General features: G+C 34.0%; 692 protein-coding genes, 2 tRNA genes, 3 rRNA genes, 9 pseudogenes, 2 riboswitches and 3 other annotated features (1 of these 711 only partly in view). Of the genes and pseudogenes, 334 read left to right on the forward strand and 372 right to left on the reverse strand.

Annotated elements, in window-relative coordinates; genetic code table 11:
* From I2490_RS16605 to I2490_RS07090, 12 genes are all read left to right on the forward strand, one after another.
* A protein-coding gene (locus tag I2490_RS16605; protein WP_245157104.1) for a cation transporter crosses the window boundary here: on the forward strand, positions 1-311 show its 3' portion. The gene continues 241 nt to the left of window position 1, outside the view; 311 of the gene's 552 nt are visible here — the last part of the coding sequence; the start codon falls outside the window, past its left edge; its stop codon occupies positions 309-311.
* A complete protein-coding gene (locus I2490_RS16610; RefSeq protein WP_245157105.1) occupies positions 308-673 on the forward strand; it encodes a hypothetical protein in 366 nt (121 codons plus the stop codon). The genes I2490_RS16605 and I2490_RS16610 overlap by 4 nt, the downstream gene beginning before the upstream one ends.
* 15 nt (positions 674-688) lie before the next feature.
* Entirely contained in the window at positions 689-1420 is a 732-nt protein-coding gene (nagB, locus tag I2490_RS07045) for a glucosamine-6-phosphate deaminase (RefSeq protein ID WP_206459034.1), read from the forward strand.
* A gap of 23 nt (positions 1421-1443) precedes the next feature.
* Positions 1444-2574: an N-acetylglucosamine-6-phosphate deacetylase gene (gene nagA / locus I2490_RS07050; RefSeq protein WP_206459035.1), complete on the forward strand. Its 1131-nt coding sequence runs from the start codon at positions 1444-1446 to the stop codon at positions 2572-2574.
* A gap of 54 nt (positions 2575-2628) precedes the next feature.
* Complete coding sequence (locus tag I2490_RS07055; RefSeq protein ID WP_206459036.1) at positions 2629-3441, forward strand: sugar phosphate isomerase/epimerase family protein; 813 nt, start codon at positions 2629-2631, stop codon at positions 3439-3441.
* Positions 3442-3453: 12 nt separating this feature from the next.
* On the forward strand, positions 3454-4599 hold the full coding sequence (locus I2490_RS07060; RefSeq protein ID WP_206459037.1) for a Gfo/Idh/MocA family protein: 1146 nt from the start codon (positions 3454-3456) through the stop codon (positions 4597-4599).
* Positions 4600-4610: 11 nt separating this feature from the next.
* On the forward strand, positions 4611-5525 hold the full coding sequence (locus I2490_RS07065; RefSeq protein WP_330634592.1) for a sugar phosphate isomerase/epimerase family protein: 915 nt from the start codon (positions 4611-4613) through the stop codon (positions 5523-5525).
* Between the two features lie 2 nt (positions 5526-5527).
* The gene (locus I2490_RS07070; protein WP_206459038.1) at positions 5528-6508 is read left to right on the forward strand and encodes a Gfo/Idh/MocA family protein; all 981 of its coding nucleotides are present in this window, start codon (positions 5528-5530) and stop codon (positions 6506-6508) included.
* 16 nt (positions 6509-6524) lie between these two features.
* Positions 6525-7484 (forward strand): ROK family protein, encoded by a 960-nt coding sequence (locus I2490_RS07075; protein ID WP_206459039.1) that lies wholly within the window; start codon positions 6525-6527, stop codon positions 7482-7484.
* A gap of 117 nt (positions 7485-7601) precedes the next feature.
* On the forward strand, positions 7602-8564 hold the full coding sequence (locus I2490_RS07080) for an ABC transporter substrate-binding protein (protein ID WP_206459040.1): 963 nt from the start codon (positions 7602-7604) through the stop codon (positions 8562-8564).
* A gap of 90 nt (positions 8565-8654) precedes the next feature.
* Positions 8655-10184, forward strand: a complete 1530-nt coding sequence (locus I2490_RS07085) for a sugar ABC transporter ATP-binding protein (protein ID WP_206459041.1) — start codon at positions 8655-8657, stop codon at positions 10182-10184.
* Positions 10162-11205: an ABC transporter permease gene (locus I2490_RS07090; RefSeq protein ID WP_206459042.1), complete on the forward strand. Its 1044-nt coding sequence runs from the start codon at positions 10162-10164 to the stop codon at positions 11203-11205. Before I2490_RS07085 ends, I2490_RS07090 begins: the two co-directional genes overlap by 23 nt.
* Positions 11206-11280: 75 nt before the next feature.
* On the opposite strand, the gene I2490_RS07095 is transcribed toward I2490_RS07090, so the two are convergent.
* Positions 11281-11910, reverse strand: a complete 630-nt coding sequence (locus tag I2490_RS07095; protein WP_206459043.1) for a cytidylate kinase-like family protein — start codon at positions 11908-11910, stop codon at positions 11281-11283.
* Between the two features lie 249 nt (positions 11911-12159).
* Between I2490_RS07095 and hrcA the strand changes: the two genes are divergently transcribed.
* The 6 genes from hrcA (at position 12160) to I2490_RS07125 (ending at position 18855) form a co-directional block, all read left to right on the forward strand.
* Entirely contained in the window at positions 12160-13209 is a 1050-nt protein-coding gene (gene hrcA, locus I2490_RS07100; RefSeq protein WP_206459044.1) for a heat-inducible transcriptional repressor HrcA, read from the forward strand.
* Positions 13199-13783 (forward strand): nucleotide exchange factor GrpE, encoded by a 585-nt coding sequence (grpE, locus tag I2490_RS07105; RefSeq protein WP_206459045.1) that lies wholly within the window; start codon positions 13199-13201, stop codon positions 13781-13783. Before hrcA ends, grpE begins: the two co-directional genes overlap by 11 nt.
* Positions 13784-13864: 81 nt before the next feature.
* Entirely contained in the window at positions 13865-15751 is a 1887-nt protein-coding gene (gene dnaK / locus I2490_RS07110) for a molecular chaperone DnaK (protein ID WP_206459046.1), read from the forward strand.
* Positions 15752-15846: 95 nt separating this feature from the next.
* Positions 15847-16992: a molecular chaperone DnaJ gene (dnaJ, locus tag I2490_RS07115; RefSeq protein WP_206459047.1), complete on the forward strand. Its 1146-nt coding sequence runs from the start codon at positions 15847-15849 to the stop codon at positions 16990-16992.
* Between the two features lie 102 nt (positions 16993-17094).
* Positions 17095-18063, forward strand: coding sequence for a 50S ribosomal protein L11 methyltransferase (gene prmA / locus I2490_RS07120; protein ID WP_206459048.1), 969 nt, complete (start codon positions 17095-17097; stop codon positions 18061-18063).
* 30 nt (positions 18064-18093) lie between these two features.
* Positions 18094-18855 (forward strand): RsmE family RNA methyltransferase, encoded by a 762-nt coding sequence (locus I2490_RS07125; protein ID WP_206459049.1) that lies wholly within the window; start codon positions 18094-18096, stop codon positions 18853-18855.
* 12 nt (positions 18856-18867) lie between these two features.
* Here the strand turns inward: I2490_RS07125 and I2490_RS07130 are convergent, their stop codons facing one another.
* A complete protein-coding gene (locus tag I2490_RS07130; protein WP_245157106.1) occupies positions 18868-20769 on the reverse strand; it encodes a polysaccharide deacetylase family protein in 1902 nt (633 codons plus the stop codon).
* 91 nt (positions 20770-20860) lie between these two features.
* Here I2490_RS07130 and I2490_RS07135 point away from each other — a divergent pair, with 91 nt between their 5' ends.
* From I2490_RS07135 to I2490_RS07225, 19 genes are all read left to right on the forward strand, one after another.
* Positions 20861-21112: a hypothetical protein gene (locus tag I2490_RS07135; RefSeq protein WP_206459051.1), complete on the forward strand. Its 252-nt coding sequence runs from the start codon at positions 20861-20863 to the stop codon at positions 21110-21112.
* Positions 21113-21115: 3 nt separating this feature from the next.
* Positions 21116-22471 (forward strand): tRNA (N(6)-L-threonylcarbamoyladenosine(37)-C(2))-methylthiotransferase MtaB, encoded by a 1356-nt coding sequence (gene mtaB / locus I2490_RS07140; protein WP_209010589.1) that lies wholly within the window; start codon positions 21116-21118, stop codon positions 22469-22471.
* A gap of 119 nt (positions 22472-22590) precedes the next feature.
* Positions 22591-22944 (forward strand): histidine triad nucleotide-binding protein, encoded by a 354-nt coding sequence (locus I2490_RS07145; RefSeq protein ID WP_330634594.1) that lies wholly within the window; start codon positions 22591-22593, stop codon positions 22942-22944.
* A 157-nt stretch (positions 22945-23101) separates the two neighbouring features.
* Entirely contained in the window at positions 23102-23281 is a 180-nt protein-coding gene (rpsU, locus tag I2490_RS07150; RefSeq protein ID WP_027399339.1) for a 30S ribosomal protein S21, read from the forward strand.
* A 19-nt stretch (positions 23282-23300) separates the two neighbouring features.
* Positions 23301-23747: a GatB/YqeY domain-containing protein gene (locus I2490_RS07155; RefSeq protein ID WP_206459052.1), complete on the forward strand. Its 447-nt coding sequence runs from the start codon at positions 23301-23303 to the stop codon at positions 23745-23747.
* A gap of 99 nt (positions 23748-23846) precedes the next feature.
* A complete protein-coding gene (locus I2490_RS07160; protein WP_206459053.1) occupies positions 23847-24098 on the forward strand; it encodes a YabP/YqfC family sporulation protein in 252 nt (83 codons plus the stop codon).
* On the forward strand, positions 24098-25354 hold the full coding sequence (locus I2490_RS07165) for a sporulation protein YqfD (RefSeq protein WP_206459054.1): 1257 nt from the start codon (positions 24098-24100) through the stop codon (positions 25352-25354). Before I2490_RS07160 ends, I2490_RS07165 begins: the two co-directional genes overlap by 1 nt.
* Entirely contained in the window at positions 25335-26333 is a 999-nt protein-coding gene (locus I2490_RS07170; protein WP_206459055.1) for a PhoH family protein, read from the forward strand. Before I2490_RS07165 ends, I2490_RS07170 begins: the two co-directional genes overlap by 20 nt.
* A 1-nt stretch (position 26334) precedes the next feature.
* Positions 26335-26787 (forward strand): rRNA maturation RNase YbeY, encoded by a 453-nt coding sequence (ybeY, locus tag I2490_RS07175; protein ID WP_206459056.1) that lies wholly within the window; start codon positions 26335-26337, stop codon positions 26785-26787.
* Between the two features lie 42 nt (positions 26788-26829).
* Positions 26830-27207 carry a cytidine deaminase gene (cdd, locus tag I2490_RS07180; protein ID WP_206459057.1) on the forward strand — a complete coding sequence of 126 codons (378 nt, stop codon included), beginning with the start codon at positions 26830-26832 and terminating at the stop codon, positions 27205-27207.
* 58 nt (positions 27208-27265) lie between these two features.
* The gene (era, locus tag I2490_RS07185; protein ID WP_206459058.1) at positions 27266-28159 is read left to right on the forward strand and encodes a GTPase Era; all 894 of its coding nucleotides are present in this window, start codon (positions 27266-27268) and stop codon (positions 28157-28159) included.
* Between the two features lie 2 nt (positions 28160-28161).
* The gene (recO, locus tag I2490_RS07190; RefSeq protein ID WP_206459059.1) at positions 28162-28923 is read left to right on the forward strand and encodes a DNA repair protein RecO; all 762 of its coding nucleotides are present in this window, start codon (positions 28162-28164) and stop codon (positions 28921-28923) included.
* Positions 28924-28957: 34 nt separating this feature from the next.
* The gene (locus I2490_RS07195) at positions 28958-29572 is read left to right on the forward strand and encodes a DUF4342 domain-containing protein (RefSeq protein ID WP_206459060.1); all 615 of its coding nucleotides are present in this window, start codon (positions 28958-28960) and stop codon (positions 29570-29572) included.
* 34 nt (positions 29573-29606) lie between these two features.
* On the forward strand, positions 29607-31010 hold the full coding sequence (locus I2490_RS07200) for a glycine--tRNA ligase (protein WP_206459061.1): 1404 nt from the start codon (positions 29607-29609) through the stop codon (positions 31008-31010).
* A 144-nt stretch (positions 31011-31154) separates the two neighbouring features.
* Positions 31155-33785 (forward strand): pyruvate, phosphate dikinase, encoded by a 2631-nt coding sequence (gene ppdK / locus I2490_RS07205; RefSeq protein WP_206459062.1) that lies wholly within the window; start codon positions 31155-31157, stop codon positions 33783-33785.
* A gap of 224 nt (positions 33786-34009) precedes the next feature.
* Entirely contained in the window at positions 34010-35473 is a 1464-nt protein-coding gene (locus I2490_RS07210) for an aminoacyl-histidine dipeptidase (RefSeq protein ID WP_206459063.1), read from the forward strand.
* A 139-nt stretch (positions 35474-35612) separates the two neighbouring features.
* Complete coding sequence (locus I2490_RS07215; protein WP_206459064.1) at positions 35613-37526, forward strand: OPT family oligopeptide transporter; 1914 nt, start codon at positions 35613-35615, stop codon at positions 37524-37526.
* Positions 37527-37626: 100 nt separating this feature from the next.
* Positions 37627-37983, forward strand: coding sequence for a PqqD family protein (locus I2490_RS07220; protein WP_206459065.1), 357 nt, complete (start codon positions 37627-37629; stop codon positions 37981-37983).
* A complete protein-coding gene (locus I2490_RS07225) occupies positions 37976-38332 on the forward strand; it encodes a hypothetical protein (RefSeq protein ID WP_206459066.1) in 357 nt (118 codons plus the stop codon). The genes I2490_RS07220 and I2490_RS07225 overlap by 8 nt, the downstream gene beginning before the upstream one ends.
* A gap of 104 nt (positions 38333-38436) precedes the next feature.
* Here I2490_RS07225 and I2490_RS07230 read toward each other — a convergent pair whose 3' ends face one another.
* A complete protein-coding gene (locus I2490_RS07230; RefSeq protein WP_206459067.1) occupies positions 38437-38676 on the reverse strand; it encodes a YlmC/YmxH family sporulation protein in 240 nt (79 codons plus the stop codon).
* A gap of 100 nt (positions 38677-38776) precedes the next feature.
* Between I2490_RS07230 and I2490_RS07235 the strand changes: the two genes are divergently transcribed.
* The 10 genes from I2490_RS07235 (at position 38777) to I2490_RS07280 (ending at position 47947) form a co-directional block, all read left to right on the forward strand.
* Positions 38777-39526 (forward strand): ClpP family protease, encoded by a 750-nt coding sequence (locus I2490_RS07235; RefSeq protein ID WP_206459068.1) that lies wholly within the window; start codon positions 38777-38779, stop codon positions 39524-39526.
* Positions 39527-39735: 209 nt separating this feature from the next.
* The gene (locus tag I2490_RS07240; protein WP_206459069.1) at positions 39736-40842 is read left to right on the forward strand and encodes a hypothetical protein; all 1107 of its coding nucleotides are present in this window, start codon (positions 39736-39738) and stop codon (positions 40840-40842) included.
* A complete protein-coding gene (locus tag I2490_RS07245; protein WP_245157107.1) occupies positions 40733-41959 on the forward strand; it encodes a CpaF family protein in 1227 nt (408 codons plus the stop codon). Before I2490_RS07240 ends, I2490_RS07245 begins: the two co-directional genes overlap by 110 nt.
* Complete coding sequence (locus I2490_RS07250; RefSeq protein WP_206459070.1) at positions 41956-42711, forward strand: type II secretion system F family protein; 756 nt, start codon at positions 41956-41958, stop codon at positions 42709-42711. Before I2490_RS07245 ends, I2490_RS07250 begins: the two co-directional genes overlap by 4 nt.
* Entirely contained in the window at positions 42698-44044 is a 1347-nt protein-coding gene (locus tag I2490_RS07255) for an immunoglobulin-like domain-containing protein (RefSeq protein WP_206459071.1), read from the forward strand. Before I2490_RS07250 ends, I2490_RS07255 begins: the two co-directional genes overlap by 14 nt.
* A 16-nt stretch (positions 44045-44060) precedes the next feature.
* On the forward strand, positions 44061-44249 hold the full coding sequence (locus tag I2490_RS07260) for a hypothetical protein (protein ID WP_206459728.1): 189 nt from the start codon (positions 44061-44063) through the stop codon (positions 44247-44249).
* Positions 44239-44757 (forward strand): hypothetical protein, encoded by a 519-nt coding sequence (locus I2490_RS07265; protein ID WP_206459072.1) that lies wholly within the window; start codon positions 44239-44241, stop codon positions 44755-44757. The genes I2490_RS07260 and I2490_RS07265 overlap by 11 nt, the downstream gene beginning before the upstream one ends.
* The gene (locus I2490_RS07270) at positions 44744-46519 is read left to right on the forward strand and encodes a DUF5702 domain-containing protein (protein ID WP_206459073.1); all 1776 of its coding nucleotides are present in this window, start codon (positions 44744-44746) and stop codon (positions 46517-46519) included. The genes I2490_RS07265 and I2490_RS07270 overlap by 14 nt, the downstream gene beginning before the upstream one ends.
* Positions 46509-47360 (forward strand): hypothetical protein, encoded by an 852-nt coding sequence (locus I2490_RS07275; RefSeq protein ID WP_206459074.1) that lies wholly within the window; start codon positions 46509-46511, stop codon positions 47358-47360. Before I2490_RS07270 ends, I2490_RS07275 begins: the two co-directional genes overlap by 11 nt.
* Positions 47357-47947, forward strand: coding sequence for a DUF6382 domain-containing protein (locus I2490_RS07280; protein WP_206459075.1), 591 nt, complete (start codon positions 47357-47359; stop codon positions 47945-47947). The genes I2490_RS07275 and I2490_RS07280 overlap by 4 nt, the downstream gene beginning before the upstream one ends.
* Before the next feature lie 63 nt (positions 47948-48010).
* Here I2490_RS07280 and I2490_RS07285 read toward each other — a convergent pair whose 3' ends face one another.
* Positions 48011-48178: a zinc-ribbon domain-containing protein gene (locus I2490_RS07285; RefSeq protein ID WP_206459076.1), complete on the reverse strand. Its 168-nt coding sequence runs from the start codon at positions 48176-48178 to the stop codon at positions 48011-48013.
* Positions 48179-48495: 317 nt separating this feature from the next.
* Between I2490_RS07285 and I2490_RS07290 the strand changes: the two genes are divergently transcribed.
* Genes I2490_RS07290 through I2490_RS07305 form a run of 4 tightly spaced genes read left to right on the forward strand, consistent with a single transcriptional unit; the run spans position 48496 to position 51371 of the window.
* Positions 48496-49518 (forward strand): methionine ABC transporter ATP-binding protein, encoded by a 1023-nt coding sequence (locus tag I2490_RS07290; RefSeq protein WP_206459077.1) that lies wholly within the window; start codon positions 48496-48498, stop codon positions 49516-49518.
* Positions 49508-50194 (forward strand): methionine ABC transporter permease, encoded by a 687-nt coding sequence (locus tag I2490_RS07295; RefSeq protein ID WP_330634597.1) that lies wholly within the window; start codon positions 49508-49510, stop codon positions 50192-50194. Before I2490_RS07290 ends, I2490_RS07295 begins: the two co-directional genes overlap by 11 nt.
* 47 nt (positions 50195-50241) lie before the next feature.
* A complete protein-coding gene (locus I2490_RS07300) occupies positions 50242-51069 on the forward strand; it encodes a MetQ/NlpA family ABC transporter substrate-binding protein (protein ID WP_206459078.1) in 828 nt (275 codons plus the stop codon).
* Between the two features lie 41 nt (positions 51070-51110).
* On the forward strand, positions 51111-51371 hold the full coding sequence (locus tag I2490_RS07305) for a hypothetical protein (protein WP_206459079.1): 261 nt from the start codon (positions 51111-51113) through the stop codon (positions 51369-51371).
* Here the strand turns inward: I2490_RS07305 and I2490_RS07310 are convergent.
* From I2490_RS07310 to I2490_RS07320, 3 genes are read right to left on the reverse strand one after another with little or no spacing between them, the layout of a single operon-like run.
* Positions 51313-52227: a GerAB/ArcD/ProY family transporter gene (locus tag I2490_RS07310; RefSeq protein ID WP_206459080.1), complete on the reverse strand. Its 915-nt coding sequence runs from the start codon at positions 52225-52227 to the stop codon at positions 51313-51315. The two genes, I2490_RS07305 and I2490_RS07310, sit on opposite strands and share 59 nt — an antisense overlap.
* Complete coding sequence (locus I2490_RS07315; protein WP_206459081.1) at positions 52228-53334, reverse strand: Ger(x)C family spore germination protein; 1107 nt, start codon at positions 53332-53334, stop codon at positions 52228-52230. It lies immediately after the preceding gene.
* Position 53335: 1 nt separating this feature from the next.
* Positions 53336-54880, reverse strand: a complete 1545-nt coding sequence (locus tag I2490_RS07320) for a spore germination protein (RefSeq protein ID WP_206459082.1) — start codon at positions 54878-54880, stop codon at positions 53336-53338.
* Between the two features lie 157 nt (positions 54881-55037).
* On the opposite strand from I2490_RS07320, the gene I2490_RS07325 reads away from it, so the two are divergent.
* The 6 genes from I2490_RS07325 to I2490_RS07350 all read left to right on the forward strand — a co-directional run bounded on the left by I2490_RS07325 (position 55038) and on the right by I2490_RS07350 (position 62177).
* On the forward strand, positions 55038-55628 hold the full coding sequence (locus tag I2490_RS07325) for an SPOR domain-containing protein (protein WP_206459083.1): 591 nt from the start codon (positions 55038-55040) through the stop codon (positions 55626-55628).
* Between the two features lie 128 nt (positions 55629-55756).
* Complete coding sequence (locus I2490_RS07330) at positions 55757-57034, forward strand: replication-associated recombination protein A (RefSeq protein WP_206459084.1); 1278 nt, start codon at positions 55757-55759, stop codon at positions 57032-57034.
* Entirely contained in the window at positions 57031-59013 is a 1983-nt protein-coding gene (locus I2490_RS07335) for a bifunctional 4-hydroxy-3-methylbut-2-enyl diphosphate reductase/30S ribosomal protein S1 (RefSeq protein WP_206459085.1), read from the forward strand. Before I2490_RS07330 ends, I2490_RS07335 begins: the two co-directional genes overlap by 4 nt.
* 123 nt (positions 59014-59136) lie before the next feature.
* Positions 59137-59628 (forward strand): shikimate kinase, encoded by a 492-nt coding sequence (locus I2490_RS07340; protein ID WP_206459086.1) that lies wholly within the window; start codon positions 59137-59139, stop codon positions 59626-59628.
* A 12-nt stretch (positions 59629-59640) separates the two neighbouring features.
* Complete coding sequence (locus tag I2490_RS07345; RefSeq protein ID WP_206459087.1) at positions 59641-60402, forward strand: sulfite exporter TauE/SafE family protein; 762 nt, start codon at positions 59641-59643, stop codon at positions 60400-60402.
* A 113-nt stretch (positions 60403-60515) separates the two neighbouring features.
* Entirely contained in the window at positions 60516-62177 is a 1662-nt protein-coding gene (locus I2490_RS07350) for a hypothetical protein (protein WP_206459088.1), read from the forward strand.
* A 13-nt stretch (positions 62178-62190) separates the two neighbouring features.
* Here the strand turns inward: I2490_RS07350 and recN are convergent, their stop codons facing one another.
* Positions 62191-63873 (reverse strand): DNA repair protein RecN, encoded by a 1683-nt coding sequence (gene recN, locus I2490_RS07355; RefSeq protein ID WP_206459089.1) that lies wholly within the window; start codon positions 63871-63873, stop codon positions 62191-62193.
* 11 nt (positions 63874-63884) lie between these two features.
* A complete protein-coding gene (gene argR, locus I2490_RS07360; RefSeq protein ID WP_206459090.1) occupies positions 63885-64334 on the reverse strand; it encodes an arginine repressor in 450 nt (149 codons plus the stop codon).
* A 196-nt stretch (positions 64335-64530) separates the two neighbouring features.
* Here argR and ruvC point away from each other — a divergent pair, with 196 nt between their 5' ends.
* The 14 genes from ruvC (at position 64531) to I2490_RS07425 (ending at position 84898) form a co-directional block, all read left to right on the forward strand.
* The gene (gene ruvC / locus I2490_RS07365) at positions 64531-65028 is read left to right on the forward strand and encodes a crossover junction endodeoxyribonuclease RuvC (RefSeq protein WP_206459091.1); all 498 of its coding nucleotides are present in this window, start codon (positions 64531-64533) and stop codon (positions 65026-65028) included.
* 40 nt (positions 65029-65068) lie between these two features.
* The gene (ruvA, locus tag I2490_RS07370; protein ID WP_206459092.1) at positions 65069-65653 is read left to right on the forward strand and encodes a Holliday junction branch migration protein RuvA; all 585 of its coding nucleotides are present in this window, start codon (positions 65069-65071) and stop codon (positions 65651-65653) included.
* 16 nt (positions 65654-65669) lie between these two features.
* The gene (gene ruvB / locus I2490_RS07375) at positions 65670-66680 is read left to right on the forward strand and encodes a Holliday junction branch migration DNA helicase RuvB (RefSeq protein ID WP_206459093.1); all 1011 of its coding nucleotides are present in this window, start codon (positions 65670-65672) and stop codon (positions 66678-66680) included.
* Between the two features lie 7 nt (positions 66681-66687).
* Positions 66688-68070 carry a SpoIID/LytB domain-containing protein gene (locus I2490_RS07380; RefSeq protein WP_206459094.1) on the forward strand — a complete coding sequence of 461 codons (1383 nt, stop codon included), beginning with the start codon at positions 66688-66690 and terminating at the stop codon, positions 68068-68070.
* A gap of 33 nt (positions 68071-68103) precedes the next feature.
* Complete coding sequence (gene queA / locus I2490_RS07385; RefSeq protein WP_206459095.1) at positions 68104-69144, forward strand: tRNA preQ1(34) S-adenosylmethionine ribosyltransferase-isomerase QueA; 1041 nt, start codon at positions 68104-68106, stop codon at positions 69142-69144.
* Positions 69145-69240: 96 nt separating this feature from the next.
* A complete protein-coding gene (tgt, locus tag I2490_RS07390) occupies positions 69241-70362 on the forward strand; it encodes a tRNA guanosine(34) transglycosylase Tgt (protein ID WP_206459096.1) in 1122 nt (373 codons plus the stop codon).
* A gap of 124 nt (positions 70363-70486) precedes the next feature.
* The gene (gene metA, locus I2490_RS07395) at positions 70487-71410 is read left to right on the forward strand and encodes a homoserine O-acetyltransferase MetA (RefSeq protein WP_206459097.1); all 924 of its coding nucleotides are present in this window, start codon (positions 70487-70489) and stop codon (positions 71408-71410) included.
* Between the two features lie 76 nt (positions 71411-71486).
* Positions 71487-72638 carry a 23S rRNA (uracil(1939)-C(5))-methyltransferase RlmD gene (gene rlmD, locus I2490_RS07400; RefSeq protein WP_330634599.1) on the forward strand — a complete coding sequence of 384 codons (1152 nt, stop codon included), beginning with the start codon at positions 71487-71489 and terminating at the stop codon, positions 72636-72638.
* Between the two features lie 459 nt (positions 72639-73097).
* The gene (locus I2490_RS16615) at positions 73098-73379 is read left to right on the forward strand and encodes an AAA family ATPase (protein ID WP_245157108.1); all 282 of its coding nucleotides are present in this window, start codon (positions 73098-73100) and stop codon (positions 73377-73379) included.
* Positions 73348-74544, forward strand: coding sequence for an ATP-dependent nuclease (locus tag I2490_RS07405; protein ID WP_245157109.1), 1197 nt, complete (start codon positions 73348-73350; stop codon positions 74542-74544). Before I2490_RS16615 ends, I2490_RS07405 begins: the two co-directional genes overlap by 32 nt.
* An 807-nt stretch (positions 74545-75351) precedes the next feature.
* Complete coding sequence (locus tag I2490_RS07410) at positions 75352-81375, forward strand: ATP-binding protein (RefSeq protein WP_206459099.1); 6024 nt, start codon at positions 75352-75354, stop codon at positions 81373-81375.
* Positions 81350-81985, forward strand: coding sequence for a hypothetical protein (locus I2490_RS07415; protein ID WP_206459100.1), 636 nt, complete (start codon positions 81350-81352; stop codon positions 81983-81985). Before I2490_RS07410 ends, I2490_RS07415 begins: the two co-directional genes overlap by 26 nt.
* Before the next feature lie 207 nt (positions 81986-82192).
* A complete protein-coding gene (locus I2490_RS07420) occupies positions 82193-83656 on the forward strand; it encodes a hypothetical protein (RefSeq protein WP_206459101.1) in 1464 nt (487 codons plus the stop codon).
* Between the two features lie 333 nt (positions 83657-83989).
* Positions 83990-84898 carry an epoxyqueuosine reductase gene (locus tag I2490_RS07425; protein WP_206459102.1) on the forward strand — a complete coding sequence of 303 codons (909 nt, stop codon included), beginning with the start codon at positions 83990-83992 and terminating at the stop codon, positions 84896-84898.
* Positions 84899-85055: 157 nt separating this feature from the next.
* Here the strand turns inward: I2490_RS07425 and I2490_RS07430 are convergent, their stop codons facing one another.
* On the reverse strand, positions 85056-85424 hold the full coding sequence (locus tag I2490_RS07430) for a hypothetical protein (protein WP_206459103.1): 369 nt from the start codon (positions 85422-85424) through the stop codon (positions 85056-85058).
* 233 nt (positions 85425-85657) lie between these two features.
* Here I2490_RS07430 and I2490_RS07435 point away from each other — a divergent pair, with 233 nt between their 5' ends.
* The 11 genes from I2490_RS07435 to I2490_RS07485 all read left to right on the forward strand — a co-directional run bounded on the left by I2490_RS07435 (position 85658) and on the right by I2490_RS07485 (position 97063).
* On the forward strand, positions 85658-86974 hold the full coding sequence (locus I2490_RS07435) for a hypothetical protein (protein ID WP_206459104.1): 1317 nt from the start codon (positions 85658-85660) through the stop codon (positions 86972-86974).
* 2 nt (positions 86975-86976) lie between these two features.
* Positions 86977-87612, forward strand: a complete 636-nt coding sequence (locus tag I2490_RS07440) for a response regulator (RefSeq protein ID WP_206459105.1) — start codon at positions 86977-86979, stop codon at positions 87610-87612.
* An 11-nt stretch (positions 87613-87623) separates the two neighbouring features.
* On the forward strand, positions 87624-87857 hold the full coding sequence (locus I2490_RS07445; RefSeq protein WP_206459106.1) for a hypothetical protein: 234 nt from the start codon (positions 87624-87626) through the stop codon (positions 87855-87857).
* 48 nt (positions 87858-87905) lie between these two features.
* Positions 87906-89162, forward strand: a complete 1257-nt coding sequence (locus I2490_RS07450) for an IS256 family transposase (protein WP_442859719.1) — start codon at positions 87906-87908, stop codon at positions 89160-89162.
* Between the two features lie 77 nt (positions 89163-89239).
* Positions 89240-90802 (forward strand): sensor histidine kinase, encoded by a 1563-nt coding sequence (locus I2490_RS07455; RefSeq protein ID WP_280634195.1) that lies wholly within the window; start codon positions 89240-89242, stop codon positions 90800-90802.
* A gap of 182 nt (positions 90803-90984) precedes the next feature.
* Positions 90985-91800 carry a TIGR00266 family protein gene (locus I2490_RS07460; protein WP_206459108.1) on the forward strand — a complete coding sequence of 272 codons (816 nt, stop codon included), beginning with the start codon at positions 90985-90987 and terminating at the stop codon, positions 91798-91800.
* Between the two features lie 18 nt (positions 91801-91818).
* Positions 91819-92742: a DUF4352 domain-containing protein gene (locus I2490_RS07465; RefSeq protein WP_206459109.1), complete on the forward strand. Its 924-nt coding sequence runs from the start codon at positions 91819-91821 to the stop codon at positions 92740-92742.
* Between the two features lie 19 nt (positions 92743-92761).
* On the forward strand, positions 92762-93511 hold the full coding sequence (locus tag I2490_RS07470) for a hypothetical protein (RefSeq protein WP_206459110.1): 750 nt from the start codon (positions 92762-92764) through the stop codon (positions 93509-93511).
* A gap of 402 nt (positions 93512-93913) precedes the next feature.
* Entirely contained in the window at positions 93914-94702 is a 789-nt protein-coding gene (locus I2490_RS07475; RefSeq protein ID WP_206459111.1) for a class I SAM-dependent methyltransferase, read from the forward strand.
* 312 nt (positions 94703-95014) lie between these two features.
* On the forward strand, positions 95015-95674 hold the full coding sequence (locus I2490_RS07480; RefSeq protein ID WP_206459112.1) for a phospholipase D family protein: 660 nt from the start codon (positions 95015-95017) through the stop codon (positions 95672-95674).
* Positions 95675-95806: 132 nt separating this feature from the next.
* A complete protein-coding gene (locus I2490_RS07485) occupies positions 95807-97063 on the forward strand; it encodes an IS256 family transposase (protein ID WP_442859719.1) in 1257 nt (418 codons plus the stop codon).
* A 203-nt stretch (positions 97064-97266) separates the two neighbouring features.
* On the opposite strand, the gene I2490_RS07490 is transcribed toward I2490_RS07485, so the two are convergent.
* Positions 97267-97944: a GntR family transcriptional regulator gene (locus I2490_RS07490; RefSeq protein WP_206459113.1), complete on the reverse strand. Its 678-nt coding sequence runs from the start codon at positions 97942-97944 to the stop codon at positions 97267-97269.
* Between the two features lie 238 nt (positions 97945-98182).
* On the opposite strand from I2490_RS07490, the gene uxaC reads away from it, so the two are divergent.
* The 14 genes from uxaC (at position 98183) to I2490_RS07560 (ending at position 112729) form a co-directional block, all read left to right on the forward strand.
* On the forward strand, positions 98183-99589 hold the full coding sequence (gene uxaC, locus I2490_RS07495) for a glucuronate isomerase (RefSeq protein ID WP_206459114.1): 1407 nt from the start codon (positions 98183-98185) through the stop codon (positions 99587-99589).
* Positions 99590-99600: 11 nt separating this feature from the next.
* Positions 99601-100326, forward strand: coding sequence for an amino acid ABC transporter ATP-binding protein (locus tag I2490_RS07500; protein WP_206459115.1), 726 nt, complete (start codon positions 99601-99603; stop codon positions 100324-100326).
* 68 nt (positions 100327-100394) lie between these two features.
* Positions 100395-101147: a cupin domain-containing protein gene (locus I2490_RS07505; RefSeq protein WP_206459116.1), complete on the forward strand. Its 753-nt coding sequence runs from the start codon at positions 100395-100397 to the stop codon at positions 101145-101147.
* Positions 101148-101159: 12 nt separating this feature from the next.
* Positions 101160-101909, forward strand: coding sequence for a hypothetical protein (locus I2490_RS07510; protein WP_206459117.1), 750 nt, complete (start codon positions 101160-101162; stop codon positions 101907-101909).
* A 13-nt stretch (positions 101910-101922) separates the two neighbouring features.
* On the forward strand, positions 101923-102747 hold the full coding sequence (locus I2490_RS07515; RefSeq protein ID WP_206459118.1) for a sugar phosphate isomerase/epimerase family protein: 825 nt from the start codon (positions 101923-101925) through the stop codon (positions 102745-102747).
* 11 nt (positions 102748-102758) lie between these two features.
* Complete coding sequence (locus I2490_RS07520; protein ID WP_206459119.1) at positions 102759-103595, forward strand: sugar phosphate isomerase/epimerase family protein; 837 nt, start codon at positions 102759-102761, stop codon at positions 103593-103595.
* A 98-nt stretch (positions 103596-103693) separates the two neighbouring features.
* Positions 103694-104536, forward strand: coding sequence for a transporter substrate-binding domain-containing protein (locus tag I2490_RS07525; RefSeq protein ID WP_206459120.1), 843 nt, complete (start codon positions 103694-103696; stop codon positions 104534-104536).
* Between the two features lie 96 nt (positions 104537-104632).
* Positions 104633-105316, forward strand: coding sequence for an amino acid ABC transporter permease (locus I2490_RS07530; protein WP_206459121.1), 684 nt, complete (start codon positions 104633-104635; stop codon positions 105314-105316).
* A gap of 14 nt (positions 105317-105330) precedes the next feature.
* Entirely contained in the window at positions 105331-106965 is a 1635-nt protein-coding gene (locus I2490_RS07535; RefSeq protein WP_206459122.1) for a mannitol dehydrogenase family protein, read from the forward strand.
* Complete coding sequence (uxuA, locus tag I2490_RS07540) at positions 106962-108053, forward strand: mannonate dehydratase (protein ID WP_206459123.1); 1092 nt, start codon at positions 106962-106964, stop codon at positions 108051-108053. Before I2490_RS07535 ends, uxuA begins: the two co-directional genes overlap by 4 nt.
* Position 108054: 1 nt before the next feature.
* Positions 108055-109533 (forward strand): tagaturonate reductase, encoded by a 1479-nt coding sequence (locus I2490_RS07545; RefSeq protein WP_206459124.1) that lies wholly within the window; start codon positions 108055-108057, stop codon positions 109531-109533.
* Positions 109520-110998: a UxaA family hydrolase gene (locus I2490_RS07550; protein WP_206459125.1), complete on the forward strand. Its 1479-nt coding sequence runs from the start codon at positions 109520-109522 to the stop codon at positions 110996-110998. Before I2490_RS07545 ends, I2490_RS07550 begins: the two co-directional genes overlap by 14 nt.
* A gap of 52 nt (positions 110999-111050) precedes the next feature.
* On the forward strand, positions 111051-111701 hold the full coding sequence (locus I2490_RS07555) for a bifunctional 4-hydroxy-2-oxoglutarate aldolase/2-dehydro-3-deoxy-phosphogluconate aldolase (RefSeq protein ID WP_206459126.1): 651 nt from the start codon (positions 111051-111053) through the stop codon (positions 111699-111701).
* A 5-nt stretch (positions 111702-111706) separates the two neighbouring features.
* Positions 111707-112729: a sugar kinase gene (locus tag I2490_RS07560; protein WP_330634601.1), complete on the forward strand. Its 1023-nt coding sequence runs from the start codon at positions 111707-111709 to the stop codon at positions 112727-112729.
* 204 nt (positions 112730-112933) lie between these two features.
* Here the strand turns inward: I2490_RS07560 and I2490_RS07565 are convergent.
* Positions 112934-114297 (reverse strand): annotated as a pseudogene (locus I2490_RS07565) (IS1182 family transposase).
* A 382-nt stretch (positions 114298-114679) separates the two neighbouring features.
* Between I2490_RS07565 and I2490_RS07570 the strand changes: the two are divergent.
* Both I2490_RS07570 and I2490_RS07575 read left to right on the forward strand, forming a co-directional pair.
* On the forward strand, positions 114680-115039 hold the full coding sequence (locus I2490_RS07570) for an MmcQ/YjbR family DNA-binding protein (RefSeq protein WP_206459127.1): 360 nt from the start codon (positions 114680-114682) through the stop codon (positions 115037-115039).
* Positions 115040-115145: 106 nt separating this feature from the next.
* The gene (locus I2490_RS07575) at positions 115146-116405 is read left to right on the forward strand and encodes an HD-GYP domain-containing protein (protein ID WP_206459128.1); all 1260 of its coding nucleotides are present in this window, start codon (positions 115146-115148) and stop codon (positions 116403-116405) included.
* A gap of 18 nt (positions 116406-116423) precedes the next feature.
* Here the strand turns inward: I2490_RS07575 and I2490_RS07580 are convergent, their stop codons facing one another.
* Positions 116424-117533, reverse strand: coding sequence for a DUF2974 domain-containing protein (locus tag I2490_RS07580; RefSeq protein WP_206459129.1), 1110 nt, complete (start codon positions 117531-117533; stop codon positions 116424-116426).
* A 245-nt stretch (positions 117534-117778) separates the two neighbouring features.
* On the opposite strand from I2490_RS07580, the gene I2490_RS07585 reads away from it, so the two are divergent.
* The 10 genes from I2490_RS07585 to I2490_RS07630 all read left to right on the forward strand — a co-directional run bounded on the left by I2490_RS07585 (position 117779) and on the right by I2490_RS07630 (position 129144).
* Positions 117779-118633, forward strand: a complete 855-nt coding sequence (locus tag I2490_RS07585) for an AraC family transcriptional regulator (protein ID WP_206459130.1) — start codon at positions 117779-117781, stop codon at positions 118631-118633.
* A 71-nt stretch (positions 118634-118704) separates the two neighbouring features.
* Positions 118705-119364: a CatA-like O-acetyltransferase gene (locus tag I2490_RS07590; protein ID WP_206459131.1), complete on the forward strand. Its 660-nt coding sequence runs from the start codon at positions 118705-118707 to the stop codon at positions 119362-119364.
* Positions 119365-119433: 69 nt separating this feature from the next.
* Positions 119434-120261 carry an EFR1 family ferrodoxin gene (locus I2490_RS07595; RefSeq protein ID WP_206459132.1) on the forward strand — a complete coding sequence of 276 codons (828 nt, stop codon included), beginning with the start codon at positions 119434-119436 and terminating at the stop codon, positions 120259-120261.
* Between the two features lie 37 nt (positions 120262-120298).
* Complete coding sequence (locus I2490_RS07600; protein WP_206459133.1) at positions 120299-120757, forward strand: VOC family protein; 459 nt, start codon at positions 120299-120301, stop codon at positions 120755-120757.
* 1085 nt (positions 120758-121842) lie between these two features.
* A 16S ribosomal RNA gene (locus I2490_RS07605) occupies positions 121843-123362 on the forward strand.
* Between the two features lie 50 nt (positions 123363-123412).
* Positions 123413-123488 (forward strand) — tRNA-Ala (locus I2490_RS07610).
* Positions 123489-123771: 283 nt separating this feature from the next.
* Positions 123772-126661: ribosomal RNA gene (locus tag I2490_RS07615) — 23S ribosomal RNA — on the forward strand.
* A 65-nt stretch (positions 126662-126726) separates the two neighbouring features.
* Positions 126727-126843, forward strand: a 5S ribosomal RNA gene (rrf, locus tag I2490_RS07620).
* The 16S, 23S and 5S rRNA genes sit together here with 1 tRNA gene alongside, the layout of an rRNA operon.
* A gap of 543 nt (positions 126844-127386) precedes the next feature.
* Complete coding sequence (locus I2490_RS07625; RefSeq protein ID WP_206459134.1) at positions 127387-128148, forward strand: TraX family protein; 762 nt, start codon at positions 127387-127389, stop codon at positions 128146-128148.
* Positions 128149-128268: 120 nt separating this feature from the next.
* Positions 128269-129144, forward strand: coding sequence for an AraC family transcriptional regulator (locus I2490_RS07630; RefSeq protein ID WP_206459135.1), 876 nt, complete (start codon positions 128269-128271; stop codon positions 129142-129144).
* Positions 129145-129276: 132 nt separating this feature from the next.
* Here I2490_RS07630 and I2490_RS07635 read toward each other — a convergent pair whose 3' ends face one another.
* On the reverse strand, positions 129277-130170 hold the full coding sequence (locus I2490_RS07635) for a hypothetical protein (protein WP_206459136.1): 894 nt from the start codon (positions 130168-130170) through the stop codon (positions 129277-129279).
* Positions 130171-130365: 195 nt separating this feature from the next.
* Here I2490_RS07635 and I2490_RS07640 point away from each other — a divergent pair, with 195 nt between their 5' ends.
* Complete coding sequence (locus I2490_RS07640; RefSeq protein ID WP_206459137.1) at positions 130366-131079, forward strand: cation:proton antiporter regulatory subunit; 714 nt, start codon at positions 130366-130368, stop codon at positions 131077-131079.
* Between the two features lie 17 nt (positions 131080-131096).
* Entirely contained in the window at positions 131097-131585 is a 489-nt protein-coding gene (locus I2490_RS07645) for a prolyl-tRNA synthetase associated domain-containing protein (protein ID WP_330634602.1), read from the forward strand.
* Positions 131586-131724: 139 nt separating this feature from the next.
* Here I2490_RS07645 and I2490_RS07650 read toward each other — a convergent pair.
* A pseudogene (locus I2490_RS07650) lies at positions 131725-133088 on the reverse strand (IS1182 family transposase).
* Positions 133089-133369: 281 nt separating this feature from the next.
* Between I2490_RS07650 and I2490_RS07655 the strand changes: the two are divergent.
* From I2490_RS07655 to I2490_RS17155, 12 genes are all read left to right on the forward strand, one after another.
* Entirely contained in the window at positions 133370-134272 is a 903-nt protein-coding gene (locus I2490_RS07655) for a radical SAM protein (RefSeq protein ID WP_206459138.1), read from the forward strand.
* 18 nt (positions 134273-134290) lie between these two features.
* A complete protein-coding gene (locus tag I2490_RS07660) occupies positions 134291-135544 on the forward strand; it encodes a coproporphyrinogen-III oxidase family protein (RefSeq protein ID WP_206459139.1) in 1254 nt (417 codons plus the stop codon).
* 323 nt (positions 135545-135867) lie between these two features.
* The gene (locus I2490_RS07665) at positions 135868-136683 is read left to right on the forward strand and encodes an FTR1 family iron permease (RefSeq protein WP_206459140.1); all 816 of its coding nucleotides are present in this window, start codon (positions 135868-135870) and stop codon (positions 136681-136683) included.
* Between the two features lie 149 nt (positions 136684-136832).
* Complete coding sequence (locus I2490_RS07670) at positions 136833-137336, forward strand: GNAT family N-acetyltransferase (protein WP_206459141.1); 504 nt, start codon at positions 136833-136835, stop codon at positions 137334-137336.
* 116 nt (positions 137337-137452) lie between these two features.
* A complete protein-coding gene (locus tag I2490_RS07675) occupies positions 137453-138367 on the forward strand; it encodes a hypothetical protein (RefSeq protein ID WP_206459142.1) in 915 nt (304 codons plus the stop codon).
* A gap of 151 nt (positions 138368-138518) precedes the next feature.
* Positions 138519-139403, forward strand: coding sequence for an EFR1 family ferrodoxin (locus I2490_RS07680; RefSeq protein ID WP_206459143.1), 885 nt, complete (start codon positions 138519-138521; stop codon positions 139401-139403).
* Positions 139404-139595: 192 nt separating this feature from the next.
* Positions 139596-140075 (forward strand): sigma-70 family RNA polymerase sigma factor, encoded by a 480-nt coding sequence (locus I2490_RS07685; protein ID WP_206459690.1) that lies wholly within the window; start codon positions 139596-139598, stop codon positions 140073-140075.
* Positions 140072-141502, forward strand: a complete 1431-nt coding sequence (locus tag I2490_RS07690) for a DUF4179 domain-containing protein (protein ID WP_206459144.1) — start codon at positions 140072-140074, stop codon at positions 141500-141502. Before I2490_RS07685 ends, I2490_RS07690 begins: the two co-directional genes overlap by 4 nt.
* Positions 141503-141572: 70 nt before the next feature.
* On the forward strand, positions 141573-142265 hold the full coding sequence (locus I2490_RS07695; protein WP_206459145.1) for a M48 family metallopeptidase: 693 nt from the start codon (positions 141573-141575) through the stop codon (positions 142263-142265).
* Between the two features lie 177 nt (positions 142266-142442).
* Complete coding sequence (locus tag I2490_RS07700; RefSeq protein WP_206459146.1) at positions 142443-145127, forward strand: S-layer homology domain-containing protein; 2685 nt, start codon at positions 142443-142445, stop codon at positions 145125-145127.
* 161 nt (positions 145128-145288) lie between these two features.
* Positions 145289-145897 (forward strand): transposase, encoded by a 609-nt coding sequence (locus tag I2490_RS17150; protein WP_442859721.1) that lies wholly within the window; start codon positions 145289-145291, stop codon positions 145895-145897.
* The gene (locus I2490_RS17155) at positions 145897-146652 is read left to right on the forward strand and encodes a transposase (protein WP_206458150.1); all 756 of its coding nucleotides are present in this window, start codon (positions 145897-145899) and stop codon (positions 146650-146652) included. The genes I2490_RS17150 and I2490_RS17155 overlap by 1 nt, the downstream gene beginning before the upstream one ends.
* A gap of 180 nt (positions 146653-146832) precedes the next feature.
* On the opposite strand, the gene I2490_RS07710 is transcribed toward I2490_RS17155, so the two are convergent.
* A complete protein-coding gene (locus I2490_RS07710; protein WP_206459147.1) occupies positions 146833-147495 on the reverse strand; it encodes a response regulator transcription factor in 663 nt (220 codons plus the stop codon).
* Positions 147476-149443, reverse strand: a complete 1968-nt coding sequence (locus I2490_RS07715; RefSeq protein ID WP_206459148.1) for a sensor histidine kinase — start codon at positions 149441-149443, stop codon at positions 147476-147478. The genes I2490_RS07710 and I2490_RS07715 overlap by 20 nt, the downstream gene beginning before the upstream one ends.
* Before the next feature lie 197 nt (positions 149444-149640).
* Between I2490_RS07715 and I2490_RS07720 the strand changes: the two genes are divergently transcribed.
* Positions 149641-151197 carry a histidine kinase N-terminal 7TM domain-containing diguanylate cyclase gene (locus tag I2490_RS07720; RefSeq protein WP_206459149.1) on the forward strand — a complete coding sequence of 519 codons (1557 nt, stop codon included), beginning with the start codon at positions 149641-149643 and terminating at the stop codon, positions 151195-151197.
* Here I2490_RS07720 and I2490_RS07725 read toward each other — a convergent pair.
* Both I2490_RS07725 and I2490_RS07730 read right to left on the reverse strand, forming a co-directional pair.
* The gene (locus I2490_RS07725; protein WP_206459150.1) at positions 151182-151925 is read right to left on the reverse strand and encodes a 3'-5' exonuclease; all 744 of its coding nucleotides are present in this window, start codon (positions 151923-151925) and stop codon (positions 151182-151184) included. The two genes, I2490_RS07720 and I2490_RS07725, sit on opposite strands and share 16 nt — an antisense overlap.
* Before the next feature lie 129 nt (positions 151926-152054).
* Complete coding sequence (locus tag I2490_RS07730; RefSeq protein WP_206459151.1) at positions 152055-152702, reverse strand: DUF4397 domain-containing protein; 648 nt, start codon at positions 152700-152702, stop codon at positions 152055-152057.
* Positions 152703-152881: 179 nt separating this feature from the next.
* Between I2490_RS07730 and I2490_RS07735 the strand changes: the two genes are divergently transcribed.
* From I2490_RS07735 to I2490_RS07755, 5 genes are all read left to right on the forward strand, one after another.
* Entirely contained in the window at positions 152882-153412 is a 531-nt protein-coding gene (locus tag I2490_RS07735; protein ID WP_206459152.1) for a YcxB family protein, read from the forward strand.
* Between the two features lie 17 nt (positions 153413-153429).
* Entirely contained in the window at positions 153430-154518 is a 1089-nt protein-coding gene (locus tag I2490_RS07740; protein WP_206459153.1) for a radical SAM protein, read from the forward strand.
* A gap of 57 nt (positions 154519-154575) precedes the next feature.
* Positions 154576-155745: a DUF362 domain-containing protein gene (locus I2490_RS07745; protein WP_206459154.1), complete on the forward strand. Its 1170-nt coding sequence runs from the start codon at positions 154576-154578 to the stop codon at positions 155743-155745.
* Between the two features lie 16 nt (positions 155746-155761).
* Positions 155762-156724: an alpha-hydroxy-acid oxidizing protein gene (locus I2490_RS07750; RefSeq protein WP_245157110.1), complete on the forward strand. Its 963-nt coding sequence runs from the start codon at positions 155762-155764 to the stop codon at positions 156722-156724.
* 65 nt (positions 156725-156789) lie between these two features.
* Positions 156790-157440 carry an HAD family hydrolase gene (locus I2490_RS07755; RefSeq protein ID WP_206459155.1) on the forward strand — a complete coding sequence of 217 codons (651 nt, stop codon included), beginning with the start codon at positions 156790-156792 and terminating at the stop codon, positions 157438-157440.
* Between the two features lie 10 nt (positions 157441-157450).
* On the opposite strand, the gene I2490_RS07760 is transcribed toward I2490_RS07755, so the two are convergent.
* Positions 157451-158353, reverse strand: a complete 903-nt coding sequence (locus I2490_RS07760; RefSeq protein WP_206459156.1) for a DMT family transporter — start codon at positions 158351-158353, stop codon at positions 157451-157453.
* 126 nt (positions 158354-158479) lie between these two features.
* Here I2490_RS07760 and I2490_RS07765 point away from each other — a divergent pair, with 126 nt between their 5' ends.
* The 7 genes from I2490_RS07765 (at position 158480) to I2490_RS07795 (ending at position 164390) form a co-directional block, all read left to right on the forward strand.
* Positions 158480-159268, forward strand: coding sequence for a YlmH family RNA-binding protein (locus I2490_RS07765; RefSeq protein WP_206459157.1), 789 nt, complete (start codon positions 158480-158482; stop codon positions 159266-159268).
* Between the two features lie 14 nt (positions 159269-159282).
* A complete protein-coding gene (locus I2490_RS07770) occupies positions 159283-159798 on the forward strand; it encodes a hypothetical protein (protein ID WP_206459158.1) in 516 nt (171 codons plus the stop codon).
* A 122-nt stretch (positions 159799-159920) separates the two neighbouring features.
* A complete protein-coding gene (locus I2490_RS07775; protein ID WP_206459159.1) occupies positions 159921-160466 on the forward strand; it encodes a GNAT family N-acetyltransferase in 546 nt (181 codons plus the stop codon).
* Between the two features lie 140 nt (positions 160467-160606).
* On the forward strand, positions 160607-161299 hold the full coding sequence (locus tag I2490_RS07780) for a response regulator transcription factor (RefSeq protein WP_206459160.1): 693 nt from the start codon (positions 160607-160609) through the stop codon (positions 161297-161299).
* The gene (locus I2490_RS07785; RefSeq protein WP_206459161.1) at positions 161268-163529 is read left to right on the forward strand and encodes a sensor histidine kinase; all 2262 of its coding nucleotides are present in this window, start codon (positions 161268-161270) and stop codon (positions 163527-163529) included. The genes I2490_RS07780 and I2490_RS07785 overlap by 32 nt, the downstream gene beginning before the upstream one ends.
* A gap of 261 nt (positions 163530-163790) precedes the next feature.
* A complete protein-coding gene (locus I2490_RS07790; protein WP_206459162.1) occupies positions 163791-163991 on the forward strand; it encodes a hypothetical protein in 201 nt (66 codons plus the stop codon).
* 129 nt (positions 163992-164120) lie between these two features.
* Entirely contained in the window at positions 164121-164390 is a 270-nt protein-coding gene (locus tag I2490_RS07795) for a hypothetical protein (protein ID WP_206459163.1), read from the forward strand.
* Between the two features lie 136 nt (positions 164391-164526).
* Here I2490_RS07795 and rpmB read toward each other — a convergent pair whose 3' ends face one another.
* Positions 164527-164718: a 50S ribosomal protein L28 gene (rpmB, locus tag I2490_RS07800; protein WP_206459164.1), complete on the reverse strand. Its 192-nt coding sequence runs from the start codon at positions 164716-164718 to the stop codon at positions 164527-164529.
* A 187-nt stretch (positions 164719-164905) separates the two neighbouring features.
* Between rpmB and I2490_RS07805 the strand changes: the two genes are divergently transcribed.
* From I2490_RS07805 to rpmF, 10 genes are all read left to right on the forward strand, one after another.
* Complete coding sequence (locus tag I2490_RS07805; protein WP_206459165.1) at positions 164906-165310, forward strand: Asp23/Gls24 family envelope stress response protein; 405 nt, start codon at positions 164906-164908, stop codon at positions 165308-165310.
* On the forward strand, positions 165310-167352 hold the full coding sequence (gene recG, locus I2490_RS07810) for an ATP-dependent DNA helicase RecG (protein ID WP_206459166.1): 2043 nt from the start codon (positions 165310-165312) through the stop codon (positions 167350-167352). Before I2490_RS07805 ends, recG begins: the two co-directional genes overlap by 1 nt.
* Positions 167353-167447: 95 nt before the next feature.
* Positions 167448-167648, forward strand: a complete 201-nt coding sequence (locus tag I2490_RS07815) for an alpha/beta-type small acid-soluble spore protein (RefSeq protein WP_206459167.1) — start codon at positions 167448-167450, stop codon at positions 167646-167648.
* Between the two features lie 106 nt (positions 167649-167754).
* The gene (rsmD, locus tag I2490_RS07820; protein WP_206459168.1) at positions 167755-168309 is read left to right on the forward strand and encodes a 16S rRNA (guanine(966)-N(2))-methyltransferase RsmD; all 555 of its coding nucleotides are present in this window, start codon (positions 167755-167757) and stop codon (positions 168307-168309) included.
* Positions 168310-168813 (forward strand): pantetheine-phosphate adenylyltransferase, encoded by a 504-nt coding sequence (gene coaD, locus I2490_RS07825; protein WP_206459169.1) that lies wholly within the window; start codon positions 168310-168312, stop codon positions 168811-168813. It begins immediately after the preceding gene.
* The gene (locus I2490_RS07830) at positions 168810-169343 is read left to right on the forward strand and encodes an ATPase (RefSeq protein WP_206459170.1); all 534 of its coding nucleotides are present in this window, start codon (positions 168810-168812) and stop codon (positions 169341-169343) included. The genes coaD and I2490_RS07830 overlap by 4 nt, the downstream gene beginning before the upstream one ends.
* Positions 169344-169386: 43 nt before the next feature.
* Positions 169387-170580 (forward strand): nucleoside recognition domain-containing protein, encoded by a 1194-nt coding sequence (locus tag I2490_RS07835; protein ID WP_206459171.1) that lies wholly within the window; start codon positions 169387-169389, stop codon positions 170578-170580.
* Positions 170549-171772, forward strand: coding sequence for a nucleotidyltransferase (locus tag I2490_RS07840; RefSeq protein ID WP_206459172.1), 1224 nt, complete (start codon positions 170549-170551; stop codon positions 171770-171772). The genes I2490_RS07835 and I2490_RS07840 overlap by 32 nt, the downstream gene beginning before the upstream one ends.
* A gap of 178 nt (positions 171773-171950) precedes the next feature.
* Positions 171951-173156 carry an acetate/propionate family kinase gene (locus I2490_RS07845; RefSeq protein WP_206459173.1) on the forward strand — a complete coding sequence of 402 codons (1206 nt, stop codon included), beginning with the start codon at positions 171951-171953 and terminating at the stop codon, positions 173154-173156.
* A gap of 138 nt (positions 173157-173294) precedes the next feature.
* Positions 173295-173477 (forward strand): 50S ribosomal protein L32, encoded by a 183-nt coding sequence (rpmF, locus tag I2490_RS07850; RefSeq protein WP_206459174.1) that lies wholly within the window; start codon positions 173295-173297, stop codon positions 173475-173477.
* Between the two features lie 238 nt (positions 173478-173715).
* On the opposite strand, the gene dapA is transcribed toward rpmF, so the two are convergent.
* Complete coding sequence (gene dapA, locus I2490_RS07855; protein ID WP_206459175.1) at positions 173716-174612, reverse strand: 4-hydroxy-tetrahydrodipicolinate synthase; 897 nt, start codon at positions 174610-174612, stop codon at positions 173716-173718.
* A 24-nt stretch (positions 174613-174636) separates the two neighbouring features.
* Positions 174637-175629: an aspartate-semialdehyde dehydrogenase gene (locus I2490_RS07860; protein ID WP_206459176.1), complete on the reverse strand. Its 993-nt coding sequence runs from the start codon at positions 175627-175629 to the stop codon at positions 174637-174639.
* Positions 175630-175936: 307 nt separating this feature from the next.
* On the opposite strand from I2490_RS07860, the gene I2490_RS07865 reads away from it, so the two are divergent.
* From I2490_RS07865 to obgE, 8 genes and pseudogenes are all read left to right on the forward strand, one after another.
* Positions 175937-178534, forward strand: a complete 2598-nt coding sequence (locus I2490_RS07865) for an FtsK/SpoIIIE family DNA translocase (RefSeq protein WP_245157111.1) — start codon at positions 175937-175939, stop codon at positions 178532-178534.
* Positions 178531-179853, forward strand: coding sequence for a 30S ribosomal protein S12 methylthiotransferase RimO (gene rimO, locus I2490_RS07870; protein ID WP_206459177.1), 1323 nt, complete (start codon positions 178531-178533; stop codon positions 179851-179853). The genes I2490_RS07865 and rimO overlap by 4 nt, the downstream gene beginning before the upstream one ends.
* Complete coding sequence (gene pgsA, locus I2490_RS07875) at positions 179850-180380, forward strand: CDP-diacylglycerol--glycerol-3-phosphate 3-phosphatidyltransferase (protein ID WP_206459178.1); 531 nt, start codon at positions 179850-179852, stop codon at positions 180378-180380. The genes rimO and pgsA overlap by 4 nt, the downstream gene beginning before the upstream one ends.
* A gap of 107 nt (positions 180381-180487) precedes the next feature.
* Positions 180488-181729, forward strand: coding sequence for a competence/damage-inducible protein A (locus tag I2490_RS07880; protein ID WP_206459179.1), 1242 nt, complete (start codon positions 180488-180490; stop codon positions 181727-181729).
* A gap of 191 nt (positions 181730-181920) precedes the next feature.
* Complete coding sequence (gene recA / locus I2490_RS07885) at positions 181921-182985, forward strand: recombinase RecA (protein WP_206459692.1); 1065 nt, start codon at positions 181921-181923, stop codon at positions 182983-182985.
* Between the two features lie 78 nt (positions 182986-183063).
* Positions 183064-183139 (forward strand) — a sequence feature (ribosomal protein L21 leader region).
* 11 nt (positions 183140-183150) lie between these two features.
* A pseudogene (gene rplU / locus I2490_RS16995) lies at positions 183151-183456 on the forward strand (50S ribosomal protein L21); the annotation flags it as partial.
* A gap of 234 nt (positions 183457-183690) precedes the next feature.
* A complete protein-coding gene (rpmA, locus tag I2490_RS07895; RefSeq protein ID WP_206459181.1) occupies positions 183691-183951 on the forward strand; it encodes a 50S ribosomal protein L27 in 261 nt (86 codons plus the stop codon).
* A gap of 95 nt (positions 183952-184046) precedes the next feature.
* Positions 184047-185330 carry a GTPase ObgE gene (obgE, locus tag I2490_RS07900; RefSeq protein WP_206459182.1) on the forward strand — a complete coding sequence of 428 codons (1284 nt, stop codon included), beginning with the start codon at positions 184047-184049 and terminating at the stop codon, positions 185328-185330.
* Between the two features lie 141 nt (positions 185331-185471).
* Here the strand turns inward: obgE and I2490_RS07905 are convergent, their stop codons facing one another.
* On the reverse strand, positions 185472-186236 hold the full coding sequence (locus tag I2490_RS07905; RefSeq protein ID WP_206459183.1) for a S24 family peptidase: 765 nt from the start codon (positions 186234-186236) through the stop codon (positions 185472-185474).
* A gap of 211 nt (positions 186237-186447) precedes the next feature.
* On the opposite strand from I2490_RS07905, the gene I2490_RS07910 reads away from it, so the two are divergent.
* The 25 genes from I2490_RS07910 (at position 186448) to thiC (ending at position 209145) form a co-directional block, all read left to right on the forward strand.
* Positions 186448-186987, forward strand: coding sequence for an HD domain-containing protein (locus I2490_RS07910; RefSeq protein WP_206459184.1), 540 nt, complete (start codon positions 186448-186450; stop codon positions 186985-186987).
* Positions 186988-187043: 56 nt separating this feature from the next.
* Positions 187044-187709 (forward strand): M23 family metallopeptidase, encoded by a 666-nt coding sequence (locus I2490_RS07915; RefSeq protein WP_206459185.1) that lies wholly within the window; start codon positions 187044-187046, stop codon positions 187707-187709.
* Positions 187710-187717: 8 nt separating this feature from the next.
* A complete protein-coding gene (locus tag I2490_RS07920) occupies positions 187718-188596 on the forward strand; it encodes a site-2 protease family protein (RefSeq protein ID WP_206459186.1) in 879 nt (292 codons plus the stop codon).
* Positions 188597-188599: 3 nt separating this feature from the next.
* Positions 188600-190450, forward strand: a complete 1851-nt coding sequence (locus I2490_RS07925) for a TIGR03960 family B12-binding radical SAM protein (protein ID WP_206459187.1) — start codon at positions 188600-188602, stop codon at positions 190448-190450.
* Positions 190447-191166 carry a TIGR03936 family radical SAM-associated protein gene (locus tag I2490_RS07930; RefSeq protein WP_206459188.1) on the forward strand — a complete coding sequence of 240 codons (720 nt, stop codon included), beginning with the start codon at positions 190447-190449 and terminating at the stop codon, positions 191164-191166. The genes I2490_RS07925 and I2490_RS07930 overlap by 4 nt, the downstream gene beginning before the upstream one ends.
* A gap of 77 nt (positions 191167-191243) precedes the next feature.
* The gene (locus I2490_RS07935; protein WP_206459189.1) at positions 191244-191936 is read left to right on the forward strand and encodes a helix-hairpin-helix domain-containing protein; all 693 of its coding nucleotides are present in this window, start codon (positions 191244-191246) and stop codon (positions 191934-191936) included.
* A 52-nt stretch (positions 191937-191988) separates the two neighbouring features.
* On the forward strand, positions 191989-192462 hold the full coding sequence (locus I2490_RS07940; protein WP_206459190.1) for a hypothetical protein: 474 nt from the start codon (positions 191989-191991) through the stop codon (positions 192460-192462).
* 12 nt (positions 192463-192474) lie between these two features.
* The gene (gene spoIVB / locus I2490_RS07945; protein ID WP_206459191.1) at positions 192475-193617 is read left to right on the forward strand and encodes a SpoIVB peptidase; all 1143 of its coding nucleotides are present in this window, start codon (positions 192475-192477) and stop codon (positions 193615-193617) included.
* A 163-nt stretch (positions 193618-193780) separates the two neighbouring features.
* Positions 193781-194581, forward strand: a complete 801-nt coding sequence (gene spo0A / locus I2490_RS07950; protein ID WP_330634607.1) for a sporulation transcription factor Spo0A — start codon at positions 193781-193783, stop codon at positions 194579-194581.
* A gap of 187 nt (positions 194582-194768) precedes the next feature.
* Positions 194769-194987 carry a DUF896 domain-containing protein gene (locus tag I2490_RS07955; protein WP_206459193.1) on the forward strand — a complete coding sequence of 73 codons (219 nt, stop codon included), beginning with the start codon at positions 194769-194771 and terminating at the stop codon, positions 194985-194987.
* A gap of 106 nt (positions 194988-195093) precedes the next feature.
* The gene (locus I2490_RS07960; RefSeq protein ID WP_206459194.1) at positions 195094-195561 is read left to right on the forward strand and encodes a hypothetical protein; all 468 of its coding nucleotides are present in this window, start codon (positions 195094-195096) and stop codon (positions 195559-195561) included.
* A 114-nt stretch (positions 195562-195675) separates the two neighbouring features.
* Complete coding sequence (gene nifS / locus I2490_RS07965) at positions 195676-196845, forward strand: cysteine desulfurase NifS (protein ID WP_206459195.1); 1170 nt, start codon at positions 195676-195678, stop codon at positions 196843-196845.
* A gap of 5 nt (positions 196846-196850) precedes the next feature.
* The gene (gene nifU / locus I2490_RS07970) at positions 196851-197309 is read left to right on the forward strand and encodes a Fe-S cluster assembly scaffold protein NifU (RefSeq protein ID WP_330634608.1); all 459 of its coding nucleotides are present in this window, start codon (positions 196851-196853) and stop codon (positions 197307-197309) included.
* Between the two features lie 4 nt (positions 197310-197313).
* Positions 197314-198396, forward strand: a complete 1083-nt coding sequence (gene mnmA, locus I2490_RS07975) for a tRNA 2-thiouridine(34) synthase MnmA (RefSeq protein ID WP_206459196.1) — start codon at positions 197314-197316, stop codon at positions 198394-198396.
* A gap of 39 nt (positions 198397-198435) precedes the next feature.
* A complete protein-coding gene (locus I2490_RS07980) occupies positions 198436-199083 on the forward strand; it encodes a class II aldolase/adducin family protein (RefSeq protein ID WP_206459197.1) in 648 nt (215 codons plus the stop codon).
* A 50-nt stretch (positions 199084-199133) separates the two neighbouring features.
* On the forward strand, positions 199134-199328 hold the full coding sequence (locus I2490_RS07985; protein ID WP_206459198.1) for a hypothetical protein: 195 nt from the start codon (positions 199134-199136) through the stop codon (positions 199326-199328).
* 167 nt (positions 199329-199495) lie between these two features.
* Positions 199496-199663: a binding site (T-box leader), on the forward strand.
* 52 nt (positions 199664-199715) lie between these two features.
* On the forward strand, positions 199716-202337 hold the full coding sequence (gene alaS / locus I2490_RS07990; RefSeq protein WP_206459199.1) for an alanine--tRNA ligase: 2622 nt from the start codon (positions 199716-199718) through the stop codon (positions 202335-202337).
* 89 nt (positions 202338-202426) lie between these two features.
* On the forward strand, positions 202427-202675 hold the full coding sequence (locus tag I2490_RS07995) for an IreB family regulatory phosphoprotein (protein ID WP_206459200.1): 249 nt from the start codon (positions 202427-202429) through the stop codon (positions 202673-202675).
* Between the two features lie 105 nt (positions 202676-202780).
* Positions 202781-203248: a Holliday junction resolvase RuvX gene (gene ruvX, locus I2490_RS08000; RefSeq protein ID WP_206459201.1), complete on the forward strand. Its 468-nt coding sequence runs from the start codon at positions 202781-202783 to the stop codon at positions 203246-203248.
* 83 nt (positions 203249-203331) lie between these two features.
* Positions 203332-204714 (forward strand): glycosyl hydrolase family 18 protein, encoded by a 1383-nt coding sequence (locus I2490_RS08005; protein WP_206459202.1) that lies wholly within the window; start codon positions 203332-203334, stop codon positions 204712-204714.
* 42 nt (positions 204715-204756) lie between these two features.
* Positions 204757-204864: riboswitch (TPP riboswitch) on the forward strand.
* A 94-nt stretch (positions 204865-204958) separates the two neighbouring features.
* Entirely contained in the window at positions 204959-205783 is an 825-nt protein-coding gene (gene thiM, locus I2490_RS08010) for a hydroxyethylthiazole kinase (protein ID WP_206459203.1), read from the forward strand.
* Positions 205761-206405: a thiamine phosphate synthase gene (gene thiE / locus I2490_RS08015; protein ID WP_334300399.1), complete on the forward strand. Its 645-nt coding sequence runs from the start codon at positions 205761-205763 to the stop codon at positions 206403-206405. Before thiM ends, thiE begins: the two co-directional genes overlap by 23 nt.
* 1 nt (position 206406) lies before the next feature.
* Positions 206407-207057: an HAD family hydrolase gene (locus I2490_RS08020; RefSeq protein ID WP_206459205.1), complete on the forward strand. Its 651-nt coding sequence runs from the start codon at positions 206407-206409 to the stop codon at positions 207055-207057.
* Complete coding sequence (gene thiD / locus I2490_RS08025) at positions 207054-207839, forward strand: bifunctional hydroxymethylpyrimidine kinase/phosphomethylpyrimidine kinase (RefSeq protein WP_206459206.1); 786 nt, start codon at positions 207054-207056, stop codon at positions 207837-207839. The genes I2490_RS08020 and thiD overlap by 4 nt, the downstream gene beginning before the upstream one ends.
* Before the next feature lies 1 nt (position 207840).
* Positions 207841-209145: a phosphomethylpyrimidine synthase ThiC gene (thiC, locus tag I2490_RS08030; RefSeq protein WP_206459207.1), complete on the forward strand. Its 1305-nt coding sequence runs from the start codon at positions 207841-207843 to the stop codon at positions 209143-209145.
* Positions 209146-209262: 117 nt separating this feature from the next.
* Here the strand turns inward: thiC and I2490_RS08035 are convergent, their stop codons facing one another.
* The gene (locus tag I2490_RS08035; RefSeq protein WP_206459208.1) at positions 209263-210789 is read right to left on the reverse strand and encodes a hypothetical protein; all 1527 of its coding nucleotides are present in this window, start codon (positions 210787-210789) and stop codon (positions 209263-209265) included.
* A 294-nt stretch (positions 210790-211083) separates the two neighbouring features.
* Between I2490_RS08035 and I2490_RS08040 the strand changes: the two genes are divergently transcribed.
* From I2490_RS08040 to I2490_RS08180, 30 genes are all read left to right on the forward strand, one after another.
* Positions 211084-211224 carry a hypothetical protein gene (locus I2490_RS08040; protein WP_206459209.1) on the forward strand — a complete coding sequence of 47 codons (141 nt, stop codon included), beginning with the start codon at positions 211084-211086 and terminating at the stop codon, positions 211222-211224.
* Positions 211225-211250: 26 nt separating this feature from the next.
* A complete protein-coding gene (locus I2490_RS16620) occupies positions 211251-211397 on the forward strand; it encodes a CoA-binding protein (RefSeq protein ID WP_245157112.1) in 147 nt (48 codons plus the stop codon).
* Positions 211375-211602, forward strand: coding sequence for a CoA-binding protein (locus tag I2490_RS16625; protein WP_245157113.1), 228 nt, complete (start codon positions 211375-211377; stop codon positions 211600-211602). The genes I2490_RS16620 and I2490_RS16625 overlap by 23 nt, the downstream gene beginning before the upstream one ends.
* A 103-nt stretch (positions 211603-211705) precedes the next feature.
* A complete protein-coding gene (locus I2490_RS08050; protein WP_206459210.1) occupies positions 211706-212674 on the forward strand; it encodes a helix-turn-helix transcriptional regulator in 969 nt (322 codons plus the stop codon).
* 221 nt (positions 212675-212895) lie between these two features.
* Positions 212896-213240, forward strand: coding sequence for a GIY-YIG nuclease family protein (locus tag I2490_RS08055; protein ID WP_206459211.1), 345 nt, complete (start codon positions 212896-212898; stop codon positions 213238-213240).
* A gap of 20 nt (positions 213241-213260) precedes the next feature.
* A complete protein-coding gene (locus I2490_RS08060; RefSeq protein ID WP_206459212.1) occupies positions 213261-213527 on the forward strand; it encodes a DUF2087 domain-containing protein in 267 nt (88 codons plus the stop codon).
* A gap of 54 nt (positions 213528-213581) precedes the next feature.
* Complete coding sequence (locus I2490_RS08065) at positions 213582-214166, forward strand: helix-turn-helix domain-containing protein (protein WP_206459213.1); 585 nt, start codon at positions 213582-213584, stop codon at positions 214164-214166.
* A 301-nt stretch (positions 214167-214467) separates the two neighbouring features.
* Positions 214468-215919 (forward strand): sensor domain-containing diguanylate cyclase, encoded by a 1452-nt coding sequence (locus tag I2490_RS08070; RefSeq protein WP_206459214.1) that lies wholly within the window; start codon positions 214468-214470, stop codon positions 215917-215919.
* A 16-nt stretch (positions 215920-215935) separates the two neighbouring features.
* On the forward strand, positions 215936-216364 hold the full coding sequence (locus I2490_RS08075; RefSeq protein ID WP_206459215.1) for a zinc ribbon domain-containing protein: 429 nt from the start codon (positions 215936-215938) through the stop codon (positions 216362-216364).
* 29 nt (positions 216365-216393) lie between these two features.
* Entirely contained in the window at positions 216394-217182 is a 789-nt protein-coding gene (locus I2490_RS08080; RefSeq protein WP_206459216.1) for an ABC transporter ATP-binding protein, read from the forward strand.
* A 1-nt stretch (position 217183) separates the two neighbouring features.
* Positions 217184-218848 carry an ABC transporter permease gene (locus tag I2490_RS08085; RefSeq protein ID WP_206459217.1) on the forward strand — a complete coding sequence of 555 codons (1665 nt, stop codon included), beginning with the start codon at positions 217184-217186 and terminating at the stop codon, positions 218846-218848.
* A gap of 57 nt (positions 218849-218905) precedes the next feature.
* Positions 218906-219760, forward strand: coding sequence for a hypothetical protein (locus I2490_RS08090; protein ID WP_206459218.1), 855 nt, complete (start codon positions 218906-218908; stop codon positions 219758-219760).
* 559 nt (positions 219761-220319) lie between these two features.
* On the forward strand, positions 220320-222233 hold the full coding sequence (locus I2490_RS08095) for a hypothetical protein (RefSeq protein ID WP_206459219.1): 1914 nt from the start codon (positions 220320-220322) through the stop codon (positions 222231-222233).
* A 457-nt stretch (positions 222234-222690) separates the two neighbouring features.
* Positions 222691-223773: a hypothetical protein gene (locus I2490_RS08100; protein WP_206459220.1), complete on the forward strand. Its 1083-nt coding sequence runs from the start codon at positions 222691-222693 to the stop codon at positions 223771-223773.
* A gap of 183 nt (positions 223774-223956) precedes the next feature.
* On the forward strand, positions 223957-225003 hold the full coding sequence (locus tag I2490_RS08105; protein WP_206459221.1) for a hypothetical protein: 1047 nt from the start codon (positions 223957-223959) through the stop codon (positions 225001-225003).
* A 93-nt stretch (positions 225004-225096) separates the two neighbouring features.
* Positions 225097-225729, forward strand: a complete 633-nt coding sequence (locus I2490_RS08110) for a methyltransferase family protein (RefSeq protein ID WP_206459222.1) — start codon at positions 225097-225099, stop codon at positions 225727-225729.
* A 54-nt stretch (positions 225730-225783) separates the two neighbouring features.
* Positions 225784-225975, forward strand: coding sequence for a 50S ribosome-binding protein YggL (locus tag I2490_RS08115; protein WP_206459223.1), 192 nt, complete (start codon positions 225784-225786; stop codon positions 225973-225975).
* Between the two features lie 23 nt (positions 225976-225998).
* The gene (locus I2490_RS08120) at positions 225999-226439 is read left to right on the forward strand and encodes a GNAT family N-acetyltransferase (protein WP_209010591.1); all 441 of its coding nucleotides are present in this window, start codon (positions 225999-226001) and stop codon (positions 226437-226439) included.
* 247 nt (positions 226440-226686) lie between these two features.
* Complete coding sequence (locus tag I2490_RS08125; RefSeq protein WP_245157114.1) at positions 226687-227370, forward strand: CPBP family intramembrane glutamic endopeptidase; 684 nt, start codon at positions 226687-226689, stop codon at positions 227368-227370.
* 54 nt (positions 227371-227424) lie between these two features.
* Complete coding sequence (locus tag I2490_RS08130; RefSeq protein ID WP_206459224.1) at positions 227425-227892, forward strand: DUF2691 family protein; 468 nt, start codon at positions 227425-227427, stop codon at positions 227890-227892.
* Positions 227893-228000: 108 nt separating this feature from the next.
* Complete coding sequence (locus I2490_RS08135) at positions 228001-228282, forward strand: DUF503 domain-containing protein (protein WP_206459225.1); 282 nt, start codon at positions 228001-228003, stop codon at positions 228280-228282.
* Between the two features lie 79 nt (positions 228283-228361).
* A complete protein-coding gene (locus tag I2490_RS08140; protein WP_206459226.1) occupies positions 228362-229348 on the forward strand; it encodes a hypothetical protein in 987 nt (328 codons plus the stop codon).
* Between the two features lie 123 nt (positions 229349-229471).
* On the forward strand, positions 229472-231718 hold the full coding sequence (locus tag I2490_RS08145; RefSeq protein ID WP_206459227.1) for a DUF3160 domain-containing protein: 2247 nt from the start codon (positions 229472-229474) through the stop codon (positions 231716-231718).
* Between the two features lie 38 nt (positions 231719-231756).
* Entirely contained in the window at positions 231757-232317 is a 561-nt protein-coding gene (locus I2490_RS08150; protein WP_206459228.1) for a hypothetical protein, read from the forward strand.
* A gap of 168 nt (positions 232318-232485) precedes the next feature.
* Entirely contained in the window at positions 232486-233064 is a 579-nt protein-coding gene (locus I2490_RS08155; RefSeq protein ID WP_206459229.1) for a YdcF family protein, read from the forward strand.
* A gap of 92 nt (positions 233065-233156) precedes the next feature.
* Entirely contained in the window at positions 233157-234359 is a 1203-nt protein-coding gene (locus I2490_RS08160) for an esterase/lipase family protein (protein WP_206459230.1), read from the forward strand.
* A 101-nt stretch (positions 234360-234460) separates the two neighbouring features.
* Positions 234461-235483 (forward strand): DUF7225 domain-containing protein, encoded by a 1023-nt coding sequence (locus I2490_RS16630; protein ID WP_245157115.1) that lies wholly within the window; start codon positions 234461-234463, stop codon positions 235481-235483.
* A 20-nt stretch (positions 235484-235503) separates the two neighbouring features.
* Positions 235504-235809, forward strand: coding sequence for a hypothetical protein (locus I2490_RS08170; protein ID WP_206459231.1), 306 nt, complete (start codon positions 235504-235506; stop codon positions 235807-235809).
* Between the two features lie 261 nt (positions 235810-236070).
* Positions 236071-237276: an IS110 family transposase gene (locus tag I2490_RS08175; RefSeq protein ID WP_206459232.1), complete on the forward strand. Its 1206-nt coding sequence runs from the start codon at positions 236071-236073 to the stop codon at positions 237274-237276.
* Between the two features lie 269 nt (positions 237277-237545).
* Positions 237546-238586, forward strand: a complete 1041-nt coding sequence (locus I2490_RS08180) for a hypothetical protein (RefSeq protein ID WP_206457949.1) — start codon at positions 237546-237548, stop codon at positions 238584-238586.
* Between the two features lie 148 nt (positions 238587-238734).
* On the opposite strand, the gene I2490_RS08185 is transcribed toward I2490_RS08180, so the two are convergent.
* Both I2490_RS08185 and I2490_RS08190 read right to left on the reverse strand, forming a co-directional pair.
* Positions 238735-239307, reverse strand: a complete 573-nt coding sequence (locus I2490_RS08185) for a hypothetical protein (protein WP_206457950.1) — start codon at positions 239305-239307, stop codon at positions 238735-238737.
* A gap of 31 nt (positions 239308-239338) precedes the next feature.
* Positions 239339-239668, reverse strand: a complete 330-nt coding sequence (locus I2490_RS08190) for a hypothetical protein (protein WP_206457951.1) — start codon at positions 239666-239668, stop codon at positions 239339-239341.
* Between the two features lie 441 nt (positions 239669-240109).
* Here I2490_RS08190 and I2490_RS08195 point away from each other — a divergent pair, with 441 nt between their 5' ends.
* Positions 240110-240673 carry a hypothetical protein gene (locus I2490_RS08195; RefSeq protein WP_206457952.1) on the forward strand — a complete coding sequence of 188 codons (564 nt, stop codon included), beginning with the start codon at positions 240110-240112 and terminating at the stop codon, positions 240671-240673.
* A 186-nt stretch (positions 240674-240859) separates the two neighbouring features.
* Positions 240860-241405, forward strand: a complete 546-nt coding sequence (locus tag I2490_RS08200) for a flavodoxin domain-containing protein (protein WP_206457953.1) — start codon at positions 240860-240862, stop codon at positions 241403-241405.
* A 248-nt stretch (positions 241406-241653) separates the two neighbouring features.
* Here I2490_RS08200 and I2490_RS08205 read toward each other — a convergent pair whose 3' ends face one another.
* The 15 genes from I2490_RS08205 to I2490_RS08270 all read right to left on the reverse strand — a co-directional run bounded on the left by I2490_RS08205 (position 241654) and on the right by I2490_RS08270 (position 254817).
* Positions 241654-242832, reverse strand: coding sequence for a cation:proton antiporter (locus I2490_RS08205; protein ID WP_206457954.1), 1179 nt, complete (start codon positions 242830-242832; stop codon positions 241654-241656).
* Between the two features lie 11 nt (positions 242833-242843).
* A complete protein-coding gene (locus tag I2490_RS08210) occupies positions 242844-243191 on the reverse strand; it encodes a hypothetical protein (RefSeq protein WP_206457955.1) in 348 nt (115 codons plus the stop codon).
* Between the two features lie 286 nt (positions 243192-243477).
* Positions 243478-244569, reverse strand: coding sequence for an S-layer homology domain-containing protein (locus I2490_RS08215; RefSeq protein WP_206457956.1), 1092 nt, complete (start codon positions 244567-244569; stop codon positions 243478-243480).
* A 106-nt stretch (positions 244570-244675) separates the two neighbouring features.
* Positions 244676-244909 carry a hypothetical protein gene (locus I2490_RS08220; protein WP_330634511.1) on the reverse strand — a complete coding sequence of 78 codons (234 nt, stop codon included), beginning with the start codon at positions 244907-244909 and terminating at the stop codon, positions 244676-244678.
* Positions 244910-244969: 60 nt separating this feature from the next.
* Positions 244970-246172, reverse strand: a complete 1203-nt coding sequence (locus I2490_RS08225; RefSeq protein ID WP_206459233.1) for an aminotransferase class V-fold PLP-dependent enzyme — start codon at positions 246170-246172, stop codon at positions 244970-244972.
* Between the two features lie 296 nt (positions 246173-246468).
* Positions 246469-247281 (reverse strand): transposase, encoded by an 813-nt coding sequence (locus I2490_RS17160; protein WP_442859733.1) that lies wholly within the window; start codon positions 247279-247281, stop codon positions 246469-246471.
* Between the two features lie 24 nt (positions 247282-247305).
* Positions 247306-247830: a transposase gene (locus tag I2490_RS17165; protein ID WP_442859734.1), complete on the reverse strand. Its 525-nt coding sequence runs from the start codon at positions 247828-247830 to the stop codon at positions 247306-247308.
* A gap of 140 nt (positions 247831-247970) precedes the next feature.
* On the reverse strand, positions 247971-248273 hold the full coding sequence (locus I2490_RS08235; RefSeq protein ID WP_206459696.1) for a GNAT family N-acetyltransferase: 303 nt from the start codon (positions 248271-248273) through the stop codon (positions 247971-247973).
* Positions 248180-248449: a hypothetical protein gene (locus I2490_RS16635; RefSeq protein ID WP_206459234.1), complete on the reverse strand. Its 270-nt coding sequence runs from the start codon at positions 248447-248449 to the stop codon at positions 248180-248182. The genes I2490_RS08235 and I2490_RS16635 overlap by 94 nt, the downstream gene beginning before the upstream one ends.
* Positions 248434-248781, reverse strand: a complete 348-nt coding sequence (locus I2490_RS08245; protein WP_206459235.1) for a thioredoxin family protein — start codon at positions 248779-248781, stop codon at positions 248434-248436. Before I2490_RS08245 ends, I2490_RS16635 begins: the two co-directional genes overlap by 16 nt.
* A 12-nt stretch (positions 248782-248793) precedes the next feature.
* Positions 248794-249918: an alanine racemase gene (locus tag I2490_RS08250; protein WP_206459236.1), complete on the reverse strand. Its 1125-nt coding sequence runs from the start codon at positions 249916-249918 to the stop codon at positions 248794-248796.
* 63 nt (positions 249919-249981) lie between these two features.
* Complete coding sequence (locus I2490_RS08255; RefSeq protein ID WP_206459237.1) at positions 249982-251073, reverse strand: efflux RND transporter periplasmic adaptor subunit; 1092 nt, start codon at positions 251071-251073, stop codon at positions 249982-249984.
* 56 nt (positions 251074-251129) lie between these two features.
* Positions 251130-253493: an ABC transporter permease gene (locus I2490_RS08260; protein WP_206459238.1), complete on the reverse strand. Its 2364-nt coding sequence runs from the start codon at positions 253491-253493 to the stop codon at positions 251130-251132.
* The gene (locus I2490_RS08265) at positions 253487-254188 is read right to left on the reverse strand and encodes an ABC transporter ATP-binding protein (protein ID WP_206459239.1); all 702 of its coding nucleotides are present in this window, start codon (positions 254186-254188) and stop codon (positions 253487-253489) included. Before I2490_RS08265 ends, I2490_RS08260 begins: the two co-directional genes overlap by 7 nt.
* Positions 254185-254817: a TetR/AcrR family transcriptional regulator gene (locus tag I2490_RS08270; RefSeq protein WP_206459240.1), complete on the reverse strand. Its 633-nt coding sequence runs from the start codon at positions 254815-254817 to the stop codon at positions 254185-254187. Before I2490_RS08270 ends, I2490_RS08265 begins: the two co-directional genes overlap by 4 nt.
* 212 nt (positions 254818-255029) lie before the next feature.
* Between I2490_RS08270 and I2490_RS08275 the strand changes: the two genes are divergently transcribed.
* Genes I2490_RS08275 through I2490_RS08285 form a run of 3 tightly spaced genes read left to right on the forward strand, consistent with a single transcriptional unit; the run spans position 255030 to position 256938 of the window.
* The gene (locus I2490_RS08275) at positions 255030-255404 is read left to right on the forward strand and encodes a GntR family transcriptional regulator (protein ID WP_206459241.1); all 375 of its coding nucleotides are present in this window, start codon (positions 255030-255032) and stop codon (positions 255402-255404) included.
* Entirely contained in the window at positions 255401-256132 is a 732-nt protein-coding gene (locus tag I2490_RS08280) for an ABC transporter ATP-binding protein (RefSeq protein WP_245157116.1), read from the forward strand. The genes I2490_RS08275 and I2490_RS08280 overlap by 4 nt, the downstream gene beginning before the upstream one ends.
* A complete protein-coding gene (locus I2490_RS08285; RefSeq protein WP_206459242.1) occupies positions 256126-256938 on the forward strand; it encodes a hypothetical protein in 813 nt (270 codons plus the stop codon). The genes I2490_RS08280 and I2490_RS08285 overlap by 7 nt, the downstream gene beginning before the upstream one ends.
* Before the next feature lie 187 nt (positions 256939-257125).
* Here I2490_RS08285 and I2490_RS08290 read toward each other — a convergent pair.
* The 10 genes and pseudogenes from I2490_RS08290 to pepF form a co-directional block, all read right to left on the reverse strand.
* Positions 257126-258489: pseudogene (locus I2490_RS08290) on the reverse strand (IS1182 family transposase).
* Positions 258490-258661: 172 nt separating this feature from the next.
* Entirely contained in the window at positions 258662-259495 is an 834-nt protein-coding gene (locus I2490_RS08295; RefSeq protein WP_206459243.1) for a DNA-binding domain-containing protein, read from the reverse strand.
* Entirely contained in the window at positions 259492-260760 is a 1269-nt protein-coding gene (locus tag I2490_RS08300) for an ATP-binding protein (RefSeq protein WP_206459244.1), read from the reverse strand. The genes I2490_RS08295 and I2490_RS08300 overlap by 4 nt, the downstream gene beginning before the upstream one ends.
* 11 nt (positions 260761-260771) lie before the next feature.
* Positions 260772-261653, reverse strand: coding sequence for an MBL fold metallo-hydrolase (locus tag I2490_RS08305; RefSeq protein ID WP_206459245.1), 882 nt, complete (start codon positions 261651-261653; stop codon positions 260772-260774).
* A 71-nt stretch (positions 261654-261724) separates the two neighbouring features.
* The gene (locus I2490_RS08310; protein ID WP_206459246.1) at positions 261725-262837 is read right to left on the reverse strand and encodes a YkvI family membrane protein; all 1113 of its coding nucleotides are present in this window, start codon (positions 262835-262837) and stop codon (positions 261725-261727) included.
* Positions 262837-263820 carry an EamA family transporter RarD gene (rarD, locus tag I2490_RS08315; protein WP_206459247.1) on the reverse strand — a complete coding sequence of 328 codons (984 nt, stop codon included), beginning with the start codon at positions 263818-263820 and terminating at the stop codon, positions 262837-262839. Before rarD ends, I2490_RS08310 begins: the two co-directional genes overlap by 1 nt.
* Positions 263821-264046: 226 nt before the next feature.
* The gene (locus I2490_RS08320; RefSeq protein WP_206459729.1) at positions 264047-264433 is read right to left on the reverse strand and encodes a hypothetical protein; all 387 of its coding nucleotides are present in this window, start codon (positions 264431-264433) and stop codon (positions 264047-264049) included.
* Positions 264434-264511: 78 nt separating this feature from the next.
* Positions 264512-265408: an RluA family pseudouridine synthase gene (locus I2490_RS08325; protein WP_206459248.1), complete on the reverse strand. Its 897-nt coding sequence runs from the start codon at positions 265406-265408 to the stop codon at positions 264512-264514.
* A 12-nt stretch (positions 265409-265420) separates the two neighbouring features.
* On the reverse strand, positions 265421-266227 hold the full coding sequence (locus I2490_RS08330; protein ID WP_206459249.1) for an NAD(+)/NADH kinase: 807 nt from the start codon (positions 266225-266227) through the stop codon (positions 265421-265423).
* 79 nt (positions 266228-266306) lie between these two features.
* Entirely contained in the window at positions 266307-268109 is a 1803-nt protein-coding gene (gene pepF, locus I2490_RS08335) for an oligoendopeptidase F (protein ID WP_206459250.1), read from the reverse strand.
* A gap of 290 nt (positions 268110-268399) precedes the next feature.
* On the opposite strand from pepF, the gene murI reads away from it, so the two are divergent.
* A complete protein-coding gene (gene murI / locus I2490_RS08340; protein WP_206459251.1) occupies positions 268400-269236 on the forward strand; it encodes a glutamate racemase in 837 nt (278 codons plus the stop codon).
* Between the two features lies 1 nt (position 269237).
* Positions 269238-269876 (forward strand): hypothetical protein, encoded by a 639-nt coding sequence (locus I2490_RS08345; RefSeq protein WP_206459252.1) that lies wholly within the window; start codon positions 269238-269240, stop codon positions 269874-269876.
* Between the two features lies 1 nt (position 269877).
* Here I2490_RS08345 and I2490_RS08350 read toward each other — a convergent pair whose 3' ends face one another.
* The 5 genes from I2490_RS08350 to I2490_RS08370 form a co-directional block, all read right to left on the reverse strand.
* Entirely contained in the window at positions 269878-271392 is a 1515-nt protein-coding gene (locus I2490_RS08350) for a Mur ligase family protein (protein ID WP_245157117.1), read from the reverse strand.
* Positions 271393-271503: 111 nt separating this feature from the next.
* On the reverse strand, positions 271504-272712 hold the full coding sequence (locus I2490_RS08355; RefSeq protein WP_206459253.1) for a carboxylate--amine ligase: 1209 nt from the start codon (positions 272710-272712) through the stop codon (positions 271504-271506).
* 212 nt (positions 272713-272924) lie between these two features.
* Entirely contained in the window at positions 272925-274526 is a 1602-nt protein-coding gene (locus tag I2490_RS08360; protein WP_206459254.1) for a CTP synthase, read from the reverse strand.
* Positions 274527-274553: 27 nt separating this feature from the next.
* Positions 274554-275123 (reverse strand): ANTAR domain-containing response regulator, encoded by a 570-nt coding sequence (locus I2490_RS08365; RefSeq protein WP_206459255.1) that lies wholly within the window; start codon positions 275121-275123, stop codon positions 274554-274556.
* 39 nt (positions 275124-275162) lie between these two features.
* The gene (locus I2490_RS08370; protein ID WP_206459256.1) at positions 275163-276479 is read right to left on the reverse strand and encodes a glutamine synthetase family protein; all 1317 of its coding nucleotides are present in this window, start codon (positions 276477-276479) and stop codon (positions 275163-275165) included.
* A 368-nt stretch (positions 276480-276847) separates the two neighbouring features.
* On the opposite strand from I2490_RS08370, the pseudogene asnA reads away from it, so the two are divergent.
* Positions 276848-277854, forward strand: a pseudogene (gene asnA / locus I2490_RS08375) (aspartate--ammonia ligase).
* 92 nt (positions 277855-277946) lie between these two features.
* On the forward strand, positions 277947-278861 hold the full coding sequence (locus I2490_RS08380; RefSeq protein WP_206459257.1) for an AraC family transcriptional regulator: 915 nt from the start codon (positions 277947-277949) through the stop codon (positions 278859-278861).
* Between the two features lie 179 nt (positions 278862-279040).
* Here I2490_RS08380 and bcp read toward each other — a convergent pair whose 3' ends face one another.
* The 19 genes from bcp to I2490_RS08470 all read right to left on the reverse strand — a co-directional run bounded on the left by bcp (position 279041) and on the right by I2490_RS08470 (position 296002).
* Positions 279041-279493: a thioredoxin-dependent thiol peroxidase gene (gene bcp / locus I2490_RS08385; protein ID WP_206459258.1), complete on the reverse strand. Its 453-nt coding sequence runs from the start codon at positions 279491-279493 to the stop codon at positions 279041-279043.
* Positions 279487-280245 (reverse strand): peroxide stress protein YaaA, encoded by a 759-nt coding sequence (yaaA, locus tag I2490_RS08390; protein WP_206459259.1) that lies wholly within the window; start codon positions 280243-280245, stop codon positions 279487-279489. Before yaaA ends, bcp begins: the two co-directional genes overlap by 7 nt.
* A gap of 114 nt (positions 280246-280359) precedes the next feature.
* Positions 280360-281241 carry an MBL fold metallo-hydrolase gene (locus tag I2490_RS08395; protein ID WP_206459260.1) on the reverse strand — a complete coding sequence of 294 codons (882 nt, stop codon included), beginning with the start codon at positions 281239-281241 and terminating at the stop codon, positions 280360-280362.
* Positions 281242-281352: 111 nt separating this feature from the next.
* Positions 281353-281991 carry a hypothetical protein gene (locus tag I2490_RS08400; RefSeq protein ID WP_206459261.1) on the reverse strand — a complete coding sequence of 213 codons (639 nt, stop codon included), beginning with the start codon at positions 281989-281991 and terminating at the stop codon, positions 281353-281355.
* 590 nt (positions 281992-282581) lie between these two features.
* Entirely contained in the window at positions 282582-282821 is a 240-nt protein-coding gene (gene cas2, locus I2490_RS08405) for a CRISPR-associated endonuclease Cas2 (protein ID WP_330634612.1), read from the reverse strand.
* Entirely contained in the window at positions 282796-283788 is a 993-nt protein-coding gene (gene cas1b / locus I2490_RS08410; protein WP_206459262.1) for a type I-B CRISPR-associated endonuclease Cas1b, read from the reverse strand. Before cas1b ends, cas2 begins: the two co-directional genes overlap by 26 nt.
* A 16-nt stretch (positions 283789-283804) precedes the next feature.
* Complete coding sequence (locus tag I2490_RS08415) at positions 283805-284296, reverse strand: CRISPR-associated protein Cas4 (RefSeq protein ID WP_206459263.1); 492 nt, start codon at positions 284294-284296, stop codon at positions 283805-283807.
* Between the two features lie 52 nt (positions 284297-284348).
* Positions 284349-286559: a CRISPR-associated helicase Cas3' gene (gene cas3, locus I2490_RS08420; RefSeq protein WP_206459264.1), complete on the reverse strand. Its 2211-nt coding sequence runs from the start codon at positions 286557-286559 to the stop codon at positions 284349-284351.
* 58 nt (positions 286560-286617) lie between these two features.
* The gene (locus I2490_RS08425) at positions 286618-287439 is read right to left on the reverse strand and encodes a hypothetical protein (protein ID WP_330634613.1); all 822 of its coding nucleotides are present in this window, start codon (positions 287437-287439) and stop codon (positions 286618-286620) included.
* Positions 287440-287458: 19 nt separating this feature from the next.
* Entirely contained in the window at positions 287459-287695 is a 237-nt protein-coding gene (gene cas5 / locus I2490_RS17000; RefSeq protein ID WP_330634614.1) for a CRISPR-associated protein Cas5, read from the reverse strand.
* A 15-nt stretch (positions 287696-287710) separates the two neighbouring features.
* Positions 287711-288595, reverse strand: coding sequence for a type I-B CRISPR-associated protein Cas7/Cst2/DevR (gene cas7i, locus I2490_RS08430; protein WP_206459265.1), 885 nt, complete (start codon positions 288593-288595; stop codon positions 287711-287713).
* A complete protein-coding gene (gene cas8a1 / locus I2490_RS08435) occupies positions 288588-289958 on the reverse strand; it encodes a type I CRISPR-associated protein Cas8a1/Csx8 (protein WP_206459266.1) in 1371 nt (456 codons plus the stop codon). The genes cas7i and cas8a1 overlap by 8 nt, the downstream gene beginning before the upstream one ends.
* Positions 289959-289981: 23 nt before the next feature.
* Positions 289982-290719: a CRISPR-associated endoribonuclease Cas6 gene (gene cas6 / locus I2490_RS08440; RefSeq protein ID WP_206459267.1), complete on the reverse strand. Its 738-nt coding sequence runs from the start codon at positions 290717-290719 to the stop codon at positions 289982-289984.
* A gap of 505 nt (positions 290720-291224) precedes the next feature.
* On the reverse strand, positions 291225-291530 hold the full coding sequence (locus tag I2490_RS08445) for a hypothetical protein (protein ID WP_206459268.1): 306 nt from the start codon (positions 291528-291530) through the stop codon (positions 291225-291227).
* A gap of 252 nt (positions 291531-291782) precedes the next feature.
* Positions 291783-292385, reverse strand: a complete 603-nt coding sequence (locus tag I2490_RS08450) for a hypothetical protein (RefSeq protein ID WP_206459269.1) — start codon at positions 292383-292385, stop codon at positions 291783-291785.
* 588 nt (positions 292386-292973) lie between these two features.
* Positions 292974-293852, reverse strand: a complete 879-nt coding sequence (locus I2490_RS08455) for a hypothetical protein (protein WP_206459270.1) — start codon at positions 293850-293852, stop codon at positions 292974-292976.
* A gap of 65 nt (positions 293853-293917) precedes the next feature.
* Positions 293918-294073, reverse strand: a complete 156-nt coding sequence (locus tag I2490_RS08460) for a hypothetical protein (protein WP_206459271.1) — start codon at positions 294071-294073, stop codon at positions 293918-293920.
* A 395-nt stretch (positions 294074-294468) separates the two neighbouring features.
* A complete protein-coding gene (locus I2490_RS08465; RefSeq protein ID WP_206459272.1) occupies positions 294469-295101 on the reverse strand; it encodes a helix-turn-helix domain-containing protein in 633 nt (210 codons plus the stop codon).
* Between the two features lie 244 nt (positions 295102-295345).
* The gene (locus I2490_RS08470; protein WP_206459273.1) at positions 295346-296002 is read right to left on the reverse strand and encodes a type 1 glutamine amidotransferase family protein; all 657 of its coding nucleotides are present in this window, start codon (positions 296000-296002) and stop codon (positions 295346-295348) included.
* Between the two features lie 123 nt (positions 296003-296125).
* Here I2490_RS08470 and I2490_RS08475 point away from each other — a divergent pair, with 123 nt between their 5' ends.
* Positions 296126-297058 carry a helix-turn-helix transcriptional regulator gene (locus I2490_RS08475; RefSeq protein ID WP_206459274.1) on the forward strand — a complete coding sequence of 311 codons (933 nt, stop codon included), beginning with the start codon at positions 296126-296128 and terminating at the stop codon, positions 297056-297058.
* A 624-nt stretch (positions 297059-297682) separates the two neighbouring features.
* On the opposite strand, the gene I2490_RS08480 is transcribed toward I2490_RS08475, so the two are convergent.
* A complete protein-coding gene (locus tag I2490_RS08480) occupies positions 297683-298303 on the reverse strand; it encodes a hypothetical protein (protein ID WP_206459275.1) in 621 nt (206 codons plus the stop codon).
* Between the two features lie 716 nt (positions 298304-299019).
* Here I2490_RS08480 and I2490_RS08485 point away from each other — a divergent pair.
* Positions 299020-299248, forward strand: a pseudogene (locus I2490_RS08485) (IS3 family transposase); the annotation flags it as partial.
* Positions 299249-299361: 113 nt separating this feature from the next.
* Here the strand turns inward: I2490_RS08485 and I2490_RS08490 are convergent.
* Together I2490_RS08490 and I2490_RS08495 are read right to left on the reverse strand one after the other, a co-directional pair.
* Positions 299362-299841 (reverse strand): hypothetical protein, encoded by a 480-nt coding sequence (locus I2490_RS08490; protein ID WP_206459277.1) that lies wholly within the window; start codon positions 299839-299841, stop codon positions 299362-299364.
* Entirely contained in the window at positions 299834-300310 is a 477-nt protein-coding gene (locus I2490_RS08495) for a hypothetical protein (protein WP_206459278.1), read from the reverse strand. The genes I2490_RS08490 and I2490_RS08495 overlap by 8 nt, the downstream gene beginning before the upstream one ends.
* 250 nt (positions 300311-300560) lie before the next feature.
* Between I2490_RS08495 and I2490_RS08500 the strand changes: the two genes are divergently transcribed.
* Complete coding sequence (locus tag I2490_RS08500) at positions 300561-300848, forward strand: hypothetical protein (protein ID WP_206459279.1); 288 nt, start codon at positions 300561-300563, stop codon at positions 300846-300848.
* A gap of 292 nt (positions 300849-301140) precedes the next feature.
* On the opposite strand, the gene I2490_RS08505 is transcribed toward I2490_RS08500, so the two are convergent.
* The 6 genes from I2490_RS08505 to I2490_RS08530 all read right to left on the reverse strand — a co-directional run bounded on the left by I2490_RS08505 (position 301141) and on the right by I2490_RS08530 (position 305366).
* Positions 301141-301674, reverse strand: a complete 534-nt coding sequence (locus I2490_RS08505; protein ID WP_206459280.1) for a hypothetical protein — start codon at positions 301672-301674, stop codon at positions 301141-301143.
* A 687-nt stretch (positions 301675-302361) separates the two neighbouring features.
* A complete protein-coding gene (locus I2490_RS08510) occupies positions 302362-302838 on the reverse strand; it encodes a hypothetical protein (RefSeq protein ID WP_442859735.1) in 477 nt (158 codons plus the stop codon).
* A 197-nt stretch (positions 302839-303035) separates the two neighbouring features.
* Positions 303036-303503, reverse strand: coding sequence for a GNAT family N-acetyltransferase (locus I2490_RS08515; RefSeq protein WP_206459282.1), 468 nt, complete (start codon positions 303501-303503; stop codon positions 303036-303038).
* Positions 303504-303600: 97 nt separating this feature from the next.
* Complete coding sequence (locus I2490_RS08520) at positions 303601-304023, reverse strand: VOC family protein (RefSeq protein WP_206459283.1); 423 nt, start codon at positions 304021-304023, stop codon at positions 303601-303603.
* A 58-nt stretch (positions 304024-304081) separates the two neighbouring features.
* Positions 304082-304741, reverse strand: coding sequence for a hypothetical protein (locus I2490_RS08525; RefSeq protein ID WP_206459284.1), 660 nt, complete (start codon positions 304739-304741; stop codon positions 304082-304084).
* Between the two features lie 40 nt (positions 304742-304781).
* On the reverse strand, positions 304782-305366 hold the full coding sequence (locus I2490_RS08530; RefSeq protein ID WP_206459285.1) for a dienelactone hydrolase family protein: 585 nt from the start codon (positions 305364-305366) through the stop codon (positions 304782-304784).
* Between the two features lie 648 nt (positions 305367-306014).
* Between I2490_RS08530 and I2490_RS08535 the strand changes: the two genes are divergently transcribed.
* Positions 306015-307271, forward strand: a complete 1257-nt coding sequence (locus tag I2490_RS08535) for an IS256 family transposase (protein ID WP_442859719.1) — start codon at positions 306015-306017, stop codon at positions 307269-307271.
* A gap of 262 nt (positions 307272-307533) precedes the next feature.
* Here the strand turns inward: I2490_RS08535 and I2490_RS08540 are convergent, their stop codons facing one another.
* The 23 genes from I2490_RS08540 to I2490_RS08645 form a co-directional block, all read right to left on the reverse strand.
* Positions 307534-307974, reverse strand: coding sequence for a hypothetical protein (locus I2490_RS08540; protein ID WP_206459286.1), 441 nt, complete (start codon positions 307972-307974; stop codon positions 307534-307536).
* A 42-nt stretch (positions 307975-308016) separates the two neighbouring features.
* Complete coding sequence (locus tag I2490_RS08545) at positions 308017-308862, reverse strand: DUF2812 domain-containing protein (protein ID WP_206459287.1); 846 nt, start codon at positions 308860-308862, stop codon at positions 308017-308019.
* Positions 308863-308957: 95 nt separating this feature from the next.
* Positions 308958-309563, reverse strand: a complete 606-nt coding sequence (locus I2490_RS08550; protein WP_206459288.1) for a hypothetical protein — start codon at positions 309561-309563, stop codon at positions 308958-308960.
* A 242-nt stretch (positions 309564-309805) separates the two neighbouring features.
* On the reverse strand, positions 309806-310843 hold the full coding sequence (locus I2490_RS08555) for a serine hydrolase domain-containing protein (protein WP_206459289.1): 1038 nt from the start codon (positions 310841-310843) through the stop codon (positions 309806-309808).
* The gene (locus tag I2490_RS08560; RefSeq protein WP_206459290.1) at positions 310830-311414 is read right to left on the reverse strand and encodes a TetR/AcrR family transcriptional regulator; all 585 of its coding nucleotides are present in this window, start codon (positions 311412-311414) and stop codon (positions 310830-310832) included. Before I2490_RS08560 ends, I2490_RS08555 begins: the two co-directional genes overlap by 14 nt.
* Before the next feature lie 218 nt (positions 311415-311632).
* Positions 311633-312169: a DUF1062 domain-containing protein gene (locus I2490_RS08565; protein WP_206459291.1), complete on the reverse strand. Its 537-nt coding sequence runs from the start codon at positions 312167-312169 to the stop codon at positions 311633-311635.
* A 115-nt stretch (positions 312170-312284) separates the two neighbouring features.
* Positions 312285-312866 (reverse strand): DUF6144 family protein, encoded by a 582-nt coding sequence (locus I2490_RS08570; protein WP_330634615.1) that lies wholly within the window; start codon positions 312864-312866, stop codon positions 312285-312287.
* An 89-nt stretch (positions 312867-312955) separates the two neighbouring features.
* Positions 312956-313789 (reverse strand): AraC family transcriptional regulator, encoded by an 834-nt coding sequence (locus I2490_RS08575; RefSeq protein WP_206459292.1) that lies wholly within the window; start codon positions 313787-313789, stop codon positions 312956-312958.
* 221 nt (positions 313790-314010) lie between these two features.
* The gene (locus I2490_RS08580) at positions 314011-314778 is read right to left on the reverse strand and encodes an alpha/beta fold hydrolase (RefSeq protein ID WP_206459293.1); all 768 of its coding nucleotides are present in this window, start codon (positions 314776-314778) and stop codon (positions 314011-314013) included.
* A gap of 248 nt (positions 314779-315026) precedes the next feature.
* Entirely contained in the window at positions 315027-315491 is a 465-nt protein-coding gene (locus tag I2490_RS08585) for a GyrI-like domain-containing protein (protein ID WP_206459294.1), read from the reverse strand.
* Positions 315492-315634: 143 nt separating this feature from the next.
* Complete coding sequence (locus I2490_RS08590; RefSeq protein WP_245157118.1) at positions 315635-316369, reverse strand: AAA family ATPase; 735 nt, start codon at positions 316367-316369, stop codon at positions 315635-315637.
* A 44-nt stretch (positions 316370-316413) separates the two neighbouring features.
* Positions 316414-316830, reverse strand: coding sequence for a hypothetical protein (locus tag I2490_RS08595; protein ID WP_206459295.1), 417 nt, complete (start codon positions 316828-316830; stop codon positions 316414-316416).
* 83 nt (positions 316831-316913) lie between these two features.
* Positions 316914-317519, reverse strand: coding sequence for a lactate utilization protein (locus I2490_RS08600; protein WP_206459296.1), 606 nt, complete (start codon positions 317517-317519; stop codon positions 316914-316916).
* Positions 317520-317602: 83 nt separating this feature from the next.
* Positions 317603-318034: a hypothetical protein gene (locus I2490_RS08605; RefSeq protein WP_245157119.1), complete on the reverse strand. Its 432-nt coding sequence runs from the start codon at positions 318032-318034 to the stop codon at positions 317603-317605.
* Complete coding sequence (locus tag I2490_RS16640) at positions 317958-318263, reverse strand: hypothetical protein (protein ID WP_245157120.1); 306 nt, start codon at positions 318261-318263, stop codon at positions 317958-317960. The genes I2490_RS08605 and I2490_RS16640 overlap by 77 nt, the downstream gene beginning before the upstream one ends.
* A 2-nt stretch (positions 318264-318265) precedes the next feature.
* The gene (locus tag I2490_RS08610; RefSeq protein ID WP_206459297.1) at positions 318266-319132 is read right to left on the reverse strand and encodes a cobyric acid synthase; all 867 of its coding nucleotides are present in this window, start codon (positions 319130-319132) and stop codon (positions 318266-318268) included.
* Positions 319114-319881, reverse strand: coding sequence for an ABC transporter ATP-binding protein (locus I2490_RS08615; protein WP_206459298.1), 768 nt, complete (start codon positions 319879-319881; stop codon positions 319114-319116). The genes I2490_RS08610 and I2490_RS08615 overlap by 19 nt, the downstream gene beginning before the upstream one ends.
* Positions 319874-320899, reverse strand: a complete 1026-nt coding sequence (locus I2490_RS08620; protein ID WP_206459299.1) for a FecCD family ABC transporter permease — start codon at positions 320897-320899, stop codon at positions 319874-319876. The genes I2490_RS08615 and I2490_RS08620 overlap by 8 nt, the downstream gene beginning before the upstream one ends.
* Positions 320900-320901: 2 nt before the next feature.
* On the reverse strand, positions 320902-321840 hold the full coding sequence (locus I2490_RS08625; RefSeq protein WP_245157121.1) for an ABC transporter substrate-binding protein: 939 nt from the start codon (positions 321838-321840) through the stop codon (positions 320902-320904).
* 193 nt (positions 321841-322033) lie between these two features.
* Positions 322034-322216: riboswitch (cobalamin riboswitch) on the reverse strand.
* 126 nt (positions 322217-322342) lie between these two features.
* On the reverse strand, positions 322343-322960 hold the full coding sequence (locus tag I2490_RS08630; protein ID WP_330634616.1) for a lactate utilization protein: 618 nt from the start codon (positions 322958-322960) through the stop codon (positions 322343-322345).
* A complete protein-coding gene (locus I2490_RS08635; RefSeq protein ID WP_206459300.1) occupies positions 322950-323834 on the reverse strand; it encodes a DMT family transporter in 885 nt (294 codons plus the stop codon). The genes I2490_RS08630 and I2490_RS08635 overlap by 11 nt, the downstream gene beginning before the upstream one ends.
* A 176-nt stretch (positions 323835-324010) precedes the next feature.
* Positions 324011-324274, reverse strand: a complete 264-nt coding sequence (locus I2490_RS08640) for a hypothetical protein (protein WP_206459301.1) — start codon at positions 324272-324274, stop codon at positions 324011-324013.
* A complete protein-coding gene (locus I2490_RS08645; RefSeq protein ID WP_206459703.1) occupies positions 324271-325515 on the reverse strand; it encodes a DNA polymerase Y family protein in 1245 nt (414 codons plus the stop codon). The genes I2490_RS08640 and I2490_RS08645 overlap by 4 nt, the downstream gene beginning before the upstream one ends.
* Positions 325516-325759: 244 nt before the next feature.
* Between I2490_RS08645 and I2490_RS08650 the strand changes: the two genes are divergently transcribed.
* On the forward strand, positions 325760-326428 hold the full coding sequence (locus I2490_RS08650; RefSeq protein ID WP_206459302.1) for a hypothetical protein: 669 nt from the start codon (positions 325760-325762) through the stop codon (positions 326426-326428).
* Between the two features lie 86 nt (positions 326429-326514).
* On the opposite strand, the gene I2490_RS08655 is transcribed toward I2490_RS08650, so the two are convergent.
* Entirely contained in the window at positions 326515-327321 is an 807-nt protein-coding gene (locus tag I2490_RS08655) for a DUF975 family protein (protein ID WP_206459303.1), read from the reverse strand.
* 223 nt (positions 327322-327544) lie between these two features.
* Here I2490_RS08655 and aroE point away from each other — a divergent pair, with 223 nt between their 5' ends.
* Positions 327545-328294 carry a shikimate dehydrogenase gene (gene aroE / locus I2490_RS08660; protein ID WP_206459304.1) on the forward strand — a complete coding sequence of 250 codons (750 nt, stop codon included), beginning with the start codon at positions 327545-327547 and terminating at the stop codon, positions 328292-328294.
* A gap of 89 nt (positions 328295-328383) precedes the next feature.
* Here aroE and clpB read toward each other — a convergent pair whose 3' ends face one another.
* Positions 328384-330969 carry an ATP-dependent chaperone ClpB gene (clpB, locus tag I2490_RS08665; protein WP_206459305.1) on the reverse strand — a complete coding sequence of 862 codons (2586 nt, stop codon included), beginning with the start codon at positions 330967-330969 and terminating at the stop codon, positions 328384-328386.
* A gap of 193 nt (positions 330970-331162) precedes the next feature.
* Positions 331163-331885: a site-2 protease family protein gene (locus I2490_RS08670; RefSeq protein WP_245157122.1), complete on the reverse strand. Its 723-nt coding sequence runs from the start codon at positions 331883-331885 to the stop codon at positions 331163-331165.
* A gap of 164 nt (positions 331886-332049) precedes the next feature.
* Between I2490_RS08670 and I2490_RS08675 the strand changes: the two genes are divergently transcribed.
* Positions 332050-332874, forward strand: coding sequence for a LysM peptidoglycan-binding domain-containing protein (locus I2490_RS08675; RefSeq protein WP_206459306.1), 825 nt, complete (start codon positions 332050-332052; stop codon positions 332872-332874).
* 104 nt (positions 332875-332978) lie between these two features.
* Here the strand turns inward: I2490_RS08675 and glyA are convergent, their stop codons facing one another.
* A complete protein-coding gene (gene glyA, locus I2490_RS08680) occupies positions 332979-334220 on the reverse strand; it encodes a serine hydroxymethyltransferase (protein ID WP_206459307.1) in 1242 nt (413 codons plus the stop codon).
* Positions 334221-334442: 222 nt separating this feature from the next.
* Here glyA and trxA point away from each other — a divergent pair, with 222 nt between their 5' ends.
* The 6 genes from trxA (at position 334443) to I2490_RS08710 (ending at position 339986) form a co-directional block, all read left to right on the forward strand.
* On the forward strand, positions 334443-334769 hold the full coding sequence (trxA, locus tag I2490_RS08685; RefSeq protein WP_206459308.1) for a thioredoxin: 327 nt from the start codon (positions 334443-334445) through the stop codon (positions 334767-334769).
* Positions 334770-334787: 18 nt separating this feature from the next.
* Positions 334788-336248, forward strand: a complete 1461-nt coding sequence (gene cls, locus I2490_RS08690; protein WP_209010592.1) for a cardiolipin synthase — start codon at positions 334788-334790, stop codon at positions 336246-336248.
* A gap of 414 nt (positions 336249-336662) precedes the next feature.
* Positions 336663-337682 (forward strand): ABC transporter substrate-binding protein, encoded by a 1020-nt coding sequence (locus I2490_RS08695; RefSeq protein ID WP_245157123.1) that lies wholly within the window; start codon positions 336663-336665, stop codon positions 337680-337682.
* A 110-nt stretch (positions 337683-337792) separates the two neighbouring features.
* Positions 337793-338740, forward strand: coding sequence for an ABC transporter permease (locus tag I2490_RS08700; RefSeq protein ID WP_206459309.1), 948 nt, complete (start codon positions 337793-337795; stop codon positions 338738-338740).
* Entirely contained in the window at positions 338727-339503 is a 777-nt protein-coding gene (locus I2490_RS08705; RefSeq protein ID WP_206459310.1) for an ABC transporter ATP-binding protein, read from the forward strand. Before I2490_RS08700 ends, I2490_RS08705 begins: the two co-directional genes overlap by 14 nt.
* 48 nt (positions 339504-339551) lie before the next feature.
* Entirely contained in the window at positions 339552-339986 is a 435-nt protein-coding gene (locus I2490_RS08710; protein ID WP_206459311.1) for a DMT family transporter, read from the forward strand.
* Between the two features lie 38 nt (positions 339987-340024).
* Here the strand turns inward: I2490_RS08710 and I2490_RS08715 are convergent, their stop codons facing one another.
* Positions 340025-340327 carry a DUF6506 family protein gene (locus I2490_RS08715; RefSeq protein WP_206459312.1) on the reverse strand — a complete coding sequence of 101 codons (303 nt, stop codon included), beginning with the start codon at positions 340325-340327 and terminating at the stop codon, positions 340025-340027.
* Between the two features lie 211 nt (positions 340328-340538).
* On the opposite strand from I2490_RS08715, the gene I2490_RS08720 reads away from it, so the two are divergent.
* From I2490_RS08720 to I2490_RS08725, 3 genes are all read left to right on the forward strand, one after another.
* Complete coding sequence (locus I2490_RS08720) at positions 340539-341117, forward strand: TlpA family protein disulfide reductase (protein ID WP_206459313.1); 579 nt, start codon at positions 340539-340541, stop codon at positions 341115-341117.
* Between the two features lie 84 nt (positions 341118-341201).
* Entirely contained in the window at positions 341202-341288 is an 87-nt protein-coding gene (locus I2490_RS17070; RefSeq protein ID WP_334300405.1) for a CD1871A family CXXC motif-containing protein, read from the forward strand.
* Positions 341275-342153 (forward strand): 4Fe-4S binding protein, encoded by an 879-nt coding sequence (locus tag I2490_RS08725; protein WP_442859736.1) that lies wholly within the window; start codon positions 341275-341277, stop codon positions 342151-342153. Before I2490_RS17070 ends, I2490_RS08725 begins: the two co-directional genes overlap by 14 nt.
* 68 nt (positions 342154-342221) lie before the next feature.
* Here I2490_RS08725 and I2490_RS08730 read toward each other — a convergent pair whose 3' ends face one another.
* From I2490_RS08730 to I2490_RS09040, 63 genes are all read right to left on the reverse strand, one after another.
* Positions 342222-342515, reverse strand: a complete 294-nt coding sequence (locus tag I2490_RS08730; protein ID WP_209010594.1) for a sporulation stage IV protein A — start codon at positions 342513-342515, stop codon at positions 342222-342224.
* Positions 342490-344163 carry a recombinase family protein gene (locus tag I2490_RS08735; protein WP_206459314.1) on the reverse strand — a complete coding sequence of 558 codons (1674 nt, stop codon included), beginning with the start codon at positions 344161-344163 and terminating at the stop codon, positions 342490-342492. The genes I2490_RS08730 and I2490_RS08735 overlap by 26 nt, the downstream gene beginning before the upstream one ends.
* Positions 344164-344270: 107 nt before the next feature.
* Positions 344271-344459: a hypothetical protein gene (locus I2490_RS08740; RefSeq protein ID WP_206459315.1), complete on the reverse strand. Its 189-nt coding sequence runs from the start codon at positions 344457-344459 to the stop codon at positions 344271-344273.
* Positions 344460-344525: 66 nt separating this feature from the next.
* On the reverse strand, positions 344526-345047 hold the full coding sequence (locus tag I2490_RS08745) for a dUTP diphosphatase (protein ID WP_206459316.1): 522 nt from the start codon (positions 345045-345047) through the stop codon (positions 344526-344528).
* Positions 345048-345144: 97 nt separating this feature from the next.
* Positions 345145-347391, reverse strand: coding sequence for an adenosylcobalamin-dependent ribonucleoside-diphosphate reductase (locus I2490_RS08750; RefSeq protein WP_206459317.1), 2247 nt, complete (start codon positions 347389-347391; stop codon positions 345145-345147).
* Positions 347392-347405: 14 nt separating this feature from the next.
* Complete coding sequence (locus I2490_RS08755; RefSeq protein ID WP_206459318.1) at positions 347406-347750, reverse strand: hypothetical protein; 345 nt, start codon at positions 347748-347750, stop codon at positions 347406-347408.
* A gap of 106 nt (positions 347751-347856) precedes the next feature.
* The gene (locus tag I2490_RS08760; RefSeq protein ID WP_206459319.1) at positions 347857-348306 is read right to left on the reverse strand and encodes a 5' nucleotidase, NT5C type; all 450 of its coding nucleotides are present in this window, start codon (positions 348304-348306) and stop codon (positions 347857-347859) included.
* Positions 348300-348779, reverse strand: coding sequence for a deoxynucleotide monophosphate kinase family protein (locus I2490_RS08765; RefSeq protein WP_206459320.1), 480 nt, complete (start codon positions 348777-348779; stop codon positions 348300-348302). The genes I2490_RS08760 and I2490_RS08765 overlap by 7 nt, the downstream gene beginning before the upstream one ends.
* Before the next feature lie 72 nt (positions 348780-348851).
* Positions 348852-349286, reverse strand: coding sequence for an FAD-dependent thymidylate synthase (locus I2490_RS08770; protein ID WP_206459321.1), 435 nt, complete (start codon positions 349284-349286; stop codon positions 348852-348854).
* Between the two features lie 46 nt (positions 349287-349332).
* A complete protein-coding gene (locus tag I2490_RS08775) occupies positions 349333-349947 on the reverse strand; it encodes an FAD-dependent thymidylate synthase (protein ID WP_206459322.1) in 615 nt (204 codons plus the stop codon).
* Entirely contained in the window at positions 349947-350597 is a 651-nt protein-coding gene (locus I2490_RS08780) for a hypothetical protein (RefSeq protein WP_206459323.1), read from the reverse strand. Before I2490_RS08780 ends, I2490_RS08775 begins: the two co-directional genes overlap by 1 nt.
* A gap of 70 nt (positions 350598-350667) precedes the next feature.
* Positions 350668-351267 (reverse strand): cell wall hydrolase, encoded by a 600-nt coding sequence (locus I2490_RS08785; RefSeq protein WP_206459324.1) that lies wholly within the window; start codon positions 351265-351267, stop codon positions 350668-350670.
* Positions 351268-351432: 165 nt separating this feature from the next.
* Positions 351433-351615 carry a hypothetical protein gene (locus I2490_RS08790; RefSeq protein ID WP_206459325.1) on the reverse strand — a complete coding sequence of 61 codons (183 nt, stop codon included), beginning with the start codon at positions 351613-351615 and terminating at the stop codon, positions 351433-351435.
* Between the two features lie 13 nt (positions 351616-351628).
* Positions 351629-352009 carry a hypothetical protein gene (locus I2490_RS08795; RefSeq protein ID WP_206459326.1) on the reverse strand — a complete coding sequence of 127 codons (381 nt, stop codon included), beginning with the start codon at positions 352007-352009 and terminating at the stop codon, positions 351629-351631.
* Between the two features lie 5 nt (positions 352010-352014).
* The gene (locus I2490_RS08800) at positions 352015-352941 is read right to left on the reverse strand and encodes a hypothetical protein (RefSeq protein ID WP_206459327.1); all 927 of its coding nucleotides are present in this window, start codon (positions 352939-352941) and stop codon (positions 352015-352017) included.
* Positions 352941-355199, reverse strand: a complete 2259-nt coding sequence (locus tag I2490_RS08805; RefSeq protein WP_206459328.1) for an AAA family ATPase — start codon at positions 355197-355199, stop codon at positions 352941-352943. The genes I2490_RS08800 and I2490_RS08805 overlap by 1 nt, the downstream gene beginning before the upstream one ends.
* A 12-nt stretch (positions 355200-355211) precedes the next feature.
* Complete coding sequence (locus I2490_RS08810; protein ID WP_206459329.1) at positions 355212-359945, reverse strand: PHP domain-containing protein; 4734 nt, start codon at positions 359943-359945, stop codon at positions 355212-355214.
* 3 nt (positions 359946-359948) lie between these two features.
* The gene (locus tag I2490_RS08815) at positions 359949-361127 is read right to left on the reverse strand and encodes a PD-(D/E)XK nuclease family protein (RefSeq protein ID WP_206459330.1); all 1179 of its coding nucleotides are present in this window, start codon (positions 361125-361127) and stop codon (positions 359949-359951) included.
* Positions 361100-362068: a DNA primase gene (locus I2490_RS08820; RefSeq protein ID WP_245157125.1), complete on the reverse strand. Its 969-nt coding sequence runs from the start codon at positions 362066-362068 to the stop codon at positions 361100-361102. Before I2490_RS08820 ends, I2490_RS08815 begins: the two co-directional genes overlap by 28 nt.
* A gap of 141 nt (positions 362069-362209) precedes the next feature.
* Positions 362210-363712, reverse strand: coding sequence for a helicase (locus I2490_RS08825; protein WP_206459331.1), 1503 nt, complete (start codon positions 363710-363712; stop codon positions 362210-362212).
* Positions 363713-363725: 13 nt separating this feature from the next.
* Positions 363726-364187 carry a hypothetical protein gene (locus tag I2490_RS08830; RefSeq protein ID WP_206459332.1) on the reverse strand — a complete coding sequence of 154 codons (462 nt, stop codon included), beginning with the start codon at positions 364185-364187 and terminating at the stop codon, positions 363726-363728.
* 65 nt (positions 364188-364252) lie between these two features.
* Positions 364253-365239, reverse strand: coding sequence for an AAA family ATPase (locus tag I2490_RS08835; protein ID WP_206459333.1), 987 nt, complete (start codon positions 365237-365239; stop codon positions 364253-364255).
* A 21-nt stretch (positions 365240-365260) separates the two neighbouring features.
* On the reverse strand, positions 365261-366460 hold the full coding sequence (locus tag I2490_RS08840; RefSeq protein ID WP_206459334.1) for a hypothetical protein: 1200 nt from the start codon (positions 366458-366460) through the stop codon (positions 365261-365263).
* 229 nt (positions 366461-366689) lie between these two features.
* Positions 366690-366935, reverse strand: a complete 246-nt coding sequence (locus tag I2490_RS08845) for a hypothetical protein (protein WP_206459335.1) — start codon at positions 366933-366935, stop codon at positions 366690-366692.
* A gap of 5 nt (positions 366936-366940) precedes the next feature.
* Positions 366941-367249 (reverse strand): hypothetical protein, encoded by a 309-nt coding sequence (locus tag I2490_RS08850; protein ID WP_206459336.1) that lies wholly within the window; start codon positions 367247-367249, stop codon positions 366941-366943.
* 21 nt (positions 367250-367270) lie between these two features.
* Positions 367271-367525 carry a hypothetical protein gene (locus I2490_RS08855; RefSeq protein WP_206459337.1) on the reverse strand — a complete coding sequence of 85 codons (255 nt, stop codon included), beginning with the start codon at positions 367523-367525 and terminating at the stop codon, positions 367271-367273.
* A 22-nt stretch (positions 367526-367547) separates the two neighbouring features.
* Positions 367548-368165 carry a hypothetical protein gene (locus I2490_RS08860; protein WP_206459338.1) on the reverse strand — a complete coding sequence of 206 codons (618 nt, stop codon included), beginning with the start codon at positions 368163-368165 and terminating at the stop codon, positions 367548-367550.
* Between the two features lie 174 nt (positions 368166-368339).
* Entirely contained in the window at positions 368340-368765 is a 426-nt protein-coding gene (locus tag I2490_RS08865; RefSeq protein WP_206459339.1) for a zinc-ribbon domain-containing protein, read from the reverse strand.
* A gap of 21 nt (positions 368766-368786) precedes the next feature.
* Entirely contained in the window at positions 368787-369083 is a 297-nt protein-coding gene (locus I2490_RS08870) for a hypothetical protein (RefSeq protein WP_206459340.1), read from the reverse strand.
* Between the two features lie 18 nt (positions 369084-369101).
* Positions 369102-369482: a hypothetical protein gene (locus I2490_RS08875; RefSeq protein ID WP_206459341.1), complete on the reverse strand. Its 381-nt coding sequence runs from the start codon at positions 369480-369482 to the stop codon at positions 369102-369104.
* Between the two features lie 57 nt (positions 369483-369539).
* Positions 369540-369809 (reverse strand): hypothetical protein, encoded by a 270-nt coding sequence (locus tag I2490_RS08880; RefSeq protein ID WP_206459342.1) that lies wholly within the window; start codon positions 369807-369809, stop codon positions 369540-369542.
* Positions 369810-369840: 31 nt separating this feature from the next.
* Positions 369841-370107 (reverse strand): hypothetical protein, encoded by a 267-nt coding sequence (locus I2490_RS08885; RefSeq protein WP_206459343.1) that lies wholly within the window; start codon positions 370105-370107, stop codon positions 369841-369843.
* Between the two features lie 16 nt (positions 370108-370123).
* A complete protein-coding gene (locus I2490_RS08890) occupies positions 370124-370429 on the reverse strand; it encodes a hypothetical protein (RefSeq protein ID WP_206459344.1) in 306 nt (101 codons plus the stop codon).
* Positions 370414-370668: a hypothetical protein gene (locus I2490_RS08895; RefSeq protein WP_206459345.1), complete on the reverse strand. Its 255-nt coding sequence runs from the start codon at positions 370666-370668 to the stop codon at positions 370414-370416. The genes I2490_RS08890 and I2490_RS08895 overlap by 16 nt, the downstream gene beginning before the upstream one ends.
* Before the next feature lie 62 nt (positions 370669-370730).
* Entirely contained in the window at positions 370731-371204 is a 474-nt protein-coding gene (locus I2490_RS08900) for a hypothetical protein (protein ID WP_206459346.1), read from the reverse strand.
* A 74-nt stretch (positions 371205-371278) separates the two neighbouring features.
* Positions 371279-371866 (reverse strand): hypothetical protein, encoded by a 588-nt coding sequence (locus I2490_RS08905; protein ID WP_206459347.1) that lies wholly within the window; start codon positions 371864-371866, stop codon positions 371279-371281.
* 34 nt (positions 371867-371900) lie between these two features.
* Positions 371901-372233, reverse strand: a complete 333-nt coding sequence (locus I2490_RS08910; protein ID WP_206459348.1) for a hypothetical protein — start codon at positions 372231-372233, stop codon at positions 371901-371903.
* A gap of 262 nt (positions 372234-372495) precedes the next feature.
* On the reverse strand, positions 372496-373056 hold the full coding sequence (locus tag I2490_RS08915; protein ID WP_206459349.1) for a hypothetical protein: 561 nt from the start codon (positions 373054-373056) through the stop codon (positions 372496-372498).
* A 1-nt stretch (position 373057) separates the two neighbouring features.
* Entirely contained in the window at positions 373058-373363 is a 306-nt protein-coding gene (locus tag I2490_RS08920; protein ID WP_206459350.1) for a hypothetical protein, read from the reverse strand.
* Positions 373364-373386: 23 nt separating this feature from the next.
* Positions 373387-373752 carry a hypothetical protein gene (locus tag I2490_RS08925; protein ID WP_206459351.1) on the reverse strand — a complete coding sequence of 122 codons (366 nt, stop codon included), beginning with the start codon at positions 373750-373752 and terminating at the stop codon, positions 373387-373389.
* Between the two features lie 16 nt (positions 373753-373768).
* Positions 373769-373966: a hypothetical protein gene (locus I2490_RS08930; RefSeq protein WP_206459352.1), complete on the reverse strand. Its 198-nt coding sequence runs from the start codon at positions 373964-373966 to the stop codon at positions 373769-373771.
* Positions 373967-373983: 17 nt separating this feature from the next.
* A complete protein-coding gene (locus I2490_RS08935) occupies positions 373984-374211 on the reverse strand; it encodes a hypothetical protein (RefSeq protein WP_206459353.1) in 228 nt (75 codons plus the stop codon).
* Entirely contained in the window at positions 374189-374473 is a 285-nt protein-coding gene (locus I2490_RS08940) for a hypothetical protein (RefSeq protein ID WP_206459354.1), read from the reverse strand. The genes I2490_RS08935 and I2490_RS08940 overlap by 23 nt, the downstream gene beginning before the upstream one ends.
* On the reverse strand, positions 374474-374839 hold the full coding sequence (locus I2490_RS08945; RefSeq protein WP_206459355.1) for a hypothetical protein: 366 nt from the start codon (positions 374837-374839) through the stop codon (positions 374474-374476). It lies immediately after the preceding gene.
* A gap of 285 nt (positions 374840-375124) precedes the next feature.
* Positions 375125-375409: a hypothetical protein gene (locus I2490_RS08950; RefSeq protein WP_206459356.1), complete on the reverse strand. Its 285-nt coding sequence runs from the start codon at positions 375407-375409 to the stop codon at positions 375125-375127.
* Between the two features lie 142 nt (positions 375410-375551).
* The gene (locus I2490_RS08955) at positions 375552-376034 is read right to left on the reverse strand and encodes a hypothetical protein (RefSeq protein WP_206459357.1); all 483 of its coding nucleotides are present in this window, start codon (positions 376032-376034) and stop codon (positions 375552-375554) included.
* 79 nt (positions 376035-376113) lie between these two features.
* Positions 376114-376251, reverse strand: a complete 138-nt coding sequence (locus I2490_RS08960) for a hypothetical protein (protein WP_206459358.1) — start codon at positions 376249-376251, stop codon at positions 376114-376116.
* Between the two features lie 8 nt (positions 376252-376259).
* Positions 376260-376562 carry a hypothetical protein gene (locus I2490_RS08965; RefSeq protein WP_206459359.1) on the reverse strand — a complete coding sequence of 101 codons (303 nt, stop codon included), beginning with the start codon at positions 376560-376562 and terminating at the stop codon, positions 376260-376262.
* 40 nt (positions 376563-376602) lie between these two features.
* Positions 376603-377016 carry an NADAR family protein gene (locus I2490_RS08970; protein ID WP_206459360.1) on the reverse strand — a complete coding sequence of 138 codons (414 nt, stop codon included), beginning with the start codon at positions 377014-377016 and terminating at the stop codon, positions 376603-376605.
* A 75-nt stretch (positions 377017-377091) separates the two neighbouring features.
* On the reverse strand, positions 377092-377493 hold the full coding sequence (locus tag I2490_RS08975) for a hypothetical protein (RefSeq protein WP_206459361.1): 402 nt from the start codon (positions 377491-377493) through the stop codon (positions 377092-377094).
* Between the two features lie 119 nt (positions 377494-377612).
* Positions 377613-377897 carry a hypothetical protein gene (locus tag I2490_RS08980; protein WP_206459362.1) on the reverse strand — a complete coding sequence of 95 codons (285 nt, stop codon included), beginning with the start codon at positions 377895-377897 and terminating at the stop codon, positions 377613-377615.
* Positions 377898-377908: 11 nt separating this feature from the next.
* The gene (locus I2490_RS08985; protein WP_206459363.1) at positions 377909-378583 is read right to left on the reverse strand and encodes a hypothetical protein; all 675 of its coding nucleotides are present in this window, start codon (positions 378581-378583) and stop codon (positions 377909-377911) included.
* A gap of 21 nt (positions 378584-378604) precedes the next feature.
* Positions 378605-378847: a hypothetical protein gene (locus tag I2490_RS08990; RefSeq protein WP_206459364.1), complete on the reverse strand. Its 243-nt coding sequence runs from the start codon at positions 378845-378847 to the stop codon at positions 378605-378607.
* Positions 378848-378851: 4 nt separating this feature from the next.
* Positions 378852-379100, reverse strand: a complete 249-nt coding sequence (locus I2490_RS08995; protein ID WP_206459365.1) for a hypothetical protein — start codon at positions 379098-379100, stop codon at positions 378852-378854.
* Positions 379087-379278 carry a hypothetical protein gene (locus tag I2490_RS09000; protein WP_206459366.1) on the reverse strand — a complete coding sequence of 64 codons (192 nt, stop codon included), beginning with the start codon at positions 379276-379278 and terminating at the stop codon, positions 379087-379089. Before I2490_RS09000 ends, I2490_RS08995 begins: the two co-directional genes overlap by 14 nt.
* A 22-nt stretch (positions 379279-379300) precedes the next feature.
* The gene (locus I2490_RS09005; protein WP_206459367.1) at positions 379301-379447 is read right to left on the reverse strand and encodes a hypothetical protein; all 147 of its coding nucleotides are present in this window, start codon (positions 379445-379447) and stop codon (positions 379301-379303) included.
* Between the two features lie 51 nt (positions 379448-379498).
* Positions 379499-379645, reverse strand: coding sequence for a hypothetical protein (locus I2490_RS09010; protein ID WP_206459368.1), 147 nt, complete (start codon positions 379643-379645; stop codon positions 379499-379501).
* Between the two features lie 274 nt (positions 379646-379919).
* On the reverse strand, positions 379920-380435 hold the full coding sequence (locus I2490_RS09015) for a hypothetical protein (RefSeq protein ID WP_206459369.1): 516 nt from the start codon (positions 380433-380435) through the stop codon (positions 379920-379922).
* Positions 380436-380451: 16 nt separating this feature from the next.
* Entirely contained in the window at positions 380452-381465 is a 1014-nt protein-coding gene (locus tag I2490_RS09020) for a Fe-S-oxidoreductase (RefSeq protein ID WP_206459370.1), read from the reverse strand.
* Positions 381466-381608: 143 nt separating this feature from the next.
* Entirely contained in the window at positions 381609-381986 is a 378-nt protein-coding gene (locus tag I2490_RS09025; protein ID WP_206459371.1) for a type II toxin-antitoxin system PemK/MazF family toxin, read from the reverse strand.
* 181 nt (positions 381987-382167) lie between these two features.
* Entirely contained in the window at positions 382168-383127 is a 960-nt protein-coding gene (locus I2490_RS09030; RefSeq protein WP_206459372.1) for a phage lytic cycle repressor MrpR family protein, read from the reverse strand.
* The gene (locus tag I2490_RS09035) at positions 383120-384433 is read right to left on the reverse strand and encodes a DNA sulfur modification protein DndB (RefSeq protein WP_206459373.1); all 1314 of its coding nucleotides are present in this window, start codon (positions 384431-384433) and stop codon (positions 383120-383122) included. Before I2490_RS09035 ends, I2490_RS09030 begins: the two co-directional genes overlap by 8 nt.
* A gap of 64 nt (positions 384434-384497) precedes the next feature.
* A complete protein-coding gene (locus I2490_RS09040) occupies positions 384498-385040 on the reverse strand; it encodes a hypothetical protein (protein ID WP_206459374.1) in 543 nt (180 codons plus the stop codon).
* Positions 385041-385211: 171 nt separating this feature from the next.
* Between I2490_RS09040 and I2490_RS09045 the strand changes: the two genes are divergently transcribed.
* A complete protein-coding gene (locus I2490_RS09045) occupies positions 385212-385523 on the forward strand; it encodes a helix-turn-helix domain-containing protein (RefSeq protein WP_206459375.1) in 312 nt (103 codons plus the stop codon).
* Position 385524: 1 nt separating this feature from the next.
* Complete coding sequence (locus tag I2490_RS09050) at positions 385525-386166, forward strand: ImmA/IrrE family metallo-endopeptidase (protein WP_206459376.1); 642 nt, start codon at positions 385525-385527, stop codon at positions 386164-386166.
* A 46-nt stretch (positions 386167-386212) separates the two neighbouring features.
* Here I2490_RS09050 and I2490_RS09055 read toward each other — a convergent pair whose 3' ends face one another.
* The 56 genes from I2490_RS09055 to I2490_RS09325 form a co-directional block, all read right to left on the reverse strand.
* Positions 386213-386470 carry a hypothetical protein gene (locus tag I2490_RS09055; protein ID WP_206459377.1) on the reverse strand — a complete coding sequence of 86 codons (258 nt, stop codon included), beginning with the start codon at positions 386468-386470 and terminating at the stop codon, positions 386213-386215.
* A 35-nt stretch (positions 386471-386505) separates the two neighbouring features.
* Entirely contained in the window at positions 386506-386682 is a 177-nt protein-coding gene (locus I2490_RS09060) for a hypothetical protein (RefSeq protein WP_206459378.1), read from the reverse strand.
* Positions 386683-386709: 27 nt separating this feature from the next.
* Entirely contained in the window at positions 386710-387006 is a 297-nt protein-coding gene (locus tag I2490_RS09065) for a hypothetical protein (RefSeq protein ID WP_206459379.1), read from the reverse strand.
* 5 nt (positions 387007-387011) lie between these two features.
* Positions 387012-387188 carry a hypothetical protein gene (locus I2490_RS09070; protein WP_206459380.1) on the reverse strand — a complete coding sequence of 59 codons (177 nt, stop codon included), beginning with the start codon at positions 387186-387188 and terminating at the stop codon, positions 387012-387014.
* Between the two features lie 26 nt (positions 387189-387214).
* Entirely contained in the window at positions 387215-387544 is a 330-nt protein-coding gene (locus I2490_RS09075) for a hypothetical protein (RefSeq protein ID WP_206459381.1), read from the reverse strand.
* 202 nt (positions 387545-387746) lie between these two features.
* Complete coding sequence (locus tag I2490_RS09080) at positions 387747-388082, reverse strand: hypothetical protein (protein WP_206459382.1); 336 nt, start codon at positions 388080-388082, stop codon at positions 387747-387749.
* A complete protein-coding gene (locus I2490_RS09085; protein ID WP_206459383.1) occupies positions 388069-388281 on the reverse strand; it encodes a hypothetical protein in 213 nt (70 codons plus the stop codon). Before I2490_RS09085 ends, I2490_RS09080 begins: the two co-directional genes overlap by 14 nt.
* A 14-nt stretch (positions 388282-388295) precedes the next feature.
* Positions 388296-388598 carry a 4-fold beta flower protein gene (locus I2490_RS09090; RefSeq protein ID WP_206459384.1) on the reverse strand — a complete coding sequence of 101 codons (303 nt, stop codon included), beginning with the start codon at positions 388596-388598 and terminating at the stop codon, positions 388296-388298.
* A gap of 48 nt (positions 388599-388646) precedes the next feature.
* Positions 388647-388805 (reverse strand): hypothetical protein, encoded by a 159-nt coding sequence (locus I2490_RS09095; protein WP_206459385.1) that lies wholly within the window; start codon positions 388803-388805, stop codon positions 388647-388649.
* A gap of 27 nt (positions 388806-388832) precedes the next feature.
* Positions 388833-389171 carry a hypothetical protein gene (locus I2490_RS09100; RefSeq protein ID WP_206459386.1) on the reverse strand — a complete coding sequence of 113 codons (339 nt, stop codon included), beginning with the start codon at positions 389169-389171 and terminating at the stop codon, positions 388833-388835.
* Between the two features lie 53 nt (positions 389172-389224).
* Entirely contained in the window at positions 389225-389608 is a 384-nt protein-coding gene (locus I2490_RS09105; RefSeq protein ID WP_206459387.1) for a hypothetical protein, read from the reverse strand.
* A 28-nt stretch (positions 389609-389636) separates the two neighbouring features.
* Positions 389637-389918: a hypothetical protein gene (locus tag I2490_RS09110; RefSeq protein ID WP_206459388.1), complete on the reverse strand. Its 282-nt coding sequence runs from the start codon at positions 389916-389918 to the stop codon at positions 389637-389639.
* Between the two features lie 15 nt (positions 389919-389933).
* Complete coding sequence (locus tag I2490_RS09115) at positions 389934-390152, reverse strand: hypothetical protein (RefSeq protein ID WP_206459389.1); 219 nt, start codon at positions 390150-390152, stop codon at positions 389934-389936.
* 123 nt (positions 390153-390275) lie between these two features.
* Positions 390276-390422: a hypothetical protein gene (locus I2490_RS09120; protein ID WP_206459390.1), complete on the reverse strand. Its 147-nt coding sequence runs from the start codon at positions 390420-390422 to the stop codon at positions 390276-390278.
* Between the two features lies 1 nt (position 390423).
* Positions 390424-390759, reverse strand: a complete 336-nt coding sequence (locus I2490_RS09125) for a hypothetical protein (protein ID WP_206459391.1) — start codon at positions 390757-390759, stop codon at positions 390424-390426.
* Positions 390760-390787: 28 nt separating this feature from the next.
* Positions 390788-390973, reverse strand: coding sequence for a hypothetical protein (locus I2490_RS09130; RefSeq protein WP_206459392.1), 186 nt, complete (start codon positions 390971-390973; stop codon positions 390788-390790).
* A gap of 40 nt (positions 390974-391013) precedes the next feature.
* Entirely contained in the window at positions 391014-391319 is a 306-nt protein-coding gene (locus tag I2490_RS09135) for a hypothetical protein (protein WP_206459393.1), read from the reverse strand.
* A gap of 48 nt (positions 391320-391367) precedes the next feature.
* Positions 391368-391715 carry a hypothetical protein gene (locus I2490_RS09140; RefSeq protein ID WP_206459394.1) on the reverse strand — a complete coding sequence of 116 codons (348 nt, stop codon included), beginning with the start codon at positions 391713-391715 and terminating at the stop codon, positions 391368-391370.
* A 46-nt stretch (positions 391716-391761) separates the two neighbouring features.
* Positions 391762-392304 (reverse strand): hypothetical protein, encoded by a 543-nt coding sequence (locus I2490_RS09145; RefSeq protein WP_206459395.1) that lies wholly within the window; start codon positions 392302-392304, stop codon positions 391762-391764.
* A 37-nt stretch (positions 392305-392341) separates the two neighbouring features.
* On the reverse strand, positions 392342-392569 hold the full coding sequence (locus I2490_RS09150; protein WP_206459396.1) for a hypothetical protein: 228 nt from the start codon (positions 392567-392569) through the stop codon (positions 392342-392344).
* Between the two features lie 39 nt (positions 392570-392608).
* The gene (locus tag I2490_RS09155; RefSeq protein WP_206459397.1) at positions 392609-392797 is read right to left on the reverse strand and encodes a hypothetical protein; all 189 of its coding nucleotides are present in this window, start codon (positions 392795-392797) and stop codon (positions 392609-392611) included.
* Between the two features lie 5 nt (positions 392798-392802).
* Positions 392803-393000, reverse strand: a complete 198-nt coding sequence (locus tag I2490_RS09160; RefSeq protein ID WP_206459398.1) for a hypothetical protein — start codon at positions 392998-393000, stop codon at positions 392803-392805.
* 51 nt (positions 393001-393051) lie between these two features.
* Complete coding sequence (locus I2490_RS09165; RefSeq protein ID WP_206459399.1) at positions 393052-393363, reverse strand: hypothetical protein; 312 nt, start codon at positions 393361-393363, stop codon at positions 393052-393054.
* Positions 393364-393384: 21 nt separating this feature from the next.
* Positions 393385-393630, reverse strand: coding sequence for a hypothetical protein (locus I2490_RS09170; protein WP_206459400.1), 246 nt, complete (start codon positions 393628-393630; stop codon positions 393385-393387).
* A 35-nt stretch (positions 393631-393665) separates the two neighbouring features.
* Positions 393666-393908: a hypothetical protein gene (locus I2490_RS09175; protein ID WP_206459401.1), complete on the reverse strand. Its 243-nt coding sequence runs from the start codon at positions 393906-393908 to the stop codon at positions 393666-393668.
* Positions 393909-393956: 48 nt separating this feature from the next.
* On the reverse strand, positions 393957-394208 hold the full coding sequence (locus I2490_RS09180) for a hypothetical protein (RefSeq protein ID WP_206459402.1): 252 nt from the start codon (positions 394206-394208) through the stop codon (positions 393957-393959).
* Between the two features lie 86 nt (positions 394209-394294).
* The gene (locus I2490_RS09185) at positions 394295-394564 is read right to left on the reverse strand and encodes a hypothetical protein (RefSeq protein WP_206459403.1); all 270 of its coding nucleotides are present in this window, start codon (positions 394562-394564) and stop codon (positions 394295-394297) included.
* Positions 394565-394592: 28 nt separating this feature from the next.
* Positions 394593-394898 carry a hypothetical protein gene (locus I2490_RS09190; protein ID WP_206459730.1) on the reverse strand — a complete coding sequence of 102 codons (306 nt, stop codon included), beginning with the start codon at positions 394896-394898 and terminating at the stop codon, positions 394593-394595.
* Positions 394899-394929: 31 nt separating this feature from the next.
* Positions 394930-395058 carry a hypothetical protein gene (locus I2490_RS16880; protein WP_280634197.1) on the reverse strand — a complete coding sequence of 43 codons (129 nt, stop codon included), beginning with the start codon at positions 395056-395058 and terminating at the stop codon, positions 394930-394932.
* A gap of 80 nt (positions 395059-395138) precedes the next feature.
* On the reverse strand, positions 395139-395414 hold the full coding sequence (locus I2490_RS09195) for an AbrB/MazE/SpoVT family DNA-binding domain-containing protein (RefSeq protein ID WP_206459404.1): 276 nt from the start codon (positions 395412-395414) through the stop codon (positions 395139-395141).
* Positions 395415-395449: 35 nt separating this feature from the next.
* Entirely contained in the window at positions 395450-395818 is a 369-nt protein-coding gene (locus tag I2490_RS09200) for a hypothetical protein (RefSeq protein ID WP_206459405.1), read from the reverse strand.
* Positions 395819-395874: 56 nt separating this feature from the next.
* Positions 395875-396090, reverse strand: a complete 216-nt coding sequence (locus I2490_RS09205; protein ID WP_206459406.1) for a hypothetical protein — start codon at positions 396088-396090, stop codon at positions 395875-395877.
* A 48-nt stretch (positions 396091-396138) separates the two neighbouring features.
* Positions 396139-396303 carry a hypothetical protein gene (locus tag I2490_RS09210; protein WP_206459407.1) on the reverse strand — a complete coding sequence of 55 codons (165 nt, stop codon included), beginning with the start codon at positions 396301-396303 and terminating at the stop codon, positions 396139-396141.
* Positions 396304-396323: 20 nt separating this feature from the next.
* Positions 396324-396530 carry a hypothetical protein gene (locus tag I2490_RS09215; RefSeq protein ID WP_206459408.1) on the reverse strand — a complete coding sequence of 69 codons (207 nt, stop codon included), beginning with the start codon at positions 396528-396530 and terminating at the stop codon, positions 396324-396326.
* 50 nt (positions 396531-396580) lie between these two features.
* Positions 396581-397243: a hypothetical protein gene (locus I2490_RS09220; RefSeq protein ID WP_206459409.1), complete on the reverse strand. Its 663-nt coding sequence runs from the start codon at positions 397241-397243 to the stop codon at positions 396581-396583.
* An 11-nt stretch (positions 397244-397254) separates the two neighbouring features.
* Complete coding sequence (locus tag I2490_RS09225) at positions 397255-397479, reverse strand: hypothetical protein (RefSeq protein ID WP_206459410.1); 225 nt, start codon at positions 397477-397479, stop codon at positions 397255-397257.
* A gap of 221 nt (positions 397480-397700) precedes the next feature.
* A complete protein-coding gene (locus tag I2490_RS09230) occupies positions 397701-398786 on the reverse strand; it encodes a reverse transcriptase/maturase family protein (protein WP_206458930.1) in 1086 nt (361 codons plus the stop codon).
* An 80-nt stretch (positions 398787-398866) separates the two neighbouring features.
* Positions 398867-400183 (reverse strand): SUMF1/EgtB/PvdO family nonheme iron enzyme, encoded by a 1317-nt coding sequence (locus I2490_RS09235; protein WP_245157126.1) that lies wholly within the window; start codon positions 400181-400183, stop codon positions 398867-398869.
* Positions 400184-400196: 13 nt separating this feature from the next.
* Positions 400197-400556: a hypothetical protein gene (locus tag I2490_RS09240; protein ID WP_206459411.1), complete on the reverse strand. Its 360-nt coding sequence runs from the start codon at positions 400554-400556 to the stop codon at positions 400197-400199.
* 12 nt (positions 400557-400568) lie between these two features.
* The gene (locus tag I2490_RS09245; protein ID WP_209010595.1) at positions 400569-401018 is read right to left on the reverse strand and encodes an LPD11 domain-containing protein; all 450 of its coding nucleotides are present in this window, start codon (positions 401016-401018) and stop codon (positions 400569-400571) included.
* A gap of 32 nt (positions 401019-401050) precedes the next feature.
* Positions 401051-401338 (reverse strand): hypothetical protein, encoded by a 288-nt coding sequence (locus I2490_RS09250; RefSeq protein WP_206459412.1) that lies wholly within the window; start codon positions 401336-401338, stop codon positions 401051-401053.
* Positions 401339-401373: 35 nt separating this feature from the next.
* A complete protein-coding gene (locus I2490_RS09255) occupies positions 401374-401988 on the reverse strand; it encodes a hypothetical protein (RefSeq protein ID WP_245157127.1) in 615 nt (204 codons plus the stop codon).
* 12 nt (positions 401989-402000) lie between these two features.
* Complete coding sequence (locus I2490_RS09260) at positions 402001-402879, reverse strand: DUF4121 family protein (RefSeq protein WP_206459413.1); 879 nt, start codon at positions 402877-402879, stop codon at positions 402001-402003.
* 140 nt (positions 402880-403019) lie between these two features.
* A complete protein-coding gene (locus I2490_RS09265; protein ID WP_206459414.1) occupies positions 403020-403292 on the reverse strand; it encodes a hypothetical protein in 273 nt (90 codons plus the stop codon).
* A gap of 97 nt (positions 403293-403389) precedes the next feature.
* Positions 403390-403740, reverse strand: coding sequence for a hypothetical protein (locus I2490_RS09270; protein ID WP_206459415.1), 351 nt, complete (start codon positions 403738-403740; stop codon positions 403390-403392).
* A gap of 17 nt (positions 403741-403757) precedes the next feature.
* Positions 403758-404195, reverse strand: a complete 438-nt coding sequence (locus I2490_RS09275) for a hypothetical protein (RefSeq protein WP_206459416.1) — start codon at positions 404193-404195, stop codon at positions 403758-403760.
* A 68-nt stretch (positions 404196-404263) separates the two neighbouring features.
* Positions 404264-404476 (reverse strand): hypothetical protein, encoded by a 213-nt coding sequence (locus I2490_RS09280; RefSeq protein WP_206459417.1) that lies wholly within the window; start codon positions 404474-404476, stop codon positions 404264-404266.
* Between the two features lie 12 nt (positions 404477-404488).
* Positions 404489-404647: a hypothetical protein gene (locus I2490_RS09285; protein ID WP_206459418.1), complete on the reverse strand. Its 159-nt coding sequence runs from the start codon at positions 404645-404647 to the stop codon at positions 404489-404491.
* Positions 404648-404874: 227 nt separating this feature from the next.
* Entirely contained in the window at positions 404875-405087 is a 213-nt protein-coding gene (locus tag I2490_RS09290; RefSeq protein WP_245157128.1) for a hypothetical protein, read from the reverse strand.
* Between the two features lie 506 nt (positions 405088-405593).
* Positions 405594-405740 carry a hypothetical protein gene (locus I2490_RS09295; RefSeq protein ID WP_206459419.1) on the reverse strand — a complete coding sequence of 49 codons (147 nt, stop codon included), beginning with the start codon at positions 405738-405740 and terminating at the stop codon, positions 405594-405596.
* Between the two features lie 60 nt (positions 405741-405800).
* The gene (locus tag I2490_RS09300) at positions 405801-406142 is read right to left on the reverse strand and encodes a hypothetical protein (protein WP_206459420.1); all 342 of its coding nucleotides are present in this window, start codon (positions 406140-406142) and stop codon (positions 405801-405803) included.
* A gap of 30 nt (positions 406143-406172) precedes the next feature.
* Positions 406173-406388 (reverse strand): hypothetical protein, encoded by a 216-nt coding sequence (locus I2490_RS09305; protein ID WP_206459421.1) that lies wholly within the window; start codon positions 406386-406388, stop codon positions 406173-406175.
* A gap of 10 nt (positions 406389-406398) precedes the next feature.
* The gene (locus I2490_RS09310) at positions 406399-406845 is read right to left on the reverse strand and encodes a hypothetical protein (RefSeq protein WP_206459422.1); all 447 of its coding nucleotides are present in this window, start codon (positions 406843-406845) and stop codon (positions 406399-406401) included.
* Between the two features lie 12 nt (positions 406846-406857).
* On the reverse strand, positions 406858-406998 hold the full coding sequence (locus I2490_RS09315) for a hypothetical protein (protein WP_206459423.1): 141 nt from the start codon (positions 406996-406998) through the stop codon (positions 406858-406860).
* Positions 406999-407055: 57 nt separating this feature from the next.
* Entirely contained in the window at positions 407056-407835 is a 780-nt protein-coding gene (locus I2490_RS09320) for a hypothetical protein (RefSeq protein ID WP_206459424.1), read from the reverse strand.
* An 870-nt stretch (positions 407836-408705) separates the two neighbouring features.
* The gene (locus I2490_RS09325) at positions 408706-409317 is read right to left on the reverse strand and encodes a helix-turn-helix transcriptional regulator (protein WP_206459425.1); all 612 of its coding nucleotides are present in this window, start codon (positions 409315-409317) and stop codon (positions 408706-408708) included.
* 1346 nt (positions 409318-410663) lie between these two features.
* On the opposite strand from I2490_RS09325, the gene I2490_RS09330 reads away from it, so the two are divergent.
* The 40 genes from I2490_RS09330 (at position 410664) to I2490_RS09525 (ending at position 446297) form a co-directional block, all read left to right on the forward strand.
* Positions 410664-411512 carry a tyrosine-type recombinase/integrase gene (locus tag I2490_RS09330; protein ID WP_206459426.1) on the forward strand — a complete coding sequence of 283 codons (849 nt, stop codon included), beginning with the start codon at positions 410664-410666 and terminating at the stop codon, positions 411510-411512.
* Between the two features lie 669 nt (positions 411513-412181).
* Complete coding sequence (locus tag I2490_RS09335; protein WP_206459427.1) at positions 412182-412940, forward strand: hypothetical protein; 759 nt, start codon at positions 412182-412184, stop codon at positions 412938-412940.
* 47 nt (positions 412941-412987) lie between these two features.
* Positions 412988-413419, forward strand: a complete 432-nt coding sequence (locus I2490_RS09340; RefSeq protein ID WP_206459428.1) for a hypothetical protein — start codon at positions 412988-412990, stop codon at positions 413417-413419.
* A 37-nt stretch (positions 413420-413456) separates the two neighbouring features.
* The gene (locus I2490_RS09345) at positions 413457-413885 is read left to right on the forward strand and encodes a hypothetical protein (protein WP_206459429.1); all 429 of its coding nucleotides are present in this window, start codon (positions 413457-413459) and stop codon (positions 413883-413885) included.
* A 220-nt stretch (positions 413886-414105) separates the two neighbouring features.
* Positions 414106-416850: an RNA dependent RNA polymerase gene (locus tag I2490_RS09350; protein WP_206459430.1), complete on the forward strand. Its 2745-nt coding sequence runs from the start codon at positions 414106-414108 to the stop codon at positions 416848-416850.
* A gap of 287 nt (positions 416851-417137) precedes the next feature.
* Entirely contained in the window at positions 417138-418559 is a 1422-nt protein-coding gene (locus I2490_RS09355) for an MBL fold metallo-hydrolase (protein WP_206459431.1), read from the forward strand.
* Between the two features lie 59 nt (positions 418560-418618).
* Complete coding sequence (locus I2490_RS09360; RefSeq protein ID WP_206459432.1) at positions 418619-418804, forward strand: hypothetical protein; 186 nt, start codon at positions 418619-418621, stop codon at positions 418802-418804.
* Between the two features lie 192 nt (positions 418805-418996).
* Entirely contained in the window at positions 418997-420034 is a 1038-nt protein-coding gene (locus I2490_RS09365) for a metallophosphoesterase (RefSeq protein ID WP_206459433.1), read from the forward strand.
* A 100-nt stretch (positions 420035-420134) separates the two neighbouring features.
* Positions 420135-420398: an HU family DNA-binding protein gene (locus tag I2490_RS09370; RefSeq protein ID WP_206459434.1), complete on the forward strand. Its 264-nt coding sequence runs from the start codon at positions 420135-420137 to the stop codon at positions 420396-420398.
* A 55-nt stretch (positions 420399-420453) separates the two neighbouring features.
* Positions 420454-420528, forward strand: a tRNA-Lys gene (locus I2490_RS09375).
* 29 nt (positions 420529-420557) lie between these two features.
* A complete protein-coding gene (locus I2490_RS09380; RefSeq protein WP_206459435.1) occupies positions 420558-421541 on the forward strand; it encodes a tyrosine-type recombinase/integrase in 984 nt (327 codons plus the stop codon).
* A 571-nt stretch (positions 421542-422112) separates the two neighbouring features.
* Positions 422113-423201, forward strand: coding sequence for a hypothetical protein (locus I2490_RS09385; RefSeq protein WP_209010596.1), 1089 nt, complete (start codon positions 422113-422115; stop codon positions 423199-423201).
* On the forward strand, positions 423194-425047 hold the full coding sequence (locus I2490_RS09390; RefSeq protein ID WP_206459436.1) for a hypothetical protein: 1854 nt from the start codon (positions 423194-423196) through the stop codon (positions 425045-425047). The genes I2490_RS09385 and I2490_RS09390 overlap by 8 nt, the downstream gene beginning before the upstream one ends.
* A gap of 18 nt (positions 425048-425065) precedes the next feature.
* Positions 425066-425563 carry a hypothetical protein gene (locus I2490_RS09395; protein WP_206459437.1) on the forward strand — a complete coding sequence of 166 codons (498 nt, stop codon included), beginning with the start codon at positions 425066-425068 and terminating at the stop codon, positions 425561-425563.
* 583 nt (positions 425564-426146) lie between these two features.
* On the forward strand, positions 426147-427286 hold the full coding sequence (locus I2490_RS09400) for an RNA-guided endonuclease InsQ/TnpB family protein (protein WP_206459438.1): 1140 nt from the start codon (positions 426147-426149) through the stop codon (positions 427284-427286).
* Positions 427287-427531: 245 nt separating this feature from the next.
* The gene (locus I2490_RS09405) at positions 427532-428578 is read left to right on the forward strand and encodes a hypothetical protein (protein WP_206459439.1); all 1047 of its coding nucleotides are present in this window, start codon (positions 427532-427534) and stop codon (positions 428576-428578) included.
* A 3-nt stretch (positions 428579-428581) separates the two neighbouring features.
* Positions 428582-428758 (forward strand): hypothetical protein, encoded by a 177-nt coding sequence (locus I2490_RS09410; protein WP_206459440.1) that lies wholly within the window; start codon positions 428582-428584, stop codon positions 428756-428758.
* Positions 428751-430196 carry a hypothetical protein gene (locus I2490_RS09415; protein WP_206459441.1) on the forward strand — a complete coding sequence of 482 codons (1446 nt, stop codon included), beginning with the start codon at positions 428751-428753 and terminating at the stop codon, positions 430194-430196. The genes I2490_RS09410 and I2490_RS09415 overlap by 8 nt, the downstream gene beginning before the upstream one ends.
* 21 nt (positions 430197-430217) lie before the next feature.
* Complete coding sequence (locus I2490_RS09420) at positions 430218-430694, forward strand: hypothetical protein (RefSeq protein ID WP_206459442.1); 477 nt, start codon at positions 430218-430220, stop codon at positions 430692-430694.
* A gap of 32 nt (positions 430695-430726) precedes the next feature.
* A complete protein-coding gene (locus tag I2490_RS09425; protein ID WP_245157129.1) occupies positions 430727-431725 on the forward strand; it encodes a hypothetical protein in 999 nt (332 codons plus the stop codon).
* 51 nt (positions 431726-431776) lie between these two features.
* Positions 431777-431959 carry a hypothetical protein gene (locus I2490_RS09430; protein ID WP_206459443.1) on the forward strand — a complete coding sequence of 61 codons (183 nt, stop codon included), beginning with the start codon at positions 431777-431779 and terminating at the stop codon, positions 431957-431959.
* 10 nt (positions 431960-431969) lie between these two features.
* Positions 431970-432659, forward strand: coding sequence for a hypothetical protein (locus I2490_RS09435; RefSeq protein ID WP_206459444.1), 690 nt, complete (start codon positions 431970-431972; stop codon positions 432657-432659).
* A gap of 17 nt (positions 432660-432676) precedes the next feature.
* Positions 432677-433165, forward strand: a complete 489-nt coding sequence (locus I2490_RS09440; RefSeq protein ID WP_206459445.1) for a hypothetical protein — start codon at positions 432677-432679, stop codon at positions 433163-433165.
* A gap of 12 nt (positions 433166-433177) precedes the next feature.
* Entirely contained in the window at positions 433178-434182 is a 1005-nt protein-coding gene (locus I2490_RS09445) for a hypothetical protein (RefSeq protein WP_206459446.1), read from the forward strand.
* Between the two features lie 11 nt (positions 434183-434193).
* Positions 434194-434664 carry a hypothetical protein gene (locus tag I2490_RS09450; protein ID WP_206459447.1) on the forward strand — a complete coding sequence of 157 codons (471 nt, stop codon included), beginning with the start codon at positions 434194-434196 and terminating at the stop codon, positions 434662-434664.
* Complete coding sequence (locus I2490_RS09455) at positions 434654-435379, forward strand: hypothetical protein (protein ID WP_206459448.1); 726 nt, start codon at positions 434654-434656, stop codon at positions 435377-435379. The genes I2490_RS09450 and I2490_RS09455 overlap by 11 nt, the downstream gene beginning before the upstream one ends.
* A gap of 48 nt (positions 435380-435427) precedes the next feature.
* Complete coding sequence (locus I2490_RS09460; RefSeq protein WP_206459449.1) at positions 435428-436210, forward strand: hypothetical protein; 783 nt, start codon at positions 435428-435430, stop codon at positions 436208-436210.
* 16 nt (positions 436211-436226) lie between these two features.
* A complete protein-coding gene (locus I2490_RS09465) occupies positions 436227-436484 on the forward strand; it encodes a hypothetical protein (RefSeq protein ID WP_206459450.1) in 258 nt (85 codons plus the stop codon).
* A gap of 70 nt (positions 436485-436554) precedes the next feature.
* Positions 436555-436788 carry a GIY-YIG nuclease family protein gene (locus I2490_RS09470; RefSeq protein ID WP_206459451.1) on the forward strand — a complete coding sequence of 78 codons (234 nt, stop codon included), beginning with the start codon at positions 436555-436557 and terminating at the stop codon, positions 436786-436788.
* A gap of 188 nt (positions 436789-436976) precedes the next feature.
* Entirely contained in the window at positions 436977-437255 is a 279-nt protein-coding gene (locus I2490_RS09475) for an NUMOD3 domain-containing DNA-binding protein (RefSeq protein ID WP_245157130.1), read from the forward strand.
* Positions 437252-437806 carry a RusA family crossover junction endodeoxyribonuclease gene (locus I2490_RS09480; RefSeq protein WP_206459452.1) on the forward strand — a complete coding sequence of 185 codons (555 nt, stop codon included), beginning with the start codon at positions 437252-437254 and terminating at the stop codon, positions 437804-437806. Before I2490_RS09475 ends, I2490_RS09480 begins: the two co-directional genes overlap by 4 nt.
* Positions 437807-437980: 174 nt before the next feature.
* Positions 437981-438631: a hypothetical protein gene (locus tag I2490_RS09485; protein WP_206459453.1), complete on the forward strand. Its 651-nt coding sequence runs from the start codon at positions 437981-437983 to the stop codon at positions 438629-438631.
* 20 nt (positions 438632-438651) lie between these two features.
* On the forward strand, positions 438652-438930 hold the full coding sequence (locus I2490_RS09490) for a phage holin (protein ID WP_206459454.1): 279 nt from the start codon (positions 438652-438654) through the stop codon (positions 438928-438930).
* 77 nt (positions 438931-439007) lie between these two features.
* A complete protein-coding gene (locus I2490_RS09495) occupies positions 439008-439436 on the forward strand; it encodes a hypothetical protein (protein ID WP_206459455.1) in 429 nt (142 codons plus the stop codon).
* 4 nt (positions 439437-439440) lie between these two features.
* On the forward strand, positions 439441-439965 hold the full coding sequence (locus I2490_RS09500) for a hypothetical protein (RefSeq protein ID WP_206459456.1): 525 nt from the start codon (positions 439441-439443) through the stop codon (positions 439963-439965).
* A 62-nt stretch (positions 439966-440027) separates the two neighbouring features.
* Complete coding sequence (locus I2490_RS09505; RefSeq protein ID WP_206459457.1) at positions 440028-442220, forward strand: phage tail tape measure protein; 2193 nt, start codon at positions 440028-440030, stop codon at positions 442218-442220.
* Between the two features lie 409 nt (positions 442221-442629).
* Positions 442630-442806, forward strand: coding sequence for a hypothetical protein (locus I2490_RS09510; RefSeq protein ID WP_206459458.1), 177 nt, complete (start codon positions 442630-442632; stop codon positions 442804-442806).
* A 483-nt stretch (positions 442807-443289) separates the two neighbouring features.
* Positions 443290-444189, forward strand: a complete 900-nt coding sequence (locus I2490_RS09515; RefSeq protein ID WP_206459459.1) for a hypothetical protein — start codon at positions 443290-443292, stop codon at positions 444187-444189.
* Positions 444190-444253: 64 nt separating this feature from the next.
* Complete coding sequence (locus I2490_RS09520) at positions 444254-444544, forward strand: hypothetical protein (protein ID WP_206459460.1); 291 nt, start codon at positions 444254-444256, stop codon at positions 444542-444544.
* A 496-nt stretch (positions 444545-445040) separates the two neighbouring features.
* Positions 445041-446297, forward strand: coding sequence for an IS256 family transposase (locus I2490_RS09525; RefSeq protein WP_442859719.1), 1257 nt, complete (start codon positions 445041-445043; stop codon positions 446295-446297).
* A gap of 110 nt (positions 446298-446407) precedes the next feature.
* On the opposite strand, the gene I2490_RS09530 is transcribed toward I2490_RS09525, so the two are convergent.
* From I2490_RS09530 to I2490_RS09540, 3 genes are all read right to left on the reverse strand, one after another.
* A complete protein-coding gene (locus tag I2490_RS09530; protein ID WP_206459461.1) occupies positions 446408-446764 on the reverse strand; it encodes a hypothetical protein in 357 nt (118 codons plus the stop codon).
* Complete coding sequence (locus I2490_RS09535; RefSeq protein ID WP_206459462.1) at positions 446765-447493, reverse strand: phage antirepressor; 729 nt, start codon at positions 447491-447493, stop codon at positions 446765-446767.
* A gap of 137 nt (positions 447494-447630) precedes the next feature.
* On the reverse strand, positions 447631-448083 hold the full coding sequence (locus I2490_RS09540) for a hypothetical protein (RefSeq protein WP_206459463.1): 453 nt from the start codon (positions 448081-448083) through the stop codon (positions 447631-447633).
* Positions 448084-448367: 284 nt separating this feature from the next.
* Between I2490_RS09540 and I2490_RS09545 the strand changes: the two genes are divergently transcribed.
* Positions 448368-448571 carry a hypothetical protein gene (locus I2490_RS09545; RefSeq protein ID WP_206459464.1) on the forward strand — a complete coding sequence of 68 codons (204 nt, stop codon included), beginning with the start codon at positions 448368-448370 and terminating at the stop codon, positions 448569-448571.
* Positions 448572-448574: 3 nt separating this feature from the next.
* On the forward strand, positions 448575-448922 hold the full coding sequence (locus tag I2490_RS09550) for a hypothetical protein (RefSeq protein WP_206459465.1): 348 nt from the start codon (positions 448575-448577) through the stop codon (positions 448920-448922).
* Between the two features lie 49 nt (positions 448923-448971).
* Here I2490_RS09550 and I2490_RS09555 read toward each other — a convergent pair whose 3' ends face one another.
* Positions 448972-449409: a hypothetical protein gene (locus tag I2490_RS09555; RefSeq protein WP_206459466.1), complete on the reverse strand. Its 438-nt coding sequence runs from the start codon at positions 449407-449409 to the stop codon at positions 448972-448974.
* Positions 449410-449566: 157 nt separating this feature from the next.
* On the opposite strand from I2490_RS09555, the gene I2490_RS09560 reads away from it, so the two are divergent.
* The 12 genes from I2490_RS09560 (at position 449567) to I2490_RS09610 (ending at position 461536) form a co-directional block, all read left to right on the forward strand.
* Entirely contained in the window at positions 449567-453079 is a 3513-nt protein-coding gene (locus tag I2490_RS09560; RefSeq protein WP_206459467.1) for a hypothetical protein, read from the forward strand.
* An 11-nt stretch (positions 453080-453090) separates the two neighbouring features.
* Positions 453091-453363, forward strand: a complete 273-nt coding sequence (locus tag I2490_RS09565; RefSeq protein WP_206459468.1) for a hypothetical protein — start codon at positions 453091-453093, stop codon at positions 453361-453363.
* Between the two features lies 1 nt (position 453364).
* The gene (locus tag I2490_RS09570; protein WP_206459469.1) at positions 453365-454585 is read left to right on the forward strand and encodes a hypothetical protein; all 1221 of its coding nucleotides are present in this window, start codon (positions 453365-453367) and stop codon (positions 454583-454585) included.
* Positions 454586-454588: 3 nt separating this feature from the next.
* A complete protein-coding gene (locus I2490_RS09575; protein ID WP_206459470.1) occupies positions 454589-455488 on the forward strand; it encodes a hypothetical protein in 900 nt (299 codons plus the stop codon).
* A 10-nt stretch (positions 455489-455498) separates the two neighbouring features.
* A complete protein-coding gene (locus I2490_RS09580; protein WP_206459471.1) occupies positions 455499-456998 on the forward strand; it encodes a DUF5048 domain-containing protein in 1500 nt (499 codons plus the stop codon).
* Positions 456999-457013: 15 nt separating this feature from the next.
* Positions 457014-457502 carry a hypothetical protein gene (locus I2490_RS09585; RefSeq protein ID WP_206459472.1) on the forward strand — a complete coding sequence of 163 codons (489 nt, stop codon included), beginning with the start codon at positions 457014-457016 and terminating at the stop codon, positions 457500-457502.
* 9 nt (positions 457503-457511) lie between these two features.
* Positions 457512-457931 (forward strand): hypothetical protein, encoded by a 420-nt coding sequence (locus I2490_RS09590; protein WP_206459473.1) that lies wholly within the window; start codon positions 457512-457514, stop codon positions 457929-457931.
* Positions 457932-458083: 152 nt separating this feature from the next.
* Positions 458084-459322, forward strand: coding sequence for a hypothetical protein (locus I2490_RS09595; protein WP_206459474.1), 1239 nt, complete (start codon positions 458084-458086; stop codon positions 459320-459322).
* A 14-nt stretch (positions 459323-459336) separates the two neighbouring features.
* Complete coding sequence (locus I2490_RS09600; protein WP_206459475.1) at positions 459337-459675, forward strand: hypothetical protein; 339 nt, start codon at positions 459337-459339, stop codon at positions 459673-459675.
* Between the two features lies 1 nt (position 459676).
* A complete protein-coding gene (locus I2490_RS16885; RefSeq protein ID WP_280634198.1) occupies positions 459677-459811 on the forward strand; it encodes a hypothetical protein in 135 nt (44 codons plus the stop codon).
* Between the two features lie 21 nt (positions 459812-459832).
* Positions 459833-460939 carry a copper amine oxidase N-terminal domain-containing protein gene (locus I2490_RS09605; RefSeq protein ID WP_206459476.1) on the forward strand — a complete coding sequence of 369 codons (1107 nt, stop codon included), beginning with the start codon at positions 459833-459835 and terminating at the stop codon, positions 460937-460939.
* A 12-nt stretch (positions 460940-460951) separates the two neighbouring features.
* Positions 460952-461536, forward strand: coding sequence for a M23 family metallopeptidase (locus I2490_RS09610; RefSeq protein WP_206459477.1), 585 nt, complete (start codon positions 460952-460954; stop codon positions 461534-461536).
* A gap of 250 nt (positions 461537-461786) precedes the next feature.
* Here I2490_RS09610 and spoIVA read toward each other — a convergent pair whose 3' ends face one another.
* The 6 genes from spoIVA to I2490_RS09640 form a co-directional block, all read right to left on the reverse strand.
* The gene (gene spoIVA / locus I2490_RS09615) at positions 461787-463046 is read right to left on the reverse strand and encodes a stage IV sporulation protein A (protein ID WP_206459478.1); all 1260 of its coding nucleotides are present in this window, start codon (positions 463044-463046) and stop codon (positions 461787-461789) included.
* A 315-nt stretch (positions 463047-463361) separates the two neighbouring features.
* Positions 463362-464720, reverse strand: a complete 1359-nt coding sequence (miaB, locus tag I2490_RS09620) for a tRNA (N6-isopentenyl adenosine(37)-C2)-methylthiotransferase MiaB (RefSeq protein WP_206459479.1) — start codon at positions 464718-464720, stop codon at positions 463362-463364.
* A gap of 25 nt (positions 464721-464745) precedes the next feature.
* Positions 464746-465759, reverse strand: a complete 1014-nt coding sequence (locus I2490_RS09625) for an NAD(P)H-dependent glycerol-3-phosphate dehydrogenase (protein WP_206459480.1) — start codon at positions 465757-465759, stop codon at positions 464746-464748.
* Between the two features lie 16 nt (positions 465760-465775).
* On the reverse strand, positions 465776-466366 hold the full coding sequence (plsY, locus tag I2490_RS09630; RefSeq protein WP_206459481.1) for a glycerol-3-phosphate 1-O-acyltransferase PlsY: 591 nt from the start codon (positions 466364-466366) through the stop codon (positions 465776-465778).
* Complete coding sequence (gene der / locus I2490_RS09635) at positions 466359-467687, reverse strand: ribosome biogenesis GTPase Der (RefSeq protein WP_206459482.1); 1329 nt, start codon at positions 467685-467687, stop codon at positions 466359-466361. Before der ends, plsY begins: the two co-directional genes overlap by 8 nt.
* A gap of 153 nt (positions 467688-467840) precedes the next feature.
* Positions 467841-468428, reverse strand: a complete 588-nt coding sequence (locus tag I2490_RS09640) for an MBL fold metallo-hydrolase (RefSeq protein ID WP_206459483.1) — start codon at positions 468426-468428, stop codon at positions 467841-467843.
* Between the two features lie 156 nt (positions 468429-468584).
* Here I2490_RS09640 and trkA point away from each other — a divergent pair, with 156 nt between their 5' ends.
* The 3 genes from trkA (at position 468585) to I2490_RS09655 (ending at position 471927) form a co-directional block, all read left to right on the forward strand.
* Positions 468585-469949, forward strand: coding sequence for a Trk system potassium transporter TrkA (trkA, locus tag I2490_RS09645; protein ID WP_206459484.1), 1365 nt, complete (start codon positions 468585-468587; stop codon positions 469947-469949).
* A gap of 15 nt (positions 469950-469964) precedes the next feature.
* A complete protein-coding gene (locus I2490_RS09650; RefSeq protein WP_245157131.1) occupies positions 469965-471428 on the forward strand; it encodes a TrkH family potassium uptake protein in 1464 nt (487 codons plus the stop codon).
* Between the two features lie 76 nt (positions 471429-471504).
* On the forward strand, positions 471505-471927 hold the full coding sequence (locus tag I2490_RS09655; RefSeq protein ID WP_206459485.1) for a CBS domain-containing protein: 423 nt from the start codon (positions 471505-471507) through the stop codon (positions 471925-471927).
* 99 nt (positions 471928-472026) lie between these two features.
* Here the strand turns inward: I2490_RS09655 and I2490_RS09660 are convergent, their stop codons facing one another.
* The 20 genes from I2490_RS09660 to trmL all read right to left on the reverse strand — a co-directional run bounded on the left by I2490_RS09660 (position 472027) and on the right by trmL (position 495497).
* A complete protein-coding gene (locus I2490_RS09660) occupies positions 472027-473346 on the reverse strand; it encodes an APC family permease (protein ID WP_206459486.1) in 1320 nt (439 codons plus the stop codon).
* Positions 473347-473357: 11 nt separating this feature from the next.
* Entirely contained in the window at positions 473358-475052 is a 1695-nt protein-coding gene (locus tag I2490_RS09665) for an FAD-dependent oxidoreductase (protein ID WP_206459487.1), read from the reverse strand.
* Positions 475053-475084: 32 nt separating this feature from the next.
* Positions 475085-476347 (reverse strand): YeeE/YedE family protein, encoded by a 1263-nt coding sequence (locus I2490_RS09670; protein ID WP_206459488.1) that lies wholly within the window; start codon positions 476345-476347, stop codon positions 475085-475087.
* 167 nt (positions 476348-476514) lie between these two features.
* Positions 476515-478635: a ribonuclease R gene (rnr, locus tag I2490_RS09675; protein ID WP_206459489.1), complete on the reverse strand. Its 2121-nt coding sequence runs from the start codon at positions 478633-478635 to the stop codon at positions 476515-476517.
* Between the two features lie 187 nt (positions 478636-478822).
* A complete protein-coding gene (locus tag I2490_RS09680; protein ID WP_206459490.1) occupies positions 478823-479080 on the reverse strand; it encodes a hypothetical protein in 258 nt (85 codons plus the stop codon).
* A gap of 203 nt (positions 479081-479283) precedes the next feature.
* Positions 479284-479931, reverse strand: coding sequence for a CBS and ACT domain-containing protein (locus tag I2490_RS09685; protein ID WP_206459491.1), 648 nt, complete (start codon positions 479929-479931; stop codon positions 479284-479286).
* Between the two features lies 1 nt (position 479932).
* Positions 479933-480640, reverse strand: coding sequence for an ABC transporter ATP-binding protein (locus I2490_RS09690; RefSeq protein WP_206459492.1), 708 nt, complete (start codon positions 480638-480640; stop codon positions 479933-479935).
* A complete protein-coding gene (locus tag I2490_RS09695; protein WP_206459493.1) occupies positions 480633-481418 on the reverse strand; it encodes an ABC transporter ATP-binding protein in 786 nt (261 codons plus the stop codon). Before I2490_RS09695 ends, I2490_RS09690 begins: the two co-directional genes overlap by 8 nt.
* A 12-nt stretch (positions 481419-481430) precedes the next feature.
* Positions 481431-482393 carry a branched-chain amino acid ABC transporter permease gene (locus I2490_RS09700; RefSeq protein WP_206459494.1) on the reverse strand — a complete coding sequence of 321 codons (963 nt, stop codon included), beginning with the start codon at positions 482391-482393 and terminating at the stop codon, positions 481431-481433.
* A 3-nt stretch (positions 482394-482396) separates the two neighbouring features.
* Positions 482397-483275: a branched-chain amino acid ABC transporter permease gene (locus I2490_RS09705; protein ID WP_206459495.1), complete on the reverse strand. Its 879-nt coding sequence runs from the start codon at positions 483273-483275 to the stop codon at positions 482397-482399.
* Positions 483276-483433: 158 nt separating this feature from the next.
* Entirely contained in the window at positions 483434-484603 is a 1170-nt protein-coding gene (locus tag I2490_RS09710; protein WP_206459496.1) for an ABC transporter substrate-binding protein, read from the reverse strand.
* Between the two features lie 276 nt (positions 484604-484879).
* Positions 484880-486907 (reverse strand): sodium-translocating pyrophosphatase, encoded by a 2028-nt coding sequence (locus I2490_RS09715; RefSeq protein ID WP_206459497.1) that lies wholly within the window; start codon positions 486905-486907, stop codon positions 484880-484882.
* A gap of 136 nt (positions 486908-487043) precedes the next feature.
* On the reverse strand, positions 487044-487274 hold the full coding sequence (gene secG, locus I2490_RS09720; RefSeq protein WP_206459498.1) for a preprotein translocase subunit SecG: 231 nt from the start codon (positions 487272-487274) through the stop codon (positions 487044-487046).
* A 132-nt stretch (positions 487275-487406) separates the two neighbouring features.
* A complete protein-coding gene (gene eno / locus I2490_RS09725; protein ID WP_206459499.1) occupies positions 487407-488696 on the reverse strand; it encodes a phosphopyruvate hydratase in 1290 nt (429 codons plus the stop codon).
* Between the two features lie 57 nt (positions 488697-488753).
* On the reverse strand, positions 488754-489500 hold the full coding sequence (gene tpiA, locus I2490_RS09730) for a triose-phosphate isomerase (protein ID WP_206459500.1): 747 nt from the start codon (positions 489498-489500) through the stop codon (positions 488754-488756).
* Positions 489501-489510: 10 nt separating this feature from the next.
* On the reverse strand, positions 489511-490698 hold the full coding sequence (locus I2490_RS09735; RefSeq protein ID WP_206459501.1) for a phosphoglycerate kinase: 1188 nt from the start codon (positions 490696-490698) through the stop codon (positions 489511-489513).
* Between the two features lie 30 nt (positions 490699-490728).
* Positions 490729-491739 (reverse strand): type I glyceraldehyde-3-phosphate dehydrogenase, encoded by a 1011-nt coding sequence (gene gap / locus I2490_RS09740; RefSeq protein WP_206459502.1) that lies wholly within the window; start codon positions 491737-491739, stop codon positions 490729-490731.
* A gap of 35 nt (positions 491740-491774) precedes the next feature.
* Positions 491775-493211 (reverse strand): RNA polymerase factor sigma-54, encoded by a 1437-nt coding sequence (gene rpoN / locus I2490_RS09745; protein WP_206459503.1) that lies wholly within the window; start codon positions 493209-493211, stop codon positions 491775-491777.
* Positions 493212-493335: 124 nt separating this feature from the next.
* A complete protein-coding gene (locus I2490_RS09750; RefSeq protein ID WP_206459504.1) occupies positions 493336-494964 on the reverse strand; it encodes a Na/Pi cotransporter family protein in 1629 nt (542 codons plus the stop codon).
* Positions 494965-495026: 62 nt separating this feature from the next.
* On the reverse strand, positions 495027-495497 hold the full coding sequence (gene trmL / locus I2490_RS09755; protein WP_206459505.1) for a tRNA (uridine(34)/cytosine(34)/5-carboxymethylaminomethyluridine(34)-2'-O)-methyltransferase TrmL: 471 nt from the start codon (positions 495495-495497) through the stop codon (positions 495027-495029).
* A gap of 157 nt (positions 495498-495654) precedes the next feature.
* Between trmL and I2490_RS09760 the strand changes: the two genes are divergently transcribed.
* Both I2490_RS09760 and I2490_RS09765 read left to right on the forward strand, forming a co-directional pair.
* A complete protein-coding gene (locus I2490_RS09760) occupies positions 495655-496962 on the forward strand; it encodes a homoserine dehydrogenase (RefSeq protein WP_206459506.1) in 1308 nt (435 codons plus the stop codon).
* Positions 496963-497000: 38 nt separating this feature from the next.
* Positions 497001-497495, forward strand: coding sequence for an SEC-C metal-binding domain-containing protein (locus tag I2490_RS09765; RefSeq protein WP_206459507.1), 495 nt, complete (start codon positions 497001-497003; stop codon positions 497493-497495).
* 78 nt (positions 497496-497573) lie between these two features.
* Here the strand turns inward: I2490_RS09765 and I2490_RS09770 are convergent, their stop codons facing one another.
* The 5 genes from I2490_RS09770 to nth all read right to left on the reverse strand — a co-directional run bounded on the left by I2490_RS09770 (position 497574) and on the right by nth (position 504292).
* Positions 497574-499607 (reverse strand): methyl-accepting chemotaxis protein, encoded by a 2034-nt coding sequence (locus I2490_RS09770; RefSeq protein WP_245157132.1) that lies wholly within the window; start codon positions 499605-499607, stop codon positions 497574-497576.
* Positions 499608-499889: 282 nt separating this feature from the next.
* Positions 499890-500645 (reverse strand): transposase, encoded by a 756-nt coding sequence (locus tag I2490_RS17170; RefSeq protein ID WP_206458150.1) that lies wholly within the window; start codon positions 500643-500645, stop codon positions 499890-499892.
* Positions 500645-501253: a transposase gene (locus tag I2490_RS17175; protein WP_442859721.1), complete on the reverse strand. Its 609-nt coding sequence runs from the start codon at positions 501251-501253 to the stop codon at positions 500645-500647. Before I2490_RS17175 ends, I2490_RS17170 begins: the two co-directional genes overlap by 1 nt.
* Positions 501254-501413: 160 nt before the next feature.
* Positions 501414-503459 carry a methyl-accepting chemotaxis protein gene (locus tag I2490_RS09780; protein ID WP_206459508.1) on the reverse strand — a complete coding sequence of 682 codons (2046 nt, stop codon included), beginning with the start codon at positions 503457-503459 and terminating at the stop codon, positions 501414-501416.
* Between the two features lie 188 nt (positions 503460-503647).
* Entirely contained in the window at positions 503648-504292 is a 645-nt protein-coding gene (nth, locus tag I2490_RS09785) for an endonuclease III (RefSeq protein WP_206459509.1), read from the reverse strand.
* 344 nt (positions 504293-504636) lie between these two features.
* On the opposite strand from nth, the gene I2490_RS09790 reads away from it, so the two are divergent.
* From I2490_RS09790 to I2490_RS09815, 6 genes are all read left to right on the forward strand, one after another.
* Positions 504637-505755: an efflux RND transporter periplasmic adaptor subunit gene (locus tag I2490_RS09790; protein ID WP_206459510.1), complete on the forward strand. Its 1119-nt coding sequence runs from the start codon at positions 504637-504639 to the stop codon at positions 505753-505755.
* Between the two features lie 9 nt (positions 505756-505764).
* Complete coding sequence (locus I2490_RS09795) at positions 505765-508920, forward strand: efflux RND transporter permease subunit (protein WP_206459511.1); 3156 nt, start codon at positions 505765-505767, stop codon at positions 508918-508920.
* A gap of 17 nt (positions 508921-508937) precedes the next feature.
* Positions 508938-509570 carry a TetR/AcrR family transcriptional regulator gene (locus I2490_RS09800; protein WP_206459512.1) on the forward strand — a complete coding sequence of 211 codons (633 nt, stop codon included), beginning with the start codon at positions 508938-508940 and terminating at the stop codon, positions 509568-509570.
* A gap of 123 nt (positions 509571-509693) precedes the next feature.
* A complete protein-coding gene (locus I2490_RS09805) occupies positions 509694-511211 on the forward strand; it encodes an NCS1 family nucleobase:cation symporter-1 (RefSeq protein ID WP_206459513.1) in 1518 nt (505 codons plus the stop codon).
* A gap of 18 nt (positions 511212-511229) precedes the next feature.
* On the forward strand, positions 511230-512885 hold the full coding sequence (locus I2490_RS09810; RefSeq protein WP_206459514.1) for a DEAD/DEAH box helicase: 1656 nt from the start codon (positions 511230-511232) through the stop codon (positions 512883-512885).
* 152 nt (positions 512886-513037) lie between these two features.
* Positions 513038-514099, forward strand: a complete 1062-nt coding sequence (locus tag I2490_RS09815) for a hypothetical protein (protein WP_206459515.1) — start codon at positions 513038-513040, stop codon at positions 514097-514099.
* A 72-nt stretch (positions 514100-514171) separates the two neighbouring features.
* Here the strand turns inward: I2490_RS09815 and I2490_RS09820 are convergent, their stop codons facing one another.
* Both I2490_RS09820 and nrdJ read right to left on the reverse strand, forming a co-directional pair.
* Positions 514172-515233, reverse strand: coding sequence for a homing endonuclease associated repeat-containing protein (locus I2490_RS09820; protein ID WP_206459516.1), 1062 nt, complete (start codon positions 515231-515233; stop codon positions 514172-514174).
* A 34-nt stretch (positions 515234-515267) separates the two neighbouring features.
* Positions 515268-517622 carry a ribonucleoside-triphosphate reductase, adenosylcobalamin-dependent gene (nrdJ, locus tag I2490_RS09825; RefSeq protein ID WP_206459517.1) on the reverse strand — a complete coding sequence of 785 codons (2355 nt, stop codon included), beginning with the start codon at positions 517620-517622 and terminating at the stop codon, positions 515268-515270.
* Positions 517623-517892: 270 nt separating this feature from the next.
* Here nrdJ and I2490_RS09830 point away from each other — a divergent pair, with 270 nt between their 5' ends.
* From I2490_RS09830 to I2490_RS09840, 3 genes are read left to right on the forward strand one after another with little or no spacing between them, the layout of a single operon-like run.
* Positions 517893-519815: an aconitate hydratase gene (locus I2490_RS09830; protein ID WP_206459518.1), complete on the forward strand. Its 1923-nt coding sequence runs from the start codon at positions 517893-517895 to the stop codon at positions 519813-519815.
* Positions 519816-519827: 12 nt separating this feature from the next.
* Positions 519828-520970 (forward strand): isocitrate/isopropylmalate family dehydrogenase, encoded by a 1143-nt coding sequence (locus I2490_RS09835; protein ID WP_330634617.1) that lies wholly within the window; start codon positions 519828-519830, stop codon positions 520968-520970.
* Positions 520971-520976: 6 nt separating this feature from the next.
* Positions 520977-521636 carry a GntR family transcriptional regulator gene (locus I2490_RS09840; protein ID WP_206459519.1) on the forward strand — a complete coding sequence of 220 codons (660 nt, stop codon included), beginning with the start codon at positions 520977-520979 and terminating at the stop codon, positions 521634-521636.
* 154 nt (positions 521637-521790) lie between these two features.
* On the opposite strand, the gene I2490_RS09845 is transcribed toward I2490_RS09840, so the two are convergent.
* The 4 genes from I2490_RS09845 to I2490_RS09860 all read right to left on the reverse strand — a co-directional run bounded on the left by I2490_RS09845 (position 521791) and on the right by I2490_RS09860 (position 526800).
* Positions 521791-522546 (reverse strand): hypothetical protein, encoded by a 756-nt coding sequence (locus I2490_RS09845; RefSeq protein ID WP_206459520.1) that lies wholly within the window; start codon positions 522544-522546, stop codon positions 521791-521793.
* A 112-nt stretch (positions 522547-522658) separates the two neighbouring features.
* Positions 522659-523084: a hypothetical protein gene (locus I2490_RS09850; RefSeq protein ID WP_206459521.1), complete on the reverse strand. Its 426-nt coding sequence runs from the start codon at positions 523082-523084 to the stop codon at positions 522659-522661.
* Between the two features lie 170 nt (positions 523085-523254).
* On the reverse strand, positions 523255-524646 hold the full coding sequence (locus I2490_RS09855; protein ID WP_206459522.1) for a PhoH family protein: 1392 nt from the start codon (positions 524644-524646) through the stop codon (positions 523255-523257).
* 99 nt (positions 524647-524745) lie between these two features.
* Complete coding sequence (locus tag I2490_RS09860; RefSeq protein ID WP_206459523.1) at positions 524746-526800, reverse strand: methyl-accepting chemotaxis protein; 2055 nt, start codon at positions 526798-526800, stop codon at positions 524746-524748.
* A 225-nt stretch (positions 526801-527025) separates the two neighbouring features.
* On the opposite strand from I2490_RS09860, the gene I2490_RS09865 reads away from it, so the two are divergent.
* Positions 527026-528786, forward strand: coding sequence for a GGDEF domain-containing protein (locus I2490_RS09865; protein ID WP_206459524.1), 1761 nt, complete (start codon positions 527026-527028; stop codon positions 528784-528786).
* A 32-nt stretch (positions 528787-528818) separates the two neighbouring features.
* On the opposite strand, the gene I2490_RS09870 is transcribed toward I2490_RS09865, so the two are convergent.
* The 7 genes from I2490_RS09870 to I2490_RS09900 all read right to left on the reverse strand — a co-directional run bounded on the left by I2490_RS09870 (position 528819) and on the right by I2490_RS09900 (position 538953).
* Positions 528819-529631 carry a DUF368 domain-containing protein gene (locus I2490_RS09870; protein ID WP_206459525.1) on the reverse strand — a complete coding sequence of 271 codons (813 nt, stop codon included), beginning with the start codon at positions 529629-529631 and terminating at the stop codon, positions 528819-528821.
* Positions 529632-529667: 36 nt separating this feature from the next.
* A complete protein-coding gene (ileS, locus tag I2490_RS09875) occupies positions 529668-532787 on the reverse strand; it encodes an isoleucine--tRNA ligase (RefSeq protein ID WP_206459526.1) in 3120 nt (1039 codons plus the stop codon).
* 116 nt (positions 532788-532903) lie between these two features.
* Positions 532904-533151 (reverse strand) — a binding site (T-box leader).
* 54 nt (positions 533152-533205) lie between these two features.
* Positions 533206-533676 (reverse strand): regulatory protein RecX, encoded by a 471-nt coding sequence (locus I2490_RS09880; protein ID WP_206459527.1) that lies wholly within the window; start codon positions 533674-533676, stop codon positions 533206-533208.
* 13 nt (positions 533677-533689) lie between these two features.
* A complete protein-coding gene (locus I2490_RS09885; RefSeq protein ID WP_206459528.1) occupies positions 533690-534262 on the reverse strand; it encodes a 4'-phosphopantetheinyl transferase family protein in 573 nt (190 codons plus the stop codon).
* A 71-nt stretch (positions 534263-534333) separates the two neighbouring features.
* Entirely contained in the window at positions 534334-535833 is a 1500-nt protein-coding gene (locus tag I2490_RS09890) for a 4Fe-4S dicluster domain-containing protein (protein ID WP_206459529.1), read from the reverse strand.
* 2 nt (positions 535834-535835) lie between these two features.
* On the reverse strand, positions 535836-536111 hold the full coding sequence (locus I2490_RS09895; protein ID WP_206459530.1) for a hypothetical protein: 276 nt from the start codon (positions 536109-536111) through the stop codon (positions 535836-535838).
* 181 nt (positions 536112-536292) lie between these two features.
* A complete protein-coding gene (locus I2490_RS09900) occupies positions 536293-538953 on the reverse strand; it encodes a cation-translocating P-type ATPase (RefSeq protein ID WP_206459531.1) in 2661 nt (886 codons plus the stop codon).
* A 336-nt stretch (positions 538954-539289) separates the two neighbouring features.
* Between I2490_RS09900 and I2490_RS09905 the strand changes: the two genes are divergently transcribed.
* On the forward strand, positions 539290-539592 hold the full coding sequence (locus I2490_RS09905; protein ID WP_206459532.1) for a YerC/YecD family TrpR-related protein: 303 nt from the start codon (positions 539290-539292) through the stop codon (positions 539590-539592).
* Between the two features lie 8 nt (positions 539593-539600).
* Here I2490_RS09905 and I2490_RS09910 read toward each other — a convergent pair whose 3' ends face one another.
* From I2490_RS09910 to ftsE, 6 genes are all read right to left on the reverse strand, one after another.
* Positions 539601-540839 (reverse strand): S41 family peptidase, encoded by a 1239-nt coding sequence (locus I2490_RS09910; protein WP_206459533.1) that lies wholly within the window; start codon positions 540837-540839, stop codon positions 539601-539603.
* 30 nt (positions 540840-540869) lie between these two features.
* The gene (gene recJ, locus I2490_RS09915; RefSeq protein ID WP_206459534.1) at positions 540870-542606 is read right to left on the reverse strand and encodes a single-stranded-DNA-specific exonuclease RecJ; all 1737 of its coding nucleotides are present in this window, start codon (positions 542604-542606) and stop codon (positions 540870-540872) included.
* Between the two features lie 85 nt (positions 542607-542691).
* Positions 542692-543816, reverse strand: a complete 1125-nt coding sequence (locus tag I2490_RS09920; protein WP_206459535.1) for a murein hydrolase activator EnvC family protein — start codon at positions 543814-543816, stop codon at positions 542692-542694.
* 80 nt (positions 543817-543896) lie between these two features.
* Positions 543897-545021, reverse strand: a complete 1125-nt coding sequence (locus I2490_RS16890) for a murein hydrolase activator EnvC family protein (RefSeq protein WP_280634199.1) — start codon at positions 545019-545021, stop codon at positions 543897-543899.
* Between the two features lie 12 nt (positions 545022-545033).
* Positions 545034-545927 carry a permease-like cell division protein FtsX gene (gene ftsX, locus I2490_RS09930; RefSeq protein WP_209010597.1) on the reverse strand — a complete coding sequence of 298 codons (894 nt, stop codon included), beginning with the start codon at positions 545925-545927 and terminating at the stop codon, positions 545034-545036.
* Entirely contained in the window at positions 545920-546603 is a 684-nt protein-coding gene (ftsE, locus tag I2490_RS09935) for a cell division ATP-binding protein FtsE (protein ID WP_206459536.1), read from the reverse strand. Before ftsE ends, ftsX begins: the two co-directional genes overlap by 8 nt.
* 160 nt (positions 546604-546763) lie before the next feature.
* Between ftsE and I2490_RS09940 the strand changes: the two genes are divergently transcribed.
* Positions 546764-547348, forward strand: coding sequence for a 5-formyltetrahydrofolate cyclo-ligase (locus I2490_RS09940; RefSeq protein ID WP_206459537.1), 585 nt, complete (start codon positions 546764-546766; stop codon positions 547346-547348).
* Here the strand turns inward: I2490_RS09940 and I2490_RS09945 are convergent.
* The 14 genes from I2490_RS09945 to yhbY all read right to left on the reverse strand — a co-directional run bounded on the left by I2490_RS09945 (position 547262) and on the right by yhbY (position 559962).
* Positions 547262-548086 carry a hypothetical protein gene (locus I2490_RS09945; protein ID WP_206459538.1) on the reverse strand — a complete coding sequence of 275 codons (825 nt, stop codon included), beginning with the start codon at positions 548084-548086 and terminating at the stop codon, positions 547262-547264. The two genes, I2490_RS09940 and I2490_RS09945, sit on opposite strands and share 87 nt — an antisense overlap.
* A 235-nt stretch (positions 548087-548321) precedes the next feature.
* A complete protein-coding gene (locus tag I2490_RS17005) occupies positions 548322-548801 on the reverse strand; it encodes a protease complex subunit PrcB family protein (protein ID WP_206459539.1) in 480 nt (159 codons plus the stop codon).
* A gap of 76 nt (positions 548802-548877) precedes the next feature.
* Complete coding sequence (locus I2490_RS09955; RefSeq protein WP_206459540.1) at positions 548878-549804, reverse strand: transketolase family protein; 927 nt, start codon at positions 549802-549804, stop codon at positions 548878-548880.
* Positions 549804-550628 (reverse strand): transketolase, encoded by an 825-nt coding sequence (locus I2490_RS09960; protein ID WP_206459541.1) that lies wholly within the window; start codon positions 550626-550628, stop codon positions 549804-549806. Before I2490_RS09960 ends, I2490_RS09955 begins: the two co-directional genes overlap by 1 nt.
* A 92-nt stretch (positions 550629-550720) precedes the next feature.
* Positions 550721-551476: a WecB/TagA/CpsF family glycosyltransferase gene (locus I2490_RS09965; protein WP_206459542.1), complete on the reverse strand. Its 756-nt coding sequence runs from the start codon at positions 551474-551476 to the stop codon at positions 550721-550723.
* A gap of 33 nt (positions 551477-551509) precedes the next feature.
* A complete protein-coding gene (gene csaB / locus I2490_RS09970) occupies positions 551510-552631 on the reverse strand; it encodes a polysaccharide pyruvyl transferase CsaB (RefSeq protein ID WP_206459543.1) in 1122 nt (373 codons plus the stop codon).
* Entirely contained in the window at positions 552631-554799 is a 2169-nt protein-coding gene (locus I2490_RS09975) for a DUF5693 family protein (protein WP_206459544.1), read from the reverse strand. The genes csaB and I2490_RS09975 overlap by 1 nt, the downstream gene beginning before the upstream one ends.
* A 226-nt stretch (positions 554800-555025) precedes the next feature.
* A complete protein-coding gene (locus I2490_RS09980; protein WP_206459545.1) occupies positions 555026-555457 on the reverse strand; it encodes a hypothetical protein in 432 nt (143 codons plus the stop codon).
* A gap of 26 nt (positions 555458-555483) precedes the next feature.
* On the reverse strand, positions 555484-555834 hold the full coding sequence (locus tag I2490_RS09985) for a type II toxin-antitoxin system PemK/MazF family toxin (protein WP_206459546.1): 351 nt from the start codon (positions 555832-555834) through the stop codon (positions 555484-555486).
* A 5-nt stretch (positions 555835-555839) separates the two neighbouring features.
* Complete coding sequence (locus I2490_RS09990; protein WP_206459547.1) at positions 555840-556115, reverse strand: CopG family ribbon-helix-helix protein; 276 nt, start codon at positions 556113-556115, stop codon at positions 555840-555842.
* Positions 556116-556212: 97 nt separating this feature from the next.
* A complete protein-coding gene (locus I2490_RS09995) occupies positions 556213-557073 on the reverse strand; it encodes an NAD(P)H-hydrate dehydratase (protein WP_206459548.1) in 861 nt (286 codons plus the stop codon).
* Positions 557074-557163: 90 nt separating this feature from the next.
* Positions 557164-558537, reverse strand: coding sequence for a magnesium transporter (gene mgtE, locus I2490_RS10000; RefSeq protein ID WP_206459549.1), 1374 nt, complete (start codon positions 558535-558537; stop codon positions 557164-557166).
* 409 nt (positions 558538-558946) lie between these two features.
* On the reverse strand, positions 558947-559606 hold the full coding sequence (locus I2490_RS10005) for a GntR family transcriptional regulator (RefSeq protein WP_206459550.1): 660 nt from the start codon (positions 559604-559606) through the stop codon (positions 558947-558949).
* A 62-nt stretch (positions 559607-559668) separates the two neighbouring features.
* Complete coding sequence (gene yhbY / locus I2490_RS10010; protein WP_206459551.1) at positions 559669-559962, reverse strand: ribosome assembly RNA-binding protein YhbY; 294 nt, start codon at positions 559960-559962, stop codon at positions 559669-559671.
* A 346-nt stretch (positions 559963-560308) separates the two neighbouring features.
* On the opposite strand from yhbY, the gene gdhA reads away from it, so the two are divergent.
* Positions 560309-561652 (forward strand): NADP-specific glutamate dehydrogenase, encoded by a 1344-nt coding sequence (gdhA, locus tag I2490_RS10015; RefSeq protein ID WP_206459552.1) that lies wholly within the window; start codon positions 560309-560311, stop codon positions 561650-561652.
* A gap of 154 nt (positions 561653-561806) precedes the next feature.
* Here the strand turns inward: gdhA and I2490_RS10020 are convergent.
* From I2490_RS10020 to I2490_RS10030, 3 genes and pseudogenes are all read right to left on the reverse strand, one after another.
* Positions 561807-563170, reverse strand: a pseudogene (locus tag I2490_RS10020) (IS1182 family transposase).
* Positions 563171-563349: 179 nt separating this feature from the next.
* The gene (gene addA, locus I2490_RS10025; protein WP_206459553.1) at positions 563350-566877 is read right to left on the reverse strand and encodes a helicase-exonuclease AddAB subunit AddA; all 3528 of its coding nucleotides are present in this window, start codon (positions 566875-566877) and stop codon (positions 563350-563352) included.
* Positions 566878-566897: 20 nt separating this feature from the next.
* Positions 566898-568499, reverse strand: a complete 1602-nt coding sequence (locus I2490_RS10030) for a putative polysaccharide biosynthesis protein (protein WP_206459554.1) — start codon at positions 568497-568499, stop codon at positions 566898-566900.
* 217 nt (positions 568500-568716) lie between these two features.
* Here I2490_RS10030 and gpmI point away from each other — a divergent pair, with 217 nt between their 5' ends.
* Positions 568717-570249 (forward strand): 2,3-bisphosphoglycerate-independent phosphoglycerate mutase, encoded by a 1533-nt coding sequence (gpmI, locus tag I2490_RS10035; RefSeq protein ID WP_206459555.1) that lies wholly within the window; start codon positions 568717-568719, stop codon positions 570247-570249.
* Between the two features lie 90 nt (positions 570250-570339).
* On the opposite strand, the gene cobO is transcribed toward gpmI, so the two are convergent.
* The 3 genes from cobO to I2490_RS10050 are packed head-to-tail and all read right to left on the reverse strand — an operon-like array spanning position 570340 to position 573882.
* Complete coding sequence (gene cobO, locus I2490_RS10040; protein ID WP_206459556.1) at positions 570340-570861, reverse strand: cob(I)yrinic acid a,c-diamide adenosyltransferase; 522 nt, start codon at positions 570859-570861, stop codon at positions 570340-570342.
* Complete coding sequence (locus I2490_RS10045; RefSeq protein ID WP_206459557.1) at positions 570851-572578, reverse strand: NAD(P)/FAD-dependent oxidoreductase; 1728 nt, start codon at positions 572576-572578, stop codon at positions 570851-570853. Before I2490_RS10045 ends, cobO begins: the two co-directional genes overlap by 11 nt.
* 2 nt (positions 572579-572580) lie before the next feature.
* Positions 572581-573882 carry an NAD(P)/FAD-dependent oxidoreductase gene (locus tag I2490_RS10050; protein WP_206459558.1) on the reverse strand — a complete coding sequence of 434 codons (1302 nt, stop codon included), beginning with the start codon at positions 573880-573882 and terminating at the stop codon, positions 572581-572583.
* Between the two features lie 218 nt (positions 573883-574100).
* Here I2490_RS10050 and I2490_RS10055 point away from each other — a divergent pair, with 218 nt between their 5' ends.
* The 4 genes and pseudogenes from I2490_RS10055 to I2490_RS10070 all read left to right on the forward strand — a co-directional run bounded on the left by I2490_RS10055 (position 574101) and on the right by I2490_RS10070 (position 578246).
* Positions 574101-574370, forward strand: a complete 270-nt coding sequence (locus I2490_RS10055) for an ACT domain-containing protein (protein ID WP_206459559.1) — start codon at positions 574101-574103, stop codon at positions 574368-574370.
* A gap of 26 nt (positions 574371-574396) precedes the next feature.
* A complete protein-coding gene (locus I2490_RS10060) occupies positions 574397-575758 on the forward strand; it encodes a PFL family protein (protein WP_206459560.1) in 1362 nt (453 codons plus the stop codon).
* Between the two features lie 17 nt (positions 575759-575775).
* Positions 575776-576630: a metallophosphoesterase gene (locus I2490_RS10065; protein WP_206459561.1), complete on the forward strand. Its 855-nt coding sequence runs from the start codon at positions 575776-575778 to the stop codon at positions 576628-576630.
* A 252-nt stretch (positions 576631-576882) separates the two neighbouring features.
* Positions 576883-578246 (forward strand): annotated as a pseudogene (locus I2490_RS10070) (IS1182 family transposase).
* A 290-nt stretch (positions 578247-578536) separates the two neighbouring features.
* Here the strand turns inward: I2490_RS10070 and I2490_RS10075 are convergent.
* Positions 578537-580207, reverse strand: a complete 1671-nt coding sequence (locus I2490_RS10075; RefSeq protein ID WP_206459562.1) for a SulP family inorganic anion transporter — start codon at positions 580205-580207, stop codon at positions 578537-578539.
* Positions 580200-580775 (reverse strand): HdeD family acid-resistance protein, encoded by a 576-nt coding sequence (locus tag I2490_RS10080; RefSeq protein ID WP_206459563.1) that lies wholly within the window; start codon positions 580773-580775, stop codon positions 580200-580202. The genes I2490_RS10075 and I2490_RS10080 overlap by 8 nt, the downstream gene beginning before the upstream one ends.
* Before the next feature lie 265 nt (positions 580776-581040).
* On the opposite strand from I2490_RS10080, the gene I2490_RS10085 reads away from it, so the two are divergent.
* Complete coding sequence (locus tag I2490_RS10085) at positions 581041-581631, forward strand: HD domain-containing protein (protein ID WP_330634618.1); 591 nt, start codon at positions 581041-581043, stop codon at positions 581629-581631.
* Here I2490_RS10085 and I2490_RS10090 read toward each other — a convergent pair.
* Genes I2490_RS10090 through dinB form a run of 4 tightly spaced genes read right to left on the reverse strand, consistent with a single transcriptional unit; the run spans position 581618 to position 585199 of the window.
* Positions 581618-582259 carry an ABC transporter ATP-binding protein gene (locus tag I2490_RS10090; RefSeq protein WP_206459564.1) on the reverse strand — a complete coding sequence of 214 codons (642 nt, stop codon included), beginning with the start codon at positions 582257-582259 and terminating at the stop codon, positions 581618-581620. The two genes, I2490_RS10085 and I2490_RS10090, sit on opposite strands and share 14 nt — an antisense overlap.
* Positions 582250-582975, reverse strand: coding sequence for an ABC transporter permease (locus I2490_RS10095; protein ID WP_206459565.1), 726 nt, complete (start codon positions 582973-582975; stop codon positions 582250-582252). The genes I2490_RS10090 and I2490_RS10095 overlap by 10 nt, the downstream gene beginning before the upstream one ends.
* 3 nt (positions 582976-582978) lie before the next feature.
* Entirely contained in the window at positions 582979-583983 is a 1005-nt protein-coding gene (locus tag I2490_RS10100; protein ID WP_206459566.1) for an ABC transporter substrate-binding protein, read from the reverse strand.
* Positions 583967-585199, reverse strand: coding sequence for a DNA polymerase IV (dinB, locus tag I2490_RS10105; protein WP_206459567.1), 1233 nt, complete (start codon positions 585197-585199; stop codon positions 583967-583969). Before dinB ends, I2490_RS10100 begins: the two co-directional genes overlap by 17 nt.
* Before the next feature lie 136 nt (positions 585200-585335).
* Between dinB and I2490_RS10110 the strand changes: the two genes are divergently transcribed.
* Positions 585336-585716 (forward strand): universal stress protein UspA, encoded by a 381-nt coding sequence (locus I2490_RS10110; protein ID WP_206459568.1) that lies wholly within the window; start codon positions 585336-585338, stop codon positions 585714-585716.
* Between the two features lie 55 nt (positions 585717-585771).
* On the opposite strand, the gene I2490_RS10115 is transcribed toward I2490_RS10110, so the two are convergent.
* The 3 genes from I2490_RS10115 to I2490_RS10125 form a co-directional block, all read right to left on the reverse strand.
* A complete protein-coding gene (locus I2490_RS10115; RefSeq protein WP_206459569.1) occupies positions 585772-587454 on the reverse strand; it encodes a Na/Pi cotransporter family protein in 1683 nt (560 codons plus the stop codon).
* A 67-nt stretch (positions 587455-587521) separates the two neighbouring features.
* Complete coding sequence (gene pfkA, locus I2490_RS10120) at positions 587522-588484, reverse strand: 6-phosphofructokinase (protein ID WP_206459570.1); 963 nt, start codon at positions 588482-588484, stop codon at positions 587522-587524.
* A 65-nt stretch (positions 588485-588549) separates the two neighbouring features.
* The gene (locus tag I2490_RS10125; RefSeq protein ID WP_206459571.1) at positions 588550-592011 is read right to left on the reverse strand and encodes a DNA polymerase III subunit alpha; all 3462 of its coding nucleotides are present in this window, start codon (positions 592009-592011) and stop codon (positions 588550-588552) included.
* A 181-nt stretch (positions 592012-592192) separates the two neighbouring features.
* On the opposite strand from I2490_RS10125, the gene I2490_RS10130 reads away from it, so the two are divergent.
* Positions 592193-593371, forward strand: coding sequence for an S-layer homology domain-containing protein (locus I2490_RS10130; RefSeq protein WP_206459572.1), 1179 nt, complete (start codon positions 592193-592195; stop codon positions 593369-593371).
* A 154-nt stretch (positions 593372-593525) separates the two neighbouring features.
* Here I2490_RS10130 and I2490_RS10135 read toward each other — a convergent pair whose 3' ends face one another.
* Complete coding sequence (locus I2490_RS10135) at positions 593526-594068, reverse strand: beta-class carbonic anhydrase (RefSeq protein ID WP_206459573.1); 543 nt, start codon at positions 594066-594068, stop codon at positions 593526-593528.
* Between the two features lie 78 nt (positions 594069-594146).
* Here I2490_RS10135 and I2490_RS10140 point away from each other — a divergent pair, with 78 nt between their 5' ends.
* From I2490_RS10140 to I2490_RS10150, 3 genes are all read left to right on the forward strand, one after another.
* Positions 594147-595967, forward strand: a complete 1821-nt coding sequence (locus I2490_RS10140; protein WP_206459574.1) for an ABC-F family ATP-binding cassette domain-containing protein — start codon at positions 594147-594149, stop codon at positions 595965-595967.
* 71 nt (positions 595968-596038) lie between these two features.
* Positions 596039-596998 (forward strand): DMT family transporter, encoded by a 960-nt coding sequence (locus tag I2490_RS10145; RefSeq protein WP_206459575.1) that lies wholly within the window; start codon positions 596039-596041, stop codon positions 596996-596998.
* 22 nt (positions 596999-597020) lie between these two features.
* A complete protein-coding gene (locus I2490_RS10150; RefSeq protein WP_206459576.1) occupies positions 597021-597755 on the forward strand; it encodes an acyl-ACP thioesterase domain-containing protein in 735 nt (244 codons plus the stop codon).
* On the opposite strand, the gene I2490_RS10155 is transcribed toward I2490_RS10150, so the two are convergent.
* The 4 genes from I2490_RS10155 to I2490_RS10170 all read right to left on the reverse strand — a co-directional run bounded on the left by I2490_RS10155 (position 597742) and on the right by I2490_RS10170 (position 600672).
* Positions 597742-598974: a DUF2812 domain-containing protein gene (locus I2490_RS10155; RefSeq protein WP_206459577.1), complete on the reverse strand. Its 1233-nt coding sequence runs from the start codon at positions 598972-598974 to the stop codon at positions 597742-597744. The genes I2490_RS10150 and I2490_RS10155 overlap by 14 nt on opposite strands.
* The gene (locus I2490_RS10160; protein ID WP_206459578.1) at positions 598961-599275 is read right to left on the reverse strand and encodes a PadR family transcriptional regulator; all 315 of its coding nucleotides are present in this window, start codon (positions 599273-599275) and stop codon (positions 598961-598963) included. The genes I2490_RS10155 and I2490_RS10160 overlap by 14 nt, the downstream gene beginning before the upstream one ends.
* A 259-nt stretch (positions 599276-599534) precedes the next feature.
* On the reverse strand, positions 599535-599990 hold the full coding sequence (gene def / locus I2490_RS10165; protein ID WP_206459579.1) for a peptide deformylase: 456 nt from the start codon (positions 599988-599990) through the stop codon (positions 599535-599537).
* Between the two features lie 118 nt (positions 599991-600108).
* Positions 600109-600672, reverse strand: a complete 564-nt coding sequence (locus I2490_RS10170) for a manganese efflux pump MntP (protein ID WP_206459580.1) — start codon at positions 600670-600672, stop codon at positions 600109-600111.
* 337 nt (positions 600673-601009) lie between these two features.
* Between I2490_RS10170 and I2490_RS10175 the strand changes: the two genes are divergently transcribed.
* Positions 601010-601297: a cysteine-rich small domain-containing protein gene (locus I2490_RS10175; RefSeq protein ID WP_206459722.1), complete on the forward strand. Its 288-nt coding sequence runs from the start codon at positions 601010-601012 to the stop codon at positions 601295-601297.
* A gap of 184 nt (positions 601298-601481) precedes the next feature.
* On the opposite strand, the gene I2490_RS10180 is transcribed toward I2490_RS10175, so the two are convergent.
* From I2490_RS10180 to fliD, 16 genes are all read right to left on the reverse strand, one after another.
* A complete protein-coding gene (locus tag I2490_RS10180) occupies positions 601482-601670 on the reverse strand; it encodes a putative motility protein (protein ID WP_206459581.1) in 189 nt (62 codons plus the stop codon).
* A gap of 96 nt (positions 601671-601766) precedes the next feature.
* Entirely contained in the window at positions 601767-602453 is a 687-nt protein-coding gene (pyrE, locus tag I2490_RS10185; protein WP_206459582.1) for an orotate phosphoribosyltransferase, read from the reverse strand.
* Between the two features lie 14 nt (positions 602454-602467).
* A complete protein-coding gene (locus I2490_RS10190; protein ID WP_206459583.1) occupies positions 602468-603418 on the reverse strand; it encodes a dihydroorotate dehydrogenase in 951 nt (316 codons plus the stop codon).
* Positions 603408-604196, reverse strand: a complete 789-nt coding sequence (locus I2490_RS10195) for a dihydroorotate dehydrogenase electron transfer subunit (RefSeq protein WP_206459584.1) — start codon at positions 604194-604196, stop codon at positions 603408-603410. Before I2490_RS10195 ends, I2490_RS10190 begins: the two co-directional genes overlap by 11 nt.
* Positions 604197-604207: 11 nt before the next feature.
* Positions 604208-605134 carry an orotidine-5'-phosphate decarboxylase gene (pyrF, locus tag I2490_RS10200; RefSeq protein WP_206459585.1) on the reverse strand — a complete coding sequence of 309 codons (927 nt, stop codon included), beginning with the start codon at positions 605132-605134 and terminating at the stop codon, positions 604208-604210.
* Between the two features lie 81 nt (positions 605135-605215).
* Positions 605216-606541 (reverse strand): dihydroorotase, encoded by a 1326-nt coding sequence (locus tag I2490_RS10205; protein WP_206459586.1) that lies wholly within the window; start codon positions 606539-606541, stop codon positions 605216-605218.
* Complete coding sequence (locus I2490_RS10210) at positions 606495-606977, reverse strand: aspartate carbamoyltransferase regulatory subunit (protein ID WP_206459587.1); 483 nt, start codon at positions 606975-606977, stop codon at positions 606495-606497. Before I2490_RS10210 ends, I2490_RS10205 begins: the two co-directional genes overlap by 47 nt.
* Before the next feature lie 70 nt (positions 606978-607047).
* Positions 607048-607974, reverse strand: a complete 927-nt coding sequence (gene pyrB / locus I2490_RS10215) for an aspartate carbamoyltransferase (protein ID WP_206459588.1) — start codon at positions 607972-607974, stop codon at positions 607048-607050.
* 346 nt (positions 607975-608320) lie between these two features.
* Complete coding sequence (locus tag I2490_RS10220; RefSeq protein ID WP_206459589.1) at positions 608321-609154, reverse strand: mechanosensitive ion channel family protein; 834 nt, start codon at positions 609152-609154, stop codon at positions 608321-608323.
* Positions 609155-609173: 19 nt separating this feature from the next.
* Positions 609174-609998 carry an MBL fold metallo-hydrolase gene (locus I2490_RS10225; RefSeq protein ID WP_206459590.1) on the reverse strand — a complete coding sequence of 275 codons (825 nt, stop codon included), beginning with the start codon at positions 609996-609998 and terminating at the stop codon, positions 609174-609176.
* Positions 609999-610148: 150 nt separating this feature from the next.
* Positions 610149-611504 carry a sodium-dependent transporter gene (locus I2490_RS10230; RefSeq protein WP_206459591.1) on the reverse strand — a complete coding sequence of 452 codons (1356 nt, stop codon included), beginning with the start codon at positions 611502-611504 and terminating at the stop codon, positions 610149-610151.
* 169 nt (positions 611505-611673) lie between these two features.
* Complete coding sequence (locus I2490_RS10235) at positions 611674-613704, reverse strand: putative bifunctional diguanylate cyclase/phosphodiesterase (RefSeq protein WP_206459592.1); 2031 nt, start codon at positions 613702-613704, stop codon at positions 611674-611676.
* 110 nt (positions 613705-613814) lie between these two features.
* Positions 613815-614738, reverse strand: a complete 924-nt coding sequence (locus I2490_RS10240; RefSeq protein ID WP_206459593.1) for a chemotaxis protein — start codon at positions 614736-614738, stop codon at positions 613815-613817.
* A 23-nt stretch (positions 614739-614761) separates the two neighbouring features.
* A complete protein-coding gene (locus I2490_RS10245; protein WP_206459594.1) occupies positions 614762-615142 on the reverse strand; it encodes a hypothetical protein in 381 nt (126 codons plus the stop codon).
* 24 nt (positions 615143-615166) lie between these two features.
* Positions 615167-615574 carry a flagellar export chaperone FliS gene (locus I2490_RS10250; protein ID WP_206459595.1) on the reverse strand — a complete coding sequence of 136 codons (408 nt, stop codon included), beginning with the start codon at positions 615572-615574 and terminating at the stop codon, positions 615167-615169.
* Between the two features lie 58 nt (positions 615575-615632).
* The gene (gene fliD, locus I2490_RS10255) at positions 615633-618086 is read right to left on the reverse strand and encodes a flagellar filament capping protein FliD (RefSeq protein ID WP_206459596.1); all 2454 of its coding nucleotides are present in this window, start codon (positions 618084-618086) and stop codon (positions 615633-615635) included.
* 146 nt (positions 618087-618232) lie between these two features.
* Here fliD and I2490_RS10260 point away from each other — a divergent pair, with 146 nt between their 5' ends.
* Complete coding sequence (locus I2490_RS10260; protein WP_206459597.1) at positions 618233-618994, forward strand: ParA family protein; 762 nt, start codon at positions 618233-618235, stop codon at positions 618992-618994.
* 3 nt (positions 618995-618997) lie between these two features.
* Positions 618998-619783 (forward strand): late competence development ComFB family protein, encoded by a 786-nt coding sequence (locus I2490_RS10265; protein ID WP_206459598.1) that lies wholly within the window; start codon positions 618998-619000, stop codon positions 619781-619783.
* A 53-nt stretch (positions 619784-619836) separates the two neighbouring features.
* On the opposite strand, the gene I2490_RS10270 is transcribed toward I2490_RS10265, so the two are convergent.
* The 13 genes from I2490_RS10270 to I2490_RS10330 form a co-directional block, all read right to left on the reverse strand.
* Positions 619837-620331: a chemotaxis protein CheD gene (locus tag I2490_RS10270; protein WP_245157133.1), complete on the reverse strand. Its 495-nt coding sequence runs from the start codon at positions 620329-620331 to the stop codon at positions 619837-619839.
* On the reverse strand, positions 620324-620953 hold the full coding sequence (locus I2490_RS10275; RefSeq protein ID WP_206459599.1) for a chemotaxis protein CheC: 630 nt from the start codon (positions 620951-620953) through the stop codon (positions 620324-620326). Before I2490_RS10275 ends, I2490_RS10270 begins: the two co-directional genes overlap by 8 nt.
* 27 nt (positions 620954-620980) lie before the next feature.
* The gene (locus I2490_RS10280; protein WP_206459600.1) at positions 620981-622462 is read right to left on the reverse strand and encodes a DUF342 domain-containing protein; all 1482 of its coding nucleotides are present in this window, start codon (positions 622460-622462) and stop codon (positions 620981-620983) included.
* Positions 622463-622483: 21 nt separating this feature from the next.
* Positions 622484-623194 (reverse strand): flagellar hook-basal body protein, encoded by a 711-nt coding sequence (locus I2490_RS17010; RefSeq protein WP_206459601.1) that lies wholly within the window; start codon positions 623192-623194, stop codon positions 622484-622486.
* A gap of 18 nt (positions 623195-623212) precedes the next feature.
* Positions 623213-623968 carry a flagellar hook-basal body protein gene (locus I2490_RS10290; RefSeq protein ID WP_206459602.1) on the reverse strand — a complete coding sequence of 252 codons (756 nt, stop codon included), beginning with the start codon at positions 623966-623968 and terminating at the stop codon, positions 623213-623215.
* 38 nt (positions 623969-624006) lie between these two features.
* Positions 624007-624771: a sigma-70 family RNA polymerase sigma factor gene (locus I2490_RS10295; protein ID WP_245157134.1), complete on the reverse strand. Its 765-nt coding sequence runs from the start codon at positions 624769-624771 to the stop codon at positions 624007-624009.
* A gap of 35 nt (positions 624772-624806) precedes the next feature.
* Positions 624807-626867 (reverse strand): flagellar biosynthesis protein FlhA, encoded by a 2061-nt coding sequence (gene flhA, locus I2490_RS10300; RefSeq protein WP_206459603.1) that lies wholly within the window; start codon positions 626865-626867, stop codon positions 624807-624809.
* 45 nt (positions 626868-626912) lie between these two features.
* The gene (locus I2490_RS10305) at positions 626913-627275 is read right to left on the reverse strand and encodes a response regulator (RefSeq protein WP_209010598.1); all 363 of its coding nucleotides are present in this window, start codon (positions 627273-627275) and stop codon (positions 626913-626915) included.
* A 74-nt stretch (positions 627276-627349) separates the two neighbouring features.
* Positions 627350-627742, reverse strand: coding sequence for a flagellar basal body rod protein FlgB (flgB, locus tag I2490_RS10310; RefSeq protein ID WP_206459604.1), 393 nt, complete (start codon positions 627740-627742; stop codon positions 627350-627352).
* 133 nt (positions 627743-627875) lie between these two features.
* Complete coding sequence (locus I2490_RS10315; RefSeq protein ID WP_206459605.1) at positions 627876-632327, reverse strand: S-layer homology domain-containing protein; 4452 nt, start codon at positions 632325-632327, stop codon at positions 627876-627878.
* The gene (locus I2490_RS10320) at positions 632324-633067 is read right to left on the reverse strand and encodes a PilZ domain-containing protein (RefSeq protein ID WP_206459606.1); all 744 of its coding nucleotides are present in this window, start codon (positions 633065-633067) and stop codon (positions 632324-632326) included. Before I2490_RS10320 ends, I2490_RS10315 begins: the two co-directional genes overlap by 4 nt.
* A gap of 49 nt (positions 633068-633116) precedes the next feature.
* Positions 633117-633458, reverse strand: coding sequence for a hypothetical protein (locus I2490_RS10325; protein WP_206459607.1), 342 nt, complete (start codon positions 633456-633458; stop codon positions 633117-633119).
* Positions 633459-634145 (reverse strand): sigma-70 family RNA polymerase sigma factor, encoded by a 687-nt coding sequence (locus I2490_RS10330; RefSeq protein ID WP_206459608.1) that lies wholly within the window; start codon positions 634143-634145, stop codon positions 633459-633461. It lies immediately after the preceding gene.
* 117 nt (positions 634146-634262) lie between these two features.
* Between I2490_RS10330 and I2490_RS10335 the strand changes: the two genes are divergently transcribed.
* From I2490_RS10335 to csrA, 13 genes and pseudogenes are all read left to right on the forward strand, one after another.
* Positions 634263-636347, forward strand: a complete 2085-nt coding sequence (locus I2490_RS10335) for a chemotaxis protein CheA (RefSeq protein ID WP_206459609.1) — start codon at positions 634263-634265, stop codon at positions 636345-636347.
* Complete coding sequence (locus tag I2490_RS10340; protein WP_206459610.1) at positions 636347-636841, forward strand: chemotaxis protein CheW; 495 nt, start codon at positions 636347-636349, stop codon at positions 636839-636841. The genes I2490_RS10335 and I2490_RS10340 overlap by 1 nt, the downstream gene beginning before the upstream one ends.
* 11 nt (positions 636842-636852) lie before the next feature.
* The gene (locus tag I2490_RS10345) at positions 636853-637689 is read left to right on the forward strand and encodes a CheR family methyltransferase (protein WP_206459611.1); all 837 of its coding nucleotides are present in this window, start codon (positions 636853-636855) and stop codon (positions 637687-637689) included.
* A gap of 33 nt (positions 637690-637722) precedes the next feature.
* Entirely contained in the window at positions 637723-638817 is a 1095-nt protein-coding gene (locus I2490_RS10350) for a protein-glutamate methylesterase/protein-glutamine glutaminase (protein WP_206459612.1), read from the forward strand.
* Between the two features lie 46 nt (positions 638818-638863).
* On the forward strand, positions 638864-640864 hold the full coding sequence (locus I2490_RS10355; RefSeq protein WP_206459613.1) for a cell division protein FtsA: 2001 nt from the start codon (positions 638864-638866) through the stop codon (positions 640862-640864).
* Positions 640865-641020: 156 nt separating this feature from the next.
* Positions 641021-642384 (forward strand): annotated as a pseudogene (locus I2490_RS10360) (IS1182 family transposase).
* 250 nt (positions 642385-642634) lie between these two features.
* A complete protein-coding gene (locus I2490_RS10365) occupies positions 642635-642946 on the forward strand; it encodes a hypothetical protein (RefSeq protein ID WP_206459614.1) in 312 nt (103 codons plus the stop codon).
* Positions 642947-642948: 2 nt separating this feature from the next.
* Positions 642949-643425 (forward strand): flagellar protein FlgN, encoded by a 477-nt coding sequence (locus I2490_RS10370; RefSeq protein WP_206459615.1) that lies wholly within the window; start codon positions 642949-642951, stop codon positions 643423-643425.
* Positions 643426-643446: 21 nt separating this feature from the next.
* Positions 643447-645072: a flagellar hook-associated protein FlgK gene (gene flgK, locus I2490_RS10375; protein WP_206459616.1), complete on the forward strand. Its 1626-nt coding sequence runs from the start codon at positions 643447-643449 to the stop codon at positions 645070-645072.
* Positions 645073-645084: 12 nt separating this feature from the next.
* Positions 645085-646095: a flagellin N-terminal helical domain-containing protein gene (locus tag I2490_RS10380; RefSeq protein ID WP_206459617.1), complete on the forward strand. Its 1011-nt coding sequence runs from the start codon at positions 645085-645087 to the stop codon at positions 646093-646095.
* Between the two features lie 39 nt (positions 646096-646134).
* Positions 646135-646740, forward strand: a complete 606-nt coding sequence (locus I2490_RS10385; RefSeq protein ID WP_206459618.1) for a DUF6470 family protein — start codon at positions 646135-646137, stop codon at positions 646738-646740.
* Positions 646741-646748: 8 nt separating this feature from the next.
* Entirely contained in the window at positions 646749-647201 is a 453-nt protein-coding gene (gene fliW / locus I2490_RS10390; protein ID WP_206459619.1) for a flagellar assembly protein FliW, read from the forward strand.
* On the forward strand, positions 647189-647431 hold the full coding sequence (csrA, locus tag I2490_RS10395) for a carbon storage regulator CsrA (protein ID WP_206459620.1): 243 nt from the start codon (positions 647189-647191) through the stop codon (positions 647429-647431). The genes fliW and csrA overlap by 13 nt, the downstream gene beginning before the upstream one ends.
* A 66-nt stretch (positions 647432-647497) precedes the next feature.
* Here csrA and I2490_RS10400 read toward each other — a convergent pair whose 3' ends face one another.
* From I2490_RS10400 to flgC, 23 genes are all read right to left on the reverse strand, one after another.
* Positions 647498-647776 (reverse strand): EscU/YscU/HrcU family type III secretion system export apparatus switch protein, encoded by a 279-nt coding sequence (locus I2490_RS10400; protein WP_206459621.1) that lies wholly within the window; start codon positions 647774-647776, stop codon positions 647498-647500.
* A complete protein-coding gene (locus I2490_RS10405; protein ID WP_206459622.1) occupies positions 647763-649175 on the reverse strand; it encodes a hypothetical protein in 1413 nt (470 codons plus the stop codon). Before I2490_RS10405 ends, I2490_RS10400 begins: the two co-directional genes overlap by 14 nt.
* Positions 649176-649195: 20 nt before the next feature.
* Entirely contained in the window at positions 649196-650257 is a 1062-nt protein-coding gene (gene flhB, locus I2490_RS10410; protein ID WP_206459623.1) for a flagellar biosynthesis protein FlhB, read from the reverse strand.
* A gap of 14 nt (positions 650258-650271) precedes the next feature.
* On the reverse strand, positions 650272-651051 hold the full coding sequence (locus I2490_RS10415) for a flagellar biosynthetic protein FliR (RefSeq protein ID WP_245157135.1): 780 nt from the start codon (positions 651049-651051) through the stop codon (positions 650272-650274).
* 4 nt (positions 651052-651055) lie between these two features.
* Positions 651056-651316 carry a flagellar biosynthesis protein FliQ gene (gene fliQ / locus I2490_RS10420; protein ID WP_206459624.1) on the reverse strand — a complete coding sequence of 87 codons (261 nt, stop codon included), beginning with the start codon at positions 651314-651316 and terminating at the stop codon, positions 651056-651058.
* Positions 651317-651348: 32 nt separating this feature from the next.
* Entirely contained in the window at positions 651349-652005 is a 657-nt protein-coding gene (fliP, locus tag I2490_RS10425) for a flagellar type III secretion system pore protein FliP (protein WP_206459625.1), read from the reverse strand.
* 18 nt (positions 652006-652023) lie between these two features.
* On the reverse strand, positions 652024-652365 hold the full coding sequence (locus tag I2490_RS10430) for a flagellar biosynthetic protein FliO (protein ID WP_206459626.1): 342 nt from the start codon (positions 652363-652365) through the stop codon (positions 652024-652026).
* Positions 652366-652377: 12 nt separating this feature from the next.
* On the reverse strand, positions 652378-653808 hold the full coding sequence (fliY, locus tag I2490_RS10435) for a flagellar motor switch phosphatase FliY (RefSeq protein ID WP_206459627.1): 1431 nt from the start codon (positions 653806-653808) through the stop codon (positions 652378-652380).
* Positions 653809-653827: 19 nt separating this feature from the next.
* Entirely contained in the window at positions 653828-654832 is a 1005-nt protein-coding gene (fliM, locus tag I2490_RS10440; protein WP_206459628.1) for a flagellar motor switch protein FliM, read from the reverse strand.
* A gap of 13 nt (positions 654833-654845) precedes the next feature.
* Positions 654846-655688 (reverse strand): OmpA/MotB family protein, encoded by an 843-nt coding sequence (locus I2490_RS10445; RefSeq protein ID WP_206459629.1) that lies wholly within the window; start codon positions 655686-655688, stop codon positions 654846-654848.
* A 45-nt stretch (positions 655689-655733) separates the two neighbouring features.
* The gene (locus tag I2490_RS10450) at positions 655734-656594 is read right to left on the reverse strand and encodes a motility protein A (RefSeq protein WP_206459630.1); all 861 of its coding nucleotides are present in this window, start codon (positions 656592-656594) and stop codon (positions 655734-655736) included.
* A gap of 40 nt (positions 656595-656634) precedes the next feature.
* A complete protein-coding gene (locus I2490_RS10455) occupies positions 656635-656850 on the reverse strand; it encodes a flagellar FlbD family protein (RefSeq protein ID WP_206459631.1) in 216 nt (71 codons plus the stop codon).
* A gap of 59 nt (positions 656851-656909) precedes the next feature.
* Positions 656910-657944, reverse strand: coding sequence for a flagellar hook-basal body complex protein (locus tag I2490_RS10460; protein WP_206459632.1), 1035 nt, complete (start codon positions 657942-657944; stop codon positions 656910-656912).
* A 71-nt stretch (positions 657945-658015) separates the two neighbouring features.
* Positions 658016-658402 (reverse strand): TIGR02530 family flagellar biosynthesis protein, encoded by a 387-nt coding sequence (locus I2490_RS10465; RefSeq protein ID WP_206459633.1) that lies wholly within the window; start codon positions 658400-658402, stop codon positions 658016-658018.
* Entirely contained in the window at positions 658399-658917 is a 519-nt protein-coding gene (locus I2490_RS10470) for a flagellar hook capping FlgD N-terminal domain-containing protein (protein WP_206459634.1), read from the reverse strand. The genes I2490_RS10465 and I2490_RS10470 overlap by 4 nt, the downstream gene beginning before the upstream one ends.
* Entirely contained in the window at positions 658904-660133 is a 1230-nt protein-coding gene (locus tag I2490_RS10475) for a flagellar hook-length control protein FliK (protein ID WP_206459635.1), read from the reverse strand. Before I2490_RS10475 ends, I2490_RS10470 begins: the two co-directional genes overlap by 14 nt.
* A gap of 66 nt (positions 660134-660199) precedes the next feature.
* Positions 660200-660646: a flagellar export protein FliJ gene (gene fliJ, locus I2490_RS10480; protein ID WP_206459636.1), complete on the reverse strand. Its 447-nt coding sequence runs from the start codon at positions 660644-660646 to the stop codon at positions 660200-660202.
* A 24-nt stretch (positions 660647-660670) separates the two neighbouring features.
* A complete protein-coding gene (gene fliI / locus I2490_RS10485) occupies positions 660671-661972 on the reverse strand; it encodes a flagellar protein export ATPase FliI (RefSeq protein ID WP_330634620.1) in 1302 nt (433 codons plus the stop codon).
* 19 nt (positions 661973-661991) lie between these two features.
* Positions 661992-662663, reverse strand: a complete 672-nt coding sequence (locus tag I2490_RS10490; RefSeq protein ID WP_206459637.1) for a FliH/SctL family protein — start codon at positions 662661-662663, stop codon at positions 661992-661994.
* Between the two features lie 233 nt (positions 662664-662896).
* Positions 662897-663901: a flagellar motor switch protein FliG gene (fliG, locus tag I2490_RS10495; RefSeq protein ID WP_206459638.1), complete on the reverse strand. Its 1005-nt coding sequence runs from the start codon at positions 663899-663901 to the stop codon at positions 662897-662899.
* Positions 663891-665456, reverse strand: a complete 1566-nt coding sequence (fliF, locus tag I2490_RS10500) for a flagellar basal-body MS-ring/collar protein FliF (protein WP_206459639.1) — start codon at positions 665454-665456, stop codon at positions 663891-663893. The genes fliG and fliF overlap by 11 nt, the downstream gene beginning before the upstream one ends.
* Positions 665457-665485: 29 nt before the next feature.
* Entirely contained in the window at positions 665486-665788 is a 303-nt protein-coding gene (gene fliE / locus I2490_RS10505; RefSeq protein ID WP_206459640.1) for a flagellar hook-basal body complex protein FliE, read from the reverse strand.
* Between the two features lie 59 nt (positions 665789-665847).
* Complete coding sequence (flgC, locus tag I2490_RS10510) at positions 665848-666300, reverse strand: flagellar basal body rod protein FlgC (protein ID WP_206459641.1); 453 nt, start codon at positions 666298-666300, stop codon at positions 665848-665850.
* Positions 666301-666419 lie beyond the last annotated feature (119 nt).

The raw sequence follows: 666419 nt of genomic DNA on the forward strand, positions 1-666419 counted from the left end.
AAACATGGTTTCTTGTGATTAAAGGATTTATGCTTGTTGCCATTACCGTTGGACTTGTAGTTAATAACATACAAATAATTTTGCAAGGAGGGCGAAATGTTAATTTTACCTTAGTTGCTTATTTTGAATTATTTGCCGCTGTATTAGGAATTCTGATTGTAATTTGGCTAAGACGAATGAATCACGGTTTGGAATCCCCTATGGTATTGGTAGAAATTAACGGATGGTGGATTGATACCATTGCAAGTATTGGTATGGCGTGTGCTTTTTCCTCCCAGCAATTTTTCATTGGAAGGCATTACAAACAATGACTCCGTACTTGGATCAAATTGTGGCAATTATTTTGACCTTTTTTATTTTGCCGACTCCGATTCGTTTGGTTGTAACTGGGATGAACGATTTATTTTTGATGGCTCCTGAACAAGAGGTGGTCGATCAAATTAAAAAAATTTCCGATGATATTTTGCAAAAACACTCATTCGGAGAACAGATATCGCTTGTAACGTATGATATTATGCGAATGGGAAGACGATTTTGGATATCTATTTATGTAACACCAAAAAAAGATATCATAAGCATTTCTAAGTGGTCATCCATTCAGTTGGAAATTGAGCTTGCATTAATGAAAGAATTTAATGACGTATATGTTGAACTATTACCCGAAATTGAATAAGCAAAGGAGTATGCCATGCGAATTATTAAAGCAAAAGATTATGTAGATATGAGCCGAAAAGCAGCCAATGTTATTTCTGCTCAAGTGATTTTAAAAAGCAATGCCGTCTTGGGTTTGGCAACCGGCTCCACTGTATTAGGTACATATGATCAGCTGGTAGAATGGTACCAAAAAGGAGACATTGATTTCTCTTGCGTGAGAACGGTAAATTTGGACGAGTACATTGGCCTATCCGAGCAGGCTGAGCAAAGTTACCGTCATTATATGGAGGTTAATTTTTTTCATAAAATTAATATAACTTCAACCAATACACATCTGCCAAATGGAATGGCAACAAATTTGGACGAAGAGTGCAAACGTTATGATCGTTTGATTGAGTCATTAGGGGGCATTGATTTGCAGCTCTTAGGACTTGGCCATAATGGACACATTGGTTTTAATGAACCAAATGAAGCATTTGAAAAGTTAACCCATTGTGTAGAATTAAAGGAAAGTACGATACAGGCAAATACACGTTTTTTTGAAGACGAGACTTCTGTACCAAGAAGAGCCCTTACAATGGGAATCAAAAGCATCATGCAGGCAAAGCGTATTCTGTTATGTGTAAGTGGAGTACAAAAAGCTTCCGTATTACAGCAAGTTCTTACGGGACCTGTGACACCAGCCGTACCCGGTTCCATTTTACAAATGCATCCGAATTTGACCGTGGTTGCAGATGAAGAAGCATTGAGCTGGTATCAAGGATAGGAAATCAAAGGGGGAAATAGAAATTGAAAATTATCAATGGGCTCGTATTTAAAGAAGATTTTTGCTTTCATAAGGAAGATTTGTATGTAGAAAACGGATTTTTTGCAGCAAATACAAATGATGAAATTATTTTAGATGCAAATGGTGGTTACGTTTTACCAGGGTTTATTGATATCCATTTACATGGAAATTCCGGCTTTGATTTTTCAAAAGGCGAGGAAGAAGGGCTAGATCACATTGCAGACTATTTAGCAGGACATGGAATTACTTCTTTTGCCATTGCCTCCATGACCCAACCTTATGAGACGCTGAAAATAGCCTATAAAAATGCAGCGCAATTTAAAAATAGTGCAAGAAAGGATACGGCTCAGCTTTTGGGAATCAATATGGAAGGACCTTTTTTTTCTTCGGAAAAAAAAGGGGCACAATCTGAAAAGGACTTACAGCTTCCTGATATTGAGATGGTAAAGAGTTTAAATGAAGTGGCAAATGGATTAATTCGAATTGCTTGTGTTGCACCGGAACTTCCTAAAGCAATGGATTTTATTCAAGCAGTTAGTCAATTTTGTACCGTATCCGTTGCACATACAGCCGCAAATTATGATGTTGCAAAAGAAGCCTTTGAAAAAGGTGCAACGCAAGTAACACATCTTTATAATGGAATGCTTCCGTTGTTACATCGGCAGCCCGGAGTCATAGGTGCAGCGATTGAAAATTCGAATGTAAAGGCTGAATTGATTTGTGATGGCATTCATGTTCATGAAAGTGCAGTTCGTGCAGCTTTTCGAATGTTTGGTTCAGAAAGGATCATATTAATCAGTGACAGCTTGTGCGTTTGCGGTGGTGAAAAAAAGCAGTATGAATTTGGTGGGCATTTAATTTCTGTGAAGAATGGAGCTGCTGTTTTAGAAGATGGAATTACCTTTGCGGGATCAACTACGGATTTGTTTTCTTGTGTAAAGAAGGCAATTAGCTTTGGAATTCAACCGGAAGATGCCATTCGCGCAGCCACCTGGAATCCGGCAGAAGCGGTTGGAGCAATAAAAGCGGTAGGAAGCATTGCAAATGGGAAGCATGCAGATTTTTTAATTTGTGATAAAGACTTTTCATTAAAGGCAACTTACATAGGTGGAAATCTTGTAAAAAAATGGTGATTATGGTACAATGTCGTTGTTTTTAGGTAGGATAAAGACAAGGAGGAAATTGACATGAAGCGTATTATTGGTGTGAACTCAAACTGCTATCATGGTTATTCGATTGAGGAAGCCATTGAAGGAATTCAGAAAGCCGGATTTCATTATATTGAATTAACGGCTACAAAAGGATGGACGGAACATGTATTTCCGAATATGAGCTTTGAATATTTGAATACCGTTAAGGATAAGATGCAAAACGCGGGATTGATTCCTTTTGCTATGAGCGGTCATTGCAATTTGATGGATAAAAGTCGAATTGGAGATTTTATTTCTAATATTCGTTTAGCAGCTTTTTTTGGATGTGAATATATCGTATCTTCCATTGGTGAAGCACATTTAGAGGATAAGTCAGTAATCGGAAATGAGGCGGTTGCAAAACAGATCCAAGAATTGATTCCTTATTTGAGAGAATATAACTTAAAGCTAGTTTTAGAGGTGCATGGAGATCATGGAACCGGAATGATATTAAAGGAAATCGTCGATCAGGTGAATTCTGAATTTGTGGGAATTAATTATGATACTGCCAATGCTATTTTTTATGGCGATGTCGATATGGAAAAGGATCTCGCCGGATGCATGGATCAGATTGCATTTATGCATTTAAAGGATAAGGCAGGAGAAAAAAAAGAATGGGATTTCCCGGCACTCGGAAAAGGATATGTAGATTTTCCTATGGTATTTAAGCAATTAGAAAAGGCAAAGAATGGTTGCCCATTCAGTATAGAAATTGAATTTACCGCAGAAGGACCAAAGAATCTGGATGAAATCAATCAAGCGGTAAAAGACTCTTATGAGTATCTAAAAGCGCTTGGATTTGAACTGTAAGGAGAGATAGTAATGAAAAAAATGAGAGCAGGTATTATCGGTATTGGTTTCATCGGAGTGGCTCACATTGAGGCCTTGCGTAGATTGGGATATGTGGATGTGGTTGCGATTGCAACGACATCGCATGCACAGGAAAAAGCGGATGGTTTGTATGTACCCAAAGGGTACGAGGACTATAAAGAAATGATCGACAATGAAGAACTTGATTGTGTACATATTTGTACGCCAAACAGCATGCATTATGAGATGGCAATGTATGCGATGAAAAAAGGTGTACATATCATCTGTGAAAAACCTATGACTGTAACTTTGCAGCAAGCAAAAGAATTGAGAGATTATGCAAAGGAAAAAGGTCTAATCGGAGCTGTTAATTTTACATTGCGTATGTATCCGCAGGTAGTTCAGATGCGTGAGATGGTAAAAAGCGGAGAAGTAGGAAATATCTTTTCCGTTCATGGTGTATATCTTCAGGATTGGTTATTTTTCGATACAGACTGGAGCTGGCGCTTAGAGCCGGAATTGTCGGGAGATACAAGGGCGATGTCGGACATTGGATCTCATTGGATTGATATGGTAGAAACCATCATTGGGCAAAAAACAACTGAAGTTTTTGCAGATTTTGAAACTTTCCATAAAACAAGAAAAAAACCACTGAAAGAAGTGGCTACGTATTCCGGTATGGCTCTTCGACCGGAAGATTATGAAGAAACAGAAATTAATACAGAAGATTACTGCTCACTGCTCTTTCACTTTGATGGCGGTGCGAAAGCAGCTGTTACTATTAGTCAGGTTTATGCAGGTCGAAAGAATCAACAGATAATATCTATTTCTGGAAGTAAGTGTTCCTTACATTGGGATAGTGAAGATTCGAATGAACTATGGATTGGAAGAAGGGATTCTTTTAATCAGAAGGCTGCAAAGGATCCATCCATTCTTGCTGACGAAGCAAAAAAAGTCATTGGTTATCCGGGTGGTCATGTAGAAGGGTATCCGGATACCTTTAAACAAAATTTCCATAAGGTTTATACAGCAATTCGTGAAGGACAAAATGTACAGGGAGATTTTGCAACCTTTGAGGATGGATATCGTGAAATGTTGATCAATGAAAAAGTGTTTGAAAGTGCAAAAACTCGCCAGTGGGTGTGCGTGCAAGAGTAGGAGGCAATCGTATGATGAAATTGGGCTTGGTATCCGCTATTTTACCGGATTATTCTTTTGAACAGGTGATCGATTATGCCAAAGAGGTTGGATTTGAATGTGTGGAGATGTGTTGTTGGCCGGCTGGGAAGGCAGTTCGTCGTTATGCAGGAGTCACTCACATAGATATTAATAATATTGATCGTAATAAGATGGATTACTATTTAGAGTATGCAAAGAACAAAGGGGTGAGTATCTCTTCTCTTGCATATTATCCAAATGCTTTAGATCCTGAACCGGAAACGGCAAAAGTTGCGCAGGACCATATTAAACGCTTAATTGAAGTTTCGGCCGAAATGGGAATTAATATGGTTACCACATTTATCGGTAAAAATAAAAATTTAACAGTTGATCAAAATTTGGATTTATGTCGTGAAGTATGGACTCCAATAATGCGTTTGGCAGAAGAAAAAGGCGTAAAGGTTGCAATTGAAAATTGTCCTATGTTTTTCACAGAAGATGAATGGCCGGGTGGAAACAATTTGGCATCGACTCCTTATGTATGGAGGGAAATCTTTAAATTAAGCGATAATATAGGTTTGAATTACGATCCATCCCATCCGTATTTATTGGGAATGAACGTGTGTAAACCGGTATATGAATTTAAAGATCGAATTTTCCATATTCACTTTAAAGATCTTAAAATTCATCAGGATAAGCTGGATGAATATGGAAGATTTTCCTATCCGTCCCTTTGGCATTCTCCAAAACTTCCGGGGCTTGGAGGTGTTGACTTTTCTGCTTTTGTGAGCGCTTTGAATGAGATAGGATATAAAGGATTTGCATGCATTGAAATTGAAGATCGAGCATTTGAGGGCAGTATTAAAGAAGTGCGTTATGGCATAGAACAAAGCTATCGCTATATGCATCAGTATTTGGGGGCATAATTATGGTTAAAATTGGAATTGTAGGTGCAGGAGGAATGGGCACTGTTCATCATAGCAATTACGCATATATCGATGGTTGTTGTGTGACAGCTGTAGTCGGAAAATCAAAGCAAGATAAGGAGAGAGCAGAAGAATGGGGATTGCCTTTGTATGATGACATTTCTTCTATGTTGGATCAGGAGGAAATTGACCTAGTCGATATTTGTACTCCTACATTTTTACACAAGCAGCATGTTATGGAGAGCTTAAACTATGGGAAGCATACAATCACGGAAAAACCAATTGCTTTATGCCGTAAGGATGCAGAGGAAATGTTTGCCTTAGCAAGAGAAAAAGGTGTCTTTCTCTTTGTAGGGCAGGTACTTCAGTTTACAAAAGAAGTACAAGTGCTTCGGGAACTTGTAAGAAGTAATCGATATGGGAAGGTACTGGATGCCTATTTTGAACGATTGTCTGCCTGTCCTCGATGGGCACAGGGAGGTTGGCTCTTTGACAAAGAGAAAAGCGGACATTTGCCTTTTGATTTACACATTCATGATTTGGATGTGATTGTCAGCTTATTTGGAAAGCCTGACAGCTATGAGGTAACCAGCTGTAGCAGAGAGGGACTGAATTATCAGGAACAATACCGCTTTTTATATAAATTTGGAAAACTGAATGTAGCAGCAGAAGCAGCTTGGTTTAATGCAGAAATTCCATTTACTGCAAGATGGCGTGTTTATTTTGAAGAGGCAGTCGTCATCAACGATGGAGCGCAAGTGATTGCTTACCAGTTCGATAAAGATCCATATGTCTTTGATACGGAAGATAAGATAAAAATTCCAACTGGAATCAATGTGCCGCCAACAGGGATTTATTTATCAGAGCTTTCCCATTTTGTTGAATGTATAGAAAAGGGTAAATCATCGGATTGCATTACAGAGGAACAGTTATTGACAGTCGTTGAGATATTAGAAGAAATAACGAACGGGCAAGCTATGTAAGAAGGGAGAAAAGGGAATGCTGCAAGTGGGTTTTGACATCGGTGGTACCAATATTAAGGTTGGCGTTGTCAATGAAAAGATGGAAATTGTTGCAAGCCGCAGAGAACCTTTTCCAACCGGAGAAAAATATGAAAAGGTAGCGGATATCATGGAAGAGCTTGTCCGGGAGATGGCAGAAGAATTGAACGTTACTGTGTCGGAATTTCAGTCTATAGGCATAGCAATTCCCGGAAGTCTGGATCCGGAATGCAAAATAATATTAGATGCTTACAATCTCCATTTTCATAATGTTCCTATGAAGCAAGTCATGGAAGAACGTTTCCCCGGAATACCAGTGTTTTTAGGAAATGATGCTAATGTGGCTGCTTTGGCAGAATTGCATTGTGGTGCGTTTGTTGGATCCAAAACGGCGGTATTGATGACGCTTGGTACCGGTGTTGGAGGCGGATTGATTTTAGATGGCAAAATGTTTAATGGAGGAACCGGACATGGTGTTGAATTGGGCCATATGGTTCTACAAGAAGGGGGCGAACGTTGCTCCTGTGGAAATCGTGGCTGTGTAGAATCCTATTGTGCTGCAACATGGTTGGTTCGACAGGGAAGAAAAGCAGTCATTGAGCACCCGCTTAGTATGATTCATAAGCGTGCAAATGGAGATATGAAACGAGTGACCGCAAAATTGGTGGTTGATTGCGCTAAGGCAGGAGATTATATTGCCAAGGATATATTCCATTTGTATTTGGGTTATCTAAGCTCTGCCATTGTATCCATTTGTGTTTTACTGGGTCCTGAAGTGATTGCCTTAGGTGGCGGCGTAAGCCTTGCTGGTGATTTTTTATATCGTCCTTTACGAAAGATGGTAAATGAAAAATCCTTTTTTAAAGGAAAAAATCAAGTAGTTCCTGCAAAATTGGGAAATGATGCTGGAATTTTGGGGGCAGCCATGCTGAAATGGAATGCAGAACAATCTAAATAACAGAATTTTCCTCAAATGGGTTAAAACCATTGAATATGGAAAAGATGTTGTGATATAATTAGCTTAACTTTGATGGAAAATCAAGGTAAATATAGCTGATTAAGAGGAGGAGACAAGATGAAGAAATTATTGAGTGTCGTTTTGGTGATTGTACTGGTATGCGGTACAATGTTAGTAGGTTGTGGAAACGATGCGAACAATGGGGATTCTGGTGCGGCTGATATGCATAAGATTGGTATTTTAGCACCAGCGGTTACTCATGGATGGGTTGCAGCAGTGGCTTATAATGCAGAACAACGTTGCAAAGAGTTAAGTGATCAGGGGGAATACAAGTTATACACCAGCAGCACTGCAGAAGAAATGACAACTCAGCTTGACGATTTGATGACTTGGGGTGCAGAAGCAATTGTAGCATTTCCACAGTGGGAAGGTATGGAAGTTCCAATTCAAAACGCACTTGACAGTGGTGTTACCGTTGTGAACTTTGATATCGAAATTGCTGCAGATGGTGTATATCGTGTATCTGGCGACAACAAGGATATGGGCGTTCAGGGTGCTAATTACATCGTTGATAAAGTTGGAACAGAAGGTACGGTTGCAATTCTAAATGTTCCTTCTGCTGGTTCTGTTTCTCAGCTGCGTGAAGAAGGATTTGTAGAAACGTTAGCTCAGATTGCTCCTAATATGAAGACAGTTACATATGCAACGAAGTTCACTCGTGAAGATGGATTAAAGGACTTTGCTGATATTTTAACTGCGAATAAGCAGATTGATGCTGTTTACTCTATGGATGATGAAACTTCCATAGGTGTATTGCAGGCAATCAAAGAAGCTGGACGTACCGATATTAAGGTTGTTACTGGTGGTGGCGGATGTCAGGAATATTTCAAAATGATGCCGGAAAACGAAGATATTTGGATTGAATCTGCACTTTACAGCCCAGCTATGGTTCGAGATGCAGTTGATATGGCATTGGATGTATTGAATGGTAAAGAAGTAGAAGCAGTAAAGATTATTCCTACAACGATTGTTGATAGAGATAACTATACAGAATTTTTGGATGAAAATTCTCCATATTAATAAAATTTGGAGAATACCAAGTAAATTTCATATTGATTTTAAGGCTATGGCCAATTTCGCCATAGCCTTTTACTTAAAGGATGTGACTTCATGAAGCTAGAAATGCGCAATATAGTTAAGGCTTTCGGCACCAATTTGGTTCTCAAAAATGTGGATTTCTCATTGCAAGGCGGTGAGATATGTGCGCTTTTAGGAGAAAATGGTGCAGGGAAATCGACGCTCATGAATATTTTAGGCGGCGTTCTCCCAAATGATTCCGGTGATATTATTATTGATGGAGAGAAAGTACATTTTTTGAAACCTGCAGATTCAATTCATGCAGGAATTGGTTTTATTCACCAAGAGTTAAATTTAGTAAATGATTTAATGATTTACGAAAATATGTTTATTGGGCGTGAGTTAAAAACCAGAAGAGGTTTTCTGGACATTGAACAAATGTGCAAAGAGACGCAAGAAGTATTTAAGCGAATGGACATTGATTTAAATCCGAAAACAATGGTAAGAGATTTGGATGCTTCTTACAAACAAATTGTAGAGATTGCGCGAGCACTTATGATGAACGCTTCAATCATAATTATGGACGAACCAACTACATCATTAACCGATCCGGAAATTGATCGTGTTTTTGAAATGATGAGAAATTTACAAAAACAAAATGTTGGAATCGTATTTATTTCTCATAAATTAAAGGAAGTAATGCAGGTTTGTACGAGATATACGGTGTTGCGAGATGGCAATATGGTAGCTTTGGGAGATGTAAAAGACGTTACGATAGATGAATTGGCTAAGTATATGGTAGGCCATGATGTACGTACGGAAGCATTGCAGCATGATCGAAGCACCGGAAACGTTGTTTTGCGTGTAGAGTCTTTAGAAAGCAATGCGCAATTTCGGGATATTTCTTTTTCCGTAAAGCAAGGAGAGGTACTTGGAATAACCGGACTTCTTGGGGATGGGAGAAGTGAACTGTTCCATACGATATTTGGTTTTTCACATAAAAAATACAGCGGCAATATTTTCATTGAAGAAAAGCCGGTTAAGATTACAAGCACGATGCAGGCTTTAAAGTTAGGGATTGGCTATGTGCCGAGGAATCGTAAGGAAAATGGTATTATTAAAGATATGAATATAATAGAAAATGGTTCCATTGTCACTTGGCCGAAATTATTAAAGCTTGGTTTAATTGATCATATACGACAAAATGAAGAATTCTATGCCCAGGTAGATAGGCTGAAAATAAAAATGGGTAAGGCTACTGATTTAATCGGAAGTCTTTCCGGAGGGAATCAACAAAAAATAGTACTGGCAAAATGGTTAAGTGCGAACCCAAAAGTATTAATTTTAGATAATCCAACACAAGGAGTCGATGTTGGGGCCAAGGAAGAAATTTATGATATTATTCTAAAGTTAGCAGATTTGGGTATAGCAATTATTGTTCTTTCCAGTGAAGCACATGAAATCATTCGTACTTGTGACAGAGCCTTAGTTATGTATCATGGACAAATAATGGGTGAACTAGTGGGTCAGCAAATGAATGAACAAGACATTATGCGTTTGGCAACAGGGGGTAGTTTAAATGAAACAGGAGGCAAAGACGATGAACGACGCAGCGAAGAATGATAAAAAAAGCGTATTGTTGCAAATGAAGCATCTTTGGATGACGCAACCAATTTTTAGCACCGGAATTGCACTTTTAATTATGGTATTATTACAAACTTTGGCCTTGGGTTTTGATTATCCTTCTTTTGGAGCTTGGTTCATGGCTTGGTTTCAAAATTGGTTGAATATCCTTCGAAACAATGCAGGTATTGGCATTATTGCTTTGGGAATGACCTTTGTTATTATTTCAGGAGGAATCGATTTGGCTGTAGGCTCCACTCTCGTTGGTATTGGAGCTGTCATGATGGTAATGATAGATTCGGGACCAAAAGGAATTTTATTAAATATGGGAATAACAGGCGTTCCGGCATATGTTATTGGTATTCTTTGCGGTCTACTTTTTGGAGTTGGGCTGGGAGAGATTACTGGTCTTTTCATAACGAAGGGGAAAATACCTCCGTTTATTGCAACTTTAGGAACAATGAAGATTATTCGTAGTGTAACCCAGCACTTTATGCAAGGATATACCCCGACAGTACCAAGACCCTTTTTACAAATTGCCAGTTTTCGAATTGGCGGTCAATTAGTTATGCCAATTATTTATTGGATTTTGATTGCAGCTATCTTATATGTTATTTCAAAAAGAACTACATTTGGACGATATGTATTTGCCATTGGTTCAAATGAGCGTACGACACGTCTTTCTGGTGTTAATGTAAATAAGGTAAAACGGCAAGTGTACGCTTTAATGGGACTATTGGTAGGAATTGCAGCTGTCATTCAAGTGGCACGTATTGGTTCTATGGATTATGCAAATGCTGGAAGCGGCTATGAACTAGATGCCATTGCGGCTGTTATTGTCGGAGGCACCAGCATGTCTGGAGGCAGAGGTTCCATAGGTGGAACCGTTTTAGGTATGCTCATCATTGCAGTAATGAATAATTTATTGAATTTATTAGGTGTACCACCGTTCCTTAGAGAGGCCTTCAAGGGTGCAATCGTAATTGCTGCAGTATTACTTCAGCGAAAGGAAGAAGAATAATTAAATAAACGATGGTTTTTACATAGTATAAATAAAAAAAAGAGGTAAAATTTTTCGGATTTTACCTCTTTCTTATTATTTTAATGATTTTTTTATTTTGATAAATTCTAGAATAAGATCAACCGTTGATTTGATGCCTAGGGTACTGCTATTTATGGAAAGATCATAATGTTCCATTTGTCCCCATTTTTCTCCTACGTAGTAGTCATAGTAAGCGGCTCTGCGTCGGTCTGTTTTTTTCATAAATTCTTGGGCGCCTTCGGCAGGAATTCCATAAGAATGGATGACGCGCTTTAATTTGTCTTCCGAATTGGCATGAATAAATAAATGAACGGCATTTGGTTCGTTCTCTAGTATATAATCGCCACATCTTCCGACGATAACGCAAGAACCTTCTTGAGCGATTTTATGGATCGTTTTGGATTGGAGTAAAAACAAACGGTCGTTCATAGGCAAATCATTCATAGTTGGACTATGGCTGCCAAAAGTACCAATGTTGAAAGCCAAGGATGTCCAAAATGGATTGGAGGGCTTTTCATCTGCATTTTCAAAAAGATCCGGATCGATACCATTTTCTTCAGCGGCACGAGTAATTAATTCTTTATCATAAAATGGAATGTTTAGATTTTCCGCTAATTGTTTTCCGATTTCTCGACCTCCACTGCCGTATTCACGAGCAATGGTGATGATAATTTTATCATTCATACTAATCATCTCCTGTTTTTTCCTTAGTAAACTTATAAAAATCGTAAGAAGCATTAATAATAATATTAATATAAGTTTTATTATAACATAAAGTTAATTTAGCCGAGGGAAAGAATAAAAAAATAAAAAAATATTTTGGAAATCTATTGACAATATAATACGTCAATGGTAAATTTAGATTGTAGTTAGCACTCACTCAAATAGAGTGCTAACAAATTAAAAAATTTTATTTGAAAAGCGGTGAGTAAAATGGATTTAAACGAAAGAAAATTGAAAATATTGCAAGCCATCGTTGGAGATTTTATTCACTCTGCAGAACCGATAGGTTCCCGTACGCTTTCAAAGAAATACAATATGGGAATTAGTCCGGCTACCATTCGTAATGAAATGTCTGACTTAGAGGAAATGGGTTATTTAACACATCCGCATACTTCGGCTGGTCGAGTTCCGTCCGCGAAGGCATATCGACTATATGTGAATCAACTGATGAAGTGCTATGAACTTCCGGAAGATGAAAAACGCGTTATTTCACAAAAATTAGCGGCAAACATTACGGAGCTTGATCGTACGATTGAACATGCGGCAGCTTTATTATCAGAATTGACAAACTTAACTTCTTTTGCAATTAGTCCGAAACAGGATGAAAATAAACTGAAATATATCAACCTTTTGCCTGTTGATGAATCTACAGTGGTTTTGATGATTGTTGCGGAAGATGGTAAAGTTTCAAATACGGCATTGAAGATTAAAGTGCCTTATACTGAAGAAAATTTAGTATTGTTGTCAAAGGTAATGACGCATAATTACAAAGGAAGAGCGTTAAGTGATATTCTCACCTTAGATATTATAAAATCACTGGAAACAGATTTAAAGGCTCTTTCGAGATTAGCGGAAAGCATTATGCCAAATTTTTTAACAACTTTGGAAAACATGCTTAATGTAGATCTTTACTTAGAAGGATTGACCAACATTTTTTCTATACCGGAATACAATGACATCGAAAAAGCAAAAGTATTTTTACAAATGCTTCATCAGAAGCAGCATTTCACTGAAGTGCTTGTAAATCGTGATAATGGAGTTGTCATTACCATCGGTGATGAAAACAGAGATGCAATTATGAATGATTGCAGTTTAATCACTGCCGATTATCGAATAAACGGTAAGTTGATAGGCAAATTGGGTGTCATCGGACCAACAAGAATGAAATACGATGAAGTAACGTCTGTAATAAAATATATGACAGAAAATATTAGCAGAGCATTTCAATTAGAGGGAGGAGAAGATGAGGATGAAAAATAATCATGAAGAACCACAAGTTCAGGATTCAAAAAAAGAAGAGGATATAGAAATTAATAAAGATGAAGTGAAGGAGGCGGTTGCAGAAGAAACAACTCCTGAGGAAAATCAGAAGGAAGAGTCTGCGGCTGAGAATAAAGAAAAAGAAATTTCTAAAGAGGAAGAAGACCTCCAAACTCGCTACTTGAGATTGGCTGCTGATTTTCAGAATTATAAACGAAGAGTGGAAAAAGAAAAAAGTGACATTTATGCATATGCCAACGAGAAAATCGTGACAGAATTGCTTGATGTAATAGATAATTTTGAAAGAGCCATAGCACACAAGCAGGATTGTAAGGATCCCAAAATGCTAGAAGGTATGGCAATGATTTTCAAACAATTTAAGGGGGTACTTGAAAAAAGTAATGTAGAAGAGATTAAAGCGGCTGGCGAAGAATTTGATCCAAATTATCATCATGCGGTGATGACTGAGAATTCCGTTGAATATGAAAGTGGTAAAGTGACGGCAGTTTTACAAAAGGGGTATTTATTAAATGGAAAAGTAATTCGGCCATCCATGGTCAAAGTCGCAGAATAAAAATCAGCTAGAATTGTAAAAAATAGTGAAATAGGTAAGTATAGTAACGAAAAAATGTGAAGAAAAAAGGAGATGTATATTATGGGTAAAGTAATCGGTATAGACTTAGGTACAACAAATTCATGTGTAGCAGTATTAGAAGGTGGAGAACCTACCGTTATTGCAAACGCAGAAGGGAATAGAACGACACCATCGGTAGTTGGTTTTGCAAAAAATGGAGAGCGTTTGGTTGGTGAAACTGCAAAAAGACAGGCAATCACAAATCCGGATAGAACCATTGCATCTATCAAAAGACACATGGGTACCGAACATAAGGTAGAAATTGACGGAAAGGCATATACTCCACAAGATATTTCTGCAATGATTTTATCGAAATTAAAAACAGATGCAGAAAGTTATTTAGGAGAAAAAATAACGGAAGTTGTTATTACGGTTCCGGCATATTTTACAGACAGCCAGAAACAGGCAACAAAGGATGCAGGTAAAATTGCAGGTTTGGATGTTAAGAGAATCATTAACGAACCGACTGCAGCAGCACTTGCTTACGGTTTGGATAAGGACACAAATCACCATAAGGTATTGGTATATGACTTGGGCGGCGGTACTTTTGACGTATCCATTTTGGAATTGGGAGACGGTGTATTTGAAGTATTGGCAACAAACGGTGATACAAAATTAGGTGGAGATGATTTTGACAACGCTGTTATGAATTTCATTGCAGACAGCTTTGCAAAAGAAAATGGCATTGATTTAAGAAAAGATAAAATGGCATTACAAAGATTAAAAGAAGCAGCTGAAAAAGCGAAGAAGGAATTGTCTTCTTCTCAAACTACAAACATTAATCTTCCATTTATTACGGTAAACGCAGATGGACCGCTTCACTTAAATATGGACATTACAAGAGCAAAGTTTGATCAGCTTACTGCAGATTTAGTAAATAGAACGATTGAACCAATGCAAAAAGCTATGAAAGATGCAGGCGTAACTATGTCTGATCTAGAAAAGGTTATCTTAGTCGGTGGTTCAACAAGAATTCCGGCTGTACAGGATGCAGTTAAGAAAGTGACCGGAAAAGATCCGTTTAAAGGAATCAATCCAGATGAATGTGTTGCAATTGGTGCTTCCGTGCAAGCTGGTGTTTTAACAGGGGAAGTAAAGGATGTATTGTTACTTGACGTAACTCCACTTTCTTTATCCATTGAAACCTTAGGTGGTGTGGCTACGAAGTTAATTGAAAGAAATACAACCATTCCGACAAAGAAGAGTCAGGTTTTCTCTACTGCAGCAGACAATCAGACAGCGGTTGATATTCATGTATTACAAGGTGAAAGAGAAATGGCAAGTGACAATATCACTTTAGGTCGTTTCCAACTTTCCGGAATTCCGGCAGCACCTCGTGGTATTCCTCAAATTGAAGTTACATTTGACATCGATGCCAATGGTATTGTGAATGTAAGTGCAAAGGATATGGGAACCGGAAAAGAACAGAGAATTACAATTTCTTCTTCCAGCAAACTTTCCGATGATGAAATCAAGCAGAAGGTTAAGGAAGCAGAACAGTATGCGGAAGAGGATAAGAAAAAGAAGGAACAAATTGAATCAACAAACCGTGCTGAAACTTTGATTTATGAGACAGAGAAGAGTGTTAATGAATTAGGTGATAAGCTTTCCGAAGATGAAAAAGCGAAAATTACTGAAGCAAAAGAAGCGCTTTCAAAGGCATTGGAAGGAAATAATGTAGAAGAAATCAAGGCAAAGACAGAAGCATTAACGAATGAATTCCATGCCATTTCCACAAAACTATATCAGCAGGCACAAGCTGGTGGCGCAGGATTTGATCCGAACGCAGCAGGTGGTGCAGGCGGCGCAGGATTTGATCCAAATGCGGCAGCTGGTGGACAACAAGAAGGCCCAAGCGGAGATAATGTTGTAGATGCGGATTATGAAGTCGTGGATGACAATAAATAAGTTTTATAGGAAATTTAGAGGCACTTCTCTTGACGAGAAGTGCTTTACCCTTTAAAATAAGTAAGTTATAACTAATAAACGGGGGATATGATACAATGGCAGACAAACGAGACTACTACGAGGTCCTTGGAATAAAAAAGGGGGCAACAGAGGCGGAAATCAAATCCGCTTTTCGTAAAAAAGCTATGGAGTTTCACCCAGATCGAAATCCAGGAGATAAAGTAGCTGAAGAAAATTTTAAAGAAGTAAATGAAGCATACGGGATACTTTCCGACCCTCAAAAGAAGGATAAATACGATCGCTTTGGGTTTGCCGGAGTAGATCCAAATGCCGGATTTGGCGGAGGAGGCGCAGGTGGTTTCTCTGGCTTTGGCGGTTTTGAAGATATATTTGGAGATTTGTTTGGCGGTGCTTTTGGTGGTGGATTCTCTCAAGCAAGGAGGAATGGGCCAAGAAAAGGGCAGGATTTGCAAAAGCAGATGCATATTACTTTTGAGGAAGCAGCATTTGGTGCAAAGAAACAGATACAGCTGAATAAATATGTAGCCTGTGAGGAGTGCAACGGAACTGGTGCAGAAAAGGGCACATCTAAAGTGACATGTCCAAACTGTAATGGATCTGGTCAGGTACGTACCGTACAAAATACTCCATTTGGACAATTTGCAAGTTCACATTCTTGTGACCGTTGTGGCGGAACCGGGCAGATAGTAGAAAAACCTTGCCATTCTTGTAATGGTTCCGGTAAAATTCGAAAGACTGTTACCATTTCCGTTGATATACCGGCAGGTGTTGATAATGACAGTGTCATTCCAATTCGAGGCCAAGGAGAGCCCGGAACTAACGGAGGTCCTAACGGAGACTTATATTTGGTCATTGCGGTTAATCCACATAAACTCTTTAAACGAAAGGGTAATGATTTATGGTTGGATATGCCAATCACCTTCACGCAAGCTGCTTTGGGAGCAGAAATTACTGTTCCGACTCTTTCGGATAAGGTATCTTATAAAATTCCTGCAGGAACACAACCGGATACCGTATTCCGTTTAAAAGGAAAGGGTATTAAAAGCTTACGTTCCGGAAAGTACGGCGATCTGTATGTGAAAATAATCCTTGAAGTTCCGACTAAGCTAAATTCTAAGCAAAAGAAGCTTATTGAGGAATTTGGAGAATCTTTAAGCCATGATGGCTATACAAAAAGAAAAAGTTTTTCAGAGACAATGAAAGAGTTATTTAAATCTTGAAAGTTTTAAAAAGTAAGCAGCATTTTTTGTCCGTCTGTAGAGCTACAGAGTCGGAAGGGAATGCTGCTTTTTATCAAATAATATCAGAAAGAGAGAGTCACAGTGAGATATTCAGAAGTAAGGTTGTATACAAATCAAATGGGACTGGAAGTAGTAAGTGGAATTTTACTATCTATGGGAATTACTGATTTTGTTACGGAGGATCCGGAGGATTTAAAAGATTTCTTAGATAAAAAGAATTCCTATGAATGGGATTATGTAGATGAAAGTGTACTTGAGATATCCAATGTGGAACCAAATCTTACATTTTATGTTGAGTACTCTGAAAGCGGAAATCAAATTTTACAGGAGTTTAAAACATCTTTGGAGGAAATGAAAAAAGAGGCAAAAAAAGATGGAATGGATTATGGAAGGTTAGAACTTTCTGTTAAAGAAGTTTGTGATGAAGACTGGAAAGATAACTGGAAGGCTTATTTTAAACCGGCACATATTACAAATCGCATTGTTGTGAAACCTACATGGGAAAATTACGAGAAAGAGAATTCCTCGGAACTTGTGATTGAAATTGATCCGGGGATGGCATTCGGAACAGGAACACATCCTACTACGACACTTTGCGTTCGATTGCTTGAAAAATACATTGAATCTCCGGATGACATTGTTTTGGATGTTGGCTGTGGTTCTGGGATATTGTCTATGGCAGCAGCTTTGCTTGGAGTACAGACAGTCAAAGGTGTTGAGATTGATCCGATTGCAGTTGACGTAGCACGTGAAAATGTGAAATTAAATCATCTAGATTCTCAGATAGATGTATTTCATGGCGATTTGACAAAGGGGCTGGATTTGAAGGCAGATATTGTTGTAGCTAATCTGATGGCTGATTTAGTTATGCTGTTATCAGAAGATGTTTCCAAACACTTGAAAGGAAAAGGAATCTATATTTCTTCTGGAATTTTGATTGAAAAACAAAATCAGGTGGCTAGTGCCATTCGTAAATGTGGTTTTGAAATTCTTGAAATCTTAGAGGAAGACGACTGGTGTGCAATTGCTGCAAAAAAATGCTGTAAGTAGAACTTTTGAATCAAAGAAAAGGAGAACATTATGAGTCGATTTTTTGTGGATAAAAGTGCTGTGAAAGAAGGTTTCATTGAAATCACTGATTCGAATGACATCAAACATATTACTAAGGTACTGCGATTAAGAGAAGGGAGTTTTATCGAGGTATCAGATTCTGCGGAATACGAGTACCAAATTGAACTGAATGAAATCAGCAGTGAATGTATTCGAGGTAAAATCCATGATAAACAAAATTTTAGTAAGGAACCGACAATACAAGTAAGCTTATATCAGGGCATTCCAAAGCAAGGAAAAATGGAAACCATCATTCAAAAAACGGTTGAGCTAGGAATTTCTCGAATCATACCGGTTTTTATGCAAAGAACTGTTGTAACTGAAAAAGGTAACTTTAAAAATAAGTTGATTCGATGGCAAAAAATTGCCGATGAAGCAGTCAAACAATGTAAGCGGGGAATTATCCCTCAAATTGAAGCGCCTATAAACTCAAAGGATTTATTTGAGAAAGTAATGAAAGAACATGATTTAGTCCTTTTTCTTTATGAAAATGAAGGAAAAACAACCATCAAGCAAGTATTACGTGAGGAACAGGCAAAGAAAGAAAAGGAGAATGCATCCTTGAAGAAAATAGCTTTGATCATTGGACCGGAAGGCGGATTTTCTGATGAAGAAGCTTGCACCTTTAAAGAAATCGGTGCAAGCTGTGCAACGCTTGGAAAAACTATTTTACGTACTGAGACGGCAGGCATAGCAGCCCTTGCTATGGTTATGTATGAATTAGAGCTATAGCAGTTATTTTATTTATTCGATTCCATATTTTTGAAAGAAGTCCTCGCTGGAGAGGTTCGGCCCTCGCAGTATGCGGTTGAGCTGATATAATTCATCAGGATTTCTTTTTTTTGTTGAAATATAATTAATCTTTTCCCTACAAGTTAAAGTAGCTTCAAAGCCTAAGCCTTTTAAAAATTCTTCGGAATTTTTACTGTGAAACCCAAACGGATAAGTAAACGTATTCGGTTTCGTACCTGTTTTCTCTTTAATATGTTTTTGAAGATACCCAATATCTGTATCCAAGGCGACTCCGTAAGCTTCAATGGATTCTCCATTTTTTCGAAGAGACCCTTTTCGACCGGAATTATAGGTATGCATATCATAAGTATGGTTCTGAATTTCTATACAACCGGAATCTATCATTTCGTTAATCTGATCCCAAGTAATGTGGGAATAGCTTGGCTGATTGCTGTCTTTTTCACTATATTGATCGGTATAACGTCCAATAATGGAGATGACTGCTTTCATATTATTTTTTTTCAAAAGAGGGAATGCGTATAAATAGTTGTTATAATACCCATCGTCAAAGGTAAGGATAATTGGTTTTTTCGGAAAGGGGGTACCATTTTTAACGCACTGGATTAAATCCGACAGGAACATGGTGGTATATCCCTTCTTCTTAAGATACTCTAAATCCGATTCAAACAACGCAGGGTCAATAACGAATTTATTTTGTAAGGCTGGATCTTTCAGTAAACCGTGATACATAATAATAGGGAGTGCAATCTGATTTTCTGATACATTCGATTGACTTAACGTCAAAGCTGCTTGATCTTTTTGCTTTGGATTAAGTTCGTCTTTATAATTTTCGTCGGAATTCAATTCGTAAAATTTATATTTTCTAGTAAATTCTTTTGAATCTTCCACTTTTATTACATCAGCACGATGTCTTGATAAAAGACGAGTAATATCATAAAGATTAATCCATATTTGAGTTGGACTGTCTTTTTTAGATTCCTCAAAAACCAATTGTAATCCGTAATGTAGATGAGGAGTATCGATGTTATTTGTATTTTCTTTTCGACTATATCCAGTTTGACCAGAGTATCCGATCACGTCTCCTGCAGTCACCGCTTTTCCAATGTAAAGATTGGAAGCATAAGGATGATTTTTTTGCAGATGAGCATAATAATAATAACGTACGCCATCAAAGCTGCGAATTCCAATACGCCATCCCCCGTATTGATTCCAACCCATGGCTTCTACAATTCCACTTTCGACACAAATAATTGGTGTTCCGGTACCTATCATTAAATCGTGCCCTAAATGACGCCGTGCATAACCATACGTTCTGCCATTTCCGAAATCATCAAAATCGCTGTAATAATAGCCTGCGGCAACCGGTGAAAAAACCTTAAGCCCATATTTCTTTTTCCAAACCATTTCTTTTGGCTCATCCGAATCTGAATTTTCTTCTTTGTTTTTTGGAACCTCAACTTTATATTCACCGAGGAACTCTCCTAAGATTGCAGAATAGGCTTTGTAATAATATTGATAAAGGTTTGCATTCATTTTTTTAGCAAGATGTTGGGTATATTCACCTTCATTTAGTAAAGCTACCAATTCATCCATGTCTGAGGCTTTATATCGCTTGAAGTTGCCTCCATATTTTGCAGCAAGGTAGGATAAAACTTCGACCCAATCAATGTGTGTTTCGGTTTCATACGTTTGAATATCAAGTTCCATTGCCTTTTCCATAACACGATAGGGAACATTGAATTCAACCCATTTAATTGGTTCCTTTTTCGCAGGTTCAAATACAGGAATACCAAAGGGAAGAATGGATATGCTGCATAATAGTAATAGGATACAAAAAAGAAGCGGCAACAATAGCCTCTTTTTTAAAAAGAAATGTTTTTTTGTCTGTCGCAAAGCGCTACCTCCCCGTATTATGCTTGATGTAAAAACATATGCAAAAGAAATCGGTTTCATGTATAATAGACAAGGTAAAGGAGGAAGTTATATGGCATTTTTAGATAAAATGACGGATTTCAGCCGAAGTGCTATGAAAAAATCCGAAGAAGTGATGGAAACAGCAAAAATTAATTTAAAAATTAGTCAGAAAAAATCCGTCATAAAAGACTATCAAGTTGAAATTGGAAAGATTATTTATACTTCGTTTAAAAACGGGGAACTTGCAATGCTTTGTGAAAAAATTAAATTAGAAGAAGAGGAAATGGGAGCATTACAAGAATCTCTTGAAAATGAGGCTTAAATTATGAAAATTGCATTTTATACGCTGGGTTGTAAAGTGAATCAATACGAAACACAGGCGTTAAAAGAAAAATTTATAGATAAAGGATATGAGATTGTAGAAGATACTGAATTTGCTGATGTGTATGTTATCAATACCTGTACGGTTACAGGGCTTGCGGATCGAAAATCACGCCAATACATTCGGAGAGTAAAACGCATTAATGCGGACTGCATCACGGCTGTTATCGGCTGCTATGCACAAGTGAATCCAGAAGAAGTTGGTGCGATTGCAGGAGTAGATATTGTAGCCGGTACCAACGAAAAAAACAAACTGCCATTATATGTGGAAGAAGCAATGGCTCAAAAAAATATTATTCCGGTTTATCATGTAAAAGATTATCAGGAACTTTGTGAATATGAGGAAACAGGAAGCATTACTTCCATGGAATCTCGAACAAGAGCGTTTATTAAAATTCAGGAAGGCTGTAATCGATTCTGTTCCTATTGTGTCATTCCTTATGCCAGAGGTGCGGTGCGAAGTCGAGCAAAAGAAGATATCCTATCGGAAGCGAAAAGTTTATTGGAAAAAGGGTTTAAGGAACTTGTACTTACAGGGATTAATACGGCACTTTATGGTATGGAGCCAGGATTTTATCAAGATGAAGAAATGATAGTGGATGAAAATGGAGAACAAAGGAAAATTTATGGCATTGAAGTGATTGTTAGGGCATTGAATGCATTGCCGGGTGATTTTCGAATTCGACTTGGTTCTTTGGAGCCAACGGTGGTAAATGCAGAGTATGTAAAGCATTTATTAAACTATAATAAGCTTTGCCATCATTTTCATTTATCCATGCAAAGCGGCAGCAATGCTGTTCTTTCTGCTATGAATCGAAATTATGACCGAGAAATGTATTTTGAAATGGTAAACGAATTGAGAAGTGCGGATCCACGTTTTGGAATTTCTACCGACATCATTGTAGGATTCCCCGGTGAAACGGAACGGGACTTTCGAGATAGTGTAGATATGGTTGAAAAAGTGGAATTTTGTAAGGTTCACGTATTTAAATATTCTAAAAGGCCTATGACGAAGGCTGCACAAATGAAAGGACATTTGGCTCCAGAAGTAAAAAATAAGCGCAGTGAAGAATTGATACGCATTGCTGAAACAGCTGCACAGAATTTCTATACACGATTAAGTGGCTGTGAAAGAATGGTATTGTTTGAAGAATATGATTCGAAAACAGGATATTACAGAGGCCATAGCGACAATTTTATAGAAGTGTATTGTAAGAGTGAAGAAGATATCTCTAACACCTTTGCTCGAGTAACTATGGATAAGCCTTATCGGTTAGGAATGCTTGGAACAATAAAGTAAGATTCCATACTAAATCAGGTTCACATTATCAGGTTGACATTTTTTAATACTGTGTTATGATAGGTAGCATAGTCAAATGCCTTTTTTAGGAATTTGATTGAATATGTGAGGAATAGGAGATGAAAAACGATATGTCGGATTGTATTTTTTGCAAAATTGCAAATAAGGAAATTCCGTCAAATATGGTATATGAGGACGATGTGATTGCTGTATTTCATGATTTAGAGCCTCAAGCACCGGTTCATGTTTTATTGATTCCAAAGAAACACATTGAATCGTTAGATGCCACTGAATTTGAAGATATGGAAGCGTTAGGATGGTTGCTTAATAAAGTAAAAGATGTGGCCAAGCTTTTAAATCTAGAAAACGGATATCGACTCGTTTGCAACTGTGGAGAAGATGGATTCCAGACGGTACCGCATTTACATTTTCACCTTTTAGGTAAACGTAAGATGACCTGGCCTCCAGGTTGATGTGCATGCAATATCCAAGCATTTATGGAATTAAAATCTTTCTTTAAAAAAAACTTGATTCTTTCCATAAAAAAATGTATAATATTCATGTTATAGACTGACCCGTTTGGATAAGCATCTATGTGATTTCAGAATATGGAGGGAGGGGAATGAATATATGGCACAAGTAGTTGTAAGAGAAAACGAAAGCTTGGAAAGCGCTTTAAAGAGATTTAAGCGTTCTTGCGCAAGAGACGGAGTAATGTCCGAATTGCGTAAAAGAGAACATTACGAAAAGCCAAGTGTAAAAAGAAAGAAAAAGTCAGAAGCCGCAAGGAAAAAGGCGAAAAAGTTCTAGCACAAAAGAGGTGTAGACTATGTCTATAAAAGATCAATTATTACTGGACTTCAAAGAGTCTATGAAGGCTCATGATGAAGTTCGAAAAAATACAATAAATTTAGCTCGTGCTGCCGTAAAGCAGTATGAGGTTGATAACCGAAAAGAACTTGACGATCAAGGTATCATTGAAATCTTGACCAAACAAGTAAAAATGAGAAAAGATGCCCTCTCTGATTTTGAAAAAGCGGGAAGAACGGATTTGGTAGAGTCTTATAACAAAGAAATCAAGGTTTTAATGGAGTACTTACCGGCACAGCTTACACAAGCTGAAATTTCTGAGATTATTAAGCAAACTGCAGCTGATTTAAACATCGAAGGTGGAAGACAAAACTTCGGTAAATTAATCGGAGCAGTTATGGGTAAGGTCAAAGGAAGAGCCGATGGCGGCGACGTTAAAAAACAAATTGAGGATTTTCTTAAATAGAAATTCATTATGACATAAAGAAATAGAAATAACCTGATACATCATCAGGTTATTTTTTTTTATTTATTTTCATAAGATACTAGGAAGGAGGCCGCAGTTATGAGTTTTCAAGAAGAATTATTGTTTGATTTTAGTCTACATATGCCGCGTATTTTAATTAGTGGAAAAACGGCAGTGGTTGATAATGTAAAAAAAATTGTTATGGTCGGCAGTGACGAGATTATTGTAGACTGCGGCAGTCGCTATTTGGCTCTGTACGGAATGGGATTGATAGTAGAGCAGTTAGAAGAAGAACGAATGCTAGTGAATGGAAATCTCACTTCCATTGAATTTTATGGGGAGAAGAAGTAATGAGAAGCAACGGAAGCTTTTTTGCATATACGAAGGTAATTCGGGTGGAAGGTTTTGAGCAGCAAAAGCTGCTCTCCCAATGTTTGCAAAAAAAAATTATATTACGGAAGATCCGTTTTGAGAACAATCTCTCTATGACTATGGAGATTCGTGATCAAGATTGGGATGCCTTTTTAGCAATCGTAAAGCGGCGTTATCGTGTGACCATTTTGCGAGAAAATGGATACAAACCCCTTATTCTGAGAGCTTTGCATAGAAAGAGCACACTGGTAGGGGTTCTTTTATTTTTATTAATTTTAATCTATCAAGCAAGTTTTATTTCGGAAATTCGAGTGCAAGGATATGAAAGAATTGAAGAAGCTACCATTCGTCAGGCATTAAAGGAAGTTGGATTCTATGAAGGATGCAACAAAAACATAGATATAAACGAAGTAAAAACACAAATGTTTCAAAAATTAGATAATATAAGCTGGATTGGGATAAAATATAATGGAAGCATGGCAGAGGTCACGATTGTTGAAGGAACAAAAGAGATAAAACCTGTGGATGCGAACACGCCCGTTCATGTTGTTGCGTCGAAAGATGGTTATATTGAGAAGGTGATTGCAAGAGAGGGAACGGTACAAGTCCCAAAAGGAGCATTTGTAAAGAAAGGAGACATTGTAATCAGCGGCGAACTTCTCATTGTAGATAAAGCATATGCTGATCGATCGGAAGAGGAATTGATAAGATATGTTCATGCAAACGGAGAAGTAAAAGCTCGAATCTTATATCGTTTTCATCGTTATCAAGATAAATATTCTTTAATAAAAAAACATACAGGCAAACATTTGTATGGTTTTGCAATTAAGTTTGGATCGTTCGAGTTTAATACTGCAAAATGGTTATGGCCATATGATGCATCGATTTATGAGGAGAAGACTGTTGGAAAGTTTATAAGGCCAATCCCTTGTCAATTTTCTATTATAAAAACATCCGAGGTTGAACTATATCGACAAAAAAGAACGGATGAAGAAATTAAAGAAATGGCAAATTTACAAATTAGAAGGTATCAAAAAGAAAAAATACCGGAAAATGCGCAAATTATAAATAAAAGTTTGAAGTTTGAGGAGAAAGAAAATATAATAGAAGTAACTGTAATGCTTCATGCTTTGGAAGAAATTGGGTCGGAGAAGCCGATTGTAAAGAAGATACCGGAACCAAATATGCAAGAAGCGGAGGGAGGAATGAATCCGATTGGAGAACCTATTAATTGAAGAATTAAAAATAAAAATTGACCATGAACAAGATACCAATGAATTATTTGGTAATTTGGATATAAATTTAAAGATTATCCAAGAGAACTATGAAGTAGACATTGTACAGCGTCAGGATGAGCTGATTCTTAGAGGAAAAGAGGCAGCAAAAGCGCAGCAGGTTCTTTTAAACTTGATTTCCATATTAGAATCTGGGGAGAAGTTGGATGCACAAAAAGTGAACTATGTTATCAGTTTGCTTGAGAAAGGTATTTCGTATCAGGATAGTAAGGTAAATAAGGATACGATTTGCTTTACACATAGAGGAAAGCCAATCAAACCAAAAACTTTAGGACAAACTGTTTATGCCAAAAGTATGAAAGAGCATGACATTGTTTTTGGAGTGGGACCGGCAGGTACCGGAAAAACATATATGGCTGTCGCCATGGCCATTAATGCATTTAAGAATAAAGAAGTAGAAAAGATTATCTTAGCAAGACCTGCGGTAGAAGCAGGTGAAAGACTTGGTTTTCTTCCGGGTGATTTGCAAGAAAAGGTGGATCCGTATTTAAGACCGCTTTATGATGCATTGTATGATATACTGGGAAGAGACAGTACACTTCGGTTAAAAGAAAGAGAGACGATTGAGGTGGTACCTCTAGCTTATATGAGAGGGCGTACACTAGATAATTCTTTTATTATTTTAGATGAAGCTCAAAATACAACCAAGGAACAAATGAAAATGTTTCTTACACGACTTGGGTTCGGCTCTAAAGCGATCGTTACCGGAGACACTACACAAATCGATCTTCCTCGTGGAAAACGCTCTGGCTTATTGGATGCCATTGACGTATTAAAAAATGTTGAAGGTATTGATTTTTGTTTCTTAAAAGATACCGATGTTGTAAGGCATCCTTTGGTAAGACGTATCATTAATGCCTACGATGTTTATTCCAAGGAGAATCCGGAAAAAAATCCGGAGAAAGATTATGAGGGTTAGGATGAATATCATTTTTAGCGAAGAGCGTATGCCTGGTGAAGTGGTCGTAGAACACATGAGTCAAGCAGGTGCTTATTGTGTTGAAGAAGAAGGTTTGAACCCACAAAATATTACTGTGAGTGTCACTTTTGTAAGTACCGAAGAAATCAAAGAGCTAAATGGAGTTTATCGTAACAAAGATGCCGTAACGGATGTTTTATCATTTCCACAGTTTGAGGATTTGAATGAAGTACCTGAGGCCGGAGAAGTATGTTTGGGTGATGTTGTTATTTGTCCGGAGCAGGCTTTGTTGCAGGCAGATGAATACGGTCACTCCGGAGAGCGGGAATTGGTTTATCTTTTTGTTCACAGTATGTTTCATCTACTTGGATATGACCACATGAATGAAGAAGAAAAAATGGAAATGCGTAATCAAGAAGAAAAAATTATGAATAAAATCGGCCTTGTACGATAAAATGGTACAAGGCTGTAGTGTGTAATTGAATGGAGTAATGAAATGAACGAAAAAGAGTTGTATCAAAAGGCAAAACAAGCTTTAGAGTATTCCTATGCACCGTATTCGAGGTTTCGAGTTGGGGCAGCTTTACTCACAACTTCCGGAGAAGTGTTTACGGGTGTAAATGTTGAGAATTCAAGTTTTGGAGGCACAATATGTGCAGAAAGAACTGCTTTTGTGAAGGCCATTTCAGAAGGGTTTCGGGATTTTACTGCTTTAGCGGTTACTTCTTCAGAAGGAGAGGTATATCCATGCGGCATTTGTCGTCAGTTTATGTTTGAATTTGGGGATGATCTAAAAATCATTACCGGAGACGATGAAGAACATTTAAATGTAGTAGAGATTACTGAATTATTGCCAAAAGGATTTAGACTTTAATTATTTTCGTTAAAAAACGTTTCATAAATTATGTATAGTGAAAGATATAGGAGTTAGAATGAAATCAGGATTTGTAGGAATTATTGGAAGACCAAATGTTGGGAAGTCTACGTTATTAAATGCAATTTTAGGAGAAAAAATTGCCATTGCGACGGACAAACCGCAAACAACGAGAAATAGCATTCGAGGTATTTTTACACGGTGCAAAGGTGAGGCAGACGATTGCCAGCTGATTTTCATTGATACACCGGGGATTCATAAACCGAGAAACAAACTTGGTGGCTATATGACGGAGATGGCGGCCAATACATTGAAAGAGGTCGATGTTATTGTTTTTATTGTAGATGATGCATTGTCGGCAGGTCCAGGAGATCAATATATTTTGGACATGCTGAAAGATACAAATACACCGAAGCTGCTTGTTATAAATAAAATTGACAAGTTATCTCCGGAAACATTCCGCAGTATTTATGAGGAATATGAAAAAATCAATATTTTCGACGGCATCTACGGCGTATGTGCTTTAGAAGGAAAAAATGTCGATGCACTCTTGAAAAAGCTTGAATCTCTTATTTCAGAAGGGCCGATGTATTTTCCGGAGGATATGATTACTGATCATCCGGAACGTTTTTTAGTCAGTGAGCTGATTCGTGAAAAGGTACTTTTGTATTTAAATGATGAGGTTCCTCATGGTGTTGCTGTTGAAATTGAAAGTTATAAGGAGACAGACAAGATCACGAAAATTGGCGCAGTTATTTATTGTGAAAAAAAATCACATAAAGGAATTATCATTGGAAAACAGGGCAAGAAACTTAAAGGTATTGGAAAGAGTGCCCGCTTAGAGATTGAAGGTCTTTTAGGCTCAAAAGTATTTTTAGAACTTTGGGTAAAAGTAAAGGAAAATTGGAGAGACAATGATTTTGCCATCGGCAATTTTGGGTATAAGGAATAAATATGTATACGGATACAGAAGGAATCATATTAAAACAAATAAAAACGGTGTCTGGCCGCAGGATGGTACTTTTGTTTTCGAAAAAATTCGGAAAGATCAGTGCTGGTACCAGCATTAATGAAAAGGGAAAGGGGAAATCTGCTTTGGCTATGAGACCCTTTACCTATGGGAAATATGAGCTTTATAAAAACCGTGATACTTACCACATCAATGGTGCAGAAGTCTTAAAAAGCTATTACCGCATTGGTGAGGATGTAGAAAAATATATGTGTTGTTCTTATGTTTTGGAATTAACCGAACGAGTTTTGGCGGAGGATGCAAAAGCGCCGGAGATTTTTTATTTGCTTTTGGATTTTCTTTCAATTATGGAAGAAAGAAAAAAAAAGTTTGAGACTTTGGTACTTGCGTATCAAGTAAAATTGTTGCAATGCTATGGAAATATGCCAAAGCTGGATGCTTGCGCTTGCTGTGGAAGTACAGAAAATTTAACTGATTTTAGTATTAAAGAGGGTGGACTTATTTGTAAGGCATGTATTTTGCAAGAGAATACGAATGATGCATTGATTTATGAGTTAAACTTTGCTATAGTAGATATATTAAGATATTTTTTGCAAAATTCTTTAAAAGCCTTAAAAAGTTTAGCATTGGAAGAATCTGTTCAGGGGCAGCTACAGCAAATTTTAAAAGATTACTTCGCCTATCATTTGGATATCAAAACGTTAAAAAGTGAAGGATTTGTTATGGGTCTTTCTCAAAAAAAATAGAGTTTATCTAGGAAAAGAAAAGGTGGTGTTTTTTATGGAAATTACATTAGAAAAGATTGAATTGGTAAAAGACAGAACTGGGGTTAGCTACAAAGAAGCAAAAGAAGCGTTAGAGGCAGCTGAGGGCAGTGTTGTTGATGCAATTATTAATATTGAAGAATCCATTGATATCAACAGCAAGAGTAAGCTTGGTGAGCAAGGTGCAGAAATCATTGAATCCATCAAAGAAATGATTCGAAAAGGAAATATTGCAAAGATTACCATTAAAAAGGAGGATGAGGTTCTATTGAATCTTCCTTTAAATGTAGGAATTGTCGGTACGATTCTGTTTCCTTGGACTGCAGTAATTGCAACGATTGCGGCATTTGGAACAAAGTGCAAAATCGAACTTTTAAAGGACAATGGTGAAATCGTCAATGTAAGTGGAATGGCAACTGACACATTTGAGAATGTAAAAGAAAAAAGCACCGTAATTGCAGACGAAATGAAAGTCAAGGGTGCTGATGTTTTTAATAATGTGAAAGATAAGGCAAATGACGCGTTACGCAAAAATACTGAAACGGAAAATGATTCCGAATGCGATTGCGGATGTGATGGACCAATCGAAACTTGTGGTTGTGAATGCAGCTGTGGAGACGAAGAAAAATAAACAAAAACAAAAGAAACAGAAATGGTAGGGTAAGATGAAGAAAGAATTTTCAATGGACAAAGTTGTAGCACTGGCAAAATCTCGTGGTTTTGTATATCCGGGATCTGATATCTACGGAGGACTTGCAAATACTTGGGATTATGGTCCAGTGGGAGTGGAATTAAAAAACAATGTAAAAAAAGCATGGTGGAAAAAATTTGTGCAGGAATCTAAGTACAATGTTGGATTGGATGCTGCTATTTTAATGAATCCTAAGACTTGGGTTGCTTCCGGTCATGTAGGTGGTTTTGCAGATCCACTGATTGATTGTAAGAGTTGTAAAGCAAGATTTCGTGCAGATAAGTTAATTGAAGATTTTATGATGCAAAAGGACGGTGAAGCGATTACTGTTGATGGCTGGTCCAATGAAAAATTAGAAGGCTATATTAAGGATAATGCAATCGCATGTCCAGAATGCGGTAAAAATGATTTTACGGGAATTCGTCAATTTAATTTAATGTTTAAGACCTTCCAAGGTGTTACAGAAGATTCTAAATCAGAAATTTTCTTAAGACCGGAAACTGCACAGGGTATCTTTGTAAATTTTAAAAATGTTGCACGAACGACTCGTAAAAAGATGCCGTTTGGTATTGCACAGATTGGAAAGTCATTCAGAAATGAAATTACACCGGGAAACTTTACATTCCGAACCCGTGAATTTGAACAGATGGAATTGGAATTTTTCTGTACACCGGGAACCGATTTGGAATGGTTTGATTATTGGAAGAATATGTGTGTAGAATGGTTGAAATCTTTACAGATGGACATGAATTCCATTCGTCTTCGTGACCATGAAAAAGAAGAACTATCCCACTATAGTAATGCAACAACGGACATTGAATTTTTGTTCCCATTTGGTTGGGGGGAACTATGGGGAATTGCAGATCGAACCGACTTTGATTTAAAACAGCATCAGGAGCATTCCGGACAAGATATGAGTTATATGGATGCAGTTACCAATGAGAAGTATGTTCCATATTGCATTGAGCCATCCTTGGGAGCAGATCGTGTAACTTTGGCTTTCCTAGTGAACGCTTATAATGAAGAAACAATTGTTGACGGTAAAGGGCAGGAGGATACTCGTGTTGTTATGAAGTTCCATCCGGCATTGGCACCGTTTAAAGCAGCAGTTCTTCCTCTGACAAAGAAACAGGCAGAAGCAGCTGAAGAACTTCATGCTGAGCTTTCCAAATACTTTATGATAGACTATGATTTGCCGGGAAGCATTGGAAAGAGATACCGAAGACAGGATGAAATTGGAACACCATTCTGTATAACCGTGGACTTTGATACAGAAAATGATCAATCGGTTACGATTCGAGATCGTGATACGATGCAGCAAATTCGTCTGCCGATCAATCAATTAAGAAGTTATATTGAAGAAAAACTAATTTTTTAATTTTATAGGGCAAGCTTAAAAAGCTTGTCCTTGTTACTAGTAAATTTTATTAAATTTTGAAAATAAGGTCTATCATTTAATGATTAAAAAGTGACTTTATTAACCATAATCTACAATATTAAAAACTTAAAGGAGAGATGAAAAATGGGAAAGAAGTACGTTTACCTTTTTAAAGAGGGTAATGGAAACATGCGCGAATTATTAGGAGGTAAAGGTGCAAATTTGGCGGAAATGACGAACTTGGGTATGCCGGTTCCGCAGGGATTTACAATTACAACGGAAGCTTGTACACAATACTATGCTGACGGTGAAAAAATTAATGATGAGATTCAGTCAGAAATTTTACGTTACATAACGGAACTTGAAAAAATTTCTGAAAAAAAATTCGGTGATTTAACAAATCCATTACTTGTTTCTGTTCGATCTGGTGCCAGAGCATCTATGCCAGGTATGATGGATACTATATTAAATTTAGGACTGAATGATGAAGTTGTGGAAAGCTTTGCGAAAAAAACAGGCAATCCTCGTTTTGCATACGACTCTTATCGTCGATTTATCCAAATGTATTCTGATGTTGTCATGGAAGTTGGGAAATCCTATTTCGAAAAGCTAATTGACGAAATGAAAGGCAAAAAAGGTGTTACTTTAGACACTGAGCTGGAAGCAGAAGATTTAAAAGAACTTGCAAAACAGTTTAAGCAGGAATATAAGAATAAAGTTGGAGAAGACTTCCCATCTAATCCTGTAGATCAATTGATGGGAGCAATCAAAGCTGTTTTCCGTTCCTGGGATAATCCTCGTGCTATTTATTATCGTAGAATGAATGACATTCCTTCTTCTTGGGGGACTGCTGTTAATGTTCAGGCGATGGTATTTGGTAACATGGGTGATACCTCTGGAACCGGTGTTGCTTTCTCCAGAAATCCAGCAACTGGTGAGAAGAAATTATATGGAGAATTCTTAATGAATGCACAAGGTGAAGACGTGGTTGCCGGTGTAAGAACTCCACAGACAATTGATCAATTAAAAGAACAGAATCCGACAGTATATGAAGAATTTTATAAAATCGTATATACCTTGGAGAAACATTATAGAGATATGCAGGATATGGAGTTTACCATTGAAGAAGGAAAACTTTATATGTTGCAGACAAGAAATGGAAAACGTACTGCAGCTGCTGCACTTCAAATTGCATGTGACCTTGTAGATGAAGGTATGATTAATGAAAAAGAAGCAGTGAGTATGATTGATCCAAAACAACTTGATGCTTTGCTTCATCCGCAATTTGATGCTGATGCCTTAAAAGCTGCATCACCGGTTGGTGAAGCATTACCGGCTTCTCCGGGCGCTGCATGCGGTCAGGTTGTATTCACTGCAGAAGATGCGACCGAATGGGCAACAAAGAAAGGTGCAAAGGTTATTTTGGTTCGTCTGGAAACTTCTCCGGAAGACATTGAAGGTATGCATTACGCACAGGGTATTTTAACTGTTCGCGGAGGTATGACTTCACATGCTGCGGTAGTAGCAAGAGGTATGGGAACTTGCTGCGTATCTGGTTGTGGTGAGATAAAGATTGATGAAAAGAAGAAAGTCTTTACACTTGGTGGAAAAGAATTCCATGAAGGAGATTTCATATCTTTGGATGGCTCTACTGGTAAAATTTATGGAGAAGCTATCAAAACAGTTGATGCATCTATTTCCGGTAATTTTGACCGTTTAATGAAATGGGCAGATCATTATCGTGCATTAAAGGTTCGTACAAATGCGGATACTCCAAAGGATGCAAAGCAAGCTAAAAGCTTTGGTGCAGAAGGAATTGGGCTGTGCCGTACGGAGCATATGTTCTTTGATTCTGCCAGAATTTCTGCGATGAGAGAGATGATTGTATCAAAGACGGAAGAACAGAGAAGAGCGGCATTGGCAAAGCTTTTACCAATGCAGAGAAGTGATTTTGAAGGTATTTATGAGGCGATGGAAGGCTTCCCGGTTACCATTCGTTTCTTAGATCCTCCACTACATGAATTCTTACCAACAGACAACGAGGATATTATAGAACTTGCTAAGGAAATGAAGATGGAAGTGAGTGAATTAAACGCAGTCATTTCTTCCTTACATGAATTCAATCCTATGATGGGTCATAGAGGTTGCCGTTTGGCAGTTTCTTATCCGGAAATTGCAGAAATGCAGACGACTGCTGTAATTGAAGCGGCAATTGCGGTGCAGAAAAAACATCCGGAATGGAATATGGTTCCGGAAATTATGATTCCGCTTATTGGAGAAATTAAAGAATTACAGTATGTTAAAAATATTGTAACGGAAACGGCAGATGCCATCATTGCAAAATCAGGTATCGATATGAAGTATATGGTTGGAACTATGATTGAAATTCCACGTGCTGCTTTGACTGCAGATGAAATTGCAAAAGAAGCAGAGTTCTTCTCATTTGGTACAAATGATTTAACACAGATGACATTTGGATTTAGCCGAGATGATGCTGGTGCATTTTTAGGCTCATACTATGAAAAGAAAATTTATGAAAATGATCCATTTGCAAAATTGGATCAGGTTGGTGTAGGCAAATTAGTAGAAATGGCTGTTGAATTAGGTCGAAAATCAAGATCTGATTTAAAGCTTGGAATTTGTGGTGAACATGGTGGTGATCCTTCTTCTGTAGAGTTCTGCCATAAGGTTGGATTAAACTATGTATCTTGCTCCCCGTTCAGAGTACCAATCGCTCGATTGGCCGCAGCACAGGCAGCGATTAAACTTTCTTAATAATCATTGTATTTGAATTCAGCCGTTTGTTGTATTTCAACAAACGGCTTTTTTCTTTTATAGGCTTAGTATATAAAATATGATTATTGTTATTTGATACCAATGAATATTATTATCAAAATTTGTTCTTTTAGGATGAAAGCATTGAAAGTTTTAAATGGTAGGAATATAATAATTATGGTTTTATTTGCTATTGTATAGAATTATTAAAGGAGTGAACAAATATGAAATATAAAATTACAGGATATGAACCCAATGCATTGTTTCAATATTTTGAAGAAATTAGTGCCATTCCAAGAGGATCTGGTAATGAAAAAGCAATCAGTGAATATTTGATTGCCTTTGCAAAAACACATAATCTTCAATGCTATCATGATGAATTAAATAACGTAGTAATAAAGAAACCTGCAACGAAGGGATATGAAAAGAGTCCTGCCGTGATGCTTCAAGGCCATCAGGATATGGTATGTGAAAAAAACAATGATGTTATACATGATTTTGAGAAAGATGGCATCGATTTAATTGTTGAGAATGGCTTTGTAAGAGCAAATGGGACAACATTAGGTGCTGATAATGGCATTGCTGTGGCAATGATGTTAGCTCTTTTATCTGCAGATGATTTAAAACATCCAGCATTAGAATGTGTATTTACGGTTGAGGAAGAGGTTGGACTGAATGGTGCAGCAGGTTTGGATGCTTCTGTTTTAGATGCAAGGATTATGATTAATTTAGACTCGGAAGAAGAAGGAATCGCTACTGTAAGCTGTGCAGGCGGAATGCGTTATACGATGAAAAAGGATGCTTCGTATGAAACGATAAAACAGCCGTTGCTGCTTTCAATTGCAGTTAAAGGATTGCTGGGCGGACATTCCGGTTCTGACATTCATCTTGAAAGAGGGAATGCAAATAAGATAATGGGACGTTTGCTTCAATCGGTATTAAAAGAAACAAAAATGCAATTGGTTTCTATCAAAGGTGGAAACAAGGATAACGCAATTCCGAGAGAATGTATTAGTACATTGGCATTTTCTAATCAAGAAGAGCGAAACATTGCATTTAAAATATTAGAAGGATTGAAAAAAGATCTTTTGGAAGAACTTCATGCAGATGAGCCTTCTTTTGCAATGGAGATCAAACAATCTGAAGATGATTCGGTCGATGCATGGACTCGTAAGGAAACTGAAAATATCATAAATTTGATTTTCCTTTCTCCGGACGGTGCGCAAAAACGAAACGTACGCCAAGGCGGTTTTATTGTTGCATCTTTGAATATGGGTGTGGTTGAAAGCAATGATAAGGGCATTACGATTGTATTCGCTCCGAGAAGCTCGATTTCATCCTTGCAAGAGGAAATTGTTCAGAGGTTGACGTTATTAACAGATGAATTTGGATTCCAATATAAAATTGCCGGACAATATCCTGGTTGGAGCTTTGCAGAAGAATCTAAGATTCGAGATGCATTTGTGGAAAGCTTCCATCGTTTGTTTGGAAAAGAATTACAAATTGAAGCCATTCATGCTGGATTGGAATGTGGATTGTTTGCTGATAAATTGCCAGGATTGGATGCCATTGCCGTAGGACCGACAATGAGAAATTGTCATACACCAAATGAAACAATGGATTTAGCATCCTGCGAACGTACATGGAAATTGTTAACAGATGTGCTAGAAGGTTTATGTATTGCATAAAATGTGATAGGCCATTATAATAGAAATTCCAATGTTATCACATATTATCAAAATATAGATAATACTGGAATATTTTTAAAATTTGTGGTATAATAGCATTGCTATTTTACTATTAAGTAACGAAAGGAAGAAAAAAAGTATGGCAACAAACAAGAAAGAATTCAAGCCTTTCATTGCTGCGGACAAAATAGTACCTGAATTTACATTTACATCAATCTTTTTAGGTATTCTTTTAGCCGTTGTCTTTGGTGCAGCAAATGCATATTTAGGCTTAAGAGTTGGAATGACTGTATCTGCATCCATTCCAGCTGCCGTTATTTCTATGGGAATCATTCGCTTGATTCTAAAGAAAGACTCCATTTTGGAGAATAATTTAGTACAGACCATTGGTTCTGCCGGTGAATCTGTAGCAGCAGGTGCAATTTTCACATTGCCAGCCATTTTTTTATGGGCTGGTGAAGGTATTGTAAATACACCAACGCTGATTGAAATTTTCTTAATTTCTTTAGTTGGAGGCTTGCTGGGCGTATTGTTTATGATTCCGCTTCGTAAGGCTCTTATTGTAGAAGAGCACGGTGTTTTGCCTTATCCGGAAGGAACGGCTTGTGCAGAAGTGCTTTTAGCCGGAGAAGAAGGCGGATCAAAGGCTTCTACTGTATTTGCAGGTTTAGGTGTTGCTGCAGGTTATAAATTTGTAGCAGACGGACTTGGCGTTTTTCCAAGCAGTGTGGAAACGGAAATTGCCGGATACAAAGGTTCTATGTTTGGAATGGATATTTTACCGGCATTGTTAGGTGTAGGCTATATATGCGGTCCTAAAATTTCCGGATATATGCTGAGTGGTGGTATCCTTGGATGGTTTGTATTGATGCCATTAATTGTTTTATTTGGTGGAGATGCTGTTATTTTCCCTGGAAATGATCCTATCAGCGGATTTGGTCCATGGGATTTATGGGGTACATATGTTAGATATATCGGTGCTGGTGCAGTAGCTGCCGGTGGTATTTTAAGTTTAATTAAGTCCCTACCTTTGATCGTAAGAACATTCTCACAGGCTATGAAGGGATTCTCTAAAACAGGAAGTGATTCCGGACTTAGAACGCAACAGGATTTACCGGTACCGGTGATTTTAGTAGTGATTGCTATTATTGCAGTTGTTATTTGGTTGCTTCCAGTATTCCCGGTTACCTTACTTGGTGCTATTATTATTATCGTATTTGGATTCTTCTTTGCAACAGTATCCTCCAGAATGGTAGGTCTTGTTGGAAGTAGTAATAACCCGGTATCCGGTATGGCAATCGCAACGCTGTTAATTGCTACGGTTCTTTTAAAGGCAACCGGTTCCACTGGTGCAGAAGGTATGATCGGCGCAATTTCGATTGGTTCCATCATCTGTATCATTGCTGCTATTGCTGGAGATACTTCTCAGGACTTAAAGACTGGATTCCTTTTAGGTGCAACACCGAAAAAGCAGCAGATTGGCGAAGTGATTGGTGTATTTGTATCTGCTTTAACAATTGGAGGAGTTCTTTATTTATTGAATGAAGCATGGGGCTATGGCTCAAAGCAGATTCCGGCTCCACAGGCAAGCATGATGAAGATGGTTGTAGAAGGCGTTATGAATGCAGAGCTTCCTTGGACCTTAATCTTTGCTGGTGTAGGTATTGCAATTTTAATTGAAGTTCTTGGGATTCCGGTACTTCCGTTTGCAGTTGGTCTTTACTTACCATTAGGATTATCTACTAGTATCATGGTAGGTGGTCTTGTGAGACTTTACATAGACAAGAAAAAGAATATTTCTGAAACAGATCGAAAAGATTCTACAGATCGTGGAATCTTGTATACTTCCGGTTTGATTGCAGGAGAAGGTTTAGTGGGTGTATTACTTGCAATCTTTGCTGTTATTAAGTTCTCTGACAAAACAACATTAGCAGATAAGATTGGTGTAGTAGGCGATATGTTTAACATTGGTCAACTTGGTGGCGTTGTACTATTTACGTTACTAACCGCTTCTTTGGTATATGTAATAGTAGGTAAAAAGAAAAATAGCTAATAAATAATAACCATTTTTGTGTTATAATTTCATGGAGTGGTGCACCGAAAAATCGGAATCTGCTCCATGAAATTTTTTCTTGTTATGATGGAGAATACAAATGGGAAAAAAATCAAAAGTAAATTATTTGGATTATATTCCGGATAGAAATTCCCATTATGCATGGGAAATTAATGAAAAAGGTATGGTAACGGTGATTGTCGTTTGGACAGGTTTTTATCATCGTTTTGCACAAAAAGTTTTTAAAAAACCGAAATTTAGCCGTATTGAGTTGGATGAATTTGGAAGTTTTGTTTGGTTACAAATAGATGGGCAAAGGACTATTTTTGATATTTCACAAATTGCAGAAATGGAATTTGGAGAAAAGATTTCACCGTTATTAGAGCGGTTGGTAAAGTTTTTTGAAATTCTGAAAGAGCACAAATTTGTTATATTAAAGGAGAATTTGCATGCTTAAATATTTACCTTATGTTTTACTCACTGCGTTAGCTACTATGTTTATTTATGGTTGGGGTTTAATAAAAATGCAGCGCCAAACGCAAGACTTAATAACTATGTTATATTCTAAATGTGAGCGAAAGGTAAGAAAACAGCTTAAGAAGAAAGGAAAAATGACTCTCAAAGAAATTGAAGATTTAATAAGAGGAACACAAGTAAGTTTCTTTTATAGTAAACAAAGATTGGGAGTTACCGATGCAAAAACATTTGCAAAATCAATGCTTTCTCATATGAAAACAAATCATTTAATTGTAGAAGAGTATGAAAAGGGAAAGCGCAGTTATTGCTTGGCCAAGAAAACAAAATAGATTTTAATAATTTTAAAATTGTATTTTAAAAATTGATAGATAAATTAGGCAAGGAAGGTTTTTTCCTTGCCTTTCTGTTTTATTCTTTAGAAAATATCGTTTTCTTATAATTCCGCTTCAAAGATGATGATATCTTCTCCGATTTTCCTTATAGAACTCCATGGAAGCTGTATGTAGTCTCGGCTTCCCATGAAACTAAGACGTTCTGAAGTTTCTGGAACCATAAGTCCTTTTATTTTTCCTTGCTTTGGGTCAAAAAGCAACTCTGCATCAGCCAGTTGGCCATGACGACTTCCGTTATAAAGATTTACAATTTCTTTATCGCCTAATTCACTTAAACGCAATAAAAACAACTCCTTTATGAAAATAGTGATATCGTTATATAAAAAAGTATATTTTGGTTACACTATTTTTATGACCAATGACCGAAAGGAGATAAAATAGATGTTTGAAACCAAAAATGATATAGAAGCAGAAAAGGATGAAAAGGATGAAAAGGAAGAAAAGGAAAAAATTGATGAAAAATCTGAGGTTAAGCATTCCATTGATGACTTCGGAGTCATCAACAACGCATTTAATTTTCCAAGCAGTATTCAGTATTTAACAATTATAGGAAGTGTAGAAGGACATACTGTGCTTCCACCGCAGAACAAAACGACAAAATATGAAAATATCATTCCTCAATTGGTAGCAGTTGAGGAGAACAAAAACATTAAAGGGCTATTAACCATACTAAATACGGTTGGCGGAGATGTGGAAGCCGGTCTTGCAATTGCAGAATTGATTTCAACCTTATCGAAGCCTACGGTATCGTTGGTATTAGGTGGAGGGCACAGTATTGGGATCCCTCTTGCTACTGCCAGTGATTATTCCTTTGTGGCAGAAAGTGCGACTATGACTTTACATCCGATTCGCATGGCTGGATTAATAATTGGAGCAGAGCAAACTTATGAGTATTTTCGAAAAATGCAGGAACGTATTATTGATTTTATTGTACGAACGTCTCACTCTGAAAGAGAAATTGTGACTAGACTAATGAATGCAACAGATGATATGCCTAACGATGTAGGAACTATTCTTTATGGAAAAGATGCAGTCGAGATTGGTTTGATGGATGAAGTTGGTGGTTTGAATATGGCATTAGCTAAGTTAAAGTCTATGATTGATGAAAAGGAAAAAGAGCAAAAAAAATAATATAAGAAAATGGAGAACAACGGTGTGCGTATTTACGTATGCCGTTGTTTTGTTATGTTAATCTATTATTCAATTAGGATGTATTTAAATACCATTTAAATTTGTCCTTTGTTTTGTCGAAAAAAGTCGTTAAATTTAAATTGTAAATAAATGTAAAATAGTTTAATATAAACATATGGAAGCATTTTACATAAAAAGGACTTAATGGTATGAAAAAAATAAGCTTAGCAATTATGGATGATGATAAAGCATATGGATGTGCATTATCGAAGGCACTTGCATTAACTAATAATGAGTTTGAGGTATATTTATCGCCTTCCATATCCGATCTGGATCAATTTGATTTAATTTTAATAAATGAAAAAGGGATGTCTTCGTTACCGGAACCAGTTCTGAAAAAGACAGTTGTTTTGACAGATATGAAGTGCAGCATTTTATGGGATAAACCCCCAAAGGAAAAATTTGTGCTTTATAAATACGATTGTATAACAATTTTAACTGCTGCTTTGCATCTCTATTATGCAACGATGTATGGATGTGTTAACCCATTTTTAGTTTTTGAAAAACAACCGTTTGTAGTAGGTATATTTAGCGGAAGTGGAGGAGTTGGAATCACTTCGGTATCGATTGCACTTTCTCGAGAGCTGGCAGATAAGAAACGAAAAAAAGTACTATTTCTATCTTTGGAAGAAATAGAATCCAGTTCTTTATACTTCCGGTTTCCCAAAAATCATCCATTCATGGGCGATTATTTATACTATTTGTTTTCTAATGATCAAAAACGAAATGCGGCAACCTTTTATAGTACCTTTCAGTATCGAGATTCTTATGGCGTTGAGCTTTTTTATCCATCCTTCAGCGAAAATGAATTGTGTACTTTATCAATTACTGAAATAAGTATTTTCATTGAAAGCATTTCAATGATTGGAAATTATGATTACATTGTTTTGGACGTGGGCAATCACTTTTCAAATGAAATGGCTTATTGGCTTGAACATTGCAATCTTTGTATCCTTTTAGGAAATGATACACTCTTATCTGACAAAAAGAATAAAAAAAGACTCGAACGATTACAGAGTCAATATCGCTTTGATAAGACTTCATTCTTGGAATGCTGCATTTCAAAAGATGAAGAAACGTTTGTTGAAATCGATAATATAATAGAAATTCATAGTAATTATGGATTTGGATCGGAGGTGAAAGCTCTTGCAAACAGAGTTAAACATGCAAATGCAAACCAAAGGAACCATAAAAGAAATAACGGATGCAGTTCGCTCAGTGATCAATGCAAGGACAGAACAGATTACGGATGGTGAAGTTTTATCGCTGATTGAGGATTTTGTACTACATGATAATCGAACGCAATGGTATCCATATACAGAGAAAAAGAAACTAACAACGACAGTATTTAATGCTACACGACGTGAACTTGATATTTTGCAGCCTTACGCAGATGATAATGAAGTAAGTGAAATCATGGTTAATGGTACAGAAAAAGTATTCATTGAACGAAAAGGAAGAATCGAGAAATTACCGATTTCATTTGAGAGTAAAGAAGATTTGGAAGAAATCATTCGTCGGCTAGCGGCAAAGGTGCATCGTGAAATCAATGAATTAAATCCGATCGTTGATGCAAGACTGGAAGACGGATCACGAATCAACGCGGTTTATCGCAATGTAGCTTTGAATGGACCAATCTTAACCATTCGGAAATTCCCTAAAAAGAAAATTACGATGGAAGAACTGATTGAGAAGGAGTCCATATCAGAGGAAGCTTCTCAGTTTTTAAAGAAGCTGGTGATAGCCGGATATAATATTTTTATCTCCGGTGGGACGAGTTCAGGAAAGACTACCTTCTTAAATGTATTGTCAGACTGCATTCCAAAAGAGGAACGTGTAATTGTGATTGAAGATTCTGCTGAACTACAGATTACAAAGATTGATAATGTGATTCGGATGGAAACAAAAAACGCTAATATACAAGGAAAAGGAGAAGTGTCGGTGCGTGATCTTATTAAGGCCTCTTTACGTATGAGACCGGATCGAATTATTGTCGGTGAAGTGAGGGGAGGTGAAGTGGTAGATATGATTCAGGCAATGAACACGGGTCATGACGGTTCGCTGTCAACAGGGCATGGTAATTCACCGGAAGGTATGCTTCGCCGGTTAGAAGCAATGTTTTTATCAGCTGCAGAGTTTCCAATGGAAGCGATACGCAGTCAGATTATGGAAGCCATTGATATCATTGTACATTTAGGAAGAATGCCGGATAAAACGAGAAAAGTATTGCAAATTGTTGAGATTACGGGATATCAGGATGAGAAATACATGATAAATCCTTTGTTTCAGTATAAAATCCATGCTGGTTTGATACCGACCGGAAAAAGTCTCTCTAATAAGATAAAGTTGGAAATACGAGGAGTTGAGCTATGAGTGTACCAAAAACATATCATTTTTATACGTTAAATAATAAAGAAAAAAAGAAATATTATTCTTACAGCATATTAGCATGTCTTTTTTTAGGATACTTATTTTATGAGAGCTTTATTGTGGGACTAATATTTTGCGGACTTACAATTAAGGGAGAAACTTTTTTCTGTAATTATTTAGCAGAAAAAAGATGTACGGAGCTTACGGAACAATTTCGAGATTTTTTGTATTCCATTTCAGCTTCTATATCTGCCGGCCGACAAATGCCGGAAGCTTTGCAGGAAGCAAATGAAAATCTTCGTTTGATTTATTCAAAGGATGCATTAATTTGTAAAGAACTTGACTATATGGTTAGAGGTATTTTTGAAAGTAAACTACCGGTAGAGATTCTATTAAGAGATTTTGCAAAACGGACGGAATTGCCTGATATATACCAGTTTGTAGAAGTCTATTGCATTTGCAAGACAACTGGTGGCAACTTACAGAGAGTCATTGAAAAAACAGTTAGTGTTATGATTGATAAGATGAATATTAATCGTGAAATACGAGTCTTGACAGTACAAAAACGTTTAGAATCCCATATATTAACCTTAATTCCTTTGGCTATTATTGCATTTTTAAATCTAATGTCGCCTGGTTATTTGAAAGTACTTTATACAACGTTACAAGGTAGAATCTTAATGACTGCCGCTCTATTTGGTATTGGAGGTGCCTATGCATGGAGCATGAAACTTACGAAAATTGAATTACATTAATAAAAAAATATTGAAGCTCTTAGGAATATTACCGGATTGGTGTACCGGAAAAAAAGAAATTTATGAAGCCGGATTTCGAACAAAGTATGGAAATAGAGATTTTACGTATCAAATACAAAAGGAAAAAGCTTATCAACTTAAATGTTATTTAATAATCTTTTTACTATTGATTTTATTAATGTTTGGTTTTACCATAAAGTCTTTATTGATGCATAATAAAGCATTGCAAAGTTTGGATCGACCAGATTATGGCGCAAATGCTGGTATTATATCGCTTAAAGCGGAGGTCATACATGGAGAGGAAACTTTTCATAAAAAAGTTACATTACGAGTCAGGCCTCAGAGCTTAACAGAGTTTCAAAAAAAAGCCTTTCTTAAAGATTGTAAGAACAGACTAACTAAAGAAATACTTGGAAACAATAAAGATCCAGACCATGTAATCCATAATTTAGACTTGAAAAGAGAAGACAGTATATATCCAATACATATTGATTGGAGTTCCAATCAACCACGATTTCTTGAAGAGGATGGCACGGTACATAGAATCGCATTAAATAAACCTATACAAGTCGATTTAATAGCAAAGCTTACATTACAGGATTGTGAAGAAGAGCAAATACATAAAATTACAATCCTTCCTCCGCAGGAAGATAAGGAATTGGAAAAAGAACTAGATGATGCATTAGAACAAGTCACGAAAGAGTTAAATAATAATACCTATGGACGAAATCTATCTTTACCCTCAAAGCTAACAGAAAACACTTCTCTAAGATGGTATGTGCAAAACAGCATTCCATTTTTTCCATTCATTGCAATGGCTTTGCTTTTAATAGTTCTAATTTATAAAAGAAGGTATTTTCGAATGGAAAGAGAGCTTCAGAAGTATCGAGAATCCATGAAAAGAGAATATCCTGATTTTATCAATAAAGTGGTTTTATTATTAAATGCAGGTCTTGTAATTACTACAGCATTAGAGCGTATTGCAATGGAGGCAAAGGGGAAAAAAGACCATCCATTAATAGAAGCAATTGGTGAAATCTCTAACAACGTCAGAGAATCCAACGCTTCTTTCTCAAAAGAATTAAAAATGTTCGCAAGGAGAAGCGGGATAAGGGAGTTAATGAGATTTGCTGCAATTGTATACGATAATTTAGATAAAGGCAGCTCTTTGGTTGAAAAGCTCGAAGCAGAAGGTGAGCTTCTTTGGATGGCAAGAAAGAAACATGCAGAAGAAGAAGGAAGAAAAGCAGAAACAAAGTTAATTATGCCATTGATGGTGTTACTCTTAATATTGGTGATCATTACGATTTCACCGGTGTTAATACAAATTTAAAGAGGAGGAAATGGATATGAATCGATTAATTGGAAAGTGGTGTAAATTGCAGTGTGAAATGATTCATCCAAACAAAAAAGGAATGGAGATGGTTCAAGTAGCAATTCTTGTTGCCATAGCAGTAGGATTGGGTTTGATTTTTAAGGAAAGAATCGGTGCATTTATAACGAAAACTTTTGATGGATTGATGAACAGTGGTTTTTAATGTATTACACTCAAAAAGAGGAGAGGCACTGGTTGAAGCTGCATTGATTTGGCCATTTATAATTCTTTCTGTTTTAGCAGTACTCACTATGGTGATGAGTTTATTTGCGGAAAGCGTTATTTTGTCCTGTTCGCATATGAGTCTAAAAGAAGTAGCAGGAGAGTGGACACAAACAGTTTCTTTCTCTGAAGAACTTCCGATATTTAAGGAAATGCTTCCTTCAAAAGATGTGCCGAAGAGGTTGCAAATCAAAGAGGAATCCTGGATGAATCAAAGTAGAATTCCTATTCCGAGAGAAACGGTAGAAGGGCATTTTGCTTTTTATTGTTTATATCCTAATTTATCTATACGTATTAATAAAAATTATGGTGGATTTGGATTTTTAAAGGAACGATACAAAAAAGAAACAAATTGCCAGTACCAGTGCATCGATGAAGCTCAATTGATCCGTAATTGGGACTATGCAGCTGAAGTAATAGATGAGGTAAAAAACAATGATAAGAAGTAAGAAAGGGAGCTTATCTGTTTTTTTAATGATAACCTTTATAAGTATTCTGCTTGTGATAGTAATGCTGACCGAAGTCGTCTCTTCTACCGCAGCACGAAGCTATACAATGGCAATTTTAGAATTAGCTGGAAGATCGACATTGTCAAATTATCATCTTGCATTAAAAGAAGACTATGGATTATTTGGTATGTTAATGGATGAAACAGAGATAAAGGAAGAATTTTTATTTTATTCTAAGCAGACGATGCAACCAAATTCGATATCTAAAAATAAGGTTAGGCTTTTAAATTTACAGCTTAAAAATGTGGAAATTGAGTGTGATGAATATTCATTAACTAATTGTGAATTCTTTGAAAAGCAGGTGATGGATTATATGAAATACAGAGCCCTAGGTGACGTTTTAATGGATTTGAATAGTAAAAAAGCACAGGAAGTACTTGGTCGAAAGCAGGATGAGGTTGACGATCTGGTTAAAGAAACAAAAGAACTTGAAAATACAACGCAACTTATGCAAAAGATAAAACCTATTTTATCAAGATATGAGAATGATTTAGATAAAACTAAGAAATTAGAGAAGTCTTTTCAACGTTGGCAGGAATTAAAGAATTCTGATGATGAAAATAGCGCTAAGGAAGCGAGTATACTGGAAAAACACCTATTCAGAGAATGGTCAAGAATACAAAAGATGTTTCGATCCATAGAAAATCAAATTGATGAAGTTTATTATTATTATGGAGATGGCGTTTTATTTGGGGAAAGTGGAAAAAACATAATACAGCAAATAGAAAGCATAAGGGAAGAAATTACATTTTTTTTATCAATTTCTGTAGATGATTTGAACGCTGTATTTTTAAAACTTAAAGAAAAAGAAGGTAAAACAAAACGTATCCATTTAAAACGGCAAATTCAAAGCTATTCAAATTTAAAAAAAGACAACAAAGAAACAGAGACAAAAAGTCTTCAAAATGAAGCGGTAATTTCTTATTTGCCATCACAACAAATGGAGCAGCGAAGTTGGAGTTTTTGCGGTCTTCAATCGATTACAGATCGAACCGATTTTTTATCAGAAGCAAGGAATCAATTTCTGTTAAACCAATATATTTTTCATATGTTTTCAACGCAAATGACAAAAAATCGCAAGAAGGAGACATTTTTTCAAAATGAAGTAGAATATCTTTTGTTTGGTGATTTTCAGGATGCAAAAAACAAAAGAAAAGCAGAGCAATGTATTTTTGGAGTGCGTGCAGCAGCAAATTTAGTTTATTTATATAGCAACAATCAAAAACAAAGAGAATTAGCAGCAGCTGCCGCAAGTATAACACCGGGACCGGAAGCTGTGATTACACAATGTGTACTAGCTTCACTATGGAGCTGTGCAGAAGCACGAAACGATTTAAACATATTACTGGAGTCGGGTAGCATTCCATTATTTAAAAGTGATAATTCTTGGGCTCTCAGCCTAGATGCCGTTTTATCTGGTTATAACAATAAAACTATAGATACAAAAGCTTCAAACGGATTAAGTTATAATCAATACTTAAATTTGTTTCTCTATTGTTCGCAAAAGAAATCAATTCTTATTCGTATGATGGATTTGATTCAAATTAATCTGCAAGGACGCAATGACAGGGAGTTTCTACTTTGTAACTGTAAGGGAGGATTTCTTTTTCATGGAGAGGTATGGAAAAAAAGTGTTTTAGGAGAAGCAAAAGAAATAGGGTTAATTCGTAAAGGGAAAATGGTAATGAGTTATGTATATTAAAACTCATAGTAAAAAGGCTTATGTCATTGTAGAGGCGGCAATTTTTTTACCGATTTTTATTATAGCACTTGTTACGATTGGTTATGTATTACGTGGTATCGGAATGACAGAAACAGTAATGCATTGCCTTTCAAATCAAGGACATAAACTATGTGTAGAAGGTTATATAAAAAACAGAAATTATGATGTGCTTTTAAAAACAGAGAACATACCCCATTCTGAGAATTTAAAAAAAATGGCAGAAGAATGGGTTTCTCAAGAAACATTATTTTGGCGTGTACAGCACCAACTTAGTGAAGAAACCGGAAATTGGGTTCAAAATTTAGATTTAGCTCAATTTAAAGAGAATTATGAGCAAGATGGAAGAAATGGATTGATAAAAGCTTCTTTTGAGTATGATATTCCTATTCCTGTACCATCGATGTTTGTTTCAAAAATGAATTTTCAGGAAAATATTGTTGTACGTTCTTTTATCGGGAGAGATTCTTTCGGAGAAGCAAGAAGCTTTTCTGATATGGAGAGAAAACAAGATGCACAAACGGTATATATTTTTCCAAGAGCGGGTGAACGATATCATAATAAGAATTGCAGGATATTACGAGAGACAGCAAAAAAAATAATTTTAAGTACAAAAGGAAAGAAAAAGTATAAGCCTTGTAAAGTTTGTCATCCGCAATCATTGCCGATTGGAAGTATGGTGTATGTCTTTGAGCAAAGCGGTCAAGTGTATCATAGAGGAAACTGTACTTCTGTAGATCGTTTTTTTGTACCTATGGAAAAAGAGGAAGCAGAGAGAAAAGGGTATACCCCCTGTCATATTTGCGGAGGTGAAGCCAATTGATAGCATGGAAAGGAAAAGAAGCAGAAATTGAAACGATAAATGGGAAAAGAACAATAAAATTAGAGATGTCTGAATGCCCCATTCCTTTTTACCAAAAAGAAATTTTAAGCTTATCCTCTACGGGATATTTTTTGCCAATGAAGTTTGTATTCTTGGAAGAAACTTGCCAAATTTATTATGATTGCTCAGAACGAATTTCCTTAGAGCAATATTTAAAAGGCAAAAGAGAAAATGGAATTTTCTCTTTTGTAGAGCAGGGAATCCAACTTCTAGAACATTTTCTTGAACAAATACAGCAAGGAGAAAATCATTTATTATTTTTAGCGGATTATCAATTATCTTTTGATTTACTTTTTGTAAATGAGAAGAAGCAAAAAGTAGAGTTATTATTTTTGCCAAAAGAAAAAATAATAGACTTTTCAGAAGAGTGGAAAAATATATTAACTAAAATAGAGCAAATTATGAACGATAAACAATGGAGTGTCTACAGTCAAAAATTGATTTTTCTTCAAATGGAACATAATTTTGGAATAGAAGAACTTTTAATTTGTTTGAGGGATATGAAAGGACAGATTTGTTATTCATGAATTATAAAAATACATAAAAAGCCGGGCTGAAAGCCCGGCTTGCTTGTTGATGTAAATTGTAAACTATCTATCGTTTCTGAATTGTCTACGTTCGTTTTTCTTTGAATCTCTACATTCTTTACATCTTTTTGGTTCGTTGTCAAAACCTTTTTCCTTGTAAAATTCCTGTTCACCTACAGTAAAAATAAATTCTTTTCCGCAGTCTTGACATACGATTGTTTTGTCTTCCATTGATTTCCCTCCAGAATAATAAAAAAAAAATAAACCAGCAATATTTAAATAAACTCATGGGGGCGATTTTCCAAAAAGATGATCGAACCATTGGCATTTAAATATCTTATGGGTAGTATAACCTATTTAGCAAAAACTGTCTATAAATTTTTTGAAAAATCTTTAAATTATAATGAAAAATAAATATTTTTATTATTCTTATTATTTTTTTTGCATAACACTTTGACTGACAACCGTACAAGCTATATAATATATAAGATTATACACTCATGATTCTTTATAAAAAGAAAGAAATGAGGGAGGAGGACTATCTTCGTATGGATAATAATGCAATCATTCAAATAAAAAATCTTACAAAAATATATAAAAGCCGATCTTCTGAAGTAAAGGCTTTGGATGGAATTGATTTAACCATTCATCGTGGGGATATTTTTGGAATCATTGGTATGAGTGGAGCCGGAAAGAGTACACTGGTCCGCTGTATGAATTTATTGGAACGACCAACTTCCGGAGAGGTTTTGTTTAACGGTATCGATTTATCTTCTCTTAATGATCGAAATCTTCGATTGGCAAGACAAGAAATTGGTATGATTTTTCAGCAATTTAATTTACTGATGCAGCGAACAGTAGAAAAAAACATTCTATTTCCAATGGAGATTGCTGGTATTGATCATGTAACGGCTAAAAAACGTGTGGATGAGCTATTAGATATTGTTGATTTAGCAGATAAAAAACATGCTTATCCTGCACAGCTTTCTGGAGGGCAAAAACAGAGAGTTGCAATTGCGAGGGCGCTGGCTACCAACCCGAAGGTTTTACTATGCGATGAGGCAACAAGCGCATTAGACCCTAAGACGACTCGCTCGATTTTATCTTTATTAAAGGATATTAATCACCGACTTCGTATTACGATTGTAATCATTACGCATGAAATGAGTGTTATTGAAGAAATATGTAGTCATGTTGCAATCATTGATCAAAGTAAAATTGCAGAAGTAGGAAAGGTAGAGGACATTTTCTCGCATCCAAAAACGCTATCTGCGCAAAGACTTGTACATCCAATCAATCAGAGTATAGATTTTGGCCTAGAGAAAAAGGGAAAGCATTTTCGAATTGTATTTGATGGTAATTCTTCGTTTGAACCTGTGATTGGAACAATGGTTCTTGCATGCAAGTCTCCGGTTAATATTATGTTTGCAGATACCAAGAACATTGATGGAAAGGCATTCGGGCAGATGATTATTCAATTACCGGAAGATGAAACAATCGCAAATAAAATGATTCAATTTTTGTCCACGCAGAATGTTTCTGTAGAGGAGGTGTATAATTTTGCTGAGTAATTTTTTTGTGCATATAAATGAAACAACGATTCATATGATACAAATGGGTATTTTGGAAACACTATATATGACATTGGGTTCTACTTTAATTGCATATATTATTGGACTTCCGGTTGGGGTTGTTTTGGTTATTACAGATAAAAATGGATTTTACCCAATAAGATGGTTGAATGGGGTATTAAACGTTGTAGTGAACATTTTACGTTCTATACCGTTTTTAATTTTACTCTTTGCAATTATTCCGTTTACACGTTTAGTAGCGGGAACCTCGATTGGATCGACAGCGACGCTGGTTCCTCTTGTAGTATCGGCAGCGCCTTTTGTTGCAAGAGTTGTAGAACAGTCTATAAAAGAAGTGGACGGTGGTGTGATTGAAGCGGCACAAAGCATGGGAGCTTCTCCAATGACGATTATCTGTAAGGTGCTTCTTCCGGAAGCAAGACCTTCTTTATTAGTAGGATCGGCAATTGCAGTGACTACGATATTGGGTTATTCGGCGATGGCCGGTGTTGCAGGCGGCGGTGGATTAGGTGATATTGCAACACGGTTTGGGTTTATACGTTATCAAAAGGATATTATGTTAATTACCGTAGCGCTTTTGGTCATCATTGTACAGATTTTACAGGGAATTGGAATGTATATTGCTAAAATAGGTGATAAGAGAACGATTGGATAACCAAGTTCTCTTCATAAAATAAACAAATAGGAAATGGAGGAATTCAGATGAAAAAAACAGTAGGAATTACACTTGCGATTCTGTTACTATCCGTTGGGTTGCTTGCAGGTTGCGGTGGAGAAAACAAGGCACCAAGTGAGGATATGACCGTCATTAAGGTAGGCGCTTCCACCACTCCCCATGCAGAAATTCTAAATGCTATAAAAGAAGACTTGGCAGCAGAAGGTTATGATTTGCAGGTAATGGAGTTTACCGACTATGTATTGCCAAATATGGCGTTGGATGATGGATCTTTGGATGCAAATTACTTCCAGCATCAACCATACTTAGATGATTTCAATAAGGAAAGAAATATGAATTTGGTTTCCGTTGCAAAGATACATTATGAACCTTTAGGTTTATATCCTGGTAAAAAAACTTCCTTGGATGATTTAGAAGATGGCGATTCTATTGCAGTTCCAAATGATGCAACCAATGAAGCAAGATCCTTATTGCTTTTACAAGATTTGGGTCTTTTAAAGCTGAAGGAAGATGCCGGAATGCTTGCGACACCGAATGACATTGTTGAGAATCCAAAGAATCTAAAATTTGAAGAATTGGATGCAGCACAGGTGGCTAAGGCGCTTCCGGACGTTGCGTTTGGTGTGATTAACGGAAACAATGCCTTATTGGCAGGATTAAATGCAGCAAAGGATGCTGTTGCAATGGAAGCAAAGGACTCTTTGGCAGCAGAAACGTTTGCAAATATTTTAGTTGTTCGAAGCGGCGAAGAAGAATCACCTGCAATTCAAGCATTAGCGAAAGCATTGCAGTCAGATACTGCAAAGAAGTTTATTGAGGAGACCTATGAAGGAGCAGTCGTTCCTGTATTTTAATATGTGAACGTATGAAAATACAAAACTTGGGGAGGTTTAGTATGAGAAATTTTCTTATGAACTGGAATTATAAAAAACATGCAGCAACTGTCAGTAGCTTTTATTTAGGACTTGCAATATTAGGAAATGCTTTTTTGGGAAAAAAGGTACCTTCCGATGAAAAGTCTATGCGTCCTGTTACTGTGTGCAAGCAAATGACAAATAAGCAGCATATTTTTAATGGAATATTAACGTTTTGTTATTCTATTGATATGACGCTTTCGTTTCTTTTGTTGAGCTATTGGAAAAAGCAGTATAAATAAAAGATACGGCTTCTCGGCACATCATAAGAAGTAAGCTGAATTTTAAAAACTCGGAAAATAGAAATACTGCAAGAAGGATTACTTCGATTCGTTCTAGGTATTCCGCTGTTTGAGTAAGTCCAGGTGGGTAATAAACCGGATAAGTTAACAGTTCAAATACTTCCGGCCCAAGGGCCAGAACAGTTACAAGATAGGTTATCGCCAATAAAATTACACTGACAAAAAGTCCTTTTGTTGTATCTCTGTACACAGAAGGGCTTTTTTTTCGTAATGAAAGTAGCGTTAACAGAACAAATCCTTCTGCGAAATAGATTATAAAAAACAGGATCGTTGATCCCCAAAATGCATTTATAGATGGATTAATAAAACCGTCAAAGGTTAAAAAACCATGGGTATAGGGTAATTCTATCTTTGAGATACTGGAGCAATCAGCCAAAATCAAAAGAAATAATATGACTGGACCAAGCAACCTTGAAAATAGTTCTAGTACATGAATATCTTTTTTTGCCATTACTGCACAAACAAGTAAGAAAGCAGATGGAAATAGCCATATCGGGGTATCATTGAGTACGCAGGTATGGAAAAAGTCAGTAAAGCAGTACAGTGAAAAGCTGCCAATAAAAATGGAAATAAGCATCGCAGATAATAAAAGCCATTTGCCAATCTCATGATTTTTAATATAACGATAAAAGGCATATAGAATGATTGCTGCTAAGATTGCTGAAATAAAAAAGGAAAACCATACCATGCGATGCATCGGGAAGCATCTTCCGATAAAGAAAAAAGTACCTAGATAGTAAAGGAAAGCAAGATATTCCATGTATCTTGGTTGTTGTTCTTCGCGTAATTCATTCATTTAATGTGTTTCTCCTAATTGTAGTTTTACTTGAGTTTGAAGCTCTACAGGAAGTTTAGGGAATTTTTCTACATCCCAATCTTTTCGCATTAAATCCCATAGGGCACCATTCTCTTCTTTAATGGCTTTTCCAAAGCCAAGAGCATCTGATTTTATATTCTTTTGCATTTTCGAAATGACTTTTTGACACCCATCGGTAATGTTTTGCTGCAGTGCGATTTCCAGCTCCTCTGGTGTATATTTTTTCGAAGAAGAAATTTGAGAAACGGAGGCTTTTGTCTTAATGAGTATTTGTAAGACTGTTTTTCCATCTTCTGTTTTTGGAACCAGTTTTGTTTGATTATTTTCTATACGGAATGTAATGCTCCCGTCAGAGGTAGAGATATTTCCGCGTTCTACACGGTTTTGAAGAAAAAGGAAGTAAATCGTTTCTTCTTGATTCAATGATCCGACTAATTTATCTTCACGAAAGATTGCAGTTCCATTCACTACGGCCATATCTTCTCTTGCAGATACAATCGGAATGGACAATTGTATTCCTTCGCTTTTCAGAATATCAATTGCCTGATATACTTTTGTAGGTGCAGCAGTAGCGACTCCTTGAGAAGTAACTAGCATTTTATCTAAGTCTAAGAATTTAATATTTGTAGACGATGTTTTTAAATCTAAAACTTGTGATGAATACGGTAAATTTGAGACCAAAAGATTGATAGAAATTCGCATTTTATAATTTCTTAGAACATAGTCAAGCAGAGGAGTAATTCCTTGATTTTTTGCAATTGAATTACTGATTACAAATGTTTTTGCATGGCTCCAATATGTTTCTCGGCTGTCAACTTCATTACAATTTTCAATAGCTTCAGCCAAAGATCTTCCATCTGCATAAATGGTTTCTACAACATTATCTTCTGATGCCGTACTAATGCTTTTATTTACGATTTCTCCGGTAACGCGATAGCGATTGGTTACCGTGTCATAATCGATTGCTGCACCAGACAAGATTGACATATCGTTAATCTCTTTCATGCTTTTACAACCTGTAAGCATCATAGAGAAGCATAAAATCAAACATAAAAATAGCGTAGCATTTAAGTTTGCTTTCTTCATTTTACTGACTCCTTTGCCTTGTACGATTATAAGGTGAAATATAAGAAGGACGTAATTTCATCTTAAACCAAGGGGAACGGATAAAGGTATCCTGGCATTTTTGAGGGAAGCTGGTGGATAGTGAGGATAGATATGGGAATCCAAAACTTTTCATCGAACTCAAATGAATCATTACGCTGATAACACCCAAAAGATATCCAGGAAAACCTAATATGGATGCTAAAATAAGCCATAGAATTCGGAATAGAATTGATGGACTTTTTAAATATGGAATCATGATGCCGGTTACGCCTGTAAAAGCTACAATGATGACGACCGGTATACTTACGAGCTTGGCTTCAACTGCGGCTTGCCCTAAAACCAGACCTCCTAAAATGGAAAGTGTTTGTCCGAAATTAGCAGGGACTTTTGAGCCACCTTCTAAAATTAACTCAAATGAAAAGATGAGTAAAATCATTTCAAATAAAGTTGGGAATGGAAGCTCCAGCCTTGATTCGGATAGATTCAACAAGAATCGTGTCGGAAGCAGATCCGGATGGAAGGTTACTAGGGCCAGATAGACTGCGGGAAGGCTTAATGTAGTAAAAAATCCAAGCATTCTAAGCCAACGACCGAATGTTCCAACGTAAAAATTGGAATAATAGTCGTCGTTTGACTGAAAATATTCAATAAAGAAAAATGGAGCTGTGAGTACAACCGGTGTACCGTCTATAATAAGTGCTACACGTCCTTCTAAAAGTTTTGCAGCTACGATATCCGGTCGTTCTGTTGATCCGGTTGTCTTAAATGGGGAACGTGGTGAATCCTTAATTAATTCTTCTACATAATTTGTATCTAGAACACCATCAATGGAAATCGATTTCAATCTTTTTTTCATATCATTTAAAACGTCTTTGTTTGCGATTTCATCAATGTAACAAAGCGCAATTTTTGTTTGTGTCTGTTTTCCAATGGTCATAAATTCAAATTTTAAATTTGGATTGCAAATTTTTCTTCGAATTAAGGACAAATTAACAATAATAGCTTCGTTAAATCCCTCGCGTGGTCCGGATAATACTTTTTCTGCAGTTGGTTCTGCGATGGATCGCATAGACCATCCTCTTGTTGAGAGGGATAAACCGTAGTTGCATCCATCAACAAGTAAAATTGTATTTCCGGAGAGTACTTCGGATATCAGCGGTGTCAATTGATTACTTTTAATGATATCATTGGTAAAGAGAACCTTTTCTTCGAGTGTTTCAAGTAAATTATCTTTATCTCGCAGTTGTTTATTTAACATAATCGGTTCTATGATATGTTCATTTATCAATACATTATCAATCATACCGTCTACAAAGAGGATACAACATTTTATTTTAGGATTTTTTTGATTTTGAAATCTTCGAAATTTAATCGTGGTATCAGATCCAAATATCTCATGAAGTTTTGCAACGTTATCCTCCAAATTAATGCTGATATTTTCTTCGAAAGATGGATTAGATTGAATCGACGCTGCTGTTTCAGACTTATTTTTTAATTTATTATTTTTTTTCAGTAAAAAATTCATATAATAATCTTCCTTCTATATATAAGAATGCTTCTTGTTGGCTTAGTATGGTACTTTTTTCTGTTTATTATTCTATGATTATGGTAAAATATAGGCATACTTTTCAAGCTCGTCTCATAAAAATAGTTAGAATGAATTTGAAAAGAGGGGGATTGCTTTGAGAAGACGCGGTCGTTATGGAAAGAGTTTTAATGGATTGTTGTTTTTGCTTGTCATTATTTTTCTATCAGTCTTTTCCGGTTATATGGGAACAAAATATGTGATTGCGCCGATTCTTTACTCTGAACGAGAATCGCAAGAGGAATTGCAATCGGGGGTTGTTGATGAAGGGAGTGTAGCCGCACCTTCTGATTTGAATTCTACCCAAAATGGAATTACAGATAGTAATAATGATTCAAAAGCAGGCAGTCAAAATGATAACAAAACTGGTGAAGATGTCGTAGTTGGAGAACAAGAGGTAAAGGATTTGCCAGAAAAGGCAAACACATCCACAGAAACCGGGAAAACTGTACCTTCCCAGGGAAATACAAACGGTTTATTTTGTTTGCAGTTTGGAAGCTTTTCAAATAAAGAGGCTGCGAGTACCTGTGTGCAGGAGTTGACGCAAAAGAATATATCCACTTTTATAATGGAGAAAGACGGGAGCTTTAAAGTTTTAAGCATTCCTTATGAAACGAAGGAAAAAGCAAACGCTGCGGCAGAACAATTGAAGCCTGTTGTAGAAGATACCTATGTTGTACCAATGTAATCTTTTTAACAATGAAGAAGGCATCCCGAAATATAAATTAGAAATAAATATAGAAAGTAATATTATCAGTAAGGTTAAAAGATAATAAAGAACAAAAGATAAAAAAGTAATAGAGAGGATTGGAAACTATGATTCCACTTTCAACACGAATGCGTCCACAGCATTTGGATGAATTTGTCGGACAACAGCATTTTATATACAAGGATTCATTATTGTATAATGCGATAAAAAATAGAACGTTTGATTCTGCTATATTTTTTGGGCCATCCGGTACTGGGAAAACGACGTTAGCTCGCATTGTAGCAAGAGAAATGGATGCAGATTTTTATGAATTAAATGCTTCCAACACTGGAATAAAAGAATTAAAAGAAATCATTGAAAAATCGAAATTAAAATTTTTCGGTTTGCAAAAACAGACTACTTATGTCTATGTTGATGAGGTTCATCGCTGGAATAAGCTTCAACAGGATTCTCTTCTACAAGCGTTAGAAGAAGGCGTCATTCGATTTATTGGCAGTACAACGGAAAACCCATATTTTGCAGTGAACAATGCTATTTTAAGTCGCGTGCGTTTGATTTATGAATTTAAGGCATTGGATAAAGAAAGTCTTTTTCAAATCCTAAAGCGTGCCATGACGGAGAAAGAGCGAGGCTTGGGAAACTTAAATTTGCAATGGGAAGATGAAGCGTTGCAAATGCTTGCTGACCGAAGCGGAGGCGACGCCAGAGTGGCACTGGATACATTGGGGTTTATTGCGGAAAACTTAAAGAAGCCGGCCAAGGTGGATCTGAAGGCTGTTGGAGAGGCAATGCAAAGGCAAACAAGCTTTTATGATAAAAGCGAGGACAAGTATAATTTACTCTCTGCTTTGCAAAAGTCTATACGAGGCAGCGATCCCGATGCCGCTATACATTATTTGGCAAGACTGATGCAAGCAGATGCGGATATCCTAATGATTGGGAGAAGACTCATGGTAATTGCCAGTGAAGATGTAGGTTTGGCTTATCCAAGTGCTATTTCGATTGTAACATCATGTGTTCAAGCAAGCCAAATGGTAGGTTATCCGGAGGCACAAATTATTTTATCTGAGGCAGTGTTATTATTAGCTTCCTGTCCAAAATCGAATTCTTCAATTCTTGCGATTTCACAAGCTATGACAGATTTAAAACAACGTAAGATTGAGGATGTTCCAAGTCATTTAAAAGACAGTCATTATCAGGGAGCAAAGAAGCGCGGTCTTGGACAAGGATATAAATACCCGCACGATTATGGTGGGTATATAAAGCAACAATATTTACCGGATGATTTATATCGCGAAAATGTAACCTACTATCATCCAACACAAAATGGAAAGGAAAATGCCTTTAAAAAATTTTTAGAGGTACTGGAAAAAAAAGAACGATGACAATTACAGTAGCAGAGCATTCTGGGTTTTGTTTTGGTGTAAGAGAAGCCTTACGTAAAACCGAAGAAACCATTGACAAAAAAAAAGACAATCTAGGAAAAATCTTTACATTTGGCCCATTAATTCATAATGACAGTGTGATTGAAGAATTGGCGCAAAAGGGTGTTGTCGCCATTTTTGATTTCTCTGAAACAAAACCGGGTGATACCGTAATTATAAGATCTCACGGTGAGACAGAGCAATTTTATGAAGAGGCGAAAAAATTTCAAATAAATTTAGTCGATGCTACATGTCCTTTTGTAAAAAAAATTCATGAATTGGTAAAGGAAGCTACTAAACAAGGATACCAAGTGATTATTGTAGGTGACCCAAACCATGCAGAAGTAAAAGGTATAAAAGGATGGACGCAAGATCGCGGAATTGTAGTTTCCTCCATCGAAGAAGCAAAGATGGTAACTGCCGATTCCCTTTTTGTAGTAGCACAGACTACCATTCGGCAAAGTTATTTTGATGAAATTGTATCGGAATTACAAAATAAAAATAAAGTTTTAGTAAAGAATACAATATGTAATGCAACGCAAGATAGACAAAAAAGCTGCATGGAATTGGCTAAAAAATCGGATATGATGATTGTAATTGGAGGTAAAAACAGCTCTAATTCTAAAAAATTATATGAGATTGCCAAAAAAAATTGTGAAAAATCCTATTTTGTTCAAAATAAAAAAGATTTACCATTGAAAGAAGTCACAAAATGTAATAAAATAGGTATTGCGGCAGGAGCCTCGTCTCCTGAACGTATAATTAAGGAGGTTATTGCTGCTATGAGTGAAGCTATTGCTAACAAAGAACTGCATGAAGAAGAAATGAACGGAATGGACGCCTTGATGGATGAGATTGAAAAATCCTTACGGTTGCCATCAAGAGGAGAAGTCGTTACAGGAGAAATCGTTCACGTGACAAATCGATATATTGTCGTGAATTTAGGCTGCAAAAAAGACGGTATCATTCCAAAAGAAGAATTGACTTTAGATGGAGATGAGGAGCTGACGGACTTATTCCAGGAAGGTGACGAAATCCAGGCAAAGGTTATCAAAACTGATGATGGAGATGGAAACATTTTATTGTCCAAGAAAAAGCTCGAAGTCAATGAGCACTGGGATGAGATTAATGAAGCTCTTGAAAATAAATCAGTTGTAAACGCAAAAATTGTAAAAGAAGTAAAAGGCGGCGTTATTGCTGTTTATAAAGAAGTATCCGGATTTATTCCGATGTCTCAGCTTTCCGACCGTTTTGTTGAAAAAGCAGACGAATTTATCGGAAAAGTATTACCGGTAAAAGTAAGTCGTGTTGACCAGAGAAGAAATAAAGCCGTTTTCTCTCATAAGGCTTACTTGTCAGAAGAAAAAGCAAAGAAAGTCGCTGAAATTTGGGAAGGTTTAAATGTAGGAGATATCGTAGAAGGAACTGTAATGCGTTTTACCGATTATGGTGCATTTGTAGATATCGGCGGTTTAGATGGTCTTCTTCACATTTCTGAGATTTCTTGGGGCAAGCTAAAGCATCCGCAAGAAGCTTTAGAAATTGGACAGAAAGTAAACGTAAAGATTCTATCTATGAATACAGAAAAAGGCAAGATCTCTCTTGGCTTAAAGCAGAATCAGCCTGAACCATGGTCCATCATTGATGAAAAATATCAGGTTGGTCAGGTAATTAAGGGTAAAGTAGTTCAGATTAAGGATTATGGTGCATTTGTAGAGCTAGAACCGGGATTAGATGGATTGGTTCATATTTCTGAAGTTGCTTACAAGCGTGTAACAAACATTGCAGACGAAATTTCTGTAGGTCAGGAAGTCGATGCAAAGATTCTTGAGATTGACAAAGAAAGAAAAAGAATCAGCTTAAGCATCAAAGAAACGTTAGAACCACCTATTTTCGAGGAAAACGCAGAAGAAGCGGAAGCTGTTTCTGAAGAAGAATAATTCGCATATAGGTTTCAAATGTTTAATGAGCAGAGCCCTTTTGGCTCTGCTTTTTTATCGAATAGGAAAAATCGTTAATTTTCTCTGTTGCCTATTTTATCATTATTTTATGAGGATTGTCGTATGAGTAACATTATTTTAATTGGAATGCCAGCTTGCGGAAAGAGTACCGTAGGCGTTATTTTAGCAAAGACAGTAGGAAAAACTTTTATAGACACCGACCTGTTGATGCAGGAAAAAGAAGATGCCCTATTGCAAGATATTATTAATATAAAGGGAAATGACTATTTTAAAAAGCTAGAAGAAAAGATTCTTTGTGATTTACAAGTGAAAAATGCAGTTGTTTCTACTGGTGGAAGTGCCGTATATTATGCAAATGCCATGCAGCATTTGAGAGAAAGTGGGAAAATAATCTATTTAAAGCTTCCTCTTTGTGTAATTGAAAATCGTTTAAATAATATCAGTACAAGAGGCATTACGATGGCGAAAGGTGAGACTATTGCCGACCTTTATGAGCGCAGAACCTCTCTATATGAAAAAGAGGCAGATATTGTTTTGGAAACAGAGGGCATGTCGGTGGAAGAAACAGTGGAGGCAATTCTTAAGAAGCTGTAAATGGAGGCAAAATTGAGTTATTTTGAAATGATATTGCTGACTTGTCCATTGATCTTTTTATCCAGCTTTATTGATAGCATTGCAGGAGGAGGGGGATTGGTAAGCTTGCCAGCATATATGATTACGGGAATTCCGGTACACTCTGCTTTTGGATGCAATAAGTTTTCAGCCAGTATTGGTACACTTTTTTCCACTATACGCTATTATAAAAACGGGAAAATACATATAAGAAGTGCTGTAATATCTGCAATTCTTTCTTTATTAGGTGCTGCAATTGGTTCAAAGATGAATCTATTGATTTCTACGATACTTTTAAAAAAAATCTGTATTTTTCTTATTCCTGTAGTAGCCATTGTTGTGCTTTTCGGAAGTAATCGGGTGCGCCTGCGTGAAAAAATGTTAGAAGGACGTTTACTTTATGCTACTTGTGCATTAATTGGATTTTTTGTAGGGATGTATGATGGACTAATCGGACCAGGAACCGGTACTTTTTTTATTCTTGCATATACGTCACTTGTTGGCTTTGATTATGTTACTGCCAGCGGAAATGCAAAAGTGGCAAATTTGGCTTCTAATGTATCGAGTCTGGTGGTATACCTTCTTGCTGGAAAGGTATATTTTGCATTAGCGGTTCCTGCTACTCTATGCAGCATCGCAGGTGGATGGATTGGAAGTGGGATGGCGATTCAAAAAGGTGCACGATTTATTAAAATTATTTTAGTTCTCGTATTAATTGGTATTATATTAAAATTAATGTGGGATTTATATGTATAGAGTATTCCAAAATTTACCGGAATTGCAATCATAATGTAACAGGATTGCAATTTTTTTCTTTATAAATATGATACTATTAATTGATGCTATAATTATAAAAGAGGTGTGTAGAGATGGAAAGAAAGAGAAATCAAATAACATGTATTAAAAAATGGGTTACATCATTGCTTGTAGTGATGATGTTACTAGTGGGAACACCTGAGGTATACGGAGCGTCCGGTAGTGTTAATGTGACCATACCTCAATTTAAGATTCATTTAAATGGAACAACAGTGGATAATACTTATAGGAAATATCCTTTTTTGGTATATAATGATGTCACTTATTTTCCAATGACCTATTATGATTGCCGCTTCTTGGGAGTGGAATCACAGTGGAATGAGAATTCAAGACTTTTATCTGTTCAGAAATCAGATGTTGCTGGATCGTATCAAGATTATAAAACCAATAATAGGAATCAAAAGTCGTATCGGGCTTCTATTTCCAATGATTTTCTTAAAGTAAACGGAACTAGCGTTGATAATAAGAAAGAAACATATCCGGTTTTAACCTTTCGAGGTGTTACCTATTTTCCAATGACCTGGAAGTATGGTGTAGAAAACTTTGGATGGGATTATCGATTTGATAAGGTAAATGGTTTGATAATTAATTCCAAAAATACGACGGTCACAAACGTAACTTTACCATTAGCTAAAATTTCAACTGGAATGGATGAGAATCCATATGAATATCACTGTATTTTAGCAGGGAATCATTATTTCTATGAAGGAAAAAATGGAGCCATTTATATGACTCCGGTTAACAATCCTTCTACAGCTAAAAAAGTATACCAGCTTCCACCATGGTCTTACGGCGATGGCAAACAGCTCGTTTGGGCGCATTTTATGAATGAAAGTGGCAATGCAGTTCTGCACTACCATCAAGGCGGTGCAAGCATGGGATATGATGCTAAACTTACTTTTTCGGCAGATGGTACTTATAAAGAAGAAACTGAGGATTATTTTAACTCTGCTGCATTTGTTGATCCTGTAACAAATGAAAAAAAAGTTGTTTCCGTTTATTATGGTATGTTTAGCCAAGCAGGGAATTTAAGTTTGTCCATAGATGGGGCGGAAGCAACATCACTGGGCGATTCAAAGATTCGTTACTCAGCAACGCCTGTGATAGATGGGGACTTCGCATATGTGGTAGGTGCTCCAGAAAATAACGGTATGGAACAGGCGCATTCAAACTTATATAAAATCAATCTAATAACGAATGAAATTCAGCAGTTAACACAAGATAATACATTTGCAACGGATGTTGCTCTAATGAATCAACAGGAACAAAATAAGAAACAAATTTTAGTAGCAATGGGAATGTTAAAGAATGGAGAGTTTACAGAACGAAGTTTATATTCAATGGATTTAGATGGGAAAAATCAAAAAAAGGTTGCCACCTTAATAAAAGATGCGCCCAATTACATTGTTTTAGGCAGTAGCGTATTTTATACTTCCGGAACCTATGGAAATCAAAAGCTTTTCCGATTGGGAGAAAAAGAGTCCTTAAATCCGCAGGGGAAGTTAACGTCAATGGGACTTGCAGGAGAAGGGTATTTCTATGCAACCTTTAAGGAAGAATCAGAATGTTCCTATCGCTTAATGGTATTTGATTCAAAGGGAAAGCTAGTATTCCGCTCTGCAGATGTTGCACAACAAATTGTTGTGGATCAAGGTCGACTTTGTTATGTCGAACAGAGCGGAACGGTATGCTTAACAAAATTAGCATTGCAATAGAATTTGATTAGAATTAGTTTTGTGACAGAGCAAGAAGTTCTTCTGCACTTTTGATGGTGGTATCGGTGATGTTGATACCGCCCAAAAGCCTTGCAATTTCTTTTACCTTTTCTTCGTGAGAAAGAGGCAGTACCGTTGTTTGGGTAATATCATTTTCAGTGGTTTTTTGGATCTGATAATGATGTTGTCCAAACGCGGCAATTTGCGGTAAATGGGTAATACATATGATTTGATGATTTTGTGCTATTTGTAATAACTTTTTACCGACAATGCTTGCCGTGATTCCACTGATTCCACTGTCGATTTCATCAAAGATCATCGTTGGAATGCTATCGAGTTCACCAACAATGCGTTTAAATGCTAACATAATACGAGAAATTTCACCGCCTGAAGCAATTTTTGCCAAAGGCTTTTCTACTTCTCCTTTATTTGTTGAAATTAAAAACTCTATCTGATCAATGCCTTCTGAGGTAAAAGAAGGTTCTTTTTGAGTTTCTTGAACTTTAAAAGAGATGGAAAGCTTTGCATCGTTAAAATTTAATTCTGTTAATTCCTGATTGATGCTGGTTTCCATTTTTTTTGCAGCATCTTTGCGAAGAGATGAAAGCGTTTGACTGGCAGTCAGCAATTCTTTTTCTAATATAGAAAGCTGTTGCGTCAGTGTTTCTTTTTTCTGATCCGTGTCTTCAATCAGCTCCAAATTTTCTTGAAGCTGTATTTGGTATTCCAGTATTTCTTCAATGGAGTTTCCGTATTTTCGTTTTAAGGCATCAATTTCATCCATTCGGCTGAGTGCTTCATCCAATTCCTGTTCGGAAAAGGAGATGTCATCAATATAGTGTCGAATTTGTGAAGAAAGATCCTCAATCTTATAGTAACAATCGGATAGCAGTTCAGTAAATTCCGAAATTTCTTTTGAAAACAAAGTAATTTCCTCTAACTTCTGTTTGCTTTTTCCTAGACCATCTAAAGCAGATGGGGTATCATTACACAACAGTACATAAGCAGAAGAAAGGTTTTGATAAATGCGTTCGCTGTTTTGCAGAAGTGTGATTCGCTCTTGCAGTTCCTCATCTTCATTAACGGATAGATTGGCAGCTGTAATTTCCTGCAATTCAAACTGCATGAAATCATGCTTTCTTTTTGTATCCTTTTCGGAGCGAGAAAGTGCAGAAAGCGTTTGCTTTACTTTATTATATTCACTAAAAAGAGAAGCAACGGTTTCCTTTGCAGGAAAAATATTTGCTTCATCATAAAGATCGAGTAGGGTAATATGAAGTTCCGGATTTAATAAGGATTGGTGGTCGTATTGTCCATGAATGTCTGCTTCGTATTTACATAACTTATTTAAAAAAGAAACGGAAACCAAAGAGCCATTAATACGGCAAGTACTTTTTCCATTTGCCGTAATTTCTCTTCGGATAATTAATTGTTCTTCCTCCTCCAAACCGTTTTCTTTTAGTAAGGAGGAGACTTTTTCATTTTTTCCGTCTAAGACCAATTCAATGATTGATTTTTCTTTTCCGGAACGAATAAAAGCAGTATCTGCACGGCTTCCCAGTGCAAGACTTACTGCTTCTATAATAATGGATTTTCCAGCACCGGTTTCACCTGTGATTACATTGAAACCGGCATGAAAATCAACATCTAATTCATTAATAATTGCAAAATCTCGGATATGGATATGAGAAATCATAAAAAGACCTCTTATTTCATCATGTCATTAAATTTTTGTATAATAATCGGGACGTTTTCCGGATCATCAGCAACCAACATAAAGGTATTGTCTCCTGCAATAGAACCAATCACATTTGGAAGGTTTAGTGTATCAACTGCTTCTGCTGCAGCAGGCGCACATCCACTTAATGTCTTCACTAAAATAATGTTTCCGGAAGAAGAAATGTTTTGAATGGTTTCTTTGAAAATTTTAACAAATCGATCCGAAATAGGATGATCCAAATTTGTACTGACTGCATATTTGTAATGACCACTGGATGACAGTGTTTTAATTAATTGCAGTTCTTTAATGTCTCTAGAAATGGTAGCTTGCGTGACTTGATATCCTGCTTCTTTTAACAACTCAACGAGTTTGTCTTGGGTTTCAACTTCGTGCTGACTGATAATATCAAGAATTTTGTTTTGTCTTGAATAGCGCATAAGATTCTCCTTAAAGCATTACTTAAAATCAAGAAATGGCTTGCCTTGAAATTATTTATTTGACTGCTTTATTATACCATAAATTTACGTTGTAGCAAGGAAAACAAGCCAATTTTTCAAAGACAAGCCTTCAAAAATATGCTACAATGTATGAGAACTAAAGGAAAGTAAAAATACGACAGGGCGGATACGAAAAATGAAAATTTTAGGAATTGATCCCGGCTATGCAATTATGGGTTATGGTATCGTTGAAATGAAGGGAAATCATTTTAAACCAATTGCATATGGTGCAGTTACAACCGATAAAAATATGCCTATGCCGGATCGTTTGAAACATTTATATACGGGACTTATGGAGGTCATTTCGGAATACGAACCGGATGTTGTTTCCATTGAGCAATTATTTTTTAATACGAATACAACGACTGCGATTTTGGTTGGGCAAGCGAGAGGTGTTGCCATTTTAGCCTGTGCAAATTCCGGTCTTGAGATTTTTGAGTATACACCCCTTCAAATTAAGCAGGGGCTCATTGGATATGGGAGAGCTGAAAAAAAGCAGATCCAACATATGGTGAAAACCATTCTAAATTTAAAACAAATACCAAAGCTGGACGATACGGCGGACGCTTTGGCTGCAGCGATTTGTCATGGCCATTGTGCTGACTTCCATAATCGTTTTGCAAATTTAAAATAATTATTGTCTTTAAAGTTCAATAGAAGTGGAGGCTGGCAATATGCTGCATTATATAAAAGGAACCATTGCAATGAAATTTCCGGGAGGAGTTGTTGTTGAAAACAACGGAATTGGATATGAAATATATGTACCTGACAATTCTGCGCTCTATTTGGCTTCACCGGGAGAAACCATTTCAGTCTATACGGCGATGATTGTTCGAGAGGATGATATTAGTCTCTATGGGTTCTCGGATGAAGAAGCAATTGATTTGTTTCGTAAGTTCATGACGGTCAGTGGTGTTGGCGCTAAAGCGGCGATGGCACTTCTATCTTGTATGCCGGTGGGGGAACTAAAAAAAGCAATCGCTTTTGAAGATGCAAATGCTTTAACCAAAGCAAACGGAATCGGAAAAAAGACCGCACAACGTATTGTATTAGAATTAAAGGAGAAAATCGGCGGTGTCAGCGAATTTGGAGATGCAACTGAGATTGTACACGGAGATAATGGAAGAACGGAAGCAACGAACGGTTTGATTGCACTTGGATACAGCAAGAGCGAGGCTGTAAGCGCTGTTGCTTCCATTGAGGAGAACAATCTATCCGTTGAGGAATACATAAAAATGGCACTCAAAAAATTATTTTAATGAAAGAGGAATGTAAATGGAATTTGAAGATAGAATTACGGCGGCTAATATAAATCTTGATGAAGAAGAGATGGAATTGAGCCTTCGTCCAAAACGTCTTTCAGAGTACATAGGACAAAAAAGCGTCACTGAGAATTTAAAAATATTTATTGAAGCAGCACAAATGAGAAAAGAGCCTTTGGATCATGTTTTGTTTTATGGACCTCCAGGTTTAGGGAAAACGACACTTGCAGGAATCATCGCCAATGAGCTTGGTGTGGATTTGCGCATTACTTCCGGACCGGCTATTGAACGAGCTGGTGATTTGGCGGCAATCTTGACAAATTTGAAAGATGGCGATGTGTTGTTTATAGATGAAATCCATCGTTTGAATCGTTCCGTAGAAGAAGTATTGTATTCCGCAATGGAAGATTATGCATTGGATATTATCATTGGAAAGGGTCCTTCAGCTCGCTCCATTCGCTTGGATTTATCAAAATTTACTCTAATTGGTGCAACGACTAGGGCAGGAAGCTTATCAGCACCTCTACGGGACCGTTTTGGGGTGATTTGTAAGTTTGAAATGTATCAGAATGATGAATTAGCTGAGATTATAAAACGCTCTGGGGAGATATTAAATGTATCCATTGAGTCTGACTGCCTTCTTGAATTGGCGCGATGCTCCAGAGGAACACCGCGTGTGGCAAATCGTTTATTAAAGCGAGTACGGGATTTTAGTCAGGTTAAGGGTAATGGCGTAATTGATTGTGAGATTACGAAAAAAACTCTGCATTCATTAGGAATAGATGCATTGGGACTGGAAGGTTTGGATCGGGATATTTTACGACTTATCATAGAACGATTTAAGGGAGGCCCTGTGGGGATTGATACCATTGCAGCAGCGATTGGAGAAGAGAGAATCACCATAGAGGATGTTTATGAGCCGTATTTGATTCAAGCTGGATTATTGCATCGTACACAAAAAGGTAGAATGGTTTCTGAAGAAGCGTATAAACATCTTGGAATTGCACAAGAAATAGAGGGGTAGGTTGATTATGAAAAAACCAAGGAATAGAATCGTTCATTATTTGCTATGCATGGTACTTGTTTCCGTCTTTTGTTTAACTCCAATGTTTGCATTTGCGATGGAGATTCCCGAATACATAAAGGTTGGCTTAAATTATGGTAATACTGCCCTTGCATCTTGCAAATTAACAAGTGAAACCGGATTTCAAATCATTAACGTCGAGGATGGTGATTTTGAAGAAACACTTCCAATTTCTGCATATACGACTTTAATTGCTGCCGTAGAAAATGGAATGGTTGTGCTTCGAAGTGAGGATGGATCGGTGGTTTCTGCAAGCCTTGGTAAGGATGATTGCATTATGGCTATGGATTATGACGAGGATGGTTTAATTCGTTTTGAGAATAAACCATACCGTGATGGAATTCAATTGATCCCGGATGGAAATAATAAAATAATGGTAATTAATTATATAACAATGGATCACTATCTTTATGGTGTTTTACAAGGAGAAATGGGACAAGAAGCGCCTTTGGAAGCGTTAAAGGCACAAGCAGTAGCTGCAAGAAGCTATGCAATGACAAATTTATATGTCCATAAAAGCTATGGTTTTCATGTCTGCACTACGACGCATTGTCAGGTATATAAAGGATATTCTTGGGAAAAAACAAAAACAAATCAAGCCGTGGATGAAACAAGCGGTCAAATTCTTTATTCTGAGGGGAAACCGGTGTCAGCCTATTATCATAAAAACAGCGGTGGCTATACGCAAAACAGTAAAGATGTTTGGAGTTCGCAGCTTCCATATTTGGTAGCTGTAAAAGATAGTTACTGCCCTGACTATTCTTGGACGGCGACGATGAGCTTCGAACAAATCCAATCTAGATTGGAAACCTGCGGCTATCAAATTGGATCTGTACAATCGGTTGCAATTTCCGCACGTAACGAGTCCGGTGCTGTTTCAGAATTAACCATTGTCGGAAGTAATGATACGGTAACGTTGAAAAAAGAATCCGTACGTATTGTGCTAGGAGGAAGTTCATTAAAATCTACACAGTTTTCCATTTCTTCAGATTCAATACCAACTTCATCGATAAATGATGTTCTATCGGTAAGCAATGGCTCTCAGACTACAAGTTCAAATCAGTCAGTTTATGTCATTTCTTCTTCGGAAAGTAAGCAGGTACATAATGTAGAGGGATTGGTTGTGTCAAACGGTAGCTCTAAACGCACGATTTCCAGTGCAAATACTTCGGTTGGAGAAATCGTAACCAGCGGCAGCGTAACTTTTGTGGGAAAAGGATACGGGCATGGAATCGGAATGGCACAGGACAGTGCTATTGTCATGGCAAACCAAGGTATGCGTTATGATGAAATACTGGAATATTTCTATACAGATGTAGAAATTTATTAAACGAAAAAGACAAAATAGAAAGGCAAATATTATATGCAAGTAAGCGATTTTGAATATCATTTACCCGAAGAACTGATTGCTCAGCATCCGGCAGATAAAAGGGATGCCTCTCGACTTTTGGTCGTTCATCGAAAAAATGACTCGGTCGAGGATAAGCATTTTTATGATATCATTGATTATTTAAATCCTGGGGATTGTTTGGTCATGAATAATTCCAAGGTCATTCCTGCAAGAATGTTTGGTGTGAAAAAAAATACAGGTGCAAAAATTGAATTTTTGCTTATAAAACGAAAAGCTGGAGATATCTGGGAAACGCTTGTCAAGCCAGGAAAAAAGCTGCATCCTGGAGATAGCGTTATGTTTACAGGAGACTGCGGCGGGCAGCTTGAAGCAGAAGTTTTAGGTTATGGAGAAGATGGAACTCGAATGGTACAATTTCATTATGACGGTGATTTCTTAGCACTTCTAGATGAAATCGGAAACATTCCACTTCCTCCTTACATCGATCGAAAAAGTGAAGAAGAGGACAAGGATCGCTATCAAACGGTTTATAGTAAAGAAGAAGGTTCGGTAGCAGCACCGACAGCGGGTCTTCATTTTACAAAGGAGCTTTTGGAAAAAGTGAAAAAAAAGGGCGTACGCATTGCTTATGTTACGCTTCATGTTGGCATTGGTACGTTCCGCCCTGTTAAATGCGATGTGGTCGAAGAGCATCAAATGCATTTTGAGGAATACCACATTGATGAAGATAATGCACAGTTAATTAATGAGACAAAGAAAAACGGAGGTCGAATTATCTCGGTGGGAACAACGTCAACAAGAACACTGGAAAGTGCGGCGGATGAGAATGGATTTATAAAAGCAGGCCACGGAAATACGGATATATTTATTTATCCGGGTTATCAATTTAAGGTCATTGACTGTCTTATTACTAATTTTCATTTGCCGAAATCAACGTTGCTTATGCTGATTTCAGCTTTGTATGATCGAGAAAAGATGATGAAAATTTATGAAGATGCAGTAAAAAAAGAGTATCGCTTTTTCAGTTACGGAGATGCGATGTTTATCGAATAATACAATAGTAAGAATGAAATTTGTGAGTATAAACGAATGAAAGAATAAAAGATTTTTGATAACTATGTTTGTCAAAAGAGAAAGGGAAGTTAAAAGATGAAACATGCGGTTACCTATAAATTGCTGAAAACGGATGAACGAAGCAAGGCAAGAAGGGGAAGAGTGCATACACCTCATGGTGATATAGAAACTCCGGTATTTATGCCGGTTGGAACAGCAGCTACAGTAAAGGCGATGCGTCCGGAGCAGGTGAAGGAATTGGGAGCACAGATTATTTTATCCAATACGTATCACCTTTATTTGCGTCCCGGACATGAAATTGTAAAAGAAGCCGGAGGGTTGCATAAATTTATGAACTGGGATCGTGCTATTTTAACCGATAGCGGCGGATTTCAGGTATTTAGTTTAGGAGACTTGCGTAAGATTAAGGAGGAAGGAGTAGAATTCCGTTCCCATATTGACGGTTCCAAGCATTTCTTTACACCGGAGAAATCGATGGAGGTACAAAATGCTTTGGGTTCGGATATTATGATGGCCTTTGATGAATGTGCGCCATATCCTGCAGATCGAGCTTATGTTAAGAATTCATTAGAACGTACTACACGTTGGCTCGCTCGCTGTAAGGAAGCGCATAAAAATGTAGAACAGCAGTCCTTGTTTGGAATCATGCAGGGGGGTATGTATAAGGATTTACGGTATGAAAGTGCGATGCAAATCGTGGAAATGGACCTTCCAGGTTATTCCATTGGCGGTCTGAGTGTTGGAGAACCAAAAGAACTGATGTACGAAGTCCTTGATTATTGTGTAGATTATCTTCCAAAGGAAAAACCGCGTTATTTGATGGGAGTGGGAAGTCCGGATTGTCTATTTGAGGGCGTAGAACGCGGTGTTGATATGTTTGACTGCGTATTACCGACAAGAATTGCAAGAAACGGAACAGCGATGACATCGATGGGACGTGTTGTCATTAAGAATGCTGCATATGAAAGAGATTTTTCACCGCTTGATCCGAATTGTGATTGTTATACTTGCCGAAATTACTCAAAGGCATATTTACGTCATCTGTTTAAATCCAATGAGATTTTATCGGCAATGCTTTTGACGAATCACAATCTGCACTTTTTGGTGCATACAATGGAAAACATACGAAATTCTATCGAGGAAGGACGATTCCTTGAATATAAAAAAGAATTTTTTGATGCTTACGGTAAGTTTTAATAAAAAAATTGGCAGCGATCAGTAATATTAAAAATAATAGATATAAAAATAGTATCATTAAAATATAAAATAGTTTTAAAGATATCGAAATACTATAATTTGCAAAAGAAAAGGGAGGATTGTTATGCCTATATTAGTACCAAAAGGATTACCTGCTTATAAAACATTAAGAGAAGAGAACGTATTTGTCATGTATGAGCATCGGGCACAAAAGCAGGACATTCGCCCTTTGCGTATTGCAATTGTAAATTTAATGCCGACAAAGGAAGTCACAGAAACACAAATGATTCGTTTGCTTGCAAATACACCGCTGCAGGTGGATTTACATCTGCTGACAATGGGTAGCCACGAATCGAAAAATACCGACTCTAAGCATTTAGAGAATTTTTATAAAACATATGAGGAAATTAAAAACCAACGTTTTGACGGAATGATTATCACAGGGGCACCGGTAGAAACCTTACCGTATGAGCAAGTGGATTACTGGAAAGAGCTCTCTGAAATTATGGATTATACCAAAGGCAATGTGTTTAGTACGATGCACATTTGCTGGGGTGCTCAGGCTGCACTTTATCACCATTTTGGAATTCAAAAGTATGAGCTTTCAGAAAAACTTTTCGGCGTATTTCCTCATGTGGTAAAGGATAAAAAATCTGAACTGATCAGAGGATTTGATGAAATCTTTTATGCTCCGCATTCTCGGCATACACAAGTAAAGAAGGAAGACATTCTTACGGTTCCGGAGTTGAAAATTTTAGCGGAATCTGAAATAGCAGGCCCGCATATCACGTCTACAAAAAATAAGCGTATGATTTTTGTGCAGGGTCATGCAGAATACGATTGGGATACCTTAAAGCTGGAATATGAGCGAGACATTGCAAAGGGAATGGACATAGAGGTACCGGCGAATTATTTCAAAGATGACAATCCGAAGAAAAAAGTTGTTGTAAAATGGAGTGGTCATGCAAATTTATTTTTTGCAAATTGGCTGAATTATGTATATCAAGAGACTCCTTATGATTTAAATAAATTGGATGCAATGAAATAAAGAATAATATTTCAAATATAAATTGAGTTGCAATCATTTACTTTAACATAAGGTATCTTATAGAAGGAGTATGAGAGTGGAAATATGTAAACACAATGCCGATTGCGGCGGTTGTATTTATCAGGAATTGGATTATCAAGAACAAATGAATTTAAAGGGCAAGGAAGTTGTTCGCCTTTTGGAAAATAAAAATGCTATGCCGCAAAAGTTTTTAGGAATTGAAGGCAGCCCATTGCAGTATGGCTATCGAAACAAAATGGAATACACCTTTGGTGATGAGGTGAAGGATGGCCCGATGACTTTAGGAATGCACAAGCGCGGTCGCTTTATGTCAATCATTACCGTAGACGAATGCCAGTTGGTAGATTCCGATTTTAATTTGGTATTAAGAGCAACCTTGGATTTCTGCAATGAAAAGGGTTATGGCTTTTATCATAAAAAATCACATAAAGGGTTGATGCGAAATTTAGTTGTACGAAAAGGACAACATACCAATGAACTATTAGTAAATATTGTAACGTCATCACAAGTGCCATTTGATGATGCTGCTTATGTAGCTTGTTTGCAAGGTTTGCCTTTAAAAAATGAGTTGGTAGGTGTGCTGCATACTTATAATGATGGTATTGCCGATGCTGTAAAGTGTGATCGTTTGGAAGTTCTATACGGACGCGACTATTATAATGAGGTAATTATGGGCTTAAAGTTTAAGGTCAGTGCGTTTTCCTTTTTTCAAACTAATGTATTGGCAGTGGAAAAGCTTTATTCCGAAGCCATTGCATTGATTGATTCTGTAGAAGGAAAGACTGTATTTGATCTTTACTGCGGAACTGGGACCATTACACAGGCTCTGGCACTTCGCGCTAAGGAAGCCATCGGCGTTGAAATTGTTGAGGAAGCCGTAGAAGCGGCGAAAGAAAACGCCAAGGAAAATGGTCTTGAGAATTGCAAGTTTATTGCCGGCGATGTTTTTAAGGTTTTAGAAACCTTAGATAAGAAACCGGATGTGATCGTGGTTGATCCTCCTCGCGTTGGAATTCATCCAAAAGCGATGCAGAAAATACTAAACTATGGGGTAAAACAAATTGTTTATATCTCCTGCAATCCGAAGACACTGGCTGAAAATCTTGATATGGCAAGGCTTGGAGGGTATGAAGTTAAAATAGGCAAAGCATTTGATAATTTCCCTCATACGAAGCACATTGAAGCCGTAATCCTGCTTACGAAGTAAGTAGAGGTACGTCTCATACAAGGCTTGTCCAAGAGCAAAACGATTGGCAACAACCGACTGCTGAGTGCGTTTGTTTGTTGGAAAAAAGATAGCTTAATAGAGAAATCACAAGGTATGTGATTTTAGAGTGAATTTGGGGCAAAAACCGGACGTAGAAATAATGGTTTTTTGCCCTTTTAAATAGGTGGAAATATATAATAAAGCATTTTTTAAGAAATATTATTAGGAATATTAGTGATACAATTTAATGAGAATATGTAAATTTTGATATAAAATGTTATAATAAAAAGAATTATTAAGAAATTATAATGTAAATTGAAGGTCTTTATAAAATAGGACTATAATTAAAAATTTGAGGTATTAGCATAACTTCTATAGAAAGTATTAAACAGAGCACCAATTTTTAGTCAGCTTTTTAAAAATTAATTTTACTTTTATTACAGTTAGGAGATAACAAGAATGAAAATATCTGAAGTCAAAATTGAAAAATTTAGATCTATAAAAAAGGCTACTTTCAGGATCAATGATATTACAGCTGTTGTAGGGGAAAATAATGCAGGAAAAACAGCTGTACTACGAGCAATAAATGCTGTACTAAATTATGAATTTGAAGAAAATAGTTTTATCAGTAAAAAGCATCAATATGCACCTAGAAACAATACATATATTTCAATAACTTTTACTGAGATTCCAGAGAAAGCGATTTATAATGATAAATTATATGAAAAGTTTTTTACATGAGTTGTCTAAGGATATTATGTATGTTTATATCCCTGCGGGAAGGACAAATAAAGATATTACTTGGTCTGATAATTCAATTTTAAAAGAATTAATAACTAGTTATACTGCTCAATATACTGAAAATAGAGATACAATTTCAAGCCATGTTAGACAGGCAACCAATAAAATCCATGATACTGTATTAACTAAGTTAGAGAATAAAATCAATAATTTATATATGCAAAATCGTAACATGGACTTTAAAATTAATTTTCCAAGTGATTTAGATTATACATTTTTACTTGACAGAATTGAAATTTCATTAAATGAATATGGGTCGAATTATCTTTTACAGGAATGGGGGAGCGGAACCAAAAGTTTGGCAGTAATAGCAATGCATAGAGCAAATGCATTGCTTAATAATGGAAGCATTGTATTAGGGATAGAAGAACCTGAAACGAACCTTCATCCACAAGCACAGAAGAGATTTATTATGTCTTTAAAAGAGAAGTTACACAGTAATGAAACTCAAACTATTTTTACTACACATTCAACGGTACTTGTTGATGCACTTGGACATGATGACATATTATTGATACGTAGAAATTCGGAATCATCAAGAGGATTTATCACTATAGTTAGTCAGATTCCAGTGGATTTTTGGACAAAGTATAGTCTTGAAGAATTCAAGCATTATCAATATTTTAATTATAAAAATAGCGATTTCTTTTTTTCAAAATATGTCGTCTTAGGAGAAAGTAAAAATGATTGTCAAGTAATGGAAAAATTAGTTGCTTCTGAAATAGGAAATAAAATTGCTGACGTAAGTTTTTTAGATGCAGGTGGTGTTGAGAATATAAAATATCCGTACTACTTACTTAAAGAATTGGGTATACCATTTATTACTGTTGTTGATCGAGATTATTTTTTTCCATATATAAACAATAATGTATTGGAAGATAGTCGTTCACAATCAACTGGATTGCCCATTTACAGTGATGAGATAAAGAATGATGATATTCTGGAGGATATCTTTAACACTTCAATTGCAAAACAAAAGTTAGTGGATAACCACAAAGATGGATACAGAAAATTTTTTGGATATATTAAACAGTTCAAAATACTTTCGATGAACTATTGTTTGGAGATGGATTTAACTTGTTCAGGTAAGGCGAGGAATGAATAAAAATAGATAAAATATTATCTATCTTAGACAATATTCCTAAAAAATCATACCCAGAAAGTTATTTGAAAATAAGGAATATGATTATTGAGGACATACATAAGTTTATTTTATAGATGAACAGAAGAATTATTCCCAGATAGCAACCTTGAGTATACCAAAACTTATAAAAAGATAATAGTATTGATATGAGTAGGTTATCGTTCAATATTCCTGATAAGAGGAATTATTGGGTGAGTGATGTTTCTCTAGATCAGATCATGGAAGAAAGTTAGCACAAAATTAAAGAATACCTTAAAGATTACTTGGAACCTATAAAAGCTGAAAAACAAAAGCATCTTCGTAGGCATGTAACAGAAAAGGCACCACAGTTATACATCTTTTAACATATATGCCTGAAGATATTAGTAATAAAAAGCTATTACAAAGATTAAAAAAGTTTAAAAGCGAATACAAATATACACTTATTCAAAAAATAAATAAATAAAATTAGTGAGCTAATAAATGATGAGGCAAAAAAGTTAATAACCGAAATATGTTTTAAAATTATTATTAAGAATTGGTCAACTGATGGTGAATGAATTGAATAAAGTGAGTATAGATAAAAGTTGAAGTTTCGTTTAGGGGGATATCATGGTAGAGGAAAATAAAGTTGTGGAGCATGATTTAATAAGAATGTCGAGGGCTGGAGATGTCTTTCATTACAGATGGGCAGCTAGGTTCTGTCTAAACATGATCAAACCTGAATCTTCAATAACGTCAGTCACAATAGAGCAATCAAAGGATTCAGAGCAAAAAGGTGAATGCGTTATGGATATGACCGTATATTCAAAGGAAGATAATACTGAGTACGTTGATTATTATCAAATGAAACATTCAGAAGCTCATTCAGATACGCATATGACACTTGGCCTTCTAAGAAAGACAATAGAGGGGTTCTCTAAAAGATACAAATTTCATGCAACGGATTCCAGAAAAAGAAAAGTTAAGTATTTGGTAGTAACCAATAGAGGAATTGACCACAAACTATTAACTGCAATAAAGAAACTAGCAAATGGGGATGTAGCAGATAAACGTATTAGGGATCAATTGGTTCGTTATACAAAACTTAGTGGTTTAGAGTTAAAAGCCTTTTGTTCTTGCCTTATTCTTCAAGGGGGTGAAGGGAACTACGAGGAACAGTTCTATAGCCTAGTAGGTGATACAGCAAGACTGATTACAGGTGTAAACAACACTGATATAGTTAACAAGTTAATAAATATGATCTGGGACAGAGTATTACCAAATAATAGGAGCGAGATAACCAAAGAAATCGTCCTTAATCAGTTTGGATGCAGTTCGGAAAAGCATTTATACCCTGCACCGTCAAGCTTTGAGAAACTTGATGGAACGGTAAAAAGGGATGAATATGTAAGACTTGCTAAAGCTATTAGCGAAGATGAGAGACCAAAGATTATTACAGCAACCGGTGGAATTGGGAAATCAATCTTCACTGGTATGTTATCAGATTTGCTCGGTGAAGAGCACCTTACAGTTATTTATGATTGCTTTGGCAATGGTACATATAGAAACAGGCTGATGTTTAGGCATAGACATCAGGATGCACTTGTGCAGATTGCAAATGAACTTGCAGATTTAGGCTACTGTGAACCTCTTATACCAGTTGATAAGGATCCGGATTGGATATCAGAATCTTTCCACGAAAGAATTTCTGAAGCTATTAGAAAGCATAAAGCGTTATACCCAAACGGGAAATTGGTCATTGCTATTGATGCAGCAGATAATGCGGAGATGGCTGGTGAGATAAATGAACAGTATGCTTTTCCGAGTGATTTACTTCAACAGGGACTTCCGCCAGGGTGTATTTTGGTTATGTTGTGTAGGCCTGAAAGAGAGCATATGCTCAAAGCACCAAGAGATGTAATTACATTTAGAATGGCTGAATTCACAGCGAAAGAAACAGAACGATACCTTTCATCAAAGTTCCCTGGCATTAATACATTGATTGCTGAAGAGGTTCATAGACTTACCAATGGAATACCAAGAGTCATGTCTATTGCTATGCAGGAGTCCCAAAGTTTGAAGGAATTTCTAGATCGACTTGGCCCGATTCCGACAACAGCAGAAGATCAGATAGAACATTTATTGGAGCAGGCTAAAAATAGAATTAGTGATCAACTATCAGATAGGTACATGGAGGAAATAAATTCGCTATGTTGTGGTTTGGCAGTATTGCCTCCGGATATACCGTTAAGCGATTTCTCTGCAATTGCAATGATAAGTGATGAAGCTATCAAGAGTTTTGTTTCAGAAATGGGTGCACAGATAATAATCACTGATGACCATCTCCATTTTCGAGATGAGCCAACAGAGCATTGGTTTCAGAAAACATTCTCTGGGAACTATGAACTTGTAAAAGCGTTTATAGCAAGGATTGAACCTCTTACTGAAAATAGCATCTATCTTGCTGCATCGTTACCAGAATTGTATATTAGTATTGGATTATACGACAAGATGATTGACGTAGTCCTAGAGGGGAAATTTCTCCCTAAAATGGTTGAGGCAGACATAAGAGAGGTTGAATATACAAGATTGAGATTTGCGGTTAGAGCAGCAATCAATGCAGATCGCTATAAAAATTTGATAGCTCTTGGCTTGATGGCTGGTGATAAAGGTGAGGTCAACAACAGAATTTATTCTCTTTATCAAGAACATTTTGATATTGTTCATAAATTCCTGTCTAAAGAACCGCTTAGAGAACTAGCATATAAAAGTAAATTGCGAGGGGATTGGCTAGGATCAGATCAACTCTATACAGCGCTATTATTGTCAGGTACAGAAGATGGTGCTCCTGAAGCGAGAATTTATTTACGAAATGCGAGACAGTTTCTTCAAGTATATTTTGAAGAACGGAAACGGGAAGATAGAGATTTCAACGGAAGACTTACTGATGATGATATATTTGCATTTATACTTACTACATACAACATATTTGGGCTTGAAGAAGCAATAAATGATATAAAATCATGGTCACCTGCTGAACTTCGTTTCAAGATATCACGCAAGTTGGCATCTTATTTAATTGATTTGTCTGCTATGCATGAGGGTTTTACATTTTTAGATAAAGTAACAGATGATGTGTATTCATTTATAGCCATAGTTTTAGAGTTTGATAAGGTTGGATTATACCCAGATGAGGATGTTATTAATAGGATTGCTACTATATTGCAAATCGAGGAGTTTGATTTCTCGGATAACTATATGCTAAATGAAGACGAAGCAGCGCCTATGTTGGCAATAGTAACATTTTGTGAAAGACTGATTTCGAATAAAGAAACAGATTTGTGTAAGAAATTAATAGATATGCTGTTGCGGAAGTTTGGTCCTTCAGACTTTAAATCAGACTTCTACAATTATAAACGAGCAATTTATTTACGAGCATATGCAATAAAAAAACACCTTGATTCAGAATTTAATTTCTTTGATCATGAATATTTTAATACTAAAAATTCAGAGAGGAGATATTATCAAGATAAGGACACTGTAAAAGGCATATTCAATTCTTTATATCCTTGGTATGAACTTCGGCTAAAAATAATTTTAGAAGAATCCAATAATATTACAGAGAAAGTCTTGGATTGCAGGCGATTATCGGGTCTTTCTTACGAAGGGCAGTATTGTAGATTTAATAGCATTGAAAAAGAGAGATACGTAGTGGCTGCTGATATTTTCCTAAAGTGTCATTGGGAAATAGAGGCAGAGGCTATGAACTATTATAATGAAGTTATTGAGAAGGAGAGGTATGGCATGCCTCGGGATAGAGTAGCATTGATGCGGGGCCTAATGCATACCAGTAATTTTTATACCATAATTCAAAAACTTGAGTTTAGCATCCATGAGATGATAGTAAATGATTTCAGTGAACCATACGAGAGAGTCGAAACATTGATGCAAATGGTTCGAAGCTTTCTCGGTTATAGCCATAGAGAAGCCAGGATTTATTTTGAAGAAGCGGTGAATGAAAATGAAAGATTTGGTGATGATCTTCCGAATAAATGGAGCACGATTTCATCTATTGCCAGAAGAGCTGCAGATGCCTATAACGATGAGGAGAAATTAGCTTATAGGTTTGTTCGAGTTGCAGAGTTTGTTGGTGAGCATGTAGTTCGTGAGAAATATTGGGATAGAAATGAAGCAATGAGAATTACCACATTACTGTCTCCGGTGCAAGGAATGGCTGCAATAAGTCGATGGCGAGAACGAAATGTTGGTTGGGTTGAAGACCAACTGAAACATGTGATCGAATCACTGATTGATAAGAAAATACTTTCCTCAGAACAGATTTGGGGAATGTCAGGTTTCTTTCCTGACAGTGAGTACTACGTTATAAAACTTGCTAAAGAAGCTATGAAACTGGCCGGAGATACAAAAAAAGTTGAAATAGCTCGCCAAGTTAATAGAATAGCAGGTTTAAAAGGGTACAGCAGAAGAAATTGTGAGGAACTGAAAGAGCTCTTCGGGCTGTTACCTGAATTTGAGATGCCAGCCTATCCGGGGATTGAGGATAGCATTCTTAATTTGAATTCAAGCAGCACATATAAAACAATAAGTGAGTCAGAAATTGATTCGTTACTTGGAGATTGGGGCTATGATGGAATTGAGTCTTTGAAAAGAGCCTTTGGATATGTAAATTCTGTGGAAGGACTTAACTCAAATAATGACTATTTTTGGCAGCGCCTAATGGATAAAGTTCCGTTACCAATGTATGGTGACTTTCTGACAGAAGTGTTAACATTCACAAATGATTTTTGGAGTGTTACAAGAATACTTACCAATATTCCAAACATATGGAAAAGAAGCAGGAGTTTCTTAAGATTTTGGCTTGATATACTAAAGGATTTTGGTCGAACGTTTGCATCAGACATCCTATCATCATACTATCGTAGACCTCTTGAAGAAAGGTCTGGATGGTCTGATCAAGAATGGTATCAAATATATACAGGGTGCATTGAAGCATATAAAACTAATTATAGTGAATTTGGAGCGTCAGATTACTATGACCTAGCATCGATAGGAAGCATGATTGAATTACCAGATAAATCACTTACATTACTTGATAAAGCTCTACAAACGATGGAGAAAGATATCGATATTAACTTTGCAGATGGAATCGTAGATGATACAAGCCTTGCTACTGGAACATTTGATGAAGCATATGGATCTTTTTTTAAGGCATCTCTTGGTTCGCCGGATAGTGAAGTTCATTGGATGGCGGTACATGGTTTAGTAAGATTTTGCATGGTTTCTGATGAAAAACAGGTGAAAGAACTAATAGAGACTATTATTTCAGCTGATACAGATGCTTTTCTTGGTAAGAAATTTCTGTTTTATGAGATGAATTATCAGTTATATATGCTGATCGCATTACAACGAATTGCGTTGGAACAACCATATAAACTTTGCGGGATAAAGCATATATTTGCACCATATTTTGAAGAAGGTTATTCACATGGGTTGATACAATTAACTGTGTTTAAAATTATTAATTTGTTAAGAGAGTATTCAGCAGATTTATTCTCAGTAGAAGAATTTGCAGTAGCAGAGAAGTGGTTTGTTAGTCCAAAGCAGATTGCCTTTATAGGTAATCACAACAATACAAAGATGTCTGATAGATACGAGCAACTAGCTAAGTGTGCTGAGAGGTTCCATGTTGCATTTGATTTTGACCGTTATTGGCTTAATACTCTTGAGAGGATATTTAACATTCCAACAAAGCACCTTGAGATGTTGATTGGCAATTATGTAAGAGAGTCACTAGAGTTGAAACCAGATGAAAACGGATGGATACATGATGAACGCAATGACGTTTTCAGAAGTTCAAAGTATGAATTAAGAACTCATACATCTCATGGAGAGCTTCCCTCTGCTGAAAGAATATCATTTTATCTCTCGTATCATGGTATGTTTGTGATAGCAGGAAGATTACTTAAGAATGAAACGTTATATCTTGATGATTATTATGAGGAGGCAGTTAACCCGTATATGGCATGGCTCGAAAGAAATTACTTATATAGAGAGGATGGATTCATGCTGTTTGACGGGCGAACACCTACACCTGTAGGAATTCCGGCTTGGATGAATAGCCGTATTGATGAGTCTTGGCTAATTGGAGTTGATAAGGACTACCTATATCAAAATATGCGTATAAATGGAGATGTTTGTGTAGATGGCTATTGGGAATATCAAAGAAATGGCTTCAGAGAGACTGTTACGGTTGATACAGCGTTGGTAGATAAGTCTATGATTTTCAGTTTAATGGTAACTTTAGAGGAACTACCGCCTCACGATTATTATCTTGGGAACAGCGATGATTTTGATGAAGAGACCGATGAGCTGTTTAATATGGAAAATTGGATAATTCAAAGAAATTCATACTCAGAACTTGATAAACATGATCCATGGGCAAAAGGAACGAAGTATCCTGATTATGAAATTAAGGAATCATATGCTAGTATGTTGGATCTTACAGTGAATAAATTGAGGAATAAATGGACTGAAGCAGATAACGGAAGGGTTATGGCGTACATCGAAAACTGGGTAGAGAATTTGGGACAATATAATGATGATTATTTTCAGCCGAATACCCGGCTAATTGCAAAAGAAGAGTTATTAATAAACTTATGTAAAGAGACAGAAAAAGCCCTAATTGTTAATGTCAAAATTGATAGAAGAAAAGTGGAAGATAGATATAGCAGTGATGATGGAAGAGAAGCGCATTGCTTCCATGCTTTTAAAGTGATTGATGCAGATGGATGGTGGAATGATGAAGGATGAAATAAAAGCATTAGGTAAGTTGATTACATGTAAGCTAAATCTTCAGGATGACTATGATGTAATGAATAAGTGGATGATCACTTATATTGCTGAGCAAATGCATAGGTATGAGATTGCAAAGACTGATGAAGAGAAGCAAATAGCAGGCGAGAAGTGTTCAGATGCTATTATGAAATTTTGGAAGCACCGGAGTTATAATTCAGGATGGAATCCACTTGAGAAGTATAAGCAGCTATTAGAGAGGATTAATAGAATGGTTAGTAATGAATTTGGGGTTGATATTATCAACTTTATTGGCAGTGGATCGGTTGAAGATGGGGATCTAGCAGAAAAAACTAAGATTATCAGGAAAGTAAACAATTGGCTTATTGAAGATATGATTTTTGAGGAATTAGGTGAGGTAAGGGACTTGGATGACAATCCGTGGATTGATATTATAGATGATCTTGGTGATCCAGATGCAGGAGTTATTCGGCTGGTCGCTGGGATATCTGAAGAACGTAATAATACGGATAACCAGTATATTAAATATAGGATAGAAAGGATTGAACTTGTTATTAGTTTACTCAATGAATTTGCTAAGTCTGAGTATAGGAAGCTGAATGACTAATCCAACATAGTTAAAACATAATTGGTTAATTATCCAATACAGTTTAAAAGTTCATTAATATGTCTGAATAATTTGATTTAGAAAATAACGGTAGCAATTTTTAGTGAAATCAGATGAAGTATGTGAAGGGGAAAGCATGAGTGACAATATTGAGAAAAATATACCATGCATTAAAATAAAAAAGATACTATTAGTAGGAGAATAGCATTGCAGAATTATTTGAATAACAATCTAAGTTTGATAAATGAGTACCAAATATTATATAAAGATGGAATTAACATAAAAACTTTAGTAGATAAACTTGAGACAGAAGAGTTAGTAACGCATAAGGGTTTTGATTACAGCAGATTTAGAGTATTTATTGATAGTTGTTTGCTGCTGCTAAATAAAGAAAAACTAAATCATTATTGCAAAGATTACTACGACTATAAAGGTTTTTTTGAAGAAATTTGTAATGATAAAGAACTACAGGATTACATTAAGTTTATTAAAAATGAAAGAATAAGTTCGCACATTGACGGTGAACATCTTTACTATTCTTTAGATGGAAAGAAAAAAACACCATGGGATCAGGTGGCGACGATTAGAAATGCAATGGCACATATGCAATATGGACATTTTATGTCACAAGAGAGCGGTTTATTGATTTATTATAATTTATATAATAAACATAAAGGAATTCGTAACGACTGGGGAATTGTGTTTGAACCTATTCTACATAAATTTGTTAAAGTGTTTTTTAGTAATTATAGTTATGGTATTTTATTTAAAAATACTTTTTTTTCAAAATACTCTTTTGAAAAAGGGAGAGTGGTAAATGAGTTTAATTTTTATGAAATAACATGTAAAAAAGAAAGTATGCAAGTATATAACGGGTACAACTTTAATTTAATGAGTGAACTCGCTCATATATGTAATGATTTAGAAAAATTATGTGTTTTTATTATGGAACATGAAGAGAAACTTAATATAAAAGAAGTGCCAATAAAAGATAAGGTAGACATATCAATATATAATAAATTGGTTAGGAAATTTAAACTTAGTTGTAAAGAAGAATACTTTTATGGATTAAAAACATTACTTGATTTTGAAACTGAACTTTCTAATTTTTTAGTACATATTGGACATCTTAACGATGTGTTGTATCAATATTCAATAATCAAGAATTGCGGAAATTTTACTAATTCTGAAGTAGAGATGTATAAAAAACAATTGAAAGAAGTAATATTGGAACTAAAGGAAGATGAAAATGCCAAACTTATGTTTGAATTGGGTTTCACTTATCTTATGGCGGTTAATTTTGCTTTGAGAACTGAAGACGACGATTATAAAAAGCTGGAATATGCTGATGTTAATGTTTCAATGTTTACTTATAATAGAGAGAATTTAAATAAATATGTTATAGATAATGATGTTTATGAAAGCCCATTGCAGCGTTATGTTATTGAGAGAATGAGAAATGCCTTAATGCATGGACATATAGAAGTTTTGATTGGAAAAAATGGTGATGTACGTTTTGTTTTTTTAGATAATTATAATAAACGTGAAGAGAAAATTGAAATTACTTTAGATAATCTTAAATCTTTTTTATCACAAGAAAGTCTATATAATAGAGTTCCCAAAGAAACGTTGATATTACTTGCAGAACCAATAGAAGGAACGAAAAATTAGATTGTATATTATGTGAAACTAAAAATGTTTGACCTGAAGAGGTCATAATAAATCATATGATTTACAGTTTTATACTAGAATGAGCTTGGTGAATTCAGACAAAATACTATTTTGAATAGCAAGTGAAATATTCCGCCAAGGAATCACCAGCTCATTACGACATCATTATTGCCTACTCAGGGCACATTGAAGCCGTAATCCTGCTTGAAAAGAAGCAATAGGTTAGTTAAAATAGAAAATAGCTAGAAATTTTAAAACTCAAAGCCTAAAAATCGAATTGGATTTCTGGTTTTTATTTAAATAAAAATAAAGTAAAAAGGAGGTCCTAATAAATTGCTAAAAAATAAATTAAAGGAACGTATTAGAGAGATAGCGGTAAAAGAACTAATTGACGAAGTCAGATTTATTGATGCAGATGATTTAACAGAAGATTATGTAGGGAATGTAAGTCAGTTTAAGGGGAGGCAGCCACAAGACATTATGAAGGGGGCAAAGTCTGTAATTCTAACTTCCGTTTATATAGGAAAGTTTGTTACGGACACCAATCAAGACTTTGGACGTATGAGTCGATTGGTATTGTCTGGATATTATGCCAATATAGTTAAACCGTTGCATCCTATTATTGAGTTGCTTAAAAGTGAAGGGTATCGAGCAGAAATAATGGATGGAGAAAGTGACGATAAGACAATCCCCCTTAAAGGTGCTGCAGTGAAGGCTGGTTTAGGTTGGATTGGAAAAAATTCTATGCTAATAAGCAAAAAATATGGCTCGTTCCAAGCTTTAGGAGCAATTATTACGGATGCGGATATAGGCGAATATAATGAAATCAGCAAGAATTTTTGTGGCGGTTGTGACAAATGTATTCAAGTGTGTCCAGCTAATGCTATTGAAACTCCACAGATATTAACAAGACCAAAGTGTCTTTCAGATATGTTTGAAAATGAAAATGTATCAAAAGATGAAATCAATAGCATAAAACTTGACAACTATTTTTTTGAATGTGATATCTGTCAAAATGCATGCACTTGGAATCAGGCGCATATTCGTGCACCGCTAGATACCCCATACGGTAGATTATATAATCCTTCCGACATGAATAAACTTGTATCTATGGAATGGCTTTCCGTATTGGACGAAGCGACGTACAATGAAAAATTACTGCCCATTATGATAGGCTATCAATTGCCTTTTGACTTATTTAAAAGAAATATTTCGGTAATTGTGAATCAATCACGGAAATAAGATGGAATCTTTATTGAAAATGTCAATGGTGGTATTTTGATATGCAATTAGGCCGGAGCAGAAATGTTTGGCTATACTATAGAAGAGATTACAAAACTAAATATTCTAATTTTGTATATAGAAAACCACGCGTTAGACGCGTGGTTTCTGTTCTTGTTTAATACTTTGATTTTTCCCATTTAAAGTATGCATCATAAAGTTGAAGTGCTTGCTTCATATTTTTATCGGTTACTTTTGATGGATCTTTCAGAATCCTTTCCATTTGTATCAGTTGTGATTCTACGAATTTTGGGTTACTCATTCTACTTTGGGGATTAGCTTTCTTGTTTTTTACAGAAACAATACTTTCTTTAAACATAAAGAGGAGAAAACTATGTTTCTTTTGTTTGGGAACTTGTTTGGATGATTCAAAAACTTGCTCAAACATTTCATACATTCTTTTTCTTCTGATATGTAAGTAGAATATAAAACCTATAATGGCTAAGATTAAGATCACTAAAAATATAATCCATTGTGTTGTGTGCATATTAATACTCCTTTTAAAAATTGTATATATATTTTACCGCAAATCTATACAAAAAACACGATATTTTTTGTATAAAGCAATTTCTTTAAAATATAGAATAGATTAGTTAATTTGTTTGAATGGTTTCATAAGCAAAGTTGATTTTTATTTTAAAAGATAAAATTTTGGAGAAATTTTCTTTTGTTGCGCCTGTTAGTATATAATTAAGAAAATAATATAATAAGGAGGAATCGATGGGTGATGGAAGATACTATACTTATTATCAATTTTTTAGTATAATTATTCTTGTTTTTTTATCTATGTTTTCTGTAGGTAGTATGGTAATAAGCTATTTTAGAAATAAAGGGAAAAAATATATATTTTTTATTTTTCTTAGTATTATTCATATTGCTATTTTTAGAGTGATAGAGTGCGTGATACCAAATATGGAAATAGCATTTTCTTTAAGATACCTTCAACTTTCTATGGTTATCATTTTAAACTGGATTTTATTATATTGTCTTTATGTAAAAGTTCTTATGGTATTTAGATTTCCATATAAATTATTTAGATGGATAATGACGTTAGCCTTTATCACATTATTAGTTTTAGGAATTCTAACAAAAGGAAGGTTATTAATTATATCCTATGTATTTTTATTTGCTCAGTATAGTAGGTTTTATATTATTGTTTTAAGCATAGTCCTATGTATGGAAATTGTCGCCATGGTTTTTACATTTAAACATAAAGAATCTATTCATAGTGTATATAAAAACACAATAATATCATTTATAATATTAGGAACATTAGTTATTCCATTAATAGGTTATTTTCTAGCAATTTTATTTCATTACTCATATTTAGATTTTGTTGAGCTTTTGATATTTTTTATGTTTTCTATAATACTTAATATTTCCATGTACTCTGAAACTGAATTTGGACTTACTACATTAGCTTTTAATAAAATCGGCGATATGATTGGAGATTATATTTTTGTTACAAATGGCTTTGGAAATATAATTTATAAAAATAAAAGTGTTTTAAACTCTGATTTATTTATAAAAGAAGAAATGATTAATATAAATAATATAACGGATATTTATGAAGGTAATATTGAATTAAAAGAAAGTTATTTAGGCAAAGAATATATACAATTTACAAAAGGAAATGATATATTTTATTTTGTACATAAAAATAAAACTTTAATGAATAATGGAGAAATCATAGGTTTTATCTTTACTATTTCGGATATTACACCTTTAATGGATTTAGTAATGTCTTTGGAAGATCAAAAAGAAAAATCAAAAAAGGCGAATAAAAAACTTGAGAATTATTCTAAAGTGGTTTATCACTTAGAAAAAGAAAAGGAGATAAATATTTTACTTGATGAGATTATTAGATCGAAAGAAAGTGATATGGAAAATCTAATATTTATGATAGATAACTTACAGAAAGAGACAGATGATAAAGACTTTGATAATTATGTTGATCGAGTAATTGAATATAATAGAAATATTTTAGAGGATGTAAGGCAAGCCGTTAATACGTATTGGCAGCATTATGGAGGTTAAATATGATAAAAGTAATATTAGCTGATGATCAAGTCTTACTCAGGGAGTCTATCGGATATATATTAGATAATGATGAAGAGATAACAGTTGTTGGTATGGCAGGTAATGGCTATGAAGTTATTAAACTTTGTGAAAAGTTAAGGCCTGATATTGTACTTATGGATATAGAAATGCCCCAGCTAGATGGTGTTAATGCAACAAAGATAATAAAAGAAAATTATAAGAGTACAAAGGTAATTATACTTACAACATTTGAAAATCCAGATAATATAATGGAATCTTTTGTTGCTGATGCTGACGGATATATTGTAAAAAATATCAGTCATAAAGATTTAGTGCTTACTGTAAAATGTGTACATAGTGGACTTACTGTTATTCATAAAAGTGTGAAAGAAATTATGATTAACAGATTTAAGGGTTTCAGTGATTACAAGTTAAAATATAAAGATATTTTAACTGAAAAAGAAATTGAGATTGTAAGACTTATTGCTCAGGGGTGCAGTAATAAAGAAATAGCAAGTACTTTAAATTATTCAGAAGGCACTATAAAAAATAATGTAAGCAAAATACTAGAGAAACTTGATATGTCTGATAGGATGCAAATAGCAATATTTGCAATTGAAAATGGAATAGTATAGGTGATATATCAATGGAATACGGGAAACAAATAGAAGTTGCAACCATTACGCTTTGGAATTTTATAGCTATATTAGTTAATATAATAGTATTTGCAATTTTATATATGAAGGCTAATCGTAATGCCTCGCTTAAGGCATTTTTTTTGGTGCAACTTTCTATGTTAATATGGCTCGTTGGTAAGGTGTTTAAGACAGTTTCTCCAACCGTAGGCATAAGATGGGGGAGTATCCTAAAGTTTGTGTAAACCTCTAAACTGATGTAAGATAAATATATCAGTTTGGAGGTTTTATTTATGCCCAAAAGAAGAAAAGAATCACCCCAAAAACAAGCAATCAGAAAAATGATGCAGGAATACTTAAAAGAGAATGATATTCCTATCAAAAATGGTACAGATGTCAATTCTGTTATGCGTGATATGATGTCTGTATTACTGGAGGGTTCTCTGGAAGGAGAATTAGAAGACGAACTGGGATACTCAAAATATGACTATCGGAATAAGGAAACCGACAATAGTCGGAATGGATATTCTTCTAAAATCATGCATACAAACTATGGAGATATGAATGTTGCTATTCCTCGTGACCGTAATGGAGAATATGAACCCCAGCTTATCAAGAAATATCAAAATACCGTTACGCAAGATATGGAAGAAAGGATACTTTCCATGTATGCAAAAGGTATGACTACAAATGATATTGAATCCCATATGCGTGAGTTATATGACATTGATATTTCTGACAGTACGATTAGCCGAGTTACTGATAAAATTATACCGATTGTAAAGGAATGGCAGGAACGTCCTTTGGAAGAAGTATATGCGGTTGTTTTTATGGATGCAATTCATTTCCACGTTCGTAGTGAAGGAAGAATACGAAAAAAGGCTGTGTATATTGCTTTGGGAATTGATATGAATGGTAGAAAGGACGTTTTAGGTATGTATGTTGGTGAAAATGAAAATGCTAAATTCTGGCTTTCTATACTGAATGGGCTAAAAAATCGTGGTGTAAAAGATATCTTAATAACATGTATTGATGGACTAAGTGGATTTCCACAAGCAATTGAAGCAGTCTATCCTGAAACAGAGATACAGCAGTGCATTATTCATCAAATCCGTAACTCCACTAAATTTGTATCCTACAAAGATTTGAAAGCTCTGATGGCTGATTTGAAGCGAGTCTATACTGCCCCAACAGAAGAATTAGCCCTAAATGAATTGGAGTTGTTTCAAGAAAAATGGGATGTAAAATATCCGAAAATCTATAAATCTTGGCATGATAATTGGTCAACTTTAGCAACCTATTTTAAATATCCTGAAGCTGTTAGGCGGCTTATTTATACCACAAATGCCATTGAGGGATTTAATCGTCAACTTCGTAAAGTAACAAAAAGCAAGACAATTTTTCCTTCTGACGATAGCCTTTTAAAAATGCTATATCTGGCAACGATAGATATCACAAAAAAGTGGACAGGATATCGTAGGGACTGGGGACGGATATATTCCCAGTTAGAGATTTATTTTGAGGAAAGACTAAAAAATCTCAACTTCTAAAAAACAACTTGTTCGGCAAGTTTTATTGACATGCAAAAAAATCATTGTATAATGCAAACAAGGGTAGAATCCCAAAATTGACTCTGCCCTTAAGTAACTATTCACATATCTTATATCAGATTTTTGAGTTTACACAAAACTTGAAACTGTCCCTAAGATGGGGATTTATTGTATTTTATTATTTTGGGATATGTTTACTCGAGGCTAGTTTTTTAGATTTTGCTTATATATATAATAAGGGAAATCCATTAAAAAAATGGATAAGGATATTAATATATACAATAGCGATGTTACAGTTTATTATTATTCTTCTTAATCCATATCATTATTTGTTTTATAGCAAATATTGTTTTTGGAGTGATGAATTTGGTAAACTATTTTATTTTCATATGGTAATAAACTACTTGTTTATGTTTATTGGTATGGTATTATGCAGTAGTAAATTTAAAAAACAGTTGAAAGAGAGAGGTCGATTAAAAAGAAATATTATATTTTTTGCAATTTTAGCACCCATTGTTTTAAATTTTATATATATCACTAGAACTCTTGAAGCCTTATTTAGTATGTTAAAAATCCAAATTTTTGATATAACACCGATAGTTTATACATGGTCATTACTATTATTTATATATGCTACTTTTAAGTATGAATTTTTTGATCTTACTCCAATTATGAAACATGAAGTAACAAAAAAACTTGATACTTCTATTCTTATTATAGATTCAGTAGGAAAAATCCTTTATATGAATAAGCATCTAAAACAAAAATTTAATGTTAGTCATGATTATATTGAAGTTGAAAAGTTAGTAAATAAATATAAGCTTTATAATAAATTAGATATAGAAGATAAAATAATTAAACATATGGATAGGTTTTATAAATATAATATTAGCATTTTAAAAGGATTTGGGAGTGATAGATATATTATAACTTTTCATGATATTACATCATATCAAATTGCAAAGAATGAATTATATAAAGAAAATGAAGAATTAGAAAAGGCAAATAAAAAGCTTCAGTCTCAGATAGAACTATTAAAACAAACGTCGCATATTGGTGCGAGAAATTATGTTGCTAGAGAATTACATGATATCATAGGACATTCCTTAGTTGTAACAATGAAATTACTTGAAGTGACAAAGTTATTTTATAATAAAAATAGGGATAGAGCATTTGAAAGCATGGAAAAGGCACAGTTTTCTATAAAAAACGGGTTTCAGGAAATGAAGGAACTGAAAGAGAAAGGGAATGGAATAATATATAATACATCAATTTTAGAAAATGAATTGAAACGCATGTTAAAGATTGTAGAAGTAAGCGGGATTAAAGTAAATTTCTATATTAGAGGTAATGAACAAAAACTAGATGAAAAAACTTTTGATATTTTAAAGAAGATTTCTACAGAGCTTGTAACAAATACATTGAAACATGCTAAAGCAAGTAACTTACTACTTTCTATTTGCATAGAAGATAAAAGTATTTCTATTCAAATGATGGACAATGGTATAGGAATAAGTAATTTTATTAAAGGAAATGGACTGACTGGAATAGATAGTCGTCTTGCACTTATAGGAGGAAAAGCCAAGTATATAAGCAGTAGTGGTGAGGGTTTTTCCTGTAATATTATAATTCCAAAATAAACTTTTTAATTATTTAGACTCAGTTTAATACTGGGTCTATTTTTCTAAGAAAATATGACCTTTGAATATATCCGGGGAAAAATAGTTACTAAAGTCACTACAAAAGTGACTAATGGTATATTACATATTCTAATTCGGAGGATTAAAATAAATATATATTTAAAAGGAGGATTATTATTATTATGACAAAAGTACATGACATTGATTTTAAACTTTATGGAGATGATATGCAATTTGTTGAAATTGAGCTTGATGGTGGAGAGAGCGTACTTGCAGAAGCTGGAGCAATGATGTATATGGATGAGAAAATTGTTATGGAAACGATTTTTGGAGATGGTAGTGAGAAAAACCAAGGGAAGGGGCTTATGGGCAAAATCATTGGTGCTGGAAAAAGAGCTATTACCGGTGAAGGTATTTTTATGACTGTGTTTTCTAATATGCAGGAAGGAAAGGCACATGTGTCTTTTGCAGCACCTTATCCAGGTAAAATAATTCCCGCAAATCTATCAGAATTTGGTGGTTCATTAATATGTCAAAAGGATGCTTTTTTGTGCGCTGCTAAAGGGATATCTATTGATATTCATTTACAAAAAAAGATTGGTGCAGGATTCTTTGGCGGCGAAGGTTTCATAATGCAAAAGTTAGAGGGAGATGGTATGGCGTTTTTGCATGCAGGTGGAACAATTATTAAAAAAAATCTACAGCCAGGAGAGATTTTAAAAATTGATACGGGGTGTTTAGTTGCAATGACATCAGATGTAGATTATGATGTTCAGTTTACTGGAGATATTAAATCTGGATTGTTTGGAGGAGAGGGTTTATTTTTAGCAACCCTTAGAGGTCCAGGGTCAGTGTGGCTTCAATCTTTGCCATTTAGCAGAATGGCAGACCGCATTTATTCTGCCGCTAGAGGAAAGGGTAGTAAAGGAGAGACAAAAGGGTTAAATAACCCTATTGAAGAGTTATCAGGGCTTACTAATTTATTTGGTAGAGATTAATTTTAAGGAGGCTTCTTAATGAAAAATAAACTTATTTTATTAATTATAGCTTGCTTACTAATGACATGTATGACTGCCTGTAAAGGAGAAAACAGCTCAGAAGAACTAATAGATGGTAATAATAAGATTAGCAATAAAAAGAATGTAAAAACAAAAGGTGTTGCTTGTGGTGAAGAGTTTGAATATGGGGATTTAAACTACAATGTCATTGGTGTTAAAACAAATGAATATAGTGATGGTGTTAAATATTTAATTCTAAAAATTGAAGTATACAATAATGGTTCTAGTGATATAAAGTTCCATACAATTGATAGATTTGAATTGTATGGAGAAAGTGGTAAGGAATATACGATGGACTTGTTTGCAGATATTGAAGTAAGCTTAGAAGGACAAATCACACCAGATAATAAAATAATGGGGGAGGTGGCTTTTGAAATTACTGATAGTAAAGATGAAAGCTTTACCTTACATATTGGAGAAAATTATGAAAATTATAAACCGGCCATCACTGTGTTACAGAGCGATATCAATAAGACATTTAATGAACTTTTTAAAAGCAGTGGTGTAACAAGTAAATATGGAATAGGAACAACTATTAAGTCTGACCAATTTGATATCACATTGATTAGCGCTAACGTTGAACCGTGTGATAAAGATGGCAAAGAATTATTGGTTTGTGAATTTACTATTAAAAATAATAAGTCAGATTTACAAAATTTTATGATGGGGTTTAGTTTATTAGGAGCATATAATTCTAATGGTTTAAAACTTGATCCTAGACATGTAGATGTAACACTGCCAGTTGAAATCAATGGAAATTCGTCGGTAACAGGTAAGGTTCCTTATTACATTGAAACCGGAACAAGAGATTTTTATATTTCAGTAAAACCAGATTTAAATGAGTTTGATAAGATAGTTAATATTGTATTTAGTGTGCAATAATTTAAGGAGGGAAATTATTATGAAAAAGAAGTTACATGCTTTGTTTTTTTTGTTGGTGGCATTACTTGTGGTAAGTGCAAGTTTTGTGGGGTGTTCTAATGAAAAAAGTACAGAAAATAATGGGGCGAATGAGTTGGTGGAGCAACAATCAGATACAAAGGGGATAGATGCATCTCTTGAAGGAATGGAGTTGTTAGCTACTATACAATATAATCCACCTAAGAATATGGTAACAGAAACAGAAATGGTAGGTGCTGGGTTTTCATCAAATGCAACTACATATTATAATGGTGAAAATAGCAGAATCGAAACTTTGACGAGTGATATGGGAAAGCAGATTACTATTTATAATGCACAAAAAGGGGAAACTTATCAATATACAGAAGGTGAAAAGACTGGTATATTGATGGCAGATGGAGAGGATTCGGAAGATATGGAAGGAGCAGATGTACCAAGCTTTAAGGATTTGGTTGATGAGTCTTCAGAAAATGTAGTTGCTAGAGTTGAAAAGCTTGATGGTGAAGACGTAATATACATAGAAACAACACAATCAGAAGAGGGTATGGGTGATGTAATTGTACAAATGTGGTATTCTGCTAAGTACTGTATTCCTTTAAAGTATGAAATGATAATGAATGGGCAGGTAATGACAAGCTTTGTTGTTAAAAATGTTAAGACAGATGTAAAAATGCAGGATGATTTATTTATACCACCAAGTGACATTGAGTTTATGAATTATGATGTCGATGTACTAGGACTTATGGAGTAATTATAAAATAAATATTTTTACAATATTTAAATGAAAAGAGTTTACTATACAAATGGATGTTAATGTGGTATTGTATTATTAAGGTAAAGTAAAAGGAGTTGATTTATCCGATCCATTGTAACAATTGAATGAATTGGAAACGAATATTTAAAACAACATTTTTAATCCAAATAAATTTTTTAAAGCCATTAGACTTAGATAGGTTTATTTGTGATAAGTTGTTTTAATTATTCTGAGTGATTATTTAGCGTCTCAGAATTTCTGAGGCGTTTTTTTGTTTTCAAAAGTATTTTTATTTTAGTTTAACTTTTGAAAGCAACCACGGAATAAATACTGTTTATTCTGAATTCATACTTTACCTAGAAGAAAACTAAATATTAAAGCTTAAGGAGAATTTATATTATGAAAATTATAGATAATAACAAAATTAATCTGTCAGTACTAAAAAATTCAATTGTACAACCAGAAATCTTTGAGAAAGGAACTGATAAATTCTGGGATGATGAATATATATCAGAGCAAATGCTGAATTTTCATTTGAATCCGGATATAGAGGCTGCCAGTAAAACAAAAGATACGATTGATGCTGAAGCAAGTTTTATAATTAAGTCAACGAATATGAAAGGAGGTAAAAAGGTATTAGACTTGGGTTGTGGACCTGGTCTTTACGTACGGGAATTCGCTAAAACGGGAGCAATGGTTACGGGAGTAGACATTTCTGAACGGTCTATTAATTATGCAAATGAAAATATCAAACCAGAGTATAAGAATACACTTTTCATTAAAAAGAATTATCTTAATATCAGCTTCAATAATTCTTTTGATATAGCAACATTGATTTTTTATGACTTTTGTGCACTTAGTACAAATGAACAAATGATATTGCTTTCAAAAATACATGGAGCTTTAAGAGACAATGGTATTTTAATATTAGATGTTGTTTCAGAAAACAAAGAAACCTCAATATCAACTAATGTTTCTGTATGTGAAGGGGGCTTCTGGAGTCCAAAACCCTATATAGAAATACTCAATACCTATTTGTATGAAGAACCAAAGACAGAAGGGCTACAATATACAATTATTGATGAAGATGGTGTCACAAAAGTTATAAGAATCTATCATCGCCTATTTAAATTGACAGAGATTACAAAAATGCTTAATAAAAATGGTTTCAAAATTGAAAGTCTATAAGAATTTAAAAGGTGAATCACTGACCGAAGATTCAGATACGTTTGGCATTATAGTTCGCAAGGTATAGATTGATTTTCATAGGATTACTATGGGATAAATAAAAAAGATGTGTGTATAATTCTTAAGAATAGACGTACTTTTGGAGTGCGTCTATTTTGATTTTTCATGAAGGAGGGGGGAATATTTATAAAAGCAATAATATTTCTATATATTAAAAATAAAATTGATATAGTGGATACTGTTAGGGGAATACTTTGCATTATCCATACATTAATTTTAGATGATGGAAGTGTATGGTTAGGAGTGAAAAGAATGTATTACTGGAGTGAGGATGATTGTAATATTAATTTAGAAGAAGAATTAACTTCTATGAATAACGTTAGTGAATTGTATATTGGAATTGCTTTTTTTTCTAGTGAAGGGCTTCGCATTTTAAAAAATATTGCTAAAAAAAACAAATTGAAGAAGGAAAATGTTCACATATATATGTCGGATGAATTTTCACAAAATAAGCCACATGAATTATTAGAGGAAGTGTGTAAAATTGCAAAAGTTAAGATTTTTTTTCATCGTATGTTTCATGCGAAGGTGTATTTGTTAAAGGGGGATACTACTAAATTAATATATGGTTCATCCAACTTTACAGCAGGGGGTTTTTACAAAAATATTGAGTTTGATAGCATTCAGGAAATTGGAAAAAAGAATTTAAATGAAATAGAAGACTTTTTTAAGTATTGTGAGTTGCATTCCACTACCGTTACGGATGATGTCATTCAACACTATAAAGAGATGTATAATGAAATTAAAGAATTGAAGAAAATTCAGGAAAAATTGAGGAAAAAGATAAAGGGATATCATAAGAATAAGGTTCAGATGTCAGACATACATAACGATGTTTATCCAATAATAGAACGAAAAGGATTGCTGAGTTCTATCATACAATTTATGGGATATAGACATAAGAAAAAATAAAAATATGACTGAACAATATATAATAAAAAAGGCAAAATAAGCGAAGCATGCTTTATTTTGGGGAGTATCCTAAAGTTTGTGTAAACCTCTAAACTGATGTAAGATAAATATATCAGTTTGGAGGTTTTATTTATGCCCAAAAGAAGAAAAGAATCACCCCAAAAACAAGCAATCAGAAAAATGATGCAGGAATACTTAAAAGAGAATGATATTCCTATCAAAAATGGTACAGATGTCAATTCTGTTATGCGTGATATGATGTCTGTATTACTGGAGGGTTCTCTGGAAGGAGAATTAGAAGACGAACTGGGATACTCAAAATATGACTATCGGAATAAGGAAACCGACAATAGTCGGAATGGATATTCTTCTAAAATCATGCATACAAACTATGGAGATATGAATGTTGCTATTCCTCGTGACCGTAATGGAGAATATGAACCCCAGCTTATCAAGAAATATCAAAATACCGTTACGCAAGATATGGAAGAAAGGATACTTTCCATGTATGCAAAAGGTATGACTACAAATGATATTGAATCCCATATGCGTGAGTTATATGACATTGATATTTCTGACAGTACGATTAGCCGAGTTACTGATAAAATTATACCGATTGTAAAGGAATGGCAGGAACGTCCTTTGGAAGAAGTATATGCGGTTGTTTTTATGGATGCAATTCATTTCCACGTTCGTAGTGAAGGAAGAATACGAAAAAAGGCTGTGTATATTGCTTTGGGAATTGATATGAATGGTAGAAAGGACGTTTTAGGTATGTATGTTGGTGAAAATGAAAATGCTAAATTCTGGCTTTCTATACTGAATGGGCTAAAAAATCGTGGTGTAAAAGATATCTTAATAACATGTATTGATGGACTAAGTGGATTTCCACAAGCAATTGAAGCAGTCTATCCTGAAACAGAGATACAGCAGTGCATTATTCATCAAATCCGTAACTCCACTAAATTTGTATCCTACAAAGATTTGAAAGCTCTGATGGCTGATTTGAAGCGAGTCTATACTGCCCCAACAGAAGAATTAGCCCTAAATGAATTGGAGTTGTTTCAAGAAAAATGGGATGTAAAATATCCGAAAATCTATAAATCTTGGCATGATAATTGGTCAACTTTAGCAACCTATTTTAAATATCCTGAAGCTGTTAGGCGGCTTATTTATACCACAAATGCCATTGAGGGATTTAATCGTCAACTTCGTAAAGTAACAAAAAGCAAGACAATTTTTCCTTCTGACGATAGCCTTTTAAAAATGCTATATCTGGCAACGATAGATATCACAAAAAAGTGGACAGGATATCGTAGGGACTGGGGACGGATATATTCCCAGTTAGAGATTTATTTTGAGGAAAGACTAAAAAATCTCAACTTCTAAAAAACAACTTGTTCGGCAAGTTTTATTGACATGCAAAAAAATCATTGTATAATGCAAACAAGGGTAGAATCCCAAAATTGACTCTGCCCTTAAGTAACTATTCACATATCTTATATCAGATTTTTGAGTTTACACAAAACTTGAAACTGTCCCTTATTTTGCCTTTTTTTGATTGAAAATATTTTACTTTTAATCAGAATTCATTAGATAGTTGTGTCCATAACAATCTTAATGGCTTCTTCATAAGATCGGGTTAAATGATCAGTTAGCGTTTTACATGCAAGATCAATGTCTTTTGACAGAATGGCATCGATAATAGCAATGTGTTCCTGATTGCTAGGACTAAATCGTACTACGTCAATTTGTGTGGAAGCACGAAATAGTGTTAAATAATCTTGAAAACTTTCCATTAATTCATTTGTATAATAATTATCGATGGAAACAACGATTCCCATATGAAATTCATTGTCTAAATTAGATAGTTCAATGGCATCTTTACTGGACAAATCAAAATCAGCACGCGTATATTTTATAAATTCTTCTTTCATTTTTGAAATCCATGCAAAATCAATTCTGTCCATTCCAATTCGTAAAATCTGCGGTTCTAATAAAGAACGCATCTGAAAAATATCTCGAATCCGTTTTGGTGAAATTCTAGCAATCTCAATGCCTCGCCTTGGATGGATGATGAGAAACTGTTCTTTTGATAATTGAAGCAAAGCTTCTCTTACAGGAGTTCTTCCGATGCCTAAGGCTTCTTGAAGTTGTGCTTCGTTTACAACCATTCCCGGCTTCAAATGATGCGATAAAATCATAGATTTTAATTGTTTATATGCTTGTTGTGCCAAACCCTCTTTTTTCGTAAAAAGTACATCGTTCATAGTTAACCTCCTATAATATTGAAGAAGCTTTAATAGCAAATAGCAAAATTTATCCTAACAGTTCTTAATATTAATGTCAATAATTACACTTTATCGACTTGAATTTATTTAAATATTCAAAAAAATCAAATTAATTATTGACATCTTATAGTCAATATAATATATTGGCTATATAAATATATCACTAATATATCACAAAAAATAAGTAGATGCACTCATCTTTTATGGAGGTTGACAATTGAAGGCGTTTATCGATGAAAATTTTTTACTTTCAAATAAAACTGCACAAAATTTATATCATGAATTTGCAAAAGAGATGCCTATTGTAGATTACCATTGTCATATTGATCCAAGGGATATTTCAGAAAATAGATGCTATGAAAATATCACACAACTTTGGTTGTATGGAGATCATTACAAGTGGAGACTTATGCGTTCCAATGGTATAGACGAACATTATATTACTGGGGAAGCGAGTGATAAAGAAAAATTTCAAAAATATGCGAAAACAATGGAAGCTGCAATTGGAAATCCTCTTTATCATTGGAGTCATTTAGAATTAAAACGATATTTTGATTACCATGGAACAATTAATGAAAAGAATGCGGAAGAGATATGGAATCATTGCAATCAAATTATAAAAGAAAAAGGAATAAATACCCGCTCCTTAATACTTAATTCCAATGTAAAATTACTTTGCACAACGGACGATCCGATTGATGATTTAAATCATCATGATTATTTGAAAGCAGATTCGAGTTTCTCAGTTCCTGTATTACCAGCATGGCGGCCAGATAAAGTAGTCAATATTGAACATTCCGATTTTGTGGATTACATAAAGAAATTAGCGGCAAAGAGTAACTGCAGTATTTATACTTTTCAGGATTTAACGGAGGCCTTGTCACAGCGAATGGACTATTTTAATGCTAGAAGTTGCAAAATTTCAGATCATGGTTTAGCAAATTGCAAGTATATTTCTGCTAGCAGACAAGAAGTAGAAGATATTTTTACTAAAAAGCTAGAAGGAAAAGTGATATCTGAGATAGAGGCGTCGAAGTATAAAACAGAATTAATGTATTTTTTCGGAAAGGAATATCAAAAACGTGATTGGGTGATGCAGCTTCATTTTGGTGCGAAAAGAGATAACAATACAAAAATGTACCAATATTTAGGTTCTGACACTGGATATGACTGCATTGGAGAAAAAGTAGATTTTGCAGCAGTAACTGATTTTTTAAATGTACTTGCTCTTACGAATCAACTTCCCAAAACAATTATTTATTCTCTAGATCCGAATGATAATGCAGTGATTGATTCGATTTTAGGTTGTTTTCAAACTGCAGATATAAAAGGAAAGATGCAGCATGGTTCTGCTTGGTGGTTTAATGATCATAAAACTGGAATGGAAAATCAACTAAAATCTTTGGCAAACCTTAGTTTGTTGGGAAATTTTATAGGAATGACGACTGATTCTAGAAGTTTTTTATCGTATGTAAGGCATGAATATTTTAGAAGAATTCTATGTAATTTAATTGGAACATGGGTGGAAAATGGTGAATATCCCAATGATCCAAAAGCCTTAGGGAAAATTGTAAAAAATATATCTTACAATAATTGCGTTGATTATTTTGGGTTTCATATTTAAGAGGTGAAAAAATGATAACGACGAAAGGTTTGAAAAAGAATTTCGGTAGCAATGAAGTTTTAAAAGGAATTGATATGCATATTCAGCGAGGTGAAGTGGTTGCAGTCATTGGTCCTTCTGGTTCTGGAAAAAGTACGTTTCTTCGCTGTTTAAATCTTTTAGAGCAGCCAACTGATGGTGAGATTATTTATCATGGTGAGGATATTACAAAGATGAAGCCCAAAAACAGTTTAGAGCTTTTAAGCTCAATGGGTATGGTATTTCAGCAGTTTAATCTTTTCCCGCACATGACGGTTCTGAATAATATCATTCTTGCACCGTTAAAAGTGAAAAATATGAATCGAGCAGAAGTGGAAACAAAGGCCATGGACTTGTTAAAAACGGTAGGCTTAGAAGATAAAAGTGGTGCCTATCCAGCGCAGTTATCAGGAGGACAGCAGCAGCGTGTCGCTATTGCAAGAGCTCTTTGCATGGAACCGGAGTTAATGTTATTTGATGAACCAACTTCAGCACTTGATCCAGAAATGGTTGGAGAAGTATTAGAAGTTATGAAAAAATTAGTGAATTTTGGAATGACTATGATTGTTGTTACACATGAAATGGGATTTGCGAAAGAGGCAGCAGATCGGGTTGTCTTTATGGACGGTGGCTATATTGTTGAAGAGAATAATCCAGAAGAATTCTTTAAAAATCCTAAAAGTAAGCGACTTCAGGAATTTCTTGGAAAAATGTTGTAAGTATTAGATACTAGGATAAAAAGAGTCGGGGTTATTGATAAAACTATTTATGATGAATGGAGGGAGTTATGTCAGTTGTAAAAGTAGCAAGACATGCGGATATCAAGCATGAGTATGTGAATGGATTTTCAAGACAAGCAGTTTTGGTTGGAGCGTATGATCAGGCGAAATTTGAAAAATGCTCTTTGTTACCTGGGCATTCGATAAAACCTGAGACTTTTTCAATTACTCAAAATAACCAATTGTTTATTTTCACCACTGGAAAGGGGTATATTACCACTCCAAGACAGGCTTGGAATATTACAGAAGTTGGTGTATTTATTCCAGAATTTGATAGAGAAGAATTTGAAATTACGGCCTCAATGGATTGTAAGGAGCCTTTAGAATTTTTACATATTATAACAGAATTGAATGACTACGATAAAACATGCCTAAGAGAAGCTAGAATTACATTACCACGATGGCGTGCTCTTTCGGAGGGATGGACATACTATGAAGATTTTAAAGATGAAGATAAGGTAACATCACTAATGCTGATCGAACACAGAAATTTAGGGAGACTCAGCATGGGAGCAGTACTAGGAAAAGGACCGGATACGATTGGGACACATATTCATAATGAATTGCAGCAATGGTATTTTCCACTTCCAGGATCAAGTTTTACTTATACAGCAGATGATGAAAGCATTCATTTACAAGGTGGTGATTTGAGTTTTACACCAAGTGGACTGAATCACGGAAGTAGTGCTGCTGAAGGAGAGACATTAGATTATATTTGGTTTGAGCTGTGTACTGATGGATATCCAGGTGAAATAAAATAAGGAGAAAAAGAAATGGGTCTAATTAAAATTTCAAAAGGAGCGGATGTAACGCATGTATATAAGAATGGTGTATCTCGTGTTCCTATTTTAGAAGGAGAATGCAAGGATGCTGCATTTGAAAGAGTATCGCTGCAGGCTGGTGCTGAATGGGCACCTGAAATTTATGCTTTGACAGAGCACAATCAAGTCTTTTTATTCACCAGTGGAACGGGTTACATTAGAACTCCGAGACAAGTGTTCAATATTAAGGAGGTTTCGGTCTTTGTTCCTGAATTTGATGTTGAAGAGTTCACAATAAAGTGTCCTTTGGATGCGAAGGAACCATTGGAATTGCTCCATGTTGTTACGGAAGTAAATGATTATGACAAAACTTGTCTTGTGGAATCAAGAATGGTATTGCCTAGATTTAGAGGTGTATCTGAGGCATGGCAGTATAAAGAAGACTTTACTGGAGCAGACATTGTTCAGAAGATGATGTTAGAGCACAGAAATTTAGGGCGCTTAAGCATGGGTGCAAACTTTGGAACCGGCCCAAATTATATTGGACAGCATATTCATAATGAATTACAGCAATGGTATATTATGCTTCCGGGAGCTAGTTTCACCTATACTGCAGGCGATGAAACCATTCATGTAGAAGGTGGAGACATTACTTATACACGAAGTGGATTCTTGCATGGAAGTGAATGTGCAGAAGGGGAACGTTTTGCATATATTTGGTTTGAATTATGTACAAACGGATATCCTGGAGAAATCAAATAAAGGAAAAGTAAAGATGATAGAAAAAAATCGCATTGCTGGAAGCAATCATTCTTACATACATTTTCCGTTTCATGATTTTGCAGCAGCACAGAAAGAATTTGGAATCAAAAAAATAGATTTGGTAGGAGCAGCTCCTCACCTTTGGTGTGATCATTTAGAGCGGATTAAGACAGAAGTTATCCAACAAGAGTTAGAAGCCTTTGATTTAAAAGTTTCCGTATTTACACCAAAAGTTTATCGCTATTCCATTTGTGCTGAAAAAGAATCAAAGCAAGCAATGGCAACAATTGATTATTATAAAAATTGTATTGAAGCTGCTGAGACTTTACAGTGTGGTATCGTTAGCATCACAGCAGAAGGAGGTTGTACAGACCTTCCTTATAATATGCTCTGGGATAATTGTTGTAGCATGCTAAAAGAACTGTCTAATTTTGCGCAACAAAAAAAGATAGTATTGGTATTGTCGACCGTCTCAAAACAAGATTCTTCGATACTTACTCATTTGGATGAAGTAGAAAACATGATTTCTGAAGTTCATTCCGAAGCATTGTGTGCGATGCTTGATGTGAATGTAATTAGCATTTGTGGTGAGACGATAACACAATGGTTTGAGCGCTTGGGAGATAAGATAAAGCTTGTTCGATTTGTGGATGGAAACTATAACGGATATCGCGTATGGGGAGATGGATGCCTTCCTTGTGAAAAATTTCTTTCTGAACTTGTACAAGTAAGCTATCAAGGTATTTTGAGCTTACAGGTTCCTGGGGAAAGATACGTAGAAGATCCTTTTTCTGCAGATAGACGGAACCAAAAAACATTAGAAAAATTTTTGAAGTAGAGGCAATGATAATGGCATCGATAAAAAGAGAACAGATTGTTGGAATGAATCAACATTACAGAAGATTCTCCTTTGACTATTTTCTTGATTGTCAGCAAAAGTTGGGGGTGCAAAATATAGAATTATGGTGTGGCTCCTCGCATTTTTGGTTAGATCATCAAGGGTATGGAGATATAACTATCTTAAAGAGAAAGCTTGAAGAGCATAATATGAAAATTGTTTCAGTTACATCACCAAGCTGTGCATACCAGTATCAATATGCGTCACAAGAACCAGATGGCTTGAAGAAAAGTTTTCAATACTTTAGAAATGGAATTAAATTGGCAGCGCAACTTGAGGCAAAATGCGTGGTTGTAAATTCCGGATGGGGGTATTGGAACGAAGATCTGGATATAATGTGGGAACGTTCTAGAGAAAATCTGAGAAAATTGGCAGAAGTTGCAGCGGAAGAAGGCGTTTATCTTGTCATGGAATCCTTGAGAACGGATGAGTCAAATATAGTCAACAGTTTGCAGACGGCAAAGAAAATGTTTGATGAAGTTAATCATCCGAACTTGAAAATGATGGTGGATACGATTGCTACCGGAGCTGCAGGAGAATCGCTTACGGATTGGTTTGAAACATTTGGAAAAGATTTAATTCATATGCACTTTTTAGATGGGGATCCTTATGTACATAATGCTTGGGGTGATGGGAATACTCCTTTGGAAAGCCAGCTACAAGTTCTAAATGATTGGGCGTATGAGGGTTATCTGGTGCAGGAAATTGCAGATGAGAGTTATTTTTCTGATCCGTTTGCAGCGGATATTAAAAATATAAGAGTATTAGAACGATTTATTGTGGATTAATCCCATTGGAACCGTTTTGTTAGGAATCAAAAAATAATATCAACAGTTAGGAACATGGTTAACATGTAACTATAAATAAACACTTACAGGAGGTTGTTATGAGAAAGTTGAAAAAAATTTTAATGGTGATTCTGATTTTAACTCTGACATTTGCTATGGCAGCATGTAAAGAAAACGTTGAAAATGAAGAAACAAATACCGGTGATGGCTCCTTACAAAGAGTTTTAGATGCTGGAAAGCTATCTGTTGGATGTGAAGGGAATTGGGTTCCTTACATTTTCAATGAAGATGGAACTGGAGAATTGGTCGGGTTTGAAGTTGAGATTGCAAAGGAAATTGCTTCTAGATTAGGTGTTGAAGCCGATTTCAATGTGGCAAGTCAATGGGATGGCGTTATTGCAGGGTTGGATGCAAAGAGATACGATACTGTCATTTGCGGAACAAACCCGAATCCGGAGAGAAAAGAAAAGTATTATATGACGCTTTCCTATGCAGAAAGTCCAATTGCTTTGGTTGTTGCAAAGGATAATACAGAGATTACTGGATTTGATAAGTTAGAAGGTAAGCTCTGTGCAAACTCACTGACGAGTTCATCCGGACAGATTGCACGAAATTATGGTGCAGAGTTATCCGATTGCAATTTGACACAAGCAATGGATTTATTAGTAACGGGAAGAGCGGATGCGCATGTAAATAATCTAACTTCTATTGTAGAATTTTTAAAAGAAAAACCAGATACTAAAGTAAAAGTTGCTGCTATTTATGAACCAGAAAACAGTTATGAAATTGAATCTGCTGCAATGTTCCGTAAAGAAGATGAGGAATTGGGTAAAGAAGTCGATAAGATTATTCAAGAAATGATTGATGGCGGCACTTGCTACAATTTAGCTGAAAAATATTTCGGAAAAGAAGTTGCTGACAATACACAGATTTATCAATAATACATACATAGAACGTTATTTTCTAAAGTGGATTGCCGTAGTTATCCTCTGCGGCAATTTCATTTTTCATCATAACTAAAGGAGGGAGTCCTTTATATGCTCACTTTTAACAGTGCTGTTGACCTGCTACTCCGCTCATTCTGGCCACTATTTAAGGCGGGACTTATCGTAACGGTACCTCTTACGTTACTATCCTTTGCTTTGGGATTGGTTGGAGCATTTATCGTAGCACTGATGCGCCTTTCAAAATTCAAACCATTATCGTTTTTTGCAGCTATTTTTGTTTGGCTGATTCGAGGAACGCCATTAATCGTACAATTATTTGTTATATTTTATGGACTTCCAAAGGCAGGTATTGTATTTTCTCCTTTTGTATCCGCAGTGATTGGATTGACAATGAGCCAGAGTGCATACAATTCTGAAGTCATTCGTTCTGCACTTATTTCCATATCAAAGGGACAATGGGAAGCTACAAAGGCGTTGGGGATGACAAAATCTCTAACTATGAGATATGTTATTATTCCTCAGGCTGCTTTGGTTGCAGTGCCTCCATTGGGCAATTCTTTTATCAGTTTATTAAAAGATACTTCTTTGGTAGCAACTTTAACTGTTGCTGAAATTTTTCAGACAGGGCAGCAAATTACTGCGATTACATACGAACCATTGTTGTTGTATTTGGAAGTTGCTTTTGTATATTTAATTTTTAGTACAGGATTAACATATTTACAGGAATTTACAGAGAAAAAGCTCGGGAAACACCTTGTAGAACAACGAAGTTAATAGGGAGAAAAAAGATGAAGCTTACGAGAAAAGGAATCCAATGTACAGAAGAATGGAATCGTGCTGGGATTGGCTTGCCGCAGTATGATATAGATACCATTAATAAAAATACAATAGAAAATCCACGATGGATTCATTTTGGAGCCGGTAATATTTTTAGGGGATTTTTAGCAGCAGTACAACAAAAACTTTTAAATAAAGGATATACAGATTATGGAATCATTGCTGTTGAATCTTTTGATTATCAAATCATTGATAAAGTGTATGTTCCGTATGACAATCTTTCACTTCTTGTATTAATGGCACATGATGGTACTATGCAAAAAGATGTTATTTCTTCAGTATCTGAAAGCATTAAAGCAGACAGTACTAATACGAAACAGTGGGAACGGTTACAGGAAATTTTTCAGAGCTCTACGCTTCAAATGGCTAGTTTTACAATTACTGAAAAAGGATATGCCTTAAAACAAATGAATGGAGAATGGCTGCCAGTTGTGGATGCAGATATGAAAAATGGTCCAGCTACTCCAAAACATACAATTTCGATAATTACATCATTACTCTATAAAAGATATCAGTCTGGTAAATATCCTCTTGCTATAGTAAGTATGGACAATTGCGCTAGAAATGGTGAAAAACTTTGTAATAGTATAATTACCATTGCAACAAATTGGCGTGATCAGGGATATGTGGAAGATGATTTTCTAGATTATCTGAAGAATGATAGTTCTATCACATTTCCTTGGACCATGATTGATAAGATAACACCACATCCATCTGTAGATATACAAAAAATGCTTTTAGAACAAAATTTAGAAGACATGAATATTGTTGAAACCAATACTGGCACTTTGACTGCACCTTATGTTAATTCAGAAGTTAAAGAATATTTGGTAGTGGAAGATTGCTTTCCAAATGGTAGGCCGTGTTTGGAAAAAGCAGGTGTAATTTTTACAGATCGAGTTACCGTTGACTTAACTGAAAAAATGAAGGTAGGTACATGCCTAAATCCTCTTCATACAGCTTTAGCAATATTTGGATGCCTTTTGGGATATCAGTCCATTGCAGAAGAAATAAAGGATGAAGCTTTATTTAGACTAGTTAAAAAAATTGCTTTTGATGAAGGTATGCCGGTTGTAGTCAATCCGGGAATTATTGATCCAAAAACATTTGTAAATGAAGTGATTGAAGAAAGATTTACAAATCCATATATTCCGGATACACCTCAAAGAATTGTGGCAGATACCTCGCAAAAAATACCCGTGCGATACGGAAAAACATTAGAATCTTATTTGCAAAGAAAAGATTTATCGATTCAAACATTGACTTATATACCTTTAGTATTTGCAGCTTGGTGTCGATATTTGATTGGTATTGATGACGAAGGAAATACAATGAAGCTTAGTCCAGACCCGCAACTCTCATATTTGCAAAAATATTTAGAAGGGTTGTCTATAGGGAATTTGAATAATTATAAGGAAAAATTAAGACCGCTTTTAAAGAATAAAGATATTTTTGGCGTGGATTTATATGAAGTAAAATTAGCAGACAGAATAGCTTGTATGTTTTATACCATGTTGATTGAAAAAGGTGGAGTTAGAAAGACATTAACGAGTTATTTACATGAAGAAAGAGAGAGCTGTATATGAAAATGACATTTCGTTGGTTCGGGCATGAAATGGATCCGATACCTTTAAAATATATTAAGCAGATTCCCAATATAACGGGAGTTGTTACTTCGCTGATGGATATTCCGGTTGGAGAGGAGTGGCCACTTTCTCGAATCATGGGATTGAAAAAAGAGATTGCTGATGCAGGACTCGAGATGGAAGTAATTGAAAGTGTAAATATCCATGAGGATATTAAACTTGGGCTTCCAAGTAGGGACTTGTATATTGAAAACTATATTAAAACAATTAAAAACTTAGAAAAAGCAGGTATAAAAGTAATTTGTTATAATTTTATGCCAATCTTTGACTGGACTAGATCTGATTTAGCAAAAGAGTTGCCAGATGGTTCGAATGCACTGTCTTATGACCAGAGAATTATTGGACAAATAAAAGATGTTCAAGGTTTTGTAGATAACATTAGAGCAGAGAGCAATGATTTTGAAATGCCAGGTTGGGAACCAGAGAGACTAGAAACCATTCAAGAACTGTTTCACCTATATGAAGGTGTAACATCGGATAAATTATTTGATAATCTAAAATACTTTTTAGAAGCAATTATGCCGACTTGTGAGGAATGCGATATTAAAATGGCAATTCATCCAGATGATCCACCATGGGATATTTTTGGAATTCCACGAATTGCTAATTGCAAAGAGAATTTGGATCGAATTTTATCATTGGTAGACAGTGAGTACAATAGCATCACTTTATGTTCTGGTTCATTGGGTGCTGATTTGAAGAACCATATACCGGAGTTGGTACGATATTTTGGTAAAAAAGGAAGAATCGCTTTTGCGCATATTCGCAATTTGAAGATACATGAACCAAAGATTTTCCAAGAGTCTTCTCATCTATCTAAAGATGGTTCTTTTGATATGTATGAGATTATGAAAGCGTATGATGAAATCGGATTTAAAGGTTATGTTAGACCGGATCATGGAAGAATGATATGGGATGAAAAAGGTCGAGCAGGTTATGGCTTATATGATAGAGCACTTGGCATTGCATATTTGAATGGCTTATGGGAAGCCATTCAAAAGTCGAAGGACACAGGAAGAAGGCTGTAATATGAAAACATTGACCTATGATACACTAAAAGAAATAGGAAATAAAGAGTACGTTCTTCAAGATGCGCCAGAAAGAATTCTACAGTTTGGTGAAGGGAACTTTCTTCGCGGTTTTGTGGATTACTTTATCGATGTTTTAAATGAAAAACAGGGGTTTCAAAGTAAGGTAGTTGTTGTCCAGCCAATTGAGACTGGGTTGTGTGATGTAATAAATAAACAAGAGGGATTATACCAACTATTTTTAAGAGGGTATAAAGATGGTATGGCAATCAACCAACGAAGACTGATTAGCTGTATTCAACGAGCGGTGAATCCATATAAGGAGTTTCAAGAATTTCTTAAAATTGCTCACAATCCAGATTTACGGTTTATTGTTTCAAATACAACAGAAGCAGGCATTGTATATGAAGAAGAATGTCGCTTTGATGAAGCGCCGCCAAAGAGCTTTCCTGCAAAGTTAACTCGATTTTTATATGAGCGCTTTACTTGTCTTCCAGATTTAGGTTTTGTGATTTTGTCTTGTGAGTTAATTGATCATAATGGTGCGGAATTGAAGCGGTGCGTACTAAGGCATGCAAAACAATGGAATTTAGGAATGGATTTTGTTGATTGGATTGAACAGGAAAACACTTTTTGCAGTACATTGGTCGATCGAATTGTAACCGGATACCCGAAACTTGAAGTAGAAGAAATCAATCAGAAAAATGGTTATGTTGATCAATTGATTGATACCGCAGAGCTTTTTGGATTGTGGGTCATTGAAGGACCAGAAAAATTAAAGGAAGAATTGCCTTTTGAAGAAGCGGGATTACCAGTATTATTTACGAATGATCATACGCCTTATAAACAAAGAAAAGTTAGAATCTTGAACGGTGCTCATACATCGATGGCACTTGCTGCTTATTTAGCGGGAGAAAACACGGTTCGAGATTGTATTAATAATGAAGCGATAAAACGGTTTATTCAAGAAATCATTCATCAAGAGATTATACCAACACTATCTTTTCCAAAAGAGGAGTTGATTTCTTTTGCAGATGCGGTACTGGAACGATTTGAAAACCCATTTATTAAACATCGTTTGATTGATATCTCTTTGAACTCAGTATCAAAGTGGAAAGCACGTGTTATGCCTACGTTGGTTGAATATTATAAACTTTTTGAGAGACTTCCGAAGCATATTGTTTTTTCTTTTTCGGCTTTGTTGGCCTTTTATTGTGGTACAGAGTTTTACGATGGAAAATTGCTTGGGAATCGAAACGGAGAAACCTATTATATTAACGATGCTTCAGAGGTATTAGAATTTTTTTCTAGATACAGTGAGAAGTTGAGTAGCAAAGAGTTGATAGAAAAATTTGTAGGAGAGGAAAGATTCTTGGGAGAGGATCTAACGCAATATCCTGGCTTTGTGGAAATGGCAACACATTATTTAGAAGAAATTAGAGAAAATGGTATGAAAGCGTGTTTTCATGAAAGCAATTAGGATTCATTCGAAGGATAACGTAGCCGTAGCACTTACTTCTTTACAAAAGGGGGAAATGGTGCAGGTTGCAGGAAAAAATATTCATTTAATCGATGAAATTCCACAAGGCCATAAATTTACTTTACAAACGATTTACCGTAACAGTGACATTATAAAATATGGTTATCCTGTGGGAGAACTTACTATCGATTTGCCGGAAGGCGCTTGGATACATACGCACAATTTAAAGACCAAATTGGAAGAAACAAAGGAATATAGCTATCATCCTCAAATATCCTCGGTTGATAATAGAAACACATTGTATTTTGAAGGATATGAAAGAAAGGATGGAACGGTCGGGATTCGAAATGAAGTTTGGATTATACCTACAGTAGGGTGTGTGAATTCTGTTGCACAAAAACTTGCAAATGATACTGTATTTAAGGATATGGAAGGAATTGACGGAGTGGTTGCTTTTACGCATCCTTATGGCTGTTCACAAATGTCTGACGACCAAGAAAATACCAAAGAAATTTTAGCGTCTTTAGCAAGACACCCTAATGCAGGTGCAGTTTTGATTTTAGGATTGGGGTGTGAGAATTGTAACATTGATAGCATAAAGCCTTTTTTAGGAGACTATGATAAAAATCGTATTGCTTTCTTAGAATGTCAAGGATGCGACGATGAAATACAAATTGGAAAAAAATATTTATCTAAATTAGTGGCATATGCAAGTTCATTTCAAAGAACCAAACAACCTGTTTCAAAACTAATCGTTGGTTTAAAATGTGGTGGATCTGATGGACTTTCTGGAATAACAGCAAATCCACTGATTGGTTCTTTTTCTGATCGATGGATTGCGATGAGCGGATCCACGGTTTTGACAGAAATTCCCGAAATGTTTGGAGCGGAAACGATTTTGTTGAATCGATGTAAAAATACAAAAGTATTTGAGAATCTTCTTTCACTAATTCGTTCCTATAAAGAGTATTACGTACGTCATGGACAGGTTATTTATGAAAATCCTTCACCAGGAAACAAAGCCGGAGGGATATCAACATTAGAAGAAAAATCCCTTGGTTGTATTCAAAAGGGAGGCAGTACGCTTGTGTGTGATGTTTGCGATTATGGCAGTAGAATTAAGGAAAGAGGTCTTTCTATTTTATCCGCACCTGGAAATGACTTAGTATCTACAACAGCCTTAGCAGCAGCAGGTTCACAGTTGATTTTATTTTCGACAGGGCGTGGAACACCATTTGGAAGTCCGGTGCCGACCGTTAAAATTGCGACCAATAATCAGTTGGCAGAACAAAAATCAGGATGGATTGACTTTAATGCAGGTGAATTAATTCATGGCAAAGCATTGAATCAAATTGCATCGGATTTTATAGACTTTGTAATTCAAATTGCATCTGGGAAATTAACCAAAGCAGAGAAAAATGGTTATAAAGATTTTGCAATTTTCAAAACGGGTGTCACGTTATGATAACATTCTTGTTTTATATTAGGAATGGTTATGAAAGAGGGAGAGAAAGTCAATGTTAAAATTACAAGAAAAGGTACAAGATCAGATTAGTACAATTGGTATTATACCTGTTATTAAATTGAAAAGAGTACAGGATGCGCTGCCATTGGCAAAGGCCCTTATAGCGGGCAATCTTCCCGCAGCAGAAGTTACTTTTCGTGCAAAAGATGCGGAATTGGTCATTCAGTATATGACAAGAAATTTTCCTGAAATGATAGTTGGTGCAGGAACAGTTCTTACATTGAATCAAGTAAAGCTCGCAGTTGATTCAGGAGCGGCTTTTATTGTGAGCCCAGGGTATGATGAAGAGATTGTTACTTATTGTGTTACAAATAATATTCCTGTTTTTCCGGGTTGTGTTACACCTACAGAGATACAATGTGCATTAAAGCATCAATTAAAAGTAATAAAGTTTTTCCCGGCTTCACAGTATGGAGGCCTAAAAACCATTAATGCTTTAGCAGGTCCGTTTTCTGGAATACAGTTTATGCCAACTGGTGGAATTTCTCTAGATAATTTACAGGAATATGTTGCAAATAAGAATGTAGCGGCCTGTGGCGGATCTTATATGGTGAAAGAAAGCTTGATTGATAACAAGGATTGGATCGAGATTACAAATTTATGTACAAAATCAGTGGAAATTATAAAAAACGTTAGGGGGTAAGAAACGTGGCAGATATTATTACATTTGGAGAGATTATGCTTCGACAGGCTTCTGATGGCTATTTACGATTTTTTCAGAATGATTCGTTACAAGCAACCTTTGGAGGTGGAGAAGCAAACGTTGCGGTATCTCTTGCAAACTATGGTGTAGATGTTGCATTTGTCAGTAAGTTGCCAGAAAACGATATTGGTCAAGCTGCAATTAACAGTCTTCGGTATTTTGGTGTAGATACAAGCTTAATTCAAAGAGGTGGAAAGAGAGTCGGCATTTATTATCTAGAAAAAGGGGCATCTCAGAGACCATCTAAAGTAATCTATGACAGAGCGTTTTCTTCGATTAGTATGGCTGAACCATCAGATTTTGACTGGGATAATATTTTTCATGGTGCAAAGTGGTTTCACTTTACGGGTATTACACCAGCATTAGGTAAGAGTATTGCTGAAATTTGCAAAGAGGCATGCAAAAAGGCAAAGGAAAAAGGCATGGTTGTCAGTTGTGATTTGAATTATAGAAAAAACCTATGGTCAACGGTGGAAGCCGGAGAGACAATGGAAAAACTGATGGAATATGTGGATATTTGCATTGGAAATGAAGAAGATGCGGAGAAAGTTTTTGGCATACAGGAAACAAATACGGATGTTACAAAAGGAAAATTAAATCATGATGGATATAAAGAGGTAGCAAAAAAGTTATATGAACGTTTTCATTTTAAATACGTTGCGATAACATTACGTGCAAGTATTACAGCAAATGATAACAACTGGGCCGCAATGCTTTATGATGGGATAGAATATCATTTCTCTAATCAATATGCAATTCATATTGTAGATCGAGTAGGTGGCGGTGATAGTTTTTGTGGCGGCTTAATTTATGGATTATTTTCTGGGATGAAATCAGAAGAAGCATTAGAATTTGCGGTTGCAGCATCCTGTCTTAAGCATACAGTAGAAGGTGATTTTAATCATGTTTCTGTAGAAGAAGTAAAGAATTTGATGAATGGAGATGGTACAGGAAGAGTGCAGCGATAACAGAAATCTTTTCTATATTGATAACAACTTGGCAAGCAAACCACCACTCAATGTTTTTGCCAAGAGAGATAGCAGCAAACAATTAGTTTGCTGCTCAGACTGTAGACAAAATACCTTGCTAAATTTATATTCTTATAATTTCTGCAAGGTATTTTCTATTTTTTCTATAAAGCTTTTAAAAAAAGAAAAAATAAAAGGATATCTCTATGCCATTTGATTCCTTCTTTCAGATTTATGAATCCATGTTGCTAGTTTTTTTAGATTCATGGACGCAAAAAGAAGATTCAGTTCCATTTCTATCTTCTGAATCCCTCGATATTGTGTATAACGCATATTATGTTTTTCTTTTGCATCTGCAAAGACTCGCTCAATGGTTTGACTCCGTAGTTTGTAAAGATCTCGATACTTTGGAGTATGACGAATGTCCTCACATTGCTCTATGTAGTTTTCCCATATATGACGTGTGACTACTTTTACATGGTCCTTACTTGCTGTGCATTCTGATAAGGAAGGGCAACTCTTGCAAATTTCTCCTTTACTCTTATATTCCCGATACCCTTCTCTATTTGTTGTAGTATAGTTTAACACTTGGTTTTCTGGGCATACAAAGCAATCATAGTATTCATCATAAGCATATTCGTGTTTTTTAAAATAACCATTTTTTGTCATAGGTCGTTTGTATGGTAGGATAGGAATTCGTTTATCTTTGAGTATTTCTCTAGCAATTGCAGGTGTTTTATATCCGGAATCCATTACAATATTTTTTACACCTTTATATCTTTTTACTTTTTCATAAATCTTTGGGAATGCAACTGAGTCATGTACATTTCCTGGATTTGTATGAAAAGCAAGTATGTAATTGTTTCGATCGCAAGCTACATTTGCAGCATAAGCAAATACTACCTTATGCTTTCCTTTATGAAATACACCGCAATCCGGATCTACGGTACTTTTCTTGATTACTTTTGTCTTTTCTTTGGCTTCCGTTTTTTTTTACAAGCTTGTTTTCCTCGTTCAATGCGATCTTCGTTAATTTCTTTCATTAGTTCTTTTTCATAGTATTTAACGGATTCCAAAACGGTTTCTTTTTCACTGTTATGGTTATTTGCACTTGCTTTAATATGTGTACCGTCAATGAAAATGCTTTCTGAATTAATGAATTCATATTCCATAATTTCAGCAATGACTCTTTGAAAGATTTGTTCGAATAAGTCAGTATTTTGAAACCGACGAGAGTAGTTTTTACCAAAGGTAGAAAAGTGAGGAATTTCTTCCTCTAAACTATAACCAAGATACCATCGATAAGCTACATTCGTTTGAATTTCTTTAATGGTCTGCCTCATGGATCGAATACCAAAGGTATATTGAATGAGGGTAATTTTAATTAAGACGACAGGGTCGATGCTTTCTTTTCCCACATCAGAATACAAATCTTTTACAAGGTCATAAATGAAAGAGAGATTAATCGCAGTATCTATCTTACGAATAATATGATCTTGTGGAACAAGAGAATTCAAGGTTACCATTTGAAATTGATCACGACCTAATAAATCTTTCTTACCCATCATAAAGCAAATACCTCCATGTATTTATACATATATTTTACCATAAATACAATAAAATGTATTACATTATGTAAAAAAAACTGTAGGCAAAGATAGAGATATCCTTGTCTACAGTCTGAGCAGCAAACAATTAGTTTGCTGCTGTTTTTCTATTTTTAAGAAGCTTTTAATTTTATTTTAGGTAAATGCCTTTATATGACGGTATGGAGGGTAAAGATTTAACAACTTTTCATATCCAAACAATGATTCAATATAGTATAATGGGAAAAGAAGGTAAAATTAGATTGGAAGATGTTTAATTTTGCTTTGAAAAAAGTGTTTGATGCAAACGGTAGACGAAAAGAATAAACTTTTACATTAATATAATTTAACAAAGAGGTGTATTATGAATCATTACTTATGGCTTGATGATTATTGTCAATCTTTTAAAGGAGCATTAAAAGAATTTAAAGAAGAATGGCAAGCAACGAGATATTTAATTGGCGGAAAGATGTTTGCATTGCAAGGTGCAGATAATACAGGAAGACTCGTTATTACACTAAAGTTAAATCCTGCTAATGGTAGCTTGCTCCGTCAACAATTTGAGGATATAATTCCCGGATATTATATGAATAAAGAGCATTGGAACTCGGTGTATCTTGATGGTGCAGTTCCAGATGAAGTTCTAAAGGATATGATTAATGAATCATATACCACGGTATTAAATGCTTTACCGAAAAAAATACGTACTGAAATAATAAAATAGAGTTGAATACAAGTATCGTAAAACCTCCGCTTGTTCTTCATGAGTACGTGGAGTTTTTTCTAATTTTGCTATGAAATAGTCTAAAAAGTATAATGAGGTTTCACAAATGGATAAAATAAGGATAAATCTAAAAGATTTTTTGTTGTGTATTTCGGATGCACAAGATCTTATGTCGCCAAAGCTTTCAAAACACCATCAGCAGGTTGCTTATCTTTCATTTCGTTTGGCAGAAAAGATTAATCTTCCAATTGAACAGCAGAAAAATATCATTCTAGCAGCGTTGGTGCATGATATTGGTGCGCTTTCTATGAAAGAAAGATTGGAAATTATTGAAACAGAGACAATACATGTGAACAAGCATGCAGTCATAGGTGCGAAGCTTTTAGAAGAATTTAAACCGTTGGAAGAACCAGCACGGATTATTAAGTTTCATCATAAGTCGTGGGATAATGGGGCAGGTCGTAATTATAAAGGAGAAAAGGTGCCTTTAGAAAGCCATATTATACACTTAGCAGATCGAACCTGTACCTTATTTAATACTGAGAGCAATGTCATATCGTTGCTTCCAAGAATCATTCAAAAAATCAGTAAACAAGCTAATACAGCTTTTGAACCAGAATTAGTGGATGCTTTGATTGAATTAAGTAAATATGAATACATATGGCTTGACTTAATGTCGCCGACGCCAATTGCAATGATTAATGACATCGGATTGTTTAATACACTTGTTTTAGAAATTGATGATATTATCGATCTTTCTTATATTTTTTCCCAGATTATTGATTTTCGAAGTCAATTTACCGCACGACATTCAGCAGGTGTAGCCAAAACGGCTGAACAGCTTGCAAAACTAATCGGATTTTCTTCCTACGAGTGCAAAATGATGCTTATAGCCGGATACTTGCATGATTTAGGTAAGATTGCAATTAATAATGACATCTTAGAAAAAAAAGGAATGCTTGATGAATATGAGTTTAATGAAATTCGTATGCATACATATCATACCTATCGTTTGCTTGAAAGGATTCCTCAATTTAATGTAGTCAATAAATGGGCATCGTATCATCATGAAACCTTAAGCGGAACCGGTTATCCGTTCCACATTCAAGGGGACAACCTGCCTTTAGGATCCAGAGTGATGGCTGTTGCTGATGTATTTACCGCTATAAAAGAAGATCGACCATATCGGTTAGGTATGAAAGATGAAGATGCAATGCAAGTATTAAAAGATATGGTTTTAAGTGGTGCACTTGATAAAAATATTGTAAAAGTATTAATTGATCATTATCATGAGATTAATCAGATACGTGAACGTTTTCAGCTAGCTGCTGCTGAACGGTATAATAATTTTTTATCCTTTTTTTAAATGATAAATCGCTCTTAGTTATTTATCTTCGGATTGCCCTCGGACTTCATCTTTTAAATTCTGCATAGCAAGGCGAATTAAAGAGAATATAGTTTTTCGAATGAACCATCTTGTTTCGTCATCAATGTTCTTAATGGCAGCGAGTGAAGTCACAGCCTTTTGCTGCCAGTTATCGGTTAAGTCATAATAGGTCTTGGCTTCCGTTGCTTTTACGACTTGATAGAGGGATTCGATAAACATTTTTCTTTTTTCATCATCCAGAGAATTTAACCAGGCGTTAATGGCCTTGTTCAGAAGCAGAGCACTACCTGCTACTGTTTGTACGTATTCAAAATCATTATCCTTTATGGCCCATGAGAATGGGTCATGCTGTAAAATTCCTATGCGGTTGCTTTTTACAACAGAGTAGGTATCGATATGCTGTAAAAGCATACCGACTAAAGCGGATTCCGGAAGAGTTTTATAAATGCGCTCTTTCATTATAGAATATTCTTTGCATTGAATTACCTCTTCCCGGAAGCCGGGACCATCGTGACTGAAAATGTGAGTAATTCTTTTCTGAGTTTCGGGGTCACATTTAATTCCGGAATAGACTGCAAGGTTTCCACCTTTAGAATGACCACCTACTTTTAAATCACAGGAAAACTGTTTTCCTATAAAATTTAAATAGGAAACGGCTTCTTCTTGAGACGGAATAGGAGTCAAAAAGGCCATATTAAAATCTTCTTTCCAGCCAACAAAAGAAGCATCTGTTCCACGATATGCCAAATAAGCCGTTTCGTCATCAAGAAGGAATGTAACGGCAGAAAATTGTTTTTCTGCTTCATAATCTAGTTTATTTACATAAAAACAAAGCTTTAAATTATGAAACCTTGGGCTTTTTAATAGCGCATTAAATAATTTTTGATTGCTTTCGCTGTCTCGTACATTGATAAATGCTGCATCCAAATTTTCTTTCTCTTTGATTTCTTTAAGATGTATCGGATCAGCGGCATTGGAGATGCTTGGTACGATTCCATCAAAATATAGGTACGCAAGTTGAGAAAGTACCAGACTGTCTACGGTATTAAAAGACTTTGATTGGAATGTTTCTTTAAATTCAGATACATAATCAATGATGTTTTTCATAGAGTTTCCTTCCACAATATATTAAATTACCTTTGTTTTCCATAATTATTGGGTTTAAGCATTGAAGCATTTGATGATATTTACTATAATATACAAATAAGGGAAAATCAATGAGTGAGTTTTTATTATATTTAGATTGTCTTTTTTTTGCCTTTTTCATGCTTTTTTATCTCTTTAAATTGTGCAGGAAAAGAGAGGTATGAAGAGTTATATTGATCTATACTTTATGGTAAGGAGTTGACTGAATGGAATGGATTGAACGCTTAAATGGTGCAGTGAGTTACATTGAGGAGCATTTGACAGATCACATTGATTATGATCAAGCGGCAAAAATTGCTTGCTGCTCGGTATATCATTTTCAAAGGATGTTTTCCTATATCGCAGATGTATCGCTTTCCGAATACATTCGAAGAAGACGTATGACAATGGCAGCGGTTGACTTGCAAAGTGGTGAGGATAAAGTCGTCGATGTTGCTATAAAGTTTGGGTATGATTCACCAACTGCATTTAATCGAGCGTTTCAAAGTGTACATGGCGTTGCGCCTTCCCAAGCCAAAAAAGAGGGTGTAACTTTAAAAGCATTTCCACCGATCAGCTTCAAAATTACTATTAAAGGAGAGGTTGAAATGAATTATCGGATTGAAAAAAAAGAAGCGTTTCGTATTGTTGGTGTTTCTGAACCGCTTTATCGAGAGGTTGAGAAAAATTTTGAGATAGTGCCACAAATGTGGCAAAGGATTGCAATGAATGGAACGATTGAAAAGTTAGTTTCTATGGTAGATGGACAGCCGGGGGGCGTACTTGGTGTAAGCTTATGCAATGAGCAGGAAGATTGGAAATATTATATTGCGGTTACAAGTAATAAAGTGATTGACGATTCCCTAGAAGAATATACAGTTCCAGCTGCAACTTGGGCTATTTTTTCTGGAGAAGGTCCTATGCCACATTCAATACAAGAGATGGAAAAGAGAATCATAACGGAATGGTTTCCAACATCGGGATATGAATATGGCAATGCACCTGACATTGAAGTGTATCTCAATGCAGATCCCCAAAATGCAAAATTTGAAATTTGGGTCCCGGTTATAAAAAAAGCATAAAACTCTCTACGGAGCGTTGATTGAATTCTTAACCTTCTATGTTTAACCTTAAAGCATGGAGGTAATGAATTATGAAAAATAGGAGCTTTTATCCGATTGATATGCAAAAATGGCCGATGGCACAAATGTTTCACTACTATACGAAAATGGCACCGACGACCTATACTCTAAATGTAAATATGGATGTTACCGTTCTTAGGAACACATTAAAGGAGAAAGGGTATAAATTTTTTCCTACATATTTATATTTAGTAACTAGAGCAATTGGAAAACAAAAAGAATTTCGTGTTGGTCTAAAAGATGGAGTTTTAGGTTATTGGGATTGCTTGACTCCCACATATCCTCAATTTCATGAAGATGATAAAACAACGTCTTTGCTATGGACGCAATACGATGAGAATTTTTTAGTCTTTTATAACCAATATATTGAGGATACAGGAAAGTATGGTAATAGTCACGGTATTCTTTCATCGAAAGGTTTACCCTTACCAAATGCATATGTTATATCCTGTATCCCTTGGTTTACATTTAATAGTTTTTCACTGCATAATCATGGACTCAAAGATTATTATTTTCCCAGCTTTGAGGCAGGAGGATTTATAGAGTCAAACAGTAGAATACTGATGCCTTTATCGGTTACCGTTCATCACGCAACCATCGAAGGATATCATTTAAAGGTATTTTTTAAAGAATTGCAAAGAACAATGGATCATCCAGAAGAATGGCTTTAAGGATTAAATTTTTTATATTATACTTTTTGTAAACAATTATTCAATAAGAACGAAAAGGAGAAGATTATTATGGAACTTAAAAACATTTATGCGGTTTATTTCAGTGCCACAGGTACTACGGAAAAAATTGTAACACGGATTGCGAAAGGTTTAAGTGAAAAAATGAAACTTCCTATTTCGAATATTGATTTTACGTTACCAAAAGTACGAGAAGAAAAGCTGCAATTTTCTGCGGAAGACATTGTTGTTTTCGGAACACCGGTTTACGCAGGTCGAGTTCCGAATGTACTTTTACCGTATTTAACCAATAACATACAAGGGAATGATGCATTGGCCATACCGATTGTTTTGTATGGCAATCGCAACTATGACGATGCTTTAATTGAGCTTCGCAATATTTTAGAAGAAAATAAATTTCATACGATTGGTGGGGGAGCTTTTATTGGAGAGCATTCCTTTTCCTATACCTTGGCTGCACATAGACCGGATGATAACGATATAAAAATAGCAGATGAATTTACAGAGAAAATTTGTACATATATACATGGACTGAGTGAAACGCCATCAACTCCGGCTTTTGTAGAAGGAGAAGAACCAATTCGACCGTATTATACACCAAGGGATCGTAAAGGAAACCCTGTAAATATTTTAAAGGTTAAACCGAAAACAAAGGATAGCTGTACCCAATGTGGAATTTGTGCAGAGGTTTGTCCTATGGGTTCTATTAGCCGTGAGGATGTAACGCAGTATATTGGTATTTGCATCAAATGTGGAGCATGTGTAAAAAAGTGTCCTGAGGGTGCAAAATACTATGATGACGAAAAGTATCTTTATCATCAACATGAATTGGAAGATGGATTCGCAAGGCGTGCTGAGCCAGAACTTTTTATTGGGTAATTCAGGAGTAGATTGAGTTAGGGATGGGAGAAGAATTATGAAGTTTCAGTTGGCACTTTTAGCCGTAAAGAGTGTTGGAGTTTCTAAAAAATTTTATGGGGAATTGTTTAATCAAACAGTTACCCTTGATTTAGGAAGAAATGTGACCTTTAGTGGGGGATTTGCAATACAAGAAGATTTTGATTGGTTAACAAACATTCCGACAGACTCGGTGCTTCAAAAATCACATAATATGGAGCTGTATTTTGAAGTCGAAGACTTTGATGGTTTTATTCAAAGATTAGAATCATATCCGAATATTGTATATGTGCATGAACCAAAGATGCATGAATGGAAACAAAGGGTAGTTCGTATTTATGATCCGGATTATCATATGATTGAAATTGGAGAATCTATGGCGGTCATTGCAAAAAGATATATATCACAAGGACATTCGATAGAGGAAACGGCAGAAATAATCCAACATCCTGTCGAGTTTGTAAAAGCATGCCTGTAATATTAATAAATTAGAACAATTCAATATGATTCGGCTTCGGCATAGTATTTTTTACTATGTCGTTTTATTTTCTATGCGGATAATATGCAGGCAAATATATTCAATATGTATTTTAATTAATGTTATTTTCTATATATATGAAAGGAAAATAACCATGAAGAATTTAAATATATAAAACGTATGATACATTTGCCTTTTACTGAAGAATTTTTTGATGTTGTAATAAATCCTAATATAAAATGTAGTCCTCCTATTAATACGCTTTATGATTAAATGAAATGTTTTGATGAGGCTTGAGAAGATTGGTTAGACTGCGATAATGAAATTGTAAATAAAAAAGTGAAATATTATAAAAAAGTAGTTGACAGAGAAGGCATAACTTGCTATTATAGTTAAGCTGTCTCGTGAAGGCGGTTGAATGAAAACCTTGATTGGTTTTTCATCAACTGAATGAGCACCACAAAAAAAATGTCGAAAAACAAAAAAGTGGTTGACAGAAATGCCAAAACTTGGTATTATAAATAAGCTGTTTCGTAAAGAACGAAGCAGTAAAACGGTGATTAAAAGTGAAAAGAATTACTTTTGAACGCCAAGGCAGGGACCACGAAAAAAGTTGAAAAACAGAAAAAAGTGGTTGACAAAATGAGCACAGAGAGCTATAATAAAAAAGTTCCGTCAAGACGGAGCGGCGCTTGAAAAAAGCGCATCGGACGATAAAAATCTACAAATTAAAGTTTGTGATTTTTCAGTCCAGAGCCTTCTAGCATTTGCGCATTGCACAAATGAAGATAGGTTCACGAACCTTGAAAACTCCATAGTGTAGAAATTGAGTCAAAGAGATTTTTAAGTAAATCTCAAACGTCGAAACAGTGCAAACTGACAGAGACGAAAAAGACTTAAGTACAAAAACAATCTGCAAAAGATTGGTAAGAAACATTCAATGAATTGGATGGATCTTCGTACAATTTCTTAAAAACAATAATTTCAGATTCGTATGCAAATATGAAATGAAAAAAAGAAGCGAAACGCAATGCGTTTGGCTGAGCTAGATTTGAAGGCTCCGTAAGGAGCGTTTAGATACCAAATTTATTAAGAGTTTGATCCTGGCTCAGGATGAACGCTGGCGGCGTGCCTAACACATGCAAGTCGAGCGAGAAGCTCATGAATGAAACTTCGGTCGAATGATTGAGCGGAAAGCGGCGGACGGGTGAGTAACGCGTAGGCAACCTGCCCCATACAGAGGGATAGCCTCGGGAAACCGGGATTAATACCTCATAACGCGCGAGTATCTCATGATACTTTCGCCAAAGATTTATCGGTATGGGATGGGCCTGCGTCTGATTAGTTAGTTGGTGAGGTAACGGCTCACCAAGGCAGCGATCAGTAGCCGACCTGAGAGGGTAATCGGCCACATTGGAACTGAGACACGGTCCAAACTCCTACGGGAGGCAGCAGTGGGGAATATTGCACAATGGGCGCAAGCCTGATGCAGCAACGCCGCGTGAGCGATGAAGGCTTTCGGGTCGTAAAGCTCTGTCCTTGGGGAAGAAAAAAATGACGGTACCCTTGGAGGAAGCCCCGGCTAACTACGTGCCAGCAGCCGCGGTAATACGTAGGGGGCAAGCGTTATCCGGAATTATTGGGCGTAAAGAGTACGTAGGTGGTTATGTAAGCGTGGGGTGAAAGGCAATGGCTCAACCATTGTTAGCCTTACGAACTGCATGGCTTGAGTGCAGGAGAGGAAAGCGGAATTCCTAGTGTAGCGGTGAAATGCGTAGATATTAGGAGGAACACCAGTGGCGAAGGCGGCTTTCTGGACTGTAACTGACACTGAGGTACGAAAGCGTGGGGAGCAAACAGGATTAGATACCCTGGTAGTCCACGCCGTAAACGATGAGCACTAGGTGTCGGGGGAGCGATCCTTCGGTGCCGTAGTTAACGCATTAAGTGCTCCGCCTGGGGAGTACGCACGCAAGTGTGAAACTCAAAGGAATTGACGGGGACCCGCACAAGCAGCGGAGCATGTGGTTTAATTCGAAGCAACGCGAAGAACCTTACCAGGGCTTGACATCCCTCTGACCGTCTCTTAATCGAGACTTCTCTTCGGAGCAGAGGTGACAGGTGGTGCATGGTTGTCGTCAGCTCGTGTCGTGAGATGTTGGGTTAAGTCCCGCAACGAGCGCAACCCTTGTCATTAGTTGCCAGCAGTTCGGCTGGGCACTCTAGTGAGACTGCCGGGGATAACTCGGAGGAAGGTGGGGATGACGTCAAATCATCATGCCCCTTATGTTCTGGGCTACACACGTGCTACAATGGCCGGTACAGAGAGAAGCAATCTCGTGAGAAGGAGCAAAACTCTAAAACCGGTCCCAGTTCGGATTGTAGGCTGAAACTCGCCTACATGAAGTTGGAGTTGCTAGTAATCGCGGATCAGAATGTCGCGGTGAATGCGTTCCCGGGTCTTGTACACACCGCCCGTCACACCATGGAAGTTGGGGGCGCCCGAAGTTGGCCGAGTAATAGGTTACCTAAGGCGAAATCAATGACTGGGGTGAAGTCGTAACAAGGTAGCCGTATCGGAAGGTGCGGCTGGATCACCTCCTTTCTAAGGAGACTACAATTTCTACACTATGAGTTTATATATATTTTATATATGGGGAATTAGCTCAGCTGGGAGAGCACCTGCCTTGCACGCAGGGGGTCAAGAGTTCGATCCTCTTATTCTCCACCATACACCGCAAGGTGTAAGTTATGTACCTTGAAAACTGAACAATGTAAATCTTAAAATTCAAATTAAGACGAAATCGAGAGCACTTGTCGAAAGACAAGAGCAAAACAGTAAGTAAAAACTAAGACAGTCTTTTCGAGAGCAATTCGGAAACGAATGTTCAGGAAAAAACTGCATAGGGTTTACTACAATTTCAAATTAATTTAACCGAGAAACCAGAAAATTACTAAGTTTTTTAACATAGTATTAAAATTAGTCCATAATTACTCAGTGGACGATTCACTTAGGTCAAGTGAATAAGAGCATAAGGTGAATGCCTTGGCACTAGGAGCCGAAGAAGGACGTGACAAGCTGCGATAAGCTACGGGCAGGTGCAAATAACCGTTAATCCGTAGATTTCCGAATGGGGCAACCCACTTGTGGTAATGCGCAAGTATCCTATACTGAATCAAATAGGTATAGAGAAGGTAACCCGGGGAACTGAAACATCTAAGTACCCGGAGGAAGAGAAAGAAACATCGATTCCCTCAGTAGCGGCGAGCGAACGGGGAAGAGCCCAAACCGGATTTATCCGGGGTTGTGGACCACTCATCACTTACAAGATTTATAGTCGAAACGATCTGGAAAGTTCGACCGTAGAAGGTAAAAGTCCTGTAGACGAAATAAATCGAGTAAAGAGTGGCACCAGAGTACCACCAGGCACGTGAAACCTGGTGGGAAGCAGGGGGGCCCACCCCCCAAGGCTAAATACTACCTAGTGACCGATAGAGAATAGTACCGTGAGGGAAAGGTGAAAAGAACCCCGGAAGGGGAGTGAAATAGAACCTGAAACCTTATGCTTACAAGCAATGGGAGCGCAAGTGACCATGTACTTTTTGTAGAACGGGCCAACGAGTTATGGTATGCAGCGAGGTTAAGGTGTTCAGCACCGGAGCCGAAGCGAAAGCGAGTCTGAATAGGGCGTCGAGTTGTATGCTGTAGACCCGAAACCGGGTGACCTATCCATGTGCAGGTTGAAGTATCCGTAAAAGGATATGGAGGACCGAACCCATGTCTGTTGAAAAAGGCTGGGATGACGTGTGGATAGCGGTGAAATTCCAATCGAACTCGGATATAGCTGGTTCTCCTCGAAATAGCTTTAGGGCTAGCCTCAAGGTAAGATACGCGGAGGTAGAGCACTGAATGTCCTAGGGGCCTTCACCGGTTACCGAAGACTATCAAACTCCGAATGCCGCAGTATTATACTTGGGAGTCAGACTATGTGAGATAAGTTTCATAGTCGAAAGGGAAACAGCCCAGACCAACAGCTAAGGTCCCAAAATGTAAGTTAAGTGGAAAAGGATGTGGAGCTGCATAGACAACTAGGATGTTGGCTTAGAAGCAGCCACTCATTTAAAGAGTGCGTAATAGCTCACTAGTCGAGTGGCTCTGCGCCGAAGATAAACGGGGCTAAAACTTACTACCGAAGCTTTGGAATTGCGTATGCAATTGGTAGAGGAGCATTCTGTACGGGCAGAAGCTGTACTGTAAGGTATGGTGGACTGTACAGAAGAGAGAATGTTGGCATGAGTAGCGAGAGGTAGGTGAGAATCCTACCCGCCGAAAATCTAAGGTTTCCTGAGGAAGGTTCGTCCACTCAGGGTTAGTCGGGGCCTAAGCCGAGAGCGAACGCTGTAGGCGATGGACAACAGGTTGAGATTCCTGTACCACCGAAAATCGTTTGAGCGAAGTGGGGACACAGAAGGATAAGTTGAGCACGCCGTTGGTTGAGCGTGTCTAAGCGTCAAGGGAGTTATGGTAGGCAAATCCGCCGTAACAATTCTGAGGCGTGATGGGGAGGGAAATAAAGTACCGAAGCAACTGATTTCACACTGTCAAGAAAAGCCGCTAGCGAGATTGTAGGTGCCCGTACCGCAAACCGACACAGGTAGATGAGGAGAGAATCCTAAGGCGAGCGAGAGAACTATTGTTAAGGAACTCGGCAAAATAACCCCGTAACTTCGGGAGAAGGGGAACCACAGAAATGTGGTCGCAGTGAAAAGGCCCAGGCGACTGTTTACCAAAAACACAGGTCTCTGCTAAAGCGAAAGCTGATGTATAGGGGCTGACGCCTGCCCGGTGCTGGAAGGTTAAGGGGAAGTGTCAGAGCAATCGAAGCACAGAACTTAAGCCCCAGTAAACGGCGGCCGTAACTATAACGGTCCTAAGGTAGCGAAATTCCTTGTCGGGTAAGTTCCGACCCGCACGAAAGGCGTAACGATCTGGGCACTGTCTCAACAATAGACTCGGTGAAATTGTAGTACCGGTAAAGATGCCGGTTACCCGCAGCAGGACGGAAAGACCCCGTGGAGCTTTACTGCAGCTTGATATTGGATTTCGGTGTTGCATGTACAGAATAGGTGGGAGGCTAAGAATCTAGGACGCCAGTTTTAGAGGAGCCGCCTTTGGGATACCACTCTTGTAACATTGAAGTTCTAACCACGTGCTGTAATCCAGTACTGGGACAGTGTCAGGCGGGCAGTTTGACTGGGGCGGTCGCCTCCTAAAGAGTAACGGAGGCGCCCAAAGGTTCCCTCAGCGCGGTCGGAAATCGCGCGAAGAGTGTAAAGGCAAAAGGGAGCTTGACTGCGAGACCTACAAGTCGAGCAGGGACGAAAGTCGGGCTTAGTGATCCGGTGGTTCCGAGTGGAAGGGCCATCGCTCAACGGATAAAAGCTACCCCGGGGATAACAGGCTTATACCCCCCAAGAGTCCACATCGACGGGGGTGTTTGGCACCTCGATGTCGGCTCGTCTCATCCTGGGGCTGAAGTAGGTCCCAAGGGTTGGGCTGTTCGCCCATTAAAGAGGTACGCGAGCTGGGTTCAGAACGTCGTGAGACAGTTCGGTCCCTATCCGCTGTGGGCGTCGGAAATTTGAGTGGAGCTGTCCTTAGTACGAGAGGACCGGGATGGACATACCTCTGGTGTACCAGTTGTTCTGCCAAGGGCACGGCTGGGTAGCTAAGTATGGACGGGATAAGCGCTGAAAGCATCTAAGTGCGAAGCCCCCCACAAGAATAGATTTCCTTCAGTTTACTGATAAGACCCGTGAGAGACTATCACGTTGATAGGTCGGAGGTGTAAGTATGGCAACATATTCAGCTGACCGATACTAATAGGTCGAACGCTTGACCAATGGTTTCAAGTAAGAAGTAAAAAGATTACATTGTTTGGTTTTGAGGGTACTAACCTTCAAAAAAATCTGGTGACTATAGCAAGGAGGTCACACCTGTTCCCATATCGAACACAGTAGTTAAGCTCCTTTGCGCTGATGGTACTTGGCGGGCAGCTGCCTGGGAGAGTAGGACGTCGCCAGTTTAAAAAAAGAAGTTATCTTTTGATAGCTTCTTTTTTTTATATATGAGAATTCTAATTTCATAGATAATTATCCGCCAAGTACCTACCATAATTTATTCGGCGGGAAGGTGCCCATTTTCCGCAGTCTTAAGCTGCAATGGAAAATGGGACAGCGAAGCGAAGCGGAGGAGTGAGCCATTGGCGAACGTTGCCTGGGAGAGTAGGACGTCGCCAGTTTTAAGTGAGAGCAGTTCTTGAAAAAGAGCTGCTTTTTTCTTGTTTTTGAAAGAACGTGGCTCGAACTTATGCAACTGGTAATGGAGTTAGTGGAAAGTTATTAACCAGTTGTAAACCTCTGACATTTATCTTGCAACGCAAGATCTTACTATAATATAAGTAGGTTCGCTTTTTTTATATATGAGAATTCTAATTTCACAGATAATTATCCGCCAAGTACCTACTGATAAAGAAAGAATCGTTTAATTGTAAAAACTTAAAATACATGATAAAGTTATGCATAAAGGGTTACTAATTTAATAATAAATACGAATTTGGAGAACGGATATGCCAAACATTAAAACTAAAGGATTAAATTCAAATCAACTTAAAATGATAGCAATTATCTCAATGACAATTGACCATCTAGCCAGCGTGATTTTTCCAAATTATCCAACCAATTTTGGAATTTTGCTATTACATATAATTGGAAGACTAGCCGCGCCTATTATGTGGTTTTTTATTGCAGAAGGATATCATTATACTCACGACTTAAAGAAGTATATTGAAAGGTTATTTCTCTTTGCCATTTTATCTCATTTTGCTTACAATTTTGCCTTTGGAATACCGTTTATTCCATTTCAAACAACGATTTTTAATCAGACAAGTGTCATTTGGCCTTTAGCTTGGGGGTTAGTTGCATTAACGATTTCAAAGAGTGAAAATCCGGCATTAAAGCAGTGGATGAAATCCGCACTTATAATAGGTATTACTGTAATTACATTCTGTGCTGATTGGAGTTCTATTGCTGTTTTAGCAATTTTAGCAATCGGAAATAATAGAGGAAATTTTAAAAAACAAATGACAGGAATGGTTGCATGGGTTGCTATGTATTCGATTGTTTACTTTTTATTTATTGATAAAATATATGGAGTTATACAGATGTTTGTAATTTTAACAATTCCATTACTAAAAAGATATAATGGAGAGCGAGGAAGCTGGAAAAATATGAAATGGTTTTTCTATATTTATTATCCATTACATCTTATTATTTGTGGGATCATTAGAATATCTTTATATGGTAATGTAGGAGTTATGATTGGCAGTTAAAAATTTTATAGCAAGTATGAAAAAATCTTTGATTGCGGTGACACTGCTCCGCACAAAATGTCAAGCGATAAAAATCATTTCCCCGTATAATAAGCTCATACAGAGAGGAGGTACGCGAAGTTGAATTGGATCAGTGGAATACAGAAGGCGGTCGATTACGTGGAAGCACATATCACCGAGGAACTGGACTTTAGTGAAATTGCAAAGCAGGCATATTCGTCAAGCTTTCATTTTCAGCGGGTGTTCAGCATTCTATGCGGTTTTACTCTAGGAGACTATATCCGTATGCGGAGGCTTTCTCTTGCCGGAAGCGAACTTGCAGCAACTGACACACGGATACTGGATATTGCCGTAAAATACGGCTATGATACTCAGGCAAGCTTCAGCCGTGCTTTGACACGTTTTCACGGAGTTACTCCGTCGCAGATACGAAGCGGAGCCAATCTTAAATCTTTTTCCCGTCTCTCTGTAAAACTAATTTTAAACGGAGGAAACATGATGGATTACAGAATTGAAACAAAGGACGCATTCAAAATTATCTGCAAAAAGATCAGCGTATCGTGCAAGAAAGAACTGACTACCGCCGAAATATCCGATTTCTGGCGGCAGTGCGGAACAGACGGAACAATCTCGGCGCTGTGCAAGTACATTCCAGAGAACAATGCTTTTGACGGGTGCATCGTCGGCGCAAGCTTCGGCAAGGACGCTTCCGACACGAATTTTCCCTATGGTATCGGCGCTCACTATAACGGCGCAACGGTTACGGAAAAGGATTTTACTGTAGAGGAAATTCCGGCGCATACCTACGCAGTGTTCAGGTGTGTGGGGGCAATGCCGGAAGCGTTCAATAAGTTATATCAGCAGATTTACAGCGAATTTTTCCCTGCAAGTGAGTATCAGCCCTGCGGCGGCACGGACTTCGAAGCGTATCCGTCGGCTGATGTGAGCGATCCCGGCTATACCTGTGAAATATGGGTTGCGGTCGAGAAAAAATAAAAGAAGTACATTTTATACTAACAAAGAGGACGAATGACCTGTACTACATTCAGGTTATCCGTCCCAATCATTATCATAGGAATCCATATTTACAGAAAATCTTTCACACACTCATTTAATAAAAAGAACTTATTATAGTTCAATATACTCGGGCTTATAAACAAGTTCTCCATTGGCTTTGTATATTATCTCATCACCAAAATAATGAGGTTCAGGTCTATCATTACTATCGCTCTTTACCCAACGATCAACCACACAATGATGCTCAAGTCCCAATGCATCAATGGCAATTACGGTTATTGTACAGGTCTGTTCGTTCTCTAACGCAATTTTCTCGTCAATCTCATAGTCAAACCGATCCCATTCTCTATTAGGGGAGATTTTCTTATCGGAAATTACTTTGTCATCTATTTTAATCACAAGGCGAGCCTCGGTAAAAGCAACACCGGATTCTGCTTGTTTATATTCAATATTTAAGTTTCCAGTTCTCTTATATTCACCTGAGCTATAGGATGAATGACCATCTAAGAACGCATACAATACAGGCAGTACCCTATCCTTGATATTTCCTATGGAAAAATCATTCAACTGTTCATTTTTTAGTATGTCACCATCCTCGATGATTACTTTGGGCGTAAATCCATCAAAAATACTTACAGGAATTATTGTGGTAAAGGTTGCTCCATTGCGCTTCATAGTAACATTTTTACCGGCTACATCAAGTGTTACAACACTGCTTTTTGTGATTTCTTTTGGTGTCAGGCTAAAGGTAACAGGAATGGTGAGGTCGTTTTGATTTATTTTTCCGAACTCATAGTCCATATAATCAATGATACTGGACTGGCGTTTTAACCTTTTATCTATATTTGAATAAATATTTCCAACCTCGGAAGAAACATTGGAAATACGTGATGAAAGATTACTTTCCATATTCTGAAGACTGCTTTGTAAATTGCTGATTTTCATAAATGATATTACATTTAATAAGCAAAGTACTATAATAATATGTAAACTGTATTTTTTCATAATTGATATCTCCTATTCCAATTTAATGATATTACTCTGAGAAATAAAATAATGTTTACGCAATATAATGTATAATAAATCTACGCAATAGCTTTCTTCACTCATTATATCATAAATTCTTCCTTTTTTTATCTTTAGGAATCTATTATAATAGAAAGAAAAAGATATCTTAAAAATGAGAAAAATGGAGTGTTTATGGGGTTAATTGGCGCAGTTTTGTTATTCTTTTTATTTATTTTAGTATACGTTATGATCGCAGAAATTTTTACAGTGTTATTTCGATTAACAGGGTTAACCGAAGAAAAGGCGAAGTTTCAGGTCATTTCTATGTTGACGAATAGTGGATATACGACACAGGAGAGTGAGGTAATAGCTACTTCAAAAATTCGACGAAAGCTTGCTCAAATTACAATGGTTTTTGGATATGCCTTTACGGTAACCATTGTGTCGTCTGTTGTGAATATTTTTTTAGCGTTAAAAAAAACTCAAATCCAGCATGTTATTTGGATTATAGGTATTCTTTGTTTTTTTGTAATAATATTATATATTTTTCAGAAATCACATTGGTTAAAAAAATCCTTTGATAAAAGAATTGAACGGATTGGGAATCGTATTATGTTTGGAAAACGTTCCAATCCAGTTGTTATATTGGACAACTATGAAGGTGTGGTTATGGCAGAAGTATATTTAACTAATATTCCTAAGTTTCTGGAAAGTGCAATGCTTAAAGAAACGGATTTAAAACAAAGATATAATGTTATAATTTTATTAATTAAACGAGATGAAGGACTTATAGAGAAAATTAACGGTGAAATCAGATTGAAAAAAAATGATACTTTAGTTGTGTTTGGTGAAAGAAAAAACATCAGGGCAGTATTTGAGAAAGTGGAAGATAAAATAGAAGGTTAGTTAAAAGGAGTGTTACTGTGGAACAATATCAAATTGTATACGATGCATTAAATAAAATGGGGATTTCTTATGAAATTGTAGAACATCCTCCCGCACTGACAACGGAGGATGCAGATCGTTATATTATTGGTAAAAAGGGGGTCCGAACTAAGACACTTTTTTTATGCAATCGAAAAAAATCTGCATATTATTTAATTATTATGGATGATGCTAAGCGGTTGGATATTAAAAGACTTGGTGAACTTTTAAATGAAAAAGGTATGAAGTTTTGTTCACCTGAGAATTTAATGGATAAAATGTCACTTTATCCAGGTGCGGTATCCTTATTTGGATTACTAAATAATGCAGAACATGATATTAAAGTTTATTTGGACAAGGATATGCTTTCAGAAAAAATAATCACATTTCATCCTAATGACAATACTAAAACATTGTTTATTTCCATGGAAGACATGTATAAATTTATTAGAGAATTGGGTTATGAATATTGTATCATTAATTTATAGGATAAGAGAGCTTCGCGACAGCGAAGCTTTCAGACTGTAGACAAAATACCTTGCTAAATTTATATTCTTATAATTTCTGCAAGGTATTTTCTATTTTTTCTATAAAGCTTTTAAAAAAAGAAAAAATAAAAGGATATCTCTATGCCATTTGATTCCTTCTTTCAGATTTATGAATCCATGTTGCTAGTTTTTTTAGATTCATGGACGCAAAAAGAAGATTCAGTTCCATTTCTATCTTCTGAATCCCTCGATATTGTGTATAACGCATATTATGTTTTTCTTTTGCATCGGCAAAGACTCGCTCAATGGTTTGACTCCGTAGTTTGTAAAGATCTCGATACTTTGGAGTATGACGAATGTCCTCACATTGCTCTATGTAGTTTTCCCATATATGACGTGTGACTACTTTTACATGGTCTTTACTTGCTGTGCATTCTGATAAGGAAGGGCAACTCTTGCAAATTTCTCCTTTACTCTTATATTCCCGATACCCTTCTCTATTTGTTGTAGTATAGTTTAACACTTGGTTTTCTGGGCATACAAAGCAATCATAGTATTCATCATAAGCATATTCGTGTTTTTTAAAATAACCATTTTTTGTCATAGGTCGTTTGTATGGTAGGATAGGAATTCGTTTATCTTTGAGTATTTCTCTAGCAATTGCAGGTGTTTTATATCCGGAATCCATTACAATATTTTTTACACCTTTATATCTTTTTACTTTTTCATAAATCTTTGGGAATGCAACTGAGTCATGTACATTTCCTGGATTTGTATGAAAAGCAAGTATGTAATTGTTTCGATCGCAAGCTACATTTGCAGCATAAGCAAATACTACCTTATGCTTTCCTTTATGAAATACGCCGCAATCCGGATCTACGGTACTTTTCTTGATTACTTTTGTCTTTTCTTTGGCTTCCGTTTTTTTTTACAAGCTTGTTTTCCTCGTTCAATGCGATCTTCGTTAATTTCTTTCATTAGTTCTTTTTCATAGTATTTAACGGATTCCAAAACGGTTTCTTTTTCACTGTTATGGTTATTTGCACTTGCTTTAATATGTGTACCGTCAATGAAAATGCTTTCTGAATTAATGAATTCATATTCCATGATTTCAGCAATGACTCTTTGAAAGATTTGTTCGAATAAGTCAGTATTTTGAAACCGACGAGAGTAGTTTTTACCAAAGGTAGAAAAGTGAGGAATTTCTTCCTCTAAACTATAACCAAGATACCATCGATAAGCTACATTCGTTTGAATTTCTTTAATGGTCTGTCTCATGGATCGAATACCAAAGGTATATTGAATGAGGGTAATTTTAATTAAGACAACAGGATCGATGCTTTCTTTTCCCACATCAGAATACAAATCTTTTACAAGGTCATAAATGAAAGAGAGATTAATCGCAGTATCTATCTTACGAATAATATGATCTTGTGGAACAAGAGAATTCAAGGTTACCATTTGAAATTGATCACGACCTAATAAATCTTTCTTACCCATCATAAAGCAAATACCTCCATGTATTTATACATATATTTTACCATAAATACAATAAAATGTATTACATTATGTAAAAAAAACTGTAGGCAAAGATAGAGATATCCTTGTCTACAGTCTGAGAGCTTCGCGACAGCGAAGCTTTTTCTTTAATCATTTTATAATGTCATTTACTTTTTGAATTATATAGTGTAATATTACACTATATGTGTTAAACTGCATTTTTAATATTACTTATATAGTAAAGTAATATTGCAGAGATAATTGATTACTGAATGGGGGTAAAAATGAAACTATCGTCTTTAATAAGGTTTTCGTTATTTGGTATTAGTACTATCCTATTTCATCGTAAAAAAGCCATACTGGGAACCATTATTGTAACAGATCAGTGTAATCTATCTTGCAAACATTGTTCCGTAAATAATCTTACCGGGGTTATACATCCATATAGACAAATTAAATCAGAAATGGAGTTACTTTATCAACAGGGAATTCGTATTTTATTTTTTTGTGGAGGTGAAACTTTTTTATGGAAGGATGGAGATAAGAATATAAGAGATTTGGTTATCGAGGCAAGGTCAATGGGTTTTTTGATTGTAAATGTAGTAACGAATGGAACTTTTAAAATAGATTTACCGGAAGCGGATCTTATTTTACTAAGTTTAGACGGAGACAAGGAAAAGCATAATTTCATTCGTGATGATACCTATGATACAATAATGGGAAACATTGATTCTGCAACATCGGATAATATTTGTTTGTATATGGCAATCAATCAGATAAATAAGAATATGATTGAAAGTGTTTGCAAAGTTGCAAAAAAGAAAGAAAAAATAAGGGCAGTCTCTTTTAATTTTCATACGCCATATCCTGACACAGAAGATTTGGAATTAAGTTCTCTCGAAAAAGAAAAATGTTGTAAAGAGATTGAAAGAATGATGAAAGAAGGGTATCCGATTTTTAATTTAAAAAGTGCATTTTCACATTTGATCAATAATACTTTTCCAACACCATGTTATCAATGCGTTGTTATGGAAAATGGAAAACAGTCTATTTGTGGTAGATGTGTTGATGTACCGGGTTTATGCGAAAAATGCGGCTATTTTTTTGCAGCTGAATATGCATTGATTTTTAAAGGAAACATATATGTAATTTTAGAAATGTTAAAAACATATTTGCGATATATATAAGGGGGATAAAGGGAGGAAATGAGTCTATTAACTACTGCTACAAGAATGTGGCTTACAAGGTCAGTAAAACCATTTTTATTTACCAATGAATATGACAATCAATTATTATATAGAAAAACAAATCATCTGGGACTTTATATACATATACCATTTTGTAAACTCATTTGTGATTTTTGTCCATATTGTAAAGTGTTGTATGAAGATAGAATTGCAAATGATTATGTAGATGCGTTGATAAAAGAAATTCATCTTGTTGGAGCTGCAAACAAGGAGAGAAAAGAAGTAACGAGTTTATATTTTGGTGGTGGTTCGCCTGCACTTATCGCAAATCGGATAAGAGACATTATTTCCGCGATTGAACAACATTTTATTATTACAGAGGGAATTGGTATTGAACTTCATCCGAATGATGTGTCTGTTCAGAAATTAAAAACACTGAAAGAGGCTGGCATTACAAAAATTAGTATAGGAATTCAGTCGTTTCAAGATGAATTTTTACAAATTTTAGGTAGAGAAAAAACCGATTATACAAGCATGTTTTATGCATTAAAAATGGTTGAATTTGAGACTATATCCATGGATTTTATCTTTGCTTTACCGAATCAGACTTTTGAATTAGTAAAACGTGATATTGATATGGCTTTTCAAAATGGAGCAAATCATATTGCAATTTATCCTTTTATTGATTTTTCTTTTACGAATAGTGCAGCAATTAAAATGAATTCAAAGGAGAAGAGAAAGCTGCTAGATACTATTACAGAGTATTGCAGGGAAAAAGGGTATATTCGAGATTCTATATGGACCTTTGCTAAATCTAAAACAAAGAAATACTCTTCAATGACACGGGATAATTTTTTGGGATTTGGTTGTTCTGCTACAACCTTGCTTGAAAAGCAATTTAAAATTAACACCTTTTCCATTGAAGCGTATATAAAACGAATTGAAAAGAATCAATTGCCAACTTCATTAACGGTTCGATTTACCTTAAGACAGCGAATGATTTATTATTTATTTTGGACAGCATACACAATGATAATTAATCCCAAAGAGTTTAAAAAGTTCTTTGGTGTCAAGCTGGAAAATCAATATGGCTTTGAATTATGGCTTGCAAAAATTTTTGGATTATTAAAAAGAAAAGATGACTATTATGAAATGACGATGAAAGGTGCGTACTACTATCATTACTATGAAAATTATTACACGCTTTCCTATATCGATCAAATGTGGAGTCTGATGCGAAAGGAGGCCTTTCCGAAGAAATTAGAACTCTAAATATAATTGGGCAAGACCTTTAAAAGTATAAAATATGAAGAGATTGTATTTATAGAAACCTTGTTAAAAGGATCTTATTATAGCAGTAAATAAGATCCTTTTTAAATACGAGTAATTAAAATCCATTATTTACCTTTTGACAAGTCGGAATTAATTCTATAAACTAAAAGTAAGCGGTGACTAACTAGTTGGTCGCATATTTTTTTCTTAATGGTTAGCCGTAACTAACTTTAAAAAATGGAAAGGAGGCATTACGTATTTCTTATTAGAAATTAGATTTTAAAATGATTTAATTATAATTTTTTTATAAAAGGAGATTGGAAATGGAAACATTTTTACCAGGATATATAATGGGTTTTCGAGAAGGGTTAGAAGCATTCTTGATTGTGGTTATTATCCTTCAGTATTTAAAGAAAAGCAAAAACGAATCTTTTAGAAAAAACGTTTATTATGGAACTATAATGGGAATTTCTTCTTCCCTTGCTATTGGAGGTATTCTTTACATTCTTTCTAAAGCCATTGACAGAATGGACGAAGTTGCAAAGCTATGGGAAAGTGCTGCAAGCTTTATTGCTTTAGTGCTGGTAACAACTTTTATATACTGGATGATTAAGCATGGTAGAAACATGGTAACAACCGTTGAAAATAAGGTTAGCACAAATTTATCAGCGTTTGGGATTACCAGCATTGCTTTTATTATGGTTGCTCGTGAAGGCGTAGAAGTTGCAATATTTACATTTGCAGGAAAATATACAATTATGCCTATCTTATCAGGTATATTAACTGCTATGGTATTGACGATATTAATTAATTATTCTCTTGTGAAAGTGAATTTAAAAGTACTATTTAACTTAACATTAGGTTATTTAATCCTTCAAGCAGGTTTCTTACTTGGCTATGGGATTCACGAAGGACTTTCAGCACTACATGCATTGAATTTAATTTCCAGTGAACATTTATTTTTAGTAAAAGCGTTTGATTTATCAGAAACAATTTTTAATCATAAAGAAGGAGTTATTGGACTGCCTTTATATGTGTTGTTTGGATGGTATTCAAAGCCAGAGATACCGCAATTCCTAATGCAATATCTTTATACGTTTTCACTATTTTACGTTTGGCATAAAGAAGTAAAGAAATAAAAAGTTTGGGTTAGATCAATGCATCTAACCCATTTTTATTAAGAAGGATGCGTTGCTATTATAGAAATAAAAAGATGCATTAATATTGTAAATTATCAGATAAAAATATGCTAAAATGAAATTATAATAAAACATGAGGGGGTAAGTGAATGAAGATCAGAGAAGCAAATATTTATGATGTAGAAGATATAAGCCGCATTTATGCACTCAGTTGGAAAGCTGCATATAAAGGAATGGTTCCACAAACATATTTGGACAATTTAAGAGAAGATTTTTGGGTATCTGCATTTAGTGATTGGATTTCGAATGAAATATTAAATGTAAAAGTGATTTGTGATGAAGAAAAAATGCTTGGGTGTATTGCATATGGAAAATCAAGAGATGAAAAATTCGAAGATTGGGGAGAAATTGTTTCTTTGTATATGTTACCTCAATATTATGGCAAAGGTTATGGGACAAAACTAATAAAAAATGCTTTGAACGACCTGGAATATATGGGCTTTAATAAAATATATTTATGGGTTTTGGAAGAAAATTTTAAAAGTAAAAAATTCTATGAAAAAAATGGTTTTATCTCAGAAAAAGAGAAATGTTCCTATTTTATCTCAGAAAAAGAGTTGATTCATCTACGTTTTATATATAAAATAAAATAAAATTTTATTTTACACCCAAATAAATATTCTTGTCAATAAAAATTTGATTTATTTTTTTGTTTATGGTAATATATATTCTATAAGAGAGGATATGGAAGATATAGGGGGGCAGAGAAATGAATCTACTCAATAAACAAGTTTTGCATAAGAGTTTTGGAAAAGGGAGTGTAGTAAAATACACAGATTCTCGTATAGAAATAAATTTTAAATCAGGAAATAAAAAGTTTCTTTTTCCTGATGCTTTTGGAAGATTTTTAACTTTAACGGATCCAAAAGCTGCTAATTCAGTAAGTAAAATGATACAGAAAAAGCAAGAGGAACTTGAGCAGGAAGCATTGATAATTGAAAAAGAAAGAGAAATACAACGGAAAGAACAGCAACTTCTCTTAGAGCGAGAAAGATTTATGGAAAATTTTAAAGTTCATCCGAGTTCACAGGCAGTTTTTTGGTGCGAAGAAAAAGATTATGATAAGATATTTACTGATTGGAAAGTTTTTACAGGTGTAGCTAAGAGTGGAAGTAAAAAGGGACAGCCAAATCGGCCAATTCGTCTTAATAAAAATAGTGCTTGCCTTTTAACAGCTAGAAATTCGAATATGTCTGAAAAAGGTCGCTCTATCATAGGCGTTTTTATGGTAGATGAATCTTTTATCGGTAAACTATGTGAAGACGGATATGTTCCTGCTGATTCACAGTACAGACTGCAGCTTTCTAAAGAAGAGTCGGATCAATTGCTTTTTTGGAATTATTATTTAAATGAAAAATATCCTAATAATATAACCTGGAATGCTGGAAAGTACCGATATTTTAATAATATTTGGATGGCTCAGATTCTAAGCGATATTGTTTCGCTGAAAAAGAATCAGGAGGAGAAAGAGTTTGCTCAGCGCTTTTTAGAATATTTTTGTCGTATGAATCGAATCGACGATAAAGAATTGCCAAAACCTATGGGTGCGTTGATTCAAAATCAAATTAAGATTAAGGGGTATAAGGGTACTTTCTATAAGGATGTAATTAGAGCGTCATCGTAATCATCGATGATGCTCTTTTGTATTCATTTATAAAATTGAATGTTATTGAAAAATAAATATTACTGTTTCTTTTTTAAATGGTAAAAAGTGTGTTAAAATGAAGTGTCGTGAATGGACGAAACAAAATTAAATAGATAAAGGAAGTAAGAAAATGAATCCATGTGAAAATAAATACAATAATTTAAAAATTGTTTATTACACAGGTACGGGTTGTACCGAAAAAGTTGCAGATTGCTTTTTTGAATCATTTATGCAAAAAAAGTGCTTCACATTTACTGAAAAAATTACATATAAGATGGAGTATTCATCACAAAAACATGATTTTCTATTATTAATTTTTCCCGTCCATGCAATGAATGCTCCCGATATGGTTTACCAATGGATTCGAGATATGGATAAGGTAAATGGAACGTATGCAGCTGTTATTTCTGTATCTGGTGGAGGCGAGATTATACCTAACACCGCATGTAGATTAAAAAGTATCAAATTACTTGAAGATAAGGGGTATCATATATGCTATGAAAAAATGCTTGTGATGCCTTCCAATTGTATCATACCAACACCTGAGTCTGTTGCAGCATTACTGATACAAATTTTACCTGATAAAGTATCAAAAATTGTAGAGGATATATTAAATGGTATCGATAATAGAACGACTCCTTATTTTATTGATCGTTTTTTCACGTTTTGCGGAAGAATTGAAACGTATGGCGCAAAATGGATTGGAAAAAGCATTCAAGTAACAAATAAGTGTAGCGGATGCGGCTGGTGCAGCCAAAACTGTCCAGCAGGTAATATTACTATGAAAAATGGTATACCGCATTTTGATTCAAAATGCCATCTTTGTTTGAAGTGTATTTACGGCTGCCCTAATAATGCTCTGTTTCCCAAAATAGCTCGATCTATTATTTTTAAAAAAGGTTTTGATCTTAAAAAAATAAGTCATATTAATGTTGAGGATCAGGAAACGGATATCATTAAATTGTGCAAAGGTAATGCATGGAATGGAGTAAAGAAATATTTATCGGAACGTTAATTTATAAAAAAAGTGCTGCTTTAAGGTAGCGCTTTTTTATTAAATAATATAAATAGATGAAATAAGAGAGTTGCAAATACAAGAAATATAAAAATATTAAAAAAAATCCTTAAAAAGAAATCAAAACCCTGTAGTAATTAATCTAATATAAGAACGGAATTCTGATTCAAACTAGAAAGGAGCCCTTGCGTGATGGACAAAAATGAGTTTGCTGCTCGTATAGAGCTATTAAAAAAGCGACTTTATCGAACAGCATATTTATATCTTGGTAATGAAGCAAGTGCATTAGAAGCGGTAGACGAAGCCGTTTATAAGGGATTGAAGGCCCTTAATCAGCTGAGACAACCTGAATATTTTGATACATGGCTTACACGAATCTTAATCAATGAATGTAAAAAAGAATTAAAAAGACTGACTCGAGTACATCCAATGGAATATCTGCCGGAGGAAGGAAATGAGGAGTACAATTACGATGTTCTGCCTCTTAAGGAAGCAATCGGGAAGCTTCCGACAGATTTGCGTATGGTAGTGATATTAAGATATTTTTCAGGATTTACATTGACGCAGACTGCAGAAAGCCTGAATATACCACAGGGAACGGTTGTTACTAGACAGCGTCGGGCCCTAGAGCTTTTGAAACTTGATTTATCAGAGGAGGAGGAAGCACTGTGAATCGAAACGACGAATATTTTGAACTCTTAAATGAGTTGGATGATAGCCCTGTTGAGCTTGAATATACACTTATAAGAGCAGAAAGTAAACTGAGGAATAAGCGAAGGAATCATTTTCTCATTCTTCCGATTAGCAGCATAGCATCTTTTTTGATCCTTTTTACTATATTTGTAAATTGCTCCATTACTTTTGCTTATGCTTGTGGTAAAATTCCATTGATTAAAGATTTGGCTCAATTTGTAGCATCATCACCATCGTTATCGGCTGCAGTCGAAAATGAATACGTTCAGCCAATCGAAATGGAACAAACGAAAAATAAAATTGCAGCAAGAGTAGAGTATGTTATTGTTGATCAAAAACAACTCGCTATTTTCTATACTCTTGATTCAAGCATTTATTCAAATATAGATGTTACACCTGAAATAAGAGACATTAATGGGAATAATTTTGAGGGTTATTCTATTTCTTCAGATTCCTTTGACCGTAAAAATGGTGAGTTGAGACAATTGACGGTAGATTTTATGGAAACAAATATGCCGAGTTCAATGCAGCTTATTTTAAAGATACGAGATTATGGGAGTATAAATGAAGAAGAACCTTTAGAGGAATCAGAGTTTCTGGATGAGAAGGAAGATTCAAAATATGATTCAATCTCTGAATTAGATTTACCGGAGCCTGTGGCGGAATTTAATTTTGAACTCAAGTTTGATCCTTTTTTTACAGCGCAAGGAAAGATAATTTCATTAAATCAAAACTTTGAATTGGATGATCAAAGATTAACAGTTACCACAATGGAGCTTTATCCCACACACATACGATTAAATTTTGCGGATGATAAAAATAATACAGCATGGCTGAAAGCATTAGAATTCTATTTGGTGAATGAAAAGGGAAGACGATTTGAAGCGATTTCCAATGGAATTACGGCTACCGGAAGTATTGATTCCCCAATGATGCAGTCTCATAGACTCGAAAGCCCATTTTTTTCTAAAAGTAAAAATCTTACTTTATATATTACCGGAGTTACATGGCTTGATAAGGATATGGAAAAAATTCGTATTAATCTGAAAGAAAAATCTGCAGAGTCTTTGCCTCAAAACATAATATTTGAACATGCTGAACGTCAACGTAATGATTGGATTGTAGGTTTTTCTTCAAAAAGAATAGAAGAGAATCATTCCTATCAGTTATTTCTAACGAATTATTATGACGAAGAGGGAAAGGAATATTCCTATCATAGTTGGTCATCTGAAACTGGATATTTTGATGAGATAAAAGAAACGTATATAGAGAATCCGGATCGATTTTATTCAGAGTTTTCTTTACAAGACTATCCTTTTGATGTAGTATATCTATCACCGGTATACTCACGTATGGTTCAATTGGATAAACCAATTAAAATTAAAATAAATTTAAATGAGAAATAAAAGAGAAGAAATGGAAAAACAGAAATAAAAGCTATGAGAATTTTGCAAGCATTGATAGGAAAGGGGATAGATGAAGAAAATAATTTTAGATAAAATAGAAATAAATATTGAAAAAAAAACAATAAAGCATCTTCATTTATATGTAAAACCACCACTTGGGGAAGTATTTGTTTCCGCTCCCAAACGATTGAGTGATGAGCAAATTCGAGCTTTCTTGCAATTAAAATTATCTTGGATTAAAAAGCACCAGCAAAAATTTTTAAACAAACCTATGCCTAAGAAGAGAGAATTCGTATCAGGAGAAACCGTTTGTGTATGGGGGCAAAGCTATCAATTAGAGGTAATCTCATCTAATGCTTGTCGCTCCATTTCTTTAGAAGATAATAAAATGATACTAAGGATACATGAAGGAAGTACATTTGAGCAGCGAGAACGTTTGATAAAGGAATGGTATCGGAAGCAATTACAGGATGCGCTTCCTGCTATCATAGAAAAATATGAAAATAGAATGGGTGTTCATGCAGAGGAATGGAAAACGAAAAGCATGAAAACCCGTTGGGGAACTTGCAATATCACTGTAAAACGAATTTGGTTGAATTTGAAACTTGCAAAAAAACATCCGATATGTCTTGAATATGTTGTTGTACATGAATTATGTCATTTGCTTGAGCGAAATCATAATGCAAAATTTAAAGGATATATGGATCTTTATTTTCCTGATTGGAAAGAAGTAAAAAAAGAATTGAATAACATTAATAATTGAAGAATTATTTTTAATTAAAAGAGTTTACTAACAATTTGGTGAGAAAACTCTTTTTTTGTTGTGTCGCTGATAAAATTGTCATTAAGAAAAAAACTTTTTTATAGAAACCTTTCTTTAATAGGTTGAAGTTTAAAAAAGAATTAATTTTGATGTGTGTAGATTGTGAAAAAGGAGGATATGGTGAAAAATAATATTCAAAAAAAAATGTTCTTATTGTTTTTAATAGCTGTAGTTATATATGTAATGGGAATTCCTTTCCATTCATTTGCAAAGAACGAGAATTCAAATGATCTGGCTATAATGAGCGGAGAAGCTTTGGAAGTCTCATTTACAGGAGGAAGAGGTACTCCGGATGATCCTTATTTAATTACGAAAATTGAAGAATTGCAGTTGATTGGAGGAAATCAAGAATCTTTGAATAAGCATTATAAACTAATGGAAAATCTTGATTTCAATAATAAAGATAGCTATATGGATATTGCTAATATGTCTGTTTTTACAACGGGCAAAGGGTTTAAGCCAATCGGAGATATTGAAGCAATGGACTTTGATCCGAATGTACATATTCCTTTTAGTGGAAGTTTTGATGGAAACAATAAAACCATCGCAAATCTTTATATTAATCGGGCGATTTTTGATCCAGATAATATAACAGAAGGTGGGATTACTGTCGGACTTTTTGGTGGTGTTATGGGAAGTATGAACTCTCCCGTCATAATTAAGGATTTGGAATTATTAAGTCCTAATATTACGGGAGCAAATCGTGTGGGAGCATTGGCTGCAGCTGCGATGTTTACAAAATTCGAGAATTGCAAAATATCTGGAGGAACTGTTAAAGGAACTGCATTTCCTTCGGCAGAAACAAGCATTGAAGATTTTGTAGGACGAACAACCTCCACAGGTGGAATGCTTGGTATGACATACGTAAAAGGCAGCGGTATATATCACTGCTCATCCAGTGCGACGGTATACGGCACTGATGCTGTAGGGGGACTTGTTGGTTATAATTATGGAAATGAAATAAAGGATAGCTTTTCAACAGGAGATATCACTGGGGATCAATTTATTGGCGGATTAGCAGGATGTAATATTGGTACAGCCATGAAAATGGGCGGTATGCCTCCTATTTATCGTTTTATTTATTCAAAAATAGAAAATTGTTATGCATCAGGTGCGGTAACCGGAAATCGAACTTCATCGGAAAACGGTGTTGGAGGGTTGGTAGGATATAACCATGTTTTTGCTCAAATAAGAAACACTTATTCAACGGGAGAAGTTATCGGAAAACAAAATACAGGTGGATTGGTAGGGCACAATAATCTTGGGACAATTGAAAACTCCTATACGACAAGTAATGTTACTGGGAGTACAAGCGTAGGTGGTCTTGTTGGGTTACATCAGAAAAAACTTGCCGGAGGAACCATGACAACAACACATGGGGCAATTATTATAAGGAATTGTATAGCATTTAACCAAAATGTTTTATCTTCTGATAATTTTAATATTGGGAAGATTGTAGGAATGTGCAAAGGCGAAGATGTAAAGGTTAACCATTGTTATACCAATGTAGATATGAATATTTCTGAACAAGGTGATCATATTGAGAGTGGAATAGAAATATCGAATGAAATATATAAAGACCTCTCTTTTTATAAGAACCTTGTAAATTGGGATACAGAAAATGGCGGCATGGTTTGGAATTTTAGTAAGATTTGGATTATGGGAGAGAAGGGACCGATTTTTAGGGAGAAAGAAGATTCTTCTGATGAGCAACCAACTTCCACTAGAAGAAAACGGCATTCGAAAAATGATATAGTATTACCGATATCTCCAAAAGATTTAAAAAACTTAAGAGAAATAAATATTAAAGATAACAGCAAAATAACACCAGAATTCTTTGAACTTATAAAACAAGGAATGGACATAGATTTCACCGGTAATTTTTACTCATATCATTTTAATGGGAATAATGATGTTGATCGAATTGATTCAGATTTTATTGATTTAGGAGTATCAATTTTATCTTTGGATGAAGGAAAGTGGAACACGATAATTGACAAAGATACAGTAAACATCCGTTTTAATCATAAATCAGAATTTCCGTCTAAAGCAAAAATAACATTACAGTTAAAAGATAATTTAGGAAAGGAAACCTTTGTATATAGATATGATGAAGATACAAACAGGCTTGTAATTATCGGGTTATTTAAAACGGGGGATGGCGTAATATCATTTGAAATTGATTATGGTGGTGACTATATTTTAAGTGATTTCATTATTCCGGAAAAGGATATATATATAGATGAGATTGACGATATTGCATATGTAAGGGGATATAAGAATGGTAGATTTGAACCAGATAAATTTGTCACGAGAGCAGAAACAGCAACTATTTTATCAAATCTATTGAAAGCAAAGAAATTTAGTGACAATAAAACTTTCAGTGATATTAATATGTGGGCAAAAAATGACATTTTAAAAATAGAAAGTTTAGGTTATATAAGTGGGTATCCTGACGGTACTTTCCGTCCAAACAGCGGAATTTCGAGAGCTGAGTTCGTAAGGATTATTGTAAATATTTTTAATGTAGAAAACATAGAATCATATAAAAATGTGCAATTTACAGATATTGAAAACTGTTGGGCAAAGAAGGAAATTGAAATTTGTTACAAACTGGGAATTGTCAGTGGAAATGGTAATAAGTTTAGACCAAATGATAAAATTACTAGAGCCGAAGCTGTATCAATTATTAATCGATTGATTCACCGCAATAGTATAAAAAAAGAAAATCCGTATTATGATTTATCTAAAAATCACTGGGCATATGATGAAATCATGAGTGCTTCTGATAATTTTCAATAATCTATTTTAAAAGGAAAATGAGCTTGCTAGTTAAGCGAGCTCATTTCAGACTGTAGACAAGGATATCTCTATCTTTGCCTACAGTTTTTTTTACATAATGTAATACATTTTATTGTATTTATGGTAAAATATATGTATAAATACATGGAGGTATTTGCTTTATGATGGGTAAGAAAGATTTATTAGGTCGTGATCAATTTCAAATGGTAACCTTGAATTCTCTTGTTCCACAAGATCATATTATTCGTAAGATAGATACTGCGATTAATCTCTCTTTCATTTATGACCTTGTAAAAGATTTGTATTCTGATGTGGGAAAAGAAAGCATCGATCCTGTTGTCTTAATTAAAATTACCCTCATTCAATATACCTTTGGTATTCGATCCATGAGACAGACCATTAAAGAAATTCAAACGAATGTAGCTTATCGATGGTATCTTGGTTATAGTTTAGAGGAAGAAATTCCTCACTTTTCTACCTTTGGTAAAAACTACTCTCGTCGGTTTCAAAATACTGACTTATTCGAACAAATCTTTCAAAGAGTCATTGCTGAAATCATGGAATATGAATTCATTAATTCAGAAAGCATTTTCATTGACGGTACACATATTAAAGCAAGTGCAAATAACCATAACAGTGAAAAAGAAACCGTTTTGGAATCCGTTAAATACTATGAAAAAGAACTAATGAAAGAAATTAACGAAGATCGCATTGAACGAGGAAAACAAGCTTGTAAAAAAAAACGGAAGCCAAAGAAAAGACAAAAGTAATCAAGAAAAGTACCGTAGATCCGGATTGCGGCGTATTTCATAAAGGAAAGCATAAGGTAGTATTTGCTTATGCTGCAAATGTAGCTTGCGATCGAAACAATTACATACTTGCTTTTCATACAAATCCAGGAAATGTACATGACTCAGTTGCATTCCCAAAGATTTATGAAAAAGTAAAAAGATATAAAGGTGTAAAAAATATTGTAATGGATTCCGGATATAAAACACCTGCAATTGCTAGAGAAATACTCAAAGATAAACGAATTCCTATCCTACCATACAAACGACCTATGACAAAAAATGGTTATTTTAAAAAACACGAATATGCTTATGATGAATACTATGATTGCTTTGTATGCCCAGAAAACCAAGTGTTAAACTATACTACAACAAATAGAGAAGGGTATCGGGAATATAAGAGTAAAGGAGAAATTTGCAAGAGTTGCCCTTCCTTATCAGAATGCACAGCAAGTAAAGACCATGTAAAAGTAGTCACACGTCATATATGGGAAAACTACATAGAGCAATGTGAGGACATTCGTCATACTCCAAAGTATCGAGATCTTTACAAACTACGGAGTCAAACCATTGAGCGAGTCTTTGCCGATGCAAAAGAAAAACATAATATGCGTTATACACAATATCGAGGGATTCAGAAGATAGAAATGGAACTGAATCTTCTTTTTGCGTCCATGAATCTAAAAAAACTAGCAACATGGATTCATAAATCTGAAAGAAGGAATCAAATGGCATAGAGATATCCTTTTATTTTTTCTTTTTTTAAAAGCTTTATAGAAAAAATAGAAAATACCTTGCAGAAATTATAAGAATATAAATTTAGCAAGGTATTTTGTCTACAGTCTGAAATGAGCTTGCTAGTTAAGCGAGCTCATTTTTAATTATTTATAAATTTCTACTAAATTATTGTTTTTACTTTATGCATTAAACTGATAGCCCTTGCCTCTTACAGAAGTAATATCGAGTGAAGGAAGTTTCTTTCGAACGGCACTGACACGAGTCATGATTGTAGACTTATCCATGATATAAGGCTCATGCCAAATGGCCTCATAAAGTTCTTTAAAGGTAATAATTTGATTTTGATGTGTAAAAAAATAAGTTAATAAATCACACTCCAGAGGGGAAAGATATATTTTTTCATCTTTATATAAAACTGTATTTCTGGAAGCATAAAAAGTAATAAATTTAGTTTTGTAAATTTGATTTTCCATTTTTTTATGAATTTCATGCCTTCTTAGATGTGCATTGACTCGAGCAATTACCTCATTGAGATTAAAGGGTTTTTTTATGTAATCATCACCTCCGTAATCGAGTGCAGAAATAAGACTGTTCTCGTCGTCCAAACAAGTGATAAATAATATAGGATTATCGGTAAAGTGTCTTGCGTGTTTACATAGGTGAAATCCACTGACATTGGGCATCATAATATCTAACATAAGAAGATCAAACTCTTGTGTAGCAATGATATCTTTTGCCAGATTACTGTCATTTAAGGTGGTGATTTCATATCCCTGTTCTGAGAGGGCAATATCTAAGATATTACTTATATTTGGGTCATCATCAACAATCAGTATTTTCATAATATCCTCCTTTGAATACAATTTTGAAGGTGGTTCCATATGATTTTTTACTTGTACAAGTAATGATTCCGTTGTGATTTTCAACAATAGTTTTACAAATTGCAAGACCTAATCCAAAATGGCTATTCTCAGAGCTTCTGGCGGTATCTTCTCTTGAAAAACGATTAAAAATATTCGGAATCAGCTTTTCTTCAATACCGGCGCCATCGTCTGAGATTGTAATAACAAGATCATTTTCGATGTATTCAGATTTCAATGAAATATTACAGTTTTCCCCTCCATGTTCGATTGCATTATCAATTAAATTATGAAAGAGTCGATACAGCTGCTTCTCATAACAAGGCATATATAGATTTCTCATTAAGTCTAATTTGATATTTTTATTAGGATATGACTGAATTACAGCCGAAAGTATGTCATAAAGATTTTCTGTTTCTTTTGGTAAATTTGTTTTATTTTCAAATCGAATAAGTAGAAAAAGTGATTCCAGCAATTTTGATGTATAAAGAATTTTATCATAGACGATATCAAGATACTTTTTATAGTCTTGTTCTTTTATACTTCCATTTTTCATCAATTCAAGGTATCCTTTTACAATAGTGATAGGAGAGCGAAGATCATGAGAAATATCGGTTATCATTTGGGTTTTTTCCTCATAAGATTGTTCTAATTCTTTAGTTTTTTGTTTAACCAAATGAGTTAGATGTGTTTCGGAAATTTGTGTATCTGAAAAAATTTGTGCATAATTACTGATAGAAGTGGTTGCAATGGACAAAAAATAGAACAACTGAAATAACATAAGATGACTGTTATAATACACCAATATTTGTCCTTCTTCATTATAAAGATTAATATAAACGAGAAGGCAATAGGATACTAGATAACAACTTAGTCCCGTAAAAAGTAAAAGGCCGGAAGGACTTTTTTCTTCGCCATGCTTTGAACAAATCCATAGCGCATAACACATAAAAAGAAGTACATAAAGCAATGCAAGAAGATAGATATTAGTTGCATGTTCATCCCAAATAACAAGCGTTGTAATGACTGTAAAAGTAACAAAGCCGTGATATAAGAGTATCTTTTTTAGATGTTTATTTATTTTATCTTCCTTATAAAATAATAAAATAGTTAAAGCACTGAAAAATTGTCCAATAAGTGTTGGCAATGTATAAAGCACGGTGTTAATAACATAAAACCATCCAGTTAATTGAAAAAGAACAATCGGTTCAAAATGTGTTAATACGGTATAAAAATTAGAGAAACTTGCAATGGCTAAAGTTGCTAAATAGGTGTATTTTTTATTTTTTAAATATAATGTAATTAAGAACAGGGACATTACAAAATAAAAGGTAGCAAGTACAATCTTTATTAGCAATTTTTGAATATAAAAATTATTTAACTTTGTATATTCTCCAATAAAAATATATCGATTGTATTGACCGCTGATTTGTGTATGGTTTGAAATTTTTAAAACGAGATGCAATTCATCCGAATTATCGTTAAAAGGAAGAAAATAGCTTGTTTTTTCTACTTTAGCCTTATCTTTTTTATCGCTGACTACCCCGGCAGAGCTGATTAGGTTACCATTGATATAGACTTCGTTTGCTGTGTAAATTTCTTCTATCATGATGCTGTTTAAAGGAAGGTGGTCGGGATTTTTAATTGTCATTGTTGCCGTAACTACTCCTTCTGGAAAGGAGTAAGTTCGTATTTGATTTAAACTCATATTTTTGGGTGTGATATTGCTATTCTTTATATCCTCATATAGCCCATCATAAACCAAAAAATCTCCTTCTAATGCAACAAATCCATTTATAAAATCCTTCTTTTCAAGTGAAAATATACCATTGTTTGAAATGGGGATGTTCGTATTAAAATAATTAATTGAAAAAATCGCCAATCCAATATTTAAAAGTAAAATAATAGCTAAAAGTAGTTTTCTCTTCATATATATTACCTCGATTTATTATACCATAAAAATACAAAATAAAAGTTTTCTAACGATTTCGTTAGAAAACTCTTTTAATTCATTTAAATGATATAGTAAAAGAAAAAAGGAGGAAATTATAGGTTAGATATGTTTCTATTGTAGGTGAATCCGGATAATAGTATAATAAATAAAAATTAGAGTAAGAGGAGAAGGAATTGAATTATATTATTTTTGCAATTATTTCTTTAACATCCTTTATATCAGCTCAATTAGTCTTATTTTTAATTTTTAACAGAAATAAAATTCATTTAAAAGGCTTTCTAGGGCTTATTTGCGCTGTGTTTCTTTATAGTTTGTTTTATTTATTTGAGATACTTGCGCCTTCTTTAAGCTGGATGAAATTATTTGCTAGTGTACAATACATTGGAATTTTGTCAATACCGGCTTTTTGGGTAATCATGTCACTTCAATATACAAATAAGGGAAAATATATTAATAAATATTTATATACAGCATTGTTTGTATTACCAGTATTTTTAGTTCTTTTAAATATTACCAATGATCATCATCATTTGTTTTATTTGAATTATTCGGCGGATATCATAAATAATCTTTCGATTGCAGAGATTGAACCGGGTTTGGGTTACCGAATCTCAATGGGATATATCAATGTTTGTTTCTTTATTGGTAATTTTTTTTATCTGCATTTCTATTTTAAAGGCAGTAAGGTTTATAAAAAACGAAGCCTTATTATTTTAGCTACATCGTTTATTCCATGGACTGGGTATTGGATTTATATGTTAAAACTAATACCAATAAAGATCGATTTTGTTCCAATCTTTTTGGCAATCCTTAGTTTAGTCTATACGTGTGCTATATTCCGCTCAAATATTTTTGAAACAACAGTAATTGCAAGATCTTTTGTTTTTGATAACATTGCTGAATCAATCTTTGTTTTAGATGAAAATAATCAAATCATTGATATGAATCGAAAAGCAGAGGAGACATTTGATATTAAGTCTGTTTTAGTTTTTAGTAAGAAGATTGAGGAGATATTCCAAGATAATCCGCTCTTTATAAAACAGCTATGCAATGAGGCTGCTGTCAAGTTTGAATGTGAAATGCAAATAAAAAACAGTATCCGTTATTTTAAATGTGAAGTAACTCCAATTCATTGCCGTGAGAATAAAGGGAAAGTGGTTGTTCTCAGTGAAAACACAGAACAAGTTTTACTAATTAAAAAATTAGAATATTATGGAACGACTGACTTGTTAACTGGAGTTTATAATAGAAATTATTTTTATAAGATTGCAAAGGAAAAGGTGGATTTTAGTAAAGATTCTAAACTTATAAGTATCATTATGATGGATTTGGATCTTTTTAAGGTCGTAAATGATACATATGGCCATAGTGCTGGAGATTTGATTTTAAAAAAAGTTATGCGGACTTGCTTGGCAACTTTAGGACCGGAAGCTTATATTGGACGTTATGGAGGCGAAGAGTTTATTCTTTTACTAGAAGGTGTAATGGAAGATGAAGCCATGCAGATTGCAGAGGGTTTGCGAGTTCAGATTGAGCAATTAAAAATAAATTATAATAATGAAATTATTCATATTACATCATCGTTTGGAGTGTATAGTGGAACGGATCAAAACTTAGAATCAATGATTCAGTTTGCAGATAAGGCATTGTATGAAGCAAAAAAAACTGGAAGAAATAAAGTGGTTTCAGCCAAAGCAATTATGAGTAACAGTACTTATTTTAAAAACTGATTTGTTTTTCCCATTTTATATGCAAGAAGTATCATTTCTTGCTCCTCTTTTGTAATTTCACGAGCATACATCTTTTCAAACTGAATAAAGAGTCTTTCACGATCAATAACTTTTCTTTTTTGACGCAGTTGACTTTTAACTTCATTTGGTTCATAGATGCTTGTCTGCATGGATGGGTTATATGTTTTTTTGAACAGTTCCGCAGTATAATAAGCATCATACAGTGCATTATGAAATGGATAAATTTTCGATATATTAAAAGATTCCACTGCATGTTCAAGTTTGATTAATTTATTTGCAGGGCGTTTTAAATGCATGGAAACAAAGGGCTGTAGATTAAGATAACGTTTTGATAAAAAATCTAGGTTTAAATTATGATAAGAGGTATTACGAAATAGTTCTTTCATGTCAGCCGTTCCCCAAACACAGAAAATATAATCTTTTGAGCCAATAAACTTAATAAAAGAGTTAAATATTTTAAAGAAAGGGGCTTCTGGTAAGAGTTGTTCTTTGGTAATACCGGTCAGTTCAGTGATGAAGGGACTTATTTCTGTATAAATTGTTGGCTTTACATAACGGCTAAACGTCGAAACGGTATTGTAATTAGAGTCTAATTTAATTGCACCGATTTGAATGATTTCGAATGGACATTGGGAAGGCTTTGCATTAGAGTAATGGATAGAAGGTAAACACTGATTAAATTCTAAATCAAAAATAATATAATGCATAGTAAGCTCCCTAAAAATAAAATTGTCTTTATTTTTTACTAAAATATATTAAATATTCAAACGACGAAAAAAGACATCAAATGGATGTCTTTTAATTTTTATGTTCTAAGTATATAATTTGTTCTCTATTTAATAATATTCGTCCAATAAAATAAGTGATTCTAGTTCAGGCATACCATTGATAAGACCAATTGCATTAACGGAGTAAGATTTGTTTGGTTCTAAAGCAACATTCGGAATGGTTAGAACAACATCTGGAGTTCCGGTTACACGTGCTTCAAGCGTATAGGTTGCAGGCAGGACTGAGAGGTAAGGTGTTGATTGCTGATAAGATACGTTTTCAAAAAGTATCGTTCCATCTGGCAATGTAATATCTACTGGAGGTGTATCCGGAGATAGATGGACAAATCGAACCATAGACATATTCGCTTTTGATGATGTAGGATAATCAATGTTTTTAATTAAACCCGCTTTATAGTATGTTTTTATTAAGGATAAAGTTTGCATTTCATTATCTTCTATTTTTAAAAGATCGACTACCATAGGCGGTTTTTTTGATCCTGTTATGTTAACTGATAGCTTAAAATCTCCACAGCACATAGGAAAATAGTTCGTATAGGAGCAATAGGTCAGATTTTCTGCAATTAATTTATCATTTAGGTAAATATCAGCATTCGGTGCTCCTGGATGAGCGTGTACAATGCGAAAACAACCCAAATTACGATTTTTCATATGATCTAAATATGGATTTTTTTCAAACATTTTAAAATTATTCATAACATCACCTCTTATAATTATTAGGAGATTTAATTTTTTTCGTAATCGATACAATATATGTTGCAATATATAAAGTGTTAATTTACAGTATTATTAAATAAGAATAATATACTGGGAAAATATTTAAAATTGCGGTATAATTTCATAAGTATTAATATTTATGACAAGGAGAATTATTTATGCAGGAAACAGCATTGTTTACCGTTAAAACAACGATGGAACAAGATGACTATAGAAATTTTTTATATTTTGCTACATTTAGAAAAAACCGCTTTACTATTCCTATGCTTTTTGTTTTATCGGGATTATTGGCACTTATAAGTCGATATTTTGTTGAATCTTTTGAATGGATGGGCTTTTTGATTACTTGGGTTTGTTTATTAGGTATTATGATTGCAACTCTTTGCTATAAGGTGGAGTGGAAGAAAAAAAGAAGAGTGCAAACAGACCATACCGGAACATTTGGTTCTTCGGAAAGCATTTCTTTTTATCAAGATTATTTAATTTCACAAAGCCCGCATGTGGAAGGGACCAGTAAAGTGCGTTATGATCAATTTTATAGAGTCTATTCCAGTAAATCTTATTTTATTTTATATTACAATGCAAGCATGGCATCATTAATTCGAAAAAAGGATATGGATAAGGAAACTTCTAAGGGAATTGAGTTGCTTTTACAAAAAGAATTTAAAAATAAATTTCGATCTATCTAAAAAGAGAGGGTTTTGAAATGCAAACAGAATTTGATTTGGAACAATATTTAAATAATGGAGTAGAAAATATTTTAAAAAATATTATGAAAGCTGTGATTAAAAATCCAAAGCAAAGTGCATTTTTTGCGAAGTATTTATTTTCAGTAAATAAATTAAAAAAACGAAGAGCAGATGCCAAATGTGCAGGACAACACATTCCGGCATTTTTAATTGCAAGCATAACAAAAAAGTGCAATCTGCATTGCAGAGGATGTTATGCAAGAGAAAATCATTCCTGTGGAGAAAATTTAGGGGAAGATACTTTAACAAGTAATGAATGGAGTCATATTTTTGATCAAGCTAAAAATCTTGGAATTGGCTTTATTCTTTTGGCCGGAGGGGAGCCGCTTTTAAGAAAAGATATAATCGAAGAAGCGGCAAAGTATCCCGAAATTTTATTTCCTATCTTCACGAATGGGACAATGATTAATGAATCTTATATTAAAACACTTCAAAAATACCGTAATATAATTCCATTATTAAGTCTTGAAGGTACCGCTCATATTACGGATGAACGCCGAGGTGATGGGGTTTATAAAAAACTGATGCATGTAATGGATGAAATGAATCAGAAAGGTATTTTATATGGGGTATCGTTAACAGTTACAAAGCGCAATATAAAAGATGTTTCAGAATATGCTTTTGTTGATACTTTACATAAAAAGGGCTGCAAAGGTATCATTTATGTAGAGTATGTACCAGTGGATACTTCGACAAGAGAATTGACTCCAAACGAAGAGGAACGGGAATATTTATCCGAGCAGCTGTATGAGCTTCGAAAAAAGTGGGATGATATGGTCTTTCTGTCGTTCCCTGGGGATGAGAAAGCTTCAGGTGGATGCCTTGCAGCGGGAAGAGGTTTTTTTCATATTAATGCCAAAGGAGGCGCAGAACCGTGTCCATTCTCTCCATTTTCCGATGTTAATGTAGTGGAAACTTCTTTAATGGAAGCGTTACATTCTCCTTTATTTATGAAACTAGGTGAAGAAAATGTTATAGATATGGATCACATTGGAGGCTGTGTTCTTTTTGAACAAGAAGAAAAAGTAAAAGAACTACTACTTTAAAAGATAATTTAAAATTTGATCTTAGTGAAAAAGAAAAAAATAGTGAGGAAATGTTTTGTGCAAAATGATAATAAAAATTTAGTTTCTCTCCTTTCTTGCAAATCTTATGAATATAAATATGATGCAGTTAGGTCTGTGATTAATCGGTCTGTAGAAAATTTAGGCGGATGGTCATTGTTTGTTTCTCCTGGAGAGAAAGTTCTTCTTAAAGTAAATTTAGTGATGAAAAAGGCACCGGAACTTGCAGCAACCAGTCACCCAGTTTTTGTACAGGCAGTTTCAGATCTTTTAATGGAACAAGGAGTACAGGTTATTATTGGGGATAGCCCCGGAGGACTTTTTACTGAAAACCGATTAAAGGCAATCTATCAGGTTTGTGGCATGAAAGAAGCTGCTGAGAAAAGTGGGGCAAAGTTAAATTATAACGTAGGATATTCGGAGGTGAAAAATCCGAATGGGCGATTACTTAAAAGACTAACGAATATTAATGTATTACGTGAGGTCGATAAGGTAATCAATTTAAGTAAACTGAAAACACATGGAATGATGCGAATGACAGGTGCAGTAAAGAATATGTTTGGTACGATTCCTGGAACATTAAAGGCGGAATACCACTTAAACCGTTCTGAACCTGAGGACTTTGCGGATGCTCTTATTGATATTTATTTGTGTGCAAATCCTGTCCTTTCTTTCATTGATGGTATTGTTGCAATGGAAGGTGATGGACCAACTTCGGGAACGCCACGGAATGTAGGTGTTGTCATTGCTTCTCAAGATGCGTTTGCAATGGATTTCGCAGCTTCTGCCATAATTGGTGCTGCACCACAATCCATTCCGACTGTAAAAAGAAGTATAGATCGCGGATTATGCGAAACGGATATTTCTAATATTTCGTTTGTCGGTGATTCGTTACAGTCGTTTATTTTAGACGATTTTAAAGCTCCAGTGGTGAAATTAATTAATCCGTTATCTGGAGATTATCCTCATTTTATAAGAAAATTGGTTGATTCCACTTGTCAGCCAAGACCAATATTTTTACATCAGAAATGCATAGGATGTGAAGATTGCTATAAAAATTGTCCACCTTCCGCTATTTATATGAAGGAGCGGCGTCCATATGTAGATTTGGAAAAATGCATTCGCTGTTTTTGTTGCCAAGAGCTTTGTCCGAAAAAAGCTGTTGAAATAAAACGCCCGTTATTATTTCGTTTCTTGACAAAAAGTTGATAAGGAGAATGGTACTATGATTTATGAAGAAGTTTTAGAAAAAGCTAAGAAATTAATGCCTCCGAGTTGCTGGGTTTGTAAGTATTGTAACGGTCTTGCTTGCCGTGGAGAAATTCCGGGGACAGGCGGAAAAGGTACAGGGCAGTCTTTTGTTCGAAGTTATGAAAAATTAGCAGAAATTAAAGTTTCTATGGATACCATTTATAAAAAGAAAGAACAAGATTGTTCGGTTACTTTATTTGGAAAACAATTTGCAGCGCCTATTTTTGCAGCACCAATCAGTGGTATGGCAAGTAATTATACTGGACACTTTACTGAAAAAAGCTATGCAGAAAAATTAATCCATGGAATGTTAAACGTAGGTTGTGTAGCATTTACAGGTGACGGTGTTTCAAGTCATTTTTTTAATGATCCGTTGTCTGTGATTGAAAAAGCAGGTGGAATGGGAATTCCAACGATCAAACCATGGGATCAAGAGACAATCTTTAATAAAATTGAACAAGCTAAAAAAGCGGGTGTTTTTGCGATTGCTATGGATGTAGATTCTGCAGGATTACCATTAATATTTGATTCAGATAAGGAAGTTGGACCTAAAAATATTAGAGAACTGTCAGAAATTCGCTCAAAAATACAGGTTCCTTTTATCATTAAAGGGGTAATGTCAGTAAAAGGTGCTTTAAAAGCATTAGAATCTGGAGCGGATGCAATCATAGTTTCAAACCACGGAGGCAGAGTATTGGATCATGCATTGGCACCGGTAGAAGTACTGCCTAATATTAAAGAGGCAATTGGAGATCGTATGACGATTCTTATAGACGGAGCCATCCGAACAGGCTTGGATGTATTTAAAGTTCTTGCATTAGGAGCGGATGGAGTACTTATCGGAAGACCATATGTAGTGGCTGCTTATGGTGGAAATAATTTATACAAAGAAAATAATAAACGAGTTAAAGGATGCAATGAAAATGACAGGTTGTAATACTTTAAAGGATATTACCAGAGATAAAATTATTTGGCCTGAAAAAATAGAAAGAGCAAAAGAAGATGAAAAAATTTGATACCGTAATTTTTGATTTAGATGGTACCTTATTGAATTCTTTAGAGGATTTGTGCGATAGTACTAATGCTGCATTGAAGGAAATGGGATACCCAATTCGAACGTTAGATGAAATTCGTATTTTTGTAGGGAATGGTGTTTGGAAGTTGATTGAAAGAGCAGTTCCCAATCATAGTAGTAAGGAAGACGTTGGTCGGTGCTTCAGACTTTTTGAAACACATTATGAAAAAAATAAAGAAAATAAAACAAGACCTTACGAAGGAATCGTAGAACTCCTGCAGGCATTAAAAAAACAAGGGTATAAGACAGCAGTTATTTCAAACAAGTACCATGAAGCCGTATGTGCCTTGACTGCGCATTACTTTGGAAACTTCTTTGATGTTTCCGTTGGAGAAAAAGAAGGGATACCGAAAAAACCGGCTCCGGATGGGATAAAAACGGTGTTAAAATCCTTAAATTCCGATTCGCAGAATGCAATCATGGTCGGAGATTCGGATGTTGATATATTAACGGCAAAAAATGCAGGACTGAAAAGTGTTGGTGTAACTTGGGGATTTCGTACCAAGGAACTGCTGAAAAAGGTAGGTGCAGATTATATCATAGACGAACCAAAAGCACTTTTGGATTTGCTGCAGTAAAGCAGAATTGTTAGTCTATAGTTTCTACATTTGGTGTACTTTGCGGTGTATGTACACCAATCGGTATTTTTGATATGATGATGGCTATAAACATAATAATACACCCAATTATTTTTTTTATGGGGAAAACTTCTCCTGCCAATAAAATAGAAAAAATAGTTCCAAAGACAGTTTCTAAAGACATCAATAAGGCTGCATGAGTAGCAGGCGCATATCTTTGTGTAATATTTTGGAGTAAAAATGCAACCGTTGTATTTAAAATAGATAAGTAAAGCACTGCAAGAATACTTCTTTCTGAAATGCTTGAAAATAGAATTGGTTCTTCAAGAACCAATGCACAAAAGAAGGATAATAGCCCAGCTGTGAAAAGGGATAAAAAAGTATATAGCATTAAATTTAATTGTTTAATAAGAACACCTGTAAAAACAATTTGAAGAGAAAAGGTAAAAGCAAAAATAAGTGTTAAAAAATCACCAAAACCCATAGATAAGTTTTTATTTAAAGTTAGAATTCCAATGCCGAACATTGCGATGACTGCTGCAAATACTATTTGCTTTGAAGGTTTTTGTTTTAATAGAATCCATGAAATAAATGGTACGATTACAGTATATGAAGAAACAATAAAGCTTTGCATAGCTGGGGTTGTGTATTGCAGCCCAGTGGTTTGAAAGGCATTGCCCGTAAACATGCACAATCCAATGAGAGAACTATACAGAAGTGTTTTTCGATTAATATATTTTAATTGAGAAAAGGAAAATATAAATAATACTGAACTTGCGATAAGATAACGAAAAGCATTTAGATAAAATGGTGTTAATGATTCAAGACCAATTTTTCCCGCAACAAATCCGGCGCCCCAAATGATGGCAAGCAGTATTAATCCTAAGTCAGCAAAGATAATTTTTTTATTCAATCGAGGATCTCCTTTACGAATTCTTTAAAACCACATATAGATTTCATTGTAACATTTGTAAAAATAAAGTCAATTATGTATAATAAGCTTGGAAATTAAAATTTAAAGGAAATATAAAGTCGATATATGATAAAAGAAGATCAAATACTAATAGCAGGAATAAAAGATAAAATCAGCCAATGCAGTGAACAGTATCGGATTACGCATTCGGCATTTTTTGATGTACGGCAGCGTAATGTGATTGAGCAGTATTGCAGAAGTCAAAAAGGATTGCGTTATGCAATTTATGGTGGATATGAGGATGCAGAGCGAAATATCGTGTTATTTTTACCTGATTATATTTCGCTTAAAAAAGATTTAGGGATAGAAGATTATTTTTTAAAAAATCCAGACGAAAATCCGCTTGTTCTTTTACATATTACTTATGATGGTTATCAGGAACTTTCGCATCGTGATTATTTAGGATCTCTGCTAAGTTTAGGGATAAAAAGGGAAAAAGTAGGTGATATTATCGTTCAAAAAAAAGGGTGTGATATCATTGCTTTTGAGGATATCGCGAATTTCCTGTTGCTGCATTATGAAAAAGCTGCAAACATGCGATTGAAAACAGAGTTGTGTTCCATTAATCAGCTCGTTGTACCGATAGGAAAACGGAAAGAAATAATAGATACCGTCGCTTCTTTGCGATTGGATAATATAGTTGCCTCTGCATTTTCAATGTCCCGATCAAAGGCGGCAGAAGCCGTTTCAAAAGGGATTGTTTCCGTAAATGGTGTACAGAAGCTAAAGCCTGATAATCTTCTTAGGCAAGGAGATAAGCTTGTTTTAAGAGGTAAGGGCAAGGCGATTGTAAAAGAAATTGGAAAAGAGACCAGAAAAGATCGAATTTTCATTGTATTGGAGCGTTATCTTTAAAGGGAGGATTTGAGATGATAGAGCGAAACAATGCTTCTTCTGCCAGAAGAAGCGATGCAATCTATAATCCCATCGAAGAAAAATGGGAACGGAGATTAACATCTAGGTATCTTGGCGATTTGGAAGACTTTTCTTTGGAAAAGGAATTTAGTGTAAAAATGTATGGCATAAAAAACAAAGCCATTTCTACGAGAAAAATAGCTGAGGGTTTGATCAAATCGGAATCGGTAAAGTTACATATAAATGATTTAAAATCGTCAATGAAAGATTCCGTTCAAAAATTAAAAGAGTTGGGTGAAGAACTAACTGCTCAAGAAGAAAATACTGCCGAAATACAAATGCAAAGCCATATAGAAGATAACGACAATGATAACGAGAACGAAATCGAAGAGTATGAACAAGATTACGAAGAGGAATATGATGAAAACTTTGATCCAAATTCGGAAGATTCGGAGGAAAACCAATCTTTAACGTTGTTAAAGATAGTGATTGCAATCATAGGATTAATTGTCGCATTTGTATCAAATTAAATACGAATTAAAATAGATTGTACGTGCTTTTCCTTTTCTTTTATCATCAATTGTGATAAAGTTAACTTAGATTTAATTTTACAGACATCACGAATAAATATGCGTGAAGACAGGAGGCAGTTATGCAATCAAATCATTTACTAATACGTCCTTCTACATTTGAAGACTGCACCTTGTTTGCAAAGTGGGAGGCACAACCGTATATTATTGAGTTTTTCACGATAAGTCAAGGAAGAGATTATAATGAAATCGCGCAAGAATTCGTTAAAAGAACGTTAGACTCCAGCATGTTACAATTAACAATTGTTATGAAGGATGAAGATAAGCCGATAGGGCGTGTTTTTATCAGTCGATTGGATCAACATGCTGATTCTCTTGATATCACTCGCATTTATATTGGTGAGGACTCCTATCGCGGAAAAGGTCTTGGTGAAGAAGCACTTCGTTTACTTTTGGAATATTGCTTTATTTATTTACATATGGAACGAGTTACGTTGGATCATGTGCCTGAAAATCGGCGAGCAGCAAATTTATACCTAAAATTAGGGTTTCAATATGAAGGAATTGCGCGTCATGCTGGAAAAAAAGATGGCAAATATGTAGACTTGCATCTTATGTCTATGCTACGTTCGGAGTATTTTAAAAATATGAAAAACGGTGATCTGTAAGAATATATTAAGAATTTTATAGAACGTTTAGTAAGAAATAAAAGGTATCCTCTTAATTAGAAAGACAGAATTCAGTTTTGGCCTTCTAATAAAAGAAAGGGGGTACCTATTTTTTATAACAAAATGAAAGGATTAATGATATGAACATTTTAGTTTGTGATGATGATCGAGAAATTGTAGCAGCAATCGAAGTTTACTTAAAAAATGAAGGATATGACATTCTAAAGGCATACGATGGGATAGAGGCATTAGATATTCTTGATAAGAATGAAGTGCATTTGGTACTTATGGATATCATGATGCCGCGTATGGACGGTATGCGTGCAACCATGAAAATTCGAGAGGAAAAAAACATCCCAATTATTATGCTTTCTGCAAAATCAGAGGATTATGATAAAATAACCGGATTGAACCTTGGAGCAGATGATTACATTACAAAACCTTTTAATCCGTTAGAGCTGATTGCCAGAGTTAAATCACAATTACGTCGTTATGTAAATCTTGGCAGTATGGAAAAAAAGACGGGAATGTATCGATCGGGAGGACTTGTAGTTGATGATGAAACAAAGTCTGTAACTTTGGATGATGAACAGGTTCCGGTTACACCGATTGAATATGGTATTTTAAAATTATTAACACAGAACGCAGGAAAAGTATTTTCTATGGAGCAAATTTATGAAGCGGTTTGGAAAGAAACTGCTTATAATCCGGAGAATACAGTGGCGGTTCATATTCGAAGGATTCGGGAAAAGATTGAGATCAATCCGAAAAACCCGAAGTATTTAAAGGTGGTGTGGGGAATTGGATACAAAATTGAAAAACTTGGGTCATAATCCGCTTGGAAAAGTGATTGCTTTTTTACTTTGTGTTACATTTTTTATAACAACGATTGTATCATCGATGGCAGCGATTTTGTTGATAGACCAACAGGATGGTTTATATTATGGAGAGCCGTTTGATGTACTTTCTTCTCAAAATTACATGGAAAGCAATGCTTTGGAATTGGATTTTTATAATAAAACGACAGAAATTTTTAGTACGCTGCATTGGTTAGAAAATGAGGAAAATATTAAAAACGGCAATACAATCAATCAAAATGAATTTGATAATGCAAAGCGTGATTTATTCTATAATATATTTTACGAAAAGTATCAAAATCGTTATTATAGTGAAGAATATGATGCTATGGTAGCAGAAGATGAAAACGATACAATTGTACTAGAATATGAGAATGCGAATGCGAGAAAATTATTTGAAACAATATGTTCCTCTGAAATTGAGACATTAAAAAATAGTTTGATTGAAAAAGACTTAAGAGAATACCGAAATAGCTTATCATTTTTAAATAAAACGGATGGATTTTATTATTATGCAATCGATGGGAATAATATTTTTACTAATCTTCAGGAAAAGACTTACAGCTCCAAAAATGATTTATTAAAGTTTTTTCAAAATAAGTATGCGTATCGTATATATCAAGATGGAGAATATTTTAGTTATCCTGAGACAGGCCGAGCACAATTATATTGGGAAAATGAACTGGAAAATTTTTTGCGTAACAATTATAATGAAAATATTTCTATTTATATGGCCTATGATACCACATATATTGAACAACAAAGCAAACTGTTCCAAGATATTCGAAATCGCCTGATAAAGGATATCAGTATTATATTGTTTTCATTTCTTATGACGGTAGTGCTGTTTGTATATCTTTTGGTAACTACCGGTAAAAAAAATGAGGAAGGAAGCATAATTTTATGTAAGGTGGATCGTTGGTTTACAGAAATTCAGCTTGCTATTATTACCGCTATCTTGTTTTTAGGAGGAGCATTTGTATTTGCTACATTCAGAGAGTTCTACAATCTGGAATATTACGGAAATTTTTATTCTCCGGTAATGCTGTTTTTCTATGTTGGTGCATATCTGATAGCTTCCATTGGGTTGTTCTTTGTGCTTAGCTTAGTAAGAAAAATAAAAGCGAACCGTTTTTTAGCTGATTTTATCTTATGGCGCATCGTGCAAACCGTATTTATCACGTTTAAGGAATTATATCATGGAAGTAATACCATTCGAAAAGTGGCTTTTGTCCTTATTGTGATGTGTGTTTGCTCGGCAAGCATTGTCATGTTGCCTGTAGTGCTTATCATAGCCTTGTTATACTGTACAAAGATTGTAAAACAATATGAGGCAATTAAAAAAGGAGTCGATGAAGTAAAAAATGGGAATTTGACCTATAAAATTAATATAAAAGGGAATGGGTTAGGTGAATTTGAGCAATTGGCAAGAGACATCAATGACATATCAGAAGGATTTGATGTGGCGGTAAAACAAGAATTGAAAAACCAAAGACTCAAAACAGAATTGATTTCAAATGTATCTCATGATATAAAAACACCGTTAACTTCAATCATTACCTATGTTGATTTATTAAAAAAGGAAGGACTTGATTCAGAAGACGCTCCAAAATATTTAGAGGTTTTAGATCAAAAAAGCATTCGATTAAAGAAATTAACAGAGGATTTATTTGAAGCAGCAAAGGCTTCCAGCGGTGATATGCCTGTTAATATGCATGAGGTTGAATTGCTATCCTTAATTAATCAGGGGCTTGGTGAAATGAATGATCGATTCCAACAACGGGGTTTAGAGGTTATCATAAAAGCGGAGAAAGAAAAGTATTATGTTTTAGCGGATGGTCAGCTGCTTTGGCGTGTGGTTGAGAATCTCTTTGGAAATATTATTAAATACGCACAGCAGAACTCAAGAGTGTATATTGATTTAAGAGAAGAGATGGAAGAAGGTTCTTCAAATACAGCAGTTTTAGAGATTAAAAATGTATCAGAAAATCCGCTTAACATTCCGGCAGAAGAATTGCTGGAACGTTTTAAACGAGGTGATATATCAAGAAGTACGGAAGGAAGTGGTCTTGGGCTCTCTATTGCAAAGGATTTAATGCAGATACAGAAGGCAAAATTCGATATTGTAGTAGATGGAGATTTATTTAAAGCAATTCTTACGCTTGACACAGCTGCAAAAGAATCTGAGACGGAATCTGAAAACTAAAATAGAATCAAAATAGATTCTTGGAACAAATGCTTTACCACCCACATAGACTATAGTGGGTGGTTTTTTTGAGAAAAATAAGAAGATCAAAAAATAGAGCCAAATTCCTCGGAGTTGCACTTGCTATGATTGGATGTATGATTATAGTGAGGATTATACCTCTTGCTGTATGGTATGGATTACTTTTTATTATGGTTGTCGCTTTAATCTTAATATTTTATTGGGGAATGCATGGTTAAAACATAAAAAAGGGGTAGAATTATGGGAAATCATATGGGAAATCATAACTGCAATTACAAAAAAAAATGTTGCAGAAGACCGGGAGAAATTGAGTTATTCGGATTGATTCTTTTAATCATAGGTGTAGTTACAATTTGTGCTTTTTTGCTTCCTTCTAAAATATGGCTGCTTATTATGGGATTTATTATGATTTTCTGCGGTTATAAATTATTTCGGTGTTGATTTAATGTGGAAGAATCGAAGAAGATAAAGATTTTGTGAAAAAGTGTGTGTTTTTTTCAATTCCATTGGACAGGCAGTTATGCAAAGGCTATAATAGAAAGGAATTATTTAGAAAGGGAGGACGCAAAAATGATGAATGATGGTATTTATTTATTTTTACAAAACGTACAAATTGCTACGATGATTGTTTCGTTTGTTTGTTTTTTGTTGAGCGTAGTCGCATTAATCTTTTTTATCGCTATGATGTTTTATGGAATTAAGGTTGCTAAAATCTATATCAAAGAACATGAAGTGGATAAAAAATCAGAACCGGGATCAGAAACTATTTTGGAAGACGAAGATGACAAAGAAAATGCTCAAAATGAAGAATCCGAATTGTTAGAAGAAAAAGAAGAGTAGGCGATGCCTACTTTTTTTATTAGGTAGGAAATATCGTTTGCGATATTGACGGAATATCAAAGAAAGCACTTCGATCATTGGATGCAGTTCATAGGAGATAATATAAAAAAACCTGCAGATCTGCAGGTTTCATTTTTTAGATTGCTCTTGTAATTTTGTTCGATCTGATGCATCTTGTGCATACGTTCTTTCGAGTAACCGTACCGTTTTCATTCACTTTAACAGTTTGAATGTTTGCGTTCCATTTTCTTCTTGTATGTCTATTGGAATGGGACACATTATTTCCAGAAACCTGACCCTTACCACATATTTCGCATTTTCTTGACATCTGCTGCACCTCCTTCTTTCATCCCAGGGGGACGTAAGTATACTTATCAAATGCTTAAAGCAATTAATTTACGCATCGAACAAATGTCATTATAGCATACAAATTTCCAACTGTAAAACATTTTTTTAAAATAAATATATAAAGAAAAATAATTATGTTAAAATAGTAAAAATAGGAGGATTTGGTTGTGTTATATAAGGTTCAGACAGAAAATGGAACCATTACGGTTTTTAAAGAAGCGATTGCTGCTATTATCACTAGAGTAATGGAACAATTTGATGGGAAGGTATTGATTGCTAACCAAAAAGGAAAATTTTCTAATTTAATGGCCAAAATCGGAGGAAAAGAGGATGGCGGCACCATTGAAATTACAAATGGAAAAAAAGGATTGGACATTCGTATTTATGTATTAATTCGATTCGGAAGCAGCATAAATAAAACAACGGAACTTATTATTGATCAAATTAAAACAGAAGTGGAGAAGGGAACGGACATTCCTGTAAACAGTGTTTCTGTAGTCATTACAGGAGTTGTTTCAAAGCAAGTTGCAAGACGCAATATTGAAATAAAAAAAGAAACGCGAGGCTTTTAATGGAATTACAAAGTGAAATCAAAAGTTTAAAGGGAATTGGTCCCAAAAAATACGCAGCTCTGCAAAAATTAAATGTTCATTATGTGGAAGATTTGCTGCTTTTTTATCCCAGAGATTATGAAGATCGAAGAAATATAAAAAGTATAAACACATTACAAGAAGGGGAAAATGCTGTTATCCGAGGGAAAATCCAATTAATCATTAAAGGTAGAAGAACTTATGGAAAAAAACAAACATTGCGTGTTTTAGTAGAAGATGCAAGCGGAACGATTGAAATTGTTTTTTTTCAAATGATTTATTTGGAAAAAACATTGCTTCGTAATCAAGAATATATTTTTTTTGGTAAGGTTACAGTTCAAAACGGACGATTGCAAATGATTCAGCCGGATTTTCACATTTTTGAAGGGAAAGCGGAAAATCAAATTCTGCCAATTTATCCTCTCACTTTAGGTTTGACACAGAAAGAATTAAGAAAATGGCAAATGATTATAAAGCCCTTAATCTCTAAACTGGAAGACCCTTTTTCTGAAGATATCTTAAATAGAAATCGACTTTGCAGTCTCACTTATGCAATAACCAATATTCATTTTCCGCAAACACCTCAAAAATTAAAGGAAGCAAAATTTCGTCTTGTTTTTGAAGAATTATTATTGCTGCAAACTGGTCTTATGCTTACTAAAAATCGTTTAACGAAATTACAGGATGGCATTTCATTTTCTAAAGAGGTTAATATTGCTGATTTTACAAAATCATTTCCTTACTCGTTAACGAAAGCACAGATGAGAGTGATTTCAGAAATCAATGACGATATGGAGTCCCAAAAAGTTATGAATCGATTGGTGCAGGGAGATGTTGGATCAGGTAAAACCGCTGTTGCTGCTGCTGCTATATTTAAGGCCGTAAAAAGCGGATTTCAAGCGGCAATGATGGCTCCAACAGAGCTTTTGGCAAAACAGCACTATGAGAGCTTAAAAGAACAATTTGAGCCATTTGACATAAAGGTCGGATTCTTATCCGGAAGCCTTACGACAAAACAGAAAAAGCAAGTTCTTTTAGATTTGGAAAATGGCATGATTCATTTACTTGTTGGCACACATGCTTTAATACAAAAAAAGGTCAATTTTTATAATCTGGGGCTGGTTGTTACGGATGAGCAGCACCGATTTGGTGTTAATCAAAGAACTTTGTTAACAGAAAAAGGATTGCACCCAGATGTTTTAGTTATGACCGCGACTCCAATTCCTCGTACTTTAGCGATTATTTTATATGGTGATTTGGACTGCTCTGTGATTGACGAAATGCCACCGGGAAGAAAACCGATTGTGACAAAAGCATTGTCACTTTCGCAACGAGATCAAGCGTATGCTTTTTTAATTTCTGAGATAAAAAAAGGACGACAGGCGTATGTTGTAGCACCGCTTATTGAAGAATCAGAATCATTGGAATGTCGATCTGCAGTATATGCATTTGAAGAGTTCCAAAAAAATTATCCTCAGTTTCGTGTAGGATTGATTCATGGTGAAATGAAGCAAGCGGAAAAAGATGAAGTGATGCAGTATTTTTATGAAAATAAGATTGATGTTTTATTTGCAACTGTGGTAATTGAGGTTGGGATAAATGTACCCAATGCTACGGTTATGCTTATTGAAAATGCGGAACGATTTGGACTTGCACAGCTTCATCAATTGCGTGGCAGAGTAGGACGAGGGGGTGAACAATCTTTTTGTTTGCTGATTTCTGATCAAAAAAGTCTACTGGCAAAAGAGCGCGCAAAAATTATGGCACATAGCAATGATGGATTTTATATTGCGGAAGAAGATTTAAAATTACGTGGCCCAGGTGAATTTTTTGGCATGCGTCAGCATGGAATTCCGGAACTAAAACTCGCCGATTTGGGGAAACATATAAAAATATTAAAAGAAGTAAAAAAAGAATCCATGTTAATATTAGAAGAAGATCCATTTTTAAGAAATTCTGAAAATAAAATATTGCGAAATAAAATAGAAAAAATGTTTGAAAACGTTGAAAAAATAAGCATTTGAAGTGCATGCCAAAACTAGCCAGTACAAGAAATTATTACATTACATAGTTTCATCTTCTGAGGATAACATAATAACGTAACAGGAGGTGATTACAAATGACATTACAGAGTAAAATGAACGTCAATGCAAAACCAGCATTAGACAGCATGAAAACTGAAGTAGCTAACGAATTAGGTCTTGCTAACTACAATACTATGGATAAGGGAAATTTAACTGCAAGACAGAATGGCTATGTAGGCGGCTATATGACTAAGAAGTTAGTTGAAATGGCTGAACAACAGATGGCAGGAAAATAAGGAAATTTTTTTTCAAAAAAATAAATATCCAGCAGCTGAACTGCTGGATATTTATTTGCTTTTTTTTGAAGATATGCTAAAATAATAAAAAGAAGGGAGCGATTTTTTGCGCATTATTTCAGGTAAATTAAAAGGTCGTCGATTATATACGCCGTTGAATCGGCAAATTCGACCGACTTCAGATAAAGTAAAAGAAGCAATATTCAGTATGATTGCTGATTATATCGGAGAAGGAATTGTTGCAGCGGATGTTTTTTCCGGTACCGGGAATTTAGGTTTAGAGGCAATTAGCCGAGGAGCAGAGCTTGTTTATTTCGGCGATCGGTCAAGAGAGAGTCTTGCATTGACACGTCAAAACATTTCTTATTGTAAAGTAGAGGGACAAACGGTAGTAGTATCCGGAGATTACAAACAGGTACTTAACCGCATCAATGATAAAGTCGATGTGTTCTTTCTAGATCCACCTTATCATGATGGGATTCTTACGGATTGCATTCAAACGATTTTTGAATTGGATTTATTAGCACCGGAAGGGATTATTGTTGCAGAACACGATTCAAAAGAGAAACTGCCCGATCCATTAGCGGGTTATAGCATTTTAAAGCAAAGGGAATATGGAAACATCGCAATTACAATCTATGTCGCACAGGAGGATATTTAAATGAAGCGAGTTTTGTATACCGGCTCCTTTGATCCCATTACAAATGGGCATTTGGATCTCATTAACCGTGCGTCTAAATTATGTGATGAGTTAGTGGTTGGTGTAATTGAAAATAAATCAAAGATTCCTTTTTTTACAATTGAAGAGAGAACGGGAATGATTGAAAAGGCTACAAAGCATTTAAAGAATGTAAAAGTGGATAGCTTTTGCGGCTTATTGGCCGATTACGTAAATGCGCATAATATTTCTGCCGTGGTAAGGGGACTTCGTGCGACTATGGATTTTGAGTATGAAATTCAAATGGCACAGATGAATGCCCGGCTTTTTAAAAAGGATGTTGAAACTATTTTTTTAATGACGAGTCCGGATTATTCGTTTATTAGTTCGAGTATGATAAAAGAAGTATTTTCGTTAAAGGGGAACATTAAAGGTTTGGTTCCGGATGTAATTTTAGAATGTATGGAAAGCAAGTTGGCAGAAAAAACGGGAGGGATTGAAAAATGAAGGTATTAGAATTACTGGAAGAGATCGAAGAGATTGTAGATACAAGTTCTGGATTTCCGTTGACGGGCAAAATATTAGTGGATGCTGAAGAGATATTAGAAATCGTAAAAGAAATTCGCATTGAACTTCCCGATGAAATTCAACAGGCTCAATGGATTAAAGACGAACGTCAGCGCATTTTAGATGAGGCAAAAGGGGAAGCAGAAACTATATTGAAGGATGCTAAACTGCAAGCAGAGGCTCTAATAGAAAATGATGATATTACAATGAAGGCGAAGGTACGTGCCGATGAAATTATGTCAGTAGCAAATGCAAATGCCATTAATTTAAAAATGAGTACGTTTGATTATATTGATAGTATTTTATATAATTTTCAGGATAAAATGGAGCAGATGAATGCGATTTATTTTACTGACATGTTTAATAGTTTGCAGAACACATTTGATCAGATCAATGGAACCATTTCTTCTAACCGAAATGAAATCAAAGATATGATTTACCGTGCACAAATGGAAAATGAAGAATCTTAAAAATACATAGCATATTTCTCGTATCAAAAGAATAGTTTTTGGTATGAAAAGATATGAGCATTTAAAAAAAATGAAAATGAATTACATAGCAGCCGGCATCTTTTCAGGTGTCGGCTGTATTGTTATGGTGCTGTTTCCTGAAATTGCATTGGAATCTGCAAGCAGGGGTATTTCACTATGGGCAACTTCGGTACTTCCTGCATTGCTTCCATTCTTTATTTGTGCAGGATTTATGGTATCTCTTGGTGTGCCGAAAATTATTGGACGGTATTTTGAACCTTTGTTTCGTACTGTCTTTCGTGTTCCGGGAAATGCAGCCTTTGTATTTCTAGTTAGCATAACTTCCGGATATCCAATGGGACCGAAAATAATTTCAGACTTATATCGGGAAAAGCAAATCACTAAACTGGACGCAAAACGTATGCTGTCATTTTGCAGTACCTCAGGGCCTCTCTTTTTACTTGGAACGGTAGGAGTATCAATGTTACATTCCGCAGCACTCGGTGTATCGATTGCCATCTCTCACTATGCGGGTGCTATATTAAATGGTATTGTATTTTGTCATATTCCAACTGCGAAGTATGAGAATTCCGGACTTCGTTCAAATAGAATTTCTCAAAATAATTTAGATGAAATTGGCTGCATCAATTTGCTGGTTTGTTTTACGGAAGCAATTTTATCAGCATTGCGTACCTTGGGAATTATTTGTGGATATTTGGTTTTATTCTGTTTATTAACAGATTTTATGCAATTTTGCGGTTTACTTCAATTGTTTCCAAGTCAAATAGGAAAAAGTTTATTTCGAGGTTTTTTTGAGATGACAGTTGGTTGTAATAGCATTGCATTAGCTGAAGGTGTTTCCGCTGTTTCAAAATGTGCTGTTGCCTCATTTCTGATTTCTTTTGGGGGATTATCCATTATGGCACAGTCGATGAGTTTATTATCTGGAGTTGGAATTACACCTTGGACATATTTAGGAATGAAGCTTTCACATGGGATTCTTTCTGCTTTCATTGCACTATTGATTACACCGCATTGTCTCAAAAGTGCAGTTGTTACGGGTGCTTTTGGAGTCTCTTTATCCGATGCTAATTTTAGCATTGCCTATGGTTTGTTATTTTCAACAAAAATGGTTATAATGATGGTACTATTAATTCTTATATTCATTGGACTAAATGAATGGATCATAAAAAAGGAGAAATCCCATGAGAGTTCTAGGAATCATAGCAGAATATAATCCTTTTCATAATGGGCATCAATATCATTTAAAGAAATCTTTGGAGTTTACCGGCGCAGACTTTTGTGTTTGTGTCATGAGTGGTAACTTTATGCAAAGAGGCGAATTGGCTGATTGGGATAAATGGCAGAGAGCAAAAATGGCGGTTGACAATGGGGTGGACTTGGTATTAGAATTGCCCTTTGCGTTTGCGTGCAATAATGCGGAAGAATTTGCGTATGGTGGTGTACATTTATTAAATGGATTAGGTTGTGTTACAGACTTTTCTTTTGGCAGTGAAAGCGGAGATTTGGAAGCCTTAAAAAAAATTGCTGAATTTCTAATTAAAGAGCCAATGGAGTATCGAAATAAATTAAATGAATTGTTAAAAACAGGCCTTTCTTTTCCATCGGCAAGAAGTGAGGCTTTGCGTGTGTGTGGGATTGATTTGGAAGCGAATTTGCTTCAAAGCTCTAATAATATATTGGCTGTAGAATACTTAAAGCAGTGGATTCTTGTGGGACAGGCCATGAAGCCTTGGACGATAAAAAGAGAAGATAAAGGGTATCATAGTTTAAATTTAGAAGGAAATTTTGCGAGTGCAACGGCGATTCGGAAACAGTGGGATCACAATCAAAGAATCGATGAGATAACTGATTTTTTACCTTTGAAAACGATAGAGGTAATAGAGAAAAGTGTAATAAATACATCTCAAAAAAGAAAGCAATTGGATAAAATACTTCTTTATCAACTTCATTCAATGGATGCGACCGAATTGAGTGAGATTTATTCGGTAACAGAGGGCTTGGAGAATCGCATCAAGCAAGCAGTACTAGTTTCAGAAAATATAGAAGACCTGATTAATCATATTAAAAGCAAACGATATACGGAGACCAGAATCAAAAGAATGCTGCTTCATAGTCTATTGCGTTTCCAAAGAAGTGATTATGAAAGAATAAAAAAGGAAGAAATTTTATACGGGCGAGTCCTTGGTTTTAGTAAAAAAGGGATTGAATTATTGCATTTATTAAAGAAAACGAACATAGCGCAATACCCAATCTATACAAATTTAAAAAAACAAGAATTAATGAAAAGCAGTCAAAATTTATTGTTTCAATATGATATTTTAGCTTCTGACTTATATAATTTGCTTTTTTATGATAATATTTATAGAAAATCGGACTTTGTCGTGTCTCCATATTATAAGAAATGAGCCAATTTATGTAATTCTATGAAATAATACTGGATTTTTTATGAAAAATGGTCTATAATTTATAGGAACAAATTGTTTTGAAAAAATCCTCAGCTTAAATGCCACATCGAAAGATGGGGCGTTCTGTTTTTGTAGAGGATTGAGAATAATTTAACAATACAAAGGAGAGTATAATAAAATGAAGGTATTAGTCATTAATTGCGGCAGCTCATCTTTAAAATACCAGGTTTTAGAGATGGATAACGAAGCGTTGCTATGCAAAGGTTTAGTAGAAAGAATCGGTATCGAAGGATCTGTATTGAAGCATGAGAAGGAAGGCTTGGATAAATTTATTCTTCAGACTCCGATGAGAGATCATAAGGATGCTATTGAGCATGTGTTAAATACAGTTGTTGATCCGGTACAGGGTGTTGCAAAATCAATGGATGAAATTGGTGCTGTTGGACATCGTGTTGTACATGCCGGAGAAAAATATGCTTCGTCTGTTTTAATCACAGAAAGCGTTATGGATGCATTGCAAGAATGTACCGATTTAGCGCCTTTGCACAATCCACCTAATATTTTAGGTATTCGTGCTTGCCAGGAATTAATGCCAAGCACACCAATGGTAGGTGTATTTGATACGGCATTCCACCAGACTATGCCTCCAGAATCTTATATCTATGCAATTCCATATGATTATTATACAAAGTATAAAGTAAGAAGATATGGATTCCACGGAACCAGCCATAAGTATGTTGCTAACAGAGCAGCTGAAATGTTGGGACAACCAATTGAAGATTTGAAGATTATTACTTGCCATTTAGGAAATGGTGCAAGTGTGTCTGCAATTAAACGCGGCGTATGCGTTGACACTAGTATGGGATTTACTCCATTGGAAGGATTGGTAATGGGTACCAGATCCGGAGACATTGACCCAGCCATCGTTACGTACATTCGTCAAAAAGAAAACCTTCCTCAGGGCGAAATGAATAATATCTTAAATAAAAAATCCGGTGTTCTTGGTATTTCCGGAATCAGTAGTGATTTTAGAGACATTGAAATGGCTGCGGAAGAGGGTCATGAAAGAGCACAGCTGGCACAGAGAGTGTTCGCTCACAAAGTGCGTTTCTATATCGGTGCTTACATGGCAGAAATGAATGGTGTAGATGCCATTGTATTTACAGCTGGTGTTGGTGAAAATGATATGGGTATGCGTGACATCATCTGCCAGGATTTAAGCAATTTAGGAATTCGTCTTGACTTAATCAAGAATAAAGTAAGAGGAAAAGAAACCGTAATCAGTTCCGATGATTCCAGAGTAAAAATTCTATTAATTCCAACAAACGAGGAATTGATGATTGCAAGAGATACGGTGGAATTGACAAATGACATAATAAAATAGTTTCTTTTGGAAAACAAGGTAAATAACTATTGACAAGTAATGAGCTTGACTATATAATTTAATAGTTAGTTTTAAGAGAAAATTAGCGAAGAGTTAAGCAATAAAGCGGAAATTTAATCAGCAAAGGAGGTGTCAAGAATGGCAGTACCTAAGAGAAAAACATCGAAAGCAAGAAGAGATAAGAGAAGATCTCCGAACATGAAAATGTCTGCACCGGCATTATCTGTATGCCCACAGTGCCATGAGCCTAAGCTTCCTCATAGAGTTTGTCCGAATTGCAATTACTATGACGGTAAGGAAGTTGTTGCTACGGAAGCATAGAGGATATGGGTATGATTAATGATGGCTTCATCATTTTTGTTGTGGCCGTAGTACTTATCATCTTGGCATCGATACAATTTACGCTGAACAAGATATTAAGAGTATTAGAAGAAATCAAAGCACAAAAAAGACAATAAAATAATCGTCGGCTGATTCAGCCGACGATTATTTTTTATTTCGTTTTAATCATTTAATAACAACATTTTTATTTAACCAACTTTATGTCTTATGAATAAATCTATGAACAAGGATAGGGAGGAATAACTCCATAGTTTAACATTTCCTTTTCAATTTTCTTCAAAGATTCTTCTGTTGGTTCACACATAGGTAAACGATATTCCTTTTCTATTTTTCCCATAAGGTGAAGTGCTGCTTTTACCGGTATTGGATTGACTTCTATAAACATTGCATCAATTAGTGATTTCATTTCAAGCTGCATTTTACAAGCTTCTTTTACATTGCCATTCAAGTAATTTTCAACCATTAAGTGCATATCTTTTGGAATAATATTGGCAACCGTTGAAATAACTCCGATTCCTCCCATAGAAAGAAGTGCAACGGTCATATCGTCATTGCCGGAATATAAGGCAAATTGATTAGAAGCATATTTTGCAATTTCTACTACTTGCGACATATCGCCGCTTGCTTCTTTAATACCGGCGATGTTTGGATGACGGCATAATACAGAAACAGCAAAAGGACTGATATTTACACCAGTTCTCCCGGGAACAGAATATAGAATCATAGGAATCTTTATCTGATCTGCAATGGCAGCATAGTGCTTTATCAGTCCTTTTTGTGTACATTTATTATAATAAGGTGTGACCATTAATAGACCATCTGCACCGGCTTCTTGGAGTGCCAGGCTCATTTTAATTGCATGAGCGGTATCATTGCTTCCAGCGCCTGCAATAACAGGCACACGGCCGGCTACCTTATTGATTGTATATCTGACGGTTTCTATATGTTCTTCATCGTTTAGTGTAGAGGCTTCTCCGGTTGTACCACATGAAATAATTGCATCGATATCGTGAGAAATTTGCCATTCAATGAGTTCTCCAAGCCTTGGAAAATCAACTTTTCCATTTGAAAACGGTGTTACAAGTGCAACACCGGCACCTGAGAACAATGCCATATAGACATCCCTTCTTTCCGAACTTTATTTTACTAATAATTCGGCAATTTGAACAGCATTCGTTGCTGCGCCCTTTCTGATATTATCTGCTACAACCCAAAGGTTGATTCCGTTTTCTACGCTGAAATCTCTACGGATTCTTCCGATAAATACTTCATCTTTACCAGCAGCATCTCTTGCAAGTGGGTATTGGCTTTGTTCAATGTCATCAACTACAACAACGCCAGGAGCAGCTGCTAATATTTTTTTCACTTCCTCAATCTCAAATGGCTTTTCAAATTCTAAATTGATGGATTCACTGTGGCTTGCAAAGACAGGAACACGAACGGTCGTTGCGGTTACCTTCATGTCTTTGTTTCCTAGTATTTTGTGTGTTTCATTGATCATTTTCATTTCTTCTTTTGTATAACCATTATCAAGGAACACATCGATTTGAGGCAAGCAATTTCCTGCAATTGGGTGAGGGTATGCTTGCATTACATCATTTCCCTGTAAACCTTCTTTTAAATCATTGATTCCTTTTAATCCGGATCCGGATACAGCTTGATATGTTGAGTAGATGACTCTCTTTAATTTAAATTTGTCATCAAGCGGTTTTAAAGCTACCATTGCTTGAATTGTAGAACAGTTTGGATTTGCAATGATGCCTTTGTTCCAAGAAATATCCTCCGGATTTACCTCAGGTACAACAAGTGGCACTTCTTTATCCATTCTCCATGCACTGCTGTTATCTACAACGGTTACACCATGGGAAGCTGCAATTGGAGCATATTTTTCACTTGCAGTTCCGCCTGCGGAAAACAATGCAATATCAATTGGTTTATCAAAGGAATGCTCATTTAATTCTTCCACAACGTATTCTTTGCCTCGGAAGGTTATTGTTTTTCCTGCAGATTTGGCAGAAGCCATAAGATAAAGGTTCTCGAATGGGAAATCTCTCTCTTCAAGGACCTTTAAGAAAGTACTGCCTACTAGCCCTGTAGCGCCTACAACTGCAACATTTGGTTTTTTGTTCATAATCGTTTTCCTCCTATCATGTATATTCAATATGATTTGAATTGTTAATATAATTATATTTTTCCATTATATCTTATTTCAATGGGAATGTTAATGACTTTTTTTAAGCACAATAGTTATTTTTTGTTAAAAGAAAGAATGTTTTATGATATAATATAAAGTTAGTAATGTAATTACGATAAAACAGGTAAATTGTCTTAATAATTACTAAATAAGAGTGATTTTCGACAAAAAACCGTTTATTATAATTTTGGTTGTATTCGGATTCAAACTTCGAAAATAATCAAAAAGATAGAGAGGAATATTCATGACCGAACAAAAGAAAAAACGGGGGAGACCACCTGGTACTAAAAATAAAAAAAGAGGGAAAAGCAAAGAAGAAATTGAAAAGCTAGCAGCAAAGAAACGATTGCGAGATGAAATATGGTCCATCCTTTTTATGGCGATTGGCATATTTCTTGTTGTTTCATTACAAACAGAGGCAGCTGGACAATTTGGACATGCCATTAAGGTTTTTCTCATGGGTTTTTTAGGAAGTGTTGCGTATATATTGCCGTATTATTTAATTTTGTACGCGCTTTTGCTTTTTACAAAAAATACAGCGCATATTGGAAAACGATCTACGACATGTGTTGCCTTAATATTATTATTGTTAACCATATTAAACGCTTCCTTGCATTTGAGTACGGATGCTTCTGAAGTTTTTGGTCTTAAATTTTTAAAGACTGTATTTGATACCGGAACGGAAAGTGGGGGTGTCTTTGGTATGACACTTGGCTTCTTCCTAATTACTTTAATTGGTAAAACCGGTTTGTATATTTTTTCGGTGGTTGGCATTGCAATTTGTATTTTGTTGGTTTTAGACACACCTGTTTCCCATTATTTAGATGAGTTAAAAATAAAACGTCAAGCAATGATAAAGCAGCGTGAAGAGGAAAAGGAAGCAGAAGAAGAGGTGCTGCAAGAGGAAGAAGCAAAAACAGTTGCAAAAATGGATACGGTTCATGCTTTTGCAGAGAAAGGCTTGGATGTATCGAAAAGCAAGAAAGATCTCACTTCGGATTCCATTTCCGTTAAAACTATGGATGATTTACGTGACATCCCTGTTCGTGATCCGGAGGTAAAACCTACATCTGATGTTCCGGCTCGTATGTCAGTGGGTCAAATGAAGATTATTGATTATATGAAGGATGATGACCTTTTCGAAAAAGGAGAATCATCTTTATTTGAGAACGGAATTGAAGAGCCGCGCTTACAGGAACAGGGAAAGGGATTAACTGAATTTGGCGAACCAGCTTCTGAATCGAGCGAACTGGTGACACCATCTAAAATGCCAAGCGAAATTATGGAAGGACCTGCGAAAGGGAATTATGTTCCTCCATTTAAAGAAAAAGAAGTTGAGGAGATTCCTGTTGCTAGTCCATCCTCTTCACCTTCAAAATCGGTTGTCTATAAAGAACCTCCTATTGATTTACTAAATAAGGTGTCTTCGGATAAAAATATTGGTGAAAAAGTCGCATTACAAGCGAAAGCAGTAAAATTAGAAGAAACTTTACATAATTTCGGAGTCAACGCAAAAGTATCACAGGTTACAAAAGGACCGGCAGTCACTCGTTATGAAATACAGCCAAATACTGGAGTAAAGGTAAGTAGTATCGTACGTTTGGCAGATGATATTGCTTTAAATTTGGAAGCAAAGAGCATTCGTATGGAAGCACCGATTCCGGGGAAGGCGGCTGTTGGTATTGAGGTGGAAAATGACCGTGTGAATATGGTTTCGATTCGAGAGATTATTGAATCGGGTGAATTTAAAAAAGCAAAATCCAAAATAACCTTTGCAGTTGGAAAGGACATTGCCGGAAAAGCCATCGTAGCAGATTTAAAAGGTATGCCTCATATGTTGATTGCAGGATCGACGGGTTCCGGAAAGAGTGTTTGCATCAATAGTTTAATTGTAAGTATTTTATACAAAGCGAAACCGGAAGAGGTAAAATTTGTACTGATTGATCCAAAGGTGGTAGAACTGAGCAATTATAATGGGATTCCTCATTTATTAATTCCGGTAGTAACCGAGCCGAGTAAAGCAGCTGCTGCATTGAATTGGGCGGTAGCCGAAATGACAGACCGTTATAAGAAATTTGCGGAAGAAGGTGTGCGAGATCTGGAGTCCTTTAATAAGAGTGTAAAAGAAAAAAAGGAAGAAGATCGTGTTTTACCGCAAATTGTCATTATTATTGATGAATTGGCTGATTTGATGATGGCAGCACCATCTCAGGTGGAAGAAGCTATATGCCGCTTGGCACAAATGGCTCGAGCAGCCGGCATGCATTTGATTGTAGCAACGCAGAGACCATCCGTAGACATTATTACTGGAGTCATCAAAGCAAATATTCCATCTCGTATTGCTTTTGCAGTTTCTTCTCAGTTTGATTCCAGAACGATTTTGGATATGAGCGGAGCAGAGAAACTGGTGGGAAAAGGAGATATGTTATTTAGTCCAATTGGTATGTCGAAACCGACTCGTGTACAAGGATGTTTTATTTCAGATAGTGAAGTACATAATGTTATTGAGTTTTTAAAACAAAACGGAGAAGAGCCACAATATGCTTCAGATGTATTGCATAGCATTGAACGAGTCAAGTCGGATGCGCGTGAGGAGGATGTGGATGAACTCTTGTCCGATGCCATTGAAACGGTTGTACGTGCAGAGCAGGCTTCCGTTTCGATGCTGCAGCGTCGCTTCCGTATTGGATATAACCGAGCAGCAAGATTGGTTGATATGATGGAATCAAGAGGCATTATTGGTCCTGCAGATGGAAGCAGACCTCGTAAAGTTTTAATGACTTTAGATGAATTAATGGGTTTAAATGAAAAAAAGGAAGAAGAGAAAGGAACAGCTGATTGAAAATATTTATTGAAACGCTTGGATGCGAAAAAAATACGGCGGATTCAGAGAGTGCTGCAGGAATTTTGGAACGCGCGGGCCATGAGATTGTATCATCGCCGATGCAGGCAGAAGCCATTATGGTTAATACGTGCGGTTTTATAAATGATGCAAAGGAGGAGTCCATTGATCGTATTTTTGACATGGCAGAATATAAGAAAAACGGAGGTATCTTAATTGTTTCCGGATGTTTAAGTCAACGATACGGAGAAAAATTGTATGAACAAATGCCGGAAGTGGACATTTTCTTAGGAGTCAATGATTATCAAAACTTGCCTCAAATTCTGGAACAGCATAAAAATGGAAAAAGGGCAAAGCATATAAATACGTACGAGAAGGCCTATATGGAACTGGGAAAGCGGAAGCGAACCAATCCATCATACAGCGCTTACTTAAAAATCGCAGAGGGCTGTGATAATGTGTGTGCTTATTGTATTATTCCTGCCATTCGAGGTAGATACCGAAGCCGAAAAAAAGAAGATATTTTAGCGGAAGCAAGAGAACTATCTGAAAATGGATGTAAAGAATTGATTTTGATTGCGCAAGATGTTACGGCATATGGAAAAGATCTTTATGGAGAGTATTGCTTGCCGGAATTGGTCAATGCGCTTTGTGAGATTGAGCAGCTGCATTGGATAAGACTCATGTATTGTTATGAAGATCGTATCACGGATGAATTGATTGCAACTATGGCAAATCAAAAAAAGGTATGTCATTATATTGACATTCCGATACAGCATGGAAGTGATGTCATCCTAAAAAGTATGAATCGTCATTCTACCAGAGCTTCGATTACCAATACGATTCATCGCTTGCGTGAGGCAATTCCAGATATTCATATTCGTACGACAATGATTACGGGGTTTCCGGGAGAGAGAAAAGCAGAATTTGATGAATTGGTTGATTTTGTAAACGAAATGCGGTTTGAACGATTAGGAGTATTCTCCTATTCTAAGGAAGAGGGGACTGCAGCGGCCTCTATGAAAGGTCAGGTTCGGGAAGAAACAAAATTAAAAAGAAAAGATCTGATTATGTCTATGCAGCGTGAGATTTCCTTGGAATGCAATCGACAACATATTGGTCAAATTCTTGAAGTGCTAGTAGTGGATCGAGAAGAAGATGGTACTTATATCGGAAGGAGCGCTTATGATGCACCGGAAATCGATAATGAGGTAATCTTTACTGCTCAAGGCGAGTATGAACCTGGTACTTTTTTACAAGTGAAAATTACAGATGCTTTTGATTATGACTTAATTGGAGAAGCGGAGGAAGAAAAATGAATCTACCCAATAAATTGACGATGTTAAGAATGCTATTAATTCCTGTATTTATTATTACTTTAATGACAGGCTATTCCTTTATTGCCTGCGGCATTTTTGTTCTGGCCTCTTTAACCGATGCTTTGGATGGACACATCGCAAGAAAATACAACTTGGTTACTAATTTTGGTAAGATCATGGATCCCTTAGCAGATAAGCTTTTGGTGGTTTCTGCACTATCTTGCTTGGTTGAATTGGGACAGGTTGCAAGCTGGATGCTTATTGTAATTTTAGCCAGAGAATTTGCAATTACGAGTTTACGTGCCGTGGCAGCAGGAGATGGCATTGTTATTGCTGCAGCGAATTCCGGAAAACTAAAAACAATTTTACAAATGTTAGCTATTATTTTATTGCTGTTGCAAAATTATCCATTTTCTTTGTTTACATCTGTTCGTGTGGATGTCATTGTATTATGGGCAGCGGTGTTTATGACCATTTATTCGGGTATTGAATATATTGTAAAGAACAAAAATATTTTTTCTGCATAAAATTAGAAAAATTGCTTGAAACCAATCGTTTCAAGCAATCATTTTTTGTCCGAATAGGAAATTGTTTATTTTCATTCGGTAAATTGCAAAAGGAAATGGAGAAGAACATGAAAGCAGCGATTTTAAGTGTAGGAACAGAACTCCTTTTTGGGGAAATATTAAATACGAATACAAAGTATTTATCACAGCAGCTAAATGAGTTGGGAATTGATGTAATGTATCATTATACGGTAGGCGACAATCCAAAACGCCTAGCAGAAACAATTAACGATGCATTAAATAAATGTGATTTGATTTTGACGACTGGAGGTTTAGGTCCGACTCAGGATGATATGACGAAGGAAATCGTAACGGAGATGCTGCATGATGAATTAATTCTTAATGAATCAATATTAAAGGCACTGGAAGAACAATTTAAGAGACGTAACTGGAAGATGACGGATAATAATCGAAAGCAAGCGTACTTCCCATCAAGAGCGGTTATTTTTGAGAATAATTGTGGTACTGCACCGGGTTTTGCTTTAGAGGAAGGTATAAAAACGATTGTTTGTATGCCGGGACCTCCTAGAGAAATGCAACCTATGTTTGTCAATCAGGTAAGACCGTTCTTAGATAAAAACCGAGATGGATTTCTTGCATTTCAAATGCTTCGATTATTTGGAATCGGTGAGTCGTCGCTGGAAACGGTTCTTTTGGATTTGATTGACGAACAAACTGATCCAACTTTGGCAACGTATGCAAAGCAGGGTGAAGTCACTCTTCGAATTGCTTCAAAAAGGAAGTCGAAGGAAGAAGCGGAGAATGCTGTAAAAGAAATGGCTGAAAGAGTAAAAGAAAAAGTTGGACAGTATATCTATAGCATGGATGGAGAAGAACTATATGAAGTGGTTGGAAAAACACTTTTGCAAAAACACATCACTCTTTCTTGTGCAGAATCTTGTACCGGAGGATTATTTGCTGAAACAATAACTAAAATACCGGGAATCTCTGAAGTATTTGACCGTGGGATTGTTACCTATAGTAATCGTGCTAAGATGGATGAATTGGACGTTTCGGAGAGTACATTGAATACTTTTGGTGCAGTCAGTGAACAGACGGCAGTTGAAATGGCAGAGGGACTGCAAAAGGTTACAGGATCGGAGCTTTGTATATCCGTTACGGGCATTGCAGGGCCTGGAGGTGCTGTCGAGGGCAAACCAGTAGGACTTATTTATATTTGTGTTCGCTATGGTGAAAAAACAGTTTGCAAGGAGCTGCGCACTGGAAATCAGGATCGCCTTTGGAATCGGAATTATACACTTTTACATATGCTATTTCTTATATTTAAAATTCTTAATGAGAATAATTGACAGAATAAATATAATATGGTATATTTTGGAATGTATAAGTGTCGGCGTAAAATCCATTAAAATCACTTGACCTTTTTTCAATCATGAATTATATTATAAATAAGAACGTTTGTTCTTGTTTGTAAAAAGATACAATTGAAAAATTGTTGAGTGTAAGTATAGTAAAAATATTAAAGGTAATCAGAAGTGGAATGGAGGATATTGTGGCAGTTAATAAGGATGAGAAAGAAAAGGCATTAGAAGCAGCGATGCTGCAAATACAAAAGCAATTTGGAAAAGGTGCCATTATGAAGCTTGGAGATGATTCCATGAGGCTGAATGTCGGTGCTATTTCCACAGGATCGGTTAGTTTGGATATTGCTACAGGAATTGGTGGAGTTCCAAAGGGTAGAATTACCGAAGTTTTTGGTCCGGAATCATCCGGAAAGACAACCTTGACATTACATATTATTGCCGAGGCGCAAAAAGCAGGAGGAAAAGCAGCCTTTATCGATGCGGAACATGCTTTGGACCCGGAATATGCAGGCAATTTAGGAGTAGATATTGATGATCTTTTGGTATCACAGCCGGATACCGGTGAACAGGCATTGGAAATTTGTGAAATGCTTGTACGCAGTGGTGCGATTGATATAGTAGTTGTCGATTCGGTTGCGGCTCTTGTTCCCAAGGCAGAAATTCAAGGCGATATGGGTGACAGCCATGTAGGCTTGCAGGCTCGATTGATGTCACAGGCTCTTCGTAAACTTACAGGCGCAATTAATAAATCCAACACCTCTGTTATCTTTATTAATCAGCTGCGTGAAAAAGTAGGAGTTATGTTCGGTAATCCAGAAGTCACAACCGGTGGGCGTGCACTGAAATTCTATTCTTCTATGCGTCTGGATGTTAGGAGAATAGAGAGTATAAAATCAGGTGATCAAATTTTAGGAAACCGTACCCGTGTAAAAATTGTAAAAAATAAAGTGGCACCTCCATTCAAGCAAGCTGAATTTGATATAATGTATGGTCAGGGAATTTCAAGACAAGGAGATTTACTGGATTGTGCAGTTGAAGCTAAAATTGTAGACAAAGCAGGTGCTTGGTACAGCTTTGATGGTAATCGCATTGGACAAGGAAGAGAAAATGTAAAAAATTACTTAGCAGAACATACTGAAATTATGGATGAACTGGAACGACGTTTAAAAGAAAGCTTGAAAAAACCAGATGCAGACTCTGAAGATTTGGTTGTTGACGAAGATGGCGTTGTGTTAGAGTAATGATTTCTGACATTTTTATCGAAAAAGTCTCTCTTTTTAATAAAATCAATTGACAGTACATGCCTTGTATGATATTATAATTGACTGTAAGCCGCTCAGAATAGGTTTCAGTAAAAGCGTAAGCTTACCTAGGATGGCGAGACTGGATAGAGGAGGTAAAAAAGAATGTATGCAGTAATTGAAACAGGTGGCAAACAGTACAGAGTACAACCTGGCGATGTAATCTCCGTTGAAAAATTAAACGTAGAAGCAGGTGCTAAGGTTGATTTTGATCGTATTTTGCTTGCAAGTGATGGAACCGCTCTTGAAATCGGAACTCCGGTTGTAGAAGCAGCAAAAGTTTCCGGAACCGTAGTTGAAAATGGTAAAGGTAAAAAGGTTATCATCTTTAAGTACAAATCCAAGAAGGATTTCAGAAAGAAGCAGGGTCACAGACAGCCTTACACAATGATTAAGATTGATGAGGTTTCTGTTAACGGTAAATCCGAAAAAGCAGCAGCGCAAGTTGAAGAAACAGCAAAAGCTGTAGAAGAAAAACCGGCAAAGACTTCTTTGAAGTCCATGAAAAAAGCAGAACTTATCGCATATGCAAAAGAAATGAATGTTGAAATCAATGAAAAAGCAACAAATGCAGAGTTGATTGCAACCATTGAAGCAGCAATCAAATAATTTCTTATTCAGAAATAGTAAGGAGGTGTCTGATCTATGGCAAGTAAAAAGGGAGTCGGTAGTTCCAAGAACGGTCGAGATAGTGAGTCGAAACGATTAGGTGTCAAGAGAGCAGACGGTCAGTATGTTAACGCTGGCAGCATTTTGGTTCGACAGAGAGGGACTAAATTTCATCCCGGAAATAATGTAGGCATTGGCGGAGACGATACTTTATTTGCAAAAGAGTCTGGTATTGTTAAATTCGAAAGATATGACAAAACTAGAAAGCAAGTAAGCGTTTATCCAAAAGAAGCTTAAAAATCAAGCCCCTATATTTTATAGGGGCTTTTTTGACGAAATTTGACAAATAAGAGAAAAAGAAAAATTAGTGAATTTAAGAATTGAGGTGGCCCATGTTTGTAGATAGAGCCAAAATAACCATAAAATCTGGAAAGGGTGGAAATGGTGCCGTATCCTTTCGAAGAGAACCTTTTGTACCACAAGGTGGTCCGGATGGTGGCGATGGTGGCAAGGGTGGTGATGTTATCATCCAAGCCGATAATAATTTAAGAACCTTAATGGATTTTCGTTACAAAAGAAAATATGAGGCGCAAAACGGTGAAGATGGTCGCAAGAAGAAACAATTTGGCAAGCAGGGAGAAAATCTCATTATTAAAGTACCTCCTGGAACCGTTGTTATTGATGATGCAACCAATTTAGTAATGAAAGATTTGGTACATCATGGAGATTCTTTTGTAGCAGCAAAAGGCGGAAAAGGAGGAAAAGGAAATGTAAATTTCAAAAACTCTGTTCGCCAAGCACCAAATTTTGCTGAAGCTGGAGGCTTTGCACAAGACAGACAAGTGACTTTGGTACTAAAATTGATCGCAGATGTAGGGCTTGTCGGATTCCCGAATGTGGGAAAATCAACGTTGTTGTCCGTTAGTACAAGTGCATCTCCGAAAATTGCCAATTATCATTTTACAACCATTGCTCCCAATTTAGGAGTGGTCCAATTATATGATACAAGTTTTGTAATGGCAGATATTCCGGGACTGATCGAGGGCGCACATACAGGCGCTGGATTGGGCTTGGATTTCTTAAAGCACATTGAACGTACAAAGATGCTCATTCACGTCGTTGATGTTTCCGGTTCGGAAGGACGAAATCCGATTGAAGATTTTGAAAAGATCAATCAGGAGCTGGCTTCCTATGGAAAGAAATTACCTTCAAAGGTACAGCTGGTAGCTGCCAATAAAATGGACATGGCATCTGAAGAGCAATATAAGGAATTTGCTGATTATGTTCTAGAAAAAGGATATCAGGTATTTCCGATCTGTGCCCCGATTAACGAAGGCGTTACAGAGCTTTTAACCGCTGCACTGAAAGAATTAGAAATATTAAAAGATTTACCAGAAGAAGAATTACCTTATGAATTCTTTGATTTTGAAAAAGATGATGAGGATGAAGATTATCGAGAATTATATATTTCCAAAGATGGTCCGATTTATGTTCTTACTGGTAAACAGTTGGAAAAAATCTTTAATTCTACGAATTTTAATGATGCAGGATCACTGCGATACTTGTATAAATATGTAGAGAAAAAAGGTGCGATTGAGCGTATGAAGGAAATGGGATTGGAAGACGGAGATGTCATTCGAATCATTGATTATGAGTTTGAATACATTGATGAATAAAGATCAGTTCCATTATAAAGTACAGAATTATATAAAAAAAGGCAGTGAGTCATATCATTGCCTTTTTTATTAAATGTAGGATTTCCTAGCAGAGTGGCGAATCCGCTTTTTTTAATCCAAATTAATTCTGTTTTTCAAGGATTATAAGTCAACTTTATAGGAAACAACTTTTCCAATATAGTCGATATCATCAATGCTGTCATAACAAAAGATTTCATGCGAACGCTCGTCAGGAATCAACAATACTTTATCTCTTACATGAAAAAGACGGCGAAGCGTAGGTATTTTACGTCCAACAGGGTAAAAGGCAATCACATCACGGTCTTTTAATAAAGACGTTTTTGTTGGAATGATATATAGATATGAATGGTTCGGAATCGTAGGAACCATTGAAGTATCACCTAAAAATACATTTAAAAGTTCACCATTGGTATCACATTTTGTGACGCATCCACTTGATAAAGAGATTTCTTTTATAAGTTCACCTGCTTTTGAAGTATCATCGAGACTTATGTATTTGGAGGAAAGCTCTAAAGTGGAAAGAACGTCTAATTGTTCAATGTGCTTTCGAAATTCTGCTGATATTTCTCCATTATTATCGGCTCGGCATAAACTTTCAAGCATAATTTTATTTAAAGTAGAAGAGGCTAACATATATTCTCGTACTAACTCCGGAGCTTTTTCCATATAGCCTTGAAAAACTAGCTGAGATTGCTCTTTTGAACCACATACTTTTGCTAAAATAAGTGAAACTTCTTCTGAAGGAGGGGGTAATTTTCCATTTTTTAATTGTGATATATAAGATGGCGTTATAGTTAAATTCAAGTCGGCACACCGCTTTGAAATTTGACGTAAGGACAATTCGCTTTTCTCGATGATTTGTTCGAGCATTTTTGCATAATTCATATAAAACTTCCTCCTAATTCATGGTTCAGTAGACAATTAACTATACCATTAAGTGTCGTATAATGTCAATTTGTTTACTATATGTTGCTGAAATAAAACTTATATCTATGAATGATACACAAGATACGGTTATGGCTGTTTGACAGATTCATGATTAATATTTATAATGATACAATGATGACGTATTGCTGTGAAAAAGAAAGTGATGTCAATGATGGAAAAAAATTTAATAAAAAAATATCCAACCATAGAACAATGTGAACAATTATGGAAGAAGTACAATACACCGAAACACGTAATTGGACACTGCAAAGAGGTTTCCCGTGTAGCGACACTGCTTGCTGAATCATTAAAGGAGCATGGTATTAATTTGAATATTCCTTTGGTGCAAAGTGCAGGATGGCTGCATGATATCAAAAGAGTTGAGGAAGCACATTGGGAAAAAGGTGCAAAAATTGCCAGAGATTTGGGATACGCTGACATAGCAGATTTAATTTTAGTGCATATGTCTTACCGAATTGATGGTGAAAAAAAAGACATTACAGAGCTGGACTTATTATGTTTGGCAGACCGGATGGTTCTGGAAGACAAATTCGTAGGGTTAGATTTAAGAATGGAGTATATTATAAATAAATCGAAAGAGGATTTAACAGCAGAAGAACGAATACGAAAAAGCTTTGAACAGACAAATCATTTTGTAAGATACATAGAGAATTTGATTGGAAGAAGTTTGTTTGAAATTATGAAATAGGAATGTCAATGCCTGCTTTGTCATATGTTTAAACATAGGAACGAAGGGGTGATTTTATGATACAGCGATACGACCGATGGGGATCGAACCGTGGGAGAAAAAATTGGATGCAAATCGTAATAAGACAAATTCTTATTTCAATTCTTATTTTACTGCTAGTTATTGTAATAAAAAAATTAGACTTGGCATTGTTGAACCAATCCATGCAAACGTTTCAATCATATATGGATAAAGACTATACAAGTATCGAACTAATCGATTCTGGAAAAACGGTTTTTTCGCGTGCTTTAGAGTTGCCTAAGAAAGTTAATGAGAAGATAAAAGACAGTGAAAAAAATCTTAGCTTTGTTCCGCCTACGGATGAAGAAGCTGTTGTTTCTACCTTTGGAGAAAAAAAAGCATATTTTGGAAGTGAAACAAGTGGCTTTGAACGAGGAATGAAATTTTCTTCAGACAGTGAATTACAGGTTTATGCGGTAGCTGGAGGGACTGTTGCAGAAGTCCAAGAAAATACACAAAGAGGAACTACTCTGCAAATTAGCCATGGAAATAAAATTGATTCTAGGTATGAAGGGTGCACTCAGATTTATGTAAAACCTTTGCAAAAAGTAAAGAGAGGGCAGCTTATTGCGTCAGTAGTTCCGGATAATGGGAATTATCTCTCCTTTCAATTGTGGGTTAATCAAGAAATCGTAAACCCTGCTAGTTATATTTCATTTTAGGTTCTCCTATGATTCAATTTTATCTTAGAGGGATAAAAACGGAGGTTCATTATAGCTTTTTTCTGTTAATTATCCTTGTTATTTTGACAGGAAATTGTTTGATTGCATTTTCCTCCGCTTTTTTTTCATTGTTACATGAATTGGCACATGGAGCTGTTGCGCGAGCCTTTGGATACCATCCACAAAAGATATCTGCAGGTTTGTTTGGTGGTGTGCTTTACTTATCTGAAACAGCGATTAAACCATTGCATGAATTATGGATTCATTTAGCGGGACCAGCATTTAATATCTTGGTTGCCGCACTTCTCTATGCCTTTTCTTTTTTCTATTGGAAAAATTGGGTTTGTGAGCTGATTTTATGCAATATCATATTAGGAATTTTTAATTTAATGCCGTTTTATCCGCTGGATGGTGGTAAAATAATTGGGTTATATTTAGCTTATTTTTTCGGATACGGAAAGGCAGAACGGTTTTCTGAAATTTTTTCAAGAATCTTTTCAGTTTTACTTTTCCTTTTTGGGCTATACTTGGTACAATATAATTTGATGAATTTGTTGATTTGTGCATTGGCAGTAAATTTGGCTATGGTTACAAGGGCGGATAACCGCTTCCTCTTCTATAAGTTAACAAAACGCATTGAAGACAGAAGACAAAATTATAAACCGAAAATGGTTGTATGCAACCAGCACATACAGGCAATAAAAATATTACAAGCATATCGCCCCTACGAGGCACGGTTATTTACCATTGTAAATCGTAAGGGGAGTTATAAAGGGCAACTTAGTGAGGAAGAAGTTTTGTCGGGAATCTACGATTGTGGGATTTATGTGGATTTTCACAAATTACTAATTTGGAAACGAAAGAAAAAACAAAAGAATGGAGAATAATCAATGACTTTAACAGAACAACTGGATAAGCTACTGATGAAGGTAGAAAAACCTGCTCGTTACATTGGCGGTGAATTACATTCGGTAAACAAGGACTTAAACAACGTTAAGACGAGATTTGGATTTGCATTTCCAGATACTTATGAAATAGGGATGTCTTATCTGGGGCTTCAAATAATTTATCACATATTAAACAATACAGATTCCGTTTTTTGCGAACGCATATTTGCACCTGGAATTGATATGGAAGGATTAATGAGGGAAGAGAACCTTCCTTTGTTTACCTTGGAAACGAAAACACCGGCAAAAGAAATGGACATTCTAGGATTTACGCTGCAGTATGAGCTTTCTTTTACAAATATTATTAATATGTTAGATTTAGCTGGGATTCCATTTAAGAGTAAGGATCGATCAGAGTCTGATCCGATTATTGCTGCGGGTGGACCATGTGCATTTAATCCAGAGCCCTTGGCAGACATTGTTGACTTTTTTATGCTTGGTGATGGCGAAGAAGTCTTAAAGAAGGTTTGCGAAATTCATCAGAGCTGGAAAGCTAGAAATGGCAATAAACGAGAGTTTTTGGAAGAAGTTTGCCAATTAAAAGGTATATATGTTCCTGCGTTTTATGAACCTATTTATAATGAAAACGGTGTTCTGCAGGCAATTGAAAAGAAATATGAAAAAGCACCGGACAAAATAGAGAAAAATATCATTGAAGATTTGGATACGGTTGATTTTCCAAACAGCAATGTGGTTCCTCTGATTGAGGTCGTTCACGACCGTGCAGTAGTAGAAATTTTCAGAGGCTGTACCAGAGGATGTCGTTTTTGCCAGGCTGGGATGATTTATCGTCCAGTGCGCGAACGTTCTCAAGATCGGATTATTGACATTGCAAAAAATCAAATTGCTTCTACCGGCTACGAAGAAATGTCCATCTTATCTTTATCGACCAGCGATTACTCAAAGATTGAACCATTGGTTACAGATTTGATGGGAATGTGTAAGCAAAATAATGTTTCTTTGTCCTTACCATCTTTACGTTTGGATTCCTTTTCTTTTAATGTTTTGGAACAAATACAGGGCTATAAGAAGACAGGGCTTACGTTTGCACCGGAAGCAGGCACACAAAGACTTCGTGATGTAATTAATAAATGCATTACGGATAAGGATATTTACAGCGGTATGGAACAAGCAATTTCATTAGGTTGGACAAGCGTAAAGCTTTATTTTATGGTCGGACTTCCAACAGAGACTTATGAAGATTTAGATGGCATTGCAGAAATTGCTAAAAATATCATGGACATTGCATATCGCATGAATGGAAACAAACGTGGCCGTTTCAATGTTACGGTAAGTGTATCCAATTTTGTACCAAAAGCACATACGCCGTTTCAATGGTGCGCGCAGGATACGATGGAAAGCTTTGAAGAAAAACATCGATATCTTCGTGAAAAATTAAGAAAAATAAAGGGTGTTAATTTTAATTATCATGGAACAGAAACCAGTCATATGGAAGCTGTTTTCGCAAGAGGAGATCGCCATGTGTGCGAAACCTTAATTAAGGCTTGGTCTTTAGGTTGCAAATTTGATGGTTGGAGAGAGCATTTTAAATACGATAAATGGCTGCAGGCATTTAAGGAAACCGGAATTGATGATAATTCTTACGCATTTAAGGCAGGAAATCCGGAAGATATTTTGCCTTGGGATCATATTGACTGTGGCGTATCAAAAGAATTTTTGATTTCTGAGTGGAATAAGGCAAATCACTGTGAGCAAACACAGGATTGTAGACGTGGCTGTGTTGGCTGTGGAATCAATACGCATACGGAATGCAAACAGGAGGGAACACTATGAGTCGATATGTGCTGCAATTTTATAAACAAGGATACATGAAATATATTTCTCACTTAGATCTTTTACGTTTGTTTAAACGAAGCTTTAAACGTATGGAAATCAAGCTGCAACATTCGCAAGGTTTTAATCCGCATCCGAAAATGAGCTTTGTGCAGCCACTTTCATTGGGTTACACTAGTGTTTCTGAATACTTGGAGTTTGAAACCAATGAGTACGAGGAACCGAATCATATTATACAAAAGCTGAATGAGGCTATGCCGGATGGAATTGGTATTGCAGCATGCCGTGCGATTCCTCCATCAAAGAAAACGCTTGCTGCTATGGTGGAATATGCAAGTTATGAATTGAAATTTAAGACAAACCATATATGTGACTGGAATGAAAAGTTAGAAGAGTTTTTGCAACAAGATAAAATTATTATTTTGAAAAAGCAGAAAAAAAGTAAAAATCTTGTTGAACAGGATATCAAACCAATGATTCGCGATATCATTCTAAAAGATTCTATTGTTGACAATAATATTATTACGTTAACAACAACGATAAGTGCAGGAAGTAATTTTAATTTAAATCCGGAAAATTTAATGAAGAGTTTTTGTACTTTTTTAGATATTCCATTTGAAAAAGAAGCTATTTCAATTGAAAGAAAGGAATTATACTGCTCCACATCTGAAGGAAATGGTTTAGTTCCAATACTAAAAATTGAATTCAAAAATTAAAAAATTGTAAATATTTGACATACCAATCTCTTTTTAATATAATGTAAAAAAATTACATTTAAATAGGAGATGTACTTATGCTAAAAAATAAAAATAATTTACATCAAATGAAGAAAGTAATTCCATGGTTGTTGCTGTTTGGAATTGCTTTTTTTATTTATTTTGGCGAGAAGCTTCAGCCAACTGATGAACTTAAGATTGAAGCATTTTCTGATAATGAAATAATAAACACAGAACAAACAGATGCTAATAGAAGAATTGATGAGGGTACAGATAAAAATAATAATATGGATGAAATAAACACTAACGAAGAATCGGAGACAAAATTTTTATTTATAGATGTCAGCGGCGCGGTTCACAATCCTATGGTAGTAAAAGTGCCAGAGGGCAGTCGTGTTTTTGAAGCCATAGACTTAGCAGGTGGGATTATGGAAAATGCGGATACTAAGAACTTAAATTTGGCTCAGTCTTTAACAGATGGGGAAAAAATTTATGTTCAAACAAAAGAGGAAGCTTCATCTAAAGTAAAGGTAGATTCATCAATTACGAATCGTAAAATTGAAACAGTAAATGATAATAAAGTTAATTTAAATCAAGCAGATTCCATTGAACTTCAAAAACTGAAAGGAGTTGGACCCTCAACAGCGGAACGTATCTTGGAGTATCGAAGGGAATATGGTTCGTTTAAAAGTATTGAAGAACTGAAAAATGTAAAAGGAATTGGAGAAAAAACCTTCGAAAAATTAAAAAATAACCTATATATTGATTGATTTTTGTATAGTATTGATTAAAATTGCCAAAAATATCACTGAGGTGATAGCAATGTTTAGTCAAAGAAAGAAATTTTATGAAACAAAATTATTTTATATTTCATTAGGTGTTTGTGTTTTTGCATTTGGAATTTGGATGAATGCAGGACCTTCCGATGAGCAAAAATCAAAGGAGGCTACGAGGAATACACCAGTAGCAGAGTATCAGCAGGATGCACATGGAAATCAGAAATCGAATACAGATGAATTCGTTCCGGAATATCAAGACTCGGAAGAGGCTGTAGTAGAGGAAGAAGACGAAGAAGTAATGATTTCTGAGGAAGATTATCCTTGTTATTTAGTTCAGGAACAAGATGGTCTCGTCAAGGTGTTTTATTTTAATAGCAATGGAGAAAGCCATTTGGTACGTACCACAGCGATATCTTTTTCTCTTTTAAGTGAAGGGGATCAAATTCTGTTTGAAAAGGGAATTGTAAAGAAAACAGAGGACGATTTGATTGAACTTTTACAAGACTTCGAGAGCTAAAGGGGGAAAGAAATGAATAAAGTAGCAATTCGCAAATTCTTTTATGGCTTTATTGGCATGAGTATTATTATTTGGGTAGCTTTTGGAATTTGGTATACCGGATTTTATAAGCATGAGGCTATATTTAAAGATAATGTTGGAATCAATACTCTGCCATTAGAAGAAACAACAGTTGGAGTCGTAAGTGAAAAAGTACTTCTGCCCGGTGGTCAGTCCGTTGGTGTGAAAATGGACGTAAAGGGTATTTTAGTTGTTGGCCTTGAGGAGATTGATACACCAGACGGCAAAAGTATAAATCCTGGATTAAAAGCCGGACTGGAAATTGGTGACAGTATTCTTACTATTAATGGAGAAACGGTAAATAATGCAAGAGAAGTACAGAAGAAAATAAATAAAGTGAAAGAAAAAGTTCGCTTAAAGATTATGCGAAAAGGCGAAGCCAAAATTATTTATTTAAGTCCCGTATTATCAGCTGATGATAATATGTATAAAATGGGCATTTGGGTAAGAGATAAAACAGCTGGACTTGGGACTATGACTTTCTATGATCCTGAGAGAAATGTTTTTGGTGCATTGGGACATGCCATTACCGATCCGGATACCGGAGATGTATTATCAGTTGCTGAGGGAGAGCTAGTTGATTCTAAGGTAGAATCGGTGAAACAAGGAAAAGCGGGAGACCCCGGCGAAATAAGAGGTATTTTCTATGAAGCAGATGAACCCCTTGGGGCTTTAAAAAACAATGGCAATTTCGGTATCTTTGGAAATTTATATTCTCCAATTGATAACCCTATTTTCCCAAAGCCCATAGCAGTTGGTTATCAAGATCAAGTAAAAAAAGGTTCGGCATATATTTTGAGTACTTTAGAAGGCAATAAAGTTGAAAAATATAGTGTAAACATTGAGAAAATCAATCATCAATTAAAACCAGATACGAAAAGTATGGTTATTCGCGTCACGGATAAGCGCCTATTAAAAAAGAGCGGCGGCATTGTTCAGGGCATGAGTGGCAGCCCCATTATACAGAATAATAAAATCGTTGGAGCGGTGACACATGTATTTGTAAATGATCCTGAAAGGGGATACGGGATTTTTATCGAATGGATGCTACAGGAATCAGAAAAAATCGAACCATATGAAATTGACTCGAACTAATGTCAAAGATTGTCGGAAAGACTCGTGGATTGTAGGTAAAAAATGACAGCGAATTTCCGAATTCTATTGCAAAATAGGATAAATTTCATTATACTTTAGTTAGAAAATTGTTTGAATAAACATAAAATTCTTACTAAAAAGAAGATTAAAGGGGGAAATGTTTATGACAAAAATCAGAGTGGGCATAGCCGATGATAACAAAGACTTCTGTGAGATTTTAACGGATTTTTTTGAGGCCCAACAGAACATGGAAATCGTTTTTACCGCTCATGACGGAATCCAAACTGTCGATGCAGTACTGAAGGAAAAACCGGATGTTCTGATTTTGGACATGATTATGCCTTACTTGGACGGATTAGGAGTTTTGGAGCGATTAGACGGAATGGATTTGGAGACTTTTCCAAAGGTAATTATGCTTTCTGCAGTTGGACAGGAGTCCATTACACAAAAAGCAATCCATTTAGGTGCAGAGTATTATGTTGTTAAGCCTTTTGATCTCACCATTTTAGCAAAGCGTATTAATCAGCTGGCTGGACTGGAAAAAACGAGCAACAGCGGAAATCGGAATAATTCCACAAAAGCGATTATTAAAAGGGAAGAGACAAAGACAATTGATTTGGAAATGGACATTACTAATATGATTCATGAGGTAGGTGTGCCGGCGCACATTAAGGGGTACCAATATTTGAGAGATGCCATTACTATGGTTGTCAATGATATGGATTTACTTAGTGCTGTAACAAAAGAATTATATCCTGCAATAGCAAAAATGAACAATACGACACCAAGTCGTGTAGAAAGAGCGATTCGACATGCGATAGAGGTAGCATGGAACAGGGGGAAAATTGAAACGCTTAACAATCTATTTGGATATACGGTACATAATGACAAGGGAAAACCGACTAATTCGGAATTCATTGCTATTATTGCCGACAAATTAAGATTAGAGAGAAAAGTAAGCTAAACATTCATAATTGCCTTTTACTATTTTTATTCCAAATAAACTCCTTTTGTCAATTGGGTAAAACTACTTAATTGATAAAAGGAGTTTTTATGTTGTAAATCACCAAATGTTTCATTATAATAAGAAATAGATATTTTATTTCCATTTTTATATAGAATGGAAAAATGAGAGGAAGAAACGAAAAGTTATGTTAGTAAAAGAAAAAATAGATCGAATTAATTATTTGGCTAAAAAATCAAAAACAGTAGGCCTTACATCCCAAGAGAAAAAAGAACAACGAATTTTACGTGAAGAATTTTTAGCTGATTTTCGAGCACGCTTTAAACAACAATTAGATAACATTGAATTTGTAGAGGACATTCAAGAAGAGAATAAGAGTGTCGAAAAAAATAGAGATAAGAATTAAAAAACTTGTAATAAGCAGCGAGAAGGAACATTTTTCTCGCTGCTTTTCTTTTATAGTAGAGGTATACAATAATCTTTTATTTATAAACAAGAAAGAGGTGGAGATTTTGTACCGACGCTATAAATTCATTGTAATCCCATGTATTGCGGTACTTTTTATCAGTATTTTCTCAGGGTTTGGTACCAATTCAGAGAGTGCAAATGTTCGACATTTGATTGAACAGCGGACGGATATTCTACAACAAGCATATTATGGTGAACTATCCTTTGAGAAAGCACAAAACCAATTGCAGAAAATTGAGACACAGCCGTTATTAGGCGAAGACATTACTGCACTTAAGGATGCAGACCCTTGTCAATTGGATTTGGTACAAAAAATGGAAATGAAGTCGATCGAGCGAAAGATGCACTTGTTCCATTACCAATCTTTTGAAGTAAATTTAAAATGGTATATGAAGGGGCTCTGTGAAGATTATATTTCTCAAGGGGATTATTTTATCGTGCTAAAAACAGTTGATGGAGAGGCAAAGCTATCTGAATTTGAACCGATTTTGACAGATTATGAAGGAAATTAGTTCTTTTTAGCAGAATCCAAAAAAATTCTGTTTATCTTTTCAAATTTGTTGGTATAATATATAAGTATTGCATATATGAAATAAATCAATGAATATTTGAAAGGAGAGGTGGCAATGCAAAAAGTATATTTGGATTATTCCGCTACCACACCTGTAAAAAAAGAAGTTCTTGATGAAATGATTCCATACTTTACAGAAAAGTTTGGTAATCCGTCAAGTTTATATGAAATAGGCGCAGATTCGAAGGAAGCAATCACGAAAGCAAGAGGACAAGTTGCTGGTCTGATTGGTGCAGGAGAAAAAGAAATTATTTTTACTTCTTGCGGTTCTGAATCGGATAATTGGGCTTTGATAGGTACTGCAGAAGCAAAAAAGGATAAAGGTAATCATATCATAACAACTGCGATTGAGCATCATGCTGTTTTGCATACTTGCAAGTACTTAGAAAAACATGGCTTTGAAGTGACCTATTTAGGTGTGGATGAGGATGGAAGAATTAATCTTTCTGAATTAGAAGCTGCTATTACGGATAAAACGATTTTAATCAGTATTATGTTTATCAACAATGAAATGGGTGCAATCCAACCAATTAAAGAAGCTGCAGCCATTGCGAAAAAACATGGAATCTGGTTTCATACCGATGCTGTCCAAGCTTTAGGAAACGTTGAAATTGATGTAAAAGAACTCGGCGTTGATATGATGTCAATGTCTGCACATAAAATATATGGGCCAAAAGGAATCGGAGCTATGTATCTTCGAAAAGGTGTTGTGCTTCCTGGCTTTATTCACGGAGGTGCACAGGAGTTTAAAAAACGTGCTGGTACTGAAAGTGTTCCAAATATTGTAGGCTTTGGAAAGGCTGCAGAATTAGCTAAGGAAAATCTTTCCGAACACATTGCGCGACTTTCGGAATTAAGAGATTACTTTATTAAAGAGGTAACAACAAAAATTCCGGATGTAGACGTAAACGGAGGAATGAAATACAGACATCCAGGCAATGTAAATCTAACATTTAATTTTATTGAAGGAGAATCCTTACTTATTTTATTGGATATGAAAGGAATTTGTATTTCAACAGGTTCGGCTTGCTCTTCAGCATCATTGGTTCCATCGCATGTATTATCAGCATTGGGAGTACCGGTCGAGAAAATACATGGATCTCTTCGTTTTTCTATCGGAGATTTTACAACGAAGGAAGATTTGGACTATACAGTAGAAAATTTGATTGAGATTGTAGCGAAGCTGAGAACCATTTCTTCGGTTTCGAGCGAGAAAGGTTGGTAAACGATATGGCAATGTATAATGATAAAGTTATGGATCTTTTTATGAACCCACAAAATGTCGGCGAAATTGAAAATGCGGATGGGGTTGGTACTTACGGAAGCCCTGTTTGTGGTGACATGATGAAGATGTCTTTAAAAATTGAGAATAATGTAATTGTAGATGCTAAATTTAAAACATTTGGATGCGGATCTGCCATTGCTTCTTCTAGCATGGCAACCGAAATGATTATTGGTAAGACGATTGATGAAGCTTTAAACATTACCAATAAAGATGTGTTGAAAGAACTTGGCGGACTGCCGGGTCCTAAAATCCATTGTTCCGTATTATCAGAACAAGCGATTAAAGCTGCCATTTATGATTATGCACAAAAGCATGGATTAGAATTTGAAGGCTTAAAAGATTACGATCCAAATGCATCGGAAGACGATCATCTGCATGAGCATGATGAAGAGGATGGAGAATAATACCATGACAAAAACCATGGAAAAGAATAAGAAAGTTGTATTAGGGTTGAGCGGCGGTGTGGATAGCACTGCCGCTGCTTTGTTGTTAAAAGAAAAAGGCTATGAAGTAACCGGATTATATTTTGATGTGCTTGGAAATCAAGTAAAGGAAAAAGAACGTGCGGAACAGGCTGCTAAAGAGTTAGATATCCCATTTGTATATAAAGACATTAAGGAAGCTTTTTCTGAGAATGTTATCTCCTATTTTTGTGAATCCTATCAAAAAGGTGAAACGCCAAATCCATGTATAATATGTAATCCAACTATAAAATTTAAGCTTATGGAAGAGGAAGCGAATCGATTGGGAGCATACCATTTAGCTACCGGACACTATGCAAATATAGAATTTGATGAGGATACAAATTGTCATTTTATTAAGCGTGCAGATAATGAGAAAAAAGATCAGTCTTATATGCTTTATCGACTGCCGCAATCCATTATTCGGCGTTTGATTTTTCCTTTAGGAAATGTTGAATCAAAGGGTTTAATCAGAGATTTTGTTCGTGAACATCAAATTCATAATGCCGATGCAAAGGATAGTCAGGAAATTTGTTTTATCAAACAAGGCAATTACATCGATTATCTGAATGAAAGAGGATATTTGGGAAAAAATGGAGACTTTATTGATAAAGAAGGGAATATTCTTGGGAAGCACAGTGGAATCATAAACTATACAATCGGACAGAGAAAAGGTCTTGGAGTTACTTTTGGAAAACCGATGTTTGTAATTAAAATGGATGAAAAAAAGAATCAAGTGGTACTAGGTGAAAACGAAGACTTGTTCCAAAAAATCATTTATGCAAAGGATTGTCGCTTTACCATTCAAAACCAAGGTGAAGAAGGATTTCCAAACGAATATGATGGCATTTCCGTTCTTGCAAAGGTGCGTTATGCTTCAAAGCCTGCCAAAGCAAAAATATATAGAGACGAAAATGGAATGATAAGAGCAGAATTTGAGGAAAAACAAAGAGCAGCGACTCCGGGACAATCTATGGTATTTTATTTGGGCGACCGTCTGATTGGCGGAGGGTTTATTACAAATAAATAGCAATAATCGATATATTTCTGATGAATTAAGGAGGTAGCGATGCTTGAAACTTTAAAAGAAGAACTCATACAAGCAGCAATTCAGGCAGAAAAAGACGGACTTTGTAAAAATAAATCCGGAAACTTTAGTGCCATAGATCAAAAGAGAAAGTTCATGGTTATTACACCTTCCGGTTCTGAACGAAAGGATCTTAGTGTAGATGATATCCCTGTTTTAAATTGGAATGGAGAGGTCATAGAGAATAAATCCGGATTAAAACCATCCAGTGAATGGAAAATGCATCTTGCAGCTTATGAAACGCGTAATGATTTTTTTGCAGTTGCGCACACGCATTCTCATTTTGCAACTTCTTTTGCTATTTGCGGGAAAAAAATTTCCCCTGTTGCATTTGAAGCCTATTTTTATGGCTGGAAAACAGAACTTGCGGATGCTTTTTTGCCGGGAAGTAAAGAGCTTGCTGAAAGCGTAAAAAAGCCACTTCAAATAGCAGATGTAGTCTTGCTTAAAAATCATGGTGTTTTAACAGGTGGGAAAAACAGCGAAGATGCACGTCAAAAAATTACTTATGTTGAAGACGTTGCACAGCTTTATTTTTACGCTTTGCAAATAGATGGAAAAGAACCAACTTCTATCCCAGAAAAGCAATTTTTGGACTATCATGATTACTGCTGCAATGCGAATAAGTAAAAGATTACACGGGAAACCTATACTTATTCTATATAGAAAGGAATGAGTATATGAACAATCGTAATTTAACGTACGGAATTGGTCTGGGAGTAGCTGGTGCGATTGCCGGTATGCAATTTTATCAACGTATGACACCAAAATCACAGCGTCAACTTCAAAAAAGTGTTAAAAATGCAGCCGATCAATTAAATGATCTTATGCAAGAAGTAGGAGATCGTTTAAACAATATCACTATGATGGACTAATCAAAAAGTACAAAACGGGAAACAGGCCTAAGAATCAAAGGCAAAAAACCCTATTTTCATAAAAGATTTTGTAAAATAGGGTTTTCTGTTTTTACATAAGATATTTCTCGGGAAACATTTGACACTATAAGAAATATTGATTATAATCTTACTGTTAAAAGCTTAATACAATGACAATGAAAAGGATAAGTACCTTTTAATGCGTAGCAAAGAGAAGAAGGGATGGTGGGAGCCTTCTGTACGATAGATTGGGAAGCTGCCTTGGAGTCATATTTGAATGAGAGACCTTTACCAAGGTAATTAGGGTGGTACCGCGAGCAAGCTTCGTCCCTATGTGGGATGAGGTTTTTTATTTTTTTGATAAGGTTTGATAAGGGAGGAAATGATATGGAAAAGATGGGTTTAAATGAACTCAGAAAGAAATTTCAAGAATTTTATGAAACAAAAGATCATTATGCAAGAAAAAGCTTTTCTTTGGTTCCTGATAAGGATAAGAGCTTATTGATTATTAATTCCGGAATGGCACCGCTAAAGCCATATTTTGCAGGAATCGAAACACCGCCTAGCAAACGAATGACAACTTGTCAAAAATGCATTCGTACCGGTGATATTGAAAATGTAGGTATAACATCAAGACATGGTACTTTTTTTGAAATGCTTGGAAGCTTTTCATTTGGTGACTATTTTAAAGAGCAATCCATACGTTGGGGTTGGGAATTCATTACTCAAGTGCTTCATATGCCAGAAGATCGTGTATGGGCAACCATTTATGAGGATGATATGGAAGCACGTGATATTTGGAAAAATATCATAGGAATGCCGGAAGAACGAATCGTACCTCTTGGAAAAGACGATAATTTCTGGGAAATCGGTACTGGTCCATGCGGACCATGTTCGGAAATTTATTTTGATCGTGGTGAAGAATATGGATGTGATAGTGAAGATTGCAAGCCTGGTTGTGAATGTGATCGATACATTGAATTCTGGAATCACGTATTTACGCAGTTTAATAAAGAAGAAGACGGTACGTATTCTCCGCTTGCACATCCAAATATTGATACCGGGATGGGACTTGAGCGTTTGGCTTGCATCATGCAGGGAGTCGATTCTATTTTTGATATTGATACGATTCGGACAATTTTAGATGAGGTTGTACGAATCAGTGGAGTTTCTTATCATAATGGAGAAGCATCGACGGATGTTTCCATACGAATTATTACCGATCATATTCGTTCTGTAACATTTATGGTTGGTGATGGCATTTTACCAAGCAATGAAGGACGCGGATACGTACTTCGACGATTGCTTCGCCGCGCTGCCCGTCATGGAAAGCTCTTAGGATTGGAAGGACCTTTCCTTGCTGATTTATCCAATAAAGTAATGGAATCATCTGGAGCTGCTTATCCCGAAATTCAGGAAAAAAGAGAATACATCTATCGTGTTATTTCTGTGGAAGAGGAAAAGTTCAGTACTACCATTGACCAGGGTAATCTAATTTTAAATGATTACATTAATCGTGCAAAAAAGGAAAATAAGACTTGCTTATCCGGTGAACAAGCATTTAAGTTATATGATACGTATGGCTTTCCTTTGGAATTAACACAGGAAATTGCAGCAGAAGAAAATTTAACGGTGGATATTGATGGGTTCAACCAGCATATGCAGCATCAAAAGGAAATGGCAAGAGCGGCAAGAAAGTCAGAAACAGATGCAGGATGGTCAGACGATTCCATGCTGTATGCAAATTTACCGGATACGGAATTTATAGGCTATACAACACTCAATGCTAAAGTAAAGGTAGAAGGTATTTTCTCAGAGAAAGCTTCCTTAGATGTATTAAAGGAAGGGGAATCCGGACGCGTTGTTTTTGATTGCTCTCCATTCTATGCAGAAGGCGGTGGACAAGCTAGTGATAAAGGGATGGCAGAAAATGAGAAATGCCAGACTAAGATAGCTGGAGTAACGAAATTTAAAAATATCTTCTTACACAAGATTGAGGTTACAAGCGGAGAGCTTCATGTAGGAGATATGCTGGATGTTTCGGTTCAAGCAGAAAACAGAAATAAAACAGCATGCAACCATACAGCAACCCACATTCTTCAGAAAGTATTAAAAACAATTTTGGGTGATCATGTACAACAGGCTGGTTCCAATGTGACTGCAGATGGACTTCGCTTTGATTTTACTCATTTTGAGGCAATTCCAAAAGATGTTTTGAATCAGATTGAACAGGCTGTTAATAAAAAAATTATTGAATTTTTACCAGTTGTATGCAAGGAAATGCCAATTAAAGAAGCGGAGCAGCTTGGCGCGATGGCGTTATTCGGAGAAAAGTATGGAGAAACAGTTCGAGTGGTTTCGGTAGGGGATTACAGTATCGAATTTTGTGGAGGAACCCATGTTTCCAATTCTGGACAAATTGGTGCATTTAAGATTCTTTCCGAATCCGGTGTTGCTTCCGGTGTTCGCCGTATTGAAGCAATTACAGGGACTGGACTTTATATGAAATTAATAGAGGAAGAAGCTATAATAACCTCTGCAGCTGAAAGCTTAAAAGCAAATCCTTCTAATTTAGTATCTCGTATCCAGAGCTTAAACGAAGAACTTAAAAATTGTAAAAAAGAGTTAGAACAGATTAAAATGCAGGCTATGGGTTCAGAGCTTGATGATATGATTGCAAGTGCAAAAGAAATCAATGGTGTTCGATTGATCACCAAACGTTTTGAAGATTGCGACATTAATGACTTAAGAAAGCTTTCCGATGAGATTAAAGAAAAAGAAAAAGGCATTGTTGTATTATTTGCGACAGTAAATGGAAACAAGGTAACCTTTATGGTATCAGTTGCAAATGATTTGTTGGATCGTGGCTACCATGCAGGGAACATGATTAAAAAGATTGCTGCAGCAGCTGGCGGCGGTGGCGGCGGTAAAGCAGATATGGCACAAGCAGGAGCAAAAGATCCTTCAAAAGTGGAAGATGCATTTGCTTTGGCAGAGACCTTACTGTAAAATATTACAACAATATTAAGAATTGAAAAACTCCTTGTTTCTATTTTTGATTTTGCTATAATGAATTCAATAGGAAAGAAGGTGAAAGAATGGACAGAAATACCATACTGTTTAATAGCCCGGAAAAAGGCGAACAACAAACGACCGAAGAAATATTAAGAACGGTTTATAATGCGTTGGAAGAAAAAGGGTACAATGCAATCGATCAGATGGTAGGCTACATTCTATCGGGTGATCCTTCCTACATTACTGGTCACAACAATGCTAGAAACCGTATTCGTCATATTGAAAGAGATGATTTGGTTGAAGAATTGTTGAGAAGCTTTTTAAAGAAATAAAAAGTAAAGCGGACATTTTTGTCCGCTCCTTTTTTATTTTGTAAGTAGGAAGTTGTGATACTAAAAGAGAAAAAATAATAGGCAGAGGGGATGGAGGAAAGAAATTTGAAATGTATTTCACTGGATGTAGGCGATAAAACCATTGGTGTCGCCGTGAGCGATGGTTTACTTTTGACTGCACAAGGGTTAATGACCATTGAAAGAGTAGGAATTCGCAAGGACGCAGATAAAGTAATTCAACTCATTAAAGAGCATGATTGCAGTACCGTAGTCGTTGGACTTCCCAAAAATTTAAATGGAACAGACAGTGTACAGACAGAAAAGGTGTATACCTTTAAAACAATGCTTGAAAATAAACTTCGCAGTACAGGGATGGCTGATGTTGAAATTGTTTATGAAGATGAACGTTTTACTACAGTCATTGCAGAAAATGTTTTAATTCAAGCAGATGTTAGCCGTAAAAAACGAAAAGAAGTGATTGACAAACAGGCAGCTGTAATCATATTACAGAGCTATTTGGATCGCTATCAGAATCAGAAAAAGAAAAATGAAGAAAATCAAGAAAATGAATAAGAAATAATAAAGTAATGAAAATGAATTATTATTAATGGGGATTAATTTAGAAATTAAATAAGAATGGGAGAAAAGAGAGTAGTATGTGTATACAACAGAAAATTAAGAAAAGTATTTTATGGGCACTGTGTGTCTGTCTTTTAACTTTATGCCTTCCTGTTTCTGTTTATGGAAGTGATCAGAACGAGAGGCTGAATAGTAAATTTAGATCCGGAGCATATTTTCACTATTCTTATAAAACGAATTTGGATGACATTCGTTTTGATAAGTTAGATTATATCATTTATGCTTTTGTTGAACCTTATGCGGATGGAAACTTTCGGCCTTTGGAGAAACCGGAACAGGTAAAAGAGTTGATTCAAAGAGCACATGCACATGATGTAAAGGTTTTTATGGGAATTGGTGGGGGTTCCACGGCAATGGATTTTGATATTCTAGCCTCGGACAAAGATTCCGTCATTCGTTTCATCAAATCAACCATGGGTCTTTTTGAAGAATATGATTTAGATGGAATTGATATCGATTGGGAAAGCCCGTTGGTCGGTCAATCCGCTAAAAATTGTGAAGCTTTAATGCAACAGTTAAGTAAGGAATTAAAGGCAAAGGGTAAGTATTTTACATGTGCGGTTTCCGGAACATACAAACCGGATAAAGGCATCGACAGCACCAATGGATTTACAGATGCTTGCCTTGATACCTTCGATTGGATTCATGTCATGACCTATAGCTTACAAAGAACAAACAGTCCTTTATGGTTTCCGGATGTTTCTCTTCAATATTGGCACAATGTAAGAGGAATCAGTACAGATCGATTGGTAATCGGTGTTCCGTTTTATGCATTACCAAGCTGGAAAACATACCGTGATTTGATTGCAGAAAACCCAGAAGCTGCCTACATTGATCAGGTATTGGGAGCCGATGAAACACAGGAATCGAATTACAATGGCATTAATACCATTCGTGAGAAAACAAAGCTTAGCTTACAAAATGGAGGCGGCATGTTCAGTTGGGTTGTTAATGTCGATGCACCCGGAGAACAAAGTCTAACGGCATTGATTTATGATACGATAAAAGAAGCAGAAGCAATGGGTGTATCAAATTTTGTAAATAAACCAACGGTTATATATAAAAATCGTGAAATCAAATTTGATGCATCTTCCGGTTATCCTTTTATTGATGTTGCAAATCGTACGATGGTACCGTTTCGAAAAAGTGCGGAAACGGTTGGAATGACGGTAAGCTATGATGCTGTCAACCAAATAGCTACTGCAACAGGAAACGGAAAAACCATACAAATTCCAATTGGTCAGCCCAATATTATAGTTGACGGTACAACCATCGCTTTGGATACACAGGCCGTGATCTATAATAATAGAACGTATATTCCTATGCGTGCATTTTTTGAGAATGCCGGATGCCGCATCAAAGAGTGGCATAACAATACAAGAACGGCTTATGTTGAATAAAACTTGTTTGCCGTTTGACAAATAAAACATTCTATGATACATTGAAAAAAAACAGGGAGCTTGTAAGCAGGCTGAGAGGAAGTAATCGAACTTCGACCTATATTACCTGATTTGGATAATGCCAACGTAGGGAACATAAGCACAAAAGTAAATTTTATTTTTGAGTTCATATTTCTACGGATATGAACTCTTTTTTTGTTTTAGTAGGTGGTGAATCCACTTTTTTGTAAGGAGGTTTTATAAAATGCATCAAAAAATAATTGAAACAGTTCGAACCAATAAACCATTGATTCATTGCATTACAAATTATGTAACGGTATTGGATGTCGCGAATATGCTTTTGGCAAGTGGGGGTGCTCCCATTATGGCAGATGACATAAATGAAGTGGAAGAAATCACAAGTATTTGCGGTGGATTAAACATTAATATTGGGACATTAAATGAAAGAACTATAAAATCAATGATTTTAGCCGGAAAAAAAGCAAATGATTTGAAGCATTTTACAATCCTTGATCCAGTTGGTGCCGGTGCGTCTGCATTACGAACGAAGACAACATTTCAGCTTTTGGATGAGGTGAAATTTTCTGTGATTCGTGGTAATATCTCAGAAATTAAAACAGTCGCAAATGGCAGTGGAACGACACAAGGCGTAGATGCCGATATAAAAGATGCAATTACCGAAGAAAATCTTTCGGAAGCCGTTGCTTTTGCAAAAAGTTTAAGTAAAAAAACAGGTGCAGTTATTGCAATCACCGGAGCAATTGATCTTGTTTCAGATGAGAAAACGACGTATGTGATTCGAAACGGACATCCAATTATGTCTCAGATTACCGGAACCGGCTGTATGCTGACCGCTGTCATTGCCGCTTATGGAGTAGCAAATCCAGATCGAATTTTAGAAGCTACGGCAGCAGCAGTATGTGCCATTGGGCTTTCCGGTGAAATTGCCCGGGAAAAAGTGGAGGAAATAAAAGGTGGAAATGGCAGTTTTAAAATCTTCTTTATGGATGCTATGAGTCAAATGGATGATGAACAATTGAGGGAAGGTGCAAAATTTGAAATTCGATAAAAAATCATTGCTCCTATATGCGGTTACGGATCGTTCTTGGGTTGGCAGACAAACCTTTTTAGAGCAAGTGGAAGAAGCGTTGGCTGCTGGGGTTACTTTTTTACAATTGCGAGAAAAAGAAATGAGTGATGAACGATTCTTATCAGAGGCAAGTGAAATAAAGAAATTAGCAAAAAAATATAATGTACCATTTGTTATAAATGATAATGTACAAGTAGCCCTTCAAAGTGATGCAGACGGCGTACATGTGGGTCAAAGTGATATGGAAGCTGACAATGTGAGAAAACTCTTGGGAAATGAAAAAATTTTAGGAGTTTCAGTACAAACGGTTGAACAGGCAAAGGTTGCAGAACAAAGGGGTGCGGACTATCTTGGTGTTGGAGCCGTGTTTAACACATCTACCAAAACCGATGCGGCTGACGTTTCATATATGACTTTGAAAGAAATATGTAAAGCTGTTTCGATTCCGGTGGTTGCAATTGGCGGCATCGATTCGAATAATGTAGGCCAGCTTGCAGGGTCTGGCATTGAAGGAATTGCGGTCATTTCCGCACTCTTTTCCAATGAAAGCATTCGTGAAGCTGCAAAATGTTTAAAGAAAGAAATTGAGGCGATTGTTTGAAATGAATAAACCAATGAACATGAACGGTGTTATTTTTGATATGGATGGGACACTTTTGGATTCTATGCCGATATGGAACAATGTAGCATCTTCCTATTTAAGAAAAAAAGGTTACGAACCTGAGCCAAATCTTTGGGAAGCATTGAAATTTTTAAGTCTTTCACAAGGCGTTGCTTATATAAAAGAGAAGTATCTTTTACCGGAAACGAACGAAGAAATTGAAACAGGAATTAATCAGACGATTGAATATAGTTATTTTAATAAAATCCCATTAAAAGCAGGAGTAGAGCCATATTTGCAAATGCTTCATAAGTATCGCATTCCAATGTGCGTTGCAACCGCCACAGATAAATATTTGGCAGAAGCTTCTTTGAAACGATTGGATATTTTGCAGTACTTTAAAGGTATTCTTACCTGTCAGGAGATTGGCTGCGGCAAGGATGACCCAACCATATTTGAATCTGCTAGAGAGCTGCTTCAGACAGATAAAAAAAGAACGTATGTTTTCGAGGATGCACTGCATGCAGGTATTACAGCAAAAAATGCAGGCTTTAAGGTAATTGGTGTTTATGAAGAAAGTGCGAAGGATGATTGGGAAGAACTAAAAAAAATTGCGGATCAAAGTATTCTTTCTATGGAGGAATTGGTATGAATACAGCATTGACCATTGCCGGGTCTGATTGCAGTGGTGGAGCCGGTATTCAAGCAGATATAAAAACCATGACTGCACATGGGGTTTATGCAATGAGTGCAATCACCGCATTAACTGCACAAAACACGACCGGAGTGCAAGGTATTTTTGAATGTACCCCTTCTTTTTTGGAACAACAGCTGGATTGTATTTTTACTGATATTTTTCCCGATGCCGTAAAAATAGGCATGGTCAGCAGTATAGCTTTAATTTCTGTAATTGCAAATAAATTAAGTCAGTATCACGCAAAGAATATCGTTCTAGATCCAGTAATGGTCTCTACGAGTGGAAGTAAGTTGTTATCCGATGGTGCTATGGATTCAATGATAAATTTGCTTGCGCCGTTAGCAACCGTTCTTACTCCCAATATCAGTGAAGCAGAAGTATTAAGTGGAATTGCCATTGAATCCCCATTCTTAATGGAAAAAGCAGCTCAAATCATTTCAAAAAAATGTGATGCAGCTGTTTTAGTAAAAGGTGGACATAGTGATAACAATGCAGATGATTTATTGTATTTTAATGGACAAATGGAATGGTTTAAAGGAGAAAAATTAAAAAACAGCAATACACATGGGACCGGCTGTACTCTTAGCTCTGCCATTGCCTGTGGTCTTGCTAAAGGACTTTCTTTAGAGGAAAGTGTGAAAAAGGCAAAGGAATACATATCGGAAGCAATAAAAGCAAATTTAAATTTAGGAAAGGGAAATGGTCCTTTAAACCATTGTTATAAGATAGGAGAATAAAATGAGAAACTATGCAACACAAATGGAGGCTGCTCGAAAAGGCATCATTACGGAACAATTAAAAAAAGTAGCTGAAAAAGAACGTATGACTGTAGAAGAACTATTACCCCTTGTCGCATCGGGTAAGGTTGTAATCTGTGCAAATAAAAATCATAAATGTCTTGATCCGGAAGGAATCGGATCCATGCTTCGTACGAAAATTAATGTAAATCTTGGAGTATCGCGTGATTGCAAAGATTACGAGATTGAAATGGAAAAGGTGATGGAATCGATAAGACTTGGTGCTCATGCGATTATGGATCTATCTTCTCACGGCGATACCATTCCATTTCGAAGAAAGCTGACGTCGGAATGTCCGGCTATGATTGGAACTGTTCCGATTTATGATTCTGTCATCCATTATCAAAGAGATTTGGCAACGTTAACAGCAAAGGACTTTATCGATGTCATCCGACTTCATGCAGAGGATGGCGTAGATTTTGTAACATTACATTGTGGGATAACTCGAAAAACAATTGATCAAATCCGAAAGCATAAAAGAAAGATGAACATTGTATCTCGTGGGGGTTCTTTGGTTTTTGCATGGATGTGTATGACCGGAAACGAAAATCCATTTTATGAGTATTATGATGAAATTTTGAAGATTTGCAGAGAATATGATGTGACCATTTCTTTAGGAGATGCTTGCCGCCCAGGCTGTCTGGCTGATGGTTCAGATGTTTGCCAAATTGAGGAATTGGTTCGGCTTGGCGAATTAACAAAGCGAGCATGGGAGCAGGATGTCCAAGTAATGGTAGAGGGTCCCGGACATCTGCCGATGGATCAGATCGAAGCAAATATGAAAATTCAGCAAACCCTCTGCATGGGTGCCCCTTTTTATGTACTTGGTCCAATCGTAACGGATATTGCACCGGGTTACGACCATATTACCGCAGCAATTGGTGGTGCCATTGCCGCAGCTTCCGGAGCGGCTTTCTTATGTTATGTAACACCTGCGGAGCATCTTGCTTTACCGAATGTAGAGGATGTAAAGCAAGGTATTATCGCATCAAAAATAGCGGCGCATGCAGCAGACATTGCAAAAGGCGTTCGTGGTGCAAGAGAACTGGATGATAAAATGGCAGATGCCAGACGTGCTTTGGATTGGGAAGCGCAATGGGAGTGTGCAATCGATCCTGAGATAGCAAAAAGCATTCGTGAGGAAAGAAAACCGGAACACGATGATACTTGCTCTATGTGTGGAAAGTTCTGCGCGGTAAGAAGTATGAATAAAGCACTTTCCGGAGAATACATTGACATTTTGTAAATAAAAAAGATTTGTAAAGAATAAAAGATCAGACTAAAAAGCTCCATTCAATCGTTTCGACATCAACCTTATCGTTGCTGTGTTTGATAAATGGAGCTTTAACAATTTGTTTTACGACTAGTTTTTCGTGAATAAATCTATATGCTTAGAAATTATTGGAATCGATTCAGATAAAAGGTCCCAATGTTCTGCAATTCTTTCTTCGATATCCACCAAATAATCATAGTGTAGCTTTTCAATTGGACAGCCTTCAAAGCAAGAGCATGCGTCTGCTTTAAACACCTCACAGCCTTGGAATGGATTTGCCGTTCCAAGATAAAGATCATTATACGAATCCACATAAAGCATTCGTCCGCCATAATTATTTGGATTACATAAGCCTCTTAAAGTGATCCATTCGAAATTGATGCCATCGTTTGATGCATAAACATCAAATCCGATTGGGTATTTAAAGTGATGCAGTATCCATACAATACTTTCATAGATTGAAATAAGAATCTTTGTTTTTTGTGTTCCAATTAAATTTTCTATTTCGGTTTTGTTTGCTAAAATTACGGAGAGGATCACTTCCATATTACTGGAATCATCAAACGTACTGATGAGCAATTGATGATTAAATTCTTGTATCTGCCATGCATATACATTGAATGGATTATTAAATCCCGAACCGAGTCCTGACAAGCTTTTTTTTCTTTCGCCTTTTGATGGGGTAGAAGGAGAAAGCGGCATTCCGCCAACAACCAATTCCCAATTGTCATCTTTGTCAATTCGTATTAGATCGCAGCCCAGTGGAATGAGCCATGCAAATGGTAATTCTTTGGTTGCACTTACATAAAGATAATTGCTGAATTGACCAATACTTAAGGTATATTTGTTTAACGAATCCCCAAATCCTTTATCAACGATTAATGTCCAATCATTTATTTGAGGTTCATGGCCATTTGTTCTCCAAATTTGAACACCATCACTGTTTGCGGTTGCAACGTATATTTTATGATGGAATACTGCCATATTTGTTATCTGTGAATGTGGATTGTATTGAGGATCAAAGCCTGTGGCTGATGGATCAATTACGACTTCCCAATCAAAAAATTCTGGGTCATGACTGCGGTAAAGTAGTGGAAAAACACTTGAACTGAACTCATTGATTGGTGCAACGTATACATGATTATGATGCGTAATCGTAGCTCTTGTTGAAGTTCCTGGAAGTTGGTACATCTGAACAAAGAACCAGTTTACACCATTCGTAGATTTCAATATTTGCATCGAAACACCTGAGCCAACAGCTGCCGCATAAATACAAGGAGCGCCATTAAGTGGGTTATCTTGTATCATAAAACGAAACCCTGAGAGTTTAGATCCGGTTTCTGCCCGAAATACTCTTTCCCATTTTTGGGTTCCATCTTTTTTATATCTCCATATTTCTGCTAAATCATCTACTGGATTGTTTGGTTTAATGAGATGCGGTATTTGTGCAGATGGTTCAAAGCTTTTAATTATCGAATAAGGAATATTTCTTCCGGTACCGATATAGATATAATCGTCTAATTCACACATAGACCAAGCATAATTGTTTTGTCTTGCGTTGTTTAAATCATTATAATCAAACCCGTTTAATGGGGTTATTTTTTTAAATTCATACACGATGTGATTCCCCTTTCAAGGTACTAATAATGTATGCAAATATTGATAAACTAGACACTGTTGGAAAAAATTATGATATAGTTACAGTATAGAGAGATTAAAATATTTAAAGAAAGTAATTTGGATTTGATTAAAAGTATTAATATGAAGCAATTGTTTATTATCATCCTATAATCTAAGAAAATTTGAAAGAAGAATGATGGAGATAATTATTTCTTTAGGGGTGAGAGTGAAAATTGGGTTGGAGAATATTGGGTAAAAGGTTGTATTACTTTTATTGATAAAGGAAAGAATATGGAATGTAAAACCTATAGTATGCGTTCCGGAGGTTCCGGATCTATAGTTAGTTCGGATGAAATAATACCTGTAAAGATAAAATTGGATGATCATTTTGAAGAATTTGAGTTAGAACCGGGTATATTTAATAAGATGTGATTTGTTAGCAATTAGGAGGATACAAGATGGACATGCTGGAAATATTAGATCAAAAATCATTTGTTGTAGTCGGTGATACATTGAATGAGAAAAAATATGCCTATAAAATTAAAAGTAGTTTATTAGAACGTGGTTATAAAGCTTTTGGTGTTGGAAAAAAAAAAGTCCATTAATGAGATTGCAGAGGAGATTGATATTATTGATCTTTGCATCAATCCCATAGACGGATTAAAGATAATTAAAGAATGTGAAAAATCATTCAAATGCATTGTGATTCAACCTCATGCAGATAATGATGCACTTTTATCTTATTTGAATGAACAAAATATCCCGTATATTCAGGGTTGCTTATTGGCTGCTTTAAAAATTTATCGATAGAGTCCGATTATATAACATTGATTTCCGCAAGTAAAATCAAGCAATGCAATTTCCATTACACTATAATTGTTACAGGGTGATTGAAACGAGGTGAGTAGAACGAATGTACGAGTGGCATAAGCAGATCCAAATAATCGTTGATGAAATTGACGAGTGTATCAGACATCATCACGATGAAGCATTAACGCTCCGGTTTCTTTCTCACAAGTTGGGTTATTCTGAATTTCATACTACCAGAAAATTTAAGGAGATATCTGGTATGAAGTTTAGGGATTATTTGCGGCTTAGAAAGTTAGCCTTTGCACTAAAAGAGATTCGGGATAGTCAAAAAAGTATTTTGGACATTGCTTTTGATTATGGTTTTTCATCACATGAAGCGTTTACCAGAGCTTTCAAGGGATCCTATGGTGTAACTCCAAGTGAATACCGAAAAAAGCCTAAGCCTGTCGTTCTTCGTACAAAAATAAACCCTTTCGATCGCTACTTTTTAGGATTTGGAGAGATAGGTATGATGAAATCTACAGATGATGTTAAAATTTATTTTGTAACCATTCCTGCACACAAATTTTTGCACATTAAAAACTATGAGAGTAATGGGTATTGGGATTTTTGGCAAAAGCAAAGTCTTATTCCGGAGCAGGACTGCGAAACAATTTGCGGATTACTCGATAGTATCAAGGGCAAATTGGATGACGATGGTGGGAGCGAATCTAACAGCGGCAGTGGTCAGATTATGGCATACATTAATGACCCGGACGGCAGACTCTGCGATTGGGGTATTCCACGTACAGAGTGTTATGGTGTACGTCTTCCTTTTGATTATAAAGGCGATGTACCACCACAAATGCTTATGATTGATGTTCCTGAAGCGGAGTATATTGTTTTTGAACATGGGCCATTCGATTATGAGCAGGAAAATCGTAGCGTGGAGGAAAAGATTGAAAAGGCAATGGCAACTTTTGATTTTGAAAGCACGGATTACTGCTTTGACACTTCCCCTGGTAGAATAATTTACTTTTATTTTAATCCTGAACGGCATTTTAAGTATATCAGACCAGTGCGAAATTCATAATCGCTGGTTTGTTTTCACGACAGCAATCTTAATAATAGCGAAACAGGGCAACTCCGTTTGGGGTTGTCTTTCGTTTATTCGCAAAGTGTAAATTTTTCTCCCTAAGATAGATATATTGCTCCGAAAACTCTACGGTTCGTTGATTGATTCCGCTTTCCATTCATTGCTATACTATTAAATGGACGTAAATGGTATTCGTTTTGAAAGAGAGGTATATTCTTATGGATCGACAAAGCCGTAAAGAAAAAATAGAAGAATATAAGCAGCGGAAAGTTATAGGTGGCGTTTATCTAATTAAAAACACTGTGAATGGAAAAAGCCTTCTACAAAGTTCAACTGATCTAGCAGGAAGCAAAAATAGATTTGAATTTTCTTGTCATACAGGTAGCTGTATGATCTATAAGTTAAAGAAGGACTGGGAGGAATTCGGCAAAGATGTTTTTGTTTTTAAGGTATTAGAAGAACTTACTAAAAAAGAGACACAGACTCCAAAGGAATTTAGTGAGGATATAAAAACATTAGAAGAAATTTGGATGGAAAAGCTTGACTCTGGTATACTGTATTAAAGAAGGGGTATTTGATAGTTATGAAAAAGATAGAGGCTTTTTTAGATGAAACAGGAAAAATTGTTAAACTGCCTGCAAAAGATGAAAAAAAGCGAGAAGTATTGCAATATCTTGCAACGAAATTTTCGTGTGATATAGATTATACGGAAAAAGAAGTAAATTCAATCATTGATCGGTGGCATACTTTTGGGGATTATTTTTTGCTGCGGCGAGAGCTCATTGATTGCCATTTTCTATCAAGAACATGGGATGGCAAAAGATATTGGAAAGAGAAATCAGATGATTAAAGAAAAAAGAAACGTTTAAATTTTATATAATAAAGGTAGAAAGGGGTGAAAAATATGGATTGTAAAAAAGTAGGAAGTTTAATTTATACATTAAGAAAAGAAAAAGGAATGACACAAAAAGAAATTGCAGACCTCATGAATATTAGCGATAAGACAATCAGTAAATGGGAACGAGGCCTCGGGTGTCCAGACGTTTCATTGCTTTCTGCATTATCAAAGATACTTGGTGTAAATATTGAAGAAATACTGTTGGGTGGGGTTAATCCCAATGATATTGTAGGAGGAAATATGAAAAGGATTAAATTTTATGTGTGTCCGCAATGCGGTAATTTATTAACTGCTACAGGAGAGCCGGTTGTTTCTTGCTGTGGAAGAAAGTTAAATGAATTAACTGCAGAAAAAGCCAATGAAGAGCATAAGTTAAACATAGAGCATATTGAAGATGAATTATACGTTTCTGCTGAACATGAAATGACGAAAGATCATTATATTTCATTTGCGGCATTTGCAACAGGAGATAAGGTTTTCCTTGTAAAACAGTATCCGGAATGGGGATTGCAATTCCGACTTCCGAAATTTGGGCATGGTAAATTATTTTTTTACTGCACCAAACATGGGTTATATTATCAATTGATCTAAAATAATGGAGTTCAATTAGAATTGGTTAACTATTTCTTATAACTTATTTAAAGAGGATAAAAAATATCAAAATTAAAATAAAAAAATAAGTTGTATTCTTTTAATTTTAAGCGTAAAATATTAATGCTTGTGAGATAAAAATGACGACTGGGTGATACGAAAAACGTTACCCAGTTCTTTTTTTATGTTAAAGAAACTAAGCTTGTTTGTAAATAAATGAAATAGATCAAACAAAGTTGATTTCATTCGTGTATAATTGAATATGCAGAAAAGCTAAAGTAAGGATTAAATGGTGCAATATATGAAAAAATATTTAAAAATGCGTATTAGTTTAATTATAAGTTTAATCATTGTAGTAGGATTCATATCAGTTTCTTTAATTAATTATTATACCTATGGCAAGGTGATAAAAGATGATATTAAAAATATTTCTAAATTAACCTCCACAAATATATATTCTGATATTAACAATGAATTAACGAAACCAATCTTTGTATCATTAACCATGGCAAATGATCATTTTTTAAAAGATTGGTTATCGGATGAACAAACCTCACTTAATGATGAAGCCTACATAAAAAAATTGCAGGACTTTCTGATTGGAATCAAACTCAAATATAATTACAATTCTGTCTTTTTGGTGTCTGCACAAACAAATAATTACTATCACTTTGAAGGCATACACAAATCCATTTCCAAAGACAATGAGCATGATCAATGGTATTATGCCTTTATCGATGAGAATGAGTTTTATGATTTGGATGTTGATACGGATGAAGCAGCGGACAACACCTTGACCGTTTTTATTAATTGCAGAATCGAAGACGACAATGGTTCTTTAATGGGTGTAGTCGGTGTCGGCGTTGAAATGAATGAAGTACAAAATATTCTTAAAAAATTTGAGGATAACTTTGATTTAGAGGCTTGTTTAATCGATCACGATGGCTTGACTCAGGTACATACTCATAGTAAATTCATTGAACGTGTAAACATGTTTAATGAACCGGTCATCAATCAATTTAGGGATCAAATAATAGAAAACAAAGAATCCATGGAAACATTTCAATATCAACAGGAAAAATTAGATGGTTATTTAATTACTCGTTATATTCCAGAGCTGGACTGGTATTTAATGATTAAAAAAGACACATCCATACTAAAAAAGTCATTTCATTCTCAAATGGCAAGTGACTTTTTCATTATCCTATTGGTTATTCTTGTTTTGATTTTACTAAGCAATAATTTGATTCGCCGATACGAACGGCAGATTACAGAACTAATCAAGATTGATCAACTGACACGATTTCCAAATCGGAGAGCTTTTGAGGAGTCGATTCAGGATGCATTGGAACAGTTTAATAAGAACGAACAAACATTTACTGCCTTTGTATTTGATGTAGATAATTTTAAAAAAGTAAATGATACACATGGACACATCTTCGGCGATCAAGTACTTGCGCTGATTGGAACATTAACGAAAAAAAGATTGGGAAGTGCAGCTATAGTAACTCGATGGGGCGGCGATGAATTTGCAGGCATTATCTATGCATCTAAGGAACAGGCTGAAAAGATAGGATCGGACTTAATTGCATACATTGATTCGGTAAAAGAACTGAAGGAATATGGTATCACAATTAGTTTAGGGCTGACTGAGGTTCAAAGTCTTGATACTCCGGATTCTTTGATGATTCGTGCAGATCAAGGATTATATGAAGCGAAAAATAACGGGAAAAATCAATCATATATGATTTAAGGAAGGTGGAAGAAAATTGAAAAGTATTAAACCAGGTAGAGGACCGTCGATGATGGGTGGCATTGCTTCTGTTGCAGTAGGGATCTTTGGTGTGTTTTGGACAATCGGAGCCGTTAATATGGGAGCGCCTTGGTTCTTTGGATTGTTTGGAGTGGTTTTTATCTTTATTGCTATTACGCAAGCAATTTATAATTTTAATAATGCAACAAGTAAAAATCGATTTTCGGAGTTTGATATTGTGGATGAGTTCGAAGAAACAGACCCAATGCAGCAGTACATAAGTCATAAAATGACAACTAAGAGCAAGTCTGAAATTAATTCAATGAAACAAAATATGGGAACAGAAGAAAGCGGAAATGAAATTGCGTTTTGTCCATATTGTGGAACTAAGGTAAGTGTTGATTTTGATTTTTGCGGTAAATGTGGAAAGAGACTTCCAGATTAATTTGATTTTATATTCAGGGGGAATAACTTATGAGTTTACAAAATGAATCGGTAATTTCTATCAAAGACCTGAAAATGAACTTTGGGGATAAACAGGTTTTGAAAGGAATCAATCTTGAAATACAGAGTGGACAAATTATCGGATACATTGGTCCTAATGGTGCAGGGAAAAGTACGACTGTAAAAATTCTATTAGGAATCTTAGAAGGATTTCAAGGTGAAGTGAAGGTTTTTGGGGAAGACATCTCAACCGGCAGTATCAAATATAAGAAAAGAATCGGGTATGTTCCTGAAACGGCTGAATTGTATGATACCCTTACTGCACAGGAGTATCTTACCTTTATCGGAGAAATATATGGTATGGACTATTCCAAGGTTTATAAAAAGGCAAAAAAATTGATGTCTTTATTTGGAGTGGAGGAGTTTTTTCATACCAGAATTTCATCCTTTTCAAAGGGTATGAAGCAAAAAGTATTGATTATTGCAAGCCTTCTGCATAATCCTGATATCTTATTTTTTGATGAGCCTTTAAGTGGGTTGGATGCAAACAGTGTAATGATTTTCAAAGAAATTATTACAGAACTTGCGGAGCAGGGAAAAACTATTTTCTACTCATCACATATCATGGAGGTCGTCGAAAAAATCAGTGACAGAATCATTCTGATTAAGGATGGCGAAGTCATAGCAGACGGTACATTTTTGGATTTAAAGGAAAAAAACAGTGAGGGTTCCCTTGAAGAAATCTTTAATCAACTGACGGGATTTAATCAATACAAAGAAATCGCTCAGGCGTTTATTTCTGTTTTAAATGAGGGGTAAAATGAAAGAATTTGCTATTTTAAAATTTTTAGATAAGATCAGTTCTATTTTTCAAATGAATGGAATTGACTATCCGATTATGAGAAAGATTTTACAAATTAAATTTACAATGGATGAGAGAAGAGTCCCAACCATTATGATGAATGAAAAGAAGCAAGCCGAGAAGAATACATTTCGGTCTGCTTTAATCATTTATGCAATCATGGGGATTGTAATAGGAGTTTTCATGTTTTTGCCATTGCCGTTATTTTATAAAATGAATCTTATCACTGGTATGATTCTTTTTATGCTTATGACGAGTATGATTTCAGATTTTTCTTCGGTGCTTTTAGATGTGGATGATAAAAATATTCTTTTACCGAAACCAATCAATGCCAAAACGTTAAATACAGCAAAATTAATACACATTATTGTCTATCTTTTCAGCATAACAATGGCAATCTCAGGAGGATCGCTTGTTTTTGGGCTGATTCGTTACGGCGTTGTTTTTTTTCTTCTTTTATTGTTAGAAATTATACTGCTTTGTGGTTTTGCAATTTTATTTACCGCACTTTTCTACTATGCAATTCTAACTATATTTAGTGGTGAAAAGCTAAAGGATATCATAAATTATTTTCAAATTGTTTTAGTTACTGTTATGACAATTATGTACCAGCTAATAGGACGTATCTTCGATATTTCAAATTTGAATCTAAATGTTACTCCGCATGTATGGGATTTTTTCCTTCCATCAGCATGGTTTTCGGCTCCTTTTAAGATTCTGATAGAAATGGATACTAGTTGGCATTACCGATCGCTTAGCCTTATTGGATTGGTTGTTCCTTTAATAACCGTAACGCTATATGTCAAGGTTGTTGCACCTCGTTTTGAAAAAAAATTGCAGAAACTGAACAGCGGCGGCAGCGTCAGACCAATAAGTTTACGAAAAGAATCGTTTCAAAGAGCTGTTTCTAACATCATTTGCAGCCATCCGATTGAAAAAGTATTTTTCAGATTTACATTGCAAATGATGGGCAATGAACGAAAATTAAAACTCAAATTATATCCGAATCTGGCTTTTGCTGTGATTCTTCCACTTATTTTTTTACTAAACTTTTTCAATAGCAATCAATCATTTGCTGAGTCATTTTCAGAAATTGCAAATGGGAAATACTATCTTATGCTATACTTTTCCGTTGCTTTTCTTGATTCCTCCTTTTCAATGATAAACTCAAGTGAAAATTATAAGGGAGCATGGATTTATAAGACTCTGCCTATTGATAATCCCGGAATGGTAATGAGAGGCGCATTTAAAGGGTTCCTGTATCAATACATTATTCCGGCTTATTTGTTGATTAGTATATTATTTATAGCTATATTTCGATTGAGAGTAATTCCTAACTTGATCTTGATTTTTCTTAATCTATTGCTGCTAATGATTGCATTTTTCCTGTTTTCACAGAAGGAACTGCCTTTTTATAAAGATTTCAATATACAGAATGGAAACAATTTGCTTAATGTAATGCTTTCGTTTATCTTTTGTACTGTCTGTGCTTTTGTTCATTATGCTGCAGTTGCATGGATTCCTTACGGGTTAGCAATTAATATCGGGATTTCTTTGGTGTTAATCGTTCTTCTATGGCATTTCAGTTTTAAAATTTCATGGAAGGATATTATATCAGTCTGATTCTATTAACGAAAAAGCGTTCAAGGTACTTACTTAATTATGAAGGAGGTAAATGATATGAAGAGAAATATGGTGAGGATTTTATTCATTGTAATTTTATTGATTCTACAGGTAATGCCTGCTGTGAGTTATGGCGCTGAAAGAACTGTAACTGCGAAACTTCCCACATTTAGAGTGCAGATAAACGGTACTATTGTAGACAGTACCATTGCAGAGTTTCCCTTACTTGTATATAAAGATATTACATATATGCCGATGACATATGATTTCTGTAATTTGATCGGATTGGAAAGTAGTTGGACGAAAGAAGAAGGATTGAAGGTTTCAGTTAGAAATAATGATGAAATTCCAACAATCACTGAGCCCCAAAATCATAAAAAAAATTCATCAAAGGTAACTGCGTCTGTTGTAGAAACGCCAGTTACCATAAATGGTAAATTAATAGATAATAGTAAAGAAAAATACCCATTTTTGAGGTTTAGGAATATAACATATTTTCCTTTAACATTTAAATTTACAACAGAAGCGTTTAATATTTATAATAATTTCAATGATGGTATTGGACTTCAGATTTATTCGGAAAACAAATTTTTTTATAAATATTATCCGAATAACAGCCAAAAGCAATATACGGATTTCAGAGTAAGCAGTATTTTGTTTGAAATGGCAGCGATTACTATTTCAGATGGCTCAGATAAATATCCTTCCAATAATATGGCATTATATGAATCGCATTATTGTGGAATTCCAAGATATCCGGAGTATGAGGGAGTAAAATACTATGGATATTTGCTTAATGAAAAGGGTGGTTTAAAAGTAAATACAGATTCAAAACTTACACCGTTTGGATTTTGCACCACTGTAATATCTGATCTAAAAAATCCTGTGGTGGAGGAAATTGAGTTGTTATAACTAAAAAAGGGAAATTATAATAAGAGAAAATAAGTTATAATGATTTATCTTTAGACGGAATAATGTCAGTTTAATAAGTGAAGCACAATTGATTGATTTTTAAATAAAAACAGTTAATATGAAAATTATGTAAATTACGGTTGAATAAGTTTAGTTTCTGGCGTAAAATGTAGTTGCACGGAAAATGATTAGACAACTGGGTAATGCGAAATAGTGTTACCCAGTTATTTTTTTGGGATTAAAAAGTTACCCTCATTTAAAATTGGAGCGTAGAGAGGGGATAAGGTTTATTGTTGGGGAGTAAGTACGGGTTATAGGAATAACACAAAGTTGGAATATAGTTTAATATGAGTATAGGCTATAATCTAGAGAATGATATAAAAAAAGTAGAATATGATACAATGAACCGTATCATAAATAAAAACATACGTTTTAAATTACATTGTAAAATTAGGGGTTTAAGGCATTTGAACCGTATGTTTAGGCGTGTGTTTTTGCATTGATACGGTTAGATGAGAGAACTTAACATAATACCATTTTGGACATAAATGAGGTGAAAATGGATAGAGTAAAATTTTATTCGGAATACGATATGGCTTCTGGCTGGGAAATTAATAAAGTTATTGAAAGAATTAATGACGATTCTATTGATAAGGAATGGACTTTAGAAGATGTAATTGAGTTTTTTAACATTTTAAAGTACTTGCAAGTAGAAAGATTTGCAGATTATATACAGGAAAAAACTAATGTTACTTGCACAGATTACATTAAGAAAATCAAAGCTAAAATTGGAATGTTCTTAGGTGCTAATAAATCTGTTATCATTTCGAAACATGAGGAGATTGATATTATTGGAACTGATGATTTTCTAGAAGTAATCGAAAAATATGGAATCTATAAAGAAATTCCTAGTTCTGAGTTTAAGATTTTCTTAAATAAAGATAACGTTCCACTTTACATTGTTTTGAAATATAAGAAATTAGTTGAGTACTTTGATGATATTATCAAGGATAAAATAATAAGTGATTCCTATAATGCTGAAACAATACTTTCAAGGTTTTTAGATGATAAAGGTTTATATTTACCACCGTCTTTAACAGAAAAAGATATATTGAAGCTAATAGATGACTATATTGAGTTGGATGCAGAAAGAGTCAATATAAATGTTCTAAGGAAAATTATTCATTTTCCTGTCGGTGTAGGTTTAAATATAACTGACAAGATACGATTACATGCAACTAGGAAGGAAAAAGAAGAGTCGGAAAAAATATTTGGCCAAGGGACTGGTATTGAATCAAGCGTCTCTGTAAGTTACGAAAAAGGTCTAGATGAGGCAATAAAATTTGATACAAATGGTAGTGCGACGAAAGTGTCTATTGTGGTTAGTCGAGATTGGATTGAAAAAAATAAGGATTATCCGACACTTTGGAACAATTTTATATATCTATTTGGAATAGTTGATAGTAAAGCAAGACTTACTATGGTATCAAAAAAGAATGAAGTTAGTGCTTTGGCATCAGCCTTTATGCCATCGGGAACCCATCTCTATAGAACTTCATTTATATTTGGCTTCAAAGAGATGGTTGCCAATGCACAATTATATAGTTATATTCAAGTTCTAAATGTTCTTGGTATAAGAGTTGAGAATATGATTGAATGGTTCTTTAATAGCTATTTAGCAGACGAATTTTCAATTACTGATTTCATTATAAAATTACCTTCGGATTCATCTTCTTATTTTGAAAAATGTAGAACAATTCTACCTGAGATAGATAGAATATTTAAACAGTATAATGTGTTGATAGAAGATGGTGAAATTGACCAAGAACTAATTCAAATATCGTCCTCAAGTGTAAAAGTAAATGAAGTGAAATCATTCATATCACGAAAGTATGCATATCCCATTGGCGAATGGTATCAGACAGCTACTTTTCTCTTATTCTCAGACCAAAGTAGTATTTTTTATCTACCTGATAAAGATGAAAAGTTTAAGAACTTTCTAGAATTAATTGTTCGTGATAATGTGAGTAAAAAAGATTTTCAAGAGTATCAAATCCAAAGAATGAATTGGTTATTTGACAATGGGATAGTTTTTGAAAATGAAGAAGGATTTATAAAGATTGTTGATATCAAGACTATTTTCATCTTAAAAGAGTTATACAATGAAGATGTCTTAAACTATTTCCGTTATGAATCTGACTTAAGGGAAATAATTGATTCTTTTGAGGAAAATGAAATTGTAAAGTTTGAAAGCTCGTTACTTACTAGAAATGAACAAGACTATCTTGATTTCTACTTAAATAAGTCAAAGTTTACAAATGGGTATGACATTAGGAATAGTTATCTTCATGGTACTAATATGAATGACGAGAGGAAGTATGAATCAGACTATTATTCAATACTTAAGTTACTTATAATAATTGTACTAAAGATTAATGATGACCTATGTTTAAAAGAAATGTTGGAGGAATAAATGAAAAAGTATATACACCATTAGCAATAGTCGCAATTTTTGCAGGTTTAGCTAAAAATTAGTAGGTGCCACTGTATTACCGATGTTAGATAATGAGTTACAATTTATTTATTTAGTCTGTGATGCTTTTTCCAATTGCTTTATTGACATGTTTCTTTTAACGTGGAACTTTAATCCTAAAGTATTATATTCACCAAGTGCATATAAGGATGAACAAAACTTCATTGCACTAGTTAATCAAGAAATCACAAATGATATTGTTCAAATTGGTCACAGGATAAATTTTATATAAAAGGTTATGCTGATTTTGTTGATCGTCAGTGGAAAATTACATATGAACCTTGTAAAAAATTATTAATAAGGCAAGCTTATATCCGCTATTCATTATAAGTTATATATAAAACTTTGAACCTATGTCCACTAATTTATACTAACATTAATTAGAAAGGTGACTTTTATGAACAAATGTATATATTTAGTAGAATGTACAGATGAACTCACATATAGCAGTGGGGAACATGTTATTCCTGCAGGACTTGGTGGAATATCAAAGTTACCAAAGGGATTTGTATCTGATCAAGTTAATAATATTTTTTCTAAATACGAATTAAGAGCAATAAGAAGTTCATTACTTATTGGAAATAGAATAAGGCATGGCCCTGGTAAGAGAGGAAATCAAAATGTGAAAAAGGAAAAAGTGCCTATAATTAGACTTCTAAAAGATGAAACCAGTAATAATCAATATTATTTACTAGGATATATATTTTTAGGAGATGCATATATTCTTCCACAAATATGTTGTTCTTTTGGTTATGTTTCGGACACGATGTCAATTAATTATTTAGGAGATAATTTTGAAGTAAAAGATTATGAACAATACCTTTTAGAGTTTAGAGTTAAATTAATAAATTTTTTAATAGATAAGAATAAACATTATATTTTTGTAAAAGATGAATTCAAAAAGAGTAAAGATACAATAAATATTGGATTTTATAAAGGAAAATGGTATTTATCAACTAATATACCGTTATTTGATGTGAATAATATTGCTAAAAAGATTTTGACTCATATCTTTCAAAATTCTATTAGTTTTAAAAAGAGTACTACAAAAAATGTTGTTAAAGAGTTTGAAAAAATTAAGTTTAAATATCGACAAACTATTGATATTTCAGATGATTCTTTTTCATTTATGTTTGTAAAAACTGCTTTTAATGCCCTATCCTATCTAATGGGGCAAGACTTTGTTTTGTTAAATATATTCGATAAATTACGTAATGATATTGTTGGATGCAAAAATATGTCTTCTTATATAAAACCAAGCGATATGCATGAAGAGATATTTAGTAAAAATATCCCTCAAATGCCTGAGTATGCACATTGCATTTATATAGTTTCCAAAGGTAATAATATATTTTCATACGTATCTTTTTATAATGAATGGCATGCACATATGCTATTAACAGATGAATATAAAGGAGATGATTTTATAGTAGGATTTGTATGTGATTGGAAATCTAAAAAAGAATATAGTTATAATTAAATAACTTTGCCGTTTAGTAGTGTTTCTTTTTGATTACCTATGGTAATTAATTAAATCAATACTTTTGATTATCCATATTAGATACAGTTCGGCAAACTTCCCATTATGTTTATGATGAATAAATCGTTACATAGATACTGAATATTATAGTGAACCAATGACTGGAGGAAAGAGAGAATTATTATGAGCTTTATGTATCTTGACAGTGAGGAATACGAGTTTATTTGGGAAACTGTTAGCAAACTTCAAATTGTCTTTCATCCACGATATTCTCCTGATGGGCAGTTAGATCATAATGCACTAATCCAAAATAAACACAAATATAATTATATACTAATACTCGATCGAAATATGTTAAGTAGCTTATTACGACTATTCAAAGAAGGCTCGTTGAAAGATGAAAATGAAATGAGAGTTATCGCATTGGTAATGTCATGGGCACTTACTAATAATTTCCCAATAAGTGCTGGATTGGCAATTAAAGAATTCGCAAATAGAACAATGTCCCAAGATAACGCTTTACAAGAATTATGTGAATTCAAAGGTCTATTCGAATATTATCCCAGCATTATCTGGTTAAGATTAGCAGAAGGCGTGATTGATAAAATACCACCTGTTGATAGAGCATTCGAAAATTATGAAACAGATATTAACTATCCGGAATATGACGATCATTTGCTTATGCATATTGCGGAAATGCTTCATATAGTTTACCTGTATCGTAAAAAAGATATGCCCACAATTGAAAAAATTGAAGCCTATTTAAAGTGGAATTATGAGAATCTTCTAATATCCGAAAGCACAATAACATATATGCTGCTGCTATTTACAAATCAAAATGGCATAAAAGCTCCAAAGGGAGTTATGACGAATGACTATGAAAAAATACTTTCTGGATGCAAAAATCAGGCTTGGGATTTAAATTATCTTTCAACTTGGAGTACTTTTCACTATAATGAACCAACAGAAAACAATGAGATTTTCTTGTTTACTACAAATGACGTCATGCTAAAGAAGATTTTTATAAATACATATTCATCAAGCGGTTTATCTGGTCTTATTCATGCTGTATTATCTTCTAAGGACGGAAAAAGAATATGTGATTTAATCCAACAAAAATCTGGTACAAATAGAATCAAACCAGACTTTGGAAACTCACCTCGCGAGTATTTTAATGACTTGATTACAAGAGAAAAAGAGTTGCTATCATCGTCACTTAATTTTTGTTGACCTTCTAATTATGTTTATAATGAACAAGCTTAGAATACCAATACTGTGAAACTAAAAGAAGTTCAAGCAGATAATGATAAAAGGAAAAGAATTATGTTAAAATATGAGAAGAAACTTCAATTTGATAAGCAATATAACATGTTGCAATCAAATCGTTCTTTACAAAAAATCATAGCATTCGTATGGGGAGTTGCAGGCTATACTTTATTGTTTTTTCTGATAAAGTATGTTCTATTATATATTCCGGACGTTCAACCTTGGAATGATTTTGATACGTGGTTTGCTCTTGGAGGCATAAGGTTTATAAAAGTTGATTTAGTCTACTTCGTATGTGGGCTAATTATTTTCTCTTATGGAACAGTAAGACTGTCACAAATATCAGTGCAGAATCATAGTGCAAAAAAAGAAGGCAGCAATGAACAAAGAAAATTGCTGGTTAATGGCTATTATGCAAAAGTACGTCATCCTATGTATGGAACATTTATAATTTTGCAGGCAGGCTTTCTGATGTCACTTCGTTCCCTTGCTGCAATGATACTTGCGTTAATAATTGTAATCGCTCAATATATGAATGCGATTATTGAAGAGAAACATCAACTTATTCCGATCTTTGGTGAAGAATATAAGCGGTATACAAAGAACGTTAAAACTATTCTTTTAAATAAATTAGAAATTATTATTTTTACATTAGCTGTAATAGGTACTATTATCGGGTTTATATTTTGAGCAAACCAGAGTTAAGCTTCCCAGTTTGTTGATATTGCTAAAGAGGTGATTTGCATGAGAAAAGAATTCGAATTTCAGGGATGCGTGGAAGTTCCGGCTGAATTGTCGGAAGATGAATTTATGGATAAGTTTATTGAATTCATAGAGGTGAATGGCTGGTCATTCGGAGGAGGAATAAATACGATCATCGATGGATTCTATATTAATCCTGATGGTACAAAAGGAAAATATGTACTTGATGAATAAAATGAGCAAGGGGGATGAATTTAATGGGAAATAATATAATAATAAGAAATTTACAAAAGCACGATTTAATTGAGCTATCAAACCTCTATGAACAGTTTTGGGGAGAAAAGTCTGACGTTAGCAAGATGGCATTGCAGTTTGATGCTCTTGAAATTGAAAATAATCACATTATCCTTGTGGCACAAATAGACAATCAAATTATTGCTTCTGTTATGGGGATTGTATGCAAAGAATTATATGGAGATTGCAGACCTTTTTTACTGGTAGAAAATATGATTGTTGACAAGGCATTCCGAAAGAATGGCATCGGACATATGCTCCTTTCTAAATTAGAAGATCGAGCAAAGGAAAGAGAATGTACCCAAATGCTCTTAGTAACTGAAATTGATAGAATAGATGCTTGTAATTTTTATGAAAAATATGGATTTCAAAAAAACAACAAAGGTTATAAGAAGAAATTGTAACTCAAGATTATGAATGTAATTTTAGTCACAAACAAAAATGTAATGATAACAGATACTAAGAAAATTGACTTTCTTTTATGGAGTAATAGATAAATATGCAGAGATACAAGCAAACCATATGGATAATAACAATAATTTATCTTATATGTTGGATATTCCGTACAATAGAATATTTTATTTTACGAACCGATAAAACTTTTTGGGGGAAGCGTTTTTACATAAGCTCATAGGTATTTTTGTTTTGCTTATGGCAGTGAGATTATTGACAATTACTGCGCAAGAAATCGGTTTTACAAAAAATAATATCCTAAAGCGAACTTTTCAAGGCCTGATTTTGGGTACTGCTGTATTTTTAGTGGCTTATGGTGTGGAGATTTTTATTTCCGTTATGCAGGGCAAGTTTCAGTCATTAGAGCTATATGTAAGTAGCTATGCAGTGGATGGAAATATAGGAAATCAAACAAGTATAAGCTTCTTTTTAATTTGCATTGCAGGCAATATCATAAATGTAGTAATGGAAGAGGGTATCTTCAGAGGTCTTTTTCAAACAATTTTGGAAAAGAAATATAACTTTATTCTTTCAGCAGTAATTGCATCCATACTATTTGGTTTATGGCATCTTATTGGTCCTGTTCGGAATTATTATGACGGAATTAGCAGCTTTGAGGGAATGATTATAAATATTTCAATGCTAGTAATCACTTCAGCGCTGGTTGGTTTCAAGTTTGCCCTACTAACAAAGATAACCGGTTCTCTTTATATGGCCATGGGAGATCATTTTGTAAATAATACAATAGTAAATATATTGCATGTTGTATCTAATAAAGGAGCAGATGAACTTATGTTTCTAAGGATTACAATTGCGCAAACCATTTCATTTGTGATCGTTCTTATATATTACTTAAAGTGCAGGAGAACAAAAGGATATTAGATAATTGATGAAAATGAGGAAGAATTTTTAATTAGTGAGAGGGAGATATTTCAAATGAAGAATAAGGGAGTTAGTTTTCAAATCCCAAATGAATACGGGAATTATCTTTCGTATTTATTAGAGCCTCTGCCATATAGTGACTATCAGTGGTTAATTGATTATGATGAGATACATCTATTACATGGTAACGAATTTATTAATCAGCCTTTGTTTAACGATAATCTATTAACTGGAAATGAATTATATAATATTGCAAAAGATAATAAGTATTATATGGTTTTTGTTACATTAATGGCTTTTAACAAAGGTGAGACTATTCAACACATAACAAATTACAAAGAATTCATAGATAGTAAGTGCAAAATATTTCTTACAGTATATGATTGTTCTGGTGTCATAATTTTGAGTAAAGATATTCAATTAATATCAATGATATACAGTTATGCTCTGTCTAAAGGATATGAAAATGTAAATTATATTAGTGAAAAAGAATTAATTGAAGGAATCTGTAGATTGTCATAATCTGAAATCAACTTACAAAATTAGCTTCCCATTATGTTTAAATTGACCAATTATATTATTTGACGAATGGTACATCCTAAAATCAACTTATATAAAGGAGACTGCAGAATGATTATTGGCGTTGCATCCGTTAAGATTTATGTGCCTTGGGTACACTCTTTGAAAGAAAAGCGTATGGTGGTTAAGAGTATCATTTTCAAAGTGCAAAATAAATTTAATATATCCATATCGGAGATAGATGCGCAGGATATACACCAAACAATTGTTTTGGGAATTGCCTGTGTTACCAACACGACCAAATTTGCAGATAGCATAATTGATGGTGTCATTACATTCATTGAGGATCATACGGAAGGTGAAATCCTAGACATTTATCGTGAAATTAGATAACCACAATTTTAAGATAAGCGAAATACTAATTATTTATATTGTGTTCATCTTTATGCTACAGCTAGAGGAGAGAATGACTATGAAAAAAATAGCAATATTAGCCTTATCTGTATTTATGCTTTTTTCTATGGCTTCGTGCAATGACTCATCTAAGGTAAAGGTGTTTAGTGAGGAAAATTTTTTGGAGGATATTGCTCCTAACGTACTCTATCTTGATTCCTGTGTGCAGGAGATGTTTTGTGCAGAGGTGGACTTTGATGATAGCTATTTAGCTGCATATGAAAGCAAGAGTGCATATGCTGATGGCATGGGTGAAATTGCCCTGCTTTTTAAACCGGGTGAAGAGAGCAAATATGATGACTTCTTTATTGACCCTACATATTCCTCATATGATACCGTAACAAACTTCAAAACAAATTCTGAGGTAAGGGATTATTTAAAAAAATATTTATCTGATGATGTCATCGATAAATGGTTTTTAAACGACTTTTTGGAATATGAGGGACAGCTCTATTTGGTAAGAGGTTCAAGGGGCTACGGGGCTGTGACATGTGATTTGGAAAGCGTGAAGTATGTAGAAGAAAAAGATGGTAAACAATATGTTACTGTTGATTTTAAGCTCTTTGATGAGTTTGACCATACGGAAACATTGGAATTTTCAAAGGTTAATGATGTATGGATTATGACAGATGAAGTAGCGCCCATCCTGAACGAAACGACTGAAAACATTGATAAGGAAGAATCGGAAGAAACAGTTATACTTCCAAAGAAAGATGATTATTCGGGTTCGTATGTAGATACGCAGGGAACAGCAGACATATATAGTAAATTGGATTTAACATATCAGGGAGATGAGTCATATGAAGCCACTGTTGCTCTCTACCGTTTGACAGAATTAGAAGGAGTTGCTAAGACCGATGGAGAAACACTTTTTTTTGAAGATCAAGATAGGCAAGTAAAGGGTACAATTATCATTCAAGACAATATGGCGGTGTTAACCATTACAGAATCTGGTTTTGAAAATATTAATCAAGGGGATGTTTTTGAGTTTTTTGTAAAGCTCTAATTATGAGCATATCCCGTAGCAAATTTAATTTCTATTATGTTTATGATGCTTTGAAACATTTTATAAATAGAATGGTCCTAAACTCCGTATGGAGCGAGATTATAAAAAGGAGGAATCAACAACATGAAAAGAGTCATAGCAATTGTCTTGACCCTCGTTATGCTGTTGTCTTTGACAGCATGTAAAGAAGAAAGTCCAGGGCAAAGCACTGCAGATAGCGATAAAGGTGTCATCAACAACCCGGTTGATAAAGTGGGATACCGCGCCATTAGTACCGAAGCAGTATTCCCAAGCACCAATATGTTCATTTACGACGGTGTCGCAAATGTTCCAGAGTACACCGTATTGCCTGGACTTGACAATATTGTCAATAAAAATCAGTTTAAATATGGCACCAATGATGTAGGAGATTACTATTTCGCCCTTCAACTGTCGGACGAAGCCGCCAATCGCATCGAACAAAATGGCTTTGTTGTAATTGATTCATTGAATCACAATGAATACTATAGTCAATATGAAAGCAATCGGTACGACTATATTCCCAGTTTTATTACCACCGATTCCGTTGTCCACACCTTCCATTTAATGTATGATTATGTGCTGAAAGACGTTGAGCGAAGCAGTCTAATGCTTTGTTTGAAGAAGCTGTCATACAATATGGCAAAAGCGTCCTATCAGCAGTATTTGGAGCTAAAGGGGACGGAATTTGAAAACGCGGCATTTCGAAACGTGGCCTTTTTTTGTGTGGGCGGCAAACTCCTTGACAGTGATTTTACTGTGAAAAAAGAAGTTGTGGATCTTGTCGACAAGGAAATTGCCTTAATCGAAGCTCATGAGGGAATTAAAAAGTCTCCGTTGATTAATTTTGGTCAAATCTTCATGAGTCCGATCGATTATTATAGTGTCGATTATTCCCAGTTTATTCCCCGTGGCCATTATACCCAGTCAGAGGAACTGCAGGATTATTTCAAGGCATCGATGTGGTATGGCCAGATGACGCTTCGTTCGGCCTATCCCGATGAGGTGCGTTCGGCGCTTCTGATGACTTCCGCTATTCAAACTGTGGAAAATTCACAGGACTGGAATACGATTTTTCAAACTATTAATTTCTTTGTGGGTGAATGTGACGACATTACACCGGTGGATTATACCCAAAGTCTGTCGGACATTTATGGCGACGATGTTGCCTCTCTGCCGGTTGTGACGGATAAGATCAAATTTGAGCAGACCCTTGAGGTGATAAAAGATTTGCCATCTCCAACCATAAATTCTATTCCTGTATATGAAGATACCATCCAGCCGAATCGCGATAAGGCAATTACTGGGTTCCGTTTCTTGGGACAGCGCTTTACAATAGATGCCAGCATCTTTCAGCGTTTGATTGATCGGGAAACCAAGTACCGTATGCTACCAAATGCCTTGGATGTGCCAGCGGCTTTTGGTTCAGATGAAGCTTACAATATCCTCAAAAGCGATTATAGTGTGGATAAATATCCAGATTATGACGGAAATCTTGGGAATGTGAGAGAATATATAAGCACAGTAAAGGATGATGTTTGGACGTCTAATCTCTATTGGTCGTGGCTCAATATGTTGCATCCATTGGCAAGTAATATTGATAGAACGGGGTATCCCTTCTTCATGCAGAATGTGGCTTGGACGCGCAAGGAGCTGAATACGTTTTTGGGAAGCTGGACGGAGCTAAAACACGATACCCTGCTTTACGCAAAGCAACCAATGGCAGAGAGGGGTGGAGGCGGTGATGAACCACCATTACCACCGGATGACAGGGGATATGTGGAACCAAACCCTGAGCTTTTCGGCCGATTGGCTTTGCTTGTTAGTCAGACTAGGGATGGGCTTACAGTAGCGAATTTAATAACAGATGAAACGGCCGATGCTCTGGAAAACTTATATGGAGTTGCAAACAAGCTTACAGAAATTTCCCAAAAGGAACTGGCGTATAAAAAGCTGACAAGTGAGGAATATGATTTTATCCGCAATTATGGTGGAGAGCTTGAGCATATTTGGGACGCGGCGAAAAAAGACGAATTGGAAGCCTTAGAAGCTCAGTATGGATATGCCGATAAGGATTCGTATTTGTATGAGCACCCAGATGCTATTGTGGCCGACGTGGCCACCGATCCCAACGGGTTTATCCTTGAAGAAGCTACCGGCTTTGCCAAAACCATTGTCGTTGCCTTTCCAAGAGACGAGGGTGTAGTTCTCGGCGTAGGGCTAGTTTACTCCCAATATGAGTTTACGGTGCCTATTGATAAGCGGATGACCGACGAAGAGTGGCACCAGGCTCTCAACAGCAATAATATCCCACCTCTCTCCGAGTGGAAAAACGCCTTTATTGTTCAATGAGTTATAAAGCATTATGCGTGCTTATCGCGGTGGTGCTCATGATAAGCGTGCTTTTACCGGGTTGTTCTCGGGAATACGGAGACACTGATGAGTATAGAGAATTCATAAAGGAAAAAGCTCTTTACGAATCAGTTAACAAGGTAGAGACGTCGGGAGATTATACTTATGTCCTTGAGGACGGCGTTCTCTCTTTCCTTGATCAAAATGGGAAGGAAATCTGGCGCTCGGATAAATACTGGTTTGTCGATGATTTTAGTCTTTTTGACATTGATGGGGATGGGAATACCGATTGCTTATTTTCCCTGTGGAAATCCTATAGCTTTTATAAGAATTTCGATGAAAACGACGACCCACGAGTCAGAAATCATCTGTTTTTATATACCATTCGTGGCGGATACGCGAAAACGTTATGGGCATCATCAAATCTTCCACGACCAATCTACAGTTTTGAAATCAGTGAAGGCATTTCAAATCCTGTGTCTACCGGCGCGGTCTTAAGAACCGTTGAGGGCGAATATACGGAAGATTATTCAAGAGACGAGCAAAGAGAATTTATATATACCTGGCAAGGATGGGGCTTTGTACCATGTATTAGCTGACTGATGATACCAAAAGTGTTTATTTCCTATTTATGCTCTCGACAGTATGTGACTTGCAGAGAGGTTAATGACGAACTAGTCTTCATTAGTTCGTGAAATTTAAGGCAATTTGGTAAAGAATTAAGGTATATTGCATGCAAAGGAAGGAATAGTTATACTGGTGATGCTTTGAAAAAACATAAAAAAATAATATACATTCTAATTTTAATATTTCTACTTTGGTTTGGGATCCATACGCTGATAATTACTATTGACGGGTTAAATGACGATCTTGGGAAGTCTGATGCTGCAGTCGTGTTAGGGAATAAAGTCGAGCTAGACGGAACCCCTTCTGTGAGATTGCAGGGGAGGTTAGACAAAGCAATCGAACTGTATGAGAAAGGATATTTTGATTACATTATCGTCAGTGGAGGCTTTGGGAAAGAAGGATTCAGCGAAGCAATAGTAATGAAAGAATACTTGATAGAAAAAGGAATATCTGGTGATAGAATTCTAGTGGATGGAGTAGGAAATAATTCCTATATGACAGCAAAGAATACAAAAAAGATTATGGAGCAGATGGATTTTCATACCGTTACAATAATTTCTCAGTTTTATCATATCACAAGAACAAAATTAGCATTTTATAGGGTTGGATTAGATGATGTATATTCAGCCCATTCCACAAGCTATGAAGTCCGTGATATTTATTCGCTTTTAAGAGAGTTTCCTGCTTACTATAAATATCTAATAGATGGCAGCAGATAACGAAAGATTACGCAGTCCAATTTTCCGTTTTCGAACGGTATATTTTTAAAATCAATTTAATGTCACTTTACTTTATAGAGGTATCAACTTTAATGAAAATACTTACAACAACAATTAATACATGGATTGTATTTTGTGCTGCTAATATATACAGTCTACCTGCAATCCGGGAACATACATATCTTGTGGTGATACTGACTATCGGCTTTGTTCTTGTTAATATAACTCCATCGTTCTATAAAAGAAAAATGCCAACGCTAAGGCTACGGGTTTGTGGTGACGGATGCGAGCTTTTGATTATTTTCCTTATATCCACATTTCTATCAACGATGTTTTTTATTTTTAGGATGCATTTTGGCTTAACTTCTTCATGGATAGTAGGTCTATTATTTGCAATTGTCATGGAATCAATAGTTTTTTGGAATGGCATAGTCAGGGTCTATATTACTTCTTTGCAGCTTGCTATTAAATGGCGCCTGATCGGAATTCTCTGTGGTTGGATTCCGATAGTTCATTTGTTTGTCCTATGTAAAATTATTCATATTGTTTTAAAAGAAACGGCTTTTGAAAGTGCAAAAATATGGATTAACATTGAACGGCAAAAGAATTATATTTGTCGAACTAAATATCCTCTTCTTCTCGTACATGGTGTTTTTTTTCGGGATTTTAAATATTTAAATTACTGGGGCAGAATTCCGAGTGAACTGGAAAGGAACGGAGCAATTATATATTATGGTAACCAACAGTCCGCTGCATCCGTTGCTGACTGTGGAAAAGAAATATCCGAAAGAATAAGCCAGATTGTCCATGAAACTGGTTGTAAAAAAGTGAATATCATTGCGCATTCAAAGGGCGGGTTGGATTGCAGATATGCTATCAGTAAATTTGGTGCAGAAAAGTGGGTTGCTTCAGTTACAACCATTAATACGCCTCACCGAGGATGTCTTTTTGCAGAGTATTTACTCTCAAAAATTCCTGAAAGCTCTCGGGATTTTATTGCACAAAAATATAATCTGGCACTCAAAAAATTAGGAGATAATAATCCGGATTTTTTGGCTGCAGTGAATGACCTGACAGTGTCTTCTTGTAAAAAAAGAAATGAAACAATCGTGGATGCTCCTAATGTTTTTTATCAAAGTGTCGGGTCTAAATTAAATAAAGCTACGAGCGGCAAGTTTCCCTTAAATTTCTCATATCATCTTGTAAAACATTTTGACGGTTTAAATGATGGTCTGGTGTCGATTGACTCTTTTACATGGGGGGAGACAAGTTTTTATTTTTATATATTTTATTAAAAATACCGCCTAATAGTGTTATTATGTGCGGATATTATAGAATGAAATAATTTTTAATTAAATTGGAAACCAATTATATAGTTGAGGTCGGGGGTATACTTATGAATAAACCTACTATTTTAGAACTTATTGAGCAAACTTTTTCTAATTATCCCATTGGAACTCTTTTTACTAGAGATGAGATAATTCATACAATTTACGTAAAGCATGGGATTAATAAATCAAGTATTATCCCAAGTGGATATTGCTATAATATTACAAATTTGGGTAAACAAGCAGATAAAGAGATGAATAAGTTTTATATTTTTGAGTATGTTTTGAGAGGAAAATATAAATATCTTGGTAAAAACTATCCATATTCAGGAAAAGTTTATCATACACCAAAAGGGACAGGTGAAGTAGAAATTGTTGGCGAATGGAAAAATGGCAGATACTTTTCTAAATGGGGTATTGATAAAGCCATTAAAACAGATAATCCTAAATATACTTTACAGAAAAGTTCAATATCTAAAGCAAAAAGACCGAGTAAACAGAGAAAGAGGGTAGATGTTCCTTACCCATCTATTACAGAGGTTGAGAAATATTTGGTTGCATGGGATAAACTAGAAAATTATTATCTACAAGAAAATGCATTGAACAAGCTGTTTTTTGAACTCTGTCCAAACAATAAAGATATTTCTGATGTTTTACTGAAAGCATCTACGCTGAATGACTTTTACAGTACGAATATATTTTCAATTTTTCCCGTTGCAAAACACATTGTAGATCTTGATATTGATGAAAGATTGCAAAAAAATGATGAAACGTTGGTAGATGATATTAAGTGCATTAACATTAATGGACATGAAAAGAATTTTTATTCTTTTGCTACAAAATATTGTAGTCATCACAATCCGAATGCTTATCCAATCTATGACAGATATGTGGATAAAGTTCTCTGCTATTTCAGAGATGTAGACGGGTTTTCTGAATTTAAAGGGGACGAGTTAAAAAATTATAAGAAATTTAAGCAGATTTTATTACAATTTCAATCATTTTATAAGCTTAAGAGTTATAATTTAAAAATGATTGATAAATACCTTTGGCAAGTAGGAAAGAAGTATTTTCCTACTAATTATAAATAGTTTGCCTATTGGAGGAATTTATGAAAAGATTAAATTACATATTACTTTGCATAATCCTAGTAACAGGAAGTATAATGCTGACTGGCTGTAAAGCAGAGGTAGAAAAGAGCGAAAACGAACAATCACAACTACCTGAGAAGTATGAGTATGCGCTATATATAGGAGACAATGAATATGCCGTGAAAGAGGAACTGGTGCAGGATGTACCTTGGGATGGTGAAAAGGTAACTGACGAGCCTGAGCAATTTCCATTTCCGGCAGTTCGAAATTATGAGAAGGAAAATCTGAAATTATCCTCCTTTCTACTACAATATATTTATGGTTAATGTGCTTGACAGCCAGTCAGGTCACTATCCATCTTGTTGCTTAAGCTGTTAGAATGTATGGAGCAATAGGTATGGCGTCTTCCTTTCTTGGACTTCGCGTCCGTAAATTAGACTGCTAACCAGCTCCTCATTCGCAGCGTTCGTTTTATGCAGGTTGAACTGCTTCCTACAGTACGTTCGGGTCACACCACAGTAGATGGAATAGGCAATGAGTAAAACTGGTGTTTATCCATTGCAATAATCTATAGGAGTGACAAATTTATGAACGCAGTAGGTATTGATGTTTCTAAGGGCAAAAGCATGATTGCTATTCTCCGCCCATATGGTGAGATTGTTTCTTCACCTTTTGAGATTCACCACACTTCAAGTGAAATTAGTTTCTTAATTGAACAAATCAAATCCATTGAAGGTGAATCACGGATTGTCATGGAGCATACTGGTCGTTATTACGAACCATTAGCTCATGAGCTTTCTCAGGCAAATCTTTTCGTAAGTGCCGTAAATCCAAAACTTATTAAAGATTTCGGAGATAATTCTCTCCGTAAAGTCAAGTCTGATAAGGCAGATGCTGTTAAAATAGCTCGTTATGCTCTTGACAGCTGGACTGATTTGAAACAGTATTGTCTTATGGATGAAATACGCAATCAGTTAAAAACAATGAACCGTCAGTTTGGTTTCTATATAAAGCACAAAACGGCTATGAAAAACAACTTTATCGGCATTCTTGATCAAACCTATCCAGGTGTTAATACTTACTTCGATAGCCCTGCCCGTAATGATGGTAGTCAGAAATGGGTTGATTTCGCCACTACATACTGGCATGTGGACTGTGTTCGTAAAATGTCTCTAAATGCTTTCACCGACCATTATCAGAAATGGTGCAAGAGAAAGAAGTACAACTTCAGTAAATCAAAAGCTGAAGAAATCTATGGTGCAGCTAAGGAGCTTATTCCCGTACTTCCTAAAGATGACTTAACCAAACTGATTGTTAAACAGGCTGTAGAACAGCTAAATATCGCCTCTCAAACAGTGGAACAACTTCGTTCTTTAATGCATGAAACTGCATCTAAACTGCCAGAGTACTTTATCGTCATGGAAATGAAAGGCGTTGGTTCGTCTCTAGGTCCTCAGCTAATTGCTGAAATTGGAGATGTTACACGCTTTACTCACAAAGGCGCCATTACAGCATTTGCTGGTGTCGATCCAGGTGTAAATCAATCTGGAACCTATGAACAAAAGAGTGTTCATGCTTCCAAAAGAGGATCTTCTACCTTGCGTAAAACTTTGTTTCAGGTCATGGACGCTCTTATCAAAAATAAGCCACAGGATGATGCCGTGTATCTATTTATGGACAAGAAACGTGCTCAAGGTAAACCTTATTATGTCTACATGACTGCAGGTGCCAATAAGTTCTTACGTATCTACTATGGACGAGTGAAAGAATACTTAGCATCTCTTCCGCAGTAATTACCACATACATACCCTTATTTCAGACCAGCCATATCCGGTGGTCTTTTTGTGATGGTCATATTTCCTCATTGTACTTTTGAAAAAAATCAACTTTTTACTATTGACTTTTTATTTGCAGGCTAATTAACTTGTACATTTACGTTTTTTATAATTTTATTATATATTTTTATTGCCAAGAAAGCTAGAATCCGTAACACATATTTTGTGTTTGAATATACTATCTGTGAAACCAATTACTTAATTGACCAAAAAAAGGAGGTAAATATATGAGTTGTTTCGGTGGACGTATATCGCCGGACCTCTTTTCAAATTGCTGCAACGGACACGATATGTGTGAGTTCGACGGTAATTTAAACAACGTTGTCTCGGAGCCGATTTATGTACAAAAGGTTTTTGATGCTGTACTGTTTAATCTTCAAGGGTTAAAAACAGTCAACAATCAATGCTTCACTCCAGCAATTCCTAGAGGCCACCGCTTAAAACGTATTGTAGATATTCGCTGTAAAAGAGCCTTCAACCCTCAAAACGTAGAAGACCCTACTAATTTAAAGCTAAATATCAATACGACAATTTCAGGCGGAACCTTTATTAAATGTGCAAACGGCGACGATGTAACTGTTGTAGGTCCAGACGGTACTTATTCAGAAAAAATTGTTTATGCAGATACTCAGGATTGTGATGATAAGGGCAGGGGAACCCCTATTTTCGGTACACAAAACATTTCCATTACTGGTGATGTAATGGTATATTTGGATCTGTTACTCTGTGACAGATATGATCATGAAGTTACCTTTACTGTTTACACTAAGGTAAATATTGCACAGGAATGTGCTCCGCTGTTACTTACAAACTTCTTTGAACTTTGTATCCCATCTACACAAAACAGTGCATTCCTTCCACGCTTTACTGAATTCTGTAATCCAGCATGCGAAACAAGACTGGCAACCAATAATATGGGCCGTGATTTAACCATCTGCCCAGACGGTACAGTAAAAGCCAATCTGATCATCGCGTTATGTGTTACTTGTGAAAAGAAAATCATAGTTCCTGTTCAGCTTTGCGTACTTTCTACTGGTTATGTTCAATTGTTACCAGAATCCTCTTCAATTTGCGATAGCTTCCCTCAACTATTTCCAAATCAAATCCAAAGCAAATACAATCCGGAAGTAGAAGAGGAAGAAGATGATTGTCAATGCATTTGCGATCCTTGCTGTGATCCTTGCTGCGACCCATGCAGAGATAATAATTTCAATGATTGCTGTGATCCTTGCCGACCAAATAATAACAACAATAATAGAAGAAGATAACGAAATGATACAAAAGCCCTTCCATACATACAGAAGGGCTTTTGTTTGTTTACATTTAAATTTAATTTATCTAGAATAATCTCTATGAAAAAGACATTTAAGTTCATAACTCGTCCTCTTACATATATTTAAATCATAAAATATAGTATTATTTTTCATTTAAGTTAAAACGTGCTATTTCTTCATCTTCAAATATTACAATTAAAGATGCATCTAAAGCATAGTTCAATAGTTTTTCCAACTTTTCCTCTGATGGAGTAATAAGTCTTACTTCTGGAATTCTCTCACTTACGCCTAAATCAAATGTAAAAGTAACCTCTCCTTCTTCTCCTTTTTTCATAAAATCATAAGAAGACGATTCCCCATATCCTAGACCAGTCGCCATATAAGAAGATGGGTCAAATATATTAATTCCAACTGTCTCTTCCGATACTTCCTTTAATTTATTATTCGGTTCAAGCTTCACCTTTAAATCATAAGTGTCATTAATATTAATATTCTTATTACCAACATTTTTAATTTTAAATTCGTAATACAATGCAGTTGGGACAACTTCTCGTTCCTTTTGTTCACCTACATTAATACCTATAGAACCCACTACTTCTTTATCATTAAGAATCGTAACATTCGAGCTTATTAGCTCTAATGACGGCTCAAAATAGTAATGTGAAAAAATAGCTAAAAACAATATTAACAATAATAAAACAATACATCGTTTCATATAACCCCTCTCCCCTTCGGGTATATTCTCCCTAAGAATTACTTGAATTTTTAGAGATGAATTTAATGAATAATTCTTTTATTATATGAATAATAAAAACAATGAGAGCTACATTCAGAAACATTGCTCCTAATTGAATAAAGTGATGTCCCCACCAATTATTAATTATATAGCTAAATGTTAAATCAGTGCCCTCTGGATAATAAAATTCAAACCATGTAATCGGAAGCCCTCCCGAATAAGTATTCATTCCACTAATTTGCTGAGAATTTATATGTATAAACCCATTGAATTTAACAGATAACAAAGTACTTATTAAAGCTATAATCCAATACTTCCATTTTTTAATAAAATTCATCATAAAGTTAACCTTTCTCAATTTCTGAGCTTATCTTCTAATAGTATAATTACTACCATATATTTCATATTCTTTGCCTCCAAGTTTATCCTATATTAAATAAATTATCAAGCTGGCCAATTAGTAATACTAGATAACTCTAATTATAGATTTTTATAACAATAATAGAAGAAGATAACGAAATGATACAAAAGCCCTTCCATACATACAGAAGGACTTTTGTTTGTTTACATTTAATTTTAATTTAATCAGTAGAAGCACTACTTCTTTCCCTTTTAAATCACGTATAAAGTATAAATATGTATTAATAATTTAAAAGTATTGTAATTATACTTGAAATATCTAAAATATATAATATTATGTAATTATTGAAAATAATTGTCGTAGAATTATACCCATTTCGTTTCAATGAAACAAGTAATAAAATAAATGGAGGAACTAATTATGACAAACAAAAACAAAAGTATTCTAAAAAAAGTTACACTAATATTTTTTATATTCTTTATTATTAATCTCATACAATTATTTGCTTCAGGCTTTTTTAACATTACTTCTACATATGCCGATGTGTTTTCTATCTCTTCAAAACAAACCATAGCTAAAAGTGATAATTGGGAATTCTGTATCCCTGAAAAAGACAGTCTTACACCATATTTTACATATAAAGGAGCTTTAAATATGGATCTATTTCCTTATATAATTGGTAAAATATATTATAAGGACAATGATGAAATTGATACAATGGATATCGATTGGTACCTTAATAGCGACAGGCATTTCTTTATCGGTGAAAGGCGTTGGTATTTTTATTTTAAAGATAAAAACATTATTAAGGTGTCATTTAAAGTTGTATGGGAAGAATACGGAGAGGTATGTTCTGAATCTATTTCTTCAAATAATTTAACAGCAGAAGAAATACAAGAAATAAACAAATGGATAGAAAATCATGATAAAAATTACTCACCCCCTTTTACTTATCCAGAATTATCTCTATGGAAAAGACATTAAAGTTCATAAGTGATTTGCCCTCCTAAAATAATTTTCTTGATAAAGTAATTTATAAGAAATACAATTAACACTGTAAATATTATTTATAATGTTAATTGCATGTTGAGGTGAATATACTTAAGTAGAAAAAAACGCGAAGATATTAAAAAATGAAAACGTTGCACCAAGGTGAAAAGGAGTAGATATATGAGAAAAATTGTAGTTGTATATCAGTCCAAGTATGGAGCGACTAAAAAATATGCTGAGTGGATTTCAGAAGAATTATCTTGTGATTTATTTGAGCGGAAAAACATTAAATTAGCTGATCTGGAACCATATGATACCATCATTTATGGTGGTGGACTATACGCCGGTGGTGTAAGCGGAATTGACATAGTAACAAAGAACTTTGATCAACTTAGCAATAAAAATCTGATTCTGTTTACTTGTGGGTTGGCTGATCCTATGGATAAAGAAAATACTGATAGTATTAAGCAAAGCCTTAATAAAGTTCTTACAACTCAAATGCAGAATAAAATCAAATTATTTCATTTACGTGGCGCTATAGATTACGCTAAACTCAGCATTGCGCATAAGGCAATGATGGCAATGCTTTATAGAATGATTAATAAAAAAGATTATGATTCCTTGCGAATTGAGGATAAGGAATTCATATCTACCTATGGCAAAGCTGTCGATTTTACTGATAGATCAACAATATTACCCATTGTCAGTTATATTCAAAAACTGTAATCATATTAATTAAAATTATATTTTTCAGAGTTAGTCCCACGATCCAGAGTCTATTAATAAGTAAATTTTTATGAAAAGAACCCTTCTGTCCGTTAACTCTATAGTTAGCCTCTCCTCAGTTTAAATTATGTACAGTGTTTTTTTTAATACTGTTTTAATCTATTTCTTGATTTATACATGCTGACAATAAAAATAATTAAACTACAAAACTACAAAAATTATTAACTTTTTAATTCTATTCATATCTTTTAAGTCTCTTGAATTTCTCCTGCTTTTTTCAAAGCTGATTTAGCAATAACCGGACCTACTATTTCATATAACATTGTAGCGCAAAGTATGATCGTACGTATTTGATCTGAATATTCTGGCACAACAGTCTCTGCAACTACAATGAGCCCTATCGCAACACCTGCTTGCGGAATTAAAGCTGGTCCAACATAACGACATATTGCTTTGTTTGCTCTCATGATTTCTGCACCAATTCTAGCACCAAGCAACTTTCCGATTACTCTTCCTATAACATAAATTAAACCTATACTACCTATTTGAGGTATTAATTCAATATTAAGTTGGGCACCAGATACAACAAAAAACATTACATATATTGGCGGTGTACAAGTACCCAGCAATGACACAATTTCATCACTTTCACTGCTGATATTGCAAAATAACATTCCACACATCATACACGACAGCAAAGAAGACAATCCAAAAAACGAACTCAATGAAGAGCAAATAAATATTACAGAAACTGTAATAATCAATTGATTGTTTTGCTTTTTAAAGAATTTCATGAGAATGTAAATGGATATTCCAAATATCGTACCCATTATGAGTGTAAAAAATATTTCAACCATAGGTGTTAAAATAGCTTGTACAACACTTAGATCGCCATTGCCGTTAAGGCTCTTAGCTACAGAAACAGATATTGCAAAAGCAATAAGAGCCACAGAATCATCTAAAGCAACGACACTCATGAGCATATCAGTAACAGGCCCCTTAGCACGATATTGCTTGATTATCATTACCGTTGCTGCCGGAGCTGTTGCTGCTGCAATGGAACCAAGAACAATAGAAAATGCAACATTATGCCCTGTTACAATTAAGATTGTATCTACAATAACAACAGCCAAAAGTGCTTCAAAAAAAGCAATCACTACAGGCGTAATCCCTAGCTTTTTTAAAAAGCTTCTTTTGAATTCACAGCCTATAATAAATGCAATAAAAGCCAGTGCCATTTCCGATACGATTGAACAGTCTTGAATTACTTCCAAAGAATAAAAACTCAAAATATGTGGGCCTAATATAAGACCTGATAAAAGATAACCTGTAACATTCGGGAACTTGAAAATTTTAACAAACCGCCCAAATAACAATCCAAATAGTAGTATTGATCCAACATATAATAAAGTAGTGAACTGCGGCATTTTCTCTCCCCCTATTTCATGCAAGTTATCCCATCAACAAAGGTTATAGGAACTGCAAACATAAAAGCTGTATTAGGGTTTGACAAATCACCCACAAGCTCGGTAATAACTTTTTGTACAATTGGAATTTGGTCCTCATCGATAACCATTAAAATTGTTTTATTATCCTCTGCAATACCGGAAAACATCATCTTAAATGGTGCAAAAGACATACCTTCCTCAGCAGATGCAAGGGCTCCTGCCATACCGACAGAATTCATCACAGTTGCACCTTTAATTCCATTTGTATTTAGGTCCATAAGCAATTTATTAAGAACGCCTATTTTATTAAGAACCAAAAATAATAGTTGCTTTTTCATAATCTTCTCCTCCACTCCATAAAGCCTTTCTCGGTTAATAACTATTTTTGCAATTCTAATTATTATCAATTATATTCATATCTTAATCGGTATACTCATTTTATCTACGCAAACAGATTATAAAAAAAAGGCTTTTCATATCAGTGCCAAACGACAACAATACCAAAAGCCCTTCTGTATCTCTTTAGACGGTTCTTTTCATTATTCTGTTTTTAAGTACTTCTTTAGTATATCACAAGTAAATCAACAAAGCAAATTAGGAGCTGAACGTACCATTTGCTTACTCTTAGTTATCAAGTAGTTGGATGATCTTTTCGACTTCTCCTGCTGTTGCCGTGCCATGAGGGGCGAGAAGCCCATCATTAGTGGCAGAAATCAATCCTTTCTGGTGTGCCCAAGCCATAGCCTGGCGAGCAAAGGCAGAAATATCACCGGCATCACTAAACTGTGTCAGACCAGGATAGTCCATCAGCATCGGACTACCAGCATAACGCCACAATATGGTAACCAACTGCTCACGGCTTACCACATCATTCGGGCAAAAACTGCCATTGCCATATCCGCTAACCAAGCCTTTACTACTTGCCCAGCGGATTGCCTCCGCATAAGAATCATTGCCGTTTACATCAGTGTAACTCATAGCATAGTTTACAACCGGGTTGCCTTCCATGTTGTGCAGAAGTGAAACCAAACCAGCTCGGGTAAGAGCTTCGGCATCTGCCTCTTCCAGTAGCATAATATGGTTTGCATAGGTCTGTCCGGGATAAACCGTCGCATAGCTTTCATACCATGCCATAATATAAGTGTTGGGCTGAATATCGTTCAGGGTTGTGGAAGCATCTTCGAGATAAGAAGAAATTTTCGTTTCCTCGTCAGCCAAGATGAATAAACCGCCATTGTCTGTGGTTATCTTCAGCTTTCCATCCTCTTCTCTAATGGCTTCGACTTCATGATATTGAGCGCAACCCACATCCTGGGGGATATTGCGCACAATGGCAAAAGCGGAGGACTGTGGAGGAAGAGAGGCTGTTTCCACAGGACTGTGGAACACATAAATCCCCTCGCCTTCCTTTAGATCAGACGGATCATCTGCAGAATGGTTTCCGCTGTCAATCCAAACAGTTTCCGCAGAAAGGTTTACTACATATTCGCCGAAACGCTCCGAATCCAGTCGAAGCTGAGAGATTGTCCCGTCCTTATTCGTGACAATCTTCTTGACTTGCCCATAGTATAGAACGCTGTCGCTCAGGGACTGGGATTTCTCTGTTGTGGGTATAGCGGACAGTGTAGGATTTGGGACTTCCGCCGCCACGGCTTGGACACTCATCGTACAGAGCAAAGCGCCGGTCAAAGCTATTGCAACTAAATTCTTCTTCATACATTATTGCTCCTTTTCTATATGCTCATCAGGTAAGAGGCATAATTAACCTCTTTTACATATAGACGGTTACGCAGAGAAAATGTTCCAGTATACTTAATAAAAATTATAAGTAATTACCAAATTGCGCTAAAGTAACACTAAAGAATTTAAAGTATGTACCACCAAAAACAATTCCAGCAATCAGCAAAAGCCTGAAAGCTTGCCAACATGTAATTTTATTAAGATTGAATACTTGTGGCATAGTCATATTCCAAAGCCACCAAAAAATCCATGTTACTAAGAAAAATATGCAAACTTCTAAGAGCAGACAATTAATTATTGCAATGATACCCAACACGATCACATCCTTTCATTCTAATCTTTTTCAGTTTATTAATTAATGAGATGGAAAGTCTTTTCAATGTAAAGCTTTTATCAAACGATCAATCTCAAAATCCTGATTATACAAACCCATACTGATTCGAACAATACCTGTATATGGGCTTCCACCGATTAGCTTCTTTACATATAAATCTGCACCACAAAGTCCATTTTTCACTATGATTCCATAATCTTCATATAGGTACTTTGCTACTTCTTCGTGCGTTTTATCTTTTACATTGAATGCAATAATTGGTATTCTATCTTCTAAATGCTTATTGTCTCCATAAATGATTATATTGGGATTCAAATTTAAGTGATGCATTGCATAAGAAAGCAATTCAGATTCATGTTTTTCTATAACATCCATATTTATTTGTGCCATTGTTTGTATTGCAGTCGCTAAAGCAATTACCCCTAATATATTGTTAGAACCAGCTTCATATCGCTGCGGGCTATCTTTCAATATAATTTCATTGTCTGTAACTAGTTCTGTAATCCCTGCTCCGTAACAAAGAGGGTAACCCATATTTAGAACATGTTTATTTCCTACAAGAGCACCGGTAAAGAATGGCGCATACGTTTTATGCGCACTAAACGCTATATAATCAATGCTCTCCATTGCATCTGCTGGATTCATATTAATTTTACGATGCTGCATCAATTGTGCAGCATCTACTAGAATTTCTGCATTATGTATATGCGCTAATCTCGCAATTTCGTGAATCGGATTAACGTATCCGGTTACATTACTTGCACCAGTAACTGCCACTAACTTTACTCTTCCTCTATACTTTAATAGCTTTTGCTCTAAATCAAGAATAGATAGTCTGCCATCTTGGTCTACATTAACCAAATCAGTTTCACATCTATATTTCCATGGCAAATAATCCGATAAATGCTCCATATAAGTTGTAAGCACCACAGGGTTCATATCTGAATTTTGCTGACAGATTACATTGCTTAGTATGTTAATTGCTTCCGTCGTATTTTTCGTATAAATTACAGTATTGTTTTCGATATCTGCATTGAAAAAGTTCATAAGACTGGTTCGACTGTCTTCATATAACTCTGATAGAAACTTTGCTTTTCTCGATTTATCTGATACATATTTATACCATGGCAAATATTTTTCCAATTCATTCATAACAGATTTAAAGGGAGGTGTTGTACCAGCATTATCAAAATAAATACTATTTAAAGTTCCATTATTCGTTGGAATCAATGATGATGTATCCATGACTAATTTTCTTAATGCATATGCAAGATTATTTTGTTTTTTTTCAATTCTAGTTTTCCTTTCTTACATTTGAATCTTTTAATACAATAATACATATGCATAAATTAAAAATAAGTTCCTTAAAAGTTAGTATAATATTCGTTTTAAATTAATTTTTCCTAAAAAAAGACAACGTATCACGTTGTTTCAGACTGTAGACAAAATACCTTGCTAAATTTATATTCTTATAATTTCTGCAAGGTATTTTCTATTTTTTCTATAAAGCTTTTAAAAAAAGAAAAAATAAAAGGATATCTCTATGCCATTTGATTCCTTCTTTCAGATTTATGAATCCATGTTGCTAGTTTTTTTAGATTCATGGACGCAAAAAGAAGATTCAGTTCCATTTCTATCTTCTGAATCCCTCGATATTGTGTATAACGCATATTATGTTTTTCTTTTGCATCTGCAAAGACTCGCTCAATGGTTTGACTCCGTAGTTTGTAAAGATCTCGATACTTTGGAGTATGACGAATGTCCTCACATTGCTCTATGTAGTTTTCCCATATATGACGTGTGACTACTTTTACATGGTCCTTACTTGCTGTGCATTCTGATAAGGAAGGGCAACTCTTGCAAATTTCTCCTTTACTCTTATATTCCCGATACCCTTCTCTATTTGTTGTAGTATAGTTTAACACTTGGTTTTCTGGGCATACAAAGCAATCATAGTATTCATCATAAGCATATTCGTGTTTTTTAAAATAACCATTTTTTGTCATAGGTCGTTTGTATGGTAGGATAGGAATTCGTTTATCTTTGAGTATTTCTCTAGCAATTGCAGGTGTTTTATATCCGGAATCCATTACAATATTTTTTACACCTTTATATCTTTTTACTTTTTCATAAATCTTTGGGAATGCAACTGAGTCATGTACATTTCCTGGATTTGTATGAAAAGCAAGTATGTAATTGTTTCGATCGCAAGCTACATTTGCAGCATAAGCAAATACTACCTTATGCTTTCCTTTATGAAATACGCCGCAATCCGGATCTACGGTACTTTTCTTGATTACTTTTGTCTTTTCTTTGGCTTCCGTTTTTTTTACAAGCTTGTTTTCCTCGTTCAATGCGATCTTCGTTAATTTCTTTCATTAGTTCTTTTTCATAGTATTTAACGGATTCCAAAACGGTTTCTTTTTCACTGTTATGGTTATTTGCACTTGCTTTAATATGTGTACCGTCAATGAAAATGCTTTCTGAATTAATGAATTCATATTCCATGATTTCAGCAATGACTCTTTGAAAGATTTGTTCGAATAAGTCAGTATTTTGAAACCGACGAGAGTAGTTTTACCAAAGGTAGAAAAGTGAGGAATTTCTTCCTCTAAACTATAACCAAGATACCATCGATAAGCTACATTCGTTTGAATTTCTTTAATGGTCTGTCTCATGGATCGAATACCAAAGGTATATTGAATGAGGGTAATTTTAATTAAGACAACAGGATCGATGCTTTCTTTTCCCACATCAGAATACAAATCTTTTACAAGGTCATAAATGAAAGAGAGATTAATCGCAGTATCTATCTTACGAATAATATGATCTTGTGGAACAAGAGAATTCAAGGTTACCATTTGAAATTGATCACGACCTAATAAATCTTTCTTACCCATCATAAAGCAAATACCTCCATGTATTTATACATATATTTTACCATAAATACAATAAAATGTATTACATTATGTAAAAAAAACTGTAGGCAAAGATAGAGATATCCTTGTCTACAGTCTGAGACAACGTATCACGTTGTCTTGTACTAATCCAATTTTCTCATAAAAAATAACATTTCCTCTTCATTAAACCCCAGTCCTCTATATAGATTATGGGCTTTTTCATTATCCATTTCTGCATGCAGCTGTACTCTTTTATAATCATGGTCTTTAGCATATTCAACGATATAATTCATTATTTTTTTGCCAATCCCATTTTTTCGATAAGAAGGCAATACATATAAATCATCAACCGTTAAGCCTTTTCCCCCAGACCATATACTATAAACAGTCCAAACATTAGCAAATCCGACAACTTCATTATTAACTTTTGCAATAAAAATAGTAATGTATTCGGAATCGAAAGCTTCTCTGAATGTTTTTTCATCTCATCTTCTGATGGCAGTTTCAAACTATCCCAATATGGATGTTCCTCTTTAACCGCTTTCATAAAATCTAAATTTAATTTTACATAGAACTCTTCATCTTCTAATTTACATGGTTGAATTATTAATTGGTCAAACACGAATCTTCCCCCTCTGCATGCATAGTTCTCCACTTGATAATCTCTTTTTCAAGCTCTTCAAATAAAATAAATCTTGATTGCCTAAAAACCTCTTTACCTAAAGCAAACAATAAAACAGTCGGTGCTGTAAAGACAGAAAATTGTCCCGAAAATTCCGGTACATCTTCGATTGCAATTATAGCACTATAGATTGAATGTTTTTTCACAATTTGCTGTATCTTTGGTAAGACAGCATCACAAACAGTACAACGGTTTGATTTGCCGAAAAGTAAAATTATCTCATGATTGTCTATTGCATTTTTAATATCTTTATATTGATTAAAATGTTCCATATATATTACTCTCTATTCTTCGGATGGAAATATGTATTCCTTAGTGACGGAACTTGAATATGTAGAATGTATCATTGCTCCGTAGCATGCTTCAAACTGAAGAATATCCCCCAGCTTGATTTCTACTTTCGCATCCGTAATATCTAAAATCATGTGATCACTGCTTCCTCCTTCAATGGTCACTCCATCAATGCATGGAACTACACTGAAAATATCACCGATATCCCTTTTCCCTAATGCTACCAATGCTCTTTTCCGAATCCCTTTGTCAACATAAGTTTGTTTATGACCAAAGGCATCAACAAAAATTTCACCGATCGGATAAGAAGGCTTTTCTTTTACTTCAATCACTTGCGCTTTCAATATATAATTATCTCTTCGCAACATTGGAAGATCTAGCCCCCATATATCCTGAAGGTCTCTTGCAATAACAATACCTTCACCAACTCTTATATGATTAATCCCTTCCGGAATCGTATTGTCCATAATTAAAGGCAAAGTAGAAGTTGCACCACCTGATACTACATCAAGTTTTCGTCCTATTGAGTTTGAAATTTTATTTGCAATGGATACCAATCGCGATAAATTCGTTACATCCGGTTTAATAGACCCAAAACAGCCTAGATTCGTACCAATACCATATAACTTAATGTTCTTTAGTTCATTTTCAATAAGAACAGCATCTTTTATTAACTCATTTTCGTCAAAATAACCTTCTCTTAAATCACCCAGATCCATCATTAAAATTACTTTATGTTGTTTATGATATTTTTCGGCAATTTCATTTAACTGTTTAATCATTTCTATTTCAGAATTTAAACTGATATCAGCATATTTAACGACATCCTCAAGCTCTGACGGCATAGGAACTCGAATCAATAGTACCGGAGCATCCATACCCAATTCACGCATACGTTTTATCGTATTCATACGAGAATCACCAATTGTTGTACAGCCGGCTCTTAACATTTGCTTTGAAACTTGAAAATAGGAATTTTCATAGGAATCGGTTCCTTTTACAACACCGGTAACTTCAACCCCTTTTTCTCTGCACATTTCAACTGCTTTTTTTGTGTTGTGATAAATGCCTTCCAAGTTAATTTCTAACACTGGATAGTTTTTGTTTGATAGTGTCATAATCCCCCTCCACAATTCGACTAACGAACTAAATTTTATTAAAAAACTATAACAAACATCACTTTATCCTTCTATTTTTACTCTACTGCCTTGTTGAATTTCTTCGTTTGGTGATAGAATCACTGTCTCTCCTTCAGACAATCCTGAAATAATCTCAGTAAAATCTTCTCCCTCTAATCCGATTTTTACTTCACGCAGCTCAGCTTTCCCATCCCTAATAACGTAAACATAATCTTTATAATCCATTTCAAAAAGAGCCATATCGGAAATACGTAATACATCCTTTTTTTGATCCACTACAATTTCTACATCCACATTACTTCCCAATCGAATGGATACATTAGAGCTAACAGCAATTTCAACGGTAACTCGCTTCTGCTTCACTCCCAAATCTGATAACTTTTCTTGTGCTTTCAGATGAACTTTTTTTATTGCAGCCTTATCATCGGAAAATTTCGCATCCTCATTAAAAACTCGAACCGAATCTCCTGCTTTCACAAACTCAGCATCCTCAGCAATTAAATCTACCTTTACATACGTATCATTCAAATTAGAAATTTCGAACAGCTGCGATCCGGGAGCAACGGTCTCCCCCTCTTTTACAAAAACCGCAGTAACAATACCTTCAATTGGAGCCGTTATCCCTGATAATTCAGCCCCTTTCATCCGACTTTGTATGGAATAATTTAAAGCATCTATTTGTGCGCTAAGCTTCTTTACTGTAGTATCGGATTGGTTATATTCTTCATAGCTCAATGCACCCTCATCATATAATATTTTATTTTTGATTGCAAGGTCTTCCGCTTGATTGTATTGAGCTTGCAAGCCGGACAATTCAGATTGTAGGCTCTTAATATCAAAATCTGCACTTGTTTCTTTCCTTTTCATTAAGGCATCACCAATCTTTACCGAATCTCCCTCCGATACCAGTAATTCCTGTATCTCTGCCGTATTTTGTGCAGTTACTATGATTGCACTCTCAGATTCCATAGTCCCGGATTCTTTTATTAGTTTTACAACCGAACCAGTTTCAACCATTGCAGTGTCTACTAAAATACCTTTTGAAGAAATGCCAATCACAGCAACGATAAAAACCGCAATCATTCCTCCGGATAGTAAAATCCATTTTTTCTTCTTCTTCTTTGATTGTTTCATTGTGATCTCTTCCTTTCACCAAACAACATCGTTCTAAGTTTTAACTTTCATAATTTTTAAGCTTCTCTATTTTTTAATGCCTGTAAAAAATCCAATTGATTGATTTTTCGATATGTGGCAAGTTGTGCTGCTAAGATAAAACCAACCGTATAAACTCCGGCTAAGATTCCAGCCATTAATGTAGGACTCATATCAAATGTATATAGATCCGTACTAAAAGCGGAAGAACTATATTCTAAAAACATCTTTCCGATTGGAATTCCTATAAGAATACCTAAGATCATTATGATATTGTTTTCTCGAACTATCATAAAGAATATCTCTTTTTTACGAAATCCTAGAACTCTTAATGAAGAAAATTCCATTTGTCGTTCCATAACACTTATAATTGTTGCATTATAAACAATACAAAAACCTAATATTCCGGAAAACAGTACCATGAATCCCATAGACAGGGCCATAAGCTCCATATATTCTTCATAAACAGCTAGGGTATCTGCAACCGACATAACCGTAGCAACATTGGATGCATGAAGCAACTTTTCATTTATTTTTTCGTCCTTTGAGTTAACATAAACACCAGTTATAATATTTTTTTCTAGTAGTTGTTCACCCATAGCTCCAATTTCCATATATGCATTCATCCCCAAGGCCTGTTTTATAATACCCTTAACTCTTAGGTAAACATCCTCCCTTCCATGCAAAAAACTTTTAATCCGAACCGCATCTCCTTTTTCTACCTGTAAGGCTTTCGCTAAATTTTCAGATAACAAGATACCGTTTTGAGGAACCATAATAGGAGTACCATTTTTTTCTTTGAAGGAATAGAAAGAAGTATCTTTATCAATCCCCACAATTATAACCGATTGCTTTTTATTTCCATTTGTAAGCTCAAAAGGATATTCGATTTTTCCTTCCATATAATCCACATCGATTAAATGTGTCATATCTTGCATTGCAGACTCATGAATTGGATAGATAAAACTAATATTATAATCCATTTTTTGAAACTCAACAAAATGCTTATTCATCATTTGATCCATGACACTAGGCATGCTAGTAGTAAACAACATCATTCCATAAGTAAGAATTACACCTACTAATATAAAAATAGTTCTCTTTTTATTACGAAAAATATTTTTAGCTATCATTTTGTTACTAAAAGATAGATTTTTCCAAAGAAGGGAAAATTTCTCAAGTAAAATTCGTTTCCCTATTTTTGGTGCTTCCGCTCTCATTGCATCCGCAGGAGTTATTTTAAGTACTTCTCTTGATCCAATTAAACCCGATACGGTACAAAAAATTGCTGATAAAATCATTGCCAGTGCAATATAAGAATAATAAAATTCAATTTTCAGTAATGGAATATGATAAAATTGAAGGTACATTTTTGTCATACCTCCTGCTAGTGCCATCCCAATCAACGAGCCCAAAAATCCTCCGATTACTCCTACAATCAAAGCATACTTTATGTAATGAAAAAGCACCTGATGGCTCGTATATCCCATAGCCTGCAGTATACCAATTTTCATTCGATCTTTTTTTACCATACGTCCAAGCATCATCATCAGCATGAATCCAGCTACAAGTAAAAATAAAATTGGTAAGGAGCTAGACATCGAGTCCAATTGATTCAACTCTTCATCAATCATACTATTACTAAGTTGATCTTTACGCTTTATAGTTTGTTTGATACCATTTTGATCCAATTCATTCTTTATATCCTCAATCAATGTATCTTCATCCACATCATTTACATAGCTGACTAATACTTGATTATAGCTTCCTGAACTGCCAAAAGCCTGCTGACCAAATTTTTCCGAAACATAGCAGACTCCAAAATCATCCTGATCCGGCATAATGCTCTGGGCATTTTCCATAAGATAGATATACTCTGGATTTTCAACAATGCCTACCACATCCAAAGAATATTGCACGCCCTTTATTTGGACTTTAATTACGTCATTAACCTTGATACCTCTTGCATCTGCAAATTGCTGAATAAGCAATGCTTCTTTACCGAAATCGGAAATCATTCGGCCCTTTATCAAGGTAGACTGACTGAGTTCTTCTCGCTCTCCATTCATCGTTATCATACGGAGATTTACACGTTCATTCAGATTTTCCGTAACCAATGGCACATCCAAAGAAACTCTCCCAGTAACGTTTTGAACGCCTTTTATCTTTTTTAATTTTTCAATCTTTTGATTCGGTACGATGGTAGCTTCAATGAATAAATTCGGAAAATTATTTTCCGCATAATAACTATTTACTGTATTCCGCATGTTTACAGCAGTCATACTCAAAGACGTATAAACACTAATGCCTACGACAATGATGACAAGCGCTGCAATGAATTGACCTTTTGAGTTTTTTATCATGCGAAACAGCATAGTATCCAATTTATTTAACTTTACCATTTAATTTCCTCTACACTCATCGGATTTTCATTGATCTCATTGCTTATAATTTTTCCGCTTCTCATTTTTATCACTCGATCAGCCATAAAAGCAATGTCTGTATTATGTGTAATAACAATAACTGTCTTTTTCATTTCACGATTTACTTTTTTTAATAAGCCTAAAATCGAAATACCTGTATTAAAATCTAAAGCACCGGTTGGTTCATCACAAAGTAAAATCGCAGGATTCTTCGCAACAGCACGAGCTATGGATACTCTCTGTTGCTCACCTCCGCTCATTTGTGCTGGAAAATGATCCTTCCGCTCATTGAGACCGACCGCCGTTAACATTTCTAAAACATCAAGTGGGTCTTCTGAAATCTCAGTTGCCAACTCTACATTTTCTTCTGCGGTTAAATTTGCCATGATGTTATAAAATTGGAATACAAACCCAATTTTGTTTCTTCGGTATTCCGTTAGCTTTTTTTCATCATAGCTTGTAACTTCTTCTGAATACAGGAACACCTTTCCTGATGTTGGTTGATCCATACCTCCGATGATATTAAGAAGCGTACTTTTGCCGGAACCGCTGGGACCTAATACGACAACAAATTCTCCTTCTTCGATGGAAAAAGAAACATCATCCAGTGCATTTACTTGAATTTCACCCATTTCATAACTTTTTGATAAAGTCTCAGCACTTAAAATTTTCATTCTGATTTTTCCTCCTTTTTATAAAAGGCTTTTCTTAATAATTCAATATACTTTTCTGCTTCTTGTTCCAATTGCTTGAAATCAAATTCTTTCTCTGTTTTTATCAGAGCTCCCATTGACTCTTCCCCAAATTTTTCAAACGTCCATCGAATAATTGTCATCGCAGCTTCTAAATTGATATCAGATCGAAACTTTAAAAAGTCAATATTATATTTGTAAATTTTTTGTACCAAATCTCCAGACTGTTCTTCTGATTTTTGCCGCAGTTCCTCGACTGACGTGTTTTCAATCATCATAATCATAAAATCATAAAGATACGGATACTGATAAATCAGCTCCCCTTTTATCATTGATACTTGTTTTACCCGCTCAAAAAAATCCGTTATATTCCAATCAATATTTTCTTGAATCGCATCTATGATTAGTTGAATCGTAAATTCCTCCAGCTTTTCATATAGTTCTTTCTTACTGTTAAAATAATGAAAAAGTAATCCCTTTGATATTTTTGCATTCTTTACGATATTATTTGTTGAAGCTTTGTCAAATTGATTTCTACTAAATTCTTCAAGCGCACTATTAATAATACGATCTCTTTTTTCCGGATCTATATTTTTAAAAACATTATCCATTTATCTATCTCCAATTATATCTACTAAGAAATCGACCATAGTGGTCAATTCCATTTTATTCATCTTATCACACGCTGACCACAGTGGTCAAACAAAAAAATATAAAATTTATGACTAAATCTTTTATTTTTTGTATTGACATATAAAAACCTTTGTATTATTGTATTAGTGTCATAGTACAATAATACAATAGAAAAGGGGGTTTATATAAAATGCCAAACCAATTTCAATCCAATATCCCGATCTATTTGCAATTGGTTCACAAATTCAAGCACAGAATCGTCTCAGGGGAATTAAAAGCCGGTTCTAAGCTTGAATCTGTACGTGATCTCGCTATTCGTTTTGAAGTTAATCCAAATACCATGCAGCGAGCACTTACAGAACTAGAACGGGATGGCCTTGTATATGCAGAACGTACAAGCGGGCGTTTCATTACAAAAGATACGAAACGAATCCATAAAATGAGAGATACCCTTGCCGAAGAAATCATTGAACAATTTATATTGCAAATGAAAAGCTTAGGATTTTCAAATCAGGAAGCTATGGAGTTGTTTCAAAATAAAATAGAGAAAGGAATGATAAAATGAGTCAAATAAATAGCATGGAATCGAATCAAACAAACGAATTGATTAAAATAGAAAATTTATCAAAAAGATATCAAAAGAAACAAGTTTTATCGAATATTAACCTTACGTTAGAGCCAGGGCATATTGTCGGTTTACTAGGCCCTAACGGAAGCGGAAAAACAACCTTAATAAAAATATTAACAGGAATTATTAAGGAATATAACGGATCTGTAACCATTCATGGAAATGTGATAGGTCCAGCTACAAAAGCATTGGTATCTTATTTGCCGGATAATTCTTACTTTTCTAAATGGATGAACCCTTTGGATGTGATCTCTATCTTTAAAGATTTCTATTCCGATTTTGATGAAAATAAATGTCTCGAAATGCTTCGACGTTTAGGACTTAATCCAAAACAAAAGATTACTCAAATGTCAAAAGGAATGATAGAACGGTTTCAATTATGCCTAGTGATGTTCAGAAATGCTAAGCTTTATATATTAGACGAACCTTTAGGCGGCATTGATCCAGCTTCCAGAGATTTCATCTTGGATACTATTTTAACAAATTATAATGAAGATGCGACTATCTTCATGTCAACACATCTAATCTCTGATGTTGAACGAATTTTCGATACCGTAATTTTCCTAAAGGATGGAGAAATTGTTTTGCAGGATGATATAGATAACATTCGCTCTTCAGAAGGAAAATCCATAGATCAACTATTTCGGGAGGTATTCAAATGTTAACTAAATTAATAAAATATGACATCAAATCCACTTATAGATCTTTTTTAGGAATTTATTTAGCAATTCTTCTTGGAATAACCATTATCCCAATTATTTTTAATACAATAGGAAATGAATTTATAAAGATGATTACGGGATTTGTCGCATTCGGTATTTCAGTTGCTGTTGTTGTAGTTGTCATAACTAATTTATTTCAACTCTTCAATACAAATTTGTATTCCAAACAAGGATATCTCACTCTAACACTGCCAGTAACTTCACGTGACATCGTAATATCAAAGCTGATCGTCAGTACTATGTGGATACTCTTAACTTCTTTGGTTGCTATTTTTTCACTTTTACTCTTTGCAGTCATCGTTGAAAAGGGATCTATTACAGATATACTGCAACTATCGGAAGCGCTAAAGCAGCTGGATGTATATCATATTTCAACACTTCTATTATTCGTTCTTGCAATGATTTTTACCTGCATTAAGGAAATGGCAAAGCTATTTTTATCCTGCAGCATTGCTCATTTAAAACAATTTAACCGTTTCCGAGTTCCGGCAGGAATTCTCTCTTATTTCGCTTTTTCTTGGATGGAAACTTTATTTGTACAAATAGGATTCTTTACTTTAAGCTTTATTACAAAAGGTAGTCAATTCATTTATCAAATAGAAGAAATAGTAGATACAAACAATATTGATGCTGCCTTCGGATTATTTAACGGCTTAATAGCGAGCGGAATCCTTTATAGTATAATTCTTACAACATTATTTAGCATCAGTAACATTTGGCTTTTAAATCACAAACTGGATTTGGAGTAAATGAAATGAAATGTCTAGCTAAATGAAATTAATAATATTTATTTATTAAAAATAGGCGATCAAATATTTTGATCGCCTCAGACTGTAGACAAAATACCTTGCTAAATTTATATTCTTATAATTTCTGCAAGGTATTTTCTATTTTTTCTATAAAGCTTTTAAAAAAAGAAAAAATAAAAGGATATCTCTATGCCATTTGATTCCTTCTTTCAGATTTATGAATCCATGTTGCTAGTTTTTTTAGATTCATGGACGCAAAAAGAAGATTCAGTTCCATTTCTATCTTCTGAATCCCTCGATATTGTGTATAACGCATATTATGTTTTTCTTTTGCATCTGCAAAGACTCGCTCAATGGTTTGACTCCGTAGTTTGTAAAGATCTCGATACTTTGGAGTATGACGAATGTCCTCACATTGCTCTATGTAGTTTTCCCATATATGACGTGTGACTACTTTTACATGGTCCTTACTTGCTGTGCATTCTGATAAGGAAGGGCAACTCTTGCAAATTTCTCCTTTACTCTTATATTCCCGATACCCTTCTCTATTTGTTGTAGTATAGTTTAACACTTGGTTTTCTGGGCATACAAAGCAATCATAGTATTCATCATAAGCATATTCGTGTTTTTTAAAATAACCATTTTTTGTCATAGGTCGTTTGTATGGTAGGATAGGAATTCGTTTATCTTTGAGTATTTCTCTAGCAATTGCAGGTGTTTTATATCCGGAATCCATTACAATATTTTTTACACCTTTATATCTTTTTACTTTTTCATAAATCTTTGGGAATGCAACTGAGTCATGTACATTTCCTGGATTTGTATGAAAAGCAAGTATGTAATTGTTTCGATCGCAAGCTACATTTGCAGCATAAGCAAATACTACCTTATGCTTTCCTTTATGAAATACACCGCAATCCGGATCTACGGTACTTTTCTTGATTACTTTTGTCTTTTCTTTGGCTTCCGTTTTTTTTTACAAGCTTGTTTTCCTCGTTCAATGCGATCTTCGTTAATTTCTTTCATTAGTTCTTTTTCATAGTATTTAACGGATTCCAAAACGGTTTCTTTTTCACTGTTATGGTTATTTGCACTTGCTTTAATATGTGTACCGTCAATGAAAATGCTTTCTGAATTAATGAATTCATATTCCATAATTTCAGCAATGACTCTTTGAAAGATTTGTTCGAATAAGTCAGTATTTTGAAACCGACGAGAGTAGTTTTTACCAAAGGTAGAAAAGTGAGGAATTTCTTCCTCTAAACTATAACCAAGATACCATCGATAAGCTACATTCGTTTGAATTTCTTTAATGGTCTGCCTCATGGATCGAATACCAAAGGTATATTGAATGAGGGTAATTTTAATTAAGACGACAGGGTCGATGCTTTCTTTTCCCACATCAGAATACAAATCTTTTACAAGGTCATAAATGAAAGAGAGATTAATCGCAGTATCTATCTTACGAATAATATGATCTTGTGGAACAAGAGAATTCAAGGTTACCATTTGAAATTGATCACGACCTAATAAATCTTTCTTACCCATCATAAAGCAAATACCTCCATGTATTTATACATATATTTTACCATAAATACAATAAAATGTATTACATTATGTAAAAAAAACTGTAGGCAAAGATAGAGATATCCTTGTCTACAGTCTGAGGCGATCAAATATTTTGATCGCCTATTTTTAATCACTTGGTTTTATTCCATATTTTTTATTCATCCTTACTGCACATTAAGAGCAATCCTTCAAAAAATTTATTAACGGAAATTTTACCCCCAGTGCTGGCATTTCTGCTTAATGCATCCATTTCAGCCCTTACACTTGCAAAATCAAATAAGACTCCCGCATGCGTCTGAAAAAATTCATTGCTGTAATCCTCGATTCCCAAACTAGCGATATTTGTAAGACCACCCTTTATGGCTCTTCGAATTCTCTGCTTGACCATTTGCGGACTGTCTCCAATCAAACTTTGAATCTCATTATCTTCACATTCCGAAACACTTTTATTATTCGCCAAAAGATAGATGCAAATAGTTAAAATATCATTGGTTCCCTTTTCTCCCAGCATACCAAGCATTCCTAAAATATGTTTAATTTTTAATATATCCTGTTCTTCTTTTTGTATTGTTTGCGTTTCATTTTTAAATAAGCGTTTAATATGATTTAAGGTCTGCTCCATTTCAATCCGTTCCGCTACCTTTAAAACAACATTCCTTACTTCAATTTTATTAATTGGCTTTCCGATAAAAAATTCAATCCCGGCCTCATACGCTTCGGCTCGCAAATCATGATCAAGTACTTGAGATATCATAATGAAACAAAGATTTGGCATTAATGGTTTTAATCTTTTTACTAATGTGGTGCCATCCATTACCGGCATCAACAAATCTGCTAGTACAATGTCTGGCTTGGACAACAAAATTTCATGAAAAGCAGTCTCTCCCTCGTAAGAGCTCCCCACAACTTCCGCTTCTCCATTTTCCTCAATAATACTGGTGAGAATACGTACAATATTTTTGTCATCATCCACTATATAGTATTTCATTCGTTCCTCCCGTCAAGCTCTTCTGCATCAATGGTAATGGTAAACTTTGTACCTTTTCCCAACACTGAGTCTACTGCTATTTTGCCCGAAAATACGCCTTCTACTATGTCTTTTACATGATATAGTCCAATTCCTCGACAGATGTCTCCTGTCTCCAAATTAAATTTTGTTGAAAAGCCCATATTGAAAATGTATTCTAGGTTTTCCTGGGAAATACCGCTCCCATTATCCTCTACCGAAATAGAACAACTCCCATCTTCTTTTTTAACTGTGATTCGAATATAACCACGAGACTGTCCTTCCATGGACTCAATGCTGTTAAAAATGAGATTTCGCAAAACAGAAACCAGATAATAATGTTTATGAACATTAAAATGGCTTTCAATCTTAAAATCAAAAGAAATATTTAAGCGATTTCGACGAATGTATTCCTTCACATCCGGAATAATAATGGCTGCAATATCTGCAATGCTCATTTTAGTATCATCATAACTTCCATCAAACATCTCTTCCAAGCCACGAATGACACTCAGATAATCTTTCTTTATTTCGTGAACATCCTTAGCAACCTCAAGCGAATTATTTCGTAAACTTTCATTATATTGACTTCCCGATAATTCCTTATATAAATTATATGCCTTTTTCATTACAGTTTCGATGTCAGCGTTATTTTTATTCATAAAATAGATTTCACTTTTGATTTTAGAGGTGATTAGAACCAGCCTTCGATACCGTTCTTCATGTTCATTTGCGGATAACAATGATTTATAATAACTATAGAAAAGTACAATACATACAGCAATGGTTGCCCTAGAAAAACCGATGATAGCTAACGTCTGGAAGATTTCATAATGATAATTTTGAAAATGCATCAATACACTGATTTCCACGACATTAGATAGAAAATCAGAAATCATAGTAGCAACGAAAAAACTGGTTAAACTGGCATGATACCTCTGCCAAAAAAGAAGATAAAACAAAGAACCATAAGTAACGTAAAATAAAACATCAGAAAGTACAGTTGCTGCAACATCCGAAATGGCAACATCACTGATATACATGATCAAACCGCGATAAACCGGAGATACAATTCCGGTTATAAACGTAATTTCAATGGGATTGAATTCCCGATTAAAATACAAAAATACCGGCAATAACAAAGCCGCTAATGTAATGGTAAACCCCGGCGTATATAAATTGATGCTAACCTGCGATGCAAGTGCAATGCAAGTTGCTACAAGAAAAGTTGTTTTTGCTTTTTTCATAGAATCGGTATTTATTGGTTTTCACCAAATTCCCTACAAATGACAGTAATGGCTGCTTTTGCGTTTATCAGAAATGCCATTAAAGGCTGTTCCTTTGCAGTTTCTCCTTTCCAATAGCGTTCTTGACAAGCTTGAACCATTTCCTCTTGCGTCATTCCTTGCCGATATAATTCTAGTATAAAATCTCGCATATCCATTGCAGCGTTTAAGGCTAACTCAAAATATTGTTGTGGTGTAATATTGCGAACCATGCCATAATGCGGCGATGAAATCAATTGAGGATTAAAATCTCTACAACGTTCTATCGATGTAATTGTATCTTGAAATCCAGTCAAAATAGGGACAACCATATGACGATTTCCTACATAACATCCGACACTTTCGCAAGGAATCATGAAACGCTCCTCCTCCAAATAATAGGAAAGGGAACAATTTGTATGTCCCGGTGTTTCAAGCACGAAAAGATGACGGTCGCCAAGGGAAATAATATCTCCATCCTTAACAACTTGATCAATACGAAGGTCCTCATCACGATAAGTTAAAGGCTGATAGGATTCATTTAGATATTTTTTAGCAGCACTTTCCGAAAGATTTCTTATCGCTTTTAATGCCCCTTCTCTTTTTAGAACAGCTTGTCCATGTGTATTTCCTACACAAATTAAGTTTGGCCATTCTTGTCTTAAATATGCCAATCCACCAATATGATCATAATGGGTATGAGAAGAAAGCATATAGTCCAATGGTCGTCCTTCCAATACCTTCTTTACTTTTTCAACCATAAGCGGTGCACAATACGCCATTCCGCAATCAATCACCGCTGTTTTTTCACTGCCAATTAAAACCAAAGCATCGCCGCCCGGCCCGCCGGCAACACGTGTTATACCTTTTATCATTTTTCTATCCTTTTATTTTTTACTTTTTTGTGATTCATAAAACAAATTTTGTTTCTTTTACTGTCTCTTATCTATTTTACTATTTTATCATTTTCTGTATTTATACTGCCTTCTGCATTTATACTGCGTTTTCCGGTCTGCACTCTTACAAAATTAACAACCATAAACACAAGGAAGATCAAGCCGCAATATCCACCAATTGGATACAAAAACGCTACCAAATTTGAAAATCCAAACAAACTCATACCAAATCCAATCACTGCTAAGGTCCATATATAAATCTTTCTGTTTTTCGTTTCCGGTAGTTTTGTAGTAATACCATAAAAAGTACTGGTTGCTGTACTAAATACTGCAATCAAAAGCACCAGAGCATAAATCGCACGTACCCAAGGTGCCAGCTGCTCACAAAGTACTAACATAGGTAATGCACTTTCCGAAGCTCTTATCGGATCCGTTAATGTCGTTAAATATAAAATCAAAGAACAGGTACCCAAAAAAACTCCGCCAAGAATCGCTCCTTTTTGCGCGGTATTCTTGCTTTTTGCGTGAATCGAACAACTTCCCAGCATAGGTATGGCACCCGTTAAATTATAAGATACAAATGCGATTGCCGCCACAAGCCAATTTGAAGCCAAAGGACTTGCTGCAATCTTTACCTCTTTATGGAAGTTAAAATCGTTTCTTATTATAATAAGTAAACATAAAATTAAAGTACCCAAAACTAGTATCGGAGTTACCTTTTGCAATCTCTTTGATACCATTTCAAAACCATTTACTGCTGTAAATACGGCTAAAAACATCAGTACTAAACTTCCAAGAAAGCGATGAATTCCAAACTGTTCATAAAACAAAGCCCCTCCAGCTGCCAGCATGGAAAAATACGCCATAAAAAGAAAGATCGACATTATGATTCCTACCATAGTTTCAGATGCTTTGTTATCCATAGGAAAAATCAGCTTACTCATATCGTTTGTCTGAAGAACTCTCGCAATCGTTACCGTCATATAGCCAAATCCTATAAAAATCAAGGTAGTTAAAAAGATTCCAAAAATGCCATGCTGTCCAAATACACCAAAAAACTGCCACATTTCCTTTCCGGATGCAAATCCTGCACCCATCAAAGCTCCAATATATAGAAAGCCAATATGTAATGCAGATAACTCTACTTTCTTTTCTTCATCCATTATAAATTCGCCTCCGACTTGTTAATTTGCTCTTCCTCGCTAATGGTATCATTAAGTATATTATTATTTGAAGTGCCTTCAATTTGTGGTTCCCTGCTAATCTTTATACTTCCGATTGTAAAAATAACCAATCCAATCCAAATAAAGACAAAGGCAATAAATTGAATATAATCAAATGGCTCTTTATAGATAAATATACCTAAAATCAATCCCATAGACGGTGAAAAATATTCTGTAACACCTAGTGTAATAAAATCGATACGATTTGCAGCCATAGCAAAGAGCATTAAAGGAACTGCAGTAAATGCGCCTGCAAAGCTTAATAGAACAATTTGACCATAGGTTGCTGTAGAAAAGGCCCCCTGCCCTGACCATTCCATATAAATAATAATAGGTAATATAATAGGAACCAAAAACATAGTTTCATAAAGAAGCGCCAAAAGTGAGTTAACTTGAACTTTCTTCTTAATCGCGGCATAAGTAGCAAATGTTAATGCCAATCCGATCGCAATGAATGGAATTTGTCGATAGGATACCAACATAAACACAACACCTGCAATCGCTAGTACAAACGCGGCAATCTTGTATTTATCAAGCTTTTCATGAAAGAAGATGACTCCAAAAACACAAACCATAAGAGGCTCTATGTAATAGCCAATGCTTGTTTGAATAATATATCCACTGTTAACCGCCCAAATGTAAATACCCCAATTCGAAGAAATCAAAGTTCCGGCTAGAAAAAAGGTTAGTTTTGCACCCTTCTTCCTTAATGGTTCCATGATAGCATCCCAACCAAACAAAAATAAGTCAATGAAGAGTACCAATACAAAACAAAGAACCAATCGATAAAACATAATCAAAAGAGGATCAACCGCTTGCAGTGATTTCCAGTAAATTGGTAAAATCCCCCATAACAAAGAACATCCCAGTGCACATGCCAAGCCTTTTTTATACTCTGTCTTATTATGCATTTCCTGATTCATTATCTACACCCTATAAAAGCCTTTCCGTTTTTAAAATTGAGATAAATTTACAAAATTTCTGAAGAATCATTTTAAAAAAACATTTTTTTTCCATACTTTTTTATTCTATCTCGAAAAACAGAAAAGAGCAAGCGATAAACAGAAAAACTGAGCAACAGTGACATGCCCCTTGTCAAAATGACAAGGGGCAGTCTTATTGTAATAATATCTTTTTCGTTATTATTTTTTAGCCGAAGAGACCGCCGAAAAATCCGTCTTTGCATCCTCCGTCCTGATTATTCCAAAAGAAGAAAACAATGATTAAAATGATAATCCAAATTCCTCCGTTGTTATTATCACAGCAATCTCCATGACCACCGCCGCCAAAGAAACTACCTGTTCCACCACAAAGTAAGAATATTAAAATAAGAATAGGCAGCCAACTCCCAAAATCATTATCATCGTGACAAGGATCCTTGCAATCAAACTTTGGTTCACAGCAGCAATCATGCTGCGGCTCACAGCAACAATCTTTATGCGGTTCATTGTATACGTCCTTATGAACGTCACAATTATCCTCACGAAAACCTCTTCGATCTCTTTCCATGCTCGGCTTTATGTATTCGTCATTCACCGTAAAAGCACCTCCCTACTTTCTATCATAAAAGTTTCTGACCTTTTATCATATGTGGTAAGGAAGCAAAGGGTGCTATTATTTCTCTCTCAATTTCTTAAGTAAATTTTGCATATCTTTTGGAATTGGTGCTTCGATATTCATAAACTCGCCGCTAACAGGATGTCGAAATGACAGATATGCTGCATGCAGAGCCTGCCTTTCAATCAATTCTGGTTCTTCTTTACCATAAAGCGCATCACTTACGAGAGGATGCCCAATGTGTGACATATGCACACGAATTTGATGAGTCCGGCCTGTTTCCAAGTGTAGCTCTAAAAAAGAATACTCCAGAAACCTTTCTAAAACACGATATCGTGTAATAGATGGATAACCGTTTTCCATAACTCCACGAATTACATGATCTTCTGAAACACGATTAATTGGTAAATCAATAATACCTTCTTCTTCATCAAACGAACCATGCACGATAGCAACGTATTTTTTCGTTACTATATTTTTTGCCATTTGCTTAGATAAATCATCCTGACAATGAGAATTTTTTGCTACAATAAGAAGCCCAGAAGTATCCATATCCAAACGGTTAATAAAACGAATCTTATATTTTTCTCCCCGAGAAACCATATATTTCATAATGCCATTGGCAATCGTATGGTTTGGATGTCCTTTTGTTGGGTGTACAACATATCCAGGCTGCTTATTAACAACCAATAAATCTTCATCTTCATATGCAGCACAAATTGAAATATCTTCTGGTTCAAAATCACTGCTTTCTTCCGGTAAATTGACGGAAATCAAGTCCCCTGTAACCCCTTTATGGTACAACTTAACCGGCTCTCCATTTAAGCACACACCGCCAACTACTTTAAATTTCCTCATAAGACGGGAAGAAAACCCATAATGACGACGAAGAAGCTCCTTAATTTGGAGCCCTTCATCACTTTCCTTTATTACATACTCAAATTTATTCTTCATCTTTTCTCCGTATTATAAAAATTTACTTTTAACCTTTGTCCAGAAATCATAGTTTTCAAATCGCAAGAGTTTTACAATATTTTGAGCAAAACCTACCTTTACTTGATCAATATTTCCATAGCGGTATTCCATGCCGTCTGCAACAATTACAATACCTCGTTCCTCTTTTGTCTCCGGAAAAATCGTTACAAAAAGATCCGCAGGGAGAATTACACTAGAAGTAAAGGAACGATAAGCGGTTGTATTCATCGGACCAATTGGAGTGACTTGTAAGAGCTTTAATCTTGGATCGACGATACTTCCACCCAAAGCATAATTATAAGCAGTACTTCCAGCTGGTGTTGCAATGAGTAGTCCATCTCCACTAAATCGTTCAATAAAGCTATCGCCGATGGAAAGGTTTAGATGTACGGATTGTGAACGATCTCCCTTTATAATAACTTCATTCAAAGCGAGATGAGTATACGTATTTTCACACACCTCGATTTCTGCCTTTACCGTTTTTAAGCTTTGCACTTCATATGATTTTTGCTTATATTTAAAAATAAATTCGTCTAACTGATCTGGGTGCAATTCTTGAAAAAAGCCCAAATGACCTGTATTTACACCAATGAACGGAATGTCAGGGAATTGATACTTATGCAGAGTTTTTAAAAAAGAACCATCTCCCCCTACACAAACAATCAATTCAGCCTCAGGATCAAATTGGCAAGGTACAATAAATCCGCTTTTTTCCAGTTTTTGTTTCAGAATCCGTTTGGTTTCCTTTGATAATTCGTAATTGTTAGCAAAAATATTAATAATTCTGTTCTTTTCCATACGGATTCCTCCAAAGTATAAATTAATATTTTGTTTAATGCTTTATTTTACTTAGATTAAACTTTTTAAACTCTGTTTATTATATTAAGGCTTCCAATTGATCAATTAACGAAGCAAATGTTTCCATTGCCTTTTCAATCGGAGCTGTCTCACTCATATCAACACCTGCAAGCTTTAACAAATTAATTGGATAATCACTTTCCCCTGACTTTAAGAAAGTAATATAATCTTCTTGAGCTTTTTCCCCTCCTGTTAAAATTAGTTCTGACAAAGCTGCCGCAGCAGAATATCCGGTTGCATACTTATAGACATAAAATGCATTGTAGAAATGAGGAATGCGTGCCCATTCCATTTTAATTTCGGGATCGTATACTACATTTTCTCCAAAATATTTTTGATTGAGTTTACCATATTCTTCAGATAACCATTCTGCTGTCAATACTTCTCCTTGCTCTACCGCTTCATGTGTCATCTTCTCGAATTCAGCAAACATTGTTTGACGGAACAAAGTTGTACGGAATTCCTCAATATAAAGATTTAAAATATACTTCTTTACCTCATCATTTTGTGCATTTTTTAATAAATGCTTCATCAAAAGTGATTCATTAACGGTTGAAGCTACTTCTGCTGTAAAAATAGAGTGTCCTCCGTAAACAAACGGTTGGAATTCTCTTGTGTAATTCGAATGCATAGAGTGTCCCATTTCATGAATTACTGTAAACACATCCTTAAGTCTGCCATTATAATTTAAAAGAATGTAAGGCATACTGTCATAGGTTCCAAAGGAGTAAGCCCCACTTGTCTTACCTTCGTTTTCATAAACATCCACCCAGCCGGAAGCAAAGCCGTTGTTCATTCTCTCTAAATAATCTTCGCCCATTGGGATCAACGCTTCTCGAATCATTTCCAATGCCTTTTCATATGGAATCTCTTCTTTTGGCATTTCTACAAGCGGTGTATACATATCATACATGTGCAATTCGTCTAAATTTAACATCTTCTTGCGAATTTCTACGTATCGATACATGAGCGGCAGATTCTTATTTACAATATCGATCAAATTATCATACACCGAAAGTGGAATGTTGTCACCTGCTAAAGCACATTTTATAGAAGATTCATATTTGCGGATACGAGCAGTTACAATATCCGATTTTGTATTATAATTATAAGTAGTAGCCAACGTATTTTTTTGTTTCTCATATGCTGCATACATATGCTCAAAAGCTTCCTTACGAACTCGTCTATCAGACGACTCCATAAGACCAATGTATCGTCCATGTGTAACTTCTACTTCATCCCCATCCTCATCAAGAATTGTACCAAACTTGATATCCGCATTATTAATCATACTGAAAATATCATTGGTCGCTGAGGTAAGTTCACTGAATTGTGCTAAAATATTTTCCTCTTGCTTGGTGAGAACATGATCTTTTAAACGAAACAGCTCATCCACAACAAACGTGTATTTTTGCAAGCTTTTATTTTCTCTGAGAAATCCTCTGATTTTCTCCTCTGAAACTTCAAGAAGTTCTGGTGTAAAAAAGGATGTATTTGCAGAAATCTTAGCAATCAACGCATGAGACTTGTCACACATTGCTTGATAACGGCTGATTCGGTTGTCTTCATCCCGTTTCATTCTTGCATAGACAAAAATTCGCTCTGCCACAAGCCAGATTTCATCTCTCTTTTCAAAAGCACTGAGAAGCACATCTGCCGACTCTCCCAACTTACCGGAAAAGTCAGTAAAGCTTTCTGCCATTTTTAATACCATTACAGAATCTTCATCCCATTTTGCTTCATCGTCGTACATTGCTTCAATTTTCCATTTATATTCCTGTGCTATTTCACTTCTTTGTCTTGTTTTTTTATTATTTCCCATTTTTAAACCCTTTCCGTACAAGCTTTTTTCAAAGTTTTCCCTTTGTCTTATCTTTATATTATACAACTTTTTCCACTGCTTATACAAGTAAAATACCCCATCGTTTCCTTCATAATTGTAACTATAAAAAATTTTTAAATTTTCATTACGACATTTTTCACTGGACAAATAAAAAAAAATGTTACAAAATAAGTATGTTCATCTATCAGAACCTCATATATACTTGTATAGAAACAGGACAATATTTATAAATAATAAAAGAAAACAACTACGAAAGGAATTTATTATATATGGACAATCGACCCATCGGTTTTTTTGATTCAGGCTTAGGAGGTTTAACCAGCATTGCACCATTACGTCGTGCATTGCCGGAAGAACGTATCATTTATTACGGAGATACCGCAAGAACCCCCTACGGTTCAAAAAGCCCAAATACCATTAAAACCTTTTCCCGTCAAATTTCAGATTTTTTGATCCAACAAAATGTAAAAATGATTGTCATTGCATGTAATACCGTCAGTGCTACTTGTCTAAATGACTTAAGAAAACGCCATCCGGATGTGCCTATTTTAGGCATTATTGATCCAGCAGCAGAAACTGTTGCTAAAACATGCACAAAGGACAATCATATCGGCATTATTGGTACAAAGGTCACAATTAAAAGTCATACTTACGAAGATTCCATCCAAGAGTTGAATCCAGACTTAAACATTCATACTACGCCTTGTCCCGCTTTGGTTCCTTTAATTGAAGAAGGAATTTTACAGCATGAAATTATGGATTTAACCATCCAATATTACATGGATCACTTTATATCCTATCATCAAATTGATACTTTGGTATTAGGTTGTACACACTATCCTTTAATACGAAAAAATATTGAAAAACTTTATTCAAACCTCCGAATCATCAATCCTTCGGAGGAGATTGTCTCTCAAATTAAAAAAGTTCTGAAAGAAAAAGAGCTATTTGCACAAAACTCAGATGCAGAAAACACGTTTTTTGCAAGCGATCTCTCTGAAAATTTTGTAAATATGATTAATCGTATTTTCGAAAATTCGGAATTTAAAGTGGCCTTTAAAAATTTTGATTTAGATACCAGCGAAAAAAAATTGGAGGAAAAATAGTATGGAATTAAACGAATTATTGGAACTTTTGGATTTAGAATCTCCTTATGACTTTTCCTATTTTGAGCACTTCGCTGATTTAGTGGAATGTCAGGAATTCATTGAATACGAAGATTTTTATATGGTACTTTCGGAGGCTCCATCGGATGTACTATGTGAATTAAGTGAAACCTATTTTGAAGAAATATTAGCAAATCTACCGGATAATATTGTAGATATTTATACGATATTAACAAATATTCAAAAATGCCTGATCGGCTTAGCATCCAGTGAAGAAACTCAAGAAGATCGTCGTCTGTTTGTAGATGAACTTTACAAATTTCACAATTGGTATGCGCTTGAAGGAATTGTACATTGTCTCAGAAAAAAAGACGGCGTCATGCTTCATGTCCCAATTTTTGAGGCACTTGCACTTTGCCGTCTGGAAAAGCTGAACGAAGACAGCTACGAATACGATTTCTCCGACTGTCTGGAATACGAACTGGATTCGTACAGTATGAATTTATCTTCCTTAATGGACTCCACTTACGAGAAAGAGGAAGACATGGATGATGATGATGGTGACGATGACTCTTACACTGAAGGTCTTGTGAATCGAGAAAATCCAGTCATTGACGGAGAATACGAAGACGAATATTAATTTATAAATATTTTTCTACGCACTCAACATCGGAAGGGTAATCCACATATTGCGTTCCTCGCTTTTGACGGGTCTCCCTTCCTTTGCCTGTCAAAAGAATCACAGTATTCTCCTCTGCTTCATCAATTGCTTTTCTAATACATGTTTCGCGGTCTTCTATAATTTCAAACGGACAATTTTGCGCTTTGATATAATTTGCAATTTCATTTGAAATTTCATCAACCGATTCTTCTCCCGCATCCTCTTCTGTCAGATATACTTTTTTTGCATAGCGTGCGGCTATTTCACCTAATTCCTGCCTTCTCCGAAATGCTTTCCCACCTGGACAGCCAAAAATGGATACCATATGACAATCCGGATACTCTTCGCGAATGGAAGCATAAAGTTTTTCAAAGCTCAGACGATTATGCGCATAATCTACAATCACTGTTACATTTTTATCTTTGTTTTGATATACCTCCATCCTTCCGCTTACTCGCGCCCAGCGAAGTCCTTCATAAATATCATCGGTTGGGATATGCAATGCGTAGCATATCGCAATCGCAGCTAACGCATTCTCTACATTAAAGAGACCGGGCATCGTTAATAAAAACTCTTGTTCAAAGCTTGGCGTACGTACTATAAAGGAGATTCCCTCCTTCTTTTTAATAATCCTTGATCCGTAAACTTCTGCTTTATCCGTTGTTCCAAACGTTATAATACGTTCACAGCCTTCCGCTGAATAAAGCACTTCCTCAATATGGTTTGAATCCAAATTAATACAAGCTGTGCTGCTTTGTGCAAACAGCATGAGCTTTGATTCAAAATAATCGTCAAAATCTCTATGCTCCGCATCACTGATGTGATCCTCGCCAATGTTTAAAAAGCAGCCTATATCGAATACCGTTCCCTGTACACGGTTGTATTTTAAAGCCTGACTGGAAACTTCCATGGTTAAATATTCAATGCCACTGTTTACAGCATTTCGAAAATGCCTCTGAAGCATCATTGCTTCCGGTGTGGTTAAATGCGATTCTTCTGAAATTACCCCGTCATACGTATCAATACCAGAAACAATCGCGCTAAGTGGTTTATTTACTCGCTTTAAATAATGATCTAAAATAGAATGTACAAAGTATGTCGTTGTTGATTTTCCCTTTGTACCAGTAATTCCGATTAAATTCAAATTACGCCAAGGCTCTTCATAAAATAAATTAGCCAGTAGTGCCATGGTCTGACGAATATCTTTTACGATGATATAGTCAAAATCACTTTCATATTTCTTTTCTGAAACATAACAAAAAGCACCATTTTCCACTGCAGAAATTAAATATTTTTCTAAAAAATGTATACCTTTGCATACAAATAAAGTATTTTTTTGAACCTCTTTTGAATCGTAAGTAAGAAAATCAACTTCTCGTTTTAAATTTTCCTCTTGGATTTTATAATCCGCAACCAATCCGTTTGCTTTTAGCAAATTCAAATATTGCTCTAACACGTAGGGTGGTTCCATACTACTTTTTATTTGGTTATCCATCAATAATCCCACCTTTCCCCATTTTCTCCTAATTGGTTTCTAATTTATTTTGAAAACTCTAATCCTTTTTGTAATAATTCCTTCATACGTTTTATCACTGATCTTTTTTACTTATTTCCCTAGATATTTTTTATATTTTAAATGATGTCCCATTAAATTTTTAAATAATTTTAATTTTCGTTTCAATCCATTGTCTGGTTTATAAAATAATGGATTAACTGCTTTTCCTGATGCAACCAAACGTTTCATTTTCTCTTTGTATTCGTTTGGCTTGATATACGTATAAGCAACTTTCTTTGGTACTACCCACCAAAGTGACTCTTCGGTTACTACTTCTAAATTTAAATCATGACCCAAAATATAATCTTCAACCACAAGCTTTGCAATGTTAGCCCCAGCTCCCGTTACATAGAAATTGCTTCTTCCCTGTCTCGTATTAATCTCAAAAACCTTATATTTCCCGTCTCTTTGATCATATTTAATATCAAAATTAGAAAATCCCACATAATGCATTTCTTCCAATAATCTTCGGAGTTTGTTTTCCAATTCTTCATTATGCTCGGTAATGATAACAGCATGGTTTCCGATTCCATGAGGCGTATGTTCTTCTAAAAGAACGTGGCCCAAACACATCATTTTTACGCTTCCATGCTTGTCCGAATAATTAGTCAAAACACGCATATACGTATCATCACCTGGTATAAAATCCTGAATAATAATAGAATCAGAATAGCCTGCTCCATAGATTTCGGTCAGAACTTGGTTTAATTCTTCTCGGCTATCTACCTTATAAACCTTCTTTTGGGTCGCAAACGGGTGTCTCCAATATTCAATGCCATTTGACGGCTTAATAATGAATGGTGCCTCAAAAGGAAGAGTAAAATCCATTCCATCCTGCGGATGATGCACAAAGGTATTGGGATAATCTACTCCAACGCGTTCACACATAGCATAAAACTTTTCTTTATGAATCAATGCATTCATTAATTCAATATCAATATAAGGAGCAATTACATTGGCAGGAAACCGATCTTTATTTTCACTTGCAAGCTGTACATAACTATCTCCACATCCAATTAGTAATATTTTTTTATCTTCATGTTTTTTAGCAAAGTCATTGATTAAATGCAAAAAAGTTTCCTGTTCATCTGCCTTCTCATTTGCAGTATAATGAATGATTTTACTTTCAAAGCAAGGACCCGAGCTGTATTTTCCATAAACATAGCTAGAAATACCGTATGCTTCATGAAACGCTCTTGCTACGCTGTATACATTAATATCCCCTGCAAAAAGCAACGGAATAAATGATTTTTCTTCCATAATTTAGCCTCCGTAATAGATATATTTTAATTTATTTTTCTATAATACTTATTTTTTTAGTATACCATAAATGGTATAAAATTCTTCATTTTCTTTTTCATTTATCTTCATTTATAGAAACGGAATCGAATATCCTCTCTACGATTTTTTATCCTATTGATTAAAAAAAGCTTTATAAAAGAATGGTTCTCTTTTTATAAAGCTTTAATATCTTATTTTTCTGCATTTGCTGCAGCTTTAACAAACTCCACAAATAGAGGGTGGGCTTTATTCGGACGACTTTTAAACTCAGGATGAAATTGCACTGCAACAAAAAAATCATTATTCGGATATTCAATAACTTCTACAATACGATCATCGGGAGAAGTACCACTAATCAACAATCCTTTCTCTTCCATCTGTTCTCTATAAGTATTATTGAATTCATAACGATGACGATGCCGTTCACCAATCAGATTTGTACCATAGACACGTTGCAAAATGGTATCCTCTTTGATTTTACAAGGATAGGTTCCAAGTCTCATTGTACCGCCCTTTCGAATATTCCCATCTTGCCCCGGCATAAAATCAATCACAAGATTGTTGTTTTGATTTGTAAATTCTCTTGATGTTGCATCCATAATTTCACAAACATTTCTTGCAAATTCAATGACTGCAATCTGCATTCCCAAACATATTCCAAAATAAGGAACATTATTATCGCGCGCAAATTTGCAAGCTCTGATTTTGCCTTCAATTCCTCGATCTCCAAATCCTCCCGGCACTAAAATTCCTTTACAATGTTCTAAAAGACGCCTTGCAGCCTCATCATCTGAAATATCCTCGCTGTCGACCCAATGAACATTCACTTTAACTCCAGTTTCATAGCCAGCATGCGACAAAGCCTCTACAACCGATAAATACGCATCTTGCAGTTTGACATATTTTCCTACAATCGCAATTTCAACTTCTTCTGTGCAAGCGTTCATACGGGACAGCATTTCCTGCCATTTGATTAAATCAGGCTCAGCGGTTTCTAAATGCAGTGCTCTGCAGACCACATGATCCAAACCGTTTTCATGGAGCATAATCGGTGCTTCATATAAATTAGAAACCGTGTCATTTTCAATAACACAATCCGGTTTAACATCACAAAAAAGAGAAATTTTCTGTTTGATGCTATCATCAATTTTTTCATCTGACCTTGTGACGATAACGTCCGGGGTTATCCCCATAGACCTTAATTCTTTCACTGAATGCTGTGTTGGCTTGGATTTATGTTCATTCGAACCTTTGATATATGGCACCAGCGTCACATGAATGAAGATACAATTTTCTTTTCCCACTTCATTACGTATTTGACGAATGGCTTCTAAAAAAGGCTGACTTTCAATGTCACCGATTGTTCCTCCGATTTCGGTTATTACAACATCGGCATCTGTTTTCTTGGATACTTCATAAATAAATTCCTTTATTTCATTGGTGATGTGTGGAATCACCTGAATTGTTTCCCCTAAGTACTCACCCCGGCGTTCTTTATTCAATACATTCCAATATACCTTCCCAGTGGTAAGATTCGAAAGCTTATTTAAATTTTCATCAATAAATCGTTCATAATGCCCTAAGTCCAGATCTGTCTCCGCCCCATCCTCTGTAACAAAGACCTCTCCATGTTGAAATGGATTGATGGTACCAGGGTCTACATTGATATACGGGTCTAACTTCTGTGCTGCAACTTTCAAACCTCTTTCTTTTAATAATCGTCCTAAAGAAGCGGCTGTGATTCCTTTTCCAAGACCGGAAACAACACCACCCGTTACAAATATATATTTCATTTCGTTTCACCTAACTTTCTATTTTCTTTAAATATCATATGTTTTTAAAATACGTTCCGATACAACCCTCTTTGTAATCCGCATATCCATCGCCTGCTTTTCTATATATTTATGTGCTTCCTCTTCGCTCATATTTAGATATTCGATTAAAATACATTTTGCCCGATCGATTAATCTCATATCCTCTATACTTTGCATTAGTCTTTTATTTTCCGTTTTCAGATTTAACAATCGGTGATATACTGCATTTGTTATTCTTAAAACACTCCAAAAACTCAGCTGATCAATTGGTCTTGCAACCGTAAAAATTCCACTTATCTCGGCTTTTTCTGCAACCAGTTCAAACAACTCCCCCTTTACAATCAAAATTATCTGTGTAATGCTGTCTGATACGATGTCCAGCGCCAAGCTTTCTCCAAATTCATCTGACAATGGGGTATTGATAATACATAAATCAAAGCTGTGATCTAATAATAAACGTCTCGCTTCCCCGCAATTATCCAAGGTAACCACTTCAGAAAAGGAATCATGATAAAGTAATTCTAAGACATCTGATATTATATTTTTTGAATTCGATACGATGAGAACACGTTCCATTCAATCATCACTCCTTTTATTTGAACCTCTCAAAAATGATTACAGTATTCTGAAATAACGTTCAAAATAAAAGTTGTTTTTATCCTCAGCTAAATACTCTTTATATTCTTCCTCTTTCATTAAAATATATTTTTCTAACATTTCTTTTCCTATCACTCTTTTCACAAATTCACTGTTTTTTGTCAGAGTTAATGCGTTCATCATGTCATCAGGCAGCTTTGATAATTGTTTTAAAATACTTTTATCAGCAGTATATAAATTTAAATCTAAAGGTTGTCTTAATTTATAACCTGACTCAATTCCATCCAAACCTGCATGCAGAATTAAGGCAAAAGCAAGATACGGGTTTACCGCAGGATCAGGGGAACGAAGCTCCATCCTTGTTTTTTCTCCTGCTTCTGCTGGTATACGTACCAACTGCGAGCGGTTTTGATGAGACCATGATATATATTTAGGTGCTTCAAAACTTCCTAAACGATCATAAGAATTAACAGTAGGATTTAAAAATGCCGATATTTCAGTTGTTTTATCTAAAATTCCTTCAATAAAGCTTTTTACAATATGGTCATATTCTCCATGTTCATTTCCAAAAATATTCAACCCATTTTTCGCAAGAGATAAATTTATGTGCAGACCGCTTCCGCTCTTATTTGAAATCGGTTTTGGCATAAAAGAAGCATACAGTCCATTTTTGGAAGCAATGGCTTTAATTACTGACTTATAAGTTAAAAAATTATCTGCAGCTGTTAACGCATCACTGTATTTAAAATCAATTTCATTTTGTCCCGGTCCTTGTTCATGATGCGATGTTTCCGGTTTAATTCCCATATCCTCAAGCGACAGGCAGATTTCCCGTCTTACATTTTCCCCTTTATCCAATGGAGCAATGTCAAGATAACCACCTTGATCATGTGTAATCGTTGTGGGATCACCATTTTCATTTGTCTGAAAAAGATAAAATTCACACTCTGCTCCGATCAAACATAGGTAGCCCATATCCCTGCATCTTCGTACTGCTTTTTTTAAAAGGTTTCTTGCATCAAACATATATTCCGATCCATCTGGATTTTTTATGTCACAAAGAAATTTTGCCACTCTCCCCTGCTGTGGTCTCCATGGTACTAAACTTAAAGTGGAGGAATCAGGAAAAAGAAACAAATCTGAGTTTGATATGTCTTCATAACCCTTTATTGCAGAAGCATCAAAAGAGATGCCATTTTCAAATGCACGCTCCAGTTCATCAGGCATAATGGATATTTGCTTTTCCGTACCAAATAAATCACAAAAAGCAAGGCGTATAAATTTCACATCATTCACCTTGACATACTCTAACATCTCGTTAATCGAAATAGACATCTGATCTCCTCCTTTGGTTTTGAGCATTTAATCCCTATTCATAAGCTAATAAAATATAAAATAACTTAAAAAAAAGAAAAAACGATCATCAAATTACGGTCAAAAATTAGAATTAGCCAAAAAGACTAATTATATTAATTAGACATGTATTTTGATGAACGCCTTTGTTCATTCTATTAGAATAAACAAAGCATTCTCTCTTGTCAATAGAATCTTTTCATTGGTAAAAAAATTTATTAAAAAGGTAGACAAACATTTGCTTCCATGCTAAACTCTTTTTTAATATTTACAGCAAAGGCGCTGTGGAATCTTAATTCCACTGCGTCTTTTTCTTTTTTGATAATTTCACTAGGAAAGGAATGATAATGATGAAACAGTTTATATTGACGAAAGAGTATAAGGGAACATTATTCCTCTATGAAACTCAAACCGCAATCGGTACTTTAAAGAGAGCTTTTGAGGATTATTTAAGTACACGATTAAATTTAAAAAGAGTTTCTGCCCCATTATTTGTAGATCCTAAAACTGGCTTAAACGACGACCTAAACGGCATTGAACGTGCTGTCGAATTTGATATTGCACAAACAAAAGAAACCGCACAAGTTGTTCATTCTTTAGCAAAATGGAAGAGGATGGCACTGCATCGATATGGATTTCCTGTAGGTGAAGGTATCTATACAGACATGAATGCCATTCGAAGAGATGAAGAAATGGATAATCTGCATTCCATTTATGTAGATCAATGGGATTGGGAAAAAGTCATTGAACAAAGTAATCGTAATGTCATATACTTAAAGATGATTGTTCAAAAAATTGTAGATTCTATCTGTGACACACAAGATTTATTGATGAAAAAATACCGCAGCTAACGAAAAAACTTTCCAGAAAGATTAACTTTATTACAACACAAGAGTTAGAGAATCTCTACCCAATACAATCGCCAAAGGAACGGGAAAACCTGTATTTAAAAGAACACAAAACAGCTTTCATTATGCAAATCGGAGATATATTGCAATCTGGTGTAAGACATGATGGCAGAGCACCTGATTATGATGATTGGAAACTGAATGGAGACATTGTATTTTGGAACGATACCCTTGAATGTGCATTTGAAGTGTCTTCAATGGGTATACGAGTGGATGAAAAAGCAATGGATGAACAGCTAGACAAAGCTGGATGTAACAATCGGAAAAGTCTTCCTTTTCATACAATGCTTCTTAATGGAAAATTACCTCTAACCATTGGCGGAGGTATCGGACAATCAAGACTCTCTATGCTTCTTCTTGAAAAGGCACACATAGGGGAAGTTCAAGTATCCATCTGGGATCAAGACACGATAGATTACTGTAAAAAAGAAGCGATCGAATTGCTGTAAGAAGAATATCTCATATTTTTCAAAGAGGGCATTCACAGTCAAGCGTATACCGACTCTCCTGTATTATTCTATTCTAAAAGGAGGTGCTTATCATGCACGCATGGGAACAAATACAAAAAACCATAGACTACATTGAAAAACATCTTTCTGAGGAAATAGACATTGATACCCTTTCAAAAATAGCAGCTTTATCACCTTTCTATTATCAACGATTGTTCAGTCGATTAGTAAAAAAACCGGTAATGGAATATATTAAGCTGCGCCGTATGGCAAGAGCAACGGAAGATTTGCTGCATAAGGATAAACGGATATTAGATGTAGCCTTGGATTTAGGATTTTCTTCACATGAACAATTTACCCGCACGTTTAAGGATACCTTTGGCACTACGCCAGAATCTTATCGGAAAGCCCCAATTACTTTAAATCGAATGACAAAACCACAGCTTCTTCTAAACTATACACTGATTGATGAAAATGTACCATTAATCAGCGATGGGATCGTCCTGGAAATTACCAGAAAACAAATTACGTTGCCGGAACAATTTATCGGGTTGGAAACAAAAGCTCCTGTTCAGTTTATTGCTGGATTAGGTATAGAATCCGGTGTGGATCCACTTGTTGAGGTATGGGACAACTTTCATAGTCGGAAAGCAGACATTTCAAATTTGATTGACGGCGGGGTTGAAATCGGTGTTTCTCACCCTTGTGCAGAAGAGGGATATTTCAGTTACTTTGCCGGAGCACAGGCCAATTCTGCTTCCATATCAAAAGATTTACACAGTTGGAAACTGCCTGCCGGTGAATATATTATCTGTTCATTTGAAGCAGAGAATTTTGAAAGTTTAATTATGGATGTACTTTATAAGGTACAGCGATATCTTTTTGAAACGTGGCTTCCAAGCCATAGCCTCACAACAGAAGCATTCTGTATCGAACGTTATGAAAGTCACGATAAAGAAACTTCAAAAATGGAAATATGGGTTAAGCCTGTTGCATTATTAAAATAATTTCTGATTATCTGGATATTAATAATATTTCTAAGAAAACTCTTTTCCAACCGATCACCATACACAATAAAATAAGAGTACCTTTGTGCATCATTGATTTACAGGTACTCTTATGTATTCTTCCTCTTCTTTTTATTAAAAGATATTATGCTTACTAAAATTTAGATGAATATGATTTTTTAAAGTAATCCCAGCATTTCTTCTGGATTTTCTGCTGCTTTTACCTTTCCAATTACTTTTTCAATGATTCCCTCTTCATTGATAAGATAAGTTGTTCTAACAACTCCCATTGTTTTTTTCCCATACATATTTTTCTCTTTCCATACATCATAAGCCTGTATTGCTTGCAGTTCCGGATCGGAAAGCAATACAAAAGGCAACTGATATTTCTCTGCAAATTTACCATGAGATGTTACAGAATCCTTGCTGATTCCAATAACCTCTGCACCTTTTTCCTGAAAATGCGGATAAAGCTCTGCAAATCCACAAGCCTGTTTTGTACAACCTGGAGTATTGTCTTTCGGATAAAAATATAATACAACCCGCTTACCTTTAAAATCCGATAACGATACTTCTTTATTTTCCTTGTCCAATAATGTAAACTCTGGTGCTTTTGTACCTACTTCTAACATAAACGTTCCTCTCCTTTCAAGAACACAAAATTCTTTTCACTGGATAATTCTTTATTATAATGATACCCTAATCGTTCAAACTTAATTAGGTCTGACAAATTTTCAATACTATTTTCAGCCATATACCGAACCATCTCACCTCTGGCCATTTTTACCTGAGTTCCTTTTTCCACTACTTTTCCATTTATATATTCACCAAATATACACGTTACAAACTTAATTTCATTCGATAGATACTTCTCAATGCACTTACTATACTCTTTGGAAGCTAAATTAAGTATGGTATTTGTCTCATCCTTTATTTTGTCATATATTTGACTCCCCCAATAATCGTATAGATTTTTATAGCCTGATAATGAAACTTTTGCCTGCATTTCAAGCCGATATGGCACAATTCCGTCAAAAGGTTTCACTAGTCCATAAAATCCAGATAGAATGTATAAATGTTCTTCTATGTAATCCCACTGCTTATATTCGAAAACATTTGGTGCCATATACTGATACTGTATGCCTTCATACGCCAAAAGGGCCGGTGTCAAATTTTTATAAAGATTCATATCTTTCAATCGATCATAATTAAGCTTAGCGATGGAATCGTTACATTGCCAAAGTGCTTTTGCCTCCTCATAATTTAAACTCTTCAAATATTCCATAAGGAACTGTGTTTTATCTAAAAAAGCAGGAAGATTTCTAACTTCCAAAGAATCCGTATCCTGTTTCATTTTCTTTGCCGGTGAAATAATAATCTTCAAAATATAATCCCTCTCTACACTTAATTTTTGTAAATCATCATCTTCGACTAATTAATATATCTCAGATATGAATCTAATTCTTTCTGGTATATATATTTTCTTACTTCCGTATAATTATTTCATTGTATACCATAGAAGTTTGTTATCAACAAACTGTATCCCTACAATTTGCAAATCTCGAAGATAAGTTAGATAAGAGCGAATGGTACTTCCAACTAAAACGTACTGATTAAAATCCATAGTCAGATCATATTTATCAAAAATTGCTTTTAAAATATCATCAAAGCTAATTGGATTGAAACAAATGTCTTTTAAATTAGAAATAACTTCTGTTACTTTTTCAAGATTAATATGAACTAACTTTTGTATATCCTCTGTAGGCTCTGCATGAGCAGGAATGAACAATTTACCTGACAATGTCTTTACAATTTGAAGACTTTCTATGTAAGCCTTTACATCATATATGAAAGAAATATGATATTTTTGGATAATATTTTCACTTGTAAGACAATCCGCTAAAAACCAAATATCATCCTCTGTTTTTAATGCAACCATAGAAAATGAATGTCCATCAATACGAAGCATTCTCATACCCTCCGGCAAAAAATCTTCAGTTAATTCTTCAACTTTACTCGGTTGAGCAAGCAGAAATTTGTTTCTGATTTCTTTGCAAGGGTAGCCCCCATATAGAAATGACGGCTCTAAAATTGGATGTTGAACAAATGCGGTATCCACTCCAACCGAAAAAATCTTACACCCTGTTCTTTGCTGCAATAGATTATTACCGCCAATATGGTCAGCATGGGAATGCGTATTAATAATCATTGTTAGTTTCCACTTGTTTGCATCAAGGATTTTTAAAATCTTTTTCCCCGCGTCCTTATCATTGCCGCTATCTATCAAACAAACATCGGTATCATTTATTTTATAAATTCCCATTTTTGCAGGACAATCTATATAGTAAGTTTTTTCTCCAACCTGCACTAATTCATACATTGTGATTTCTCCTTAATAAAATATAATACTAATTAAATTGCTTCTAATATATAAAACTGTCTGAATGCCGCTAGTTTACCAGAATAATCATAACATATAACACTACAATTTTTAATCTAATATGTAGTAAATGATCATATGCGTCACTTTATTATTTTCAAAATATATTTTCATAAATGGAGGATAACCTTTTGGAACTAAAGTGATAAATTCAATCATTCCATTTTCTAATTTTGTTACACTTCCTTTTTCAAATTTCGAGTCATAGATTACACCACTTTCACCATAAAACAGACCTTCTGCGTTATCCTCCCAATTATAATCTTGCGGGAATTTTTCAATTACACTATTAAAATCATCTCCAATTTTAATATCTCTAGGTCCTGAAAATTGATCTTTATTTTTAAATATTTCAACTAAGATTAATTTGTGAGATAAATTTCCCCAATTATCCTTATCAGTCGTAAATGTATATAAAAAGTGATCCATCTCGTATGTTATATACATGGTATCTTCTGAAACTACTTTATCAATGTATTCTTGATTTTTTTCCAATTCATCGATTGTAATCTGAGGATCTATCCAATCCATAGTCAATTCATCTATAGAAAATTGACTCTGATAAATCTTTTCTTTTCCATGTTCAAATTCATACCACTTTAGACAAAGCAATGGAAGACACACTAATAAGATTAATAAAACACATAACCATTTCCTTTTTTTAAAAAAAGTTTGTGTTTTAAGATTCATTTTTTACTCCTTAAGTCAAAGATATAAACGCCCATCTGATATTAACAGAAATTTAAGTTAATGTCTTATCTTCTAATGTAAGGGTTCATTAAACCTTGGTCAAGGTTATTAATAATATTTACATTCCATTATGGTTCTATTTAAAGAAAGTCTGCCGCATCATAATTACCTGTTACTGTAATATTTACATTCCAATATGGTTCTATTAAAAGGAGAATACTCAAAACCCCTCTTAAGAATATTAATATTTACATTCCAATATGGTTCTATTAAAAGAAGGGTGATTTTCGTATTATGATGCAGAGTTCACATTTACATTCCAATATGGTTCTATTAAAAGGCGTTCCTTTGAACAACTCTATTTTTAACTATTACAATACCATAAATTGTCGATGTTTTCAATTTCACTCTTTTTTTCTAATAATTCTAAATCTGTTTTTAATAAAAGCTCCGCTTTTTCTTACAATTACAACACTTGTCAACCTCTCGGTCAAAATGCTTTTTCTTACATCGACAGTTATAAAAAATTACTTAATGCATTATCTTGTTTCGCCCACATTTCTTTCTCCAACCATCGACTATTTCGACTTTTAAATAAAATAACAGAATCTAATTTTTTTCTTATAATTTTGATTTAATTCATTATGTAATTTCATAATTTGTGCTTCTGACAATTCCCCTTCAAAAACAGAGTTCTGAACATGCGTTAAATACTTCTTACATAATTTGTGTGTTTTTGTTAAAACCTTTTGTCCTTTTTCATCCCCAGAAATATCATATACTAAAATCACATACATATTATCTTCACCACCAAATTTTAAAAGGCTCATATTCCTTTTCACCAAATAAATGCTTAATTAATTTATAACATTCTAAACGAATTAAATATTGATAAGATACTTTTTTATTTAAACCCTTATGTTGAATCGTAGTTTTTAGTTTTGCATCTAATTCAGATGCAATGAGCATTGAAGATTCTTTAGTTAAATGCAAATAATTCATTTTCTTCGTAAAACTTTTCTCTGTAATTTGTTTTCGATTTAATAATGAAAAAATAAGCCGATCTCCAATCAATGGTTTGAATATTTCGGCAATATCTAAGCTAAGAGAAAAACGTCTTACTCCAGGCTCATGTAAGTAACTAATTGTTGGATTTAATTGGGTTTGATAAATTTCAGTTAAAACTTTTGTATATATTAAGGTATTAACATAAGAAATCATAGTATTAATTAAATTATCTGGTGGATTCTTTACTCTTTTTTGAAAATCAATTTCTTGATCAATCACTGTATTCCATGCCGAATAATATATTTTATGAATATTCCCTTCATAACCCATTAGCTCTGTTATATTTCTTGCTCGATTTAGATTTTTTCTCAATGAATCTATTTCATTCAACTCTTGTTTTACATCCTTGCCTCTTTCATTATAATACCGAAGATTTCGAAATATATTTGCTGAGGCACCTTCAACAAATTTTCTAGCAATCAAAATTCTTTCTTGTTGATTTGTATAAGCATTTACTTGTTTCACTAATAATTGTCCTGATAATAATTTTTCTCTTGGACAAAAACTTCCAATATAAAAATCATAGTAATTAAAAAAATGAACCATAATCCCTTGTTGCGCTAAAAGATTAATTAAGCTTGTATTAAAATTCATTTGCGACATAATATTAATTTCAGAAATTGTTTCAATTGGAATATCCTTCTTATCATTATTTTCTGTTATAAATCGAATTGTATTATCATGGCGTTGTAATATTCCATCATTATAAATATATAAACTTCGTTTCATGAATTTCCTCCAACTTTCATATAAAATACAAATCATAAAAAGCACATTTTGAACAAAATTTTTTCTTTATTACTAACGGTGGAATTGATTTCATACAAATAGTTTTGATTTCTTTTAGAATCCATTCTAATTTAATTCTATCATCTTCTTCTAATTTTATTGATAAAGTTTGTTTTAACAAAGGATAATCAATTTGAGCATTCACAAATACGCCTTTTTGCTCCAAATAAAATAAATAATATTTTACTTGCCAGATTCCAGCTTCTTCGATTTTTTTACTTTTCTTCACTTCATGAAGTAATGCTTTTCTTTGAATAAAATCAATATTAATTGTATTATCAATATTAATATGTTTCTTTTCACGAGAATAGCTTGCTTCATCAATGATTTTCCCAATTGCAACATCTTCACTATTATGTTCCATATTTAATTCATGATAAAAATACCATAATTTTTTAGGACATACTTGATGATAATATACCATAATCCCTGTAATCGTTTTTTCCATCTTTTTAACATACTGAATTCATTGTATTCGGTATTTCCTCCTCTCTATCTTATTAGCAAAAAATTGCATGTTCTGTATCCTCTTTCTTTCGTCGGAATCCAGCGTCATCGTATATACAATCGATTACTGGTATAGAACCCCTACCATACCAATTTAATTCTGGCACTTCAATAATCCAACCATTTTTTCTTGCCAGAATAAATTCCCATTTTGAAATAGAAAGCATATCTTCTTTTACTTGTTCTTCAAGTTGCTTCTTTGTTAAATAGTCTTTTTCTGAATTCCACTTATTTAATAAATCTTTATATTTTTCTCTTCTTTTTTCGTAAATTGGCTTTGGAATTACATTTTCTGTTTCTATTTTTCTTATATTAATCTCCTTTTGTTTTATCTCATAACATCTTAAGTCTTCAAGTTCTTTATAAATTTCACGATATTTCTTCCAAAACGAACTCTTCTCTATATTCTCAATTGAAAAATACGTTTCCAACAACTCTATTTTCTCTTGCTCGGTAATGATTCCATCTGTTCGTGTATGTATGGCTTCTTTTGATAAGTTATAAATTGTTTCATCAATAAACCCTTTTTTACCGCTTTCAAGCAATTCAGAATCAATTTCTATATAGATATAACAATTAGGTTCAACAACCTTTTTTTCTCCCTTTCTGTTACATCTTCCCATTCTTTGAAATAACGAATTTAAGTCTTGTAATTCCGTAAATAAATAATCAAAATCAATATCTAAACTTGCTTCTACAACAGAGGTAGAAATCCAAATTTGATTTTTATTACTATTTACATCTTTTCCAACATCTAAAATTTCCTTTTCCAAATTTCTTCTACAATGTCTTGTAAATTTACTGTGAAGTATATGAACATCATTTTCATCCATTCCTTCATTTTTTAATTCTTCTCGCAATTCCCAATAAAATTGTTGTGCCTTTTTTACTGTATTACAAATTACAAGTATATTATTATTTTTCTTATCTCCTTTTTTGTTTTCTATATATTTGTTTAAAATGTCTACAATGTTGATCTTTTCTTTTTTTATACTCATATGATGTCGGCTCAAATGATTTTTATCTAAAAATTCTTCGTATCGAAATCCCATCTTTTTAAATTCCTTACGAATAAAAGGTGCTAAAGTAGCTGTAAAAATTGCAACCTTCCCCCCATTTTCAATAATCATTTGAATTCCAAAAATCAAATATGCCAATAAATCCGGTCCATACATTTGAATTTCATCGATAACATTACGAGAATAAGCAAATGTCGTTAATTTCATTTCATATCCATTATACCGAAAGACAAAATCAAATAATTGATCCATTGTTGTAATCGTTAAAGGCATTGAAAGTTGCTTTGCTTTTTTGTAATAATCCATTACATCCATATCCTCTTCTTTTTGATTCATTAATAGATAAGAAAGGGATTCGGAATGCATTAAAGCAATCCTATTCTCAATTTTTTCTTTAATAATCTCATCACTAATTCTAGAATACATGGCATTAATCGCAGTTCGTAACGGTAGAACAAAAAAACCTTTATGATCCCCTATCCACCGCAAGGCACCTTCCGTTTTACCCATCCCTGTTTGTGCTACTACAATTACATTCTCACCTTCATGATTCATACAATATTCTTGCATCTCATTCCAATTACATTTTGCATCTTCCTTTTTCCATTCTATTAGAAGGTTCTCCAAAGAACCTTTTAGAAAATCATTCGGTAATTCTACTGGACAATTTGCACTGGCACAATAATCACATTTATGTAAATATCCTTTAAGTAAAATACTATCTTTTTTCAAATATATTTTTTGAATTCCTCTTATACATTTCTTATTTATAGGGATAATCTCTTCTTGAAAATCAAGCAATAAATTTTCAATGATTTTCTTTTTTTCTCCTATCGTTTGCAATACATCACAATAGTTATGATGAAAAGCAACTGCAAATGCCACACGATAATAATAATCTTCTGTTTCAAATTCCTTTGGATTTATAAAATATAAAGACAATACGTTATGCGATACTTCTCGATTTTCATTAAACCGTATTTTCTTATCGGATTTCACTCGTTTCTGAAATTCAGCATTGGCTTTTCCAAAATCATGATAATAGCAAGCTCTCTTAGCTAATTGATACAACTTTTCATCTTTAATATATCCGTAATTCCAAAGTTGATCTAAACAATAAAACAAATTCTCATTATGTTCTTTTATTGTTTGATCCGGTTTTGCCATATATTTTTCTAAATTCATTTTATCTCCTAATAAGATTGCCTATTGAATTCATTTCAAATAGGCAATCTCAATAACATTATAAAAAATTTACAATATACTCTCCGTCAACGTATAAATTTTTTGTTGAATTAATTTCATCTATACTATGCCCCGAAACATATACCACTTTCTTTTGTTCAAATACACGTTGATTATTTATAAGCTCATACTTCTTATTTAGCATATATTTTGTGCCAATACACGTTCGCATTCCTTTATCTTTAGAGAAAACCAAATCACTTCTAATTAAATCTATATCAATATAGGCTGCATAGTTCGAAGTCATAGTGTCTATTTCTGTATTTGAATCCAACTCAATAAAAGTTACTTCTTGCACATCAATAAAATCTTCGCTTCGACCAATTGCTGTTAAATTCCATTTATTATCCATAATATCATTTAACACGGATTCATCTGCTTTTACATGAAGGATTAACGTGATTCCATCCAAAACCTCATAATATTTCAATGAAGTTGTTAACGAGCGAAATTGTGAAATAGGCTCTAAATATTGTTTTGTTTCAAACTCTTTCAACTTATCCTTGATCATATTTTCTAATTCTTTAATTTGATTTTCACGTCTTAATATCTTTTGAAATTGAGAAGAAGCTTTATTAAATTGTTTCTTTTCGGCATTTAAAGTATTCTTCCTTTTCTTTATAATTTTTATTACCGGATTAATACGCTTTTTTTTAAATTCGTCAATTTCCTCTCCAAGTTTTTTCAATTGTTGATATTCTTCTAACAACTCTGATGAATAAACTTGAATTGTAGTATTGTTTCGAAAACTGTTGCCTTGGGATTTTAAAGCTTTTGCTACTTTAACAAAAGCATTGGATAACATAGTACTATTTTTCATTTTTACTAAAATACCCCTATCATCCATTGTTGAATTTAAAAAAACAATAATCCGTATAAGGCTCTTTATGCATGGACTCATAGTCTCCCTGAATACTGATATCCATATCATGATATGAAGTATACCCACAGGCTTTATGCAATGCCCCTATAACAGTTGAAAGTGGTGGAAGAGGATAGGTCATTTTATTTAAAACCGTTTCTTCTTTTCGGTAATTCGCACTGGATTGACGAAGAATTATCCGTAATGCTTTCATCCTTTCACCTGCTTTCTAAATTTTATAATATTCTCGTACCTGTTGTTTTAATTGATCGAAAAATTCTGTGACACTAACCGGATTTAATTCTGTTATAATTTCTTTTTCATTATCTAAGTTCATGCCATTTAATAAACCAACCTGAAATCCCTCTTGAATCCGAGTTATTAAATCAGCAGATATTTGTAAATTATTTTGTTTTACTTGAATCAAATTTTCAAAATAATGCGTTTTCCGCTCTGATAAGCCTCCTACAATAAAAATTGGCTCTGCATTATCCAAATTACCTTTAACAATTAAAGATAAATGTTGCACTCCTTCTAATAAAGCAATGACACGATCCGCTTTTTCCTGTGCTGAAGCTTCTTTTGTTTCAAAGTTCTCATCAACTCCAATTTTCGTTAAATCAATTGTCAAACTATATACTTTAAGTGATTTATCATACTCATACTGATATGGCATTAAGCCGGCTTTCTTTGAATCCTCTTGAACACTAATTCCCTCCGCTTTTGCACGATTCGCTGCAAGATATAAATTATTATGAAATCTGGTTTCATTTACGAATGGCTCTGTGGAAATTGCATCGGTTAAATAAAAAGAGCTGTTTCGAACATATGTAATTCCACTTGTACTCATATACCCGCCCTCTAAAGCTTTTATATTTGTTGCATTTTTTTCTTCGTTTGCAAGCTTTTGCGTCGCACCATCTACTTCGGTTTCTAAATCGTCATACATCCCGCTTTGAACCATAATTGCATTTTTTAAGCTTTCTCTACTTCTCATAGAATAAACTTTTCCTTTTTTAAAAACTTTCTGTACACTTGCAATGTTTCCTAATCCTTCTGAATAATTTGAAGTCATATGTGCAACAACTGTCATTGTTAACGCTTTTTTACTCATTTTTACCGTCCTCCTTATTATTTAATCCAGTACCTAATGCATTTACAAATGCATATGCAATTTCTTTGTTTTCCTCAAAGTTATCAAACAATTTATAGGCAAAATCTAATTCAACCTCTGCATAATTTGCTAGTTGAATTAATATATCACAATATCGTATATAATCTTTAAAGACAAGAGCGCTTGATAATTTGGTACGATAACTCTTTACTTTTTGAGGATTTAATAATTTTTTTGTTTGCACAATTTTCTTTGCACATTCTTTCGCCTGCTTAATTTCTGAAAACATTCTCTCACCCCCGCGAACTCTTACATTTACTTCAATCAGTCTTTGAATCAAATATTCATATCTTTGATGATCCTCTTTTAGAAAGATTTCAATTAAATAATCAAGAGTAGTCAGATTAACAATAGCATCTGATACTTCTTTTTGAATATTTATGTAATCATTTATCTTGTCATACTTGAAGAAAAAGCAAAAACATTTAAAATCAGTTAACTTATTAAAAATTTCAATGCTTTTTTTTCTTAAAAATAACGTTTCAAAATAATCCTTGTTTTGATTTTTAACTATTACTTCCACATCAAAATCAATATATTCTCCGGATAGTACCATCGCTTGAAAAAATACTTTACGAACATCTGGGAATTTTTCTTCTTCTATTATTCGTTTCACTAAAGATTTCAATTGATTATTTGTTGCAACCAAATCTTGAATTGAAGAATTATCATTAATAAACAGAGATTCCCTTCCGATTGTGAATGCAAAAGGAATAAAATCATATTCTTGCAAATCCGATGCAAAATAAGTATTTTTATTAAAATTATATCCAACTGATTTTCCTTTTTTCGGTCCATCAACATAATACCCTACTAATCTTGCATAAGGTATTGGCTTACTAAATAAAAGATTTTCATTTGCAAAATTACGATACAAATTCAATTTGTTCCGATAGGTTTCCTTCGTAAGTACCAAACGATTCTTAGAAATTACTGATAAAATTTCTTCTTTATTCTCACCATTAAATTTTAATTTTGAAAAAATTTTTTTCATAATGGTATTTGCTTTTAACTTTTCGTTTATTTCTTTTATGTCTTCTTCTGTAAAATCATCTTGCTTCAATAAATTTTCCAATATAAAGTGATGCATGTCATACGGATATTTTGATTCTACAAAAGAGAAATAATTGTCTTCATCTATATCGTCTATATGGTAATAAAGCACATCCGGATTCGATTCAGAATCATATTCACAATCAAAATAATTTAAATACTCAATTAGACCGACAATAGCAGCAGAACTTCTCCAATCAATAGATTCAATCGATCCATCAAATTTTTCTATGCCGTTATTATTTAACATTTACAAAGCCCCTCCTTTCTCTTTTATTTTGTTGAAATTACATCGATCATACCAAATCCAGCAGAGCGTTTACTACCGATTCCGTTTTGATAATAATGCTGCAACAAGATTGGTTCCCCTTCTATATCGAACAACCCTACAGTTGCGTCAAAAAAAATACCGTAATTATAAACAACTATTTTTTTACAAGTAACCGGATTAACTTTAAGGCTTGAAATATATGTTTCCGAAAAACCTGCTTCGAATGCTTGCCTTTTTAAATTATCCAATAATTCTACCCCAAATTGCTTGTCCTCAACGGAGTAATAAGTATCTATATTACTGGCTTCATCATGTTTTCTGACTACAAGCGGAGATCCTGCCGCCATTTTTAATGTTAAGGTTCTTTGATCAATTATTTTTTGAGGTAATTGGCGAATATTTTTTAAAACAATTTTATTTTCATTTGCTAATGGCAGGGCTATATTTTTTAATTTTAAAAAAGCAGAAAAGAGTAAGTAACCTGTTTTTTTCGTATCATCAGTTGAAAGAATCATTTTGACCTGATTATTTTCCAAAGAGATGCTATCTTTCTTAAAAATTGGTTTGGATAAAACTACACTCCATGTAAAATCTTTTTGTTTGGTGCCGTTATAATAATGATTCATCAAAATTCCTTCACTATATTTTGAAAGTGCTGATTTAATGATACTTAAAAAAAATCTTCGGTAATCCTTATCTAACTCCGGCTTTTCCAGTTGAAATTCTAAACAAATTCTCATATTACCACCTCCCTTCTTATAAAAGTATTACATTAAATTTTTCCATAGATAGTATTAAACTAAGTAGTATTTAAATTGAAACTATCATATAATATTTTATTTGTCAAATTATTTAGAATAAAATAAATTTAACAATAATTAAGTAAATTATTTTACATTTATCCATGATTTTATGATAAAATATGTCGATATATAATAGTTCAAATTGAAATGTAAATTAGATAGTATTTCATGAAAAATAGTCCAAATTGGAAAATATCTTCTTTCCTTTTATATAAATTTTTAATACAAAGGGTAATTAATAGCATTATGATCTGTTCTAGAAAATTTCAATTCTACTTCTTAAAAGTCAAGCTAATACAATAAAGAAAGCCTTGCAAAACAGATATTAATCCATTCAGCAAGGCTATTATATCTTTTTAAAAATCTGCTATGTTATAATTTTATCTTCTATGGACTTCTTTTAAAACTTTTGTTGTAAATCTTTGAAACACATTGCTTAAAATTACATACCATTTTTAAAATTTTTATCTATCATTGCTTGTGCCGCTTTAATAAACTTACACAAAGCTTCGCAACAAAGCCAAATTAATCCTATTGATAAAACTGGTTTTATATACCGTATGAAACTATCTTCAATTAGAAAATATATTTTTTCTCCTATTGATAGTGGTGCCTGAATTTCATATCTAAAGAATATTAGCCTTATTTGTAATAAAAAAGGTTCAAAGAACAATATAATTGCAACTAATATAAAAATACTTAATGCTATTGTCTCCGGTTTCATCTTTCCCATCTTTATTCTTTTCACAACTCTCACCTTTCAATGATTATAAACTCATATTTACTATCCTATCAGCTTAAATTATATTTCTCTACTCATGACTACCGGCTCAGCCGATAGTAGTTTTATTCATAGTCTTAGAATTTTCCCTATCTTCGCTTTAATTTTCTATAGATTCTCTTCTTACTTTTATTACTCGGGAGTGAGTGCTAAAAGCACAAAATAATATACACGATATGTTGTGTACAAATCGTGTATATTTTACTATCTAAAACAAATCTATCTTGCAAGTGTCTCAATGTAATCCACAGTTATAAATTTTCTAAGATATGTATTAGAAGAAGAAGTATAACTAAAACCAGCACCTATTAATTCATTTTTTATCTCTGTTGTTATAGCTGAATTAATGGCTATCTCAAATGTACCGGCTGTTAAAAATTGAATTTTTTTAGGACTTAATATAATTACGGATGCATTACCCGCATTATATGTATAATTCCCAATTCCAGATGCTACAGCATATTCACTACCTGAAATTACAGATGAATATTCGCTGTAACCTGCAGACATGATCATCCGTACAATTGCACCTACAGTTACTTCGTATCCTTCAGCAACTCGATGGCTATAGTATACTTCTACATTTTCATAGCCTCTAGTCATAAAGGCTTTTGATTTATCTAAATCCTTTTGAAACAACTCTCTTGCTTCTTCTATTGATATTGCATTTATTTCACTGATTCTTTGAATTGCCTGTTCATCTGTTAATTGTTTCATATGAATTCCACAATTATTATTAAAAGAATAACTATCTGCAAAAGATATAGTTGTCATGCCTAAAGCAAATAGTAACACTAACATTAAAGATAAAATTTTTTTCATTTCAAACTCCTTTTTCATTTAATAAGTCTCATTTTAATATCTAATTAGTAAATTATCACCCTCTTATATTATCCTTATTTTATTGCGCAATTTATTTATTAGAAATTTCTATAAAATAAGCATACCATTAATAATAATTATTTACTACCTTATAGAGCCGAAATGTTGTTTTAGGGTGTTGAAATGTGAATAATTAGTTATTTTTGACAATTTAGAATAAAATATAATTTCATAACTGATGGGTTACCATTAATTTTCTCATCTAATATCTAAGTGTGCTGATCTTTATCTTTTTACTATTACACCACTTTTCCGTTTTAGTTCGCTTATTTTGAATATCCATAGCTGTCTAGTTGTTCTGTAGTTTTTGTCATAATAATTGATACTCAAATCGTTAACAAAGTTACCTACAAGAGCATTTTTCATTCATTGTTTACTTTAGAACCACTCTATGGTCTTACGCTTACTTGCACTTACGTATTTTCGTGGTTAAAATGTGTTATATAAATACAATAAAAAAAGCCTTGCAAAACAGATATTAATCCATTCAGCAAGGCTGCTTTTTATTAACTATTATGTCTTTTAATTTTATCTTCTGCGGACTTCTTCTAAAACTTCTTGTCGTAAAGCTTCAATTTTAGAGAAATCCATATTTGGTATATAATTTTGTTCAAGCTTATCATGTTTTGCTTTAGCTTGTTTTAAACATTGAATTGCTTTTTTTATATTTTCCTCTAGCCCTAATGCGCTGTCTTCTTTAATCTGTTTCTGGGTTTCATCATAGTTCTCATGAATCATATTTTCTAAGAAAATAGTCACAATCGTTCCTTCCAGCTTGCTTTCATCAATCACATGGAAGGCATTGCTTGTAACAAATGCTACACCAAGATCAGGAATTAAAAGATGCTCTAATTTTTTTGTCGGATGCAATGGGCAATAGTACTCTTCTACATTATACCCACGATACAAAGCGCTTTCCGCAAAAAGTTCCATTAGCTTTTCTGCACCAATTCCAACTGGTGCTTTCATTAAATAAACCTTTTTATAGCCAGACAGTAGAGAGTCTAAATAATTGACACAGCCATTTGGTGTAATACCACTGGCAAAATATTTTTTTACTTCCCCCTGCTCTGCACTTAATTCCTTATGAATCAGTTCACGATTGATGATATCTGCAGCCAGTTTAAAAAGTTCTTCTTTTCTAAGTGCCCTTTGATAAAAATCATTTAGATTATGATACATTTGGCCTGCAGCACCTAAGTAATGATAAGCACATCCAAACAGCATCTTTAAATCTGCCTGACATTTTAAAACAGTATTTTTATTCTTTCGAATGCCTTCTTCATTCCAATATTCACCTAAATGTAAAATCGTATCTACTGCTCCAGGGCTAATTGGATCGACTATGTGCGGACTTGTCGCATCAATAAATGCAATTTTTTTATCTCGAAGGACAATTCCATCCAAAGAATGGTTATCGGAAGAACAGTGTAAAAAATCTACATCATGCCCATCATTTAAAAGTTCTTCACCTAATTTTTCATAAAGGTTGATTTACCCACTCCCGGGCCACCCTTGATACAAAAGATTTTGTCTGCTTCCTTTTGGCTTAAAATGTATTGATAATATGAAAAAAAGCCTTCCGGTGTATTATTTCCCGGAAACATATGTCTCTGCTTTCCTGCCATCTGCTTTCCCCTTTCCATTCTCTCTGGATTATAGAGCCATCATTATACTATGCAAAAAGAAAAGCAAACGTGAATTTAGGACTTCCTTTGAAAGTGCTTTTTAAAGACAGATAATTATTTAACTAGTCATACGATAATCCAATCATTTTATATAACACTATTTCTAGCAACATCCCTTTTCAATATTGAAAATATGAAATGTTTTCGTCATTTTACAGAATCACTTCGGTGATAGATGCAAAAAAGATTGCTAACACCCGTCAAAGTAGTAAGCAATCTTTTTTTAATTTAACTATTTCATATTTAATTATTAAAAAAGCTTCCTATTATTTAAGAAAGCTTAGATTATTATTTATGCTATCGGAAACTGCCCCTTCCTTGTTATGCTCATAATCTTATAACTTAAGATTTCGATTTTTCGATAAAATTACATCTGTAAAAATACAGAGTCCAATATAGAACAACCAGCAAAGTCTATAAGAAATTACTGAGTTTCCAAGTTGCGGCAATGGGGAAAAAGTCCACCAATGCATTCCCATCATGCCATCAATGAAATTAAAAATACATGAAATAGGGATTAAAGATAATGTCCAAATATTAAGCATAAAAAAATATTTAGAAGATATTTTTTTATTATTTCCAATAAATTGTCCTATAAAATGAATCATACATCCCATTGCCATTAAAATTAAACCAATAGCTACAGACATCGTTGTTTGTTTTTCTATCCAAACCATGATTGCAACAACGATACCAATAAAATTGAATATTGTACCCATTAATGAAAAAATTCGTGCATCGGGTGTTTTATTTGGCACATCCGGCTTGGATTCTATTCCTTTTAATAGATAATCTGTTGTTACTTCAAAATAATCACTAAGTATCATTACTTTTTCTATATCAGGTACACTTTGTTCACTTTCCCACTTAGATACAGCTTGTCTTGATACTCCGACTTTGTCTGCAAGTTCCTCTTGAGAAATCCCTTTTGTTTTTCTTAAATATTGAATTCTATCTGCCATATTCATAGTCAGCACTCCTTTCTCTTATGGTTTAATTATACGAAACCAATCGGTTGCATAACCACCATTTAGACTTGGAGATATGTCAACTGACAGTTGCAATGTTGTTTTTTGATAGTGAAACTATTATAAATAATCCCCTATAACTGTCTATCTTACATTATATGTTCTTCTTTCACAATACAAAACACATGAAATGTGCTATCTTTAAAGGTAAATAATCAAACAGCTCTTTTTAATCAGTGAGGAACTAAATATTTAATTTTCTATTGTTTTCATTGCTAGACGGCAAAGTTTGCATGAGGGCAAAGAAATGTTTAGGCTCACCGGTACTAAAATATTCATACCAAGATTCCAGTGTGTTTGATTGAAAAACACCTAAATGCCCAATAATTTGTTTCGCCCACAACAAAGCTCCGGTGGAACTTGCAGTAATAAGGTTGTTATCCGCTACAGATGGCTTGTCTATATAAAAACTTTGCCCTTTATAACCAGGAGAAACCATTTCAAGAAATCCCGGTCCATTACTGGTATGCGGACGCTTATCCAATAGCCCAAAGTTGGCAAGCGCAGCGGTAGCCCCACAGATTGCACACACCGTACCGCCTAAAGAGAGAAATTCGCTTGCTTTTTCGATGATAGCGCCATGCTTTGGGTCGTTCCATGTATCTGCGCCCGGTAATAGCAACATGCTTGTTTCACTCACAACAATATCATCAATTAAGCAATTGGGCACTATTGTCAGCCCGCCCATTGTATTGATTGGCTCTTTAGAATAACTAACCGTTTTGAGTGATACACGTTGCACGCCCTTTTTGAAAAATCGACCAGAATTCAGCTCTGAAATAACATACCCCAGTTCCCAGTCGGCTAAAGTATCAAGAACGTAAACATAGATTGTAAACATAAATTTCCTCCATTTTCATTGCTTTATTAATTTGTTTGCTTTTTTATTCTACCATGCAATTGTTGACAACAGTATGGCAACAATCTATAATGAAAAAAAGAAATTTGGGAAGGCGGTTATCAGATGAAAGTTGACAGACTTGTTAGCATTATTATGATACTCCTTGATAAAGAGCGTATAGGGGCACAGGAGTTAGCAGATATGTTTGAAGTTTCACCCCGCACAATCTATCGCGACATAGACACTATCAACATGGCGGGTATTCCTGTTCACTCAACATCGGGAGTGGGCGGCGGCTTTGAAATCATGCAGAAATACAAGATTGATAAAAAAGTTTTTTCGACTGCCGACCTTTCCGCTATCTTGATGGGGCTTTCCAGTCTTTCAAACATGATACGAGGGGATGAACTAGTAAACGCCCTTGCGAAAGTCAAGAGCTTTATCCCCGCCGAAAGAACTAAAGACATTGAATTAAAAGCAAATCAAATATATATAGATTTAAGTCCGTGGACGAGCAACAGGAACATACAACCATATTTAGAAATTATCAAAACAGCTTTACAGGAAAGCAAGCTACTTTCGTTTGAATATGCAGACCTCTACGGAAATAAAACCGCACGAACAGCCGAGCCGTATCAGCTTGTATTGAAAAGTAGTCATTGGTATTGGCAAGGGTATTGCCATAAAAGAAATGATTATCGCTTATTCAAACTATCCCGCATGTCAAACCTACAAATGCAAGAGGAAACTTTTACACCAAGAGATTATCAAAAACCGATTTTAGACTTTGTGGAAATTTTGGAAACTATGCAAACAAAAATCAAAATCCGTATTCATAAATCTGTGATGGATAGGGTACTTGATTTTTGCGCTTATGAACACTTTTCGCCAGACGGTGATGAGCATTACATTGTTAGTTTTCCTTTCATAGAGAACGATTACTACTACAATATTCTTCTCAGTTTTGGGGATAAATGCGAGTGTTTAGAGCCGTTACATATCCGCACAGAAATGAAGCGTAGAATACATGATATAGCTACCTTATACGAAAACTAGAACAAGGAGTCTATTCTCATATTCAAAATATAAAAGTACTCTTACCAAATCAATATTTATAATTTTGCCATAAAAAAAGCTTCCTATAGTTTGAATATAGAAAGCAAAAAATTAGAAAACTATCTCTTTCGTGTTATGCTCATTTTACTCTTTAATCGTTGAGACCGCTAATCCTTTCAATCCTATTACTTCTACAAAAAAATATATGGCTACAACTAAAGCAAAATGGTTATTTAGAACTTCTTTTTTTGAAAGATATAAATTGTTAAAACTATGAGATATAATAAAAGCAAATAAGGGTTATGAAATATATTTCCTTTAAATATCCATGCAGCAATAATACAGATTGTTAATATTATTAAAAAAAGACGAATATAATATTCTTTTAAAAAACGTATCATAATGCCCTCCTTTTCTAGGTTATTACACAACCCAACTAAAAGCTCCACATACAATGTATTCCGAAACACTGTAATTCTTCAACACTTGGATAGACACACGAGCGTTGCCTATCAAGAATCCTTTCTTTCAGTCTAATTCAACCACATCCCAGGGTTACAGGCATCTGAAAGTAACATCGTTTGCTATTTCAAATTCTGCAAAAGATTCTTGAATAATCTTCCTTTACAGTTTGGCAGCAGCTTCGATCGGTAAAACAAAATTACTGTCAAATCTCCAAATACCATCATTCCCTTTTTCTATCGTGTAGTATAATTCAAGCTCTCTTGATTCTTCAAAAATTGTAACTGTGTAATGAACATGTACCGTAATACTGTCTTCTTCCTTTGAACCGTCAATTGAAATAACCTTATCTCCATCATCATATGACAATAAACCTACATATCCTGCAAAGCAATACAACACACCATCATACTCTCTGAATAATGGTATACCTTCTTCTACATTATAATTTAATAATTCATTACATAAATCATCTTCAAAATATAGTTGCACATAATCCGAAAGCTCTTTCATTGTAGAAATATCATTCTGAATCACACGTGCATAGTATCCCACATGATATCCCAGTTCAAATTCTATCTTATCATCATGATCCATCTCAATTTCACCATATCCGGTAAACCATGAATATACCTCTTCTGCGACAGTAAATCTGTCACTTATCATTTGTTCAAAATTTTTTTCATATTCAATATTATTCTTACTGTTTTTGACACATCCTGTTATAATTAAAACCATGCACAAAATTAGCATATATGTACATATTGATACTTTTCTTTTCATTTTTATATCTCCCTAAGTAAAAACAGAGTATCCAATCTTTTGGCGGCATACAAGTTATAAGAAAAATGCTTCTAGTTCGTCCAACTATTTAATGAATAAATATCACAAATAATCCATCATGTGCCTATCCTATAATATGTTTTCTTCTTTTACAATATAAAACGCATAATCAAACAAAATATTTAGAAATTTCTATATTCTAACAATTCTCACCCTTTTTTCAGTGGAGTTAAAAATATTAATATAGGAATAATAAAAGGTAAACATTTCAAATCACTTCCGGAGAATTATATTTTCTTTTATAACCTTTTACCTCATTAGTTTTATGCTTGCATAAGATAATAAAATGCCACATATTTGACCTGATGTTTGAAATCCGAAAAAACGTAAATCTAAATAATTAGGCTCGTGCAAATAAATAGTTTCCATGATTAAACCAGCAAAAAATGGACTGAAAAGAATAATTATTAATCCTATATAAAATAGATACTTTGTTTTATTCAACCAACTCACCCCCTTGTAAATATTTAATTCTCATCTTTAATAAGTAGTTTCTACTATATAATATCTCTTTAATATTTATTAACAATACCAGAATGACGAAATGTGGTTTTCTAGAGCTGAAATGTGGTTTTCGTTATTTTACCTCCTTGGTTTAAACATGGCACTGATCCCTGTCGTCCATCTTATACCCCTTCATTTTCTTCTAGCTTCCTACAAGTAATTGTAAATACAGACGTACATTCCATTCAGATCAAGGCTGGGCTTATCAGATGAATGCTTATGCCCATACGCTTAAAGAAAAAAGGATTTTTCAAAGTATGTCTAGAAGAACTCAAGAAAGCTATTGAGAAATATATAAAATATTACAACGAGCAAAGAATTAAAGAAAAACTAGGATGGATGAGTCCAGTAGAATACAGACTTAACCTCTTAGCTGCATAAAGAAATAGCGTAGCAGATAAAACTACTACGCTATAAAGTCTAACTTATTGGGGTCACATCACTCCTTATCTACTTTCATTTTACAACTTCATTGAAGTTATAGATATGATTAACTACTCATATGACAATCCAATTATTTTATACATGTCTTTTTTATCTTTTTCTGTGGTAGCATAGACTTCTTGGCTTATTATATTTTTATCTTGATCATACTTTATTACCTCAATATCTTTAAAAAACAAAAATTTTATTCTACTTCCATCTTGCTTCTTCACCTCAAGAACTACTGGAAGTCCGTATTTAATATCTTCATTACCAGCAGTTTGTGTAGGAGGAGTTTCTGTATAATTAAGATTCGAAAGAAAAAACATTATTTTTCGTTTTTGTCCCGGCCTAAAGTTAGTTTTTTCAAATCCTTCAACCCTATTTACTTTATAATGATGTGATAAATGAAAAGATTCCTCTCCTACAATTCCGAATTGATTTTCCGGATATGGTAAGTTATCTCGTATTATTAATAAAGCAAAAATTGCTACTAATATAATTAATATAATTGATGCAACTAAATTCTTTTTTTGCATAAAATTAAACATATCTAACTATCCTCATTCCATTTTCTTCAATTCTTTCCATGTATTCAGGACAATATTTTAATACATAGTTTTTAATAAATGATTGTTCCCATCGAATGTTCGGATTATCTATATTTTGTAATAATATTTTTTCAACAATTCCTCTTACTTCTTCTTCTAATTCATCACCCTTTAATTTTGATAATTTTTCAATTTCTGCAATTACTTCTTCATCATCAACGCTAATTTCATCATTAGCAATCTCCTGCTCTGCTTCATCAACCTCTTCATAAGTAGTAGTAATTCCAAAAACTGGGCAAACATATAAATCCAGTGCAATTTTTTTAACCGATTCATCACTTATTGAATTTACAACTTGTTCAATATTCATATTTCCCTTTTGTCTATTTTGATGAGAAATAAACAACAAACCTATAATAAATACCAATAAAACTGCAACAACTATGCCCCAATATACCTTTTTATTCATTGTTCCCCCTTGCTTAAACTACTATATACAGACATATAATCAAACAAAATATTTAGAAGTTTCTATATCCTAACAATTCTCACCCCGTTTTCTTTAAGAGACACCCGTTTTTATTCGCTTTACTGACATAAAGCTTAAAAAACTCCAAAAAAAAGAAATAATTATCATTGCAATTATCAAATGTATATTGTTATTAACAAACATTTTCATTCCATACAGTGGAGTTAAAAATATTAATATAGGAATAATTATGATAGTTAAAGAAAAGTCAAAAATATTAAGTATTAACCCAGTGATTGCAGTAAAAAAAGTTAATATTCCTAATGTCAAAGAATACTTTAATAAACTATCTATATTTTTTGCATATATGAGAAAGATCGACCAAAAAATTACAAAACAACCCGTTATTACAGTATTCCATTTTGTAACTGTTCTGCCCATCAACATAACATCAAAATTTCCCTTTATAGCTATAATAAATATAATAATGGACAGTATAAACAATGCTTTTTTCATTCTATCTATTTTCCTTTCTTAATTGCAAAAAAATTCTCCTTTTTCCATGTGATACTTATATAATATCTCTTTAATATTTATTAACAATACCGGAATGACGAAATGTGGTTTTCTAGAGCTGAAATGTGCTTTTCCTTTAGGTAATATACCCCTCCATTTTCTTCTAGCGTCCGATAAGGAGCATATTGCCCATTCTCCAAAATCATTCTGTAGTCCATCTGTAACCCTCCTTCTCTTTTGCTACACAATAAAATAAGAGCACCTATTTTTTTAAGGTACTCTTATTTTATTTAAGAGCTGACTGCTTAATTATCTTATTGATATTTGTCTAGTAAAATTTGATCTGTGATTTCACCACTAATTTCATCTGGATTAATATGAGGCAAATTATACTCAGTATTATATTGTTGAATTTTTATTTTAAAAAGATGCGCAGGACTTTCATAAATAGGTTTATATTCATTCCAATACTCATCCTCAGTCATACCTGCAGCCTCAAGAACAGCTTTTTCAAACTCTCGTCCTTCATCACTCGATTCTACCATATCCCTCATTTCATTTGTGAAATCAACAATCTCTTTCTGCGTTGGTAAAAGATTATGTTCTTCCGCAAATTGTCTTTCATATACTTGAACCTTAATTGCATCCCAAGCATCTTGTAACGGAGTACTTGTTTCAGTAAATTTAAATAAATTCGCTTTTATTTCTACTTCATTTGCAGTAATATTTTCGCCTAAAACAGTTCCAACAATTCGATTAGAACCACCTTTATCGCTTGAAATTGTTTTTGATTGAGATTGAGTTACCATTATATTTTCTTTTATTGCTTTTCCAATTTTATGTCCCATCTGTGTTGGACTATTTCCCGATGCAAATATTGTTACCATACTTAAAATTATTATGGCAAATAGAATTAAAAATATCTTTACTCTCTTCATAACCATTATACAGATATATAATTAATATCTGATTACCCCCTTTTAAAAAAAATATAATGATTAATCACACCCATTTAAGACAAGATTTGAATTGAATTTTTTACTTTCATTTTTATCTTAGTTCCATTGGCCTTTCTTTTGTAATAAATCACTATTTTTTATGCTTTGCAAAAAAGTAACCTATATAATCGTTAACAAATATCAATCCAACGGAAATATTAAGAAAAATTACATTCTCCCTAGAAAGTAAAGTGTTTGAAATAAAGTTACAATATATAGTAACTACTACACAAAATATAAGTAGACACAACTTAATTACAAGAATAAAATTATCGTTAGATTTAATTGCAATACAAATATAGTGTAATATTGTTAATAAGATAAATCCTCCTAATATATATATGGCTATATTATCATTACACCATATTCCCCAAAAGAGAAATATTAAAGTACAGAACAAATAAATTATCTTTAAATAAATTAAATTCTTACTCATATTAAACACCTTATTACAGCAACTATAATTATAAAAGTGGTTTTTTTTAAACCTTAAATTTTAATATAGCTGATATTCATAATAATAATTGATTGCAATTACTAGTGTGAGACACTTTCAACAATATTGCCGTTTATATCGTAAATCGTTACGCTTCCACAGTTATTAGGCAGAATAAAAGCAAATGGTTTTTTACTATCAATCTTAATCGTTTGAATGGTATTTCCATCGTCGATATCCACTTTGCTGACTTGCTGTTTGTTCATCGAAACAAATGCTCGCTCATCATAACCTTCAGCAGAAAATTCTGCAACATACTCTTCTGTTTCAATCACTGAACCACCACTTATAAAAAAATATCCAAAGGATAACCCAGGCCGATTCACATAAATCGAAAATGTGTGGTCAGAAAAATCCTCAGAATAGAAAATCATAGCAGACATAGTATCTGTGGTATCTTTCGCGACTTGCCAATTATCTTCAATCTTTTGTGAATAACGCGCATCCTTTTCTATGTTAGTCCGGCTTATACCAATGTCATTATTAAAGTACAGGAAGCAAATAGCTATCACCATCACTATAAGAGCAATACCAAAATATTTTCCTATTTTTTTCACCTCACCAGTCCTTTCGTCTAATATAAACAATCTTGTATATTGTACGGTATCCCTGTTTTTTAGTATACCAATATGCTTATCCGAGCGTCATTGTGGTGCATTTAATACAGTATATTCATCCATAGAAAGCCCAAAAAATCACCTGCATAAACAAATGATCATAACAAGCTTATATAGATTTCATTCTCGCTATCAAATTCAAATCCACAAGACAACAGTGTCTTACATGATGCTTTATTCTCAGGCTCAGGTTGAACAATAACTCGTTTTGCATTTTCATGAATCTTTATTTTACCAATTAAAGCTCCAATTATTTGTTTTCCAAACCCTTTGCCTAGATACTCTATTTCGCCAATCATATAATCAATGCTGTATGTACCACTGACTTCTATGTTACCATGCCATGTTTCACCGCTGTTGAAATACTCATAATACTGACAAAACCCAATCGGCTTATCCTTATACTCGACAATAAAGTGATTCAACCAAGTAAAATTACTATTTCGTTTTTCTATCTCATCAATCCAATCCAAAGGGTCATGATACCACGCTGCAACATGAGGCGTATATAACCACTTTTTAAACAAAGCTATGTCATTATCGTTTAATGCTCTGAGCATAACCATACTATTTATAAATCCTCCTAATATATAAACAATTCCTATATATTATAACAACTATAATAAAACCCTTTCGTTTAAAACAGTCTCTTTCGTGTTATGCTCATTTTGTTCGGTTAAACATAGGGTGATTTTCTTTGAATTGAACCAAATCCCAAGGATTCCCATACAAATCCTTAAATACAGCAACCGTACCATAATCTTCTTCTTTTGGTTGTCTGGTAAATTCTATTCCCATAGTTTTCATTTCATTATAATCTCTCCAAAAATCGTCAGTTCCTAAAAACAAGAACACTCTTCCACCAGCTTGATTTCCAATAAAAGGTTCTTGCTCTGGTTTTGAAGCCCTTGCTAATAAAATTGTAGTTCCAGAAGAGCCGGGCGGAGATATGACGACCCATCGTTTATCTTGCTCTGCTTGATATGTATCTTCAATCAATGTAAAATGAAGCTTCTTTGTATAAAAATCGATAGCATCATCATAATCTTTCACAACTAAAGCAATGTGCACAACTGCTTGTGTCATATTATCATCCTCCAATATTTATATTATATAAATAATCTCTATAGCTGTTATGTTCATTTTACTCTTTAACAGGTGAGACCGTTAATCCTTTAAATCCCATTGTTTCTTCAAAGAATGAAGTAACATCATCTGCTGTTGCAAATCCTGTAAAAGATTCTTCCATTACAATATTTGCAGAAGTTGCTACAATATTATCTTCAAAAGGTATAAATGTTACCATACTATTATATTTGCCGTCATAAAGATAGAGATATGTTTTTTGTTCATCCAATTCATTGTAAAGAAAACTATCTTCAACAGTGAGTATAGAAGTTGTAGCCAAAAATTCAGCTCCGTTTTGAGCATTGATTTGAGAAGCAACTGCTATTCCAAATCTTCCTTTTATAATATCTTGAATTTCTGAATCAACTTTAATACCACTTTCTCTTAATAAAGATTGAAGTGCTGAATCTTCAAGTCCTACAATTTCATAGACAGCTTTAGGTTTACTGTAATCCTGATCACCAATATCAATTGCATTCTTGCTTATTTCATCACTTACTGTAAATAAATCAGTAAAATCCTTACTTTCTGCCAGCAAATCCATTTGCATTGTCATCTCCACCCCTTTTTTATAAAGAGTAATGGAATTACTTTGGTTTTGAGTATCATTGTTAGAACAAGCCGTAGCTGATACTAATATCATAGTTGCTAATAGCATTACACCTATTTTTTTCATAACTATATCTCCTTCATTAAATATAAATCATCTCTATAGCCTACTTTATAAATTCACTTATAAAGTGAGTAATGAATGTTTCTGTTTTTTTTGATTGGCACTCATTATAATATTTAGAATGAGGATCCATGAATCCATGTGTGGCATCAAAGGTCTTAATTATTAAATTCGCCTTTTTTTCTAATTGACTAACCATTGTTAATACATCAAAAGAATCATTTTTTGCAAACAGCAAAAGTGTTGGACAAACAGGATTTAAATTTTTATAATCTCTGATACGCGAACCGTAACATCCAACAATGCCATCGCACAATGAATTTTCGCAGCACCTCCATGCAACCGTTGCGCCTATACTAAATCCAACAATAAATACTTTTTCATATTCTTTCTTTAGCTGATTGACTGCGTCACTAATTTCTCTATATATATCAAACCCTACATGTTTAACAAAATGGTCGTACGCCTTTTCCGATTCCTCATAGGGAAATGGTGGTCTGCCAATCATATTAGGACAAAAGACATCAAATCCAGCATTCTTAAACTTCTGGCATGTGTCTTCTATAAATTCATTGATTCCATAAATCTCATGAAGAACCATTACGGCTTGTTTATTCTTTTTCTCCATTCACATCCCCTACAAAATATAAATACCAAAATAATCCACTATAACCTATCTTATAATAAATTTTCATCTTTAACAATATATAATCACTTCGGTGATTGATGCAAAAAGGATTGTTGCTAGCCCCTAAAGTAATAAGCAATATTTTTTTAATTTTTAGTTATTTAAAAAAGCTTCCTGTTCAACATAGAAAGCTTTTTTAAATATATCTACTTCAGTAGGTTCTATTTATAATATTCCTAAGATCCTGATAACTTAAAGCTATGTAGAGACTAAAGTAAAAAAACATCCCTAATATACCCAAAACAAACCATTTTAGTTCAACAAAGAATCCAAATATGCAAAAAATCAACTCTAATAGTAATAAGATGGTTTCATCTTTCAAAATAATTTGGTCAGATTTGTAGCTAATTTGAAAATGCTTTATTAACCATGTTAAAACAAATCCGTCTTTTGAAATATTTACCCCAAATTTAAACTGTATGAGAAAAAACTCTATTAGTTTTATTGCTAAAAAAATTATAAAAGGTACACATAAACGATTCATCTAGCATCTTCTTAACTTTTATACTCTTAAACGGGAGTATCCTAAAGTTTGTGTAAACCTCTAAACTGATGTAAGATAAATATATCAGTTTGGAGGTTTTATTTATGCCCAAAAGAAGAAAAGAATCACCCCAAAAACAAGCAATCAGAAAAATGATGCAGGAATACTTAAAAGAGAATGATATTCCTATCAAAAATGGTACAGATGTCAATTCTGTTATGCGTGATATGATGTCTGTATTACTGGAGGGTTCTCTGGAAGGAGAATTAGAAGACGAACTGGGATACTCAAAATATGACTATCGGAATAAGGAAACCGACAATAGTCGGAATGGATATTCTTCTAAAATCATGCATACAAACTATGGAGATATGAATGTTGCTATTCCTCGTGACCGTAATGGAGAATATGAACCCCAGCTTATCAAGAAATATCAAAATACCGTTACGCAAGATATGGAAGAAAGGATACTTTCCATGTATGCAAAAGGTATGACTACAAATGATATTGAATCCCATATGCGTGAGTTATATGACATTGATATTTCTGACAGTACGATTAGCCGAGTTACTGATAAAATTATACCGATTGTAAAGGAATGGCAGGAACGTCCTTTGGAAGAAGTATATGCGGTTGTTTTTATGGATGCAATTCATTTCCACGTTCGTAGTGAAGGAAGAATACGAAAAAAGGCTGTGTATATTGCTTTGGGAATTGATATGAATGGTAGAAAGGACGTTTTAGGTATGTATGTTGGTGAAAATGAAAATGCTAAATTCTGGCTTTCTATACTGAATGGGCTAAAAAATCGTGGTGTAAAAGATATCTTAATAACATGTATTGATGGACTAAGTGGATTTCCACAAGCAATTGAAGCAGTCTATCCTGAAACAGAGATACAGCAGTGCATTATTCATCAAATCCGTAACTCCACTAAATTTGTATCCTACAAAGATTTGAAAGCTCTGATGGCTGATTTGAAGCGAGTCTATACTGCCCCAACAGAAGAATTAGCCCTAAATGAATTGGAGTTGTTTCAAGAAAAATGGGATGTAAAATATCCGAAAATCTATAAATCTTGGCATGATAATTGGTCAACTTTAGCAACCTATTTTAAATATCCTGAAGCTGTTAGGCGGCTTATTTATACCACAAATGCCATTGAGGGATTTAATCGTCAACTTCGTAAAGTAACAAAAAGCAAGACAATTTTTCCTTCTGACGATAGCCTTTTAAAAATGCTATATCTGGCAACGATAGATATCACAAAAAAGTGGACAGGATATCGTAGGGACTGGGGACGGATATATTCCCAGTTAGAGATTTATTTTGAGGAAAGACTAAAAAATCTCAACTTCTAAAAAACAACTTGTTCGGCAAGTTTTATTGACATGCAAAAAAATCATTGTATAATGCAAACAAGGGTAGAATCCCAAAATTGACTCTGCCCTTAAGTAACTATTCACATATCTTATATCAGATTTTTGAGTTTACACAAAACTTGAAACTGTCCCTCTTAAACTTAAATAATTTTCTTTTCATGGTTTCCTCTATGTATCTTTTATTATTTTTAATTACTATACATCCATATATTATAAATAATTAGGAATTGATTATATACATTTACATAATTCTTTCAATAAAATATATTTGATTAATATCTGGGTTTGGGAAATAAATAATCACCAAAGTACTTCCATCCTTATATTTATACTCTTTCCACCATATATAATATTGATTAAAAGAAATCCTATATTCCATTGGAACCTTTAAAGAATCTAAGACTTCCCGTACAAAAGTTTCTATTTCTATATTTTTTTCTACTCCAAAACTATTAATAAATGATAAATTTTCATCTTTTATTCTAAAAACTGTATAACGGTCTCCATCACCATGAAAGCCAATTTCTTTGATTTTATATGATACTTTAAAACTTGCAGGTATATCTATCCCCCAATTTAACTTAAAAAGCTTAGTTTCAGAAAAATATAGTTTCCCACCAATATAAATTAAAATTGGAGTTAATAATAAGATGAATATAATCGTAATAATCATTTTTTTCATTGTACTTCTACCTCAAAAAAGGACATTGGCTTTTAAAGTTTATCAATTATTCGCAAAAGAAAAATATATCATTAATACCATCCAAAAATAAAGTAAATTTACAAATGATGTTTTCATATAAACCTTGTATGATATAGCAATAATTATAAGAACTGCCCACGAAACATAAATATTTAATGTAATAATCCAAGATGTGGTGTTAAAAAGTATAAAAATACCCAAAATAATACTAAAAAGTAAAGTAAATATTTCATATATACTTCCTAATCGAAACATCATTTTTTTAAAATTTGTACGCTTATATTTTAAGTTTTGGTTAAAATTATTATTTATAGTTTTCCTCCAAAGAATATAATCGCTCACTTCTGCTACATAGTAAATTATAAAATTAATAACCAACATAATACCTACTATAAATGCATATGAATTGATTAAAAATTCTCTTGAATAGATTTCATATCCATCAACTGTCATACCATAGAGATATAAGAAGCTAAGGCATAAAACAAGCAGAAAGTATATCAATCCAAATATTATATTATTCTTTATTGCTTTCTGTCTTAATGTGTATTGATTTTGTTCAATCGTTTTTTTATTAAAATCCAAGGGAATTTGATTTCTTGATCGGAATACGATTAAATAGTGATTTTTACATACAAAATCCCAACCACCCTGTATCATATCTTCTATTATTTTATCTGCCTTTTGTTTTGTATAATATAAAACTTTATATTTGGTATCTGTATTATTTATTGGAGAATTAATAAAACGAAAAAAATTACCATCTATTTGAGAAAGGGCGAAGCCGTATTTTGCCATACTGGTCAAATAATTTTCAATTTCATCCGTTTCATAAAATTGAAAATTATGATACTTTATCTTATCCATTAAATTCCCCCTATTTAGTAGTTTTTATAATTCCCTTGTTATTATCATTTAAATAGATCATATTATCACTTCTATTAAAAGCGTTAAAGTGAGGTCTATTTAGTGAATACATATTCTCCATAAATATCTATACGCTTACAATAATTATTTTCGATAAAAGCGTCTTTTACATATGTACTTAAGTCAATGTTATTTCTTTTTGCAGCTTCTTCTGTTATATCAATTCTTCCTACCTCCATAATCAAAATCGTTGGCTCTTCCTCCCAAATATCACAATGTGGTCCTGCAAGTTTAAATTTAATTCCTTTGTCTAGTGGAACTGCCTGCACTAAAAATACACTTTTGGGTATAACAACAATCTTATTTTCTTCATTTAAATCCAGTAAAGCTATGACTTTACATTCAAAAACAATATTATCACTAACTATTCTTTTTGTGATTTCAATTGGTTGTATATTTACCTCTGACTTATTCTCCATATAATTTTGTAAAATAGTTTCTATTTCTAAAAAATCATCATTTCTAGATGCTTCCTTCACGATTCTATATTGAGACAAATAATCTTCTTCCGAAATATACTTTAAATGCTCTGAATAATTTCTTCGGTGAATATTAAAAAAATCTGGTGATAAAACATCAACTACTAATGTAAAAATCAAAAAAATGAAACAAAATATAATATAATATTTTTTTTTACCCATTATTTTACTCCTAAATTTGCAATTCCTTTATAGACTCTATTATTAAACATTAATGTTTTTTACGTAAAATTTATCGATTGTTAAACCATATCATTTTAGATTCAAAGTTACAATACGAAAGAGCTGAAATGTTGTTTTTGAATGTGGAAATGTGATTATTAATATTTGCTCTTTCGTTTTCATATTTATCATCCTTTCCATGTAAGGTTATATAAATAATCTCTAACTTGTAATAATCCAACTTATGCTGACAATATATTACGAGTATTCATTTCCATCATTAAAAGTAATCGAATTGGTATTGAGGGACTACTGCCTTGATTTACATCACCCACAAAGAATAAATCTGTTTCAGGACAATAAAACGCATATGAGCCCGTGGACCCTGAATGACCAATCAATTGATTTTTCTTAATAAAAAGCATCCCACTTTTTAAATACATATACCCCCCTGCATAATGAATGCCTCCAAAAGTAATTTGTAATCTTTTATGATTTTGTAATTGCTCAAATACCTGCTTATTAAATAGTTTTCCACCCCAAAAAGCTTTAATAAATATCATAAGCTCTCTAGCTGTTGTAACCCCTCCTCCACTCGCAGGACAAGATCTTAAAAACTTAACGAGAGATAACTTTTTTTCTTTATAATAAACGTTAGGAACATAATCTGTATCTGCTGTAACTATATATGTTGACTTTAAGTTTAGTGGTTTAAAGATAAACATGCAAAAAACTTCAGATAGTGTTTTTTGTGTTATTCGTTCAATAATCTTCCCTAAAAGATCAAAATTAATATCGGCATAATAACTTCTAGATCCCATACGAGGTGCAAATTTAGGATTCATTGTTTTGTTTATTGCAATCATTTCTTCTAGGTCTACATAAAAATCTTCTTTAAGCATTTTCTTTTCAAAAGGTTCATTGCCCTCTAAAAAGTAATCTGGCAATCCACTTACTTGAAACATTAAATCAGATATTCTCAAATCATTTGAATAATCGATTCCTTTATATACATGTAGTCCATTCATTATTTCTTTATCTAAAAATGTTTTAATTTTATCATTTAATGATAACTTACCTTGTTGGCACAAAATTAATATGCATGTTGTCGTAAATAACTTTGTTATGCTTGCCATATTAATTGGAGAATCAATTGTTCTATGATATCCTTTATTCCAGGATATGCTTCCATCTGTATTCTCAATATATGCGATTGCTTCATGTATTTTTGCAGTTTGACTTAGGCGGTCAAATATTTTTTCACATTTATCGAAGCTCATTATCATGTCCTCCACGTCGCCTCATTCCATCAATAATATCTTGAGCAGTTTCATCTAACATCTGAATAATCATTTCATCTGTTAATATAGCAGATAATTGTTCGTTTCGTGCTAATACAGAAAGACCTGCTTGAAAGGCTTTCATCTTAAATAATATTAGTTCTAATTCTTGTTCAGTGAAATTTGATAATTCTTTGTCTTTTTTCATTTGGTTTATTGCGAAATCAATTGCTTCATTTTGTTTCGCGTAAAACTCATTATGTTTTAAACCAAATTCATCAAACAAAAGTGGATATTTCTTGGCAAAAATAACCGAAGCAATACCTATATCTAAAAATGGATTTCCTGAATTTTGCTCTAATATTAACTGTTTACTGATATCTATTACTTTTAATACTACTTCATTTTTAAGTTCATCAACATCTTTAAAATTAACATAGATAGGGGCAATGGAGCAGCCCAATTTATCCGCAATTTTACGAATTGTTATGGTATTAAAGCCTTCTTTATTAGCAATATCAAAAGCTACATCAATCAATTGTTTTTTTGTAAATTTATTTTTTGGTGGCATAATATTTCACCCTCCTTTTATATATCATTTGATATATATTGTATGATATTTATTAAGAATGTCAATAGAAAGTTTAAGTTAATAAGCAATCTTTTTTACTATCATTAATTTAAATTTTTATAATCCCCATAAAAAGTAAGGGAATCATTCAATGATCCCCTTACTTTTTCTTTATAAATTTTATTCAAATCTCATTATTCATTTTCATAGAAATTCTATTAGTATACAAATTTCACTTCATCATCGGAAAGTTTACTTACTTTTAGCACACCAGTTTCTAATATCTTTTTAGCTTGTGTGCGAGAAATTTCTAAACACTCTGCGATTAGCTTATCGTGACGAATTCTAATTTGATACGGATTACGAAACTGTATTACATTTTCTTTACTATCGCCACCTATATACTTAAGCATATAGGTCGGTTCCCTAAAAATCTTTGCACCTTTTCTCTGAAATAGATTTCTATCCAAACCAAGTCGATTTACAATTTCTTGATTGCTTCTTTGTAATGCTTCGTACTCCGATTTATCAAGTGTATCTCTGTTAATACGAGAATAAACTGGTAGATTATACGTATGTTTACATTTACTACATTGATAAATCAACCAAACATCAATCTGTTTTCCGTTGGCATTCACTCTAATTTTATTAGTATTATGATAGACACTTTTATTCCCACAGCCAGAACAATTGCGAATTATTTTATATGTTTCAGTAGGAACAATCTCATATTTCTTAGATTCTAAATAACTCATATTGCATCTCCTTTTTATAAAACGGATATGCAATCATAACGATTGGATTCAGCATAGAAACAACCTCCTTGTTCAATAACACTTTCAATCAACTTTTATTAGCAGATTTGTTATTTTATTTCCAAATTGAATCATGAGGAATAATTTTCATAAGACAAATATCATCACCCATTTTTATACTTTTTAATAATTCTACCTCAACTTCACATCCAAAGCCTTTTTCAAAAAGAACTTTACTATATCCTGTAGTACACTGACACCATGTATCTGTATCCAATTTATCTACATCCGCAAGCATTGGACAAGGGCAAAATGAGAATTGCAGATAAAGTATGCCCTCTTTACAAAATAGACCAGCTTCTTTTGCCTTATCTAAATTTGCGAAGTCCTCCATACTTGATGCAGCTGCTACTAGCTCTTTAACAAGTGTCAATTTTTCATCCATTCCATATCCACACTGGCAACCCATTCGAATCTGCTTCGTCGTTTCTTGATTGAATTTATTTTCCAATCTATGCATTGTTGACTTCACCCAGCTGGCATTATCTTCGGTTTTTGACAATGCATCATTTCCATACACAATTGCTTTTGCTGTTTCAGCGTCACTTTTGTTTTTAACTGCTTCATAAATAACTTGTTCCTGAATTTTTCTTATATCAAACATTTCAATATCTCCATCTTCTTTTACTTTACTCATAAAAATAGACTTCTTTCTAAGAGAACTACCTAGCTTGGATCATTCTCATTATAGAAAAAAGTCTTTATACTTACTTCTGAATTCTTGCTCTATTTAATTGGAATACATAAATCCATGATTACCTGTCCATTATTTCTGTCAATTTTCCGATAAATATTTAGTCCATATCTTTCATCCATTTCATAACCGCTCTTAGGCAGCCAAATACTAAATATTCCCTGAAGAGTACAAAAAATATCCTGTATTTCCCCCTCAAAGCGATACGTTGCAAATTTCCCACCTTTGATTGTTGTCATATTGTCTAATTCACAAACTTCAGTAACTGTCATACATAAATCACATATGCATCGGTTCAGACTGGTAATCGTAGGATCATCATAAAACCTTTCTATCATAAGAGTCTCTGCTTTAATATGATCTTTGTATGTATCCATAAAGCAAAACCATTTTTCCTTTAGTTCAATATAATTCCCAATAATTCTTTCATAAATAACTAAAACATCATTCATTTCCTCTATTTTAATTCTTTTGGCATAGTCGTCAAATGTTTTAAAGCTAGCAAGTTCTTTGGGATAAAATGGATTAAACCTACTTGTTGCATTTGTAGATTTGCGAAATTTAGCTGGAGAAACGCGATGGTGCTTTTTAAATGCAGAGCTATAATTTGATGAACTATATCCATAATCCAACCCAATATCCGTAATTGTTTTATTCTTTTCCAACTTGATAGCAACAGCACTTTGATCCATTTTCAGACGTTTCATAAATGCATAGACACTTTCGCCTGTTACCTCTTTGAAAGCTCTACAAAAATAAAATTTTGAGAAATGAAAGTGTTTTGCTACATCTTCAATCGAAATATTCTCGTCAAAATGCTGCAAGATGTAATCAATACTTTGATTTATTAATTCCTTTTTGATCATAAGACACACCCTTAGCTTATCCATCAACTTTATAGATAAATATCGAAATAATCCATAATAATTTATCTTATAATATTTTTTCTTCTAGAACAATATAATACGTATAAAATAGGATATCATTCAGGATAAATAAGCAAACGAATCCATTTAATTAGTTAAGTAAGGGAATCATCGCCATGATTCCCTTACCAATTTATTCATAATTTAATTGTACTTATAGATTAGTCATTTTCTAAAAATACCAAGGTTTCTTTAAAAAACTCGTCTTGATTCGATAACATTGCCGGATGCCCTCCATGTTCAAAAATGAACAAATCTCCGTGACCAATTTCTCTTATCATCCTTGAATATGTCTTACTATAGAAATCCTTATCCACACATGTAACGAATTCATCTTCATTACTACCTGTCATTAAAATATCTGCCTTCAATTCAGAAAGCGGTTTATGAAAAAATCTATCGATTAGTTTTGCGTGTTCAGCAATCGCATTCGTGTCATTGTCAACAATATGTTCCCAGTCATTACCGTGCATAGCCTGATAAAACATTCTTGCTCCAGCATCTTGTTTTGACAACTCTCTGTCATTCATAATAGTTGCAGTAAAAGCAGCTAGTGAGTGTTCTCCCTCAAAGCTATCAGCAATAACTTTTCTAACAAGATCTGGCCTTTCTAAAGCCACGTTGATAGCAACCAATGCTCCACCGCTGCTGCCAAGAATGAGAAGATCACGATATTTTTTCTGTCTCAAAAACTCAATCACCTGTTGGGCTTCTTCATACCACAAATCTACAGGAAAGCGTTCAAGTCTATCAGATTTTCCATGCCCTAGAAAATCAAATAAAATCACCTTGTATTCACGAGCATATTGCATGGCAATACTTGTAAACATATTCGACGAAGCAGTATTTCCATGTAAAAGTAACAACGGTCTTCCTGTCCCTATTTCTTCAAAATATATATTTTTCGATTGATATTGAAAATATGACATAATTTGCCTCCTAATTATAAATGTATTTTAAAATATTAAAATCAGCAAGGCTATCTCAAAAATTGTAGCCTTGCTACTCAATCCAAATTCCCATATCGATTCTCCTTTCCAATTTTCATTTATACAAAATAAATTTCGTATTATGCTCAGAATCCATCCTATAAACTGGAATCTAATACCTATTCCCATAATCCCTTAAATATAATTCGCTGTTATCACCTATATATCTCAAATGAAGATCATAGACTTCATAATTTTCGTATAGGAAAAAACATATAAGCTTGGCCGCTTTCAGGGCAATTATAATCATGAACTGCACCAGCTAGCTTGATACCATTCTCATTCAGATATGTGATTACATTCTTAAATGTATTTGGGTATTCATTTTTAACGTAAAGATATTCATATGCGGGAATTATCCATTTTACCCATCCCGCAGGAGGTTGCGCATCATCTTCTACCTCTACACCTGCAAGATAAAGTCCTTTTGTAAAATTATCTTCCCAAGGTTTAAAAGAACGAGTGAAATCAGACATAGCACCCCAAATTCCAAGAAGCTTCCCATTCTCATCTTTTTTTGTTAAATCTACGACTTCATTAAAATGAGAATTAGCATCCTTCCATAAATTCTGAATGAATCCATTACCGTCCATCGTTGAACCCTCTTTACCAATAACAGAAAATGAATTCTTAATACATCGTTGAATATCCATTATCCTACCTCCTATTTTAACGAAAAATAATCATAAATAATATTTTTATCTGATGAATAATAGTATCTATTCATATTTATTTCCGTGAATATCATAAAAAGCTACTCAAATTCGTTATTCTTCTTTTAAAGAAACAGTAAACATTAGTCTTCTAATAAATATTTCAACATTTGTTCCGGATTTTCCAAATATCTTTTTGTTAATTGATAATGTTCCGTTTGCTCATATGAAACAGTTTCTACCTGATTTTCTGTAAATTGATATATACATGCGTTTGGAAATGTCATAAGTATAGGCGAATGTGTTGCAATAATAAATTGAGAATTATTTTTAACTAAACGATCTATCTCCGCAATTAAAGTTAAAATTCTTAATGGAGAAAGTGCCGCTTCAGGTTCATCAAGAATATATATTCCATTTCCTAAAAAACGATTTTGTATTAATGCTAAGAAACTTTCACCATGTGATTGTTTATGTAATGATATGCCTCCATAACTTTGAAGCAACGGTAATTCTTTATCTAATTCATCAATATTTGTAGCTACATTATAAAAACTTTCCGCGCGAAGAAAAAAACCATCTTTTGCAAATTTAGACTTAGAAATTGTTAAAGAATTATACAATTCAGAATGAGTACTATTCGTAGAAAAATTAAAGTTCTTAGTCCCTCCTTCGGCATTAAAACCGTATGCAATCGCTATTGCTTCCAATAATGTCGATTTCCCTGTTCCATTTTCTCCCACTAAAAATGTCACATCATTTTTCAAGGAAAGAGATTTATTTTTCATAAGATATTTTACAATTGGTAAATGATAAAGATAAGAATCTCTATCTATATTTTCATTTAAAATTATACTATCGATAAATTTTCTTTCCAAATCAAATTATCCCCCCCAGTACCATATATAAAATCCATTCATCTTTATTCTAAGAGGTCTTTATATTCTTCAATGTCATTATAATTTTCCTGTCCTCCAATAGTAGTAAAGACACTTTTGTTTTCGCTTATTTGGCTTAATTTAATTGGAGTATCTCCGTTCAATTTAGGTATAACAACTTCAAAAGAATCATCCGCAATTAATGTGACCGTAAAAGAATGAACATCCCCATCAAATTCGTATAAACCTTCTTTGTTTTTTGTATAGATGCCACTATTAACCTGTCGGCTTGATATATACTGTACAAATTCACCATTATCACTATTAACTGAAATCTGCACAATCTCACTTCCGATAAAATCACTTTGATAAAATCCACCTAATTGGGTATCCTCGTTCGAGCAACCTGCAGCCATAACTGCCAGTATCGCAATAATTAAAACAGCTATTATCTTTTTCATAAGCCATATCCTCCACGTCAAAAATAATAATCTCTATGAAACCATTTTAACATAAACTTAAGAGAACCATCGCAATGAGTTTATTAAAAACCAAGCGCTTCATTAATTAATACAATTTCCATATCAATATCGTCCATTTTTTTCATATAAATCATCATTCCGTTACAAATCCGATCCGGACTAGAGCAATCAAAACAGTGGCCTCCCTTTTTTGCACAAGGAGTTTTCAAACCCAATCTCATAGCATTTTGGGGTGCAGCAATATTTCTGGCACGCCAAATAGCCTCTTGAAGTGTAGGAACCAATTTATTGGTTCCTACAATAAAATAAACCTTTTTATGACCAAATATGGACCCAGCTATACGATTTCCAGTACCGTCAATATTAACAAGTTCTCCTGTTTCTGCCAAAGCATTTATTGAAGTGATGTATATATCTGATATTAAGGATTTTTTTGCTATATCAATAAAGTTTGTATTAACTGTACAATGCTGCGGGTCAAAAATTTTATTATGAGAAGAAAGAATTTCAAATAAATTCATACTCAATAGAGTAATGGAATCTCCAAAACCAACTAATTTATTATCTATATTATTATTTAGATATATAGCTGCATCTTCTGCATTTTTAAAAAATGAAACCTCATAACCGTTAAGTCTTAATGATTTAATAGCTTTATCAATATTCATTTAAGCCTTCTCTCTCTAAATAATCTTCATACCACCATAACACAAGTTATAATAACCTTACCTAGCTACTCCCTTATTTGCAGTTATTCACAAATGGGTAAACGAGCAAATTGATCTTGAACTATTTTCTCGCCGTAAGAAAAGGGAATGGGATAGGAAAAAATAGGGCCATCCGATACAAAACTGTGGTATTCTCCATTTTCGCCGCAGATATCGGCTCCCTCCTCGGATATTGATTGAATTGTTTCTTCGGATAAAATCATACCCAGGTGATTATCACTTAATCTTGTTGTATCAACAACGGTAATATTGGCAGTGAAGCCTTCTGCAATAAATTCCCGTACGAGCTTTTCGCGTGATTCCTGCCATAAAGGAAAATATGCTTCAATATCAGCTTCTTTGCAAATATTAGTACACCACTCTAAATGTCCTTCAATATCAATATCCCCCGAACACGCAGACCTCTGCACCATTCTTCTTTTGTTCGCGAAGCTCTTTCTTGAAATTATCTGCATACTCTTTCCCTGATGTTTTTATTAGTTTAATCGGTATGTTTAAAGATTTTGATACCTCATCTAATGTATGCTCTGGCATGCCGTGAAACCAAGAACGATCCACATCAGTGTTATAGGTTATGATTAATGCCATTGGCTTCATACCTTGCTTTATAGCACGATAGATTGCTAATATGCTGTCTTTCCCTCCACTATACGAAGCAACAAATTTCTTATTTTTCATGTTCATAATCATTCTCCCAATATTTTAAGAATTTGTGTTATATCGATATTTTGTCGTACTACATTGGCCAGTTTATCAAACTGAATCTCTATATACTCAGCATAACTCATTTCACCATTGAGTTTTTCTGTTATGTCCTTTTCTGTTTTCATCTTGCCATCAACTAAGCTATCTTCATCTTCGATTTCTATTGAAGTATATGGCAAGATACCCATAATAGGCTTCTGCGTTAATTCTTCCAGAATGTCAACTCCTGATTTAAAATATTCCGTTTTCCCACGAAACTTATTTACAACAATTCCTTTTACCAGTTCTCTTTCTTCTTCATCAAGTAACATAATCGTACCATAAATGGATGCAAAAATACCGCCACGACTGATATCTGAAACCAACAAAACAGGACACTTCGCTTTTCTTGCAAATCCCATATTGACAACATCTTCTTGCTTTATATTCAATTCAACAGGACTACCAGCACCTTCTACAACAACAATATCATATTGGTGTACCAATCGGTTGTATGCTTCAAAAATATTCTCAGCCAGCCGTTTCTTTAACCTTTTGTATTCAAAATCTTTAAGATATCCAATCGACTTACCATTCAATATTACTTCCGATCCTCCAATATCAGTTGGCTTTAACAATACCGGGTTCATATCTGTTTTAGGGCTTATTCCACAAGCATAAGCAGCGATTGCCTGTGACCTCGCCATTTCCATTCCATCCTCAAAAACATGTGCATTGGATGATAAATTTTGTGCTTTAAAAGGAGCTACTGAATACCCTGCCTGTTTTAACACTCTGCAGAGTCCTGTGACCAAAGTCGACTTTCCTGCTCCAGATGATGTTCCTTGAATCATGATAGACTTTCCCATATTCTTAACGACTCCCTCATATAATTTCCTACATTAATTTTATAAACCGGTTCAATAATTCGTGAATTTAAAACTTCCTCAGGAGTTCCAATTGCTTGAATTCTCCCATTATTCATCAATAAAATCCGATCCGATAACCGTACTGCAAGATTAATATCATGAAGTACACCGATGACGCTTTTTCCGTTCTTTTTCGCCCAACTCCTTAAAAAATCAATTAATTCAATTTGAAAATATAAATCAAGATGATTCGTAGGCTCATCCAGCAAAATCATATCAGGCTCTTGTACCAAAGCTTTTGCCAACAGAACTCTTTGAAGCTGTCCACCGGAAAGTGTGCTGATACTTTGAGAAGAAATATCTAAAAGCCCGACTGTTTTTAACGCAGATTTCACAGACGTAACATCACTCTCATCAATATCCGATAAAAGACGTCGCTTTTTTTTAGAATATCGTCCCATCATCACCGTATCATAGATTGAATAATCAAAATAGATGGTTGTCATTTGACTAAACAAAGCAATTTTCCCTGCCAATGACTTTCGATTCATATTTTTTATATTTTGATTATCTATATAAATATCTCCATCAAATTTAATGATATTTGCAATCGTTCGAAGCAATGTTGTTTTTCCGCAGCCATTTGGTCCTATAATAGATAAATTTTCACCTGTCGGAACTGAAAAAGAAATGTCATGTAAAACTTTTCTCTCATCATATCCAGCGGAAACATTTTGTACGTTAAGCATTCCTTTGACCTCCCTTACCTTGAAAATAGAGGAATATAAAAAATGGTGCACCAATCGCTGATGTAACTGCACCAACCGGTAATTCCACAGGTGCTACTATTGTTCTTGCTACTAAATCACACAATGTCATAAAAATCCCACCCATTAATGCAGTTGCAGGAATTACAATTTTATGTCTTGAACCAAAAATACGACGTGCCATATGCGGCGTAAATAAATCAACAAAACCAATCACTCCTGCAATAGAAACTGCACAGCCGGTTAGAATCGCTCCAACTGCCAACAACATCCATTTCACACTTAATACATTGACTCCAGAAGCTTTTGCTTGTTCTTCACCAAATGTCATTAGATCCATTTCACTGGAAAAGAACATCACTACAAATATCCCAATCATTGCAATCGGGAAAAGCAAAATAGGATGCGTCCAGTCTTTGAGTGCAAAACTTCCAAGCTGCCAAAATGTTATTTGCTTTGCCGTTTGGTTGGCAAAAGCCATTATAAAAGCAATCACTGCATTCGCAAACATAGAAAACGCCATACCCGTAAGGATAATTGTAATATTCCCCATGTTTCTATCTAGTTTTGTGGCAAGTGCTACTGCTAAAAATACAGTAAGAAGTCCAAAGGACAATCCAAAAAAAGGAAGTGTTAATATACCGAAAAATGAAAACCCAAATAGTATGGCAATACTTGCTCCAACGGCAGCACCTGAAGATATTCCCAAAGTATACGAAGATGCCAGCGGGTTGCGAAGAACCGATTGAGAAAGTACACCGCTAACAGCCAACATGCCTCCTACTATAAATGACAGTAATGCTCTCGGCAAACGTATTTTCAAAAAAATAACCATATTTGATTCGATTGGAGGTACATCAAAATGAATATCAAACAACTTTGATACTATGATTTTGAAAATATCAGATGGTGTTATAAAAACACTTCCAATACAGATAGCTAACATTAAAACTAATACAGCAACGATTAGTAAAATAATAAATTTTATACTTTTTTTCATAATCAATCTTTATACACTTCCGGATACAATGCCTTTGCCATTTGCTTCAATGCGATAACAATATTATGAGTGGATAAGGAGCTTGCATTTTTATCAATATAATAAACTTGCTTCTCTTTGATTGCTTGAATACTTTCCCATCCGTTTCTTTTCAATATCTTACCTGTAGGATCCTCTGTATAATCACAGTTTGTGAAAATCACATCCGGATTCGCATTGATTATAGATTCTTCGGAAACATTAACCCAGCCCGATTGTTGTGCAAAAACATTTTCTGCGCCTACGATTTCAAGCATTTCATTTATAAAAGTATCTTGACCAAAAGTACAAAGTGTTGGCTCTGACGCGATTTCAAAATATACTTTTTTCTTTGTTGTGACAGAATTTGATGCTTCTTTAACCTTATCAATTTCAGACTCCATAGATTTTATAATCGTTTCTGCTTCTTCAGCTTCATTAACAAGCTCTCCAATAAATAAGATACTTTTTTTAATTTCATCAATGCTATTGGCACTAGGAATTGCAACAACGCAAACCCCTGCATCTCTAATTGGCTTGAATATATCTTCACCGCCACCTATATTACTCATGCCTGTAACAAAAACAATATCCGCATCTAAGGCAATGATTTGCTCAGTATCCGGCTTCATCATGTCAAACTGCAACAAATTTTCAGGAATTCCTTCGATGGAAGTAGAGTAGCTATCAATCGCGATCAGATGATCAGTCAATCCTAAATCAACAAGGATATCCGTGTTAGAAGTACCTAACGAAATAATTTTATCCGTTTTCGTAGGCAAAACAATTTCATTTCCTAAAAGATCTGTTGTCATCTGCGACTGGTTATTATCAGAAAGATTGTCCCCATTATTGTTTTGGCAACCTGCAAACATTGATGTTATCAACAATACTGCCAATAAGATTACTATTCTTTTTTTCATTTTTACAATTCCTCATCTCTAAGCTGTTTTTATTATACTTACTACATTTACCGCTCTTCAAAAACTTTTTAAAAGCATAATAAAAAGTTCTTGTCTCAGAACAAGAACTTGATTCATAAAAAACAATATAACAAAATCTATCTTTCACGTTATATATGCACTTATAATCCTAGCCTTAATTCCTGTAAGACAATGTTTGGAACCCATATCGGCAGGTCTTACGACTTAGACATCAAACATCACTTTCGCCTTCCCGGAAAAAACCAGTGGCATTCAGAAAGCAACTACATCAATACGTCAGCAGGACTGTTCAGGATTCACACCTGATTCCCTATTTTGCAAAATCATTTTGCATACCGATAATCGTATACTATTATACATTAATTTATGAAAGAGAACCATAACTATTTTGATTATTTTGTATTTTTTGAGTATTATACTTTATTTTTATAACTTATACTTCATCGTTTCAATCAAATTTACAAACATGTAATTTAGTCATTTATGCTCCCAACTCTTCATTGACTATTATAACTGTCATTTCTACCCCACTCATAGGTCTTTCTAATATCAGAAATCCATTACAAATTCGGTCTGGACTGTTACAGTCGTAGCATTTATCTGCATTTTTAGCACAAGGTGTCTTTTGATTCAATCTTTTTGCATTTTTTGGCGCTGCAATATTTCTTGCTCTCCATATAGCCTCATTCAAATTTTCTGTTACTTTATTTATACCTATAATAAAATAAACTTTCTCATGTCCATATGCTATCGATGAAATTCTATTGCCAGTTCCGTCAATATTTACAATCTCACCTGTTTCAGCAATCGCATTCGCGGAACTAATATATATTTCTGCGCTGCCAGCCAATTTATTTACCTCTTTAGAACCACCATATTTTTCTATTAATTCAGGCAGCCAATGCCAATAAACAGTATTATTCTGCATAAGTGCCTTGTCTAATTCCATTTGCTTTACGGTTTGTGCTCCCCCGATACCAATCGTTTTTCCCGATAATGAATCTGTCATATATTTAACAGCTTCTTTCGATGTATCAAAATATTCCACATGAAATCCCTTTGTTTGAAGAGTATTTATCAATTTATTTTTATCCATCATCTTGTCCTCCTAAATCTTTTATATTATATTTTTTCATTTGGCTGAACAAAGTGCCTCCGAAAATAAGGATTGCTCCTAGTATCTGATACCATTTTAAGCTTTCTTCAAGAAATATAAAGGCAAATATCAATGCAGAAGCAGGGTCTATATAGCTAAAAAGTGAAATATTTTGCCCGGACAAGTGTTTCATAGCTGTGATGTACATAGAAAAAGCGATGCCCGTATGTAAGATACCTAAAATAGAAATGAGTAAAATATCTTTACCTGCAGGAAGATACAATAGTTTCCCGGTTGTTGCGAAACAATAAATTGTCATAATAAGGGCTGCAACGATAAGTTGAACAAAGGTGCTTTCAAGCCCTGAAACTTCATGGATATATTTATTCACAATCATAAGTGCGGCATACAGGAGTGCAGCAATCAATGCATACAATGCACCTGAAGAAAACTCACCGACTCTTGTTCCGACAAGATTGACGATAAGCATTCCGATAACCGCCGCAGCAATGCCGATAACTTGTTGTGTCGTAACCTTCTCTTTAAAGATTACCGGTGCGAGGGAAAACACGATAATCGGTGCACAATAATATAACATTGTTGCGACACCTACCGAAGTATGTTGAAAGGCTTCAAACAAGAATGCCCAACCTCCGCCCAAGACGATGCCTGCAATAATCAGAGGAATCCAGTTTCTTTTAACACCTGTATAATCTATCGGTTTCTTTTTTATAACAAAAACAAGAAGCAAAAAAATACTCCCGATAATTGTTCTCCATTGTACGATTTCAGCACTTGGAATATTGATGTTTTTCACAAAAATACCTATGCTGCCGAAAATCAACATAGCTGATACGAATTTAAGCTTTGCAGTCATAAAAGATCCTCTTTTGAACAAAATATTGCTTCCTTATCTAGCAAGACGAAACATGTTACCAAAATCATCCATTACTCATATGTTATAATATATTTTCTTCTTTAACAATAGTAAACATTTGAAATGTTATTTTTAGTGCTTAAATATAATATTTTAAAATAGGGCTCCTTGACCTTTCATATTTTATAAAGTTCCCATCGGCATTCATGAATGATATATTTCAACTCAAACCGCTTTTCTATATCATTAATAACACTCTGACAATTATAAATATAGGTTCGTATTCCTGCTGTCTTTCGTTCTTCGCTAGATAAAATCTTTCCGATTTTCACTTCATACCGTTCTCCCGCGCAATCCGTATATTTAAACTTATAAGGAATCGGTTTATCCTTTCCTCTGAAAAGTACAACTGCATCTATGGGCTCTGCAACAATTTTCATTGCTTATATCCTCCCATCATTAAATAATTTCCATCGTTAACACCGCCTTGTATGGGATCTACGTTTCCATTTGCAAAGCTTCCTCGTACAATGGATCGTTCACCAAATCGACTTCGAATTTGATCTAATGTTTGATCCAAACAACTGTTTTTTTCAATCTTTGCACGATCATTAGAAAACATAGACAGTTGTTCGTGATTCATCTCCCCAAAATTTGATACCGACACACCAATCTGGCGAACACCTTCCCCTTTCCAGGATTCATCAAACAAGAGACAAGCATAATGATAAATATCCATTGTTGAATCCAAAAAATCATATAGCTGAATTTGATGGCTGTACCGTATAAATGTATGACTCTTCACGGAAATACTTATTAGAGAAGCCTTTTTCCTTAGTTTCCGAAGCCGCATCGCCGTACGTTCACAAAGTGCCAATAATACCATATGCGCTTCCCTTTGGGTCGTAACATCATAAGCAATTGTTGTACTATTTCCAACACCTTTTTGTATTACATCAGAGTTTAAAACCACAGGTGATTCATCCATTCCATTTGCAAATCTCCATACCATCTCACCATGGGACTTTAAGAGTGCTTTCATGTGAATGGGGTCAGCTTTTGCTAAATCTCCAATGGTATTTATATTAATCCTTCTTAATTTTTTTGAAGTAGCCTTCCCTACCATAAAAAGCTCTTCCACGGATAAAGGCCACATCTTTGCGGGAATTTCCTCCGGAAAAAGAGTATGCACTTGATCAGGCTTTTTCAGCTCAGATGCCATCTTAGCAAGCACCTTATTGCATGATACCCCAATATTAACTGTAAATCCCAACTCTTCTTTGATTCGCTCTTTCATTTCATAAGCGATTGCTACCGCGTTTCCAAAGCGTTTTAAAGAATTGGTAAAATCAAGAAAGCATTCATCTACACTGTACCTTTGAATCTTTGGACTGTACTCTGATAAAATAGAAAACATGGCATCACTGCATAGTAAATAAAGATCATAATTCGGTGGAAATACCAAAAGTTCATTGCACTTCTGTTTGGCTTCGAATAAGCTTTCTCCGGTCTTAATCCCAAATTTCTTTGCAGGAATGGATTTTGCCAAAATAATTCCGTGACGGTTATTTGGATCACCTGCAATCACAGAAGGCACTTTGCGAACATCTAAAGGATACCCACTCTCAAGCAAATTCACTGCAGTCCAACTCAAATACGCAGAATTTGCATCAATATGCATAATAACCAAAGCATCACCTTCCTCAAAGCTACTTTTAAATTAAAAATTTAATTCTGAGACTTATAAGCTATATAATTTGCATACTAATTATATAGAACATACGTTCTTTTTTCAAGAGAGAAAAAATACCATTATAAATCTATCTTTGTCGAAAATCATAGCTATTTATAGAAAATTATGAAAACAACTGGTATAATATAGGAATCAACTAAATTAGGGGGAAATGGGAAGGAGTTAGCTTATAATGAGAATATTAAGAGGTGGAAATGTTACCATAGCGGCACGGAATGGAGCTTCTCGACGTCAGAATCAAAGGAATTCCGTAAATCACACGGGAAATCGTACTTATTCTCGTATATTAGCATATCGTCAAGGAAATAAAAAATTATCCGCTAAAAATATCTCCAGTGATACGAACACGGATTTAAAAAATGAAATGTATAAAGACATAACTTACAATGCTGCAAAAGGAGTAAACAAGTACGCAGAAAAATTAACAGAAACCGAAAAAAATTCTATTTTCGAACAAGGAAAAAAATCGAATAATACAAAGGAAATCATAAAAAATGTCTCTGACTTTATAAAGAATTATAATAATATGGTATCTTGCATGAGCAAATTTAACCTTTCAGAGAACAGCCGTGAGCTTCAATTCCTCTCCAATTGTGCAGAAAAAGAAAAAACAGCTTTAAGCACAGTAGGAATTACCGTATTAAAGGGAGGAAAACTTACCGTAGATCCAAGAGTTTTATCAAAAGCCAATATAGAAGATTTAGAAAAGATTTTTAATGGAAACTCATCATTTTGTGGACAAATTTTAGAAAAAAGTATCCAAATAGAAGAAAAAAATAATAGCAATTCTATGAAAAATCGAAACACAATATCTAAACGGTATTTTGATTTTTCCATATAATCTACATAACTATATTTTAATTTCTAAATTGATACCATTAAAAAAATCCCTTATCGATATAAACTAATAAGGGATTTTTTAGTATTTTATTTTATTTCAAATGGATTTTCTATTTTGTGTTCTTCTTTCTTAGGTTGTTGCTGAATGTCTTCCTGTGAAGGTTCCTTGTTTTCCTCATCATCTACTACAACCGGTTCAAATGGAGATGCATCGTAATTTGAATTATTATTTGCAAAGCTACCATCGTTTGGAATTCTTCGAATTTTTAAATTCCCTTTTGCAATTTCATAAAAGGCAACTGTAGAAACGCTCATATATGGGGTAAGCCATAACGTTCCGATACCTAATGTAAAAACACAAAGAATAGCCCATCCAATAAAGGAAATTTCTAAACAGAATAACTTCCATTTGTTTCCTACCATCATTTGTTTACTTTCACGAATGCACTGCATAATCCCTTTCTCCGGATTATCTGCTAAGATGTAATACACCATAGAATAGCGATATGCTGCAATAATTCCCGGAATGATAAATAATAAAGCCCATAAAAAGGTAAATAATGTAGTCATAAAATATAAACCTAAGGATTTACCGAAATATTCAAATCCAGAAAAAACTTCTGACGGAGTTGTTTGTATTCTTCGAAAAATATGAATCGTAAATATTGCATATCCCAATGTAACCGGTCCACTAATTAAAAAAGAATATAAATTAACAATATTTTCCGTAAATTGAGATTCGAAAAAGATAGTTACTACAATAACAGGTATCACTACAATAACCAATTGAATTAAAGTACCCAAAACAGCTACAGTCCAATTTCCTGTCAATGCTTGCCTCCCAAGCGTTCTTAAATCACTGCTGCTTTCGTTTACAATCACGTTTTGTTCCATCTACTAATCTTCCCTTCTGATTTTAATTTGTCAAAAATGAACAATATCCATATAATTATATCTTCTTTAAAATAAAAATGCAAATATTTGTCCCTTTTTTCTCCATTTTTCCTTTACTTTGCGAAAAAAGAATTTTAGTGTATACTATTTATATTAGAAGTAATATATACGTGATTCAGAGAAATAAGCTTGTATGAAAAAACATGCCAAGAAAGGAGCAATTATGCTAAAATTTGGATTATTAGGCGAAAAACTCGAACACAGTCAGTCGCCCAAGCTTCACCAACAACTTATGAAAGATAAAGGCATTGATGGTACTTATGAATTGATAGAAATCTCAAAAGATGCCTTTGAAGATACATTTTTATCCCTAAAAAACAGCGATTTCCGTGGTGTCAATGTAACTATTCCTTATAAAGAAACAGTTATCCCCTTTCTTGATGAAATTTCCCCACAAGCAAAATACATTGGAGCAGTTAATACCATCCTTTTTTCAAACGGCAAAGCAAAAGGTTTTAATACTGATTACTTTGGTTTTCGTGCACTTTTTGAACATAACAACATTAAAGCAAAAGGCTGCAATGCCATCGTATTAGGAGCAGGCGGCGTAGCAAAAGCTGTACAAAAAGCACTTTGCGATATGGGTATCTTTGATTTAACCGTAGTCAGCCGAGGAAAAGAAAATTTTCATAACCAATATACCGTATCCTATGATTTTTATAAAGAAAAACGTCCAAAAACGGATATTTTAGTAAACTGCACACCAGTTGGCATGTATCCCAATATTAACGCTTCACCCCTCCCAAAAGCTTTGATGAGAGCAAAAATAGCTGTAGATGTGATTTACAATCCCGAAGAAACGTTGTTTTTAAAATATGCAAAAGAGTTGGGAATGAAAACTATAAATGGAAACCTCATGCTCTACGAACAAGCAGCAAAGGCACAAGAAATCTGGGAAAATGAAACATTATAATAAAAAAATATTTTCTATTATCCAAAAAGAGACAGATGAAACGGTTTTTATTCGCTCCCCTGTCTCTTTTTTATTTCCATAACTGAAAATTATTTAAATACTAATTTGCCATCCTCTTCATCAATGATTACATGATCACCATCTTTGATTTCACCGCCAATCAGCTTCGCGGCTAACTCCGTTTCAACATGTTTTTGCAAATAACGTTTTACTGGTCTTGCGCCATAAACCGGAGAATAGCTTTCCAAAGCAATCAATCGTTTTGCAGGATCGGTTAATTGTAAATGAATGTTTCTCTCAAAGAGCTTTGCAAGCAGATGTTCCATTGCGATATCGATAATTTTCTTAATTTGCTCCTCAGTCAATGGTGAAAATACAATGATATCATCGATACGATTCATAAACTCAGGACGGAAATGACGTTTCATTTCTACTTCCACTTGCTTCTTTGCTTCTTCCGTAATGCTTCCATCAGCTTGAATGTTTTCAATCAAATCATTACTTCCGATGTTAGAAGTCATAATCACTATGGTATTTTTAAAATTTACCGTTCTTCCTTGATTGTCCGTCAAGCGTCCATCATCCAAAAGCTGTAAAAGAATATTAAATACATCCGGATGGGCTTTTTCAATTTCATCAAACAAGATGACACTATATGGTCTTCTTCGGACAGCCTCCGTTAATTGCCCCCCTTCATCATAGCCGACATACCCCGGAGGTGCTCCAACCAGTCTGGATACGGCATGCTTTTCCATATATTCTGACATATCAATACGAATCATGTTTTTCTCGCTGTCAAACAATGCTTCCGATAATGCCTTTGCCAATTCTGTTTTCCCTACACCGGTAGGTCCTAAGAAAATAAAGGAACCAATCGGACGATTTTCATCTTTAAGTCCAGCTCGTGCACGTAATACAGCCTCTGAAACCGCCGTTACTGCTTCATCTTGTCCAATGACCCTCTCATGCAATACTTCATTCAGCTTCAAAAGTTTTTCCCGCTCTGCTTCCACAAGCTTGCTAACAGGAATACCTGTCCACTTCGATACAACCTCTGCAATTTCTTCCTCCGAAACCTCTTCCTTTAATAAACGATTTTCGTCTTCTTGCAGTGCATTTGCTTTTTCTGCCTCCAGCTTCTTTTCCAATTCAGGCAAAATCCCATATTTTAATTGTGCCAAACGTTCTAAATCATAATTACGTTCTGCCACTTCTATTTCATGCTTTACTTCTTCTAATCTCTGCTTGGTTGCCTTTTGTTCCGTAATGACTTGTTTTTCCTTCTCCCATTGTGCGCGCATCCCTGCGTTGGTTTCATTTAACTGAGATAGCTCTTTTTCAATATTGGAAAGACGTGCTTTGGATGCAGCATCCTTTTCCTTTGCCAATGCCTGCTTTTCAATCTCTAACTGCATAATTTTTCTCGAAATTTCATCCAACTCTGCCGGAACGCTGTCGATCTCTGTACGAATACGTGCCGCTGCCTCATCCATAAGGTCAATCGCCTTATCCGGTAAAAAACGATCACTGATATAACGATCCGAAAGTGTTGCACATGCAATCAATGCATTATCCGTAATGCGGACACCATGATGAATTTCAAATCGTTCTTTCAACCCTCTCAGAATAGAGATGGTGTCTTCGACCGTCGGCTGATCTACAAGCACCTTCTGAAAACGACGTTCCAGTGCTGCATCTTTTTCAATGTACTTACGATATTCATCCAATGTAGTAGCGCCAATACAGTGCAATTCTCCCCGAGCAAGTTTTGGCTTTAGAAGATTGCCCGCGTCCATAGATCCTTCTGTTCTTCCTGCTCCTACAATGTTATGAATTTCATCGATGAAAAGAATCACTCTTCCCTCAGACTTTTCAATTTCATTCAGCACTGCCTTCAAACGTTCTTCAAACTCACCTCTAAATTTTGCTCCGGCGATTAAAGCCCCCATATCCAAGGCATAAATGGTTTTATCCTTTAATCCTTCCGGCACGTCTCCATTTAAAATACGCTGTGCCAAGCCTTCTACAACCGCAGTTTTACCTACACCCGGTTCTCCGATCAGAACCGGATTGTTTTTTGTTCTTCTTGAAAGAATTTGAATTGCATGACGTATTTCGCTGTCCCGTCCAATTACGGGATCCAGTTTTCCTTTTCTTGCTTCCTCAACCAAATCACGTCCATACTTTTCTAAAGCTTCATAATTATCCTCTGGATTTTGGCTGGTAACTCTCTGGTTTCCTCTTACTTTTGTTAATGCCTGTAAAAAGCCTTCCTTTGTTATATTATATTTTTTAAGAATTTGACCAGATGGAGTATTCTTCTCTTCAAGCAATGCAAGATAAAGATGTTCCACACTGATGTATTCATCTTTAAAATTATGAGCAATCTTTTCCGCACTCATAACCAATTGGTTCAATCGCCGAGTCGAATACATAGAATCACCGCCACCCTGAACCTTTGGCAGTTTGTCCAACTCCTCCTGTAGGTCTCCAACTACTTCTCCTAAGTTAATCCCCATATAACTGAGGAGCTTTGGAATCAAGCCATCCTGCTGCAACAAAAGTGCCACATGCAAATGTTCCCCATCCAATTGTTGATGGCCCTCCTGTATCCCAATATTTTGAGCATCCATAATTGCTCCTTGCGCTTTTTCAGTCCATTTTTCAAAATTCATGATTTCATCTCCCCTCATCTAAAAACTTTTTAATTGAAAAACGACAAGCTTCTAAAAGCAGCTTGACGTTTTACATACCATAATAATAAGAAGATTAAGTTTTGTTCGTTATACTATTTTTTTACCCCATAAGAAAAGGTTTAAACAAAAAATAAATAAAAAAATTTAAAAATAATCTTTCTTTTCTTTCGCCCTAAATTAATTGAAAAATAAATAAAAGCAACCGATAAATAGATGTAACAATTGGACTTAAAATCATACCTGTAATATTAAATAAGATTAAAACCATCAAAATAAGAAAGCCCTTATCGTAAAGTGTGTAATAAATTTGTTTGTATCGGAAATGAAATAGCTCAGCCGCTACGTTAAATCCATCTAATGGTGGCACTGGAATTAGGTTAAATACCATAAGCACCAAATTAATCAAAACTACCTTTTGCAAAATGGAAATTACAATCTCACCTAAACCAGTATACAAAAAATGAGGAGAGAATGTAAAAAGCATCTTCATAATTGCAGTAAATAAAATAGCTAAAATCAAGTTCATTGTTACTCCAGCCAAACCAACTAACAGCTCATCTCTTCTTGGATTTTTAAAATTTCGAGGATCAATTTCTACAGCACGCCCCCAACCAAATCCAATAAAAAACAGTGCAATAAAACCAAACAAATCAATGTGCGCCAGCGGGTTAATGGTAACACGTCCTTGCAGTCTTGGTGTTGGATCTCCACACAGATCTGCTACTTTTGCATGAGCAAATTCATGAAAAGAAAGTCCAATAATAATACCCGGCAGAATCATGATTTTATCCATAATCCATTCCATAGGCGTTCCGTAATAGTGATCCAAAAGCGCCTCTGCCAATAACAATATAATAAATAATATCCCAATTGGATTTTGTAAAAATCGTTTCAATCTCTTAATTCCTTCCTATCCTTTATTTTATTTGCTTCTCTAAATTTTATTTTATATTCTATCACATATTCCCTATCATTGAAATATTATGATAGCAAGTGTAACAAACAAGTTTCCTATAACAATTGAGTTTTTTCTCAAAGAAATAGAGGTGAAATGACATTATGGCATATAAAAATCAATGCCCAATTTTTCCGAAAAGTCCCATGATTCCTCCAAATTACACGTGCAAAGAGGTATACACTGTAAAATCAAGTGATACACTCTATGGAATCTCACAAACATTTGGTGTTCCCGTTCCAGTACTTATGCAAGTGAACCGTATTTTAAACCCTTATGCTTTAAAAATTGGCATGAAACTTTGCATTCCGGGTGCTAAAGACGCAGTTCCACCTACATGCAGTGGTACCTACCACGTAATCGTTGAAGGTGATACGCTTTACATGATTGCAAAAAAATACAAACTACCTCTTTCTGCAATTATTAGAGCAAATCCAAACATGGATCCATATGATTTGCAAGTAGGTATGAAACTCTGCATTCCTACCATGCCGGTAGAAGAAACACCGCAAAATGGAATGGACGGTGGAATGGAAGGCGAAATGGAAGAAGAAGCTGGAAATGAAATGGAAGAAGAAAACGGCTCTGTCGCTCCAAGTTGCCCAATTGGAAATGTTTATCAAACACAAAGAGGTGATACATTATCCCGCATCTTAGAACGTTTTGGGATGACATACGAAACTTTGCAAAATGCAAACCCAAATATTGATTTCTCAAAATCTTTAGACGGCTTAGAGCTATGTATTCCCGGAATGATGGAAAAAGAGAACTGTCCTCTGTCGGATGCCTACTTTGTAAAATCGGGAGACTCTTTAGACTCCATAAGTCAAAAACTTTTGATTGTATCTGACAGCTTACTTATTTCAAATCCAAAATTAACGGTGACTGATTTTTCCGTGCCGGGCACAAAAATTTGTATTCCAAAATAATAGCCAAAAAGAAGAACACTACCTTGTTTGGTAATCAAAATACTGCCAAACAAGGTAGTTCATTCTTTTCTATCCTCTATTGTTTTTCATATTAACTTTCTTAATTATTTATAAAGTGGAAATGCTTCACAAAGTTCCTTTACAATCGCTTGTGCTTGTCCTTTCGATGTTTCACAAGTCGGATGATCTAAAATCAAAGCAATCGCCTCAACTACTTTTTTAAATTCTGCTTCTTTAAAACCTCTAGTTGTCATTGCCGGAGTACCCAAACGAATACCACTCGTCACAAAAGGTCCGTTCGGATCATTTGGAATGGTATTTTTATTTGTAGTAATTCCTGCTTCATCTAAAAGCTTTTCCGCTTCTTTACCGGTAATACCTTTATTTGTAAGTTTTACTAATACAAGATGATTGTCGGTTCCTTCGGAAACAAGTTCAAAGCCACGAGATATCAGCTCGTCCGCCATTACTTTTGCATTTGCCATAACTTGTTTTTGATATTCCACAAATTCCGGTGTTGCAGCCTCTTTAAGACAAATCGCTTTTCCTGCAATAATATGCATCAAAGGTCCACCTTGAATTCCTGGAAAAATAGCTTTATCTATTTGCTTTGCATACTTCTCCTTACAAAGAATCATCCCACCTCTAGGTCCTCGTAAAGTCTTATGTGTCGTTGTTGTAACAACATCTGCATATTTCATAGGATTATCAAGAAGACCTGCTGCAACAAGTCCTGCAAAATGAGCCATGTCTACCATTAAAATAGCGCCCACTTCATCTGCAATTTCTCTGAATTTTTCTGTCTCTAATTTTCTAGGATAAGCACTGTAACCAGCAACAATCATCTTAGGTTTATGCTCGTGGGCTAATCTTCGTACTTCTTCAAAATCAATACGTTCTGTTTTCTCATTTAATTTATAAGAAACAAAATTTAAATATTTTCCTGAAAGATTTACAGGAGAACCATGTGTTAAATGTCCTCCGTTCGATAAGTCCATACCCAAAACGGTATCCCCATGCTCTAAAAGAGCCACGTATACACCAATGTTTGCATTGGAACCGGAATGTGGTTGAACATTTGCGTGATCTGCACCAAATAATTTTTTTGCCCTCTCAATTGCTATGTTTTCTACAAGATCTACACATTCACAGCCACCATAATAGCGCTTTGACGGATAACCTTCTGCATATTTATTGGTAAGCGCGCTTCCACAAGCTTCCATTACCGCTAAGCTTGTAAAATTTTCCGACGCAATCAATTCAATTTTATTTTCTTGTCGATTCATTTCTTGTCGAATAAAAGAGCCTACCTCTGGATCAATTTGGTCTATACTATTAAAATACATTCTTTCTCCTCCACTTCTAAGCATTTTCGCTACCGTTTTGTATTTTTTCCTTATATTATATTCGACTTAACTTTTCGATTCAACATAAACTTTTATTTTTCGGGTAAAATAAAACTGTTTGAAGAATCAAAGACTATGGTATAATAATAAATACACAGCGATAAAATTAGAAGTAAAATGCAATGTATGAAATGATTACCATGTATACTAGGAGGAAAAATTATGTCAGATCAAATCATCTACTTAACAGAAGAAACTTATGAATCGGAAGCGATGCAATCCGATTTACCAGTTCTAATTGATTTTTATGCAGATTGGTGTGGACCTTGTAAAATGGTTGCTCCCATTATGGATGAATTAGCTGCAAAATATGCAGGTAAAGCAAAGATATGTAAGATTAATATTGATGAACAAAGAAAACTTGCTTTATCTAATAAGGTAATGAGTATTCCTACCTTATTCTTTGTTAAAAATGGAACCATTGTAGAGCGTGTTACAGGAGCATTACCACAAGCAGCATTAGAAGAAAAATTAGATGCTATACTGTAAGATCCACAGGAGGTCTTCATGTTCCCGATTGGCTTTTTAAATATGTCAGCTATTATAACCGGTCTTTACGTCATTAATTTCTTTATTGCATTTACCATTATTTTTCTTGAACGTAAAGACCCATCCGCTACCCTCGCTTGGCTTATGATACTATTCTTACTGCCTGGTGTGGGTATCGTTTTTTATTTTTTGTTTTCTCAAAATATATCACGCCAGAAAATCTTCCGTCTGTCTAAATTTGAAGAAGCATCCATTAGTAATGCTCTTTATGAGCAAATGAATGATATTAGAAATGGTCATTTTGAATTTGCAAAGTTGGAAGCAAAAAAATGGCAAGATATGATTCGTCTAAATCAAACCTACAGCGAAGCCTATTTTACACAAGATAATCATATAACCATTCTCACTGATGGCAATCATAAATTTAATTCTTTGCTGCAGGATATTAAAAAGGCGACCATTTCCATTAATATTATGTATTACATAGTAAAAAATGATACTTTGGGTCGTGCCTTTATTGATCTTCTAACAAAAAAAGCACAAGAAGGTGTTGAAGTAAGATTTTTAGTTGATGGTCTAGGTGGAAGACAATTAAATCGAAAAGCCTTAGAGCATTTCAAAGCAGCTGGAGGGCAATTTGCATTTTTCTTTCCACCAAAGCTTAAATATGTCAATATGAAGCTTAATTACAGAAATCATCGAAAACTTGTCATCATTGACAATGAGATTGGGTATTTAGGTGGCTTTAATGTAGCAAATGAATACATTGGCAAAAATAAAAAATTTGGTTATTGGCGTGACACTCACCTTCGCGTAACCGGAGGCAGTATTGAAGATATGAATGCTCGATTTATTTTAGATTGGCGTTTTGCGTCAAAAGAGCAATTAATCATTTCTCATTCATATTATCCAAAAGTAACTCATAGTGGCACAACCGGAATGCAAATTGTTTCCTGTGGTCCAGATTCTCCAAAATCAGAAGTAGAACTTGGATATTTAAAGATGATTTGTAATGCAAAGAAAAACATTTATATTCAAACACCTTATTTTATTCCAGATTCCAGTATCTTGGAAGCTTTAAAAATGGCAACTCTTTCCGGCGTTGATGTTCGTATTATGATTCCATGCAAACCGGATCATATGTTTGTCTATTGGGCTACTTATTCGTATGTAGGTATTCTTTTAAGTGCAGGCGCTCGTATCTTTATCTACGACAACGGTTTTTTACATGCAAAAACAATATGTGTAGATGGAGAAGTCGCGTCTATCGGTTCTGCTAACTTTGATATACGAAGTTTCCGACTTAATTTTGAAGCAAATGCATTTATATATGATAGTGAGCTCGCTTATAAATTGGAATCCATTTTTGAAGCAGATATGGAAAAGAGTCACGAATTAACAAAACAGCTTTATCGTAACCGTTCCCACTTGATTCAATTTAAAGAATCCATCGCAAGACTCTTATCGGACTTGTTGTAATAAAATCAGAAAATTACTACACAATGACGAAAAAAAGATTGACAACAAAAAAAACTAATGCTAATATAGCTATAAACCTACGACGAGGGAGTAAAACTGTAAAACGATCTTACAGCGAATCCGGGGTGGTGCAAGCCGGACAGATAACGCTACAGTATAATGGTCCTCCGAGGGCAAGGCGAACAGGATTTCTCAAAATTCTTAGTAGTTGCGACGCGAAGCTAGCGTTATTGGCTAAGGGTGTGATGGCACTCTGCAAAGAGAATGTATGAAAGATACATTAAACAAGGTGGTACCGCAGGTTGACACTTGTCCTTGAAATTGGGATAAGTGTTTTTTTATTTCACTGATGCCCCTCTCGCAGAGAAAGAAACCCCTTTTCAAACAATTATCGGAAAAGAAAAGGAGAAAAAAATGAAAAAATTAAACAAAAAAGTAACAATGGTATTGGTTATCACTTTAATGATTCTTTCCGCTTTTACAGGCTGCGGAACCAATCAATCCAATGACACTGCAGACAATCTGCCTACAATTGGTATTGTTCAAATTATTGAGCATACTTCTCTCAATATGATTCGTGAATCAATTGTTGCGCAATTAGAAGCAGATGGATTTACTGATGGTGAAACGGTGCACATTGATTATCAAAATGCGCAAGGTGATCAAAATAACTTAAAAACAATCTGCCAACAATTTACCTCTAAAAATTATGATTTGATTGTAGCAATTGCAACTCCATCTGCACAGGTCGCGTTGGGAGAAACAACAGAAATTCCAATTGTATTTTCCGCCGTTACCGATCCAATTGCAGCGGGTCTTGTTACAACGATGCAACAGCCAGGTGGCAATATTACCGGAACTTCAGATGCTGTCTCTCCGGAACAAATTATGGAATTGGCAAAACAAATTACACCTGATTTCAAAAATATCGGTGTTTTATACAACTCCGGTGAAACAAATTCCATTTCAGTTATTAACAATTTGAAAGAATATGCAGACAAAAACAATATTAATGTTTTAGAAGCTCCGGTTATGAACGGCAGTGAAGTGCAACAAGCAGCAGCATCGTTGGTTGATAAAGCTGACGTTGTATTTGCCCCAATTGATAATACGATAGCTTCTGCTATGCCAATTATTACACAAACTCTAAATGAAGCAAAAATTCCATTCTACGTAAGTGCAGACTCTATGGTTATGGACGGCGGTCTAGCAACCTACGGTATTAATTATGAAATATTAGGTGCAAAAACCGGCGAAATGGTAACCGCGATCTTAAATGGAAGTGCTCCTGGGTCCATTGATGTTGAAACCATGTCCGATATGAATATTTACATCAATACCGATACTGCAAAGAAAATCGGAGTTACCATCCCTGAATCTATTATGAAAAAGGCTACCATCTTTACCGATGCAGATTCCTCTCAAAATCAATAATCTATTACTAAAAAAATTACAATAAGTAAGTGAAATCAAGTAGATTAAAAATCATTTTAAAATAGATTAGAAATTTAACAAAAACAGAAATAGAAAGCTAGGTATTTTATATGACAATTACCGCAATCCTTGACTCTTTTGAATTGGGTTTAATCTATGCTATTTTAGCCCTGGGTGTATTCCTTTCCTTTCGTACGCTGAACACACCCGATCTGACCGTAGACGGAAGCATCGTGACAGGTGCTGCTGCTTCTGCCATACTTTGCAGTACGGGACACTCTCCCCTTGTCGCGTTGCTTGCTTCTTTTATACTAGCCTCTTTGGCTGGTGCGGTCACTGCTTTATTAAACATTAAATTGAAAATCGAGCCACTATTGGCAGGCATCCTAGTAATGCTTGCCTTATATTCTTTAAATTTACGTTTGATGGGCTCAAGATCAAACATTGCACTTACGCAAAGCAACACGCTTTATAAAAGTTTTCATGCAGCCGTACAAAGTAATTACTCATCGTTAATTTTAGGAATTATTATTTTAAGCATCGCTACGCTCAGCTTGTATTTCTTTTTAAATACACGTTTGGGATTTGCACTTCGTGCTACTGGAGATAATGAGTACATGGTACGTGCATCTGGCGTAAACAGCAATCTTATGAAGCTTTTGGGTCTTTCTTTGTCTAACGGCTTTGTTGGTCTTGCCGGTGGCCTTTTGGCACAGTACCAGTCCTATTCAGATGTTCAAATGGGTGTTGGCATGGTAGTCATCGGGCTTGCCTCCGTTATTGTAGGAGAAACTATTTTTGAACTTTTTACAAAGACCGTTCCTCTTCTAATACGTCTACTCGCCGTTTCAGTAGGAGCAATCCTTTACCGATTAGCTCTTGCGTTTGCCTTAAGCTGTGGTATGCCGGCCACGGATTTGAAACTGATTTCCGCGGTAATCGTTGCCATTGCTTTATCAACCGGAGTAATGAAGGATTCTTTTCTGAAAAAGAAGATTTCTTTTACTTCAAACTCAATAAAACCTGCAAAGGACGGTGAATCCTATGATATGCATTGAACATCTTTATAAAATCTTTGGCTATGGAACCGTCAATGAAAAACTTGCCTTGCAGGATGTCAGTCTTACCATGCATCCGGGAGAGTTTATCACTATTATCGGCAGTAACGGTGCCGGCAAATCCACATTAATGAATTGCCTATCCGGAGTAGAAAAAACCGATCATGGTAATATATTTTTAAATGATATTAATATTACAAAGTATCCGGAACACAAACGCTCTCGCTATATTGGCCGTGTATTTCAAGATCCAATGAAAGGAACTGCCTTTGATATGACCATCGAGCAAAATTTGGCCATTGCATACAACAAAGACAAATTCCGAGGTTTACAGAAAGGTATATCAAAAAAAGAAAAAGCGTTTTTTCGTGAACGCTTATCACTATTGGGCATGGGTTTAGAGGATCGAATGACGCAAAAAGTAAAATTGCTTTCCGGAGGACAAAGGCAAGCACTTACGTTATTTATGGCCATTCTTGTCAACCCAAAGCTATTGTTATTAGACGAGCATACTGCTGCATTAGATCCGGCGACGGCAAAAAAAGTCTTAGATCTTACCGACCAATTTGCAAATTCAAAAGATCTTTGCACGATGATGATTACACATAATATGAGTGATGCATTACGTCACGGTACAAGAACCATTCTTATGGATAGCGGTCGTATTATCATGGATATTTCCGGAGAAGAACGCGAAAAAATGACCGTTGAAAAATTAATTGAGCAATTTGAAATTCAAAACGATCGTATGCTTTTAAAATAGTATAAAAATCACCTCATGGGCAATACTGTCCTCGAGGTGATTTTTTTTATGTTGGGAATTCTTATGAGTATCGTAGCAGGTGCTGCTATGAGTTTACAAGGCGTAATCAATACTCGATTAGGAGAAAAAATCGGTCTGTATGAATCTAACACATTTGTACAAGGAACCGCTTTTCTTCTCGCTATCATTACAATGTTTCTGCTTGGAAAAGGGAATTTCACAGATTTATTGCATGTAAATAAGATTTATTGGCTTGGCGGTGTATTGGGTCTTGTCATTACAATAACCGTTATGCTGGCTATCGGCCATCTTAGTCCTACTTATGCCATCTCCATTATTCTAATCAGTCAACTTTTGGTTGCAGCTATCATTGATGCTTTCGCTCTTTTTGGTTCCGAGCAAATTCATTTTGGGTGGACAAAATATACAGGAATCGCACTAATGATTGCCGGTGTAATCTTATTCAAATGGAAATCCCTTTGAATCCTAATTGATTCAGATAAAAACAGTCAAGATAAAAATTACATCCATTTTACATCACCGGAAAGTCCATCATAACCAGGATGATTATCAAAACGTACGACTCCTACTTGAACCTTTCCACAAACGGCTTCTGTTACTTTTGCATGTCCAATTGAACCAAAACCGCCACATAGTTCCAAAAGTAAAACTCCTTCTTCCGCAAGTTTTTTTGCCTCTTCACATGCCATTTCATAGTTTTTTACACCAATCGTAATCATTTCTCCGACTTCAAAATCCATAACCATTCGTCTTGGTTCAGTCATTGCTCCGTTTACAAACATAAAAGCTACTTTTCTTTTCATTTTATACCTCTTTCTACGCATGCCTTGCGTTTTTATTCATTTATTAAACTTTTAACTAGTATATCACGCATAAATGGATTGAAAAAGAAGCTTCATAAAATCTGTGTAAAGTTTTTAATTTTAGAAATACTAACTATAAGATAGCATTTCCTTTTAAAAAATATTATATCTTAATATTACAATAAAATAATTAAAAAAAGGAGAAAATGAAATGATTAAAAAAATATGTTTATTATTACTCATCACGATTCTCAGTATCTCCAGTTTAATTGGATGTACGACTCAAAATGATATGGACACAACGAATACTATTTCCCCAGTTGCCGCGGATGAAGTACAGCTTGGTGATTTTAAAGCCCAAGATCTTAAAGGAAACGAAGTAACAAAGGATATATTTTCTAATTATGATCTAACTCTTGTAAATTTATTTACAACATGGTGTTCACCTTGTATAGAAGAAATTCCTTATTTAAATCAAGTCGATAAAGAACTGGCTGATAAAGCAGTAAATGTAATCGGTATTGTCTTAGATGTGAATGAGGATGGAAAAATTGATGATAAAAAATTAGATAAATTAAATGAAATCATTAAATCTACAAAAGCAGAATATGATATTATTTTACCCGATAAAGTGCTAAGGGAAGGACGTTTAAAAAATGTTGATTCCGTACCAGGATCCTTCTTTGTTGATAAAAATGGGAATATTGTCGGTGAAACTTATGTTGGTTCACATTCCAAAGATGAATGGATTAAAATTGTAAATGATGAACTGAATAAAATCAAAAAATAATATGAGGGAAATGCTATGCGTAGGAAAAAAAAGAAAAATACAAATATAGTTACAATCTTCCTTATTTTCATTGGTATCTTTTTCATGGTTTTCGGGATTTACCGTGGTGAAGTACCTGTTATGTTTGAAAAATCCATAAATATTTGTCTGGAGTGTATTGGAATTGGCTAAAGAAAGTATAAGAAGCAACGATCGTTCACGTTATTTTGTGCAAGGAATATGGGCACTGATTACAAACAGCTTCCTGATTGGTTTTATCCAAGGAAAAATCTATCAAGGAAAAATAAAAAATGTATGCGTACCAGGATTAAACTGTTATTCCTGTCCAGGTGCAGTAGCATCTTGTCCAATTGGTTCCTTGCAAGCAGTGATTGGCAGCTATGAATTTAAATTTGCCTTTTATGTCGCTGGATTTATGATTGTGATTGGCTCAATTATGGGTCGTTTTGTTTGCGGTTATCTCTGTCCCTTTGGATTTTTTCAAGATATGCTTCATAAAATCCCTTTTTATAAGAAACCAAAAACCTTCAAAGGTGACCGACCTTTGCGAAAACTAAAATACATTATATTAATTGTATTTGTTATATTAATGCCATTATTTATCGTCGATATCATCGGGCAAGGCACTCCCTATTTTTGTAAATTAATTTGTCCGGCGGGAACCTTAGAAGGCGGCATTCCGCTTGTACTGATGAATGAAACACTCCAAAAAACGGTTGGATGGCTTTATGCTTGGAAAAACATTCTTTTAGTTATAACTATTATTGCTTCTATTATTATTTATCGCCCATTTTGCAAATACATCTGTCCACTTGGCGCAATCTATTCAATATTTAATCCGATTTCTATTTTTAAATATCGAGTCAATCCTGAAAAATGCATTCACTGCCATGCTTGTGCAACGGAATGCAAAATGAACGTTGATCCAGTGAAGAATGCAAATGATTTGGAATGTATAAGATGTGGCAAATGCAAAAGCATCTGCCCTACTAATGCCATTGAGTATACCTATTTTAAAGAAAAGTACACCTACTAAAATTAGATCTTTTTCATCTAATTTGTAGGTGTACTTCATTTCTTAAAATAATTATGATTGATTTATATTTACAAAACAATACAAATAAAATAATCTTTACCCTCATCGGAAATTTTCTGTAAGGAACGTTGTACTTTCAATCGAATATGCTCCGGTACATTAGAAAGTTTATGTTCCATTTGTTCCGTTACCATTTCATACAGAGATTTACCAAAGAGATTTGTTTCCCAAATCTTTGATGGATCATTTTCAAACTCTGTCAATAAGTAACGAATCAGATCCTCAGATTGTTTTTCCGAACCAACGACTGGTGAAACCTCAGTGGTTATATCTGTTTTAATGATATGTGTACTGAGTATCAAACTGATGTTTTAAAACCTCTGATTTTTTGCCCTTCTTTCCTTTTACAATGTCATACGAATCTTGATGTTTTAATGCTTTAAAATATAATTTTAAATGTACTACGTTTTCGTCTTCTGTTTTATAAACAACAATTTTATCAAGTAAATCATCTATAATTTGTTGCATATTTTTTTCTGAAAAAATATTATTTAATTCAATATTAATTGATTTTTTTAAAACTTTAATTGTTTCTTCATAATTATTATTTTGTTTTTCTTGCTTTCTAAGTTCTCCTAATTCATTTTTTAGCTTCATAACTTCATTATTGAATCTAATATTTCTTTCTTTAAATTCTTCATTAGATATTGTTTTATCAATGCTTAAATCAAGTAATTTATCTTTTTTAATTAAAATATCATTGATTTGCTTTTCAATCTTGTTAATATTTTTAATAGTATCTGATTTTTTTGTCGTTAATTTATACTCATCAATCATATCATTTAAGATATTTGATTTGTTCTCTACTAAAGATTCATATGACATTTTTAATACTTCATTTAATTCTGTTGTATATAATGTAGGGCTGTTGCAATATTGTTTCCCTTTTTCCTTAAATAATTTACATTGCCAAACTTCTTTATTCCCATTTTTATATTTATATTCTCCACGATAAAATAATACATTATGTTCAGAACACCATATTTTTCCACTATAGCTATATTTATTTGTATATCCAGTCGAATTATTTTCAGTTAGTTTTTCACTTCTTGAATTATATATTTTATTAGCCTTTTCCCACAATTCTTTACTTACAATAGGTGGCACATTTTTATTATCCTCATATATTACCCAATCTTTTTTATCTTTCCATTTTACATTATCTAACATATAATCATATTTTGTAATTTTATTTCCACAATAATATCCTTTGTATTTAGGATTAGTAAGAATATATCTAATCGTAGTCAAACTAAATTGTCTTCCATTTCTATTAAAATGACCTTGTTCAGCTAATTTCTCTGCAATAGTTCGCATTCCATATCTATTATCAACATACATATTAAAAATAAGTCTGACCACCTCTGCTTCTTTTTCATTAATTACAAGTTTTCCGTTATCTTTATCATACCCCCATATATTAGATGCTCCTAAAACTCTTCCATTTTCTATTGCTCTTTTGAAGCCAAATTTTACACGTTCAGAAATTTTACGAACTTCATCCTGTGCAATTGCAGACATAATAGTTAGTCTTAATTCACTATCTGGCAATAAAGTATTAATATTATCAGATTCGAATAAAACACCTACGCCGCATTTTAATAATTCTTGTGTTGATTTGATACTATCTACCGTATTTCTAGCAAAACGTGATATTTCTTTTGTAAGTATAAAATCAAATTTCCCATCTTTTGCATCGTCAATCATTTTTAAAAAATCTTCACGTTTATTAATTTTTGTTCCACTTATTCCTTCATCAAAGTATCCTTGAATATATATCCAATTTTTTTGTTCTTTGATGTATTTAGGATAATAATCTATCTGATTATCTAATGAATTTTTTTGTTCATCCTTATCTGTTGATACTCTTGCATAAAAAGTAACTCTCATCGGTATATCGAAAATAGATTTACCTTTTATCAATTCGTTTCTTATCGAATATAAATCCATTATTTATCCTTCCTGTAATACAAAATAACCTCTGTTTGATGCTATGTATTTATTATAAATCATGTATATAATATGGTCAACATAGAAAATAGAGGTTATTTTTTTTATTAAATTTTTAAATAATTACGTTTTAATGCTTCTTTACTATTTAAGTAATCCTTCATCCCACTATACATAGTTCGTGTTATAATCCCTTTTTTATATAAGTTTTCATTTATTTGTTTTTTTATTCCTATTAATGCACGCAACTCTAAGCCTATTTGAGTATTGTCTTTGGTTGGTTGTCGCTCATTCATATGTAAAATCATCTCCTTTGTATTTGTTTTATATAATATATTAAGATTGAATATGCTTTATTCTTTTTACTTTCCACTAGACCCCAATTTGTCCATTCCACGTTTGGATTTTATTTCACATAAATGTTCATATGACATTTCAATTACTTCGGTTTTAGGAACTGGCAATAATACAGCTTGACAAATTGCTTTTTCATATGGGTAAATAATATGAGCTGGAGCACTAACCGTATTTCCATAAATCATTCCAGCTGTAATTCCTTCTTTTGCAATAATGACTTTATAATCATTATGATTTGTAATAGGTACAAACCATTCATTTCGATATCCTGAATCAATTACACCACATCTTTGACCAATGCCCTTAGTTCCAGTAGACCCTCTTTCAAATAACTGAAAGTAATAGTCTGAAGAACAAGCACTAGCAATTCCAGTTGGAATCATTTTAGTTTCATGAGGGTTTATCACCATATAAAACTCTTCGAAATTGGCGTATATATCGTATCCTGCATTCTCCTCAATCTTAGATGGAATAACTGCATTTTCTCTTACCTTTGCAAAATAAATCTTTTCTCTCTCTGTATTCATATGAAATCATCCTTTCATTTCGATTCAATTTATATACCATATGTAGTATAAATAAATAATACAAAATACTACATATGGTATGTTTTATATTATATTTTTATCCGCAATGACTAAATCCACATTCTTTACATACACTACATCCACCTTCAAACTGCATTTTAGCACCACATTCGGGACACGCATTTGTATAATTTATTGGGTTATTATTTTCATTAATTTCTTCAATTAATGTTGATTCTGATTCATCTACAAAGCATCGATTATGAATTTTTTCTTGAAGTTCTTTTAATGCATATCCAATAGCCGAAGGACAAGAAGTACCTTTTGATGTATCGCCTTTAGATTTAGTTCTATCTGTATATGCCTTGCATGGTCTAATACTCATAGCTTGGTCTATAATTTCTTCAACTGGAACTCCTGCTCTTAGCAATAATGAAATTAACCTTGAAATAAATTGTAAATTGCGTTCACATCCACCACCAGAACCAATATCAATAAATGTTTCTAATGGCTCACCTGTAAATTCATCAAAATCACAATGAAGATAAAATTTACCACATCCATTTATTATTGTACGTTTGCAACTAAGTAAGTCATCATTCACACAAAGAATATCGCCACGATTTAATGTATTGTTAAATTCAGTTTTATTATTCTTATTTGTAGTTAAGATACCATCTCTTTTACAACCGTCTCTAAAAATAGTTACTCCTTTTAATCCTTGTTCCCAAGCATATAAATATAAATCTTCAACTTCTTCTACTGTAAATTCATTAGGTATGTTAATTGTGGAACTAATAGAAGCGTCAATATGAGATTGCCATATTGATTGCATGTTAATACGTTTTCTATAGTTTAAATCTTGAGCAGTAATAAAGAATTTAGGTAAGTTATTATCGTCTACTAAATTATTTTCTTCAATATATTGTTTTACTATTGGTGTATATACTTTATAACTTACTTCCTTATCATGTAAAGATTCTGTTTTTCTAGTATAATAATTAGCAAAAATAGGTTCAATTCCACCTGACACTCCTAACATTGTGGATAAACTTCCAGTAGGAGCTATTGTTAATAATTGTGAATTTCTTAATCCGTATTTTTTTACTAACGAATCTACATATGTATCAATATTATACTTATAAAATTCAGTATTGGATACTTCTTCATAGTTATATTTTGGATATGAACCAAATTCTCGTGCTAAATAAGCAGATTCTTTTACCGCTTCATTAATCATTATTATGCCTATTTTATCGCATAATTCAAGAGATTCTATATCACCATAAGTTAATTGTAATTTAATCAACATATCCGCAAGACCAAAAATACCTAAACCTATTTGTCTCCAATTTTTAACACTTTCTCTTTGTTCTTTTAATGGGTGTAATGGCAACCCTTCATCTAAAACTTCATTTAACGCTCTAGTTGCAATTCTAACTGTCTTACCAAAATCATCAAAATCAAACATACCATTGACAACAAACTCTGATAAATTAATTGAACCTAATAAACAAGACCCTCCTGCTGGTAAAGGCTCTTCTGCACATGGATTTGTTCCTGCAAATTTAAAGCCATGAGTTTTAGCTAATAAATTCCACTGTTCAATTCTATCCCAAAATAGGAAAGCTGGTTCAGCATAATCCCAATTCATTTCACAAAACTTATGAAATACTTCTTGAGCTTTTATAGTCTTTTTTATTACTTCATTAGTTTCACTTCTCGTGAAAGATAATTTAAAATCTGTATTATTTTGTACAGCTTCAAGAAAATCATTTGTGACACGAATTGAAATATTGGCTTTTGTAACCTTATCTAAATCTGATTTAATTTCAATAAAGTTTTCAAGGTCTGGATGATGGCAATCTAACGAAATCATTAATGCTCCACGTCTTCCATTCTGCCCTATTAATTCAGTTACATGAGAATACAAATCCATAAAACTTACTGCTCCACTTGTTTTTTTTGCAGTATTATTTACTTTTGCACCATTGGGAGCAAGCTTAGATATATCTACACCAACTCCACCACCATAACTAAAAGTTCTTGCTAATGCTTTTGCACAATCAAATATAGATTCAATATTGTCTTCAGGAGCTGAAACAACATAACAGTTTGAATATGTAACTTTGTTCCCTAATTTATGTAATCCCCTGTTAGATAAAATTCTTCCTCCAAATAGAAATTTTTTAGTTATAATTAATTCTTTTAAATCTTCATTGCCATTACAAATTCTATTAAGCCATTCATCAAAACTTTCATTTTCATATGGGTATTTATTTTTCCATATGTCAATTCCTATTTGATTATCATTACCTAGCCATTCTTGTACCGTTTTTGCCATCTAATCTCCTTTTCTTACTGCTTAATAACTTCTAAATCACCATCCCAAAACAACCATTTTGGGTCTGTGGTATCTTCTTTGAAACAAACTACAACTGGATTATTCATATGATTCTTGTCGTACTCAACCGTAAAAATATCATCTTTATGTAGCTCGATAAACTTTTTATATTTATCTGACATATTTTCATAGTTAACATTTGATTTAATTTTTTCTAAGTTGAGTTTTACCTTTTGCCCCTCTTGTAAACATACGTTTTCAGACGCTTCTTTTAAAAACAAAATATCTTCAATCTGCTTACCGCTGATTCCAAATTTCCTTAATTCTCTAATATATTTTCTTCTTTCTTGTCTGTTCATCTTATCTCCCTATTTGTTCATCTAATTTATCTATGATAGTAATAACATCTAATAAATCATTTGCACGATAAAAATTATGTAAATTTTTAATATCAATATGTTCATTCTAAGGCTTAGTCAATAGTATTTTGAAGCCATTAAAGTTAATTAAATTATCAAAGTGGTCATCTATAAGCACATCACCATTAAATCTTGTTTTATCGCTCATAATGATTAATTTTCCACTATTATATGATTGAATATTTTTAGAGAGCCATTGATGTTTTCCAAAAACAGTTTCGGGCGAAGTAGCTGTGACATAATATATATTATGAAACTTTGATAATTCACTGATTACATCTTGGCAATATGGTTGTACTCCTATATTTGATACAAATTCATTTGAGCAAAACTCAGAGAATATATTTTTACATTCTTTTTTAATAAATTTTCTAACATCATAATCAGTAAAATCATTGATATTAAGATAGTCATTATATTTATTATTATATGGAATTAATATATCTGACATCATCGTATTTAATGTTTCATCAACATCAATCCCAATAATTAACATGTAATACTTTCATCCTCTCTCTTTAATATTTCTCTAATCGGGGCAACTAAATTATCTAATCCTTCAGCCGAAATTATGTAATCGAATTTATAGTTATCCAGTGCTGTCTCAGATGGATGGTTCTTTTGTTCTTCTGTTAAGTCACTTTCAAAATTTGGTCTATTTACTCTAACAGTAATAATATTAAGTCCAGTTTCCTTCCATCTTTCAATTTCATTAGGGAATCTAGTATCTGGAACTAATACATAATCATACTTATTATCTGTAAATTTGACTTGTTGAATTATGAAATCCACCCAATAATTAGGAAATACTTTTCTAATTAAGTCAGTCCCTACATTTTGCAGAATATGTCTTCCATTTTCATCCTTTAATCCATTCCACCCCCAGAATTTTTGACATATGTATTTTACTAAATCCCCATAATGAGCAAGCAATACATTTTTATTATTGTCTTTTAAAATTTGTTGCATAATTTCTGCTGTGGTGTCCTTACCGTGTCTCGCCTTACCCGAAATTAAAATTACTTTAATATAAATCACTCCTTAAATATATTTAAATGTTTCTGGAAACAACTCTCTAACCTGCTTTAACATTTCACATGCTAATTCCAATAACTCGCTCTGAGTATTATCGTCACAACACATTGAGAAGAAATATAGTAATTCTCTAGTTGTCATGAGTGAAGTTACTTCACAGCATACGCCGTTTGGTAACACATATTCTGCTACTTCTTTTCCAGAAGATTGCTCTAGTACATCATATAAAGCAAGAGAGGTTTCAATAAAAGAAACGTATTTCTCTCTATCTTGTTCTTGAATACCATCTGGAATAACGTATTTTGTTGTATTAAATTTGTCTATGTAATTATAGTTTGCAAATTGCAAAAGACATGAAATTGAAATATCTTCAATCTTAAATTCAAACGGTTTTGTTTTTAAATTTAATTCTGTTGGTTGATTAATAATAGTAACTTTCATAAAACACCTCTTCTTTTATATATTTACTAATTATTTATTATTATCTTTATTTGTGAGTTGAATAAAACCACTCATTATAAGCATCGTATCTTTCTTGAATATTAAATACGTTTACATCTTTTAACTGCATATTTACCAATAAATTTTCAAATGCTTTACATTTATTTTCGCCTGTGCATTCGGGGCAACCACATCTATATACGCAGTTTGGAACTAAAACATCGGCAATTTCTGGTTCATATTTATGCAATTCAGACTTAAAATCTTCCGCATATTCTCTTGTTTCTTTTGATGCTTGAAAACATAATCTTTTTCTCATAGTATCAATAAGTTGCTGAATGTTTGCATCCCCTACGAAATCAAGTAATGTTGACTGAGGAAGATTATCTCTATTTACTCCTGTTCTATCAGTTCTTTGTGTAGATACAAAACATTCCCATTTATGTCTAACCCAGTGTACTGAAATCCACGATTTAATAGCTTCCCATTTCCATCTAATACTAATATCACGGATTGGTGAATGTTCGGAAATTAAAATATTTCTCTTAAATTCCTTGCTAGGCTCTTTACCTAACGGTGGCTTAGAAACTGTGTTTCTACAATCATCTACTACATCTTGCCAAGTACCTTTAATCTTTAAAATCTGTGTCTTTAAATCCATTAATTATCCTCCATATTTTTCTTTATAAATTCTAAATATTCATTCCATAATCCTTTGTAATGGATGTATGATTTGTTATCTAATGCCAATTTCTTACGTTCTTTTTTATATCCGTCACCACATTTTTCAATTAATACGTTTTCAAATGATTTATTGATACTATTTAATTTTATTGCTTTGCTATCACCAAATTTTACATTGCCCAATACATTTTTATAGTCTTTCATATTATTATCTGGTATTGTGTATCTATTTTTAGGTAGATTTTTTGTACTAAATGGTGAAATGTTTGCACCTGACTTAATAGCTCCGACTAATTCAGCTATATATTTTAATTTATCAGTTTTAAATGTAAAGTAAATTTCTGAACTTAGTATATCAATATCGAGTAATATGTTATTTTCTAAGGCTTTAACAATTTCATCATTCGATTGTTTTTTATATGGTTCGATGTTATCATTATATATTTTTCTTAAAATGTTAAGTCCTCTACCTAACGACGGAATATAACACGATAAAATATTTTGACATCCATGTCTAATTGCTATGTTATTCTTACATTTAATACGATAATCATCAAATGATGGGTCTATATCACCAATCTCATCTGGGTCTTCTGTTGGTAGTCTTGGGAAATCGTTTGTATCCAAATCATAATCAGATACAATTCTATATTCTCCTATATACTTTTTTAAATATCCTGCTATTTTAAATCACTTCCTAATCATTTTTGTAACAGAAATATGTTGTCGTCCCTAGAGTTTCATCATATATTTTCTTATATACGCCATCTCCTTGTTTGAATTCTGCTTGGAAAACTACATTATCAGGACATATTGAACCATCTTCTAATAATTTTTCAGCTAATTTTAATGATTCATCAGAAGGAATAATTTTATCAAACTTTCCATTTTTTACTGAAGCATATTGCCCTTCAGCATATACAACATCTTCAATTGTATTTGGAAATAATTCATGCTCTACTCTATTGAGAACAACACTACCTGCAAGTAATTTATGCTCTTCTGATAACCACCAACATCCTGCTTCTGCTGTTATTGCTTTGGCTAAAATAATTTTTTCGTCTTCAGTGTAATTATTATCGAATGATTCTTTGATACTGATTTCTTCTTTAACTTCTTCGATATTATTGGATTCCGCTTTAATATTTTCTTCATTATTAATTTTTACTTGATTTTCTTCTATGTTTTTCTTATTGATTTTTTCTTTTTCAATATTATTATGCGTTAGTATAAATACTACTGAAACCAAAATAATTAAACTGATTAGTGCCGCCTTTTTATTGAATCTATGTCGCATACGCCTTCCTTTCTTCCTCTGTTAACTTATATGTAATAACTGGTTGTTCTCTATTCTTCTTTTCGAGTTCTAACACCCTTTTATAAGCATAATGATTACCTCGTTCTTTGCGGTGTTTTTCTCTTTCATAATATAATTCATCCTTACTTTTGATGTAAATAAAAGTCATCCCTTTCCGTAAATTTTATTGATTATTGTAGCAGCTTCAGTATGTGATAATCCATAATTCATATTTTTTCTATGGCATGTTTCACATTTTCTTGCTGAAATTTGATGAACACATGTATTACAATAAATGCTTGATAATTTGTTTGCTAAATAATGAATCGCTTCTGATTTCGCCATCATATAAAATACCCCACTAGCTGTAGCTTACTTCTTTACCTATCTCTCTTAGTCTTACAAATTTTGCAAATTGCAGACTTTTTTGTTTTGTCTTTTTGTTTTTACTTTCTTCTTTATATTCAACTTCAACAATTCTTCCAATTAGCTCATCTTTTTTATTCCAAAATTCCTCTCTAGTTTTATCATTATATTTTTCACCTAATGCTAATTTATTACCATGATAATCTACTATTAATGAACCTAATCTCCCCTTATTTCTACCTTCTCCTTCTTTATATCCTATAATCTTTAAATCGATTGTATAAAATAATTTTACCTTTAGTATTCCACTATGTTTCTTACATTTGTAATAGTCGTCCTTATTTACAATGCATCCCTCTTTGTCTTCTTTTACCATCTTATTTAAATATCTATCATTGTTTGGTCTGTGCCACTGTAGAAATGTTCAACCACGGCTATATTGGCTATATTTAAATCATCTATTCTGCACCTTAATTTATTTAAAAATTCCAATCGTTTTCTATATATTTCTTTACTTTTACCGCTTTTAAATTCCGATGCTGGGAATATATCAAATACAACAAGATTCATCATTCTTTTATCTTCATTATCAGATTTTGAAATTCCATTGCCTATTCTAAAATTTTCATTGTCAGATACATTATCAACATTGTCTCTAATTAGTTCTCCATCAATAAACATATCCTCTAACTCTAAAGTTTTTATATCATTTAAAATATGTTCTAATCCATTAAAAGGATTTCCTTGTCTACTAATTAATTTACCATTATAATAAGACGCTCTATTTCCATTTAATTTTTGTGACAAAGAGAACCATGTGCCGTCTTTTAATGGCTTTTCTTTTATAGAATATGCTCGTTGAACATCCCATGTAGGTATGAATCCTTTGCCATAAACCTTATTTACTGTTTTCGCATCAATCCCTAATTTGATTGACTTTGTTAGGATGGATTTAATGAATTCTTGCATGTCTTTATCAAAGTTTGTAAAGTACATTTCACAAACTGATATATCAATATCTCTTCCAGTATTATTATCTTCTAAATATCTAAGAAGATTTAAGAATCCTTCTGTTTTATTTTGGTGTGAACCTAGATTAAGTAGACTCGAATAATCAATGTTTGGGATGACACCAATGTTTTTATTAATTTTCTTTTTACTTAATCCAGTTACTATGTAAGAGTTGAGTAGGAAATAAATAACCTTCTTAAAAGTTTCATTTTCTTGCTGTTCTCTAAGAATATTTTCCTTATCTTTTCTTCCTGAAGCTTGTTGCAGCTTCATAAAAATTTGTTTTAGATTCTCCATTAACTCTCCTTTACTCCGTTTTTTAAAAGCGTCTCAAGCATTGTGTTTCTATCAAAATTTTCTTTCTTTTTTAGTGCAGTATTAATAGTTTTGATATCGCCTAAATGAAAACATTTTTCTGTCGCTCTACTTGCACCAACATATAATAAATTGGAATTAAGCATGTATGTGTGAGCCTTTGGCGTTACTAATATAACTACTTTAAATTGTCCCCCTTGTGATTTATGGGTTGAAATAGAATATGCTAATCGAATATTTGACAAATTATTTTTCTTGCAATAAATTAATACGTTATCGTAATCTATTACAATTGCATTTTTTTCAATTTTAATTATTTTACCGATTTCACCATTAGCGATAAATGTAGTATCGTCTTCATTAATAAATTCTTGATTATATTTAATTGCCTTATAATCATTATTAATATTTATTACAATATCATTTATTCTAAATTCTGTTTCACCGAATTTAATATATGATTCAGGATTTTTATTAACTGCATTTTGCGTTGATTTATTAATCTTCACTGTCCCATATTCGCCCTTGTTATAGCATGATAATACTGCAATTTCGTCTAGTTTATATCCTTGTGATAATATTTTTTTATAAACACTAACGGTATAATCTACAATTTTATCTTGTGTAATTGGCATAAATGCATATGATTTATCTTTCCCGAATACCTGTAGCCCTTTTTTGTTCTTATCAAGATATTCTTTTTGCATTCGTATATCCGTAGCAACTGTCATTAACCCACCTTCGCCGTATCTGAATATTTTATCAAGAGTAACAGTAGGTATTAAATTGCAATGTAATAAATCATATAATACGTTCCCTGCACCAACTGAAGGTATTTGTGCATCGTCACCGATTATCAGTAATTTTGTTCTTGAAAAATCAATCGCTTCTAATAATCTTTTAAACAAGAAAACATCTATCATTGAAGACTCGTCTACTATTACAACATCGTATGGTAATGGATTATCTTCATTATAAAACCAATTTGATGGTGGCATATATCCCAATCCCCTATGAATTGTGCTTGCATGTCTTTTGGCGTATCCAGCCAAGACTTTGGACGCCCTTCCTGTCGGTGCTAATAATAGAAGGCTTTTATTATAATCTTTTAACATATTAATTAATGCTTTACTTGATGAAGATTTGCCACTACCGCCAAATCCATTTAAGATTACAATATTATAATTACAAATATATTCTGATGTTTTACATTGATTTTCTGTAAGTTCAAAATCGTCTAATTTATTGTATTTCTTGTAATCACAATTCCATTGAGTATTTATACTCAACCCTTTTAGTATTTTTTCAGCTATATATTTTTCTGTTTCATATGTATCAAGTTTACAAACCCTTAATGTGTTTATATCAAAATATATATTATTATTTTTTGATTTTATAATAGACAGAAAATGATGTATTGCATCCTTAGTAAGTATTTCACATTCATTTTTTAATTCTTTTATATTTATAAATGTATTTCCATTATTTTCATTTTCGTCTAATATATAATCTACACAGGCTTTCATTCTTTGATAAGATGTTTTTAAATCAAAATTAAAGTATAATATTGGTTTTTTGCCTTGTTTAATATTTTTTTTAGATTCTTTATCAATTCGTAATAATAATTCATCGGCTGTTTTAAATCCTATTCTGCTTAATCCACATAAGCAATCGTAAGGCTTATCTCTAATTACTTCTCTTACTTTTTCAATAGATGGATATTTTTCATAAAGTTTCTTTAAGATTGAAATGCTAAATAGTCCTTGAAATTCTTCAACTAAATCGGCTAATTTGAAATTTTCTATTACCTTATTTTTTATAACATTAAACGTGTATTCTTTTATTCCTTTTGTTTTTGACAAATCGATATCATTTAATTTATCCTTTATAATTCTGTCTACGATATCAGGATACACACTTAACAATGTGTTGGCTTGATTTACAGTTAAAATTTCATATAAAAAATTTCTTTGTGCAGAAAGTGTGGTTGGTTTTTCTCTTTTTATATTGATTGCCTTATATCCAATTCCATTATTATCAGCTACTTCTAAACCTTTTACTAAATATTCAACACCTAAATTAAGCTCTTGAATATTCCCTTTGATTGTGGCTGTTCCATATTTTGTAATTTTTACATCTGGATATTCAAGAGAATTTACTAAAACACCATATATTTTAAAATCATCGCTAGAATATACGCACCTATCAATAGTACATTTGAATTCTAATATTTTATCCATTTTATCACCACCTTAATAAACCTCCCATAATGCCACAATCTGTTCTATTTCGTTTGTTTTAGTCCACTTGCCATTTATCATTTTCATCTTATTTTTTTCTTTAAATTCTTTTATATTGATTACATTTCCATCTTTAAAAGGATTTTCAATAAATCTTTTACCTTGTGTAATCTTAGTTTTTAAAGTTTCACCTATTCTTAAATTATACAATGTTAAATACGGCTTACTTTTATCTTTGTAGAACTTTGTTTCAACTACATAATACATATCTTTAGGTGCTTTCGGATTAATGTATATAATGTACTCCAAATAATTGATTTCATACTTAATTTGCTCTTTAATTGATAGTGGCTTGTTTTCGATATCTTTACATAATTCATTAATCAATCCCATATTATCAATTTCTTTATATAAAGCTTTGGTTTCTTTATTTGAATACCTACCAATAACATCTTCACTTAGATTTAATTTATCAAGTTTTGATTTATTAATTTGTCTACAGTGTCTAAAATCATCATATATACCGATAATATTTAATAGGTATTTATTTTTACCAAATACACTGAAGAAATTTAATATAGTTAAAATCTTCAACTGTCTTGCATCAACCGATGTTTTACTATGAATATCATCTAATAATTCAATAAATGATTTATATGTATTATTATTTGCTAAATCCAATAATTCATTTGCTATTATAGCATTACAATATTTAATAGAACGAATTCCTTTATATATAGTATTATTATCTTTATCAATTGTATAATCAGATAAAGATTTTCCGAATTGTATCGGTTTTATTTTTATATTATATTGTTTTGCTAATTCAATGCCGTTATTTGTATCCTCTTTATTTTCTGCTCTGTTTAGATATGCTGCTATAAATTCAATTGGGTAATACGTTCTTAATGCCACACATTCATACCCGTTCATTGAATATGCTGTAGAATGGTTATATCCAAATTGATACTCACTAGAATCGCTAATTATTTGAACAAATTGTTTGGCTTCTTCTTCCGCAATATTTCTTTCTTTTGGTGAATGGTTACAATAACCTTTTAATATTTTAGGTAATTGCTCTTTTAAACCATCCATATCTTTTTTTCCTATACAGTTATGAACAATTAAATTATTAGCTATGTAGTTATGATTATTTTTAACTTCTATATCAAAAACATTATTTTCACCTAAAAACTTAATCGATTTAACTCTAACTGGTAAGTATTCTGCAAATAACAACCTATATGTATATGGGCAATATAAATGTTGAATTATATTTTTAGCCTTAATATCACTAATTCCAAACTCATTTTTATGGACTTCTAAATCAGATGTATTATACCTATCTCCAATTTTATATCCAACTGAACGTAAACTCGTATTTGTTTTTTTACTCATACTTAAAATTTCTTTTTTACATTCATTAGGTAACAAATAATTAAACTTAGATAAATTATTTTTAGCATTATTAATTATAGTTGAAAATTCATTATATTTTTTTCCAATTATATATGGTAAAATTTTATTCTGAAAATTCATCAGGGAATTTACCTGCCTAATATATAGTCTATATGAATAATAATTATAATCCGAAATAAATTGTTTATCTATGTATGAATAAATATTATGTTTCAATAACAATGATTTAATTTGTAATGCCAACATTTCACTTGTAGTATAATATTCAATCATAGATTGCGAAAAATTATATCCTCCGTCAGTATTAAATAATCCAGCAAGTAAATTTGATAATTTACTTCCTTTTGGATATAACATAATTTCATCTGGTAAATGTTTGTTGTCTGCCTTTTGTCTCAAATTATATTTATCTAATAAGTTAATAACTGATTTTTTATAGTTGTCACTTTTTATATAAATACTATAAATAAAGTCTACATCTACTCCGTTTTGTGTATTCGTATAAAATTTACATAAGTTTTTATTACGTAATCTTTTGTTTACACAGTCTTTAAATTTATTAATTAAAATCAATTCTGAATTAGTAAAATGTAAATTACTATCTTTGCCTATAGTTCCATCACCCATCAACATACCAATCAAAAACATATCTGTTTCACTAAGTCTATTAGACGGCTTTAAATTGTCCGTCTGAGGATTAATAGATTTAGGTGTCATAATAAAATCATTTGTAGTAAGTTCTTTAATTTGAACCCACCCTCTTTGTGTCAACATTTTATGATTATCGGTTGCATTTATAATATATCCATGTTGTGTTTCTACGCTATAAGTCTGTTTAAAACCATTATTGAATACATTCACAACAGATTGTGGTTCTGATATATTATTTTGATTATAACTTTGAACTATATCTCCTACCTTAATATCTTTAATTTTTTTATAATCCCCGTTACCCATCATTATTAAAGTATTCTCATCTACACATCTTCTCGTAGTATCAGCAGACGAACCACTAAAATCACATATATCAGTCAAAAATTTAATTGTGTCTTCTTGGAATATCAAAAATCCTCTATTATCTTTTAATAATTCATCAATTTCCTTAGACGGATTGTTATTAAACTCCCCAGCAATTAATCTATCTCTATATGATTTTCCAGATGGTCGTAATGCTGCATTTACCATCGACATATGATTAATTGTTGTAGGCTTAAAATCTTTAAGTAACGAAAATGCATAATCCCCTTCAAATTGAAATACTCCTTGTTGCGATGTAATCATGTTATTCCAAATATTTCTATCGTTCCAATTTACATCATAAGATTTTGGATATGGTATGCCAGCATATTTACATGCATCTTTAATTATGCCTACAGTTTTCAATCCTAAAATATCAAATTTAACATAGTTTAAGGAATCAACTGATTTCATAGCACATGTTGACACAGGAGTATTTAAATCTCCGTCCCTATAAAACAAACCTATATTATCAGCTAAAGTTACTGGTGAACCAATAATACCACTAGGATGAACCCCTTTTGCCACAATAGTCCCTTTTAATCCATCTAAATAATAAAATAAATCTTGATTTTCTTTAATTAAATTATCGTATTCATGTTTTAGTTTATCTGCTTTATTTTTAATATTTTGTTGGTTAATTCTTGATATATATATATTATGATTATCAAAAGTAATTGTAGACGAGTCTAATATTTTATCCTCTATTAAATCTTCAATATTTACTTCTTCTTGAATAATTTTTCCATAAGATAAATATAACTCTTCGAATTTATTTTTAATCTCTTTTACCTTATCTAAATCTTTATACCCAAGACCACCAGCCAATACATCTATACAGCCCCTATCTTGCAATGTACTAAACGCAGCTATGTATGCTGTTTTTTGTGGAGTAAATCTATCTATAATATATTTGTAGACTTTTTCTCTATCTTCGGATGCAAAATCAATATCTATATCGCCAAGACTAACTCTATCTTCATTACAAAATCTTGAAAATACGGTATTCCATAACAAAGGGTCAACATCTGTTATGTTTGTAATATAGGCAATTGTACTACCACATACGCTACCTCTACCTGTTCCTCGTGGGATGTCATTTTCTTCACACCAATTTACTAATTCAGACATAAACATCATAAAGCTTTCCATACCCAATTTACACATAACTTTAAACTCTTCTGCAATTTTCAAATAATATTTTTTTATAGATTCTGAATCTGGTGTTTTTAATGCAGTTTTGTATACATCTTCACTTATCGGATTTTCATCTATTGGTAATCCACTCTTTAAATAATTTTCATAAGTTAAAATGATTTTACTTGATAGATTTAATGCACCAGATTTGCGTTTTTTATTGAATTCAGTACAAATTAATTCTTTCCATTGTTCTCTAACATTATCACCATATAATGTTGGATATTTAAATGATTTATCTAATTCAAATTCTTCAACCATATTTGCTAGAATATTTGTATTTTCTATCGCTTCTAAATAGATTTTTTCATCCAATGCGTTTTGTATTTTAAACGCTTCAACTAATTCATCATATGTCTTCCACGTTAAATCAAATTCATCTTCTTCACCATAAAAATTATCTTTGTAAATCTGATATATTTTTCTACATTCTGCTTTGTATTGACTTGAAGAATGCGTATCAGTCCCAGCTATCAATGGAATATTTTTCTCTTTTGATATTTTAAAAAGATATTTATTATATTCAATTTGTGATTTATAATTATGATATTGAACCTCAAGAAAACATCTATGACGATTTTTATGCAACCAATTAATTAGTTTATCTAATGCAAATCTAAATTCTTCATCATTGTTTATATTCCATCTGTTTAAAGGCGAAGCCAAGCAAGCAGTAGTCACAATTATATTATCACTTGTGTTCATAAGTTCCTCTAGTGATATACGTGGATTATAATACATATGTCTATCACTATTATCTTCCATTACCCCTTTAGAACTTGCTATTGATATTAGATTATTAAGTTCTAAAACTCCATTAAAATTTTTTGCATATAATCCAATATGACTACCTCTATCATCGTCTTCCAATCTTCTGCATAAATACAATTCAATTCCGTGTATGTATTTAATTCCAGCTTTATCACAATCTTGCTTCTTTTTAATCCAATCATATATTCCACCATGATTTGAGAATGCTATGGCTTTCATCCCTTGTTTTTTAGCAAGTTTTATATATTCTTTATATTTTGTGCATGAATCCGCATATCCATTACAATTACTTGTATCATCATGGCAATGATGAACCGTGTAATATTTTATATTAATCACCACCTATTATAAATCATTTAGGAATTCCAATAAATCATTTTCATTATTATTATCTTCTGTATCTTTTTGAATTTCGTCATCTACGAATAATTCTTTTTCTTTTAAATAAGCATCATATGGTTTATGTAGTTTCCTACTGTATCCACATAAGGTACTTAAATAAAATTCATTTTCTTGTGTTACTTCCTGCCAAAATATATTTTCGTCTTTGGTTTTTTCATACTCTTTAGTTTTTTCTTCTATTTCCTTAATAGTAGATGTAAATTCATCTTTTAATTCATTTATTCTTTCTTCTGATAAAGAAACTTCCACATAACAATCTGATATCACAAACTTATCTTTTATTTCTTCTGGTAGTGAAGAAATGTCATTTTTTAATACAATATTTTCTATATGTTTTTCAATTTCATTTTCTTCATAACCTTCTTTTTTTAACCACATCTTTACAGTATTAATTAAACTTTCGCCTAGAATATGACGCTCAATTTGTCTTTCTTTCCATTTACCATTGGCTTGCAGATATTTCACAGAAACATATTTAAGGAAATTCCATCTACAAATAATATCTTCCAGTGGAATTTTCAATGCCTGCCTAATACCTTCAGCATATATTACTAATTGACCACATTCTTTTTCTACTTTTTTACCTTTATAAATTGTAGATGTTTTCCAATCTGTTATGACTACCTTGTTTTTTTCATTCCCGTTATTATCTTTGTATTTTTCAATATGTAAAAAATCAATATATCCTTGTAATATTATTCCATTTATATTAATTACAATGAAGTGTTCAATTTTATTTTTAAAAGGGATAATTTGATGATTTTCAAAAAAATGCCGTAAACAATTTTTGTATTTATTTGCAATCTTTTCATTTTTTTCATTATCATTTCTATTGTATTTTAATTCTGCTAAATTCATAGTGAGTAAATAATCTTCGTATTGTGATAACATATCTTTATATTCTATTTTTTTATTATAGAAATCTTCAATAATTTGATGTGTATATCCACCAGAAACAGCGTATATACCATTTGTTCTATCTTCTTTTAAATGGAGTATATATTTTAAAAAATATTCATATGTATCTGTTTTATATGTATTGTATTTACTCCAAGACCATAATGTATTTACTCCAAACTTCTTTTTAATCTTTTCTAATTCTTCTTTTGTTTTTCTTGCCAATCTTTATACAACTTCCTCTCATTAGCATCATATTTTACCTTATGCTTCAACATAAAACGATATTTTTTATCTTCTAAATCTGCTGGGCTATCTTTGCTTCCTTTAGTTATTAATCCCCATATATCATACATATAGTAAATATTTCTAATTGGATAAAATTTATCACATTCTTTTCTTATATGATTAATATCGATTCCTTCATCAAAACATAGAATAATACCTACATTTAAACTTAATAATATTTTTACTTGCTCACCAGTTATTTCACAATTTCCTATTGATGTACCTGTACCATCTTTTCTCGAATATCTTTTTAAAACCGACTTCTGTGATTCAAATACTACAACATATCCAGTTTCTTGTATTGTTTTATAATTTTCATTTAAGCCATAAATATTATTACCTTTTGGATATGTATCTGATAGTTTGAAATACTTTGGTATATCTAATAGTTCATAATTTTCAATGGTGGTACGTCCACCAATTCCAATATATTCATTATCATCGCCATCCCATTTCCTCTCTGGGATTACTATTCTTTTTCTGTCATAAGAATATCCAATATTAAATCTTTCACAAGCAAACGGCATTATACCTTCACGAACCCAATTAATATGCGGAAGCTTTATATATTCTTTCAAACAACTATTGTCATATACAGGAATATCTTTATTAACTATGTATTTATGTCTTTTCACCTTTTTAAATATTTGCAATGGGTCTTTTTTTTCAATATCTTCTTTTAATTTTTTTGTTTTAAATTCATATTTTAGACCTAGTATTTTATGAATAAATTTATTCGCCTTACCAAATGAAATATTCTTAATTTCCATTACAAGTGTAAATATATCACCCAAAACACTACCATTTTCAGTTCTAATAGCAACTGATAATGAATCTTTTTTTATACATACTGCTGTTTTATTTCTTTTTTCAGGCAAGGCGGCTCTCCATTCGGTTGCATATTCTTTTATACTATGACAATCTAATGAATGTAAAATATCCGCTATTAAATTATTTTCAACTATATACTCTTTTAAATCATTTGCATTAATTTACGTTCACCGCCTTACAAATTGTCTTCACCAATCTTGTGCTATTGTACAAATTCCTAAATCTTTATTTGTATTAGTGCTTAAATCGTATTCACTGATAATTTGAAATGCATCTGTTGCACCAAATCTGTTTTTCGGTATAAATGTAATCATATAATGCTTATCACGTTTTAATTTAAATGGTATTTTTGTTTTACCATTTTTACCTTCAAACCTATATCCTATAATCTCACGTTTGTCACCTTCAAATTCATCATCAAATGGTCTACGCATCATAAGATTTACGCTCATAACATCCACTATACTTTTACCAAGTCCAATTTCGTTGTTAGTCAAATATCGCATTTTAATACTTGCTTTACCCAACTGATATGTAACAAATAAACCTACATTTTTTACTGATGGTTTTACTACGTCGTATAGTGCAACCATATCCCTTGTCATTGATTTATATATTTCGTCTGTCTTAGAATCACAACTCTCCTTTAATGTATCTAGTACAAAATATTTAACACCTAAACTTGAATATTTTTTTATTAATTTAATTACTATTTTCGCTGAATAATGCTCTAAAGGAATTATAGTAATATTTCTTTTTTCTTTCTTTTCCTCAAGCCAGTCTGCACATTTGCGTAATAGTTGTAACGTCTCTGGTTCAAAATTACCGTCACGAAGAATATATTTATGTAATTCATTTTTAAAGATATTATTTGCTACCCATATAAGAAGTTCTCTTTGTATTTTTGTTTGGTCTTCTTCATTTATAAAAAAGACAACTTTTTCATCATATTTAATAATTGATGGTATAATATAGTTTATCGCTGTTGTAGATTTACCAATTCCAGAATTAGCACCCAAACCATATATATTCCCCTGACAATTAAAACCACCTATTTCACGATTTAAAATATCACAATTGTGAAACGGCATACCAACACTAATGCCATTGTTTAAATTGTCAATATACTCATGGAGTCCTTCACAACCGTTGTAACTTTCAACAGTATTGTTAGCATTGATAAAAATATGATTTAGCATTGCTTCATATTGTGAATAGACATCGTCAATTTGCATATCGGCAAAATCGCTTAGTTTATCAAATACGGGGAATTTATTTTTCAATAAAAGTAATACAGTATTCCATTTATTGAACTCATTTATATAACCATTTATATTATCAATAACTACATATTCTTTAGTTTTATCTATAGTGTCATATCCACCATACTCATCATATTTTTGTTTAAGTTTAGAATGTTTTTCTAAATATAAACCAACTGTAATATCATCAAGACTGGACTTCTTTTCTTTAATTATAATATCGTAAGCAATTTGCCAGTATACCCTCCATGTGTTTTCTGAAAAATCTTCAAGTTTTAATTGATAATCGTACATCAAATCTGGCTGTTTATAAAAAATTGATACAATATTGGCTTCACACGCTAATTTATATTCTTTAACTTTCTTTGCTGCTTTTAATAATTCTTCTTCATATGGAGTTAATTTTTTATTTTGTTTGGTCTTTGCCAAAAAATCTCCCCTTTTACCATAGTTCTTTTAATCTATCATTTTCTGCTTTTGTTTTCTTTTTATAATCTGCACCCTTGTTATATTGATTTTCAAATGAAGATTGTATTACTCTTTCTTCACTCATTTTTGTTTGTTGTATTCTTACATAAACATCATTAATAACAGGTTCAACCATTTTGACAATTAGATTTATTTTATGTTGTTCATCTTTAATTTTTAAATAATTATTATTTAAATAATTGATAATTTTAGGTTTGCATATTTTAAATGCACACAATAATGTATAGTCGTCATAATTCGCATTTTTATTAGCATTATTGTTTGCAATATGCTGACCTTTTTTTAAGCCCTGTAATTTTAATGCTAAATATGTTGGGAATTTCATATTGTCATCATAGTTCAAAATTTCCTTTTTAACATATTCACACAATTCGTCCCATTCTTTATTTTTAGTTTTTTTGTTTATTTTACGCATACCACACCATTTGTTATATATCCCAGTGTTAAATTAATAACACCGAGATATATTTATTATTATCTTTACAATTGCAATTTTGTAAAGTCGACTAACTCTGTTATGTCTGCTAAAGAATGTAATTCTAATTTCTTAATGTCAAACTTCTTTTCTTTTAACAATGTATTAATCTTGCTAATGGCATCCATATTTTTATCGTCTTTTAGTTGCTTCATCATATCTTTCCATTCTGATACTAAAGATTCTACTTTTATAGCTTCATCACACATTGAATCGGTTGAACTTTTAATGTCTTTTTTATATGAAGTTTCATTTGTAGCCAACCCATTCATTTTATCAAAATAAGGTTTCCAAATATCATAGCAGGGGTTTTCAATAATATCACCACGTTTTGTTACGTTTGTTCTATCTTTTAAAACCTTCGCATAATAATGAGTTTCTCCATTAATTTCTTCGGTGTAAAATTCAAGAGTAGTATCATAATCAAATTTTACAGATTTATGCATATCTGGTTTAACACCAATAACGTTTTCGCCCTTTTTGTCTCTCTCATCAACTGCCTGTGCAATAGAAACGACATGAATACCTTTTGAAGATAAATCAATTTTAGCTTGCTGTAGTTTAAGATTTAAAATTTTAATTCTACCCCATGAGCGTTGACTGATATTTGCATCATCTTCGTTTCCACCTTTTCTTCTTGCTCTATTTTCTTCTACCTCCTGTGCTCCAACTTGCATTGTTCCATAAAATTTTGTTTCAGAGTCAATTGATAATGTTTCAATTTTGTCATCATATTCGCCAGCTAGAAACAAATCTAAATCGTTTTCTAATTCATCTAAATCAGATGTATTATCTACCAGTACCAAATTGTTATATGTATTACCATTATTTAATTTAATGTCTTTTCCTTCGTAGTGTGCAACACCAGTTTCGGAATCGATACACGCCACTTTTGGGAATGTAAGTGCAAAAAGTGATTTACCAGTTGAAGTATCACCAAATGCTAAAAATTTTCCACCAATCTTTGCTTCCTTTGCATTTCTAAATGCCATATATAAAAATCTCTCCTTTAATTACTCTGATAACATAGCTAATAAATCTTCATCACTTAAATCTGTTTCGTCATCTTCTGAATTTCCGTTGTCACCTCCCGATTCTAAATCAACACCTGCATCCTGTAATGCTTGTTCATAAAAATACAAATCGGATAACTTATATTTGCCTTTTTCTAAAGGGACGGTAGGCTTTCTATCTTCGCCATCACCGACATATGTAATAGATGGTCTAGTGATAACTAAACGCTTTTCTCTATTATTATTCCCTACAGCACACGCCTTTTTAGCTTCTTCTTCTGTATAAATTCCCATTTCAATTAATTCTTTAATATCGTCAGGAATATCATCGTCTGAAATTTCAATAATAGCAGCACCTTCAATAATATTCCCATCTACAGTTAATTCAAAAATATCATCCTTTTTGACAACTTTAAAAAACTTTGTTAACATTTTACTTGTAATATCTGGCTTTTCTTCATTAATTGCTAATTCAAATGCTTTCGGATATGTTACATTTTTCTTAATCACTACTTTTTCGCCATCGATTTTAGGTTTACCAACATAATCAACAACATAGGCATTAATACTCATAGTATTTTTCTCATTATCTTTTTTACCAATACTTTTAGAATCAAGAAGTAATGTTTGTGTGAAAGTAGCTTTAAAATCCTCTTCATTTTCAACTTTGGAGAGTACAATGGAAGTAATTTCCTTATTGATTGATACGTTGTCATTATATGTATTATATTTTAAATTACCTTTTACATTTAAGATTACACCATCTTCTAAGTGTTCAGAAATATATTCTACTGCATCATATGCCGATAAAAACTTTTTATAAACAGTCTTCTTCTTTACATCTTTTTCAACACCTACAGTAATAAAGCTACTATCAGAAATATTATCTAATAAACTTTCATCTAATCTGTCTTCCCAATCGATTTCAATTTGCTTACTCTTACCGTCATCATTTTTCTCGTTTTTATCATACCCATATAATGCATTGTCTTTATCTGGGAAATATCCACCCTTCATTTCTGCATATACAATATTCCCAAATCCACAATCAATACCAACATACATTTGATTATCAGTCCATCCAGAATCATATGTATTGCCTAAACTAAATGTTTTATCGGTAATTTTTACTCTTCCAATTAAATTAAAACTAGATTTGCCTTTTTTTAATGCTTTTTTAACATCTTCCTTTTTTGCCATTAAATACATTTCTCCTTTTGTTATTATAATTATCTATATATTTTTAACGATTAAAATTGAAATCAAACTCTACTTTGATTCGAATATTCAAGTCTAAAAACGTGGAAATTCCCACCTTTTTCTGCACTTTATTATACTAAAGTTTATTCAATTTTAATCGGAACATAGAAAGAACTAATATGTTAATTCTATATAAACAGGATTTCAACCCTGATTATTGACTATGTGGTTAGTCTAAAATATTCTTGACCGTATAACACTCGTCACAAACAATTTGACCGTCTGGTAATTTAATATAATCACCTTCTATGTACTCTCCACAATAGTCACATTTTAATGTTTCTTTAATTACCCCTTTGCAGTTTGGACATACTAGCGTTTCCTCTCTACATGGAACTCCAAAATATTCTAACTGCTCACCGTATTCTATTTCTGGTTCGTCAAATATTTTTCTACAGTCTAAACAAATATACATTTTTATTACCAACGGAGTCCAAATGTCGGCGGTAGTGATTTTGCAAATTCATCCAATTCCTTTAATGAGAAAGTTGCGGATACAGTGTTTGAGTGTTTTACTTGATAATCTTTAATTTGTTTAAATAATATCTGTCTTGTTTTTTCAATTTCTACTAATTCTTTACGTCTTTCTTGTTCTAACTTCTTTTTCTCATTGGCAGCTTCTTCAGCCTTTCTTTTTTCATCGCATCTTACAATGCAATCTGCCATTTCTCTTACTGTATCATATGGCGTTCCGCAAATTAAGCATCTATACTTGTCGTTATTATTCATATTATTATCTCCTATTATGTATTAAACTTCCAACAACTTTTTAAAATTAGAAATAATTCTACTGTTATTTAAACGAGTTGTCTCAAGACTACACTTTGTGTCATTTAGCTTGTTTCTATAATCTTCAATATCTTCTACAGTAGCATTAATTTCATCATTTACAATCTGCAAATTCTGGATAGTTCCTGTTACTATATCAACGGCATCAGCAGATTTTCTATTTAACTCATTTAATTTTGCTTCCTTGACCTTTAACATGTCCTTATTAATTTTCATTTAACTCTCCTTATATGTAATTTTATAGTTCTAGTAATGTATTCCACATTTCTGTTCTTGGGTTATATGTATTATATTCCACTTCTTCAAGCTTGGCTTTAATTAGTCCAATAGATGATTTATCAAATGATTGATTTAAATTGTCAATCAGGATATTAATTTTTCTTTGCTTCTGTTTAATCAATGCTCTTTCATTTCTTTTTTCTGAAAAGATTTTAAATATTTTAACCCATTTGCATACATTGATTTTCTCAGTTTGTATAAAATGTTCTATATCAGATATTTCTAAATCAACATTTGACAATTGCTTACAGAGAATCTTTCTTTGCTCTTCGCATTTTTCTACTATTGTTATAATATCATCTAAGCATTTTTCAAAATCAAAATTATCTATATTAATATTTTGATTATTATTTATTGTTATCTTTTGTTTTTCTTTAACTTTATTTATATCATCTATGTATTTTGCGACCCATTTATTTTGTTCTGTTTTTGTTAAACAATTTTTGATTACATTATTTGCTTTTAACATAGACTCATGCACATCAGCTTGACTAATAGAAGTTCTTTTTATGTATCTGCCAGTTCTATCCCTTCCTAGATAGTATTTATCATTTGTGCTGACTATAACAACATCCAATTTACTCACCTCTCTTTCTTTAGTATAATGTTATTATAGCATAACGAAAAAGAAAGTCAATATGTTTTTTAAATATTATTTATTGTTATTTATTGTTTTGTAATTTTAAAATCAAAGCCTTGTTTTATGCGAATTTATGTCATTCAAAACGTTGAAATTCCAACATACACTTTATTATATTAAAATGTCATTTTCATCGAATTTAAGTTCAATCCCACAATTTCTACAAAACTTATCATTCAGATATACTTCAGTTCTACATTTGGAACATATATATTTTGAATAATAATTTTTTGTCTTTATTACACTGTTCATATAGTCAGACCATTCTATAATTTTATATCTATTATCTGCAAATTCATGTTTTGATAGAAAAGTTCCAAATTGTTTAATACATCCGTATATAAAATATACCGATTGTTTATCAAAATTATTATTTTTTCTCATTTGTCCTTTTAGCCAGCGGAAAACCCCATCACCCATTGTCCAGTAACCTTTTTCATATATTTTACATATAAAATCGTCTTCTTCTTCTTTTGTATTACATTTAACGACAATCTTATTGTTTCTAAAGTCATCCCAATTAAAATTCCCTAGCATAACTTCTCCTTTTCATATCGTCTAACATTCAAAATCTACTTCATCGGGTAAAGGCAGCTTTAAATTCAAGATTTCTCCAATATCGCAAGCCAAAGACCACATTCCCATTGCATGACCATGATTAAATGCTGTTTCATAAGCTCTTTCATCTTCGTCACATTCATAATCAGGTTCAAAATTAAGGTCGTTAAGTTCTTCCATCTCAGAAAGATATATATCAATAATTAATTTTTTAATTTCATTAATCTTATTCTCTGATGAATTTGTAAATTGCATTAAATCCTTTTTTAATTCTGCAAATTTAATATTTTTTTCCATAATATTATTTCCTTTCTATTAATCAACTGATTCATAAATCATATCAAAAGCGACTTTAAGTAAGACCCGTTTAACATTTTTCTCTTCGTCTAGAATAAGCATATAATCACAATCTTCATCTAAATATATTTCTTTGCCTTCAGTAGTAGTTATATAAATCATAGGTTCTTCGTATATCATTAGATGGGTTTTGTCATTTGTAATACCATCTGAATAAGCATATCTATCTTTATCTTTCCCACCGTCTCTTTTAATAAATTCTTTTGCTGAATCTAAGTCGTCAAATTTTGCTTCATAATCTTCGAAATTACCGCTATACAAAACAATCCATCCATCTCCTATTCCAGTTTCATATGGTATAGCTTCTACTATTCTTGGTTTTGATTTATATTTTGCCATAGTATCTCCTTCTTTAACTCCATATCAATCACGCATTTGATTTTAATAATTTCATTATTACCATGCTTCATATAAAACTTCTATTTTCCCAAAATATTGTTTTAATAAAAATTTTAGTTCTTGAGCACACCCTTTACAAAACTGCTGTGTATAACCTTCGAATTTATAATTGCAACATAATTCATTGTTTTTATCATATCCGAAGTTTAAATCTAAATAGTGGATATCAGCCCACTTAATAATAGGCTTACATAATTGTTTTAATTTATCTTCTGTCATGTTTTGCAATATATGTATTGAACCTTGTATGAATTTATTTTTTACCATATTATTATCCTTTCTTTAATTAACATCAAATCTACTTTTCATTCTGATTTTCAAATTCAAAAGCATCTAAAATAATAGGAATTTGATTGAATGAACTCTCAGTTTCTTCACCTGTTTTTATATTCAACGCTTTAATATATGTAGCATAAGTTCCGCTGCGACCTCTGCCCACCTTCTTAATTGGTACAGAGAATTGAACTGTGTCCCCTACTTTTAAATTTTTAAACATTTTAGCTTTTGTTTTGCGGTTGATTTTAATTACTTTTAAAGTATCACTATGTAAGATAATTGTATCCATATTTATATTCGCTCCTTTAACAGCCTAAAAATATTCTATCATCTATAATTTGAAATTGTTCTGGTATATATGAGTGAAGCAACATATGATAAGCATTATCTATAGGAAGTGCAAAATCCCATATTAACTGGTCTACTCTTTTTCCTTTAATGCTCGTTTCTAGGTTCGGAATAATTTGATATATTGCATTCCTCGTTTCAACGAATCCACTTAGTTCATTGATTTTTACCGTTTCGGTTTCCATTCTAGCAATTGAATCCAATATACTCACACTTCTGCGTAAATCATACGATATAATTCCTATAATTAATTTTCTATCCAATTATTTAACCACTTCCTTCCAAACAACAAATAATCATCTACAGCTTTTATAAATTCACTTTGTATGGTCGATAATTCCTTTGAGGCATAGTTTACTAAATCATTGATATATAACAATTCACCATAATACATTTTATCTTCATCACTATACTCGATTGAACCGTAAAAACCTTTATAGCATAAAATCGAACTATCTTTTGAGCGGCTTACATCACAACCCATAATATAATTTGCATTCATAATTACAATCACCTTTTTAATTATTAGCCTACTACCCATCACAATAGGCTAAATTTATCCTTTTATCTGAACTTTAAAACATCTAATTGTTTAACGTTTATATCTTCATATTTGCTTAATAAATCATATAGCTTTGTCCCTAAATCACTTTTGTCTATGTATATAATTGTTTCTCTTCTAGTTGCTTTACTTCTTATTAAACTCACATAATTTTCTACATTTAAATCATTTTCATCATTTTCATAAATATACATAGCATCATTTAAATACATTATAATTTTTTCTTTACTGCAACTAACATACATTGATTTTCCAACTTCATATTTCTTTTCAAATTTTAAATCCCTTTGCAGTCTTGTAATCATCTCCAATAAATCTCTTCTAGTTAATGTCGTAGATGAATTGCATTCAGTATTATTATATTCAGCCTGTAATTTTAATAATGTTTTTACCTGAAATTCCTTATCATGCGGAATGATATATCTTTCATTCCATTCTTTATATTCTCTCTCTGCTCTCTCGTTAAAATTTTCCATATGTATTTTCTCCTATTAATTATTATTATTTACTATAACTTATATATTAAATCTTGATGGGTTAGATTTAAAAACTATTCAATCACAATAACTTCTTCATCTTTTGTATTCATAATTACAAATGGTCTTTGTACGCCACAACAACATTCCTCTGCTGATTCTAATGCTAACGTAATTCTTTCTGGAATTGATATATCCATATTTTTAGTAGTGGTTAAGCTTCCCATTGCAGTATATTCGCCACAACCAACAGCAGTAAAACCTAATGTCGGTTCTAATACAGAATAATCTCCTTGAATTTCAAATATTTTATTACCTGCTCCTATAATAAAATTTGCTCCTCTACCCTGTTCTGGATAAGATACTACACCATCTTTAAATAGAGTGATAAGTTTTGGTATAAACTTTGTTACCATATACTCATGGTTTAATTCAGTATTTTTATACATGTCAATTTCATCGAATAATTTGTCTGAATATTTTAGTAAATCAATATGCCTAAATGTACTTGTTGAACCCATTACAACATTTTTAAATACCTTGTTTCTAAATACCTTGCTTGGAGTTTGCACATCTTTTGTAAAGCCATTACTACCTAAACTATCTCCACCAATCCAAGTACAATCATTTTCTTTATCAGCATATCCAATAATACAAGTCATATAATAATCTCCCTTTCTAAAATTGAAATCAAATTTACCTTTTATTTTGATATTCAGCTATCAAATTCTCTTTTGTCTTGTTTAATAATTTTAAGGCGTAATCTAACAATTCGCTATCTTCAAATTTTTCGTTTCTACAATATGAACAACTTGTCATAATGTGATACCTACAAGTATCAGAATAATATTTTGCTTGGCACTGTTCTGAATTAGGCTCAAATCCCAATTTACAAGATTCATATACAAATCCGTCTTGCTCTGCACAATATTCATCACACCAACTATTCCCACATTCACATCTAACAAAATTTCCACAATCTGGAAACGTTTCTCCACAATTTCTGCAAACTAAAAAATCAACACCCATATTTTAATTATTCTCCTTTACTCCACAATAATCATAGTGGCATTATATCCATGTTCCTGACCGCCAAAATGATTAGACATAGTAATCACCTTTTTATTTAATAAGATGTTATTTAAATCAGATATTTTATATTTTTCATATCCAGCCACATTATGTACATGAATGAAAACAGTTTCATCAGATTCAAATTTAAATTCTTCTATAAAATCTTTAAGTTTAATAGTATTTTTATTCGTATTATTATCTTCTTTTGTTCTAGCTATTATTGCTCCTCGTCTTTATTTTCTTGTTCGAATATTTCTAACATAGAATGAAACTCGCTTAATTTAATTTCTTGAAATCCTTCAGGTGTTTCAATACTATTTAATAGTTCATTATCAATTTTCACATATAGTTTATGATTATATTCAAATCTACTATATCTACATCCATAAATACAATCAAAATAATCAGCTACTCTTGGTTCAAATGCATTAATAACAATTTGGTTTTCAATACACTCTTGAGCAAATTTTTTAGCCAAATTACAATTCTTTTTAAAACTACGACAACCATTACTGTCTTCTTTTTTGTTTAATATACTTTCAAAATTAACTAAATCTTGTTTGGTAGGTATAATTGACAAATAAATCTCTTTTTTATCACATTCTTTAAAAGGCTCGTTAATCCTGCCATTCCCACCCATTCTATACATTTTAGATTCAATATTATTTTCATTGAAAAATTTACAGATAAAATCTTTTTGATTATTTAACAAATCATAATATGTATGTAAATCTTTATAGTATTTACTTTCTTTGTTTATAATAAATGCTCTTTCCATTTTATTCTCCTTGTATTGTTCCAATATCAGTAGATAATTTTTGATACTGTACTATCTTTTCTTTTTTACTATTTTTAATCGTTAAAATAATGTTATCTGATAAAATAGGTAAAACTTTATTATCTTGTAATAATTCAAATACAGCACATAGTTGATAAAATTCAACCATAATATCATCCACATTGGTTTTATTTGGTGTTTGTGGATTATAATTATTAAATCCAAATCTTAAAGATTTAGATATTGCTTGCTGAATTTCTGCACATTCTTCTGACATTGTTGTTAGTAAATTTTCTACTTTATTCATTTGATTCCCTTCTTAATCAATTGCTAAATTGATATTAATATAAACCACGTCAATAGAATTTGACACATATGAATTAACTGGTCTTGAATTAAGTTTATCTTTTTTATATTCGCTTTTAAATTATCTGTAGCAAAATGAATCAAAACATTTCCAATAAAGAAAATATAAAATAATGAATTGAATTCAAAGTTAATTTTAAACATAATTGGAATCATAATCATAAAAGTCCAACTAAAGGAATGCATTAATAACGCCCATAAATAATCATATCTATATAAGTCTTGTGGGGCGTTATCTTTCCACCATTGCTTTTGTTTCGCACTCGCTAACCATCCTTGTAAATAATAATCATCTACTATATGTAAAAATATCATTGTCAATAAAGTCATGTTATCTCCTCTCTAATTAATCCATAGCTTTATTAGCTAGGTTGTCTGAACGATACGGCATTTCATTTATAGTTGTTTCAATTATTAATCTGCCAGTGCCTTTGCATTTATTACAAATCTCTTCTTTTACCTCTGTTTCGTAAGCACAACCTCTATTAGAGATTTCTACGAATCCCCACCCCTTACATTTATCACATAAAATTACTTTTTTCATATGTATTCTTCCTTTCTTTAAATCTGATAACCTTCAGGATATTTGGTTGTTAATGGTCTATAGTCACTATCTAAACTATTAGCACTTTCTCCACACTTAGAACACTTCATAGCAGGAATAACATTATTATGAAAATTAGCATCGTCATAGCCATTCTTATGTTCTTCAATATGACCACAATTTTCACATTCATAATCTGCCCAAAAGTCTCTTCTGTTCTGACTAATTATTTTCTTTATTCTCATTATCTTTATTTCCTTTCTCAAATTCCTTCAATTCAAATTTGTTCATTGGTCGCATCACAGCAATTAATCTGCTATCTATTAAAATCAAATCTCCATTTTTATTTTTTATTGCAGTTTGGGCAGATGGATTAAAATTTTCAATAGTACCCTCAACCTTGCAACTTGCTCCATAGCGCTCTTGCCGTTCTAGCTGATTAGGATAATATTCTACATGATATTTTTTACCTTCACATCCATATTCATATTCTATTTTAGTGTTCAATTATATTATCTCCTTTTCTAATTCGTCATCTGTTTTCCAAACTCTATTTATTAAAATATCATGTATGCGTCTTCCAATATAATAGTCAATAAAATAACAATTGCCCTCTGATAACATTTTAGCCATCATATGGAAATCCCATTGTTCAGCTTTAGATAATTTAATAAGTATCTCATATACAAAATCATCAAATTCATCAAGGCTAATAGCATGTCTCTTATAATAAGCTTCATATCTATCTGTAAACCCATTTTCTTTAAATGTACGTGATATTCTATTAATTAAATCGTTACATTCATTTTGGAATGAAGTATCAAATGCATCAATTGTTTCGCTTAAATATTTCTTAGTGTTATTTAATTCCATTTATTTTTATACCATCCTTTCTTAAATCTCCATAAAAGTGAAATTTGCTGTGCTTTATACCAATCTTCTGCCAGTATTATCATCATTGTCTTCATATATTCTATTACCTCCAATACAGCAGCTAATTTCAATTATTCTTCTGTTATAAAAACTATCATAATGGCTACTATGAAAAGAATAATATTTATTACAATCAAAACAGTCTTTTACACAAGTACCATTACATTTAATATAGTTCATATATTTCTCCTTTTATTTTAATCTACAAATACTTTTCCACAAATTTCATACTTTTATTAAATAAGCTATTTTTCTATCTATAAATCCATCAATATGTTTAATGTCACAACTTAGATGAAAATCATCATATTTTAAATTACTAACTTTAGAATTCTTATGAATTACAATTCCATGCATACTTCCTAAAATTCCATGAGCTGTATATCTTTTATCAACATTATAATTCTTAAATATGTTTAAATAGTCTTCCCATGAAGTATATTCAATTATCCTTGATTGAAAATCCTCTTCATTCAATTCCCAGACTTCATATGCTTCACCATGATACATTCCGTCATCTGGTGCATAATTCTTTTATATGTACAATTAGCTTTGATATTCAATGCTTGAAAAGCATTTTCTAATCCATCCCCCGCCTAAAATTTCAACCATGACTATTCCTTTCTTGCTTTATTATTATTTCTATTTCCCATTAATACCTCTTATCAATAAATAATTCTTCTTTTGAATGTGGTTTAGGTAGATTATTAACTGAAACATCATTTCCATAATAACCACTCCAACTTCCACAACCTGATAAAAATAAGTTGCCATTTTCATCAATTGAAGTAATTTGATATGCAGGTTTATTACAGCATTGCCAATGTGAAATAATAAAACAATTATCTCTTGTAATAGATTTTTGTTCATCTTTGAGTTTCCAACCAAATCTACACCAAAATTCAATAGATTCTAATGGATACCCTGCTTTTAAAAGCGAATTAGCTAAATTATATTTTGCGTGTTTTAATGCACAAATATCTGCATCTGTCTCTTTTTTATGTAATTTACCACACCAATTACATTTATATGATTTTACTTCTTCAGTCATTGGTTCTAGTAATTCATTTTGATGTTTAATATCTTTTGGTTTTCCATATTCATCCTCCCATGCTATACCATTAGCTAATCCCATATATTTTCTCCTTTCCATCTACATCAAACCTGTCTTTGATTCGTAATTTACATCCTAAAAACATGGGAATTTCCATGTTTTAATTGTCACTCTCTAAAAAATCATCACATGCTTCTCTAATTGATTCTATAGATTCTTCAACTTCTTCCTCAGAAGCATCTAACTTATATTCAATTCCATATATTCCAAACAACTCAAGTAACTCTTTTAATCCCATACCAACCTCTAATCTTTATTCATTCGATTAAGAATATCTCTACAATTATTATTAATAAACTCTGAAATACTCATATTGCCTTGAATTGTAGAATGCTCTTTATCGTAATTTTCTACTGCTTCTTTTAGCCATGAAGTATGCCAATATCCATCAATATATTTTTCTTCTGTTTCTTTAATTTTTTCTAAATGTTTTTCTTCACATTCTTTACAGTAGCGATTAACATTTTTTATTATGTAATGACATTTTAATGCGATGCATACGCATACCATACAAAGAATTGTTATTAGAAAAACATAATAGCCCAACATTTCTTTTATCATAATTTCCCTTTCAAAGCAAATGATTATTTTATTTTAATTCTTCTCTAATTCTCATAAGAATTTTACCAAGATTATTTTGACCTTTACCATTAACAGTACCCCAGATTCTATCGCCCCACGTATTACCTTCTTCTAAATATTCATTTTCTGTAGCTAATAGTTTTGATTTTAAAGCTAAATTTTGAGTAAATTTAGCTTTGCAAATTTCATGCATAATATCAAATTTAATATCATCCCATCCATGTCTTAATTGAATGTGTCTACCTTTTCTTTTTGCAGATGATGGGTCTAAATTGGCAAATTTTAATCTAGTATTATAATCAGTTACTTTCGCACTCTGGAAAGCTGATTCATTATTCAAATATACAATACCCTCATACTCTACAAAAGCAGAATAAAAATTACTTAAAAAATAATACTTACCTCTAAATTCATTAATCACTTACAATTCCTTCTTTCTGATTTTACCACCAACTACTTCTTTCATTTCCTTAATCTGTATAGTTTGCCCATAATTCTATACATCCTTTTTCTTGGTGTCTATTTCTGAATAATTCCACTCCCAATTAATTCTTTTAGGTTTTAAAGGTTTGATGTAATTATATTTCCAAATTACAAATCTCCAATAATCATAAGGTTTGATAATCATACATTGTTCATTAAATTTAATAATGCCATTATGTATATAACATTCATATGTGTATTCATCGTTGTATTTACAAATGAATATTGAATTAGGACATGATTGTTTATATTTCAATGTTCCTTTACAACTATTAAACACGTTTATAAATTGTGAAAAAGTAGCATATCCATAAGACATACCCTCATCTGCACACATACAATAATGGAATAACCAACAAAACATATAAGCTACCAAACCTATACCTAATAATAAACTCACTTCTGTTGTTGCCATTTTAATTTTCTCCTTTCACCAAATAATGTGACCATTAACTATCTGATTTTACATCTGGTGTTGTCTTGATTAGGATTACCTCTATCCCTATCAAACAATGTTTTGATTCTAAATTTCAATCACAATCCGCATGTATAATCCAATTCTGAAATAAAACCAAACCGTTTCATTTTATTTATCTCAGATGAGATAATATTAGTTCTTTCAGTTTTACTAATTGTACAAACAGGCAAATCTCTTCTGTAGACCATTTTATGAATACTATATCCGCACCTTAAACACTTATAAACCTTATATCCATAAATACAATCTTTCCCATTTAAATAGGGAGAGAAATAAATTTTATAATACTTTGCAATAGAATTTTCTTTCTCATACTTATGTTTACATTTAAATAATCTCATATTTACTCTCCTTAATATCTATCCCAAGGAATCAAAATAGCATATCTATAATCAGGATAATATGTTTCTGTCCCAGTTTGTTTCTTACACCACTTATCCAAAAATCTTTGTAATTCATCTTCATCTACTATTCTATCTCTTGCGTCTTCATGTAAATCATCTGTTGCTTGCTCTAAAATGCTATCTGCATTTAAATAAATTTTGCTACATGACGTAGCCCATACATATTCTGGTCTTTCGAGCGGCTCTCCGTACACTTCTAAATTTTCTTGGTTTCTATCATAATGACATTCGAAAAATTCATCTAAATCTGCTATATAGCCGTCATTTCCGTATCCCTCTATATATAACATTCCAGTCTTGTCTTCATCTGCATCGTTATATCCTATTTTAATCGCCTTCTCAAATCGTTGTTTCTCTTGTTCTTGATATCTTTTTTCTCTTTCAAACCTTTCAATTCTTTGACATTCTTCATTATCACAATGATGATAATATCTTTTACTATAAGGCTTACCACAATGAGGGCAACACTCAATCATTCCATTACTACAATTTCTGCATAATTCTATGTATCCTCTATCATCCTGTAACCACCCAACACCTTCACAAATGTCACATAACTTCTGATTTTCTTTTGGAACTTGCGGAAGAAGCTCAATCTTTTTATCTTTTACTGAAGTTAACATATTAATTCCTTTCCATTCTATTTAGTATTCGTTAATTTCTACGATATCTTTAAATTTAATTTTTTCTAAACTTCCTCTATCTTCATCCATGATTAAAATAGAATTTGGCATTATTTCTTCTATATTTCCACAATATATTCTTCCATCTTTAATAGTTATTTCAATACCATCATCCACTACAAATTCAAAATAATCATCTCTTTCATCTTCTTCATCATTAACACAAACTTCTAACTTCTTTACTACGTTAATATCAATTTTCATATTATTATTTCTCCTTTTCTTCATAAAAATCTTCAAAACGTCTTTCACAAATATCACAAGGTGGTAAAGGCTTTTTCATTGGATGTCCTACAAATTCATATTTGCATCCTACACAAGCCTTATTACGGTCTATCTGCTCCTGTAAAATTTGAATAGCAACAACTAAAGACAAATGAAATCTTGTTTCGGGTATATTTGAAATTTCGTTTTTTAAATCCTCTAAGTTTTCTATAACTTTTTTAATGTTGCTCATTATTTTTTCCTTCACTAAATATTTTTATTTCAGTATGCATTCCTTGAAAGGACATTATTTTATATTTATCGTTATAGTCAAAATTTAATATGTATCCTGCGTTTTCGAGGGCTTTTGTAACTTTTATAACATCTTCCGTATTATTAACACTAAAGAATCCTTTTTCCTTCAATACCATTTTATTTTCCTTTCTAATCAATTTATTTTAATTTAGCTGCTATAGTTTCGAGCATAGCTTTACAAAATGCCACCCATAAAGGGAAAAGAACAATTCCCCAACTCCAAGTAACTATACCAATCAATTTTAAAAATATAAATGTAACTAACAACCATCCTAATAAAGTCATTTTATTTATTTCCCTTTCTTTTACTATCAATTTTGCAATTTATGTACTTTTTTACTTTTCTCCAGCTAGTAATGCAAGATTTAATAATGCCTTTTTAAGTTGTTCATTTTCTTGTAATGCCTTGCATAATTGTTCTTGTTGTCTGCAATATTCTTTTTTATAATCTAAATCACATATATTTTTATTTTCATCTTTCATGTTATTTTTTCTCCTTCCTAATTCATACTTTTATATTTATATCCAATTGAAAAATCATGTTTCCCAAGGCAGAAAAATAGATATAATTCTTTTACATATTTATCATGACATATAAATAACCCTATATGAAAATTATCAATTTTATCATGATATGTAAAAAATCCTTTATTGTAATTTCTTCTTTTCATAACTTTTCCTTTCTAATTTACATAAAACATAAGTTTCATAGCCTTTTTCTAATTTTAAAACGTTGGAATTTCAACGTTTGTACTTCTTAATCTTTTACTATTTCAAAAGTATCATTAATTAAAGTCCAAGCACATGGTGAATATGCTTCTCCACTTTGTGTTTTGATAATATTGAGATTATATCTATCCATATAAATATAATCATTATACCAATTACTAGCCTTTATTTTTGTTCCTTGTGGACTTCTTGTTAATAATTCTACAGCTTCTATAAAATTCATTTTATTGATATTTTCTTCATTTTGCTTATATGTGCTGTCCGCTTTTCGTAAAATGTGCTTCCATTTCTTATTACAAGGTATAATTTGTATACCATATTCGCATGTGCTTAAATCTCTCAATATGTATGAAGCAATTTTCACAGCCTTATCAAAATCTCTTGTGTATTTACAATCTCCAAACATTTCTACAGCTCTTAAAGGAACAATGTCATCCATTACACCTTCCTTATCATCCCAATATAAATTATCAATCGCTTGTAAATGTTTAACTCTATATTGGTCTTTACATTGCAATATGTAAACTCCGTTATCTACACTCATGATTAGTCCTCCGCTTCTATTTAACAACGTTATATTTACATTCAGGCATACTTCCACTCAATATAACGTTCCCACATGTAATTCTACCTAAATCTTCGTCATAGCTTGGAATAAATACAAGCACATCAAACCCAACAGACTTTAAATCATTTTCTACTTCCTTATATGGAGTATACGATACATACCCACCAGTTGTTTTGATATCATTTTCTTCACATGATATTGTTTTATGTAAAGGTGTAATTTTAACCATAAATTTATCAGGATTAAATAAATCTCTTAGTTTTTCTGCATTAACTTCATATTCATCTGCAAGTGCGAAATTTAGGCAATATTTTCTTCCTTTTGGCATAATTAAATCTTTACCAATTTTTGAAATTTCTTCAATAGAAATAGCACTTCCACCAAACATGTCAGTGCGTTGGTTTTCATTTGTTGAATTAATACTGAATTGTAACCCAGCATCACCTCTGAATAAATCATTTTTAACATCTATAGTCCAATCGTTTAAGTGTTTCACTAATAAATTATTTCCTCTTGGTAACATAGTAGTAAACACTGGATGAACTAAGCTTCTTCCGATATATGGTCTTACAATTTTCTGAATATCTTTTGTGAATTCTATTACATTTGGATTCCAAGAAGGTTCTCCCATTCTTGCATAGTGAATATTTAATCTTTTAGTAGACTGAACCTCTGGATGTAGCAACAATGCTTGCTCAACTTGATTTTTTAAATCATCATAAGTAGCATTAATCCCATTCCCGACTTTAGGTACATCACAGAATCTACATTTTGAATTACATCCATATTGAGTAGATATTGTTACTACCCATTTTTCTTCTAACGGCTGAATTTCACCATTTGGAACACCATCAATATCTCTAGTAATACCTAAAAAATCAGCTTTTACATTCGCATTTTTACCATAATCTCCTATTGATAAAAATTCTAATTTGCCCTTTTCTCCTTGCATAATGCAGATGTCTCCTGTTGGAACTTTTAAATTCTTTAAAATCATTTCACTCATATGTATTCTTCCTTTCGTATTTAATATTATTATCTATATAAACGTTAAAAAATATCAACGGTATTTTCTCAAAAATTAAAATCAAACCTTTATTTGGCAGAAATATACGAATATACTTCTACCAAATTATATATAATTATCCCTTAATAGGCATAAGAAACTCTTGCATTTTGTTGAGACTGCATTATGCTTAAAATACCAACACTTATAGCTAACGCCCTATCGATATTATCCATATTAACATATCCCACCTTTTTTCTTAACCTGCTTTTGTCTAACGTTCTCACTTGCTCCATCATAACAGTAGAATCAACTTTTAAACCAGTAGTCTCCTTTTTTAATCCTATGTGCGTAGGTAAATTATTTTTAGTTTGTGATGTAATAGCCGCTGCTATAATTGTAGGGCTATATTTATTACCAATATCATTTTGAACAATAAGTACAGGACGTACACCGCCTTGCTCTGAACCTATTGCGTCAGATAAGTCAGCATACCAAATTTCACCTCGTCTAACTAACATATGAACATACATCCCCTTTCATTTTTATTTATGTCAATGTATTTATTATTATCTTTTGTTCTTTATGTTAGAAGAGTATCATAGGTATAATTATTTGTCAATACATTTTTTAAAAATTATTTATAATTATTTTTTATTTATATTAAAAGTGCCATCATATTACATAATGGCACTTGAATTTTTATAATAGATTAAATGCTTTTTTCCAAATCTCATATTGAGTTTTGAATGCATTAATATATCTATTCTTACTCGCTTCAGATGCTTTGGGATTAATATAATTTTCTACATATTCAGTAATATCCACTGTTTTGGTCAATAATTCATTTTGATGTATTCTATAAAAAATACCTGATATATATATATTATTTGAATTTAAAGAAATTGTCTTACCAAGTTTTTTTCTCAATACCACATTCATTCTTGACATTTTTATACGTGTGTATATTTTCAACAAATCTCTATTTTCAGTTGTATTTTCTATTAGATATCCCATTCTATATCTTTCGGTTTCACATGTTTTATTCCCACGTATTTTTCCTACATAATAATCCATAGAAGATAATTTTGAAACATTTTTAAACGCTTCAGGATATAATTGAATTGATTTGTCATTAAATGTAATCATTTTATTTTCATAATTAACATCACTCTCTTTAAGTTCAAATATGTCATTAGATTTTATTCCATTGAATAACAAAAGAAAATATGTCCTGTATAAATTATCAATAGTGTCTAATTCAACTTCACGAAGAGCTTCATCTAAATAATTATTTAAATGTTCTTCATCTTTTACCATAGATAACTTATAAGCAACACTCACATCTATATCATTCAGCGAAATATATTCAATTTTATTTTCTGTGTTTGGAGTTTTCCCATTTATAATACACCAATCTATATACAATTTTAATTTGCTTAATTCTGTTTCTTGATAGATAACACTTCCTTTAAGGAAAAGATGTAATGCAAGCATTATAGTCTCATAGGAAAAATTTGAAATATCATCATCAAAATCTTTTTCAATTTTTCCAATCCTATTAAAGAAATTCTCCCAACTCTTTTTTAAATTTTCGATATCTCCATCGCTTTTTTTTAAAGAATAGTTAATGAATTGCATTTTTTGTTCTTTATTATACATCCAATTCACCAACCTTCTGAGAAAATGTTTTGATTATATTATCTGGAGTATTGTTTCCAGATATTTGATTATTTCTTGACCAATCCATATTTTCTATAATGTTTCTCGTTGCATCCTTCCAGTTAGGATTGTTTCGTAAAATCATAGATAAATAAACAAATCCATACCAAATATTTTTATTTACGCTGACTCTTCCATATCTCCTTGCTTTTCTAAAGTCTGAAAAATCATCAACGAAAAATTCAGCCAAATAATTAAAATACTCTATTAACCATTCAGCTAAATCAATTGCTTGTTTCTTTAATTTAAAACTATTTGCATCATAAAATTTATCAATTGCTTTCGATAAAATAGAATAAGAAATAAATCCATTATCCCAAAATGTTGTTACTATTTTATCCGCATATATTCTTTCTGCATTTTCATTTCGCTGAATTTCATTAACTACTTCATTTGCAAATGTCATTTTCATAGATTCAATATGGTCTTTCTTTACAGGTTCCACATTCCATTCTTGTGAAATACATTCCTTTACTCTTTTTGCTGTATAGAATGTAAATACTACTTGAAAATACTTATTTCTGAACACGCTCTTTAGTTCTGGATGGTTAAAATAAGCGTGTTCAGCAGCTAACGTTCTATGATTTCCGTCTGGAATAATACAATCTGCTCCAATTGGAATAATAATTTTACCTTCCTTATTCACATTTGGGGCGAATTTACCATCATCCATTAAATTAATTCTTATTGTGTTGTAATTATAAGTTCCATCAACAATCGCTTCTTCAATTTCTGCGACTCTTTCATGATTTATTTTTATTTTCCTTAAAATCTCTCCTGTTTCATCTACTTCGCCAACAATTTTGCTTTGTCTTTGCAAGTTGGGGTCTATTCTTATAATATTATGCTTTCTCAGCATGGCAATTTGTTCTATCGAAGCAATACAGCTCCATTGATTTTCATCTAATTTAAAAGCATTTTTTAATACTAAAAATTTAGCGACATCTATTTTATCTCGTACATATGTTTTAAACTCTTTTAATTCATGCTCAGTAAAATAGTCAGTAACTTTAATTATTTTTGGATTAACTTTTTCTATCGCTTCAGCAAACCAATATAATTCAGCAAGCGGAATGTGATATAATGTTTCAGGATACATTACAATCTTGAAAAAATCTTCTCTGCCAAATTTATCATTTTGTATTAAAAGATTTTTTATATTATCAAAAAATTCACTATTTATTGCTTCAATCAACTTATCTTTAATTATATCAATTAAATCTTTTTTGCTGTTCTCGTTTAACATTATAATTACCTCCTGTATTCACAACATAATAATACTAATATTGTAACACAAGATAATTATATAGTCAAACTAACTGCAATTTATAAACAAAAATATTATGATGACTAAATATATTATTTTGTATTACTAAATCAACATCAGCAACCAATTTAAGCTCTTTATTAGAAATTAGATTATACCCTTCTATCATATATTCTATTCTTTCAATTAACTGCTTATGTAATAATATTATCTTATCATCAATAAATTTTATTTTTGTTTCAGCTTCTATCAACATACAGCTCATTTCATTGATAGTTTTTAGTGTTTCATTTAATATATTTTCATTAATATTATACACTTCCTCTAATTTATATGTATACCATTCAGTATTCATCATGTAGGGAACTGATTCAACAATCAACTTATCTTTTATTAATTTATATTTTTTATCAGCTAATATATTATAGCCATCTATCATAGCTTCTAATTTATTAATCAAACTGGATTTTGCAGCATAGAAGTTTTCACTATATCGCAATATTTCTTCTTTGCTAACGCATTCAGCCAAATTATTAATCTCATCTAGCGTATTTTTCAAATTTTTCACTTTTGTTAAATTTTTCATTTTTATTCCTCCATCATTATATTGACTTTTTATGTAAAAAGTATTAAAATTAATGAATAAAAATTTGCACATAATCAACTTCAAATTCATTTTAGTTTATATTTTCCAAATTGTCAACACGTTTTGTTGATTTTGTGCAAACAATTTAGTGGTTTTACCAAGGGGGCTGTTATGATTATCGAACAAATTAAAAAATTATGCAAAGAACATGAGATGACAATGAGTGATTTAGCTGATAAAATAGGAGTTGATAAATCAACAATTAGTCGTTGGAATAATACTAATATTCCGTCAACACAAGCATTGTTGAAAATTGCAGATTATTTCAATGTCTCGATTGACTTTCTTTTGGAAAGGAGTGTTTATGATGAAAACATAATATCTATCCAACGTGCTTATAATAAAATGAACAATAGCACTAGAGAAAAAATGATGACAATTCTTAAAACTGCTTTCGATGAAGACTTTAAAGAGGATAATTAGTATGACTAGAATTAGATACCAGTATATCAACTCTGAAATTTTAAAATTGTTAAAATCTTTACCAGACAATTTATTATGTTTCCCGTTGGATATAAAAAAAATTATTCAATTAATTCCAAATTGCAATCTTTCATCATATTCATATTTTGCAAATCACTACAATGTAAGTATTAATGATGTTATATCTTTGTGTAATAGTCAAAGCGGATGCACTCACTATGACGAGGCGAAAAATAAATATTTAATTTTATATAACAACTCTTCAAAAAACTACAATGTTCGTGGCAGACAAATTTGGACTCTTGCCCATGAATTAGGTCATGTTAAGTTGAAGCACTTATTATATTTATCTGAAAAAATGGTTGCAGAAAATAGACTAGATAATTCATCTTGTACAATTTTTGAACAAGAAGCAGATTATTTTGCAGCAACTATATTATGTCCATTTCAAATATACAAGCATTTAAAAATAACAGAACCACTCGATATTCAAAATATATTTGATTTATCTATTTCAGCTTCAGAAAATAGATTTGAGCAATATGAAAAATGGAAAACACATCATGTTAAAACCGCATTTGATAATGACCTTGTTAAAATCTTCAAGCCATTCTTGAATGATTATAAACTCCGTTCTCAGTGATTGAGAACGGGTTTTTATTTATTGTTATCTTCATCAAATGTCTGTTTTATCGTCTCAAATATAATCTAGGTCTATCTACAAACAAACCTTTTACTATTTTCCCGAAACGTTCGTGTGCTTCAATTAAAATATCATTTTCAAAATCACGAATATCACTATATTTTTTATCATCATAAAGTTTTAAAAATGTTACTCTAAATATTCCATCTAGTAAATCACCATTTCCATTTTTCCAATCATATATTTCGTTACACATTTGTATCAATATATCATTAGATAAGTTCTTCGCTAATTCTCTATCCATATCTGTCAATTCCCTTTCAAATTCTTACTATTGGTTTAATCGCTTATAATTTTATTCCAACCATCTTGGTCTTCCTCATCGGCTTCGTCAATTACTTCATAATCGTCATCCCACTCACTTGCTTCCATTGCTAAATTAAAAGCTTCATCTTCATTATCTGCCCACACTTCTGTCGGTCTACATTGTCTTATCTTTACTTTATATTTTTTCATACTATTTTCCTCTTTTATTCCACCCCTTTAATACATCAGCCCTATTTCCCATTTATTTTTAAGTTTTATATAAATTGTGCTTTCACTTTCTTTTATTTTATAATTTTCTAATTCCCAAGAATAAACATCAATTTCTACATCTGTAAGTTTTGATTTTAGATATAACATATCTGGATGAGATGCATCTGCAAATTCATTAATATCTTTAATATCAGAGAAACCATATGTAGATATCGCTCCGTAAATAATACCAACTAGATTTCCTTCTTGTTTTGATTTATTATAACTATCAATCATTAAATTTTTAAATATTTTATATTCCATCAACATCAACCCTTTCTCGTTTCTCTCTTTATACACCACTTGGGGCTTGTTTTTAAAGTTGTAGAATATATTTTCCGTCCACCTGCTATATAATTGTCAGGATGATAACATTCGGCATATGTATGTTTACCAATTACATAAAAATCCGCATATTCACATTCCTTACATTTTGGTACTGCCATTCTCCAATACTCCTTATGAAATTCGCTTATATTAAATCTTTCTTGATAGCTTCTCTAAACTCTTCAATGGATTCTTTAGCAATTCTATATCCTTGTAAATATTTTTCCAATTCTTCAATCATTGTATCGACGTTGTTTTCATTAATAGAAATATTGTTAATAATTCCAAAAGTATAGTCCTTGTCTTTATTATAATTTTCAACTGTGATATCTGGTAAATACTTTATTTCCTCAAAACCATTTACTCGAAATACATTATAGCGTTTTTTATCTCCACTCGAATCAGCAGTAATTTCATAACCTTTTTTATTATTATATCTTTTAAAATTTTCTTTTTCTAAATCTAATCTTAACATTTTCCGTCTCCTAATTTCCAATGAATTTCGCCTTTCATTCGCTTATATTATCATACCTACCATCAACTTTAGTTTCTCTTCCGCATTTACTACATTTGTAAGTCCTTAAACTATATCTGACATCTTTATCATAAATCTGTTCAAATGATATTTTATTCCATTTATGTTTGCAAAATAATCTTTTAAACATCATTAAATCCTTTCACCTGTTATTATCATATTGAAAATATCCTTTAACAGCCCTCTTTAACTTACTTTTTACATTTACACTGCTATCATCATTCTTTTTTAAATATTCATTTTTAAGATTTTTTATATCTAGTATTCTAAAATTCTCTAATGTAGTAATATCGAGAATTTCAAAGAAATCATAATAAATATCTTTATTATTAATTACTTTTAATTTGTTTTGAAAATCTTCAAAATCATTAAAAGTGAAGATAGAATCATTAAATCCCCCACGACTGTCATAATAATTAAACCCAAATAATATAAATTTAAATTTCATATCAAATCCTTTCATTCTATTTTCTAACAATATCTACTCTCAGAAAATCATTATCAGAGTTTCTTTTGCGTTCAACGATTTCCCATTCATCAGTTAATTTGGTTTTTAAAAGTTCCATAGTATCTTCAAACAATCCTAACCACTCAATACAATTTTCTTTTAAATCATAATCGTGTAGTGGCGAAAAATTAAACTCGTTTAAAACTTTTACTACGTCTTTAATATCCATATCAAATCCCTCTTTTATAAGTATTTTTTTAATGGAAAATCTTTATATCCTCCATACATTCCGTATGCTCCATAATTACCATAATTTATTCCACATCTATTCCCATATGGAGCAAATGCATATTTCCTTCTTCCAGATTTTCCAATATTATATATTAAACGCTTTTCATTTTTTATCTCACCCATATAGTGTCCATCTTTATCATAAACTTCATTTTCGTGGAATTTGCCCATATGCTTGCCATTTTTAAGCCATAAATTATCCCCATCTCTATAACCTACATATTCACCGCTCCAAGCCCATAAATTTTGTCTCATCTTTACACCTCATTTCGAAATTCAATCTGAAATAGTATTTTTAAAGCCTTACTTTATTTTTCTAATTGTCACAATTTCAATAACTTCCACTTCTTCATATGACCCCGATTCATTTTCAATCCATTCTCGAGCTTCTTCTTCAGTCATAAACCAAGAAAAACTCCAATTTGAACCATCTTTATATGTCGCTAAATAATTTTGTTCCATTTTTAATAACCCTTTCAAATTCTTATTTTAAATGCTTTCTTTATTTCCATCACGTTCAACAAAATCATCATCAAATTCAAAATTATATCGTTCTTTCAATTCTTTTATTAGTCTTAATTTAAGTTGAAATAAATCATCTGATAAACTACCACAACTATGTGAAGTTCTTCTAAGTAAATAACAAGATTGTTTTAATGCTAAAATTTGATTGATACGTTGGTATATTTCATAATAATTATTACAAAATTCTTCTATTTGTTCGTTCGTATAATTTTTAGCTTCTAAATAATCATAAACCGTTACTATTCTATATTCAATCATTCTGCCATCAATACTAATATTATCACCTATAAAATCTCTTAACATTTTTAATCCTCCTTAACTCCACTTAAAATCATACATTAAATGATTCATTTTAATTATTTATTTTCTATCAACAGTTCTATTTGTTCTTTTATAACTGGTATAGCTGTAATATCTAATGCTTTAATACTTTGTTTAATACCTTCTGGTATATCGGTCATTCGACTTATATCATATATAGCAAATTCTAAGTGTTCATATGCCTTATCTAAATCATCCCAAACCTTTTGTAGATTCTTCTCAGTTTTATTTAGTCTTGCCATTTTAATTTTCTCCTTGTAATCACGGTCGTTCCCATTGTTGAAGCATTCATGTTGTTTTTTTATATCGCTTGCAATTTTATCAACACTATCATAGTTAATTGGAATATTATTACCCTTAAATTTTCTGCTGTTTTCTCCTGCAACAATTATACCCTCATTCACATTTTTAGTAGACATCTTAATCTCCTTTCAATTCACCATGAAATCATGCATTGATTTTAAATGATTCATTTAAATACCCAACTAATCCATCAATTATCATACATTTTTGTTTATTTCGTTCTCTTTGAATTTGATGCAATCCTGCTAATTTTAATGCGATAGGTTTATACTTCTTATCTGCTTGTTCAGTAGTTAATGTATAATTCTCTAATGCAACACATATTCTATTCGCTCTTTTTTGTAAAAGTTTAATTTCTATTTCAATTTGTTCATCGCTTGACCAGTTTTTATGCTGTTCCAAATAAGTTTCGAGTTTGATATTCATTTTTACTCCTTTCAATCATAATTCTATCAGCCTTTTCCAATTGTCTTGTATTCTTGTCCATACCCCAATTTCACAATCATACATGCCGTACAAATTATGCTCTTCATAATAATCCAACATCTCTTGAATCTGGTCAACTCTATCCTGACACATTTCATTAATTGTTTTTGGTTTATAATTTAAACTATTATAAACCTCGTCTAAATCAGGTGTTATCCCACCAATGCTAATCATATAAACACTCCATTTCCATTACATAATTATACCATTTTTTTTAGAATAATAAAAATTATATATTACATACAAACACATCGCAGCAAATACAGATTTTATTCTAATTCCACTATTTTAAGTTGTTTAATATTCATTATTATTATCCTCTCTTGTTTCATCTTTTATTTCACTATAAAAATCAAAATTATCAACACTTGGAAAATTATATTCACATCCACTACACCATTTAGTATTCTTATTTTTACACTTATTACAATCTACTTCTTTCATTTTATATCCTCCCAATAATATTTTTAACTCCTACAAAATTACTCCGTAAAACAAAAATTGTTCCTTTAGGTAAATATTTTTCACACTTTTTTAAATGTCTAACAAATTGTTTAATATTTGTAATATTACAGTTATCACTCATAGCATCTACATTTTTAGGAATATCGCTTGACTTGCACCATTTTTTTAAATCTTCAACCCACCAATAACTTACACCCCTACAAAATACTCCACAAAATATAGGAAGTCTATGGTATTTATGATTATAATTTTTATTAAGTTTTTCACTACTACATTTATATCTATTACCCTTTTGTGTATTATAAGTAATTTTCATTTCATTTCTCCTTCATAAAGTTTTATATCTATAATTCCTCTATAGAATCAGCTCGTGCTTCGTTACATATATTTCCTACTTTCTCTTGTTGCATCTCTATAAATTTATCAATAGCTTTTTCTTCTGCTTCAGCTTCGTTGTCTGCATACACTATTATATTTCTCTGTCTATAAGTAGAAACAAAACCACCTATTTCAACTTTGTATTTTGACATATATTATCCTCCTAATTTTATATCAAATAAACCTTTTATATTAATTTTTACGAAATTCACCTGCACACCACATTTTAAATAGATTATGCCCCATTCTAATTTCTCTATTTGTTCTTTCGTTATCCCCTAACTTAATTTCAAACATATCATTATTCATTTCTCTTACAAATACTCTATATCCTAATTCAAACAGCCTTGTATTCAATAAACCCATTTGTGTAGTATAAATTTGAGTCTCACTATCAATTATAGCTATTTCTGTTTCATAGAATCCATGTTTGAACTCACAAGCTAAATCCTCAATATCTTCTTCATCAGAGAAAAACACTATAAATTTATCTTCCATATCTTTAATTTCCCTTTCTATGTATACCAAATATCGTTTTGATATATTTTACATAAACTGTTTCACTGATAAATTCAATTCAAATGTCATGCCACATCCATGTATACACAGAACTTCACAACCTGAAGGAATGGCTTTATCGGATTTTTCTATAGTTATCCAATAATCTAATTCCCAACCATTATCATCAAAATCAGCATTATCATATCCAAACTCTTTCATCAATTCAAGTAGTGTATATGGTCTTAACTCAGTATCACTTAGTTCTATTGTAAATTCATCATTTGACATATTTTCTACATCTTCTATAGTTAAAGCTGACATTTTATCAATAAATTCTTTAATATATGGCTTCCATTTTCTCTTTATATCTTCTGTTAATATCCATCTATTCATAACACTTTCCTTTCTATATCTATTTAAAAACATCCATTTCATTGGTTTATTTCATATATTCAACGAACTTATCGCCATCATCATAAAACTCTCTTACCATGCTAAATACTAGACTTGCAGACATTCCAGAGTGTCCTTGTTTGTCGAATTTTTCTTTTGCTTCCTTAAAGTTATTTTCTTTTAACGAACATATAATATCTAACGTATTATCTAATTCCATCCCATGATATAAGTCATTTGCTCTAATAGGTACAATTTTATCCCAATACTCCCATTTATCTTCTGATAATATTTTTCTACCTTTATCTTTCCAATTTTCAATATATTGTGGTAAGGCTTCTTTAAATTCTTGTTCAGCTTTTTCTTGTTTTTCTCTTCTTTCTTTTTGCTCCAATTCAAACTGATTTTTAGTTTTACCTATAATTTCTAAATACGCACTATCCATACTTACTGTGTCTGAATATAGTACATGACCATTAAAAGTTCCACATGCTAATATACCTTGTCTCTTATAATACAATAATTCATTTACAGCTTGTTCGATAGTATTTCCAATTATAAAATCTATTTCTTTATATTTCTTATTCATCTTTATTTCTCCTTTAATTCTCTTTAAATCATTGATTTCATACTCTCCAAATCGGCATTCGTAATATACTATCAACTGCATTTCCTCTTGCTTCTTCTCTCCTGTTAATAGGTTCTGATAAAGTTGCATTAGATATTGTATATTGAGTCTCTGTTTGAATTGTAAAATCTTCTAATGCATCTAGTGTAACAATTCCTGCAATAATTACAGCTTCTTTTCCATTTATCATTTGACCAGTTTTTCTAATAAATACTTGCCCTTTCATTTAACTTCTTCCTTTCCAATAACCTTTAAAAGACTTAATTTAAAGCCAATGCCTATCACTATTATTTCTCCATATGCTATCTATAGCCATATCTAACCCCTTCATAATCATTTTCTTTTCTTCATTAGTATATTTTTTACTGTTATTTATCTTTTGTTTTTGATTAAACAATGGAGTTAAAATTTGATTAAGCTTTGACTCCTTGAAGTTTTTATTTGAATATCTCATTGCTATTACACCTCGCTAAAACTTACTTTTTCTCTCTCATCATATATTAACGTATAGCCATTTATATATTTCATAAACTGTTCTCTTTGTTTTATATTAGTCCATTCAATATGTTCTACTACTCCATCATTCATTTTTATATCTGCCATTGAAGTTTTTGTACTATCGTGATAAATTCTAATTGCCAGTGCATATGGTTTCATATTACATTTCCTCCCTATTTAATATTGTTATTCCTCAAATACCCATTTGAGTTATATCAACCAAACTAACAACTCTTTACTCATTTTTCTCAAAGCACCATTTGAGTTATTTTTGGCTATATACTTTAACATTGCTCTAATATGTGCTATTTGATTGTTATTACTTGTGTAATCTGTTATGTCTTTCGGACTTATTTGTGCTAAATCCATATCATTTAGATACTCTAAGAAGTTTCCAAGCGTTTTCTTATATGTATAAACGCTATTCTTATTAGTGGAATTAGCTTCAAAGTATTCCATAAAGGAAGCAAAGTATAATTGGTTATTAAAATTCATCAAATACTCTTTTGAGTTACGCCCCATATTATCACTTCCTTTCTCTGTTTATCTCAAATACAAATTTGAGAAATAATCAGAATCAATCGTTAATTTTAAGCTATTATATTCTTCTTCTAATCTGTTTTTTAAATCATTTCTAACTTCTGATAACGCTGTTAATCTTGCTATCATTGTAACTATTGTTTCTTGAATTTCATCTTGAAAATTATCATCAATCCATTTTTGTAATCGTTTAATTTCTTCATCAAGCTCTGTAATATACTTTATTACTTTTTCTCTCATATTCGGCATTTTTCTTTCCTCTCATTCAACGTCAAATCTCCATTTTATAGGCTTTGATTAAAGGCATAAATCTTTATACCACCAATTTCTAAATAATGTTCTAAATCTGTTAAAATACTTCCTTCAGCATCAATTGTATACAATCTACCTTCTTCATCTTTTTTAACAGTTTCAATTCCATCATGTATACATTCTCTTGTCTCTTCCATCCATACACAACCATCTTTTTCATATTCAACAAATACTTTTTGTCCTTTTTGCAAGTCACTATATTTTAATTCGTTCATATTAATACCTCCAATTTTTAATGAAATAGTTCTTTCAAGTTAATATTATTAATTTATAAATAATAGTTCAGACTTGTCGTTAATCAAATTACCACTCATAACATTATTATGATTATCATATCCAATCCTTGATAAATAAACTTTCATGTTTTCTATATGATTTTCTGTTATATGTTTAATTATTTCTTGTGACCTTTTTATCGCACTATCCTTTTTTACATAAGTATCAGCAGTCATGCCACCTCGACTATTTTTAGTTACGATTCCATATAAGACATCATTATATATAATTTTTCTCATTTTCTCACCCTCCACAAACGTTGAATTTTAACGTTCTATTTCACTAAATTTACCATAAAATTATACTTTTATGTTGTTATTTATTGTTATGCAGGAATACCACAACCGTCTTCAAATTCTTCTGCTGTTATTTCAAACCATTTTGACATATATTTATAATGTTCTTCATAAATACAGTTCATTTTGTCCCAATAATATTCATCCGTCATTGGAAACTTACTTTTTAAATGAGCAATCATTTCATTATCTGTTGTGATAGGTTTTTCAGTCTTACAATAAAAAGTAAACTCATTAAAATAATCAGTTCTATTATCATCGTCACCGTAATAATAAAACCATATTTCATAATATTTCATTTTCACACCTCCACATGAAAGTTACATTTCATATTCTTTTATATTCATTCATTAACCAACCAACACCTTTACTGTGGTTTTCATCAAACCAATACCAAATTTCTTCTCTATGTGTATTAATTGGAAAATATAAAAAATCATCTTCAATTTCTTCTGTCTCAGGATTCATAGGAATATCACCAAAAATTTCCCAAAGTAATTCTAATTGTTTATCTGTATATTTTTCAGTTCCATCTAAATCTACAATACAATCGTTTCGTTCGCATACTGGGCAATGAGCAGATTCAGAATCAATATAAATATGTTCACACCAGTTACAACGTACTATATCCATATTTATAAACTCCTTTCAATATTATTATCTATTAAACCAACCTTTCATAGCACATCAGTAAGTCTTCAAGTTCTCCATCGAAATTCTGTTTGCTTAAATCATTACCAATTGCTCGTATACGTTTTATAATTCCTCTTTTAATTGCTTCATAACTACTCATTTCGCCCACCTCATTCAATATATTATTTTTATTTTATTTATTATTATGTAATTAAAGCAAATCAAATGTTCATTTGCTTTTTATTTTTCTGCTAGAAGATTTTTCACTTGTTGCAATAGCTGAACAGCTTCTCCTTTTGATTCCAAATCACCGTCTTCAATTGATTCAATGATTCTGTCAATGCTATTTTGATATTGTTTTGGGTAATATTTTTTAAATGTCACGCTTTCATTTTTAGCATCTAAAATAATTTCCAATGAATCATTGGTTTTAATTTGTAGAACCTTTCGAATTTCCGTTGGAATAACTATACGACCTACGTTATCTATCTTTCTCACAATTCCTGTTGTTTTCATATGCTTTTCTCCTTTATCTTCATCAAATAATCGTTTTATCGACTCTTAATATTTATTTCTAAATTCTTATTCATTAATCCATCAAATAAAATACTATACCCTTGCCCTTCATAAATTCCTGTTATATTAATCATATATATTTCTTTTTCTGTAATATTGTTTTCGCTATCTTTTTCATAATTTATATTAGTATCTATCTTTATTCCTTTAAAAGTAAATCCATTCGGTAATTCAATTTTTTCTCTATAATATCTGTTAGAAAATAATTTTATATCATTATTATACCCATCAAGAATATATTCTGCTGTTTCAAACTGTTTAATAAAATCATTATCAAATTTATTTATAGCTTCTTCAATTTTAGCAAAATTTTTTGAACTTGAAGCACTAATTTTTATTCCCATTTTATTTACTCTATCCTTTCACAATTTAGCATCAATTCAATATTTTATCTACTCTGTTATTTAATTGGATTCCCCATCATATCAAATTGTTTTTTACATATGTCACATTCTAAAAAATGTACTTTTGATATAGTTCCAACTCTTTCAGTTTTATTTACATGAGGACAACCATTTTTAATAATTTCTTGTTTTTCAATTTCTTTTTGATTTTCCTCTTGTATTATTTCAGCAAGTATTTCATCTGTAAGGTTTTCAAATTCTTGATTGCTCATTGCTGTTACCTTCTTTCTATCCCTATAAATCTACAATTTTATTCGTTGTTATTCTCCTAATCCTTCTTCCCAACCCCAGTCTGGGTCTATGGAAGCAATTCTGGCTTCTTCATAATCCATACCACAAATTTCAACTTTCCAATCTATCCATGATTCTCTACTATCTTTCTTTCCTGTTTTCTGTAGATATTCTTTATAACTGTAATCCAACATCGTTTCGCCTCCTTTGGCTGTTATACCTCAATATTTAACACATTATCTTGACAGTACACGTATTTGATTTCTGCATTCAAATATTCTTTTGAAATACCTTTGGATTTATCCTCAAACATACTACCTTCTGCTAATATATCGTAAGTTTCTGTATCGTCATCCCAATGTTTAATAGTAAAAGCACCTTGGATGATGATACTCTGTTCTAACAAGTCATTTATTGTCATAATGTTATACTCCTTTATATCTTCACATTTAAGTACAATATATTTTCTTATCAACTCTTTTTTTCTTCTTCTGCTATATCTATTGGACAGATTTCTTGAACAGTACCACCTACAGCCAATTTAAACCCTTCAAACTTTATTCTACCACTAAACAAGCCTCCGACTGTATTTTTCATTTCTTCTGTTACCAACACTTCGTTTTTTTTACTTATTGTATGCAAATACGAGTTCCAGTTACTGATATTTATCCAATCCCACCCTCTGTGCAATATATCACCATTGGGACATATACAAATAGATAACTGTAATGGGATATCGAAAAATGGACATACATGGCATATCATACCACCATCTATATAGACTACATCGTCTTTGTTTTTTAAGTTGATAGGTATATCATCAATTATAATTAGTCTTTCATAATTCAATTCTTTCCCATCCTTGTCTAAATTGATGATACGTTTTAATATGCCACTTGCTGTATACATTTTCTTTGTTACTGTTATACTACTTATTGCGTTTGAACGTATTTCTTCTTTTGTTATTTCCATATCGGGATTTAAAAAAGAATTTAAAAAATCAAATGGTGTCTCTTCATTGTCATAAACTCCGTTGTTAATATCATCTATGATTTTATCTTTTTCAAGTTTCGCAGTTTCATAATTATCGCAAGTTTTCACTGATTCTAAAAACTCAACACAATACTTTTCCATAATTATCTCCTTTAAAACATATATCCTTCTTCAAAAGTTGTATTATATCCTTTTTGGGATAACTCTCTTAAAACTGTGTCCATATCCTTTCGCTTGACTTCATTAACACAAACATTGTCATTATAGATTTTAACTTGAATCATGTTATTAATCGGTACAATCGTAGCATAAGAATGTTTGTTTGTGTTATGCTCTGCTTGATAAGTGTTGGTTGCTAATTTGTTAACTTGTTTCATTTTTTTAATCTCCTTTATACAAACAACGGATTTAAATTATCTCCAAAATAATTCTTTCCAACTCATTTTATCACACCCTTTATCAATTTCCAATCTACATTATTTAATTGTAGCTTCGAAAATTTTTTGGCAAATCTTCTCACGCTTTTTGGCAAACTTTTCATATCTGCCATAGCGTGAGATTTTTAGTTTTTTGCCACTTAGTTTGAGATTATTGGTTCCTAGTTGTCCCTCCTGAATATAGTATCATTCAACAGCTTAGCCTTGAAGTTATAACTGTCAAAATGCTGCATGATACCAAGATATGACTGTACGGACTGGTTTATCTCTTCAAAGTCCTTAGAACCTTCCGAATAAGCTTTCTGAAGCATTTTAAACTTCCTCTTAATCTTCTTTAAGGTCTTTTTCTTTAGTTTTCTATGTGTAGCCCATACTCTAAAGCCTACAAACTCAATACCGCACGATATGGGTCTTATAGCGGTCTTATTATTCAAGTCTAGGTCGAGAACTTCTTTTAAGAATACTTCAATATCGGTTTTAATCTCATGTAAGTATTTTTTATCATCTGCCAGTATTATTATATCATCCATGTATCTTACATAGTAGTGTATTCCAAGCTTATGCTTAACATACTGGTCAAGCTCATTGAGATATATGTTAGCGAATAGCTGAGAGGTTAAATTTCCTATCGGTATCCCTACATCAAAAAGCCTATCTTCTTCACTGCATTGGTCAGGCTCCATTCCAGCAGGAAGTCCAAAAGGAACATCTTCACTGTTTATAATCGTATCTAAAAGCCAAATAAGGTCTTCATCCTCAATCTTATTTTTCAGGATATCCAATAGTATTTTATGATTAATCCTGTAGAAATATTTTGATATATCCAGTTTTAAATAATAGTATTTCTGTGGCTTCCTGTTTACTTGCCTTAACCAATATTGAAGCCTATCAGCAGCCTTATGAGTACCTTTTCCAACTCTGCACCCATAACTATCATAAATGAATTGCTTGTCATATATCGGATATAAGACCCTGTATATAGCCCATTGGACAACTCTGTCCTTAAAGGGTAATGCCATTATTAACCGCTTTTTAGGGTCATAGACAAAGAATTCTCTATACCTACCAACCTCATAAGTCTTATATATTAATTCATTTTGAATCGTGATTAAATTCTCTTCAAGGTTTGTATTGAACTCCAGTACATCACGTCTGTATCGTTTGCCTTTCTTTGCTTCATTTGTTGCTATATAAAGATTTTCAAAGTCTATTATTTCAGAAAATATATTTCTTAGTTTTTTAGCCATAAAGCACACTTCCTCATAATAATTAGTCATATGGCTATGTGTAGCACTTTTCATTTCTTACTTGGTGCTTCCATAGCAATTTAATATTTTGCTTTGTCAGCAGGGAAATGAGCCCCTTTGTCCTCTCTGTACTGGATGCAAGCCCTTGAGCTTGCAACATCTGACAATGAGAGCAGAGCGGAGCGGAAACCAATGTTGTTGCTCGAGTTCGAACGAAGGTTGTTCAAGTTCAAGGCGAAAACCCCAGCAACAGAACCGTCGTTCCAGTAGCCACCACGAATCGGAAGCCTTTCTCCGTAGTTACGAACCCAGAAGCCATCTCCTCCACACGAAGCATCTACTGGAGCAATCCCTAAAGCTTTTAACAACGTCGGTACTGTTACACCGCTCTTAGCAGCTAAAGTCTCAAAATTACAATGGCTGTATCTATAGTATTCGTTAACATCTCCACCAGTGTAGTTAGGATTATCCCTTACAGTATTTATGATTGGGTCTCCTCCTACATTGTTTCCATCTTTGTCCGCAGTACCAGGAGTTGTATTGTCAATTTTAAGAGTTGAAGCTGTGCCTGGTGCTGCCAAATTACCATCCTGTAAGACAGCTTTCCACCAAGAGCTTGTATCTCCAAAGTCAGCGTTTGCCATTGCAGCATCATTGTCCTTTACAATCTGTATTTCACCATTCTTAAGTCTTAGTCCAGCAGTCCACTCCCAGACATTACCGTTCAAGTCGAATATACCTTCATTTGTTCCATCATGAGCCCATGCTGCTGAACCTGAACCAGTTGCAACTCTACCAGTATGATGATATTTAGTGCCATCAAATTCATTGGCTCTGTTGTTCCAGTTATAGTCTAGTAACCAATCGTAAGTTTGAACTCCGACCTCATGTAGTGCACTGTGTTCACCTCCACAATAATTGTTACCCCTTGGCATGTATCCGTTTTTCTTGCACCATAAGGCTATTGCAGTCCATTCAGCATTCGTCATAAGATGCCAGCCTGCCCCTTTGTTTTTGCAGTATTGCACCGCTTGGTCAAAGTTCACATAGACTCTAGGGTCTTTCATTGGAAGTGAGTAAGCTCTATCATTTACAACTATGTTTTGATACTTAGATATCAGGATTTCATCCTTAACAACACCATCCACGATAAAGGCTGGATGCGTTGTATTAGGAGCACCGTCAATCACATCAGATAAGTTGAATTTTGGTATCCTAACCATTACTGAAGGCATCCCAAGTTCATCAAATAAATAACTCTCTAATTCTTGCCCGTTTACATCGTCAATTTCTACTGGTATTAATGAACAATCTTTCATTATATATTTAGTATCATTAATAATTGATTTATAATCTTTGCTTGTTTTATTCCATTGTTTACTCGTAATTTTAAACATATTATTATCTCCTTTACACTTTTGTGATGCTTATTCGTTCAAGCTTGCCCTCTTCGATTTCTGGATTATACGTCAAATGCCAATATTGAATATAACCCCCCCCACTCTGTAGTAAAATTGCCGCATTTTCATCCGTATATTCTTTAGAACATACACCTGATTCTCTGAAAGCAATAAATCCCGAATATTGGACACCTTCATCAACGCATTTTAAATATTCATCAATATCATAAATAATATCACCAGCATACGATTCAGTAATTTTCGCAGCAAGCCTAATTAGTTTATCAACAATGTTTGAAACGTTTTTACTACAAGATTTAACTGTATAATTGTCATATGTGGAATAACTATAAATTTTAACTTTTAACATAATTTCATCTCCTTAAATTATATCTGTAATCATTTTTCTTTCATATTCTAAAATCTGTTCATAAGTCAACCATTCAGGCTTTTCATTATCAGGAAAACCATTCCATAACTCTTTCATTTTTTGGATTTGTTCTATTTCATTCTTAGCCCACAAGTGATTTGCATATCTGTTTCCGTTGCCTAAATAATAATCACAATCCATCTGCAAACGACCTAATAACATATACTCAAACTGATAAGGACTATCAATTACACGCCCATTTATAAACTCAATTTCAATATCTTTGTCTTTATATATTTGACTTATTGGATATGCAAGTTCGCCATCATATGTGTTTGGAATTACACTATACAAAGATAAACAAGCTTCTTGATGTGGAGTTTCATCCTTCCAATATCGTCCATTTTCATCTTTATAAGTATGTTTACCCCAGTCATCTTTACCTATATATTCTAATTTCATATTATTACTCCTTATGAATTGTTTGTTTGATGTTAATTTAGTATCTCTTCTAATTGCTTGATTAGCTGTTTGCAATTACTAAATCTACAATCTTTACCCATAACATAATTGTCATGCCTATCATCTTCTCTTTCATAAATTTCGCAAATTACTTCTATATTATCTACTGCAAAAACTTGATATTTGCCCTTATAACCTTTTTTAATAGCTTCTTGCATAATTAGATTTAATAATTTTTCCATATCAACTAAATTCTCTCGATTTTCATCCCATAGGTTATCTTGTTTTTGCATTTCTTCAGTATAGGTTAGTTTAATCACAGAAACATCCCTCCTCATAAAACTGTTCTTTCATTTTAATTGTCATAACAACTCAAATTCCAAGCGTTCCCAAGCTCGTAATATAAACCGTACTTAGATAATAAGCTGCGGAATTCTCCTTCTATTCTACATCCATATTCACCCAAATAACCGTTTAAAACTTCATAAAAATCACCTTCAAATGACATCGACAAGCAGCCGCCAGCATAATCAAAATAATCACTTGCTTCTTTATTCTCTTCAATGATAATTTTGTCCTTATCATTGTAGTAATACTTATTTGTTTCTGCATCGTGTGTTGTCATTCGTTTGCCATTGAAATAAATACAGACATCTGTCCACATTTCTTTTTCAAGAAGAAGCTGACGAATTTCATAAACAAGTTTCTCGATTTCTTCTTCAGATAATCTAAATGATTTTTGTTCCTCTTCTGGAAATGCTGCTGACATAATTTCTTCATAATTACTTTCAAACATTTCACGGGCTTCGCTTATTTTTTCTTGAAGTAATTCCTCAAATTCACTTTGTAATGTTCTGCCACTTGATGGATTAATATTTTGTGCCATTAAAATCAAGTCACCAAAAGTGATATTATCAAGAACATTATCACATACATTAAGGTCGTCACCAAGTTTCCAATTTCTGTCCATTATTATACACTCCTATTTACACATTTGTTTTCTTATTAATTCATAAGGTTTATGAGTTTTCCAATTTTCAGAACCGTCATTTGTATATCTATAAGTGTCAATACAATGATTTTCATCATCATATTTTACCTTTACAAATATAATTCCATTGCACATTCTTGTGTCTACTGGCAAATCCAATCCATCCCACTCTTCACGAGTAATAAGATACTCTCTTTCTTTATAAAGAAATGCAACTGTTTGATTTTCCCAATTGCCTTTAAATATTTTTGCTCTATAGGTTTCTAAATAAGCATTTAATTCTTCTTTGCTTACCCATGCATGTCCATCTGCAAAATAAATATAAGGTTCACACATAGATTTTTGTTTTGGAGCATCTGGATTATATGAAATATATTGTTTAACATAATCCTTTGTACTATATTCACCGTAAAGAGAATTAGGTTCTTTATATTCCCAAACATTAACTAATGCATGGAAATTAAATGCACCATTAGCACAACCGCCGCAATGTCCCCAATCTTTAAATGTCTTTAATCTTTTACCAAACAATTTTAGATTATTAGGGATATTGCACCACGCCCCACCAGATGTACTACAATAAATATTTCTTTTATCATCTTTCAAACCAATAAATGGAATATAAGGCTGTTCACAAATATAGCAACTATCTTCCTCGAATCTATCCAAAGATTCAACATGTGCATTACGGTAATAATCTCCATGCTTATTTGTAAATTCAATAATATCTCCAACTTGAATCTGATTATCAGTACGACTTTCCTCGATGATTTTTACATACATATTAGCTTTTTCAATGTCGGATTGAGTAACTCTATGTTGGTAATCATATGATAGATTTATTTCTTTTAATGTTTCAATTGTATACATTTCATCACACTCCTTAATTACTTCTTTGTAAATTCAAAGCATAATTGCTAACTTCCAGCATATTAACTTCAGAAGCCTTATGCCTTCTCAAATAGGAATACATATTATAATCTAGCTGTCTAAAAATCTTCAAACAACTACTAAGAGACAAATTTCCCATCAATTATATTCCTTTCATATTTATTATTATTATGTCTTGTATGTAATCTTTTTCTTTTAGGCTGTTCATCTTCTTCATACACTTCTTCAAGATTTCTCTTTGTAAATAAAGAATATAGTCCTAATGGAAGAGTGAATAATGCAGCATTTACATTATGTGATTCGGGATTAGTATCTGTTGAAGTTACTGCTAGTATGATAATGACTATAGAAATAAATATCAGCCCTAACCCTGCTATCTTTTGTTTAATCATCTCATTTTCTCCTTATTAAATTTTAAATATTATTTATTATTATGTATTGTGCTACTAATATAACACAATAATTCGGTGAATGCAAGGTATATTTTCCCTATTCTTCCCAAATTCCATTTACATAGAAAGAGATTTGAAGGTTGTCCTCACCGCCACCTCTTACAATTACTTCGTCTGCAAGATTTACAAGTTCTATAAATTTAGGTTTTGTAATTTCATTTAATTCAAATTCTTCCATGAATGCCTGAACAAAATGAGATTTTTGAGTGTTATCAGTTGGAATATCTGATACAATATCTGCATCTTCGAATAATTCAAGAGCTAAATCACGCACTTTTGCAAATTGTTCAGCCTTGTCAGCAATCATATTTTTCCCATTGATTTTAGACTTTTCTAGGCAATCGTCTATCACGGCAATAACTTTTTCAGCAGTTTCTTTTTTAGTCATAATTTCTCTCCTTTTAATCAACCATAAATAACTTCACCAAATAAAGCAAATTGAATAATACAGTCTGCTGTTGTAGCATCCATGTTATCTAAATCACAATCATCTGGTCTTTCTTGAATATTTAACGCTATTCCTTTTAATAACTTTTCGAGATTTAACTTTTCATCTTTAAAATTATCCCATTCAGCATCATCAAATGTAATTGATTTTCCAGTTAGCAGCAATTCTGTTGCCCATTGTGAAATTGGCATATTTTCAGGCTTTTCATTCCATTCGGTAGTCGTATTATTAAGGCAAGCCCAATAACCAATCCCATCTTCTAATGCCGTTATGACAATATTTTCAATATCTGAATAAGTAATTATTTTTTCAATCTGAATAACAAGTGACTTTTTAGATGTATCTTTTTTCATATCATAGCCATATTCAGTTTTGTCAAACAAAGTTGTATTCATGATTAAAATTCCTTTCTTTAATATCAAATGCTGATTTGATAAGGTGTTAATCAACAACAATCGTTAATTTATTCTTCGTCATTAGCAAGTATTAAATGTTTATATTGATGATATTTAGAAATCTCTTCTTTGTAGTAGTCTTTGGTATATGCTTCACCTCTTAAAAATCCATCACGAAAACATTCTTCCATTGCTTTTCCAATGTCATTTGGATAATCTTCTAATATAGTTTTGATAGCTTCAGGTTTTGTCATTTCCCCATATTTTGTTGTTACACTCATTTTAATCCTCCTTTAAACTCTTTCAAATTGTCCGTCTTTTACCCATCGTGTAAATCCATATTTTGTGACTCCATAAAACGGAACTTCATCCTCAATAGCGATTTCTTCAACTGTTACAATTTCGTTATTAACTTTAATTTTATCTCCTACTTTGATATTATTGTCTTCCACTACAATTCCTCCACTTTATCATATTTTGAGATAATTTCGTCAATATCAGTTTTGTAATTTTTTATTATCTTATCAATTGGTAGATGATTTGTTGTTTTTTTTCACAACTTTCGAATCTGATTCAAGCATTTCAGAAAATTGTTTCAATTCTTCAATTAAACTTAATAATTCATCATTCATTTTTATTCACCTTTAACCTTCCACATAAAATAACTCTTTGATTTTAATTATAACCACCCATAGCCATTCCATTTTCTGTATTTTCTATATTGACTATCCCACATTGCCCTTTGTCCATCCTCAAGCTCTATTACTTCACCTGATTCTGCACGACCAAATTCATATGCAATGTCAATTACATCTGTAGAGTCGGTTTCGACTGTATAATTATCTCCTCTTGTGTTGTCGCTTGACATCCAAAATTTAATTTCCTTTTTCATTCCAATTCTCCTTTCGATAATCACTTTTAAACCATTATATCATGATTAAAGGACAGCCACACGCTATTGACTAAATTTTAAAACTTTGTTATTATGTACTCAACCTATAGGATTAAACATCTTATTATCCGCTTAAATGCAGAGAAAATTTGTTTAATCTTTTTTATTGTACTTTTACGAATTCTAAACTTAATTGTAATAGTAATTTCAAACATACTATTCACCTCGCTGTTTTAAAGACTGAAGGCGTGTGTATGTTGAATGTAGCTGCCCTTGAATAATGACATAAAAATTAGGCTTTTATTTGATTAGATAACAATGTTCTTTCACATTGAAATTTGACATTGTTGGATTTGCAATAACTAATAGCATCACCAATATTGTTGAATGGATTTACAATATCCATCACAAACTTATTTCGTTCATATAAACAAATGTGAAATAGATTTGTATACATAGAATTTTTAATAATAATCATGAATAAAACCTCCCAAATTGACTTCTTATTATGATATAGAAATAACTGTTGTGCCTTTGTTTTTAGCATAACTTTCTGCAACTGCATAAACATTAACACTTCCAGTAAGCTTTGGAAATAAAACTTCACCGTTAGCTAAAACAACTTTATACTGAACAACTGCTGGACAATTCATAACATAAACCTCCTATAAAATTAACTTTTAAAATCTCTATAGAATGCATATTTCATGCGGTCATTTTACAAAGTGATTAATAGATAATTTGATAGGTTCATCATAGAAATCAAAATGATTACCTTCTTTAAGTATTCCATCAATGTTTAATTCAAAATAAAACCTTTTATCATTTCCAATACCTGCAAATAAATTATAATAATTTGTATCGTTTGGAATTAGAAAATTAATCACAACGGCATTACCCCAGTCAACAGGAATTTCTTGAATAGTTGCTTCTTGTGGAATACTAGCAAGGTTCATTAACTTTCTTGCAACGTCAGCTTTGTTCAAACTCCTGCAATCAGTCGATTCCATGTTACAGATTTGTTCAACATACTGCATTATCAATTGTTTATCCATAGTAATCCTCCATATGCACTCAAACAGACTTTAAAAATCATCCTCTAAAGTAGTTCCAAAGATACCATCAACGGCATTAACAATTGTGTCAGCAAACCCAATTACCCCAAGCCAATTAAAATACCTTTCCAAGACTTCACGCTTGTCCATCTCCATAATTTCTGAATCCATACTTTCATCGTCTGGTTCGATTCCTAAATTTTGTCTGACATTTTCCATAATGTCTTCGTTATATGTTTCGTCCATAATAAACCTCCTATAAATCATAATGACTAGAAACTGTATAAACATTTCCTTTCATTTTTACATATCTAGCAAAACATTGACCAGTACAATCGTACATTGAATTAGTAGGATAATGTTCTGAATAAAGTGGCAAATCATTATTTAATAGCCAATTGTATTTGAACTTCTTAGTCGTTCCTTTTGGAAACACAATACGCATAATAGTTTCATCATAATCACCATCATAGTCAATACAAATATTCTTGTATCCATTAGCTTTTCGAATCATTTTTTCAACACAAACGATATCAGACTTTAACAAATCAAATCTTTCCTGCATTCTAGGAGAAAAATCGTCCTTCATATCATCATAAAGTTCGATATCTTCTAATATTTTTTTACGAATTTTCCCTAAAATAAATATATTTTTCTTGTTTGAACTCGACACTTCACATAAAACACTACGAAGAACTTTCATGATAGACCTCCATTAATGACGATTATTTAATTCAGAAATAGCTTCACTTAATGCCAATTTTCTTTGAGTTTCCAATTCTGACTCTGAACATTCAATTTTTAAATTCTCAATCCAAGCATCAAGTTCTTCAATACTCATTTCTTTTAAATCCATAACAATCCTCCCAAATATTAGGTTAAAATCAACTCAATTATAACCTAAAAAGGTGACTTATGCCACCTTTTGTTCCTGTTTGGTATTTTGTTCAGTCAAAGCCTTTTCATGCTTCTCAATCAACTCTTTAAGTGATTGGTTAGAAAGTTTAATCGTCTCATTACAAGATTCAATAATCTTTTCAAACTCTGCAATTTTCGCTAAGACATCATCTGATTGATTCAAGGTTTTTAACGTAGCAATTTGCACCTTAACGGACTCAATCTTAGACTCTGCCTTTTTTCTGCCACTAATAATTTTTCTCTGAGAAGTCAAGAAATCCCTTTGGGAATCGTCCATAACTTCCGCATTACAAATTTTGATACCAAGCAAAGTCTCAATATCTTTACGGAATCGGCTCAATTTCGTGTGAGCAATTTCCTTGAATGCCACGAAATCTTTATCATCATCAATATTTACAGAATCATCCATGAACATTTCAGAATAACCGACAATACTGTCAATATCAGTCTCGCTGCAACGCATATCTTTTGAAGTCTTATCCTTCTCACCACTGGAAAGCAATTCCTTCCACAATGGGTAGAGCGGTTCACGGGCAACAAGCTTCTCATTTTCCAAAGTTAATGGATTATGCTTAACGGTGATGTAATTACAAGTAGCCTTGTAAAGCTTTTCAATGTTGGAAAGATACACTTTGAACCAAACCTCGTCAATTTCAAGTTCAGAAATCATCTTCTTTGAAATCAGACCTTTGTTTCCCTTTTCACGAGCCAAGACAAATGCCTTTCTCATGTAATTAATGTTGTAAGAATCATTTCTCTTTGCTTTAGCAGTCATAATAAACCTCTTTCCGTCCTTTTGGGACTAATTAAAATAATAAAAGACACATGGAATTATGTGCCTTAAAATAACTATTTGCTCACTCTGCATTTTACGGACTTGTGACCGTTTACAAATTGTAAGTTGCATTAAGCAACCGCCAGTATAAAACTAGCGGTTTATATTAAAAACCTTTTCTTTACAAACCTACCGCCCTTTACAGTTCAAAAGTTGTATAGTGTTAGTGTCGCAATGACTAAACCTGCATCGTTTCACGGAATACAGGACTAACTAATATACGGTTATTGAATGCTTGTAACAGCCTTATAAATTTGTATTGAACCGACTTTACTGTTCACAGCTTACAGATTCCTCAAGCCGAGTTTGGGATTTCCTGCTTCCCTCTGACATTCACTACCTGTCAGACAGCGTTCAATTATTATAACTATCATACTTTGCTCGTAGAGCCTTGCTTCATTTGTTTTCTTACCAAGCAAGTGGCAATAGACTTAGTGGTTCGTCACTTGTCCGTTTGGACTGGCTTTCATACCATGCTTACCATCATACCTCATCAACCACTTGGAATGTATAAACTGCTATTGTGATTGACTTCATGTCTTTCCTATCCGTCCTGTATGGTTACTACCCACTGTATCAGTTATGAGTTATAGCATGTTCTCTTATATATACTGTATTTGACCAGTATATTATTGAGGTGTGTATGTGAGATTTTTTTACACGTTATTTGTGCGTGTCTCTCTCGCTTACATATACACTGTAATTTAAAGTGCATTTATTGAGGTGTCATTTTAAAAATATTTTTAGAAAATAAAAAACCGTCAGAATTGTTTAAATTCCAACGGTTTGAGGTGTTTTCATGTTTTGTTATTACATGATTTTAGATAACTTTTTACGAATATATAAAACTCTATCCTTTGCAGTATTATGAGAGATGCATAAAATACGTGCTATTTCTGCAATGGTGCAACCTTGCAATAGTAACTGGAGTGTTTCGGCTTGTTTATCGGTAAGGATTTCTAATAGTTCGCTTATTAATTCTTGGATTTCCACGTCCTCTAGGCTCTTATGGTACTCTCTGACAGCTTTGGTGTACATGACGTTCTCGGTTGCTTCTTCTTCACTCATTTCTTCACCTTTACTATTTAAGGCATTGCGGTTTGTTACCCATAAATGCTTATAGTGTTTTTGCTCCATTTGATACATTGTATTTTGTACTGTCTGAAATACTGTTTTCTTCACATCGTCGGTAAGAAAAACAAGGTTGTTTGCTCTGCTGTCTATTTTGATTTCTTTCAAGTTTTCCAATATTGTGAGTGTTACTTCTTGTTTCAAGTCGTCAAGCAATGTATGTCGGAACGTGTTTAATATCTCACTTGCTTTAGAGTTTCCTCTGCTTTCCATCGTTTTGAGTGCCTTATATGTGATTTTAGCACTTGCTTGGGCGATAATGGTAACTTGCTTTTCATTCAATTTTTTCATGGTTCTTCCCTCTCTGCTTTTTTACGTGGGTTGCGTCCACTGATTAAATAATGGTTTAGTTAGTGGGTAGTAGGTAAATACTACCTATATAATAGTATATATCATTGGTGAGATATTACAAGTGTTATTTTAATTATTATTATCTATTGTTTAGATGTATTTATACTGTAATTTGTTGGGTAGAAATCGAGGTGTATTGGGTGAGATTTATTATTTATTGTTATGCACTGTTATTCATTGTGTACTATTTATACATATTATTGTATGTTTATACTGTATATTATTTATAAGTGTTGGAATATCAATGTTTTATTTATGAATAAATGTATAATAATTCATGGTTTTAAGGTATTATATATCGTTACTATGGTAAAAAGTCGCTTAAATCAAAGAATAGAGCTTCTATTTTATGGAAGGCTTAGAAACGTTGGAAATTGTGGGTTTGTGAGTGTATGTAGTTTGTATTGTTATACGTTTTTATGTGTAATTATGCGTTATAGTGTAAAATTACATTGTTTGTGTGATTGGTGAGTGTTGGGTTTGGATTGTATTTGTAATGGTTTGGTTTATAGTGTAAATTTACACTTTTTATGTAATTGGTTGGTATTGGTGTGGTTAGTTACTATTATGGAAGAATTGAAAAAATTATTGTATACAATTTTAACTTTTTCACCGATGAAATTATAAGGCATAAATTGTATACAGTTTTTATTATTGTATACAATTAAGTAATCCAACTTCCAGTTCTCCCAAAAGTGGAAGTTGAAAAACGGGGGCATATTTACATTTTTTACAACTTTTCACGCATCGGGAAAGCCATGAGTAGTTCCACACCACTCACACAATTAAATTTCAATTCCGAAAAAAGCCCGTAAAATCCACCACACCACTTCGGTACTGCTTTCGGCAAAACCCATCAATTCCAACGATTACACCCATTTCACCACAAAATTACATAATCCACCTATCCATAACCCAAATCCACAATACACCCCAGAATATCCAACTATAATCCATATATCCCACAAAATCCCAATTACACCAGCACACCCAATAAACCAAGTAAAATCCACATTTCTCCCGAACGTACTATATTTCAATCAAAATCAACTCATTTTTAATGAAAATCAATCAAAATTTACCCAAAAACATCTAAATCAAAAATACCATTATATATTCCATATTTTTCACTTACATTAAACTTACTCCACCGAAGCACCATCAAAACACAACAAAAAATAACAATAATTAATTTCATTATATTTATTGACTTATTGCGTCAATATGATATAATATAAGTATAGTTAAACATTGAAATTTCAACGATTCAAAGGAGGTTAATGAATATGAATACAGTATTACAAACAGAGCTGCACCCCACTGATAACAAACAACAATCTAATATTATTGATATAAATCACTTATTAAATCCCACACAAGAGCCGTTACCTATTATGGATTCTATTAATCCAATAGAAGAAAAGACAACTAAAAAAGAACAAGATGCTCACCCTATTAAATCATTAGAGGACATTAATGCAATCATTAAATATTTCTTGTCAAACAATCAATACCGCAATGCTATGTTATTTGTTGTAGGTATTAATTTTGGTTTAAGATATTCAGATTTAAGTGAAATTAGATTCAAGGATTTAATAGATAATAACAAAGGATTCAGAAAAGAATTCCAACCAAATGAAAAGAAAACAAATAATTTACGTCATATATATATCAATGATGCTGTCAAAGAAATAGTAACAATCTATCTAACACAAATGGCTGAGAATGGCGTATATAAGTCATTAGATGATTATTTATTCGTTGCTGAAGGAACAAACAATATTAAAACAAGACAAATTGAATATGTAGATAATGAAGAAATAAAATATAAAACAGTGCAAGCACCAATTACGATAAGAGCAATGAATCCTATACTAAAACAGGCAACGGAATATCTTAGAATTAAAGGTAGATTTTCAACACACAGCTACAGAAAGACATTTGCATATCATATATTATTACAAGAAAACAATACAAATCATAATGAACGTCAAATAGAGTTCTTGCAAAAAATATTCGGTCACAGTAATCAAACAACAACGTTGCACTATGCAGGATTTACAGAAGATGAAATTAAGGCAGCATATCTAAATCTAAATCTTGGACTAGATGCAATAAGACAATATAAACATTGAAATATCAACAACTTTATGAAAGTATAGTAAAAAACACATCTACAGAGAGCTAAAATGAACGAAAATATAATAATGGATACATTACACCTAAAAGCTATTATTGCATGAAATAAGTATCAAAACATGTCAAATAATAAGTAAATCTATATAAAGAAATGTATGTACTCTACCATACCAAAACACACAACATAAAACACCACAAAAGATAATAATAAATATTTTTTTAAAATTAATACTAGACAAACAAAAATAATAGTGTATAATAATAAACAAAACAACACAAATATTACAAGAAAAATATCAACAACAACAAGAACTAATAATATGACAAGAAACATATTACAAAATGAAACAAAACAGGAAGGGAAAACTAATATGTACAAGACCCCATATAAAACAAAACACAGACACGAAACAAGACAACAACACCCAAGTGGCAACGCCACGCCAGCGAGTGCCGTTAGGTGCTCGTATAATTATTCTATTGTTATATAGATTATTCTATTGTTCTTGATGAGACTTCGCCTTTTTTAAAAATGGCTAAATTTCAACAATCAATATAGAGGTGATGTCTCGCAAAAATGGACTTCACTAAAATACAAAATGGCTAAATTTCAACGTTTTAAAAATACCCAATGTCTCTTAGTATAGGAGGTGAATAGAAAAGAAGTGAAATTTGAAGGTAATTATATACAAATACCAAGATTTATTTTAGAAAGGCTTGAGACTGATTTGTTGAGAATACCGATATTTATATATTTATATAGAAAAGTAAGTTTAGATGATACTATTGGTTGTTGTTTAGATGATATTATTTATAATGTTGGCTATTCTAATATAAAAATTAAAACAAATATTATTAATAGAATAAACACTACCCTCTCTTACTTTCAAGATAATGGTTTGATTGAAATAGACAATAATTATAACAAACTATCACAAAATTATTATGTACGATTATATCCAAATAAAGATTATTTTGATGCTCCAGATTCGTTTTGCCAAATTCTATTATCTGAAGTAGACAAAATTTTAAACTATAAAGATTATATTACTCTTGATAAAAATGAACGTAATGTAATGCCAGATAAATTATTATATATTCTTACATATATTAGAATGAATAAATTACGAAGAGCGGATAACCAAGAAGCATATCCAAATAGAAAACCAGAATTCTTTTTCAAACAAATCAAAGATATTGCTGAAGATTTAGAGATAAATAAAAAAACTGTTTCTAGTGGAATCGTTATTTTAGAAAAATTAAATATTATAGTTTCAAAGAAAATGAAAAGATATAAAGATGTTAAAGGTAATTGGCACACTGGCATTACTCTATTTGTTGATAAGTATGACGGATGGGAGCAAGAACTTGAATGGGGTGTTAGTTTACTAAATAGTGGAAAGAAGATAATATACAAACAATAAAAAGGAGTGAAAGAAAATGATAAATAGCAGAAAGGAATTAAATAAAGATGGTGGAGAAAATTAAAAACAAAACAAAAGATAATAATAAAAATAAATTATCATATAAAAACTGTAAGCATTGTCAGTATAATGACACTTGCCCTAAGTTTAAATGCGAATACATATCTCCTGTTCCAGATGATAAGGATAAATCTAATATATTATTGCAATATTTATTACGATGCAATAAACCTACAGAAGAGAAGTTTTTAAAAATAGGATATTCTCATCATTCTACCCATATTACAAATGACGGCGTAACAGAGCTGTATAGATATTACGTTTCTATTATTAATGATTCTTTGAAAATCATTCGTTCTGGTGGAACTGCATACTTATATAAAATATCTCAGGTCACTGAAATACTTAAATTTGAGCAAGATGTCTCACTATCTGTTTGTGATGGTGTTTATTACATAACAATGAATAATAATAAATAATATTATTAAATTAAAATCATTATTGTGGAGGAATAAAATGAATTTACAATTTACTGAAGAAAATTATGAGTTATTGAAAAAGATTTTTAGGGAGTCGGATGTATTGATGCAAGAAGAATTATTGAAATTCTCGATATGGCAAGAGATGGATTTAAAACAATCAGAGGTTAATATAGGAAATGTCATTATTGATAAAGATAATCGTCTGATTTGTATTATAAATAAAAAAATGAAAGTTTTCAATATTGCAAATCGAGAAGCCAAAGAAGGCGAGTTAATTTTTATAACACTCCCCTCACCTATTCTTGGAGATTGGGCAGTTGGGAAGTGTTATAAATCTGGTGGAATAGACGCAATTGACTACGGGGTTTTTATTAATGCAATTGATACATATAGAGAAACAGGAGAATATTCTGTTGGAGTACAAGAAAATCAATACATTGTTTTAGAAGAAATTGGATATTAGTTATATCGCCCTACCCTACTTTGTTACGGATGGGCGTATGTTTACATGAAATAGGAATTTGATATACAAAAGAAAGGATACTGAAATTATGGAATATAGATTGAATAACTGTGAAGATGATGAAATTGATAGTGATTTCGAGAATGACGAACTTCCAAATTGTATTTGGGAAGATATGTGCAAGTGCAATCCAGATTTATTAGATTAACGGAGGTAGTAATTGAAATTAGAAAATACTTATATAATGAATTTAGAAGCTTGTTATATTTATAAAGACATTATTGAAGAAAAGAAATTAACATATAAAAAACGAGATTTAGCAAAATTGTTCTCAGCTACGATACCCTACAGTTTAGAAACTATAAGAATGGACAATTATTTCTCTGACACGTTTTATGCGATAAATGGAAAACAGTATACAAGAAAGGTAATCAATCTGACTTTTGATAAACACTATACTGTATGGGATGAAAATTGTGAATATAAAAATAGACAGGGAGAATTAAAAAAAGGAAAAAGAAAAATTGTTGCTACTAAAAAGAAAATTAGGAAATATTTATATGAAAATGGATTTATGATGGATGGTATCAAATACGTTTTTTATAAACGTGGAGCTGGAAAAGCTAAAAATGGATACGCACTATATATCCAAGAAGAATTAAAATATAAATTATTATTAAGAAGTAGATTAGGATTAAAATTTAATAAAAATGAATTGTTAGACCTAACTTCTTTATTGGCATATGAATCTTTAGTATCTTCTGGAATTGAATTTACTATTAAACTAGACCCCAAAACTGAAATATTATTGATTGATGATATTTACGGTAAAGAATTTGAAAATTTAGCAAGCGTAACAAGAGAAATAGATGGTAAAATAGTAACTCAAAATGAGAGAATTAAATTAATAAATTGTTTAACAGACGGTCAAGGGCTATTGGATGAATCTGTATTTATAGAATACAAAAAACAAGACAAAGGATTTATGTTGCTCAGAAGCGATATGTTTAAAGATTGTGCTTTTAATACTAAACTTCAAAAATGGTTTAGAGAAAATAATATAGATAAACTAACAGATATGTTTGGGAATATATATGATTCCTCTAAAATTAAACTAATAATCACTCCAAATTCTTTGAAATTCTTAAAATTTGCATATAAATTTACTGAATCGCAAGATAAAGAAAAATATAATAAATTGAATTCAGAAGAAAAGAAACATTACGAAAAAATATGTTATGAATATTGGCTGAACAATATAGACGATATATTTGGAGTAGTTAAGTGTGACAAAGAAGGTAATTATGGAACATATAATAGGACTACTTATCAATTACTAAACAGCATACCAACTTTAACATACGATGACTTAATGGAAATTACAAAAGAAGAACGTGAATATGTGATGTTATTAAAAAATGACAATGCTGTTTTTAGAAATTATTTATGTTCTGATGTTGAATATGCTTTGAAAATAGAACAAGCATTAGAAGATGAGAATATTGAATTATATGAAAATGTTGATTTGCTGAATGCATTATTACTTGTTAATTCTGATATTCAATATACCAAAAAATTCAAAAAGATGAAAAGTAATTTAATATCTAATTATATTAAATATTTAAAAAAGGGTAAGATACGTTTAAAAGATACTAAATATGTTACTATAATTTCAAACCCGTATGAAATGTTATTAGCCACAATTGGAGATTATAATGGTCGGTCTATAATGAAAGACAGAGAGGTCTATTGTCCGTATTACAACGACAATCAAGAATTTTGTGTATCACGAAACCCCCATATTAATGCCGGAAATGTTATGTTTGCTCAGAATATAAATCATGAAGAATATAGTTGGTTTAATTTTACCGATAATATAATGGCAGTTAATTTTCATGATAATGATATGCCCGATAGATTACAAGGCGAAGATACAGATAGTGATACAAATTTAGTAATGCCACATCCTATATTATGTAGAGCAGCCAAATATTGTGAAGCTCACTTCCCTACTCCTATCAATGATGTTTGTGGGAGTTCTAAATTGAGAAAGTATAATATGGCAGAACTTCAAAAGTTAGATGTAATTTTAAGCGATAATTATATTGGTAAGATTATTAATCTTTCACAGATTATTAATTCTTATTTAAATGATGCGATTTATAATAATACTTCAAAAGATATTATTGAAACTTTATATGCCGCAAGTAGTAAATTATCAAGTTTGAGTCAGATTGAGATTGATAAAAGTAAAAAAGTATTTGATAATGTAAATATGGGGAAAGAATTAAGTAATATTAGAAAAATTCCATATTTAAAATACATAGAAGAAAAAGATAAATATGGTCAAATGGCAAGGAAAATGATTGTTCCAAAATTTTTTAGTATGATTTCAGATTTTAATGAATATAGAGTATTTGAAGAATTTAATACTCCATTAGATATATTACAAAAGGCTTTAGTGTTTGAGGGTGGGAAAAGATTAAAGGGTGAAAAGAATAAGAATTTTGGAGAATTGCTAGTTAAAAGTAAAGAATTAGAAGGAATTTATCAGATTAATAGTGCTGTGGCGATTTTTAAAATTATTGAACAGTGTGGAAAAAAAATAAACGGATTAAAATTAAAAGATTGTATTTTAAATGATAAGGCAAAAATAACGGTTGAAAAAAAGACTAAACAAGAAGCTATTGCCAAATTAAATAAGCTTAATCCTAGTGAAGCTACAATTTTGTCTATTTTAAACCAAGCTTTAAATAAAAAAGAAAATGATATTTTGGGATTTAAACCTTATGGAATGTTAACATTGAATTTATTATTTAGTTCAAAAAAAATAAAAGTGTTAAAATGCTTTAAAAACAATAATATACAATTAGATGAAATTTTAATGAAGATTAAAGATAATTATGATTATAATATCTTTGGAAATAAGTATCAGAAAATTACGTTAAATGAGTTAAAATTATAGTAATTGCAAGGCAAAAATTTTTTAACACCTCTCAAACCAAGTAATTGCAATGTGTTTAGGCTTCTGCTAATTCCTTGTATATGGAGATATATACATTATTTTATAAACCTAAAAATACCTATGAAATTAATCATGGGTATTTTATTATTTAAAAATATTAAATATTAGTATAATTTCCCAATTATACCATACCACACTAAAATTAAATTGCAATACCCTATTTTTAAATAAAAGATTGGATTGATGTAAATTAAAACAAAAGTCACAGATTGGATTTAGGTAATTATATGAGCAAACGAAAAAATAAAACCAAAATAACCTTTTTAGGGAATAACAGTGAAGCAGTTACAGGTAGTATGATTTTGATTGAAACTATTGATAAAAATATATTATTAGAATGTGGAATGATTCAAACAAATAGTCAAATAGAAGATTACAAATCAAACGCAAAATCCTTCCCTTTCAAACCAAAAAATATTGACTATGTATTTATTAATCATGTTCATATTGACCATTTTGGTAGAGTTCCTAAATTAATACATGATGGATTTAATGGGAAGATAATTTGTACACCAATTACAAAAGCTTTAATGAAACCTATGGGTTTAGATTCAGCTAACATTGTAAGGCGTGATGCAGAGTATTTATCAAGAAAACGTGGTAAAGAAATCTATCCTTATTATACCGAGAATGATATTTACAGAATGTTAGAGTTAACTGAAAGCTATGTGTGTGACGATATACATCAGTTGGATGATAATATTAGTTTTAAGTTTCTACATAATTCCCATATCATCGGTGCTTGTCAGCTTGAATTATTTATAAAGAACGAATCAGGACATATTGATAAAATTTTATATACAAGTGATTTAGGTAGAATAAATTTAAAAAATCACTATGTAGATAATTTAGAAAAATGTAAAAATGCAAGCGTTGTGATTAGCGAATGCACATATGGAAGTATTGATAAGAATATAAAAACTGATAGAAATAAAGATTTAGAGAAGATTAAAACTACAGTAGAACAAGTTTGTAATGTTCGAGAAGGAAGAATTCTGATTCCAGTGTTTAGTTTATCTAGGTCACAACAAATTTTGACTGATTTGTATTTATTATATGGTGATAACCCAAATTTTAAAATACCTGTAATTTTAGATAGCCCTTTAATTTGGGGAATTACAAAAATTTACAAAGAAGTTTTAGATAAAGATAATTTAGATTTATTTGAAAAGGCGTGTAATTGGAAGAATGTAAAATTTATCAAAGATTATAGAGAAAGTCAATTATGTGTGAGTGACCCTACTCCAAAAATTATTTTAAGTAGTTCAGGGTTTCTTACAAAAGGTCGGTCTATTAATTATTTGTCTGAGTATATAAAACACACTAAAGATGCAGTAATTATATGCGGCTATGCCCCACCTAATAGCATTGCTGGAAAAATTAAAAGTGGACAAAAGAATATTTCAATTGATGGAAAATCCTATAAAAATAAATGTGGAATAACTATCTTAAATAGTTACTCTTCACATATTCAGCATAAAGAATTGTTAGATTATCTAAAAGACATTAAAACTAATAAGGTGTATTTAGTACATGGAGAAGAAAAAGGGAAACTTCAATTTAAAGAAATTCTTGAAGAAGAATATACAAAATTAAATAAAACTACAAGAGTTATTTCTACTGTAAAAGGCACAGTGTGTCATTTGTGATTATAGAATAACAATAATAAATTATTTTAAAGAATTAAAGATTTTAAGGAGAGAAAATTATGGCTGCAAAAATTAAAAAGAAAATGGGAATTGATATTTTAGGGACTATTGATATTAAAGAGAATAATGGAATCTTCATTGAAGTACAGGATATTGATAAGCCTATGAATTTAGCTGATTTAATTAAGGATTTTAACGGATTGGAAGTAAAGATTAGTTTGGCTCAGTCTGAAGAAATTGCGTAAGGCGGTGTAATTATAAATATTCCAAACGAATTAAAAAGATTAGATGGTGAAAATGAAGAACGATACCTGTGGCGTGTTCAAGGGTACATAGACAGTGGAAAATATCAGAATTGGAAAGAAATTGTAAATTTTGTAAATCAGCAATGGCGTGAAGAAGATAAATATTATGATGAATCTTCCTATCGCAAACCAGTGGCATATGCAAAAAGATTTTATGATAATGTCTTTGCTTCTATGATGCAAGGCGACGAATATTTAAAACAAGTACGAATACAAAAAGATGAATTAACTAAAGTTAAACGTCAATTCTTTGACCAAAGGCGTGAATATAATAAACTACTTACATCTGATGCAAGAGCGGATTATCTTACAAAACACCTAATAAATTGTGCGAAAGAATTAAATGATTTTATCCCGTTGAAATTCAATAAGAGCAACACAGAATATGAGGATAAAGAGGCTGTTTTAGTATTTTCAGATTGGCATTATGGTATGGTTACAAATAATATATGGAATGAATATGATACTGCTATCTGTAGAAAACGAGTTGAGGAATTAGTAGTTAAAACAAAAAAGTATATAGATTTTCACAAACCAAAGAATTTACATATTATTCTTTTAGGAGACGCTGCTCACGGGTCTATTCATACTGGTTGTCGTGTTGCTTCTGAAGAAGATACTTGCGACCAAATAATGAATGTAGCTGAAATTATTGCGGAAAGTGTCAATGAATTAGCTGATGATGTAAATAAAACATTTGTATATTCTACATATGGAAATCATCTTAGAACAATACAAAATAAAAAAGACAGTATCCATTCTGATAATATGGAAAAACTCATATCTTGGTGGCTGAAACCTAGATTAAACCATAGAAATGATGTTGAAATTATTGATTCGGAATTCAAAGAATTCATTAAGCTTAATGTTTGTGGATATAATGTTGTTTGTTGTCACGGTGATTTGGATAAAATAAAAGATTTAGGAATCACAGTTAATACAATTTTTACTAAGTTATACGGTGAAACCATTGACTATACGATTTCAGGTGATAAGCATCATTTAGAAGAATTTGAATCATTTGATATTGAAAATATTTTAGTACGAAGTTTGTGTGGAACTGATGAGTATGCTAATAATCATAGATTATATTCAAATGCTGGACAAACATTAATGTTTTTTACAAAAAACGAAGGTAGAGAATGTACATATAATATTAAATTAAACTGACCTCTTCCCTACCCTATTTATAAAAGTTTTAAAAGATACAATGTTAATTGTGTCTTTTGTTATTTTAAAATTATTTTAAGGAAAACAAGGAGAAATTATTATGAATAAAGTTGAATTAACGAGTGCAGTTGCAGAAAAAATGAATATTGCAAAGAAGGATGCTGCTACATATGTAGATACAGTTTTAGACACTATTATGGAAACAGTTGAGGCACATGAAAAAGTATCATTGTCTGGATTTGGTGTCTTTGAAGCAAGAGAAACTAAGGCTAGAACTGGTGAAACAAATGGGGTTAAGTGGTCAAAAGAAGATGGTTTTGCTCCAAAGTTTAGAGCATCGAAAGCTTTTAAAGAAAGAGTATAAGTAAAATTCTTCCTTTTGTTTGAGGGGTGGCTATATGCCTCCCCTCTTTTGATATGGATATATAGCTCAGGGGTAGAGCATACGACTTTTAATCGTAGGGTCGAGATTTCGAAATTCTCTATATCCACCAGTAATAAATATAGAAAGGATGGTGCTTTAATGGCTGAAATAAGTCCTAAAATTAGATTTTATAATAAGGAAAAATTAGAAAAAATTAATTCAGAAACATTAAAATTATGGAATAAGTATAAAATTGACATGTCAATTCGTGAGTTAAGTCAAAGAACAGTTGATGGATATGAAAACGATTTGCAGCATTGGTGGATATATATTTATGATAAACAAGGAAATCAATGTATTACAGATTTAGACGAAGATGATATTACTGAATTTTTATATTTTTGTAAAACCCAAGGTAATAATTCAAGAAGAATGAAACGTAGAATGTCATCTATTGCAGCATTTTATAAATTTTTACGAAGAAAGAAAATTATTAAAGAAAATCCGATGGAATTTATAGAAAGACCAAAGAAAGATACCGATATTATTACACAGACATTTTTAACCCCCGAACAAGTTGAATTAATGAAAGAAAAATTAATAGAGCATATTAAAAATTGTACTGATGGAAGGTTTCACCATGCTTTACAACTTCAATGTTACGCCCTATTCTCTTTGTCAACAATGGCAAGGGTTACTGCTGTAAGTAATACAAGATGGGAACAAATAGATTTTGAAAATCGTGTTGTTAAAGATGTTTTGGAAAAAGAAGGATATATTGTAGATTTATTTTTCTCAAAAGAAGTGAAAGATATATTGTTAAAACTACAAAAATATCGTAAAGAAAACGATATTGATGATAATGGATATGTATTTGTAACTACATATGATAAAAAAACTGATGTTACCACTACAGGAACATTAAACCAATGGTGTAAGGTAATTGGAAATATGATTGATGTCCCTACCCTTCATTGTCATGATTGGAGACACAGTGGTGCTACTTTGCTTAAAAATAAAGGTATGGAATTAGAAGAAGTGTCAAAATTGCTGAATCATAAGAGTACAGATGTTACTACTAAGTTTTACATTAAGACTGATACTACTCAATTACAAGCAAATAAAGATAAGTTTGAGATATAATAATAAAATTATAATTAAATTATGCGAAATAGAGTAGCATTGAAAAACTATACATTGCATAGTAGAGAACTAACCATTAATTGCTCGAATTGATGTGTCGTGAGGTCATACGACTTTAAATAATAACGGAGACAACCTTACTCGTACAATGTGCTATCAATCGGGGCGAGAGAATTGATATTCTATAGCGGTGGGTTGGTTATGTTAGCCAATGATAGAAATTAACAATTAACGTATATGGTCGGGATGAAGACCTAAAACTCATTCCCATTACAGAGTAAACTGCGAAAAATCATTTTTTAATTAGATGTATTACTATTGGGTTACTGATAGTATATTGAATACGGTGAGAATCCAAAACAAAGAAGTCTTAGATAGAATATCTGAGAATGTATTAAAACACCACTAGGTCGCCAAGCAAAAGTGGTACACAAATTAGGAGTGTTCGGTAAAACACAGATTAAACTAATGTTTAATAAAACTATCATAAGGCACACCTATCTGTTTTTCCTTTGGATGGGATAATTATAATAAATAAAATAAAACAATAATTTGATATTGAAAGGATGTGATGGCTATAGCCAGAAAACCAAGAATTGCAGAAGCTACAGATACATTTGACGATAGCCATACATATAAATGTTTACGTTGTGGTGCTGAACATCAAAATCCAGTAAAAAAATTTTATAGGTCTGAATGGTCTGAATTGTTTTTAAAAAATGATAGATATGTTCCTTTATGTATTAAATGTGTTAATGAAATTTTTAGTAATATATCAAATAAATACGGAACCGAAACTGCTTGTATTATTTTATGTTATATGATGGACATCCCGTTTTATCATAGTTTATATGATAGTATTGTTAAAAATAATAATATATTTTCTATAGGTGTATATAAGAGACAATTAAACAATAAGCAATATCAATTTCAATCATTTCAACAAACAATTCTTAATGAAGAGTTATATAAAACAGATGACGATATACGAGAAGAAAAAGAAGTAAAATGGACTGCTGATAAAATAAAAAATAAGAATGATGCAATTAACATAATCGGCTATGACCCTTTCGATGGTTATTCAAGTAATGACCGTCGTTTTTTATTTGGTGAACTTGTTAAATATTTTGATGATGATATTTCGGAGGATACATTTAAACTTTCTCAAATTATTCAAATTGTAAATAATAACAATCAAATTCGTCAATACGATTTATTAATATCTTCATTAAATCCAATTAGAGATGCAAATGATATAAAAATGCTTGGTATTTTAAAGAAAAATTGTGTTGATAGTAATGATAAAATTGCAAAAGAAAATGAAATATCTGTGAAAAATCGTTCAAATAAAGACATTGGCAAGTCTACACTTACCTATCTTATGAGAGATTTGAGAGAGAAAGATTTTAAAAAAGCTGAAGCAAATTATTACGACCAATTAAAATCTGAAGGTACTTTATGGGCTATATCAATGTCAAATAAAGCTATAAAACAAAATGGAATGTTTGACGAAAATGATAAACAAGAGATTTTTGATATACAAAGAGAAACAATTCAAAAATTACAATCTGAATTAGATGAAGTGTTGGAAAAGAATAGATTATTATTAATAGAAAACGCAGATTTGAAATCAAATAAAGACGGTGATAAAAATGAATAAAATTAGAAAAAAAGTTCTTATGACTGAATTTAAAAGAAGAATTTGCGAATTAGATGCAGAATCAATAGCTTATTATAGAAGGAATCCTTGTATTGCTTCTGAAGATTTGCTTGGAATTAAGTTAATCGACGCACAACGTTATATATTACAATCATCTTGGAATACTCCTCATTGTGTTTGGTGTTGCTCACGTAACTTTGGAAAATCATTTATTGGTGCAATATTTATGATATTGAAAGCAATTCTTTATGAGAATCAGGCTATTTATATTGTATCTAGTGTAGGTTCTCAATCAAAAGAAACATTTGGTAAAATTGAAGAAATTGTTTTAAATATCGGGAAAACCGCTGCATCCATTAAATCTTTAAAAGATATTGTAAGAAAAGAAACTAAAAAGTCCCCAAATAATAAAACTGGATTTAGCCATGCTCCTGAAAGTTATACTGTTGAATTTTACAATGGAAGTGAAATTTTTACATTAAATGGAAAGCCTGATAATAATAGAAGTAAACGTTCAACTTTAGTTTTTTTTGATGAAGCAGCATTTAGTTCAGATGAATTAATTTCTGCTTGCGAAGCATTTGCAACACAAAATACTGATTTTACAACATCTACTGATGAAAGTTATAATCCAGAGACAGAAACAAGAAAAGTTCCAACTCAATTAATATATGCTTCATCTCAAGACGAGATGGATAAAATGTTTTATAAACACTATAAGAATTATGCAAAAAGAATGTTGGCTGGAGATAGAAACTATTTTGTATGTGATATGATTTGCGATACAGCAATAAAAACATTTATGGATGGGAAGCCTTATGTTCCACTTCTTACTCAGTCAAAAGTCGACTCAGCTATGAAAGCAAATAAAGAAAAAGCTTTAAGGGAATATTATAATCAACCTACAAGAGATGGTGGAGTTTCACAAATTATTAAATGGCATGTTATTCGCAGAAACGAATCGTTTTATTTACCGCAATTATATTGGAAACCAAATAATAAAATTGCATTAGCATTTGACCCTGCTAGAACAATGGATAATTCTATTTTAGGAGCGATGAATTTATATCAAGATGATGAATTAGGTTGGTGTGGAGATATTGTTAATTATGTTAACTTTATAGATATTGCAAGTAAAAAGAAATATAAATTAGACTCTAATAGACAATTGGATGAAATTAGACAAATTATATTGAATTATAATGGCAACCACCCTGATTATGAATATCTTGATTCCTTAATGATTGACCAAGGGGCAGGTGGTGGTGGAACAAGTACATATGCAGATGGATTACTAAATGATTGGAATGATAAAACAGGTCGCACCCATAGAGGTTTGATTGATGCTAATCATGATATATATGCTGGTTACTCTGATATATATCCTAATGCAATAGATAAACTTCGTTTAATAAGTCCTAGAAAATATAGAACTCAAATGGTAGAAGAGTTTATTGAATTAATGAACTTAGGAGTTATTAAACTCCCATATGAATTTAAAGGGCAAGATTTTATTAAGATAATAAAAAAAGAAGATAATAATATTGATGAAGAAGAATTTGAAACGTATGATTTGAGTGATGATGAGATGTTAAGCTTAACTCAAATTGATTTAATGAAAAATGAAATCACATCAATTCATCGATTTAAAAACCCCGAAGGCACATCGGTATCTTACGCTTTATCTAAAGAGAAAGAAAATAAAATGCACGATGATAGATTTTATGTGGCTATTATGTTAGCTCATAGGTTACATGAAATTAGACGTGGGCAAATAATTAATAAAACAAATAACGAAGCAGACCTCTCTTCCCTGCCCTCTTGTGTTTCATCTGTAGATTTTTAAAAGAAAGGTGGTGAATAGATGACAGAGAATAAAGAAGATTTTATTATTACAGTTATAAATGACGAAGATAACGCTACTGTTATTGAAACATCATATGAAGATGAAATATCTAAATACGAAAATGATATTTTATTATCTGCATTAAAAGATTATGATTCTACAAAACGTCAATATTCAGCATATCTTAAAGATAAAGCATCAAATGATACGTTAACTATTGAATTTATTGATGAATTAGCAAATGGAATCCATTCGGATGTATCTAAAGTGCAGACGGCAAATAATCTTATCAGAAGATATATTATAACAGATGATATTATAGGAAAAACATATGAGAGTATCGAAAGTAATGTAAATACAAATTATAGACTTTCATATGGCGATTATAGCACACAAAGAAATAAATCAAAAAAACTTGATGATGTTAAAAATACAGTAAATATTTTTAATAAACAAATTAATTTAAAACAATTAATACGTGAAAGTATTCCTCTTACATATGCTGAAGGTAACTAAACTGTTAAAAATAACTTATAAATAGTTATAAAACTTAACAATATTTATAAGTTTTAGATAGAACCGAATTAACAGAGAGCCTTGCATACCAAGTAATTGGTGTGTACTTCGGGTTAATTGCAGGTAATGGGTAAAGCCTTACACCAAAACGGATAACGAAAGTTAAAACGGGAATGGTACGAAAGTAGAAAAAACGTAAGGATGGACTATGGTGAAATAAAAGCTGTATTTAGGTGATACAGTCCTAAGGTCTATAAATAATCCCTGTTCATGCAGGCACTTCCCTTAACGTAAAGTCGATGGGAAAGCTTCAACGACTATCTCCTTGTGGGAGAGTAAAACCGCAAGCTAATGGCGGAAGAAAAATCCGACTCCTTATAGAAAATAAGGATGAACAAATAGTCTACGCACGTCTTGAAAAAGAGTGATTATTAGCGTGAGCGAAATAATGCTTATAAGTTGCGATTATAAGTAAATATATAAGAGTTATATGCTCTATAAATTTTATAAGATTTTATTTGAGCAGTAGCGTGATGAACTACTGTTTTATTATATTTAATTTTAAGAGAAAGGAGGTAAATTTATGATAAAAGGGTTTAAAACACAAATTTATCCAAATAAAGAACAACAGGAGAAGATAATTAGGTTTTGTAACGCTAGTCGATTTGCGTATAATTGGGCTATTGCAATAGAACAAGATAATTATAAAAATGGAGGAAAATTTATATCTGGATATAATTTAACTAAAATGTTTACTCAATTTAAAAAACAAGAAGGTAATGAATGGTTAAAGGAAATATCTGGACGTGCTTTAAAAGTTGCTATTTTAAATGCTGGACAATCTTATGAAAATTTCTTTAAAGGCAGAGCTAAGTATCCTAACTTTAAATCTAAAAAAAGAAGTAAAAAGTCATGTGCAACACATGAAGGAACTACTATAATCGAAAAGAAAAGAATTAGATGTGAAAAATTAGGTTGGATTCCAAGTCATAAACATAATATTCCTATTGGTGAAAATATAAAATATTATAACCACAAATTATCTTTTGACGGTATAAATTTTTGGTTTAGTGTATCAGTAGAATTAGAAGATTATAAAAATACTAAACCAAAAACAGAATCTGTTGGCATTGATTTAGGAATTAAAACTTTAGCGACATGTTCTAATGGAATAATATGCAAAAAACCTAATATAAAGAAAGAACAAAAGAAATTAAAAAGATTGAAGAAAAGAGCATCAAAACGATATCAAAAAATGATTGATTATTCTAAGCAAACGAAAATCAAGTTTGTAAAATTAGAGAAATCAAAGAATTTGCTTAAACTTGAAAAACAAATTTTGAAACAATATCAAAAAATTAACAATAAGTTAACGACAAATATACATACTTTCACAAAATCATTAATTAATTTAAATCCACAAGCTATTGTAATTGAAGACTTAGATGTTAATGGTATGAGAAAAAATAGACATTTATCTAAATCTATAAATGAAGCTAAATTTTATGAAACACGTAGGCAATTAGTATATAAATGTAATTGGTATGGAATTAATTTAGTTATTGCTGATAGATGGTATCCTAGTAGTAAAACTTGTTCAAATTGTGGTTGTATCAAAGAAAAATTAAGTTTAAGTGAACGTATATATGTTTGTGAAGATTGCGGTCTAATTATAGATAGAGATTTGAACGCAAGCATAAATTTAAGAAATTTAGCAATGTAATTTAACTACATGTTAAATATGTACTCAGACCGTACTGAGGATTTTAAGTCTGTGGAGTTCTACATCAAACTAGAGTAGATTTATCGAAATAGAGAACAATGAAACAGAAAGTATAAAGTTAAGAAATGAAATTTTATAAAATTTATAGAGTTTTATAACTTTTGTATTACGGTACTTATATTGTTTGTTTAAGAAATAACGGAAATAGTTATATTGTAGACCATTATCCTATCGGTGTTGCATATATGAGTGAATATACATACGGTGGGAAACCAGTTGTTGAAATTAATATCAAAGAACTTGAAACAAGATTGAAAAAGACATATGAAAAAGATAAAAAGAAAAAACCAATTTTCTTTGAAAATATCGAAAAGGATATCCAAGCAAATTATCCACCAGAAGTTTATAAAGCTTATAAAAATAAAGAAACTGTTGTTAGATTGGATACAAAATATACTGGAGTAATAAGAATTGGAAATATGGGTAGAAGGTATGGGGTATCCCCTATTCTTCGAGCGTTAAAATCAGCCCTTATGCTTGAAAATTTTGAGAAAAGTGATAATACTAATGCTAAAGCTAAAGCTAAGAAAATTATACATCAAATTATGCGTAAAGAATGTCTGGGCTCTGATTTAAACAAAAAGGGTTTCGAATATGCTATTCACGCACATAACGAATTATGCAGTGCGTGGAAAAATAAAACTGTCGTATATACTTCTATTCCGCAAGTTGAAAAAGTTGTTTATGTAGAACCTAAAGTAGATGATACTAATGCTGATAAAATTAATATTTATCGAAGTAAGATTATGACAACACTTGGTATAGGGTTTATAGACACTAATGTAGCTAATTTTTCTGTAGCGAATATATCATTAGACCAGCTAATGAAGACTATTAATTCTATATCTCAACAACTTGAAAGAATTGTTCAAGATTGGTATGAAGTATTGTTTGAAAATGAAGGAATCGATTTAGAATACCTTCCTACTATACAAATTATAGACAGTGAAGCAATGGATATGGAAATGAAAAAAGATTTAGTTGAATTACTTTATAGTAAATTAAATTGTTCAATGAGTACGGCTCTTGATATTTTAGGATATTCTCTTGAAGACGAAAAACAAAAACGTATTTCCGAAAATGAACAAAATTTAGATTCAGAAGTATTTTTACCTCATAATTCACAATATACAAACAGTGGTTTAAATAAAAATGTAGGTGCTCCTTCAGATAGTAAAAATTTAGACAAACAATCTGATGATAAAAACTACAATAAAAAAGTGAGAAAATAATAAATGAATAGAGTTCAAATTAGATGCCCTTGTTGTGGCAATATCATTGAAATTGATTTGGTCAGTGGAAAAATATCTACTGATTTTTTTAATGGAGAAAATGAAGAAATTGACAGAGATGAATTATCTAAGCTTGGTTATGAATTTGGGATAACTAAGGAGGTGAATAGCGATGGATAAAATTACTTTATTCTCAAATTATGTTGAATTGAGTGAAGCATCTGAAGATGAAAATATCATAGCAAAATTTGTGTTGTGTGATTTTGATGTTAATAAAAATAAAGTGAAATTAAACCGTGAAACGATTGAAAATTGGTTTGCGACGATTATAAATCAACCTTTAGTTGGCAAAATAGTTACTTCATATGATGGCACTTCTGATTTTTCAGGGCATAATATGAAAATTATTTCTAAAATTGATAAAAATGGAAATTTAATAAAGTTTGTTGAATTTGATACTAATGCATTTGGTACATTTATAAGCTGTGCAATTGAAGAGATAAATGGTATTGAATGTATTACTGCAACAGCAGAAATCTGGAGAAGATATCCAAAAGCTTGCCAATTAATTATAGATAGAATTAATAGCGGAACTTTATATAGTAGTTGGGAAATTTTAGTAAGTGAAGCACATTTGGATTCTGATGTAAAAGTTATTGATAATGGCAAATTTACAGCACATTGCATTTTAGGTAAAAATGTTTCTCCTGCTTATGACAGTTCAAGATTGTTAGAAGTGGCAGAAGAAAATAGTAGTTTTGAATTGTTTAATGCTTTATCTCAAGATATTGCATTAAGTTCAAATAACACATCTAAAGAACAGGAGGAAAATATTTTGGATGGAAAGAAAGAAAGAGTAGAAACCACTGTAAAAACAGAAGTATCAGATTCTACTATTGAAACTCCTGTTGACAAAAGTGAACAGGAAAAAGAAAAAGTCGAACAAGCTTCTTTAACAGAATGGGATTTAAGAAAAAAATTAAGAAATGCTTGTAGAGCGAAATTGGATGTTTGGTGTTATATTGCATTCCACTTCCCTATTGATAAAACGATTTGGGTAGAACGTGATGACAGAGAAAGTGAATTGGATTTTGTTTTATTTACATATGAAGTGACAAATGATGAAGTTACATTATCTGAACCTAAAGATGTAAAACTATCTGTTTCGGTAAGAGAAATTAATAATATCGTTTCACAATTATCTCAAAAGGATGACGCACTTGTAAAAGCAAATGAAAAAAATCAGGAATTATCTACTGAAATTGCAAACCTTACTCCATTTAAAGAAGCTTGCGAAAAGGCAGAACAAGAAAGAATTGAAGCTGAAACAGTCCAGAAACGTAAAGATTTATTACATAAAATCGAAAAAAGTAATCTTTTTACAGCAGAAGAACTGGAATCGGCAGAAATTAAACAGATGATTGAAAATATTGATGAATCTGGAATAAAAAATTTAATGGCTGATAAGTTTATGGCTTCTCTTGAAACAAATCAAGAAACGACTACAGAAGTAAGTGAGATAAAAGAAAACCCTGAAACTTCTTCTGTAAAAGCTGATATTACATCTGATGAAGATGAAGCAACTTCAAAAGACGTTATGAAAGCCATTTTAGGCTAATTTAAGAAAGAAGGTAATTAAATGTTAAGAGAATTACAGGTAATTAATGGTAAAAATATTGCCGCAGATTTTAAAGCAAAGACTACTATGAAAACTGGGATGGCTGTAGTGAAAGATTATACTACAAAGGAAGCTAAATTCCCTACGACTGGTACAGCAGATAATTTATTTTTAGTAAATAAAGAACGAATCCCAACTGGTATCAATACTGCAAGAACTGATTTTTCTGATTATGACGAAGAGTTTGTAGATGTTAAAGTTGGAGAATTTATTAAGCTTCCTAAATATACCGATGGTGAAATTATAGCAACTGATGCTGTCGGTACAGACGCCAAGAAGCCTACAAGGGGTAAGGTTTTGATGGCTGATACGGATGGTACTTGGATTGATGCTGCGTCTACAGTTGCATCAAGATATTTATATGCTGATGATTATATTGATAATGGTCATGCGTTAATTAAAATTCAGATTCTTGATACACCTATTAAAAATGCTTAATAGATAATAATATTAAATAAGAAAGAAGGAAAATGAATATGTTGAAACATGAAATTGCAGAAAAGATTGCAAATGTAAATATGTTTGAGATTGCACAGAAGACTGAATATAAAGCAAATCTCTTAACCAATGATGAAAAAGAAATTGTAGCTGAACTTGATAAATGGGCTAAAGAAATCGGTGAGACGGGAGCAGACCCAGACCGTCAGATTGCTTCTTTTATTAGAAAAACCGTAGAAGAGGAAGTATATAATGCTCCAGAAGAAATTTTGGACATGATGTTTAATCGTGGTTCTATTGGTGAATTTGATGATTATAAAGCAACGGTCATGGCTAAGAATAAGTTACAAGCATACGAAGCTGCTAAAGGCGGTAATGTAGATAGAAGCTACTTAGATATTTCTGTATTAAAACCAGCATGGAAGCATCTTCAGGTTGAAACTGATATTTCTTATGCTGATTTAAGAAGAAATGGATGGAAAACAGTAGCTACTCTTACTAATTTTGCTGTAGAAACACTGAAAAATAAAATGTTCCAGATTTTATTTAATATTGTTGATACTGGAATTAAGTCTGGTGCAGAAAACTATATTAATGAAACTACGGCTAAACCAACTCAAGCAACTATGGATGCTATGGCTTTATATATTAATGATAGAGCAGATGGTCAAGGCGTGATTGTGACATTGTCTAAGTATATCCAAGCAGCAAGTAAATTGACTGGTTTTGTTTCTGATGAGATGAGAAATGAAGTACATAGAACAGGTAGACTTGGCTCTTATGATGGAGTTACAATGGCACAGATTTCTGGTGCTCACAAATTAGCCGATGGTTCTACACAGTTAAAAGATAAAAGAATGTATGGTATTGCTGGCAAAATTGGTGATTGTGATATGAAGGGCGATGTTCGTGTCTATGAAACGATGGATGATGATAATGAAATCGTTAAAATTAAAGTCACTGGTTTTGAATTTGGATATTCTTTTAATGCCGATACTCTTGAAAAGATTTGCAAGGTTGTATTAGCGTAAAATTAATTATATAGGGAGTTATTATATGCTCCCTATATTAAGGATATTATTATGGAAAAATTATTTTTCTGTTATTCAAATAGATTGAAACGTGCTTTAATTTCAAATGGGTTTACTCCTATATGTATTGGAATTAATAAACGCAATAATCAGAAATTTTATTTATTTGAAGGAACTTTTGAATTGAATTATTATAAGGACTATCTCTATCAAAAAGAGAGAGATAAATTTTAAGGAGAATAAAATGGCGTTAGCAAAAGAAAAATCATATTTGGTTTTAAATTATAATACTAATCCAGTTTCTATTTCTACTAGACATGACAGCTATTTAATTGATGGTGGGTCAAATGAATCCCCCTCTGTTCTTCCATTAACAATTGATGAAATTATAACTGCAAATAGTAATGGATACGCTTTTAAATATGGATTGTTATTTTTTGAAGAAGAATATCAAGAAGATATATATGAAGAATTAAGAATTAAGGATTGGAAAAATATTTTAACTAACCTACAAATTGAAGATATTATTTTAAATCCGACTAAAGAAAAGCTTGAAGAAATTTTATTAATAGATAATGAGATTTATTTTGACAGAATTGTTGGTATTTATACAGGATTAAAAAATGCTGGCATCGATATTTCTAATCGTGTAGAATTGGTAATTTCTCTTAGAGAAAAAGAATTGTCTGAAAAAAAGAGAAAGACAGAAATCGTACTATCTAAAAATGATAGTTTAAAAGCATCTCCTAAAATTTCAGAAGATGTTGATTTACTAAAGAAACAAAATGAGGAATTGATGCATCAAATGGAAGAAATGAAAAAGATATTTGAATCTCAAATAAACTCTAATAGTGCTGAAGTTACTAAAGAGGATGAACCTCAGAAAGAAAAAGAAACTAAAAAATCCGCTGGAAGACCGCCTAAAAATAAATAAGAATGGAGGTGTATTAAATGTCAACTCCATATAAAATTCCTATTGAAGCCTTTTTAAGAAGGATTGAAAAAGATAGGGATTTTTTTAATTATATTAATCTCACACCAGAGCAATCATTAGAAATAGCTAAAGAAAGAGCAAAGGGATATTTAAAAGAAGCAATTGGAAAATTGACATTATGCTGTGCTCCTGATATTAATTTTTACGATTATGATGATATATCGGAAATTTTTAATAATGACTGGACTGGTCAAGAAATATTTTTAATATCTTCATTGATGTATGAGATGCATTTAGATAGAGATATTGCGAAATTGAAATGTTTGAATGTAAATTTTACTTCATCTGATTTAAAAGTGTTCGACCCAAGTAATGCACGTTCAACATTTATGGAAATGTACAAGGATGTATGTGAAAAGAATGGAAAACTCCTAGATGAATACTCTAATAGAGATAGAATCACTGGGAAATTAAAAGGCATCAATTATCCTTTATATGATGAATAGGCGGTGATAACTTTGAATTTAGACATTAATTATTTTCGTGCTATTCAAGGAATGACCGACTTTACAAATGTAAAAGATGCACAAATTGCAGATGTTAAACGTCAATTTAATGATAGTTTTTATGATTCAATAAATATTGAGCATGAAATTTTAAGAAATGGAATTGCACAAGATTTTATTATCACTTTTGATAAAGATAAAAACTGTAATATTAAACCAAAGCCAAATGAAACTTTAAATGTTGGTGATACATTATTCTGGAATAATTTATATTGGTTGGTTGTAGAGAAAATTTTACATGATAATATTTATCAAAACCATATTATAAAACCTTGCAATCACCTATTTAAATTTCAACTCAACTCCCCCACTATTTATTCTTATTGGGGAATTATCACTAAAACATATTCGGAATATATATCAAAAGAAGATACTAAAATACCTGTTCCAGTCGGTAAAACTCAAATTATATTACCATACAATGAATATACAATGAAAATCTACAAAGATATGCGTTTCTTGATTGAAAAAACATACGACAAAGATGGTGACGAAATTGGTATTGTTTATAATGTTACTGGTTTTGATAGTGAAACAAATAGTTATGGTGATAATAAATTACTTATATTGAATGTGGAATCTGGTCTATTTGATGAAGATAAGGATAGTTTGGAACATATGATATGTGATTATATATCCAACTCCCCTACCCCATCTGAAAATCAAGATAGAAGTGATATTTCATGTGAAATTATTTATAAGAGTTTAAGTCTGACAAGTGGTGGTTCTTCAAAAGAATTTAATGCAGTATTTAAGGATATAGACGGAAATATAGTACCAGATATTGTGGCTTCTTGGAATGTAATTTGCAATTATGATATAACAAAAATAATAGATAATAATAAAATTATTTTGTCAATTGATAACGATAATGCAATTGGTTCTATCGTTAAACTTCAAGTAACAAATATAAATATGCAAGCCGAAATTTCTATGCAGATAAAAGGATTATATTAAGGGGTGATTGTTTGGGGAAATCTAAAAGTTATGAAGTAATTGAATATAGAGATTTAATTAAGAAATATCTTCTTGAATCTGATAGTATTTGCGAATTGCTAGGAAATACAGAAAGCCCACAATCACTTTGGCATAATGCTATTTATCCATATGAATTTATACCAGATACAACAGAAACAAAAAAGAGTTTTATTAATTTCGAATTAAGAACCGATTCTGATGTAATGAATCCTACATATAAAACTGTTACAATATGGTTTTTTATTTCAACACATATAGACAACTTAGTAGATTCTACATCTCTTTGGTATGACAGAGTTGTTTGTGTATTGGATAATTTAATAGCACAAGAAAATGTTCTTGGTATAAATGAAGTGAAACTAATAAGCAATGCCCCATATACTCTGGCTGATAATTTTAAGGGTCGTATTCTTATTTTTAAAGCAAAAGATTACTATGACGGTAAGAAAAATGGGAAATAAAATAAGTTTATTAAAATGCGGCAAAGTTCCGATAACACCTCAATTATATGTAAGAATCCCAACCGTTGGAGAAGTATTAGATGATGAACAAACATATTTTTCTATACTTTCATCGTTAATTGCAACTCCATCTTCTCATATGGTTCAGCTTGATAAGGTGGGAATAGATTTTACAGAAATAAAAGATTACGATTTATTTTTAATGTTGTTTGATATGTTGAAATCTGAAGATTTATCATTGTTTTTCGGTGACATGAATACATCTAATTTTGAGATGGGTATAAACAATCAAAATGGCGAAACTGTTTTTTATAATGAAACAAATAACATTATGATAGATATGTTCGTATACTCGCAGATAGTTGAAATATTACGTAAAATAACATTATCAGAAAAAAAAGTGATTAAACCAGCTAATGAAGAAGCAAAAAGATATCTTCTTGAAAAAGAAAAGAAAAAACTAAAACGTAGTATGCGTGAAGGATATAAACCATATTTAGAAAGCTTAGTTATAGCATTGGTAAATACTACAGAATTTAAATATAATTACGAAGAAGTCATGAATTTGTCTTTGTATAAATTTAATCAAAGCTTCAAGCAGATACAATCAAAAATATCGTTTGATAATACTATGGTTGGAGTTTATACGGGGAATATTGATACTTCTAAAATATCAGATAAATCATGTTTATCATGGTTGTCTATACAAAGTTAAGACTATTAGCAATAGTCTTTTTTATTGCAATAAATAAGGAGGAAAACAATGATTAATATTGATAAATTAATAATTACAGAAATTGATAAAATTACAGGTTTTAACAATGCAAATGAATTAGAATTAATCATGGACGAATTGACTGATGCAACTATTTCCAACACTGAAGAAAAGGTTGATGTGACTGGTAGAGGTGGTAGAAAAATTGCATCTCTAAAGAAGAATAAGGCAGTAATTGTCAAAGGGACTAATGGTTTATTGGTAGGTGGAGCATTAGCTGCTATGACTGGCGGTACTGTTACATCTGGTACCAATAAGATAAGAACCACTGATATCATCACAGTTACGGGAAATGCAGGTGTAACACAACTTGAAGCAAAAGGTGTCACTGGTGCTGAGATTGGAACTCTATACAAGAAAACATCTACTGGTGCGATGGGTGAAAAAATTGTACAAGTTGCAAGTGGAGAAACCTTAAAAACTGGAGAATTTACATATAACCCAACTACAAAGGCGTTAGCTTTCTTCACAGGAGATTTGACAGATGGTTCTGAAGTTGTTGGATTTTATGATGTTGAAGTAGAGTCTGCAAAAGTTTCCAATGAGTCCGATAAGTACAGTAAGGTGTTGAAATTGTATATTGATGTGACTTGTCAAGATAATTGTGACAATATGTATCATGGTCAGTTTATTTTTAATCGTGCAGACTTTAATGGTACTTTTGATATCACTATGGGTAAAGACCCTTCCACTCAGGCTTTTGAAGCAGAATCTTTAGCTGGTGGATGTACAGGTGGAAACCAATTATGGGATTTCATTGTATTTCAGTAGAGAAAGTAGTGATTAAATGACTAAGGTTCAAAGACCATGTAAGGTATGTGGAAAGATGTTTACTCCATGCTTTGATTGTATTCAAGATAAAAATGCTTTTCATTGGAGAGCAGTAGCATGTTCTGAAGAATGTGGGAGAGAGTTTTTAAAGCTCGTTCTTGAAGATAGGGCTATTAAAGATATATATGAGCCCCCTACTCTATTTAATAATGAAATAGACAATGTTAAAACTCAAGAGATAAAACCACAGAAAACTAATAAATTTAAAAAATAAATTATAGGGATAGCATGGCATTAAATGTGCTGTCTATCCCTATTTTTTTCAAAGAAAAGGATGATAAATATTGAGTAAGCCATATATAGTATACGAACATGTGAATAAGATTAATGGTAAGAGATATATTGGTATTACATGTCAAACGCTTAATGGAAGATGCGGAACACAAGGTCAAAATTATAAAAATAAATATTTTAAAAATTCAATTAAAAAATATGGGTGGGATAATTTTGAACATAATATTTTACACAAAAATTTAGAAGTTAATGAAGCAAAGGAAATTGAAATTAAATTAAATTAATTGAAAAATATAACACAACAAATAGGAATTATGGTTATAACATTTCAAAAGGTGGGGATACAGGTAATGGATTATGTGGTGTAAACCATCCATTATATGATGTACATAAATATGGCGAATTAGCTCCTAATTATGGTAAAAAACACTCATTAAAAGCTAGACAAGCTATAAGTGAAGCTCATAAAAAAATGGTAAGAGAGTTGAATCCATTTTATGGAAAACATCATAGTGAAGAAACTAAAGAAAAATTACGACAAAATAGTTTAGGTAAATTTGTGGGCTCAAAAAGTCCATGTGCAAAATCAATTATTAATTTAAATACAAATAAAATTTTTGGTTCATTAATAGAATGTGCAAAATTCTATAATATACATAGTGGAAATATTGTAAAAGTATGTAAAGGTGAAAGAAAGACAACTGGTGGATATAGGTTTGCATATTATGAAGAAAATAAGGAGATTGCATGAAAAAATTAAAATTAGTGTCACCTATACCTGTTTCGGTGAACCACTACATAAAACCACGAGTTTTTATGTCTGGTAAGAAGCCAATGGTGTCAATGTATGAAACAGCAGAAGCTAAAAAATATAAGAAAGATTTTGCAAAATACATAAATGAAGAAATAGAGAAACAACAATGGAATATAATTCCAAATAAAACACAACATTTTTATATTGATTGTGTTTTTTATTTTGACCGAATTGATAAAGACCCAAATAACTACTTTAAGTTGCTCTTAGACGCAATTACGGAGACTCAAAAAATTTGGGTAGATGATAATGTTACATGTGAAAGAGTAAATGGTATATTTTATGATTCAAAAAATCCTCATATTGATATTACTATTTATCCTGTCGATTATGTTGGGATATTCCAATCAGTTGAACAATTACAATCGTTTGAAAGTAATTGCATCACTTGTAGTAGATATAAAAATAATTGTAGTCTTTTAATAAAAGCAAAAAAAGGAAGAATTCAAGAAGAGATACAAGATGGTGTTTGTAGTAAATTTAAATAAAGAAATAAGGGATAAGAAGTATGGAAAATACTCTCATCCCTTTTGTAAATGGGGTACTATTCGGGTGGTTAGGATTCCCATTTACAAGTTAATTATAAAATAATATTCAGAATTATCATACAAGTAAATATTGGTAATATTTTTAAATAAAATATGAAAGATGAGGATATATATATGGGAAAAATTACATTAGAACAGATTGAGAATTTAGAATATATCGGTGGAGAAATTGAAACAAATTATGGGATTGAATTTGATTGTGGTAACTTTAAATTTGGAATCAAAGAGAATATCACTAAATCAGAGGAATGCTTAATTATTGACATTGTTGCTGAAAATTCTTTTATTGGAATGAATTACTCCCCTACTCTGCGTGAATGTTTAATGGAAATCATGTTTGCTAAAATTTTTATAGAAAATGGTGTTGATATTCCAGATGACATTGAAGATACCTACGCTATTTATGAAATTATTTGTAAATTAAATATAGTTAGTAATGTGAAAAATTTGTGTGGCGATGTGTATGCAAGAATAAATAGAAATATTGATGAAAAGATTGAATTTCATAAAAGAAAAATTTGTGCAGTCTTATCTCAAAATTCAACTGAGGTAGAAACGTTAGAAAATATCAATGATTTTATTATATCTGTTACAAATTTGACTGATAAATTTACAACAATTTTAGAAAGTGGTGGTAATAAGATTTTAAAACAAATCACTCCTAAAAAGATTAATGGCTTTATTGATGAGTTTAAGAATGAATCGTTGAAAATTGTTCGTGAAAACTTAAAAGAAAAAAATAACAAAGTCATTTCTATGAAATAATTAAAGAAAGAGGTAAAATTATGAAAGTGAATTGGAAAGTTAGAGTAAAGAATCCGTTATTTTGGATTAGTTTAATTGGTGTTATCTTCTCCCCTGTTTTGGCTGCTATGGGTATTAAGACAGTAGATTTATCCACATGGAATAGCATATTAGATGTGTTGAAAACATTCGTATCGAATCCTTATTTGATTGGAACTGCTTTCATGGCGGTATTAACATTTTTAGGTGTTACTAACGACCCTACAACATCCACCTTAAATGATAGCGATAGAGCAATGACATATCGTGAATTGAAGTAATACATAAACAACCATTAAATACCTACTGTTTAATTAGCAGTAGGTATTATTTTTAACTAAACAGAAAGGTAAATGCTATGAGTGAAAATAAATGCCCATTCCATCCAGACCACGAGAATAGAATAAAAAAGTTGGAAAAAGATGTAGAAGATTTAGATAATCAGTTTACTAAACTAGATAAATCTACTGCTGTTAAGCAAGAAAAAATATTTACCATTTTAGAAGCTTTGTCAAAAATCCCAGAAACAATGGAATCGATGAAAAATACAATGGTTGAGATGCAAAGAGAAATAAGAGACTCTAGTACAAAAATGGACGCATTAGAAAGAAACGTGGATTCATTGAAAAATCAAGTAACTGACACAAGAGAAAAGATAGACAAAGTTGATGATGAAGGTAAATTTAATATTCGTCTTTGGATAAAAAATAAATGGTTTTGGTTGTCTCTTGGTTTGGCTACTCTACTCTATTATTCTAGTGAGATAACTCAACACGGATTGAAGTGATATAGTGGCAAAAAGTATTCAAGAACAATTAAACCAATATATGAAAACTAAAGAATTTCAAGATAGATATGATAGGTTTGTAGAAAAAAATGTTAAAAATGGCAATAGTGGAATTGCTAAAAATGTCAAGGATGAAGTTGATAAATTAAAAGATCGCATTCAACAAGAAATTGATAATTATTATACTTCATACTCCCCTACCATTTATTCTCGTACAGACAATTTGAAAAATTCTTTAGTTATTGTGCAAACTCTAAATGGATTTTCTATAACATTTGATGAAAGATTAGTTTATCATGATTCTGTCGTGTATAAAGATACACAAGCATACGTTCCGTTGCTTATTGAAGATGGATGGCATTGGAATAAATCACATCAAAAAATAGATAGATTCACAGACTTTAGTGGTTATCCATTCGTAGAAAATGGAGTTGAAAAATATTTACAATCTGCACCTAAAGGGGTGTCAATAAGGATACATAAAAAGACCTATTATGGTGATGAAACGGAAATTTCATATGACAAATAAAGTAAACGTGGTTGCATGAATCACGTTTTTTATTTTTTTGATAAAGGAGTGATTTATGCAATATGGCTGATGAAATTTTTCGAGTCGATTTTGGTGTTACTGGCGGTGCTAGTGCCGATGGTGACACAGGAAAACGAATACAAAAAGAGTTAAAAACAATAGCAACACAGATTACTGGTAGTAAAATGCCACGTATTCAAGTTTCTATTGATATAAATAAAACAAAAAATATATTAAGTCAGCAGCTTGGTTCTGTATTAAAAAATTTAAAAGCAACAGACGCTTATGCTTTATCCCCAGATATTAATGCTGGCGACATTCAAAAAAAAGTAGATAATGCTTTTAAAAATGTAAAAAATCCAGAAATTAAAGTAAATTTAGATACAAAAGACATGAAATCCCTATATAAACAGCTTAATAGTTTTGCTACAGAAAAAGCAAAATTACAAGGTTTCGATATAGGAAAAGTCGATATAAAGAATTCAAAAAAAGGCGGTTTGTCTGCAACTATACAATATTATAAAAAAGGTGCTCAAGAGGTTGTAGTTGAACATTACAAGATGCAAAAATCCGCTGACGAATCAAATAAGAAAGTCAAAGAATTAGGTCTTGCGTATACAACCGTAAGCAAAAATATAAAGAAGCTAAATGAAGAATTAGATAAAAAAGATAAAAAAGAAGTTAAGTCTAATAAAAACAATGATTTAAATGAAAAACTTTTAAAATCAGTTCAATCTAATTTAAATAAAATTTATAGCGGTCAATATAAGAATAGTTTTGATAAATTTCAAAATCAATTTGACACTCTTTCAGGATTGACGGATATTAAACCAGAATCTATTAATGCTCTTGATAATTTTAAAAAATCGCTAGATGGTATTCAAAAATATAACCCAACAGGTAAGAAGTCAATTAAATCTTTGTCGGAAGAAATAGTTGGCGACCCTAAAAAGTTGCAAGAGTTTATAAATAATATTCATCGAGTAGATAGTGCAATGAAATTAGCTAAAGGTAATCTGTCACTTGATAAAACTTTTAGTGCAAATGTTAATAAAATCAACGATAAAACTAAAGCTTTAAAGAATCTTGAAATAGAAATTTTAAAATACATAAAAACAAACGATAGATTAAAAACAGATAGTGGGTTTAAATCAAAATTTGGCTCTTTACTATCCGATGTTCAAACCGACCTATCTAATAAAGATGTGAGAAATCTTGAAGAATATAGGAATAATTTTAAAAAATTAGATACAGAGATTATTCAGCGTGGATTGACTGGACAAAGGTATATTACCAAACTTGGAGAACAATTTAAGAAATTAACTGTGTATTTTAGTGCTGCTTCAGTGATGCTTGGTGCTTGGATACAACTAAAGCAAATGGTTACACATGTTATTCAGTTAGATACCGCCATGACAGAGCTAAAGAAAGTTACAGAAGAGACAGATAAGGTTTATACTCAATTTTTAGATAATGCTTCAAAAAGAGCAAAAGACCTTGGTGCTACAATTGTAGATGGAGTTAATGCTACTGCCGACTTTGCAAGATTAGGTTATTCATTAGACCAAGCTAAATCAATTGCCGACTCCGCAATTATATACAAAAATGTTGGTGATGGAATTACTGATATTAGCGAAGCAAGCGAAAGTATAATTTCTACTATGAAAGCTTTCAACATCGAAGCTTCTAAATCTATGTCTATTGTAGATAAATTTAATGAAGTGGGCAATAATTTTGCAATAACCTCTCAAGGAATTGGTACTGCATTAAAGCGTTCTGCTTCAGCATTGTCTACAGCAGGGAATGATATTAATGAATCTATTGCATTAATTACAAGTGCTAACGCAATAGTTCAGAATCCTGAAATTGTAGGAACTGCATTGCGTACCGCAGCTTTAAGGCTTACTTCAAGTCGAGGCAAGTTGGAGGAACTTGGCGAAGATGCAGAAGGTGCGGCAGAATCAGTTACTAAATTACAGACTCAACTACTAAACCTTACTAAAGGCAAAGTCGATATAATGTTAGATGCTGATACATTTAAATCAACTTATCAAATATTCCTTGAAATGTCTAAAGTTTGGGATAGTATGACTCAAAAAGACCAAATGGATGCATTAGAGCTAATGTTTGGTAAGAGGCAAGCCAATGTTGGTGCATCAATATTGAAAAATATGAAGGATGCACAAAATGCATTAAAGTCATCTTCTGATGCCGCTGGCAAACAAAACTGCCAGTATGTACAGAAATGTGCATAATAGAACATATTTAATTGCAGGTAATGCCTCGATAGGACAATCCTATCGTTATATCATATACGCTTAATTTAATATGATATAACAGAGCCCTACACCACAATAATGGAGAAATCACATTATGAAGGTTTTAAAACGTAGGGATTGGCTGTTCGTGCAGCGAAGTTCCTAAGTTGTTTTATACAATATGGAAAACGTTCAACGACCATCCCCAAGTCGGGAGGAAATTCCTCAATAGGAGTACGGCTCAAGCTTATGGAGTGGGTGAAAATCCCTTAAATGGAAAAGGTATGCCCTAAACCGTAAAGGTCGGTAGGTGAAGAAATGGTCTAAACTTATATGAAAGTATAAGATGTTATTAACTATAAAATATTTGTAATAGAGAAGTGATTAATCTCTAAGGAGAAACAATATGAAAAAATTTGATAAAGAATATTCAACTCAATACTTAAAAGAAGTTAGATATTTAGATAGTATCGGAATTAAATATTCCTTTGTAAAAGAAATAAATAATATAAGCACTTATAAATATACTAAAAATTTAGATTTATTTAATGCATTAGGAATATTTTATAAAGATATCAAATGATAGAAAGTAGAGTGATTAGAAATACCTAAAAAATATGCAATTGAAAAAATAAAAATAGAATTCGAAGAACGTGGCTATACGTTAATTAGTACTAAATATGCTAAAATAAATGATAAATTAGATTATATATGTAATAAGCATAAAGAATTTGGAATTCAAAAAATAGATTATAGCCATTTTCATTATAGAAATCAAGGATGTAAATATTGTTCGAAGGAAAGAATAAACAAAAGGCGAATTAAAGACTCTATTATTAAAACATTATGCGAAAGCAAAGGGTTTGAATTTGTTAAATCTGAAGCGATAAAAGGAAAAACTTATGTTTATTATATTTGCAACAGACATAGAGATAAAGGAATTCAGCTTACAAATTACGCTAGCATAAAGAGAAATAAAGCTGGATGTCAATATTGTATTGGCAGATACAAATCCACAAAAGAATTTAAAGATGAATTATATAATATAAACAATAACATAACTGTATTGGGTGAATATATAGATGCAAAAACACCAATTTTATGTTTATGTAACATACATAATTATAAATGGGAACCAACGCCAAATAGTTTATTATGTGGACAAGGATGCCCAATTTGTGGTCAAATTATTTCAAACATAAATTCAACGAAAACTCACGATAAGTTTTTAAGAGAGTTAAGTATTATAAATAAAAATATAGAACCACTGGAAGAATATTTAGGGGTTTTTATTAAAATGAAAGTAAAATGTAAGATTTGTGAAAATATATGGTATACCACACCAAATAGTTTATTACACGGGAAGTCTGGATGTTCAGAATGTAATAAAATAAAAAGTTATAATGCTCAAGTTAAATCAAATGAAACATTTTTAAAGCAACTTAAAGAAATAAATCCAAATTTATTTCCACTTGAAAAATATTATAATTATAATACAAAAATCAAAGTAAGGTGTTTAATTCATAATTATGATTGGTATGTTGCTCCAGCTAAAATTTTAAATAGTAAAACTGGATGTCCAAAATATGCTATTTATACAGGTGAAAATAAAATTGATGAAATTTTAAATAAATGGGGATATAATAGTGAAGCACAGAAAACATTTAAAGATTGTAAAGATAAATATGTTTTACCATTTGATAGGTATTTGACAGATTTTAATATTTTAATAGAATATGATGGTGAAGGTCATTATAAACCAATAAGATATGGTTCTATGTCTGATAAAGAAGCTGAAGAACAATTAAAATATGTAAAATTACATGATAGTATTAAAAATAAATATTGCGAAGAAAATGATATTCCACTTATTCGTATACCTTATTGGGAAAAAGATGATATGGAATATTTTTTGTGGTGTAAATTAGAAAAATATGGTGCAATAAAACCAATAGAAGTAGCTTAATCAACTACTTTGGTAAATTATATAGTTAATAACTGACAAGAATTTGCGATTCTTGTTGAATTTATTGAGTTCACTTGAAGAAAATGAAAAATATTTAGATTCAGTTAAAGGGAAACAGGCTCAATTTTCAGCTCAATATGAAGAATTATCCTCTAATATTTTAGATGGTGAGTTTGTAAAAGGAACTATAGATACTGGCACAGGATTTTTAGGACTTTTAAATGCACTTGTAAAAAATCTACATACAATTCCAACTCTTGCAGTTGTTGCATCTGGTGCATTATCTGCATTATCAAATACTGGTATTTCAAACGTGAAATATGCCCTGCCCTACTCTATGAGTACGGTGGCGTAAACCCGAAAATGCTGGGAACTAAATAAAAATTATTATCTGACTACAACGTAATTGGAAACGATAAGCGTGAACGTATTAGGGAAACCAATTCAGTGATGAATAAAGAAAACAGATAATTAAGCATATGGTGAGAACCTAAGTGCTATGTCTATCCACGTAAGATATTAGACTAATTTAGGGTCAGCAGAGAAATCTCCTAAGTCAAAAATGATATGGAGAACTTTCACAGGCTTCAATGGGTTGTACATTTTATATGTATTGATGTAAAGTCGGACTGGTAGACCAAAATGGATAGGTCTATGTATGAGTTTAAAGACTGCATACTTACTTCTATAAGACTCCCCTCTCTTGGGTTAATGAGAAAATAAGAACCATCATAAAGATGGCTCTCATATTATTATTTAGATAAAAGCTCACGATATTTGGGAGTATCCTAAAGTTTGTGTAAACCTCTAAACTGATGTAAGATAAATATATCAGTTTGGAGGTTTTATTTATGCCCAAAAGAAGAAAAGAATCACCCCAAAAACAAGCAATCAGAAAAATGATGCAGGAATACTTAAAAGAGAATGATATTCCTATCAAAAATGGTACAGATGTCAATTCTGTTATGCGTGATATGATGTCTGTATTACTGGAGGGTTCTCTGGAAGGAGAATTAGAAGACGAACTGGGATACTCAAAATATGACTATCGGAATAAGGAAACCGACAATAGTCGGAATGGATATTCTTCTAAAATCATGCATACAAACTATGGAGATATGAATGTTGCTATTCCTCGTGACCGTAATGGAGAATATGAACCCCAGCTTATCAAGAAATATCAAAATACCGTTACGCAAGATATGGAAGAAAGGATACTTTCCATGTATGCAAAAGGTATGACTACAAATGATATTGAATCCCATATGCGTGAGTTATATGACATTGATATTTCTGACAGTACGATTAGCCGAGTTACTGATAAAATTATACCGATTGTAAAGGAATGGCAGGAACGTCCTTTGGAAGAAGTATATGCGGTTGTTTTTATGGATGCAATTCATTTCCACGTTCGTAGTGAAGGAAGAATACGAAAAAAGGCTGTGTATATTGCTTTGGGAATTGATATGAATGGTAGAAAGGACGTTTTAGGTATGTATGTTGGTGAAAATGAAAATGCTAAATTCTGGCTTTCTATACTGAATGGGCTAAAAAATCGTGGTGTAAAAGATATCTTAATAACATGTATTGATGGACTAAGTGGATTTCCACAAGCAATTGAAGCAGTCTATCCTGAAACAGAGATACAGCAGTGCATTATTCATCAAATCCGTAACTCCACTAAATTTGTATCCTACAAAGATTTGAAAGCTCTGATGGCTGATTTGAAGCGAGTCTATACTGCCCCAACAGAAGAATTAGCCCTAAATGAATTGGAGTTGTTTCAAGAAAAATGGGATGTAAAATATCCGAAAATCTATAAATCTTGGCATGATAATTGGTCAACTTTAGCAACCTATTTTAAATATCCTGAAGCTGTTAGGCGGCTTATTTATACCACAAATGCCATTGAGGGATTTAATCGTCAACTTCGTAAAGTAACAAAAAGCAAGACAATTTTTCCTTCTGACGATAGCCTTTTAAAAATGCTATATCTGGCAACGATAGATATCACAAAAAAGTGGACAGGATATCGTAGGGACTGGGGACGGATATATTCCCAGTTAGAGATTTATTTTGAGGAAAGACTAAAAAATCTCAACTTCTAAAAAACAACTTGTTCGGCAAGTTTTATTGACATGCAAAAAAATCATTGTATAATGCAAACAAGGGTAGAATCCCAAAATTGACTCTGCCCTTAAGTAACTATTCACATATCTTATATCAGATTTTTGAGTTTACACAAAACTTGAAACTGTCCCCGATATTTTGCAAAGATTAATTCTTCTTCATTTCCTTCAAATATTGGAGTTTTGTTGATGTATTTAGAAACATTATTAAATGTATCATTATTTATACAAATTACACTTGCTTTTCTACCATTTGTTACTATATAAACATCAAAATTATAAGCATCTAAAACATATGATTTTGGAATTAATAAACGAATACATATATAGTTACGAAATCTAAATAAAGCGATTGATTCATAATATGTATCATTTGTTAGTGTTTCATTTGTAATTGGTAAACTGTAAACTTCTAAATTTTCTGTTTGAGGTATTGCAAAAATCATTTATGCTACCTCCTTGATTGTAAGTTTAAGTTTCTTACAAATACACGAAACACCTTTTGGCGTGACCCTAGTTGTGGTGTGTGCTACTCCCCTTCTGTCATATGTACCAACGGTAGTGAAATATCCTGATTTTATATATCTTTCATATGGAACACTATCTTTACCTTGATAAAATAAAAGCTTAATATCACGTAATTTTTGGAATAATACTTTTTCACCAAGACCAAGTATTTTTCCTGCTTGATTAACGCTATAAGTTCCGTCACAATTTAGATATATATCATATTCATCTGCTTTAGGTTTTAGTTGAGAGATAAAATTATCCTTTTCTTTGATAGTTCTTTCATATATACCTACAGCTTTAATTAAAATTGATTTTTCATCATCTTCATTTGTGATTGGTATATATCCACCAGTTTTATGTATCTGTGGTAATACTTCGGATGTTACCCAACGTTTAAATTGTTTAGCACTTGGTAATTTACTGGAGAGAATAAGAGAATAAAGACCACTTTCATTAATGATGGTCATATTCTGGATTCCTGAAGGTGTTGCCATTTTGGCAACACCTCTGTCTTCAATATCAACTTTTTTCGACACAGCACTTCGTGGTTCATTATATCCAAGTATTAAAGCTACATCTTTGCCAACAAACCAAGGTTCTCCATTTTGTTCAAGAACTCTAACTTGTCCAAAATTTTCATTTTTAAAAATCATTAAATTATTCATTTTATATCTCCTTGTTTTTATTTGCAATCATTGATTTTTTAAAACAAGCAGTATATAATAAATATATACTATTGTGTGATAGTGTATATAAGAGATAATCCCTACTGGCAAGTTTGTTGATTGTCTCTTATTTTATATTATCTGTAATTAAGTCGTTCTGTTAGGTATTCATTAATATCTTCTGAATGTATATTAATATAAATTCCTAGTTCTATAAGACGTTTTCGTAGTGTTTCGGAAAGATTTGGACTATCTTTGAATTTCTGATTAAATTCTTCGATTTCTCCATCATCATGTATATTTTTATAGTACAAATCAACAGAACAATCTTCTAAAACTTTCAACTTGATTGTAATATTTGATAATGTAAATTCACATTTATCATTACCTCCTTCAATGAAATGTTCTGCCATATCGGCAAGAGCATTTAAAATAAACCAATGCTTATTATCTTTCATTAAATTTTCTAATGAAAGATTTACTAATTCGTTTTGCGGTCTACCTAATTGTTCAGATAATTTTTCTAAATCATTTTCTAATTTAGCATCAATTCTGAAGCTTTTTTGAACAACATATTTTTTAGATAACATATTCACACCACCTTTCATTGCTATTAAAAATGATTGCAACTGCATTATATTTCTATTGTTAATGATTGTCAATACTATTTTTAAATAAAATATAAATTTATCAAATAAATTATGTGTAATTGTGTTAATATTTGTAGTAATTTGTTGAAAATTATATTGCAATGGATATCACAAAAGTGATACAATAAAGAAAACAATTTAGATATCTAGTATCGACATAATAAATATCTAAATTGAGTATATATATGTATCAATATGTTTAGACTCAATAATGAGGTGGTATTATGTATGAAATTAGAAGAAAAAAACTAAAGAATGGAGTGAGCTATATGATTAATATGCAAATTGCTGAAAGATATTGTACAGTTCGTGAATCTCTAATTGAATCATGTAAAGAAGTAAAATTAATGCGTGAAGGTAAATTACCTAAGAAAACTTGGAAAGAACTACGTGCTGAATTAAAAAATGAGGAAGCAGAAGGAAAATAATCAATGAGTTACGAAATAGTAATTACTAAAAAATTTAAAAATGATATTAAATTTTACAAGAAAAAATTTGCTCATATTGAAGATGATTTAGATTTTATTATTGAAAAACTAGAACAAGGCGAATTTATTGGTACACCATTAGAGGATGTTGATGCTAATAATAAAACTTATAAAGTTAGAATTGCGAATTCAGACACCAAAATGGGTAAATCAAACGGATATAGATTGGTTTATTATGCAGTTACAGATAATTTAGAGATATATCTTTTAACAGTTTATTACAAGAAAGATGATAAAAATATTCCTAGTAACAACGAGATTAAACGGATTATTGAACAATATTGTACATAATTTATAAAGACCTTTGGAATTAACCGAAGGTCTTTTATTATGCTCTTTATTAAAATTTAGCACCACAATTCTTACACTTAAATGTTTTGCTAATATGTCCAATACTAAACACATTAAAAATTGCAGCAGCCCCTACTTTGTTCCCTAGAGAAATTTTATGAACATTTGCAGAACCACATATAGGACAATGAGGAATGTGTTTTCGTTCTTCCTCTTCCCTATCATATTCAGCATCTTCTTCGGCTTCTAATTGGATTCTTCGGTTAAAAGCGGTTTCGCTATAAAGTGGATTATTGAACACATATTTTTCATAGAGTTCAGATTCAATCTTATCTTGGTCTTCATCTGATAGATTAAGATAGTTGTCCCAATTTATATTTGTATTTATGACATCGGTGTTACATCTATCACATTTATTTTTAGTAAATCCAATGCCAAAACTTCCACATTTAGGACAGATATACATATATATAATATCATTATCCATATAATCACCTCGTATCAATATATTAGTATATATTATAACTAATTTTCTAATATATACATATTATATTCAAAATAGTATCTAGTCAACACTAAGAAGTAACAAGTCGGTAGCAAAATTAATAGATGATGATAGTGGAAATAGTTTATCTGGAAAAAAGATGAGCTATGGATTTGGCGATTTTACTAGAAAATTTGATACAACACCATTTAAAGATGCGGCAAAAAATATTGCAGATTATAATAAAACCGTTGTAAATGGGGCAATGTCACAAGAAAAATTTTTAAAAAAAATTAAAGATGAAGGTTTTAAAAAATATATTAAAAATCTTGGTGATGCAACCGCTTCTGTTGAAGGATATAACAGAAGTTTAAGCAAGATGGCATTTACATCTCAGGCAGCTTTAATTGGACAAACTATAAAAGCAGCAGCTATTAATATGGGTATTATGATTGCCATAATGGGTGCAATTAATTTAGCAATCGCTGGAATTATGAAACTCGTCAATGCCAATAAAGAAGCTATTGAAACCGCAACTCAATTAAAAGAAGCTTATGCAAGCTCTAAGGATAGTGCTAAATCAAATATATCAACATTGAAATCATTAAAAGATGAGTTCTCTACCCTTTCTGAAGGCGTAGACGAAAATGGTAAGAATGTTGGATTAACATCTGAACAATATGAAAGATATCATGATATTGTATCTCAAATTGTTGGCATATCCCCTCAATTAATTAAAGGATATACTGAAGAAGGCAAAGCAATTGTCAACAATAATACTGCTATTCAAGACGCTATCAAATATCAAAAAGAACTAAATGATTTAAAAACAAAAGAATATTTAGCTTCTGGAAAAGATATATTTAAAGGCTATAAGGCTAATTTAAGTAGTGTTGGAGATTTAACAAATGCTAAAAGAAATCTGACAAGAGATATTAGGAATCAATTGCAAGTAGATGAAACAATGGGATACTTACCTCTTGATAATCTTGGAATTGATTTAAACGAGAAACAAGGTATTCTCTCAGATAAATCTTTGCAAAATATTATAGATAAAAAAGAATCAATTATTGAATTGGCAAAAACTCAACTTAATTTAGATGAAAAAGCACAACAGAAATTAAGAGAAACCATTGGATTAATAGAAATTCAGGTTCAAAAAACTGATAGTTACACTAAAGATTTTGCATCATTTTTATCGCTTTATGCTTCTTATAATAATATTGGTTCTAATATTAATTCTGATTACATTGATGAATTTAATTTATCACTTGAGGATATTGCTAAAAATGTTACATCATTTGAAGATGCTCAAGACAAAGTTTATGGATTGGCTAATTCATTTGAAGACGTTCAAGATAAAATTCCAACAAAAGCTTTTGAAGAATTGCAGGAGCAATTTAAGAAAAATGGCGATGTAGAAGCTTACAACAAAGGTATTCAATCAAATGTAACAGAAATTGAGACTTTAGCCCAATCTTATGAAAAGACCAATCCCCTACTTTCTGAATTTTTAAGGCTAATTGCTAAAAGTTATACTGATTTTGCAAATGCTTCTGGTGCTTCGTATGATTATGATGCAGGAATTAAAAATATTAATTCAACAGTAGATGAATATGTCGCTAAAATTAAAGATATATCTGAAGCTCAAAAGAAAATGTCTGACGGTGTCTCATTAAGCTATGATGAAATGTCAGAATTGAGAGACAAATATTCTGAATTAATCCCATATATACATCAAACAACAGATGGTTGGATTATTGAGGGTTCTGCATTAAACAGTCTGTCTTCTACTGCTAAGAAAACAGCGATTGATTATATTGAAGCTGAAAAAAGGAAATCATTAGAAGCTTTAAATCAATCTAAATTCCGTACTAAAATTATTATTGATGAAGCAACAACACAAGCCCAATTTATTAAAGCAATGTTTGGGGGTAAATTCCAAGGGAGTTCTCGTGGCGTTGAAATGAATGAAGAGCAAAAGTCTCTTTATGACCAATATTTAAATTATAGAAAATTAGTTGATTCAAGTAACCAAGCTTTAAAAGATGTCGAACATATAACTACAAAAACTATTTCTGGCGGTTCAAAATCGGGAAAAAGCAAAAGTGAAGATAAATGGCTTGAAGAATTTAATAAGAAATTAGCAGAATTAAAACATAATCGTGAAATGGATTTAATTTCTGTAAAAGAATATTACTCTACCCTTTCTTACCTTAACAATCAATATTTTAAAGGCAGAACTAAATATTTAGAACAATATCGTCAATATGAAGAAGAGGTATATAAGGGCGGTGAAACACTTTATAACGAACAGCTTGAATTAGCTAAAAAATATATTGATAATAAAAATTATTATAATACTTGGGGTTCGGATAGCGAAATAGCATCTTGGAAACGTGTAATTGAGTGGATGGAAAATGATTATTATAAAAAAGGTTTAATCAATCATAAAACATTTGTCGAACAACGTGACCAATTTGAAAAGAATTTATGTGAAGCTATTAAAAAGTATTGGCAAGATACACTAAATGATTTAAATAAAGAAAAGTCAAACTATGATGCAGTATTAGATATGATTGATAAAACGATAGATAATGAAATCAAACATATCAATCAATTAATCGATGCCCAAAATGAAAAGAAAAAAGCATTAGAAGATGAAAAAAAGGCTCTCGAAGATGCAAATAAAGAACGTCAACGTGCGATTGAATTGCAGGAATTGCAATACAATCTTGCAAGAGCTGAAGACCAAAATAACAAACGTGTTTTTAAAACCAACGAAGGTTTTGTTTGGGAAGCAGACCAGAGTGCTATTAAAGACGCTAATAAGGCATTAGATAATTTTTATGCTGAAGAAAAAATTATAGCAATTGATAAAGAAATTAGTGCGATAGATGATATTATTGAAAGCTATAATGAGCAGATTGATAAGTGGGAAGAATATCGCCAAGAATGGAAAAATGTAGTTGATGATTATGAAATTGAATCCAAACGCCTTGAAGCAAGTGAATTATGGACTGCTGATTTTGAAGCTGATATCTTAAAGCAAAGATTAGATAAATTATCAGATTTTCGTGATGATTATTTAAAATTAATGCGTGATATTACAGACGCTCAAACTAATCTTGATAACCAAACTAAAAATCCATCTACTAGCACAAGCAATATTTCTAATTCTGGTAGAGGTTCGTCCTCTGGTGGTTCTAAAAATAGTTCGTCGGGCAGTAAATCGTCTTCTGATAATCAGAAGAAATATTTGACTAACCTTGCAAATGGTAGAAACCCTGATGGAAGTAAAGCTAATTCTGGACAGCAAACTTGGGCTAAAGACCAGTTAAAGAAAAAGAAATATTCTGAAGGTGGAACTGTAGATTTTACTGCTTTCGCACAATTGGACGGTTCACCAAGCAAAAATGAAGTTATTTTTAATTCTACTGATGCTAAGAAATTGTATGATTTAGTCCATCAATCTAAAAATTTAGTAAATGAAATATTCGGTGGTATTATTAACAAAACTAAGCCTATTACTCCTAATAATTCTTCTACAGTAACTAAAATTACTATTGGTGATATTAACGTGTATGGGGTTAAGGATACCAGCGGATTATCTAAAGCTATTGTTAATGAATTGCCACAACAGATTTTACAAGATTTATATAAACGCAGATAAGGGGGATTAATGTGAATTATGATAAACAAGCCATAAAAGTAATATCCAATATAATCATTGAAGTAATTAAAGAATATGAATCCTCTTATAAATATGATAAAACTGTCAGAGGCATCATAAAACAAATAAACTCAGATTCGACTTGTGATGTGGAGATTCAGGGTAGAGTATATACTTCTCTACCCTCTTTATTTGATACAAACTATACGGTCAACCAACCCGTATGGGTTACTATACCATGCAATAATTGGCGTGATATGTTTATATTAGGAAGGAGGGGATAATTTGGGACAGCCTATTATACAAACAATAATACCTTTTGATGCCACAAAGCCATATAGTATAAAGTTTATATATGTTGGTAATCAAGTTGTAAAACATACGATTACAATTAAAGATAATATAACAAATGCAACTGTTTACAATAGCACCAATATTACATTTCAATTAGAACATACAATACCTGAGAATACTCTTGTAAATGGTAAATTTTATAATGTATCTGTAATTGTTTATGACAATGTTGATGTCGCAAGTACACCAAGTGTTGCTGCTGTATTTAATTGTTTGTCTACTCCTATATTTGGATTTTCTAATATATCACCCAATCAGATAATTAAAAATTCATCTATAGAAGTTCAATTATTATACTCTCAATTAGAAAACGAGCAATTGAATTCTTGGCAAGTTATCTTATATGATTACGCTCAGAATATTCTATATAAAACAGATATTTCATACGATATATCTACATTAAAAACAACAATAGAGGGGCTTTTAAATAATAGTCAATATTTTTTTCAGGCAATCGGCGAAACGGTTAATAAGATATCCATATCTACGAATTTAATACCAGTATCTGTATCTTATCAAGAACCAAGCATTAGTGGACTATTATCTTTAAAAAACATTAGAGAACAGGGTCGTGTAGAAATAGGTATGAATGTTAGACCAATTACTGGTAAGGCGAGTATGGACTACCCTATTTTTATAGATAATTCCAAAATAGATTTAACACCATTTAAATTAAGTTGGCTTTTAACTGATGATGGAATTCCGAGAGATTATGTTCATTATGTATGGGATGATAATGCTATATATAATGATACAAAAAAGTGGACTGAAACAAACAGAAAATATTATGATGAAAATGGTAATTTTTTAGGAAGTTTATCCCCTTCTATTACATATAATGAAGGTTTTAAAATTGATGATAATGCAGTAATTTGTTTTAAAGGTAGCAATTTTCAATATTTTACAGAAGTTGCAGAAGCAGATACAGAAAAATATCATTTATCTATTAAGTATCTTAAAGGTATTTTTGAAGGAAGTGATATTGAAAAGGCTTATTTTCAACTTGATATAGCTAATAGTGTTGTTTCTTATACAACTATTACAAACTATATCGATATTCCTAATACTACTGATATTCTTTTATTATATTTAAAAATAGATAATAACATTTGTGATTTTAAAGTAAAAAATATAACTACAGGAGGTGCTTAATCTATGTTTATATTAGGACAAACTTTTGCTTCTGGTGTTAATACAATGGATTCAACACCTTTAAATTTAAGCAATGTATCAAACCTAGTTATTAAAAATGGTATTTTTGATGATGTATATATTACCAAAGATACATCCTTCAATATAGACGACCCTATTCCTACCGAATGGGATTTCAATACAATATTACACGCAACTTTTGATAATACATTAGTTGCAGGGAATACGGATTATTCTGTTTCGCAAGTTGAAAAAATAAGAATAAAAAGACGTAAAAAAGGTGAATTCAAATGGATTACTTTATTTGAAAAAGAAATAAAAAAAGTAGAAGATTTTAATACATTTTTTTATGATGACTATGCCCGTTCTGGTGTTGAATATGAATATGGGTATGTTCCAGTCATTAATGGTATTGAAGGAGATATTATTTTCTATAGTATTCTAAGTGAATTTGATGAAGTTTTTATTATTGAAAAAGATAAAAAGTTTAAAACGGAATTAAACATGTCATTTTCTTGTATAAAAGTAAATACTTCGTCTACGTTTAAATTGATGAATAAAAAATATCCTGTTGTTTTATCTAAAGGAGATGGAGGATTTTATAAAGGTACAATGTCAGCAACCTTCGTTGAAAAAGATGAGAGCAAATGTATATATAAATTTGATAGTGAGTGGGAATATCGAAGTGGATTTGTTGAATTTGCATTGAATGGAGAGCCAAAAATATTAAAGCATTATGACGGAAGAATGTGGATGATAATGATTGTAGATGATATTAGTGAAAATGAATCAAATCATTGGCAAGGTATTATTACTACATTCAATTGGAATGAAATTGGCGATTGTGAAAATGCAAAAGAATTATATGCAAATAATTTTATTGATATTTATATAAATAATTAGGTGGTGTGATATGAGTTATCAAATTAAGCAAGAGGATGTTCTTATGTTACATCAAGCTATAATGAAAATAAAAATAAAAGCAGAAATATTAGATATGAATTTTAAAACTATTGATAAATTAGATGGAGAATTGATAGATGATAGTTTTTCAATAACGGCAGAATCAGATATAAGACGTACTGCAAATTTAACCATACTGGCTAAAGATGATTTGTATATATTGGGCAGCAAAACTAAAATATGGATAAATAAATATATTAAATTATCTGTTGGATTTTATAATATACGGCAAAAAGAGTATGTTTATTATCCAGCAGGAATCTATATAATTGCCACCTCTTCATATAAATATAATAATTCCGCTTGTGTTCTGACTCTTTCTATTGTAGATATGATGGGTTTAGCAACTGGTTTAATTGGCAGTCAATTAAAAGGCTTAGAAAATGAAATATTGGTCGGAACTAATATTCGAGATGCTGAAATTTCTATTATAACTAAAGAACTTGGATTAAATAAATTTAGAATTGATGATATTGGCAAAACAGTACCATATGATTTAAAATTCCCCACTGGAACAAATCCATACACAGTATTAAAAGAACTTATAGATTTATATTCAGGTTGGGAAATGTTTTTTGACGAAGATACGTTTGTAATACAAAAAATTCCTACTTTAGAATCTGATGAAGTTATAATAGACGCAGAAACTATGAAACAATTAGTCATTGATGAAAATAATTCAGAAGAATTAAATATTGATTTAACTAAAATAAAAAACATTTCAGATATTTGGGGGCAGTCGTTAGATACGGATTATTATACAGAAATTTGTACATCTTCTGAAACTACATATAATTTATCAATTGACGGAGTAACAGAATTAAAAAAATATGACAGATATGGATTTAAACCAGATACTACAAATGGTTTAAATCAGCAAATTAAAATCAATTCACTTGCCTCATATCCCATTATTGACGATAAAGGAAATTCGATAAAAGATGGTATTATACAAAGCGGAAAGCCTGTTGTCGTAGAATATCGTGATAAGAGTTTTTTATTTTTAGGTAGAACACAAATACATGGTATTACAAAATTATATTGCAATCCATTGACACCAGAGCAAATAATGCAAGATAAAATTAATGAAAATTGTGAGAATATACATTATATATTTAACAGTTTATCACCTTTTGGAGTTGACTTAATTGGAGAAAAAAGACAAGTTTTATCTGATGATGAGTATGCTAATATTTATTCTGAAGAATTGGCAATAATGCGTTCAGATTACGAGAATTGGAAATCGACTCGATTAAATAGCGATATTACAATTACAATTAAAACAATTCCTTGGTTAGATGTGAATAAAAAAATCGAATGGTATTCCCCTTCTTTAAAAACTACAGAGCAATATATAATTAAGAATATAAGTGGTTCTTTTTCTAGTGGGATACAAACAATACAAATGGTTAGATTTTACCCAGATTATCCATTCGTTGTAAAAAATTAAAGGAGGAATTAGATTATGGCATATATACCTATAGAAAATCAAGAATCAGCTTCTAGTGTTAGAGGAAAAATAAATTCTCTACCCGTAGCAGAAAATATTATATTATCATCTGAGGTTCAAACGTTATATGAAACTGACAACATGAATGAAATTTTAAAAACGTTAAAGATAACTACTGATTTAAAATCAAGAGTGATTACAGGGTCTTATACTGGAGATGGTGCAACCACTAGATTGATAAATCTTTCAGTCACACCAAAGGCTGTGCTTGTAGTAAGCAATGAAGGTAAAATGTTTTATCCTTCTGGTAGTGAGTTTCATATAGTAGGTGGACTAGCGACTACTAATTCACCATGTATGTTCGGAGTGAATTACCCAACTGCAATCAAAATAGTTACCAATGGATTTGAAGTGTACAATGATTATAAAATGGATGGCTCTTATAGTTATAGAGCCGATACTAATATTAATAATATTATATTTAATTATATTGCAGTTTTTTAGGAGGTTAATATGATTATATTTGGAAATAAAGGTTATCAAACTCGTTCTGATAAACCAAACGAAGACTGGACAGACGAAGCCTTATATGTTGTAGAAGATGGTACAGAATTGGCAAATAAAATAATGAGGTTATATCCATATTATGATTTTGTTTTAGAAAATGAAGAGTTGGTTGATATAATTGAGATTGAAAGCCCCCATCCAATTATTACATCACAAGAACAACGTGAACAAGCCTATGAGACAATGATTTCAAAAGAAGATAATACTCCATTGATTTTATGGGAGAATGAAAATCTCACTGTAGACCAAGCAAATAAAAAGTGGCTTGATTATTCAGCAGAAGGAAATACTGAAATCGCCAACAAACTTCAAGGATTGATTCAAATTGCAAAAGAATACATAAGAGAATTATATCCTGATAATTAATATCAAATACACGTTTGATGCGAATTTATGTCATTCAAAACGTTGAAATCTCAACGTCAACTTTATTATATTAAAGTGCTATTTTTATATAAATCTATAATTTCAGTTATGATTTTATAGATTTTTTATTTTTTTGAAAAGGAAGTGAAAAATTGAGTGAAAAATATCCTGATTTACCAGAAGCAACATTTCCTGAGAGTGTGGCGGTAATTAAGCAAAAGCGTGAACCAAAGACGGAAGAGCTACCAGCTATACAGCAGTATTATAGTTATATAAATAGTGGAAACTTAGTTGGTGCATATACTGTATTAGAAAATAATCCTAGTTTAAAAGATGTAGTATTTGATGCAAAATCTTATAATAAACAATCACAGGAAATTATAGCTCTTCAAAGATATTTCGATGAAATCGCTAAAATTATAAATCTTGTTAATAATTTAAACCAAACAATCACAGGAAGTGCATTGGATGCAGTACAAGGTAAAATATTAAATGATAAAATAGGCGATTTAACCACCCTGCAAACAACAGACAAATCAAGTGTAGTTGGTGCGACTAACGAAGTGCACAGTAAATTATGGAATCCGAACCTGTTAGATAATGCTGATTTTAGAATTGAGGAAGTAATTGTGAATCAAAAAGGCATAGCAAGTGGGTGGATTGCTCCAACATCTATGTATTTTATAGACAGGTGGAGAAGTTATATAAATATAGCTAACAATACTACCTATACATTTGAACCTAACGGATTGGGGGTACAAGTATCGGAAGGTTATGGCGGATTTATTGAAATGCTTGAATTTCCACCAACAGAAGGAATGTATACTTTTTCTGCGATAATTGATGGTGCTGTGCATTCCGTAACTTTTGATGCAAGCACATGGAGTGCGCAAATTGGAACAAATATAGGACTTACAGTGCTTACTTATTATGATAAGAAAGCAGCTAGAATTCTTTTTTACGATACCATAAAACATATTATACAGCGAGTTAAACTTGAAAAAGGCACAGTCTCAACAATACTCAACGACCCGCCACAAGATTATGGCGAAGAATTACGTAAGTGTCAGAGATATTTTTTAAGAGTAAATACTAGAAGTCTTGCTTGTGGTAACATAAGTTCAAGTATGGATAAAAGGGTATCTGTTCCAGTTATAACACCGGTATCCATGAGAGCAAACCCTACTATAATACCTTATGGAAGTTGGCGACTTTTCAATGGCGTAAATAGTGCTGCAAATCCTGTTGCGTCCTTCCCTTCGAGTGGTATAGCGTATTCCACTCATATAGAGTTTGCTGTAATTGCAACAGACACAATAGCATCTTCACAAGTATGGCATTTAGTCCAATCAGAAGCTAATAATTATATTGATTTTGATGCAAATTTATAAAGTGAGGTGTAGATATGGAACAATTTTATAATAAACATTACATTGTTATTGATGATAAAAACCGTATCATAGATGGTTTTTCCGATGCTTTTAAAGTTCCTAGCGATACAGATATTTGCATCAATGAGCAAGGTGGATATCAGTTTCGGTTATTTGTTGATGGTAAAGCGAATCCATCATTATATGATGAATATGGTGTACCTAAATACAAATATATAGACGGGGCGGTAATTGAACGTACAGCGGAAGAAATGGAAGCAGATAGACCAGTAATCACGCCACAGCCAACTGATATAGAACGTATAATGGAGCTAGAAAATGTTATTGCAGAATTAATAAAAGGTGGTGCTTGATTTGAATATTAGAGCAATATTTATGGCAAAACGAATTTTAGAAAGTAAAGAGATTTATGAAGATGTGGTTACTGCAAGACCGGATTTAAAAGCTGAAATTGACCAGTATATTACAGAACATAAAATTTACACTTAATTTAAAGAAAGAAGTGTTTATATGAACGATAATGAAAGACAAATAAAAAGACAAAATGACTTTTGTAATATCACAGAATGGCAAGAACATGGAATCACTGGATTAGGGGTTAATGTTTGGAATTGTGAAAGCAGTGGCTCTTCTCATGGTCAATCAACAAGAAAAAGAATTTTAGACGTATCTCCCAATGCCAATATTATCAATGTATCTCGTGGCGAACGTGGGAATGTAAATAGTGATAATTATGAAACATTAGTTACATATCAAAAAAAACAACATACAGTTGAAGAATTTATTAACAAATACAAAATCAAGACAATTACAAGTTCTAATCATGGCGATGTGTTAACTGATACCCAAGAAAGTCATTTATTGAATGATTTAAAGAAGAAATATAATCTTACGATGTTTAATATTTCTGGAAATTATTCAGACCAAATTGCTAACGGTTCTATTCCTTCAGATGTGGCTATTTATATATCTGCTTGCCAATTTAATCGTAATGGAAATATAGAATTTGTAAATAGATTTAGTCAAGGAGAAGCAATAGACTTCTCTTTTTTCATGGGATATCAATATGGAACATCTTTTAGTTGTCCTATGGCTTGCGGAATGGCAAATTTATTAATTGAAAGATACGGAGACTTATCACAAGAAGAAATTTATAAATATTTTAAGATGTGTGCATTAGATATTGAAGATATTGGCAGAGATATTAAGACTGGCTGGGGAATTCCTGTTCTTCCAAAATGGGGTAAAAAGTATATTACCATGAATATTGGTGAAAAACATTATTTTGTAAATGGCGAAAAGAAATTAATAGATGTTGAACCAGAACAGGTAAAATATAGAACTTTTGTCCCATTGAGGTTTATTTCGGAAGAATTGGGATTTGATGTTAAATGGAATGAACAGGCTAAAACCGCTATTATTTCTAAAGGTGAAAAAACAATCATATTTACAATAGATAATAACGTTTTGATTATGAATGGCAAAAAAGAATATATGGATGTATCTCCATATCAAAGAAATTATAGAAGTTTTACTCCTATTAGATATTGTGAATATTTAGGTATAAAAATTGATTGGATTGAAACAGAAAAGAAAATTATGATATTAGAACAATAAGGAAGTGATGAAATGAAAAGCGTAAATGGTTTCTTATTATTAAGAGAGATTCCACATTATGTTTCAAGTCCATTTGGTTATCGTATCCATCCTGTTACTGAGGAAAAAAGTTTTCACAATGGCGTAGATTATGCTACATATGGCAAAAAACCGCCTATTTACTGCCCTTTTAATAACGGTAAGGTATTAAGAGTTGGTAGTGATAGATTTGGTGCTTTATTCGTCTATATTGCTTTTAAAGATTTAGGTTATGTTGGACTTGCTTATCATTGTAGTAAGATTATTTGCAAGGTTGGTCAACGATTAAATAAGGGTGATATAATCGGGGCGGTAGGTTCAACTGGAAGAAGCACTGGGGAACATTTGCATTGGAGTTGGATTAAGTTAAATAATAAATGGAATCAGTATTACAATGCTGATTATGTTGACTTTGAGAAGTTTGAATATAAGGAAGAAGTGAAGGAATTGACTCGACAAGAAGCAAAACAAATTATTAAAGACGTTTGTGGGTTTGCAGATGATACGATGGATTATCTTGATAGTTATATTTGGAGAGATAGTTTACTCGTTAGATTAGCGAAAGCTATTAAGAGATAGTATATTGACTTAAATACTTACAGTGATATAATTAAAATAACCTTTCTGTTAATGATTGGTTAAATAATGGTTGTGCAATGGCGGTCTATTTATTTAGGCTGCTATTGCATTTTATGGGGAGTTTTCGGACTCCCCTATTTTTTTTCGCTTTATAAATTATTAACAAAATGTATCTCTATAAAATACGTGTGTTCATGCCAATTATTTCTAGTAGTTAATCCTCTTAATAATTTATACTCTTTTGTATCTATTAAGATACTCTGTTGATTTTCCAACGTTTGTTTAACGTCTGTTTGATTGCTATTATATGAAGGCTAGGTGCTTTTGCTTTTAAGCGTACACCAAACTTATTCCCTTGTTTAAAGATTTCAGGCTCCTCCAAAACCATTTCCGAAAGTTTAGGTTGCACAATACCGTATCCGGAATTTTCGACCTGACCCATGGCCTCTTCCAGCTTATCGTATGCTTTTTTGGCTTGCGAGAACTTTTTAATCAAGGAGAAGAATTCGTAATCATTCTCAATTTCACATTCCATAATCTCGCCGATTACCTGATAATAGAGCCCTTTAACAACTGCCATCTCTACTTCAATTTCACCGTTACCAAGCTCCATACCTTTGATTGTAACATCCTCAATAACATTTCCATCTGCTAAAGAGGCAATGCTCTCTCTAATATCCTTTAAATTATCAAAGCCCTTACTCCACTCTTTCAAATTATTTATAATGGTAGCTTTGATCCAATGATCATTTCCAAGCCCTTCAATAAATCCAGGGAGATGGAAACGAATTTCAGTTGCAGGAAATTCGTACAAAGTCTCGTTTAAAATGTGCCCCATAACCTTCGTGCTCATCTTCGCACAATTCGCTGCAATTACCGGAACGTTATATTTTTCTTCTAAATTTTTTTGAAGATCTAATACCGATTCGTCTGTTGGATTTAAAGTATTTAGAACCATTGCAAACGGTTTGTGTAACTCTTTCAATTCTGCTACCACACGTTCCTCTGCCGGTATATAACTTTCCCGATCAATTTCACCAATGGATCCATCCGTTGTTACTACAATTCCAATGGTAGAATGATCACGAATTACTTTTCGTGTCCCTATTTCAGCTGCTTCCTTGAAAGGAATTTGATTTGACTGCCATGGTGTACTGACCATTCTCGGACTACCATCCTCCATATGTCCCAAAGCATTGTTCACTAAATATCCAACACAATCTACCATACGTACACGTAAATTCACTTTACCCGGTAATTCCAACGCAACTGCCTCTGCTGGAACAAATTTGGGTTCTGTTGTCATAATGGTCTTTCCACCACCACTTTGCGGCAATTCATCTTGAATGCGCTCCTTTACATAACGGTTTGTTACATTCGGCATCACCATTAAATCCATAAACCTTTTAATAAAAGTGGATTTCCCAGTTCGTACCGGCCCGACTACGCCGATATAAATATCGCCCTGTGAACGTTCCGCAATGTTTTCATATATATTCAGGTTCTCCAAGCTCTACCCCTCCTCCATATTATTTCCACTGATGTCTGTACAATATATTAGACGAATGTCCTCTTTATTCACAAAAAATAAAAAAAGTACAAATGACGAAATCAAGATTTCTATTTGCACATGTTGGCTGTTTGCTCATTTCATTCGCTGAGCACCCTCCTTTATGGGCAAAGAGGCTTCCCGCCCCTCTGCACTTCCCTTTTTATCTAATAGGAAAATCTAACGATATTTCCTATTAGATAAAAAAAGCCAATGTAAACTTATAATACATTGGCTTTTCTTAATATTTTCTATTTTTCTAAATCGTTTTACTAATTATACGACTTCGCCGGTCAGGCTAAAGGTTTTTCCCTCTGTTATTTTGACATTTACAATGGTGCCGATTTGTTCTTCGTTCCCTTTAAAATTTACTACCTTCAACGAATCAGTTCGACCGGTATAAGTCGTTTTATCTGTTTTGCTGGTTCCTTCAACAAGTACCTTTTGCACCGTTCCCTCATATGTTTTATTAATTTTTGCTGTTATATCATTTAAAAGTTCTACCAAACGGTTAAACCGTTCATGCTTTATTTCTTCCGGAATTTGATCTTCATATTCGGCAGCGGGAGTTCCTTTTCTTATGGAATACAAAAACGTAAAAGCAGAATCATACTGAACGGTTTGTACCAAATCTAAGGTTTCTAAAAAATCTTCTTCCGTTTCACCTGGAAATCCTACAATAATATCAGTAGTAATTGCAATATCCGGAACTGATTTACGTAATTTTTCAATTAAAAGCAGATAATGTTCCTTCGTATATTTTCGGTTCATTTTCTTTAATAAATTCGTGCTTCCCGATTGTACTGGAAGATGAATATGATTGCAAAGTTTATCACAATCCTTATATGCCTGAATCAATCCATCTGATAAATCTTTTGGATGGGATGTCATAAATCGAATTCGTTCCAATCCTTCCACTTCATTTAAAGCATAAATAAGACCTGCGAAATCCATTCCATTTTCTTCTTCGGCACAATAATCACTTCCATGCGAACTTACGCCGTAAGAATTTACATTTTGTCCCAAAAGAGTTACTTCTTTTACACCGGAAGCAACTAATTGCTTTACCTCAGAAATAACCTCCTCCGGTCTTCTGCTTCGTTCTCTTCCTCTCGTATAAGGTACAATACAATAGGTACAAAAATTATTACACCCATACATAATATTGACAAAAGCCTTAAAAGGATATAGTCTTTTGGCCGGCAATCCTTCCACGACTTCGCCAGCTTCTTCCCAAACATCTACAATCTTTCTTCGCTCTGAAAGAACACCTTCAATAAGCTGTGGGAAGGTATGAATATTATGTGTTCCAAAGACCAAATCGACCCATGGGTACTTACTTTTTAAGGTATCAATAATATGTTGCTGCTGCATCATGCAACCACATACTCCTACAATAAAAGACGATCTTTCTTCTTTTATTTTTTTTAACTGTCCTAAGATTCCAAAAAAACGTTGATCTGCATTTTCTCGCACACTGCAGGTATTTAAAAGAACGATATCTGCATCTTTTTTATTATTTGTCGGTACATATCCCCGTTCGATAAGCATACCGGCGATGGTTTCAGAATCACGTTCATTCATTTGGCAACCAAAGGTTTGTATAAAAAATCTATTTGGTTGATTATTTTCCATTCACTCTTCTCCAAATTCATTGATTTTATCGAATCATTAAATCTTCTGTTTCATGTTTCTTACTTCGACTCATTAATGCAGTTACTGCTTCTCTTGCATCGATTTTTTCATTTACAACTTGATAAATAGCTTCGGTAATTGGCATTTCTACTTTATTTTTTTGAGCAAGCTCATAAGCGGCTTCCGTTGTGAACATCCCCTCTACAACCATACCGACTTTTTTTGTCGCTTCCGAAGGCTTCATTCCTTCTCCAATCATGATTCCACAGCGACGGTTTCTGCTATGCATACTTGTACAGGTTACAATCAAGTCTCCCATGCCGGTTAATCCAGAAAACGTTTTTTCCTCCGCCCCCAACTTCACTCCTAAGCGAGCCATCTCTGTCATACCTCTGGTCATCATTGCAGCCTTTGCATTATCACCAAATCCCATACCATCCGATATACCAGCACCCAAAGCAATAATATTTTTTAATGCGCCCCCAAGCTCAACACCAACCACATCAGTGTTGGTATAAACACGAAACGTATCTGACATAAATACATCCTGAATGTATTCTGCTAATTTAATATCCTTTGAAGCAGAAACTACAGTCGTAGGCATAGCTCTTCCCACTTCTTCTGCATGAGAAGGACCGGAAAGCACAACATAATTTGCATCCGGTAACTTTTCCATTGCAATTTGAGACATACGAAGTAAAGTTTTTTGCTCTATTCCCTTTGCAACATTGACAAGAACCATATCCTTTTTTAAATACGGCATTGCATTCTCCAATGCATTTCGAAAATGCTGTGCCGGCGCAGAAAATAATACAATATCTGCACCCTGAATGGCTTCCTCTGCCTCCATAGAAATGTTTAACAATTCATTGAAAGAAACTTCCGGTAAATATCTTTTATTTTCACGATTCTCCTTCAATTCCTGTGCATGCTCTGCATTAATATCCCACATATTTACTGCATGACCATTTGTACTTAAAGTCACTGCCAAAGCGGTTCCCCAGCTTCCGGCACCCAATACCGCAATTTTTTTATTCATTTTCTGCCTCCAAAATTTATTTCTTAAAATTAATTTTCGTCTCTTCTCCATGCAAAAGTCGTTTTATATTTTGCCGATGCTTAAAAATAGCAATCGCTCCCATTACTGATGACCAAAGCAAATACTCTGGGTGAATGAAATATGCTAAAAGCGGCAATGCTACAGCAGCTAAAATCGATCCTACGGCAACCCGCTTTGAAAAAACAATTCCCAGAAGAGCTATCACGGCAATCTCTAAGCCAAGAATCGGCTCAATGGCTACAATGGCTCCAAACCCTGTTGCGATGCCCTTTCCTCCACGAAACCCAAACAGGAGGGGCCAAATATGACCGATAAATACTGCTATCCCGCAAAAAACAGCTAAGGATTGACCTCCTATGTAACGGCCCAAAAGAACCGCAACAACACCTTTTAAAATATCGATAGCAAGTGTCGCTATAGCAGCTTTTTTACCAAGTACTCGAAGAACATTGGTGCTGCCTGCATTACCGCTTCCCTGTGACCGAATATCAATTCCAAATGATTTTGCAATTAAAATAGCAGGTGAAATATTACCTATAAAATACGCAATCACCACTGGAATTATCAAATAAAGTGGATTACTCATTAATGGTCTCACCTTTCTCTCTAAATACAAATTTTATTGAAGTGCCTTCAAATCCAAATCCTTCTCGTATTTTGTTCTCTAAATAGCGAGCATAAGAAAAATGCATCAATTCTCTATCATTTATTTTGAACGAGAAAAGAGGTGGTTTTACAGCAACCTGTGTCACATAATAAATCTTTAAACGTCTTCCTTTATCGGAAGGCGGCGCTTGCATCATGGTAGCGTCGACAATCAAACTATTAAGCTGACCTGTTGGAACACGCATTGCTCGTTTGTCTGCAACCATCTTCGCTATATTAATTAATTTTTCTAATCTTTGGTTTTTTAAAACAGAAACAAATAAAATCGGTGCATATGGCATAAAAGAAAGTTCATTACGGATTTCTTTTTCAAAATCTCGCATCGTATTGGTTTCTTTTTCAATTAAATCCCACTTATTTACAACAACAACAATACCTTTTCCGGCTTCATGCGCAACACCCGCAATTTTTTTGTCTTGCTCCGTCACACCTTCTTGTGCATCCAACATCAAAAAACAAACATCGCAACGCTCAATCGCTGTAATAGCTCGAATGACACTATAACGTTCAATATCCTGTGTTACTTTACTTTTTCTTCGAATCCCAGCAGTATCGATAAGTAAAAAAGAATCTTCTCCATGTGTAAATGGAGTATCGATAGAATCACGTGTGGTACCCGCAATATTGCTGACAATAACCCGATTTTCTCCTAAAAATGCATTTATCAAAGAAGATTTTCCGACATTTGGTTTTCCAATAATTGCAATGTTCGTCCTATCATCCTCTTCGTCATCATCATTATCCGTTGGAAATTTTTCCACAATCATTTGTAAGAGGTCACCCAGTCCCAGCATATTTGCTGCAGAAATTGCAATCGGATCACCCAATCCCAATTCATAAAAATCATAAAAATCATCTGGAAGCTTAGATGTATCAATTTTATTTGCAACTAAAATAACATCCTTGCCTTTCCTTCGTAGCATGGATGCCACTTCTCGATCTGCTGACGTTACACCAGCTCTACCGTCAACCAAAAACAAAATAACCTGTGCAGTCTCCATAGCAATCTCTGCTTGATTACGCATCTGGGATAAAATAATATCATCAGAATCTGGCTCAATTCCACCAGTATCAATTAAAATAAACGGAGTTCCGTTCCATTCTGCTTCCGCATAAATACGATCTCGAGTTACTCCCGGTGTATCCTCTACAATGGATACCCGCCGTCCTACTATTTTATTAAAAAATGTCGATTTACCTACGTTAGGTCTACCTACGACAGCAACAATTGGTTTGTTCATAATTCTTTCACTCCATCTTTCTCTTGTTTTTCCTATATTAAAACAAATAAAAAAATAATCCCTTGCTTATTTATCTTGCCCAATCAGAATGATTATAGCAGAAAATGCCTATTATAGCAATAAAATCGTTCCCTGGCAAGTAAGCACAACTCTTTATAACAAATCTAAGTATTCCCTATTATGGGCACGTACATACTTCATCGTCGCACTGTCTCCATGACCTGGATAAATAGTAATATCGTTACTCCAGTTTGAAATGATATTTCTTATCGAATGACGCATTTCTGTCTCTGATCCATCCTCTAAATCCGTACGGCCGAGGTCAATATTAAAAATCGTATCACCCGTAAAAACACATTTACTTTTTTCCGAAAAAAAGCATACACTGCCATGCGTATGCCCCGGAGTGTGTACCACATGTAATTCTTCAGTTCCTAAAAAAAAGACTTCCCCATCTTCTAGCATTACGTCCACAGTTTTCTTATAATGCTCCACATCCTGCCAGTGAAGGTAAACGTTGCAATCCCATTCTTTTTTCAAACGTTCTACTGCTCCGACATGATCATAATGATGATGCGTTAATAAAATTCCTTTCACTGTCAATCCAAAAGAGGCACATGCCTTTAAAAAACGTTCCGGAAGGTAACCCGGATCTATAATAAAAGCTTCACCGCCTTCTTTATCGTAAAGCACATAGCCATTGCTCTCTAAATTTCCTCCGATAAATCGTTTGATTTTCATCTTAGCCTCCATACTATTAATGTAGAATTTATTTGTAAATTTGATTTTACCTTATTTCGTTGAAAAATACAATTTTTTATTGATTTCATCAAAAATAATGGTAAAATATTAAGATGTATATACAATAATCGTTTTTATATTTCAAGGAGAAAACAAATGAAAGTGGCAATTATTGGTGCCGGTAAATTAGGCATCACAATTACAGAAGCGCTATTAAGTGGTGACAATGAGGTTACCTTAGTTGATAAAAACAGTGATTTGCTGCAAAAAATAAATGGTCAGCTTGATTTATTAACCGTAAATGCAAATGCGAAACAAATTTCATTTATGAAAGAAATAAAAATATGGACTTACGATTACCTAGTTGCAGTTACTGATAATGATGAAAAAAATATGGTCATTTGTTCTTTTGCAAAGCATTTGGGTTGTCCAAAGGTCATTGCTCGTATTCGTGATCCGGAGCATGTAAAACAAATCCAAATCATTAAGGAAGCATTAAACATTGACTTTATAGTAAACCCAGATATGTCTATTTCAAATGAAATATATAAATATCTTGTTGAAAAATATACGCTTAATAATGGCTGCTATTCCAGCGGAAAAATTGCAGTGATTGAATTTTCAACCGATAAACTCCCGGTACTGGTTGACAAACCAATTCATAATGTTACAAAAATACTGGGAGATATGCAGGTGACTGCAATATCAAGAAATGGAAAAGTAATTATACCAAGAGGAGATACTATCATATTAAACGGGGATCGCCTTTATGTTTTAGGACTCGACGAGCACATTCAAAAGCTAAATGATATTGTACACGATAAAAATCAATATACTGATTTGCAACGTGTTATGATTGCAGGTGGAGGAAAATCTGGATTTTATCTCGCACAAAAACTATCTGCTTTTGGTGTGGCGGTTAAAATTATTGAAATTGACAAATTACGTTGCCAATATCTCTCTGAACATCTGGATAATGTCATGGTACTTCATGGGGATGCAACCGATCCTAATTTATTAGAGGAAGAGAACATAAATGAAATGGATGCCTTTATAACGCTTACCGGATTTGATGAAGAAAATCTTCTGCTCGCTTTGATGGCAAAACAGCATAACATTGAGGATGTTGTTGCTAAAGTAAGTCGAAAAAGCTATGCAGATTTGATTGAAAATATGGGAATCAGCATGGCACTTAATCCTCTAGATATGTCCGCTACAAATATTTTACGTTACATTCAGGGGTCTACACACATTATTTTTTCGCAACTAATTCAAGGACAAGCAGAATTTATTGAATTGGTTGCCGATCAAAAAATGCGCCTTTTAAATCAACCGCTTAAAAATTTGGAGTTGCCGGAAGGTGTCATTATTGCTGCCGTCCATCGTGGTGATGAAGCAATTATTCCAAATGGGGACACTGTAATTAAGAATGGAGATCGCATAATTATTCTATCCTTGCTATCCAACATTCCTCGTCTGGAAAAATTATTCCGTTCCAAGCGTTCACGCTTCTTCAAATAAGAAAGGTACTTTGCTATGGTTCTGAATTACAAACTAATATTAAAAGTAGATGCTGCCATTGGTGTTCTTTTAGCAGCAGCAATGATTCCATCGTTAATTGTATCATTGCTATATAATGAAATCGATGTGGCCATTTCATTTGCGCACTGTATTGTACCTATGTTATTCCTAGGTGCCTTTGTCGTATACAAAACAAAACCGACTTCATCCACACTGCGTATGCGTGATGGATTTTTAATTGTAGCATCTTGTTGGATTTTAGCATCCATATTTGGCGCATTTCCATTTTTATTATCCAATTCCATACCGTCGTTTATTGATGCTTTTTTTGAAACAGCTTCAGGATTTTCTACTACAGGTGCATCCATCCTTACTGATATTGAAGCTCTTCCAAAAGGAATTTTATTTTGGCGTTCTTTTACACATTGGCTAGGTGGTATGGGTATTCTTGTTTTTGCAATCGCATTATTGCCTGCATTAGGAATTGGAGGTCAACGTATTATACGTGCAGAAACCCCTGGACCTACTTTAGATAAGTTATCTCCTAAAATCTCAGACTCTGCACGAATTTTATATTCTATGTATCTTGGTATGACTGTTTTAGAGGTAATCCTCCTTTGTATTGGTGGAGTTAACTTATATGATGCACTCATACATACCTTCGGTACTGTAGGTACCGGCGGTTTATCCAGTTATAATAACAGCATCGCACATTTTGATAGTATATACGTAGATATTGTCATTACTATATTCATGATTTTAGCTGGCGTAAATTTTAATCTTTACTATCTTCTTTTGCAAAGAAAAATCAAAGATTTTTTCTCAGATTATGAGCTGCGAGGTTATTTTATTATTATTGCCATTGCAACAGTCTTAATTGCATGGAACCTTTGGAGCACAAAAACTTATGATACTATAGGAGAATCTTTACGTTATTCCGTTTTTCAAGCAGCTTCCATTACCACTACCACAGGATACTCAACAACGAATTTTGATTTGTGGCCAACTTTTAGCAAAATGGTTCTTTTCTTACTCATGTTTGTCGGTGGCTGTTCATCTTCCACAGGAGGCGGTGTTAAGGTAATCCGAGTTTTAATTTTATTAAAACTGATTCGAAGAGGCATGTATCGAAAACTGCACCCTCGCGCTGTTGTACCTGTTAAGATTCAAGGAAAATCAATTCCTTCCGCTACCGTTTCAGGTATCACTAGTTTTGCTGTTTTATATGTATGTTTGCTTTTGTTTGGAAGTCTTATCATTTCTTTGGAAAATTTCGATATGTTAACAAGTATCAGCTCTGTTGCTGCATGTCTTGGAAACATCGGACCCGGTTTTGAACTGGTTGGGCCCTCTGCAAATTATAGTGCATTCTCTGATTTTTCAAAGATGTTTTTATCATTTTATATGTTAATCGGCCGATTAGAGCTATTTACCATTATGTTGTTATTTGCTAAACTCTTTTGGAATCCGGATCGTTAAAAATAGTTCGTTTATGACTATTCCTATAAATAAAATCACCTTTTTTTTGGCATACTAATCAAAAAGGAGGTTTTTTATGAAAGTTAAAGAATTAATGACAACATCCGTTACTTGGGTTCGTCCAGACACTTCCTTGTCGGAAATTGCTAAGTATATGAAGCAAGAAAACATTGGCTCTCTTCCAGTTTGCACAGATCGTGGTGAACCTGTTGGCATCATTACTGACCGTGACATGGTTCTTCGTGCTATGACAGAACCGGGACAAGAAAAAACAGCCCAAGATATTATGACCAAAAATTTAGTTTATGCAAACCCAGAGATGAATACACATGAAGCATCAATGCTATTAGCAAAACATCAAGTTCGACGCTTACCGGTAGTAGAAAACAGCAAATTAGTTGGAATGCTTGCTATGGCTGATATTGCAAGAAAACCGATCTATGTTGATGAAGCCGGAGACGCTTTGAATGCTATTTCAAAGCCTAGCACAATCAATTAAAACGTTTCTATCATTTACGAAACAAAATATCTAAAAAATGAAAAGGTGAAATATCTAATCTATAAGGTATTTTGCCTTTTTCTATATTAAAATCTTTTATTAACCAATTCTTTTTGCGTATTTATTGTAATAAAAACAACCCATTAATGTCCATAAAATCATTAGTACAAAAGATGGTTTGCTTAATTTCGCAGGGGAACTAGGCATGATTAATAATACTATAAATAAAAGACTAATAAACGTCCCTATCATTGAAAAATATCGATACATCCCTTTGGAATGTCTCGCGACTATATAACATACATAACAATAAGCGATCGCTGCGAATAAAGAAGATATCTCTACAATATATAGAATAACCTTTCTGCCAAACCAAGGAGCAATAAAGCTTATTATAGCTACAAATTTAACTCCATTTTCAAAAACTCCATTCTTATTTTTCTTATTATATTTTGAAGGAATCAATCGATAACCGGATAAAGAACCAATTAATTTACTACTACCTAATAAAAAACCATTGATACCACCGGATACAGCTCCTAATAATGATAAAATCAATAATAAAAATCCAAAGTAACCAATGTTCTCCAATACAGCACTTCCAAGTGCCCATTCTTCCGAAATTGCTTGCTGTGGTGTATAAACTAGGCCTGTAATTAAGTTAAGAAGATTATAGAAAACAACCCCTAAAACAATGGATAATATTGCAATTGAAGTAGCCTTTGAAGGCTTAAAATTAAGTTCCGTAGATACCTGTGGTATTACATCAAATCCTATAAATAAAAAAGGAATAATTGCAAAAACTTTTGCAACTTCCATAATATTAAATTTATAGCTATTGATATAAGTATTCATTATTAAACTAGTATCTGTCTTCCTATACAAAATAACAAAAATAATAATCACATTAATTACCATTAAAAAAATCATACTATTTTGTATACGAGAACTTGGTCTTAGTCCTTTGATATTAATATACGAAAATATAACAATTATTAAAGCAGCAAAAAAAATATTGGACAAATATACCGGTTCTCCTGCTATATGGTATAGATATATCACATCCATTTTTGTTCCGAATAACTTCCGAAGTACTAATACAAATGCCGTTGCATTAAGCGGTACCATACTAATATAACATAAAGTCAAAGACCACCCTACTATAAAACCATGTACTCTACCCATATTTTTATAAGTATATGAAAATTCTCCGCCATCCTCATGATGATTCTCGAGCATCACATGGTAACCTTCCTGTATAAAAACAATAGCAAGACCACCAAGTATAAAACCGATGGCCGTGCTAATAATACCGCTTTCAGGAAGAAACTTTGAACCTGGGAGGGTAAATGCCCCCCATCCAATAATAGACCCTAATGTTAAGGATAATATGTCTATTCGATTAAGCTTTTTTTTCATTTAATAAACCTTTAACTAAAATTATACTCGGTAACGATCTTTTCCCGTCCACTTATTTGATCCAGAAAATATTCGTAACAACAAACACCCAAGAAAGAACCAGATATATTAATTACATTATGATAACCAATATTTTGCAGAGCCATTGCTGCATTATAACTTCTTTGGCTAGAGCGGCAATGCAGATAAACCGGCTTATCCTTTGGAATCTCATCTACTCTATTTCGAAGTTCGCTTAATGGAATATTAATTGCATTGTTTAGATGACCTAGCTCAAATTCATCTCTTTCTCTGACATCTACGATAAATGCATTATTCTCCACTAATTCTCTAACTTTTGTAACCGGAATCTGTTTAAATCTTCCATACAAAAGATTTAAGCTTACCAGAGCTGCATGGTTAACAACATCCCTAGCAGTTCCAAACAATGGAGCATAACATAATTCAATTTCCTTAAGATCTTCCAATGTTCCACCCATTTGAATAATTGCAGCAATTACATCTACCCTCTTATCTACATTTCCTTTTCCAATTGCTTGTGCACCAAGTACTCGACCGGTAGGATATTCATAAATCAACTTAAAATGCAAAGGGTTACTTTCTGGCATCAAACCAACTTTATCACTTGGTATGATATATACGAAATCGTAAGAAATTCCAGCTTCTTTCGCATATTTTTCATTAATACCGGTACATGCTGCATTTAAATCAAAAATTTGAATGACAGCTGATCCAATAACCCCTTTATTATTATGAGGTATTTTATAAATATGATCGGACGCCGCTCTTGCTTGCCTCTGTGCCGGTCCTGCTAATGCCAATCTCGATGGCTGTTGTTTTAACTGATGATACACTTCAATCGCATCTCCAACGGCATAAATATTGGGATCACTTGTTAAATAATTGTGGTCGACCTTAATGCCGCCAGTGCTCCCAATTTCAAGCCCTGCTTCTTGCGCTAAACTTGTCTCCGGTTTTACACCAATTGCCATTACAACCGCTTGTGCCGATACAGTTTTACCTGATTGCAATACAATAGAATCCTTGTTAATATTTTTTACACCATCACTCAATATGAGATTAATACCCTTGTCCATCATCTCTTTATGAAGAATCTGTACCATATCATAATCAAAAGGATTCATAATTTGGTTAAGTGCTTCAACTAAGCTTACATTTTTACCTGCTAAGCATAAATTCTCGGCAACTTCAACTCCAACGTATCCTCCACCAATCACAGCGATATCCGCTATCTGATGTTTATCAATGTATGATTTTAATTTTTCTATATCCACAACATTTCTTACTGTAAATACATTGGAACCGTTTATTCCTTCTATACTTGAAGGAAGAATTGGACTTGCACCAGGTGATAAAACAAGATAATCATAGCTTTCTTCATATGCTTGTCCGGACGCATCTCTGACAAGAATATTTTTCTCTTCTTTATTTATCTTAATTACTTCACTGTTTACTCTAGCCTCAATATTGTATTGTTTTTTGAATTTTTCCGGATTCATTAAAATCAAATCATCACTATTTTCTACAATACCACTTAAATGATATGGCAAAGAACAATTTGAAAAAGATACATGAGGACCTCTCTCAAACATAATAATCTCAGCACTCTCATCAATTCTTCTTGCCCTTGCTGCAGCGGATGCCCCTCCAGCAACTCCGCCAACAATTAAAATTCGTTTACTCATAAATACTCTCCTATCATTCCAAATATTTTAAATTATTTTGTCCATTTGCTAACCAATACATTTCCCATAATGCCACCGAAAACCATAAATATTAAAAAAATCCATCCTGATAAGGAAAAGTTTGCAATTGGAGTATACAATGCTCCCACATTACATCCATTAGCGAATCTGGTACCGACTCCCATCGTAATACCGCCTAGAACATATAAGAAACCTTCTTTCACAGTAATTTCCATTCCTGTTTTGAATATTCTAATAAACTTTCCTGCTGTTAGTAGATAAATCAAGGTTCCTAGAAGTATTCCAAAATTTTGTACTGAAATACTATGCTCAAAGAATGGCAAAGCATAAACTTCTGCGGGCATAAGTGAGAACTCGGATAAAGACTCTGCTGATATCCCAAATAACATTAATAATTTTCCAAACCAAATGCCATAAGGAGTTGAGGCTCCCCAACCTGCTTTCGTAACACCCATTAACAAGGTGAATAGAATGCTGATAACAACTGCACCTTCCGCCAAAGTCCAAGGCTTTACAAAAATTCTATTATAAGTTTTTTCATTTAAAAAATTATAATCCGAACTATTGAAAACATCCTTTTGATCTTGTTCCATTTCTGTTTTATGACCTATGAAAGTATTATTCTTTATCCGTCTTTTTTCATAAGAATATGCGATAAAGACCACAATTCCACAAAATATAGCTGTTAAAATTAATGCACCTAAATAACCTTCTAATCGATCCCATTTAAATAGATCCGGTAAAAATATACCTCCATATAATTGTTCTCCAATTTGAGATGTAAACCAAGAGTCATTAATCCATGATGCAGAATTCTGTATTGGAAATGCTAAAAATACACCAATCCCAAAGAATAACAATGTAATGAAGGCTCTTGGTAATCCGGTTACTAAATCAGTTAGTACACCGGAGGCACAGCACGAAGAAAATGCCATTCCAAATCCAAAAAGGATTCCTCCTAAAAGTAGTCCAAAATTAATTGGATTTACCCAAAGATCGTAGGCGGCAGGATCGGCTTTAAATAAAAATGCAGTGGTCAATAGACATGTACTAAAAAAAAGTAACATCATTGTTCTCATTAATTTTGTAGAGCCTGTATGAAATGCACGGTTGATACTACCAGCAAATCCCGTATAGGCTCTTGTGAGAGCATATCCAAATCCAGTTCCTACCAAAAGTCTAAAAAATAAATCATTTGACTTTAATAAAGTGGCACCTAGTATAAGAACTAAAAATATCAAAATAAATCCTAAAAATTGTTCTATTTTTTTCATTTTTTCTCCTTTTTAATATTATTTAAAAATTAATTACGAATAAAAAGTAATACTTTTCATTTTATAGCTTTCAGTCTTTTTTGTAGAAATATACTTTATTTTTATAAAAATCTAGATACAAAAAAAAGACACTTATTAAAGCGTCTTTTTCTATTTATTTATATATTTTAACATAAGGTAAAATTAATCTCACGATTCGCAATATTAACCGAATCAACATGAATTTTTACACGATCACCAAGGCCGTAAATCTTGTGTGTTCGACGTCCTATTAATCGATATTTCGTTGGTTCATAATCATAAAAATCATCATTCATTTCTGATGCCCTTACCATACCTTCTATTGTATTTTCAATTTCTACAAAAAATCCAAATTGTGCAACACCACTAATGATACCTTCATATTCTTCACCCAAGTGATATGACATGTATTCGGCCATTTTCAATTTTTCTACTTCCCGTTCCAATTCTTGAGCTTCTCTTTCTGTTTTAGAAGAAATTTCAGCAGCCTCCATAGTTTTCTTTTTTAATGTCCGAATGCGTTTTTCATTTAATTTACCTGACAGAGATTCTTTAATAATTCGATGAATAATTAAATCGGGATATCGACGAATAGGAGATGTAAAATGACAATAATATTTTACTCCTAAACCAAAATGCCCTTCACAATCAACACCATAAAAAGCTTTTTTCATAGAACGAAGCATAACTGTATTTACAACATGCTCTTCTGGTTTTCCCTCTACCAGCTTTATAACCTCATTTAAAGCTCGTGGATGAATATTTTCAGAATTTCCCTTTAAAAGAATACTGAAGCTTTGTAAAAATTGTTTTAATGCTTCTATTTTTTCTAAAGCCGGTTTCTCATGAATTCGATATACAAAAGGAATTTCCATCCAATAAAAATGTTCCGCAATTGTTTCATTTGCTAATAACATAAATTCTTCAATAATTCTATTTGCTACTCTTCTCTCTGCAGTTTCAACAGAAGTAGGTATGCCTTTATCATTTAATTTAATATAAGCTTCATCAAAATCAAAATCTAAACTGCCACGTTTATCACGTACATCACGCAAAATTGAAGCTAATTCCTGCATTAAAAGTAAATCAGGATATATTGACTTATATTTTTCAATTAATTCTTTATCATTCTTTTCTAGCATATCTGATACATCTGTATAAACCATTCTTTCAGTTGAGCAAATTATACTTTCATAAATCTCATGATTTATTACCACTCCTTGTGGATTCACTTCCATATCTATTGATAACGTTAAACGGTCTACCTTTGGATTTAAACTGCAAATTCCATTAGAAAGCTCTTTCGGCAGCATTGGAATTACTTGATCTAATAAATAAACACTATTCCCTCTTTTCAGAGCCTCCTGATCCAAATAACTTCCTTCCTTGACGTAATGTGAAACATCTGCGATATGAACGCCTAACAAGTAATTCCCATTATCCAATCGTTCTACACATACTGCATCATCAAAATCTTTTGAATCGGCTCCATCAATAGTAATAATTGTTTTATCACGTAAATCGACTCTTCCATGTTGCATTTGTTCATTTACAGTCATTTCCATATGATTCGCTTCTTCTTGCACTGCGTATGGAAAATCAGTCGTTAAACGGTGCTGTCGAATAAGCGCTTTAATATCTGCACCTTGGTCTCCTTTTCGGCTAATGATTTCTGTAATAATTCCTTCGGCATTTAAATTTTTTTCTGGCCATTGGGTAATGCGTACGACTACTTTATCACCGGTTTTAGCTCCGTTGATATTCCGTTCTGCAACAAAAATATCATCTCTTTCTTTTGGATCATCTGAAACAACAAACCCATATTTTCTTTGCAATTGAAATGTGCCAACAATTTCTATTGTATTACGCTTTAGAATACGAGTAATTACACCCTCTCTCTTTCCATCTCCTGTATTTTGATTACTTAATTTGACAGCTACTAAATCTCCATGCATGGCGTAATTTAAATCTTTTGGACCAATAAAAACATCTTCCTGTGTTTCTTCTAAAGGAATTACAAAACCAAATCCTTTACGATGTTTTGATAAAATTCCTACAATAATCCCTAAACTTTTGGGCAATAAATACTTATTTTTTTTCGTTCGAAAAACCCTTCCTTCTTCATAAAGTTCATCTAATTGTGAAATAAAATTTCCTATTTCTTTACCCTTTAAGCCATAAAAATTAGCCAATTCTTCTTCTAACATTGGATCGTAATTTTTTTCAGCTAATTTATCTAAAATGTCATTTTTATAATCTCTTTCCATTCTTTCTCTCCATCTTTTGCTTATAGTTAAATAATATATTGGTAATATCTTCTTTTATCATACCACACAAAATTAATCTTATTTAAAATAATATGTAAAAACTTATTTTAAAAAAATATTTTATAAATGAATGAAAAAGACTGACTCAAAAAATTTGAGCCAGCCTCCTCCTTTTGATTTCTATTCTTTATTCATTTTTTGCATCATTTTCAGTGATAGCACCTTCAGTTAAAGCATCACCGTTGTTATCAATGCCATCATTATCCAAATCATCAACTGTGTTGTCGTAATTATCATCAACGCCGTCGTTATTTAGATCATTATCGACTACACCATTGTCTGTTCCATTATCTGGATTTAAATCAACATTTTTGTTTGTGCATCCCACAAAAGTGAATAAAGCTAGAATCAATAAAATTGCCAAAAAAATTCTTGTTTTTTTCACGGTTTCATCTCCTCTCTTTTCTCAATTTTATTATGAACGATATTTAAAAATTTTAGACATTTATTTAATGGCAATTTTTATGTTTCGATTTTAATTACAATTTTTTTTTAATAAATATTTTTTAAAAAATTTAATTTCACAAATAAAAAACAAAGCACAGGATACTCCATCTTTATCCTGTGCTTTTTATTTCTTTTACATTCTTAATTACGATTTTTTGTTACACTTAAAACTTTATACCCTTTTTCTTCTAATGACTGAATCATTGGTTCTGAATCCAAGGTATTTACTCGAATCACTACATCGCTACGTCTATCTTCTTCCCGTCGGTATGCTGCAATGTGGTTGATGTTCGCTCCATACTCACTCACCGTATTGGCAACATCGGAAAGAATACCCGGTTTATCATCTGCTTCAATAACAAGACGAGTTCCAATATCTCTAGCACCTAATAAATCTAGAAACGCATCAAAAATATCACTTTCCGTAATAATTCCTACAAGCTTAGTACCATCGACAACAGGCAACGAACTAATTCGATTTGCACGCATTAAAACTGCTGCTTCTTCCAAAATATCCTCAGGAGATATTGTTACTACTTTTTTTGTCATAGCATCTCGTACTGTCGTTTTAGCTAATAAATAATTAATTTCAAAAACACTGAGTGCCGTCGCTTTTGTAGGTGAAACCTTTTGAATGTCTCCATCGGTCAAAATACCGACTACACGTTCCCCATCCAATACGGGTATTCTCTTTAAATTTTTTACCCGCATTAACTCGATTACTTCGGTAATTGGAGCATCGGCTTGAATGGTATAAGGATCCTTTGTCATCCGATTTTTAACATACATTTTATTCCCCTCCTAAGTAAGCTTTTTGCACTTCATTACTCTTCATCAATTCCTCGCCGCTTCCAGTCAGCACAATAGAGCCCGTCTCAATTACATAACCTCGATGCGCAATGGACAAAGCCATACTTGCATTTTGCTCTACTAAAAGAACTGTAGTCCCACTTTTATTAATATCTTTAATAATTTCAAAAATCTCGCGTACTAAAAGTGGCGCAAGTCCCATAGATGGTTCATCCAAAAGTAAAATCTTAGGACGAGACATAAGGGCTCTTCCCATAGCAAGCATTTGTTGCTCTCCACCGGATAAAGTACCAGCCAATTGTTTTTTTCGATCCCCCAGAATTGGAAAGCGCTCATAAACACTCTGCATATCCTTACGAATCTCATCTTTATCTTTCCGTAGGAAAGCACCCATTTCTAAATTCTCTAAAACACTCATTTCCGGAAAAATTCTTCTGCCTTCCGGTACTTGTGATAATCCTAATGATACTCTTTGGGGAGCAGAAAGTAAACCAATCTGCTTCCCATCAAGTATAATTTCGCCGCTCGTGATCTTTTTCAGACCCGAAATGGTGCGGAGGGTGGTGGTCTTTCCCGCACCATTGGCGCCTATAAGTGTAACAATTTCTCCATCGTTTACTGTTAAAGAGATATTTTTTAACGCATGGATCACACCGTAATGAACATTTAAATCTTTAATCTCAAGCATTGTTAACATCCTCCCCCAAATAAGCTTCTATAACTCTCTTATTCGAACGGATTTCCTCAGGTGTACCGTTTGCAATCATCATGCCGTAATCTAAAACATAGATTCGTTCACAAACCTTCATGACCAAAGACATATCGTGTTCAATCAAAAGAATACTTAAATTAAATTTTTCTCTTAGCCAAGCGATGGTATCTGTTAATTCTGCGGTTTCATTTGGATTCATACCAGCGGCAGGCTCATCTAAAAGAAGCAATGATGGTTTTGTCGCTAAAGCTCTTGCAATCTCCAAATGTCGTTGTTCACCATAAGGTAAATTTTTTGCTAATTCCATTTTTTTATGTGTTAGATTAAATATTTCAAGTAAAGATTCCGCTTCCTCAATCAACCTTTTTTCTTCTTTATGATAGCCAAATGTATGGAAGAAAGCTTCGAACATTTGATAGCGTATGTTTTGATGCATCGCAATTCTAACATTATCCAATACAGTTAAATCCTTAAAAAGACGAATGTTTTGAAAGGTACGAGCAACGCCCTCTTTTGTAATATTATATGGCTTGCGTCCTTGTATTTCTCGAGAATGTCCCTTAATATCCAGAGTAACGGTACCTTTTGTTGGTTCGTAAACACCTGTCAAAAGGTTAAATAACGTTGTTTTACCAGCTCCATTTGGCCCGATTAAACCAACAAGTTCTCCTTCCTGAATCTCCATATTTACATTTGAAACGGCAGTCAAACCGCCGAAAGACTTTGTGAGTTTTTCCACTGAAAGCAATGGCATATTTGACACCTCCTATTCTACTTTCTCTCCATCTTTTGTTTTAATTCGAAAGAACTTAGTAAAATCCAATTCTTTTGAAGCCATAAGACCTTGTGGACGGAAAATCATAACAACCACAAGCAAGGCTGCGTATATAATCATACGAAGAGCCGTAAAAGCTTGTAAATACGTAGTAAGCACTGCAAGTAAAATGGCTGCAATGACAGACCCGGTGATGCTGCCCATCCCTCCTAAAACAACAATTACTAAAATGTCGATTGACTTTAAAAATCCAAACATATTCGGCTTTAGGATGAAAAAGGTAGAAGCATAGAGTGCACCGCCGATGCCTGCAAAAAACGCACCAATTGCAAAAGCCATTACCTTATATTTTGTAGTATTAATACCCATCGACTCAGCGGCAATCTCATCTTCACGAATCGAAATGCAAGCACGACCATGTGAAGAATGTATAAAGTTATTTACTAAAAGAATGGTTCCTGCTGTGAAAAACCAAAGCCATGGCCAATTTGTAAATTTAGGAATTCCGTTTAAGCCGGCGGCTCCACCTGTAATCTTCATATTCAAAAATATAATACGAATAATTTCAGCCATACCAAGTGTTGCAATAGCTAGATAATCTCCACGTAAACGCAACGTTGGAATTCCAATTAATATCCCAAATATTGCTGCCATAATCGCTCCTGCAAACGTTCCCAGCAAAAATCCAGTTGTCGTTGGCATTGAGGTTGTGACAATAGCACACGTATAAGCGCCAATGGACATAAATCCTGCATGCCCTAAAGAAAATTGCCCTGTAAAACCGGTCACAAGATTTAAGCCTACTGCCATAATAATATTAATGCAAATGAGCGCAAGTGTAACTTGATAATAAGCATTAATAATATTTTGACTAATCAACAGTTGTATCAAGCCAAAAGAAACGCCCAAGCAAATCAATGTTATAAAGGTATTTTTTGAAAGCATTTTTTTCATATCTTACACCTTCTCCCTTGTATTTTTGCCAAGAATTCCTGCTGGCTTTAAAATTAATATTAAAATTAATATCGCAAATACAACAGCATCTTTAAAAAGTGAACTTCCATATCCAGATACCATCGTCTCAATCACTCCAATGGACAAACCTCCAAGCATTGCTCCCGGAATAATACCAATGCCGCCAAAAACAGCTGCTACAAATGCTTTTAAACCGGGCATAATTCCCATTAGAGGATCGATTGAGTTATAATAAAGACCTACCAATACCCCTGCTGCTCCTGCCATTGCAGAACCGATTGCAAAGGTATAGGAAATCGTTTGATCTACTTTGATTCCCATTAGTTCTGCTGCATCCTTATCAATGGATACAGCACGCATTGCTTTTCCAACTTTTGTTTTGTGAACAATAAATTGTAAAACTACCATTAATACAATCGCTGTCACAATAATATAAATCTGCTGTGTATTCACAATAACATTTCCAATGTGAAACACTTTATTATTAAGTACAGCCGGATAAGATCTTACATCAGGAGATACAAAAAACATCATTACATATTCCATTAGGAGTGAAACACCAATTGCTGTAATCAAAACAGCAATTCGTGATGCATTTCGTAATGGTTTATATGCAACTTTTTCTGTAATAACACCTAAAAGCCCACAGGCTATCATAGAAATTACCATTGCAGGAAAAAAACCTAAATGTGCAAAAGTAATTGCTGCATAACCTATATAAGCTCCAATCATGTAGATATCACCATGTGCAAAATTTATTAATTTGATGATTCCGTAAACCATCGTATACCCAAGAGCAATCAGCGCATAAATGCTTCCTAAAGAAATTCCATTTACAATTTGCTGCATTAATTGTTCCAAGGCATCCACCCCCATTTCTACTGCGAAATATTTTAATAAGAATTGAATTAGGGTGAAGCGACTCCACCCTAACTCAATTCTTTAACTAGCCTACGCCAGATGTCATATTCGTTATTTTTTAAGTGTACCCGTTAAATTCATATTTTTAATCTTCTACCTTATAACCCAACCTTTTCAGAAGAAGACTGTACGCCATCGGTAAGTTTAATTACAACGATGGACTTCACTGGATTGTGATTCTCATCCATACTGAAAGAACCAGTTACACCTGCAAAATCTTCAGTTGCAGCAAGTGCTTCTTTAATTTTTTCTGGATTTGCTTCTCCAGCTCTAGTGATTGCATCAACAATGAATTTACCACAGTCATAGCCAAGTGCATTGAAGGCATCTGGATCTCTATCAAACTTTGCCTTAAAAGCTTCTATGAATGCCGTTACTGCAGGATCTTCATCCAACGAAGAATAGTGGTTGGAATAATATACATCGTTTAACGCAGCTGTTCCTGCTAAATCCGTTAATTTTGGAGAGTCGAATCCATCTGCGCCAAGTACTGGTGCTGTAATTCCTAAGTCACGAGCTTGCTTGATGATTAATCCAGCTTCTTGGTAATAGCCTGGTAAGAAAATAACATCATAGGATTCTTTTTTAATCTTAGTTAAAATGGCATTGAAATCTTTATCGTTTTGTGCATAAGCTTCTTCTGCTACAATTTCTCCACCATTTTTCTCAAATGTTGCACGGAAGTTTTCTGCCAATCCAGCTGCATAATCACTGGAGCTGTCTTTCACAATTACAGCCTTTGTTGCCGCTAATTTATCCTTAGCATAGGTAGCCATTGCTGTACCCTGGAAGGAATCACTGAAGCATAGACGGAAAACATAATCCTTTACACCGTCCTTACCCACAGTTACATCATCCGCAGTAGCAGAACCGGAAAGAACCGGAATACCATACTGTGTAGCAATTGGCTCTTCTGCTTTAAAGTTTCCAGAAGTTGCAGGTCCGATTACAGCGACTACACCATCTTGTGACATCAATTTAGTCGCTACCGATACAACCTCAGCCGCATCTGACTTGTTATCAACTTCTACTAATTCAACCTGTTTGCCAAGAACGCCACCAGCTGCATTGATTTCTTCGATAGCTAATTTAATGCCATCAACAGAACTCTGACCATATGTAGCAACACCACCAGATAATTCATAATTGAGACCAATCTTAATTGTGTCACTTTCTGCGCTACCATTATTGGCATCACCACCACAGCCGGCTAGTGCCATGCTCAACACCAGTGTAAACACTAGTGCAACTCTCATAAATTTTTTCATTGGAAATACACCACCTTTTTCAAAATTGATTTATTTTTTAAATTGTTCTTATAATATCCTTTTTTTATGGTAATGTCAACATATATTTTTATATTTTTTTGTTTTAAAACAACAATTAATTTATAATTTCAAAAATTAAAAAAAGCTACAATATTAAAAAGTAGCTTTACAATATTATCTACATAATAAAAAAGCACTTTACCTTAAAAAGTTTTAAGGTAAAGTGCCAATGAATTTATAATATAATTCTTATTTGATTGCTCTGTCAATTAAGCTTTATAGAATTCCACCAATAGATAGGAATAATGGAGCAAATACAACAGCTACAATCGTCATTAACTTAATTAAGATATTAATGGATGGACCGGAAGTATCCTTGAACGGATCACCTACTGTGTCACCAACAACAGCAGCTTTATGAGTTTCGCTTCCTTTTCCACCATAATTACCAGCTTCAACATACTTCTTAGCATTGTCCCAAGCACCACCTGCATTTGCCATCATGATAGCAAGAAGTACACCCGCAGCCAATGCACCGGCAAGCATACCGCCTAAAGCTGCAGGTCCCATAATGATACCAACTGCCAAAGGAGCGATTACTGCCAATAAACCAGGAGCTACCATTTCTTTCAATGCAGCACCAGTAGAAATATCAACACAACGAGCATAATCTGGCTTTGTAGTTCCTTCCATGATGCCCTTGTTTTCTCTAAACTGTCTTCTAACTTCTTCAATCATTTGATTTGCAGCTTTACCTACAGAATTCATAGTTAAAGCGGAGAATAAGAATGGAAGCATTGCTCCAATAAACAAACCAGCAATTACAAACGGATCAAGTAAGTCAATCTTATCTAACTTAACAAGCTGAGAATAAGATGCAAATAATGCCAATGCAGTCAATGCAGCAGATCCAATTGCAAATCCTTTACCGATTGCAGCAGTTGTGTTACCAACAGAGTCTAATGTATCCGTGATTTCTCTGACTTCATGAGGAAGCTCAGACATTTCAGCGATACCACCAGCATTATCGGATACCGGACCATATGCGTCTACTGCAACAGTCATACCTGCTGTGGAAAGCATACCAACAGCAGCAAGAGCGATACCATAAAGTCCTGCTGTTGCATTTGCAACTAAAATGCCAACTGCAACGATGATAATTGGCCATACGGTGGAAAGCATACCAACACCAAGTCCACTAATAATTGTAGTTGCTGCTCCAGTCTGAGACTGCTCAGCAATTTTCTTAACAGAGTTATAATCTGCAGATGTATAAATTTCTGTAATTTTTCCGATTGCAGTACCTACAACCAAACCGGAAACAATGGCAATTGCACAGTTATAATTGTTAAAGAACATCTTACTCATGATAAAAGATGCAATAATTACAAGTACTGCACTCAAATAAGTTCCCATGTTCAATGCAGAAGCCGGGTTTGATTTCTCATCGCCTTTTACAAACATAATTCCAACGATAGAGGCTAAAATACCTACTGCAGAAAGTACAAGCGGGAATACAGAACCTAAAAATGGATCCAATTCAAAAGCGCTGCCAAATGCAGGAGTAATGCTTGGAATAACGACAGCTAATGTAATAGCAGAAATGATAGAACCAACATAAGATTCAAACAAGTCAGAACCCATACCAGCAACGTCACCAACATTATCACCAACGTTATCTGCAATTACAGCCGGATTTCTTGGATCATCTTCCGGAATACCAGCTTCTACTTTACCTACAAGGTCAGCACCAACGTCAGCAGCTTTTGTATAGATACCACCACCGACACGACCAAACAATGCCATAGATGATGCACCAAGCCCAAATCCAGTGATTACTTCTGCACTGTCTACACCTAAAAGAACGAAAACTCCGCCAATACCTAAAAGTCCAAGACCTACTACACAAAGACCCATAACGGCACCACTACGGAAAGCTACTTTTAACGCTTTGTTCATGCCGCCTTCACGAGCCGCATTTGCAGTTCTTACATTTCCCTTAGTAGCAACTCTCATACCACAGTACCCTGCAAGTACAGAAAATAATGCACCAATTAAATAAAGTACTGCTGTAGTCCAATTATGAAGACCAACTCCTAAAACAATAAATAATACCACGATTACAATGACCATTGTCTTGTATTCTCTATTCAGGAATGCCATCGCACCCTCACGAATGTATCCAGCGATTTCCTTCATACGATCGGTACCTTCGTCTACCTTACTAATCCATGCAGATAAACCATAAGCAACAATCAGAGCAAATATGCCGACCACAGGGGCGGCAAATTTTAATGCTTCCATTTTAACTTTGTCCTCCTTCAACTGTTTGTTTTTGTACAACTTGTACCATTAAAATGTGCGCTAACCAAAAGATTAAGAGGCGCAAACACACCTCTTAATATTGTCAGCAAAAATATTTTGTTTTTCCGTCCTGTCCTTATTCAAATGCTACCAATACCAGCGAGCATATAATAAAGACTATTGCAGCAGCGGTGCTTATCTTACTTAGAATCGCCTCATAGCCCTGGCTCTTCTTTTTTCCGAAAAGCTGCTCCGCACCACCACCGATGGAACCGGAAAGGCCTGCGCTGTTACCTGATTGCAACAAAATGCTTCCAATCAATACAACACTGACAATTAAAAGTACAATCTTTAAGAATAAATCCACCTTCGCACCTCCTCTGTTAGATTAACTATTTGAGTTTATCATATTATCAAGCAAAAATCAACACAAATTCCCTGAATTTCCACAATCATCGAGAAAAAATGTAAATCTAACAAAACAAAATATTATTATATTTTATCTTAAATTATAAAACGCTTTTTCTCCAGCATACTGTGCAGAAACATCCAAAAGTTCTTCAATACGAAGCAACTGGTTATATTTTGCAATACGATCGGTTCTGGAAAGAGATCCAGTTTTAATCTGACCTGCATTTAAGCCAACTACAATATCAGAAATCGTAACATCTTCTGTTTCTCCGGAACGATGTGAAACAATTGCAGTGTATCCTGCTTTCTTAGCCATTTCAATTGCATCAAAGGTTTCAGTCAAAGTTCCAATCTGGTTTACCTTAATCAAAATAGAATTTGCAATGCCTTTCTTGATTCCTTCTTCCAATCTCTTCGTATTCGTTACAAAGAGATCATCGCCAACCAATTGTACTTTTTTACCGATTCTGTCAGTCATAAGCTTCCAACCATCCCAATCATCTTCAGCAAGACCATCTTCAATTGAAATAACCGGATACTTATCAACAAGCATTTCATAGTAAGCAACCATTTCTTCTGCTGTCTTAGAAACACCTTCACCCTTTAAATTATAAATCTTCTTATCTGCATCATACATTTCAGAAGCCGCCACATCAAGTGCAATCTTGATATCTTCACCAGCTTTGTAACCGGCTTTTTCAATGGCTTCCAAAATTACCTGAATGGCTTCTTCGTTAGTTGCAAGATTTGGAGCAAATCCACCTTCATCTCCAACTGCAGTATTTAAGCCTTTTCCTTTTAATACTGCCTTTAAGCTATGAAATACTTCCGTACCCATACGAAGTGCTTCTCTAAAACTATCTGCGCCAACCGGCATTACCATAAACTCTTGAATGTCTACAGTATTGTCCGCATGCTCTCCTCCATTTAAAATGTTCATCATTGGTGTAGGCAAAAGCTTTCCGTTTACGCCTCCTAAGTATTGGAACAACGGCAGACCCAAACTATCTGCTGCTGCATGAGCAACTGCCATAGATACGGCTAAAATGGCATTTGCACCTAGTTTACCTTTGTTTGGTGTACCATCTAATTCAATTAAAAATTGATCCAATCCAACCTGATCAAATGCACTCATACCAACGATAGCTTCCGCAATGATATCATTTACATTTTCTACAGCTTTTTCTACACCTTTTCCAAGGTAACGACTTTTGTCGCCGTCCCGAAGCTCAACCGCTTCATGAACGCCAGTAGACGCACCGGAAGGCACAATGGCTCTCCCCATACTTCCATCTTCCAGATACACCTCCACCTCAACGGTTGGGTTTCCTCTTGAATCCAGCACTTCACGAGCTAGGACGTCTTCAATGTACGACATGTTTTCTTTCCTCCTTAATTGCGTTATATTATATCCGCATTTTTCTTTTATTAAGATTTAAAAATCTACAATTTGAATAAAATCTTCCGGCTTTAAGCTGGCACCACCAACCAATGCACCATCAATCTCTTCCATATTCATTAGTTCAGTTGCATTGGAAGGTTTTACACTTCCTCCATATTGAATGATAACTTCTTCAGAAACCTCATCTCCATAAAGCTCTTCAATCGACGTACGAATCAAACCACACATTTCGTTCGCTTGTTCTGGAGTCGCTGTTCTTCCGGTTCCAATTGCCCATATTGGTTCATATGCAACTACAAGTTTCACTATCTGCTGTGCAGTAAGCCCCTTTAAATCTTCTTTCATTTGTATACGAACGACATCTAGTGCTAGTCCGTCATCTCTTTGTTCTAAGGTTTCCCCTACACAAAGAATCGGCGTAATATTATGTTCAAAACACTTATGTAATTTTTTATTAACCGTTTCATCGGTTTCGCAAAAATATTGACGACGTTCGGAATGCCCAATAATACAATAATCAATACCAATTTCATTCAGCATAGCTGCGGATATTTCTCCCGTATAAGCACCATTTTCTTCAAAATGCATATTTTGAGCCCCCAACTTAATGGAAGTTCCTGAAAAAGCTTCCTTCAAGGCAGCAAGCTGCGTAAACGGCGCACAAATAGCTGTTTTCACATCGGTATCTTTATATAACTCGCGAAACACGGTTGCAAACGCAACCGCATCCTTTGTTGTCTTAAACATTTTCCAATTGCCGGCTATAAAAGGCGTTCTCATGATTTTCCTCCTATTTATCCTGTAATACAGCAACTCCCGGAAGTTCCTTGCCTTCTAAAAATTCTAAAGAAGCACCACCACCGGTAGAAATATGTGTCATTTTTTCTTCCATTCCAAATTGTTTTACCGCAGCTGCAGAATCACCACCGCCAATGATAGTAACTGCATCACTCTTCGCCATTGCTTCTGCAATGGCCTTTGTTCCTTCTGCAAATTTCGGCATTTCAAAAACACCTACCGGTCCATTCCAAATGATAGTTTTAGCTTCTGATATCATATTTGAAAAAATATCAATACTCTTTTTCCCGATATCCATACCCATAGAGTCGCTCGGAATCTGATCCATTTCATAAATTGTCGATGGAGAATCATTTTTAAATTCTTTTGCAACACGAATGTCGACAGGCAGCTGCAATTTGACTCCTTTTTCCTTTGCCTTATTCATTAAGGATGATGCTAACTCAACTTTATCCGCTTCCAAAATGGAAGTTCCAATTTCATAGCCTAAGGCATTAAAGAAAGTATACGCCATCCCGCCTGCAATAATTAGACTATCAACTTTATCTAATAAATTTTCGATAACTGATATTTTATCGCTGACCTTTGCTCCTCCCATAATTGCAAGGAAAGGACGCTCTGGCTTTTCAACTGCATTTCCTAAAAACTGAATCTCTTTTTCAATTAAAAATCCGGATACAGCAGGAATAAACGATGCAATTCCAGCCGTTGAAGAGTGCGCTCTATGTGCGGTTCCAAAAGCATCATTTACAAAAATGTCAGCAAGCTGTGCAAGTTCTTTGGAAAAGCCTTCTCCGTTTTTCGTCTCTTCTTTCCGATATCTCACATTTTCAAGAAGCATAACATCTCCAGCCTGTAAAGCCTCTGCATTTTTTTTCACTTCATCATTTACAACCTCTGGGACAGATGAAAATTTTACTTCTTTTCCCAAAAGTTCGCATAAACGCTTTGCAACTGGTTTTAAAGAATACTTTGGATTTGACTCACCATCCGGTCTACCTAAATGAGACATAAGAATTACTTTTGCCCCTTGCTGAATCAAGTAATTTACCGTTGGCATTGCACTAGTGATACGGATGTCGTCGGTAATGGTCCCTTCGTCATTCAATGGTACGTTAAAATCACAACGTACGATGACATGTTTTCCTTTTACATCAATATCCCTGACTGTTTTTTTCATTTCTTTCCTCCATTTAATTAGTACTGCATTTTATAATCCTTTTGTGATCACGTATTGAATTAAATCGACCACACGGTTAGAATAGCCCCATTCATTGTCATACCACGAAAGAATCTTAACCATATTATCACCTAACATCATAGTCGCTTGTGAGTCAATAATGGAAGATCGATCATCTTGCTTAAAATCAATGGAAACCAAAGATTCTTCGCAGAAACCTAAAATACCTTTCAGCTCATTCTCTGCAGCACTCTTTAAGACTGCATTTACTTCCTTTACATCTGTACTTCTTCCAAGCTCTATAACAATGTCAACAACGGAAACAGCAGGTGTGGGTACACGAAGTGCCATACCATTTAATTTTCCGGCTAACTGAGGTAAAACAAGCGATACAGCTCTCGCTGCACCTGTTGTTGTGGGAATCATAGAAAGACAAGCAGCCCTTGATCTTCTTAAGTCTCTATGTGGAAGATCTAAAATTCTTTGATCATTCGTATAAGAATGTACTGTTGTCATAAGTCCCTTTTTTATTTCAAATTCTTTGTCAATTACTTTCGCAAACGGTGCAAGACAATTTGTCGTACAAGAAGCATTTGAAATAATATGATGCTCAGTTGGATCATACTTCTCTTCATTTACTCCCATAACAATCGTAATGTCTTCATCGGTAGCCGGGGCAGAAATTACAACTTTCTTTACACCTGCCTTAATGTGCTTTTCAGCGCCCGCTCTCTTTGTAAAGATACCGGTTGCTTCCAATACAACTTCTACGCCAAGCTCCTTCCATGGAATGTTTTCAGGATCTTTTTCCGCATATACTTTGATTTCTTTTCCATTTACAATCATGGAATCTTCTGTTGCTTCAACAGTGCCATGAAACTTTCCAAAACAACTATCATACTTTAAAAGATGTGCAAGTGTTGACGGTGTTGTCAGATCATTGATAGCGACAATCTCATAATCAACATTCTTATCCTGTGCAATTTTAAAGGCATTTCTTCCAATTCTTCCGAATCCATTGATTCCTACTTTTGTCTTCATCCTTTGTACCTCCCTAATCCTCTAGGTTATATTACCTAGTAACGCTTTCTTTTTGAGGAAGAAAGAATGTGCATTTCATCTCGATATTTTGCGACGGTTCTTCTTGAAATGTCAATTCCTCTTTCTTTAAGTAATTCTACCATGGCTTGATCACTATATGGTGTTTTTGGGTCTTCGCTATCTACGATTTCCTTTATAAAAGTTTTTATACTTTCCGATGCAATTCCTTCACCACTGCTGGCTGAAACGCCGCTAGTAAAGAAATATTTAATCTCAAACACCCCTCTAGGGCTTTGCATATATTTCCCGTTAATGGAACGACTTACGGTGGATTCATGAATCCCCACCTCGTCTGCGATTTGTTTTAAAGTTAAAGTCTTAAGATGTTTTTGACCTTGTTCAAAAAAATCCACTTGATATTTTACTACCGCACTTACTACGTTATAAATGGTTTGCCTTCTTTGTTCAATGCTCTTAATAAGCCAAAGCGCTGAATTTAAACGGCTGGTTAAAAACTTTGAAATACTGGACTCTTTATCCGATTGTGTAAGCATTTTTTGATAATAACTGCTTATATTCAAACGTGGCGCTGTACTATCATTAACCGTAATTATATATTCACCATCCACTTTTTCTACTGTTACGTCCGGAACAATATAACGAGTCTCTTGCGCAGAACCGAATTGTCTTCCCGGTTTCGGTTCTAAAGATTTTATTAAGTCACAAATCTCCTGCACTTCTTTAACCGATAAATTTACTGCTTTTGCAATGGCACAAAGACGATTTCCAGCTAAATCTTCCAAATGATTCTCAACAATTTTATCGATTACCGGACTATCGTTTCCCTGACTATGCAATTGTATTTTCAAACATTCAATTAAATCTCTTGCAGCAACTCCCGTAGGTTCAAAGCCCTGTAAAATCCTAAGAACCTCTTCCACCTTATCAGGTATAATTGAAAATTGCTTTGCAATTTCCTCAACACTCTGTGTTAAATATCCGTTCTCATCGAGCCCTTCAATCATATATTTAGCTAACATACGGCAACTTTTTCTCATAGAAACAAATTGCAGTTGAAACATTAAATGCTCTGTAAGTGTGATATCCGAAGAAACAAATTGTTCAAAAGAATACTCTTCTTTCCCTGAGCTACCATATTCCCACTGTTTGTAACTGATGTCATCGTATTCTCTTTCTTTAAAATGTTCGGCCCAATCAAATTCTTCGTCCTTTTTTTTATAGTCTTTCTCATCGATGCTCCGATCCATTTCATTATCAGAATCTCCTGCACGTTCTTTTGCTTCATAATGATTACCATCAATTTCTAAAATAGGGTTGATGAGTAATTGTTCTTCCACATAAGTATCCAGTTCCTGGGTATTAAACTGCAATATCTGAATGGCTTGAATCAGTTCAGGAGTCATTACTAGTTTCTGTGATTGTTCAATTGTTAAGTCATAACCAAGTCTCATGATTCCCGTCCTTTCTTTTTATGAAAATACCATCTAGCTTAGGTCAAGAAAAAATTTCCTTATGATATATAGTATACCACAAATTTAACGAAAAAAAAAGAATTCGTCAAATTAGCAAACCGTTTTAGTATTTTGCATTTTCAATAATAAAAATACCTATTTTTCGTAAATGTTCAGCTACACGTTCCATATGACCGATTAAATCTAAGTATAAAACACCGGATCCCGGAGTACAAAAGCCTTGGTTCAATCTCTTTACATGATTCTCACGAAGGACTTCTTCCATTGCTTTAATCTTAATTTCTACTGCAAGCAAATTATTTGCACGATCCGCATCTCCATCCTTAATGGAAGCAACCATACCATTTGCTACCTCCATAATACGATTATGAAGATCATCCAATTCTTCCTTTGCATTTTGACTTAAATGAATGCTATTCTTCTTTTTAAATAGTGCTAATTTTGAAATATTGAAAGAAACATCACTAATTCGTTCCACATCTCCAGTTACACCTAACAATAAATTTAAGCTCTTATGTTGTTCATCTGTAATATTTTTTTGAGAAAGCTTTACTAAATAGATTTCAATTTCTTTTTGCATTCTCATTACATTTTCTTCTTCCTGATGAACCCATTCAACGATTCTTTCAGATGTTTTTTGAACTGCCTGAAAACTTTGATCATAGATATCACATGCCAAAGAAGCCATCTGATAAATCTCATTATTCACTTGCGCCAACGCAATGCTAGGTGTTTCTAGCATACGTACATTTAAGTTGCTGACTTCATGTGTCTCTGCCTTCCTCTTTAATGGTATTAATTTATCGGAAGCCTTAACCAGAGCACTTACAAAAGGGGCACAAATAATAGTAGTTCCTAAATTAAAAAAAGTATGTGCATTGGCAATCTGCCGCGGAATGCTGTGTGGGGCCAGATAAAGCATGGCATCTTCCATAGGGTTTCGAAAAAAAAGAACCACTAATAAGGCTCCAAAGGTGTTAAACAACAAATGAATCACTGCAGCTCTTTTTGCAGTCCTTGTCGTTCCAAGGCTGGATAGCAATGCAGATAGGCATTTTCCTATGTTAAGACCTAAAATAAGTGGAATTCCAGCTTCAATCGTAAGCATCCCCTGCGCCGCCATTGCAATCATCACGCCAGTAATTACACTGCTGCTTCGAACCAATGCAGTCAATAGAAAACCAAATCCGACCACATATAAATACCCGATCAAATCAAGATGACTCAAACGTTGCAGAATTGGCTGCATCTGAGGGGTCATTTTAAGAGGTTCCATTGCACTTTCAATAAAAATAATTCCAATAAACATAATGCCACAGCCAATAAATATCTCTGCGATATACTGCACTCGTTTATTGCTCACATACTTCCAAAATATTGCAGCAACACCAACAATACAAGGAGCCAAAAGCTCAATTCGAAAAGCTAATATTTGCGCGGTAACCGTAGTTCCAATGTTGGCTCCCATGATAACGCCGGTTGCCTGCACAAGAGACATCATACCTGCATTAACAAGACCAACTACCATAACTGTAGTGGCACTGCTCTTCTGATTTATCATTGTAACCACTGCACCAGCAAGAATACTATTTAAAGTATTTTTGCTAGATAATTCTAATAACTTTACCGTTCTTCCTTCTGTACAAAGTTCGAGTGAATCCTTCATGATCTCAATTCCATAAAGCAGCAGCCCGGCTCCACCAAGAACTTGAAAAAAAATAATCGTTAACATCAAAGCAATTCCTTCTTTCTTATTGTTTGTATCAATTCGTTAATTTTCATTTCAACTTGAAATTATCTTAAATCCGGAAACTTCAACTGCCTTAATGCTTCAAATAAAATAATATTTGCTGAGTTTGCTAAATTTAAGGAACGTAATCTTGTATCCTGACTCATTGGTATCCGAATTGCCTTTTCTTCATTTGCTTGAATAAAATCCCTTGGCAATCCAGCGGTTTCTTTTCCAAAAAGAATCATATCCTCATCTTGAAATACAACATCTGTATAAATCTTTCCACCTTTTGTTGTAGCTAAATAAAAATTTCTTTTGCCGTATTTTTTTAAAAAATCTTCTAAACTTTCATGCACTTCAATGTTTACATAAGGCCAGTAATCCAGTCCTGCTCGTTTTAAATGTGCATCGTCAATGGAAAAACCCAGTGGCTTGACCAAATGCAACGTAGTCCCTGTTGCAGCACAAGTTCTTGCTATATTTCCTGTGTTTGGTGGAATTTCTGGTTCCACCAATACAATATGCATTGCCATAATATTACTCCGTTTCTCTTTTTGTCTCCATATTCTTTAAGTTTACACATAACTTCTTATATCATAATAAATTTTTGGAACTTTTAAAAGATAATTTTTGCAGAATAAGCAATAATATAATATAATATTGTCATATCAAAATCCAGGAGGGAGAAATATGAACAATAAAAAGCTGAAAATTGGATTGTTAGGTCTAGGAACCGTAGGAAGCGGAACCTATCGAATGCTCTGCACAAATGAACAAATCATCACATCCACAACTGGTGTAGCCATTGAGGTGGCAAAAGTTTTGGTTCACGATAAAACAAAAAAACGAGAGGTGGACATCCCACAGGAGCTTTTAACCGATAATCCAGATGAGATCTTAAAAGACCCTTCGATTGATGTAGTTGTAGAGTTATTAGGCGGTATGAAACCCGCTTACGATTATATGGTAGAAGCATTAAACAATAAAAAACATGTAGTCACAGCGAACAAAGAGGTCATTGCATCCAAAGGTGAAGAACTAACAAATCTATCTATTAAAAATAAGGTAATGCTCCGCTATGAAGCAAGCGTAGGTGGTGGAATCCCAATTTTAAATGCCATTTCTACGTCACTTCAAGCCAATGAGTTTACACAAATTGTTGGTATCGTAAATGGTACAACAAATTATATTTTAACACAAATGTCTGAAAATGGATTAAGCTATGAGGATGCTTTGCACGATGCACAGTTGAAAGGTTTTGCAGAAGCAGACCCAACAAATGATGTAGAAGGAATCGACGCAGCAAATAAACTTTCAATTCTTGCAACCACTGCTTTTGGACTTCATGTACCTCCAGAAGACATACCAAGAAAGGGAATTACACATATTACCGAAGAAGACATTGACTTTGCGCTGCAATTTGGATATAAAATTAAACTGATAGCAATGGCAAAAAGATACCGTAATACATTAGAATGTCATGTACAGCCTGCTATGATTCCTATGAATCATCCATTAGCAACCGTAAATAATGAATTCAATGCTATTTTTGCAAAAGGGAATGCGGTGGATGATGTTATGCTTTATGGTAAAGGTGCAGGTGCAATGCCTTCTGGAAGTGCAGTTGTAGGAGATCTTGTAGAAATCGCACGAGCTTATGCAACCAACTCCACAGCTATGGCTGTGCCAACCGCATTAAATGATAATAAAAACCTTGCTTTTGATGGTGAAGGACAAAATATGTACTATGTCAATTTAATTGCAGAAGATATGCCAGGGGTTCTTGGAAACATTGCTACTACACTTGGAAAATACGGCATCAGTATTGATACATTTTTACAGCGTTCAAGAGGGCGTCAAACAGGCAGAAATGTTCCTTTGATTTACATTCTTCATGAAGTAACAAGAGACCGCTTAAATGAAGCATTAGAAGAAGTTTCTAACTTCAGCTTTGTAAAAGAAGTAAAAAGTATTATCAGTGTAGCCTTACTTGACTAAAATAAAAGGTATATTATTAATAAGGAGAACATAATATTATGAGTTTATTTGAACAATGGCAAGACTTGATTGGGAATCAAACGGATGAAACTTTCCCTACATTCTGGGAAAATTATAGTTCCACAGAAAAAAAAATCTACAGTTCAATTTTAGACCATCCAACCGAAAAGGTAACCGGTACCTTTGATGAACTGGTTGCAAAGTATTCTGCAGACCCTATAATCTTTATGGGATTTTTGGATGGCATACAGTCAAGCTTAAAAAAGGGACACGACATCGAAAAATTTGATGAAACTTCACAAATTGAACTTGATATTGATTTGGAAAAGCTATATTATAACATGCTTGCTGCAGAAGCAGATTATCTATATGGATTGCCACAATGGGAAACCATCCTTTCCGCAGAAAAAAGAGAAGAAATAGTAAAAAACTATAAACGTTCTAAAACTGTTGTAAAAGAAAAAACACCTGGCAGAAATGATTTATGTCCTTGTGGAAGCGGAAAAAAATATAAAAAGTGTTGTGGTAAATAATATTCTACTTAAATTGCTTTAAAAAAATTAATACGGCAGTTTGTTCAAAACAAACTGCCGTATTTTTATTGCTTAAAACTATTTCAAATTGAATTTATTGGATAACTGCTTTAACATTGTAGCTTGACTGGAAAGCTCTTCACTGGCAGCCGAACTCTCTTCAGCTGTTGCAGAATTTGTCTGTACAACAGAACTAATTTGCTCTACACCATGTAAAGTATTTGCCAGTGAATCAGCTTGATTGCTAGAAGCATCTGAAATCTCATGAATCAAATCGACCGTCTGTGTAACTCCTTTTAATACTTCGCTCAACACCTGACTCGTTTCATTTGCAATCTCAGTTCCATTTTCAACTGCACGAATGGAATCCTCAATTAATATGGTCGTATTTTTCGCTGCCTCTGCTGACTTACTTGCGAGATTACGAACCTCATCTGCTACCACTGCAAAACCTTTTCCTGCAGCTCCAGCTCTTGCCGCTTCTACCGCTGCGTTTAATGCTAAGATATTCGTCTGAAAAGCAATATCATCGATAGTTTTAATGATTTTCCCGATTTCTGAAGATTTTACATTTATTTCATCAATTGCCTTCATCATATGAATCATCTGTTCATTACTTTTATCTGCTGCATCTCCTACCGTTTTTACCTGCGAAGCTGCATGCATTGCATTTTGAGCATTCTTATTTACATTTTCTGAAATATCCTGAATGGTTGCGGACAATTCCTCTATCGAGCTTGCCTGCTCTGTAGTTCCCTGTGCTAACATCTGAGAACCGCTTGCTACTTGCTCCGATCCGTTTGCAACCTGTGATGCAATTTCCGTCATCTGTCCAATGGTTTCTTTAAAAATATTAGAAGCATTAAGCAACGCAACTTTAATTTGTTCAAACTCACCATCATATGCCTGTTCTAGATGTAACGTTAAATTTCCTTCTCCAAATTCATGGAGTGCATTAGAAATCTCATCAATATAATCTACATAGCTATGTAACCGTTGCGTTAATGCACGCATAGAATCTGCAAGTCTTCCAACCTCATCACCTGAAACAATATCAATTTCAGCATCTAGATTACCTTTCGCCATTTCATCGGTTACAGCAGTTAATTTCTTTAACGGTGCTGTAATCCCTCTTGCAATCAATATCATAGCTGCAAGCAAAATTAGAACCACTAAAGCGAAAAATAATATGACTGTTCTTGTTGCAGATTTTACCGTACTTGAAAACTCCTTTTCCGGAATCAGTAAAGCAACCTTCCACCCTGCGTCCTTAATGGTACCGCTCACACCGTAAGAAGCCTTACTGTTATTATCAAACTTAACCACTTCACCGCTCGGCTCTGCAATATCATCAAGCATTGACTGGCTCAATCCAATTTCTGTAACCTGCTTTAATATTTCTTCTTCATCTTTGCTGGCTAACACTTGACCACTCGTTGCACATAAAATTGTCTCGCCGGTTTTATAAACAGATTCCTGCTGTGTAATCATTTGATTTATCTTTGTAATCTGTACGTCTATCCCTGCAATTCCAATAATTTTATTGTCTGCTTTGTTATAAACAGGCGTTGAAACAGTGATTACCATACTTCCTGTATCTACATCAACATATGGCTCTGTAATGATAAAACCCTTTTCAATATCCGCAGTATCTTCAAACCAGTAATCTCTTTGTGTTAAGTCGAAATCATCATCGGAAACCCAATCGCCTCCATCAAATCCAAGCTTTGCATCTACATCCGCAACATATGCTGATAAGATATTTTCCGTATCACCATCCATTGTTTTCTTTAACATTTGGTAAGAGCCTTGCCAATACGGAGAAGCCGTTAATTGTGATTTCTCAGTAACTGTTTCTAATAAGCTTTGAACGTTTGCATCCAAAGCCATATGTTGCGTAACTGCAACATAATGGGTAAAATAATTATCTACATCGGAAACTAGTTTTTGTGTAGACAATTTAGCAATGTGACTTTGATCATTCATAACAGTTTTTGAAGTAAAGTTTACTACAACTGCTCCAGCAATTATCATCGCAATAATTATAATGCCGCCAATAACTGCTACAATCTTTGTTTGTATACTTTTCATGTTTTGTATACATTTTTTCATTTTGCTTCCCCCATTTCTATTACTGTTAATTCTTTTTTTCATTATATTCCTTATTAATGGAACTTTCAAATAATTTCGATATTATGCTACCTTATTTTACAATTAACCACTTTTTATTTACTAATTAGTAAAATAAATATAAAAAAAACACAGATTGAAATCAATCTGTGTTTCAGACTGTAGACAAAATACCTTGCTAAATTTATATTCTTATAATTTCTGCAAGGTATTTTCTATTTTTTCTATAAAGCTTTTAAAAAAAGAAAAAATAAAAGGATATCTCTATGCCATTTGATTCCTTCTTTCAGATTTATGAATCCATGTTGCTAGTTTTTTTAGATTCATGGACGCAAAAAGAAGATTCAGTTCCATTTCTATCTTCTGAATCCCTCGATATTGTGTATAACGCATATTATGTTTTTCTTTTGCATCTGCAAAGACTCGCTCAATGGTTTGACTCCGTAGTTTGTAAAGATCTCGATACTTTGGAGTATGACGAATGTCCTCACATTGCTCTATGTAGTTTTCCCATATATGACGTGTGACTACTTTTACATGGTCTTTACTTGCTGTGCATTCTGATAAGGAAGGGCAACTCTTGCAAATTTCTCCTTTACTCTTATATTCCCGATACCCTTCTCTATTTGTTGTAGTATAGTTTAACACTTGGTTTTCTGGGCATACAAAGCAATCATAGTATTCATCATAAGCATATTCGTGTTTTTTAAAATAACCATTTTTTGTCATAGGTCGTTTGTATGGTAGGATAGGAATTCGTTTATCTTTGAGTATTTCTCTAGCAATTGCAGGTGTTTTATATCCGGAATCCATTACAATATTTTTTACACCTTTATATCTTTTTACTTTTTCATAAATCTTTGGGAATGCAACTGAGTCATGTACATTTCCTGGATTTGTATGAAAAGCAAGTATGTAATTGTTTCGATCGCAAGCTACATTTGCAGCATAAGCAAATACTACCTTATGCTTTCCTTTATGAAATACGCCGCAATCCGGATCTACGGTACTTTTCTTGATTACTTTTGTCTTTTCTTTGGCTTCCGTTTTTTTTTACAAGCTTGTTTTCCTCGTTCAATGCGATCTTCGTTAATTTCTTTCATTAGTTCTTTTTCATAGTATTTAACGGATTCCAAAACGGTTTCTTTTTCACTGTTATGGTTATTTGCACTTGCTTTAATATGTGTACCGTCAATGAAAATGCTTTCTGAATTAATGAATTCATATTCCATGATTTCAGCAATGACTCTTTGAAAGATTTGTTCGAATAAGTCAGTATTTTGAAACCGACGAGAGTAGTTTTTACCAAAGGTAGAAAAGTGAGGAATTTCTTCCTCTAAACTATAACCAAGATACCATCGATAAGCTACATTCGTTTGAATTTCTTTAATGGTCTGTCTCATGGATCGAATACCAAAGGTATATTGAATGAGGGTAATTTTAATTAAGACAACAGGATCGATGCTTTCTTTTCCCACATCAGAATACAAATCTTTTACAAGGTCATAAATGAAAGAGAGATTAATCGCAGTATCTATCTTACGAATAATATGATCTTGTGGAACAAGAGAATTCAAGGTTACCATTTGAAATTGATCACGACCTAATAAATCTTTCTTACCCATCATAAAGCAAATACCTCCATGTATTTATACATATATTTTACCATAAATACAATAAAATGTATTACATTATGTAAAAAAAACTGTAGGCAAAGATAGAGATATCCTTGTCTACAGTCTGAAACACAGATTGAAATCAATCTGTGTTTTTTTCGTATCTAAATTTTTAATTTAAATTAAACTTGTTCGATAACTGTTTTAACATTGCTGCCTGACTGGATAATTCTTCACTAGCCGCAGAACTTTCTTCTGCTGTTGCCGAATTAGTTTGTACAACAGCACTGATTTGCTCTACACCCTGTAGGGTACTTGATAGCGAATCCGCTTGATCACTGGAAGCATTTGAAATTTCATGAATCAAGTCAACCGTCTGTGTTACTCCATCTAATACTTCACTTAGAACCTGACTTGTTTCATTTGCAATTGTTGTCCCATTTTCTACCGCACGGATGGAATCTTCAATCAATATCGTAGTATTCTTAGCAGCTTCTGCTGACTTGCTGGCAAGGTTTCTTACTTCATCAGCTACTACCGCAAACCCTTTTCCGGCAGCTCCTGCTCTTGCAGCTTCTACTGCTGCATTCAATGCTAAAATATTTGTTTGGAATGCAATATCATCGATTGTTTTAATTATTTTTCCAATTTCTGAAGATTTTACGTTTATTTCATCAATTGCCTTCATCATCTGAAGCATTTGTTCATTACTCTTATCAGCTGCTTCTCCAACTGTCTGAACCTGTGTTGCCGCATGAATTGCATTCTGTGCATTTTTATTAACATTTTCAGAAATTTCCTGAATGGTTGCCGACAATTCCTCTATAGAGCTTGCCTGCTCCGTTGTTCCTTGCGCTAGCATCTGTGAACCACTTGCTACTTGCTCAGAACTAGTTGCAACCTGCGATGCAATTTCCACCATTTCTCCGATTGTATGCTTAAAAACAGTAGATGCATTTAACATTGCTTCTTTAATTCGTTCAAACTCACCGTCATACGCTTGCTCTAAGTATAATGTTAAGTTTCCTTTTCCAAATTCATAAAGTGCATCCGAAATTTCAGCAATATAGTCTACATAACTATGCAAACGCTGTGTTAAAGCTCTCATGGAATCTGCAAGTCTTCCTACTTCATCATCCGAATGAATATTAATCTCCGCGTCCAAATTTCCTTTTGCCATTTCATCGGTTACTAACGTTAATCTTTTTAGCGGAGCTGTAATACTTTTTGATATCAAAATCATAACCGCCAATAGGATAATTGCTACTAACACGAAGAAAATGGTTACTGTCCTTGTTGTTGTCTTTACTGTACTGATAAATTCTTTTTCCGGAATGGATAATAGAACCTTCCAACCCGCAGCGTTAATCATACCGCTTACCCCATAAGAAGGAACTTCGTTATCTTCAAACTGAATGACTTCTCCACTTGGATTTGCAAGGTCATCAAGCATTGTCTGACTAAGTCCAATTTCACTTATGTCTTTTAAAATTTCTTTTTCGTCATTACTTGCCAATACTAACCCAGTCTTGGAGAAAAGTACTGTTTGGCCAGACTCATAAGAAGTTTTATGTCCAGCAATCATTTCATTAATTTTAATGGTATGTACGTCAATTCCTGCAATACCTATAATTTTATTTCCTGCTGGATTGTAAATCGGAGCGGAAACGGTTATAACTTGATCCCCCGTATCTAGATCCACATAAGGTTCTGTAATGATATATCCCCTTTCAATATCCGCCTCATCAGCAAACCAATAATCACGTGTCGTTAAATCATAGCTGTCAACCCAATTTTCACCATCAAATCCAACCTGTGCATCTAGGTCAACGATAAATGGTTCAAAATTATTTTCTACATTTGCAAACTCTGTCCGTGTTAACATATCATGAGCTCCTATCCAATAAGGAGAACTTTTTAATTGATTGATATCTGTTACGTTTTGTAGTAAATTTCTCACATTATCATCATGTGCCAGTTGCTTTGTGACTGTAATGTATAGAGTAAAATAGTTATCCAACTCAGCCACCAATTTTTCTTGAGATATTTGAGCGATACTGCTTTCATCCCTAATTGCTGTTTTTGATGCAAGATTAACTACAACGACACCGGCAAGAATCATCGCAATGATTACAATGCCACCAATAACTGTAACAATTTTGGTTTGAATACTTTTCATTCGATGTATACTGCTTTTGAAATGTATACCTTTTTTCATTTTTGCTTCCCCCATTGCTTCAAATTAGTCTTAGAATTGATCAGATTTTTACAACACATAACAAAGACTTTGTATCAAATTATACAAGAATTTGGCATATATTTCAAACTATTTTATCAATATTTTCCAAAATTATTCGAAATAGTGAAAATTGTTTGTGTTTTCAACAAAAAATAACATAAATTTTGTTATTTTTTGTTGAGATTATTTTTTGCACACAAATTATTAAGGCTGCATTCTTCACATTTTGGATTTCTAGCCATGCAAACTAATCGGCCATGCCAAATTAATGCATGATGAGAGTCACTCCACTGTTCTTTTGGTATGCATTTCATTAATGCTAGTTCGGTATTTAATACATTTTTTTCATTTACAATTCCGATTCGGTTTGCCAGTCGGAACACATGGGTATCAACTGCAATTCGAGGTTCACCAAATCCGACTGATAACACAACATTAGCTGTTTTTCTTCCAACTCCCGGCAACGCAATTAACTGTTCATAATCTCTTGGTACTTGTCCATCATATTTATCGACTAATATCATGGATAAATTTCGTATATTTCTTGCTTTTGTCTTATACATTCCAAGCCGCTTTAAATATTTCTGCAATTCTTCTTCTGAAATTTTAGACATAGACTTTGCATCCGGACACCGCTCAAAAAGTTCCGGTGTTACCTCATTAACGCTTCTATCGGTTGTTTGTGCCGATAAAACCACTGCAATCAGTAATTGATATATGGTTTTATAATGAAGTGCACATTCTGCATTTGGATATAACGTTAATAAACGTACTAACAATTCTTCACGTTGTTTCTTATTTAATTTCTTCATATATTCGTTCCTTTTCTTTCCTTTTTATAAATTATAAAATCCTCACTTTTTATTTGCATCTTTATGTTAATAAAATATATAAAAATTTATATGAAATTTAAAGTAATAATTTCTTGCTGAAGACTTTTAATAATAGTAGATATTATGATCTTTAATAGAATATATATATCCGTCAGCATATATTTTAAACAAAACTGACCGCCGGGTCAAATTTTCTATTGACATTTTGTAATCACTAAAGTAGTATTAAATCGTTCTGACCCATTGGTCAGTTTTGGAAATTTTATAGAGAAATTTCATGATATTAAAAAATATTATTTAAATTTATTTAGGAGGGTTACCACATGAGCAACCAAATCGTACAAAAAATTTCAGGACTTTCGAAAAAAAAGAAAATTATGCTTATTATCCTCATTGGATTTATTCTTTTAGCAGCTTTTCGTATTATTTCATCTAGACTGAATACCGAAGTCACAGAAAAAATTGCTGTAAATGTAAAAACAGCGGAAGCCGCTATCTCAACCATTGAAGTTACAACACCATTAAGTGGCATTATCTCCGCTGAAGATCAAGTCTCTTTAATCGCAACTCTTCAAACCGAAGTTACCCATGTGAACGTAAAAGTTGGTGATTACGTTTCAAAAGGCGACATATTATTTACACAAAATATAGACCAAGTGCAGGCTTCTTACAATCAAGCATCTGCAAATGTCGCTATTATGGAAGAAACGCTAAACAGTGCAAAAACAAATTATGACCGCATGGCAATTCTTTATAAAGAAGGTGCTGTTTCACAGCAACAGTATGAGCAGGCAGAAACGCAATATAAAACCTCTCAGGGACAACTGAAATCCGCACAGGCTTCGCAAGATTCTGCACAAACAATGCTTTCAAACGGAACAATGACAGCACCAATCAACGGTTATGTGACAGAAGTAAATGTAACTGAAGGTGCTTATCCTTCTCCCGCTATAGCTGCAATATCTATTGCTAATACAACAACACTAGAATTAAATACAAATGTCTCTGAATACTTAATTGGGAAAGTAAAACTTGGAGACAAGGTTAGCATTACTGCAAAATCACTTTCTGACAAACCTTTTGAAGGCACAATAAAAACGATTTCCCCCGCTCCGGCAAGTGGAAGTCTTACTTATCCAATTACGATTGCCTTAGATCAGGCACCGGAAGGAATCAAAGCTGGTATGTTTGCTGAAGTAAACTTAATTTCTGATCGTAAAGCAGATGTTCTTTGTGTGCCCTCTGATTCAGTTATCATAAAAGCAAGTGAAACAAAAGTTGCTATTTTAAAAAAAGGAATTCCGTCTTATGTTTCAGTAGAAACCGGTTTAGATAATGGTTCTTATGTTGAAATTAAGTCCGGCTTGAAGGCTGGTGATTTGGTAGTTACCGAAGGACAGCACTATATCATTGAAGGCGAAGAAGTAAATATAATAAAGTAGGAGGCACATATGAATCTATCCCATATTTCTGTAAAACGCCCCATTACTACGATAATGGTTCTATTAATGGTGTTTTTAATTGGTACAGTATCTCTTGTAAAAATTCCCCAAGACCTTTTTCCTGATATACAACTTCCAATTGCTTTAGTTATGATTAATTATCCAAATGCATCTCCGGAAGAAGTAGAGACAATGATTACTAAACCAATTGAAGAACAACTGGCAGCTGTTGAAAATCTTGACAGTATCTATTCCCTATGCAGTGCCGGTAGTTCTGTAACTGCAGTTAAATTTTCCTCAGATACCGATATGAATTTTGCCACACTTAATATGCGTGAAAAAATCGCACTTGTTCAAGATTATCTACCGGACGAAGCCTCAGATCCAATCGTTATGAAAATGGATATGAATGCTGCACCTATCATGCAAATTTATATTTCCGGAGATATGTCATTAACGGATTTATACAATAAAGTTGATGGAGACATTACCAATGAGTTTAAGCGAGTGGACGGCGTAGCATCGGTTTCACTCATTGGCGGACTTGAAGAAGAAGTAGCAATTAACTTTGACCAAGAGCGTTTAAATGGCTATGGTCTTACCCTCTCTGCTATGAGTCAAATGCTTTCAGCTGAAAATCTTAATCGCCCAAGCGGTACTATTTCAAAAGGCTCCACTGAAGTCATTGTACGTACCATGGGAGAATTTAAAAATATCGAAGAATTAGCAAAGTATCCGATTACACTTCCAACAAGGGAAATCATTAATCTTCAAGATATTGCAACCATATCAATGCAACAAAAAGAGCAAGAATCGATCAGCCGTGTAGATGGCCGAACAGGCATTGGTGTTATTATTACAAAGCAATCCGTTGGCAACACAGTCGATGTATGTAAAGCAGTACAAAAAACTTTACAAAAATTAGAAGAAAAAAATCCGGATTTACATTTTACCATCGGATTTAATCAGGCAGACTTTATTCAAAATGCCGTTTCATCCGTAGCTACATCCGGAATAACAGGTGCCATATTAGCAATCATTGTTATCTTCCTTTTTTTACGAAATTTTGGCTCTACAATGGTAATCGCAATATCTATACCTGCTTCTTTCCTTGCTCCCTTTGCTTTAATGCACTTTATGGGGATTACTTTAAACATGATTACCCTATGTGCCTTGACACTTGGAGTTGGTATGCTTGTTGATAATTCTGTTGTTGTTTTAGAAAATATATATAGTTTAAGCCATGAAATGGATAACCCACAATCAGCTGCCATTGTCGGTAGTAAACAGGTATATACCGCCGTTATTGCTTCTACACTTACTAGCTTAGTCGTATATCTTCCGATTGCCTTAAGTGGTGGTATTTCCGCAATGATGTTTCGTGATTTTTGTTATACCATTATTTTCGCGTTAATTGCATCCTTACTTGTATCATTAACAGTAGTTCCAATGCTTTGTTCGAGAATTTTACAAAAAAGTTTGCATATCACCTACCTACGCATTGGAAAACATCGGTATAAATTTCGAATTCTTCCATACTTTACTCGTGGTATAGAAGCACTTACAAAATACTATGAACGAGTCATTCGATGGGCTTTAAAAAATAGAAAGCGCACTTGTATTGTTTGTGTCATTATTTTTATTTCATCATCAATCTTAGTTGGTCTTGTTGGTATGGAATTAATCCCTCATTCCGACGAAGGCAGTTTTTCTGTTACAATCGAAAGTCCTTATGGAACAAGCTTGCAAGATCGTGATAAAATTGCAGCTAAAATGGAAAACTATCTTCTAAGCATTCCTGAAATGGAACACTGTGCTGTAGATATTGCTTCTTCTGACTTCCTAGGAAGTTCCTCAAGTACAACTACGATTAATGTAACTCTAGTCGACAAAAATAAAAGAAAGCGGAGTACCGCAGAAATCGTAAAAGATGTAAGACGTCAATTAAATAATTTTTCTGGTTCAGATATTAAAGTAACAGAATCCTCTTCAACCGGAATGATGATGGGCGGCTCAGATATGTCATTAACTTTTAGCGGAACTGAACTGGAAGTATTGGAGCAAATTGGAAACGACTTACTTGTAGATATTAATAATGTAGAAGGCGTTTCTGAAGCTTTATTAGGAGTGACTGAGGGAAACCCTGAAGTTCGCGTATCTCTAAACCGAAATACAGCTGCTCACTATGGTGTTACTGCATTTCAATTAGCCAATGATTTAAAATCCGGCTTATCCGGAAGTACGGCAACAAAACTAAAATTAAACGGGGAAGAAATAGAAATTAACCTTTCCTTAAACGATACTTACCAAAATAGTCTTGACAATATGAAACAAATACTAATTAAAGGAAACTCCGGTCAGACGGTTCCGGTAGGAGAAATCGCCACTTTTGAATACGACAATTCTCCATCTGTTATCAATCATACCAACCAAGAGAGAACGGTAACACTCGATATATCTGTTGAAGGAAAAGATTTGGGCTCTGTTTCTAAAGATGTAATGAAACTTGTTGAAAATTATCCGTTTCCAGATGGCTATTCCTATGAAAACGGAGGACAGCAAGAAGAAATGATTGAAGCATTCGGCTCCTTGCTTCTTGCATTACTAACTTCTACATTACTTGTATATATGCTTTTAGCTGCACAATTTGAATCATTGATTCTTCCAATCGTTGTAATGATGGCCATTCCTTTTGCTATGTCAGGTTCCTTCTTAGCTTTATTTATTACAGGAATGAGACTCTCTATGCCAGCCTTCATTGCATTAATTATGTTAATCGGTATTGTTGTTAACAATTCAATTCTATTAATTGAGTTTATTAAATTGAATGAGAAAAAGATGGAAAGAAACGAAGCAATTGCATTAGCCGGAAGATCTAGACTTCGTCCAATTCTAATGACTACAGTCACTACTTGCGTTGGTATGATCCCACTTTCATTAGGACTTGGCGATGGCGGTGAAATGCTTGCACCAATGGGTACTACCATTATCGGAGGTTTACTAGGTTCTACACTTGTCACTCTGATTTTAATTCCGGTACTGTATTCGATTAATGACGATCGTAAGAAAAAAGCCACTATTAAAAAAGAACAGCGAGCTGAAAAAATAAGAGCTTTAGAAGACGAATGGAATAAAGATGAAAATCAGAATCTTCTTCATTACTAAAAAAGGCGGATATACCAATGAAATTAAGAAAAAAACAAAAACGAGAACTAATTTTAGAGTCTACTTATGATATTTTCATAGAAAAAGGTTATGCAAATACAAAAATTATTGACATTGCAGAACATGCAGGAATTGGAAAAGGAACTGTATATGAGTATTTTGAAAGCAAAGAGGCCATCTTCATGGCCCTCTTTGACTATCTATCTAATGAATATAAAAATAATTATGAACAAGTAAAAGAAGCAAATCAAAATAGAAGTGCTGCTGAACAGTTAAAAGCTTTTATAATGTTTGAAGCGAATGTTGCTCATTACATGTGTCATACAAAAAAACTTCCTCCTCATCTATTTATTATGGAATTATTTAAAAACGTTGAATTATCAAGCCTTTTTGAACTTTTTATGAAGTATCGTTATCACTGCTTACTAGATATAATTACAAATGGGATCACCTCCGGTGAATTTCAAAACGGAGATGCTTCAATGTATACAATCGGAATCTTTGGCTCCATCGCATTTTATAATGATGTATACAATCGACATTGTATACCGAACATTCTAAAAGATATTTCAATCAAAAATTGGAATATTGAAGATCTTCTATCTTTAATTTTAAATGGACTTCAAAAAAACAATACAAACATAGAATAAATAAAAAAACAATAGTACAATAAAGAGATATGTTGTATAATGATATAATTGTTCAGAAATAGTTTTTTGTATGTATGAAAATGATAATTTTAAGAAGACTTGAACAAGATCACGGAGGGATTTATGTCTATTTATACACAACGAGAACACAATGGACTATACGAACTAACTGATGTCGCTCGTGCGGAACTAATTGACTCTAAGTATTACAATGGTGATTTGGCACCCACTTCCATATCTCAAAGAACTTGGACAACTTACAACGTTTCATCCCTTTGGATTGGTATGTCTATTTGTTTACCAACCTACGCTTTATCTGCAAGTTTAGTTGCTCTAGGATTATCCCCTTTAGCTGCATTGATCAATGTCACCATTGGCAACCTGCTTGTATTAATCCCTATGCAATTAAACTCTCATGCAGGAACCAAATATGGTGTTCCGTATCCTGTATTTGCCCGTTTAGCATTTGGTCCAAGAGGTGCACACATCGCCTCTATTGCTCGTGGTATTGTCGGGTGCGGTTGGGTCGGAATTCAAACATGGTTTGGAGGTAAAGCGCTCCATTTAATTTTAATGACTCTAATTCCTAATTTTTCTGGAAATCAAGCAACTCTATTTGTTACTTGCTTTATATTTTGGAGCATTAACATTTCGTTAGCATATCGTGGTCCTGAATGGATAAGAAAATTGGAATCATGGGGTGCACCATTTCTCGGGATCCTAACCATTGCTCTTCTGATTTGGGCAACTCTTGCTGCAAAAGCTCATGGAAACATTGAAGCAATGGACATTTTAAATTTACCGATGAATCAAGATAAACTGGCAGAAGGTGGAGGTTTCTGGGCAGTATTTGCAGCTGGTTTGACAAGCAATCTTGCTTTTTGGTCAACTCTTGCTTTGAACATTCCAGATTTTTCTCGTTATGCAAAATCTCAAAGAACACAATTTTTAGGTCAATTATATGGGATGCCTACTACCTTGGGTATTTTTGCATTAATCAGTGCCTATGTAACTGCGGCAACTAGCTTTATTACTCCTGATGGTTCTATGATAACAGATCCGGCAGAAGTAGTAACCCTTATTTCAAACTCTGTAGCTACAGTATTGGGTGCTGCAGGAATTATTATTGCAACGTTAACGACAAACATTGCAGCAAATTTTGTTGCACCTGCCAATGGTTTTTCCAATTTAGCACCTAAAAAAATCTCCTATAAAATTGGCGTTATTATTACTGGTATTTTAGCAATGATAATGCAGCCTTGGCAGTTTATGAAAGACGGGAATGTTTTTATTTATGATTGGTTGGGTCTTTATGGTGTTATGCTTGCTCCGATTGCAGGTATATTTCTGGCTGACTATTATATTGTAAAAAAGAAAAATATGGATGTTATGTCTTTATTTCAAGCTGAAGAGGGACGCTATTGGTATAAAAAAGGTTTTAACTATATTGCCTTTTTTTCTTGGTTATGCGGATGCATTCCTCCTATTTTAGGCAAAATAATCTCATCTCTCCATTGGATGACAAACAATGGATATTTGATTAGCTTTTTTATTTCGCTTATCATTTATCCAATTTTAATGAAAACGTCACCCCATTCTCTGGTATTATCAGATGAAATGGAATCGATGACAGAACGATAAAAAGAAAAGGAATTTTTTATGGAAAACTTAATATTTAAAAACTTAAATCTCTCAGAAGAGGTTCAAAAAGCCTTGAATGAAATGGGTTTTGAAGAAGCAACACCAATTCAGTCTATGGCAATTCCACATGTACTTGACGGAGAAGACATCATTGGTCAAGCACAAACAGGAACCGGAAAAACATGTGCTTTTGGTATTCCTGCAATTGAAAAAATTGATCCAGCAATTTCTGGAATACAAGTTCTTGCACTTTGCCCTACCAGAGAGCTTGCAATTCAAGTAGCAGAAGAGCTGCGTCATTTAACGAAATATAAAAAAGGGATTCAAATATTACCAATTTATGGCGGGCAGTCTATTGATCGCCAGATTATGGCGCTAAAGAAAAAGCCGCAAATTATTATTGGTACACCTGGCCGTGTTATGGATCATATGCGTCGTCGTACTTTAAAGCTTTCTAATTTAAAAATGATTATTTTAGATGAAGCAGACGAAATGCTTAATATGGGATTCCGAGAAGACATCGATGTAATTTTACAGGATTTGCCAGAGAACAGACAAACTCTGCTTTTCTCTGCAACTATGCCAAAAGAAATTAAAGATTTAGCAAAACTCTATCAAAAAAATGCCATTCATGTGCAAGCAGCCCACAAAGAATTAACTGTACCAAATATTGAACAATACTATTTAGAAGTTAGAGAATCTTCAAAACTAGAATTACTATGCCGCTTGATTGATGCGAAAAACGTAGAACTTGGTATCGTTTTCTGTAATACCAAACGAAGAGTGGATGAAGTGACTGCTTCCCTTCAAGCAAGAGGCTACTCTGCAGATGCACTTCACGGAGATATGAAACAGTCAGAACGTGATCGAGTTATGAATAAATTTCGAAAGCGCCTAATTGATATTTTGGTTGCAACAGATGTAGCTGCAAGAGGTATTGATGTTAACAACATTGATGCAGTTTTCAATTACGACATTCCAAGTGATGAAGAATATTATGTACACAGAATTGGAAGAACCGGACGTGCAGGAAAATCTGGTGTATCCTACTCCTTTGTCTTTGGAAGAGATATTTATAAGCTGAAAGACATCCAACGTTACACAAAAAGTGAGATTTTGCCGATGAAGCCACCTACTATTTCCGATGTGGAAGAAGTACGCTTAAGTTTGGCAGCTGAAAAAGTAGTAAGAGCCTTAGAAAATGGAGGCTATTCAAAATATACACCAGTCATTGAAAAGATTTTAGAAGATGCATATAACACCACAACTCTTGATATTGCTGCCGTATTGTTTCAAATGGCTTTTGAAGAGCTGGAAAGTCGGAATTATGAACATTCCGATTTAGATGAACAGCATAGTCAATACGCGCGTGGAAATATGGTTCGCGTCTTCTTGAATGTAGGTTCAATGGACAAAATACAGCCCAAAAATATTGTACAGGGCATTGCTTCTTTATCCACCATACCAGGCAAGCTCATTGGCTCGATTGATATTCATAAAAACTTTAGTTTTGTTGAATTGCCTAAGGATTATGTGGATGAAGTAATGTATGCTATGCGAAATTTCACGCACCATGGCCGCAAAGTAACAATGGAAAAAGCCACAAAACGTCAGCGTAATAAAAGCAATAACGGAAAAGAACGCCGTAATAAAAAAAAGCGATCTCAATATTAAATTTAAAAACCTCTTGTGTTCATATGAAACGCAAGAGGTTTTTTATATTAATAACTCAAATAAAATTATTTATTTTTTTATATTATTATTGACCCCTCTCCTCTTCTATGAAAAAATATTAAGTAAGTTATAACATAAAATTGGAGGGCTTTATGAAAAAAATATTCATTTTATTTCTTGCATTAATGATGATTTTTACACTTGTTGCTTGTACTTCTAATCCATCCAACAAAACGGACGAAAACAAATCAAGCACTACTAAAAATAATTTGGATTGGACTTTGGGCTATCTAAATAAAGATATTTCAACTCTAAGAAAAGAAGTCAGCAACGGAACCTATAACAATGATTTTGGGCAAACCTTAAGCTATGATTACGATGGTTATACCATTTATTTTAGCACAACGGATGAAGGTTCCCTTAAAATGTACGAAGAAGATTTTAAACGTGCAGGCATTGATGAAAATGCAATCACATCAATTAGCTTAAATCTATCCAATGATTTATATGATGATGAAACTGAGACCATCTTCCGCTATCCAGAAATAAATATTTCTGGAATTCATTTTGGAATGGATATCAATGAATTAAAAAAATCCAATACTACGACTGATACATACTTTGTAGAATGCTATGATAATTCTTGCTATGCAAAAGATGAAATAGTAGGGATTCAAATTGAGTCTCTAAAGAAATTAGATGTATTAAATGGAAAATATGCTTCAAAATTTGAAATGGAGCCTTTAGACAAGAACACAACTATAAAAATCGTTCATTTAGGAATGACAAAAGAAGAGCTGATTTCTATCCTTGGTACAAATTACAAAGAAGAATCATACGAAGATGAATTTGAAGAAGACGGCACATACACATCCCTTATATTTGATGGAATAACAGTAGGATTGAACGGAAAAAATCATACTGCAAACCATTTACTAATCTCTACCAACAAAATCTCTGCCAACTTAGGATTTTCTGTTGGGGATTCTGCTTTGGATGTATTAGAATATTGCGAAGAGCACTACCAACCTATTAAAAATCCACATGGCATAGAAAACGAACTGCTTTTTGGTATATACGAAATAAAAAAAGGTATTGCAGTTCAATTAATTTTTAATAAATATGGAACTATAAACGCAATCGAAGATATAAAAGAAGATACTGTAGTTCAGGAAATCATTCTATTAGATCCTAGTTATCTTTATGGAATTTAACGATTAAGACAAAAGCCTTCATTCATAAACCGTCTGCCACCAGGACTACCCGTTTATGAATAAAGGCTTTATTTATTTACGTACTATTTGTTTACGATTCTCTTTTTTTACTGCTTTTAATTTATCTCCGCGAAGTGGTTTGTAACCAATTTGATACAGTGTATTTGACCATGTACCACAAAAAACTATTAAGTGCTGTACTATTTCTTTTGAAATTTCTTCCTTTATCGGTGCTCTACCAAGTTCTTCCGCTTTTTTCTTTAAATAAACAAGATATTTTCTAGCTTTTTGATCTAAATTTAATACTCTGTATAAACTGTCTTGCAAAATCTCCTTGTGCGGTCGATTTTGGATCTGATCTTTTTCATCCAAATACGAACTAGAAAAAGGAGAAATTTTCGTAACTGGCTCTAAACCAATCTGAAATAATACATTACGCCAAGAACCACATCGTTGCCTCAATTTTGTTCTGATGTCTGAATTAATTTCCACTTTTAAAGGGGCTCTGCCTAACTCGATTGCTTTTTTTTGAATATCTTTCAACAGTAATAGATATTCTTCCTCCAAATCAGGAATGCGATTTACTACTTTTTTTCTCATCCAATTCCGATTTACGCCAGCGGCTCGTAAAACCTCTGCCCAAGTCTTAAAATACCTCTTTAGTGCTTCACAAGCTTCCGGCATTTCAATCGCATGAGGCGGACGTTCCAATTCTAAAGCAAGCTCTTTTACTTTTTTTAGCCAGTATTCATAACTTTGACGTTCCTCAAGCATTGCTTCTACCGTCTTTCCTGATTTTCCCGCACTTCTTGAAAGTCCTGCTTTTTCAAGTGCATAAGGCCATTTTTGAAAACGATTTCGGATATAAAATCGATAGATCCAAAAAACTTCTTTTTGCGCCGGAGAATGTCCAAGTCTTTTTGCTTCCTGCCTCAACAAGTCCAAAAGTTCACCATCTGAAAAACTAAGATAAATTGCTTGCCCCATTGAAGAGCTTGTTGAAAAATTCTTAAAAATAAGAGAATTTTTATTGTCTTTTCCATAATCTAAATTTTGAGAAGTAATTGCTTTTTCTGCAATCTTCCTTAAAATTGCTTTACTCTTCTGCACTTCCTTTAAAGTCAACGTCCGCATATCATCCTCCAATTAATGACTGCATAGTTCTATATTAACGAATCGGACAAACACCTGCTTCACAGCCTTCATTTCCGATGTCATACTGTACTTCTTCTTTTTCATATTTACTAATTAAAGATGGTACAAACGGATTCATTTCCTTTTTTCGCTGTTCATATTCTTCTTTAGTTATCGCTTCAAAAGGTAAAAGTTCATAGAAATTATCTTCGAAGGATAAGAAAGATAAAGCAACCGTATCCTCCCAGTTTTCCCAAACCCATTCCTCTACATCATCCCATTCGTTATCACGCACATGTACAGTAATGGAACAGTTATGTTCAACATAATGGGTCATAAACATTTTATAGATTTCTAATTGCTCAATTGCACTAACATCTGCCTTAAATTTGCCTTCTGGTGCCTTTATAGGAAACTCTACGACTTTTGTAACACAGGTTTCTCTATCCTGCCCAACTTCTGGGTATACTGGATATTCAAGTTCTTCACAAACCTTCGTTAATGGATCATCGCTGCTGATTCGAATTCTTCTTACGAAATATGGTGCATGTGAAAAATGAACACCACTTGACACAACAGGAAGCAAACTTAAAGTGCCTTCCGGCTTTATCGTAGTAACAAGAAGTGGCGCTTTCATACCCAATTCCTTTGCATATTCTTCTGAAGCCTTTCGTGCTGTTTCTCTCAAATCCTTTAACAAGGCGATTTGATCTTCCTTGCTATAATTCATTGCATTGACCATATCCTGCCACCCTGTTAACGAACAACCCAACAGCTTATCTCTCTGTTGTACGGCATTCCATTCCGGTATTTCAAGTTCGGTACAGGTCATTCGATAGCCAGCCCTTGCAGAAAGTCGTTGTGCTTCCATTAAACCTTTATAATCCAGAGTATTATCCTCTCTTACAAAGGCCATTACATTCACTGTGGTTAAATTACAAAGTCCCTTAGAATCAAGAAGGATTTCCGCACAAGGATTTACCCCTGCAAAATTCGGTCGTCGCTTTAACCCAGCCTCTTCATTTACCCATCCAGGTTCACCAGAATAACGCATTTGCTGCAAATGCCAGTGAAGCTGTTCTCTAGTAGGCTTTGTTGTATAGTAAATGGAATTATTGCTCATCTGACGATGAGAGATTTCTTGATCAATAACCCACTTTTCATCTACCTTCTTATAAAGATCACTCTTTGCCTGGATACATTCTTTATCATCTTGATCAATCAAAACAATTTCTGCAGTACGGCGTACACCTCCAACTACCACATTTTCACCAATAACATTTGCGATATCTAAACAATCAATTGGTTTAAACTTAATTTTATTAGTAGTAGAACGGTGTCCTGCCTTTTCAATTACTTTATTAATTTTAATAAACATATTCTTCATACTGGAGTGACCGCTGGCAGTTCCTCCAAATGTTTTAAGTTTTTCACCTTTGGCTCTTACATGGTCATAATTTAAAATAATCGTTTTGATTTTACGATATTCCGTACTATAAAGCACTTTTAAATAATAATCTAAAGATTGTACCCAACCTTCCTTACTATCTCCGATTGTAATCTTTACAGTATCATTATGTGTAAATTCAAGTGCAGTACTGTCTTGACGTAAGCTTTTCAAAACAGGAGTATACGATTCATGAATGATTTCCACATCCGTTCTAACCGGCGGAAGCTTTTCCACATCAGACTTTAAAATACGTATCCCGACACCCGAACCAACCATTAATAAATAAAATACATCACGGAAAGAAGCAAAACTATCAATTACCTGAAACGAGCAATTGAAATTTGACATAGGATAGTACTTAGATACGTCTGTACTCCCTACCCAAAACGTTCTTCCGGATAAAAACTGTTTTAAATCATATACATTTCGATATAGTTTTTCTGCTTCTTCTTTTGAGGTAGGAATAAGACTGCAATTATATTCCACCGAACGTCTTACCGTTTCCCACCAGTACTCTCGACGCATTTCTTCCGGCATCCAACGTGAATACGTTCGGTAATAAACAAAATTCCCTAATTGACTCATCGGAGATGGCTTGTGTTTATATTTACTGACAAATTCTTCGGAAATAACTCTCCCATCACGACGTTTTCTAGCATCTCTTGTTTTATCTCTTTCATAGCGATAAATAATAAACTTTTTCGCTGCATCTTTTCTTTCACTTGCCATTAAAAAGTCTTCAACCAAATCTTGAATGTCTTCGACATTTACTCTTCTTTCTGACTTTTCAACTTGTTTTAAAATAGCAGAAGCAATATTTTCTGCTAAAGTAGTATCTACCCCCAGCCTTGTTTCCATCATGGCGTTTTCAATGGCATTTTTAATTTTTTTTCCATTAAAATCGACTTCTGTGCCATCTCTTTTTATTACCGTCTTCATGTTATCCTCCTTGTAAACGTCTTAGATTTCAACAAAAGGTACCCTTCTCCCAAAACCGTTATAACAATTCATTCATCCCTATATATGGTGACGCATTTAATGACTTCCCCATTATATAGTATCTTAATCATTATTTCAACCGTTATTCATTCAAAGATTTGAGTTTTTTTTATGAATATAATACCTTCTCCTCTTTACAAGAAAAGATAAAAAACGTATAATTGTATACAAGTAAACAAACTGACTAATTTAGATAAGGAGAAAATTGTAATGGGGAAAACTTTAGCCTATAAAATACTGGAAAATCATCTTATTAACGGTCAGATGATTCCCGGTGAAGAAATAACCATCAAAATGGATCAAACACTAACACAAGATTCCACTGGTACCATGGTATATCTGCAACTTGAAGCTATGGATGTTGAAAAAATCAAAACGGAACTATCCGTAGCCTATATTGATCACAATACATTGCAGACTGGTTTTGAGAATGCCGATGATCATGCATTTATAAAGAGCGTTGCAAAACGTCATGGCGTTTTGTTTTCGAAGCCAGGCAATGGGATTTGTCATCAGCTTCATTTAGAAAGCTTTGGTATTCCGGGCAAAACTCTTTTAGGTTCAGACAGTCACACACCAACCGGAGGCGGACTTGGCATGATAGCAATCGGTGCTGGCGGACTTGATGTTGCCGTTGCTATGGCAAAAGGAACCTATAGTCTTACCGTTCCAAGTGTAATCGGTGTTAAGCTTACCGGCAGCCTTCGCCCTTGGGTTTCCGCAAAGGATGTTATTTTATATGTACTGCAGAAACTTACCGTAAAAGGTGGCGTTGGTAAAATTGTAGAATATTTTGGAGACGGTGTTGCTAACTTAAGTGTTACGGATCGTGCAACGATTACAAATATGGGGGCTGAACTTGGTGCAACTACTTCTGTATTCCCAAGTGATGATAATACAAAAGCATTTTTAGCATCGCAAGGTAGAGAAAAGGATTACGTAGAAATGACGGCAGATAAAGATGCAGTTTATGATGAAATATTAGAAGTAAACCTTTCTGAGCTTGTTCCTTTAGCAGCAAAACCTCATAGTCCAGACAATGTAGATACAATAGGAAATATTGGCCCAATTGCAATCAATCAAGTTGCCATTGGAAGCTGTACGAACTCTTCCTATACAGATCTTATGAAGGTTGCCTCCATACTTAAGGGAAAACATGTTCACGAAAATGTAAGCCTTGTTATTTCACCAGGTTCCAGCAAGATTTTAAGCAAACTCGCACAAAATGGCGCTTTGGCTGATATGATTGAAGCAGGTGCTCGTATCATTGAAAATGCTTGCGGTCCATGCATTGGTATGGGACAGTCTCCGCAATCGGGAGGTGTTTCCTTACGTACCTTTAATCGTAACTTTAAAGGCAGAAGCGGTACTGCAGATGCTTCGGTATACCTAGTCAGTCCAGAAACTGCAGCAATCTCTGCAATTACAGGACATTTAACCGATGGTATGACAACAGGAGCTGCACTTCCTGAAATCAAAGCAGAAACCTTCCACAGCAATGACAGCTTTATGGTATATCCAAAAGGGGAAAACAAAAATGATATTTCCGTGGCAATGGGACCAAACATTAAACCATTTCCTCAAAATACAAGATTAAAAAATAAGATTTCCGGTACCATAGTACTAAAAACAGGAAATAACATTACAACTGATGATATCATGCCGTCAGACTCACGTTTACTGCCTTATCGCTCAAACATTCCGCATCTGTCGAATTACTGTTTCGAAAAAATTGATCCGGAATTTCCTGCTCGTTGCAAGGAAGCAAAAGATGGTATTATAATCGGTGGTGAAAATTATGGACAAGGTTCCAGTCGTGAACATGCAGCTTTGGTTCCTCTTTATCTTGGAATCCGTTTTGTCGTTGCAAAGTCCTTCGCAAGAATCCATCGTTCTAATTTAATCAATAGTGGTATTCTTCCTTTAGTATTTGAAGATCCTGCTGATTATAAAGACTTTGAACTTGGTCAAGAACTGGTAATTGAAAATGCAGCTGTACAAATCAAAAGCTCAACTGTCATTCTTAAAAATCAGTCTACTGGAAAAGAATATACGTTACTCGCTCACCTCTCTGATCTAGAAATTGAAATGATTTTAGCTGGTGGAAAAATAAGTCAAATTAAAGGAAAATAAGGAGGTGCTCCATTGCAGTATTTAAAAAGCTTTGAACAAATTGTAGCACAACAACTTGCAAGAGTAGAAAAAATGAAAAATGATACTAATTTTATCGATTATCACTCTTTAGATAAAATTATCATCGGAGTCATTGGCGGAGACGGTATTGGTCCTGCAATTACCGCACATGCAAAAAGAATCTTAGAAAACTTGCTGGTTGATGAAGTCGAAGCAGGTAAAGTTGAACTTCGTACAATCAACGGACTTACCATTGAAAACAGAGCAGCTGAAAAAGCAGCCATTCCTACGGATGTGTTAGAAGAAATAAAAAAATGTCATGTGTTGCTAAAAGGTCCTACGACTACACCTAGAAAAGGCGATCAATGGGGAAACATTGAAAGTGCAAATGTGGCTATGCGAAAGGAATTGGACTTATTCGCTAATGTAAGACCTGTAAAGGTTCCTGAACTTGGAATTGATTGGACTTTCTTCCGTGAAAATACAGAATGTCTCTATGCGATGGGCAGCCAAGGTGTGCACATCAGTGATGACTTGGCCATTGATTTTCGTGTTATTACAAATCCGGGAACGGAGCGAATTGCACGTCAAGCCTTTGAATATGCCAAGGCAAACGGTAAAAAACGAGTATCGATTGTCACAAAAGCAAACATTGTGAAAGCAACCGATGGAAAATTCTTAGAAATATGCAAAAAAATCGGCGAAGAGTATCCGGATATTGAAGTAGATGATTGGTACATCGATATTATGACAGCGAAACTAATTGACGAAAAAAGAAGAAGTCAATTTGAAGTGTTTATTCTTCCAAACCTTTATGGAGATATCTTAACCGATGAAGCTGCAGAATTCCAAGGTGGAGTTGGTACAGCAGGCAGTGCAAATTTAGGAAAACATTATGCGATGTTTGAAGCAGTACACGGATCTGCACCAAGAATGGTAGAAGAAGGCCGTGACATTTATGCCGATCCTTGCAGTGTCATTCGTGCTGCTGCAATGCTTCTGAGTCATATCGGATATCAGAAGCAAGCCGATGCTTTATTTTCAGCTCTAGATATTTGTACGGTTACAGAAAAAAAATTAGTTATTACTGGAAAATCAGATGGTGCTACCGGTGCTGAATTTGCAGACTATATTCTGGATACCATTAGGAGGTAATATTTCATGTTTAAGGATACTGCCGGAATTAAGGTTACCGGACTTCCTCTTTCTTCAAACTTATTTATACAACTTCGTTCAGACATTCTTCAAGGAAAATTAAAGTCTGGTGAAAAACTAACGGAACAACGTATCTGTGATGAATACGCTGTAAGCCGAACTCCTGTGCGCGAAGCATTTCGACAATTGGAACTGGATGGTCTGATTGAAACCATTCCAAATCGTGGTGCTTTCGTCTTAGGTGTAACAACAGAAGATATTCAGGATATGTATGTTCTGAGAAAAGCCTATGAAGCCATTGCTGTAAAATGGGCAATTGAACGTATTACAAAAGAAGAATTTGAGGAATTGCAGGAAGCCTATGAATTTATGGAATTTTATACCATGAAAAAAGACATGGATAAGATGCTGAATATCAACATGCATTTTCATGAATTAATATATAATGCCGCGCATAACCGCATGTTAAAACATGTTTTATCCTCTTATCAGTTTTATACAAAACAAACAAAAGTGAATTTGGCATATGTAGATCAGTATTTGGATGAAGTATTAAATGAACATAAAAAAATCTTCGATGCTTTTATTGCAAAAGATCCGGATGCAGGTGCAGAAGCCATTACGATTCATCTTGAAAATGCAAAAAAACGCGCAAAACTAGGTTAATCATAACCCAAAAAGCCTCCTTTGTTTTAATGTGGTCAACATACCAACATTATCCTAACATTGGAGGTTTTCTTTTATTCTCAAGCTAATTTTTATGAACGCTTAAATAGAAAACATACTTCCATTTCGGAAGTATGCACATGATTTCATTATCTTATTCTTCACAATGTACCGGACATCCTGGTGCATTACCTGAATTAAATAGCTCTAATGGTTCTTGATAATCATCAGCTCCTGTCTTTCCTTCTGGAGGAGATGTTCTAAGAAAATTATTTGCAGCATTGATTGCTTCTAAGATAAACGTACAAATTTCAACACCTTGAGCCTCTATAGCTACAATGTTTAAATGAGCCGCCAGCAACTGCGCATAAAGGTTTTGATATTTCTGATAAAGAGGTGGGACTAATTCAGGAGGTGTCGGAGTATTAAAAGTCAACACATCGTGTGAATTGCTCGTTGTAACCGTAAAACTAAGGCCCTCATCATCAACCCCTAAAATAATGAATCCACCAGCTTCCGTTATTAAATTGTTGGTAATGTTAGGGTGATTTCTAAAATATCCAATTGTATGGGTACATGCATCTGTTCCTTGACATGGTCCAATTTCTGCCTGAGTGCACACAATCCCCTTCTCTACAGCAGTAGAAGTTGCTGAAAAAATCAAAGGAATTTCAACACACAGCTTTTGACTTACTGTAAATCTGCATTTATCCTTTAATTCCCCCGAACAACTGCCAATCATAGGATTACCTATGCAATAGGATTTACATGCTACGCATTCCACTTTCGGTCTAATCGTTACAACACCCTGGACACAAACCTCTTCATGAACAGTGGTTTCACATACTGTATCTCCATTTTGAAGAGTTGTAACCGTCTTGTTTTTATCACAATCAGTACAAACTGACATATTCTCACGCCTTTCAATCTTTTAGGTTCTTCATATACATACAAACATTTACTCCCTTTATTGCGTATGTATGACTCATTATCTAATATATATCATCTAAACATTGATCCATTTAACATGACTCAATCTCAGGGCTGTCACAGCAGACAATTCCTTTATCAATCTCAACATCTGCCTCTATATATATAGGAATTTCAACACAGATTACTTGAGTAAGGGTATAGTTACATTGATGTCTTGATCTCTCTGATTCCCAATCTGCATTATAATTAGAACCCCAGTCATAACAAGTACAGTCGCAATAATTGCAATCACAGTCATAAGAATCATGAACACTAGAATTGCAATCACAGTCATAACAATTATCGACAGAAGAATTGCAATCACAATTGCAGCAATCGGGATTTGGTGCAATGCTGGAATCAACACAGTAAACATTTGGCTTACCATGTTCTACAAGTGGTTTAACTGTAATCTGAGCTTGCACTTCTAATAATTGACGAATTAGTTTTTCACAGCTACTATATTGATCAGACATGATAATCCCTCCCTTATCACATAATATGAAACATCTTCCATTAACGTACCAAAGTTTCTATGTAACCTCATTTTAGAATAGATGAATGATCAATATGGGTTTTAACAAGAGAAACCATCTAAATGGGATTGAAATAATCCTATTTAGATGGTCTCCTGTCTTTTTAAATCTTATAAACATTCTTCGGCTACCTTAGCAAGTGCACTCCGCTCTACTTCTTCAAGGTAAACATGCCCGGTTATATTATAAGGTTTCATTTTCTCAATAACATAAACAAGTCCATTTGATTTTGAATCTACAAGTGTATTATCAATCTGGTTGTCGGAAGGATCCCCTATCATAACAAACTTTGCATCCTGCCCTGCTCTTGTCAGCATTAATTTTGCCAGATGCGGTGTCATTTCTTGCGCTTCATCAATGATTACCATTGCATTTGACAAGGTTCTTCCTCTCATAAATGCAAATGTTTTCATTTCAATTATGCCGGCTTCTTTATATTGCTCTAAAAAACTCTCTGCTGAAAAAAGTGGTTTTTCACTATATTCTTTTCTTTTTTTCGCATTTTTTTCTAACTTATCACTTTTACTTGCATATTGCTTCTTATTACGTTCCGTCATTAAACTCTCAATGGCATCTCCAAAAGAATCCATAAACGGTTTTAATTTTGCAGCTTCTTTACCGGGTAAGTATCCAATGGAATCTCCTGCTGATACAACGGGCTTTATCAATATAATCTTATCATAAACATTATTTTCAATGACCTTTTGAAGTGCAGTTGCCACAGAAAGAATGGATTTTCCAGTTCCTGCACCTCCACTAAGCGTTACCAAATGAATATCATCATCCATAAGTAATTCAAAAGCCATTCTCTGTTCTCGATTTCTGGGAGTTAAGCCCCATGCTTTATCATTTGCATATTTTAATGGAACAATTTTGTTCCCATCAAATTTTGCAAGCGTTTCATGAGAATTTCGATCATTGCTTTTGATGCAAAAAAACTCATTTGGGAATGCATCTCCGGTTTTTTTATTTAACTTTAATCCGCCTTGATAAATTTTATCAATTTGTGATGAAGATAAAGATACTTCTTTGTAACCTCGATATATTTGATCCACATCGATTTTATCATTTTGATAATCCTGAACTTGTAAATTCATTGCCTCTGCTTTAATCGCTACACAAAGGTCCTTTGTTACAAGAATCGTATCCATATCTTTTGATTCATTTTTTATATTTATGGCAATGGTTAAAATCTTATTGTCATTTTTACTCAAATCCATACCATCAGGTACGGAAATCGCATTCATATGGTTTAATTCTACTCTTAACGTACCTCCATTTGGTAATTTTACTCCTCCATAAACATCGCCATATTGTCTTATGCTATTTATTTCTCTAATGGCTTCTCTTGCTTGATAACCCAGTATCCCTTCTTTTTTCTTTAAATTATCTAACTCTTCTAAACATATGATTGGAATAATAATATTATTGTCCTCAAAAGTATAAATACTGCCCGGAAAATGAATTAAAACATTTGTATCTAGGATATAATTTTTAATCAAGGTAACTCCTCCTTATAATCCTATTGGAAGTACATTGTAAACTAAAAATCTTTCATTTGAGTCTACAATATAATATGTTATATGCCCTTGAAGATGAACCTAACTCTCTATTTCACTGATTAATGTAAATTTGTTTACTAACTGGTTCATAATCTGTGCCTGTACGGATAATTGCTCGCTGGCCGCTGCCGATTCTTCACTTGTAGCGGAATTTGTTTGAACAACTGCCGAAATCTGTTCCAAACCCATACTGATTTTAGAAATTGAATCTGACTGTACCTGTGAAGCATCCGAAATTTCTTCTATCATAGTTACAATCCTTTTTGTCCCTAAAACGACACTCTTTAATGAATCTGCAGTATCATTTGCAATCGTTGATCCGTTTTGAATTGCCTTGATAGAATTCTCGATCAGCAAAGTAGTATGTTTTGCAGAATCACTTGTTTTGATAGCAAGATTTCGTACTTCGTCAGCTACCACAGAAAATCCTTTACCTGCACTACCAGCTCTTGCTGACTCTACTGCTGCATTCAATGCTAATATCTTTGTCTGAAATGCTATATCTTCAATTGTTTTAATAATTTTTCTTATTTCTTCTGAGTGCTGATTTATATCATTCATCGCTAAAAGCATTTTTTCCATCTGTCCATTACTATCTGATACTTTCCGTTCAACCCCCTGCACGGCTTTATTAGCATCTTTTGCATTTTGCGTATTTGCAGCAATATGATTGGATACTTCACCAAGCGCAGCGTTTAATTCTTGCACACTGCTTGCCTGTTCCTCTGTACCTTCAGCCAGCGATTGTGAAGCAAGGGAAACCTGTTCTGATCCTAGATATACCTCTTCTGAAACTTGATTAACCTGAAGCAAGTCCTTTGATATTTTATATATGAATTCTGAAAAGCAGTCTTCAATATGTTTAAAATCACCATGAAAGGTATGTAGAAAATGTATATCAAAGTTCCCTGTTGCCAAAGCAGACATTGCTTTATCAATTTCACTAATATACATGGCTAGGCTTTCTGTCATTGATCTCATATTATCTGCCAATCTCCCAAATTCATCATTACTTTTATGTTGAATATTAATATTTAAAAAACCATTTGCTATATTTTTCATCCCGAATTCAAGTTCCTGAAATGGAATAAGAAAACGTCGAATGCAGCGACATAATAATATTGCAAGAGTACAAATCATAATAAGCTGTATTATCGTCAATATCCCTATAACTTTATAAGTATTTTTTTTATATTCACTTTTGTCAATTCCTGTTACAAGTGTCCAATTAAATTTCGTATCTTTCTGCACAAGTCCTACTCTCTTTTTTCCTAAAAAATTATAATTTATTAAACTATTTTCTGCTTTATCTATTTCACTCAACAAACGAGAATCCAAACCCACATCAGAAATATCTTTTCCGGAAAAATCAGAATTTCCATAAGCGACAACTTTATGATTTGAATCAACGATCATACTTCTTCCAGTCTTTCCAAATTGATTTTCTAAAAGAAATTTCTCAATATTAGAAAGGTTGATATCAAGACCAATCAAACCGATTACTTTTGAAGTGTTACAACGAAAAACAGGAACCGCAATTGTAATGCATAATTTACCGGTTATTGTATCTTCATAAGGTTCTGTTAATATCCTTTTTTTCTCTTTCACAGCACGGTAATAAGGACGGCTTCTTAAAGAAAAGTTTTCCGGCAAGTATGTCTTTACCTCATCTATATAACTGTCTTCTTCCACACTTCCAATATACAGAGAGTTTATGTCATTAAAGTTTACCTTTACATCAAGTAAGCTATTTACAATATCCGAGTATTTATTGTAACTCCTCATAGGATTATCTTTATTTGTATTTTCTAATAGAGATATAATTTCTCCATTCTTTGATAATGTCACGGCAATGGATACATATTTATCAATATAATTTTCTGTCAACGATGTAATCGTTGTTGTAACCTGACGTATATTTTCTTTTTCTTTACTTTCCCACATATTCCCTACAATAACGCTGATTATGGAAATAGCGAAAAAACTAAAAAGAAGCATTGCCGCCACTAAAAATAGAATCATTTTAGCTACAATACTTCTATGCGAACTTAATGTTTTTCTTTTTATTTTGCTGAATATTGTTTTTATCTTCATCTGATAAACCTCCTATTATTATTCATGCTTAAATTATAGGAGATTTCTTACGATTCATTGTTTAAGGGTATGTAAAGACTATGTTAAGTTTCCATAATTTTATTTTACATAATTTTTACATACTTTTGCTTCTTCTTATTTATAAAAAATTGCTATTATAAATTTAACAAATAATCGTCTAACGATAAATAGATATTTTAATAATACTATAGATGGAGGTTGATCATGACTGATCGAAAAAGGGAAGCTTTGGACTATATCATTGAAAACAAACAAATCAAAACCGTCTTTCAACCGATTATATCTCTAAGAGATGGAAGCATTTTAGGACATGAAGCACTAAGCAGAATCACTTGCGAAAGTGAAATAAATAGTCTTGATATGTTGTTTGCCTGTGCGGAAAAATACAATCGTATCTGGGACCTAGAACAAGTATGCAGAACAAAGTCATTGGAAATGGCGTTCGATTTTATGATTCCACGTTATAGCAATAAATTATTTCTAAATGTAAATCCTAAAATAATACATGATGATAAATTTAAAAAAGGATTTACAAAATCCTTTTTATTGCATTATAAAATTTCTCCCAGCAATGTAATATTTGAAATTACAGAAAAAAGCGTAATTACTGATATCACAAGTTTTCGGTTATCCGTTGAACACTATAAAGGTCAAGATTACAAAATTGCTATTGATGATGCTGGTGCCGGATATTCCGGACTTAATTTAATTAGTGATCTTCATCCGAATTATATAAAACTAGATATGAATTTAATACGTAACATAAACCTGGACAGTCAAAAATATGCACTCGTAAAAGGAATGGTTGAGTTCTCAAAAGTATCAAAAACTTATTTAATTGCAGAAGGCATTGAAACTTATGAAGAATTAGAAACCCTAATCAATTTGGGAATACATTATGGTCAAGGTTATTATATCCAAAATCCAAAAGAAGAAATAGAAGAAATAAGTATTGACCTGTTATATCAGATAAAAAATATAAATAATAAAAAAAATTACACCTCTCAAAACATGATTGCTAATATTTACATTGAAAATTTATGCAGTAAGATAGATACTATTTGTCCTGAGAAAAAGATAATTGATGTATATGATATGTTTAAAAAAAATACTGATTGTTATGGATTATGTATTATTGATCAGGAAAAGCCTATTGGTATTATTACTCGAGAAAAATTAACATTAAAGTTAAGCGGTCATTACGGTTTTTCATTGTATCAAAATAAAAAAATTCCTCAAATTATGGACAATGATTTTTTATCCGTAGAGTATACAACACCAGTGAACATTGTCTCTTCTATGGCAATGTCACGAAAATATGATAAACTCTATGATTTCATTGTTGTAACAAAAAAAGGTAAATATATTGGAGTTGTTACAATTAAAGATCTACTCCAAAAAACTACTGAAATTGAAATATCTGTTGCAAAACATCAGAATCCATTAACAGGACTACCTGGTAATTTACTCATTGAACAAAAACTAAATAAATGTATTCTGGAGAATAGTAATTATACCATCGCATATCTAGATCTTAACAATTTTAAAGCATATAATGATGTCTATGGTTTTGAAAAAGGAGATTTAGTAATAAAGTTATTTGCAAGTCTTTTAAGAAGTTCTATTCCTCAAGAACAATTCATTGGCCATATCGGCGGTGATGATTTTATTGTCATTTTGAATCATATTGTATCAGAAAACTATTTTAATAACATAAAAAAAGAATTTGAAAATAAAATTCTGAACTTCTATCAGAAAGCTGATCTTAAAAAAAAATATATCTCTACTTTTAACCGACATGGCAACGCAGAAAATTATCCGTTAATGACTTTTACTTGTGTGTTACTTACAAATAACACACAGCGATTTAAAAATGTATTAGAATTAACCGAAAAACTTGCTGAATTAAAAAAAATGGCGAAACAAGATTCCCTTAATATAAAAAACAGCTTCGAATCACTATGATCATCAAAGCTGTTTTATATTTTGTTCTTATTTTAGATTCTATTTTTTCTTCCAATGAATAAAATCACACAAAGTCCTACGCAAAATGTTATGCTACAAAGCAGAAAATTACTAGCAGTTGGGATGCCCGGAAATACTTGAAGCAATGAACCAAGCATAAATCCAATAATTAGCATATATGTGAACTGCGGATGCCGCTTCATCTCTTTTTCAAGTAACTCAGCAGTAAAAAAGGTTCCTGCTAAAGCTCCAACGGCAATGGGTGTTAAAAAATACAAATCTGCACTCTTTAGTGCCCAAAGTGTCGTATCATATATCCCCATCATTAAAAGTACATAGGAACCACTGATTCCCGGTAATACCAATGCAATAGCAACTACAACGCCAGCACAAAACAAAATAAGATAACTATGCAGAATGTTTTCTGAATTATAGACAAACAATCCTTCTGGAAGCAATGTAAGCATTACCCCTGAAATGCCACCAATAAAAGCAACAATTATATTTGAAAATTTCAAATGACTAATCGTAGCCTTTTTATAAAGTGGCGGCAAACTCCCTAAAATTGCACCCATAAAGAAAAACATCATGGGTTGTCGAAAAGCAGTTAAAGCTTTTAGCATAGGTCCTGCCAGTAATAGTACACCGATTGCTCCGGAAACCCCGTATTCCATTAATAATTTTAGATTTTCTCTGATATTCTCACGAAAGCAACTTACCGAATGAATTAATTCATCATAGATTCCCAGTATGATAGCCATCGTACCGCCGCTCACACCAGGAATCAACATTGATGCTCCAATGATAAAACCTTTCATTAGTCGAACAAATAAATGATTCTTCAATGTCCCCTGCCCCCTTTTACATATGAGGAGAATTAATTAAATTCGTTCCACATTAATTCCGGTTTTATGACCATTCAAATCATATTCATCGAATGATTTATCATCAGCAATTAATTTTTCTGCTAAAGTTTCACTCTTAATGTAATCTTCATATTTCTCAATTGCTTTTTTCACTTCTTCATCTGCATGATAGAAAATATGAATGTGATCCATCATTTCAAAATCCTTCTGTTTACGCATCTGCTGAACCTTTGAAATCAATTCTCTTGCCAATCCCTCATACATTAATTCTTCTGTAATGGTCGTTTCTAAAATGGTAAAGACATTGTTTTCCATCGCTGCGGTAAATCCTTCTTTTGCAGAAATTTTAACATCAACAAATTCCTTGGTAATTGCAAACGTCTCACCATCAATTTCTATGTCGACAGATTCATTTTGTTCCAGCATTGAAACCAATTCTGCAGCATTTTGTTTCATTAAAACACCGGTAAAGCTCTTGATTTTTCCACCAAGTACAGGCCCTGCTACTTTAAAGTTCGGTTTTAAGGTGTAATTGATAAATTTGTCCAGATTACTTTCAAATACGACTTCTTTTACATTCAACTCTTCTTTAATCAGATCTACCATATCAGAAATTAACGCCTCATATTTACCATCAATTAAAATTTCTTTCAATGGCTGACGAACCTTGATTCTTTCTTTTTCTCTCGTTCCACGACCTAGTGCAACAATTGCACGAACCAAATCCATTCTTTCTTCTACGTTTTCATCAATCAACGCTTCATTTGCTTTTGGATAGAAGGAAAGATGTACGGATTCCGCTCCAGTTAAATTCGTATAAATTTCATCTGTAATAAACGGTGCAAATGGTGCAGCAAGCTGTACAACACCTGTAAGCACTTCATACGTTGTCAAATACACTGATTTCTTATCGTCATTCATTTCTTCACCATAGAAACGTCTTCTTGCTCTACGGATGTACCAGTTTGACAAATCCTCTGTTACAAATTCCTGTATCTTACGAACCGTTTTCATGTGATCGTAATGTTCCATCTCATAGGTAACTTCTTTAACGAGCTTATTGTATTTGGATAAAACCCAACGATCTAATTCTGGTCTCTTCTCATAATCAACAACTAAGCTATTTACATCAAACTTATCATTGTTTGAGTAAAGAACAAAGAAATTATATACATTTTTCAATGTACCGAAGAATTTGCTCTGAATTTCAATCAGACCATCCTCATCAAATTTTGTCGGCGACCAAGCTGGGGATACATACAACAGATACCATCTTGTCGCATCCGCACCGTATTTATCAAACAATTGGAATGGATCAACCGTGTTCCCCTTACTCTTTGACATTTTTTTGCCGGTTTTATCTAAGATTAAATCATTTACCAGAACATTTTTATATGGTGCTTTTCCCTTTATAAAGGTAGAAATTGCAAGTAAGGAATAGAACCATCCTCTTGTCTGGTCAATACCCTCACAAATAAAATCTGCCGGAAATAGTTCTTCATCAAAGTTTTCTCTATTCTCAAATGGATAATGTCTTTGTGCAAAAGGCATAGCTCCGCTGTCAAACCAACAGTCCATAACCTCTGGAATACGACTCATCTTCTTACCGCATTCTGGACATTCAATATGCACATCATCGACATAAGGACGGTGTAATTCAATCGTATCATCAATGTCTTCCAACGCTTTTTCAGCAAGTTCTGCTCTAGAACCAATGGACTCCAAGTGACCGCATTCACAACGCCAAATATTAATCGGTGTACCCCAGTAACGATTTCTGGAAATTGCCCAGTCTTTAACTTCAGCTAACCAATTTCCAAAACGTCCTTCACCAACAAATTCCGGGAACCAATTTACTGTATTGTTATTTGCAACAAGCTGATCCTTCAACTTTGTCATTTCAATATACCAGCTAGGCTTTGCATAATAAATCAAAGGTGTATTGCATCTCCAACAGTGTGGATAGTTATGCTCTAGCTTTTCTTTTGTAAAAATCTTATTTTCAGCAGCAAGCCATTTAATGATTTTTACATCTAGCTCAGGGTCCATAACGAACGTACCCTTCCAAGGAGTTTCTGTATATTTTCCTTCTTCATCTACAGGATTTACAACAGGCAAATTGTATCTTCTTCCTGTTTGGTAGTCATCTTCACCAAACGCAGGAGCAGTGTGTACAATACCTGTACCATCCTCAATAGTAACATAATCAGCACAAGTTACAAAGAACGCTTTTTTATCCGGAGTAACGAATGGCATAAGCTGTTCATACTCCATATATTCCATATCCTTTCCTTTGAATTTAGAAAGAATCTTATATTGTTCCTCGCCATCCTTACTTTTTCCTAAAACTTTATCTGCCAATGCTTTCGCTACATAATAAATTTCACCATCTTTTTCTGCTTTAATATAATCAACTGTTGGTCCTACCGTTAAAGCAACATTGGAAGCTAGGGTCCAAGGAGTTGTTGTCCATGCGAGAAAATACTCATTTTCTGCATCCTTTTTCTTGAACTTTGCAGTAATCGTATTTACCTTTACTTCTTTATATCCCTGCGCAACCTCATGAGAAGCAAGCCCAGTTCCACATCTTGGACAATAAGGAAGAATCTTATGTCCTTCATAAATCATACCAGCCTTAAAGAATTCCTTTAAAATCCACCAACCTGTTTCAATGTAATCATTATCTAAGGTAATGTAAGGGTTATCCAAATCAATGAGATACCCCATTCGCTTTGTCATTTCTCTCCACTGTTTTTCATAAGTGAATACAGATTCCTTACATTTCTGATTAAATTCCTTAATTCCATATTTTTCAATATCTTGCTTACCGCTCATTTGCAGCTGCTTTTCTACTTCAATTTCAACCGGTAATCCATGAGTATCCCACCCGGCTTTTCGGTTTACTGCATAACCTTGCATTGTCTTATAACGACATACCGAATCCTTTAAAGTTCTTGCAATGACATGATGGATGCCCGGTCTTCCATTTGCAGTTGGAGGTCCCTCATAAAAAATAAAAGATGGCATTCCTTCTCTTGTTGTAACACACTTGTCTAGTAATTTTTCCTTATCCCATTGATCAGCCTGTTCCATTTGAAGTTCAGCAATGGGTTTTTCTGATAAGTTTTTAAACATGCTTTTTCCCTTTCTAAAAAAGTGACATCGCCACTCTGAAACTCTATTTATCTAGTAATAAATCAAATAAATTAATTATTAGATAAAAAAAATCCCTAAATTTTCCCATTGGAAAATTTAGGGACGATTATAAACCGCGGTACCACCCTAATAGCCAGCAAAAATGCCAGCCACTTTTATCTGCTTAACGGGCAGAAACGGATTTTCTTACTCATTCAAAGTATTATTTAAAATAAAATTTGAATCGTTCAGAAAATCAGCTAAAGAGTGATTTTCCGTCTGTTGCTTTCCGGCATTATCTCACCATCAACGCCTCTCTGTAAGGTATTTGCATACAGCGTACTCTCTCTATCATCGCTTTTTTACCTATAACTCTTTCATTGTAACGAAAGGCGACTAACTTGTCAACCATTTGTCATCAATCGCCACGAAGCTGATTTAGAATACGATAAATCAATCCTGTAGGATAACCTAAATAGGACAATCTTCTTCCAACTTTTGCAATCAACTTCTCATCGACTTTAACACCAGCAACGATTTTCTCAACCTGCTTCATAGCATTCGAGTATTCCATTTCCGCATCCAAAATTTCTTCCATGTGAATCCGAATGACCTCATCATCCAAACCTTTATTCAAAAGTTCTTGCCGTAATCGTAATGATCCTTTTCCTTTAGTTAAGGCATAACGAAGATAATTTTCACAATATCGGTTATCATCAATAAAATGAGAATCCAAAAGAAATTCCAGACATTCTTCTATTTCTTTCTCATTATATTCTTTTTGTTTTAAATGATTTGAAATTTCCAAGGCGGTATGATCACGATATCTTAAAAATATCATTGCTTCATCCTTTGCAGTTCTTCCTGAATTGATAGATTTTTTTTGCATTTTTTGCTGCCTCCTAAAAATTCTCTATAACTTGTATTTGTGTTTCTTTTAATTTGCAGCAATAAGCATTATAAATCGGTATCGGTAAAGTAAGTGCGTTTATCCAAAGCCCTTCTATTTGTTGCTGAAACTCACCTTGATTATCAATGACAGAAAAGCTTTTTAGATTTTCTGATAGTCCGGTTCCTTTGCATTTAATAAAGGCTTCCTTTCTTACCCAAACTTGATAAAAAGCATCATTACCAAACTCCCTTACAAAGGCGTACTCTTCCTTTGTAAAAAACCGTTTTGCCAGACGCAAAATTCGTTCATTTGAAAGATTTCTGTATTTATCTTCAATATCTATTCCAACGGTATCTCTACCAATTAAGCATATCCAATAAGATTTGCTATGAGAAACTGAAAAATGAATATCCTCAATATAAGGCTGTTTAATATAAGGTTTCCCATGAAGTCCTTCTCTTATAATAATTTCTTTCTCAAATAAATCTTTTATCCCTGTCTGCATTCCATATTTTTTTAATACTTGATAAAGGAGATTCCGACTTTCCTTCTCAGGTATATTTTTTGTATAATACAAATACATGGCTGACTCCCCTCTAAAACCGTATTACTTATGGAAAAAGACGCAGGCAAATCTGCCTACGTCTAATCGTATCAATCTTCTTTGTTTGCATACTTGCTCTTTGTAGCAATTTTATCTTCACTTGCATTTTGAAACTCTTTTACTGCAGTCGATGCTTTCGCAAAGGACATCATAGTTCCGGCTCCGCCAACACAACCGCCGGGACACGCCATTCCCTCCATGAGGTACCCGTCTCTTTTACCGGCTTTTGCAATTCGAAGCATCTTTGCACATTCTCGTAAGCCTTCTGCACGATCAATCTTAATATCACTATCCGGATAAAGTTCGTCAACACAATTTGCAATCGCATCTGCAACACCTCCGGCAACACTATAACCACGACCTGCAGCAGTTGCATCATCAAAGACTTCATTCGTTTCTATATCGCCAAATTCAATGCCTTTCGCAACAAACATACCCATCAATTCTTCAAAAGTAATAACAAAGTCTACATCACTTCGAACTGATTTTCTCGAAGCTTCCAATTTTTTTGCTGCACAAGGTCCGATGAAAACAACCTTTGAATCTGGATTTTCATTTTTTATAATACGGGCAGTTGCGACCATAGGTGTGAGTGAGTCAGAAACATAAGGTGCAACTTCTGGAAAATCCCTTTTAGCCATAACCGACCAAGCCGGACAACAAGAGGTAGCTAAAAACGGTTCTTCACCACTGGCAATCTTATGAATGTAATGATGTGCTTCCTCAATTGCCCCCAAATCCGCACCAATTGCAACCTCTACAACTTTAGAAAATCCTAATAACTTAAGAGCTGCCTTCACTTTTTCCGGTGTCGCAAGCGGTCCAAACTGTCCGACAAAGGCCGGTGCAATTTCCGCTATCACATCTTCTCCATTTTTAATCGCATGAATTAACTGAAACAATTGAGACTTATCTGCAATCGCTCCAAATGGGCAATTTACCAAACACATACCACAGGAAACGCATTTATCATAATTGATTTTGGCACGGCCAAGATGATCGCTTTCAATTGCGTCCACTCCGCAAGCAGCCGCGCATGGTCGGTCAAATTTTACAATTGCATGATATGGACAGATATCAACGCAACGTCCACAGCGGATGCATTTTTCATTATCAATCACCGATCTTCCATTTTGAATACTAATGGCTTTTACCGGACAAACAGAAGTACATGGATGAGCCAAGCACCCTCTGCAATTGTCAGTTACTTCAACACTTTTTTCTTTACATGCATTGCAAGCAAAAGGAATGACATTAATGAGTGGAGGTTCATAAACCTTCTCAGCAATGGCACTTTCTTCTACACCTTTCGAAATATGAGTCGGCTGATCTGCCGGATACAATGGAAGACCAATTGCCAGACGAATTCGTTCTCCTACAATTGCTCTTTCTAAAAAAATACTATCCCGATACGTAGGTACTTCTCCAGGAATAATTCGAAAAGGAATCTCCTCAACACGAGCGTATTCTCCGCCCTCATATGCCAACCTTGCAACCTCTGCAAATACTTGTCTCCTAATGTTTGTTACTGGTGTATAAATGCCTCTCAAGATTACTTCACGTCCTTCTTTATCATACTAATTACTTTTTCCATTACAGTTTCACTATCCGCATTTTCCATTATTTTTCCATTTATTGCAGCCACCAGAGAATGGTGCCCATCTTTTTTATTACCCAAACATTTATTTGTTTCTACGTTAATATTACCCTCAAAGCCCAAATATCTTTTTAGCTTTTTTAAGCTTTCTACGGATTCCACCAAATCCATTGCGCCTCGCATCACACATTCCGTGCAAACACAAACCTCGACCTTTATATCATTTACCATAGTATATAGTCTCCTTCCTAGCTTTTGTGTTTTTCTGTCTGCAAATTCGATTTCCCCCGAATCTTATAAGCCATTATATTATACAAGCTATAAGACTTATCGTCAACCCCACAAACCGCCATAATTATTTCGAAAAAACTCTACAAATTGTAATTTGTAGAGTTTTTAACGTTTTTATTTTTTATATAGTTTTTTTCTTTAGATATCCAAATAATACAAATAGTTCATGGAACCAAAGCGGAACTGTTGCAAGACCAGTTAAAATGCACCATTCCCTTAAGGAAAGGGCAACTGTTCCAAATAAATTAGTTAAAAATGAAATCTCAGTTACAGCAATCTGTAGTGTAAATCCAACTACAAATGCAATGATCATCATTCGATTGGCAAGGTGATTTATCCTAAAAATAGATTTTTTTACATTACGCATACCAATCGCATGGAATAACTGAGAAATAGCCAAAATTGTAAAAGCATACGTTTGAGATTTTACATAAATCAATGGATTCAATAGGATTTCTTTCACTGTAGTATAAGTTACCGAACTTCCCTGTAAAATTAATGTCTCAATTGGTACATAAAGGAATGCACTTAAGGTTAAGAAACCAATGACTACCCCATAAAAAATGGTCAGTGCCAAGCCCCCATGCGCAAATAAACTTTCTTTCGGCTGACGAGGTGCTTCCTTCATTACATCCTCATCTCCACTATCAACACCAAGGGCCAATCCCGGAAGAGAATCGGTAATCAAATTAACCCATAAAATGTGAATTGCCTTTAACGGTGAAAGCAATCCAGCTACGATTGCTGTAAACATAGTAATGATTTCACCAAAATTCGATGAAAGTAAGAACAATACCGATTTCTTAATATTGTTATAAATGTTTCGACCTTCATGAATTGCTTTTTCAATTGTTGCAAAATTATCATCGGTTAATACCATATCTGCTGCACCTTTTGCAACATCCGTTCCCGTAATACCCATAGCAACGCCTATATCCGCAGCTTTCAGAGACGGAGCATCATTGACACCATCTCCTGTCATAGAAACAATGTTTCCATGTGAACGAAATGCATTTACAATCATCACCTTATTTTCTGGGGAAACACGTGCAAAAACACGTAAATGAAGTACTGCTTTATTTAGTTCTTCCTGGGTCATTTCATTGAGTTCTTCGCCCGCAATGCATTGATCCGGAGTTTCTGCAATTCCAAGTTCCTTTGCAATAGCGAATGCTGTATCTTTATGATCACCTGTTATCATAATAGTGGTTACCGAAGCTTGTTTAAAGATTTCAACAGCTGCCTTTGCTTCTGGACGAGGCGGATCAATCATCCCAACTAAACCGACAAACGTCAAATTCGTTTCCTCTGCAGAAGAATCGTCTGTTTTGATAGCTAAAGCCAATACACGTAATGCATCCCCAGCCATTGTCTTAGCTGCGGTATGAACCGCTTCCATATCACTGCTTGTGATATCTCTTGTTTGGCCATTCATTAAAATATGGGTGCAATTTTTTAAAATTTGATCCATCGCACCTTTGGTATAAGCAATGATGCTGCCGTCTTGGTTTTTATGCACCGTGGTCATCATTTTACGGTCAGAATCAAATGGTTGTTCATTGACACGAGGAGATTTTGCTTCCAATTCTGCTTTCGTTACAGAAAGTGGTATACCCATATCTAAAAGGGCTAATTCTGTCGGATCACCAATGCGATTTTCTCCCTCAATGGAAGCATCGGTACAAAGAATAAAACCATCAATCAAAATAGCATCTTTTACATAATTCAAATCATTCTCAGATGTCAGCCTTTCATTTAAAAATACCTGTGTAACCGTCATTTTATTCTGTGTCAAGGTTCCCGTTTTATCTGAACAAACAACGCTAACCGATCCCAAAGTCTCTACAGCCGGTAATTTTCGCACAATGGTATTCACCTTGACCATTCGTTGCACACCTAAAGCCAAAACAATCGTAACGACTGCCGGAAGTCCTTCGGGAATTGCAGCAACCGCCAAAGATATTGCTGTTAACAACATCTCCGCAATGTCTCTTCCTTGAAAGATAGCCAAACCAAACAGGGCCAAGCAAAGAATAACTGCAATGATACCGAGAAGCTTTCCAAGGTCTGCAAGTCGAATCTGTAAAGGAGTCATTTCTTCTTTCGATTCGTTGATCATCTTTGCAATTTTACCAATCTCAGTTTGCATTCCCGTATATACAACAACACCTTCTCCTCTTCCATAGGACACATTTGTTGATAAATAAGCCATATTTACACGGTCTCCCAAAGGAATCTCACCTTCAGCTATAAACGAGGCATCCTTCTCAACTGGAACTGATTCTCCGGTTAATGCAGATTCTTCAATCTTTAAATTGATGCTGCTTAAAAGGCGTAAATCAGCTGGAACGACTCGTCCTGCCTCTAATAATACAATATCCCCTAAAACCAATTCTTTTGCCGGAATTTCTATCGCTTTACCATCCCTACGCACCAATGCCATAGGACTGGAAAGCTGTTTTAACGCCTCTAAGGATTTTTCAGCTTTCTCCTCTTGAATCATACCTATGACTGCGTTAAGCAATATAACTGCTATAATAATAAATGCATCACTAAACTCTTTCAGAATAGCAGAAATTACAACTGCCCCCATAAGAATATAAATCATAGGGTCTTGCAACTGTGATAAAAATAACTGTATCTTAGTTTTTCCCTTTTTTTCATCAAAGGAGTTAGGACCATTTTCATTCAGTCTCTTCTTTGCCTCTTCTTGGGACAGCCCTACATTAACATCTATATTCAAATTTTGTAATACTTCTTCCTTTTTCTGTTTTTCAAACATGTAAGCCTCCTAATGGTTTTACTTATTTCCTATTTTATTTTAATTATTATGTCTTGTGAAAATCCTTGCAAAAAAAATAACTCTTAACATAATTTTCACAAAAACAGTAAAATATATGCTAAAAGTCTTGTTACCTTTCGGGTCTATGACCAGGCTTAACAAAACCGGATGTTGATCATAAACTTAAAACTACTCCCTTTTATTAAATTGTATCATACTGGAAAAATGTATGATTGTCAAGGAGAAAAAAACATTGTATAATAATACTGTAAAGCGATAAAGTGATGACATATTATTTTATATAAGCAAATACAGCTGATGAGAGGAGTAATTGCAATGACTTATCATTCGAAGATTAAAGGTAAAGAAACTGACGATTTATTTCGTGCAATATTAGCATTACAGACGGAAGAAGAATGCTACCGTTTTTTTGAAGACCTTTGTACAATAAAGGAGCTGCAATCTATAGCACAAAGACTGCAGGTTGCAAAACTCCTACGTGAAAAAAAGACTTATAACGAAATCGAAGAAATTACGAAAGCCAGTACTGCTACTATAAGCCGTATCAATAAATGCCTGCTATATGGTGCAGATGGCTATACTACGATTTTATCAAGACTTGAGGATGAATCACAATGATTCACCCTTTATTTTTTAATTAGTAATTCCATTGCCTTTTGCAATTGTCTATCATTGGTTAACACTCCATCGGTAAAATCGCTTTCTTCTAAAGAAATACTTACGTCAGGTTGAATACCCTTTCCATGAATCACGTTGCCTTTTGGTGAAAAATATTGCATAACAGTTAATTTCATGGCATCTCCATTCGGAAGTTCATTAATTTCTTGTATAATTCCTTTCCCAAAAGTAGTTGTTCCTACTAATTTCCCACCATGATTGTCTTTAATTGCCGCTGCTAATATCTCAGAAGAACTTGCAGAACCACCATTCACCAATACTACATATGGCAAACTAGTCTTTCCTTCTTTCGATTTATAATATGTTTTTTCTCCTTTTCGGTCCTCCGTATACGTAACAGTACCGGAATCCAATAACATATCCGCAATATTTACGCTGATCTCAACGAGCCCTCCCGGATTATCACGTAAATCAATAACAAGGCCGTCTACTCCCTTAACTTCCATATCACGCAAAGCTTTCGCAAAGTCCTCTGCTGTTTTTTCCTCAAAACTGGTAATACGCAAATATCCAATATTACCGTCTTTTATTTCTGATTTTATAGTCTTTGTCACAATAGTTGCACGCCGCATATCAAAGCTATTAACCTCTCCATTTCGTAAAATGGTAATTGAAACTTTGCTTCCTTTTGCGCCTCTCATTGCAGAGACAGCTGCATCAATGGTATCTGCAGTGTATTCTTTATCATCTACTTTTAATATTTTATCTCCGCTTTTTATACCAGCTTTTGCTGCCGGACTATCATCAATGGGTGCAATAACATTAATAAATCCCTTTGAATCCGGTACAATAGTTACACCAATACCTGAATATTCTCCGGTGGTTGCAATTAATAGCTCATTATATTCTTCTTTATTTAAATAAGCGGAATATGGATCACCAACTCCATAAAAAAGGCCTTTATATAACCCTTCCTCTAATTGAGTCTCATCGACAGGAACGTAATAATTGTCTTCAATATAACTTGTTAATTGCTCAAGTTTTGCATACTTCCCCTCCATTTTTTTATAGGCATCATAATCTTGCTTACTAATTGTAACTCCATTTGAAGTATCTAATTTCTGATTGTATAATAAGGTTGTAAAACCACTACCAACCAACAATGCAACAATTAATAAAAAAATAAGATTCCTCTTCTTAATGATTACCATTTTCTTTGTTGCTTCCTTTTGCATATTTTCTATCATTTCCCCTTTCCATTAATTGTGCAATAACATTCACTTCATATCATATACTATAAATTGTACGTTTGTAACACCGCGAAATTGATTTATTGTCGGATAACCAACTACATCAATCATTGCTCCAATTTTTATTGTTTCCTTATAATCAGACGCCTTTGAAAAAAGTATAAAATCGCGGTATTCTCCTGTTAAAGACATAGCTTTAAAACGAATATGTTCCTTACTCTCCCCCATATAACGAAATTCCCTTATTATTAATTTTTCAATTAAAAAGAGCGGCTTTTCATTACAATGTCCGAAAGGCTCAAAACACTCTAATTGTTCAATTAATTGCTCTGTCAGTTCTTCTGCCTCTAATCTTTCGTTAATGTAAAGTGTCGGAGAAAGAAGCATCGGATTTTCTTTTATCAACTCACCCATGTGCGCATTTAAACCATCTCTTAGTTGCGCTATATTCTCCTTCTTCAATAAAAATCCACAGGCACCTGCATGCCCTCCAAATCTTTCAAAACATAAACTTTGTGTATGCAATAATTTATAAAGATCAATTCCTTCAATGCTTCTCCCTGTACCTTTGTAATGGATTCCATCTTCACAAAGAGTAACAAGAGCAGTGGGTTTCGAAAAGCAATCCTTTAACTTCCCTGCAACAATTCCGGCGATACCCTCATGTATTTTTTCTGAATCAATCAATAAAAACAAATCACTTTCGTTAATACGTTCCGCAATTTGCATACAATCACTAAAAGTTTCTTCCTGAACTCTTTTTCTTTCATTATTTTTTTCAAGTAACTGATTCACAGCATTCTTAATTTTTTGTATTTCTTCTTTATTATTTCCAGAAGTAACTAAGAGCTCTACTCCAATTTTTGCAGATTCCATTCTTCCTGCTGCATTTAAATGCGGCACTATACTATATGCAATATTATCTGATTTTATAATTTTTTTTGAAAGTCCAATTGCTTCTATAAGTTTTTCTAGACCATACCGATTTCCTTTTTGTATGCGTTTTAAACCATATTTTACGAGTGTTCGATTTTCATCTACCAATGGTACAATATCTCCAATTGTAGATATTGCAACCAAATCTAACACACGATTCAATTCCTTCTTAGTCAACAATGAGGATCGTGCATCTCGCTCATTTTCTAAAGTACGTTGAATCGCCTGCGCTAATTTAAAAGCTACTCCACAACCAGAAAGCCCTGAAAATGGATAATTACAATCTTCTTGTTTTGGATTAATGAAAATACAGTCTGGCACTTTTCCATTCACAATCGTATGGTGATCGGTAACAATTACAGAAATCCCCATCTCTTTTGCATACTCTACTTCATCCAGCGATGTGCTTCCGCAATCTACAGTAATAATAAGATTCGCTCCCAGATCCTTAATTTTATCAATTGCCGTCTTATGAAAGCCGTATCCCTCTTCAAACCGAGATGGAATATAATAAAATAGATTGGAAGTTAATTTACCCAAAATCTCCAAAAGTAAACTGCAAGAAGTCACACCATCTGCATCATAGTCACCGTAAATGCAAATGGTTTGTTCAGCGTTTAAAGTATCTAAGATAGCATGTACTGCTTCCTTCATATTTTTTAATAAAAAAGGATCATATGTTTTTTTCGGTTTTTCTGATAAAAATTCTTCTTGTTCCTTAGCATCCCCCAAACCTCTTTGTTTGAGTAACCGTAAAACAACAGAAGAATCTAATTTTTCTCCGCAATTATTGTTATATTTTTTTGGATAAATCCATTTTTTTTTCATATTATACCTCAATACCTCAATGGAAAAAATGTGGCTTCAACGAGACAAAAAGAGGGCATTTGCCCCCTTCCTTACCTTATTATTCTTATAAATATGTTTTTGGATCCTTATAAACTCCATCTAAACGCACTTCAAAATGCACATGCGGTCCTGTAGATACACCTGTAGAACCAGCATTCGCAATTTGCTGTCCTCGAATTACTGTTGCTCCGGTGCTGACTAACAGCTTACTATTATGTGCATAAACCGTAACAATGCTACTGCCATGATCAATCATAATATAATTTCCGTAGCTATTATTCCATCCAGATGTGATAACTTTGCCATCAGCTGCTGCCACTACTTTAGAGCCGGAAGGTGCCGAAATATCGATACCATGATGAAAATTATTTAATTTAGTGATTGGATGAATACGATTTCCAAATTTTGAAGTAATACGGCTATGACCCGGTACCGGCCATCCGAGAGTTCCTCCGCTATATACTGCAGAATCATCCTGTAATGTGCGAATCTTTGCAATCAACGCATTTGCTTCTTCATTAAATGCGTCCATCTGTGCAGTCAATGCTTCATTATCTTTTAAAGCCTGTGCTTTTTTTTCAGCAACCTTGCCACGATTTCCTTCAAGTATATCTTGCTTGTCCTTTACAGTAACTTGCTGAGAAATTAATTTTTGATTTAAGGATTGCAATTCCTTTTTTTGAATTTCTATTTTGTCATATCTTTGCTGCATTGACTCTAAAACCTGCAAATCGTTATCATAAATCTTCTGAACCATATCCATATTTGTCATGAATTCAGAAATATCTGCTGACCCTAACAAAATTCCCAATATGTCAACATCACCATTCTTATACATCGCACGCAATCTACCATTCATATTTGTATTCTGATCATCCATTTCTGTTTTAAGTAGATTAAGTGCATTCTGTGTATCCGTAATTTTTTGCTTTGTTTCCCCAATATTACCTTGAATTTTCTCGATTTCCGATTCTGTTGCATTAATCTTTTTTTCTAAACTTGTAATTTCAGAATTCAGAGCATTAATCTTTTTCTTTCCTTCATCAAGTTTTTTTTGAGTTTCACTTATTTGACTGTTAACATTCTGTAATTTTTCACTATCAGTCAATGCATAAGTCGTACCCAAAGGACAAATGGAACAAAACAGCAGTATAAGGACTATATATGTAATACATCGTTCACGTTTCATAATTCCCCCACTTAATTCAGAAAACTTATCTCGTATGCAGTATATTTGTTACCTTTGTTGCTTCGCTATCATTTCATTCATTATAGATACTCTTTTGGGTTCTTATACGCACCATTTACACGAACTTCAAAATGTACATGTGGGCCTGTCGACATACCGGTCGATCCGGAACTTGCGATTTGCTGACCACGAACTACAGGAGTTCCGGTACTGACTAGCAGCTTACTATTATGTGCATAAACGGTAACAATACCGCTTCCATGATCAACCATAACAACATTTCCATAGCTATTATTCCAACCTGCCATAATTACCTTGCCATCCGCTGCCGCAACAACCTTTGATCCGGTTCCCGCAGAAATATCAATTCCAGTATGTAATTTTTTCTTTTTTAATATTGGATGAATGCGATATCCAAACGGCGAAGTGATTCGTGTTTTCCCGGGAACCGGCCATGCCAATGCACCTCCGCTGTAAACAGCACTATCATCCTGTAAAGCTCGAATCCTTGCGACCAAAGCATCTGCTTCTGCATTCAAAGCATCAATCTGTTCTGTTAATGCTTTATTATCTTTTAAAACCTCTGCTTTCTTGCTCGCTACCGTACCTCGATTCGCCTCTAATGTATCCTGTTTATCTTTGGCAACTGCTTGTTGAGAAGCCAATTGCTGATTCAAAGCTTCTAATTGTTTTTTTTGTAAATCAATTTTTTCATATCTTTGCTGCATCGTTTCTAAAACTTGCATATCATTATCGTATATCTTCTGAACCATATCCATATTTGTCATGAATTCAGAAATATCTGCTGATCCCAACAAAATTCCTAGTATGTCAACATCACCATTTTTATACATTGCACGTAATCGGCTGTTCATATTTGTATTCTGCTCGTCCATCTGTGATTTCAATTGATTGAGTGTATCCTGTGTATCCGAAATGGTTTGCTTCGTTTTTCCGATATCCCCTTGAAGATTAGCAATTTCCGTTTCAGTAGCATTAATTTTTTTCTCTAAGTTCATAATTTCAGAATTCAGAGCATTAACCTTCTTCTTTCCTTCATTGAGTTGTTTTTGCGTTTGACTTATTTGATTATTTACATTGTCTAATTTTTCACTGTCCGTAATTGCATAGCCTAAACTCAATGACCAAATGGAACAAACCATAACAGCAGTTAAAGTGTACGCAATGATTCTACTTTTCTTCATTATTTTTCCCCCTTATGTATCCAAAAACCTTCTCATTGAAACAATGCTCCCGAAAGCACCAATGCAGACTCCCAGTGAAATAAAAATCCAAACTAAATTCCAGATTAAAAAGTTTAAAGGTACCAAACTAGTTGATAACAATGCTAATGCTCTCAATGAAAATAATTCACAAATTTTATAATAAATAAATGAAATTAAACCTGCAGAAAGGATTGCAGAAAAACATCCAATCAACATTCCTTCCGCTAAAAAAGGACCCCGGATAAACCAATTGGTTGCTCCAATGTATTTCATAATGCTAATTTCGCGTTCTCTTGCCAGTACGGTTAATTTAACCGTGTTAGAAACTACAACGACTGATACAAAAATCAAGAATACAATAATTACAAGAGCTCCAACCTGAATATAATCAGTAATTTTAAGTACTTGATTCACTTCCGTTTGATAATATTTTATATCCTCTACACCTTGAAAGGTCTTTGCCACTTCAACGACTAAATCAGCATCTTCCAAATTAGAAACGGTAATTTTGATAGAATTAGGAAGGGGATTAGGATCGACTCCATCTAATAAATAAGCCTTATTACCCCAGCTATTTCGGAATTCCTGCATTGCGGTATCTTTATCAACATAAATGGCTTCGTTAACCTCAGGCATACTATTTAAACTATCAATCATGCCCTGTGCTGTATTTTTGTCCGTTGTTTCCAATAGATAAAGCTGAATCGAATCAAACTGCTTTTTCACATTTTCGCTCGCTAAATTTACATTTACGACCAGTATAAAAAAGAGTCCTAAAATCAATAACATTGCGGTAATGGAAAACATAGATGCAATTGTCATTGTTCGATTTCTAAAAACTTGTGTTACTGCCTGCTTAATGGCATAGCCTATACTTCTAATCATTTATGCCATACGCTCCTTCTGCGTCATCTCTGACAATTCGACCTTTTTCAATTGCCACAACGCGTTTTCCCATACGATCTACAATATCCTTTGCATGCGTCACCATTAAAATCGTCGTTCCTCGACGATTAATTTTATCCAAAAGACGCATGATATCCCAAGCTGTTTCCGGATCAAGATTTCCCGTCGGTTCATCTGCAATTAACACAGCGGGATTATTTACAATTGCGCGCGCAATCGCAACCCTCTGCTGTTCTCCTGCAGAAAGCTCATGTGGGTACTTGTCCGCTTTTGAGCTAATACCGACCAAACTCAACACCTGCGGAACCTGTCTGCGAATCGTGCGTGAACTCATATGTATAATTTCCATAGCAAACGCTACATTCTCAAAAACTGTTTTTTTGGGCAACAAACGGAAGTCTTGAAATACAATCCCCGTACTTCGACGTAATTTAGGAATTAAACGGTTTGATAGATTTGTAATCTCCATATCGTTCATTTTTATGGAACCACTATCTGCATTCAATTCTTTTAGAAGTAATTTAATAAAAGTAGATTTTCCAGCCCCGCTAGGCCCAACCAAAAATACAAAATCACCTTTATTAATGTGAATATTAACATTCTCAATACCAATGTTATTTCCATAATATTTGGTGACATTCTGATATACTATCATCTAAAGAGGTCCTCCCTCGATTCTTTTTCACAAAATAAGACATACTCTTGCGCATATATTTACATAATATTATAATATAAAACAAGTTTAGAATAAATAGTAATAGTATTACAACTTCATTACAGCAGAGTGTTGGGAATGTGAATTAGGAGAAACATTTATGTGCAAATCAATTGAAAAATCAGCGCTTCGAAAACAGATGCTTCTTAAAAGAAAAGAATTAAAAGAAGATTTTATAAAAAAAAGTGAAAGGAAGATTCTTCAGCTTATAAAAGAGTTTCCCTTCTATCTTGATGCAAAAACGATAATGATTTATATGGATTATCGAAATGAAGCACCTACAAATCAAATAATAAATGATGCTTTGCAAAGGAATAAAAATATAATTCTGCCGGTTACCGATGATAATTTTAGAATAACACCTTATAAACTAGTCGGAAAAGAAAGTTTAATTACTTCCAGTTTAGGGATTATAGAACCTAATTCGCTTATATGTCCAGTTGCAAATCCAAAAGAAATTGACCTCATTTTAATTCCGGGCGTTGTATTTGACTACAATGGTAATCGAATTGGTTTTGGTAAAGGCTGCTATGATTCGTTTCTTCCAAACCTTCGTCCTGATGCTGTAAAGGTAGGTCTTTCTTATGAATTTCAATTGTCAAAAAATATTCCTTCTGAAATAACGGATGTTCCTATGGACTTCATTCTGACCGAAGAGCGGATTTATAAAATAATCCACGCCTAAAAGCGATTCCAGCTTACTAAGAGGCTCTTTTAACGCATTTTTTATTTTATCCATTCCATATGGTTCCAGACAGCAATATTCTGCCTCATACAACAGTTCTGGCTGTAAATAAGGAATCCAAATCACGTCCTTAGTCTGTAAATAATTTTGTAATTCTTTATGCTGTACACCTTGGTTGTCCTTATTTATAACAATCTTAATTGGTAGCCGAGAAAGTTGGTAATGGGCAAACTGCTCAGACCCTTCGAGTAACTTTGAAGGTAAAGGGTCGATAACTAAAAAAATGTGATCCATTTCCCGCAAGAGCTGCCATGTCTCATCCAATTGATTTCTTTCATTTCTTTCAATATTTTTTCCTGATAAACCCACCTTACATCCTGAAAAATCACAAAGCAGCAAATCTCCAGGTACATTATAAATTAATCGAAATTTATTGATAAAATCATAGTTTTTTCGATAATCCTGTGGGGTTTGCAATGCCCAATTAATGCCTTTATGCAAATTCCATATATTTCTTACATTTTCTTGATTTCTTTCTTCCTCAAAAACGGATATAAAGGATCTTCCTGAAAAATATTTTTCTATACCTAAAGAATAATAAAGAGAACCACTTCCTAATTCCAAAACTACAGGGGTAATTTTTTTTTGCTCTGCAAAATATGCAGCTAAAATTGTGGTTAGAAAACTGACGCCCGAATGATTTGATGTACTAATAATCCCTATTTTAAAACGATCCATATTAACCTTAGTGCAAACACACATTCCCTTTCTTTATATATTTTTCTATATTTTACCATAATTAAAATTATATGTTAATGTGTTTCATAAAAATTATTTATAAAATTTTAAATTTATCTTTTAATAAAAAATACCTATTTTCATTTAATTAATAGAAACCGCTTTTCCCTTATAAAAAAAACACTGAGGGTTTTACAAAGTAACCTTCAGTGTTTTTTAATGGAAGCCAATGCAACTATTCTACATATTGCACTTTTAACTCAATTTGATCCGGCAATGCCGTAAGATCAGTCTCTGCAATTTGAATTGGATAAGTCAATGCCTGCGTCAGAGCCGTTCCAGGCTGAGGATCTTTAAATTGTGTATACACAGTTAAAAGATTGACTCCATTCTTATCAGATAATTTCATTTTTTCAATCTGAATTTCATAACCAGAGGTTGGTTTTTCACCACGGGAAGCCATTACATATACCTTATCGTCTACTACACATGCCAACGCCCGTTCTAATTGCCGGTACTCCGGTATCACCTGACTGGTTATTTGTGCTGGGATTTCTTTCTCACCTAAAATTCTAAATTCCACGTTATCCTCACCTTTAAACATGTACAAAGCCGCGGCAACCACGACAATGATCAACAAAATAAGAATCATCCATTTTATTGCCGTATTCTTTTTCGGCATTTTTATTTTTTGTAAGATACCAATCTTTCCCACAATAAAAACTCCCTCCTCCGTTAATCTTACTTCAATCTATTCGGGAAGGGAGTTTATTATTCGTACTATTTTTTATTTATAGGCTCTTTACTGCCTCATAAATATCTTTTGCAGTTAATCCATATTTTTCCATTAATTCTGCAGGTTTGCCGGACTCTCCGAAGCAATCTTTTACACCAATCAACTTCATTTTAACTGGGCAATTCTGTGTTACAACTTCCGAAACCGCAGAACCAAGTCCTCCAATAATGGAATGCTCTTCAGCAGTAACAATACCTTTGGTTTCTTTTGCTGCTTTTATGATAATTTCCTGATCAATTGGCTTTATGGTATGCATGTCAATCACACGTACCTGAACTCCTTCTTCTTCCAATTGTTTTGCCGCAATCAAGGCCTCATTAACCATAATACCGGTAGCAATCACTGTGTAATCATTTCCGTCTTTCACACAATTTCCTTTTCCAATTTCAACTTTTGTATCCTCATTATAAAGCATTGGTACAGCAGCTCGTCCAAGCCGAACATATACAGGTCCATTCAATGATGCTGCATCTTCCAAAAGTTTCTTTGCAGAAACACCATCTGCTGGATTAAGCACAGTCATTCCAGGTATAGTACGCATTAAAGCAATGTCTTCAATCGCTTGGTGACTTGCCCCATCCTCTCCTACCGTTACACCAGCATGCGTTGCACAAATTTTTACATTTGCTTTTGGGTAACCAATAGAATTACGTATAATTTCAAAAGCTCTTCCTGCCGCGAACATTGCAAAGGTACTTGCAAATGGAATTTTTCCGGATAGTGCAAGTCCTGCTGCAACCCCATACATATTTTGTTCTGCTATGCCCATATTTAGAAAACGATCTGGGAATGCTTTTGAAAAATTTACTGTCATTGTAGACTTAGATAGGTCTGCATCCAAAACAACAATGTTTGGATTTTTTGCTCCCAGTTCCGCTAACGCTTCCCCGTACGCTTGTCTTGTTGCCATTTTTTCTGCCATTACCATGTGCCTCCTAACTCTTGCACCGCTTGTTTTGCTTGCTCTTCACTTGGTGCCTTTCCATGCCAACCAGCCTCGTTTTCCATGAAGGAAACGCCTTTCCCTTTCACTGTTTTTGCTAGAAGCAGTGTCGGCATTCCCTTACTTTCTCTCGCCTTTTCAAAACCTTTTATAATTTCTTCAAGATTATGTCCATCAATGGCAATGACATTCCAACCAAATGCTTTAAATTTTTCATCAATTGGTGTAACCTTCATTACAACATCGTTTTTCCCATCAATCTGTAAACCATTCCAATCCAAAACAGCACAGAGATTATCTAACTTATAATGTGCCGCTGACATTGCTGCTTCCCAAATAATTCCTTCTTGAATTTCTCCATCACCCAAAAGCGCATAAACACGGTTTTCCTTTTTATCAAGTTTATTTGCCAAAGCCATACCAACAGCTGCAGACAATCCCTGTCCCAAAGACCCGGTTGACATTTCTACTCCGGGTACCTTTTTACAGTCAGGATGCCCTTGTAATTTGCTTCCTATATGACGTAACGTTGTAAGGCTTTCCTTTTCAAAATAACCTCTTTCCGCTAATGCTGCATAAAGTACTGGTGCTGCATGACCTTTTGATAATACAAACTTATCTCTTTCTTCCCATTTCGGGTTTTTCGGATCAATCTTCATTTCATGAAAATACAACACTGCTAAAATATCTGCCGCAGATAACGACCCACCGGGGTGTCCTGAATTTGCAGAAAACACACCTTTAATAATGTCGACTCTGATGTCTGCTGCCTTCTTGGCCAGCTCACCATAATTCACTGTCATTTTTTGTTTCTCTCCTCTTCTCTGCATTTATGGTTGAACAATGGTTCTTTTCTATTCAACCAAATTCTATATAAAAATAACAAATTTAAGCGTTAAGCTTTCGTTTTAGCTGCCATAACCTTTATCATAAAGGTAGGCAAAGCAGCCATTCTTTTATAACGGGTAGGCTCTTGAATAAAACGATAAAGCCATTCCAATCCATGATTTTGGTAAAATTCAGGTGCACGTTTCAATGTGCCTGCCCAAACATCAAAGCTACCACCTACACCAATTGCAGCTTTCACCTTAAGACTCTCTCTGTGTCGTGCAATAAATTCTTCTTGCTTCGGGGACCCTAAAGCAACACATAAAAAGTCAGCGCCAGAAGCATTAATATGCTCCACGATAGAATTTTCTTCTTCCGGCTTAAAATATCCGTGGTGTGTTCCTGCAATTTTTAAATTTGGATATTGTATCTGTTTCTTTTTTGCTGCAAGATCACAAACTGCTTCTCGTTCTTCATTTTCAGGTTTACTTCCAAATAAATAGATAGATTTTTCATTCTCCTGCAACCAAATTAAAATCATTTCCATAAAATCAATTCCCGTTACTCTCTCTTTTAATGGTTGTCCTAATAATTTTGATGCATAGACAAGTCCAATTCCATCCGGGATGACTAAATCCGCTGATGCAATAATTTTACGCAGTGATTCATCTTTTGTTGCGTTCATAATAATCTCCGAATTGGGCGTTACAATCAAGCTGCATTCCTCGGTCTCCATTAAATTTGAAAAAATAGAAATCGCTTTACGCATATCAACCTTGTCTACGGAAATTCCTAATATATCCAATATTTCTCTTTCTTCCATACTTATTCCTCTTTTCCAATGATTCGTAAATTGCTATGAAATCGGAGGCCTTTCCTTTCTATTTTCCATAATTGCAAGAATCAACTCTTCATTCGTATCCAATTTCATTAAAAGTTCCTTCATAGACTTCCGAACTCGCATTCGAATTTCTTCTTGATTTTTTATTGTCTTTTCAAATTCTTCTATAAAAAAATCACTTTTAAAGTCATAAATACTGCTCATCGCTTTCATATCAATGGAATGCATAAAAGAATTGATTTTAGGATCATAAGAAATCGCAATAATTGGAATGTCCATAACTGCAGCATGAATGATAGAGTGTAGTCTAACGCCAACCAATACATCCATATTTCCTATAATACTCATCATCTCTTCTGTCAAATATTTATGCTTTACGCATCCTACCTCACCGGACAATCTTTTTTCTATTTCATCAATAACTGCCATATCCTCTGAATAATGAAACGGAATCAATACAATTTGTGCGTCTTTTTCCGCAATCAATCTTCGAATAGAAGTACATAGTTCATTAACAAAACAACTGTTAATTTTTCGTTCACGAATCGCAAATCCAACCGTTATTTTGTTTTTATCTAGAGTAATTCCTTCTTTTTCCAATATTTGCTGTCCTTTTTTCAAGTCAGCCTTTGGAATTCGAAGTACCGGATCTGTTGTTACATATATTTTTTGAGACGGCAAACCGATTTCTACCAGTAATTCCTTTGATGCTTTGTCTCTTACTACAATACCATCTGCTCTTCGTAAAGTCCATGCGGTTAATCTACGATTTAATTTTGATACAATCGGTCCAATTCCCTGACTATAAATGAAAACTTTCTTACGAAGAAGAATCCCTAACCACATAATTAGTAAATAATAAAGAATGCTTCGCTTGCTTGTTACATCCTGAAGCAAGCTGCCGCCGCCACTAATCAACAAATCACACTCTCTAACTGCATTTAAAATAGCCGATATGGATTTGCGATTTACCGATTTTACTTGATAGCGTTCAGCGGTCGATTCCGGGTTCTTCGAAAGCACCGTAATATCAATATCAGGTAGTTTTAATTTTAAGCTTGCAATCACGGCACGAAGAATGGATTCATCTCCTATATTATTAAAGCCATAATAGCCGGAAATTAATATTTTATACATTAAGAAAACTTTGCCTCCGCTTTTTTATATAGTCGATAGAAAACTTCAAACAATGCAATTCCAACTATTCCTATGATAACACCAAAGCATAAAGAATATGCTGTTCTTGCAAAACCTAAATAAAGTGGTGTACGAATATGCATAAAGGTATTTACAACTGAAGTCATACCAATAACCGAGCAAACTCCAAATAAAACAGTCCACAACTTAAACTTTCGGAAGCACGAATAAATAAGCATCATTACCGCAGGAAATGCAAACAAAAATTCCTTATTCCTCGGTCTTGCCAATAATAAGTCTTCTAATTCATTTCGGAACAACATTTCTAATGTGGAAGGTTGTACAGCAGTGTCATGTCCAGTACGGATGATGTAATAAGCTCCGACTCCTGCCATTAACACCCCTAATGCAACCATCCAAACTTGAATGTTTGTCGTCATCATATCTTTAATGTCATGAAACTCCAAACGTCCCACAACTGTTTTCTTTTTACCAAATCCAAAATAAGCCAAATATGCCACAATGAAAAATGCTAACGGTAAAAGCTGCGCTGCTTTTACACCACGGAAAATGTCAATTTCCATCATAAAATTTATTTCTGAAAGTGGTGCCGCTGTCATCATTCCCCCTGCCAAAGATATCAATACTCCAATCGCCAGAGATAATGCTGAAAGACCTATGATTTTATCGATTCGAACAGTTTCATTTTGCAAATCTGCATATCCTTTTCCTTTTCGTATTAGGTATACCACCGCTAAGCAAGGAAATACAACCGCTGCCGCAAAACTGCTGAGAAGTTGTGCTAAGGTTGGCATTACCACGTAAGCTCCCAAAACACCAATGGCCCCAAGCGTAAATAACGCTAAGGATAGCTTTCTCTTTATCGGCAAAAAGCTTCCAAGCAAAAGTATTGCTGCAGCCGCACATCCAAATCCAATAAGCACCTTCAAAAGACGTCGAACGGAATAAACATCCATTACGGAAGCTTGCCCTATTTCAATTCCGTGACGCTGTAAACGAGTATTCAAGTTCTCAAACATCGTCTTATATTCATCGATATCCGTTACATAAACATGATAGTCCTTAAATTCGCGAATTGGTTTATAATAAATGACACGAATATTTCGTTCTGTAATTGCTCGAAATAATGTGTTTTCAATTTCTTTGGCACCTTCATATCCGTAATATTGATAACGATTTTGAATATAATCCCAGACGCTGAACACACGAACAGCCTGGTAACCTGATTTCCACACAACCTCATCAAGACCTGCTTGTAAAATATTCTGAAGCTGTGTCGTATTTTCGATTAAAGAAATGGCAACCCCTGTATCCTTAATATAATTCGTCAAAAGATCAGTTCCATCATCACTTCCAATAGCAGCCTCACCTGCAACAATCATATAAGTCGGTACCTTTTTAAGTTTTTGATACCCTTCTAAAACAGCTTTGGCATAACGTGTATCGTTCCAACCTTTATAGCTAGCCGTACGTGGAATAACCTCCAATCCCTCTTCTTCCAATCGTTGCAAACGCTCCGGAAGAAGTCCAAGACTCAAATACATAATTCTGGAGCTGACCACTTCGTCTTGCTCCGAAAATCCTTTTCGAGCCGAATCCATATTCTTATATTTTTCAGAATACAATGCATCTTTAGCTGTACCATCAATCCATATGTACCCACCATTTTCCGTTTCCTGAATCAAATATCTTTTCTTATCCCAACGCATTTCGAATGCCTTAGTAATAAACAAAAAAGAGTCTTTGGAATTACTCTCTACTAATACATCGTAATCGTCATATCCTCTTGCTTCCATTTCTGCAATAAAACTTTGTGGATATTCATTTTTCCAAGATGCATCTTTTGTAATTTGATACATTACGTTAGCGGAAACAGGCATTTGAGTATATTCCATAATGGTATTAAGACTCTCTTCAAGTACCCCAACCTTGTTAATGCCCATCTCTTGAAACTGCGCAAACCACCAGTCTAAATTTTCATCAGACTGTGCTGCCATATTTTCAATCTCCTGATAATCCAATACTACATCATAATTTTTATTCTTTGCCTCTGTTTGCATACGACCGCCTAAGGCAACGATAGCGGCAAGCAAACCGATTGCTACAAAAAATAATAGAATTCTATTCTCTTTCAAAAACGTTCTCATCCCAATCTCCTTTTAGTTATCTTTGTTTTTTATCTCAAACTGAACTTTATTTATTCAGCTTCAGGACAAGCAATGCCAAAATACATTTTACTGTTTTTTTGTCAAAGAGTAAATACTTCCTGACAAACAAAAGAAAAATCTAACAAAAAAATAAAATACATAACGAAAAAAGACCGATATCAGCGAAAAGGCACTGGCACCGGTCTGTATAAGCAATATTTTTTTATTATTGAATGGTGTAACCTCCGCGAACCATAACCCAAATAATGGTTTTTGCTTTAATTCCTCTTCCATCTTCACGAGGTACTAAAAGCAAATGATTGGCAGCAACTGCATTACCGCTCCAAAGATCTGTCCCTGCCGTTACATCAGAAATCCCATTGGTACCATTATCCAAAGCGGTTGCCTCACCGCTTCGCAGAATGATTTCCGTTCCTTCTTTACCCAAAAGTGTCTGACCGGCTTCGACAGAAATGGCCTTATACGTTGCCGCAGAAGTCCCTCCCTGCGATAAGCTTGCAATTTTATCGTCCACATAACTTTTTGTAACTACCGGATCATCCTCTGAGCCGGGTGATCCAGCAGCCGTAGCTGCTATCACAGAAAACGATACTACCAATAATGTCGCAATTAAAACAGTTGCCCATTTCTTTTTCATGAAGTTACTCCTTTTCCTCTTTCGTATTAAAAATCAATCATTCCCAGACTTATGGTAAGAGCCTTTTCGGTCTCTTCCATAACCGCATCATCCACATGACCTATTTTTTCTCGCAATCTTTTTTTGTCGATTGTTCTAAGTTGTTCAAGCAAAATCACAGAATCTTTATTTAAACCGTGTTCTTTCGCTTTAATTTCCACGTGTGTGGGTAACTTCGCTTTGTTAATCTGAGAAGTTACTGCCGCTACAATAATCGTAGGGCTATATTTATTACCAACGTCATTTTGCACCACGAGCACAGGACGTACACCGCCTTGCTCTGAGCCTATGACCGGACTTAAGTCGGCAAAAAAGATATCACCTTTTTTTACAATCAAGTCATTCACTCTCCAATATTCAGTCTATTTTCATAGAAAGCAAAATCCTTTTGATCCTGGGCCAATCCCTCCTCGGAAAGTTGAAGATTTAACAGTCCCATTTCCTGGTACCCATTCCTCATCTGTTCTCTGATTCGAATTTTTTCTCCCTCTTTCAGATATAGGGCGATTGCCTCTCGAATCCATTCGCTTCTATTCATTTTTCTTATTTTAGATTGTGCATCGACCTCGCAGAGCATTTCTGGCTTCAAGCTCAATATGATTCGCTTTGAATTCGACATACTGCATTCACCTCATTTTTAAACATCCATAAGTTATATAAGCGATATACGTTTATATATCTGATTATATATACTTTGTCGTTTGGTGTCAAATGCCTTATTTCTCCAAATTCTGCTCCTCTAAAGTTTTCTTTATAGCAAGTGCCATCATCGAAGCGATGTCCGATGCTGTCAAACCATACTCTCCCAACATTTCAGCGCCTAAATCTCCAGACTTTCCATGAAGATAAACGCCTGCTGTAGCAGCTTGTTCTGGCGAACAACCTTGTCCTGCCAGTGCTGCAATGACGCCAGATAGAACATCTCCACATCCTCCCGTCGCCATTCCGGGATTTCCTGTTGTGTTAATATATGTTTTTCCCTCTGGTGTTGCCACAAGGGTTCCTGAACCTTTTAACACTACAATCCCCTTAAAAGACTCTGCTAGCTCTCTTACAGCACTTTCACGATTTTCATTTATTTCTTTTGCACTTTTTCCGAGGAGTCGTCCAGCCTCACCCGGATGAGGTGTTAAGATTAAATTTGCTTTTTTATTATGAAGAATCGTCCGATCTTTCGCTATTAGATTGAGTGCATCGGCATCCAAAACAACCGTTCCGTTGCAACCCTGTAACACCTTACGAATTAAGGAACCATAGTCATCCTCCTTCCCCAATCCCGGTCCAATGGCAATCGCATCCAGGCCCGAAATCATCTCATGGGTTAATTCGCGAGTCAAACAAGTAGCTTCCACTATGCTTGTCTGCATGATAGGGAAAAGAAACTCCGGTACCGATATTCGTACTAGTCCCGCTCCGCTTCGCAAAGCACCACGTGCACATAACACTGCTGCACCTGCCATCCCAAAGGAGCCCGCTATGATTAAAACCGTTCCGCAATCTCCTTTATGTAATTCCCTTTCTCGCTTCTTAAGAAAAGTATTGACAAATGAAGCTGTAATTAAACAAGGTTTTTCCATTTTCTTATCTCCTTCTTTAATTTTTTCTAAATGTACATAGAACCCGTCTGCTTTCACACAACGGGTTCTTTTTATTTCTTATTTCGTTTATTATATACCTAATATCCAAGTCGCCATTGCAAAATAAGTAACCACAGATACCATATCTGTCAAAGACGAAATCATAGGGCTAGCCATCAAAGCGGGGTCAATACCGACTTTTTTGGCAGCCATCGGAAGCATGCTTCCGATTGATTTTGCTGCAACTACAATAACGAGCATCGCACCGCTTACCGTTAAAGCAACCCAAATTCCTTCCTGATCCATCCAACAAATTCTTGCAAAATTTAAAGCACTTAAAACAATGCCAATTAAAAAACTAATTCTGATTTCTTTCCAAAGTACCTTCCATGCATCTGAAAGATGAATATCGTCTACTGCCATACCACGAATCACTAACGTTGCAGATTGAGAACCGGAATTTCCACCGGTACCCATTAGCATTGGCATATAAGCAACCAAAGAAATTACTTTAGAAAGTACCCCTTCAAAACTTGAAATGATACCTCCTGTAATCACATAGGAACACATCAAGACAAAAAGCCAAGGTATTCTGTTTTTTATATGACGCCATACGCTCATGTCTAAGTATTCCATGTCACTATCATCAATAACGCCCGCCATTCTTTCAAAGTCTTCTGTTGTCTCTTCATCAATGACATCTAAAATATCATCAAAGGTAATAATTCCAACAAGACGATGCTCATTATCAACAACAGGCAGTGCTAAATACCCATATTTTTTAAAGATATTAGATACGTCTTCCTGATCGTCTAAGGCATTAACATAAACCATATCTTCATGCATGTATTTTTCTACCAAATCATGATCAGGTGCTACAACTAAGGTACGTAGGGAAACGATTCCTAAAAGTTTTCTTTCTTTGTCCTTCACATAGCAGGTATAAACAGTTTCACTATCCATACCGACCTCTTTAATATGAGCCATTGCTTCCGAAATGGTCATATCTTTCCGAAGACTGATATAGTCAATGGTCATTAAACTCCCTGCACTGGTTTCCGGATAATTTAGAAATGTATTAATGAGCTTTCTTTCTGCTTTTGTAGCATGCTCTAGAATCTTATCGACAACATTAGCCGGTAGCTCTTCTAATAAGTCAATCATATCATCAAACGCTAATTCATCGACAATGTGTTGAATTTCCTTATCGGTAATTGCAGAAATAATATTAACTTGATCATCAGAAGGTAAATATGAAAACACTTCCGCAGCAATGTTTTTAGGAAAAGAGCGAAACAAAACAACGGCCTTGTCAATATCAAGCTCGTCAATAATTTCTTCTATGACCTCTGCAATGTCAACCTCATTTAATTGTAAGACTTCTTCTCGGGCTTTTACGTATTTTTTATCTTCTAATAACGCCAATACGTTTTCAATAATTTGATTCATTTTTTCGTTTTCCATTGGTTTTCTCCTTTCGAATTTGTCAAAGCTAACTTCAACTTATCTTTGGGATTTTCCCTGCTGAAAACAATGAATTTTATAGAAAGATAGAGAATCCTATCTCAAAAAAAGACAAAGCGAAAGCAGGGACTTATTACTATTATTCAGTTCACCATACATTTGTTTATGACTCGGAACTGTTTCCATCTACTCTCACTCCTTTTTTTCGAAATTATGTTATACATCAACTCTGAAATTATACCTAAACTACGTTTTTTTTGCAAGCTATTACAAAAAATTTGTTTTTGAAAAATCATAACTTATTTTTTTAGATAAAATAGAGATGATATTTGATATTAAAAAAAATACCTGAAACTGCGTTCCAGGTATTTTTATACACTTTTACAATTTTGAACATATTTAAAATTCACTATATCGTTTCCATATAAGCAAGATCTGGTTTCCAATGAACCTCTTTCATGAAACGTTCTAACTCTAATGCGTTTTTCTGTTCAAACAAAGTGAGCATCGTACGGTGTTCATCGTTTGTACTTCGAAGAACTTCCTTAACGTTATCGTCTGCAGCATCACCTACATCCATAATATAGGATTTTTTGAGAAATTTTTTCTTTGTTCGATTCATTAAATTGATTAAGCTTTCATTTCCACAAAGATTTAAATAAATTTGGTGAAATTCTTCTTGTTGCCTATAATACATATCAAAATTACCTGAATCAATTGCAAGACTCATACTTCCAATGTAAAATTGCATATCTCGAATTTCTTTTTCCGTAATGCGCGGACATGCCAATGAAACAGCAAGACCGTCCAGTACACCTAAAATCAAATAAATTTCTCCCGCTTCTTTTTCACTCAAAGGTCGAATCAGAAAACCTTTTCTAGGCACATTCTCCAAAAAACCTTCACTGGCCAACTGTATTAATGCTTCTCTAACAGGTGTACGACTAATGTTTAAAAGATCACTTATCTTTTGTTCATTAATTTTTTCTTCCGGTTTTAAATTCCCCTTATTAATCTCTTCCGCAATGTAATTATAAACGTGGTCTTTTAAGGATAAATACACTTCCATAAAATTCCAAATCTCACTTTCTATTTTTTTATAACATACTTACTTTTATAAAATGATACTCATTATTTAGGAAGCACAATTTGCTTACGATCCTTTGATTGACGATATAAAGTAAATTTTTTTCCAATGGCTTGTACGAATTCTGCATTTAATTTATTTGCGATATCATTTGCCACTTCTTTCGGCTTTAAATCGCATCCTTCTTGAATTTTTACTTTTACCAGCTCTCTACATTCAAATCCAGTATCCATTTCTTTTATTATGTTCTCAGTAACACCTGATTTACCGATATATACAGTAGGATCCAAATCATGCGCAAGACTTTTTAAAAAACTTCTTTGTTTGGTAGTTATCATATAATAATAGATTTCCTTTCATTATACCTATTTTAATTCATTTAGTATAACGCTTTGCTTCATTCAATTCAAGCGAATATAAATATTTTCAGTTAGAATTAATTTTTCATTAAAAAAAATTTTTATGGTTTTTTTTAATTAGAACGGAATATTTCTCAAAAAGGTTGAATTTTCAATATATAATTTTCACCTAATTATTATTCTTTGATTTTTTAAAAATAGTTTTACATTTTTTGTGTTTCTTGCTATTGACTATAAAAATCTAGTGTGATAAATTGAAATTGCGGAGAAAATTCAATCTGAAAATCGCACATTTTTAATTTTAAACAGAAAGAGGAGACAAAAAATGGCAAGTATCGTTCAGAAGTACATTGATATTGCAGCAAAGAGAAACCCAGGTGAGCCTGAATTTCTCCAGACAGTGGAAGAAGTATTAACTTCTTTAGAACCGGTTCTTGAGAAACATCCGGAATACATTGAAGCCGGACTGATCGAAAGACTCATTGAACCAGAAAGAGGCATTAGCTTCCGCGTAACTTGGGTGGATGACAATGGCAAAGTACAAGTTAACAGAGGTTACAGATACCAATTTAATAGTGCAATCGGCCCTTACAAAGGCGGCCTTCGTTTTGCATCCAATGTATACCCAGGTATCATCAAATTCTTAGGATTTGAACAAATTTTCAAAAACTCACTAACCGGTCTTCCAATTGGCGGCGGCAAGGGTGGTTCCGATTTCAATCCAAACGGAAAATCTGATGCTGAAATCATGAGATTCTGCCAAAGCTTTATGACCGAATTATTTAGACATATCGGACCTGAAACTGATGTTCCGGCAGGAGACATCGGCGTAGGTGCAAGAGAAATTGGTTACTTATACGGTCAGTACAAGAGATTAGCTAACAGATTTGAAGGTGTTTTAACCGGAAAAGGCATTCCTTACGGTGGTCTTCTTGGCAGAACCGAAGCAACTGGATTTGGTATTGTATTCTTTGCAAGAAATATGCTGAAAGCAAACGGCGAATCACTTGCTGGTAAAACAGTTGTTATTTCTGGTTTTGGTAATGTATCTTGGGGTACTGCAACAAAATTAAATGAATTAGGTGCTAAGTTAATTACAATTTCCGGTCCAGACGGTTACATTCTGGATGAAGAAGGTATATCCGGAGAAAAAGTTGACTACATGCTTGAATTAAGAGGAAGCGGAAAGAACATCGTTGCTCCTTATGCAGAGAAGTTCCCTAACGCTAAGTTCTTCCCTGGTGAAAAGCCTTGGGGTGTAAAAGCAGACTTATACATTCCATGCGCAACTCAGAACGAAATTCACATCGAAGATGCTAAGAAAATTGTTGCTAATGGCACAAAATTCGTTTGTGAAGGTGCAAATATGCCTACTACAAATGAAGCTCTTAAATACTTACAGGACAGCGGTATCATTGTTGGACCTTCCAAAGCTGCAAATGCAGGCGGTGTAGCTTGCTCTGCAATTGAAATGAGCCAAAACTCCTTAAAGATGCCTTATACTGCTGAACAGGTATATGCACAGTTAGAAGGAATTATGCAGCACATTCATGATGCTTGTGAAGAAGCTTCCAATGAATATGGCTTTGGTTATAACCTGGTTGCAGGTGCAAACATTGCTGGATTCTTAAAAGTAGCACAGGCTATGATGGCACAAGGTGTCGTTTAATTAAAACCTTAAAAATAAAAAAAGGATGGATTTTTTCCATCCTTTCAGACTGTAGACAAAATACCTTGCTAAATTTATATTCTTATAATTTCTGCAAGGTATTTTCTATTTTTTCTATAAAGCTTTTAAAAAAAGAAAAAATAAAAGGATATCTCTATGCCATTTGATTCCTTCTTTCAGATTTATGAATCCATGTTGCTAGTTTTTTTAGATTCATGGACGCAAAAAGAAGATTCAGTTCCATTTCTATCTTCTGAATCCCTCGATATTGTGTATAACGCATATTATGTTTTTCTTTTGCATCTGCAAAGACTCGCTCAATGGTTTGACTCCGTAGTTTGTAAAGATCTCGATACTTTGGAGTATGACGAATGTCCTCACATTGCTCTATGTAGTTTTCCCATATATGACGTGTGACTACTTTTACATGGTCTTTACTTGCTGTGCATTCTGATAAGGAAGGGCAACTCTTGCAAATTTCTCCTTTACTCTTATATTCCCGATACCCTTCTCTATTTGTTGTAGTATAGTTTAACACTTGGTTTTCTGGGCATACAAAGCAATCATAGTATTCATCATAAGCATATTCGTGTTTTTTAAAATAACCATTTTTTGTCATAGGTCGTTTGTATGGTAGGATAGGAATTCGTTTATCTTTGAGTATTTCTCTAGCAATTGCAGGTGTTTTATATCCGGAATCCATTACAATATTTTTTACACCTTTATATCTTTTTACTTTTTCATAAATCTTTGGGAATGCAACTGAGTCATGTACATTTCCTGGATTTGTATGAAAAGCAAGTATGTAATTGTTTCGATCGCAAGCTACATTTGCAGCATAAGCAAATACTACCTTATGCTTTCCTTTATGAAATACACCGCAATCCGGATCTACGGTACTTTTCTTGATTACTTTTGTCTTTTCTTTGGCTTCCGTTTTTTTTTACAAGCTTGTTTTCCTCGTTCAATGCGATCTTCGTTAATTTCTTTCATTAGTTCTTTTTCATAGTATTTAACGGATTCCAAAACGGTTTCTTTTTCACTGTTATGGTTATTTGCACTTGCTTTAATATGTGTACCGTCAATGAAAATGCTTTCTGAATTAATGAATTCATATTCCATAATTTCAGCAATGACTCTTTGAAAGATTTGTTCGAATAAGTCAGTATTTTGAAACCGACGAGAGTAGTTTTTACCAAAGGTAGAAAAGTGAGGAATTTCTTCCTCTAAACTATAACCAAGATACCATCGATAAGCTACATTCGTTTGAATTTCTTTAATGGTCTGCCTCATGGATCGAATACCAAAGGTATATTGAATGAGGGTAATTTTAATTAAGACGACAGGGTCGATGCTTTCTTTTCCCACATCAGAATACAAATCTTTTACAAGGTCATAAATGAAAGAGAGATTAATCGCAGTATCTATCTTACGAATAATATGATCTTGTGGAACAAGAGAATTCAAGGTTACCATTTGAAATTGATCACGACCTAATAAATCTTTCTTACCCATCATAAAGCAAATACCTCCATGTATTTATACATATATTTTACCATAAATACAATAAAATGTATTACATTATGTAAAAAAAACTGTAGGCAAAGATAGAGATATCCTTGTCTACAGTCTGAAAGGATGGATTTTTTCCATCCTTTTTCTTTTTATAGTTTATAGGATACCTAAGAAGAAAAGTCCTAAATTCTAATCTCTTTGTCAATGGAAAATAGATATAAATAAGTTTCCTTTACCTTAATCCCCTTTATTTTTTCCAATGCTTCCTTGTAAAGAGCTAATTGCCCTTCATATTGCCTCTTTATTCCTTCAAGTGAGGATTGTGTATCTTGCGTAAAATTAGATTTATAATCCAAAAGTACATATTCATTGTCTTCTAAAAAATAACAATCAATGGTGCCTTGGATAATAATATCTTCTTTTTCTTTCTTCTTTTTTAAATTAAAAGAAACCTCTTTATAAATTTCCTTTGCTTTACAAGCTCTTCTTCCAATATCAGAGACAAAAAATGCGGTAAGTTTATCTAAGTCAGCAACTTGTGCCTCTTCATCAAACAGAATTTCTCGTTCTACCATACTTTCAATGAACTGAGAAATTTTTCTTCGGATTGCAGGCATGTCTTCTTTTTGTGAAAAAAGGAACTCATGAAATGGTAAGTATTCCATAATACGATGCAAAATGGTTCCTCGTTCTGCACCAGAATAAACCTTTTTCCCTTGCAAAAATTTAGGCGGCATTTTTGATAAATTTGTTCTTCTTTTACTTACCTCCCCAACCTTTTCTTTTGCAAGCTCGGATACACTATACTTTGATTTCATCTGATTTGCAAAGAGATAAGGATATTGATATTCTAAGCGACTATAGATCATCTTTTGATCTTCCTCTTTGAAATTCGTAGAAAATCCCTTTGCAAGGGCAAAAGAAATCTCCTCTCTTTGTATATCGAGCTCTTCTTTTATCAGACTCATCCCGCTTCGATCATGACGAAATATTTTTATATTAGAATCCACAATGGCAGGAAAAATCAAATCCATATAACATTTTGCACCTGCTGCATCCTCTGATTCCCTTAACTCATATTTTTCCAAAGTTCTATCAATATCCGTGACAGTTCCTAAAAGCACAAGTTCATCCATCGCACGTGTAAAAGCTACATATAGGATACGAATTTCTTCCGCCATATCGTCTTTTTTCTTTTTTTCATCCATTAAATATTGAAGGATTGTTTTGCAATAACAATGATTCTCAACATCAACCAAACGTAAACCAATACCTAAGTCCTTATCTAAACTCAAAGCGGTGGATTTCTGTCCCAATTGAAATCGCTTTGCTAATCCTCCTACTAAAACAAAAGGAAATTCAAGCCCCTTACTCTTATGTATGGTCATAATACGTACAACGTCATCGTTTTCTCCAATGAGCTTTACTTGTCCCGTACTGATTTTTTTCTCCTGTAATGCTTCTATATAACGAATAAAAGAAAATAAACCTTTACCCTGAGAAGATTGATACTGCACTGCCTTATCAACAAGAAAACGTAAATTTGCTTGCCGCTGAATTCCTCCTGGAATGCTTCCTATATATTGATAATATCCAGTTTCTTCAATTAACTTCCAAAGGAGATTTTCTAAAGACATATATGTCGCAATCTTCCCCCAAAGCTGCAATGCATTCAAAGCAACACTACATTTTTGCCTCAGCCCTTCGTGTTCACCATTCTGACTATACTGTAAAAAAGCATCATAGTAGGAGCCTTGTTTATGTGCAATTCTTACTTTCGCCATTTCATCAATCGTAAAATCAAAAATAGGAGATCGCATTACACTTAACAGACATAAATCTTGTTTTTTATTATCAATCAGTCGCAATAAATTTAAAAAAATCTGAATTTCTACGGTATCAAAATACCCATCACTGTTATCAACAAACGCAGGAATTCCAGCATCCATTAGTGCTTGAAAATAGATTTGTCCATCCGTTTTTGCTCCTCTTAACAGAATTACAATATCTCTGTTCTCCAAGTTACGTACGCATTCTTTCTTGCAATCAAAAATTTCTTTTCCTTTTGCCTCTTTTATAATCTGTACAGCGGCATAAGCTTCCACTTCTGCACGTTTCATTTCTTTGATGAGATCATCAATGTCTTCTTCCTCAATTTGTGCATCATCCACTACATGAAGAGATAACGGATATGCCAATTCACCTTCATAATTAACCCCTTTATATAAGGCTGCATCTTTATCATATGCCAAACCTGTGGTTCGCTTTTGCATGATCTTTGAAAAAACATGATTACTCCCATTAATAATGGTGTCTTTGCTTCGAAAGTTTCGATTCAAATCAATTTTTTCATTTTCTTCTTTCGTTCCTTTTTGAAATAATTCGTATTTCCAGATAAAAAGTTCCGGCTCTGCCAGCCGAAATTTATAAATACTCTGTTTGACATCCCCTACCATAAACACATTATTATCTCTTTTAATACGATTGATTAAGGTTTCCTGAACTATGTTACTGTCTTGGTATTCATCAATAAATATGTATCGGAATTTATCTCGGTATTCGGAAGCAGCTTCTTCATGTTCTAAAATTTTTAAAGCATGGTGTTCAATGTCATTAAAGTCAATTAACCCTTTTTTCTGTTTTCTTTCTGTATATTTTTTCTCAAAATCTTCTACTAAGCAATAAAGTATGTTTGCATATGGATAAGTTTCTTGCATTTCTTCCGTTAATTCTTTTAATGAACGAGTTCCAAATTGTTCACAAAGGCGATTAAAAATTTCTTTTCCTTTGTCACGAAATGCACTTACGCGGTCCTTAATTTCTTGATAAATTTCCTTCTCATCCTTACCTGCTACAAGGCGTTGAAATTTTCCTTTATAAGCATTCATCTTCTGCATCGTATCTTCAAAAGAATGTATTTTTAAGGCAGATTGCATTTCTTCCAACTCGAAAATATCCAAAGCACACTTTTTACTTAATCTCTCAAGTCCAAATTCAAGTAGTAAGCTTTCAGCTTGCTTAAAATAACTTAAAGAAAGGAAAAGTTTATCATTGATATTTTCTTTTAATTGCTGAAAAACAGTACTATTTTCAAACTCTTCCATTCCTTCTTTCAGTTTACCAACATTTTGTGATAACCATTCAAATGAATTTGGTATACTCTGTATAAACTGATAAGTATAAAGAATCATTTCTTTCGCTGATTTTTCATTTTTACTTCCGGCGTATGCACGTAAAAAAGAAAGAAACTCTTGGTCCTTTCTTTGAAATCGTTCATGGAATAATTCTTCCATTGCTTCTGCTTGCAAGATGGTTTTTTGAGCTTCATCACAAATCTTAAAATTAGGCTCAATATTAATAAAATGAAAATATCTACGTATCACTTCCATGGCAAATGCATGAAAGGTACTGATATTTGCTTTATGTATAAGGCTAAGCTGCCTGCGCAAAAATAATTCCTTTTTCTGATTTTGTTCCAATTCTTCCATCTCATTTGAAATGGCTCGAACAATCTTTTCTTTCATTTCCGCAGCTGCTGCATTACTAAAGGTAACAATAAGCATTTGATTTAAATCAATTTCATCTTCTAGAATTAATCCTTTAATTCGTTCAACCAGTACAGCTGTTTTTCCAGATCCTGCTGCTGCAGAAACTAAAATATTTTTTTCACGTAATCGGATTGCTTTCTCTTGTTCTTCTGTCCATTTCATTTTCTATGTCCTCCTACCGTCTAAATCAAATGAATTTTATGCAATAGACGATATAACATCTCCCCCTTAGGTAAAGCTTTGATTTCATTTGGTAAGATAGATTTACTGAAAATCAATGAAATGCCATACACTCCGGCACCAACGCAAATGGATAAAGCAGTTGCTAAAGTATTTCCTAAAATACCAATAAGCAAAGAGTAGCTTATCAATACACAAACGCTCATAAGTATACCGCATAAAATCGGTTTTATAACCGTTAACTTCCAATCAAACTCTGTTTCACACACTCGTTTAACTGCCCATAAATTTAAAATTCCAACCACACCGTATGCTACTGAACTTCCAATTGCTGCGCCTTGTACGTTTAATTGAGGAATTCCCGTCAATAAATAAGTTAAAATAATTTTTACAACCAATCCTGCCAAAAGAGAGTATACAGCAGCAGATGCCTTATCCAATCCCTGAAGGATACCTGCCATTGTTTGTGCTATTGCCAAAAAAACGATTCCAATCGATAAATAAAACAAACTTGGTGCCGCACTTGCTGCACTTTCCGCCTGCATAGGATACAGAAGCAGCATAATCGGTTCTGAAAGACTCATTAATCCAAAGGCACATGGAACTCCAAGCATCATTGCAGTTCGGAAGCCTAAACGTACATTATCCTTTAAAAAAGATTTGTCCTTTGTACTTTGCGCTGCTGCAACTGCCGGTACCATACTCAATGCAATGCTTAACGCTAAAGCCTGAGGAATGTTAATAATCGGACCAGCCATTCCAGTTAACTGCCCGTAAAGGGCATTTGACGCTTCATAGCTAAAACCAATGCTTTGCATACGATTCATTACAATCCCAACGTCCGCTATATTCATAATTGGTAAAATAGATACCCCGATTGTAATCGGAACCGTCAAATAAACCAATCTCTTAAAAATACTTTTGGATGATTCCTTTGTAACTACATTTTCTGCAAGCATTTGCTTTTTAATTTTATTACTTTTCCGTAAATACACAATGATTAAAATTAAAGTTCCGGCAATCGGACCAATGCTTGTACCAAAGCAAGCCCCTCCTGCGGCATACTCAATCCCTTTTTCCACTAATAGCACTGCTAAGATAAGCCCGATACCAACTCGAATGGCTTGCTCAACCAGCTGTGAAAAAGCCGTTGGTGCCATTTCCTGCATTCCCTGAAAATAACCACGAAAGACAGCCATAATCGGAACAAACAAAAGTGCCGGAGCAATGGCTGCCATTGCATAATACGCATGTGGATTTCCTAGCATTGTTACAATTGGCTTTGCTCCGAAAAAAACAATCGCAGAAGATACCACGCCAAGAATGAGCATAACAAGAAAGGAAATGCGAAAGACAGTATGTGCCTCTGCATGTTTTCCGACCGCTATGCGCTCTGAAACCATTTTCGATATCGCAGCCGGAGCTCCGTTGGTTGAAAATACCAATAAAAATATGTAAATCGGGTAAGCGGTTTGGTAATATCCCATACCTTCATCGCCGATAATATTCGCAAGCGGAATACGGAAAATCGCCCCCATAACTTGTACCATTAATCCTGCAATCCCCAATATTGCTGCACCTTTTAAGAATGTTTTCTTCCTCATTTGTTTCTTTCTAAAACAGATTACTCCGTTTCCCCTTTCTGATTTTTAAAAAATATTAATACAATCCAATTTGACGTCACGCTTTATTATATATAATTTTTCCCTACTCTTCTATATATTTTAAACATTTCTTTTGATATAATGTGCATGGGTTATGAAAAAAACTTTTTACGCTCATACTATTGACGTATTATAAATAGAATCGAGGTATTATAATATGAAACAAACGACAATGCTTTTAATTTTAGATGGTTTCGGCGACCGTAAATCTATTCATGGTAATGCAATTTTGCAAGCAAAGACACCGAATTTGAATGATTTATTCTGTCGTTTTCCAAATACACTTCTTGGTGCCAGTGGTGAAGATGTAGGACTTCCAGAAGGACAAATGGGAAACTCCGAAGTAGGGCATCTCAATATAGGAGCAGGCCGCATCGTCTACCAAGAGCTGACTAAAATTTCAAAAGCAATCAAAGAGGGCATCTTTCAAAAGAATGAAGCCATTCTTACTGCTATGGAACATTCATTGAAAAACAACTCTTCCCTTCATATATTAGGTCTTTTATCTGACGGTGGTGTGCACAGTCATATCAATCACCTCTTTGCATTGCTTGATCTTGCAAAAAGCAAAGGAATTTCTGAAGTTTTTGTTCATTGCCTTTTAGACGGAAGAGACGTGCCGCCAAGATGCGCAGGTCGCTATCTTTCTATGCTTGAAGACCATATGGAAAAAATCGGTATTGGTAAGATTGCCACAATCGGTGGTCGATATTACGGAATGGATCGTGATAGTCGCTGGGAGCGAGAAGAATTGGCCTATAACGCATTTACTTTAGGACAAGGGGAAATCGCCAACAATGTGCACGAAGCCCTTTCTGCTGCTTATGAAAGAAATGAAAATGATGAGTTTGTAAGACCAACGGTTATTTTAGAAAACAATAAGCCTGTAGCAACGGTAAATGATAAAGATTCCATTATTTTCTTTAATTTCCGACCTGACCGTGCAAGACAAATTACCAGAGCCTTTGTAGATTCTACCTTTACAGGTTTTTCACGAAAAAAAGTATTGAATCATTTGTGTTATGTCTGCTTTACACAATACGATGCAGAAATGCCAAATGTCTTGGTCGCTTTTCCACCTCAATCTTTAAAAAATACCTTAGGTGAATATCTTTCCGACTTAGATTTGCATCAGCTTCGTATTGCAGAAACAGAAAAATATGCGCATGTCACTTTCTTTTTTAATGGCGGTGTTGAGGCTCCGAATAAAGGAGAAGATCGAATCTTAATCCCTTCTCCTAAGGTTGCTACTTATGACTTAAAACCGGAAATGAGTGCCTACGAAGTGACAGATCGCGTTATCGAGCAAATTGAATCCAAAACATATGATGTGATTATTTTAAACTTTGCAAACTGCGATATGGTAGGACATACGGGCGAGATGGATGCTGCAATAAAAGCAGTTGAAACAGTGGATGAATGTGTTGGGGAAATTGCAAAAACGCTTCAAAAGAATAATGGGCAAATGCTTTTGACTGCAGATCATGGAAATGCCGACTATATGCTTGATGAAAATGAGAATGTAGTGACTGCGCACTCACTGAGTCCGGTTCCACTTTTAGTTATGTCGGAAAAAGAAATGACTCTGAAAGATCATGGCATACTTGCAGACCTTGCTCCAACACTTTTGGACCTGATGGGATTGAAAAAACCGGAAGAAATGACTGGAAGCAGCTTAATTATTGATTAATATATTAAATGTCTAAAATTAAATATATAAAAAATACTTAAAAAATGGCTTCTAAGATAATATAGTTATCATAGAAGCCATTTTTCATTTCTAATATTCAATTCCTTCTCGAGCTTCTATGCCTGTATTATAGTAATGTTTAATCTCTCGCATTTCCGTTACCAAATCCGCACGCTCAATCAGTTCTTGTGGTGCATATCGACCCGTTAAAATTACTTCCGTCTTCTCTGGCTTTAAATCCAAAACCTCCATAACTTCCTCAATTTTAACCAAATGAAAAAACAAAGCCGTATTGATCTCATCAAAGACTACCATATCATACTCTCCAGAAGCGAGCACCTGCTTCATACGAGCAAGCCCTTTTTTTGCATCTTCAAAATCACATTCTGTAGGCTCTTTTCCGACAAAGCATACATTCCCAAACTGTTCCATTTTAAAATTTTTAAAATAGTCCATCGCCTTTAATTCACTATAGGGCTTTCCCTTCATAAACTGTCCAAAAAATACTTTGTTACCGGCGCACAGACTACGAAGAGAAATTCCCAAAGCAGCTGTGGTTTTTCCTTTTCCATTTCCGGTATAAAGCTGAATGTACCCTTTTTCAATTCCCATTCTCATTTCTCCTTTCTTTATACGCTATACGATTTTTATACACCAATGCAATTTCTTCCGCAATTTTTATTCCATCTACGGCTGCAGAAACAATGCCACCTGCATATCCGGCACCTTCCCCTCCCGGATAAACGCCTTTTATATTGCACGTACAATCTTTTCCTCTTACAATGCGAACCGGAGAAGAGCTACGGCTTTCTAAAGCGGTCATAACTGCATCTTCACAATCAAACCCTTTCATCTTTTTTCCTAAAAATGGCAAAGCTTCTTTGATAGATTCCGTAACAAACTCGGGCAAGCAATCCTTTAAATTTTCCCAAACAATTCCAGGTTTATAGGAAGGTTGTACTTTATACATAGAATGACTAGTTTCTTCAAAGGATACACAATCTTTCATAAAATCACCGACACGCTGCGCAGGTGCATGATAATTACATCCTCCGAGCTCAAAAGTAAGTTTCTCATATTTTTGTTGAAAATGTATCCCTGCAAGCGGATGATCGGAGGCAAAATCCTCTGTTCTCACATCCACCAATAATCCACTGTTTGCATTTTCAAGATCTCGGCTATGATAACTCATTCCATTGGTGACGACTCCCCCCTCTTCCGATGCGGCTGCAATGACTAAGCCACCGGGACACATACAAAAAGTATAGACTCCCCTTCCACTGCTGCAACGATGTGAAATTTTATAATCTGCAGCCCCAAGGTGATACTCACGGTATCGTTTCCCATATTGTGATTCATCAATCATTGATTGCGGATGTTCTATTCTTACTCCCATGGAAAATGGCTTTTGTACGATCTCAACACCAGACTCATAAAGCATTTTTACGGTATCTCTTGCACTGTGCCCCAAAGCCAATACAACAAATTCAGCAGGAATGAATTCTTTATGATTAATGTACACGCCTTTCATTTTTTTATTTTCTAATTCTAAGGAAGTTACTTGACTTTCAAATCGAATTTCTCCGCCAAGTTCTATAATCTGTTTTCTTATATTAACAACCACATTACGAAGCACATCCGTACCAATGTGAGGTTTCTGCTTATAAAGGATATCCTTGTCACTTCCGGCAGCCACCAATTCCTCCAATACCTTTCGTACTCTTGGATCTTTAATTTGTGTTGTCAGTTTTCCATCCGAAAATGCACCGGCTCCGCCCTCTCCGAATTGCACGTTGGAATGCACGTCCAATTCTCCAGTCTTCCAAAAACGTTCTACATCCTTTGTACGCTCTTCCATTTCTTTTCCACGTTCCAAAACCAAAGGCTGAAGCCCCATTTGCGCTAACAGCAGAGCACAAAACATTCCACAAGGACCAAATCCGACTATCAATGGCCTTAAATCATTGCCATTTTCCTTCCTTTCTTTTGATTTTTGCATGGATTCTGCACTTATTCTTGGTAAAGGATATTCATATGATTTTGGTATTACAATATCCATTTTTATTTTTCGGTTTCTTTTTAACAACACTTCTTCTATTTTTTGCAGTTCCTTTTCCGTTTCGATTACTTTATTATCGAAAGACGCAATTTCAAAATCGATCGAATAAACTCGTTTGATACTTCCTTTATCCCGCGCATCCAAAGATTCCTTTATTACATTCCAAGATTTTAATTTTAAATCTTTACAGCCTAATTTTTTTTCAATGCAATCCGGCAAATGCGACAACGGTTCCAATACATCTAATTTTATTTCATGTATACGTAACATTTTTACTCCTTTGAAGCAGCTTTTCCGGCTCCATATCCAGAGCTCCAAGCCCACTGTAAATTATAACCACCACAGCGACCGTCAATATCGATTAGCTCTCCTGCAAAAAATAAACCCGGTACCAATAAAGATTCCATCGTTGTTGGATTAATCTCGCTTGTCGATATCCCGCCGCATGTAACTTGTGCGTCTTTAAATGATTTTGTTCCATTTATTTTAATGTTCCAATGTTTCATCAGATGACTCAGCTCTTCCATCTTGGAGGCAGCAATCATCGACGCAATTTCTTCCTTTTTTATTTCAACACGATTAAGTAAAGCCGCACCCAATTTTTCATGAATCATACCCTTTAATAACGAATCAATCGCTTCTTTACCCTCTCGTTTCTGTTTCTCCGTAAGAATGGTAAACAGTTCATCTTTAGACCATTCCGGAAATAAGTCAATTTCAACAGAATATTTTTCTTCAAGACGATCCTCCAGCTTATCAAATCGTACATATCGGCTGATGTTAAACACGCATATACCTGAAACGCCTTCTTCTGTAAATTGAATTTCACCGATGTCGGTTGCTAATACTTTATTTTCACGCAGTAAGGATACCTTTCCTTTAGCCCTTACACCTTTACATCCGCCAAAGCTTTTCTTATCACATAAAAGCTGTACCAACGCAGGGATCGGTTTCATTATTTGATGTCCAAACGACTTTGCAAAAGCAAATCCATCACCGGTTGAACCATATTGCAAACCAGCTTTTCCTCCCGTCGCTAAAATAACATTTGAAGAAAAGAGACATTCACCATTGTCCATCTCAACTTCAAAAGAATCCTTCTGTTTTTTAACATTTTGCACATTCGATGAAGAACGAATACAAACACCCAAGCGTTTTATTTCTGCCTCCAAAGCTTCTTTTATAACAATGCCCTGACCGGAATATGGATATACGCGACCTTCTCCTTCGACTCTTGATAAAATACCCATTTGAAAAAATAACTGTCTTGTCTCTTCAACGCTTAACTGTGATAATGCACCATGTGAAAAAAATTGCTCAATCTTTTTTTCATCTGAATATATTCCGTCTTCCTCTTTCCCTTTCAAATCAGATGCTGCGCAATATATATTCATAAAATTACAACGTCCGTTTCCAGTTGCCAAAAGTTTTTTCCCTAATAATTCGTTTTTCTCCAAGAGAAGAATTTTGTTGCCCTTTCCCAAAGTCCTTGCAGATGAAATAGCTGCCATCATTCCAGATGCACCGCCACCTACAATTATAATTTTCCATTGTTTTCTCTTCTCTTCTTGCATAGCTGACTCCTTTTATCATAAACATGTAAAATTATTATACACTTTTTTTATCCTTTGGTCATTGCTTTTATTCGAATCTCTAGAATAGAGGCAGCTTGTTTTTATGTATTAATTTTGCTATAATAGATTAATTATAGTCTTAGTGAATTTTTAAAAGATTTAACGATTCACTTTCTTTTTAACTATAGCGCAATATAAAATTCAGAGAGGTAAAAAATATGAGAGCAGTTATTACTGTCGTAGGAAACGACACAGTCGGCATTCTTTCCAAAGTGAGTGGAATTTGTGCAGAATACGGTATTAATGTAGAAGACGTTACACAAAGTATTCTTCAAGGCGTTTTTGCCATGATTATGATTGTAGACATGAGCAATTGCACTGTAGATATCCCAGCACTGAAAGAAAGCTTTGAAAAAGCACAAAAAGAAATGGGCGTTGAAATTCGCTTAACGCGAACTGAAGTGTTTGATGCAATGCACCGAATCTAAATCATTAGAAAGGATTAAAACAACGAATGATTAATACAAATGATATCTTAGAAACCATTCACATGATTAATGATGAAAATTTGGATGTCAGAACCGTTACAATGGGTATTTCCCTTTTAGATTGTGCGGATGAAGATCCTAAAAAAGCTTGTAAAAAAATATATAATAAAATTACTGAAAAAGCGAAAAACTTAGTTCCAATTGTGGAACGCATTAGTAATGAATACGGCATTCCTGTTGTAAACAAAAGAATCAGTGTGACTCCGATTTCCATGCTGTTGGCGAGTGCAAAAAATGCGAATCCAGTAGATTATGCCATCGCCCTGGATCAAGCTGCAAAAAAAGTTGGAGTAAACTTTATCGGTGGTTTTTCTGCTTTGGTTCATAAGGGTTTTAGTGCCGGTGACCAAGAATTGATTGCATCCATACCTGAAGCTTTATCAAAAACTGACTTTGTCTGTTCTTCGGTTAACATTGGTTCTACCAAAAGCGGAATCAATATGGACGCAGTAAAAATGATGGGCCCAATTATTAAGCGTGCAGCTGAGTTAACAAAAGACAACCAATGTTTAGGCGCTGCAAAGTTAGTTGTTTTTTGCAACGCTCCGGAAGATAATCCGTTTATGGCTGGTGCTTTTCATGGTGTTGGTGAACCTGACTGCGTCATTCATGTAGGTGTTAGCGGTCCAGGTGCGGTTCGTGCAGCTCTTGAAAAAAATGCAAAAGGCTGCCGTACGGACGAAGTTGCAGAACTTATTAAACGAACTGCATTTAAAATTACCAGAATGGGTCAGCTTGTAGGCACACTGGCAGCTGAATCCTTAGGGGTGCCTTTTGGAATTGTTGATTTAAGCTTGGCACCAACTCCTGCAATCGGTGATAGTGTCGCAAATATCTTAGAAGAAATTGGATTGGAAAGCTGTGGCTGCTGCGGCACAACTGCAGCACTTGCTATGCTGAACGATGCAGTGAAAAAAGGCGGCGTTATGGCCAGCAATCATGTAGGAGGACTTTCCGGTGCATTCATTCCAGTCAGTGAAGACGACGGCATGATTAAAGCAGTACGCAAAGGAAGTCTTACTATGGAAAAATTGGAGGCTATGACAGCTGTTTGTTCAGTAGGAATCGATATGGTTATCATACCCGGAGATACAACCGATGCAGTCATTAGTGCATTGATTGCAGATGAAGCTGCAATTGGCATGGTAAACAGCAAAACCACTGCAGTAAGAGTCATTCCTGCAATTGGAAAACAAATTGGTGATGAACTTGATTTTGGAGGTCTTCTAGGATACGCACCGGTAATGCCGATTAGTACGTATTCTCCGGAAGTATTCATAAATCGTGGCGGCAGATTACCATCTCCACTTCAAGCTTTAAAAAATTAATATAAGGGGTATTTCCATTGTTTCGATTTATAAAATCCATACTTCGACTCTTCGTATTGTGTATTATCATTGGCGCCATGATTTTTACCTATGCACGATACCTTGAACCAAAAATGCTGCAAACCAAAGACATTATGGTTAGCTCTATGCGCATTCAAAATCAAGCAGAAGACCTCATTGTCGTTGCCTTTGCAGATACACACTTCAGTGAATATTACACCTGTGAAGATTTTGAAAAGGTAGTAAAACAGATCAATCAATTGCAGCCGGACTTGGTATTTTTCCTTGGTGATTTGATTGATAATTATGATACTTACAATGTAGATACTGAAGAAATTTCCAAACAGCTATCTTTGATTCAAGCAACAATGGGGAAATTTGCAATCTTCGGAAATCATGACTATGGCGGTGGTTCCGAACATTATTATGAAACGATTATGAATGAGGGAGGTTTTCAGGTATTAATCAATGAATACTATGGGATGGATGATTATGGTATCGGTATCATAGGCATTGACGATATGTTAATTGGTTATGGAAACAGCGAAATTGCTTCCTATGGCCGTTCTGATTACTTTAATCTGGTATTGTGTCATGAACCTGACGTTATCGATGAAATTTTGGATTATAACGTTGATTTAATGCTTTCCGGGCACACACATGGCAGACAGGTTGATTTCAAGATCTTTGATGATTATATCCTTCCGCCTTATGGTCAAAAATATCCAAAAGGGCATTATACGTTTGACAACGAACGTGGTACACAGCTTTACGTAAACTCAGGTCTTGGTACTACACAATTACCTCTGCGATTTTTATCACCACCTGAGATTACGCATGTGATATTGCAATCGGAAAACAATGAATCGTAGAAAATAAACGTACACATTCACTTTTAAATGTATCATCATTACACTGAGGTGTTGTATAAATTTATGCAATGTCTCAGTGTTTTTTAGACATCAACAATATTTTATATTACTAAAAAACAACCTTTATTTGGTTGTTTCAGACTGTAGACAAGGATATCTCTATCTTTGCCTACAGTTTTTTTTACATAATGTAATACATTTTATTGTATTTATGGTAAAATATATGTATAAATACATGGAGGTATTTGCTTTATGATGGGTAAGAAAGATTTATTAGGTCGTGATCAATTTCAAATGGTAACCTTGAATTCTCTTGTTCCACAAGATCATATTATTCGTAAGATAGATACTGCGATTAATCTCTCTTTCATTTATGACCTTGTAAAAGATTTGTATTCTGATGTGGGAAAAGAAAGCATCGATCCTGTTGTCTTAATTAAAATTACCCTCATTCAATATACCTTTGGTATTCGATCCATGAGACAGACCATTAAAGAAATTCAAACGAATGTAGCTTATCGATGGTATCTTGGTTATAGTTTAGAGGAAGAAATTCCTCACTTTTCTACCTTTGGTAAAAACTACTCTCGTCGGTTTCAAAATACTGACTTATTCGAACAAATCTTTCAAAGAGTCATTGCTGAAATCATGGAATATGAATTCATTAATTCAGAAAGCATTTTCATTGACGGTACACATATTAAAGCAAGTGCAAATAACCATAACAGTGAAAAAGAAACCGTTTTGGAATCCGTTAAATACTATGAAAAAGAACTAATGAAAGAAATTAACGAAGATCGCATTGAACGAGGAAAACAAGCTTGTAAAAAAAAACGGAAGCCAAAGAAAAGACAAAAGTAATCAAGAAAAGTACCGTAGATCCGGATTGCGGCGTATTTCATAAAGGAAAGCATAAGGTAGTATTTGCTTATGCTGCAAATGTAGCTTGCGATCGAAACAATTACATACTTGCTTTTCATACAAATCCAGGAAATGTACATGACTCAGTTGCATTCCCAAAGATTTATGAAAAAGTAAAAAGATATAAAGGTGTAAAAAATATTGTAATGGATTCCGGATATAAAACACCTGCAATTGCTAGAGAAATACTCAAAGATAAACGAATTCCTATCCTACCATACAAACGACCTATGACAAAAAATGGTTATTTTAAAAAACACGAATATGCTTATGATGAATACTATGATTGCTTTGTATGCCCAGAAAACCAAGTGTTAAACTATACTACAACAAATAGAGAAGGGTATCGGGAATATAAGAGTAAAGGAGAAATTTGCAAGAGTTGCCCTTCCTTATCAGAATGCACAGCAAGTAAAGACCATGTAAAAGTAGTCACACGTCATATATGGGAAAACTACATAGAGCAATGTGAGGACATTCGTCATACTCCAAAGTATCGAGATCTTTACAAACTACGGAGTCAAACCATTGAGCGAGTCTTTGCCGATGCAAAAGAAAAACATAATATGCGTTATACACAATATCGAGGGATTCAGAAGATAGAAATGGAACTGAATCTTCTTTTTGCGTCCATGAATCTAAAAAAACTAGCAACATGGATTCATAAATCTGAAAGAAGGAATCAAATGGCATAGAGATATCCTTTTATTTTTTCTTTTTTTAAAAGCTTTATAGAAAAAATAGAAAATACCTTGCAGAAATTATAAGAATATAAATTTAGCAAGGTATTTTGTCTACAGTCTGAAACAACCTTTATTTGGTTGTTTTTTATGTTCTATTATTTTTCTTAAATTTCTATATTAGTATTTTATAATAAGCCCAGTATTTTCAAAAGCAAAATATAAAAAAGAGTGGTTTGCCCACTCTTTCGTTTTATATTAATTTATATGAGATATCATTTCTGCTGTTCTTATGAATCCAATATTTATGCATAGCTTACGTCTTCTTCTATAATGCCTTCCAGATACTCTTCATTTGCATGAACAATCGCATCGGCTGCACTATGGAACACATGATCTTCACCAATTAATTCAATTAAATTTCCTCTACGTAAAAGTTCCAGTACCTTCGGCTGTACACTGGTAAGTATCACCTGTGTTCCATTTTCATTTAAGTGGGTTACCAATTCCACAAGTCCCTGAACACCTGATAAATCCATCATTGGTACACCGCGCATAGACAAAATTAATACAGAGGTGTCCTCTAATTGTGCCAATTGTTTATTTAACTTTTCTACCACAGCAAAAAATATTGTTCCGGTAAGATAAGCAACCCGAATGTGCATCGGTACTGTAGGGATATCAATTCCGATTTTTTGCAGTCTCACATTATCAACCTTGCTGATTGTAATATCGATATCTGTTAAGCGTACTACAATTAAAAAAGCTGAAAAAGCGACTCCGATAATAATAGCCTGTGTCAAATCTAATACTACCGTTGCTGCCATAGTGATAAAAAACTTTAGCATCCCCCATTTAAACTTATGGTCAAAGATATAATGAATGTTTTTCCAATCATTCATTCTCCACGAAGTCATAAGCAAGACACCAGCTAATGCAGACAGTGGGATCTTTGACATTATCGGAGCTAATAAAAACATTGAAAGCAACAATCCTACCGCATGAATGATTCCGCAAATTCTTGTTTCTCCTCCGGATTTAATTGCAACACTTGTTCTTGCAATTGCCGCAGTTGCCGGTACTCCTCCAAAAATTGGAATGAGTATATTTCCAATTCCCTGTGCAATCAGTTCCTGATCTCCATCTAATTTTTCATTCTTCAGCTTACCTGCTGAAGCTCCGCAAAGCAAGCTTTCTATCATTGCCAATGCTGCGATTGAAAGTGCTGGAACGAAAAAGTCCCAAAATTGATTAAGTGGTAGTTTAAATATATTTAAACGTTCAGGCAAAAATAATGTTTTTGGTATTTCTCCCACAACAGCCACATCAAATTGGAAAAATCTATTAATAATCAAAACAAAAATTAAACCTGCCAAGGATGAAGGAAATTTTGCATCCCATTTTTTGGGCCAAATGATCATAACTAAGATAACGATTAAACCAAGTCCTAACGTTGGAAGATCAGGCGAAAAGCCGTGTGTAAAATATGAGAAAAATTTTGTAATAGCCATATCACCTTGAGATTTTACACCGAAAAAATTATCCAATTGCCCTAAAGCAATAATAACTGCAATTCCAGATGTAAATCCTGTTATAACGGAAGAAGGTATAAAACCAATAATTCTTCCTAATTTAAAAATTCCAGCGAGAACCAACAAAATACCGGCCATAAAGCCGGCAATAAAGATTCCGTTTAATCCATATTTTTGCGCTAACATTATAAGTATTGCTGTCATAGCACCGGTCGGCCCTGAGATTTGATAAGAAGCACCTGAAAGTATCCCTATCACAATACCTCCTATAATCGCTGTAATCAATCCTGCTGCAGCAGTCGCTCCGCTTCCTACACCAAAGGCCAAAGCTAATGGCAGAGCAACGGCGGCAACCGTTAACCCTGCCATAATATCCTTTGAAAATGCTTGTACATTATATCCAATAAATTCTGCTTTTAAATTTCCTATATACTGCTTAAACAATTTCTTCCTCTTTTCTATCATTATCTTCTAAGTCTTCTTTTTTGCGTTTTCGAACCCGTTTCATATGTATGCCAAGAATGATGACATTTACTCCCTGCAACAAAAAGAAGGCTCCTACAATCATACTTATTGCAACAGTTGCAACAATTGGACGTATGAAAGATACCATGCCCACGATAACACTGAGAATCCCCCATAACACGCCCCACTTCCAAGAAGCAACTCCACGTTCCTTTAAATTATACGATGCTAATATTCGCAATGTACCGGAAAACAAAACCCACATTCCAAAAAAGATAGGAATCATTGCATCCGTTACTAATTGATTGCTTAATACAACCAATCCCAATACCGTAGTTACAAATCCATCTGCAAGCCTCCATTGCGTTACTTCCCTTATCCTTGTTTTTCGATCAATAAAAAACGAAGTAATGGAGCTGATGCCGGAAAACAACATCGCAATTCCTAATACAAACGCAATCGATAAAAAAGTAGCACCTGGGTTCATAAAACAAAAAATTCCGGCCGCAGTTAATAATACGCCAGATATTATCGTTAAAATTCTCATAAAATCCTCCTATTTTTCTTTCCCTTCATAATTATAGTATCGAAACAAAATTTCGTCAACTGTAACAAAAAAAAACATAAAATTACAAATATAATTAACACAAGTTTAACACAAATTTTGGTTTTAATTTATGAAAAAATGGTACAATATACCTTGTTATGATAAAATAAAAGAAAAGGAGGAAAAAAATGATTACTTATGAACAAATAAAAAACAATAAAGAAATTAACACTTATATAAAAAAGGAAATGACCTTTTAGCTGCTTTGGCATTTACGGAACATGGGTTTGCGCACGCGGGTAAAGTGTCGGAAAAAGCTGGAGAAATACTCAAAATGCTTGGCTATTCGAATCGTATGACTGAATTGGCTAAAATATCTGCTTATATGCACGATATCGGAAATTGTATCAACCGCCACGATCATGCGCAAAGTGGTGCCATTATGGCATTTCGTATATTAGATCGTTTAGGATTCGATCCAGAGGAACTCGCCGATATTATAGGAGCCATTGGTAACCACGATGAAGGTACCGGAACAGCATTCAGTCCTATTTCAGCAGCTTTAATCTTAGCTGATAAATCCGATGTTCGCCGTTCTCGAGTACGTTACAAATATCGAAAAAAAGAGAGTTTAACCGACATTCATGATCGTGTAAATTATGCAGTAACTGATTCTATACTTTTAGTAGAACCAAATGAGAAAAAAATTATACTGAACCTAAAAATTGATACAGAAATCAGTGCCGTTATGGAGTATTTTGAAATTTTTCTGACCCGTATGGTTATGTGCAGAAATGCAGCGGACTATTTAGACCTACGATTTGAATTAAATATGAATGACATTAAACTTCTATAGACACATCCACAGGTCTGCTATGAAAACGATAAACAATATCCGCCATCTTCTGTGCATCTTCTAAATCGTGAGTGACCAGAAGAATGGTTTTTTTTATACCCTTATGCTGTTCTTGCATTTTTTCTTGAATTTCTGATTTTAAAGCATCATCCAGACCTTTAAAAGGTTCATCCATTAAAATCAAATCTGCATCATAAGCAAGTGCTCTTGCAATTGCAACACGCCTCTGCATACCGCCTGATAGCTCCCTTGGATAGGCCTCTGCATAGTCCTTCATTTTAACAAGTTCTAACATATCTTTTACTCGAATTTTCTGTGCATTTTTCTGTAAAAAAGAATCCAGTATAAAGGAAATATTTTCTGAAACTGTCAACCATGGAAGCAATCGATCCTCTTGAAATAAAAAAGCAATTCTTCCTTCATTTTTGGTTGTTGCACCTGGCAATCCCGTGATACTTCCTGCCTCATATTCCTCCAATCCTGCTAATATCCGAAGCAACGTAGTTTTCCCACAACCGGAAGGTCCAATAATTGCAGTCGTTTTTCCTTCAGAAAACGAAAGGTTAAAATTTTTATAAAGATCATTTTTACCAAAGTGCTTACATAAACCTTTGATTTCTATATCCATCGTAAAACCACCTTAATCCCCTTTTCAAAACAAACAGATAACACGACAATCATTGTAATCCAAGCAAACATTTCTGCCGTTTCAAAATATATTTTTGAATCCATTAAGTGATATCCCATCGAATAATGAGGAATGCTGATCACCTCACCTGCAACCACCGTTTTCCATGAAAGGCCGGAAACTAAACTCATCGCAGATTTTATGTGAGGTTTGAGGTCCGGATAATAAAGTTTTGTTATTCTCTGTCTTAATCCAATATGATATACCTTACACATTTCTAAAAATTCGGAATTCATAGCATCCAATCCGGCAAGTAAGTTAGTGTATACAACAGGGTAACACATTAGAAAGCATACAAAAACGGGCACCTTTGAAGAGGGCATCCACAAAACAAGGTACAAGATGATAGCCAAGACCGGAGTCGATTTCAAAATCGCTACCAGTCCTCCAAACTGTCCTCTTAAAAGTGGAAAAACATATGCTAAAAAAACCGATACTACACCAAATAAAAAGGAACATATGATCCCGAATACAACACGAAGCATTGTTGAAGCTACACTGTAATAAAATTCCTTGGTTTCCAATAATCCAAGCATTGCTTGAATTATTTGCATGGGAGAAGGAAAAATGTAAGTCCTGTCAACCATTATCGATAATGTTTGAAAAACAACCAACCAAAATAAAATTCCTAACAGGTATTTAAAAAAGTTTCTCATCACTTACTCCAGGTTTAAATAAAAATTCTTATCCGGTAATTTGCCTCCAATTGAACTTGGTTCCATGTTAAATAAAATTTGATAAAAATTATCTAAGGCATTAGAAGCATCTTGACCCTCTAAAGCAATAATATTGCATCGTGGAATTGCTTGTTCTACTACTGCTTCATTATCCATGACACCTTTTTCTACTAAAATACTTGCTGCATCTTTTGGTTTTTCATTCACAGATTCTACAGAATTCCTTACATCGGAAAGAAAAGTCTCTATGTCCGAAGCCCTCTCTTCTGCAAAATTCTTTGATACTAAAAATATCCCCATTGGCAAATCTGAATCAAATTCTTCTTTCCAAACAGCATTTAAATCCACAGGGACATTTATTTCGTTATTTTTCGCAGTAACCACAGACACGAATGGTTCCGGAAGCAATGCAATACTCTCTTTTTGAGCCATAAGAGCACCTGCCACATCAGTATGATTTCCCAGCCAATGAATGGTTAAATCTTTTTCAGGATCCAAGCCATTTTTTAATAATAGACATTTTAACACATATTCCGGTGTGCCACCTTTTCCACTTGCTAAAATCGTTTTCCCTTTTAAATCCTGTAACCCCTTGATTTCATTACCGTTCTCTGCAAGATATAGAACACCTCCGGTATTTACAGAAAGCAATCTCATGTCACCCTTTGTCTTATTGTAAAGAACAGCTCCTAAGTTTGAGGATACCCCAGCAACATCTACTTCACCGGACAGAAGCTTAGAAACCGCTTCTTCAGGGCTTTGATAAGTAGTAATTTCATACTGATTCGGCTGCGTCATTAAATAGGCCAACCCCATTCCTGTAGGCCCTTTCAAGCTGGCAATTTTAATTGTTTGAGTTAATTCCTTTTCATTTTCTTCCTTTATGTTTTTATTCGAACTGCACGCAGTTAAAATAGTTCCAATAAGAATCAACACTACCAAAAATAAACCCCATACTGTAATACCTTTTTTACGATTTAAACTCATCTTCTTTTTCCTCCCCATAACTAATTCCGATATCATTATGAATCAGTCCGCCAAAAGTAATGGCAGAACCTCCATATTTCTTTCGTATGGCATCCATCGTTCGTTCAATGCCTTCTTGTTTTTTACGATCGTGATTTTCCTGTGCAAATAGAGAAAGCTGCTCTTCCTCTCCTTCTTTTTCTAAATGAATCGCTGTAACTGTAAGCAATCGAATAGGATCAAAAAGGTTCCAGTTTTTTTCAATCAACTCCATTGCTGCTTTTGCAATTTCTTCTCCTAAATTCGTTGCAAAATATAATTGCTTCTGCCTTGAAATGATTTTAAAATAAGGATCTTTAATATCTATCTTTACACCCCAGCACTGCAATTTATAGTTTCTAAGACGTGATGAAACCGTATCAGATAAAGCGGTGACCGCTTTTTTAATATCGCTTTTTCCGACTAAATCACGTCGAAAAGTAATTGAATTCCCGACTGATTTTAATGTTTGTCTCTCACAAAACCTTGCTACCGGACTATCTTCCAGCCCATTTGCATAATCATAAAGCTGATCACCAAGTTTTCCCAGTAAGGAATGGATTACATTACGATTTGCAATCGCTAAGTCACCGATTGTTCGAATTCCCGTTGCCATCAACTTTTCTGCAGTTGCTTTCCCCACAAAAAAAAGCTGTCCGACAGGTAAAGGCCATAAAATTTGCTTAAAATTTTCCCTTGAAATCAAAGTTGTTGCATCGGGTTTTTTATATTCACTGCCCATTTTTGCAAAAATTTTATTAAAGGATACACCGACAGAAAGAGTAAGCCCCAATTCCTTGCGAACGGTTCTTCGGATGCAATCTGCAATCTCACATCCGTCTCCAAAAAGATTTGTACTTGCTGTTACATCCAACCAAGATTCATCAATACTAAACGGCTCAATCAAATCCGTGAATCGATGATAAATATGATTAATTTGATTCGAATAGCTTTTATATTGATCATGATGCGGTGGCACCAAAACCAATTCCGGACATTTACGCTTTGCCTGCCATACGGTTTCCGCCGTTACAATCCCATAAGCTTTAGCTGGTTCATTTTTAGCCAATATAATACCATGCCTACTGTCTGGATTGCCACATACAGCCATAGGGCGATTCCTCAACTGAGGAAGTGAAAGCAGCTCAACCGAAGCATAAAATCCATTCATATCACAATGTAAAATAATTCGATCCATTGGACATCCTCCTCTTTCATTTTACATGTTTTTTTTATAAACTGCATTAAATATTTGTATCGAATCATAGCAATATATCACAATACAATGTATAATAGTTACATAGTTATTGCATCCGGCAAAATGGAGGAAACCTATGAAAAACGTTATGGTCTGCGTGACGCAACAAAAAACTTGTGATCGTCTTATTCAAAGAGGCCACGAATTTCTTGGAAACGACAACGGAGAACTGTTTATTATTCACGTAGCACACTACCAATTTAAATTTTTAAATAACAGCAAGGAAGGCGAGGCTTTGGAATACTTATATGAAAAGGCATTAGAATACGGTGCAAACCTTACTGTAGTCCGCTCCAATGATATTTTGCATACTTTGGTTGATTTAGTTAAAAAAAATAACATTACTCATATTATCTTAGGGCAATCCGGTGAAATGCAGCCATGCAGCAATTTGATTTTTAAACTGGAGAAAAAAGTACAGGGGAAGGCCGAGGTAATAGTCGTGCCTGCATCCTAACAAAATGACCAACTCTTATTTGAGTTGGTCATTTCTATTAAATAAAATTACTTTCTTAAGATTCATGAACAAAATTAATATCTTTCATAACTGCTTCTGCAACGTTCTTACAATAGTCACTAATCTTTTCTAAATTATGAATGATATCCGTATAAATTACCGTAAATTCCGGCGAACACTTTCCTTGCTCCAAACGATTCATATGATGCTTACGTAAACGTACTTCAAGACGATCGATTTCATCTTCTTGACGAATTACATTTTGAGCTAAGTCTGCGCTGCCTTCATTTAACGCGCGAATGGTAAGGCTCACCATCTCTTTTACTTGTTCAAATGCACCACGAATTTCATCCAAAGCTTCCTGTGAAAATTTATATTCATTTCTAATTTTATCTTTTGCAAACAATGCAATATTTTGGCATTGATCTCCCATGTGTTCAATGTCACTGGCAACATGCATTAGACCAGCAACCTGTGTTGCTTGATGTTCTGTCAATTCTCCGTTTGAGAATAAGGAAGATAAATATTTAACCGATGCATCTTGCAGAATGTCTATGTTATTTTCCATTTCCAAAACTTTCTCAATTGCAATTTCATCTTCTTCCACAAAGCTCTTTTCTGCTTTCTCCATCATTGGGACTATGATTGCAGCAATGCGAGACAACTCTTTTGTTGCTAGATGTAAAGCAAATACAGGTTGATCCAAAATCTTATAATCCAAATAAATTGGATGCAACTCTTTTCCTTCAATCTCAATTTCATTACTTGGAATCAATCTGGTTACAAGTCTTACTAAGAATCCGATAAACGGCATCCAAATTAATGTGCAAACTATATTAAAAAACGTATGCGCATTCGCAATTTGGCGAGCAATGACCTGCACTTCCGACCCTGAAGGAGAAACCAGCTGTACAATTGCAGAAATTTGTGGAACAAACCAAATAAATAACAAAGTACCTGATATATTAAAAATGGTATGTGCAATAGCAGTTCTTTTTGCATTGGTTGACGCACCAATCGTAGCTAAGATTGCAGTAATGGTTGTTCCAATATTACTTCCAAATAAAATGGGCAATGCACCTTGCAATCCAACGATACTATGTACACCATCTGGTCCGGACTGCTCGGCTAAATTTTGAAGTACTGCAATCACGGCACTGCTGCTTTGTACGATTACTGTCATAGCAGTTCCTAAAAGAACACCTAGTGCTGGTATATTTCTTACATAAAGCATCATGGATTCGAAAAACGGTAAAGCAACCAAAGGTTTCATTACAGATCCCATATACTTAATTCCTAAAAATAACAATCCAAATGCAAATATAGTCTGTCCAACATATTTTACTTTTTCTTTCTTTGCTACAAAAAACATAAGAAAACCTATAAAAATGATTGGCCAGATATAATCATCAATTTTAAATGCAATAATCTGTGCCGTCATCGTAGTACCAATGTTTGCACCTAAAATAATACTAATAGCCTGTGGCAGATTCATTAACCCTGCACTGACAAAACCTATAACCATAACCGTAGTAGCGCTGCTGCTTTGTAATACAGCCGTCGTTAATGCACCGGCCAATACACCAACTAGAGGATTTTTGGTAAGCAAACTGAGTATTGTCCGCATTTTTTCTCCGGCAGCTTTCTGCAAGCCATCACTCATTAAATTCATGCCATAAATGAAAATAGCCAATCCACCTAATAGTCCAAATATCATTTGCACTGTTTCATTTCCCATATAATTCGTATGCTCCTTTGTACCTTCTTGTTTTTCCCATTCTTTTATTATTTGATTTGAATTAGTATTAAATGGATAACATTTCTGCTAAGCGCACAGTACAAGAATCGACTTTTCGTTCCATTTGCAAAGCTTTCTCTAATTCAATATCAACAATTTCGGATCCCCTAATTCCAATAGCCTTACTGCTGCTATCTTGGAGCAACAATTGCACGGCTTGATAGCCCATCATACTTGCAAGAATTCGATCTCTCGCAGTCGGGCTTCCACCTCTTTGAATATATCCTAAAACTACAACTTTTGTCTCTAATCCAGTTCTATCTTGTATCACATTTGCCAACTCGTCCGAAGTCATTTCGACTCCCTCAGCGCGAATGATAATACTATGGAGTTTTCCTCGGTTTCTTCTTTGAATCAAATTTCGACATACTAAATGGATGTCAACCGTTTCTTCCGGGATTAATACTGTTTCTGCACCACCGGCCAGACCTGCATAAAGAGCAATGTCTCCACAGTTTCTTCCCATCACTTCAACAACAGTCGTTCTACCATGCGATGAAGACGTATCACGAATGTTACCAATTGCATTTAATGCAGTATTGACTGCTGTATCAAATCCTAAAGTAAAATCGGTGTAAGACAAGTCATTATCAATTGTTCCAGGAAGTCCCATAATCGGTACTCCGGCTTGAGAAAGTTCTAGACCTCCATGTAAAGAGCCATCTCCGCCAATAATAACCAGTCCCTCTAATTCAAAATTTTGCATCATATCCAATGCTCTTTTAAACCCCTCTGGAGTTTGAAAGCGTTCACTTCTTGCAGTTTGAAGAATGGTTCCACCTCTTTGAATAATATCAGAAACGGAATCAACGGTCATTTCCATAATCTCTCCGTCTATCAGCCCTTCGAACCCTCGTTTAATTCCATAAACTTCCATTTTGTTATAGATTCCAGTTCGTACAACTGCACGAATGGCAGCATTCATCCCAGGCGCGTCTCCTCCACTTGTTAGTACTCCAATTCTTTTCATTGAAATCACCTGCCTCCTCAAACGATTTTACCCTTGAAACACTTTTTCTCACGCGGTTTATTATATCATCTTACATTATCTTTTCCAATTAAATTAATGATTTCCCTGAAAAATCCTTCCTTTCCATTCACCCATAAATTCGATTTTGTTTTGTACTTCTTTCCGGATGCATCCGAATGAATGATAACAGGAGTTTCTCCAGGATGTCTTTGCAATATTTGTCGTATGCGCTCCAACGTTATACTTTCTTCCAAATCATATGGTATAACTAATCTAATAATTTTTTGCGAATTTACTTCATTATAATTTTCTAAAGAAAAAATTGAATTTGCTAAAATTTTAGGTGCTTCCTCTTCTTTAAAATTAATGGTTCCTTTCACAACAACCAAGCCATCTTCATAAACCAATTCGGAGTACCGTTCATATACATTCGGAAATACAATGACCTCAACACAACCATGCAAATCTTCCAATTCTACAAAGGCCATCATTTGATTCTTCTTTGTAATTAAAGTTTTTTTACTATTGATAACACCTGCTACAGTGACACTCATTCCATCATGAATTACTGTGTTTTCCTCTGCATGTGATATATCCTCCGTACGAATGGTAACTACTTTCTCAATTTGCTCTTTATACTCTGCAAGAGGATGCCCGGTTATATATACCCCTAACATTTCTTTCTCCATTGAAATCAAAATCTTTCGGTCAAAATTTTCAACTCTTGGTAATTTTGACTGTATTCCAGCTTGATTCATGATCTCCGTATTGGATTGAAAGAGAGAGATCTGTCCTTCTAAGTTTTTTCGAGAATTATTTTGTGCCGACTCCACAACACTTTCACAAACAGCGAGGAGTGATGCTCGATTCTCGGTAAAGCAATCCATTGCCCCTGCTTTCATTAAGCTTTCGATTGCCTTTTTATTAATTTCATGAATATCCACTTCTTCAATCATCTGAAAGAGATCTTTCGGCTTCCCATTTTTTTCTCTCGCATCAATGATAGCATCAATGACTCCTTCTCCTACATTTTTTACACCCAAAAGACCAAAACGAATTTTCCCATCTTTTACAGTAAATTTCTTTCCGCTTTCACAAACATCTGGTGGGAGTACATCTATTTTCATTTCATTACAGTTTCGAATGTATTTTGCAATCTGTGCCGCATCTCCAATCACACTGGTCATCAAAGCAGCCATAAACTCTACAGGAAAATACGTCTTTAAGTAAGCAGTTTCATAAGCTAAAACGGCATAAGCTGCTGCATGGGATTTGTTGAACGCATATTCTGCAAAAGAAATCATCTGACCATAAATCTCATCCGCCGCTTGTTCTGAAATCCCTCTTCTCACACATCCTTCAATTTCAACATTACCATTTTGATCCGTTTTTCCATAAATGAAATACTTCCGTTCCTCCTCCATAGCCTCTCTTTTTTTCTTACTCATTGCGCGGCGTACCAAGTCGCTTCTACCATACGTATATCCAGCCAAGTCTCGTACAATCTGCATAACCTGTTCTTGGTAAACCATACACCCATAAGTTACAGATAGTATCGGCTGTAAACTAGAATCAATGTATGAAATATTTTTCGGATTTTTTTTATTTTCAATGTATGTCGGTATGGAATTCATTGGTCCCGGACGATAAAGTGAAATTCCTGCCACAATATCTTCAAAACAATCCGGTTTTAAATTTTTCATAAACTGTGTCATACCACCGCTTTCCATCTGAAAAACACCCATAGTATTTCCACTGCTTATGAGCTCATAGACCTTAGGATCATCATAGGTCATATGAGAAAAATCAATTTTCTTTTTATGGTTTTCCCAAATCAACTCAAGTGCATCCCTGATAACGGTTAAATTTCGAAGTCCCAGAAAATCCATTTTTAAAAGGCCAAGCTCTTCAATGGTTGTCATTGTAAACTGAGTAGATACGCCTTTTTCTGCTAGATAAAGAGGTACATATTCATTGATGCTTTTTTTTGAAATTACAACTCCTGCAGCATGCGTAGAAGCATGGCGTGGCATACCTTCTAAGGCTCGTGCCGTATCAATGAGTTCTTTGATGCGCAAGTTGCTTTCATAGTCTTTCTTCAACTCCGGGTTCATTTCCAAAGCCTTATCAATTGTCATTTTTAATTCAAAAGGTACTTTTTTTGCAATGGCATCCACTTCACTGTAACTCATATCCATAGCACGACCCACATCACGTATGGCAGCCTTTGCCTTCATCGTTCCAAAGGTAATGATCTGAGCAACCTTATCCTCACCATATTTTTCAATGACATAGTTAATGACTTCCTGCCTTCTTTCATAGCAGAAATCAATATCAATATCAGGCATACTGATACGTTCAGGATTCAAAAATCGCTCAAAAATAAGTCCGTATCGAATTGGATCGATATTCGTAATGTGTAGACAGTAAGCAACAATACTACCGGCTGCTGACCCTCTTCCCGGTCCTACCACAATGCCTTTATTTCTAGCATAGTTAATAAAATCCCAAACAATTAAAAAATATTCTACATAACCCATTTTCTCAATGGTAGAAAGCTCATATTCCAATCGTTCATGAAGTTCAGCAGAATCTACCCCATACCGTTCTTTCATACCTTCTGCACATAACCATCTCAGATATTCTCTATTGTTTCTCCCCTCCGGTGCTTGAAACTCCGGCAAATGATGTTCTCCAAATACAAATTCTACATTGCATTCTTCTGCAACCTTTACTGTGTTTTCCAATGCTTCTGGGATATGTCCAAATAACAATTGCATTTCCTGCTCTGATTTTAAATAAAATTGGTCATTCGGAAAACGCATACGGTCTTCATCATCCACCCTGCTGGCAGTCTGAATGCATAAAAGTACATCGTGTGCCCTTGCATCTTCTTTTTTTACATAATGAACATCGTTTGTAGCAATAAACGGTACTCCCGTTTCTTCATGCAGCTTCTGCATTTGTGGAAATATGCGCTGTTCTTCCTCTAACCCTTGATCCTGTAATTCCAAATAAAGGTTTCCTTCCCCAAAGATATCTAAAAGAGTGAGGACTTCTTTTTTAGCTCCTTCATAATTTCCTTTTAATAAATTCTGCTGTACATTACCAGCAAGACATGCAGTCAGTGCAATCAACCCTTCACTGTGATTTTTTAGAAACTCATGATCCACTCGAGGCTTATAGTAAAAACCTTCCGTAAATCCAGCGGATACAATTTTCACTAAGTTGTGGTATCCCACTTCATTTTTAGCTAATAATACCAAATGCCCCTGCTGTTTATCTTTATCGACTTCTTTATCTTGCATTCTTCTTGCCGATGTATAGACTTCGCATCCAATAATGGGCTTAATTCCTTGTTTTTTAGCTTCTCTATAAAAATCAATGACACCAAACATTACACCATGATCTGTAATTGCCACAGCGTCCATGCCTAATTCTTTTGTTTGTGCAATCAAATCCTTGATGCGTGAAGCACCATCCAAAAGACTGTATTCTGTATGTACATGTAAATGTACAAAACCCATAATTTTTCTCACTTTCTTTATTCATTTTATAAAATTATTCTATCAGAAATTATTTTAAAATGCGAGTTTGTTCTTGCTTTTCTTTCTTGTTTCACCACAAAAAATAAGCTAAACTAAATACGTGTGCTACTCTAAATTAAAATACAATCATTTAGCGCAATCAAAAGAGAAAGGATTAACAATGACATTCATAAAACATAAACATTATAAAAGACTTACTATTTTTCTCATTTTAATGACGTTCATGACAAACGTTTCTTATGCAGCAAATGCAGCAAATATAAATCAATATGGGTTTGACTGTTTTACAAAACGTTATGAATACAAGGAAGATACCTTTTGTGACATCTCTAAGGAATGGATAAAAAAATCCCTGAAACCAAGCTATGAATTGGGGCTCATCAGCGGAAGAACCTCGGATCGCTTTGATCCAAACGGATACGTAACAATAGCGGAAGCTCTCTCAATTGCATCTCGCGTTCATGAAATTTATTATGGAGGCGACGGAATTATGAATAAGATGGGATCGAAGTGGTACGATGGTGCTATCATCTATGCCATTGACAACAATATCATAAAAGCAGGGCAATTCTCTAATTATGAGAAAAAAGCTACACGAGCAGAAGTTGCAGATCTATTTTCTCACGCATTGCCTCAAACAGCATTAAAAGCAATAAATCACATTACTGAGCTTCCGGATATTAAAGCTTCAGATTCTTATCATGCCTCAATTTTGTACCTTTATAACGCAGGCATTCTTTCAGGAAGTGATGATTTTGGAACTTTTTATCCGAATAAACAAATTACACGGGCAGAAATTGCAGTCCTTCTTACAAGAATGGTAATTCCAAGTGAGCGAAAAAAACTAAGTCTGAAAAAAAGTAATCAATCATTGAAACCTAACTACCAATCCATCAAAAGTAACGATGGTTCCTTTTCTCTATCTGTTACGTCTGATTGGATTGAAAACAAACCAAATCATTCTTCTCAGTCAAATTTAGAACTAAGTACTTACGATGGACTTTGTCAATTAGCCGCCATAACAACAAATAAAAATAATACAGCAAGCTTCGATCTTTTATCATACAATGCTTCTTGTGTACAAGAGCTATCAAAAAAAATGAGCAAAGCCTCTTTTACTCCACCAAAAAAAGCAGTTATAAATGGTAACAATGCAATCTTAACTGCGATAAAAGGAAACGTTGATAATATTTCAATGAACTATTATATAATGGCAATTGAAAATGAAACACAAATTGTATTGATTTCCACTGTGTTTCCGGATTCCATCGCAAAAGAATCGCTTCCTAAAGTGAAGATGCTCTATCAGCAGTTTGCTTTCATTGAAGAAGGTCAGTAAATTGTAAATAAAAAATTCATTTATATAGCTATTCATTAGTAAACGATATAAGATTTTAACGAAAAAGGCTGTTTCAAAAAGGATTTAATAAAATTCCTCCTGAAACAGCCTTAATTAATTCAATGTCACTTTATTTATTCTCTAACCTATCTTTCTAACAAACCTGACGAACTTCTCCGGTTTCTGGATTCATAATTAATCCATAAATCCTTACATCCTTTGGAATTAATGGATGTGTTTTGATAATTTCTACAGAACCATTTACCGCATCTTCGACATTACAAAAACCAACCAGCCATTCCTGAATGCCACCAGTTGCTCCGTCACTTCTCGCGATATCTACATCTGTAATACCATGCTCATGCATTTTTTGAATCAGATTTTCACTGTTAATATTCTGCATACCGCAATCATCGTGTCCAATTACCAATATTTCCTCTACGCCAAGCTCATAAATTGCGACAATCAAACTGTGTATTACACTTCCATATGGATGAGAAACTACGGCTCCTGCATTTTTAATCAACTTTACATCTCCGTTTTTTAACCCCAAAGCAGCAGGTAAAAGTGCCGTTAACCTCGTATCCATACATGCTAATATCGCCGTTTTTTTACTTGGATATTTATCCGTTTGATATTCCTTATACCGTTCTTCTGCAACAAATGCCTTATTATGCTCAAGCATTTCTTTTAGCATTTCATCCACACCCCCTTGTTCTTATAATTTTTAACAAGTATAATATTAAGTTGTATCATTGTCAATAAGGAGCTTATTTTGATTATATTAAACGCTACTAATCTATGTAAATCATATACAGAAAAACCACTGTTAGAAAATCTATCCTTTTATATTAATGAGGGAGATAAAATCGGTTTAATTGGTGTAAACGGCACCGGAAAATCCACACTGCTTCGAATTGTGGCAGAAATAGAGGAATCCGATTCCGGCATAATTACAAAAACGAAAGGTGTACGCATTGGATATTTACCGCAAATGCCTGTTTTTTCATGTGAAAATACTGTACTCGAACAAGTTTTAAAAAATGTGGAAGAAAACAATCGAGAATCGATGGAATACGAATGCAAGTCCATGCTATTAGAACTTGGAATGCATGAATTTGATAAACCTATGGATCAACTTTCCGGCGGAGAACGAAAACGAGTTGCAATGGCAAGTATCTTTGTCAGTCCTGTGGAGCTACTTATCTTGGACGAGCCAACAAATCATATCGACAGCGATACGGTAGAATGGTTAGAAGAATATCTCTCTAAGTTTAAAGGTGCCATTTTAATGGTTACACACGATCGTTATTTCTTAGATCGTGTGACAAACAAAATATTAGAACTTAATAATGGAACCATCTATCGTCATGAGGGCAACTATGCTTATTATCTGGAAAATAAAGCCGCAAGAGAAGAAATGGCGATTGCCTCTGAGCGAAAAAGAAAAACACTTTACCGTAGAGAATTAGAATGGATTCGAAGAGGGGCTCAAGCAAGAAGCACCAAAGCGAAATCCAGAATCGAACGATTTGAGGAATTAGAAAAGAACAAACTGATTCTCAATGAAACAAAGCTACAAATGAACTCGGTAGCTAGTCGTTTAGGAAAAAAGGTAATTGAACTAAAAAATGTATCCAAAAGCTATGGTGATAAAAATCTAATTTCCAATTTTACTTATACCATTCTACGAAATGATCGCATTGGAATTATCGGTCAAAATGGTTGTGGAAAATCTACACTTTTAAAATTAATTCAAGGCTTGATTCAACCGGACAGCGGATCTGTAGAAATTGGTGAAACAGTAAAAATTGGTTATTTTTCACAAGAAAACGAATCTTTAAATGAAGATTTACGTGTCATCGACTATATTCAAAGCATCGCGTACAACGTTATAACCGAAGACGGAACCATTACTGCATCACAGATGCTGGAGCGTTTTCTGTTTCCAAGCAGTCTTCATTCAGTTCGCATCAATCGTCTATCCGGCGGGGAAAAACGCCGTTTGTATCTACTGAGTATTTTAATGAGCGCGCCGAATGTATTACTATTTGATGAGCCAACCAATGATTTGGATATTGAAACACTTACCGTTTTAGAAGATTATCTGGATCATTTTCCAGGCGCCGTTTTGGTCGTTTCCCATGATCGATACTTTGTTGATCGCATTGCAATTCGAACCTTTGTTTATGAAGATGATGGAAAAATAGGTCATTATCCCGGCGGCTATACCGATTACATTGAGATTCGAAAGTTGGAAACTAAAGAATTAAAAGTAAAGAAAGAATCGTCAACTTCCATAAATAAAGAACAAATTCAAGATTCCTGCGAACCAAACAATAACAATAATCGGAGGAAGCTAAAATTTACATTCAATGAACAACGTGAGTTTGATACCATTGATGATGAAATTGCAGATCTAGAGAATCAAATATCCAATCTTGATGTACAAATGGCAGCAGCTGCAAGCAGCTATACAAAGCTTCAAGAACTAAATACAGAAAAGGAGCAGCTAGAAAATAAATTAGCTGAGAAAATGGATCGTTGGCTCTATCTAAACGATTTAGCAGAACAAATCAACCAGCAATCAACTTAATTAAAAAAATCAAAAAGCAGCATATACCAAGTCATTAAAGCAATATTGCTAATTAGAAAGGGGTCTTAACTTTGAAAAAAGGATATCTGTATATTGCCTTTGCAACGTTTTTATTCAGTACCATGGAAATCGCATTAAAATCAATTGCAGGTCAATTTCATCCAATTCAACTTACTTTAATCCGATTTTTTATAGGAGGTATATTCCTATTACCCTTTGCCCTTTCTACCTTGAAAAAAAAGCAAGTAAGCATTGATAAGCAAAGTATGATATACTTTGCTTTACTTGGTCTCATGGGCGTTGTTATCAGTATGACATTTTATCAATTGGCCGTAGAAAATGCAAAGGCTTCCGTTGTTGCTGTCCTTTTTAGCAGCAATCCCATTTTTGTCATGCTATTTGCCTATTTTATCCTTCATGAAGTGATCTATAAAAGAAACCTAATCTCTCTTTTCTTAGAACTTTTGGGGATTTTAGTAATTATTAATCCATTAAATACAGAAATCAGTGCTGCAGGAATTTCATTTACACTTCTTGCCACTGTTACCTTCTCACTCTATGGTGTTTTTGGAAAGAAAAAATGTCAACAATACGGTGGCGTTGTCGTTACCTGTTTTAGTTTTATTTTGGGAAGTTTTGAAATGTTTTTATTCGTAATGTTAAGTCATATAAAAACCATTTCTCTAAGCTTATCAAGCATTGGCCTTTCTGTCTTTTCTGAAATTCCATTATTATCCGGTTATACGGCAGACAATTTTTTCATAGTACTCTACATTGCCATCGGCGTAACCGGCGGCGGATATGCCTTTTATTTTCTTGCAATGGAAGCCACATCTGCAAATACAGCCTCTTTAACTTTTTTCTTTAAGCCGGTACTAGCACCCATTTTAGCTGCAATTTTTTTACACGAAATCATTCCAGTTTCAATGATTATTGGTATTTTACTGATTCTTATAGGCTCAATGGTTTCACTTTACCCAAATTTAATCGTCTCAAAAAACATTTCATCTCAAAATAATCAAGAAGAATAAACCTTTTGAAAGGAGTATTACTATGACAACGGAACGTGATTGTATTTACGAAGTACAAACCGAAGTATCTCTTTTTAATGAAAATAACATCTTAAAGCCATATGGCTATCAGATGTTATTTGAACAAATTGCAGAGCAGCATTTAAATCGCTATCATCTTAATGTCGATGAAACAATGAAATATGGTTATGCATGGGCATTGATTTCTTTGGAAATTGAACAAATAAATCCAGTTCCTCCATGTGAAACCATCTATGCACGTACATGGCATTCTCAATATAAACGTCCTTATTTTCGACGTGAAATGGAATTTAGAAATACTGCAGGTGATCTGCTTTTTCATGGTTCCAGCTTTTCCGTTCTTTTAGAAATAGAAAAGCGAACGATCTATCGAAAAAAAGAGTCTCCATTTACATCCCCTGCTCCTGAAGAACTCTTCACCATTGAAGCTTCTCCTACTTTTAAAAACCATCTATCCTTTGAAAATATTGAAGAACGAAAAGTATATCACAGCTATATCGATCCATTAGGGCATGTAAACAATTGCCGTTATGGAGAATTTGCCTATGATGCTTTTTCCAAAGAAGAAAAGAAACGACTTTCTGAAATGAAGCGCATGGAAATTTATTTTATTTCAGAGCTAAGACCTGATGATACCTTTACCATCGGCAAAGCATACGAAGACAATAAGCTTTTTATTCGCGGGCATAATAACATAAAAAATGACAATGCCTTTGACATTGTCATGTGTTTTTAAACGATTTTGCAATTGCATTAATAACGTTTTGCGTATCCGCATAACCGTAATACCTTACAAACATAACTTTTTTCTCTTTTACCGCACAGATTTGAAGACTTGCATCCGACTCATGAACAGAAAGAAAATCAAAACGTTCGTCTTCCTGATTCACAAAACGCTCCCCCTCGTATGCGAGTTCTTCCGGTCTTCCATAATAGGAAATCCATTCTTTGGCAAGTGGCACAGCAAGTATTTTAAAATGAAGATTAATCATATCGCAAGTTATACTTGGAGAATACACTCCACTTCCATCTTTCCAAATTTCGGTATTTATGATGCCACACTCTCTGCTCTCAAAGCTGCTCTTCGCAAGAAGCATCCACTTTGATTCATAATTATTATTAAAATCTACCGCACTCTTTACAAAATTTTCTTCAGTCAGTCGTTCTAATCTTTCATCCTGCTCAATTTCTGCAAGACGAACCACTGGTATTTTACTTTCTATATCAAGAGGTAACGTTGCTTCTTTTGTCTGTGTCATTTGCATGATGGGAATCAAACAGGTCATGAATGCCAGTACTGTAAAAGTTACTGCAATTCCAAAAGTAAAATATTTTCGTTTCTTCCATGGAGCATGATGATTAATCGGATATCCCGCTTTTAAATCATTTCGCAAACGTCGAATGGCAAACCAAGATAGAATGCTGGTGATTGCTATATAAACCTCTACCAATATAAGAAAAGCCTGCTGTATTGAACCCCCTTCAATTAAATGTAAAATTGGGGTTTTAGAAACGAACCAATTCAAAAAGGTCATAACAACGATCAAAGCAACCATGAGCAACACAAATAAAGTTGTATTACGCAACGTCTTTTCTAACTCTTTTATTGTATAAGCTTGCTCCTCCATATCTGTATGTAACTCCGGAGCATTCGCGTCATTTGGTGAACGATAAACACAAAATTTACCATATTTCGTTACGTATTCCCATCCATATTGTTTATAGAAATCTTTTTGTTGCTGTCCCAAAGGATCTTCAATTCCGGGAAATAAATCCACACGATACTGCATCTTCTTAGGTTCCCCTCTTTGAAAACGAGCAAACCTCACACCCATCTTTTCTAAATGAAGTCCTCGCTCTGCCAAATCCATGAACCAGCTTTCATGTTCACCAATCCGGTAATATTCATCCGGCCGTAAGCGATAAACTACGTTTCTTTTTTCATTCTTGCACATTTTCAATCTCCACCCCATCTTCTATTAATGCCTTTAAGCGCTCATATTCACGTTTTAAAGCGACTTTCCCTGCCTCAGTAATGGTATAGGTCTTTCTTCTTCCATCGTCATCAGAAAGTGAAATAAGTTCATCCTTTTGCATTCTCCCCAAAACACCATATAAGGTACCCGGTCCCATATGAACTCTTCCCTTTGAAACTTCAGTTACTGCACTCATTAATTGATATCCATGATTTGGATTCAATAAGGCGACAAGAACATAATACATAGCCTCTGTCATCGGCCCTCCTGCATATGGCATCTTCTCTCCCCCCCTTCCATATGATTTATCAATATAAAAGTGATTGTGCTACTCTTTAAATATTACGTATCACGATATTATGTATTGCGATATATTGCATAACGTAATAGTATCAATTTTAGTTTCTCTTGTCAATAATATTTTAAATTCACTATTTTTAAAATGATGAGGTTAATACCTATATAAGCTTAATCTCTAAAAATAATTAAGATAAGGAAAAAAAAATAGAGCTAACATTAGTTTGCTCTATAAATAATATTTAAGCATGAATCCATTCTGTAACTTTATCTACAAAAACAACTCCATTCAAATGATCGATCTCATGACAAAAACATTTTGCCAAATCTCCCTCACCTTCAAGAATAATAGGTTCTCCGTCTTCATTAAGAGCTTTTACCTTTACCTTTTGAGGGCGAATTAATTTACCATATTGCCCAGGAAAGCTAAGACACCCCTCTATAACCTTCTGCGTACCTTCCTCACTGATAATTTCAGGATTTACCAGCTTTAACAACCCACTACCCATATCAATTACTACAAGGCGTTTTAGAATTCCAACTTGGCTTGCAGCCAACCCGGCTCCATTCTCTGAATCATACATTGTTTCTGCCATATCATCTAAAATTTGACGAACTTTATTATTAACCTCTTCTACCGGCTTACACTTTTTTCTTAAAATCGGATCTCCATCTAAAACAATATTTCGCAGTGCCATTTAGAAACCATCCCTTTCTTTTGATTATCCACTAAAAATAAAAAACACTCTCTTTATTTTGTCACTGACTCCATACTATGTCAAGTTATACAACGATGAATCATGTTCGTGTTCTCTCTTAAAAAGGCAGCATCCCTAAATGCTCTAATAAAATTTTGATTCCCATGAGAATCAAAATAATGCCACCGAAAAGTTCTGCTTTGGACTTATATTTAATTCCAAAAATAGTACCGATTTTAACACCAATGAGAGAAAGGAATAGCGTTACTAGCCCAATTTGCAATACCGCTTCAAAAATTTGAACCTTTAAAAATGCAAATGTCACACCAACAGCCAATGCATCAATGCTTGTTGCAACTGCAAGTACTAACATGTGTGAAAAATTCATTCTATCATCAAAAACCTCGTCTTTTTTACGAGATTCCAAAATCATATTCCCACCAATTAAACTTAAAAGGACAAATGCAATCCAATGGTCTACTTGCACTATGCTGTCACTGAACTGTACACCAACATAATACCCAATTAATGGCATGAGTGCTTGAAATATAGCAAAATAAATAGCGACAATAAAAGCATTTTTCCATCGCATCCGCTGCATTGATAACCCTTTACAAACTGCAACTGCGAATGCATCCATTGATAGTCCCACTGCAATAAGAAATATTCCTGTTAAATTCATTTTTTTCTCCTAAGCATTTTATATCTCACATTTTTGACAATACCACCATATTATAAACTAAATTCTTATAGATTCCTAGATTTTTCATATAAGAACTTACAATAATAATATAAGAATCTACTTTCAATTCCTCCTTCTTCTTTCGCCGACTGCAGGATATTCTGCAGTCGGCACTTTCTTATAAAATTACGATCAAAGATTGACAGACTTTCCTAAGACTGATATCATCTCTTTGTATGAATATAAAGGGCTATGCCAATTTTTTTTATTTATGGAGAGGTATTAAAGAATGTCAGAAATGATTAGAGAAAAAAATGAAAAAGAAAAATCAGCAAAAATGGGTAAGGATGAATGGCGTGGCAAAAATTATTCCTTTTTTAATCACAAATCTTGTGAATTTTTTCCGTGTCATGAAACAAAGCATCCGGAAGAATTCAACTGTCTGTTTTGTTACTGTCCGCTTTATGCACTTGGGGAAAATTGCGGAGGAAACTTTAAATATTCCGAAAATGGTATAAAAGATTGCAGTAATTGTATGGTACCACATAAGAAGGATAATTACGGCTATATTATGAGTAAATTTAAGGAACTGGTAGAACTGACTAAAAGACAAAGCGAAAAATAATATTAAAATCATATAAAAATTATATGATTCACTATAAAAACTTTTTATTATTTCATAAGTCTGTCTTAAATTTGTACAAATAGATATATCCTCTTTGATTAATGTTAAAATGATATTAATCCAGGGGGATATTTTTAATGAAAAAAAAGAAAGCTCACAATCGGTGAGCTTTGTCTGATAAATATCATGCACGGGCATCCAGCAGATTCCCCATTGTAGGATCCAAACTTTGCTGAGGATTTGCTTGTTCCATACTTTGAATTAAGTTAAGCGCTCCCTCAGTTTCTATCTTCATTGCACGATTTAAATTTGCCATAGCAAGAGTTTGCTGCAGACTTTGTAAGTTCATAGCCATGAAAGAAGATAGCTCCATACAATCACATCCTTTTTCTGTAGTACAAATAAACATTAAATAACTTAATTTATATAAGTGTATCAGTTATATTATAGAAAAGCAATTCTTTTCCGTTTATTTTACACAATACTCCTGTAAATACGCTTCCATTCTAGCTTTCATTTCATCATTAATGTATACCTTACCATCTACCTCTGTGTTGTAAAGTGTATCAATAATTTCACGAACGGTTACAATCGGAAACGTCTTAATGCCAAATTCTTCTTCAATCTCCTGAATTGCAGTCTTATTCCCCGCACCACGTTCCATACGGTCAACTGAAATAATCAATCCTTCTATTTTAACATCTGCTGTGGACTTTAAAATTGGAAAACACTCTCTGATAGCGGTTCCTGCCGTAATGACATCTTCAATAATCAGCACTTTATCTCCATCTTGAAGCTTATATCCTACCATGGTGCCGCCCTCTCCATGATCCTTTGCCTCTTTTCGGTTAAAGCAATAATTTACATTACATTGAAATTCTGTCGCTAATGATATGGAGGTTGCTACTGCTAAAGGAATTCCCTTATATGCCGGACCAAATAAAGCAGTAATGTCTCCCGTAATTTTCCCCGTTTTTCGGTTTTCTTCAATGCATTTTGCATAAAATTGACCTAGCTTAGCAGCCTGTTCACCTGTTTTATAATTTCCAGTATTAATAAAATATGGGGTTTTTCTTCCACTTTTTGTTATAAAATCACCAAAGGTTAAAACACCGGATTTCACCATAAACTCAATAAAATTCTTTTTATAATTCATTCTTTTTCTCCCACTTAATCACAAAAGGCATTTTGTATTTGTTGAATGTTTTGAAAGCCCATTTCTTTCATATAGGTTTTTAATCCTTCTAATATATCGATTGGTGCAGTCGGATTAATCAGTGCTGCCGTTCCAATAGCTACAGCATTTGCTCCCGCCATTAGAAATTCTGCCGCATCTTCCCCGGTCATAATGCCACCTAATCCAATAATCGGAATACGAACCGCCTTACGTACCTCATACACCATACGAACAGCTACCGGTTTAACTGACGGTCCGGAAAGGCCGCCAGTTTTATTCGCAAGTACAGTCCTTCCGCGTCTTACATCTATGCGCATACCAAGCAAAGTATTAATTAAAGAAACTGCATCAGCGCCTTCCGCTTCTACTGCTTTTGCAATTTCAGATATGCTGGTTACATTTGGAGTTAATTTAATAATTATGGGTTTTTTTGTAAGTGATTTAACAGCTTTTGTAACTTCAGCTGCCATTTTTGCATCAGTACCAAATCCGATACCGCCCTCCTTTACATTTGGGCAAGAAATATTAATCTCCATCATATCTACATCCGTATCGTTTAATTTTTCTACCGTGCGGCAGTATTCTTCTAATGTATGTCCTGCCACATTTGCAATGAGCTTTGTATCATACTTTTTGATGTATGGAATCTCCTCAGAAATGAACGCTTCCACGCCTGGATTTTGAAGTCCAACTGCATTCAGCATTCCTCCATAAGTTTCGGCAATACGCGGTGTAGGATTCCCGCTCCAAGGTACATCGGAAACCCCTTTGGTTGTTACTGCTCCTAATTTACCTAAATCATAAAAAGCACTGCTTTCTTTCGCAGAAAAAGTACCGGATGCGGTTGTAATCGGATTCTTCCATTCTACGCCGGCAATTTTTACTCGAAGGTCTAAATCCTCATTTTCTATCTCTTTATTTGATGGATTGTTGTTATTTTGCATCCCAAACCACCTCGCTTCCCCAAAATACCGGTCCATCCTTACAAACCTTTTTTCGTACCTCTAAGCCGCTCTCTTTATCACGAATTGTGCAAACACATCCAACACATGCTCCATAACCGCAGCCCATCCGCTCTTCCATAGAGATTTGAATGTCTTTTTTCTGCTGTAATACAAAATTTGTTAATGCGTTCAACATCGGTTTTGGTCCGCAAGCAAAATAAGCATCTGCAGTTAACTTTTCCTGCTCCATCAAGTCTACAACATTTCCATGAAAACCAGACGTACCGGAATCGGTTGCCACATACAAATCAGCTCCGGCTTTAATCAAAGGTTTCATAAGAAATGGTTCTTCTTGAAAGCCAATTACTGCAGTTACCTTTATCCCTTTTTGGGTCAACGCATAAGTTAATTCCAACAAAGGAGGTACACCAATTCCACCGCCGATCACCAGCGCACTTTGACCTTCCTTTACAACTTCTAAATCATAGCCGTTTCCTCTTGGCATAGACATCTGCAAAAGGTCACCAAATCCATAGGTTGAAAGTTCCTCAGTCCCTTTTCCGACCATACCATAAACTAATGTCAACTTTGCTCCGTCAATCCAGCAAATACTAATTGGCCTTGGAAGCAACAACGACTCATTTTTCATATACAGATTTACAAACTGACCACATTTAGCTGAAAGAGCTGCATCTACACATTCCAATGTCATTTGATAAACATCTTTAGCTATGCATTCATTCGATAGGACTCTTGCCTCCACTCTATACTTTTCCATACTCTTCACTCCTATAACGCTCTTTCTAAATCCTGCTTCATGTTAATTACAGCTTTTCTGGAAGCTTCAGCAAATTCTGCTCCTATCGTTTCTGCATCTGCAAAGTTATCATCCTTTTGATAAGCTGCAATGATCCCCCTTGACGAATTAACTATAATCCCAAGTCCATCCTTATCAAAATACCCTTTTAAATCCGCTCCAGTGCCTCCCTGAGCACCATAACCGGGTACTAAGAAAAAGGTATGCGGCATACGCTTACGTAGAGCAATCCCCTGCTCCTTATGCGTTGCTCCAACTACTGCACCAACCTTACTATACCCCATCGTTCCCATAGCCTCTTCGCCCCACTTGGTAACAAGATCTGCGACTCTGCAATAAAGTGGCTCTCCATCAATCATGCGATCTTGCAGTTCACCACTTCCAGGATTACTTGTTTTCACCAAAATAAAGATTCCTTTGTCTTTTTTGATGCAAGGTTCCAGAAACGGCTTTATTCCATCGATGCCAAAGTAGGGATTGACTGTGATAGAGTCCTCTTTCCAAAGATCGAACGTTTCTCCTTCAATTTCTACTCCATTGATGTGTGCAGCATAGGCTTCCGCAGTGGAAGAAATATCTCCACGTTTAATATCGCCAATAATAATTAAGCCTTTTTCTTTTGCATATTCAATCGTTTCCATATAGGCGGAAATTCCATCTAGTCCATATCGTTCATACATTGCAATCTGAGGCTTAACAGCAGGAATCAAATCCCAAACTTGATCGATGATTGCCTTATTAAAAGTCAAAAACATCTGTGCAACGGCTTTTGGTGTTTTTCCATATCGTTCCAACATTTCTTCCTTTATATACTTAGGAATCATTGCATAAGATGGGTCCAGCCCCACAACCGTTGGATTTTTCGTTTCTTTTATTTTTTCTAACAAACAATCGATCATATTTTTCCTCCATGCTTTCTATATACATAATCGGAGCTGCCCCAATATAAATCTGCACTGGGACAGCTCTTCCTCTTTTCTTTATTCTAACGAGTAAATGACCTTTCCGTCAACCATTGTATAGCAAACCTGCCCAAAAACTTTTTTTCCCATGAAAGGAGTATTTCTTGATTTAGAAGCAAAAGAATCAAAATTGATTTCATATTCCTTCTCTACATCAATAATAGCTAAATCCGCCGTTTTTCCCACTTCAATCACACCACGGTCAATCCCCAGAATCTCAGCCGGCGTTTTACTCATCCTTGAAATAAGCTCCTTTGGAGAAAGGATTCCTGTTTTTACCAGGGCGGTAAAACTTAATGCAAAGCTTGTTTCCAAACCGATAATACCAAAGGGTGCTTCCTGAAACGTTTTTGCTTTTTCTTCACTATGGTGCGGTGCATGATCCGTAGCAATCACATCAATCGTTCCATCCTTTAATCCCTTAATAATTTCCAACCGATCTTCCTCAGAACGTAAAGGTGGATTCATTTTCCAATTTGGATCAGCTTTTAGCCTCTTGCTCCCGGTTTCCTGACCATTCTTAATAACATCCTTATCGGTAAGAAGAAAATAATGAGGAGCCGTTTCTGCAGTGACAGGAATTCCATAATACTTTGCCTGACGAATCAATTCAACGCTTCCTTTTGTACTAATATGGCACAAATGTAATTGGCAACCTGTATTTTTTGCTAAAAGAATATCTCGAATGGCAATGATTTCTTCCGCTTCTGAAGGAATACCAGAAAGTCCAAGAGAACGTGCCGTTTCTCCTTCATTCATCACACCACCCTTTGCCAATTCTCGATCCTCTGTATGAGAGAAAATCGGCAAATTCAAATCCTTCGCCTTTTTCATTGCCTGCATCATAATTTGAGAATCCATAACTGATTTTCCATCCTCGCTCAATGCATAAATGGAACCCGGAGCATTTTTCATAGCTTCAAAATCACTTAATTCATTTCCTTCCTGTCCTAACGTAATTGCTCCGATAGGAAGAACTGCAACACCATTTGCTTCCATTGCTTTCTTCGCAACAAAGGCAACCAATTCCGGATTGTCGATAGCAGGTTTTGTATTTGGCATTGGACAAACCGTAGTAAATCCGCCCTTCGCTGCCGCACGGCATCCACTTTCTATATCCTCTTTGTACTCAAACCCCGGTTCACGAAAATGTACATGCAAATCAATCAAACCTGGAACAACCCATTTCCCAGAGGCAGAAATTTCCTTATATTCACCATGAAAATTTCTTTCCCCCGGATTGGTAATACCTGTTATAATGCCATCCTCAATATATACATCTGCAAGCTGCTCCAGCTTATTTGCCGGACTGATTACCATCCCATTTCTTATGCACAATTTCATTTACATTGTCTCCCTTCATGCTCACAATATCATCACAATATTCACATCGGTATTCTCTGTTTTCTTCATTAATCAGATGAAAAATGTGTGGAGCATTTACTTCTACTGATGTTACGCATCTTGGATTTTTACAACGAATCACATTCGTTACTGTTTTCGGTATTTCCGGTTTTATCTTCTTTGAAATGATATGGTCTTCAATAATGTTTACTGTGCAATCGGGATCAATTAAGCCTAATACAGCCAAATCTACATCGATTACTTTATCTATTTTTATAACATCCTTTTTTCCATGCTTCTCGCTGCTCGCATTCATTAAAAAGGCTACGGAATGCTTTTCTGCATCGATGTCTAAATAATTTAAAATTTTTGCACCCTGTCCAGCTTTAATATGGTCAATAACGATTCCTTTTTCTATACTATTAATAACTACCATTCTATTCCCTCCTATTTTTTACATTTTTATTTTCTGTCCTTATGGAAACAAATATCCTTATAATTTTCTATTAAACTTCAACTCCAAGTAAGCTCATAATTAAAGCCATTCTAACATACATACCATATTTTGCTTGCTTGAAATAAAGTGCTCTCGGGTCTGAATCCACCTCAACTGCAATTTCATTCACTCTTGGCAATGGATGTAAAACCATCATATTCTCTTTTGCTAATTCCATCTTAGCTGGATCTAATATATAACTGTCCTTTAAGCGAATATAGTCTTCCTCATTAAAAAATCTTTCCTTCTGTACACGAGTCATATAAAGCATATCCAGTTCAGGAAGAACTTCTTGCATCTTTTCAACTTCTTTAAACGGTATGTTATTTTTTATTAAAATCTCTTTTCTCACATATTCTGGAATACGCAATTCTTCCGGTGAAATCAACACAAATTTTACGTTCTTATAACGAGAGAGGGCTTTAATTAAGGAATGCACCGTTCTCCCAAATTTTAAATCACCACAAAGCCCAACTGTTAAATTTTCAAAGCTTCCTTTTTCACGGTGGATCGTTAACAAGTCTGTTAAGGTTTGAGTCGGATGCATATGACCGCCATCTCCTGCATTGATTACCGGCATCTCTGTGCTCCATGCAGCTACCTTTGGCGCTCCTTCTTTTGGATGACGCATCACTGCGATATCACAATAGCAAGCTACTGTTCGAATTGTATCGGCAATGCTCTCGCCCTTTGCTACGGAACTGGAATTTGGTTCCGAAAATCCAATTACTTCGCCTCCTAAACGAAGCATCGCTGCTTCAAAACTAAATCTCGTTCTTGTGCTTGGTTCATAAAACAAAGTAGCAAGTAATCTACCATCACATGCATGTGCGTATTTCTTTGGATCTTCTATAATTCTATCCGCCAATGTAAAAATTTCATCCATTTCCTCTACTGTAAAATCCATTGGTTCTAATAAACTTCTTCCTGCTAACATATTTCTTTCTCCTTTCTCAAATAAGGCCTGTTAATTTCGTTTCCACAATATTGCGAAAAGATTGATAAGCCCATAAAAAAAAGTCTTCCAAAAAGGAAGACTTTTAATCAACAAATGAACGTATTGAAGATAAAAATAGAAAATGCGAATTGCCCGATCATGGTCGGGTAAGAAGCGCTTTTTTTGGTTTCTTTTTTACGATTATTAAATATCATAAAGCATTTCCTTTCGTTTTCTACTTAAATCTTCAATATATTATCATAAGCAGGAAAACAGGTCAAGCCTATTTTATTAAATTTTATTTTAAAAAAATATTAACTATTTTTCGATAATTCTTACTATATTATTATTTCTTTTTTTTCATATGAATATCCATCTGTGGATAAGGAATGGATATATTATGAAGATCAAATGCTAATTTTACCTGCTCTTGTAAAAAGTAAAAGACATCCCAGTAATCTTCTGTTGCACACCATACTCTCACATGAAACTGTACCGCGTTGTCTCCATGCCCTGCCACACCGATTACCGGTATAGGCTCTTTATAAATTTTCGGATTGGAATCAGCTACCACAGCTAAAATCTCCTTAACTAACGCAATATCGTCATCATATCCGACACTAAATGTACAATCAACTCGTCTCTGTAACTCTCTTGAATAATTAGTTATCGTTGAATTTGCTAATTTGCCGTTAGGAATAGTAATTACCTTATTATCAAAAGTCATTAAAGTAGTATAAAGCAAATCGATTTTTTCCACTTTCCCGGATGTTTCCATATCCTCAATAAAATCACCTTTTGAAAAAGGCTTTGTGATAATAATTAAAATTCCACCCGCAAAATTACTTAAGCTATCCTTTAATGCCAATGCAATTGCAACACCTGCCGCTCCAAGTACCGTTAAAAAGGACGTCGGCGGTACCCCTAAATAATCTAAAGTAGTAATAAGCAGTATGATCCATAATAACATTTTTAAACAATTTATAAAAAAGGTATGAAGGACTTCATCAATTTTAGTTCGTTCAATCGCTTTTTTCAAAATCTTTGTTGAAATACGAATCAAAAGATATCCAAAAAGTAATATCAACAAAGCCACTCCTATTTTTGTAACAGCTAACATTGGATCTGAAAATAACTTTTGTACAATTGTAGTAATTTCATCTTTTGTATTTGCTCCCATACTAACACCTCCAAATATTTTATTCCCACTCAAGTTCTAAACCTACACCGACTTCTTTTACTTTAATTTCTTGATGCATTGCTGCTTTTACCTCAAACGAGGTACAATGACACGGATAAAGTTCTGATATATTTTGTTTCTTTAAATAATTGATGGTTTCTTGTACCCTTTTACTGGTGCTTTCAAACAAATGAAATCCTCCAAGAACACCACAAACCTGATCCACTCCGGTCACTTTTTTTGCATATTCAATGATATTGCAAATGCCACTGTGTGAGCATCCAGTAATAATGTAAATTCCCTCTTTTCCTTGAAATACCAAAGCAGTGTCTTCGATGACAAAATCCTCTGTTTCCTCATCCATTGCTACCTTTGTCCCAATGCTATAAGGTTCTTCAAAATTGACCACTTTTGGTATTTCCCCTAAAAATGTGACATTCTTGCTTAACTTAAATGGTTCCTTCATTAATAAAAGCCGACAATGCTTTGCCGCTTCCCTTAGTGTTATTGGTATTCCAATCTCCTGACCATGTAAAAGTTTCTTATCAAAAGTAGCAGGATGCGTGACAAGCATAATCTTTTTTGTGAATTTAGAAGCTTCACGTTCCTTAAAAAATGAAGGCAATCCCTTCGTATGATCATCATGCCCGTGAGATAGTACCAAAATATCCAAATTTGAGATTGAAACACCAAGAGCGCTGGCATTTTTTAAAAAGATGTCACTGTAACCGACATCCAACATAATTTTCGTGCCTTCATCTTCTATGTAATAACATACTCCAGGCTCACCATAGTAGTATTCATCTACATAAGTATTGTTATCCAAAATAACGCAAACTTTCATTCTAACCTCTTATCCTTTCTGCAATATAATCCTTCTTTATTTTCCCATGATTACTATCGTAATGCAACAATATTTAGTATTTAAAAAAACCGAAAGAAAAGATCTTTTTCCTTCGGTTTTCTATACGATTAAATATGCAGTAAGAACAAATTAAATACTGATAAAACCTAATCCTTGCATTACATAGCTTACCAGAATTACAACCAAGCAAATCGGTGCTACGTATTTGATAATAACGATAAATAAATTTTCTCTCTTAAACTCTGAGGATACTTTTACCTCATCTGAAATCGTCTTTGTCTTAATAAAGTATCCTACAAAGATACAAGTAAAGAATGCGACAATTGGCATTAAAACACTGTTACTGATAAAATCAAAGAAATCCAGTAGAGACATACCCATAGGAGCAATGTGACTCCAAACACCAAATCCTAATGTCGAAGGCAATGCAATCGCCATAGATCCAATCAATATGATAATGGATGCCTTGATTCGTCCCCATTTTAATTTATCCTGCGCAATGGAAACAACGGTTTCCATTAAGGATATTGCAGAAGTTAATGCAGCAAACAATACCAACAAGAAGAAAATTCCTCCGATTAATGTACCCATCTTCATCGCTGCGAATACCTTTGGTAATGTGATAAACATTAGGCCTGCACCAGCATTCATTGCGGATTCATCACCACCGGAAAACGCATATACAGCCGGCACAATCATCAATCCTGCAATAAATGCAATTCCAGCATCAAACCATTCAATTTGCTTAACTGAGGATTCCAAATCTGCTTCTTTTTTCATATAAGATCCATATGTAATCATAATGCCCATTGCAAGCGACATGGAATAGAAAAGCTGTCCCAAAGCACCCAATACAGTCTTGATTGAGAATTTGGAGAAATCAGGAGTTATATAGTAAAGCAATCCATCCCATGCTCCCGGCATTGTAATACTAAATACCGCAACAATAATGGAAAGAACAACTAAAATCGGCATTAAGATTTTGCTTGCACTTTCAATTCCCTTTTCTACACCGCACATTACAACAGCAGCAGTCGCTCCCATAAAAATCAACAGCCAAATAATCGGCTGAGCCGTTTGCGTAATAAAATCTGTAAAATATCCATCCTGTGCAGCAGCACCAGCTTCTCCAGTTATAAAAGCAATAAAATATTTTACAACCCAACCACCAATTACACAATAATATGGGAATATGATAATCGGTACAAGTGACGTTAACGCACCAACAAATCCAAACCGCTTATCTAATGCACCATAAGCCTCTACAGCACTCAGCTTTGTCTTTCTTCCGATTGCAATTTCAGCAATCATTAAAGAAAAACCAAAAGTTACTAATAAAATAAAATATACAAGTAAAAATATTCCGCCGCCATACTTTGCTGCTAAGTATGGAAATCTCCAAATGTTACCTAAACCTACCGCAGAACCGGCAGCAGCTAATACAAAGCCTATTCTGCTTGAAAAATTACTTCTTTGATTTTCCACAAAAAACCCTCCTAATTTTATCCTTAAAAAAACTCGCTAATGAATTTTCATTCTAACGAGTTTTCCTTTTTATTTATCTTATTATTGCATATATTTTGTAATAATTCAACAAAAAAATTAAAAATATTTTATATTTCTACCCAATTCTTTCTTCTCTTATTTTTATCATTTAATGATTATAATAATGCGCTTCAAACGAACTTACCGGTAACGGTTTATTAAATAAGTATCCTTGTGCAAAATCACAGCCCATTTCACGTAAAAGCTTTTTTTGATTTTCGTTCTCCACTCCTTCAGCTAAGCAGCGAACTCCCATCTCTTTGCACATCTCAATGACATGCTGTACAACAATACGATTTTCTTCGCTCTTTTCCAGACGGCTAACTAAACTGCGATCCAGTTTTAGAGTATCAAAATCCATAATTGTTAAAATAGCCATATTCGTATATTCCGATCCAAAGTCATCTAATGAAACAGCAAATCCTTCGGATTTCATTTGTGCACTGATTTCTGCAAGTGTTTCCTTTTCCAATTCCCCCATACTCTCTGTAATTTCAATTTCAATACAATTATATGGAATATCGTACTTCCCATAAATTAAAAGAAGTTGCTCCATAAAATCTCTTTCTAATATGGTAGCCCTTGAAAAGTTTAGAGAAACAGGAAGAAGCTTTCTTCCTTGCTTATGCCATTGCTCCATCATTTTACAGACTTCTTCATACATAAAGAAATCGATATAACGAATGGTTCTTTCACGTTCTAGGGTAGGAATAAATTTACTAGGAGGAATTACACCATTTTGTGGATGTATATACCTTACAAGTGCCTCTGCTCCGATAAGTTCACCAGTTATCATATCGTTTTTGGGTTGTAAATACATTTCATATTCTTTATTCTCTATAGACTTGAGTAACTCTTTTACATGCTTTGGACGATTTCGCTTTATCGAAAACTCTTCATTGGTGTAAAACTGCTGCTTTTCAATGTACATCAATTCATCGGCATGATCAATTAACTGTGTTAATTCAAATTCTTCCTCTGCCCATGTATAACCAATAGAGACACCCAAATGATCCATTTGACTGAACTCTTCTTTCACCGCTTGAACCTTCAGATGAAAATTCTTTTTATTAATATTTTCGCATAATACAACGAATTCATCTCCACTTAAACGGAAAACACATTTGTTTCCAAATTGATCAATTAAAATGCTCCCGGTTGCTCGTACTACTTTATCACCATATTCGTTTCCATAATATTCATTGACTTTCTTTAAACCATTTATATTAGCTAATAGCACCCCCATTGAAGAAGGCTCTTTCTCCTCTATATGCTTCAAATGGTTTAAATAAAGACTTCTTCGAAATGTTCCAGTCAATGCATCATAATTATTAATATATTCAATTTGATTTTGTAATCTTCTTTTGGTGATTTCATTTAATATAATATGACCGATTAACAGGATGTCAGAAAGAGTCTCAAGTTCTTCACAAACACATTCGATTGCAAAATACCCATCGCCATATTCAACATCCACCATCGGGACTATATGCAAGGTGTCACCAATGCTAAGCACATTCCATTGTTTCCCTCCGGAAAGATAGTCCCAACTTTCTAAAATTAAAGAATCTTGTGTATTCAAAGAAATCTTCTTATCGTTCGAATTCTTACACCATCCATAAAGGATCTCACCATGATTGGTATGATTAATTTCTACAACATAAACAGATTGTGCACCATAACTTTGCCCAATTCTATTTAGTACCAATTCCATGGCACCAAAAAAATCTTCTTTTTGGGTTAAATCATGAATGGCTTGTAACAATATTAGCTCTATATTACATCTTAAATCACTTTGATTATTATTTTCTTCTTTTGTATTTTCTATGGCAATTTCCATTCTTGCTAATTGTCCGTTCCATTCAACCAGCTTATGTCTTAATAGATAATTTCCTTCCATAAAATGATTTGCATAATCCCATTTATAGGTTTCATTCGATGTTAAGAGATGATTTTCACAACAAGCGCAGGGTTTTGATAAACCCTGAATCAACTGATAACATTTTTTTTCTAGACAATCTATGTCTTTTAGACCCATTCGCATTTTTGCAGCATCATTTATAAATAGAATTTCTTGGGTCTTCAAGTCATTGACGTAAATCAAATCATCCTGTTCATTCATTAAACGCTTTCGATTCATACCTTGAGGCCTTTCGTTGCAATGCTAGTCTTTTAACCATAAAACGGGAGCAGATTTAAAGTAACCTGCTCCCTATTTATGCTGTGTTCGTACTTTTTTATCTAAATATTTTATTTTTTTAAATTTTTTTCCAATAAATGATCGATAACAGTGACTAAATGTACAATTTCTGGTTTCGATAATTGTTCGTCAGCACCTAACGATTTCCCTTTTATCTGCATTTCTTCGTTAATGAGAGAAGAGAATATAATCAATGGGATCTTTTTTAATATAGCATCTGTCTTTACAAGTTTTGTCAAACGATGCCCATCCATTTGCGGCATTTCAATATCGGTTATGATGCATGAAACTTTATCATAAATGTTATCTTCATTTCGAATTTCAGTAAGATAATCCCAAGCTTCTTGTCCGTTGTTGAACATCATTACATTGTTATATCCTGCTTTTACCAAAGCTTCTTCTATCATTTTTGATAATAGGATAGAATCTTCTGCAACGATAATCGGTCTTTGATCCCGATCTTTTCTTTCTAATTTATCAATTCCAGAAAGTTGTATTCCAGTTTCTGGTGCTATATCTGCAACAATTTTTTCAAAATCTAATATAGTTACCAAGCGATTTCCGCATTCTGCTAGGCCCGTAGCCACTCCGGAATCACCGCCATAAATCGTCTTGTCAGGTTTTTGAATTGCACTCCAAGAAATACGGTCTATGCCCTCAACAGAATGTACACGAAAAGCAACATGCAACTTATTAAAATTTGTGATAATAAATAGGTCTCGTCCATTTTCAGAGGATTCCGGCAAACCAAGATACTTCGGCAAATTAATAACGGTAATCACTCGATCTCTCGGCTTAAAAACGCCTTCTACAGCAGGATGAGATTGCGGCATTGGTTTAATCGCACTTGGCATCAGAATTTCTCGAACCTTTGCGACATTAATTCCAAATAAATCACCAGCTATAGTAAATTCCATAATTTCAATCTCATTTGTTCCTGATTCTAATAAAATTTTAGTATCAACTGCTGCCATTTTCTTTCCTCCACTCTTTTATTTTATGCTCTCTTCATTTTATTACGAATTACTGTGTCTAAATTGATTATTTTTTCAACAAGTTTTATGATACGTTTATTTGTATCGAAAATATTGGTCTCCAAGGGATTTTCAAGTCTTATGGCTTCTCCCGATACCGGTTTAAGGATCTGATTCATTTTTTGTTGAAGAATCGGTGACATACTCCCTTGAATACTCTTTAATTCACGGTCTAATTGATCAATTTCATTCATTTCTTTTTGACGGGTTTCTAAAATGATTCCAAGTGAAGTTTCGTCACCAGATGCGATAACTTTTTCCAATTCTTTTGTAATCGTTAAAATCATATCCATACGTCGGTATTTTTTTTGTAAAATTGAAAGAATCTGATTCATGTTATCCATCGTACTGATTTAACACTCCCATCACTATTTTGCCAATGCACTCTGCTTTCTTGCTAATCGATCCGCTTCCTTATAAGTATCTCTTAAATCTATAATGAGCGGAATCATCTCATCAATAATCGCTAAATTACGGCTTGCATTTAATCGAGATAATTCAAAGATAAAAAATTCATATAATCTTGATAAATTTGTGCTTACTGCATATTTTAAATCTAAGGTATTGATTAAATATAGCACAATTTTTCGAGTTTTGTCAATTTCTACCTCAAAGTTTGCAAAATCCTTATTATTTGCTAATATTTTCGCCTTATTCAATTTCTTAACTATTTCATCATACAGAAGTATCAGCATTTCTCCTTTCGTCATTGTAAATACTGATTGTTCCTTGTAATGTTGGAACCCCTTTTCATAATTGTTTGCATATGTGTTCATGGAATGCCTCCTTTTTAATGAGTTGTCATTATGCGTATCCAGCAAAAGTAGTATTCAATTAAGAACCAACTTGCTGCATTAACCAACCAGATTGTGCATTCATTTTATTTAAATATACTTCTAAATTGGTAAACTTACTGTAGTATCTATCTTGCTCAATTTTAAGTTTATCTTCCCAAGTGTCGATTTGATCCGATAGTGATCGAATTTCTTTATAGATAACATTATCCAGTTCACTCATTGGAGACGCACTATGTCCTGCCTTTTGAATCAAACTGCCTTTTTGGGAACCCGACGTATTGGCATAGCGGGTTATAATCTCCTCAATCTTTGAAATGGCTCCTTTTTCTCCAGAAGCGTTACTTCCGTCCGCATTAAAAAGCTTAGCTACTGCATCCGGTTTCTCTTCTAATGCTTTACGGAATTGGGTTTCATCAAAAGAAATTTTACCATTATCCTTATAAGATGTCCCAGTCTTAATCCCAATTTGATTCATCGATACACCATCTACCTGAATTGCAAAAACAAAACGCAAATCTGAAGACAAAGAACGTAAAAGAGGATCAGCGAATAAAATTCCTTCTTGTGCCTTTTGTTCCCATTTCTCAATTTCTTTATCTGACATTTCTTCCTTCTGCTCATCAGTAAGAGGTTGGTACGTTAAGCCTCCTCCTGATTTGTTCCTAACCGGTTTCGTAGATACTGTAGTATTGACCATCTCAATCATCTTGTTATACTCTTCTATCATACTTTTTACTGCATCCACTACTTCGTCTGCATTCGCTTTTGAAGAAAAAGTAATGGCATCTCCCGTACCAGTTACGGCATCCACCGCTTGGCTTGTAAACGTAGAATTTAAAGTAACATCCATTCCATCTAAAGTAAATGTATTACTCGAACGTGTTATTGTTTCATAACTTCTTCCTCCGTCAAAGCTAACCTTCATTTCAGAATCGGTTCCTTCCGTTTCACCAATACGAGTTGCTTCTGCACCGAACAAAGCATCTCCCAATGTTCCGGTTACATTAGTTTTTCCAACACTGCCGGACTGGCTTGCCGTCAGGCTAAATCGGTCTGAAGTTGATAAATATTTCATTACAACGCCTGCATCAGAATTATTAACTGTATTAATAATATCATTTACAGTTACACCTTTCGCAAAATCTTTTTGCTCTCCATTTACCTTAATAAAATCACTGCCAACTTCAAAGTCCACATCATTAATCGTCATAGAATGCGTATTGCCCCCAGAAAAATCAAGCGCTGCATTTAAATTATTTCTGCTGGAAGTTAATGGTTCAAAAACCAATAGACGATTCGCATCTCCCAAATTCATATTCATCGCACCTGATGCACCGAGGATTCCGGAATCTCCAGAAGCAACTGACAAAATAGATGTTGTGCTGGTTGTTTCAAAGACCAGCTTCCCTTGTGTTGCATCCGCTGCAATTGGTGTACCGTCAACATTAACTGCACTGACGTTGACTTTTCCAGTTCCATAAGTCTTATCTAATTCTCCGTTAATATGAGTCGCAAGTTTTTCCATATTCATTGTCGGATCTTTAAAACTGCCATCCTCATTTACCAATTCTTTCAAATTAACAACTGCTTTTACTCCATTTAAATCTAAAGTAAATGTCCCATTTCCATTTGCAATGGATTCACCAAATGTCACCTGTTTTACGAGTTCTTCAGTTCGTAAATCATTTGTTCCTGTTAAGGTTCCATCTGATGTAGAATCACCAGTTTCTAATCCTAAAACATTTAATAAAGCTGTACTTCCCCCAGTTACCTTTAATTCATTTCCATCATTTTTTAAATCTCTAAAAGTAATTTTTCCATCCGTTCCAAGTTCCGCAGATACTAAATCATTTAAACCTCCTGCTTTCAAAGCAGAATTTAAAGCGGCTTCCAGATTCTCAGCATTTTCTTGTGCCTGAATTGAAGGGTCTGCATTGCTGCTAAGTTCAATATCCGAAAGCTTCATAAAAAAAGTATCATTTCCGTATGAAAGTGTAATGCTGGTATCTTCCAATGCGGATACATCTCTGCTGGTTAAAAAATCAATCTCACCAGTTGTGATGTTACGTGTAGATATTTTATGATTTGAATCAGTAGTAATCCCTGCAGTTGTAGCCAATTTGTCAATACTTCCAATTGAGAAATTACGAATCGAATCCGCAGTACCCGAAACGCTAGCTGCAGAAGCATTGGAACCAAGTGAAGTAATGACAGCACTTTTAAAAAAGCTTGATTTTTTTAGGTTTGTCATAGAGGTAGAGCTTAAGAACTGATTGCTAAAATTTAAGAGACTTGTCGTTACAGAACGGAATGCATTTTGCCTCCATTCTAATGTCTGTCTCTTCTGCTTCAGCTTCGCTATTTTAGTTAAAGTTCCACTGGACATATCTTTTACAATTTGATCGGTATCCATATTGCTCATAAGCCCTGTTAAACGTTTGCTTGAAGATGTGGTTATAACAGACGATGAACTGCTAATACTTGTTGACATAGTAATACCCCCTTCTATCTAATAATAAAAATTATAATTAATTTTCAATGATTTGTTCTTAATCGATTCTCTCTATACTTTTATATCGTCATATGATAAAATAAATTAATATAATTTGTCTAAATAATGAAGTGGAGGGTAAAATCTTGTCTCAAATTATTGCAATCACCAATCAAAAAGGTGGTGTTGGAAAAACTACTACAAGCAGTGCCTTAGTAAGTGGGCTTACCCAATTGAAAAAAAAAGTTTTAGGAGTTGATTTAGACCCTCAAGGTAATCTAGGCTTTAGTTTAGGAGTCGATATTGAAGGACGACCTAGTGTTTATGAACTTTTTAAAGGTACCATTTCTATACAAGACGCTATTTCACATACTCCTCATGGAGATATCATCTCATCCAATATTCTCCTTAGTTCCGCAGAATTGGAATTTAACCGAGCCGGACGTGAATATATGCTTCGAGATTTATTAGCTCCAATACAAGATCAATATGATTTTATTATTATTGATACCCCGCCCGCTTTAAATATTTTAACGGTCAATGCTTATGTTGCGGCAAATGCACTTATAATACCTATGATTCCTGAAATATTAAGTCTTCTTGGAATCACACAACTAAAAGAGACCATTGACACGGTTAAAAAGTTTTATAATCCAAATTTGAAGATTCTGGGTATCTTATTAACTAAATATAATAGTCGCATCAATCTAACAAAAGAAGTTGAAGAACTTACCACTGAAATTGCAAAACAATTAGGTACTGTTATTTTTGATACAAAAATACGAAACAGTGTCACCGTTGCAGAGGCTCCGGCACATGGAGAAAGTATTATTACCTATGCCCCATATTCTAATCCCGGCTTTGATTATGCCCGACTTGCAAAAAAGGTTTGTGAAGGGAGCTTATAATTCATGTCAAAAAAAAGCAGTAAAACTTCTCATGTACTAAATTTATTAACAAATCGAATCGGAACACCAGAACAGGAATATGTACAAGAGCCTATTCAATCGGAAGCAGATGTACAAGAACAAAATTCTGTACATGAACAAGAATCCTTACAAACACAGCCGCCTGTAACACCACAGGAGGCCACTCAAGTACAAGCACCCGTTTCTATGCAAATGCAAGAATCTGCTCAAGTCCATCAAATAGATGCAGATGAAAAAATAGATAGCGTTCAAAATGAACCTTTAAAAATAATTGATTCTTACACCACCTCTGAAGCATCGACTTCTTATTCCCTTCCTTCCGAGGATCCTTTATCAGATTTGATACGTCAAGAATTAGAGCAACATTTTGAAACAGAGATTTTACCATTTGTACCAGAGGACTTTAGTCAGAAAGGAAACACATTAATGTCAAATTTTTCGGAAATTGAAAATCAGAGCACACTGGATCATAATACGATAGACTTCTTTGATACGGGTGAATATGTCTTTGTAAATATAATTGAAGAATTTGTAAAAAACGAATGTTCCTCTCTTATGAATAAGATGGAAGTATGTTGTTGTAATAAGTGTAAAAATGATGTAATTGCTTTGGCATTAAACCACTTGCCTCCTAAATATGTTGTTACTCGAAAAGGATATTTATTATCAAAGCTTCTTGCTTATGAAAAACAATATAAAGCCGATGTGTTAGCTGCAGTAACAAATGCATGCCTACAAGTAAAGTCAATGCCACATCATTCTGAATAACAGCATTAATATTCCTCAATAATAAAAACCAAGTCAAATAATAAGACTTGGTTTTAAAATACATTATCTGCGCGTCCAAAGGAACGAATGGTTACTTGTCCAGTATTTGTATCAAAAACCATCGTTCTCGCATAATTGGACCCCACATCTTCCTTTATTAATCGAATTTTACATTGTTGTAATATTTTACGAACAGAATCAACATTTCTTTTTCCGATATTTCCCACACTGGAATTGGCATCCCCGGGAATATCGAACATTTTAGCGCCACCTGCTATTTTAGCCGTCATTCGAGAGGTAACTCCACCAAAAATTTCTAATTTACGAATCATTTCTGAAATTCCTGTGTCTGCATACTTAAAAATATTTCCGGCGTCATGATTTGATATTTTTTCCGGTAACATAATATGAACCATACCACCTAATCGAAGCACTGGATCATAAATGCAAATTCCAACACAAGAGCCAAGTGCGTATGTAATTAGAGTGCCAGGTGCCCTAGTAATTTTCATATCGGCAATTCCAACACTTGTTTGTTTGCTAATCAATATTGCCCACTCCTAATCTGTCTAACATATAATTTAAGGATTTAAAATCGGGCATCATTAAAAGTTTACTGGAAACTTCTTGCCCATCACACGAAAAGCTCCCATCTAACATCATAATTTTATCCGTTTCATATCCAAATTCTACCATTGGCACACTTAAAATTCCACCCGCCATATTTATACACATTGCTGGAACTGACAAACTTACTTCAAGGCCTGCTAAAGATGAAAGTGCATTCATATAAGTTGAAATCATTATATTACCAATCTCAACAAGCGCTGATTGGCTTAATTCATTTAATTGATCATAACTATTTATCGTTTCATGCAAAACACTGTCTAAAGCAACGTTTATAAAATCCATCTCTTGCAAATATAGCATAATTCCATTTAGATCGCCTGACATTCTTACCATAATACCGGCAACAATGTTTTCAGGCCCACCCAAAATATTTAATGCTGTATTAAAGTCCAAAATAGATACCTTTGGAACAGAAATACGTACCTTTTTTGAAATAACTCCAGACAAAGCCGTAGCTGCATTCCCCGAACCGATGGTTCCGATTTCCTTGAGCGCATCCAGTTGGATAGCATTCAACTGATCATAACTGCTAATTTTCATTTATATTCCTCTTTTCACTCTTAAAGCTTACTCTTCGGCATTTGCTGTTGGTACACCAACAATAATCTCTCCTTTATCAACAAAATATTTTTGATGTGTTGCAGTCCGCTCAACCCGCATCATAGTGCCGCAAATCTTCATTCGAACACCCGGATAAATATTCCCCAAACTAGTAATTGCAAATTCATGATTATTTTGGTACTCAATGCTTCGATCGAGTTTTTGTTGTAAACTGTATACGGATCGCATTTTTTCTTCTCGCATCCCCATCAATTGTTTCATATATAATGTTTTTTGTTCAATAGGAACCTTTTTTTTGCCGCTTAAGACATCTTGAATGACGTTTCCAAACTTTTCTGCTTCTTTTTCAATTTTATTGATTCGATCAATAAACTCTTGCTGATCCAAAAATGCATATTCTACATCTTCATAACTCTTTCCTTCAATTTCCATTGCATACCATTCAGGCTCAATGTTAATTTCCATGGAAATATTTAACTCACTTCCAATTTCTTTTGCAATGACAGAATCTCCTGCAATGTAGGTTCCGCCAAGCATTGCTGCGCGTTTACCTTTCATGATAATTGATCTTCCAGCATGTATCTTGGCATTCAGAGTACATTCACTGCAAAAATTACCGCCGCAAATAACCGTTGCATTTTCTATAAAACGACTTGTTACATCACCACCGGCTGTAATTGTTCCCTTTTGCATGCCATTCATTCCACTTCGGATTAATACATTTTGATCGGTCTTTATGTCAGCACCTTCAACCCTCCCGTTGATAATGATATCTTTTTTTGCCTCAACGCGAAAGCCATCCGTAACGTTTCCAGAAATAATAACGCTGCCGTTAAAAAATATATTCCCTGTTTCCGGGCCAACATCTCCTTTTACATGAAAAACCTCTTCGATTGAAACGGTATCTCTCACATATTCAATGCGACCATCCACTGCTGCCGTATATTTTAATTCGTCCTCTGATATTGTTATATTTTTCCCGGCTGAAATAAGTGGCATTGTACCTGGTTTTGGCATAACTTCATTCCCAAATATGTCTTTTCCCGGTGTTCCATTTGTTGGTAATATAATTTCACAAAGTAAATCTCCAGCTTGTACGTTTTGAATTAAGGATATATCCTTAAAATCTACTGAGCCATCATTTAGTTCTTTTGGAAGATGCTTTGGTTGTGTATCAAAATGAAAAACAATATCCCCATTTTCTCCATTGATTGGTTCAATTCCCTTTGAAACCTTAAGTTCCTTGTAATATTTTTTTTGTAAACAATACTCTTGGATTTCATTCTCAAGGATACCAAAAATGATATCTTTTTCCTTCAAAGCTTCTAGTATATCTTTCTTATCAAGTTGATAATCAGCATCTTGAACGTTAGATACGCGTAAAAATGCCATCATCCTATCTGGAGTGACCTTTATATCCAGTTTTGGAAGTGGGGTAACATTTTTTTCATTTTCCAATGCATCCAAATTTTCAGCTATCTGGCTCACAACAAACGCCTCACTTTCTTACTACCTCATTGTATTAATTGTTTCTTCAATCTCATCAGAAGTTTTAATCATACGAAGAGATAACTGATAGGCTCTTTCCGTCTCAATCATTTTAGTCATCTCATAAGGCAATTCGACGTTAGATCCTTCCAAATATCCTCTTTTTAAAGTTACATCTGTTTGTAATATTGGTTCTCCATTTTGCTCAACAGGTATGAATCGATTTTCTCCCTGCAATAATATTCCGTTTTTATTTGCAAAATCAAATACTCCAATATCTAAATCGTCATTATCAGAATTTACCGGAATCAATTCCATATTACTATCTAATACAAAATCTCCATTTTGAGCTGCTAAATAAAAAGCATTTTCACCCATTTGTGCTCTGTGAAAGCTTCCATTCCGAGTATAGCTTAAGCGATCTTCTTCTATATTGTAAATCGCAAAATAGCCATTCCCCATAATTGCATAATCCATAGTTCTATCCGTAGTCAGTAGTGCTCCGCCATCGAAATTAAAATTAGTTTGCCCAGCACGTACGCCGCTTCCTACTGTTAAATCGCCGTTGTTCGGAGACTGTGCTTTCATATTATTGTAAAGCAAATCAGAAAAACCAATGCTCTGTGCCTTGTAGCCATCTGTTTGCAGATTGGACATATTATTGGCAATGGTATCTAAGCGTGCTTGTTGTGCATTTGCGCCAACGGCAGCGGTATAAAAAGCAATGTTCACAATTCGATCCTCCTATTCTTAGACTCGACCAATGTCATTGACTGCTTTTTGAATGATTTGATCATATATTTTTAAAATTTGACTTCCACTTTGCAAAGCTCTTTGGCTACTCATCATATCAATCATTTCTTCCATTGCGATCACATTTGAGCGCTCTAATGACTTCCATTTTATCAATGATTTTTGATTCGGTAAAATGTTCGCATTATTATTATTTAAAAACACACCTTCTCCACTTTTTACCAATTGATTGTAATCTTGAAAATCAACACATTGAATCCGATCAACAACAGTTCCATCCTCTAGCGTAATTAAACCGGTTGAGTCCACCATAAACTTATCGCTTTCCAATAAAATTTCACCTTTTTCACCTGTGACACGCCCAATTGGTTGTAAAGATAAAAATCCTTCGTTATCTAAAGTAAAAGAACCATTTCTTGTATATCTCGGCCCATTTAAAGTATTAATTTGAAAAAAACCAGGTCCTGCAATGGCAAAATCAAAGGCATTTCCCGTAACATCAAACATTCCTTGCTCATGATTAGTTACTATCTCATCCGGTACTCGAATTGTTGAAGTATTACTTAATGCTTTTGTGTTACTTTTATCCATGCTACCGGTTCTTGAAGTCAATTCTTCACGAAATGTAGTGCTCGTCAACGTATCCTTTTTATATCCCGGTGTTGATACGTTAACCATATTGTTACTAATTGTGTCAAGACGATGCTGCTGTGTCATCATTCCAGATGTTAATGTATAAAATCCTTTTAACATAGTACCACTTCCTTTGATTAAGCATTCGATTTATAAATTTAATAACCTTTTATAAAACATCTTAGTTTTCGAATTGCATTGGCATGAATCTGCGAAACACGTGGTTCGCTAACACCAATTACCTTTGCAATTTCTTTCATATTTAATTCTTTTCGATAATAAAGAGAAAGTACAAGCTGTTCATTTTCTTTTAATTTTTCAATTCCATCTTGTAACAATTTCTTTAACTCTTTTTTTTGCAACTTTTCTCCGGGGGATTCATCAAATGATCCAACAATATGGGAAGAAACTGCTTCTCCGTTCATTCCATCAACAAGTGCATCTAAGGATAGTACATTATACATCCCCGTTTCTCCAAGAATTTTCCGATACTTATCTAAGTTTAATCCTAAATGATCAGCAATTTCTTTTTCAGTTGGGAATCTCCCTAATGATAGATACAGCACACTTTCTGCCTCATCCATCTTTTTTGCCATTTTTCGAACACTGCGAGGAACCCAATCCTGTTTACGAGCTAAATCAATAATGGTTCCCCGAATTCGTAAAGAAGCATAACTTTCAAATTTTACATTTTTAGATGGATCATATTTTTCCAAGGCACCCATTAATGCAATAATACCTTCATTAATAATGTCATCTATATCTGCAAAACTGACATAAACACCGCGCATCTGCATTGCAACCATACGAACCATATTTCTATGGCGCAAAACCAATTCTCGCTTTAAATCACTATCTCTAGTTTCCAAAAACTCATGCAAAAGATCTTCATTGCTTTTTTGTGTCAATCCTTCTGCCATCATATTTAATCACCCAGCTATCCCTCTTGTTTTCTAAATTATAGTTCAATGTTTCCTAATGCTTGTATTTGAACATCATTTGCAATCTCACTAAATGACAACACTGCCACATTTGGATAAAATTGTTCCACCATGCGATAAAAATATAACCGAATAACATGGCTTGTTAAAATAACCGGTGCTTGCGAGAATGAGGAAAATTTCTTCATTAACTCAGATAGCTGTCCAACAATTCGTTGTATCACATCAGGACTCAATGCTAGATAAATACCTTGTTCACTTCTGGTTAAGCTGGATAAAACAACCTTTTCTACTTCTGAATCTAAGGTAATTACTTTAAGTTGACCACTCTCACAAAATTTTCTAGTTATGGTTCTCTTTAATGCTATTCGAACATTTTCAGTAATCATATCCATATCTTTTGTGTTGGAACCTGAATCTACAATGGTTTCTAAAATTGTAACCATATCACGAATTGGAACACCTTCCTTTAACAAATTATACAGTATTTTCTGAAAATTTGCATAAGAAATGATGTTTGGTATTGTTTCTTCCACCAATTCCGGTGAAAGTTTTTTTACATTTTCGATCAATTGTATCACTTCACTTCGTGTCAAAAGTTCATGTACATGACGTCGAATGGTTTCTGTTAAATGAGTTAACATAACGGAAAGAGGATCAATTACAGTATAACCATATATTTCAGCCACTTCCTTTTTATCTGGGGTAATCCATCGGCTTGGAATGCCATATGCAGGTTCTATTGTCTCAATTCCATCAATTTCTCCGGTTGGATTTGATGGTTCTAATGCAAGGTAATAATCGACTAGCAACTCACCTTTAGCAATTTCTTCACCTTTCATTTTTACCACATATTGATTCGCATTTAACATGGCATTGTCTCTTAGTCTTACAGATGGTACAACAAAACCCATTTCCTGCGCAAATTGACGCCGAAATATTACAATTCGATTGATTAAATTACCACCGCTGCTTTCATCTACAAGCGGAATCAGACTATAACCAAATTCCATTTCGATCGGTTCTACTGTTAATAAAGAATAAATATTATTTATATCTTTGAAATAAGAATTTTCATCAAATTCTTCTGGTATGTACTCTTCTTCTGCCTCTGCAATTTGCATCCGTTGCTCTTCTATTTTTTTACCTTTTAATTTTATCCCTAAAAATATTAAAACTGAAGCCAGTAAAAGAGGCTGAATTGGGGGCGCTCCCGGGATAAAAACCATTGCCGCCATAATTCCCCCGGCAATCATTAAAACGGTAGGCTGTGAGAAAAATTGCTTTTTTACATCAAGATTCAAACTGCCTTCTGATACAGCCCTTGTTACAATCATACCTGTTGCAGTAGAAATTAACAAAGCTGGTATCTGTGAGACCAATCCATCTCCAATTGTTGCAATCGAATAAATGCCGATTGCCTCACGAAAAGGAATGCCTGCCTGAATTACGCCAATTAAAAGACCGCCGATAAAATTAATCATTGTAACAACGATTGACATAATGGCATCGCCTTTTACAATCTTTGTAGCACCATCCATAGCTCCATAAAAGTCTGCTTCTTTTTGTATCTTATATCTTCGTTCTCTCGCTTGTTCCTCTGTAATAAGCCCAGAGCTCAAATCTGCATCAATCGCCATTTGTTTTCCTGGCATTGCATCCAGTGTAAATCTTGCAGCAACCTCAGCAACTCTTTCCGCACCCTTTGTGATAACAATAAACTGTACCAAAACAATGATTAAAAAGATGATTACACCAACAACGATATTTCCTTGCAAAACGAAAGAACCAAAAGTAGCAATCACTGCTCCCGCTTGTCCTTGATTCGTTAAAATCAATCGTGTAGAAGATATATTCAATGAAATTCGAAATAATGTAGTAATCAACAACAAAGATGGAAAAATCGAAAACTCCAGAGCTTCCATAATGTACATGGTGATTAATAATATAACCAAAGCAATGGTGAGGTTGATAATAAACATCATATCAAGCAGAAATGGAGGTAAGGGAAGTATTAGTAACAAAATGACAAGCACAACAAATACGGCTATAATGTTGTCGGATATTATTTTTCTCAATTTACTTCACCATCTCCCTCAGCAAAATTTAACATAGGTTTCATTCTACTGAATATTTAATGATGTTAAAGTCTTTAAAATACGTTCCGGTTTAAATGGTTTTACAATAAAATCTTTTGCACCTGTTTTAATTGCTTCAATTACCATAGCTTCCTGTCCCATTGCAGAACACATTACAACAACTGCATTCGGGTCTGCTGCTTTAATCGCTTTTAACGCCTCAAGTCCATCTACATTTGGCATTGTAATGTCCATAAACACTAAATCCGGATGTACTTCATTGTACTTCTCAATTGCTTGTGCACCATCTGCAGCTTCATGTATGTCCTCAATGCCATTCTTCTTTAAAACATCTTTTATCATCATACGCATAAAAGCCGCATCATCCACTAGTAAAATCTTTGCCATAATCATTCTCCTCTGTTTTTAATTAACGATACATATTTTTATGATTCATCGAATCAACGCTTATAATAGATACATTAACTTCCTGTAATTACCGTTCTTAAACGGTTTAATTCTTCCGTAGCTTGGCGCAATGCGTATTCATATTGAATTTGTGCTCTGGCTAATTCCAAATTTTCTACATCAACTTGTACATTATTGCCATCCAAACGCATACTTTCTTCAGAACTTTGATGAATCCATAGCTTTGAATTCTGAATTTCGCTGCCAATTTCTTTTGCCTTAGAAGCCCTTTTTTTATCAAATTTTGAAAGGCTTAAGTTCAGTTCCTCCTCAAATGTGGCATATTTCGCTTTATACCCTGGTGTTTCTGCATTTGCAATGTTCTGTAAAGTCAAACGCTGACGCTGCCAAAGATTATCTAAGGTTTTTTCCGTTAACAGCATGGAATTTGTATTAAGCCAATCCATAAAACGCCTCCTTTTTCACTTATGCATCTACTTTTCAAAAAATTCACGCATAATATTTATTATTATACTACGAAAAAATTGTCTTCTCAACCGTTTTTTCCCTTCGCAAATATATCGGTTCTGCTAAATATTTCTATTTCACAAATTCTACAATCCATTCACTGCTTTCCGGATCTTCTTTGTTAGCAGCAAATCTCATATTCAATTTCCCGGCTGTGTTTCCACTCACATCTATAATACTATTTGGAATGTTCATAGAACTGTTTGCCATAACATTTTCAAAAGTAACAACAAAACTTATAATTCCACCATCGGTTTCTAAAGAAGGCGCACTTTTAACTGTAACCGTTCCAACCGAAATGTTATCCGACAACATCTGTTGTAATACAGATTTATCCAATTTCTTTCGAGTTCCGCTTAATGCATCTAAATAATATAAAGGCTCACTGAATATAACAGACAAGGAACCATTATATTTCTTCATTACCGTTCCGTTAATTTCCGTAATGCTGGTAATCACACTTCCGTCAATGATTGACGGTGCAATCGTATCGGCTGAAGTGATTCCTGTTACAGATACAACGGATGACCAATTTCCGTCATTTGGATTTGACATAGGATTTTTCATTACAATGAAAATATCATAAAACCGCTCCGGATTCAAATTTGTAACGGTAATGGTTGCAGTCTCATCCTTATGAATGAAAAGTTCTCCCGAATCGATGACTCTAGAATCCGGTTTTACGTCAATTCCGGCAATCTCAGCAGGAGTCAGTGAACTTACCGTACCGGTTTCGTAAACAACCCAATAAACATCAGCATCGGCATCAATGACACCCATATCTACATAAGCTTCTGAACCACCCTGTCCTTTTTTCTGAGGATAGCCCGGCTTATAATCCGGTATCACAACAGGCTCAGTTCGAATTTCTTTTTTGTCCACTGCAGAAGCAACATTTCCTTTTGCAGTATAATAAAATTCATAATCTGTATTTGCCTTTAAATCATTTATAAATTCGGTAAATTCTACATTTGGATTTCCTACATAAAAGCTTCCTACCTTGCTGCCTTGCGGACGAATGCTTCCATCAATCAGCTTAATCGCATCCGGTGTGGTAGCCACTGCGCCTTTTGGCGAAAGGAGCCAATACACCGTACATGACTTATCTAACATATAATCAATTCGAATGGAGGTATCTCCTGCCGCTAATTTTGGATAATTAGAAATAAATTGCGGTGCAATTACATCAGAAAAATATTTTGTGCACTGGAGCTTTGCAGGATCACTCACAACCGAAGCTTCTAAAGAAGAGGCTTGCCCCTCAAATAACCCGTTTGCTCCGTTAAATGCTGCATCAATCAACTGTTGTCTTGTTCCGGCAATTCCTCTTACCGTTAAATTTACACGCTGATTCCAAATGCTTTTATTTTCAACACCTTCCAATTTTGTAACTTTAATCGAATATGTAGTATTCTTTAATTCATTGAACTTTGTATAACTCGTATATAAATCGGCATCCATTAAAGCCTGCAGCGAATAGTAACGGTCTGGAACCATTTCAAGACCGGTAATTATTGTTTCACTACCACTCCCATCATTAATTGAAATATCGAAGGTAACTTTCGCATCAATCTCTAATATTGTATCATAGCACAACTCTTCTGCTGCATTTTGAATCTTAGGTTCAATTCGAAAGACCAAATCGTGACTGTCATCCTCAGACCCAATATTCTTTAAGTTTACAAAAGGTGCCATCGTCTTAAATTCAGGTAAACGAGTTACATTTCCTTGTGCATTTGCCTGCATTTTATTTGCTGCTGCATCGGCTATATTCTTTAGCTCAAAAACATACCGATTACCGCTTGCAATACGAAGTGCTGGATTATCTGCCGTTTGATCTCCCGTCGTAAAGGTTAAGATTGTTTTTCCGTCTTCCTCAGAAAACTTTGCTTGGGTGAAATCAATGCTTACCTCAGTTCTTGGGTTGTTTGATGTATTAAACAGCTTAATAAAATTGGTTAATTCAGTATTCGGAATCTGTGCAAGCATACGTTTTTCTTCTGAAGTAGCGTCATATACAATTTCGCTAAATTCTAAACGAATATCAGAACCTACCGGAGGTTCGCCGGCTTCCGAAACCAGAGATTCATCAAAAGCAACGACAGCAGTCGGTTGAATTTCATCCTTGGTTATAATTTCCTTCTTTAATACCGGCATTGATTTATTATCCGATTTGTCAACCAGTACAAAGTAAAGATCATAAGGTGTTTGTACTTCTAATCCACTGATAATAAAATTGCCTTCCTTATCTGCTATCGCACTTGTTTTTCCGTTCTTTAATGCATTGCTTCCATTGATAACCGCTTGCTGTGCCTCTATCGTATGTAATTCTGTCAAAGGAGGCGGAGTCGTCGGTTCATAATGCGCCGGAACCTTTGCACCTCTAGGATAAACTGCCCAATATAACGTACAGCTTTCATTTGTCATAAATTTCATCTGCACCGTTTTTTCTGTTACTGCCCCTACGATTGGATAAACCGGCTTTGAAAATTCTGGTGGTGTTACATCTTTTGTTAATGCTTGAAGTTTAAATACTTTTGATTCATTCCCACTAGTATCTAAAATTGCCATATAAATATCATACTCGGTAGATTCCTCCAAACCATCCGCGTAGAACGTACTTAATTCATTTTTCAAACAAGAAGCGGTTCCCATTTTTTCACTGCCAGGTACTCGCATTGGATTACGAATTAAAATATCAGCAGTTGGAGCAACACTGTTTTTCGGTAAAACGGCCCAATAGATTGTCCCATCTTTTGTTGAAACTGCTTCAAATTTTAATTTATGCCCTTCATCATAATAAAGAGCCTCTGCTTTTGGATATCCCGTAATCATAGCAGGTATCACGTTATCAACAGTTTGAAACGTATCATATTCCAAATCGGAAATATTCTCTCGGAAGTCCTCTAAAATTGCATAAAAAGTATAGTCCACACCACTTTTTAATCCAGAAACCTTTACCGCAACCTCTTTTTCTGCTGCCACACCTAAATTGCCGGATTTAATAGCACCTTTATCTTTTTTAGGGTTCATTAATTCTTCATCAGAAGGTCTGTCACTATCTGATAGCTTTATCATCCAATAGATTTTTCCGGGTTTATTTGCTTTCAGCAAGGCTGTAATATTTGTTGCTTCAATCTCATCGACATCTGGATATCCACCCCAAATTTCAGGATCTTCCTTGTCCAACTCCGCATCTGAGCTAGTCATTTCTTTTCCATTAATATTCGCCGTAACCCCTGGTCTTATTGTAATTTCATTCGGCAAAGATTCAATCTTTGTTCCATCGGTCATGATAATTACATAGTCAATTTCACCTAATCCACTTACCACAGTACCAACATCAGTATACAGCTCCTCTGTATATGTTTTGTCTTCCAAATAAACAGTACTTTTTTGTGCAACCTCATCTACAACTAAACGTTCAATACTACCCGCTCTTAAGGAGAGATGATTTTCCTGTCCTAATATCTTTACCGTATCAAATTCTCCTGCTAAATCCAATATTGTTTTTGCCGGGCCATCTAGTTCAATGTCTTCAAATGCTTCGTAACTTCTTCCTCTTTCCTCTAAAAAAGCATCACTGCGAACAATTGTATTTTTGATTGTTGTATCCCCTTCAGCAATTAAACTTAACTTTTTATCATGTCCAACATCAATGATGACTCTGTTAAAATCACAATCGTTTGCAATGATACTACTTTCTCCGGTATTGCTTTCACCACAGCCTGAAATAATAACGTCTCCAAGTACCTTTACATTATCAAGTGTTACATATCCAGGTCCTACTCCTTCTGTTATGTACAAATCACCATAAATTGTCGTGTCTCTGAGTCCTGCTCCGGTTTTAGCCAAAGTCACATTGCCGTTGATGTAATTAACTCGTACCATACGGGATTCGTTTACAATTTCTCCTGACATATCAGACAAAATCTTAGCAACCTCTGCACGCGTGATATCTTTTTGTGGTTTAAAGGTTCGATCTGCAAAACCTGAAATAAAACCCTTCGCTGTTGCCGCAAAAATACTGCCCTTACTCCAATTATTAAATTTTTTTGAATCAGCAAACGTCAAAGAATCTATATTTTTCTCTTCTATTTTTACTGCACGGCATAAAAGTGTTACTGCTTGTTCCCTTGTTAACGGTAATTCTGGCCCTGCTGTGCTTGGTCCCGTACCGGCTAAATAACCCTGATTTGCTGCAATCGAGATATCATCCGCATACCAAGCAGTTTTCGGTACATCTGAAAATGTTTTTTTACCTTTTTGAGTAAAACCAAATGAACGATTTACCATAGCTGCAAATTCTGCACGGGTAATGTTTCTTTCCGGATGCAAGTTCCCTGCAGCATCACCTCGCATAATATTGCGGCTCACTAAATTATTTAAGTAAGGTTCTGCCCAACTCGCACCATAAACAGATGAGGTCATTACTCTCCCTATCGGTAAAATGGGATTTAAGAAAATAGTGACGACTGAAATAAAAGCGATAAATTTTTTAAACCATTCTTTTTTGCTTATCATGATTTTACCTCCTCAGCTTGTGTTTGTTTTTCTTTCTCTAATTCTTTCATTAATGCTCGTAACTCTTCTTCTCTTTCTAATTCTTCTTTTAATGCCTTTCGCTCTTCTCGTTCTTTATCGAATACAAACTTGCGGATAATCATTTCATCCATTTTCTTTAATCCGTTAAACTGACCCCCACAGTTTATCTTTCCATTTTCCATTTCCATAAACCATCGCAAAACAAAACGTAAAGTAATGGAAGTATCTCCTCCATCAAAAACTGTTTGATACTCCTCATTTAGTATTAATTTATCGATATCTTCTTTATTTGCATAAAACCCAATTCCACCTGCACTAATATCTCTTAAAGTAATCTTTATTTCCTCTGGAATATCAACGGAAAGACAGCAAAGTTCACTTTCTGCAACAAACTTTGCTTTTACATCTTTTCTTCTTTGAAGATTTCCTCTTTCTTTTAATTCACGAATGTGTATACGCTCTTTTAATATGTAAGAAATAATTCCTGTATATAACACTACGCCTTTATTTCCTGCCAAAACACGAAGCTCAACCAATTTTCCTTCCCAAAGACGTTCTTCAATTTCGCTTTCAATTTCTTCCTCAGCTTTATCTTGTAAATTAATATTTAAAATAGCTTCTTTTTCAATATCTAATTCTAGTACAAATGCCGGTATCGGTTCTTTTTTTGTCCAGTCGCATATAAAAGCTTTCACAAGTGTGGTGTTTCGTTTTTCCAAAGTCAAATTCCTTTCTATCCCTGCTATTGCAATATTAGTTTTTTACTGATTAGATTAGAAAAAACTCAAAAACTGCCTGCCTTATAGGATCCGCAGAAAATACAAAAATCACAAATACAATCGCAATACACCCAATCCCAAAAATAATATTTTTTATTGCCTTCTTAAATAGTCTTAGTTTTCGCTGAGAAATTTCACGTTTCTCCAGTTTATCTATCTTTTGATAAAGTTTATCATCAAGTTCTTTTGGTACAAAAATAGTATGTGGTCTTTTTTTAGCTCTTCGATATTCTTCAAGATAGTCTTCTGCAACAAACTGAGCTGCATATTCAAGCACCACATCGGCCATCTTTTGGGATGTTTTCTTATACTCCTCATCAAATGTCTTCAATTAAGCTCGCCCCTCTCTTTCCAATATCAGTTTAGCCAGTTTACGTTTAATTTTATAGATACGTACCTGAATATTATCCATTGAAATTTCAAATCGGCGAGCCGCATCTTTTTTAGAAAATCCTATGAAAAATAAGAAAAAAAGCAATTCTTTTTCTCTTAATAATAATTTATCTGTATATTTGGCCAAATCTGCAACCATTTCATTTCTTGCTAATACTTGATCTACATCAAAATCTTCTTTTCCGAAAAATCCATCATCTATCTCTGGGGAATCCGGAATCCCCATTTTCGCTCTAGCCTCTTGATAGACTTCTTCAAGCACACTCCTTAAATTAGCAATCAAAAATGCCTGTGCTTTAAAAGAGTTTGGCTTTTCAATATATTTCATATTATTAAAAGCACGGGAAAAAGTTTCTTCTACAACACAAATCGCTAATTCTTCATCCCCGTTAAGCTTTTCAATTGCAATCTTATAAATAACTTCCTTATGCCGTTCATAAAGTTGTTCATATTTGTACTCGGATTTCTCCTCAATGGTTACATAAGCAGATTCCAAATGTGCTTCCTCTCTTTCATAAAAAAATTGTATTGACTTATATTTTTTTGTTGGATTATATGATTTTATGGTATAATACTTCCAATATAATAAAATATTATATCGTATCCTTTTATTAGGTTCAATCATTCTCACAATATTCCATTCATTTTTATTGTATGAATATTTTTTCAAAGCGATAAAAATAAATGATGCGAGACGTATGAAGTAATTTTCTATATTAGTAGACAAGGCGGTGTAACGATTATGGACAACAGTATGCAAAATATGCTAGACATGTATTTGTACGAAACAAATACACTCATTGAACAACTCGACGAAATTCTATTAAACGCGGAACAAGAAGGGGATTTCAGTCAAGATGCTGTAAACGAAATTTTTCGTATCATGCACACAATTAAAGGTTCTTCAGCTATGATGCAATTCAATAGCTTATCTGCATTATCCCACCAGATAGAAAATTTATTTTTCTTTATTCGAGAAAATAATATAAATCAAGAATTTGGCCATGACTTGTTTGATTTATTATTTAAGGCAAGCGATTTTATTAAATCACAAGTCGTGCAAATAGAAAATAATGAACCTTTGAACGAAGAAATCTCTGATCTGGTATCAGATATTGACAGTTTTCTCCAACAAATTAAAGGTAAGACTGAGTCAGAAATAGAAATACAAGCTTCAAAAACAAATACTGAAGTTGTTGATATAGCAGAAGAAAATCAAGATACAATGCTCGCTATTAAAGTTTTCTTTGATGAAGAATGCGGAATGGAAAATCTACGTTCCTTTATGTTAATTACAGCTATGCAGGATGTCTGTGGTCCATTTTCCTATGATCCACAAAATGTAGAAAATGATCCAACAACATCAACATATATCATTGAGAATGGATTTACACTTTATTTCAACAATCGTGAAGATTTGGATGCAGCCGTAAGTATTTTAAAAACTTCACTTAACATTCGAACCTATGAAATACTACATAATCAGCCAGAAGAAAAAAAAGCAGAAGCAACAAAAAATACAGAAGAAGATTCCCCTTCTTTGAAGGAAGAAAAACATTCAAATCAAATTGAGACAAAAAAAGCTCCTGCATCAAAAAAGAAAACAGAAGACGCTCCAATACATCTTTCTTCAGGCAAACAAAGTTTGATTAGTGTTAATCTTTCAAAATTAGATCGTTTAATGGATATAGTAGGAGAAATAGTTATTACCGAATCTATGGTTACCTCTTGTCCAGATTTACAAGGGTTTAAACTTGATAATTTCACGAAATCGGCTCGTCAGTTACGTAAATTAACGGATGATTTACAAGATACCGCAATGTCAATTCGCATGGTGCCTGTTTCCAGTGTATTCCAGAAGATGAACCGAATAGTAAGAGATATGAGCCAAGCGTTAGGCAAAGAAGCACGGTTGGTATCCATTGGAGCAGATACCGAGGTTGACAAAACAATTGTAGACAGCATTGGAGACCCAATTATGCACATGGTTCGTAATTCTATGGATCATGGCTTAGAAGAAAATGTAGAAGAAAGAATTGCACGAGGAAAAGACCCACAAGGTACCATTACTTTAAAAGCAGAGCATACCGGAAGCGAAGTAATCATTACAATCAGTGATGACGGACAGGGCATTGACGCTGAAAAAGTACTTGCAAAAGCAAGAGACCGGGGCCTTCTTACAAAACCTGAAAACGAATACTCCCAAAGAGAAGTGCTTCAACTACTCTTATTGCCTGGTTTTTCTACCAACGATGAAGTTACGGAATATTCCGGTAGAGGTGTTGGCATGGATGTAGTTAAGAAAAACATTGAAAAAGTCGGCGGTATTGTAACAATGACCAGCGAAGAAGGTAAAGGAACCTCTACCATCTTTAAGATTCCTTTGACCTTAGCAATCGTTGATGGTATGGAAATTTCCGTTGGAAATTCTGTCTTTACCATTCCAATTCATAATATCCGTCAATCCTTTAAAATCAATGAAGAAGACATTGTACATGATGCCGGGCAGGGTGAAATGATTCGAAAAATGGATAATTTTTATCCTATTATAAGATTGAATGAATTTTTCTCTATTCCATCAAAATCAGAAACAGTTAGTGATGGAATTATGATATGGGTAGAAGCCGGAGAAAAATCCTATTGCTTATTTGTCGATGAACTCTTAGGAGAACAACAAGTGGTTGTAAAACCGCTACCAACTTACTTAAGTACATATAATATAAAGGATTCAGGAATAGCTGGTTGTACCATCTTAGGTGACGGAAATATTAGTATTATCTTAGATATTATCAATCTTCACACTGCAGCGATCGGAGGTGCATTATAATGACTAACCTATCACAAATGACAAATGAAATTGATATTGATTTTGATGAAGATCTTGAGCAATCAAAAGACAGCACTGAAACATCAAAAAAGTTTTTAGCCTTTATATCGGATGGTCTTCATTTTGCAATTGATGCAGATTCAGTCATCGAAATCATTAATGGGCATTCCATTACCCATCTGCCAAAAACGCCTGACTTTATTAAAGGTATTATTAATTTGCGTGGTCAAATTATTCCTATTATGGATATGCGTTTAAGAATGAATCGTGCAGAAATTGAATATGGTAGAGAAGCTTGCATTATAGTTATTTCAGTTGATAATATTTCAATTGGACTATTAGTAGAGAGTGTCTCTCAAATGCTTGATATTTATGAATCACAGATTTGTGCACCGCCATTAAGTACACATCAAGATATGGTAAACGGTATTGCAAGAATCAATAATATTGTTTATCTCCTTCTTGATTGTCACCTACTTCTTGGCATTAACTAACAGAGGTAATTATGAACGATACAACGATAACATTTGATAAACTTACTATTTCACAACAAGATTTTTTGCGTTTGGTTCAATTTGTTCAAAAGAATTATGGAATTAATCTTCTGCAAAAAAAGCATCTAATTGAAAGTAGACTTGCTTCAACAATAAAATCCAAAGGATTTACTTCGTTTTCACAATACGTAGAATATATCCTTAATACAAATAATCCAAAAGATTTAGAAGTGCTATTAAATAAATTGACGACAAATCATACTTTTTTTATGAGAGAACATAGCCACTTTGATTTTTTTCGCGATACCATTTTACCTAATATTGAAAAATTAAAGAGGTCCAAAAAATCTTTAAGCATTTGGAGCGCTGGCTGTTCAAGCGGGCAAGAGCCTTATACACTCTCAATGATATTATCTGATTATTTTAAAAATAAACCTGGCTGGGATACCCGCGTTCTTGCCACAGATATTTCTATGAACGTATTAAACCAAGCAAAGGAAGCAATTTATACAAAAGATGATATTAAAGAATTACCACAAAGCTGGCAAAGAAATTACTTAACTGCATTAAATGAAGATCAATATACTTTTATTCCAAAAATTAAAAATAATGTAATATTTAAGGAGTTTAACCTGATGAATCCGATTCAGTTTAAAATACCTTTTGATGTTATTTTTTGTAGAAATGTAATGATTTATTTTGACCAGCCTACAAAAGATGCTTTAATACAACGTTTTTATAAAGCGACAAACTCCGGCGGCTATTTACTGATCGGGCATTCTGAAACATTGAATAAGGAAAATTGTCCTTATCAATATTTAATGCCCGCAACGTATCAGAAAAAATAATCTGCCAACATATGAAATAAGGAGGGATTTTTCATGATTCCCACAAAAAAAATAAAAATCCTTGTTGTGGATGATTCCGTTTTTTTTCGAAAGGTTCTTATTGACAATCTTTCAAAGTATCCGCAATTTGAAATAATTGGTTATGCCATCGACCCAATGGATGCGATGTCAAAAATTCCAACACTAAAACCGGATGTCATTACTTTAGATGTAGAAATGCCTAAAATGACAGGTATTGAATTTTTAAAATACCTCCTTCCACGTCATTCCATTCCAGTGGTTCTTGTTAGCTCTTTAAACATTAGTGTTTTTGATGCTTTATCCGCAGGAGCTATTGATTTTGTAAGAAAACCTGACATGCAAGAACAAAGTAAAGTAGATTCCTTTATTAAGGAACTTGCCGGAAAAATTTCCATTGCTTCAAAATCTAAAGTAAGAATTACACCTACGATAAAACCTGCAATTATACCACCAACGCCATTATCAACGCTTCCTCCAAAGCCAGACAGTTCTTTATTAAGCAAAATTACATCGCTAAAACAATCGCCAAAATTAGATAATATTATCATTGCACTTGGCGCGTCAACTGGTGGGACCGAAGCAACATTAGAAGTATTAAAAAATTTGCCAGCAAATACTCCCGGTATGGTTATTGTCCAACACATGCCTGCCGGATTCACTAAAATGTACGCTGAACGCCTCAATCGACTTTGCCCTATGGAAGTAAAAGAAGCAGTGACCGGAGATAAAATCGTTCGTGGCAGAGTCCTTCTGGCCCCAGGTGAATTGCAGATGCGTGTTGTAAAAATAGGATCCGAATACTCTGTTAAATGTCAGCCCGGTGAAAAGGTCAGCGGCCATTGCCCTTCTGTAGATTTACTATTTAATTCTGTAGCAGAAACAGCAGGAGCAAATTCTGTTGGTATTATAATGACCGGTATGGGAAAAGATGGTGCCGAAGGATTATTAAATATGCGAAAAAAAGGAGCATACACCATTGGCCAAGACGAAGCTTCTTGCGTTGTTTACGGCATGCCTATGGTTGCATACAACATTGGAGCCGTTACAATCCAAACTTCTTGTGGTAACATTGCCGGAACATTAAAAAATTATTTGAATCGTTTATAATCATTAATATCTTAATAGAAGCAAACAAGAAAAGGAGTAATTTCGATTGAAAAACGAAACGAATATAGAACAAATAGAAAAAACAGAATTGAAAAAAGAAAACATCCAGCCTGATAACATTTTCTTTGCATTAGATATTGGTACTCGCTCCGTTGTAGGTATGATTGGAACCAAAGAAAATGATATCTATAAGGTTTTGGATTATGAACAAGCCTTTCATAAAGTGCGTGCCATGCGTGATGGTCAAATCGAAGATATTGATTTGGTTTGTCAGGCTGTAAATCATGTAAAATCCACCTTAGAAGCGCGCTTTGGCTATTCTCTGAAGCGTGCTTCTATTGCTGCCGCTGGAAGAGCTTTAAAAACTGCAAAAGCAACCGCACAACAAGAAATCCCAGAAGATACGCCGATTACAACAGAAACCATTCGTTCCATTGAATATCATGCCATTTCTGCTGCTCAAGAAAATTTTTCACAAGAAATGTCCTCCCAGGAAGATGGACAAACATTTTCTTGTGTTGGTTACAGCGTTTCAGGCTATTGGCTGGATGGATACCCAATCAGTAATTTAAGTGGACATAAAGGAAAAAATGTTCGTGCTGAAATTATTGCGGCTTTTTTACCGTTTACTGTAATGCGAAGCTTATATGCAGTAACCAGCCGCTGTGGATTAGACGTTGAAAATATGACTCTAGAGCCAATTGCTGCGATTAATGCCATTGTTCCAAAAGATATTCGATTGCTGAACATTGCCATCGCCGATATCGGTGCGGGTACTACAGATATTGCCATTTCAAAAAATGGAAGCATTATTGCTTATGACATGGTTACCACAGCCGGAGATGAAATTACAGAGGCTCTAATGAAACATTATTTAGTAGATTTTGATACAGGTGAACGTGTCAAACGTTCTCTTAGTAATGCATCTGGTGAAATATCCTTTTTTGACATTTTGGGTACTCAATATCGTTTATCTACTGAAGAAATACTGAAAGTAATTCAACCGGCATTGTCGGAACTCTGTACTTCTATTGCAAAAAGCATTATACAACTTAATGAAGGCTCACCTGTCGCCACGTTCCTAATCGGCGGTGGAAGCCAGACGCCCGGTCTTTGCAAAATTTTATCTGAAAAGTTAGATTTACCGGAAAATCGAGTTGCGCTTGGTGGTCTCAATCCATATAAAAATATCGAGCTTTGCTCCGAAGCTTTGCTCAGCCCAGAATTTGTAACACCAATTGGAATTGGAGCAATTTCTCTGCTTTATCATGGCATAGATTTTTTTGCAATTACTGTTAATGAGAAAAAAATTATGCTATTGGATTCCAATCATATTACCGTACTTGATGCATTACTTTTAGCAGGGATTAAAGCAACAAGTTTAATGGGAGTCTCCCCTCGCCCTTTAACTTTTTATGTGAATGGTGAAAAACATGTAGATCGAGGCACGCCAGCTGTTGCGGGAGAATTATATCGAAATGGCCAACCTGCTTCCATAGAAACTGCGATAGAAAGAGGCGATTCTATTATTGCAATTACTGCGATAAATGGAGTTTCTCCTCAAATATCAATTGCAGATTTATTAAAAGATTTTACAGCCGAAATGGATGTTACCGTAAATGGATTTACGGTTGAAAAAGAGTATATGGTTAAATCAATGGATGACATTTGGATCGTTCCGAAGCCTCAAATTCTAAATCATGCATTTGAAACCTCGGTAGAAGAAATCTCAGAATCAGAAATGATTCAGAACGCATCAGAATCGCAGGAAATACAATTTCAAAACCCAACACCAAAAGAATTAGAAGAAGAAAAAAGCGTTCCCTCAATTACAAAAAAAATATCTGTATGCTTAAACGATAAATGGATAGAAGTTCCATATGTTACAAATCAAGCGCCTTGCTTTTTCGATTTACTTAATTATTCCGATATTGATCCGGAACATCCGCAGGGAAATCTACTCTTAAAATTAAACGGATTGGATGCATCCTTTGTAACTTCCCTTCAAGATGGGGATCATGCAGAAATTGGATGGGAAAAAAGATAAACTTCATTTAAAAGATACATTTTCTATAAAAATGTATCTTTCAGACTGTAGACAAGGATATCTCTATCTTTGCCTACAGTTTTTTTTACATAATGTAATACATTTTATTGTATTTATGGTAAAATATATGTATAAATACATGGAGGTATTTGCTTTATGATGGGTAAGAAAGATTTATTAGGTCGTGATCAATTTCAAATGGTAACCTTGAATTCTCTTGTTCCACAAGATCATATTATTCGTAAGATAGATACTGCGATTAATCTCTCTTTCATTTATGACCTTGTAAAAGATTTGTATTCTGATGTGGGAAAAGAAAGCATCGATCCTGTTGTCTTAATTAAAATTACCCTCATTCAATATACCTTTGGTATTCGATCCATGAGACAGACCATTAAAGAAATTCAAACGAATGTAGCTTATCGATGGTATCTTGGTTATAGTTTAGAGGAAGAAATTCCTCACTTTTCTACCTTTGGTAAAAACTACTCTCGTCGGTTTCAAAATACTGACTTATTCGAACAAATCTTTCAAAGAGTCATTGCTGAAATCATGGAATATGAATTCATTAATTCAGAAAGCATTTTCATTGACGGTACACATATTAAAGCAAGTGCAAATAACCATAACAGTGAAAAAGAAACCGTTTTGGAATCCGTTAAATACTATGAAAAAGAACTAATGAAAGAAATTAACGAAGATCGCATTGAACGAGGAAAACAAGCTTGTAAAAAAAAACGGAAGCCAAAGAAAAGACAAAAGTAATCAAGAAAAGTACCGTAGATCCGGATTGCGGCGTATTTCATAAAGGAAAGCATAAGGTAGTATTTGCTTATGCTGCAAATGTAGCTTGCGATCGAAACAATTACATACTTGCTTTTCATACAAATCCAGGAAATGTACATGACTCAGTTGCATTCCCAAAGATTTATGAAAAAGTAAAAAGATATAAAGGTGTAAAAAATATTGTAATGGATTCCGGATATAAAACACCTGCAATTGCTAGAGAAATACTCAAAGATAAACGAATTCCTATCCTACCATACAAACGACCTATGACAAAAAATGGTTATTTTAAAAAACACGAATATGCTTATGATGAATACTATGATTGCTTTGTATGCCCAGAAAACCAAGTGTTAAACTATACTACAACAAATAGAGAAGGGTATCGGGAATATAAGAGTAAAGGAGAAATTTGCAAGAGTTGCCCTTCCTTATCAGAATGCACAGCAAGTAAAGACCATGTAAAAGTAGTCACACGTCATATATGGGAAAACTACATAGAGCAATGTGAGGACATTCGTCATACTCCAAAGTATCGAGATCTTTACAAACTACGGAGTCAAACCATTGAGCGAGTCTTTGCCGATGCAAAAGAAAAACATAATATGCGTTATACACAATATCGAGGGATTCAGAAGATAGAAATGGAACTGAATCTTCTTTTTGCGTCCATGAATCTAAAAAAACTAGCAACATGGATTCATAAATCTGAAAGAAGGAATCAAATGGCATAGAGATATCCTTTTATTTTTTCTTTTTTTAAAAGCTTTATAGAAAAAATAGAAAATACCTTGCAGAAATTATAAGAATATAAATTTAGCAAGGTATTTTGTCTACAGTCTGAAAGATACATTTTCTATAAAAATGTATCTTTTTTAATTAAAAATATAAAGATTCTTCTAAAATGGTCGATGTAATGTTTGTATGATAATAGTATTTCATATGCAATGATTGCATTTGTTTTACAAATATGGGGGTATTACCATGAAAATCACAAATAATGATAGAACATCTGGAATTGTAAATTCCACTAGTTTGAAAAAATTGAATAAAATTTCAACTTCATCATCACAAAAAAATGCGGAATTTGATCAATTAACGATCAGCCAAACTCCTACTACAATGAAAAGCGACGAACAGTTTATCTCATTATTAAAAAACCAATTATCTTCTGAGGTTAAAACGGGAGCTTCTCAATATAAAATAGTTGATTTAAGCAAACAAATTGCGCTAGATAAATACGATAAGAATCTTGCTGAAATTGCCAGAAAAATTCTTATGGATCAAGAGGTATAATTATGAATGATATTTTAAACTTTTGCAACGTAATGAAAGATATTACACGCCTTCTTGATTCTGTTATTTCTTTAGAAAATAAAAAACTGGAATTCATAGCTGCAAACAACATCACCGAATTAGATGTAATTATGAAAGAAGAACAAGCAATCATCTTACAATTTCGAGGATTAGAAAAGAAGCGAGAACAAGTTCAAGTCGACTTAGGACTTTCTTCCCTTACTTTTCGTGAAATGATAGAACAAAGTCCATCACCTAATAAGGAAACACTTTCTAGGGTATATCAAGAAATGAACGAAAAAATGAAAGAAGTAAAAGCGGTAACTGATTGTACAAAAAAATACATTGAACTTCATTTACATAGCTTAGATCTTTTAATTACAAACTTACAAAATGGTAAAAGCAATATAAATTATAATAAAACTGGAGAAAAACAACCACGTGAAATGTCACCTAAATTTACACGTATAAAAATTTAGGAAATAAGGAGGTAACTTTCAATGCTCCGTTCAACCTTTTATGGATTTACAACCGCATTATCAGCATTAAATATTAGTCAGAAAGCACTCGATGTTACCGGCCAAAACATAGCAAATATGAATACTGCCGGTTATACAAGACAACGATTGGATTTATATAGTGTTCGTTCTGCAAGCTATGGTGATCGTTATGCAAGCAGAGATGCTCATTTTATCGGACAAGGAGTCGGTGTTACAAATGTTTCTCAGGCAAGAGACCCTTTCTTGGATGTCCGATTTCGAAGAGAAGCCGCTAAGCTTGGAGAAACCGATGCTAATTTGGGAGTCATGGAAGATTTGGAAAGCTTATTTGATGAAACGCAAAAAACAGCTTTACAGGGACAATTCCAAGATTTAATTAATCAGTTTCAAACACTTTCTGATCATGCCGGTTTTATGGAATTTGATCACATTGTTCGTTCCTCTGCAGAATCTCTAACAAAGCTTCTATCCCAATATTCTTCCGAGCTCAGCTCCATTCGTGAGCAAGAAGAATATAACATGGAGAACGTAACGGTTACAAAAGTAAATGATTTACTTAAAGATATCTCAAACTTGAATAAAACAATAAAAGAAAGTCAAATTTTTGGTAACGCATCCTTGGAATTGTTAGATCAAAGAAACTTACTTATTGATGAATTATCTACCTATATGAACATCAATGTTACCTCTACACCAACCGAAGTTTCAAAAGGTATTGTGGTGGATGAACTACGCATTGACCTATTAGGAAGTGATGGTGCAGTCTGCCTACTTAAGGATACAGAAATGGTCTCCTTCTCTTCCGCAAAAGATGCCGATGGTTTAACTCATATTTCAATCACAGATACTTTTAATGCAGATGGGGACGATGCTACACAAAATCTAACGGATATTACAGAAAAATTTACTACAGGAATTTTCAAAGGATCTTTGGATGCTTTGAACAAATCCGGTGAATTCGATACTCCTCCAAATGAAATCAGAGGTATCGGTTATTATGAAAAACGCATGGATTTACTTGCCTCTACTTTTGCAGAAAAATTTAATGATGCCAATTCTATTGCAAACCCTAGTTTTGATCCATCATTACCAATCGGTCCTACCAATGAGAAATATTTAGAGTACAAACCATTATTTGTTTCTAAAACGGATCCAAATGGTCCGATTACAGCGAAAAACATCACCATTGCGTCTGGTTGGTTGGAAGGAACCTATGGCATTACCTGCAGTAAAACCCCTCCTGTAGGCACAGGAGATAATTCAGGTGCCAACGATAATATTTCTTACATGATTGATTTGTTTAATAAAGATTTTGATTTTACCATAACACGGTCGGATGGTACAACACAAAATTTATTTAAAGGTACTTTCGAGGAATTCAATGCCGATACGAGCAATGTACTCGCTCTAAACGTAAAATCACTGAATTCTTCTCTTGATAATTATTTATCCGTGGTAAATAACATTGCCGATTTACGTGACAATATCTCTGCCGTATCTTTGGATGAAGAAGGTGTTAATCTTCTTCACTATCAAAAATCTTATAACGCCGCCGCTCGATTAATGACTACATTGGACGAAGCACTTGACACGATTATTAATCGCATGGGCACCGTAGGCTTATAATAGGAGGATTTTATGAGAATTACAACACATTCTATCATGCGAAACTACAACAGTAGCTTACACCGTGTTTTATCAGATTTAAGTGTAGCAAGAGAAAAGGTAAATACAAAAAGAAAATATTTAAAAGCATCTGAATCACCGGCTGATGCTGCAAAAGCTTATCGTTTACGACGAGAAATGTCTAAAACAGAAAGTTATTTATCAAATGTACAAAACGTACAGTCGACCTATGATAACATTGAAAGCAGCATGATGACCATTTCTAAATATGCCGATGATGTACATATAAAATCTTTGGAAGCTGTAAATGGCACAATCTCTCAAAATCAAAATCAAAGAAAAATCATTGCAACGGAAATTCGTAGTATTCAAAAAGCAGCAGTCATGGAGTTGAATGCACAATTTGAAGGAGAATACCTTTTTGGAGGAAGCAGTACAAAGGAACTTCCTTTTCAATTATCCGATGATGGAAAACTTACATTTCGTGGTATTGACGTGAATGCCCCTGTCGGATCCGATGATTACAAAGCATTAGAAAAAATGTCAAATGAAAAAATATTTATTGACCTAGGTTTTGGTATGAGTTTAGATTCAAACAATCAAGTCGAAGAAAGCAGCGCCTTTAATGTTTCTATGCCGGGTATTAAATTTTTAGGCTTTGGACAAGACGAAAGCGGTATATCAAACAATCTAATAAATACTATGGGAGAAATTGCAAACATCCTAGAATCCAAAGAGTTTAATGCTTCGGATTTAAAACCCTATACTGATAAATTAGAAGAAGAACGTACAAAAGTTCTTGTAAATGTAACACAGCTTGGTAGTACTACTACATTTTTAGAAAATACTAAAAACCGTCTTGAGGACAATGAATATGGTCTTAATAATAAAATTGTACAGACAGAGTATATCGATTTAGAATCTGCTATTACTGATTTTAAAATGCAGGAATATGTATATCAAGCTGCATTAAAAATGGGCAACCGTATCCTCAGTTCTTCATTCATTGATTTTATGAAATAATATAATGAGATTTTTAATACATTAAAAAGGAGTGATATTATGAAGCCGTTATTGGAAATTCAAACTGTCCCTATTTCCATTGAATTTAAAGTAACGCCAGCAACCCGTCAAAAAACACATGCTACTGCAGAATTGGAAATATCGAGAGAAAAAAATGGACTTCGAATTAAAAGCCAGCCAATTCAACTTAATGTGGATACCTTTGAAACACGAAACTCCATTTTTGAAACACCATTAAAAAGCATAGAGAGTTTTGCAAAAAAAGGAAAAGATGCAGCATATGCGGCAACCGCACGTTTTGCAAGGGAGGGAAATATGTTGTTGGATATCCACTTAAATGAAGATGCTCTAAATCAAATTGGTGCTTCTAGAATTGCACAACAGGAAAAAGACTTTAACATTGAATTTCTTCCTAACGTTCCTCCTGAATTAAACTGGACGCCCGGTGATATGCAAATTGAATATGAAATGGATAAATTAAACTTTGAATGGAAAACCAATCAAGGCAATTTTGAATTTATTCCGGCAAACATTGAATTTAATATCACACAGCAACCACAAGTTATTATTAAATACATTGGTTCTCCAATTTATGTACCAAAAAGTGCAAATCCAGATTATGAACCTTTAGACGTGAAAGCATAGGTGAATACATGAAAGTAAATACCAAATATTTTGGAGAACTCGAAATCAATACAGAAGAAGTTCTTTCATTTACGGAAGGACTTTTTGGATTTGAATCGGAAAAACAATTTATTTTAATTCGTTTTGATGATGATACTATTCTCTGTTTACAAAGTTTAAAAGAATCAGAGCTGGCTTTTATAGTAATGAATCCTTTTCACCTATTCCCCAACTACACGCCAATGCTCTCAAACTCTGAACTTCAAGATTTGGATGCAACGACAAGTACAGATTTATTCTACTATGTCATCGCTGTAATACATGAGCCTTTCCAGAATACTACCATTAATTTAAAGTGTCCAATCGCAGTAAATCCAGAAAAGAAAAAAGCAAAACAAGTTATTTTAGAAAACAGTAATTATGCGATGCGTGAAACAATTGTTTCCGTTGAAGAAAAGGAGGGATTGTCTTGCTCATATTAACAAGAAAAGCAAATCAATCTTTTCTAATAAACGAAGACATTGAAATTACCGTAACAGAAATTGGCGGAGATAAAGTAAGAATCGCCATAGACGCACCAAAAACAGTAAAAATTCTAAGAAAAGAATTGGTGGAAGCCACATCAGCAAATAAAGAAGCACTTGAAAACTCAAACTTAGAATTGTCACAAATAAAGTCAATTCTAAGTAAAAGTTATAAAGTAATAAAATAATATATTCATTGCAAATAAGAGTTTATTCTACATTAATAATCCATAAATAACTATGGGTTAAAATTTCTATTTTCTATGTTCTGGTGCGTAGTTTAAAAAGTACACATAGATATCTATCACTGCGCGGTATAATTCTTCTGGAATCTCCGCTCCTAATTCTAATTGTGATAAAACAGTGCTTAACGAGCTATCCTCAAAAACAGGAACATTATTTTCATTCGCTACCTCAACAATTTTTTCAGCCATGTGACCAAGTCCGGAGGCAACTACTACTGGAGCTGCTTCTTCCTCTTGGTATTTTAAGGCAACCGCTCTTCGAACTAAATCTTTATTATACAGTGACATTGATTGCATTTCTCCCTTCATAAAGCTTTGGAAAGACTTCAGAAATACTTTTAGGTGAGACACATTTCCCTAAGACAAACGTACGAAAAGATAATTGATTACGAGTAATAATCTCAGAAATACCTTGGGATATTTCTTTTTCTTTTTGAGCTAATATTTCTGGATAATATAACTCTAGATCTACTTTTCCATCCTTAGAAAGCAATATCATCTCAAAATAGCCTAAATCACGAATATCAAATTTCACCAATATCTTTATTGCTCTGCCTCCATTGCCTCCCTTTTCACTTTGATCATCCGGATCAATCCAAACCTCAGAGAAAAATTGCCGTCCATTCACTTCGGCTGGTATTGTCATATGTACAAGTGGCATATATACACTTTCATTTAATAATAAAGACGAAAGCATGTTTTCAAAGATTGCCTTACTTTCGACACCGGCAGCCCCATTCATTCCTTTTGAAATAATACCTACAAGATGATCCAGTAAGTTTGTATTCTCGTTTAAAGCATCTGTATTCATTAATCTGTTTTTTAATGCTTCTAAATCTACACCTGGCAACTTACGGCTGATCTCACGAAATCCCATTAAGGTGAAAAATGATTGTAAAAATGCCTCTTTTTCTCCCGATTCATAGCGAGCAATATTTAAAGTTAATACTGCCATAATATCACGTGCCATACCAAAATCTTTTGTACTGCTTACATAATTTGCAAGAAAAGGAAGTATCTCATTTTTTAATATAGCTAAATTATTACTATTTTGTCCATTTAAATGCTGGAGCTCTAATTTTTCAATCATACCATTTAGCTGAGTACCTCTAGACTGAGGCATATTTATTGCAATATTTTTTAAATTAGATACCATGTTTTTTAATATATGATTTCCGGAAGTCATACTATCATAGCGACGTAAAAAATCCAATATAGTACCTTTTAATTCAGAAGAACCACTTTCTTTTATCGCTTGACGAAGCAAATCAAAAAAAGGCCCGGAAAACTTTACAGCACTGCTCTTTTGGTTCTTAAGAAAGTGAAGCAATTCTTTATCCGTCATCTTTAATAAATTCATATATTGAGCAAGCTCTTCTGTAAAATTAGAACTAAGCCCGGCATTTACTTGACTTCCAAGCTTTGAAAAAAAGATTTCACCATAAGTTTCTGTTAAGCTTGTTAAACTACGAACAGCTTGCATAAATTTATCAAAGTTGGAATCCATATTTGGCGCATATTGATTTGGCTGCCGATCTGCATTAACATTTTGATCTTGAGTTTTAGAAACTCTAGAAGGATCAGCTACATTATATAATTGATCCTGCTGTGGATTTTGATGTGGTTTTAATCTGCTTGCATTCTCACTGCCGGTTACTGGCGTGTCTACTCTTAAAAGATCCACCATATTTTTACTCCTTCATACTGTTATGCATTTTTCCCTCTGATTCGATATACCAATGCTAAAATTTCTGCTACGGCACCGTAATATTCCAATGGAATTTCTTCATTAAGTGATGCTACTGCATAAATTGCACGAGTCAGTTCTTTGTTCTCCATTACGTAGACACCAGCTTCCTCAGCAACTTGGACAATACGCAGTGCCAGTTCATCCTGCCCTTTTGCTACGACATAAGGCGCAGCATCTTTTTCAATATCATATTTTAACGCAACCGCATAATGTGTTGGGTTACGAATTATTACATCAGCTTCAGGGACGGCTTGCATCATTCGGGACATAGCCATTTTTCGCTGTAACTCCTTAATTTTCCCTTTAACCTGAGGGTCCCCTTCCATTTGCTTATATTCTTCTTTTACTTCTTGTTTCGTCATACGAATCTGACGTTCATAATCCCATCTCTGATACAAGAAGTCAAAGCCTGCAATAAACACAAACACAATACATACCATGTATACCATATTCATTGCTGAACTTAAAACATAAGAAATGGAAGCTTCAATTCCTAAAAATAAGGTTTTTGAAATATCTCCGGTACGTCCTTTAAAAAACAGATATAAAATATAACCAATAATAACAATTTTAATTAAACCTTTTAATACTTCAATAAAACTTTTCAAAGAAAAAATTCGCTTTATTCCTTCTAATGGATTTAGGCGATTGAATTTAGGTTTTAAGCTATCCTTCGAAAAGAGAAAACGCGTTTGAGCACCCGTTCCGATAACAGCAGCCAAGATAGATACTGAAAAGATCGGTATCATAATCATTGCAATGGTTACCATAGAATCCATTAATATTTCATGGCTTGTAGTTACTGAAAGAATATTTATCTCAGCAATTCGATTGATATATATATGAATACACTCAGCAATTCTTTTAAAAATCATTGGAAACATTGCTTTTAATGTAAAAAATACAAATGCGAGTGAAAGAACCGTTGTAATATCTTTACTTGAAAATATATTACCTTTTTTCCGCTCATCCCTTCGTTTTTTCGGGGTGGCTTTCTCGGTTTTTGAACCGTTATCCAATAGCTCTCCCCCCTTTATTTTAACAAATACATACTAGCATTAATTGCATCAAACATTAACTCTATGGATTTCCCCAAAAAAGAAACAACGGGAGAAAAAACAAGAACTAAAATAAGCAGTCCAATAAATAATTTTGCCTGTATATTTACCACAAATACATTAATTTGAGGAATTGCTTTCATTAAAATTCCCACTCCAATTTCCATAAGAAACTGTGTCGCTAAAATCGGCATTGCTAATTTAACCGCTAAAACCGTACATTGACAAAAAACATCAATGATTTGACCTGTTAATTCAGTATGTATTTGCAGTTCTCCATAAGGAATGACTTCTCCTGATGTTAAAAATAATTTTATTAAATTTAAATGTGCATCTGTTGTAAAGAATAGGAACATATAAGTAATATTAAAAAAAGTTGCACTTAATGACATCGAAACATTACTCTGAGGATCGTAAATTTTAGACATAGAAATACCCATCTGCATGTCCATCAATTCCCCACCAAAAACAATGATATAAGTAAACAAGGTACAGATAAACCCGATAGTATACCCAACTATAAATTCTTTTATCATCAAAATCAATAGAGTAATGGAATTTATATTATCAACTGTTTCTGGCTGTGCAAAAGATCCAATCACAAGAGTAAGCATAATAATAAGCCCTGCCTTAAATATAGAAGGAAAGTTCTTCCCACCTAAAAGCGGATTAAATAAAATACATCCTGTCATTCGCATGAATACCAGAGCGACTCCAGCTAGCTGTGCCATATTAATCATAGACCCATTTTCCATCCTATTATTTCTGCATCAAATAAAAAATTTGATTTGTAAAGTCCATCAGTGACTCCAACATCCATGATCCGCCTGCTAATAATATAATTGCAATTAAAAGCAATTTAGGAACAAAAGTGATTGTCTGTTCATGTATTTGAGTTGCCGCTTGAAAAATAGAAATAATCAATCCAATCAGCATACTAATTAATAGCATTGGCGCTGCTAACTTTGTAGCCAGAACAATTGCCTCTTGCATGATCTGAAGTGCATTTGAAACTGTCATCTTCGTTCTCCTAACTCTTACATCGTTTATTGTCAATTAAAGCTTTTAACCAAAGTAGAAAAGAGTAAATCCCATCCATTTACCACAACAAATAATAATATTTTAAACGGTAATGAAATCATAGCAGGAGGAAGCATAATCATCCCCATTGACATTAACGTACTGGAAACAATAATATCTATAATTAAAAAAGGAATGAAAATCAAAAATCCCATCGTAAAAGCGCGGCTCAATTCACTTGTCATAAATGCCGGAACTACGATTGTCATTGGAAGTTCATCCAAATTCTCAGGAGCTTCTTTATCTGCAAACTCCAAAAACATATTTAAAGTGTCAATTTTTGTTTGAGCTAACATAAATTCCTTCATCGGTACAGATGCTTTCTCTAATGCAACCTCTTGCGTAATCTGACCTTGCTGATATGGTTGATACGCCTGCGTATTAATATCTTGCATAACAGGTGTCATAATGAACAATGAAAGAAACAAAGCAATTCCAGTCAATACCATATTGGGAGGTGTCTGCTGCAATCCTAGCGCATTTCGTAATATGGATAGCACAATAATAATTCTCGTAAAAGAAGTCATCATTACAATAATAGAAGGTAATAATGTAATAATTGTAAGTAAGACTAAAAGCTCTAAAGTTTGTACATGATTGCCGTTGATATTTACCAATGAATCTAGCATGAAAGACTACCTCTCATTTTATTTCTCCTTTGTTTTTTTATTAAGCATTCCCTCTAAAGCATTTTTAAACGAATCTGTATGCAAAGACATATGCCCTTCACTTGGAAGCTCAATTAATTGATCTTTTGATAATTCTGTCAAAATATTAATGGATTGAGATGTATTCCCAACCAGATAATGCTTATCGCCGATTTGCAATATAATAACAGATCGGTCTTGCCCTGTAGGAAGCCGATCGATAATTTTCATATATTTTGCGCTGTTTATCTTCGATGCACCGGTTGCCAGATATTTACTAAACAAATAACTTAAATAAATAACGCCTACCATGGCAGTCATTGCTAAAATTAGTTCAGTCACAATATTCTACCTTTACGCTTTCATATTTGTGTTTTTAAACAATAATTCATGTCCCTTTAGAATCTCTGTAATTTTTACACCAAAAGAGTCATCAACAACAACGACATCACCTTTGGCCACGGCTTGGCCATTTACATAAATATCAATTTGATCACCAGCCATTTTATCCAAAACAATTAATGTACCTTTTGTAAAACCTAAAATATCCTTTACAGACTTTTTCGTCCTTCCAATTTCAACGGATACCTGTAATGGAACTTGCATAATTAAATCTAGATTGGATTTTTCCTCTACATTCAAATTTACTAAGTCTCCAGCCTGATTTTCCTTAGAGATATATTTCATATCAATTATTTTCGGTTCCTGCTGCATCATAGGCTGTTGCTGCATCATAGGCTGTTGCTGCATCATAGGCTGTTGTTGCATCATAGGCTGTTGCTGCATCATAGGCTGCTGTTGCATCATAGGCTGCTGCTGCATCATAGGCTGCTGCTGCATCATAGGCTGCTGCTGCATTGCAGGCTGTTGCTGCATTGCGGGCTGTTGCTGCATTGCGGGCTGTTGCTGCATCGGCTGTGCCATAGAATCCGTATTTGATGTCGCTGACATCTGTTCCATCATACGTTCAATCTCTTCCTGTGACATTGTTTTTGAAGATGATGGTTCCGGTTCCGGAGTAACGGAATCAGATCCTCCTGTCATTTGCGCCATCATTTCTTCAATTTCTTGTTGTGACATTGTACGTGTTCCATGTTGTGGTATATCTTCATTAGACTCTGTTTCTTGAGTCATCTGCATTCCTACCGGCTGAATTAAATTTACTTCACCATTTTCATTCACATCACTTAATCCAAAGGAGGAAACCAAATGTTTGGCAAGTTGAACCTCCATTAAAGTCATAAACTCACTATGCAAGCATCCTTCAATGTCTAATTTAAAAGAAACCACTACCATTGGTTGCTCTGGTTCAAAATATTTCTTCTTAAAATCCATAGATTCTTCGACTTCAAAAGAAACCGGAGTAGAAATATTAATTACCTCTCCTAAAAACTCTGCTAAAGCGGTTGCAGAAGCACCCATCATCTGATTCATGACTTCGCAGACTGCACTCATACTCAATTCATCCAGTTCAAATTCTTCATCCGAAATTTCTGTATGCATGAGCAGCTCTAATATATTTTTTACATCGGTTCGCTTTAAAAGCATAATGTTGTTTCCGGATAAACCTTCTACATATGTAATTTCAACAGCAATTGCAGGTTCTAAAGATGTAAACTCAAATTCGTCTATGTCTAACACCCTAACTTTAGGAGTCGTGATATCGACACGTCGCTCTAACATATCTGAAACAGCAGTAGCGGAAGAACCTAAGCTAATATTTAGAATCTCACCAATCGCATCTATTTCCATTTCATTGAATAATTTAGCATTTTTTTCACTCATAAACATTTCCTCCGACGACCTAGTTTTTCACTATAGTTCCATTCAGCTTTACTGCCATATTATCCTTGTAGACACCCAATTTACCTTTAAACCAAGGCTCTTCTTCCACGCATACATAAACATCCGAGTCTTTTGGTACATGTAAATTCAGTACGTCATTCACCTTAAGCTGATACAAGTCTTCCAAACTAATTAGGGCTTCCCCTAATAATGCTTTGATATCTAATGCAGAATCCTCTACACTTCTAGCCAACGAAATACGTTCTAGCTCTTCTTGTTGCTCTTTTCTCTTATTAATTGTTTTTGATTTTTCGAAAGCTTCAAAAACATGATTTAAAATGTTGCCAGGTAAACAGATATTGATTTTCCCTTCTGTATCCTTTAATTTAATTGTTAAAATAACAATGACAACGATTTCGTCCATTCCTACTACTTGAACAAGTCTCGGGTTGGTTTCCAACCGGCGAAATTGAAATTCAATATCCAAATAATTCTGCCATACGTCACTCATTAAAGGAGAGATATGCTTTATAACACTTTCATACAACACCAATTCAATGTCTGTATATCCGTCATTTTCATCTTCTGCATCCGAATCACCTGTACCACCAAGCATTCGGTCAATGATTGCATAAATAATGGATTTAGATATTTCTACCATTATTGGTTCTTCATCATCCACATCTCTTCCAGTTATTTTCCCATCGATAAAAGCAACTATATCATCTTCACCTAGTGCATTGTTAAACTCATAATAACGCTGTTCTTCAATATCGACTAATTCCACCTCACAACTTAAGCGTAGCATGCTTGTCAGGTGTGAAGCAATGACTCTAGCATAGCTTTCATATACACTATTTACTAATTTCAAGCGATCCTTTGTAAATTTTTTCGGTGTATGAAAATCGTACTTTCGAACCTTGGGCTCAGAAGTACTGCTAGTCATAGATTGCTTGTCAAATCCTTCTGTTTGTACGGCATTTAATAAGGCATCTATCTGGCTTTGTGTTAAAACATCACCCATACTGCTCTCCTCTTTATTGTGATTGTTTTTCTGTATTAATTAATGGCTGTCCTACCGACTCTCCTTGCTCTCCCGGACCTGCCGTCACATTTTCATGCTCATCTATTTGTCTATATACTTCTTCTAAAGTAACACTGACTTTATTACTTTGTGTAATTAGAATTTCTACTCTTCTGTTTTTTGCACGGTCTTCTTCTCTAACAAAAGGTGCAATGGGATAATGTTGTCCATAACCAATGGAAATCAGCTTTTTAGGATCAATTACATTCTTTTCCTGAATAAACACTAAAACAGTTGTCGCACGATCAGAGGATAAAAATCGATCGCCGATTATCGGATTAGGTTTTTTGGGATCTGCTTGATTCGTATGCCCCAAAATACGCATTTCATTAATTTGATCTTGAATTGGCTGAATACCAGAGGCAAGAAAAGTTATTACATCTTTTCCTCTTTGTTTTAAAACCGAACTGTCACCATCAAAAAAAACATCGTTTCGAAAGACAATAAATGTATACCCATCCCCCTGATGAACTTCGACATCACCAGACAATTTATTTTCTATTATATATTCCTGCATCTGATAATACAAGTCTTGAAATTCTGTAACATCCGTCATTAGACCCTTTCCTCCTGAATCAAGAGGATCATTGCCTTCACTTTCCGTTAAATCCGTAACAATTTGTGATACTTCCTTTGCCTTCGGATTCAATGCCTTCACTAAGATAGACCATTTTGCAGAATCAACACTGGATACAGAAAAAAGCAACACAAAGAAACACAATAATAACGTTACCATATCACTGTATGTATTCATCCATGCATTCTTATCAACCGGTTTCTTGGGTTTTTTTTGCATTTCTGGTGTCACCTCCAAATATAATTTCTATGTATCTCAATTCATTTATTTTTTCTTTTTCTCTTTTTTCGGTTTTTTCTTTTTCTTACCGCCATCATCCTCATCGCCGCCTCCGGAAAGACTTATTTTATCCTTTTCTGATAAGAATGACATCAACTTTTCGCGAATAAATTTCGGATTTTCTCCCGATTGAATGGATAAAATGCCCTCAATAATGATTTGCTTACACAATAGCTCGCGCTCATGTCGAACCTGTAATTTGTTAGCAACTGGAGTAAAGAAAACATTAGCCAACAAAGAACCATAAAAGGTTGTGATTAATGCAACAGCCATACCACTTGTCAAACTATCCGTACCATTCTCAGCATTCAAATCCAATCCGGCAAGCATATTAATTAACCCAATTAATGTTCCTATCATTCCAAAAGCAGGCGCCAATGCTGCACCTTTTTCATAAATAGAAACTGCCTCCTCATGGCGTGTACTCATATATCCCAAGTCGCCTTCCAGCATTGCCCTTACCTTGTCCGCATCAATCGCGTCAACAATCAATAGCAAACTGGACTTTAAAAATGGATCTTCTTGCTCGTTTGCATGTTCTTCCAATGCAAGCAATCCATTTTTTCTCGCGATTTCAGCGCATCCTACAATCGCATCAATATAATCAATCGGATTGTGTTTATCCTTTGTTATAATAATCTTTAAATGTTTTGGAATTGCTTTTAATGAAGATATTGAAAAAGATGCAAAAATAGCTGCAAAGGTACCACCGATTACAATAAGCGCACTCTGAGGATCTGCAAAATTAATTAAAGAGCCAACGTTAATGCCTGTTTTTTCAACTATAATACCGCTTATAACTAGCAATATACAACTGATAATCCCGATTATACTAGTAAAATCCATTGATACCCTTTGCTCCTTCCACGTACCCTAAAATATTAGGTTATTCTTGATTTTTTACTACAGTGATGTTTGCTGCATCTATAATTTTGGCATTATATTGAATGATTTTATCAATGATTTCTTCCGCGCTTTCTCTTACAACAAAAAATTCTCGATTCATCAAAACTATTTTTGCCTCCGGAATTAATTCAATCATTTGAATTTGATTGGAATTAACAATGAACTCTTCATTGTTAAGCTTTGTGAGTTTAATCATTTTGCTATCCTTTCTTTTTTAGAAGACAGGGCAGAAGATACCCTGTCTTAAGAAATAATTTATCGCTTTAAATTAACGAGTTCTTCAAGCATCTGATCAGTCACTGTAATGATTCTTGTATTTGCTTGAAAACCTCTTTGTGTCGTAATCATATCGGTAAATTCTTGAGAAAGGTCTACATTTGACATTTCCAACTTTCCGGATTCTAATGTACCGGTAGCACCTTCGCCCGGTACTTCAGCTGAAATAATACCCGTATTTTCCTTTGCTTTAAAATAAGAATTATTTGTTGATTCCAGTGCATTTGGATTCGGTACATTTGCAACAGTAATTCTTCCCACAATAACAACTTGCTTCTTATCATTAATTCCGGAAACAGTACCGTCAGCTCCAATACTAACTGAATTTAACTTCATGCTGGCAGCATATCCATCCGTACCAAGATTTGTCGGATCGCCGGTTGTTTCATCGTATTCAACCATTGTATAATTACCGTCTCCATCCAATAATGGACTGCCATCCTTATTCATAACAATCTGAGGAATTTGCAAAGCTTCTAATGTCTTCTTTGGATCACCGCCACCTGCATCTGGTTTTATATAGTCTGGATCCGTACCAATCTCTGCATAGTTTTTAAATCCATACACGTGATTGCGATTGCCATCTACCAAATTACCGTTACCATCAAAATAAAAAATACCAACTCTGGTCATATTTAAAGCAGTAAGATTATTTCCATCCGTTTTACTTGTGGTATCATAACCTGCTTTATTATATTCTCCTACAAGAAAATATCCATTACCGGAGATCATGACATCCGTAGCAATATCTGTAGCTGCAATTCCCCCAGTGGAATGTGCCACGTCAATGGAACCAATTTGAGAACCATACCCAATCTGTGAAGGATTTCCACCTCCATATAATTCTCCCGGTGCACTCGAACCTTTCAATGTAGCATAAAATTGATCTTTAAAAGTAGCCCTTGCTTTTTTATATCCATAAGTGTTTACATTGGCAATATTGTTTCCTATTACATCCATTTTTGTTTGGTGTGCACGTAGACCTGCTACTGCAGCAAACATTGATCTAACCATTTGGTCTCCTTTCATTTGCCGTATGAATCAAATCAATCGGATTTGACTCCATAACCTCCAAAATGGTCCAGCTATATAATTACGGCACTATCAATATTTGTAAATACATTTTCCTTTAGTTCACTTCCAGCCATTGTTGTTATCACCATATTATTGGGGATGTTTACAATAAACGCATTCTTTGCATCAAAAATCACCACATCCTTGGCACCCTTATCTCTTGCTTTTGAAACGGCGCTATTTAAGTCTTTTAATAACGCATCAGTGATTTCAATACCACGTTGATTCACACGTTCTTTTGCATGCTTTGAGAATTGTAAGCTTTCATTTTTATTTAATTGTTCCTTTAGTATGGTTTCAAAGCTTGCACCACCAGAATTTCTGCGCAGCACTTCATTAATCTTAGCTGTATTTTGTTCGACACGTGTGATTCGATTGTATTCGTTTATCCCATTCATTTGTCATCACCATTTGTTGATTCACCATTGCCATCTGTGTTAGTTGATTCGCCATTGTCTTCAGGATCTGTCGATTCATCAATGGTTGGCAGTTCACCAACAACCATTATCTGATTTAAATCAAATGCCTTATCGCCAATGTAAATAATCGGTTTTCCTTCAAATAGACTAACGCCCGTTACATTACCTTCAACTTTTTGCAAGGCTCCATTTTCATCCAAAGACGCTGCTGTTACCTTTTTTCCAATTAAGGATGCAGCATAAGCAGTGTTATTGGTTTCTGAAAGGGTAGTCATCGCTTGCAATCCTGAAAACTGTGCCATCTGTGCAATAAAATCAGTATCTGACATCGGGTTCATCATATCTTGGTTCTTTAATTGCGCTACTAAAAGCGTAATAAAATCGGAAAGGCCCAAATCAGAATTTCCTAACTTACTATTCTTAGTTTCAGCTGGACTGATCGTTCTATTTTTATAAGCACTGTCTAACTGACTAATTGAATCAATCGAAGCCATAGTTCATATCCTCCCTTCCTAATAATCCCAGTTTCAACTGCTGTAGAAATTGTTCAGCATTAACAGGATCGTCTTTTTGCGGCTGCTGTCTTTGCTCTTCTTGGCGGCTGTTCTGCCCTCTTCCATCAAAATCTTGTTGATTTCTATATGCTTCCTCTTTTACAGTTACAATCGTATCTGAACCTGTTTGCTGCTCAATAATATGACGGATGTTTTCTGATTGTCCCATCAATAACTCCTGTGTTTTTGGATTGGAACAATTTAAGACAACAGAGGCTTTACCGGATTCAAAAGTTAATTTAATTTGAATGCTTCCTAATTCTTTTGGATTTAGCTGAACTTCAAATATATTTTTACCGTTTGAGGCATGATGCAATATCTTTTCTGCAATGTCTTTGCCAAATAAATTAGAGTCTGCATTGATTGTACTTTCGCCGACTTTAATATTGATCTTGGAATAATCTAAAGATTCTTGTTTGCGTCCACTTATTTCACTTAACATTTCTGCTTTATTTTCTTCCTGCAATGCATCTTTTTGAGTGTTTATCATCAACTCAGCGCTGTTTTTTATATTGCCATTTTTTGAAGGCTTGATTTCAGATGGCTTACTTATAAAGCTTTGATTCAGCGTTTCATTGAACTGTGACAACGTTGTTTCCGTTTTTATTGGTTGATTTAATCCGGTTGGCTCTAAGATGTTTTTCATTTCAAACGGAATTTCTATTCCTTCTTGTATGTTTGCTGTAAATAATGCATTACCTTTTCCTAATAAATTCTGAATTGTCCCCAGATTATCAGTAGGCATCAATATTTCTTCGGCTGTAAAAGGAGATTCCAATTTTATAGCACCCTGTTCATTAAAAAGCGATATCAATTCCTCATTGTTTTGGAATAGACCAGAAAGCTGATTATTTTGATTTATATCAAATAACGGTTCATTATTCGCATTTAAAACAAACATAGTCATAGCCACCTGTTCATTTACTAAATCTGCTTCAGTAAGAGCTCTTTCATCCTGTTTATCAAAAGCTTTTTGTGTCGGCTTCGGTTCTTTTTTTAAATCAGAAGAAATTCTCTTTTGAACAGAAGACCCTTCAAAGGCAAGAGACAAAGATTGATCAAATTGAGAATTTTTTTCGCTTCCCTTTGTTTTGATATCCGACTTTGCTTTTGGTTTATAAGGCTGAATTTGTGTTAGGTTGCTTGCTGCGTACATTTTTTCACCTCCTTTCCATATTTAATTATTATTTAACTGAAAGGATTACCCTTCATGTTAATAATCTTATGCTTTCTCACGATACATTTTATTCGATATCATTTCATCGATACGAAGCTCTTCTTCCTTTTGTTCTAATTTTTTGTATTCCAACCAACGTCTCTCCTTTAATTTATCAAAGGAAGCAGCTTCTTTTTTTACTTCCAAAACTTGTTCTTTCTTTTCTGATTCTTCCTTTTTTAACTTCTCCAACAAAGAAAACTGTTCTTTTATTCTATTTTGCATAATTCTTAAATATTGCTTATATTGACGTATTTCGAGTGTACTAATGCCTTTTGCATTTTTTTCTCTTAATTCATTATTATAAGACTGGTACTGCTGCTCCATCTCTTGAATTATCTTTTCTTGGTGCTGTATCTTTGCCAAAAGAACAGCATGCTCCATTCGTAAGCCATCTAAAATTTGTTCCTTATATTTTTTAACATTCTCTAATGAAAATTGGAATTTTTTCATTATCCACTCACCTTACTTTTAATCTTATCGAATGATAGCTTGCATTTGATTTAATATTTCATCATATTGAAAAGAGAGATCAATTTCTTGCTTTAGAAAAGTATTGATTGCATCCATCTTAGAAACTGCTTCATCTAATTTAGGATTATTTCCTGGTTTATAAGCACCAATTGCAATCATATCCTCATTCTGCTGGTAAGTACTCATAAGATCACGCATCTTAGATGCAATTTGTTTATGTTCCTGTGATACAATGGAATCCATAAGTCTTGAAATGCTGCTGCTCACATCGATAGCCGGAAAATGGTTCTTATGAGCTAATTTTCTAGAAAGAACAATGTGCCCGTCTACAATACCGCGAACCGTATCAGAAATTGGTTCATTGGTATCATCGCCTTCTACTAAAACGGTATAAATACCCGTAATCGATCCCTCTTCAAAATTACCGCTTCGTTCCAATAATTTGGGAAGCTCACTATAAATAGAGGGAGTATAACCTCTTGCAACCGGTGGTTCGCCGACTGCTAGTCCAACTTCTCGATGAGCCATAGCAAATCGAGTCAGTGAATCCATCATTAATAATACATCTTTTCCTTGGTTTTTGAAATATTCCGCTATCGTAGTCGCTACCATTGGGCATTTCATTCGTAGCATTGCAGGTTGGTCTGAAGTTGCTACAATTACAATGGAACGTTTCAATCCTTCTTCGCCTAGGTCCTTTTGAAGAAACTCTCGAACTTCTCTACCTCGCTCTCCAACTAAAGCAATGACATTAATATCCGCTTTGCCATTCCTTGCAATCATACCCATTAGAGTACTTTTTCCAACACCACTTCCTGCAAAAATACCAATTCTTTGCCCTTTTCCAATAGTTGTAAGTCCATCAATTGCTTTCAATCCAAAATCTAAACGCTGCGATATCGTCGGTCGTGACAATGGATTAATGTATTTATTTACAACAGTGTACTTTTCTCCTTTTGGAAAATCTTGCATGTCATCAATCGGATTTGCAAGTGCATCAATCACACGGCCTTGCAAGAAATCACCAACAGGTATTTGTAATTTTTGATAAGTATTCCTTACATAATTTCCAACAGCAATACCACTTAGCTCAGCATATGGCATCAAAAGAATTTTTTCATCCTTAAAACCAACTACTTCAGCCATAACTTCATGCTTTCCATCATCACTGATCATACAAATATCACCGACTCCGGCTTTACTTCCGGAAGCTTCAATTGTCATACCAATTACATTTTCAATTTTACCGATACGGCTGACCGTTTCTGCTTTCTTTATTAAGTTGGTCATTTCCTGAAAAAACAAAATCGATCCTCCTAAACTACTACGTCTCTATCAGTGTTCGAATATTTTGGAGCTGCGTCTGTGCGCTCGCATCAATGATTTGATCAGGAAATTCTACATAACAAGTTCCCGATGGTGCATCTTCAATTACAACAATTTTTACTCGCTCTGCAACATGCTTTAGCGCTGATTCCAAATCCACGCCTACCTCCTGCATTCTTTTTGCATCTTCTGCTGAAATTCGAACCTTTGCCCACTGATAAGATCCACTCGTTTCTAATGCAAAAAGAATCATACGTTCAATGACTTCTGCGCTGGATTTTAAACTTACATTTATAACCTTTTCTGCAATTGTCAATACCATTTCTTTCATTTGTTTTAGATATTGGATTTGCATTTCTTTCTTCTTTTCTTCAATCTGCATACTTGCAGTGTACATACTTTCTAGAAACGAAGAATACTCTTGGCTTAATTGATTTTTATATTCGTCTTCTACCTTTTTAATAGCTTCATTTTTCCCTATATCATATCCTGCCTGATAACCCTGAGTTTTTGCTTCTTCCTGCAACTCTACAGCTCTCTGACGCCCAGCATTCATGACCTCACTTGCATCCATAGCTGCTTTTCTCATGATTTCATCTGCTTCTTGTCTTGCCTGTTCTATGATTTCCTGTGGAACATTCATCGATGCTTCCTCCAGCCAAGCTTTCATATCTGATTGCTCATCTATTTTCTCTGTATTTACTAGGACTTCTGTTTCCTCTACCCCTAAAGTACCTTTGTCTGATTCCTCTTCCTTGAAATCAGGCTCATCGCACTGCTTATGTTCAATTGGAGTTTCCTCTTCTGTTTCGTCGTTCCCAAAATACTGAAAGAATTTATATTCTTCGACTTTCAGTTTTTACACCCCCTCGTATTTATGATTTGCATTCATACAATGAACCATTAAGCAATGATTTCATCTTTACCACCCTTGGAAACAACAATTTCTCCTTCTTCTTCCAAACGGCGAATAACAGCTACAATGCGCTGCTGTGCTTCTTCTACGTCTCTAACCCTTACATTGTATGTGTATTCCAAATCGGATCGGACAGTCTCTGCCATACGAGAGGACATATTTGCAAAAATAACATCGGACACTTCTCTTGTTGCACCTTTAAGCGCATAAACCAAATCGTGAGAATCCACCTCGTGAAGACATTTTTGAATAGCCATACTGTCCAATACAACAATATCTTCAAATACAAACATCTTCTTACGAATTTCATCGGCAAGTTTTGCATCCTTTTTGCCCAATTCATCGAAAATATATTTTTCATTACCACGATCCATATGATTCATTACATCTGCAATATAATCTACGCCACCAATTTGCGCGAAATCGGTAGATAAAACAGAAGCAAACTTTTTTTCCATTACGCTCTCTACCAGTTTAATATTATCTGGCGAAGCACTGTCCATGTTTGCAATACACTCGACCACTTTTAATCGTTTTCTTTTTGGCAGTTCTGCGATTACGTCCGCTGCCTGATCAGATCTTGCATAAGATAAAATAAGTGCAATCGTTTGTGGCCTTTCGTGCTGTATAATTGCAATTAAGTTTTTACTATCTGTCTTACGAATAAATTCGAATGAACGAACCTTTAATGTCTTTGTTACTCGCTCAAGCAGAAAAGTCGCTGTTTGAGAACCAAATGCTTTCTCTAAAATCGTTCTGGCATATTCCAAACCGCCATCCGTAATTACTTTTTGAGTTAAGCATAATTTATAAAAATCATCTAAGGCACTCTCTGTCTGTTCAGAAGATAAGTTGCGAAGCCTAGCCACTTCAACCGTAAGCTGCTCCAACTCATCTTCACTTAAATGTTTATAAATTTTCGATGCTTTGTCTGCTCCTAAAGCTATAATTACGGCAGCAGCCTTCTGCCCCGGCGTTAACTCAGTCGGCATTTCCATCGCCTCCCTTTAGCCAAGTTTTAATAAGCTGTGCTGAAATCTCTGGATTTTTATCAGCAAACTCTCGAATTTCTCCTTTTAATTCCTGCTCTCTGGATTGTTTCAACTCATCCAATTTAACCAGTTCATCAAACGGATTATCTTCACTATTCTCTTCTGCCAAAGCTGCTGCTTCTGCAGCTTTTTTCGCCTTTATTTTCCTTAATATAACTAAGGCTATCAATCCAGCAATTATAAGAAATGCAAGAATTCCAATAACAATTGGCACTATTTTACTTTCCTCCAAAGTACTAAGGAAACCGCTTGCAGGGATAGCTTCTTCATTGAAGCTACCTTTAAAGACAGCAACCTTTTCATCAGCCATATCTGTACTGATTCCCGCTGTATTAGCAACTAAGCGTTTTATCTCAGCCAATTCCGTTTTGGTCAACTGTTTCCCATTGATTACAACAGATACCGTTAAGTCTGATACAACTCCAGAGTCGCTTTGAATCTGTTCTTTCATTCTGCTTACTAAATAATCAAAAGATTTATCATCTTTGTAATATATCTCATTTCCGTCTGTTGTAATATTAGGATAGACCGGAACTTGAGCATTACTGTCTGTCCCTACAACACCGGCAGAAGCCGTACCTTCTCCGATAATTTCCACATTATTGTCTTCTTTAGAAATAATGCCTTTATTATCATCTGTGCTTGGCAGATAGGTAATGATTTCTTTTATTTTTTTATCGACATCCATCGTACATTTTGCTGTAACACGAACAGAATCTTCACCAAAAAGTGCCGTTAAGAGATGCAGAACATCACTCCGTACAATATTCTCCATCTCACGTTCCAAAGCCAATCTTAGTTTTGCCGAGCCTGTCTGTGATAGATCTTCAAGAGACGTAAGATCCCTGCCTGTGCTGTCCGTAATCAAAACCTGCTCTGGCTTCATATTCGGGATACTTTTAGCGACTAATCTTTGAATGCCCTGTACTTGCTCATTGTCTAAAGTATCACCCCGAGTAATAATGACTACGCTTGCACTCGGTTCCACTTTTTCTTTTTCCAGAACATATTTCTGATCCTGTCCAACTGCGATGGTTACGACTGCATCACTAACACCATCAAACAAGCCAATGGTAGCTGCTAGACGATCCTGCAGCTCATAAATTTTATATGTATTTTTTTCAAAGTCTGTCGCCATCATATCTACGTTTGTAGAAAACGTATTATAGGTTAATCCACTTTTTGGATAACCCTCCATAACCAGCTTTGCCCTTAACTCGTCCACTTGATTTTTGGGTACAGAAATATTCCCATCACTATCATATTTTGCAGTAACATCCAAATCTTGTAAGGCAGCTACAATCTCAGATGCTTCCTGTTGATTGACTCCCGTAAACATGGTATCATACGGTTTTGAATTTAACAGAATTGCACATATTATTGCAAACAGAAAAATTGCAACAGCTCCGCCTATAACAATATAACGGTTTCTATTGCTTAACTTATTATTAATTTCTTTTATTTGTTCAATTATTTTATCAAATCTCTCACGCAAAAGCCATTCCCCATTCGTTCTTTATATTTTTATAAGTTAATTCGCATTAATTCCGAATAGGCATCCAGCGCTTTGTTTCGCATCTCCACCAACAGCCGAACGGAAAGGTATGCTTTTGTCGAATTAATTCCTAAGGTGTGTAAGTCATCCACATTCCCCAGCGCTAAAGCTTCGGTATCCATTGCTACTTGATTTTCTGAATCTTTTACATTATTAACTGCATTTTCAAAAATTGATTTAAAAGGGGTACTGCTTGACACCGCATCTTTTTGAATTTCTGAATCTTGTATGGAACGAATTCCATCTAACGGTTGCATGGGTGTAATAAACATTTTTCTCCTCCATCCCAATTACTTTCAAGTATCTCGCACATTACAATCGGTATTAATATTTATTTCCCAACCTCTAAGGCTTTTGTTGCCATAAGTTTAATTGCATTAATCGCTGTTATATTTGCTTCATAAGACCGTGAAGCACTCATTGCATCCACAGTTTCCTGTAATAAATTTACATTTGGTAAATTTACATAACCCATTTCATCAGCATCTGGGTGAGTTGGATCATAAACTGTTTTAAAAGGCGATTGATCCTCAATAATCTCACTCACTCGAACGCCTCCTGCTCCTTCTCCGAATGCAGGACGTTTTCCTAAAGCTCGATTAAGCAAAGATTTAAAATCTCCTTCTTCAATCGCTTCAAAAGCAACCGTCTTTCGTCGATAAGGTCCTCCAGCTTCCGTCCTCGTCGTATCCATATTAGTCAAATTCTCTGAAATAATGCTCATTCGAAGTCGTTGTGCAGTTAAAGCTGAACCATTAATATTTAAGCTACTTAAAAATGCCATCTTTCACCAATCCTTTACGAAAAAATATAAAATTAAGTATAAAAACAATACAAATTACGACTAATATTAAATATTTATTAATTATTATTAATATATTTTACATTTTTCAACTAAAATTT

Origin of the sequence: Anaerovorax sp. IOR16 (assembly GCF_017168145.1) — a bacterium.
GTDB lineage: Bacteria > Bacillota > Clostridia > Peptostreptococcales > Anaerovoracaceae > IOR16.

Bases quoted from the DNA above. Each gene is read 5' to 3' on its own strand.
- I2490_RS16610 (WP_245157105.1), top strand. From the start codon at position 308: ATGACTCCGTACTTGGATCAAATTGTGGCAATTATTTTGACCTTTTTT.
- nagB (WP_206459034.1), top strand. From the start codon at position 689: ATGCGAATTATTAAAGCAAAAGATTATGTAGATATGAGCCGAAAAGCA.
- I2490_RS07055 (WP_206459036.1), top strand. From the start codon at position 2,629: ATGAAGCGTATTATTGGTGTGAACTCAAACTGCTATCATGGTTATTCG.
- I2490_RS07060 (WP_206459037.1), top strand. From the start codon at position 3,454: ATGAAAAAAATGAGAGCAGGTATTATCGGTATTGGTTTCATCGGAGTG.
- I2490_RS07065 (WP_330634592.1), top strand. From the start codon at position 4,611: ATGATGAAATTGGGCTTGGTATCCGCTATTTTACCGGATTATTCTTTT.
- I2490_RS07070 (WP_206459038.1), top strand. From the start codon at position 5,528: ATGGTTAAAATTGGAATTGTAGGTGCAGGAGGAATGGGCACTGTTCAT.
- I2490_RS07075 (WP_206459039.1), top strand. From the start codon at position 6,525: ATGCTGCAAGTGGGTTTTGACATCGGTGGTACCAATATTAAGGTTGGC.
- I2490_RS07080 (WP_206459040.1), top strand. From the start codon at position 7,602: ATGAAGAAATTATTGAGTGTCGTTTTGGTGATTGTACTGGTATGCGGT.
- I2490_RS07085 (WP_206459041.1), top strand. From the start codon at position 8,655: ATGAAGCTAGAAATGCGCAATATAGTTAAGGCTTTCGGCACCAATTTG.
- I2490_RS07090 (WP_206459042.1), top strand. From the start codon at position 10,162: ATGAACGACGCAGCGAAGAATGATAAAAAAAGCGTATTGTTGCAAATG.
- I2490_RS07095 (WP_206459043.1), bottom strand. From the start codon at position 11,910: ATGAATGATAAAATTATCATCACCATTGCTCGTGAATACGGCAGTGGA.
- hrcA (WP_206459044.1), top strand. From the start codon at position 12,160: ATGGATTTAAACGAAAGAAAATTGAAAATATTGCAAGCCATCGTTGGA.
- grpE (WP_206459045.1), top strand. From the start codon at position 13,199: ATGAAAAATAATCATGAAGAACCACAAGTTCAGGATTCAAAAAAAGAA.
- dnaK (WP_206459046.1), top strand. From the start codon at position 13,865: ATGGGTAAAGTAATCGGTATAGACTTAGGTACAACAAATTCATGTGTA.
- dnaJ (WP_206459047.1), top strand. From the start codon at position 15,847: ATGGCAGACAAACGAGACTACTACGAGGTCCTTGGAATAAAAAAGGGG.
- I2490_RS07125 (WP_206459049.1), top strand. From the start codon at position 18,094: ATGAGTCGATTTTTTGTGGATAAAAGTGCTGTGAAAGAAGGTTTCATT.
- I2490_RS07135 (WP_206459051.1), top strand. From the start codon at position 20,861: ATGGCATTTTTAGATAAAATGACGGATTTCAGCCGAAGTGCTATGAAA.
- mtaB (WP_209010589.1), top strand. From the start codon at position 21,116: ATGAAAATTGCATTTTATACGCTGGGTTGTAAAGTGAATCAATACGAA.
- I2490_RS07145 (WP_330634594.1), top strand. From the start codon at position 22,591: ATGAAAAACGATATGTCGGATTGTATTTTTTGCAAAATTGCAAATAAG.
- rpsU (WP_027399339.1), top strand. From the start codon at position 23,102: ATGGCACAAGTAGTTGTAAGAGAAAACGAAAGCTTGGAAAGCGCTTTA.
- I2490_RS07155 (WP_206459052.1), top strand. From the start codon at position 23,301: ATGTCTATAAAAGATCAATTATTACTGGACTTCAAAGAGTCTATGAAG.
- I2490_RS07160 (WP_206459053.1), top strand. From the start codon at position 23,847: ATGAGTTTTCAAGAAGAATTATTGTTTGATTTTAGTCTACATATGCCG.
- I2490_RS07165 (WP_206459054.1), top strand. From the start codon at position 24,098: ATGAGAAGCAACGGAAGCTTTTTTGCATATACGAAGGTAATTCGGGTG.
- ybeY (WP_206459056.1), top strand. From the start codon at position 26,335: ATGAATATCATTTTTAGCGAAGAGCGTATGCCTGGTGAAGTGGTCGTA.
- cdd (WP_206459057.1), top strand. From the start codon at position 26,830: ATGAACGAAAAAGAGTTGTATCAAAAGGCAAAACAAGCTTTAGAGTAT.
- era (WP_206459058.1), top strand. From the start codon at position 27,266: ATGAAATCAGGATTTGTAGGAATTATTGGAAGACCAAATGTTGGGAAG.
- recO (WP_206459059.1), top strand. From the start codon at position 28,162: ATGTATACGGATACAGAAGGAATCATATTAAAACAAATAAAAACGGTG.
- I2490_RS07195 (WP_206459060.1), top strand. From the start codon at position 28,958: ATGGAAATTACATTAGAAAAGATTGAATTGGTAAAAGACAGAACTGGG.
- I2490_RS07200 (WP_206459061.1), top strand. From the start codon at position 29,607: ATGAAGAAAGAATTTTCAATGGACAAAGTTGTAGCACTGGCAAAATCT.
- ppdK (WP_206459062.1), top strand. From the start codon at position 31,155: ATGGGAAAGAAGTACGTTTACCTTTTTAAAGAGGGTAATGGAAACATG.
- I2490_RS07210 (WP_206459063.1), top strand. From the start codon at position 34,010: ATGAAATATAAAATTACAGGATATGAACCCAATGCATTGTTTCAATAT.
- I2490_RS07215 (WP_206459064.1), top strand. From the start codon at position 35,613: ATGGCAACAAACAAGAAAGAATTCAAGCCTTTCATTGCTGCGGACAAA.
- I2490_RS07220 (WP_206459065.1), top strand. From the start codon at position 37,627: ATGGGAAAAAAATCAAAAGTAAATTATTTGGATTATATTCCGGATAGA.
- I2490_RS07225 (WP_206459066.1), top strand. From the start codon at position 37,976: ATGCTTAAATATTTACCTTATGTTTTACTCACTGCGTTAGCTACTATG.
- I2490_RS07235 (WP_206459068.1), top strand. From the start codon at position 38,777: ATGTTTGAAACCAAAAATGATATAGAAGCAGAAAAGGATGAAAAGGAT.
- I2490_RS07240 (WP_206459069.1), top strand. From the start codon at position 39,736: ATGAAAAAAATAAGCTTAGCAATTATGGATGATGATAAAGCATATGGA.
- I2490_RS07250 (WP_206459070.1), top strand. From the start codon at position 41,956: ATGAGTGTACCAAAAACATATCATTTTTATACGTTAAATAATAAAGAA.
- I2490_RS07260 (WP_206459728.1), top strand. From the start codon at position 44,061: ATGAATCGATTAATTGGAAAGTGGTGTAAATTGCAGTGTGAAATGATT.
- I2490_RS07270 (WP_206459073.1), top strand. From the start codon at position 44,744: ATGATAAGAAGTAAGAAAGGGAGCTTATCTGTTTTTTTAATGATAACC.
- I2490_RS07275 (WP_206459074.1), top strand. From the start codon at position 46,509: ATGTATATTAAAACTCATAGTAAAAAGGCTTATGTCATTGTAGAGGCG.
- I2490_RS07285 (WP_206459076.1), bottom strand. From the start codon at position 48,178: ATGGAAGACAAAACAATCGTATGTCAAGACTGCGGAAAAGAATTTATT.
- I2490_RS07290 (WP_206459077.1), top strand. From the start codon at position 48,496: ATGGATAATAATGCAATCATTCAAATAAAAAATCTTACAAAAATATAT.
- I2490_RS07300 (WP_206459078.1), top strand. From the start codon at position 50,242: ATGAAAAAAACAGTAGGAATTACACTTGCGATTCTGTTACTATCCGTT.
- I2490_RS07305 (WP_206459079.1), top strand. From the start codon at position 51,111: ATGAGAAATTTTCTTATGAACTGGAATTATAAAAAACATGCAGCAACT.
- I2490_RS07310 (WP_206459080.1), bottom strand. From the start codon at position 52,227: ATGAATGAATTACGCGAAGAACAACAACCAAGATACATGGAATATCTT.
- I2490_RS07315 (WP_206459081.1), bottom strand. From the start codon at position 53,334: ATGAAGAAAGCAAACTTAAATGCTACGCTATTTTTATGTTTGATTTTA.
- I2490_RS07320 (WP_206459082.1), bottom strand. From the start codon at position 54,880: ATGAATTTTTTACTGAAAAAAAATAATAAATTAAAAAATAAGTCTGAA.
- I2490_RS07330 (WP_206459084.1), top strand. From the start codon at position 55,757: ATGATTCCACTTTCAACACGAATGCGTCCACAGCATTTGGATGAATTT.
- I2490_RS07335 (WP_206459085.1), top strand. From the start codon at position 57,031: ATGACAATTACAGTAGCAGAGCATTCTGGGTTTTGTTTTGGTGTAAGA.
- I2490_RS07340 (WP_206459086.1), top strand. From the start codon at position 59,137: ATGAGTAACATTATTTTAATTGGAATGCCAGCTTGCGGAAAGAGTACC.
- I2490_RS07350 (WP_206459088.1), top strand. From the start codon at position 60,516: ATGGAAAGAAAGAGAAATCAAATAACATGTATTAAAAAATGGGTTACA.
- recN (WP_206459089.1), bottom strand. From the start codon at position 63,873: ATGATTTCTCATATCCATATCCGAGATTTTGCAATTATTAATGAATTA.
- argR (WP_206459090.1), bottom strand. From the start codon at position 64,334: ATGCGCTATTCAAGACAAAACAAAATTCTTGATATTATCAGTCAGCAC.
- ruvC (WP_206459091.1), top strand. From the start codon at position 64,531: ATGAAAATTTTAGGAATTGATCCCGGCTATGCAATTATGGGTTATGGT.
- ruvA (WP_206459092.1), top strand. From the start codon at position 65,069: ATGCTGCATTATATAAAAGGAACCATTGCAATGAAATTTCCGGGAGGA.
- ruvB (WP_206459093.1), top strand. From the start codon at position 65,670: ATGGAATTTGAAGATAGAATTACGGCGGCTAATATAAATCTTGATGAA.
- I2490_RS07380 (WP_206459094.1), top strand. From the start codon at position 66,688: ATGAAAAAACCAAGGAATAGAATCGTTCATTATTTGCTATGCATGGTA.
- queA (WP_206459095.1), top strand. From the start codon at position 68,104: ATGCAAGTAAGCGATTTTGAATATCATTTACCCGAAGAACTGATTGCT.
- tgt (WP_206459096.1), top strand. From the start codon at position 69,241: ATGAAACATGCGGTTACCTATAAATTGCTGAAAACGGATGAACGAAGC.
- metA (WP_206459097.1), top strand. From the start codon at position 70,487: ATGCCTATATTAGTACCAAAAGGATTACCTGCTTATAAAACATTAAGA.
- I2490_RS16615 (WP_245157108.1), top strand. From the start codon at position 73,098: ATGAAAATATCTGAAGTCAAAATTGAAAAATTTAGATCTATAAAAAAG.
- I2490_RS07405 (WP_245157109.1), top strand. From the start codon at position 73,348: ATGATAAATTATATGAAAAGTTTTTTACATGAGTTGTCTAAGGATATT.
- I2490_RS07410 (WP_206459099.1), top strand. From the start codon at position 75,352: ATGGATATGACCGTATATTCAAAGGAAGATAATACTGAGTACGTTGAT.
- I2490_RS07415 (WP_206459100.1), top strand. From the start codon at position 81,350: ATGGATGGTGGAATGATGAAGGATGAAATAAAAGCATTAGGTAAGTTG.
- I2490_RS07430 (WP_206459103.1), bottom strand. From the start codon at position 85,424: ATGCACACAACACAATGGATTATATTTTTAGTGATCTTAATCTTAGCC.
- I2490_RS07435 (WP_206459104.1), top strand. From the start codon at position 85,658: ATGGGTGATGGAAGATACTATACTTATTATCAATTTTTTAGTATAATT.
- I2490_RS07440 (WP_206459105.1), top strand. From the start codon at position 86,977: ATGATAAAAGTAATATTAGCTGATGATCAAGTCTTACTCAGGGAGTCT.
- I2490_RS07445 (WP_206459106.1), top strand. From the start codon at position 87,624: ATGGAATACGGGAAACAAATAGAAGTTGCAACCATTACGCTTTGGAAT.
- I2490_RS07450 (WP_442859719.1), top strand. From the start codon at position 87,906: ATGCCCAAAAGAAGAAAAGAATCACCCCAAAAACAAGCAATCAGAAAA.
- I2490_RS07460 (WP_206459108.1), top strand. From the start codon at position 90,985: ATGACAAAAGTACATGACATTGATTTTAAACTTTATGGAGATGATATG.
- I2490_RS07465 (WP_206459109.1), top strand. From the start codon at position 91,819: ATGAAAAATAAACTTATTTTATTAATTATAGCTTGCTTACTAATGACA.
- I2490_RS07470 (WP_206459110.1), top strand. From the start codon at position 92,762: ATGAAAAAGAAGTTACATGCTTTGTTTTTTTTGTTGGTGGCATTACTT.
- I2490_RS07475 (WP_206459111.1), top strand. From the start codon at position 93,914: ATGAAAATTATAGATAATAACAAAATTAATCTGTCAGTACTAAAAAAT.
- I2490_RS07480 (WP_206459112.1), top strand. From the start codon at position 95,015: ATGTATTACTGGAGTGAGGATGATTGTAATATTAATTTAGAAGAAGAA.
- I2490_RS07485 (WP_442859719.1), top strand. From the start codon at position 95,807: ATGCCCAAAAGAAGAAAAGAATCACCCCAAAAACAAGCAATCAGAAAA.
- I2490_RS07490 (WP_206459113.1), bottom strand. From the start codon at position 97,944: ATGAACGATGTACTTTTTACGAAAAAAGAGGGTTTGGCACAACAAGCA.
- I2490_RS07500 (WP_206459115.1), top strand. From the start codon at position 99,601: ATGATAACGACGAAAGGTTTGAAAAAGAATTTCGGTAGCAATGAAGTT.
- I2490_RS07505 (WP_206459116.1), top strand. From the start codon at position 100,395: ATGTCAGTTGTAAAAGTAGCAAGACATGCGGATATCAAGCATGAGTAT.
- I2490_RS07510 (WP_206459117.1), top strand. From the start codon at position 101,160: ATGGGTCTAATTAAAATTTCAAAAGGAGCGGATGTAACGCATGTATAT.
- I2490_RS07515 (WP_206459118.1), top strand. From the start codon at position 101,923: ATGATAGAAAAAAATCGCATTGCTGGAAGCAATCATTCTTACATACAT.
- I2490_RS07520 (WP_206459119.1), top strand. From the start codon at position 102,759: ATGGCATCGATAAAAAGAGAACAGATTGTTGGAATGAATCAACATTAC.
- I2490_RS07525 (WP_206459120.1), top strand. From the start codon at position 103,694: ATGAGAAAGTTGAAAAAAATTTTAATGGTGATTCTGATTTTAACTCTG.
- I2490_RS07530 (WP_206459121.1), top strand. From the start codon at position 104,633: ATGCTCACTTTTAACAGTGCTGTTGACCTGCTACTCCGCTCATTCTGG.
- I2490_RS07535 (WP_206459122.1), top strand. From the start codon at position 105,331: ATGAAGCTTACGAGAAAAGGAATCCAATGTACAGAAGAATGGAATCGT.
- uxuA (WP_206459123.1), top strand. From the start codon at position 106,962: ATGAAAATGACATTTCGTTGGTTCGGGCATGAAATGGATCCGATACCT.
- I2490_RS07545 (WP_206459124.1), top strand. From the start codon at position 108,055: ATGAAAACATTGACCTATGATACACTAAAAGAAATAGGAAATAAAGAG.
- I2490_RS07550 (WP_206459125.1), top strand. From the start codon at position 109,520: ATGAAAGCAATTAGGATTCATTCGAAGGATAACGTAGCCGTAGCACTT.
- I2490_RS07555 (WP_206459126.1), top strand. From the start codon at position 111,051: ATGTTAAAATTACAAGAAAAGGTACAAGATCAGATTAGTACAATTGGT.
- I2490_RS07570 (WP_206459127.1), top strand. From the start codon at position 114,680: ATGAATCATTACTTATGGCTTGATGATTATTGTCAATCTTTTAAAGGA.
- I2490_RS07575 (WP_206459128.1), top strand. From the start codon at position 115,146: ATGGATAAAATAAGGATAAATCTAAAAGATTTTTTGTTGTGTATTTCG.
- I2490_RS07580 (WP_206459129.1), bottom strand. From the start codon at position 117,533: ATGAAAAACATCATTGATTATGTATCTGAATTTAAAGAAACATTCCAA.
- I2490_RS07585 (WP_206459130.1), top strand. From the start codon at position 117,779: ATGGAATGGATTGAACGCTTAAATGGTGCAGTGAGTTACATTGAGGAG.
- I2490_RS07590 (WP_206459131.1), top strand. From the start codon at position 118,705: ATGAAAAATAGGAGCTTTTATCCGATTGATATGCAAAAATGGCCGATG.
- I2490_RS07595 (WP_206459132.1), top strand. From the start codon at position 119,434: ATGGAACTTAAAAACATTTATGCGGTTTATTTCAGTGCCACAGGTACT.
- I2490_RS07600 (WP_206459133.1), top strand. From the start codon at position 120,299: ATGAAGTTTCAGTTGGCACTTTTAGCCGTAAAGAGTGTTGGAGTTTCT.
- I2490_RS07625 (WP_206459134.1), top strand. From the start codon at position 127,387: ATGCCAAACATTAAAACTAAAGGATTAAATTCAAATCAACTTAAAATG.
- I2490_RS07635 (WP_206459136.1), bottom strand. From the start codon at position 130,170: ATGAAAAAATACAGTTTACATATTATTATAGTACTTTGCTTATTAAAT.
- I2490_RS07640 (WP_206459137.1), top strand. From the start codon at position 130,366: ATGGGGTTAATTGGCGCAGTTTTGTTATTCTTTTTATTTATTTTAGTA.
- I2490_RS07655 (WP_206459138.1), top strand. From the start codon at position 133,370: ATGAAACTATCGTCTTTAATAAGGTTTTCGTTATTTGGTATTAGTACT.
- I2490_RS07660 (WP_206459139.1), top strand. From the start codon at position 134,291: ATGAGTCTATTAACTACTGCTACAAGAATGTGGCTTACAAGGTCAGTA.
- I2490_RS07665 (WP_206459140.1), top strand. From the start codon at position 135,868: ATGGAAACATTTTTACCAGGATATATAATGGGTTTTCGAGAAGGGTTA.
- I2490_RS07670 (WP_206459141.1), top strand. From the start codon at position 136,833: ATGAAGATCAGAGAAGCAAATATTTATGATGTAGAAGATATAAGCCGC.
- I2490_RS07675 (WP_206459142.1), top strand. From the start codon at position 137,453: ATGAATCTACTCAATAAACAAGTTTTGCATAAGAGTTTTGGAAAAGGG.
- I2490_RS07680 (WP_206459143.1), top strand. From the start codon at position 138,519: ATGAATCCATGTGAAAATAAATACAATAATTTAAAAATTGTTTATTAC.
- I2490_RS07685 (WP_206459690.1), top strand. From the start codon at position 139,596: ATGGACAAAAATGAGTTTGCTGCTCGTATAGAGCTATTAAAAAAGCGA.
- I2490_RS07695 (WP_206459145.1), top strand. From the start codon at position 141,573: ATGAAGAAAATAATTTTAGATAAAATAGAAATAAATATTGAAAAAAAA.
- I2490_RS07700 (WP_206459146.1), top strand. From the start codon at position 142,443: ATGGTGAAAAATAATATTCAAAAAAAAATGTTCTTATTGTTTTTAATA.
- I2490_RS17150 (WP_442859721.1), top strand. From the start codon at position 145,289: ATGATGGGTAAGAAAGATTTATTAGGTCGTGATCAATTTCAAATGGTA.
- I2490_RS07710 (WP_206459147.1), bottom strand. From the start codon at position 147,495: ATGAAAATACTGATTGTTGATGATGACCCAAATATAAGTAATATCTTA.
- I2490_RS07715 (WP_206459148.1), bottom strand. From the start codon at position 149,443: ATGAAGAGAAAACTACTTTTAGCTATTATTTTACTTTTAAATATTGGA.
- I2490_RS07725 (WP_206459150.1), bottom strand. From the start codon at position 151,925: ATGCATTATATTATTTTTGATTTAGAATTTAATCAGTGTTTACCTTCT.
- I2490_RS07730 (WP_206459151.1), bottom strand. From the start codon at position 152,702: ATGAATAATTTTAAAATGTTTGAAAAAAATCCATATTTAGATCATATG.
- I2490_RS07735 (WP_206459152.1), top strand. From the start codon at position 152,882: ATGCAGGAAACAGCATTGTTTACCGTTAAAACAACGATGGAACAAGAT.
- I2490_RS07740 (WP_206459153.1), top strand. From the start codon at position 153,430: ATGCAAACAGAATTTGATTTGGAACAATATTTAAATAATGGAGTAGAA.
- I2490_RS07750 (WP_245157110.1), top strand. From the start codon at position 155,762: ATGATTTATGAAGAAGTTTTAGAAAAAGCTAAGAAATTAATGCCTCCG.
- I2490_RS07755 (WP_206459155.1), top strand. From the start codon at position 156,790: ATGAAAAAATTTGATACCGTAATTTTTGATTTAGATGGTACCTTATTG.
- I2490_RS07765 (WP_206459157.1), top strand. From the start codon at position 158,480: ATGATAAAAGAAGATCAAATACTAATAGCAGGAATAAAAGATAAAATC.
- I2490_RS07770 (WP_206459158.1), top strand. From the start codon at position 159,283: ATGATAGAGCGAAACAATGCTTCTTCTGCCAGAAGAAGCGATGCAATC.
- I2490_RS07775 (WP_206459159.1), top strand. From the start codon at position 159,921: ATGCAATCAAATCATTTACTAATACGTCCTTCTACATTTGAAGACTGC.
- I2490_RS07780 (WP_206459160.1), top strand. From the start codon at position 160,607: ATGAACATTTTAGTTTGTGATGATGATCGAGAAATTGTAGCAGCAATC.
- I2490_RS07790 (WP_206459162.1), top strand. From the start codon at position 163,791: ATGGGAAATCATATGGGAAATCATAACTGCAATTACAAAAAAAAATGT.
- I2490_RS07795 (WP_206459163.1), top strand. From the start codon at position 164,121: ATGATGAATGATGGTATTTATTTATTTTTACAAAACGTACAAATTGCT.
- rpmB (WP_206459164.1), bottom strand. From the start codon at position 164,718: ATGTCAAGAAAATGCGAAATATGTGGTAAGGGTCAGGTTTCTGGAAAT.
- recG (WP_206459166.1), top strand. From the start codon at position 165,310: ATGGAATTACAAAGTGAAATCAAAAGTTTAAAGGGAATTGGTCCCAAA.
- I2490_RS07815 (WP_206459167.1), top strand. From the start codon at position 167,448: ATGACATTACAGAGTAAAATGAACGTCAATGCAAAACCAGCATTAGAC.
- coaD (WP_206459169.1), top strand. From the start codon at position 168,310: ATGAAGCGAGTTTTGTATACCGGCTCCTTTGATCCCATTACAAATGGG.
- I2490_RS07830 (WP_206459170.1), top strand. From the start codon at position 168,810: ATGAAGGTATTAGAATTACTGGAAGAGATCGAAGAGATTGTAGATACA.
- I2490_RS07835 (WP_206459171.1), top strand. From the start codon at position 169,387: ATGAAAAGATATGAGCATTTAAAAAAAATGAAAATGAATTACATAGCA.
- I2490_RS07840 (WP_206459172.1), top strand. From the start codon at position 170,549: ATGAGAGTTCTAGGAATCATAGCAGAATATAATCCTTTTCATAATGGG.
- I2490_RS07845 (WP_206459173.1), top strand. From the start codon at position 171,951: ATGAAGGTATTAGTCATTAATTGCGGCAGCTCATCTTTAAAATACCAG.
- rpmF (WP_206459174.1), top strand. From the start codon at position 173,295: ATGGCAGTACCTAAGAGAAAAACATCGAAAGCAAGAAGAGATAAGAGA.
- dapA (WP_206459175.1), bottom strand. From the start codon at position 174,612: ATGGCATTGTTCTCAGGTGCCGGTGTTGCACTTGTAACACCGTTTTCA.
- I2490_RS07860 (WP_206459176.1), bottom strand. From the start codon at position 175,629: ATGAACAAAAAACCAAATGTTGCAGTTGTAGGCGCTACAGGGCTAGTA.
- I2490_RS07865 (WP_245157111.1), top strand. From the start codon at position 175,937: ATGACCGAACAAAAGAAAAAACGGGGGAGACCACCTGGTACTAAAAAT.
- pgsA (WP_206459178.1), top strand. From the start codon at position 179,850: ATGAATCTACCCAATAAATTGACGATGTTAAGAATGCTATTAATTCCT.
- I2490_RS07880 (WP_206459179.1), top strand. From the start codon at position 180,488: ATGAAAGCAGCGATTTTAAGTGTAGGAACAGAACTCCTTTTTGGGGAA.
- recA (WP_206459692.1), top strand. From the start codon at position 181,921: ATGGAGGATATTGTGGCAGTTAATAAGGATGAGAAAGAAAAGGCATTA.
- rpmA (WP_206459181.1), top strand. From the start codon at position 183,691: ATGGCAAGTAAAAAGGGAGTCGGTAGTTCCAAGAACGGTCGAGATAGT.
- obgE (WP_206459182.1), top strand. From the start codon at position 184,047: ATGTTTGTAGATAGAGCCAAAATAACCATAAAATCTGGAAAGGGTGGA.
- I2490_RS07905 (WP_206459183.1), bottom strand. From the start codon at position 186,236: ATGAATTATGCAAAAATGCTCGAACAAATCATCGAGAAAAGCGAATTG.
- I2490_RS07910 (WP_206459184.1), top strand. From the start codon at position 186,448: ATGATGGAAAAAAATTTAATAAAAAAATATCCAACCATAGAACAATGT.
- I2490_RS07915 (WP_206459185.1), top strand. From the start codon at position 187,044: ATGATACAGCGATACGACCGATGGGGATCGAACCGTGGGAGAAAAAAT.
- I2490_RS07920 (WP_206459186.1), top strand. From the start codon at position 187,718: ATGATTCAATTTTATCTTAGAGGGATAAAAACGGAGGTTCATTATAGC.
- I2490_RS07925 (WP_206459187.1), top strand. From the start codon at position 188,600: ATGACTTTAACAGAACAACTGGATAAGCTACTGATGAAGGTAGAAAAA.
- I2490_RS07930 (WP_206459188.1), top strand. From the start codon at position 190,447: ATGAGTCGATATGTGCTGCAATTTTATAAACAAGGATACATGAAATAT.
- I2490_RS07935 (WP_206459189.1), top strand. From the start codon at position 191,244: ATGCTAAAAAATAAAAATAATTTACATCAAATGAAGAAAGTAATTCCA.
- I2490_RS07940 (WP_206459190.1), top strand. From the start codon at position 191,989: ATGTTTAGTCAAAGAAAGAAATTTTATGAAACAAAATTATTTTATATT.
- spoIVB (WP_206459191.1), top strand. From the start codon at position 192,475: ATGAATAAAGTAGCAATTCGCAAATTCTTTTATGGCTTTATTGGCATG.
- spo0A (WP_330634607.1), top strand. From the start codon at position 193,781: ATGACAAAAATCAGAGTGGGCATAGCCGATGATAACAAAGACTTCTGT.
- I2490_RS07955 (WP_206459193.1), top strand. From the start codon at position 194,769: ATGTTAGTAAAAGAAAAAATAGATCGAATTAATTATTTGGCTAAAAAA.
- nifS (WP_206459195.1), top strand. From the start codon at position 195,676: ATGCAAAAAGTATATTTGGATTATTCCGCTACCACACCTGTAAAAAAA.
- nifU (WP_330634608.1), top strand. From the start codon at position 196,851: ATGGCAATGTATAATGATAAAGTTATGGATCTTTTTATGAACCCACAA.
- mnmA (WP_206459196.1), top strand. From the start codon at position 197,314: ATGACAAAAACCATGGAAAAGAATAAGAAAGTTGTATTAGGGTTGAGC.
- I2490_RS07980 (WP_206459197.1), top strand. From the start codon at position 198,436: ATGCTTGAAACTTTAAAAGAAGAACTCATACAAGCAGCAATTCAGGCA.
- I2490_RS07985 (WP_206459198.1), top strand. From the start codon at position 199,134: ATGAACAATCGTAATTTAACGTACGGAATTGGTCTGGGAGTAGCTGGT.
- alaS (WP_206459199.1), top strand. From the start codon at position 199,716: ATGGAAAAGATGGGTTTAAATGAACTCAGAAAGAAATTTCAAGAATTT.
- I2490_RS07995 (WP_206459200.1), top strand. From the start codon at position 202,427: ATGGACAGAAATACCATACTGTTTAATAGCCCGGAAAAAGGCGAACAA.
- I2490_RS08005 (WP_206459202.1), top strand. From the start codon at position 203,332: ATGTGTATACAACAGAAAATTAAGAAAAGTATTTTATGGGCACTGTGT.
- thiM (WP_206459203.1), top strand. From the start codon at position 204,959: ATGCATCAAAAAATAATTGAAACAGTTCGAACCAATAAACCATTGATT.
- I2490_RS08020 (WP_206459205.1), top strand. From the start codon at position 206,407: ATGAATAAACCAATGAACATGAACGGTGTTATTTTTGATATGGATGGG.
- thiD (WP_206459206.1), top strand. From the start codon at position 207,054: ATGAATACAGCATTGACCATTGCCGGGTCTGATTGCAGTGGTGGAGCC.
- thiC (WP_206459207.1), top strand. From the start codon at position 207,841: ATGAGAAACTATGCAACACAAATGGAGGCTGCTCGAAAAGGCATCATT.
- I2490_RS08040 (WP_206459209.1), top strand. From the start codon at position 211,084: ATGGAATGTAAAACCTATAGTATGCGTTCCGGAGGTTCCGGATCTATA.
- I2490_RS16620 (WP_245157112.1), top strand. From the start codon at position 211,251: ATGGACATGCTGGAAATATTAGATCAAAAATCATTTGTTGTAGTCGGT.
- I2490_RS08050 (WP_206459210.1), top strand. From the start codon at position 211,706: ATGTACGAGTGGCATAAGCAGATCCAAATAATCGTTGATGAAATTGAC.
- I2490_RS08055 (WP_206459211.1), top strand. From the start codon at position 212,896: ATGGATCGACAAAGCCGTAAAGAAAAAATAGAAGAATATAAGCAGCGG.
- I2490_RS08060 (WP_206459212.1), top strand. From the start codon at position 213,261: ATGAAAAAGATAGAGGCTTTTTTAGATGAAACAGGAAAAATTGTTAAA.
- I2490_RS08065 (WP_206459213.1), top strand. From the start codon at position 213,582: ATGGATTGTAAAAAAGTAGGAAGTTTAATTTATACATTAAGAAAAGAA.
- I2490_RS08070 (WP_206459214.1), top strand. From the start codon at position 214,468: ATGAAAAAATATTTAAAAATGCGTATTAGTTTAATTATAAGTTTAATC.
- I2490_RS08080 (WP_206459216.1), top strand. From the start codon at position 216,394: ATGAGTTTACAAAATGAATCGGTAATTTCTATCAAAGACCTGAAAATG.
- I2490_RS08085 (WP_206459217.1), top strand. From the start codon at position 217,184: ATGAAAGAATTTGCTATTTTAAAATTTTTAGATAAGATCAGTTCTATT.
- I2490_RS08090 (WP_206459218.1), top strand. From the start codon at position 218,906: ATGAAGAGAAATATGGTGAGGATTTTATTCATTGTAATTTTATTGATT.
- I2490_RS08095 (WP_206459219.1), top strand. From the start codon at position 220,320: ATGGATAGAGTAAAATTTTATTCGGAATACGATATGGCTTCTGGCTGG.
- I2490_RS08100 (WP_206459220.1), top strand. From the start codon at position 222,691: ATGAACAAATGTATATATTTAGTAGAATGTACAGATGAACTCACATAT.
- I2490_RS08105 (WP_206459221.1), top strand. From the start codon at position 223,957: ATGAGCTTTATGTATCTTGACAGTGAGGAATACGAGTTTATTTGGGAA.
- I2490_RS08110 (WP_206459222.1), top strand. From the start codon at position 225,097: ATGTTAAAATATGAGAAGAAACTTCAATTTGATAAGCAATATAACATG.
- I2490_RS08115 (WP_206459223.1), top strand. From the start codon at position 225,784: ATGAGAAAAGAATTCGAATTTCAGGGATGCGTGGAAGTTCCGGCTGAA.
- I2490_RS08120 (WP_209010591.1), top strand. From the start codon at position 225,999: ATGGGAAATAATATAATAATAAGAAATTTACAAAAGCACGATTTAATT.
- I2490_RS08125 (WP_245157114.1), top strand. From the start codon at position 226,687: ATGGCAGTGAGATTATTGACAATTACTGCGCAAGAAATCGGTTTTACA.
- I2490_RS08130 (WP_206459224.1), top strand. From the start codon at position 227,425: ATGAAGAATAAGGGAGTTAGTTTTCAAATCCCAAATGAATACGGGAAT.
- I2490_RS08135 (WP_206459225.1), top strand. From the start codon at position 228,001: ATGATTATTGGCGTTGCATCCGTTAAGATTTATGTGCCTTGGGTACAC.
- I2490_RS08140 (WP_206459226.1), top strand. From the start codon at position 228,362: ATGAAAAAAATAGCAATATTAGCCTTATCTGTATTTATGCTTTTTTCT.
- I2490_RS08145 (WP_206459227.1), top strand. From the start codon at position 229,472: ATGAAAAGAGTCATAGCAATTGTCTTGACCCTCGTTATGCTGTTGTCT.
- I2490_RS08150 (WP_206459228.1), top strand. From the start codon at position 231,757: ATGATAAGCGTGCTTTTACCGGGTTGTTCTCGGGAATACGGAGACACT.
- I2490_RS08160 (WP_206459230.1), top strand. From the start codon at position 233,157: ATGAAAATACTTACAACAACAATTAATACATGGATTGTATTTTGTGCT.
- I2490_RS16630 (WP_245157115.1), top strand. From the start codon at position 234,461: ATGAATAAACCTACTATTTTAGAACTTATTGAGCAAACTTTTTCTAAT.
- I2490_RS08170 (WP_206459231.1), top strand. From the start codon at position 235,504: ATGAAAAGATTAAATTACATATTACTTTGCATAATCCTAGTAACAGGA.
- I2490_RS08175 (WP_206459232.1), top strand. From the start codon at position 236,071: ATGAACGCAGTAGGTATTGATGTTTCTAAGGGCAAAAGCATGATTGCT.
- I2490_RS08180 (WP_206457949.1), top strand. From the start codon at position 237,546: ATGAGTTGTTTCGGTGGACGTATATCGCCGGACCTCTTTTCAAATTGC.
- I2490_RS08185 (WP_206457950.1), bottom strand. From the start codon at position 239,307: ATGAAACGATGTATTGTTTTATTATTGTTAATATTGTTTTTAGCTATT.
- I2490_RS08190 (WP_206457951.1), bottom strand. From the start codon at position 239,668: ATGATGAATTTTATTAAAAAATGGAAGTATTGGATTATAGCTTTAATA.
- I2490_RS08195 (WP_206457952.1), top strand. From the start codon at position 240,110: ATGACAAACAAAAACAAAAGTATTCTAAAAAAAGTTACACTAATATTT.
- I2490_RS08200 (WP_206457953.1), top strand. From the start codon at position 240,860: ATGAGAAAAATTGTAGTTGTATATCAGTCCAAGTATGGAGCGACTAAA.
- I2490_RS08205 (WP_206457954.1), bottom strand. From the start codon at position 242,832: ATGCCGCAGTTCACTACTTTATTATATGTTGGATCAATACTACTATTT.
- I2490_RS08210 (WP_206457955.1), bottom strand. From the start codon at position 243,191: ATGAAAAAGCAACTATTATTTTTGGTTCTTAATAAAATAGGCGTTCTT.
- I2490_RS08215 (WP_206457956.1), bottom strand. From the start codon at position 244,569: ATGAAGAAGAATTTAGTTGCAATAGCTTTGACCGGCGCTTTGCTCTGT.
- I2490_RS08225 (WP_206459233.1), bottom strand. From the start codon at position 246,172: ATGGATACATCATCATTGATTCCAACGAATAATGGAACTTTAAATAGT.
- I2490_RS17165 (WP_442859734.1), bottom strand. From the start codon at position 247,830: ATGATGGGTAAGAAAGATTTATTAGGTCGTGATCAATTTCAAATGGTA.
- I2490_RS08245 (WP_206459235.1), bottom strand. From the start codon at position 248,781: ATGGAACATTTTAATCAATATAAAGATATTAAAAATGCAATAGACAAT.
- I2490_RS08250 (WP_206459236.1), bottom strand. From the start codon at position 249,918: ATGACACTATCAAACAAAAACTATCCAGTGTTAGAAATTAACTTGGAA.
- I2490_RS08255 (WP_206459237.1), bottom strand. From the start codon at position 251,073: ATGAAACAATCAAAGAAGAAGAAGAAAAAATGGATTTTACTATCCGGA.
- I2490_RS08260 (WP_206459238.1), bottom strand. From the start codon at position 253,493: ATGGTAAAGTTAAATAAATTGGATACTATGCTGTTTCGCATGATAAAA.
- I2490_RS08265 (WP_206459239.1), bottom strand. From the start codon at position 254,188: ATGAAAATTTTAAGTGCTGAGACTTTATCAAAAAGTTATGAAATGGGT.
- I2490_RS08270 (WP_206459240.1), bottom strand. From the start codon at position 254,817: ATGGATAATGTTTTTAAAAATATAGATCCGGAAAAAAGAGATCGTATT.
- I2490_RS08275 (WP_206459241.1), top strand. From the start codon at position 255,030: ATGCCAAACCAATTTCAATCCAATATCCCGATCTATTTGCAATTGGTT.
- I2490_RS08280 (WP_245157116.1), top strand. From the start codon at position 255,401: ATGAGTCAAATAAATAGCATGGAATCGAATCAAACAAACGAATTGATT.
- I2490_RS08285 (WP_206459242.1), top strand. From the start codon at position 256,126: ATGTTAACTAAATTAATAAAATATGACATCAAATCCACTTATAGATCT.
- I2490_RS08295 (WP_206459243.1), bottom strand. From the start codon at position 259,495: ATGAAATACTATATAGTGGATGATGACAAAAATATTGTACGTATTCTC.
- I2490_RS08300 (WP_206459244.1), bottom strand. From the start codon at position 260,760: ATGAAAAAAGCAAAAACAACTTTTCTTGTAGCAACTTGCATTGCACTT.
- I2490_RS08305 (WP_206459245.1), bottom strand. From the start codon at position 261,653: ATGATAAAAGGTATAACACGTGTTGCCGGCGGGCCGGGCGGCGATGCT.
- I2490_RS08310 (WP_206459246.1), bottom strand. From the start codon at position 262,837: ATGGATGAAGAAAAGAAAGTAGAGTTATCTGCATTACATATTGGCTTT.
- rarD (WP_206459247.1), bottom strand. From the start codon at position 263,820: ATGAATCAGGAAATGCATAATAAGACAGAGTATAAAAAAGGCTTGGCA.
- I2490_RS08325 (WP_206459248.1), bottom strand. From the start codon at position 265,408: ATGAAGAATAAATTTGAGTATGTAATAAAGGAAAGTGATGAAGGGCTC.
- I2490_RS08330 (WP_206459249.1), bottom strand. From the start codon at position 266,227: ATGGAAAAGAACAGAATTATTAATATTTTTGCTAACAATTACGAATTA.
- pepF (WP_206459250.1), bottom strand. From the start codon at position 268,109: ATGGGAAATAATAAAAAAACAAGACAAAGAAGTGAAATAGCACAGGAA.
- murI (WP_206459251.1), top strand. From the start codon at position 268,400: ATGGACAATCGACCCATCGGTTTTTTTGATTCAGGCTTAGGAGGTTTA.
- I2490_RS08345 (WP_206459252.1), top strand. From the start codon at position 269,238: ATGGAATTAAACGAATTATTGGAACTTTTGGATTTAGAATCTCCTTAT.
- I2490_RS08350 (WP_245157117.1), bottom strand. From the start codon at position 271,392: ATGGATAACCAAATAAAAAGTAGTATGGAACCACCCTACGTGTTAGAG.
- I2490_RS08355 (WP_206459253.1), bottom strand. From the start codon at position 272,712: ATGGAAGAAAAATCATTTATTCCGTTGCTTTTTGCAGGGGATATTAAT.
- I2490_RS08360 (WP_206459254.1), bottom strand. From the start codon at position 274,526: ATGAAATATATATTTGTAACGGGTGGTGTTGTTTCCGGTCTTGGAAAA.
- I2490_RS08365 (WP_206459255.1), bottom strand. From the start codon at position 275,123: ATGGAACGTGTTCTCATCGTATCGAATTCAAAAAATATAATATCAGAT.
- I2490_RS08370 (WP_206459256.1), bottom strand. From the start codon at position 276,479: ATGTCTATTTCGATTAACGAGATGTTAGAGTATGTCAAGGTGAATGAT.
- I2490_RS08380 (WP_206459257.1), top strand. From the start codon at position 277,947: ATGCACGCATGGGAACAAATACAAAAAACCATAGACTACATTGAAAAA.
- bcp (WP_206459258.1), bottom strand. From the start codon at position 279,493: ATGTTAGAAGTAGGTACAAAAGCACCAGAGTTTACATTATTGGACAAG.
- I2490_RS08395 (WP_206459260.1), bottom strand. From the start codon at position 281,241: ATGTATGAATTAGTGCAGGTTGGAGAAAAAACTTACTATATAGATTGT.
- I2490_RS08400 (WP_206459261.1), bottom strand. From the start codon at position 281,991: ATGAATCTTAAAACACAAACTTTTTTTAAAAAAAGGAAATGGTTATGT.
- cas2 (WP_330634612.1), bottom strand. From the start codon at position 282,821: ATGAGCCTTTTAAAATTTGGTGGTGAAGATAATATGTATGTGATTTTA.
- cas1b (WP_206459262.1), bottom strand. From the start codon at position 283,788: ATGAAACGAAGTTTATATATTTATAATGATGGAATATTACAACGCCAT.
- I2490_RS08415 (WP_206459263.1), bottom strand. From the start codon at position 284,296: ATGGAAAAAACGATTACAGGGATTATGGTATATTATCATCAAGTATGT.
- cas3 (WP_206459264.1), bottom strand. From the start codon at position 286,559: ATGAATTTAGAAAAATATATGGCAAAACCGGATCAAACAATAAAAGAA.
- I2490_RS08425 (WP_330634613.1), bottom strand. From the start codon at position 287,439: ATGAAAAATAGTACTATGTTATCCAATGCTTTTGTTAAAGTAGCAAAA.
- cas5 (WP_330634614.1), bottom strand. From the start codon at position 287,695: ATGAAAGCATTACGGATAATTCTTCGTCAATCCAGTGCGAATTACCGA.
- cas7i (WP_206459265.1), bottom strand. From the start codon at position 288,595: ATGAGTAAAAAAGCGTTAACAATGACAGTTGTTGCACATATGACTTCA.
- cas8a1 (WP_206459266.1), bottom strand. From the start codon at position 289,958: ATGTTAAATAATAACGGCATAGAAAAATTTGATGGATCGATTGAATCT.
- cas6 (WP_206459267.1), bottom strand. From the start codon at position 290,719: ATGAGAATTTGTTTAGAATTTCAACTGGAAAAGCCGGAGTTAGATAAG.
- I2490_RS08450 (WP_206459269.1), bottom strand. From the start codon at position 292,385: ATGAAAAAAATTTTATCTTTAATGTTAGTGTTACTATTTGCTTTAGGC.
- I2490_RS08460 (WP_206459271.1), bottom strand. From the start codon at position 294,073: ATGGCAGGAAAGCAGAGACATATGTTTCCGGGAAATAATACACCGGAA.
- I2490_RS08465 (WP_206459272.1), bottom strand. From the start codon at position 295,101: ATGAATATGGCAGATAGAATTCAATATTTAAGAAAAACAAAAGGGATT.
- I2490_RS08470 (WP_206459273.1), bottom strand. From the start codon at position 296,002: ATGTTTACAATCTATGTTTACGTTCTTGATACTTTAGCCGACTGGGAA.
- I2490_RS08475 (WP_206459274.1), top strand. From the start codon at position 296,126: ATGAAAGTTGACAGACTTGTTAGCATTATTATGATACTCCTTGATAAA.
- I2490_RS08480 (WP_206459275.1), bottom strand. From the start codon at position 298,303: ATGAAAAGAAAAGTATCAATATGTACATATATGCTAATTTTGTGCATG.
- I2490_RS08490 (WP_206459277.1), bottom strand. From the start codon at position 299,841: ATGTTTAATTTTATGCAAAAAAAGAATTTAGTTGCATCAATTATATTA.
- I2490_RS08495 (WP_206459278.1), bottom strand. From the start codon at position 300,310: ATGAATAAAAAGGTATATTGGGGCATAGTTGTTGCAGTTTTATTGGTA.
- I2490_RS08500 (WP_206459279.1), top strand. From the start codon at position 300,561: ATGATAGTTAAAGAAAAGTCAAAAATATTAAGTATTAACCCAGTGATT.
- I2490_RS08505 (WP_206459280.1), bottom strand. From the start codon at position 301,674: ATGGGACATAAAATTGGAAAAGCAATAAAAGAAAATATAATGGTAACT.
- I2490_RS08515 (WP_206459282.1), bottom strand. From the start codon at position 303,503: ATGGTTATGCTCAGAGCATTAAACGATAATGACATAGCTTTGTTTAAA.
- I2490_RS08520 (WP_206459283.1), bottom strand. From the start codon at position 304,023: ATGACACAAGCAGTTGTGCACATTGCTTTAGTTGTGAAAGATTATGAT.
- I2490_RS08525 (WP_206459284.1), bottom strand. From the start codon at position 304,741: ATGAAAAAAATAGGTGTAATGCTATTAGCAACTATGATATTAGTATCA.
- I2490_RS08530 (WP_206459285.1), bottom strand. From the start codon at position 305,366: ATGGAGAAAAAGAATAAACAAGCCGTAATGGTTCTTCATGAGATTTAT.
- I2490_RS08535 (WP_442859719.1), top strand. From the start codon at position 306,015: ATGCCCAAAAGAAGAAAAGAATCACCCCAAAAACAAGCAATCAGAAAA.
- I2490_RS08540 (WP_206459286.1), bottom strand. From the start codon at position 307,974: ATGAAAAAAATGATTATTACGATTATATTCATCTTATTATTAACTCCA.
- I2490_RS08545 (WP_206459287.1), bottom strand. From the start codon at position 308,862: ATGGATAAGATAAAGTATCATAATTTTCAATTTTATGAAACGGATGAA.
- I2490_RS08550 (WP_206459288.1), bottom strand. From the start codon at position 309,563: ATGGGTAAAAAAAAATATTATATTATATTTTGTTTCATTTTTTTGATT.
- I2490_RS08555 (WP_206459289.1), bottom strand. From the start codon at position 310,843: ATGAGCTTCGATAAATGTGAAAAAATATTTGACCGCCTAAGTCAAACT.
- I2490_RS08560 (WP_206459290.1), bottom strand. From the start codon at position 311,414: ATGCCACCAAAAAATAAATTTACAAAAAAACAATTGATTGATGTAGCT.
- I2490_RS08565 (WP_206459291.1), bottom strand. From the start codon at position 312,169: ATGAGTTATTTAGAATCTAAGAAATATGAGATTGTTCCTACTGAAACA.
- I2490_RS08570 (WP_330634615.1), bottom strand. From the start codon at position 312,866: ATGAGTAAAGTAAAAGAAGATGGAGATATTGAAATGTTTGATATAAGA.
- I2490_RS08575 (WP_206459292.1), bottom strand. From the start codon at position 313,789: ATGATCAAAAAGGAATTAATAAATCAAAGTATTGATTACATCTTGCAG.
- I2490_RS08580 (WP_206459293.1), bottom strand. From the start codon at position 314,778: ATGTCATATTTTCAATATCAATCGAAAAATATATATTTTGAAGAAATA.
- I2490_RS08585 (WP_206459294.1), bottom strand. From the start codon at position 315,491: ATGGATATTCAACGATGTATTAAGAATTCATTTTCTGTTATTGGTAAA.
- I2490_RS08595 (WP_206459295.1), bottom strand. From the start codon at position 316,830: ATGAAAAAGATAATAGCTGTTTTAATTATTGCGATACTGGCAGTTATG.
- I2490_RS08600 (WP_206459296.1), bottom strand. From the start codon at position 317,519: ATGAATATTGATAAAGCTATTAAATCATTAAGACTTAACGGTTATGAG.
- I2490_RS08605 (WP_245157119.1), bottom strand. From the start codon at position 318,034: ATGCAGATAATTTCAAGAAAGAGCTTCGCGAACAAAAGAAGAATGGTG.
- I2490_RS16640 (WP_245157120.1), bottom strand. From the start codon at position 318,263: ATGAACATGAAAAATAAGAAATTTGTTGCTTCGTATAGTGGAGGGAAA.
- I2490_RS08610 (WP_206459297.1), bottom strand. From the start codon at position 319,132: ATGGGAAAGTCTATCATGATTCAAGGAACATCATCTGGAGCAGGAAAG.
- I2490_RS08615 (WP_206459298.1), bottom strand. From the start codon at position 319,881: ATGCTTAACGTACAAAATGTTTCCGCTGGATATGATGAGAGAAAAGTT.
- I2490_RS08620 (WP_206459299.1), bottom strand. From the start codon at position 320,899: ATGAAAAAAAGTATAAAATTTATTATTTTACTAATCGTTGCTGTATTA.
- I2490_RS08625 (WP_245157121.1), bottom strand. From the start codon at position 321,840: ATGAAAAAAAGAATAGTAATCTTATTGGCAGTATTGTTGATAACATCA.
- I2490_RS08630 (WP_330634616.1), bottom strand. From the start codon at position 322,960: ATGATGGATAAAAATAAATTGATAAATACTCTTCAAACAAAGGGATTT.
- I2490_RS08635 (WP_206459300.1), bottom strand. From the start codon at position 323,834: ATGACTGCAAAGCTTAAATTCGTATCAGCTATGTTGATTTTCGGCAGC.
- I2490_RS08640 (WP_206459301.1), bottom strand. From the start codon at position 324,274: ATGAAAATTGTTGCAGAGCCCATAGATGCAGTTGTACTTTTCAGAGGA.
- I2490_RS08645 (WP_206459703.1), bottom strand. From the start codon at position 325,515: ATGCATATTGATGCAAATTCTGCGTATTTGAGTTGGACTGCAGTGAAT.
- I2490_RS08650 (WP_206459302.1), top strand. From the start codon at position 325,760: ATGAGAATATTAAGAGGTGGAAATGTTACCATAGCGGCACGGAATGGA.
- I2490_RS08655 (WP_206459303.1), bottom strand. From the start codon at position 327,321: ATGGAACAAAACGTGATTGTAAACGAAAGCAGCAGTGATTTAAGAACG.
- aroE (WP_206459304.1), top strand. From the start codon at position 327,545: ATGCTAAAATTTGGATTATTAGGCGAAAAACTCGAACACAGTCAGTCG.
- clpB (WP_206459305.1), bottom strand. From the start codon at position 330,969: ATGAATTTTGAAAAATGGACTGAAAAAGCGCAAGGAGCAATTATGGAT.
- I2490_RS08675 (WP_206459306.1), top strand. From the start codon at position 332,050: ATGGCATATAAAAATCAATGCCCAATTTTTCCGAAAAGTCCCATGATT.
- glyA (WP_206459307.1), bottom strand. From the start codon at position 334,220: ATGTATTTTAATAGTATAGACCAAATTGATCCAGAGGTAGGCTCTTTT.
- trxA (WP_206459308.1), top strand. From the start codon at position 334,443: ATGTCAGATCAAATCATCTACTTAACAGAAGAAACTTATGAATCGGAA.
- cls (WP_209010592.1), top strand. From the start codon at position 334,788: ATGTTCCCGATTGGCTTTTTAAATATGTCAGCTATTATAACCGGTCTT.
- I2490_RS08695 (WP_245157123.1), top strand. From the start codon at position 336,663: ATGAAAAAATTAAACAAAAAAGTAACAATGGTATTGGTTATCACTTTA.
- I2490_RS08700 (WP_206459309.1), top strand. From the start codon at position 337,793: ATGACAATTACCGCAATCCTTGACTCTTTTGAATTGGGTTTAATCTAT.
- I2490_RS08705 (WP_206459310.1), top strand. From the start codon at position 338,727: ATGATATGCATTGAACATCTTTATAAAATCTTTGGCTATGGAACCGTC.
- I2490_RS08710 (WP_206459311.1), top strand. From the start codon at position 339,552: ATGTTGGGAATTCTTATGAGTATCGTAGCAGGTGCTGCTATGAGTTTA.
- I2490_RS08715 (WP_206459312.1), bottom strand. From the start codon at position 340,327: ATGAAAAGAAAAGTAGCTTTTATGTTTGTAAACGGAGCAATGACTGAA.
- I2490_RS08720 (WP_206459313.1), top strand. From the start codon at position 340,539: ATGATTAAAAAAATATGTTTATTATTACTCATCACGATTCTCAGTATC.
- I2490_RS17070 (WP_334300405.1), top strand. From the start codon at position 341,202: ATGGTTTTCGGGATTTACCGTGGTGAAGTACCTGTTATGTTTGAAAAA.
- I2490_RS08735 (WP_206459314.1), bottom strand. From the start codon at position 344,163: ATGGATTTATATTCGATAAGAAACGAATTGATAAAAGGTAAATCTATT.
- I2490_RS08740 (WP_206459315.1), bottom strand. From the start codon at position 344,459: ATGAATGAGCGACAACCAACCAAAGACAATACTCAAATAGGCTTAGAG.
- I2490_RS08745 (WP_206459316.1), bottom strand. From the start codon at position 345,047: ATGAATACAGAGAGAGAAAAGATTTATTTTGCAAAGGTAAGAGAAAAT.
- I2490_RS08750 (WP_206459317.1), bottom strand. From the start codon at position 347,391: ATGGCAAAAACGGTACAAGAATGGCTAGGTAATGATAATCAAATAGGA.
- I2490_RS08755 (WP_206459318.1), bottom strand. From the start codon at position 347,750: ATGAACAGACAAGAAAGAAGAAAATATATTAGAGAATTAAGGAAATTT.
- I2490_RS08760 (WP_206459319.1), bottom strand. From the start codon at position 348,306: ATGTTAATTATTGGGATTGATGTTGATGAAACATTAAATACGATGATG.
- I2490_RS08765 (WP_206459320.1), bottom strand. From the start codon at position 348,779: ATGCAACAAATTTTAAAAGACAATAATAAAAATGTATTGCTTGCTCAT.
- I2490_RS08770 (WP_206459321.1), bottom strand. From the start codon at position 349,286: ATGAAAGTTACTATTATTAATCAACCAACAGAATTAAATTTAAAAACA.
- I2490_RS08775 (WP_206459322.1), bottom strand. From the start codon at position 349,947: ATGGATTTAAAGACACAGATTTTAAAGATTAAAGGTACTTGGCAAGAT.
- I2490_RS08785 (WP_206459324.1), bottom strand. From the start codon at position 351,267: ATGCGACATAGATTCAATAAAAAGGCGGCACTAATCAGTTTAATTATT.
- I2490_RS08790 (WP_206459325.1), bottom strand. From the start codon at position 351,615: ATGATGGCGAAATCAGAAGCGATTCATTATTTAGCAAACAAATTATCA.
- I2490_RS08795 (WP_206459326.1), bottom strand. From the start codon at position 352,009: ATGGTAAAAGAAGACAAAGAGGGATGCATTGTAAATAAGGACGACTAT.
- I2490_RS08800 (WP_206459327.1), bottom strand. From the start codon at position 352,941: ATGGAGAATCTAAAACAAATTTTTATGAAGCTGCAACAAGCTTCAGGA.
- I2490_RS08805 (WP_206459328.1), bottom strand. From the start codon at position 355,199: ATGGATAAAATATTAGAATTCAAATGTACTATTGATAGGTGCGTATAT.
- I2490_RS08830 (WP_206459332.1), bottom strand. From the start codon at position 364,187: ATGCGTAAAATAAACAAAAAAACTAAAAATAAAGAATGGGACGAATTG.
- I2490_RS08835 (WP_206459333.1), bottom strand. From the start codon at position 365,239: ATGGCATTTAGAAATGCAAAGGAAGCAAAGATTGGTGGAAAATTTTTA.
- I2490_RS08840 (WP_206459334.1), bottom strand. From the start codon at position 366,460: ATGGCAAAAAAGGAAGATGTTAAAAAAGCATTAAAAAAAGGCAAATCT.
- I2490_RS08845 (WP_206459335.1), bottom strand. From the start codon at position 366,935: ATGTATATTTGTTTAGACTGTAGAAAAATATTTGACGAACCAGAAATA.
- I2490_RS08850 (WP_206459336.1), bottom strand. From the start codon at position 367,249: ATGAATAATAACGACAAGTATAGATGCTTAATTTGCGGAACGCCATAT.
- I2490_RS08855 (WP_206459337.1), bottom strand. From the start codon at position 367,525: ATGAAAATTAATAAGGACATGTTAAAGGTCAAGGAAGCAAAATTAAAT.
- I2490_RS08865 (WP_206459339.1), bottom strand. From the start codon at position 368,765: ATGCTAGGGAATTTTAATTGGGATGACTTTAGAAACAATAAGATTGTC.
- I2490_RS08870 (WP_206459340.1), bottom strand. From the start codon at position 369,083: ATGGAAAAAAATATTAAATTTGCAGAATTAAAAAAGGATTTAATGCAA.
- I2490_RS08875 (WP_206459341.1), bottom strand. From the start codon at position 369,482: ATGGCAAAATATAAATCAAAACCAAGAATAGTAGAAGCTATACCATAT.
- I2490_RS08880 (WP_206459342.1), bottom strand. From the start codon at position 369,809: ATGGTAAAAAATAAATTCATACAAGGTTCAATACATATATTGCAAAAC.
- I2490_RS08885 (WP_206459343.1), bottom strand. From the start codon at position 370,107: ATGGATACAATTATCTTACATAGTGATACTTTAAAAGTAATTAAAATC.
- I2490_RS08895 (WP_206459345.1), bottom strand. From the start codon at position 370,668: ATGAATGCAAATTATATTATGGGTTGTGATGTAAGCCGCTCAAAAGAT.
- I2490_RS08900 (WP_206459346.1), bottom strand. From the start codon at position 371,204: ATGGAAAATTTTAACGAGAGAGCAGAGAGAGAATATAAAGAATGGAAT.
- I2490_RS08905 (WP_206459347.1), bottom strand. From the start codon at position 371,866: ATGACTTGTATTATTGGATATGCTGATAAAGAAAATGATTGTACTTGG.
- I2490_RS08910 (WP_206459348.1), bottom strand. From the start codon at position 372,233: ATGGGTGTTGATTTTTTAGTTTGCAGAAATTGTGGAGAAACGTTTCCA.
- I2490_RS08915 (WP_206459349.1), bottom strand. From the start codon at position 373,056: ATGGAAAGAGCATTTATTATAAACAAAGAAAGTAAATACTATAAAGAT.
- I2490_RS08920 (WP_206459350.1), bottom strand. From the start codon at position 373,363: ATGAATAAAGTAGAAAATTTACTAACAACAATGTCAGAAGAATGTGCA.
- I2490_RS08925 (WP_206459351.1), bottom strand. From the start codon at position 373,752: ATGACTTTATTGACAATGATATTTTTACATATAGTAGATGATTATTAT.
- I2490_RS08930 (WP_206459352.1), bottom strand. From the start codon at position 373,966: ATGAAAAAAGTAATTTTATGTGATAAATGTAAGGGGTGGGGATTCGTA.
- I2490_RS08935 (WP_206459353.1), bottom strand. From the start codon at position 374,211: ATGAGAATAAAGAAAATAATTAGTCAGAACAGAAGAGACTTTTGGGCA.
- I2490_RS08945 (WP_206459355.1), bottom strand. From the start codon at position 374,839: ATGGAATTAAATAACACTAAGAAATATTTAAGCGAAACAATTGATGCA.
- I2490_RS08950 (WP_206459356.1), bottom strand. From the start codon at position 375,409: ATGTATCATGGTGAAGCATATGAAGTCTGGGAATTGAATGAAGAGGAT.
- I2490_RS08955 (WP_206459357.1), bottom strand. From the start codon at position 376,034: ATGGGATTAGCTAATGGTATAGCATGGGAGGATGAATATGGAAAACCA.
- I2490_RS08960 (WP_206459358.1), bottom strand. From the start codon at position 376,251: ATGGGATTAAAAGAGTTACTTGAGTTGTTTGGAATATATGGAATTGAA.
- I2490_RS08965 (WP_206459359.1), bottom strand. From the start codon at position 376,562: ATGTTGGGCTATTATGTTTTTCTAATAACAATTCTTTGTATGGTATGC.
- I2490_RS08975 (WP_206459361.1), bottom strand. From the start codon at position 377,493: ATGGCAACAACAGAAGTGAGTTTATTATTAGGTATAGGTTTGGTAGCT.
- I2490_RS08980 (WP_206459362.1), bottom strand. From the start codon at position 377,897: ATGAGATTATTTAAATGTAAACATAAGTATGAGAAAGAAAATTCTATT.
- I2490_RS08985 (WP_206459363.1), bottom strand. From the start codon at position 378,583: ATGTTAACTTCAGTAAAAGATAAAAAGATTGAGCTTCTTCCGCAAGTT.
- I2490_RS08990 (WP_206459364.1), bottom strand. From the start codon at position 378,847: ATGAAAATTGATATTAACGTAGTAAAGAAGTTAGAAGTTTGTGTTAAT.
- I2490_RS08995 (WP_206459365.1), bottom strand. From the start codon at position 379,100: ATGAGCAACATTAAAAAAGTTATAGAAAACTTAGAGGATTTAAAAAAC.
- I2490_RS09000 (WP_206459366.1), bottom strand. From the start codon at position 379,278: ATGGTATTGAAGGAAAAAGGATTCTTTAGTGTTAATAATACGGAAGAT.
- I2490_RS09005 (WP_206459367.1), bottom strand. From the start codon at position 379,447: ATGACTTTATTAGGATGGTTGTTAGTTACATTTATATTTTTAAAATTG.
- I2490_RS09010 (WP_206459368.1), bottom strand. From the start codon at position 379,645: ATGAAAGATGAAAATAAAAATATATGTGATTTAGATTATAAAAAAGAA.
- I2490_RS09015 (WP_206459369.1), bottom strand. From the start codon at position 380,435: ATGAGTGTAGATAACGGAGTTTACATATTGCAATGTAAAGACCAATAT.
- I2490_RS09020 (WP_206459370.1), bottom strand. From the start codon at position 381,465: ATGAGTGAAATGATTTTAAAGAATTTAAAAGTTCCAACAGGAGACATC.
- I2490_RS09025 (WP_206459371.1), bottom strand. From the start codon at position 381,986: ATGTTAGTTAGACGAGGTGAAATTTGGTATGCTGACTTATCTGACGCA.
- I2490_RS09030 (WP_206459372.1), bottom strand. From the start codon at position 383,127: ATGTATAATAAAGAACAAAAAATGCAATTCATTAACTATTCTTTAAAA.
- I2490_RS09035 (WP_206459373.1), bottom strand. From the start codon at position 384,433: ATGTTAAACGAGAACAGCAAAAAAGATTTAATTGATATAATTAAAGAT.
- I2490_RS09040 (WP_206459374.1), bottom strand. From the start codon at position 385,040: ATGAAAAATTTAACAAAAGTGAAAAATTTGAAAAATACGCTAGATGAG.
- I2490_RS09045 (WP_206459375.1), top strand. From the start codon at position 385,212: ATGATTATCGAACAAATTAAAAAATTATGCAAAGAACATGAGATGACA.
- I2490_RS09050 (WP_206459376.1), top strand. From the start codon at position 385,525: ATGACTAGAATTAGATACCAGTATATCAACTCTGAAATTTTAAAATTG.
- I2490_RS09055 (WP_206459377.1), bottom strand. From the start codon at position 386,470: ATGGATAGAGAATTAGCGAAGAACTTATCTAATGATATATTGATACAA.
- I2490_RS09060 (WP_206459378.1), bottom strand. From the start codon at position 386,682: ATGAAAAAATATAAAGTAAAGATAAGACAATGTAGACCGACAGAAGTG.
- I2490_RS09065 (WP_206459379.1), bottom strand. From the start codon at position 387,006: ATGGAATATAAAATATTTAAAAATTTAATGATTGATAGTTATAATAAA.
- I2490_RS09070 (WP_206459380.1), bottom strand. From the start codon at position 387,188: ATGGCAGTACCAAAATGTAAGGAATGTGAATATGCGGATTTTTATGTA.
- I2490_RS09075 (WP_206459381.1), bottom strand. From the start codon at position 387,544: ATGTTAAGATTAGATTTAGAAAAAGAAAATTTTAAAAGATATAATAAT.
- I2490_RS09085 (WP_206459383.1), bottom strand. From the start codon at position 388,281: ATGGATATTAAAGACGTAGTAAAAGTTTTAAACGAGTTTAATTTTTCG.
- I2490_RS09090 (WP_206459384.1), bottom strand. From the start codon at position 388,598: ATGAGACAAAATTTATGGGCTTGGAGCGGTGAATATGTAGGTTATAGA.
- I2490_RS09095 (WP_206459385.1), bottom strand. From the start codon at position 388,805: ATGGAACAAAATTATTTAGCGACATATAAAGATGGTTCAAATTGGAGT.
- I2490_RS09100 (WP_206459386.1), bottom strand. From the start codon at position 389,171: ATGTTAAGAGATTTTATAGGTGATAATATTAGTATTGATGGCAGAATG.
- I2490_RS09105 (WP_206459387.1), bottom strand. From the start codon at position 389,608: ATGTCTACTAAAAATGTGAATGAGGGTATAATTGTTGCAGGAGAAAAC.
- I2490_RS09110 (WP_206459388.1), bottom strand. From the start codon at position 389,918: ATGAATATCAAACTCGAAACTTATTTGGAACAGCATAAAAACTGGTCA.
- I2490_RS09115 (WP_206459389.1), bottom strand. From the start codon at position 390,152: ATGATTAGCATTGGTGGGATAACACCTGATTTAGACGAGGTTTATAAT.
- I2490_RS09120 (WP_206459390.1), bottom strand. From the start codon at position 390,422: ATGAAAGAAGTAGATTGTAATAAGTGTAAAAATAAGAATACTAAATGG.
- I2490_RS09125 (WP_206459391.1), bottom strand. From the start codon at position 390,759: ATGAAAATTACTTATAATACACAAAAGGGTAATAGATATAAATGTAGT.
- I2490_RS09130 (WP_206459392.1), bottom strand. From the start codon at position 390,973: ATGTCAAAATACAAAGTTGAAATAGGTGGTTTTGTTTCTACTTATAGA.
- I2490_RS09135 (WP_206459393.1), bottom strand. From the start codon at position 391,319: ATGGAAGATAAATTTATAGTGTTTTTCTCTGATGAAGAAGATATTGAG.
- I2490_RS09140 (WP_206459394.1), bottom strand. From the start codon at position 391,715: ATGAATAGATGGATATTAACAGAAGATATAAAGAGAAAATGGAAGCCA.
- I2490_RS09145 (WP_206459395.1), bottom strand. From the start codon at position 392,304: ATGAATAAGAAATATAAAGAAATAGATTTTATAATTGGAAATACTATC.
- I2490_RS09150 (WP_206459396.1), bottom strand. From the start codon at position 392,569: ATGAAAGGGCAAGTATTTATTAGAAAAACTGGTCAAATGATAAATGGA.
- I2490_RS09155 (WP_206459397.1), bottom strand. From the start codon at position 392,797: ATGAGATATTCAAATAAAAACTTCAAGGAGTCAAAGCTTAATCAAATT.
- I2490_RS09160 (WP_206459398.1), bottom strand. From the start codon at position 393,000: ATGAAACCATATGCACTGGCAATTAGAATTTATCACGATAGTACAAAA.
- I2490_RS09165 (WP_206459399.1), bottom strand. From the start codon at position 393,363: ATGGGGCGTAACTCAAAAGAGTATTTGATGAATTTTAATAACCAATTA.
- I2490_RS09170 (WP_206459400.1), bottom strand. From the start codon at position 393,630: ATGCCGAATATGAGAGAAAAAGTAATAAAGTATATTACAGAGCTTGAT.
- I2490_RS09175 (WP_206459401.1), bottom strand. From the start codon at position 393,908: ATGAACGAATTAAAATATAGTGACTTGCAAAAAGGACAAAAAGTATTT.
- I2490_RS09180 (WP_206459402.1), bottom strand. From the start codon at position 394,208: ATGAGAAAAATTATATATAATGATGTCTTATATGGAATCGTAACTAAA.
- I2490_RS09185 (WP_206459403.1), bottom strand. From the start codon at position 394,564: ATGAAATATTATGAAATATGGTTTTATTATTACGGTGACGATGATAAT.
- I2490_RS09190 (WP_206459730.1), bottom strand. From the start codon at position 394,898: ATGGATATAGTACGTTGTAACTGGTGTGAACATATTTATATTGATTCT.
- I2490_RS16880 (WP_280634197.1), bottom strand. From the start codon at position 395,058: ATGAGTAGTTATGAAGCAATTAAAAGAGGAATTATAAAACGTATACGA.
- I2490_RS09195 (WP_206459404.1), bottom strand. From the start codon at position 395,414: ATGAAAACAACAGGAATTGTGAGAAAGATAGATAACGTAGGTCGTATA.
- I2490_RS09200 (WP_206459405.1), bottom strand. From the start codon at position 395,818: ATGGGAATAAAAATTAGTGCTTCAAGTTCAAAAAATTTTGCTAAAATT.
- I2490_RS09205 (WP_206459406.1), bottom strand. From the start codon at position 396,090: ATGAGCAATCAAGAATTTGAAAACCTTACAGATGAAATACTTGCTGAA.
- I2490_RS09210 (WP_206459407.1), bottom strand. From the start codon at position 396,303: ATGTTGGATTACAGTTATAAAGAATATCTACAGAAAACAGGAAAGAAA.
- I2490_RS09215 (WP_206459408.1), bottom strand. From the start codon at position 396,530: ATGACAATAAATGACTTGTTAGAACAGAGTATCATCATCCAAGGTGCT.
- I2490_RS09220 (WP_206459409.1), bottom strand. From the start codon at position 397,243: ATGGAAAAGTATTGTGTTGAGTTTTTAGAATCAGTGAAAACTTGCGAT.
- I2490_RS09225 (WP_206459410.1), bottom strand. From the start codon at position 397,479: ATGAAACAAGTTAACAAATTAGCAACCAACACTTATCAAGCAGAGCAT.
- I2490_RS09230 (WP_206458930.1), bottom strand. From the start codon at position 398,786: ATGGCTAAAAAACTAAGAAATATATTTTCTGAAATAATAGACTTTGAA.
- I2490_RS09235 (WP_245157126.1), bottom strand. From the start codon at position 400,183: ATGTTTAAAATTACGAGTAAACAATGGAATAAAACAAGCAAAGATTAT.
- I2490_RS09240 (WP_206459411.1), bottom strand. From the start codon at position 400,556: ATGTTAAAAGTTAAAATTTATAGTTATTCCACATATGACAATTATACA.
- I2490_RS09245 (WP_209010595.1), bottom strand. From the start codon at position 401,018: ATGAAATTAGAATATATAGGTAAAGATGACTGGGGTAAACATACTTAT.
- I2490_RS09255 (WP_245157127.1), bottom strand. From the start codon at position 401,988: ATGGACAGAAATTGGAAACTTGGTGACGACCTTAATGTATGTGATAAT.
- I2490_RS09260 (WP_206459413.1), bottom strand. From the start codon at position 402,879: ATGTATACAATTGAAACATTAAAAGAAATAAATCTATCATATGATTAC.
- I2490_RS09265 (WP_206459414.1), bottom strand. From the start codon at position 403,292: ATGATTAAACAAAAGATAGCAGGGTTAGGGCTGATATTTATTTCTATA.
- I2490_RS09270 (WP_206459415.1), bottom strand. From the start codon at position 403,740: ATGACTAAAAAAGAAACTGCTGAAAAAGTTATTGCCGTGATAGACGAT.
- I2490_RS09275 (WP_206459416.1), bottom strand. From the start codon at position 404,195: ATGAATACAACTTTGTTTGACAAAACTGAATATGGCTATGATATGAAA.
- I2490_RS09280 (WP_206459417.1), bottom strand. From the start codon at position 404,476: ATGAGTGTAACAACAAAATATGGGGAAATGACAAAACCTGAAGCTATC.
- I2490_RS09290 (WP_245157128.1), bottom strand. From the start codon at position 405,087: ATGAAAAAGGAAATTAAATTTTGGATGTCAAGCGACAACACAAGAGGA.
- I2490_RS09295 (WP_206459419.1), bottom strand. From the start codon at position 405,740: ATGAATTGTCCAGCAGTTGTTCAGTATAAAGTTGTTTTAGCTAACGGT.
- I2490_RS09300 (WP_206459420.1), bottom strand. From the start codon at position 406,142: ATGGATAAACAATTGATAATGCAGTATGTTGAACAAATCTGTAACATG.
- I2490_RS09305 (WP_206459421.1), bottom strand. From the start codon at position 406,388: ATGGACGAAACATATAACGAAGACATTATGGAAAATGTCAGACAAAAT.
- I2490_RS09310 (WP_206459422.1), bottom strand. From the start codon at position 406,845: ATGAAAGTTCTTCGTAGTGTTTTATGTGAAGTGTCGAGTTCAAACAAG.
- I2490_RS09315 (WP_206459423.1), bottom strand. From the start codon at position 406,998: ATGGATTTAAAAGAAATGAGTATTGAAGAACTTGATGCTTGGATTGAG.
- I2490_RS09320 (WP_206459424.1), bottom strand. From the start codon at position 407,835: ATGACTGCTAAAGCAAAGAGAAATGATTCTTACAACATTAATTACATG.
- I2490_RS09325 (WP_206459425.1), bottom strand. From the start codon at position 409,317: ATGAAAAAATTGAATGAAAAGCAAGTTACCATTATCGCCCAAGCAAGT.
- I2490_RS09330 (WP_206459426.1), top strand. From the start codon at position 410,664: ATGAATACAGTATTACAAACAGAGCTGCACCCCACTGATAACAAACAA.
- I2490_RS09340 (WP_206459428.1), top strand. From the start codon at position 412,988: ATGGTGGAGAAAATTAAAAACAAAACAAAAGATAATAATAAAAATAAA.
- I2490_RS09345 (WP_206459429.1), top strand. From the start codon at position 413,457: ATGAATTTACAATTTACTGAAGAAAATTATGAGTTATTGAAAAAGATT.
- I2490_RS09355 (WP_206459431.1), top strand. From the start codon at position 417,138: ATGAGCAAACGAAAAAATAAAACCAAAATAACCTTTTTAGGGAATAAC.
- I2490_RS09360 (WP_206459432.1), top strand. From the start codon at position 418,619: ATGGCTGCAAAAATTAAAAAGAAAATGGGAATTGATATTTTAGGGACT.
- I2490_RS09370 (WP_206459434.1), top strand. From the start codon at position 420,135: ATGAATAAAGTTGAATTAACGAGTGCAGTTGCAGAAAAAATGAATATT.
- I2490_RS09380 (WP_206459435.1), top strand. From the start codon at position 420,558: ATGGCTGAAATAAGTCCTAAAATTAGATTTTATAATAAGGAAAAATTA.
- I2490_RS09385 (WP_209010596.1), top strand. From the start codon at position 422,113: ATGGCTATAGCCAGAAAACCAAGAATTGCAGAAGCTACAGATACATTT.
- I2490_RS09390 (WP_206459436.1), top strand. From the start codon at position 423,194: ATGAATAAAATTAGAAAAAAAGTTCTTATGACTGAATTTAAAAGAAGA.
- I2490_RS09395 (WP_206459437.1), top strand. From the start codon at position 425,066: ATGACAGAGAATAAAGAAGATTTTATTATTACAGTTATAAATGACGAA.
- I2490_RS09400 (WP_206459438.1), top strand. From the start codon at position 426,147: ATGATAAAAGGGTTTAAAACACAAATTTATCCAAATAAAGAACAACAG.
- I2490_RS09405 (WP_206459439.1), top strand. From the start codon at position 427,532: ATGAGTGAATATACATACGGTGGGAAACCAGTTGTTGAAATTAATATC.
- I2490_RS09410 (WP_206459440.1), top strand. From the start codon at position 428,582: ATGAATAGAGTTCAAATTAGATGCCCTTGTTGTGGCAATATCATTGAA.
- I2490_RS09415 (WP_206459441.1), top strand. From the start codon at position 428,751: ATGGATAAAATTACTTTATTCTCAAATTATGTTGAATTGAGTGAAGCA.
- I2490_RS09420 (WP_206459442.1), top strand. From the start codon at position 430,218: ATGTTAAGAGAATTACAGGTAATTAATGGTAAAAATATTGCCGCAGAT.
- I2490_RS09425 (WP_245157129.1), top strand. From the start codon at position 430,727: ATGAATATGTTGAAACATGAAATTGCAGAAAAGATTGCAAATGTAAAT.
- I2490_RS09430 (WP_206459443.1), top strand. From the start codon at position 431,777: ATGGAAAAATTATTTTTCTGTTATTCAAATAGATTGAAACGTGCTTTA.
- I2490_RS09435 (WP_206459444.1), top strand. From the start codon at position 431,970: ATGGCGTTAGCAAAAGAAAAATCATATTTGGTTTTAAATTATAATACT.
- I2490_RS09440 (WP_206459445.1), top strand. From the start codon at position 432,677: ATGTCAACTCCATATAAAATTCCTATTGAAGCCTTTTTAAGAAGGATT.
- I2490_RS09455 (WP_206459448.1), top strand. From the start codon at position 434,654: ATGGGAAATAAAATAAGTTTATTAAAATGCGGCAAAGTTCCGATAACA.
- I2490_RS09460 (WP_206459449.1), top strand. From the start codon at position 435,428: ATGATTAATATTGATAAATTAATAATTACAGAAATTGATAAAATTACA.
- I2490_RS09465 (WP_206459450.1), top strand. From the start codon at position 436,227: ATGACTAAGGTTCAAAGACCATGTAAGGTATGTGGAAAGATGTTTACT.
- I2490_RS09475 (WP_245157130.1), top strand. From the start codon at position 436,977: ATGGTAAGAGAGTTGAATCCATTTTATGGAAAACATCATAGTGAAGAA.
- I2490_RS09480 (WP_206459452.1), top strand. From the start codon at position 437,252: ATGAAAAAATTAAAATTAGTGTCACCTATACCTGTTTCGGTGAACCAC.
- I2490_RS09485 (WP_206459453.1), top strand. From the start codon at position 437,981: ATGGGAAAAATTACATTAGAACAGATTGAGAATTTAGAATATATCGGT.
- I2490_RS09490 (WP_206459454.1), top strand. From the start codon at position 438,652: ATGAAAGTGAATTGGAAAGTTAGAGTAAAGAATCCGTTATTTTGGATT.
- I2490_RS09495 (WP_206459455.1), top strand. From the start codon at position 439,008: ATGAGTGAAAATAAATGCCCATTCCATCCAGACCACGAGAATAGAATA.
- I2490_RS09505 (WP_206459457.1), top strand. From the start codon at position 440,028: ATGGCTGATGAAATTTTTCGAGTCGATTTTGGTGTTACTGGCGGTGCT.
- I2490_RS09510 (WP_206459458.1), top strand. From the start codon at position 442,630: ATGAAAAAATTTGATAAAGAATATTCAACTCAATACTTAAAAGAAGTT.
- I2490_RS09525 (WP_442859719.1), top strand. From the start codon at position 445,041: ATGCCCAAAAGAAGAAAAGAATCACCCCAAAAACAAGCAATCAGAAAA.
- I2490_RS09530 (WP_206459461.1), bottom strand. From the start codon at position 446,764: ATGATTTTTGCAATACCTCAAACAGAAAATTTAGAAGTTTACAGTTTA.
- I2490_RS09535 (WP_206459462.1), bottom strand. From the start codon at position 447,493: ATGAATAATTTAATGATTTTTAAAAATGAAAATTTTGGACAAGTTAGA.
- I2490_RS09540 (WP_206459463.1), bottom strand. From the start codon at position 448,083: ATGTTATCTAAAAAATATGTTGTTCAAAAAAGCTTCAGAATTGATGCT.
- I2490_RS09545 (WP_206459464.1), top strand. From the start codon at position 448,368: ATGTATGAAATTAGAAGAAAAAAACTAAAGAATGGAGTGAGCTATATG.
- I2490_RS09550 (WP_206459465.1), top strand. From the start codon at position 448,575: ATGAGTTACGAAATAGTAATTACTAAAAAATTTAAAAATGATATTAAA.
- I2490_RS09555 (WP_206459466.1), bottom strand. From the start codon at position 449,409: ATGGATAATGATATTATATATATGTATATCTGTCCTAAATGTGGAAGT.
- I2490_RS09560 (WP_206459467.1), top strand. From the start codon at position 449,567: ATGAGCTATGGATTTGGCGATTTTACTAGAAAATTTGATACAACACCA.
- I2490_RS09575 (WP_206459470.1), top strand. From the start codon at position 454,589: ATGTTTATATTAGGACAAACTTTTGCTTCTGGTGTTAATACAATGGAT.
- I2490_RS09580 (WP_206459471.1), top strand. From the start codon at position 455,499: ATGAGTTATCAAATTAAGCAAGAGGATGTTCTTATGTTACATCAAGCT.
- I2490_RS09585 (WP_206459472.1), top strand. From the start codon at position 457,014: ATGGCATATATACCTATAGAAAATCAAGAATCAGCTTCTAGTGTTAGA.
- I2490_RS09590 (WP_206459473.1), top strand. From the start codon at position 457,512: ATGATTATATTTGGAAATAAAGGTTATCAAACTCGTTCTGATAAACCA.
- I2490_RS09600 (WP_206459475.1), top strand. From the start codon at position 459,337: ATGGAACAATTTTATAATAAACATTACATTGTTATTGATGATAAAAAC.
- I2490_RS09605 (WP_206459476.1), top strand. From the start codon at position 459,833: ATGAACGATAATGAAAGACAAATAAAAAGACAAAATGACTTTTGTAAT.
- I2490_RS09610 (WP_206459477.1), top strand. From the start codon at position 460,952: ATGAAAAGCGTAAATGGTTTCTTATTATTAAGAGAGATTCCACATTAT.
- miaB (WP_206459479.1), bottom strand. From the start codon at position 464,720: ATGGAAAATAATCAACCAAATAGATTTTTTATACAAACCTTTGGTTGC.
- I2490_RS09625 (WP_206459480.1), bottom strand. From the start codon at position 465,759: ATGAATAAAAAAATTGCGGTATTGGGTGCCGGAAGCTGGGGAACCGCT.
- plsY (WP_206459481.1), bottom strand. From the start codon at position 466,366: ATGAGTAATCCACTTTATTTGATAATTCCAGTGGTGATTGCGTATTTT.
- der (WP_206459482.1), bottom strand. From the start codon at position 467,687: ATGAACAAACCAATTGTTGCTGTCGTAGGTAGACCTAACGTAGGTAAA.
- I2490_RS09640 (WP_206459483.1), bottom strand. From the start codon at position 468,428: ATGAAAATCAAACGATTTATCGGAGGAAATTTAGAGAGCAATGGCTAT.
- trkA (WP_206459484.1), top strand. From the start codon at position 468,585: ATGAAAGTGGCAATTATTGGTGCCGGTAAATTAGGCATCACAATTACA.
- I2490_RS09650 (WP_245157131.1), top strand. From the start codon at position 469,965: ATGGTTCTGAATTACAAACTAATATTAAAAGTAGATGCTGCCATTGGT.
- I2490_RS09655 (WP_206459485.1), top strand. From the start codon at position 471,505: ATGAAAGTTAAAGAATTAATGACAACATCCGTTACTTGGGTTCGTCCA.
- I2490_RS09660 (WP_206459486.1), bottom strand. From the start codon at position 473,346: ATGAAAAAAAAGCTTAATCGAATAGACATATTATCCTTAACATTAGGG.
- I2490_RS09665 (WP_206459487.1), bottom strand. From the start codon at position 475,052: ATGAGTAAACGAATTTTAATTGTTGGCGGAGTTGCTGGAGGGGCATCC.
- I2490_RS09670 (WP_206459488.1), bottom strand. From the start codon at position 476,347: ATGAAAAAAATAGAACAATTTTTAGGATTTATTTTGATATTTTTAGTT.
- rnr (WP_206459489.1), bottom strand. From the start codon at position 478,635: ATGGAAAGAGATTATAAAAATGACATTTTAGATAAATTAGCTGAAAAA.
- I2490_RS09685 (WP_206459491.1), bottom strand. From the start codon at position 479,931: ATGTATGTTAAAAATCGGATGACAAAGGATCCTTATACCATTCAAGCC.
- I2490_RS09690 (WP_206459492.1), bottom strand. From the start codon at position 480,640: ATGCTTGAGATTAAAGATTTAAATGTTCATTACGGTGTGATCCATGCG.
- I2490_RS09695 (WP_206459493.1), bottom strand. From the start codon at position 481,418: ATGCCATTGCTTTCAGTGGAAAAACTCACAAAGTCTTTCGGCGGTTTG.
- I2490_RS09700 (WP_206459494.1), bottom strand. From the start codon at position 482,393: ATGAAAAAAATGCTTTCAAAAAATACCTTTATAACATTGATTTGCTTG.
- I2490_RS09710 (WP_206459496.1), bottom strand. From the start codon at position 484,603: ATGAAAAAATTTATGAGAGTTGCACTAGTGTTTACACTGGTGTTGAGC.
- I2490_RS09715 (WP_206459497.1), bottom strand. From the start codon at position 486,907: ATGGAAGCATTAAAATTTGCCGCCCCTGTGGTCGGCATATTTGCTCTG.
- eno (WP_206459499.1), bottom strand. From the start codon at position 488,696: ATGTCGTACATTGAAGACGTCCTAGCTCGTGAAGTGCTGGATTCAAGA.
- tpiA (WP_206459500.1), bottom strand. From the start codon at position 489,500: ATGAGAACGCCTTTTATAGCCGGCAATTGGAAAATGTTTAAGACAACA.
- I2490_RS09735 (WP_206459501.1), bottom strand. From the start codon at position 490,698: ATGAAAAAAACAGTCAGGGATATTGATGTAAAAGGAAAACATGTCATC.
- gap (WP_206459502.1), bottom strand. From the start codon at position 491,739: ATGAAGACAAAAGTAGGAATCAATGGATTCGGAAGAATTGGAAGAAAT.
- rpoN (WP_206459503.1), bottom strand. From the start codon at position 493,211: ATGAGACTTGGTTATGACTTAACAATTGAACAATCACAGAAACTAGTA.
- I2490_RS09750 (WP_206459504.1), bottom strand. From the start codon at position 494,964: ATGTTAACGATTATTTTTTTTCAAGTTCTTGGTGGAGCCGGGCTGCTG.
- trmL (WP_206459505.1), bottom strand. From the start codon at position 495,497: ATGGCAATGCATATTGTATTGGTGGAACCAGAAATTCCACCAAACACA.
- I2490_RS09760 (WP_206459506.1), top strand. From the start codon at position 495,655: ATGAACAATAAAAAGCTGAAAATTGGATTGTTAGGTCTAGGAACCGTA.
- I2490_RS09765 (WP_206459507.1), top strand. From the start codon at position 497,001: ATGAGTTTATTTGAACAATGGCAAGACTTGATTGGGAATCAAACGGAT.
- I2490_RS09770 (WP_245157132.1), bottom strand. From the start codon at position 499,607: ATGAAAAAATGTATACAAAACATGAAAAGTATACAAACAAAGATTGTA.
- I2490_RS17175 (WP_442859721.1), bottom strand. From the start codon at position 501,253: ATGATGGGTAAGAAAGATTTATTAGGTCGTGATCAATTTCAAATGGTA.
- I2490_RS09780 (WP_206459508.1), bottom strand. From the start codon at position 503,459: ATGAAAAAAGGTATACATTTCAAAAGCAGTATACATCGAATGAAAAGT.
- nth (WP_206459509.1), bottom strand. From the start codon at position 504,292: ATGAAGAAATTAAATAAGAAACAACGTGAAGAATTGTTAGTACGTTTA.
- I2490_RS09790 (WP_206459510.1), top strand. From the start codon at position 504,637: ATGAGCAACCAAATCGTACAAAAAATTTCAGGACTTTCGAAAAAAAAG.
- I2490_RS09795 (WP_206459511.1), top strand. From the start codon at position 505,765: ATGAATCTATCCCATATTTCTGTAAAACGCCCCATTACTACGATAATG.
- I2490_RS09800 (WP_206459512.1), top strand. From the start codon at position 508,938: ATGAAATTAAGAAAAAAACAAAAACGAGAACTAATTTTAGAGTCTACT.
- I2490_RS09805 (WP_206459513.1), top strand. From the start codon at position 509,694: ATGTCTATTTATACACAACGAGAACACAATGGACTATACGAACTAACT.
- I2490_RS09810 (WP_206459514.1), top strand. From the start codon at position 511,230: ATGGAAAACTTAATATTTAAAAACTTAAATCTCTCAGAAGAGGTTCAA.
- I2490_RS09815 (WP_206459515.1), top strand. From the start codon at position 513,038: ATGAAAAAAATATTCATTTTATTTCTTGCATTAATGATGATTTTTACA.
- I2490_RS09820 (WP_206459516.1), bottom strand. From the start codon at position 515,233: ATGCGGACGTTGACTTTAAAGGAAGTGCAGAAGAGTAAAGCAATTTTA.
- nrdJ (WP_206459517.1), bottom strand. From the start codon at position 517,622: ATGAAGACGGTAATAAAAAGAGATGGCACAGAAGTCGATTTTAATGGA.
- I2490_RS09830 (WP_206459518.1), top strand. From the start codon at position 517,893: ATGGGGAAAACTTTAGCCTATAAAATACTGGAAAATCATCTTATTAAC.
- I2490_RS09840 (WP_206459519.1), top strand. From the start codon at position 520,977: ATGTTTAAGGATACTGCCGGAATTAAGGTTACCGGACTTCCTCTTTCT.
- I2490_RS09845 (WP_206459520.1), bottom strand. From the start codon at position 522,546: ATGTCAGTTTGTACTGATTGTGATAAAAACAAGACGGTTACAACTCTT.
- I2490_RS09850 (WP_206459521.1), bottom strand. From the start codon at position 523,084: ATGTCTGATCAATATAGTAGCTGTGAAAAACTAATTCGTCAATTATTA.
- I2490_RS09860 (WP_206459523.1), bottom strand. From the start codon at position 526,800: ATGAAGATAAAAACAATATTCAGCAAAATAAAAAGAAAAACATTAAGT.
- I2490_RS09865 (WP_206459524.1), top strand. From the start codon at position 527,026: ATGACTGATCGAAAAAGGGAAGCTTTGGACTATATCATTGAAAACAAA.
- ileS (WP_206459526.1), bottom strand. From the start codon at position 532,787: ATGTTTAAAAACTTATCAGAAAAACCCATTGCTGAACTTCAAATGGAA.
- I2490_RS09880 (WP_206459527.1), bottom strand. From the start codon at position 533,676: ATGCAAAAAAAATCTATCAATTCAGGAAGAACTGCAAAGGATGAAGCA.
- I2490_RS09885 (WP_206459528.1), bottom strand. From the start codon at position 534,262: ATGTATTTGTATTATACAAAAAATATACCTGAGAAGGAAAGTCGGAAT.
- I2490_RS09895 (WP_206459530.1), bottom strand. From the start codon at position 536,111: ATGGTAAATGATATAAAGGTCGAGGTTTGTGTTTGCACGGAATGTGTG.
- I2490_RS09900 (WP_206459531.1), bottom strand. From the start codon at position 538,953: ATGTTTGAAAAACAGAAAAAGGAAGAAGTATTACAAAATTTGAATATA.
- I2490_RS09905 (WP_206459532.1), top strand. From the start codon at position 539,290: ATGACTTATCATTCGAAGATTAAAGGTAAAGAAACTGACGATTTATTT.
- I2490_RS09910 (WP_206459533.1), bottom strand. From the start codon at position 540,839: ATGATAGAAAATATGCAAAAGGAAGCAACAAAGAAAATGGTAATCATT.
- recJ (WP_206459534.1), bottom strand. From the start codon at position 542,606: ATGAAAAAAAAATGGATTTATCCAAAAAAATATAACAATAATTGCGGA.
- I2490_RS09920 (WP_206459535.1), bottom strand. From the start codon at position 543,816: ATGAAACGTGAACGATGTATTACATATATAGTCCTTATACTGCTGTTT.
- I2490_RS16890 (WP_280634199.1), bottom strand. From the start codon at position 545,021: ATGAAGAAAAGTAGAATCATTGCGTACACTTTAACTGCTGTTATGGTT.
- ftsX (WP_209010597.1), bottom strand. From the start codon at position 545,927: ATGATTAGAAGTATAGGCTATGCCATTAAGCAGGCAGTAACACAAGTT.
- ftsE (WP_206459536.1), bottom strand. From the start codon at position 546,603: ATGATAGTATATCAGAATGTCACCAAATATTATGGAAATAACATTGGT.
- I2490_RS09940 (WP_206459537.1), top strand. From the start codon at position 546,764: ATGTGCAAATCAATTGAAAAATCAGCGCTTCGAAAACAGATGCTTCTT.
- I2490_RS09945 (WP_206459538.1), bottom strand. From the start codon at position 548,086: ATGGATCGTTTTAAAATAGGGATTATTAGTACATCAAATCATTCGGGC.
- I2490_RS09955 (WP_206459540.1), bottom strand. From the start codon at position 549,804: ATGGCAGAAAAAATGGCAACAAGACAAGCGTACGGGGAAGCGTTAGCG.
- I2490_RS09960 (WP_206459541.1), bottom strand. From the start codon at position 550,628: ATGACAGTGAATTATGGTGAGCTGGCCAAGAAGGCAGCAGACATCAGA.
- I2490_RS09965 (WP_206459542.1), bottom strand. From the start codon at position 551,476: ATGGAAGAAAGAGAAATATTGGATATATTAGGAATTTCCGTAGACAAG.
- csaB (WP_206459543.1), bottom strand. From the start codon at position 552,631: ATGTATAAAATATTAATTTCCGGCTATTATGGCTTTAATAATATAGGA.
- I2490_RS09975 (WP_206459544.1), bottom strand. From the start codon at position 554,799: ATGAGAACGTTTTTGAAAGAGAATAGAATTCTATTATTTTTTGTAGCA.
- I2490_RS09980 (WP_206459545.1), bottom strand. From the start codon at position 555,457: ATGAAAAAGAAATGGGCAACTGTTTTAATTGCGACATTATTGGTAGTA.
- I2490_RS09990 (WP_206459547.1), bottom strand. From the start codon at position 556,115: ATGTCGAATTCAAAGCGAATCATATTGAGCTTGAAGCCAGAAATGCTC.
- I2490_RS09995 (WP_206459548.1), bottom strand. From the start codon at position 557,073: ATGGAAAAACCTTGTTTAATTACAGCTTCATTTGTCAATACTTTTCTT.
- mgtE (WP_206459549.1), bottom strand. From the start codon at position 558,537: ATGGAAAACGAAAAAATGAATCAAATTATTGAAAACGTATTGGCGTTA.
- I2490_RS10005 (WP_206459550.1), bottom strand. From the start codon at position 559,606: ATGGAAGTGTATTTATCCTTAAAAGACCACGTTTATAATTACATTGCG.
- yhbY (WP_206459551.1), bottom strand. From the start codon at position 559,962: ATGATAACTACCAAACAAAGAAGTTTTTTAAAAAGTCTTGCGCATGAT.
- gdhA (WP_206459552.1), top strand. From the start codon at position 560,309: ATGGCAAGTATCGTTCAGAAGTACATTGATATTGCAGCAAAGAGAAAC.
- addA (WP_206459553.1), bottom strand. From the start codon at position 566,877: ATGAAATGGACAGAAGAACAAGAGAAAGCAATCCGATTACGTGAAAAA.
- I2490_RS10030 (WP_206459554.1), bottom strand. From the start codon at position 568,499: ATGAGGAAGAAAACATTCTTAAAAGGTGCAGCAATATTGGGGATTGCA.
- gpmI (WP_206459555.1), top strand. From the start codon at position 568,717: ATGAAACAAACGACAATGCTTTTAATTTTAGATGGTTTCGGCGACCGT.
- cobO (WP_206459556.1), bottom strand. From the start codon at position 570,861: ATGGGAATTGAAAAAGGGTACATTCAGCTTTATACCGGAAATGGAAAA.
- I2490_RS10045 (WP_206459557.1), bottom strand. From the start codon at position 572,578: ATGTTACGTATACATGAAATAAAATTAGATGTATTGGAACCGTTGTCG.
- I2490_RS10050 (WP_206459558.1), bottom strand. From the start codon at position 573,882: ATGCAAGAAGAGAAGAGAAAACAATGGAAAATTATAATTGTAGGTGGC.
- I2490_RS10055 (WP_206459559.1), top strand. From the start codon at position 574,101: ATGAGAGCAGTTATTACTGTCGTAGGAAACGACACAGTCGGCATTCTT.
- I2490_RS10060 (WP_206459560.1), top strand. From the start codon at position 574,397: ATGATTAATACAAATGATATCTTAGAAACCATTCACATGATTAATGAT.
- I2490_RS10080 (WP_206459563.1), bottom strand. From the start codon at position 580,775: ATGAGAATTTTAACGATAATATCTGGCGTATTATTAACTGCGGCCGGA.
- I2490_RS10090 (WP_206459564.1), bottom strand. From the start codon at position 582,259: ATGGATATAGAAATCAAAGGTTTATGTAAGCACTTTGGTAAAAATGAT.
- I2490_RS10095 (WP_206459565.1), bottom strand. From the start codon at position 582,975: ATGAGAAACTTTTTTAAATACCTGTTAGGAATTTTATTTTGGTTGGTT.
- I2490_RS10100 (WP_206459566.1), bottom strand. From the start codon at position 583,983: ATGAGTTTAAATCGTAAAAAAGGTATTACAGTATGGGGTTTATTTTTG.
- dinB (WP_206459567.1), bottom strand. From the start codon at position 585,199: ATGGATCGAATTATTTTACATTGTGATATGAATGGATTTTATGCTTCG.
- I2490_RS10110 (WP_206459568.1), top strand. From the start codon at position 585,336: ATGAAAAACGTTATGGTCTGCGTGACGCAACAAAAAACTTGTGATCGT.
- I2490_RS10115 (WP_206459569.1), bottom strand. From the start codon at position 587,454: ATGGGAAATGAAACAGTGCAAATGATATTTGGACTATTAGGTGGATTG.
- pfkA (WP_206459570.1), bottom strand. From the start codon at position 588,484: ATGAAAAGAATTGGAGTACTAACAAGTGGAGGAGACGCGCCTGGGATG.
- I2490_RS10125 (WP_206459571.1), bottom strand. From the start codon at position 592,011: ATGGGTTTTGTACATTTACATGTACATACAGAATACAGTCTTTTGGAT.
- I2490_RS10130 (WP_206459572.1), top strand. From the start codon at position 592,193: ATGACATTCATAAAACATAAACATTATAAAAGACTTACTATTTTTCTC.
- I2490_RS10135 (WP_206459573.1), bottom strand. From the start codon at position 594,068: ATGCTAAAAGAAATGCTTGAGCATAATAAGGCATTTGTTGCAGAAGAA.
- I2490_RS10150 (WP_206459576.1), top strand. From the start codon at position 597,021: ATGACAACGGAACGTGATTGTATTTACGAAGTACAAACCGAAGTATCT.
- I2490_RS10155 (WP_206459577.1), bottom strand. From the start codon at position 598,974: ATGTGCAAGAATGAAAAAAGAAACGTAGTTTATCGCTTACGGCCGGAT.
- I2490_RS10160 (WP_206459578.1), bottom strand. From the start codon at position 599,275: ATGCCATATGCAGGAGGGCCGATGACAGAGGCTATGTATTATGTTCTT.
- def (WP_206459579.1), bottom strand. From the start codon at position 599,990: ATGGCACTGCGAAATATTGTTTTAGATGGAGATCCGATTTTAAGAAAA.
- I2490_RS10170 (WP_206459580.1), bottom strand. From the start codon at position 600,672: ATGAATTTAACAGGAATATTTCTTATTGCAGTGGGACTATCAATGGAT.
- I2490_RS10175 (WP_206459722.1), top strand. From the start codon at position 601,010: ATGGGTAAGGATGAATGGCGTGGCAAAAATTATTCCTTTTTTAATCAC.
- I2490_RS10180 (WP_206459581.1), bottom strand. From the start codon at position 601,670: ATGGAGCTATCTTCTTTCATGGCTATGAACTTACAAAGTCTGCAGCAA.
- pyrE (WP_206459582.1), bottom strand. From the start codon at position 602,453: ATGAATTATAAAAAGAATTTTATTGAGTTTATGGTGAAATCCGGTGTT.
- I2490_RS10190 (WP_206459583.1), bottom strand. From the start codon at position 603,418: ATGCAAAATAACAACAATCCATCAAATAAAGAGATAGAAAATGAGGAT.
- I2490_RS10195 (WP_206459584.1), bottom strand. From the start codon at position 604,196: ATGGAAAAGTATAGAGTGGAGGCAAGAGTCCTATCGAATGAATGCATA.
- pyrF (WP_206459585.1), bottom strand. From the start codon at position 605,134: ATGATCGATTGTTTGTTAGAAAAAATAAAAGAAACGAAAAATCCAACG.
- I2490_RS10205 (WP_206459586.1), bottom strand. From the start codon at position 606,541: ATGAAATTGTGCATAAGAAATGGGATGGTAATCAGTCCGGCAAATAAG.
- I2490_RS10210 (WP_206459587.1), bottom strand. From the start codon at position 606,977: ATGGTAGTTATTAATAGTATAGAAAAAGGAATCGTTATTGACCATATT.
- pyrB (WP_206459588.1), bottom strand. From the start codon at position 607,974: ATGTTAGCAGGAAGAAGTTTATTAGAACCAATGGATTTTACAGTAGAG.
- I2490_RS10220 (WP_206459589.1), bottom strand. From the start codon at position 609,154: ATGGGAGCAAATACAAAAGATGAAATTACTACAATTGTACAAAAGTTA.
- I2490_RS10225 (WP_206459590.1), bottom strand. From the start codon at position 609,998: ATGAAAGTTTGCGTTATTTTGGATAACAATACTTATGTAGATGAATAC.
- I2490_RS10235 (WP_206459592.1), bottom strand. From the start codon at position 613,704: ATGAATCGAAAGCGTTTAATGAATGAACAGGATGATTTGATTTACGTC.
- I2490_RS10240 (WP_206459593.1), bottom strand. From the start codon at position 614,738: ATGGCAGCAGTTGATACTAAAATTTTATTAGAATCAGGAACAAATGAG.
- I2490_RS10245 (WP_206459594.1), bottom strand. From the start codon at position 615,142: ATGGATAACATGAATCAGATTCTTTCAATTTTACAAAAAAAATACCGA.
- I2490_RS10250 (WP_206459595.1), bottom strand. From the start codon at position 615,574: ATGAACACATATGCAAACAATTATGAAAAGGGGTTCCAACATTACAAG.
- fliD (WP_206459596.1), bottom strand. From the start codon at position 618,086: ATGTCAACAAGTATTAGCAGTTCATCGTCTGTTATAACCACATCTTCA.
- I2490_RS10265 (WP_206459598.1), top strand. From the start codon at position 618,998: ATGTCAAAAAAAAGCAGTAAAACTTCTCATGTACTAAATTTATTAACA.
- I2490_RS10275 (WP_206459599.1), bottom strand. From the start codon at position 620,953: ATGAAAATTAGCAGTTATGATCAGTTGAATGCTATCCAACTGGATGCG.
- I2490_RS10290 (WP_206459602.1), bottom strand. From the start codon at position 623,968: ATGTTAAAAGGATTTTATACATTAACATCTGGAATGATGACACAGCAG.
- I2490_RS10295 (WP_245157134.1), bottom strand. From the start codon at position 624,771: ATGATGGCAGAAGGATTGACACAAAAAAGCAATGAAGATCTTTTGCAT.
- I2490_RS10305 (WP_209010598.1), bottom strand. From the start codon at position 627,275: ATGGCAAAGATTTTACTAGTGGATGATGCGGCTTTTATGCGTATGATG.
- flgB (WP_206459604.1), bottom strand. From the start codon at position 627,742: ATGGATTGGCTTAATACAAATTCCATGCTGTTAACGGAAAAAACCTTA.
- I2490_RS10315 (WP_206459605.1), bottom strand. From the start codon at position 632,327: ATGATAAGCAAAAAAGAATGGTTTAAAAAATTTATCGCTTTTATTTCA.
- I2490_RS10330 (WP_206459608.1), bottom strand. From the start codon at position 634,145: ATGATTGAACCTAATAAAAGGATACGATATAATATTTTATTATATTGG.
- I2490_RS10335 (WP_206459609.1), top strand. From the start codon at position 634,263: ATGGACAACAGTATGCAAAATATGCTAGACATGTATTTGTACGAAACA.
- I2490_RS10340 (WP_206459610.1), top strand. From the start codon at position 636,347: ATGACTAACCTATCACAAATGACAAATGAAATTGATATTGATTTTGAT.
- I2490_RS10345 (WP_206459611.1), top strand. From the start codon at position 636,853: ATGAACGATACAACGATAACATTTGATAAACTTACTATTTCACAACAA.
- I2490_RS10350 (WP_206459612.1), top strand. From the start codon at position 637,723: ATGATTCCCACAAAAAAAATAAAAATCCTTGTTGTGGATGATTCCGTT.
- I2490_RS10365 (WP_206459614.1), top strand. From the start codon at position 642,635: ATGAAAATCACAAATAATGATAGAACATCTGGAATTGTAAATTCCACT.
- I2490_RS10370 (WP_206459615.1), top strand. From the start codon at position 642,949: ATGAATGATATTTTAAACTTTTGCAACGTAATGAAAGATATTACACGC.
- flgK (WP_206459616.1), top strand. From the start codon at position 643,447: ATGCTCCGTTCAACCTTTTATGGATTTACAACCGCATTATCAGCATTA.
- I2490_RS10380 (WP_206459617.1), top strand. From the start codon at position 645,085: ATGAGAATTACAACACATTCTATCATGCGAAACTACAACAGTAGCTTA.
- I2490_RS10385 (WP_206459618.1), top strand. From the start codon at position 646,135: ATGAAGCCGTTATTGGAAATTCAAACTGTCCCTATTTCCATTGAATTT.
- fliW (WP_206459619.1), top strand. From the start codon at position 646,749: ATGAAAGTAAATACCAAATATTTTGGAGAACTCGAAATCAATACAGAA.
- I2490_RS10400 (WP_206459621.1), bottom strand. From the start codon at position 647,776: ATGTCACTGTATAATAAAGATTTAGTTCGAAGAGCGGTTGCCTTAAAA.
- I2490_RS10405 (WP_206459622.1), bottom strand. From the start codon at position 649,175: ATGGTGGATCTTTTAAGAGTAGACACGCCAGTAACCGGCAGTGAGAAT.
- I2490_RS10415 (WP_245157135.1), bottom strand. From the start codon at position 651,051: ATGGAAAATGGGTCTATGATTAATATGGCACAGCTAGCTGGAGTCGCT.
- fliQ (WP_206459624.1), bottom strand. From the start codon at position 651,316: ATGACAGTTTCAAATGCACTTCAGATCATGCAAGAGGCAATTGTTCTG.
- fliP (WP_206459625.1), bottom strand. From the start codon at position 652,005: ATGCTAGATTCATTGGTAAATATCAACGGCAATCATGTACAAACTTTA.
- fliY (WP_206459627.1), bottom strand. From the start codon at position 653,808: ATGAGTGAAAAAAATGCTAAATTATTCAATGAAATGGAAATAGATGCG.
- fliM (WP_206459628.1), bottom strand. From the start codon at position 654,832: ATGGGTGATGTTTTAACACAAAGCCAGATAGATGCCTTATTAAATGCC.
- I2490_RS10445 (WP_206459629.1), bottom strand. From the start codon at position 655,688: ATGCAAAAAAAACCCAAGAAACCGGTTGATAAGAATGCATGGATGAAT.
- I2490_RS10450 (WP_206459630.1), bottom strand. From the start codon at position 656,594: ATGGATTTTACTAGTATAATCGGGATTATCAGTTGTATATTGCTAGTT.
- I2490_RS10455 (WP_206459631.1), bottom strand. From the start codon at position 656,850: ATGATTAAACTCACAAAGCTTAACAATGAAGAGTTCATTGTTAATTCC.
- I2490_RS10460 (WP_206459632.1), bottom strand. From the start codon at position 657,944: ATGGTTAGATCAATGTTTGCTGCAGTAGCAGGTCTACGTGCACACCAA.
- I2490_RS10465 (WP_206459633.1), bottom strand. From the start codon at position 658,402: ATGAATGGGATAAACGAATACAATCGAATCACACGTGTCGAACAAAAT.
- I2490_RS10470 (WP_206459634.1), bottom strand. From the start codon at position 658,917: ATGGCTTCGATTGATTCAATTAGTCAGTTAGACAGTGCTTATAAAAAT.
- I2490_RS10475 (WP_206459635.1), bottom strand. From the start codon at position 660,133: ATGTACGCAGCAAGCAACCTAACACAAATTCAGCCTTATAAACCAAAA.
- fliJ (WP_206459636.1), bottom strand. From the start codon at position 660,646: ATGAAAAAATTCCAATTTTCATTAGAGAATGTTAAAAAATATAAGGAA.
- I2490_RS10490 (WP_206459637.1), bottom strand. From the start codon at position 662,663: ATGAAAGCTTGGCTGGAGGAAGCATCGATGAATGTTCCACAGGAAATC.
- fliG (WP_206459638.1), bottom strand. From the start codon at position 663,901: ATGCCGACTGAGTTAACGCCGGGGCAGAAGGCTGCTGCCGTAATTATA.
- fliE (WP_206459640.1), bottom strand. From the start codon at position 665,788: ATGTTTATTACACCCATGCAACCGTTAGATGGAATTCGTTCCATACAA.
- flgC (WP_206459641.1), bottom strand. From the start codon at position 666,300: ATGGCATTTTTAAGTAGCTTAAATATTAATGGTTCAGCTTTAACTGCA.